The organism is Streptomyces sp. P13-3-3, assembly GCF_050571355.1.
GTDB classification, from domain to species: Bacteria; Actinomycetota; Actinomycetes; order Streptomycetales; family Streptomycetaceae; genus Streptomyces; species Streptomyces althioticus.
Window position 1 is genome coordinate 1301823 of the sequence record NZ_CP192228.1, and the last position, 858178, is coordinate 2160000.

General features: G+C 72.8%; 750 protein-coding genes, 6 tRNA genes, 1 other RNA gene, 10 pseudogenes and 4 riboswitches (2 of these 771 only partly in view). Of the genes and pseudogenes, 419 read left to right on the forward strand and 348 right to left on the reverse strand.

From position 1 onward, the window contains the following. Together ACQZOG_RS05920 and ACQZOG_RS05925 are read right to left on the reverse strand one after the other, a co-directional pair. Positions 1 to 1447: the 5' portion of a ferredoxin gene (locus ACQZOG_RS05920; RefSeq protein WP_430741344.1), read on the reverse strand. The gene continues 167 nt to the left of window position 1, outside the view; the window shows 1447 of its 1614 coding nt (coding positions 1–1447); its start codon is at positions 1445 to 1447; its stop codon lies off the left edge, out of view. Beyond that, positions 1444 to 2664, reverse strand: coding sequence for a ferric reductase-like transmembrane domain-containing protein (locus ACQZOG_RS05925; RefSeq protein ID WP_261675006.1), 1221 nt, complete (start codon positions 2662 to 2664; stop codon positions 1444 to 1446). Before ACQZOG_RS05925 ends, ACQZOG_RS05920 begins: the two co-directional genes overlap by 4 nt. Positions 2665 to 3149: 485 nt before the next feature. Here ACQZOG_RS05925 and leuS point away from each other — a divergent pair, with 485 nt between their 5' ends. The 8 genes from leuS to holA all read left to right on the forward strand — a co-directional run bounded on the left by leuS (position 3150) and on the right by holA (position 14099). Next, positions 3150 to 6020: a leucine--tRNA ligase gene (leuS, locus tag ACQZOG_RS05930; protein ID WP_193455211.1), complete on the forward strand. Its 2871-nt coding sequence runs from the start codon at positions 3150 to 3152 to the stop codon at positions 6018 to 6020. Between the two features lie 147 nt (positions 6021 to 6167). After that, positions 6168 to 6920 (forward strand): hypothetical protein, encoded by a 753-nt coding sequence (locus ACQZOG_RS05935; RefSeq protein ID WP_033275837.1) that lies wholly within the window; start codon positions 6168 to 6170, stop codon positions 6918 to 6920. Between the two features lie 93 nt (positions 6921 to 7013). Then, entirely contained in the window at positions 7014 to 7859 is an 846-nt protein-coding gene (locus ACQZOG_RS05940; RefSeq protein WP_033275836.1) for a DegV family protein, read from the forward strand. An 864-nt stretch (positions 7860 to 8723) separates the two neighbouring features. Further along, positions 8724 to 9389, forward strand: a complete 666-nt coding sequence (locus ACQZOG_RS05945; RefSeq protein WP_033275867.1) for a helix-hairpin-helix domain-containing protein — start codon at positions 8724 to 8726, stop codon at positions 9387 to 9389. Further along, a complete protein-coding gene (locus ACQZOG_RS05950) occupies positions 9386 to 11917 on the forward strand; it encodes a ComEC/Rec2 family competence protein (protein WP_430741345.1) in 2532 nt (843 codons plus the stop codon). The genes ACQZOG_RS05945 and ACQZOG_RS05950 overlap by 4 nt, the downstream gene beginning before the upstream one ends. Before the next feature lie 4 nt (positions 11918 to 11921). Continuing rightward, complete coding sequence (locus tag ACQZOG_RS05955; RefSeq protein WP_430741346.1) at positions 11922 to 12791, forward strand: arylamine N-acetyltransferase family protein; 870 nt, start codon at positions 11922 to 11924, stop codon at positions 12789 to 12791. 5 nt (positions 12792 to 12796) lie between these two features. Then, positions 12797 to 13042: a hypothetical protein gene (locus tag ACQZOG_RS05960; protein ID WP_078492824.1), complete on the forward strand. Its 246-nt coding sequence runs from the start codon at positions 12797 to 12799 to the stop codon at positions 13040 to 13042. A 67-nt stretch (positions 13043 to 13109) separates the two neighbouring features. Beyond that, positions 13110 to 14099: a DNA polymerase III subunit delta gene (gene holA / locus ACQZOG_RS05965; protein ID WP_430741347.1), complete on the forward strand. Its 990-nt coding sequence runs from the start codon at positions 13110 to 13112 to the stop codon at positions 14097 to 14099. A 196-nt stretch (positions 14100 to 14295) separates the two neighbouring features. On the opposite strand, the gene rpsT is transcribed toward holA, so the two are convergent. Continuing rightward, complete coding sequence (gene rpsT / locus ACQZOG_RS05970; protein WP_058916114.1) at positions 14296 to 14562, reverse strand: 30S ribosomal protein S20; 267 nt, start codon at positions 14560 to 14562, stop codon at positions 14296 to 14298. A gap of 252 nt (positions 14563 to 14814) precedes the next feature. Between rpsT and lepA the strand changes: the two genes are divergently transcribed. From lepA to hemW, 5 genes are all read left to right on the forward strand, one after another. Further along, positions 14815 to 16683 (forward strand): translation elongation factor 4, encoded by a 1869-nt coding sequence (lepA, locus tag ACQZOG_RS05975; protein ID WP_033275830.1) that lies wholly within the window; start codon positions 14815 to 14817, stop codon positions 16681 to 16683. 245 nt (positions 16684 to 16928) lie between these two features. Further along, positions 16929 to 18803, forward strand: a complete 1875-nt coding sequence (locus ACQZOG_RS05980; RefSeq protein ID WP_033275829.1) for an AMP-dependent synthetase/ligase — start codon at positions 16929 to 16931, stop codon at positions 18801 to 18803. A gap of 105 nt (positions 18804 to 18908) precedes the next feature. After that, complete coding sequence (locus ACQZOG_RS05985; RefSeq protein ID WP_359597807.1) at positions 18909 to 19853, forward strand: NADP-dependent oxidoreductase; 945 nt, start codon at positions 18909 to 18911, stop codon at positions 19851 to 19853. Between the two features lie 435 nt (positions 19854 to 20288). Then, complete coding sequence (locus ACQZOG_RS05990; RefSeq protein ID WP_382002063.1) at positions 20289 to 22307, forward strand: SpoIIE family protein phosphatase; 2019 nt, start codon at positions 20289 to 20291, stop codon at positions 22305 to 22307. Between the two features lie 71 nt (positions 22308 to 22378). Continuing rightward, positions 22379 to 23611 (forward strand): radical SAM family heme chaperone HemW, encoded by a 1233-nt coding sequence (gene hemW / locus ACQZOG_RS05995; protein WP_033275866.1) that lies wholly within the window; start codon positions 22379 to 22381, stop codon positions 23609 to 23611. A gap of 199 nt (positions 23612 to 23810) precedes the next feature. Here the strand turns inward: hemW and ACQZOG_RS06000 are convergent, their stop codons facing one another. Both ACQZOG_RS06000 and ACQZOG_RS06005 read right to left on the reverse strand, forming a co-directional pair. Continuing rightward, positions 23811 to 24617 carry a DUF3097 domain-containing protein gene (locus ACQZOG_RS06000; RefSeq protein WP_354792661.1) on the reverse strand — a complete coding sequence of 269 codons (807 nt, stop codon included), beginning with the start codon at positions 24615 to 24617 and terminating at the stop codon, positions 23811 to 23813. A 34-nt stretch (positions 24618 to 24651) separates the two neighbouring features. Then, the gene (locus tag ACQZOG_RS06005) at positions 24652 to 25380 is read right to left on the reverse strand and encodes an MBL fold metallo-hydrolase (RefSeq protein WP_430741348.1); all 729 of its coding nucleotides are present in this window, start codon (positions 25378 to 25380) and stop codon (positions 24652 to 24654) included. Between the two features lie 162 nt (positions 25381 to 25542). Here ACQZOG_RS06005 and hrcA point away from each other — a divergent pair, with 162 nt between their 5' ends. From hrcA to ACQZOG_RS06045, 8 genes are all read left to right on the forward strand, one after another. Continuing rightward, the gene (gene hrcA, locus ACQZOG_RS06010) at positions 25543 to 26559 is read left to right on the forward strand and encodes a heat-inducible transcriptional repressor HrcA (protein WP_033275824.1); all 1017 of its coding nucleotides are present in this window, start codon (positions 25543 to 25545) and stop codon (positions 26557 to 26559) included. After that, positions 26560 to 27699, forward strand: coding sequence for a molecular chaperone DnaJ (dnaJ, locus tag ACQZOG_RS06015; protein WP_033275823.1), 1140 nt, complete (start codon positions 26560 to 26562; stop codon positions 27697 to 27699). It abuts the gene before it with no gap. A 547-nt stretch (positions 27700 to 28246) separates the two neighbouring features. Continuing rightward, positions 28247 to 29320 (forward strand): nitronate monooxygenase, encoded by a 1074-nt coding sequence (locus ACQZOG_RS06020; RefSeq protein WP_033275822.1) that lies wholly within the window; start codon positions 28247 to 28249, stop codon positions 29318 to 29320. Further along, positions 29317 to 30057: a 16S rRNA (uracil(1498)-N(3))-methyltransferase gene (locus ACQZOG_RS06025; RefSeq protein ID WP_430741349.1), complete on the forward strand. Its 741-nt coding sequence runs from the start codon at positions 29317 to 29319 to the stop codon at positions 30055 to 30057. Before ACQZOG_RS06020 ends, ACQZOG_RS06025 begins: the two co-directional genes overlap by 4 nt. 114 nt (positions 30058 to 30171) lie before the next feature. Next, entirely contained in the window at positions 30172 to 30714 is a 543-nt protein-coding gene (locus ACQZOG_RS06030; RefSeq protein ID WP_203550870.1) for a hypothetical protein, read from the forward strand. 109 nt (positions 30715 to 30823) lie between these two features. Next, positions 30824 to 34000 (forward strand): S41 family peptidase, encoded by a 3177-nt coding sequence (locus ACQZOG_RS06035; RefSeq protein ID WP_380829111.1) that lies wholly within the window; start codon positions 30824 to 30826, stop codon positions 33998 to 34000. A 95-nt stretch (positions 34001 to 34095) separates the two neighbouring features. Next, complete coding sequence (locus tag ACQZOG_RS06040) at positions 34096 to 34449, forward strand: histidine triad nucleotide-binding protein (protein ID WP_037639428.1); 354 nt, start codon at positions 34096 to 34098, stop codon at positions 34447 to 34449. Positions 34450 to 34455: 6 nt separating this feature from the next. Beyond that, positions 34456 to 35364, forward strand: a complete 909-nt coding sequence (locus ACQZOG_RS06045; RefSeq protein ID WP_354792658.1) for a ribonuclease Z — start codon at positions 34456 to 34458, stop codon at positions 35362 to 35364. A 279-nt stretch (positions 35365 to 35643) separates the two neighbouring features. Here ACQZOG_RS06045 and ACQZOG_RS06050 read toward each other — a convergent pair whose 3' ends face one another. Beyond that, positions 35644 to 36996 carry an MFS transporter gene (locus ACQZOG_RS06050; protein WP_354792657.1) on the reverse strand — a complete coding sequence of 451 codons (1353 nt, stop codon included), beginning with the start codon at positions 36994 to 36996 and terminating at the stop codon, positions 35644 to 35646. 354 nt (positions 36997 to 37350) lie between these two features. On the opposite strand from ACQZOG_RS06050, the gene ACQZOG_RS06055 reads away from it, so the two are divergent. The 6 genes from ACQZOG_RS06055 (at position 37351) to ACQZOG_RS06080 (ending at position 43381) form a co-directional block, all read left to right on the forward strand. Next, complete coding sequence (locus tag ACQZOG_RS06055; protein WP_033275815.1) at positions 37351 to 38658, forward strand: glucarate dehydratase family protein; 1308 nt, start codon at positions 37351 to 37353, stop codon at positions 38656 to 38658. Between the two features lie 95 nt (positions 38659 to 38753). Continuing rightward, positions 38754 to 39899 (forward strand): carbohydrate kinase family protein, encoded by a 1146-nt coding sequence (locus ACQZOG_RS06060; protein WP_033275814.1) that lies wholly within the window; start codon positions 38754 to 38756, stop codon positions 39897 to 39899. 229 nt (positions 39900 to 40128) lie between these two features. Continuing rightward, positions 40129 to 41199, forward strand: coding sequence for a PhoH family protein (locus ACQZOG_RS06065; RefSeq protein ID WP_051724555.1), 1071 nt, complete (start codon positions 40129 to 40131; stop codon positions 41197 to 41199). Between the two features lie 12 nt (positions 41200 to 41211). Then, positions 41212 to 41709, forward strand: coding sequence for an rRNA maturation RNase YbeY (ybeY, locus tag ACQZOG_RS06070; RefSeq protein ID WP_024888363.1), 498 nt, complete (start codon positions 41212 to 41214; stop codon positions 41707 to 41709). Continuing rightward, a complete protein-coding gene (locus ACQZOG_RS06075; protein ID WP_403257129.1) occupies positions 41706 to 43016 on the forward strand; it encodes a hemolysin family protein in 1311 nt (436 codons plus the stop codon). Before ybeY ends, ACQZOG_RS06075 begins: the two co-directional genes overlap by 4 nt. Next, a complete protein-coding gene (locus tag ACQZOG_RS06080; RefSeq protein WP_430741350.1) occupies positions 43013 to 43381 on the forward strand; it encodes an MmcQ/YjbR family DNA-binding protein in 369 nt (122 codons plus the stop codon). The genes ACQZOG_RS06075 and ACQZOG_RS06080 overlap by 4 nt, the downstream gene beginning before the upstream one ends. Here the strand turns inward: ACQZOG_RS06080 and ACQZOG_RS06085 are convergent. Then, complete coding sequence (locus tag ACQZOG_RS06085) at positions 43343 to 44788, reverse strand: MFS transporter (protein WP_191881545.1); 1446 nt, start codon at positions 44786 to 44788, stop codon at positions 43343 to 43345. The genes ACQZOG_RS06080 and ACQZOG_RS06085 overlap by 39 nt on opposite strands. Before the next feature lie 109 nt (positions 44789 to 44897). On the opposite strand from ACQZOG_RS06085, the gene ACQZOG_RS06090 reads away from it, so the two are divergent. The 3 genes from ACQZOG_RS06090 to ACQZOG_RS06100 all read left to right on the forward strand — a co-directional run bounded on the left by ACQZOG_RS06090 (position 44898) and on the right by ACQZOG_RS06100 (position 46811). After that, positions 44898 to 45797 (forward strand): helix-turn-helix transcriptional regulator, encoded by a 900-nt coding sequence (locus ACQZOG_RS06090; RefSeq protein ID WP_191881546.1) that lies wholly within the window; start codon positions 44898 to 44900, stop codon positions 45795 to 45797. A 37-nt stretch (positions 45798 to 45834) separates the two neighbouring features. After that, positions 45835 to 46188 carry a cytidine deaminase gene (locus ACQZOG_RS06095; protein WP_191881547.1) on the forward strand — a complete coding sequence of 118 codons (354 nt, stop codon included), beginning with the start codon at positions 45835 to 45837 and terminating at the stop codon, positions 46186 to 46188. A 143-nt stretch (positions 46189 to 46331) separates the two neighbouring features. Beyond that, positions 46332 to 46811: a hypothetical protein gene (locus ACQZOG_RS06100; RefSeq protein ID WP_191881548.1), complete on the forward strand. Its 480-nt coding sequence runs from the start codon at positions 46332 to 46334 to the stop codon at positions 46809 to 46811. A 98-nt stretch (positions 46812 to 46909) separates the two neighbouring features. Here the strand turns inward: ACQZOG_RS06100 and ACQZOG_RS06105 are convergent, their stop codons facing one another. Together ACQZOG_RS06105 and ACQZOG_RS06110 are read right to left on the reverse strand one after the other, a co-directional pair. After that, complete coding sequence (locus ACQZOG_RS06105) at positions 46910 to 47542, reverse strand: hypothetical protein (RefSeq protein WP_191881549.1); 633 nt, start codon at positions 47540 to 47542, stop codon at positions 46910 to 46912. Between the two features lie 454 nt (positions 47543 to 47996). After that, positions 47997 to 49460 (reverse strand): annotated as a pseudogene (locus ACQZOG_RS06110) (RHS repeat-associated core domain-containing protein); the annotation flags it as partial. Between ACQZOG_RS06110 and ACQZOG_RS06115 the strand changes: the two are divergent. Both ACQZOG_RS06115 and ACQZOG_RS06120 read left to right on the forward strand, forming a co-directional pair. Then, positions 49460 to 49576: pseudogene (locus tag ACQZOG_RS06115) on the forward strand (protealysin inhibitor emfourin); the annotation flags it as partial. The pseudogenes ACQZOG_RS06110 and ACQZOG_RS06115 overlap by 1 nt on opposite strands. Before the next feature lie 58 nt (positions 49577 to 49634). Continuing rightward, positions 49635 to 50945: a GH1 family beta-glucosidase gene (locus ACQZOG_RS06120; protein ID WP_058917875.1), complete on the forward strand. Its 1311-nt coding sequence runs from the start codon at positions 49635 to 49637 to the stop codon at positions 50943 to 50945. 9 nt (positions 50946 to 50954) lie between these two features. Here ACQZOG_RS06120 and era read toward each other — a convergent pair whose 3' ends face one another. Continuing rightward, a complete protein-coding gene (gene era, locus ACQZOG_RS06125; RefSeq protein WP_037643817.1) occupies positions 50955 to 51908 on the reverse strand; it encodes a GTPase Era in 954 nt (317 codons plus the stop codon). Between the two features lie 100 nt (positions 51909 to 52008). Further along, positions 52009 to 55179: an FG-GAP-like repeat-containing protein gene (locus tag ACQZOG_RS06130; RefSeq protein WP_193457000.1), complete on the reverse strand. Its 3171-nt coding sequence runs from the start codon at positions 55177 to 55179 to the stop codon at positions 52009 to 52011. A 514-nt stretch (positions 55180 to 55693) separates the two neighbouring features. Between ACQZOG_RS06130 and ACQZOG_RS06135 the strand changes: the two genes are divergently transcribed. The 3 genes from ACQZOG_RS06135 (at position 55694) to ACQZOG_RS06145 (ending at position 64734) form a co-directional block, all read left to right on the forward strand. Continuing rightward, positions 55694 to 63478 carry a ricin-type beta-trefoil lectin domain protein gene (locus tag ACQZOG_RS06135; RefSeq protein ID WP_430741868.1) on the forward strand — a complete coding sequence of 2595 codons (7785 nt, stop codon included), beginning with the start codon at positions 55694 to 55696 and terminating at the stop codon, positions 63476 to 63478. A gap of 29 nt (positions 63479 to 63507) precedes the next feature. Further along, positions 63508 to 64080, forward strand: coding sequence for a hypothetical protein (locus ACQZOG_RS06140; protein WP_193467483.1), 573 nt, complete (start codon positions 63508 to 63510; stop codon positions 64078 to 64080). A gap of 222 nt (positions 64081 to 64302) precedes the next feature. Further along, positions 64303 to 64734, forward strand: coding sequence for a hypothetical protein (locus ACQZOG_RS06145; RefSeq protein WP_193456969.1), 432 nt, complete (start codon positions 64303 to 64305; stop codon positions 64732 to 64734). 3 nt (positions 64735 to 64737) lie between these two features. On the opposite strand, the gene ACQZOG_RS06150 is transcribed toward ACQZOG_RS06145, so the two are convergent. Both ACQZOG_RS06150 and ACQZOG_RS06155 read right to left on the reverse strand, forming a co-directional pair. Further along, positions 64738 to 65004: a protealysin inhibitor emfourin gene (locus ACQZOG_RS06150; protein WP_193456968.1), complete on the reverse strand. Its 267-nt coding sequence runs from the start codon at positions 65002 to 65004 to the stop codon at positions 64738 to 64740. Positions 65005 to 65024: 20 nt separating this feature from the next. After that, complete coding sequence (locus ACQZOG_RS06155) at positions 65025 to 66098, reverse strand: M4 family metallopeptidase (protein ID WP_193456967.1); 1074 nt, start codon at positions 66096 to 66098, stop codon at positions 65025 to 65027. 328 nt (positions 66099 to 66426) lie between these two features. Between ACQZOG_RS06155 and leuA the strand changes: the two genes are divergently transcribed. Continuing rightward, positions 66427 to 68148, forward strand: coding sequence for a 2-isopropylmalate synthase (gene leuA, locus ACQZOG_RS06160; protein ID WP_191880823.1), 1722 nt, complete (start codon positions 66427 to 66429; stop codon positions 68146 to 68148). Positions 68149 to 68337: 189 nt separating this feature from the next. Further along, positions 68338 to 69039: a TerB family tellurite resistance protein gene (locus tag ACQZOG_RS06165; protein ID WP_033275803.1), complete on the forward strand. Its 702-nt coding sequence runs from the start codon at positions 68338 to 68340 to the stop codon at positions 69037 to 69039. A 368-nt stretch (positions 69040 to 69407) separates the two neighbouring features. On the opposite strand, the gene ACQZOG_RS06170 is transcribed toward ACQZOG_RS06165, so the two are convergent. Beyond that, the gene (locus tag ACQZOG_RS06170) at positions 69408 to 69947 is read right to left on the reverse strand and encodes a GNAT family N-acetyltransferase (RefSeq protein ID WP_033275802.1); all 540 of its coding nucleotides are present in this window, start codon (positions 69945 to 69947) and stop codon (positions 69408 to 69410) included. Positions 69948 to 70265: 318 nt separating this feature from the next. Here ACQZOG_RS06170 and ACQZOG_RS06175 point away from each other — a divergent pair, with 318 nt between their 5' ends. The 9 genes from ACQZOG_RS06175 (at position 70266) to ACQZOG_RS06215 (ending at position 81440) form a co-directional block, all read left to right on the forward strand. Further along, the gene (locus ACQZOG_RS06175) at positions 70266 to 71036 is read left to right on the forward strand and encodes an SCO2525 family SAM-dependent methyltransferase (protein WP_033275801.1); all 771 of its coding nucleotides are present in this window, start codon (positions 70266 to 70268) and stop codon (positions 71034 to 71036) included. Between the two features lie 45 nt (positions 71037 to 71081). Next, a complete protein-coding gene (locus tag ACQZOG_RS06180; protein ID WP_058916099.1) occupies positions 71082 to 72926 on the forward strand; it encodes an SCO2524 family protein in 1845 nt (614 codons plus the stop codon). Between the two features lie 3 nt (positions 72927 to 72929). Next, complete coding sequence (locus tag ACQZOG_RS06185) at positions 72930 to 73847, forward strand: SCO2523 family variant P-loop protein (protein ID WP_033275799.1); 918 nt, start codon at positions 72930 to 72932, stop codon at positions 73845 to 73847. After that, a complete protein-coding gene (locus ACQZOG_RS06190; RefSeq protein ID WP_058916098.1) occupies positions 73844 to 74806 on the forward strand; it encodes an SCO2522 family protein in 963 nt (320 codons plus the stop codon). The genes ACQZOG_RS06185 and ACQZOG_RS06190 overlap by 4 nt, the downstream gene beginning before the upstream one ends. 1 nt (position 74807) lies before the next feature. Then, complete coding sequence (locus ACQZOG_RS06195; RefSeq protein WP_058916097.1) at positions 74808 to 75845, forward strand: SCO2521 family protein; 1038 nt, start codon at positions 74808 to 74810, stop codon at positions 75843 to 75845. A gap of 114 nt (positions 75846 to 75959) precedes the next feature. Beyond that, on the forward strand, positions 75960 to 77132 hold the full coding sequence (locus tag ACQZOG_RS06200) for a membrane protein (protein WP_037639395.1): 1173 nt from the start codon (positions 75960 to 75962) through the stop codon (positions 77130 to 77132). Positions 77133 to 77293: 161 nt separating this feature from the next. Continuing rightward, the gene (locus ACQZOG_RS06205; protein ID WP_430741351.1) at positions 77294 to 79372 is read left to right on the forward strand and encodes an MMPL family transporter; all 2079 of its coding nucleotides are present in this window, start codon (positions 77294 to 77296) and stop codon (positions 79370 to 79372) included. 62 nt (positions 79373 to 79434) lie between these two features. Then, positions 79435 to 80778 (forward strand): histidine kinase, encoded by a 1344-nt coding sequence (locus tag ACQZOG_RS06210; protein WP_193456963.1) that lies wholly within the window; start codon positions 79435 to 79437, stop codon positions 80776 to 80778. After that, a complete protein-coding gene (locus ACQZOG_RS06215) occupies positions 80775 to 81440 on the forward strand; it encodes a response regulator (protein ID WP_037639393.1) in 666 nt (221 codons plus the stop codon). Before ACQZOG_RS06210 ends, ACQZOG_RS06215 begins: the two co-directional genes overlap by 4 nt. Positions 81441 to 81461: 21 nt before the next feature. Here the strand turns inward: ACQZOG_RS06215 and ACQZOG_RS06220 are convergent, their stop codons facing one another. After that, positions 81462 to 81728: a hypothetical protein gene (locus ACQZOG_RS06220; protein WP_033275794.1), complete on the reverse strand. Its 267-nt coding sequence runs from the start codon at positions 81726 to 81728 to the stop codon at positions 81462 to 81464. Between the two features lie 452 nt (positions 81729 to 82180). Here ACQZOG_RS06220 and ACQZOG_RS06225 point away from each other — a divergent pair, with 452 nt between their 5' ends. The 4 genes from ACQZOG_RS06225 to ACQZOG_RS06240 all read left to right on the forward strand — a co-directional run bounded on the left by ACQZOG_RS06225 (position 82181) and on the right by ACQZOG_RS06240 (position 84871). Next, on the forward strand, positions 82181 to 82396 hold the full coding sequence (locus tag ACQZOG_RS06225) for a hypothetical protein (protein ID WP_033275793.1): 216 nt from the start codon (positions 82181 to 82183) through the stop codon (positions 82394 to 82396). A 21-nt stretch (positions 82397 to 82417) separates the two neighbouring features. Continuing rightward, complete coding sequence (gene recO / locus ACQZOG_RS06230; RefSeq protein ID WP_033275792.1) at positions 82418 to 83167, forward strand: DNA repair protein RecO; 750 nt, start codon at positions 82418 to 82420, stop codon at positions 83165 to 83167. Positions 83168 to 83199: 32 nt separating this feature from the next. Beyond that, positions 83200 to 84033: an isoprenyl transferase gene (locus ACQZOG_RS06235; protein ID WP_033275791.1), complete on the forward strand. Its 834-nt coding sequence runs from the start codon at positions 83200 to 83202 to the stop codon at positions 84031 to 84033. A 106-nt stretch (positions 84034 to 84139) separates the two neighbouring features. After that, a complete protein-coding gene (locus tag ACQZOG_RS06240) occupies positions 84140 to 84871 on the forward strand; it encodes a YoaK family protein (protein ID WP_261674996.1) in 732 nt (243 codons plus the stop codon). A 675-nt stretch (positions 84872 to 85546) separates the two neighbouring features. On the opposite strand, the gene ACQZOG_RS06245 is transcribed toward ACQZOG_RS06240, so the two are convergent. The 4 genes from ACQZOG_RS06245 to ACQZOG_RS06260 form a co-directional block, all read right to left on the reverse strand. After that, complete coding sequence (locus ACQZOG_RS06245) at positions 85547 to 85957, reverse strand: Fur family transcriptional regulator (protein WP_033275790.1); 411 nt, start codon at positions 85955 to 85957, stop codon at positions 85547 to 85549. Between the two features lie 62 nt (positions 85958 to 86019). Next, positions 86020 to 86922 carry a metal ABC transporter permease gene (locus tag ACQZOG_RS06250; RefSeq protein ID WP_033275789.1) on the reverse strand — a complete coding sequence of 301 codons (903 nt, stop codon included), beginning with the start codon at positions 86920 to 86922 and terminating at the stop codon, positions 86020 to 86022. Next, positions 86922 to 87692: a metal ABC transporter ATP-binding protein gene (locus tag ACQZOG_RS06255; RefSeq protein ID WP_193456961.1), complete on the reverse strand. Its 771-nt coding sequence runs from the start codon at positions 87690 to 87692 to the stop codon at positions 86922 to 86924. Before ACQZOG_RS06255 ends, ACQZOG_RS06250 begins: the two co-directional genes overlap by 1 nt. Positions 87693 to 87721: 29 nt before the next feature. Next, the gene (locus tag ACQZOG_RS06260) at positions 87722 to 88711 is read right to left on the reverse strand and encodes a metal ABC transporter substrate-binding protein (RefSeq protein ID WP_193467489.1); all 990 of its coding nucleotides are present in this window, start codon (positions 88709 to 88711) and stop codon (positions 87722 to 87724) included. A gap of 205 nt (positions 88712 to 88916) precedes the next feature. On the opposite strand from ACQZOG_RS06260, the gene ACQZOG_RS06265 reads away from it, so the two are divergent. From ACQZOG_RS06265 to ACQZOG_RS06280, 4 genes are all read left to right on the forward strand, one after another. Then, positions 88917 to 90299 (forward strand): glycine--tRNA ligase, encoded by a 1383-nt coding sequence (locus tag ACQZOG_RS06265; protein WP_033275786.1) that lies wholly within the window; start codon positions 88917 to 88919, stop codon positions 90297 to 90299. Positions 90300 to 90454: 155 nt separating this feature from the next. Next, positions 90455 to 91465, forward strand: coding sequence for an aldo/keto reductase (locus tag ACQZOG_RS06270; protein ID WP_033275785.1), 1011 nt, complete (start codon positions 90455 to 90457; stop codon positions 91463 to 91465). Positions 91466 to 91490: 25 nt separating this feature from the next. Beyond that, positions 91491 to 92078, forward strand: a complete 588-nt coding sequence (locus ACQZOG_RS06275) for a TetR family transcriptional regulator (protein ID WP_033275784.1) — start codon at positions 91491 to 91493, stop codon at positions 92076 to 92078. A gap of 358 nt (positions 92079 to 92436) precedes the next feature. Next, positions 92437 to 92643 (forward strand): hypothetical protein, encoded by a 207-nt coding sequence (locus ACQZOG_RS06280; protein ID WP_033275783.1) that lies wholly within the window; start codon positions 92437 to 92439, stop codon positions 92641 to 92643. Positions 92644 to 92869: 226 nt separating this feature from the next. Here ACQZOG_RS06280 and ACQZOG_RS06285 read toward each other — a convergent pair whose 3' ends face one another. Next, entirely contained in the window at positions 92870 to 94324 is a 1455-nt protein-coding gene (locus tag ACQZOG_RS06285; protein WP_033275860.1) for an MFS transporter, read from the reverse strand. A gap of 97 nt (positions 94325 to 94421) precedes the next feature. Between ACQZOG_RS06285 and dusB the strand changes: the two genes are divergently transcribed. Further along, positions 94422 to 95576 carry a tRNA dihydrouridine synthase DusB gene (dusB, locus tag ACQZOG_RS06290; protein WP_033275782.1) on the forward strand — a complete coding sequence of 385 codons (1155 nt, stop codon included), beginning with the start codon at positions 94422 to 94424 and terminating at the stop codon, positions 95574 to 95576. Here dusB and ACQZOG_RS06295 read toward each other — a convergent pair whose 3' ends face one another. Beyond that, entirely contained in the window at positions 95577 to 97319 is a 1743-nt protein-coding gene (locus ACQZOG_RS06295) for a CDP-alcohol phosphatidyltransferase (protein ID WP_397662482.1), read from the reverse strand. It abuts the gene before it with no gap. A gap of 493 nt (positions 97320 to 97812) precedes the next feature. On the opposite strand from ACQZOG_RS06295, the gene ppdK reads away from it, so the two are divergent. Continuing rightward, positions 97813 to 100560, forward strand: a complete 2748-nt coding sequence (ppdK, locus tag ACQZOG_RS06300) for a pyruvate, phosphate dikinase (RefSeq protein WP_037639373.1) — start codon at positions 97813 to 97815, stop codon at positions 100558 to 100560. Positions 100561 to 100720: 160 nt separating this feature from the next. Here the strand turns inward: ppdK and ACQZOG_RS06305 are convergent, their stop codons facing one another. Beyond that, positions 100721 to 101131: an excalibur calcium-binding domain-containing protein gene (locus ACQZOG_RS06305; protein WP_033275779.1), complete on the reverse strand. Its 411-nt coding sequence runs from the start codon at positions 101129 to 101131 to the stop codon at positions 100721 to 100723. A 274-nt stretch (positions 101132 to 101405) separates the two neighbouring features. On the opposite strand from ACQZOG_RS06305, the gene ACQZOG_RS06310 reads away from it, so the two are divergent. Then, entirely contained in the window at positions 101406 to 102053 is a 648-nt protein-coding gene (locus ACQZOG_RS06310; RefSeq protein ID WP_203550886.1) for a hypothetical protein, read from the forward strand. A 40-nt stretch (positions 102054 to 102093) separates the two neighbouring features. On the opposite strand, the gene ACQZOG_RS06315 is transcribed toward ACQZOG_RS06310, so the two are convergent. The 4 genes from ACQZOG_RS06315 to ACQZOG_RS06330 all read right to left on the reverse strand — a co-directional run bounded on the left by ACQZOG_RS06315 (position 102094) and on the right by ACQZOG_RS06330 (position 106873). Next, positions 102094 to 102519 (reverse strand): LAETG motif-containing sortase-dependent surface protein, encoded by a 426-nt coding sequence (locus ACQZOG_RS06315; protein ID WP_430741352.1) that lies wholly within the window; start codon positions 102517 to 102519, stop codon positions 102094 to 102096. A 186-nt stretch (positions 102520 to 102705) separates the two neighbouring features. Next, positions 102706 to 103059 carry a nitrite reductase small subunit NirD gene (gene nirD / locus ACQZOG_RS06320; RefSeq protein ID WP_086700795.1) on the reverse strand — a complete coding sequence of 118 codons (354 nt, stop codon included), beginning with the start codon at positions 103057 to 103059 and terminating at the stop codon, positions 102706 to 102708. Beyond that, entirely contained in the window at positions 103056 to 105656 is a 2601-nt protein-coding gene (nirB, locus tag ACQZOG_RS06325; RefSeq protein WP_406717212.1) for a nitrite reductase large subunit NirB, read from the reverse strand. Before nirB ends, nirD begins: the two co-directional genes overlap by 4 nt. Continuing rightward, positions 105656 to 106873: an NAD(P)/FAD-dependent oxidoreductase gene (locus ACQZOG_RS06330; RefSeq protein ID WP_430741353.1), complete on the reverse strand. Its 1218-nt coding sequence runs from the start codon at positions 106871 to 106873 to the stop codon at positions 105656 to 105658. Before ACQZOG_RS06330 ends, nirB begins: the two co-directional genes overlap by 1 nt. A gap of 193 nt (positions 106874 to 107066) precedes the next feature. On the opposite strand from ACQZOG_RS06330, the gene ACQZOG_RS06335 reads away from it, so the two are divergent. After that, positions 107067 to 107849, forward strand: a complete 783-nt coding sequence (locus ACQZOG_RS06335; RefSeq protein ID WP_037639364.1) for a sulfite exporter TauE/SafE family protein — start codon at positions 107067 to 107069, stop codon at positions 107847 to 107849. A gap of 220 nt (positions 107850 to 108069) precedes the next feature. Continuing rightward, positions 108070 to 108297 (forward strand): hypothetical protein, encoded by a 228-nt coding sequence (locus ACQZOG_RS06340; RefSeq protein ID WP_157842187.1) that lies wholly within the window; start codon positions 108070 to 108072, stop codon positions 108295 to 108297. A 152-nt stretch (positions 108298 to 108449) separates the two neighbouring features. Here ACQZOG_RS06340 and ACQZOG_RS06345 read toward each other — a convergent pair whose 3' ends face one another. From ACQZOG_RS06345 to ACQZOG_RS06355, 3 genes are all read right to left on the reverse strand, one after another. Further along, a complete protein-coding gene (locus ACQZOG_RS06345) occupies positions 108450 to 109097 on the reverse strand; it encodes a class F sortase (protein WP_430741354.1) in 648 nt (215 codons plus the stop codon). A 112-nt stretch (positions 109098 to 109209) separates the two neighbouring features. Beyond that, positions 109210 to 109755 carry a hypothetical protein gene (locus tag ACQZOG_RS06350; protein ID WP_193454883.1) on the reverse strand — a complete coding sequence of 182 codons (546 nt, stop codon included), beginning with the start codon at positions 109753 to 109755 and terminating at the stop codon, positions 109210 to 109212. A gap of 310 nt (positions 109756 to 110065) precedes the next feature. Then, the gene (locus tag ACQZOG_RS06355; protein ID WP_193454882.1) at positions 110066 to 110479 is read right to left on the reverse strand and encodes a gamma-glutamylcyclotransferase family protein; all 414 of its coding nucleotides are present in this window, start codon (positions 110477 to 110479) and stop codon (positions 110066 to 110068) included. A gap of 199 nt (positions 110480 to 110678) precedes the next feature. Here ACQZOG_RS06355 and ACQZOG_RS06360 point away from each other — a divergent pair, with 199 nt between their 5' ends. Beyond that, positions 110679 to 112325, forward strand: coding sequence for a M4 family metallopeptidase (locus tag ACQZOG_RS06360; RefSeq protein ID WP_430741355.1), 1647 nt, complete (start codon positions 110679 to 110681; stop codon positions 112323 to 112325). Between the two features lie 27 nt (positions 112326 to 112352). Here ACQZOG_RS06360 and ACQZOG_RS06365 read toward each other — a convergent pair whose 3' ends face one another. From ACQZOG_RS06365 to ACQZOG_RS06380, 4 genes are all read right to left on the reverse strand, one after another. After that, entirely contained in the window at positions 112353 to 114500 is a 2148-nt protein-coding gene (locus ACQZOG_RS06365; RefSeq protein WP_359568292.1) for a molybdopterin oxidoreductase family protein, read from the reverse strand. Between the two features lie 113 nt (positions 114501 to 114613). Continuing rightward, a complete protein-coding gene (locus tag ACQZOG_RS06370; protein WP_037639355.1) occupies positions 114614 to 115015 on the reverse strand; it encodes a hypothetical protein in 402 nt (133 codons plus the stop codon). Next, on the reverse strand, positions 115012 to 115260 hold the full coding sequence (locus ACQZOG_RS06375; protein WP_037639353.1) for a hypothetical protein: 249 nt from the start codon (positions 115258 to 115260) through the stop codon (positions 115012 to 115014). The genes ACQZOG_RS06370 and ACQZOG_RS06375 overlap by 4 nt, the downstream gene beginning before the upstream one ends. Before the next feature lie 35 nt (positions 115261 to 115295). Beyond that, a complete protein-coding gene (locus tag ACQZOG_RS06380) occupies positions 115296 to 116000 on the reverse strand; it encodes a SanA/YdcF family protein (protein ID WP_193454880.1) in 705 nt (234 codons plus the stop codon). A gap of 188 nt (positions 116001 to 116188) precedes the next feature. On the opposite strand from ACQZOG_RS06380, the gene ACQZOG_RS06385 reads away from it, so the two are divergent. The 5 genes and pseudogenes from ACQZOG_RS06385 to ACQZOG_RS06405 all read left to right on the forward strand — a co-directional run bounded on the left by ACQZOG_RS06385 (position 116189) and on the right by ACQZOG_RS06405 (position 123136). Then, entirely contained in the window at positions 116189 to 116989 is an 801-nt protein-coding gene (locus ACQZOG_RS06385) for a sirohydrochlorin chelatase (RefSeq protein ID WP_193454879.1), read from the forward strand. Positions 116990 to 117038: 49 nt separating this feature from the next. Beyond that, positions 117039 to 118346, forward strand: coding sequence for a deoxyguanosinetriphosphate triphosphohydrolase (locus ACQZOG_RS06390; RefSeq protein WP_193467497.1), 1308 nt, complete (start codon positions 117039 to 117041; stop codon positions 118344 to 118346). Positions 118347 to 118446: 100 nt separating this feature from the next. After that, positions 118447 to 119712: an NAD(P)/FAD-dependent oxidoreductase gene (locus ACQZOG_RS06395; RefSeq protein WP_430741356.1), complete on the forward strand. Its 1266-nt coding sequence runs from the start codon at positions 118447 to 118449 to the stop codon at positions 119710 to 119712. 79 nt (positions 119713 to 119791) lie between these two features. Next, a complete protein-coding gene (gene dnaG / locus ACQZOG_RS06400) occupies positions 119792 to 121705 on the forward strand; it encodes a DNA primase (protein WP_430741357.1) in 1914 nt (637 codons plus the stop codon). A 139-nt stretch (positions 121706 to 121844) separates the two neighbouring features. Further along, positions 121845 to 123136: pseudogene (locus tag ACQZOG_RS06405) on the forward strand (RNA polymerase sigma factor). Positions 123137 to 123179: 43 nt separating this feature from the next. Here ACQZOG_RS06405 and ACQZOG_RS06410 read toward each other — a convergent pair. The 4 genes from ACQZOG_RS06410 to ACQZOG_RS06425 all read right to left on the reverse strand — a co-directional run bounded on the left by ACQZOG_RS06410 (position 123180) and on the right by ACQZOG_RS06425 (position 128760). Then, positions 123180 to 125108 (reverse strand): ABC transporter ATP-binding protein, encoded by a 1929-nt coding sequence (locus ACQZOG_RS06410; protein ID WP_387785231.1) that lies wholly within the window; start codon positions 125106 to 125108, stop codon positions 123180 to 123182. After that, a complete protein-coding gene (locus tag ACQZOG_RS06415; protein WP_230227844.1) occupies positions 125108 to 126841 on the reverse strand; it encodes an ABC transporter ATP-binding protein in 1734 nt (577 codons plus the stop codon). The genes ACQZOG_RS06410 and ACQZOG_RS06415 overlap by 1 nt, the downstream gene beginning before the upstream one ends. A 123-nt stretch (positions 126842 to 126964) precedes the next feature. After that, on the reverse strand, positions 126965 to 128416 hold the full coding sequence (locus ACQZOG_RS06420; RefSeq protein WP_193454873.1) for a xylulokinase: 1452 nt from the start codon (positions 128414 to 128416) through the stop codon (positions 126965 to 126967). Positions 128417 to 128454: 38 nt separating this feature from the next. Beyond that, a complete protein-coding gene (locus ACQZOG_RS06425) occupies positions 128455 to 128760 on the reverse strand; it encodes a hypothetical protein (RefSeq protein WP_033275755.1) in 306 nt (101 codons plus the stop codon). A gap of 170 nt (positions 128761 to 128930) precedes the next feature. On the opposite strand from ACQZOG_RS06425, the gene ACQZOG_RS06430 reads away from it, so the two are divergent. The 3 genes from ACQZOG_RS06430 (at position 128931) to ACQZOG_RS06440 (ending at position 129335) form a co-directional block, all read left to right on the forward strand. Continuing rightward, positions 128931 to 129003, forward strand: a tRNA-Asn gene (locus ACQZOG_RS06430). Between the two features lie 5 nt (positions 129004 to 129008). Continuing rightward, positions 129009 to 129081, forward strand: a tRNA-Asn gene (locus tag ACQZOG_RS06435). Between the two features lie 177 nt (positions 129082 to 129258). After that, positions 129259 to 129335: transfer RNA gene (locus tag ACQZOG_RS06440), tRNA-Ile, on the forward strand. A gap of 9 nt (positions 129336 to 129344) precedes the next feature. Here the strand turns inward: ACQZOG_RS06440 and ACQZOG_RS06445 are convergent. From ACQZOG_RS06445 to ACQZOG_RS06470, 6 genes are all read right to left on the reverse strand, one after another. After that, entirely contained in the window at positions 129345 to 129545 is a 201-nt protein-coding gene (locus ACQZOG_RS06445; protein WP_430741358.1) for a hypothetical protein, read from the reverse strand. Positions 129546 to 129611: 66 nt separating this feature from the next. Next, the gene (locus ACQZOG_RS06450; RefSeq protein WP_033275858.1) at positions 129612 to 130283 is read right to left on the reverse strand and encodes an ANTAR domain-containing response regulator; all 672 of its coding nucleotides are present in this window, start codon (positions 130281 to 130283) and stop codon (positions 129612 to 129614) included. Positions 130284 to 130515: 232 nt separating this feature from the next. Further along, complete coding sequence (locus tag ACQZOG_RS06455) at positions 130516 to 131553, reverse strand: rod shape-determining protein (RefSeq protein WP_033275754.1); 1038 nt, start codon at positions 131551 to 131553, stop codon at positions 130516 to 130518. Between the two features lie 239 nt (positions 131554 to 131792). Continuing rightward, positions 131793 to 133151, reverse strand: coding sequence for a carboxyl transferase domain-containing protein (locus ACQZOG_RS06460; protein ID WP_033275753.1), 1359 nt, complete (start codon positions 133149 to 133151; stop codon positions 131793 to 131795). Then, positions 133144 to 134613 carry an acyl-CoA synthetase gene (locus ACQZOG_RS06465; protein WP_033275752.1) on the reverse strand — a complete coding sequence of 490 codons (1470 nt, stop codon included), beginning with the start codon at positions 134611 to 134613 and terminating at the stop codon, positions 133144 to 133146. The genes ACQZOG_RS06460 and ACQZOG_RS06465 overlap by 8 nt, the downstream gene beginning before the upstream one ends. Positions 134614 to 134713: 100 nt before the next feature. Further along, entirely contained in the window at positions 134714 to 136111 is a 1398-nt protein-coding gene (locus ACQZOG_RS06470; protein ID WP_033275751.1) for an SLC13 family permease, read from the reverse strand. Between the two features lie 179 nt (positions 136112 to 136290). Here ACQZOG_RS06470 and ACQZOG_RS06475 point away from each other — a divergent pair, with 179 nt between their 5' ends. Together ACQZOG_RS06475 and ACQZOG_RS06480 are read left to right on the forward strand one after the other, a co-directional pair. Continuing rightward, entirely contained in the window at positions 136291 to 136998 is a 708-nt protein-coding gene (locus ACQZOG_RS06475; RefSeq protein WP_033275750.1) for a FadR/GntR family transcriptional regulator, read from the forward strand. Between the two features lie 70 nt (positions 136999 to 137068). Beyond that, the gene (locus tag ACQZOG_RS06480; protein ID WP_037639335.1) at positions 137069 to 137971 is read left to right on the forward strand and encodes an ATP-grasp domain-containing protein; all 903 of its coding nucleotides are present in this window, start codon (positions 137069 to 137071) and stop codon (positions 137969 to 137971) included. On the opposite strand, the gene ACQZOG_RS06485 is transcribed toward ACQZOG_RS06480, so the two are convergent. The 10 genes and pseudogenes from ACQZOG_RS06485 to ACQZOG_RS06530 form a co-directional block, all read right to left on the reverse strand. Further along, the gene (locus ACQZOG_RS06485; RefSeq protein WP_033275748.1) at positions 137919 to 138533 is read right to left on the reverse strand and encodes a hypothetical protein; all 615 of its coding nucleotides are present in this window, start codon (positions 138531 to 138533) and stop codon (positions 137919 to 137921) included. The two genes, ACQZOG_RS06480 and ACQZOG_RS06485, sit on opposite strands and share 53 nt — an antisense overlap. After that, complete coding sequence (locus ACQZOG_RS06490; RefSeq protein WP_058916074.1) at positions 138499 to 139335, reverse strand: FkbM family methyltransferase; 837 nt, start codon at positions 139333 to 139335, stop codon at positions 138499 to 138501. The genes ACQZOG_RS06485 and ACQZOG_RS06490 overlap by 35 nt, the downstream gene beginning before the upstream one ends. Next, positions 139332 to 139571: a Trm112 family protein gene (locus ACQZOG_RS06495; protein WP_033275746.1), complete on the reverse strand. Its 240-nt coding sequence runs from the start codon at positions 139569 to 139571 to the stop codon at positions 139332 to 139334. Before ACQZOG_RS06495 ends, ACQZOG_RS06490 begins: the two co-directional genes overlap by 4 nt. After that, a pseudogene (locus ACQZOG_RS06500) lies at positions 139568 to 140478 on the reverse strand (hypothetical protein). The gene ACQZOG_RS06495 and the pseudogene ACQZOG_RS06500 overlap by 4 nt, the downstream one beginning before the upstream one ends. A gap of 27 nt (positions 140479 to 140505) precedes the next feature. Next, on the reverse strand, positions 140506 to 141279 hold the full coding sequence (locus ACQZOG_RS06505; RefSeq protein ID WP_380824336.1) for a class I SAM-dependent methyltransferase: 774 nt from the start codon (positions 141277 to 141279) through the stop codon (positions 140506 to 140508). After that, positions 141280 to 142554, reverse strand: coding sequence for a condensation protein (locus ACQZOG_RS06510; protein WP_359518811.1), 1275 nt, complete (start codon positions 142552 to 142554; stop codon positions 141280 to 141282). Beyond that, entirely contained in the window at positions 142551 to 146894 is a 4344-nt protein-coding gene (locus tag ACQZOG_RS06515; RefSeq protein WP_430741359.1) for an alpha-(1->3)-arabinofuranosyltransferase domain-containing protein, read from the reverse strand. Before ACQZOG_RS06515 ends, ACQZOG_RS06510 begins: the two co-directional genes overlap by 4 nt. Further along, positions 146891 to 147664 (reverse strand): class I SAM-dependent methyltransferase, encoded by a 774-nt coding sequence (locus ACQZOG_RS06520; protein ID WP_387757192.1) that lies wholly within the window; start codon positions 147662 to 147664, stop codon positions 146891 to 146893. Before ACQZOG_RS06520 ends, ACQZOG_RS06515 begins: the two co-directional genes overlap by 4 nt. Next, the gene (locus ACQZOG_RS06525; RefSeq protein ID WP_387785240.1) at positions 147661 to 148800 is read right to left on the reverse strand and encodes a glycosyltransferase family 4 protein; all 1140 of its coding nucleotides are present in this window, start codon (positions 148798 to 148800) and stop codon (positions 147661 to 147663) included. Before ACQZOG_RS06525 ends, ACQZOG_RS06520 begins: the two co-directional genes overlap by 4 nt. Before the next feature lie 252 nt (positions 148801 to 149052). Further along, on the reverse strand, positions 149053 to 150024 hold the full coding sequence (locus ACQZOG_RS06530; protein ID WP_033275742.1) for a DUF3068 domain-containing protein: 972 nt from the start codon (positions 150022 to 150024) through the stop codon (positions 149053 to 149055). A gap of 210 nt (positions 150025 to 150234) precedes the next feature. Between ACQZOG_RS06530 and ACQZOG_RS06535 the strand changes: the two genes are divergently transcribed. The 4 genes from ACQZOG_RS06535 (at position 150235) to ACQZOG_RS06550 (ending at position 153437) form a co-directional block, all read left to right on the forward strand. After that, positions 150235 to 150387, forward strand: coding sequence for a hypothetical protein (locus tag ACQZOG_RS06535; protein WP_167739786.1), 153 nt, complete (start codon positions 150235 to 150237; stop codon positions 150385 to 150387). A 3-nt stretch (positions 150388 to 150390) separates the two neighbouring features. After that, positions 150391 to 151632, forward strand: a complete 1242-nt coding sequence (locus tag ACQZOG_RS06540; protein WP_037639327.1) for a helix-turn-helix domain-containing protein — start codon at positions 150391 to 150393, stop codon at positions 151630 to 151632. A gap of 183 nt (positions 151633 to 151815) precedes the next feature. Beyond that, positions 151816 to 152589, forward strand: coding sequence for an IclR family transcriptional regulator (locus tag ACQZOG_RS06545; protein ID WP_430741360.1), 774 nt, complete (start codon positions 151816 to 151818; stop codon positions 152587 to 152589). Next, positions 152586 to 153437 (forward strand): SMP-30/gluconolactonase/LRE family protein, encoded by an 852-nt coding sequence (locus ACQZOG_RS06550; protein ID WP_033275739.1) that lies wholly within the window; start codon positions 152586 to 152588, stop codon positions 153435 to 153437. Before ACQZOG_RS06545 ends, ACQZOG_RS06550 begins: the two co-directional genes overlap by 4 nt. A gap of 162 nt (positions 153438 to 153599) precedes the next feature. On the opposite strand, the gene ACQZOG_RS06555 is transcribed toward ACQZOG_RS06550, so the two are convergent. The 3 genes from ACQZOG_RS06555 to ACQZOG_RS06565 are packed head-to-tail and all read right to left on the reverse strand — an operon-like array spanning position 153600 to position 156896. Next, positions 153600 to 155024, reverse strand: a complete 1425-nt coding sequence (locus ACQZOG_RS06555) for an FAD-dependent monooxygenase (protein ID WP_203550907.1) — start codon at positions 155022 to 155024, stop codon at positions 153600 to 153602. Positions 155025 to 155055: 31 nt separating this feature from the next. Next, complete coding sequence (locus ACQZOG_RS06560) at positions 155056 to 156306, reverse strand: MAB_1171c family putative transporter (protein ID WP_058916068.1); 1251 nt, start codon at positions 156304 to 156306, stop codon at positions 155056 to 155058. Beyond that, positions 156303 to 156896 (reverse strand): hypothetical protein, encoded by a 594-nt coding sequence (locus ACQZOG_RS06565; protein WP_203550908.1) that lies wholly within the window; start codon positions 156894 to 156896, stop codon positions 156303 to 156305. Before ACQZOG_RS06565 ends, ACQZOG_RS06560 begins: the two co-directional genes overlap by 4 nt. 291 nt (positions 156897 to 157187) lie before the next feature. Between ACQZOG_RS06565 and ACQZOG_RS06570 the strand changes: the two genes are divergently transcribed. Beyond that, a complete protein-coding gene (locus ACQZOG_RS06570; protein ID WP_359670117.1) occupies positions 157188 to 158693 on the forward strand; it encodes an alpha-N-arabinofuranosidase in 1506 nt (501 codons plus the stop codon). A gap of 30 nt (positions 158694 to 158723) precedes the next feature. Here the strand turns inward: ACQZOG_RS06570 and ACQZOG_RS06575 are convergent, their stop codons facing one another. After that, on the reverse strand, positions 158724 to 161558 hold the full coding sequence (locus tag ACQZOG_RS06575) for a glycoside hydrolase family 35 protein (RefSeq protein WP_430741361.1): 2835 nt from the start codon (positions 161556 to 161558) through the stop codon (positions 158724 to 158726). Between the two features lie 335 nt (positions 161559 to 161893). Here ACQZOG_RS06575 and ACQZOG_RS06580 point away from each other — a divergent pair, with 335 nt between their 5' ends. Further along, positions 161894 to 162541: a DUF4360 domain-containing protein gene (locus ACQZOG_RS06580; RefSeq protein ID WP_058916065.1), complete on the forward strand. Its 648-nt coding sequence runs from the start codon at positions 161894 to 161896 to the stop codon at positions 162539 to 162541. A gap of 1 nt (position 162542) precedes the next feature. After that, positions 162543 to 162731: a hypothetical protein gene (locus ACQZOG_RS06585; protein ID WP_058916064.1), complete on the forward strand. Its 189-nt coding sequence runs from the start codon at positions 162543 to 162545 to the stop codon at positions 162729 to 162731. On the opposite strand, the gene ACQZOG_RS06590 is transcribed toward ACQZOG_RS06585, so the two are convergent. The 4 genes from ACQZOG_RS06590 to ACQZOG_RS06605 form a co-directional block, all read right to left on the reverse strand. Further along, positions 162725 to 163966, reverse strand: a complete 1242-nt coding sequence (locus ACQZOG_RS06590; protein ID WP_033272726.1) for a helix-turn-helix domain-containing protein — start codon at positions 163964 to 163966, stop codon at positions 162725 to 162727. The genes ACQZOG_RS06585 and ACQZOG_RS06590 overlap by 7 nt on opposite strands. A 166-nt stretch (positions 163967 to 164132) precedes the next feature. Continuing rightward, positions 164133 to 165074: a hypothetical protein gene (locus ACQZOG_RS06595; RefSeq protein ID WP_033272727.1), complete on the reverse strand. Its 942-nt coding sequence runs from the start codon at positions 165072 to 165074 to the stop codon at positions 164133 to 164135. 45 nt (positions 165075 to 165119) lie between these two features. Then, entirely contained in the window at positions 165120 to 166706 is a 1587-nt protein-coding gene (locus tag ACQZOG_RS06600; protein WP_037639324.1) for a DUF6801 domain-containing protein, read from the reverse strand. 101 nt (positions 166707 to 166807) lie between these two features. After that, positions 166808 to 167440: a hypothetical protein gene (locus tag ACQZOG_RS06605; RefSeq protein WP_037639323.1), complete on the reverse strand. Its 633-nt coding sequence runs from the start codon at positions 167438 to 167440 to the stop codon at positions 166808 to 166810. 602 nt (positions 167441 to 168042) lie between these two features. On the opposite strand from ACQZOG_RS06605, the gene ACQZOG_RS06610 reads away from it, so the two are divergent. The 14 genes from ACQZOG_RS06610 (at position 168043) to ACQZOG_RS06675 (ending at position 181871) form a co-directional block, all read left to right on the forward strand. Next, positions 168043 to 169047: an ABC transporter ATP-binding protein gene (locus ACQZOG_RS06610; protein ID WP_430741362.1), complete on the forward strand. Its 1005-nt coding sequence runs from the start codon at positions 168043 to 168045 to the stop codon at positions 169045 to 169047. Continuing rightward, positions 169044 to 169808, forward strand: coding sequence for an MlaE family ABC transporter permease (locus tag ACQZOG_RS06615; RefSeq protein ID WP_019526193.1), 765 nt, complete (start codon positions 169044 to 169046; stop codon positions 169806 to 169808). Before ACQZOG_RS06610 ends, ACQZOG_RS06615 begins: the two co-directional genes overlap by 4 nt. 6 nt (positions 169809 to 169814) lie before the next feature. Then, the gene (locus ACQZOG_RS06620) at positions 169815 to 170621 is read left to right on the forward strand and encodes an MlaE family ABC transporter permease (protein WP_058916061.1); all 807 of its coding nucleotides are present in this window, start codon (positions 169815 to 169817) and stop codon (positions 170619 to 170621) included. Position 170622: 1 nt separating this feature from the next. Beyond that, positions 170623 to 171888, forward strand: a complete 1266-nt coding sequence (locus tag ACQZOG_RS06625; RefSeq protein ID WP_058916060.1) for an MCE family protein — start codon at positions 170623 to 170625, stop codon at positions 171886 to 171888. Further along, complete coding sequence (locus ACQZOG_RS06630; protein ID WP_365167503.1) at positions 171885 to 172943, forward strand: MlaD family protein; 1059 nt, start codon at positions 171885 to 171887, stop codon at positions 172941 to 172943. Before ACQZOG_RS06625 ends, ACQZOG_RS06630 begins: the two co-directional genes overlap by 4 nt. Next, complete coding sequence (locus ACQZOG_RS06635; RefSeq protein ID WP_033272733.1) at positions 172940 to 173983, forward strand: MCE family protein; 1044 nt, start codon at positions 172940 to 172942, stop codon at positions 173981 to 173983. Before ACQZOG_RS06630 ends, ACQZOG_RS06635 begins: the two co-directional genes overlap by 4 nt. Then, positions 173980 to 175017 carry an MCE family protein gene (locus ACQZOG_RS06640; protein WP_193454854.1) on the forward strand — a complete coding sequence of 346 codons (1038 nt, stop codon included), beginning with the start codon at positions 173980 to 173982 and terminating at the stop codon, positions 175015 to 175017. The genes ACQZOG_RS06635 and ACQZOG_RS06640 overlap by 4 nt, the downstream gene beginning before the upstream one ends. Next, the gene (locus tag ACQZOG_RS06645; RefSeq protein WP_058916058.1) at positions 175014 to 176174 is read left to right on the forward strand and encodes an MCE family protein; all 1161 of its coding nucleotides are present in this window, start codon (positions 175014 to 175016) and stop codon (positions 176172 to 176174) included. Before ACQZOG_RS06640 ends, ACQZOG_RS06645 begins: the two co-directional genes overlap by 4 nt. Then, complete coding sequence (locus ACQZOG_RS06650; RefSeq protein ID WP_193454852.1) at positions 176171 to 177457, forward strand: MCE family protein; 1287 nt, start codon at positions 176171 to 176173, stop codon at positions 177455 to 177457. Before ACQZOG_RS06645 ends, ACQZOG_RS06650 begins: the two co-directional genes overlap by 4 nt. Then, positions 177454 to 177990, forward strand: coding sequence for a hypothetical protein (locus ACQZOG_RS06655; RefSeq protein WP_037639319.1), 537 nt, complete (start codon positions 177454 to 177456; stop codon positions 177988 to 177990). The genes ACQZOG_RS06650 and ACQZOG_RS06655 overlap by 4 nt, the downstream gene beginning before the upstream one ends. Beyond that, positions 177987 to 178634 (forward strand): nuclear transport factor 2 family protein, encoded by a 648-nt coding sequence (locus ACQZOG_RS06660; RefSeq protein ID WP_203550913.1) that lies wholly within the window; start codon positions 177987 to 177989, stop codon positions 178632 to 178634. Before ACQZOG_RS06655 ends, ACQZOG_RS06660 begins: the two co-directional genes overlap by 4 nt. 25 nt (positions 178635 to 178659) lie before the next feature. After that, positions 178660 to 179208 (forward strand): nuclear transport factor 2 family protein, encoded by a 549-nt coding sequence (locus ACQZOG_RS06665; protein ID WP_037639317.1) that lies wholly within the window; start codon positions 178660 to 178662, stop codon positions 179206 to 179208. Between the two features lie 48 nt (positions 179209 to 179256). Then, positions 179257 to 179958 carry a hypothetical protein gene (locus tag ACQZOG_RS06670; protein ID WP_033272739.1) on the forward strand — a complete coding sequence of 234 codons (702 nt, stop codon included), beginning with the start codon at positions 179257 to 179259 and terminating at the stop codon, positions 179956 to 179958. 665 nt (positions 179959 to 180623) lie between these two features. Continuing rightward, on the forward strand, positions 180624 to 181871 hold the full coding sequence (locus tag ACQZOG_RS06675; RefSeq protein WP_037639315.1) for a lytic transglycosylase domain-containing protein: 1248 nt from the start codon (positions 180624 to 180626) through the stop codon (positions 181869 to 181871). A 34-nt stretch (positions 181872 to 181905) separates the two neighbouring features. On the opposite strand, the gene ACQZOG_RS06680 is transcribed toward ACQZOG_RS06675, so the two are convergent. The 8 genes from ACQZOG_RS06680 to ACQZOG_RS06715 all read right to left on the reverse strand — a co-directional run bounded on the left by ACQZOG_RS06680 (position 181906) and on the right by ACQZOG_RS06715 (position 192408). Then, positions 181906 to 183618 (reverse strand): pyridoxal phosphate-dependent aminotransferase, encoded by a 1713-nt coding sequence (locus ACQZOG_RS06680; RefSeq protein ID WP_261674977.1) that lies wholly within the window; start codon positions 183616 to 183618, stop codon positions 181906 to 181908. 174 nt (positions 183619 to 183792) lie between these two features. Then, complete coding sequence (locus tag ACQZOG_RS06685) at positions 183793 to 184947, reverse strand: aldose epimerase family protein (RefSeq protein WP_033272742.1); 1155 nt, start codon at positions 184945 to 184947, stop codon at positions 183793 to 183795. A gap of 55 nt (positions 184948 to 185002) precedes the next feature. Continuing rightward, the gene (mmsB, locus tag ACQZOG_RS06690) at positions 185003 to 186247 is read right to left on the reverse strand and encodes a multiple monosaccharide ABC transporter permease (protein ID WP_033272743.1); all 1245 of its coding nucleotides are present in this window, start codon (positions 186245 to 186247) and stop codon (positions 185003 to 185005) included. Further along, entirely contained in the window at positions 186244 to 187794 is a 1551-nt protein-coding gene (gene mmsA / locus ACQZOG_RS06695; RefSeq protein WP_033273134.1) for a multiple monosaccharide ABC transporter ATP-binding protein, read from the reverse strand. Before mmsA ends, mmsB begins: the two co-directional genes overlap by 4 nt. A 32-nt stretch (positions 187795 to 187826) precedes the next feature. Further along, positions 187827 to 188939 carry a multiple monosaccharide ABC transporter substrate-binding protein gene (gene chvE / locus ACQZOG_RS06700; RefSeq protein ID WP_033272744.1) on the reverse strand — a complete coding sequence of 371 codons (1113 nt, stop codon included), beginning with the start codon at positions 188937 to 188939 and terminating at the stop codon, positions 187827 to 187829. Positions 188940 to 189122: 183 nt separating this feature from the next. Next, on the reverse strand, positions 189123 to 190091 hold the full coding sequence (locus tag ACQZOG_RS06705; RefSeq protein ID WP_019522546.1) for a hypothetical protein: 969 nt from the start codon (positions 190089 to 190091) through the stop codon (positions 189123 to 189125). Positions 190092 to 190240: 149 nt separating this feature from the next. Continuing rightward, positions 190241 to 191245, reverse strand: coding sequence for a zinc-dependent alcohol dehydrogenase (locus ACQZOG_RS06710; protein WP_359493820.1), 1005 nt, complete (start codon positions 191243 to 191245; stop codon positions 190241 to 190243). Further along, on the reverse strand, positions 191242 to 192408 hold the full coding sequence (locus tag ACQZOG_RS06715; RefSeq protein WP_430741363.1) for a mandelate racemase/muconate lactonizing enzyme family protein: 1167 nt from the start codon (positions 192406 to 192408) through the stop codon (positions 191242 to 191244). The genes ACQZOG_RS06710 and ACQZOG_RS06715 overlap by 4 nt, the downstream gene beginning before the upstream one ends. 239 nt (positions 192409 to 192647) lie before the next feature. Here ACQZOG_RS06715 and ACQZOG_RS06720 point away from each other — a divergent pair, with 239 nt between their 5' ends. After that, positions 192648 to 193532: an SCO2400 family protein gene (locus tag ACQZOG_RS06720; protein WP_058916049.1), complete on the forward strand. Its 885-nt coding sequence runs from the start codon at positions 192648 to 192650 to the stop codon at positions 193530 to 193532. A gap of 63 nt (positions 193533 to 193595) precedes the next feature. Here the strand turns inward: ACQZOG_RS06720 and ACQZOG_RS06725 are convergent, their stop codons facing one another. Further along, positions 193596 to 194216, reverse strand: a complete 621-nt coding sequence (locus ACQZOG_RS06725; protein ID WP_058917868.1) for a TetR/AcrR family transcriptional regulator — start codon at positions 194214 to 194216, stop codon at positions 193596 to 193598. Positions 194217 to 194341: 125 nt separating this feature from the next. On the opposite strand from ACQZOG_RS06725, the gene ACQZOG_RS06730 reads away from it, so the two are divergent. Both ACQZOG_RS06730 and ACQZOG_RS06735 read left to right on the forward strand, forming a co-directional pair. Continuing rightward, positions 194342 to 194746, forward strand: a complete 405-nt coding sequence (locus ACQZOG_RS06730; RefSeq protein WP_261674973.1) for a Dabb family protein — start codon at positions 194342 to 194344, stop codon at positions 194744 to 194746. Between the two features lie 29 nt (positions 194747 to 194775). After that, the gene (locus ACQZOG_RS06735) at positions 194776 to 195678 is read left to right on the forward strand and encodes an NAD-dependent epimerase/dehydratase family protein (RefSeq protein WP_430741364.1); all 903 of its coding nucleotides are present in this window, start codon (positions 194776 to 194778) and stop codon (positions 195676 to 195678) included. 59 nt (positions 195679 to 195737) lie between these two features. On the opposite strand, the gene ACQZOG_RS06740 is transcribed toward ACQZOG_RS06735, so the two are convergent. Next, positions 195738 to 196190, reverse strand: coding sequence for a MarR family winged helix-turn-helix transcriptional regulator (locus tag ACQZOG_RS06740; protein WP_037643784.1), 453 nt, complete (start codon positions 196188 to 196190; stop codon positions 195738 to 195740). A 91-nt stretch (positions 196191 to 196281) separates the two neighbouring features. Here ACQZOG_RS06740 and ACQZOG_RS06745 point away from each other — a divergent pair, with 91 nt between their 5' ends. The 3 genes from ACQZOG_RS06745 (at position 196282) to ACQZOG_RS06755 (ending at position 198849) form a co-directional block, all read left to right on the forward strand. After that, positions 196282 to 197304 carry an NADP-dependent oxidoreductase gene (locus tag ACQZOG_RS06745; RefSeq protein WP_037639301.1) on the forward strand — a complete coding sequence of 341 codons (1023 nt, stop codon included), beginning with the start codon at positions 196282 to 196284 and terminating at the stop codon, positions 197302 to 197304. Positions 197305 to 197440: 136 nt separating this feature from the next. Continuing rightward, positions 197441 to 198238 (forward strand): EI24 domain-containing protein, encoded by a 798-nt coding sequence (locus ACQZOG_RS06750; protein ID WP_033272750.1) that lies wholly within the window; start codon positions 197441 to 197443, stop codon positions 198236 to 198238. Beyond that, positions 198235 to 198849 (forward strand): LysE family transporter, encoded by a 615-nt coding sequence (locus ACQZOG_RS06755; RefSeq protein WP_203550920.1) that lies wholly within the window; start codon positions 198235 to 198237, stop codon positions 198847 to 198849. The genes ACQZOG_RS06750 and ACQZOG_RS06755 overlap by 4 nt, the downstream gene beginning before the upstream one ends. On the opposite strand, the gene ACQZOG_RS06760 is transcribed toward ACQZOG_RS06755, so the two are convergent. The 3 genes from ACQZOG_RS06760 to ACQZOG_RS06770 form a co-directional block, all read right to left on the reverse strand. After that, positions 198821 to 200083, reverse strand: a complete 1263-nt coding sequence (locus tag ACQZOG_RS06760) for a pyroglutamyl peptidase (RefSeq protein ID WP_230227788.1) — start codon at positions 200081 to 200083, stop codon at positions 198821 to 198823. The two genes, ACQZOG_RS06755 and ACQZOG_RS06760, sit on opposite strands and share 29 nt — an antisense overlap. Positions 200084 to 200396: 313 nt before the next feature. Next, positions 200397 to 201368 (reverse strand): aldose epimerase family protein, encoded by a 972-nt coding sequence (locus ACQZOG_RS06765; RefSeq protein WP_230227784.1) that lies wholly within the window; start codon positions 201366 to 201368, stop codon positions 200397 to 200399. 15 nt (positions 201369 to 201383) lie between these two features. Beyond that, positions 201384 to 202283, reverse strand: a complete 900-nt coding sequence (locus ACQZOG_RS06770; protein WP_430741365.1) for an SGNH/GDSL hydrolase family protein — start codon at positions 202281 to 202283, stop codon at positions 201384 to 201386. A 274-nt stretch (positions 202284 to 202557) separates the two neighbouring features. On the opposite strand from ACQZOG_RS06770, the gene ACQZOG_RS06775 reads away from it, so the two are divergent. Further along, positions 202558 to 203052, forward strand: coding sequence for a DUF3145 domain-containing protein (locus tag ACQZOG_RS06775; RefSeq protein WP_006134787.1), 495 nt, complete (start codon positions 202558 to 202560; stop codon positions 203050 to 203052). Positions 203053 to 203276: 224 nt separating this feature from the next. On the opposite strand, the gene fabF is transcribed toward ACQZOG_RS06775, so the two are convergent. From fabF to fasR, 5 genes are all read right to left on the reverse strand, one after another. Beyond that, complete coding sequence (gene fabF, locus ACQZOG_RS06780) at positions 203277 to 204548, reverse strand: beta-ketoacyl-ACP synthase II (RefSeq protein WP_033272754.1); 1272 nt, start codon at positions 204546 to 204548, stop codon at positions 203277 to 203279. 104 nt (positions 204549 to 204652) lie between these two features. Further along, the gene (locus ACQZOG_RS06785) at positions 204653 to 204901 is read right to left on the reverse strand and encodes an acyl carrier protein (protein WP_004931691.1); all 249 of its coding nucleotides are present in this window, start codon (positions 204899 to 204901) and stop codon (positions 204653 to 204655) included. Between the two features lie 80 nt (positions 204902 to 204981). Continuing rightward, positions 204982 to 206010 carry a ketoacyl-ACP synthase III gene (locus tag ACQZOG_RS06790; RefSeq protein WP_193454843.1) on the reverse strand — a complete coding sequence of 343 codons (1029 nt, stop codon included), beginning with the start codon at positions 206008 to 206010 and terminating at the stop codon, positions 204982 to 204984. Positions 206011 to 206032: 22 nt separating this feature from the next. Beyond that, complete coding sequence (locus ACQZOG_RS06795) at positions 206033 to 206947, reverse strand: ACP S-malonyltransferase (protein ID WP_037639296.1); 915 nt, start codon at positions 206945 to 206947, stop codon at positions 206033 to 206035. 89 nt (positions 206948 to 207036) lie between these two features. Then, a complete protein-coding gene (gene fasR / locus ACQZOG_RS06800) occupies positions 207037 to 208242 on the reverse strand; it encodes a fatty acid biosynthesis transcriptional regulator FasR (protein ID WP_033272757.1) in 1206 nt (401 codons plus the stop codon). Positions 208243 to 208384: 142 nt separating this feature from the next. On the opposite strand from fasR, the gene ACQZOG_RS06805 reads away from it, so the two are divergent. The 3 genes from ACQZOG_RS06805 to ACQZOG_RS06815 all read left to right on the forward strand — a co-directional run bounded on the left by ACQZOG_RS06805 (position 208385) and on the right by ACQZOG_RS06815 (position 210249). Further along, positions 208385 to 209041 (forward strand): pirin family protein, encoded by a 657-nt coding sequence (locus tag ACQZOG_RS06805; RefSeq protein ID WP_106963408.1) that lies wholly within the window; start codon positions 208385 to 208387, stop codon positions 209039 to 209041. 44 nt (positions 209042 to 209085) lie between these two features. Further along, positions 209086 to 209823, forward strand: coding sequence for a dienelactone hydrolase family protein (locus tag ACQZOG_RS06810; protein ID WP_430741366.1), 738 nt, complete (start codon positions 209086 to 209088; stop codon positions 209821 to 209823). Between the two features lie 177 nt (positions 209824 to 210000). Then, positions 210001 to 210249 (forward strand): hypothetical protein, encoded by a 249-nt coding sequence (locus tag ACQZOG_RS06815; RefSeq protein ID WP_033272759.1) that lies wholly within the window; start codon positions 210001 to 210003, stop codon positions 210247 to 210249. 82 nt (positions 210250 to 210331) lie between these two features. On the opposite strand, the gene ACQZOG_RS06820 is transcribed toward ACQZOG_RS06815, so the two are convergent. The 6 genes from ACQZOG_RS06820 to ACQZOG_RS06845 all read right to left on the reverse strand — a co-directional run bounded on the left by ACQZOG_RS06820 (position 210332) and on the right by ACQZOG_RS06845 (position 219814). Then, entirely contained in the window at positions 210332 to 211906 is a 1575-nt protein-coding gene (locus tag ACQZOG_RS06820) for a S8 family serine peptidase (RefSeq protein WP_058916045.1), read from the reverse strand. A gap of 392 nt (positions 211907 to 212298) precedes the next feature. Beyond that, complete coding sequence (locus ACQZOG_RS06825; protein ID WP_430741367.1) at positions 212299 to 215487, reverse strand: hypothetical protein; 3189 nt, start codon at positions 215485 to 215487, stop codon at positions 212299 to 212301. Between the two features lie 2 nt (positions 215488 to 215489). After that, entirely contained in the window at positions 215490 to 217322 is a 1833-nt protein-coding gene (locus tag ACQZOG_RS06830; RefSeq protein WP_430741368.1) for an HSP90 family protein, read from the reverse strand. A gap of 56 nt (positions 217323 to 217378) precedes the next feature. Beyond that, positions 217379 to 218359 carry a hypothetical protein gene (locus ACQZOG_RS06835; protein ID WP_033272763.1) on the reverse strand — a complete coding sequence of 327 codons (981 nt, stop codon included), beginning with the start codon at positions 218357 to 218359 and terminating at the stop codon, positions 217379 to 217381. Positions 218360 to 218506: 147 nt separating this feature from the next. After that, positions 218507 to 219328 carry a serine hydrolase domain-containing protein gene (locus tag ACQZOG_RS06840; RefSeq protein WP_430741369.1) on the reverse strand — a complete coding sequence of 274 codons (822 nt, stop codon included), beginning with the start codon at positions 219326 to 219328 and terminating at the stop codon, positions 218507 to 218509. Positions 219329 to 219346: 18 nt separating this feature from the next. Next, positions 219347 to 219814, reverse strand: a complete 468-nt coding sequence (locus ACQZOG_RS06845) for a GNAT family N-acetyltransferase (RefSeq protein WP_033272765.1) — start codon at positions 219812 to 219814, stop codon at positions 219347 to 219349. 93 nt (positions 219815 to 219907) lie between these two features. Between ACQZOG_RS06845 and ACQZOG_RS06850 the strand changes: the two genes are divergently transcribed. The 3 genes from ACQZOG_RS06850 (at position 219908) to ACQZOG_RS06860 (ending at position 222691) form a co-directional block, all read left to right on the forward strand. Then, positions 219908 to 220369: a MerR family transcriptional regulator gene (locus tag ACQZOG_RS06850; RefSeq protein ID WP_033272766.1), complete on the forward strand. Its 462-nt coding sequence runs from the start codon at positions 219908 to 219910 to the stop codon at positions 220367 to 220369. Then, entirely contained in the window at positions 220369 to 221385 is a 1017-nt protein-coding gene (locus ACQZOG_RS06855; protein ID WP_193467524.1) for an aldo/keto reductase, read from the forward strand. The genes ACQZOG_RS06850 and ACQZOG_RS06855 overlap by 1 nt, the downstream gene beginning before the upstream one ends. 106 nt (positions 221386 to 221491) lie before the next feature. After that, positions 221492 to 222691, forward strand: coding sequence for a hypothetical protein (locus ACQZOG_RS06860; protein WP_430741370.1), 1200 nt, complete (start codon positions 221492 to 221494; stop codon positions 222689 to 222691). Between the two features lie 54 nt (positions 222692 to 222745). On the opposite strand, the gene ACQZOG_RS06865 is transcribed toward ACQZOG_RS06860, so the two are convergent. The 3 genes from ACQZOG_RS06865 to ACQZOG_RS06875 form a co-directional block, all read right to left on the reverse strand. Then, positions 222746 to 223621 carry a DUF4429 domain-containing protein gene (locus ACQZOG_RS06865; RefSeq protein ID WP_193454836.1) on the reverse strand — a complete coding sequence of 292 codons (876 nt, stop codon included), beginning with the start codon at positions 223619 to 223621 and terminating at the stop codon, positions 222746 to 222748. Positions 223622 to 223687: 66 nt separating this feature from the next. Further along, positions 223688 to 224905 (reverse strand): alpha/beta hydrolase, encoded by a 1218-nt coding sequence (locus ACQZOG_RS06870; protein WP_037639288.1) that lies wholly within the window; start codon positions 224903 to 224905, stop codon positions 223688 to 223690. 54 nt (positions 224906 to 224959) lie between these two features. Beyond that, complete coding sequence (locus ACQZOG_RS06875; RefSeq protein ID WP_430741371.1) at positions 224960 to 225649, reverse strand: TetR family transcriptional regulator; 690 nt, start codon at positions 225647 to 225649, stop codon at positions 224960 to 224962. A gap of 111 nt (positions 225650 to 225760) precedes the next feature. Here ACQZOG_RS06875 and ACQZOG_RS06880 point away from each other — a divergent pair, with 111 nt between their 5' ends. Together ACQZOG_RS06880 and ACQZOG_RS06885 are read left to right on the forward strand one after the other, a co-directional pair. Then, positions 225761 to 227380: an MFS transporter gene (locus ACQZOG_RS06880; RefSeq protein ID WP_430741372.1), complete on the forward strand. Its 1620-nt coding sequence runs from the start codon at positions 225761 to 225763 to the stop codon at positions 227378 to 227380. Positions 227381 to 227514: 134 nt separating this feature from the next. After that, positions 227515 to 227823, forward strand: a complete 309-nt coding sequence (locus tag ACQZOG_RS06885; protein ID WP_058916039.1) for a hypothetical protein — start codon at positions 227515 to 227517, stop codon at positions 227821 to 227823. A 219-nt stretch (positions 227824 to 228042) separates the two neighbouring features. Here ACQZOG_RS06885 and aceE (ACQZOG_RS06890) read toward each other — a convergent pair whose 3' ends face one another. After that, entirely contained in the window at positions 228043 to 230790 is a 2748-nt protein-coding gene (aceE, locus tag ACQZOG_RS06890) for a pyruvate dehydrogenase (acetyl-transferring), homodimeric type (RefSeq protein WP_058916038.1), read from the reverse strand. Positions 230791 to 231192: 402 nt separating this feature from the next. Between aceE (ACQZOG_RS06890) and ACQZOG_RS06895 the strand changes: the two genes are divergently transcribed. From ACQZOG_RS06895 to ACQZOG_RS06920, 6 genes are all read left to right on the forward strand, one after another. Beyond that, a complete protein-coding gene (locus ACQZOG_RS06895) occupies positions 231193 to 231630 on the forward strand; it encodes a DUF3052 domain-containing protein (protein WP_019522515.1) in 438 nt (145 codons plus the stop codon). Positions 231631 to 231748: 118 nt separating this feature from the next. Then, positions 231749 to 232207 carry a peroxiredoxin gene (locus ACQZOG_RS06900; protein WP_033272775.1) on the forward strand — a complete coding sequence of 153 codons (459 nt, stop codon included), beginning with the start codon at positions 231749 to 231751 and terminating at the stop codon, positions 232205 to 232207. 113 nt (positions 232208 to 232320) lie between these two features. Next, complete coding sequence (locus tag ACQZOG_RS06905) at positions 232321 to 232896, forward strand: TerD family protein (RefSeq protein WP_033272776.1); 576 nt, start codon at positions 232321 to 232323, stop codon at positions 232894 to 232896. 151 nt (positions 232897 to 233047) lie between these two features. Continuing rightward, positions 233048 to 233623 (forward strand): TerD family protein, encoded by a 576-nt coding sequence (locus ACQZOG_RS06910; RefSeq protein WP_033272777.1) that lies wholly within the window; start codon positions 233048 to 233050, stop codon positions 233621 to 233623. Between the two features lie 48 nt (positions 233624 to 233671). Beyond that, on the forward strand, positions 233672 to 234811 hold the full coding sequence (locus ACQZOG_RS06915) for a DUF475 domain-containing protein (protein WP_033272778.1): 1140 nt from the start codon (positions 233672 to 233674) through the stop codon (positions 234809 to 234811). A gap of 135 nt (positions 234812 to 234946) precedes the next feature. After that, a complete protein-coding gene (locus ACQZOG_RS06920) occupies positions 234947 to 235684 on the forward strand; it encodes a TerD family protein (RefSeq protein WP_033272779.1) in 738 nt (245 codons plus the stop codon). Between the two features lie 28 nt (positions 235685 to 235712). Here ACQZOG_RS06920 and ACQZOG_RS06925 read toward each other — a convergent pair whose 3' ends face one another. Continuing rightward, a complete protein-coding gene (locus ACQZOG_RS06925; RefSeq protein ID WP_033272780.1) occupies positions 235713 to 236648 on the reverse strand; it encodes a TerD family protein in 936 nt (311 codons plus the stop codon). Between the two features lie 173 nt (positions 236649 to 236821). Between ACQZOG_RS06925 and ACQZOG_RS06930 the strand changes: the two genes are divergently transcribed. From ACQZOG_RS06930 to ACQZOG_RS06940, 3 genes are all read left to right on the forward strand, one after another. Continuing rightward, positions 236822 to 237985, forward strand: coding sequence for an HpcH/HpaI aldolase/citrate lyase family protein (locus ACQZOG_RS06930; protein WP_430741373.1), 1164 nt, complete (start codon positions 236822 to 236824; stop codon positions 237983 to 237985). A 61-nt stretch (positions 237986 to 238046) separates the two neighbouring features. After that, positions 238047 to 240530, forward strand: coding sequence for a phosphoribosyltransferase (locus ACQZOG_RS06935; RefSeq protein WP_430741374.1), 2484 nt, complete (start codon positions 238047 to 238049; stop codon positions 240528 to 240530). Beyond that, the gene (locus ACQZOG_RS06940; RefSeq protein ID WP_033272783.1) at positions 240530 to 241339 is read left to right on the forward strand and encodes a hypothetical protein; all 810 of its coding nucleotides are present in this window, start codon (positions 240530 to 240532) and stop codon (positions 241337 to 241339) included. The genes ACQZOG_RS06935 and ACQZOG_RS06940 overlap by 1 nt, the downstream gene beginning before the upstream one ends. A gap of 148 nt (positions 241340 to 241487) precedes the next feature. Here the strand turns inward: ACQZOG_RS06940 and ACQZOG_RS06945 are convergent, their stop codons facing one another. Next, positions 241488 to 242321 (reverse strand): DedA family protein, encoded by an 834-nt coding sequence (locus ACQZOG_RS06945; protein ID WP_033273139.1) that lies wholly within the window; start codon positions 242319 to 242321, stop codon positions 241488 to 241490. 153 nt (positions 242322 to 242474) lie between these two features. On the opposite strand from ACQZOG_RS06945, the gene ACQZOG_RS06950 reads away from it, so the two are divergent. Further along, positions 242475 to 243617, forward strand: a complete 1143-nt coding sequence (locus ACQZOG_RS06950; RefSeq protein WP_033272784.1) for a sensor histidine kinase — start codon at positions 242475 to 242477, stop codon at positions 243615 to 243617. Further along, complete coding sequence (locus ACQZOG_RS06955; protein WP_033272785.1) at positions 243608 to 244255, forward strand: response regulator transcription factor; 648 nt, start codon at positions 243608 to 243610, stop codon at positions 244253 to 244255. The genes ACQZOG_RS06950 and ACQZOG_RS06955 overlap by 10 nt, the downstream gene beginning before the upstream one ends. A gap of 24 nt (positions 244256 to 244279) precedes the next feature. Here ACQZOG_RS06955 and ACQZOG_RS06960 read toward each other — a convergent pair whose 3' ends face one another. The 3 genes from ACQZOG_RS06960 to ACQZOG_RS06970 form a co-directional block, all read right to left on the reverse strand. Continuing rightward, positions 244280 to 244504 (reverse strand): FmdB family zinc ribbon protein, encoded by a 225-nt coding sequence (locus ACQZOG_RS06960; protein ID WP_033272786.1) that lies wholly within the window; start codon positions 244502 to 244504, stop codon positions 244280 to 244282. A gap of 36 nt (positions 244505 to 244540) precedes the next feature. Next, positions 244541 to 245977, reverse strand: coding sequence for a hypothetical protein (locus ACQZOG_RS06965; protein ID WP_084206922.1), 1437 nt, complete (start codon positions 245975 to 245977; stop codon positions 244541 to 244543). Between the two features lie 74 nt (positions 245978 to 246051). Further along, positions 246052 to 246858, reverse strand: coding sequence for a DUF4097 domain-containing protein (locus ACQZOG_RS06970; protein WP_261674962.1), 807 nt, complete (start codon positions 246856 to 246858; stop codon positions 246052 to 246054). Between the two features lie 224 nt (positions 246859 to 247082). Here ACQZOG_RS06970 and ACQZOG_RS06975 point away from each other — a divergent pair. Then, positions 247083 to 247154: transfer RNA gene (locus ACQZOG_RS06975), tRNA-Val, on the forward strand. A gap of 54 nt (positions 247155 to 247208) precedes the next feature. Here ACQZOG_RS06975 and ACQZOG_RS06980 read toward each other — a convergent pair. Then, entirely contained in the window at positions 247209 to 247565 is a 357-nt protein-coding gene (locus ACQZOG_RS06980) for a hypothetical protein (protein ID WP_058916034.1), read from the reverse strand. A gap of 109 nt (positions 247566 to 247674) precedes the next feature. Between ACQZOG_RS06980 and ACQZOG_RS06985 the strand changes: the two genes are divergently transcribed. Continuing rightward, positions 247675 to 247908, forward strand: coding sequence for a DUF2277 domain-containing protein (locus tag ACQZOG_RS06985; RefSeq protein WP_033272790.1), 234 nt, complete (start codon positions 247675 to 247677; stop codon positions 247906 to 247908). A 440-nt stretch (positions 247909 to 248348) separates the two neighbouring features. On the opposite strand, the gene ACQZOG_RS06990 is transcribed toward ACQZOG_RS06985, so the two are convergent. The 4 genes from ACQZOG_RS06990 to ACQZOG_RS07005 form a co-directional block, all read right to left on the reverse strand. Next, positions 248349 to 248948: a DedA family protein gene (locus ACQZOG_RS06990; RefSeq protein ID WP_033272791.1), complete on the reverse strand. Its 600-nt coding sequence runs from the start codon at positions 248946 to 248948 to the stop codon at positions 248349 to 248351. A 306-nt stretch (positions 248949 to 249254) separates the two neighbouring features. Continuing rightward, complete coding sequence (locus tag ACQZOG_RS06995) at positions 249255 to 249707, reverse strand: DoxX family protein (RefSeq protein ID WP_037639270.1); 453 nt, start codon at positions 249705 to 249707, stop codon at positions 249255 to 249257. A gap of 327 nt (positions 249708 to 250034) precedes the next feature. Further along, on the reverse strand, positions 250035 to 251684 hold the full coding sequence (locus ACQZOG_RS07000) for an alkaline phosphatase D family protein (RefSeq protein WP_193467530.1): 1650 nt from the start codon (positions 251682 to 251684) through the stop codon (positions 250035 to 250037). 90 nt (positions 251685 to 251774) lie between these two features. Further along, on the reverse strand, positions 251775 to 252419 hold the full coding sequence (locus ACQZOG_RS07005) for an HNH endonuclease family protein (protein ID WP_430741375.1): 645 nt from the start codon (positions 252417 to 252419) through the stop codon (positions 251775 to 251777). 435 nt (positions 252420 to 252854) lie between these two features. Between ACQZOG_RS07005 and ACQZOG_RS07010 the strand changes: the two genes are divergently transcribed. Continuing rightward, complete coding sequence (locus ACQZOG_RS07010; RefSeq protein ID WP_019522494.1) at positions 252855 to 253436, forward strand: TMEM165/GDT1 family protein; 582 nt, start codon at positions 252855 to 252857, stop codon at positions 253434 to 253436. 177 nt (positions 253437 to 253613) lie between these two features. Then, positions 253614 to 254282, forward strand: a complete 669-nt coding sequence (locus ACQZOG_RS07015; protein ID WP_058916029.1) for an HAD-IA family hydrolase — start codon at positions 253614 to 253616, stop codon at positions 254280 to 254282. 44 nt (positions 254283 to 254326) lie between these two features. Here the strand turns inward: ACQZOG_RS07015 and ACQZOG_RS07020 are convergent, their stop codons facing one another. Then, entirely contained in the window at positions 254327 to 255148 is an 822-nt protein-coding gene (locus tag ACQZOG_RS07020) for a peptidoglycan-binding domain-containing protein (protein WP_193467531.1), read from the reverse strand. A 1238-nt stretch (positions 255149 to 256386) separates the two neighbouring features. On the opposite strand from ACQZOG_RS07020, the gene ACQZOG_RS07025 reads away from it, so the two are divergent. Further along, the gene (locus ACQZOG_RS07025; RefSeq protein WP_033272796.1) at positions 256387 to 258477 is read left to right on the forward strand and encodes an MDR family MFS transporter; all 2091 of its coding nucleotides are present in this window, start codon (positions 256387 to 256389) and stop codon (positions 258475 to 258477) included. 37 nt (positions 258478 to 258514) lie between these two features. Here ACQZOG_RS07025 and ACQZOG_RS07030 read toward each other — a convergent pair whose 3' ends face one another. Next, on the reverse strand, positions 258515 to 259009 hold the full coding sequence (locus ACQZOG_RS07030; protein WP_354792612.1) for a GNAT family N-acetyltransferase: 495 nt from the start codon (positions 259007 to 259009) through the stop codon (positions 258515 to 258517). Positions 259010 to 259186: 177 nt separating this feature from the next. Between ACQZOG_RS07030 and ACQZOG_RS07035 the strand changes: the two genes are divergently transcribed. Both ACQZOG_RS07035 and ACQZOG_RS07040 read left to right on the forward strand, forming a co-directional pair. Then, positions 259187 to 259861, forward strand: a complete 675-nt coding sequence (locus tag ACQZOG_RS07035) for a hypothetical protein (RefSeq protein WP_033272798.1) — start codon at positions 259187 to 259189, stop codon at positions 259859 to 259861. Between the two features lie 5 nt (positions 259862 to 259866). Next, entirely contained in the window at positions 259867 to 260976 is a 1110-nt protein-coding gene (locus ACQZOG_RS07040; protein ID WP_430741376.1) for a hypothetical protein, read from the forward strand. Here ACQZOG_RS07040 and ACQZOG_RS07045 read toward each other — a convergent pair. Next, positions 260965 to 261414, reverse strand: a complete 450-nt coding sequence (locus ACQZOG_RS07045; protein WP_037639259.1) for a DUF1992 domain-containing protein — start codon at positions 261412 to 261414, stop codon at positions 260965 to 260967. The genes ACQZOG_RS07040 and ACQZOG_RS07045 overlap by 12 nt on opposite strands. Before the next feature lie 103 nt (positions 261415 to 261517). On the opposite strand from ACQZOG_RS07045, the gene ACQZOG_RS07050 reads away from it, so the two are divergent. After that, positions 261518 to 261910 (forward strand): FHA domain-containing protein, encoded by a 393-nt coding sequence (locus tag ACQZOG_RS07050; RefSeq protein WP_037639257.1) that lies wholly within the window; start codon positions 261518 to 261520, stop codon positions 261908 to 261910. Between the two features lie 29 nt (positions 261911 to 261939). On the opposite strand, the gene ACQZOG_RS07055 is transcribed toward ACQZOG_RS07050, so the two are convergent. Next, entirely contained in the window at positions 261940 to 262617 is a 678-nt protein-coding gene (locus ACQZOG_RS07055) for an O-methyltransferase (protein ID WP_037639255.1), read from the reverse strand. Between the two features lie 80 nt (positions 262618 to 262697). Continuing rightward, positions 262698 to 264125, reverse strand: coding sequence for an MFS transporter (locus tag ACQZOG_RS07060; protein ID WP_037639253.1), 1428 nt, complete (start codon positions 264123 to 264125; stop codon positions 262698 to 262700). A gap of 390 nt (positions 264126 to 264515) precedes the next feature. On the opposite strand from ACQZOG_RS07060, the gene ACQZOG_RS07065 reads away from it, so the two are divergent. After that, positions 264516 to 266585: a bifunctional glycosyltransferase 87/phosphatase PAP2 family protein gene (locus tag ACQZOG_RS07065; RefSeq protein WP_354792610.1), complete on the forward strand. Its 2070-nt coding sequence runs from the start codon at positions 264516 to 264518 to the stop codon at positions 266583 to 266585. Here the strand turns inward: ACQZOG_RS07065 and ACQZOG_RS07070 are convergent. Next, positions 266539 to 268176: a hypothetical protein gene (locus ACQZOG_RS07070; protein ID WP_037643771.1), complete on the reverse strand. Its 1638-nt coding sequence runs from the start codon at positions 268174 to 268176 to the stop codon at positions 266539 to 266541. The two genes, ACQZOG_RS07065 and ACQZOG_RS07070, sit on opposite strands and share 47 nt — an antisense overlap. A gap of 122 nt (positions 268177 to 268298) precedes the next feature. Here ACQZOG_RS07070 and ACQZOG_RS07075 point away from each other — a divergent pair, with 122 nt between their 5' ends. After that, positions 268299 to 268970, forward strand: coding sequence for a maleylpyruvate isomerase N-terminal domain-containing protein (locus tag ACQZOG_RS07075; RefSeq protein WP_354792608.1), 672 nt, complete (start codon positions 268299 to 268301; stop codon positions 268968 to 268970). 69 nt (positions 268971 to 269039) lie between these two features. On the opposite strand, the gene ACQZOG_RS07080 is transcribed toward ACQZOG_RS07075, so the two are convergent. From ACQZOG_RS07080 to ACQZOG_RS07110, 7 genes are all read right to left on the reverse strand, one after another. Continuing rightward, positions 269040 to 269465, reverse strand: coding sequence for a transglycosylase SLT domain-containing protein (locus ACQZOG_RS07080; RefSeq protein ID WP_037639249.1), 426 nt, complete (start codon positions 269463 to 269465; stop codon positions 269040 to 269042). Between the two features lie 308 nt (positions 269466 to 269773). Continuing rightward, the gene (locus ACQZOG_RS07085; protein WP_033272806.1) at positions 269774 to 270622 is read right to left on the reverse strand and encodes an ECF transporter S component; all 849 of its coding nucleotides are present in this window, start codon (positions 270620 to 270622) and stop codon (positions 269774 to 269776) included. Then, positions 270619 to 272283, reverse strand: a complete 1665-nt coding sequence (locus ACQZOG_RS07090) for an ABC transporter ATP-binding protein (RefSeq protein WP_037639247.1) — start codon at positions 272281 to 272283, stop codon at positions 270619 to 270621. Before ACQZOG_RS07090 ends, ACQZOG_RS07085 begins: the two co-directional genes overlap by 4 nt. Then, positions 272280 to 273461, reverse strand: coding sequence for an energy-coupling factor transporter transmembrane component T (locus ACQZOG_RS07095; RefSeq protein ID WP_033272808.1), 1182 nt, complete (start codon positions 273459 to 273461; stop codon positions 272280 to 272282). The genes ACQZOG_RS07090 and ACQZOG_RS07095 overlap by 4 nt, the downstream gene beginning before the upstream one ends. Beyond that, positions 273454 to 274116 carry an SCO2322 family protein gene (locus ACQZOG_RS07100; RefSeq protein ID WP_406717306.1) on the reverse strand — a complete coding sequence of 221 codons (663 nt, stop codon included), beginning with the start codon at positions 274114 to 274116 and terminating at the stop codon, positions 273454 to 273456. The genes ACQZOG_RS07095 and ACQZOG_RS07100 overlap by 8 nt, the downstream gene beginning before the upstream one ends. Then, a complete protein-coding gene (locus ACQZOG_RS07105) occupies positions 274113 to 275327 on the reverse strand; it encodes a prenyltransferase/squalene oxidase repeat-containing protein (RefSeq protein ID WP_399607105.1) in 1215 nt (404 codons plus the stop codon). Before ACQZOG_RS07105 ends, ACQZOG_RS07100 begins: the two co-directional genes overlap by 4 nt. A gap of 129 nt (positions 275328 to 275456) precedes the next feature. Further along, positions 275457 to 275528, reverse strand: a riboswitch (cobalamin riboswitch). A gap of 183 nt (positions 275529 to 275711) precedes the next feature. Continuing rightward, positions 275712 to 276362: a TetR family transcriptional regulator gene (locus ACQZOG_RS07110; RefSeq protein WP_033272811.1), complete on the reverse strand. Its 651-nt coding sequence runs from the start codon at positions 276360 to 276362 to the stop codon at positions 275712 to 275714. A gap of 207 nt (positions 276363 to 276569) precedes the next feature. Between ACQZOG_RS07110 and ACQZOG_RS07115 the strand changes: the two genes are divergently transcribed. Genes ACQZOG_RS07115 through ACQZOG_RS07125 form a run of 3 tightly spaced genes read left to right on the forward strand, consistent with a single transcriptional unit; the run spans position 276570 to position 279861 of the window. After that, positions 276570 to 278027: a glycosyltransferase family 4 protein gene (locus tag ACQZOG_RS07115; RefSeq protein WP_033272812.1), complete on the forward strand. Its 1458-nt coding sequence runs from the start codon at positions 276570 to 276572 to the stop codon at positions 278025 to 278027. After that, complete coding sequence (locus ACQZOG_RS07120; protein ID WP_033272813.1) at positions 278021 to 278761, forward strand: class I SAM-dependent methyltransferase; 741 nt, start codon at positions 278021 to 278023, stop codon at positions 278759 to 278761. Before ACQZOG_RS07115 ends, ACQZOG_RS07120 begins: the two co-directional genes overlap by 7 nt. Beyond that, positions 278758 to 279861, forward strand: a complete 1104-nt coding sequence (locus tag ACQZOG_RS07125) for a prenyltransferase (protein ID WP_351032111.1) — start codon at positions 278758 to 278760, stop codon at positions 279859 to 279861. Before ACQZOG_RS07120 ends, ACQZOG_RS07125 begins: the two co-directional genes overlap by 4 nt. A 262-nt stretch (positions 279862 to 280123) precedes the next feature. On the opposite strand, the gene ACQZOG_RS07130 is transcribed toward ACQZOG_RS07125, so the two are convergent. The 5 genes from ACQZOG_RS07130 to ACQZOG_RS07150 form a co-directional block, all read right to left on the reverse strand. Further along, positions 280124 to 280417 (reverse strand): hypothetical protein, encoded by a 294-nt coding sequence (locus ACQZOG_RS07130; protein ID WP_051724363.1) that lies wholly within the window; start codon positions 280415 to 280417, stop codon positions 280124 to 280126. Between the two features lie 110 nt (positions 280418 to 280527). Then, positions 280528 to 281346, reverse strand: coding sequence for a DUF5336 domain-containing protein (locus ACQZOG_RS07135; RefSeq protein ID WP_033272815.1), 819 nt, complete (start codon positions 281344 to 281346; stop codon positions 280528 to 280530). A 159-nt stretch (positions 281347 to 281505) separates the two neighbouring features. Then, complete coding sequence (locus ACQZOG_RS07140) at positions 281506 to 282474, reverse strand: N-acetylmuramoyl-L-alanine amidase (RefSeq protein ID WP_033272816.1); 969 nt, start codon at positions 282472 to 282474, stop codon at positions 281506 to 281508. Between the two features lie 9 nt (positions 282475 to 282483). Further along, positions 282484 to 283086 (reverse strand): class I SAM-dependent methyltransferase, encoded by a 603-nt coding sequence (locus ACQZOG_RS07145; RefSeq protein WP_390898168.1) that lies wholly within the window; start codon positions 283084 to 283086, stop codon positions 282484 to 282486. Between the two features lie 343 nt (positions 283087 to 283429). Continuing rightward, complete coding sequence (locus tag ACQZOG_RS07150; RefSeq protein WP_382002844.1) at positions 283430 to 285166, reverse strand: MFS transporter; 1737 nt, start codon at positions 285164 to 285166, stop codon at positions 283430 to 283432. A gap of 218 nt (positions 285167 to 285384) precedes the next feature. On the opposite strand from ACQZOG_RS07150, the gene ACQZOG_RS07155 reads away from it, so the two are divergent. Together ACQZOG_RS07155 and ACQZOG_RS07160 are read left to right on the forward strand one after the other, a co-directional pair. After that, a complete protein-coding gene (locus ACQZOG_RS07155; RefSeq protein WP_058916017.1) occupies positions 285385 to 286818 on the forward strand; it encodes an MFS transporter in 1434 nt (477 codons plus the stop codon). 926 nt (positions 286819 to 287744) lie between these two features. Continuing rightward, a complete protein-coding gene (locus ACQZOG_RS07160; protein ID WP_387757240.1) occupies positions 287745 to 288602 on the forward strand; it encodes a MaoC/PaaZ C-terminal domain-containing protein in 858 nt (285 codons plus the stop codon). 88 nt (positions 288603 to 288690) lie between these two features. Here the strand turns inward: ACQZOG_RS07160 and ACQZOG_RS07165 are convergent, their stop codons facing one another. Together ACQZOG_RS07165 and ACQZOG_RS07170 are read right to left on the reverse strand one after the other, a co-directional pair. Continuing rightward, positions 288691 to 288858, reverse strand: a complete 168-nt coding sequence (locus ACQZOG_RS07165) for a hypothetical protein (RefSeq protein ID WP_167338175.1) — start codon at positions 288856 to 288858, stop codon at positions 288691 to 288693. A 97-nt stretch (positions 288859 to 288955) separates the two neighbouring features. Then, positions 288956 to 290188, reverse strand: a complete 1233-nt coding sequence (locus tag ACQZOG_RS07170) for a hypothetical protein (RefSeq protein ID WP_430741377.1) — start codon at positions 290186 to 290188, stop codon at positions 288956 to 288958. A 212-nt stretch (positions 290189 to 290400) separates the two neighbouring features. Between ACQZOG_RS07170 and ACQZOG_RS07175 the strand changes: the two genes are divergently transcribed. The 3 genes from ACQZOG_RS07175 to ACQZOG_RS07185 are packed head-to-tail and all read left to right on the forward strand — an operon-like array spanning position 290401 to position 293489. Further along, positions 290401 to 291258, forward strand: a complete 858-nt coding sequence (locus tag ACQZOG_RS07175; RefSeq protein ID WP_033272821.1) for a Nif3-like dinuclear metal center hexameric protein — start codon at positions 290401 to 290403, stop codon at positions 291256 to 291258. After that, positions 291255 to 291998 (forward strand): zinc ribbon domain-containing protein, encoded by a 744-nt coding sequence (locus tag ACQZOG_RS07180; protein ID WP_033273145.1) that lies wholly within the window; start codon positions 291255 to 291257, stop codon positions 291996 to 291998. Before ACQZOG_RS07175 ends, ACQZOG_RS07180 begins: the two co-directional genes overlap by 4 nt. 24 nt (positions 291999 to 292022) lie before the next feature. After that, complete coding sequence (locus tag ACQZOG_RS07185) at positions 292023 to 293489, forward strand: bifunctional RNase H/acid phosphatase (protein WP_430741378.1); 1467 nt, start codon at positions 292023 to 292025, stop codon at positions 293487 to 293489. 191 nt (positions 293490 to 293680) lie between these two features. Here the strand turns inward: ACQZOG_RS07185 and eda are convergent, their stop codons facing one another. The 4 genes from eda to ACQZOG_RS07205 form a co-directional block, all read right to left on the reverse strand. After that, entirely contained in the window at positions 293681 to 294331 is a 651-nt protein-coding gene (gene eda / locus ACQZOG_RS07190) for a bifunctional 4-hydroxy-2-oxoglutarate aldolase/2-dehydro-3-deoxy-phosphogluconate aldolase (protein WP_033273146.1), read from the reverse strand. Between the two features lie 68 nt (positions 294332 to 294399). Continuing rightward, positions 294400 to 295182, reverse strand: a complete 783-nt coding sequence (yaaA, locus tag ACQZOG_RS07195) for a peroxide stress protein YaaA (protein ID WP_430741379.1) — start codon at positions 295180 to 295182, stop codon at positions 294400 to 294402. 27 nt (positions 295183 to 295209) lie between these two features. Beyond that, complete coding sequence (locus ACQZOG_RS07200) at positions 295210 to 295851, reverse strand: hypothetical protein (protein WP_430741380.1); 642 nt, start codon at positions 295849 to 295851, stop codon at positions 295210 to 295212. Further along, positions 295848 to 296603, reverse strand: coding sequence for a MerR family transcriptional regulator (locus ACQZOG_RS07205; protein ID WP_397662555.1), 756 nt, complete (start codon positions 296601 to 296603; stop codon positions 295848 to 295850). The genes ACQZOG_RS07200 and ACQZOG_RS07205 overlap by 4 nt, the downstream gene beginning before the upstream one ends. A 108-nt stretch (positions 296604 to 296711) precedes the next feature. Between ACQZOG_RS07205 and ACQZOG_RS07210 the strand changes: the two genes are divergently transcribed. The 8 genes and pseudogenes from ACQZOG_RS07210 to ACQZOG_RS07245 all read left to right on the forward strand — a co-directional run bounded on the left by ACQZOG_RS07210 (position 296712) and on the right by ACQZOG_RS07245 (position 304239). Next, a complete protein-coding gene (locus ACQZOG_RS07210) occupies positions 296712 to 297545 on the forward strand; it encodes an AraC family transcriptional regulator (protein ID WP_430741381.1) in 834 nt (277 codons plus the stop codon). 82 nt (positions 297546 to 297627) lie between these two features. Then, positions 297628 to 298344, forward strand: a pseudogene (locus ACQZOG_RS07215) (DMT family transporter); the annotation flags it as partial. A gap of 115 nt (positions 298345 to 298459) precedes the next feature. Beyond that, positions 298460 to 298864, forward strand: an RNA gene (gene rnpB, locus ACQZOG_RS07220) — RNase P RNA component class A. Positions 298865 to 299416: 552 nt separating this feature from the next. Beyond that, positions 299417 to 301444 carry an ATP-binding protein gene (locus ACQZOG_RS07225; RefSeq protein ID WP_430741382.1) on the forward strand — a complete coding sequence of 676 codons (2028 nt, stop codon included), beginning with the start codon at positions 299417 to 299419 and terminating at the stop codon, positions 301442 to 301444. Between the two features lie 141 nt (positions 301445 to 301585). Next, positions 301586 to 302011, forward strand: a complete 426-nt coding sequence (locus ACQZOG_RS07230) for a roadblock/LC7 domain-containing protein (protein ID WP_033272828.1) — start codon at positions 301586 to 301588, stop codon at positions 302009 to 302011. Beyond that, positions 302008 to 302367 (forward strand): DUF742 domain-containing protein, encoded by a 360-nt coding sequence (locus ACQZOG_RS07235; protein ID WP_033272829.1) that lies wholly within the window; start codon positions 302008 to 302010, stop codon positions 302365 to 302367. The genes ACQZOG_RS07230 and ACQZOG_RS07235 overlap by 4 nt, the downstream gene beginning before the upstream one ends. Then, positions 302348 to 302962, forward strand: a complete 615-nt coding sequence (locus ACQZOG_RS07240) for a GTP-binding protein (RefSeq protein ID WP_033272830.1) — start codon at positions 302348 to 302350, stop codon at positions 302960 to 302962. The genes ACQZOG_RS07235 and ACQZOG_RS07240 overlap by 20 nt, the downstream gene beginning before the upstream one ends. Continuing rightward, complete coding sequence (locus ACQZOG_RS07245) at positions 302959 to 304239, forward strand: cytochrome P450 (protein ID WP_033272831.1); 1281 nt, start codon at positions 302959 to 302961, stop codon at positions 304237 to 304239. Before ACQZOG_RS07240 ends, ACQZOG_RS07245 begins: the two co-directional genes overlap by 4 nt. A 139-nt stretch (positions 304240 to 304378) precedes the next feature. On the opposite strand, the gene ACQZOG_RS07250 is transcribed toward ACQZOG_RS07245, so the two are convergent. Then, the gene (locus tag ACQZOG_RS07250; protein WP_033272832.1) at positions 304379 to 305605 is read right to left on the reverse strand and encodes a cytochrome P450; all 1227 of its coding nucleotides are present in this window, start codon (positions 305603 to 305605) and stop codon (positions 304379 to 304381) included. 214 nt (positions 305606 to 305819) lie between these two features. On the opposite strand from ACQZOG_RS07250, the gene ACQZOG_RS07255 reads away from it, so the two are divergent. The 4 genes from ACQZOG_RS07255 to ACQZOG_RS07270 all read left to right on the forward strand — a co-directional run bounded on the left by ACQZOG_RS07255 (position 305820) and on the right by ACQZOG_RS07270 (position 308414). Beyond that, positions 305820 to 306551, forward strand: a complete 732-nt coding sequence (locus tag ACQZOG_RS07255) for a hypothetical protein (protein ID WP_019522438.1) — start codon at positions 305820 to 305822, stop codon at positions 306549 to 306551. Positions 306552 to 306690: 139 nt separating this feature from the next. Continuing rightward, a tRNA-OTHER gene (locus ACQZOG_RS07260) sits at positions 306691 to 306813 on the forward strand. Between the two features lie 162 nt (positions 306814 to 306975). Next, on the forward strand, positions 306976 to 307356 hold the full coding sequence (locus ACQZOG_RS07265; protein ID WP_033272834.1) for a hypothetical protein: 381 nt from the start codon (positions 306976 to 306978) through the stop codon (positions 307354 to 307356). A gap of 53 nt (positions 307357 to 307409) precedes the next feature. Beyond that, a complete protein-coding gene (locus ACQZOG_RS07270; protein WP_261674944.1) occupies positions 307410 to 308414 on the forward strand; it encodes an aldo/keto reductase in 1005 nt (334 codons plus the stop codon). A gap of 240 nt (positions 308415 to 308654) precedes the next feature. On the opposite strand, the gene ACQZOG_RS07275 is transcribed toward ACQZOG_RS07270, so the two are convergent. After that, positions 308655 to 309431: an SDR family oxidoreductase gene (locus tag ACQZOG_RS07275; protein WP_033272836.1), complete on the reverse strand. Its 777-nt coding sequence runs from the start codon at positions 309429 to 309431 to the stop codon at positions 308655 to 308657. A 137-nt stretch (positions 309432 to 309568) separates the two neighbouring features. Between ACQZOG_RS07275 and ACQZOG_RS07280 the strand changes: the two genes are divergently transcribed. Continuing rightward, positions 309569 to 311227 (forward strand): alkaline phosphatase D family protein, encoded by a 1659-nt coding sequence (locus ACQZOG_RS07280; RefSeq protein WP_037639218.1) that lies wholly within the window; start codon positions 309569 to 309571, stop codon positions 311225 to 311227. On the opposite strand, the gene ACQZOG_RS07285 is transcribed toward ACQZOG_RS07280, so the two are convergent. Continuing rightward, on the reverse strand, positions 311214 to 312239 hold the full coding sequence (locus ACQZOG_RS07285; RefSeq protein ID WP_037639216.1) for a Gfo/Idh/MocA family protein: 1026 nt from the start codon (positions 312237 to 312239) through the stop codon (positions 311214 to 311216). The two genes, ACQZOG_RS07280 and ACQZOG_RS07285, sit on opposite strands and share 14 nt — an antisense overlap. A 139-nt stretch (positions 312240 to 312378) precedes the next feature. Here ACQZOG_RS07285 and ACQZOG_RS07290 point away from each other — a divergent pair, with 139 nt between their 5' ends. From ACQZOG_RS07290 to ACQZOG_RS07305, 4 genes are all read left to right on the forward strand, one after another. After that, positions 312379 to 313746: a multidrug effflux MFS transporter gene (locus ACQZOG_RS07290; protein WP_037639214.1), complete on the forward strand. Its 1368-nt coding sequence runs from the start codon at positions 312379 to 312381 to the stop codon at positions 313744 to 313746. Next, the gene (locus tag ACQZOG_RS07295) at positions 313707 to 314876 is read left to right on the forward strand and encodes a serine hydrolase domain-containing protein (protein WP_193454811.1); all 1170 of its coding nucleotides are present in this window, start codon (positions 313707 to 313709) and stop codon (positions 314874 to 314876) included. The genes ACQZOG_RS07290 and ACQZOG_RS07295 overlap by 40 nt, the downstream gene beginning before the upstream one ends. Positions 314877 to 314957: 81 nt before the next feature. Beyond that, complete coding sequence (locus ACQZOG_RS07300) at positions 314958 to 315362, forward strand: hypothetical protein (RefSeq protein WP_354792598.1); 405 nt, start codon at positions 314958 to 314960, stop codon at positions 315360 to 315362. Positions 315363 to 315527: 165 nt separating this feature from the next. Then, the gene (locus ACQZOG_RS07305; RefSeq protein WP_382002817.1) at positions 315528 to 316529 is read left to right on the forward strand and encodes a small ribosomal subunit Rsm22 family protein; all 1002 of its coding nucleotides are present in this window, start codon (positions 315528 to 315530) and stop codon (positions 316527 to 316529) included. Positions 316530 to 316536: 7 nt separating this feature from the next. Here the strand turns inward: ACQZOG_RS07305 and ACQZOG_RS07310 are convergent, their stop codons facing one another. Further along, positions 316537 to 316746 carry a DUF6243 family protein gene (locus tag ACQZOG_RS07310; protein WP_430741383.1) on the reverse strand — a complete coding sequence of 70 codons (210 nt, stop codon included), beginning with the start codon at positions 316744 to 316746 and terminating at the stop codon, positions 316537 to 316539. Positions 316747 to 316866: 120 nt separating this feature from the next. Between ACQZOG_RS07310 and ACQZOG_RS07315 the strand changes: the two genes are divergently transcribed. Continuing rightward, complete coding sequence (locus ACQZOG_RS07315; protein ID WP_033272844.1) at positions 316867 to 317487, forward strand: TetR/AcrR family transcriptional regulator; 621 nt, start codon at positions 316867 to 316869, stop codon at positions 317485 to 317487. 13 nt (positions 317488 to 317500) lie between these two features. On the opposite strand, the gene ACQZOG_RS07320 is transcribed toward ACQZOG_RS07315, so the two are convergent. Continuing rightward, positions 317501 to 318382, reverse strand: a complete 882-nt coding sequence (locus ACQZOG_RS07320; RefSeq protein WP_193454806.1) for a glycerophosphodiester phosphodiesterase — start codon at positions 318380 to 318382, stop codon at positions 317501 to 317503. Positions 318383 to 318597: 215 nt separating this feature from the next. On the opposite strand from ACQZOG_RS07320, the gene ACQZOG_RS07325 reads away from it, so the two are divergent. Next, entirely contained in the window at positions 318598 to 319332 is a 735-nt protein-coding gene (locus ACQZOG_RS07325) for a bifunctional DNA primase/polymerase (protein ID WP_037639209.1), read from the forward strand. Positions 319333 to 319347: 15 nt separating this feature from the next. On the opposite strand, the gene ACQZOG_RS07330 is transcribed toward ACQZOG_RS07325, so the two are convergent. From ACQZOG_RS07330 to ACQZOG_RS07350, 5 genes and pseudogenes are all read right to left on the reverse strand, one after another. After that, positions 319348 to 320346 carry a hypothetical protein gene (locus ACQZOG_RS07330; RefSeq protein WP_351032149.1) on the reverse strand — a complete coding sequence of 333 codons (999 nt, stop codon included), beginning with the start codon at positions 320344 to 320346 and terminating at the stop codon, positions 319348 to 319350. After that, a pseudogene (locus tag ACQZOG_RS07335) lies at positions 320321 to 320446 on the reverse strand (iron transporter); the annotation flags it as partial. The gene ACQZOG_RS07330 and the pseudogene ACQZOG_RS07335, both read right to left, overlap by 26 nt. 21 nt (positions 320447 to 320467) lie before the next feature. Beyond that, entirely contained in the window at positions 320468 to 321289 is an 822-nt protein-coding gene (locus ACQZOG_RS07340; RefSeq protein WP_167338177.1) for a heme ABC transporter ATP-binding protein, read from the reverse strand. Between the two features lie 355 nt (positions 321290 to 321644). Beyond that, positions 321645 to 322727, reverse strand: a complete 1083-nt coding sequence (locus tag ACQZOG_RS07345) for a FecCD family ABC transporter permease (protein WP_033273150.1) — start codon at positions 322725 to 322727, stop codon at positions 321645 to 321647. Positions 322728 to 322732: 5 nt separating this feature from the next. Then, positions 322733 to 323749 carry a heme/hemin ABC transporter substrate-binding protein gene (locus ACQZOG_RS07350; protein ID WP_430741384.1) on the reverse strand — a complete coding sequence of 339 codons (1017 nt, stop codon included), beginning with the start codon at positions 323747 to 323749 and terminating at the stop codon, positions 322733 to 322735. 104 nt (positions 323750 to 323853) lie between these two features. Here ACQZOG_RS07350 and ACQZOG_RS07355 point away from each other — a divergent pair, with 104 nt between their 5' ends. Next, positions 323854 to 325275, forward strand: coding sequence for an HtaA domain-containing protein (locus ACQZOG_RS07355; protein ID WP_430741385.1), 1422 nt, complete (start codon positions 323854 to 323856; stop codon positions 325273 to 325275). Positions 325276 to 325306: 31 nt separating this feature from the next. Beyond that, positions 325307 to 326833 carry an HtaA domain-containing protein gene (locus ACQZOG_RS07360; protein WP_354792595.1) on the forward strand — a complete coding sequence of 509 codons (1527 nt, stop codon included), beginning with the start codon at positions 325307 to 325309 and terminating at the stop codon, positions 326831 to 326833. Between the two features lie 121 nt (positions 326834 to 326954). Here ACQZOG_RS07360 and ACQZOG_RS07365 read toward each other — a convergent pair whose 3' ends face one another. The 3 genes from ACQZOG_RS07365 to ACQZOG_RS07375 form a co-directional block, all read right to left on the reverse strand. After that, positions 326955 to 328115, reverse strand: coding sequence for a serine hydrolase domain-containing protein (locus tag ACQZOG_RS07365; RefSeq protein ID WP_430741386.1), 1161 nt, complete (start codon positions 328113 to 328115; stop codon positions 326955 to 326957). Between the two features lie 214 nt (positions 328116 to 328329). Next, entirely contained in the window at positions 328330 to 328461 is a 132-nt protein-coding gene (locus tag ACQZOG_RS07370) for a putative transporter small subunit (protein WP_033272852.1), read from the reverse strand. A gap of 16 nt (positions 328462 to 328477) precedes the next feature. Then, positions 328478 to 330178 (reverse strand): sodium:solute symporter family protein, encoded by a 1701-nt coding sequence (locus tag ACQZOG_RS07375; RefSeq protein WP_051747605.1) that lies wholly within the window; start codon positions 330176 to 330178, stop codon positions 328478 to 328480. A gap of 328 nt (positions 330179 to 330506) precedes the next feature. On the opposite strand from ACQZOG_RS07375, the gene ACQZOG_RS07380 reads away from it, so the two are divergent. Continuing rightward, entirely contained in the window at positions 330507 to 331151 is a 645-nt protein-coding gene (locus ACQZOG_RS07380; protein WP_191880653.1) for a PhzF family phenazine biosynthesis protein, read from the forward strand. A 60-nt stretch (positions 331152 to 331211) separates the two neighbouring features. Here ACQZOG_RS07380 and ACQZOG_RS07385 read toward each other — a convergent pair whose 3' ends face one another. Together ACQZOG_RS07385 and map are read right to left on the reverse strand one after the other, a co-directional pair. Next, the gene (locus ACQZOG_RS07385) at positions 331212 to 331859 is read right to left on the reverse strand and encodes a heme oxygenase (biliverdin-producing) (protein ID WP_033272855.1); all 648 of its coding nucleotides are present in this window, start codon (positions 331857 to 331859) and stop codon (positions 331212 to 331214) included. 163 nt (positions 331860 to 332022) lie between these two features. Continuing rightward, positions 332023 to 332880 carry a type I methionyl aminopeptidase gene (map, locus tag ACQZOG_RS07390; RefSeq protein ID WP_033272856.1) on the reverse strand — a complete coding sequence of 286 codons (858 nt, stop codon included), beginning with the start codon at positions 332878 to 332880 and terminating at the stop codon, positions 332023 to 332025. 58 nt (positions 332881 to 332938) lie between these two features. Here map and ACQZOG_RS07395 point away from each other — a divergent pair, with 58 nt between their 5' ends. Then, a complete protein-coding gene (locus ACQZOG_RS07395; RefSeq protein ID WP_033272857.1) occupies positions 332939 to 333166 on the forward strand; it encodes a hypothetical protein in 228 nt (75 codons plus the stop codon). A gap of 9 nt (positions 333167 to 333175) precedes the next feature. Here the strand turns inward: ACQZOG_RS07395 and ACQZOG_RS07400 are convergent, their stop codons facing one another. After that, complete coding sequence (locus ACQZOG_RS07400; RefSeq protein ID WP_430741387.1) at positions 333176 to 333778, reverse strand: hypothetical protein; 603 nt, start codon at positions 333776 to 333778, stop codon at positions 333176 to 333178. Between the two features lie 153 nt (positions 333779 to 333931). Here ACQZOG_RS07400 and npdG point away from each other — a divergent pair, with 153 nt between their 5' ends. Both npdG and ACQZOG_RS07410 read left to right on the forward strand, forming a co-directional pair. Beyond that, positions 333932 to 334654, forward strand: a complete 723-nt coding sequence (npdG, locus tag ACQZOG_RS07405; protein ID WP_037639202.1) for an NADPH-dependent F420 reductase — start codon at positions 333932 to 333934, stop codon at positions 334652 to 334654. Positions 334655 to 334708: 54 nt separating this feature from the next. After that, positions 334709 to 334900, forward strand: coding sequence for a hypothetical protein (locus ACQZOG_RS07410; protein WP_033272860.1), 192 nt, complete (start codon positions 334709 to 334711; stop codon positions 334898 to 334900). Between the two features lie 400 nt (positions 334901 to 335300). Here the strand turns inward: ACQZOG_RS07410 and ACQZOG_RS07415 are convergent, their stop codons facing one another. After that, the gene (locus tag ACQZOG_RS07415) at positions 335301 to 336095 is read right to left on the reverse strand and encodes a site-2 protease family protein (protein WP_380825654.1); all 795 of its coding nucleotides are present in this window, start codon (positions 336093 to 336095) and stop codon (positions 335301 to 335303) included. A gap of 153 nt (positions 336096 to 336248) precedes the next feature. Here ACQZOG_RS07415 and ACQZOG_RS07420 point away from each other — a divergent pair, with 153 nt between their 5' ends. Beyond that, entirely contained in the window at positions 336249 to 339530 is a 3282-nt protein-coding gene (locus tag ACQZOG_RS07420; protein WP_391605838.1) for a BTAD domain-containing putative transcriptional regulator, read from the forward strand. Here ACQZOG_RS07420 and ACQZOG_RS07425 read toward each other — a convergent pair whose 3' ends face one another. The 3 genes from ACQZOG_RS07425 to panB all read right to left on the reverse strand — a co-directional run bounded on the left by ACQZOG_RS07425 (position 339531) and on the right by panB (position 342466). Then, entirely contained in the window at positions 339531 to 340355 is an 825-nt protein-coding gene (locus ACQZOG_RS07425; RefSeq protein WP_033272863.1) for an ABC transporter permease, read from the reverse strand. Continuing rightward, on the reverse strand, positions 340352 to 341380 hold the full coding sequence (locus tag ACQZOG_RS07430) for an ATP-binding cassette domain-containing protein (RefSeq protein WP_033272864.1): 1029 nt from the start codon (positions 341378 to 341380) through the stop codon (positions 340352 to 340354). Before ACQZOG_RS07430 ends, ACQZOG_RS07425 begins: the two co-directional genes overlap by 4 nt. A gap of 210 nt (positions 341381 to 341590) precedes the next feature. Continuing rightward, positions 341591 to 342466, reverse strand: coding sequence for a 3-methyl-2-oxobutanoate hydroxymethyltransferase (panB, locus tag ACQZOG_RS07435; protein WP_033272865.1), 876 nt, complete (start codon positions 342464 to 342466; stop codon positions 341591 to 341593). A gap of 226 nt (positions 342467 to 342692) precedes the next feature. Between panB and ACQZOG_RS07440 the strand changes: the two genes are divergently transcribed. The 3 genes from ACQZOG_RS07440 (at position 342693) to ACQZOG_RS07450 (ending at position 346216) form a co-directional block, all read left to right on the forward strand. Beyond that, positions 342693 to 344294, forward strand: coding sequence for an MFS transporter (locus tag ACQZOG_RS07440; protein ID WP_033272866.1), 1602 nt, complete (start codon positions 342693 to 342695; stop codon positions 344292 to 344294). Between the two features lie 67 nt (positions 344295 to 344361). Then, entirely contained in the window at positions 344362 to 344976 is a 615-nt protein-coding gene (locus ACQZOG_RS07445; protein WP_037639190.1) for a TetR/AcrR family transcriptional regulator, read from the forward strand. A 190-nt stretch (positions 344977 to 345166) separates the two neighbouring features. After that, on the forward strand, positions 345167 to 346216 hold the full coding sequence (locus tag ACQZOG_RS07450) for an endonuclease/exonuclease/phosphatase family protein (protein ID WP_033272868.1): 1050 nt from the start codon (positions 345167 to 345169) through the stop codon (positions 346214 to 346216). Positions 346217 to 346298: 82 nt separating this feature from the next. Here ACQZOG_RS07450 and ACQZOG_RS07455 read toward each other — a convergent pair whose 3' ends face one another. The 3 genes from ACQZOG_RS07455 to ACQZOG_RS07465 form a co-directional block, all read right to left on the reverse strand. Continuing rightward, positions 346299 to 348065 carry an NAD+ synthase gene (locus tag ACQZOG_RS07455; protein ID WP_033272869.1) on the reverse strand — a complete coding sequence of 589 codons (1767 nt, stop codon included), beginning with the start codon at positions 348063 to 348065 and terminating at the stop codon, positions 346299 to 346301. 84 nt (positions 348066 to 348149) lie between these two features. Then, on the reverse strand, positions 348150 to 348782 hold the full coding sequence (locus ACQZOG_RS07460; RefSeq protein WP_230227701.1) for a DUF305 domain-containing protein: 633 nt from the start codon (positions 348780 to 348782) through the stop codon (positions 348150 to 348152). Next, the gene (locus ACQZOG_RS07465; RefSeq protein WP_230227698.1) at positions 348779 to 349447 is read right to left on the reverse strand and encodes a DUF3105 domain-containing protein; all 669 of its coding nucleotides are present in this window, start codon (positions 349445 to 349447) and stop codon (positions 348779 to 348781) included. Before ACQZOG_RS07465 ends, ACQZOG_RS07460 begins: the two co-directional genes overlap by 4 nt. 177 nt (positions 349448 to 349624) lie before the next feature. Between ACQZOG_RS07465 and ACQZOG_RS07470 the strand changes: the two genes are divergently transcribed. Further along, positions 349625 to 350068, forward strand: a complete 444-nt coding sequence (locus ACQZOG_RS07470) for an RrF2 family transcriptional regulator (RefSeq protein ID WP_191880638.1) — start codon at positions 349625 to 349627, stop codon at positions 350066 to 350068. A 9-nt stretch (positions 350069 to 350077) separates the two neighbouring features. Here the strand turns inward: ACQZOG_RS07470 and ACQZOG_RS07475 are convergent, their stop codons facing one another. Then, complete coding sequence (locus tag ACQZOG_RS07475; RefSeq protein ID WP_230227696.1) at positions 350078 to 351259, reverse strand: globin domain-containing protein; 1182 nt, start codon at positions 351257 to 351259, stop codon at positions 350078 to 350080. 306 nt (positions 351260 to 351565) lie between these two features. Here ACQZOG_RS07475 and glnA (ACQZOG_RS07480) point away from each other — a divergent pair, with 306 nt between their 5' ends. Then, positions 351566 to 352927 (forward strand): type I glutamate--ammonia ligase, encoded by a 1362-nt coding sequence (glnA, locus tag ACQZOG_RS07480; RefSeq protein ID WP_033273151.1) that lies wholly within the window; start codon positions 351566 to 351568, stop codon positions 352925 to 352927. 379 nt (positions 352928 to 353306) lie between these two features. Here the strand turns inward: glnA (ACQZOG_RS07480) and ACQZOG_RS07485 are convergent, their stop codons facing one another. Continuing rightward, positions 353307 to 353864: a DinB family protein gene (locus ACQZOG_RS07485; protein ID WP_033272874.1), complete on the reverse strand. Its 558-nt coding sequence runs from the start codon at positions 353862 to 353864 to the stop codon at positions 353307 to 353309. A 321-nt stretch (positions 353865 to 354185) separates the two neighbouring features. Between ACQZOG_RS07485 and ACQZOG_RS07490 the strand changes: the two genes are divergently transcribed. The 3 genes from ACQZOG_RS07490 (at position 354186) to ACQZOG_RS07500 (ending at position 356486) form a co-directional block, all read left to right on the forward strand. After that, positions 354186 to 355721 (forward strand): pectate lyase family protein, encoded by a 1536-nt coding sequence (locus ACQZOG_RS07490; protein ID WP_430741388.1) that lies wholly within the window; start codon positions 354186 to 354188, stop codon positions 355719 to 355721. Between the two features lie 61 nt (positions 355722 to 355782). Beyond that, the gene (locus tag ACQZOG_RS07495) at positions 355783 to 356052 is read left to right on the forward strand and encodes a CopG family transcriptional regulator (protein ID WP_033272876.1); all 270 of its coding nucleotides are present in this window, start codon (positions 355783 to 355785) and stop codon (positions 356050 to 356052) included. After that, a complete protein-coding gene (locus tag ACQZOG_RS07500; protein WP_033272877.1) occupies positions 356049 to 356486 on the forward strand; it encodes a type II toxin-antitoxin system VapC family toxin in 438 nt (145 codons plus the stop codon). The genes ACQZOG_RS07495 and ACQZOG_RS07500 overlap by 4 nt, the downstream gene beginning before the upstream one ends. An 18-nt stretch (positions 356487 to 356504) precedes the next feature. Here ACQZOG_RS07500 and ACQZOG_RS07505 read toward each other — a convergent pair whose 3' ends face one another. Both ACQZOG_RS07505 and ACQZOG_RS07510 read right to left on the reverse strand, forming a co-directional pair. After that, positions 356505 to 356945: a VOC family protein gene (locus ACQZOG_RS07505; protein WP_033272878.1), complete on the reverse strand. Its 441-nt coding sequence runs from the start codon at positions 356943 to 356945 to the stop codon at positions 356505 to 356507. A 33-nt stretch (positions 356946 to 356978) separates the two neighbouring features. Then, positions 356979 to 357317 carry a pyridoxamine 5'-phosphate oxidase family protein gene (locus ACQZOG_RS07510; RefSeq protein WP_193467561.1) on the reverse strand — a complete coding sequence of 113 codons (339 nt, stop codon included), beginning with the start codon at positions 357315 to 357317 and terminating at the stop codon, positions 356979 to 356981. Between the two features lie 260 nt (positions 357318 to 357577). Between ACQZOG_RS07510 and ACQZOG_RS07515 the strand changes: the two genes are divergently transcribed. Further along, positions 357578 to 360580 carry a bifunctional [glutamine synthetase] adenylyltransferase/[glutamine synthetase]-adenylyl-L-tyrosine phosphorylase gene (locus ACQZOG_RS07515; RefSeq protein ID WP_033272879.1) on the forward strand — a complete coding sequence of 1001 codons (3003 nt, stop codon included), beginning with the start codon at positions 357578 to 357580 and terminating at the stop codon, positions 360578 to 360580. 18 nt (positions 360581 to 360598) lie between these two features. On the opposite strand, the gene ACQZOG_RS07520 is transcribed toward ACQZOG_RS07515, so the two are convergent. Both ACQZOG_RS07520 and ACQZOG_RS07525 read right to left on the reverse strand, forming a co-directional pair. Beyond that, a complete protein-coding gene (locus ACQZOG_RS07520) occupies positions 360599 to 361471 on the reverse strand; it encodes a phosphatase PAP2 family protein (protein ID WP_033272880.1) in 873 nt (290 codons plus the stop codon). Positions 361472 to 361603: 132 nt separating this feature from the next. Continuing rightward, the gene (locus ACQZOG_RS07525) at positions 361604 to 362638 is read right to left on the reverse strand and encodes a LacI family DNA-binding transcriptional regulator (protein ID WP_037643752.1); all 1035 of its coding nucleotides are present in this window, start codon (positions 362636 to 362638) and stop codon (positions 361604 to 361606) included. 419 nt (positions 362639 to 363057) lie between these two features. Here ACQZOG_RS07525 and ACQZOG_RS07530 point away from each other — a divergent pair, with 419 nt between their 5' ends. The 7 genes from ACQZOG_RS07530 (at position 363058) to ACQZOG_RS07560 (ending at position 375899) form a co-directional block, all read left to right on the forward strand. Beyond that, complete coding sequence (locus ACQZOG_RS07530; protein WP_033272881.1) at positions 363058 to 364329, forward strand: extracellular solute-binding protein; 1272 nt, start codon at positions 363058 to 363060, stop codon at positions 364327 to 364329. 97 nt (positions 364330 to 364426) lie between these two features. Continuing rightward, a complete protein-coding gene (locus ACQZOG_RS07535; RefSeq protein WP_037639183.1) occupies positions 364427 to 365431 on the forward strand; it encodes a carbohydrate ABC transporter permease in 1005 nt (334 codons plus the stop codon). Between the two features lie 13 nt (positions 365432 to 365444). After that, positions 365445 to 366359: a sugar ABC transporter permease gene (locus tag ACQZOG_RS07540; protein WP_037639182.1), complete on the forward strand. Its 915-nt coding sequence runs from the start codon at positions 365445 to 365447 to the stop codon at positions 366357 to 366359. A 227-nt stretch (positions 366360 to 366586) separates the two neighbouring features. Continuing rightward, the gene (locus ACQZOG_RS07545) at positions 366587 to 368278 is read left to right on the forward strand and encodes a glycoside hydrolase family 13 protein (protein WP_033272884.1); all 1692 of its coding nucleotides are present in this window, start codon (positions 366587 to 366589) and stop codon (positions 368276 to 368278) included. A 171-nt stretch (positions 368279 to 368449) separates the two neighbouring features. After that, positions 368450 to 369823: an alpha-amylase gene (locus ACQZOG_RS07550; protein WP_193467562.1), complete on the forward strand. Its 1374-nt coding sequence runs from the start codon at positions 368450 to 368452 to the stop codon at positions 369821 to 369823. 252 nt (positions 369824 to 370075) lie between these two features. Beyond that, complete coding sequence (gene pulA, locus ACQZOG_RS07555; RefSeq protein WP_430741389.1) at positions 370076 to 375484, forward strand: pullulanase-type alpha-1,6-glucosidase; 5409 nt, start codon at positions 370076 to 370078, stop codon at positions 375482 to 375484. Positions 375485 to 375539: 55 nt separating this feature from the next. Continuing rightward, a complete protein-coding gene (locus ACQZOG_RS07560; protein ID WP_430741390.1) occupies positions 375540 to 375899 on the forward strand; it encodes a 5-carboxymethyl-2-hydroxymuconate Delta-isomerase in 360 nt (119 codons plus the stop codon). Between the two features lie 3 nt (positions 375900 to 375902). On the opposite strand, the gene ACQZOG_RS07565 is transcribed toward ACQZOG_RS07560, so the two are convergent. The 3 genes from ACQZOG_RS07565 to ACQZOG_RS07575 form a co-directional block, all read right to left on the reverse strand. Next, positions 375903 to 376349 (reverse strand): hypothetical protein, encoded by a 447-nt coding sequence (locus tag ACQZOG_RS07565; protein ID WP_037639178.1) that lies wholly within the window; start codon positions 376347 to 376349, stop codon positions 375903 to 375905. Continuing rightward, positions 376346 to 377041: a TetR/AcrR family transcriptional regulator gene (locus ACQZOG_RS07570; RefSeq protein ID WP_078492802.1), complete on the reverse strand. Its 696-nt coding sequence runs from the start codon at positions 377039 to 377041 to the stop codon at positions 376346 to 376348. The genes ACQZOG_RS07565 and ACQZOG_RS07570 overlap by 4 nt, the downstream gene beginning before the upstream one ends. A gap of 64 nt (positions 377042 to 377105) precedes the next feature. Beyond that, the gene (locus ACQZOG_RS07575) at positions 377106 to 379028 is read right to left on the reverse strand and encodes a hypothetical protein (RefSeq protein WP_430741391.1); all 1923 of its coding nucleotides are present in this window, start codon (positions 379026 to 379028) and stop codon (positions 377106 to 377108) included. Between the two features lie 190 nt (positions 379029 to 379218). Between ACQZOG_RS07575 and ACQZOG_RS07580 the strand changes: the two genes are divergently transcribed. After that, on the forward strand, positions 379219 to 379650 hold the full coding sequence (locus ACQZOG_RS07580; RefSeq protein ID WP_033272890.1) for a hypothetical protein: 432 nt from the start codon (positions 379219 to 379221) through the stop codon (positions 379648 to 379650). A gap of 96 nt (positions 379651 to 379746) precedes the next feature. Here ACQZOG_RS07580 and ACQZOG_RS07585 read toward each other — a convergent pair whose 3' ends face one another. The 8 genes from ACQZOG_RS07585 to ACQZOG_RS07620 form a co-directional block, all read right to left on the reverse strand. Further along, complete coding sequence (locus ACQZOG_RS07585) at positions 379747 to 381243, reverse strand: DUF1996 domain-containing protein (RefSeq protein WP_430741392.1); 1497 nt, start codon at positions 381241 to 381243, stop codon at positions 379747 to 379749. A gap of 213 nt (positions 381244 to 381456) precedes the next feature. Beyond that, positions 381457 to 382110 carry a LuxR C-terminal-related transcriptional regulator gene (locus ACQZOG_RS07590; protein ID WP_033272892.1) on the reverse strand — a complete coding sequence of 218 codons (654 nt, stop codon included), beginning with the start codon at positions 382108 to 382110 and terminating at the stop codon, positions 381457 to 381459. Beyond that, a complete protein-coding gene (locus ACQZOG_RS07595) occupies positions 382095 to 383360 on the reverse strand; it encodes a sensor histidine kinase (protein ID WP_430741393.1) in 1266 nt (421 codons plus the stop codon). The genes ACQZOG_RS07590 and ACQZOG_RS07595 overlap by 16 nt, the downstream gene beginning before the upstream one ends. A gap of 68 nt (positions 383361 to 383428) precedes the next feature. Beyond that, positions 383429 to 384439, reverse strand: a complete 1011-nt coding sequence (locus tag ACQZOG_RS07600; protein WP_261674916.1) for an NAD-dependent epimerase/dehydratase family protein — start codon at positions 384437 to 384439, stop codon at positions 383429 to 383431. Positions 384440 to 384509: 70 nt separating this feature from the next. Next, positions 384510 to 385067, reverse strand: a complete 558-nt coding sequence (locus ACQZOG_RS07605; RefSeq protein WP_033272895.1) for a winged helix-turn-helix domain-containing protein — start codon at positions 385065 to 385067, stop codon at positions 384510 to 384512. 281 nt (positions 385068 to 385348) lie between these two features. Beyond that, positions 385349 to 386377, reverse strand: coding sequence for a glutamine synthetase (glnII, locus tag ACQZOG_RS07610; RefSeq protein WP_033272896.1), 1029 nt, complete (start codon positions 386375 to 386377; stop codon positions 385349 to 385351). Between the two features lie 313 nt (positions 386378 to 386690). Continuing rightward, positions 386691 to 387386 carry a hypothetical protein gene (locus tag ACQZOG_RS07615; protein ID WP_037639175.1) on the reverse strand — a complete coding sequence of 232 codons (696 nt, stop codon included), beginning with the start codon at positions 387384 to 387386 and terminating at the stop codon, positions 386691 to 386693. Positions 387387 to 387509: 123 nt separating this feature from the next. Continuing rightward, positions 387510 to 387869, reverse strand: coding sequence for an arsenate reductase family protein (locus ACQZOG_RS07620; protein WP_033272898.1), 360 nt, complete (start codon positions 387867 to 387869; stop codon positions 387510 to 387512). 233 nt (positions 387870 to 388102) lie between these two features. Between ACQZOG_RS07620 and ACQZOG_RS07625 the strand changes: the two genes are divergently transcribed. From ACQZOG_RS07625 to ACQZOG_RS07650, 6 genes are all read left to right on the forward strand, one after another. Beyond that, positions 388103 to 388417 carry a hypothetical protein gene (locus tag ACQZOG_RS07625; protein WP_430741394.1) on the forward strand — a complete coding sequence of 105 codons (315 nt, stop codon included), beginning with the start codon at positions 388103 to 388105 and terminating at the stop codon, positions 388415 to 388417. A gap of 193 nt (positions 388418 to 388610) precedes the next feature. Then, positions 388611 to 389912, forward strand: coding sequence for a sensor histidine kinase (locus tag ACQZOG_RS07630; protein ID WP_430741395.1), 1302 nt, complete (start codon positions 388611 to 388613; stop codon positions 389910 to 389912). Beyond that, on the forward strand, positions 389909 to 390583 hold the full coding sequence (locus ACQZOG_RS07635) for a response regulator (RefSeq protein ID WP_033272900.1): 675 nt from the start codon (positions 389909 to 389911) through the stop codon (positions 390581 to 390583). The genes ACQZOG_RS07630 and ACQZOG_RS07635 overlap by 4 nt, the downstream gene beginning before the upstream one ends. 186 nt (positions 390584 to 390769) lie before the next feature. Beyond that, positions 390770 to 391213, forward strand: coding sequence for a hypothetical protein (locus ACQZOG_RS07640; RefSeq protein WP_193467570.1), 444 nt, complete (start codon positions 390770 to 390772; stop codon positions 391211 to 391213). Between the two features lie 85 nt (positions 391214 to 391298). Next, positions 391299 to 391979 (forward strand): ABC transporter ATP-binding protein, encoded by a 681-nt coding sequence (locus ACQZOG_RS07645; protein WP_387693441.1) that lies wholly within the window; start codon positions 391299 to 391301, stop codon positions 391977 to 391979. Further along, entirely contained in the window at positions 391976 to 394528 is a 2553-nt protein-coding gene (locus ACQZOG_RS07650; RefSeq protein WP_430741396.1) for an FtsX-like permease family protein, read from the forward strand. The genes ACQZOG_RS07645 and ACQZOG_RS07650 overlap by 4 nt, the downstream gene beginning before the upstream one ends. A 6-nt stretch (positions 394529 to 394534) precedes the next feature. Here the strand turns inward: ACQZOG_RS07650 and ACQZOG_RS07655 are convergent, their stop codons facing one another. The 3 genes from ACQZOG_RS07655 to glnA (ACQZOG_RS07665) all read right to left on the reverse strand — a co-directional run bounded on the left by ACQZOG_RS07655 (position 394535) and on the right by glnA (ACQZOG_RS07665) (position 396694). Beyond that, entirely contained in the window at positions 394535 to 394795 is a 261-nt protein-coding gene (locus tag ACQZOG_RS07655; RefSeq protein ID WP_033272904.1) for a hypothetical protein, read from the reverse strand. 108 nt (positions 394796 to 394903) lie between these two features. Next, positions 394904 to 395122 carry a hypothetical protein gene (locus ACQZOG_RS07660; protein WP_163091718.1) on the reverse strand — a complete coding sequence of 73 codons (219 nt, stop codon included), beginning with the start codon at positions 395120 to 395122 and terminating at the stop codon, positions 394904 to 394906. A gap of 162 nt (positions 395123 to 395284) precedes the next feature. After that, positions 395285 to 396694 (reverse strand): type I glutamate--ammonia ligase, encoded by a 1410-nt coding sequence (gene glnA, locus ACQZOG_RS07665; RefSeq protein WP_033272906.1) that lies wholly within the window; start codon positions 396692 to 396694, stop codon positions 395285 to 395287. Positions 396695 to 396904: 210 nt separating this feature from the next. On the opposite strand from glnA (ACQZOG_RS07665), the gene ACQZOG_RS07670 reads away from it, so the two are divergent. Beyond that, positions 396905 to 397372 carry an RDD family protein gene (locus ACQZOG_RS07670; protein ID WP_033272907.1) on the forward strand — a complete coding sequence of 156 codons (468 nt, stop codon included), beginning with the start codon at positions 396905 to 396907 and terminating at the stop codon, positions 397370 to 397372. Positions 397373 to 397465: 93 nt separating this feature from the next. Here the strand turns inward: ACQZOG_RS07670 and ACQZOG_RS07675 are convergent, their stop codons facing one another. The 4 genes from ACQZOG_RS07675 to lipB form a co-directional block, all read right to left on the reverse strand. Then, entirely contained in the window at positions 397466 to 398170 is a 705-nt protein-coding gene (locus tag ACQZOG_RS07675; protein ID WP_033272908.1) for a DUF4191 domain-containing protein, read from the reverse strand. Positions 398171 to 398240: 70 nt separating this feature from the next. Next, a complete protein-coding gene (locus tag ACQZOG_RS07680; RefSeq protein WP_033272909.1) occupies positions 398241 to 398441 on the reverse strand; it encodes an SCO2195 family GlnR-regulated protein in 201 nt (66 codons plus the stop codon). 280 nt (positions 398442 to 398721) lie between these two features. After that, entirely contained in the window at positions 398722 to 399687 is a 966-nt protein-coding gene (lipA, locus tag ACQZOG_RS07685; protein WP_033272910.1) for a lipoyl synthase, read from the reverse strand. 71 nt (positions 399688 to 399758) lie between these two features. Next, positions 399759 to 400577: a lipoyl(octanoyl) transferase LipB gene (gene lipB, locus ACQZOG_RS07690; RefSeq protein ID WP_033272911.1), complete on the reverse strand. Its 819-nt coding sequence runs from the start codon at positions 400575 to 400577 to the stop codon at positions 399759 to 399761. A 273-nt stretch (positions 400578 to 400850) separates the two neighbouring features. Here lipB and ACQZOG_RS07695 point away from each other — a divergent pair, with 273 nt between their 5' ends. Then, the gene (locus ACQZOG_RS07695; protein ID WP_351032229.1) at positions 400851 to 402314 is read left to right on the forward strand and encodes a regulator; all 1464 of its coding nucleotides are present in this window, start codon (positions 400851 to 400853) and stop codon (positions 402312 to 402314) included. A 430-nt stretch (positions 402315 to 402744) separates the two neighbouring features. Here the strand turns inward: ACQZOG_RS07695 and ACQZOG_RS07700 are convergent, their stop codons facing one another. Continuing rightward, complete coding sequence (locus tag ACQZOG_RS07700) at positions 402745 to 404151, reverse strand: NAD(P)/FAD-dependent oxidoreductase (protein ID WP_382002764.1); 1407 nt, start codon at positions 404149 to 404151, stop codon at positions 402745 to 402747. 221 nt (positions 404152 to 404372) lie between these two features. Continuing rightward, positions 404373 to 405275 (reverse strand): TIGR01777 family oxidoreductase, encoded by a 903-nt coding sequence (locus ACQZOG_RS07705; RefSeq protein WP_037639166.1) that lies wholly within the window; start codon positions 405273 to 405275, stop codon positions 404373 to 404375. Between the two features lie 71 nt (positions 405276 to 405346). On the opposite strand from ACQZOG_RS07705, the pseudogene ACQZOG_RS07710 reads away from it, so the two are divergent. Beyond that, positions 405347 to 405835 (forward strand): annotated as a pseudogene (locus tag ACQZOG_RS07710) (N-acetyltransferase family protein); the annotation flags it as partial. A gap of 16 nt (positions 405836 to 405851) precedes the next feature. Here ACQZOG_RS07710 and ACQZOG_RS07715 read toward each other — a convergent pair. Continuing rightward, positions 405852 to 407036, reverse strand: a complete 1185-nt coding sequence (locus ACQZOG_RS07715) for a MarP family serine protease (protein ID WP_033272916.1) — start codon at positions 407034 to 407036, stop codon at positions 405852 to 405854. Positions 407037 to 407343: 307 nt separating this feature from the next. Here ACQZOG_RS07715 and ACQZOG_RS07720 point away from each other — a divergent pair, with 307 nt between their 5' ends. Next, entirely contained in the window at positions 407344 to 408165 is an 822-nt protein-coding gene (locus tag ACQZOG_RS07720) for a peptidoglycan recognition protein family protein (protein WP_033272917.1), read from the forward strand. Then, a complete protein-coding gene (locus ACQZOG_RS07725) occupies positions 408162 to 408338 on the forward strand; it encodes a hypothetical protein (RefSeq protein ID WP_167338179.1) in 177 nt (58 codons plus the stop codon). The genes ACQZOG_RS07720 and ACQZOG_RS07725 overlap by 4 nt, the downstream gene beginning before the upstream one ends. A 19-nt stretch (positions 408339 to 408357) precedes the next feature. Here the strand turns inward: ACQZOG_RS07725 and ACQZOG_RS07730 are convergent, their stop codons facing one another. The 7 genes from ACQZOG_RS07730 to ACQZOG_RS07760 all read right to left on the reverse strand — a co-directional run bounded on the left by ACQZOG_RS07730 (position 408358) and on the right by ACQZOG_RS07760 (position 418986). Next, the gene (locus tag ACQZOG_RS07730; protein WP_033272918.1) at positions 408358 to 408879 is read right to left on the reverse strand and encodes a DUF4240 domain-containing protein; all 522 of its coding nucleotides are present in this window, start codon (positions 408877 to 408879) and stop codon (positions 408358 to 408360) included. A 122-nt stretch (positions 408880 to 409001) separates the two neighbouring features. Then, positions 409002 to 409988 carry a helix-turn-helix transcriptional regulator gene (locus tag ACQZOG_RS07735; protein WP_261674912.1) on the reverse strand — a complete coding sequence of 329 codons (987 nt, stop codon included), beginning with the start codon at positions 409986 to 409988 and terminating at the stop codon, positions 409002 to 409004. A gap of 73 nt (positions 409989 to 410061) precedes the next feature. Then, positions 410062 to 412764 carry a pyruvate dehydrogenase (acetyl-transferring), homodimeric type gene (aceE, locus tag ACQZOG_RS07740; protein ID WP_033272920.1) on the reverse strand — a complete coding sequence of 901 codons (2703 nt, stop codon included), beginning with the start codon at positions 412762 to 412764 and terminating at the stop codon, positions 410062 to 410064. Positions 412765 to 413120: 356 nt separating this feature from the next. Further along, the gene (locus ACQZOG_RS07745; RefSeq protein ID WP_033272921.1) at positions 413121 to 413744 is read right to left on the reverse strand and encodes a GntR family transcriptional regulator; all 624 of its coding nucleotides are present in this window, start codon (positions 413742 to 413744) and stop codon (positions 413121 to 413123) included. A gap of 217 nt (positions 413745 to 413961) precedes the next feature. Then, entirely contained in the window at positions 413962 to 415770 is a 1809-nt protein-coding gene (gene sucB / locus ACQZOG_RS07750) for a 2-oxoglutarate dehydrogenase, E2 component, dihydrolipoamide succinyltransferase (protein WP_430741397.1), read from the reverse strand. A 61-nt stretch (positions 415771 to 415831) separates the two neighbouring features. Further along, positions 415832 to 417220 carry a dihydrolipoyl dehydrogenase gene (gene lpdA / locus ACQZOG_RS07755; protein ID WP_033272923.1) on the reverse strand — a complete coding sequence of 463 codons (1389 nt, stop codon included), beginning with the start codon at positions 417218 to 417220 and terminating at the stop codon, positions 415832 to 415834. A 227-nt stretch (positions 417221 to 417447) separates the two neighbouring features. Continuing rightward, positions 417448 to 418986 carry a leucyl aminopeptidase gene (locus ACQZOG_RS07760; protein WP_033272924.1) on the reverse strand — a complete coding sequence of 513 codons (1539 nt, stop codon included), beginning with the start codon at positions 418984 to 418986 and terminating at the stop codon, positions 417448 to 417450. 290 nt (positions 418987 to 419276) lie between these two features. Between ACQZOG_RS07760 and ACQZOG_RS07765 the strand changes: the two genes are divergently transcribed. Next, entirely contained in the window at positions 419277 to 420089 is an 813-nt protein-coding gene (locus ACQZOG_RS07765; RefSeq protein ID WP_261674909.1) for an endo alpha-1,4 polygalactosaminidase, read from the forward strand. Here the strand turns inward: ACQZOG_RS07765 and ACQZOG_RS07770 are convergent. Together ACQZOG_RS07770 and ACQZOG_RS07775 are read right to left on the reverse strand one after the other, a co-directional pair. Further along, positions 420049 to 420654 carry an RDD family protein gene (locus ACQZOG_RS07770; protein ID WP_051724368.1) on the reverse strand — a complete coding sequence of 202 codons (606 nt, stop codon included), beginning with the start codon at positions 420652 to 420654 and terminating at the stop codon, positions 420049 to 420051. The two genes, ACQZOG_RS07765 and ACQZOG_RS07770, sit on opposite strands and share 41 nt — an antisense overlap. A gap of 82 nt (positions 420655 to 420736) precedes the next feature. Next, positions 420737 to 421546: an adenosylcobinamide-GDP ribazoletransferase gene (locus ACQZOG_RS07775; protein ID WP_193467579.1), complete on the reverse strand. Its 810-nt coding sequence runs from the start codon at positions 421544 to 421546 to the stop codon at positions 420737 to 420739. A gap of 60 nt (positions 421547 to 421606) precedes the next feature. Here ACQZOG_RS07775 and ACQZOG_RS07780 point away from each other — a divergent pair, with 60 nt between their 5' ends. Further along, the gene (locus ACQZOG_RS07780) at positions 421607 to 422347 is read left to right on the forward strand and encodes a hypothetical protein (protein WP_033272928.1); all 741 of its coding nucleotides are present in this window, start codon (positions 421607 to 421609) and stop codon (positions 422345 to 422347) included. A 483-nt stretch (positions 422348 to 422830) separates the two neighbouring features. Here ACQZOG_RS07780 and cobT read toward each other — a convergent pair whose 3' ends face one another. Beyond that, on the reverse strand, positions 422831 to 423895 hold the full coding sequence (gene cobT / locus ACQZOG_RS07785) for a nicotinate-nucleotide--dimethylbenzimidazole phosphoribosyltransferase (RefSeq protein WP_033272929.1): 1065 nt from the start codon (positions 423893 to 423895) through the stop codon (positions 422831 to 422833). A gap of 223 nt (positions 423896 to 424118) precedes the next feature. On the opposite strand from cobT, the gene ACQZOG_RS07790 reads away from it, so the two are divergent. Continuing rightward, entirely contained in the window at positions 424119 to 425162 is a 1044-nt protein-coding gene (locus ACQZOG_RS07790; protein WP_163086853.1) for a class I SAM-dependent methyltransferase, read from the forward strand. 33 nt (positions 425163 to 425195) lie between these two features. Here the strand turns inward: ACQZOG_RS07790 and ACQZOG_RS07795 are convergent, their stop codons facing one another. Beyond that, positions 425196 to 426395 carry a bifunctional adenosylcobinamide kinase/adenosylcobinamide-phosphate guanylyltransferase gene (locus ACQZOG_RS07795; RefSeq protein ID WP_430741398.1) on the reverse strand — a complete coding sequence of 400 codons (1200 nt, stop codon included), beginning with the start codon at positions 426393 to 426395 and terminating at the stop codon, positions 425196 to 425198. A gap of 116 nt (positions 426396 to 426511) precedes the next feature. On the opposite strand from ACQZOG_RS07795, the gene ACQZOG_RS07800 reads away from it, so the two are divergent. Next, the gene (locus ACQZOG_RS07800) at positions 426512 to 426760 is read left to right on the forward strand and encodes a hypothetical protein (protein ID WP_051724369.1); all 249 of its coding nucleotides are present in this window, start codon (positions 426512 to 426514) and stop codon (positions 426758 to 426760) included. A gap of 70 nt (positions 426761 to 426830) precedes the next feature. Here ACQZOG_RS07800 and ACQZOG_RS07805 read toward each other — a convergent pair whose 3' ends face one another. Next, complete coding sequence (locus ACQZOG_RS07805) at positions 426831 to 427508, reverse strand: methyltransferase domain-containing protein (protein ID WP_033272932.1); 678 nt, start codon at positions 427506 to 427508, stop codon at positions 426831 to 426833. An 86-nt stretch (positions 427509 to 427594) separates the two neighbouring features. After that, complete coding sequence (locus ACQZOG_RS07810) at positions 427595 to 428233, reverse strand: DUF3043 domain-containing protein (RefSeq protein WP_078492800.1); 639 nt, start codon at positions 428231 to 428233, stop codon at positions 427595 to 427597. Positions 428234 to 428503: 270 nt separating this feature from the next. Here ACQZOG_RS07810 and ACQZOG_RS07815 point away from each other — a divergent pair, with 270 nt between their 5' ends. The 5 genes from ACQZOG_RS07815 (at position 428504) to ACQZOG_RS07835 (ending at position 434939) form a co-directional block, all read left to right on the forward strand. Continuing rightward, complete coding sequence (locus tag ACQZOG_RS07815) at positions 428504 to 429295, forward strand: PspA/IM30 family protein (protein WP_203550984.1); 792 nt, start codon at positions 428504 to 428506, stop codon at positions 429293 to 429295. A gap of 20 nt (positions 429296 to 429315) precedes the next feature. Continuing rightward, a complete protein-coding gene (pspAA, locus tag ACQZOG_RS07820; protein WP_430741399.1) occupies positions 429316 to 429597 on the forward strand; it encodes a PspA-associated protein PspAA in 282 nt (93 codons plus the stop codon). Positions 429598 to 429706: 109 nt separating this feature from the next. Next, the gene (locus tag ACQZOG_RS07825; protein WP_058915970.1) at positions 429707 to 430930 is read left to right on the forward strand and encodes a sensor histidine kinase; all 1224 of its coding nucleotides are present in this window, start codon (positions 429707 to 429709) and stop codon (positions 430928 to 430930) included. A 22-nt stretch (positions 430931 to 430952) separates the two neighbouring features. Next, positions 430953 to 431642 carry a response regulator gene (locus tag ACQZOG_RS07830; RefSeq protein WP_033272937.1) on the forward strand — a complete coding sequence of 230 codons (690 nt, stop codon included), beginning with the start codon at positions 430953 to 430955 and terminating at the stop codon, positions 431640 to 431642. Positions 431643 to 431801: 159 nt separating this feature from the next. Then, positions 431802 to 434939: an efflux RND transporter permease subunit gene (locus tag ACQZOG_RS07835; RefSeq protein ID WP_430741400.1), complete on the forward strand. Its 3138-nt coding sequence runs from the start codon at positions 431802 to 431804 to the stop codon at positions 434937 to 434939. A 781-nt stretch (positions 434940 to 435720) separates the two neighbouring features. Here the strand turns inward: ACQZOG_RS07835 and nadA are convergent. Further along, positions 435721 to 436905 (reverse strand): quinolinate synthase NadA, encoded by a 1185-nt coding sequence (gene nadA, locus ACQZOG_RS07840; protein ID WP_058915969.1) that lies wholly within the window; start codon positions 436903 to 436905, stop codon positions 435721 to 435723. Between the two features lie 286 nt (positions 436906 to 437191). Between nadA and erpA the strand changes: the two genes are divergently transcribed. Continuing rightward, positions 437192 to 437548, forward strand: a complete 357-nt coding sequence (erpA, locus tag ACQZOG_RS07845) for an iron-sulfur cluster insertion protein ErpA (protein WP_019522019.1) — start codon at positions 437192 to 437194, stop codon at positions 437546 to 437548. 90 nt (positions 437549 to 437638) lie between these two features. Here erpA and ACQZOG_RS07850 read toward each other — a convergent pair whose 3' ends face one another. Then, on the reverse strand, positions 437639 to 439951 hold the full coding sequence (locus tag ACQZOG_RS07850) for a hypothetical protein (RefSeq protein ID WP_430741401.1): 2313 nt from the start codon (positions 439949 to 439951) through the stop codon (positions 437639 to 437641). Positions 439952 to 440094: 143 nt separating this feature from the next. Further along, complete coding sequence (locus ACQZOG_RS07855) at positions 440095 to 440304, reverse strand: hypothetical protein (protein WP_033272939.1); 210 nt, start codon at positions 440302 to 440304, stop codon at positions 440095 to 440097. A 129-nt stretch (positions 440305 to 440433) separates the two neighbouring features. On the opposite strand from ACQZOG_RS07855, the gene ACQZOG_RS07860 reads away from it, so the two are divergent. Next, complete coding sequence (locus ACQZOG_RS07860) at positions 440434 to 441408, forward strand: carbohydrate kinase family protein (RefSeq protein WP_033272940.1); 975 nt, start codon at positions 440434 to 440436, stop codon at positions 441406 to 441408. A gap of 6 nt (positions 441409 to 441414) precedes the next feature. Here ACQZOG_RS07860 and ACQZOG_RS07865 read toward each other — a convergent pair whose 3' ends face one another. Continuing rightward, a complete protein-coding gene (locus ACQZOG_RS07865; protein WP_430741402.1) occupies positions 441415 to 442803 on the reverse strand; it encodes a cysteine desulfurase/sulfurtransferase TusA family protein in 1389 nt (462 codons plus the stop codon). A 263-nt stretch (positions 442804 to 443066) separates the two neighbouring features. Between ACQZOG_RS07865 and ctaC the strand changes: the two genes are divergently transcribed. The 4 genes from ctaC (at position 443067) to ACQZOG_RS07885 (ending at position 447604) form a co-directional block, all read left to right on the forward strand. After that, positions 443067 to 444059, forward strand: coding sequence for an aa3-type cytochrome oxidase subunit II (gene ctaC, locus ACQZOG_RS07870; protein WP_286159535.1), 993 nt, complete (start codon positions 443067 to 443069; stop codon positions 444057 to 444059). Next, complete coding sequence (ctaD, locus tag ACQZOG_RS07875; RefSeq protein WP_033272941.1) at positions 444056 to 445792, forward strand: aa3-type cytochrome oxidase subunit I; 1737 nt, start codon at positions 444056 to 444058, stop codon at positions 445790 to 445792. Before ctaC ends, ctaD begins: the two co-directional genes overlap by 4 nt. After that, positions 445789 to 446187, forward strand: a complete 399-nt coding sequence (locus ACQZOG_RS07880) for a cytochrome c oxidase subunit 4 (protein WP_033272942.1) — start codon at positions 445789 to 445791, stop codon at positions 446185 to 446187. Before ctaD ends, ACQZOG_RS07880 begins: the two co-directional genes overlap by 4 nt. A gap of 130 nt (positions 446188 to 446317) precedes the next feature. Beyond that, on the forward strand, positions 446318 to 447604 hold the full coding sequence (locus ACQZOG_RS07885) for an Ig-like domain-containing protein (protein ID WP_430741403.1): 1287 nt from the start codon (positions 446318 to 446320) through the stop codon (positions 447602 to 447604). Between the two features lie 74 nt (positions 447605 to 447678). Here the strand turns inward: ACQZOG_RS07885 and ACQZOG_RS07890 are convergent, their stop codons facing one another. After that, positions 447679 to 448080, reverse strand: coding sequence for a response regulator transcription factor (locus ACQZOG_RS07890; protein ID WP_033272944.1), 402 nt, complete (start codon positions 448078 to 448080; stop codon positions 447679 to 447681). A 215-nt stretch (positions 448081 to 448295) separates the two neighbouring features. Here ACQZOG_RS07890 and ctaE point away from each other — a divergent pair, with 215 nt between their 5' ends. From ctaE to ACQZOG_RS07920, 6 genes are all read left to right on the forward strand, one after another. Then, a complete protein-coding gene (gene ctaE / locus ACQZOG_RS07895) occupies positions 448296 to 448907 on the forward strand; it encodes an aa3-type cytochrome oxidase subunit III (protein ID WP_031019600.1) in 612 nt (203 codons plus the stop codon). A gap of 81 nt (positions 448908 to 448988) precedes the next feature. Then, positions 448989 to 449801, forward strand: coding sequence for a cytochrome bc1 complex diheme cytochrome c subunit (qcrC, locus tag ACQZOG_RS07900; protein WP_033272945.1), 813 nt, complete (start codon positions 448989 to 448991; stop codon positions 449799 to 449801). Then, a complete protein-coding gene (gene qcrA / locus ACQZOG_RS07905; RefSeq protein WP_033272946.1) occupies positions 449798 to 450856 on the forward strand; it encodes a cytochrome bc1 complex Rieske iron-sulfur subunit in 1059 nt (352 codons plus the stop codon). Before qcrC ends, qcrA begins: the two co-directional genes overlap by 4 nt. Beyond that, a complete protein-coding gene (gene qcrB / locus ACQZOG_RS07910) occupies positions 450853 to 452490 on the forward strand; it encodes a cytochrome bc1 complex cytochrome b subunit (protein WP_033272947.1) in 1638 nt (545 codons plus the stop codon). Before qcrA ends, qcrB begins: the two co-directional genes overlap by 4 nt. Before the next feature lie 150 nt (positions 452491 to 452640). After that, complete coding sequence (gene trpD, locus ACQZOG_RS07915; RefSeq protein ID WP_033272948.1) at positions 452641 to 453705, forward strand: anthranilate phosphoribosyltransferase; 1065 nt, start codon at positions 452641 to 452643, stop codon at positions 453703 to 453705. Positions 453706 to 453777: 72 nt separating this feature from the next. Further along, positions 453778 to 453894, forward strand: a riboswitch (SAM riboswitch). Between the two features lie 171 nt (positions 453895 to 454065). Further along, a complete protein-coding gene (locus ACQZOG_RS07920) occupies positions 454066 to 455472 on the forward strand; it encodes an aminotransferase class V-fold PLP-dependent enzyme (protein WP_193467896.1) in 1407 nt (468 codons plus the stop codon). Positions 455473 to 455502: 30 nt separating this feature from the next. On the opposite strand, the gene ACQZOG_RS07925 is transcribed toward ACQZOG_RS07920, so the two are convergent. Both ACQZOG_RS07925 and ACQZOG_RS07930 read right to left on the reverse strand, forming a co-directional pair. Then, positions 455503 to 455784, reverse strand: a complete 282-nt coding sequence (locus tag ACQZOG_RS07925) for an Lrp/AsnC family transcriptional regulator (RefSeq protein WP_033272950.1) — start codon at positions 455782 to 455784, stop codon at positions 455503 to 455505. After that, positions 455781 to 456518 (reverse strand): rhomboid family intramembrane serine protease, encoded by a 738-nt coding sequence (locus tag ACQZOG_RS07930; RefSeq protein WP_058915967.1) that lies wholly within the window; start codon positions 456516 to 456518, stop codon positions 455781 to 455783. Before ACQZOG_RS07930 ends, ACQZOG_RS07925 begins: the two co-directional genes overlap by 4 nt. 155 nt (positions 456519 to 456673) lie before the next feature. Between ACQZOG_RS07930 and ACQZOG_RS07935 the strand changes: the two genes are divergently transcribed. The 5 genes from ACQZOG_RS07935 to ACQZOG_RS07955 all read left to right on the forward strand — a co-directional run bounded on the left by ACQZOG_RS07935 (position 456674) and on the right by ACQZOG_RS07955 (position 462031). Next, complete coding sequence (locus ACQZOG_RS07935) at positions 456674 to 456913, forward strand: hypothetical protein (RefSeq protein ID WP_033272952.1); 240 nt, start codon at positions 456674 to 456676, stop codon at positions 456911 to 456913. 67 nt (positions 456914 to 456980) lie between these two features. Further along, complete coding sequence (locus ACQZOG_RS07940) at positions 456981 to 458324, forward strand: NYN domain-containing protein (RefSeq protein WP_037639139.1); 1344 nt, start codon at positions 456981 to 456983, stop codon at positions 458322 to 458324. A 231-nt stretch (positions 458325 to 458555) separates the two neighbouring features. Beyond that, the gene (locus ACQZOG_RS07945) at positions 458556 to 459596 is read left to right on the forward strand and encodes a C40 family peptidase (RefSeq protein WP_033272954.1); all 1041 of its coding nucleotides are present in this window, start codon (positions 458556 to 458558) and stop codon (positions 459594 to 459596) included. A 191-nt stretch (positions 459597 to 459787) separates the two neighbouring features. Further along, entirely contained in the window at positions 459788 to 460801 is a 1014-nt protein-coding gene (locus tag ACQZOG_RS07950; protein ID WP_058915966.1) for an NlpC/P60 family protein, read from the forward strand. A 33-nt stretch (positions 460802 to 460834) separates the two neighbouring features. Then, positions 460835 to 462031, forward strand: a complete 1197-nt coding sequence (locus tag ACQZOG_RS07955) for a hypothetical protein (RefSeq protein ID WP_382002133.1) — start codon at positions 460835 to 460837, stop codon at positions 462029 to 462031. A 238-nt stretch (positions 462032 to 462269) separates the two neighbouring features. Here the strand turns inward: ACQZOG_RS07955 and ACQZOG_RS07960 are convergent, their stop codons facing one another. Beyond that, positions 462270 to 463505 carry a glycosyltransferase 87 family protein gene (locus ACQZOG_RS07960; protein ID WP_430741404.1) on the reverse strand — a complete coding sequence of 412 codons (1236 nt, stop codon included), beginning with the start codon at positions 463503 to 463505 and terminating at the stop codon, positions 462270 to 462272. 122 nt (positions 463506 to 463627) lie between these two features. Here ACQZOG_RS07960 and ACQZOG_RS07965 point away from each other — a divergent pair, with 122 nt between their 5' ends. Further along, entirely contained in the window at positions 463628 to 464770 is a 1143-nt protein-coding gene (locus tag ACQZOG_RS07965; RefSeq protein WP_033272958.1) for a glycosyltransferase family 4 protein, read from the forward strand. 185 nt (positions 464771 to 464955) lie between these two features. On the opposite strand, the gene ACQZOG_RS07970 is transcribed toward ACQZOG_RS07965, so the two are convergent. Next, positions 464956 to 466752 carry an AMP-dependent synthetase/ligase gene (locus tag ACQZOG_RS07970; protein WP_430741405.1) on the reverse strand — a complete coding sequence of 599 codons (1797 nt, stop codon included), beginning with the start codon at positions 466750 to 466752 and terminating at the stop codon, positions 464956 to 464958. 296 nt (positions 466753 to 467048) lie between these two features. On the opposite strand from ACQZOG_RS07970, the gene ACQZOG_RS07975 reads away from it, so the two are divergent. The 6 genes from ACQZOG_RS07975 to ACQZOG_RS08000 all read left to right on the forward strand — a co-directional run bounded on the left by ACQZOG_RS07975 (position 467049) and on the right by ACQZOG_RS08000 (position 472398). Further along, positions 467049 to 467846, forward strand: a complete 798-nt coding sequence (locus ACQZOG_RS07975) for a metallophosphoesterase family protein (protein WP_051724377.1) — start codon at positions 467049 to 467051, stop codon at positions 467844 to 467846. A 142-nt stretch (positions 467847 to 467988) separates the two neighbouring features. Continuing rightward, the gene (locus ACQZOG_RS07980; RefSeq protein WP_019521993.1) at positions 467989 to 468432 is read left to right on the forward strand and encodes an SRPBCC family protein; all 444 of its coding nucleotides are present in this window, start codon (positions 467989 to 467991) and stop codon (positions 468430 to 468432) included. A 255-nt stretch (positions 468433 to 468687) separates the two neighbouring features. Continuing rightward, positions 468688 to 469839 (forward strand): ArsA family ATPase, encoded by a 1152-nt coding sequence (locus ACQZOG_RS07985; RefSeq protein ID WP_193454763.1) that lies wholly within the window; start codon positions 468688 to 468690, stop codon positions 469837 to 469839. A gap of 58 nt (positions 469840 to 469897) precedes the next feature. Continuing rightward, positions 469898 to 470458 (forward strand): DUF5304 domain-containing protein, encoded by a 561-nt coding sequence (locus ACQZOG_RS07990; RefSeq protein WP_430741406.1) that lies wholly within the window; start codon positions 469898 to 469900, stop codon positions 470456 to 470458. Positions 470459 to 470588: 130 nt separating this feature from the next. Next, entirely contained in the window at positions 470589 to 471542 is a 954-nt protein-coding gene (locus tag ACQZOG_RS07995) for an ROK family glucokinase (RefSeq protein ID WP_033272963.1), read from the forward strand. Between the two features lie 97 nt (positions 471543 to 471639). Continuing rightward, a complete protein-coding gene (locus ACQZOG_RS08000; RefSeq protein WP_058915963.1) occupies positions 471640 to 472398 on the forward strand; it encodes an endonuclease/exonuclease/phosphatase family protein in 759 nt (252 codons plus the stop codon). A gap of 6 nt (positions 472399 to 472404) precedes the next feature. On the opposite strand, the gene ACQZOG_RS08005 is transcribed toward ACQZOG_RS08000, so the two are convergent. After that, complete coding sequence (locus tag ACQZOG_RS08005; protein ID WP_033272965.1) at positions 472405 to 472998, reverse strand: hypothetical protein; 594 nt, start codon at positions 472996 to 472998, stop codon at positions 472405 to 472407. Further along, the gene (locus tag ACQZOG_RS08010; protein ID WP_033272966.1) at positions 472991 to 473788 is read right to left on the reverse strand and encodes an alpha/beta hydrolase; all 798 of its coding nucleotides are present in this window, start codon (positions 473786 to 473788) and stop codon (positions 472991 to 472993) included. The genes ACQZOG_RS08005 and ACQZOG_RS08010 overlap by 8 nt, the downstream gene beginning before the upstream one ends. A 209-nt stretch (positions 473789 to 473997) precedes the next feature. On the opposite strand from ACQZOG_RS08010, the gene ACQZOG_RS08015 reads away from it, so the two are divergent. The 5 genes from ACQZOG_RS08015 to ACQZOG_RS08035 all read left to right on the forward strand — a co-directional run bounded on the left by ACQZOG_RS08015 (position 473998) and on the right by ACQZOG_RS08035 (position 479229). Further along, positions 473998 to 474822 carry a lysophospholipid acyltransferase family protein gene (locus ACQZOG_RS08015; RefSeq protein ID WP_033273161.1) on the forward strand — a complete coding sequence of 275 codons (825 nt, stop codon included), beginning with the start codon at positions 473998 to 474000 and terminating at the stop codon, positions 474820 to 474822. A gap of 34 nt (positions 474823 to 474856) precedes the next feature. Then, positions 474857 to 476095, forward strand: a complete 1239-nt coding sequence (gene macS, locus ACQZOG_RS08020; protein WP_033272967.1) for a MacS family sensor histidine kinase — start codon at positions 474857 to 474859, stop codon at positions 476093 to 476095. Further along, the gene (locus ACQZOG_RS08025) at positions 476092 to 476775 is read left to right on the forward strand and encodes a response regulator (RefSeq protein WP_033272968.1); all 684 of its coding nucleotides are present in this window, start codon (positions 476092 to 476094) and stop codon (positions 476773 to 476775) included. The genes macS and ACQZOG_RS08025 overlap by 4 nt, the downstream gene beginning before the upstream one ends. Positions 476776 to 476913: 138 nt before the next feature. Further along, positions 476914 to 477942, forward strand: coding sequence for a 6-phosphofructokinase (locus tag ACQZOG_RS08030; protein ID WP_430741407.1), 1029 nt, complete (start codon positions 476914 to 476916; stop codon positions 477940 to 477942). 291 nt (positions 477943 to 478233) lie between these two features. Continuing rightward, entirely contained in the window at positions 478234 to 479229 is a 996-nt protein-coding gene (locus ACQZOG_RS08035; RefSeq protein WP_033272970.1) for a 2-hydroxyacid dehydrogenase, read from the forward strand. Here ACQZOG_RS08035 and ACQZOG_RS08040 read toward each other — a convergent pair. Continuing rightward, positions 479181 to 481061, reverse strand: a complete 1881-nt coding sequence (locus tag ACQZOG_RS08040; protein ID WP_430741408.1) for an anthranilate synthase family protein — start codon at positions 481059 to 481061, stop codon at positions 479181 to 479183. The genes ACQZOG_RS08035 and ACQZOG_RS08040 overlap by 49 nt on opposite strands. A 106-nt stretch (positions 481062 to 481167) precedes the next feature. Further along, positions 481168 to 481224, reverse strand: a complete 57-nt coding sequence (locus tag ACQZOG_RS08045; RefSeq protein ID WP_078493144.1) for a trp operon leader peptide — start codon at positions 481222 to 481224, stop codon at positions 481168 to 481170. 96 nt (positions 481225 to 481320) lie between these two features. On the opposite strand from ACQZOG_RS08045, the gene ACQZOG_RS08050 reads away from it, so the two are divergent. Beyond that, on the forward strand, positions 481321 to 482673 hold the full coding sequence (locus tag ACQZOG_RS08050) for a class II 3-deoxy-7-phosphoheptulonate synthase (RefSeq protein ID WP_033272972.1): 1353 nt from the start codon (positions 481321 to 481323) through the stop codon (positions 482671 to 482673). A gap of 163 nt (positions 482674 to 482836) precedes the next feature. Then, entirely contained in the window at positions 482837 to 483076 is a 240-nt protein-coding gene (locus ACQZOG_RS08055) for a (2Fe-2S)-binding protein (RefSeq protein ID WP_037643743.1), read from the forward strand. 17 nt (positions 483077 to 483093) lie between these two features. Here the strand turns inward: ACQZOG_RS08055 and bfr are convergent, their stop codons facing one another. Further along, a complete protein-coding gene (bfr, locus tag ACQZOG_RS08060) occupies positions 483094 to 483612 on the reverse strand; it encodes a bacterioferritin (RefSeq protein ID WP_019521978.1) in 519 nt (172 codons plus the stop codon). A gap of 186 nt (positions 483613 to 483798) precedes the next feature. On the opposite strand from bfr, the gene ACQZOG_RS08065 reads away from it, so the two are divergent. Next, complete coding sequence (locus tag ACQZOG_RS08065) at positions 483799 to 484446, forward strand: sulfite oxidase-like oxidoreductase (RefSeq protein WP_430741409.1); 648 nt, start codon at positions 483799 to 483801, stop codon at positions 484444 to 484446. A 16-nt stretch (positions 484447 to 484462) separates the two neighbouring features. Here ACQZOG_RS08065 and ACQZOG_RS08070 read toward each other — a convergent pair whose 3' ends face one another. The 5 genes from ACQZOG_RS08070 to thiO all read right to left on the reverse strand — a co-directional run bounded on the left by ACQZOG_RS08070 (position 484463) and on the right by thiO (position 489615). Continuing rightward, on the reverse strand, positions 484463 to 485341 hold the full coding sequence (locus ACQZOG_RS08070; RefSeq protein ID WP_359671150.1) for a deoxyribonuclease IV: 879 nt from the start codon (positions 485339 to 485341) through the stop codon (positions 484463 to 484465). A 48-nt stretch (positions 485342 to 485389) separates the two neighbouring features. Then, complete coding sequence (gene pknB / locus ACQZOG_RS08075; protein WP_193454759.1) at positions 485390 to 487312, reverse strand: Stk1 family PASTA domain-containing Ser/Thr kinase; 1923 nt, start codon at positions 487310 to 487312, stop codon at positions 485390 to 485392. A 121-nt stretch (positions 487313 to 487433) separates the two neighbouring features. Next, positions 487434 to 488228, reverse strand: coding sequence for a thiazole synthase (locus ACQZOG_RS08080; RefSeq protein WP_033272977.1), 795 nt, complete (start codon positions 488226 to 488228; stop codon positions 487434 to 487436). Between the two features lie 2 nt (positions 488229 to 488230). Then, positions 488231 to 488452 carry a sulfur carrier protein ThiS gene (gene thiS, locus ACQZOG_RS08085; RefSeq protein ID WP_037639112.1) on the reverse strand — a complete coding sequence of 74 codons (222 nt, stop codon included), beginning with the start codon at positions 488450 to 488452 and terminating at the stop codon, positions 488231 to 488233. Beyond that, on the reverse strand, positions 488449 to 489615 hold the full coding sequence (gene thiO, locus ACQZOG_RS08090; RefSeq protein ID WP_033272979.1) for a glycine oxidase ThiO: 1167 nt from the start codon (positions 489613 to 489615) through the stop codon (positions 488449 to 488451). The genes thiS and thiO overlap by 4 nt, the downstream gene beginning before the upstream one ends. Beyond that, positions 489613 to 489724, reverse strand: a riboswitch (TPP riboswitch). Its footprint overlaps the gene before it by 3 nt. Before the next feature lie 95 nt (positions 489725 to 489819). Here thiO and ACQZOG_RS08095 point away from each other — a divergent pair. The 5 genes from ACQZOG_RS08095 to ACQZOG_RS08115 all read left to right on the forward strand — a co-directional run bounded on the left by ACQZOG_RS08095 (position 489820) and on the right by ACQZOG_RS08115 (position 494475). After that, positions 489820 to 491049, forward strand: coding sequence for an NAD(P)/FAD-dependent oxidoreductase (locus ACQZOG_RS08095; protein ID WP_261674893.1), 1230 nt, complete (start codon positions 489820 to 489822; stop codon positions 491047 to 491049). 67 nt (positions 491050 to 491116) lie between these two features. Then, on the forward strand, positions 491117 to 491482 hold the full coding sequence (locus ACQZOG_RS08100; protein WP_033272981.1) for an Rv2175c family DNA-binding protein: 366 nt from the start codon (positions 491117 to 491119) through the stop codon (positions 491480 to 491482). 291 nt (positions 491483 to 491773) lie between these two features. Continuing rightward, the gene (gene thiE / locus ACQZOG_RS08105) at positions 491774 to 492433 is read left to right on the forward strand and encodes a thiamine phosphate synthase (protein WP_058915956.1); all 660 of its coding nucleotides are present in this window, start codon (positions 491774 to 491776) and stop codon (positions 492431 to 492433) included. A 126-nt stretch (positions 492434 to 492559) separates the two neighbouring features. Then, positions 492560 to 493483 (forward strand): methylenetetrahydrofolate reductase [NAD(P)H], encoded by a 924-nt coding sequence (metF, locus tag ACQZOG_RS08110; protein ID WP_051747602.1) that lies wholly within the window; start codon positions 492560 to 492562, stop codon positions 493481 to 493483. Positions 493484 to 493539: 56 nt separating this feature from the next. Beyond that, positions 493540 to 494475 carry a hypothetical protein gene (locus ACQZOG_RS08115; RefSeq protein ID WP_193454755.1) on the forward strand — a complete coding sequence of 312 codons (936 nt, stop codon included), beginning with the start codon at positions 493540 to 493542 and terminating at the stop codon, positions 494473 to 494475. Positions 494476 to 494535: 60 nt separating this feature from the next. On the opposite strand, the gene ACQZOG_RS08120 is transcribed toward ACQZOG_RS08115, so the two are convergent. The 4 genes from ACQZOG_RS08120 to ACQZOG_RS08135 all read right to left on the reverse strand — a co-directional run bounded on the left by ACQZOG_RS08120 (position 494536) and on the right by ACQZOG_RS08135 (position 500062). Beyond that, entirely contained in the window at positions 494536 to 496020 is a 1485-nt protein-coding gene (locus ACQZOG_RS08120; RefSeq protein ID WP_430741410.1) for a phytoene desaturase family protein, read from the reverse strand. A 427-nt stretch (positions 496021 to 496447) separates the two neighbouring features. Then, positions 496448 to 497080, reverse strand: a complete 633-nt coding sequence (locus ACQZOG_RS08125) for a TetR/AcrR family transcriptional regulator (protein ID WP_033272986.1) — start codon at positions 497078 to 497080, stop codon at positions 496448 to 496450. Between the two features lie 35 nt (positions 497081 to 497115). Beyond that, positions 497116 to 499200 carry a YhgE/Pip family protein gene (locus tag ACQZOG_RS08130; protein WP_430741411.1) on the reverse strand — a complete coding sequence of 695 codons (2085 nt, stop codon included), beginning with the start codon at positions 499198 to 499200 and terminating at the stop codon, positions 497116 to 497118. Continuing rightward, entirely contained in the window at positions 499172 to 500062 is an 891-nt protein-coding gene (locus tag ACQZOG_RS08135) for an ATP-binding cassette domain-containing protein (protein ID WP_261674891.1), read from the reverse strand. Before ACQZOG_RS08135 ends, ACQZOG_RS08130 begins: the two co-directional genes overlap by 29 nt. 178 nt (positions 500063 to 500240) lie before the next feature. Between ACQZOG_RS08135 and ACQZOG_RS08140 the strand changes: the two genes are divergently transcribed. The 3 genes from ACQZOG_RS08140 (at position 500241) to ACQZOG_RS08150 (ending at position 502383) form a co-directional block, all read left to right on the forward strand. Beyond that, on the forward strand, positions 500241 to 500807 hold the full coding sequence (locus tag ACQZOG_RS08140) for an SAV_6107 family HEPN domain-containing protein (protein ID WP_033272989.1): 567 nt from the start codon (positions 500241 to 500243) through the stop codon (positions 500805 to 500807). A 113-nt stretch (positions 500808 to 500920) separates the two neighbouring features. Then, the gene (locus ACQZOG_RS08145) at positions 500921 to 501691 is read left to right on the forward strand and encodes a methyltransferase (protein ID WP_033272990.1); all 771 of its coding nucleotides are present in this window, start codon (positions 500921 to 500923) and stop codon (positions 501689 to 501691) included. Positions 501692 to 501978: 287 nt separating this feature from the next. Continuing rightward, positions 501979 to 502383 (forward strand): DUF3040 domain-containing protein, encoded by a 405-nt coding sequence (locus ACQZOG_RS08150; protein ID WP_033273162.1) that lies wholly within the window; start codon positions 501979 to 501981, stop codon positions 502381 to 502383. 409 nt (positions 502384 to 502792) lie between these two features. Here ACQZOG_RS08150 and ACQZOG_RS08155 read toward each other — a convergent pair whose 3' ends face one another. From ACQZOG_RS08155 to ACQZOG_RS08170, 4 genes are all read right to left on the reverse strand, one after another. Next, on the reverse strand, positions 502793 to 505180 hold the full coding sequence (locus ACQZOG_RS08155) for a transglutaminase TgpA family protein (protein ID WP_430741412.1): 2388 nt from the start codon (positions 505178 to 505180) through the stop codon (positions 502793 to 502795). Then, positions 505177 to 506541, reverse strand: coding sequence for a DUF58 domain-containing protein (locus ACQZOG_RS08160; protein WP_033272991.1), 1365 nt, complete (start codon positions 506539 to 506541; stop codon positions 505177 to 505179). The genes ACQZOG_RS08155 and ACQZOG_RS08160 overlap by 4 nt, the downstream gene beginning before the upstream one ends. After that, the gene (locus ACQZOG_RS08165; RefSeq protein WP_033272992.1) at positions 506541 to 507608 is read right to left on the reverse strand and encodes an AAA family ATPase; all 1068 of its coding nucleotides are present in this window, start codon (positions 507606 to 507608) and stop codon (positions 506541 to 506543) included. The genes ACQZOG_RS08160 and ACQZOG_RS08165 overlap by 1 nt, the downstream gene beginning before the upstream one ends. A gap of 258 nt (positions 507609 to 507866) precedes the next feature. Then, complete coding sequence (locus tag ACQZOG_RS08170) at positions 507867 to 508415, reverse strand: beta-class carbonic anhydrase (protein WP_033272993.1); 549 nt, start codon at positions 508413 to 508415, stop codon at positions 507867 to 507869. 412 nt (positions 508416 to 508827) lie between these two features. Between ACQZOG_RS08170 and rsmH the strand changes: the two genes are divergently transcribed. The 16 genes from rsmH to ACQZOG_RS08250 all read left to right on the forward strand — a co-directional run bounded on the left by rsmH (position 508828) and on the right by ACQZOG_RS08250 (position 526522). Continuing rightward, positions 508828 to 509784 (forward strand): 16S rRNA (cytosine(1402)-N(4))-methyltransferase RsmH, encoded by a 957-nt coding sequence (gene rsmH, locus ACQZOG_RS08175; RefSeq protein ID WP_078492793.1) that lies wholly within the window; start codon positions 508828 to 508830, stop codon positions 509782 to 509784. 85 nt (positions 509785 to 509869) lie between these two features. Then, positions 509870 to 510364: a septum formation initiator family protein gene (locus ACQZOG_RS08180; RefSeq protein ID WP_033272995.1), complete on the forward strand. Its 495-nt coding sequence runs from the start codon at positions 509870 to 509872 to the stop codon at positions 510362 to 510364. A gap of 5 nt (positions 510365 to 510369) precedes the next feature. After that, on the forward strand, positions 510370 to 512328 hold the full coding sequence (locus ACQZOG_RS08185; RefSeq protein WP_286159537.1) for a peptidoglycan D,D-transpeptidase FtsI family protein: 1959 nt from the start codon (positions 510370 to 510372) through the stop codon (positions 512326 to 512328). A gap of 171 nt (positions 512329 to 512499) precedes the next feature. Then, a complete protein-coding gene (locus ACQZOG_RS08190) occupies positions 512500 to 514020 on the forward strand; it encodes a UDP-N-acetylmuramoyl-L-alanyl-D-glutamate--2,6-diaminopimelate ligase (RefSeq protein ID WP_391605812.1) in 1521 nt (506 codons plus the stop codon). Positions 514021 to 514024: 4 nt separating this feature from the next. Next, complete coding sequence (locus ACQZOG_RS08195) at positions 514025 to 515440, forward strand: UDP-N-acetylmuramoyl-tripeptide--D-alanyl-D-alanine ligase (protein ID WP_037639091.1); 1416 nt, start codon at positions 514025 to 514027, stop codon at positions 515438 to 515440. Continuing rightward, complete coding sequence (gene mraY, locus ACQZOG_RS08200; protein ID WP_006131287.1) at positions 515440 to 516510, forward strand: phospho-N-acetylmuramoyl-pentapeptide-transferase; 1071 nt, start codon at positions 515440 to 515442, stop codon at positions 516508 to 516510. Before ACQZOG_RS08195 ends, mraY begins: the two co-directional genes overlap by 1 nt. Beyond that, a complete protein-coding gene (gene murD / locus ACQZOG_RS08205) occupies positions 516492 to 517910 on the forward strand; it encodes a UDP-N-acetylmuramoyl-L-alanine--D-glutamate ligase (protein WP_351032340.1) in 1419 nt (472 codons plus the stop codon). Before mraY ends, murD begins: the two co-directional genes overlap by 19 nt. Before the next feature lie 86 nt (positions 517911 to 517996). Then, positions 517997 to 519349: a putative lipid II flippase FtsW gene (gene ftsW / locus ACQZOG_RS08210; protein ID WP_033273000.1), complete on the forward strand. Its 1353-nt coding sequence runs from the start codon at positions 517997 to 517999 to the stop codon at positions 519347 to 519349. A gap of 6 nt (positions 519350 to 519355) precedes the next feature. After that, the gene (gene murG / locus ACQZOG_RS08215; RefSeq protein ID WP_037639087.1) at positions 519356 to 520450 is read left to right on the forward strand and encodes an undecaprenyldiphospho-muramoylpentapeptide beta-N-acetylglucosaminyltransferase; all 1095 of its coding nucleotides are present in this window, start codon (positions 519356 to 519358) and stop codon (positions 520448 to 520450) included. Between the two features lie 25 nt (positions 520451 to 520475). After that, a complete protein-coding gene (locus tag ACQZOG_RS08220) occupies positions 520476 to 521270 on the forward strand; it encodes a cell division protein FtsQ/DivIB (RefSeq protein WP_365163992.1) in 795 nt (264 codons plus the stop codon). A 289-nt stretch (positions 521271 to 521559) separates the two neighbouring features. Next, positions 521560 to 522756, forward strand: a complete 1197-nt coding sequence (ftsZ, locus tag ACQZOG_RS08225; protein ID WP_430741413.1) for a cell division protein FtsZ — start codon at positions 521560 to 521562, stop codon at positions 522754 to 522756. Continuing rightward, positions 522753 to 523490: a peptidoglycan editing factor PgeF gene (gene pgeF, locus ACQZOG_RS08230; RefSeq protein WP_351032345.1), complete on the forward strand. Its 738-nt coding sequence runs from the start codon at positions 522753 to 522755 to the stop codon at positions 523488 to 523490. The genes ftsZ and pgeF overlap by 4 nt, the downstream gene beginning before the upstream one ends. After that, complete coding sequence (locus tag ACQZOG_RS08235) at positions 523487 to 524206, forward strand: YggS family pyridoxal phosphate-dependent enzyme (RefSeq protein ID WP_037639082.1); 720 nt, start codon at positions 523487 to 523489, stop codon at positions 524204 to 524206. The genes pgeF and ACQZOG_RS08235 overlap by 4 nt, the downstream gene beginning before the upstream one ends. A 128-nt stretch (positions 524207 to 524334) precedes the next feature. Then, positions 524335 to 524976 carry a cell division protein SepF gene (locus ACQZOG_RS08240; protein WP_033273164.1) on the forward strand — a complete coding sequence of 214 codons (642 nt, stop codon included), beginning with the start codon at positions 524335 to 524337 and terminating at the stop codon, positions 524974 to 524976. Between the two features lie 48 nt (positions 524977 to 525024). Beyond that, entirely contained in the window at positions 525025 to 525312 is a 288-nt protein-coding gene (locus ACQZOG_RS08245; RefSeq protein WP_033273006.1) for a YggT family protein, read from the forward strand. Positions 525313 to 525367: 55 nt separating this feature from the next. Continuing rightward, complete coding sequence (locus ACQZOG_RS08250; protein WP_033273007.1) at positions 525368 to 526522, forward strand: DivIVA domain-containing protein; 1155 nt, start codon at positions 525368 to 525370, stop codon at positions 526520 to 526522. 228 nt (positions 526523 to 526750) lie between these two features. On the opposite strand, the gene ileS is transcribed toward ACQZOG_RS08250, so the two are convergent. After that, positions 526751 to 529894 (reverse strand): isoleucine--tRNA ligase, encoded by a 3144-nt coding sequence (ileS, locus tag ACQZOG_RS08255; RefSeq protein ID WP_193454748.1) that lies wholly within the window; start codon positions 529892 to 529894, stop codon positions 526751 to 526753. Between the two features lie 578 nt (positions 529895 to 530472). Here ileS and ACQZOG_RS08260 point away from each other — a divergent pair. From ACQZOG_RS08260 to ACQZOG_RS08285, 6 genes are all read left to right on the forward strand, one after another. Next, on the forward strand, positions 530473 to 531279 hold the full coding sequence (locus tag ACQZOG_RS08260) for a TraR/DksA family transcriptional regulator (protein ID WP_037639081.1): 807 nt from the start codon (positions 530473 to 530475) through the stop codon (positions 531277 to 531279). Between the two features lie 65 nt (positions 531280 to 531344). Next, positions 531345 to 531986, forward strand: coding sequence for a signal peptidase II (gene lspA / locus ACQZOG_RS08265; protein ID WP_033273010.1), 642 nt, complete (start codon positions 531345 to 531347; stop codon positions 531984 to 531986). Positions 531987 to 532061: 75 nt separating this feature from the next. After that, the gene (locus ACQZOG_RS08270; protein ID WP_033273011.1) at positions 532062 to 533006 is read left to right on the forward strand and encodes an RluA family pseudouridine synthase; all 945 of its coding nucleotides are present in this window, start codon (positions 532062 to 532064) and stop codon (positions 533004 to 533006) included. Beyond that, a complete protein-coding gene (locus tag ACQZOG_RS08275; RefSeq protein ID WP_058915947.1) occupies positions 533003 to 533470 on the forward strand; it encodes a GNAT family N-acetyltransferase in 468 nt (155 codons plus the stop codon). Before ACQZOG_RS08270 ends, ACQZOG_RS08275 begins: the two co-directional genes overlap by 4 nt. Before the next feature lie 88 nt (positions 533471 to 533558). Beyond that, positions 533559 to 535145, forward strand: a complete 1587-nt coding sequence (locus tag ACQZOG_RS08280; protein ID WP_033273165.1) for a Na+/H+ antiporter — start codon at positions 533559 to 533561, stop codon at positions 535143 to 535145. A 51-nt stretch (positions 535146 to 535196) separates the two neighbouring features. Beyond that, entirely contained in the window at positions 535197 to 535940 is a 744-nt protein-coding gene (locus tag ACQZOG_RS08285) for an SDR family NAD(P)-dependent oxidoreductase (RefSeq protein ID WP_033273013.1), read from the forward strand. A gap of 7 nt (positions 535941 to 535947) precedes the next feature. Here ACQZOG_RS08285 and ACQZOG_RS08290 read toward each other — a convergent pair whose 3' ends face one another. Further along, a complete protein-coding gene (locus tag ACQZOG_RS08290) occupies positions 535948 to 537072 on the reverse strand; it encodes a mechanosensitive ion channel family protein (RefSeq protein ID WP_033273014.1) in 1125 nt (374 codons plus the stop codon). Between the two features lie 107 nt (positions 537073 to 537179). Between ACQZOG_RS08290 and ACQZOG_RS08295 the strand changes: the two genes are divergently transcribed. Continuing rightward, a complete protein-coding gene (locus ACQZOG_RS08295; protein WP_033273166.1) occupies positions 537180 to 537764 on the forward strand; it encodes a dienelactone hydrolase family protein in 585 nt (194 codons plus the stop codon). A gap of 15 nt (positions 537765 to 537779) precedes the next feature. On the opposite strand, the gene ACQZOG_RS08300 is transcribed toward ACQZOG_RS08295, so the two are convergent. The 4 genes from ACQZOG_RS08300 to ACQZOG_RS08315 form a co-directional block, all read right to left on the reverse strand. After that, complete coding sequence (locus tag ACQZOG_RS08300; protein WP_037639077.1) at positions 537780 to 539462, reverse strand: alkaline phosphatase D family protein; 1683 nt, start codon at positions 539460 to 539462, stop codon at positions 537780 to 537782. 111 nt (positions 539463 to 539573) lie between these two features. Beyond that, on the reverse strand, positions 539574 to 540386 hold the full coding sequence (locus ACQZOG_RS08305; RefSeq protein WP_037639076.1) for a thioredoxin domain-containing protein: 813 nt from the start codon (positions 540384 to 540386) through the stop codon (positions 539574 to 539576). Positions 540387 to 540480: 94 nt separating this feature from the next. After that, on the reverse strand, positions 540481 to 541188 hold the full coding sequence (locus ACQZOG_RS08310; protein ID WP_033273017.1) for a membrane protein: 708 nt from the start codon (positions 541186 to 541188) through the stop codon (positions 540481 to 540483). Between the two features lie 68 nt (positions 541189 to 541256). After that, positions 541257 to 542600: a DUF2252 domain-containing protein gene (locus ACQZOG_RS08315; RefSeq protein ID WP_033273018.1), complete on the reverse strand. Its 1344-nt coding sequence runs from the start codon at positions 542598 to 542600 to the stop codon at positions 541257 to 541259. Positions 542601 to 542804: 204 nt separating this feature from the next. Here ACQZOG_RS08315 and dnaE point away from each other — a divergent pair, with 204 nt between their 5' ends. Continuing rightward, a complete protein-coding gene (dnaE, locus tag ACQZOG_RS08320; protein ID WP_058915945.1) occupies positions 542805 to 546344 on the forward strand; it encodes a DNA polymerase III subunit alpha in 3540 nt (1179 codons plus the stop codon). A 92-nt stretch (positions 546345 to 546436) separates the two neighbouring features. On the opposite strand, the gene ACQZOG_RS08325 is transcribed toward dnaE, so the two are convergent. Continuing rightward, a complete protein-coding gene (locus ACQZOG_RS08325; RefSeq protein ID WP_167338180.1) occupies positions 546437 to 546604 on the reverse strand; it encodes a hypothetical protein in 168 nt (55 codons plus the stop codon). Between the two features lie 220 nt (positions 546605 to 546824). Between ACQZOG_RS08325 and ACQZOG_RS08330 the strand changes: the two genes are divergently transcribed. After that, on the forward strand, positions 546825 to 548030 hold the full coding sequence (locus ACQZOG_RS08330; RefSeq protein ID WP_033273020.1) for an NYN domain-containing protein: 1206 nt from the start codon (positions 546825 to 546827) through the stop codon (positions 548028 to 548030). 197 nt (positions 548031 to 548227) lie between these two features. Here the strand turns inward: ACQZOG_RS08330 and ACQZOG_RS08335 are convergent, their stop codons facing one another. Then, positions 548228 to 549166: an MBL fold metallo-hydrolase gene (locus ACQZOG_RS08335; protein ID WP_033273021.1), complete on the reverse strand. Its 939-nt coding sequence runs from the start codon at positions 549164 to 549166 to the stop codon at positions 548228 to 548230. A gap of 30 nt (positions 549167 to 549196) precedes the next feature. Further along, a complete protein-coding gene (locus tag ACQZOG_RS08340; RefSeq protein ID WP_033273022.1) occupies positions 549197 to 549865 on the reverse strand; it encodes a TetR/AcrR family transcriptional regulator in 669 nt (222 codons plus the stop codon). Positions 549866 to 550089: 224 nt separating this feature from the next. On the opposite strand from ACQZOG_RS08340, the gene ACQZOG_RS08345 reads away from it, so the two are divergent. The 3 genes from ACQZOG_RS08345 to ACQZOG_RS08355 all read left to right on the forward strand — a co-directional run bounded on the left by ACQZOG_RS08345 (position 550090) and on the right by ACQZOG_RS08355 (position 552714). Next, a complete protein-coding gene (locus tag ACQZOG_RS08345) occupies positions 550090 to 551064 on the forward strand; it encodes an ABC transporter ATP-binding protein (protein WP_033273023.1) in 975 nt (324 codons plus the stop codon). Positions 551065 to 551150: 86 nt separating this feature from the next. Then, positions 551151 to 551975 carry an ABC transporter permease gene (locus ACQZOG_RS08350; protein ID WP_033273024.1) on the forward strand — a complete coding sequence of 275 codons (825 nt, stop codon included), beginning with the start codon at positions 551151 to 551153 and terminating at the stop codon, positions 551973 to 551975. Positions 551976 to 552009: 34 nt separating this feature from the next. Continuing rightward, on the forward strand, positions 552010 to 552714 hold the full coding sequence (locus tag ACQZOG_RS08355) for an AAA family ATPase (protein WP_406717404.1): 705 nt from the start codon (positions 552010 to 552012) through the stop codon (positions 552712 to 552714). A 394-nt stretch (positions 552715 to 553108) separates the two neighbouring features. Here the strand turns inward: ACQZOG_RS08355 and ybaK are convergent, their stop codons facing one another. From ybaK to ACQZOG_RS08375, 4 genes are all read right to left on the reverse strand, one after another. Beyond that, positions 553109 to 553609: a Cys-tRNA(Pro) deacylase gene (gene ybaK, locus ACQZOG_RS08360; RefSeq protein WP_037639072.1), complete on the reverse strand. Its 501-nt coding sequence runs from the start codon at positions 553607 to 553609 to the stop codon at positions 553109 to 553111. Between the two features lie 42 nt (positions 553610 to 553651). After that, positions 553652 to 554392, reverse strand: coding sequence for an LON peptidase substrate-binding domain-containing protein (locus tag ACQZOG_RS08365; protein WP_033273027.1), 741 nt, complete (start codon positions 554390 to 554392; stop codon positions 553652 to 553654). 11 nt (positions 554393 to 554403) lie between these two features. Next, positions 554404 to 555483: a hypothetical protein gene (locus ACQZOG_RS08370; protein ID WP_230227609.1), complete on the reverse strand. Its 1080-nt coding sequence runs from the start codon at positions 555481 to 555483 to the stop codon at positions 554404 to 554406. A 464-nt stretch (positions 555484 to 555947) separates the two neighbouring features. After that, positions 555948 to 557525, reverse strand: coding sequence for a hypothetical protein (locus ACQZOG_RS08375; protein ID WP_033273029.1), 1578 nt, complete (start codon positions 557523 to 557525; stop codon positions 555948 to 555950). Positions 557526 to 557717: 192 nt separating this feature from the next. Between ACQZOG_RS08375 and hisD the strand changes: the two genes are divergently transcribed. From hisD to hisF, 8 genes are read left to right on the forward strand one after another with little or no spacing between them, the layout of a single operon-like run. Then, a complete protein-coding gene (hisD, locus tag ACQZOG_RS08380; RefSeq protein ID WP_037639068.1) occupies positions 557718 to 559043 on the forward strand; it encodes a histidinol dehydrogenase in 1326 nt (441 codons plus the stop codon). Next, positions 559040 to 560152, forward strand: a complete 1113-nt coding sequence (locus ACQZOG_RS08385; RefSeq protein ID WP_037639066.1) for a histidinol-phosphate transaminase — start codon at positions 559040 to 559042, stop codon at positions 560150 to 560152. Before hisD ends, ACQZOG_RS08385 begins: the two co-directional genes overlap by 4 nt. Next, complete coding sequence (hisB, locus tag ACQZOG_RS08390; RefSeq protein WP_033273032.1) at positions 560149 to 560742, forward strand: imidazoleglycerol-phosphate dehydratase HisB; 594 nt, start codon at positions 560149 to 560151, stop codon at positions 560740 to 560742. Before ACQZOG_RS08385 ends, hisB begins: the two co-directional genes overlap by 4 nt. Then, the gene (locus ACQZOG_RS08395; protein WP_033273033.1) at positions 560739 to 560897 is read left to right on the forward strand and encodes a hypothetical protein; all 159 of its coding nucleotides are present in this window, start codon (positions 560739 to 560741) and stop codon (positions 560895 to 560897) included. Before hisB ends, ACQZOG_RS08395 begins: the two co-directional genes overlap by 4 nt. Before the next feature lie 4 nt (positions 560898 to 560901). Continuing rightward, positions 560902 to 561543, forward strand: coding sequence for an imidazole glycerol phosphate synthase subunit HisH (gene hisH, locus ACQZOG_RS08400; RefSeq protein ID WP_033273034.1), 642 nt, complete (start codon positions 560902 to 560904; stop codon positions 561541 to 561543). Positions 561544 to 561547: 4 nt separating this feature from the next. Further along, positions 561548 to 562273 carry a bifunctional 1-(5-phosphoribosyl)-5-((5-phosphoribosylamino)methylideneamino)imidazole-4-carboxamide isomerase/phosphoribosylanthranilate isomerase PriA gene (gene priA / locus ACQZOG_RS08405; RefSeq protein WP_033273035.1) on the forward strand — a complete coding sequence of 242 codons (726 nt, stop codon included), beginning with the start codon at positions 561548 to 561550 and terminating at the stop codon, positions 562271 to 562273. Further along, positions 562270 to 562674 carry a Rid family hydrolase gene (locus ACQZOG_RS08410; RefSeq protein ID WP_058915939.1) on the forward strand — a complete coding sequence of 135 codons (405 nt, stop codon included), beginning with the start codon at positions 562270 to 562272 and terminating at the stop codon, positions 562672 to 562674. Before priA ends, ACQZOG_RS08410 begins: the two co-directional genes overlap by 4 nt. Beyond that, entirely contained in the window at positions 562671 to 563426 is a 756-nt protein-coding gene (gene hisF, locus ACQZOG_RS08415; RefSeq protein ID WP_058915938.1) for an imidazole glycerol phosphate synthase subunit HisF, read from the forward strand. Before ACQZOG_RS08410 ends, hisF begins: the two co-directional genes overlap by 4 nt. Positions 563427 to 563429: 3 nt before the next feature. On the opposite strand, the gene ACQZOG_RS08420 is transcribed toward hisF, so the two are convergent. Together ACQZOG_RS08420 and ACQZOG_RS08425 are read right to left on the reverse strand one after the other, a co-directional pair. Continuing rightward, complete coding sequence (locus tag ACQZOG_RS08420) at positions 563430 to 563828, reverse strand: VOC family protein (protein WP_397662667.1); 399 nt, start codon at positions 563826 to 563828, stop codon at positions 563430 to 563432. 28 nt (positions 563829 to 563856) lie between these two features. Beyond that, positions 563857 to 564492 (reverse strand): TIGR03085 family metal-binding protein, encoded by a 636-nt coding sequence (locus ACQZOG_RS08425; RefSeq protein WP_397662669.1) that lies wholly within the window; start codon positions 564490 to 564492, stop codon positions 563857 to 563859. 83 nt (positions 564493 to 564575) lie between these two features. On the opposite strand from ACQZOG_RS08425, the gene hisI reads away from it, so the two are divergent. From hisI to lgt, 11 genes are all read left to right on the forward strand, one after another. After that, the gene (hisI, locus tag ACQZOG_RS08430) at positions 564576 to 564968 is read left to right on the forward strand and encodes a phosphoribosyl-AMP cyclohydrolase (RefSeq protein WP_033273040.1); all 393 of its coding nucleotides are present in this window, start codon (positions 564576 to 564578) and stop codon (positions 564966 to 564968) included. An 11-nt stretch (positions 564969 to 564979) separates the two neighbouring features. Continuing rightward, positions 564980 to 566473 (forward strand): anthranilate synthase component I, encoded by a 1494-nt coding sequence (locus ACQZOG_RS08435; protein ID WP_193467913.1) that lies wholly within the window; start codon positions 564980 to 564982, stop codon positions 566471 to 566473. Between the two features lie 42 nt (positions 566474 to 566515). Further along, entirely contained in the window at positions 566516 to 567157 is a 642-nt protein-coding gene (locus ACQZOG_RS08440; protein ID WP_033273042.1) for a TIGR02234 family membrane protein, read from the forward strand. A gap of 109 nt (positions 567158 to 567266) precedes the next feature. Further along, positions 567267 to 567518: an HGxxPAAW family protein gene (locus ACQZOG_RS08445; protein ID WP_033273043.1), complete on the forward strand. Its 252-nt coding sequence runs from the start codon at positions 567267 to 567269 to the stop codon at positions 567516 to 567518. Positions 567519 to 567594: 76 nt separating this feature from the next. After that, entirely contained in the window at positions 567595 to 568029 is a 435-nt protein-coding gene (locus tag ACQZOG_RS08450) for a DUF2752 domain-containing protein (RefSeq protein ID WP_387785420.1), read from the forward strand. A 119-nt stretch (positions 568030 to 568148) separates the two neighbouring features. Next, the gene (gene trpC / locus ACQZOG_RS08455; protein ID WP_033273045.1) at positions 568149 to 568955 is read left to right on the forward strand and encodes an indole-3-glycerol phosphate synthase TrpC; all 807 of its coding nucleotides are present in this window, start codon (positions 568149 to 568151) and stop codon (positions 568953 to 568955) included. Positions 568956 to 568977: 22 nt separating this feature from the next. Next, on the forward strand, positions 568978 to 569169 hold the full coding sequence (gene trpM, locus ACQZOG_RS08460; protein ID WP_078492791.1) for a tryptophan biosynthesis modulator TrpM: 192 nt from the start codon (positions 568978 to 568980) through the stop codon (positions 569167 to 569169). A 127-nt stretch (positions 569170 to 569296) separates the two neighbouring features. Further along, positions 569297 to 570580, forward strand: a complete 1284-nt coding sequence (gene trpB / locus ACQZOG_RS08465; protein WP_430741414.1) for a tryptophan synthase subunit beta — start codon at positions 569297 to 569299, stop codon at positions 570578 to 570580. Beyond that, on the forward strand, positions 570577 to 571392 hold the full coding sequence (gene trpA, locus ACQZOG_RS08470) for a tryptophan synthase subunit alpha (RefSeq protein WP_193454739.1): 816 nt from the start codon (positions 570577 to 570579) through the stop codon (positions 571390 to 571392). Before trpB ends, trpA begins: the two co-directional genes overlap by 4 nt. Before the next feature lie 102 nt (positions 571393 to 571494). Further along, positions 571495 to 572271 (forward strand): thioredoxin domain-containing protein, encoded by a 777-nt coding sequence (locus ACQZOG_RS08475; RefSeq protein WP_193454738.1) that lies wholly within the window; start codon positions 571495 to 571497, stop codon positions 572269 to 572271. An 87-nt stretch (positions 572272 to 572358) separates the two neighbouring features. After that, positions 572359 to 573426, forward strand: a complete 1068-nt coding sequence (lgt, locus tag ACQZOG_RS08480; protein WP_051724371.1) for a prolipoprotein diacylglyceryl transferase — start codon at positions 572359 to 572361, stop codon at positions 573424 to 573426. A gap of 67 nt (positions 573427 to 573493) precedes the next feature. Here lgt and ACQZOG_RS08485 read toward each other — a convergent pair whose 3' ends face one another. From ACQZOG_RS08485 to ACQZOG_RS08510, 6 genes are read right to left on the reverse strand one after another with little or no spacing between them, the layout of a single operon-like run. Further along, positions 573494 to 574324, reverse strand: a complete 831-nt coding sequence (locus ACQZOG_RS08485; RefSeq protein WP_033273050.1) for an HpcH/HpaI aldolase/citrate lyase family protein — start codon at positions 574322 to 574324, stop codon at positions 573494 to 573496. Further along, complete coding sequence (locus ACQZOG_RS08490) at positions 574321 to 575544, reverse strand: CaiB/BaiF CoA transferase family protein (protein ID WP_033273051.1); 1224 nt, start codon at positions 575542 to 575544, stop codon at positions 574321 to 574323. Before ACQZOG_RS08490 ends, ACQZOG_RS08485 begins: the two co-directional genes overlap by 4 nt. Next, a complete protein-coding gene (locus ACQZOG_RS08495; RefSeq protein ID WP_033273052.1) occupies positions 575541 to 576917 on the reverse strand; it encodes an ADP-ribosylglycohydrolase family protein in 1377 nt (458 codons plus the stop codon). The genes ACQZOG_RS08490 and ACQZOG_RS08495 overlap by 4 nt, the downstream gene beginning before the upstream one ends. Beyond that, entirely contained in the window at positions 576905 to 578077 is a 1173-nt protein-coding gene (locus tag ACQZOG_RS08500) for an ADP-ribosylglycohydrolase family protein (protein WP_203551012.1), read from the reverse strand. The genes ACQZOG_RS08495 and ACQZOG_RS08500 overlap by 13 nt, the downstream gene beginning before the upstream one ends. A gap of 7 nt (positions 578078 to 578084) precedes the next feature. After that, positions 578085 to 579317 carry an ADP-ribosylglycohydrolase family protein gene (locus ACQZOG_RS08505; RefSeq protein WP_203551013.1) on the reverse strand — a complete coding sequence of 411 codons (1233 nt, stop codon included), beginning with the start codon at positions 579315 to 579317 and terminating at the stop codon, positions 578085 to 578087. Continuing rightward, complete coding sequence (locus ACQZOG_RS08510; protein WP_033273055.1) at positions 579314 to 580318, reverse strand: ADP-ribosylglycohydrolase family protein; 1005 nt, start codon at positions 580316 to 580318, stop codon at positions 579314 to 579316. The genes ACQZOG_RS08505 and ACQZOG_RS08510 overlap by 4 nt, the downstream gene beginning before the upstream one ends. Before the next feature lie 292 nt (positions 580319 to 580610). Here ACQZOG_RS08510 and ACQZOG_RS08515 point away from each other — a divergent pair, with 292 nt between their 5' ends. Then, entirely contained in the window at positions 580611 to 581342 is a 732-nt protein-coding gene (locus ACQZOG_RS08515; protein WP_033273056.1) for a VIT1/CCC1 transporter family protein, read from the forward strand. A gap of 183 nt (positions 581343 to 581525) precedes the next feature. Here the strand turns inward: ACQZOG_RS08515 and ACQZOG_RS08520 are convergent, their stop codons facing one another. After that, positions 581526 to 581774, reverse strand: a complete 249-nt coding sequence (locus ACQZOG_RS08520) for a hypothetical protein (RefSeq protein WP_167338172.1) — start codon at positions 581772 to 581774, stop codon at positions 581526 to 581528. Between ACQZOG_RS08520 and gltB the strand changes: the two genes are divergently transcribed. Together gltB and ACQZOG_RS08530 are read left to right on the forward strand one after the other, a co-directional pair. Further along, on the forward strand, positions 581713 to 586311 hold the full coding sequence (gene gltB / locus ACQZOG_RS08525; RefSeq protein ID WP_078492789.1) for a glutamate synthase large subunit: 4599 nt from the start codon (positions 581713 to 581715) through the stop codon (positions 586309 to 586311). The two genes, ACQZOG_RS08520 and gltB, sit on opposite strands and share 62 nt — an antisense overlap. Further along, the gene (locus tag ACQZOG_RS08530) at positions 586304 to 587767 is read left to right on the forward strand and encodes a glutamate synthase subunit beta (protein WP_033273058.1); all 1464 of its coding nucleotides are present in this window, start codon (positions 586304 to 586306) and stop codon (positions 587765 to 587767) included. Before gltB ends, ACQZOG_RS08530 begins: the two co-directional genes overlap by 8 nt. A 96-nt stretch (positions 587768 to 587863) precedes the next feature. Here the strand turns inward: ACQZOG_RS08530 and ACQZOG_RS08535 are convergent, their stop codons facing one another. The 3 genes from ACQZOG_RS08535 to ACQZOG_RS08545 form a co-directional block, all read right to left on the reverse strand. Further along, positions 587864 to 588778 carry a chitosanase gene (locus ACQZOG_RS08535; RefSeq protein ID WP_397662673.1) on the reverse strand — a complete coding sequence of 305 codons (915 nt, stop codon included), beginning with the start codon at positions 588776 to 588778 and terminating at the stop codon, positions 587864 to 587866. After that, on the reverse strand, positions 588775 to 589701 hold the full coding sequence (locus tag ACQZOG_RS08540; protein WP_037639048.1) for a rhomboid family intramembrane serine protease: 927 nt from the start codon (positions 589699 to 589701) through the stop codon (positions 588775 to 588777). The genes ACQZOG_RS08535 and ACQZOG_RS08540 overlap by 4 nt, the downstream gene beginning before the upstream one ends. A gap of 165 nt (positions 589702 to 589866) precedes the next feature. Next, positions 589867 to 590766 (reverse strand): hypothetical protein, encoded by a 900-nt coding sequence (locus ACQZOG_RS08545; RefSeq protein WP_033273061.1) that lies wholly within the window; start codon positions 590764 to 590766, stop codon positions 589867 to 589869. Positions 590767 to 590851: 85 nt separating this feature from the next. Here ACQZOG_RS08545 and ACQZOG_RS08550 point away from each other — a divergent pair, with 85 nt between their 5' ends. The 3 genes from ACQZOG_RS08550 to pepN all read left to right on the forward strand — a co-directional run bounded on the left by ACQZOG_RS08550 (position 590852) and on the right by pepN (position 594458). Then, the gene (locus ACQZOG_RS08550) at positions 590852 to 591190 is read left to right on the forward strand and encodes a chorismate mutase (protein ID WP_033273062.1); all 339 of its coding nucleotides are present in this window, start codon (positions 590852 to 590854) and stop codon (positions 591188 to 591190) included. A gap of 147 nt (positions 591191 to 591337) precedes the next feature. Continuing rightward, complete coding sequence (locus tag ACQZOG_RS08555; RefSeq protein WP_033273063.1) at positions 591338 to 591880, forward strand: response regulator; 543 nt, start codon at positions 591338 to 591340, stop codon at positions 591878 to 591880. Between the two features lie 49 nt (positions 591881 to 591929). Then, positions 591930 to 594458, forward strand: a complete 2529-nt coding sequence (gene pepN, locus ACQZOG_RS08560; protein WP_106963256.1) for an aminopeptidase N — start codon at positions 591930 to 591932, stop codon at positions 594456 to 594458. A gap of 78 nt (positions 594459 to 594536) precedes the next feature. Here the strand turns inward: pepN and ACQZOG_RS08565 are convergent, their stop codons facing one another. Further along, on the reverse strand, positions 594537 to 596345 hold the full coding sequence (locus tag ACQZOG_RS08565; protein WP_033273064.1) for a 5'-nucleotidase C-terminal domain-containing protein: 1809 nt from the start codon (positions 596343 to 596345) through the stop codon (positions 594537 to 594539). 242 nt (positions 596346 to 596587) lie between these two features. On the opposite strand from ACQZOG_RS08565, the gene pyk reads away from it, so the two are divergent. Further along, on the forward strand, positions 596588 to 598024 hold the full coding sequence (gene pyk, locus ACQZOG_RS08570; RefSeq protein ID WP_033273065.1) for a pyruvate kinase: 1437 nt from the start codon (positions 596588 to 596590) through the stop codon (positions 598022 to 598024). A 92-nt stretch (positions 598025 to 598116) separates the two neighbouring features. On the opposite strand, the gene ACQZOG_RS08575 is transcribed toward pyk, so the two are convergent. Continuing rightward, positions 598117 to 598189 (reverse strand) — tRNA-Leu (locus ACQZOG_RS08575). Positions 598190 to 598295: 106 nt separating this feature from the next. Here ACQZOG_RS08575 and ACQZOG_RS08580 point away from each other — a divergent pair. Next, positions 598296 to 598955 carry an ANTAR domain-containing response regulator gene (locus tag ACQZOG_RS08580; protein WP_033273066.1) on the forward strand — a complete coding sequence of 220 codons (660 nt, stop codon included), beginning with the start codon at positions 598296 to 598298 and terminating at the stop codon, positions 598953 to 598955. Between the two features lie 70 nt (positions 598956 to 599025). On the opposite strand, the gene ACQZOG_RS08585 is transcribed toward ACQZOG_RS08580, so the two are convergent. From ACQZOG_RS08585 to ACQZOG_RS08625, 9 genes are all read right to left on the reverse strand, one after another. Beyond that, positions 599026 to 599742 (reverse strand): ABC transporter ATP-binding protein, encoded by a 717-nt coding sequence (locus tag ACQZOG_RS08585; protein ID WP_006135514.1) that lies wholly within the window; start codon positions 599740 to 599742, stop codon positions 599026 to 599028. Further along, complete coding sequence (locus tag ACQZOG_RS08590; RefSeq protein ID WP_359568673.1) at positions 599739 to 600842, reverse strand: ABC transporter ATP-binding protein; 1104 nt, start codon at positions 600840 to 600842, stop codon at positions 599739 to 599741. The genes ACQZOG_RS08585 and ACQZOG_RS08590 overlap by 4 nt, the downstream gene beginning before the upstream one ends. A gap of 5 nt (positions 600843 to 600847) precedes the next feature. Further along, on the reverse strand, positions 600848 to 602674 hold the full coding sequence (locus ACQZOG_RS08595) for a branched-chain amino acid ABC transporter permease (RefSeq protein ID WP_033273068.1): 1827 nt from the start codon (positions 602672 to 602674) through the stop codon (positions 600848 to 600850). A 5-nt stretch (positions 602675 to 602679) separates the two neighbouring features. Beyond that, positions 602680 to 603612: a branched-chain amino acid ABC transporter permease gene (locus ACQZOG_RS08600; RefSeq protein WP_033273069.1), complete on the reverse strand. Its 933-nt coding sequence runs from the start codon at positions 603610 to 603612 to the stop codon at positions 602680 to 602682. Positions 603613 to 603724: 112 nt separating this feature from the next. Further along, entirely contained in the window at positions 603725 to 604957 is a 1233-nt protein-coding gene (locus ACQZOG_RS08605; protein ID WP_230227587.1) for a branched-chain amino acid ABC transporter substrate-binding protein, read from the reverse strand. A 287-nt stretch (positions 604958 to 605244) separates the two neighbouring features. After that, positions 605245 to 605850, reverse strand: coding sequence for a Tat pathway signal sequence domain protein (locus tag ACQZOG_RS08610; protein WP_430741415.1), 606 nt, complete (start codon positions 605848 to 605850; stop codon positions 605245 to 605247). Beyond that, positions 605847 to 606266 carry a hypothetical protein gene (locus tag ACQZOG_RS08615; protein ID WP_230227584.1) on the reverse strand — a complete coding sequence of 140 codons (420 nt, stop codon included), beginning with the start codon at positions 606264 to 606266 and terminating at the stop codon, positions 605847 to 605849. Before ACQZOG_RS08615 ends, ACQZOG_RS08610 begins: the two co-directional genes overlap by 4 nt. A 217-nt stretch (positions 606267 to 606483) precedes the next feature. Beyond that, positions 606484 to 606966 carry a PaaI family thioesterase gene (locus tag ACQZOG_RS08620; RefSeq protein WP_037639034.1) on the reverse strand — a complete coding sequence of 161 codons (483 nt, stop codon included), beginning with the start codon at positions 606964 to 606966 and terminating at the stop codon, positions 606484 to 606486. 57 nt (positions 606967 to 607023) lie between these two features. Next, positions 607024 to 609303: an FdhF/YdeP family oxidoreductase gene (locus tag ACQZOG_RS08625; RefSeq protein WP_391605798.1), complete on the reverse strand. Its 2280-nt coding sequence runs from the start codon at positions 609301 to 609303 to the stop codon at positions 607024 to 607026. Between the two features lie 519 nt (positions 609304 to 609822). Here ACQZOG_RS08625 and polA point away from each other — a divergent pair. Then, positions 609823 to 612549 (forward strand): DNA polymerase I, encoded by a 2727-nt coding sequence (polA, locus tag ACQZOG_RS08630; RefSeq protein WP_033273075.1) that lies wholly within the window; start codon positions 609823 to 609825, stop codon positions 612547 to 612549. A gap of 276 nt (positions 612550 to 612825) precedes the next feature. Continuing rightward, a complete protein-coding gene (locus ACQZOG_RS08635) occupies positions 612826 to 613263 on the forward strand; it encodes a hypothetical protein (protein ID WP_245657295.1) in 438 nt (145 codons plus the stop codon). On the opposite strand, the gene ACQZOG_RS08640 is transcribed toward ACQZOG_RS08635, so the two are convergent. Beyond that, a complete protein-coding gene (locus ACQZOG_RS08640; protein ID WP_033273077.1) occupies positions 613181 to 614044 on the reverse strand; it encodes a DUF4184 family protein in 864 nt (287 codons plus the stop codon). The genes ACQZOG_RS08635 and ACQZOG_RS08640 overlap by 83 nt on opposite strands. Positions 614045 to 614367: 323 nt before the next feature. On the opposite strand from ACQZOG_RS08640, the gene ACQZOG_RS08645 reads away from it, so the two are divergent. Beyond that, positions 614368 to 616155 carry a lytic transglycosylase domain-containing protein gene (locus ACQZOG_RS08645; protein ID WP_058915922.1) on the forward strand — a complete coding sequence of 596 codons (1788 nt, stop codon included), beginning with the start codon at positions 614368 to 614370 and terminating at the stop codon, positions 616153 to 616155. Between the two features lie 16 nt (positions 616156 to 616171). Here ACQZOG_RS08645 and ACQZOG_RS08650 read toward each other — a convergent pair whose 3' ends face one another. Together ACQZOG_RS08650 and ACQZOG_RS08655 are read right to left on the reverse strand one after the other, a co-directional pair. Further along, positions 616172 to 619057: an ATP-dependent RNA helicase gene (locus tag ACQZOG_RS08650; RefSeq protein WP_430741416.1), complete on the reverse strand. Its 2886-nt coding sequence runs from the start codon at positions 619055 to 619057 to the stop codon at positions 616172 to 616174. Between the two features lie 4 nt (positions 619058 to 619061). Then, on the reverse strand, positions 619062 to 619943 hold the full coding sequence (locus ACQZOG_RS08655; protein WP_230227573.1) for a class I SAM-dependent methyltransferase: 882 nt from the start codon (positions 619941 to 619943) through the stop codon (positions 619062 to 619064). 295 nt (positions 619944 to 620238) lie between these two features. Here ACQZOG_RS08655 and rpsA point away from each other — a divergent pair, with 295 nt between their 5' ends. The 4 genes from rpsA (at position 620239) to ACQZOG_RS08675 (ending at position 623964) form a co-directional block, all read left to right on the forward strand. After that, positions 620239 to 621732 (forward strand): 30S ribosomal protein S1, encoded by a 1494-nt coding sequence (rpsA, locus tag ACQZOG_RS08660; protein WP_033273080.1) that lies wholly within the window; start codon positions 620239 to 620241, stop codon positions 621730 to 621732. A 205-nt stretch (positions 621733 to 621937) separates the two neighbouring features. Next, positions 621938 to 622876, forward strand: coding sequence for a PAC2 family protein (locus ACQZOG_RS08665; RefSeq protein WP_033273081.1), 939 nt, complete (start codon positions 621938 to 621940; stop codon positions 622874 to 622876). Positions 622877 to 622921: 45 nt separating this feature from the next. Then, positions 622922 to 623533, forward strand: coding sequence for a dephospho-CoA kinase (gene coaE, locus ACQZOG_RS08670; protein ID WP_058915920.1), 612 nt, complete (start codon positions 622922 to 622924; stop codon positions 623531 to 623533). Between the two features lie 50 nt (positions 623534 to 623583). After that, positions 623584 to 623964 (forward strand): tetratricopeptide repeat protein, encoded by a 381-nt coding sequence (locus ACQZOG_RS08675; protein WP_033273083.1) that lies wholly within the window; start codon positions 623584 to 623586, stop codon positions 623962 to 623964. 18 nt (positions 623965 to 623982) lie between these two features. On the opposite strand, the gene ACQZOG_RS08680 is transcribed toward ACQZOG_RS08675, so the two are convergent. After that, positions 623983 to 624258, reverse strand: coding sequence for a DUF6343 family protein (locus ACQZOG_RS08680; RefSeq protein ID WP_033273084.1), 276 nt, complete (start codon positions 624256 to 624258; stop codon positions 623983 to 623985). A 129-nt stretch (positions 624259 to 624387) separates the two neighbouring features. On the opposite strand from ACQZOG_RS08680, the gene ACQZOG_RS08685 reads away from it, so the two are divergent. After that, positions 624388 to 625086 carry a class I SAM-dependent methyltransferase gene (locus ACQZOG_RS08685; protein ID WP_033273085.1) on the forward strand — a complete coding sequence of 233 codons (699 nt, stop codon included), beginning with the start codon at positions 624388 to 624390 and terminating at the stop codon, positions 625084 to 625086. Positions 625087 to 625259: 173 nt separating this feature from the next. On the opposite strand, the gene ACQZOG_RS08690 is transcribed toward ACQZOG_RS08685, so the two are convergent. Continuing rightward, the gene (locus tag ACQZOG_RS08690) at positions 625260 to 625931 is read right to left on the reverse strand and encodes an RNA-binding S4 domain-containing protein (protein ID WP_058915918.1); all 672 of its coding nucleotides are present in this window, start codon (positions 625929 to 625931) and stop codon (positions 625260 to 625262) included. A 53-nt stretch (positions 625932 to 625984) separates the two neighbouring features. On the opposite strand from ACQZOG_RS08690, the gene ACQZOG_RS08695 reads away from it, so the two are divergent. Both ACQZOG_RS08695 and pip read left to right on the forward strand, forming a co-directional pair. Beyond that, positions 625985 to 626701, forward strand: a complete 717-nt coding sequence (locus tag ACQZOG_RS08695; protein ID WP_354794782.1) for a uracil-DNA glycosylase — start codon at positions 625985 to 625987, stop codon at positions 626699 to 626701. A gap of 37 nt (positions 626702 to 626738) precedes the next feature. Further along, entirely contained in the window at positions 626739 to 627716 is a 978-nt protein-coding gene (gene pip / locus ACQZOG_RS08700; protein WP_430741417.1) for a prolyl aminopeptidase, read from the forward strand. Between the two features lie 11 nt (positions 627717 to 627727). Here pip and ACQZOG_RS08705 read toward each other — a convergent pair whose 3' ends face one another. Further along, a complete protein-coding gene (locus ACQZOG_RS08705) occupies positions 627728 to 628864 on the reverse strand; it encodes a glutathione-independent formaldehyde dehydrogenase (protein WP_193454725.1) in 1137 nt (378 codons plus the stop codon). Between the two features lie 220 nt (positions 628865 to 629084). Here ACQZOG_RS08705 and ACQZOG_RS08710 point away from each other — a divergent pair, with 220 nt between their 5' ends. Continuing rightward, complete coding sequence (locus ACQZOG_RS08710) at positions 629085 to 629276, forward strand: hypothetical protein (protein ID WP_031018510.1); 192 nt, start codon at positions 629085 to 629087, stop codon at positions 629274 to 629276. A gap of 43 nt (positions 629277 to 629319) precedes the next feature. On the opposite strand, the gene glpK is transcribed toward ACQZOG_RS08710, so the two are convergent. Together glpK and ACQZOG_RS08720 are read right to left on the reverse strand one after the other, a co-directional pair. Then, the gene (gene glpK / locus ACQZOG_RS08715) at positions 629320 to 630837 is read right to left on the reverse strand and encodes a glycerol kinase GlpK (protein WP_033273090.1); all 1518 of its coding nucleotides are present in this window, start codon (positions 630835 to 630837) and stop codon (positions 629320 to 629322) included. Positions 630838 to 630879: 42 nt separating this feature from the next. Further along, positions 630880 to 631782 (reverse strand): MIP/aquaporin family protein, encoded by a 903-nt coding sequence (locus ACQZOG_RS08720; RefSeq protein WP_033273091.1) that lies wholly within the window; start codon positions 631780 to 631782, stop codon positions 630880 to 630882. 346 nt (positions 631783 to 632128) lie between these two features. Here ACQZOG_RS08720 and ACQZOG_RS08725 point away from each other — a divergent pair, with 346 nt between their 5' ends. After that, positions 632129 to 634018: an FUSC family protein gene (locus ACQZOG_RS08725; RefSeq protein WP_351032422.1), complete on the forward strand. Its 1890-nt coding sequence runs from the start codon at positions 632129 to 632131 to the stop codon at positions 634016 to 634018. Positions 634019 to 634265: 247 nt separating this feature from the next. Here ACQZOG_RS08725 and ACQZOG_RS08730 read toward each other — a convergent pair whose 3' ends face one another. Then, positions 634266 to 635216: an endonuclease/exonuclease/phosphatase family protein gene (locus tag ACQZOG_RS08730; RefSeq protein ID WP_058915914.1), complete on the reverse strand. Its 951-nt coding sequence runs from the start codon at positions 635214 to 635216 to the stop codon at positions 634266 to 634268. A 134-nt stretch (positions 635217 to 635350) separates the two neighbouring features. Here ACQZOG_RS08730 and ACQZOG_RS08735 point away from each other — a divergent pair, with 134 nt between their 5' ends. The 3 genes from ACQZOG_RS08735 (at position 635351) to ACQZOG_RS08745 (ending at position 637853) form a co-directional block, all read left to right on the forward strand. Then, on the forward strand, positions 635351 to 636715 hold the full coding sequence (locus ACQZOG_RS08735) for an amidohydrolase (protein WP_430741418.1): 1365 nt from the start codon (positions 635351 to 635353) through the stop codon (positions 636713 to 636715). Positions 636716 to 636821: 106 nt separating this feature from the next. Then, on the forward strand, positions 636822 to 637511 hold the full coding sequence (locus ACQZOG_RS08740) for a DUF899 domain-containing protein (protein ID WP_230227564.1): 690 nt from the start codon (positions 636822 to 636824) through the stop codon (positions 637509 to 637511). A 156-nt stretch (positions 637512 to 637667) separates the two neighbouring features. Further along, positions 637668 to 637853, forward strand: coding sequence for a hypothetical protein (locus ACQZOG_RS08745; RefSeq protein ID WP_019525306.1), 186 nt, complete (start codon positions 637668 to 637670; stop codon positions 637851 to 637853). A 29-nt stretch (positions 637854 to 637882) separates the two neighbouring features. Here the strand turns inward: ACQZOG_RS08745 and ACQZOG_RS08750 are convergent, their stop codons facing one another. Together ACQZOG_RS08750 and ACQZOG_RS08755 are read right to left on the reverse strand one after the other, a co-directional pair. Next, complete coding sequence (locus ACQZOG_RS08750; RefSeq protein WP_033273095.1) at positions 637883 to 638335, reverse strand: hypothetical protein; 453 nt, start codon at positions 638333 to 638335, stop codon at positions 637883 to 637885. Next, on the reverse strand, positions 638332 to 638997 hold the full coding sequence (locus ACQZOG_RS08755) for an ATP-binding protein (protein WP_365163942.1): 666 nt from the start codon (positions 638995 to 638997) through the stop codon (positions 638332 to 638334). Before ACQZOG_RS08755 ends, ACQZOG_RS08750 begins: the two co-directional genes overlap by 4 nt. Positions 638998 to 639220: 223 nt before the next feature. Here ACQZOG_RS08755 and ACQZOG_RS08760 point away from each other — a divergent pair, with 223 nt between their 5' ends. The 3 genes from ACQZOG_RS08760 to ACQZOG_RS08770 all read left to right on the forward strand — a co-directional run bounded on the left by ACQZOG_RS08760 (position 639221) and on the right by ACQZOG_RS08770 (position 641262). Beyond that, positions 639221 to 640081 (forward strand): helix-turn-helix domain-containing protein, encoded by an 861-nt coding sequence (locus ACQZOG_RS08760; RefSeq protein WP_033273097.1) that lies wholly within the window; start codon positions 639221 to 639223, stop codon positions 640079 to 640081. Beyond that, positions 640082 to 640366 (forward strand): DUF397 domain-containing protein, encoded by a 285-nt coding sequence (locus tag ACQZOG_RS08765; RefSeq protein ID WP_033273098.1) that lies wholly within the window; start codon positions 640082 to 640084, stop codon positions 640364 to 640366. It begins immediately after the preceding gene. A 92-nt stretch (positions 640367 to 640458) separates the two neighbouring features. After that, complete coding sequence (locus ACQZOG_RS08770) at positions 640459 to 641262, forward strand: SAM-dependent methyltransferase (RefSeq protein WP_203551022.1); 804 nt, start codon at positions 640459 to 640461, stop codon at positions 641260 to 641262. 200 nt (positions 641263 to 641462) lie between these two features. On the opposite strand, the gene ACQZOG_RS08775 is transcribed toward ACQZOG_RS08770, so the two are convergent. Together ACQZOG_RS08775 and ACQZOG_RS08780 are read right to left on the reverse strand one after the other, a co-directional pair. Further along, positions 641463 to 642953, reverse strand: coding sequence for a glutamate synthase subunit beta (locus tag ACQZOG_RS08775; protein ID WP_037639015.1), 1491 nt, complete (start codon positions 642951 to 642953; stop codon positions 641463 to 641465). A gap of 118 nt (positions 642954 to 643071) precedes the next feature. After that, a complete protein-coding gene (locus tag ACQZOG_RS08780; RefSeq protein WP_230227560.1) occupies positions 643072 to 643554 on the reverse strand; it encodes a DUF1772 domain-containing protein in 483 nt (160 codons plus the stop codon). Positions 643555 to 643765: 211 nt separating this feature from the next. Between ACQZOG_RS08780 and ACQZOG_RS08785 the strand changes: the two genes are divergently transcribed. Continuing rightward, positions 643766 to 644398, forward strand: a complete 633-nt coding sequence (locus ACQZOG_RS08785; RefSeq protein WP_037639011.1) for a uridine kinase — start codon at positions 643766 to 643768, stop codon at positions 644396 to 644398. 188 nt (positions 644399 to 644586) lie between these two features. Beyond that, positions 644587 to 645015 carry a CBS domain-containing protein gene (locus ACQZOG_RS08790; protein ID WP_058915911.1) on the forward strand — a complete coding sequence of 143 codons (429 nt, stop codon included), beginning with the start codon at positions 644587 to 644589 and terminating at the stop codon, positions 645013 to 645015. A gap of 94 nt (positions 645016 to 645109) precedes the next feature. Here ACQZOG_RS08790 and ACQZOG_RS08795 read toward each other — a convergent pair whose 3' ends face one another. Together ACQZOG_RS08795 and ACQZOG_RS08800 are read right to left on the reverse strand one after the other, a co-directional pair. Further along, complete coding sequence (locus tag ACQZOG_RS08795) at positions 645110 to 646021, reverse strand: carbohydrate kinase family protein (protein ID WP_261674872.1); 912 nt, start codon at positions 646019 to 646021, stop codon at positions 645110 to 645112. Then, positions 646018 to 646929 carry a pseudouridine-5'-phosphate glycosidase gene (locus ACQZOG_RS08800; RefSeq protein WP_359568680.1) on the reverse strand — a complete coding sequence of 304 codons (912 nt, stop codon included), beginning with the start codon at positions 646927 to 646929 and terminating at the stop codon, positions 646018 to 646020. The genes ACQZOG_RS08795 and ACQZOG_RS08800 overlap by 4 nt, the downstream gene beginning before the upstream one ends. Before the next feature lie 99 nt (positions 646930 to 647028). Between ACQZOG_RS08800 and ACQZOG_RS08805 the strand changes: the two genes are divergently transcribed. Continuing rightward, entirely contained in the window at positions 647029 to 647457 is a 429-nt protein-coding gene (locus ACQZOG_RS08805) for a VOC family protein (RefSeq protein ID WP_058915909.1), read from the forward strand. A gap of 27 nt (positions 647458 to 647484) precedes the next feature. Here the strand turns inward: ACQZOG_RS08805 and ACQZOG_RS08810 are convergent, their stop codons facing one another. Continuing rightward, the gene (locus ACQZOG_RS08810) at positions 647485 to 648039 is read right to left on the reverse strand and encodes a methylated-DNA--[protein]-cysteine S-methyltransferase (protein WP_033273107.1); all 555 of its coding nucleotides are present in this window, start codon (positions 648037 to 648039) and stop codon (positions 647485 to 647487) included. Positions 648040 to 648117: 78 nt separating this feature from the next. Further along, positions 648118 to 648993, reverse strand: coding sequence for a glycerophosphodiester phosphodiesterase (locus ACQZOG_RS08815; protein WP_037639001.1), 876 nt, complete (start codon positions 648991 to 648993; stop codon positions 648118 to 648120). A gap of 278 nt (positions 648994 to 649271) precedes the next feature. On the opposite strand from ACQZOG_RS08815, the gene ACQZOG_RS08820 reads away from it, so the two are divergent. From ACQZOG_RS08820 to aroQ, 7 genes are all read left to right on the forward strand, one after another. Beyond that, the gene (locus ACQZOG_RS08820) at positions 649272 to 650135 is read left to right on the forward strand and encodes an MHYT domain-containing protein (protein WP_193454714.1); all 864 of its coding nucleotides are present in this window, start codon (positions 649272 to 649274) and stop codon (positions 650133 to 650135) included. A 40-nt stretch (positions 650136 to 650175) separates the two neighbouring features. After that, a complete protein-coding gene (uvrB, locus tag ACQZOG_RS08825) occupies positions 650176 to 652329 on the forward strand; it encodes an excinuclease ABC subunit UvrB (RefSeq protein ID WP_430741419.1) in 2154 nt (717 codons plus the stop codon). Positions 652330 to 652465: 136 nt separating this feature from the next. After that, complete coding sequence (locus ACQZOG_RS08830; protein ID WP_033273111.1) at positions 652466 to 653044, forward strand: TerD family protein; 579 nt, start codon at positions 652466 to 652468, stop codon at positions 653042 to 653044. 85 nt (positions 653045 to 653129) lie between these two features. Continuing rightward, the gene (locus ACQZOG_RS08835; RefSeq protein ID WP_430741420.1) at positions 653130 to 655121 is read left to right on the forward strand and encodes a TerD family protein; all 1992 of its coding nucleotides are present in this window, start codon (positions 653130 to 653132) and stop codon (positions 655119 to 655121) included. A 284-nt stretch (positions 655122 to 655405) separates the two neighbouring features. Continuing rightward, positions 655406 to 656407: a TerC family protein gene (locus ACQZOG_RS08840; protein ID WP_193454712.1), complete on the forward strand. Its 1002-nt coding sequence runs from the start codon at positions 655406 to 655408 to the stop codon at positions 656405 to 656407. A 285-nt stretch (positions 656408 to 656692) separates the two neighbouring features. Next, positions 656693 to 657793 (forward strand): calcium:proton antiporter, encoded by a 1101-nt coding sequence (locus ACQZOG_RS08845; RefSeq protein ID WP_193454711.1) that lies wholly within the window; start codon positions 656693 to 656695, stop codon positions 657791 to 657793. Positions 657794 to 657967: 174 nt separating this feature from the next. Beyond that, the gene (gene aroQ, locus ACQZOG_RS08850; RefSeq protein ID WP_033273115.1) at positions 657968 to 658441 is read left to right on the forward strand and encodes a type II 3-dehydroquinate dehydratase; all 474 of its coding nucleotides are present in this window, start codon (positions 657968 to 657970) and stop codon (positions 658439 to 658441) included. An 18-nt stretch (positions 658442 to 658459) separates the two neighbouring features. On the opposite strand, the gene ACQZOG_RS08855 is transcribed toward aroQ, so the two are convergent. Together ACQZOG_RS08855 and ACQZOG_RS08860 are read right to left on the reverse strand one after the other, a co-directional pair. Next, a complete protein-coding gene (locus tag ACQZOG_RS08855; RefSeq protein ID WP_033273116.1) occupies positions 658460 to 659116 on the reverse strand; it encodes an MBL fold metallo-hydrolase in 657 nt (218 codons plus the stop codon). A 39-nt stretch (positions 659117 to 659155) separates the two neighbouring features. Next, the gene (locus tag ACQZOG_RS08860; protein ID WP_203551028.1) at positions 659156 to 659845 is read right to left on the reverse strand and encodes a maleylpyruvate isomerase family mycothiol-dependent enzyme; all 690 of its coding nucleotides are present in this window, start codon (positions 659843 to 659845) and stop codon (positions 659156 to 659158) included. A 224-nt stretch (positions 659846 to 660069) separates the two neighbouring features. Between ACQZOG_RS08860 and uvrA the strand changes: the two genes are divergently transcribed. Beyond that, on the forward strand, positions 660070 to 663090 hold the full coding sequence (gene uvrA, locus ACQZOG_RS08865) for an excinuclease ABC subunit UvrA (protein WP_359496346.1): 3021 nt from the start codon (positions 660070 to 660072) through the stop codon (positions 663088 to 663090). Between the two features lie 66 nt (positions 663091 to 663156). Here uvrA and ACQZOG_RS08870 read toward each other — a convergent pair whose 3' ends face one another. Beyond that, positions 663157 to 664077: a carbohydrate kinase family protein gene (locus ACQZOG_RS08870; protein ID WP_430741421.1), complete on the reverse strand. Its 921-nt coding sequence runs from the start codon at positions 664075 to 664077 to the stop codon at positions 663157 to 663159. Next, positions 664074 to 665108 carry a LacI family DNA-binding transcriptional regulator gene (locus ACQZOG_RS08875; protein WP_203551030.1) on the reverse strand — a complete coding sequence of 345 codons (1035 nt, stop codon included), beginning with the start codon at positions 665106 to 665108 and terminating at the stop codon, positions 664074 to 664076. Before ACQZOG_RS08875 ends, ACQZOG_RS08870 begins: the two co-directional genes overlap by 4 nt. A gap of 329 nt (positions 665109 to 665437) precedes the next feature. On the opposite strand from ACQZOG_RS08875, the gene ACQZOG_RS08880 reads away from it, so the two are divergent. Next, positions 665438 to 665860, forward strand: coding sequence for a Rieske (2Fe-2S) protein (locus tag ACQZOG_RS08880; RefSeq protein WP_033273121.1), 423 nt, complete (start codon positions 665438 to 665440; stop codon positions 665858 to 665860). Positions 665861 to 665897: 37 nt separating this feature from the next. On the opposite strand, the gene ACQZOG_RS08885 is transcribed toward ACQZOG_RS08880, so the two are convergent. After that, positions 665898 to 666845, reverse strand: a complete 948-nt coding sequence (locus ACQZOG_RS08885) for a hypothetical protein (RefSeq protein WP_365163927.1) — start codon at positions 666843 to 666845, stop codon at positions 665898 to 665900. Between the two features lie 253 nt (positions 666846 to 667098). After that, on the reverse strand, positions 667099 to 667275 hold the full coding sequence (locus ACQZOG_RS08890; protein WP_167338181.1) for a hypothetical protein: 177 nt from the start codon (positions 667273 to 667275) through the stop codon (positions 667099 to 667101). Between the two features lie 337 nt (positions 667276 to 667612). Here ACQZOG_RS08890 and uvrC point away from each other — a divergent pair, with 337 nt between their 5' ends. From uvrC to ACQZOG_RS08950, 12 genes are all read left to right on the forward strand, one after another. Further along, on the forward strand, positions 667613 to 669724 hold the full coding sequence (gene uvrC, locus ACQZOG_RS08895; protein ID WP_037638990.1) for an excinuclease ABC subunit UvrC: 2112 nt from the start codon (positions 667613 to 667615) through the stop codon (positions 669722 to 669724). Next, positions 669721 to 670716, forward strand: coding sequence for an RNase adapter RapZ (gene rapZ / locus ACQZOG_RS08900; protein ID WP_430741422.1), 996 nt, complete (start codon positions 669721 to 669723; stop codon positions 670714 to 670716). Before uvrC ends, rapZ begins: the two co-directional genes overlap by 4 nt. Beyond that, positions 670713 to 671780 carry a gluconeogenesis factor YvcK family protein gene (locus ACQZOG_RS08905; RefSeq protein WP_033273125.1) on the forward strand — a complete coding sequence of 356 codons (1068 nt, stop codon included), beginning with the start codon at positions 670713 to 670715 and terminating at the stop codon, positions 671778 to 671780. The genes rapZ and ACQZOG_RS08905 overlap by 4 nt, the downstream gene beginning before the upstream one ends. Further along, the gene (whiA, locus tag ACQZOG_RS08910) at positions 671771 to 672760 is read left to right on the forward strand and encodes a DNA-binding protein WhiA (RefSeq protein ID WP_033273126.1); all 990 of its coding nucleotides are present in this window, start codon (positions 671771 to 671773) and stop codon (positions 672758 to 672760) included. The genes ACQZOG_RS08905 and whiA overlap by 10 nt, the downstream gene beginning before the upstream one ends. Before the next feature lie 177 nt (positions 672761 to 672937). Continuing rightward, positions 672938 to 675892, forward strand: a complete 2955-nt coding sequence (locus ACQZOG_RS08915; protein WP_037638989.1) for a M14 family metallopeptidase — start codon at positions 672938 to 672940, stop codon at positions 675890 to 675892. A gap of 225 nt (positions 675893 to 676117) precedes the next feature. Beyond that, the gene (gene gap, locus ACQZOG_RS08920; RefSeq protein ID WP_033273128.1) at positions 676118 to 677125 is read left to right on the forward strand and encodes a type I glyceraldehyde-3-phosphate dehydrogenase; all 1008 of its coding nucleotides are present in this window, start codon (positions 676118 to 676120) and stop codon (positions 677123 to 677125) included. A 158-nt stretch (positions 677126 to 677283) separates the two neighbouring features. Next, on the forward strand, positions 677284 to 678495 hold the full coding sequence (locus ACQZOG_RS08925; RefSeq protein ID WP_033273129.1) for a phosphoglycerate kinase: 1212 nt from the start codon (positions 677284 to 677286) through the stop codon (positions 678493 to 678495). Positions 678496 to 678501: 6 nt separating this feature from the next. Then, positions 678502 to 679278, forward strand: a complete 777-nt coding sequence (gene tpiA / locus ACQZOG_RS08930; protein ID WP_037638986.1) for a triose-phosphate isomerase — start codon at positions 678502 to 678504, stop codon at positions 679276 to 679278. A gap of 139 nt (positions 679279 to 679417) precedes the next feature. Beyond that, a complete protein-coding gene (secG, locus tag ACQZOG_RS08935; protein WP_019525267.1) occupies positions 679418 to 679654 on the forward strand; it encodes a preprotein translocase subunit SecG in 237 nt (78 codons plus the stop codon). A gap of 212 nt (positions 679655 to 679866) precedes the next feature. After that, entirely contained in the window at positions 679867 to 680202 is a 336-nt protein-coding gene (locus tag ACQZOG_RS08940; RefSeq protein ID WP_003957010.1) for an RNA polymerase-binding protein RbpA, read from the forward strand. A gap of 141 nt (positions 680203 to 680343) precedes the next feature. Further along, entirely contained in the window at positions 680344 to 681996 is a 1653-nt protein-coding gene (pgi, locus tag ACQZOG_RS08945) for a glucose-6-phosphate isomerase (protein ID WP_430741423.1), read from the forward strand. A 90-nt stretch (positions 681997 to 682086) separates the two neighbouring features. Further along, the gene (locus ACQZOG_RS08950) at positions 682087 to 682836 is read left to right on the forward strand and encodes a hypothetical protein (RefSeq protein ID WP_359520774.1); all 750 of its coding nucleotides are present in this window, start codon (positions 682087 to 682089) and stop codon (positions 682834 to 682836) included. Positions 682837 to 682852: 16 nt separating this feature from the next. On the opposite strand, the gene ACQZOG_RS08955 is transcribed toward ACQZOG_RS08950, so the two are convergent. The 3 genes from ACQZOG_RS08955 to ACQZOG_RS08965 all read right to left on the reverse strand — a co-directional run bounded on the left by ACQZOG_RS08955 (position 682853) and on the right by ACQZOG_RS08965 (position 686653). Beyond that, a complete protein-coding gene (locus ACQZOG_RS08955; protein WP_430741424.1) occupies positions 682853 to 685135 on the reverse strand; it encodes an ABC transporter permease in 2283 nt (760 codons plus the stop codon). A 253-nt stretch (positions 685136 to 685388) separates the two neighbouring features. After that, a complete protein-coding gene (locus ACQZOG_RS08960) occupies positions 685389 to 686141 on the reverse strand; it encodes an ABC transporter ATP-binding protein (RefSeq protein ID WP_037638982.1) in 753 nt (250 codons plus the stop codon). Further along, entirely contained in the window at positions 686138 to 686653 is a 516-nt protein-coding gene (locus ACQZOG_RS08965; RefSeq protein WP_031019809.1) for a PadR family transcriptional regulator, read from the reverse strand. Before ACQZOG_RS08965 ends, ACQZOG_RS08960 begins: the two co-directional genes overlap by 4 nt. Positions 686654 to 686779: 126 nt before the next feature. Between ACQZOG_RS08965 and ACQZOG_RS08970 the strand changes: the two genes are divergently transcribed. The 6 genes from ACQZOG_RS08970 (at position 686780) to ACQZOG_RS08995 (ending at position 698531) form a co-directional block, all read left to right on the forward strand. Further along, positions 686780 to 688051, forward strand: coding sequence for an ABC transporter substrate-binding protein (locus ACQZOG_RS08970; protein ID WP_230227537.1), 1272 nt, complete (start codon positions 686780 to 686782; stop codon positions 688049 to 688051). 183 nt (positions 688052 to 688234) lie between these two features. Continuing rightward, the gene (locus ACQZOG_RS08975) at positions 688235 to 689854 is read left to right on the forward strand and encodes a glycoside hydrolase family 13 protein (RefSeq protein ID WP_033275721.1); all 1620 of its coding nucleotides are present in this window, start codon (positions 688235 to 688237) and stop codon (positions 689852 to 689854) included. A 45-nt stretch (positions 689855 to 689899) separates the two neighbouring features. Then, positions 689900 to 691228: an ABC transporter substrate-binding protein gene (locus ACQZOG_RS08980; RefSeq protein WP_037643731.1), complete on the forward strand. Its 1329-nt coding sequence runs from the start codon at positions 689900 to 689902 to the stop codon at positions 691226 to 691228. Between the two features lie 5 nt (positions 691229 to 691233). Then, complete coding sequence (locus tag ACQZOG_RS08985) at positions 691234 to 692598, forward strand: ABC transporter permease subunit (RefSeq protein WP_037638977.1); 1365 nt, start codon at positions 691234 to 691236, stop codon at positions 692596 to 692598. Continuing rightward, a complete protein-coding gene (locus ACQZOG_RS08990; protein ID WP_033275719.1) occupies positions 692595 to 693434 on the forward strand; it encodes a carbohydrate ABC transporter permease in 840 nt (279 codons plus the stop codon). The genes ACQZOG_RS08985 and ACQZOG_RS08990 overlap by 4 nt, the downstream gene beginning before the upstream one ends. A gap of 258 nt (positions 693435 to 693692) precedes the next feature. After that, positions 693693 to 698531, forward strand: a complete 4839-nt coding sequence (locus ACQZOG_RS08995; RefSeq protein ID WP_245657293.1) for a DUF3320 domain-containing protein — start codon at positions 693693 to 693695, stop codon at positions 698529 to 698531. Between the two features lie 147 nt (positions 698532 to 698678). Here ACQZOG_RS08995 and pgl read toward each other — a convergent pair whose 3' ends face one another. Genes pgl through tkt form a run of 5 tightly spaced genes read right to left on the reverse strand, consistent with a single transcriptional unit; the run spans position 698679 to position 705317 of the window. Beyond that, positions 698679 to 699488 carry a 6-phosphogluconolactonase gene (gene pgl, locus ACQZOG_RS09000; protein WP_033275718.1) on the reverse strand — a complete coding sequence of 270 codons (810 nt, stop codon included), beginning with the start codon at positions 699486 to 699488 and terminating at the stop codon, positions 698679 to 698681. Beyond that, positions 699485 to 700552, reverse strand: coding sequence for a glucose-6-phosphate dehydrogenase assembly protein OpcA (gene opcA, locus ACQZOG_RS09005; RefSeq protein WP_033275717.1), 1068 nt, complete (start codon positions 700550 to 700552; stop codon positions 699485 to 699487). Before opcA ends, pgl begins: the two co-directional genes overlap by 4 nt. Further along, positions 700549 to 702072 carry a glucose-6-phosphate dehydrogenase gene (gene zwf / locus ACQZOG_RS09010; protein ID WP_033275716.1) on the reverse strand — a complete coding sequence of 508 codons (1524 nt, stop codon included), beginning with the start codon at positions 702070 to 702072 and terminating at the stop codon, positions 700549 to 700551. Before zwf ends, opcA begins: the two co-directional genes overlap by 4 nt. Before the next feature lie 4 nt (positions 702073 to 702076). Then, positions 702077 to 703195: a transaldolase gene (gene tal, locus ACQZOG_RS09015; RefSeq protein WP_033275715.1), complete on the reverse strand. Its 1119-nt coding sequence runs from the start codon at positions 703193 to 703195 to the stop codon at positions 702077 to 702079. Positions 703196 to 703229: 34 nt separating this feature from the next. Further along, positions 703230 to 705317 carry a transketolase gene (gene tkt / locus ACQZOG_RS09020; protein ID WP_037638972.1) on the reverse strand — a complete coding sequence of 696 codons (2088 nt, stop codon included), beginning with the start codon at positions 705315 to 705317 and terminating at the stop codon, positions 703230 to 703232. A 342-nt stretch (positions 705318 to 705659) separates the two neighbouring features. On the opposite strand from tkt, the gene ACQZOG_RS09025 reads away from it, so the two are divergent. From ACQZOG_RS09025 to ACQZOG_RS09040, 4 genes and pseudogenes are all read left to right on the forward strand, one after another. Continuing rightward, positions 705660 to 706613, forward strand: coding sequence for a heme o synthase (locus ACQZOG_RS09025; protein WP_033275713.1), 954 nt, complete (start codon positions 705660 to 705662; stop codon positions 706611 to 706613). Positions 706614 to 706708: 95 nt separating this feature from the next. Then, positions 706709 to 707041, forward strand: coding sequence for a hypothetical protein (locus tag ACQZOG_RS09030; RefSeq protein ID WP_033275712.1), 333 nt, complete (start codon positions 706709 to 706711; stop codon positions 707039 to 707041). An 84-nt stretch (positions 707042 to 707125) separates the two neighbouring features. Next, positions 707126 to 708232, forward strand: coding sequence for an amidohydrolase family protein (locus ACQZOG_RS09035; RefSeq protein ID WP_033275711.1), 1107 nt, complete (start codon positions 707126 to 707128; stop codon positions 708230 to 708232). Between the two features lie 45 nt (positions 708233 to 708277). Then, positions 708278 to 709014, forward strand: a pseudogene (locus ACQZOG_RS09040) (nucleotidyltransferase). Here the strand turns inward: ACQZOG_RS09040 and ACQZOG_RS09045 are convergent. The 3 genes from ACQZOG_RS09045 to ACQZOG_RS09055 form a co-directional block, all read right to left on the reverse strand. After that, the gene (locus ACQZOG_RS09045; protein ID WP_033275732.1) at positions 708972 to 709979 is read right to left on the reverse strand and encodes a COX15/CtaA family protein; all 1008 of its coding nucleotides are present in this window, start codon (positions 709977 to 709979) and stop codon (positions 708972 to 708974) included. The pseudogene ACQZOG_RS09040 and the gene ACQZOG_RS09045 sit on opposite strands and share 43 nt — an antisense overlap. Before the next feature lie 73 nt (positions 709980 to 710052). Next, positions 710053 to 710823: an ABC transporter permease gene (locus tag ACQZOG_RS09050; protein WP_033275710.1), complete on the reverse strand. Its 771-nt coding sequence runs from the start codon at positions 710821 to 710823 to the stop codon at positions 710053 to 710055. Continuing rightward, positions 710820 to 711728, reverse strand: a complete 909-nt coding sequence (locus tag ACQZOG_RS09055) for an ABC transporter ATP-binding protein (RefSeq protein WP_033275709.1) — start codon at positions 711726 to 711728, stop codon at positions 710820 to 710822. The genes ACQZOG_RS09050 and ACQZOG_RS09055 overlap by 4 nt, the downstream gene beginning before the upstream one ends. Before the next feature lie 304 nt (positions 711729 to 712032). On the opposite strand from ACQZOG_RS09055, the gene ACQZOG_RS09060 reads away from it, so the two are divergent. From ACQZOG_RS09060 to ACQZOG_RS09125, 14 genes are all read left to right on the forward strand, one after another. Then, complete coding sequence (locus tag ACQZOG_RS09060; protein ID WP_033275708.1) at positions 712033 to 712746, forward strand: helix-turn-helix transcriptional regulator; 714 nt, start codon at positions 712033 to 712035, stop codon at positions 712744 to 712746. Beyond that, complete coding sequence (sufB, locus tag ACQZOG_RS09065) at positions 712743 to 714164, forward strand: Fe-S cluster assembly protein SufB (protein WP_033275707.1); 1422 nt, start codon at positions 712743 to 712745, stop codon at positions 714162 to 714164. The genes ACQZOG_RS09060 and sufB overlap by 4 nt, the downstream gene beginning before the upstream one ends. 79 nt (positions 714165 to 714243) lie before the next feature. Then, positions 714244 to 715428, forward strand: coding sequence for a Fe-S cluster assembly protein SufD (sufD, locus tag ACQZOG_RS09070; RefSeq protein ID WP_033275706.1), 1185 nt, complete (start codon positions 714244 to 714246; stop codon positions 715426 to 715428). After that, positions 715425 to 715742 (forward strand): non-heme iron oxygenase ferredoxin subunit, encoded by a 318-nt coding sequence (locus tag ACQZOG_RS09075; protein WP_024887259.1) that lies wholly within the window; start codon positions 715425 to 715427, stop codon positions 715740 to 715742. Before sufD ends, ACQZOG_RS09075 begins: the two co-directional genes overlap by 4 nt. 7 nt (positions 715743 to 715749) lie before the next feature. Next, on the forward strand, positions 715750 to 716514 hold the full coding sequence (sufC, locus tag ACQZOG_RS09080) for a Fe-S cluster assembly ATPase SufC (RefSeq protein WP_033275705.1): 765 nt from the start codon (positions 715750 to 715752) through the stop codon (positions 716512 to 716514). Further along, positions 716511 to 717767, forward strand: a complete 1257-nt coding sequence (locus tag ACQZOG_RS09085; protein WP_033275704.1) for a cysteine desulfurase — start codon at positions 716511 to 716513, stop codon at positions 717765 to 717767. The genes sufC and ACQZOG_RS09085 overlap by 4 nt, the downstream gene beginning before the upstream one ends. Before the next feature lie 11 nt (positions 717768 to 717778). Next, positions 717779 to 718243 (forward strand): Fe-S cluster assembly sulfur transfer protein SufU, encoded by a 465-nt coding sequence (gene sufU, locus ACQZOG_RS09090; protein WP_019522225.1) that lies wholly within the window; start codon positions 717779 to 717781, stop codon positions 718241 to 718243. Next, on the forward strand, positions 718240 to 718572 hold the full coding sequence (locus ACQZOG_RS09095) for a metal-sulfur cluster assembly factor (RefSeq protein WP_004989638.1): 333 nt from the start codon (positions 718240 to 718242) through the stop codon (positions 718570 to 718572). The genes sufU and ACQZOG_RS09095 overlap by 4 nt, the downstream gene beginning before the upstream one ends. A 95-nt stretch (positions 718573 to 718667) precedes the next feature. After that, positions 718668 to 718988 carry a DMT family transporter gene (locus ACQZOG_RS09100; RefSeq protein WP_033275703.1) on the forward strand — a complete coding sequence of 107 codons (321 nt, stop codon included), beginning with the start codon at positions 718668 to 718670 and terminating at the stop codon, positions 718986 to 718988. Continuing rightward, positions 718988 to 719554 carry a TetR/AcrR family transcriptional regulator gene (locus tag ACQZOG_RS09105; protein WP_033275702.1) on the forward strand — a complete coding sequence of 189 codons (567 nt, stop codon included), beginning with the start codon at positions 718988 to 718990 and terminating at the stop codon, positions 719552 to 719554. Before ACQZOG_RS09100 ends, ACQZOG_RS09105 begins: the two co-directional genes overlap by 1 nt. A 126-nt stretch (positions 719555 to 719680) precedes the next feature. Continuing rightward, a complete protein-coding gene (gene dapD, locus ACQZOG_RS09110; RefSeq protein WP_320584573.1) occupies positions 719681 to 720670 on the forward strand; it encodes a 2,3,4,5-tetrahydropyridine-2,6-dicarboxylate N-succinyltransferase in 990 nt (329 codons plus the stop codon). 321 nt (positions 720671 to 720991) lie between these two features. After that, a complete protein-coding gene (locus ACQZOG_RS09115; protein WP_359520783.1) occupies positions 720992 to 721402 on the forward strand; it encodes a VOC family protein in 411 nt (136 codons plus the stop codon). 9 nt (positions 721403 to 721411) lie between these two features. Further along, positions 721412 to 721846, forward strand: coding sequence for an SMI1/KNR4 family protein (locus ACQZOG_RS09120; protein ID WP_193456407.1), 435 nt, complete (start codon positions 721412 to 721414; stop codon positions 721844 to 721846). 133 nt (positions 721847 to 721979) lie between these two features. Then, positions 721980 to 722219: a hypothetical protein gene (locus ACQZOG_RS09125; protein ID WP_058915888.1), complete on the forward strand. Its 240-nt coding sequence runs from the start codon at positions 721980 to 721982 to the stop codon at positions 722217 to 722219. Here the strand turns inward: ACQZOG_RS09125 and dapA are convergent. Continuing rightward, the gene (dapA, locus tag ACQZOG_RS09130; RefSeq protein WP_037638959.1) at positions 722194 to 723108 is read right to left on the reverse strand and encodes a 4-hydroxy-tetrahydrodipicolinate synthase; all 915 of its coding nucleotides are present in this window, start codon (positions 723106 to 723108) and stop codon (positions 722194 to 722196) included. The genes ACQZOG_RS09125 and dapA overlap by 26 nt on opposite strands. Before the next feature lie 130 nt (positions 723109 to 723238). Here dapA and ACQZOG_RS09135 point away from each other — a divergent pair, with 130 nt between their 5' ends. Both ACQZOG_RS09135 and ACQZOG_RS09140 read left to right on the forward strand, forming a co-directional pair. After that, positions 723239 to 723655, forward strand: a complete 417-nt coding sequence (locus ACQZOG_RS09135) for a phage holin family protein (RefSeq protein ID WP_033275696.1) — start codon at positions 723239 to 723241, stop codon at positions 723653 to 723655. Between the two features lie 41 nt (positions 723656 to 723696). Next, the gene (locus tag ACQZOG_RS09140) at positions 723697 to 724011 is read left to right on the forward strand and encodes a DUF3618 domain-containing protein (RefSeq protein WP_106963399.1); all 315 of its coding nucleotides are present in this window, start codon (positions 723697 to 723699) and stop codon (positions 724009 to 724011) included. A 118-nt stretch (positions 724012 to 724129) separates the two neighbouring features. On the opposite strand, the gene ACQZOG_RS09145 is transcribed toward ACQZOG_RS09140, so the two are convergent. Further along, positions 724130 to 725959 (reverse strand): endonuclease/exonuclease/phosphatase family protein, encoded by a 1830-nt coding sequence (locus ACQZOG_RS09145; RefSeq protein ID WP_193456405.1) that lies wholly within the window; start codon positions 725957 to 725959, stop codon positions 724130 to 724132. Positions 725960 to 726168: 209 nt separating this feature from the next. Here ACQZOG_RS09145 and ACQZOG_RS09150 point away from each other — a divergent pair, with 209 nt between their 5' ends. Together ACQZOG_RS09150 and ACQZOG_RS09155 are read left to right on the forward strand one after the other, a co-directional pair. Continuing rightward, on the forward strand, positions 726169 to 727605 hold the full coding sequence (locus tag ACQZOG_RS09150; RefSeq protein ID WP_193456404.1) for a hypothetical protein: 1437 nt from the start codon (positions 726169 to 726171) through the stop codon (positions 727603 to 727605). Positions 727606 to 727731: 126 nt separating this feature from the next. After that, positions 727732 to 728139 (forward strand): annotated as a pseudogene (locus ACQZOG_RS09155) (TROVE domain-containing protein); the annotation flags it as partial. 59 nt (positions 728140 to 728198) lie between these two features. On the opposite strand, the gene ACQZOG_RS09160 reads toward ACQZOG_RS09155, so the two are convergent. The 7 genes from ACQZOG_RS09160 to ACQZOG_RS09190 form a co-directional block, all read right to left on the reverse strand. Next, positions 728199 to 729392 carry a TerD family protein gene (locus tag ACQZOG_RS09160; protein WP_193456420.1) on the reverse strand — a complete coding sequence of 398 codons (1194 nt, stop codon included), beginning with the start codon at positions 729390 to 729392 and terminating at the stop codon, positions 728199 to 728201. Positions 729393 to 729559: 167 nt separating this feature from the next. Continuing rightward, positions 729560 to 730549, reverse strand: coding sequence for a zinc-dependent alcohol dehydrogenase family protein (locus ACQZOG_RS09165; protein ID WP_261674858.1), 990 nt, complete (start codon positions 730547 to 730549; stop codon positions 729560 to 729562). After that, positions 730546 to 731397, reverse strand: coding sequence for a carbohydrate ABC transporter permease (locus tag ACQZOG_RS09170; RefSeq protein ID WP_033275689.1), 852 nt, complete (start codon positions 731395 to 731397; stop codon positions 730546 to 730548). Before ACQZOG_RS09170 ends, ACQZOG_RS09165 begins: the two co-directional genes overlap by 4 nt. Continuing rightward, a complete protein-coding gene (locus tag ACQZOG_RS09175) occupies positions 731394 to 732335 on the reverse strand; it encodes a carbohydrate ABC transporter permease (RefSeq protein WP_033275688.1) in 942 nt (313 codons plus the stop codon). The genes ACQZOG_RS09170 and ACQZOG_RS09175 overlap by 4 nt, the downstream gene beginning before the upstream one ends. Next, positions 732332 to 733702: an ABC transporter substrate-binding protein gene (locus tag ACQZOG_RS09180; RefSeq protein ID WP_033275687.1), complete on the reverse strand. Its 1371-nt coding sequence runs from the start codon at positions 733700 to 733702 to the stop codon at positions 732332 to 732334. Before ACQZOG_RS09180 ends, ACQZOG_RS09175 begins: the two co-directional genes overlap by 4 nt. Positions 733703 to 733814: 112 nt before the next feature. Continuing rightward, positions 733815 to 734585 carry a DeoR/GlpR family DNA-binding transcription regulator gene (locus ACQZOG_RS09185; protein WP_033275686.1) on the reverse strand — a complete coding sequence of 257 codons (771 nt, stop codon included), beginning with the start codon at positions 734583 to 734585 and terminating at the stop codon, positions 733815 to 733817. Between the two features lie 800 nt (positions 734586 to 735385). Further along, positions 735386 to 736195 (reverse strand): NAD-dependent epimerase/dehydratase family protein, encoded by an 810-nt coding sequence (locus tag ACQZOG_RS09190; protein ID WP_033275685.1) that lies wholly within the window; start codon positions 736193 to 736195, stop codon positions 735386 to 735388. A gap of 245 nt (positions 736196 to 736440) precedes the next feature. On the opposite strand from ACQZOG_RS09190, the gene ACQZOG_RS09195 reads away from it, so the two are divergent. Further along, complete coding sequence (locus ACQZOG_RS09195) at positions 736441 to 737382, forward strand: 5-dehydro-4-deoxyglucarate dehydratase (RefSeq protein ID WP_037643726.1); 942 nt, start codon at positions 736441 to 736443, stop codon at positions 737380 to 737382. Continuing rightward, positions 737379 to 738548, forward strand: coding sequence for a hypothetical protein (locus tag ACQZOG_RS09200; RefSeq protein WP_430741425.1), 1170 nt, complete (start codon positions 737379 to 737381; stop codon positions 738546 to 738548). Before ACQZOG_RS09195 ends, ACQZOG_RS09200 begins: the two co-directional genes overlap by 4 nt. On the opposite strand, the gene ACQZOG_RS09205 is transcribed toward ACQZOG_RS09200, so the two are convergent. Beyond that, complete coding sequence (locus ACQZOG_RS09205) at positions 738485 to 739720, reverse strand: MFS transporter (RefSeq protein WP_403261287.1); 1236 nt, start codon at positions 739718 to 739720, stop codon at positions 738485 to 738487. The two genes, ACQZOG_RS09200 and ACQZOG_RS09205, sit on opposite strands and share 64 nt — an antisense overlap. 150 nt (positions 739721 to 739870) lie before the next feature. On the opposite strand from ACQZOG_RS09205, the gene ACQZOG_RS09210 reads away from it, so the two are divergent. The 15 genes from ACQZOG_RS09210 (at position 739871) to ACQZOG_RS09280 (ending at position 757389) form a co-directional block, all read left to right on the forward strand. Then, positions 739871 to 740464: a TIGR03086 family metal-binding protein gene (locus tag ACQZOG_RS09210; protein ID WP_365164747.1), complete on the forward strand. Its 594-nt coding sequence runs from the start codon at positions 739871 to 739873 to the stop codon at positions 740462 to 740464. Between the two features lie 554 nt (positions 740465 to 741018). Then, positions 741019 to 741708, forward strand: coding sequence for a GntR family transcriptional regulator (locus ACQZOG_RS09215; protein WP_033275680.1), 690 nt, complete (start codon positions 741019 to 741021; stop codon positions 741706 to 741708). Beyond that, complete coding sequence (locus tag ACQZOG_RS09220; RefSeq protein ID WP_051724547.1) at positions 741705 to 742658, forward strand: dihydrodipicolinate synthase family protein; 954 nt, start codon at positions 741705 to 741707, stop codon at positions 742656 to 742658. The genes ACQZOG_RS09215 and ACQZOG_RS09220 overlap by 4 nt, the downstream gene beginning before the upstream one ends. Next, positions 742655 to 744385: an L-arabinonate dehydratase gene (gene araD, locus ACQZOG_RS09225; protein ID WP_359672776.1), complete on the forward strand. Its 1731-nt coding sequence runs from the start codon at positions 742655 to 742657 to the stop codon at positions 744383 to 744385. The genes ACQZOG_RS09220 and araD overlap by 4 nt, the downstream gene beginning before the upstream one ends. A 120-nt stretch (positions 744386 to 744505) precedes the next feature. Further along, positions 744506 to 745438, forward strand: coding sequence for a carbohydrate ABC transporter permease (locus ACQZOG_RS09230; RefSeq protein WP_033275678.1), 933 nt, complete (start codon positions 744506 to 744508; stop codon positions 745436 to 745438). Then, entirely contained in the window at positions 745435 to 746331 is an 897-nt protein-coding gene (locus ACQZOG_RS09235; protein ID WP_037638944.1) for a carbohydrate ABC transporter permease, read from the forward strand. The genes ACQZOG_RS09230 and ACQZOG_RS09235 overlap by 4 nt, the downstream gene beginning before the upstream one ends. Then, positions 746328 to 747512 (forward strand): Gfo/Idh/MocA family protein, encoded by a 1185-nt coding sequence (locus ACQZOG_RS09240; protein ID WP_430741426.1) that lies wholly within the window; start codon positions 746328 to 746330, stop codon positions 747510 to 747512. Before ACQZOG_RS09235 ends, ACQZOG_RS09240 begins: the two co-directional genes overlap by 4 nt. Next, the gene (locus tag ACQZOG_RS09245) at positions 747509 to 748354 is read left to right on the forward strand and encodes a PmoA family protein (RefSeq protein ID WP_037638942.1); all 846 of its coding nucleotides are present in this window, start codon (positions 747509 to 747511) and stop codon (positions 748352 to 748354) included. Before ACQZOG_RS09240 ends, ACQZOG_RS09245 begins: the two co-directional genes overlap by 4 nt. Further along, complete coding sequence (locus tag ACQZOG_RS09250; RefSeq protein ID WP_430741427.1) at positions 748351 to 749913, forward strand: family 43 glycosylhydrolase; 1563 nt, start codon at positions 748351 to 748353, stop codon at positions 749911 to 749913. Before ACQZOG_RS09245 ends, ACQZOG_RS09250 begins: the two co-directional genes overlap by 4 nt. Next, entirely contained in the window at positions 749910 to 751271 is a 1362-nt protein-coding gene (locus ACQZOG_RS09255) for an ABC transporter substrate-binding protein (RefSeq protein WP_037638940.1), read from the forward strand. Before ACQZOG_RS09250 ends, ACQZOG_RS09255 begins: the two co-directional genes overlap by 4 nt. Before the next feature lie 122 nt (positions 751272 to 751393). Further along, positions 751394 to 752182, forward strand: coding sequence for a rhamnogalacturonan acetylesterase (locus tag ACQZOG_RS09260; RefSeq protein ID WP_033275672.1), 789 nt, complete (start codon positions 751394 to 751396; stop codon positions 752180 to 752182). A 32-nt stretch (positions 752183 to 752214) separates the two neighbouring features. After that, positions 752215 to 753540 carry a pectate lyase family protein gene (locus ACQZOG_RS09265; RefSeq protein WP_430741428.1) on the forward strand — a complete coding sequence of 442 codons (1326 nt, stop codon included), beginning with the start codon at positions 752215 to 752217 and terminating at the stop codon, positions 753538 to 753540. Between the two features lie 88 nt (positions 753541 to 753628). Next, positions 753629 to 754729 (forward strand): pectinesterase family protein, encoded by a 1101-nt coding sequence (locus tag ACQZOG_RS09270; protein WP_058915871.1) that lies wholly within the window; start codon positions 753629 to 753631, stop codon positions 754727 to 754729. Further along, entirely contained in the window at positions 754726 to 755796 is a 1071-nt protein-coding gene (locus ACQZOG_RS09275; RefSeq protein WP_354794373.1) for a dienelactone hydrolase family protein, read from the forward strand. Before ACQZOG_RS09270 ends, ACQZOG_RS09275 begins: the two co-directional genes overlap by 4 nt. 144 nt (positions 755797 to 755940) lie before the next feature. After that, positions 755941 to 757389, forward strand: a complete 1449-nt coding sequence (locus ACQZOG_RS09280) for an NCS2 family permease (protein ID WP_193456394.1) — start codon at positions 755941 to 755943, stop codon at positions 757387 to 757389. A gap of 70 nt (positions 757390 to 757459) precedes the next feature. Here ACQZOG_RS09280 and ACQZOG_RS09285 read toward each other — a convergent pair whose 3' ends face one another. The 3 genes from ACQZOG_RS09285 to ACQZOG_RS09295 all read right to left on the reverse strand — a co-directional run bounded on the left by ACQZOG_RS09285 (position 757460) and on the right by ACQZOG_RS09295 (position 760328). Then, the gene (locus tag ACQZOG_RS09285; protein WP_401457935.1) at positions 757460 to 758917 is read right to left on the reverse strand and encodes a peptidoglycan D,D-transpeptidase FtsI family protein; all 1458 of its coding nucleotides are present in this window, start codon (positions 758915 to 758917) and stop codon (positions 757460 to 757462) included. 160 nt (positions 758918 to 759077) lie between these two features. Further along, complete coding sequence (locus tag ACQZOG_RS09290; RefSeq protein ID WP_033275666.1) at positions 759078 to 759551, reverse strand: GNAT family N-acetyltransferase; 474 nt, start codon at positions 759549 to 759551, stop codon at positions 759078 to 759080. Positions 759552 to 759554: 3 nt separating this feature from the next. Next, positions 759555 to 760328: an IclR family transcriptional regulator gene (locus ACQZOG_RS09295; protein ID WP_033275665.1), complete on the reverse strand. Its 774-nt coding sequence runs from the start codon at positions 760326 to 760328 to the stop codon at positions 759555 to 759557. Positions 760329 to 760470: 142 nt separating this feature from the next. Here ACQZOG_RS09295 and ACQZOG_RS09300 point away from each other — a divergent pair, with 142 nt between their 5' ends. Further along, positions 760471 to 762000, forward strand: a complete 1530-nt coding sequence (locus tag ACQZOG_RS09300) for an aldehyde dehydrogenase (NADP(+)) (RefSeq protein ID WP_397662752.1) — start codon at positions 760471 to 760473, stop codon at positions 761998 to 762000. Between the two features lie 21 nt (positions 762001 to 762021). Here the strand turns inward: ACQZOG_RS09300 and ACQZOG_RS09305 are convergent, their stop codons facing one another. Then, entirely contained in the window at positions 762022 to 762684 is a 663-nt protein-coding gene (locus tag ACQZOG_RS09305; RefSeq protein WP_033275663.1) for a response regulator transcription factor, read from the reverse strand. Positions 762685 to 762773: 89 nt separating this feature from the next. After that, entirely contained in the window at positions 762774 to 764507 is a 1734-nt protein-coding gene (locus ACQZOG_RS09310) for a sensor histidine kinase (RefSeq protein WP_430741429.1), read from the reverse strand. A gap of 221 nt (positions 764508 to 764728) precedes the next feature. Between ACQZOG_RS09310 and ACQZOG_RS09315 the strand changes: the two genes are divergently transcribed. The 4 genes from ACQZOG_RS09315 to ACQZOG_RS09330 all read left to right on the forward strand — a co-directional run bounded on the left by ACQZOG_RS09315 (position 764729) and on the right by ACQZOG_RS09330 (position 767950). Continuing rightward, the gene (locus ACQZOG_RS09315) at positions 764729 to 765325 is read left to right on the forward strand and encodes a hypothetical protein (RefSeq protein ID WP_351034721.1); all 597 of its coding nucleotides are present in this window, start codon (positions 764729 to 764731) and stop codon (positions 765323 to 765325) included. A gap of 47 nt (positions 765326 to 765372) precedes the next feature. Then, positions 765373 to 765981, forward strand: coding sequence for a DUF1349 domain-containing protein (locus ACQZOG_RS09320; RefSeq protein ID WP_193468663.1), 609 nt, complete (start codon positions 765373 to 765375; stop codon positions 765979 to 765981). A gap of 103 nt (positions 765982 to 766084) precedes the next feature. Then, positions 766085 to 766828 carry a DsbA family oxidoreductase gene (locus ACQZOG_RS09325; RefSeq protein WP_033275659.1) on the forward strand — a complete coding sequence of 248 codons (744 nt, stop codon included), beginning with the start codon at positions 766085 to 766087 and terminating at the stop codon, positions 766826 to 766828. A 69-nt stretch (positions 766829 to 766897) separates the two neighbouring features. Further along, positions 766898 to 767950, forward strand: a complete 1053-nt coding sequence (locus ACQZOG_RS09330; protein ID WP_058915862.1) for an aminotransferase class V-fold PLP-dependent enzyme — start codon at positions 766898 to 766900, stop codon at positions 767948 to 767950. A 96-nt stretch (positions 767951 to 768046) separates the two neighbouring features. On the opposite strand, the gene thpD is transcribed toward ACQZOG_RS09330, so the two are convergent. From thpD to ACQZOG_RS09355, 5 genes are all read right to left on the reverse strand, one after another. After that, positions 768047 to 768943 (reverse strand): ectoine hydroxylase, encoded by an 897-nt coding sequence (gene thpD / locus ACQZOG_RS09335; RefSeq protein WP_033275657.1) that lies wholly within the window; start codon positions 768941 to 768943, stop codon positions 768047 to 768049. Positions 768944 to 768949: 6 nt separating this feature from the next. Next, a complete protein-coding gene (locus ACQZOG_RS09340; protein WP_004932953.1) occupies positions 768950 to 769348 on the reverse strand; it encodes an ectoine synthase in 399 nt (132 codons plus the stop codon). A gap of 32 nt (positions 769349 to 769380) precedes the next feature. Then, positions 769381 to 770652, reverse strand: a complete 1272-nt coding sequence (ectB, locus tag ACQZOG_RS09345; RefSeq protein WP_006132704.1) for a diaminobutyrate--2-oxoglutarate transaminase — start codon at positions 770650 to 770652, stop codon at positions 769381 to 769383. Between the two features lie 67 nt (positions 770653 to 770719). Further along, positions 770720 to 771226 carry a diaminobutyrate acetyltransferase gene (gene ectA / locus ACQZOG_RS09350; RefSeq protein WP_033275656.1) on the reverse strand — a complete coding sequence of 169 codons (507 nt, stop codon included), beginning with the start codon at positions 771224 to 771226 and terminating at the stop codon, positions 770720 to 770722. A gap of 638 nt (positions 771227 to 771864) precedes the next feature. Continuing rightward, the gene (locus tag ACQZOG_RS09355) at positions 771865 to 772965 is read right to left on the reverse strand and encodes a pyridoxal-phosphate-dependent aminotransferase family protein (RefSeq protein WP_430741430.1); all 1101 of its coding nucleotides are present in this window, start codon (positions 772963 to 772965) and stop codon (positions 771865 to 771867) included. 104 nt (positions 772966 to 773069) lie between these two features. On the opposite strand from ACQZOG_RS09355, the gene ACQZOG_RS09360 reads away from it, so the two are divergent. Genes ACQZOG_RS09360 through ACQZOG_RS09370 form a run of 3 tightly spaced genes read left to right on the forward strand, consistent with a single transcriptional unit; the run spans position 773070 to position 775547 of the window. Further along, positions 773070 to 773918, forward strand: coding sequence for a transporter substrate-binding domain-containing protein (locus ACQZOG_RS09360; RefSeq protein WP_033275654.1), 849 nt, complete (start codon positions 773070 to 773072; stop codon positions 773916 to 773918). Positions 773919 to 773922: 4 nt separating this feature from the next. Further along, positions 773923 to 774759, forward strand: a complete 837-nt coding sequence (locus tag ACQZOG_RS09365) for an amino acid ABC transporter permease (RefSeq protein WP_037638912.1) — start codon at positions 773923 to 773925, stop codon at positions 774757 to 774759. After that, a complete protein-coding gene (locus tag ACQZOG_RS09370; RefSeq protein ID WP_033275652.1) occupies positions 774756 to 775547 on the forward strand; it encodes an amino acid ABC transporter ATP-binding protein in 792 nt (263 codons plus the stop codon). Before ACQZOG_RS09365 ends, ACQZOG_RS09370 begins: the two co-directional genes overlap by 4 nt. An 88-nt stretch (positions 775548 to 775635) precedes the next feature. On the opposite strand, the gene ACQZOG_RS09375 is transcribed toward ACQZOG_RS09370, so the two are convergent. Then, positions 775636 to 776289 carry a hypothetical protein gene (locus ACQZOG_RS09375; RefSeq protein ID WP_093551769.1) on the reverse strand — a complete coding sequence of 218 codons (654 nt, stop codon included), beginning with the start codon at positions 776287 to 776289 and terminating at the stop codon, positions 775636 to 775638. Positions 776290 to 776500: 211 nt separating this feature from the next. Continuing rightward, entirely contained in the window at positions 776501 to 779500 is a 3000-nt protein-coding gene (locus ACQZOG_RS09380) for a BTAD domain-containing putative transcriptional regulator (protein WP_430741431.1), read from the reverse strand. 97 nt (positions 779501 to 779597) lie between these two features. On the opposite strand from ACQZOG_RS09380, the gene ACQZOG_RS09385 reads away from it, so the two are divergent. Together ACQZOG_RS09385 and ACQZOG_RS09390 are read left to right on the forward strand one after the other, a co-directional pair. Beyond that, positions 779598 to 780689 (forward strand): amidohydrolase family protein, encoded by a 1092-nt coding sequence (locus ACQZOG_RS09385; RefSeq protein ID WP_058915856.1) that lies wholly within the window; start codon positions 779598 to 779600, stop codon positions 780687 to 780689. A gap of 179 nt (positions 780690 to 780868) precedes the next feature. After that, positions 780869 to 781822: an SCO1860 family LAETG-anchored protein gene (locus tag ACQZOG_RS09390; protein WP_033275649.1), complete on the forward strand. Its 954-nt coding sequence runs from the start codon at positions 780869 to 780871 to the stop codon at positions 781820 to 781822. A gap of 349 nt (positions 781823 to 782171) precedes the next feature. Here ACQZOG_RS09390 and cobC read toward each other — a convergent pair whose 3' ends face one another. From cobC to cobM, 6 genes are read right to left on the reverse strand one after another with little or no spacing between them, the layout of a single operon-like run. After that, entirely contained in the window at positions 782172 to 783233 is a 1062-nt protein-coding gene (gene cobC, locus ACQZOG_RS09395) for an Rv2231c family pyridoxal phosphate-dependent protein CobC (protein ID WP_387786476.1), read from the reverse strand. After that, positions 783223 to 784134, reverse strand: a complete 912-nt coding sequence (locus tag ACQZOG_RS09400; RefSeq protein ID WP_033275647.1) for a sirohydrochlorin chelatase — start codon at positions 784132 to 784134, stop codon at positions 783223 to 783225. Before ACQZOG_RS09400 ends, cobC begins: the two co-directional genes overlap by 11 nt. Then, positions 784131 to 784718: a precorrin-8X methylmutase gene (locus ACQZOG_RS09405; protein ID WP_033275646.1), complete on the reverse strand. Its 588-nt coding sequence runs from the start codon at positions 784716 to 784718 to the stop codon at positions 784131 to 784133. Before ACQZOG_RS09405 ends, ACQZOG_RS09400 begins: the two co-directional genes overlap by 4 nt. After that, positions 784715 to 786397, reverse strand: coding sequence for a precorrin-3B C(17)-methyltransferase (cobJ, locus tag ACQZOG_RS09410; protein WP_387786477.1), 1683 nt, complete (start codon positions 786395 to 786397; stop codon positions 784715 to 784717). The genes ACQZOG_RS09405 and cobJ overlap by 4 nt, the downstream gene beginning before the upstream one ends. After that, positions 786394 to 787629 (reverse strand): precorrin-6y C5,15-methyltransferase (decarboxylating) subunit CbiE, encoded by a 1236-nt coding sequence (cbiE, locus tag ACQZOG_RS09415; protein WP_354794389.1) that lies wholly within the window; start codon positions 787627 to 787629, stop codon positions 786394 to 786396. Before cbiE ends, cobJ begins: the two co-directional genes overlap by 4 nt. Beyond that, the gene (cobM, locus tag ACQZOG_RS09420) at positions 787626 to 788444 is read right to left on the reverse strand and encodes a precorrin-4 C(11)-methyltransferase (RefSeq protein ID WP_037638899.1); all 819 of its coding nucleotides are present in this window, start codon (positions 788442 to 788444) and stop codon (positions 787626 to 787628) included. The genes cbiE and cobM overlap by 4 nt, the downstream gene beginning before the upstream one ends. A 96-nt stretch (positions 788445 to 788540) precedes the next feature. Between cobM and ACQZOG_RS09425 the strand changes: the two genes are divergently transcribed. Next, a complete protein-coding gene (locus tag ACQZOG_RS09425; protein WP_261674846.1) occupies positions 788541 to 789269 on the forward strand; it encodes a permease in 729 nt (242 codons plus the stop codon). 17 nt (positions 789270 to 789286) lie between these two features. Here ACQZOG_RS09425 and cobI read toward each other — a convergent pair whose 3' ends face one another. The 9 genes from cobI to ACQZOG_RS09470 form a co-directional block, all read right to left on the reverse strand. Further along, positions 789287 to 790018, reverse strand: coding sequence for a precorrin-2 C(20)-methyltransferase (gene cobI, locus ACQZOG_RS09430; protein WP_261674845.1), 732 nt, complete (start codon positions 790016 to 790018; stop codon positions 789287 to 789289). After that, the gene (locus ACQZOG_RS09435; RefSeq protein ID WP_430741432.1) at positions 790015 to 791484 is read right to left on the reverse strand and encodes a cobyrinate a,c-diamide synthase; all 1470 of its coding nucleotides are present in this window, start codon (positions 791482 to 791484) and stop codon (positions 790015 to 790017) included. The genes cobI and ACQZOG_RS09435 overlap by 4 nt, the downstream gene beginning before the upstream one ends. Next, entirely contained in the window at positions 791478 to 792077 is a 600-nt protein-coding gene (gene cobO / locus ACQZOG_RS09440; protein ID WP_037638897.1) for a cob(I)yrinic acid a,c-diamide adenosyltransferase, read from the reverse strand. Before cobO ends, ACQZOG_RS09435 begins: the two co-directional genes overlap by 7 nt. Beyond that, on the reverse strand, positions 792077 to 794068 hold the full coding sequence (locus tag ACQZOG_RS09445) for a putative cobaltochelatase (protein ID WP_430741433.1): 1992 nt from the start codon (positions 794066 to 794068) through the stop codon (positions 792077 to 792079). The genes cobO and ACQZOG_RS09445 overlap by 1 nt, the downstream gene beginning before the upstream one ends. Further along, positions 794065 to 797730: a cobaltochelatase subunit CobN gene (cobN, locus tag ACQZOG_RS09450; RefSeq protein ID WP_193468690.1), complete on the reverse strand. Its 3666-nt coding sequence runs from the start codon at positions 797728 to 797730 to the stop codon at positions 794065 to 794067. Before cobN ends, ACQZOG_RS09445 begins: the two co-directional genes overlap by 4 nt. Then, a complete protein-coding gene (locus tag ACQZOG_RS09455) occupies positions 797727 to 799262 on the reverse strand; it encodes a cobyric acid synthase (RefSeq protein ID WP_033275637.1) in 1536 nt (511 codons plus the stop codon). The genes cobN and ACQZOG_RS09455 overlap by 4 nt, the downstream gene beginning before the upstream one ends. Next, the gene (locus ACQZOG_RS09460; protein WP_033275636.1) at positions 799259 to 800200 is read right to left on the reverse strand and encodes a cobalamin biosynthesis protein; all 942 of its coding nucleotides are present in this window, start codon (positions 800198 to 800200) and stop codon (positions 799259 to 799261) included. Before ACQZOG_RS09460 ends, ACQZOG_RS09455 begins: the two co-directional genes overlap by 4 nt. A 119-nt stretch (positions 800201 to 800319) precedes the next feature. Beyond that, positions 800320 to 800436: riboswitch (cobalamin riboswitch) on the reverse strand. 205 nt (positions 800437 to 800641) lie between these two features. Beyond that, on the reverse strand, positions 800642 to 800863 hold the full coding sequence (locus ACQZOG_RS09465; protein WP_033275635.1) for a hypothetical protein: 222 nt from the start codon (positions 800861 to 800863) through the stop codon (positions 800642 to 800644). Between the two features lie 28 nt (positions 800864 to 800891). Beyond that, on the reverse strand, positions 800892 to 802151 hold the full coding sequence (locus ACQZOG_RS09470; RefSeq protein ID WP_033275634.1) for an inorganic phosphate transporter: 1260 nt from the start codon (positions 802149 to 802151) through the stop codon (positions 800892 to 800894). A 155-nt stretch (positions 802152 to 802306) separates the two neighbouring features. On the opposite strand from ACQZOG_RS09470, the gene ACQZOG_RS09475 reads away from it, so the two are divergent. The 3 genes from ACQZOG_RS09475 (at position 802307) to ACQZOG_RS09485 (ending at position 806069) form a co-directional block, all read left to right on the forward strand. Next, the gene (locus tag ACQZOG_RS09475) at positions 802307 to 803038 is read left to right on the forward strand and encodes a class II aldolase/adducin family protein (RefSeq protein ID WP_033275633.1); all 732 of its coding nucleotides are present in this window, start codon (positions 802307 to 802309) and stop codon (positions 803036 to 803038) included. Between the two features lie 276 nt (positions 803039 to 803314). Next, complete coding sequence (locus ACQZOG_RS09480; protein WP_430741434.1) at positions 803315 to 804442, forward strand: alpha/beta hydrolase; 1128 nt, start codon at positions 803315 to 803317, stop codon at positions 804440 to 804442. A gap of 202 nt (positions 804443 to 804644) precedes the next feature. Further along, positions 804645 to 806069 (forward strand): hypothetical protein, encoded by a 1425-nt coding sequence (locus tag ACQZOG_RS09485; protein ID WP_193468695.1) that lies wholly within the window; start codon positions 804645 to 804647, stop codon positions 806067 to 806069. A 474-nt stretch (positions 806070 to 806543) separates the two neighbouring features. On the opposite strand, the gene ACQZOG_RS09490 is transcribed toward ACQZOG_RS09485, so the two are convergent. Beyond that, the gene (locus tag ACQZOG_RS09490; RefSeq protein WP_093552919.1) at positions 806544 to 806969 is read right to left on the reverse strand and encodes a VOC family protein; all 426 of its coding nucleotides are present in this window, start codon (positions 806967 to 806969) and stop codon (positions 806544 to 806546) included. Positions 806970 to 807204: 235 nt separating this feature from the next. Between ACQZOG_RS09490 and ACQZOG_RS09495 the strand changes: the two genes are divergently transcribed. The 3 genes from ACQZOG_RS09495 to ACQZOG_RS09505 all read left to right on the forward strand — a co-directional run bounded on the left by ACQZOG_RS09495 (position 807205) and on the right by ACQZOG_RS09505 (position 810306). Beyond that, entirely contained in the window at positions 807205 to 808803 is a 1599-nt protein-coding gene (locus ACQZOG_RS09495; protein WP_033275630.1) for an ABC-F family ATP-binding cassette domain-containing protein, read from the forward strand. A gap of 371 nt (positions 808804 to 809174) precedes the next feature. Continuing rightward, the gene (locus tag ACQZOG_RS09500; RefSeq protein WP_029385158.1) at positions 809175 to 809396 is read left to right on the forward strand and encodes a helix-turn-helix domain-containing protein; all 222 of its coding nucleotides are present in this window, start codon (positions 809175 to 809177) and stop codon (positions 809394 to 809396) included. Between the two features lie 106 nt (positions 809397 to 809502). Further along, positions 809503 to 810306 (forward strand): enoyl-CoA hydratase/isomerase family protein, encoded by an 804-nt coding sequence (locus ACQZOG_RS09505; protein WP_430741435.1) that lies wholly within the window; start codon positions 809503 to 809505, stop codon positions 810304 to 810306. A gap of 31 nt (positions 810307 to 810337) precedes the next feature. Here ACQZOG_RS09505 and ACQZOG_RS09510 read toward each other — a convergent pair whose 3' ends face one another. Continuing rightward, the gene (locus ACQZOG_RS09510; protein ID WP_430741436.1) at positions 810338 to 811480 is read right to left on the reverse strand and encodes a hypothetical protein; all 1143 of its coding nucleotides are present in this window, start codon (positions 811478 to 811480) and stop codon (positions 810338 to 810340) included. A gap of 131 nt (positions 811481 to 811611) precedes the next feature. Between ACQZOG_RS09510 and ACQZOG_RS09515 the strand changes: the two genes are divergently transcribed. The 5 genes from ACQZOG_RS09515 to amaP are packed head-to-tail and all read left to right on the forward strand — an operon-like array spanning position 811612 to position 813907. Next, on the forward strand, positions 811612 to 812112 hold the full coding sequence (locus ACQZOG_RS09515; RefSeq protein WP_078493138.1) for an Asp23/Gls24 family envelope stress response protein: 501 nt from the start codon (positions 811612 to 811614) through the stop codon (positions 812110 to 812112). Between the two features lie 25 nt (positions 812113 to 812137). Then, positions 812138 to 812323, forward strand: coding sequence for a hypothetical protein (locus ACQZOG_RS09520; protein ID WP_026243403.1), 186 nt, complete (start codon positions 812138 to 812140; stop codon positions 812321 to 812323). After that, entirely contained in the window at positions 812320 to 812703 is a 384-nt protein-coding gene (locus ACQZOG_RS09525) for an Asp23/Gls24 family envelope stress response protein (RefSeq protein WP_033275626.1), read from the forward strand. Before ACQZOG_RS09520 ends, ACQZOG_RS09525 begins: the two co-directional genes overlap by 4 nt. Then, entirely contained in the window at positions 812700 to 813326 is a 627-nt protein-coding gene (locus tag ACQZOG_RS09530; protein ID WP_033275625.1) for a DUF6286 domain-containing protein, read from the forward strand. Before ACQZOG_RS09525 ends, ACQZOG_RS09530 begins: the two co-directional genes overlap by 4 nt. After that, a complete protein-coding gene (gene amaP / locus ACQZOG_RS09535) occupies positions 813323 to 813907 on the forward strand; it encodes an alkaline shock response membrane anchor protein AmaP (RefSeq protein ID WP_033275624.1) in 585 nt (194 codons plus the stop codon). The genes ACQZOG_RS09530 and amaP overlap by 4 nt, the downstream gene beginning before the upstream one ends. Positions 813908 to 813982: 75 nt before the next feature. On the opposite strand, the gene ACQZOG_RS09540 is transcribed toward amaP, so the two are convergent. The 11 genes from ACQZOG_RS09540 to ACQZOG_RS09590 form a co-directional block, all read right to left on the reverse strand. Beyond that, entirely contained in the window at positions 813983 to 814741 is a 759-nt protein-coding gene (locus tag ACQZOG_RS09540) for an SDR family oxidoreductase (protein ID WP_033275623.1), read from the reverse strand. A 4-nt stretch (positions 814742 to 814745) separates the two neighbouring features. Beyond that, a complete protein-coding gene (locus ACQZOG_RS09545) occupies positions 814746 to 816527 on the reverse strand; it encodes a glycoside hydrolase family 15 protein (protein WP_033275727.1) in 1782 nt (593 codons plus the stop codon). 33 nt (positions 816528 to 816560) lie between these two features. Beyond that, positions 816561 to 816926, reverse strand: a complete 366-nt coding sequence (locus ACQZOG_RS09550; RefSeq protein ID WP_033275622.1) for a hypothetical protein — start codon at positions 816924 to 816926, stop codon at positions 816561 to 816563. Beyond that, positions 816923 to 817537 (reverse strand): sigma-70 family RNA polymerase sigma factor, encoded by a 615-nt coding sequence (locus ACQZOG_RS09555; RefSeq protein WP_106963251.1) that lies wholly within the window; start codon positions 817535 to 817537, stop codon positions 816923 to 816925. The genes ACQZOG_RS09550 and ACQZOG_RS09555 overlap by 4 nt, the downstream gene beginning before the upstream one ends. Beyond that, entirely contained in the window at positions 817534 to 819090 is a 1557-nt protein-coding gene (locus tag ACQZOG_RS09560; RefSeq protein ID WP_037638885.1) for a sodium:solute symporter family protein, read from the reverse strand. The genes ACQZOG_RS09555 and ACQZOG_RS09560 overlap by 4 nt, the downstream gene beginning before the upstream one ends. Positions 819091 to 819258: 168 nt before the next feature. Continuing rightward, a complete protein-coding gene (locus ACQZOG_RS09565; RefSeq protein ID WP_193456371.1) occupies positions 819259 to 820071 on the reverse strand; it encodes an SURF1 family cytochrome oxidase biogenesis protein in 813 nt (270 codons plus the stop codon). 89 nt (positions 820072 to 820160) lie between these two features. Continuing rightward, positions 820161 to 821144 carry a DEDDh family exonuclease gene (locus ACQZOG_RS09570; protein WP_359672953.1) on the reverse strand — a complete coding sequence of 328 codons (984 nt, stop codon included), beginning with the start codon at positions 821142 to 821144 and terminating at the stop codon, positions 820161 to 820163. Between the two features lie 97 nt (positions 821145 to 821241). Next, positions 821242 to 822174: a CopD family protein gene (locus ACQZOG_RS09575; RefSeq protein ID WP_033275618.1), complete on the reverse strand. Its 933-nt coding sequence runs from the start codon at positions 822172 to 822174 to the stop codon at positions 821242 to 821244. A 324-nt stretch (positions 822175 to 822498) separates the two neighbouring features. Next, positions 822499 to 823872: a CoA transferase gene (locus ACQZOG_RS09580; protein WP_430741437.1), complete on the reverse strand. Its 1374-nt coding sequence runs from the start codon at positions 823870 to 823872 to the stop codon at positions 822499 to 822501. 95 nt (positions 823873 to 823967) lie between these two features. After that, positions 823968 to 825494, reverse strand: coding sequence for a S8 family peptidase (locus tag ACQZOG_RS09585; protein WP_033275616.1), 1527 nt, complete (start codon positions 825492 to 825494; stop codon positions 823968 to 823970). A gap of 61 nt (positions 825495 to 825555) precedes the next feature. Then, on the reverse strand, positions 825556 to 827091 hold the full coding sequence (locus tag ACQZOG_RS09590) for a S8 family peptidase (protein ID WP_430741438.1): 1536 nt from the start codon (positions 827089 to 827091) through the stop codon (positions 825556 to 825558). A gap of 266 nt (positions 827092 to 827357) precedes the next feature. Between ACQZOG_RS09590 and ACQZOG_RS09595 the strand changes: the two genes are divergently transcribed. The 3 genes from ACQZOG_RS09595 to moaA all read left to right on the forward strand — a co-directional run bounded on the left by ACQZOG_RS09595 (position 827358) and on the right by moaA (position 830490). Next, positions 827358 to 827714 (forward strand): DUF485 domain-containing protein, encoded by a 357-nt coding sequence (locus ACQZOG_RS09595; RefSeq protein ID WP_033275614.1) that lies wholly within the window; start codon positions 827358 to 827360, stop codon positions 827712 to 827714. Further along, positions 827711 to 829339, forward strand: a complete 1629-nt coding sequence (locus tag ACQZOG_RS09600; protein ID WP_033275613.1) for a solute symporter family protein — start codon at positions 827711 to 827713, stop codon at positions 829337 to 829339. Before ACQZOG_RS09595 ends, ACQZOG_RS09600 begins: the two co-directional genes overlap by 4 nt. 161 nt (positions 829340 to 829500) lie before the next feature. Next, positions 829501 to 830490, forward strand: a complete 990-nt coding sequence (gene moaA, locus ACQZOG_RS09605) for a GTP 3',8-cyclase MoaA (protein ID WP_033275612.1) — start codon at positions 829501 to 829503, stop codon at positions 830488 to 830490. Positions 830491 to 830517: 27 nt separating this feature from the next. On the opposite strand, the gene ACQZOG_RS09610 is transcribed toward moaA, so the two are convergent. Both ACQZOG_RS09610 and ACQZOG_RS09615 read right to left on the reverse strand, forming a co-directional pair. Continuing rightward, entirely contained in the window at positions 830518 to 830745 is a 228-nt protein-coding gene (locus ACQZOG_RS09610) for a hypothetical protein (protein ID WP_033275611.1), read from the reverse strand. A 241-nt stretch (positions 830746 to 830986) separates the two neighbouring features. Next, on the reverse strand, positions 830987 to 831382 hold the full coding sequence (locus ACQZOG_RS09615) for a DUF3099 domain-containing protein (RefSeq protein WP_033275610.1): 396 nt from the start codon (positions 831380 to 831382) through the stop codon (positions 830987 to 830989). 202 nt (positions 831383 to 831584) lie between these two features. On the opposite strand from ACQZOG_RS09615, the gene ACQZOG_RS09620 reads away from it, so the two are divergent. Further along, positions 831585 to 831869: a GlsB/YeaQ/YmgE family stress response membrane protein gene (locus tag ACQZOG_RS09620; protein ID WP_033275609.1), complete on the forward strand. Its 285-nt coding sequence runs from the start codon at positions 831585 to 831587 to the stop codon at positions 831867 to 831869. A gap of 69 nt (positions 831870 to 831938) precedes the next feature. Here ACQZOG_RS09620 and tyrS read toward each other — a convergent pair whose 3' ends face one another. The 3 genes from tyrS to ACQZOG_RS09635 all read right to left on the reverse strand — a co-directional run bounded on the left by tyrS (position 831939) and on the right by ACQZOG_RS09635 (position 836188). Next, positions 831939 to 833207: a tyrosine--tRNA ligase gene (gene tyrS / locus ACQZOG_RS09625; protein WP_033275608.1), complete on the reverse strand. Its 1269-nt coding sequence runs from the start codon at positions 833205 to 833207 to the stop codon at positions 831939 to 831941. Between the two features lie 66 nt (positions 833208 to 833273). Beyond that, positions 833274 to 834668, reverse strand: a complete 1395-nt coding sequence (locus ACQZOG_RS09630; RefSeq protein WP_430741439.1) for a metallopeptidase TldD-related protein — start codon at positions 834666 to 834668, stop codon at positions 833274 to 833276. Then, positions 834665 to 836188: a TldD/PmbA family protein gene (locus ACQZOG_RS09635; RefSeq protein WP_430741440.1), complete on the reverse strand. Its 1524-nt coding sequence runs from the start codon at positions 836186 to 836188 to the stop codon at positions 834665 to 834667. Before ACQZOG_RS09635 ends, ACQZOG_RS09630 begins: the two co-directional genes overlap by 4 nt. Before the next feature lie 313 nt (positions 836189 to 836501). Here ACQZOG_RS09635 and fabG point away from each other — a divergent pair, with 313 nt between their 5' ends. Continuing rightward, positions 836502 to 837206: a 3-oxoacyl-[acyl-carrier-protein] reductase gene (gene fabG, locus ACQZOG_RS09640; RefSeq protein ID WP_019522101.1), complete on the forward strand. Its 705-nt coding sequence runs from the start codon at positions 836502 to 836504 to the stop codon at positions 837204 to 837206. Between the two features lie 5 nt (positions 837207 to 837211). Continuing rightward, positions 837212 to 837979, forward strand: coding sequence for an enoyl-ACP reductase FabI (gene fabI, locus ACQZOG_RS09645; RefSeq protein ID WP_033275605.1), 768 nt, complete (start codon positions 837212 to 837214; stop codon positions 837977 to 837979). 63 nt (positions 837980 to 838042) lie between these two features. Here fabI and ACQZOG_RS09650 read toward each other — a convergent pair whose 3' ends face one another. Next, positions 838043 to 838735: a FadR/GntR family transcriptional regulator gene (locus ACQZOG_RS09650; RefSeq protein WP_033275604.1), complete on the reverse strand. Its 693-nt coding sequence runs from the start codon at positions 838733 to 838735 to the stop codon at positions 838043 to 838045. A 91-nt stretch (positions 838736 to 838826) separates the two neighbouring features. On the opposite strand from ACQZOG_RS09650, the gene ACQZOG_RS09655 reads away from it, so the two are divergent. From ACQZOG_RS09655 to ACQZOG_RS09670, 4 genes are all read left to right on the forward strand, one after another. After that, positions 838827 to 840143 carry a CynX/NimT family MFS transporter gene (locus tag ACQZOG_RS09655; RefSeq protein ID WP_033275603.1) on the forward strand — a complete coding sequence of 439 codons (1317 nt, stop codon included), beginning with the start codon at positions 838827 to 838829 and terminating at the stop codon, positions 840141 to 840143. Positions 840144 to 840314: 171 nt separating this feature from the next. Next, complete coding sequence (locus ACQZOG_RS09660) at positions 840315 to 840431, forward strand: SGM_5486 family transporter-associated protein (RefSeq protein WP_006132620.1); 117 nt, start codon at positions 840315 to 840317, stop codon at positions 840429 to 840431. Positions 840432 to 840579: 148 nt separating this feature from the next. Further along, positions 840580 to 840786 (forward strand): hypothetical protein, encoded by a 207-nt coding sequence (locus ACQZOG_RS09665; protein WP_033275602.1) that lies wholly within the window; start codon positions 840580 to 840582, stop codon positions 840784 to 840786. A 63-nt stretch (positions 840787 to 840849) separates the two neighbouring features. Further along, the gene (locus ACQZOG_RS09670; RefSeq protein ID WP_033275601.1) at positions 840850 to 841368 is read left to right on the forward strand and encodes a SixA phosphatase family protein; all 519 of its coding nucleotides are present in this window, start codon (positions 840850 to 840852) and stop codon (positions 841366 to 841368) included. A 92-nt stretch (positions 841369 to 841460) separates the two neighbouring features. On the opposite strand, the gene serB is transcribed toward ACQZOG_RS09670, so the two are convergent. Together serB and ACQZOG_RS09680 are read right to left on the reverse strand one after the other, a co-directional pair. Next, positions 841461 to 842669 (reverse strand): phosphoserine phosphatase SerB, encoded by a 1209-nt coding sequence (gene serB, locus ACQZOG_RS09675; protein WP_033275600.1) that lies wholly within the window; start codon positions 842667 to 842669, stop codon positions 841461 to 841463. Positions 842670 to 842988: 319 nt separating this feature from the next. Further along, a complete protein-coding gene (locus ACQZOG_RS09680) occupies positions 842989 to 844881 on the reverse strand; it encodes a streptophobe family protein (RefSeq protein ID WP_430741441.1) in 1893 nt (630 codons plus the stop codon). Positions 844882 to 845125: 244 nt separating this feature from the next. Between ACQZOG_RS09680 and ACQZOG_RS09685 the strand changes: the two genes are divergently transcribed. Further along, a complete protein-coding gene (locus ACQZOG_RS09685) occupies positions 845126 to 847663 on the forward strand; it encodes an FHA domain-containing protein (RefSeq protein ID WP_430741442.1) in 2538 nt (845 codons plus the stop codon). A 91-nt stretch (positions 847664 to 847754) separates the two neighbouring features. Here ACQZOG_RS09685 and ACQZOG_RS09690 read toward each other — a convergent pair whose 3' ends face one another. The 3 genes from ACQZOG_RS09690 to ACQZOG_RS09700 all read right to left on the reverse strand — a co-directional run bounded on the left by ACQZOG_RS09690 (position 847755) and on the right by ACQZOG_RS09700 (position 850591). Beyond that, positions 847755 to 848477 carry a transglycosylase SLT domain-containing protein gene (locus ACQZOG_RS09690; protein ID WP_037638868.1) on the reverse strand — a complete coding sequence of 241 codons (723 nt, stop codon included), beginning with the start codon at positions 848475 to 848477 and terminating at the stop codon, positions 847755 to 847757. Positions 848478 to 848852: 375 nt separating this feature from the next. Continuing rightward, a complete protein-coding gene (locus ACQZOG_RS09695; protein ID WP_037638867.1) occupies positions 848853 to 849896 on the reverse strand; it encodes an S-adenosylmethionine:tRNA ribosyltransferase-isomerase in 1044 nt (347 codons plus the stop codon). Further along, entirely contained in the window at positions 849893 to 850591 is a 699-nt protein-coding gene (locus ACQZOG_RS09700; RefSeq protein ID WP_037638866.1) for an SDR family NAD(P)-dependent oxidoreductase, read from the reverse strand. Before ACQZOG_RS09700 ends, ACQZOG_RS09695 begins: the two co-directional genes overlap by 4 nt. A 252-nt stretch (positions 850592 to 850843) precedes the next feature. Here ACQZOG_RS09700 and ACQZOG_RS09705 point away from each other — a divergent pair, with 252 nt between their 5' ends. The 3 genes from ACQZOG_RS09705 to ACQZOG_RS09715 all read left to right on the forward strand — a co-directional run bounded on the left by ACQZOG_RS09705 (position 850844) and on the right by ACQZOG_RS09715 (position 853024). Further along, a complete protein-coding gene (locus tag ACQZOG_RS09705) occupies positions 850844 to 851989 on the forward strand; it encodes a GAF domain-containing sensor histidine kinase (protein ID WP_037638865.1) in 1146 nt (381 codons plus the stop codon). Then, positions 851982 to 852623, forward strand: coding sequence for a response regulator (locus tag ACQZOG_RS09710; protein WP_037638863.1), 642 nt, complete (start codon positions 851982 to 851984; stop codon positions 852621 to 852623). Before ACQZOG_RS09705 ends, ACQZOG_RS09710 begins: the two co-directional genes overlap by 8 nt. A 155-nt stretch (positions 852624 to 852778) precedes the next feature. Then, a complete protein-coding gene (locus ACQZOG_RS09715; protein WP_033275592.1) occupies positions 852779 to 853024 on the forward strand; it encodes a chaplin in 246 nt (81 codons plus the stop codon). Positions 853025 to 853122: 98 nt separating this feature from the next. Here the strand turns inward: ACQZOG_RS09715 and ACQZOG_RS09720 are convergent, their stop codons facing one another. Then, entirely contained in the window at positions 853123 to 853911 is a 789-nt protein-coding gene (locus tag ACQZOG_RS09720) for a hypothetical protein (RefSeq protein WP_078492777.1), read from the reverse strand. A 164-nt stretch (positions 853912 to 854075) separates the two neighbouring features. Here ACQZOG_RS09720 and ACQZOG_RS09725 point away from each other — a divergent pair. From ACQZOG_RS09725 to ACQZOG_RS09735, 3 genes and pseudogenes are all read left to right on the forward strand, one after another. Beyond that, a pseudogene (locus ACQZOG_RS09725) lies at positions 854076 to 854606 on the forward strand (ABC transporter ATP-binding protein); the annotation flags it as partial. A gap of 364 nt (positions 854607 to 854970) precedes the next feature. Next, a complete protein-coding gene (locus ACQZOG_RS09730; RefSeq protein ID WP_033275590.1) occupies positions 854971 to 855402 on the forward strand; it encodes an NfeD family protein in 432 nt (143 codons plus the stop codon). 153 nt (positions 855403 to 855555) lie between these two features. Beyond that, on the forward strand, positions 855556 to 856500 hold the full coding sequence (locus tag ACQZOG_RS09735; RefSeq protein WP_033275589.1) for an SPFH domain-containing protein: 945 nt from the start codon (positions 855556 to 855558) through the stop codon (positions 856498 to 856500). A 113-nt stretch (positions 856501 to 856613) separates the two neighbouring features. Here ACQZOG_RS09735 and ACQZOG_RS09740 read toward each other — a convergent pair whose 3' ends face one another. The 3 genes from ACQZOG_RS09740 to ACQZOG_RS09750 all read right to left on the reverse strand — a co-directional run. Next, on the reverse strand, positions 856614 to 857120 hold the full coding sequence (locus tag ACQZOG_RS09740; RefSeq protein WP_033275588.1) for an HNH endonuclease: 507 nt from the start codon (positions 857118 to 857120) through the stop codon (positions 856614 to 856616). A 207-nt stretch (positions 857121 to 857327) separates the two neighbouring features. Then, positions 857328 to 857867: a YbhB/YbcL family Raf kinase inhibitor-like protein gene (locus ACQZOG_RS09745; protein ID WP_033275587.1), complete on the reverse strand. Its 540-nt coding sequence runs from the start codon at positions 857865 to 857867 to the stop codon at positions 857328 to 857330. A gap of 41 nt (positions 857868 to 857908) precedes the next feature. Beyond that, positions 857909 to 858178: the final stretch of a sporulation protein gene (locus tag ACQZOG_RS09750; RefSeq protein ID WP_033275586.1), read on the reverse strand. Its footprint extends 513 nt past the window's final position; only the last 270 of its 783 coding nucleotides appear in the window; its start codon lies beyond the right edge, outside the window; its stop codon occupies positions 857909 to 857911.

The window sequence follows — 858178 nt, forward strand, 5'->3', positions numbered from 1 at the left end:
CCACCGTCGGGAAGCCGTCCGCGCCGAGCTGGAAGACCTCCGGGAGGAGGTCCGCGCACAGCCCGTGGCCCCGGCACAGCGTCCAGTCGACGAAGATCTTCTGACGGCTGGGGCCGTTCTTGTCCTCGTCCTCGCCGCCCGGGATGCCCGTCGGGGTCGCGCCGCCCTCGAAGAGGGGCAGCACGCCGGTCACGGGCCGCCCGCAGCCGTTGCCGAGGGCGTGCAGCGCGATGTCCTCGGTGAACGCCTTCAGCGTCGACTCCAGGAACATCGCCGAGCCGTCCGGGTGCGAACAGGCCCCGCGCCGCTTCACGTTCTTCGCGACCTGCCGGACCGCCTCGAGCGCGGCCGCGCCACCGCCGTTGAGGATGTCCTCCAGGCCCCGCGCGGCGGCCGGGAGCCCGAGGTAGCAGGGGCCGCACTGGTTGGCGCTCTCCTGCGCCAGCCACTTGGCCACCATCAGCGATTCGCCCAGCGGGCAGGTGTCCTGACTGATCGGCAGGATCGCGCCAGCGCCCAGCGAACCGCCCACCGCGTCCAGCGAGTTGCGGGAGACGATCGCCTCGTTCACGGTCGCCGCGTCGATCCACTTGCCGTGGTAGCCGCCCGTGAGCACCCCCTGCGGGACCGGCGGGGCGCCGGCCAGCTGGAGCACGTAGCGCAGCGGCACGCCGGTGGGGACCTCGACCACCATCGGGCGGGCCACCGCCCCGGACACCGTGAGCATCACGGTGCCCGGCTCGTCGTACAGGCCGGTGTTGCCGTAGCGCTCGGGGCCGATGCGGGCGGCGATGGCGAGCTGGGCGAACGTCTCGGCGTTGGACAGCAGCGTGGGCGCGCCGCCCACACCGCTCTTGGAGGCGCTGGTCTTGCGGCCCGGCGGGATGGCCGGGCCGCCGTCGATGGAGCGGATCAGGGAGGCGGCGGCCCCCGTCACCATGCGCACCGGGTTGCGCTGCACCCGGGCGCGCAGCGCCGAGCGGCGGCCGTTGCTCAGGCCGCGCTCGGCGAGCGCCTGTTCCATCGAACGCTGCGTCGACTCACGGGTGACCCCCACCACGAGCGTGCGGGCACCCATGGCCTCGGCGCACAGCAGCGCGCCGTCCAGGATGAGGTGCGGCGCCCGGTTGATGAGCACCGTGTCCTTGCGGCAGGCCGGTTCGTCCTCGCTGCCGTTGACGACGACGACCGGCCGGACGCCGCGCTTGATCGCCGATTCGGCGACCGAGCGCAGCTTCTTGTGGAAGGGGAAGCCCGCGCCGCCGCGGCCCCTGAGGTTGATGCGCTCGGCGAGCTGCGTGAGCTGCTCACCGCCCAGGGGCTCGAGCGGGCCGTGCACCTTGAGGTGCATCTGAAGATCGAGCCTGTCGACAAGGTCGAAACCCGACGTGAGCTGGGGAAGCCCCACGACGCGGACTTCGGGGACGTCGGGCAGGGCCTCGTTCACTTAAAGCCTCCGGAAGGCGTGTTCCAAGGTTCGCCCGACCCCGGTGCGTCGAAGTCGTAGGACGACGAGGGCACACCGGGGGTTGGTGCATTGGCGGGACCGCTGTTGTACGTGTCACCCGGGTTGTACGTGCCGTAGAGGGTGTTCGTCTCAGCGGTGTCGTACACATCACTCGACCCGTAGCCGGAGGCGACCGAATTGTTGTAGGTCGGGATGGTGTATCCGGTGTCGTTGAGCGGGTCGTAGGCCGACGGAGGGGCCTCGCCGACCGGCGGCGGGGACGGGATCGGCCAGCTGCCCGAGGTGCTGGAGGGCGAGTCCACGCGGGGTATCGCCTCCGTGGCCCCGAGGTCCGGCATCTCCATGCGGGCGGTGGCGTCCGTGAGCGGATTCTGCGCGGCGGACTGCCGGGGGGACACCGCGCGGTAGGCGGCCGCGAAGCCGTTCGCCGGTTCCGGGGCCGGGTCGGGGGCGTCGTACGCCGGGCGCTCGGAGCGCGGCCGGCCGTCGTCCCGGGCGCTGCCGCCGCCGTAACCGGGCAGGGCGGACTCGGCGTTGCGTGCCCTGGCCTCCTCCAGCCGGCTGCCCGGCTGCTGGTCGAGGCCCAGCAGCGAGGTGATCCTGTCGGCCACCTTGCGCTTGACCGGGCGCGGGGAGGCCCGCAGCACCAGGGCCACGAACACGCCGAACAGCGACAGGCCGTACAGGATCATGAAGATCGGCTTGGCCGCTCGACCCGCGTAGAGGCCGTGCACCAGCGCCGCGCACCAGGCCGGGTAGGCCAGCATGTGCACCGCGCGCCAGCGGGCGGCGACCTCCGCCGGGGAGGCGAAGCGGTTGCGCAGGACGCCGGTGATCGCCACGAAGATCATCAGCATGCCGGCCAGGGTGCCGAGGCCGATCAGGAAGCTCCGCCCCATGACGGCCTCGTCGTCGGTGAGGACGAGCCCGAAGGGGATCACGGCCGCGATCCACGAGGTGTGGTCCAGCGCCAGCTTGATCACGATGTGGATCAGCAGGAAGAAGACGGCTCCGACCGCCGTGGTCCGGTGCACCGCCTGCGCGATGATCCGCTGCCGGGGGCCGAGCAGGATCCGGTCCTGCGCCACGAGACCCCAGATCACGGAGCAGCTGAGGCAGACGAGCGACAGGACGCCGACGCCGAAGTTGAGGAAGTCGACGAACCAGTCGTCCGCCGTGCTGTCGTCCGGCCTCACGACGCACCTCCGGACGTCCGGACGCACAGCGGGTACGACGGAGTCGCAGCCGACCTGCCCCGAGCGGGGGGTGGGCTGCCGAGTGGACGAGGGTTCATGGGGGCAACTCCGAACGGTTCGGTAAAGCGGTCCCGCTGCCGAACTCTAAGCCTCGTCGTACCCGTCAGTACCAGCTTTGAGTTATTGCGCTGTTATCAAAGGACAATGAGGCCGTTGTGTTGTCCGCTTAGGGGTTGTTACGCGAAGTAACTTTTGACCATTGTTCAGTGCCTTGTGGAAGGGCGTCGCGGCGAGATCCGTCCCTGCGGTACCCTGACCGCATGCGTGCCGTACGCCTTCTGCTTAGCGAGCCGCGCTGATCAGTCCCGACCGCCGATGTTCCGGCAGGTCGGAATCGGCGCGGCGTCCCCTCCTGTGCGAGGGGTTTTTTCATTTCCAGGAAGTCGCAGCAGCAGGCAGAGACGATCGATGGAGCTTTGAGGATCATGAGCGAGACGAACCCCGCAGCCGCGGAGGCCGCGCCGCACCGCTACACGGCGGCCCTGGCCGCCGAGATCGAGGCACGCTGGCAGGACTTCTGGGACGCCGAGGGCACGTACGCGGCGCCCAACCCCAAGGGTGACCTGGCGGGTGATCCGGAGCTGGTCGCGCGGCCCAAGAAGTTCATCATGGACATGTTCCCGTACCCCTCGGGTGCGGGCCTGCACGTCGGACACCCCCTGGGCTACATCGCCACCGACGTCTACGCCCGCTTCCAGCGCATGACCGGGCACAACGTCCTGCACACCCTGGGCTTCGACGCCTTCGGCCTGCCCGCCGAGCAGTACGCGGTGCAGACCGGCACGCACCCCCGCGTGTCCACCGAGGCCAACATGAAGAACATGCAGGTCCAGCTGCGCCGGCTGGGCCTGGGCCACGACAAGCGCCGGTCCTTCGCGACGATCGACCCGGACTACTACAAGTGGACCCAGTGGATCTTCCTGCAGATCTTCAACTCCTGGTACGACCAGGACGCGAAGAAGGCCCGCCCGATCTCCGAGCTGGTCGCGCAGTTCGAGTCCGGTGAGCGCGAGGTCCCCGGACACACCCGTCCCTGGAGCGAGCTGACCGAGGCCGAGCGCGCCGACGTCCTGGGCGAGTTCCGCCTGGCCTACGCCTCCGACGCGCCCGTCAACTGGTGCCCCGGCCTGGGCACCGTGCTGGCCAACGAGGAGGTCACCGCCGACGGCCGCTCCGAGCGCGGCAACTTCCCCGTCTTCAAGGCCAAGCTGCGCCAGTGGAACATGCGCATCACGGCCTACGCCGACCGGCTGCTGGACGACCTGGACGCCCTGGACTGGCCCGAGGCGATCAAGCTGCAGCAGCGCAACTGGATCGGTCGCTCCGAGGGCGCCCGCGTCGACTTCCCGATCGACGGGGAGAAGATCACCGTCTTCACGACCCGCCCCGACACCCTGTTCGGCGCCACCTACATGGTGCTGGCGCCCGAGCACCCGCTGGTCGAGAAGTTCACCCCGGCCGCCTGGCCCGAGGGCACCCACGACGTGTGGACCGGCGGCCACGCCACGCCCGCCGAGGCCGTCGCCGCCTACCGCGCGCAGGCCGCCTCCAAGTCCGACGTCGAGCGGCAGGCCGAGGCCAAGGACAAGACCGGCGTCTTCACCGGCGCCTACGCGACCAACCCGGTCAACGGGCAGAAGGTGCCCGTCTTCATCGCCGACTACGTCCTGATGGGCTACGGCACCGGCGCGATCATGGCCGTCCCCGGCCACGACACCCGCGACTTCGCCTTCGCCCGCGCCTTCGAACTGCCCGTCGTGTGCGTGGTCGAGCCGACCGACGGCCGCGGCACCGACCCCGCCACGTGGGACGACGCCTTCGTCTCCCACGACGCCACGATCGTCAACTCCTCCAACGAGCACGTCTCCCTGGACGGCCTGGACGTCACCGAGGCCAAGGCCCGCATCACCGAGTGGCTGGAGCGCGAGGGCCACGGCGAGGGCACCGTCAACTTCCGCCTGCGCGACTGGCTGTTCAGCCGCCAGCGCTACTGGGGCGAGCCCTTCCCGATCGTCTACGACGAGGACGGCATCGCCCACGCGCTGCCCGAGTCGATGCTGCCGCTGGAGCTGCCCGAGGTCGACGACTACAGCCCCCGCACCTTCGACCCGGACGACGCCGACACCCAGCCCGAGACGCCGCTGTCCCGCAACGAGGACTGGGTCAACGTCACCCTGGACCTGGGCGACGGGCCGAAGAAGTACCGCCGCGAGACCAACACCATGCCCAACTGGGCCGGTTCCTGCTGGTACGAGCTGCGCTACCTGGACCCGAACAACGGCGAGAAGCTGGTCGACCCGCAGATCGAGCAGTACTGGATGGGCCCGCGCGAGGGCATGCCGCACGGCGGCGTCGACCTGTACGTCGGCGGCGCCGAACACGCCGTGCTGCACCTGCTGTACGCCCGCTTCTGGTCCAAGGTGCTGTACGACCTGGGGTACGTGTCCTCGGCCGAGCCGTTCCACAAGCTGTTCAACCAGGGCATGATCCAGGCCTACGTCTACCGCGACAGCCGCGGCATCGCCGTGCCGGCCGCCGAGGTGGAGGAGCGCGACGGCGGCTACTGGTACCAGGGCGAGCGCGTCACCCGCCTGCTGGGCAAGATGGGCAAGTCCCTGAAGAACGCGGTCACCCCCGACGAGATCTGCGCCGAGTACGGCGCCGACACGCTGCGCCTGTACGAGATGGCCATGGGCCCGCTGGACGTCTCCCGCCCGTGGGACACCCGCGCGGTCGTCGGCCAGTTCCGGCTGCTGCAGCGGCTGTGGCGCAACATCGTCGACGAGGCGAGCGGCGAGGTGACCGTCGTCGACACCGACGACGTCGACGAGGACACCCTGCGCGCCCTGCACAAGGCGATCGACGGCGTGCGCGGCGACCTGGAGGGCATGCGCTTCAACACCGCCATCGCCAAGGTCACCGAGCTGAACAACCACCTGACCAAGCGGGGCGGCCCGCTGCCGCGGCCGGTCGCGGAGTCGCTGGTGCTGCTGGTCGCGCCGCTGGCCCCGCACATCGCCGAGGAGCTGTGGCGCAAGCTGGGCCACACCGACTCCGTGGTGCACCGCGACTTCCCGGTGGCCGACCCGGCGTACGTGGTCGACGAGACCGTCACCTGCGTGGTCCAGATCAAGGGCAAGGTGAAGGCCCGGCTGGAGGTGTCCCCGGGCATCTCCGACGACGAGCTGGAGAAGACCGCCCTGGCCGACGAGCGCGTGGTCGCGGCGCTGGACGGCGCCGGGATCCGGAAGGTGATCGTGCGGGCGCCGAAGCTGGTGAACATCGTTCCGGCCTGACCCTTTGACCCTTACGGGTAGCCGTCGCGTCGTCTGCGGGCAGGTTCGGGGTTCCGCCGGAACTCCGGGCCTGCCCGTTGCGTTTACCGTGGAGAAGCGGCACGACATGTGCCGGCACCGACCGTGCGTGCCCGGAGGAGGAGCCTCGTGGAAGCGGTGTTCGCAGTGATCGCCCTGCTTTTCGTGCTCTTCGTGGCCCTGGGCGTGTACGCCACGGTGAAGGTCGTCGGCGCCGCCAAGCGCAGCGCGGACCGCCACATCCACCAGGCCCGCCGCACGGTCGAGGACCACACCCTGCGCGCCAAGGCGTTCGCGCAGACCGGTCCGGCCGGCGAGATCGCCCAGCTCCGGCTGAAGCTGCGCACCTCGATGCGGGCCACGCAGGACGCCCTGGAGGCGGTCGCCGCCGAGGACGGCTCCGTGAAGGAGTCCCTCGCCCTCTTCCAGCGCCTCAGCGCGCACGGCCACGAGCTGGACGCCGAACTGCGCCGCCTGGAAGGGGAGCCGGACCGCTCGACGCTGGCCGCGCGCCTGCCCGGCCTCCGCGAGCGCACCGAGCGCATCACCAGCTCCGCCGACTCCCTGCGCTGGGCCACCCGCGACCGCGCCCGCCGCTTCGCGGACGACGACCTCGACTCGCTGAGCGAGCAGATCGACATGGAGGCCGGCGCCCTGCGGCACTGGACCACCACGGACCAGCCGTCCACGCCCGCACCCCCGCGCTGGCCCGAGGCCCCGGCCGCCGACGCCGCCGGACCCGGCCAGACCTGGCCGGACACCGCCCGGCAGGAGGCGGAGCCGCGGCAGGGCGACGACCAGGAGCGGCCCGCCATCGCCCCGGCCGCCCCGCGCCCCGCCTACCCCTGGCAGAAGAAGCCGCGCCCCGAATCCACCACGTGACCGCCGCCTGAGCGGCACCGGCGCCCCGCGGCGGACGACGCCCCCACGAGCCCGGGCTGCCGCGGGGCCACCCCGGCAGGTAACCTCCAGCTCATGTCCCGCCATGTCGCGATCGTCACCGATTCAACGGCCTACCTTCCGGCCCGGACGATGGAGCGGCACGGCATCACGGCGGTACCCCTGACCGTGGTGCTGGGGGACCGCGCCCTCGAGGAGGGCACCGAGATCTCCACCCGCTCCCTCGCCCAGGCTTTGCAGAAGCGGCGTCCCGTCACGACGTCCCGGCCCAGCCCGGAGCTCTTCGCGGAGACCTACCGCAGGGCCGCCGAGTCCGGTGCGACCGGCATCGTCTCCCTCCATCTCTCCGCCGAGCTGTCCGGCACCTACGACGCGGCGGTCCTCGCGGCCCGTGAGGCGCCGGTGCCGGTCCGCGTGGTCGACACCGGCATGATCGCGATGGCGCTCGGCTTCTGCGCGCTCGCGGCCGCGGAGACGGCGGAGGCGGGCGGCACCGTGGACGAGGCGGTCACCGCGGCGGAGAAGCGAGCGGCGGGCACCTCGGCCTACTTCTACGTCGACACACTCGACTATCTGCGCCGGGGCGGCCGGATCGGCGCGGCCCAGGCGCTGTTGGGCTCCGCCCTCGCCGTCAAGCCGCTGCTCCAGCTGGCCGGAGGCCGCATCGAACCGCTGGAGAAGGTGCGGACGGCGTCCAGGGCCATCGCCCGCCTCGAGGAGATCGCGGCGGACCGGGCGGGAGGAGCCGAGGTGGACGTCGCCGTCCACCATCTCTCCGCCCCGGAACGCGCCTCCGCCCTGGCCGACCGGTTGCGCACCCGGCTGCCGGGGCTGTCGGAGCTGCACGTCAGCGAGGTGGGCGCGGTGATCGGGGCGCACACGGGGCCCGGGCTGCTGGGGGTCGTGGTCTCGGCGCGGTGAGGCTCGCGGGAGGCGTGGTTCCGGCGCGGTGAGGCTCGCAGGGAGACGTGTCCCCTCGGACGGGTGACGGCGTTTTCCACAACAGGGTGCCCGTCCACGGATTTCGACCATGATCATCGCGAGGGCGCGGTGGTGCCCCACCCTCGTCGCATGGCACTTCGATCACATACGCGTACCGCTGTTCCGACGAGTGGTCCGGGGCGCGGGCCCCTGTCCGACGGACGCGCCTCCCACCACCGCCACCGCCGGGGCCGCCCGAGCCGGGGGCGCGCGTGGTCCCGGGACGCCGACCGTCAGGATCCGGGGGAGGAGATCCGGCGCCGTGCGGAGACTCTCTTCGGCGCGGAGCCGGCGGTCGTGCGCGGCGGGCGCCCGGCCGCGCGGAGAGCGCCGAGCTGGGCGCGGGAGGGGCACGCCTCAGCGGGAGTGAAGCACGACGTCCCTCCTCGACCGCGTCGCCGCGTCGTGGTGGTGGACCGTCAGGGCGGCGCGGGGCACGCGCTGCTGACGGGGCCTCGGGGCACTGATGGACGGCGACGGGACCCGGCCGTGGAACGGACGCTGGAACTGAGGCGGCTGCCGGACCGCGCGGGGGCGCCTCCGGTCGTCGGGTCGGGCGGACGGGGCGCGGATGCGGCCCGTCCCGGGCGGTTCCTCGGCGTCGGCCCGGAGGGCGAGGAACCGGCCACCTACCCGGTGCGCCTGCCCGCCGCCCGCCCTGGCCGGGACGCGGCCGCCTCTCCGCGCCCGGCCGACCGGGAGACGCCTGACGGCGTGCCGGAACCGGAACCGCCGCAGGAACCGCCGCCGGGGCCGCCACCCGGCCGGTTCGGCCCCGCGCTGCGGGAGCGGCTGCCGCTGTGGGTGCAGGCCCGGTGCGGGCTGGAGCGGCGCAGTGTCGTGGCGCTCTCGGCGCTGCTCGCGCTCGCGCTCGTCCTCGCCGTGCAGCACTTCTGGTCCGGGCGCACCCAGCCGGTGCGGGCGCCGGAGGTGGTGCGGGCGGCTCCGGCCGCGCAGGGGGAAGGCGCGGACGGCGGAGGCAGCCCCTCGGCCGCCCCGGGTTCCTTCGGACAGGCGGGCGGGACGGCGGCTCCCGAGATCGTGGTCGACGTCAGCGGCAAGGTGCGGGACCCGGGCGTCCACCGTCTGCCCGCGGGCTCACGGGTCGAGGACGCGCTGAAGGCGGCGGGCGGGGTGCGGCCCGGCACGAGGACGGGCGGTCTCAACCGCGCCCGGTTCCTCGTCGACGGCGAGCAGGTGGTGGTGGGCGGACCGGCGCCGGCCGCAGCGGCGGCCCCCGCGGGCCCCGCGGGCACGGGAGCGGCGGCCGGCCCCACGGCTCCCGTCTCCCTCAACACCGCCACCGTCGACCAGCTCGACACCCTCCCCGGTGTCGGCCCCGTCCTCGCCCAGCACATCGTCGACTACCGCACCCGCAACGGCGGGTTCCGCTCGGTGGACGAACTGCGGGAGGTCAACGGCATCGGCGACCGCCGCTTCGCCGACCTGCGCGACCTCGTACGGCCATGAGCGCCCGCACGCGTGCCGGCCCCGAGGCCTCGGCCGAGCGGGCGGACGCCTCCCGGCCCCGGCAGGAGGGACCGGCCGACCTCCGGCTGGTCCCGCCCGCCCTCGCCGCCTGGGCCACGGCGGCGGTGGTGCTGCACGCCCCGCCGGGCTGGGCGGTGACGACCGTCGTCGCCTCGGTCCTGGCCGCCGCCGTCCTGCTGTCGACGCGCGGCCGCCTGCTCCTGACCCGGCGGCGTGTGACGCGGCGGTCCCGCGTCACCGCCCATGCCGTGGCGGCCACCCTGCTCTGTGTCGCGGCAGCCGCGGGCTCGGCGGGACTGCACGGCGCGGACGTCCGCAGCGGTCCCGTCCCCGAACTGGCCCGGGAGTACGCCCGGGTGCTCGTGGAGGTGGAGGTCACCGCGGATCCACGGCTCACGCGGCCCCGGGTCAGCGGCAACCGCATGGCCCCGGTGTCGGTGCTGATCGAGGCCGAGGCGCGGCGCGTGGAGCGGACCGGGGCAGCGGCGCGGACAACCCGGGCGCCGGTCCTGCTGATCGTCGGCACCGGCGACCGGCAGCCGGCCGCGCCCGCCGCCGGCCGGGACTCGCCCTGGCTGTCCCTGCTGCCCTCCACCCGGCTGCGGGTCGAGGCGGGGCTCGCACCGCCGCGGGAGGGCGGCGACCGGTTCGCGGCCGTGCTGCGGGTGGACGGCCGAGAGGGTCCGCGGGCCGTGGGCGGTCCCTCGGCCCCGCAGCGGCTCGCGGGACGGCTGCGCGCCGGACTGCGGGAGGCGACCGAGGATCTGCCGGAGGACGCGCGGGCGCTGCTGCCGGGGCTGGTCGTCGGGGACACCTCGCGGGTGACGCCGGAGCTGGACCGGGCGTTCCGGGAGACCGACCTCACCCACACGCTCGCCGTGTCCGGGGCCAACTTCACCATCCTGCTCGCCCTGCTCCTCGGTCCGCCGGGGCTGGCGCAGCGGGCCGAGCGGCGCGGGCTCGCGCCCCGCCTCGGCATCTCGCTGCGGGCCACGGCGGTCCTGGGCGGGGTGCTGTCCCTGGCATTCGTCGTCGTGTGCCGGCCGGACCCCAGCGTGCTGCGCGCCGCCGCCTGCGGTTCCGTGGCGCTGCTCGCGCTCGCCACCGGCCGCCGCAGATCCCTCGTCCCGGCTCTGGCGACGGCCGTCCTGCTGCTCGTGCTGTACGACCCGTGGCTGTCCCGCAGTTACGGCTTCCTGCTCTCCGTGCTGGCGACCGGTGCGCTGCTCACCCTCGCCCCGCGCTGGAGCGAGGCGCTGCGCCGTCACGGGGTGCCGCCCCGCATCGCGGAGGCGCTGGCGGCCGCCGGTGCCGCGCAGGCGCTGTGCGCCCCGGTGGTGGCCGTGCTGTCGGCCCGGGTGAGCCTGGTGGCGATCCCGTGCAACCTGCTCGCCGAGGCCGCGCTCGCCCCGGCCACCGTGCTCGGCTTCCTCGCCCTGGCCGCCGCGCCGGTCGCGATGCCGTTGGCGGAGGCGGTGGCGTGGTGCGCGGGCTGGCCCGCCGGGTGGATCGCGCGGGTCGCCCGGACCGGTGCGGCGATGCCGGGCGCCGGCGTGGACTGGCCGGGCGGCTGGACGGGGGCGGCGGCACTCGGCGCGGTCACCGTGGCCGCGCTGCTCGTGGGGCGCCGGCTGCTGCGGCACCCCTGGTGGTGCGCGGCGTGCGCGCTGCTGCTGGCGCTGCTGGTGGTGCAGCCCCGGCCGCTGGTGCGCACGATCACCGGGTGGCCGCCGCCGGACTGGCGGATGGTGATGTGCGACGTGGGGCAGGGCGACGCGCTGGTGCTGGCGGCCGGGGACGGCGCCGGGGTGGTCGTGGACACCGGGCCCGACCCGGAGCCGGTCGACCGCTGCCTGCGCTCCCTCGGCGTCACCCGTGTCCCGCTCGTCGTCCTCACCCACTTCCACGCCGACCACGTGGCCGGGCTGACCGGGGTGCTGCGGGGACGCGAGGTGGGCGGCATCGGGACCACGGGTCTTGAGGAGCCGGCCGATCAGGCGGCGGCCGTCCGGAGAGCCGCGGCCGCCGCGGGCGTCCCCGTGGCACGGGTCGGCGCGGGGGAGCGGCGCAGGGCCGGGGACCTGTCCTGGGAGGTGGTGTGGCCGCCGCCCGGCGGTCACCCGACGGTGGAGGGACCGAATGACGCCAGCGTGGCCATGCTGGTCCGCACCGAGGGCCTGCGCCTGCTGCTCCTCGGCGACCTGGAGCCCCCGGCCCAGCGTGCCCTGGCCCGGTCGCCCGCGGCGCGGGACCTGGCCGGCGTCGACGTCCTCAAGGTCGCCCACCACGGCTCGGCCTACCAGGACCCCGGCCTGTTGAGCCTCGCCGCACCGCGCCTGGCGCTGATCAGCACCGGCGAGGACAACTCCTACGGTCACCCCGCTCCGGGGACCGTGGAGGTGCTGCGGGCCCGGGGAGCGGCCGTGCTGAGGACCGACCGGGACGGGGCGCTGGCGGTCGTTCCCGGTACGGGCGGGGACGGGGAGGTGGCGGTGGCGCGACACTGAGGACATGACCGACGGGATCGACACCGCGACGACCGACGCCTACCTGCGCCGCCTGGGGGTGGAGCGGCCCGCACGGCCCACACCGGACGCGCTGCGGGAGCTGCATCTGCGCCATCTGTGGACCGTGCCGTTCGAGAACCTGTCCGTGCATCTCGGCGAGGAGGTCGTGCTCGACGAGAAGCGGCTGGTGGACAAGGTGGTGGGGGCCGGACGCGGCGGGTTCTGCTACGAACTCAACGGCGCCTTCGGAGCGTTGCTGACCGCCCTCGGCTACGACGTCACCCTGCTCGCCGCACGGGTGTACGGGGAGGGCGGACGGCTGGGCATCCCGTACGACCATCTCGCGCTGCGGGTGCGGACGGACGACGGGGGTGACTGGCTGGCGGACGTCGGGTTCGGGTCGCACTTCCATCTGCCGCTCGCCTTCGGGGAGCGGGGCGAGCAGCGGGACCCGGCGGGCGTGTTCCGGGTCGCGGAGTCGGGGGCGGACGCGGCCGGGGTGCGCGGCGGGCACGAGGCGGCGGACGCGGCGGACCTGGACGTGCTGCGCGAGGGGCGGCCGGTGTACCGGCTGGAGACCCGGCCCAGGGCGCTCGCCGACTTCACCGCGGGAGCCTGGTGGCACCGCACCTCGCCGCACTCCCACTTCACCCGGTCGCTGGTGTGCTCGCGGGTCACCGAGGACGGCGGGCGGATCACGCTGAGCGGCCGCCGGCTGACGCTCACGGCACCGGACGGCACGCGGCGGGAGCGGGAGACCGGCTCGGACGCGGAGGTGCTGGGGATCTACCGGGACGAGTTCGGGATCACGCTGGACGCGGTGCCGACGGTGCGGGGCGGCGGGACGGGCGGCCGGGCCCGTACCGGACAATGAGCCGTGTGAGTGATGTGCGACATGTGCTGGTGCTGCCCGACCGGGACGCGGCCGAGGAGGTGGCGGAGGCGCTGGAGGAGCGCTTCGGCGTGGACGAGGAGCCGCGGCTCGTGCGGGACGCCCTCGCGGGGGAGGACGACGCGGAGGACGCGCAGTGGCTCGTGCTGCTGCGGGACGAGCCGGGCCGGCTGGACGCGGACGAGCTGAACGAGTTCGTCGCCGGGTGGGACGGCTGGCGCGAGGAGCCGTAAGGCCGCGGTGGCCGGTGACCGCACGGCCGGGCGGGGCTGTCGGTGGCGCGTGGGATGCTTGTCGGCGATGGCCAGGAAGAACGCATCCGACGACCCCCTCGCCCCCGTGACGCTCGCCGTGGGCCAGGAGGAGCTGCTGCTGGACCGCGCCGTGCGGGAGGTGGTGGCCGCCGCCAAGGCGACCGACCCCGACACGGACGTCCGCGACCTCACCCCGGACCAGCTCCAGCCGGGCACTCTCGCCGAGCTGGTCAGCCCCTCGCTGTTCGCCGAGCGCAAGGTCGTGGTCGTGCGGAACGCGCAGGACCTGTCGGCCGACACGGTCAAGGACGTCAAGGCGTACCTGTCCTCGCCCGCGGAGGAGATCACCCTCGTGCTGCTGCACGCGGGCGGCGCCAAGGGCAAGGGACTGCTGGACGCCGCGCGCAAGGCGGGCGCGCGGGAGGTGGCCTGCCCGAAGATGACCAAGCCGGCGGACCGGCTGGGGTTCGTCCGCGGCGAGTTCCGGACGGCGGGGCGTTCGGCGACGCCCGAGGCGTGCCAGGCCCTCGTCGACGCCATCGGCAGCGACCTGCGCGAGCTGGCCTCCGCGGTGACGCAGCTCGTCGCGGACGTCGAGGGCACCATCGACGAGGCGGTCGTCGGCCGCTACTACACCGGGCGGGCCGAGGCGTCGAGCTTCACGGTCGCCGACCGGGCGGTCGAGGGGCGGACGGCGGACGCCCTGGAGGCGCTGCGCTGGTCGCTGTCCACGGGCGTGGCCCCGGTGCTGATCACCAGCGCGCTGGCGCAGGGCGTGCGGGCCATCGGCAAGCTGTCCTCGGCGCGCGGCGGCCGGCCCGCCGACCTGGCGCGCGAGCTGGGCATGCCTCCCTGGAAGATCGACCGGGTGCGCCAGCAGATGCGCGGCTGGACCCCGGACGGCGTCGCCGTGGCGCTGCGCGCGGTCGCCGAGGCCGACGCGGGCGTGAAGGGCGGCGGGGACGACCCGGAGTACGCGCTGGAGAAGGCGGTCGTCACCATCGCCCGCGCGGCCCGCTCCCGCGGCAGGGCGTGACCCCGCGACACGGGCACCGCATGCGGAAGGCCCCGCCTCCCGCCCTGGGGAAGGGCGGGGGACGGGGCCTCCGGATGAAGCTGTCGAGCCCGTACCCGCGTGGCGAACGCAGGCCGCGTACGGGCTCTGGGGTGTCGGCCGGGGGCGGATGAGAGAGGGCCCGCCCGGGTCCCGCCGACGGTCAGATCAGGGTGGTTCAGCCCTTGACGGCCGCGACCTTGCGAGCCAGCGCCGACTTCTTGTTGGCGGCCTGGTTCTTGTGGATGACGCCCTTCGAGACGGCCTTGTCGAGCTGACGCGCGGCGACGCGCTGGTACTCGGTGGCCTTCTCCACGTCACCCGCGGCGGCGGCCTCACGGGCCTTGCGGATCGCGGTCTTCAGAGAGGACTTGACGGCCTTGTTGCGCAGCCGGGCCTTCTCGTTGGTCTTGTTCCGCTTGATCTGGGACTTGATGTTCGCCACGAATGAGCCTCTACAGGTTCTGGCACGGGGCCGTACGCTGACGCACGGCTTCGCACCGGGTGATTTCTTGGGGTGTGCCTCGCGCTGAGAGGGCATGAGACACAGCCCCCCACACTACCAGCGGGCCATTCCGCGGCCCAAACCCGTCCCCGGTCGCCACCCGTGGGACCATGGAAGCTACGTATCGATCCGACCCGAGACCGCAGACGGACAAGCACACGTATGCGGACGCCTCAAGAATCAGGACCCTGCGTGCCCGCGATTCCTAGCCATGTGCCCGAGCCGAGCCGTACCGACCCGGCGCTGATCCGCAATTTCTGCATCATCGCGCACATCGACCACGGCAAGTCCACGCTCGCCGACCGGATGCTCCAGCTGACCGGAGTGGTCGAGCAGCGGCAGATGCGCGCTCAGTACCTCGACCGCATGGACATCGAGCGCGAGCGCGGCATCACGATCAAGTCCCAGGCGGTGCGCCTGCCGTGGGCGCCGACCCACGACAAGAGCAAGACGCACATCCTCAACATGATCGACACCCCGGGGCACGTCGACTTCACGTACGAGGTCTCCCGGTCGCTCGCCGCGTGCGAGGGGACCATCCTCCTGGTCGACGCCGCCCAGGGCATCGAGGCGCAGACCCTCGCCAACCTGTACCTGGCGATGGAGAACGACCTCCAGATCATCCCGGTCCTCAACAAGATCGACCTGCCGGCCGCGCAGCCGGAGAAGTTCGCCGAGGAGCTGGCGAACCTGGTCGGCTGCGACCCGGACGACGTGCTGAAGGTCTCCGCGAAGACCGGTCTCGGCGTCGAGGCGCTGCTGGACCGGGTGGTCGCCGACGTGCCCGCCCCGGTGGGCGTCGCGGACGCCCCCGCCCGAGCGATGATCTTCGACTCGGTCTACGACTCCTACCGCGGTGTCGTCACCTACGTCCGTGTCATCGACGGCCAGCTCAACAAGCGCGAGCGCATCCGGATGATGTCCACCGGCGCCACCCACGAGCTGCTGGAGATCGGCACCAACTCGCCCGAGATGCTGCCGGCCGACGGTCTCGGCGTCGGCGAGGTGGGCTACCTGATCACCGGTGTGAAGGACGTCCGCCAGTCCAAGGTCGGTGACACCGTCACCAGCCAGAACAAGGGCGCCGAGGAGGCGCTCGGCGGCTACAAGGACCCCAAGCCGATGGTGTTCTCGGGCCTCTACCCCCTGGACGGCTCGGACTACCCGGAGCTGCGCGAGGCCCTCGACAAGCTCCAGCTCAACGACGCCGCCCTGGTCTACGAGCCGGAGACCTCCGCCGCGCTCGGCTTCGGCTTCCGCGTCGGCTTCCTCGGCCTGCTGCACCTGGACGTGATCCGCGAGCGGCTGGAGCGCGAGTTCGGGCTCGACCTGATCGCCACCGCGCCCAACGTGGTCTACCGCGTGGTCATGGAGGACGGCACCGAGCACACCGTCACCAACCCGAGCGAGTTCCCCGAGGGGAAGATCAACGAGGTCTACGAGCCGGTCGTGCGGGCCACGATCCTCGCGCCCAGCGAGTTCATCGGCTCGATCATGGAGCTGTGCCAGAGCCGGCGCGGCGTCCTGCTCGGCATGGACTACCTCTCCGAGGACCGGGTGGAGATCCGCTACACCCTGCCGCTCGCCGAGATCGTCTTCGACTTCTTCGACCAGCTGAAGTCCAAGACCCGCGGCTACGCCTCCCTCGACTACGAGCCCACCGGCGAGCAGACGTCCAGCCTGGTCAAGGTGGACATCCTGCTGCACGGCGACAAGGTGGACGCGTTCTCCGCGATCACCCACAAGGACCAGGCGTACGCGTACGGCGTGCGGCTCGTCGCCAAGCTGAAGGAGCTGATCCCGCGGCAGGCGTTCGAGGTGCCCGTGCAGGCGGCCATCGGCTCCCGGGTGATCGCCCGCGAGACCATCCGCGCCATCCGCAAGGACGTCCTCGCCAAGTGCTACGGCGGTGACATCTCCCGTAAGCGGAAGCTGCTGGAGAAGCAGAAGGAAGGCAAGAAGCGGATGAAGATGGTGGGTTCCGTGGAGGTTCCGCAGGAGGCCTTCATCGCCGTCCTCTCCAGCGACGAGAACGCGGGATCCGGCAAGGCCAAGAAGTAGCCGCAGGTTACCGGGGGTCACTCCGCAAACCGGGCGAATCGGGGCCCGTCGCACGTCCGTGCGGCGGGCCTCGTACGTTCCCTGGGTGCCCGTCCGTGTGAAGTTACAGGCCGTGGCCCCTTACGCGGTGGCCGGTCGACCTTTACTCTGTCCGTGCTCGATAGTTACTCGCGAGTTAAACAACGACGCGAGGAAACCCCAGCCGCACTGAGCCAGCCGCACCGTCGCGGGCCCCGGAGGATGTCGTGAGCGACACACAGACACTGATCGAGAACCGTCCGCCGAGCGTGGCGACCCTCTTCCTGGAGCGTGTGGCGGCCACACCGGACGCCGAGGCCTACCGCTACCCGGTCCCACCGGCATCCGGGGAGGGCCCGGACGACTGGAAGTCGCTCACCTGGGCCGAGGCCGCCGAGCGGGTCCACGCGATCGCCGCCGGCCTGATCGAACTGGGCGTGCAGCCGGAGGAGCGGGTCGCCCTCGCCTCCTCCACCCGGGTCGAGTGGATCCTCACCGACCTCGGCATCCTCTGCGCCGGCGCCGCCACCACCACGATCTACCCGCAGACCAACGCCGAGGAGTCCGCGTACATCCTCTCCGACTCGCAGAGCCGGGTGCTGGTCGCGGAGAACGCCGAGCAGGTCGCCAAGGCCGTCGAGAAGCGCGGTGAGCTGCCCGAGCTGACCCGCGTGGTGGTGATCGACGCCGAGGGCGTCGACACCGACGACTTCGTGATCACCCTGGCCGAGCTGGAGAAGCGCGGCGCCGCCCGCCTCCAGAAGGAGCCGGAGCTGATCAAGGAGCGGGTCGCCGCCCTCACCAAGGACCAGCTCGCCACCCTCATCTACACCTCCGGCACCACCGGCCGCCCCAAGGGCGTGCGCCTGCCGCACGACAACTGGTCGTACATGGCCAAGGCGATCGCGGCGACCGGCCTGGTCAGCGGCGACGACGTGCAGTACCTGTGGCTGCCGCTGGCGCACGTCTTCGGCAAGGTCCTCACCTCCGGCCAGATCGAGGTCGGCCACGTCACCGCGGTCGACGGCCGCGTCGACAAGATCATCGAGAACCTGCCGGTGGTCCAGCCGACCTACATGGCCGCCGTCCCCCGCATCTTCGAGAAGGTCTACAACGGCGTCGCCGCCAAGGCGAAGGCCGGCGGGGGCGCCAAGTACAAGATCTTCCAGTGGGCCGCGGGCGTCGCCCGCGAGTACGCCAAGGTCACGCAGGACAACTTCCGCCGTACCGGCTCCGCGACCGCCCCGGCCGGACTGCGCACCAAGCACGCCGTCGCCGACAAGCTCGTCTACGCCAAGATCCGCGAGGCCTTCGGCGGCCGGCTGCGCGCCTGTGTCTCCGGTTCCGCCGCCCTCGCGCCCGAGATCGGCTTCTTCTTCTCCGGCGCCGGCATCCACATCCTGGAGGGTTACGGCCTCACCGAGTCCTCCGCGGCCTCCTTCGTGAACCCCGGCGAGGCCTACCGCACCGGCACCGTCGGCAAGCCGCTCCCCGGCACCGAGGTCCGCATCGCCGACGACGGCGAGATCCTGATGCGCGGCCCCGGCATCATGCAGGGCTACCACAACCTCCCCGACAAGACCGCCGAGGTCCTGGAGGAGGACGGCTGGTTCCACACCGGCGACATCGGTGAGCTGTCCGCCGACGGCTACCTGCGCATCACCGACCGCAAGAAGGACCTGATCAAGACCTCCGGCGGCAAGTACATCGCGCCGGCCGAGGTCGAGGGCCAGTTCAAGGCGGTCTGCCCGTACGTCTCCAACATCCTGGTGCACGGCGCCGACCGGAACTACTGCACCGCCCTCATCGCCCTCGACGAGCCGTCCATCACCGCCTGGGCGGCCGAGAACGGCATGGAGGGCAAGTCCTACGCGGACATCGTCGCCGCCCCGGCCACGGTCGAGATGGTCGACGGCTACGTCAAGCAGCTCAACGAGGGCCTGCAGCGCTGGCAGACCATCAAGAAGTTCCGCCTGCTGCCGCGCGACCTCGACGTGGAGCACGGCGAGATCACCCCGAGCCTGAAGCTGAAGCGCCCGGTGGTGGAGCGCGAGTACAAGCACCTCATCGAGGAGATGTACGAGGGCGCGCGCGAGAAGTGACGGGACGTCGGCCGGGAGGCACGCTCTCCCGGCCGACGCCGTCCCTCCGCTTCTTTGTCGCCGGTCGCGGGAATCGATCGCGGTCCGTCACGGTTGCCTCACCGCATGAAGGCAATCGGATTGACCACCTACGGCGGCCCCGACGTCCTGCGGGAGCTGGAACTTCCCACGCCCGAGGCGGGACCCGGTGAGGTCCGCATCCGGGTGCACGCCGCGGTCGTGAACCCCACCGACGTCATGATGCGCACCGGGGGTCACGCCGTCCGGCTGCGGGACGTCCCGCCCCCGTACGTGCCCGGCATGGACGCGGCCGGTGTGATCGACCAGATCGGTCCCGGCGTCGACGGCCGGCTGAGCGTGGGGCAGCGGGTCGTCGCCCTCGTGATGTTCGTCCGCCCGCAGGGTGGCGCGTACGCCGAACAGATCGTCGTGCCCGCGGAGTCCGTCGTGCCCGCGCCCGCCGGGACGGACCACGCCGAGGCGTCCACCCTCCTGATGAACGCCGCCACCGCCCGGCTGGCCCTCGACACCCTCGCCCTGCCGAAGGGGGCGACCGTCGCCGTGACCGGCGCGGCGGGCGCCGTCGGCGGCTACGCGATCGAACTCGCCAAGGCCGACGGGCTGACCGTCGTCGCCGACGCCGCCCCGCACGACCGCGACCTGGTGCGCGGCTTCGGCGCCGACCACGTCGTCGACCGGGGCGCGGACGTCGCCGCCCGCGTCCGCGACCTGGCGCCCGACGGCGTGCCCGGGCTGGTGGACGGCTCCGACCAGCGCGAGGAGGCCGTCCCCGCGGTCGCGGACGGCGGCACCCTCGTCTCCCTCCGCGGCTGGCAGGGCCCCGCCGAGCGCGGCGTGACGGTGGCCCCGGTGCTCGTGGCGAGCGTCCGCGAGGACACCGCCCTGCTGGACACCCTCCGGCTCCAGGCCGAGCAGGGCGTGCTGTCCCTGCGCGTCGCCAAGGTGCTGCCCGCCTCCGACGCGGCCGAGGCGCACCGCCTGCTGGAGGCGGGAGGCCTGCGGGGGCGCCTGGTCCTCGACTTCTCCTGAGGCGAGGGCTGCCTCGAGGTGAGGGCTGCCCTGAGGCGAGGGCTGCCTTGAGGTGAGGGCTGCCCTGAGGCGAGGGCTGCCTCGAGGTGAGGGCTGCCCTGAGGCGAGGGCTGCCTTGAGGTGAGGGCTGCCCTGAGGCGAGGGCTGCCTCGAGGTGAGGGCCCTCCTGACGGCAGGGCCCTCCGGACGGCAGGGCTTCCCTGACGCGAGCGCTTCTGTCGTGCGGGCCCGCGCCGAGCGGCGCGGGCCCGCCACTTCTCGTCCCCGGGTGACCGGAAACGAGCGGTCGCGGCGCCGTTCTCGACCGAACGTGTAGCACTGTTCCCCCGACAAGCGATCCACTTTCGTGACTCCACGCTTATGGGCGGGTCCGTTCTGTCACCCTGTCGGCAAGCGATCGAGTTCTCTTCGTACGAACTGCCCGGGGAGCTGCCCATGCGGGCCATTCCGACCCAACGGGAGACCACCTCGTGCGCCTCCGACGTGCGGGGGCGCACGCGGGTGGAGGCGACGCTGTCCGGAAGCCCCCTCGCGCCGGGCTCGGCACGCGCGATGCTGCGCAAGGCGCTCACCGAGTGGGCGCAGTCCTCGGCGGACGGCGCCGACCTCCTCACCGGCCGCGTCGGCGACGACGCCGCCCTGGTCGCCAGCGAGCTGGTCACCAACGCGGTCGTGCACGCCGGCACCGACGTGCACCTGACCTGCCGGCTGGAGGAGGACACCGGCGCGCTCGTCGTCGAGGTCGCCGACCGGCACCCCTCCCGCGCGCCGCGCGACGACGCCGCGGAGGCGCCGGCGCACGACATCCCCGAGTACGGGCGCGGCCTGCGCCTGGTCGCCGCCCTCGCCGAGTCTTGGGGCGTCACCTACCGCGCGGGCAGCAAGACCGTGTGGGCGCGGCTGCCGACGCGGGAGGAGGCGCCCGCCGGCCCGCCCGCCGCGTACGCCGGGGAGCGCGCCCCGGCGCGGGACCTGCGCGCCGCCGCTCTCCTCGCCTCCGACCCGCTCGCCCCGCGCGGCCACGACGGACCCCGGGAGGGCCCGCGTGACGGCCCCCGGGACGCCTGGCGTGCCGCCTCCTACGGCGACGACTGGCTGGCCCGCCGCCCCGGACGCGACGGCGCCTGGCTGGGCCGGGGCGCGCTGTCCTTCCTCGCCGAGGCGTCCGACCTGCTCGCCGGACAGCTGGACGAGGACCTCGTCGCCTCCCTCACCGGCCAGCTGATCGTGCCGCGGCTCGCCGACTGGTGCGCGGTCTGGCTGGAGGACGAGGCCACCGCGCACGGCGGCCGGCCCGGCACGGGAGGCCGCCTCGCCCGCGTCTGGCACGCCGGCGAGCATCTGGTGGAGGAGCTGAGCCGGGCGCTCGAACGCACCCCGCCGCCCCACTCCGACGACCCGCTCGGCACCGGGCCCGTGCCGTACCCGTGGCCGGTCCACGACGCCGCCGCGGAGACCGGGGACACCGAGGCGGCCGACGGCGCCGAGGGCACCGGGGCCGCGCTCGCGTACCGGCTCGTCGCCGGGGGCCGGCCGCTCGGCACGCTGGTGATCGGGCGCGGCGGCATCGACCGCTTCCCCGACGAGATCACCGGGCTCGTGGAGGACCTGGGCCGGCGCGTCGCGCTCGCCATCGGGGCCGCCCGGCAGTACGCCCGCCAGGCCACCATCAGCGCCGTGCTCCAGCGGGGCCTGCTGCCCGGCGCCGTCGCCGAGATCCCCGGCGTGCGCAGCGCCCTCGTCCACGAACCGTGCGACAAGGGAGGCCCCAGCGGCGACTTCTACGACCTCTTCCCGGCCGGCCACGGACGCTGGTGCTTCGCCGTCGGCGACGTCCAGGGCAAGGGGCCCGAGGCGGCCGTCGTCATCGGCCTGGTCCGCCCCTGGCTGCGGCTGCTCGCCCGCGAGGGCTACCGCGTCGCCGACGTCCTCGACCGGCTCAACCAGCTCCTCCTCGACGACGCCACCGAGGCCGCGGACGCCGCCGCCCGCGCGCTGGTGGCGGCCGGGGCGCGCCCCGCCGCCCCCGGCGACGGCCCCCAGACCCGCTTCCTGTCCCTCCTCTACGGCGAGCTCGTGCCCTTCGAGGGCGGCGTCCGCTGCACCCTCGCCTCCGCCGGCCACCCCCTCCCGCTGCTCCTCGACCCCGAGGGCGGTGTCCGGGCCGTCGCCCAGCCGCAGACGCTGCTCGGGGTGGTCGAGGACGCCGGGTACACCGGCGAGACCTTCGAGATGTACTCCGGCGACAGCCTGCTCTGCGTCACCGACGGGGTCACCGAGCGGCGCTCCGGATCCCGGCAGTTCGACGACGGGGACGGACTGGCCCGGGCGCTCGCGGGCTGCGCCGGGATGGAGGCCGGGGCGATAGCGGACCGGATCACCCAGCTCGTGCACGAGTTCGACGCGCGGCCCCCGGCGGACGACATGGCCCTGCTGGTGCTCCAGGCCGAGTGAGGCCGTACAGCCGAGTGCGGCCCTACAGGTGGGCGGAAGGGGATCGTGCGCGGTGCGGGACAATGGAGCACATGCCTTCCGCACTCCCCGACGGCGAGCCCGTCCCCGCCGACGGCGCGCTGCCCGCGTCCGCGCTCGCCGGGGCGGCCGACCGCCCCCTCGGGTTCTACCTGCACGTCCCGTACTGCGCGACCCGCTGCGGCTACTGCGACTTCAACACCTACACCGCGACCGAGCTGCGCGGCACCGGCGGCGTGCTGGCCTCCCGCGACAACTACGCCGAGACCCTCGTCGACGAGATCCGGCTGGCCCGCAAGGTGCTCGGCGACGACCCGCGGCCGGTCCGCACGGTGTTCGTCGGCGGAGGCACGCCCACCCTGCTCGCCGCCGGCGACCTGGTACGGATGCTGGGCGCGATCCGCGAGGAGTTCGGGCTGGCGCCGGACGCCGAGGTCACGACGGAGGCCAACCCCGAGTCCGTCGACCCCGCCTACCTCGCCGAGCTGCGGGCCGGCGGCTTCAACCGGATCTCCTTCGGCATGCAGAGCGCCCGGCAGCACGTACTGAAGATCCTCGACCGCACGCACACCCCCGGCCGGCCCGAGGCGTGCGTCGCCGAGGCGCGGGCGGCCGGGTTCGACCACGTCAATCTGGACCTGATCTACGGCACGCCCGGGGAGTCGGACGACGACTGGCGCGCCTCGCTGGACGCGGCGATCGGGGCGGGGCCCGACCATGTCAGCGCGTACGCGCTGATCGTCGAGGAGGGCACACAGCTGGCCCGGCGGATCCGGCGGGGGGAGGTGCCGATGACGGACGACGACGTCCACGCGGACCGGTACCTCATCGCCGAGGAGATGCTGTCGCGGGCGGGCTTCTCCTGGTACGAGGTGTCGAACTGGGCGACCTCGGAGGCGTCGCGCTGCCTGCACAACGAGCTGTACTGGCGGGGTGCGGACTGGTGGGGGGCCGGGCCGGGAGCCCACTCCCACGTCGGTGGGGTGCGGTGGTGGAACGTCAAGCACCCCGGTGCGTATGCGGCGGCGCTGGCGGAGGGGAGGTCGCCGGGGGCCGGGCGGGAGGTGCTGTCGGTCGAGGACCGGCGGGTGGAGCGGATTCTGCTGGAGCTGCGGCTTCTGGACGGGGTGCCGTTGGATCTACTCCGGGAGGAGGGGCGTGCGGCGGCCGACCGCGCGCTGTCTGACGGCCTGCTCCGCCCCGAGCCCTTCGCGGAGGGCCGTGCGGCCCTCACCCTGCGGGGGCGGCTGCTGGCGGACGCGGTGGTCCGCGACCTGGTCGACTGACCAGAGGGTTTCGCCCCCGCCGCCCCTTCCCGTACCCGACCCGGGGCTCCGCCCCGGACCCCGCTCCTCAAACGCCGGAGGGGCTGATTTCAGCCCGTCCGGCGTTTGAGGACGAGGCCCGCCAGGGCCGACAAGGGGGGTCTGGGGGCGCAGCCCCCGACGGGACGGGAAGGGGCGGCGGGGGCGAGGAAACCGGTCCTTACGACGGGGCCGTCACGAAGTCGATCAGTTCCTCCACCCGTCCCAGGAGCTGAGGCTCAAGATCCTTGTACGAGTGGACGGAGTCCAGAATCCGTTTCCACGCCTCGCCCGTGTTCGCGACCCGCCACCCCAGCGCCTCGCACACCCCCGTCTTCCAGTCCACCCCCCGCGGCACCCGAGGCCACGCCTCGATCCCCACCGACGCCGGCTTCACGGCCTCCCAGATGTCGATGTACGGATGCCCCACCACCAGCGCGTGCTCGCTCGTCACCCCCTGGGCGATCCGCCACTCCTTGGTGCCGGGCACCAGGTGGTCCACCAGCACCCCGAGCCGCGCGTCGGGCCCGGGCGCGAAGGCGTCGACGATCGACGGGAGGTCGTCCACGCCCTCCAGGTACTCCACGACCACCCCCTCGATCCGCAGGTCGTCGCCCCACACCTTCTCGACCAGCTCGGCGTCGTGCCGGCCCTCGACGTAGATGCGCCCCGCGCGGGCCACGCGCGGCCGCGCGCCGGGGACGGCGACCGAGCCGGACGCCGTGCGGGTGGGGCGGGCCGGGCCGGAGGAGGGGCGGACCAGGGTGACCACGCGGCCCTCCAGCAGGAAACCGCGCGGCTCCAGCGGGAACACCCGGTGCTTGCCGAAGCGGTCCTCCAGGGTCACCGTGCCGGCCTCGCAGCGGATCACCGCGCCGCAGAACCCGGTGCCGGGCTCCTCCACCACGAGGCCCGGCTCGGCCGGCACCTCGGGGACGGACTGCGGCTTCTTCCACGGAGGGGTCAGATCGGCGGAGTACTGGCGCATTCTGCCGACGATACGAGGAACACCCGTGCGGTGATCACTCCGACACGCCGAACCGCGCCGCCAGCGCGTCCCGCTGGGCCCGTACGAACGCAGCGTCGACCGCCGCGCCGTGGCCGGGGACGTACACCGCGTCCTCGCCGCCCAGCCGCAGCAGCCGGTCCAGCGCGGCCGGCCAGCGGGACGGCACGGCGTCCGGGCCCGCCTGCGGCTCGTCCGACTCCTCGACCAGGTCGCCGCAGAACACCACCTCGGGGTCGCCGGGCACCAGCACCGCCAGGTCGTACGCGGTGTGACCGGGCCCCACGTTCGCCAGCAGCGCCCGGCGGCCGCCACCCAGGTCCAGCGTCCACTCGCTGGACACCGCGTGCCGGGGCGGGACCAGCGCCGCCACCGCCTCCTCGGCCGCCGCCGGGTCGAGGCCCCAGCGCACCGCGTCCGCCCGCAGCTCCTCCCGCCCCCGCCCGGCGAGCGCCACGTTCAGGCCGACCGCGCCGTACACCTCCGCGTCCGCGAACGCCGGCGCCCCCAGGACGTGGTCGAAGTGGGGATGGGTGAGCGCGAGATGTGTCACACGGCGGCCGGTCAGCTCCCGCGCCCCGGTCCGCAACCGCGCGCCCTCGGCGAGGGACGAGCCCGCGTCGACGGCCAGGACGCCGTCCGCGCCCAGCACGAGCCCCGCGGTGCAGTCCCACCCCGGAAGCCGGCGCCGCCCGACCCCCGGCGCCAGTTGCTCCCATCCCGACTCTTCCCAAGTCACGGTCATGACCGGGACGCTAGCGGGGAGGACGTCACCCGGCACCACCGCGCGGACCGGCCTTGCCGACGTCGTACCCCCCGGCCGTACACTGGGCCGGGGAAGTCTGGCACTCGCGTGCGAAGAGTGCCAGGGCCGTTACCGGGCGGAAGCCAGCTGGAGGTGTGCGCGATGCTCAGTGAACGCAGGCTCCAGGTGTTGCGCGCGATCGTCCAGGACTACGTCGGCACCGAGGAGCCCGTCGGGTCGAAGGCCCTCACCGAGCGGCACAACCTCGGCGTCTCCCCGGCCACCGTGCGCAACGACATGGCGGCCCTGGAGGAGGAGGGCTTCATCGCCCAGCCTCACACCAGCGCCGGGCGCATCCCCACCGACAAGGGCTACCGGCTGTTCGTCGACAAGCTGGCCGGCGTCAAGCCGATGAGCCCGCCCGAGCGGCGGGCCATCCAGAACTTCCTCGAGGGCGCCGTCGACCTCGACGACGTCGTGGCCCGCACGGTGCGGCTGCTCGCGCAGCTCACCCGGCAGGTCGCCGTGGTGCAGTACCCGTCGCTGACCCGTTCGACGGTGCGGCACGTGGAGCTGCTGGCCCTCGCCCCGGCGCGGCTGATGCTGGTGCTGATCACCGACACCGGCCGGGTCGAGCAGCGGATGGTCGACTGCCCGGCGCCGTTCGGGGAGGCGTCCCTGGCCGACCTGCGGGCGCGGCTCAACAGCCGGGTCGCGGGCCGCCGGTTCACCGATGTGCCCGGTCTGGTGGAGGACCTCCCGGAGGCCTTCGAGGCCGACGACCGCGGTACGGTCTCCACGGTGCTCTCCACCCTCCTGGAGACGCTCGTCGAGGAGAACGAGGAGCGGCTGATGATCGGCGGTACCGCCAACCTCACCCGCTTCGGACACGACTTCCCCCTCACGATCCGGCCCGTCCTGGAGGCGCTTGAGGAGCAGGTCGTGCTCCTCAAGCTGCTCGGCGAGGCGCAGGATCCGGGTGTGACCGTACGGATCGGTCACGAGAACGCCCACGAAGGACTCAACTCCACGTCCGTCGTGTCGGTCGGCTACGGTTCGGGCGGCGAGGCTGTCGCCAAGCTCGGCGTGGTCGGACCGACCCGCATGGACTACCCCGGAACGATGGGAGCGGTACGCGCAGTGGCACGGTACGTCGGACAGATCCTGGCGGAGTCATAGGTGGCCACGGACTACTACGCCGTACTCGGCGTACGCCGCGACGCGTCGCAGGAAGAGATCAAGAAGGCCTTCCGGCGGCTCGCCCGCGAGCTGCATCCGGACGTCAATCCGGATCCGAAGACCCAGGAGCGGTTCAAGGAGATCAACGCCGCCTACGAGGTGTTGTCGGACCCGCAGAAGAAGCAGGTCTACGACCTCGGCGGCGACCCGCTCTCGCAGGCCGGCGGCGCCGGCGGCGCGGGCGGCTTCGGGGCCGGGGGCTTCGGCAACTTCTCCGACATCATGGACGCGTTCTTCGGCACGGCGTCGCAGCGCGGGCCGCGCTCGCGCACCCGCCGCGGCCAGGACGCGATGATCCGGATCGAGGTGGAGCTGGACGAGGCCGCCTTCGGCACGACCAAGGACATCCAGGTCGACACGGCCGTCGTCTGCACCACGTGCAGCGGCGAGGGCGCCGCGCCCGGCACCACCGCGCAGACCTGTGACATGTGCCGCGGTCGCGGTGAGGTCTCGCAGGTCACCCGGTCCTTCCTGGGCCAGGTCATGACCTCGCGCCCCTGCCCGCAGTGCCAGGGCTTCGGCACGGTCGTGCCCACGCCCTGCCCGGAGTGCGCGGGCGACGGCCGGGTCCGCTCCCGCCGCACGCTCACGGTCAAGATCCCGGCCGGTGTCGACAACGGCACGCGGATCCAGCTGGCGGGCGAGGGCGAGGTCGGCCCCGGCGGCGGCCCCGCCGGCGACCTGTACGTCGAGATCCACGAGCTGCCGCACGCGCAGTTCCAGCGGCGCGGCGACGACCTGCACTGCACGGTCACGCTGCCGATGACGGCGGCGGCGCTCGGCACCAAGGTGCCGCTGGAGACGCTGGACGGCCTGGAGGAGGTCGACATCCGGCCCGGCACCCAGTCCGGCCAGTCGATCCCGCTGCACGGCCGGGGCGTCACCCACCTGCGCGGCGGCGGCCGGGGCGACCTCATCGTGCACGTCGAGGTGCAGACCCCGACCAAGCTGGACCCGGAGCAGGAGCGCCTGCTCCGCGAGCTGGCCAAGCTGCGCGGCGAGGAACGGCCCACGGGGCAGTTCCAGCCGGGGCAGCAGGGGCTGTTCTCGCGGTTGAAGGACGCGTTCAACGGGCGCTGAGCGCTGGGCGCCGGGCGGCGGCCGGGCCCTCCTGCCGGGGGTTCGGGGGTCGCCCCCGGGTCGGCACGGTCAGCCGGGGCAGCAGGGGTTGTTCTCGCGGTTGAAGGACGCGTTCAACGGGCGTTGAGCGCTGGGCGCCGGGTGGCGGCCGGGCCCTCCTGCCGGGGGTCCGGGGGTCGTCCCCGGGTCAGCACGGTCAGCCGGGGCAGCAGGGGTTGTTCTCGCGGTTGAAGGATGCGTTCAACGGGCGTTGATCGCTGGGTGCCGGGTGGCGCCGGGCTCTCCTGCCGGGGGTTCGGGGGTCGCCCCCGGGTCAGCACGGTCAGCCGGGACAGCAGGGGCTGTTCTCGCGGTTGAAGGACGCGTTCAACGGGCGTTGAGCGCTGGACGCCGGGGGCGGCTGCGCGCACTGAGCGGCCGCCCGACGGGCGTTGATCCCCACCCTCGTCCTGGGCCGCCGGCGTGGTCGGCGGCCCGGCGAAAAGTGGCTTATGCCAAGGGGAAGGGTCAATTCGGAGTTGGTCGGGGGACGTGACAACATGCGGTCATGTCCTCCGTACTGACCGATCTCTTCCCGCACCCGATCGTGCAGGCGCCCATGGCGGGCGGCGTATCGGTGCCGCAGCTCGCCGCCGCCGTGTCCGACGCGGGCGGGCTCGGTTTCCTGGCCGCCGGGTACAAGACCGCGGACGGGATGTACCAGGAGATCAAGCAGCTGCGGGGACTCACCTCCCGCCCCTTCGGCGTCAACCTCTTCCTGCCCCAGCCCGAGACGGCCGACCCGGCCGCCGTGGACGTCTACGCCCACCAGCTGGCCGGCGAGGCCTCCTGGTACGAGACCGAGCTGGGCGACCCCGAGAGCTGCGGCGACGACGGCTACGACGCCAAGCTCGCCGTGCTGCTCGACAACCCCGTGCCGGTCGTGTCGTTCCACTTCGGCGTGCCGGCCCGCGAGGTGATCGACTCGCTGCACCGCGTCGGCACCCTCGCCTTCGTCACCGCGACGACCGCCGAGGAGGCGCGCGCCGTGGAACGGGCCGGCGCGGACGTGGTGATCGCCCAGGGCGTCGAGGCCGGCGGCCACCAGGGCACCCACCGGGACGTCCCCGAGACGGACGGCAGCGGGATCGGACTGCTGTCCCTCGTCGCCCAGGTCCGCGAGTCCGTGGGTATCCCGATCGTCGCCGCCGGAGGCATCATGCGCGGCGGCCAGATCGCCGCCGTGTGCGCCGCCGGCGCGAGCGCGGCCCAGCTGGGCACCGCCTTCGTCGCCGCCCACGAGTCAGGCGCGCACGCCCTGCACAAGCAGGCCCTCACGAACCCCCTCTTCGCCCGCACCGAGCTGACCCGCGCGTTCACCGGCCGGCCGGCCCGCGCCCTGGTCAACCGCTTCCTGCGCGAGCACGGACCGTACGCGCCCGCCGCCTATCCGGAGGTCCACCACCTCACCGCGCCCCTGCGCAAGGCCGCCGCCAAGGCCGGGGACGCGCAGGGGCTCGCGCTGTGGGCGGGGCAGGGCCACCGGATGGCCCGCGAACTGCCCGCCGGACAACTCGTGGAGGTCCTGGCCGCCGAACTGGCCGCCGCCCGGACAGCGTTGTCGGCCGGAGGCGCCCGATGACCGCCCCCGTCTTCGTCGTCGACGACTTCGGCACGCACGGCACCGGCCGCTACGTCCTGGACGGCCCCGAGGGCCGGCACGCCGTCGCCGTGAAGCGGCTGCGGGCCGGTGAGGAGGTCGTCCTCACCGACGGCGCGGGCCGCTGGGCCGCGGGCGAGGTGGACGGCACCGAGGGCAAGGACCGGCTGATCGTCCGGCTCGGCGAGGTCGTCGAGGAGCCGGTGGAGACGCCCCGGCTGACCGTCGTGCAGGCGCTGCCCAAGGGTGACCGGGGCGAGCTGGCCGTGGAGACCATGACCGAGGTCGGCGTCGACGCGATCGTGCCCTGGTCGGCCTCGCGCTGCATCACCCAGTGGAAGGGCGAGCGGGGCGCCAAGGCCCTCGCCAAGTGGCGGGCGACGGCCCGGGAGGCGGGCAAGCAGTCGCGCCGGGTGCGGTTCCCGGAGGTCGCGGACGCGGCGACGAGCAAGGGGGTTGCCTCACTTCTCGCCGAAGCGGAGTTCGCGGCGGTGCTGCACGAGAGTGGGACCGAGCCGTTGGCCGCGGCTCCGTTGCCGGACGCCGGTGACATCGTGCTGGTCGTCGGCCCTGAAGGCGGGGTGTCCCCCGAGGAGTTGGCGCTCTTCGAGAGCGTGGGGGCGCGGGCGTACCGCCTGGGGCGGAGTGTGCTGCGGACGTCCACGGCCGGAACCGCCGCGGCGGCGCTGCTGCTCGGCCGCACCGGCCGCTGGTCCTGACGCCCCGGGGCTCGCCCCGGACCCCGCTCCTCGAACACCGGAGGGGCTTTCTCGGGGCGCATGTGGCCCGATGCGCCCTACCGCCGCGGGAGCGGCAGTGGCACGCTGCCGTGCATGGGGGCGATGAACTGGGCCCGCGGAGGGCCGCGTCGGCGACGGCACACCGCCGTCGTCGTGTTCGCCGTGGCCGCGGTCACCGGCGTGACCGCCTGCGAGGGCGGCGGCCTCAGCTCCGCCGCCGTGGCGCTCACCACCGACGGGACCGTGACCAAGGAGCTCAACCGCCAGAAGGACAAGGTCCGCTGGCTCACCTGCACCGCGTCCTTCGGCGACCGGGACAGGTCCGCGTCGCCGGCCTCGGAGGAGACCGCCGCCTCGGTCGACTGCGAGGGCGAGACCGAGGGCGGCAAGGAGATCACCGTCACCGGACGGGTCACCCACGCCGTCAACAACGCCTGCGTCCGCGGGGACATCACCGCGAAGGTGGACGGCCGGCAGGTGTTCCGCGTCGAGGGCCTCGGCGACTGCGACTCCAACAGCCCGCCCCGCGTGGGCGAGCCCACCCAGCAGGGGCCGCGGCCCACGGTCACCGTGACCGTCACCACGACGGTGTGGTGCGACCAGTACCCGTCCTGTCGCCCCGTCGAGGGCAAGTGATCCGAAACCTCTGGCCGGACCGCACGCGCGCCCATAGGGTGATCGGGTGACACAGCCTGCATCGGTCGCATCCAGCGCATACCTCCGTTTCCCGCACCTGCACGGCGAGTTGGTCGCCTTCACCGCCGAGGACGACGTATGGATCGCCCCGCTCGACGGCGGCCGCGCCTGGCGGGTCAGCGCGGACAACGTGCCGGTGAACCATCCACGGATCTCCCCGGACGGCACCACCGTCGCCTGGACCTCCACCCGCGACGGCGCGCCCGAGGTGCACGTCGCCCCCGTCGACGGCGGCCGCGCCCGGCGGCTCACCCACTGGGGCAGCGCGAGGACCCAGGTCCGCGGCTGGACCGCGGACGGCCGGGTCCTCGCCCTGAGCACGTACGGCCAGGCCAGCCTGCGCCGCACCTGGGCACGCGCCGTGCCGCTCGACGGCGGACCCGCCGAAACCCTGCCCTACGGGCCGGTCGGCGACGTCGCCGCGGGCCCGCACACCGTGCTGCTGTCCGCCGGCGGCCGCGACGCGTCCCATTGGAAGCGGTACCGCGGCGGCACCGCGGGCAAGCTGTGGATCGACCGGGAGGGCGACGGCGAGTTCGTCCGGCTCCACGAGGACCTCGACGGGAACATCGAGTACCCGCTGTGGGTGGGGATGGGGGTCCCCCCGCTCGAGCGCGGCCGAGAGTGGGGGAGGGTCGCGTTCCTCTCCGACCACGAGGGCACGGGCGCGCTGTACTCCTCCCTCGCCGACGGCTCCGACCTGCGCCGCCACACGCCTCTGGACGGTTTCTACGCCCGCCACGCCGCCACCGACGGCACCCGGGTCGTGTACTCCAGCGCCGGCGAGCTGTGGATCCTCGACGACCTCGACGCCGCCGAGCCGCGCAGGCTCGACGTCCGGCTCGGCGGGCAGCGCGTCGACCTCCAGCCGTTCCCGGTGAACGCGGCCCGCTGGTTCGGCTCCGCGTCCCCCGACCACACCGCGCGCGGCAGCGCCGTCTGCGTACGCGGCACCGTCCACTGGGTGACCCACCGCTCCGGCCCCGCCCGCGCCCTCGCCGCCACCCCGGGCGTCCGCGCCCGCCGCCCGCGCACCTTCCGCGCGGACGGCGAGGAATGGGTGGTGTGGGTGACGGACGCCGAGGGCGACGACGCCCTGGAGTTCGCCCCCGCCACCGGGCCGGTCCCCGGCGCCACCCCGCGCCGGCTGGCCGCGGGCCAGCTCGGCCGGGTCGTGGACCTGGCGATGGCGCCCGACGGCAGCCGTGCCGCGATCGCCTCGCACGACGGCCGTCTCCTGCTCGTCGAGCGGGAGACCGGCGAGGTCCGCGAGGTCGACCGCAGCGAGGACGGCGACGTCTCCGGACTGGTCTTCTCGCCCGACTCCAGCTGGCTCGCCTGGTCCCACCCCGGCCCGCGCCCGCTCAGCCAGATCAAGCTCGCCAACACCACCGACCTGTCGGTCACCGAGGCGACCCCGCTGCGCTTCCAGGACTACGCGCCCGCCTTCACCCTCGACGGCAAGCACCTCGCGTTCCTGTCCACCCGCTCCTTCGACCCGGTCTACGACGAGCACGTCTTCGACCTGGCCTTCGTCGAGGGCGTACGGCCGTACCTGATCACGCTCGCGGCGGCCACGCCGTCGCCCTTCGGGCCGCAGCGGCACGGCCGGCCCTTCGAGACCCCGGACCGGGACGAGACCCCCGACAGCGAGGGCACCCCCACCACCCGCATCGACCTCGACGGGCTCGCCGACCGCATCGTGCCGTTCCCGGTCGAGGCCGCCCGCTACAGCAACCTGCGCGCCGCCAAGGACGGCGTGCTGTGGCTGCGCCACCCGGTGCGCGGCGTGCTCGGGGCGTCCCGGGCCACGCCCGACGACCCGGACCCCAAGACCGACCTGGAGCGCTACGACCTCGCCCAGCAGCGCCTCGAGCACCTCGCCGTGGACGCCGAACACTTCGAGGTCAGCGGCGACGGCAAGCGGGTGCTGCTGTGGACCGACGGGCGGCTCAAGGTCGTGCCGAGCGACCGGCGCGCCTCCTCCGACGACGACAGCGACACCAACATCACCGTCGACCTGGCCCGGGTCCGCCAGTTCGTCGACCCGTCCGCCGAGTGGCGGCAGATGTTCGACGAGAACGGCCGCATCATGCGGGACAACTTCTGGCGTCCCGACATGAGCGGCGTCGACTGGGACGGGGTCCTGGACCGCTACCGGCCCGTCCTGGACCGGCTGGCCACCCACGACGACCTGGTGGACCTGCTGTGGGAGGTGCACGGCGAACTCGGCACCTCGCACGCCTACGTCATGCCGCGCGGCGGCCTCGGCGGCGGAGCCAGGCAGGGACTCCTCGGCGCGGACATCTCCCGGCACGAGGACGGCAGTTGGCGGGTGGACCGCATCCTGCCCGCCGAGACCTCCGACCCGGACGCCCGCTCCCCGCTCGCCGCGCCCGGCGTCGCGATCCGTCCCGGAGACGCGATCGTCGCCGTCGCCGGACAGCCCGTCGACCCGGTCACCGGACCCGCGCCACTGCTGGTGGGGACAGCCGGCAAGCCCGTCGAGCTGACCGTGTCACCGGCCGGCGGGGGCGAGCCGCGGCACGCCGTCGTCGTCCCGCTCGCCGACGAGGAGCCGCTGCGCTACCACGCCTGGGTCGCCGACCGGCGGGCGTACGTGCTGGAGAAGTCCGGCGGCCGGCTCGGCTACATCCACGTCCCCGACATGCAGGCGCCCGGCTGGGCGCAGATCCACCGCGACCTGCGCGTGGAGGTGCTGCGCGAGGGGCTGATCGTGGACGTGCGGGAGAACCGCGGCGGGCACACCTCGCAGCTCGTGGTGGAGAAGCTGGCCCGGCGGATCGTCGGCTGGGACCTGCCGCGCGGGGCGCGCGCCGAGAGCTACCCGCGCGACGCGCCCCGGGGACCCGTCGTCGCCGTCGCCAACGAGTTCTCCGGCTCCGACGGCGACATCGTCAACGCCGCGATCAAGGCGCTCGGCATCGGACCCGTCGTCGGCACCCGCACCTGGGGCGGCGTCATCGGCATCGACAGCCGCTACCGGCTCGTCGACGGCACCCTCGTCACCCAGCCCAAGTACGCCTTCTGGCTCGAGGGTTACGGCTGGGACGTCGAGAACCACGGCGTCGACCCGGACGTCGAGGTCGTCCAGCGCCCGCAGGACTACGCGGCCGGGCGGGACGTCCAGCTCGACGAGGCGGTGCGGCTGGCGCTGGAGGCGCTGGGGACGACCCCGGCGAAGGTGCCGCCGGAGCTGTCGTGACCGGCCGCGGGCCGTCGTGCCGCCGCGGCACGACGGCCCGCGGCCGGGTCGGTAGCATGCCGGGGTAGGGAAGATCGCCGGGCCGAGGAGGGCGTATGGCAGGGGAACCTCAGGACGACTGTCTGTTCTGCAAAATCGTCGCGGGCACCATCCCGGCGACGATCGTGCGGGAGACGGACACCACCGTCGCGTTCCGTGACATCAACCCCCAGGCGCCCACCCATGTCCTGGTGATCCCGAAGGCGCACCACCGGGACGCCGCGGCGCTCGCCGCCGAGGCGCCCGAGCTCGCCGCGGACGTGCTGCGCGAGACGCAGGCCGTCGCGGACCAGGAGAAGCTGGAGAGCTACCGCACCGTGTTCAACACGGGCAGCGGCGCCGGCCAGACCGTGTGGCACGCGCACGCCCACGTCCTGGGCGGACGCGGTCTCGAGTGGCCTCCCGGCTAGGCCGCGTTGTCCGTCCGTGAACTGGTGGTGCTCGGCACCGCCAGCCAGGTCCCGACCCGGCACCGCAACCACAACGGCTACCTGCTGCGCTGGGACGGCGAGGGCTTCCTCTTCGATCCCGGCGAGGGCACGCAGCGGCAGATGCTGCGCGCCGGGGTCGCCGCGCACGACATCGACCGGATCTGCGTCACCCACTTCCACGGCGACCACTCGCTGGGGCTCGCCGGGGTGATCCAGCGGATCAACCTCGACAAGGTGCCGCACCCGGTGAGCGCGCACTACCCGCGCTCCGGACAGCGGTTCTTCGACCGGCTGCGCTACGCGACCGCCTACCGCGAGACCGTCGCCCTGGTCGAGGCCCCCGTCGACACCGACGGACCGCTCGTCCGCACCTCGGGCTACACGCTGGAGGCCCGCCGGCTGTCCCACCCGGTCGAGGCGTACGGCTACCGGATCGTCGAACCCGACGGCCGCCGCATGCTGCCCGACCGGCTCGCCGCGCACGGCATCGAGGGCCCGGACGTGGGCCGCCTCCAGCGGGAGGGATCGCTGAACGGTGTGGCCCTGGAGGACGTCAGCGAGGTCCGGCGCGGACAGCGGTTCGCGTTCGTCATGGACACCCGGCTGTGCGACGGGGTGTACGCGCTGGCCGAGGGCTGCGACATGCTCGTGATCGAGTCGACGTTCCTCGACGAGGACGAGTCGCTGGCGGTGGAGTTCGGCCACCTGACGGCGGGACAGGCGGCGAGAGTCGCCCGCGAAGCGGGGGTTCGGCACCTGGTCCTGACCCACTTCAGTCAGCGGTACTCGGATCCGGACGCCTTCGAACGTGAGGCGCGGGCCGCGGGCTTCGAGGCGGACCTGACGGTGGCGAGGGACTTTCAGAGGGTGCCCCTCCCCAAACGGCGGGCGTAGCTGCGGGCAGCCCAGCACGCCGCCGCGGCGGGCAGTCGTGCCGCTTGGGGCGGCACGGGTGGGCGCGGCGGCACCTCTGCAGCGCCGGTGCGGGTAGTCGGTGGCTGGGCGCGCAGTTCCCCGCGCCCCTTGAGGGTGTTTCGCCCTAGCTGCGGGCAGTCGTGCCGCTAGGGGCGGCACGGGTGGGCGCAGCGGCACCTCTGCAGCGCCGGGTGCGGGTCGTGCGTGGCTGGGCGCGCAGTTCCCCGCGCCCCTGGAGGGCGCCTTCGCTTGCGTGGCTCACAATCCGCCCGGTGCCTGCGTGGCCGCCGCCGTGTCGTACTCGCCCCTCGCTGGCACCGCCGCCCCGTCGAGGGCGATCTCGACAACCGGCTGCTCCGGCGCGCCGACCTCCGGCACCGCCCCCGACGGAGTCCCCGTCGTCGCGGCGACGACAGCCGCGGGGTGTCCGCCCCGCCTCCGCACAGCCCCCGGCAGCAGCGCCCGCCCGCCCGCGTGCAGCGCGACCCCTGTCATCGGCACGGCGACCAGCAGCAACCCCACCGCCAGCACCGCCCCCATCACCGGGAACCCGGCCTGCGCCGACAGCACACTCCCGGTGAGCGGCCCGGCCGCCGTCCCCAGCGAGGACGCGGAGCCGACCAGCACCGCCCACCGTCCCCGCGCGTCCAGCGAGGCCGCCAGCCCGATCAGGTACGACAGCACCACCGGATAGAAGGTGTTCCAGGCGATCTCGCCGAAGGCGAAGCTCCCCAGCCCCGTCGCGGAAGCGCTCAGCGCGATGCAGCAGGCGATGACGACGGTCCCGCCCCCGATGGGCAGCGCCCGCCCCAGCCGCGAGCCCAGCGCCCCCGCGCCCAGCACGCCCAGCAGTCCCGCGCCCAGCGCGACCGCGAAGACGACGCCCACGGCCGGCTCGGACAGATGCGCCTGGCCGACGCCGATGCGCCCGCTGACGCCCCACAGCGCGTTCTGCGCGAGCGACCACAGCAGCATCGCCCCGGCCAGCACCATGCCCGAACGCCGGTACGGCAGACGCCCGGCGCCCGAACCGTCGGCCTCCGCCGACCCGACCGCGGCCTGCGCCGCCGTACGGGCCGTACCCCCGGGCAGCCGTGCCGTCAGCGGCCACACCGCGAGCGCGGTGAGGGCGATGGCCGCGAGGGTGAGCCCGTGCCCGGGCAGGTGCGGCACCGTCAGATAGACCACGCCGGCCAGCGCGGACACGCTCAGCAGGCCCAGGGTGGACGCCCGGTGGGGGTCCTTCTCCGCGGCGATCCGGGTCGCCGCGACCGTGGTCGCCGTGCCCGACCCGAACCCGCCGACGACGGCGCCGGCGACGACGGCCGGGACGGAGGTGGTGAGCGCTGCCCCGCCGTAGCCGACGGCCGCGAGGACGAGACCCAGCCGGGCCAGGGTGCGCGCGCCGGCCCGCTCGACGCGGGAGGCCAGCAGGAAGCCGGCCGTGGCCGAGCTGAGCAGCAGCAGACTGCCGACGCCCCCCGCCTGGGTGGGCGTCAGATCAAGGCCGCGTTCCAGCCGTCCGACGGTGGTCGGCAGCAGATACGGGGCGAGGTACCCGGCCGTGAAAAGGGCGACGAGGGGCCAGGGGGTGGTGCGAGGGGCGTACACGGGCGTTCCCAGGGCGTGCGAAAGGGACGGTGCGAAGAAAGAAGGTTGTGGGGGCGACGACCGTCGACGGACGAGAACGCGCGGGCAATTTGTATCAAGCGGGGGCAGCCCGACGGGAGTGAGGAAGGTGTGATCTAAGTCACTGTTGTGTTTGGGGTTTTGAAGGGGTGGGTAGCAGCGCGCTTTTGCCCGGCCGGCCTGCGGCGCGGCCCCGCTCGTCGGTCCCATTGACGCCCCTGGTTCGCCCCTCTAGCCTTCGTTCTCATACATGGATGCCGTCTACATAGGGGGATGGGAGGCACCCCCGCCCCGACGGCTACCGCGCCTCGTGGACACCCTCGAAGGAGCCGCCCCGTGACCGCATCCGCCTCCCGCGACCTGACCGTCACCGAGGTCCGCCTCACCCCGGTCCTGGTCGCCGACCCGCCGCTGCTCAACACGCAGGGCGTGCACCAGCCGTACACCCCCCGGCTGATCGTGGAGGTGGTGACCGCCGACGGGATCACCGGGCTCGGCGAGACGTACGGCGACACCAAGTACCTGGAGCTGGCCCGCCCGCTGGCCGACCGGCTCGTCGGCCACCGCGTCGACGACCTGAACCGGCTGTTCGCCGAGGCCGACGAGGTCGCCGTCGACGCCGCCCGCGTATCCGGGCAGGTGGACGTGGGCGGACTGCGCGGCGTGCAGACCGCGGACAAGCTGCGGCTGTCCGTGCTCTCCGCCCTGGAGGTCGCCTGCCTCGACGCCCTCGGCAAGAGCCTGGGGCTGCCCGTGCACGCCCTGCTCGGCGGCAAGGTGCGCGACGCCGTCGAGTACAGCGCGTACCTGTTCTACAAGTGGGCCGAGCACCCCGAGGGCGTGACGGCGGAGAAGGACGACTGGGGCGCGGCCGTCGACCCGGCCGGGGTGGTGGAGCAGGCCCGCCGCTTCACCGAGCGGTACGGCTTCACCTCGTTCAAGCTCAAGGGCGGCGTCTTCCCGCCCGAGGAGGAGATCGCCGCCGTCCGCGCCCTCGCCGCCGCCTTCCCCGGCCACCCGCTGCGCCTCGACCCCAACGGCGCCTGGTCCGTGGAGACCTCGCTGAAGGTCGCGAAGGAGCTCGGGGACGTCCTGGAGTACCTGGAGGACCCCGCCCTCGGTACGCCGGCCATGGCGGAGGTGGCGGCCGGCACCCACGTGCCGCTCGCCACCAACATGTGCGTGACGACGTTCGCCGAGATCAAGGAGGCGTTCACCCGGGACGCCGTGCAGGTGGTCCTCTCCGACCACCACTACTGGGGCGGACTGCGCAACACCCAGCACCTCGCGGCGATCTGCCGCACCTTCGGCGTGGGCGTCTCCATGCACTCCAACACCCATCTCGGCATCAGCCTCGCCGCGATGACGCACGTCGCGTCCACCGTGCCCAACCTGCACCACGCCTGCGACTCCCACTACCCGTGGCAGTCCGAGGACGTCCTCACCGAGCGGCCGGCGTTCGAGGACGGCACGGTCCGCGTGTCCGACGCGCCGGGACTCGGCGTGGAACTCGACCGCGACCGGCTGGCGTTCCTGCACCGGCGGTGGCTGGACGACGACGGCGCCCTGCGCGACCGCGACGACGCGGCCGCCATGCGGGTCGCCGACCCGGACTGGGTCCCGCCCACCGTGCCCCGCTGGTGACCGGTCCGGCACACGGCACGGCCTGACGGCCGCCTCCCTGTCGGCGGTGTGGTGCACACTGGCTGAAACCGCACCACGTCAGGGAGCGCACCGAGATGGCGTCCACCGGGAAGAGGAACGGCGGGAGAGCCGGGAGGGAACCCGTCGCGGGACCGCCCTGCCCGGCCCAGATCGACCCGCTCGCCGCCCTGCGCGGCCCGGGCGACCCGGCCTGCGACGTCTACCTGACCGGCACCGTCTTCCTCGACATCGTCTTCACCGGGCTCGACTGCGCCCCCGTGCGCGGCACCGAGACCTGGGCGCGCGGCATGGGGTCGAGCCCGGGCGGCGTGGCCAACATGGCCACCGCCCTGGCCCGCCTCGGCCTGCGCACGTCCCTCGCGGCGGCCTTCGGCGACGACCACTACGGCGAGTACTGCTGGGACGCGCTGGAGCAGGGCGAGGGCATCGACCTCTCCCCGTCCCGCACGGTCCCCGGCTGGCACTCCCCGGTCACCGTCTCCATGGCGTACGAGGGGGAGCGCACGATGGTCTCCCACGGCCACGAACCGCCCCCCGAGGAGCCGGCGCCCGACTGCCCGCCCCGCGCCCGCGCCGCCGTCGCCTCCCTCACCCCCGGCCGCAGCGCCCCCTGGATCGCCCAGGCCGCCCGCAAGGGCACCCGGATCTTCGGCGACGTCGGCTGGGACGACACCGGCGCGTGGGACCTGGCCGGGCTGCACGACCTGCGGCACTGCGAGGCCTTCCTGCCGAACGCGGCCGAGGCCATGCGCTACACCGGCACGGACACCCCGCGCGCCGCCGCCCACGCCCTCGCCGAGCATGTGCCGGTCGTCGTGGTCACGCTGGGCGCGGAGGGCGCGTACGCGGTGGACCGGCGCACCGGGGAGACCGCGTCGGTCCCGGCGATCGAGGTGGAGGCGCTGGACCCGACCGGTGCGGGCGACGTGTTCGTCGCCGGGTTCGTCACCGGCTCGCTGGCGGGCTGGCCGCTGGCCGACCGGCTCGCCTTCGCCGGGCTCACGGCCGCGCTGTCCGTCCAGGAGTTCGGCGGCTCGCTGTCCGCGCCGGGCTGGGCGGAGATCGCCGGGTGGTGGCGCAGGGTGCAGTCGGTCGAGAGCCAGGAGCCCTCCGCGCTGCGCCGCTACGGCTTCCTGACGGGGCTGGTCCCGGAGGAGGCGGCGCGGCCGTGGCCGCTGCGGCGGGCCGTCCCGACGATCGGGTTCCGCAGGTCGGCGTGACGCCCGGCGCCGCCCTTGACCGTACGAGGGGGCGTGCCACGGCGCGGACGGTGACCGTACGAGGGGGCGTGCCACGGCGCAGGCGGGGAAGAAGGCGAACGGGGCCACCCACCCGGTCGGATAAAAGGCCTACGGGCTTGTCACCCCGCCGTCGTACCCTGGGAGTCGCGAGGCCGCCCTCAGCTGCGCGGCCGTGACGAGGAGGAACCGCAGGCCTCAGAGCCGGCCCATGACTCAGACACCCACAGCTCACACCCCCGCGCAGGGGCAGGCGAGAGTGCAGTTCACCGTCCCCGCCCAGCACCCCATGGTGACCGTGCTGGGTTCCGGCGACTCCCTCCTGCGTGTGATCGAGAAGGCCTTCCCGGGGGCCGACATCCACGTCCGGGGCAACGAGATCAGCGCGGTCGGCGACGCCACGGAGGTCGCCCTCGTCTCGCGCGTGTTCGACGAGATGATGCTGGTGCTCCGCACCGGTCAGCCGATGACGGAGGACGCAGTGGAACGCTCGATCGCCATGCTCAAGGCGAGCGAAAGCGGGGAGAGCGACGGCCAGGAGACCCCGGCCGAGGTGCTCACGCAGAACATCCTGTCCTCGCGCGGCCGCACGATCCGTCCCAAGACGCTCAACCAGAAGCGCTACGTGGACGCGATCGACAAGCACACCATCGTCTTCGGTATCGGTCCCGCCGGCACCGGCAAGACCTACCTGGCCATGGCCAAGGCGGTGCAGGCCCTGCAGTCCAAGCAGGTCAACCGCATCATCCTGACCCGGCCGGCGGTCGAGGCGGGCGAGCGGCTGGGCTTCCTGCCGGGCACGCTCTACGAAAAGATCGACCCGTACCTGCGCCCGCTGTACGACGCGCTGCACGACATGCTCGACCCCGACTCGATCCCCCGGCTGATGGCCGCGGGCACGATCGAGGTCGCGCCGCTGGCGTACATGCGCGGCCGGACGCTCAACGACGCCTTCATCATCCTGGACGAGGCCCAGAACACGAGCCCCGAGCAGATGAAGATGTTCCTCACCCGTCTCGGCTTCGACTCGAAGATCGTGATCACGGGTGACGTGACGCAGGTGGACCTGCCCGACGGCACCAAGTCCGGCCTGCGCCAGGTCCAGGACATCCTGGAGGGCGTGGACGACGTCCACTTCTCCCGGCTGTCGTCCCACGACGTCGTCCGGCACAAGCTGGTGGGCCGTATCGTCGACGCGTACGAGAAGTACGACAGCCAGCACGGCACCGAGAACGGCACCCACAAGGGCGGCCGCGGCCGGTCCGGGCACAAGGGGAAGTAGACCGAGCACCAGATGTCGATCGACGTCAACAACGAGTCCGGCACCGAGGTCGACGAACAGGCGATCCTCGACATCGCCCGTTACGCACTGGCCCGGATGCGCATCCACCCGCTCTCCGAGCTCTCGGTGATCGTGGTGGACGCGGGCGCCATGGAGCAGCTGCACATCCAGTGGATGGACCTGCCCGGGCCCACGGACGTCATGTCGTTCCCCATGGACGAGCTGCGGCCCCCGTCCAAGGACGACGACGAGCCCCCGCAGGGACTCCTCGGCGACATCGTGCTCTGCCCCGAGGTCGCCGCCAAGCAGGGCGAGGAAGCACCGACGCGGCACACCATGGACGAGGAGCTGCAGCTGCTCACCGTCCACGGTGTGCTGCACCTGCTCGGCTACGACCACGAGGAGCCGGACGAGAAGGCCGAGATGTTCGGCCTCCAGGCGGCCATCGTGGACGGCTGGCGCGCGGAAAAGGGCCTCACCGGCCCCTCTCCGGCCCCGACCGTCTCATGAGCGCCCCACTCGTCCTGGGGGCGCTGGCGCTCGTCGTCGTCGCCTGGCTTGCCGCCTGCGCGGAGGCCGGCATCGCGCGCGTCTCCAGCTTCCGCGCCGAGGAGGCCGTACGGTCGGGCCGCCGGGGCAGCGCCAAGCTCTCCCGGATCGCCGCCGACCCCACCCGCTACCTCAACGTGGCGCTGCTGGTCCGCATCATCTGCGAGATGTCCGCCGCCTCGCTCATCACCTACGGCAGCGTCCGCGAGTTCGACGGCACCGCCGAGGCGCTGCTGATCGCCATCGCCATCATGGTCCTCGTGTCGTACGTCGCCGTCGGCGTCTCCCCGCGCACCATCGGCCGCCAGCACCCGCTGAACACGGCCACGGTCGCCGCCTACGTGCTGGTGCCGCTCGCGCGGATCATGGGCCCGATCCCCTCGCTGCTGATCCTCATCGGCAACGCCCTCACGCCCGGCAAGGGCTTCCGGCACGGCCCGTTCGCCTCCGAGGCGGAGCTGCGGGCGCTGGTGGACCTCGCGGAGGCCGAGTCGCTCATCGAGGACGAGGAGCGCCGCATGGTGCACTCCGTCTTCGAGCTGGGCGACACGCTGGTGCGGGAGGTCATGGTGCCGCGCACCGACCTGGTGGTCATCGAGCGGTACAAGACCATTCGGCAGGCCCTCACCCTCGCCCTGCGCTCCGGGTTCTCCCGCATCCCGGTGACCGGCGAGAGCGAGGACGACATCGTCGGCATCGTGTATCTGAAGGACCTGGCCCGCAAGACGCACATCAGCCGGGACGCGGAGAACGACCTGGTGTCCACGGCGATGCGGCCCGTGTTCTTCGTGCCCGACACCAAGAACGCCGGCGACCTGCTGCGCGAGATGCAGAAGGAGCGCAACCACGTCGCCGTCGCCGTCGACGAGTACGGCGGCACCGCGGGCATCGTCACCATCGAGGACATCCTCGAGGAGATCGTCGGCGAGATCACCGACGAGTACGACCGCGAACTGCCCCCGGTCGAGGACCTCGGCGAGGGCCGCCACCGGGTCACCGCGCGCCTCGACATCACGGACCTCGGCGAGCTGTACGGCCTGGAGGAGTTCGACGACGAGGACGTGGAGACCGTCGGCGGGCTGCTCGCCAAGCAGCTGGGCCGGGTGCCGATCGCGGGCGCGTCCTCGGTCGTCGAACTGCCGGACGGCCGCGAGCTGCGGCTGACGGCGGAGGCCGCGGCCGGACGCCGGAACAAGATCGTGACGGTGCTGGTGGAGCCGGTGGGCCCGGCGAAGCCGCCGGCCGGCGAGGAGGAGCCGGAGGAATGACCCCGGAGCGGCTGCGCGCCCTGTGCCTGTCCTTCAACGCGGCGGTGGAGGAGTTCCCCTTCAACCCGGAGACCTCGGTCTTCAAGGTGCTGGGGAAGATGTTCGCCCTGACGAACCTGGACGCGCGCCCGTTGAAGATCAACCTCAAGTGCGACCCGGACGACGCGATCCGCCTCCGCGCCGACCACCCGGACCTGATCGCCCCGGGCTGGCACATGAACAAGCGGCACTGGAACACGGTGACGGTGTCCGGCGGCCCCGGCGAGCTCCCGGACCGCCTCGTCCGGGAGCTCGTGGAGGACTCGTACGACCTCGTCGTGGCCGGCCTACCGCGTGCCGACCGTCTCCGCCTCGACCGCCCCTGATTCCGCCCGGGCCACCCGCAGCCCCACCGCGACCAGCACGGCGGCCGCCAGCACGATCACCGCGTCCAGGACCAGCACCGTGTGGACGCCGGTCCGCAGGTCGGTCGCTGTGGTGGCCAGCACGCCGAGGAGCGGGATGCCGACCGTGATGCCCACCTGCTGGGTGGAGGTGACCAGGCCGGTCGCCAGGCCCTGCTCCTCGTCGGGGACGCCGGAGGTGACGGTCAGGCCGTAGGAGATGATCGCGCCGAGGTGGCACATGCTGGCCAGGGACACGGCGGCGGTGGCGAGGACCACCGACCAGCCTCCTTCACCCAGCGCCAGCAGCGACAGCCCGACGGCCCCCTGCCCGGCGAGCGCGCCGACGAGGGTGCGGCGGGCGCCGAAGCGGCCGATGACGCGGGGCGCGCAGGAGCCGGCCACCACGGACAGCACGCCCTGCACCCCGAAGACCAGACCGGTCTCGAAGGCGCCCAGACCCAGAACCTCCTGCAGGTACAGGGTCAGGACGAAGACCACCGTCGACATCATCGAGAAGGTGACAAGACCGCCCAGGTTGCCCCAAGCAACCGTGCGGCGGCGCAGCATCGGCAGCGAGACCAGCGGCGCCGAGGTGCGGGACTCGACGGCCACGAAGGCGGCCAGGAGCACCAGACCCGCGACGAGGGCGACGAGGACGTCGATACGGCCGAAGCCGTGCTCGGCGGCCGTGGTCAGGGCGTAGATGAGGGCGAGCAGGCCGCCGGTGACGGCGACCGCGCCGGGGACGTCCAGCCGGGGCCGCTCCGGGGTCCGCGACTCGGGCAGCAGGCGTGGGGCCAACGGCAGCACGACCAGGGCGAACAGGGCGAGCAGGCCCATCGTGGAGCGCCAGCTCAGCAGGTCGGTCAGGACGCCGCCGGCCACCATGCCGACGGTGAAGCCGAGCGAGAGCAGCGTGCCGGAGATGCCGAGGGCGCGGTCGCGGGCGGGGCCCTCCGGGAAGGTCGTCGTCAGCAGGGACATGCCGGTCGGGACGATGGCCGCCGCGCCGAGCCCTTGCAGGGCGCGTCCGGTGAGGAAGGAGGCCGGGTCCCAGGCGAGGGTGGCGAGGAGGGAGGCGGCGCCGAAGAGGGCGAGGCCGCAGAGGAAGAGCCGACGGCGGCCGTAGAGGTCGCCGATGCGGCCGAAGAGCAGCAGGAACCCGCCGGACGGCAGGGCGAACGCGGTGACCGCCCACTGGAGGGCGGAGGTGCTCATGCCGAGGTCCGCGCCGAGCACGGGCAGGGCGACGTTCAGGACGGAGAAGTCGAGCGCGACCATGAACTGGGCCGCGCAGAGCACGAACAGGACGAGCCGGTCGCGTGTCGAGAGCCGGGCGGCGGTCCGCCGTTCGGCCACGGGGGTCGGGGTGGTGTCGATCGCCATGGACAGGAGCCTCGGGCCCCCGGAATAGTTGTGGGGAGCCACGGATTGTTCTGGTGGTGCCACCACCAGGCACCGTCGTCAGCGGGTTCGTCACGGGGGGAGTGCGTACGTGCCGGATGTGATCACGAGGGCGCAGGGCGCGTCGTCGGGCCGGGACCGTCGCCGCAGCGAGCTGCGGGAGTTCCTGATGAGCCGGCGGGCCCGGGTCTCCCCGGCCGAGGTCGGCCTGCCGGAGGGCGGGGCGCGTCGCCGGACGCCGGGGCTGCGCCGCGAGGAGGTGGCCGTGCTGGCCGGGGTGGGCGCGTCCTGGTACCAGTGGCTGGAGCAGGGCCGTGACATCTCCGTCTCCCCGCAGGTCCTGGACTCGGTCGGCCGGGTGCTGCGGCTCAGCAACGCCGAGCGCCGCCACCTGTACGTGCTGGCCGGGCTGAACCCGCCCGCCGCCGAGGTGGAGCCGGCGAACCGGGACATGTGCGAGGGGCTGCGGCGGCTGATCGACACGTGGATGCCGTATCCGGCGCACATCATGGACCGGTACTACAACTGCGTGCTGTACAACGACGCGGCTGCGGCGGTGCTGGGGATGCGGCCCGGGACGACGTGGAACTGCGTCATCGACTACTTCACCGACCCGCTGTACCGCTCCCGCGCCCGCACCTGGGAGCAGAACGCGCGCACGGTCGTCGCCCACTTCCGTGCCGCCTGCGCGGCCAACCCGGACGACGAGGGCTTCCAGCAGGTGCTCGCGGACCTGAAGAAGGCCAGTGCCGAGTTCGCGGCGCTGTGGGAGCAGCGGGACATCGAGGACGCCGGGCAGATCCGCAAGGAGCTCGACCATCCCCTGGTCGGGCTGCTCAGCCTGGAGTCGACGGCCCTGCGGGTGCCGGCCCGGCCCGACCTGACCATCGTGCTGCACACCCCGCTCGACGAGGCGGACACCGCGGCGAAGCTGGAGTGGCTGGCCTCGCCGGAGGGCCGGCGGGGGGCGATGTACCCGGTGGCGGGGTGAGCGGGTCGGTGACGGGCGGGCTCCGTATGCTCGGATCATGACCGAGATTCCCGACCTCGACCCCGAGGACCGCAAGATCGTCACCCTGGCCCGCTCCGTCCGGGCCCGCAACGGTGTGCCCGAGGGCGCGGCCGTACGCGACGAGACCGGCCGTACGTACGCCGCGGGCACCGTCGCCCTGGACTCGCTGCAGCTCAGCGCGCTGCGTACGGCGGTGGCGATGGCGGTGGCGTCCGGCGCGACCTCGCTGGAGGCGGCCGCGGTGGTGACGTCCGCGGAGTCGGCCTCCGCGGAGGACCGCGCTGCCGTACGGGACCTGGGCGGCGCGGAGACGCCGGTGCTGGTGGCCGGGCCGGACGGCACGGTGCGGGAGACGGTCACGGCGGGCTGAACCGTCCCGCCCGTACCCCACCGCTGTTACCTCCGGTAGTTAGGCCAGATCTCCACCTTGTCGCGCGGCGCCTCCCGCGCATCAATGGACACGCAGCGGGTCCGGACCCCCAACTGCCCCCCACACGAAAGGGACCGGAATCCATGAGAGGCAAGCGACTCGGAACAGGTCTGTCCCTGGCCGCGGGCGCACTGGCCGTCTGCGGCCTGGCGTTCGCCCCCACCGCCGCCGCCGTCGACCCCGGAACGGCGACCGTCAACGCCGACTGCGGCAGCTACGGCGGCGGTGACGCCACCCTCACGGCCACGCAGGACGGCACGGCCGCGACGATCACGCTCAACACCTCGTCGGTCACCGCGCCGGTCTCCCTCGGCCAGGACTCCCTGGTCTCGGAACTGACGCTGGTCAAGCCGGACGGCGGCACGGTCGCCTTCAAGGGCACGAAGAACCCGGCGATGTCCACGGGCGACGCCCTCGAGGTGGGCCCCCTCCCCGGCACGGTCGCCTCCGGCGACACCCTGGAGGCCTACGGCGGCACCCTCAAGGTGACGGCCTTCGGCTTCATCACGATCACCTGCACGGCGACGGGGCCACAGGCGCCGGGGCCGTTCGTGTTCGACTGACGTCGGCCGGCAGGCCTGGGCCGGACTCCGGCCCGGCCCAGGTGACCTGTGAAGCAGTCCTCGCGCTCCACCCGCCACCTCGGCGAGAAGCGAGCCGATCAGATAGACAGGAATTCTTCCTCGAACCCAGCCAAGTAACGTAGATATCGCGGTGCCAGGTACGATTCGTCGTCCACCAGTTTTCGCATAAAGCTGAGGTGGTGCTGAGCCTTCTCGTACTCCCCTTGCAGTGCATACGTGAGGGGAAGTCTTTCGATTTGGCGATCAGGCATCTGCCCCTTCACGGTGATCAGGGCCTGCGTCACACCCTGGTACGAGGCTGTCCGACGCAAGAACTCGAGGGCGATGCCGGTGACATCCTGCATGTTCCTCTGGGCGCTTTCGGCCGGCGCATCACCGGTCAAGTCGACGGGGTGCTCCAACCACTGCGCTTCAGGCCTGAGGTAGCCGACGTTTGCCGATACCGTGGCCACGTAGCTCCGTCCATCCCAACCAGGCACGACGTCGCCGCACCATCGTGCAATACGTTCTTCGACGGCTGAGCAGCGGACTCCGGCAAAGGTCGCCACCAGCAGGTTGCTGCTCCCACGCTTGGCGTGATCCGCGAAGGAGCACCACCCCTCGAAACCATGCCCGAGATCCAGCACGTACTCGTAGTTGGAAGCCCGTCGTCTGAAGCCGACGGCCTTCATCGCGCTGGCAATCTCTTTGAAAACCTCAGACTTTTTCACTGCGGCAACCTCCGCGGCCAGGGGAGAAGTGCACGCCTTGGCCCCGGCATGACCCTGCAGGGAGCGTGGGTGTGCGTGCGCTGCGACATCATACGTCTTGATGGACGACGTTGATCACGAATCGTGATGGGTCCAGGTACCCGGCGATGCCTCCTCGCCTCGCGTACCGGCCATAGAGGATCAATCCCGTCTCCGTGAAGAGATCATCCATTGCCTTTTGGTGTGGTTCGTAATTAGCACCGGGCCCATTCTTTGATTCGTGCAGGTAGATGTAACCGTCTTTCATCGTGACCAGGTCATACTTGCGGTAGTTGCCCTTCGCGTGCCTAGTACCCGGTATACGAGCATGGACTTCTCGCCCCACCACAGTGTGCCCTTGGGCCACTACGTCACTTTCCAGTTGATCGACTCCTCGATCTCCGATCTGACCAGGCGTCGCGCCACCCCTGGCCGGACAGTTGTGAACCAGGACCGGCGTGGCCTCCGCGAGCACGTAGTACGTGTGGGTGTTGCCGACGGTGAGGTTGTGGACTGTTGCGCCAAGGCTCGTCCAGCGTTCGATCGCGGTGATCTGGACGTGCGTGCCGGCGCTCGTTTGGAGCCACTGGCCGGGCTGGAGGTCGGTGGCGTCGAGCCATTCGCCGAGTTCGGGGACCCAGAAGGGGTGGCCGTCGGTCGCGGTGACCTCGGCGGTTTCCTCGCCCTTGTCGCCGTCGGTGTCGATGACGACCTTGACCAGGTGCTTGAGGCCTTCGCCCTTGATCTCGGCGGTGACCGTCTCGATCCGGGTCTCTCCGGTTTCGGGATCGGTGGCGACTACCTTGTCGCCGGCCTTGACCTCCTCGATCGGCTTCGTCGTGCCGTCGGCCATCAGGACCTTGGTGCCGGGGACGAAGCTGTTGCCGACGGGGCAGGAGCCGCCGTCTCCGCCGTCGGCCTTGCCGGAGTCGCCGCTGCCGCTGCTGCCGCCCTTGCTGCGGGAGGAGCCGCCTGAGTCGCCGCCCGGCTTGGAACCGCCGCCCTTCGAGCCGCCTCCTGAGCCCTTGCTGACCGAGGACGCCTTGGGGGCAGCCTTGGCCTGGGCCTGTTTCTGGACGGGGTTACCGGTCTTCTTGGTCTGCGCGACCGCCTTGTCCGAGGTTCGTTTCGCCTGCTCCGCGGCCTTCTTCTTGGCGCGTTGCGCGGCTTCCTTCTTCGCCTTCTCGATGGCGGCCTTCTTGGCCTTCAGCGCCGCCGTCTCGGCCGCCTTCGCGGCCCTCAGGACGGCCTCGGCCGCCTTCTTCGCCTTGCGGAAGGCCTGGATCGCGTTGATCGTGCGGTCGATGGCCTTCAGGACGCCGGGGATCTTGCCCGCCTTGAACCACGGGATCGCACCCAGGACCATCCCGGCGCACGACCACATGTCACCGCCGAAGCAGGCCATCGCGTCGTTGATGCCGATGAAGTCCTTCAGCGTGGACCACGCCGCGCCCAGGATCACCGAGGACAGCGACTTGCCCATGGTGGCCTGCGCCTGCGCGACCTGCGCCGCGGACAGACCCGCACCCGCCAGGGCAGCCGCCCGCTCCGAAGCGGTCAGACTGATGGCCAGACCCGTCGGGTCGGACATCGTCACCGGGTTGTTGTGCGCGTAGGCGTACCCGTTGGACTGCAGCAGATCGTTCAGGTCCAGCACCGGGTCGGCCGACAGGAACCGTCCCACCACCGGGTCGTACAGACGCGCCCCCAGCGGCTGATAACCGGAGGAGTCGTCCCGGGTGGCACCCAGGAAACCCGTGTGCGCCTGCAAGTTGGCGCCGGTCTCGCCCGCACCCCGCTGGTTGCCGAACGGATCCTGCTTACGGACCCGCACCGACATGCTGCCGCCCAGCACCACCTCCGCATACGTACTGCCCTGATGATCACCGGCCAGAGCGACCCTCCGCTTGTGTCCCGGACGGCCCCAGCTTCCGGATCACGGTGGACGGCACGCCGGTGTACTGCGCGGACCTCGGACTCACGGAGGAGCAGCGGGTGCTGAAGGAGGGTGCGTAACCAGCTTGTCGAGTACGGGCGTTGACGTGGCTCGGGCAGGCTGCGGATGATCCGGGCCATGGCGACGACGAACCCGATCCCCCGTTTTCCCGTCGGCTTCCTGTGGGGTGTGTCGACCTCGGCGCACCAGATCGAGGGGGCCGTCGACGCGCGCGAGCCGTCGGTGTGGGACGTGTTCACGGCCGAGCCGGGCCGGGTGCGGGACGGGTCCACGGCGGCCGTGGCCTGCGACCATGTCCACCGTCACCGCGAGGACGTGGCGCTGCTCGCGGACCTGGGCGTGGACGCGTACCGCTTCTCGGTGTCCTGGCCGAGGGTGCGGGCCGAGGGCGGGCTCGACTTCTACGACCGGCTGGTCGACGACCTGCTGGCGGCGGGCGTGCGGCCGGTGCCGACGCTGTTCCACTGGGACCTGCCGGCGGACCTGGACTGGCTGGAGCGGGACACGGCGGAGCGGTTCGCGGAGCACGTGACGCGGGTCGCCGCGCGCCTCGGCGACCGGGTGACGAAGTGGATCACCTTGAACGAGCCCGCCGAGCACACCCTGTTGGGGCACGCGCTGGGCGTGCACGCGCCGGGCCGGACGCTGCTGTTCGACGCGCTGCCGGTGGCCCACCACCAACTGCTGGCGCACGGCCTGGCGGTACGGGCGCTGCGCGCGGCAGGGGCCTCCGACATCGGCATCGCGAACTCCCACGGACCGACCTGGCCGGCCTCCGACGACGCGGCGGACGTGGCGGCGGCAGACTTCTACGACACGCTGCTGAACCGGCTGTTCGCCGATCCGGTGCTGCTCGGCCGCTACCCGGAGGGCATCGGGGAGCTGATGCCGGGCGACGTCGAGGCGGACCTGAAGACCATCGCGGAGCCGGTCGACTGGTACGGGATCAACTACTACGCGCCGACGCGGGTGGGTGCGCCCCAGGGCGCGGAGATCGAGTTCGGCGGGGTCCGGATGCCGGCCGAACTCCCCTTCTTCGTACGGGATGTGGAGGGATACCCGGTGACGGACTTCGGCTGGCCGGTGGTCCCGGAGGCGCTCACGGAACTCCTGACCGCCTTTCGCGGGCGGTACGGCGACCGCCTCCCCCCAGTCGTCATCACGGAGAACGGCTGCGCGTACGAGGGCCTGAACGACACCGACCGCATCACCTACCTCGACGGCCACGTCCGCGCGCTGCACCGGGCGGTGGAGGCGGGGGTGGACGTCCGCGGCTACTTCGTGTGGTCGCTGCTGGACAACTTCGAGTGGGCGGAGGGATACGGCCGCCGCTTCGGTCTGGTCCACGTGGACTTCGACACGCAGCGGCGGACACCGAAGGCGTCGTACGGCTGGTACCGCGCGCTGCTGCGGGAGCAGCGGGACTGAGGCGGGGTCTCAGAACCCGAGGCGCCGCAGCTGCTTCGGGTCCCGCTGCCAGTCCTTGGCGACCTTGACGTGCAGGTCGAGGAAGACGGGGGTGCCGAGGAGGGCCTCGATCTGCTTGCGGGACTTGATACCGACGTCCTTCAGGCGCTTGCCCTTGGGGCCGATGACGATGCCCTTCTGGCTGGAGCGCTCGATGTAGAGGTTCGCGTGGATGTCGAGCAGCGGCTTGTCGGCGGGGCGGTCCTCGCGCGGCAGCATCTCCTCGACGACCACCGCGATGGAGTGCGGCAGCTCGTCGCGCACGCCTTCCAGCGCGGCCTCGCGGATCAGCTCGGCGACCATGACCTGCTCGGGCTCGTCGGTGAGGTCGCCCTCGGGGTAGAGGGCGGGGCCCTCCGGCATGAGCGGGATCAGCAGGTCGGCGAGGAGGTCGACCTGCTTGCCGGCGGTGGCCGACACAGGGACGATCTCCTGCCAGGTGATGCCCAGCTCCTTGCCGAGCTGGTCGACGGCGATCAGCTGCTCGGCGAGCGCCTTGCTGTCGACGAGGTCGGTCTTGGTGACGACGGCGATCTTGGGGGTCTTCTTGATCCCGGCGAGCTCCTTGGCGATGAAGCGGTCGCCGGGGCCGATCTTCTGGTCGGCGGGCAGACAGAACCCGATCACGTCGACCTCGGCCCAGGTGGTCCGCACGACGTCGTTGAGCCGCTCCCCCAGCAGGGTGCGTGGCTTGTGCAGCCCGGGGGTGTCGACCAGCACGAGCTGCGCGTCCGGCCGGTGCACGATGCCGCGCACGGTGTGCCGGGTGGTCTGCGGCCGGTTCGAGGTGATCGCCACCTTCTGCCCGACCAGAGCGTTCGTGAGGGTGGACTTGCCCGCGTTGGGCCGGCCCACGAAGCAGGCGAAACCGGCCCGGTGAACGGCTTCGGCCGGCTGCTCGGATGACTGGGTACGAACACTCATGCCGCCCATTCTCCCTGATCGCCGGGGCGGCTCGGACCAAGGCGGGCCCGGGTCGCCCACGAGGGGAGACCCGAGCCCGCCGGGAACGTAGCCGTGGCCCTCAGCCAAAGGCCTTGATCTGGTTCCAGTCCACGTTCAGGACCACCTTTACCGCGGCTCCGGTACTGGCGCGGGACGGGTTGTAGATCCGGGTCGCTCCGTCGGAGCGCAGGCGGGCCCAGATGTCCGGGATGCCGTCGCCGCTGACGTCAGGGATGCCCAGGGCGGTCGCCACGTTCGCCTCCGACCAGTTGGTGCCGTAGCCCACGTCTCCGTTGAGCGCGTTGGCGGCCAGTTTCAGCGAGTCCAGGTCGACGCTGCCGCTGACGGGCCCGGGCCGCCCGTGCCGGACGTACATGTTGCCGTTGTCCAGGTTGCGCCACAGCAGGTCGGGCGTCTTGTCGCCGTTGATGTCGGCGACGTTGACGATGTCCCGCCGGGCCCAGGCGTCGGAGTTCATCAGCGTGGCCTCCCGGAAGGTGCCTCCGGTGTAGCCGGACAGCGTCCAGAACTCCGCGCCTGCCCGCAGCACCAGATCGGGGTGACCGTCGCCGGTGATGTCGCCGACCGCCTTGATCTGCGTCCAGGTCGAGGGGGCGGGAGCGTTCGAGGGCAGCCGGATCGCGATCCGCTCGCCGACGTCGAAGCTGCCGTAGCCGTCACCGGGGTACAGCCACGCCTTGCCGTCCGGGGTGACCGCGAACAGGTCGGTGGTGCCGTCACCCGGGAAGGCGTCCGCCCAATGGGTGATCAGTGCCGCCTTGCCGGTGGACGGGTCGAACCAGTGGTTCGCGGGATGCAGTTTCGTCTTCCCGGTCCGGGTGTCCTTGGTGTACGCGGCGCCGAGACAGCCGTACAGTTCGCCGCCCGCGCTGCCGACGCAGTTCATCAGCTTGCCAACCGCGTCCACGATCAGCAGGTCGGGAATGCCGTCACCCGTGGTGTCCCAGGGTTTATCGGCCTCGTCCCTGGGCGGTACGTAGAAGGCGTAGTCGGTGCGCACGCTCTGGTTGCCCGTGGCGTCGTAGGCGTGGACCAGCAACCAGTTGGGTCCCGCGTGGGCGGGTGCCAGGGTGACGGTCGCCCGGCCGCTGGAGGCCGGCGCCTCGAACCACTGCAGGCCCTCGATGGCGTAGCGGAACCTCGTCGCGCCCGACGAGACGAGGGTCACCTTCCCGCTCGTGCCGAAGGGTGCCTTCGCCCAGGTCAGCCCGTCGGACGTGGCCTCGGGGAAGTCCTCACTCTCGATTTCGGGCTGCGGCGGGGCGGTGGCGTCGATGGTGATCCGGCAAGGCTCGCTGCCCGGCGGGAAGTACGAGGACGCCGCATTGTCCGTGTCCACCGCCCGCACGTCCCACGAGTAGGTCGTCTTGTCCGCCAGAGGGAAAGTGACGGGGATCTGCACCGTGGCGGTGCCGCTGGAGTTCGGCTTGGCTATCTTGGCGGCCGGGACCGTCCCACCCACCTTCCAGAAGCGGAACTGCAGCTCACGCAGGTTGCCGTCGGCGTCCTTCGCGTTCGCCGACAGGGTGATGTTCGTCTTGCCGATGGTCACACCCGCGCCCGGGCCGGCCTTGCAGGCGCCACCGGGCGTGGACTTGCCGGCGGTCGGTTCGTTCGGCTTGCGGTTGTGGGTCACGCTGAGCGTGGCGGAGTTCGCCTTGAACTTGCGCCAGGTAAAGGTGTCGGACTCGCTGGTGGCGCGCATGCCGAAGGTGATCGTGGACCAGCCGGCGTTCGCTCCCTTCTGAGCGGCCGCCGTCACGTCGAAGCGCTCGTAATCGTCGGGGCAGGAACTGGAGTAGCCGTGTGCGAAGGAGAGTTCATCGACCTTGCTGCTCCAGGCCGGCTGCTTGTTCCACGTCGTGCCCGAGGAGATCGCCCCGGTCAGCCAGAACTGGAACTGCCGTTTGGTGCACGACCAGGAGTGGTTGTTGAGCACCTTGAACTTCGCGTCGGAGACCGTCGTGCCCTTCAGACTGCTGTCGAACTCCATGCGCCAGAAGGAGCGGGCGGTGCCGTTCGTGTCGTCCTCGTGGCCGACACGGGCGTCGGAGGTGCCGGAGCTGAAGTTGGTGCCGTTCCAGAAGCTGCTGTTCGGGTACGGCTTGTACGCCACCGTCCAGGCCTTCCACCGCGGGTTGATGGTGGGGTCGACGAACACCGGGAAGCGAGTGTCCGCGTCGGTCAGGAGCCCGGTCCTCCCCAGCCCCAGGTCGATGCGGGCCTCGCCGGTGCCGTCGCCCAGGAGCCGCATCGGCATCCGGTCCTGGCGCGCGCCCGGCTCGATGCCGCTGAGGCCGGACAGCTTCAACACGTCGGCCGACGTGGCGACAGAGGTGCGCGGCGCCACTCCGGGCTCCGCCTCGGGGTCACGGCCCGATGAGTCCCAGCCGAACGGTGTGGGGACGGCGCCGACCTCCCGGCCCGCCTCGTCGAGGATCGAGACGTGGCTGGAGCCGTCGCTGTGGTGGAACGTGGCAGTCTCCGACCGCAGGCCGTACGACACCTTGGCCAGCGCCTCGTTCTGTGCGGCCTCGCGCGTCTTGACGATCAGCAGTTGGGCGAAGCCGCCCTCCTCGCGTGCGACCAGCAGCAGGTCGACGCCCGGCAGCACCTCCGGGTACAGCGCCCGGGGCCCGTCGAGCACCGGCTCGGGCAGAACGCCCGGCCAGGTGTACGAGACGGTGTGCCCGTCGAGGACCGTCTCGGCCAGGACCGTTTCCCCGGCTCCGGTCCCATCGGCCAGCGGCAGGCGAGTGTAGGAGCGGTCGGCGCGGTCCTTCCCGCCTGCGGTGCCACTGGAGAAGCGTACCGGCACCGGGGGGTTCACCGGGCGGAGGCCCAGGCCGTCGCCGGTGCGCCGAAGTCGGTTGTCGACCGGCGCCCACTGTCCCTCGGCATTCTTCACACGCTTGGGGAACGCGGTCATGTCGGTGCGCAGCTTGCCGTCCGGCAGCGCCCAGGTCTGCGAGGTGGCGGTGGTCGCCGTATCGACGAGGACGGGTTTGCGGCTGCTGCGCGCCTCGGCGGAAGCGGCGGCCTCGTCACGGGGGCCGGTGGCGGCCGGCTTCGCGTCCGTCGTGCCCTCCGCGCGGGGCGCCGACGTGTCGTCGGGGAGCCACCACGGCAGGAGGGCGGCGGTCAGGGCGGCCAGGACGAGGCCGAGGGTGAGGCTCAGCCGGGTGCGCGTGCGCACGAACGGGCTGAGGAGGCGAGGCGGCGCGGACACGGCGGCGGTCACTCCCGTGTGGACCAGGCGGACAGGGCAGCACGGACAGCCCCGGGACGCAGGTCACGGGGCACGGGCGCGCAAACGATCACACGATGTGCACAGAACGTCCACCTGTGAAGAAGTTATGACTTCGTGATGACCTTTCTGTGGCTGCATGCGATCGACTGGCGCCAGGTCGGAAGTGCGGCATTTGATCACCGCTTGTGCGCCGATGCGTGTGGGTCCCTGGAGATTCGCCCGGACCTCGCAGTTGGGAAGGGTCTGACACCACTTCAACCGTGGTGCAGATCACAGAAGTTGACGCAACGCGACGGGATCGCTGTTGATGCGTGAGGGGCCCATGACGGAGGGTGCGGACACATTCGTATCGCCTGGGTGGGAGTCGACGCGCATGCGTGCTCAAGGTCCCCTGTCCTGGCCGTGGCGCAGACGCCCGGCCTCGACGGAGTCACAGCGACGGCGTCGCCGGCAAGGCCGTGCGGCGACCGTCCTCTTGTTGTCCTCGGCGCTGATGGTCACCAGCCTCAGCGCGGAGGCATGGGCCGTCCCCGGCCCGGGCATGGGCCGCGGATCGGTCGACCTCCCGGAGCTGCCGGAGATCACGCCGGTCGACGGTGACGAAGAGGCCGAGAAGAACCTCACCACCGCTCCCGAGGTCCCCGTCGACCCCTACGAGCCGACCGCGGTGACCCCCTGGCAGGGGGACACCGGCACGGCGACCCTGGCCGAGGACGCCGAGCCGGGCAGCACCGTCCCTGTCACCAACGGCCTGCCCGTGGCGCTCGGAGTGCCCGACGGTACCGACCCCGCCGCGATCGCCGGTGAGTGGACGGTCGACCTGGCGGGACCGTCCGTGTCCCAGGAGGCCGGCGTCGCGGGCCTCATCATGGAGGTCACCCCGCCGGCCACGGCCGACCCGGAGGCGCAGATCGCGATCGCGGTCGACACCACCTCCTTCGCGGACCTCTACGGCCCTCAGGCGGCCGACCGCTTCGGCCTGGTGCTCCTGCCCGACTGCGTCCTCACCCCTGACGAGGGCGAGTGCGCGGGCGACAGCGGGGCACGGACCATGTCGGTCCGGACCGACGCGGAGGGCCCCGAGCAGCTGCGCAGCACGGTGGAGAAGGTTCCGGCGAAGGAGGCGCCCACCGACGCCGAGGCACCCAGGAACGCCACCACCCACACGATCGTGACCGGCTCCGTCCCGGTCGCCGAACTGCTCGACGGCACGGCCGGCAGTCCCACGACCGCGTCCGGCGCCTCGGCCCGTACCGCCTCCGCCCGCACCGACGTCGTGCAGGCGGCCGACTCCGCCGGCTCCCGGGTCATCGGTGCCATGGACACCGGCGCCTCGGCCGCCGGCGACTTCACGGCGACCCCGCTGCTGTCCGCGGGTTCCTGGTCGGCGGGCGCCTCCTCGGGCGCCTTCACCTACGCCTACCAGGTACCGGTCCCGGAGACCGCGGGCGGCCTCATGCCGCGGATCGCCCTCAGTTACTCCTCGCAGACCGTCGACGGACGCACCTCCGCCACCAACAACCAGGCTTCCTGGATCGGCGACGGCTGGGACTACAACCCGGGCTCCATCACCCGCACCTACGCCAACTGCCGCCAGGACTCCAAGAAGGCCGGGTCGAACAACGCCACCCATCGCACGGCGGACTTGTGCTGGGGTTCCGAGAACGCCACTCTCTCGCTCGGCGGCATGACCACCGAGTTGGTATGGGACAAGGACCAGGGCAAATGGTTCACCGCCAACGGTGACGGCTCCAAGATCGAGCGCATCGAGGACCCCGCCACCCAGAACCGCGCCAGGAACGGCGAGTACTGGGTCGTCACCACCCGCGACGGCACCCGCTACCACTTCGGGCTGAACAAGCTGCCGGGTCACACGCAGGGCAAGCCGGTCACCGACTCGGTGCTGACCGTCCCGGTGTACGGCAACCACCCGGGTGAGGACTGCTACAAGGCCGGTGACTGGGCCGGTTCCGGGTGCACGCAGGCGTGGCGCTGGAACCTCGACTACGTCGAGGACGTACACGGCAACGCCATGTCCCTGTGGTGGAAGAGCGACCAGAACTACTACGCCCGCAACTTCAACTTCAAGTCCCCCGTCGTCTACGACCGCGACGGGTACTTGACCCGCATCGACTACGGCCAGCGCAGGGACAACATCTTCTCCGCGCCCGCCCCGGCGCGCGTCACCTTCAAGGTCGAGGACCGCTGCTTCGCCGAGGGCTCGCTGACCTGCTCCGAGGAGAACTTCACCGACAAGGACCCCGGCAAGTACCGCATCTGGTACGACACTCCGGCCGACCTGCGGTGCGAGGCCGGAAAGAAGTGCTGGAACGCCGGACCCACGTTTTGGTCCCGCAAGCTCCTCACGGAGATTCAGACCTCCGCCCAGCGGCGCACCGACACCGACGCCCGCCAGGTGGTGGACCGGTACACGCTGAAGCAGAGCTTCCCCGTCCTGCGCACCGGCCCCAACACAGCCCTGTGGCTGGAGTCGATCCAGCGCACCGGGTACGCCCGCAACGGCTCCAGCGACGAGAGCGTCACCCTGAACGCGGTGCGGTTCGAGCCGAACATGGACGACATGCCCAACCGGGTCATGCGTCCCGACGACCCGCGTCCCGGCTTTTCCCGCCTGCGCGTCGCCCGCGTCATCAACGAGTACGGCGGCGAGACCGTCGTCACCTACAAGGCCCCCACGGGCGACTGCGCCACCGGCACCGGACTGCCCGGCAAGAAGGACACCGCCGCGCTGAAGTCCAACTCCCGCCTGTGCTACCCCCAGTTCTGGCACCCCGATCCCGAGGTCGAGGACATCGACTGGTTCCACAAGTATGTCGTGGAGTCCGTCGAAGAACTGCCCAACGTCGACGGCACCTTCTCGACCCGCACCGCGTACACGTACAAGAACGCGGGCTGGAAGCTCGCCGAGGCCGAGTTCACCAAGAAGTCCACCCGCACCTGGTCACAGTTCGCGGGCTTCGAGCAGACCACCGTCATCACCGGCACGGACGAGCCGGCCGTCGGCAGCAAGCGCTCCAAGGCCGTCACCCGCTACTTCCGGGGCATGGGCGACGACGTGCCGGTGAAGGACATCACCGGCACGGAGATCGCCAAGGACCGTGAGCCGTTCGCCGGCCGTATCGCCGAGGAACTTACCTACTCCAGCGCCGCGGACGCCGACACCGAGTGGCTGTCCCGCAGCGTCACCGTGCCCGCCGCCACCGAGCTGGGCCGACGCGACCGCGGTGACGGGCTGAGCCCGCTGATCGCGTGGCGGGTCACCGAGCCCGAGGAGATCGCGTACACCAAGTCCTCCGGCACCGGCGACGACACCCGCACACAGCGCGTCGTCCGGACGAGGACCACGTTCGAGGCGACCCATGGTCTGCCCACCCTCGTGGAGTCGCTCGGCGACACCGGCCGGTCCGGAGACGAGTCCTGCACCAAGCTGGAGTACCTGCACCACACCGGCAAGAACCTCATCGGCCTGACCAAGCAGGCCCTGGTCTCGCCCACGACCTGCGCGGACGCCGACTTCGGCGACCTGTCCACGCTGAGCGGCGGTACCCGCACCGCGTATGACCAAGGGTCCTACGGTGCAGCGCTCACCGACTCGACCCGCGGACTGGCCACCAGGACCTGGTCGCTCAACGGCGACGGCACCGGCTTCCAGGTCGACGGCGGTTCGAAGTTCGACGCGATCGGCCGCGTGGTGGAGCAGAGCGACGCCGACGGCAACTCGGGCACCATCGAGTACTTCCCGGCCACCGGCCAGGTGTTCCGGGTCACGGAGACCAATGCCAAGGGTCACAAGCAGACACAGGAACTGGAGCCCGGCCGTGCGACGGCTCTGAAGACGACGGACGCCAACGGCCATGTCAGCCAGGCTGAGTACGACCCGTTGGGCCGGCTCGTCAAGGCGTGGGGCCCCGGTCGCACGCCGTCCCCCTCCACCGTCCCGGACTTCCGGGCCGTCTACACGATCCCGAAGTACGACCCCGACGACACCGACCGCAAACCCCCGTACGTCACCACCTACACGCGCTCCAAGGACGACCACGTCGAGACGTCCGTGGTCCTCTACGACGGCCTCGGTCGTGAGCGGCAGACACAGGAGGAGGCCGACGGCGGCGGACACCTGATCACCGACACGCTCTACAACAGCTCGGGCGAGGTCTGGCAGACCAACAACGCCTACCTCACCCACGAGGCCAAGACCGGCGAACTGTTCACCCCGCTCGCCGACACGACGGTCCCGAACATCACCCGGTACAGCTACGACGGCCTCGGCCGCGTGGTGCAGGAGATGCCGTACCTGAAGGTCGAGGACCCGGAGACCGGCGAGTCCAGCTCCGAGCCGGTCCCCGCACGCGCCGTCCGCTACGAGTACGGCACCGACTGGTCGAAGGTCATCCAGCCCTCCGGCGCCTCCTCCTACCGCGTCTACACCGACGCGCTCGGCCGCACCTCCCGGGTCGACACCTTCAACACCGAGGCGCCCGGCGGCTTCACGTCGATGCGCTACACCTACGACGGACACGGTCAGCTGGTGAAGGCGGTCAACTCCGCCGACACCGCCCACCCGTGGACGTGGACGTACGACCACCGCGGCCGGCAGGTGACCGCCAGCGACCCGGACGCGGGCACCACGCGGACCACCTACGACCACCGTGACCGGGTCCTGACCACCAGGAACGCCCGCGGCGTCACCCTGTGGAACGGCTACGACGTGCTGTCCCGGCCGGTCGAGCAGCGCCTCGACGGTCCCGAGGGCAAGCTGCTCGCCACCTTCGGCTACGACACGTCACCGGGCGGCACGGGCATGCCCGCCACCGCCACCCGCTACACGGACGGCGCCGCCTACACGCAGACCGTCGACGGCTACACGAAGGACTACCAGCCGACCTCGACCACGCTGGCCCTTCCGCAGTCCCTGGCCGACACCTGGGGCTTCAAGACCTCCTACAAGTACGCCTACGCCTACGACGACACCGGCGCCCTCGAGGAGGCCTCGCTCCCGGCGGTCGGCCGGTTCGACGCCGAGAAGCTCGTCGTCCGCTACAACAAGGACGGCAAGCCCCTGTCGGTCTCCGGCAAGGACTGGTACGGCGCCGACACGGTCTACGACGCCTACGGCCAGGTGCTGCGCTCCGCGCTGGGCGCGCACCCGTACCGGGTCTGGACGACGGCCTCGTTCGACGAGGGCAGCGGCGAGCTGAGGAGCCACTCCGTCCACCGTGAGCAGGCCGGTGACAAGACGCTCGTCGGCGGCCACCTCGTGTCCGAGCGGTCGTACACCTACGACCCGGCCGGCAACGTCACCTCCATCCGCGAGCACTCGGACGGCATCGCCGAGCGTCAGTGCTTCACCTACGACCCGCTGGGCCAGCTGAAGACGGCCTGGACCGCCAAGGAGCAGACCTCCTGCGCCGGTCCGAAGAACGGCGACGGCACACTGAACGTGGCGGCCGGCGAGGACAACTCCGGCTACTGGCAGGAGTACGAGTACGACCTGCTCGGCAACCGGACGAAGCTGACCGAGAAGGACCTCGGCGGCACCACCGCCAAGGACGCCGTCACCACCTACGCCTACGGCAAGGCCGACGGCACGCAGCCGCACACGCTGACCAAGGTGTCGAAGACCTACACCACGCCGGCAGGCGCTCAGGTCAAGGCCGAGGCCGAGCGGCTCTACGAGCTGACCGGCGAGACGAAGTCCGTCACCTCCGTCGAGAACGGCGACAAGCAGGAGCTGAGCTGGACCTACGACGGCAAGATCGACCGCATCAAGGGCCAGGGCACCGGCGGCAAGACCCCGTACGTGGGACTGGCCGACAAGTGCCTGGACCTGAAGAGCGGCCACGCCGTCGCGGGGCAGCCGATCCAGCTCTACAGCTGCAACACCTCCGTGGCGCAGAGCTGGCGGTTCGCCGTCGCTCCGGGAGCGGCGCAGACCGACCCCGACCGGGGCACGCTGACCGTCTACGACGACTGGTGCGTCCAGCCCGCCTCGAACACGGCCGGCGCGGCGGTCCAGCTGCAGAAGTGCAACGGCTCGTCGGCGCAGGAGCTGAAGCGGAACGCCTCCGCCCAGCTCATCCACGCCGCTTCCGGTCTGTGCCTGGCGGTCCAGGGCGCCAACTCCGCCAGCGCCACCCCGGTGGTCCTCGCCACCTGTGACGCGAGCAAGCCCGAGCAGCAGTGGTCGCCGCAGAACGACACCCGCTACGTCTACGGTCCCGACGGCGCGCAGCTGCTGACCATCAAGGGCAAGCAGGCCACGCTGCACCTGGGCGAGGCCGAGGTCACCGTCCAGCGTGGCGGGGTCCTGGTCAACACCCAGCGGACCTACTCCGCACCGGGTGGCGCGGTCATGCGGTACGCGTACGGCAACGGCTCGGACCAGTTGGTCGCTCTGGCCGGTGATCATCAGGGCAGTACGTATGCGGAGGTGGTGCTGGGCGGCAGCATGTCGGTGCGGGTCCGTAAGCAGGATCCGTTCGGCAACCAGCGGGGTGCGGGCGAGACCGGCGCCAACTTGCAGGCGCACACGGGTTTCCTGGGTGCCACCCGGGACGACTCCTCCGGTTATCAGCCGCTGGGGGCGCGTCTGTACGACCCGGTGGTGGGACGGTTCCTGTCGGCCGACCCGGTGCTGGACCTGAACGATCTGCTGCAGTCCAACGGGTACGCCTACGCGCACAACAACCCGGTGACGATGTCCGACCCGACGGGTCTGGCCATCAGTCTGACCGCTTCGGAGCGGGCGGCTGCCCTGGCGGGTGCGGGTCTGTCCGCGGCGCAGGTCGCGCAGGCGCAGGCCACCATGGGCAAGTCGCTGTCCTCGGTGATCCTGGGCGCGGCGTGGTCCACGCTGAAGGACTTCATCGGCATCAACGACGCGATGGCCTGCTTCGGCGGTGACATGTGGTCGTGCGCCGGGATGGTCCTGGGTGCGATCCCGTGGTTCAAGGCGGGCAAGATCCCCGGCGTCCTGAAGGCCATCGACCGCACGATCAACGCGATCCAGGCCTTCCGCAAGGCGAAGAAGGCGGCCGAGGCCGTCCTGAGGGCCGCGAAGGCGGCCGAGACGGCGGCGCTGAAGGCCAAGAAGGCCGCCATCGAGAAGGCGAAGAAGGAAGCCGCGCAACGCGCCAAGAAGAAGGCCGCGGAGCAGGCGAAACGAACCTCGGACAAGGCGGTCGCGCAGACCAAGAAGACCGGTAACCCCGTCCAGAAACAGGCCCAGGCCAAGGCTGCCCCCAAGGCGTCCTCGGTCAGCAAGGGCTCAGGAGGCGGCTCGAAGGGCGGCGGTTCCAAGCCGGGCGGCGACTCAGGCGGCTCCTCCCGCAGCAAGGGCGGCAGCAGCGGCAGCGGCGACTCCGGCAAGGCCGACGGCGGAGACGGCGGCTCCTGCCCCGTCGGCAACAGCTTCGTCCCCGGCACCAAGGTCCTGATGGCCGACGGCACGACGAAGCCGATCGAGGAGGTCAAGGCCGGCGACAAGGTAGTCGCCACCGATCCCGAAACCGGAGAGACCCGGATCGAGACGGTCACCGCCGAGATCAAGGGCGAAGGCCTCAAGCACCTGGTCAAGGTCGTCATCGACACCGACGGCGACAAGGGCGAGGAAACCGCCGAGGTCACCGCGACCGACGGCCACCCCTTCTGGGTCCCCGAACTCGGCGAATGGCTCGACGCCACCGACCTCCAGCCCGGCCAGTGGCTCCGAACGAGCGCCGGCACGCACGTCCAGATCACCGCGATCCAACGCTGGACGACACCGGGCACGACCGTCCACAACCTCACCGTTAGCGACACCCACACGTACTACGTGCAGGCAGGGACCACTCCGGTCCTCGTACACAACTGCGGCGGTACAGAAGCCGGTGCTCGGCAACTGATGGAGCGCGCCACCCAGTTGCAGTCGGAAGCCGGCTGGAGCGGCACTACGGCAGTGGTGCGCGTGAGAAACGTCGCCGACCCCAGTCGTGTGGAAACTTGGGTGGCCAGCAACAAGACCTACATGCCGACAGGCTGGAAGAAGAACAACTCGTTGCGGCCTGGCGAGATCTTCGTCCAGCTCGAGGGTCATGCGGAGCAGTCGATCATCGAGGCTCTCGATGGCAAGTGGGACATCATCGAGGGAGGCACGTCGACAGGCGTGTGCTGGTCCAGATGTACACCTCTGCTCACCGGACAAGGGGTTACCATAGGCGGCCCTGAGTTCCGGAGTAGCAAGAGCAACTCGCCGCGGAGGATGTTTTGGAAGCCGTAGAGGTCTCGCACGAGACTCTGACTCGCCTGTTGGCGGATACCACCACGGAAACTGCACTTGTCTCAGGTGCCATGTGCCTCTATCGGGTACTTCCCATCCTTCGCTGGGATGTCTCAAGCGAGCCGTCTGAGACAGTCGCCGGTCTGGGGGAATGGGATCCGGAGAACCTGCCCGGAAGGTTGCGCGGGCTCCTTGAAGGGCTCCGTGACAACCTTGACGATGAACGCTTCGCGGATAATCCTGAGAAAATCGGTGAGCTCCACTCAATGGCGTCCGAAATGGTGCTTCGTTTCCTTGAGGGAAACGGTGAGGAGGAAGCCGCTGAGTGGTCGGACTGGTGCTCCACCCTGAGTTTGGATATCCACCAGCAGCTTGATGAACTCCTTGACGAGAGCAATGAGCGGAGCGCGGCTGTTTTCATCCCTGCCGGGACTGCTCCTGAACTGACCCATCTGGAGAGTTTGGAGCTGTCAGATCAAATCAGGACGTTGCTGGGTCTCGCCAGCTTTGATCCTGTCGCGCAAGGGAATGTCCTTGCAATCGCCGAAAGCGGAAATCGGCGGACGAGAGAGGCTATAGCGCGTCTGACCTCATCCATGTGAGTTCGTGCTCTTCCAGAGGCGGAAGCGCTGTGTACCGGTTGTTCCGCGGGCGTCCCGTCGGGCTGGTGTGTGCATGGATGCGCCGGAGGCAGCGCACGGCAAGGTGGGATTCAGGTCTCGCCACCTGCGGCGACACCGCGGTGGCGTGACCGGGCCCGGATCAGCCCGCCGTGAACGTCTCGCGCATCGGTTTCGTCCAGCGCCGGAACAGAGGGGGACAAGGTGATTCCGCAGGTCGGCGATGAAGTGGTTGTCTCCTGCGAGCCCGCGTGCGCCGAGGTCGTCCGTGTCGATGCGCGGTACATCACCGTGAAGTGGCCGTGGGGAGTGATCGACGACTCCTCGAGTTTCCGGTGGGACGGGACGAACGCCCTGCCGTACGGCGACGCGCACCCGGAATGGGTTCCCTACCGGATCGAGCCCGCGGCATCGGAACTTCGAGTGGGCGACATGTGCACGGTGTCCATTCCGCCGACGCGTCTTCATGTCGGGCATTACGAGGAGTACAACCCTCCGCGCAATCTCGGATGGTCCCCCGCGCCCACGGCGGGAATCCACGTGCTGCCACCGGAGAAGGCCGACGACGAGGAGGCGGGGTGCATGCTGTATCTCGGTGGTGCCGAACCCGTTCGCCTGGAGCCTGTCGAGGACTGACCTTCACGCCCCCTCCTTCAGCACCCTCCTGATCAGCGCCCGCTGTTCCTCCGTCAGCCGGGGGTCCGCGCAGTGCACTGTCCTGCCGTCCACCGTGATCGTGTAGCTGAACCCGTCCGGGACCCCGGCCGGCGGAGCGGACCGTCCGGCCGCCAGGGCCCGTTCCGCCAGCGCGTGCCACTCGTGGGCGTCGGCCCGCCCCGACGTGTCCACCTCGGCCTGCCGCTCGATCCCCGCGAAGCCGCCCGTGCGCCGCACCTGAATACGCATGGTCCGTGTCTAGTACGGAACTACAGCGTCCGCACCCCCACCCGCTCCCACGCCTTGGTCACCGCCACCAGCTCCGCGCCCTCCCCGTACCGGGCGCGCGCCGCCTTCACGGTGAGCTTCGCGAAGTCGGTGAACTGCGCGTCCGCGTCCAGCTCACCGCCCGTCAGCACGTCGTACCAGATCTGCCCGGCGCGCTCCCAGGCGTGCCCGCCGAGGGTGGTCGCCGCCAGGTAGAACGCGTGGTTGGGGATGCCGGAGTTGATGTGCACGCCGCCGTTGTCCCGGCCGGTGCGGACGTAGTCGTCCATCGTCGCCGGCTGCGGGTCCTTGCCGAGCACGTCGTCGTCGTACGCGGTGCCGGGCTCCTTCATCGAGCGCAGGGCCACGCCCGTGACGCGCGGGGCGAGCAGGCCCGCGCCGATCAGCCAGTCGGCTTCCTCGGCGGTCTGGCCCAGCGTGTACTGCTTGATGAGCGCGCCGAAGACGTCCGACACCGACTCGTTGAGCGCGCCGGACTGGCCGAAGTAGTCGAGGTTCGCGGTGTACTGCGTGACGCCGTGGGCGAGTTCGTGGCCGATGACGTCGACCGCGACGGTGAAGTCGAGGAAGATCTCCCCGTCCCCGTCGCCGAACACCATCTGCTCGCCGTTCCAGAACGCGTTGTTGTAGTCGCGGTCGTAGTGGACGGTGGCGTCCAGCGGCAGTCCGTTCCCGTCGATGGAGTCCCGGCCGAACTCCTTGAGGAACAGGTCGAACGTGGCTCCGAGTCCGGCGTAGGCGCGGTTGACGGTGGCGTCCTGGCCCGGTTCGTCGCCCTCGCCGCGCGCCTTCACGCCGGGCAGGTCGGTGCCGTGCCCGGCGTCGTACACGGTGCGCTGCGGGGTGCCGGGCTCGGCCGCCGCGGCGCGCGTGGCGACGGCGGGCGCGCCGACCACCGTGGTCATACGGCGCTGGGTGCGCTCGTAGGCGTCGCGGCGCAGGGTGCGGCGCGCGGGGCCGTGGACCACAGGGTCCTCGGCCTGGGAGAGCCGGTCGAGGACGTGCGGCGGGACGATGGTGCAGAAGACGGGCTCGTGGCCCCCGTTCGTCGTCATGCCGGAACCATCGCACCGAGTGACCTCCCTGTCACTACCCGTGACCATGACGGATGAAATCCCTCGCGATTACCGCCCGGCGCCCGCTGCGAAAGTGGTATACGGCACTCTTTGTCCTCTTCGTCCCGGCGATCCCGCATACTGATACGGAACCCCGCACGGTGGGCGACTCGGTTAAGCTGCGGAGCATCATGTACTTCGGGCTGCTTCTCCTTAGCTGCCGCGGTGAGGGTCTGCGTTAGAGGCCGACCCCCTCCCCGCGGAGTTTGGCGCTGCGCCGTCGGCCGTCCCCAGGACATTCCGCGGACCATCGAGGAGCCCCCGCATCATGGCGAACCGCCAGCAGCCCAGCACCATGCCGATCCACAAGTACGGCCGGTACGAGCAGGTCGGCATCCCCGACCGCACCTGGCCCGAGAAGCGGATCACCACCGCGCCCCGCTGGCTCTCCACCGACCTGCGTGACGGCAACCAGGCCCTGATCGACCCCATGTCGCCCGCCCGCAAGCGCGCCATGTTCGACCTGCTGGTACGCATGGGCTACAAGGAGATCGAGGTCGGCTTCCCCGCCTCCGGCCAGACCGACTACGACTTCGTTCGCTCCATCATCGAGGACCCCGACGCCATCCCGGACGACGTCACCATCTCCGTGCTGACCCAGGCCCGCGAGGACCTGATCGAGCGCACGGTGGAGTCCCTGCAGGGCGCCAGGCGCGCCACCGTCCACCTGTACAACGCCACCGCGCCGGTCTTCCGCCGCGTGGTCTTCCGCGGTTCCAAGGACGACATCAAGCAGATCGCCGTCGACGGCACCCGTCTGGTGATGGAGTACGCGGAGAAGCTGCTGGGCCCCGAGACCGAGTTCGGCTACCAGTACAGCCCGGAGATCTTCACCGACACCGAGCTGGACTTCGCGCTGGAGGTCTGCGAGGCGGTTATGGACGTCTACCAGCCCGGTCCGGGCCGCGAGATCATCCTCAACCTGCCCGCCACCGTGGAGCGTTCGACGCCGTCCACGCACGCCGACCGCTTCGAGTGGATGCACCGCAACCTCTCCCGGCGCGAGTACGTCTGCCTGTCCGTCCACCCGCACAACGACCGCGGCACCGCCGTCGCCGCCGCCGAGCTGGCGCTGATGGCCGGCGCCGACCGCGTCGAGGGCTGCCTGTTCGGCCAGGGCGAGCGCACCGGCAACGTCGACCTGGTCACCCTGGGCATGAACATGTTCTCGCAGGGCGTCGACCCGCAGATCGACTTCTCCGACATCGACGAGATCCGTCGTACGTGGGAGTACTGCAACCAGATGGAGGTCCACCCGCGCCACCCGTACGTGGGCGACCTGGTCTACACGTCCTTCTCCGGCTCCCACCAGGACGCCATCAAGAAGGGCTTCGACGCGATGGAGGCCGACGCGAAGGCCAAGGGCGTCACCGTCGACGACATCGAGTGGGCGGTCCCGTACCTGCCCATCGACCCCAAGGACGTCGGCCGCTCCTACGAGGCGGTCATCCGGGTCAACTCGCAGTCCGGCAAGGGCGGTGTGGCGTACGTCCTGAAGAACGACCACAAGCTGGAGCTGCCGCGCCGGATGCAGATCGAGTTCTCGAAGATCATCCAGGCCAAGACGGACGCCGAGGGCGGCGAGATCACCCCGGCCGACATCTGGTCGGTCTTCCAGGACGAGTACCTGCCCAACCCGGACAACCCGTGGGGCCGCATCCAGGTCGCCGGCGGCCAGAGCACCACCGACCACGACGGCGTGGACACCCTCACCGTCCAGGCCACGGTCGACGGCCAGGACACCACCCTGGTCGGCACCGGCAACGGCCCGATCTCGGCCTTCTTCGACGCCCTGCAGAGCATCGGCATCGACGTACGCCTGCTCGACTACCAGGAGCACACCATGAGCGAGGGCGCCTCCGCGCAGGCCGCCTCGTACATCGAGTGCGCCATCGGCGACAAGGTGCTGTGGGGCATCGGGATCGACGCGAACACGACCCGCGCCTCGCTGAAGGCGGTCGTCTCCGCCGTCAACCGCGCGGCCCGCTGATCAGCCGGTAGGAGTCGATCCGGGGTCCCGTCCGCCGTCCCGGCGGGCGGGACCCCGGCGTCGGTTACCGGCCAATAGCTGTGATGGTCACGGAAAGGTCTCGTCCTGGGTGCTGACTCCGACTCCCGGATGTGGCTAACATCACGCAAGCGCGGCGACGGAGCTGTGTGGCGTTGATGGAGGTGCGACGTGCTGCCAGAACGGGGACCCGACGGCCGTACTGCCGCCCGGAGTGCGCGCCGCCTGTGCGGCACCCGCACCGCCTGGACCGCCGTCGGCGACGGGGAGTTCTTCTGCCCCAGCTGCGGCGGGGACCGCAACTACCAGCGGCTCACCGGCCGCCGCCGGTTCACCGTGCTGGGCGTGCCCGTGCTGCCGCGCGGGGTGTGCGCGCCGACCGTGGAGTGCGCGGCCTGCCGCGGCCACTTCGGCACCGACGTGCTGGACCATCCCACCACCACCCGCTTCTCCGCGATGCTGCGGGACGCCGTCCACACCGTCGCCCTCGCCGTGCTCGCCGCGGGCGGCACCTGCTCCCGCGCCGCCCTGGAGACCGCCACCGCCGGGGTGCGCGCGGCCGGCTTCGAGGACTGCACGGAGGAGCAGCTCGCCGCGCTGGTCGAGGCGCTGGAGGAGGACACCGGCCGGTTCACCGGCGAGCCCTGCGTGGCGGGGCTGTCCATCGAACTGCACGAGGCGCTGGACCCGCTGGCCCCGCACCTGGCCGCACCCGGCCGTGAGTCGATCCTGCTCCAGGGCGCGCGGATCGCCCTGGCCGACGGCCCGTACACCCCCGCGGAACGGGACGCCCTCGCCACGGTGGGCGCGGCCCTCACCATCTGCACCGACGACGTCGGCCGCCTGCTGGCGGCGGCGCGGACGCCGTCCTGAGCGAACCGTCTTCGGCCGACGCCGTCCTGACCGGGCCGTCTCCGGCCGACGCCGTCCGGGCCCTGTCCGGTCCGGCGGATGCCGCCCCGGCCGATTCGTCTCCGACGGGAGGCGTTCCGGTCGGTCTTGGGGGGGCGCCGTTCGGGCCGGTGCGTCTGCGGCGGGCGCCGTCCCGGCCCGGTTCGTGTCGGCCGAGGTCGTCGCGCCGCTGCCCATGTCCGGGTGACGGGTTCTGACCCGGTCCGGGTCCAGCCGGTGGCTGCCCCGGTCCCGTCCGAGTCCGTCGGGTGCCGTCCCGGCCCGGCCCGAGCCGGTCGGGGGCCGTCCCCGGGTCACCCGGACGGCGGCACCGTCCTGACCGCAGCGTGCTAGCACAGCTCCAGTCGCATGACCCGCCGGTGTTCGCCCGGGCCGAAGTAGTCCCGGCGCAGGCCGCCGTCCGGTTCCTCCGGGGTGAAGCCGAGGGAGTGGTAGAGCAGGATCGCCGCCCGGTTGGCGGGTTCGACCGTCAGCCGCACCGTCTCGACGCCGTCCCGGCGGAGCCGCTGAAGGATCTCCGTCATCAGCTCCCGGCCCAGCCCGTGCCGGCGGTCCCCCTCGGTCACGCACAGGCCGAGGATCCAGCTGTCCCGGCTGAACGCCGTGGTCGCGGCCAGGACGTAGCCGCGCAGACCGCCCGCGCCGTCGTCCAGCACCAGGAAGTGCTCGGCGTACACGTCGTACAGCTGGCGGAGCAGGAACGCGGGATAGGCGACCTCCTGGAACACCTCCTCGTCGAGCCGGCGCAGCTCGGGCAGATCGGACTCGAGGGCCCCCCGCAGGACCAGGCGTCCGGGCCCCGGGAACCCCTCGGGTCCCGCGAGTCGCCCGTGCCGGTCCAGGGTGCGCTCCAGCGGTTCGGCGGTCATGCCACCCCCCAGTCGGGACATGCGGATGCGTCAACGCCAAGACACCGGCGTTCACCCGGAAGGGATTGCTGCTTCCGGTGGCGGCCGGTGGCGTCTCTGGTTAGAGTGAGCCGTCAACTCACCGCGTGCAAGGGCGAGTTCAGGGGTGCACGGACAACCGGCGTGCGCCTTCCGTGCGCCCGTCGACAGGGAACGGCGTGTTCCTGGCTGTCTCCGCGTGCCACTTCGGCCTACCGTGCGAGAACCGGAGATGCTGCTTCACCTGCCGACGTTCAGCGGAACGGCGCAGACAGGGCACACGGTCTTGTCCGACACTGAATGGAACGCGGCAGGGTGATCATGGACCGTAATGCCGACGCCCCGTGGTCGAAGTTCGATCCCGAGGCCTACGTCGACGCCAACTACCGCAGCCCTCTCGAGGTCGATCTGCTGATCGTGCGGCTGATGCGCGACTACTTCGGCAAGTGCTTCGAGGACGGCGTCCCGCGCACGGGCCGCGGCGTCGACGTCGGTGCCGGAGCCAATCTCTACCCGGCGCTGTCCATGCTGCCCTGGTGCGAGAAGGTCCTGCTCCTGGAGTACGCGCAGCCCAACGTGGAGTACCTGGAGAAGCAGGCGTCCCCCGCCGGGTTCGACACCGTCTGGGACCCCTTCTGGGACCAGCTGGGCGAGCACCCCGCCTACGCGGCCGTCGAGCCCCGCGGCCGGTTCGGCGAGATCGTCCGGGTCGAGCGCGCCAACCTCCTCGACCTCGACGGCCAGCGCCGCTGGGACATCGGCACCATGTTCTTCGTCGCCGACTCCATGTCCGAGTGCCCCGACGAGTTCCGCCGCGGCGTCACCTGCTTCATGGGCGCGCTGACCGAGGGCGCGCCGTTCGCCACCGCCTTCATGAAGGAATCCGTCGGCTACCAGGTGGGCGACCATCGCTATCCGGCCTACCGGGTCAACGAGGAGCGGGTCCGCGAAAGCCTGTGCGACTGGGCCGACGACCTGGAGATCCACGATCTGCACCACATGGTGCGCGAGGGGCACGAGGGCATCATTCTCGCCCTGGGACGGCGGAATTCGGCGATTGCGGACACGTAGGAACGGGGACCATGTCTGCACACGGTCTGTATGAGGGGTAGGGGGATGCAGATCAAGCCTCGCCAGCATCTGCTGGACATCTGGCGGGCCGCGGCCCGCCACTCGTTCGACGACGGCAAGCTCGTGTGGGGGGACACCGACGGGCTCAGCAGTGTCGCGGACGCCGAGCGGCTGCTCTGCCTGCTGTACCCGGCCACCGAGATCCCCGCGTTCCGCCTGGACCAGCCCGACACCACCGAACGGGACGTGCTCCAGGCGCTGGAGCGCGTCGGCAGCCGGCTGGAGATCCCGCCCAACCTGATCACCGCGCTGACCCAGTTCATGCGCACCCACACCGGCCCCGACGACGCCCCGACCTTCTCCGGCGGACCGTACTTCAAGACCGTCGACGACCAAGGCGAACTGACCCACGAGCAGGGCAAGTTAGGCGTCGTCGACTCCTACTCGATGTCCGTCACGCTCTGCCTGGCGACCCTCGGCTTCCTCAAGGTCTACGAGAACAGCACCACCCGCCCCGAAGTGCGCCGGGCGCTCGCCGAACTCCGCGAGGCCACCAATCTGCGGCTCACCGCGGCCATGGTCAGCCTGCTGCGCTCCTTCGCGGTCAACGTCTTCGACGCCGAGTCCGAGCAGGGCCGCCGTCTCATCCAGGTCATCGGCCAGAACCGGCACTCCGACCGGGCCGTCCTCCAGCAGTTCGCACGCCGCTTCCGGCCCCTGCGCGCCACCATCATCGAAAGCCTCAGCCGCGGCATCGAGGTCGACGAGTCCATCCGCGACGAGAGCCAGCTCTTCGAGTGCGGCTGGGCCTGGGGCGTCGTCAAGGACGCCCCCAAGGTCACCGACCTCGACGCCCCGGTGCCCGGCCAGCCCGACGGCATCGCCGACCGGCTGCCCTACGTGTACTTCACCGTCGTCGCCCTCGACGGCATCCAGGACCTCTTCTCCGAGCGCACCCTCACCCTGGGACTGCTCGACGCCGACCAGCAGAAACTCGCCGAGGCGCTGCGGCTGCGCTGGGAGCTGAGCCAGCAGTACTGGTCGGCCGTCGCCCGCTTCGGCACCGAGCGCTGGCCCCTGGAGGACCTGCCCTGGCAGACCACCGGACTGCGGCTCGAGTCCGAGTACTTCTCCCTCACCGTCGCGGCCATCCTCGTCCACGACCTGGTGCGCCGCAGGGCCACCGACGACGACCTCACGCGCACCGTCTCCATCATGGAGCGGCTCGCCGACCGCGGCCGCGTCACCAGCCGCATGACGAGGAGCGACCCGGTCGTCCGGCTGCACGACCCGGGCGTGCTGATGCCGCTCGCCGGGTCCGAGCGCTCCGGCTCGCGGCTCCAGTGGCGGATGACCGACTTCTCCGCCCAGCTGCTCAAGCGGACCGTGCAGCTCGCCGAGCTGTCCCGGAACATCGAGGCGCAGGACCGGCTGCTGCGCCTCGCCGAGCAGACCTTCGAGCACCTGTGGAACCGCAGGATCGAGGACGGCCACGGCGCCGGCCTCTGGGACGACGTGCGCGCCGTCTTCCCGGACGCCGAGGCCGCCAACCGCCGCCTGTCCTGGAGCGTCACCGAACGCGTCACCGAGTGCCTGGTCGCCGCCCGCAACCTCTACGAGCAGGAGCCCATCCGCAGCCCCGACCTGGCCGACCTGGCCCGGGACCTGCTCAGCGAGGCCACGCACCTGTTCGGCAGGGAGCAGCTGGAGGCGTCCACCGGCGACGACGGCAGCCGCGCCCGGGCGATGCGGAGCATGGAGAACCGGCTGGACCACGCCCGCGGTCTGGTCGACGAGCGGCCCGCCACCGCCTTCGCGCTCGCCCTGCCCGTCCTGCGGGAACTCGACACCCTGGCCCAGGCCCGGGACGCCGCCGCGCAGGAGGGCTGAGCCGTGCTCGTCTTCGCGGCCTCCGACAAGGGAGGCACGGGCCGCTCGGTCACCAGCGCCAACCTGGCCTACCAGCGCGCCCTCGTCGGCGACCACGTCGCCTACGTCGACTTCGACTTCGGCTCGCCCACCGCCGCCGCCGTCTTCGACGTGCCCAGCGCCCTGCGCGGCACCGAGGAGAGCGGCCTGCACTCCTACCTGGAGGGCGAGGTCACCGAACCCGCCAGCATCGACATCTGGCGGCACACCGAGCACCCGGTGCTGCGCGCCCGGCAGAACCAGTCCGGGCGGCTCGTCCTCTACCCCGGCGACGCGGGCGGCGGCGAGTTCGCCACCGGCGAGGAGGCGCTGGAGCGCTGCATCGACCTGCTGCTGCGCCTCAACAGCGAGTTCGACCTGGTCATGGTCGACCTCAGCGCCGGCCGCAGCTACGCCGTCGACCTCGTCCTCGCGGCCACCGCGCACCCCCAGCTGCGCCATGTCGCCTACCGCTGGCTGGTGTTCCACCGCTGGACCCGGCAGCACGTCATCGCCGCCGCGGGCCTGGTACACAAGGAGAACGGCATCCTCCGCAGCGGCGTCGACCGCGGGCACGACGAGGCAACCCTCCAGGGCAGCATCCGCTTCGTGCGGGCCGCCGTGCCCGACCCGGAGTCGGCCATGTGGGCCCAGGGCTCACCCGCCCAGGCCGCCTGGATGCAGTCCTGCAACCGGGCGCTCCGCCGGCTCGCCTCCGACCAGCACATCGGCGACAGCGTGGTGCTCGGCACCGTGCCGCTGGAGCCGATCCTGCAGTGGCGGGAGCAGCTGATCACCGAGGAGGACGTCCTCGCCACCCAGATCGCCAACAAGGAGACGCTGGAGGCGCTCGAGGAGATCGCCCGGCGGCTCACCGACGACGCGTACTGGGGGCTCCCATGACCGAAGCGGTGTTCCGGGAGACCACCGCCGAACCCCGCACCCAGGCGGTGCCCCTGTCCCACCTCTCCCTGGAGCTGGGACACCTGTACATGGAGGACTTCGAGGCGGGTCCGGAGCATCTGCGCCGGCACTTCGCGCGGGTCCGCCCCTGGGCGGAGGCCGCCCGCGCCTTCGCCGCCGGCCGGGCAGGCGGGCGGCGCCCCAGGATCAGCACCTGCTTCCTGGTCGACGACTACTTCACCCGGTTCGCGAGCCCCGCCGAGGTCGTCCCCATGCTGCTGGCGGAGGCCGAGCGCGCCGGGCTCACCGTCGACTACCTGGCTCGCGAGTCCGCCTGCGCCGTCAGCGGGAAGATCCCCGTCGCGGAGGCGGTGGCCGCGCGGATCGTCGAGGAACCGTCGCCCGGCAGCAGCGGCCACCGGCCGCCCGCCGCGCACACCGGCTGGCTCGCCAACGGCGTGCGCAGCCCCACCGTCCGCGCCCCGCAGGCGATGCGGAAGGCCGCCGCCTGGGAGCCGCCCCGCGAGACCGCCGCCCGCCGCCACTCCGTGTTCCTCGACGTCGAACTGTGGAACGAGACGCCCGACGGCGAGCGCCTGTGGTCCTGCCCGTTCCTGGCCGCCGTGTGGCAGCTCGCCCGCCTCGGGCTGCTGCGCCACCAGGGCGAGCCCGTGTTCGACCCGCAGCCGCACACCGGCGCGTTCCCCGACGACTGGGACGACCTGCCGCCGCTGGTCCGGCTCAACCCGCGGGCGGACCCGTTCGCCGCCTACCGCACCTGCTCGGTGCTGCCCGGCCGCTTCCTGCCCGTCGAGCACGCCGTGCGGGTCGTCCTCGACCAGACCGACGTGGACCGGGACGCCCTGCGCCAGGCCGCCGAGCGCTCCGCGGGTGAGGGCGTGCCCGTCCCCGGCCCGGTCGCCGACCGCGTCTCCTACGTCTTCTGCGAGGAGACCTGAGATGCCGGCCGCGACCAGGGCAGCCCCCGGCGCAGCGCCCGGCACCGGAGCGCCGCGCACGGTGCTGGCCTGCGGCGAGGTCCGCACCTGCCTGCTCCCCGCCGGGCAGGCCCTCGACAGCCGCGCCGCCGCCCAGCTGCTGCGGCTGCGCGCCGACGAGCGCGTCCTGGTCTCCGAGCGCCCCAACCTCCACGGCCGCTCCCCGGACACCCTCACCGGCGTCGACTGCCCGCTGCCCAGCGCCAACGGCGCCCGGGTCCGCGCCGTCGGCACGGTCGCCGCGCGGGCGGCGCTCACCGAGGGGCGGGTGCTGCAGACCTCCGCGTACTTCACGCTTCCCGCCTCCGGGCCCGACCACCGCCGCCCCTGGGGCGACTACCTGATGCGGCCCGGAGTGGTCGAACCGCTGGGGAAGCTGCCCTGCGACGCGGTCGCCGCCGGACTGCTCGACGGCGGGCGCCACGGCGACCTCGACGTGGGGCTGATCGCGGGAGGACTGCTCACCCGGCTGCTGCGGCACCCGCTGCTCGACCAGCGTCCGCCGCTGAGATCCCGCCAGACCCGGCTGCGCTGGGTGGCGCTGACCGCGCCGCCGGGCGAGGCGCCGGCCCTGGAGCGGTTCACCCTCGCCGAGGACGAGCTGCGCACCGTACGGCTGCGCGTCCCGGAGGACGTCCCCGCCGCCGACCTGGCCGGGCTCTGCGACGACCTGGCCCTGCACGACTGGCTGCTGACCACCCTGGTCCGCGTCCTCGACGGCATCCGCCTCGGCCCGGCCGCGCCCGGACCCTGGCCCCGTCCGGCACCAGGCGGTGAACTTCCGCCGGTGGTCCGGGCGTTGCGGCCGGCCGTCGACCATCTGCTGCACCTGTGGATGCCGCGGGCCCGTGTGTCCGCCGAGCTGGCCCCGCTGTGGGAGGCGCTGGAGGAGCGGCCCGGGTTCACCCGGCAGTGGCTCGCCCTCGTGCAGCGCGTCCGCGACCAGCTCACCCTGCACGCGATCCCGCCCGTGCACCGGGAGGTGGAGCCCGCGCCCTGACGCGTCCCGACCCCTGCCCGCGAGACGCCCACCAGCCGTGAGCGGCCTCGTCCGGACCCCCACGCACATTCCGCATCCCGAACCGACGTGTTTCCCAACGGGGGGAGAAGCGAGATGAGCACGGCACAGACACCGCAGCCCGACGACACGGCCGGCCCGCCGGGCGTGGTGGGCACACCCGAACACCCCGAGCGGACGGCGACACAGCCCGACGCCCCGGACGCCACCCGGTCCGCCGGTCCTGCCGAGCGTCCCGACCCCGTCCCGTGGCGGCGCAGGCTGCTGGTGGGCCTGGTCGCCGGACTGCTCGCCTGGGGCCTCGCCGCGCTGCTCAGCCCGGAGGACGGCGCGGCACGGCAGCTCGGCGCCGCCGCCCTGGTCGCCGTCGCCGCCGTCGCCGTCCAGCACCTCGTGCTGGTCCCGGACCGGGCCGCCGAGGAACGGGCCCGGCGCGCGGAGAGCCTGCTGGCGGAGACGGCCGACACCGTACGCGGCGGCTTACGGCGCTACGACGAACTCCGGCACGGGCTGACCCGGCACACCGAGGACATGAAGCAGCTCGTCGAGACGCGCCTGGTGCCCCCGCCCCGGCCGGCGGAGCCCGAACCTCCGACGCCGTCCCTGGTGCGGATCGGGTCCGTGTCCGACCTGGCCGCCAACTTCGCCGAGGTCCTCTCGCCCGGCCTGCCGATCCTCTCCACCTTCGTCCGGCTGGAGATGCAGCGGGTGATCGGGCACCTGAGCGACCTCACGACGCTCACCGCGGAGTGCCCGGGCGAGAACCACGACTGGATGCTCACCCTCACCCGGGCCGCGGAGAAGTCGATCTGCGCCACCAGCACCTCCGTCGACCGGACGTTCTGGAACAGCGAGCCCGCCAGCCGCTATCTGCACGCCCAGGCCGAGGCCATCGAGCAGGGCGTCCCGGTGCGCCGGCTGTTCCTGCTGGAGAGCGCGCGCGAACTGGACGACCGGCTGCTGCGGCTGTGCGAGGAGCAGGAGGTGCTGCACATCGAGGTGCGCGTCGCCGTCCTGCCCGAGCTGCCGCCGCATCTGCTGCGCGGCACCACCAACGACTTCATCGTGTACGACGAGGCCGTGTCCTTCGAGATCGACCAGGACCTGCGCGACGTCAACATCCGGACGCGGTTGATCGCCCGTCAGGACCATGTGCACGACCGGATGAAGCGCTTCCGTGAGCTGTGGGAGGCCGGCATGAGCCTGCGGGAGCTGGAGGTCCGGGTCGACGACGAGGAGGACGGCACCTGGATGGTCGACCGGGGCTGACCTCCCGCGGGACCCGGCCGTTACTCCCGGGGGAGTAACGGCCGGCCTCCGGCCGCCCGCCGCAGTACCCGCCGTTTCGGTCCCACGCCGGACGTCCCGGCTCCCCGCCGCCGGAAGGCTGGACACGTATCCAGACGACCGGACCGGAGGGGAGCCAGCTCATGAGGGCTGTCGGAACAGGCACAGGGGGGCGGCGGGCCGTGCCCTGGGCGGTGGCGGGGCTGTGGGTGGTGGCGCTGGTGCTGCTCCTGCCGCTCGCGGGCAAGTTCGCCGACGTGCAGCAGAACCGGGCGGTCGACTACCTGCCCGACGGCGCCGACTCGACGCAGGTGGCGCGCGTCCAGGACGAGCTGCCCGGCGGCGAGTCCACCGACCTGGTGGTGGTCTACCACCGCGACGGCGGGCTGACCGCCGCCGACCGGGAGACGGCCGCCGCGCAGATCGCCGGCGTGGAGCGGGAGTTCGAGCTGTCGGACGCGCCGCGGGGCGTCGCCTCCGCGGACGGCAGCACGCTGATGTACCCGGTGTCCAGCACGGAGCCGGGTCAGGACGAGGAGGCGCAGCTCGCCTTCGTCGACGGGGTGCGGGAGACCGTCGGGGGGACGGGCGGACTGAGCGCCGAGGTCGGCGGCCCCGGGGCGGTCGGCGCCGACATGGACGAGGTGTTCGAGACCATCGACGGCACGCTGCTGACGGCCACGCTCGGCGTGGTCACCGTGCTGCTGGTGCTGATCTACCGCAGCCCGTTCCTGTGGCTGGTGCCGCTCGCCGTGGCGGGCGCCGCGACCGTCCTGGCGATGGCCGCCGCGTACGGCACGCACGAGCTGTTCGGCATCACGATCACCGGACAGAGCGGCGGCATCATGACCGTCCTCGTGCTCGGCGCCGGGACCGACTACGCGCTGCTGCTGGTCTCCCGCTACCGCGAGGAACTGCGCCGTCACGAGCGGCCGTACGACGCCATGCGGGCCGCCCTGCGCGGCTGCGGGCCCGCCGTGCTCGCCTCCTCCGGGACCGTCGCCGCGGGACTGCTGTGCCTGCTCGCCGCCGACCTCAACAGCAGCAGCGGCATGGGCCCCGTCGGCATGGTCGGGGTGCTCGCCGCGCTGGTCGCGATGACGACGCTGCTGCCCGCCGTCCTGGTGCTGCTCGGACGGCGCGTGTTCTGGCCGCTGATCCCGGCCTACGGCAGCGCCCCCAAGGCGCGGCGGTCGCTGTTCGCCGCCATGGGCACGTCCGCCACCCGGCGGCCCGCGGCCGTGCTGACCGGCGGCGCGGTACTCCTCGGCGCGCTCGCCCTGGGCACGCTCAACCTGGGCGGCGACCTCCGGCAGGAGGACGCCTTCACCGAACGGCCCGACTCCGTCAGCGCGATGCGCACCCTGGCGGAGGAGTACCCGGGGCGGGGCGCCCAGCCGATCACCGTGATCGCGCCCGCAGGGGACGCCGACGAGGTCGTCGAGCGGGTCCGGGGGACGGAGGGGGTCGCCGAGGCCGCCCCGGGACGGGCCGACGGCACCTGGGCCGAGATCACCGTGTTCGCCACCGCGCCGCCGGAGTCGGCGGGGGAGACCCGCACCATCGAGGCCCTGCGCGACACCCTCGACGGCACCGGCGCCCATGTCGGCGGGCCCAGCGCGGAGCATCTCGACCTGGCCCGCAGCGAGGCGCGGGACCGTGCGGTCATCGTGCCGCTGGTGCTGGCCGCCGTGTTCCTGATCCTGGTCGTCCTGCTGCGCAGCCTCGTCGCCCCGCTGCTGCTGCTCGGCGCGGTGGTCGCCGTCTGGGGCGCGGCGCTCGGCATCGGCGGGCTGGTCTTCGGGCCGCTGCTCGGCTTCGCCGGCACCGACCCCGGCATCGGGCTGCTGTCCTTCGTGTTCCTGGTGGCCCTCGGCGTCGACTACGGCATCTTCCTCATGCACCGCATGCGGGAGGAGTCCCTGAACGGCGCCGAACCCGAGGCGGCCGCCCTCACCGCGCTGCGCACCACGGGCGGCGTCATCGCCTCCGCGGGCGTCGTGCTCGCCGCGACGTTCGCGGTGCTCACCACCCTCCCCCTGGCCGCGATGGTCGAACTCGGCCTGGTCATCGCCGTCGGTGTCCTCCTCGACACCTTCCTGGTCCGCACCTACCTGGTCACCACGGCGAGCGTGCTGCTGGGCCGCCGGATGTGGTGGCCGGGCGCGCTGTCCCGCACGCCCGAGCCGGAGCACCGGGAGCGGCAGCCGGAGCCGGTGTGATCCGCCCGTACGACCGTGACAGGGCGCCCCTCCCTCCCGGAGGGGCGCCCTCCTCCCCGAGGATGGACCCCGTGCACCCGACGACAGCACACGCAGCCGAGCCCGCGCGGACCGCGCTCCCCCGCGACGGGGACCCCGGCACCCCGGACTCCGGAGCCACGGCCCCCCGGACTACTAACGCGCGCCCGGCGGACTCCCGGACCAGGGACGGCATCATCACCGCGCTCAGCCGTGACCCCCTGACCCGCCCGCACGCCGTGCGCAACGACGCGGTGCTCGCCGCGTGCGTCGCCGTCCTGGGCGTCTCGCTGGCGCTGCTGACCGGGGACGGCCGCCGGCCCGACGCGCTCGGCTGGGCCCTGCTGTTCGCGGCCCACGTGCCGCTGGCCTGGCGGCGGAAGCGGCCGCTGCCGGTGATGCTGGCGGTGCTGGCCCCGATCGTGCCGTACCACGCCCTGGACAACCACCACGCGGCGCCCGTGGCCGCGACCGTGGTGGTGCTCTACACGGTCGCCGCCACGGGCACCCTCCGCCGGACACTGCTGATCGGCACCGTCGTCATCGGGACGACCCTCACCGTGAACGCGCTCACCAACCCCGACGGCCTTGTCGAACTGCTCCGCATCGTCGGCTGGGTCGTCGCGGTGCTCCTCCTCGGCCTGGACGTCCGCGTCTACCGGCAGTACGTCGCCGCGATCGTCGAACGCGCCGAACGGGCGGAGCGCACCCGGGAGGAGGAGGCGCGCCGGCGCGTCGCCGAGGAGCGGGTGCGCATGGCACGTGACCTGCACGACCTGCTCGCCCACAGCATCACCCTCATCGGCGTGCAGACGTCCGTCGCCGCGCACGTCCTGGCCGCCGACCCCGACCGTCTCGACCGGGCCGCCGTGGCGAAGGCCCTCGACGACATCGCCGGCACCTGCCGCACCGCGCGCGGTGAACTGCGCGCCACCCTGGAGGTGTTGCGGGACAACGGGGGTCCCGAGGACGCGCGGGGCCCGCTCGCCGGTCTCGACGGGCTGTCCGACCTGGTCGGGGCCGCGCGGCTGGCCGGGGCCCGCGTGGAGCACCGCGTGCGGGTCGAGGGGCCGGTGCCGGCCGCGGTCGGGGCCGCCGCGTACCGGGTGGTGCAGGAGGCGCTGACCAACGTGGTCCGGCACGCCGGTCCGGAGCCCGCCGTGCGCGTCGACGTGAGCGACCGGGACGGGGTGCTGCACATCGGCGTCACCGACGACGGCACCGGACCCGACCCCGGCGGCACCCCCGGGTTCGGGCTCGTCGGCATGCGGGAGCGTGCCCGCAGCGTGGGCGGCACGCTGGACGCCGGTCCCCGCGAGAGCGGGGGCTTCCGGGTGACCGCCGCCCTGCCGCTGACCGACGCGACCCGGAAGGGACAGGCCCGATGACCGTCCGTGTGCTGCTCGCCGACGACCAGACCCTGGTGCGGGAGGCTTTCGCGATGCTCGTCGAGTCGGCGCCCGACATGGAGGTCGTCGGGCAGGCCGCCACCGGCCGGCAGGCCGTCGAACTCGCCCGCACCGAGCGGGCCGACCTCGTCGTCATGGACATCCGCATGCCGGACCTCGACGGCATCGAGGCGACGCGCCTGATCGCCGCCGACGACGACCTGGCGGGGGTGAAGGTGCTCGTCCTCACCACCTACGACACGGACGAGAACATCGTGGACGCGCTGCGCGCCGGGGCGTCCGGGTTCCTGGTGAAGGACACCCGGCCCGCCGAACTCCTCGACGCCATCCGCACGGTGGCCGCCGGTGAGGCGCTGCTGTCACCCGGACCCACGGCCCGGCTGATCGCGCGCTTCCTGCGCAGCCCCGTGGCGGCGCCGGCCACCGCGGGACCCGACTGCCTCTCCGAGCGGGAGCGGGAGGTGCTGACGCTGGTCGCGCGCGGTCTCAACAACACGGAGATCGCCGAGACGCTCGGGCTGAGCCCGCTCACCGCGAAGACCCACGTGAGCCGCACCATGGGCAAGCTCGGCGCCCGCGACCGGGCCCAACTGGTCGTCGTGGCCTACGAGTCGGGCCTCGTCGCACCGGGCGCCGGCTGACCCCTCCAGGGGCTGACCCCGCTACAGGGTGTGCCGGAGCCAGCGCTGGACGGTGCTGTTGATCCCGGCGGACAGGGCGCTGAGGTGCTCGATGGCCTCGCGGTCCTCGGGACGCGGCGGGATCCCGGCGGCGGTCAGGGCGGCGTGCAGGTCGAGGCGGCGCCGGTCGCGCGGGTCGATGGGGGAGCCGGCGCGGGTGGCCGGGTCCGGCGGGGCCAGCAGGTAGTCGCCGCCCGGCTGCCCGGCGGCGTAAGGATTCGGGCCGTACTCGAAAGCGGTCGCGGTCATGTCGCTCTCCTCACCGAAGGGGTGTCGGTTCGCAGGGGAGGAGAGCGGGGCCGCGCCCTCCGGTTGCACCACCGCGGAAACGTCACGCCTTCGGCGTCATCGGCATATCGTCCTCAAAGCTCGCTCATGCCGGAGGCCGACGCGGCTCCGGAAAAGCGGAATGGAGCGGCGGCCGTTTCCCGGAATTCCTTCGGCGAGAAACGCACCGCTCGCGCATTTGTCCTCACGTCGGCCGCAATGCGGGGCGGTGGAAAACCGGTCCACCGCCCCGCCCCGCACCTGCGGAAACTCAGTAAGTCTAGACACCTGGCGGCACGCGTGTGACGTGAAGCGTGACATGTGTGAGAGGTGGGAATCACGGTCTTCTGACAACAGCCGGCGTGCGGCGCCGGAGAAGCGGAGGACGTGGTGAAGGAAATGCGGGAGGAGTCCGGGGCGGCGGCGGTGGTGCGGTGAAGCCGCCCGTCGGCGCGTACGTCGTGGACACCCGCGCCGAGCGGCTCGGCATCGTCATGGGGCACGAGGGCCCCTACGTGCAGCTGCGGCCGTACGGCGGCGGACGGGAGTGGGACGCCGACCCCCGGGCCGTGCGGCACGCGACGCCCGAGGAGCGGCTGCGCGCGGCCACCGCGTACGCCAACGCCAGGAGCCGCGGCGAGGTGCCGTGAACGTGCGCGACAATGGCTGCCATGAGTCTGTTCCGCGACGACGGCATCGTGCTGCGCACCCAGAAACTGGGTGAGGCGGACCGGATCATCACCCTGCTCACCCGCGGTCACGGACGGGTCCGTGCCGTGGCGAGGGGCGTGCGCCGGACCAAGTCGAAGTTCGGCGCGCGCCTGGAGCCCTTCTCGCACGTGGACGTGCAGTTCTTCGCCAAAGGCAGCGAGCTCGTCGGACGCGGCCTGCCGCTGTGCACGCAGAGCGAGACGATCGCGCCGTACGGCGGCGGCATCGTCACCGACTACGCGCGCTACACCGCCGGCACGGCCATGCTGGAGACCGCCGAGCGGTTCACCGACCACGAGGGCGAGCCGGCCGTCCAGCAGTACCTGCTGCTCGTCGGCGGGCTGCGCACCCTCGCCCGGGGCGAGCACGCCCCGCACCTGGTGCTCGACGCCTTCCTGCTGCGCTCCCTCGCGGTCAACGGCTACGCGCCCAGCTTCACGGACTGCGCGAAGTGCGGCATGCCGGGACCGAACCGGTTCTTCTCGGTCGCGTCGGGCGGAACCGTGTGCGCCGACTGCCGCGTCCCCGGGAGCGTCGTACCCTCGCCGCAGGCCCTCGAACTCCTGGGCGCACTGCTCACGGGAGACTGGGCCACCGCGGACGCGTGCGAGGCACGGCACGTCCGGGAGGGGAGCGGGCTCGTGTCCGCCTACCTCCACTGGCATCTGGAGCGCGGGCTGCGCTCGCTCCGGTACGTCGAGAAGCAGTAAGAACCCCGTCAGCACGAGGAGACGAGAGACACATGGCCGTACGCGGATTCCTGGGGCGGCAGCGCCGGGAGTACAGGACCCCGGAACCGCACCCCTCCGGCGCGCGGCCCCCGAAACTCCCCGGGGAACTCGTCCCCAACCATGTGGCGATCGTCATGGACGGCAACGGGCGCTGGGCGAAGGAGCGGGGCCTGCCGCGCACCGAGGGGCACAAGGTCGGCGCCGAGCGGGTGCTGGACGTGCTCCAGGGCGGCATCGAGATGGGCGTGGGCGCCATCTCGCTGTACGCCTTCTCCACCGAGAACTGGAAGCGGTCCCCGGACGAGGTGCGCTTCCTGATGAACTTCAACCGGGACTTCATCCGCAAGACCCGGGACCAGCTCGACGAACTGGGCATCCGGGTCCGCTGGGTGGGCCGCATGCCCAAGCTGTGGAAGTCCGTCGCCAAGGAGCTCCAGGTCGCCCAGGAGCAGACCAAGGACAACGACCGGCTCACCCTGTACTTCTGCATGAACTACGGCGGCCGCGCGGAGATCGCCGACGCCGCGCGGGCGCTCGCCGAGGACGTGAAGGCGGGCCGCCTCGACCCGTCGAAGGTCGACGAGAAGACGCTGCGGAAGTACCTGTACTACCCGGACATGCCGGACGTGGACCTGTTCCTGCGGCCGAGCGGCGAGCAGCGCACCTCCAACTACCTGCTGTGGCAGAGCGCCTACGCCGAGATGGTCTTCCAGGACGTGCTGTGGCCGGACTTCGACCGGCGCGACCTGTGGCGGGCGTGCCTGGAGTTCGCCTCGCGCGACCGCCGGTTCGGCGGGGCCATCCCCAACGAGGAGCTGCTGGCCATGGAGGGCCGCCAGTCCTGACCCGGCCGGCGCGGGGCCGCTGCCGCCCTGCGCCGGGCGTGGTCTTCGGCCGCGTGTCGCACGGCTGCTGCCGGGCGGGCGCGGCCACCCCGGCCATGCTGGCCGTATGCCCGACCTGCCCCCGTCCGAGGTGCGGCGCGCCGCTGCCATGACCGTCCTCACGGTGATCTCGGGCGCGGTGGACGCGGTGAGCTTCCTGACCCTGGGCAAGGTGTTCTGCGCGCTGGTGACGGGCAACGTGCTGTTCCTGTCGTTCGCGCTGGCGGGCGAGGGGGACGTGCCGGTGGAGCGGGCCGCCACGGCCGTCGCCGCGTTCGCGGCGGGCGCCGCGCTCGGAGCGCTGACCCTCGCCGGGCTCGCCGCGCGGGGCCGCCCGTGGTTCGTCGCGGGACTGGCCGGTGAGGGGCTGCTGCTCGTCGCCTCGGGGGCGGTGGCGCTCGGCCGGCACGGCCTCGCCGAGGCGGTCGACCACACCGACTACGTGGTGATCGGCGGGGTGGCCCTCGCGATGGGCCTGCGGGCGTCCACCGCGCTGCGCATGCACGTGCCCGGCATGCCGACATTGCTGAGCCAGACGGCGCTCGCGCAGCTCGTCAACGACCTGCTGAACCGGCCCCTCACGGCGGACGGCAGGGCACCGCGGCACCGGCTGCTGGCACGGTCCCGGTGGGCGGCGACGGTACTCGGCATCTTCGTCGGTGGCGTCCTGGGCACCTGGCTGCTGGTGCCCCTGGGCCCGGGACGGGCCCTGATCGTGATCGGCGCGGCGGTGCTGACGTTCGCCGCGGCATGCCACGTCGCCCTGCTCCGGCGGGAGGACATGGGGGCGAGGACCTGAGGACGGCTCCGCCGCAACCGGGGCCCGAACGGCCACCGGCCGGCTGACCGCCGCCGACGCCGACGGAAGCCGGCTGCCCGGGTGCGGGCGTGTCCCCGCGCCCACGGAGCGTGAACCGGCTGCCCTGGTGCGGGTTTCTGCGTCGGCGGTGCGTGAACCGGCTGCCTTGGTGTGGGTTTCTGCGTCGGCGGTGCGTGAACCGGCTGCCCTGGTGCGGGTTTCTGCGTCGGCGGTGCGTGAACCGGCTGCCTTGGTGTGGGTCTCTGCGTCGGCGGTGCGTGAACCGGCTGCCCTGGTACGGGTCTCTGCGCCCACGGTGTGCGAACCGACTGCCCCGGTGCGGGTCTCTGCGCCCGTGGTGTGCGAACCGGCTGCCTTGGTGTGGGTCTCTGCGCCGGCGGTGCGCGAACCGGCTGCCCGGTGCGGGCGGGTTTCTGCGCCCGCGATGCGCGAACCCGCTGCCCCGGTGTGGATCTCAAGCGCCCGCGGTGCGCGAGGTGCTCCCCGCGGTGCGCGAGGTGCTCCCCGCAGTACGGCTCCCGCGCGCCGCGGCACGCGTCGTGCGTCCCGGCGTGGACGCTGAGCGCTCGCGGTGCGTCGACCACCCGCTCCCGGTGCGGAAACCGACCGCTTCCAGTACGCACCCCGCGTCCCCGGCGCGGGGCCGCGCGCGGGCTACGCGCCCGCGCAGTCCGCGCAGGTGCCGAAGATCTCCACCGTGTGGGCCACGTTGACGTAGCCGTGTTCGGCGGCGATGGCCTCGGCCCACTTCTCCACGGCCGGGCCCTCGACCTCGACGGCCTTGCCGCAGCTGCGGCACACCAGGTGGTGGTGATGGTCGCCGGTGGAGCAGCGGCGGTAGACGGACTCGCCGTCGGCGGTGCGCAGGACGTCGACCTCGCCGGCGTCGGCGAGGGACTGCAGCGTGCGGTAGACCGTGGTGAGCCCGACCGAGTCGCCCTTGTGCTTGAGCATGTCGTGCAGTTCCTGCGCGCTGCGGAACTCGTCGACCTCCTGAAGGCAAGCCGCCACGGCGGCACGCTGCCGGGTGGCGCGGCCCTTCACGGGCGGTCCTGCGGTCGTCACCGGAATGCCTCCTCACATCTGGCTGCTGCCCGGGCCATTGTGCCAGCCCGGGCAGCGGCGAGTCAGGCGCCGACCTTGCCGTCCGCCGGACGACTCGCCGGAATCGAGCACTCCGCAGGGTCGGGCCCGGGCCGCGCGGCGGCCAGCGCCCGGGCGCGGCGCCGGGCCAGCGGGGCGGCCAGCGCGGTCAGCAGGATGAAGGCGCCGATGGTCAGCAGCACGATCGTCGCGCCGGGCGGCACGTCCTGGTAGTACGAGGTGACCGTGCCGCCGACGGCCACACTGACGCCGATCGCGACGGCGACGGCGAACGTGGCGGCGAAGCTCCGGGTGAGCTGCTGGGCCGCCGCGACCGGCACCACCATCAGCGCGCTCACCAGCAGCAGGCCCACGACCCGCATCGCCACGGACACCGTGACCGCGGCCGTGACCGCCGTGAGCAGGTTCAGGAACCGCACCGGCAGTCCCGTCACCCGCGCGAACTCCTCGTCCTGGCTGACCGCGAACAGCTGCCGCCGCAGTCCCACGGTGACCAGCACCACGAACGCGGCCAGCACGCAGATCGCGGTCACGTCGGACGGCGAGACCGTGGACAGCGAGCCGAACAGGAACGACGACAGGTTGGAGGTGGAGCCGCCCGGCGCGAGGTTGATGAACATGACGCCGCCGGCCATGCCACCGTAGAAGAGCATCGCGAGGGCGATGTCGCCGCGGGTCCTGGCGTACCAGCGGACCAGTTCCATGAAGACGGCGCCGAGGACGGAGACCACGGCGGCCATCCACACCGGGGACCAGGACAGCAGGAAGCCGAGGCCCACACCGGTCATCGCGACGTGACCGATGCCGTCGCCCATGAGCGCCTGGCGGCGCTGGACGAGGTAGACGCCGACGGCGGGCGCGGTGACGCCGACCAGGACGGCGGCGAGCAGCGCCCGCTGCATGAAGGCGTAGTCGAGGATCTCCATCAGCTCAGCAGTCCCGTGCGGATCGGTCCGGCGTCCGCCGGTGCGTGCGGGTGTACGTGGTCGTGGCCGGGCAGGGCGTGCTGGCCGACCGCCTTGGGCGGCGGGCCGTCGTGCAGCACGCAGCCGTCGCGGAGCACCACCGCCCGGTCGATCAGCGGCTCCAGCGGCCCGAGTTCGTGCAGGACGAGGAGGACCGTGGCGCCCCGGTCGACCTGCATGCGCAGGGTCTCGGCGAGGACCTCCTGGCTGGCCAGGTCCACGCCCGCCATCGGTTCGTCCATGATCAGCAGGTCCGGTTCGGAGGCGAGCGCGCGGGCGATCAGCACCCGCTGGTGCTGGCCGCCGGACAGGGCGTCCACGGAGTCCTTGGCGCGGTCCGCCATGCCGACCAGCTCCAGCGACCGGCGGACGGCCTCCCGGTCGCCCTTGCGGAAGAGGCCGAAGCGGGTGCGGGCGAGCCGTCCCGAGGAGACGACCTCGGTGACGGTGGCGGGCACCCCGCCGGCGGCCGTGGTGCGCTGCGGGACGTAGCCCACCCGCGCCCAGTCGCGGAAGCGGCGCCGCTCGGTGCCGAACAGCTCGACCTCCCCGGCGGTGACCGGGACCTGGCCGATCACGGTGCGCACGGCGGTGGACTTGCCGGAGCCGTTGGCGCCGAGCAGGGCGACGACCTCGCCGCGGCGCACGGTGAGGTCGATGCCGCGCAGCACGGGGCGCGAGCCCAGCTCGGCGCGCACCCCCCGCAGGGTGATGACGGGCTCGGTGGTCATGCCGTCCTCCGGTGTCGCGTCGTCGGGGGTCACCGGGCGCCCAGCGCGGTGCGCAGGGCCGTGAGGTTGGCCTCCATGACCTGGAAGTAGTCCTCGCCGCGGGAGTGGTCGGTGATGCCCTCGACCGGGTCGAGGACGTCGGTCCTCAGACCGGTGTCGCCGGCCAGGGTCTTGGCGGTCTTGTCGCTGACGAGGGTCTCGTAGAAGACGGTGGTGACGCCGTCCTCCTCGGCGATCTGCTGGAGTTCCTTCACGCGTGCCCCGCTGGGCTCGGTGTCCGGGTCGAGGCCGCTGATGGCCTCCTCGGTCAGCCCGTAGCGCTCGGCGAGGTAGCCGAAAGCGGCGTGGGTGGTGACGAAGACGTCCGTGTCGCGGTTCGCGAGACCGGTGCGGAACTTTTCGTCCAGTGCCTTGAGGTCCTTGACCAGGGTCGCGGTGTTCTTGCGGTAGTCGGCGGCGTGGTCGGGGTCGGCCTTCTGGAAGGCCTTGCCGACGCCCTCGGCGACCTCGGCGTACTTCACCGGGTCGAGCCAGATGTGGGGGTCGCCGCCCTCGTGGTCGTGGTCGTGGTCGTGTTCGTCCTCGTGGGCGTGCTCGTCCCCGTGTTCCTCGCCGTGTTCCTCGCCGTGGCCGGCCTCGGTGCCGTGCTCCTCCAGCGCGGTCAGCTCGGCCGCGTCGATCTTCGTGGCGATGGGGGACTGGCCGATGGCCTCGTCGACGGAGGGCTGGAGGCCCTTGAGGTAGAGGGCGGCGTCCGACTCCTCGAGCTGCGCGGTCTGCCGGGCGCTGATCTCCAGGTCGTGCGGCTCCTGGCCGGGCTGGGTGAGACTGGTGACGTGGACGTGCTCGCCGCCGATCCGCTCGGCGAGGAAGGCCATCGGATAGAACGACGCGACGACGTCGAACTTGCCGGTGTCGCCCGCGGCGGCGTCGGACGAGCAGGCGGTGAGGGTCCCGAAACCGAGGGCGGCGACCGCGGTGAGAGCGACCGCGGATATGTGGCGTCGTCGTACGTTCATGACAGTCATTTTCAACGAAGATGGAAACCGTTGTCAACAAGCCCTCCGGCGGCCCCTCGACGACCCCCCTCGACGCCCTTGCCGGCCCGGCGGAGGTCCGCTTGGGGGGACCGATTTGGTCGAGGGGCCGTCCCCGCCGGTAACCTGAGGCATTCGCTGGAAGCATCTCCGCTTCGTCGCCCGTCGTCGTAATGAAGAGAGCACCGTGGCCGCCGACAAGATCGACACCATCGTCAGCCTGAGCAAGCGCCGTGGCTTCGTATTCCCCAGTAGTGAGATCTACGGCGGCACGAAGGCCGCCTGGGACTACGGACCGCTGGGTGTCGAGCTCAAGGAGAACCTGAAGCGCCAGTGGTGGCGCTACATGGTGACGTCGCGCGAGGACGTGGTCGGTATCGACTCGTCCGTCATCCTGGCCCCCGAGGTGTGGGTCGCCTCCGGTCACGTCGCGACGTTCACCGACCCGCTCACCGAGTGCACCTCCTGCCACAAGCGGTTCCGCGCGGACCACCTGGAGGAGGCGTACGAGGAGAAGAAGGGCCGCGCCCCGGAGAACGGCCTCGCCGACCTGAGCTGCCCCAACTGCGGCAACAAGGGCACCTTCACCGAGCCCAAGCAGTTCTCGGGTCTGCTCTCCACCCACCTCGGCCCGACGCAGGACTCCGGTTCCGTCGCCTACCTGCGCCCCGAGACCGCCCAGGGCATCTTCACCAACTTCGCCCAGGTGCAGACCACTTCGCGCCGCAAGCCGCCGTTCGGCATCGCCCAGATGGGCAAGTCCTTCCGCAACGAGATCACGCCCGGCAACTTCATCTTCCGGACCCGCGAGTTCGAGCAGATGGAGATGGAGTTCTTCGTCAAGCCGGGCGAGGACGAGCAGTGGCAGGAGTACTGGATGGAGCAGCGCTGGAACTGGTACACCGGTCTCGGCCTGCGCGAGGAGAACATGCGGTGGTACGAGCACCCGAAGGAGAAGCTCTCCCACTACTCCAAGCGCACCGCTGACATCGAGTACCGCTTCCAGTTCGGCGGCAGCGAGTGGGGCGAGCTCGAGGGCGTCGCCAACCGCACGGACTACGACCTCTCCGCGCACGCCAAGGCCTCCGGCCAGGACCTCTCCTACTTCGACCAGGAGGCCGGCGAGCGCTGGACGCCGTACGTCATCGAGCCGGCGGCCGGTGTCGGCCGGGCGATGCTCGCCTTCCTCCTCGACGCGTACGTCGAGGACGAGGCGCCCAACGCCAAGGGCAAGATGGAGAAGCGCACCGTGCTGCGGCTCGACCACCGGCTCGCGCCGGTGAAGGTCGCGGTGCTGCCGCTGTCCCGCAACCCGGAGCTGTCCCCGAAGGCCAAGGGTCTCGCCCAGGCGCTGCGGCAGAACTGGAACATCGAGTTCGACGACGCCGGCGCCATCGGCCGCCGCTACCGCCGCCAGGACGAGATCGGTACGCCGTTCTGCGTGACCGTCGACTTCGACACCCTCGACGACAACGCGGTGACCGTGCGCGAGCGCGACACCATGAAGCAGGAGCGGATCTCCCTCGACCAGATCGAGGGCTACCTGGCCGCCCGCCTGGTCGGCTGCTGATCTCTCCTCCCTGCTGACCGGCACGAACGCCGGGTCCCGGATCTCCGGGGCCCGGCGTTCTCGCGTCTCCGGGCCGTGCGCGGCCCCGGGGGTGGCTGACGGCTAAACGAATGACAGATATTGAAATCTGTCATTCGTCATGTCAAGGTGGGCGCATGACGACGCACACACGACCTCTCGGAAAGACCGGCCCCCGCGTGTCCGCCCTGGGGCTCGGCTGCATGGGCATGTCCGCGCTGTACGGCCCGGCGGACCGCGGCGAGGCGATCGCGACGATCCACGCCGCCCTGGACGCCGGCATCACCCTGCTCGACACCGGCGACTTCTACGCCATGGGCCACAACGAGATGCTGGTCGGCGAGGCGCTGCGCACCGCCCCCGCCGGGCTGCGCGAACAGGCCCTCACCAGCGTCAAGTTCGGCTCGATGCGCGACCCGGACGGCGGCTGGGGCCCGATCGACGGCCGGCCCGCCGCGGTGCGCAACTTCGCCGCGTACTCCCTCCAGCGGCTGGGCGTCGACCACATCGACGTCTACCGCATCTCCCGCGCCGACCCCGACGTGCCGATCGAGGAGACCGTCGGCGCCATCGCGGAACTCGTCGAGAAGGGCCACGTCCGGCACATCGGCCTCAGCGAGGTCGGCGCCGACACGATCCGCCGGGCCGCCGCCACCGCGCCGATCACGGACCTCCAGATCGAGTACTCGCTGATCTCCCGGGCCGTGGAGGAGCAGATCCTGCCCACCACGCGGGAACTGGGCATCTCGATCACGGCGTACGGAGTCCTCTCGCGCGGGCTGATCTCCGGCCACTTCACCGCCGACCGGGAGCTGTCGGCGAACGACTTCCGCGCCCACTCGCCGCGCTTCCAGGGCGACAACCTCCGCCACAACCTGGGCCTCGTCGACGCGCTGCGCGAGATCGCCGACCGCAAGGGCGTCACGGTCGCGCAGACCGCCATCGCCTGGGTGCTGTCGCGCGGCGAGGACATCGTGCCGCTGGTCGGGGCCCGCACCCGGGAGCGCCTGACGGAGTCGCTGGGCGCGCTGGACGTCACGCTGGACGCGGACGACCTCGCGGCGATCGAGCGGGCGGTGCCGCCCGGGGCAGCGGCGGGCGCCCGCTACCCGGAGCAGCAGATGGCACACCTCGGCACCGAGGAGTGATCGTGGCGCCGGGTACGGTTCAGGCATGGCAGCGACCGAGACCCTGACCGCCGAGCGCATCCTTCAGGCGACGGAGGAGGTGCTGCGCCGGCACGGCCCCGCGAAGGCCACCGTGGTCGACGTGGCCCGCGCCCTGGGCGTCAGTCACGGCAGCGTCTACCGGCACTTCCGCACCAAGGCGGCGCTGCGGGAGGCGGTCACCAAGCGGTGGCTGGACCGTACGTCCGAGGCGCTGGACGGGATAGCCGGCGACGGGTCCCGCGATCCGGAGACCCGGCTGCGGGACTGGCTCGCCGCGCTCTTCACCGCCAAGCGGCGCAAGGCGGGCGACGACCCGGAGCTGTTCGCCACCTACAGCGTGCTGGCCGGTGAGCAGGTCGGCGCGGTCGCCGAGCACATCGACGAGCTGACGGAGCAGGTGACGCGGATCGTCGCCGACGGGGTGGCCGCCGGCGTCTTCCACAGCGAGGACCCCGCGGTCAGCGCGCGTGCGGTGTTCCAGGCGACCGGGCGGTTCCACGATCCCGCGTACGCGGGGGAGTGGGACAGGGGCGAGGCGGACGCGGACTTCGCGGCGGCGGTGGATCTGCTGCTGCGGGGGCTGCGGGCCTGACACCTCTGCGGCGCCGGGTGCGGGTCGTCGGTGGCTGATCGCGCAGTTCCCCGCGCCCCTGAAGGGCGCGCCTAGCTGCGGGCAGTCGTGCCGCTGGGGCGATGGGGGTACCTCCCGCTCGAGCAAAGCCGAGAGTGGGGGAGGGTGGGCGCAGCGGCACCTCTGCAGCGCTGGGTGCGGGTCGTCCGTGGCTGGTCGCGCAGTTCCCCGGGCCCCTGAAAGGGCGCTTCCGCCCCCGCGTTGGAGGGGGCTGTGGGGGACGCCCCGTGCGTGGGTTCTGCGGACCGCCACCTGTTGATGTTGCTTTTGCTGCACACTCAGCGGCATTCATCCGTCGACCGCCGGAGGCACCCGCACCATGCCCCAGATCGACTCGAGCAAGGTAAGCCGCTGGGACCTGCACGGCCGTGAGCACACCGTGCACGTCCACCGCACGGGGGTGCAGCGGACCATCAGATGCGACACCTGCGGCTGGCGCCGCTCCGCCCAGTTCCTGCCGTGGCTGAAGGCGCAGGAGCACCTGGAGCAGGCCCACCAGGCGACGGTGGACCCGACAGCCGCCTGACCGACCTGACTGGCCCGCCCGGGACGGTCCGCTGCGCCCACCCGTGCCACCCCTAGCGGCACGACTGCCGCAGCTAGGCGCGCCCTTCAGGGGCGCGGGGAACTGCGCGACCAGCCGCGGACGACCCGCACCCGGCGTCGGCGGGGTGCCGCTGCGCCCACCCGTGCCGCCCCAAGCGGCACGACTGCCGGCAGCGGCGGCGTCTCCGCCTGCCGCGGCAGACGCCTCACGCGTCCACCCCCGCCCGCCGCGACAACCGCTCCCCCTCGAGCCGCCGAGCCGCCCTCTCCGCCGTCCCCCGCGCCCACACCCCCGTCGTCACGACGCCCAGCGTCAGAACCACCGCCCCGCACGCCGCCAGAACCCACCACCCGGGGCGGGACGCCGAGACGAACGTGTCGGCGTACGAGGCGTACGAGGACGCCGACACCCCCGCCGCGAGCACCGCGCCCAGGACCGCCACGCCCAGCGTCTGCCCCAGCTGCCGGCTGGTGGAGGCGACCGCCGAGGCGACCCCGGCCTGGGAGAGGGGCATGCCCGAGACCGCCGTGTTGGTGATCGGCGCGTTCACGAAGCCGAAGCCGACGCCGAAGAGGACGTACCCCAGCAGCAGCGTCGCGTTCGACGTCTCCGCCTCGAAGAGGGCGAACAGCAGCCCGCTCACCGTCATCGCGCCGCCCGCGACCAGCAGCGGCAGCCGCGGCCCCCGGCTGCCGACGAGGCGGCCGGACAGCGGGGCGCACAGGAACGTCGGGACGGCCATCGGCAGCATCCACAGCCCCGCCTCCATCGCGCTCAGCCCCCGCACGTTCTGCAGGTACAGCGTCGACAGGAACAGGAATCCGCCCAGCGCCGCGAACGCGCTCACCGCGATCACCGTCGCCCCGCTGAACGGCGCCGAGCGGAAGAAGCGCAGGTCGATCAGCGGCTCCGTGCGGCGCGGTTCGTAGCGGAGGAGCGCCAGGAGGGAGACCAGAGCCAGGGCCGCGAAGGGAGCCGTGGACCGCCAGCTCCCGTGCGGCGCCTCGATGATCGCGTACGTGAGGGAGCCGAACAGGGCGATGACCAGGACCTGGCCGACCGGGTCCGGGCGGCGGGCCCGCGGCGCGCGCGACTCCGGAACGAAGCGCCAGGTCAGCAGCAGGGCGGCGAGGCCCACCGGCAGGTTGACCCAGAAGATGGAGCGCCAGCCGACCGAGTCCACCAGCAGCCCGCCCACCAGCGGCCCCGCGGCCATCGACAGGCCGACCACCGCGCCCCACACCCCGATCGCGCGGGCCCGCTCGCGCGGATCGGTGAAGGTGTTGGTGATGATCGACATGGCGACCGGGTTGAGCATGGACCCGCCCACCGCCTGCACCATGCGGAACACCACGAGCCAGTTCAGGTCCGGGGCGAGCGAGCACAGCAGCGAGCCCAGGGTGAAGACGACCAGGCCGGACATGAAGACCCGCCGGCGGCCGATCCGGTCGGCGGTCGAGCCGGCCAGCATCAGCAGCGAGGCCAGCACCAGCGTGTACGCGTCGATGGTCCACTGCAGCCCCGAGGTGCTCGCGTCCAGCTCCCGCTGGAGGGACGGCAGGGCGACGTTCAGGACCGTGTTGTCCAGGCTCACGATCAGCAGGCTCATGCAACAGATCGCGAGCACCAGCATGCGGCGGCCATGGCTGAGCTCGGGCATGCGCGCCATCGTACGCCCACTTCTATAGTGCGGCTAACTAATGACCTTTACACGATCTTTGTGCGGAGCGCCCCGCCGCATGCGGGACAATGGGGGAATGCCCACTGCCTCGCCGACCGTGAACACGACCCTGTCCATCGGCCCGCACGCGGTGCAACCGCCCGTCGTGCTCGCCCCCATGGCCGGGATCACCAACGCGCCCTTCCGCACCCTGTGCCGGGAGTACAGCGGCGGCAAGGGCCTGTTCGTCAGCGAGATGATCACCACCCGGGCGCTGGTCGAGCGCAACGAGAAGACCATGCAGCTCATCCGCTTCGACGCGAGCGAGCAGCCGCGCTCCATCCAGCTCTACGGCGTCGACCCGGCGACCGTCGGCAAGGCCGTCCGCATGATCGCGGAGGAGGACCTCGCCGACCACATCGACCTGAACTTCGGCTGCCCGGTGCCGAAGGTGACCCGCAAGGGCGGCGGCTCCGCGCTCCCCTTCAAGCGGAACCTGCTGCGCGCCATCCTCCGTGAGGCCGTCGCCGGCGCCGGCGACCTGCCGGTCACGATGAAGATGCGCAAGGGCATCGACGACGACCACATCACCTACCTCGACGCCGGCCGCATCGCCGTCGAGGAGGGCGTCACCGCGATCGCGCTGCACGGCCGCACCGCCGCCCAGCACTACGGCGGCACCGCCGACTGGGAGGCGATCGCCCGCCTCAAGGAGCACGTCCCCGAGATCCCGGTCCTCGGCAACGGGGACATCTGGTCCGCCGACGACGCCCTGCGCATGGTCCGCGAGACCGGCTGCGACGGCGTGGTCGTGGGCCGCGGCTGTCTCGGCCGGCCGTGGCTCTTCGCCGACCTGGTCGCCGCCTTCGAGGGCCGCCCCGACGACTACGTCCGGCCCACCCTGCGCGAGGTGGCCGACGCGATGGTGCGGCACGCCACGCTGCTCGGTGAGTGGATCGGCGACCAGTCGCGCGGGGTGATCGACTTCCGCAAGCACGTCGCCTGGTACCTGAAGGGCTTCGCGGTCGGCTCCGAGATGCGCCGCCGCCTCGCGGTCACCTCCACCCTGGAGGAGCTGCGGGCCGGGCTCGACGAGCTGGACCTGGACCAGCCCTGGCCGTCCGGCGCCGACGGCCCCCGCGGCCGTACGTCCGGCAACAACCGCGTGGTGCTGCCGGACGGCTGGCTGAAGGACCCCTACGACTGCGCGGGCGTCGGCGAGGACGCCGAGCTGGACACCTCCGGCGGCTGATCAGCCCTTGGTGGGCCGGGGCACGGACCCGTAGGCGGTGAGGAAGCGGTCGCGGAAGGTGTCCATCTTCCACACGGGGGCGTCGTCGGCGGGCCGCAGGCCGGGCGTCCACCGCCAGCCGTCGATCTTCTTCAGCACCTCCGGGTCCTTGGCGACGACCGTCACCGGCACGTCCCGGTTCTTGGTGTTCCCGGTGACCCGGGCGATCGGCTGGTGGTCGCCGAGGAAGACCAGCACGGTGTCGTCGGTGCCGTAGCGCTCCAGCCACTCGGTGAGGGCGGTCACCGAGTACGAGACGGACCTGCCGTACTCCTTGCGGGACTCGGTGGAGTCGGCCATCACCTCGGACGCGTCCCGGCCCTCCTCCTGGATCGCGTCGAAGACCGAGCCGTCGCCCAGGTCCTCCCAGTCGATCATCTCCGGGACCGGCGCCCACGGCTGGTGGCTGGAGGTGAGGATGACCTCGGACATCAGCGGCCGGCTCCGCTCCTTCCCGTGCTCCAGACGCTCGAACGCCTCCAGGGCGTACTGGTCCGGCATGGTCGACCAGCTGAACTTCGGCCCCTCGTAGCCCATCTCGAAGGCGTCGTACACCTTGTCCAGGCCGTACCACTTCGCCTCCGGCCAGGTCTTCTGCACACCCGGCATGATGCCGACGGTGTCCCACGCGCCGGACTTCCGGAAGGCGGCGGTGAGGGTCAGCCGGTCGCTGTTCGTGGCGGTTCGGTATCGCTGCTGGTTGTCGATCCACAGCCCGGACAGCGTCGTGGAGTGCCCGAGCCAGCTGCTCCCGCCGTACGTCGACGAGGTCAGCCAGCCGCTGCGCGCCTGGTAGCCGGCCGCGGCGAGCGCGGCGCCCCGGGTGTCGAGGGTGCGGGCGACGCCGGGCTCGATCAGCGGGTCCTCCATCGCCACCCGGCCGTAGCTCTCGATGAACGCGATGACGACGTCCTTGCCGCGCAGGTCCGGCAGGAGCTGTCCCGGCGGGGTGGCACCGAAGGTGTCGTGGCGGGCCTCCTTGGCGAAGGCCGCCTCGTCGCGCAGGGTGTCCATCACCCGCTGGGTCTGCCCGCGCAGGGTGTCCGCCGCGCGGTCGGAGGCGACCGGCAGCCCCGAGATCTGCAGGCCCAGCGAGGCGCAGGTGATCCACACGGTCCCGGCGATCATGGCGCCCTGACTCGCACGGGCGCGGTGCCGGGCGACCACGTTGCCGAGCCGCACGGTGGCCAGCGCCATGAGGAGCACGACGAGCAGGGCGAGCAGCACCGCCCCGACGGCAGCCGCGTCGGCGACGAAGCCGCCCATGGAGTCCCGCACGTACGACAGGGCGTCGTCCAGCAGGCCCCAGTCGAGAACCAGGTTGAAGCCGCGGCCCAGGTACTCGCTGAAGCCGATGTCCAGCAGGTTGAGCACGGTGAGCACGCCGAGGCCCGTGCCGTAGAGCGCGGCGAAGACGACGCGCGGCCGGCGCGGCAGGGCCAGCAGCAGCACCGCCCCCACGATCGCCTCGGCGGGGATCCGGGTGAACCGGTCGGGGCGCAGGCCCGGCGCGGTGTTCGGCATCAGCAGGGCGCCGAGCACCAGCACGGCGGCGAGGACGTGCCCGGTGATCCGCAGCGCGCGGTCGGCGGAGGGGTGTGCGTCGCGGGCGTGACGCAGGCGCGCGAGGACACGTGCGTCACGCGGGCGCAGGCGGACACGGAGGGCGCGCAGGCGCGCGAGGACGCGAGTGTAGACGGGCAACCCGGAGGTTCCTTCCGTACCGAAACCGGTGAGGCGGGAGGCGGATCCGGCGTGGGGGTCCGGATCCGCCTCCCGTTCGTACGGGCGGCCGGGCCGGAGCGTTCATCCCGCCGGTCCGCATGGTGGAACCGGGCGCCGTGTGGCAGCGTGATTCTCGCCACCCCTGATAGGGGTGGCGCTCAGATGAGCGGATCTTGGGCGGCTGCACTTCTCAAAGATTGGCACTCAGTGCCACTCGATGATCGTTCATCGGGCGAAATCAAACGTGGTGCAAGATGCTCACATGAGCAGATCGGCCGGGTCTGGGAGGCGGCCCGCGTTCAAGAAGTGAAAACACCGGGCTTCAACGGCTTGCCAAGCTTTGACTTTCGATCCGCTGGCGCTCGGCCGGAGACAGGCGCACGACGCACAAGTGGACGTACCCAGATGCCTTTGATCTGGGTACATTCCTCGCCGTCAGGGCAGCCACCGCGTCCTCGAGGAGTCGAGACCCGTGTCGGAAAACAAAGATCCCCACGTAGCTCAGTCGGGCACGAGCGTTGAGAGCGTGAAGTTCGTCTACGACTTCACCGAGGGCAACAAGGACCTCAAGGACCTCCTCGGCGGCAAGGGGGCCAACCTCGCCGAGATGACCAACCTCGGTCTCCCCGTGCCACCCGGCTTCACCATCACCACGGAGGCCTGCAAGGTCTACCTGGACAGCGGCGAGGAGCCGGCGGCGCTGCGTGACGAGGTGAGTGCGCACCTCGAGGCGCTCGAGCAGCGGATGGGCAAGAAGCTCGGCCAGGCCGACGATCCGCTTCTCGTGTCGGTCCGCTCCGGCGCCAAGTTCTCCATGCCCGGCATGATGGACACCGTCCTCAACATCGGTCTGTCCGACAAGTCCGTGCAGGGCCTGGCCAAGCAGGCCGGCGACGACCGGTTCGCGTGGGACTCCTACCGGCGCCTCATCCAGATGTTCGGCAAGACCGTCCTCGGCGTGGACGGCGAGCTGTTCGAGGACGCGCTCGAGGCGGCCAAGGCGGCCAAGAAGGTCACCGTCGACACCGAGCTGGAGGCCGCCGACCTCAAGAAGCTCGTCACCAAGTTCAAGAAGATCGTCAAGACCGAGTGCGGCCGGGACTTCCCGCAGGACCCGCGCGACCAGATGGACCTCGCCATCAAGGCGGTCTTCGACTCCTGGAACGGCGAGCGGGCCAAGCTCTACCGCCGCCAGGAGCGCATCCCGCACGACCTGGGCACCGCCGTCAACGTCTGCTCCATGGTCTTCGGCAACCTCGGCCCCGACTCCGGCACCGGCGTCGCCTTCACCCGCGACCCCGCCTCGGGACACCAGGGCGTCTACGGCGACTACCTGCAGAACGCACAGGGCGAGGACGTCGTCGCGGGCATCCGCAATACGGTCCCGCTCGCGGAGCTGGAGCAGATCGACAAGAAGTCGTACGACCAGCTCATGCAGATCATGGAGACCCTGGAGAACCACTACAAGGATCTCTGCGACATCGAGTTCACCATCGAGCGCGGCCGGCTGTGGATGCTCCAGACCCGCGTCGGCAAGCGCACCGCGGGCGCGGCCTTCCGCATCGCCACGCAGCTCGTGGACCAGGGCCTGATCGACGAGGCCGAGGCGCTCACCCGCGTCAACGGCGCCCAGCTCGCCCAGCTGATGTTCCCGCGCTTCGACGAGAGCGCCAAGGTCGAGCAGGTCGGACGCGGCATCGCCGCCTCCCCGGGCGCCGCGGTCGGCAAGGCCGTCTTCGACTCCTACACCGCCGTGAAGTGGTCCCGTTCCGGCGAGAAGGTCATCCTGATCCGCCGCGAGACCAACCCCGACGACCTGGACGGCATGATCGCCGCCGAGGGCATCCTCACCTCGCGCGGCGGCAAGACCTCCCACGCGGCCGTCGTCGCCCGCGGCATGGGCAAGACCTGTGTCTGCGGCGCCGAGGAGCTGGAGGTCGACACCAAGCGCCGCCGGATGACCGTGCCCGGCGGGCACGTCGTCGAGGAGGGCGACCTCATCTCCATCGACGGCTCCAGCGGCAAGGTCTACCTGGGCGAGGTCCCGGTCGTGCCGTCGCCGGTCGTGGAGTACTTCGAGGGCCGCATGCACCCGGGCGCCGACGACGCCGACGAACTGGTCGAGGCCGTGCACCGGATGATGGCCTTCGCCGACCGCAAGCGCCGGCTGCGGGTGCGGGCCAACGCCGACAACGCCGAGGACGCGCTGCGCGCCCGCCGGTTCGGCGCCCAGGGCATCGGCCTGTGCCGCACCGAGCACATGTTCCTCGGCGACCGGCGCGAGCTGGTGGAGCGGCTGATCCTGGCCGACACGGAGGAGGAGCGCGAGGAGTCGCTGAAGGCGCTGCTGCCGCTCCAGAAGAAGGACTTCGTCGAGCTGTTCGAGGCGATGGACGGCCTGCCCGTCACCATCCGCCTGCTCGACCCGCCGCTGCACGAGTTCCTGCCGGACATCACCGAGCTGTCGGTCCGCGTCGCCCTCGCCGAGTCCCGGCAGGAGCCGCACGAGAACGAGCTGCGGCTGCTCCAGGCCGTGCACCGGCTGCACGAGCAGAACCCGATGCTGGGCCTGCGCGGCGTCCGCCTCGGACTCGTCATCCCGGGCCTGTTCACGATGCAGGTACGGGCCATCGCCGAGGCCGCGGCCGAGCGCCGGAACGCCAAGGGCGACCCGCGCGCGGAGATCATGATTCCGCTGGTCGGCACCGTGCAGGAGCTGGAGATCGTCCGCGAGGAGGCCGACAAGGTCGTCGCGGAGGTCGAGGAGACCACCGGCACCTCGCTGAAGCTCGCCATCGGCACGATGATCGAGCTGCCGCGCGCCGCGCTGACCGCCGGTCAGATCGCGGAGGCCGCCGAGTTCTTCTCCTTCGGCACCAACGACCTCACCCAGACGGTGTGGGGCTTCTCCCGGGACGACGTGGAGGCCAGCTTCTTCACGGCCTACCTGGAGAAGGGCATCTTCGGGGTGTCGCCGTTCGAGACGATCGACAAGGACGGCGTGGGCTCGCTGGTGAAGCTCGCCGCGAAGGCCGGCCGGGAGACCCGCCCGGACCTGAAGCTCGGCGTCTGCGGCGAGCACGGCGGCGACCCGGAGTCGGTCCACTTCTTCCACGAGGTCGGACTGGACTACGTCTCCTGCTCCCCGTTCCGCATCCCGGTGGCCCGTCTGGAGGCCGGCCGCGCGGCCGTCACCTCGGCGGGCAGCGACCACCGCTGAGCCCTCCGGGGCGCGCAGGACCCCGGGGCCGTCGTCTGTCACCCGACCACCCTCACCGATCGGCGACGGCTCCGGATCACGAAGGAGGGGCGGCACCCGTGCGGGGGTGCCGCCCCCTCCGTCGTGCGCGCGACACGCCCTGTGGGGCGGCCGGTGCCGGTCAGTTGCCGCGGCGCAGGCGGGAGGCGAGGAGCACGGTGCCTCCGGCGAGGACCACGGCGGCCACGCCTATGGTCACGTAGGTGGTGAGGTCGTCGTCCGAGCCGGCGCTTTCGCCGCTCGTGGCGGCCTGGGTGGTGTCGGCCACGGGAGTCGTGTTCCCGTCGTCGACCGCGGTGTCGTCGCGCGGGATGAAGCCGGCGGGCGGCTCGTCGCAGGCGATGCCGTCGCCGTCGGGGTCCAGGGCGGGGCCGTAGTGGTCGTCCCCGCCGGAGATCCTCGACCAGCCGTTGTCGTACGCCTCCTGGCAGCTCTTGAAGGGGTGGTCCCCGTCGTGGGCCGACGCGGTGGCGGGGACGACGGCCAGGGTGAGGGCGGCGAGGGCCGTGAGAGTGTTTCGTGTCAGGTGCATGGCAAAAGCCCCCAGGTCCGAGTGCGGGTGCCGATGAGCGGGCTGTGGCGTCACGAAGTTACTGGCGGTTCGGGTGTGCTGCAGAGGGTCACGAGAGACCTGTGATGTGAACGTGATGTGACGGAACTGTGGCGTAACGCCACGAGTGGAGGGCCAGCTTCCTGTCGGTGGGCGGGAGAGGCCCAAGTCGGAGGGGTTGCGCGGGGCTCGCCAGGGTCCCAAGGGGTGCGGATCTCCGCGGCGGGGACGTGAAGGGCGGGGCGGGGTGTCACAGGTGACGGACGGAGACGCCGGAGTGCGCGTGGGCGGGGACGGCGTCTCGCCGTGGAGGTCGCTGCGGCGCGCGGCATGGGTGGCGCTGTGCGGCTGGGTCGCCGCGCTCGTCACCGCCTGCGTGTCCTACCTGGCGCTGCGGTGGGTGGCGGTGCCGATCGTCGTGGGCCTCGCGCTCTGTCTGACCTTCGGCGGGCTGCTGATCCGGCTGCACCGCGCGGGCTGGATCGCCCTGCTCTCCCTGGCGCCCGGTCTGATGGTCCTCGTCGGGGCCGTCCAGTACGCGCCCGAACTGGCGCTGGAGGTGCGCGGGGTGCGCGAGAGCGTGGTGATCGTCGCCGACGGCGCGGACGGGACGGGCGGCAAGAACCACCGGCTCACGCTGCGCACCGAGGACGGCCGGGAACTGGCCGAGCGGATGACCTACAAGGGTGACCGGGCTCCCCGGCCGGGGCAGCGGCTCGACGTGATCCGTGACCCGGACGGCGTGGTGCCCATGGAGCGGGCGGACCAGGTGGACGCCGCCGGCCGGCTCCACGGGGCCTTCGCCGGCCTGGTGACCTGGACGCTGATGGCGGCCCTGGCCGGGTGGCGCGGCCATGTGCGGCGCCGGCAGGGCAAGGAGGGCTCCCTGTTGCTGTCGCTGTGATCCTCCCTGGGGCCGGGCGCCCGGCCCCAGGGAGGACGGTTCAGCGGTTGTCGCGGCGCCGGCGCGCGGCGATCATCAGGCCGCCGCCCAGCAGCACGACGGCCGCGCCGCCCGCCGCGATGTACGGCGTGGTGTCGCTGCCCCCGGTCTCGGCGAGGTCGGTGCCGCCGCCGTTCTCCTCCTTGGCGCCGCTGCCCTCGGCGCCCGCGCCTGCGTCGTCGTCGCTGTCGTCGTGCGGCACGAAGCCGGCGGGCGGCTGGTCGCAGCCGACGCCGTCGTTGTCCCGGTCGAGGTGCTTGCCGTAGTGCTCGGCGTCGCTCTTCGGGATGTTGCTGTACCCGTTGTCGTACGCGTCGGTGCAGTTCTCGAACGGGTGGTTGCCGTCGTGGGCCACGGCGGTGGCCGGTACTGCGGCCAGGGCGACGGCGGCGAGCAGCGCGGTGGCCGAGGTACGGAACGGGATCATGGTGAGGAGCCCCCCAGGTCGTGCGAAGACGTCTGACTCGGTACGAGGCTGACGAAGCTACTGGGGCGCTCGAGAGGTGTCGGGCATATGAAGGTCCCGTGATGCGAACGTGACGTGACCGGAGGGTAGCTCTCCGCCACGGTGTGCCGGGCGGGCGCCGCCCGGCACACCGTGCCGCTCAGGCGCTCACGCAGCCTTCACCTCGTACGTCGTCACCCGGACCGCGTCGTCGTCCAGGCAGCGGCCCGTCTCCAGGTCGAAGCGCTGCTTCAGGAGCGGGGACGCGACGAACGGGCGGCCCCGGTGGGTGCCGGTGAGGCCGCGGGAGAGGACCGCCGCGCCCGTGAACGGGTCACGGTTGTCGACGGCGTACAGGCGGCCCGCGCGGTCGGTGAAGACGGCGGCCTGCCGGCCGTCCGGCAGCAGGGCGGCCACGCCCCGGCCCGGGATCAGCCGGTCGAGGCCGCAGACCTCGAACCAGTCGTCCGCCAGACGGAGTCGAACGGTCAGGCCGGTGGTCGTCTCGAGTGCCAGGGTCATCGCTGTGCGCTTCCTTCCAGGACGTCGTCGGCGGGACGCAGGCCGATGCTCAGCAGGGGCAGGTCGGGCTTCATCTGGTCGCGTTCGGGGACGAAGGCGACCACCGGGTCGGGGGTGTCCGGGGCGTTGACGAAGGACACGAACCGGGCCAGCTTCTCCGGGTCGTTGATCGTCTCGGCCCACTCGTCGCGGTAGTGCGCGACGTGCGCCGCCATCAGCGACTCCAGCTCGTCGCAGATGCCGAGGGAGTCGTGCACCACCACGTCCCGTACGTGGTCGAGTCCGCCGGGGATCCGGTCCAGCCAGACGCTGGTGCGCTCCAGCCGGTCGGCGGTGCGGATGTAGAACATCAGGAACCGGTCGATCAGGCGGATCAGTTCGGCGTCGGACAGGTCCTGCGCCAGCAGGTCGGCGTGGCGCGGGGTGGCGCCGCCGTTGCCGCCGACGTAGAGGTTCCAGCCGTTGGCGGTGGCGATGACGCCGAAGTCCTTCGACTGGGCCTCCGCACACTCGCGCTGGCAGCCGGACACCGCCGACTTCAGCTTGTGCGGGGACCTGAGCCCCCGGTAGCGCAGCTCCAGGTCGATCGCCATCCGCACCGAGTCCTGCACGCCGTATCGGCACCAGGTCTGTCCTACGCAGGACTTCACCGTGCGCAGCGACTTGCCGTAGGCGTGGCCGGACTCGAAGCCGGCGTCGACCAGCCGGGCCCAGATCAGCGGCAGCTGCTCGACCCGCGCGCCGAACATGTCGATCCGCTGGCCGCCGGTGATCTTCGTGTAGAGGCCGAAGTCACGGGCGATCTCGCCGATCACGATCAGCTTCTCGGGGGCGATCTCCCCGCCGGGGATGCGCGGCACCACCGAGTACGAGCCGTTCCTCTGCAGGTTGGCGAGGAAGTGGTCGTTGGTGTCCTGGAGGGCCGCCTGCTCGCCGTCGAGCACATAGGTGCTCGCGCCGATCACGGGCGCCAGGGACGCGATGATCGAGCCGACCGTCGGCTTGCACACCTCGCAGCCGTCGCCGCCGCGCGCCTCCTCCCGGCCGTGGCGGTCCAGCAGTTCGCGGTGGGAGGCGATGCGCAGGGCGTGGACGATCTCGTACAGCTCCTCGCGGGTCTGGGAGAAGCAGCCGCACAGGCCCTTGTCGACCTCGACGCCGCTCGCCTCCAGCTCGGCGTCCACCAGCTGGCCCAGCACCTTGACGCAACTTCCGCAGCCGGTACCGGCCTTGGTGCACTTCTTCACCTCGGGCACGGTGGTGCACGCGTGGTCCGTGACCGCGCCGCGGATCGTGCCCTTGGTGACGTTGTGGCAGGAGCAGATCACCGCGTCGTCCGGCAGCGCGGACGGGCCGAGCGCGGCCGGGGCGCCGGCGCCGGCGGGCAGCACCAGCGACTCCGGCGCGACCGGCGGCACGGAGCCGGTGAACGCCCGCAGCGTGCCGTACGCCTCCGCGTCGCCGACCAGGATGCCGCCGAGCAGCGTGCCGTCCCGGCCGATCACCAGTTTCTTGTAGAGGCCCGCGCGGGAGTCGGAGTAGACGACGTCCAGGCAGTCCTCGGCGGTGCCGTGCGCGTCGCCGAAGGACGCCACGTCCACGCCGAGCAGCTTCAGCTTGGTGGACAGATCGGCGCCGGTGAAGGTGGTTTTGTCCTCGGCGATGGTCGCGGCGGCCGTCTCGGCCTGCTCGTAGCCGGGGGCGACCAGGCCGTACACCCGGCCGTCGGCGGCCAGCGCGCACTCGCCGATCGCGAACACGTGCGGGTCGGTGACCGTGCGGCACTGCTCGTCGACGGTGATGCCGCCGCGCTCGCCGACCGCCAGACCGCAGTCGCGGGCGAGCTGGTCGCGGGGGCGGACACCGGCGGAGAACACCACCAGGTCGGTGGCGAGTTCGGAGCCGTCGGACAGCTTCATGCCGGTGACGGCGCCGGCCTCGTCGACCACGATCTCCTGGGTGCCGACGCCCGTGTGGACGGAGAGGCCCATGTCCTCGATGGTGCGCAGCAACGCCGCGCCGCCGCCCTCGTCGACCTGCACGGGCATCAGCCGCGGCGCGAACTCCACGATGTGCGACGTGAGTCCGAGACCCTTGAGCGCGCCGGCCGCCTCCAGGCCGAGCAGCCCTCCGCCGACCACCGCGCCGGTCTTCGCCCTGCTCCTCGCGTACTCCTCGATGGCGAGCAGGTCCTCGATGGTGCGGTAGACGAAGCAGCCCTCGGCGTCCTTGTTCGGCACCGGCGGCACGAACGGGTACGAGCCGGTCGCCAGCACCAGCACGTCGTAGCCGACGACCATCCCCGAGCGGGCGGTCACCGTGCGCGCCTCGCGGTCCACGTGCTCGGCCGGGTCGCCGACGTGCAGCTCGATGCCGTGGTCCTCGAGGAACGCCAGGTCCGTCAGCGACAGGTCCTCGGGCGTCCGCCCGGAGAAGTACGAGGTGAGCTGCACGCGGTCGTAGGCCGGACGCGGCTCCTCGCACAGCACGACCACGCGGTGGGTGGCGGTCAGGCCGCGCTCGGCGAGCGCCTCCAGGAAGCGCTGGCCGACCATGCCGTGGCCGACGAGCACGATGGTCGAGGTGTCCGTGGGCATCAGGAGCCTCCGTCGTTGGTGAGCAGGTGGAGCAGGGGCCCGCCGTCGGACGGGAGCGGCTCTGCTCCCTCCCAGGCGCGCGCGAGGGCGCCGACGGTGCCGAGTTCGCCGACCAGCACCCCGCCGACCAGGCGGTCGTCGCGGACCACGACCTTGCGGTACGTGCCGCGGGTGGCGTCGGCGAGGTGCACCACGTCGTCGCCCGGCAGCACCTCGGTCTCGCCGAACGCGGCCAGGTCGAAGGGGCTGTCCGGGCCGGTCAGGGTCAGCCGGGTGAGCGAGCGGGTGCCGGTGTAGCGGGAGGTGGTGTCCCCGGCGAGCAGCGCGGCGAGCGCGTCGGCCTGTTCCAGGGCCGGGGTGGCCAGCCCGTAGACGGTGCCGGCGTGCTGGACGCAGTCGCCGATCGCGTGGACGGACGGGTCGGAGGTGCGCAGCTCGTCGTCGACGACGACGCCCTTGGCCACGTCGAGTCCTGCGGCCTGGGCGAGCGAGACGCGCGGGTGCACCCCGCAGGCCAGCACCACCAGGTCGGCGTCCAGGGCGTAGCCGTCGGCCATCTCCACCGAGCGGACCGCGCCGCCGACGCAGCGCACGTCGCGCACCCGGCACTCGGTGTGCACCTCCACGCCGAGCCCGGTCAGATGGCGCAGGACCAGCGCGGAGGCGGCCGGGTCGAGCTGCCGCTCCATGAGCCGCTCGGACTGCTGGGCGAGGACCACCTGCGCGCCGCGCACGGCCAGCGCTCGGGCCGCGGACACGCCGAGCAGCCCGCCGCCGATCACCACCGCCCGCACGCCCGGCCGCACCTCGGCGGACAGGCCCAGGCAGTCGTCCAGGGTGCGGAACGCGTGCACGCCCCGCGGCAGCTCGTGGTCCTCGGTGAACAGGCCGCGCAGCGGCGGCAGGACGGGGTTGGAGCCGGTGGCCAGCACCAGCCGCCCGTAGGCGATCTCCGTGCCGTCCGCGCAGACGACGGTCCGCCGGTCCCGGTCGATGCCGGTGACCCGGGCGCGGACCAGCTCCGCGGGGGCGGGCAGGGCGATCACCTCGGGCCGGTAGCGCCCGGCGAGCACCTCGGCGAGCAGCACCCGGTTGTACGGCGGGTGCTCCTCCTCGCCGATCAGCGTCACGGGCGTGCCCAGCTCGCCGAGCCGCCGGGCGAGACGTACGCCCGCGAGGCCGGAGCCGATCACCACCACACGCTCGTTCGAGGTCATGTCCCGAGCCTGCGGGGCGGGTGTTACCCGGTGGCATCCCCTCTGTTTCCCGCGCGGAACGCTGCCCTCAGCGGTCGCGGGCGGGGGATGTGAGGCTTCCGGGGGCGGTCACGGGGCGGGTGTGAGGAGCCCAACCTCAACAAACGCTCATCTTGATGGACGCAACATCTATCGCCTTCATAGGCTCACGGCCATGCCCGACATATCGCTGACCATGGTCGTCCTGCTCTGCGTGGCCGCGCTCGCCGCCGGCTGGATCGACGCCGTGGTGGGCGGCGGGGGGCTGCTGCTCCTTCCCGCCCTGCTGCTCGGGCTGCCCGCCGGCACCCCGGCCGCGCACGCGCTGGGCACCAACAAGGCGGTCGCGATCGTAGGCACCACGGGCGCGGCGGTGACGTACGCCCGCAAGGCGCCGGTGGACGTGCGGACGGCGGTGCGGATCGGGCTCGCCGCCCTCGCCGGGTCGTCGGGCGGGGCCTTCCTGGCGGCCGGGATGAGCACGGAGGTGCTCAAGCCGGTGATCATGGTGGTGCTGCTGGCGGTGGCCGCCTTCGTGATCCTGCGGCCCGCGTTCGGCACCGCGCCCGCGACGGGTCCGGCGACCCGGCGGCAGATCCTCGCCGCGATCGGCCTGGCCGGCTTCGGCATCGGCTTCTACGACGGTCTGATCGGCCCCGGCACCGGCACGTTCCTCGTCCTGGCGCTCACCGCCCTGCTCCACCTCGACCTGGTCACCGCCTCGGCCACCGCGAAGATCGTCAACTGCTGCACCAACGCGGGCGCGCTCGCCACCTTCGCCTGGCAGGGCGCGGTGCTGTGGCAACTGGCGGCCCTGATGGCGGTCTTCAACCTCGCCGGCGGCATGCTGGGCGCCCGCACCGCCCTGAAGCACGGCAGCGGCTTCGTCCGCGTGGTCCTGCTGACGGTGGTGTTCGCCCTGGTGGCGAACATGGCGTACGAGCAGTGGCTGGCGTAGGCCTGGGCCCGGAGGCGTCCGGTGGGGATACTGAGCCGGACATGATCACCTCACGAGAGGCGCGGCCATCACCGGACCCACGGTCACCGCACCGCTGAGAGCCGTTCTCGCCGCCGCGGTCGTCTGCACGGCCGCCGCCTGCGGAACGCACCCGGAGCCCGACCGGAGGGCGGCGGTCCCCGCGTCCCCCTCGGCCGCCGCCGCCCGTCCCGTCACCGCCGTGATGCCCGACGTCACCGGGGGCAACGCGCTCCGGGCACAGGAGCAGACGGCCGGCACGGAGGTCCGCTTCGAGGACGCCACGGGGAAGAACCGCGAGGTGGTGGACCCCCAGGCGTGGCGCGTCTGCGACAGCAGGCCCGGCGCGAACCGGCAGATCACGTCGTACCCGGTGGTCCTCCTGGTGACCCCGACGACCGAGCCCTGCCCGGAGGGGGCGTCGGGCTGAGGCGCGGGCCGCGCTGCCCGGACGCACAGGCGAAGTCCGCCGGTGGCGGTCCGGGCCGACAGGGCGTCGGGCCGCCCGAGTGCTCCCGACAGGACGCCGGGCTGCCCCCCGATGGATGCCTGGTGGCGGGGCGCCCGGTCCGCCCCACGGGGTCACCGCGTCCCCGTCAGATGGGCGTACACCACCACGTTGCCCCGGTAGCCCGTCGTGGGGGAGTAGCCCGCGCCGCAGGTGATGACGCGGAGTTCCGGGCGGGAGGCCGCGCCGTAGACCTTCCGGTCGGGGAAGTCGCGGGCGTCGTACGCCTCGACCGCGTCCACCGTGAACACGGCCACCGTGCCGTCGCGCCGGGCGATCTCGATCGTGCTGCCCTTGTCCAGGGCGCCGAGGGAGTAGAAGACCGCCGGGCCGTCCTCGTTGTCGACGTGCCCCGCCACGATCGCGGTGCCCCGCTCGCCGGGGGTGGTGCCGGCCTCGTACCAGCCGGCCAGGTCCGGGCGGTCCGCGGGCGGCACGTCCAGGGAGCCGGCCGGGTTCAGCCCCAGGCCGGTCAGCGGCGCGTCCACCCCGATCGCGGGGATCCGCACCCGGTCGGGCGGCGACGGCGGCAGCGCGGGCGCCGCGGACCGCGCAGGGCCTTGCGCGTCGAGCTCCGAGTGCGCCTGCGCGGCGGACGGCTGCGGCGGTGCGTCGCCCCTGCCGTCCCGCAGCAGCACCGCCCCCGCGCACAGGGCGCACACCGTGACGGCGGCTATCGCCGCGTTGCCCGGACTCCCGGTCCTGCGGAACCTGCGGCGCATGGGTGACCTCACCTCGGACGGGCCCCGTGCCCCCCTCCGGGCCGCGAGGGGCGTCGGACCCGGAGGGGGAGGGGACTGCGGTACCAGCGGGACGGGCAGCGGAGGATGCCCGTCAGATCCCGTCGCCTCTCGCCCGGCGATGCAGGAGCCAGGTACCGCCCGCGGCGGCGACGGCGAGGGCCGACACGCCTGCCGCGGTCTGTACGGGGTCGGGGCCGAGCGCGCCACCGACCCCCGTCTTCACGCTTCCTCGGGGGACCACCTGTTCCGTGTCGGGCGTCAGCGTCACCACGAGGTCCCCGGTCACCCGGCGCCCGCTCCCGGCGCACACGACGACGATCTCGTACGTCCCCGGCTGCGCGCTCGGCGGCACCTGGAACTGCCCGATCGCCTCACCCTCGTGCGTGCTCGGCGCCAGCGTGAACCGGCCCGCGCCGACGGCGGAGGCGTCGCCCGCCGCCGTGCCCTCGTCGCCGCACGCCGCGGTGTTCGCCGAGACCTGCGCGCCCGGGGCGACGGACGACGGGTACATCCGCAGACCGGCGGTCGACGGGCCGGGGGCCTCCCCGGCGTACGCGGGGGAGGCGAGAAGCCCCGCGGCGGCCACGGCGAGTGCGGCGCCGGTCGAGCCGGTCAGCAGCCGGGCGGTACGTCGCATCGATGCTCCCTCGAGCTCACGGAGGCGACCCGGCCCGCGGCACCCCCATGTGCCGCCGTCGACCGCGTCCCTGCTCCTCCGAGGTAAGACCCCCCGGGCCCCCGGCGCTCCCTGAGAGGGCGTCAGGGCGGCGGCTGAACGGGTGTCAGGCGGCCCGCGGCCACCCCGGTCCGTGGTGTGTTTCAGCAGGTCAACGTCGTGACGGCGCGCGGCCGGGCGGTGTGCGGGCGGATTGGGCCGGGCGGGGCGGCGAAGGGCTGACCGGGCGAGGGCGCACGCCCCGGCGTGTTCCCGGAGGCGTACGCGCGCCTCACCGCACACCTCGCCAGTCCCCGCCCTCCACCCGCGTCCCGCGCCCCCGCAGCCGGGCCGCGACCGCCGGGGCGGCGACGTACACCCACGCCCGGACCGCCGTGCCGTCCGCGTCCCGCACCACCGGCCGCTCCACCCGGTCGTACAGGTTGCGCGGGTCGCCCGGGACGTACTCCTCCAGGCGGTCCAGCCGCGCCAGCAGCTCCTCGTACGCCTCCGGGCGGGCGGTGACCAGCTCCCCGCGCACCTCCCCGTCCGGCGCCTCCACCGCGTACGGGTAGCCGGGCCCCTCGTACAGCACCGCGCCCCGCAGCAGGCCCGGTTGCTCCTCCGCCGTGCGGCCGCGCAGGAAACGGTCGTGGTTGATCTCGCCGGGGCGGAGGGTGCCGTAGACGAAGAAGGGGAGGTTCACGTGCTTCACCTGCGCGGACGGTCGGCGGAGCCCCTCTGCACCGAAGTGCCACCGGAGCCTTGCGGGAACGATTCTCTCCCCTCACACACCCCCACATTCGCGCTATGGACATGACAGTCGGGCCGCCACTTGAATCGCGGGCACCACCCGCGCCGCCCCGCCCCCCACCCGCGTCGGGGCGCCCGTTCCAGGAGACCGCTTGAGCCCGATACGGCATGCCCGACGTTCCCGTCTCGCCGCCGCGGGAGCCGCCGTCACCGGCGCCGCCCTGCTGGCCGCCGCCCTCACCCCCACCCCCGCCGGCGCGGCCGACCGTCCCACCCGCGCCGCCGCGATCGACGCCGCCGCGTCCGTCCTGGCCGAGCGCGCCGACGCCCTCGGCCTCACCGCCGCCCAGAGGACGAAGGTCCGGGACGTCGTCGTCGACGCCGACGGCAGCCGCCACGTCCGCTACGACCGCACCTACCGCGGACTGCCCGTGCTGGGCGGCGACTTCGTGCTCCACCTCGCCCCCGACGGGTCCTACCGCGACGTCACCCGCGCCACCCGCGCCGCGATCGACCTCCCCACCGTCTCCCCGCGCCTCGCCGCGCCCCGCGCCGCCGACCTCGCCGCGAACCTGCTGCGCGCCGCGCACCTCGGCGAGACCCTGAACCGGCTCACCGCCCGCCCGCAGCTGGTGGTCGACGCCCTGCACGGAGCCCCCCGCCTCGCCTGGCGCACCGACGCCGCCGCCCAGGACTCCGCCGGCAACCCGGTCGCCCGCACCGTCCTCACCGACGCCCACACCGGCGCCCGCATCGACGCATGGGACCGGCTGGAGAGCGTCTCCGGCGACGGGAAGTCCCTGTACGGCGGCACGGTCCCGCTGGAGACCACGCGGACCGCGTCCGGCTACGAGCTGAAGGACCCCACCCGCGGCGACACCTACACCGGCGACGCGGGCAACCGCACCGACCTGTGCGTCCTCGTCGTCTGCGTGATCCGCGCCCCCGCCCCCGTCGTCACCGACGCCGACAACCACTGGGGCACCGGCGCCGCCGCCGACCGCGCCACGGTCGCCGTCGACGCCCAGTACGGCACGAACGTCACCTGGGACTACTACGAGGACACGCACGGCCGCCGGGGCATTGCCGGCGACGGCAAGGGCTCGTACAACCGCGTCCACTACGGCAACGCCTACAACAACGCCTTCTGGGACGACCGCTGCTTCTGCATGACCTACGGCGACGGCGACGGCACCCAGATGGGCCCGCTGGTCTCCCTGGACGTCGCCGGGCACGAGATGACCCACGGCGTCACCTCGAAGACGGCCGGGCTGACCTACTCCGGCGAGTCCGGCGGCCTGAACGAGGCCACCTCCGACATCTTCGGCACGCTGGTGGAGTTCCACGCGGCCAACGCGCAGGACCCGGGCGACTGGCGGATCGGCGAGGAGGTCGTCCGCGACGGCTTCGGGAAGGACGCCCTGCGCTTCATGGACCGTCCCTCCAAGGACGGCTCCTCGGCGGACTGCTGGGACGAGACGGTCGAGGACCTCGACGTCCATTACTCCTCGGGCGTCGCCAACCACTTCGCCTACCTGCTCGCCGAGGGCAGCGGCGCGAAGACCGTGGGCGGCACCGCCCACAACTCCCCGACCTGCGACGGCTCGACGGTCACCGGCATCGGCCGCGCCAAGCTCGGCAACATCTGGTACCGCGCCCTGACGGTCCACATGACCTCGTCGACCGACTACGCCGGCGCCCGCACCGCCACCCTGAAGGCGGCGGCGGACCTCTACGGCGAGGGCGGCGCCGAGCACAAGGCGGTCGCGGCCGCCTGGAGCGCGGTGGGCGTGGGCTGACCCGCCCCCGGTCCGGAGGCGGTGCGCTCACGGGCGTACCGCCTCCAGGCGTACCGCGCACGCCTTGAACTCCGGCATCCTCGACGTCGGGTCGAGGGCGGGGTTGGTGAGGGTGTTGGCGCGGCCCTCACCGGCCCAGTGGAACGGCATGAACACCGTGTCCGGGCGGATCGCCGTGGTGATCCGGGCCGGAGCCACCGCCCGGCCGCGCCGGGACACCACGGCCACCGGGTCGCCCTCGGCGGCGCCGAGCCGCTGCGCCAGCCGGGGGTGCAGCTCGACGAACGGGCCGGGCGCGGCGGCGTTCAGCTCGTCCACGCGCCGCGTCTGGGCGCCGGACTGGTACTGCGCCACGACCCGTCCGGTGGTGAGCAGCACCGGGTACTCCTCGTCGGGCTCCTCGGCGACCGCCCGGTGCGACACCGGCACGAACCGCGCCCGCCCGTCCTCGGTGGCGAACCGGTCGAGGAAGAGGCGCGGGGTGCCGGGGTGGACGGCCGCCCCGGCCGCCTCGGCGGGCTCGGAGGGGTCGGCGGGCTCGGCGGGCTCGGCGGGGGAGGGGCAGGGCCAGAACACCCCGTTCTCCTCGGCGAGCCGCCGGTAGGTGATCCCGGAGTAGTCCGCCGGACCGCCCGCGCTCGCCCGCCGCAGCTCCTCGAAGACCTCCTCCGGGTCGGCGGGGAAACGCTTCTCCGGGCTGCCCTCGCCCCCCAGCCGCGCCGCGAGTTCGTGCAGCACCTCCAGGTCGCTGCGCACGCCCGCCGGCGGGGAGATCGCCCGGCGGCGCAGCAGCACCCTGCCCTCCAGGCTGGTGGTGGTGCCGGTCTCCTCCGCCCACTGCGTCACCGGCAGCACCACGTCGGCGAGTTCGGCCGTCTCCGACAGCACCACGTCGCACACGGCGAGGAAGTCCAGCGAGCGGATGCGCTCCTCGACGTGCGCGGCACGCGGCGCCGACACCACCGGGTTGGAGCCCATCAGCAGCAGCGCCCGGATGTCCGTGCCCAGCGCGTCCAGCAGCTCGTAGGCGCTGCGGCCAGGACCGGGCAGGCTGTCCGGGTCCACGCCCCACACCTGCGCCACGTGCGCCCGCGCGGCCGGGTCGGTCAGCTTGCGGTAGCCGGGCAGCTGGTCGGCCTTCTGACCGTGTTCGCGTCCGCCCTGCCCGTTGCCCTGCCCGGTCAGACAGCCGTACCCGGACAGCGGGCGGCCGGGCCGGCCGGTCGCCAGGGCCAGGTTGATCCAGGCGCTCACCGTGTCGGTGCCCTTGGCCTGCTGCTCGGGGCCGCGCGCGGTGAGCACCATCGCGTGCTCCGGCTCGCAGAACAGCCTCACGGCTTTGCGGAGTTGCGGCACGGGCACGCCGGTGATGCGCTCCACGTACTCCGGCCAGTGCGCCATCGCCGCGGCCCGGGTGTCCTCCCAGCCGGCCGTGCGCTCCCGGATGTACTCCTCGTCGGTGAGGCCCTCGGCGACGACGAGGTGCAGCAGGCCGAGGGCCAGCGCGAGATCGGTGCCGGGGCGCGGCGCCAGATGCAGGTCGGCCTGCTCGGCGGTGCGGGTGCGGCGCGGGTCGACGACGATCAGGGTGCCGCCGTTCTCCTTCAGCTCCGTGAAGTAGCGCAGCGCCGGAGGCATGGTCTCGGCCGGGTTGGAGCCGACGAGGATGACACAGCCCGTCCTCGGGATGTCCTTCAGCGGGAACGGCAGCCCCCGGTCGAGGCCGAACGCCCTGCCTCCCGCGGCGGCGGCCGACGACATGCAGAACCGGCCGTTGTAGTCGATCTGCGAGGTGCCCAGCACCACCCGCGCGAACTTCCCCAGCGCGTACGCCTTCTCGTTGGTCAGCCCGCCCCCGCCGAACACCCCGACCGCGTCCGCGCCGTGTTCGGCGCGGGCGCCTCCGATGCCCTGGGCGATCCGGTCCAGCGCCTCCTCCCAGGAGGCCGGCTCCAGCGTGCCCGCCGCCGACCTGACCAGCGGCGAGGTCAGCCGCACGGCCGACGACAGCACGGCCGGAGCGGTCCGCCCCTTCCCGCACAGCGCCCCCCGGTTCACCGGGAAGTCCGCGCGCTCGCTCACCTCGACGCTCCGCCCGTCGGCGGCCGGCGTGAGGTTCATGCCGCACTGCAGCGCGCAGTAGGGGCAGTGCGTGGACGTCACGGTTTCTCGCATACGGCCCAGGCTGCGCCGCCGGTGTTACGCACCGCGCCGACCGCTGTTACACCCCGGACACGGTGCCCTCTCGGAGGGGCGGGGGGCGTGGTGAGGGGCCGGGACGCCCCCGCTCAGATGCCGACGAGCCGGACCCTGCCGCCGCACAGTCGTGCCATGTCATCGATGTCGGACGTCAGCATGGCCACCGGGCCCGGCTGACGGAGAGCCACCTCCGCCACCGTGGCGTCGATCGCGTGCTTGTGGCCGTGCAGGCCGGTGGCCTTCAGCAGGTCCGCCGCGGCTTTCGCCGCCTGCGCGGTCACCGGCTCGACCCTGACGCGGGACAGTGTCCACCGCAGCCGGGCGGTGTTCAAGCGCGCGTGACTCACCTCGACGATGGTGTTGGCTCCGACGACGAAGTCGGCACCCACCGTGTGGAACACCTGGAACATCGCGGCGACCTTGCGGTCCTGCGCGATCCAGGCGGACAGACCCTCGGCGTCCAGGACGACGGTCTCGATGTGCCCGCTCACGCCGCGCTCGACGAACCGCCGGCATCGGTGTCGCCGAAGATCCGGGAGCGGGCTTCCGCGAGTTCCTCCTCCGTGAAGGCGCCGTGCTCCTCCTGATGACGCCGAAGATCAGCCCCGAGCAGCTCGTGCCGCAGTTGGCGCGCCACGGCTTCGGCGACATAGCCGGAGACGTTGTCGGTGAGCTTTTTCAGCTCGGCGACCTGCTCCGTCGGGAGGGTCACCGTGATACGCGTCGTATCCGCCATGGAGCGAGCATACTCCGGTATGCGCGCTCCGGTCGTCAGCCCGGCGAGCCGGACCCCTCCGCGTCCGCCAGCGCCCTCCGCACCCCCGGCTCCTCCGGCCCCAGGAAGTGGGGATCCGGGCGGAACGCCGCGTCCAACGCCGCCTTGCCCGCCGCGAGGACCTCGCGGGCGCCGCCGTAGTACCAGGTGACGTCGTGGCGGTCGTCCACGCCGACGCCGTACGACGTGACGCCGGCCGCCTCGCACAGAGCCACCGCGCGGCGGATGTGGAAACCCTGGCTGATCAGCACCGCCCGGTCCACGCCGAAGATCTTCCGGGCGCGGACGCAGGAGTCCCACGTGTCGAAGCCCGCGTAGTCGCTGACGATCCGCGCGTCCGGCACCCCGTGGCGGGTCAGGTAGGCGCGCATCGCGTCCGGCTCGTCGTAGTCCTCCCGGCTGTTGTCGCCGGTGACCAGGACCACCCTGATCCGCCCCGCGCGGTACAGCTCCGCCGCCGCGTCCAGCCGGTGCGCGAGGTACGGCGACGGCTCCCCGTCCCACAGCCCCGCGCCGAACACCACGGCCACCTCCGTGCGCGGCACGTCGGCGACGGTGCGCAGCCGGTCGCCCGTGCTCAGCCGCAGCCAGGCCGCCGGCAGCAGCGCCAGCACGCACACCGCCACCACGGCCTGCACCAGCCGCCGCTGTCCCGCGCGGGTGCGCGGCAGCCGTGGACGGCGGACGGTGATACGGCGCATCGGACGGCCTCCCCCGGGTCGGTCCCTGACCCGGTAGACGCCCGACAGGGGCCTCCGGTTCGCGTCCTGTGACCGGCTTCACCCGGGACCGTCGCCTCACACCGCGCCCCGCCCCCGCGTGAACACCCCGCAAACACCCGTGACCCCGGCGCAACGGCAGGGCAACCTCGTCCGGTCACGCTCGCTGCATGACGGCGTACCCGACGCACCCCGGCACCCGGCCCCGCCCGGCCGCCCCGCCCCCCGCCCTCGTCGTGGTGGCCCACGGCAGCCGCGACCCGCGCGCCCTGGCCACCGCGCTGCGGCTGCTGGAGGGGGTCCGCGCGCTGCGGCCCGGCCTGCCCGTGCGCCTGGGCCACATCGAGCTGAACGCCCCGCTGCTCCCCGACACCCTCGACGGACTGGCCGCGTCCGGCGCCGGGTCCGCCGTGCTCGTCCCGCTGCTGTTCGGCCGTGGACACCACGTCACCCGCGACATCCCCGACGCGGCGGCGGCGGCGCCCCTGCCCACCCGCGTCGCCGCCCCGCTCGGCGCGCACCCGCTCCTCGTCGACGCCCTGCACGCCCGGCTCACCGAAGCGGGCTGGCAGGCGCCCCGGGACGCGGGGGAGCGCGGCCGCAGCGCCGTCGTGCTGGCCGCCGCCGGGTCCCGCGCGCCCGCCTCCCGCGCCGACACCGAACGCATCGCCGCGCTGCTCGCCGCCCGGCTCGGCGTGCCCGTCGTCCCCGCCTATGCCTCCGCCGCCGCGCCGACCGTGCCCGAGGCGGTCCGCGCCCTCGCCGCCCGCGGCCGCGACCGGGTCGCCGTCGCCTCCTGCTTCACCGCGCCCGGCCGGTTCGCCGCCGAGTGCGCGGACGCGGCGCCCGGCACCGTCGCCGACCCGCTGGGCACCCACCCCGCGATGGCCCGCCTGCTCCTCCACCGCTACGACCAGGCACTGCGGACCGCCGCCCCGGTCGCCGGACCGGCCGCCCTGGCGACGGCCTGACACGGCCACCGGTGTCCGGGATGTCACCGGCCGGGGCTACTGTCGGGTCATGGAAGGCATCACGTCCGGCACGACCGACCCGTCCGCCCCGCACCTCCCGCCCGACGGGTACGACCCGTCGGCCGTCGAGCGCTGGGCCGCCGAGCCCGACAAGCGGCCGGGGCGCACCGCCTTCCAGCGCGACCGGGCCCGGGTGCTGCACTCCGCCGCGCTGCGCCGCCTCGCCGGCAAGACGCAGGTCGTCACCCCGGGCGAGCAGAGCCAGGTGTGGGACGCCAGCCCCCGCACCCGCCTCACCCACTCCCTGGAGTGCGCCCAGGTCGGCCGGGAGCTGGGCGCCGCCCTCGGCTGCGACCCCGACCTGGTGGAGGCCGCCTGCCTCTCCCACGACCTCGGCCACCCCCCGTTCGGGCACAACGGCGAACAGGCGCTGAACGAGTTCGCCGGGGACTGCGGCGGCTTCGAGGGCAACGCCCAGTCGCTGCGGCTGCTCACCCGCATCGAGCCCAAGCGGTTCACCCCCGACGGCTCCGTCGGCCTCAACCTCACGCGGGCCGCCCTCGACGCGGCCACCAAGTACCCCTGGCCGCGCGGCGCCCACCCCACCGACCCGGCGTCCGTGAAGTTCGGCGTCTACGACGACGACCGCCCGGTGTTCGAATGGCTCCGCAAGGACGCCCCCGGCACCCGCACCTGCTTCGAGGCGCAGGTCATGGACTGGGCCGACGACGTCGCGTACTCGGTCCACGACGTGGAGGACGGCCTGCACGCGGGCCACATCGACCCCAACTGCCTGCACGCGGACCCCGAGCGGGACGCCGTGTTCGCGGTCGCCGTCGGCCGGTACGTGCCGGCGGACACCGACCCCGCCGAGCTGGCCGAGGCCCTCGACCGGCTGCTCGCCCAGGAGTGGTGGCCGCACGGCTACGACGGCACCGCCGTCGCGCAGGCACGCCTCAAGGACGCCACCAGCCAGCTCATCGGCCGCTTCTGCCTCGCCGCCGAGGGCGCCACCCGGCAGGCCTGGGGCGGCGGCCGCCTCACCCGGTACGCGGCCGAGCTGGTCGTGCCGCGCTCCACCCGCATGGAGTGCGCGGTCCTCAAGGCCGTCGCCGACCGGTACGTCATGCAGCGCGCCGAGCAGGAGCGGCTCCGCGCCGACCAGCGCGTCGTCGTGCTCGAGCTGGCGGAGGCACTGACCGCCCGCGCGCCCGAGGGACTGGACCCGCAGTTCCGCTCGCTGTTCGACCGGGCACCGGACGACCGCGCCCGCAAGCGGGTCGTCGTGGACCAGATCGCCTCCCTGACGGACGCGTCGGCCCGCTCGCTGCACGCCCGGCTGACCGCCCGGACGTGAGACGGACGCGGGACAGGTGGCCTGATCGGGTCACTCCCCCTTCCCGCAGCCTTCCGCTTGCGGGAGGCTCGCTGATGGCAACGCTCGAAGGAGGCATCACGTGGTCGACGCGGATCAGACTTTCGTCATCGTGGGAGGCGGCCTGGCCGGCGCCAAGGCGGCCGAGACGCTGAGAGCGGAGGGCTTCACCGGCCGCGTGATACTGATCTGCGACGAACGCGACCACCCCTACGAGCGCCCGCCGCTCTCCAAGGGCTACCTGCTCGGCTCGGCGGAGCGCGACAGCGTCTTCGTGCACGAGCCCGCCTGGTACGCGCGGCAGGACGTCGAACTTCACCTGGGAGCGACCGTCGCCGCGATCGACCGCGCCGCGAAGACCGTCCGCTTCGGCGAGGACGGCACCACCGTCCGCTACGACAAACTGCTGCTCGCCACCGGCGCCGAGCCCCGCCGGCTCGACATCCCGGGCACCGACCTCGTCGGCGTCCACCACCTGCGCCGCCTCGCCCACTCCGAACGTCTCAAGGGCGTCCTCACCTCCCTCGGCCGGGACAACGGCCACCTGGTGATCGCCGGCGCGGGCTGGATCGGCCTGGAGATCGCGGCGGCCGCCCGGCACTACGGCGCGGAGGTGACCGTCGTCCACCGGGGGCCGACCCCGCTGCACTCGGTGCTCGGCCCGGAGCTGGGCGCGCTCTTCGCCGAACTGCACCGCGAGCACGGCGTGCGGTTCCACTTCGGCGCCTCGCTCACCGAGATCACCGGCCAGGACGGCATGGTCCTCGCCGCCCGCACCGACGACGGCGAGGAGCACCCGGCGCACGCCGTGCTCGCCGCGATCGGGGCGGCCCCGCGGACCTCCCTCGCGGAGGCGGCGGGCCTGGAGCTGGCCGACCCCGCGTCGGGCGGGGGCGTCCTCGTCGACGAGCGGCTGCGCACGTCCGACCCGGACATCTACGCGGCGGGGGACGTCGCGTCCTTCCCGCACGCGCTGTTCTCCACCCGGCTGCGGGTGGAGCACTGGGCCAACGCGCTGAACGGCGGACCGGCTGCGGCGCGGGCGATGCTCGGGCGGGACGAAATCTACGACCGTGTGCCGTACTTCTTCACCGACCAGTACGACCTGGGCATGGAGTACTCGGGGTGGGCGCCGCCCGGGTCCTACGACCAGGTGGTCGTCCGGGGCGACGCGGGGAAGCGGGAGTTCGTCGCGTTCTGGGTGCGGGAGGGACGTGTGCTGGCGGGGATGAACGTGAATGTGTGGGATGTCACGGATTCCGTCCAGGCACTGATCCGCTCCCGCGAGCCGGTGGACACGGAGGCGTTGGCGGATCCGCATGTGCCGTTGGAGAGCCTGGTCGTCTAGGCGGGTGCCGGGGGCTCGGCGCCCCTTCCGAGGCGTCGGGCCGGACCGTGGTGTCACATCGGCCCCGTAGAATTCACGCGTGGCCGGGAGGATCAACGACGAGGACGTGAAGGCGGTTCGGGACGCGGTCCCGATCGACGCCGTGGTGTCCGAGTACCTCCAGCTGCGGAACGCGGGCGGCGGCAACCTCAAGGGCCTCTGTCCGTTCCACGACGAGAAGTCGCCGTCCTTCCAGGTCAGCCCGAGCAAGGGACTCTTCCACTGCTTCGGCTGCCAGGAGGGCGGCGACACCATCACGTTCGTGATGAAGATCGACCATCTCACCTTCTCGGAGGCGGTCGAGCGGCTGGCCGGACAGGCCGGCATCACCCTGCGCTACGAGGAGGGCGGTTACAACCCGTCCCACCAGCGCGGGGAGCGCATCCGTCTGGTCGAGGCGCACAAGCTGGCCGCCGAGTGGTACGCGGAGCAGCTCGCGACCAGCCCCGAGGCGGAGACCGGCCGGGTCTTCCTCGCCGAGCGCGGCTTCGACCAGGCCGCCGCCGTGCACTTCGGCGTCGGCTACAGCCCTCAGGGCTGGGACCATCTCACCCGCTTCCTGCGCGGCAAGGGCTTCAGCGACAAGGAGCTGGTGCTCTCCGGGCTCGCCCAGGAGGGCCGCCGCGGCCCCATCGACCGCTTCCGCGGCCGGCTGATGTGGCCCATCCGCGACATCGGCGGGGACGTCGTCGGCTTCGGCGCACGCAAGCTGTACGAGGCGGACAACGGCCCGAAGTACCTCAACACGCCCGATACGGCGATCTACCGGAAGTCGCAGGTCCTCTACGGCATCGACCTGGCGAAGAAGGACATCGCGAAGTCCTCCCGCGCGGTCGTCGTCGAGGGCTACACCGACGTCATGGCCTGTCACCTCGCGGGCGTCACGACGGCCATCGCCACCTGCGGCACCGCCTTCGGCACCGACCACATCAAGATCCTCCGGCGTCTGCTGATGGACAACGGCTCGGCGCGTGTGATCTTCACCTTCGACGGCGACGCGGCCGGGCAGAAGGCCGCCCTGCGCGCCTTCGAGGACGACCAGAAGTTCGCCGCCGAGACCTACATCGCCATCGCGCCCGACGGCATGGACCCCTGCGACCTGCGGCTCGCCAAGGGCGACGAGGCGGTCGCCGACCTGGCCGAGCCGCGCACCCCGCTGTTCGAGTTCGCGCTCCGCCAGATCGTCGGCCGCTACGACCTGGACACCCCGGCCGGCCGCGCCGCCGCCCTGGACGAGGCCGCACCGGTCGTCGCCCGGATCAAGAACAGCGGCGCCCAGCACGAGGTCGCCGTCCAGCTCGCCGGGATGCTCGGCATCCTCGACACGCAGTTCGTGGTCAAGCGGGTCGCCCAGCTCGCCCGCTGGGCCCGCGACCGCGGCGGCAAGGGCCCGGCCCCGGAGCGCGGCCGTCCCGCAGGCGGCGCCCTCCAGCAGTACGCCGCCGCCCCCTCCGCCCCGCGCGGCCCCGCCCTGAACCTCCGCAACCCGGTCTTCGCCACCGAGCGCGAGCTGCTCAAGCTGGCCCTCCAGCGCCCGGAGCTGGTCTCGCCGGCCTTCGACGCGTACGGCGTCGACGAGTTCACCGCCCCGCCCTACGCGGCCGTGCGCCAGGCCGTCCTGGACGCGGGCGGCGCCGAGTACGGCGTCCAGGACCCGCAGGAGTACCTGATCCGCGTCCGCGACGCGGCCCCCGACGACACCGTCCGCGCCATGGTCACGGAGCTGGCCGTCGAGGCGATCATGCGCCGGGCGGTCGACGAGGTGTACGCGGGCGAGGTGCTGGTCCGGGTGCGGCGCCGGGCCGTCGAGCGCCGCGTCCGCGAGGTCAACGGCAAGCTCGCCCGCCTGTCGCACCACGCCGACCAGGCCGAGCTGTCCGCCGTCCAGAACGAGCTCTGGGTCCTCCAGCAGTACGACCAGGCCCTCCGCGAGCACGGCGCGGCAGCGCTGTAGTCGGCCTTCCCGCCGTGAACCCGCCCCCCCGGTGACGGGTGTTGAGGCTTCCGGATGACCGCGCGGTGACCGCCCGGATGCAAAAAGTCATCGCACGCCCCTCGTGGTGACGATGTGTCGTACCCCACACTGGGGGGCGGTGCCTGAGTCCTCGGAGCGCGGCCGGCCCGTCGGTGACGGGTCGCACACCCCGCCGTTCCGCTCATCGCGTACGGGACGGACAGCGGCGAGGCCGTCGACTCCGCCCCTGAAGTACCGCTGCCCCACCCCCAGGCAGCGATCATCCTGGAGGTCGCCCCCGTGCAGACCCAGACCCTCACCCAGACCGACAGCGACGTCGTCGGCGCAGCGCCGGACGCGGATCTGCTGCTGCGAATGCCCGCGCAGACCCGCGTCGGACAGCGTCCCGGGACCGGTCCCGAACCGCCCGCGCAGACGGAGGATCCCGTCGAGACCGGGCCGCCGGACGCCGTGGAGCCGGCCGAGCCCGTCGACTCGAGGGTGCGCCCCGACACCGGCGGTCCCTCCTCCGACCTGTTCCGCCAGTACCTGCGGGAGATCGGCCGCATCCCGCTGCTCACCGCCGCCGAGGAGGTGGAGCTCGCCCGCCGGGTCGAGGCCGGCCTGTTCGCCGAGGAGAAGCTGCGGCTCACCCCCGACCTGGACAGCCGGCTCGCGCACGACCTGGACCGGCTCGTCGTGATGGGCCGCATGGCCAAGCGTCGGCTGATCGAGGCGAACCTGCGGCTCGTGGTGTCCGTGGCCAAGCGGTACGTGGGGCGCGGGCTGACCATGCTCGACCTGGTCCAGGAGGGCAACCTCGGCCTGATCCGCGCCGTCGAGAAGTTCGACTACGCGCGCGGATTCAAGTTCTCCACGTACGCGACCTGGTGGATCCGGCAGGCCATGTCCCGGGCGCTCGCCGACCAGGCCCGCACCATCCGCGTGCCGGTGCACGTCGTGGAGCTGATCAACCGCGTGGTGCGGGTACAGCGGCGGATGCTCCAGGAGCGCGGCTACGAGCCGACGCCGCAGGAGGTCGCCGCCCAGCTGGACCTGCCGCCCGAGCGGGTGGGCGAGGTGCTGCGGCTGGCCCAGGAGCCGGTGTCGCTGCACGCGCCCGTGGGTGAGGAGGACGACGTCGCGCTCGGCGACCTCATCGAGGACGGGGACGCCGCCAGTCCCGTGGAGTCGGCGGCGTTCCTGCTGCTGCGGCAGCACCTGGAGGCGGTGCTGTCCACCCTGGGGGAGCGCGAGCGCAAGGTGGTGCAGCTGCGCTACGGGCTCGTCGACGGCCGGCCTCGCACCCTGGAGGAGATCGGCCGCATCTTCGGGGTGACCCGCGAGCGGATACGGCAGATCGAGTCCAAGACCCTCAACAAGCTCCGCGACCACGCCTACGCCGACCAACTGCGCGGCTATCTCGACTAGCCGGCGGGGGTGCCGGAGGAGCCCCTCCGGCACCCCCGCGGCCTCAGTCGACCTCCGCGACCGCCTGCGCGAACTGCGCCTTGTACAGGCGGGCGTACGCACCGTCCGCCGCCAGCAGCTTGTCGTGCGCGCCCTGTTCGACGATCGACCCGTTTTCCATCACCAGGATGGTGTCCGCGTCGCGGATCGTCGACAGGCGGTGGGCGATGACGAACGACGTACGGCCGTGCGCCAGCCGGGCCATCGCCTTCTGGATCAGCACCTCCGTACGCGTGTCCACCGAGCTGGTCGCCTCGTCCAGCACCAGGATCACCGGGTCCGACAGGAACGCCCGCGCGATGGTGATCAGCTGCTTCTCGCCCGCGCTGACCCCGCTGCCCTCGTCGTCGATGACGGTGTCGTACCCGTCCGGCAGGGTGCGGACGAACCGGTCGGCGTGCGCGGCGCGGGCCGCCTCCTCGATCTCCTCCCGGGTGACCTCGCGCGACGCGCCGTACGCGATGTTCTCCGCGATGGTGCCGCCGAACAGCCAGGTGTCCTGGAGCACCATGCCGATCCCGGCGCGCAGTTCGTCCCGCGTCATCCGCGCGACGTCCACGCCGTCCAGGGTGATCCGCCCGCCGGACACCTCGTAGAACCGCATCAGCAGGTTGACCAGCGTCGTCTTGCCGGCGCCGGTCGGGCCGACGATGGCGACCGTGCGGCCCGGTTCGACCGTCAGCGACAGGTCCTCGATCAGCGGCTTCTCCGGGTCGTAGCGGAACGACACGTGCTCCAGCTCCACCCGGCCGCGCAGCTCCTCGGGACGCTCGGCGGGCGACGGGTCGGCCTCCTGCTCCTCCGCGTCGAGGATCTCGAAGACCCGCTCGGCGGAGGCCACGCCCGACTGCACCAGGTTCGCCATCGACGCGACCTGCGTCAGCGGCATCGAGAACTGCCGCGAGTACTGGATGAACGCCTGCACGTCCCCGATGGACAGCGACCCGGACGCCACCCGCAGACCGCCGACGACGGCGACCAGCACGTAGTTGAGGTTCGAGACGAACATCATCAGCGGCTGCATGACACCGCTGTTGAACTGCGCCTTGAACCCGGCCTCGTACAGCGCGTGGTTCTCCTCGGCGAACTTCCGCGCCGACTCCTCCTGCCGCCCGAACACCTTCACCAGGGCGTGCCCCGTGTACATCTCCTCGACGTGCGCGTTGAGGGTGCCGGTGGAGCGCCACTGCTGCACGAAGTGCGGCTGCGACCGCTTCCCGACCCGCGTGGCCACCACGAACGACAGCGGCACCGTCACCAGCGCGACCAGCGCCAGGATCCACGAGACGTAGAACATCATCGCCAGCACGCCGATGATGGTGAGCAGCGAGTTGATCAGCTGGCCCATCGACTGCTGGAGCGTCTGCCCGATGTTGTCGATGTCGTTGGTGGCCCGGCTCAGCACCTCACCGCGCTGCCGCTTGTCGAAGTACGACAGCGGCAGCCGCGACAGCTTCGTCTGCACGTCCTCGCGCATCCGGAACATGGTGCGGTTCACGGCCCGGTTCACCAGCCGCGTCGCCACCGCCATCAGCAGCCCCGCCGCGCCGAACACCGCCAGCGCCAGCAGCAGGACGTGTCCCACCGCGGTGAAGTCGATGCCCTGCCCCGGTGTGAAGTCGGTGGAGCGGAGCATGTCGGCGACCTGGTCGTCGCCGCGCTCCCGCATCGACTCCAGCACCTGCTCCTTGGTGGCGCCCTCCGGCATGTCACGCCCGACGATGCCCGCGAACACCAGGTCGGTGGCCCGTCCCAGGATCTTCGGTCCGACCACGCTGAGCCCCACGCTCACCACCACACAGGCCAGCAGCCCGTACATGGTGAGGCGTTCCGGGCCGAAGCGGCCGAGCAGCCGCTTGCCCGACCCCGTGAAGTCGATCGACCGCTGACCGGGAGCGACCCCCGCCGTCATCCGTCCCCCAGGGCCCGCCATCAGGCCGCCTCCGCTTCCGTGAGCTGGGAGAGCACGATCTCCCGGTAGGTCTCGTTGTCCGCCATCAGTTCGTGGTGCCGGCCGGTGCCGACCACCCGGCCCTCGTCGAGCACCACGATCCGGTCGGCGTCCCGGATGGTCGCCACCCGCTGTGCGACGATCACCACCGTCGCCTCGGCCGTCTCCCGCGCGAGCGCCGCGCGCAGGGCCGCGTCGGTGGCGTAGTCGAGCGCGGAGAAGGAGTCGTCGAAGAGGTAGATCTCCGGGCGCTGCACCAGCGTCCGGGCGATGGCCAGGCGCTGGCGCTGACCGCCGGAGACGTTCGTCCCGCCCTGCGCGATCGGGGCGTCGAGCCCGCCCTCCAGCCGCTCCACGAAGTCCTTGCCCTGTGCCACCTCCAGCGCGTGCCACAGCTCCTCGTCCGTGGCGTCCGGGTTGCCGTAGCGCAGATTGGTCGCCACCGTGCCCGCGAACAGGTACGGCTTCTGCGGCACGAGCCCGACGGTCCGGGCGAGCAGCGCCGGATCGAGGTCCGCCACCGGCACCCCGTCGACCAGCACCTCGCCGTCGGTCGCGTCGAACAGCCGCGGCACCAGTCCGAGCAGCGTGGACTTGCCGCTGCCGGTGGAGCCGATGACGGCGGTGACCTCGCCGGGCCGTGCCACCAGGTCGACGGCCCGCAGCACCGGCTCCTCGGCGCCCGGGTAGCGGAAGCCCGCGCCCCGGATCTCCAGGTGTCCGTGCCGGCGCAGCTCGGTGACGGGCGCGGGGGGCGGCACCACGCTCGAGGAGGTGTCCAGCACCTCCTGGACGCGCTCGGCGCACACCTCGGCGCGCGGCACCATCATGAACATGAACGTGGCCATCATCACGGACATGACGATCTGCATCAGATAGGCGAGGAACGCCGTCAGGTCGCCGATCTGCATCCCGCCGCTGTCGATGCGGTGCGCGCCGAACCACACCACCGCGATCGACGACAGGTTCACCACCGTCATGACCACCGGGAACATCAGCGCGAGCAGATTGCCGGTGCGCAGCGCCACATCGGTCAGCTCGGTGTTGGACCCGTGGAACCGCTTCTGCTCGTACGTGTCCCGTACGAACGCGCGGATGACCCGGTTGCCGGTGATCTGCTCGCGCAGCACCCGGTTCACCGTGTCCAGCCGCTCCTGCATGGTGCGGAACAGCGGCCGCAGCCGGCGCACGATCAGCGTCACGCAGACGCCCAGCACGGGCACCACCGCGACCAGCACCCCGGACAGCGGCACGTCCAGACCGAGCGCCAGCACCACGCCGCCCACGCACATGATCGGCGCCGACACCATGAGGGTGAACGTCATCAGGGTGAGCATCTGGATCTGCTGGACGTCGTTCGTCGTCCGCGTGATCAGCGACGGCGCACCGAAGTGACCGACCTCACGGGCGGAGAAGGACTGCACCCGGTCAAACACCGCGGCGCGCAGGTCCCGCCCCAGGGCCGCGGCGGTCCGGGCCCCGTAGTACACGGCGCCGACGTTGCAGACGACCTGTGCCAGCGAAATGCCGATCATCAGACCGCCGTAGCCCAGGATGTAACCGGTGTCACCCTGGACGACGCCGTTGTCGATGATGTCCGCGTTCAGCGTGGGCAGGTAGAGAGTGGCGCAGGTCTGGAGGAACTGCAGCACCACCAGGAGGGCGAGGGGTCTCTTGTAGGGCCGTAGACGGTCACGTAGAAGTCGTATGAGCACGCTGCATCTCTCGGAGTGGTCGGCGGGGCCATTGGTTGCCCGTGGCCCCTATCGTCGAACACTCCACCGGCGTTACCTCAACCCATTTACGGGCCCCGGCGCGCCGTCGCCGCGCGCCCCCTCCTACTGCTGGAACGCCCCCGGATGCGTCTGCTCGCGGACCGCCACGTACTGCTGACGCACGGCCTGACCCACCGCGAGCTCCTCGCCCGGGTCCAGCACCTGCGCCACCGGACCCGGCCACACCGGCGGGGTCCGCGGATCGAGGGCGCCCTGCGAGACGCCGAGCGCCCAGGCCGCCTGCCGGGCCGCACCCGTCGCCGCGTAGTCCGCGGGCTGCGGCACGACCACCTGCGCCCCGAACAGGGCGGGCGCCGCCGCCTGCACGGCGGGCAGTTCGGCCGCCGGACCGAGCAGGAACACCCGGCGCACCTCCACGCCCCGCCCGCGCAGCACGTCCAGCGCGTCCGCGAGCCCGCACAGCATCCCCTCGAACGCCGCCCGCGCCAGGTGCTCCGGCTTCATCGACTCCCGCCGCAGCCCCGCGAGGGTCCCGGCGGTGTGCGGCAGGTTCGGGGTGCGCTCGCCCTCCAGGTACGGCAGCAGCACCAGCCCGTGCGCACCCGGCGTCGACTTCATCGCCAGGTCGGACAGGCTCTCCAGGTCCGGCAGCCCCAGCAGTTCCGCGGTGCCGCGCAGCGCCCGCACCGCGTTCAGCGTGGTGACGACGGGCAGGTGCATGCCGGTCGCGTCGGCCAGCGACGTGATCGCACCGCCCCGGTCGACGAGCGGCTCCGGGTGCACGGCCATCACCGAGCCGGACGCGCCCAGCGACACCACCGCGTCGCCCAGCCCGATGCCGAGCCCGAACGCCGCCGCCATGGTGTCCGCCGTGCCGGCGGAGATCATCAGTCCCTCAGGGGTGGTGCCGGCCGCGTCGGCCGGGCCGATCACCTCGGGGAGCATCGCCTGGTGCCCGAGCGCCAGCTCCACCAGGTCGGGCCGGTACCCGCCGGTCGCCGCGGCCCAGTAGCCGGTGCCCGAGGCGCCGCCCCGGTCGGTCGTCCGGCGCACCGGCCGGCCCAGCAGCTGCCACACCAGCCAGTCGTGCGCCTGGAGCAGCACCGCGGTGCGGGCCGCGTTCTCCGGCTCGGTACGGGCCATCCAGCGCAGCTTCGTCACCGGCTGCGCGGCGCCCGGCACACAGCCCACGGCCTGCGCCCACGCCTCGCGCCCGCCGAGCGCGTCGACCAGATCGGCCGCCGCGACCTGCGCGCGCTTGTCGCCCCCCGTCATCGCCGGGCGGACCGTGCCGCCCTGCGCGTCCAGCGGGACCAGCGCGCCCGCCTGCGCGGACACCCCGATCGCCTGCACGCCCTCCAGCAGTCCGCCGCTCGCGGCCTCGCCCAGGGACAGCAGCCAGGCCTGCGGGTCGACGTCCGAGGAGCGGCCGGTGTCGGAGCCCTGCACCGGGTGCGGGGCGTACCCCTGCCTGACCACGGCCCCGGTGTCCGTGTCACAGACGACGATGCGAGTGAAATCGGGCGCACTGTCCAGCCCGGCGACTATCCCCATACGGCGATTTTGCCGTATGGGGAGGGGTGCGGTGTCCGTCAGGTGTTGCTCGTGCCCCAGTCGTCCTCGGCCGGGCCGTGGGCGGTGCGCTCCCGCAGGGCGTGGACCCGCTGCGCGACCGAGTCGGGCATACGGTCGCCGACCTTGTCGCTCATCACGTGGTACGCCTTGTCGGCGAACTCACGGCTCTGCTGTGCCGCGGACTCCGCGGTGTTGCGCACCGCGGGGTTCTGCGCCAGCTGGAGCGCGGACCTCTTCATCTGCTCGTAGCGCTCCCGCCCGGCTTTCGTGCCCAGCACGTAGCCCAGGACGGCTCCGGCGACGAACGTGAGCCGGTATCGCATGGCGGCCACCCTTCCCGTTGTTCCAGTCTGCGTGGGTCTCCGGCGCGGCGACGGGCCGGGGAGTACCGATTGGCGGAGCACCCCCCTGCTTGCGCTAATGTATGTGTCGCAGCGAGCGCGCGCCCTCTGGCGAATACCCAGGCGGGTGCGTTCGATGCAGAACGAGGCATTCCTCCGTAGCTCAATTGGCAGAGCAGCCGGCTGTTAACCGGCAGGTTACTGGTTCGAGTCCAGTCGGGGGAGCTCGGTCCTCCGTAGCTCAATTGGCAGAGCAGCCGGCTGTTAACCGGCAGGTTACTGGTTCGAGTCCAGTCGGGGGAGCATGCTGAACGAGGACCCCGTAGGGGTCCTTTTTCATGTCCGGTGGAACCGCGCGCGGCGCGGCGCTGTCTTCATGGTCAACAGGGCCGTACGCAGCCGACCATCCGAAGCAGGAGATCGTATGAGCGGCTATGCTGCGGCAGACGGCGCGCACACATGTACGCGACACGCCGCTATGGGGCGGTAGCTCAGCCGGTTAGAGCAGCGGACTCATAATCCGTCGGCCGTGGGTTCGAGTCCCACCCGCCCCACCACGTCACGGTTCACCGGAACCGTCGCCCCGGAGCCGGGGTCAGCCCCCTCCGTGCGTCCCCCCGTACGGCGTTGTCGTCGGACGCCGACGGCGCGTCCGACGGGTCTCGTTCCCCTTCCGCCTGTGACGGTGTGGTGTGCACCACGTCGGGGGTGGTCCATTCGCTGTCGTCCCGGTCGCCCTCGGCCTGGGACGGAGTGTGCTCGCTCATCGTGCCGCCTCCCTGTAGCGGGACCCGTCGGTTCCGGCGACTACGAGTACCCCCGCCGCGGCGATGTCACCGCGCGGCGCGGCGGGCGAGGGCACGGGCCAGCGCCGTGCGCACCTCCGGCGGCGGGGGAGTCCCCTCCGCCTCCGCGCAGGCCGTCAGCGACTCCGCCACGGTGCGCAGCTTGGTGTTGGACAGCTGCGACGCCTCCCGCAGGATGTGCCACGCCTCGTCCGAGGTGCAGCCGTACGTCGCCATCAGGATGCCGCGCGCCTGGTCGATGACCGGACGGGACGCGATGGCCTGCCGCAGCTGCTCCACCTCCTCCTGGAGCAGGTGCAGCCGCTCCTGGCGCTCCAGCGCCACCGCGGAACCGGCGGGCGAGGGGCGCGGCGCCGGCGAGCGCAGCGGGTCCGTGGTGTCCAGCCCGGCCAGCTCCAGGATGCGGCGCGGCTGGCCGCTCCAGCGGCACGTGGTGACGGGCATGGACCGCCGGCGGGCGTGGTCGCGCAGCACCTCCAGGAACTCCAGGCCCGCGGTGTCCATGAAGTGCACACCGCTCATGTCCAGGTCCACCCGCGCGGTGCCGGCCGGCAGCTCCGCCAGCTTCGCGGCCAGCGTCTGGGCACAGCCGCGGACCAGCTCCCCGCGTGGGGTGAGCAGCGCCCGGTCCGCGTCCATGCGGCCGCCGATGACCAAGGTGTCCTGCCGTCCCGGGGGGAACGAAGCCGCGGAAGTCATGTCACCGCCCTGTCGGTGCTCGTGGGTGGCCGGCCGGGCCGTCCCGGCGGCCCCGGCCGCCGCCGGCACCCGCGCGAGAGGCTGCGCACCGTACTGCTGCGCTGCGGATGCGCCTGCCCACCCTGAGCGGCGGTACACACCGGGCCGCGTGAAACGGCCGGTAACGCACGACGGCCCGCCCGCACGGATGCGGGCGGACCGGGGGAGGGACCGGCGGCGGACCGGGCGTGTCTCAGGCGCTCAGCGGGTCCAGCACCATCGGGGCGATACGGCCCTCCAGCATGGCGCCGAGCCCCTCCACGGCACACAGCTCCGGCTGCTCCGCGATGTGCACCGGCATCCCGGTCGCCTGACGCAGCATCTGGTCCAGGCCCGGCAGCAGGGCGCTGCCGCCGACCATCATGATGCCGCGGTCGGCCAGGTCGGCGACCAGATCGGGCGGGCAGTCCCGCAGCACCTTGCCGATGCCGTCGAGGACCGCGGTGAGCGGCGTCTGGATGGCCCGCCGCACCGCCGCCGTGTCCACCTTCACCGACCGGGCGAGCCCGGTGGCGACGTCCCGGCCGTGGATCTCCGTGACCTCGGGACCCTGCGGGGTCAGCCCGTTCCCCTCCAGCGCGAGCTGCAGAGGCCGTACGGACTGGCTCGGCAGCATCAGCTCGTGCTGGTGGCGCAGGTGCTGCACGATCGCCGCGTCCACCGCCTCGCCGCCCACCGGGATGCGCTCGGCCCGCACGATCGAGCCGAGCGACAGCACGGCGACCTGCGTGGCCGCCGCGCCGCACACCATGATCATGGTGGCCTCGGGCCGCTCCACCGGCAGCCCGCAGCCGACGGCCGCCGCGATCAGCGTGTCCACCAGCTCCACCCGGCGGGCGCCCAGACCGACCAGCGTCTCGATCGCGGCGCGCTGGGCCAGCGGGTCGGCGTCGTGCGGGGTGCAGGCGGCCGCCCGCAGCCGGGGCCTGCGGCGCAGGGCGCGGCGGGTGCGGTCGCCGATGAGCTGACGCAGCATCCGCTGCGCCATCTCGATGTCGACGACGGTGCCGCCGGTCACCGGCCGGACGACGCGGATGTAGTCGGGGGTGCGCCCGGTCATCTTCTCCGCGAACTCGCCGACGGCGATCAGCGCTCCGGTACGGGTGTTCACGGCGGCGACGGACGGCTGGTCGACGACGAGGCCGGCGCCCTTGACGTACACCCGGGTACGGGCCGCGCCCAGGTCGACGGCGAAATGGCAGCGGCGCAGCTGCTCCAGACTGGCGGTCACGGCAGTTCCTCCCGAGTGCGCGGCCTGGGCCCGCCGGACGGCGGGCCTCTTCGCATCGTGCGCGCCGGGCGGGGGAGGCGCCTTTTCTGGGGGGCCGGGAGAGGGGCCGCCGAACGGGGGGTGGGCGGCACCTGACGGTGGATCGGCGACCGGGCCCCGTCCTGACAGCACCTCAGGACCACGGTCCGGGGCGGCTGACAGGCACGGGCTGACGGACTTGCAGGTCCCCGTCGCTCGCCTCAACCGGAGCCGGCCGGCTGAGCGCCCTCGGGCCCCACGACCCCCCGCACCACCCCCAGCTCCACCAGATCCTGCGGCCGGATGCGCAGGGCGTCCGCCGTGGGTTCCACCTCCGTCGGCGGGCGTTTCAGGATCGCCGCCGCCAGTTCCGGGGCGATCACCGAGAAGTAGCTGTCCGGGGTGGCCCAGGTGTTGCCCGGCGCGGCCGGCGCGAGTGCGCCGCCCGAGCCGCCCTCGCCGACGACCAGGGTGGTCAGCGGGGTGCGCGCGGCGGCGACGGCGGCGAACAGGTCCGCGACGGCCGCGCCCACGCCCTGCCGTTCCGCCTCCGCGTCGTTGGCCGCGCCCGGGGTGTCCACCAGGGTCAGCACCGGGATGCCGAGGCGGTCGGCGAGGCGGATCAGACGGGCGGCCGTGCGGTAGCCGGCGGGGCGGGTGGCCGTGCCGGTCTGGGCCGCGTAGGCGACCGTACGGCCCCCGTGGTCGCCGAAGCCGCACAGCATGCCGTCGGGGTCGGCGCCGCCGCAGCGGTCGCCGGAGAGCCGGACGCGGGACGTGAAGTACGCGTCCAGGTAGGCGGCGGCGCGCGGGCGGTGCGGTGCGCGGGCGCGGCGGACCGCGTCCCAGCCGGTGTCCGGCAGGTCCGGGGCGCCGAGCGCGTGCGGCGGCGGGGCCGGGTCGGAGGACGGGCGGGTCAGCAGGCGCAGCCAGCGGCCGAGGACGGTGCGCAGCTCCTCCGGCGGGACCAGCGCGTCCGCGGCGCCCGCCGCGACCTGCGCCTCGGCCGTGTACGCCGTCGGGTCCGCGTCCGGCGGACGGACCCGGGAACCGGCGAAGCCGACCTGCGCGCCGGGAAGGGCGAGGACCACGTCCGCGCCCGCGCCCAGCGTGGCCCAGCCGCCGCCGGTCGTGGGGTCCCGCAGGACGGCCACCTGAGGGAGACGCGCCTCACGGGCCCGCGCCGACGCGCGCGCCACCCGCTGGAGCTGGGTCAGGGCGAGCATGCCCTCCTGCATACGGCTGCCACCGGTGGCGACCAGGGACACCAGCGGCAGCCGGTGCGCGATCGCGTGCGCGTACGCGGCCTCCAGACGGTCGCCGGTGCCCTCGCCGAGGGAGCCGCCGAGGAAGCCGAACTCGAACGCGACCAGCACGGCCCGCGTGCCGTCGACGTCCGCGACCCCGCAGACCACGGACTCGGTCTCGCCGGTGCGCGCGGCGGCGCGGGCGCGGGCCTCGTCGTAACCGGACCAGCCGAGCGGGCCGTCCGGCGCCGAGTGCCGTTCCGGGTACGGCAGTTCGGTGAACGTGTCCGTGACCAGGGAGAGGGCCGCGCGGGCCGACGGGCGGTCAGCCATGCGTCAGCGCCCGCTTCATGATCTTGCCCATGTCGTTGCGGGGCAGCACGTCGAGGTGGCGGACCACCCGGGGCCGCTTGTGCGGGGCGAGGCGCGCGGCCACGTGGTCCGCCAGCTCCTCGAGTCCGGGCGGCGACTGCGGGTCGGCCGGCACCACCCACGCCACGATCCGCTCGCCCAGGTCGGCGTCCGGCTCCCCGGTGACGGCGGCCTCCTTCACCCCCGGGTGTTCCAGCAGCGCGTTCTCGATCTCGCCCGCCCCGATCTTGTACCCGCCGCTCTTGATCAGGTCGGTGGCCTTGCGGCCGACGATGCGGACGTCGCCGCCCGGGTCGCGGACCGCCATGTCGCCGGTGCGGAACCAGCCGTCGGCGGTGAACGCGTCGGCGGTGGCGTCGGGCCGGTTGAGGTACTCGGTGAACAGGTTCGGCCCGCGCACCTGGATCTCGCCCACGGTCTCGCCGTCGTAGGACGCCACCGGGGTGCCGTCCTCCTCGACCAGCCGCAGTTCGACGCCGGGCAGCGGCACACCGACCGAGCCGGGGCGGGTCTCCCCGTCGACGCGGACGCTGGTGTTCATCAGCGTCTCCGTCATGCCGTACCGCTCGACGACCCGGGCGCCGGTCGCCGCCGTGATCCGCTCGTGGTCGTGGACCGGCAGCGCGGCCGACCCGGACACCAGCAGACGCGCGCCGGACAGCGCGCGCACCAGGTCCGGTTCGGCGGGCAGCGCCTCCGCGACGCGGTGGTACATCGTCGGCACGCCGAACAGCATGGTCGCGCCGGAGTTCAGCTCACGGGCCACGCCCTCGGTGGTGAACCGGCCGAGATGGCGCACCGACCCGCCGCGCCGGAGCGGGCCCAGCGTGCCGAGGACCAGGCCGTGCACATGGAACAGCGGCAGGCCGTGGACCAGCACGTCGGCGTCGGTCCACCGCCAGGCGTCGGCGAGGGCGTCCAGCGTCGAGGCGATCGAACGGCGGGGGATCACCGCGCCCTTGGGCGGGCCGGTGGTGCCGGAGGTGTAGACGATCAGGGCCGGGTCCTCCGGGTCGCGCTCCCGGTCGTCGGGCACGGAGCCCGGGCCGGCGCCGCGGGCCGGGTCCACGTCGACGCGGGGCAGCGCGGCCGGCGCGTCGGGCAGCGCGGTGCCGGGCGCGGCGAGGAGCACGTCGGGGGCGCTGTCGCCGAGGATGTGGCCCAGCTCCCGCTCGCCGGACTTCGGGTTGAGCGGGACCACGACGACCCCGGCGAGCAGCGCGGCGGTGACGGCGACGGCGGTCTCCAGGGTCGGAGCGGCCCACACGGCGGCCGTGCGCACCCCCTTGAGGTCCCCGGCCACCGCGCCGGACGCGGCGGCGAGTTCCCCGTACGTCAGTGAGCGCTCGCCGAAGCGCAGGGCGGGACGGTCGGCGGAGCCGCCGGCCGGGCCGTCGGTGAGGGCCGGGAAGAGAGAGGACACGCGTCGTACTCCTTGGGTCGCTGTCGTCGCTGTCGTCGCTGTCGTCGCCGGCGTGGCTGTCGTCGTCGGCGTGGCGGTCGTCGTGGCTGTGCCGGGTGTCCTACCCCCAGCCGGGTACCACCATCACCAGCCACACCACCGCCGGGACCGCCGCCACGACGATCCCGCCGTAGGCCATGAGCTGCCGGAAGAAACGCTCGCGGTCGACGTCCGGGGCGGCGGCGAGGACCAGGGCGCCGTTGGTGGAGAAGGGGCTGACGTCCACCACCGTCGCCGACACGGCGAGCGCGGCCACCATGCCCACGGCGCCGATCTCGCCCTGCGCCAGGAACGGCACCGCGAGCGGGATCAGCGCGCCCATGATGCCGACGGAGGAGGCGAACGCGGACACGATCGCGCCGATGTAGCAGAGCAGCACCGCCGCGAGCAGCGGGACGCCGATGCCGCCGACGCCCTCGCCGGCCCAGGTGATGGTGCCCATCTCGTCGAGGACGCCGACGTAGGTGAGGACACCGCAGATCAGCAGGACCGTCGGCCAGGCGATCTCGGTGACCGCGCGGCGGCTGACGTCCGGCCAGACGGTGCTCAGCACGACGGCGAGGGTGATGGCGGTGAGGCCCGCGTCCAGGTCGAAGCCGAGGACGGCGACGACCAGCGCGACCAGGCAGACGAGGGTGGCGATCACCGGGGCGGTGAGCGGGACGCCGGCGGCCGGGGCGTCGGCGCGGGTGGCCGCGGGGGCCGGGGCGGTACGGGTGCCTCCGCCTCCGGTCCCGGTGCCCGCCGTCCCGAGGCCTCCCGTCCCGCCGCCTCCGGTCCCGCTGTCCGTGCTGCCGCCCGGCTCCTCGTCCCCCTTCGCCGGCGAGGCGGCCGTCTCCGCGACCGTCCCCTGCCGCCACAGCCTCGGCCCGCCGCACACGGCGAACACCACCGCCGCGATGGCCAGGTTCGCCAGCAGGGAGGCGAGGAACAGCGTGATCTCGCTGCCGGGCAGCTTCTCCCGCTCGACGATGCCGTTGACGATCGAGCCGTAGATGGAGATCGGGGAGAAGCCGCCGGCCTGGGCGCCGTGCACCACCATCGCGCCCATCAGCAGCGGGCTGATGCCGTACCGGGCGGCGAAGCTCAGGGCGATCGGCGCGACGATCGCGACCGCGGCCGGGCTGACCGCCCCGATCGCGGTGAGCGCGCCGGTCAGGGCGAACATCACCCACGGGATCAGCGCCACCCGCCCCCGCACCATCCGCACCGCCGCGTGCACCAGCCAGTCGGTGGTGCCGTTGGCGCGGGCCAGGGCGAACAGGTAGGTGACGCCGACGAGGACGACGAACAGGTCGCCGGGGAAGCCGGCGAAGACCCCGTCCGCGTCGAGGTCGGCGACGAGCGTGCCGACCCCGAAGGCGGCGGCGAAGGCGAGTGCCCCCATGTTCACGGAGCGGGTGGTGGCGATGACGAACACCACCGCGAGGACGAGGACGGAGAGGAGTTCGGGGGACATGCGGGCTCCCGAGTGGCTGAGTGGCTGAACCACTTGCGGCGCTGGAATGGAGTGGTCCGTTCGGTGGCACAGCGTGCGGCCCGGGCGGAGGCACGTCAAGGGGTCGCGCACGAATTGGCTCAGCCACTCGGCCACTCGTGAAGACCCGGTGCTAATCTCCCCGCGAAAGGGGGACCGCCGTGACCGACGCCCTGCGCCCGATGGCGAAACAGCGCCTGTACGAACAGGTGCTGGACCGGCTGCGCCAGTACGTCGCCGAGGGCGGCCTGCGCGCCGGGGACCGTCTGCCGCCCGAGCGGGACCTGGCCCAGCGGCTCGGCGTGAGCCGCGCCTCCGTGAAGCAGGCGATCGTCGTGCTGGAGGTGCAGGGGCTGGTCGAGGTCCGGCACGGCGGCGGCACCTACCTGGTCCGCGACAGCCTCGACGTCGAACCGGTCGAGCGGATGGTGGAGCGGCGCCGGCGGCTGCCCGACGTGCTGGAGGCGCGGGAGGCCCTGGAGACCAAGCTCGCCGAACTGGCCGCCGAGCGGCGCACGGACGACGACCTGGCCGCGCTGCGGTCCGCGCTCGCGCACATGGCCGAGGAGATCGAGGCGGGCGGCGCGGGCGTGGAGGGCGACCGCCGGTTCCACGCGGCGGTGACGGCGGCCGCGCACAGCGCCCTGCTCGCCGAGTTCATGCGCTCCATCGCCGAGCAGATCGCCGAGAGCCGCACCGAGTCGCTGCGCCAGCCCGGCCGCCCGAACCGTTCCCTCGCCCAGCACCGGGCGATCCTCGACGCGATCGCCGAGGGCCGTCCCCGTCAGGCCGCCGCCGCCATGCGCCGCCACGTCCGCACGGTCGCCAAGGTGCGCCTGCTGGACTGGGACCCCGAGGAGGACCGCTAGGCATCGCGTTCCCCCTGCGGTTGTTAGCCTCCTTGCGGAGCCGAGGCGGTCGTGGGAGGGGTGAGGCGGCGTGGTGCGTGTCGCGCTGGTGACCTGTGCGGACGGGCCCGACGTGGCCGAGGACCGGGATCTGCCGGTGCTGGTGCGGGCGTTGAACCAGGCAGGGGCGGAGGCGTCCGTCGAGGTGTGGGACGACGCCGGCGTCGACTGGGCCCGCTTCGACCTCGCCGTGATCCGCTCCACCTGGGACTACAGCTGGCGGGCGGCCGAGTTCACCGCGTGGGCCGAGCGGTGCGGGGCGCTGACCCGGCTGGCCAATCCGGCGGACGTGGTGCGCTGGAACACCGACAAGCGCTACCTCGCGGACCTCGCGGCGGCCGGGGTGCCCGTGGTGGAGACGCGGTACCTGGCGCCCGGGGACACCGTGGAGCTCCCGGACGACCACGAGTTCGTGGTGAAGCCGGCCTCCGGCGCGGGCGCCCGGTTCGCCGCCCGCTACACCCCCGGCGAGCACGACACCGCCGTACGGCACGTCCGGCGCATGCACGACGACGGGTTCACGGCCATGGTGCAGCCGTACGTGCGGGCCATCGACAGCGGCGGTGAGCGGGCGCTGCAGTTCTTCGGCGGGAAGCTGCTGCACGCCAGCAGGAAGGGGCCGGTGCTCGCTCCCGGCACCCCCTACGACCAGCGGAAGACGGCCCACCCCGGGCTGACCGACTGGACCGCCACGGCCGACGAACTCGCCGTCGCCGAGGCCGCGTTGTCCGCCGTGCCCGGCGCGCCCGAGCTGCTGTACGCGCGGGTGGACCTGGTGGACGGCGACGACGGGCGGCCCCGGGTGATGGAGCTGGAGCTGGTCGAGCCGAACCTGTTCCTGTGGCTGCACCCCGGGTCGCTGCCCGTGGTCGCGGAGCGGATCATCGAGGCGGCGGGCCGCCGACGCCCGTCCGCTGGAGCAGCCCCCAGGTGAACTCCGCGGCCACCTCGTGAGGACGGCCCTCCGCGTCCGGGGCGGTGAACGCCAGCCCCCACCGGGTGGGCGCCGACCCCTCCAGCGGGCGGGCCGGGGCGAAGGCGCGGGCCACCTCGTCCACCGTGCACGACCACGGCGTGAGATCGTCCAGCGTGCGCAGGGCGGGCGCGGGCGCGCCCGGTGCGCGGACCAGCCACTCGTTCCACACCGCGCCCCCGCCCGCCGGGGTCAGCGCCTCGAAGCGCAGGTCCGGCCAGAGCGGCAGCGGCCACCGCCACGCCTCGCAGTCCAGGTCGCCGACCCGGCGCGGGGTACGCGACTCCGGCTCGCCCAGCACCGACCGGTACCGGGACAGGGCGGGCCGGGGGCGCGGGGAGCGGACCATCGCCTGCCAGCGCCGGTTGGCCTCCCGCATGTCGGCGAGGGAGGCGCCCAGCGCGCGACGGGCGTCCTCCACCAGGCCGGGGTTGTGGTCGGCCATGCGGCGCAGCAGCACCAGCTGGAAGTGGAACGGGGTGAACGGTTCAGGTGGGCGTCGTCCGGTGGGCACGGGACCCATCGTCGCCCACCGGAGGCTCTCCCGGGCGTCGGCCGTCCGGGAGGAACAGCACCGAGTTGACGTAGCGGGGGCCGCGCAGCCGCTCGTGGGGGAGGATCCGGCGCAGCAGGCCGTGCGTGGCGACGTACGCGGTGCGCTCCTGGTGGGCCTCCAGCGGGAAGCGGGACAGGGGGATCCAGGTGCCCGCCGGCAGCACCCAGCCGTCGTAGCCCAGCAGGGACAGGTACGTCACCACGGGGGCGATCGGCTGGATGCGGGACTCCAGCTCGACGAAGAGGGCGGGCCGGTCGCGGGCGAGGATGCCGGTCGCCCCGCGCAGCACCGCCGGCTCGTTGCCGTCCACGTCGATCTTCAGGAAGCCCACGTCACGCAGGCCCAGGTCGTCCAGGGCGACGCAGGTGACGTCCAGGGCGCGGCCGTGGATGTCCCGGCGGACCAGCGACGACACGCCCCGGGCGCCGGCGTCGTCGTCCGGCAGCCACAGCCGGGCGAAGCCGGGCCGGTCGGAGGCGGCCGCGCGGATCACCCGCACGTTCGGCGGGGCGGTCGCGTCCAGCAGCCGGGCCAGGCGCGGCACCGGCTCCAGGGTGACCACCCGGCGGGCGTGCCGGGCCAGCCGGTGCGTCCACGGGCCGTACCAGGCGCCGACGTCCACGGCCGTGTCGCAGTCCGGCGGGCACAGGTCGGCGAGACGGGCCAGCTCCGGTTCGAAGCGCGGGTAGACCGCGCGGGCCGTCGCCGCCACCGCGCGCGCGGGCAGCACGGACGCCGCCCGTGCCGCGAGTGTGCGCCGCCCGGTCACGGCGCGGTCCCCGGGGCCTCGGCCGCGCGGGCCAGGAGCCGCTCGTGCTCCTCCTCCGGCACCTGCTCCCCGGACGAGGGCAGCAGCTGCGGGATGCCGTCGACGACCGGGTAACGGCGGCGCAGCCGCGGGTTGTAGAGCGCCTCCCCTTCCCCGTCGTCCGCGGCGAGCAGACGCAGCGGCCCCTTGTCGAGCGGGCAGGCGAGGATCCTCAGCAGGGGGTCGTCGGGCTTCACGGTGGCGTCAACTCCTCGGTCGGGCGGGGGATCGGGGCGCGGTGTCGTGCTTGGGCATGGCGAGCAGCACGGTCACCGCGAGGACGGTGCCGAGCACGCGCAGCGCCAGCCGCAGCGGCTCGTCGGGGAGTTCCTCGCCGAACGACAGCGTGCCGAGCACCGCCGTGAACAGGCAGGTCACGGTCGTGCACACCGGCACGATCAGCGAGGCACGGCAGCGCTGGAGCGCCGCCTGCGACATCACGAGCCCGAACGCCCCGGTGAACAGCAGCAGATACGGGTACGGGGAGCGCAGCAGGGCGACGACCGACGTGCCGACGCCGGCCGTCAGGTGGCTGGAGACGCCCTTCACGGCGAGCGAGCTGACCCCGTAGAGCAGGCCGACGGCGATGCCGTACTCGACGCCGGTGGTGGGCAGCCGGTGCCGGTGACGGGCGTTGCGCTCGGCGGAGGAGTACAGCCACACCCCGGCCGCCAGCGCCGGCACGCACACCAGCAGGATCAGCGGGTACGGCGCGTCCCGGCCCACCGTGTCGGCGTCCGCGCCGCCCTCCCGCAGCGACAGCACCACCATCAGCAGCGCCACCAGGATCGCGCCGAGCGCGTACCGCTCCCGGCCGCTGGTCTCCTCGCCCAGCAGCCGCGCCGACAGCAGCACCAGCAGCACCAGACCGGACACGAACAGGCCCTGCGCGGCGGCGATCGGCAGCGTGCGGTACACGGCGAGCTGCGCCGCGAACCCGGCGGCGAGAGCGAGCGAGCCGCCGATCCACAGGGGGCTGCCCAGCACCAGCCGCAGCAGCCGGGCCGGCCGGCGCACCGTCACCTCGGGCAGCGCGCCCAGGGCACGCTTCTCCAGCACGAACCCCGCGCTGTACAGGACGTTCGCCAGCAGCGCCGCGGCCACTCCCCACCACATGTCCCCCCGCCCCTCTCACGCCCGCCGTGCGTGCAGCAGCAGGATCGACGCGAGCGTCGGCGCGGCGCAGGCCATCCGGTCCAGCGGCCGGAGTGTGCGCGGCACCCCGTGGAACGGCGCCCCCTTCAGCGCCACGACGGTGAAGCCGGACGCGGCGACGAACTCCCGCAGCGCGCGGGCCGTGTAGAGCCGCAGATGACCGACCACCTCCGTGCCCGGCCGGCCGTGGATGCCTCGCAGGCTCACCTCGGAGAACACCGGCTGCACCCCGGCGAGCAGCAGGGCGCGGTTGTACCAGGCCGCCAGGTTCGGCGTGGAGAGCATGAGATGCCCCCCGGGGCGCAGCACCCGGCGGATCTCGTCGAGCGCGGCGTCCGGGTCGACCAGATGCTCCAGCACCTCGCTGAACAGCACCGCGTCCGCCGACCTCGACGCGAACGGCAGCCCTCCGCCGTCGAGTTCGCCGCGCACCGCGTACGGCAGCCGGGTGCGCGCCCGGGTGAGGGCGTCCTGCGACCAGTCGACGCCGATCAGCCGGTGGCCGCGCAGCAGCGGGGCGGCCGTGGCGGCCGCGGTGCCGTCGCCGCAGCCGATGTCCAGGACCGTACGCGGACCCGACGCACCGGCCGGTCCCAGCGCCCGGGCCAGCATGCGGGCCTGGCGCAGACTCCGGGACGGGCCCGAGGCGACGGGCACGGCGGGGTTCTCGTAGAAGTCGCGCAGCCCGTGCGGCGGGGACGGCGTGCCCGGGGAGGGGGACGCGGTGGTCGTGGAGGAGGTCTTCGCCACTCAGGTCGCCTCCGTGGTCCGCAGGTGGTGCGCGAACAGCTCGCGCAGACGCGCGCCGTCGCCGTCCCCGAGCAGCGCGCTCGACCAGCGCAGCGCCAGGTGCAGCCGGCCCGCGGTGGACGCGGTGGTGAAGGTCAGCCCCCGCGGCATTCGGGCGGGCGCCGAGAACCACACGGCCCGCGCCCGGCCGGCGTCCGCACCGAAGTCCAGCGGGTACGGGACGCGGCCGATGTTGCTGAGCAGCGTGGTCGACGTCCACGGCGCCGCCGCCCGGCGCAGCGCCCGGGTCAGCGCGGCCCGGCAGGCGACCGGCGCCCACGGAGCGGTCAGCAGCGCCGCCCCGTGCCCCAGCTGAGGGCGGGGGAGGGCCTTCAGGGCGCGGGTGCGCAGGGCGGTACGGCGCAGCAGCTCCGGCACCGCGTCCGCGTCCAGCTCCTCCGGTGCGAACGCCACGTCCACCAGGCGGGTGCCGTTGCCGATCGGCATGCCGCTGTCCCGGGGCCGGTCGTCCACCGGCATGGTGATCCGCAGCGGCCGGCCCCGCCCGGCGCCACGCTCCCGGTTCCAGTGCGCCACGGTCAGCGCGGTGGCGACCATCAGCTGGTCGTTCACCGTGTACGGGGCGCCCTTCGGGCGGCGCGGCAGCGGCAGTTCCGTGACGAGCAGCCCGTTGCCGGGCGCGGGGCCGGGCGCGCCGCGCGCCACCCGGGCCGGGCGGATCCACGGGGACGGGGTGCCCGGGCGGACGGGCGGCGCGTCCGGGGGACGGACGGGCGGGGCGGCCGGCTCGTTGTCCCGCCCGCCGTACAGCTCGGCCGCCGTCGCCACCACGCGCAGGCAGGCGGGTCCGTCCATCGCGGTGTGGTTGACGGTGAGGACCAGGACGGTGCCCTCCGCCTCCCCGCGCACGGCCTCCAGCCGGACCGGCGGCGACACGGTGAGCGGGGGCGCCGCGCGCAGCGCCCGGACGCGGGCGTCCCGCAGGGCGTGCTCGCCCGGCACCGGGAAGCTCACGGGCTCCGCGTCCGGCCCGTCGGTCGCCTCCCACGCGTAACGCCGCCGGTACCAGGGCCCGGAAGCCTCCCGCACCAGACTGCGCGGATGCCGCCGCAACGCCTCCGCGAACGCCTTGCGCAGCCGCCCCGGATCCACGTCGCCGGGGAGATGCACCTCGATGTGCACGGTCTCCGGCTCCTCGTGCTGGAGACAGTGCCGGGAGATCTCGTCGACGACAGGGAAGGGGATGGTGCCGCCCGGGCGGGCCTGCGCGTTCATGCGGGGCCTCCCGCGCCGGGGCCCGCCGGGCCGCGGTCCCTCGGGTCGCCCCGGGACGGAAGCGGTGGCAGGAACGGGCGTACCCGGGCCGCCGGGGGCCGTGGTGGCCGGGAGGCGGGGGCGGGGTGCGCCGGGGCGGGCGGAGGCGTCGTGGGCTCCGGGGACAGGGGCTGCCCCGTGTGGCCGTCGTCCGGGCCGGGCCTCCCGCCGGCCGGCGTCTCGTCGTCCTCACGGTCCTTGCCCAGCGTCAGCAGGCCCGCGAACAGGCCCGTCAGCGCCAGCACTTGTGCCACGTGCCCGAACGCCCCCTCACCCGCGTGGATCGCGCCTCCCGCGCCCACCGCCGCCGTGAGGCCCGCTCCCGTGAGGGCGGCGAAGGCCAGCGGCGGGAGCAGGGAGCGGCGGCGCCACGCGAGCAGGGCCAGGGGCGGGAGCAGCAGGGCCCACCAGCCGGCGATCACCACGCCCGTCAGCGTCACCGCGACCGTGCCCAGCCACACCCCCGGAGCCGGAGGCGCCGGTTGCGGGTCGTCCGGGTTCTCCGCGCGGCGGCGCCACAGCAACAGGCCCGCCAGCGCCACGATCCCGGCGCCGCTCGCGACCAGCGCGGCGCCGTACGTCGTGGCGGGCTCGTAGGAGAGCTTCAGCGTCCCGCCCTCGCCCGCCGGGACCAGCCAGCCCTGCTGCCAGCCGTCCAGCCGCAGCGGGGTCAGCTCCTCGCCGTCGAGGGTGGCCTTCCAGCCGTCGTTGTGGTTCTCGTGCGTCGTCAGGTACGAGGCGGCGCCGGGTCCGACGAGCACCTCGCGGCGGTCGCCCTCCCAGTCCCGCACCCGCAGGTCGCGCTCGGTGGCCGCGCGGTCCGGCACGGTCCCCAGGGTCAGCGTCACCTCGGTGGCGGCGAGCGGTCCCGCGTCGTCCGCCTCGATCTCGTGCTCTCCCGCCGCGAGTTCGAGCCCGGGGACGGTCCGTCCGTCGCGGCACGGCGTCACCTCGACGGGCCGCCGCTCCACCAGGTCCCGTACGGTGCCGCGCACGGCGGTGTCGTACCGCTCGCCGTCCACCGTCAGCGCCGGGCCCTTGCCGCACGCCAGCGAGAACACGGAGTCGCCCTTCGGCTGCTCCGTGCGGAGGTCGTCCAGCGCGGGGACGTACGCCTCGGTCAGGCCGACCGGGAGCTGGAGGTCGTCGCCCACCGCCGGGTTGTGCACGGTGAGCGGGGCGGTGCGGGTGACCATGATGTCGAGGCGGTCGGTGGTCATCGGCGGGAACCGCACCCAGCCGTTGGCGTCGACGGCCGCGACCACCGCGCCCGTCGGGGAGGTGATCCGCACCTCCTCGGCCCGCGCCGACAGCCCGCCCGCGGGCGCCAGCACCACTTCGCCGACCTGCCGCTTCCCCGGCCAGCTCAGCCGGAGGGACGGCTCGTCGCCCGCGATCCACGCGGTGGTCAGGTCCCCGTCGGTGAGGTTCCGCGCGGACAGGCCCGCGCCCAGCCGCGCCGTGGAGGCCGCCGTCGCGACGATCCTCCGCCGCTGCTCGGGCGCGGCCTCGTACAGCAGCCGGTCCAGCCCCTCGCCCGGCACCGCCACCGCGCGCGCCCGGATCGCGTACGTCCCGGCCCGGCCGGCGTCGACGATCCGGCGCAGCCCGGACTCGCTGCTCGCGAGGGACAGCCCGGTGGGGTCGGCGGCGCGGTGCAGCGACACGATCCGCGCCGAGGCCGCCGTGTCCTCGCCGTCCTCGGGCAGCCGCAGCAGCCGCGTCACCTGCACGCCCGGAAGCTCCACCTCGGAGAAGCCGGCGCCGGTGACGCCGGGGCGCGGCACGGTCGAGCCGGTGATCGTGAGCTTCATCCAGCGGGTCGGGCCCGCGGGCGCGTCGATCCGCTCCCGCTCGCCGTCGACGCGCAGGAACGACGTCGCGGAGCCGTTCTCCGTCTCCACCCGCACCTCCGTCGGCGCCGCCCGCACCCCGTTCTGGGGGAGCGGGGTGACGCGGACCGTGTCCGGCATGTCGTAGCGGCCGTCGAAGGCGATCCGCAGCCACTGCCCGTCCGGCGAGTCCTCGGCGCCCTCCGCCCAGGCGGTCGCCGGGTCGCCGTCGAAGGCGTGCACCGGGTCGTACTGCGGCAGGTGGAACAGCCAGTTGCCGTAGGAGGACGCCGACACCTCGCGGGCGCCGCGCAGTTCGGCCACCGTCTGGTGCTCCTCGCCCTTGACGGGGAGGATCTGCCGGGGAGGCTCACCCGGGTCCTGGGCGGCGTCGGGCGCGTTGCGTTCGCCGGGCGTGTACGTGTACGAGGTGTGGGAGTTGACCAGCCCGAACCGGGTGTCCGCGCGGCGCAGCCCGTCACCGGTCACCCGCACGGCGGGCGCGCCGAGACCCGGATGCGCGTCGCCGGTCAGCACGGCGGGCCGGCCGCGCAGCTCCTCCGCCAGCGGCTGCAGCGACTCGGGCCCGCCGGACACCACGGCCGTGTCGGCCACCGGCAGCAACTCCGCCCGGTCCGGCCGGGACACCTCCGCGCCGGCCGGGCGGTAGATCTCCACCGCGCGCTGCCGCGGGTACAGGCCCTCCACCTGGAGCGGGGTGTCCGGTGCGATGACCCCGCCCGTCGTCACGGGACCCAGGCCCTCGACCCGCTCGTACCCGGACTGCTCCAGGGCGCGCTTCACCGTCGCCGTGGGCACCTGGCCGAGCTGGTCCGGGTCGAGGTCGTTGCGGACGACGACGTAGTGCACACCCGCCCGGCCCAGGTAGTCGGCGAGGCCCGGCACCTCACCGCCGGTCAGCAGCGCCTGCTCCACCGCGTCCAGGGCCCGCCGGTTGCCGGGCGTGCCGAACGGCACGTAGTCGCGCTGCGCCCACGGGGAATCGGCGACCACGTCCAGCGGCTGGTCGATCGTCGATCCCCAGGTGTGGATGCCGTGCGCGGTCGCCGGCACCACCAGGGCGCGCGCGTCCGGCGAGTTCCTCTCCAGCCAGTCGGCGGTGGCCCGCCAGTACGCGGGGATCTCCTGGAACGAGCCGGGGCCGAGCACCTTGCCGCCGACGTACGGCCAGGCCAGCCCCGGAAGCACCAGCACCGCCGCGAGCAGGGCCGCCGTCCGCGCCCCCGGCCGCCGGCGCGTGCCCCGGCCGGGCACGCCCCGTCCGGCGAGGTGCGCCAGACCGAGGACCAAGGCCAGCGCCAGGCCCGTCTGGAACTTGTAGATGTTCCGGAAGGGCGACAGCCGGCCGTCCAGCCAGTCCTGCACCGTCCCGTGGAACGGCCCGCCGGCCGCGCCGCCGTACCCGGCGAGCAGCACCAGCACGGCCGCCACCACGGTCAGCACCAGCCAGCGCCGCTCCGGCATGTCCCGCCGGGCCAGGCCCGCGAGCCCGAGCCCGGCCGCGCACGCCGAGGAGACGATCACGACCGGCGAGGACGCCACCGCCCAGCCGGCCGGCAGCCACGGCTCGCCGAAGTGCAGGTACGCCACCCAGTTCCCGGCGCCGCGCAGCGCCTCCGTCGCCGCCATGGTGTCGGTGGTGGTGCGCGCGGTCTCGATGTACGGGAGGAAGTTCTCCCCGTGGACGCCGAGCAGCAGCAGCGGGACCCACCACCAGGCGGTCGCCACCGCCACCGCGGGAGCCCACCACACGATCAGCTTCCACTTCCGCGCGCCCGGCGGGCGGGACAGGAGGTACAGCCCGACCGGCAGCAGCGACGCCAGCGTGGAGGCCGCGTTGACACCGCCCATGAACGGCACGAGGAGCGCCGACCGCAGCGCCGCGACCCGCGCCGTGTACCGCTGGTCCGCCAGCGGCAGCAGCACCCACGGCAGCAGCGCGCCGGGCAGCGCGGCGGCCGACGTGGAGCCGACGACCGCGGTGAACACCGGCCACAGCGCGTACGCCGCCGCGGCGACCAGGCGGGACGCGCCGCCGCCGACGCGCAGCCGCTCCGCGAGCCGCAGCGCGCCCCAGAACGCGGCCGTGACGATCAGCGACATCCACAGCCGCTCCGCCAGCCACACCGGCAGCCGCACCAGGTCGGCCAGCCAGTAGTACGGCAGCATCGGCCACAGGTAGCCGGTGTACTGGTCGGCGATCCCGCCGAACGAGCCCCGGCTCTGCCACAACTGGCCCAGGTCGGCCAGGAAGTGTCCCGGGTCGACGGTGACGCCGAGCTTGGTGTCGAAGGTCTGCCGCCCCGGCCGGACCGCCAGGAACAGCGCGAACACCACCGCCCAGAAGCCGAGCAGCCAGCGGCGCGAGCGCGGGCCGCGCGGCGGTCCCGCGGCGGCGGGGCCGGCCGGGACGGCGGTGGGAGGAGGAGCCTGGACCGTGGTCGTCATGCGGGACACCGCCGGAGGATGAGGAGGAGGTTCCAGGTGACGAACTCGCGGAGACCGGGCACCTTCACCACGGTCTCCGTCAGGAAGGGCCAGTAGCGGGAGCGCGCGGAGACGATCAGCACGTCGTCGCGGGCGCGCACCTGGCGCAGGGTGGGGCCGACGTGCACGGCGAACAGGTTCTCGCCGAGGGTGTGCTTCGCGGGGCGCCCGGTGCGGCGCTCGTACCGGGCGCGGGCCCGCCCGGCGCCCAGGTAGTGCCAGGGCGCCCACTCGTGACCGCCCCACGGGGACAGCCAGTTGGTGAACGACACGTAGATCAGCCCACCCGGCCGGGTCACCCGCACCAGCTCGCTGAGGAAGGTCTGCGGATCGGCCACGTGCTCCAGCACGTTGGAGGAGAACGTGACGTCCGCGGCCCCGTCGGCGAGCGGCAGCAGGTAACCGTCCGCGAGCACCGCGCCCCCGGGCGGCTTCCCGCTCAGCTCCCGCGCGTCGGGCTCCAACAGGCAGGCCAGCGCGCCCCGGGCGCGGAACTCACGGGTGACGTACCCGCTGCCGCCGCCGACGTCGGCGACGACCCGCCCGGCCACCGGCCCGTCGTACGCCTCCACCTGGTCGACGGCGTCACGGGCGAGCAGGGCGTAGCAGGCGTCCGGGTCGTCCTGCTCCCGCAGGAAGGCGCGGAACAGGGCGAGGGAGCGCCGCAGGGAGGGATCCTTGCCGGTTCCCGGCAACGTGCCGGCGCGTCCCGGAGGGCGGAACCGTGTCACCGCGCGGCCTCCCGGGCGACCGCCAGGAACTGGCGCACGGTGTGCTCCCACCGGTAGCGGGCGGCGACGTCCCGTGCCGCCTTGCCCATGTGGGCACGCCGTTCCGGGGCCAGGGCGAGGGAGATCCACGCGGCGGCGAAGGAGGACTCGCCGCGGGCGAGCACCCCCGTCTCGCCGTCCCGTACGGAGTCGCGCAGCCCGGGCACGTCGAAGGCCACGGCCGGCGTCTCCCGGGCCGCGGCCTCGGTGACGACGAGACCCCAGCCCTCCACGGCGGAGGGGTGCAGCAGCAGCCAGGCCGCGCACAGCAGCCGGTGCTTCTCCGCCTCGGAGACGTGCCCGGTGAAGCGGACGCCGGGACCGGCGAGCCGCTCGAGACGCTCCCGCTCCGGCCCGTCGCCGACGATCACCAGGGTGCCGCCGGTGACCGGCCGCACCCGCTCCCACAGCCGCAGCAGCAGGTCGATCCGCTTGTACTCGACGAGCCGGCCCACCGCCACGAACAGGGGTTCCGATGAGCGTTCGGTGCGCGGGCCCGGCTCGGCGACCCCGTTGTGCACCACGCGGATCCGCTCGCGCGGTACGCCGATGCGCTGGAGGGCGTGCGCCGTGGACGGCGACACCGCGACGACCAGGCCGTGCCGGTGCGCCCCGGTGAGGGCCCAGTGCTCCAGCTTCAGGCCGAGCCGCGCGGCCGGGGCCAGCGGGCCGCCGAACCGCATCGGCCACAGGTCGGTGTGCACGTGGTTGACCAGGCACAGGGTGGGCCCGCGGTGCCACAGGGGCGCGAGGTACGGCATGCCGTTGCAGACCTCGACCAGGAGGTCGCAGTCGCCGACCTGCCGGGCGAACGCGGAACGGGCGCGCAGGTAGTGGTCGTACGGTCCGCCCGCCGACACCACCCGGTAGTCGCGGAAGGCCGCGGGCCCTCCGCACAGCAGGGTGACCTGGTGGCCCCGACCGGTCAGACCGTCGGCGAGACGGTCGACCAGCAGCTCGGAGCCGCCTGCGGACGGACTGCCCAGGTCCCGGTGGGCGAGGAAGACGATCCGGCGCGGATGTGGGGGGAGCGCCGGGGAGGACTGCTGCGCGCCGGGGAGCGCTGTGCGCAGCGAGGACGGCACGTGCTGGGGCATCGGTGCTCCAACTCGTCTCGGTGTTGATCGGCGTGGGGAGGAACGCGGGGTGGTGCACAGGGGGTGGGGCGGGGCCGGCGGCCCCGGGACCGGGGTCCTGAGGAGGACCCCGGGACGTCCTGGGAGGGGGGTGTGGACGGTCTGTGTGTGGGTGGGGATGGCACAGTTTTCGCCCAGGCGTTCCCCACGGCTACTCACCGGCGTGACAATTTCCGGCTTTTCTTACTCGGGAGTCACTTCTTCCGGTGAGGGTCACACGGACGGAGCGGACGGATCCGGACGCTCCGTCACCTTCCGGCCACGCGCCACCAGAACGACTCCGGCCACGGCGAGCAGACCGCCCGCCACCGCCGCGCCCAGCGGCACGGTCTCGCCGAGCAGCCGCAGCCGGGCCCCGTCGGCCTTCGCCAGCTCCACGGCGGCCCGCTGGGTCTCCTCCGTGAAGGAGATCCTCTCGGCGTCCAGCAGCACCGCCTCGTCCTCGGTCCCGCCCGGGGCGCGCAGCGTCTGCCGGGGCCCGGTCTGCGCGTACAGCACCCGGCCGGTGCGCTGGTCGACGACCAGCTCCACACCGTGGTTGGCGTACCACTCCTCGGCCGCGACCTGCCCGGCCTCCGGCAGCCCGACCAGGCTGCCGGGCACCAGGCGGGTGCCGGTGCGGGTGGGCGGCACCGAGCCGGTGAAGCGGTAGCCGGTGTGGCCCAGGACCTTCTCGGTGCCCCGGTAGCGCAGCACGACCGTGTCGCCGAGGGTGTTGTCCCACCACCGGTAGGAGCGTTTCTCCACGTCGAAGGGGAACTTCAGGTACGCCTCGCCCTGGATGCGCGGCTTCGCGCCGCAGCAGTGCACCGGCTCGGTGGTGCGGCGGTCCAGCACCCAGCGGTGCGGGGTGAACGACAGCGCGTCGTGCGGATCGGCGGCCGGCAGCGTCTCGTCGGTGTCGACCGACGTGGTGACGTCCCACACCGCCTTGCCGCTGCGCTCGCTCTCCCGGACGTCGCCGCGCACCCGCTGGGTCACGGTGATCCGTCGGTCCGGCACCGTCTCGACCTTCTCCAGGTCGAAGACGCTGCCCCGGCCGGTGTAGACGGCGGTGGTGTCGATGTCGGTGGGATTGACCGCGGCCCGTGGCTGCACGTACCAGGCGAGAAGGGGCGCCAGCACCAGCAGGAAGGTGCCGAGCCCCAGCAGGACCAGGGACAACGGGGAGACTGAACGGCGCATCCGGGCACTCCAGAGGCTCGGTCGGCGGGCCGCTGACGGGCCCCGCCGTACGGGACAGTGCGCGTGCGGGAGTCCCCACCCCCTGGAGCTGGGAACCGTAAGCGCCTCTTGACGGAGTGTCAATGTCGTGCCGAGACTGGGGCACGACGGACAGGGGTGGTCGGTCACGTGGGGGTGGGGAACCTCCCCGACAGAGAGGCTGACCCTGCGATGTCCAGACTGCTCGCCGCCTGCCTGACGGTCGCTTTCGGCGCCGTCCTCGCCGTGGGAACGGCGTTCGGCGTCGTGGCCCTGCTCGAGGCCACCCCCGACCAGCCGAACACTCCCCTGATCACCTACGAGCAGGCCGACCAGGGGAGCTGACCCGTGACGGCCTCCCGCACCCTGACCGCCCGCTCCGCCTGGCACGCCGTACCGCGCCACCAGGTGCGCCGGTTCGCCGAGATCGCCCTCGCCGAGGCGCCCGCCCTGGCCGAGGAGATCATGGGCGAGATCCGGCGCGAGTACCCGCATCTTCCGGTGGTGCTCGACGACTCCGGTGAGCCGATGGCCCTCATCGGCATCCGCCGCGCCATCGAGGCGTTCGTCCGGCACCTCTCCCAGGACGACCGCACGGTGGGCCGGCCCACCGCGCCGCCCGACGTCTTCCAGGACTTCGGACGCGGCGAAGGGCGGGGCGGGCGGTCCCTGGACGCCCTTCAGGCGACCTACCGGATGGGCGTCCGCATGGCCTGGCGCCGGTTCGCCGAGATCGGCCAGCGCCTCGACATCCCGCCCCCCGCGATGTACGAACTCGTCGACGCGGGCTACGAGTACCTGGACGGACTGGTCGACCAGTCGGTGCGCGGATACGCCGAGGCGGCGGCCCGGCAGGCCGGAGAACGGCTGCGCCTTCAGCGCCGGCTGATGGACCTGATGCTCGCCGAGCACCACCGGGGCGACCCCTCCGACGCGCTCGGCGAACGCGCCGCCCGCATCGGCTGGCCCGTGCCCGAACGGGTCGCGGCCGGTCTGCTGGTGCGCCCGGCGCGGGAGGCCGTCGCGCCCGCCGTGGGGCAGGGGGTGCTGCTGGACATGGAGCACGAGCGGCCCCGCATGGTCGTGCCCGAACCCGACGCCGCCGGCCGCCGCGAACTGCTCGACCGGGCGCTCGCCGGCTGGTCCGGGGCGATCGGACCGCCCGTGCCGGTCACCGAGGCGGCGAAGTCGCTGCGGTGGGCGGAGGCGGCGGTGCGGCTGATGGAGCGGGGGCTGCTGCCGTCCGGCGAGGTGCTGTACTGCACCGAGCACACGGAGGCGTTGGTGCTGCTCCAGCCGGAGGAGCTGATCGACGATCTCGCGCTGCGGTGTCTGGCGCCGTTGGCGCACTGCGCTCCCGCGCACGGGCGGCGGCTGGCCCAGACGCTGCTGGCGTGGCTGGAGACGCGGGGCGGGGCGCCGGAGGTGGCGGCCCGGCTGGGGGTGCATCCGCAGACGGTGCGGTACCGGTTACGGCAGATACGGGAGTTGTTCGGGGGGTCGGTGGACGATCCCGACCGGCGGTTCGAGCTGGAGCTGGTGTTGCGGGCGCGGCGGTTGCGGGGGTTGCTGGGCGACGGGGCCGAGTAGCGGGGCGTGAGGGGGCGCCTTCGGGCCGTCGCCGGGTGCGGGTCCGTCGTGGCTCGTCGCGCAGTTCCCCGCGCCCCTGGGGCGATGACCCTGAGGGCGTTGCCTGGTGGAGGGGGTGTGGCTAGCCTGTGTTCGTCATGCCGATCGTTTGTTGGTATATCGAACGCTAGGAGGGGGCCGGTCGTGGGACGACTTGTGCCAGCCGTGACCCGGGCTCTCGACATACTCGAGCTCTTCCTGGACGGGGACGGCACGCTCTCCGCCCCCGACATCGTGCGCAAGCTGCAACTGCCGCGCACGACCGTCCACGAGCTGGTCACCACGCTCGCCGCCCGTAAGTACATCGTCCCGGTCGCGGGTCAGCCCGGCCGCTACCGGCTGGGCGTGCGGCCGTACCAGCTGGGCGCCCGCTACGCCGAGCACCTGGACCTGGCCGCCGAGGGACAGCAGGTCGCCCGGTCCGTCGCCGAGACCTGCGACGAGACCGTGCACGTGGCGATCCTGGAGGACACCGACGTCATCTACATCGCCAAGGTGGACTCCACGCACGCGGTGCGGATGGTGTCGGCGGCCGGCCGCCGGCTCCCCGCGCACTGCACCTCCGTCGGCAAGATGCTGCTGGCCTCCCTGCCCGAGCCGGAACTGGCCGCGCGTTTCCCCGACGGCGCGGAGCTGACCGCGATGACCCCGAACAGCATCACCGACCCGGCCGTCCTGCGGGAGACCCTCGCCGGGATCCGCACGCGGGGCGTCGCGGTGGAGAGCCGGGAGTCCAACCCGGACGTGTCCTGCGTCGCCGCCCCGGTGCGCGACCGCACCGGACAGGTCGTCGCCGCGCTGTCCATTTCCGTACCGATGATCCGCTGGAGCGACGACCGCCTGGGCGAGCTGGAGCAGCTCGCCGTCAAGGGCGCCGCCGAACTCTCCGAGCGACTGGGCCACATGAGCATGGCATGACACTCGCGTTCGACGTCGCGGTCCGCGCGGAGGCGGAACTGGGCGAGGGGGCCACCTGGGACCCGGCCACCGGGCGGCTGCTGTGGATCGACATCCTCAACTCCCGGGTGCACACCTACGACCCCGCCACCGGCCGCCGCACCGTGCGCCGTACCGAGCAGCACGTGGGCGCGGTCAAGCCGCGCGCGGGCGGCGGTCTGGTGCTGAACCTGCGGGACGGCGTCGGACTCCTCGACCCCGACGACACCTTCCGCTGGCTGCACCGCGAGCCGGTCGCCGGCCGCCGGGGCAACGACGCCGCCGTCGCCCCCGACGGCAGCCTCCTCGCGGGCACCATGCGCTACGACGAGGCGACCGGAGGCGGCACCCTGTCCCGGGTGACCGGCGACGGCACGGCCACCGTGCTGCTGGACGACGTGACGGTGAGCAACGGCACCGGCTGGAGCCCCGACGGCCGGCTGATGTACTACATCGACACGCCCACCCGCCGCGTCGACGTGTGCGACTTCGGCGAGGACGGCACGATCGCCGGCCGCCGGCCGCTCGCGGAGATCGAGGAGGGCGCCGGCTTCCCCGACGGCCTCACCGTCGACGCCGACGGCTGCGTGTGGGTGGCCCTGTGGGACGGGGGAGCGGTGCGCCGCTACACCCCGTCCGGCGAGCTGGACCGGGTGATCGAGCTGCCCGTCCCGCGCGTCACGTGCTGCGCCTTCGGCGGCCCGGGGCTGACCGACCTGTACGTGACCACGGCCCGCGTGGGCCTCACCGCCCCGCACCCGCTCGCCGGGTCCCTGCTGGTGGTCCCGGGCGCGGGCAAGGGCGTCGCCCAGCCCGCGTTCGCGGGCTGAGGCCGCGGCCGTACCGGCAGCCGCGTCGCGGGTGCTCGACCGGGTGCGGGTCCGTTCCGGCGGCCCCGCGCCGCCCGGCCGTCGGGTCACGCATCGCCGGCCGGCGGCGGTCGCCCGGTGCGCGGTCCGGGCGCCGGACACCGTCACCGCGCGGGTGCCGCCTCAGGTCAGGCCGGCCCCCTTGCGTTCCTCGGCGGTCAGCGGCGGGTCCGTCAGGGCGGGCTTCAACGGACCCGCCAGCGCCGCCACGAGGACCCGCGGGGACAGCAGCACCCCCGGGCCCCGCTCCAGCGACGTCACGTCGGTGACCCGCCGTGCGACGCGCCCGTTCCCGGTGGCCGTGTGCATCAGCCGGCCGACGTACGCGGCCGTCCACCGGTCGCGTGCGGACGGGCCGTCGTGCGTCGGGCCCGGGTAGAACACGTCCTGGCCCAGGGCGAGGTCCCAGGCCGGGACCGCCGGCCGGGCCACCGCGCGCTGCGCCCGGCGGGCGAGACCCGGCGTCCCCCAGCCGTGGCGCCGTACCGTCGCGCGCAGCGCCGCCGCACCCTGCGCCGCCACCGACATGCCGTGGCCGTACACGGGATTGAGCGCGGTCAGCGCGTCCCCGACCACCACCAGGTTCTCCGGCCACGCCTTCATCCGCTCGTAGAAGAAGCGGCGGTTGCCGGTGGCCCGGGTGAGCGACACCTCCGTCTCCGGGACCGCCGCGCCGAGCAGGTCGGCGATCAGCGGATGGCGCAGCTCCTCGCGGGCGTACCGCTCGAAGGCGGCCGTGTCGGAGGTGGGTTCGCCGCCCGTGGTGCCGAACAGGGTGACCAGCCAGCGGCCGTCCTCCACCGGGAGCAGCACCCCGCCGCGGCCCGGTCCGCCGGTACGCGGGTCCTGCTGCACGTTGACGACCGGGAAGCCGTCCCTGGCCCCCTCCGGGGCGCGGTAGAGACGGCTCGCGTACACCAGCCCGGTGTCCACCTCCCGGCGCTCGGGGGCGGGCAGTCCGGCGTCGGCCAGCCAGCGGGCGGTGCGGGAGGCGCGGCCCGTGGCGTCCACCACGAGACCGGCCCGCAGCGTGCGCTCGGCGCCGTCACGGGTGCGGACCCGGACGCCGTCGACGGCGGTACGGGTCCCGTCGAGCGAGAGGACCTCGGTCCGGTCGAGCATTTCGATCCGTCCGTCGGCGAGCACCTGCTCGCGCAGGGTCGCCTCCAGCAGGTCGCGCGTGCACAGCAGCATGAAGTGGGACTCGTCCCAGCGCCGGTACCAGCCGTACGGCGACAGCACCACCATGTTCGTGGTGACCGGCTGGCGGTGGGCGCCCGCGGCGCGCAGCCGGTCGACGGTCCCCGGCACGAGGTCCTCCAGGGCGTGCGCCCCGCCCGACCACAGCTGGTGCGCGTGCCGGGCCTGCGGGACGCCGCGCCGCGGCCCGGGTCCTGCGGGCAGCGCGTCGCGCTCCACCACGGTGACCCGGGCGAACGGGGCGAGGGCCCGCGCGGCGAGCAGTCCGGCGACGGATCCGCCGAGCACGACGGCGGTGGCGGGACGTCCGTCCGCGGACGGGGGTCTTCTCTCTGGGGCGGCGGGCACGCTCTTCGTTCTCCTGACCTGTCGTCGGTTCTCAGTCGGCGGACGCGCCGCGGGGCACGGCCGCCCGGGGGTCCGCCGCGAGGGCGGCGGCCCGTTCCCGGACCGCCTCCACGACGTGGGGGCGGCGCAGTTCCCGGGAGACGGCGCCGATCTCCCGCAGCAGGTCGGTGGTGTCGGGGTCCTGGGTGCCCTCGTCGTCCGGCGCGCGGCGCCGGCACTCCACGGCCTCCAGGATCGACACGGCGTTCGCCAGGGCCACGGCCCGTTCCCGCGGGAACCCGAGGCCGAGGGCCGCCTCGCGCGTCCGGTCGTGCCGGTCCTCGTCGATGTGCCGGGCCAGGGTGAGCAGTTCGTCCCGGATGAAGGTCTCGCGGCGGATCAGACGCAGTTCCGGGGTGGCGCGCAGCAGGAACGGCACGCCCCTGCCGTTGGCCGCGCGCATCAGCAGGTAGAGCGGGCGGAGCCGGTGGTGGGCGAGCCGGACGCGCCAGCGCTCGTGCAGGAACTGGCCGGCGTGCGGGAGGATGAAGCCCACCGCGATCAGGATGGCCGACAGGCAGGCGACGGGCGGCGCGAGGTCGGTGCTGAGCCAGTCCAGGTCGTTGCCGGTCCAGCGGGCGGCGACGGCGGTGAGCTTGGCCGCGTCGAAGACCAGGTTGAGCGCGTAGCCGACGCCGAGGAACTTCAGGCCCCACCGCAGCCAGGCGTCCAGCCCCGCGGTCTGCACCCAGTTCCACAGCAGCCGGCAGGTGATGAGGACGGCGACGGTGTGCGCGAGCAGGTACAGCAGGATCTGCTCGCGCATGAACGGCGTGGTCGCGTAGTAGGTGTCCAGGTCGCGCAGCCGCTCCTCGGAGGCGTCCGCGAGGAAGAACAGCACCCACAGGGCGACGATCACCCCGGAGTAGAGGGAGACCACCCAGCGCATCGCCCGCCGGGTGGCGGCGGAGCGGTCCGACAGCCCGTTGCGCCAGGCGATGATCAGCAGCAGGCAGGAGGCGCAGAACGCGGTGAGGAGTGAGTAGCACCACGGCGCCGATATGTTCGGCACCCCCGTGAGGCGGTTGACCCGGGCGATGGTCGTGGGCGCCACGAAGACGAAGACGGTGCAGGCGAGGAGGAGCAGCCCGCCCACCGCGCGCAGCAGCGGGTCCCGCCACAGCCGCACGATGGTGGGCAGCTTGATGACGAGGGCCGCGGTGAGGACGCCCGTCGGGATCCAGAAGGAGATGTAGAGGTCGCCGAGGACGTCCGACGGGGTGAGGGCGAGCGGGGCGGTCACCGGTGCGTTCCCCGCCGCCCGCGGTAGCCCAGGGCCCGCTGGAGGGGACCGGCGTCGGCGTCCCGGTCGTCCAGGAGGGTGCGCACGGCGGCGGCCATCCGGTGCCCGAACTCGTCGGCCTCCGCCTCCTCCGCCTCACGGGAGCCGTCGCGCGCGGCCATCGCGAGGGCGGCGTCCCAGTCCGGCGGGTCGGCCGTGAGGACCTGCTCGGCCGCCGTCGGGGCGTGGTGCCGGTGACCGGCGTGCATGTGCCACAACTCGTGGCCCAGGATGACCAGTTGCTGCATGGCCTCCGCTCGCTCCTCCACGATGACCAGGTCGAAGTCCTGGAACTCCACCCACAGGCCGGTCACTTCGATCTCGTCCGGGAAGCGTTCGAACCGCAGGACGACGGGCCGTCCCCCGCGCCGCGCGCTCATCTCCTCGCACAGGACCCGGCACGCCGCCCGGACGTCCGTGAGGGGACCGGAGCGTCCGCGGAGCGCGGTGGCGAGGTCGCCGGCCAGGCGGCGCGGGACGGCGCGGGCGCGGGAGCGCCGCAGCGCGGAGGCGAGCCGTTCGGCCCGCGTCCGTGCGCCCGCGCCATCCATCGAATCCCCTCGCCCGTGCGACCGCCGCACCTCAGGCAGTTCGAGCGTACGCGGCCGGATGTGTCCGCGTCACGTGATCCGTGACCGCCGGGGGGCGGGACGGTGTGCGCGGCGGACGAGTTCTGCCCCGGGCATTGACGCGTCACCCAGCGGCACTTACGGTCCCGTTCGAAGTTACGGGCGTCATCCGGGATATCGAACATGCGAGGCTCGCGGCACGAGATGAGCAGAGGGGCAGGGAGGCCGGTGACGCCCTCCCCGCAGCAGGACCCGACCCGTCGAAAGGACACGATGCGCACCGCCCGCTTCACCCTGGACCCCGCCTTCACCGTCGGCACGGTGGACCCCCGGCTGTTCGGCTCCTTCGTCGAGCACCTCGGCCGGTGCGTCTACACCGGCGTCTTCGAACCGGGCCACCCCGCCGCCGACGCCGACGGCATCCGCGGCGACGTCCTGGACCTGGTCCGCGAACTCGGTGTCACCGCCGTCCGCTACCCCGGCGGCAACTTCGTCTCCGGCTACCGCTGGGAGGACTCCGTCGGCCCCGTCGAGGAGCGCCCGCGCCGCCTCGACCTGGCCTGGCGGTCCACCGAGACCAACCGTTTCGGCCTGTCCGAGTTCATCTCCTTCCTGCGGAAGATCGGGCCGCAGGCCGAGCCGATGATGGCCCTCAACCTCGGCACCCGGGGCGTCGCCGAGGCCCTCCAGCTCCAGGAGTACGCCAACCACCCCGGCGGCACCGCCCTGTCGGACCTGCGCGTGGAGCACGGCGACAAGGACCCATTCGGCATCCGGCTGTGGTGCCTGGGCAACGAGATGGACGGTCCCTGGCAGACCGGCCACAAGACCGCCGCCGAGTACGGCAGGATCGCCGCCGAGACCGCCCGCGCCATGCGCCAGATCGACCCCGGAGTGCAGCTCGTCGCCTGCGGCTCCTCGGGCCGCTCCATGCCGACCTTCGCCGAGTGGGAGGCCACCGTCCTGCAGGAGACGTACGACCTGGTCGACCACATCTCCCTGCACGCCTACTACGAGCCGCTCGACGGCGACGTGGACTCCTTCCTCGCCTCCGCCGTCGACATGGAGACCTTCATCGAGGACGTGGTGGCCACCTGCGACCACGTCGGGGCCCGGCTGAAGTCCCGGAAGAAGATCAACCTCTCGTTCGACGAGTGGAACGTCTGGTACATGTCCCGCACCCAGGAGCAGGTGAGCGCCCTCGACTGGCCCGAGGCGCCGCGGCTGCTGGAGGACAGCTACAGCGTCACGGACGCGGTGGTCCTCGGCTCCCTGCTGATCGCGCTGCTCCGGCACGCGGACCGGGTCACCGTCGCCTGCCTGGCCCAGCTGGTCAACGTCATCGCGCCGATCATGACCGAGCCGGGCGGTCCGGCCTGGCGGCAGACGACGTTCTTCCCGTTCGCCCAGGCCTCGAGGTACGGCCGCGGCGAGGTCCTCGACGTGCGCGTGGACTCCCCGACGTATGCCACGGCGAAGTACGGGGAGGCGGACCTGCTGCACGCGACCGCGGTGCGGGGCGAGGACGGCGCGGTCACCGTGTTCGCCGTCAACCGCTCCCGCACCGGGCCGCTGCCGCTGGACGTCGCGCTGAACGGGCTCGGCCTGACGTCCGTCGTCGAGCACAGCGTGCTCGCGGACGCCGACCCCGACGCCCGCAACACCCTCGACGAGCCCGAGCGTGTGGTCCCGCACGCGGCGGAGGGCACCACCCTGGACGGCGGCAGCCTCACGGCCGTGCTGGAGCCGCTGTCCTGGAACGTGATCCGGCTGGCGTGACGCGCGCCGCACGCCCGCGGGCCGGCGGGCTCACCTCCCCGGTGGGTCCACCGGCTCGACCGGGACGCCGCCGCGCGCCGCGCCCAGCAGCGTCAGCGTGACCTTCCCCGGCCCGGCCGCGGTGGTCCCGTCGGACAGCACCACCAGCGCCAGGGTGTTGGCGCCGCGGGTGCGCAGGATGCCGTTCGGCAGGGCGAAGGTGTGCTGCGGGCCGACGTCGTTGACGTACTGGCCGAGGTTCCAGCCGTTGAGGAAGACCTGCACCCGGTAGGCCCGCTGGGGGTCGTCCTCCAGGGTGAGCCCGACCGACGCGTCCAGTTCGGGCTCGAACCCGAGCCGGAAGCGGGTGCGGTACCAGGTGACGCCCTGGCGCCGTTGCTCGCGCGGGAACTCCGCCACCCGCCAGCGGCGGTCGTCGTGGTCCGGCAGGTGCCAGCCGCGCCGCTCCCCGTACAGGCCGCCGTTGTTGAACGGGCCGGTCACCCGCTCCGGGTCGGCGGCGCCCCGCACCCGCCACTCCACGGCGCGGTCGCCTCCCTCGAACTCCACGGCGACCAGCCCGCGCGCCGCCTTGTGGGCGTCCTCCCCGGGCTCCGTGCCGGCGTGCTGCATGGGCCGCACCAGCACCGACAGCACATGCTCGCCGGGGGTGCGCACCGCTCCGGGGACGTCGAACCGCGCCGTGGCCGTCCAGGTGCCGCGTTCGACGGTGTCCTCGTCGGGCGCCGGCATGCGGTGGGTCCCGAGCGGCCGGCCGTCCAGCCAGGCCATCAGCAGCCCTTGGGTGCCGGTGCTGTAGGACAGCGCCACCGACGGGATGCCGCCCAGGTCCTTCAGCCGTCCCCGGTACCAGACGTCGCCGTGGTGGAAGCCGTGGTCGTCGGCGAACAGCACGGGCCCGCCCTCGGGAACGGGCGTGGTGCTGTGGGACGTGGTGCGGCCGGCCACCGTCCACGCCGAGTCGTCGAAGTCCGGGTCGGACTCCGGGTTCTCGGTGCGGAACCGCCAGCCGTCGAGGGCGGGCAGCGCCACCGCGCGCACGGCGGGCATCAGCCCCTCCATCACACGGCTGCGGGCGCGGCCGACGTAGGTCGGCACCGGCTCGCCGTTCCAGGTGACGTCGGCGATGCCGCGCGGCCCCCACACCTCCACACCGGTCTCCACGGTGACGTCACCGGTCAGGTGGAGCGTGGAGTCGCGCAGTTCCGCCGAGCGCAGCAGCGCGGGGCCGTACACCACGAGGGGTCCGGCCGGGGTCTCGTACGTCCACAGGCGCAGCGCGGTCTCGTCGTCGGCGAACAGCAGCACGAGGGGTGTCTCGGAGTCGCCGTCCTTGACCAGCACCCGGCTCAGGCCGCCCACGCCGAGCGGGGAGACGACGTTCAGCCGGCCCCGCTCGTAGGCCCAGGCGGGTTCGGTGTCCGCGCGGTCGGCGCCCGGCTGCTTCTCGCAGTCCAGCGCGAGCTGAGCGGTCTCCCCGTGGCGGCCGACGAACACCGCCACGTCCTGCCGCCCGGTGGAGACGCAGAGCATCGGCTGGGCGGTGGTGTACGCCAGCTTGCGGTGGCCCAGGCGCAGACCGGAGGCGATCAGCTTGGTGTCGCCGGCGGCCAGGGTGACCGGCACCTCGACCCCGGTGTCGGGCAGCAGGGCGCGCACCTCCTCCCCGGTGTCGTTGCGCACCACGAAGAACCGCGCGCCGGTGTCGCGGTTGACCAGCCGGCGCACCGTCAGCCGGCCGTCCGCGGCGCGCTCCTCGCCGTCCCCGTCCGCTTCCAGCCGGGCCAGGTCGGGCACGGTGCGGACCAGATGGCCGAGCTGCTGGACGGCGGCCATGTTCGGCGCGGACTGGCGCCCCTCGTCGAGCACCGCCCCGTAGTCGTACGAGGTGTAGACGCCCGGTCCGGGCAGCCAGCCCCACGACGTCCCGCCGAACCCCATGCCGGTGTGGTGCACCGTGACCCGGTCGGCGAGCGCGGTGAGATGGCGCCGCCGCTCGTGCGCCGCGTCGTGGATCTCGCGCACCCGCGCGTAGCCCTCACCGGCGGACAGCGGCCCGCCCCAGGCGTCGGCGGCCCCGCCCGCCACGGCGGTGAGACCGGCCGTGGGCGGCCCGTCCCCGCCGGTGAAGCCCTCGCCGTCCAGCACGGGCACGTCGATGCGGTCGGCGCGCACCTTCGCGTACAGCCGGGCCCGGTGGGCCCGCGCCGCCGGGTCACCGGCCGGCACCGGACGCCCGTCCTCCAGCCGGTACAGCAGCACCGTCCCGCCGCCCGCGGTGTACAGGTGCCGTACGGCGACGGCGTCGACGGCGGCGAGCCACGCCTCGGCGTGCCGCAGGTACTCGGGGTCGTCGGTGCGGGCGGAGCCCGGGGCGGCCGTCAGCCAGCCGGGGAGGCCGCCGGCGTCCAGGTCCGCGCCCAGGTAGGGGCCGGGCCGCAGCACCACGTACAGCCGCTCCTCGGCGGCGACCGAGAGGAAACGGTTCAGGTCCCGCACCCCGGTGAAGTCGTGGACGCCGGGCGCGGGGGAGTGGACGTTCCACGGCACCGGCACGTCGACGGCGTTGAAACCGTGGCCGCGCAGCTTCTGCAGCACGTCCCGCCACAGCGACGGGCTGGGCAGCCGGAACGGGTGGACCTCGGCGGACCACAGCACCAGGCGCGCGCCGTCGACCAGCAGGGAGTGCCGGTCGTACGTGACGCGATGGCGCCGGCCGTCGGCCTCCGGCGGCGGGGGCGGCGGTCCGGTCGGCACGACGCGTGGCCCCTGCGGGCCGGTCGCCGCCCCGCCGCTGCCGGCCAGCGCGAGGCCGAGCGCGGCCGTGCCGGCCAGGGCGGTGAAGGTGCGCCTGCTGAGCTCCAAGGGAGCGCCTCCTGGTCTGTGCCACAAGCGGTGCTGGTGGGTCATTGTCCCCGAACCGGAACGTCCCTCGTTCACACGGGAGTCCCGCCGCGCCCGTGGCGTCCGCCGGCGGTGTCACGCGGTGTTCACCGGCGGTATACGGACCGGGAGTGAATGGCCGGAGTTCGCCCTGTCCGGCCGTCGCGGCGCTCCATACGATGCGAGCGCTCCCGGTCTTCACCGCTCCTTCATGCCTCCTTCACGAAGCCGGGGCCGCATGCCCGTGCGTTTTTGGCATGTGCATGACTCTTCAACCATCGCACCGCACCAACCCCCCACCCCAAGGACGGAGAACCATGGCTGGAGGCCCGCTCCTCGGCGTCGCGGCGGCCACGCTGCTCGCCGCCGCGCTGCCCGCGCACAACCCGGGGTCCTCTTTCGAGGACCCGCCGCCGGACAAGATCGTCATCAAGGTCGCCACGGTGAACGGTTCGGGATGTCCCGCCGGTACCGCGGCCGTCGCCGTCTCGGGCGACAACACCGCGTTCACCGTGACCTACAGCGACTACCTCGCCCAGGCCGGCGGCGACTCCGCCCCCACGGCCGCCCGCAAGAACTGTCAGCTCAGCCTGCTCGTGCACGTCCCGGCCGGCTTCACCTACGCCATCGCCAGCGCGGACTACCGCGGCTTCGCCGCGCTTGAGCGCGGCGCGCGGGGCACCCAGCGGGCCTCGTACTACTTCCAGGGGTCGCCCAACACCGAGTACCGCACGCACAACTTCGCCGGCCCGTACGACGACAACTGGCAGGCCACCGACGAGACCGACTGGGCGCAGCTCGTCTACGCGCCGTGCGGCGTGCAGCGGAACTTCAACATCAACACGGAGCTGAGAGTGAGCGCCGGGAGCGACCCGTCCAAGGTCAGCTTCATGACGATGGACTCCACGGACGGCGACATCAGCACGGTGTACCACCTGGCCTGGAAGGAGTGCCCGGAGAAGTGACGTGACGGCGGGGGCGGGCGAGGACCCGCCCCCGCCCGCCGCCCTCCACCGCCGCGGCGGCCAGTCGGTCATGAAGGACGTCGACGGGGACCTGGTCGTCCACCGCTCCTACGACGGCAACGGCAACGGCACACCCGAGCTGGGCGTCAACCAGCTGGACCAGGGCAGCGGCCGGCCGGGCGCCTACTGATTGGGGCGGGGCAGGTCCGCCCTGTCCCGCGTACCGTCCCGGCCCCGCAGATGGCGCGAGCGCAGGGCCACCTCGAGGGCGAACCGGTGGTCGGGGTCGGCGAGCCGGTCGCCCAGATGGGCGTCCAGCGTCCGCAGCCGGTAGCGGACGGTCTGGGCGTGCACCCCCAGCATCTCGCCGACCTGCTCGGCGGGGGCGCGGGTCGAGACGTGCACCCGGAGGGTCTCGACGAGACGGTCGCGCCGTTTGGCGGTCAGCCCGTCGAGCGGCGCCAGTTCGCGGGCGGCGAGGTGGTCGACGAGGGCGGGGTCGGACAACAGCCACAGCGTCGTCAGATGGTCCTCGCAGCGGACCAGCGGGGCGTCCGGCACGACACCGTCGTCGACGAGCTGGAGCACCCGGCGGGCCCAGCGCACGGAGTCCGCGGCCTGGGCGACCGGCACGGTCAGGCCCACCGCGGCACGGGTGCCGGACAGGGCCGTGCGGAGCATCTGAAGGCGTTCGGGGGTGAGTTCACCCGGCACGAGCAGATGCGGCTGGGGGATGTCGAAGTCGGCGAGGACGTCGCTGTCGAGCCCCGCCTGGATGTGCTCGGGGACCGGGGGGCGCAGGGCGACGAGGAAACACGTCCGGGGCAGCTCCCAGGCGGCGGAGGCGCACAGCTCGGACACCGTTGTCCTGGGGAGCGGGGAGGCGGCCAGAAGGAGGTGTAACAGCTGTCTTCGTAACGCGGACACCTCCGACGCGGCTCTCTCCCGCACCTCCGTGTATCCCTCCCGGGTGACGGACTCCAGCTCCTCGACGTACGCGAACAGGGCGTCGGCGAAGGCGAGGACCAGGGCGGGCGAGAGGCTGTGCTGCCGTCCCAGCGTCTTGGCCCGGCGCAGCGCGATGCGCGCGCCCAGCCGGTAGGCGCCCTGGAGCACCTCCAGGTCACGGCCCTCGTAGGCCTCGACGCGGCCGAACCGGCGCAGGAGGTCGTCCCGCAGTTCCGAGCTGGTGCCGGGGTCGGCCACCCGGTCCACGAAGGCGGTGAGCGCTTGCTCGACGCCCTGGCGGATGGCGTGTCCGTCCGGTCCGTTGAGCAGCCTGCCGTACACCGGGTAGGCGCGGGTGACCTCGGTCCGTATCTCGTTCAGCAGCCCCGGCAGCAGGGGCCGCATGAAGGCGGCGAACTGCCGGGGGAGCGGGTCGAGCGGCTCACCGAGCACCGAAGGACGTGCGACTGAGGGCATGACTGATCCCTTGCTCTCCGACCTGTCCGGCAAGCGGCCCGACCGGGAAACGCCCCGCGGGGACGAGGCCCGGCCGGGCCGCCACGTGCACCGGTCCGAGAAGCTGACGGTAAGTCAACTTAATTGTCTTGTACACCTCTTGGGCAGAAACCGCTTCACAGAAGCTTCACCTGACGGCGCTGTGCCAGTGCTCCGCCAGCACCTGGCCGGCGCGGGGAACGGCGGTGCCGGGCGCGTTGAGGCCGGTGAGACGGGTCTGCGTGTCGTTCAGGGTCAGGCTGTTGTTCCCGGAGGGCGAGGGCAGTCCGGTCTTCGCGTTGACCGCGGCGTTGATGAGGCCGATGTTCAGCCCGCAGCCGCTGGCGGCCGGGACCGCGAAGGTGCTGTCGTTCTGGACGGCGCCGGTGAGGTCGATCCGGCTCATCTCACCGGCCGGGTCGGCGGTGCCGTCCCCCTGGAAGAAGGTCATGCCGAAGTCCGGGTAGTTGCGGTTCTCGGGCAGCAGCACGATCGGGTTGGCGGCCGTGCCGATGTAGCACTTGCTGCCGAGCAGCGGGTTTTCCAGGTGGATGCGGACCGGCAGGGCGACGATGGGCATGTCGGTCAGCACGCCGGCGGTCTGGTTGAAGTCGTAGGGCGCGCCGACCGACTCCATGGTCGCGGTGATCTTGTTGAGGCTGGAGTTCTCCAGCGACTCGCACAGACCGGTGATGACGGGAATGGCGCTCGGACACATCAGGCCGAGCAGTCCGCCGGGCACGGTGGCCGGTTCGGCGACCAGCGCGCCGCCGGGCGGGGCCACCACCGTGCTGGTGCCGTCCGCGTTCTGCACGATGCCGATCTGCAGGTTCGTCCTCCCGGTGACGACGGTGGTGTCGCCCAGCTTGATGGAGCCGCCGGAGGAGGTGGACACCACGCACTGCGGGGTCTTCTCGAAGCCGTCGGCGGCCAGCATCGCCGGAGCGTCCACGGGGCAGCGGGTGAAGGGGGCCCACTCGCCGTTCAGCGCGGGCTCGGCGGCGGTCGCCGTGCCGAGGGAGGCGAAGGCGCCCAGCGCGGTGAGCGCGGAGACGGTGGCGAGTCTCGTGCGGGGGGTGAACGCGTGCATGGTGGTGGCCTTTCTCGTGGGGAGGGGGCTGCCGGTCCGGTCGGCTCAGCGCTCGGCGACCGGGATCTGGAAGGGCTGGAGGTCCTCCGTGCACTGGCCCCTGGTCTCCGGGGTCTCGAACACCGGGACGAGGGGGGTGCAGGTCTGGCCCTGGACCTGCTTGATGTGGTTGCCGGGACCGGAGACGGAGGCGGTGAGCAGCGGGTCGAGATCCTCGCCGCCGGTGCCGCAGCCGGTGAAGGCCGGGATGGTCACCTCGCCGGCCAGCGGGCCTCCGGTGAGCAGCGTGTAGCCGACGACGTCCTCGCCGATGGCCTGTTCCGCCTTGCCGTACAGCACCACGTGGTCGCCGGGGAACGTCGCGGGATCCGGTTCGACGGAGGTGAGGGACTTCTCGGTCCGGCAGGAGGGACCCACGTCCAGGGGGACGCCGTTGACCTCGAGCGCGGTGACCTGGGCGATCAGGGGGACCCGCACATGGGTCACCGTCGTCGTGAACAGGTCGGAGTAGCTCATCTCCATCCGTGCGTCGATCCTCATCGGACCGATCTGCTTCAGCACCATGGTGGCCTTCACCGGGGTGAAGTCGAAGGAGAGGAAGGTGCTGTCGTAGGGCGGCGTCTCCGGGCGTCCCTGGTAGTCGAACCTGCCGTACGTCGTCAGCACCATGACCAGGCGCTCGGGGTCGGGCGGTTCGTCGATCGGGAACTGGAACTCCCCCCCGTCGATCAGCACGCAGGACGGCGGAAGGTACGAAGCGGCCTTCTGCTTCTTCACGTTGGCGTAGCCCGTGACGTAGGCGTTGATCGACAGGGGCGTGGGCGGATTGTCCTCGCCGTAGCGGCAGGGCGGGACGTCGCGGTCGGCGGCGGCCCCCGGCACGCTCTCCGCCGTCCCGCCGGACCGGCCCTCCTGTCGCTCCCGCGGTCCGCTCCCCGGCGCGGGGGACGTCCCGTCGGGCGCCGGCGCGGACGGCGGGGCGCTCGTCCCCGGCAGGCCCGGGGCGGCCGGCACGGTGACCAGCAGCCCGTCGTCCGGCGCGTCCTCGGCCAGGGCGCAGTCGACCGCCGGTATGCCGGTCGCCTCGCCGTCGCCGGAGCCGTCAGCCGGACCGGGCGTCAGGCCGAGCACCAGATCGCCCGCGGTGAAGGTCAGGTCGCCGTCGCCCTGCCCCGTGACCGAGGGGACGTCGCCCGTCGTGGTGAGCGTCAGCGGCCCGGATTCCGGCAGGGCGGCGGGGGCGGAGCCGCCCCGCCAGAGCGCCGTGGCGGTGGCCGCGTCCTGGGCGACGGCGACGGCGAGCGCCGTGACGGCGCGCACCTCGGTCACGTCGCTCCCCGCCAGGCCCGCCACCGCCTCCGCCGGGAGCTCCACGGCGGTGGTGACACCGGCGGGCGAGAACGCCTCACCCGCCCGCGTGTGCTGCGGGAACTCCGCGGAGATCCGCACCGTCGCGGGAACCGGCCCCGAGGGGAACGCGCAGACGTAGGGGAGTGCGGCGTCGACCTCCTGGGTGTCGGCGGCCGAGGCCGTGGCCGGGACCAGGGCGGCGAGCACGACGAACGCGGCCGTCGCGGTGAGCGCGGCGCGGGCTCGGCGGGACCGTGGGGTGACGGTTCGTGGGGCTCTCATACAACTCCGCTCGGCGGCAGGGACGGTGTCGGTGGGGTCCGGCGCGGAGCCCGCGAACGCCCGGCCGGGGGAGGCCGGCCGGGCGGGGCGAGCGGGATCGGTTACGGGTTGGAGCCGACGATGGTCGGGATGGTGCTGGTGCCGGACACCTTGACGGCGTAGTTGCCCTTGAAGGTGGGCTTGGTGCTGGTCGTGACGATCGCGCCGCAGTTGACGGGGTTGCTGACCGCGAGCTCGCCGGCGACGCTGTTGACCGCCAGGACGCCGGTGCTGTTGGTGTAGGTGGCCGAGGCCTTGCCCGACACCGTGAAGGTGCAGACGCCGGCCTTGACGTTGGCCGTGACGTTGCCGATGTAGCCCGTGGTGACGCCGGTCGAGGCGTTGTAGTCCACCGCGACGACGTCCCAGGGGGTGACGGCCACGGTGGTGACGTTGCCCAGGACGCTGGTGCACGGAGCGCCGGAGGAGCCGAAGTTCATGGTGTTGATGGCGGCGACGGTCGCCGGGTTGCCGGTGGCGCTCGCCATCGTCCCGCTCGCGTTCGACGCGGTGCAGGTCATCGGGATGGTGGCGGTCAGCACGATGTTGCCGACGTTCGTGGCCTGGAAGGCGGCCGGTGACGGGCTGACGGTCCACACCGTGGAGGGCGCCGCCGAGGCGGTGCCGGCGGTCAGCGCCAGAGCGGCCGCGGCCGCACACGCCGCGACGGCTGTTTTCCTCAGGTAATGCGTCATGGTCCGGGTACTCCTCGAGGGTTGTGGGTGGGGTGCCAGCCATGACGTTACTGGCGGTAAAGTCGGCCGAACAATGAGGCGTTCAAAGATTTTTCCGGGAAAGGGGACAAGCTGTTCCCTGGGTGAGGGAATTCCGGTCCGTATTCATCACGAGCTGTCAAGGAATGAGGGAGCGTCCGGTGTCGAAGGGTGCCTCTCGGCGGGCGTGCGGGGCGGGACGAGGTGCTCACCCGCAGACAGTTTCCGATGGCATTCTTGTGTCCGCGATGACAGGTTCCGCGGGGCGTGGGCCGGTCTCCCGGAAAACTCGTCATGCGGTGTTGCCCGCTGAGGTTACTCGGCCGTAACGTGCCGGTGCGGTGCTCGGCTCCTGGCCGCCGCTCCCGGTGGACGGAGCCACGACGGACGTGTTCCCGGCCCTCACCCTCCCGCCGGCCGGGGCGTTCGTCGGCGGGATCTCGGGCCGCCCCGCCCCCCGGCGGCCCGAGATCCCGCCCTGTCCCCGGGGAGGGGCGGGGCCCGGTGTGTTGTCTGCGTGGTGACAAGTCGCGGAGGGCGGAGCGCGCCCGCGGTGTGTGTCACGGACGTCCGCTGGAGGTGATATGGGAATCGAAGTAGTCGTCGAAGGGCTCACCAAGTCCTTCGGCAAACAGAACATCTGGCGGGACGTGTCACTTACCCTTCCGGCCGGAGAAGTCAGTGTGATGCTGGGTCCTTCCGGCACCGGGAAAACCGTTTTCCTGAAGTCGCTCATCGGGCTCCTCAAACCCGAAAAGGGCCGTGTTCTCATCAACGGTGTGGACATGGTGAACAGTCCCGAGAAAGACATCTACGAGACCCGTAAACTGTTCGGTCTCATGTTCCAGGACGGAGCCCTTTTCGGGTCCCTGTCCCTTTTCGACAACATCGCCTTCCCGCTGCGGGAGCACACCCGCAAGAAGGAGTCCGAGATCCGCCGCATCGTCATGGAGCGGATCGAGGTCGTCGGGCTGCTGGGCGCGGAGGGGAAGCTCCCGGGCGAGATCAGCGGGGGCATGCGCAAGCGGGCCGGGCTGGCCCGGGCGCTCGTCCTCGACCCGCAGATCATCCTGTGCGACGAGCCGGACTCCGGGCTCGACCCGGTCCGCACCGCCTACCTCTCGCAGCTGCTGATCGACCTGAACGCGCAGATCGACGCGACGATGCTGATCGTCACCCACAACCTCGACATCGCCGCCACCGTGCCCGACAACATGGGGATGCTCTTCCGGCGCGAGCTGGTCACCTTCGGCCCGCGCGAGGTGCTGCTCACCAGCGAGGAGCCGGTCGTCTCCCAGTTCCTCGGCGGCCGGCGCGAGGGCCCCATCGGGATGTCCGAGGAGAAGGACGCGGCCACCCTCGCCGCCGAGGCGGACCGGGCGACGCCCGCCGCGCCCCGGGTGATCGTGCCGCAGCTCGAGCCGTCGCCGGGCCTTCCGCCGCGCCGGGCCGTCGCACGCCGCCGTGAACGTGTCATGAGCATGATCGACACGCTGCCGCCGGCCGCGCGCTCCGCCATCCGGGAGACCTACGCGCGGGACGCGGCGGCGGCCACCGTCACCGCGCCCGTGGCCGGGAGCGGCGCATGATCACCGGCGCGCTGCGCGAGACCGGCCGGCTCTTCGCGCTCGCTGCCGAGGTCAGCCGCGCCGTCTTCCGAAGACCCTTCCAGTTCCGCGAGTTCACCGAGCAGTTCTGGTTCGTCGCCAGCGTGACGATCCTGCCCGCCGCTCTCGTCTCGATCCCCTTCGGCGCCGTCATCGCCCTCCAGGTCGGCTCTCTCACCCAGCAGCTGGGCGCCCAGTCCTTCACCGGCGGCGCCAGCGTCCTCGCCGTCGTCCAGCAGGCCAGCCCGCTCATCGTCGCCCTGCTCATCGCCGGCGCCGGCGGCTCGGCCATCTGCGCCGACCTCGGCTCGCGCACCATCCGCGAGGAACTCGACGCCATGGAGGTCATGGGGGTCTCCCCGGTGCAGCGGCTGGTCGTGCCCCGGGTCCTGGCCGCCATGGGCGTCGCGGTCCTGCTCAACGGCCTGGTCTCCGTCGTCGGCATCCTCGGCGGCTACTTCTTCAACGTCGTCATGCAGGGCGGCACCCCCGGCGCCTACCTCTCCAGCTTCTCTGCCCTCGCCCAGCTCCCCGACCTGTACGTCAGCGAACTCAAGGCGCTGGTCTTCGGGTTCATCGCCGGCATCGTCGCCGCCTACCGGGGCCTCAACCCGCGCGGCGGACCCAAGGGCGTCGGCGACGCCGTCAACCAGTCCGTCGTCATCACCTTCCTCCTGCTCTTCTTCGTCAACATGGTGATGACGGCCGTCTACCTCCAGATCGTCCCGCCGAAGGGAGGCTGAGGTCCGATGGCCTCCCCGCTCGCCCTGCTCGACCGCTCCGGCGACCACCTGCTGTTCTGCCTGCGGGCCCTGCTGTGGATCCCGCGGACGCTGCGCCGGTACCTCAAGGAGGTGCAGCGCCTGCTGGCCGAGGTGGCCTTCGGCTCCGGCGGCCTCGGCGTCGTCGGCGGCACCGTCGGCGTGATGATCGCCATGACGCTCTTCACCGGCACCGTCGTCGGACTCCAGGGCCACGCGGCCCTCGACCAGATCGGCACGGCCGCGTTCACCGGCTTCGTCTCCGCCTACTTCAACACCCGGGAGATCGCCCCCCTGGTGGCCGGCCTCGCCCTCTCCGCGACCGTCGGCGCCGGCTTCACCGCCCAGCTCGGCGCCATGCGCATCAACGAGGAGGTCGACGCCCTGGAGGGCATGGGCATCCGCTCCATGCCCTACCTGGTCACCACCCGCATCATCGCCGGCGTCGTCGCCATCGTCCCGCTCTACGCGATCGGGCTGCTCTCCTCCTACGTCGCCTCCCGCACCGTGACCGTGCTGTTCAACGGCCAGTCACGCGGCACGTACGACCACTACTTCAACCTCTTCCTCTCCCCGACGGACGTGCTGCTCTCCGTGCTGAAAGTCCTGATCTTCAGCGTGATGGTGATCCTCGCCCACTGCTACTACGGCTTCCGCGCCTCGGGCGGCCCCGCCGGCGTCGGCGTCGCCGTCGGACGGTCCGTGCGCAACGCCATCGTCCTGATCAGCGTCACCGACTTCTTCCTGTCGCTCGCCCTGTGGGGCGCGACCACGACCGTGAAGGTGGCGGGGTGAGATGAGCGGACCCTGGGAAGCCCGAGGACACACGCTGCGCCGCAGGCTCGCCGGCGTGGTGTTCGTGCTGGTGCCCGCCCTGCTGATCTGGCTGGCCGTCGCCGTCTACGACAAGAAGTTCACCTCTTCCGACCCGGTGGTCGTCGAGACCGGCAGCGTCGGCAACCAGATGCACCCGGGCGCCGAGGTGAAACTGCGGGGCGTCGTCGTCGGCGAGGTCCGCGCCGTCGACGCCACCGGCGACGGCGCCCGCCTCACCCTCGCCATGAAGCCCGGCACGCTGGACGCCGTCCCCTCCGACGTCCGCGCCCAGATGCTGCCGACCACGCTCTTCGGCGAGCGGTTCGTGGCCCTGGTGCCGCCCGAGAACCCCTCGCCCGAGCCGCTGGCCGCCGGAGCCGTCATCCCCCAGGACCGCTCCGCCAACGCCGTCGAACTCCAGCAGGTGCTCGACGACGTCCTGCCGATGCTCACCGCCGTCCAGCCGCAGAAGCTCGCCGCGACCCTCTCCGCCGTCTCCCAGGCCCTGGAAGGACGCGGCGACCAGCTCGGCCGGACACTCGAGCGGCTGGAGCGGCACCTGGCCGAGTTCAACCCGCACCTGCCCGCCCTCAACCGCGACCTCAGGGAACTCGTGAAGGTCAGCCACGTCTACGCGGACGCCGCGCCCGACATCCTCACGGCGCTCACCGACTTCACCACCACCAGCGGCACCCTCGCCGAGAAGGAGGCCGAACTCGCCTCCGCCCTCGGCGCCACCACCCGGACGGCCGAGGACGCGACCGCCTTCCTGCGCGAGAACCGGCGCAACCTCATCCGCCTCTCCGCCGCCGGCCGGCCCACCCTCGAACTGCTCGCCGAGTACTCCTCCTCCTTCCCGTGCACCCTGCGCACCCTCGCCGAGTTCGTCCCGGCGATGGACCGGGCGCTCGGCAAGGGCACCGGCCGGCCCGGCATCCACGTCGACGTCACCTCCGTCGCCGCGCGCGGCGCCTACCGCCCCGGCCGCGACACCCCGGTGTACGAGGCGGGCGGCGGCCCGCGCTGCCCCTCCGTGCCGTACGTCGGCGCGCTGCCCCGGCCCACCGCGCGGGCCGCGTCCGCCGCGGCCGCCGAGGACCTCGGGCCCGTCAACTCCCCGGCGGAGAACGACCTCGTGAACGAACTGCTCGCACCCGCCGCCGGCGCGGCCCCCGGCGACCTGCCCGACTGGAGCACCCTCCTCGTCGGCCCCGTCTACCGCGGTACGGAGGTGACCCTCGGATGACCAGAGCCGACACCGGGCACACCCGGCGCCGCTCGCTGACCGGCCCCCTGCTGAAGTCCCTCGTCTTCGTGGTGGTGACCGCCCTCGCCACCACCGTGCTCGGCCTCGGCGTCGCCGGCTCCGGCACGGGTGGCGGCGGCCGCGTCTACCAGGCCCTCTTCACCGACGTCACCGGACTCCGGGAAGGCGACAGCGTGCGCGTCTCCGGTGTCACGGTCGGCGAGGTGACCGACGTACGCGTCGTGCAACGACGGCTCGCGCAGGTCACGTTCACCGTCCGCGAGGACCGCCGGCTGCCCCGCTCCACCACCGCCGCGGTGAAGTACCTCAACATGGTCGGCCAGCGCTACGTGTCCCTCGGACGCGGCAGCGGCGACCTCGGCGGCACCCTGGAGGAGGGCGCCACCGTGCCGCTGGACCGCACCACCCCCGCGCTCGACCTGACCCTCCTCTTCAACGGCTTCAAGCCGCTGTTCGAAGGGCTCTCCCCGCAGGACGTCAACGAACTCGCCGCCTCCATCGTGCAGGTCCTCCAGGGCGAGGGCGCCACCGTCGACAGCCTGATCCGCCGCATCGGCTCGCTCAGCACCACCGTCGCCGCCAAGGACAAGGTGATCGGCGCGGTCGTGAAGAACCTCACCACCGTCCTGGACACCCTCAACGACCGCGAGGACAGCTTCGACGACCTCGTCGTCACCCTGCGCGCACTCGTCTCCGGCTTCGACGAGGACCGCAAGCCCCTCGGGCGGGCCGTCGCGGCCATGGGCGACCTGACCACCGTGACCGCCGACCTCCTCGACGACGGGCGCGCGCCCCTCAAGCGGGACATCCGCGAACTGGGCCGCCTCTCCCGCAACCTCGGCGACCACACCCCGCAGATCGAGAGCTTCCTCGAGCGCACCCCCGCCAAGATGACCGCCCTGGCCCGGCTGTCCTCCTACGGATCGTGGTTCAACCTCTACCTCTGCGAGGCACGGGTGAGCGGCGTGACCACCTCCGACGGTTCCGAACCCCCGACCGGTATCGCCGTCACCGAATCGAGGTGCCGCGGATGAGACGCCCGCGCATGAAGCCGGTCAAGGACCGCAACCCCGTCGCCGTCGGCATCGCCGGCCTGCTCGCCCTCACCCTGCTCGGCGGCCTCGCCTACGGCGCGGACCGGCTCCCCTTCACCGGCGGCACCGGCTACAGCGCCGACTTCACCGAGGCCGCGGGCCTCGACGAGGGCGACGAGGTGCGCATCGCCGGCGTGAAGGTCGGCCAGGTCACCGGCGTCGCGCTGGACGGCGCCAAGGTGAAGGTGTCCTTCGAGGTGGAGGACGCCTGGATCGGCGACCGCAGCACCGCCGCCATCGCCGTCAAGACCGTCCTCGGCGACAAGTACCTGGCCGTCGACCCGCTCGGCTCCCGGCCGCAGGACCCCGGCAGCCGCATCCCGTCCACCCGCACCACCTCCCCCTACGACGTCACCCAGGCCTTCCAGGACCTCAGCGGCACCGTCGACGCCATCGACACCCGCCGGCTCGCGGAGAGCTTCGAGACCATCTCCGACACCTTCAAGGACTCCCCGCCCCACGTCAGCAAGGCCGCCACCGGCCTCTCCGACCTGTCCCGCTCCGTCTCCAGGCGCGACGCGGAACTCTCCCGGCTCCTCCAGGGCAGCGCCCGCTTCAGCAAGACGCTGGAGAACAAGAAGTCCAGCTTCGAGACCCTCATCGAGGACGGCGGCTCCCTGCTCGGCGAACTGAAGAAGCGGCGGGCCGCCATCAGCGCCCTGCTCAAGGGCAGCCGCGACCTCGGCTCCGAACTGCGTGGGCTGGTGAAGGACAACGAGAAGCAGCTCGGCCCCACCCTCAAGGCCCTCGGCCGGGTCACCGGCGTCCTGGAGAAGAACAACGAGCAGCTCGGCAGGACGCTCGCCCTGGTCGGCCCGTACTACCGGCTGGTCGGCAACACCCTCGGCAACGGCCGCTGGTTCGACAGCTACCTGTGCGGCGTCGTGCCCCGCGACTACCTGCCGGAGACGTCCCAGCCCGAGAGCGGATGCCTGCCGCCGAAACAGCCGGCCAAGGCCCAGGGGAGCGGTGCGCGATGACCCGACGCAGAAAGATCCTCGGCGGACTCCTCGCCCTGGTCGTGCTCGCCGCGGGCGGCCTCACCGCCGCCTCGGCCCTGTCCCCCGACGGCCTGCGCCTCACCGCCTACTTCGACCGCGTCGTCGGCGTCCACGCCGGATCCGACCTGCGCATCCTCGGCGTGCGGGTCGGCGAGGTGGAGTCGGTGCGGCCCCAGGGCACCACCGTCCGCGTGGACCTGCGCCTCGACGAAGGCATCAAGGTCCCCGAGAACGCGCGGGCCGTCGTCGTCGCCCCCAGCATCGTCGCCGACCGCTACGTGCAGCTCACGCCCGCCCACAGCACCGGCCCCGCCCTCGCCGACGGCGCCGTCCTGCCCGCCTCCCGCAACCGCGTCCCCGTCGAGATCGACCAGATCTACGACTCGATCACCGATCTCGCCGACGCGCTCGGCCCGGACGGCGCCAACGCCGAGGGCGCCCTGTCCGGCCTGCTGCGGACCGGCGCGGCCAACCTCGACGGCAACGGCAAGGCCATCGGCGACAGCGTCGAGGAGTTCGGCAAGGCGGCCAAGACCCTGGACGGCAGCAGCGGCGACCTGTTCCGCACGCTCCGCAGCCTCCAGACCTTCACCACCATGCTCAAGGACAAGGACACCGACGTGCGCACCGCGCAGGAACGCCTCGACGAGGTCGTCGGCTTCTTCGCCGACAACAAGGACGACCTCACCGGCGCGCTCGAGGAACTCGGCAAGGCCCTCGGGCAGGTGAAGACCTTCATCGAGGACAACCGGGGCGAGCTCAAGAAGAACGTCGACCGGCTCGTCCCCCTCACCCGCACCCTCGTCGAGCAACGGGTCTCGCTGGCCGAGGCGCTGGACGTGGCGCCGCTCGCCGCCGGCAACGTCGTGAACGCCTACAACCCCGACACCCGCACCCTCGACGGCCGCGCGAACCTCAACGAGATCAGCATGGGCGGCCCCCTGCTGCCGCTGCCCGCCACCGGCGCCGTCAGCGGCTCGGCCCCCGCGACCGAGCGGAAGGGGGAGAGATGAGACGCGGCACGCGGACCCGCGAACGGGCCGCCTCGGCGCTCGGACGCGGCGCCCTCACCACCGGCCGGGTGGCGGGCCTGACCGTGGGCGGACTGATCGCCCTCGGCCTCGGCTTCACCCTCGCCGTCGGCGGCGTCACCGTCCTGCCGCAGGGCTTCGACGGCGTGGAGAATCTGCCGCTGCCCGGCGGCGCCGACCTCGGCGACCACCCCTACACCGTCACCGCCGAACTCGACGACGTCCTCAGCCTCGTCCCGCACTCAGCGGTACGGGTCAACGACGTCGCCGTCGGCCGGATCAGCCGCATCGAACTCGGCGACGACTGGACGGCCCGCGTCACCATGAAGATCAACGGCGACGTGCGGCTGCCCGCCGACGCCACCGCGCGCCTCGGCCAGTCCAGCCTCCTGGGCGAGAAGTACGTGCAGCTCGCCGCCCCGCCCGGCGGCGGGAACGGCCGGCTCTCCGACGGGAGCGTCATCCCGCTGTCCCGCACCAGCCGCAGCACCGAGGTGGAGGAGGTGTTCGGCGCGCTGTCCCTGCTGCTCAACGGCGGCGGCGTCAACCAGCTCCGCACCATCACCCGGGAACTCAACGCGGCGCTCGGCGGCCGGGAACCCGAGGTCCGCTCCATGCTCCGGCGGGTCAACACCCTGGTCACCGACCTCGACGACCACCGCGAGGACATCACCGACGCGCTCGACGCCGTCAACCGGCTGTCCTCCACCCTCGCCCACCGCAAGGACGACGTCGGAACCGTCCTCACCGGCCTCTCGCCCGGACTGAAGACGCTGGAGCGGCAGCGCGGCTCCCTCCTCACCATGCTGCGCTCCCTCGACACCCTCTCCGGCGTCGCCGTGTCCACCGTCGACGCGAGCAAGGACGACATGATCGCCGACCTCAGGGCCCTCGCGCCCACGCTGAAGGAGCTCGCCGACGCCGGGGCGGACCTGCCGGACGCGCTCCAGGTGCTGGTGACCTACCCGTTCACCGACGAGGTGCTGAACGGCGTGAAGGGCGACTACCTCAACGCCTACCTGAGCGTCGTCGCCCTCCCCGGGACCCAGGTGATCCCGCCGATCGACGACCCGCTCCCGCTGCCCTCCGCGACCGCGACCACCGCACCGGCGTCTCCGGAGGCGGGTGACGGCTCGTGATCACCCTCGCCGTACGGCTGAAAAACCTCGCCTTCCTCCTCGTCGCCGTGCTCGCCCTGTCCTACCTCGGCATCCGCTACGCCGACCTCGGCCGCCACGTCGGCGTCGCCGACCACTACACCGTCGACGTGCGACTGCCGCGCACGGGCGGCCTGTTCACCCACGCCGACGTCACCTACCGAGGCGTCTCGGTGGGCCGCGTCGGCCCCGTCCGCCTCACCGACGACGGGGTCGTCGCCGAGCTGCGGATCAAGAAGTCGGCGCCCCGCATCCCCGCCGACACCAAGGCCGTGGTCGCCGCGCTCTCCGCCGTGGGCGAGCAGTACATCGACCTGCGGCCCGAGAGCGACGGCTCCCCCTACCTGACGGACGGCGCCCGCATCGACCAGGCGGACACCCAGGTGCCCGCCCCCGTCACCGACGTCCTCGCCAGTGTGGACGACCTGGTCCGGTCGGTGCCGCAGGACGATCTGCGCACGGTCGTCGACGAGTTGGGGGAGGCCTTCGAAGGACACGGCGACGACCTCCAGGTGCTCCTCGACAGCGGCAGCGACTTCGTCGAGGCCGCCGACCGCGCCCTGCCGTCCACCGTCCTGCTCATCAACGACGGCGAGACCGTGCTGCGCACCCAGGCGCAGGAGGGCGCGGCCATCCGCGGCTTCGCCCGGGGCGCGGAGGAACTGGCCCGCGCCCTCAAGGGGTCCGACGCCGACCTGCGCCGCCTCCTCGCGGTCACCCCCGAGGCCGCCACCCAGGTCAGCGGTGTGCTGCGGGACCTCGACCCGAGCCTCGGCGTCGTGCTCGCCAACCTGCTCACCACCGCCGAGGTGGCCGTCACCCGGCAGCGGGGCATCGAGGAACTGCTCGTGACCTACCCGGCGGTCGTCTCCGCCGGCTCCACCGCCGTCGACGGAGGGAAGCTGAACATCGGCATGGCCGTCACCTTCTTCGACCCCCTGCCCTGCACCGCCGGATACGGCGCCACCCGCTACCGTAACGGCCTCGACCTCGGCACCGCCCCGCCCCTGAACACCGGCGCGGGCTGCACCGCCCCGCCGTCCACGGGCAAGAACGTGCGCGGCGCGGCCAACGCCCCCGGAGGCGGCGCGGTGCCCGAACCGGCCCGCCCCGGCTCCCTGCCCTCCGGCGGCAGCGACAGCGGCGCGGCACGGCAGTCCGGCGGTGCGGTGGCGCCCGGCGCGCTCGCCCTGCCCGGACAGAGCGGCGAGGCGCCGCGCGACCTGACGCACGTCCTCGCGCCCGCCCCGGGAGGCACCCGATGAGGCGGGCCCGGATCCTCGCCGGGACGGGACTCGCCCTGGCCCTCGGCTTCTGCGGCACGAGCGCCTGGACGTACGCCCAGGCACGCGCCGACGACGGTCTCGCGTACGGCAGGGAACGGGACGCGGCACTCGCCGACGGACGCCGGGCCCTCGCCGTGCTCACCACGATCGACGCCTCCACCCGGCAGCGTGCGGAGGGCAGCGTGCGGGACTGGCGCGGCGTCTCCACCGGGCCGCTGCGCGAGGAGCTCGGCGCCACCGCGGCCCGGGCGGGCGCCTCGGCGCGCGGCACGGTCACCGAGGCCGCCGTCACGGCGCTCGACACCCGCTCCGGCACGGCGAAGCTCATCGCCACCGTCCGCGTCGAGACCACCCCGGCCGGGGCGGGGAAGCCGGCCGTCGACCGCAAGCGCCTGGAGGCCGTCCTGGCCCGCACCGGCGAGGACGTCTGGAAGGTGAAGGCGCTCAGCGCCGTCCCGGTCCAGGGGGAGGCCGTCCCGGTCCAGGGGGAGAGCGAGGAGAGCGCCCGATGAGATCGACGTGGCCGACCCGCGGCGCCGGCACGGAACAGGACCCCGCCGACGAGGACGCGGGGGCGCAGGGACCGGAGGAGGGGCACGACGCCGGCCCCGGCGACGGGCTCGCGGACAGCGGTGCGGGACACGGTCGTTCGCCGGGCGCGCGGCTGAGGCGGGCGGTCGCGGCGGGGGCCGCCACGGTCCTGGTCCTCGGCGGCTGCGGCTTCCTCCACGCAGCCCACGAGCTGCGGTCGGACGAGTCCGCCCGCAACCGGGCGCTCACCGACACCGAGGCCACCAGCCGGGTCGCCGGGGACGTCGGCAGCGCCCTCGCCCGGATCTTCTCCTACACGCCCGACGGCACCGCCGCCGCCGAGCGCTCCGCACGCACCGCCCTCGACGGGAAGGCCGCCCGCCAGTACACCGCCCTCTTCGACCGCGTCCGCCAGGACCTCACCGCCCAGCGCGTCACCCTGAGCACCCGCGCCGTCCGCACCGGCGTGGTGGAACTCGACGGGGACCGGGCCCGCCTGCTGGTCTTCCTCGACCAGACCTCCCGCCGCGGCGACGACGCGGCGACCACCGCGGCGGCGCAGCTCACGGTCACGGCACGGCTCGAGGACGACCGGTGGCGGATCGTCGACATCAAGGCCCGCTGACATGCGCGGGAGACAGGAGCACCCCATGGAACGACCGGCCCGCCGCCGCGTGCCGCGCCGTCTGCGGACGCCGTACGCGCCGGCCCTCGTCCTCGCCCTCGTCGCCGCCGGGTTCGCCGCGTGGGCGGGCCAGGACTGGTACGCCGCGGCCCACGACGACCGGGCCGCCTACGCCGTGCAGCGGGACCGGGCGCTCGCCGCGGGGGAGCAGGCCGTGCAGAACCTCAACACCCTCGACCACCGCGACCTGGACCGGGGACTCGACCTCTGGGAGGCGTCGACGACGGGAGAGCTGCACGAGCAACTCACCGCCGGCCGTGACGACTTCGCCGGCCAGGTGAAGGAGGCGGAGACGGTCAGCACGGCCCGGGTGCTGTCGGGAGCCGTCACCGAACTCGACGACCGGGCCGGGCGCGCCCGCGTGCTGGTCGCGCTGCGCGTCACCGTCCGGGCGGCCGACGGGACCCGGAGCGACAAGGACAGCCGCATGCTCGGCGAACTCACCCGGACCGACGGCCGCTGGAAGCTGAGCGCGCTCGGCCAGGCGCCCGTCGGCGGCGCACCGGCCGGCTGACCGGCCCCGCACCGCACCGGCCGGCCGCACCGAGGAGGACACCCCACCATGTCGACGACCCGTCACCACATCAACCGCCAGCGACTCCGCCAGGCCCGCGCCGCCCGGCCGGAGGTCGTGGAGATCCGACCCCGGCCCGGCACGCGCGGTGCGGCCGGGCCCCGTGGACCCCGGGCGGCCGAGGAGAAGGCGAGCGGCCCCGCCCGCTCCCGCCCGCGCCGCCCCTGGGGCCTGGCGGCGCTCTGCGCGCTGACCGTGCTCCTCGGCGCCTTCGCGGGCTGGGCCCACGCGGAGGCCGAGTCGCTGCGCGCCGAACCCGCGCTGAGCAACACCGCGTTGACCGACGTCGCCCGCACCAGCGAGGTCAAGGGGCAGGTGGCCGAGGCCGTCGACCGGCTGTTCTCCTACGACCACGCGGATCCCGCGGCCTTCGACAAGGCCGCGAAGGATCTCCTGACCGGGAAGGCCGTCGACCAGCACCGGGACCTGTTCGCCGACGTCCGCGAGCGGGCCGACGCGCGGAAGGCGGTGATCACCACGGCGGTCACCGAGACCGCGGTCGAACGGATCGACGGCGACCGGGCGCGGGTCCTCGTCTACGCCGACCAGAGCAGCGTGGCCACCGCGGGCGGGAAGGCGGCCGCGCAACAGGACGACGGCGTGTACGCGGCGGCGATGCTCGCGGTGGACACGGTCCACCGCGACGGCCGCTGGCTGATCACGTCCCTGGACACCTTCGACCGCACGTAGCCGCGGGGCGCGGCGGCCGGGCGCGGCGGGACACCGCCACGCACCTCGGGCGCCGCGTCTCCCCGGTGCCACCGGCACACCCGCACCGTCAGGAACTCGGCACGTGCGGGCCATGCGCCCGACCGCACCACGCGCCCCCGGCGCCCGCACCACGCGCCCCCGGCGCCCGCACCACCCGGCGCCCCACGTGTCGGCCCCGCACAGCCACTGCACCACCCGGCGCCCCGCAGGTCCGTCCCGGCAGGGGCGTGGCACGACCCGGCACCTGCTTGTCGGCCCCCGTAGGGGCCCTGCACCACCCCGCACGTCCGCCCCGGCAGGGGCGCTGCACGACCCGGCGCCCCGCACGTCCGCCCCGGCAGGGGCGCTGCACGACCCGGCACTTGCTCGTCGGCCCCCGTAGGGGCCCTGCACCACCCGCATGCCCGCCCCGGCAGGGGCCCTGCATCACCCGTATGCCCGCCCCGGCAGGGGCCCTGCACGACCCGGCACCCCGCGCGCCCGCCCCGGCAGGAGCGCTGCACGACCCGGCACCCCGTGTGTCGGCCCCCGTAGGGGCACTGCACCACCCCGCACGCCCGCCCCCGCAGGGTCACTGCACCACCCCGCACGCCCGCCCCGGCAGGGGCCCCGCACCGCATCCGGATCCGACAGGAGTGACGCCCATGTCCGTTCGACGACCCCGTCGCCGGTACTCCGGCCGGGCCCGCAGGGGGCTGCGGGCGAGTGCGCTCGCCATGGCGGCCATGGCGGCCCTGACCGCCTCGCAGGGGCCCGCCCTTCTCCGGGACGGCACGAAGGCCCGGGCCGAACCGGCGGGCGACGGCGGGCGGCCGGCGCCCGCGGGGAATCCGTACGCCGAGCTCGCCCCGCCGGGCGACGGCTCGTACCACACCGAACTCCCGCCCCTGCGCACCGCGACGGCCGCGCCCGCCTCACCCGTGCTGCACCGGCAGGTCCGCACCGAGTCGGGCATCCCGGCCACCGTGCTGCGCGCCTACCGCGCCGCCGAGTCCTCGGTCGCCAGGACGGACCCCGCCTGCCGGCTGCCCTGGGAACTGCTGGCCGCCATCGGCAAGGTCGAGTCGGGGCAGGCCCGCGGTGGCGCGGTGGACGCGAACGGCACGACGCTCGGCCGCATCACCGGACCGCCCCTCGACGGCCGGGGTTTCGCACTGATCCGGGACACGGACGGCGGCGCCCACGACGGCGACACCGTCTACGACCGGGCCGTGGGACCGATGCAGTTCCTGCCGTCCACCTGGGCCCGCTGGGGCACGGACGGCAACGGCGACGGCCGCGCCGACCCGAACAACATCTTCGACGCGGCGCTGGCGGCCGGCCACTACCTGTGCGCCGGCGACCGGGACCTGCGCCGCCCGGCGGACCTGGACCGGGCGGTCCTGAGCTACAACCACTCCCGCTCCTACCTGCGCCTGGTCCGGTACTGGCTGGCGTTCTACAGCCGCGGGGTGCACGCCGTGCCCGACGGCGAGGGCGTCGTCCCGCGCAGCCCCGGCGCGGGCGGCGACACCCCGGCGACCGAACCGGTCGACGGCGGCGGCGGGGGCCGTGGGGGAGGCGTGGTCATCGGACCGCAGCCCAGCCCGTCCGGCGGTACGGGGCCGAGCCCGCGTCCTTCCCCGTCCGTCCCGGGCAGCCCGGACCCCACGTCGCCGTCCCCCGGGCCCAGCACGTCCCCGCCCGCCTCGCCGGCCGACCCCCCGACGAGCCAGGAGCCCACGGAACCGCCCGTCGAGTCCCCGACAGAGAGCGCCGAGCCCTCACCGGACCCGACCACCCCGGCCCCCTGCTCCCCGGAGCCGACCGACCCCGACCCCGGGCCCACGGCCTCACCGTCGGGCACCGACGCCCCCTGCCCCACCCCGACGGAGACGTCGGCGGAGCAGTGAGGGGGAAGCCGACGCGGGTGACCGGCCGGGTGTCTCAGCCCGCCGCCTGTCCCATCCCCGCCGCGTCGGGCCAGCTCTGCGCCCCCGGCCAGCCCGTCGCCGGGGCCATGGACAGCCCGTCCGTGCCCCGCACCTGGGCGGCCGTCAGCCCGCCGCGCGCCGGGACGCCGGGCGGGGTCGGCCCGGTGGCCGGCGGGACCTGCACCGGCGCGGGAGCGGGAGCGGGCGCCGCGAACGCGGCCGCCGGAGCGAGGGGCGGCGCCGCCGGGGCGGGCTGAGGTGCCGGCTCCGGGTACGCCGCCGGCTGCGGAAACTGCTGAGGCTGAGGCTGCGGCTGGGGCACGGGGACCGGCTGCGGCACGGGCTGGGGGGCGGGCTGCGGCCGGGGCGCCTCCTGCGGCACGGGCTGAGGCTCCGGCTGCGGCAGTCCCGCCGCGGCCGGCACCGGCATCCCGCCGCCCGGGCCCACCGCAGGGGCGGACGCGGCGGCGGGGAGCGGCATGCCGGCGCCGGCGGCCTGTGCGAGGCCGCGCGTCCCGGCCCCGTTGGTCTGGCTCACCAGGCGGTCCACCGCCGCCGTGCCCGAGCTGTAGGCGGTCCCTGTGGCCTGCTCGGACACGGCGGCTCCCCTCCTGGACGTCCCGTAGAGCACCTGTTCCAGGCCGGTCACCAGGCGACGGACGTCGACCTGGGGGCGGACCACGAGACGCAGGAAGCGGCTGGACGAGCCGATCTTGTTGCCGCACTCACGCACCAGGATCCGGTGCTCGGTGAGCAGCCGGTCCCGCACCACGGTCCCCTCGGCGCCGACGGGCAGGCGCACGAAGAGGAAGTTGCCCTGCGAGGGGTAGACCGTGAGGCCGGGCAGCGAGGAGAGCTGGCCGGACATGTCCATCCGGTCGCGGCGCACCTGGTGCAGGCTCTGCGCGTACTCGGCCCCGTGTTCCTTCAGCATGAACACCACGTGCTCGGCGAAGGAGTTGAGGTTCCACTTGGGCAGCATGGAGCGCACCCGCCCGGCCAGCGCCGGGTTGGCGACCAGATAGCCGAAGCGGATGCCGTGCAGGCCGAAGTTCTTGCCGAGGCTGCGCAGCACGATGACGTTGGGGCGCAGCATCGCCTCCTGCACCACGCTCGGCTCGTTCTCGGCGTCGGCGAACTCCAGGAACGACTCGTCGATCACCACGAGGTCCAGGTCGGCCATGGCGTCCATGAACTGCACGACCGCGTGCTTGTGCAGGAACCCGCCGTCGGGGTTGTTCGGGTTGCAGATGACGGCGACCCTGGTGCCTCGGGCGCGGATGAACTCGGCGTACTGCGCGAGGTCGAGGGCGAAGCCGCTGGACTCCTGGAGCGGGAACATGTCGACCCGCTTGCCGGTCTCCATCGGCTGGTCGGTCCAGCGGCCGAACGTCGGCACCGGCACAGCGAGCGACTCGCGCACCAGCAGATGGTCGATCCAGGTGATGAGTTCCGTCGACCCGTTGCCCATCGCCACGCACTGCGGCGGCAGCTGGAGGAGGCTGCACAGCTCGGCGGTGATGGTGTCCGCGCTGCTCGGGTAGTACGTGATGATGTCGCGCAGCCGGGCCGCCATCTCCTCGAACATGGCGGGGGTGGGGAAGTACGGGTTGCAGGGAATGCAGAAGTCCACCGGGCCGGCCCCGTCGCTCTCCCTCGTCAGCGCCGCCATCGACGGGCTGTGCGCCGCGGTGCTGCGGAACAACGAAGTGACGTTGTCGGGCAAGGGAACCTCCGTGTGCGGCGGGCCCGCCGGGGACGTGACGGGCCCGTCATGCCTGGGTGGCCCGCGCGGGGGAGCACGGGCCACCCAGGAGTACGGAGCGGGACGGTGTCCCGTTCAGCACGTGTGAGGAAAATGTGAGGACGTCACGTGAGCGTGCTCACACCGAACGGCGGCTCACGTCCCGAAGGAGTGCACCGTCGTCGTCCGGTACGTCTCGCCCGGCCGCAGCACGGTCGAGGGGAACGCCGGCTGGTTCGGGGAGTCCGGGAAGTGCTGGGTCTCCAGGCACAGCCCGTCGCCCTGCCGGTACACCCGGCCGCCGCTGCCGACGAGGGTGCCGTCGAGGAAGTTGCCGGAGTAGAACTGCAGGCCCGGCTCGTTCGTCGCGATGCGCAGGGTGCGTCCCGAGGCCGGGTCACGCAGGGTCGCCGCGTGCTCCGGACGGGCGGTGACGCCCTTGTCCAGCACCCAGTTGTGGTCGAAGCCCTGCCCGTACAGCAGTTGCTGATGGGCGGTGCGGATGTCCCGGCCGACCGGCTTGGCGCGCCGGAAGTCGAACGGGGTGCCGGCGACCTTCGCCCGCTCGCCGGTGGGGATCAGGCCCGCGTCGACCGGCGTGTAGCGGGAGGCGGCGATGGACAGTTCGTGGTCCGTGATGCCGCCGCTGCCCTCGCCGGCCAGGTTCCAGTAGACGTGGCTGGTGAGGTTGACGACCGTGGGCCGGTCGGTGACGGCCTCGTAGTCGACGCGCCAGTCGCCGTGCCGGGTGAGGGTGTACGTCACCTTGGTGCGCAGGGTGCCCGGGTAGCCCATCTCCCCGTCGGCGGACGTGTAGTACAGGTGCAGGCCCACGTCGGAGCCGCGGGTGAACGGCTCGACGTCCCAGACCCGCTTGTCGAAACCCTGCTCGCCGCCGTGCAGGCTGTTGTCGCCGTCGTTGACGGAGAGCTGGTACCGGGTGCCGTCGAGGGTGAAGGTCCCCTCGCCGATGCGGTTGCCGTACCGGCCGATCAGCGCCCCGAAGTACGGGCTGGAGGCGACGTACTCCTCCAGGGTGCGCAGGCCGAGGGAGACGTTGGCGTACCGGCCGCGCCGGTCGGGGATCTCCAACGAGTGGACGATGCCGCCGTAGGAGAGGACCCCCATCCGGGTGCCGCCGTTCTCCAGTGTCCAGCGGTCCACCCGGGTGCCGTCGGCGAGCCTGCCGAACGGCTTCCGTACCGGCCTGCCCCCGCCCTTGGACGAGGCGTGCGCCGTCCCGCCCCAGGCCGTGGTGGCCACTCCGGCCGCGGCGGCTCCCGCGATGACCGTGCGTCTGTTCAGTTCCATCAGTGCGGCTCCCTGAAGGGAAGGGGCCCCGCCGGGCGGCGGGGCCCGGGCTGACTTACGAACCGACCTTGCGCTTGTTCCACACGTCGAAGCCGACCGCGGCCAGCAGGGCGAGGCCCTTGATGACCTGCTGCCAGTCGGTGCCGACGCTGAGGAGGTTCATGCCGTTGTTCAGTACGCCGAGGACGAGGCCGCCGATGATGGCGCCGAGGACGGTGCCGACACCGCCGCTCATGGAGGCCCCGCCGATGAACGCCGAGGCGATCGCCTCGAGTTCGAAGTTGAGGCCCGCCTTCGGCGAGGCCGCGTTCAGCCGGGCGGCGACCACCAGACCGGCCAGGGCCGCGAGCATGCCCATGTTGAGGAAGACGGCGAAGGTGACCTTCTTGTCCTTCACGCCGGACAGCTTGGCCGCCGGCAGGTTGCCGCCGATGGCGTAGATGTGCCGGCCGAAGACGGCGTTGCGCATCACGTAGCTGTAGCCGACCACCAGCACGCCCAGGACCAGCAGCACGATGGGGGTGCCCTTGTAGCTGGCGAGCAGCAGGGTGACCGTGAGGATCGCGGCGGTCACCGCGACCAGCTTGAGCAGGAACAGGTTGCGCGGCAGCACGTCCAGCGAGAACGACTTCTGCCGCCTGCGGTCGCGGACCTCCTGGAGGACGACGGCGGCGATGAGCACGAAGCCCAGCAGCAGCGTGAGGTTGTGGTAGTTGGTGTCCGGGCCGACCTCAGGGAGGAAGCCGTTGCCGATCTTCTGCTCACCCTCGGGGAACGGGCCGAGGGTCTGGCCCTCCAGGTAGATCTCCGTGAGTCCGCGGAAGATCAGCATGCCCGCGAGGGTGACGATGAACGACGGTATGCCGCCGTACGCGATGAGGAACCCCTGCACGGCCCCGGAGACCGCGCCGATGACCAGGCACAGCGCCACGGCCAGCGGCCAGGGCATGTCGTTCTTGACCATGAGCACGGCGGCCAGCGCGCCGACGAACGCCGTCAGCGATCCCACCGACAGGTCGATGTGGCCGGCGATGATGACCAGCATCATGCCGATCGCGAGGATCAGGATGTGGCTGTTCTGCAGCACCAGGTTGGACACGTTGCGCGGCAGCAGCAGGTCGCCGTCGGTCCACACCGCGAACAGCGTCACGATCAGGCCGAGGGCGATCAGCATGCCGTACTGCCGCATGTTGCGGCGCAGGCCGTCCAGGACCAGCCCCCACAGTCCGCCGTTCCCGGCCCCGCCGCCCTTGCCGGACGGCGCCGGCGCCGGCGTCTTGGCGGTCACATCCGTGCTCATCGGGTTACCTCTTTGTCCTTCGTCATCTGACGCATCAGCGATTCCTGCGAGGCCTCGGACCGCGAGAACTCCCCGGTCAGCCGTCCGGCGGCCATGGTGTAGACGCGGTCGCACATGCCGAGCAGCTCCGGCAGCTCGGAGGAGATGAAGACCACCGCCTTGCCCTCGGCGGCCAGCCGGTCGATGACCGTGTAGATCTCGTACTTGGCGCCCACGTCGATGCCGCGGGTGGGCTCGTCGAGGATCAGCACGTCGGGGCCCGTGAAGATCCACTTGCTGAGGACGACCTTCTGCTGGTTGCCGCCCGACAGCTTGTCCACCGGCTCGAACACGGTCGGCGCCTTGATGTTCATGGAGGTGCGGAACGACTCGGCGACCTTCCGCTCCTCGTGCTCGTCGACCACACCGGCCCGCGCCACCTTGCCCAGCGCGCTCAGCGAGATGTTCCGGTTGATGGTGTCGATGAGGTTGAGCCCGTAGTGCTTGCGGTCCTCGGTGACGTACGCGATGCCGTGCCGCACCGCCTCGGCGACCGACTTCGTGCGGATCTCCTTGCCGTCCTTGAGCACCGTGCCGCCCGCGTACCGGCCGTAGGAGCGTCCGAAGACGCTCATCGCCAGCTCCGTGCGGCCGGCGCCCATCAGCCCCGCGATGCCGACGATCTCCCCGCGCCGTACGTGCAGCGACACGTCGTCGACCACCTTGCGGTACTGGTCGATGGGGTGGTGCACGGTCCAGTTGCGGATCTCCAGGGCGGGGGCGGTGCCCTCCTCCGGCTCGTGCGGGGTGCGCTCCGGGAAGCGGTTCTCCAGGTCCCGGCCGACCATGCCGCTGATGATCCGGTCCTCGGTGGTCTCCGGGGCCTTCACGTCGAGCGTCTCGATGGTGCGGCCGTCGCGCAGGATGGTCACCGAGTCGGCGACCCGCCGGATCTCGTTGAGCTTGTGCGAGATGATGATCGAGGTGATGCCCTGCTTCTTCAGCTCCAGGATCAGGTCCAGGAGCTTGCCGCTGTCCTCGTCGTTCAGCGCCGCGGTCGGCTCGTCGAGGATCAGCAGCTTCACCCGCTTCGACAGCGCCTTCGCGATCTCCACCAGCTGCTGCTTGCCGACGCCGATGTCGGCGACCCGGGTCTCCGGGTGGTCGTCGAGCCCCACCCGGCGCAGCACCTCGGTGGCGTGCCGCAGCGTCTCGTTCCAGTTGATGAAGCCGCGCGTGGAGTGTTCGTTGCCGAGGAAGATGTTCTCCGCGAGGGAGAGGAACGGCACCAGCGCCAGCTCCTGGTGGATGATGACGATGCCGCGCTGCTCGCTCGCCCGGATGTCCTTGAAGCGGCAGACCTCCCCCTCGAAGAGGATCTCGCCCTCGTAGGTGCCGTGGGGATGGACGCCGGAGAGCACCTTCATCAGGGTCGACTTGCCGGCGCCGTTCTCCCCGCAGACGGCGTGGACCTCGCCCTGCCGGACGGTCAGGTTGACGTCCGACAGCGCCTTGACGCCGGGAAAGGTCTTGACGATCGAGCGCATTTCCAGGACGGGTCCCGCCATGGTCGTGCCTTCCAATCCGAGTGGTCCGGCGGTTACTTGAGGTCGCTTTCCTTGTAGTAGCCGGAGTCGACGAGGGCCTTCTTGTAGTTGTCCTTGTTCACGGCGACCGGCTCCAGCAGGTACGCCGGCACCACCTTGGAGCCGTTGTCGTACGTCTTGGTGTCGTTGACCTCGGGCTTCTTGTCGTTGAGCAGGGCGTCCACCATGTCGGAGGCCACCTTCGCGAGCTGGCGGAGGTCCTTGTAGACGGTCATCGACTGCTGGCCCGCGATGATCGACTTCACCGAGGCGACCTCGGCGTCCTGGCCGGTGATGACGGGCAGCGGCTTGCTCGCGGTGCCGTAGCCGTCCGACTTCAGCGCGGACAGGATGCCGATGGAGATGCCGTCGTAAGGGGAGAGCACCGCGTCGACCTTGGCGCTCTTGTACGACTTGGTGAGGATGTCGTCCATGCGCCGCTGGGCGGTGGCGCCGTCCCAGCGCAGCGTGGTGACCTGGGTCAGCTCGGTCTGGCCGGAGCGGACGACGAGCTGCTTCTTGTCGATGTAGGGCTGCAGCACGTTCATCGCGCCCTGGAAGAAGTAGCGGGTGTTGTTGTCGTCGTTGGAGCCCGCGAACAGCTCGATGTTGAACGGGCCCTTCTCGCTGCCGTCCGCCAGGCCCAGCTGCTCGGCGATGTAGGTGCCCTGGAGCTCGCCGACCTTCTCGTTGTCGAAGGAGGCGTAGTAGTCGACGTTCTCGGTGCCGAGGATGAGGCGGTCGTAGGAGATCACCGGGATGTCGGCGTCGGCGGCCTGCTGGAGCACGTTGCCCAGCGACTTGTTGTCGATGGCCGCCACGATCAGGGCGTCCACGCCCTGCGTGATCATGTTCTCGATCTGCGACACCTGCTGGTCCGGCTCGTCCTCGCCGAACACCAGCTTGGTCTTGTAGCCCTTGGCCTCGAGGTTCTTCACGACGTTGTCGCCGTCGGCGATCCAGCGCTCGGAGGACTTGGTCGGCATCGCGATGCCGATGGTGGCTCCCTCGGAGCTGCCTTTGTTCTCCTCGCTGCCGCCCTCGCTGTTCTGGCCGCAGGCGGTCAGGGAGAGGGCGAGGGTGACGGCGGTGGCCGTGGCGGCGAATGCGGCTCTGCGGTTACGCATGATGATCTTCCTTGATCGTCGGGCGGGTCGGGCTGAGCGGTGACTCGGTGCGAGTCGGTGGTGCGGTGTGCGAAGCGGTGCCGTGACGGGCGGCTGAGAGGGCGTCACCCCCGGAGCCGGGCAGCGGGTGTGTGGGATTGTGCGCGGCTGTGTCCACTTGTGTGAAGCTGAGTTTCCGGAACGTTATGACGGGATGTCGAACCTGCGCAGGTCGCCCGGCAGACGCGAACCGAGCGGCGCCATACCGCCGTCGGCGCCGTGCCGCGCCAGCAAGTCCAGCGCCAGCCGGCCGCGCCGCACCCGCTCCTTCGCCGTGGACAGGGCGACCTCCCGCAGGTGGTGGCCGTACGGGTAGATGCCGGGCGCCTTGGCCAGCCCGAACTTCAGGTACACCGGGGCGCCGCGCCGGATCAGCTCCGCGACCTCGTACATCCGCACATAACCGCCCAGGTCGTCGGGCGCCTCGATGTACATGTCCATCGGGGCCGCCGACACCCGCCGGATCTCCGTGAGATGGGCGAGCGTCAGATCGCTGGGCACGTTGATCGAGTCCGCGCCCAGCTGCTCGTGCACCGCGAACGACGCCGGGTTGACCGGCCCCACGAGCGCCGAGACCTTCAGTGTGGTGTCCGCCGGGAGGATGCCCGCCGCCCGCGCCCGGTGCAGCGTCCACAGCACGCCCTCGTCGGCCACCAGCAGGCACTTCACGCCCAGTTCGGTGGCGCGCACCGCGTCCTCCACGCAGCCGGCCACCGCGTCGTGGCCCCGGGCGCGCAGTCCCGCTCCGTGCGAGTCGGTGCGGGTCGAGCCGCCGATGTCCCAGGTGCCGCGCGGGCCGGTGAACAGGCACAGTTCGATGTCCCGTTCCGCGGTCGCCTCGACCATCTCGGTGATCTCGGCGTCGGTCAGCATCCACACGCCGCTGCCCTGGCTGATCCGGTGCACCGGCACGTCGAGGCGGGAGGCCTCCTTCAGCACCACCGCCAGCGCCTCGGGCCCCTCGCATGAGGGGACCTCGGTGCGCCAGCGGCCGCCGCCGGGGAAGGAGTGCGGCGAGGCGTCGGCGGGATCGAGGGCGGGCGCGCCCAGGCCGAGCGCGGTGAGCGCCTGCTCACCGGGCCTGCGGGGCGCCGTGGCGGAAGCGTCGGTCACAGGGTGTCCTTCGGTGTTCGATATGTCGGACGAGGTTCGCGGTCCGCGGCACGGGCCGGCCGGGTCCGGGGTGGGACGTCGGAGCGGGTGTTCGGGTCGGGGACGCGCCGGTACGAGGGCCGTCGGCTCGTCCTCGTACCGGCGCGGACTCAGGGACGCAGCAGGACCTTGCCCACCTTCGGATCCCCGGAGCCCACCAGCTCGATGGCGTCCGGGAACTCGGCGAGCGGCAGTTCGTGGGTGACCAGCGGCAGCGGGTCGAGCAGCCCGGCGCCGAACACCCGCACCGTGTGCGCCCAGGCGTCCGGCGGCGCGCCGAACACGGTGTGCACCTCCAGCTGCCGCACCACCAGGTCGGTCGGGTCCAGCCCGTCCGCGCCCGGCGCCGGGATGCCGGTGAGCACCAGCCGGCCGCCGCGCCGGAGCAGCCCGGCCGCGGTACGGGCCGCGTCGGCGGACCCGGCCGTCTCGATCACCACGTCCACGTCGTCCGGCAGCGGCCGGTCCTTGGTGCGGAAGCCGGTGGCCCCGAACCGGCGGGACAGCGCCTCCCGGTCGTCGCGGGTGCCCACCACCAGCAGCTCGGCGGGCGAGGCGGCCGCGAGGAACTGCACCGCGAACATGCCCAGCGTGCCGGTGCCGACCACCGCGACCCGCTCGCCCGGCACCGCGCGCGCCTTCAGGGCGGCGGCGGCGATGCACGCGGCCGGCTCCAGCAGCGCCGCAGCGGTCAGGTCGGCGTCGTCCGGCAGGGGGTGCAGCAGCCGCGCGGGCAGGGTCAGCGTGGGCGCCATGGCGCCGGGTTCCGTGAACCCGGTCTCCTCGTAGCCCGCCGTGCACAGCGTGGTCTCCCCGGCGTGACAGCGGTCGCACACCTGGCAGTTGCGGAAGCCCTCGCCGACCACTTTGCGCCCGACCAGACCCGCGGGTGCCCCGGCGCCGACGGCGGCGACGGTCCCGGACCACTCGTGGCCCGGGGTGAGCGGGTAACGGACGTACCCCTTGGGCCTGTTGCCCTGGTACACCTCGCGGTCGCTGCCGCAGATGCCGACCGCGTGGACGCGGACCAGCGCCTCCCCGGGGCCGGGTTCGCGGGGCTCGTGCGGGACCAGACGGTGGGAGCCGGGCGCCTCGACGACGACGGCGGTGTTCACTGTCCCGTGCCCTTCGGCTTGCGCTGCTCCCAGCCCTCGGCCCACAGGTCGAACCGGGCCTGCTGCTGCGGGAACTCGGCGGCCGCGTCGACGTCCAGCTCGACGCCGAGGCCGGGCGCGTCGGAGAGGTGGAAGCAGCCGTCCTCCGGGTCCACCACGGGCGCGCCCTTGACCACCTTCTTGATCTCCGCGTCTGCGAAGTCGTTGAAGTGCTCCAGGATCTTGAAGTTCGGGGTGGTGAAGCCGACCTGCAGGGACGCGGCGGTGAGCACCGGGCCGCCGACGTTGTGCGGGGCGACCAGCGTGTAGTGGGTCTCCGCGGTCGCCGCGAGCTTGCGGGTCTCCCAGATGCCGCCGATGTGGCCGACGTCGGGCTGGATGATGTCGGCCGCCTGGCTCTCGAACAGCTCACGGAACTCGATGCGGTCGTGGATGCGTTCACCGGTCGCGACCGGCATGTCCACCTTCGCGGCGACCTTCTCCAGCGCCTTGAGGTTCTCCGGCGGCACCGGCTCCTCCAGCCACGCGGGCCGGAAGGGCGCCAGCTCGTGCGCGAGACGGACGGCGGTGGCGGGGGAGAAGCGGCCGTGCATCTCCAGCATCAGCTCGGCCTCGGGACCGATCGCGTCCCGCACCGCCTCGATCAGGGAGACGGCGTACAGGGTCTCCTGGTGGTCGAGTTCGAAGTGGCCCGTGCCGAAGGGGTCGATCTTCAGCGCCCGGTACCCGCGCTCCATGACCGCGCGCGCCGCCTTGTGGTACGCCTCCGGGGTGCGCTCGGTGGTGTACCAGCCGTTGGCGTACGCCTTCACCTTGTCGGTGACCTTGCCGCCGAGAAGCTGCCAGACGGCGACGCCGAGCGCCTTGCCCTTGATGTCCCAGCAGGCCATCTCGACGACCGCGATGCCGGACATCACGATCTCCCCCGCGCGGCCGTAGTCGCCGTACTTCATGCGGCGGACCAGGTCCTCGACGGCGAACGGGTCGGAGCCGAGAATGTGGTTGGCCTCGGCCTCCTTCAGGTAGCCCAGGAGGGCGTCGGTGTGGCCGAGCATCCTGGTCTCGCCGACCCCGGTGATCCCCTCGTCGGTGTGCACCTGGACGTATGTCAGGTTGCGCCACGGCGTCCCGACCACGTGTGTGCTGATTCCGGTGATGCGCACGGCAGTTGACCCCTCGCTGCGGTGGTGGACTGGCATCGGATGCGGCGGATCGACGCGTTCGATATTTCGTCACACGTTCGAAATGCTGGCGAGACAGTAAGGACGGTCCGGCGGGGGTGTCAATGGGTCGCGCACATAAGGGTTTCTCCGGTTTCGAAACCATTGCGTAAGGGTCCGCACCGAATCTTCACAGGAAGGCCTAGGAACCGGACCGGACCGGAACCTAACCTTCCCGCGTCATGGACTTTTGCCACCCGTGCCGACGGCACCTCAACGGAGCCCTGGCCTGCCCCGGTTGCGGCACGCCCGTCGAGTCGCTGCGCGACCGGCAGGGGCAGGGCGTGCCGACGGCGCCCGCGGGCGGCAATCAGGGTGTGCCGGCGCCCATGGAGGGCGGTGGGTACGGCGACGCCGACGCCCACCTGCGCGAGGACGTCGACCATGGCGCCTACGCCGACAACGATGCCTACGCGGACGACGACGACGCGCGCGACGACCGCGACGAGCGTGAGGACGTCGAGGCCGATGCGCCGACGCGGGGGCGGCGTGCCGCCCGGCGCCGGGGGCGGGAGCCGGGGGACGAGGACCGGGGCGGCGGGCAGAGCCGCCGGGACCGCAAGGCGGCGGCCCACCGCAGGCGCCGCAACCGCACCCTGATCGTCGTCGCGGGCTTCGTCCTCGCGGCCGGCGGGCTGAGTCTGGCCGAGCTGGGGCTGGACGCGCCCGGGTCGGAGGCCCGCCCGGCGGTCGCCGGCGAGGAGTCGGTCGACGGGGGCGCGGAGCAGGTCGAGCCGAGTGCCTCGAACAGCGCTGGTTCCGCCGTGGAGGCGGGGGCGCCCGGGACGTCACCCGGCCCCGGGGCGTCGGGGTCCGCCTCGGCGTCCGCGTCCTCTCCCGAGGACGAGGAGTCGGAAGGGGCGGACGAGGAGTCGGCGGAGGCGACCGGGTCATCGGCGCCCGCGGACGCGCCCGCGACCGAGCCGGCGACCCCGCCCGCCGAGGAGGACCCGCAGGAGACGGAGGCCCCCGACCCCGGCCCGACCGCCGAGGAGCCGGAGCCGGAGCCCGAACCCGAGCCCGAACCCTCGGAGACCTGTAAGAAGTTCCTCTGGTGGTGCACCTGAGGGGCCACGTCCGGGACCACGTCCGGCTCGCACCCGCCCTGCTGCCGGTGGCCTGACCGGCGCCTACTGGCCCTTCGTGGACTGCTCGTTCGCCGTGGCCTCGGTCCGCCAGCCGAGAAGGATCGCGTGGAGTGCCTGTTCGGCGAGGCGGCGGGCGCGGTCGTTGCCCACGTTGCCGAGGTGGCCGAGCGACGCGATGCCGTGCAGCGTCCCCCAGAGGATCTTGCAGGCCTGGTCGGGGTCGGCAAGAGCCACGTCGTGTGCGGCCGACCAGGTGGTGATCAACTCCTGGAGGGCGTCGATGGCCGGCTGCACGACGCGCCGGCGTTCGTCCGCGTCGACCACCGGGTCGTTCATGACCTGGTACAGGTGTCGGTGCTCGCCGGCGAACCGGACGTACTCCGACGCGACGCGCGTCATGCGCCGGTCGACGTCGGGCTCCTGCATGGCCTGGTGGAACTCGGTCAGCATCAGGCGGTGGCCGTGCGCGACCAGTTCCAGTACGAGCGCGTCCTTGTTGGCGAAGTGCTGGTAGACCACGGGCGCGGAATATTCGACATCGGTGGCGATGCGCCGGATCGTCAGGGCTCCGACGCCCTCGGTCTCGAGGACGTGCAGTGCGGCCTCGATGATCCGCTCCCGGGTTCTCGCCCGTTCGCGGGCCCGTCTCGTGCTGGTCGGCATGTCCGTCACTTCGCTTCGATGGTGTCCTTCTGAACCCTAGTCCCCTTGACCGCGCCGACGGCACGCGTCATAGTTAACGGCGTTAGGAAATCTAACGTCGTTAACAACGCGGAGTGAGGCAGGTCATGATTCACCACGTCAACCGCGCCACCATGAAGGCCACCGCGACGCCGGAGCAGATCGAGGCGGCGCTGGAGAGCTGGCGCGACCAGGGCCGGTCCAATCCCGCCGTCAAGTCCTTCGTCGTCGGCCGGGACCACGGTGGCGACTTCGAGTACAGCGCGGTGTTCGTCGTCGAGGACCTCGACGGACTGTTCGCCTACCTGACGCACCCGACCACCTACCGGACCGACCGCCTGGGGCTGAACCTGGTCGAACGGCTGGAGATCTTCGACGTCAGTGACGACGACGACCCCGACCTGAACGCGAAGATCCAGGAACTGCACCGGCGCCGCAACGAGCTCAACCCCGAGGTCGCCGGTCTGCTCGCCGACGTGCCCGCCTACACCGGCGCCGGCGTGGACGACTGACCGAGACCTCCTGGAAAAGAGAGACCGTCATGGCCAAGCATGTCGTCATCGGCGCCGGTTCCATCGGTACCAACGTCGCCCGTCTGCTCGCCGACCGCGGCGAGAGCGTCCGGATCGTCACGCGCAGCGGCTCCGGCCCCGAGCACGGGCTGATCGAGCGGGCCGCGGCGGACGCGTCCGACCCGTCCCGCCTGACCGAGCTGTCCCGCGGCGCGGACGTGATCTACCACTGCGCCAATCCCCCCTCGTACACGATGTGGGAGCGCCTGTTGCCGCCCCTGCAGACGGCGGCCGTCGCCGCGGCCGCGGCGAACGACGCCGTCCTCGCGCTGACCGGCAGCCTCTACGCCTACGGTCCGCAGCCCGACGGCCGGATGGACGAACGCACCCCCATGGCCGCCGTCGGACGCAAGGGGCGCCTGCGCAGGCGCATGTGGGAGCAGGCGCTCGCCGGGGGCATCCGCACCGTCGAGGTCCGCGGCTCCGATTTCATCGGCAAGGACGCCAACGGCGTCTACCCCCTGCTCATCGAGCCGGCCCTGAAGAAGGGGAAGGCGGCCTGGATCCCCGCCCACCTGGACATGCCGCACACCTTCACCGTCAACGGCGACATGGCGCGGGCTCTCGTCACGCTGGCCCCGGACGAACGCGCGTGGGGCCGGCCCTGGCATGTGCCGTCCCCGCCGGCCGTCACCTTCCGTCAGCTGGCGCGGCGCTACGCCGACGCGGCGGGCAGGCCACCGGCCAAGCTGATCCAGATGCCGCGCTTCACGATGCGTGCGGCCGGGCTGGTCGTGCCGATGGCCCGCGAGGTGGCCGAGATGGACTACCAGTGGTACGCGCCGTTCCACATGGACGCGACGGAGACGGCCGACACCTTCGGCCTGACCGCCACCGACCTCGACACCGCCGTCCGCGACGAGGTCGGCTGAGGTCCCGCCGCCGGACCGGAAGGTCACCGGTGCCGTGACCGTCCGTGGTCACGGCGGAACTACCGGCCGCTCTCCGGTTCCAGCATCCGCCGCAGCGCGTCCCGCAGGGCGACCCGCTCCGGGTCGGACAGCCCCGCCAGCGGCGCGCGGGCGAACCGGAGGGACTCCTGGAGGCCGCGCGCCACCCGCCGCCCCTCGTCCGTCGCCGCCGCCAGCTTCACGCGCCGGTCCGCCGGGTCCGGGCGGCGCTCCACCAGGCCGCGGGCCTCCAGCCGGTCCACGATGCCGGTGACGTTGGACGGCTCGCACTTCAGCCGCTGCGCCAGCCTCCGCATCGGCAGCGGCTCCAGGCTCAGCAGGCTCAGCAGCTTCGCCTGCGCCCCGGTCAGCGCGTGCTCGGCGGCGGCCTCCTCGTACTCCTCGTGGTAGCGCGCCACGACCGCGCCGATCAGCTCGACGACCTCCAGGGTGAGACCGTCGGGGCGGCTGGGCGTGGTGCGGGGTGTGGCCATGCCCACCAGGGTACCCATGTGCTTGACATCCTGAAATATTCAGCAGCATGGTTGTTTCAGGTACTGAAGTATTCGAGGAAAGGTCCTCTTCATGTCCGACACCCCCACGCCCCCCGCCACCGCACGCGAATGGCAGCTGGCGAGCCGGCCGGTCGGCTGGCCCAAGCCGGAGGACTTCGCGTTCGTCGAGGCGGACGTCCGCACCCCGGGCGAGGGCCAGGTGCTGGTGCGCAACGAGTACCTCTCCGTCGACCCGTACATGCGCGGCCGCATGAGCGCCGCCAAGTCCTACGCCGCCCCCTACGAGCTGGGCAAGGCCATGCAGGGCGGCGCCGTCGGCGAGGTCGTCGCGTCGAACGCCGAGGGGATCTCCGTCGGCGACCACGTCCTGCACTTCCTCGGCTGGCGTGAGTACGCCGTCGTGGACGCGAAGACCGCCGTCAAGGTGGACCCCGAGGCCGCGCCCCTGTCCGCGTACCTGGGCGTGCTCGGCATGACCGGCCTCACCGCGTACGCGGGCCTGCTGCGCACCGCCTCCTTCAAGGAGGGCGACTCCGTCTTCGTGTCCGGCGCGGCCGGCGCCGTCGGCAGCCAGGTCGGCCAGATCGCCAAGCTCAAGGGCGCCTCCCGGGTGATCGGCTCCGCCGGCTCCGACGAGAAGGTCAAGCTCCTCACCGAGGAGTACGGCTTCGACGCCGCGTTCAACTACAAGAACGGCCCCGTGAGCGAGCAGCTGCGCGCCGCCGCCCCCGACGGCGTCGACGTGTACTTCGACAACGTGGGCGGCGACCACCTGGAGGCGGCCATCGGCTCCCTGAACCGGGACGGCCGCATCGCGATCTGCGGCGCCATCTCCGTCTACAACAACACCGAGCCCGCGCCCGGCCCCAAGAACCTCGCCCGCCTCATCCAGACCCGCGGCCGCATCGAGGGTTTCCTCGTCGGCGACCACTACGACATGCAGCCGCAGTTCGTCCAGGAGGTCGGCGCCTGGATCCGCTCCGGCGAGCTGAAGTACCGCGAGACGGTCGTCGAGGGCGTCGAGAACACCCTGGACGCCTTCCTCGGCGTCCTGCGCGGCGACAACACCGGCAAGATGATCGTCAAGCTCTGACGGCCGGCGGACGGGGCCGGGCCGCCCGTGACGCGTGCCCGGACCGTCTCGTTGCGTACGGCGAGGGCCGCACCCTTGGACGTGGGGTGCGGCCCTGTCCCATGGGCCCGCCCGGGGTCCCGCTACAGTCCTCCCCATGCGCGATCTAGGGGCCGGTTTCCGGTACTTGCTGAAGGGTCAGAAGTGGGTCGGCCGGCACGGCCGGCAGTACGGCTTCGGGCTGCTGCCCGGCCTGATCACCCTGGTGCTGTACGCGGCCGCCCTGGTCGCCCTCGCCCTGTGGGGCTCCGACCTGATCGGCTGGGCGACCCCGTTCGCCGACGACTGGGCCGACCCGTGGGCGGGCCTCTTCCGCGGCTTCCTCACCGCCGTGCTGTTCGCCCTGGCCCTGCTGCTGTGCGTGCTCACCTTCACCGCGACGACCCTGCTCGTCGGGCAGCCCTTCTACGACAGCCTCTCCGAGAAGGTCGACCGTGACGTCTCGCCCGACGGCACCGCGCCCGAGTCGGACCTGCCGCTGTGGCGGGAGGTGTGGATCTCCGCCCGCGACAGCCTGCGCATCGTGGCGCGGGCGGCCGTGTGGGCGGTGTTGCTCTTCGCGCTCGGGTTCATCCCGGTCGCCGGGCAGACCGTCGTCCCGGTGATCGGCTTCTTCGTCACCGGTTTCTTCCTCACCGAGGAGCTCACCGCCGTCGCGCTCCAGCGGCGCGGTGTGGAGCTGCGCGAGCGCCTCGCCCTGCTGCGGTCCCGCAAGACCCTCGTGTGGGGCTTCGGCACCCCGCTCGCGGTCGCGTTCCTCGTGCCGTTCGTCGCGGTGTTCCTGATGCCCGGCGCCGTCGCCGGGGCCACCCTCATGGCGCGGGACCTCCTCGGCGAGGAGACCGAGGGCGACGACGGCGCCGCCGAGCCCGAGGAGGAGGGCGCCGACGCGTGACCGAGGTCCTCGCCGTCGCCGTCATCACCGTCCTCGCGGTGATCGCCCCGGGCGCCGACTTCGCCATGGTGGTCCGCAACAGTTACCTGTACGGCCGCCGCACCGGCCTGCTCGGCGCCGCCGGGGTGGCCGCCGGGGTCCTGGTGCACGTCACCTACACGATGCTCGGCGTGGGGCTGCTGATCGCCTCCTCCGCCTTCCTCTTCACGGTGGTCAAACTGACCGGCGCGGCCTACCTCGTGTACATCGGCGTCCGCACCTTCCGCACCCGCGCCGAGGTCACCGTCGACCTGGAGCACCGCACCGGCCTGACCCCGCTCGCCGCCCTGCGCACCGGGTTCCTGACCAACGTCCTCAACCCCAAGACGACGCTCTTCGTCGTCTCCACCTTCGCGCAGGTCGTCGACCCCGGCACCCCGCTCCTCCAGCAGGCGGGCTACGGCCTGTTCATGTCGCTGGCCCACCTGCTGTGGTTCGCCGTCGTCGCGCTGTTCTTCTCCCACGACCGGATGCGCGGCCTGATGCTGCGCGGCCAGCGGGTCCTCAACAAGGTGATCGGGACCGCGCTGGCCGGCCTCGGCGTCAGCCTCGCGCTCGCTCCGACGCACTGACCGCGACGGCCACGATCGCCCGCATCTGCGCGACGATGTCCAGCCGGTTCCGCACGAACTGCGGGTCGGTGACCTCCGTGGTGTTGCCCGCCCCGAACTCCAGGACCGGCGTGTGCACATGGCCGCCCGGCAGCGTGCCGTGCAGCCCCAGCCGGTCCCGCAGCAGCGTCGCCCGGTAGGCGATCTCGTTGGACAGGTAGTCGCCGCCGCCCCCGGCACGGGCCGTGGAGCCGGGCGTCGGCCCGTCCGGCCGCTCCACCGGCTCCGTGCCGCCCGCCGGGATCTCCGTCACGGCGGTGTTGTCGTACACCGGGAACCGCCCCGTCTCCGCCGCCACGATCGCCGCGTACGGCAGCGTCGTCGACGTCCACTGCGGCTGCGAGGCCGGGTCGGACACCGGGACGATCTCGGGCCGCCCGGTGTTCTCGTTGTCCCCGAAGCCGCCCCGCCAGGCGCCGTTGGTGCGCTCGACGTCGATGCGGCCCACCCGGCCCTGGCTCACCGTGGTGAACAGGTCGACCTCCGGCAGGTGCGGCCGCAGCGCCCGCTCCACCGTGCCGTCGGCGAAGTCCCGCCAGCGCACCGGGAACACGGCCGTCTCGACCCGCGCAGGGCCGCTCGCCGTCTCGATCACCGTGCCGTCCAGGGCCAGCGCGACCGCCCCCGACGGGTTGGAGATACGGATGTCCCGGTCCAGCGTGAACGGATCGAAGCCGGTCACCAGCACCCGCTTCAGGCCCTTGCCGTGCGGGTACCTGATCGCGGTCTGTCCGCGCGAGGTCTGCTCCAGGGTGTCGACCAGCCGCGCCCGCCGCTCCGCGTCCAGCCCGAACCGGGGTTCCCAGCCGCGCAGTTCACGCGTCATGCCGAGCCTCGCCCAGTACAGCGGCCGGTCGTCGTCCCGGCTCAGGTCGCCGCCCGCCGGGCCCCGGCCCTGCACCCGGTCCACCGCCCTGCGCCACAGCGCGGAGCCCTCCCGCTCCACGACCCGCCGCGCCTCCGCGTAGGAGCGGGCCCGGTCCAGGGCGCGGGCGAAGGCCGGCGCGACCGTGTCGAAGCCGGAACGCCGGAGTATCTCCTGCGGCGCGGCCCCGTCGAGGCGCAGCTCCTCGACGGTGGGCGGCGCCGCGGAACCGGGGGCCGCCGGTGCGGCGGCGGTGGCGGTGGCGGGGGAGGACAGGGCGGTCAGCAGGGCCAGACCGAGCACACCGGTGCGCACACGGGGTGAGATCACAGGAGGGGGCCTTCCGTCGTCGTGGGGTACGGGTGGATGCCGGAAGGCCGCAGTATCGCGTGACCGGGGTGGATCACACCACGGTGCGCGGGGCACCCGCCCGACCGGCACGGGAACGCCCGTGGCCGAATGTGAAGGGTTCGTACGGGATTCCTCCCGTGGCCCGGATCCCCGGCCGCCCGAGCGGGTGAACGGTTAACGTCGGGGTCCTGCGGGGTACCCCATGTACAGCCCCGGCCCGGGACCCTGACCCCGGACCGGGGCTCATGTGTGTCCGGGGCCTTGGATTCCGGGACCCCGCCCCGGCAAACCGCTACCGCACCGAGAAGCCGTACACCGTCTCCGAGCGGAACACCTCGCCCGGCCGCAGGACCGTGCTCGGGAACTCCGGACGGTTGGGGGAGTCCGGGAAGTGCTGCGTCTCCAGCGCGATGCCCGCGCCCGGCTCGAACGGCTGCCCGATGTGGTCCGCCGTGTACACCTGCATCCCCGGCTCCGTGGTGGCGACCGTCAGCACCCGGCCCGACGCGGGGTCGTACAGCTCGGCCACCTCCTCGGCGGCCGCCGTCACCCCCTTGTCCAGCACGAAGTTGTCGTCATAGCCGCCGCCCGCCTTGCGCGTTTCGCGGAAGTCGTAGCGGGTGCCGGAGACGTCCGCGAGCTCACCGGCCGGGATCAGATCGGGACCGGACGGCGTGTACCGGGACGCGGCCACCCGCAGCTCGTGCCCGCCCGCGGTGCCGGAACCCGCCAGGTTCCAGTACGTGTGGTTCGTCAGGTTCACGTGCGTCGGGGCGTCCGTCACCGCCTCGTACGCGATGTGCAGCGCGCCCCGCTCGTCCAGCGTGTAGGTCACCGTGACCTCCAGCCGGCCCGGGAAGCCCTCCTCGCCGTCCTCGGCGACCAGCGACAGCCGCAGCCCGTGCGCGACCTCGCCGGCGTCCCAGACGCGCTTGTCGAAGCCCCGCTCACCGCCGTGCAGCGAGTTCGGCCCGTCGTTCGGCGCGAGGACGTGCTCCGTGCCGTCCAGGGTGAAGCGGGCGCCCCCGATCCGGTTGGCGTACCGGCCGATCAGGGCGCCCAGGAAGGGCTCCGGGTGCGCGAGATAGCCGTCCAGGCCGTCGAACCCCAGCACCACGTTCCCGGTCCGCCCGTCCCGGTCCGGCACCTCGACGTCCTGCACGATCCCGCCGTACGACAGAATGCGTACCCGTACGCCCGCCCGCTCCAAGGTCCAGCGGTGCACCGGCGTGCCGTCGGAAAGTGTGCCGATGAGTTCGTTCATGTGCGAAACAATAGGTCACGGGCCCGGAGCCGTGACCGTCCGGTAGGCGATCTCCGCCAGCTCGGCCTGTCCGTCGACGCTCGGGTGGAACCAGTCCCAGCGGCTCAGCTGCGCCGTGCCGAACCGGTACGCGTACACCTCGCCGCCGTCGGTGCGGCAGCGGCGGTCCTTCGCGCACACCTCCCGCAGCACCTCGTTGTAGTCCTCCACGCGCTGCTGCACCGTCGCCCGCCGCTCGGTCGCCGCCGCGTCCGTCGCGTCCGCGTCGCCCAGCATCGACGGGCAGATCCCCAGCTTCCAGATCTGCTTGCCCAGCGCGCTGGTCCGCCCCTGCGACCACAGCCGCTTCAGGTCCGGCACGCTCGCCACGTACACCTGCGTCTTCGGCAGCGCCTCGCGCAGGGTGCGCATCGCCGCCTCGAAGTCCGCGCGGAACTCCTCCACCGGCGTCATCGCGGCCACGCTCTCCCGGCAGGCGTCGTTCGCCCCCACCATCACCGCCACCAGCTCCGGCTCCCGCTTCACCGCGCGCGCCATCTGCCCGGGCAGGTCCTCCATCCGGGCGCCGGTCACCGCGTAGTTCCAGCTCCGCCCGGCCGCCCCGGCCCGGCCCAGCAGCCGTACGGCCAGGCTGTCGATCTCCTCGCTGTCACCCGTCGCCCACGACACCTCCGGACAGTCCGTCAGCACCGCGCACGCGTCGAACCCCCGGGTGATGGAGTCGCCCACCGCGGCCACCGAGCTGGGGCGGGTGTCCCACAGCGGCGTCGGCCTGGGGGAAGGCGTCCCCGAAGCGGCCGCACCGGGCTTCTCCCCGCCGCCCGTGTCACAGCCCGCCACGCCGAACGCGACGGCCGCCACCACGGCGAGCACGGCCCGCGCACGGCGTCCCCGCCTCCGCGTCGCCTGCCTCATCCGCCGCCTCCCCGAGCGTCCCACCACGTCCGTGCCGTCCCCCAACCCATAACAACGCACGGGAGTTCCCGCTCCCCCGGGGGGCCCGTCCGGAATGAACCCCGGCGCCCGCACAGACGTCCTGCCGGGTGAAAGGCACGACTTTCCCGCCACCGGGACGGACGGTACGTCACACTCCTTGCCCCGTCGCACGGTAGCCTCGCCCTCAACGCGGCCCGCAGGGCCGTGACCGTTCCGCCCGATCGAAGACGACCCGCTCAGCCCGGAGGTTCCGGTGACGACTCGTGGAGTTCTGTACGTGCACTCCGCGCCGCGCGCGCTGTGCCCGCACGTCGAGTGGGCCGTCGCCGGGGTGCTCGGCACGCGCGTCAGCCTGGACTGGATCCGCCAGCCGGCCGCCCCCGGCACCTGGCGCTCCGAGTTCTCCTGGCAGGGTCAGGCCGGCACCGCCTCCAAGCTCGCCTCCGCGCTGCGCGGCTGGCAGATGCTGCGCTTCGAGGTCACCTCCGAGCCGTGCCCCACCGCCGAGGGCGAGCGCTACAGCTGCACCCCCGACCTCGGCATCTTCCACGCAGTCACCGGCATCCACGGCGACATCCTCATCCCGGAGGACCGCCTGCGCGCCGCGCTGGTCCGCTCCCGCACGGAGGACACCGACCTGGAGTCGGAGATCGCCAAGCTCCTCGGCAAGCCCTGGGACGACGAACTCGAACCCTTCCGCTACGCAGGAGAAGGCGCCCCGGTCCGCTGGCTCCACCAGGTGGTCTAGGGAGGCGCCAAAAGGGGCGCGGGGAACTGCGCGCTCAACCCCCACGAACCGGCAGCGGGGCACGCACCCCTCAGGGGCGCGGGGAACTGCGCGCTCAACCCCCACGAACCCGCACCCGGGCACACGCCCCTCAGGGGCGCGGGGAACTGCGCGACAAGCCCAAACGACGGGAAAGGGGCTCACCTCCCGGAGGTGAACCCCTTCCAAGAACCGCCCGAGGGCGATCAGACCGTCCGGAACGCCAACACCACGTTGTGCCCCCCGAACCCGAACGAGTCGTTCAACGCGGCGATCCGCCCGTCCACGGGCAACTTCCGCGCCTCCCCCCGCACGACGTCCGCGTTCGCCTCGGCCTCGGGATCCAGGTTCTCCACGTTGATCGTCGGCGGAGCCACCCGGTGGTACAGCGCCAGCACGGTGGCGACGGACTCGACACCGCCGGCGCCGCCCAGCAGATGGCCGGTCATCGACTTCGTCGCGGACACCGCCATGTGGTCCGCGTCGTCCCCGAACACCTTCCGCAGCGCCTTCAGTTCGGCGATGTCACCGGCGGGCGTCGACGTCGCGTGCGCGTTGACGTGCACGATCTCCGCCGGGTCCAGGTCGGTGCGGTCCATCAGGTTCTGCAGGGCGTGCGAGATGCCCCGCCCCTCCGGCTCCGGCTGCACGATGTCGTGCGCGTCGGCCGAGATGCCCTGGCCGACCGCCTCCGCGTAGACGCGGGCGCCGCGCGCGGCGGCGTGCTCGGCGGACTCCAGGACGACCACACCCGCGCCCTCGCCGAGGACGAACCCGTCCCGGGCGACGTCGTAGGGGCGGGAGGCGCCCTGCGGGTCGTCGTTGTTCTTGGACATCGCCATCATGTTGCCGAACGCGGCGATCGGCAGCGGGTGGATCGCCGCCTCCGTGCCGCCCGCGACGACCACGTCGGCGCGCCCGGTGCGGATCATCTCGATGGCGTAGCCGATGGCCTCCGCGCCCGAGGCGCACGCGGACACCGGGGTGTGCACGCCCGCGCGGGCGCCGACCGCGAGACCGACGTTCGCGGACGGGCCGTTCGGCATCAGCATGGGGACGGTGTGCGGGGAGACGCGGCGGACGCCCTTCTCCTTCAGCACGTCGTACTGGTCCAGCAGGGTCGTCACGCCGCCGATGCCGGAGGCGATCACGGCGCCAAGACGGTCGGGGTCGACGTTCGGGTCCTCGCCGGCCTTGGCCTCGAACCCGGCGTCCGCCCAGGCCTCCTTGGCCGCGACGAGCGCGAACTGCGCCGAGCGGTCCAGGCGGCGGGCCTGCGGCCGGGGGATGACCTCGGTGGGCTCCACGGCCACCGGGGCCGCGATACGGACCGCCTGCTCGGCGGCCCACTCCTGCTCCAGGGGCTTCACGCCGGAACGCCCGGCGACGAGGCCCTCCCAGGTAGAGGCCGCGTCGCCACCCAGCGGTGTGGTTGCGCCGATACCGGTGACGACCACGGTGCGATTGGTCGAGCTCATCGGAATTCTTTCTCCAACGATTGACGAGGATGCGTACGGCGCCACCGCCGGGTGGCGGGGCCGGGGAGCTCCCGGCCCTTGCGGGGCTCACGCCCCGCGCGTGCTCAGGCCTGGTGCTTGAGGATGTAGTCGGTCGCGTCGCCGACGGTCTTGAGGTTCTTGACGTCGTCGTCCGGGATCTTGACGTCGAAGCGCTCTTCGGCGGCGACGACGACCTCGACCATGGACAGCGAGTCGACGTCCAGGTCGTCGGTGAAGGACTTGTCCAGCTGGACGTCCTCAACCGGGATGCCGGCGATCTCGTTCACGATCTCCGCGAGACCGGCGACGATCTCTTCCTGAGTGGCGGCCATGGTGGCGCTCCTTCGTTGTGATTCCAGAGGGTGTGGCGGTGTTTCCTCCTGTACCGGACGCATGATCCGGCACGGAGTGCCTAGGGGAGGGTAACGACAGTCGCGGCGAACACGAGACCCGCCCCGAAGCCGATGACGAGCGCGGTGTCGCCGCTCTTCGCCTCGCCGGTCGCCAGGAGCCGCTCCATCGCGAGCGGGATCGAGGCGGCCGAGGTGTTGCCGGTGGTGCGGATGTCACGGGCGACCGTGACGTGCTCCGGCAGTTTGAGGGTCTTCACCATCGAGTCGATGATCCGCACGTTGGCCTGGTGCGGGATGAAGACGTCCAGGTCGTCCGCGCTGATCCCGGCCGCGTCCAGCGCCTGCTGGGCGACCTTCGCCATCTCGAACACGGCCCAGCGGAACACCGCCTGGCCTTCCTGGGTGATCGCGGGGAGCTTCAGCGTGCCCTTGCTGTCGCGGGGAAGCTCGGCGAGGTCGCCACCGAAGCGGTCCCACGAGTAGGTCTGCTTGATCGTCTCGGACTTGTCGCCCTCGGAGCCCCACACGGTCGGGCCGATGGCCGGCTCCTGCGAGGGACCGACGACCACGGCGCCCGCGCCGTCACCGAACAGGAAGGCCGTCGCGCGGTCCTCCAGGTCGGTCAGGTCGCTCAGCCGCTCCACGCCGATGACCAGCACGTACTCGGCGGACCCTTCGACGATCATGCCCTTGGCGAGGGTCAGGCCGTAGCCGAAGCCCGCGCAGCCGGCGGAGATGTCGAAGGCGGCGGCCTTGTCCGTGCCGAGCTTGTCGGCGATCTCGGTCGCGATGGCCGGGGTCTGCGCGAAGTGCGACACGGTCGACACGACGACGGCGCCGATCTGCGCGGCGTCGATCCCGGCGTCCGCGATCGCCTTGCCGGACGCCTCGATCGACATCGCGGCGACGGTCTCCTCCGGGGAGGCCCAGTGCCGGGTCTCGATCCCGGAGCGGGAGCGGATCCACTCGTCGGACGAGTCGATCGTCTCGAGGATCACCTCGTTCGGCACGACCCGGGTGGGACGGTAGCCGCCCACGCCGAGGATGCGCGCGTACGGGGCGCCCTTGCTGGGCTTGATCTTCGCCATGCGGGTCGGCTCCTTAAGGGCGTCAGGCGGCGTGCTCGGCGACGAGCTCGCGGGCCGCGTCGAGGTCGGCGGGGGTCTTCAGGGCCAGCGTCTTCACGCCGGGCAGGGCACGCTTGGCCAGACCGGTCAGGGTGCCGCCGGGGCACAGCTCCACGAGGGCCGTGACGCCGAGCTCCTCGAACGTCTCCATGCACAGGTCCCAGCGGACCGGGTTGGCGACCTGGCCCACCAGGCGCTCCAGCACCTCGGCGCCGGACGCGACCGCCTTGCCGTCCTTGTTCGACACGTAGGCGACCTTCGGGTCGGCGGGCGCGAGGGCCTTGGCGGCCTCCGCCAGCGTCTCGACCGCGGGGCCCATGTGGTGGGTGTGGAAGGCGCCGGCGACCTTCAGCGGGACGACCCGGCGGACGCCCTCGGGCTTGTCGGCCTCCAGCGCGGCGATCTGCTCCATGGTGCCGGCGGCGACGATCTGCCCGCCGCCGTTGATGTTCGCCGGGGTGAGGCCCAGCTTCTCCAGGTGCGGGACGGTCACCTCGGGGTCGCCGCCGAGCAGCGCCGCCATGCCGGTCTCGGTGATCGCGGCGGCGTCGGCCATGGCCAGACCCCGCTTGCGGACCAGGGAGAGGGCGGCGGCGTCGTCGAGGACGCCCGAGAGGGCGGCGGCGGTGATCTCGCCGACGCTGTGACCGGCGACCGCGCCGGGGCCGATGTCACCCAGTGCCGAGGCGGACAGCAGCCCGGCCGCGACCAGCAGCGGCTGCGCGACGGCCGTGTCGCGGATCTCGTCCGCGTCGGCCTTCGTGCCGTAGTGGGCGAGGTCGAGTCCGATGGCGTCGGACCACGCGGCGACGCGGTCGGCGGCGCCGGGAAGTTCGAGCCATTCGGTCAGGAAGCCGGGCGTCTGGGAGCCCTGGCCGGGAGCGACGAGTACGAGCACTCTCACACTCTCTCTTGTGTACGGGCGCGGCCGCCCGTGGGGACAAGGACGAAGAACGGGAGGGGGTTTTGTCGACCCCCGACAAAAGACTAGGTCTGGAGATCACCATCGGCCAGACGCCCCAGGATCAGCGCGATCCGCAGGGTGAACGCCGAGCGTACATCGGAGGGTGACCAGCCGGTGACGTCTGTCACACGTCGGAGCCGGTAACGAACGGTGTTGGGGTGAACGAACAACATCCGCGCCGCGCCTTCGAGACTGCTCGCCTGTTCGAGATAGACGCTGAGCGTCTCCAGGAGAGCCGCGCCGGCCTCTTCGAGCGGTCTGTAGATCTCCTCCACCAACTGCTCGCGCGCCGAGGGGTCGCCGGCCATCGCGCGCTCCGGCAGCAGATCGTCCGCCAGCACCGGGCGCGGGGCGTCCTGCCAGGCGGAACACGCCTTGAGGCCCGCGGCGGCGGCCTGCGCGGACCGGGTCGCGGCCAGCAGGTCCGGCACCACGGGCCCGGCCACGACGGGCCCGGCCGCGTACGGGCCGATCAGCGACTTCGCGACGGCCAGCGGGTTGTCGCTGCCGCCCGCGATGACGACGAGACGGTCGCCGAGGACGCCGGTGAGCACCTGGAGCTTGGCGTGCCGGGCGGCCCGCCGGATCGCCTCCACGGTCAGTTCGGAGTCCCCGTCCGGGGCGGTGCCCAGCACCACGCACACATGCTCCGGGGAGTTCCAGCCGAGCGCGGCGGCCCGTGACACGGCGCCCTCGTCGGCCTCGCCGCTGAGCACGGCGTTCACCACCAGCGACTCCAGCCGCGCGTCCCAGGCACCGCGTGCCTCGGCGGCCTGGGCGTACACCTGGGCGGTGGCGAAGGCGATCTCCCGCGCGTAGACGAGGAGCGCCTCGCGCAGCACGCTCTCGTCGCCGGGCGCCGCCACCTCGTCGATGGCGGACTCCATCACCTCGATCGTGGTCCGCACCATCTCCACGGTCTGCCGGAGCGTGATGGCCCGGGTCAGCTCGCGCGGCGCGGTGCCGAAGACGTCGGTGGAGATGGCCTGGGGGGCGTCGGGGTGCCGGAACCACTCGGTGAAGGCGGCGATGCCCGCCTGGGCGACCAGGCCGATCCAGGAACGGTTCTCCGGCGGCATGGCCCGGTACCAGGGCAGCGTCTCGTCCATCCGCGCGATGGCCTGGGCGGCGAGCGAGCCGGACGACTGCTCGAGCCGCTTCAAGGTCGCGGAGTGCGAGTGGGCGGGGCGTGCGGCGGGTCCGGGGGTACTGGTTTCGGGTTCGGGCACGGGACAAGACTGCCTTATCGGGACGGCGGGCCGTGCCCCAGGGTCGCACCCGCCCCCGCGCCCGTGACCCGTGTCCGGGCTCCGGTGCCCCCGCCGTGCGCCGTCCCGGGCCCCTCCCGGAGGGCCTACCGTGGAGGGCGTGATGGACGTCAGGCGAGCGAGCGAACGCTACAGGGGCGGGGACCCGGCGGCGGGCATCGAGTCGTGGCACGCCCTTTCCTTCGGCCCCCACTACGACCCGGACAACCTGCGCTTCGGCGCGGTGATCGCCTGCAACGAGGAGCACCTGGGTCCGGGCGCCGGCTTCGACGAGCACCCGCACAGCCACACCGAGATCGTCACGTGGGTGGTCTCGGGCGAGCTGACCCACCGCGACTCCCGGGGCCACGAGACGGTGATCCGCCCCGGCGACGTCCAGCGCCTCAGCGCCGCGTCGGGCGTCCGCCACGTGGAGCGCAACGCGGCCCGCACCCCCCTGACCTTCCTCCAGATGTGGCTCGCCCCCCTCAAGCCGGGCGGTGAACCCCGCTACGAGGTCGTCCGCGGCATAGCCGACTCCACCCCCTACGCCCTCCCGGAGGCCGGCGCGATGCTCCACGTCCGCCGCCTGGCCCCGGGCGAACGCACGGCGGTCCCCGCGGCCCCCTACGTCTACGTCCACGTCGTCCGCGGTGAGGTCCGCCTGGAGGGCGAAACCCTGGGCCCGGGCGACGCGGCCCGCCTCACGGACGAGAAGGACGCGGAGGCGGTGGCGGAGGGGGAGGCGGAGGTGCTGATGTGGGAGATGTCGGGCTTCTGAGAACAGGGAGCGTCCGCAGAGGTTCTGCGAAAGGCCGCATCGCTATGCGCTTCCTCTCCTCGACGTCGTCCGACGGCGTCCGCGAACAGCTCTTCACCCTCGACGGGATCCCCGGTGTCCTGTGGACGCCGGACGGCGGCGGAGCCGTGCCCCGTCCCCTGGTCCTCCTGGGACACGGCGGCGGACGGCACAAGAAGGACCCCGAGATCTCGGCGCTCGCCCACCGCCTCGTCACCGAGTGCGGGTACGCCGCCGTCTGCGTCGACGTCCCCGCCCACGGCGACCGGCCCACGGTGGAGGAGTACGAGCGCCTCGCGGCCGAGAACCAGGCCCGCGTGGAGGCGGGCGAGGAACTGGCCCCGCTGATCGCGGACTTCCAGGCCCTCGTGGCCCGGCGGACCGTCCCGGAATGGCGGGCCGTCCTGGACGCGGTGCGGGACCTCGACCACGTGGGTCCCGGCCCGGTGGGCTACTGGGGCGTCTCGCTGGGATGCGGGCTGGGCGTCCCCTTCGTCGCCGCCGAACCCCGGGTCCGCGCCGCGGTGCTGGGCCTGGGCGGCGCGCACGCCTCGGCGGACGCCGCCTCCCGTATCACCGTCCCGGTGCGGTTCCTGGTCCAGTGGGACGACGAACGGGTGCCAAGGGAACAGAACCTGGCCCTGTACGACGCCCTGGCCTCGGAACAGAAGTCGTTCCACGCCAACCCCGGCGGCCACGGCGAGCTCCAGCCGTCCGAACTGGACGACACGCTGAGCTTCTTCACCCGGCACCTGAGCGGCTGACGAACTCCATGCGCGGCATTCTGCGTTGACGTCCACGGTCGCGCCACCGCCGCCTCGTACGAAGCCGTGCCCGAGCACTGAACCCGCGAAGTGGATCTACCGTCCTACCGCTCGTAGAACCGCCAAGGGACCGTCGGCCTGCGAGGTACGGCGGGCTCCGTCCGTGAGGAGAACCGTATGAAGTCGTGGCGTTCCCGTGTCGCCGCCGCTGCCGTGGTCGCTGCAGCGGCCGTCACCATTCCGCTGACGGCGGGCTCCGCGTCCGCCGTGCCCACCGACCCCGACGGCTTCCACCTGGCCGGCGGGTTCACCACGCACCACTCCTGCCAGGTGGAAGGACGCGACTACATCGAGACGAATCAGAGCGGGTACACCGAGTTCCAGTGCCGCTGGAACGCCCCGTACTGGGAGGTGTGGGTCCGCTGACGGACCGCAGCACGCCGTCCGCCCCGGCACGGGAGACCCGTGCCGGGGCGGACGAAGCAGGGCGGAGCTCAGGGGCGGCGCCTCAGAAGGTCAGGCCCCAGCTGCTGATGTAGCCCGTGTCGCCGGCGTAGCCGTCGGTGACGCGGAGCTTCCACGTGCCGTTGGCCGTCTCCGAGGAGGCGTTCACGGTGTACGTGGTGTTGATGTTGTCCGTCGAGCCGCCGGTGCCGGAGGCCTTCAGGGTGTAGACGCGGCCGCTCGGAGCGACCAGGGACACCGTCAGGTCACCGATGTAGGTGTGGACGATGTTCACCGGGACCTTGAGGGTCGACGGGGCGTTGCCCGAGACACCGGTGACGGTGAGGGGCGACTCGACCGTGGTGCGGTCGCTGATCGTGTACCGCGTCGAGCTGGTGAACGTCTTGCCGGCCGGCGGGGTGGTGCCGCCGTTGCCGCCGACGTACAGCAGACGGTTCGGGGAGCCGCTGCCCGGGTTGGAGACGGCGCCGGAGACCGAGTTGGCTATCAGCGCGGAGGCGACCTGCGACGGGGTGGCCGACGGGTTGTCCGCGAGGTACAGCGCCGCGGCGCCCGCGACGTGCGGGGTGGCCATCGAGGTGCCGGAAATGGTGTTCGTCGCGCTGTCGCTGGTGTTCCAGGTCGACGTGATGGACGTGCCCGGCGCGAAGATGTCCAGGTTCGAGCCGTAGTTGGAGTAGCTGGCGCGGGCATCGGCCGACGTGGTCGCGCCGACGGTGATCGCCTCGGCCACCCGGGCCGGCGAACCGGTCGCGGTCGTCGACTCGTTGCCCGCGGCCACGGCGAAGGTGACGCCGGCCGCGATGGCGTTGCGCACCGCGTTGTCCAGCGTGGTGCTGGCGCCGCCGCCGAGGGACATGTTGGCCACGGCCGGGAGGACCGCGTTGGCGGCGACCCAGTCGACGCCCTCGATCACGCCGGCGGTGGTGCCGGAGCCGTTGTTGTCCAGGACGCGGACGCCGACGATGCTCGCCTTCTTGGCGACGCCGTAGGCGCTGCCCGCGACGGTGCCGGCGACGTGGGTGCCGTGGCCGTTGCCGTCCTGGGCGACGTTGTCGCCGTCCACGGCGTCGTAGCCGTTGCGGGCGCGGCCGCCGAAGTCGCTGTGGGAGATGCGCACACCGGTGTCGATGATGTACGCGGTGACGCCCTGGCCGGCGGTGTCGTCGTAGGTGTACGACCCGCTCAGCGGCAGCGCGGTCTGGTCGATGCGGTCCAGACCCCAGGACGGCGGGTTGGTCTGCGTGGCCTGGATGGTGAAGGCGCGGTTCTGCTCGACCAGCGCGACCGACGGGTCGGCGGCCAGCTCGGCGGCCTCCGCCTCGGTGGCCTCCACGGTGTAGCCGTTGACGGCCTCGCGGAAGGTGTGCTCGACGTCGGCGCCGTACTTCTCGGCGAGGCCCTTGCCCTTGGCGGACGCGGCCTTGGTGCCCGACTTCAGGGTGACGATGTAGCTGCCCTCGACCGCGTTCGGCGCGTCCGCGTAGGCGATCGTCCCCTTGGGGGATTCGGCGGAGTGCGCGGCGGGAGCGGTGAACAGACCGCCCGTGAGAGCCGCCGCGGCGACCGCGCCGACGCCGACGATCGATCTGTGCTTGGCGTTTCGCTTCACTGCCATCTGAGGTTTCTCCTCGACAGGTGGGGAGTGTGGGGGTCGCGCCTCTGGGGGTGAGGCGCCGCAGGCGGACGTCCGTCCCGGATCGCCGGGACGGGCGCATGTCAGGAACATGCCAAACACGGACGCTGTGGCCGTGCTCCGCATGTCCTGTCGCCAGGCGAAAGATTGATCTGTCTACGCGGATTGCACAAGGGGTTCGCCCGCCCGTTAACCTCCGTGCCACAAACCCGGAGTGACACAAGGTCATCAACTGGCACAGATACGCTGCGTAAACATGATGACGGTCACAGTCACGGCGTGAGACGGGTGGCGGTGATCCGTTCCGCATACCGAGACGACAGGGGGCGGGGCCGCCGGCCTCACGGCTGCGGCCCCGCCCCCTCCCGCACCGCTCACTCCTCGTCCCGCAGCCTCTCCGCCAGCTCCGTCAGCGCCTCCGCCACCTCGCCGTGGCCGAGCGCCGTCAGCCGCTCCGCCGCCGCCCCGACCCGGCCGAGCGCCGCCGCCCTCCGCTCCAGGTAGACGCCCTCCACGACCCCGGCCAGCCGCACGCACTCCGCCCACTCGGCGGCCCGCTCCGGGTCCTCGCCCGGCTCCCCGAGCAGCCCGAGGGCCTTCTCCAGCGCGGCCAGCGCCTCCTCGTAGGCGCCCCCGTACGCGTTGACCCGCCCGTGCTCGTAGGCGAGGGCGGAGTCCAGCGAACGGCCGTTCGCCTCGAACCCGGCGGCGCGGGCCGCGTCGGCGACCCGGCCGGCGTCCTGGAGGAAGGCGAGGGCGCCCTCCAGCCCGTCGGCGCCCTGCCGGTGCGCCTGGAGCCGGGCCAGCTCCCGCAGGGCGTTGCTGAGCATCTCGAACCGCGGGTCGCGCGCGTGGGCCGCGAGCGCCCGGTCCACGGCCTCCCGCGCCTGCCCGAACTCCCCGGCCTCGCCGAGCAGTACGGCCGTCTCCGCGGCGATCATGGCGTGGCTGCCCGGGTCGTCGTCCCAGCCGGCCGACTCGGCCGCGAGCGCCACGAACTCCGCGGTGGCGGCCTTCAGGTCGTCCCCGGCGTGCAGCGCGCGGGCCCGCGTCAGCCGCAGTTGGGCCACGAGCCGGTCGTCCAGTTCGCCGTCCACGACGTCCGGCTCCAGCAGCACCGAGTCGAGCAGCGCGATGCTGTCCTCGACCCGGCCCAGGTCGAGGCTCAGCTGCGCCGCGTTGCTGTAGGAGCAGAACGCGTCGAACCGGTTGCCCGCCCTCAGGTCCAGCTCCGCCGAGCGGGTCAGATGGCGCAGCGCCTCGTCGTGCCGGCCCAGACGCAGGCAGGCCTGCGCCAGCTCACCGTGCAGGGTCGGGGCGTCGACCGTGTCGCCGGGCCACTCGGCGGCCAGCCGCAGCCCTTCGGCGAGGCTCGCGTGGGCGGCCTCGGCGTCATCGACGCCCAGCTGGATCTTGCCGCGCAGCGCGAGCACGCGCGGCAGGTGCCAGGCGGGACCGTCCGTCCGCAGCAGTCCCACCAGCGCGTCCGTCTCGGCGAGCGCGGTGGGCAGGTCGCCGGACATGGCGTGCGTGGTGGCCCGCAGCAGCCGCGCACCCGCGATCTGGCCGGCCAGGGCGTGCCGGACCGCGAAGTCGTGCAGCAACTCCGCCTCGGCGAGGACGGACGCGACCTGCTCCCGGTCCCCGGACGCCTGGAGCCGCAGCCCGAGCGCGCTCACCCGCAGCCGCAGCAGCCGTGCCTCCAGGAACGGCGCGAGCCCGGCCGCCTCCTCGTGCAGCCGCACGAGCGCCGCATGCGCGTCGGACAGCGCGGCGACGTGGGCGTCGGGACCCGCCACGGGTCCCGAACCCGCAGCCGAACCGGCCCCTTCCGCGGAGGCGGAACCCTCGGTGGAGCCGGGGCCGGCCGCGGGTCGGGACACCTGCGCTGGGCCGGCCCCGTGCGCCGTGCCGGATCCCTCGACGGCGTCGGACGGCCGCGGGGAGCCAGCCCCATGTGCGCCGCCGATCCCCGCGGCGGGGACTGACTCCTGCGGCGTACCGGACGCGTGCGCCGTGCCGGACCCCGCGGCGGCGTCCGACTCCTGCGTGGGGCCGGACCCTTCCGCCCCCACCCGCACAGCCGCCAGCACCGCCTGTCCGTGGGCCAGTGCCGCGTGCCCCGGGAGCCCCGCGTCCTCGTAGAGGCCCGCCGCCTCCTCGTACAGCGCCGCCGCGTCGTCGTGCGCGTTCCTGCGGTCCGCCAGGGTCGCCTCGTCCTCCAGGAGTTCGGCGCGCAGGCGCACCAGCGGCCCGACGTCCGGGGCGTCCGGGTGGACGTAGTCACGGGCGGCCGTGAGCTCGCGCAGCCGTGCCCAGCAGGCGTGCGCGTCCGGGTGGCCCTGCTCGTCCAGCTCCCGGGCCCGCCTCATCAGGTCCGCCGGCGACTCGGGGAGCGGCTCGGCGGGCGCCGGCGCCGGCGCGGCGGGGGCCGGGGCAACGTCCTCCAGGGTGCGTGGACGCAGCGTCAGCTCCAGCGACTCCAGCAGCGGTGTCCGCGCCAGCCGGGCCCCGCGGCGGTCGGCGTGCGTCGTCGTGCCGTTGCGGGCGTCGAAGCGGGCGGCCAGGTCGTCGGCGCGCCCCCGCACCTCGGCCCGCAGCTCCCTCACCGTCCAGCTCCGGCCGGGGAACCCCGCGGCCGGCAGCTCCCCGTGGCCCAGCGCCTCCACGCGGGCGAGCAGCACCTCCACGCCGGTGAGCAGGTCGAGCAGGGCCAGCGGCGAATCCACCTCGTCGAACAGGTTCCGGTTCTCCGCCAGCAGCTCAAGACCCCGCGCCTCGTTGCCGGTCAGCGCGCAGAACTCCAGGTGGCGGCCGATCTCCCCTGCCATCGACGGGTTGCGGCGGCAGCCGCGGTAGCCCGCCAGGTGCAGATGACGCGCCTCGTCCGTGCGGCCGGTCCGCAGCAGCGGCAGCAGCGCGTACGAGACGGAGCGGGCCGGCTCCTCCTGGCAGGACTCCCTGCCCGCGAGCACCGGCTCCCAGTCCCGCAGCGCCCGCTCGTCGTCGCCCGCCGCCAGGTGGTACAGGGCGCGCTCGCAGGTCTCGCACGCCTCGCAGTCGCTGAGCAGGCTCCTGGCCCGGCCCGCCCACAACTCGTAGGCGAGGGCGGTGTCCTCGCCGACGTGCGCGGCGAGCTGGTACGCCTGCCCGTAGACCGGCTGGAGGTCGAGGCCCGCCTTCTCGTAGCGGTCGCGCATCTCCGTCTGCCACTGGCGCAGACTGGCCAGCGGTATCTCGGGCAGGCAGCGCAGGGCGTTGGCGACCCACTTGAACCGCCAGAACAGCTGGTGGCGCAGCCGGTCGTCGAACACGTCGGGCCGCTCGTCGAAGAGGTTCAGCAGCCGGGCGAAGACGACCGGCGACTTCCGCGGCTCGGAGCCGTAGGTGTACGCCTCCTGGAGGTCCAGCAGGGCGTGGACCAGCGGGACCGGCTCGCCGAACAGCTCGGCCGCCTCGGCGAGTTCCTCGGCGGTGACGGTCCGGGTGCGGCCGTAGGGGAGGGCGTCGTTCTCCCGCAGCGCCGCGTACAGCTCGTCGGTGGTCTGGGGCGGTGTCTGCATCGTCAGCGGTCCTTGCGCAGGGCGTGGGCGAGAAGGTCGAGGAAGGAGCGGTTGATGAGGCTGGACTCGGCGGGCCGGAGCGGACGCCGGGACAGCAGCGCCGCCTGCCCGTACAGGGCCTCGGCGCTGGTGCGGGCCAGTTCCGGCTCGTCGATCGCGACGGCGGTGCGCACCAGCGGGTTCAGCTGGTTGAGGATCAGCTGGGCGCGCGGCGCCTCCTGCTGGAGGGCGCCGAGGATGTCCCCCCACAGGCCGCCCTCCTGCTCGCGGGCGAGCCGGGAGCGGGTGCGCTCGTGTCGGGCCTCCCGGCTGTCGACGAGCAGGGCGGGCGCGGACGCCGGCTGGAAGGCGCGCAGCGCGACGTCGCAGTCGAACACCGCGAGGGCGTCCCGGGCCAGCGCCAGGTAGGCCGCGGCGGCCAGCTCCGTCTCCCGGTCGACCGGGTCGAGGTGCGCGGTCAGCGTCGCCGGGTCGAGGTCGGCGACGCTCACCTCGGGCCGGATCTCCGGCAGCCGGTGCGCCAGTTCGCGGTCGTAGGTGTAGCCGCCGTTGACCACGCCGAGCCCGGCGGCCGACGCGATCGCCGCGACCTGGCGGAACTCCTCCACGCTGGACGTCACCAGCACGGTGCGGTGGGTGCGGGAGAACTCGTCGAGCGTGCAGTGCCCGTCGGTGGTCTCGAACGGCAGCCACGGAAGCAGCATCCGCAGGATCTCGTCGTCGTGCACGGCGAGCGACTTCACCGACAGGTGGTGCGCCTGGAGGAAGCGGTGCAGCAGCTCCGGGTCGCTGGCGGCGACGCGGGCGATCCACGCGCGCAGCCGCTCGGCCAGCGCGTCCCGGACGGCGGCGAGGGTGTCGTCCTCGTACAGGGCCTCGCGGGACGCCGTGGGCCGCAGGCTCTCCGCGTCGACGACGCAGCGCACGAAGAACGCCCAGTCGGGCAGGATCTCCTCCGCCTGCTCGGACAGCAGCATGCCCTTGACGTGCACCCGGTGCCCGTGACGGCGCCCGGCCGGCACCGCCTCCGGCAGCACGCACGCGATGCCCTTCAGACCCACGGCCGGCAGGTCCAGCTCCAGGGTGTCCAGCGGCGTGAAGCCGAACACCTCTTCGCCGTACGCGGCGAGCGCGCGGGAACGGGCGCCCGGCGTCGGGTACGTCCGCGTCCAGGGCGCCTCCTCCGGGTTGACCGGCACGGCGGGGCCGTCGGAGCCGTCGTCGAAGGTCACCGGGTGCCGCAGCAGCGAGCCGAAGTGCCGGGCCAGACGCTGCACCTGGGCGGGCGCGGTCCACTCGCCCGCGTCGGCGCGCGGGGTCAGCGTGACGGTGGTGCCGGGGGCGGGCCGGGCCGAGGCGGGCAGGGTGCGCACGGTGTAGCTGCCGTCGCCGCGCCCCCGCCACTCCACGGCGGGCGCGCCGGGCGTACGCGCCGACCGGCTCACGACGTGGATCTCGTCCGCGACCAGGAAGCAGGACAGCAGGCCGATGCCGAACTGGCCGATGAAGTCGCCGCGCTGCTCGGCGATCCCGTCGGCGCGCTTGCTGCTGCGGCCGATCGTGGCCAGGAAGGTGTGCACGTCCGCCTCGGTGAGGCCGACGCCGTCGTCCTCGACCCGGACCACGGAGCGGTCGGCGTAGATCCGGATGCCGAACGGGCCCGCGGGCGAGGCCGGTTCGAGGGCGTGCCGGGCGGTGAGCGCGTCCACCGCGTTCTGCATGAGTTCACGCAGATAGACGCGGGGACTGGAGTAGAGGTGGTGGGAGAGCAGGTCGACGAGGCCGCGCAGATCCACCTGGAAGGTGCGGTCCGGGGTGTGGTCGGGCAGGGTCATGGGCGGTCCGGGGTGTGAAGACGTGCGCTGACGGGTGGTGAGACGCGAGCGGTGGCTCACAGGGCCTTGCGGAAGCGCGCGTACGCCTTCTGCGGCTCGGACATGTACGTCCACGGCCACTCGGTGTAGGCCCCCTCCAGCTCGCGGAAGACGTTGGAGGCGGTGCTGCTGCCGGCCAGGGACAGGGCCATGGCGAAGATGTTGTAGTCGCCCTGCCAGCCCAGCCGGCGCTCGTAGGCGTGGTGCAGGATGCTGCGCTCGGCCGCCTGCCTCAACTCCGTCCGGATGCGGGGCTGCTGGAGGCAGGCCCCGTCGTCGGACTCCACCCACTCCTCGACGTACGCCATGGCGACGACGCAGCCGAGCCGGTGGCCGTCGGGCGCCGCGGCGAACGCGGCGCGGGCGAACTCCAGGGCTTCCCCCGGCTCACCGCCCCAGCGGGGCTGCAGCTGGTACAGCCATTCGAGGTGGATCTCCACGTCGAGCGGGTCCCGGCGCAGCCCCGCGTCGCGCCGGGTCTCGGAGACCGTGGGGCCGAGCGACATGCCGCGCGCGGAGGTGAGCAGCTGGCGCCACGGTGTGATCCAGTCCGGACGCAGCTCGGCGGCCTCGAACAGCTGGCGCTCGGCGATGTCGAGCCGCTCCCGGAACACGCGCCACTGCTCCTGGGTGACGTGCACGGCGCGGGCGGCGGTGCGCGCCTCCCAGCCCCACTTGATGTGCCGCGCACCGGATATCAGCAGCGCCAGGGCGCGGTGCTCCTTGTCCTCCTCGACGGCGAGGCCGATCCAGTCCTGCAGCCCGTCGATGTCCGTGAGCTGACCGAGGACCTGGTGGTCACGGCCCAGGTCGAACGGCGCCAGCGCCTCCTTGACGCCCTCCCAGTCGCCCGCGTCGGCCGCCTCCACGGCGGCCAGCACCCGCCGGTCGCCGAGGGCGCGCAGCGGGTGCACGCCGTTCTTCCGCCGGGGGACCGGAAGAGCGTGCGGATCCGCCCCCGGTCCCTCCTCGCCCCTGCCGAACAGCTTGCCGAACATGCCGCGCCCTCCCCTGGTCCCGCGTGATCGTCCGGCGCATCATAGGGCGCGCCACCGACACCGGTTCCACAGGGTTTTCACACGGGTCCCACGCCAACGTCGCAGGTCGAGCGGGTGATTGCGGCAAAAGCGGGCGAACGGCGGCGGTCAGCCGCGGAGCTCCGCCAGCACGCCGTCGGTGAACGGCGGCCACGCCTCGACCGCCCAGGGTCCGAACGCCCGGTCGGCGAGCGCCACGCAGGCCGCGCCCGCGTCCGGGTCGATCCACAGGAACGTGCCCGACTGGCCGAAGTGCCCGAAGGTCCGCGGCGAGGACGAGGCGCCCGTCCAGTGCGGTGACTTGCCGTCCCGGATCTCGAAACCGAGCCCCCAGTCGTTGGGGTTCTGGTGGCCGTACCCCGGCAGCACACCCTTCGTGCCCGGGTACTGCACGGTCATCGCGGCCGCCACCGTCCGCGGGTCCAGCAGCCGCGGCGCCTGCACCTCGGCGGCGAACCGCAGCAGGTCGTCCACCGTGGACACGCCGTCCTTGGCGGGGGAGCCCTCCAGCGAGGTGGACGTCATCCCCAGCGGCTCCAGCACCGCCTGCCGCGCGTACTCGGCGAACGGGATCTCCGTCGCCTTCTCCACGTGGTCGCCGAGCTGCTCGAACCCGGCGTTGGAGTACAGCCGCCGCTCGCCGGGCGCGGAGGTGACCCGGTGCTCGTCGAACGCCAGCCCCGAGGTGTGCGCGAGCAGGTGCCGCACCGTGGAGCCCTCGGGCCCGGCCGGCTCGTCCAGCTCGACCGCCCCTTCCTCGTAGGCCACGAGCACCGCGTACGCGGCCAGCGGCTTGGTGACCGAGGCGAGCGGGAAGCGGTGCCCGGACGGGCCGTGCGTGCCCAGGACGGTGCCGTCCGCCCGTACCACCCCCGCCGCAGCGGTGGGAACCGGCCAGTTCTCGATCGACGCGAGGCTCTTCAGCGACATGCCGTCGAGCCTAAGCGCTCAGAGCATGAGCTCCAGCAAAGGGTCCGGTCTGGGCGTGAACCCCAGCGACCGGTACAGCGGCTCCGCCTCCGGGCTCGCGGTCAGCCGCACCCGCCCGGCGCCCCGCTCACGGAACCACTCCAGCAGCGCGCCCACGCACGCCCGCGCGTAGCCGCGGCGGCGGGCGTCGGGGTCGGTGGCGACGCTGAAGACGTACCCGTCGGTGCCGCGCGGGTTCCGCGCCCCGCCGATGCGGTAGTCCAGCGTGCCGGCCACCAACGCCGCGAGGGCGCCCGGCCGCTCCGGGTGGTCCACGACGAACGCGGCGAAGGAACGGTCGTCCCCCAGCCGCTCGCGCAGCACCGGCAGGGACACCGCGTGCCACGCGGTGGACGGGTCGGAGCGGGCCATCGAGTCGATCATCACCTGGCGCAGACGCAGCACTTCCTCCGCGTCCTCGGGCGTCGCCCGGCGTACACAGCTCATGCCCGCACGGTAGCCGGAGCGTCCCGACACGTCCGCCCATTTCTCACCGGCACCGCTTGCCTGGAGCGCACTCCAAGGATCTAGCGTGGACGCATGACGGTGACGGAGACCACGGACACCAGGACCGACACCTGCGCCGCGCCCCCGCAGGGCGACCGGCGGCCGGACGGCAAGGACAAGTACACGATCAGCGAGGTGGCCGCCCTCACCGGGCTGACCGCGCACACCCTTCGCTGGTACGAGCGCATCGGACTCATGCCGCACATCGACCGCTCGCACACCGGGCAGCGGCGCTACACCAACCGCGACCTCGACTGGCTCGCCCTGGTCGGCAAGCTCCGCCTGACGGGCATGCCGGTCGCCGACATGGTGCGCTACGCCGAACTGGTCAGGGCCGGCGACCACACCTACGCCGAGCGCTTCGAGCTGCTCAGGACGACCCGCGAGGACGTGCTGGCGCGCATCGCCGAACTCCAGGGCACCCTCGCCGTCCTGGACCGCAAGATCAGCTTCTACGCGGACGCCGGGCGCGCCCTGGCCTCGGAAAGGGCATGATGAGCGAGCACTCGATCCCCACGACCACGCTGGGCGCGGACGGCCCCGAGGTGGGCGTGCAGGGCCTCGGCTGCATGGGCATGAGCTTCGCCTACGGCCCCGCCGACGCGGACGCCTCCCGGGCGACCCTGGAACGCGCCCTGGAGCGGGGCGTCACCCTCTTCGACACCGCCGACGCGTACGGCGCCGGCGACAACGAACGCTTCCTGGCCCCGTTCCTCGCGGCGCACCGCGACGAGGTGCTCGTCGCCACGAAGTTCGCCCTGTCGATCCCGCCGGACGACCCGACCCGGCGCATCGTCCGCAACGACCCGCCGTACATCCGGCGGTCCGTCGAAGCCAGCCTGCGCCGCCTGGACGTCGACGTCATCGACCTCTACTACATGCACCGGCGCGACGTGAACGTGCCGATCGAGGAGACCGTCGGCGTCATGGCCGAGCTGGTCCGCGAGGGCAAGGTGAAGCAGCTGGGCCTGAGCGAGGTGACGGCCGGTGAGCTGCGCGCCGCGCACGCCGTGCACCCGATCGCCGCCGTGCAGTCGGAGTGGTCGCTGTTCAGCCGGGACATCGAGGCCGCCGTGGTGCCGGCCGCGCGCGACCTGGGCGTCACCCTCGTCCCGTACTCGCCGCTCGGCCGCGGCTTCCTCACCGGTTCCTTCACGGACGCCGCGAAGGACCTCACGCAGGACGACTTCCGCCGCACGATGCCCCGCTTCACCGGCGACAACGCGGCGGCCAACGCGGCCCTCCTGGAGCCGGTCCGCACGGTCGCCGGGCGCCACGGCGCGACCCCCGCGCAGGTCGCCCTGGCCTGGGTGCACCAGCAGGCGTCGGTCCACGGTCTCCCGGTCGTCCCCATCCCCGGCACCCGCAGCCCGTCCCGCGTGGACGAGAACACGGCGGCCACCCGCATCTCCCTGACGGAAGCGGACCTGGACCTGCTGGACCCGATCGCGGACAAGGTCACCGGCACCCGCTACGCGGACATGTCCTTCACCTCGGCAGGCAGGGAGTAGAAGGGAGGGCGCCCGGAAGCGCCCCTCCGAGGGACGCGGGGGAACCGCGCGACACGCCCCACGGAGCGCACCCGGACCGAGTCCGCCCACCATCCGAAAGGACCCCATGCGCCTGCACGCCGACGTGGAAAGCCGCTCCCACCGGCAGAGACGGTCCGCCTCCACGCCACGCGCCGTCGCCCCGCCACGGACGGAGACGACGGGTCCGGCCGACGCGCGGACGATCGCCGCACCCCAGCGGACCGCGGGCAACGCGGCCGTCGCCCGCGCCCTGCGGGGCCCGGGCGACGCACCCGTGCAGCGCGCGCGCAGGCGGTCGGACTCGACGGACTCGGTCGACTCGCCGGCCTTCCGGGCGGAGGTCACGTTCGACATGCAGAAGAAGGTCCTGTGGGACCGCGTCAACGAGGTCCACGCGCTCTCCCGGAATCCCGGCTTCCGTAAGGCGGTCGCCGCCTTCCTGGAGGCCGTCCACGCGGACGTGCGGCGTGCCGCGGGCGGGGAGACGAGGACCACCGAGGTCGACCACGGAGTCGTCGACGCGATCATCACCGGGCTGCAGCACCCCCACGTGCTGGGCCACCGGCTGCAGTACCGGTGGTACGTCAGGAACCAGCGCAACGAGGGCTTCTACGAATCCCTCGCCGCCCGCGCGCAGGAGGCGGCGTCGCACGGTTCGGTCTGGTCGAAGCTCGGCGCCGCCGAACCCATCGAACGGGCCCAGGTGGGACGGGCGGTCGTCCTGGAGAGTTCGGTCCAGGGCTACCTCTTCAACGGCCTCCTCTTCGGACTGCCCAACTGGTCGGCCTCCCCGACCCTGCAGGCCCTGTGGAAGCAGCTGTCGCAGACGTACTCGCGCGGATTGGAGGGCTGGGTCGACGCGCACGTCCTCGAGGGCCGCGACGACACCAGCGTGCTGGCCACCATCGAGTGGCCGGAGCTGAGGCAACGGATCGGCCGGGGCGTCGAGGGCATGAACGTCGTCGTGTACCGGCCGGTGCGGGACCCGGACCGCGGGGTGCACGACCTGGAGCCCGTCGACATGTACCAGGTGCGCAGCGACGAGGACTTCGCGGCCCTTCCCGCGGTTCCCGGCGACCAGGCGTGGCGCGACCGGCAGACGGCCGTCGACCGGGATCAGAAGACGCGCCTCACCGACGAGGTGGAGCCGCGCGAGACCGCGCTGGACCAGCTGGCCGACAGCCTGGAGCAACTCGCCGCCACGCACGGCATCGCCAAGGAGATGTTCCGCTTCCGCCTGAGCGAAACCCCGGCCAACACACCCCACGCGACGATGGACGCGTAGCTCTCCCGAGGGTGCGGGGGCGCGCGACGAGCCACGGCGGACCCGCGGGAGTCTTCACAGCTCCGCGAGCAACTCCGCCTTCTTCGACGAGAACTCCTCGTCCGTCACCAGCCCGGCCTGGTGCAGCTCCCCGAGGTGCCGGATCCGCTCGGCGATGTCCGCGGGATCGCGCCGGGCGGACGGCACACCCCCGGCGGCCGCCGCGGGCGACGGTATCGCCGGCACCGCCGCACAGTCCCGCACCGCGGCCAGCACCGCCGCCGCGAACGGCAGCGACTCGTGCACCGGCCCGTACCCGAGCCCGAACACCACCGCGGCGGGGTCCTGGTCGGCCTGCGCCGGGGCCGGCACCGTCGTGTCCCGGCGCAGCAGCCGCAGATGACCCTCGAACACCTCGGGCGAACGCCACTCCACCCCGCTCAGCTCGGAGACGGGGAAACGCTGGTCGCCGGCCTTCCACTTCGCCGAGGACGCCCCGGTCCAGAACCAGCGGAACGCCACCGACGTGCCGTCGAACGTCGCCTTGCCGTCGTACGCCTTGAACTGAAGCGGCGGCTCGGGCGCGGCCACCAGGTGACGTTCGGCGGGGCCCGACTCGGTGAGCTGCGCGCGCAGTTCGTCGGCGTAGTACTCGGCGAGCGTCTCCCGCTCGGCGGGCAGCACCAGCCGGTAGGGGTCGCTGCTCTCCTTCAGCTGCCCGGCGGCCGCCTCCATCAGCGGGTCGGCTCCCGGGCGGGTCTCCAGCCGCAGGACCACGCTCCCGCGCTTGCCGGGTGTGAGGGTCACGCCCTCGATCGCCTCCAGCGGCACGCGCCGCTCGCCGAGCGCCTGGAACAGCTTGGGTGTTCGAATCCCTCGTACGTAACGGATGAGCACGGAGTCGGACTCGAACTCCCAGGCGGCATGAAATCCGGCCAGTACGTCACCCATGCGGCTCATCGTATGCGGCACGAGCTTCTCCGTCCCCTCCCCACGCATACCGCAGTATCTCCGCTTCTACGCGCGTCCGGTAGGGGTCGTACCGGACAAACCCGCCAGGCAGGCGCCGTTCCGGTGCGCACACGACACCGCCGTGTATGCGCCAACCCCGATCCCCGCGAGATTCCGCAGGCTGTCCGTGCCGGGCACGAAGTACCCGGCGTGCCCCTTGGCGTCACGGGCCGACAGCACGCGCGCGCCGAACCCGTCGGCCATCGGGTCGGCCCCGTGGCCCAGTCCGCCGAGCTCCAGGTGGGGCACGTCCTGGATCCAGTCGTCGGCGTCCCGCATCGCCCACACCCGCGCGGTGGTGCGCAGCTGGGAGACGTGGTCCACGCGCATGCCCGGGCTGCCGGCCACGGCGATGTCGGACACCCGCTCCGGCAGGTCCCGCGCGGCCAGTCCGCACACCACCGAGCCGTAGCTGTGGCAGAACAGCGAGACCGGGGTGAGGCCGGGCAGCCCCCGCACCATCGCGTCCAGCCGGTCCGCGCCGTCCTCCGCGCGCATCGCCGTGGCCGCGTCCATGCCGAGCCCGCTGGGCGCGGTGTAGTCGGCCCAGGCGACCACGGCCGTGCGCGTCGCGGGATCGGCCTGCCGCTGGGCCTTGTACAGCGACCTGGCCATGCCCACGGGGGCGGAGTGCCGGCGCTCGGAGCGCTGGAAGGTCAGCAGGTCGGTGTCGACGCCGGGGACGACCACCGACACCCGCTCGGCGTGGCGCAGGTCACCGAAGACCTCGGCGACGCGTCCGGCGCCCGCCGGGTTGAAGGCGAGGATGTGCCGCTCCGGACGCATCAGCGCCTCGATGCGGTCCATCCTGCGGGCGGCCTGCTGCTGGCCCTCGGGTGTGAGCCGCGTGTCGTGCACCCGGCTCAGCTCGGTCTCGCGGGCCTCGGCCAGCGCGATGCGGTTGGCGCGGTAGCGCAGTTCGACCGGCGCGCCGTTCATGTTGCCGACGGCCAGCGGATAGCGCTCGGCGAGCCGGAGCCGCTGCGCGTCGGTGAGGGAGGCGAAGAACCGGGCCAGTCGCGTCGGCTGCGACTGCGGGTCGGGCAGCCGCTTCCCGGCCACCCGCCCGTCCTCCCACGCGGCGAGCGACGCCTGCAGGGGAGCGGGGTGGCGCTGGTGACGCAGTGCCGTCCAGCCGGTGGTCGCCAGCATCACGAAGACCACGGCGAGCGCCAGGAGCGCCCGCCACACGTTCAGCTGGGGGGAGGTGTCGAAGGAAGTCACTGGGAGGACACACTAGGAGAACGAGAGTGTCTCGCGGGAATCCAGTGACCGGGATCACGTTTCGCTGTGCCGATTCAGGGATGCGGCCGTACGCCAGTTCGTGGCGAGGGCCGGTCCGACATGGTCCAGGCACGTCCGCATCAGCTCCCGCAGCGCCTCGGTGCTCAGGTCGTCCCCCTCGGTCCACCGGCGTTCGGCCACCCGGATCACCCCGCCGAACGCGGCCACCAGGATGCGCGGCCGGGGATCGGTGTCGACGTCCAGCCCCTCGCGCTCGGCGATGACGCCCGCCAGCTCCTCCTCCAGCTCCGCCGCCCGGCGCAGGTGCGCGGCGAGCAGCGCGGGCGTGGACTCGATGACGCGGTAGACGCGCATGTGCAGCTCCACCGGGACGAGCTCGCCCACGGCCTCGTTGATGGCGTCCCAGCTGTCCAGCACGGCCCGGCGCAGCGTCTCCAGCGGCGCCTCGTCACGCGGGCGGGCCCGTACGGCCTCGGCGATGCGCTGCTCCGCCAGGCGGGGGACGAACAGCGCCACCTCCTCCTTGCTGGCGAAGTAGCGGAAGAAGGTGCGCTGGGAGACGTCCACGGCCGCGGCGATGTCGTCGACCGTCGTGCCGTCGTAGCCGCGCGTGGCGATGAGCTCCAGCGCGGCCCGGACCAGGGCGTCCCGGGTGCGCTGCTTCTTCCGTTCGCGCAGCCCCGGCTGCGGCGGGGCGCCCACGACGGTCCCGACCGTGTCCATGGCTCCTCCTTGAACCGTTCGCCCGGACCGGGCGAGGGGCGCATGTCCTGTCAGTTACTGACTGGTGAAATGAATTGTCAAGTGTCAGCGGCTGACACTAGCCTCGAATGTATGACTAGTCAGACCACCCTCGACAAGGCGGGACAGGGGGACGGCCCTCCGGCCGGCCCGTCGGAGGCGACGCCCGGCAAGGGGCTGCGCGGGCACCCCTGGTTCACGCTGTTCACCGTCGCCGTGGGCGTCATGATGGTGGCCCTGGACGGCACCATCGTGGCCATCGCCAATCCGGCCATCGCCAGCGACCTGGGCGCCACCCTGGCCGACGTCCAGTGGATCACCAACGCGTACTTCCTCGCCCTCGCGGTGTCCCTGATCACCGCGGGCAAGCTCGGTGACCGCTTCGGCCACCGGCAGACCTTCCTCATCGGCGTGGTCGGCTTCGCCGCCGCGTCCGGGGCCATCGGCCTGTCCGACAGCATCACCCTCGTCATCGTCTTCCGCGTGCTCCAGGGCCTGTTCGGAGCGCTGCTGATGCCGGCCGCGCTCGGCCTGCTGCGCGCCACGTTCCCCGCCGAGAAGCTCAACATGGCCATCGGCATCTGGGGCATGGTCATCGGCGCCTCGACCGCCGGCGGCCCGATCCTCGGCGGCGTCCTCGTCGAGCACGTCAACTGGCAGTCGGTGTTCTTCATCAACGTGCCGGTCGGCGTCCTCGCCGTCGCGCTCGGCGTGTGGATCCTGCTCGACCACCGCGCGGAGAACGCGCCGCGCTCCTTCGACATCCCCGGCATCGCGCTGCTGTCCGGCGCGATGTTCTGCCTGGTGTGGGCGCTCATCAAGGCGCCCGAGTGGGGCTGGGGCGACGGCAGGACCTGGGCGTTCATCGGCGCCTCCGTGGCCGGATTCCTCGTCTTCGCCTTCTGGGAGACGAAGGTGAAGGAGCCTCTGATCCCGCTGGCCCTCTTCCGCTCCGTCCCGCTGTCCGCGGGTGTGGTGCTGATGGTCCTCATGGCCATCGCGTTCATGGGCGGCCTGTTCTTCGTCACCTTCTACCTGCAGAACGTGCACGGCCTCAGCCCGGTCGACGCCGGTCTGCACCTGCTGCCGCTCACCGGCATGATGATCGTCGGCTCCCCGCTCGCGGGCGTGATGATCACCAAGGTCGGCCCGCGGATCCCGCTCGCGGGCGGCATGGCCTGCACCGCGCTCGCCATGTACGGCATCTCCACGCTGGAGAAGAGCACCGGCAGCCTCGCCATGTCGGTCTGGTTCGCGCTGCTCGGCCTCGGTCTCGCCCCCGTCATGGTCGGCGCCACCGAGGTCATCGTGGGCAACGCGCCGCTGGAGCTGTCCGGCGTGGCCGGCGGTCTGCAGCAGTCCGCCATGCAGGTCGGCGGCAGCCTCGGCACCGCCGTGCTGGGCGCCGTGATGGCCTCCAAGGTGGACGGCGACCTGCCGGGCAACTGGGAGAAGGCGGGCCTCCCGCCGCTGACGCCCGAACAGGCCGGCCAGGCCTCCGAGGCGGTCCAGGTCGGTGTGCCGCCGGTGCCCAAGGGCACCTCCGAGGCGATCGCCGCGAAGATCACGGACGTCGCCCACGACACCTTCATCTCCGGCATGAGCCTGGCGTCGCTGGTCGCCGCCGGGGTCGCGGCGGCCGCGGTCCTGGTCGCGCTGCTCACCAAGCGCGGCGAGAACGCGGAGGCGGGCGCGGGCGTCGGCCACATCTGACGCATCGTCAGGACCGCCGGGGTGCGCCGCCGGAGGGGTGCGGCGCAGCCCGGCGGTCATCCGCCGTACACACAAGGGGAATTCAGGACGGGAGCGGGGGTACCCGCCATGTCAACCAACCCATCAGGGAGTTGATGATGGCGAGCTTCGGACAAGGAACGCGCAGGCACCCCCGCACCAGTGGCCGGACGTGGTCACGGTCCGGGCCGGATCGCGCGACGCTCGGGATCATCGGAGCCATCTGCGCCGTCGCCGGTTTCTTCGTCCTGGGCATCGTTCTCGGCCCGGTGGCGATGGTGTGCGGCTGGCTGGCCATGGGCCGCAGCTGGGCGGGTTCCCGCTCGGTGCCGGCCCTGATCGCCCTGGTCCTCGGCGCCATCGACACGCTCCTGGCCGTCATCTGGCTGGCCGGGGCGGGCGCCATGGGGACCGGCATGCTCTGACCCGGTCGACAGCGGCATCGAGGGGGCCTCCGGCTGGTCAGCCGGAGGCCCCCTCACTGTCGCGGCTCCGCCCCACGGGGCATGCGACGAGGTTCCCCGCGCCTCAGGGGGCGGCGGTGGAACAGGCCCCAGGGGCGCGGGGAACTGCGCGAACGGCCCGAACGCACCCGCGGCCGCCCCACCACCCCAGGTGGCATCCCCCGCGCCCCGCCGGAGGCGCTACGCGTCGCCGCCCGCCGCGCCCGGGTCCGCGGCCGCCACGTCCAGCAGCTGGTACCGGTCGAGGGCCTGCTTCAGCACCGAGCGGTCCAGGTGTCCCTCACGCGCCAGCTCCGTCAGCACCGCCAGCACGATCGACTGCGCGTCGATGTGGAAGAAGCGCCGCGCCGCACCGCGCGTGTCCGCGAAGCCGAACCCGTCCGCGCCCAGCGACTGGTACGTCCCCGGCACCCAGCGCGCGATCTGGTCCGGCACCGACCGCATCCAGTCGGACACCGCCACCACCGGCCCCTGCGCCGACGCCAGCTTGCGCGTCACGTACGGGGTGCGCTGCTCCTCCTCCGGGTGCAGCAGGTTGTGCTCCTCGCACTCCACCGCGTCGCGCCGCAGCTCGTTCCACGAGGTCGCCGACCAGACGTCCGCCTTGACGTTCCACTCCTCGGCGAGGATCTTCTGCGCCTCGACCGCCCACGGCATCGCGACACCGGACGCCAGGATCTGCGCCGGGAGCGAGCCCGAGGTGCCCTCGCTGAAGCGGTACAGGCCCTTGAGGATGCCCTCCACGTCCACGTTCTCCGGCTCCGCCGGGTGCTGGATGGGCTCGTTGTAGACCGTCAGGTAGTAGAAGACGTCCTCGCCGTGGGGGTGCTCCTGCGACGAGCCGTACATCCGGCGCAGCCCGTCCTTCACGATGTGCGCGATCTCGAACCCGAACGCCGGGTCGTACGCGACGCAGGCCGGGTTGGTCGAGGCGAGCAGCTGCGAGTGCCCGTCGGCGTGCTGGAGACCCTCACCGGTCAGCGTGGTGCGGCCCGCGGTGGCGCCGAGCACGAAACCGCGCGCCAGCTGGTCGGCCATCTGCCAGAACTGGTCGCCGGTGCGCTGGAAACCGAACATCGAGTAGAAGACGTACACCGGGATCAGCGGCTCGCCGTGCGTGGCGTACGCCGAGCCGGCCGCGATCAGCGACGCCGTGCAGCCCGCCTCGGAGATGCCGTCGTGCAGCATCTGCCCCTGCGGCGACTCCTTGTAGGCGAGGAGCAGTTCCCGGTCCACCGCCTCGTACTGCTGGCCGAGCGGGTTGTAGATCTTCGCGCTCGGGAAGAACGAGTCCATGCCGAACGTGCGGTACTCGTCCGGCGCGATCAGCACGAAGCGGCGGCCGATCTCCTTGTCCCGCATGAGGTCCTTGAGGAGCCGCACGAAGGCCATGGTCGTCGCGATGGACTGCTGACCCGAGCCCTTCTTCACACTCGCGTACGTCTTGTCCTCGGGCAGGGCCAGCGGCTTGCTCCGCACCACCCGGGTCGGCACGTATCCGCCGAGGGACCGGCGGCGGTCGTGCATGTACTGGAGCTCCTCGGAGTCCGGACCCGGGTGGTAGTAGGGCGGCAGACCCGACTCCAGGTCCTTGTCCGGGATGGGCAGGTGCAGCCGGTCCCGGAAGTGCTTCAGGTCGTCGACCGTCAGCTTCTTCATCTGGTGCGTGGCGTTGCGGCCCTCGAAGTTCGGGCCCAGCGTCCAGCCCTTGACCGTCTTGGCCAGGATGACCGTGGGCTGGCCCTTGTGCTCCACCGCCGCCTTGTACGCCGCGTAGATCTTCCGGTGGTCGTGGCCGCCGCGTCCCAGGTGCAGGATCTGGTCGTCGGTCATGCCCTCGACCATCGCGCGCAGCCGGTGGTCGTCGCCGAAGAAGTGCTCGCGGATGTACGCCCCGGACTCCGTGGCGTACGTCTGGAACTGGCCGTCCGGCGTGGTGTTCATCCGGTTGACCAGCACGCCGTCACGGTCCTGGGCCAGCAGCGGGTCCCACGTCCGGTCCCAGATCAGCTTGATCACGTTCCAGCCGGCGCCGCGGAAGACCGACTCCAGCTCCTGGATGATCTTGCCGTTGCCGCGCACCGGGCCGTCCAGCCGCTGCAGGTTGCAGTTGACCACGAAGGTCAGGTTGTCCAGGCCCTCGCGCGCCGCGATGCTCAGCTGGCCCAGCGACTCCGGCTCGTCCATCTCGCCGTCGCCGAGGAACGCCCACACGTGCGACTTCGAGGTGTCCGCGATGCCCCGCGCGTGCATGTAGCGGTTCATCCGCGCCTGGTAGATGGCGCCGATCGGGCCGAGACCCATCGACACCGTCGGGAACTCCCAGAAGTCCGGCATCGACCGCGGATGCGGGTACGACGACAGCGCGTACGGCGCCGCCGACTTCTCCTGGCGGAAGCCGTCCAGATGCTGCTCGCTCAGCCGGTCCAGCAGGTACGCGCGGGCGTAGATGCCCGGCGAGGCGTGCCCCTGGAAGAAGACCTGGTCGCCGCCGTCGCCCTCGTCCTTGCCGCGGAAGAAGTGGTTGAAGCCCACGTCGTACAGCGACGCGGACGACGCGAACGTGGCGATGTGGCCGCCCACCCCGATGCCCGGGCGCTGGGCGCGCGAAACCATCACGGCGGCGTTCCAGCGGGTCGCGTTCAGGATCTTGCGCTCGATCTCCTCGTTGCCCGGGAAGAACGGCTCGGCCCGGGTGGGGATCGTGTTGACGTAGTCCGTGCTGCGCATCTCGGGCACGGCCACGCGCCGGGCGCGGGCACGCTCGATCAGCCGCAGCATCAGATAACGGGCCCGCTCCCGGCCGCGCTCGTCGACCGCGGCGTCGAGGGAGTCGAGCCACTCCTGGGTTTCCTCGGGGTCGAAGTCAGGAACCTGACTCGGAAGGCCGCCAATGATGATCGGGCTGCGATCGGATGCGGAAGCCACGCTGTTCCTTACCTGTCAGAGGGCCGTGAATGGGCCGTCGTCTCGCTCGCCACGGCCCGTGTGCGCCGCTCCCATGCTCCACCTCGCGACCGCGGACGTCATCTCTACCGAGAGGTAATCCCCCGGCGCGGCCGGTACGGTGACCCAAGGGGCGAGTACATGCGAGTCTCGTACCCACAGACGGTTCCCAAACGCCCAAACGGGGCACAAAGGTGTGGTGTCCATCACTGCTGACGGAGACGGGGTGCCTGGAGTTGCGGTGACCCGGCCAGGATCGTCACCGTTTCGGCGGTCCGCACGGCCGGGTACTTGCGCGATCCGTCCCGCCCGTGTGGACTACGGCCAATGCTTCGCGCACGCGCGTGGCTGAGATATTCCCAAGACATGATCAGGAGGCAACCCGTGAGCGCGACCGCGGACCACGCGGAGGAGCGGACGAACCCTGCCGCCAGGCTGGGGTTCCAGCCCGGGCAGGTGGTCCAGGAGATCGGCTACGACGACGACGTCGACCAGGAGCTCCGCGAGGCCATCGAGGGCGTCATCGAGAGCGACCTTGTCGACGAGGACTACGACGACGTGGCCGACGCCGTTGTGCTGTGGTTCCGTGACGACGACGGCGACCTGACGGATGCGCTGGTGGATGCCACCACGTACATCGAAGAGGGCGGCGCGATCCTGCTGCTCACGCCGAAGACCGGCCGGGACGGCTACGTCGAGCCGAGTGAGATCTCGGAGGCCGCCACCACGGCCGGCCTGACGGCGTCCAAGAGCGTCAGCGTGGGCAAGGACTGGAGCGGCAGCCGGCTGGCGACCCCGAAGGCCGCCAAGTCGAAGCGGTGACACATCCCCGGACGGGCCGGCGGCGGCGTTCGCCGCACGCGTCGGCCCGTTCGAGGGACCCTCGTCCCGCCTGCGTAGGGTGGTCGCACGGCACCACCCCGGAGGGACGAGGACGACGATGACGATCCCGGTCGGAGCGCAGGCCCCCGACTTCGAACTCAAGGACAACCACGGCGCCCCGGTGCGTCTGTCCGACTTCCGTGGGCAGAAGAACGTCGTGCTGCTCTTCTACCCGTTCGCCTTCACCGGTGTCTGCACCGGCGAGCTGAGCGAGATCCGCGACCGGCTGGAGCAGTTCGCCGAGCGCGACGCCGAGGTGCTCGCCGTCTCCAACGACTCGATCCACACCCTGCGCGTCTTCGGCGAGCAGGAGGATCTTCCCTTCCCGCTGCTCAGCGACTTCTGGCCGCACGGCAACGTCTCGCGCGCCTACGGCGTCTTCGACGAGGACAAGGGCTGCGCCGTCAGGGGCACCTTCGTGATCGACCGGCAGGGCGTCGTACGCGCCACCGTGAGCAGCGGGATGGCGGACGCCCGTGACGCCGGCGAGTACCTCGAGGCGCTCGACACCCTGTGATCGTCCGTCCCCAGGGCCTGCGGGCTCGGGGAACCCGTCACTAGGATCGACTCGTTGATCCGACATCCATGCACAACGGGGCATCCCGCCCCCGGGACACCAAGGGAGGACTCGTGGGAGTCAGCCTCAGCAAGGGCGGCAACGTATCGCTGAGCAAGGAGGCGCCGGGCCTGACCGCGGTCATCGTCGGACTGGGGTGGGACGTCCGTACCACGACCGGCACCGACTTCGACCTGGACGCCAGCGCCCTCCTGCTGAACAGCTCGGGCAAGGTCGCCAGCGACGCGAACTTCGTCTTCTTCAACAACCTCAAGAGCCCCGACGGCTCCGTCGAGCACACCGGTGACAACACCACCGGTGAGGGCGAGGGCGACGACGAGGCGATCAAGGTCAACCTGGCCGCCGTCCCGGCCGACGTCGAGAAGATCGTCTTCCCGGTCTCCATCTACGACGCCGAGAACCGCCAGCAGTCCTTCGGCCAGGTGCGCAACGCGTTCATCCGCGTCGTCAACCAGGCCGGCGGCACCGAGATCGCCCGTTACGACCTGTCGGAGGACGCCTCGACCGAGACCGCCATGGTCTTCGGCGAGCTGTACCGCCACGGCGCGGAGTGGAAGTTCCGCGCCATCGGCCAGGGCTACGCCTCGGGCCTGCGCGGCATCGCGCAGGACTTCGGCGTGAACGTCTGAGCCGGGCACGTCCCGGGTACAGACCGGAGCGGCCGTCCCGTACGGCCACCGCCCGGGCGCCGCGCGCACTCCACGCGCGGCGCCCGGGGACGCCCCCTCGCGGGGGAGCGCAGGACCACCTGGAAACACCACCCGGAGGGGGACCAGCATCATGGGCGTCACGCTCGCCAAAGGGGGAAACGTCTCTCTGTCCAAGGCCGCACCCAACCTCACGCAGGTGATGGTCGGGCTCGGCTGGGACGCGCGCTCCACCACGGGCGCCGACTTCGACCTGGACGCCAGCGCCCTGCTGTGCAGCGGCGGCCGCGTCATGGGCGACGAGTGGTTCATCTTCTACAACCAGCTCAAGAGCCCCGACGGCTCCGTGGAGCACACCGGCGACAACCTCACGGGTGAGGGCGACGGCGACGACGAGTCCCTGCTGGTGGACCTCTCCAAGGTGCCGCAGCAGTGCGACAAGATCGTCTTCCCGGTCTCGATCCACATGGCGGACGAGCGCGGCCAGACCTTCGGCCAGGTCAGCAACGCCTTCATCCGCGTCGTGAACCAGGCGGACGGCCAGGAGCTCGCCCGCTACGACCTCAGCGAGGACGCCTCCACGGAAACCGCGATGATCTTCGGTGAGCTCTACCGTTACCAGGGTGAGTGGAAGTTCCGTGCAGTAGGGCAGGGGTACGCGTCGGGTCTGCGGGGCATCGCTCTAGACTTCGGGGTCAACGTTTCGTAAAGCCGCCACGGCGGCGGGGGAGACCCGTACACACACATGGGGTAGCCAGTGGTTCTGAAAACCTTCGGCTGGTCGTTCGCGGTGACCGCGCTCGGCCTGGTCGCAGCATTCCTCTTCGGGGGGTGGACCGCCTTCGGGATCGTGGCGATCCTCTCGATCCTCGAGATCTCGCTGTCCTTCGACAACGCGGTGGTCAACGCCGGAATCCTGAAGAAGATGAATGCCTTCTGGCAGAAGATCTTCCTCACCGTCGGCATCCTGATCGCCGTCTTCGGCATGCGACTGGTCTTCCCCGTCGTCATCGTCGCGATCAGCGCGCAGCTCGGTCCGATCGAGGCCGTCGACCTCGCGCTCAGCGACAAGGACCGTTACCAGGAGCTCGTCACCGACGCCCACCCGGCCATCGCGGCCTTCGGCGGCATGTTCCTGCTCATGATCTTCCTCGACTTCATCTTCGAGGACCGGGAGATCAAGTGGCTGGCCTGGCTGGAGCGGCCGCTGGCCAAGCTCGGCAAGGTCGACATGCTGTCGGTCTGCATCGCGCTGATCATCCTGCTGATCTCCGCCATGACCTTCGCCACCCACGCCCACCAGCACGGCGGCACACACGTGGACAAGGCGGAGACCGTCCTGCTGGCCGGTATCGCCGGTCTGATCACCTACATGATCGTGGGCGGGCTCTCCGGCTACTTCGAGGACAAGCTCGAAGAGGAGGAGGAACAGGAGCACGAGGAGGAGGAGAAGGCGGCCCGCGAGGGCAAGCCCAAGTCGGCGATCGCCCTGGCCGGCAAGGCCGCGTTCTTCATGTTCCTCTACCTCGAGGTCCTGGACGCGTCCTTCTCCTTCGACGGCGTCATCGGCGCCTTCGCCATCACCAACGACATCGTCCTGATGGCGCTCGGCCTCGGTATCGGCGCCATGTACGTCCGTTCGCTCACGGTCTACCTGGTCCGCCAGGGCACCCTGGACGACTACGTGTACCTGGAGCACGGCGCGCACTACGCCATCGGCGCCCTGGCGATGATCCTGCTCGTCACCATCCAGTACGAGATCAACGAGATCATCACCGGTCTCATCGGCGTCGTCCTGATCGGCGCCTCCTTCTGGTCCTCCGTGCGCCGCAACAAGCGCATCGCGGAGGCCGAGGGGCAGGCGGGCGAGAAGACCGAGGTCTCGTCCGGGGTGTGACAGCCCTCCGGGTGAGGAACGCTCTCGACGGGGCGGCCACGAGGAGCAGTCCTCGCAGGCCGCCCCGTCGGCCGTGCGGCGCGCCGGCGCCCCGTGGCCACCGGCGGGGGTTCGACGAGTGGACGTGGGGCGGGAATGGGTTTACTGGACGGACTGTGGCGCGGCCGGAACGACGACTTCGACTCCGGCAACGCGGCCACCAACGCCATCGAGCTGACCAAGCGGCACGGGCAGGTGTCGCTGACCAAGCAGGGCGCGGCCACCGGTCATCTGCGGGTCAACCTGAGCTGGCAGATGCGCACCTCCGACATCGGCGGCCCGCAGCGGGAGAGCCTGCTGCGCCACCCGTTCAAGGCGCTCAGGCCGCCGGAGGTCGTCGGACACAGCCAGTCCATGGTCAACGTCGACCTCGACCTGGGCTGCCTGTACGAGCTGCAGGACGGCACCAAGGGCGTGGTCCAGCCCCTCGGCGGCTACCTCGGCGAGGTCAACGGCCCGCCGTACGTGAAGCTCAGCGGCGACGACCGGTTCGGCTCCGCCTCCGGCGAGACGCTCTACGTCAACCTCGACCAGCGGGAGAACATCAAACGCCTGCTGGTCTTCGTCTACATCTACGACCAGACGCCCGCCTTCGACCGCACCAAGGCCGTCGTCACGCTCTACCCGAGCAACGGCCCGCGCATCGAGATCTCCCTCGACGAACGCCAGCCGCAGGCCCGTTCCTGCGCGGTGGTGCTGATCGAGAACGTGAAGAACGAGATCGTCGTGCGCCGCGAGGTGAGGTTCGTCTACGGCTTCCAGGGCGAGCTGGACCGGCTGTACGGCTGGGGCCTGCAGTGGGGCCGGGGCTTCAAGACGAAGGCCGACCGCTGAGGCGCGGCCGGCCCGGTGACCGCCCCGTCTAGCGTCCGATGAACTGCGGCCCCTGCGGCGGCAGCCGGAACTCCGGGTCGGGCGCGCCCGTGGCCGGGGGCGGGAAGCCGTACCGGTCCTGCGCCGCCTGGGCCGCCGCCGTGGCGGGCGCGGGCGCCGGATAGCCGTGCGGGGGCGGGCTCGTCGGGTGCGGGTAGCCGTAGGCGGGCTGCGCGGCCACGGGCGTGCCGGCCGGGGGCTGCTGCGGCGGATAGCCGTACGCGGGCTGCGTGGGCACGCCGGAGTGCGGCTGCTCGGGAGGCAGCGGGCGGGACACCTCCGGGGCGGGCGCCGCCGGTGCCTGCGCCTGTGTCACCGCGTCCGGCGAGGTGGACGCGGGCGGCTCGGGCGCGGCGGACGCCTCCGGCTCCTCGGCGGCCTCCGACTCGTCCACCGAGATGCCGAAGTCGGTCGCCAGACCCTCCAGGCCGTTCGAATAGCCCTCGCCGAGCGCCCGGAACTTCCAGCCCTCCCCGCGCCGGTACAGCTCGCCGCAGATCAGCGCCGTCTCCTGGCCCGTCTCCGGCTTCACGTCGAAGTACGCCAGCGCCTCCCCGTCCGGGTTCTGCGCGTCGTGCAGCAGGATGCGCAGCGCCTGCACGCGGTCGAACGTCACCCCGTCCGCCGACGCCACGAGCAGAATCCGGCCGACACCGGACTCGACACCGGCGAGGTCTGTCTGGATCGTGTCGGTCAGGCCCTCGGCCACGCGCTTCTTGCCGAGCCGCCACACCTTCCCGGACGGGTGCCGGGGCTGGTTGTAGAAGACGAAGTCCTCGTCGGAGCGCACGCGGCCGTCGAGACCGAGGAGCAGCGCGGAGGCGTCCACGTCCGGCACCCCCTGCCCGGGAGACCAGCGCAGCACGGCGCGTACCGTGGTGGCCTCGAGAGGAACGTTCGACCCCTTCAGCATCGCGTGCGTCATGCGGTCATCCTGCCTTCTCCGTCCTGGTCACGACAATGCGGGGGGTTGGCTCCGTCACCACGGGGTTACCTGAAGTTCATGCCCGGAGGGAACCGCCGACAAGGACTTTTACGTACTATTACCGGCCACCTTCCTGCACTCCACAGAGTCCACTACAGCCACGGGGGAGTTCAATGCGTCATTTCGGGCACATCGCCCCTGAGGTGCGGAAACGTCTCTTCTATCGGGAGCCCTGCGAGTTCACCGCCGACTCCCCGGCCCGGGTCCTGTCCGCGGCGCTCGGCGCCACGCTCTACAGCCCCGCCACGCGGCCCCGGCTCGCCGACGACGTCCTCAAGCAGGGCGCCCACGGCGTCGTCTCCATGGTGCTGTGCCTGGAGGACTCCATCAGCGACGCCGAGGTCGTCGCCGGCGAGGAGAACCTGGTCTGCCAGCTCACCGACCTCGCGGGACGGCCCGGGGCGGACCTGCCGCTGCTGTTCGTCCGGGTCCGCGAGCCCGAACAGATCGGCGACCTGGTCCGCCGGCTCGGCCCCGCCGTCGCGGTGCTGTCCGGATTCGTGCTGCCCAAGTTCACCGCCGAGCGCGGCCTGCCCTTCCTGGAGGCGCTCACCGCCGCCGAGTCCGCCTCCGGCCGCCGCCTCTTCGCCATGCCGGTGCTCGAGTCGCCCGAGCTGCTCTACCGCGAAAGCCGCGTCGAGACCCTCGAAGGCATCTTCCGCGCCGTCGACAAGTACCGCGACCGCGTGCTCGCCCTGCGGCTGGGCGTCACCGACTTCTGCTCCTCCTACGGGCTGCGCCGCGGCCCCGACATGACCGCGTACGACATCCAGGTCGTCGCCTCCGTGATCTCCGACGTGGTGAACATGCTCGGCCGCGCCGACGGCACCGGCTTCACCGTGACCGGGCCCGTCTGGGAGTACTTCCGGGTGCAGGAGCGCATGTTCAAACCGCAGCTGCGGCAGAGCCCCTTCCTGGAGGTGGAGGCCACCGCGCTGCGCCAGAAGCTCATCGAGCACGCCATGGACGGCCTGCTCCGCGAGATCTCCCTGGACCGCGCCAACGGCCTCCTCGGCAAGACCTGCATCCACCCCTCCCACGTCCTGCCCGTGCACGCGCTGTCCGTCGTCAGCCACGAGGAGTTCAGCGACGCGCAGGACATCCTCCGGCCGGAACGCGACGGCGGGGGTGTACTGCGGTCCGCGTACACCAACAAGATGAACGAGGTGAAGCCGCACCGCGCCTGGGCGGAGCGGACCCTGCTGCGCGCGGAGGCCTTCGGCGTCGCCAACGAGGACATCGGCTTCGTCGAACTGCTCGCGGCCGGTCTGGCGTAGTGAGCGGGGCGTCGGGCGCGCCGGCCGAGGCGGCCGGCGAGTGACCGAGAGGGAGAGAAGAGTGAACACCTGGTCCGGCACCTGGGTCGCCGAGCGGCTCGGCGTCGAGCTGGCCGGCGACGAACGGCTGCGCGGCATGCTGGGGCTGGCGCTGCGGCGCAACCCCAAGCGGGCCCACCTGCTCGTGTCGAACGTCCTCGGCAAGCACGTACCCCAGGCGCCCTCCGTGGTGTACGGACACGGCGTCGAACTCGGCCGCCGGGTGCGTGAGCTGCTGGGCGACGCGGCGGCCGCGCGGGCCGTCGTCCTCGGGTACGCCGAGACCGCGACCGGACTCGGCCACTCCGTCGCCGACGGCCTGGGCGCCGCGCCCTACCTGCACTCCACCCGCCGCCCGGTCGCCGGGGTCGCCACCGCCGGCGGCTTCGAGGAGTCCCACTCGCACGCCACCTCCCACCTGCTGCTGCCGGAGGACCCGTCGCTGCTGGCCGGGGACGGTCCGCTGGTGCTGGTCGACGACGAGTTCTCGACGGGGAACACGGTGCTGAACACCGTGCGCGATCTTCACGCGCGGTACCCGCGGGAGCGGTACGTCGTGGTCGCCCTGGTCGACATGCGGTCGGCGGCCGACGCCGGACGCCTGGAGGAGTTCGCACGGGAGATCGGGGCGCGGATCGACCTCGTGACGGTCGCGTCGGGGACGGTTCGGTTGCCGGACGGCGTGCTGGAGAAGGGGCAGGCGCTGGTCGCGGAACATGAATCCGCCGCGGCGCCGTCGGGGCCGTTCGCGCAGTCCCACACGCCCCGTGAAGGGACGCAGCCGCCGTCCGGCCGCATCACCCGGGTCGACCTCCGCTGGCCGGCGCGTCTTCCCGACGGCGGCCGGCACGGCTTCACCCCCGCCCACCGTACGGCGCTCGAGAACGCCCTCCCCGCCATGGCGGACCGAATAGCCACCGCCCTCCCGGTCGACGCGCACCGCGTCCTCGTGCTCGGCTTCGAGGAACTCATGTACGCCCCGCTGCGCCTGGCCGCGGAACTGGAGCGCACCACCACCGCCGAGGTGCGCTACAGCACCACCACCCGCTCACCCGTCCTCGCGGTCGACGACCCCGGCTACGCCATCCGCACCCGCCTCGTCTTCCCCGCCCACGACGACCCCGCCGACGGCCCCGGCGAGCGCTACGCCTACAACGTCGCCGGCGCCGGCTTCGACGCCGTGGTCGCCGTCGTCGACTCCGTCGCCGACACCCCCGCGCTGCACGCCCCCGACGGGCTGCTCGCCCGGCTCGCCGAACACACCCCGCACGTCCTCCTGGCGGTCGTACCGTCGTACGCGCCGGCCACACCCGCCGGCGCCCAGGACGCCCCCGAAAGGCCCGTCACCATGCTGCCCGAGCCCCTCCGCGGCCCCGCCTTCTCCTCGTACGCGCCCGAGGAGGTCGGCTGGCTGCTCCAGGACCTCTCGGACGTGACGCTGGAGGCGCCGACCGAGGAGCGCGAGGAGGCCATCCAGAGCGGCGGCGCCCACTACGCCGAGTCGCTGCCCGTGGAGTACCAGCCCAGCGAGCAGTACCAGCAGCTCTTCCACAACGCCCTGGACACCTCGGCCGCCCGCCTGGCGCACGCGGTCGGCGTGGTCACCGAAACCGTCCTCGCCGAGCGCTCGCCCCGCCCGGTGCTGGTGTCGCTGGCCCGCGCGGGCACCCCGGTGGGCATCCTGATGCGCCGCTGGGCGCAGCACCGCCACGGCCTCGACCTGCCGCACTACGCCGTCTCCATCGTCCGCGGCCGCGGCATCGACGCCAACGCCCTGCGCTGGCTGGCCGCCCACCACGACCCGCGCGACGTGGTGTTCGTCGACGGCTGGACCGGCAAGGGCGCCATCACCCGCGAACTCGCCCAGGCCGTCGAGGAGTTCGAGAAGGCCCACGGCGTCTCCGGCTTCGACCCGGAGATCGCCGTCCTCGCCGACCCCGGCTCCTGCGTCCGCACCTACGGCACCCGCGAGGACTACCTGATCCCGTCCGCCTGCCTCAACTCCACGGTCTCCGGCCTGATCTCACGCACCGTCCTGCGCGCCGACCTGGTCGGCCCCGACGACTACCACGGCGCCAAGTACTACCGCGAACTCTCGGACTCCGACCTGTCCGTGGCCTTCCTCGACGCCGTCTCCGCCCGCTTCGACGAGGTCACCGAGGCCGCCTGCGCCGAGGCCAAGGACCTCCTGGCCGCCGACCGCACGCCCACCTGGGAGGGCTGGGCGGCCGTGGAGCGCATCAGCGAGGAGTACGGCATCCACGACGTGAACCTCGTCAAGCCCGGTGTCGGCGAGACCACCCGCGTGCTGCTGCGCCGGGTGCCGTGGAAGGTGCTGGCCCGCGCCGGGGCCGGCAGCGACCTCGACCACGTCCGGCTCCTCGCCGAGCAGCGGGGCGTGCCCGTGGAGGAGGTACCCGGCCTGCCCTACACCTGCGTCGGCCTGATCCACCCCCGCTACACCCGGGGCGCCACCGGCGCCGACGGCACGGCGGTGACCCTCTGATGCCCGTCATCGTCGCCAGCGACCTCGACCGCACCCTCATCTACTCGGCCGCCGCACTCGCCCTGACCATGCCCGACGCCCGGGCGCCCAGGCTGCTGTGCGTGGAGGTCCACGAGAGCCGGCCCCTGTCCTACCTGACGGAGACCGCTGCCCAGCTCCTCACCGAGCTGGGCGACGAGGCCCTGTTCGTCCCCACCACCACCCGCACCCGCAAGCAGTACCAGCGCATCAACCTCCCCGGTCCTCCTCCCACCTACGCGATCTGCGCCAACGGCGGCCATCTGCTCGTCGACGGGGTCTCCGACCCGGACTGGCACGCGCGTGTCCAGGCCCGGCTGGCCGACGAGTGCGCCCCGCTGTCCGAGGTCCAGGACCACCTGCTGCGCACCGCCGATCCGGTGTGGGTGCGCAAGCACCGGACCGCCGAGGACCTCTTCGCCTACCTCGTCGTGGAGCGCGAGCTGCTGCGCGAGGAGTGGGTGAAGGAACTCGGGGAGTGGGCGGAGAACCGCGGCTGGACGGTCTCCCTCCAGGGCCGCAAGATCTACGCCGTCCCCAAGCCGCTCACCAAGAGCGCGGCCATGCGGGAGGTCGCCCGGCGCACCGGCGCCGACCTGACCCTCGCCGCGGGCGACTCCCTCCTCGACGCGGACCTGCTCCTCGCCGCCGACCTGGGCTGGCGCCCGGGCCACGGCGAACTCGCCGAGGACTCCTGGACGGCCCCCGGGGTCCGCGCCCTGCCCGAGCGGGGAGTCCTGGCCGGGGAGCGCATCCTCCGCGAGTTCCTCCGCACCGTCCGCTCCCGCTGAGGCCGGCCGGCTGAGGTCGGCCTGCCGAGATCGCACTTGCCGAGGCCGGCTCGGCTCACCGGGCTCGGCCCGCCTAGGTCGGCCCGCCGTGGTCAGCCCGGTGAAGCCGGTCGGCGTGACCGGTTTCTGCCGGGGGCCGGCGGCGGGTTCACTCGGGGCGGCGCAGGCTGAGGGTCTCGGTTGCCGAGCGGGCGGACCGGGCGTGCGGGGACGAGGCGCCGTCGGCCGCGCGGGCCTCGTCGGCCTCACCGGCACCGGACCGGTCGCCGGAGCCGGCACCCGCGTCCCGGGAGCCGCTGTCCCGCGAACCCGAACCCCGGCCGGCGCGACGGCTGCCGCCGCCCGAGCGGAACAGGCGTATGACGACGAAGGCCACGAGGGCGAGGGCGGCCGCCGCCAGCACCACCTTCGAGTAGGCCGACACGACCGACGTCACCTGCGACCAGTTGTCCCCGAGCGCGTAACCCGCGAGCACGAACGCCGTGTTCCATATCGCGCTGCCCAGCGTCGTCAGGCCGAGGAACAGCGGCAGCGGCATCCGCTCCACCCCGGCCGGCACCGACACGAGACTGCGGAACACCGGGATCATCCGGCCGAAGAACACGGCCTTCGACCCGTGCCGCAGGAACCACGCCTCCGTCTTCTCCACGTCCGAGACCTTCACCAGCGGAAGCCGTCCCGCCAGCGCCAGCGTGCGCTCCCGGCCGAGCAGCGCCCCCACCCCGTACAGGGCGAGCGCGCCGATCACCGAACCGACGGTGGTCCACAGCAGCACGGCGATCAGGCCCATCCGCCCGTTGCTCGCGGCGAACCCCGCCAGCGGCAGGATCACCTCGCTCGGTATGGGCGGGAAGAGGTTCTCGAGCGCGATGGCGATGCCGGCCCCGGGCGCGCCGAGGGCGTCCATGAGGTCGTTGACCCACTGCGGTCCCGCGTCCGTGCCCGAGGCCGCCGTGATCGTCTGCGCTGCGATGGCTGTCATGTCGTCCACGCTAGGAAATCGGAGCTGAAGGGTCGCTGAGGAAAGCCGCACGACGAGGTGCGGTTGTCCGCAGGAACCCTTGCGGTTCTCCGCAGACGGAATTGCGGTTTTCCGCAGTGTGTGCCCCTGACCGGCCCCGCTAGTCTCGCGATCATGCGAGTCATGGCGCGGCGTGTGGTGCGGTGCGCGGTCGGTCTCATGTGGGGGGCCGCCGCGGCCGTCGTCGAGCTGCTCGGGACGGTCCTGGCCGGCCTGCTGCTCCTGCTCGTCGTGGCCTGGCCGCGGCCCCGCCGGGCCGTGCTCCGCCCGGTCCTCGCGTGCGCGCGGAAGGTGACGGAGCTGGAGCGGACCCGGCTGCGGGTCTGGCTCCGGGTCCACACCTCACCGGTGTACGAGGACACGCAGGCCCTGCAGTATCCGGCCTGCCGCTGGACCCTCGGCGTGCTGGGCGCGGTGGTGATGCTCTCGGCGGCGGTCGGCCTCGGCTACGGCACGTCCTGGATGTACCTGTGGCTCCTGGTGGACGACGTGCGGAACACGGGCGCGGTCGTCTACACGTCCCTCGCCGGGCTCTTCCTGCTCTTCCTCACCGTGCAGGGGATACTCGCGGTCGCCGAGCTGGAGGGGAAGCTGGCCCGCCGCATGCTCGGGCCCCGCCACCAGGAGGAGCTGGAGCGGCGCATCGCCGAGCTGTCCGCCAGCCGCGCGGCCGTCGTCGACGCGGTGAACGACGAGCGGCGCCGCATCGAGCGGGACCTGCACGACGGGGTGCAGCAGCGCCTGGTCGCGCTCGGCATGCTGCTCGGCCGGGCCCTGCGCAGCCAGGACCCCGAGCGCGCGGACCGGCTGCTGCGCCAGGCGCACGAGGAGAGCCGGCAGGCCCTGGACGACCTGAGAGAAGTGGCCTGGCGGATCTATCCCACCACCCTGGACGAGGCCGGGCTGCGGGCGGCGCTGGAGACGGTCGCCGAGCGGGCGTCCGTCCCGGTGCGGGTGGAGTACGGACTGAGCGGGGAGCCGGAGCGACCGGTGGCGACCGTCGCCTACTTCGTCGTCTGCGAGGCCGTGACCAACGCGGTGAAGCACGCGGCGCCGAGCCGGATAGTCGTCGCGATCGAGTCGAAGGAGGGAGCGTTGCGGGTGAGTGTCGAGGACGACGGCCGGGGCGGGGCGAACGCGTCGGGCAGCGGTCTGTTCGGACTGGCCAGACGGGTGGCCGCGCTCGATGGAAGGCTGGAAGTGCGCAGTCCGCCGGGCGGGCCGACGCTGGTGACCGCGGAGCTGCCGTGCGCGTGATCCTGGCCGAGGACTCCATCCTGCTGCGGGAGGGTCTGGTGCGGCTGCTGGCGGAGGAAGGGCACGAGGTGCTCGCCGCCGTCGGCGACGCGGACCGGCTGCTGCAGGCGGTCGCCGCGACTCCGCCGGACGTGGTGGTCGCCGACGTGCGGATGCCGCCCACGCACACGGACGAGGGGCTGCGCGCGGCCCTGGAGATCCGCCGCGGCCGCCCCGAGGTGGGGGTGCTGGTGCTCTCGCAGTATGTGGAGAAGCGGTATGCGACGGAGCTGCTGACGGGTGAGTCGGAAGGGGTGGGCTATCTGCTGAAGGACCGGGTCGTCCAGGTCGACGAGTTCCTGGACGCGCTGGAGCGGGTGGCCGCCGGGCGGGCCGCTTTCGACCCGGAGGTCGTCCGGCAGTTGCTCGGCCGCACCACCCACGTCGACCCGCTGGCCCGGCTCAGCGCGCGGGAGCGCTCGGTGCTGGCCGAGATGGCGCAGGGGCACACCAACGCGGCCATCGCCCGGCGGCTGCACATCTCGCAGAGTGCGGTGGAGAAGCACACCAACGCGATCTTCGACAAGCTGGAGCTGGCGGGGGGAGGGGAGGGCTACTCGCGCAGAGTGCTGGCGGTGCTCCGTTACCTGGGCAGCTGACCCGCCGGGCCGGACGGCGCGGCGTCAGCCGCAGCAGCCCCCGCCGCAGCAGCCGCCACCGCCACCGCCGGCCGGGCGGGGCGCCGGGGCCGCCGCGGAGGCGGTGCCACCGACTGCGACCGTGGAGAGGAGCTTGACCGTGTCGTCGTGACCCGCCGGGCAGGCCGCGGGGGCGGAGGACTCCGCCATCGGACGGCTCAGTTCGAACGTGTCGCCGCAGGTGCGGCAGCGGAATTCGTAGCGAGGCATGGGCACAGGTTAACCGCACCGCCGGGAGGGGGCCGGTCAGTTGGCGCCGGCGCCGGCGCCGCGCTCCTCGCGGATCTGGGACACCACGCGGCTCGCGGTCTCCCGGACCGCCTCGGTCTCGGTGAGGAAGTGCCAGTAGTCGGGGTGGCGGCCCTCCAGTCCGGCGATCGCGCGCTCCAGCCGGGCCACGGCGTCGTCGAGGGGCCGGGCGTGGCGCGGGTCCGGGGTGTTGCGGCCGGCCATGGCGAGCCGCTGGGCGTCCCGGACGGCGAACCGGGTGCGTTCGATCTCCTGCTCGGGGTCCTTCTGCACGGCGTTCAGCCTGCGCAGGCGGTCGCCGGCGGCGGACACGGCCTCGTCGGTGGTGTTCAGCAGGGCCCGCGCGGTGGACAGCAGGGAGGTGGCGTCGGGCCAGCGCTGGTCGTCGCGGGCGGTGCGGGCCTCGGCGAGGCGGGACTCCGCCTGCCGGACGTTGCGCTCGGCCAGCTCGGGCACGCCCTGGAGGTCCTGCCAGCAGGCGACGGTGAAGCGCCGGCGCAGTTCGCTCAGGATGGGTTCGACCTGCTCGGAGCGGGTAGTGAGGGCCTGGGCGCGGGTGCGCAGGGAGACCAGCCGGCGGTCGATCTCGGCGGCCTGCTCCGGCAGCCGCTCGGCCTCGACGCGGATCGCCTCGGCCTCGCGGGTGACGCGGGCGGCGCGGTCCAGGGTGGTGGGCACGCCGTGCTGTCCGGCGCCCTGGTTCAGCTTGGTCAGCTCGGGGGACAGGGCGGCCAGGCGGGCGGCGAGGTCGTCGGCCTTCAGACCGGAGCCGCGGGCGGAGTCGAGGGCCTGGGAGGCGGCGAGCAGTGCCTGCCGGGCGCGTTCGACGGCGGGCGCGAGCCGGGCCAGCTGGGTCTCGGCCTTGCCGAGCAGCGGGCCGAGGCCGTCGGCGAACCGGTCCAGGTCCTGCTTGACCCGCCCCAGTTCGTCCTTGGCGGCGGTCAGGTCCGTGCGGGCCCGGGAGGCCGTCGAGGCGTCCAGGTCGTCGCGGTCGAGGTCGTGGGCGTCGACGGCGCTGATGTAGCGGTGGCTGGCCTCGTCGATGCGCCGGCCCAGCTCGGCGAAGTCGTCGACGGCGCGGCGGGCCGCCGGGGAGTCGTCGACGGCGATGATCGTCTCGATGGAGATCCGCAGGTCGCGCTGGGCGGTGTCGAGTTCGTAGAAGGCGGCGGCCGCGGCGTCCTTGGCGGCCTGAGCCTCGGCGCGCTGGTTCTCCGCGCGCCCGCCGAACCAGCGGCGGGTGCCGCCCCCGGCGAACGCGGCGGGCAGCACCAGCGCCGCGACCAGCGGCAGAGCCGCGAGGACGAGCGCGTCACGCAGGGGTCCGGGGGCACGGCGGACACGGCGGCCCGCCGGTAGGGGGAACAGGGCGCGGCGCGAGCGAGGCACGCGCGGCTCCGACGGCGAGTACGGCCGCGCTGGTGTCGCCGTCACATCCCTCTCCCGTACTGTCGTTCGCCCTGCCGGTAGTCATTCTCCCACCGGTACAGAACGAACACACGGGCCCGTCAGTTCGCGGTGCGGACGGTGAGTTTGCCGTCGCCGGTGCGGGCGGTCACCTCGTGGGAGCTGGAGTCGTCGCGCGGGACGGTCACGTCCTCGGCGCCGTCGCCGGTGGAGGAGTCGACCCGGTAGCTACCGCGCGGCAGCTCGATGGTCGTCGAACCGTCGCCACTGCGGGACTCCACCCGGTCCGGCACGGCGGTGAGGACGAGGTGCAGTGAGCCGTCGCCGCTCCGGGCGCGCACGGTGGGGGAGGAGACCTCGGCGCGCACCGACCCGTCGCCGCTGCGCAGCTCCAGAGGCCCACTGGTGTCCGTGACGCGGACCGAGCCGTCCTTGGTGCGGACGGCCAGCGCGTCGCGGAAGCCCTCGGCGCGGACGCTGCCGTCGTCGCTCTCCACGGTGACGGCGACGCCGCGCGGCACCACGATGCGGTGCTTGGCGGAGCAGTCGGCGACGACGCCGGAGCACTTCTCGCGCAGCACCAGCCGGTCGCCGTCCATGGACCAGGTGACCTTCGGGTCCGAGCCGATGGCGACGGTCCCCTGGAACCAGCGGGTGACCGCGATCTCGCCCTCCGGCTGCTCGTCCGAGGCGACGATCTCCAGGGCGGAGTCGTCGGAGTCGACGGTGAGGCTCCCGCCGGGCAGGTCGAAGGCGCGGTGCTCGGGCTCGTCGTCGTCGGCCGCCGACGCCCCGCACGCGCTCAGCGCCGCGCCGAGCACCACGGCGGCGCCGGCGAGCGCGAGGGCGCGCGCCCGTACGGGACGGGACGTGCGGGCGGGTGAGGCGGTGCGGGCGGTGGCGGTCATGACGGACTCCCCCTGAAGGTACGGCTGACGGACGGGCGGACGGCCGCGCGGTGCGGCGGCGTCGGACGTCTTCGACCGTACGGAGACGGGGGCCTGGAGGGCATCCGGCCGACCGGCGGATCCGGGGTGGGGATATCCCCCGTGCCGGGGCACAAGGGGTTTGCGGGACCGTGACCCCCGCCATGTAGTCTGTCCACTCGACCCGGGCGGTGAGCGCGGGTCAGGGGTGCGTAGCTCAGGGGTAGAGCGCCTGCCTTACAAGCAGGATGTCGGCGGTTCGAAACCGTCCGCGCCCACAGACGACAGGGCCCCCGGAGCATGCTCCGGGGGCCTTGTGCCGTCGGGGGCCGCTACGGCGACGCCTCCTCGTCCGCGCCGTCCGCGCCCTCGGGGGAGTGCTTCAGGGCCGAGCGGGCGTGCACGCGGTCGGAGCCGGTGAGTTCGGCCCAGTAGCGGTGGGTGCTGACGAACACCGCGAGCTCGTGCTCGCGGCGCCGGAGCTTCTCGACCTCGGCCTGCTCGTCCTCGGTCCAGCCGGGCGAGGCGGGGCGCTCGATCTTGCGCCAGCCGTTGTCGTCGCTGAACCCGTCGAGGGGTTCGACCGACCAGGGGAGCCGCTTCAGCAGGGCCGACAGCTCGGCCCGGACCTGATGCAGTTCCTCCTGACCGGCAAGGAGGTCACTCGGAAAGTCATAGGTCGCAGCCACAGCCCAATAATACGCCTGTTCGATTTTGGGTGGCGAGGTGTTCCGGGGTCTCCGGAGCCGTATTCACTCCTTCGTGGACCCGGGTGGCAGGAGGCGCGAGACTGGGGTCATGTGCCGGAGCATCAAGACCCTGCGTCCGCCCGCCCTCCCCGAGGAGGCCACGGAGGAGGACATCCGGGCCGCCGCCCTTCAGTACGTGCGGAAGGTGTCCGGCTTCCGGGCGCCTGCCGCCCACAACCGTGAGGTGTTCGACCACGCGGTGGAGGCGATCGCCGCGGCCACGGCGGAGCTGCTGGACAACCTGGAGGTCAGGGGCGCCCCTGCCGGCCGGCGGGCCGGCTGAACGACGACCCCGGCCGCAGGGCGGACCCTCGAACCGGGTCTGGGCCGGGCGGCGTACCCCGCCGCTGCCACGCTGCCACGCTGGCCGTCTTCGGACAGCTGAGCTGCCGTCGTTCGGCCGACCGTAGAGTCGCCTGCCGCCTGCCGCCTGCCGCCTGCCGCCTGCCGCCTGCCGCCGAGCAGCCGTCACCCGGCGCGAGCGGGCTCGTCCCCGCCGCCGAGCCGTGTTCGGCGCGAGTGCGCTCGCGCCGCCGCCGAGCCGTGTCCGGCGTGACAGCCGTGTCCGGCGCGCCAGCCAGCCGTGTCCAGCGCGCCAGCCGTGGCCGGCCGGCTGCCGGGCGGGACGGACCAGGGCCGTCCGCCCACCCGCGCCGCGGGCCGAGCGGCGCGACGACGGCTGCCTGCCCGTCAGGTGTCGAACCGCCGTGATGCGCCCCGGGCTTACCCCGCCTCTCTCGGCTGCGGCTTCCGCATCAGGTACCCCGCTCCCGCGCCCGCCGCGAACAGCGCGCCGACCGAGACAGCCGCCGCCAGCCATGTCGCGCCGAGCCACTGGCCGCCGAAGTAGCCGAGGGCGACGCTGTAGCCGGCCCAGCTGAGGCCCGCGAGGGCGGACCAGGGGAGGAAGTCGCGGGCGCGGTGGCGGGCGGCGCCGGCGCCGAGGGAGACCACCGAGCGGCCGGCCGGCGCGAACCGCGCGAGGACGACGAGACCGCCGCCGCCCCGGGCCAGCGCCGCGCCGAGACGTTCCTGCGCGCCCCGCAGCCGGCGGGAGCGGGCGAGCGCGCGGTCCAGACGGGCGCCGCCGCGCCAGGCGAGGCGGTAGGCGACCAGGTCGCCGAGGACGGAGGCGGTCGCGGCGCAGAGCGTCAGCACCAGCATGTCGGGCACGTAGGCGGCCGTGCTCGCGGCGGCCGCCGTGGCCGCCGTGATCACGAGCACCCCGCTGGGCAGCACCGGGAGGAACACGTCGAGCAGGACCGACAGGGCCACCACCGCGTAGATCCACGGGCTGCCGACCAGCGACCCGACACTCTCCACTCGCACTCCCCGTACGCCCCCGTGGGCCCGCGCCTGCCCGCGCTGTCGCGGTGGAGGCGGCAGGAGTGGCAGGAGAGGCCGATGACAGCCATACAGCGTACGCCCGGTAAGTGACAGAAAGGTCACGGGGGGTTCGTGCGCCCGACGGCCCCCGTGCGCCGCCCGTTCCCCGCCCGTTCCCCCGTGTACGCCGAGGCGCCCCCCGCGTGTGTGCGAGGGGCGCCCGGTGCGACTCGGTGGTCCGTGAGGGGGGTGCCGTGGGGAGGCGTCGGCGGTCGTGCGGGTGGGTGAGGCGGGAGCGAACGGTCAGGCGGCCACGGGGGTCTGCTCCGCCGGCCGGTCCTCGCGCGCCGAGGCGCGCCTGGCGAACAGGCGGTCCAGGCCGAAGGCGCCGGAGCCGGTGAAGACCAGCAGGAGCATGGCCCAGCAGTACATGGCCGCGCTCTCGCCGTGGTTCTCGATGGGCCACAGGGCCTGGGGCTGATGCACCTTGAAGTACGCGTAGGCCATCGCGCCGGACGATATGAAGGCGGCGGCCCGGGTGGCGAGCCCGAGCAGGACGAGCGTGCCGCCGACGAGCTCGATGACGGCGGCGTACCAGCCGGGCCAGGTGCCGGCCTCGACGGTGCCGCCGTTGCCGTCCGTGCCGCCGAACAGGCCGAGCAGGGACACGGCGCCGTGACAGGCGAAGAGCAGGCCGACGACCATGCGGAACAGGCCCAGTGCATAGGGCTGGGCGCTGGTGAGGCGTCCGTTCATGGGGGAGTCTCCTTCGGTCGGGCCGGCCCCCGGATGAGGCCGGTCCAGGGGGACGGAACCGAGTCGGAGATTCACGTTAGGTGCGCCTAAATCTTGCTTGCAAGTTCAACATTTGGCCACGGCTTCGGCCCCTTTTGACCCCCTCCCGCGGGCCGGAACCGCATGTCACCGCCCGCCCCGCGGTGCCCCCTTGATCACCCGGATGACCGGAACCACCCCTCGCCGCACAGCTGACTCACAGGACACCGCCCGCACTCCCCGACGGCGCGAGTGCCGCCCCGTCCCGCGCTCGGGTGCCGCCACATCACGAGCTCGGACGCCGCCCCGTCACGACGAGCTCAGATGCCGCTCCATCACGCGCCGCAGCCGCACCCCGCCCCGCTCCTCCTGGGCGTGCTCCAGCCGCAGCACCGCGGAACGCCCCCGTGTGGCAAGCGTCATGAGCTGGTTGCCGAACCACGGCCCGCCCGTCCTGCGCCAGTGGACCGGAGGCTCCCCCAGACCGCCGTGCCGCGTGAACACCCGCCCGAGCCCTCGCGCGGCGGCGCTCCAGCCGAACCGGAAGCCCACCCGCATCGAGGCGGGGATGGAGTTGTGCACCGGGGAGCAGGTCAGCTGCACCACCCGCGCCTCGGGTTCCGCCCGCCCCGGCCAGCGCGGCTCCGCGACATAGGCGTGATGGACGTCCCCGGACAGCACGCACACCGTGGCGGGCGCGTCCGGGCCACTGCCCGCGTCGGCCAGCACCTCCGCCAGCTCGGCGAACGAGTCCGGGAACGCCGACCAGTGCTCCAGGTCCGCCGCGCGCCGCAGCTTCTCCCCGAGCCGTGCCCAGCGGGGGCCCTTGTCGCCCCGGCACAGCACGGAACTCCACACCTCGATGTCATGGATCAGGTGGGGGAGCAGCCAGGGCAGGGAGGTGCCGACGAGCAGATGGTCGTAGGAGCCGCGGTCGTCGGACACCTGGGCGCGCAGCCAGTCGGCCTCGTCCCGGTCGAGCATCGAGCGCCGCCCCTCCTCCAGCACCCGGGCCGCGCGGCTGTCCACCATGACCAGCCGCACCCGGCCGAAGTCGCGCCGATAGCTCCAGCGCACGGCCGTCGCGTCGGCCTCCGCCCGGGAGGCGAACTCCCGCAGCGCGTCGGTGCCGTCGGGGGTCTCGCGTACGGCCGCGTAGACGGGGTCGGCCTCGACGTCGGCGGGGGAGAGGTTGCCGAGGTGCTGGTACACCCAGTACGACATCAGTCCGCTGAGCACCCGGTCCCGCCACCACGAGGTGGCGCGCATGTCCTCGACCCAGGAGGCGGAGGTGTTCCAGTCGTCGATGACGTCGTGGTCGTCGAAGATCATGCAGGTGGGGACGGTGGAGAGCAGCCACCGCACCTGCGGGTCGAGCCAGGACTCGTAATAGAGGTGGGTGTACTCCTCGTAGTCCGCCACCTGGCTGCCCGGCGGCTCGCTCAGGTCGCGGCGCGCGGCCAGCCACTCCTTGGTGGAGTCGGAGGTCTCGTCCGCGTACACCTGGTCGCCCAGGAGCAGCAGGACGTCGGGCCGCTCGCCCTCGGGGTCGGCGGCGATGCGCTTGGCGAGGGCGTCCAGCGCGTCCGGCCCCACCGGGTCGGGCTCCCCGGTGGGCGGGGAGGCCCAGCGGCAGGAGCCGAACGAGATGCGCGCCCGGTCGTCGCCGGCCGGGGTGCGGATCACCGACGGCGGGAACGACGGGAACGGCTCCCGGGCGAGCGGCCACACGCGTTCGCCGTCCACGTGGACCTCGTACGGGGTGGCCGTGCCCGGGGTGAGGCCGGTGACCCGCACCAGCGCGTAGTGGTGACCGCACACCTGGAAGGTGCCCGAGCTGCCGCCGGTGCCGTCCGGGCAGCGCACCTCCACGGTGCCCGGGCCGTCCGTCTCCGCCCAGACGGTCGCGGACGACCCGTCGACGTACCTCAGCAATGGTCCGAGCCGCAGTCCGGCCATGGTGACCCCTTCCTCCGTCGCCCCGTACGGTACGCAGCGACGGAGGCCGCCGGGGAGATCGGCGCACCCGGCGGTTCGGACCGTGCCGCGTCAGCAGTTGTTGAGGTACCCCTGCAGCGCGGACTTCTCCGCCGAGTCGACCGCCAGGTCGTAGTGGTACTTCACCTGGACCCACGCGCGGACGTAGGTGCAGCGGTAGGCCGTGCGGGACGGCATCCACTCGGCGGGGTCCTTGTCGCCCTTGGACTGGTTGACGTTGTCGGTGACGGCGAGGAGCTGCGGCCGGGTCAGGTCGTTGGCGTAGGCCTGGCGCTGGGCGGTGGTCCAGGAGCTCGCGCCGGAGTCCCAGGCCTCGGCGAGCGGCACCATGTGGTCGATGTCGACGTCGGAGGCGGCGGACCAGGTGGCGCCGTCGTACGGGGAGTACCAGCTGCCGCTGGTGGCGGCGCAGGCGGAGTCGGTGACGACGTTCGAGCCGTCGCGCTTGAGGATCGTCTCGCGGGTGTTGCAGTTGCCGCTGATGGTGATCCAGTGCGGGAACTTGTCGCGGCTGTAGCCGGTGCGGCTCTCGGTGCGCACGGGGAGGGTGGCGAGGTAGCTGCGCGCTGTGGCGGCGCTCACCGGGGTGGGGAGGGCGGCGGAGGCGGCCGGGGCGTTGAAGAGCCCGGCGGAGGCTATGAGTCCGGTGAGTGCCGCGGCTATGCTGAGCCGTCGACGCGCGTAGAACTTCGACATGCGAACTCCCTTGTGGGGTGCGGGCGTTGGCGTGCGTGCAGGGGGATGCTCGCGGCGCCGTGTTGCCGGGAGGCGAGGGTCCGGTAAGAAGTTAATGACGCGCACATGACACGTCTATGGTTCAGGTGTGAAGTTTCCGCGCACGGTGGTGCGGGCGGTCCGGCCCGGCGGCCGCTCCCGGGGGCCGTGCGGGTCTCGGGTACGATGGACGGCGCAGAAGGGGAGTAGCCCTGTGCCGGACCGTCGACATACTGCTCAGCCCGCCTGAGCCGGCGCCCGGAGGCAGACCCGTGAGGGACCCTGCCGGCGAGACCTTCGGCAAGCAGTGCACGTCCGCGCCGTACGGTGCGGGCGCCGAGTGTGCTGCCGTGCCGAGGCGTCTTGCGCGAAAGCTCATCACTCTCGGTGGGGCGGCCCCGACCGATTGAGGAACCGTTGATCAGCCTGACCGTGACGGCCGTCGTCTTCGGCGTCGTCTTCCTGGCCGAACTGCCCGACAAGACCGCGCTCGCCGGTCTCGTCCTCGGCACCCGTTACCGCGCCTCGTACGTCTTCGCCGGCGTCGCCGCCGCCTTCGCGGTGCATGTCGCGCTGGCCGTGGCGGCGGGCAGTGTGCTGACCCTGCTGCCGCAGCAGCTCGTCCACGCGCTCACGGGTGTGCTCTTCCTCGCGGGCGCGGCGATGCTGCTGCTCAAGAAGGACGAGGACGAGGAGGAGATCCGCAAGCCGGAGGACCAGTCCTTCTGGAAGGTCGCCGGGGCCGGGTTCATGCTGATCCTCGTCGCCGAGTTCGGCGACCTGACGCAGATCATGACGGCCAACCTCGCCGCCCGCTACGACGACCCGCTCTCCGTGGGCCTGGGCGCCGTGCTGGCGCTCTGGGCGGTGGCCGGGCTCGGCATCGTCGGCGGCAAGGCGCTGATGAAGCGGGTGCCGCTGAAGCTGATCACGCGGATCGCCGCGCTGCTCATGCTCGGCCTGGGTGTCTGGAGCCTGTGGGAGGCGGTCGCCGGGTGACGTGCGGCGGTCCCGCCGGTGAACACCCCGTGGAGGCGGTGGCGGGAAGCCGGGTTCGTTTTGTACCGTGGTTGAACAAAGTGGCTCCCGCCCGTTTCCCCTGACCGGCGGGCGGGGCCGCCTTGTCCCGCCCGGGATCCGCCTCCACGGTCCCGCACCCCCGCCTTGGAGCATTCGATGACGGCCACCACCCCCGCCGTACTCCCCGCCCGCGCCCTCCTGCTCGACATGGACGGCACCCTCGTCAACTCCGACGCCTCCGTCGAGCGCATCTGGCGCCGCTGGGCCGAGCGTCACGGGCTGGACGGCGACGAGGTCATGAAGGTGGTGCACGGCCGGCAGGGCTACGCCTCCATGGCCCTGCTGCTGCCGGACCGGCCGATGGAGCAGAACTACGCCGAGAACGCCCGGCTGCTCGCGGAGGAGACCGCGGACACCGAGGGCGTCGTCGCGATACCGGGCGCCCGGGAGTTCCTCGCCTCCCTCGACGGGCTGCCGCACGCGCTCGTCACGTCGGCGGACGTCGCCCTGTCCACGGCGCGGATGGCCGCCGCCGGGCTCGAGCAGCCCGCGGTGCGGATCACCGCCGAGTCGGTCGGCGCGAGCAAGCCCGACCCGGAGGGCTTCCTGAAGGGCGCGGCGGAACTGGGCGTCGACCCGGCCGACTGCGTCGTCTTCGAGGACTCCGGCGCGGGGATCGCCGCGGGGCGCGCGGCGGGGATGCGGGTGGTCGGCATCGGTCCGCGCGCCGGTCTCCACCAGCCGGACGTCGTCGTCCGCGACCTCACCCAGGTGCGGGTGGAGCGGACGCCGGAGGGGACGATTCTGCTGCACGTCTCCGCGTAGGCCCCGCCGACGGGTCGGGGGAGGGCCTCGGGGGCCATGACCTGTCAGGCGCCCCCGGTCTCCGACTCCAGGCGGGAGCGGGTCTGCGGGCCGTACACGCCCAGCTCCTCCCGGATGCCCCGCGACCACTGGTAGTGGCGCACGGCCTCCTCCACCCGGTGGCTGTACCGGCCGTCCGCGTCGCCCTGGTACAGCCACACCATGCGCAGGCGCTGCTGGAGCTCGACGACCTCCGGCCCCCGGTCGCCGCGCCGCAGCACGGGCACGGTGTCGACCGGCTCCTCCGGCTCCGGCGCCACGGCGGGCGCGGACGACGCCCCGCCGGCCGACGGGGTCACCGACGGCTCGGCGGTCGCGGAAGCGCTCGGCGCGGAACTGGACGCCGAGGGCGACGGCGACTCCGAGACGCTCGCGCTCGCGGACGGGGACTCCGACGTGGACGCGGACGCGTCGGGGGAGGCGGACGGCGCCCCGGAGGACGGCTCCGCCGAGGGCGCCTCCGACGACACGTCCGGCACGCTCGCCCTCACGTCGTCCGGCGCGGCGGTGTCCCGCGACGGCGTCTCGTACGAGAACAGCCCGCTCGCCCACCCCGCGGCGCCCAGTACGGCCACCACGGCTCCGGACGCCGCGATGAGCGCTCCGCGCCGGCGGCGGTTCCGGGGCGCGGCGGCCTCGGGACGAGGGGCCGCCGCACCCGCGGACACCGCGCGAAGGGGACGCGTGGCGTCGTCGAACAGGCCCAGGTCGTCGGCGTTCGGCCGCGCGGTGCCGGGGGCGAGGGGAGTGGGGAGGACGGACGTGCGGTCGTCGGCGGCGGGGCCGCCGGGAGCCGTGCCGTCCGCCCGGACGGCACGCAGCGCCATGGTGGCGTCGGACGCGGCGCCGGTGCCTCCGGCCTGTGCGGGGCGTACCGCCCCGGTGTCTGCCGCGCCCGCCGTTGCGGACGCGGGTGCGGTTTCCGTCGTGCCGGGCGTGGAGGCGTGGGTTGCGGTGCCGGGTGCGGTGGCGGCGGGGCGGCCTGCGTGCGTTGCCTGTGCCTGAGCGGCTGTCCCGGTGCCGGTGGTGCCTTCGGCGTTCTCGGTGCTCGGTGCTTTGCCGGTGTGCGGGGCCTGCGCGCGGGCTGCTGTGCCTGCGGCACCTCCGGTTTCCGTCGTGCCGGGCGTGGAGGCGTGGGTTGCGGTGCCGGGTGCGGTGTCGGCGGGGCGGCCTGCGTGCGTTGCCTGTGCCTGAGCGGCTGTCCCGGTGCCGGTGGTGCCTTCGGCGTTCTCGGTGCTCGGTGCTTTGCCGGTGTGCGGGGCCTGCGCGTCGGCTGCTGTGCCTGCGGCACCTCCGGTTTCCGTCGTGCCGGGCGTGGAGGCGTGGGTCTCGGCGCCGGGGAGTGTCGTGTCGGCTGGGCGGCCCGCGCGCGTGGCCCGCGCGTCGAGTGCCGTCCCGGTTTCTGCCGCGCCGCCCGCTGCGGGTGCGGTCGGCGTCGTGGTGTTCGGGGTGACGGCCCTGAAGGTCATGGTGGCGTCGGATGCGCCTGGTCCCTCGTACCCCGTCCGGGGCGCCGCCGTTCGCCGGTTTCCGGGGGTGGGTGTGCCGTGGTCGGCCGGGCCTCCCGCGGGTGACGCCACGTGCGAGGAAGGGGACGCGGTGCCGGGGTGCGCCCCCGGTCCGGCGGGCGTGTCCGTCGACGCGCCCTCCCGCGCCGCCGCCCGAGGCGTTCCCGACGCCGAGGGCGTTCCCTTCGTTGCCTCCGGCAACCCGTCCGGGCTAGTGCCGTCGAGATCGACGTATGGGCGTATCCGCAGCGGATCGAAGTCCTCCGCCGCGGCCGCCTCGGCCGTGCGGGCGTCGCGGAGGGCGTCGGCCGTGCGGCGGGCACACGCGCACGTCGGTGTGCGGTCGGCGTGCCTGGGCGCACCGCATTCCGGGCACGGGTGCCCGTTCGGCTGGTCCACGTGTCGTCCCTCCCCTCGCGAACTCCAGAGATTATGCAGATCTTCTTCACACTCTTGTTCGCGCGCCCCCGGAATGCAGAGTTCCGCTCGGACTCGACAGGCCATAACCGGTCACACCGATCACGATGGAGGGGTCACGAGAACCTCTGGAGGTCCGCATGGCCGGGGACGCGCACCGTTCGGCGTCGGAAGCGGGACGTACGCGGCCCGCACCCCCGGACGGTACGGCGGCCGCGGGCGGGACCGGCACGGGCCAGGTGTCGAGCAGCGTGTGGCTGTCCATCGGCGCGCTGCTGCTCGGCCTGTTGCTGGCCGCCCTCGACCAGACCATCGTCTCCACCGCCCTGCCGACCATCGTCAGCGAACTGGGCGGCCTGGAACACCTGTCCTGGGTGGTCACCGCGTATCTGCTGGCCTCCACGGCCGCGACCCCGCTGTGGGGCAAGCTAGGCGACCAGTACGGCCGTAAGCGCCTCTTCCAGACCGCCATCGTCATCTTCCTCGTCGGCTCCGCCCTGTGCGGGGCAGCGCAGGACATGCCCCAGCTCATCGGCTTCCGCGCGCTGCAGGGACTCGGCGGCGGCGGGCTGATCGTGCTGTCGATGGCGATCGTCGGCGACCTGGTGCCGCCCCGTGAACGCGGGCGCTACCAGGGCCTGTTCGGGGCGGTGTTCGGCGCGACGAGCGTGCTTGGGCCGCTGCTCGGCGGGCTCTTCACCCAACACCTCAGCTGGCGCTGGGTGTTCTACGTCAACCTGCCCGTCGGGATCGTCGCCCTCGCCGTCATCGCCACCGTGCTGCACATCCCCCGCAGGTCGACCAAGCACGTCATCGACTACCTGGGCACCCTGCTCATCGCCACCGTCGCCACCAGCCTGGTGCTGGTCGCCTCCCTCGGCGGCAACACCTGGCCCTGGGCGTCGTGGCAGATCATCGGGCTCGCGGTGCTGGGCGTCGGACTGATCGTCCCCTTCGTCGCGGTGGAGCGCCGGGCCGCCGAACCGGTGCTGCCGCTGAAGCTGTTCCGGGTGCGGACCTTCACCCTGTCCGCCGTGATCAGCTTCATCGTCGGCTTCGCGATGTTCGGCGCGCTGACCTATCTGCCGACCTTCCTCCAGGTGGTGCACGGGATCAGCCCGACCCTGTCCGGGGTGCACATGCTGCCGATGGTGGCCGGCATGCTGCTGGCGTCCACCGGGTCCGGGCAGATCGTCAGCCGCACCGGCCGCTGGAAGGTGTTCCCGCTCGCGGGCACCGCCGTCACCGCCGTCGGACTGCTGCTGCTCCACCAGCTCGACAGGCAGAGCTCCGACGCGGTGATGAGCGCCTTCTTCTTCGTCTTCGGCCTGGGACTCGGTCTGGTCATGCAGGTCCTGGTGCTGATCGTGCAGAACGCCGTCCCCTACGAGGACCTCGGCGTCGCGACCTCGGGGGCGACCTTCTTCCGGTCCATCGGCGCCTCGTTCGGCGTCGCCGTGTTCGGCGCGATCTTCTCCGGCCGGCTCGGCGACCAGCTCGGCGCGGCCTTCCGCGGCGCCGACCTGCCGTCCGGCGTCTCGCCCGGGACGCTGGAGGCCGACCCGCGCGGCATCGGCGCCCTGCCGCCTCCCCTGCGCCCCGCCGCGCTCGACGCCTATTCCACCGCCATCACCGACGTGTTCCTCTACGCCGTGCCGGTCGCTCTGCTGGGCTTCGTGCTGGCCTGGTTCCTCAAGGAGGACCCCCTGCGCGCCTCGGTCACCGCACCCGACGCCTCCGAGACGCTCGCCCCCAACCCGGTGGAACGCTCCTCGCACGACGAGGTGTGCCGCGCCCTGTCGGTGCTCGGCACCCGCGAGGGACGCCGGGAGATCTACCGGAAGATCACCGACCGCGCCGGTTACGACCTGCTGCCCGCGTCCAGCTGGCTGCTGCTGCGCATCCGCCGCCACGGCTCGGTGGAACCGGCCCGGCTCGCCGAGCGCAACCCCGTCCCGCTGGACGTCGTCCTGGAGGCCACCCGGCAGGTCGAGAGCCGGCACCTCGCCGTCCGCCGGGGTGTCGACATGGTGCTCACCGACGAGGGCCGCGAGGTCGGCGAACGGCTGGCACGGGCGCGCGAGGAGTCCCTGGCGGAGCTGCTGGGCGACTGGTGGGGGCCGGACCGGCCGACCGACCTGGTACAGCTCGTGCACGAGCTCAACGACGAGCTGTGCGGCTCCCGCGGCGAACGCCCCCAGGGCGCCCGCGCGGTCGCCCGGTCGCGCTGAGACACGGGCACGCTGAGACACGGGTGGTGACCGGGTCTCAGGCGAGCTGTCTGGCGAACCAGTGCTCCGCGTACGGGTCGTCGTTGTGCGGCTCGGTCTCGGCGTACCCGAGGCGCGTGTACAGGGTGCGCGCCTCGACGAGGTCGCTGCGGGTGTCCAGGATCATCCGGCGGGCGCCGAGACCCTGCGCCGCGTCCTCCGCGGCGCGCACCAGCAGCGCCGCTCCGCCCCGGCCACGCATCCCCTCGTACAGGAACACCCGGGTCAGCTCGGCCGCCGTGCCGTCCGGTGACAGGCGGATCCCGGCGCTGCCCGCCGGCTCGCCGCCGTACCGTGCGACCAGCAGCAGCCCGCGCGGCGGCGCGAGGTCGGCGCCCGACTGCGCGGCGATCTCCCGCTCCAGCTCGTCCGGGTCGGTCCGGCGTCCCTCGTGCAGCAGGTACCAGCGGTCGCTGACCTCCGTGTAGTACGCCCGCCAGAGCGCGCGGGCGGCAGGCGAGTCGGGGTGCTCCGGGGCCACGGTCCAGGTCATGGGCGCATTGTGTGTCCCCGACGGGCCCTGGGCGCAAGCGCATTGCGGTCCGGGCGGCGCAGGGCCGTCGGCGGCCGTCTGCGCCGTGCAGTTTGTGCGCGGTGCAACGGGCAACCCGTTGGGGCGAACCGGCTCGCGAGGAGTGCCGGTTGGGACGAGAACCCCCGGAAGGCATCCATGTCCACTGGCCTGATCATTGCGTTGATCGTGATTGTCGCGGTCGTTGTCGCCGTCGCGGCCGTCCTGACCCTGCGCGCACGCGGCCCGCGACACGGCGCGAGCCTCAAGCGGCGCTTCGGCCCCGAGTACGAGCGTGCCGTCGCCCGGCACGACGGGGACACCAAGGCCGCCGAGCGGGAGCTGTCCGAGCGCGTGGAGCGCCACGGCTCCCTCCAGGTGCGGCCGCTGGAGCCGGCCGAGCGCGAGCGCTACGAGGCGCGCTGGACGGCCGCCCAGGAGCGGTTCGTCGACGCGCCGCGTGAGGCGGTCGCCGAGGCCGACCGCCTGATCGCCGAACTCGCCGGCACGCGGGGCTTCCCCGCCGGCGGGCAGTACGAGGAGCAGGTCGCGGCGCTGTCCGTGCACCACGCCCACCACGTCGAGGGCTACCGCCGCGTCCACCGCGTCGCGCAGGCCCACCCGGACGGCGCGCACGACGGTGCCGCCGGCACGGAGGAGATGCGCGAGGCGATGGTCGAGGCGCGGGCGCTGTTCGAGGAACTGGTCCGGCCGTCGCGCCACGACGGCGGGCGCCACGGCGCCGTCGGCGAGCGTACGGCCGCCCCCGCCACCCGTCGCGACGGTCACCGCACCCCGTCGCTGCTGCACCGCCGCCAGGCGAAGGAGAGCTGATCGTCATGCCCGAGGCACCCCGACGCACCACCCAGGACACCTGGATCCCGAACGGCCCGGACGCCCCGGCGCCCGGCCCCGCCTCCGCGGACCCCGGCCACGAGGCGGCCACGCTCGACCACAAGACGGAGGCCGGCCGCAGGGCGGAGCCGTCCGCCGCCCGCGGGGGCGCGGACTCCACGGTCGGCTTCGGCCAGACCGACGCCACGCGTGACTCCGGCTCCGCCGGCACGGACGGCCCGCCGGTCGCGGCCCACCCCCGGACCGGCGACCGCACCCCCGCCGGTACGCCCGCCACGGCGGACGGCACCTCGGCGGTACCCGGCCCGTCCGGCACCGGCACACACACGCCCGGCTCGGCCGGCACCGGCAGCCATACGCCGGGCCTGGACGGCACCGGCACGCACACGCCCGGGGCGTCCGGCACCGGCACCGACGCGCCGGGTCTGGCCGGCACCGGCACGCACACCTCGGGCACGGTCGGCACCGGTACTCACACGCCCGGGGCGTCCGGCACCGGCACCGACGCGCCGGGTCTGGTCGGCACCGGCACGCACACCTCGGGCACGGTCGGCACCGGTACTCACACGCCCGGGGCGTCCGGCACCGGCACCGACGCGCCGGGTCTGGCCGGCACCGGCACGCACACCTCGGGCACGGCCGGCACCGGCACCCACGCGCCCGGCTCGGCGGATACAGGCACGCACACGCCGGGCCCGGCCGGCACCGGCACCCACGCCCCCGGCTCGGCCGGCGCCGGCGCCGACACCCACGCCACCACCCCCGGCCCGGACGGTACGTCCGGGCACCCCGGCTCGCGGCTTCTCGGCGACGACACCTGTGGCCGTCTCTCCGCGCAGTTGCGGCAGGCCGTCGCCGGGTTCGTGGACCGGCCGCGGGACGCCGTCGAGGAGGCCGACCTCGTCCTGCACGAGATCACCGAGCGGCTCAACGACGCGCTCACCGAGCGCCGCCGCACCCTGACCCGGAACTGGAAGGAGCCCGCCTCGGGCGACCCGGGGAAGGGCGACGCCGCCCCGGCCACCGACACCGAGCAACTGCGGCTCGCGCTGCGGGACTACCGCGAACTGGCGGAGCGCCTGCTAGGCGTCTGAACCGCCCCGCTCGCCCGTTCCGCCCTGTCCGTCCGACGCCGCCCGGCGCTCCCGCCACCGGCGTACGACGTCCTCGACGTCGTACGGCTTCTTGCCCAGCGGGGGGCCGGGCGGCGGCTTGAACATCATGTCGCTGATCTTCGCGTTGATCTCCGCGAGGATCTTCCGCACGATCCGCTCCGAGGGGGCCGCGAGGGCCGCCTCCAGCGCGTCCTCGGCCTCCTTGCGCAGGGCCAGCGTCGGCGGCAGCACCGACATCCCCTCGCGGGCCATCTTCCGCTTGACCCACCAGAGTTCGTCGTAGGTGTTCTCGACGTCGGGCGGCAGCGGCCGGCCGGCGCCTTCGAGCTGTTCGAACTCCCCGCGCGCGTCGGCGTCGCGGATCTGCTTGTCGACCCAGCTCTCGAAGTCGACGCCCGGTGGCTTCCGCTCGGTCATGACCCCATTGTGCCGGACGCGGTACGGCCGGGCGTTTTATCATCTGGCGGCGGGCGGCCGATCCGGCCGCTCCGGCCCCCAGGACCTCTCAGGAGGAGCGCACGTGCTCGAACTCACCATGGCCGCGGTGTCGGCGGCGGAATCGGGCGCCACGGCCGGGATGCTGATGGCCGACGCGCCCAGCGAGCCGGGCACCGTGCTGCGAGTGGGGCGGGACACCTCCCTGTGCCGGCTGGCGACGCCGGACGACTGGCTGTTCGTGTCCCGGGTGCACCTGGAGTTCCAGTGCGCGCAGGACGGCGGCTGGCAGCTGACCTGGCTGCGCGGCTCGCTGCCCGAGCCGTCGTCGGAGGTGCGGCTGACCGTCGGGGAGCACGCCCAGCCGGTCGCGTACGGGGGGAGCGTGCCGCTGCCCCGGGGCGGCAGCGGCGAGGTCGTGATCCTGGACCGCACCGCCCCGCGCAGCGTCAACGTGGGCTTCTACCACGAGGTCTGAGCCCGAGGCCCGTCCCGGGGGCCGCCCGTTCAGGACACCACGCGCGCCAGTGCGAACCCGTCGTGGCCCTTGACCCCGACCGTCTGCACCGCCGTGGCGTCGAGCCGCGGGTGGGTGCCGAACATGTCCAGGGCGGCGCGGGTGCCCACCACGTCCGGGTCGGTGTTGTCCGGGTCGGCGACCCGGCCGCCGCGCACCACGTTGTCGAGGACGATCAGGCTGCCCGCGGCCGTGAGACGCAGCGCCCACTCGACGTAGTGCGGGTTGTTCGCCTTGTCGGCGTCGATGAACACCAGGTCGAACGGCGGCGGCTGCTCGTCCGCGAGCCTCGGCAGCGACTGCAGCGCCGGGCCGACCCGCACCTCCACCCGCTCGGCGAGGCCGGCGCGGGCGATGTTGCGGACCGCGACCTCGGCGTGCCGGGGGTCGTACTCCAGGGTGATCAGCCGCCCGTCGGCGGGCAGGGCGCGGCCCAGCCAGATGGTGCTGTAGCCGCCGAGCGTGCCGATCTCCAGGACGCGCCGCGCGCCCTGGACGCGGGCGAGGAGGTGGAGCAGCTTGCCCTGGAGGGGGGAGACGGCGATGGGCGGGAGGCCGGCGGCGTCGCTCTCGCGCAGCGCCGCCGTCAGGGCCTCGTCCGGGTCGTCGCCGAGCAGCCGCCCGGTGAAGTAGTCGTCCACCGCGTTCCAGAGCCGCGCCTCGCTCATGCAGGGGTGCCTTCCGTCGCGCCGGCCGGACCTGCCCGGCCGGACCGGCTGTCGAAGATACGGGGCGCGGCCCCGGGACGTCAGACCTTTTCCCGGTGTGTCCCGGGTTCGAGCGACGGGGGCGAGCCGGGCAGCGGGCGGCCGGCCGACTCGGCCGTGCGCCACACCGCGAACCCGCCGATCACGGCGGCCGCCATCATGTAGTAGGCGGGCATCATCACGTCGCCGGTCGCGCCGATCAGCGCGGTGACCACCAGCGGGGTCGTGCCGCCGAACAGGGACACCGAGACGTTGAAGCCGATCGACAGCGAGCCGTAGCGGACCCGGGTGGGGAACAGCGCGGGCAGCGCGGACGGCATCGCGGCGGTGAAGCAGACCAGCAGCAGGCCGAGCGCGCCCAGGCCGGAGGCGACCGCGAGCAGCCCGCCGTCGCGGATCAGCAGCAGCGCCGGGACGGACAGCACGAGGAAGCCCGCGCAGCCGGCCGCCATCACCGGACGGCGGCCCACCCGGTCGGTCAGCGCGCCGGCGAACGGCTGCACGGCCATCATCAGCACCATCACGCCGAGCACGACGACCAGGCCGTGCGTGGCGTCGTAGCCCAGCTCGCTGGTGAGGTAGCTCGGCATGTACGACAGCAGCATGTAGTCGGTGACGTTGAAGACCAGCACCAGGCCCACGCACAGCAGCAGCGCACGCCACTGGCCCGTGACCATCTCGCGCAGCGGCACCTTGGGACGCTCGGTCTCGGCCTTGGCGACCTCGGCCGCGAAGGCCGGGGTCTCCTCGAGACGCATGCGCAGGTAGAGGCCGATGATGCCCATCGGGCCCGCGATCAGGAACGGGACGCGCCAGCCCCAGGAGAGCAGGGCGTCGGTGGACAGCAGCGCCGTCATCAGGGTCACCAGACCCGCGCCGCCGATGTATCCGGCGAGCGTGCCGAACTCCAGCCAGCTGCCGAGGAAGCCGCGCCGCTTGTCGGGGGCGTACTCGGCGATGAAGGTGGAGGCGCCCGCGTACTCGCCGCCGGTGGAGAAGCCCTGCACCAGGCGGGCCGCCAGCAGCAGGATCGGGGCGCCCACCCCGATCGCGGCGTAGGAGGGGATCAGACCGATGGCGAAGGTGCCCGCCGCCATCATGATCATCGTGAGGGCGAGGACCTTCTGCCGGCCCACGCGGTCGCCGAGCGGGCCGAAGACCATGCCGCCGAGCGGGCGGACCAGGAAGGCCGCGGCGAAGGCGCCGAACGTGGACAGCAGCTGGGCGGTGGCGTTCCCCGTGGGGAAGAAGACCTTGCCGAGGGTGACGGCGATGTAGCTGTAGACACCGAAGTCGAACCATTCCATGGCGTTGCCGAGCGCGGCCGCCTTCACGGCGCGCTTGACCAGCGCGGGGTCGGTGACCGTCGGGGGACCGGCGGAGGGGTCGGGTGCCTGTGCCGCACCGGCCCGCGAGGGGCCGGCGGGACCGGGGGCGACGGGGTGATGGGCGACCTGGGAAGCCGACAAGACGTCGCTCGCCTGCCTTTCGTCGGGAACAGGGACGGGTCCGCGCGGCGGCACTGTCGGGCGGGCCGAAGCCAGCGACGATAGGCGGCGTTTCCCCCGTTACGTACGGTACGAGGATCGATGCATACTGCACGGAAATGCGCCGTGCGCAGGCACGCCGTGCTCCCGGGGGGCTCCGCCGTGGGTGGCCGGTTGTGATCCTTCTCGCGTCACCCCGGGGCAACCGCATCCCGCGCGGACTATCGTCATCCGGACAAAAGAGAGAGGGCCGTCAGGTGAAGCGGCGGTGTCCGGCGTCCTTGTCGAGGGGCGCGCGCCCTGCGGGCCGCGCACGGCACGACCCCCGTACGGGACGCGCGGGGCGACAACGGGGCGGGAGGCCGACGAGGCGTGGCGAATGCGGAACACAGTGGGCGAGCGGCCGAGGCGTTCGGCGCGACGGCCGTGGGCGGCACCCGGGCGCGGCTGCGGGCGGCGCGCCTCGGACTGTGGCTGCTCGCCGCCGTCCTCGCGGTGCGCCAGGTGGCCCTCGTCCTCACCACCCCGAGCGGTGAACGCCTGACCGACCTGGAGACCTGGGTGGGGCCCGCGGGCGTGCTGCACGTCAGCGGCTCCCTCTACGACTCCACCGAGTTCACCGGCACGCCGTTCGGCGGTCTCGTCCTCAAACCGCTCACCAGATCCGCCGAGCAGACCCTCGGCTGGGGCTGGACCTTCGGCACCCTGCTGCTGGTCGTGGCGCTGGCGCTGATCGCCGCCCGCGCCCTGCCGCGGCCCGTCGGCCGGCGCACCGCGCTGCTCGCCGCGCCCGTCGCGGTCAGCCTCCTCATGGTGTCCCTGCCGGTGCGCAACACCCTCTGGCTCGGCCAGACCAGCATCATCCCGGTGCTGCTCGTCCTGCTCGGCTGCTTCGTCGCCCACGGCCAGCGGGCCGGCGGCGTCCTCGTCGGTGTCGCCGCCGCCCTCCAGCCGACCCTGCTGCTCTTCGTGCCGCTGCTGTGGCTCACCGGCCGCCGCCGGTCCGCCGCCGCCGGCGTTGTCACCTTCGCCTCGGCCACCGCGCTCGCCTGGGCCGCCATGCCGCAGGACTCCGCCGCCTACTGGGTGCACCACCTGGCGGGCGTCGGGCTCGGCGGACCCGCCGACGCGCTCGCCAACCAGTCCCTGCACGGCGCGCTCCTCCGCCTCGGCCTCGAAGGCCCGCTGGAGATCGCCCTCTTCCTGGCGCTGGGCGCGGCCGTCGTCACCCTCGGCCTGAGGCGCGCCGTCCACTACGCCCGCGACGGCCAGCTGCTCCTCGCCGTCGGCATCACCGGGTGCGCCGCCATAGCGGTGTCCCCGACGGCGTGGCAGCACCAGCTGCTGTGGGTGCTGCTCACCGTCGTCGGCCGGGTCGGCACCCGCGCCCGCGACCGGCTGGTGTGGCCCGTCGCCGTCGTCCTGGTGATGACGCTGCCGGCCAAGATGATGCTGCCGAACATGGCGTTCCTGCACCCGCTGCGGGACAACGTGGTGCTGCTCGCCGCGCTGGCCGCCGCCACCGCCGTGCCGTTCCTCGGCCGCACCTCCCCCTGCTTCCGCGACCCGGTGCCCACGCCGTACGCCCCGCGCGTGCCGGCCCGGTTCGCGTTCGTGCCCCTGCTGCCGTTCCTGCGGCGGGTGCTGATCCGGCCGAACCTGCTGCTGGAGCTGCTCCTCATCCGCGTCACCTACGCCGGGTACGCCAAGGTGCGCCTCGCCGCGACCGGCGGCAGCAACGAGGCGGGCCGTGCCCGCGCCGAGGAGCACGGGCAGCAGATCCTCGACCTGGAGCGCGTGCTCCACCTGGACATCGAGCACGCCGTCAACCACGCCGTGGTGAAGGTCGGCTGGCTGCGGAACTTCTTCGACTTCTATTACACGTCGTTCCACTTCGTCGTGCCGCTGACGGTGCTCGGCCTGCTCTACTGGCGCCGCCCCGTCCACTACCGCTGGGCGCGCTCCGCCCTCGGCTTCGCGACGCTGCTCGCGCTGGTCGGCTTCTGGCTGTACCCGCTGGCCCCGCCGCGCCTGATGCCGGACCTCGGCATCATCGACACCGTCCACGGCGTGCAGGACTTCTCCCAGCCCGACTACGGCACGCTCACCGCGCTCACCAACCAGTACGCGGCGATGCCCTCGCTGCACTTCGGCTGGTCGCTGTGGTGCGGCCTGGTGATCGCGATCATCGCTCCCAAGGTGTGGATGAAGGCCCTCGGGCTGCTGCATCCGCTGTTCACGGCCGCCGCGATCGTCGCGACCGGCAACCACTGGATCCTGGACGCGGCCGGCGGCGCGGTCGTCGTCGGCGGCGGCTTCGCCCTGACCTACCTGTTGCAGGGGCCCCGGGCCCGCACGGTCACGGCGGTGGCCGAGGAGGGCGCGGCGAAGGAGGTCAGCAGCGGGCCGCCGGCGCCGGAGAAGGACCGTACTCCGAGCTGATCCGGTACTCGCCGGGCGCGGACACGGTGAGCCGGGTGAACTCCCCGGCGCGGGACAGGCACCCGCCGCCGTCCACCCGCAGCCACGGCGAGTACGCGATCCGCACGGTCATCGTGCCCGGCCGTGCCGCCCGCAGCACCAGCTCCGCGCCGGAGGTCCGCACCACCGACCCCGGCGCGGACACCAGCGGCACCGCGTCCCGCACCCGGAACACCTCCCAGTGCGCGTCCCGCCAGACCGGCACGAGCCAGTCGGGCCGCCGCTCCCGCAGCAGCCGCGCCTCCTCCTCGGCGTACCCGTCGGGCCTGCCGTCGTGCAGCACCACGAACCCGACCGCCCACCGGTCCAGCCACGCCCGGTAGGCGGCGGCGGAGAACGAGCCGTCGTAGAACAGCCGGGCCCGCTCCATGTCGAGCTGCCGGTTCCAGCCCCGCGCGAGGTGCACGTGCGGGGCGAGCGCCACCGCCTCCCGGTGGTTGCGGGCGGGCACCGCCTCCACCCGCGTCCGGTCCGCGCCCAGCGACTCCAGGGCCCGGACCACGCCGTCCGTCTGCGCGGCCCAGGCGGGGACGTCCGTGGACACCTTCAGGTCGTCGACGGTCTTCTTGACGGTCCACCCGGCGGAGAACACCAGCGCCGCGACGAGCAGGGCGCGGCGCACCGGCCGCAGCCGGGGCTGTGCGAGCAGGGCCACCAGCAGGGCGACGGGGGCGGCGTACTCGGCGAACCGCTCGACGTTCGTGCCGATGGGGGAGGGGATCAGATACACCAGCACGGTGCCGGCCGCGTAGACGGCGCCGCTCCACCGCGCCACCCGCCAGGAGGGCGGGGACAGCACCGCGACGGCGATCCCCAGGGCCGCGGGTATCCATATGCGGCCCGCGGGCATCAACTGCTCGCCCTGGAAGGGGAAGAGCGCACTGGTCGCGCCCACCACCAGCGCGGGCGGACCCAGCAGGGCGACGGCGGGGCCCGGGCGCCGCACGAGCGCGTACCCGGCGCCGACCACGGCGAGGAACAGGCCCGCGACCGGGGACGCCATGGTGGCAAGGGCGGCGTAGGAACCGGTGAGGACGAGACGTTTCCGCTCGGTGAGGTACAGACACGCGGCGAGTCCGAAGGCCACCCCGAGGGCGAACGTGGTGCGCCCCGAGGCCACGTCGCCCCACAGCCCGAGCGCGGCGAGCAGCGCCGGCGCGAGCGGCCGGCGCGGCAGCACCCGCTCCACCAGCACCGCCGCGATCCAGGTGGCGGCGAGACCGGAGGCCACGGTGAGCGCCCGCACCCCGACGGCCGCCATCAAGTAGGGGGACATCAGGCTGTAGTTGGCGGTGTGCATGCCGCCGTACCAGAACAGGTTGTACGCCGACGAGCCGTGCCGCTCCGCGAACCCCGCCCATGCGTCCTGGGCGGCGAGGTCACCGCCGCCGGTCGCCAGCACCGCCCACCACAGCGCGTACAGCGGCAGCACGGCCAGGGTGGCCAGGAGCGGGGTGCGGTGACGCCGGCAGAAGGAGCGGAAGGTCCCCGTCCGCCGCGTGGCCGGGGCCGGCCGCCGGAGCAGGGTGAGGTCGGCAGAGGGCACGATCATGAAGACGTCATACTCGGTCCCCGCGTTCACCCTTCAAGGGGGGTCCCGTTCACCGTCGTTGACGGATGGCAGGGCGTGGCTGCGGGCGGCGGGGGAGATCTGAGGCGCCTAGGATCCGGAGCATGGCGGGCCACAAGGTGACCGGTGACTTCTCCCTCGGCTGGCGCGCGCTGCTCGCCGCCGGCGCCGAGGCCGGTGACGAGGACTTCGGCCGGCCGTCCGGCTGCCGGGGCTGGCTGGTGCGGGATCTCGTCTGCCATCTCGTGATCGACGCGCAGGACGTGCTCATCACGCTCGTCACCCCGGCCGACACCGGGCCGACGGCGGACGCGACCACGTACTGGGACCTCGTGGAGCCGCCCACCGGCGACGACCCGCTGGACGCGCTGATCCCGCGGCTGGCCGCCGCGTACGGCGATCCCGCGCTGCTGAGGTTCCACCTGGACGACGTGGGCTCCGCCGCCGGGCGGGCCGCGCGACTGGCCGACCCCGCCGCCCTGGTGAGCACCAAGGACAAGGTGCTGACCGCCGGCGACTACCTCACGGCGTACGTCCTGGAGTGGACGCTGCACCACCTGGACCTCGTCGCCCACCTGCCGTCCGCCCCGAGGCCCCCGGAGCGGACACTGGCGGCCGCCCGGACCGCGCTGGAACGGATCGCGGGCGCCCCGTTCCCCGCGGACCTGTCCGACACCGACGCCCTGCTGGTCGGCACGGGCCGGCGTACGCCCACGGCCGGCGAGAGCGCCACGCTGGGCGGTCTCGCCGCGCGGCTGCCGCTGGTCCTGGGCTGAGACAGGCGAAGGCGGCGGCCCCGGGGATCAGGGGGCCGCCGCCTTCGGTATCAGGGTGACGCTCGCTCGTCAGTACCAGTTGTTGGCCTGCCAGAAGGACCAGGCGTCGCAGGCGCTGCCGTAGCGGTCCTTCATGTAGTCCAGGCCCCACTTGATCTGGGTCTCCGGGTTGGTCTTCCAGTCCGAGCCGGCCGAGGACATCTTCGAGGCCGGGAGCGCCTGGACCAGGCCGTAGGCGCCGCTGGAGGCGTTGGTGGCCTTCGGGTTCCAGCCGCTCTCGTGCGACACGATCTTGGAGAAGCACTGGAACTCGGCCGAGTCGCCGATCATCTTCTTCGCGGTCGCCTGGGCCGACGCGGCGGTGGGGGCAGCCGTGGTCGCGGCCTGGGCGGGCGCGGCGGCGATCAGCGTGCCGCACGTGGCGGCCGTCAGGGCGGCGCCGACAACGGCCTTCTTCGGGGTGGCGACGGAGCGGAGGACGGAAACGGCGGACACAGGCGGCCTTTCGGTCGGATGCAGGGGAGTCGCGGCCCCGCCGAGCGGCGGGGGCATACGTCGGCGCCGCGACCCGTGGGGTTCGTCGGCGCCCGGCGACTGCTCCACAGAAACAAATCCCCGGATCGCCCGCAAAGGTCCCTTTTACTACCGATGGTCGGAGGTGCCCACGCCCCCCTGTCCGCAACGTCCGTTTTGCGGCGCGATGGTCCCAAGTGGGCGCGCGTCCGGTCTACGGCTCTCCTTCGTATGTGACGCCGGTCATGTGGGGTGCTTCACCACCTCGCGCACCCGGCGCGTACGCACCCTCACCGAGGGGCGTCGTCGAATGTGACCGGCGCCTCGAAAGCGGCCCTGCGGGTGGCGCGGCGCAGCGCCCGCAGCACCGTCGCACCGACGGTCAGCGTCAGGACCACCGTGATCACCGCCCGCCCCAGGTCCCAGCCGAGGGAGGTGGCCAGGCAGTACGCGACGAAGCGGGCCAGGTTGGCGGCCACCGGGTCGTCGCCGTCGAAGGCGATGTTCGAGGCGAGCGAACTCATGAAGGTCCAGCCCGCCAGGTTCATCACCGTGCCGTAGGCGAAGGCGGCGAGGAAGCCGTAGACGGCGAGCATCCACACCTCCGGGCGGCCCCGCAGCCGGTCCGGGCCGGGCAGGAAGCCCGCGCCCATGGTGAACCAGCCCATCGCCAGCATCTGGAACGGCAGCCAGGGGCCCACCCCGCCGGTGAGCAGCGCGGACGCGAACATCGTGACCGAGCCCAGGGCGAAGCCGAAGCCCGGGCCGAGGACCCGGCCGCTGAGCACCATCAGGAAGAACATGGGCTCGAGACCGGCGGTGCCCGCGCCGATGGGACGCAGGGCCGCGCCCGCCGCCGCGAGGACGCCGAGCATCGCCACCGCCTTCGCGCCCAGGTTCGACTCCGACAGGGCGGCCGCCACCACGGCGACCAGCAGCACGAGCAGCCCCGCGAAAAGCCACGGCGCGTCCCCCTCGTGCGCGTTCACGGCCGACTCGGGCGGGGCGAGGAAGGGCCAGCCGAAGCCGGCCACGCCCACCGCGCTCACCAGGGCCAGCGCCAGCCAGGTGCGGGGGCCGAGCCGCAGGGCGCGGGCCTGGCGGTCCACGGGCCGTGCGGGGGTCGTCGGCGCGCTCATCGCTCCAGCGCCTCCTTCACCTGGGCGACCGTGAGCCAGGGCTGCGGCGCCAGGATCTTCGCCACCTGCGGGGCGAACGCCGGGGACGCCACGACCACCTCCGCCGACGGGCCGTCCGCGATCACCTCGCCCTCCGCGAGCAGCACCACCCGGTGCGCCAGCTCCGCCGCCAGCTCCACGTCGTGCGTGGCCATGACGATGGCGTGACCCTCGGCGGCCAGCCGGCGCAGGATCGCCGTCAGCCGGGCCTTCGCCGCGTAGTCCAGGCCGCGCGTCGGCTCGTCGAGCAGCAGCAGGGGCGGCCGCGCGGTGAGCACCACCGCGAGGGCGAGCGTGAGCCGCTGCCCCTCGGACAGGTCACGGGGGTGCATGTCGTCGGCCACCGACGGCAGCAGCTCGGCGAGCAGCGCGCGGCAGGTGCCGGGCTCCGCCTCCGCGTCCCGGTCGGCGGCCGCGCACTCCGCCGCCACCGTGTCCGCGTACAGCAGGTCGCGGGGCTCCTGCGGGACCAGGCCGACCTTGCGGACCAGGTCGCGGGGGCGGGTGCGGTGCGGGACCGCGCCGCCGGTGCGGACCGACCCGGACGACGGGGCGACCAGCCCGACCAGCGCGGAGAGCAGCGTCGACTTGCCCGCGCCGTTGCGGCCCATGAGCGCGACCGTCTCACCGGGCGACACCGTGAGGTCCACCCGGGTCAGCGCCTGCACCCGGTCCCGGCGGACCGCCAGGGCCCGCGCCTCGGCCACCGGCTCGGGAGCGCCGGTGTTCTCCTTCTTCGCCCGTCCGAAGAGACGCTTGACCGGGGCAGCCGGCCGTGGGGCGCCGGTGTCCGGCCCGGGCTGCTTCCCCTCCAGGCGCTCCCGCAGCGGGGCCGCCCCGCGTCGGGCGTCGCGGACCGACAGGGGGAGCGGGGACCAGCCGGCCAGGCGGCCCAGCTCCACCACCGGCGGGCACACCGGGGACACCGCCATGACCTCCGCGGGGGCGCCCATCCAGGGCCGCTCGCCGGGGCCCGGCAGCAGCACGACCTGGTCGGCGTACTGCACCACCCGCTCCAGGCGGTGCTCGGCCATCAGGATCGTGGTGCCCAGGTCGTGCACCAGGCGCTGCAGGACCGCGAGGACCTCCTCGGCGGCCGCCGGGTCCAGGGCGGACGTCGGCTCGTCCAGGACCAGCACCTTCGGGTGCGGGGTGAGGACCGAGCCGATGGCCACCCGCTGCTGCTGGCCGCCGGACAGCGTGGAGATGTGCCGGTCCCGCAGGTCCGCCAGGCCCAGCAGGTCGAGGGTCTCCTCGACGCGGCGGCGCATCACGTCCGGCGGAAGGCCCAGCGACTCCATGCCGTAGGCGAGTTCGTCCTCCACCGTGTCCGTCACGAAGTGGGACAGCGGGTCCTGGCCCACCGTGCCCACCACGTCGGCGAGTTCGCGCGGCTTGTGGGTGCGGGTGTCGCGGCCGGCGACCGTCACCCGGCCGTGCAGGGTGCCGCCGGTGAAGTGCGGCACCAGTCCGCTGACCGCGCCCAGCACCGTCGACTTGCCGACGCCGGACGGGCCCACCACCAGCACCAGTTCGCCCTCGGGGACCTTCAGGCCGACGTCCCGCACGGCGGGCCGCGCCGCGCCGTCGTAGGTCACCGACACGTTCTCGAAGCGGATCACGTCGTCGGCTCCTTGCGGGGGTCGCGGGCCGCCTCGGGGGCGGGGGTGACGAAGGCGGGCAGCAGACCGAGCAGTACGGCCGCCGCCGGCCACAGCGGCAGGGCGGGCGGCTCCAGCGGGACCACGCCGGGGTCGAGACTCCCGGGGTCGAGCGAGCCGGCCAGGATCAGGAGGGCGGCGACGGCCGCGCCGGACGCGGAGACCAGCCAGGCGCAGGCGTCCCACGGGTCCGGGCGGTAGCGGGTGCGCACGCTGCGCCGCCCGCCGAGCCACAGGCCCGCCAGCGCCGACGCCAGACCGGCCAGCAGCACCGGCAGCCCGTAACTGCCGCCCGCGGCGGTGAGCAGCCCGTAGGTGCCCGCGCACACGCCCAGCAGACCGCCGAGCGTGAGGGCGGCCGTGGTGCGCCGCACGGCGGCCGGCACCTCGGCCGTACGCCCGTAGCCGCGCGCGTCCATCGCGGCGGCCAGGGACACCGAGCGCTCCAGCGCGCCCTCCAGGACCGGAAGCCCCACCTGCACCAGACCGCGCACGCCCTTGTCGGGGCGGCCCCGCAGCCGGCGCGCGGCACGCAGCCGCCGTACGTCGGCGATCAGGTTCGGCGCGAAGGTCAGCGCCACCACCACGGCCACCCCCAGCTCGTACAGGGCGCCGGGCAGCGACTTCAGCAGGCGGGACGGGCTGGCGAGGGCGTTCGCGGCGCCCACGCAGATCAGCAGCGCGGCCAGCCGCAGCGCGTCGTACAGGGCGAAGGTCAGGCCCTCCGCGGTGACCCGGCCGCCCAGGCGGATGCCCTGCGCCCAGCCGGGCAGCGGCACCTCGGGCAGCGTGAACAAGGTGTGCGTGCCGGGGATCGGCGAACCGAGGACGATCGCGAAGGCCAGCCGCAGCACCAGCACGGCGGCGGCGAGCTTCACGAAGGCGCCGTAGGAGCGGGCCCACGGCGTGTGCGGGCGGCGGACGGCCACGACGTACCCGGAGACGGTGATCAGCAGGGCGAGCAGCAGCGGGTTGGTGGTGCGGGTGGCCGCGGTGCCCAGCGCGAGGGCCCACAGCCACCACGCGCCGGGGTGCAGGGCGCGGCGCGGGCGCGGCACGGGGACGCCGGCGGGCGGCGTCCCCCGCTCCGGGCGCGGCCGGGCGAGGCCCGGACGCCCGGAGCCGTCCGCCTCACGCACGGCGACGGACCTGCCAGACGGCGGCGGCGCCCAGCACGACCACCACCGCGGCGCCCGCGATCAGCCCCACGGACGGCCCGGAACCGCCGTCGTCCTGCGCGGAGGCCTCCTCCTCGGTGTCGGCGGCCCCGGTGGCGGCGGACTCCTTCCCGCCCGCGGCGACCTGCTCGCCGCAGCCCTTCGCCGGGTAGCCGGCGATCGCGCACAGCAGGGCGTTGCTGTCGTAGCGCAGCGGCTCGGCGACCGAGGCCAGCGCCTCCGCCGTCGTGGCGTCCTGAGCCACCTGCGCGCAGAGCGTGCGGCCGGCCGGCGGCTGCGCCCCGGACGGGGCGTCGGCGGGCGTGCCGAAGTCGATCACCAGTGCCACCCGCTTCGTGCCGTCCTCGGCGGGCGTCTTCGCGCAGATGGTGTCGAAGCCGGCGGCGCCGCGCGGCTTGGCCGCGTCGCCCGAGTCCTCGCTGACCGAGAAGCGGAAGCCCACGACGTCGCCGTCCGCGGGCCGCGACATCGAGGGGCCCACGGTGGCGTACGTCCACGCCGAGCCGTCCCGCTCCCAGAAGGACCAGTAGCGGTACCCGGCGGCCTGGGCCTGGCCGGCGCCCGCCAGCAGCGGCAGCAGCGCGGCCAGGAACAGCAGGGTGAGGCGGCGGGTCACGGCTGCTGCCTCTTCGTGCGGTTGCTGATCAGGAAGCCGATGCCGATGCCCGCGACCAGGCAGACACCGACGAACCACCACACGCCGAACGGGGAGTCCGAGTCCTTCTCGTCCTCGGCCTTCTCCGTCGCCTCCGTGGTCTTCCCGGGGGCGGCCGGGCCGGCGGCCTGGAGCTGCTTCACCAGGTCCGTGCCGCCGAAGTCGCGCGGGTCCGCGCCGGTCGCGTGGGAGGCGAGGATCAGCTGCGCGTAGGCGCCGGGCCCGCTCTGCGCGGCCCAGTCGCCGGCGTTCTTCTCCAGCCAGGCGTACGACTTCTCCGCCTGCGCCGTGTCGCCCTGCGCGGCGAGCGCGACCACCGCGTCGGCGGTGTTGCCGAAGTCGGGCTGGTCCTCGGCGCCGGGCGTCGAGGCGAGCAGGTACCCCTTGGCGGCGAGGGCGCCGGCCAGGTGGGCGGCGCCGTTCGCCGCGGCCTGCTCCGGGGTGGTCGCCTTGACGCAGGAGCCGGGGCCGTCGCCCTTGCCGGGCTCGACCAGCAGGCCCTTGCCGAGCGCGCCGAGCACGCCCGCCGCCGTCGCGTCCGTGTTGGCGGTCAGCGAGCCGTCCTTCTCCGGCTGGTACGCGAACGCGCCCGCGCCCTCGCCGGTGCAGGGCAGCTCCAGGCCGAGCAGCGCGTCGTAGGGGGACTTGCCGCTCTTCCTCACCTCGCCCGGCTTCTCGCCGACGGCCGCGAGCGCGCCGACGACGACGGACGTGGAGTTGGTGTCGCTGGGGCCGCCCGCGGTGTACCCCCAGCCGCCGTCCTCGTTCTGCACGGACTTCAGCCAGCCGACGGCCTTCTCCGTGACGGCGTCGTGGCCGCCGAGCGCGGCGAGCGCCTGCACGGCGGCGGCGGTCTGGTTGGTGTCGACCATGGTCTTCGCGTCGCACGCGGCGGACGGGTCGGCACGGAACGGAGCGAAGGAGCCGTCGGCGCACTGCTGGCCGGTGAGCCAGCCGACGGCGGCCTTCGGCGGCTCGGCGCCGGCGGCGTGCTGGGCGAGCAGGGCGAGCGACTGGCGCCACACCCCGTCGTACTGCGGGTCGGTGTCCCCGTACAGCGCGGACGGCAGTGCCTGCGGGGTCGGCGACGGGGACGAGTCGGCTGCGGCCGGTGCGGCGGCGCCGAGGACGGCGACGGCGGCCAGCACCGCTGCGCTGCGGCGGACGTTCATGACGGGCGGGTGCCTCTCCCTGAAGAGGGCCGGGCAGCGCGGGACACCCCGGCGGCTCGGCTCCGTATACCTCGACGGTGCCCGTGCGCCGGCGGATGCCGGGCACGTGAGCCGGTCACGATCCGTGCGGGGCATTCCGGCTCACCGTCCCCAGGACGGCTCACGGTTGCGGGTCAGCGCCGGATTCGCACCGGCTTCCCCCCGTACGGCTGTGATACGACGCGGCCACTCTACCCGCCCCTAGAACGGGCGTCCGGGGCGGCCGTGCGCGCGAGGAGAGGCACACAGGAGTGAGGTGACGGGGGTCACGGCGCCCGTGAACCGGCCCGCACCCGTGGGCGGGTGCGGGCCGAGCCCTCGGTGTCCGGCTCGGCGATCTCGACGTCAGCGCCGGCCGGAGCGCGGCGGGGCCGTCAGGTCGATCAGCCGGCACACCGTCTCGATGTCCACGCCCACCTGCTCGATGGAGGCCCGCCCCGACAGCCAGGTGATCAGCGTCGAGTGCCAGGTGTGCCCGATCACCCGCACGGCCGAGAGCTGCTCGGGCGTCGGGTCGGTCAGGTCCGTCGCGTCCAGCACGATCGCCGTCGTACGCCGGAAGACCTGTTCCACCTCCGCGCTCACGCTGCGGTCCGCGAACGTCAGCGCCCGCACCATCGCGTCCGCCAGCAGCGGGTCGCGCTGCATCGCCCGGAAGGCCCGCATCAGCGTCCCGGCGGCCCGCTCCGCCGCCGTCTCGCCGGCCGGGGGCTTCTTCCGCAGCGTCGCGTGCAGATGCTCCAGCTGGTCCTGCATCGTCGCCACCAGCAGATGGATCTTCGACGGGAAGTACCGGTACAGCGTGCCCAGCGCCACCTGCGAGGACTCCGCGACCTCACGCATCTGCACCGCGTCGAAACCGCCCCGCGAGGCCAGCCGCGCGCACGCCTCGAGGATGCGCCGGCGCCGCGCCTCCTGCCGCTCCGTGAGCGGGGAGGCCGGCTCGGCGCGCCCGGCGTCCGGCGCCGCCTTGGTCCTGTGGGCATCCGCGGGCATGGGTCCCGTCCGTGACAGTCGGTGAGGGGTGGTGATCGGACAGCATGGCACGGCGTCCGCCGTGGCGTGAATCACCTGATCCACCGCTGCCGACGTTCTTACCTGCCGGTAGATTCGGTTCCTCCGAACGATCAACATTGAAACTTGTTCTAGATCGGCGTCCCGTCGTACTGTCGCGGGACAGTGCAGGCAGAAGGGGGTCCCAGAGTGACCGCTGAGGCCAGTCAGGCCGGGACCTCGGCAGGCCCCGCATCCGACGGCTCGCGACCGCTCCGCATCGCGCTCCTCACCTACAAGGGAAACCCGTTCTGCGGCGGCCAGGGCGTGTACGTGCGCCATCTCTCCCGCGAACTGGCCCGGCTGGGGCACCGCGTCGAGGTCATCGGCGCCCAGCCCTACCCGGTGCTCGACGAGGGGTACGACGGGCTGAGCCTCACCGAGCTGCCCAGCCTCGACCTCTACCGGCAGCCTGACCCCTTCCGCACCCCGAAGCGCGACGAGTACCGCGACTGGGTCGACGCCCTCGAGGTCTCCACCATGTGGACCGGCGGCTTCCCCGAGCCGCTGACCTTCTCGCTGCGCGCCCGCCGCCATCTGCGCGCCCGCCGCGGCGACTTCGACGTCGTCCACGACAACCAGACCCTCGGCTACGGCCTGCTCGGCGACCTCGGCGCGCCCCTGGTGACCACCGTCCACCACCCCATCACCGTCGACCGCCGCCTCGAACTGGACGCCGCCGAGGACTGGAAGCGCCGTATGTCGGTGCGCCGCTGGTACGCGTTCACCCGCATGCAGAAGCGCGTCGCGCGCCGCCTGCCGTCCGTGCTCACCGTCTCCGGCAGCTCCCGCGCCGAGATCGTCGAGGACCTCGGAGTCCGTCAGGACCGCATCCACGTCGTCCACATCGGCGCCGACACCGACCTGTTCTCCCCGGACCCGTCCGTCGCGGTCGTCCCGGGCCGGATCGTCACCACCTCCAGCGCCGACGTGCCGCTGAAGGGCCTCGTCTTCCTCGTCGAGGCGCTCGCCAAGGTGCGCGCCGAACAGCCCGACGCCCACCTCGTCGTGGTCGGCAAGCGGCCCGCCGAGGGCCCGGTCGCCCAGGCGATCGAGCGCTACGGCCTCGAAGGCGCCGTCGAGTTCGTCAAGGGCATCTCCGACGCCGAGCTCGTCGACCTGGTGCGCTCCGCGCAGGTCGCCTGCGTGCCATCGCTCTACGAGGGCTTCTCCCTCCCGGCCGCCGAGGCCATGGCCACCGGCACCCCGCTGGTCGCCACCACCGGCGGCGCCATCCCCGAGGTCGCCGGCCGCGACGGGGAGACCTGCCTGGCCGTGCCGCCCGGCGACGCCGGCGCCCTGGCCGCCGCGCTCACCCGGCTCCTCGGCGACGACGAGCTGCGCGCCCGCCTCGGCGCCGCCGGACGCGACCGTGTTCTGGCCAACTTCACCTGGGCGCGCGCCGCCGAGGGCACCGTCGCCCGCTACCGCGAGGCCATCGAGACCGCCCGCGCCGGCCGGGGCAGGACCCCGCGCGCGACGGCCCCGGCCCCCCGGGACCCGGTGCCCGCGGACCTCGACCTCGTCCCCGACGCTCTCGCGGACACGGGCGGCGTACCCGTGACCGCGGCCGACACCTCCGACCGTGAAAGCAGGGCCACGTGCTGACCGTCGACTTCTCCCGGTTCCCGCTCGCCCCGGGCGACCGCGTCCTGGACCTCGGCTGCGGCGCCGGACGGCACGCCTTCGAGTGCTACCGGCGCGGCGCCCAGGTCGTCGCGCTGGACCAGAACGGCGAGGAGATCCGCGAGGTCGCCAAGTGGTTCGCCGCGATGAAGGAGGCCGGTGAGGCGCCCGCCGGCGCCACCGCCACCGCGATGGAGGGCGACGCCCTCGCCCTGCCCTTCCCCGACGAGTCCTTCGACGTCGTCATCATCTCCGAGGTGATGGAGCACATCCCCGACGACAAGGGCGTGCTCGCCGAGATGGTGCGCGTCCTCAAGCCGGGCGGCCGCATCGCCGTCACCGTCCCGCGCTACGGCCCGGAGAAGGTCTGCTGGACCCTGTCCGACGCCTACCACGAGGTGGAGGGCGGCCACATCCGCATCTACAAGGCGGACGAGCTGCTCGGCAAGATGCGCGAGGCGGGCCTGCGCCCCTACGGCACCCACCACGCCCACGCGCTGCACTCGCCGTACTGGTGGCTGAAGTGCGCCTTCGGCGTCGACAACGACAAGGCGCTGCCGGTCCGCGCGTACCACAAGCTGCTGGTCTGGGACATCATGAAGAAGCCGCTGGCCACCCGGGTCGCCGAGCGGGCCCTGAACCCGGTGATCGGCAAGAGCTTCGTGGCCTACGCGACCAAGCCCCACCTGCCGCGCGCCGAGGCGGACGCCACGTGACGACCTCCCGGTCGGCCGGCGACCCCCGCACCCCCAGCTCCGAACACCTCGTCCTCACCGGCGTGCTGACGCCCGAGGAGGCGGCGCACACCGTCGCCGGCATCCTCGCCGTGCAGCGGGAGGACGGCGCCATCCCGTGGTTCCGCGGTCACCACCTCGACCCCTGGGACCACGTCGAGGCGGCGATGGCGCTGGACACCGCGGGCGAGCACGAGGCGGCCGAACGGGCCTACCTGTGGCTGGCCCGGCACCAGTTGGAGGACGGCTCCTGGTACGCGGCCTACGCCGACGGGGACCCGGACGACGTCACCGACCGGGGCCGGGAGACCAACTTCGTCGCCTACATCGCCGTCGGCGTGTGGCACCACTACCTGTCCACGGGCGACGACACCTTCCTGGACCGCATGTGGCCCGCCGTGTGCGCGGCCGTGGAGTTCGTGCTGGAGCTCCAGCAGCCCGGCGGGCAGATCGGCTGGCGGCGCGACGACGACGGCACGCCCACCGCGGACGCGCTGCTCACCGGCTCCTCCTCCGTCCACCACGCCCTGCGCTGCGCCCTCGCGATCGCCGAGCAGCGCGAGGAGCCCCAGCCCGACTGGGAGCTGGCCGTGGGCGCGCTGCGGCACGCCATCCGGCGCCACCCGGAGCGGTTCCTGGACAAGGACCGTTACTCGATGGACTGGTACTACCCGGTGCTCGGCGGCGCGCTGACCGGCGCGGAGGCACGGGAGCGCATCGACGGGGGCTGGGAGCGGTTCGTCGTGCCCGGCCTCGGGGTGCGGTGCGTGGTGCCCAACCCGTGGGTGACGGGCGGCGAGTCGGCCGAACTCGCCCTGGCCCTCTGGGCGACGGGCGAGTCCGACCGCGCGCTGGAGATCCTCCAGTCGATCCAGCACCTGCGCGACCCGGAGAGCGGCCTGTACTGGACGGGCTACGTCTTCGACGACGACGCCATATGGCCGCGCGAGCTGACCACCTGGACGGCGGGGTCGCTGCTGCTGGCCGTCGCCGCCCTCGGCGGACACGAGCCGACCTGCGCGGTCTTCGGCGGCGAGCAGCTCCCGAAGGGCATGGCCCCGGCCTGCTGCCCGGACGCCTGACGGCGGGACCCGCCGGACCCCCGGGTCACGCGGCTGGGGGTGTGGGGGAGTGCGTCCGGGGGGCCGGGCGGGGTCAGTGGCGGCGTAGGCGGCCGGCGATGGCGCGGCCGATGAAGAGGTGGACGACGGCGGCGAGTCCGTAGCCGAAGACGACCCGCGCCCACTCCTCGTCGAAGGTGCTGTGTCTTCCGGGGGGTGCCCCCGGACCCCCGGGTCACGCGGCGGGGGGTGTGGGGGAGTGCGTCCGGGGGGCCGGGCGGGGTCAGTGGCGGCGCAGGCGGCCGGCGATGGCGTGGCCGATGAAGAGGTAGACGACGGCGGCGAGCCCGTAGCCGAAGACGACCCGCGCCCACTCCTCGTCGAAGGTGAACAGGTCACGCGACCAGGCAGCCAGCCAGTTGGCCGCGTCATGGACGAACTGGACCAGGTCGTTGGCCCGGTTGGCGTCCAGCAGATACATCAGAATCCACAGTCCGAGGATGACGGCCATGACGTCCGCGATCACCGCGATGACCGTCCCCGCGGAGGTGGAACCAGAGCGATATCGAGGGGACATGCTCTCCGTCTGGCCCCGAACGACCGCTTGAAACCAGCCCCGTTCACGTCCCCGCACGCGAACGGCCCCCCGCCCGCAGGGCGAGGGGCCGTCGACGACGGGGCCGGGGCTCAGCCGCGCTGGATGCCCGAGGTGTCCTGGAGGACGCCGCGGCGGCCGTCCTGCGTCTGCGCGACCAGCGCCTGACCGCGCTGCTCCACCGCCAGGTACCAGGTGCCCGGGGCGAGTTCGGCGATCGGCGTGGGCGAGCCGTCCTCGGGGAACAGCGGACGCGGCACCGGCACGGCGAACCAGAACGGCGAGAAGTCGGGGGCGGGCGCCGCCGCGGGCTGGCCCTGCTGCGGCTGACCGCCGTACGGCTGGCCGGGCTGACCCGGCTGGCCGCCGAAGGACGCCTGCTGGGCGCCCGGGTAGCCGTAACCGCCGGGCGGCTGCGCGCCGTACGGCTGCTGCGGGGCGGCGGGGCGGGCGGCCGGGACCAGCGCGCCCTTGAGCGCCGGCACCAGCGGCGTGGCCACGGCGGCGGCCGCCATGACCAGCGTGGCGACGAGCGCGAGGATCAGACCGATGCCCGCGTCGGGACCGTCACCGCCGCCCCCGAAGTTGTCGACGCCGCCGGCCGGGTCGAAGACGTTGCCCAGCGCGCTCCAGGCGGCGAACACCGCGAAGGCGACGCCGAACGGCGCCAGATCCAGACCCGCGACCTTCGGCGCCTGCGGCAGACCCCGGGCGACGACGATCAGGGCCGCGGCGATGAGGCCTGCCAGCACCACGCTCAGCAGCACCGGACCGCTCGCCCACAGGCTGGGGATGTCCACGCTGTCCGAGGCGCCTTCGATCGAGTACAGATCGAGGAACGACGCGATGAACAGCAGTACGGCTGCTCCGATCACCACGCCGTCGCCTCGAGTGAGGGAGCGGATATTCACTTCAGGTCCTTCGTAGGTCGTCTCGTCGTCGGAAGAGGCGTCGCTGTCACCAGGTCGCCCCGTAGGGTCCGGTGCGAAGCGCGGGGGTGGCCCCTGATCGTACGGACGACACTATCGTCCGCCGGACGGGGCTGTCCGCCCGGATCAGCGCGCTGATCCCTACCCGCGCAGGAAACTCACGATTCCCTCGGAAATCCCTTGCGCCGCTTTCTGCCGCCAGGCGCCGCTGGTCAGCAGCGCCGCGTCCTTGCTATCGCGCATGTTCCCGCACTCGATGAACACCTTCGGAACCGTTGACAGATTGAGACCGCCCAGGTCCTTCCGCGTGACGAGTCCGGTGCCGCCGCCGATGTAGTTGGACGGCGCGGTGCCGGTGACGCGGACGAAGTTGCCCGCGATGCGCTCCCCGAGCTCGCGCGAAGGCCCCACGACGGCGCGGGTGTCCGCCTCGCCCTCGTTCACGGAGCCCGGCAGGATCACGTGGAAGCCGCGGTTCCCGGCGCCGGAGCCGTCGGCGTGGATCGAGACGACCGCGTCGGCCTTCGCCGCGTTGCCGATCCGGGCGCGCTCGTCCACGCACGGCCCGTACGGCCGGTCGCGGTCCTGCGTCAGCTTCACCGTCGCGCCCTGCTTCTCCAGGAGGGCGCGCATCCGGTGGGCGACGTCCAGGGTGAACTCCGCCTCCGCGTAACCGTCGTTGGTGGAGGTGCCGGTGGTGTCGCACTCTTTGCGGTGCGTGCCGACGTCCACCTGACGGTTGATCTCCGCCGTGTGCTTCACGTTCGTCGGGTTGTGCCCCGGGTCGATCACGACGACCTTGCCCTTGAGCGGTCCGGCCGCGGCGGGCGCGGACGCGGAGGGCGTCCGTGCGGCGGGGGACTCCTCGTCCCCGGCGGACGGGGACGGACCGCCGGCGGTGGGGGAGGAGGCGGCGGGTGACGGCGTGCGGGGCGCGGCCGACGGGGAGCTCCCGGCCTCCGCGCCCTTGTCGTCCGTGCCGCCCGTGGCCGCGTACACACCCCAGCCGAGCAGCCCGCCGCAGACGAGCGCGGCGAGGGCCACGGTCAGCAGGCCACGGCGGGAACGCCGCTCCGGGGGCGGATCGAAGTCGGGACCTGTGTACGACACGCAGCCACCCTAACGGTGCGCGGCGGCCGCACCCGTACGGCGCAGGACGCGCAGCGAACCCGTGGCGGAGACCTCGGTGAACTCCCCGGACGCCAGCGCCCGCTGGTGCACGCGGTACGGGGCCTGCCCGGTGAACTCGTCCACCGGGTCGGGGAAGACGTCGTGGATGACGAGCAGCCCGCCCTCGGCGACGTGCGGGGCCCAGCCCTCGTAGTCGGCGCTCGCGTGCTCGTCGGTGTGACCGCCGTCGACGAACACCAGGCCGAGCGGGCGCCCCCACAGGGCGGCGATCTGGGGGGAGCGCCCCACCAGCGCCACCACGTGCTCCTCCAGACCGGCTCGGCGCAGGGTCCGCCGGAAGGTCGGCAGGGTGTCCATCACGCCCAGCTCCGGGTCGACCGTCTCCGGGTCGTGGTACTCCCAGCCCGGCTGCTGCTCCTCGCTGCCCCGGTGGTGGTCCACGGTGAGCGCGGTCACCCCGGCCGCGCGGGCCGCGTCCGCGAGCAGGATCGTGGAGCGGCCGCAGTACGTGCCGATCTCCAGCAGCGGAAACCCCAGCCGCCCGGCCTCGACCGCGGCGGCGTACAGGGCCAGCCCCTCGTCCAGCGGCATGAACCCCTTCGCCGCCTCGAACGCGGCGAGCACGGCCGCCTCCGGCGCCTTCACCACGAGCTCCGCCTTTCCGCAGGTCACAGAAGTCTCCACGGGGCCATGCTGCCGTAGTCCCGGCGGGGGTGGTGAAGGGGGGTGCCGGGACCGCAGGGGGCGTGTCGCGCGGCTCGGCGCCGCGGAGTGCCGCCTGCGCCCACCCGTGCCGACCCGAGCGGCACGAGTGCCCGCAGACCGCTGGGCGGGGTTCACCGGCCCGGGCGTACCAGCCGGTTGTAGGTGGCCGGGTGCCCGGCCGGAGGTGACCGGGTGCCGCCCGTGGTGCGTCACGGGCGGCACCCGGCCGTCATGCCGTGACCGTCTCCGGCGGCAGCGACAGGTCCACGGCGACGCAGTCGCCGGTGCCCGTGTGGGTCGCCGGGGAGGCCAGGGGGCCGTGGCCGGGGGCGCGGGCGGCGAGGACGTACGGGCCCTGGGCCGGGACCGCGAGGGCGTAGGTGCCGTCGGCCGCGGTGACCGTGGCGCCCGCGCGGCGGCCGTGCCGGTCGATGAGGGTGACCCGGGCACGGGCCACCGGCGCGCCGGACGCGTCCAGGACCCGGCCGCGGAAGCCGCGCAGCGTCTCCCGCGCCCGCTCCAGGTTCGCCTCCTCCTCGCTGCTCGCCCGCAGCTGGGGGTGCGCCGACGGACGCCGGCCGGGCAGGAACAGCGCCAGCACCAGGCCCACGGCCACCGCCGCCGTCGCGATCCCGAACGACACCCGGAACCCGTGCAGCGTCGGCACCGCGACCCCGCCCACCACGTCCGAGGTGTTCGCCAGCACCATGCCGATCACGGCGCTGGACACCGACGTGCCGATGGAGCGCATCAGCGTGTTGAGGCCGTTCGCCGCGCCCGTCTCGGAGGCCGGGACCGCGCCGACGATCAGCGCGGGCAGCGAGGAGTACGCGAGCCCGATGCCCGCGCCGAGGACCACCGAGGTGACCACGGTCTGCCAGGCGGCGCTCATCAGCCCGAGCCCGCCGCCGTACCCGGCCGCGATCACCAGCAGGCCGATGATCAGGGTGACCTTGGGGCCGTACCGGGCGGACAGACGGGCGTAGACCGGCGCCGTGAACATCATCGTCAGGCCCAGCGGGGCCACGCACAGGCCCGCGACCACCATCGACTGCCCGAGCCCGTCCGACGCGGTGGGCAGCTGGAGCAGCTGGGGGAGGACCAGGGAGACGACGAAGAAGGAGACGCCGACCATGATCGAGGCGAGGTTGGTGAGCAGCACTTCACGGCGGGCCGTGGTGCGCAGGTCCACCAGCGGCGCGGCGACCCGCAGCTCCATCAGCCCCCACAGCAGCAGCACCACGGCCGCCGCGCCGAACAGGCCCAGCGTGGTGCCGGAGGTCCAGCCCCATGCGCTGCCCTTGGAGACGGGCAGCAGGAACAGCAGCAGTCCGGCGGTGAGCCCCAGCGCGCCGGGCAGGTCGAACGAGCCCTTGGCGCGCAGCGGCGACTCGGGCACGACGGCCAGGGTGAGGGCGATCGCCAGGACGCCGAGGCCGGCCGCGCCGAGGTAGAGGGCGTGCCAGTCGGTGTGCTGGGCGACCAGCGCGGCGGCGGGCAGCGCCAGACCGCCGCCGACGCCGATGGAGGAACTCATCAGCGCCATCGCGGAGCCGAGGCGTTCGCGCGGCAGCATGTCCCGCATCAGGCCGATGCCCAGCGGTATCGCGCCCATCGCGAAGCCCTGGAGGGTGCGGCCGGCGATCATCACCAGCAGATCGCTGGTGAACGCGCTGACCAGCGCGCCCACCACCATCACCGCGAGGCTGACGACCAGCATCCGCCGCTTGCCGAAGAGGTCGCCGAGCCGCCCCATGATGGGGGTGGCCACGGCGCCCGACAACAGGGTCGAGGTCAGGACCCAGGTGGCGTCGGCGGGTGCGGTGTCGAGCAGCTGCGGCAGATCCTTGATCACCGGGACCAGCAGGGTCTGCATCACCGCGACGACGATGCCCGCGAAGGCCAGGACGGGGACCACCGCCGCGCCCGCTCTGCCGGAGGGACGGGCGGGCGTCGTCTGTGTCATGAAGGTGCCTCCAGGCGGCCGAACGGCAAGGTACGTGGACCATGAACCCCGTGCGCCGAGGCAACTATTCCGTTGCTTCGGCCCTCTAACGATTTCTTGACCTTTCCTTGGGCCTCCGCGGACCGGGCGCCCTGCTGCGCAGGTGCTCCTTCTCGGTCCGGGGGAGGAGACGAGGTCGGACGAAATGCCGATGCGGCCCGCGCGCGGCGGTTGAGAGCATGTCCCTCATGCTCGAAGCCCCCGACACCACCCGCGTCCCCGCCCGCACCGCACCACCCGTCTGGCTGGTGGTGGCGCTCGCCTGCGCCGGCCAGTTCCTCGTCGTCCTCGACATCTCCGTGGTGAACGTGGCGCTGCCGTCCGTGCGCGGCGGCCTCGGCCTGGACGAGCAGGGCCTGCAGTGGGTGGTCAACGCGTACTCCATCGCGTTCGCGGGCTTCATGCTGCTCGGCGGCCGCGCCGGCGACCTCTACGGCCGCAAGCGCATGTTCCTCGTCGGGCTGGGCCTGTTCACCCTGGCCTCGCTGGCCGGCGGGCTCGCCCAGGAGGGCTGGCAGCTGCTCGTGGCGCGGGCCGTGCAGGGACTCGGCGCGGCCGTCCTCGCGCCCTCCACGCTCACCCTCGTCACCTCGGCGGTGCCGGAGGGCGCGGCCCGCGCCCGGGCCATCGCCACCTGGACCGCCGTCGGCGCGGGCGGCGGCGCGGCGGGCGGCTTCGTCGGCGGGGTGCTCGTCGAGACGCTGTCCTGGCGCTGGGTGCTGCTGATCAACGTGCCGGTCGGCGCGGTCGTGCTGGCCGCCGCCGCCCGCTGGATCACCGAGAGCCGCGCCGGGGACGGCCGCCGCCTCGACCTGCCCGGCGCCGTCCTCGTCACGGCGGGCCTCGCCACCCTGGCGTACGGGGTCTCCCAGACCGAGCAGGCCGGCTGGACGGCGGTGTCCACGGTGGTGCCGCTGTGCGCCGGGCTCGCCCTCGTCGCGCTGTTCCTGCTCGCCGAGGCCCGCGCCAGGTCCCCGCTGATGCCGCTCGGACTGCTGAAGCTGCGGTCGGTGGCCTCCGCGAACGTCGCCATGTTCCTCAGCGGCTCCGCGATGTTCTGCATGTGGTTCTTCATGACCCTGTACGCGCAGAACGTCCTCGGCTACACCCCGCTGGAGGCCGGACTCGCCCTGGTGCCCAGCTCGATCGCCGTGATCGTCGGCTCCAAGGTCGCCCCGCGCCTCATGCGGGCGACGGGGCCGCGCGCGGTGGCCGTGCTCGGCACGCTCGTCGCGACGGCCGGCTTCGCCTGGCAGTCCACGATGACGGCGGACGGCGCGTACCTCACCGCGATCATGATCCCGGGCGTCCTGATGATGCTCGGCGCGGGCCTCGCCGGCACCCCGCTGGCGTCCCTCGCCACGTCGGGAGCGGCCCCCGAGGAGGCCGGTCTCGTCTCCGGCCTCGTCAACACCTCCCGCACGATGGGCGGCTCCCTCGGCCTGGCGGTCATGGCCACGATCGCGGCGGCCCGCACGAACGGGGTCGACACCCCGGAGGCCCTGACCGAGGGCTACGCCCTCGTCTTCACCACCGGCACGGCCGTGCTGGCCCTGGGCGCCCTCCTCATGTGGGCATGGCTGCCGAGGACGCCTGCGAGGCAGGCGGGCTGAACCGGCGGGCTGGGGTGGCGCGGTCCGCTGACGCGTGGCTGTCGGGCGGTGCCCGCCCGTGGCGTCTCGCCGCAGCGGACCGACGCCGGGGTCCCGCAGGCGTCCCGCTCGCGTGGGTGCCGCGCGGTCGGGGACGGCGGGGTCCGTCGGCCGCCGACGCGTGGGTGTCGGGCCATGCCCGGCCTCTGGTTCTCGCCGCAGCGGACCGACGCCGGGGTCCCGCAGGCGTCCCGCTCGCGTGGGTGCCGCGCGGTCCGGGACGGCGGGGTCCGTCGGCCGCCGACGCGTAGGTGTCGGGCCGTGCCCGGTTGTGGCGTCCCGCCGCAGGAGACCTGCAACGGTGTTCCGCTCGTGTGGGTGCCGCCGCTCCTTGGGCGGACGACGGCGCCGGGGCGTCGTGCCGGGGCTCGCCGGGCTCTTGCCGGTCTTGGTCAGGCGCGCTCCCGCCCAGCCTGCCGGGGTCGCCCCTGCTCAGGTCACCTGGCCGTACCCCGCCTGCCGACGCCCTTCGGGACCGTCGTGGACCAGGCCGATCGTGGCGGGTCACCGAGACCGTCGGCGGGTGCTCCTCAGCGTTGCCGCCGGCCGTGAGTCGGCGCGGCGCCGCACCGGTTCGGTTTTCCGGACCCGGACCTGCCACCCACGGGCCGTCGGATCGGTCCCGGTGCGGCGGGGCAGGAGGCGGGTCCCCGAGACCGCCTGCCCGGCGCCCCGGCTCGGTGCGGCGCCGCCGCGCGGGCGTCGTGCGGCCGGAGGTGGGCGTCGGGCGTCAGCCGGGTCCGTGTCGTGCCCGTCCCGGGGTGTGACACGCGGCCCGGGTCACAGCCACCCCCGTCGGCGGGCCTTGCGCAACGCCTCCCGCGGCCGGCCCGCGCGGGCGTCGGGCTATACAAGGGGTCGGACCACCCCCGGCGATCAGGAGCGACATGCCCGTCGACACCGCCCGCGCGCTCGCCGCCGCGCCCCGCACCACCGAGATCTCCTGGACCCCCGAGGACATCCAGCTCTACCACCTCGGCATCGGCGCCGGCGTCCCCGCCACCGACCCCCGCGAACTGCGGTACACCCTGGAGTCCCGTCTCCACGTCCTGCCGAGCTTCGCCACCGTCGCGGGCGGCGGAGCGCCCGGGGTGATCGCGGCCCTGTCCATGCCCGGCGTCGACGTGGACCTCGCGCGCGTGCTGCACGGCGGCCAGTCGCTCCGCGTGCACCGTCCCCTGCCCGTGCGGGCCACCGCCACCCGCACCGACCGCATCACCGCCGTGCACGACAAGGGCAAGGCGGCGGTGCTGGTCCTGCGCAGCGACGCCGCCGACGCGGACGGCCCGCTGTGGACGGCCGAGGCGCAGGTGTACGTGCGCGGCGAGGGCGGCTGGGGCGGTGACCGAGGGCCCTCGGCGGCCGCGCCGGAGGAGAGGGGCGCCCCCGACCGCACCGTCGAGCGCCCCCTACGGGAGGACCAGGCGCTGCTCTACCGCCTCACCGGCGACCTCAACCCCCTGCACGCCGACCCGGAGTTCGCGCGCCGCGCCGGGTTCGACCGCCCCGTGCTGCACGGGCTGTGCACCTACGGCACGACCCTCAAGGCGGTCGTCGACACGCTCCTCGACGGGGACGTCACCCGGGTCCGCTCCTGGACCGCCCGGTTCGCCGGGGTGACGTACCCGGGCGAGACGCTGCGGATCCGGATGTGGCGCGGGGACGGCGCCGTACGGGTGGCGGTGGGCGCGGTGGAACGCGGGGACGCGCCCGTACTGGCGGGCGCGACGGCGGAGTTCACCTGACGGGAGCACGAAGACGGCCCCGGCCGTCGGACGACGGTCGGGGCCGTGCTTCCCGTTCCGCCCGCGGGGCGGGACCGGCCGACCTGGGTCAGGCGGCCTGCTCCCCGCGGTCGTTCTCCTGGGTCGGCTTGCGGTGCCGGCCACGCGGGGACGTCTCCGCCTCCTGCGTGGAGACCGGACCCCGGTGCCTGCCGTGACCCGCGGCGACCTGCTCGTGCTCGACGGGCCGCGGCTCGTGCGTGATGACGTCGCTCATCGGAAGGATTTCACCCCGTAAACATGATCTTTCCTACAGCCGGGCGAGTCTAACCGGCCCACCGCACCCCGGATCCAGGCGGCCACGCCAACCGCCGCTAGTTCGTTACAAGCCGTCCGAGGGGTGCTTGCTGAAGGGGCACGGGACGCGGCACGTCGGCCAGGGAATCGAGGTGATGAACGGTCATCTCCGTTTTACGAGTGGGTAGTTGACCGCTGTACCGCTCGTCGTACGGAGACGGCGCTTCCGTGCCCGCCGCGTCCGCCGCGGCGTCCTCCGGGGAGCCGTCCTCCGGCCGCCGTTCCTCCCCCGGCATCGTCAGCGTGGCCACCCCGCACGGCACCGCGCCGGTGGAGTACGGGAGCCGCAGCACCCCGTCCGCCGTCCACAGCCCCGTGCCGCCCAGCCAGCCCGCCGGGGCCGGGACATGGTGGACGCGCCGCTCGGCGGGACGCCACAGCCCGATCCAGCCCGACCCGTCCGCCCCCTCGACGCGCAGCGCCACCGCGCACCCCTCCGGGGTCAGCATCTGCCCCGGCTGCACCGCGAACGGCGTCACCGTGCGGTCCGGCAGCCGCAGGCACTCGGGGAACCGCACCGGCAGGGTGCTGCCCAGCACGCCCCAGCCCAGCCGTGCCTCCCCCGGGGAGGGCGCGTCCGAGCGGATCAGCAGCAGACCGCTGTCCGGGTCGGCGAGCAGCACCCGGTCGTCGCTGCCGGGAGCGATCTGCAGCAACGGCGACACCTCGCCGCCGCGTCCGAGGTCGACCACCACCGACTTGGTGCGTCCGCCCGCCTCCCGGTCCAGGGCGAGCATCCGCCCCTCACGGTCCAGCCACACCCCGCCCGAACAGCCGCCCGGGATCTCCGCGACCCGCTCGGGTCCGGATCCGCCGCCCGCCACCAGCCACACCGTGGCGCTGCTCGGGCCGGCGGCGAGCGCGTACGCCCGGCGGCCGTCCGGGGCCGGGGGGAGCAGCCGCAGCCGGGCCGTCCCGCCGGGGCGGTCGACCGTGCCGAGCGGCAGCTCGCCGGTGCCGGGGCCGGTCGGGTACAGCAGGGAGAAGGCGTGCCGCCCGTCCACCAGCCGGTGGATGAGGACCCGGCCGTCGGCGAGGGGCTGCACCTCGGTGCCGGGCTCCTCGGGCTGGTTGCCGGGGAGCGGCACCGCGTACGGCTCGGGGCCGTCCAGGGTCCAGCGTTCCGGGAACAGGGAGTCCCCGGCGAGGGCCAGGCGGGCGGCGTAGCAGCCGTCCGCGGTGATGGTGCAGCCCGCCCGTCCCGCTCCGTTCTCGTGTGCCGCCGCAGGTTCGATGGCGCAGACCGTCATCTTTCGGTCACCTCCGGTGACGAACGGTAGTTTTCGCGGAGGGAGGCGGCGGAGCGGAGGGGCGCGCTTCACACGTAAGGGTGCTCCAGGAACGATTCTGCTGAGGGAGGGCGGGGAGTGTGCTCCACGGCCGCGGTGCGGGGGCGGGCGGGCGAGGGAGCCGACGGCGGATCCGGTACTGCCGTGCGAAAGGGGCAGGTAGCCTTGGCGGCGTGCCCCGTCTGTCAGAAGTCATCTCCGCGCTGGACGACCTGTGGCCCGCCGAGCGGGCCGAGTCCTGGGACGCGGTCGGCACCGTCGTGGGCGACCCGGACCAGGAGGTCACGCGCGTCCTGTTCGCCGTCGACCCGGTCCAGGACATCGTCGACGAGGCGGTGAAGCTCGGCGCCGGCCTGCTGGTCACCCACCACCCGCTCTACCTGCGCGGCACGACCACCGTCGCGGCCTCCACCTTCAAGGGCCGCGTGGTGCACACGCTCATCAAGAACGACATCGCGCTGCACGTCGCCCACACCAACGCCGACACCGCCGACCCGGGAGTCTCCGACGCCCTCGCCGGCGCGCTCGGCCTCAGGGTCGTACGGCCGCTGGTGCCGGACCCGTCCGACCCCGAGGGGCGGCGGGGACTGGGCCGCGTGTGCGAGCTCGACGCCCCGGTCACCGTGCGGGAGTTCGCCGCCCGCGCCGCCGAGCGGCTGCCCGCCACCGCGCAGGGCGTCCGCGTCGCCGGCGACCCGGACGCGCCCGTGCGGACCGCGGCCGTCAGCGGCGGCTCCGGCGACAGCCTCTTCGACCACGTCCGGGCGGCCGGCGTGGACGCCTTCCTCACCGCGGACCTGCGCCACCACCCGGTGTCCGAGGCCCGCGCCCACAGTCCTCTCGCGCTGCTCGACGCGGCGCACTGGGCCACCGAGTGGCCCTGGTGCGAGCTGGCCGCCGCCCAGCTCGACGAGATCTCCGACCGTCACGGATGGGACCTCAGGGTCCACGTCTCGCGCACGGTCACCGACCCCTGGACCGCCCACGCGGCGTCGTCCCGAGCCACCGACACATCTGGAGCCCCCAACTGAACGCCGAGCCCGCCGACCAGATCCGACTTCTCGACGTCCAGGACCTCGACGTCCGCCTCCAGCAGCTCGCGCACAAGCGGAAGTCGCTCCCCGAGCACGCCGAGATCGAGTCGCTGAACCGGGACCTCGCCCAGCTGCGCGACCTGCTCGTCGCCGCGCAGACCGAGGAGAGCGACTGCACGCGCGAGCAGACCAAGGCCGAGCAGGACGTCGACCAGGTGCGCCAGCGCGCCGCCCGCGACCAGAAGCGCCTCGACTCCGGCGCCGTCTCCTCGCCCAAGGACCTGGAGAACCTCCAGCGCGAGATCGCCTCCCTCGCCAAGCGCCAGGGCGACCTGGAGGACGTCGTCCTCGAGGTCATGGAGCGCCGCGAGTCCGCCCAGGAGCGGGTCGCCGAACTGACCGAGCGCGTCGGCTCCGTCCAGGGCCGGATCGACGACGCGACCGCCCGGCGGGACGCGGCGCTGGAGCAGATCGACGGCGAGACCGCGTCCGTGACGAAGGAGCGCGAGGTCGTCGCCGCCTCGGTGCCGGCCGCGCTGCTGAGCCTCTACGACAAGCTGCGCGAGCAGCAGGGCGGGATCGGCGCGGCCAAGCTGTACGCGCGCACCTGCCAGGGGTGCCGTCAGGAGCTGGCCATCACCGAGCTGAACGAGATCCGCGCCGCCGCCCCGGACACCGTGGTGCGCTGCGAGAACTGCCGCCGCATCCTGGTCCGCACGGCGGAGTCGGGACTGTAGGGCCTACCGGTAGGGATCGAGTCCATGCGGGAGTTCGTCGTCGAGGCGGACGGCGGGTCACGGGGCAACCCGGGACCGGCCGGCTACGGGGCCGTGGTGAGCGACGCGGCGACGGGGGAGACCCTGGCGGAGGCCGCCGAGTACATCGGCGTCGCCACCAACAACGTCGCCGAGTACCGGGGCCTGCTGGCCGGCCTGCGCGCCGCCCGGGAGCTGGACCCGGACGCCCGGGTCCGCGTGCGGATGGACTCCAAGCTCGTCGTCGAGCAGATGTCGGGCCGCTGGAAGATCAAGCACCCGGCGATGAAGCCGCTCGCGGCGGAGGCCGCGACGGTCTTCCCGCCGGACCGCGTCACCTACGAGTGGATCCCCCGCGAACGCAACACCCACGCGGACCGGTTGGCCAACGAGGCGATGGACGCGGGCGCGCGGGGGGAGGCGTGGTCGCCTGCGGACAGCCGCGCCGACTTGGACACCCCGCCGGCGGCCCCCGCCGTACCGGTGCCTGAGGGTCCGCCCGGGGACACTGCGGCGGGGGCCGCGCGGGTGCGGGAGGCGCCGGCGCCGGCGGGCAGCGCTGCCGCGTCCGGTGAGCCGGAGTCGGAACGGCGTCCCGCGGCCGAGGGCGCCGCCGCGACCGGCGGTGCGGGGACGGCCCGGGGCCGCGGCATCGAAGACGCCTCCGGTGAAGGGACGGTCGTCGAGCAGGGCGCCGGTGCGCAGGGCTCGGCCGTGGACCGTCCGGTGACGGACACCTCCGCGCGGGACGCCGCTGCCGGACTCGGCGGAGCAGCGCCTGCCGACGCCGACCGGCGGGCCGCGCAGGCCGTCGCCACCCCCTCCTCCGGGTGGGCGCCCGCCGACATGGGCGCGCCCGCCACCTTCGTGCTGCTGCGGCACGGCGAGACGCCGCTCACCCCCCAGAAGCGGTTCTCCGGCAGCGGGGGCAGCGACCCCTCCCTCTCCGACATCGGGCGCGAGCAGGCCGAAAAGGTCGCCGCCGCGCTCGCCCGGCGCGGCACCGTGCAGGCGGTCGTCGCGTCACCTCTCGCCCGTACCCGCGAGACCGCCCGCATCGTCGCCGCCCGGCTCGGGTTCGACGTGGCCGTCGAGGACGGGCTGCGGGAGACCGACTTCGGCGCCTGGGAGGGCCTCACCTTCGGCGAGGTGCGTGAGCGGTACCCCGATGACCTGGACGCCTGGCTGGCGTCCCCGGACGCCCAGCCCACCGGCGGCGGCGAGAGTTTCGCGGCGACGGCCGCCCGGGTCGCGGAGGCACGCGACAAACTGGTCGCGGAGTACCGGGGCCGCACGGTCCTGCTGGTCACGCACGTGACCCCGATCAAGACCCTGATCCGACTCGCCCTGGGCGCCCCGCCCGAGGCGCTGTTCCGCATGGAACTGTCCGCCGCCTCGCTGTCCGCCGTGGCGTACTACGCCGACGGCAACGCGAGCGTCCGGCTGTTCAACGACACCTCCCACCTGCGGTAGGAACTGTCGTCCGTAACCCGCCGGCTGCGGGACGCGGTGCGTCTCCGGCCGACCCGAGCGGGTTCGTCGCTGGGCACGGCCGACAGCGACGGCGACGCCGCTCGTGCGCTGCCCACACCGTGCGGGGCAGTGGGCGAGTGCGCGCCGGGCGCGCGATGCCGGGGTGATCCGACGCAAGGCCCCGGAGGGGGCTACAGCGCCGCCGCCTCCCGCGCCAGCCGCTCCACGCGGTCCCAGTCACGGGCGGCCACCGCGTCCTCCGGCAGCATCCAGCTCCCGCCGACGCAGCCCACGTTGGGCAGTGCCAGGTACTCCGGGGCGGTCTCCGGGCCGATCCCCCCGGTGGGGCAGAAGCGGGCCTGCGGCAGCGGTCCCGCCAGGGACTTCAGATACGCCGTGCCGCCGGCCGCGCGCGCCGGGAAGAACTTCATGTCCCGCACCCCTCGCTCCAGCAGCGCCATCACCTCCGACGCCGTGGACACCCCCGGCAGGAACGGCACCCCGGCCGCCCGCATCGCCGTCAGCAGCGCGTCCGTGCACCCCGGGCTGACCAGGAACCGCGCCCCGGCCGCCACCGCGTCCGTCACCTGTTCCGGCGTGAGCACCGTCCCGGCGCCGACCACGGCGCCCGGCACCTCGGCGGCGATCGCCCGGATCGCGTCCGGCGCGGCCGGGGTCCGCAGGGTCACCTCGATCGCGGGCAGCCCGCCCGCCACCAGCGCCCGCGCCAGCGGCACGGCGTCGGCGGCGTCCTCGACCACGACCACGGGCACCACGGGGGCGAGCCCGAGCACAGAGAAGGGGACACCGGGCACGCCGGACGACGGCAGGGGAGCGTTCATGGCGCTCATCCTGCCGTCGGCGCGCATCCTGCGCAAAGGTCGTTGCGGATGTTGCAACGAGAGCGCGGTCAGTGGATCTCGTCCACCAGGACGTCCAGCGCCCACGCCGCCCCCGCCCGGGCCGGCGCTGCCGCCTCCACCACGTACCCGAGGTCCCGCAGCGCCTCGACCAGCTCCGCCGGCCCCTCCGGCACGGCCCCGGCCGTCAGCAGACTCCGCACGATCCGCCCCTTGGTCGCCTTGTTGAAGTGGCTGACCACCTTCCGGGTCGGCGCGTGCAGCACACGGACCGTCGCCGTCCGCCCGGCCACCTCGCCCTTCGGCTTCCATGCCGTCGCGTACGCCGCCGAGCGCAGGTCGAGGACCAGCCCCGACCCCGCCGCCTCCGGCAGCACGTCCGCCATCGGCGCCCGCCAGTACGCGCCCAGCGCGCCCAGGCCCGGCAGCTTGACCCCCATCGAGCAGCGGTACGAGGGAATCCGGTCGGTCACCCGGACCGCGCCCCACAGCCCGGAGAACACCAGCAGCGACTTCGCCGCCCGCCGCTTCGCCGCCGCGTCGAGCGAGGCGAGGTCGAGGGCGTCGTACAGCACGCCGGTGTAGATCTCACCGGCCGGGCGGGCACCGGCGGTGCGCAGCTCGCGGTTCTTCGCGACCTCGCCCCGCAGGCCCTCGCTCAGGCCCAGCACGTCCCGCGCCTTGTCCTCGTCGCCGGAGCAGAGGTCGACCAGCTCGGTGAGGACCTCCTCCCGCGCGGCGGTCAGTCCCGGCAGCGACAGGGACTCCGTCCGCAGCGGGGCACCGAGGCCGGAAGCGGCCTTGCCTTCGGACGGCGGCAGCAGGACAAGCACAGGTACTCCTTCGATCGAGCTCGCCTGTCAGGGTACGGCGTGGCCCGCGGGCCCCTGCGGGGCGGCGGTGAGCGCCCGTACCAGGCCGTCCGCGTCGTCGGCGTGGAGGCGGACCACGCGCACGTCCCGGACGCGCCCGAAGAACGACCGGTGCGGGACCGCTTCCACGAGCTCCACCGTCACGGTCGTCTGCGAGCCGACGGCGAGGTTCAGCTCGCCCTCCGCCGTGGCGTGCGTCATCCGCAGCTCACGCCGGACGGACGCGATCCGCTCCCGCGGTATCCGCAGATCCACGTGGACGGCCCGGCGCACGCGCAGCCCGTCGGGGGTGACGACGTGCGGGCGTACGGCGGAGGCGGCGTACAGGGCGACGACGAAGACGACCGTGTACACGTCCAGGAACAGCACCACCGCGTGCAGCGTCGGCCACTCGCCCAGCAGCGCCGACATCGCGACGGTCTCCACGACGCACACGAACGCGAACCCGAACATCATGGCCGCCTCGCCACGCGCGTACCCGAACGCTGTGCCTCCCGCACCCGTCCCGTGCGCACGCCGCGCCAGCCACAGCACGAGGCTCGCCATCAGCCGCGCCTCGTGCCGCACCAGCGCCCACCCCACGCGCACCGCCGCCCCCACCGCGCCCTCTCCCTCCGTCCGCCGGCTCATGCCCGCCCCTTCGCGACGATCCGCAGCGCCCGCCGGAAGGCCTCCGCCTGGGCGGGGGCGAAGTCCGCGTAGAGGGCGGTCAGGAAGCTGTTGCTCTCGTCGAGGACGGCGTCCTCCGGCAGCGACTCGGCCGGTACGCACTCCGCGAGCGCACGGGCGGCCTCGTCGACCCGCGGATCGTCCGTGCCGACCCCTTCGAGCGCGTCGAGCAGCCGGTACACGGCCATGGCCCGCTCCGTCCCGCCCGGCGCCCCGACCACCCCGCTCATCAGCCCCATCAGCCGTTTCCGCTCCTCCGGCGGCGCGGACGTCTCGATCAGCGCGAGGATCTCGCGGTCCTTCGCGGCCATGGGGGAGTCGGTCAGGTGGGCGGTGCCTCGGAACAGCGCGGCCAGCTCCGGCGACACCGGGCCCTCCGCGAGCGTCCCGCCCTCCGACTCCAGCAGCGTCCGCAGCCGCGCCCGCCGCTCCCGGATCGCCTCCTCCTGCCGGGCCAGGTCCACGTCCAGCTCCGCCAGCACCTCGGCGAGATCCTTCCCCGCGTCGTCCGCGAGCACGTCCCGCACCTCGGCGAGGCCGAGCCCCAGCTCGGTCAGCCGCCGGATCCGCGCCAGCACGACGGCGTGCCGCAGGGTGTAGTCCCGGTACCCGTTCCCGAGCCGCTCCGGCTCCGGCAACAGCCCGAGATGGTGATAGTGCCGCACGGCCCGCGTGGTCACCCCAACCACCGCGGCCAGCTCTCCGATCCGCATGCCCCCAGTAGAAACGTTGACGTCGCGGCAGGGTCAAGCGGTGACGCACGCGCCGCCCTGGACACCGCCGACTTCCTCTGATCCCCTGGGGAGCGGGGGTGCGTCGGTGTGGGGGACGGGCGGGAACAGGCCAGGTGGGCCAGGGCGCGGCTGGGGCGGTGCGGGCCCGCGCTGGATCTGCTCACGGCGCGGTTCGCCCGGCACGAGTACACGCCGCACGCGCACGACGAGTACACGGTCGGGGTCACCGTCGGCGGCCTCGAGGTGATCGCGTACCGCGGCGGACGCATCGTGTCCGGACCCGGCTCGATCGTCGTGCTCGAACCCGGCGAGATGCACACCGGCGGTCCCGCCGCCCCCGAGGGCTACGCGTACCAGGCGCTGTACGCCGCCCCCGCCCTGCTCGGCGACGGCACCCTCGGCACCGCCCTCCCATACTTCCCCGACCCAGTCCTGCACGACCCGGAGCTGGCCGCCGCCCTGCGCCGTACGCACACCGACCTCAGCGTCCACCCGGACCCGCTGGAGGCCGAGTCGCGGCTGCCCTGGCTGCTCGCCGCGCTGGCCCGCCGCCACTCCACGTCCCGCGCCGACGACCGCGCCCTCCCCGGCGCCCGGTCCGTCGCACTCACCGTCCGCGACCGCCTCGCCGACGAGCTCCTCGCCCCGCCCTCCCTGGCCGACCTCGCCGCCGACCTGGGCCTCTCCCGCTACCAGCTGCTCCGCGCGTTCCGTACGACGATGGGCGTGCCGCCGTACGCCTGGCTCGCCCAGCACCGGGTGGCCCGGGCCCGCGCCCTGCTGGACGCCGGGGTCCGGCCGGCCGAGGCGGCCGCCCTCGTCGGCTTCGCCGACCAGGCGCACCTCACCCGATGGTTCCGCCGCGTGCTCGGCGTGACCCCGGCGGCGTACCGCAACAGCGTTCAAGACGCGGGGTGCTGAGGAGACGGACACTCCTCGCATGACTGCACGCGGCTGGTTCCTGTTCTCCCTGATGGGAGTCGTCTGGGGCATCCCCTATCTGATGATCAAAGTGGCGGTGCACGAGGTGTCGCCGTCGGGCGTCGTCTTCGCCCGCTGCGCCGTCGGCGCACTCCTGCTGCTCCCCTTCGCCCTGCGCCAGAAGGGCCTCGCCCGCAACCTGCGCGCACACTGGAAGCCGATGCTGGCGTTCGCGGTGATCGAGATCGTCGGCCCCTGGTACACACTGACCGACGCCGAGCGTCACCTCTCCAGCTCCACGGCCGGACTGCTGATCGCGGGCGTCCCGATCGTCGGCGTGCTGCTGTCCCGCGCCTTCGGCCGGGCCGAGTCCCTCGGCCCCCGCAGGATCGCGGGCCTGGCCCTCGGTCTCGGCGGCGTGGGCGTCCTCACCGTCCCCCACCTGACCGGCGGCGACGCCCTCTCCCTCGCGGAGGTCCTGGTCACGGTCGTCGGCTACGCGACGGCCCCGCTGATCGCCGACCGCCACCTCAAGGACGTCCCCACGCTGCACCTGATCACGCCCTGCCTGGCCCTGGCCGCCCTGGTCTACGCCCCCGCGGCGATCGCCTCGCGTCCCGCGGCGCTCCCCACCCCGCAGACCCTGGCCGCGCTGGCCGCCCTCGGCGTCGTCTGCACGGCGGTGGCGTTCGTCGCCTTCATGGAGCTGATCAAGGAGGCGGGCCCGATCCGCGCCTCCGTGATCACGTACGTCAATCCGGCGATCGCGGTGGCGGCCGGCGCGCTCTTCCTCGACGAGGCCCTGACCGCGACGGTGGCGGCCGCCTTCGTCCTGATCCTCACCGGATCGGTGCTGGCCAACGCGCGGGAGCGGAAGCCGGCCGGCCGGCGGGTACCATGGTCGGCACGGCAGACGAGCCGGGCGGGCGGCCGCGTGGAGTCCCCTCAGGGGGCTTCCCGAGGAACGTCCGGGCTCCACAGGGCAGGGTGGTGGCCAACAGCCACCCGGGGTGACCCGCGGGACAGTGCCACAGAAAACAGACCGCCCGGCGCTTCGGCGCCGGGTAAGGGTGAAACGGTGGTGTAAGAGACCACCAGCGCCTGGGGTGACTCAGGCGGCTAGGTAAACCCCACCCGGAGCAAGGTCAAAAGGAGCGCCGTGAAAAGCGCTCTGCGCGGACGATCGAGGGCTGCCCGCCCGAGTCCGCGGGTGGACCGCACGAGGCCGGTGGCAACACCGGTCCTAGATGGATGGCCGTCGCCCCGACACCCGCGAGGGGGTCGGGGAACAGAACCCGGCGTACAGCCCGACTCGTCTGCCGCTCCCTCCCTCTCCGGGAGAGCTCCCGCGACCCTCCGGAAGAGACCACATTCCCGCCGCGCGAGCCTCCGTGTGTCCCCGCTCACGCAAACCGGCGCGAGCCGTCGTCACCGATCCTTCACGAGCGGCGGGAATTCTTCACCTTCATGGCCTCCTCGTTACCGTGGCCAGGTGTGAAGCGCCTCTGGCATAACCGCAGTTGGCCGAAAATCGATGCCTCGTGTGAGTGGGGGCAGCGATGACAGGCCCCCTGTGAAGCAGATGTGACGGACCGTCAGAAGGAACCACGGGCGCGTTGTCGCACTCCGGCCCGGCTCGTCCGGCCTCGTCTCGGCTAGCACAGCGGAACGTACGAGCGATGGGTTCACGACGAACTGATTTTGCTGACGAGCTGTTCAGCAAGCGGGGCTTCCGCGTGCATCGGGGTGATTAGCATGAGCCGTACGTGGTCGGAAGATCGCCTTCTGTCGGCAGATCCCGTCCCCGGCCCGCGGCCGTCGTTCGTACGGCCGCCCCCTTCCCCTGCTCTCACCGACCGAGGGACCGCTCCATGCCAGTGCCTGCTTCTCCCAGCCAGCACCCACCGGCGGGGGCGCCGCGCACCTCGTTCGCCGCACGGGCGGCCGTGCTGGTGGTGACCGCCGCCGCCGGTGGTGCGGCGCTCGCCCTGGCGCCGTCCGGCGCCACCCCGTGGACCCTGGCCGTGGTGCTGGCCGGATGGGCGTGCGTGGCCGTCACCGTCCTCGTCGACCACCGCCTGGTGCGGAAGGCCCGTGCCACCGCCGTCGAGCGGGAGTCGGAGGTCGGCCGCCTCCGCGCCGAGGCCGCCCGCCGCTCCGCCGAGATCTCCCACCTCGCCGGAGCCACCCTGCCCGCCGTGGCCGAACGGCTCCGCGAGGGCACCAGCGCCGCCGACGTGCTGGCCGCCGTGCCCCCGCCCTCCGACCCGCAGCTCTCCCGCATCACCCACACCTTCGCCGCCACCGTCGAGGAGGACGTGCGGCGCGTGATGACGATCGAGGACGAGTACCGCGCGATCCGGGAGGAACTCGACGAGGCCGCGACCGAGCACGACCGGTTCGTACGGGAGACGATGCCGGCCGCGATCGGCCGGCTCCGCGAGGGCCGCTCCGCCGACACCGTGCTCGCCGAGACCGACCTGCCGCACCACCCCGCGCTGCGCGTTCCGGCGGAATCGTTCATCCGTGAACTCGCCCTCAGCGAGCGGCGCGCCGCCGCCGCCCAGGCCGCCTCCGCCAAGGCGCTCAGCCGCGTCCAGGCCAAGGCCGTCCAGATGCTCGCCGACCTGCGCGACATGCAGGAACGGCACGGCGAGGAGGTCTTCGGCGACCTGCTCAAGCTCGACCACAGCACCTCCCAGCTCGGCCTGATGACCGACCGGCTCGCGCTGCTCATGGGCGGCCGTTCCAGCCGCGCCTGGAACAAGCCGATCAAGATGGAGAGCATCCTGCGCGGCGCCGCCGGCCGTATCGCCGCCTACCAGCGGGTGCGCCTGCACTGCTCCACCCGCACCGCGGTCGCCGGGTTCGCCGCCGAAGGCGTCATGCACCTGCTCGCCGAACTGATGGACAACGCGGCGAACTTCTCCCCGCCCATCGACGAGGTGCACGTCTACGTCGAGGACCGCAGCGCCGGCATCGTCGTCACCATCGAGGACAGCGGCCTGAAGATGGCCGACGCGGCGATGCGGCGCGCCGAGGAGGCCGTCACCGGCCGCGTCACCGACCTCGCCTCCCTCCAGGGCACCCGGCTCGGCCTGGCCGTCGTCGGCCGGCTCGCCTCCAAGTACGGCGTCAGCGTCAACTACCGCCCGTCCTCCCGCGGCGGCACCGGCGTCGTCGTCCTGCTGCCCCTGCACCTGCTCGCCCAGCACCGCGAGCCGGCCCCCCACGAGACGGCCGGGCGGGGCGAGTCCCTGGCCGGGCGCGGCGGCGCGGCCCGTGGCGTGCCCGTGCAGTCCCCGTCGGCGTCCCGCACGTCCTCGCTCCCCGCCCGGGACGCGGACGCCCTGCCCTCCGCCGGGTCCGCCGTCGGCTCCCGCGGCGACGTGGACGCGCTGCCCGTCCGGGGTGCCCGCGACGCCGGCGCCCTGCCCGTCCGTGGCTCGAACGGCTCCGGCGGCGACCGTGACAACGCTGCCGAGGCCCGCCCCGCTGCGACCCACCTGCCCGCCACCCCGGAGAGCCCGGCCCCTCGCACGGAGCGCCAGGCCGCGATCACCGAGCGGTTGGCCGAACTGCCCACGGTGCCCGGCCAGGGACGTCACCGGCAGCCGGACAGCACCACTCCCAACGGCCTCCCGGTGCGCGCCCCCGGCCGCACCATGGCCGAGGCCGAACGCGAGCGCGAACAGCGCCAGTCGGCGGCCGCCCGCTCCGGCGACACCTCGGGCCGGCGCGGCGCACGCGACGCCGGCTCACGGTTCGGCGCCTTCCACCGTGGCGCACGGCAGTCCGGCAACGGTGGCACCGGCGCTTCCGGAATCGGCGCCCCCGGAAACGGCGCCCCCGGTGACGGCACCCCCGGCGCCGACTCCCTGCCCCCCGCGGCTCCCTAGACCCCACCCCTCCCGTACGGCGCCGCGGCCCGGCCCCGTTCGGCGTCCGGGGCGACGGCGCCCCTTCCCGCTCGAGCACGTGAGATAGGAGGAACGGGCCGGTGACCGGCACGTCCGGACACCACCGTCCCAACACCCACCATGCAGACCACGACCACCGACAACAGCCTCAACTGGCTCCTGCAGGGTCTCCTGGAGCGGACCCCCGGCGCACGGCACGCCCTGGTCCTCTCCCGGGACGGCCTCAAGCTCTGCTGGAGCGAGCACCTGACCCTCGACCTCGCCGACCAGCTCTCGGCCATCTGCTCCGGCATCCAGGCCCTCGCCCAGGGCGCCTCCATGGAGTTCGGCGACGGCACCGGCGGCGTACGGCAGTCGATGACCGAGTTCCACGGCGGCCTGCTCTTCATCGTGGAGGCCGGCGCGGGCGCGCACCTCGCCGTCGTCGCCGGTGAGGACGCCGACCCGGGCGTGGTCGGACACCAGATGATGGAGCTGGTCGAGCAGATCGGCGACCACCTGCGCGCCGAACCCCGAACCGAGGCCGCGGGGAGCGGTACCTCGTGACCCCGCGCAAACCCGTCGACACGGGTGACCCGGACCGGCTCTACACCGTCACCGGCGGACGCAGCCGCGCGGACGAGTCCTTCGACCTGGTCACCTTGATCGTCAGCGAGAGCGCGCCGACGCCGGGGATGCAGTCGGAGCACGCCCGGATCCTCGAGCTGTGCGAACACCCCGTCGCCCTGGTCGAGATCGCCGCGGAACTCGGGCTGCCGGTCACGGTCGTACGCATCCTGCTCGGTGACCTGCTGGACACCGGGCACATCACCGCGCGCCACCCGCGCGCGGCGGCGTCCGTCGCCTCCCTGCCCGATTCCGCCCTACTCCAAGAGGTTCTCCATGGACTCCGCAACCTCTGAGCTGCCCGCCCACCGCACACCGCTCCGCGACACCGCGGAGACGGGGCTGAAGATCGTCGTCGTGGGCGGGTTCGGCGTGGGCAAGACGACCCTGGTCCGCTCCGTGAGCGAGATCCGGCCGCTGAACACCGAGGAGGTGATGACGCAGGCCGGCGTGGGCGTCGACGACACCGACGGGCTCACCGGGAAGAACACCACCACCGTGGCCTTCGACTTCGGGCGGATCAGCCTCAACGACCGCATGGTGCTGTACCTGTTCGGCGCGCCCGGGCAGGAACGCTTCTGGTTCCTGTGGGACCGGCTGTTCTCCGGCACCCTGGGCGCCGTCGTCCTCGTCGACACGCGCCGGATGGACGACTCCTGGTACGCCATCGACCGGCTGGAGCACCACGGCACGCCGTTCGTCGTCGCCGTCAACCGGTTCGACGACGACGCCCGGTACTCCCTGGACGAGATACGCCAAGCGCTCGCCCTCCCCGCGCACGTGCCGATGGTCGACTGCGACGCCCGGGTCCGGGCCTCCGGCAAGGACGTGCTGATCACCCTCGTGAACCACCTCCACGACCTGGCCACCGCCAAGGAGGCGACACCGTGACCGATCCGGCCGATCCCTTCGCGCAGCAGACCCGCACCGCCGACGGACCGCCCCCGGGGTGCCCCGCGCACGCCGGCGCGGTGAGCCTGACCGGACTGGACTTCCAGCAGACGCCGTCGGAGCTGTACCGCACGATGCGCCGCGAGCACGGCCCCGTCGCACCGGTGCTGCTCGACGGCGGCATCCCGGCCTGGCTGGTGCTGGGCTACACCGAGCTCTCCTACGTGACCAGCCACGACGAGCTGTTCGCGCGGGACTCCCGGCGCTGGAACCAGTGGGAGAACATCCCGTCGGACTGGCCGCTGCTGCCGTACGTCGGCTACCAGCCGTCGGTGCTGTTCGCCGAGGGCGACGAACACCGGCGGCGGGCCGGTGTGATCACCGACGCGCTGGAGGGCGTCGACCAGTTCGAGCTGGCCAACGAGTGCCTGCTGATCGCCGACGACCTCATCCGCGGGTTCGCCGGCAGCGGCCAGGTCGAGCTGATGTCCGACTACGTGCACCCCCTGCTGATGCGTGCCGTCGTGCAGTTGTGCGGGATGCCGGCGACCGGTGACGACACCCGGCAGCTCGTCGACGACCTGCGCATCTCCCTGGACGCGGCGGAGGGCGAGGACCCGGTCGCCGGCTACAACCGGGTGGGCGAGCGGCTGCGGCAGCTGGTCAAGGAGAAGCGGATGGCGCCCGGCCCGGACGTCACCTCGCGCATGGTGATGCACCCGGCGGGACTCTCGGACGAGGAGATCGTCCAGGACCTCATCTCCGTGATCTCGGCGGGCGAGCAGCCCACGTCCAACTGGGTCTGCAACACGCTGCGTCTGCTGCTGACGGACGAACGCTTCGCCGTGAACGTCTCGGGCGGCCGGCTCAGCGTCGGCGAGGCGCTCAACGAGGTGCTGTGGCTGGACACGCCGACGCAGAATTTCATCGGGCGCTGGGCGGTACGGGACGTGCAGCTCGGGGGCCGGCAGATAAGGGAGGGCGACTGCCTGGTCCTGGGTCTGGCCGCGGCCAACACCGACCCGCAGATCTGGCCCGAGGGCCACGTCGGCGCGGAGAACGCCGCGCACCTGTCCTTCAGCAACGGCGAGCACCGCTGCCCGTACCCGGCCCCGCTGCTGGCGGACGTGATGGCGCGCACGGCGGTCGAGACGCTGCTGGAGCGGCTGCCGGACCTGGTGCTGTCCGTGGAGCCGGAGGAGCTGGTCTGGCGTCCGTCGATCTGGATGCGGGGCCTGATGGAACTGCCGGTGCAGTTCACACCGGTGGTGCAGTAGCCCTCACCGGGCGGCAGGCGGTACGACGACGGGCGCTGCCCCCGCGGTGCACCGGCCGGGACGGGACCCGGCCGGGGCGGGGGCGGCGCATGCGCGAGTCGATGACCGGTCGCCGGGGAGGGGCGACCGGGGAGGTCGGTCAGCCCTGGACCGGCGTGAACCGGACCGGGAGGCTCTGCACGCCGCGGGTGAACACACCCTGCTCGACCGTGCGGAAGTCGTCGGCGAGGCGGACGTCCGGCATGGCGTCGAGGAGCTGGTCGACACCGATCTCCACCTCCGCCTTGGCCAGCAGCGCGCCGACGCAGAAGTGCCGGCCGAGCGCGAAGGCCAGGTGGTCGGCGGCGGCGGAGAAGGCCGTGGTGGTGGTCAGGTCCTCGCGGAAGATGTCGAACCGGTCCGGGTCGGCGTAGCGGCGCTCGTCCCGGTTGGCGGCCCCTATCAGGCAGGTGACGGTGGCGCCGGCGGGCACGGTGCCACCGCTGAGGGTGACCTCCGTCGCGGACTGCCGCATGATCATGTGGACCGGCGGGGTGTGGCGCAGGGTCTCGGCGAAGGCCCGGGGTATCAGCGAGCGGTCGGCGCGGACGGCGGCGAGCTGGTCGGGGTGGGCGAGCAGGTTCGCGAAGATGCCGGCGATGGCCTTGTCGGTGGTCTCGCCGCCGGCGGCCAGCAGCAGGCTGCAGAACGCCTTGATGTCCTCGTCGCTCATCCGCACGCCGTCGACCTCAGCGCTGCACAGCACGGACAGCAGGTCGTCGCCCGGGTTCTCGCGGCGCTCGCGGATGATCGGCAGCATGTACTCGGCGAACTCCACACGGGTCCGCTCGCCGGCCGCCGTCACCTCGGGGTCGCCCGCCAGGTTGCCGAGGAAGGCGATGACGGCGGTGTACCAGCGGTGGAAGCGGGGGTGGTCGGCCTTGTCGAGGCCCAGCATGTCGGCGATGACGTTGACCGGGAAGCGGGTCGCGAAGTCGTCGACCAGGTCGGCCGAGCCCTTGTGGCGGAAGGCGTCGATCAGTTCACGGGAGTTGCGCTCGATGACCGGCAGGAACTTCTGCTCCAGGTCGCTGCCGCGGAAGGCGGGGGCGACCAGGGCGCGGCGCACGGCGTGCTCACGGCCGCTCATCTGCAGGATCGTCTTGCCGTGCACTGGCTCGAGCTGCCAGGCGTAGTTGTCGGTGGTGAACTCACCGGCCTTGTCCTTGAAGACGCGCTCGACGTCCTCGTAGCGCGAGATGACGTAGCTCTTGGTCGCCTCGTGCCAGAGGAGGGGCGCGGTCTCCCGCATCACGCGGTAGGCCGGGTAGGGGTCGGCGGCGAACTCGGGCGAGAGGATGTCGGGCACCTGCTGGGCGGTGGACATGGGGCTCCCTGCGATCGTATTTCGTGTACCGCACAAGGTTATTGATCATCTGTCAGCAGCGACAGACCGCCCGTTGACCGGATCTGCTTGAACGCTGAACAGGCCGAAAATCGCCCCTGGTTGGGACCGTGGGGCGGCTGCTCGGAGGTGTGAATAAAGAGATGCGGATCTTCGGACCGGCGGGATAGGTTCCTGCTGTTCGAAGGGGGAGCCCGTGACCAAGCTGAACCAGATCATCGCGGTCGAGAAGGGTGTCAAGAGCAAGTCGCTCCAGGACATCAACGCCGCGCACGCCAAGGTGCAGAAGCCGGCGCTGCTGGCCGGCATCTCGCGCACGTACCAGCCGAAGGACGAGGAGGGCGAGCAGCTGCCGCCCGAGTCCACGCGGGTGCAGGCGCAGGCCGAGGACGTGCTGCGCGAGGTGTCCGCCTCGCTGACGCGGCTGTTCGACGTCACCGCGACGAAGGACTGGGCCAACTGCCTGGCCCGCGCGGACGTCACGGTCGACGGGCGGACGCTGGTCGCCGACGTCCCCGTCAGCTATCTGCTCTTCCTCGAGAAGCAGCTCGCCGAACTGCACGGCTTCGTCAAGAAGCTGCCGACGCTCGACGCCGCGGAGTCCTGGTCCCTCGACCCGTCCACGGACTGGTGGAAGACGGACCCGGTGCGCACGATCCGCACCAAGAAGGTGCCGCGCAACCACGTCAAGGCGGAGGCCACGGAGAAGCACCCGGCGCAGGTCGAGGTGTACTACGAGGACGTGCCGATCGGTTACTGGACCACCGTGAAGTTCTCCGGCGCCCTTCCGGCGCGGCGGGTGAACGAGCTGCTGGAGCGGGTCGAAAAGCTCCAGCAGGCCGTGAAGTTCGCCCGCGAGGAGGCCAACGGCACCGAGGTCACCGACCAGCGCGTCGGCGACGCGGTGTTCGGCTACCTGTTCGGCTGACGCGCGGCGCGGCCACAGGTGGCATCCACGATCGCCCCCGCGTGCGAGCGCGGGGGTGCGCTACAGGGCGCGGGCCGGGTGAGGACCGGTTCACGCCAGGAGCGCAAGCTGAAACTGAAGTTCAGCCTGAAGAGCGGTCGTCGCAGAGGCGGCCGCGGTCAATCTCAGACTCTCGCTCCAGTCTCAGCATCGCCGCCGATCGCCGGACCGAACGGGGACGGACGAACGCCGTCGGATGCGAGTTCGACTCTCGCCTGCGCCTCTCTTCCCGGCGCGGTAGTTCAAAGGAAGAACACGACGGCATGACGACTGATCCGTCCTCATGCGCCGCCGGCGTGCGAATTGGGTGGCATCCCCAGGAGCCCGGGAGCTGGATACGACTCCCGGGCTCCGCCACGTCGTCGCTCCGCGAGAGGGTGGCCCCATGACGTATCTCGCCGTGTTCGAAGGGAAGGGCGGTCGGTCCGTCGACCGGTCCGTGCTGGCACGAGCCCTGCGGTCGGACTGGCCCGGCGCAGAGGTGCTCGTGAGCAGCGACGACGGCCCCGGACACGAGGTGCGGGACGTGACGTGGCTGTACGAGGAGGCGGGGGACCGCCTGGAAGGCTGCTCCCATGTCGACGGAACGTGCCTCTACCTCGAAGGACCGCTGCACCTCGCAGTCCGCTTCGCTGTCTTCTACCGACGCCTGGTCCCGTCGGCGGAGGAACTGATCCTCTGCGACGACTCCTACAGTTTCGACGTGACGATCACCGGGGAAGCGAGCCCCGAGAGCGTCGAACGGGCCGTGCGCGCAACATGGTGACAGGGCTCAGCCCCCTTGTCTTCGCGCGCACTCCAACTCCTACCGTCCCCCGTATGGAGTTCACACGCACACTGGGACGCAGCGGTATCCAGGTCAGCGCGCTCGGGTTCGGGTGCTGGGCCATCGGCGGGGAGTGGCAGGACGGTGCCGGGCAGCCGCTCGGGTGGGGGAAGGTCGACGACGAGGAGTCCGTGCGGGCGGTCCACCGGGCACTCGACCTCGGTGTCACCTTCTTCGACACCGCCGACGTCTACGGCGCCGGGCACAGCGAGCGGATCCTCGGCAGGGCGCTCGGCCCGCGGCGGGACGACGTCGTCGTCGCCACCAAGTGGGGCAACCTCTTCGACCCCGGCACCCGCACCGCCTCCGGCACCGACGACTCCCCGGAGCACCTCCGCCGCGCCCTGACCGCCTCCCTGCGCCGGCTCGGCACCGACCACGTCGACCTCTACCAGCTGCACCTCGCCGACGCCGATCCCGGCCGGGCGGCCGTGCTGCGGGACGCCTGCGAGGAACTGGTCGCGGAAGGGCTGATCCGGGCGTACGCCTGGAGCACCGACGACCCCGCCCGCGCCGCCGTCTTCGCCGAGGGGCCCCACTGCGCCGCCGTGCAGCACGCGCTCAACGTCCTCGACGACGCACCCGAGATGCTCCTGCTCTGCGAGAAGGCAGGCCTCGCGTCCGTCAACCGCAGCCCTCTCGCCATGGGGCTGCTCACCGGCAAGCACCGCGGCGGCCGGCCGCTCGAGGCCGGGGACATCCGCAGTCGCCCGCCCGCCTGGCTGCGGGGCTTCGGGGACGGCAGCGGCGCCGACCCCGAGTGGCTGGCCCGCGTCGACGCGCTGCGGGACATCCTCACCAGCGGCGGCCGCACGCTCTCCCAGGGTGCCCTGGCCTGGCTGTGGGCGCGCAGCCCGCGCACCGTGCCCATCCCCGGTTTCCGCTCCGTCGCCCAGGCCGAGGAGAACGCGGGCGCGCTCGCCGAGGGGCCGTTGACCGAGCAGCAGATGGCGGAGGTGGAGCGCATCCTCCAGCGACAGGAGGCAGGGGCCGCGTAAGACGTGCGGCAGCCGTTCCACCCGCCGGTGTGCACCCGCGGTCCCGCGCGGGCCCACCCCCAGCCGGCGGTGTGGAACGGCTGCCGCCTCCCCCCTGGATGTGGCCTGACGGAAGACCGCTGCCTCAACTGTGAAGCTTTGGTGCAGAGAAGTTGAGCATAGGTTCTCCACCGGCCGCAATGGGGCGGATGTGTTAATTCCGGATGTGGGGATCGCGGCGCGCCGACGGGGCGGGACGCCTCAGCCCCGCCCCACGTACGGCATCCCCGTCGCCAGCACCGTCGCGAACTGCACGTTCGCCTCCAGCGGCAGCTCCGCCATGTGCCGCACCGTGCGCGCCACGTCCGCGACGTCCATCACGGGCTCCGGCGCGATCTCCCCGTTCGCCTGCGGCACCCCCGCCCGCATGCGCTCCGTCATCTCCGTCGCCGCGTTGCCGATGTCGATCTGGCCCACCGCGATCCGGTACGGACGCCCGTCCAGCGCGAGCGACTTGGTCAGGCCCGTCAGCGCGTGCTTCGTGGCCGTGTAGGCGACCGACCGCGGGCGCGGGACGTGCGCCGACACCGAGCCGTTGTTGATGATCCGGCCGCCCTGCGGTGTCTGCCCCTTCATCTGCCGGTACGCCGCCTGCGCGCACAGGAACGCCCCGTTGAGGTTGGTGTCCACCACGTGCCGCCACGCCTCGTACGGCAGCTCCTCCACCGGCACCCCGCCGGGTCCCGACGTACCGGCGTTGTTGAACAGCAGGTCCAGCCGCCCGAAGCGCCCGACGGTCGCCGCGAACAGCGCTTCCACGTCCGCCGGCCGTGACACGTCCGTCGGCACGAGCAGGGTCTCCCCGCCGGCCGCCCGTGCCGTCTCCTCCAGCGTCTCCGCCCGGCGCCCGGCCAGCACCACCGACCAGCCGCCGCGCAGCAGTTCACGGGTCACCGCGCGTCCGATGCCGGAGCCCGCCCCGGTGACCACCGCGACCCCGGTCCGCCCGTCCCGTCCGTCCGTTTCCTTGGCGTTCATGGCACCGCAGCGTAGGCGAGGGTTCGCCATGCGGACCTCATGCGACCGTCATCCGGATGCGGTGTACGCGTCAACCCTGCGTCGTCCCCGGCCACTGCAATTCCTCCCGCACCCACCCGTCCGCCAGGGGAGGACCCATGACGCAGGACCTCACGACACCCCGTGCCGCCCGCCCGTCCCACGGCCCTGAACTCCGCGCCGCCGCCCGGCACATCGGCCGCCGGCGCTTCCTGACCGCCACCGGCGCCGCCGCCGCGGTCGCCTTCGCCGTCGGCGTGCCCGGCGCCGGCACCGCGGCCGCCGCCGAACTGGACACCGCGCGGCTCACCGACGACCCCTTCACCCTCGGCGTCGCCTCCGGTGACCCGCACCCCGACTCGGTGCTGCTGTGGACCCGCCTCGCGCCCGCCCCGTACCAGGCCGACGGCGGGCTGCCCGCACGCCGTGTGACCGTCGAGTGGGAGATCGCCCTCGACGCCCGGTTCCGCAGCGTCGTCAGACGCGGCAAGGCCGACGCCCACCCGGAGTTCCACCACACCGTGCACGTCGAGGCGGGCGGGCTCGCCCCCGGCCGCCTCTACCACTACCGGTTCCGCGCCGGCCGCTTCGTCAGCCCCGCCGGCCGCACCCGCACCGCGCCCGCCCCGCGCAGCCGCGCCGGCGCGCTCACCTTCGGCATCGTCTCCTGCCAGCGCTACGACCAGGGCTACTACACCGCCTACCGGCACCTCGCCCAGGAGGACCTCGACGTCGTCCTCCACCTCGGCGACTACCTCTACGAGTACGCCGTCAACGACGTCGCCGGCGCCCGCGCCTACCCGGCCGGCACCCTGCCCTCCGGCCTCTTCAACCACGAGACCGTCACCCTGGAGGACTACCGGCTGCGGTACGCCCTCTACAAGTCCGACCCCGACCTCAGGGCCGCGCACGCCGCACACCCCTTCGTCGTCACCTGGGACGACCACGAGACCGAGAACAACTACGCCGGTGACACCCCCGAGAACAGCGTCCCGCCGGAGGAGTTCCTGCTGCGCCGGGCCGCCGCCTACCGCGCCTACTGGGAGAACATGCCGCTGCGCCGGCCCCAGCTCCCCGAGGGTCCCGACCTGAAGCTGTACCGCCGGCTGCACTGGGGCCGCCTCGCCCAGTTCGACGTGCTCGACACCCGGCAGTACCGCTCCAACCAGGCCTACGGCGACGGCTGGCAGTACCCGGGCCCCGAGTCCGAGAACCCCGCGCGCACCCTCACCGGCGCCGCCCAGGAGCGCTGGCTGCTCGACGGCTGGCGGCGATCCGACGCGGTGTGGAACGTCGTGCCGCAGCAGGTCACCTTCTCCCAGCGGCTGGACAGGCCCACCCCGCCCGCCAAGGTCTCCATGGACTCCTGGGACGGCTACCCGGCCTCCCGCGAGCGCGTCCTGGCCGGCGCGCAGGCCGCCGGCGTCGAGAACCTGATGGTCCTCACCGGCGACGTGCACGTCCACTACGGCTTCGACATCAAGCGCGACTTCTCCGACCCCGGCTCGAAGACCGTGGGCACCGAGATCGTCACCACCTCCGTCACCAGCGGCGGCAACGGGTCGGAGAAACCCGCCAACTGGGGCGACCTGACCGCCGCCAACCCGCACATGCGGTTCTACAACGGCCTGCGCGGCTACACGACCGTCACCCTCGGCCGGGAGCAGGCACGCGCCGACTTCAAGACGGTGCCTCACGTCACCACGCAGGGCGCGCCGCTCACCACCGCCGCCTCCTTCGTCACGGAGGCGGGGGAGCCGGGGCTCAAGCCGGCGTGACCGCCGTGCCGTCCGCCTCCTCGGCCGGGTAGCGGACGCCGACGCGGTCCCGGATCGCGTCGAGCGTCCGCATCACGGCGAGGGTGCCGTCCAGCGGGACCACCGGTGACTCCGTCTCCCCGGCCCGCAGCGCGCGCATCACCTCCGCCGCCTCGTGCTTGAGGCTCTCCCGGGGCCCGTCGGCCGGGTCGGCGGCGAACTCCTCGGCGTCCCGGCCGTCCCGGTGCAGCACGAACCGCTCCGGGAAGAAGAAGCCGTTCGGGATGTCGATGCGCCCCTCGGACCCGGTGACCGAGGCGGAGGTGGCCGTGCCGCCGACGATGGAGCAGTGCACCGAGGCGAGGGCGCCGTTCTCCCAGGACAGCAGCGCCCCCGTCTGGAGGTCGACGCCCTCCTCGGAGAGCGTCGCCCGCGCGACGACGTCCGACGGCTCGCCGAGCAGCAGATGAGCGAACGACACCGGGTACACCCCGAGGTCCAGCAGCGCGCCGCCGCCGAGCGCGGGGTCACGCAGCCGGTGCGTCGCCGGGAACGGGCCGGCGAGACCGAAGTCCGCCTGCACGTGCCGCACTTCACCGATCGCGCCGTCGGCGACCAGCGCCTTGAGACGGCGCACCATGGGGTGGCAGTACATCCACATGGCCTCCATCAGGAAGCGTCCGCCGTCCCGCGCCAGCGCGACCAGCTCGGCGGCCTCACGCGAGTTCAGCGTGAACGGCTTCTCGCACAGCACGTGCTGTCCGGCCTCCAGCATCATCCCGGCGGCCGCGCGGTGCGCCGAGTGCGGGGTGGCGACGTACACGACGTCGAGGTCTTCGTCCGCCGCGAGCGCCTCCCAGTCGCCGTAGGCGCGCGGTATGCCGAACCGGTCGGCGAAGGTCTTCGCGGACTCCACCGAGCGGGACGCCACCGCGACGACCTCGGCGTCGGGCATGTCCACCAGGTCCGCCGTGAACGTCGCGGCCATGCCGCCGGTCGCCAGGATCCCCCAGCGCACCTTCTGCTCTGTCATCCGTCCCACCCTGATCGTGTCGTTCGCCGTATCGTCGACGATGGCCGATGGAAGCGCTCCCATGACATCGTCGTCGACGCCGAGCACTCCGTACGAGCTGAGAGCATAGGGAGCCAACGGCGTGAAAAGGGAGGGGCACATGCCCGAGGGTGGGGCGTCCATATCGAAATCGACCCATAACGGGACGGGTGCGGGTGCGGGGGCGGAGGCGGTGGCCCCTCCGGGCGAGGCGGTGGCCCCTCCGGGCGCGGCGGCGGCTCCGCCGGGACGGCGCACCGGCGGCGGGGCGTCCCGGGCCGGTCTGCTCGTCACCTTCATCCTCGGCGGCCTCACCGCCGTGACGCCGCTGGCGATGGACATGTATCTCCCGGCCCTGCCGGAGGTCACCCGGTCGCTGAGCGCGCCCGCCGCGACGGTCCAGCTCACCCTCACCGCGTGCCTGGCCGGCATGGCGCTCGGGCAGCTCGTGGTCGGCCCGATGAGCGACCGCTGGGGCCGGCGCCGACCGCTGCTCGTCGGGCTCGTCATCTACGTCGTGGCCACCGCGCTGTGCGCCTTCGCGCCGACCGTCGAACTCCTCGTCGCCTGCCGGCTGGCGCAGGGCCTCGCGGGCGCGGCCGGCATCGTCATCGCGCGGGCGGTCGCCCGCGACCTGTACGACGGCGTCGCCCTGGCCCGCTTCTTCTCGACCCTCATGCTGATCTCCGGCATGGCGCCGATCCTGGCGCCGCTGATCGGGGGTCAGGTGCTGCGGTTCACGGACTGGCGGGGCGTCTTCGTCGTCCTCACGGTCCTCGGCGTGCTGCTGACGGCGCTCGTGTGGGCGAAGCTCCCCGAGACGCTGGACCCCGCCGACCGGCACGGCGGCAACGTCCGCGAGGCCCTCGCGCCGATGCGCCGGCTGCTCGCCGACCGGGTCTTCGCCGGCTACATGCTCGCGGGCGGCTTCGCCTTCGCCTCCCTCTTCGCGTACGTCGCCGCCTCCCCGTTCGTCATGCAGGAGATCTACGGCGCCTCCCCGCAGACCTTCAGCCTGCTGTTCGGGCTGAACTCGATCGGCCTGATGATCATGGGGCAGGTCAACGGGAAGATCCTGGTCGGGCGGGTCCGGCTGGACAAGGCGCTCGGCGCGGGACTCGCCGTGGTGGTCGCCGCCGCGACGGCGCTGCTGCTGATGTCGCTGGGGGTGTTCGGCGAGACGGGCCTGGTGCCGGTCGCCGCGGCGCTGTTCGTGCTGATGTCGTCCATGGGTGTCGTCATGCCCAACACGCAGACGCTCCCGCTGATGCGGGCCCGGCACGCGGCCGGCTCCGCGTCCGCCCTGCTCGGCACGACGTCCTTCCTCATCGGCGCGATCGCCTCCCCGCTGGTCGGCATCGCCGGTGAGGACACCGCCGTCCCGATGGCCGTCGTCCAGTTGGTCTCCGCCCTGGTGGCGACGGCCTGCTTCCTGGGAATGTGCCGCCCGTGGAAGACCGGGACGAGCACGAAGGGCGGGGGCGTCTGAGCACCCCGCGACTGCGCCGGGGCACCCCGGAACGCGCCGGGCTGGACGCCGCCGAACTGCGGCGTCTGGTCCGGGAGGTCCGCGCCCGCACCGAGGGGAGCCGCCCCTGGGCCGCGGGCGCGGTGGTCGTCGTCGGACGCGGTCCGGTGGTCGCGGTGGAGGAGGCGGCGGGCTGGGCGGTGCGCTACGCCCGCTACGACGAGCAGGCGGACGCGCCGGTCGACCTCCCGCCCGGGCAGCGGGTGCCGGCGACCGTGGACACCCCCTTCGACCTGGCCTCCGTCACCAAGCTGTTCACGGCGGTGGCCGCGGTGCAGCAGATCGAGCGGGGCACGCTGGGGCTCGACGCGCGCGTCGGCACGTACCTGCCGGACTTCACGGCCGCCGTACGGCACGGCGTCACCGTGCGCCACCTGCTCACCCACACCTCCGGGCTCCGCCCCGAACTCCCCCTGTACGACTGCGCCGACGACGCGGAACGCCTGGCGCTGCTGCGCGCGGAACGGCCGGTCGCCGCACCCGGCACGTACTGCTACTCCGACCTCAACATGCTGCTGCTCCAGCACGTCCTGGAGCGGCTCACCGGCCGCGCCCTCGACGTCCTGGTGCGCGAGGGCATCACGCGGCCGCTCGGCATGGACGCGACCGGCTTCGGACCGTGCCCGTCGGCGGCGGCGACCGAGGACCAGCGGCGGCCCTGGGCCAAGGCGGACCGGGGGATGCTGCGGGGCGAGGTGCACGACGAGAACGCCTGGGCGCTGGGCGGGGTCGCCGGCCACGCCGGCCTCTTCTCCACGGCGGGGGACCTCGCGGTCTTCTGCCGCACCCTGCTGGCGGGCGGCTCCTACGGCCCGGCCCGCGTCCTCGGCCCGGACCACGTGGACCTCATGCTCCGCCCTCCTGGCCTCGGTTTCGCCGTCGACCAGCCGTACTTCATGGGCGCCCTGGCGGGCCACGGCGCGGCGGGCCACTCCGGCTTCACCGGCACGTCCCTGGTCCTCGACCGGGCCACCGACACCTTCGTCGTCCTCCTCGCCAACACGGTCCACCCCCGCCGCCCCACCCCACCCGACAGCACACCCCGCGCGGAGACGGCGACACGGGTGGCACGGGCGGTACGGGGGAGATGAGGGCACTGCCTCACGGCAGCGCGCGGAACGGGCTCACGCCCGGGCGTCGCACCGGTGCCCCCGGGCTGCTTGAATGCCGCGGTGATCACAAGCGTGTGCGCCGTCGCGGCCGGCGGGCTGACGACGTGGCTGGTGGTGAACCGGGGCATACGGCGCCGCGACGAGCGGTCCGCGCGGGGTGAGGTGATCGAGGTGCCGTGCATGCTGCGGCACCCCGCCCGCGAGGGGCGGTGGCTGCGGGGACGGATGGCGGTGGGGTCGTCCACGGTCGCCTGGAAGCCGCGTACGAGGGCCGGGGCGAAGGTGCCTGGACCGGCCGTGTTGCGGCAGGTCGGCACGCGTGCGCCTGCGTGGCGCGAAGGACTGAGGGTGAACCCCCGGTGCACGATCGTCGCGTGCGACTCCTCCGTGGGCGTCGTCGAGATCGCCGTGATGCCGCGCGATCTGGGGCACCTGCTCCTCGCCCTGGAGCGGAGCGCGACGTGATGAGGGTGCGGGCACCGATGTGCGCCGGGTGTACTCGTGCGCCGGGTGTCGTGCGGTGCTGACGGGCTTTCCGTCGCGTCCGTACGGACGAGAGGCCAGCGGGCCCCCGGCCCGCGGGGCCGAGCGCGGCACAGGCGTCCCCGGAGGGGGCCGTAGAATTTCCGGGTGAACGCCCCCGCCTCCCTCCCCACCGCCGACTCCCTGCGTGCCGCCCTCAGCGGGCTGCTGGACGGGATTCCCGCGCGGCAGGCCGGTCAGGCCGTCGAGCGGCTGATCGGGCACTACCGGGGCGCCACCCCCACCGACGCCCCCATCCTGCGCGACCGCGCCGACGTGGCCGCGTACGCCGCGTACCGGATGCCCGCCACCTTCGAGGCGGTGCACGCGGCGCTGCGGGCCTTCGCCGACGCCGTGCCCGGGTGGGCGCCCGGGAGCCACGTCGACGTGGGCGGCGGGACCGGCGCGGCGGCGTGGGCGGTGAGCGCGACCTGGGACGGGGAGCGTCCGGTGACCGTGCTGGACTGGGCCGCGCCCGCGCTCGACCTCGGCCGTGAACTGGCCGCCGGTCACCCCGCCCTGCGCGACGCCCGCTGGGAGCGCGCCCGGATCGGATCCACGCTCACCCTGGAGCCGGCCGACCTCGTCACCGTCTCCTACGTGCTCAACGAACTCACCTCCGCCGACCGCGCCGCGCTCGTCGACGCGGCCGCCGGCGCCGCGCGGGCCGTGGTCGTCGTGGAGCCCGGCACCCCCGACGGCTACGCCCGCATGATCGAGGCCCGCGACCGTCTCGTCACCGCCGGCTTCCAGGTGGCCGCGCCCTGCCCGCACAGCGCGTCCTGCCCGATCGTGCCCGGCACCGACTGGTGCCACTTCTCGGCCCGGGTCAGCCGCTCCTCACTGCACCGCCAGATCAAGGGCGGCACCCTCGCCTACGAGGACGAGAAGTTCAGCTACGTCGCCGCGACCCGGCTGCCGGTCACCCCGGCCCCCGCCCGCGTCGTCCGCAAGCCCCAGATCCGCAAGGGCCAGGTCCTCCTCGACCTCTGCGAGACGGACCCGGCCCTGAACCGCGCCACGGTCACCAAGCGCCACGGCGCCCTCTACCGCGCGGCCCGCGACACGGACTGGGGCGACCCCTGGCCGCCGCCGTCCGCACAGGACTGACACACCGTCACCCCTGCTCCTGCTCCTGCTTCTGCTCCGACTTCTGTTCCTTCTCCGCGTCGCGCTGCTCCTGGAGCTTGCGCAGCAGCGCGCGCTTCTGGGCCTGGGGGTCCGTGCCGCCGCCGATGCGGCCGGCCGGGCCCCCGCCGCGCAGGGCCTTGCGGCCCAGGTGCTGCCGGGCGCCACCGACGCCCAGCATGTTTCCGCCTCGAGCCATGAGGGGCTCCCTTCCGACAGTCGACAGTCACGCTATGGAAACGAGACGGTTCGTCTCGCTTTCCAGCCGTACCAGCGTCCGGCGAGACGCTGCGTCTTGTCAACCTGATAAGTTCGGGCCATGGCCAAGAATCAGTCGTCCGTCCCCGACACCTCGCGCCGCAGCGAGCGGTCCCGTCGCGCCATCTACGACGCCGCCCTCGCCCTCGTCGCCGAGGTGGGGTACCCGAAGACCACCATCGAGGGGATCGCCTCCCGCGCCGGCGTCGGCAAGCAGACGATCTACCGCTGGTGGCCGTCGAAGGCGGACGTGCTGCTCGAGGCGTTCCTCGACCTGAGCGGCCAGGCCGCCGAGGCCGCCGGCCAGAAGCCGTACACCATCCCCGACACCGGGGACCTCGCCGCCGACCTCAAGAACGTCCTGCGCGCCACGGTCGACGAACTGGGCAACCCCGCCTTCGAGGCGCCCTCCCGCGCCCTGGCCGCCGAGGGCGTCGTCAACGAGGAGCTCGGCCGCCGCTTCGTCGCCCAGCTCCTGGAACCCCAGCTCCAGCTGTACGTCGACCGGCTGCGCGCCGCGCAGGAGACCGGGGAGGTCCGCCCCGACGTCGACCCGCGCATCGCCCTGGAACTCTTCGTCTCCCCGCTCGCCCAGCGCTGGCTCCAGTACACCGGCCCGATCACCTACGAGTACACCGACACCCTCGTCGACTACGCCCTCCACGGCCTCGCCCCCCGCTGACCGGCCCCGCCCCTCAGCGTCCCGTCACCGAGCTGACCGGCCCCGGCACCCGCGTCCGGTACCGCGCCAGCCGCCCCGGCGCGTCCGTGAGGACGCCGTCGCAGCCGAGCGCCAGGGCGCGGTCGCGCTGGGCCGGGGTGACGACGGTGTGCGCCCACACCCGGGGGACCCCCGACCGGACCGCCCGCTTCACGTCCCCGTCCCGCGCCCGGATGTCGACGTCCAGCAGGTCGACGAAGGAACGCCACTCCTCCGGCCGGTCGGTGCGCATCTGCTCGGCCGAGCGCCACAGCTGGGTCAGCAGCCCCAGCCGGTGGACCCGCGCCGCCACCCGGGGGTGGTTGGTGTTGACGAACACCGACCGGGTCAGCCCCCGCTCCCGGATCATCCCGGCCACCCGCTCCAGACCGGCCGGGTCCTTCAGCTCCAGCATCAGCAGGACCCGCCCGCCCAGCCGGTCCAGCACCTCCTCCACCGTCGGCGGCCGCTCCGACCGCCAGCTCCCCGGCAGCCGGTCGCGCGGGCGCAGCCGCACCCCCTTCCACTCCTCCGCGTCCAGCTTCCGCACCTCCCCGCCCAGGAAGGTCGTACGGTTCAGGGTCGCGTCGTGGAAGACCACCGGCGTGCCGTCCCGCAGCACCCGGGTGTCGAAGTCCAGCACCTGCGCCGTACCGCGCCGGTACGCCGCCATCAGCCCCGACATGCTGTTCTCCGGCACCTCGCGTGCCCCGCCGCGATGCGCCACGTACGTCACCCGGGGCAGCGAGTCCACCGTCAGCGGGCCGTCGCCCCACTCCAGCGGGGGCGAGCCGCCGTGCCCCGTGAGTGTCAGCGCCGCGAGGGACACCACGGACACCAGGGCGGCCGGCGCCGACGACGCGATCCACGTGATCATGACGCCACGGTAGGCAGGCGCATCAGGGCGGACCGAGCACCGACACCCGGTCCGCGGCCTCCCGGCGGATGTCCTGTTCGCCCCACCGGTCAGCTTGCGCCCGGTGCCGTCACCCTCGTCCCACCTGCGGTGATTAGGCGCTTCGGGCCCCCGATGCGCACGATCGTGGGACCATAGGGCATGCTGGAGCGCACGACGGCGAGGCGAGGGGATAGATGAGCGCGGACTTCGGCGGCCGGAGCGGCCGGCAGGGCAAACTCTCCCAGTGGCTGCGAGGACGCCGCCCGAAGCAGGCCGCCGGAGACGACGGCCGTGAGACCCTGCTGCTCGCCGCCGCCGGAGCGGGACTGCCCCTCGCGCCCGCCGCGCACCCCGCCGGCTACCGCTGTTCCTGCGACCGCGTGGGCTGTCCCACCCCCGCCCGGCACCCGGTGTCCTTCGCCTGGCAGACCCAGTCGACCACCGACCACGCCCAGATCGAGCGCTGGGCCCGCCACCAGCCGCAGGCGAACTTCATCACCGCCACGGGCATGGTGCACGACGTCCTCGACGTCCCCCTCGACGCGGGCCGCGAGGCCCTGGACCGCCTGCTGGAGGCCGGGGTCGAGGTCGGTCCGGTCGCCGAGAGCGACGACGGCCGCCTGCTGTTCTTCACCCTCACCCGGGGCACCCCCGAGGACGAGGACGAGTGGTGGCCCTGCGAGCTGGACTGCCATCCCGAGACCATGGACGAGCATCCCGGACTGCGCTGGCACTGCCGGGGCTCCTACGTCCTCGTCCCGCCCGCCCGCCTCCCCGGCGACGACGACCCGTCGGTCCGCTGGGTACGCGGCCTCGAGCATCCGCTGCCCGACCCGCTGAGCCTGCTGGAGTACCTCACGGACGCCTGCGCCCGGTACGCGGACGGCCGCCCCGACCCCACCGGGGCCGCCTGGCCCCTGCGCCACTGACCGACCCGGCCGGTCCTACTCGCCCTTCGCGGACGTCAGCCCCTGGATCCGCCCCAGCACCCGCACCGGCCCGTCCGCCGGGTCCAGCGCCACCTCGTTCGAGACGAACTCCATCGTCAGGGACTGACGTATCTCCCCGCTGGTCAGCGCCAGCACGTCCTTGTTCGGCGTCGGCACCGTCGCCCCGGCCGCCGCCGTCTGCTTCTCGAAGTGCCGCGTCGTGAAGAACACCAGCGCCCCGCCGTCCGCCGTGCGCAGCGCCAGCGGCGCGTAGTCGCCGTTCACCAGCGGCTCGTCGATGTACTGCGTGGCCAGACCAGGCCGCACCGACTTCTTCTTCCGGGTGTCCCGCCACCCGGAGGTGTGCGGGCCCTCCGCGAAACCTTCCCCGCCGTCCTTCAGGTACGTGGCGTACTTCTGACTCAACTCGCCCGGTGCGACCGCCACTTCGCCGGAGTTCGCCGGGACGGTCTCGGCCCAGCCGTCCTTGTCCGTCTTGAACTCCGGTACGTCGTCCGGCGAGACCAGCGTCAGGTACGCCACCTCCCACGGGTCGTCCAGTGCGTCGCGGGTGAACACCAGCAGCCAGCGGACGTCACCGCCCTTGTTGGCGGCGGTGTCGGCGAGGAACCAGCGCGGCCAGCCCGCCTTGGCAGGGATGGTGAACTTCGCGTCGGTCAGCTCCAGTGGCGCGTGACTCGGGTTGCCGTCCGGGTTGTTGACCTTCCCCGCCTTCAGCCGGGCCCCGTCGATGTCGGCGAGCGCGCCGGTGGTGCGGTCGGCGTCCAGGGAGGAGTCGTACGCCTTGTCGGCGGCGTTGTACGCGGCCGTGAACTCCTTGAGCGCCTCGGCGGCTTCGGCGCGGGTGGTCGCCGGGAGCACCTCGCGCTCGCCGTGCACCACCACACAGCCGCTCGCCGTCAGCGCCAGCGCGGTCACGGAAGCCGCCACCAGCGCGGTGCGGCGAGGCCCGCGGAGTCCGTGGAGCCTACGAAGACCGAGATCCCTGCTCATCCGGTTGCTTCACCTTCCCCTTCCCGGAGGCGAACCCTACCGGGACGCCCGCACCGCAGGACGCGGGGACCGGCCACAGCGGCCACACCGTGACCTGAACCGCCTGACGGAGCACCGGTCCTCACCACTCCCGCACGGGCAGCACCAGCACCGCTCCCGTCCGCGGATGCGGGAGGACCTCGACCGGCTGGTCGTAGACCTCCGACAGCAGGGACGCCGTGAAGATCTCCTCCGGGGGGCCGTCCGCCGCGACGCGGCCCGCGCGCAGGACCGCCACGCGGTGGGCGTAGGCCGCGGCGAGGCCGAGGTCGTGGAGGACCACCACCACCGCGTCCCCGGCCCGCGCCCGCTCCCGGCACAGCCGCAGCACCAGTTCCTGGTGGCGCAGGTCGAGCGCGGCCGTCGGCTCGTCGAGCATCAGCAGCGGCGCGCGCTGGGCGAGCACCCGGGCGAGCGCTACCCGCGCGCGTTCGCCGCCGCTCAGCGCGGAGAACGGCCGCGCCGCGAACGCGGTCACCTCGGTCGCCGCCATCGCCCCGGCGACGGCCGCCTCGTCGTCCTCCGGGTCCAGCGCCGCCCAGGGCGCCCGTCCCATCCGTACGACCTCCTCCACCGAGAAGGGGAAGCTCAGCGCGGACGACTGGGGCAACACCGCACGGCGCAGGGCGAGTTCGGGGGCGGACCAGTCCGACACCGGGCGCCCGTGGATCCGTACGACACCGCCCGCGGGCGCGATGTCGGCGGCGAGGGCGCCGAGCAGGGTGGACTTGCCGGCCCCGTTGGGCCCGACCAGCGCGAGCACCTCGCCCGCGCGGACGGCGACGTCCACGCCGTGGAGGACGTCCCGGGCGCCGAGACGCACGTGCAGGGCTTCGGCCGCGGCGAGGATGTCGCCGGGGGAGACGGGAGACGGAGGAACGGGACGGGAACGAAGCAGAAGCACGGAAGGACCTTCCAGACAGACCCCCTCAGGGGCGCGGGGAACGGCGCGCCCGGCCCCCACGGCCCCGCGGACGACGCGGGACCGGAGGCCGGGGCGCTTGGAACGCCCTCAGGGGCGCGGGGAACTGCGCGACCGGCCCCCACGGCCCCGCGGACGACGCGGGACCGGAGGCCGGGGCGCTTGGAACGCCCTCAGGGGCGCGGGGAACGGCGCGACCAGCCCTCACCGCCCCGCGGACAACACGCGACGCGGCACCGGAGGCCGGGGCGCTTGGACGTACGGCAAGACGAACACCCTCAGGGGCGCGGGGAACTGCGCGACCGGCCCCCACCCCCGCCGCAGACGGGACACAACCTCACGCCCACCCCCCGTGCCGCCGCCGAGTCCTCCGCAGCAGCCAGAAGAAGAAAGGGCTGCCGAGCAGCGCCGTCAGCACCCCCAGAGGCAGCTCCGCCGGCGAGGCGACCGTACGGGCCGCCAGGTCCGCCGCCACCAGCACCAGCGCACCCAGCAGCGCGCTGCCCGGCAGCAGGAACCGGTGCCCGGGACCGGCGGCCATCCGCAGCAGATGCGGCACGACCAGCCCGACGAAGCCGATGATGCCGGACACGCTCACCGCGGCCGCGGTCAGCAGCGCGATCACCAGCACCAGCACGATCCGCAGCCGCTCCACGTCCACCCCCAGGTGGCGGGCGGGCCGCTCGCCCAGCGCCAGCAGGTCCAGGCGGCGGGCGTACAAGGGCGCGACGCCCAGCCCGAGTACCGCGCACGGCAGCACCGCCAGCACCTTCGGCCAGGTCGCCTGGGACAGCGAGCCGAGCTGCCAGAAGGTGATCTGGTTGACGGCTGCGGTGTCCGCGAAGAACAGGAACAGCCCGATCAGCGCGCCCGCGAAGGCGTTCACCGCGATACCGGTGAGGATCAGCGTCACCACCTCGGTGCGCCCGCCCGACCGGGACATCGCGTACACGAGGAGCACGGTGACGAGACCGGCGACGAACGCGAGGATGGAGACGGTCCAGTTGCCCGCGAAGTTCAACCCCAGCGCGATGGCGGCCACCGCGCCGACCGCCGCGCCGGAGGAGACACCGATGACGCCGGGTTCGGCGAGCGGGTTGCCGAACACGCCCTGCATCAGCGCGCCCGCACACCCCAGCGACGCCCCCACGAGCAGGGCGAGCACGATGCGCGGGAAGCGTACGTTCCACAGCACGGACTCGGCGACCCGGTCCAGTTCGGTGCCGCCGAGGCCCAACCGGTGCTGCACGGAGGCGATCACGTCCCCGACGGGCACGGGATAGGCGCCGGTGTGGGCCGCCACGGGCACGAGCACGACGAGGGCGGTGACAAGCCCCGCCGTGAGCAGCCACGGAACGCCGCGGCGCCGGGCGGGCGGGGCGGCCTCCCGGGGTTCCGTGCCGGAAGGTGTCTTGGTCAGGACGCTCACCGGGCACCGCCCTCGCCGTAGAGCTGCTCCACGACGGAGGCGAGCACCTGGTCGGTGCGCGGGCCGTAGTTGAGCAGCACGCCGTCCTCGACGGAGACGATCCGCCGGTCCATCCCGGCCGGGGTCTGCGCGATGCCGGGGATCTTCACCAGCCCGTCGACGCCGCCGACCGACTCCAGCCCCTTCGACATCACGAGCAGCGCGTCCGGGGCCGCCTTGACGAGGGCCTCGCTGGTGATGGCGGTGAAGTCCTTCTCCATGCCCGACTCGGCGCCCGCGTCCACCGCGCCCGCAGCCTCGATCAGCGAGGTGGCGCCGGAGCCCCTGCCGCCGATGAGGTACACGGAGGCGGACCCGCGCAGGTACAGGAAGGCGACCCGCGGCTCGTCCTTCTCCGCCGGGACCGACTCCGCGACGGCGGCGACGCGTTCCTCCGTACGCCGGGTCAGCTCTTCGCCCGCGGACGGCACTCCGAGCGCCTCGGCGACGGTCTGGATGCGCGGGCCGACGTCGTCGAGTCCGGTCGCGCCCTCGACGACGAGGACGGGAACGCCTGCCGCGCGGATCTGGGCCATGGCCTCGTCGGGGCCGGTGGTGGACTCGGCGATCACGAGGTCGGGGCGCAGGGACAGCACGCTCTCGGCGGAGACGTCGTGTCCCCGGGTGACGACCGGCAGGGTGGCCGCCTGCGCGAAGGTGGCGGTGACGTCACGGGCGACGACCCGGTCGCCCAGGCCCAGCGTGAACACGATCTCGCTGAGGCTGCCGGACAGCGGGACGATCCGCTCCGCCTGCTCGACCGTCACCTCCCGTCCGTCGGCGGAGCGGACGGTCACCGGGAGCCGGGGCCGCGGGGTGGAGTCCAGTGGTTCGACGCGGTCCGCCGTCGTCGTGGAGGCGGCCGCGGGGGCGGGGGAGGCCGCGTCGGAGGAGCCTCCGCACGCGGTCGTGGTGAGGGAGAGGGCGAGCACGGACAGCAGTGCTCCCGCCAGATGTGTGCGCAAGCGTCGCACGGTTCCGTCCGTTCCTTCCGGCTGTGGGTGGAGGTTGACCGAGGTGCAGCTTAGGTTAGCCTTACCTTAATTCGCTACCGGCCCCCGCCTCCGGAGGACTTGCCATGCCCACGCGTCTTCGCGTCCTGGTCGCCGTGCTCTGCGCAGCCGTCCTGGGCGCGCTCGTCCCGGCCGCCACGGCGCACGCCGAGGCCCGTACCGTCCAGGGCGGCAGGCTCGACTGGGGCATCAAGACGTCGTTCCAGCGCTACGTCACCGGCCCCGTCGCCAAGGGCGGTTACGCCCTCACCGGCGGCGCCGCCACGGTCGGCGGCAGCGGCTTCCGCTTCCACTCGGCGAGCGGGACGTACGACGGCGACACGGGCTCCTTCCGCGCCGCCTTCTCCGGCGGGGTGCACTTCACCGGCCACCGCACCGACAGCGGCGCGTACCAGCTCGACCTGACCCTCAGCAGCCCCACCGTGTCCATATCCGGCGGCTCCGGCACCCTCTACGTGGACGTCACCAGCAAGGCGAAGGACACCGGGGCGGTCACGACGTCCCGTCAGGTGCCCTTCGCCTCCCTATCCCTCGGCGGCATCGACATGCGCGGCGGCGGCACCTCCGTCGTCCTGAACAACCTGCCCGCCACCCTCACCGCCCAGGGCGCCACCTCCTTCGCCGGCTACTACACGGCCGGCACCGCCCTCGACCCGGTCAGCCTCTCCGCCGACGTCCAGCAGCCGCGGAGCGAGGCGACCAAGAGCCCCGCCGCCAAGAGGACCGAGCCGAAGAAGACCGAGAAGGCCGCGAAGAGCACGGCGCTCGTCGACGGAGCCGTCGACTGGGGCGTGCGCCGCACCTTCCGCGAGTACGTCACCGGTGACATCGCCCGCGGCCGCTGGATGCTCACCTCCGGCGCCCTCGACGGCGGCGCGCTCTTCCGCTTCCCCGGCGGCCGGGGCACGTTCGACGACGGCGACCTCACCGCCGCCTTCCGCGGCGCGGTCCGCTTCACCGGCGACCACGGCCTCGACCTGCGCCTCAGCGGGGTCCGCGTCACCGTGAAGGACGGCAAGGGCACCCTCTACGCCGACGTCACGTCACCGGACCACACCGGCCGCAAGGTCCCCCTGGTCACCTTCACCGCCGAGAGCCTCAGGGCGAGGAACGGCCTCGCCACCGTCACCGAGGCCCCCGCGAAGCTCACCGCCCAGGGCGCCGACGCCTTCGGCGGGATGTACCCGGCGGGCACCGCGATGGACCCGGTCACCCTGGCCGTCGCCCTCACCGACACCGCCGCACTCCCCGCCCTGCCCGACCTGGGCAGCGCCCCGACCACCACCCCGACGGCCTCCCCGTCCCCCGCGGCCGCCTCGCCCGAGCCGGTCGCGCAGGCCACCGCGCCGCACGACGACGGCACGTCCCCCGCTCTTCCCCTCTCCCTCGCGGCCGGATCCCTGCTGGTGCTCGCCGGCGCCGCCGCGCTCCTCGTCCGCAGGCGCCGCGCAGGCAAGGCCGCCGCGGACACCCCGCAGAACCACTGATCCCCCTTCACCTCAAGGAGACACTCCCGTCATGTCCGCAAGACGACGCCGGTCCCTCGCCCTCGCCGCCGCGGTGGCCACCGCGGCCGCCCTCGGCGCCACCGCCGCCCCCTCCGCCTCCGCCGCGGAGATCCCCCTGTCCGGCTACGAACTGACCTGGGGCATCAAGGAGTCGTACCGCACCTACGTGGCCACCTACGCGCAGGGCGCCTTCACACCCAGCGCGGGTGCGAGCCAGGCGGAGAACAACGGCGCGTTCACCTTCACCGACGGCAAGGGCACCTACGACTCCACGACCCACGTGATGTCGCTCGGCTTCCAGGGCGAGCTGAACATCAAGTCGGCGGCGCACCGCTTCGAACTCACCCTCTCCGACCTGAAGTTCGACAGCGGCAAGGGTGAGATCACCGCCGACGTCGAGCGCGACGGCACCACCGAGGACGACGTCCCGCTCGCCACGGTCACGGTCACCCGCGCGATGACGGACATGGCCACCACCCTCACCGAGGAGGCCGGCGAGGTCTTCGGCAGCGACACGTACGCGGGCGCCGCGGGCGACCCACTGAGCATCGTCAAGAAGGCCGACCCGGAGCCGGAACCCGAGCCGTCCACCTCCGAGCCCGCCACCACCCCGCCGGCCTCCCCGACCGCCGAGCCCCAGCCCACCGGTTCGGTCACCCCGACGGCCGTCCCCACCGGCTCCGCCCCGCCCACCACGCAGGCCCCGACGCCCACCCCGAGCGCCACCGCCTCGCAGCCCACCGCGCCCGCCACCCAGGGCGACATCGCCGACGGCACCCTCCACTGGGGCGTGAAGCAGTCCTTCCGCGCCTACGTCACGGGCCCCGTGGCCAAGGGCACGATCACCGCATCCGACGGCGCCACCCAGGCCTCCGGCAACGGCGCCTTCACCTTCGCCGACGCCACCGGCACCTACGACACGGAGGCCGGCACCCTCAAGGCAGCCTTCAAGGGCGCGGTCACCTTCAAGGGCCACGAGCACGACGGCGCGTACAGCCTCGACCTCACCCTCAGCGACCTGCGGGTGAACCTCACCAAGGGCAAGGGCACGCTGACCGCCGACGTCGCCGACCACGACGAGACGTCCCAGGACGTCGTCCTCGCCGACCTGTCCGCCCCGTCGGCCGCGCTCACCGTGAAGGACGACGTCATCACCCTGGACAAGGTGACCGCGACCCTCACGGAGGCCGGAGCCAAGGCCTTCGGCGGGTTCTACGCCGCCGGCGCCGAACTCGACCCGGTGAACCTGGCCGTGGCCCTCACCAAGGGCGCGGAGCTGCCCGCCGGCTCGGGCGGTTCCGACGGCAGCGGCTCCGGCACCGGCGGCAGCGGCACCGGCACGGACGGCGGCCCGGACGCCTCCGGCTCCACCACCGGCGGGGTCGGCTCGACCATCGGCGGCGACCTGGGCGGCAGCCTCGCCAGCACCGGGTCCGACGTCCCGGTCGGCGCCCTCGGCGCGGCGGCCGGTGCGGCCGTGGCCGCCGGGGCGGGCGTCGTCCTCGCCCTCCGCCGGAGGCGCTCGACGGCCGAGTGAGCCCGGTTTCGGCGTCCGTGGGAAGCGCCGCGTCCGACTCCCAGGTTCGCGCAGTTCCCCGCGCCCCTTCGGGGGCACGGGGGGACTGCGCGAACGGCAGGGCAGGGTGCCGAGCCGCCGCCTAACTCGCGAACGCCGGCAGGGCGAAGCGCTGGACGAGCGGGAAGCCGTCCTCGCGGGCGCTCTTGGCGTTGACGGAGTAGACCACCGTGCGGGACAGGTCCCGGGTGGCGCCCAGCACCGTGTGGTAGCCGGGGCGGGAGCCGGTCTTGCCCCAGATCTCGCGCCCGTCGATCACGAACCGTTCGAGGGCCATCCCGTAGGTGGCACCGTCGACGTCGGGCACGGTGAGCATCTGGTCCAACAGGGACGGCGGGACGACCTTGCCGCCGAACACGCCGAACACCAGACGCTCCAGGTCGGCGGTGGTGGAGATCATGTCCCCGGCGGCCCACCGGTCGGACATGTTCCACTCGGTGACATCGGTGGTCCGGGCGCCGATGTCGGTGTAGGCCCGGTTGTGCGGGCCGTGGATGCGGGGGTCGGGACCTCCGGGGAAGCCGGTGTGCCGCATGCCGAGGGGCCGGAAGAACCGTACGGCCGCCTGGTGTTCGTAGCTGTCGCCGGTCACCTTCTCGATCAGCATGCCGAGCACGGTGTAGTGGATGTTCCCGTACACCTGATGGTCGCCCGGGTCGTGCGCCGGGCCCTGGGCGACGGACGCGGCCACCACCTCCTCCGGGGTGAGCGTCTCGAACCGGTGCGCGTACATCTCCTCGGTCGTCGAGCCGAGGCTCGCGCCGGGGCGCAGCCCGCTGGTGTAGGTGAGCAGCTGACGCACGGTCGGGGGCTCGGTGAAGGAGGGCGGGAGCAGGTCCGGAAGATAGCGGCTGACGGGCGCGTCGAGGCCGACGCGCTTCTCCGCGACGAGCTGGAGCACGACCGCCGCGGTCACCACCTTGGTCGTGGAGCCGGCCCGGAAGCGCGCGTGCGACAGCGCGGGCGCCCCCGTGCGCAGGTCCCGGACGCCCGCGCTGCCCGACCACCTGCCCTTGCCGCCGACCCGGATCAGCGCCGCGGAGACGTCCCCGTCGGGGACCTCGGCGAGCGCCCGCTCCAGCGGGGTCGTGTCGAACCCGGCGGCGCCCGGAGCGGAGACCGCGGGGGAGACCCGAGCGGGGTGGGCGGCGGCCGTCCCGGCGAGGGGGACGAGCAGCAGGGACGAGGCCAGCAGGGCGGACACGGCCGTGGCGCGGGCACGGGCGGTGGTGCCTGAGGTCATGGAAGGGCTACGATCGCGGCGGTGGGTGCTGCGGACGGGGACCATCCTGGTGATCAAGGGCGGCGCCGGGATCGTACGCGGTGACGAGGCCCGCCCCTGACGCGCCCCTCATCAACGTGCATGCCCTGTAGGGGACTTCCCCGGCCCTCGACCCCGAGACGGGCCGTGGGGAGAGGAGACCTCTCTTCTCCCCACGGCCCGTCGGAACGGTGCGTCAGATCAGGTCCTCGCCCTTGCGGCGGGCCTCCGCCCACTCGCGGAAGAAGCCGCGGCAGATGACGAACAGCACGACGGCCACGAGCACGGGCCACATCAGGACGTACGCGGTGAGCGCTGCGGTGGACACGGTGCCTCCTCGGGGGTCACGGGTGGGTGGTGCCGGCGGGTTCCGGGGCGTCCGGCGGCGCCGGAGCCTCCGCGGCCTGCGGGCCCTGGTCGAAGTCGCCGGTGCGGCGGGCGATGAGGGAGAAGTCGAAACCCTCACGGCGGCGCACGCTCATCGCCCAGCAGACGACGGTGGACACCGAGTAGGCCACCAGCGAGCCGGAGAGGGTGGCGTACTCGTGCAGCGAGCCCAGGGCGAACGGCGCCGACACCACGACCGCCGCCACGCCGACCACCTTCGCCGCGCGGACGCCGAAGAAGCCGAACACCATCAGGCCGAGCACGACGCCGACACCGAGCACCGCCAGCACGTCCACGACGATGCCGAAGGCGCCGTCCACGGGGATCCAGGAGAAGCGCACCGGCAGGAACACCGCGAGCGCCGCGAGCACCGAGGTGGTGAACGCCTTCCCGCTGACCTTGTCCCAGTAGAAGCTGGCGAGCACCGGGAAGACCAGGGCGCCCCACAGCGCGCCCACGAACACCAGCAGATCGAGGATGTTCAGCTGCAGACTGGCGAACGCCACGGCCGTCGCGGTCGCCAGCACCATGGTGATCCGGCCGACCAGCAGCATCGTGCGCGGGTTCGCCTTCTCCTTGCCGGCCACGTTCTGACCGTAGACGTCGGCCATCATGATCGACGAGAGGGCGGCGAGGTCGGAGTCGGCGGTGGAGGAGAGCGCGCCGACGATCATGATGAAGAACAACGCCAGCAGCACGGGCGGCAGATACTCGGCCGCCATGCCCGGGATGATGTTGTTGACGTCGCCGCCGGTGGGCTCGTAGCCGAGGTACAGGGCGAGCACGCCCAGCATGCCGACGCCGATGACCATCGCGCCGTAGCCGACGGTCGCGGTGACGAAGGTCGGCTTGATCAGGTCCTGCCGCACGGCGAACAGCCGCTGGGCGATGGTCTGGTTGCCGATCGCGTAGGCGAGCACGGCCGCGATGTACGGGGCGCCCTGCTCCATGAAGGCGGTGCTGGAGAAGAAGTCGCCCTGCTCGGGGGTGAGCCGCTCGGCGCCGGTCTCGAAGGCGGCCGGGAAGCCGGCCGCGAAGAAGATGACCGGGACGATGACGGCGACCGCGCCGAGCATCGCGACGACCTGCACGAAGTCGGTGAGCACGGAGGCGCGGAAGCCGGACCACAGGGTGTAGAGCAGCACGCCCGCCGCGACGGCGAAGACGCCCTGGGTGAAGGTGAACGGCGACAGCATCGAGATCAGCACACCGCCGGCGATGAAGTTCGACATCAGGCTGATGAGGCTGCCCACGATGTTCGAACCGGCGAGCATCAGCTGGCTGGAGCGGCCGTGCCGGGCGTACATGACCTCGGCGAGGGTGTGCGCCTTCGGGGCCACCTGCCGGATCCGCTTGCCGAAGGGGTAGATGAAGAGAATCATCAGCGCGCCCCACAGCCCGTAGTGGATCGGGCCGGAGATGCCGTAGGTGTACCCCGAGGTCGCGGACGCGTACATCGACGACGCCCAGATCCAGGTCGCCGTCATGCTGGCGGCGGATATGCCGAAGCCGATGTTGTTGCCGGCGGTCATGTAACCGTCGGCGTTCTCTTCCTTCTTGCCGATGCGGGCCGAGATCAGGAAGGTCCCTCCGTAGAACAGGACCAGCAGACCCACGACCACGAGTGCGCTGAAGCGGGCTGTCTCCAGTCCCTCCACACGCGCCACCTCCTCATGGCTGAACCGGGTGTTTACAGATGAGCGGGCTCTTTGAGCCCGCAAACGTGCCGCACGGTAACAGTCGATTCGCGCAAGGAAGGTGGAATCGCGTCCCTCTCGGGGTGGCGCTCGTGACCTGGAACTTTGCCCAATTCGTACAAGTCCTGGACATGTCCGAAGGGGGCTTTGCCGTGAGCGCGCGCTTTCGTCCCGACTCTTTTCGGTCATTCGTTTGCGTATTGCTTCAGCAAAGTTGATCAGTTCGTTACGGCAACGAGACGCACGGCCGCCGGTTCTGGGGACCCGCCCCGGGTGCTTCAATGCCCCCGTGACTGCTTACGACGTGCTGCGTGTCTTCTGCGGCCCACGCGGCGGATACGGCAACGAACTGGGCGTCGTCCGGGACGGCTCGGTGCTGCCCGGACCGGACGAGCGCCAGGAGTTCGCCGCCAAACTCGGCTTCAGCGAGACCGTGTTCGTCGACGACCCCGAGCGCGGGGTGATCGACATCTACACCCCCACCACCCGCCTGCCCTTCGCGGGCCACCCCTGTGTCGGCACCGCCTGGCTGCTCGACGTGCCCGAACTCGTCACGCCCGCCGGGGTCGTGGGCGCCCGGCAGGACGGGGAGTTCTGCTGGATCGAGGCGCGCGCGGAGTGGGTGCCGCCGCGCACCCTGCGGCAGTACGCCACCGCCGCCGAGGTGGACGAGCTGCCCGTGCCCCCGAAGGGTGAGTGGATCTACGCCTGGGCCTGGCTGGACGAGCCGGCCGGGCGGATCCGCGCCCGCGCCTTTCCCGGCCGGGACGACGGCATCGACGAGGACGAGGCGACGGGCGCCGCGGCGCTGCTGCTCACCGACCGGCTGGGGCGCGCCCTGAACATCACCCAGGGCACCGGCTCCCAGATTCTCACGGCGCCGCAGCCGGAGGGCTGGACGGAGGTCGGCGGCCGGGTCCACCTGGAACGCTGACCGGCACGGCGCACGGGCGGCGCCGTCGAGGTGCCGCCCGTGCGTGTGCGGAAGGCCGGCTCACGCCGACAGCGGGAACTCCTCGCCCAGTGCGCGGAACACGTCCGAGTTCAGCGAGAACGCCCGCTTGCACTCGGCCACGACGCGCTGCTTCTCCAGGTCGTCCACCGCCACCCCGTCCAGCAGCGCGCGGTACTCCCGTTTGAACGCGGCCGGGTTGGAGATCCCCTCGAAGACGTAGAAGCGGACTCCGTCGCCCTTCTTCGCGAAGCCCCAGGTCCGCTCCGCCTTGTCGCGGATGATCTGACCGCCCGAGAGGTCGCCCAGGTAACGGGTGTAGTGGTGCGCGACGTACCCCGCCGGCCACTCCCGGGCCACGGTCGCCACCCGGTCCGCGTAGACCCGCGTCGCGGGCAGGGCGGTCAGGGTCGAGCGCCACTCCGGGCCGCGCAGGTGCTCCAGATCCCGCTCCAGGGCGGCGAGCCGGAACAGCTCCGGGCGAATGAACGGGCCCGCCACCCGGTCCGACGCCAGGTTCGGCGCGCCGGACTCCAGTGCCTCGTACACGAACCACAGCTGCTCGGTGTAGCGCGCGTAGGCGTCCACGCCCAGCCGTCCGCCCAGCAGGTCGGTCATGAAGGTCGAGGTCTCCGCCTCCACGTGCTGCTCGTGGGAGGCGGTACGGATCAGGGTCGAGAAGGAGTCCATGTGCCGATCTTCTATGGTTAGGCTTACCTAAGTCAACATCTTGCCGACAGGTTGTCGGGAACTTCCCCCGCCCGTGCGCCGGGCAAACGGCGTGAGGCACGAGAAGGGCCCGCGCTCCCGGAGGAGGCGGGCCCTCGAAGGTGTGGCGCGGCCGCGCCGGACGTCACGGCAGGGTCAGGATGTCCGCCCCGGTGTCCGTGACCACCAGCGTGTGCTCGAACTGCGCCGTGCGCTTGCGGTCCTTCGTCACGACCGTCCAGCCGTCGTCCCACATGTCGTACTCGTGGGTGCCGAGCGTCAGCATCGGCTCGATGGTGAAGGTCATCCCCGGCTGCATGACCGTCGTCGCGTGCGGGCTGTCGTAGTGCGGGACGATCAGGCCCGAGTGGAACGACGAGTTGATGCCGTGACCGGTGAAGTCACGCACCACCCCGTAGCCGAACCGCTTCGCGTACGACTCGATCACCCGGCCGATGATGTTGATCTGGCGGCCCGGCCTCACCGCCTTGATCGCACGGTTCAGCGCCTCGCGGGTGCGCTCCACCAGCAGGCGGCTCTCCTCGTCCACGTCGCCGACCAGGTACGTGGCGTTGTTGTCGCCGTGCACCCCGCCGATGTACGCGGTCACGTCCAGGTTGACGATGTCGCCGTCGCGCAGCACCGTCGAGTCCGGGATGCCGTGGCAGATGACCTCGTTGACGCTGGTGCACAGCGACTTGGGGAAGCCGCGGTAGCCGAGCGTCGACGGGTAGGCGCCGTGGTCGCACATGTACGCGTGCGCCACCTTGTCCAGCTCGTCCGTCGTCACGCCCGGCGCGATGAGCTTCGCGGCCTCCTCCATCGCGCGGGCCGCGATCCGGCCCGCGAGCCGCATCGCCTCGATCGTCTCGGGCGTCTGCACCTCCGGCCCGGTGTACGGGGTCGGCGCGGGCTTGCCGACGTACTCGGGACGGCGGATGTTCCCGGGCACGGAGCGGGTGGGGGAGAGCTTCCCCGGTACGAGGAGTGACTGGCCAGACATGCCGCGAGTCTAATTCAGCGGCGACGGGGGACCATCTTCCGTGGCGAGAGGAGCCGACATGCCCCTGTTCAAGAAGCGCACGGCCGGCAAACCCGGCGAGTGGTACTACTGCCTGGAGCACAAGAAGGTGGAGGAAGGGCCCGAGTGCCCCGCCAAGGACCGCTTCGGCCCGTACGCGAGCCGCGCCGAGGCGGAGCACGCGATGGAGACCGCCCGCGAGCGCAACCTTCAGTGGGAGAACGACCCCGCGTGGCACGACGGGTCCAAGGGCCGCGACGCGGACTGAGGCGCCGCGTCACCAGCGGGTCGGCGGCGGGGCGGTGAGCAGGTCGGCCAGCCGGGACAGCCGGTCCCGGAGACGACGGCGGCCCCGGCGGGCGGGCAGCACGTTCTCCCCGGCCGCCGCGCTCACCAGGTGCTGCACGGTGTCCAGGTCCAGCTCGGAGCCGTCCGGCACGGGCAGCACCTCGTGCGCCAGCGCCGGCAGCTCGCCCGCCTCCGGACCCAGCGACAACAGCGTCGCCCCTGCGCGGCGGGCGTCCGACACGCGCTCCAGCAGCGCCGCGGGCGGCTCGCCGGGCGCCACCACCAGCAGCGTCTCGCCCCGCCGCGCCGCCTCCAGCCGGCCGAGGCCCACCGCCAGGTGCGCCGGGTCCGTGGGACGCGCGTCGTGCCGCACCAGCGTCGGGGCCAGCTCCGGGGTGCCCGACCAGGCCGCCTCGTCCACCAGGTGCGCCGCCAGGTGCCACGGCTCGTACTCCGGCGTGCCCACCAGCAGCAGCCCGCCGCCGTGCGACACCACCGACCCGCGCAGCGTCCCGGCGAAGTGCCGGGTCGCCCCCAGCCACTCCGTCCCCGCGAGCACTTCCCTCAGCAGCGCGACCCGTACGGCATCCATGCCGCCGCATCCTGCCCCTAACGGCACGCCCGCGTCCCCGTGTTCGGGCAGGGTTCGCCCGACCCGGGGACACCGGCCCGACATCCGCGGGCGCCGCGTGACGGGCCTCGGGCCCGGCCGGTGCGGTGGCGGCCTCCGCCGTAGAGTCGGGCCATGACCTCTACCGATACCGACAGCGCACAGCAGCCCCCGAAGAAGGCCCCCGCCAAGGACCCCTGGGACCTGCCCGACGTCTCCGGCCTGGTCGTCGGCGTGCTCGGCGGCACCGGACCGCAGGGCAAGGGCCTCGCCTACCGGCTCGCCAAGGCCGGCCAGAAGGTGATCATCGGCTCCCGCGCGGCCGAGCGGGCTCAGGCCGCGGCCGAGGAGCTCGGGCACGGCATCGAGGGCGCCGACAACGCCGAGACCGCGCGGCGCAGCGACGTCGTGATCGTCGCCGTGCCGTGGGACGGTCACGGCAAGACCCTCGAGTCCCTCCGCGAGGAGCTGGCCGGCAAGCTCGTCGTGGACTGCGTCAACCCGCTCGGCTTCGACAAGCAGGGCGCGTACGCGCTGAAGCCGGAGGAGGGCAGCGCCGCCCAGCAGGCCGCCGCGCTGCTGCCGGACTCCCGGGTCACCGCCGCGTTCCACCACCTGTCGGCGGTGCTGCTCCAGGACCCGGAGATCGAGGAGATCGACACCGACGTGATGGTGCTCGGCGAGGGCCGCGCCGACGTGGAGATCGTCCAGGCGCTGGCCGGGCGCATCCCCGGTATGCGGGGCATCTTCGCCGGGCGGCTGCGCAACGCCCACCAGGTGGAGTCGCTGGTCGCCAACCTGATCTCGGTCAACCGCCGCTACAAGGCGCACGCGGGGCTCCGCGTCACGGACGTATGAGGCGATGGGGGACACTGGAGCGGAAGCAGTGTCCCCCGACAGGAGCCCCCCGTTATGCCCCGCCTCGCCGTCTACGCCCTCGTCGTGTGCCTCCTCGCCGTCGCCGCGGCCGTCGTCTCCTTCGTGGAGGGCAGCGTGCTGATCGGCGTCGTCTGGATCCTCCTGGCGGGCCTGTCGTCGAACATGACCTGGTACTACATCCGCCGGTCCCGCACCTCCCGCCCCGACTCCCCGGCCACGAACTGACTCGGCAGGGGGCGACCCCTCGGTACGCTGCGGCCGGCGGCCCGCCAAGCTGCGGGCATTCGTGCCGCTGGGGCGGCACGGGTGGGCGCAGCGGCCTCGGCCTGTCAGCGGCCTGAGCGTGCCCACCGCGGGGAGCTGAACTCGGGCGCCTTTCGAAGCACCGGATCCTGCACTCACGCACCCGTCGGTCACCTTGCCCCCGGTGGTGGGTGCCGCTGCGCCCACCCGTGCCGCCCATGCGGCACGACTGCCCGCAGCGGGGGCGGCGCGGGGTGGGGTGGGGCCGCGTCCGGCGCGACTGACCGCGGCGGCCGCGGGGGTGGTGAGGCTGCGCCCGGCGCGACTGTCCGCAGCGGCGGCCGGGTGTCGCCCCACAGGTCGATTCAGGGGTGCCGCGCCCTCAGACTCCGCAGAACTCGTCCGCGCCCCGCCAGAAGCGGAACAGGTCGAAGCCGCAGTACGTGTCGATCTCCTCGATGCACAGGAAGCCCAGCAAATCGTCGACCAGGTCGAAGAAGACGCCGTTCACGGACGGCACCCACAGCAGCGCGAACACGAACAGCAGCCCGAACGGCGCGAACGGTTCGACCTGGCGGCGGACCCCGTGGGAGAGCCACGGCTCGATCACGCCGTAGCCGTCCAGCCCCGGCACCGGCAGGAAGTTCAGGATCGCCGCCGTGACCTGCAGCAGCGCGAGGAACGCCAGCGCGAACCGGAAGGCGGGCGGCACGCCGTCCAGCGCGCCGAGCCAGAACGGCGCCGTGCACACCACCGCGAACAGCACGTTCGTCAGCGGCCCCGCCGCCGAGATCAGGCTGTGCCGCCACCGCCCACGGATCCGGCCGCGCTCGATGAAGACCGCTCCGCCCGGCAGACCGATCCCGCCCATGATCACGAACAGCACGGGCAGCACGATGCTCAGCAGCGCGTGCGTGTACTTCATCGGGTTCAGCGTGAGATAGCCCTTCGCGCCGACCGAGATGTCCCCGCCGTGCAGGGCGGTGCGCGCGTGCGCGTACTCGTGCAGGCACAGGGAGACGATCCACGCGGACGTCACGAAGAGGAACACCGCGAGCCCCGGCACGGCCGCGAACCCCGTCCAGGTGGCCCAGCCGGTGACCGCCGAGACGGCCAGGATGCCCAGGAAGACGGGACTGACCCGTCGGTCGCCGGGACGGGTGGCGGCGGTGGTCATGGGACTCCTTGCGGAGAGAAGGGCGCGCGGGCCTGCCCGACCGTACCCGGGACCCGCCACGCCCGGAAAACGCTTCGCGCGGCCGCCGGGTTCCGTGCAAGGTGAGGTGGCCCTGACCCCGGCCGCGCGTCCCGCGGTCCGGCACCGGAGAGAATGGACCCCGTGCGCTACCGCATCCTCGGCACCACCCAGGCAGTCCGCCCCGACGGCACCGTCGTCCCCGTGGGCGGCGCACGGCTGCGCGCCCTGCTGACCGTGCTCGCCCTGCGGGCCGGCCGCACGGTGCCGGTCGGCCTGCTGGTCGAGGAGGTCTGGGACGGCGACCCGCCCGCCGACGCCACCGGCGCGGTGCAGGCGCTGGTGGGCCGGCTGCGCCGCGCGCTGGGCGCCGACGCGGTCGCCTCCGCCGACGGCGGCTACCGCCTCACCGCCGCGCCCGACGACGTCGACCTGCACCGCTTCGAGCGGCTGGCCGGCGAGGGCCTGCGCGCCCTGGCCGACGGCGACCCCGCCAAGGCGGCCACCGTGCTCGACGACGCCCTCGCCCTGTGGCGCGGCGGCGCCGCACTGCCCGGCCTGCCCGACCGCACCGCGGAGGCCGCCCGCGTGGAGACCCGCCACCTGGACGTGCTGCGCGCCCGCCACACCGCCGCCCTGGCCCTCGGCGAGGCCGAGCGGTCCCTGCCCGAGCTGACCGCCCTGTGCGACAGCCACCCGCTGGACGAGCCGCTCCAGGCGCTGCGGCTGCGCGCCCTGCGCGACACCGGCCGCACCGCCGAGGCGCTCGCCGCCTACGAAGAGGTGCGCCGGCTGCTCGCCGACCGCCTCGGCTCCGACCCCGGCGCGGAACTGCGCGCCCTGCACGCCGAGTTGCTCAGCCCCGAACCGCCCGAACCGCCCGCGCGCCCGGCCGGCCGCACGCCCGGCAACCTGCGCGCCCGGCTGACCTCGTTCGTCGGCCGCGAGGCGGACATCGAGGCGATCCGCGCCGACCTGTCGGCCGCCCGCCTGGTGACGCTCCTCGGCCCGGGCGGGGCGGGCAAGACACGTCTGTCGCAGGAGGCCGCCGAGACCGTACGGGCCGCCCACCCCGACGGCGTGTGGCTCGCCGAACTCGCGCCCGTGGACGCCCCCGACGCGGTGCCGGAGGCGGTCCTCACCGCCGTCGGCGCCCGCCAGACCGTGCTGTACGGCGCCGGCGCGGAGGGCATGCGGGCCGTCACCGACCGGCACAGCGCCCCCGTGGTGGACCGGCTCGCCGAGCACTGCGGGCCGCGCCGCATGCTGCTGATCCTCGACAACTGCGAGCACGTCGTCGAGGCCGCCGCGCGCCTGGTGGAGACCCTCCTCGAACGCTGCCCCGGCCTCACCGTCCTCGCCACCAGCCGCGAACCCCTCGGTGTGCGCGGCGAGTCGCTGCGCCCCGTGGAGCCGCTGCCCGAACCGGTCGCGCTGCGCCTGCTCGCCGAGCGGGGGGCCGCCGCCCGCCCGGGCTTCCGCCCCGACGACGACCCGGAGGCGTGCGCCGAGATCTGCCGCCGCCTCGACGGTCTGCCCCTCGCCATCGAACTCGCCGCCGCCCGGCTGCGGATGCTCACCCCGCGCCAGGTCGCCGACCGGCTCGACGACCGTTTCCGCCTCCTCACCTCCGGCAGCCGCACCGCCCTGCCCCGCCAGCAGACCCTGCGGGCCGTCGTCGACTGGTCCTGGGAGCTGCTCGACGCCGGCGAACGCGACGTGCTGTGCCGCCTGTCCGTCTTCGCGGGCGGCTGCGACCTCACCGCCGCCGAGGCCGTGTGCGGCCCCGCCGCCCTGGACGCGCTGGGCTCCCTCGTCGACAAGTCGCTGGTCGTGGCGGCCCCGTCGGGCGACGACGGCATGCGCTACCGGCTGCTGGAGACCGTCGCCGAGTACGCGGGCGAACGCCTCGACGAGACCGGCTCACGCGAGGACGCCGAACGCGCCCATCTGACGTACTACCGCGAAGTCGCCCGCACCACCGAGCCGTTGCTGCGCGGCCCCCGCCAGGTGGAGGCCATCGCCCGGCTGGAGCGCGAGTACGAGAACGTGCGCGCCGCGCTGCGGCACGCCGTCGCCCTGCGCGACGAGCAGGAGGCGCTCTGCGTCGTCCTGTCCCTGGTCTGGTACTGGCAGATGCGCGACCTGCGCATCGAGGCCCGCAACTGGTGCAGGGAGGTCATGGCGCTCGCCCCCGACCCGTTCACCGAGCCGGTGCGGCCGGCCGCACCGCTGTGGCAGAGCCCCATCGACCAGCCGCCCCCCATGACGGGCGAGGTCCTCGCCGAGGCCCGCCGCGGGGCGCACCTCGCCCACCTCGCCCAGATGGACACCGAGCTGGACGACTGGCAGACCCCGCAGTCCCAGCACCGGCTGCGGCTGATCTCCGCGACGTACGAGCCGGGGCTGCCGCAGGTCTGCCGCCCGCCGGGCCTGCTGTGGATGTTCGCCGTGATGCTCACCGGCGACATGGACCGGCTGCGCGAGGTGGTGGACGAGGCGATCCGCACCTGCCGGGAGAACCCCGGCTTCGAGTGGGAGCTGGCCTGCAACCTCCAGCTGCGCGCCAACTTCCAGGCCAACCGGAGCGACTGGGCCGGCGACGCCCGCCGCGACGCCGACGAGGCGCTGGAGATCCACCGGCGGCTCGGCGACACCTGGGGCATCGCCGAGGCGCTCTCCGCGCGCGGCGAGGCTTGGGAACGCGCGGGCGCCTACCGGGAGGCCGCCGCCGACTACAAGGCGGCCATCGAGCACGCCGAACGCCTCGGAGCCCGCTCCCACACGGCCGTCCTCACGGCCCGGCTCGGCGACGCGCTGATCGAGGCGGGCGACACCGAGGAGGGGGAGCGGCTGCTGCGCGAGGTCATCGACAGCACCCGCGGCCGGCACGTCGAGGCGCTGCCCGCCGCCCGTCTTTTCCTCATCGGCTGGCTGTGCGTGAGCGGACGCACGGCGGAGGCCCGTGAGCACGTACGGGCGCTGCGCGAAGAGTTCCGCCTCGCCCACTACGTCGTCTTCGACGCGTTCATCCTCGGCGCCGAAGCCTGGATCGAGGTGGCCGAGGGCCACGACGAGCGGGCGCTCGACATCGTCCGGGAGGCGATGCGGCAGGCGAACGACTCGCTGGTCGTCGCCATGGCCCCGCACCTGCGCGCCTCGTACGTCGTCCTGGCCGCCGAGGCCCTCGCCGGGCTGGACGGCGGACGGCGCGCCCGGGACGCGGCCCGCTGCCTGGGCGCCGCCGACTCCTGGCTGCCCGAGGGCCACCACGCGACGCTCGTGGAGCGCACGTCCCGCGTCCGCGCCGAGGACCGGATCCGCCAGGCGCTGGACGAGACCGCCTTCGAGGCCGCGTACGCCGAGGGCGGCGGCCTCTCCCCGGAGGAGGCCGCCGCCCTGCTCGACCCGGAGTGATCAGGTCTTCGTACGGAACTTGTGGATGGCGACCGGCGCCATCACCGCCGTGATCCCGACGGACCAGGCGAGCACCATCCACAGGTCGTGGGCGACCGGCCCGCCGACCATCAGCCCGCGGGCGGAGTCGGCCAGCGCGGACAGCGGGTTGTACTCGGTGAAGTTCCGCAGCCAGCCCGGCATCGACTGCGGCGGCGCGAAGATCGACGAGCCGAACTGCAGCGGCATCAGCACCAGGAAGCCCATGGCCTGCACCGACTGGGCGTTCTTCATCACCACACCCAGGGTGAGGAAGACCCACATCAGCGCCGAGCCGAACACCGTGGACAGGCCCACGGCGGCGAACAGCCCCGGCCAGTTGGTGATGTCGAACCCGACCAGCACCCCGACGACCAGCAGGATCGTGGTGGCGATCAGCATCCGTACCAGCTCGACGGAGATCTTCGCGAACAGCACCGAGCCGCGCCCGATGGGCAGCGACCGGAAGCGGTCCATGACCCCGGTGTTGAAGTCCTGGTTGAACCCGGTGCCCACCCCCTGGGACATGTTCATGCCCATCATGGCCATCAGGCCGGGCACGATGTACTGGACGTACGCCTCCTGCCCGCCGCCCAGCGACTGCCCGATCGAGCCGCCGAAGACGTACACGAACAGCAGGGTGAAGACGACCGGGAAGAGCACGGCGTCGAACATCGACTCCGGGTCCTGCCGGATCCACAGCAGGTTGCGGCGGACCAGCGCGCCGGTGTGGCGCAGATGGGCCCGCGGTGAGATCCGCGCGTCCGGGCGGACGCCGGCGGCGGGAGCAGCGGTGGCGGCGCTCATACGGCGACGACCTCCTCGGGCGTGTCGGCGGGCAGGGAGTCCTGCGGGGCGCCGGCGCGGTGGCCGGTGAGCGACAGGAACACCTCGTCCAGGCTGGGCAGTTCGGTGGTGACGGAGTTCAGCGTGATGCCGCGCGCGGTGACCGCGCCGACCACGGCGGTCAGCTGCTCGTCGCTCAGCACGGGGACCAGCACCGCGCCCCGCTCGGCGTCCACGGCGGTGCCGGCCAGCCCGGTGATCCCGAGCCCGTCGAGGGCGGCGGCGAGCGGGCGCAGCTGGAGCGGGTCGGCCGGACGGATCCGCAGCGTACGGCCGCCGACCCTCGCCTTCAGCTCCTCGATGCCGCCGCTCGCGATGACCTTGCCGCGGTCCACCACGGTCAGCTCGGAGGCGAGCTGCTCGGCCTCCTCCATGTACTGGGTGGTCAGCAGCACCGTCACCCCGTCGCCGACCAGCCGCTTCACCTCGTCCCACACCTCGTTGCGGGTGCGCGGGTCCAGGCCCGTGGTCGGCTCGTCCAGGTACAGGACGGCCGGGCGGCCGATCATCGAGGCGGCCAGGTCGAGCCGGCGGCGCATGCCGCCGGAGTAGGTGCCCGCCGGGCGCCGGGCGGCCTCGGTGAGCGAGAACCGCTCCAGCAGCTCGTCGGCGCGGCGCCGCGCCTCCTTGCGCGGCAGGTCCAGCAGCCGCCCGATCAGGTACAGGTTCTCCCAGCCGGAGAGCTTCTCGTCCACGGAGGCGTACTGCCCGGTCAGCCCGATCACCCGGCGCAGCTGCCGCGGCTGGCGGACCACGTCGTACCCGGCGACGGTGGCGTGCCCGGCGGTCGGGGCGAGCAGCGTGGACAGGATGCGCACCAGCGTGGTCTTGCCGGCCCCGTTCGGCCCGAGCACCCCCATGACGGTCCCCTCGGCCACGTCCAGATCGACCCCGTCGAGAGCCTTGGTCTCCCCGTAGTGCTTGACCAGCCCCCGGACGGTCACGGCGCTTCCCGCGCCCCCCGTTCGTTCGTCGTATCGCGTCATGTCCCCGACGGTCCCAGCGGCCGCCGACAAAGCCCCGACAGACCGCCGACACCCCGCCGACACGTGTGCGGACGCCTGTCGGCGGGGTGTCGGCGGGGTGTCCGGGCAAGGCGACGGCCCGCCGACGGGGGAAGATCGGCGGGCCGTCGTGGGTGGTGCCACAGTGGCTCACAGGGGCGGACGCGGTGGCTCACCCCACCCGGGCGCGGGTCAGTGCACGGAGTGCTCCTCCTGCGGGAAGGACCCGGCGACGACGTCCTCGGCGTACGCCTTCGCCGCCCCGGTCATCACCTCCCGCAGGTTCGCGTACTGCTTGACGAACTTCGGCACCCGGCCGCCGGTCAGACCGAGCATGTCGGTCCACACCAGCACCTGGGCGTCCGTCTCGGGTCCCGCGCCGATCCCGACCGTCGGGATGTGCAGCGTCCGGGTGACCTCGGCGGCCAGCTCGGCGGGCACCAGCTCCAGCACGACCGCGAACGCGCCCGCGTCCTGCACGGCCTTCGCGTCCCGCAGCAGCTGCTGGGCGGCCTCCTCGCCACGGCCCTGCACCCGGTAGCCCATGGCGTTCACCGACTGCGGTGTCAGCCCGATGTGGGCCATCACGGGGATGCCGGACTCCACCAGCAGCTCGATCTGCCGGTGCGAGCGCTCCCCGCCCTCCAGCTTCACGGCGCCGACCCCGGCCTCCTTCACCAGCCGGGTCGCCGAGCGCAGCGCCTGCACCGGGCCCTCCTGGTAGGAGCCGAACGGCAGGTCGCCGACGATCAGGGCGCGCGAGGTGCCCCGGACGACGGAGGCGGCCAGCATGGTCATCTCGTCGAGGGTGACGGGCACGGTGGTGTCGTACCCGAGGTGGCAGTTGCCCGCGGAGTCGCCGACCAGCATCACCGGGATGCCGGCCTCGTCGAACACCGACGCGGTCATCGCGTCGTACGCGGTGAGCATGGGCCACTTCTCGCCGCGTTCCTTGGCGAGGGCGATGTCCCGGACAGTGATGCGGCGCGTGCCCTTGCCCCCGTACAGCGTCTTGCCGCCGGAGGAGGAACCGGGCGTCCCGGTCTGGGCAGCCGAAAGCTGCGTCATGGATCCGTCTCCCAACACGTCATCTCGAGGCGCCCTGACGGCGTCCCCGGACCACGTCCATGGTGGCACCTCCGCCGGACGAGGGCCAGAGGACCCCCTGTGACCTCCGCCCCGCCGTGCCGCGCTGCTCCGGACGGCGCAACGCGGTGCAATGTCGGGGCATGGGTTCGGCAAAGCCCTTCCGATACGAGACGGTTCCGTATCGGAAGTCCCTAGGGTGGTCCGTATGACTTCTCCCGCCGCCCCCGGCCGCCGGGTCCCGGAGGCCGTCCACCGCCGCCGCTGGGCGATCCTCGGCGTGCTGATGCTGAGCCTGCTGATCGTCGTCCTGGACAACTCGATCCTGAACGTCGCCATCAAGACGATCTCGACGCCCGCCCCCACCGGTCTCGGCGCCACGCAGAGCGAGCTGGAGTGGGCGATCAACTCCTACACCCTCGTCTTCGCGGGCCTGCTGTTCAGCGCCGGGCTGCTCGGCGACCGGCTGGGCCGCAAGAAGGTGCTGGTCGGCGGGCTGGTGGTGTTCGGCATCGGGTCGGCACTCGCCGCGTTCTCCGGCACCCCGGCCGAGCTGATCGGGTTCCGCGCGGTGATGGGTCTGGGCGCCGCGTTCGTCATGCCGGCCACCCTGGCGGTGCTGATGAACGTCTTCGAGCGGGACGAGCAGCCCAAGGCCATCGGCATCTGGGCGGGCGGCGTGGGCCTCGCCATCGCCATCGGCCCGATCACCGGAGGACTGCTGCTGGAGCACTTCTGGTGGGGCTCGGTCTTCCTGGTCAACGTGCCCATCGTGGTCCTCGCCGTCGGCCTGATGCTGTGGCTGGTGCCGGACTCGCGCGACCCCGCCCCGGGCCGGATCGACCCGCTGGGCGTGGTGCTGTCCGTGACGGGCCTGGTCCTGCTGGTCTACGGCATCATCAAGGGCGGCCAGCTCGCCGACTTCGGCGACCCCGTGGTGCTGGGCGCCATCGGCGGCGGACTCGCCGTCCTCGCCGCCTTCGTGATCGTCGAGAAGCGCAGCGACCACCCGTCCATCGACATGGCCCACTTCCGCAACAAGGTGTTCTCCGCGGCGATCGTCGCCATCGCCCTGGTCTTCTTCGCCCTGATGGGCGTGACCTTCTTCGCGGTCTTCTACGTCCAGAGCGTGCGCGGCTACTCACCGCTGGAGACCGGCCTGCTGATGATCCCGCTGGCCGCCGCGCAGATGGTGTTCGCCCCCCGTGCCCGGCTGCTCGTGGACCGCTTCGGCAACAAGGCCACCACCACGGCGGGGCTGCTGCTCCTCGCCGGGATGCTGGCCGCGTTCGCCGCGCTGGACTCGGACACCCCCATCTGGATCCTCGAAGTGATCTTCTTCCTGATGGGCGCCGGCATGGCGCACGTGATGACCCCGGTCAGCGTCGTCATCATGCAGGCCCTGCCGCGCGAGAAGGCCGGCTCCGCGTCCGCGCTCAGCAACACCTTCCGGCAGGTCGGCGGCGCCCTCGGCATCGCCGTCCTCGGCTCGGTGCTGTCCACCGCCTACCGCGGCTCGGTCCGCGACGAGCTGGGCGTGCTGCCGCCCGGCGCCCGGCACGCGGCCGGCGAGTCCATCGAGGCCACCCTGGCCGTCGCCGAGCGGCTCGGCCCCCGCGCCGACGCCCTGGCCGCCGCGGCCGACGACGCCTTCCTGCACGCCATGCACGTCACGGCGCTGTGGGGCGCCGGGGTGGCCGTGCTGGGCGCGGTCGTCGTCGCCGTGTTCCTGCCCGGGCGCACGCCGGGCCCCGGCGACGCGGAGACGGAGGAGAAGCTGGTGTCCGCAGCGGAGTCCGCCGACGGCTGAACCCGGGCGGCGCCCCCGCGCCCACCGGGGAGAATCGTCGTCCCCGCCCACCGAAAGGACCGACGACGTGAGCCTGGCCGGCACCGGCCCCCGACGGGGCGGCCCCGCACGGGGCCGCCCCCGCAGCGAGGCGGTCGAACGCGCCATCGTCGAGGGGGTGATGAAGCTCCTGGAGGACGGCGTGCCGCTCGCGGAACTCTCCATCGAGCGCATCGCCCGCACCGCGGGCGTCGGCAAGGCCGCCATCTACCGGCGCTGGACCGGCAAGGAGCAGCTCTTCGTCGACGTCATGCGCGCCGCCGAACCCCCCGACCCGGAGCTGCCCGGCACCTCCATGCGCGACGACCTGGTGGTCCTGCTGGAGTCGCTGCGGCTGCGCGGCCTGGCCGGCCGCACCTCCGCGATCCTGCACAACGTCCGCGCCCAGATGAAGTCCAGCCCCGGCCTGTGGGCCGCCTACCACGACACCGTCATCCAGCCGCGCCGCCGGGTCGGCCTGGACGTGCTGCGCCGGGGACGCGACAACGGCGAACTGCGCGCCGACGTCGACCTGGAACTCCTCAACGACATGGTGGTCGGCCCCGTCCTGGTGCGCACCGTGCTGCGGCCCGACGCGGAGCTCCCGGCCGACCTCGCCGAGCGCGTCGTCGACACCCTGCTCCAGGGGCTGCGCCCGTCATGACGGGCCGGGATGTGCCGGTTTCGTCACAGACGCCACCCCGGTCACGCGCGTCAGGAACTGGCCGCGCGGCCCCGGACGTCCTCGCTCCCGTACGGCCGCCCGGGCGGCGGCGGGAAAGGAACCGGACATCCCCTAGTGTCTTACGGACGACGGGGGCGACGGTGTGCACGGCAGGTTGTGAGGCAACGGTATGGCGCAGCAGGCGTACATGACGGAGACGGACGACGGGCGCCAGGGCCCCCGGACCCCGGCCTCGCGGTTGCGGCGCCTGCTCCACCGTCTGGGCGCCCTGCGCGGGGACCGCGGCATCTGGCGCCGGGGCTGGGTGGTGGCCGTCTGCGCGCTCCTGCTGGCGCTGCTCATGCTGGCCCACGCGCACGTCCCGAACGCCGTCGGCAACCTCGGCAGCCTGCTGGAGACGTTCCTGCCGTGGCTGGGCGTGTTCGTGCCGGTGCTGCTCGTCCTGGCGCTCGTCCGCCGCTCGGCGACGGCGCTGATCGCGACGGTCCTGCCGGTGGTCGTGTGGCTCAACCTGTTCGGCGGTCTGCTCAGCGACAAGAACGCCTCCGGCGGCGACCTGACGGTGGCCACGCACAACGTCAACGCCGAGAACCCCGACCCGTCCGGCACCGCGCGTGAGGTGGCCGCGGCGGGCGCGGACGTGCTGGCGCTGGAGGAGCTGAAGGCCTCCGAGGTGCCCGCCTACCGTGCGGCGCTGTCCGAGACGTACGACCACCACGCGGTGGTCGGCACGGTCGGGCTGTGGTCCAAGTACCCGCTGAGCGACGTGAGGTCGGTGGACATCCGGCTGGGCTGGCAGCGGGCGATGCGCGCCACGGTGGACGCGCCGGCCGGGCGGGTCGCGGTGTACGTCGCGCACCTGCCGTCGGTGCGGGTGAAGCTGGAGGCCGGGTTCACGGCCCGTCAGCGGGACAAGAGCGCCGACGCGCTGGGCGAGGCCATCGCGGGCGAGCCGCTGGACAACGTGGTGCTGCTCGGCGACCTCAACGGCACGATGAACGACCGCTCCCTGAAGGCGGTCACCTCCCAGATGCGCTCCACGCAGGGCGCGGTCGGCAGCGGCTTCGGCTTCAGCTGGCCGGCGTCGTTCCCGATGGCGCGGATCGACCAGATCCTGGTCAGGGGCGCCGAGCCGGAGAGCTCCTGGACGCTCCCGCCGACGGCGAGCGACCACCTGCCGATAGCGGCACGGCTGAAGGTCGCCGACACCGCGGAGTGACCCCGCGGGCGGGCCCGGACGCACGACGGCGGGCGGGGCGCGGAACACCGCACCCCGCCCGCCGTCGTCGTCGTACCGGACGTCACACCTCGGGCGGCAGACCCTCGCGCCAGCCGTTGGTGATGGGCAGCCGGCGGTCCTTGCCGAAGCCCTTCGGGGAGATCTTGGTGCCCGGCGGGTACTGGCGCCGCTTGTACTCGGCGCGGTCGACCATCCGCAGCGTCTTCTCGACCAGCTCGCGGTCGTAGCCCGCCTCGACGATGTCGTCCGCGCCCTTGTCCTGGTCCACGTACAGCGCCAGGATCGCGTCCAGCACCGGATAGTCCGGCAGTGAGTCCGTGTCCACCTGGCCCGGACGCAGCTCCGCGCTCGGCGGCTTGGAGATCGAGTTCTCCGGGATCGGAGGCGTCTCGCCCCGCTCCTCGGCCGCGCGGTTGCGCCACCGGGCCAGCCGGAACACCAGCGTCTTGTACACGTCCTTGATGGGCCCGTACGCGCCGACCGAGTCGCCGTACAGCGTCGAGTAGCCCACCGCCAGCTCGGACTTGTTGCCCGGGGCCAGGACGATGTGGCCCTCCTGGTTGGAGATGGCCATCAGCATCGTGCCGCGCAGCCGCGACTGGAGGTTCTCCTCCGCCAGGCCGGTCAGCTCCAGCGACCCCATGTACGCGTCGAACATCGGCTCGATCGCGACGGTGCGGTAGTTCAGCCCGGTGCGCCGCGCGAGTTCCGCCGCGTCGCTGCGCGAGTGGTCGGAGGAGTACTTCGACGGCATGGAGATGCCGTACACGTTCTCCGGGCCGACCGCGTCGCAGGCGATCGCCGCGACCAGCGCCGAGTCGATGCCGCCGGACAGCCCGATCAGCACCGAACGGAACCCGTTCTTCCGCACGTACGCCCGCAGGCCCACGACCAGCGCGGAGTACACCTCCGCGTCGTCGTCGAGGCGCTCCGCGTAGCCGCCGGTGTGCTCCGGCTCGTAGGCGGGGACCGGGTCCTCGGACAGCACGACCCGCTCGATGCGCAGCCCGTCGTCCACCACGCCCTCCGGCGCGTCGGACGCCGCGGCCGGCAGGTCCAGGTCGACCAGCAGGCACGTCTCCGAGAACTGCGGGGCGCGCGCGACGACCTCGCCGTCCGCGCCGACGACGATCGAGTCGCCGTCGAAGACCAGGTCGTCCTGCCCGCCCATCATGGCGAGGTACGCGGTGGTGCAGCCGGCCTCCTGCGCCCGCTTGCGCACCAGCTCGAGACGCGTGTCGTCCTTGTCCCGCTCGTACGGCGAGGCGTTCACCGACAGCAGCAGCCCGGCCCGCGCCGAACGCGCCGCCGGCACCCGGCCACCGTCCTGCCACAGGTCCTCGCAGATGGCCAGGGCGACGTCCACGCCGTGCACCCGCACCACCGGCAGGGTGTCGCCGGGCACGAAGTAGCGGAACTCGTCGAAGACGCCGTAGTTCGGCAGGTGGTGCTTGGCGAAGCTCAGCGCCACCTCGCCCCGGTGCAGCACGGCCGCCGCGTTGCGCGGGGCGCCCGCGGGCTGGCCGTACTTCGGCTGGGCGGCGGCGCTGCGGTCCAGGTAGCCGACGACCACCGGCACGTCGCCGAGGCCCTCGTCGGCGAGGCGCGCGGCGAGGGCGCGCAGGGACGCCCGGGAGGCCTCCACGAAGGACGACCGCAGGGCGAGGTCCTCGACGGGATACCCCGTCAGCGCCATCTCCGGGAACGCCACGAGATGCGCCCCCTGCCCGGCGGACTCCCTGGTCCGGCGGACAATCGTTTCCGCGTTGCCGGCGAGATCGCCGACGGTCGAGTCGATCTGATTCAGGGCGAGTCGTAGTTGAGGCACGCGGCCAGTGTAATCGTCAGAGCGACGCGATGTGGGGCGGCGGGACTGCGGATCCCGGGGCGGCCGGGGGCCGGCCCCCGGCCGTCACGGCCGCGCGGCGGCTCCCCGCGCCTTCAGCATGCCCGCCATGAGCCGGATCTCCGACTCCTGCCCCTCGACCATCCCGTTCGCGAGCCGCTTGCCGGTGTCCACCTCGCAGGCGCGCACACAGCCCTCCGCCATGTGCACACCGCCCCGGTGATGCTTCGTCATCAGCCGGAGGTAGAAGACCTCGGCCTGCCTGCCGTTCAGCCGGCCGAGCCGCTCCATCTCCGCGTCCGTCGCCATGCCCGGCATCAGAGCGCCGTCCTCGCCGGCCGCCGCGTCGCCCATCCCCATCCAGGTCATGGGCGGGTCGGCGGACACCTTCGGCAGCTCCCACAGGTCGAGCCAGCCCAGCAGCATCCCCCGCTGGTTGGCCTGCGTCTGGGCGATGTCGTAGGCGAGCCGCCGCACCTCCTCGTCGTCGGTGCGGTCGCGCACGACGTACGACATCTCCACGGCCTGCTGGTGGTGGACCGCCATGTCCCGCGCGAACCCGGCGTCCGCGGAGTCCGCCGCCGGGACGGGCAGGGCGCGCTCCTCCTCGCCGGCCGCCGAGGCGACCGCCCACCCGGCCGCCGCGCCGACGACGAGCACCGCCGCCAGCGCCCCGGCGATCAGGGCGGGCCGCCTCACTTCGACAGCCCGCCCGTGCAGGCCGCACCCGGCTCGGGCGTCTGCTGCCCCTGCACGAACTTCCCCAGGAACGCGTCCACGGCCGGGTCGGTGGCCCCCTTCACCGTGCGCTGGTGCCCCCACGCGGTCAGCACGAGCGGGTCCTTCTGCCCGTCGACCGGGCTCATCAGCGTGTACGGCGTCTTCTTCACCTTCGCCGCCAGCGCCTCCACGTCGGCCTTCGGGGCGTCGCCGTTGTACGTCACCCACACCGCGCCGTGCTCCAGCGAGTGGACCGCGTTGGTCGTGTTGATCTCGTCTTCGTAGACGTCCCCGTCGCAGTTCATCCACACGGGGTTGTGGTCGCCGCCCACGGGAGGCGTCACCGGGTAGTCGACGGACTTGGTGACGTGCTCGCGGCCCAGTTCGCCCTTCCAGGCCCGCACGCCGTCCGCGTCCGTGACGAACGTGCCCGCGGTCTTCGCGTCGTCCGCCGCGCTGCTGTTGCCGCCGTCGTCCGACTGCGCCCGGACCAGCACCACCCCGCCGGCGACCAGGCCCGCGACCACCACGACGGAGGCGGCGACGACGAGGATCCGGTTGCGGCGCTCGCGGGCCTGCTCGGCGCGCCGCATCTCCTCTATCCGTGCCGTGCGTGCCGCGCTGCTCTTCTTGGCGGAGCCCATGGAGGTGTCCTTCGGGTCGGAGGAGGTGGGGCCGGAGGGGTGATCGGGTCAGCTGATCGTAATGGGGGAGCGGTGCGAGTCGTAGGGGGCGGCGACGACCCGGACACGCTCCGGCGGATCCGGTGAAGGTCCGGCCGAAAATTTTGAGCCAGGATTCCGATTACCTACGCTGCCGGTATGCGGCTGCTGCGCTCCACCGACCTCGCCCTGCGGGTCCTCATGCGCCTCGCCGTGGCCGGCGACACCAACCCGACGACCCGGGACGTCGCGGCGGCCATGGACGTGCCGTACACCCACGCCGCGAAGGTCGTCGCCGAGCTGCGGCACATGGGGCTGCTCACCGCCCGGCGGGGCCGGGGCGGCGGCCTGTCCCTCACCGAGAAGGGCCGCGACGCCTCCGTGGGCGGCCTGGTCCGCGCCCTCGAGGGCGAGGGGGACGTCGTCGACTGCGACGGCGCCGTCGGCACGGCACCCTGCCCCCTGCGCTCCGACTGCCGGCTGCGCGGCGCGCTGCGGCGGGCCCAGGAGGCGTTCTACGCCTCGCTGGACCCGCTGACGGTCGCGGACCTCACCGCGGACCCGACGGGCCCCCTGCTGCTGGGCGTCCCGCGCGTCCGCTGACGCGGAGCCCTACTTGGCGAGCCACAGGTCCGGCCCGAACACCTCGTAGTGCACGTCCGCCGGGGCCACACCCTTCGCGATCAGCTGCTCGCGGACCGTCCGCATGAACGGCAGCGGACCGCACAGGTACGCGCGTGTGCCGGGCGCGACCGGCACGTCCGCGAGGTCCACGTACCCGGTGCCGACGCCCGCCGGGGCATCCCGCTCGTACCAGAACCGCACGGTCGCGTCCGGCAGCTTCGCCGCGTAGGCCTCGTGGTCCGCGCGTAGGGCGTGGTCGGCGGGGGAGCGGTCACCGTGCACGACGGTGACCGGCGCGCGGTGCCCCGAGTCGGCGAGGTGTCCGAGCATCGCGACCATCGGGGTCACGCCGATCCCGGCGGAGGCCAGCACCAGCGGGGTGTCGTCGCCCGCGTCGAGCACCAGGTCGCCGTACGCCTCGGACAGCTCCAGGACGTCGCCGACGCGGACGCGCGCGTGGAGGTGGCCGGACACCTCGCCGTCGGGCGCCTGGCCGTCGTGAACCCGCCTGACGCTGAACTGCCGCAGGCCGTCGCCGGGCGCGCCGGAGAGGCTGTACTGCCGTATCTGGCGGGCGCCGTCCGCGAGCGGGACCCGCACGGAGACGTACTGGCCCGGGAGGAAGCCGCGCACCGGGCCGCCGTCGGCCGGGCGCACCCGGAAGGTCACCACGTCGGCGGTCTCGGTGACCCGCTCGACGACCTCCCAGGGCCGCCAGGCCGCCCCGCCGCGCTCCTCGTACAGCCGCTTCTCGACGGCGATCAGGGCGTTCGCCATCAGCCAGTAGACCTCGTCCCAGGCGGCGGCGACCTCGGGCGTGACCGCGTCGCCCAGCACCTCGGCGATGGCGGCGAACAGGTGCTCGTGGACGATCGCGTACTGGTCGGGGGTCACGCCCAGGGAGGCGTGCTTGTGGGCGATGCGCGACAGCATCGCGTCGGGCCGCTCGTCGGGGTGGTCCAGCAGGTGGGTGGCGAACGCCGCGACGGAGCCCGCGAGCGCCTGGCGCTGGGTGCCGGCGGCCTGGTTGCCCCGGTTGAACAGGTCGCGCAGCAGCTCGGGGCGGGCGGCGAACATCCCGGCGTAGAAGCGCTCGGTGATCTCGCCGAGGGCGGCGCCCACGGCGGGAAGGGTGGCGCGGACGGTGACGGCGGACTGCTCGGACAGCATCGGGACTCCTCGTGGCTCGGATGCCTGTACCCTCATTAAAACTTGCATCCAGAACTCCAATTTGAGCGGGGGGTGCTTCCGTGTTCCCGCGTTCCGCCCGCTGTCGTGGCGACCACCGTGACCGGGCAAGATGAGCGGAGGAGCCGTGCCTCCGACGACCCCGGCGGTTCAAGCCGCGGCCGGACGCCCGACCGGGCCCGGCAACGCGTATGAAACGCTGGTGTGGTGGGATGCACGAGTGCCGGACCGTCTCCCGGGGGCCGGGAGGAACGGGCGGCCTGACCGGCAGGAATGGGGAAGCGGAAGATGGACAAGCAGCAGGAGTTCGTGCTCCGGACGTTGGAGGAGCGCGACATCCGGTTCGTACGCCTGTGGTTCACCGACGTCCTGGGCTTCCTCAAGTCCGTGGCCGTCGCCCCGGCCGAGCTCGAGCAGGCCTTCGACGAGGGCATCGGCTTCGACGGCTCCGCCATCGAGGGCTTCGCCCGCGTGCACGAGTCCGACATGATCGCCAAGCCGGACCCGTCGACGTTCCAGATCCTGCCCTGGCGCGCCGAGGCGCCCGGCACGGCCCGGATGTTCTGCGACATCCTCATGCCGGACGGCTCCCCGTCCTTCGCGGACCCGCGCTACGTCCTCAAGCGCGCCCTCGCCCGCACCTCCGACCTGGGCTTCACCTTCTACACCCACCCGGAGATCGAGTTCTTCCTGCTGAAGAACAAGCCGGTCGACGGCAGCCGCCCCACCCCGGCGGACAACTCCGGCTACTTCGACCACACCCCGCAGAACGTCGGCATGGACTTCCGCCGCCAGGCGATCACCATGCTGGAGTCGATGGGCATCTCGGTCGAGTTCTCCCACCACGAGGGCGCCCCCGGCCAGCAGGAGATCGACCTTCGCTACGCGGACGCGCTGTCCACGGCGGACAACATCATGACGTTCCGCCTGGTCATGAAGCAGGTGGCGCTGGAGCAGGGCGTCCAGGCGACGTTCATGCCGAAGCCGTTCTCCGAGCACCCCGGCTCGGGCATGCACACCCACCTCTCCCTCTTCGAGGGCGACCGCAACGCCTTCTACGAGTCCGGCGCGGAGTACCAGCTCTCCAAGGTGGGCCGCTCCTTCATCGCGGGCCTGCTGCGGCACGCGGCGGAGATCTCCGCGGTCACCAACCAGTGGGTCAACTCCTACAAGCGCATCTGGGGCGGCACCGAGCGCACGGCCGGCGCGGGCGGCGAGGCCCCCTCGTACATCTGCTGGGGCCACAACAACCGCTCGGCCCTGGTCCGCGTGCCCATGTACAAGCCCGGCAAGACCGGCTCCGCCCGCGTGGAGGTCCGCTCCCTCGACGCCGGCGCCAACCCGTACCTGGCCTACGCCCTGCTCCTCGCGGCCGGCCTCAAGGGCATCGAGGAGGGCTACGAGCTCCCGCCGGGCGCCGAGGACGACGTCTGGGCCCTCTCCGACGCGGAACGCCGCGCCCTGGGCATCGAGCCGCTGCCGCAGAACCTGGGCGAGGCGCTGAGCCTGATGGAACGCAGCGACCTGGCCGCCGAGACGCTCGGCGAGCACGTCTTCGACTTCTTCCTCCGCAACAAGAAGCAGGAGTGGGAGGCGTACCGCTCGGAGGTCACGGCGTTCGAGCTGAAGAACCTGCTGCCGGTGCTGTGAGCGCGGGCTGAGGCCTGCACCCTCCTCCGGACGGACGCCACGGGGCCGGCGGTCGACGACCGCCGGCCCCGTTCGCCGTCCCCGCCCGCCCGGCCGGTTCCGTCGGGCGGACGGCGTCCTGCCGGGTGGCCGGTGCCCTGCCGGGCCGGGTGGCCCGGGCCCAGCCGGGTTCTCGGCGGTCGGCGGGCGGGCGACGCCCGGTAGGCGGACGGTGGCACTCCGGGCGCCCGTCGGCGGCCCCGGAGCGCCCGGCCGCCCGACGTGTCCGACGGTCCTGAGCGCCTGTTCGCCGGATGCCCCTTGCCCGCTCGGGGCCGGGCTCTCCGCACGGTGGGGTGAGGGGGCACCCCCCTCACCCGAGACACCGGGCCCCCGTCCGTCATCCCATCGTCTTCGCCCCGTCCAGCGACTCGCGGATGATGTCCGCGTGGCCCGCGTGCTGGGACGTCTCCGCGAGGATGTGCAGCAGCACCCGACGCGCGCTCCATTCCGTCTCGGCTTGGAACCAGGGCGCCTTCGGCAGCGGCCGCGAGGCGTTCAGGTCGGGCAGGCCCGCGACGACCTTTTCCGTGCGGCGGGCCTCCTCCGCGTACGCGTCCAGGACGCCGGCGAGCGTCTCACCGGGCAGCATCCGGAAGCCTTCGGCCCAGCGCGCGAAGTCCTCCTCCGTCATCGCCGTGAAGTCCGGCATCGCGGACGGACCCTCGAGGATGAAGTCCACCCAGCTCCGCTCGACCGCGGTGACGTGCTTGATCAGGCCGCCCAGGCACAGCTCGCTCTTCGTCGTCCGCAGGCCCGCCTGCTCGTCGGTGAGGCCACGCGTGGTGAACCGCAGGAATTCCCGGTGCTTGGCGAGCGTCTCCAGCAGGTCGGCGCGCTCGCCCGTGACGACGGGGGTCTCGGCGGACTCGTCGGTGGTCAGCTGGTTCACGGTCATGGTCTCCGCCTTCGTCAGTCAGTTCGGTGATCTCGTGCGCTGGGTGCCGTACACGTCCGGCGCGACGAGAGACACGTTTAGAAGCCATATAGGTCGGATCCGGTCCTACCTCGCTCGAACCGCCGGGACGTCACTCGGATGACTGCACTCCGTTCTCGCGCGGAACCTTGTCAGTCCGCAGCCGCTCCCTTACGGTCGCGCACACAGACGGAAAGCGCTTTCTCCATCGAGAGGTCAGGCCCACCCCGCCCACCCTCATCGATGCCACTGACATGCCCCTGACAGCTTCCATGACAGTGAACGACGAAAGGCGGAACGACCATGAGACGAGCAGTCGCCGTACGGCTCTCCGCGTTACTGGCCGCCGGGGCCCTGACGGCCGCCACCGGCGTGGCGCTGTCCACGACCACCGCGTCCGCCGCCGCTGCCGGAGGGGTCACCGGCTACGCGACCCAGAACGGCGGGACGACCGGCGGGGCGGGCGGGCAGACGGTCCGCGCCACCACCGGCACCGCCATCCACCAGGCCCTCTGCGGCCGGGCCAACAGCTCCACCCCGATCACCATCCAGGTCGAGGGCACCATCAACCACGGCAACACGACCAAGGTGTCCGGCTCCAGCTGCAACACCGCCGCCGACAAGATCGAGCTGAAGCAGATCAGCAACGTCACCATCGTCGGCGTCGGCAACGGCGCGGTCTTCGACCAGCTGGGCATCCACATCCGTGAGGCGAGCAACATCGTCATCCAGAACGTGACGGTCAGGAACGTCAAGAAGTCCGGCTCGCCCACGTCGAACGGCGGCGACGCCATCGGCATGGAAAGCGATGTCAGGAACGTCTGGGTGGACCACGTCACGCTGGAGGCGTCCGGCGGCGAGTCCGAGGGCTACGACGGCCTGTTCGACATGAAGGACAACACCCAGTACGTCACGCTGTCGTACAGCGTGCTGCGCAACTCCGGGCGCGGCGGCCTCATCGGCTCCAGCGAGAGCGACCGCTCCAACGGGTACGTGACCTTCCATCACAACCTGTACGAGAACATCGACTCCCGCGCGCCCCTGCTGCGCGGCGGCATCGCGCACATGTACAACAACCACTACAAGCGGCTGAACGACTCCGGCATCAACTCCCGCGCCGGCGCCCGCGCCAAGGTGGACAACAACTACTTCGAGGACTCCAAGGACGTCCTCGGCACCTTCTACACCGACGAGGCCGGCTACTGGCAGGTCGGCGGCAACGTCTTCGACAACGTCACGTGGTCCTCGCGCAGCGGCGACCACAACCCGGCGGGCCCGAACCCGACGTCGAACACGTCCGTGAGCATCCCGTACGGCTTCACCCTCGACGGCGCGAACTGCGTTCCGAACGTGGTGGCGCAGACGGCGGGCGCGGGCAAGGGCCTGAAGGTGTCGGACGGCAGCTGTACCCCCCAGAACCCCGACCCGACCGACCCGGGTGAGCCGACCGACCCCGGTCCCACCGACCCGCCCGCCGGCACCAACCTGAGCCTCGGCGCGGGCGCGGACGGCTCCTCCAAGGCGTCCGGCACCAGCTACGGCAACGTGGTGGACGGCAACACGAGCACGTACTGGTCGCCGTCCGGCTCGACCGGCTCGGTCTCGGTGAAGTGGGGCTCCGCCACCACCGTGTCCAAGGTGAACGTCCGCCTGGCCTCCGGCTCCGGCACGATCGGCGCCTACCGCCTGCTCAACCACGACACGGGCGCGGTCCTGGCCACCGGCAGCGGCTCGGGCACGGTCGCCTTCTCCCCGGTCTCCCTGAAGAAGATCACCCTGGAGATCACCAACGCCTCGGGCACCCCGCGCATCGCGGAGTTCGAGACGTACGCGAGCTGAGCCGCCGGGGTCCGCATCGAGCGGCCATGCCGTCGTGGTACACGAGCTGTACCATGGCGGCATGGCACTCAAGCGGACGAACGTCTACGCGGACGACGGCGACCTGCACCTCATCAAGGAGGCGGCCGCCCGACTCGGGGTGTCGGAGGCGGAGATAATCCGCGAGGGCATCCACCGCATCGCGCTCGCGCACCGGGTGTGGGACGAGCCGTTCGTCTCCGACGAGGAGACCTTCGACCTCGGAGACTCCGTCGAGAAGGACGACATCCGCTCCGCGGTGACCCGGGGGCACGAGGACCGGGAGCGGCGGAACAGGGGTACCGCCGCTTGATCGCCGTCGCCGACACCTCCGGCATCCTCACCTTGTTCAACCGCTCCGACCCGGACCACCACGCCGCTCGGAAGGCCGCGGACCAGTGCGGCTTCCTGGTCGCCAGTCCGCTCGCGCTGACCGAGGTGCACCAGGTCGCCACCGTCCGTGCCGGGCGCGGGGCCGCCGACGCCATCCTCCGCACCCTCACCGAGCGGGTCCGGCAGATGCGGCTGGTCCTCGCCCCGACGACGCCGGAAATTCTGGACGCCGCCCTGACCGTCCGCGCCCGGTACGCGTCCCTCGACCTGGACCTCGTGGACGCGGTCAACGTGGCGCTCGCCGCCGAGTACGGCACGGACGCCGTCCTCACCCGGGACCGCAGGGACTTCCGCACGGTGCGGCCGGTGGGAGGCCGGTACGCCTGCTTCCGCATCCTTCCCGACGACCTCTGACGGCGTCCGCCGGAGGCCTCACCCCTCCGCCTGGTCCGTCAGGACCTTGTGCAGCGGCTCCGTCGCGCGGCGGCGGTACTCCTGGACCGCCCAGCCGTTGCCGTCGGGGTCCGTGAAGTGCATGAAGGTCGCGCCGTCGGAGTCGGCGTAGCGGACCGGCTCGGAGATCTCCAGGCCGCGCGCGACGAACTCCGCGTGGGCCTTCTCGATGTCGGCGACGCAGAGCTGCAGGCCCTGGTAGGTGCCGGGGGCCGGGGCGGGGCCCGGGGTCATCTCCCAGATGCTTTGGCCCAGGGCGATCGAGCAGCCGGAGCCGGGCGGGGTCAGCTGGACGATCCGCATGCCCGGCATGACCTCCTGGTCGATGTCGACGTGGAAGCCGACCTTGTCCCGGTAGAAGTCCCGGGCCCGGTCGATGTCGCTCACCGGCAGCGGGATCACTTCGAGGGTCACGTCCATGAGAGCCTCCGAGCTCCTTCGTCGGGTACCGCGTCAGGCGAACCGCCACCGGGTCCGGCTGAACGGCTCTCCCTTACCGAAACCGAAAACGGTGCGCGGCGCCACCGAGAAGACCACGGCGCGGCCGGGACCGTGGTGGAGATGGCCCTCCCTCACCTCGAAGTGCCAGAAGTCGCCGAACTCCTCCTCCCACAGGGCGGCCAGACCGCGCAGACGCGCGTCGTCCGTGACGCGTTCCGCGCGGCCCTCCACGACCACGTCGTAGCCCCGTGCCCAGGGGTTGACGCCGGTGGTCGGCACGACGTGCGGCCGACCGTCGGGACGCACCGTGGAGATCCAGAACAGCTCAGCCTCCGCGATCAGCCGCTCCACCTCCGTCCAGGGCGGCGCCCCGGCCGTCGGGTCGCTGTAGCGGGGGGGCGACGCGGCCTTCCGGCGCGGCGGGGGTGTCGGGAACGTCGGTCATGGGAACTCCCCGACGGTCGGAAGGACGCGACCGCGAGGCCGTGGTCTGCCCATCGGACCCCGTCCGGCCCCGGAATTCAGCGCGGGCCGCCCCAGGGCCGTGATCGCGTCCTCCGGATAGGCTCAGGACCGTACGACCCTGAACCGAGGCACGAGGGAGGCCGGGGATGACGTCGGCGCCGGGGCGCAGGAGCAGTATCTTCACGCGGCTGCTGCGGCACGGCTTCACCGATCCGTCGGCCGCCGAACGCCTCCTCGACAGCCCCGAGCTGGCGACCGTCCGCAACGACCCGGTGCTGCTGGACGCCCTCGGCGGCACCGCCGACCCCGACCTCGCCCTGCACGGTCTGGTGCGGCTGCTGGAGGCGCAGGACGGCGCCACCGACCGCCAGGAGCTGCTGGACACGGTGATAGCGGCCAAGCCGCTGCGCGACCGCCTCCTCGGGGTGCTCGGCGCCTCCGAGGCGCTCGCCGAGCACCTCGCCCGGCACCCCCGCGACTGGCAGGCCCTCGTCACCTACGAGCCGCGCGACCTGCACCCCGGCGTGGAGGAGTTCGAACGCGGCCTCGCCGACGCCGCCGACCCGGTCGCGCTGCGCGTCTCCTACCGCCGCTGCCTGCTGTCCATAGCCGCCCGCGACGTCTGCGGCACCGTCGAGGTCTCCCAGACCGCCGCCGAGCTCGCCGACCTGGCCACCGCCACCCTCCGCGCCGCCCTCGCCCTGGCCGAGGCGGACGCGCCCGAGGACGCCGAGATGTGCCGGCTCGCGGTGATCGCGATGGGCAAGTGCGGCGGCCACGAGCTGAACTACGTCTCCGACGTCGACGTCATCTTCGTCGGCGAGGCGGCCGGCGACGCCGACGAGGACAAGGCGCTGCGCGCCGCCACCCGGCTCGCCTCGCACATGATGCGGATCTGTTCGGAGACCACCGTCGAGGGCTCCATCTGGCCCGTCGACGCCAACCTCCGCCCCGAGGGCCGCAACGGACCGCTGGTCCGCACCCTCGCCTCCCACCTCGCCTACTACCAGCGCTGGGCCAAGACGTGGGAGTTCCAGGCGCTGCTCAAGGCCCGCCCGGTCGCCGGCGACCTCGCCCTCGGCGAGGAGTACACGGCCGCGCTGCGGCCCCTGGTGTGGAAGGCCGCCGAGCGGGAGAACTTCGTCGCCGACGTGCAGGAGATGCGCCGCCGGGTCGTGGCGAACATCCCCGCCGCCGAGGTCGACCGCCAGCTCAAGCTCGGCCCCGGCGGCCTGAGGGACGTCGAGTTCGCCGTGCAGCTGCTCCAGCTGGTGCACGGCCGCTCCGACGCCTCCCTGCGCAGCGGCACCACCCTCGACGCGCTCAAGGCGCTCGCCGCCGGCGGCTACGTCGGCCGGGCGGACGCCGCCCAGCTCGACGAGGCGTACCGCTTCCTGCGCTCCCTGGAGCACCGCATCCAGCTCCACCGGCTGCGCCGCACCCACCTCGTGCCCGAGGACCAGGCCGACCTGCGGCGCCTCGGCCGCTCCCTGGGCCTGCGCACCGACCCGGTCACCGAACTGACCCGCGAGTGGCGGCGCCACACCACCGTGGTGCGGCGGCTGCACGAGAAGCTGTTCTACCGGCCGCTGCTCGACGCCGTCGCCGCGCTGGCCCCCGGCGAGGCCCGGCTCAGCGCGGAGGCCGCCCGCGAACGCATGGTCGCCCTCGGCTACGCCGACCCCGCCGCCGCGCTGCGCCACCTGGAGGCCCTCGCCTCCGGCGTCACCCGCAAGGCCGCCATCCAGCGCACCCTGCTGCCGGTGCTGCTCGGCTGGTTCGCGGACTCCGCCGACCCCGACGCGGGCCTGCTGAACTTCCGCAAGGTCTCCGACGCCCTCGGCAAGACCCCGTGGTACCTGCGGCTGCTGCGCGACGAGGGCGCCGCCGCGGAGAACCTCGCCCGGGTGCTGTCCGCCGGGCGGCTCGCCCCCGACCTGCTGATGCGCGCCCCCGAGGCGGTCGCCCTGCTCGGCGACGGGGACGGCGGCGGCCTCACCCCGCGCTCCCGCGCCTCACTGGAGCAGGAGGTCCTCGCCGCCGTCCGGCGCGCCGACAACGCCGTCCAGGGCGTCACCGCCGCCCGTGGGGTGCGCCGCCGCGAACTGTTCCGCACCGCCGCCGCCGACATCGTCGGCTCCTACGGCACCGAGTCCCAGCCCGCCGAGGCCGACCAGGGCGCCCTCGTGGACCTGGTCGGGGGCGCGGTGTCCGACCTGACCGCCGCCACCCTCGCCGGCACGCTGCGCGCGGTGGTCCGCGAGGGCTGGGGGGACACCCTCCCCACCCGGTTCACGGTCATCGGCATGGGCCGCTTCGGCGGGCACGAGCTGGGCTACGGCTCCGACGCGGACGTCCTCTTCGTGCACGAGCCGCGTGAGGGCGTGGGCGAGCGGGAGGCGGCCGAGGCCGCGAACAAGGTGGTCGCGGAGATGCGCAGGCTGCTCCAGGTGCCCAGCGCCGACCCGCCGCTGCTGATCGACGCCGACCTGCGTCCGGAGGGCAAGTCGGGCCCGCTGGTGCGCACCCTCGGCTCCTACGAGGCGTACTACCGGCGCTGGGCGCTGGTGTGGGAGCGGCACGCGCTGCTGCGCGCCGAGCCCGTCGCCGGGGACGAGGAGCTGGGCCGCCGCTTCATGGAGCTGATCGGCCCGCTGCGGTACCCGTCCGGCGGGCTGGACGAGGACGCGGTCCGGGAGATCCGGCGGCTGAAGGCCCGTATGGAGTCCGAACGCCTGCCGCGCGGCGCAGACCCCAAGCTGCACGCCAAGCTGGGGCCGGGCGGGCTGTCCGACGTGGAGTGGACGGTGCAGCTGCTCCAGCTGCGGCACGCGGCTCAGGTGCCGGGGCTGCGGACGACCCGCACCCGCGAGGCGCTGGCCGCCGCGCGCGAGGCCGGGCTGGTGTCCGAGGAGGACGCGGAGACCCTCGACGAGGCATGGGTGCTCGCCACCCGCGTCCGCAACGCGGTGATGCTGGTCCGTGGCCGGGCGGGGGACACCTTCCCGACGGTGCCGCGCGAGCTGGCCGCCGTCGGCCGCTACCTGGGCTACGGCCCCGGCCACGCGGGCGACATGCTCGACGCCTACCGCCGCACGGCGCGCCGCGCCCGGGGCGTGGTGGAGGAGCTGTTCTACGGCGGCGCGTAGGCGGGCCGCGCCCGGGCGTCAGGGCTGTTTCTGCAGCGGGACGTGTTCGGGGGCGGCGGGCGCGGCCGGTTCCGGGAGGTGCCGGGGGAGCGCGGAGGGGCGGCGGCCGTACCAGGCGTGGGCGACGCCGTAGCCGACGGCGAGGCACAGGACGCCGCCGACCGCGTCCAGCCAGAAGTGGTTGGCGGTGGCGACGATGACCACCAGGGTGAGCACCGGGTACACCAGGCCCAGCACCCGCACCCACGGCACCGAGGCCAGCGCGAAGAGCGTGAGCCCGCACCACAGCGACCAGCCGATGTGCATGGACGGCATCGCCGCGTACTGGTTGGAGACGTTCTTCATGTCACCCGAGGCCATCGACCCCCAGGTCTGGTGGACCAGCACGGTGTCGATGAAGTTCTGGCCGTTCATCAGCCGGGGCGGGGCCAGCGGGAAGAGGTAGAAGCCGACCAGGGCGAAACCCGTGGTGACGAACAGGACCAGCCGGGTCGCCGCGTACCGGCCGGGGTGTCTGCGGTACAGCCACACCAGCACACCCAGCGTCACCACGAAGTGCAGGGTCGCGTAGTAGTAGTTCATCCCGACGACGAGCCAAGTCACCGAGTTCACCGCGTGGTTCACGGACTCCTCGAAAGCCGCGCCGAGTTGGCCCTCGAGCCGCCAGATCAGGTCGGCGTTGCGCAGCGCCTCCGCCCGCTGCTCGGGCACCGCGTTGCGTACGAGCGAGTACGTCGCGTAACTCACCGCGATCAGCAGGATCTCGAACCAGAGCCGGGGCCGGCGAGGAGCGCGAAGACGGCGCAGACGACCCGTCGCCGCCGCCTCCTCGACGGGGCTCGCTGCGGCCGGCTCGCGGCCTTCCAGCGTGGTCACGGTCGCGTCACCCATGGGCACAGAGTCTGCCAGAAAAGACCTCTCGGTCAGATCATCCCCCGGGCGGGTCCGACCCGCATGTTCTGCCCCGGGAACAGGCCGTCCGTCTCCTCCTCGGGCAGGGCGCACCGGCGCCCGCTCTCCGTCTCAGGGACGATTGCGTTCCCCGGGCGCCGACGCCGTCGAGCCCCGCACCACCAGCTCGGGCATGAACACGAACTCGCTGTGCGGCGCGGGCGTTCCGCCGATCTCCTCCAGCAGCGTGCGCACCGCCGCCTGGCCCATCGCCGGGACCGGCTTGCGGACGGTGGTCAGCGGCGGGTCGGTGAAGGCGATCAGCGGCGAGTCGTCGAAGCCGACCACCGAGATGTCGTCCGGCACTTCGAGACCGCGCTGCCGGGCCGCCCGGATCGCGCCCAGCGCCATCATGTCGCTCGCGCACACCACGGCCGTGCAGTCCCGGTCCATCAGCGCGCTGGCCGCGGCCTGGCCGCCCTCCAGCGTGTAGAGCGAGTGCTGGATCAGCTCCGTCTCGACCGTCTCGGCGCTCAGCCCCGACTGCTCCTGCACGGCCCGGACGAAGCCCTCTATCTTGCGCTGCACCGGCACGAACCGCTTCGGCCCGAGCGCGAGACCGATCCGGGTGTGCCCGAGGGACGCGAGGTGGGTGACGGCCAGCGCCATCGCGGCCCGGTCGTCGGGGGAGATGAACGGCGCCTGCACCTTCGGCGAGAAACCGTCCACGAGCACGAACGGCACGCCCTGCGCCCGCAGCCGCTCGTAGCGCTGCATGTCGGCGTTGGTGTCGGCGTGCAGTCCGGAGACGTAGATGATGCCGGCGACCCCGCGGTCCACGAGCATCTCGGTCAGCTCGTCCTCGGTCGAGCCGCCGGGGGTCTGGGTGGCGAGCACGGGGGTGTAGCCCTGGCGGGTCAGCGCCTGTCCGATCACCTGGGCCAGCGCCGGGAAGATCGGGTTCTCCAACTCGGGCGTGATGAGCCCGACGAGACCCTCGCTGCGCTGCCTCAGCCGCACCGGGCGCTCGTAGCCCAGCACGTCCAGGGCGGCGAGCACGGACTGGCGGGTGGTGGCGGCGACGCCCGGCTTCCCGTTCAGGACCCGGCTGACGGTCGCCTCGCTCACCCCCGCCTGAGCAGCGATATCAGCAAGCCGTGTGGTCACAGGACCGGACTGTATCTGCCGGTTGTCGCCTTGCACACCGATCGGACGCCTGGTGCGCGCCGTGGGACGGCCCGTGGTGGGCTGCTGGCTCATCGCGATCCCTCAAGTCGTGGTCGGCGTCCGCTCCGCAAGGGATGATTCCCCCGGCGGCAACGGATGGCAAGTGCTTGCAGAGTCTTGCACAACAGTCCGAACCCCAGGCGTACGGGCGGAATCCAGGGTTGCGCGACGGTCGAGAACGGGTCACGGCGGCATAACTGTCGCGGGTCCTTGCAAAACTTTTCTGCAAGGTCTTTCGGAAACGTTCCAACGCTGTTACGTTCACGTCGCCCGGCCGCCGCAACGGCGCAGTCGGCACCTCGCGGGACGGCAGACGGGGCCGTTCCCGCCTCACGGGCTTAACCCTCAAGGAGAACCTCATGCGGCGTGGCATAGCGGCCACCGCGCTGGTGGCGTCCCTCGCCCTCGCGGCGACGGCCTGCGGCGGCGACAGCGACAGCGGCGACAAGGCCGGCGGCCCGGTCACCATCACCTGGTGGGACACCTCCAACGCGACCAACGAGGCGCCGACGTACAAGGCCCTGGTCAAGGAGTTCGAGGCCGCCAACAAGGACATCAAGGTCAACTTCGTCAACGTGCCGTTCGACCAGGCGCAGAACAAGTTCGACACCGCCGCCGGTTCCAAGGGCGCCCCCGACGTGCTGCGCTCCGAGGTCGGCTGGACCCCCGCGTTCGCCAAGAAGGGCTTCTTCCTGCCCCTCGACGGCACCGAGGCGCTCGCCGAGCAGGACAAGTTCAAGCCCAACCTGCTCGAGCAGGCCAAGTACGAGGGCAAGACGTACGGCGTCCCGTTCACCACGGACACCCTCGCGTTCGTGTACAACAAGGCGCTGTTCGCCAAGGCCGGCGTCGAGGCCCCCAAGACCTGGGACGACCTGAAGAAGGCCGCCGCCACGATCAAGGCGAAGACCGGCGTCGACGGCTACTGGGGCTCCACGGCCGGCTACTACGCCCAGCCGTTCCTCTACGGCGAGGGCACCGACATGGTCGACGCCGAGGCCAAGAAGATCACGATCAAGTCCGCCGAGGCCGAGAAGGGCTACGGCACCTGGCTGAGCCTCTTCGAGGGCAAGGGCCTGCACAAGGCCGACGTGACCGCCGACGCCTACGCCCACATCCAGGACGCCTTCGTCAACGGCAAGGTCGCCTCGATCATCCAGGGCCCGTGGGAGATCACCAACTTCTACAAGGGTTCCGCCTTCAAGGACAAGAACAACCTCGGCATCGCCACCGTCCCGGCCGGCTCCGCGGGCAAGGCGGGCGCCCCCACCGGCGGTCACAACCTCTCGGTCTACGCCGGCTCCAGCAAGGAGAAGCAGGAGGCCGCGCTGAAGTTCGTGAAGTTCATGACCTCGGCGAAGGCGCAGGAGACCATCGCGCTGAAGAACTCCACGCTGCCGACGCGCGACGACGCCTACACCGAGCAGGTCAAGGCCGACCCCGGCATCGCCGGCTACCAGACGGTCCTCTCGGCCGCCCAGCCGCGCCCGGCGCTGCCCGAGTACAGCTCCCTGTGGGGCCCGATGGACGACGAGCTGCCGCAGGTCGCCAGCGGCAAGGAGTCCCTGGACAAGGGTCTGAGCGACGCGGAGGCCGCGTTCACCAAGCTGGTGCCGGACTTCTCCAAGTAATGCCCGTGTGGCCGCCGGACCCGCTTCCAGGAGGGGAGGGTCCGGCGGCCGCCGGCCTGTGTGCCGTACTCCTTGATCATCCAGAAGGTGCCGAACCATGACAGTCGCCATCGACCGCGCGACCGGCAAGCGCCGCGGTGACCGCGCGCCCCGCCCCGGGCCGGGCCAGCGCCTGAAGCACTCCTACCAGAAGCACTGGTACGCCTACGCCATGGTCGCGCCGGTGGCCGTCGTGCTCGGCGTCATCGTCCTGTACCCCCTGGCTTACGGCTTCTACCTCACGCTCACCGACGCGGACAGCCTCAACTCGGCACGCACCATCGGCGTCAACGAGATCGAGGCCACCTACAAGTTCATCGGCCTCGACAACTACGCCGACATCCTGTGGGGCGAGACCTCCTACGACCGGTTCTGGTCGCACTTCATCTGGACGATCGTGTGGACGGCCGCCTGTGTCGCCCTGCACTACGGCATCGGTCTGGGCCTCGCGCTGCTGCTCAACCAGAAGCTGCGCGGCCGCACCCTCTACCGGCTGATCCTCATCCTGCCCTGGGCCGTGCCGACCTTCGTCACCGTCTTCGGCTGGCGCTTCATGCTCGCGGACGCAGGCATCATCAACTCCGGCCTCGACTTCCTCGGCCTGCCCACCCCGGCGTGGCTGGAGGACTCCTTCTGGCAGCGGTTCGCGGCGATCATGGTCAACACCTGGTGCGGTGTGCCGTTCATGATGGTCTCCCTGCTCGGCGGACTGCAGTCCATCGACAGCACCCTCTACGAGGCCGCCGAGATGGACGGCGCGAGCGCCTGGCAGCGGTTCCGTCACGTCACCCTGCCCGGCCTGCGCTCGGTCAGCTCCACCGTGGTGCTGCTCGGCATCATCTGGACGTTCAACCAGTTCGCGATCATCTTCCTGCTGTTCGGCAACACCGCCCCGGACGCGCAGATCCTCGTGACCTGGGCCTACCAGCTCGGCTTCGGACAGCAGCCGCGCGAGTTCGCCGAGTCCGCGGCCTACGGCATGCTGCTGCTGGCCGTCCTGATCGTCTTCACGTCCTTCTACCGCCGCTGGCTGAACCGCAACGACCAGCAGCTCGCGATCTGAGGCGGGAGTCTTCATGAGCACCTCGACCCTCCCCACCGCCGCCGAGGCCGGCCCGCCCGCCGGCGAGCGGACCGCCGCGCCCCGCAAGGGCCGCCGGCGCGGTGAGGTCAGCCCTCTGGGCCGCCTCACCTCCCACGGCATCCTGATCGTGGCCAGCCTGATCGCGCTGTTCCCGGTCGCCTGGCTGGTGTTCCTGTCCCTCGGCCCCGACAAGGACGACTATCTGCGTCCCGGCGGGATCTGGGGCAAAATGACACTGGACAACTACTCGTTCGTGCTGCAGAACACGAACTTCTTCGACTGGCTGAAGAGCTCGCTGATCGTGTCCCTCGGGACCACGGTCATCGGCGTCCTGGTGGCGGCCACCACCGGCTACGCGGTCTCCCGCATGCGCTTCCCGGGCTACAAGAAGTTCATGTGGGTACTGCTGGTCACCCAGATGTTCCCGGTGGCCGTGCTGATGGTCCCGATGTACCAGATCCTGTCGGACCTCCAGCTCATCGACACCTACCTCGGCCTGATCCTCGTGTACTGCTCCACGGCGGTGCCGTACTGCGCCTGGCTGATGAAGGGCTATTTCGACACCATCCCGTTCGAGATCGACGAGGCGGGACGCGTCGACGGACTGACCCCGTTCGGCACGTTCACGCGGCTGATCCTGCCGCTCGCCAAGCCGGGACTCGCGGTCGCCGCGTTCTACAGCTTCATCACCGCGTTCGGCGAGGTCGCCTTCGCCACGACGTTCATGCTCGACGACAAGAAGTACACGCTGGCGGTGGGTCTGCAGAGTTTCGTGAGTGAGCACGACGCTCAGCGGAATCTGATGGCCGCGACGGCTGTGCTGATCGCGATACCTGTGTCCGCGTTCTTCTATCTCGTGCAGAAGAATCTCGTCGCCGGCCTGACGGCCGGTGGCACCAAGGGGTAAGTCCGGGGGACTTCTGCCGTCGGCCGGCTGCGGCGTTCGTCGTGGCTGGTCGCGCCCACGCGGCGGAGCCGCACATCGACAGAGCCCCGCGCCCCTTAGGGGGCGCTGCCCCTCCCTGGGTCCGAGGCGGTCGCGTGGCCATCCGACCCCGCTGTCATCGCGGCCGCCTCGTCTTTTCGACCCCGCCCCCACTCCGCTTTCACGCCCGAACTCGTATCAAGGACGACATGAGCCAGCACTCCGCCGCCCCGGCCCCGACCCCCACGACCGACTCGGCCGTCGCCACCGTCGCGCGGCGCCGTGACTGGTGGCGGGACGCGGTGATCTACCAGGTGTACCCGCGCAGCTTCGCCGACAGCAACGGCGACGGCATGGGCGACCTGGAAGGCATCCGCTCCCGTCTGCCGTACCTGCGCGACCTCGGTGTGGACGCCGTCTGGCTGAGCCCCTTCTACGCATCGCCGCAGGCCGACGCCGGTTACGACGTCGCCGACTATCGCGCCGTCGACCCGATGTTCGGCACCCTGCTCGACGCGGACGCGCTGATCCGTGACGCCCACGCGCTGGGCCTGCGGATCATCGTGGACCTGGTGCCCAACCACTCCTCCGACCAGCACGAGTGGTTCAAGCGCGCCCTCGCGGAGGGTCCCGGTTCGCCGCTGCGGGAGCGCTACCACTTCCGCCCCGGCAAGGGCGAGAACGGCGAACTGCCGCCCAACGACTGGGAGTCGATCTTCGGCGGCCCGGCCTGGACCCGGGTCACCGAGCCCGACGGCACCCCCGGCGAGTGGTACCTGCACCTCTTCGCGCCCGAGCAGCCCGACTTCAACTGGGAGCACCCGGCGGTCGGCGACGAGTTCCGCTCCATCCTGCGCTTCTGGCTGGACATGGGTGTGGACGGCTTCCGCATCGACGTGGCCCACGGCATGGTGAAGGCCGAGGGCCTGCCGGACCTGGGTTCGCACGACGAGCTGCGGATGCTGGGCAACGATGTCACCCCGTTCTTCGACCAGGACGGCGTGCACGACATCTACCGGCAGTGGCGGCTCATCCTCGACGAGTACAGCGGTGAGCGGATCTTCGTCGCCGAGGCGTGGACGCCGACCGTCGAGCGCACCGCCAACTACGTCCGCCCGGACGAGCTGCACCAGGCGTTCAACTTCCAGTACCTGGCGACCCACTGGGACGCGGCCGAGCTGCGCGAGGTCGTCGACCGGACCCTGGACTCGATGCGCCCGGTGGGGGCCCCGGCCACCTGGGTGCTGTCCAACCACGACGTCACCCGGCACGCCACCCGCTTCGCCAACCCGGCCGGCCTGGGCACCCAGATCCGCGAGGCCGGCGACCGTGAGCTGGGCCTGCGCCGGGCCCGCGCGGCGACCCTGCTGATGCTGGCGCTGCCCGGCTCGGCCTACGTCTACCAGGGCGAGGAGCTGGGCCTGCCGGACGTCGTCGACCTGCCGGACGAGGTGCGCCAGGACCCGGCGTACTTCCGGGGCGCGGGCCAGGACGGCTACCGCGACGGCTGCCGGGTGCCGATCCCGTGGACCCGCGAGGGCTCCTCGTACGGCTTCGGCGACGGCGGCAGCTGGCTGCCGCAGCCGGAGGGCTGGGGCGAGCTGAGCGTCGAGGCGCAGACCGGGGTGCCCGGCTCCACGCTGGAGCTGTACCGCTCGGCGCTCGCCGTGCGCCGCGAGCAGGCGGACCTGGGCGCGGGCGACGCGGTGGAGTGGCTGTCGGCGCCCGAGGGCGTGCTGGCCTTCCGGCGAGGGGACTTCGTGTGCGTCGCCAACACCACGGGAGCCCCGGTGACCGTGCCCGCCCACGGACGGGTGCTGATCGCCAGCGGAGAGGTGGAGGAGACGGGCGGCGAGGCCGTGGTCGCGGCCGACACCACCGTGTGGTGGACGACGGCCTGACGGTCGTACGCCTCGCAACTTTTTTCCTTCAAGTTGGTACGGCCCGCTGCCCTTTCGGGTTGCGGGCCTCTAACATCTGCGTTGCCGCAAGGTTGCTGAACTTTTCTGCAAGAAGCTTCAACCACCCTGTGGCGGTACTCCCCACACCCTTCGATGAAGAAGGATCCCCACATGGCACGCAGAACCCTCGCCGGGATCGCCGCCCTCGCGGCCGCCTCGGCTGTCATGACCCCGACAGTGGCTGAGGCGTCCCCGCCCGGCTCCAAGGACGTCACGGCCGTCCTCTTCGAATGGAACTTCGCCTCCGTCGCCCGCGAGTGCACCACCACCCTCGGCCCCGCGGGCTACGGATACGTGCAGGTCTCCCCGCCCGCCGAGCACATACAAGGTTCGCAGTGGTGGGCCTCGTACCAGCCGGTGAGCTACAAGATCGCCGGACGTCTGGGCGACCGCACCGCCTTCAAGAACATGGTGGACACGTGTCACGCGGCCGGGGTGAAGGTCGTCGCCGACACCGTCATCAACCACATGTCCGCCGGCAGCGGCACGGGCACCGGCGGCTCGTCGTACACGAAGTACGACTACCCGGGCCTTTACTCGTCCTACGACTTCGACAACTGCACGTCGGAGATCAACAACTACGGCGACCGCTGGAACGTCCAGAACTGCGAACTGGTCGGCCTGTCCGACCTCGACACCGGCGAAGAGTACGTCCGCAAGACCATCGCCGGGTACATGAACGACCTGCTCTCCCTCGGTGTGGACGGCTTCCGCATCGACGCGGCCAAGCACATCCCGGCCGCCGACCTGGCCAACATCAAGTCCCGCCTGAACAACCCCTCCGCCTACTGGAAGCAGGAGGTCATCTACGGCGCCGGCGAGGCCGTCCAGCCCGGCGAGTACACCGGCACCGGAGACGTCCAGGAGTTCCGCTACGCCTACGACCTCAAGCGGGTCTTCAACAACGAGAACCTCGCCTACCTGAAGAACTACGGCGAGGACTGGGGCTACCTGAAGAGCGGCTCCGCCGGAGTCTTCGTCGACAACCACGACACCGAGCGCAACGGCTCCACGCTCAGCTACAAGGACAACGCCAACTACACCCTGGCCAACGTGTTCATGCTGGCCTGGCCCTACGGCGCCCCGGACATCAACTCCGGCTACGAGTTCACGAACCACGACGCCGGACCGCCCAACGGCGGGCGCGTGGACGCCTGCTGGCAGAGCGGCTGGAAGTGCCAGCACAACTGGCCGGAGATCAGGTCGATGGTCGGCTTCCGCAACGCCACCCGCGGCCAGGCCGTCACCGACTGGTGGGACAACGGCGGCGACGCCATCGCCTTCGGCCGGGGCAGCAAGGGCTTCGTGGCGATCAACCACGAGTCCGGCTCCCTGGCCCGCACCTACCAGACCTCCCTCCCGGCAGGCACGTACTGCGACGTGCAGAGCAACAAGCCGGTGACGGTGGACGGTTCGGGCCGGCTCACCGCGACCCTCGGCGGCAACACCGCCCTCGCGGTGTACGCGGGCAAGAGCAGTTGCTGAAGCACTGACTGAGACGTCCGGCGGCCCGTCCCGCGGCCGCCGGACGTCGGCGTGCCCTCCTCGGCCGCCGGACTCGTCCGCCCCTGCCCGGAAAGCTCCCGCTGGAAGTTCTTGCCGACGCTTTCACGGCTATTGCTGTAAGGCTTTCAACGACGGTACCGTCACGCCGACGCTCCGGTGATGTGGCCGAAACAGGCCCCGCCGGGGTGTGGGGTCGGACCCAATGAGCCGTAAGCGCAAGGAGTTCACGCCTTGATACCCAGATGGCCCGCGCCCCCGGGGCGCCGCACCGCGCGGGGCCGCCGCGTCGCCGCCGTCACGGTGGCCGCGCTCGCCGCGGCACTCGTGCAGCCGGTCGCCGCCCGAGCCGCCACCCCGCCCGCGCCCCCCTCGGACGCGAAGCTCGCCTCCTCCCCGGCGCGCCACGACCTGACGCGGGAGCAGTTCTACTTCGTCCTGCCGGACCGCTTCGCCAACGGCGACCCGAAGAACGACCGCGGCGGACTGACCGGTTCGCGCCTCGCCCACGGGTACGACCCCACCGACAAGGGCTTCTACCAGGGTGGTGACCTCAAGGGCCTCACCCAGAAGCTCGACTACATCAAGGGGCTCGGCACCACCGCCATCTGGATGGCGCCGATCTTCAAGAACCAGCCCGTGCAGGGCACCGGCGAGGACGCCTCCGCCGGCTACCACGGGTACTGGATCACCGACTTCACCCAGGTCGACCCGCACTTCGGCACCAACAAGGACCTCGAGACCCTCATCGACAAGGCCCACGCCAAGGGCATGAAGGTCTTCTTCGACGTCATCACCAACCACACCGCCGACGTCGTCGACTACGAGGAGAAGTCCTACGACTACCTCTCCAAGGGCGCCTTCCCGTACCTGACGAAGGACGGCGTGCCCTTCGACGACTCCGACTACGCCGACGGCTCGAAGAAGTTCCCGCGCGTGGACGCCGGCACCTTCCCGCGCACCCCCGTGGTGCCCGCGGCGAAGAAGCGGCTGAAGGTGCCGTCCTGGCTCAACGACCCGGCGATGTACCACAACCGCGGCGACTCCACCTTCGCCGGCGAGTCCGCCGAGTACGGCGACTTCTCCGGCCTCGACGACCTGTGGACCGAGCGTCCCGAGGTCGTCGACGGCATGGAGAAGATCTACCAGCGGTGGGTGAAGGACTTCGACATCGACGGCTTCCGGATCGACACCGTGAAGCACGTCAACATGGAGTTCTGGACCCAGTGGGCCACCGCCCTCGACGCCTACGCGGCGAAGCGCGGCCGGGACGACTTCTTCATGTTCGGCGAGGTGTACTCCTCCGACACGAACGTCACCGCCCCCTACGTCACACAGGGCCGGCTCGACGCCACCCTCGACTTCCCCTTCCAGGAGGCGGCCCGCACGTACGCCTCCCAGAGCGGCAGTGCCAAGAAGCTCGCCTCGGTCTTCGGTGACGACTACAAGTACACGACCGACAAGGCCAACGCGTACGAGCAGGTCACCTTCCTCGGCAACCACGACATGGGCCGCATCGGGACGTTCCTGAAGCAGGACAACCCGGAGGCGTCCGACGCGGAGCTGCTGAAGCGGGACATGCTCGCCAACGAGCTGATGTTCCTCAGCCGCGGCAACCCCGTCGTCTACTACGGCGACGAGCAGGGCTTCACCGGCGCCGGCGGCGACAAGGACGCCCGCCAGACCCTCTTCGCCTCCCGCACCGCCGACTACCTCGACGACGACCTGATCGGCACCGGCCGCACCCACGCCGAGGACACCTACGACACCCGCTCCCCGCTCTACCGGCAGATCAGCGCCCTCGCCAAGCTCCGCAAGGCACACCCCGCGCTGACCGACGGCGTCCAGCAGGAGCGGTACGCCGACGACGGCCCGGGCGTCTACGCCTTCTCGCGCACCGCCACCGGCAAGGACACCACCGAGTACGTCGTCGCCTTCAACAACGCCGCCGAGGCGAAGAAGGCCACCTTCGCGACCGGCTCCGCCCGGATGACGTTCAAGGGCATCCACGGCACCGACGCGACCGTGCGCAGCGACGCGGACAGGAAGATCACCGTCTCCGTCCCGGCCCGCTCCGCGATCGTCCTCAAGGCCGCCGCCCCGCTCGGCAAGCCCGCGGCGAAGCCCACGCTCACCCTGAAGGCCCCCGAGTCGGGCGCCACCGGCACCGTCGAGGTCACCGCCGACGTCCAGGGCGGTCAGCTCAACCGCGTCGTCTTCGCCGCCCAGACCGGCAACGGCACGTGGCAGACGCTCGGCTCCGCCGACCACGCCCCCTACAAGGTCACCCACACCGTCGGCACGGACGTCCCGGCCGGCACCGCCCTGCGCTACAAGGCCGTCGTGATCGACTCGGCCGGCCGTACCGCGAGCGCCCTCGCCTCTTCCACGACCGGCACCCCGCCCGCCGAGGAGGAGCCCACCGCCGCCTCCCGTGACTACGCGATCGTCCACTACCAGCGTCCCGACGGCGACTACGACGACTGGAGCCTGTACGCCTGGGGCGACCTCGCGGACGGCGAGGCCACCGAGTGGCCGGCGGGCCACGCCTTCACCGGCCGCGACGCCTACGGCGCCTTCGCCTGGGTCAAGCTGAAGCCGGGCGCCTCCGACGTCGGTTTCCTGGTGGTCGACAAGGACGGCGACAAGGACGTCGCCACCGACCGCACCATCGACGTCACCCGCACCGGCGAGGTCTGGATCAAGCAGGGCGACGACACCGTCACCACTGAGCGGCCCGAGTACCCGGCGCAGGACACCACCAAGGCCGTCCTGCACTACCACCGCGCCGACGGCGACTACGACGGCTGGGGGCTGCACACCTGGACCGGTGCCGCGCACCCCACCGACTGGTCGAAGCCCCTGGAGCCGGTGAAGACTGACTCCTATGGCGCTGTCTTCGAGGTGCCGCTCGCCGAGGGTGCCACCAGCCTCAGCTACATCCTCCACAAGGGCGACGAGAAGGACCTCCCGACCGACCAGTCGCTCGACCTCAAGGCGAACGGCCACGAGGTGTGGCTGGTGAGCGGGCAGGAGAAGTACCTGCTGCCGCAGCCCGCCGGGTCCGCGGCCGCCCTCGACCTGGCCGCCTCCAAGGCGGTCTGGATCGACCGCTCCACCCTCGTCTGGGACGGCTCCGCCGCTGCCGCCTCCACCCAGCTCCTCGCCTCCCGCACCGGCGCGGTCGCGGTCAGGGACGGCAAGCTGGACACCGGCGACGCCCGCTGGATCCGCCTGAACAAGTCGGCTCTCACCGACGCGCAGAAGGCGGAGTTCCCCCACCTCGCCGACGGCACCGCCTGGACCGTCGACCCACGTGACCGTGACCAGGTGCGCGAGGCCCTGCGCGGCCAGGTCGTCGCCACCCAGCGCGCCGCCAACGGTGCGGTGCTCGCCGCCACCGGCGTGCAGATCGCGGGCGTCCTCGACGACCTCTACGCCGCCGGCGCGACCAAGGCGCGGCTCGGCCCGGTGTTCCAGAACAACCGGCCCACCCTGTCCGTGTGGGCGCCGACCGCGCGGAAGGTCGCCCTGGAGCTCGACGGCCGTACGGTCGCCATGCGCCGCGACGACGCCACCGGCGTCTGGTCCGTCACCGGCCCAGCCTCCTGGAAGGGCAAGGAGTACCGGTACGCGGTGACCGTGTGGGCGCCCGCCGCGGGTGAGCTCGTCACCAACAAGGTCACCGACCCGTACGCGACCGCCCTCACCACCGACTCCGAGCGCAGCCTCGTCGTCGACCTGGCCGACCGGTCCCTCCGGCCGCGCGGCTGGGACGGCTACACCAAGCCGAAGGCGGTGCCGCTGAAGGACGCGCAGATCCAGGAGTTGCACATCCGCGACTTCTCCGTCGAGGACCGCACGGCGAAGCACCGCGGCACCTACCTGGCGTTCACCGACAAGGACAGCGACGGCAGCAGGCACCTGCGCGAGCTGGCGCGGGCCGGCACCTCGTACGTGCACCTCCTGCCCGCGTTCGACATCGCCACCATCCCCGAGAAGAAGTCCGACCAGGCGACCGTCGACTGCGACCTGGCTTCCTACCCGGCCGACTCCGAGAAGCAGCAGGAGTGCGTCGCGAAGGCCGCCGGCAAGGACGCCTACAACTGGGGGTACGACCCTTACCACTACACGGTCCCCGAGGGCTCCTACGCCACCGACCCGGACGGCACCGCCCGCACGGTCGAGTTCCGCCAGATGGTGAAGGCGCTCAACGAGGACGGCCTGCGCGTGGTGATGGACGTGGTCTACAACCACACCGCCGCCCACGGCCAGGCGAAGACCTCCGTCCTCGACCGCATCGTCCCCGGCTACTACCAGCGGCTGCTCGCCGACGGCTCCGTCGCCAACAGCACCTGCTGCTCCAACACGGCGCCCGAAAACGCCATGATGGGCAAGCTCGTCGTCGACTCCATCGTCACCTGGGCCAAGGAGTACAAGGTCGACGGCTTCCGCTTCGACCTCATGGGGCACCACCCGAAGGAGAACATCCTCGCCGTCCGCAAAGCCCTCGACGCCCTCACCCTGAAGAAGGACGGCGTCGACGGCAAGAAGATCATCCTGTACGGCGAGGGCTGGAACTTCGGCGAGATCGCCGACGACGCCCGCTTCGAGCAGGCCACGCAGCAGAACATGGCCGGCACCGGCATCGCCACCTTCTCCGACCGGGCCCGTGACGCCGTGCGCGGCGGCGGCCCCTTCGACGAGGACCCCGGCGTGCAGGGTTTCGCCTCCGGCCTCTACACCGACCCCAACTCCTCGTCGGCCAACGGCACCCCGGCCGAGCAGAAGGCCCGGCTGCTGCACTACCAGGACCTCATCAAGGTGGGCCTGAGCGGCAACCTCGCCGACTACACCTTCACCGACACCAGCGGCAAGGAGGTCAAGGGCTCCCAGGTCGACTACAACGGCGCCCCCGCCGGCTACGCGGCCGCCCCCGGCGACGCCCTCGCCTACGCGGACGCGCACGACAACGAGTCGCTGTTCGACGCGCTCGCCTTCAAGCTGCCGAAGGACACCCCGGCCGCGGACCGCGCGCGCATGCAGGTCCTCGCCATGGCGACCGCCGCCCTCTCGCAGGGCCCGGCGCTCTCCCAGGCGGGCACCGACCTGCTGCGCTCCAAGTCCCTGGACCGCAACTCCTACGACAGCGGCGACTGGTTCAACGCCATCCACTGGAACTGCGCGGACGGCAACGGCATGGGCCGCGGTCTGCCGCCGGCCGCCGACAACAAGGACAAGTGGCCGTACGCCGAGCCGCTGCTCGGCTCGGTGACGGTGGGCTGCCCGCAGATCGAGGGCGCCTCGGCGGCCTACCGGGACCTGCTGCGGATCCGCACGACGGAGAAGGCGTTCTCCCTCGGCACGGCGGACCAGGTGCAGTCCCGGCTGTCCTTCCCGCTGTCCGGGAAGGACGAGACGCCCGGCGTCATCACCATGAAGCTGGGCGGCCTGGTCGTGGTCTTCAACGCCACGCCCGAGCGGCAGCAGCAGCGCGTCGCCGCGCTCGCCGGGACGGACCACCGCCTGCACCCGGTGCAGGCCAAGGGCGGGGACGCGGTCGTGAAGACCTCGTCCTACGCGAAGGCGACCGGCACGTTCACCGTCCCGGCCCGCACGGTGGCGGTGTTCACCGCCGGATGACCGGCTGACCGGCTGCGGCTAGGGTGGGCCCTCCTGACCTGCACCAGGAGGGCCCATGCCGCAGATCACCGTCGACTACTCGGACAACCTGGCGGACGGTTTCGACCGGCCCGCCTTCGCGCGGGACCTGCACTCCGCCGTCGTGGACATCGCGGCGGCGAAACCGCCCGCGTGCAAGACGCGGTTCCGGCGCACCGAGAACCCGGTGGTCGGTCCGGACAGCGAGGGACACGCGCTGGTGCACGTGCACATCGCCCTCCTCGCCGGCCGCACGGACGAGACCAAGTCCCGTCTCACCGAGGCGGTCCTCGACCTGCTGAGGCAGTACGTCAAGCCCGCCGACGGCCGTACGCTGCACGCCTCCGCCGAGGTCCGCGACCTCGACCCGTCCTACCGGAAGTTCGAGGGCGAGTAGCCCTCAGTACAGGTCGGGGCGGCCCAGCCACGACGGCAGCACGGGCACGCCGTCCTCGTCCCGCTCCGCGAGCTGCTCCGGGGTCGGGCGAGGAGGCGGGGGCGGTGCTGCCTCGGTGGGCTCCGGGGCGGGCGGCTCCTCGGCGACGGGCTCCGGCTCACGCGGCGCGGCGGAGTCCTCCAGCAGCTCCGCCACCGTGAACCGGGTGAGGAACGACCTCCACGCCCCGTCGACGACGAGCAGGAAGCCGTCGCCGTCCCTGAGCAGACGGCGCCGGTCGTGGTTGAAGGGGTGGGCGGGCACGTACGCCCGCGCCCGTCGCTCCAGCTCCGCGAGCGCCTCCTCGCGGCTCCCCTCGACGTGTGCCACCACGGTGGCCTCCGTGTGCTTGCGTTCCCCGGAGCCCACGGTCGTCTCGACGACCAGCCCCCAGGTGGCCGGCGCGGTCACTCCTGCGCCAGGGAGATCATCCGGGCGGCGAGGTCGGTGAACGGGCCGTCGCCCGGTTCCTGCTTGACCAGTCCCCGCAGCAGCGTGGCGAGTTCCTCGTCGCGGGTCGCGGCGACCGCGGCCAGGGCCGCGAAGTCCTGCACCAGCTTGGCCTCCAGCTCCTCGCGCGGCACCCGCCGCCCGTCCAGCCAGATCAGCGCCGTCGACTCCACGAGCGAGATCCAGGAGCGCACGACCACCTCCAGCCGCGCCGGCGCCGGGCCCACCACGCCCATGTGCGCCAGCATCTGCTCGTACGCGGCCTGACGCACCGAGTCCACCAGCGCGTTGGTGGTGGAGGAGCCCACGGCGGGGCCGCCGCGCATCAGGGCGGAGAAACCGGGGCCGTGCTCCTCCACGAAGTCGAAGAAGCGTGCCATCACCCGCCGCAGCCGCGAGCCCAGCGGGCCCTCGTGCGGCTCGGCGAACCGGGACGCCAGATCCTCCGCGGCACGCCGCAACGCCGCCTCGTACAGGCTCAGTTTGCCGGGGAAGTAGTGGTAGACGAGCGGGCGCGAGATGCCCGCCCGGGACGCTATCTCGTCGATCGAGACCTCGTCCGGGGAACGCTTGCTGAACAGTTCGAGAGCCACGCCGATCAACTGCTGCCGGCGCTCCTCGACTCCCATCCTCCGACGCACCCCGGTACTCATGCGAACACCTTACCGATCGATTCCGGCCTCCCACGGGCCGGACCGGACACCGGTGTTCCCCGGATCACCGCAGCCCGCCGACCGACCCCCCGTCCTCAAGTGTGCCCTCGAGGTCGGCCCGCGCACCCTTCTCGGCGCGCACCGACAGCAGCCGGTCCTTCGCCCTGCCCTCGACGCCGCCGGTCGCCTCCACGGACTCCACCCCGTCGCTGCCGGCCGCGAGCAGGTACCAGGTGCCACCGGCGGACTTCCACAACACCCCGGCCAGCACGTCAGGTTGCCGGGTCCCGCAGGCGGGCACGTCCTCCGCGCGGGCCGCGACCGCCCCGTACCGCGCGCCCGGGGAGTGGAACTGCGCCAGCACCCGCGCCCCCGTGCCCCGCCAGGTCTCCCCGCGCGTGCACAGCCACCGGGCCCGCCCGTCGCCGTCGGGCAGCGGCTGCTCCGCGTACGCCCAGGCGTTGACGCCGCGCACGCCCGCCGACCGCATCGCCGCCAGCGAGCAGGCGTACGGCTGCCAGGTGCGCCGTGCCTTCTCGCCGGACACGTCCTTCACCTCGCCCGGACGGCCGGTGGTCAGCCGCGCCGGGACCAGCTCGCCGAGGTCGGTCAGCAGCCGGGTGCCGGTGCCGTCGGTCAGCTCCAGCGTGTTCCACGTCGTGCACGGCTCCCGCCCCTGCTCCGAGACGAACGGCCCGGTCACCCCGTCCTCCAGGGGCAGCTCCCGCGCGTCGTCGTCCGGCTCGCGCAGGTCCCGCTCGCCCGCCTCCCGCACCCAGGGGGCGAGCAGGAAGCGGACGTTGCCGTCCGAGCGGCTCAGCACCACCGCGCTCGCCCCGGCCCGCCCGGCCCCGTCGACCCGCGCCAGGTCCAGGGCGGCGCCCCGGGCGCCCTCCTCCGGCTCGGCGTACCGGGCGAGACGCCAGCCGTCGTACAGGACCACCACGCGCGCGGCGTCCACCGTGCCCGCGTACAGCAGGTGCGGCGGACCGGCGGGCCCGCCCGTGGGGGTGCCCGGGGTGGCCGACGAGGTGACGCCCTCACCGGGCCGGGCCCACACGGCGAGCGCACGGCGCAGCAGCGCGCGGTCCCCGGTGAGCGCGCCGCGCGCCGGCCACACCGAGAAGTCCGTACGCTCCGACGTCCTCCACACCGAGTCCGGTACCCGGGTCAGCTTCGCGGGGTCCAGCGCGGCCTGCGCGGCGGGGTTGCCCGCGTACGGGGGAGCGGCCGGGCCGTCGGCGCCCCAGCCGTCCCCGGGCAGCGACAGCAGCGCCCCGCACACCGCGAGCGCCGCCGCCCCGACCACACCGGCCTTCAGATGCCGCCGGCGGCGCAGCAGGTCCGTCGGCCGGGCCTGCAGCGCACACGGGTCGAACTCGGGGGACTCGAGCAGCCGGTACGGGTCGGGGATGCCGTCGGCCTCCGCGAGCGCGGCGTCCGGGTCCGCGACGCCCGCGCCGTCCAGCACCCGGCGCACGTCGGTGTCCGGCAGCCGCTCCAGACCGCGCAGGGCGTGCGCGGCACGGGCCGGTCCGGACAGCGCCGACAGCCGCTGGTCCAGTGCCAGTTCGTCCGCGCCGCCCGGCCGCGGGAACACCGTCAGGCCCCACACCTGCGGCAGCAGCGGCGGCAGCTGGGAGCGCTTCGGCAGACCCCGGCGGCGCAGCGGCAGGCCCGCCTCCAGCGCCGACCGCACCACCTGGAGCCGCACCAGCGCGTAGCCCGGGTCGCCGTCCCGGCCGGCGCTCTGCGCGGGGATCAGCGGCGCGTCGGACCGCCCCCGGGGGAGCGCCCGCTGGACCAGGGCGTGCGCGGTGAGCACCCGCCGGGTGCGGCTCATACGGGACGGCAGCACCAGGTAGGCGAGGCGCACGAGCCGCGGATAGTGCTCGACGAGGGCGGCCTCGGCCTGTTCGACGTCCACGGCCTGACCGGCCGGGGAGGAGAGCGCGGGGGACTGGGCGGCGGCATCCTGTGACTGCACGTTCAGCTGAACGAGCGAACGGGGCGATGGTCACCTGACACCCGCGCCCTTCCGGCCACCGTCCCCGGACCCGGCACGGTGATTGAGCGCCCGGCGCGCCGCAGCCGTATCGAAGGGCGAGGGCCCCGTGCCGGGGCTCCGAGCGGCATGTCGCCGCCCCACGATGTCGCCGTCAAGACCGGAGGAACACATGAGGGTGACCCGACCGAAGCTCGCGCTGACCTGCGCGGTGGCGGCCCTGGCGCTGGCGGGCTGCGGGTCCGGCGGCCACGGGGAGCACGCGGTGCCGCCCACCGCCACCGGCAGCCTGGAGAAGCTGGCCGCCGAGGCGAAGTGCGACCCCGACATGCAGACCGACGCCGACACCATCCGGCAGGCGCTGTGCGGGAAGGGCGACGAGAAGTACGTCCTCGCCACCTTCTCCACCGACCGCGGCCAGCGCGAGTGGCTCAACACGGCGAAGGACTACGGCGGTTACTACCTCGTCGGCCGCAAGTGGGTCGCCGTGGGCGAGGAGAGGACCGTCGAGGCGCTGCGGGCGACGCTCGGCGGCGACCTGGAGGAGGGCTCCGAGCACATGAACCCCGGCGGCAGCCACAACAAGGGCGGCCACCACGGCTGAGCCGCTCTCGCGCCCGGCACGGCGAAGGCCGGCGGTGGGAATTCCCACCGCCGGCCTTCGCCCTTCTCCCTCGGTTCCCTCAGCGGGCTCCGCGCTCTACTGGCAGTCCTGGCCGCTGTTGATGCACTGGACCATCTCGTTCATCAGGTTCTCGTCGAAGAAGTTGATGAAGTCGTTGTGGTCGGTGATCGGCTTGTGCAGCTGCTCCGGGAAGGTGTCCACCGCGTACGGATTCACCAGCTGCCCGTTGTCGGCCTGCGGCGCCGGGATGTTGTCGTACACCAGGCGGACCTGGAGCTGCGGGATGGCCTGGAAGCCGTTCGGGCAGCTGCCGTCCTCGCCGACGAAGGCGACGTGCGTGCGGTGGTTGGCGCTGTCGGTGTTCTGGCCGTCCCAGCAGCTCTGGAAGCTGGACGTCCGGACCACGCCGCTGCCCTCGGGGCAGATCGGGTACTTGTCCGTCACCTGACGGTCCTCGAATCCGGTGCAGCTCCACGCGGTGTTGGCGTTGCCCAGGCCGTTGGTGAAGGCCTTGGCGTCACCGGTGATGATGCGCAGCGCCCGCGGCATCGCGACGACCTCGCTGGTGCGGTTGCCGACGAACTTCAGGTTCACCTCGGTGGGCGCGACGATCTTGCCCACGTTGCCGTCCTGGCCGCCGCCCGGCTGGTCCTGGTCGATGTCCTGCGTACCGTCCTGGATCCGCAGCACGGGCCAGAAGTACGACGACCGGTCGCCCTGGTTCTGGCAGCTCGTGTCGCCGCCCGCCAGGTCCTCGTCGCTCGCGAAGGCGGTGTTGGCCTGGTTGCCGACGTAGTCGTGCTGGTGCTGGGCGCCGTTGCTGACGCCGGGCGCCACGATCACGTTGTCCGAGTTGCGCAGCGCGTTCTCGTTGGTGCCGCAGACGGTGGTGAAGCTGCCGGTCGAGCCGGTGTCACCGTTGGCGGCAAGGCCGTTGGGCAGGTTGCGGGTGCCCGGCTGGACGTCCTCGATGCGGATGAAGTCGTCCGCCACCGGGCCGTTGCCGGCCTGACCGCCGTTGTCCTGGCCACCGCCGTTGTCCTGGCCTCCGCCGTCCTGGTTCCCGCCGTCCTGGCCTCCGCCGTTCATACCGCCGGCGGGCTGATCGGCGGGGACGCCCTGGCAGCGGGCGAAGCGGCCGAGGTCGCGTCCCTGGCCGCCGGCCCGCTCGATGTTGATGTTGATGCGGTCCAGGGTGGCCCGGCGCTTGTCCTTCAGCGGACCGAGGATGGCGTTGTCGACGTAGCTCGCGTCGCCCGCCTGCGCCTGACGCGTCTCGGCGAGGCGCGAGTACGCCTCCGTGATCTGGCGGTCGAGCCGGGCCAGTTCACGCGCGACGCCCCAGCGCGCCTTGCGGGGCACCTTGGTCAGCTTCTGGCCGACGTCCGGACAGTTGATCGTGGCGACCCGGGCCTGCCCCGACTTGGTGGCGTTGTGCCCCCCGTTCTTCTCGTGCGCCGAGGCGTAGAAGTTGGCCCAGACCAGACCGCCCCCACCGATCGCCAGGGCCGCCGCCCCGGCTATCACCTTGGTGGCCAGCGGTGTACGGCGTTTTCTCGTGTTGCGTCCCATGGAACTCCTCTGACTTCCTTGCGGGGCATCCCTGTGCGGGGCATCGAGGCGCCCGTGAGGGGAAGCGGCGCCCATGAGTACGCGCCCCGCCCCACGGGTGTTCACCCGTCACAGGAATCGGTGCGAAGTCAGTGCGGTTCCGTAGGTTTCAACAGGATTGAGAACACCAGGAGTTGCGAGCCCTCCACCCGGGGTGGTTCCCGGCGTCCGGTTTCACCGGCCGTGGTCGAGATACGCCAGAACCGCCAGCACGCGGCGGTTGTCGTCGTCCGACACCTCCAGGCCCAGTTTGGCGAAGATGTTCGCGGTGTGCTTGGCGACGGCCCGTTCCGTCACCACCAGCCGCGCCGCGATCGCCGCGTTGGTCCGCCCCTGCGCCATCAGCTCCAGCACCTCCCGCTCCCGGGGCGTCAGCCGCTCCAGCGGCCGGTCCTCGGCGGACCGCCGCGCCAGCAGCTGCTGGATCACCTGCGGGTCCATCGCCGTGCCGCCCGCCGCGACCCGCCGCACCGCGTCCGTGAACTGCTCCGCGTCGAACACCCGGTCCTTCAGCAGATAGCCCACGCCCCCGTCGCCGTCCGCCAGCAGCTCCCGCGCGTACAGCTGCTCCACGTGCTGGGACAGCACCAGCACCGGCAGCCCGGGCCGCCGGCGCCGGGCCTGGAGCGCGCACTGCAGCCCCTCGTCGGTCTGCGTCGGCGGCAGCCGCACGTCGACCACGGCGACGTCCGGCTCCTCCTCGGCCAGCGCCCGGGTCAGCTCGGGCCCGGAGCCCACCGCCGCCGCGATCTCGAAGCCGTGCGCCTCGAGCAGCCGGACGAGTCCGTCACGCAGCAGGAAGAGGTCCTCGGCTAGGACGACGCGCACGGGATCTCCACGGTGACCAGGGTGGGGCCGCCCGCGGGGCTGCTGACGGCCAGGACACCGTCGAAGGTACCGAGTCTGCGCTCCACCCCGGCCAGACCCGAACCGGCCCCTACGACCGCGCCGCCCCGCCCGTTGTCCGTGACGGTGATCCGCAGCCGGCCCTCCGCGTGGTGCACGTCCACCCAGATCCGGTCCGCGCCGGAGTGCTTCACCGCGTTGGCGAGCACCTCGCTCACCGCGAAGTACGCGGCCGACTCCACCGGCGCCTCGGCCCGCCCGGGCAGCGACACGTTCACCTCCGTGGTCACCGGCAGCCGCAGCGCCAGCGCCCGCACCGCGTCCCCGAGCCCCCGCTCGGCCAGCACCGGAGGATGGATGCCGCGCACCAGCTCCCGCAGTTCGGTCAGCGCCTCCGCGGACGACTGCCGGGCCCGCGCCAGCAGCTCGCGCGCCCGCGCCGGGTCCTTCTCGACCAGCGCCTCGATCGTCCCCAGGTCCATGCCCACGGCCACCAGCCGCGCCTGCGCACCGTCGTGCAGGTCCCGCTCGATGCGCCGCAGCTCGGCGGCCGAGGCGTCCACCGCGTCCCGCCGGGTCTCGGTCAGCACCCGCACCCGCTCGGCCAGCTCGCCCGCGCCCGGCGCCAGCACGGCCCGGGCGAGCAGGAAGTGCGCGCGCAGCAGACGCACGGCGGTGACGTGCCCGGCCAGTAGCAGCGCCAGGGCGAGTGCTCCGGCGGCCAGCGCGGTCGCCTGCCCGGACACCGGCACGAAGCCGTACCACCACGGGTCCGGCAGCACCCGCCACAGTCCGGCCGCCACCACGAACCCCTCCAGCGGATAGACGAGCAGGGCGGCCGTCAGCACGGCGGTGACGAACCCGGCCGTCATGTCGACCAGCAGCCACAGCAGATCCCGCCAGGTCGCCGGGTCGCCCAGCATGCCGAACGTCCGGGCCCACGGGTTCGCGTCCTCGGGCAGCCGCTTGTACACGCGCGGGATGCGCACCCCGCCCCACTCCGCCGCCAGCACCCGCCGCAGATCCGCGAACGCCCGCACGCCCCGCAGCACGTACGGCGTGGTGACGATGCCGACCCCGACCGGGATCAGCGCGACCGACACCACCGCCGTCACGAAACACACCACCGCGCCCGGCAGCGACACCAGCGCCAGCGCGAGCCCCCGCACCGCCGCGAGCGGGAAGCCCCGCGCCGCGCTCACCCCGCCGTGTACGTCCGTCGCCGTCGTCATGGACCCAGTCTCGCCGTCACAGGCCGGCCGCACACTGGGCCCGGCCCCCGCCCTCGGGGTGGGGCTGGCTACACCCCGGAGGCGGCGGCCAGCACCTTCGCCTCCACCTCCGGGTCCAGCCCCTTGGCCGTGCGGTCCGGGCGCTGCGGTGCCGTGCCGCCGATCTCCCGCAGCCAGGCCCAGGTGTCGGCGACGGTCTCCGCGACCGGGCGGCAGCGCAGTCCGGACGCGACCGCCCGGGAGACGTCGGCCGAGTGCAGCGCGTCGTGCAGGTCGGTGTGCGGCGGCACCCACACCGGGAGCTGGGTCCACGGCTCCACCCCGGCGTCGAGGATCACCTCGGGCGCCGTCCACCGCAGCTCGGCCGGCCCGCCGGTCACCCGTACACAGGCCTCCAGCAGCTCGCCCATGGTGGCGTGCCCCGACGGGGAGGTCAGGTTGTACGGCCCGCCCAGCTCCTGCCCGGCCGCGTCGAGGACCCACTCCGCCTGGTCGCGGACGTCGACGTACTGCAGGGGCAGGTCCCGGGGGCCGGGGGCGAGCACGGGACCGCCGCGCGCCACGCGGTTCAGCCACCAGGGCAGCCGGCCCACGTTCTCGTACGGCCCCAGCAGCAGCCCCGACCGCACCAGCAGCGAGCGGTCCGCGCCGAAGGCCTCCTCGGCGGCGAGCTCCCCGCCCCGCTTGTCCCGGGCGTAGTCCGTGAGCCCCGCGTCCGGGGAGGCGCCCCCCACCACCGGAGCGTCCTCGCCGTACCCGGCGGGCGGCGCCCACTCGTACACCGAGCGGCTCGACACGTACACGTACCGCCCGGCGCGGTCCCGCAGCAGCCTCGCCGTGTCCCGCACCGCGCGCGGGGCGGACGACCAGGTGTCGACGACGACGTCCCACGTGCCCGGGTCCTCGTCGAGCGCCGCCAGGCCGTCCACCGCGGTGCGGTCGCCCAGCAGCTGACGGACGCCGTCCGGCGCCGCGTGCCGTCCCCGGTGGAAGACGGTCACCTCCCAGCCCCGCCCGAGGGCAGCCTCGACGACCGCCCGGCCCGCGAACTCCGTACCACCCAGCACCAGAAGTCTCATACGGGGGACTCTGCCGCGCCGGGCGGCACGGAGGAAGGGCGATCTGCTGACGGCAGACCGGACCGGGTGTTCAGGACCGCGCCGGCGGCACGTACATGTAGCCGACGCGGCGCACGGTCCGGATGGCGTCGCGGAACTCGGGGCCGAGCTTGCGGCGCAGCCGGGCGATGTGGACGTCGACGGTCCGCCCGTCGCCGACATGGCCGTACCCCCACACCGTGGACACCAGCAGGTCCCGGGTGTGGACCCGGTCCGGGTGCGCCACGAGATGGGCGAGCAGCTCGAACTCCAGGTAGGTCAGGTCGAGGTGACGGCCGCCTGCCTCGGCGGTGCGGCGCGCCGGGTCGACCCGGATCGGCGCGGCGGGGTCGTCCGTCGCGTCGGCCGGCGCGGCCTGCGGGAACGGCGGCTGCCGGTCGGCGGGGACCAGCACCAGGTAGCCGACCATCCGCGGCCCGCCGGGCAGCACGGGCACGGCGTCCGGCGGGGCGGGAAGCAGGGTGGCGCCGGGCGGCAGCAGCCGCGCGACGGCCGCCACGTCCTCCCGGTCGACGGCACGCAGCCGGGCACGGGCGGGCGGGACGGAGGCGGCGGGAACGGGGGAGGAGAGGGAAGGGGTGGTCGCCATGGGACGTCAGCTCTTTCGCGCGAAGGGTTCGTCGAGGGACGTACGCGGTGCGCGGCGGCCGAAGGCCGGGAGGAACTCCGGGCGTTACAGGGCCGGCGCGTTCGTCGCGCGACGACACACCCGGTCGAAGTCGTGGTGCTGACGGGAAGGCCAGAACGGCTCCAGGTCACGTCGACCCGTCGCGTGGTGGGTGCGGAAGCCGGCCATGCGTCCATTGAAGCAGACGGCGCGAGGGGCGCCCACCGTCCGGCGGGCGCCCCTCGGGGGTCGTGCGGCGCGGATCAGACCTGGCCGGCCTTCTCCAGCGCGGTGCAGCAGGTGTCGACCAGCAGACGGGTCACCACGTACGGGTCGACGTTGGCGTTGGGACGGCGGTCCTCGATGTAGCCCTTGCCGTCCTTCTCGACCTGCCACGGGATGCGGACCGAGGCACCGCGGTCCGAGACGCCGTAGCTGTACTCGTTCCACGGGGCGGTCTCGTGCAGGCCGGTGAGGCGGTCGTCGATGCCGGCGCCGTAGTTCTTGACGTGGTCCAGCGGCTTGGAGCCCTCGCCCAGGGACTCGGCGGCGGTGATGATCGCGTCGTAGGACTCGCGCATCGCCTTGGTGGAGAAGTTGGTGTGCGCGCCGGCGCCGTTCCAGTCGCCCTTGACCGGCTTGGGGTCGAGGGTGGCGGCGACGCCGAAGTCCTCGGCGGTGCGGTAGAGCAGCCAGCGGGCCACCCACAGCTGGTCGGAGACCTCCAGCGGGGACAGCGGGCCGACCTGGAACTCCCACTGGCCGGGCATGACCTCGGCGTTGATGCCGGACAGGCCGAGGCCCGCCTTCAGGCAGTTGTCCAGGTGCGCCTCGACGACCTCACGGCCGAAGATCTCGTCGGAGCCGACACCGCAGTAGTAGCCGCCCTGCGGGGCCGGGAAGCCGCCCTTGGGGAAGCCCAGCGGGTAGGCGTCCTTGAAGAAGGTGTACTCCTGCTCGATGCCGAAGATCGGCTCCTGCGCGGCGAACTTCTCGGCGACCTCGGCCAGCGCGGCGCGGGTGTTGGACTCGTGCGGCGTCATGTCCGTGTTGAGGACCTCGCACAGCACCAGGACGTCGTCGCCGCCGCGGATCGGGTCAGGGCAGACGAAGACCGGCTTGAGCACGCAGTCCGAGGCGTGGCCCTTGGCCTGGTTGGTGGAGGACCCGTCGAAGCCCCAGATCGGCAGGTCGGCGCCCTTCGCGTCGTCGGCCAGGATCTTCGTCTTGGAACGCAGCTTGGCGGTCGGCTCGGTGCCGTCGATCCAGATGTACTCGGCCTTGAAGCTCACGGTCCACATCCTTCGGGGTGGGTCTGGGCGCGCTTGGTGCGGATGCTGCGGCACTGGGGCGCCGCCGTCGATGCCCCGCAGCTTGTCAACAGGCGATTTCCCGACCGTTGCCCATGTGTGAACCCCGTGTTACCGGGCGCCCGCGTGTCCGGCGCCACTCCGTGAGGGCGCGGGGGAGGGGGGCCGGGTGTATGCGATGGGGCGTGAAGAGGTGAGGAGGTGAAGGCGTGGGGACGGCAAGGCGTGCGGACGTGAAGGGGCCCGCCGCTCCTTCCCCGAGCGGCGGGCCCCGCACCTCACCCGTGTGCGGACGTCACCCCACCTTCTCGATCACGGCCCGCCGGATCAGGAACTTGCCCGGCTCGCGGACCTGCTCGAAGGCGGCGTCGTTGAGCAGCACGCAGCTGCCGGAGACCGAGGTGACCTCCACCGTCGTGGACTTGTTGTTGTCCAGGTTGGTGACCTTGAGCCTGGTGCCGGCCGGGAACTGGTTGCTGGACGCGGCGGGGGCGCCGGCCTCGCCGGACAGGGTGACGGTGGAGCCGTTGCACACCTGCTCACCGGCCACGGCGCCGCCGCCCGCCTGCCCGTCCTGGCCCGCCTGGCCGTCCTGCCCCGCCTGTCCTTCCTGGCCGCCCGCGGCGGGCTGCGACGGGGCGGGCTGCTCCGACTGCGCCGGCTGGGAGCCCTGAGCCGACTCCCCCACCGCGCACCCGGACGCCTCCTGCTGCACCTTGATCTGCGCGATGACGGCCTCGCGGTTGGCGATCCGCGCCTCGGACTGGGCGTCCGGGTTGGCCCGCTGGCCCGCGATGAACCGCTCGTTGTTGCCGAGTGCGGTGGCCAGCCCCTGGCAGACCGTCGAGTTCGCCGCCGACCTGGTGGTGGCGGCCGGCGGGCTGGCGTTGGACGTGGTCGCCATGACGAAGGCGCCGCCGCCCGCCACCGTGGCCGCGCTCAACAGCAGCGCGAGCTTCTTCTTCGGGCCGAGACTTCTCCTGCGCGACATGCGCGCCTCCAATGGATCGGGGGTGCGTACGCCGCTATGTACGAGATACCGAACGCAGTTGCTCAGCGGGCGGCCCAAGTCGCCGAAGTGGCCTGCGTCACAGGGGTGTTGTCCGGTGGGCGCTCAGCGGGACAGCGCGTCCCGTACCGCCTCCTCCGTGCGGGCCACCACCGCCGTGCCGTCGTCGGCGGTGATGATGGGCCGCTGGATCAGCTTGGGGTGCGCGGCCAGCGCCGCGATCCAGCGGTCCCGCGCACCCGCGTCCCGCGGCCACTCCTTGAGTCCCAGGTCCTTGGCCGCCGCCTCCTGGGTCCGGGTGATGTCCCACGGCTCGAGCCCGAGCCGCGCCAGCACCTCCCGGATCTCGTCCTCGGTCGGCACGTCCTCCAGGTAGCGGCGGACGGTGTAGTCCGCCCCTTCGGCGTCGAGCAGGCTGATCGCGCTGCGGCACTTGGAACAGGCGGGGTTGATCCAGATCTCCATGCCGCACACGGTACGCCGCACCCTCGCTTGTTCGAATTGTTGGGCCGCCCGCGTGTCCCTCCCGCATCACCCGTACCGACGCCTCAAAACCCAAGCCCACCTGCGTCTTTGATGGCCGAAGCAAGCCTGCCGAATGTCAGTGGCGGCCCGTAGAATGGAAGCAGTGTTCGAGGGAATCGCCGAGGTCGCCGTGGACCCCGGACGACGGCCCCGACCGCGACAGGAGGACCCGTATGCCCGCTGCCGCACTCAAGCCGAAGCCCCTGCCCGTCCAGTCCACCGCGAAGCGACCCGTCCTGCTCGAACTGCCCCGCGCCCCGGTGGAGAAGCGCCCGCTGCCGCCGGGCCGCCCGCGCGAGTGGTACGTCACCCACAACCGCCGGCTGAAGGCGATGCGTCTCGCCATCGCCCTGCTCGACTCCGGCGTGTACCACCCGGGCCAGGCGCGCAACGACACGATCCGCGGCGCCGCCGAGCTGATCGGCGTCCACCCGCCGTCGGACACCACGTGCCACATGGTGCGGGCGCTCATGCGCTACAGCCGCTGAGCCGGGGCCGCCGGCGCGGCCGCCGAGCCCGCGTCCGGTGCCGGGCGTCTCCCCGTGGGGCGCCCGGCACCGTCGTGTCCGGTCGGGGCGCGGGCTGAGGCAGTATGGGCGGCGGGGTGCCGGCCACCCCGAAGTCGTCGCGGCCGCACGGCACTTGCCCGGCCGTACCCGGTGGAGGAGAGAGGCAGGACGGTTGACCGAGGAGAGCACGGCCCCGGTTCCCTGGATCACGCCGTCCGGCCGGTACGCACGCGTCCTCGGCCGCGCGGTCGACGTCGCGCTCGCCCTCGCGGTCCTGGTCGCGGCGTACGGCTACGCCGGCGACCACGACCTGCTCCTGGGCGCCCTGATGGCTCTCGCCCTGCTGTTCCGCAGGAAGCGTCCCGCCACCGTGATGGCGGTCGTCATGGCGCTGGCCCTCGTGCAGTTCCTCCTGCACGACCCGTCAGGCGGCGTCCCGATGGCGTACGCGCCCGCCGCGTACGACATGGCCGTGCTGTTCGCCATGATGTCGGTCGTCCACCACTCCCGGACCCCCTGGATGCCGTACGCGGCGGGCGGCGCGGTGCTGCTGGCGGCGGCCGCGGCCACGTCCGGGGTGCCGTTCCTGGGCATCGAGCCGAGCGGTGACGGCCAGACCCTGCTGATCTACTGGGGCCTGGCGCTGACCGTGTGGCTCACCGCCTTCGCCCTGCACACCCGCCGCCTCTACGCCGAGAGCCAGGCCGCCCGCGCCCGGCACGCCGAGCGGGAGCAGGAGCAGCGCGTCCGGCTCGCCGCGGCCCGCGAACGCGCCGAGATCGCCCGCGAACTGCACGACGTGGTGGCGCACAGCCTGGCCGTGATGATCCTCCAAGCCGACGGCGCGGGGGCCGTGCTGCGCAAGTCGCCGGACCTGGCGGAGTCCGCGCTGAAGACCATCGCCGCGACCGGCCGGGACGCCGTCGACGACATGCACCGCATCGTGCGGGTGCTGCGCGAGGGCCGCACCGGGTCCCAGGGCGCCGGGGAGGACCGGCGGCTGGTCACCCTCGACGAGATCGAGGTCGTGGCGGACCGCGCGCGGACCGCGGGACTGACCGTGGACCTCTCCGTCGACGTGGGCGAGGGACGGCTGTCGCCGGCGGAGGAGATGACGGCGTTCCGCATCGTCCAGGAGTGCCTCACCAACACCCTGCGGCACGCCGGGTCCGGGGCGGGCGTCGACATCCGCGTCCGCGAGGAGGACGGCACCCTGCTGATCGACGTGACCGACGACGGGGCCGGCGCCCTCGCGGGCAGGGCCTCCGTCGGGAAGTCCGGGGGCAACGGGCTGGTCGGGATGCGCGAACGGGTGGAACTCGCCGGAGGCGCCTTCGAGGCGGGCCCCCGGCTCGGCAGCGGATGGCAAGTACGGGCGTCGGTCCCGGTGCGGACGAGGACGCCGGTGACCACGCCGACTTCGGGAGGCACGGAGGACGCGGCGACGACGACTCCTGTGAGGACGGAGCGATGACGGGAACCGACAGGCCGATCCGGGTGGCCGTGGTGGACGACCAGCCGCTCATCCGGGCCGGCTTCTCCATGGTGCTGGCCGGCCAGGACGACATCGAGGTCGTCGGCGAGGCGGAGAACGGCCGGCAGGCCCTCGACCTGCTCGACACGGTCGACGCGGACGTCGTCATCATGGACGTCCGCATGCCGGTCATGGACGGCATCCAGGCCACCGAGCGGCTGATGCGCCGCGACGACCCGCCCGGCGTCCTGGTCCTCACCACCTTCGACGACGACGAGGACGCCTTCGCCGCCCTGCGCGCCGGAGCCGGCGGCTTCCTGCTCAAGAACGCCCCCGCCGACCAGGTCGTCCACGCCATCCGCGTCCTGGCCGCAGGCGAGTCCGTGGTCGCCCCGCGCATCACCCGGCTGCTGCTCGACCGCGTCTCGGACCGGCTCGCCCCGGCCAACGGGCAGCCGGAGCGCCTCGGCCTGCTCACCGCCCGCGAACGGGACGTGCTCGGCCTGGTCGCCCGGGGCCTGTCCAACGCCGAGATCGCCGCCGAACTGTACGTCGCCGAGGCCACCGTGAAGACGCACCTGGGCAACCTCATGGCCAAGCTGCATCTGCGGGACCGCGCCCAGGCCGTCGTCTTCGCCTACGAGTCCGGCCTGGTGCGTCCGTCCTCCTGAGCCGCCTCCCCCTGTGGGGGCAGAGACGCACCCGCGCTCTGCCCCCACAGGCGCAGAGCGCGCCCCGCCCGGCGTACCGGACGAGCCGTCGCCGGTCTCCGATCCGTGGCCGATCCGCCTCGGGCCCCGGAATCCCAGACTTCTCAGTGCCGCAGAACGCGGCCGAGACGACACGGGAGGGACCCCATGGCCACCGTCACCGGTACGCCCACGACCCAGCAGAACCGCACGCGCCACCGCCTGATCCTGGGCGCCGTCGCCGGTGCGGCCGTCGCCGCCCTGGCCGTCGGGGGCGCCTACTGGTGGCAGGACCGCAACGAGCCGAGCCAGGCGTCCGCCGAGGACTGCCGGCTGGCGCAGCGCATCGTCACCGAGGGCGCGGAGATCGCCGCCGGGCCGGCGCCGGAGGCGGAGAAGTGGTGGAAGGAGACCGGCGACGAGCGCCGCGCCACCATGGACGACGGCTACCTCGGGGCGAAGATCTCCCGCTACGAGGGCTGGGCGCTCCAGACCGCGAAGAACTCCGCCGAGGCGCCGCCCGCGAAGGACGTGAAGAGCCTCCAGGAGGACGCCCGGGGCCACTGCGCGGACTCCGGCGTCACCCTCACCCTGCCGCCGCTCGGCTCCTGACCGGCCGGGGGAGAGCACCGCCATGACCGCCCACGCCGCCGCGAACGGCCCCGCACCCGACGACGTCGTCACCACCACCGCCCTGGTGAAGACCTACCGTCAGGGCGCCGACGAGGTCCGCGCCCTCGACGGGGTGTCCGTCGCCGTCCGCCGTGCCCGGTTCACCGCCGTCGTCGGCCCCTCCGGGTCCGGGAAGTCGACCTTCCTGCACTGCGCCGCCGGACTCGACACCGTCACCTCCGGCAGCGTCGTCCTCGACGGCACGGAGCTCACCGGGCTGACCGACCGGCAGCTGACCCGCGTGCGCCGCAGGCGCATCGGGTTCGTCTTCCAGTCGTTCAACCTGCTGCCGCAGCTCACCGCCTACGAGAACGTCGTGCTGCCCGTCACCATGTCCGGCCGCCGCCCCGACCGCGAACGGGTGGACCACCTGTGCGAGGTCCTCGGCATCGCCCACCGGCTGTCCCACCGCCCCGCCGAACTGTCCGGCGGGCAGCAGCAGCGGGTCGCCGTCGCCCGCGCGCTGGTCGCCCGCCCCGCGGTGGTCTTCGCCGACGAACCCACCGGCAACCTCGACTCCCGGGCCGGCGCCGAGGTGCTCACCATGCTGCGCCGGGCGGTCGACGAACTCGGCCAGACGGTCGTGATGGTCACCCACGACCCCGCCGCCACCCGGTACGCGGACCGCGTGCTGACCCTCGCCGACGGGCGCCTGGCGGGCGACGAGCACACCACCCCCGACGACACCCTCGGGAGGCGGCGGTGAGAAGCCCCTGGCGCGCGACCGTCCTGGGCTCCCAGATGGCCGAACTCCTGCGCAGACCCGGCCGGTTCGCGGCCACCGGGCTGTCGCTGCTGATCGCCGCGTTCGTGGTCTTCGGCGCCGTCATGGCCCAGCAGATCGTCACCGCGACCGTCGTCGACCGGTTCCGCGGCACCCCCGACGCGGTGTCGCTGGTCGTCACGCGGAACGACGCGGCGGACATCGGCGAGGCCGGTCTCGACGCGATCCGGGAGACGCCCGGGGTCACCGAGGCCGTCGGACGGTTCGACGGCGGCGCCCCGGTCGGCGGCAGCGCCGCCGACCGCTACCTCGCCCTCGCCGCGGACCCCGGCACCGGCCCCCTCGCCCGCGTCCGTCCCGTCGAGGGCGCCTACCCCTCCGGCCCGCGCAGGATCGCGGTCGACACCCGGGCCGCCGAGGCGTACGGACTCGTCCCCGGGTCGTCGCTCACCCTGCTCCTCCCCACACCCGACGGCGAGAGCACCCGGCGCGTCCCCGTCGAGATCAGCGGCGTCGTGCGCTCCGCCGCCACGGGCACCGGGGAACCCACCGGATACGCTTCCGGCCCCGACCTGCTGCGGCTGCTCGGCACCCCGGGCTACTCCCGCGTCGACGTCCGCACGGAGACCCCCGGCGCGGCCACGCAGGCGGCGGAGCGGATCCGGCGGGCGGTGCCCGGCGCGGTCGTACGGTCCGGGGACGAGGTGCGCGGCGAGGAGTCCCGCGCCGCGGTCGCCGACGCGAGCGACACCCTGGAACTGGCCGGCGTCTTCCTCGCCGTCGCGGTCGGCGCGGCCGTGCTCGTCGCCACCTCCACCTTCCGCATCGTCTTCGCCCGCCGCGTACGGCAGCTGGCGCTGCTGCGCGCCGTCGGCGCCACGTCGCGGCGGCTCGCGGCGGCCCTCGCCGCCGAGGGCGCGGTCGTCGGCCTGCTGGCGGGGGCGGCCGGTGTGCTCGCCGCCTGGGGCTGCGCGCGGCTCGTCCCGCCGGTCGCCGGCCGGTTCGGGCACGACCTGTCCGCCCCCGCCGCGCTTCCCCTGCCGCAGGCCGCCCTCACCGTGCTCGGCACCGGACTTCTCGCCGTACTGGCGGTCCTGGCCCCGTCCGTCGCCGCCTCCCGCGTCTCCCCGCTCCAGGCGCTGCGCACCGCCACGTCGGAGGGGAGCACCGTGAACGGCGCCGGGCGGACCGTGCTGGGCGTGCTGTGCGCGGCCGGTGCCGTGCTCCTCGCCCGGCAGCAGTACGCGAGCCTGCCCGAACCGGGCGACACGGCCCACGACCGGTTCGCGGCGCTGACCCTCGTGGTGGTCTCCGGCGGACTCGCCTTCCTCGCGCTGATCGCCCTCGGCCCGCTGCTGGTCCGGCCGGTGCTGTCGGCCCTCGCGGTGCCGTTGCGCCGTACGGGCGCGGCGGGCCGGCTCGCCGTCGCGGGCGTCGGGGGAGCGCCCGGCCGGGCCGCCTCCGTCTCGGTCGTGGTGGCGCTCGGCGTCTGCCTGGTCGGCTCGACCCTGACCTGCCTCGCGAGCCTGGACGCCTACGAGCGGTACCGGCGGACGCTGGAGGCGCCCGCGGACTTCCACCTGTACGCGGGGGAGGGCGGGACGCTGGACCGGACGCTCGTCGCCGACCTGGCCGCCCGCCCCGAGCTGGCCGACGTGACGGCGTTCCGTACGGCGGAGGTGGCCGACGACGGCCGCAGCGCGACCGTGACCGACCTGGACCTCACCACCGTCCGCTCCGGGACCGGCCTGACCGCCCGCACCGGCGCCCTCGGCCGGCTCGGCCCCGCGGAGGTCGTCGTGGACGCCGAGCACGCGCACCGCCTCGGCGTGGAGGCGGGCGACCGGGTGACCCTGACGTCCGCGGGCCGTCCCGTGCGGCTCACCGTGGCGGCGACGCTGCCCGGCGCCGGTCCCCACGGCGCGAACTTCTTCGTGACCCCGGCCGACCTCACGCGCCTGGGGGCGGGCCCCGCGCCCACCCTGATCACCGCCGACGCGGCCGGGGACGGCGCGGAAGGCCGCGCCCGCGCCCACCGGGCCGTCACCGAGACCCTGACCGGACCGGAGCGCGGCGACGGCCGGGTCGTCGCCGAGGACGCGGCCACCCGTGCCGGACCGGACGACGACCTGCGGACCATGGCCACCACCGTGGTCCTGCTCCTCTGCCTGACCGTCCTGGTCGCGGTCGCGGGCGTCGCCACCACGGCGAGTCTCACCGTGGTCGAGCGCCGGCGCGAGTTCGGGCTGCTGCGCGCCCTGGGTCTCGGCGGGGCGGCCGTGCACCGCATGGTCACCCTGGAGTGCGCCCTCCACGGCGTCCTGGGCGGCGTCCTCGGCCTCGCGCTGGGCCTGCCGTACGCGTGGCTGGTGGTGCGGGCCGCCGAGGTGAGCGCCCCGTTCACGGTGCCGGCGGGGCAGCTCGCGACGGTTCTCGCCGCCCTCGTGCTGGTGACCGCGGCGGCCGGCACGATCCCGGCGCTGCGTGCCTCCCGCACCCCGCCGACGGTCGCCGTCGCCCGGGGCGACTGAGCCGTGTCAGTACGGGCCGACGCCGGCGTACCCGAGCAGCAGGATCACCGCGACGACACAGCCGAGCACCAGCACCGTCGACACCCACGGGCGGCGCACCGACGGCCGCCCCCGGTGCTCGGGTTCGGCGCGGAACGGCACCGGTCCGGGAGGGTTCTCCTTCCAGCGGGCGGCCAGCATCCGCGCGCGGGCCGAGGGCTCCTTGTGCGCGGCCCCGTCCGCCCACCGCAGATCGAACTCGCGCTCCTCGTCGTCCCGCTCGGACATCCCCGTGACTTTCTCTCGAACAACCGTGTCACCCCCAGGATCCCTCCCCACCGGCCCGGAGGAAAGCATTCCGGACACGGTCCGGGGAAGCACCGCGACGTCGGGGCGTCAGCCGTCGCCCCGACCGGCTCTCCGCCGGACGGCGGCGGAGAGCCACGCGCTCACCAGGACGCTCACCGTCAGCGTCGACGCGAACGCGAGCGAGTCACCCCACGACTTCCCCCTCACCCAGTGCCACACCACCGCACCGAGCCCGTACACACCGGCCACGTAGGCCGCCGCCGTGAGCCGCCGGGCAGCGGACGCCGTGCGTCGACGATTCGTCATGGACCGGCGTCTGCCCGCTCACTGCAGCGTCGAAAAGCGTCGAAGAACGGCCTCCGGCAGACCGAAAGGCCGTCGGCCGTGCCCCTCCCCGGTGGGAAGAGCACGGCCGACGGCCCACAGACGGCCCAGGGGAGCGGTCACCCGCTCCGACCTGGGGCGCTGTCACACGTCGAAGTACAGCTCGAACTCGTGCGGGTGCGGGCGGAGCTGGAGCGGGGCGATCTCGTTCTGGCGCTTGTAGTCGATCCACGTCTCGATCAGGTCCGGCGTGAAGACGTCGCCCTGGAGGAGGAACTCGTGGTCGGCCTCGAGGCGGTCCAGGACCGCGCCGAGGGAGGTCGGGACCTGGGCCACGTTGGCGTGCTCCTCGGGAGCCAGCTCGTAGAGGTCCTTGTCGATCGGCTCGGCCGGCTCGATCTTGTTCTTGATGCCGTCCAGGCCGGCCAGCAGCAGCGCCGAGAAGGCCAGGTACGGGTTGCCGGAGGAGTCGGGCGCGCGGAACTCGACGCGCTTGGCCTTCGGGTTCGAGCCGGTGATCGGGATACGCATGGCCGCGGAGCGGTTGCGCTGCGAGTACACCAGGTTGATCGGCGCCTCGAAGCCCGGCACCAGACGGTGGTACGAGTTCACCGTCGGGTTGGTGAAGGCCAGCAGCGACGGCGCGTGCCTGAGGATGCCGCCGATGTAGTAGCGGGCGGTGTCCGACAGGCCGGCGTAGCCCTGCTCGTCGTAGAAGAGGGGCTCGCCGCCCGCCCACAGCGACTGGTGGACGTGCATGCCGGAGCCGTTGTCACCGAAGATCGGCTTGGGCATGAAGGTCGCGGTCTTGCCGTTGCGCCAGGCCACGTTCTTCACGATGTACTTGAAGAGCTGCAGGTCGTCGGCGGCCGCGAGCAGCGTGTTGAACTTGTAGTTGATCTCGGCCTGGCCGGCGGTGCCCACCTCGTGGTGCTGGCGCTCGACCTGCAGGCCGGACCGCTCCAGCTCCAGGGAGATCTCGGCGCGCAGGTCGGCGAAGTGGTCGACCGGCGGGACCGGGAAGTAGCCGCCCTTGTAGCGGACCTTGTAACCGCGGTTGTCCTCCAGCGCACCGGTGTTCCAGGCGCCCGCCTCGGAGTCGATGTGGTAGAAGGACTCGTTCTCCGAGGTCTTGAAACGCACGCTGTCGAACACGTAGAACTCGGCCTCGGGGCCGAAGAACGCGGTGTCGGCGATGCCGGTGGAGGCCAGGTACGCCTCCGCCTTCTTCGCCACGTTCCGCGGGTCACGGGAGTACTGCTCGCCCGTGATCGGGTCGTGGATGAAGAAGTTGATGTTGACCGTCTTGTCACGGCGGAAGGGGTCGACCCGCGCGGTGGACAGGTCGGGCAGCAGCGCCATGTCGGACTCGTGGATGGCCTGGAAGCCGCGGATCGAGGAGCCGTCGAAGGCGAGCTCCTCGGCCGGGTCGAAGGCCGACGCCGGGATCGTGAAGTGCTGCATCACACCCGGCAGGTCGCAGAAGCGGACGTCGATGAACTTGACGTCCTCGTCCGCGATGAACTTCTTGGCCTCGTCGGCGTTCTGGAACATCCAGCTCCTCCTACTCCCGACCGTCCCGCCGGGGTGGTAGATCGTTCGTGCGGCCAGTGCGGGGGGCACACGCTGCACTCGACCCTAGGGACGGGTCATTTCTCGGGCGTGACCCGTTTGTTTCGCACAAGTTAACCGGCGCCTCTTCCACGGTAGCTCCGGCACACCCCGCCGTCTCCCGGTCATATCCGGTCGCAGTACCGTGGACGGGTGGACAACAGGCAAGCAATCGGATCATGGCTGTCCGGACCGCGCGCGGCCATGGAAGAGGCCGGTGCCGACTTCGGTTACCGGGGTGAGCAGCTGGGGCTGCCGGAGCAGGGACCGGGCTCGATCGCCCGCCCGGGCCGCAGGATCGGCGCCCTCGCCGTGGACTGGGGCCTGTGCCTCCTGATCGCATACGGTCTGTTCACCGACGGCTACGACGCCCGCACCGGCAACTGGGCGCTGCTGGTGTTCCTGGTGCTGAGCGTGCTCACCGTCGGCACCATCGGCTTCACACCCGGCAAGCGGCTCTTCGGACTGCGTGTGGTCGCCCTCGACACTGGCACGGTCCAGCCGCTGCGCGGTCTGCTGCGCTCGGTGCTGCTGTGCCTCGCGATCCCCGCGCTCGTCTGGGACCGCGACGGCCGCGGCCTGCACGACCGGCTGGCCCGCACGGTCGAGGTCCGCGTCTGACCCGGCCCGCGCACACGCCCCGACACGACGAGGACGGGGCGCCGGAATGTGGATTCCGGCGCCCCGTCCTCGTCGTGTCGGGTCCCGCGGGTCTCAGCGGCCCCGCTGACCGCCGCCCTTCGGCAGCTTCATGCCCTTCGGCATCGGCCCCTTCGGCAGCGGCATGTTGCTCATCAGGTCGCCCAGCGCGCGCAGCCGGTCGTTGGTCGCGGTGACCTGCGGGCCGGTGAGGACGCGCGGCAGCTTCAGCATGGTGGTGCGGAGCTTCTTCAGCTCCACCTGGCCCTCGCCGGTGCCCACGATCAGGTCGTGCACGGGCACGTCCGCGACGATGCGGTTCATCTTCTTCTTCTCGGCGGCCAGCAGGCTCTTCACCCGGTTCGGGTTGCCCTCGGCGATCAGCACGATGCCGGCCTTGCCGACCGCGCGGTGCACCACGTCCTGGTTGCGGTTCATCGCGACCGCGGGGGTCGTCGTCCAGCCCCGGCCGATGTTGTCGAGCACGGCCGCGGCGGCGCCCGGCTGTCCCTCCATCTGTCCGAAGGCCGCCCGTTCGGCACGGCGGCCGAACACGATCGCCGTCGCGAGGAAGGCGAGCAGGAAGCCCAGGAGGCCGAGATAGATGGGGTGCCCGATCAAGAAACCGATCGCGAGGAAGACACCGAAGGTGACGATTCCGACAGCCGCGAGTACAAGACCGATCTTCTTGTCGGCCCTGCGGGTCATCTTGTAGGTCAGGGCGATCTGCTTCAGTCGCCCGGGGTTCGCAGCGTCCGCTGCGGTTTCCTTCCTCGCCATGGCATGAAGTCTACGTGTCCCGCGGAGCGCGTTCGACGGCAGTGCCGGGGTGGGCCCGGAGCGGCCGGGCTCAGGGGCGGGCGATCAGGGTCTGGTCGAGGACGCGCTGTGCCTCGACCCGGTCCTTGGCGCGGCGGCGGTCCTCCAGCACGGACGTCCAGGCGTTGCGCCGCGCGGTGCGCTGGCCGCCGCTCATCAGCAGGGACTCGACGGCGCGCAGGGCGGTGGTGAGGGACGGGATGGCGGTGGCGCGGACGGGCGCGGCCTGCATGGTGACGGTCTCCCTCGATGCCGGCGGGCGGTGGTGGCGTGCGGTGATACCAGGGTCACTGCCTGGTGTTACCAGGACGTGACCGACCGGTCAAACAGGCATGAAGCCTTCGCGCCGGGGACCGGAACGCCGACGCGGCCCCGGCCTGTGCCCTCAACTGGGAGGACGGCCGGGACCGCGTTCTCTCGGCCACTACCCGCCGGTAGGGCCTTGTGCGTGAATTCACAGCGTGACGGCGGGGGAGCGGGGCAGGCCCCGCGCCGTGCGCGGTGGTGTCTTCTCAGACCGCCTGCGAGGCGACGAACGCGCCCCGCTTCTCGATCGCCATCCGGTACAGCCGGCCGGCGCGGTACGAGGAGCGGACCAGCGGCCCGGACATCACACCGGAGAAGCCGATCTGCTCGGCCTCCTCCTTCAGCTCCACGAACTCGTGCGGCTTCACCCAGCGCTCCACGGGGTGGTGGCGCACGGAGGGGCGCAGGTACTGGGTGATGGTGACCAGTTCGCAGCCCGCGTCGTGCAGCTGCTTCAGCGCCTCGCTGACCTCCTCGCGGGTCTCGCCCATGCCGAGGATCAGGTTGGACTTGGTGACCAGGCCGAAGTCGCGGGCCTCGGTGATGACCTTCAGGGAGCGCTCGTAGCGGAAGCCGGGGCGGATCCGCTTGAAGATCCGGGGGACCGTCTCCACGTTGTGCGCGAACACCTCGGGGCGGGAGGAGAAGACCTCCGCGAGCTGCTCGGGGACGGCGTTGAAGTCGGGGGCCAGCAGCTCGACCTTGGTGCGGCCCTCGGCGCGGTCCGCGGTCTGCGCGTGGATCTGGCGCACGGTCTCCGCGTACAGCCAGGCGCCGCCGTCCTCCAGGTCGTCGCGGGCGACGCCGGTGATGGTGGCGTAGTTCAGGTCCATCGTGACGACCGATTCGCCGACGCGGCGCGGCTCGTCCCGGTCCAGGGCCTCGGGCTTGCCGGTGTCGATCTGGCAGAAGTCGCAGCGCCGGGTGCACTGGTCGCCGCCGATGAGGAAGGTCGCCTCGCGGTCCTCCCAGCACTCGTAGATGTTGGGGCAGCCGGCTTCCTGGCAGACGGTGTGCAGACCCTCGCTCTTGACCAGGTTCTGCATCTTGGAGTACTCGGGGCCCATTTTCGCCCGGGTCTTGATCCACTCGGGCTTGCGCTCGATGGGGGTCTGGCTGTTGCGGACCTCCAGGCGCAGCATCTTGCGTCCGTCGGGTGCGACTGCGGACACGACCGGCTCCTAGCGATTGATTCTTCGGCGTCTCAAGCGTACGCCCGTGGATGTGAAAGCCCGGACGGCCCTCAGACGCCGGACGCGGTGGCGGCCACCGGGGCCTTCTCGACCGCGCGCGGCCTCAGATCGGCGTTCTCCAGTACGTCCTTCAGGTGGCGCTCCACGACGGGCAGCACCTCCTCGATCGTGACGTCGCGCCCCAGCTCGTTCGCCAGGGAGGCGACGCCCGCGTCCCGGATGCCGCACGGGATGATCTTGTCGAACCACTTGTTGTCGGGGTTCACGTTCAGCGCGAAGCCGTGCATGGTGACGCCCTTGGCGACCCGGATGCCGATGGCGGCGATCTTGCGGTCCTCGCGGCGCTGGCCGGCGTTCGACGGCGCGTACTCCGGGCCGTTGAGCCGGGGGTCGAACTCCTCGTCCTGCAGCCGGGGGTCGAAGTCCAGGGAGAGCCCGCCGAGGGAGGGGCGCTGCTCGACCGGGTCGCCCAGCACCCACACGCCGCTGCGGCCCTCGACCCGGGTGGTCTCCAGGCCGAACTCCGCGCAGGTGCGGATCAGGGCCTCCTCCAGGCGCCGGACGTGCGCGACCACGTCCACCGGGCGGGGCAGCTTCTGGATGGGGTAGCCCACCAGCTGGCCGGGACCGTGCCAGGTGATCTTGCCGCCGCGGTCCACGTCGATGACGGGGGTGCCGTCGAGGGGCCGCTCGCTGGCCTCGGTGCGCCGCCCGGCGGTGTAGACGGGCGGGTGCTCCAGCAGGATCACGGTGTCGGGCACCTCGTCGGCGAACCGCGCGGCGTGCACCCGGCGCTGTTCGTCCCAGGCCACCTGGTAGTCCACCGCCTCGTCACCGAAGCCCATCCGGACGAACCGCAACTCACCCACGGCAAACGCCTCCCTCGAAGGTCGTCAGGCGCGAAACGCGCCCACGCCACTGTACGACCGTTCGACGGACCTCCGGCTGTCGGTCGTCGCCAGTGCTGTGCGCCCTCAGTCGTCAGCTTCGGACCAATCCTCACACGATCGGATGAATGCCTGTTGATCTCTGCGATCGGGTGCTCACTCTCCGCTACATTCGCGCCGACCACGAGGCCATAAGGGCTGCTCACAGGCAATCCGGACAGACCACCAGCCGGAAGGCAGGAGACCGCACCGCAGATGACGGAACGACCCGCGCAGCGCACCCCCAACCGACAGCTCGCCGCGCTCATCGCAGAAGCGGGGTTCTCCAACGCGGGACTCGCCCGTCGCGTGGACCAGCTCGGTCTCGAACACGGGCTCGACCTGAGATACGACAAGACCTCCGTCACCCGCTGGCTGCGCGGACAGCAGCCGCGCGGGACGACCCCCGCGCTCATCGCCGAGGTCTTCACCCGGCGCCTCGGCCGCCGGCTCACCGCCCAGGACCTCGGACTGGACGCCTGCGCGCCCGTCTACGCGGGACTGGAGTTCGCTGCCACCCCCGAGGAGGCCGTCGACATCGTCAGCGGGCTGTGGCGCAAGGACTCCGGCAGCCACGCCGAGCTGCGGAAGATCGCGTTCACCTCGGCGGGCCTCGTGGTGCCCAGCCGCGACTGGCTGATCGGACGGCCCGACGAGAAGGTCGCCCGCGCCGAGCCGGTCCGGGTGCCCGCCCAGGGCCGCCCGCCGGTACGGCCCGTGACGCCCGCCGAGATCGCCGCCCGCCGGCGCGGGACGGCCGACCGCGCGCCCGGCTACCGGGTCACCGGCGGCGACATCGCGGCGCTGCGCTCCGTCGGCGAGCTGTTCCGCACCCTCGACGACGCGTACGGCGGCGGCCACGCCCGCCAGGCCCTCGTGCGCTACCTGGAGCACGAGCTGGAGCCTATGCTGCGCGGCACCTACGGCGAGCAGACGGGCCGCCGGCTGTTCGCCGCCGCGGCCGACCTGACCCGGCTGGCCGGCTGGACCGCGTTCGACATCGCCGCGCACGGGCTTGCCCAGCGGTACTTCGTCCAGGCGCTGCGGCTGGCGCAGGCGGCCGGCGACCGGGCGTACGGGGCGTACGTGCTGGTCACCATGAGCCGCCAGGCCGTCTACCTCGGCCACGGGCGGGAGGCCGTACAGCTCGCCCGGGTCGCCCAGCAGGGCATGGGCAGCTCCGCCCCGCCCGCCGTCCAGTCACTGCTGCACGCCGCCGAGGCGCGCGGTCACGGGGTGCTGGGCGAGGTGCGCGCCTGCACGGCCGCGCTGGTCCGCGCGGAACGCTCGCTGGACGCGGCGCGGCCGGGGGACGAGGTGCCGCACTGGGCGCGGTTCTTCGACGAGGCCCAGCTGGCCGACGAGTTCGGGCACTGCCACCGGGACCTGCAGCAGTTCCGGGCGGCCGCTCAGCACGCGGAGCGGTCGCTGCAGTTGCGGGCGCCGGGGTACGCGCGCAGCCGGCTGTTCTGCCGGGTCGTCCTCGCCACCGCGCGGCTCGGGCTGGGGGAACTGGACCAGGCGTGCCAGCTGGCGGCGGAGGCTGCCGCGCAGGCGGGGGAGATGCGGTCGGTGCGGGCGGTGGAGTACGTGCGGGACTTCGAGCGGCGGCTGGAGCCGTACCGGGACGCGGGGCCCGTACGCACGTACCGGGACAGGGTGGCGACCACGTTCGCGTGAGGGGCGCGGGGTGTCGCGCACCTCGGCGCTTCCCATGCCCGCAGCTGCCGCGCCCCTAAGGGGCGCGGGGAACTGCGCGACCGGCCACTCACGGCCCGCAGTTGGCGGGCGTTCGCGCGCCTGGCGTCGGCAGGGTGCGGCCTGCCACGACTGCCCGCAGCTGCGGCGCCCTGAGGGGCGCGGGGAACTGCGCGACCGGCCACGGACGGCCCGCACCCGGTGTCACGCGCCCGGCGGGTGTTCGCGCACCTGGCGCTGACAGGGTGCTGCCTGCGCCCACCCGTGCCGCCCCAGCGGCACGACTGCCCGCAGGCTGCTGGGGGCGCGGGGAACTGCGCGACAAGCCACGGACGGCCCGCACCCGGCGGGCCGTGTTGGAAGGCACCCGCCGAGGGTGTTCTCACCGTCGGCGGGTGCCGGACCGAGGGGGTCAGGCCGCTCGGGCCGTGGGCAGGGGGTCCGCCGTGTGCATCGGCCGGGCCACACCCAGATCGGCCAAAATCGCCGTGGCCGCGCGGTCCGCGGAGCGGAGAGCACCCGCCACCGCCCCGCTGTCGCGGTGGTCGCCGCACACGTACAGGCCGGCCAGGAGCCGCACCGGACGGTGCAGGTCGTGCGGCGGGCGCATCGCCGGGACCGCGTCCGCGGTGTGACGTACCGCCAGCGTCTCCCAGCGCGTCGTCGCCACCCCGTACAGCCGCGCCAGGTGCGCCCGCACGGCCGTGTCGGTGTCGGCCGCGGCCGGGCCGAGGACCGTGGAGGTCACCAGGGTGCGGCCGGACGGGGCGCGGGACGGGTCGACCGCGCTGACGACCGCCGTGTGCGCCACGGGCCCGCCCCGGTCCGCGTCCAGCAGCAGCGAGGTGTCCGTGCCCGGTGGTTCGTCGGTGGTGTGGTGCACCACCGTCACCGGGTGGAAGTCCGGCACCCGCAGCCCCGGCAGCAGCTCCGCCGCGTCCCGCGCGCCGGTCGCGACCAGCACGGCAGCGCACCGGAACTCCCCGTGCTCCGCGGTGGTCACCGAGGTCGTCGAGACCGAGGTGACCCGCACACCCGTGCGCACCGTGCCCGGCGGCAGCGACCGCGCCAGCAGCTGCGGCAGCGCCTCCGCCCCGCCCTCCGGCAGGCACAGCCGCCCGCTCGCGAAGTCCCGCAGCGCGAGGTCCGCCGACCTGCTGGACGTGGTGAGCTCCGGGTCGCACAACAGGGCGGCGAGCAGCGGACGCAGGAAGCCGTCGACGGTGCGGGCGGGCAGCCCCCGGCCGTGCAGCGCCTCGGCGGCGGTCGTCTCCGGGCGGGCCAGCAGCCGCTCCACCGACGTGCCCGCCAGCCGGTTCAGCGCGGCGCCCAGCCGCGCCTGGTCCAGCGCCGTGCCCAGCGGGGCGCCGCCCCGGTTGCGGGGCACGGACACCTGCCGCCCGGGCACGGCGACCGGCCTGCGCGGCCCCGGCAGGGGGGCACTCGCCAGGGCGCGCACCGCGTGAAGTGCGCCCCTCGCGCTCCGTGCGCCACGTGCGCGCCGGTAGCCGGGCTGTACGCCCGCGCGATGATGTCGCCCGTCGCCGTACAGCAGGACACCGGGCGCGAACGGCCGCAGCACCAGGTCCTCCAGCCCCGGGGTGACGTGCAGTTCGGCGCAGGCCGTGGACAGCAGCCGGCCGACTCTGTCGAGGCGGAAGCCGTCGATCTTCTCGGTCGCCGTCCGGCCGCCCACCTCATGGGCGGCCTCCAGGACGACGGTGGAGACTCCTGCGCTGGTCAGTCGTCGTGCCGCGGAGAGTCCGGCCACCCCGGCTCCCACGACGACGACGTCCGCCTGGTACGTGGGCTCTAGCACGTGCCCCTCCTCGAGGTTGCGCGGGCGCTGGAGACGTCATGCCCTCAACAGGCCCCAGGGATACCCGAGTTCGGCTCGAGGTTAGGTCCGTACTCTGCTGCCGGGTCAGGCGCGCACGCACAGTGCACGGGCGCACGACGGTCGCATACGCGCCCCCGGTGGACAGGGCGCGGTCGCAGAGGGATCAGAAGAGGTCGCCCGCCGCCCTCGCCCCCCGCCCCCTACAGCGCCGCCCTGATCGCCCCCTCGATCCGGGGGAACGCGAACCGGAAACCGGACGCCAGCAGCCGCGCCGGAACCACCCGCGCGCTGCCCAGCACGTCCCCCGCCATCCCGCCGAGCACCGCCCGCAGCACCGGTGCCGGCACCGCGACCACGGCGGGACGCCGCAGCACGTGCGCCATCGCCGCGGTGATCTCACGGTTCGTCAGCGGCTCGGGCGCCGTCAGGTTGAACGGCCCCGACAGCCCGTCCGTGTCCAGCAGATGCCGCAGCGCCGCCACCTCGTCGTGCAGCGCGATGTACGACCAGTACTGCCGCCCGTTCCCGAGCCGCCCGCCCAGACCGGCCCGGAACAGCGGGAACATCCGCCCCCACGCCCCGCCCCCGGGCGCCACCACGAGCCCCGTGCGCGCGAACACCGTCCGCACGCCCGCCTCCCTGGCAGGCGCCGCGGCGGCCTCCCACGCCACGCACACCTCGGGCAGGAACCCCTCGCCCGCGGGCGCGTCCTCGTCCACCGCGCGGTCGCCGGTCTCGCCGTAGTAGCCGATCGCGCTGCCGTTCAGGAACACCCGGGGCCGGGCGTCCTCGGGCAGCCCGGCGACCGCCTCGGCGAGAGCCGTCGTGCCCCGCACCCGGCTGGAGCGGATCAGCTCCTTGTACGCGTCGGTCCAGCGCCGGTCGCCGACCCCGGCGCCCGCCAGGTTCACCACCGCGTCGCACCCGGCGAGTCCCGCCGCGTCCACGGTCCCGCGGCCGGGGTCCCAGCGGACCTCGTCCGCCGACCGGGGTTCCCGGCGCACCAGCCGCAGCACCGTGTGCCCGTCCGCCGTCAGCGACCGCGCCAGGGCAGAGCCGATCAGTCCGGACGCCCCGGCCACCGCGATCCGCGCATGTTCCATGGCTCCCATCCTGCCCCGGACGCGCGGATATTCACGGTGAGGACGGCAGGTGGAGTCCTAGAGTGACGCGCATGCCGGAACCGCTCGTACGCCCCGCCCGCCCCGACGACGAGGGCGTCCTGGCCCGTCTGGACCGCGAGTCCTGGTCGCCGCTGTTCGAGGTGCGGCCCGCACCGCCCGCACCCGACGATCCCTTCTTCCGCCCGGCGTGCGGCCCGGACGCCCACCTCGTCGCCGAGGACGACGGACGCGTCGTGGGCTACGTCCGGCTCCTGCCGGCCTCGCCCCTGGAGACCAACGCGCACGTGCTGCAGATCTGCGGCCTGGTCGTCGCCGAAGAGGCGCGCGGCAAGGGCGCCGGCCGCGCCCTGGTGCGGGCCGCCGTCGAGGTGGCCCGCCGCCGGGGAGCCCGCCGGATCACCCTGCGGGTCCTCGGCCCCAACACCGTCGCCCGCACCCTGTACACGTCCGAGGGCTTCGCCGTGGAGGGCGTGCTGCCCGGCGAGTTCCACGTCGGCGGGCGCTACGTGGACGACGTCCTGATGGGGCGCAGCCTCCTCCGAGCCGCGGCTCCCGCTACGACGTCACCGGCTGCCCCGTGTCCACCGGATCGGTCGCCGTGGCCGCCCGCGCGGCCTCGTCGGCCACCTCGTCCGCCGTCAGCACGTACCCCGTCTCCGCGTCCGACGTGGAACGCGCGAACACCACGCCGAACACCCGCCCCTCGGTGGTCAGCAGCGGTCCGCCCGAGTTGCCCGGGCGGACCGTGGAGCGGATCGAGTAGATCTCCCGGGTGACCGGCGCGTCGTTGTAGATGTTCTGCCCGCGCGCCTGCACCCGCGCCGCGACCGTCGCCGCCTGGAGGTTCAGGTCGCCGTCCTGCGGATAGCCCGCCACCACCGCCGCCGCGCCCCGCTCCGCGTCGTCGTCGAACGCCAGCACCGGCGCCGTCAGGTCCGGCACGTACAGCACGGCCACGTCGGTCTGCGCGTCGAACAGCACCACCCGCGCCTCGTACGTCCGCCCGACGCCGCCCACCCGGACGGTCGGCTCGTCGATGCCCGCCACCACGTGCGCGTTCGTCATCACGTGCTCCCGCGCGTACACGAACCCGCTGCCCTCGCGGCCCTGCGTGCCGGCCACGCCCTCCACCTTCACCGTGCTGCGCTGCGCCGCGCGGGTGGCGGCCGCCGTCACGTTGTCCCCGGTCGGCGCGGCGACCTCGGCGGTCGACTCGTTCTCGAACGGGTTGAACACCTGCGGGAAACCCGCCTCGGTCAGCGCCGACGTCGCCCGCGAGAACCAGGCCGGCGTGGTGTCCGGCATCGCGTCCTGCACCGCGCCCAGCAGCCGCGAGTCCCGGATCGCCGACGTCACCAGCGGCGACGAGGACGCGCCCAGCACGCTCGCCGCCACCCACGCCACGATCAGCACCGCCACCGCGTTCGCCGCGGCCCCGCCGACCCCGTCCGCCACCCGCAGCGGGCCGCGGTCCAGCTCCCGGCGCAGTCGCAGCCCCAGCCGCCCCGCCAGCTCGTGCCCCACGACGGCCGGCAGCAGCACCGTGAACACCGCGGTCACCGTCGCCCGTGTGGTCCCCGGCGTCACCAGGTCCATCACCCACGGCAGGATCCACACGCCGACGACCGCGCCGCCCACGAAACCGGCCAGGGACACACAGCCGGCCACCAGTCCGCGCCGGTAACCGGACGCCGCATAGGCCAGGACGACCAGCATCAGCAGGATGTCGAGCAGATCCACGCACGCCGCCTTTCTCTCGGGACCACGACCCTCAGTACGGGGCCCGGGGGCCACGTGATCAGCCACACGCCGGCCGGATGCGGGGGAGCGGCCCGCGAGGCGCGCGTGCACTGGGGAAAACGTCACGCACCGGGACGATGGTTCCACCGGCCGTCCACCGACTGGCGGAGCAGACGTCGCGTGCCGCCGCGGCCCGCCCCACAGTGAGACCATGCGTGTCCCCAGGAGACCGCGCGGCGCGCGGAAGCCCCGCCCGGCCCGGATACCCGGCGAACCCGGCTCCACGCGGCTGCCGAGAACGGTCACCGTGCCCCTCGGCTTCGTGCCGGGCGCGGCCGCGGCCGTCGCGCTGGTGCTGAGCGCCTACGGCGTCGAACGGGCCGCCGAGTCCTCCGACGCCCAGGCCGCCGCCCGCCCCGTGCCCGCCTTCCACGCCCCCCGGCCGGCCATCGTGCCGCGCGCGGCATGGCTCGGCGACGCGGCCCGCGACCAGCCGCCGCCGCGCTACGACGACCAGGTCGTCGCCGTGTTCATCCACCACACCGACTCGCCCAACGGGTACGACTGCGCCGACGCCCCCGGCATCCTCCGGGCGCTGTACGAGGGACAGACCCAGGGCCGCGACTGGGACGACCTCGGCTACAACTTCGTCGTCGACCGCTGCGGCACCGTCTACGAGGGCCGCGCCGGCGGCGCCGACCGGCCCGTCACCGGCGCCCACACCCAGGGCTTCAACCACCGCACCGCGGGCATCGCCGCCCTCGGCACCTTCACCGAGGGCGTCGAGGTGCCGGACGAGATGCTGCGCGCGATCGCCGCCGTGACCGCCTGGAAACTCGGCCCCTCCGGCACCGACCCCCGTTCCGAGGTGCGGCTGGTCTCCAGCAACGGCGGCAGCCGCTACGCGGCCGGCACCACAGCCACCCTGCCCGCCGTCGCGGGGCACAGCGACGGCTACATGACCGACTGCCCGGGCGCCGCCCTGCACGCGCGGCTCCCGGAGATCAGAGACCTCGCGGCCCGCGTCCAGGGCCGCGACGCCGGCACCGGCACCGACCGGGACACCGGCACCGACACAGAGCGCGTCGATCTGGAAGACGGCGCACCGAACGAAGAGCTGAGCCCATGAGCGACACCCCTGACCGAAGTACCCCCTGGGCGGACGCCCTGCGCCGCCCCTGGACCGCCCTGTGCGCCGCCGCGGCCGTCGTCCTCGGCCCCGCAGCCTCCACGGCCTCCGCCCTCATGCAGGCCAACGCGGCCCCCCTGCGCCACGCGCAGAGCCCCCACCGGCGCCTGTGACCGGCGCCCGGCCCGCGGCTCAGTCCCCGCGGAACCTCTCCCACAGCCGCGGGTAGCGCGCGGCGAGCAGCGCCTCGTTCTCGAAGTCGAGCGGCGTGCCCTCCGGCTCCTCGGGAGCCGGAGGGAGGCCGAGGTCGGGCATCACCAGCCCGGTGAGCTGCTCGTACGCCTCGTCGGCCGCGTAGCCCAGGTCCTCGGCGTCACCGTCGACCTCCTCGTCGAAGTCGTCGAGGAGCTCGGCGAGCGCGTCCGGGTCGTGCAGCGCGCCCTCGAACACCTCACGGCCCTGGCCGATGAGCCAGCACCGGAAGAAGTCGAAGGCGTCGTCGCTGCATCCGTCCAGCAGCACCCACGCGGCGCCCCACAGGTCCCAGCGGTACGCGCGCTGGTAGCGCGCCTCGAAGTGACGGGCGAAGTCCAGCACGGCCTCGGGGTCCAGCAGCACGAGCCGCTCCACGAGCAGATCGGCCTGCTCCTCGGGATCCCCCTCGGCATCCTCCCGAGCCCCGTCCACCAACGCCCAGAACTCCGTCTCGTCCATCACGAGACAAGCATCGACCCATTCACCCCCCAGGGGCGCGGGGAACTGCGCAAAAGGGGGTCCGGGGGCGAAGCCCCCAGGGACGGGAGGGAAAGGGGCGGAGGGGGCGAAAAACCCTGCTCTCACCCCCGGTACAACCGCACCACCCTCTCCGCCTCGGAGGCGAAGAACTCCCGCAACGAGTCCGGCTCCACAACCTCCGCCTCCGCCCCCAGCGAAGCCAACTGCGTCCGCGCCACCTCCTCGGACTCGACGGGCAGCGTCACCGTCACCCACTCCCCGTCCCCGGGCGCGGCCACCCCTTCCAGCACCTCCCGCGCCACGCCGGAGTCCACCGCGTACGGCAGCCTCCGCACCCCCTCCGCCGACAGCCGCACCACCACCTCCGCCCGCAGGATCGACCGCGCGAACTGCTCCGCACGCTCCTCCCAGAACGCCGGCAGGTCGAACTCCTCCGCCCGCTCGAACCGCTCCTCACACGGCTCCACCGCCGTGAACCGGTCGATCCGGTACACCCGGAAGGAGTCCCGCCCCGCGACCCGCGCGCACAGGTACCAGACACCCGCCTTCAGCACGAGCCCGTACGGCTCCAGCTCCCGCTCCACCTCCTGCCGCCGCTCCCCGGACCCGCGCCGGTAGCGGGCGCCGATCCGCCGGTCGTCCCACACCGCGTCCGCCACCGCCGGCAGCAGCTCCGGCGTCTCGGGCTCCCGGAACCAGTTCGGCGCGTCCAGGTGGAACCGCTGCGCGGCCGTCCGCGAGGCGTCCCGCAGCGACGGCAGCAGCGCGGCGGACACCTTCAGCCGGGCCGCCGATGCCGCGTCCTCCAGGCCCATCTCCCGCAGCGCGCCCGGCACCCCGGAGAGGAACAGCGCCTCCGCCTCGCCGCGCGCCAGCCCCGTCAGCCGGGTCCGGTACCCGCCGACCAGCCGGTAGCCGCCGATCCGCCCCCGGTCCGCGTACACCGGCACGCCCGCCTCCGACAGCGCCTGCGCGTCACGGGTGACCGTACGCTCCGACACCTCCAGCTCCCGGGCCAGCTCGGCGGCGGTCATGGAGGGCCGGGACTGCAGCAGCAACACCATCTTGATCAACCGGGCAGCACGCATGCGCCCATCATGCAAGAGGCCCCCGCCGCCACGCGCACGCGCGTGACGACGGGGGCCTCCCGCAACTCCTGCCCTACAGGCCGTACTTCTCCCGGGCCTCCTTCACCGCGGTGGCCTTCACCTCGCCGCGGCGGGCGAGCTGGGCCAGGGCCGCGACGACGATCGACTCGGCGTCCACGCCGAAGTGGCGGCGGGCCGCCTCACGGGTGTCCGACAGGCCGAAGCCGTCGGCGCCCAGCGAGGAGTAGTCCTGCTCGACCCACTGCGCGATCTGGTCCGGGACCTGGCGCATGTAGTCGGACACCGCCAGCACCGGGCCCTCGGCGCCCTGGAGCGCCTGCCGGACGTACGGCACCCGGTCCTCGCCGCGGAGCAGGGCCTCGTCGGCCTCCATCGCGTCGCGGCGCAGCTCGGTCCACGAGGTGGCGGACCACACGTCGGCGGACACGCCCCACTCCTCGGCGAGCATCGCCTGCGCCTTCAGCGCCCAGTGGATCGCCGTGCCGGAGCCCAGCAGCTGGATGCGCGGGGCGTTGGCGGCGGGCGACAGGCCGGCGGACTCCGCCGTGTTGAAGCGGTACAGGCCCTTGACGATGCCCTCGTCGACGCCCGCCGCCTGCGGCTTCGCGGGCTGCGGCAGCGGCTCGTTGTAGACCGTCAGGTAGTAGAAGACGTTCTGGTCCTCGTCCGGCTTCGCCTCGCCGAACATCCGGCGCAGACCCTCCTTGACGATGACCGCGATCTCGTAGGCGAACGCCGGGTCGTACGTCAGGGCGGCCGGGTTGGTCGCCGCGATGACGGGGGAGTGGCCGTCGGCGTGCTGGAGGCCCTCGCCGGTCAGCGTGGTGCGGCCCGCGGTGGCGCCGACCAGGAAGCCGCGGCCCAGCTGGTCGCCGAGCTGCCACATCTGGTCGCCGGTGCGCTGCCAGCCGAACATCGAGTAGTAGATGTAGAACGGGATCATCGTCTCGCCGTGCGTCGAGTACGACGTCGACGCGGCGATGAACTCGGCCATGGCGCCGGCCTCGGTGATCCCCTCGTTGAAGATCTGGCCGTTCTTGGCTTCCTTGTAGTACATCAGCTGGTCACGGTCGACCGGCTCGTACGTCTGGCCCATCGGCGAGTAGATGCCGAGGGACGGGAAGAGGCTCTCCATGCCGAAGGTGCGCGCCTCGTCGGGGACGATCGGCACCCAGCGCTTGCCGGTCTCCTTGTCGCGGACCAGGTCCTTGACGAGGCGGACGAACGCCATCGTGGTGGCCACGTTCTGCGAGCCGGAGCCCTTGTCGAACGCGGCGAACGCCTTGTCGGCCGGCTGCGGCAGCGGCGCGACCGGGTGCACGCGGCGGGCCGGGGCGGGGCCGCCGAGGGCGGCACGGCGCTCCTGGAGGTAGCGGACCTCGGGGGAGTCGGCGCCCGGGTGCACGTAGGGCACCACGCCGTCGACGAACCGCGAGTCCGGGATCGGCAGCTCGAGCCGGTCGCGCATCGCCTTGAACTCGTCCACCGTCAGCTTCTTCATCTGGTGGTTGGCGTTCTTCGACGCGAAGCCCTCACCGAGGGTGTGGCCCTTGACGGTCTGCGCCAGGATCACGGTCGGCGCGCCCTTGTGGGACAGCGCGGCCTTGTACGCGGCGTACACCTTGCGGGACTCGTGGCCGCCGCGCGAGAGGTGGAAGCACTCGAGGATCTTGTCGTCGCTCAGCAGCTTCGCCATCTCGACGAGCGCCGGGTCCTTGCCGAAGAAGTCCTCGCGGATGTAGGCGGCGTCGCGCGTCTGGTACGTCTGCACCTGCGCGTCCGGCACCTCGCGGAGGCGGCGGACCAGGGCGCCCGTGGTGTCGAGCTGGAACAGCTCGTCCCAGGCGGTGCCCCACAGGGTCTTGATCACGTTCCAGCCGGCGCCGCGGAACTGGGCCTCCAGCTCCTGGACGATCTTGAAGTTGGCGCGGACCGGGCCGTCGAGGCGCTGCAGGTTGCAGTTGACGACGAAGGTCAGGTTGTCCAGCTGCTCGCGGGAGGCGAGGGTGAGCGCGGTCGTCGACTCGGGCTCGTCCATCTCGCCGTCGCCGAGGAACGCCCACACGTGGGAGTCGGAGACGTCCTTGATGCCGCGGCTGGTCAGGTAGCGGTTGAAGCGCGCCTGGTAGATCGCGGAGATCGGGCCGAGGCCCATCGACACGGTGGGGAACTCCCACAGCCAGGGCAGACGCCGCGGGTGCGGGTAGGACGGCAGGCCGTTGCCGCCCGCCTCACGGCGGAAGTTGTCGAGCTGCTCCTCGCCGATCCGGCCGTCGAGGAACGCGCGGGCGTAGATGCCGGGGGAGGCGTGGCCCTGGATGTAGAGCTGGTCGCCGGAGCCGTCCCCCTCCTTGCCGCGGAAGAAGTGGTTGAAGCCGGTCTCGTAGAGCCACGCGGCCGAGGCGAAGGTGGCGATGTGGCCGCCCACGCCGTACTTGCTGCCGCGGGTCACCATCGCCGCCGCGTTCCAGCGGTTCCAGGCGGTGATGCGCTGCTCCAGCGCCTCGTCGCCGTCCACCGCGGGCTCGGCCGCGGTGGGGATCGTGTTGACGTAGTCCGTCTCGAGCAGCTTGGGCAGCGCGACGCCGGCGCCCTCGGCACGCTCCAGCGTGCGCCGCATCAGGTACGCGGCACGGTGCGGCCCGGCCGCCGCGGTCACGGCGTCCAGGGAGGCCTGCCACTCGGCGGTCTCCTCCGGGTCGCGGTCCGGGAGCTGGTCGAGCTCGCTCGGCTGGATGGCGTTGGGGTCGGTCATGTCGCCGCCTTCCTCAGTCGAAGGGGGTGCCCTCAGAAGGGTTCGGGGGTGCCCTTTGTCTTTGGCAGGACAGGGCTGCGGACTTCGGTGGAAGTCCGCAGGCGACAATAACTCCGTGATCGATGATCGATCAAAGGGTTGAGGGGCAAAATCGCGTGATCCGGAGAAAGTCGGCACGCGGTGCCTCCGGCGGTGGCACGCGGTGACGGGTTTTCGGCGCGTTTGCGCAGGTGAGGGGCGTGTCGCGCGGAAGAGCACGGGGGGTGCGGCGGGGTGGCGACCGCGGGTCGGCTGTGGCTGGTCGCGCAGTTCCCCGCGCCCCTGAGGGGGCGCGGGGAACTGCGCGAAAGGGTCACTCAGGCGCGCGGGGCGCACCCGAGCACATGGGACTTGACCAGTTCCGCGATCCGCGGGTCGCGGCGGCGGAAGGCCGCGACCAGCTCCTCGTGCTCCTCCGCGTAGGACTGCTGCACCGTCCCCAGCCACCGTATCGACAGCGCCGTGAACACCTCGATCCCCAGCCCCTCCCACGTGTGCAGCAGCACCGAGTTCCCCGCCGCCCGCACCAGCTCCCGGTGGAACCCCACCGTGTGCCGCACCTGCGCGGTCCCGTCGGACATCCGGTCCGCCTCGTACAGCGCGGACACGTGCGGCTCCAGCGCCGAGCAGTCCTCCGCCAGCCGCGCCGCCGCCAGCTCCGCCGCGATCGCCTCCAGGCCGGCCCGGACCGGGTAGCTCTCCTCCAGGTCGGCCGCCGTCAGGTTCCGCACCCGCACGCCCTTGTTCGGCGCCGACTCGATCAGCCGCAGCGACTCCAGCTCGCGCAGCGCCTCCCGCACGGGCGTCTGGCTGACCTCCAGCTCGGTCGCGATGCGCCGCTCCACGATCCGCTCGCCCGGCTTCCAGCGCCCGCTGATGATCCCTTCCAGGATGTGCTCGCGGATCTGCTCGCGCAGCGAGTGGACGACGGGCGCGGTCATGACGGGCTCCTTAGCGGGGCCCGCGGGCCCCCGGGGGGCTTTGACGAATAGACAATACGGCCGGGAGCCCGCCCGGGTGGGGCGCGCGGGGGCGCTTTCGCCCAGGTGAGACGAGACTTACACGCCCCATGTGACGGTGCCCCCGTCCGGAAGCCGTGTGGGCTTCCGGACGGGGGCACCGAGGGACCGGATCAGCGGCCCGGGGTCACCGCCCGGTTCACAGACCGAGCTCGACCTCGAACTCGCCCGCCTCCAGGATCGCCTTGACCGCCGTCAGGTAACGGGCCGCGTCGGCGCCGTCCACCAGACGGTGGTCGTAGGAGAGGGTCAGGTACGTCATGTCGCGGATGCCGATGACGGGACCGTCCTCGGTCTCCACGATGGCCGGACGCTTGACCGTGGCGCCGATGCCGAGGATCGCGACCTGGCCCGGCGGCACGATGATCGTGTCGAAGAGCGCGCCGCGCGACCCGGTGTTGGAGATGGTGAAGGTCGCGCCGGACAGCTCGTCCGGGGTGATCTTGTTGCCGCGGACCTTGCCCGCCAGCTCCGCCGTGGCCTTGGCGATACCGGCGATGTTGAGGTCGCCGGCGTTCTTGATGACCGGGGTCATCAGGCCCTTCTCGGAGTCCACCGCGATACCGATGTTCTCGGTGTCGAAGTAGGTGATGGTCCCCTCGGCCTCGTTGATCTTGGCGTTGATCGGCGCGTGGGCCTTCAGCGCCTGGGCCGCGGCCTTGACGAAGAACGGCATCGGGGAGAGCTTGACGCCCTCGCGCGCCGCGAACGCGTCCTTGGCCCGGGCGCGCAGCTTCATCAGACGCGTGACGTCGACCTCGACGACCGAGGACAGCTGGGCCTGCTCGTGCAGGGCCTTGACCATGTTGTCGCCGATGACCTTGCGGATCCGCGGCATCTTCACGGTCTGGCCGCGCAGCGGGGAGGCCTCCAGGGTGGGGGCCTTCTTCGCGGCGGGCGCGGCGGCAGCGGCGGCCGGGGCCGGAGCCGCGGCCTTCGCGGCCTCGGCGGCGGCGAGCACGTCCTGCTTGCGGATACGGCCGCCGACGCCGGTGCCCTTGACGGTGGACAGGTCGACGCCGTTCTCGGCGGCGAGCTTGCGCACCAGCGGGGTCACGTAGGCGCCGTCGTCCGAGGCCGGGGCGGCGGCCGGGGCCGGGGTGGCGGCCGGGGCCGGGGTGGCGGGCGCCTGCGGGGCCGGCGCGGGCGCCGGAGCAGGAGCGGGCGCCGGGGCGGCCGGGGCCGGAGCGGCCTGCTGCGGAGCCGGAGCCGGAGCCGGAGCGGCCGGGGCGGGAGCCGGGGTGGGCTCCGGCGCCGGGGCGGGCTCGGGCTGCGCCGGGGCGGCCGGGGCCTCCTGCGCGGGGGCGGCGGCCGGAGCGGCGCCGGCCTCGCCGATGACGGCGAGCTTCGCGCCGACCTCGGCGGTCTCGTCCTCGCCGACCACGATCTCCAGCAGGGTGCCGGACGCGGGGGCGGGGATCTCGGTGTCGACCTTGTCGGTGGACACCTCGAGCAGCGGCTCGTCGGCCTCGACGGTGTCGCCCACCGACTTCAGCCAGCGGGTGACGGTGCCCTCGGTGACGGACTCGCCGAGCGCCGGCAGGACCACGTCGGTGCCCTGCGCGGAACCGCCGCCGGCCGAGGCCTCGGCGGTGGGGGCGGGGGCCGGGGCGGCCTGCTCGGTGGACGGCTGGGCCTGCGGCTCCGGCGCGGGGGCCGGCGGGGCGGCCTGCTCGGCGGCCGGGGCCTCGGTGGCCGCGGGGGCGCCGCTGCCGTCGTCGATCAGGGCCAGCTCGGCGCCGACCTCGACCGTCTCGTCCTCGGCGACCTTGATGGAGGACAGCACGCCGGAGGCAGGGGCCGGGATCTCGGTGTCGACCTTGTCGGTCGACACCTCGAGCAGCGGCTCGTCGGCCTCGACGCGCTCGCCCTCGGCCTTCAGCCAGCGGGTGACAGTGCCCTCGGTGACGCTCTCGCCGAGCGCCGGAAGGGTTACGGAAACCGCCATGGTTTCGGTTGCTCCTTAGAAGTGCGGAAGTCTGTGTCGTCGCGCCCGGTGACCGATGGGCTCAGTCGTGGGAGTGGAGGGGCTTGCCGGCCAGGGCCAGGTGGGCCTCGCCGAGCGCCTCGTTCTGCGTCGGGTGGGCGTGCACGAGCTGGGCCACCTCGGCCGGCAGCGCCTCCCAGTTGTAGATCAGCTGCGCCTCGCCGACCTGCTCGCCCATACGGTCGCCGACCATGTGGACGCCGACCACCGCACCGTCCTTGACCTGGACGAGCTTGATCTCGCCCGCGGTCTTCAGGATCTTGCTCCTGCCGTTGCCCGCGAGGTTGTACTTCAGGGCGACGACCTTGTCCGCACCGTAGATCTCCTTGGCCTTGGCCTCGGTGATGCCGACGGAGGCGACCTCGGGGTGGCAGTACGTCACCCGCGGGACGCCGTCGTAGTCGATCGGGACGGTCTTCAGACCGGCCAGCCGCTCCGCCACCAGGATGCCCTCGGCGAAGCCGACGTGCGCGAGCTGGAGCGTCGGGACGAGGTCACCGACGGCCGAGATCGTCGGGACGTTGGTGCGCATGTACTCGTCGACCAGGACGTAGCCGCGGTCCATGGCGACCCCGGCCTCCTCGTAGCCCAGGCCCTGCGAGACCGGGCCGCGGCCGACGGCGACGAGCAGGATCTCGGCCTCGAACGTCTTGCCGTCCGCCAGGGTGACCTTGACGCCGTCCTGGGTGTACTCGGCCTTCTCGAAGAAGGTGCCCAGGTTGAACTTGATGCCGCGCTTGCGGAACGCGCGCTCGAGCAGCTTGGAGCTGTTCTCGTCCTCGACCGGGACGAGGTGCTTCATGCCCTCGATGACCGTGACGTCGGTGCCGAAGGACTTCCACGCGGACGCGAACTCGACCCCGATGACGCCGCCGCCCAGGACGATCGCGGACGTGGGCACGCGGTCCAGGACCAGGGCGTGGTCGGAGGAGATGATCCGGTCGCCGTCGATCTCCAGGCCCGGCAGCGACTTCGGCACGGAGCCGGTCGCCAGCAGGACGTGGCGGCCCTGGACGCGCTGGCCGTTCACGTCGACGGAGGTGGGGGAGGACAGCCGGCCCTCGCCCTCGATGTAGGTGATCTTGCGGGAGGCGATCAGCCCCTGAAGACCCTTGTACAGGCCGGCGATCACGTCGTCCTTGTACTTGTGGACGGCCGCGATGTCGATGCCCTCGAAGGTGGCCTTCACACCGAACTGCTCGCTCTCGCGGGCCTGGTCGGCGATCTCACCCGCGTGCAGCAGGGCCTTGGTGGGGATGCATCCGTTGTGCAGGCAGGTACCGCCGACCTTGCCCTTCTCGATCAGGGCGACGTCCAGGCCCAGCTGCGCCCCGCGCAGGGCCGCGGCGTACCCACCGCTGCCACCGCCGAGGATCACTAGGTCGAAAACGGTGCTGGCGTCGTTCGCCACGTCACGTCCTCCATGCATGTGCGCCACGCCGGTCTCCAGTGACCGGTCGGCGGCTGGTGTCCGGCCGCTCTATGTTCTCGGCCCTTGTGTGGGGCCCTGTCCTGCCGAGCCCTATCCTCGCACTTGTCGGGGCCGTACGAGACGCCGGGCCGTGGTGTGAGACGTCCCACTCCCCGGTGACGGGGCCCCGTCGCACCCGCGTACGAGGCCCGTCACCCGAGGACGCGTCAGCTCAGCTCGCCCGCGGCGGCACGCTCCGCGAGCCGCACCAGGGTCCGCACCGCGGAACCGGTGCCGCCCTTGGGGGTGTAGCCGAAGGGGCCGCCCTCGTTGAAGGCGGGGCCCGCGATGTCGAGGTGGGCCCAGGTGATGCCCTCGCCGACGAACTCGCGCAGGAACAGGCCGGCGACCAGGCCGCCGCCCATCCGCTCGCCCATGTTGGCGATGTCGGCCGTCGACGACTCCATGCCCTTGCGCAGGTGCTCCGGCAGCGGCATCGGCCAGGCCGGCTCGCCCGCCTCCTCGGCGGCCTCCTGCACCAGGGCGCGGAAGGCGTCGTCGTTGGCCATGATGCCGAAGGTGCGGTTGCCCAGCGCCAGCACCATGGCGCCGGTCAGGGTCGCCACGTCCACGACGGCGTCCGGCTTCTCCTGCGAGGCCGCCCACAGCGCGTCCGCCAGGACCAGCCGGCCCTCGGCGTCGGTGTTGAGCACCTCCACGGTCTTGCCGCTGTACATGCGCAGCACGTCGCCCGGGCGGGTCGCGGAGCCGGAGGGCATGTTCTCGGCGAGCGCGAGCCAGCCGGTGACGTTGACCTCGAGGCCCAGGCGCGCGGCGGCGACGACCGCGGCGAACACGGCGGCGGCGCCGCTCATGTCGCACTTCATCGTCTCGTTGTGCCCGGCCGGCTTCAGCGAGATGCCGCCCGAGTCGTAGGTGATGCCCTTGCCGACCAGCGCGATGTGCTTCTTCGCCTTGGACGAGGTGTACGACAGCTTCACCAGGCGCGGGCCGGACGCGGAGCCGGCGCCGACGCCGAGGATGCCGCCGTAGCCGCCCTTGACGAGGGCCTTCTCGTCGAGCACCTGCACCTTGATGCCGTGCTCCTTCGCCGCCGTCTGCGCGACCGCGGCGAACGCCTCGGGGTTGAGGTCGTTCGGCGGGGTGTTGATCAGGTCGCGGGCGCGGTTGAGCTCCTCGGACACGGCGACGGCGCGCTCGACGGCCGCCTTGTACGCCTTGTCGCGGGGCTTGCCGCCGAGCAGCGCGGCCTCGCCGAGCGGGGCCTTGGCGTTCTTGCCGTTCTTCGCGTCGCCCTGGTCCTTGTAGGCGTCGAAGGAGTACGCGCCGAGCAGCACGCCCTCGGCGACCGCGGCGGCGTCGGCGGCGTCCGTCAGGGGCAGCGCGAACGCGGCCTTCTTCGTGCCGGAGAGGGCGCGGGCGGCGACACCGGCCGCCTTGCGCAGCGCCTCGGCGTCGTAACCGGAGTCCTCCTGGGGCTGGGCGCCGAGGCCCACCGCGAGAACGAGCGGGGCCTTGAAGCCGGCGGGCGCGGGGAGCTTGGTCACCTCGCCCTCGGCACCGGACGCGCCGAGGGTCTCCAGGACACCGGCCAGGTTGCCGTCGTACGCCTGGTCCACGGCCTCGGCGCCCGGAGCGACGACGGGTCCTCCGGGCTTGGACGCGGAGCCCTTGGCGACACCGATCACGATCGCGTCGGCGCGCAGGCCGGCGACCGCGGCGGTGCTGAGAGTCAGAGCAGTCACGGTGGTGAATTCTCGCTTCCGATGTGAAGTTTCAGTGGCCGAAGGGTGTGGGTCGACCGGGCCCGGCAGCCGACCCTAATCGTGACGTCCGGGTGCGATCCCGGCGGGGGCGCCCCCGGTGCGGCGAACACTCGGCCCCGAGCCTACGCGCGTGTGCGCCCGCACTCATGGCCGGTGCACGCACGTCCCGGCCCGGAGGGTGCCCCGCGACGGCCCGGGGATGCCCGCGCGATCATGGGGGTGGCGTCGTGCCGCGGGGGTGCGGCGGCCGTGAGGTGGGGGAGCGTCCTGTGAGAAGAACGTGCGTGCTCGTCGTGCTGCTGGCCCTGGTGCTGACGGGGTGTTCCGGGGGCTCCGGCGGCTCCGGCGGCGCGGAGGCGGAGCCGTCGCCGGAGCGGCCGGGGGAGTGGTGGCGGCCGCGGCCCGGTCTGGAGTGGCAGTGGCAGCTCACCGGCCGCCTGGACACCTCCGTCGACGTGCCCGTCTACGACATCGACGGCTTCCACCACTCGAAGGAGACCGTCGACGTGCTGCACCGTGACGGCCGCAAGGTCGTCTGCTACCTGTCCACCGGGGCCTGGGAGGACTTCCGTCCGGACGCGGACGACTTCCCCCGGTCGGTGATCGGCCGGGGCAACGGCTGGGAGGGCGAGCGCTGGCTCGACATCCGCCGCACCGACGTCCTGGAGCCGCTGATGGCTGAACGCCTCGACATGTGCCGCGACAAGGGCTTCGACGCGGTCGAGCCGGACAACATGGACGGCTACCGCAACCGCACCGGCTTCCCGCTCACGGCCGGCGACCAGCTCCGCTACAACAGGCTGATCGCCCGGCTGGCGCACGAACGCGGCATGGCGGTCGGCCTGAAGAACGACCTGGACCAGATCCCGGAGCTGGTCGGCGACTTCGACTTCGCGGTCAACGAGCAGTGCGCCCAGTACGGCGAGTGCGAGCGGCTCACCCCGTTCGTGGAGGCGGGCAAGGCCGTCTTCCACGTCGAGTACGAGCTGCCCACCGCCCGCTTCTGCGCCGACTCCCGCCGGCTCGGACTGAGCTCGCTGCTCAAGAGGTGGTCACTCGACGCGTGGCGGCGAACCTGCTGAGCTCCACGGAGGCCACCGAGGTCCCGGCGACCCGGTCGGCGAGGGACCGCCGCCGGCCGCCCAGCACCGGCAGCGCGTTCAGCAGGAACAGGACCACCGCGGCCAGCCACACCAGCACCGACAGCACGATCTCGCCCTCGACCAGCAGCACGCACGCCACCGCGTACACGGCGACGTCGGTGGCGGTGGTCACGGCCGCGCGCAGCGCCGCCCGGCGGGGCGTGCGCGGCACGACCTTCAGTCCGGTCAGGGCCTTTCCTGCGGTCCGCCCGGCGAGGGCGAGGCACGCCCACTGGTAGAGGAAGGCGGCGACGACCAGCAGCCCGAACGCCTGCTGCACGTACCCCACCGACTTGTCCCACAGCGACGTGCCCAGACCGGCCGACGCGTCCAGCACGTCCCCGCGCGCGGTGAGCAGGTCGAAGCCGCCGCGCGCGGCCAGTTCGGGCACGTCGGTCACCAGCGCGGACACCCGGTTGAAGGTGAGCACCGCCAGCAGCGAGGCCAGCGCCACCACCAGCGCGAAGTCGATCAACCAGGCAGTGGCACGACGAAATGCCGACATCAACGTCCCCCGTGTGTCTGTCGATTCGACTCACAGGGTAGTGGCGGGACGGAGGGGCCCCCAGAGGGCGGCGGAGATCGTTTCAGCCCAGTGACATGACGACGAGCGCGGTCGTCGCCGCCGTCTCCGCCACCCCGCCGAACACGTCGCCGGTCACCCCGCCGAACCGCCGCACACAGCGCCGCAGCAGCAGTTCGGCCGCCCCGGCCGCCGCCACCACCGCCAGCCCGGCGCGCACTGCGTCGTACGCCCCCAGCGCCGCGCCCGCGCCCGCGAGCAGCCCGGCCGCGAGGAGCGCGACCGCCGCCGCGCCCCGCACCGGCACCGCCCCCGCGACCGCCGCGCCCAGTCCCTCCGGCCGGGCGGCCGGCACGCCGGTGCGCGCGGCCAGGGTGAGCGCGACCCGCGCCGCGACCGCCGACACCACGGCGGCCAGCGCGCCCCGCGCCCAGGAACCGCCGTACGCCTGCGCCAGCGCCGCCACCTGCGCCAGCAGTACGAGCACCAGCGTGAGGACCCCGAACGGTCCGACGTCCGACTGCTTCATGATCCGCAGCGCGTCCTCGGCGGGCCTGCCGCTGCCCAGACCGTCCGCGGTGTCGGCCAGCCCGTCCAGGTGCAGCCCCCGCGTCAGCGCGGCCGGCACGGCGACGGAGGCCACGGCGGCGAGCGGCGCCCCCGCCCCGAGGGCGAGCAGCGCCAGTCCCGTCGCGGCGGCGAGCACGCCCACCACCAGGCCGACCACGGGCGCGCAGAGCATGCCCGCCCGCGCGGCCGGACGGTCCCAGCGGGTCAGCCCGGCCGGGAGCACGGTGAGGGTGCCGAAGGCGAAGCGGAGGCCGTCGGCGGGGGAGGCGGAGGGCGCGGGGGACGCGGGGGAGGGCTCGGACACCGGCGCAGATTACCCGGCGGTCACCAGGGCGCCCGGCGGGGCCATGAATAAAGTGCGCATATGGGACAGTGGCTGGAGCGGAACATCATCGAGCCGGGCAAGCTCCCACTGCTCCTCGCCCTGGCCGCGTTCGTCCTCACCTTCGTGATCACGCGGATCATCACCCGCCTGATCCGGGCCGGCAAAGGACCCTTCGGCAACGTCACCGCCGGCTCGGTGCACGTCCACCACGTGGTGCCCGGCGTCATCCTCACCGTCGTCGGCGGCTTCGGCGCGGTGGCGAGCGGGGGGCACGGCTTCGGCCCGTACCTCAGCGCGGTGCTGTTCGGCGTCGGCGCGGGGCTCGTCCTCGACGAGTTCGCGCTGATCCTCCACCTGGACGACGTGTACTGGTCCGAGGCGGGGCGCAAGAGCGTGGAGATGGTGGTGCTGACGGCGGCGCTGGTCGTCCTGCTGCTGGCCGGGTTCGCGCCGTTCGGCGTCAACGACCTGTCCCAGCAGGAACTCCAGAACCGCGCGGGCGCGCTGACCGGCGTCGCGGTGAACTTCTGCTTCGCGCTGATCGCGCTGAGCAAGGGGAAGGTGCGGCTCGCGGTCTTCGGGGTGATCGTCCCGGTGGTGGCACTCGTCGGCTCCCTGCGGCTGGCCCGGCCGGGGTCACCGTGGGCGAAACGCTTCTACCGCCGCCGCCATCGCGCCCGCGCGAAGGCGCTGCTGCGGGCCTACCGCCACGACCGCCGGTGGTCCCGCCCGGCACGGACGATCCAGGACTGGCTGGGCGGCAAACCCGACCGCCCCTGAAAGGGGCGCGGACAACTACGCGAACAGCGGCGCACCGCACCTGCCCCTGAAAACCCGGGAAAGGGCCATCACCCTCCAGGGGCGCGGACAACTACGCGAACAGCGGCGCACCGCACCTGCCCCTGAAAACCCGGTGAAGGGCCATCACCCTCCAGGGGCGCGGGGAACTGCGCAAACGGCGGCGCACCGCACCTGGCCCTGAAAACCCGGTGAAGGGCCATCACCCTCCAGGGGCGCGGGGAACCGCGCAAACGGTGGCGGAACCCGCCCGCCCCTGGGAACGCGGGGAAGTGTCATCACCCCTCAGGGGCGCGGGGAACTGCGCGAAGGGGGTTCGGGGGCGAAGCCCCCGAGGCGTGAGGGTCCCTCCCTGTGCTTCGAAGGCCCCGCAGGTCCACTCCCGTTCGCGCAGTTCCCCGCGCCCCTGAACGGCGTTCCCCCCGCGCCCCGAAAAGGGCCCCGCGCCCCCTGAGGGCGCCGACCTCACGCGTCCTTGACGAGTTCCTGCCGAACCGGCAACTCCGCGGCCAGCGCCGCAGCCGCCTGCACCAACGGCAACGCCAACAACGCGCCCGCCCCTTCCCCCACCGCAACCCCCCGCGGCAGCACCGGCTCGAGCGCCATCCGGTCCAACGCCTTCGCCTGCCCCGGCTCCCCGCTCGCGTGCGACGCCAGCCACCAGTCCGGCGCCCGGAACGCCACCCGCTGCGCCACCAGCGCGCACGCCGCCGTCACCACCCCGTCCAGCAGCACCGGCAGCTTCCGCACCGCGCTCTGCAGCAGGAACCCGGTCATCGCGGTGAGATCCGCCCCGCCCACCGTCGCCAGCAGCCGCAGCTGATCCCCCAGCACCGGCCGCGCCCGCCGCAACGCGTCCCGGATCGCCGCGCACTTGCGCATCCACGCCAGGTCGTCGATCGCCAGGCCGCCGCGCCCGGTCACCACCGACGCGTCCGTCCCGCACAGCGCGGCGACCAGCGTGCCCGCAGCGGTCGTGCCGCCGACGCTGATGTCGCCGAGCACCACCAGGTCCGTGCCGGAGTCGGCCTCCTCGTCCGCCACGGCCATCCCCGCGCGGAACGCCGCCTCGGCCTCCTCCAGGGTCAGCGCGTCCTCGACGTCGATGCTCCCGCTGCCGCGCCTCACCCGGTGGCGTACGACGTCCTCGGGCAGCGACGCCGGGTCGCAGTCCAGCGCCATGTCGACCACCCGCACCGGCACGTCCAGCCGGCGCGCCAGCACCGAGACCGGCCGGCCGCCTTCCAGCACGTCCCGCACCAGCTCCACGGCGGTGCCCGCCGGACGCGCGGACACCTCCCGCCCGGCGATCCCGTGGTCGCCCGCGAACAGCACCACCCGCGGCCGCTCCACCGGCCGCACCGGCACCGAGGACTGCGCCGCCGCCAGCCACTCACCCAGGTCGTCCAGGCGGCCCAGCGACCCGGGCGGCACGACCAGACGGGCCCGGTGCTCCTCCGCGTCGCGGCGCACCCCGCCGTCCGGACGCTCGATCAGATCGGTGAAGTCGTCGAGATTAAGCGAGCTCATTCGCCGAACAGTACCGGCCCTCGTCGAACACCCCGGAGCGCCGGTCGTCCCCGCGTTCGCGCCCTCACCCCCACCACGCCACCCCGGCGGTGATCCACCCCGTGAGGCCCTCCCGTACGTAACGTTTTGCTCGGGAATGCCGGAGATCCCTCCGTCCGTCCCCGACCGTCCCCGCACGTCGCGCCACCCGCGTGCCGTACGACCTCACGCCGGGAGCCGCCCCATGTCCGCCACCGCCCCCGACACCGCGTTCCCCGCCCCGCACGGCTCCGCCCGCGTGCACGAACCGCGCCGCCCCGACTGCCCCTGGTGCGGATCCGCGCGGCTGCGCACCCGGCTGAGAACGGGGGACCTGCGCCGGCACCGGCCCGGGCTGTTCACCGTCGACGAGTGCCGGGACTGCGGCCACACCTTCCAGAACCCCCGGCTCACCCCCGAAGGCCTGGCCTTCTACCGGCGGGCGGTGCGCGGCGCCCCCCGCGACCCGGCCACCGAACGGGTCCTCGCCCTGCACGCCGTACGCCACCGCCGCCGCGCCACGGCCCGCGCGATGCTGCCGTACGGCGAACCGGAGAGCTGGCTGGACGTCGGCACCGGGCTCGCCCGATTCCCGGACACCGCGCGGGAGTTCTTCCCGTACACCGCCTTCGACGGCACCGACCTCACCCCGCGCGTCGAACAGGCCCGCGAGCTCGGCAGGATCGAGGAGGCGCACGTGGGGCCGCTCACCGACCCCGGGGTGCTGGCCCGGCTGGCCGGCCGCTACGACGTGGTCAGCCTGCTGCACCACCTGGAGCGCACCACCGACCCGCGCGCCGAACTCCACGCCGCCCTCGACGCCCTGCGCCCCGGCGGGCACCTGCTGATCGAGACGCTGGACCCCCGCTGCGCGTACGCCGCCCTGTTCGGCCGCTGGTGGCTGCCCTACGACCAGCCACGCCGGCTGCACCTGCTGCCCCGCCGCAACCTCCGCGCGGAACTCGAGGCGCGGGGCTGCGAGATCGTCACCGCCGGCCACCGCGCCGCCCACGTCCCGCACGACCTGGCCGGCCTCACCGCCCTCGCCCTCTCCCACGCCCTCCCCGCCCCGGACACCCCCTGGCGGGCGATCCCGCCCTCCCCGGCCGAGCAACGCCTGCGCACGGCCCTCCTCCGCGCGGGCACCCCCCTGGTCGTCGCGGCGGCGGCGGTGGACCTGGCCCTGTCCCCCCTGGCCCGCCACACCCCGCTCGCCAACACCTACCGCCTGATCGCCCGCAGACCGTGACGGCGGGCGGCGCCCCACGCCACGGGCGCCGCCTCAGCCCCGCAGCACCAGCGCCTGACCCGCCACCACCAGCAGCACCTGTTCGCACTCCGCCGCGAACGCCGCGTTCAGACGGCCCAGTTCGTCGCGGTAGCGGCGGCCCGACGCGGTGGCGGGGACGATGCCGGAGCCGACCTCGTTGGAGACCGCGACCACCGTGCGGCGGGTCTCGCGGACCGCGTCCGTGAGGGCCCGCACGCGGTCGCGGAGGGCGCGCTCGCCGCCGTCCGCCCACTCCGCGTCGTCCCAGGCGCCCACCGCGTCCATCGCGTCCGTCAGCCACAGGGAGAGGCAGTCGACGAGGAGCGGCGGGCCGTCGTCCTTGAGCAGCGGCACCAGATCGCAGGTCTCCACGGTCCGCCAGGACCCCGGCCGCCGCTCCTGGTGCGCGGACACCCGCGCCGCCCACTCCGTGTCGCCGTTGCGCGAGCCGCCGGTCGCCACGTACAGCACCTCGGGGAAGGACTCCAGGCGCCGCTCCGCCTCCACCGACTTCCCCGACCGCGCCCCGCCCAGCACCAGCGTGCGGCGCGGCACGTCGGGCACGTCCTCGTACGCGCCGACCTCCAGCGTCGTCCCGTCCGGCACGGCCCGCGCCCCCGCCGCCGCGAGCCGGCGCCGCACCTCGGGGCCCGGGGGCACGTCGTGGTCCAGGTGCACGGCGACGACGTCCGTGGTCGGTACCACCGCGCCCGTCTCCCGCAGCCGCGCCAGCGCGTCCGGGCGGCCCACGACGTCCAGCGCCACCATCGCGTACGGCTCGGCGGGCGCCTCCAGACCGGCCGGGGCGCCGCCCGGCGGCAGATACAGCAGCCGCTGCCCGTCGGGGCCGGTCACCGCGTACCCGGTACCGGGCGCGTCCAGCGCCACCGCCCGCACCCGATGCCCCGTCAGCAGCGCCAGCTCACGCCCGTCCGGCACCCGCCCCGGCTGCGGCAGCCCGGCCGGCACCTCCACCGCGGGCCCGTCGTGCGGGTGCGACAGCAGCACCTGGCGCACCCCGCCCAGCGAACGCCCCGCACGGGCCGCCGCGAAGGCCGCGCCGGGGGTCAGGTCGAGCAGCAGCGCGCCGTCCACCAGCAGCGAGGTCGCCGCCCGCGCGTGCGGTCCGAGCGCACACGCGCACGCCGCGCAGGGACAGTCGGGGCGGGGCAGTCCCGCCGGGGCGCCGGTGCCGAGCAGAGTCAGTTCCACGCCCCGATTCTCACCTTTCCCCACAGCCGATGCCCGTCCGACTACGCTCTTGGTCAGGAGCCGGACCAAGATCCGGCTTCTGCTGTGCAGTGAGGTCACACGCTTGGGAGGCGTACATGGCGGCATGGACGTGGCGGTTCGAGAAGGCCGACGGGACGCAGGTCGAGCCCGCGGTGACGCCGGAGGAGTTCACCACGCAGGGGGACGCCGAGTCCTGGATCGGGGAGAACTGGAAGGCACTCCTGGAGGGCGGCGCCGACCAGGTGCGCCTGCTGGAGGACGACACCGAGATCTACGGCCCGATGAGCCTGCACGCCGACGAGGCCGCGGCGGCGGAGGACGAGAGCGCCGGCGACGGCGCCTGAGCGGACGGCGCGGGGGCCGGTGACACCGTGACCGAGGTCCCCGCGGCCGGCGATCTCCGGGGCTGAGCCCTCAGCCCCGGACCCCGCACAGGTGCAGCAGCGCCGCGACCCCCCGGTACGGGTCCGTGCGCCCGGCCCGGTCCTCGACCGCCAGCACCGCGTCCAGGTCGTCCGGCAGCACCGCGTCGTCCGCCGCCGTGTCCGTGAAGACCCGCACGCCGTACCAGGTGTGCAGCGGCGCCCCGATCCCCGCGAGCGTCGACGTCAGCCGCTTCAGCCCGTACGACGTCGTCGGCGGGCAGAACGCCGCCAGCGCCCCCGCCCAGTCGCCGGACAGACCCGCCCGCATCGCCGCCGCGTCGCCGTTGCGCACGAGCAGCGACAGCATCCCGCCGGGCGCCAGCATCCGCGCCACCCCCGCGAGCAGCGCGTCCGGCTCCTCCACGTCGTCCATGAGCACGCCATGACAGAGCACGACGTCGAAACTGCCCGGCAGGAAGTGCACGCCGGTGTCCCCGGCCTGCCCCTCGATGATCCGCATCCGCTCCCGGATGCCCTCGGGCTCCCCGGCGAACGCCTCCCGGGCCGCCGAGATCGACGCGGCGTCCTGCTCGACGCCCGTCACCTGATGGCCGGCCCGGGCCAGCCGCAGCGCCTGCACGCCCCGGCCCATGCCCACGTCGAGCACCCGCAGCCGCTTCCCCACCGGGAAGCGCCCGACTATCTGCTCCTCGAGCTGGCGGGCCACCAGCTCCTCACGGACGACGTCACGCAGACGGCCGGGCCCGCCCAGCGGACCCGGCGCCGTCGTACCGTGCGCGAACGGGGTGGTGCTCAGGGCCGCTCCCCGCGCTTCACCTGGGGCTTGGGCAGCCGCAGCCGGCGCATCTGGAGCGTGCGCATCAGCGCGTAGGCCACCGCGCCGCGCCGGTTCTCGTCGGGGAAGCGCTCGGCGAGCGTCTTCTTCAGGCGGAAGCCGGTCACGACCGAGTCGAGCACGATCATCACGATGACGACCAGCCACAGCAGCAGCGCGATGTTCTGCAGCTGCGCCACCTGGACCATGCTCAGCACGAGGATGACCACGGCCATCGGCAGGAACCACTCCGCGATGTGGAAACGCGAGTCCACGAAGTCACGGGCGAACCGGCGCACAGGACCCTTGTCGCGCGCGGGCAGATACCGCTCGTCGCCGCTGGCCAGCGCCTGGCGCTGACGCTCCAGCGCGGCACGGCGCTCCTCACGCTGACGCTTGGACGCCTCCTTGCGCGACATCGTCGTGTTGGCCACGCTGCGGCGCTGCGACTGGGCCACGCTGCGCTTCGGTGTGGGGCGGCCCTTGGGGGCCTCGGGATGACGGGTCTGAGTGGAGCCGGTCACCGTCGCCTTGTCGGCGCCCGGTGCCTTCTCTTCCTTGGCACGGCTTCGGAACACAAAACCCAAGGGTACGGGGTGGCCGGGGTTGGACCACAGCCCTGCGGGGAACGATCCGGCAACACCGGACGTCTCTCCTAGGACAGATGGGGACGTAGCGGGGGCCTCACGGGACGACCGACGGCCGCCACCCCGGGAGCCACCTACTCCCTACGCCGGATCAGGAGGGTGCTCAGTCGTCCTTGGGGATGAGCCCATCCGTCCCCGAACAGTGCGGTAATGGATGCAGGGCCCGTACTGTGGGTTCTGAGGCAGTCACTGGAGCTGGAGTCCGTCAGAAGGGGGCGCGCGAAGCCCATGAGCGGTGTCATGAAGCGTATGGGGATGATCTTCCGCGCGAAGGCGAACAAGGCCCTTGACCGGGCCGAGGACCCGCGCGAGACCCTCGATTACTCGTACCAGAAGCAGCTGGAGCTGCTCCAGAAGGTCCGCAGGGGCGTCGCCGACGTGGCGACCAGCCGCAAGCGCCTGGAGCTCCAGCTCAACCAGCTCCAGTCCCAGTCCTCGAAGCTGGAGGACCAGGGCCGCAAGGCGCTCGCGCTGGGCCGTGAGGACCTGGCCCGCGAGGCCCTGTCCCGCCGCGCCGCGCTCCAGCAGCAGGTGACCGACCTGGAGACGCAGCACGCCACGCTCCAGGGCGAGGAGGAGAAGCTGACGCTGGCCGCGCAGCGCCTCCAGGCCAAGGTGGACGCCTTCCGCACCAAGAAGGAGACCATCAAGGCCACCTACACCGCCGCCCAGGCGCAGACCCGGATCGGCGAGGCCTTCTCCGGCATCTCCGAGGAGATGGGCGACGTCGGCCTGGCCATCCAGCGGGCCGAGGACAAGACCGCCCAGCTCCAGGCGCGGGCCGGCGCGATCGACGAGCTGCTCGCGTCCGGCGCCCTCGACGACCAGTCCGGCATGCACAAGGACGACATCCAGGCCGAGCTGGACCGCCTCTCCGGCGGCACGGACGTGGAGCTCGAACTGCAGCGGATGAAGGCCGAGCTGGCCGGGGGCTCCTCCGGCGACCGGCAGGCCATCGAGGGCGGCCAGGGCCAGGCGCAGCCGCAGGCCCAGCAGCAGCCGCAGGACACCCCGCGCTTCGACAAGCAGTAGCCCACGCCGAGGAGGGCGACATGATCGTACGGATCATGGGGGAGGGGCAGGTGCGGCTGGAGGAGAGCCGGCTGCCCGAGCTGGACAAGCTGGACGAGGAACTGCTCGCCGAGATGGAGAACGGCGACGGGCCCGCCTTCCGCACCACGCTCCAGGCACTGCTCGACAAGGTGCACGAGCTGGGCGAGCCGCTCCCGGACGACTCCCTGGAGCCGTCCGACCTCATCCTGCCGTCCCCCGACGCCACCCTCGAGGAGGTCCGCGGCCTCCTCACCGACGACGGCCTCATCCCGGGGACCTGAGACGTCCCCGGGCCCACCGGGGTCCGCCGCCGGAGACGAGGCAGTCCGCAGAGAGGGGGGAGCCGGGGCCATGCCGTACGGGCGTCCGCCCCGGTCACCGCAACCAGCCGTGAGCACCCTGACACGCGCCCGCTGCCGGGCGCGGGCCCACCCGGCCGCCGTGGACACGGTGCTGGCCGTCGGCGTCCTGCTGTGCATGGTCGCCGGGTCCTTCGTCGAACCGCACGACCCCGAGGGGGTCAGCTGGGGGCTGCGCACCCCCGACCCGCTCAGCCTCGTCCTGATGACGCTCGGCGCCGCCGCGCTCGTCTTCCGCCGCCGCGCCCCGCGCACGGTGCTCGGCGCCGCGGGCGGCCTCTCCGTCGTCGAGTCCGTCACGGGCGACCCGCGCGCCCCCGTCGCCATGTGCGCGGTGATCGCCCTCTACACCGTCGCCGCCTCCACGGACCGCCCCACCACCTGGCGGCTCGGCCTGCTCACCATGACCGTCCTCACCGGCGCCGCCATGGCCGCGGGGCCCCTGCCCTGGTACGCCCAGGAGAACCTGGCGATCCTCGCCTGGACCGGCATCGGCGCCACCGCCGGCGACGCCGTCCGCAGCCGCCGCGCCTTCGTCCAGGCCATCCGCGAGCGCGCCGAACGCGCAGAACGCACCCGGGAGGAGGAGGCCCGCCGCCGCGTCGCCGAGGAGCGGCTGCGCATCGCCCGCGACCTGCACGACGTGGTCGCCCACCACATCGCCCTGGTCAACGTGCAGGCCGGGGTCGCCGCCCACGTCATGGACAAGCGGCCCGACCAGGCCAAGGAGGCCCTCGCCCACGTCCGCGAGGCCAGCCGCCACGCGCTCGGCGAACTGCGCGCCACCGTCGGCCTGCTGCGCCAGTCCGGCGACCCCGAGGCGCCCACCGAGCCCGCACCGGGACTCGACCGCCTCGACGAACTCGCCGCCACCTTCCGCAACGCCGGGCTGCGGGTCGAGGTCGCCCGCGCCGACCAGGGCACCGAACTGCCCGCCGCCGTCGACCTGGCCGCGTACCGGATCGTCCAGGAGGCGCTGACCAACGTGCAGAAGCACGCCGGGACCGACGCGCGCGCCGAGGTCAGCGTCGTACGCGTCGGACCGCACATCGAGGTCACCGTGCTCGACGACGGAAACGACGACGGACACGGTCCCACGCCCGGCGGCGGGCACGGACTGCTCGGCATGCGCGAACGCGTCACCGCCCTGCGCGGCACCCTGACCACCGGCCCCCGCTACGGGGGCGGCTTCCGCGTGCATGCGATCCTTCCCGTCGAGCCCCGCACCTCCGCCGCCCCCGGCGGCCGCCCGTGACCGACGCCCCGCTGGAGCCCGCATGACGATCCGCGTGCTGCTCGCCGACGACCAGGCCCTGCTGCGCAGCGCCTTCCGCGTCCTCGTCGACTCCGAGCCGGACATGGAGGTCGTCGGCGAGGCGTCCGACGGCGCCGAGGCCGTCCGGCTGGCGCGGGAACACCGGCCCGACGTGGTCCTCATGGACATCCGCATGCCCGGCACCGACGGGCTCGCCGCCACCCGTGAGATCAGCTCCGACCCCGCGCTCGACGGGGTGCGGGTGGTCATACTGACGACGTTCGAGGTCGACGACTATGTGGTGCAGTCGCTGCGGGCCGGCGCCTCCGGCTTCCTCGGCAAGGGCTCCGAACCGGACGAGATGCTCAGCGCCGTCCGCATCGCCGCCGGGGGAGAGGCGCTGCTGTCCCCGCAGGCCACCAAGGGCCTCATCGCCCGCTTCCTCGCCCAGGACGGCCCGTCCGGCCCCGACAGCGACCCCGAGCGCGCCGAGCGGCTCGACTCGCTCACCGTGCGCGAACGGGAGGTGCTGGTCCAGGTCGCCGGCGGCCACACCAACGACGAGATCGCCGAGCGCCTCGAGGTCAGCCCGCTCACCGTGAAGACGCACGTCAACCGCGCCATGGCCAAACTGGGCGCCCGCGACCGGGCCCAGCTCGTGGTCATCGCCTACGAGTCCGGCCTGGTCCGTCCGAGGACGGACCAGGCGTAGCGGGGAGTACTGCGGTGGGAGTAGGCGCCGTGTGAAGAATCGGACCTCGGGACCACGGATCGGTCCCGGGCCATGGCCCAGGGTGTAGAGCGGGCCGCCCACTGTGCGCGCGCCCGTCTGCCGGACCTTCGCCGCTCGACGGAAAAGAGACCCTGACCCATGTCCTGGCTGTCCAGATTCAGCCTCGCGCAACGGGCGCTGATCGGACTGATGTCGATCATCGCGCTCGTCTTCGGGGCGATCGCGATACCCCAGCTCAAGCAGCAGCTCCTGCCCACCATCGAACTGCCCATGGTCTCCGTGATCGCCCCCTACCAGGGCGCCTCGCCGGACGTGGTGGAGAAGCAGGTCGTCGAACCCATCGAGGACAGCCTGGAGGCCGTCGACGGCATCTCCGGCGTCACCTCGAAGGCGAGCGAGGGCAACGCCGTGATCATGGCGTCCTTCGACTACGGCAACAACACCCAGCAGCTCGTCGCCGACGTGCAGCAGGCCGTCAACCGGGCCGGCGCCCGCCTGCCGTCCGGGGTGGACCCGCAGGTCGTCGCGGGATCCACGGACGACCTCCCGGCCGTGGTCCTCGCCGTCACCTCCGACAAGGACCAGCAGGCGCTCGCCGACCAGCTGGACCGCACGGTGGTGCCCGCGCTGAAGGGCATCGAGGGCGTCGGCCAGGTCCTGGTGGACGGCGTGCGCGACGTCCAGGTCACCGTCGTCCCCGACGAGGCGAAGCTCGCCAAGGCCGGCCTGACCGGCGCGTCCCTCGCCCAGGCCCTGCAGGCCGGCGGCGCGACCGTCCCGGCCGGCTCCTTCGACGAGAACGGCGCCAACCGCACCGTCCAGGTCGGCGGCGGTTTCACCTCCGTGCGCCAGATCCAGGACCTGATGGTCACGGCGGGCCCCGGCCAGGGCAGGCCGGTCCGCCTGGGCGACGTCGCCACCGTCCGGCAGGAGGAGGCGGCCTCCGACTCCCTCACCCGGACCAACGGCGAGCCCAGCCTCGCCGTCATGGCCACCATGGACCATGACGGCAGCGCGGTCGCCATCTCCGAGGCCGTCGAGAAGAAGCTGCCCGGACTGCGCGAGGACCTCGGCAAGGGCGCCACCCTCACCGTCGTCGCCGACCAGGGCCCCGCGGTCTCCAAGGCCATCGACGGCCTCACCACCGAGGGCGCGCTCGGCCTGCTCTTCGCCGTCCTGGTGATCCTGGTCTTCCTCGCGTCGGTCCGGTCCACCCTCGTCACCGCGGTGTCCATCCCGCTGTCGGTGGTGCTCGCGCTGATCGTGCTGTGGACCCGCGACCTGTCCCTCAACATGCTGACCCTGGGCGGCCTGACCATCGCCATCGGCCGGGTCGTCGACGACTCCATCGTCGTCCTGGAGAACATCAAGCGGCACCTCGGCTACGGCGAGGAACGCCAGGCCGCGATCATGAACGCGGTGCGCGAGGTGTCCGGCGCGGTCACCTCCGCCACGCTGACCACCGTCGCCGTGTTCCTGCCGATCGGGCTGGTCGGCGGCATGGTGGGCGAGCTGTTCGGCTCCTTCAGCCTCACCGTCACCGCGGCGCTGCTGGCGTCCCTGCTGGTGTCGCTGACGGTCGTCCCGGTGCTGTCGTACTGGTTCCTGCGACCGCCGAAGGGCACCCCGGAGGACGCCGAGGAGGCCCGCCGGCTGGCGGAGGAGAAGGAGGCCAGGAGCCGCCTGCAACGCACGTACGTGCCGGTGCTGCGGTTCGCCACCCGGCGCCGGCTGGCCAGCGTCGCCATCGCCGTCGTCGTGCTGCTCGCCACCTTCGCCATGGCCCCGCTGCTGAAGACCAACTTCTTCGACGCGGGCGAGCAGCAGGTCCTCTCGGTCCAGCAGAAGCTGAAGCCGGGCACCAGCCTGGCCGCCACCGACACCCAGGTGAAGAAGGTCGAGAAGCTGCTCGCCGGCACCGAGGGCGTCGAGGACTACCAGGTGACCATCGGCTCGTCCGGCTTCATGGCGGCCTTCGGCGGCGGCACCGACACCAACCAGGCGAGCTACCAGATCATGCTGGAGGACTCCGCGTCCTCCGACGACGTGCGGGACGGCATCGAGAAGGGCCTCGCGGAGCTCGACGGCATCGGCACCACCACGGTGGCGTCCGGTGACGGCTTCGGCAGCCAGGACCTCAGCGTGACCGTCAAGGCGGCCGACGCGCAGGTGCTGCGCAAGGCCACCGAGCAGGTCCGCGACGCGGTGGCCTCGCTGGACGACGTCACCGACGCCACCAGCGACCTGGCGCAGAGCGTGCCCCGCATCTCGGTCACGCCGAACGACAAGGCGGCGGCCGCCGGTTTCGACGCCCAGACCCTCGGGATGGCCGTCGCCCAGTCGGTGAAGGGCACCCCGGCCGCCAAGGCGGTCCTCGACGACACCGAGCGGGACATCGTGATCCGCTCGGCGCGGCCCGCCACCACCGTGGAGCAGCTGCGCACCCTGCCCCTCGGCCCGGTGAAGCTGGGTGACGTCGCCACCGTCCGGCAGGTCGACGGCCCGGTCTCCATGACCCGGATCGACGGCCAACGCGCGGCCACCGTCACCGCCCGCCCGCTCGACGAGAACACGGGCGCCGTGGGCACGGCCCTGCAGAAGAAGCTCGACGAGCTGACGCTGCCCGCGGGGGCCACGGCCGAGATCGGCGGCGTGACCGCGGACCAGGACGAGGCCTTCGTCAACCTGGGCCTGGCCATGCTGGCCGCCATCGCCATCGTGTTCATGCTGCTGGTCGGCACCTTCCGGTCGCTGGCCCAGCCGCTGATCCTGCTGGTGTCCGTGCCGTTCGCGGCGACCGGCGCGCTCGGCCTGCTGCTGATCACCGGCACCCCGATGGGCGTCCCGGCGATGATCGGCATGCTGATGCTGATCGGCATCGTGGTCACCAATGCGATCGTGCTGATCGACCTCATCAACCAGTACCGCGCGCAGGGGCACGGCATCATCGAGGCCGTGATCGAGGGCGGCCGGCACCGTCTGCGGCCCATCCTCATGACGGCCCTGGCGACGATCTTCGCCCTGCTCCCGATGGCGCTCGGCGTCACCGGCGAGGGCGGCTTCATCGCCCAGCCGCTCGCGGTCGTGGTGATCGGCGGCCTGATCACGTCGACCCTGCTCACCCTGCTCCTGGTCCCGACGCTCTACGCGATGCTGGAACTCCGCAAGGAGCGCCGGGCGAAGAAGCGGGCGGCGAAGCGGGCCGGGAAGGCGGGCCTGCCCGAACAGCCGGCGCCGGACGCCTCCTCCGACGAGACGCGGCCCGCGTCCGTCTGACCGCGTGACGCGTGACGGCCGGTTCCCGAACCGGAACAACCGGTTCGGGAACCGGCCGTCGCTTTCCCCGTTTCATGTGCTGTACATCCACTGAGGTCTACACGGTGCCGCACCACCTCAGGGCCGCCACAGCGGATGCCGCACAGAGGTCACGCGCCGACAGGCCGGGTGTCGTACCTGTGAGGACGGCTGATCCGCAATGTCAGCAGCGGGTGTCCGTGTGGCCGGTAAGGGTCTGGGAAGCGAAACGGAGCTGACCCAGAGCCTGCGTGCACACGCTCAGCGTGTGGGTTCCGTCCGACCAGACTTCAATTCCCGGTCCGCTCCTCCACCCCTCGGACGACGCTCCTGCTTGGATCCAGGCGGATATGGACCAAGAGCGATGGCTGTCCCGGAAACTCTTCCAGACGTAGGCATATGCCCAGTTCTTCCCGCAGCCCTTGAACTGCTTAACGGAGACGACAGGTTCGCCGTTCGACTTGATGTAGCCCGTGCTCCCGATCTGAGTGACCGAAGGGCAGCCCGGGGCCTCTTCAGCCGCAGCCGCAGGGCTTGACGTGTTGATGACGAGGCCGACAGCAAGTGCCGTCGTGGCGACAGTTGTTGAGAGCAATCGCTTCATGATCCCCCCGTATGAAGGTTCGTATTTACGACGGAGATCATCTCACTGCACATCAGTTCCAGCCTGCAACTGCAGAATGAACGCGCACAGTTGCTGCGAGACGGACCGCGCCCCCACCCCGACCGGAAGCCCGTGCCGGGGTGAGGGCGGGGCGGCCGGCTACGGCAGGGCCAGCATGCGCTCCAGGGCCAGCTTCGCGAAGGCCTCGGTCTCCTTGTCGACCTCGATGCGGTTGACCAGGGTGCCCTCGGCGAGGGACTCCAGGGCCCAGACGAGGTGGGGCAGGTCGATGCGGTTCATCGTCGAGCAGAAGCAGACCGTCTTGTCGAGGAAGACGATCTCCTTGCCCTCGGGCGCGAAACGGTTCGCCAGGCGGCGGACCAGGTTCAGCTCCGTGCCGATGGCCCACTTGGAGCCGGCCGGGGCGGCCTCCAGGGCCTTGATGATGTACTCGGTCGACCCGACGTAGTCCGCCGCGGCCACGACCTCGTGCTTGCACTCGGGGTGGACCAGGACGTTGACGCCAGGGATGCGCTCGCGCACGTCGTTGACGGAGTCCAGGCTGAAGCGGCCGTGCACCGAGCAGTGGCCGCGCCACAGGATCATCTTCGCGGCGCGCAGCTCCTCGGCGGTCAGGCCGCCGTTCGGCCGGTGCGGGTTGTAGACGACGCAGTCCTCCAGGGACATCCCCATGTCCCGCACCGCCGTGTTGCGGCCCAGGTGCTGGTCGGGGAGGAACAGGACCTTCTCGCCCTGCTCGAACGCCCAGTCCAGGGCGCGCTTCGCGTTCGACGAGGTGCAGATCGTGCCGCCGTGCTTGCCGGTGAAGGCCTTGATGTCGGCGGAGGAGTTCATGTACGAGACGGGGACGACCTGCTCGGCGATCCCGGCCTCGGTCAGCACGTCCCAGCACTCGGCGACCTGCTCGGCGGTGGCCATGTCCGCCATGGAGCAGCCGGCCGCGAGGTCGGGGAGGACCACCTTCTGGTCGTCGCCGGTGAGGATGTCGGCGGACTCGGCCATGAAGTGCACACCGCAGAACACGATGTACTCGGCCTGGGGGCGCGCGGCCGCGTCCCGCGCCAGCTTGAAGGAGTCGCCCGTGACGTCGGCGAACTGGATGACCTCGTCACGCTGGTAGTGGTGGCCGAGGACGAAGACCTTGTCCCCGAGCTTCTCCTTGGCCGCGCGGGCGCGCTCCACCAGGTCCGGGTCGGACGGGGAGGGGAGGTCGCCGGGGCATTCCACACCGCGCTCGCTCCTGGGGTCGGCCTCCCGGCCGAGGAGCAGCAGGGCGAGGGGCGTCGGCTGGACGTCGAGCTCCGGGGTCTGGGCGGTGGTCACGACACGCACCCTTTCTGTTCTGGCGACTTCTCGTCGATTTGACGCTATCTATCATAACCGGTTCACGTCACTTTGACGATGGCCATAGCGTCCATGTGACGTGAATCCCGGCGGCCGCCCGTTCATTCCCCTAGGGCCCCCGCGAGCGACGGTTTCCGCTCCGCACGGCGTGTGCGAGCATGAAGAGCGAGGCGAGGAAAGCACGCGCCCGGCCCGGAATGAATCCGCGGTCCCGCCGGTTGCAACCGTCGGCAAGCAGTCTCCGTACAACCCGGGAGAGATGTAGATGTCCGTATCGGACGAGACCACCACCGTCACCGACGGCATCGTCCTGACCGACGCCGCCGCGTCCAAGGTCAAGGCCCTGCTCGACCAGGAAGGCCGTGACGACCTCGCCCTGCGCGTCGCCGTCCAGCCCGGCGGCTGCTCCGGCCTGCGCTACCAGCTCTTCTTCGACGAGCGCTCGCTCGACGGCGACGTGGTGAAGGACTTCGGCGGTGTGAAGGTCGTGACCGACCGCATGAGCGCCCCGTACCTGGGCGGCGCCACCATCGACTTCGTCGACACCATCGAGAAGCAGGGCTTCACGATCGACAACCCGAACGCCACGGGCTCCTGCGCCTGCGGCGACTCCTTCAGCTGAGCACCGCCGGTCCGTCCGGCGGACCGCAGGACGAAGGCGGCGGCCCCGTGACCACGGGACCGCCGCCTTCGTCGTGCGTGGGTGCGCCGCTCAGCGGGCGCTGGGCGGTGCGGGCAGGCGGGCGCCGCCCTTGTGCAGCGGCACCGGCTCGCCGTCCGCCGTCACCACCTGGCGGTCGCCGAGCGGAGCGTCCAGCCGCAGCGTCTGCTCGTACTGCTTGGCGATCAGGATGCACACCTTGTCCGGCCAGGGCGTCTCGGTCACCCGCACGGTGACCTTTCCGCCGCTCTCGCTCGCCGTCGCCTCGTAGTCGGCGCAGACACCGCCCGTGAACGTCACGGTCAGCTCGTCTCCCTGGGCCGTGTAGCCCTCCACCTCGACGTCACGCGTGGCCGGCGCGGACGTCGGCTCGTCACCGGGACCCGACGGCTCCTCGCCCGGTCGCTCCCCGGGCCCCGTCGGCGCGGCGAGGAACTGCGGCTCCACCGCCGGATGCGTCACCGTGAACGGGTTGTCGGACCCCGCCGGGCGCACCTCGAACAGCCAGGACGGCACCAGCGCGGGACGCCCGTCCACCGAGTGCGCGGCCAGCCCGAACACCGCCTCGTCCACCGCGACGGTGTCACCCGCCGGCTTCGCCGGGGCGCAGGGCTCCTCCTGCTGCCCCTCGTCCAGCGGCACGGGGGTGGCGCAGCCGCCGATCTCCACGCGGTCGCCGGCGCCGGGCGCACCGTTCATCGCGTCCAGCGCCTCGCGGGCGCTCACCACGGGGTACTCGTCGCCCTTCACCGGCTCCGCGAGCCGCCCGCTGCCGCCGACGACCTCGCCGCTCGCGCCGACGACCACCCCGGTCGTCCAGCCGTACGTCGGCAGCCCGCCGACCTCCGGGTCGGCGTTCACCACGCGGCTGCCGTCCAGCACCTGGCTCGCGTCCAGCTTGGCGTCGTCCTGGCCCACCGCCTTCAGCACCGGCGCGGCGGCCTTCTTCGCGGCTTCCTCGCTCACGGCGGCCGTCTTGGCGCCGGTCGGGGCCTTGCAGGTGGCGCCCTTGCAGTTGTCGCTGCGGGTGATGTTCCGGCTGAACGTCCAGGTACCGGGGGCCTGAGTGTCGACGCGCAGGGTCGGACCCGAGCCGTCCTGGCCGCCGATGCGCCAGGAGCCGCCCTCGGCGAACGGCCTGCCCTCGACCCCCAGCGCCTCCGCCAGCGCGACCACCTGGTCCTCGGTGATCTTGCCCCGCGCGTGGAACACGGGCGCCGTGTCGGGACCGTCGGGGAGGGCGCCCTCGGCGCGGTAGGTCGCGCCGTACGGGTTGGGCTCGCCCGGCGCGATGCCGTTCGGGCCGCTCTCGGAGTAGCCGTCCAGGGCGAGCGGCGGGGGAGTGGCGTCGCCGTTCGCCCCCGGCGCCGCGCCGCCCCCGGAGTCCCCGGCCCCGGCCGCGAGATACGCCCCGCCTCCGCCGACCAGCAGTACGGCGGCGGCGACGGAGGCGACCAACGCGGGCGTGCGGCGACGGGCCTGCCCCTCGGACCCACGGCCCGCGTCCCGGCTCCCGCCGACCACGGGCTCGGGCCCGGCGTAGGCGTGCTCGTCGCCGGCCGGCGGGGTACGGGGTGCGGTGGGCGTGCCGCCTGCCGGGCCGGATGCCTCAGCCGCGGAGGCTCCGCTGCTTTCGCCACCGTCTGCTCCGGCCGAGGGGGCGTCGGCCCCGGCGGGCCGGTCCTCGCCGGAGGCTCCGGTGTCGGTGGACGCATCGGCCGGTGCGGACCCGTTCCCCTCGGTGCGGGACTCGTCGCTCGCGGCCTCCGGGCCGGCGGCTCCAGGCGTGGAGGCCGGCGCGTCGGCGGACGCCTGCGCCGAGGTCGCGGACGCGTGGGCGGGTGCGGGCTCGTCGCCTGCGGCGGCGGCCTGCGAGGGCCCGGTCTCTCCGGTCCGGGGCGCGTCGCCGTCAGCCGGGCCGGTGGCTCCCGGCTTGGTCAGCCGTGAAGGCGCCGGCGCGTCGGCGCCCGCCGCCTTCGGTTCGGGCCCCTCGGCCCCGGCCGCGCCGGTGCGGTGCACACCGGCGGCGGGCCGCACCTCGCCCCTTCCGTCCGCCCCGGCCCCGGAGGGGCCACCCTCCGGCCTCGTCTCCTCCGGCCGATCGGCGGTGCCGGCCTCACCCGTCCGCGTGAGACCCCCGGCGTCCTCAGCCGAGCCACGCACCCCGGACGCTCCGGCGTCCCCGGCCGGGGCGGACGTCCCGGAGTCCTCCGCGGCCGCCGCGTCACGCGTCTCCACGGCGTCGGTGTCGGAGGCCGGCGCCTCCGAGGAGGAGGTGGTGCGCGGCCGTGCGCCCTCCGTGTCGGGCGCGTCGCCCGAGACGGGGCGCGGCTCGTCGTCGTGGTCGGGTCGCTCGGTGTTCACCGCATCGCTCCTTCGCCTGCACAGCTGTCCCATGCGGACCCTGCCCGGTCGTACCGGGGCTGCCGAGGGTTCGTATCCCGCATCCCCTCTACGGGGGACAGCGATGGGACGCAGTGGGGGAGCGCGCGGTTCCCCGCGTTCGCTCAGTCGCCGTAGTCGGACATGGCGTCGAGCAACCGGGCCGAGGCGGGCGGCACGTCCACCCCGTGGATCAGGGAGGGCGACACCGGCCGGGCCGCCGCCCGCTCGGGCGCCGCCCAGTGCGGCACCATCCGGGCGCAGTCGCCGCGCAGGGAGGTCAGGTCGCCCTCGAGGTCGACCGGAGCGGGGGCGTGGACCTTGATGTTCGTCATGTTCGCACCGTATGCACGCCGACAGCCGCGAAGAAAGAGCTACTATCGGGTAGTTTCGGCTGCTTCTACGGGCCGTTCCCACCCGGTAGCGTGAAGTGTCAAACCCCCTCCCTCAGGAGAATCCACGCCGTGCGCATCGCAGTCACCGGCTCCATCGCCACCGACCACCTCATGACCTTCCCCGGCCGGTTCGCCGACCAGCTCGTCGCGGACCAGCTGCACACGGTCTCGCTGTCCTTCCTGGTCGACAACCTCGACGTGCGTCGCGGCGGGGTGGCCGCGAACATCGCCTTCGGCATGGGGCAGCTCGGCACCCGCCCGATCCTGGTCGGCGCGGCCGGCTTCGACTTCGACGAGTACCGCGCCTGGCTGGAGCGGCACGGCGTCGACACCGACTCCGTCCGTATCTCGGACACGCTGCACACCGCCCGCTTCGTGTGCACCACGGACTCCGACCACAACCAGATCGGTTCCTTCTACACGGGCGCGATGAGCGAGGCCCGCCTGATCGAGCTGAAGACCGTCGCCGACCGCGTGGGCGGCCTCGACCTGGTGTCCATCGGCGCCGACGACCCGGAGGCGATGCTGCGGCACACCGAGGAGTGCCGCTCGCGGGGCATCCCGTTCGCCGCCGACTTCTCCCAGCAGATCGCCCGCATGGACGGCGAGGAGATCCGGATACTGCTGGAGGGGGCCACGTACCTCTTCTCCAACGAGTACGAGAAGGGCCTCATCGAGACCAAGACCGGCTGGACCGACGAGGAGATCCTCGCCAAGGTCGGCCACCGCGTCACCACCCTCGGCGCCCGCGGCGTCCGCATCGAGCGGGCCGGCGAGGAGACCATCGAGGTCGCCTGCCCCGACGAGGAGCGCAAGGCCGACCCGACCGGCGTCGGCGACGCCTTCCGCGCCGGCTTCCTGTCCGGCCTGGCGTGGGGCGTCCCTCTGGAGCGCGCCGCGCAGGTCGGCTGCATGCTGGCGACCCTCGTCATCGAGACCGTCGGCACCCAGGAGTACCAGCTGCGCCGCGGTCACTTCATGGAGCGCTTCACCAAGGCCTACGGCGACGACGCCGCCACCGAGGTGCGCGCGCACCTGAGCTGACCCCGCTCACGACAGCCGGCGGACCACATAGGCCGCGCCCCGGTCCGCCGGCTGCTCGCCGACGTACTCCTGGCCGCGCATCTCGCACCACGCGGGGATGTCGAGCCGGGCCGCCTCGTCGTCGGCGAGGACCCGCACCAGGCCGCCCACCGGCACGTCGCCGATCACCTTGGCCAGCTCGATCACCGGGATCGGGCAGCGCCGCCCCAGCGCGTCCACCACCAGCGCCTCGTCCCGCTCCCCGGTGACGCTCGCCGTCCGGGACACCGGCGCGCCCAGCTTCTCCCGCACCCCGGCGACCACCCCCGGCAGCACGTCGAGGAAGCGCTCCACGTCCCGCTCCTCCGTGCCCGGCGGCAGCGAGACCCGGACGTTGCCCTCGCTGAGCACCCCCATCGCCCTCAGCACATGGCTGGGCGTCAGCGTGGAGCTGGTGCAGGACGAGCCGGACGACACGGAGAAGCCGGCCCGGTCCAGCTCGTGCAGCACGGTCTCCCCGTCGACATAGAGACACGAGAAGGTGACCACGCCCGGCAGCCGCCGCTCCGGGTCCCCGACCACCTCCACGTCCGGCACCAGCTCCGGCACCCGCGCCCGGATCCGGTCCGTCAGTTCCCGCAGCCTGGCGGCCTCCTGGGCGGCCTCCGCGCGCACCGCCCGCAGTGACGCCGCCGCGGCCACGATCGCCGGGAGGTTCTCGAACCCGGGCACCCGCCCCGACTCCCGCTCGTCCCGCGGACCCTGGGGCGCGAACCGCACCCCCTTGCGCACGGCCAGCAGACCCACCCCCGACGGCCCGCCCCACTTGTGGGCGCTCGCCGCGAGCAGCGACCAGCCGCCCTCCACCGGACCCCAGCCCAGCGACTGCGCCGCGTCCACCAGCAGCGGCACCCCGGCGGCCCGGCACGCCTCGGCCGCCTCGGCCACCGGCTGGAGGGTGCCCACCTCGTGGTTGGCGGACTGCAGACAGGCCAGCGCGGTGTCCGGCCGCAGCGCCCCGGCGAACTCGGACAGGCGTACGGCACCCGAGCGGTCCACCGCCACCTCGGTGACCGTGCCGCCGCCGTCCCGGTGAACTTCCGCCGCATGCAACACAGAAGAGTGTTCGACCGCTGACACGATCAGGTGATGCCCGGTACGCCGTCTGCCTGCCAGCGCCCCCGCGATCCCGGTGTGCACCGCGGCGGTCCCGGACGGGGTGAACACGAGCTCGTCGGGCCGACAGCCCACGGCCTCCGCGGCCGCCTCCCGGGCGGCGTCGAGCAACAGCCGCGCCCGCCGCCCCTCCTTGTACAACCGCGCCGGATCCGCCCACCCTTCGTCCAGCGACGCCAGCAGAGCCTGACGGGCAACAGGGTGGAGGGGAGCCGCGGAGGCGGCATCGAAGTAGGACATACGCCAACGTTAGAACCCGGGCAACCGCACCATCCCCAGGGGCGCGGGGAACTGCGCGACCGGCCCCGACGCACCCGCAGCCGCCAAACCGGCGAACGCCCCGACCCACTAGGCACCCCTCCCCGCGACCCCTCGAAGAGCGTCGGCTAGGGTTTGGTCCGCATAAACATCCAAACCCCTGCCCGACGCAGGGCGGCGACCGACCAGCGAGAAGGCCAGGCCGCAGCCGAACAGCGCGGGCGAGACTCTCGGGAAGGCGCTACGTGAGTCCCAACGGCTCCGACCTCCCCCACGGCCTGGAAGGCGTGGGCGGTACCCCCAAGCCGCGGCGCCCGATGCGGCGGAAGCTGCTGCAGGCACTGACCGCGGGCCTGGTCCTGGCGACCGCCACCGGTTGCACATGGGAGGACTTCCCCCGCCTTGGCATGCCCACCCCCACGACGGAAGAGGCTCCGCGGATCCTCTCCCTGTGGCAGGGGTCCTGGGCGGCCGCGCTCGCCGTCGGCGTGCTGGTGTGGGGCCTGATCCTGTGGAGTGCTTTCTTCCACCGGCGCAGCCGCACCAAGGTCGAGGTACCTCCGCAGACCCGGTACAACATGCCCATCGAGGCGTTGTACACGGTGGTCCCCCTCATCATCGTCTCGGTGTTCTTCTACTTCACCGCGCGCGACGAATCCGAGGTGCTGAAGCTCGAGAAGAAGCCCGACGTCACGGTCAACGTGGTCGGCTTCCAGTGGAGCTGGTGCTTCAACTACGTCGAGAACGTCGAGGGTTCCACGGGCGACGCCAAGACGTCCAAGGAACTCGACGCGATTCCGGACCGCTACAAGGAGGCCTTCCCGGCCGACGCCGGCGGTGTCCACGACTGCGGCATCCCCGGAACCCGGAACCCGCAGACCAACAACCCGGGCCCCACCCTGTGGCTGCCCGAGGGCAAGCGGGTCCGCTTCGTGCTGACCTCGCGTGATGTCATCCACTCCTTCTGGGTGGTGCCGTTCCTGATGAAGCAGGACGTCATCCCGGGCCACACCAACGCCTTCGAGGTGACCCCCAACCGTGAGGGCACCTTCCTCGGCAAGTGCGCCGAGCTCTGCGGCGTCGACCACTCCCGGATGCTGTTCAACGTGAAGGTCGTCTCCCCCGAGCGGTACGAGCAGCACCTGAAGGACCTCGCGAAGAAGGGGCAGCAGGGCTACGTGCCCGCGGGCATCGAGCAGTCCGGCCCCGAGAAGAACCGGGAGTCGAACATCCTGTGAGCATCCTCAACGAACCCAAGGGTGCCGCGGCAGCTGGGTCCCACTACGAGGACGAACTGCCGGTCAGGCGCCAGAACCGTGGCAGTGTCGTGGTCAAGTGGCTGACGACCACGGACCACAAGACGATCGGCACGATGTACCTCGTGACGTCGTTCGTCTTCTTCGTCATCGGCGGCGTGATGGCCCTGGTGATGCGCGCCGAGCTGGCCCGCCCGGGCCTGCAGATCGTGTCGAACGAGCAGTTCAACCAGGCGTTCACGATGCACGGCACGATCATGCTGCTGATGTTCGCGACGCCGCTGTTCGCCGGCTTCGCGAACTGGATCATGCCGCTGCAGATCGGCGCGCCCGACGTGGCGTTCCCGCGGCTGAACATGTTCGCCTACTGGCTCTACTCGTTCGGCTCGCTCATCGCGGTCGGCGGCTTCCTGACGCCGGACGGCGCCGCCAGCTTCGGCTGGTTCGCCTACTCGCCGCTGTCGGACGCGGTCCGCTCGCCGGGCATCGGCTCCGACATGTGGATCATGGGCCTCGCCCTCTCCGGGTTCGGCACCATCCTCGGCGCGGTCAACTTCATCACCACCATCATCTGCATGCGCGCCCCCGGCATGACGATGTTCCGCATGCCGATCTTCACCTGGAACGTGCTGCTCACCGGTGTGCTGGTGCTGCTCGCCTTCCCGGTGCTGGCCGCCGCGCTGTTCGCCCTGGAGGCGGACCGCAAGTTCGGGGCGCACATCTTCGACTCGACGAACGGCGGAGCGCTGCTCTGGCAGCACCTCTTCTGGTTCTTCGGTCACCCCGAGGTGTACATCATCGCGCTGCCGTTCTTCGGCATCGTCTCCGAGATCATCCCGGTGTTCTCCCGCAAGCCGATGTTCGGCTACATGGGTCTCATCGGCGCGACCATCGCGATCGCGGGTCTGTCGGTGACGGTGTGGGCGCACCACATGTACGTCACGGGCGGTGTGCTGCTGCCGTTCTTCTCCTTCATGACCTTCCTGATCGCGGTCCCGACCGGTGTGAAGTTCTTCAACTGGATCGGCACCATGTGGAAGGGCAGCCTGTCCTTCGAGACACCGATGCTGTGGACGCTGGGCTTCCTCATCACGTTCACCTTCGGCGGTCTGACCGGCGTCATCCTGGCGTCGCCGCCGCTGGACTTCCACGTCTCCGACTCCTACTTCGTGGTGGCGCACTTCCACTACGTGGTCTTCGGCACCGTGGTGTTCGCGATGTTCGCCGGCTTCCACTTCTGGTGGCCGAAGTTCACCGGCAAGATGCTCGACGAGCGGCTCGGCAAGATCACCTTCTGGACGCTGTTCATCGGCTTCCACGGCACCTTCCTGGTCCAGCACTGGCTGGGCGTCGAGGGCATGCCGCGCCGGTACGCGGACTACCTGGCCGCGGACGGCTTCACCGCCCTGAACACGGTCTCGACGATCGCGTCGTTCCTCCTCGGCATGTCGCTGCTGCCGTTCTTCTACAACGTGTGGAAGACCGCCAAGTACGGCAAGCCGGTCGAGGTCGACGACCCGTGGGGCTACGGCCGCTCCCTCGAGTGGGCGACCTCCTGCCCGCCGCCCCGGCACAACTTCCTCACCCTGCCGCGGATCCGCAGTGAATCCCCGGCGTTCGACCTGCACCACCCGGAGATCGCCGCGCTCGACGAGCTCGAGAACGCCGGTCACGGCGAGAAGGCCCTCTCCGGCGGCAAGGAGGCCGGCAAGTGAAGATCCAGGGCAAGATGTTCATGTGGCTGAGCCTCTTCTTCCTGGCCATGGCCGTGGTCTACGGCCTGTGGTCGAAGGAGCCGGTCGGCACCACTGCCCTCGTCCTGTCCTTCGGCCTGAGCATCATGATCGGCTTCTACCTGGGCTTCACCGCCCGGCGGGTCGACGTGGGCGCCCAGGACAACAAGGAGGCGGACGTCGCCGACGACGCCGGCGAGGTCGGGTTCTTCAGCCCGCACAGCTGGCAGCCCCTGGTCCTGGCCGCGGGCGGCGCCTTCGCCTTCGCGGGCGTGGCGATCGGCTGGTGGCTGATGTACTTCTCCGCGCCGCTGCTGCTCTTCGGTCTGTGGGGCTGGGTCTTCGAGTACTACCGCGGTGAGAACCGCACCCAGTAACACGCCGCACGGCACCCGGGAGCCCGGACACTCCGTCAGGAGGGTCCGGGCTCCCGCTGTTGCCGCATCCGCCTCACCCGTTCGGGCCGCCCGGTGAGCCGGGACGCGCCCGGCTCCCTAGCGTGAGGCCATGAGAGACACAGAGTCCCCCCGCACCGGCCTCCGCGGCACGCGGGCCCGCCTCGCCGGCTGCGCGCTGCTGGTGGCGGCCCTCGGCGCGGGCGTCACCGGCTGCTCCTCAGACGGCAGCCCGCTGTCCGCCGAGCCGTACGACGCGGCGGACCAGATCTCCTTCGGCGGCTCCCTCGACGAGGGGAAGTCCGCCGACCCCGACAAGCCCCTCGAGATCACCGCCGAGGACTCCGACGGGCGCATCACCGACGTCGTCGCCGTGGACGCCTCCGGACGGCACCTGGCGGGCGAACTGGCCGCCGACGGCAGCCGCTGGCACAGCACCACCCCGCTGGCCGCCTCCGCGCAGTACACGGTCCGCGTGAGCACCGAGGACGAGGACGGCAGGCCCGGCCGCAAGGTCCTCACCTTCACCACCGGCAAGCCCGGCGCCGCCAAACGCCTGGGCATCACCTTCGGCCCCGAGGCGGGCACCTACGGCGTCGGACAGCCGCTCGTCGCGGAGCTGAGCGAGCCCGTGCAGGACCCGGCGCAGCGGGCGGTGGTGGAACGCGGTCTGAAGGTCGACTCCACCCCCTCCGTCACCGGTGCCTGGTACTGGGTCGACGACAAGAAGCTGCACTTCCGGCCCAAGGACTACTGGCCGGCCGACGCCACCGTCCGGGTGCGCAGCAACCTGGAGGGCATCAAGGTCGGCGACCGGCTGCGCGGCGACGCGGCCAAGCCGCTCACCATCCGTACCGGTGACCGGGTGATAGCTGTCACGGACGCGGCCGCGCACCTGCTGACGGTCCACAAGAACGGCGAGGAGATCAAGCAGATCCCCGTCACCACCGGCAAGCCCGGCTTCGAGACCCGCAACGGCGTCAAGGTGGTGCTCGCCAAGGAACGCTTCGTACGCATGCGCAGCACCACCGTCGGCATCGCCGAGGGCTCCGCCGAGTCGTACGACCTGGACGTGCACTTCGCGACGCGGGTCACCTGGAGCGGCGAGTACGTGCACGCCGCCCCCTGGTCGGTCGGCTCGCAGGGCTACGCCAACGTCAGCCACGGCTGCGTCGGGATGAGCACGGCCGACGCCGAGTGGTTCTTCGACACCTTCCGCCAGGGCGACCTCGTGGAGGTCGTGAACTCGGAGGGCGACGTCATGGAGCCGTTCGGCAACGGCTTCGGCGACTGGAACCTGAACTGGGACAAGTGGCGTGAGGGCAGCGCCCTCACGGGCAGCGGGAAGACCCTCGAGACCGCCCAGCAGGTGGCGCGGCTGCGGCCCGCGGCCGCGTGAGCACCACAGGGCCGCCGCGCACGCCCACGGGCGGGCCGGCGGCCCCGTCGGCCGTCAGGGCAGGCGCGGAGGCCTCAGGCGCCCGCCAGCGCCTTCCGGCGCAGCAGCGAGGCCAGGGCGTCCGCGAACTCCACCGGCTCCACCGGAAGCGTCACCGCCGCCTCCGCGCGGCTCCAGGTCGCCAGCCAGGCGTCCTGCGGGCGGCCCATCAGCAGCAGCACCGGCGGGCAGTTGAAGATCTCGTCCTTGATCTGCCGGCACAGCCCCATGCCGCCCATCGGCACGGCCTCGCCGTCCAGGACGCACACGTCGATGCCGCCCCGGTCCAGCTCCGTGAGCACGGCCGCCGGCGTCGCGCACTCCACGAACTCCACGACGGGCACGTCCGGTGCCGGCCGCCGCCCCGTGGCGAGCCGCACCTGCTCCCGGGTGTTGGCGTCGTCGCTGTAGACCAGCACCGTGGCGGTCGCCTGCATTGTTCCTCCACGCGTAAGAGAGAGGGCACGGCTCTGTCGGGAACTTCGGGTACCGATGGCGCGGATGCTACCCCCTCGGACCGCCCGTCAACACCGGTTCGGACACGGCTTCGAAAGGGGCTCCCATGGGCCATACGGGCAGTCCAGGAGGGGCGAACACACCGAACGGCACCCCCGGGAGTGAGGGCGGGATAAGCGACCGACATAATGTCGGCGTGGCGACAGCAACGACAGTAGACACCGGGCACGCGCACCCGTCGGTCAACCGACCGAACCTCACCAGCGTCGGAACCATCATCTGGCTGAGTTCCGAGCTGATGTTCTTCGCGGCCCTCTTCGCGATGTACTTCACCCTGCGATCGGTGACCGGACCCGACTTCTGGTCGGAGAAGGCCGACCTGCTGAACTTCCCGTTCTCGGCGACGAACACCACGATCCTGGTGCTCTCCTCGCTCACCTGCCAGCTCGGCGTCTTCGCCGCCGAGCGCGGTGACGTGAAGAAGCTCCGGATGTGGTTCATCGTCACCTTCATCATGGGCGCGGTGTTCATCGGCGGCCAGGTCTTCGAGTACACCGAGCTGGTCAAGCACGAGGGCCTGTCCCTCTCCTCCGACCCGTACGGCTCGGCCTTCTACCTGACCACCGGCTTCCACGGCCTGCACGTGACGGGCGGCCTGATCGCCTTCCTGCTGGTCCTGGGCCGGACCTACGCGGCCCGGAGGTTCACACACGAGCAGGCGACCGCGGCCATCGTCGTGTCCTACTACTGGCACTTCGTCGATGTCGTCTGGATCGGCCTCTTCGCCACGATCTACATGATCAAGTAGGCGGGCCCTCATCCGCGCGCGCTGACCACAGCGCACCCAACAGAAGCATCGACGCAGAAGATCCTGACACCGGGGTAATCCGTGAAAAAGCTCTCCGCACGACGACGCCATCCGCTGGCGGCGCTCGTCGTCCTACTCCTCGCGCTGGCATGCACCGGGGGGCTGTACGCCGTGTTCGCACCCGCGGACAAGGCGCAGGCCGACGAAACCGCCCAGTCCCTCACCATCGAGGAGGGCAAGAAGCTTTACACCGTCGGCTGCGCGAGCTGCCACGGCACCGGCGGTCAGGGCACGTCCGACGGCCCGAGCCTGGTGGGCGTGGGCGCCGCGGCGGTCGACTTCCAGGTGAGCACCGGCCGTATGCCGGCCGCCACCTCGCAGGGCGCGCAGATCCCGCGCAAGAAGAACATCTACTCCCAGGCCGAGATCGACCAGCTGGCGGCGTACATCGCCTCCCTGGGCGCCGGCCCGGCCGTCCCGACCGAGGAGCAGTACGGCCCCGAAGGCGCCGACGCGGCCAAGGGCGGCGAGCTGTTCCGCAACAACTGCGCGCAGTGCCACAACTTCACCGGCAAGGGCGGTGCGCTCACGCACGGCAAGTACGCCCCGAGCCTGGAGGGCGTCGCGCCCAAGCACATCTACGAGGCCATGCTCACCGGCCCGCAGAACATGCCCTCCTTCCCCGACACCACGCTGTCGGAGCAGAACAAGAAGGACGTCATCGCGTACCTGAACGCGGTCAACGGCGAGGAGACCGAGAGCCCCGGCGGCCTGTCGCTGGGCGGGCTCGGCCCCGTCTCCGAGGGTCTGTTCGCCTGGGTCTTCGGACTCGGTGCGCTGATCGCGGTCGCCGTCTGGGTCGCCGCTCGGACCGCAAAGGCCAAGAAGTCATGAGTAGCCAAGACATTCCCGAAGAGAACCTGCCCGCAGCGCAGGACACCAGCCACGGCGCGGTGAAGCTCGCGGACGAGCAGAACCCGTTCGCCGACCCGGGCCTCCCGCCCCACGAGCCGCGGGTGCAGGACATCGACGAGCGGGCCGCCAAGCGGTCCGAGCGTACGGTCGCCCTGCTGTTCACGGTGTCGATGCTGGCCACCGTCGGCTTCATCGCCTCGTACGTGACCATCCCGGTCGACAAGTCGGTCTTCATCTGGCCGATCGGTCACATCAGCGCGCTGAACTTCGCGCTGGGCATGACGCTCGGCCTCGCCCTGTTCTGCATCGGCGCCGGCGCGGTCCACTGGGCCCGCACGCTGATGTCGGACCACGAGCTGGCCGACGAGCGTCACCCGATCGAGGCCGCTCCCGACGTCCGCGCGAAGGTCATGGACGACTTCCGCCAGGGCGCCAAGGAGTCGGCGCTCGGCCGCCGGAAGCTGATCCGCAACACCATGTTCGGCGCGCTGGCCCTGTTCCCGCTCTCCGGCGTGGTCCTGCTGCGCGACCTCGGCCCGCTGCCCGGCACGAAGCTGCGCCACACCCTGTGGTCCAAGGGCAAGCTGCTCGTCAACATGAACACCAACGAGCCGCTGCGTCCGTCGGACCTGATCGTGGGCTCGCTGACCTTCGCCAAGCCCGAGGGCCTGGAGGAGCACGACCACGGTTTCCAGACCGAGATCGCCAAGGCCGCCCTGATGCTGGTCCGCATCCAGCCGGACGACATCAAGGACAAGCGCTCGCTGGAGTGGTCGCACGAGGGGATCCTCGCCTACTCGAAGATCTGCACCCACGTCGGTTGCCCGATCTCCCTGTACGAGCAGCAGACGCACCACGCGCTCTGCCCCTGCCACCAGTCCACCTTCGACCTCTCCGACGGCGCCAAGGTGATCTTCGGTCCCGCCGGTCACCCGCTGCCGCAGCTGCGCATCGGCGTGAACGACGAGGGTTACCTCGAAGCGCTCGGCGACTTCGACGAGCCCGTCGGCCCTGCCTTCTGGGAGCGCGGATGAGTACTACGACGACACCCGAGTCCCGCGCACGCGGGAAGGCACCGGCCGGCGAACGCGTCGCCGACTGGGCCGACGGCCGGCTGGGGATCTACTCCCTGGCCAAGGCCAACATGCGCAAGATCTTCCCCGACCACTGGTCGTTCATGCTGGGTGAGATCTGCCTGTACAGCTTCATCATCATCATCCTCACGGGTGTGTACCTGACCCTGTTCTTCCACCCGTCGATGAACGAGGTGGAGTACCACGGCAGCTACGTCCCGCTGCAGGGCCAGCTGATGAGTGAGGCGTACAAGTCGACGCTGGACATCAGCTTCGACGTCCGTGGCGGTCTGCTCATCCGGCAGATCCACCACTGGGCCGCGCTGATCTTCGTCGCCGGCATGTTCGTGCACATGATGCGCGTGTTCTTCACCGGCGCGTTCCGCAAGCCGCGTGAGATCAACTGGCTGTTCGGCTTCCTGCTGCTCGTCCTGGGCATGTTCACCGGTTTCACCGGCTACTCGCTCCCGGACGACCTGCTCTCCGGCACCGGTATCCGCTTCATGGAGGGTGCGATCCTGTCCGTGCCGATCGTCGGCACGTACATCTCGTTCTTCCTCTTCGGCGGCGAGTTCCCCGGCGACGACTTCGTGGCGCGGTTCTTCTCGATCCACGTCCTGCTGCTGCCGGGCATCATGCTCGGCCTCGTGGTGGCGCACCTGATCCTGGTCTTCTACCACAAGCACACGCAGTTCCCCGGCCCCGGGAAGACCAACAAGAACGTGGTCGGCATGCCGCTGCTGCCGGTGTACATGGCCAAGGCCGGAGGCTTCTTCTTCCTGGTCTTCGGTGTGCTCGCGGCCGTCGCCGCGATCGCCACGGTCAACCCGATCTGGTCCATCGGCCCCTACCGGCCCGACATGGTCTCCACCGGCGCCCAGCCCGACTGGTACATGGGCTTCTCCGAGGGCCTGATCCGTGTCATGCCGGGCTGGGAGATCAACTTCTGGGGTCACACGCTCGTCCTGGGCGTGTTCATCCCGCTGCTGATCTTCCCGCTGGTCCTGGCCGCCATCGCCGTGTACCCGTTCATCGAGTCCTGGGTCACCGGCGACAAGCGCGAGCACCACATCCTGGACCGCCCGCGCAACGCCCCGACCCGCACCGCGTTCGGCGTCGCCTGGATGACGCTGTACTTCGTGCTCCTCGTCGGCGGCGGCAACGACATCTGGGCCACGCACTTCCACCTGTCGATCAACGCCATCACCTGGTTCGTCCGGATCGCGTTCTTCGTCGCCCCGGTCGTGGCGTTCATCGTCACCAAGCGGATCTGCCTCGGCCTCCAGCGCCGGGACAAGGAGAAGGTGCTGCACGGCCGCGAGTCGGGCATCATCAAGCGCCTGCCGCACGGTGAGTTCATCGAGGTCCACGAGCCGCTCAGCCAGGAGCAGCTGTACACCCTCACCGCGCACGAGCAGCCCAAGCCGCTCGAGCTCGGCCCGGAGGTCGACGAGAACGGCGTCCGGCGCAAGGTGAAGGCCGGCGAGAAGCTGCGCGCGAAGCTCAGCAAGGGCTTCTACGGCGAGGAGTCGCAGATTCCGAAGCCGACCGTCGAGGAGTACAAGGAGATCACGAGCGGCCACGGCCACCACTGATCCCCGGAGCTTCTCCACACGTCGCCACACGACAGCGAAGGGCCCCCGTCCGTTCTGCGGACGGGGGCCCTTCGCCGTGCCCGCGGCTGGATAGGGTGGGTGCGGGACCCGTCCGGTCCCGAGGACCCGCTACGACCGTCAGGAGCGACCATGAGCGCTGTGACCCCCGCTGGAGGCGACACCGCGGCGGGCCGCTCCTGGCCCGCCCTGCTGAACACCCTCCTGGACGGCCGGGACCTGACCGCCGACGAGGCCGCCTGGGCGATGGACCTGATCATGCGCGGCGAGGCGACCGACGCGCAGATCGCCGGGTTCGCGGTGTCCCTGCGGGCCAAGGGCGAGACCGTCGACGAGATCACCGGCTGCGTGCGGGCGCTCTACGACCACGCCAACGTCATCGAGGTGCCCGGCGCCACCGTCGACATCGTCGGCACCGGCGGCGACGGCGCCAAGACGGTGAACATCTCCACCATGTCCTCGATCGTCGTCGCCGGCACCGGCGCGAAGGTCGTCAAGCACGGCAACCGCGCCGCGTCCTCCGCCTCCGGCGCCTCCGACGTGCTGGAGAAGCTGGGCGTCAACCTCGAACTGACCCCGCGCCGGGTCGCCGAGGTCGCCGAGGAGGCCGGCATCACCTTCTGCTTCGCGGTGAGGTTCCACCCGGCGCTGCGTCATGTGGCCGCCGCGCGCGGCCAGCTCGGCGTCCGCACCGTGTTCAACTTCCTCGGCCCGCTCGCCAACCCGGCGAAGGTCAAGGCGCAGGCCGTCGGCGTCGCCGACGCCCGGATGGCGCCCATCATGGCCGGGGTGTTCGCCGGTCGCGGCAACTCCACCCTGGTGTTCCGCGGCGACGACGGCCTCGACGAGCTGACCACCACCGGCACCTCCAAGGTGTGGGTGGTCCGCGACGGCGCGGTGACCGAGGAGACCTTCGACCCGCGCGACGTCGGCATCGACCTGGTCCCGGTGGAGGCGCTGCGCGGCGCCGACGCCTCCTACAACGCCGAAGTGGCCCGCCGGCTGCTGGACGGCGAGCGCGGCCCCGTGCGGGACGCGGTGCTGCTGAACTCGGCGGCGGCCCTGGTGGCCCTGGAGCCCGGCAGCGGCACGCTCACGGAGCAGATCCGCGCCGGGATGGAGAAGGCCGCCGAGTCCGTCGACTCCGGCGCCGCGCGGCGCGTCCTCGAACGCTGGGTCGCCGTCAGCAACGCGTAGGCCCCGCACGGCCGTCCCGCGATCCGGATACGGGTTGCGGGACGGCCGTCGCCTCGCGTACGTTCCCTCTCAGGTCATGAGTGACAGCCATCAGGCCCCGGCCGGCTGTCCGGCAACCCTCCGTCCGTGGCGGGGTGCCCCGGGTGAAGACCAGGCCGTGAGCAGCAGGGCTCACGGCAAGCGCGGACCCCTCGCACACCAGGGGTCCTGGTCGTCGAGGAGTCTTCCGTGAGCAAGCGAATGCGTTAGGGCGTCGAGCCCCGCCTCCGCACACCCTCGTCACTTTCCTCTCCGCGCTGGAGCGACGCGTCACGCCGTCCGCTCGCGCGAGGATCCGCCCTGCCCTCCGGGAGTTCCGTCATGCCTGCTGCCGCCACCGCCACCGCCACCGCCGTACCCGCTGCCGCCGCCGAGCCGTCCGTCCCCACCCCGCTGCCCGTCCTCGGCCGGGACGTCGCCGTGCCCCTCGTCACCGGCGGCGAGGTCACCTACGCCGCTCTCGACTACGCCGCCAGCGCCCCCGCCCTCCAGCGCGTCTGGGACGACGTGGCCGCCTACGCCCCCTACTACGGCAGCGTCCACCGCGGCGCCGGCTACCTCTCCCAGCTCTCCACCGACCTCTTCGAGAACGCCCGCCGTACCGTCGCCGGGTTCCTCGACTGCCGCGCCGACGACCAGCTGGTGTTCACCCGCTCCACCACCGACTCCCTCAACCTGCTCGCCGCCGTCCTGCCCGACGGCTGCGAGGTCTTCGTCTTCGAGACCGAGCACCACGCGGCGCTGCTGCCCTGGCAGCGGGCGGGCCGGGTGACCGTCCTCGACGCCCCCGACAGCCCCGCGCGGGCCGTCGCGTCCCTGGAGCGCGCCCTCGCCGACCGTGACCCCCACGGGCCGGCCCTGGTCTGTGTCACCGGCGCCTCCAACGTCACCGGCGAGCTGTGGCCGGTCCGCGAACTCGCCGCCGCCGCCCACGCGCACGGCGCCAGGATCGTGCTGGACGCCGCCCAGCTCGCCCCGCACCGCGCGGTGTCCGTGCGCGAGCTGGACGTGGACTGGGTCGCCTTCTCCGGGCACAAGCTGTACGCGCCCTTCGGATCCGGGGTCCTGGCCGGCCGCGCCGACTGGCTGCGCGAGGCCGGGCCGTACCTCGCCGGCGGCGGCGCCAGCCGCGCGGTCACCCGGCGCGCGGACGGGGGAGTGGACGTGGAATGGCACGAGACCGCCGCCCGCCACGAGGCCGGCTCGCCCAACGTCATCGGCGCCTACGCCATCGCCTCCGCCTGCAAGGCGCTCACCGAGGCGGGGTTCGAGGCGCTGGCCGCACGGGAGGACGCGCTGGTGCGCGCGGTGCGGGAGGGGCTGGCGGACGTGCCCGAGGTGCGTTTCCTGTCCCTGTTCGGCGACGACGCGCCCCGGGTCGGGGTGCTGTCCTTCGTGGTCGACGGCTGGAACAGCTCCCACTTCGCGGCGGCTCTGTCCGCGGAGTACGGCATCGGCGTACGCGACGGCCTGTTCTGCGCGCACCCGCTGGTGCGGAGGCTGCTCGGCGGCGACACGGGCGGTGCGGGGGAGTGCGGGGCGCCGGAGGCGGGGGCGCTGAACGCGATCCGGGTCAGCTTCGGGGCCGGCACGCCGGAGGAGCATGTCGCACGGTTCGTGCGGGCGGTGCGGGAACTCGTGCGGGACGGGGCACGGTGGACGTACCGCACGGTGGAGGGGCGGTGCGTGCCGGACACGTCGGCCACGGACGGCCCCTCCGGCGCCTGAGGAGCGGAGCCGGGGCGGAGCCCCGGGGGGTCAGCTGTCCAGCCCGATGGCGAAGGCTGCCTCGAGGTCGTGCTGGGAGTACGTCCGGAACGCCACGTGCGTGTCCGTGCCCTCCACCCCCGGGATCTTGCTGATGCTGCCGGGGATGACCTCGGCGAGGTCCTCGTGCTCCCGCACCCGCACCATGGCGATCAGGTCGTACGTGCCGGTGACGGAGAAGACCTCGCTGACGCTGTCCAGCGCGGCGATCTGTTCCGCGATCTCGGGGATCCGGTCCACGCTGGTCTTGATGAGGACGATCGCGGTGATCACGGCTGGTTCTCTCCCTCGGGGGCCGGAGCAGGGGCGGACTTCACTGTAGTCGCCCCGCCGCGCCACACCCACGCGCAGCCGAAGCCCAGCGCGAAGCCCACCAGGTGCGCCAGATGGGCCACCCCGGGGCCGCCCTCCGGCGTCCGCCCGGCCGCCGCCCACTGCAGCGCCGCCCAGAACGGCAGCACCGCCCACGCGGGCAGCCGTACCGGCACGAAGAAGGCGAACGGCAGGAGACTGGTGACCCGCCCGCGGGGGAACAGGAAGAGGAACGCCCCGAGCAGCGCCGAGATCGCCCCCGAGGCCCCGACCAGGGAGCGCTCGGAGCCGGCGTTGGCGGCCGCGTACCCCAGCAGGGCGAGGTAGCCGCAGCCGGCGTAGCAGAGGGCGAACCGCACCCGGCCCATCCGTGCCTCGGTCAGCGGCCCGAACACGTGGAGGAACAGCATGTTGCCCAGCAGGTGCACCCAGCTGCCGTGCACGAAGAGCGCCGTGGCGGGGGTGAGGACGGCCGCGGGGGACCCGTCGAACAGGTCTGCGGGGATCACGCCCCAGCGGCGGAAGTAGTCCCGCTGCGCGGCGAGCAGCTCCTCCCCGGAGCCGTGCGCCGGGTGCAGCCCCGAGGCCGGTCCGACCAGGAAGACCAGGCAGCACAGCACGATCAGGGTGCGGGTGACCGGGGCGGGCGTGGTCCTCAGCGCCCCTGCGGCCGCCGCGGTCCAGTTGCGGATCATGGGTACAGAGCATGACGTAACCGGACGCAACCGTGCGGATCGCCTCGCCGCCGTGGACGGGCGGGCGGCGCGGGCCCGGCAGGCCGTAGGGTTACGAGCCACACGCACCGGCCGCCCGGTGCGTCTAGGACACTGGAGAAAGGCGAACAGCCACGATGACGGTTCCCCTGCCGACCGACTCGACGCGGTGGCGCTGCACCCTCTGCGGCAACCTCACCCGCTTCGACGTCACCCGCTCGTCGAAGGTCGTCGAGTACGTGCACCTCGATCTGGCCGGAGAGCCCAAGGTCGAGGAGCGCGAGGTGCTCGACGAGACGATCGAGTCGGTGCGGTGCCGCTGGTGCAACGCCGTGGACCAGGTGGAACTCGTGGACAGGCCGGGCGCCGACTCCTGACACGGAGCCGGCCCCGCTGACGGCGGCCCCCCGGACGGGGCCGCACACAGGCATTGGGGTGTGACGGATGGTGGAGACCACGGGCGGGGGGCCGCAGGACGGCGCCGCCGAGGTGCTCGACCGTCCGCTGCCCGACGGGGTGCGCCGCAAGGTCGTCCAGATCGTCGCGGACGGTTTCGGCGGACTCACCGTCGCCGAGCTGCCCGCGCAGCTGCGGCAGTACGCCCGGTTCACCCCGACCCGCCGCGCCAAGTTCGCCGGGAACGCGATGGCGGCGGCGCTGGAGACCGATCCGCTGTTCCGGCAGCGGATCGGGGAGAAGCTCAGAGAGTCCCAGCCGGAACTGACCGGCGCCCTCGACTCCGGCTCCCCGCCCCCGGCCGCGGACCCGCTCGACGTGGCGGCCGCGGCCTACGTGCTCCGCCCGCCGGGCTGGGTCAAGCTGGTCACCGCCGCCGGCGAGGAGGCGCAGCGCGCCGACGCCGAACGCGCCGACGAGGAGACCCGCGCCGAGCTGGAGCGGCTGCGCGCCGAACTGGACCGGGCCCGCGAGCACACCCGCTCCGAGACCGAGCGGCTGCGCGCCGAGCTGGACGCGGCGAGGAAGGAGACCGACTCGCTGCACCGCAAGCTGCGGTCCGCCCTCGCCGACGTCAAGCGCGGCGAGGCCGCCCTGCGCAAGCTGCGCGGCGAGATGGAGGCGGTGCGCGCCGAGGGCCAGGCCCAGGTGTCCGCCGCCGAGAGCGAGACCCGGCGCGTCAAGGCCCGGCTGGGGGAGTCCGAGGCCGCCCTGGAGGCCGCCCGCCGCGCCGCCCGCGAGGGCCGCAGCGTCGAGGACATGCGCGTACGGCTGCTGCTCGACACCGTGCTGGACGCCGCCCAGGGGCTGCGGCGCGAGCTGGCGCTGCCTCCCGTGTCCGTGCGGCCCGCGGAGACCGTGGACGCCGTGGAGCCGGGCCGGATGACGCCCAAGGACATCGCCGCCCGCGCGCTCTCCGAGGACGACCCGGCCGTCCTCGACCAGCTCCTCGCCCTGCCGCAGGCGCATCTGGTCGTCGACGGCTACAACGTCACCAAGACCGGCTATCCGCAGATGCCGCTGGAGAAGCAGCGGCTGCGGCTGCTCGGCCAGCTCGCGCAGCTCGCCGCCCAGACCGGCGCCGAGGTCACCTGTGTCTTCGACGGCGCCGAACTGGCCGCGCCGGTGCTGCTGGCGCCGCCGCGCGGGGTGCGGGTGCTGTTCTCCAAGCCGGGCGTCACCGCCGACGAGCTCATCCGCCAGCTCGTGCGCGCCGAGCCGCCGGGGCGGCCGGTCATCGTGGTCTCCACCGACCGCGAGGTCGCCGACGGGGTCGCACGCGCCGGCGCACGCCCCGTGGCGTCGGCCGTGCTCCTCAAAAGGCTTTCCTAGTATCTGATGCACATCAGTCCCTCGTGCAACGTACAGGGCTAATGCCTGAATTGACGGAACCGTCACGCAACGTAGCGTCAAGGGCGCGTCACTGCAGGTGAGTTGTCACGTAATAAACGCGCTGTAGCGGAGATTTTGTGCCCAGGGATTTGAACTGATCACAAGAGAATCACTAGGGTCTGCCTTCGAACCCTCGCTCGCGCGATCACTCTCGAGAAGGAGCTCGTCTCCGTGGCGTCCCACCGTCGTCCCAAGCAGCCGAGCCGCGCACGCGTGACCGTGCTCACCACCGCCGCCGCTGCTGCCGTCGTCATGAGCTCGCAGGCCGCCAACGCGGCCCCCAGCGAGAAGCCGAGCAAGGACGAGGTCAAGGCCAAGGTCGACAAGCTCTACGAGCAGGCGGAGCAGGCCACCGAGAAGTACAACGGGGCCAAGGAGAAGCAGGAGAAGCTCCAGAAGGAGATCTCCACCATCCAGGACAACGTCGCCAAGGGTCAGCAGGAGCTCAACGACCTGCGCGACGGCCTCGGTTCGATGGCCAGCGCCCAGTACCGCAGCGGCGGCATCGACCCCTCCGTCCAGCTGTTCCTCTCCGCCGACCCGGACGACTACCTCGACAAGGCGTCCACCCTGGACCAGTTGAGCGCCCAGCAGGTCGACTCGCTGAAGAAGATCCAGGAGAAGCAGCGCGAACTGGCCCAGCAGCGCGCCGAGGCCGCCGAGAAGCTCAAGGACCTCTCCTCCACCCGGGCCGAACTGGGCAAGAAGAAGAAGCAGGTCCAGGGCAAGCTCGCCTCCGCGCAGAAGCTGCTCAACAGCCTCACCGCCGCGGAGAAGGCGCAGCTCGCCGAGGAGCAGAACCGCGCCACCCGCGCCAGCGAGCGCGACGCCCTCTCGGTCAACGTCCCGGCCGGCTCCGGCCGCGCCGCCGCCGCCTTCGCCGCCGCGCAGAGCAAGCTCGGCACCCCCTACGTCTACGGCGCCACCGGCCCGTCCTCCTTCGACTGCTCGGGCCTGACCTCCTGGGCGTACGCGCAGGCAGGCGTCGGCATCCCGCGCACCTCCGAGGCCCAGACCGGCGCCGGCACCAAGATCTACTCGGTGGACCAGCTCAAGGTCGGCGACCTGGTGTTCTTCTTCAACGACCTGCACCACGTGGGCCTCTACGCGGGCAACGGCCAGATCATCCACGCCCCCCGCACCGGCACCGTCGTGCGCTACGAGTCGATGAACACCATCGGCGGACCCTTCATGTTCGGCGTCCGCGTCTGACCGATACCGCCCGAGGTGCCCCCGTTCGGGGGATTCCCGGCGGCCCCGTTCCACCCTCACGCCCCGCCTTGACCCAGGTCAACGGCGGGGCGTCACCGTGTGTGCCGCCGTGGCCGTGGCTCCGCGGGCGGCCCCGGCGGCTACTGTCTGCCGCGTTTCCCTGTCCGCCAGCGGAAGGAGCGCGACTTCCCGTGGGGTCCCATCGCCGTACCGCACCGTCCTCAGGGTCCGAGCGGAGCACGGCCCTCGCCCTGGGCCTGCTCTCCGCGGCCGCCACCGCCCTCGGCGCGGTACCCGCCACGGCCGCGCCCCAGGAGGACACCCGGGCCGAGGTCGACCGCCTCTACCGTGAGGCCGAGAAGGCCACCGAGGCCTACAACGCGGCCGACGAGCGCGCCGACGCCCTGCGCCGGGAGATCGCCGACGCCCAGGACGGCATCGCCCGCAAGCAGCAGCGGGTCAACACCATGCGGGAGACGCTGGGTTCGCTCGCCGGCTCCCAGTACCGCTCCGGCGGCCTCGATCCCGCCCTCTCCCTGCTGCTGTCCGAGGACCCGGAGGACTACCTCCGCAAGGCCTCCGTCCTCGACCGGCTCGGCGTCCACCAGACCGCCGAACTCAGGAAGCTCCGCGGCACCCTGCGCTCGCTGTCCCAGGACCGCGCCGAGGCCGCGAAACGGCTCGGCGCCCTCGAACGCAGCCGCAAGGCCGCCGCCACCCACAAACGCACCGTGGAGCACAAGCTCGCCGAGGCCCGCCGGCTGCTCAACTCCCTCCCGGCCGGCGAACGCGCCGCCTGGGACCGCGCCTCCCGCTCCGGCCGCACCGACCTGCTCGGCCCCGGCGGCGCCCCCGCCTCCGGACGCGCGGCCGCCGCCGTCGCCGCCGCCCGCTCCGCCCTCGGCAGGCCCTACGTGTGGGGCGCCAACGGCCCCTCCGGCTTCGACTGCTCCGGGCTCACCCAGTGGGCGTACGCGCAGGCCGGCGTCGCACTGCCGCGCACCTCGCAGGCGCAGCGGTACGCCGGACGGCAGGTCCCGCTGTCCGAGGCCCGCCCCGGCGACCTGGTCCTCTACCGCTCCGACGCCTCCCACGTGGCGATGTACACGGGCAACGGCCAGGTGATCCACGCCCCCTACCCCGGCGCACCCGTGCGCTACGACCCGGTCGGCATGATGCCGGTCTCCTCGGTCACCAGGGTCTGACTCCCGCGGGCCCGGGCCCGTACCCTCGGAAAGGTGGCCGGTCGAACGCGGGTGTCCCTCCAGGCGGCGGTGGCGGCGTTGTGCCTGCTGCTCGCCGCCCTCGTGGGATGCGGCGGCGGCCCCGCGGTGGACGCCGCCCGCGCCGAGGTGCAGTCCCTGCTCGACCGGCGCGCCGAGGCCGTCCTCGACCGCGACGCCGCCGCCTACGCCCGCACCGGCACCCGCGACGGCTTCGACAACCTGCGCGCGGTGCCCCTTGCGGACTGGTCCTACCGGCTCACCGCCCTGGACCGCACCGGCGACCGCGCCACCGCCTCCGCCGACCTCAGCTACCGCGTCGACGGCCACGACCGCTCGCCGGTCGTCACCGCCCGCACCCTCAGCCTCGGCCGGGACCGCGACGGCCGCTGGTCGGTGGAGTCCGACCGCCCCGCCGAGAAGTCCGGGCAGCAGCTCTGGGACCAGGGCAGGGCGCAGGCCGTGCGCGGCGAGCGCAGCCTGGTGCTGGGCGTCGGGCACTCCGAGGAGGCCCTGCGCGACTACGCCGACCTCGCCGACCGTGCCGTGCCCGCCGTCTCCGACGCCTGGGGCCCCGAGTGGGCGCGCCGCGTCGTCGTCCTCGTTCCGGAGACCCTGGAGGGCATGGCGGGCCTCCTGGGCTCGCCCGCGTCCTCCTACCGGGGCATCGCGGCCGTCACCACCGGGGCGACCGGAGGCGGACCGCGGGCGCCCGCGGACCGGGTGATCGTCAACCCCGACGCCTTCGGGCTGCTCGGCGACTCCGGACGGCAGGTCGTCCTCACCCACGAGACCGCGCACGTCGCCACCCGCGCCCACACCTCCGCCGCGACGCCGCTGTGGCTCTCCGAGGGGTACGCCGACTGGGCCGGCTACCGCGGCGCGGGCCGCGACCCCGCCGAGGCCGCGCCCGAACTCGCGCAGGCCGTCGGGCGGGGCGAGCTGCCGGGCGCGCTCCCCGAGGACGAGGAGTTCGGCTTCACCGGAGACGCGGACGGGCTGGCGCGGGCGTACGAGGGCAGCTGGCTGGCGTGCCGGATGATCGCGGAGCGGTGGGGGGAGGAGGGGCTGGGGGCGTTCTACCGCGCCGTGGGCGCGCATCCGGACCGCGAGGGCGCGGTCGAGGACGCGATGGGGCGTGTGCTGGGGGTGACGCCGGAGGAGTTCACACTGCAGTGGCGGGACTATGTGCGGGGGGTTCTGGCGGAGTGAGGGGTGCCTTCGGAACGGCCGCGCAGTTCCCCGCGCCCCTTTGTGGGACGTCTCCGTCCGTGGCGCCCGTGCCGCGCCGTGGGGGCTGGTCGCGCAGTTCCCCGCGCCCCTGAGGGGTGTCCTAGCTGCGGGCAGTCGTGCCGCTGGGGCGGCACGGGTGGGCGCGGCGGTACCCCGTCGACGCCGGGTGCGGGACCTCCGTGGCTGGGCGCGCAGTTCCCCGCGCCCCTGAGGGGTGTTACGAAGGCACCCTCGTTCGTTCCGCCCAGGACGGGCCAGGCGTGGAGGGAACTTCCCTCCGGCCCGGCACCGTCGCCCGCCACAGGGCGCCGGCGGCCAGCAGCGACGCCGCCACCAAAAGCCCGTTGCGGACCACCAGCAACGTGACGCCCAGCGCGTCGCTCGCCACCACGTGGCCGAACCACACGGGGAACTCCAGCATCGTCACCGGGCACGCCACCAGCACCAGGACCGCCGGCCGCCCCATGCGGCTCTCCCGGAAGCACAGGCACACCGCCGCCGTCCCCACCAGCCACACCAGGTACTGGGGACTGATCACCCGGCTGGTGACGGTGAACAGCAGCACCGCCGTGAACGCCGCGTCCGCCGCCGTGTGCGGCGCGAACCGGGTCGCCAGCAGCCGCCACAGCACCAGCCGGGCCAGCGCGGCCCCCGTCAGGAACAGCGCCCCTGTGGACACCCAGCTCACGTACGGACCCAGAAACTCCACCGAGCCGTAGTTCAGCAGCACCTCGCCGTCCCAGCCGTGGTGCCGGGCCACGTGGAACACCAGCGACCCCAGCGACTCCACCTCCGTGCCCCGGTCCCGCTGGAAACCGAGGAAAGCGAACGCGCCCGGCATCAGCACCGCGAACAGCCCGGCCACCGCCACACCCGTCACCGCCGCCGACACCCACGCGGCCCGCCTGCGCACCGCGAGCAGCAGCAGCGCCGGCCACACCTTCAGCAGCGCCCCGAACGCCATCAGCGCGCCCGCCGTCCGGGGATGCCGGCCGGCCGCCAGCAGCGCGGCCACCGCGACCGCGGTCACCATCACGTCGTAGCGGGCGTACACCGTCGGACCGAGCAGCGGCACGCCCGCCACCCACAGCCACGCCCCGCGCCGGGAGCGGCCCGTGCCGCGCGCCCCGCCCAGCAGCAGCGCCAGCGCCGCCGCGTCGGCCACCAGCGCCAGTACGAAGAAGGCCGTGGCGTACTCCAGGAACGGCAGCACGGCGGGGGAGAGGATCGCCAGGGCCGCGGCGGGCGGGTACTGCCAGGTCACGTCGTCCTGGGGAAACGTTCCGGTGACCAGGACGTCGTACCAGCCCCGGTAGATCACCGACACGTCGCTGGTGACGTCGGGGCCCGGGAAGACGATCACCTTCAGCACGCACAGCAGCAGCGCCGCGCGCGTCACGCCCCAGATCCCCAGCAGCCCCGCCAAGGACCCCCGTGCGGCCGTCGGTTCCACGTGATTCCTGCCCGTCCGGTGTGCGGTCGATGAGGGGCCATGATGTCCCGGAAGCCGGTGCACATGCCACCGAGCAGCGCCGTGGGCGGACGCGCGACAACCGTTCGGTAGGGTCGGCGGCGATGCACAAGACCCTGATCGTCACCAACGACTTCCCGCCCCGTCCTGGCGGCATCCAGGCCTTCCTGCACAACATGGCGCTGCGCCTGGACCCGGAGCGCGTCGTCGTCTACGCGTCCACCTGGAAGCGCGGCCGGGAGGGTGTCGAGGCGACCGCGGCCTTCGACGCCGAGCAGCCCTTCACCGTCGTCCGCGACCGTACGACGATGCTGCTGCCCACCCCGGCCGCCACCCGGCGGGCCGTGGGGCTGCTGCGCGAGCACGGCTGCGGCTCGGTGTGGTTCGGGGCGGCGGCGCCGCTCGGCCTGATGGCGCCGGCGCTGCGACGGGCGGGCGCCGGGCGGATCGTGGCCACCACCCACGGCCACGAGGCCGGCTGGGCCCAGCTGCCCGCCGCGCGGCAGCTGCTGCGCCGTATCGGGGAGTCCACGGACACGATCACCTACCTGGGCGAGTACACCCGCTCCCGGATCGCCCGCGCCCTCACCCCGGAGGCCGCCGCCCGCATGGTGCAGCTGCCGCCCGGGGTCGACGAGAAGACCTTCCACCCCGGCTCGGGCGGGGACGAGGTGCGCGCCCGGCTCGGGCTGACGGACCGCCCGGTGGTCGTGTGCGTCTCGCGTCTCGTGCCGCGCAAGGGCCAGGACACGCTGATCCGGGCGATGCCCGCGATCCTCGCCGCGGAGCCGGACGCCGTCCTGCTGGTCGTCGGCGGCGGTCCCTACGAGAAGGACCTGCGCCGTCTCGCCGCCGACACCGGCGTCGCCGCCTCCGTCCGCTTCACCGGCTCCGTCCCCTGGTCCGAGCTGCCCGCCCACTACGGCGCGGGCGACGTCTTCGCGATGCCCTGCCGGACCCGGCGCGGCGGCCTCGACGTGGAGGGCCTGGGCATCGTCTACCTGGAGGCGTCCGCGACCGGCCTCCCGGTCGTCGCCGGCGACTCCGGCGGCGCACCGGACGCCGTCCTCGACGGCGAGACGGGCTGGGTGGTCCGCGGCGACTCACCCGCCGAGACCGCGGAGCGCGTCACCGCCCTCCTCGCCGACGAGGAACTGCGCCGCAGCATGGGCCGGCGGGGCCGGGACTGGGTCGAGGAAAAATGGCGCTGGGACCTCCTCGCCGACAAGCTGAAGACTCTCCTGTAAATGCGGAAGCCGCCCCTCGGGGCGGCTTCCGCATTTACAGGGGCACGGGGAACTGCGCGCCCAGCCCCCACGGCGCGGCACTCGTCCAACGGGCGGACGCCACCCCTCAGGGGCGCGGGGAACTGCGCGAACAACCCCCACGTACCGGCACCCGCCAACGGCGAGTAGTGCCAACCCAGTTGGCGCTACTTCGCGTAAATCGCCTCGATCTCGTGCGCGTAATCCTTAGCCACAACATTCCGCTTCAGCTTCAGCGAAGGCGTCAAGTGCCCCGACTCCTCCGTGAACTGCGCCGGCAGAATGCGGAACTTCCGCACCGACTCCGCCTTCGACACCGCCGCGTTCCCGTCGTCCACCGCGTCCTGGATCGCCGCCAGCAGATCCGGGTCCTCGCACAGCGACGCCGCCGTCGCCCCCTCCGGCTTGCCGTGCTCCGCGCACCAGCGGCCCAGGAACTCCTCGTCGATGGTGACGAGCGCGCCCACGAACGGCCGCCCGTCGCCGACCACCATGCACTCCGCGACCAGCGCGTGCGCCCGGATGCGGTCCTCGATGACCGCCGGGGCGACGTTCTTGCCGCCGGCCGTCACCAGGATCTCCTTCTTCCGGCCGGTGATCCGCAGGTAGCCGTCCTCGTCCAGGGTGCCGATGTCCCCGGTGTGGAACCAGCCGTCGGCCAGCGCCTCGGCGGTCGCGCCCGGGTTGTTCCAGTACTCCTTGAACAGGTGCTCGCCGTGCAGCAGCACCTCGCCGTCGTCCGCTATGCGCACCACGGAGCCGGGCAGCGGCTGGCCGACCGTGCCGATCTTCTGGCGGTCCCACGGGTTGAAGGCGGTGGCCGCGCAGGACTCGGTCAGGCCGTAGCCCTCCAGCACACTGAAGCCGATGCCGCGGAAGAAGTGGCCGAGGCGCTCGCCGAGCGGGGCGCCGCCGGAGATGGCGTACTCGCCGCGTCCGCCCAGCACCGCGCGGAGCTTGCTGTAGACCAGCTTGTCGAAGACCTTGTGCTTGACCTTCAGGCCGAACGACGGGCCCGACGGGGAGTCCAGCGCCTGGCTCCAGGCGATCGCGGCGTCGGCCGCCTTGTCGAAGATCTTGCCCTTGCCGTCCGCCTGCGCCTTGGCGCGCGCCGAGTTGTAGACCTTCTCGAACACCCGCGGCACGCCGAGGATCAGCGTCGGGCGGAACGAGGCCAGCTCGTCGGTGAGGTTCTTGATGTCCGGGACGCAGCCCAGCTTGATCGGCGCCACCATCGGCGCGATCTGCACCATCCGCCCGAAGACGTGGGCGAGCGGCAGGAACAGCAGCACCGAGCACTCGCCGGTGCGGAACAGCGGACGCAGCCGCTCCACGATGTTGCCGCACTCGGCGAAGAAGTTGCGGTGGGTGAGCACGCAGCCCTTGGGGCGGCCGGTGGTGCCCGAGGTGTAGACGATGGTCGCCGGGTCGTCGGCCTTGGCGACCGAGGAGCGCTCCTCGACCGTCTCGTCGCCGACGTCCGCGCCGAGGCGGCGCAGCTCCTCCAGGCCGCCGTCCTCGATCTGCCACACGTTCTTCAGCCCGGGCAGCCGGTCGCGCACGGATTCCACGGTCGCCGCGTGCGAGTCGAGCTCCACCAGGCAGGCGGAGGCGCCGGAGTCGCCGAGGATCCACGCGACCTGCTCCGCCGAACTGGTCTCGTACACCGGCACGGTGATCGCGCCGGCGCTCCAGATCGCGAAGTCGAGCAGCGTCCACTCGTAGCGGGTGCGGGACATCAGGCCGACCCGGTCGCCGGGCTGCACGCCCGCCGCGATCAGGCCCTTGGCGGCGGCCCGCACCTCGTCGAGGAAGGTGGTGGCCGTCACGTCCTGCCACGTGCCGGCGACCTTGCGGGCCATGACGGCGACGTCTGGATGCTGCGCGGCGTTTCGGCGGACGATGTCGGTCATGTTGCCGTCCGCGGGGACCTCGTACAGGGCCGGAAGGCTGAACTCGCGCAAGACTGCTGCTCCTCTTAGGGCGCCGGCGCCACGACGTTGTGCGATGCGACGGTGCGGTCCAAGGCTCGGGCGGGTGCTCAAGAATTCACTGGTTGAAATCCCGAGCACGACTGGACTGCCCGGACGTTACCCGCCGGTATGGCTGTCACGACAGGGGGGCCCTGCCAGATGTTCGCTGCGTCACACAGCTTGGTGTTTCATTGCGCACAGTAGTCCACGGCGGATCCGGCGAGCCAGTAACCGCAGGTAGGACCGCCATTGTTCACGTATGCCCCACGGGATTACGCTTGATCGCCATGGCATCCTCACCCGGCGGCGGCTCCGGCACCCGCGTCCACGTGGTCAGCGACGTACACGGCAACGCGGCCGACCTCGCCCGCGCGAAGGAGGGCGCCGACGCCCTGATCTGCCTCGGTGACCTGGTGCTGTTCCTCGACTACGCCGACCACTCGCGCGGCATCTTCCCCGACCTGTTCGGCACGGAGAACGCCCACCGCATCGTCGAGATGCGCACCGCCCGCCGCTTCGAGGAGGCGCGCGACTTCCAGCGCGGACTGTGGGCCGGCATCGGCGTCGACCGCGCGACGGCGATCGAGACGGCGGTGCGCAAACAGTACGCGGAGATGTTCGCCGCCTTCCCCACTCCTACGTACGCCACCTACGGCAACGTCGACGTGCCGCCCCTGTGGCGGGAGTACGCCGGGCCCGGCACCACCGTGCTCGACGGTCAGCGGGTGGAGATCGGCGGCTGGACCTTCGGCTTCGTCGGCGGCGGCCTGCGCACCCCGATGCGCACGCCGTACGAGATCGACGACGAGGAGTACGCGGCGAAGATCGAGGCCGTCGGCGAGGTCGACGTGCTGTGCACGCACATCCCGCCGGAGGTCCCGGAGCTGGTCTACGACACCGTCGCCCGCCGCTTCGAGCGCGGCAGCACCGCGCTGCTGGAGGCGATACGCCGTACCCGGCCCCGCTACTCGCTGTTCGGCCACGTCCACCAGCCGCTGGTGCGGCGCATGCGGATCGGCGCCACCGAATGCGTCAACGTGGGGCACTTCGCGAGCACCGGCCGGCCCTGGGCGCTGGAGTTCTGAGACGCCTCGGGACGCCGACGCCCCAGGTCGGGTGATCTCGGTACGGGCGGTGCGCGGTAGCCTTCCGCTGCACGCGCGTGCGCCGGCCGGCCCACGCACGGCGAGGACGACCTACCGGCCCGCATCTGGAGGAGCCACGGCGATGGCGGAACACACCAGCTCGAGCATCACCATCGAGGCGGCACCGGCCGACGTGATGGGAGTGATCTCCGACTTCGCCCGCTATCCCGAGTGGACGGGAGAGGTGAAGGAGGCGGAGGTCCTCAAGACCGACGCGGAGGGCCGCGCGGAGCAGGTCCGTCTGGTCATGGACGCCGGCGCGATCAAGGACGACCAGACCCTGGCGTACACCTGGAGCGGCCCGCACGAGGTCTCCTGGACCCTGGTGAAGTCCCAGATGCTCCGCTCCCTCGACGGCTCCTACGTCCTCACCCCCGCGGGCGCGGACACCACCGAGGTCACCTACCGCCTGACCGTCGACGTCAAGATCCCGATGCTCGGCATGATCAAGCGCAAGGCGGAGAAGGTCATCATCGACCGCGCCCTGGCGGGCCTGAAGAAGCGCGTGGAGTCCGGCGCGAAGTAGAACGCCCGCGGCGTCCGGCTTTCCTCGTGGTCCTCGCGTTCCCGGTGCGCCGTATCGGCCCTGGCGGGCCTCGTCCTCAAACGTCGGGCGGGCTGATTCCGGCCTCGGGCCTCGTCCTCGAACGTCGGGCGGGCTGATTCCGGCCTCGGGCTTCGTCCTCGAACGCCGGGCGGGCTGAATCCAGCCCCTCCGGCGTTCGAGGAGCGGGGTCCGGGGCGGAGCCCCGGGTGTGGGCGACCGGTAGCGTGCAGCCTCATGCGCACCCTCCTGATCACCGGCCCCGGCGGCGCCGGCCGCACCACCGTCGCGGCCGCCACCGCGTTCGCCGCCGCCCGTGAGGGCGCCCGCACACTGCTGCTGGGAACCGATCCGGGGGACACCCTGGGGCCGGTGCTCGGGGACGCGGACCTCCCCGGCCTCACCGTGCGCCGGATCGACGCCGACGCGGGCCTCCGGGCCGACCTCGCCGCGTTGCAGGAGCGCGCGGGCGGTGCGCTGGACCTGCTCGGCGCCTCCCGCCTGGAGCCCGGGGAGACCGGATCCCTCCCCGGCGCCGAGGAACTCGCCGTGCTGCGCGCCCTGCGGGACGCCGCCGCCTCCGAGGACGCCTGGGACCTCCTCGTCGTCGACCTGCCCGCCACCCCCCGCGCGCTCGCCCTCCTCGCCCTGCCCGAGGAGCTCCGCCGCGTCCTGCGCCGCCTGCTGCCGCCCGAGCGGCAGGCCGCCCGCGCGCTGCGCCCCGTGCTCGGGCGGCTCGCGGGCGTCCCGATGCCCGCGGAGTGGATCTACGAGACGGCCGCGCGCCTCGACCTCCAGCTCGCCGCCGTCGAGGCCCTCCTCGCCGACCGCGGCACCGCCGTACGCCTGGTCGCCGAACCGGGGCCCGCCGGCGCCGACGCCCTGCGCACCGCCGCCCTGGGCGTCGCCCTGCGCGGGCTGCGCCTGGACGCGGTCGTCGCCAACCGCGTCCTGCCGGAGGGCGAGGCGGCGGGCTGGCTCGCCGGGCCCGTCGCCCAGCAGCGCAAGACGCTCGACGAGTGGCGCGAGGAGCACACCGTGCGCACCGTCGCCCACCTCGGCCGCGACCCGCGCGGCGCCGACGACCTCGCCGCCCTCGCGGCGCCCGCCGCCCCCGCGGCCACCGGCCCGGTCCGCTGGCCGGTCGCCGACCGGATCGCCGAGGACGGCGTCCTCGTCTGGCACCTCCCCCTGCCCGGCGCCCGCCGCGAGGCCCTCGACCTCGTCCGCCGCGGCGACGAACTGACCGTCACCGCCGGACCGTTCCGCCGCGTCGTCCCGCTGCCCTCCGCGCTGCGCCGCTGCACCGTCGACGGCGCCGCCCTCCGCGAGGGCGAGCTGCGCATCCGATTCCGGCCCGATCCGGAGCTCTGGCCGCGCAGCCGGTGAAGCCGCGACGGCCGTTCGGGTACCGTCGAGGGGGCCACCCGCAGTCAAGGAGTCCGTCATGAGCGAACAGCTCCCCCCGCCCGACGACACCGGGAACGAGGCCGGGGACGAGAGCTTCGGCAAGCGGGCCGACGACGCCCGGGACGACCGTGCCGAGGCGCCCGCCGAAGCCCCCTCCGAGGTGCACGACGACGCCTGGGCCACCGCCGCCGCCGAGGACCTGGAAGCCGAGCGGGCCCGCCGCCGTGCCCGCCACGGCACGCCCCCGGGCTCCGCCGCCGAGGAGTTCAGGAAGCTCGTCGACGCGGTCGCCGGCAAACTCTCCGACCTCCAGTCACCGCTGCTCGGCGCGGTCGCCGGACCCGCCGCCCAGCAGGTCGTCCGCCAGGTCGTGCAGCAGGCGAAGGCCGCCGTCGAACCCGTCATCGAACGCAACCCGGACGTCTTCGACCACCTCGCCGCCGCCGGCAGCGAACTCCTCGCCGCCTACCGCTCCGCCGTGCAGGACCAGGAACGCCGCTGGACGGCGCGCGACACCCCGCCGCACGCCCCCGAGGAGCGCCGCGACCCCGGTGACGACCCCGGCACCGGCCCTGGCGAGCGCATCGACCTCGACTGAGCCCCGCCCGGTGAGTCCCGCCCGGATCCCCCGGCGGTTCCGGGCCGCCCGGCCTGCGGACACAGGGACGGCGCGCCCGTCACCTCGGGTACCGTTGGCGTAGCGGGGCTCGACCGAAACTGAGGGATTCATGGGACTCACCATCGGCGTCGACATCGGCGGCACGAAGATCGCGGCCGGCGTGGTCGACGAGGAAGGCACCATCCTCTCGACCCACAAGGTGCCGACCCCGGGCACGCCCGAGGAGATCGTGGACGCCATCGCCTCCGCGGTGGAGGGAGCGCGCGCCGGGCACGACATCGTCGGCGTGGGCATCGGCGCGGCCGGCTACGTCAACCGCCAGCGTTCCGAGGTCTACTTCGCCCCCAACATCCACTGGCGCAACGAGCCGCTCAAGGAGAAGGTCGAGGCCCGCGTGGGCCTCCCGGTCGTCGTGGAGAACGACGCCAACGCGGCGGCCTGGGGCGAGTACAAGTTCGGCGCGGGCAAAGGCCACCGCAACGTCATCTGCATCACCCTGGGCACCGGCCTCGGCGGCGGTGTGATCATCGGCAACAAGCTGCGCCGCGGCCACTTCGGCGTGGCCGCCGAGTTCGGCCACATCCGCATGGTGCCGGACGGCCTGCTGTGCGGCTGCGGCTCGCAGGGCTGCTGGGAGCAGTACGCCTCCGGCCGCGCCCTCGTCCGCTACGCCAAGCAGCGCGCCAACGCCACCCCCGAGCAGGCCCAGACGCTGCTCTCGCTCGGCGACGGCACCCCCGAGGGCATCGAGGGCAAGCACGTTTCCATGGCGGCCCGCCAGGGCGACCGGGTGGCCGTCGACTCCTACCGCGAGCTGGCCCGCTGGGTCGGCGCGGGCCTGGCCGACCTCGCCTCCCTGTTCGACCCGTCCGCGTTCATCGTCGGCGGTGGCCTCTCCGACGAGGGCGAGCTGGTCCTCGGACCGATCCGCAAGTCGTACCGCCGCTGGCTGGTCGGCGGGAACTGGCGTCCCGTCGCCGACGTCCTCGGCGCCCAGCTCGGCAACAAGGCCGGCCTGGTCGGCGCCGCCGACCTGGCCCGCGAGCCCGACCCCGTCATGTGACGGCCCCTCGGCACCCGGCCGGCGCCCGCCCGACCCCCGGAGGGGAACGGCGGGCGTCGCCGTACCCGGAGGGCCTCCGCGGCGTATCTTGATCGGCATGGCGACGACTGAGCTGCTGCCAGGGTCCCGCACCGACGCCGACGGCTCGGCCGTCGTCCGGGTCCTCAGTTACAACATCCGCTCGATGAAGGACGACACCGCCGCCCTCGCCCGGGTGATCGGGGCATGCGCGCCCGACCTGGTGCTGCTCCAGGAGGCGCCGCGGTTCTTCCGCTGGCGCAAGCAGCTCGCCCGGCTCGCCTCCGACTCCGGACTGGTGATCCTCTCCGGCGGCGCGACCGCCGCCGGACCCGCCCTGCTGTGTTCCCTGCGGGCCACCGTCGAACGCACCGAGGACGTGCTGCTGCCGCTCACCCCCGGCCGGCACCGGCGCGGCTTCGCCACCGCCGTCGTACGGTTCGGCGGCGCCCGGCTCGGCGTGCTCAGCTGCCATCTGTCCCTGGAGAGGACCGAGCGGTACGAGCAGGGCGGGATGCTGCTGGACCGGGTGGCCGGGATGGGGGTCGACCACGCCGTCGCGGGCGGGGACCTCAACGACGAGCCGTCCGGGCGCACCTTCCGCCGGCTGGCCGGCACCCTCACGGACTGCCGCACCGCCGCGCCCTGGGGAGGCGAGCACACCTGGACGCGCACCGGCCCGCCCAAGCGCATCGACGCCCTGTTCGTCACCAAGGGCGTCGAGGTGCTGGGCTGCGGCGTCCCCCACGATCAGCCGGGAGTGACGGAGGCGGACCTGCGGGCGGCGACCGACCACCTGCCGGTGCTGGCCGCCCTCAAGGTCCCGGCAGCCGTCTGAGCGGGGTCAGACCACCGCGCCGCGGCCCGGGTCCTCGTCGTCCTCGTCGTCCGTGCGCATCCGCATCACCAGCGTGAGCGCGCCGCCCAGGAAGCCGCCGATGCACGCGGTGGCCAGCCACCAGGTCATCTCCCAGCCCAGCAGTATCGCCAGCAGAAGCAGCACCGGCGCGCCCAGCACCCCCAGCCAGGCGAACTTGGAGGTCACGTCCGCCTCCGGCAGCGGCGGCGGCTCCGGCGGCACGAAGTGCCCCTCGTCGCTCTCGTCGAGGTCCTCCTCCGCCGGCTCCTTCACGCTGTAGTCCCGCGGTCCGACCCCCGGCGCGAACGCCACCGAGCCGCCCAGCGGCCTGGCCGGAGGCTCCTCCTCCGTCTTCCGCGGGGGCGCCTTGGTCCCGACGCCGTCCGCGCCGTCCTCGTCGTTGGTCTCGGGCTCCAGCAGCGCAAGGTCCTCCACCGACTTGAACGGCTTGGCGCCCGGCGGGTCCGGCGGCTCCTCGCCGTACCCGGCGACGATCGCCTCCCACGCGGCGGCCTCGTCGAAGGGGACGCCCTTCTCCTCCGGCTCGCGGCCCTCACGGTCCGAGTCGTGGTCAGCCACCTGCGGTCGTCCCTTCCTTGCCGAGACCGGGCTCCCTGACGGCGCCGGGTGCGAGCCGGCCGATGAACGCGGTGCTCTCCCGGAAGATGAGCTCCGCGTCGTGGTCCAACGTCGCCACGTGGTAGCTCTGTTCCAGCAGGACCTCCGACACGTCCGTCGACGACACCCGGGACAGGATCCGCGCCGAGTCCGCCGGCGGCACCACATGGTCCTGGGGGCTGCGCATCAGCAGCAGCGGCTGCGTGACCTGCGGCAGCTCACCGTCGACCAGCCGGAAGAAGTTCCGCAGGGAGTGCGCCGCGTGCAGCGGCACCTTGTCGTACCCCAGCTCCCGGGTCACCGGCTTGGCGATGTCGCTCGCGATGCCCTTGGTCGCCGGGACGAGATGACGCAGCACCGGGAGGGCGTGCGCGGCCACCCCGTGCACCTTGTTCGCCGGATTGACCACCATCACCCCGCTCACCGCGTCACCGTGGCGCGCCGCCAGCCGCAGCGCCAGCGCGCCGCCCATCGACAGTCCCGCCACGAACACCCGCGCCGAGCGGTCCCGCAGCAGCCGCAGTTCGCGGTCCACCTCCGCGTACCAGTCCTGCCAGCCCGTCACCCCCAGGTCCTCCCAGCGGGTGCCGTGCCCGGGGAGCAGCGGCAGCGACACGGTCAGCCCGCGCTCGGCGAGATGCTCCGCCCACGGGCGCATGGACTGCGGCGAACCGGTGAAGCCGTGGCAGAGGAGGACCGCGGTCTCCCCGCCCTCGTGGCGGAACGGCTCGGCTCCGGTCAGCAGCGGCACCTTCGGCCTCCTGTTTCCTGGGACTTTCCTCGGACTCGTGGTCGGTCCGGCACGTCGTCCCGGCCGGCGCGCGGCCGGCACGGCAATTGCAGGACCTTCACCGTACGCGACCGCACTGACACCGACCAGGGCCGTCGGGGCCTTCGGCGCCGCTCCGGGATATGGTCTGACCAACACGCACGGGAGGCACTCGGTTGTTGTACGGCACGATGAAGGTCGCCATCGGAGGGCCGCTGAAGCTCGCCTTCAGGCCCTGGGTGGAGGGCCTGGAGAACATCCCGGCCGAGGGCCCCGCCATTCTGGCCAGCAACCACCTGTCGTTCTCGGACTCCTTCTTCCTCCCCGCGGTGCTCGACCGCAAGGTCACCTTCATCGCGAAGGCGGAGTACTTCACCACTCCGGGCGTCAAGGGCAGGATGACGGCGGCCTTCTTCAAGGGCGTCGGCCAGCTCCCCGTGGACCGCTCCGGGGCGCGCGGCGCCGGCGAGGCGGCGATCAAGAGCGGCATAGAGGTGCTGGAGCGCGGTGAGCTGTTCGGGATCTACCCCGAGGGCACCCGCTCGCCCGACGGCCGCCTCTACCGCGGCAAGCCGGGCGGCCTGGCGCGTGTGGCGCTGGCCACCGGGGCGCCCGTCGTCCCGGTCGCCATGATCGACACGGAGAAGATCCAGCCCCCCGGGCAGGTCATGCCCAAGCTGATGCGCCCGGGCATCCGGATCGGCAAGCCCCTCGACTTCACCCGCTACCAGGGCATGGAGCACGACCGCTTCGTGCTCCGCGCGGTGACGGACGAGGTCATGTACGAGATCATGAAGCTGTCCGGCCAGGAGTACGTCGACATGTACGCCACCGCCATGAAGCGGCAGCTCGCCGAGGCGGCCAAGGCCGAGAAGGAAGCCGAGAAGGCCGAGCGGGAAGCGGAGAAGGCCGCCAGGGCCGCCGTCGCCCGGGCCGACAAGGAGCAGGCGGAGAAGGTCAGGGCGGCCATGGAGCAGACGGACCGGGGACAGACCGGGGGACCGTCCGAGCCGTAGCCGGGCCGGGCACGCACCGGGGGGAGTGGGGGACATGGCCCAGCGCGACAGAGTCATGCGCATGTCGGTCGAGCAGCCGCTGTGGCGCGCGCTCGCCGGCTACCGCGTCCTGACCATGATCTACGCGATCGGGCTGTTCGCCGCCGCCCACGACGGGTTCGCCCGTCCTTGGCTCGCGATCGCCTACTTCGCCGTCCTCGGCGTGTGGACCCTCGCCACCCTGCCCAAGGTCGCGAGCGCCGCCGCCTGCACCAAGCCGTTCCTCGCCGCCGACCTCGCCGTCGCGCTCACCGGCATCCTGATCACCCCGCTCGCCGACGCCGCCCAGCGCGTCCACGACGGCGGGCCCACCCTGCCCTCCATCTGGACCGCCGGCTCCGTGCTCGCCTTCGCGGTCAAGGGCGGCTGGCGGTGGGCCGCCCTCGCCTCCACCCTGGTCGCCGTCGCGAACCTGGTCGAGCGCGGCACCCCCGCCCGCGACACGGTGCACAACGTCGTCCTCGTCTGGGTCGCGTCCATCGCCATCGGGTACGTCGTCGAGGTGGCCCGCGCCTCCGAGCGCACCCTCGCCCGCGCCCTGGAGATCGAGGCCGCCACCCGGGAGCGGGAGCGCCTCGCCCGGGACATCCACGACAGCGTCCTCCAAGTCCTGGCGATGGTGCAGCGGCGCGGCGCCGTCATCGGCGGCGAGGCGGCCGAGCTGGGCCGGATGGCCGGCGAGCAGGAGGTGGCGCTGCGCACCCTGGTCTCCGGCGGCCTGGTCCCCGTCTCCCGCGCCTCCGAGGACGCCGCCCAGGGCGCCGTCGTCCGGAGCGTGGAGGAGGACGAGCCGGACGACGACGGGCCGGTGGACCTGCGGTCCCTGCTCGCCCCGCATGCCGGGTCCCGGGTCAGCCTCGCCGAACCCGGCGCGCCCGTGCCGCTCGCCCCGCGGGCCGCGCGCGAGGTGGCCGCCGCCGTCGGCGCCGCCCTGGACAACGTCCGCCGGCACGCCGGGGAGCAGGCGCGGGCCTGGATCCTGGTCGAGGACGAACCGGACGAGGTGATCGTCACCGTCCGCGACGACGGCCCCGGCGTCCCGGAGGGACGGCTCGCCCAGGCCGAGGGGGAGGGGCGGCTCGGCGTGGCCCAGTCCATCCGGGGCCGGCTGCGCGACCTCGGCGGCAGCGCCGACGTGATCTCCGTGCCGGGACAGGGCACGGAGGTCGAACTCCGGGTGCCGAAGCATCACCAGCAGACGAACGACCCGCGGGGGAAGGCGGAACAGCGATGACCGGGACGACACCGATCAGGGTGATGGTGGTCGACGACCACCCGATGTGGCGTGACGCCGTCGCGCGCGACCTCTCCGAGTCCGGCTTCGAGGTCGTCGCCACGGCCGGCGACGGCGACCAGGCGGTGCGCCGCGCCAAGGCCGCCGCGCCCGGCGTCCTGGTCCTCGACCTCAACCTGCCCGGCAAGCCCGGCGTGCAGGTGTGCAAGGAGGTCGTCGCCGCCGACCCGTCCGTCCGGGTGCTGGTGCTCTCCGCGAGCGGCGAGCACGCCGACGTCCTCGAGGCCGTGAAGTCCGGCGCCACCGGCTACCTGCTCAAGTCCGCCTCCACCGAGGAACTGCGCGACGCCGTGCGCCGCACCGCCGACGGCGACCCCGTGTTCACCCCGGGCCTCGCCGGACTGGTCCTCGGCGAGTACCGCCGCCTGGCCTCCGAACCGGCCGCGCCCGCCGGCGCCGGCGGCGGCGAGGAGCAGAAGGCGCCCCGGCTCACCGAGCGCGAAACCGAGGTGCTGCGCCTGGTCGCCAAGGGCCTGAGCTACAAGCAGATCGCCGAACGCCTCGTCATCTCGCACCGCACCGTGCAGAACCACGTCCAGAACACCCTCGGCAAACTCCAGCTCCACAACCGCGTGGAACTCGTCCGGTACGCCATCGAGCGCGGCCTCGACGACGAGTAGTCCGGTCCCTCCCCGTCCCAACACCCGGACGCTTCCCGGTATTTACCGTCCCGGCCATGTCGATGTGACCCCGGTCACCCTTACCGTGCCAGGTGGGAACGAACGGCATTCCGTCGACCATGGCGAAGGGACACTTCCATGCGGGTCGGAGTACTGACCGGAGGCGGCGACTGCCCCGGGCTCAACGCCGTCATCCGGGCCGTCGTCCGCAAGGGCGTACAGGAGTACGGCTACGAGTTCACCGGGTTCCGGGACGGCTGGCGCGGTCCTCTCGACGGCGTCACCGTCCCCCTCGACATCCCCGCCGTGCGCGGCATCCTGCCCCGCGGCGGCACCGTCCTCGGCTCCTCACGGACCAACCCGCTCAACCAGCAGGACGGCATCCGCAGAATCAAGGACAACCTCGCCGCGCTCGGCGTGGACGCGCTCGTCACCATCGGCGGCGAGGACACCCTCGGCGTCGCCACCCGTCTCGCCGACGAGTACGGCGTCCCCTGCGTGGGCGTGCCGAAGACCATCGACAACGACCTGTCCGCCACCGACTACACCTTCGGCTTCGACACCGCCGTCGGCATCGCCACCGAGGCCATCGACCGGCTGCACACCACCGCCGAGTCCCACATGCGGGTGCTGGTCGTCGAGGTGATGGGCCGCCACTCCGGCTGGATCGCACTCCACTCGGGCCTGGCCGGCGGCGCCAACGTCATCCTCATCCCCGAGCACCCCTTCGACGTCGACCAGGTGTGCGCGTGGGTGACCTCACGGTTCCGCGCCTCGTACGCGCCGATCGTGGTCGTCGCGGAGGGGGCGGTGCCGCGGGACGGCGACATGGTGCTCAAGGACCAGTCCCTGGACGCGTTCGGACACGTCCGGCTGTCCGGGGTGGGTGAGTGGCTCGCCAAGCAGATCGAGAAACGCACGGGGAAGGAGGCCCGGACCACGGTCCTGGGTCACGTCCAGCGCGGCGGTACGCCCAGCGCCTACGACCGGTGGCTCGCCACCCGCTTCGGCCTCCACGCGATCGACTGCGTCCGCGACGGGGACTTCGGCACGATGGTCGCGCTCCAGGGCACGGACATCGTCCGCGTCCCGATCGCCAACGCGACGGCCCGCCTGAAGACGGTCCCGCCGTCCCTCTACGAGGAGGTGGGCGTCTTCTTCGGCTGACGCCCGGGTGCGGCCCGTCGGTGGCTGGTCGCGCAGTTCCCCGCGCCCCTGAGGGGCGCTCTCGCCGCCCCAGCCGCGGGCAGTCGTGCCGCTTGGGGCGATGGGGGTACCTCCCGCTCGAGCGAAGCCGAGAGTGGGGGAGGGTGGGCGCGGCGGCACCCCGTGAGCGCCGGGCTGCGTACGCCCCCGCCCCGCGCCGACACCCAGGGCCCTTCGGCCCACGTCGAGTTCGCCCACGGCCCCGTAAGCTCACCGCAGGGAAGCACACCGGACAAACCCCCGGAGGGGCCCGTGGAGATCCTCGCCTTCGGCGTACAGGCGGACGAGAAGCCCCTCATCGAGCGGGCCTTCGCCGACCACCACCCCACCCGCACCCTCGACGTCTTCCTCAACACCGACACCGCCCCCATCGCCGCCGGCCACGAGATCATCTCCACCAGCGTCAACTGCGACCTCGGCGCCGACGTCCTGTCGGACCTCGCCGCCGGCGGCACCCGGATGGTCGCCCAGCGTTCCACCGGCTTCAACAACGTCGACCTGGACGTCGCCGAACGCCTCGGCATCACCGTCGCCCGCGTCTCCTCCTACTCCCCGTACTCGGTCGCCGAGTTCGCCTGGACGCTCGCCATGGCGGTCAACCGCCGCATCGTCCGCGCCTCCACCCGCACCCGCGACTTCGACTTCCGCCTCGACGGGCTGATGGGCCGCGACCTCCACGGCCGCACCGCCGGTGTGCTCGGCACCGGGAAGATCGGCGAGGCGTTCGCCCGGATCGCGCACGGCTTCGGCATGCGGCTGCTCGGCTGGGACGTCGCCGAGAACCCGGCCTGCCGCGAGCTCGGCATGACCTACGTCCCGAAGGAGCAGCTGCTCGCCGAGTCCGACCTGGTCAGCCTGCACGTCCCGCTGCTGCCCAGCACCCGGCACCTCATCGACGCGACCGCCCTGAAGTCCATGCGGGACGACGCGATCCTGGTGAACTCCAGCCGGGGCGGCCTCGTCGACACCGCCGCCCTCGTCGACGAACTGCGCGCCGGCCGCTTCACCGGCGTCGGCCTGGACGTGTACGAGGCGGAGGCGGGCCTGTTCTTCCTCGACAAGTCCCTGGAGGCCGTCGACGACGACACCCTGGCCCGCCTCGTCACCTTCCCCAACGTCCTGGTCACGTCCCACCAGGCGTACTACACCGTGGACGCCGTCACCCAGATCGTCGCGACGACGGTCGACAACGTCCTCGACTACACCGCCGGCCGCCGCTCCGAGAACGTGCTGGTGCCGCGCAGCTGACCCATCAGCTCCCGCACCACGGCCGTGCCGTCGAGGCTGAGCACCGACTCGGGGTGGAACTGGACGCCCGCGAAACCGGGGCCCCGCACCGCGTGCACCTCGCCGTTCGCCGCGCGGCTCACCTCGACGCCGTGCGCCGCCAGCTCCCGCGCGGCCTCGTCGTCGCAGTGCGCCACGAAGCTGTTGTAGAAGCCGACCGTCTCCGGCCGTCCGAACAGCTCGATCTCCGTCTGCGCCCCCTGGTACGGCACCTCCTTGCGGACGATGTCCAGGCCCAGCTCGGCCGCGATCAGCTCGTGCCCGAGGCAGACGCCGAGCACACCGTGCCGGTTTCCGGCGATCACCTCGGCGGTCAGCCCGCGCAGGAACCGCATCTTCGGATCGGCCGTGTCCGAGGGGTCGCCGGGACCCGGGCCCAGCACCAGCGGGCCTTCGTGCGCCAGCGCCGCCTCCCGCAGTCCGGGCTCGTCGTAGCGGCGCACGGTGACGTCGAGTCCGGCCGCCCGCAGCACATGGGCGAGCATCGCGGTGAAGGTGTCCTCCGCGTCCACGACCAGCGCGTGCCCGGTGAGCGCGTCGGACCGCTCCTGCATCCGCAGCCAGAACGGCGCGAGCGAGGCGCGGCGCCCGTCCAGCGCGGCCCGCACCCGCGGGTCCTCCGCGAGCCCCGGCCGCACCGCCTCCGCGCGCGGCCGTCCGGGGCGCACGCCCAGCGCGGCCAGCACGCCCGCGGCCTTGGCGTGGGTCTCCGCGACCTCGCCCGCCGGGTCCGAGCCGCGTACCAGGGTCGCCCCGACCGGCACCCGCAGCCGTCCGGCGGCGTCGATGTCGGCGGTGCGGATCAGGATGGGGGAGTCCAGCGTCTGGGCGCCGCCCTCGTCGCGGCCGATCAGGGCCAGCGCGCCCGCGTAGTAGCCGCGCCCGCCGGCCTCGTGCCGTTCGATCACCCGGCAGGCGTTCTGCACCGGCGAGCCGGTGACGGTCGCCGCGAACATCGTCTCCCGCAGCACCTCGCGCACGTCCAGCGAGGAGCGGCCGCGCAGCTCGTACTCGGTGTGCGCGAGGTGCGCCATCTCCTTCAGCCGGGGACCGATCACCACGCCGCCCATGTCGCCGACCGTGCACATCATCTTGAGCTCCTCGTCGACGACCATCGACAGCTCCTCGATCTCCTTGCCGTCGGCGAGGAAGCGGAGCAGGTGCTCGGGGGTGGGGCCCGCGTCGGGGTAGCGGTACGTGCCGCTGATGGGGTTCATCACGACGGTCCCGCCGGACGCGCGCACGTGCACCTCGGGGCTCGCGCCGACCAGCGTCCGGTCGCCGGTGTGGACGACGAACGTCCAGTACGCGCCCCGCTCGCCCTCCAGCAGCCGCCGGAACAGCGCCAGCGCGTCGGCCCGCCCGAACCCGGGGATCCCGCCCTCGTACGTTCTGCGGATCACGAAGTTGGCGCCCTCGCCCCGGCCGATCTCCTCGTCGAGGACCCGGCCGACGATCCGCGCGTACTCCTCGTCGCCGACGTCGAAGCCGTCGCCCTCGACCCGCACGTCGTGCGCCGGGAGCGCCGCCAGGGCCTCGGCGAGCGGGATCTCGTGGCGCTCCTCGGGGGTCAGCACCAGCAGCGGGGTGCCGTCGTCGCGGACGTCGAAGCCGCGCTCGCTGATCTGCCGGAACGGCACCAGCGCGAGGCCCTCGTCGGGCAGGTCGGCCAGACGGTCGTGGGAGGTGACCGGGCCGATCAGCAGCTCCACCGTGTCGTGGTCGTGGCCGGGGGTGCGGCGGCGCAGCAGGGCGAAGGGGCGGTCGTCGTGCGGGAGCCGTGCCAGGTCCATGGGGCGTTCCTCGTTTCGTCGCTGTCGTGAGCGGTGAGGAACGGCCCCGGAAAACACGGAAGGCCGCCCCTCGGGCGGCCTTCGCGAAGTCGGTGCGTACGCGCAGTCAGTGGGCCGCCGGATGAGCGGTCCACCACCAGGTGCGGGTCGAGTGCGCGAACATGGCCCCGACCTTAGCGCATCGCGCACCGGTGCGGACCGTGTCTCATTTGGTGGGCGTCGGGATGGACGACCGTTCCGACCCCGTAATGTGGGTTGCGTGACCGTGAACGCTAAGACCAGCGCGAGCGCTGGCAACACCTGGCGAGACCTGCCCGCGGCGCAGCAGCCCGAGTACCCCGACCCCGAGGCTCTGCGCGCAGTGATCGCGGACCTCGAGTCGTATCCGCCGCTCGTCTTCGCGGGCGAGTGCGACCAGCTGCGCGCCCGGATGGCGTCCGTCGCCAAGGGAGAGGCGTTCCTCCTCCAGGGCGGCGACTGCGCCGAGGCCTTCGACGCCGTGTCCGCCGACCACATCCGCAACAAGCTCAAGACGCTGCTCCAGATGGGCGCCGTCCTCACCTACGCGGCCTCCGTGCCCGTGGTGAAGGTCGGGCGGATCGCCGGGCAGTACTCCAAGCCGCGCTCCAAGCCGACCGAGACCCGTGACGGCGTGACGCTGCCGACGTACCGGGGCGACTCGGTCAACGGCTTCGAGTTCACCGAAGAGGCCCGGATCCCGGACCCCGAGCGGCTGAAGCGGATGTACCACGCGTCGGCGTCCACGCTGAACCTGGTGCGCGCCTTCACCACCGGCGGTTACGCCGACCTGCGCCAGGTCCACGCCTGGAACCAGGACTTCGTGAAGTCGTCGCCGTCCGGTCAGCGCTACGAGCAGCTGGCGCGGGAGATCGACCAGGCGCTGAACTTCATGCAGGCGTGCGGCGCCGAGCCGGAGGAGTTCAAGACCGTCGAGTTCTTCTCGTCGCACGAGGCGCTGCTGCTCGACTACGAGTCGGCGCTCACCCGCGTGGACTCCCGCACGGGCCAGCTGTACGACGTCTCCGGGCACATGGTGTGGATCGGCGAGCGCACCCGGCAGCTGGACCACGCGCACGTGGAGTTCGCCTCGCGGATCCGCAACCCGATCGGCATCAAGCTCGGCCCGACCACGACGGCCGAGGAGGCGCTGCAGTACATCGACCGCCTCGACCCGGACCGGGAGCCCGGCCGGCTGACGTTCATCGTGCGGATGGGCGCGGACAAGATCCGCGACAAGCTCCCCGAGCTGGTGGAGAAGGTGACCGCGTCCGGCGCGACCGTGGCGTGGGTGACGGACCCGATGCACGGCAACACCTTCGAGGCCGCCTCCGGGCACAAGACCCGCCGCTTCGACGACGTGCTCGACGAGGTGAAGGGCTTCTTCGAGGTCCACAAGGAGCTGGGCACCCACCCGGGCGGCATCCATGTGGAGCTCACGGGTGACGACGTCACCGAGTGCGTGGGCGGCGGCGACGAGATCTTCGTCGACGATCTGCACCAGCGCTACGAGACGGCGTGCGACCCGCGGCTGAACCGCAGCCAGTCGCTCGACCTGGCGTTCCTGGTCGCGGAGATGTACCGGGACCAGTGACCGGCCGGGCCGGCTGACAGCAGTCGGGGGTGGGGCGTGTCTCACACGGGATCACGCCCCACCCCCCTTTTCCGCCCTCGAAGGGCGCAGGTAAGGTTAGGTTTGCCTCACCGACGGAGGGTCGGTACGGCACGACCCCAGTCCTCGTCGGGAGGTGACCCGCGTGTTCGTCTGCAGCTGCTTCGGCGTGACCGAGGAACAGGTGAAGAGCCACGCGGAAGCCGGTGCCTGTACCCCCCGGCAGATCGCCTCCGCCTGCAAGGCGGGCACGGACTGCGGCGGCTGCGTCCGGCGCATCCAGGCGCTGCTCGGCCGCGGCGCCTGCCCCCGGCGGCAGCTCATCGACGAGGGCGGGCAGCCGCTCGTGGCAGAGGTCGCGACGGAGGTCCCGGAAGCCGCCTAGGCGGTTCCCCGACGCCGTCAGGGCGTCTTGAACCCGTGCGTCCCGGGGCCCGAGGGGTCCGGCTGGGTCTGCTCGATCACCGTCGACAGGTACAGCGCCTCGCCCAGTTTGTCGATCAGCTCCAGCTGGGTGTCCAGGTAGTCGATGTGGTGCTCCTCGTCGGCCAGGATGGCCTCGAAGATGTTGGCCGAGGTGATGTCGTTCTTGTTGCGCATGACCTCGACGCCGCGGCGGAGCCGGTCGATCGCCTCGAGCTCGATCTCGCGGTCGGCCTGGAACATCTCGGTGACGGTCTGCCCGACGCGGACGTGGAACAGCCGCTGGTAGTTCGGCAGGCCGTCCAGCAGGAGGATCCGGTCGGTGAGCAGCTCGGCGTGACGCATCTCGTCGAAGGACTCGTCGCGGGTGTACTTGGCGAGCTTGTACCAGCCCTTGTGGTCCTGGAGCTTGGAGTGCAGGAAGTACTGGTTGATCGCCGTCAGCTCGGCGGTCAGCTGCTCGTTGAGGAACTCGATGACCTCGGGATCGCCCTGCATGGCGCGGGCTCCTTCCGCGTGGGGGGAAATGTGCGGGTCGGGGCGCATGATTGCACCGGTATGAAAGATCGTCCAGTAAGTCTCGACTTAGTAAGTAATCCCATACTTGGCCCGTTCTGGCCATGAATGACCGAATGTGCGCGGCCCGGTTCAGGAGCATGGCCCCCGGTCTGTCAGGATGGAGACATGGGTCAGCCGGCGGAACGCGAATCGGGGGAGCGCGCGACACGAGGAGCGGCGGATCTCCAGCTCCCGCCGGGACAGCGGCTCCAGAAGGGCTGGCCGGTCACCCACTACGGGCCCGTCCCCAGGTTCCGCCCGGAGCGCTGGGAGTTCCGGGTCTTCGGCGCCACCGCCGACGGCGAGAAGCACTGCTGGACCCACGAGGAGTTCACGGCGCTGCCGTACACCACCGTCGAGGCCGACCTGCACTGCGTGACCAAGTTCAGCATGGTCGGCGCCGAGTGGGGCGGGATCCCGGCGCGCACGGTCGTGGAGATCGCCCCGCCCGCACCGGACGTCACCCATGTGATGGTGTGGGCCGAGTACGGATTCAGCTCCAACCTGCGGCTCGAGGACTTCACGTCCGACCGCACCCTCTTCGCCACCCACAAGGACGGTGAGCTGCTCACCGCCGAGCACGGCTTCCCGCTGCGCCTGATCGTGCCGCACCTGTACGCGTGGAAGGGCCCGAAATGGGTCCGCGGGGTGGAGTACATGACCGCCGACCGCCGTGGCTTCTGGGAGGAGCGCGGCTACCACAACGTCGGCGACCCCTGGCGGGAGCAGCGCTACTCCTACCAGGAGGAGCCCGGGGACGGCCCCGAGCTCTGACCCACCCCGCCGGCTCTCAGCCGTCGCGGAGCTTCTTCAGCCGCTCCACGTCCGCCGCGTGCCCCTCCTTGCCGCCGGGCGTCTCGATCACCAGCGGTACGCCCGCGGTCTCCGGGTGCGTCATGAGGTCCCGGAACGGGTCCTCGCCGACGTGTCCCGCGCCGATGTTGGCGTGCCGGTCCTTGTGCGCGCCGACGACGTCCTTGGAGTCGTTGGCGTGGATCAGCCTCAGCCGTCCCGTGCCGACGGTCGCGGCCAGCTCGTCCAGGGTGCGGTGCGCGCCGCCGGGCGCGGCCAGGTCGTGGCCGGCCGCGAAGACATGGCAGGTGTCCAGGCAGACGCCCAGCTTCGGATGGGCGTCCAACCGCTCGAAGTACGGGCCCAGGTCCTCGACCAGGGAGCACAGCGAGGCGCCCTGTCCGGCGGTCGGCTCCAGCAACAGGTACGGGTCGTCGTCGCGGGTCAGCTCGTCCAGCAGCGGCAGCATGTGCTCCCGTACCTGCGCCAGTGCCACCGCGCGCTCGCGTCCGCCCGTCGCGCTGCCGGTGTGCACCACCACGCCCAGCGCGCCGATCTCCCGGCCGCGGCGCAGCGAGTGCCGCAGGGACTCCACCGACCGCTCCACGGTCGCCGGGGTGTGGGACCCGAAGTTGATCAGGTACGGGGCGTGCACGTACGCCGGGACCGACGCCTCGGCGCAGGCCGCGCGGAACGCCTCGTCCTGGAGCGGGTTGCCGGCGGGGGTGGCCCAGCCGCGCGGGTTGGCGACGAAGACCTGCACGGTCTCGGCCCCCAGGTCACGGGCGTAGGGCAGGCCGACGGAATGCAGGCCCCCGGCCACGGGCACGTGACTGCCGATCGGGTTGCGGGCGGGGCCGGACGGGTGACTCTTCACCCGTCAAGGGTGTCACGGCCGCGCGCGTCACCCGGACGGCCCCCTCCGTCACCTGATCTTGAGGGTGATCGTCGAGCCCTTGGGCGCGGTCTCGCCGCCGTCCACCGACTGGTCCTTGACGGTGTCGCCGAACAGGCCCAGCAGGCCGCGGTCCTCCTTCACCCCGAACCCGGCGCCCTCCAGCTTCTCCCGGGCCTCGTCCACGCTGTCGCCGACGACGTCCGGCACCTCGACCATCTCCGGGCCCTTGGACAGGGTGAGGGTGACCGTGTCGCCCTCGGCGGCCTCACCGCCGGCGCCCGGGGTCTGCCGGGCCACCTGGCCCGCGTCGTGCTCCGAGTGGACCCGCCCGTCGGCGATCTCCACCTTGAGCCCGGCCTCCTCCAGCTCGGCGCGCGCGTCCTCCGGGTCGTCGCCGGTGACGTCGGGCACGTCCACGGGGCTGCCCTTGCTCACCGTCAGCTTCACCGCGGTGTCCGCGCGGACCTTGGTGCCCTTGCCCGGCTCGGTGGAGATCACCGCGTCCCTGGGCACGGAGTCGCTGAACTCCCGGGTCACCATGCCCGGCTTCAGACCCTCGTCCTCCAGCAGGGACCGGGCCTTGTCCAGGCGGTAGCCGTCCAGGTCGGGCACCCGCACGGTCTGCGGGCCCTTGGACACGGCCAGGGACACCGAGGCGCTGCCGCGGACGCGGGCGCCCGCCGCCGGGTCGGTGCTGATCACCTTGCCGCGCTCGACGGTGTCGCTGTACTCCTCCGTGACCTCGCCGACGTCCAGTCCGGCCTCGGCGAGCCGGTCGCGGGCCTCCTGCTCGGTCTTCGACAGCACCGGCGGGACCTTGGTGAACTGCCCGGAGTTGATGTACCAGATGCCGGCGCCCAGGCCGAGCACCAGCAGCACGGCCACGACGATCGCCGCCGGTCCGCGGTGCAGCGCCGTGCGGCGCCGGGGCGGCAGCGGGGGAGGGGAACGGAAGCGGCTGGTGCGGTCGACCGCGCCGTCGTCGTCCTCGTTCACGGGAAGGGGACGCGGCACGGTGAGGGAGCGCGGGATGACGCTGGTGCGGTCGCCGGCGTTGTCGTGCTCCGCGGACAGCGCCTGCGGGGGCATCGCGTCGAGCTGCTCGTCGGTGAGCCGGCCGCGCGACTCGCGGGTCAGGGCGAACAGCGCCACCGCGTCGGCCGGGCGGACCTCGGCGTCGCGCGCGGTCGCCGCCCCGACCAGCGCGTCCAGCGCCGGCGCCAGACCGGGCACCACCGCGGAGGGCGGCGGCACGTCGTCGTGCAGATGCTTGTAGAGGACGATCGCGGGGGAGTCGCCGTCGTGCGGCTTCTCGCCGGTCAGCATCTCGTAGAGCAGGATGCCGCAGGCGTACACGTCGACGCGGGGGTCGGCGGTGCCGTGCTCTATCTGTTCCGGGGCCAGGTAGGAGACGGTGCCCAGCACCGTGCCCGTGCTGTTGGTGACCGTGTCCACCGAGCGGACCAGGCCGAAGTCGGCGACCTTGACCCGGCCGTCGTCCCCGATCAGCACGTTCTCCGGCTTCATGTCGCGGTGCACGAACCCCGCGCGGTGGGCGGCGCCCAGCGCGGCCAGCACCGGCTCCAGGATGTCCAGCGCGGCCCGCGCCTGCAGCGCCCCGCGCTCCCGCAGCACGTCTCGCAGCGTGCAGCCCGGGATGTACTCCATCGCCAGGTAGACGTACCCCGCGTCGGTGCCCTGGTCGAAGACCTGGACGACGTTCGGATGGGCCAGCCGGGCGACGGACTTGGCCTCGCGGATGAAGCGCTCCACGAAACCGGCGTCGGTGGCCAGCGAGGGGTGCATCACCTTGAGCGCGAGGATCCGGTCGAGGCGGGTGTCCAGGGCCCGGTAGACCGTGGCCATCCCGCCGACGGCGATCCGCGCCTCGACGCGGTAACGGCCGTCGAGCACCTGCCCGACCAGCGGGTCCTGAAGGGTCGTGTCCACGCAGCGAGTCTACGAGTCCGTGAGGACAGCCCCGGCCCGTTCAACCGCCGTTGGAGCGGACCTGTGACCTGTGTTACCCGACCGCGTCCGAATCGAGGCCGACGCCGGGCTGCCGGGCGCCTCAGAACGCGGGCCGTTCCGGGTCCAGCTCCGCCCGGCCCTCGGCCGGCGAGGACGCCCGCGCGAAGTGGCGCCGGGGGATGCGCCCGGCCCGCCGTGCGAGCCGGCCCGCCTCCACCGCGTTCCGCATCGCGGACGCCATCAGCACCGGCTCCTGCGCGCGCGTCACCGCGGACGCCAGCATCACGCCCGCGCACCCCAGCTCCATGGCCAGCGCCGCGTCCGACGCCGTGCCGGCCCCCGCGTCGAGGATCACCGGCACGCCCGCGCGCTCCACGATCAGCTCGAAGTTGTGCGGGTTGCGGATGCCGAGGCCGGAGCCGATCGGCGAGCCCAGCGGCATCACCGCCGCGCACCCCACGTCCTCCAGCTTCCGCGCCAGCACCGGGTCGTCGTTGGTGTACGGCAGCACCGTGAACCCGTCGTCGACCAGCGTCTCCGCCGCGTCCAGCAGCTCCACCGGGTCCGGCAGCAGGGTGCGCTCGTCCGCCACGACCTCCAGCTTCACCAGATCCGTGCCCAGCGCCTCCCGGGCCAGCCGCGCGGTGAGCACGGCCTCCCCGGCGGTGAAGCAGCCGGCCGTGTTCGGCAGCACCTCCACGCCCAGCTTCCGCAGCACCGACAGCACCGACCCCTGCACCGAGGGGTCCACCCGCCGCATCGCGACGGTCGTCAGCTCCGTGCCGGACGCCACCAGCGCCCGCTCCAGCACGTCGAGGCTCGGCGCCCCGCCGGTGCCCATGATCAGCCGGGACGTGTAGGTCCGCCCGCCGAGGACGAGGGGATCGTCGGCCATGGTCAGCCTCCTTGGACGGCGGTGAGGACCTCCACCCGGTCCCCTTCGGACAGGGGGGTGGCGGGCCACTGCGCGCGCGGGACGACGGTTTCGTTGAGGGCGGCCGCCACTCCGGAGGGCGCCGCGGTGAGCGACCTGACGACGAGGTCGAGGGCCGTGCCGGGCGGGACCTGACGGCTCTCGCCGTTGACGGTGACGGTGACCGTGGTGACCGGGGCGTTCATACGGACTGCTCCGCGAGGACGGGGGCGCCGAAGCGCCGGGGGGTGAACGGAAGGGCCTCGTCGGGCAGCTCGCCGGTGGTCAGCACCCGCGCCATGGCGTCGCCGGTGACGGGCGTCAGCAGCACGCCGTTGCGGTGGTGCCCGGTGGCCAGCAGCAGCCCGTCGAGGCGGGTCGGGCCGAGCAGGGGCGCGTTGTCGGGGGAGCCGGGGCGCAGTCCCGCGAGCGTCTCGGTGAGCGGCAGCTCGGTGAGGCCGGGCACCAGGTCGTGGGCGTCGCGCAGCAGCTCGTAGACGCCGCCCGCGGTGACCGTGGTGTCCCAGCCCATCTCCTCGCTGGTCGCGCCGATCACCAGCTCGCCGCTCTCGCGCGGCACCAGGTAGACGTGGCTGCCGCGCACCACCGCCCGCACCGTGCGGCTCAGGAACGGCTCGGGACGGTCCGGCATGGTCAGCCGCAGCACCTGCCCCTTCACCGGACGCACCGGAGGCAGCACCTCCGCGGGCACGCCCACCAGCCGCCCGCTCCAGCTGCCGCCCGCCAGCACCACCTGGCCCGCGCCCAGCTCGCCGCCGTCCGCCGTGACCACGCCGGTCGCGCGGTCGCCGGTGACGACGAGCCGCTCGGCCCAGGCGCGGTGCAGGATGACGCCGGCCCGCTCGCAGGCGGTGAGCAGCGCGGACGCCAGCCGACGCGGGTCGATCTGGTGGTCGCCGTCCACCCGCAGCCCGCCCCGCACACCCGGCGCCAGCATCGGCTCCAGGCGCCGGCACTCCCGCCCGGTCAGCCACTGCGAGTCCAGTCCGGAACGCTCGTGCAGGGCGTGCAGCTCCCGCAGGTGGGCGCGGTCGTCGGCGTCCAGCGCCACGGCGAGGGTGCCGCAGCGGCGGTAGCCGAGGTCCTGGCCGGTGAGGTCGGACAGCTCGGCCGCGAAGTCGGGGTAGCGGCGGGCCGAGGCCAGGTTGAGGCCGAGCAGCGTCTGCTCGCCGTGGTGCAGCTCGGTGACGGCGGCCAGCATCCCGGCCGCCACCCGGGCGGCGCCCCCGCCCGGATCGGGGTCCACGACCGTCGTGGCGAGACCGGCCTGCGCGGCCCGCCAGGCCGTCACCAGACCGATGATCCCGCCCCCGACGACGAGGACGTCTGCGGTACGCGTGGGCGACATGGGCGTCCAGCCCCTCCCTTCGCCGGCATGACCCGGATCAGGTTCGTACGGTCGGAGGCCGCCAGCCTCCCTCTCAGCCCGGTGCGCCCGGGCTCCCGCGAGTGCGTGTACGCGGGCCACCCTAGCCCGCGCCGCGCCGCAGCCGTAAGGGACCCCGCGCGGCCGCGGTCCGGCGCGGCGGGCACGGGTGTCTATGGTGAGCGGGTGAGCGAGCAGACGCAGGAACCGGGAGGGGCCGCGCCGCGCCGGGTCGTGGTGGCGGGCGCGGGCATGGCGGGCGTGCAGACCGCTGCGGCGCTGCGGGAGCGGGGCTTCACCGGCGAGGTGACGCTGATCGGCGCGGAACCCCACCAGCCGTACGACCGGCCGCCGTTGTCCAAGGCGGTGCTGCTGGGCACCGCCGAGAGCTCCGCCTTCGAGGTGGACTTCGAGGAGCTCGGGATCGAGCTGCGGCTGGGCTGCGAGGTGACCGGCCTGCGCCCCGGCGACCACGAGCTGGACACCGAGGCCGGGCCCGTCCCGTACGACGTGCTGGTCATCGCCACCGGGGCCGAACCGCTGCGGCTGCCCGGCGCGGAGGGCGTGCCCGGCGTGCACCTGCTGCGCACCCTGGACGACGCCGAACGGCTGCGGCCGGTGCTCGCCGGCCGGCACGACATCGTGGTCGTCGGCGCGGGCTGGATCGGCGCGGAGTTCGCCACGGCCGCCCGGGAGGCGGGCTGCGCGGTCACCGTCGTGGAGGCCGAGGAACGGCCGCTGGCGGGCGTGCTGCCCGCGGAGGTGGCCGCGCCGATGACCGCCTGGTACGCGCAGGCCGGCGTCGGCTTGCGCACCCACGCGCGCGTGGCGCGCGTCGAGCCCGGCGCCGTGCTCCTCGACGACGGCACCCGGCTGCCCGCCGGCGCGGTCGTCGTCGGCATCGGCGCCCGCCCCGCCACCGCCTGGCTGGCCGGGTCCGGGATCGCCCTCGGCACGCACGGCGAAGTCCTCGCCGACGCGCACCTGGCGGCCTCCCTGCCCGACGTGTACGCCGTCGGCGACTGCGCGTCCTTCCCGTCGGCCCGCTACGGCGAGCGGCTCCTCGTCCACCACTGGGACAACGCCCTCCAGGGGCCGCGCACCGTCGCCGCGAACATCGTCGGCGGGGGCCGCGAGGTGTACGACCCGGTGCCGTACTTCTGGTCCGAGCAGTTCGGGCGGTTCGTGCAGTACGCCGGGCACCACGCGGACGCCGACCGCACGGTGTGGCGCGGCGACCCGGCCGACCCGGCGTGGAGCGTGTGCTGGCTGCGCGGGGACCGGCTGGTCGCGCTGCTCGCGGTGGGACGGCCCCGCGACCTGGCGCAGGGGCGGCGGCTGATCGGGTCGGGCGCCGCGGTGGACCCGGAGCGGGTGGCGGACCCGGCGCGGCCGCTGAAGTCGGCGACGGTCTGACCGACTCGCCCACGCGCCGGGACGGGGCTGACTTCCGACTGTCGGTGGCAGGTGGCAGGCTTGTCCCGTGACCGAGATTGACGCAAAGATCGATGCTCTCGTCCCCGCCTGGCTCACCCTCCCCGACATCGCCGAGAAGTTCGGCGTCGAGGTGACGCGCGTCCGGCAGCTGGTCAAGGAGGGCCAGCTCATCGCCGTGCGCCGCGGTGAGAACCGTGCGCTGCACGTCCCCGCCGCCTTCATCGACGGGGACAAGGTCGTCAAGGGCCTGACCGGGACCCTGACGCTCCTGCGGGACGACGGCTTCACGGTCGAAGAGATGCTGGAGTGGCTCTTCACCCCCGACCCCAGCCTGCCGGGCACCCCCGCGCAGGCCCTCGCGGAGAACCGCGGCACGGAGGTGAAGCGCAGGGCCCAGGCCCTGGCAGTCTGACGCACGTTCCCCGTGACGCCCCAAGGGGCGCGGGGAACTGCGCGCCCAGCCCTCACGTACCCGCAGGGCAGAATCGCGCGACGCCGGGCCCGTATGGTCCGACCGACGTTCCGGTGACCGCCTGAGGGGCGCGGGGAACTGCGCGCCAAGCCCCCACGCACCCGCAGGCACCCCCCGACCGGGAGCGGCGCGAGCCGCCGCTCCCGGATCCCACGTGCCGCCAGGCACGACATAGGGTTCCGCCGACGAGCCCGCCTGCCCGCAGCGCGACCCGAACCCCGGGGGGAACCCATGACCCACACCCCACGCACCCACCTCACCGACGCCCGCGTCTACCTCTGCACCGACGCCCGCAAGCGTCAGGGCGACCTCCCCGACTTCCTGGACGCCGTCCTCGCCCACGGCGTGGACATCGTGCAGCTCCGCGACAAGGGCATGGAGGCCGCCGAAGAGCTCGAGCACCTCGAGGTCTTCGCCGACGCCTGCGCCCGGCACGGCAAGCTGCTCGCGGTCAACGACCGCGCCGACGTCGCGCACGCGGCCCGCGCCGACGTCCTCCACCTGGGCCAGGGCGACCTGCCCGTCCCCGCCGCCCGGGCGATCCTCGGCGACGACACACTCGTCGGCCGGTCCACCCATGCCGAGGACGAGGCCGCCGCGGCCGCCGTCCAGCCCGGCGTGGACTACTTCTGCACCGGCCCCTGCTGGCCCACCCCCACCAAGCCCGGCCGCCCCGCGCCCGGCCTGGACCTCGTCCGGTACACCGCGGGGCTCGGCACCGACCGCCCGTGGTTCGCGATCGGCGGCATCGATCTCGCCAACCTCGACCAGGTGCTGGACGCCGGCGCCCGCAGGGTGGTCGTGGTCCGCGCCCTCACCGAGGCGGACGACCCGGGCGCCGCCGCCGCCGAGCTGTCCAGGCGCGTCCGGGAGGCGGCGGACGCCGGCTGACGAGCGACCGGCCCGCCGGGACCAGCGCGTCTCAAGTTTGTCCACACTGTGGACGCCAAGTCGGCAAATCAGACAAATATCCCGCTTCTGGTTGGGGGTCCGCCCACCCGTGGCTACCCTGCCCGTATGGCCCTCGGAACCGCATCCACCAGGACGGACCGCGCACGCACCGTGCGCGACATGCTCGCCAGCGGGAAGGCGACGTACTCGTTCGAGTTCTGGGCCCCCAAGACGGAGAAGGGCGAGCGGAACCTCTGGAACGCGCTCCGCAGGATCGAGGCCGTCGCGCCCAGCTTCGTCTCCGTGACCTACGGCGCGGGCGGCTCCACCCGGGCCGGCACGGTCAAGGCGACCGAGCAGATCGCCGCCGACACCACCCTCACCCCGGTCGCCCACCTCACGGCGGTGGAGCACTCCGTCGCCGAGCTGCGCAACATCATCGGCCAGTACGCCGACGCCGGGATCCGCAACATGCTGGCCGTGCGCGGCGACCCGCCCGGCGACCCGATGGGCGACTGGGTCCCGCACCCCCAGGGCCTCACCTACGCGGCCGAACTGGTGCGGCTCATCAAGGAGTCGGGAGACTTCTGCGTGGGCGTCGCCGCCTTCCCCGAGATGCACCCGCGGTCCGCGGACTGGGACACCGACGTCGCCCACTTCGTGGACAAGTGCCGGGCCGGCGCCGACTACGCGATCACCCAGATGTTCTTCCAGCCGGAGTCGTACCTGCGGCTGCGTGACCGAGTCGACGCGGCGGGCTGCGAGACGCCCGTGATTCCCGAGGTCATGCCTGTGACCAGCGTGAAGATGCTGGAACGGTTGCCAAAGCTCAGTAATGCGGTGTTCCCCGACGCCCTCAAAGAGCGGATCCTCACAGCGAAGGACGATCCGGCGGCGGTACGCTCCATCGGTATCGACTTCGCCACGGAGTTCTGCGCACGGCTGCTGGCCGAAGGAGTGCCCGGTCTGCACTTCATCACGCTCAACAACTCCACGGCGACGCTGGAAATCTACGAGAACCTGGGTCTGCACCACCCGCCGCAGGCCTAGACCGGTCGCACGCGCATACGACACACTGCGTAACGACCACTGGGAGAGGGGCGTACATGGGCTGGACGGTCCTCTACATCGCGTTCGGCATCGTCGCGCTGTGGTTGCTGGGTGAGGTGCTCCTGCAGTACAAGGCGCGCCTGCGCTGGCGGCTGCTCGCCTTCGTCGGGTTCCTCGGCGTCGTGTTCGGCGTGCTGATCCCGTCCGTGGTGGTGATCGGACTGGGCGCCGCGGCCTTCGCCGTCGGGCAGACCTACGTCACGCTGTCGTTCCGCCGCGGCTTCCAGGCCGGCTGGGCGGTCAACGCGCCGATGCTGTCCGCCGTGAAGGGGCGCCGCGACGAGCCGACACTGGAGGTCACCGACCTCGAGGCGTCCGGCGACCGCGCCGACGCGTTCGACACCGGCCCCGTGACGGCCGGTTACGGCGCCGACGACGAATACGACCGCGACGACGTCTTCACGCCCGCCGCCGACCGTCAGACGGCCGCGGAGTCCACCGCCGTCTACGAGCCGCAGCCGATGCCCGACGACACCGGGTCCTACGGCGTCTACGGCGACCAGGGGTACGCGGGCCAGGGTCAGGACCAGTACGCGGGCCAGGACCAGTACGCCGCGACCGCGCAGACCGCCGACCCCAACTACGCCTACGACTACTCGGGTTACGGGCAGCAGCAGGGCTACGACACCGGCCAGCAGTACGCCGCGTACTCCGACCCGTACATCGGCAACACCACCTACGGCGGCGGCACGTACGACACGGGCTACACGGACCAGCAGTACGCCCAGCAGGGCTACGCGGCCCAGGACCCGTACGCCACGGGCGGTTACGGCGGCGAGACCCCGGCCGGCGGCCTGTGGGTGCCGCAGCAGCGCAGCGCCGACGACCCGTACGGCGGCGAACTCCCGCCCGAGCAGCAGTACCCGTACCAGGACGGCGGCCAGCAGCAGGGCGCCCAGGGCAACGGGTACGACGAGCAGTACCGCTACTGAGCGGACGGGCGGCCACGGGCGGCCGAGGACGCCCTCAACCGCCCGTGACGCGGCCCGAGTTCACTGGGAGCCGCGGAAGTCCGGCCCCTCCACGACCAGTCCGGCGACCAGCGCCCCCGACATCCCCGCGTGCGGCAGCCCGCCGCCGGGGTGCGACCAGCCGCCGACGGTGAAAAGCCCCGGCAGCCGCGTGGTGTTGGACGCGTGCAGGAACCGGCCGTCCGCCGCGGCGAGCGCCGGCGCCGGCACAGCGCCGCCCTCCGCGCCCGTCTCCCGCTCGACGTCCTCGGGCGTGCGCACCTCGTGCCACAGCAGCCGGTCCCGCAGGTCCGGCACCGCCCGCGCGGCGGCCGTGATCATCCGCTCCGCGAACTCCTCGGCACCGTCCGCCCCGGGGGGCGCCACCGCCGTCACGGTCACCGCCTCGTGCCCGGCGTCCGGCACCAGCGCCGGATCGTCCGGCCGCAGCACGGTCACGGTCGGTTCGGAGGGCAGCCCGCCGCCGGACAGCGCGTCCAGCTCCGCCGCACGGTCCCGGGTGTGCACCACCGTCCGGTGCGGGGTGCTCTCCGGGCGGGCACCGCGCAGCGCCAGCAGCACCGTCGTCCGGCTCGCCCCGTCCCGCCGGGCGGGCACCTCGCCCTCACCGCGCAGCCGCGTGCCGCACATCCGCTCCAGCGGCCCGGGACCGACCCCCGCGACCACCAGGTCCGCCTCCACCGCCGTGCCGTCGGCGAGTTCCACGCCCGCCGCCCGGCCGTCCTTCTCCCGCACCGCGGTGACCTCCGCGCCGAACCGGAACTCCACCCGGCGGGCCAGACACCGCTCGTACATCGCCCGCGCCAGCTCCCGCAGCCCGCCCCGCACGTACCAGGTGCCGAAGGCGTGCTCCATGTACGGCAGCACCGCCGCGCTCGCCGGCGTCGTCCGCGGGTCCAGGCCGAACGCCAGGGCGTGGCTCTCCAGCAGCGCCCGCAGCCGCGGGTCGCGCAGCTCCCACTCGCCGACCTCGGCCAGCGTGGCCGCCTGGCGCACGCGCAGCAGCCGCCGGTGCGGGACCGCCGGGTAGGGCTCGCGCCCGGCCAGCACCCGCCAGTTGGGCCACAGCGGCTCCTCCAGCAGCGGGCGGCGCGCCCGGTCCCAGGCCTCGCGGGCCCGCACCAGGAAGTCGCCCCAGCGCCGCGCCGCGTCCGCGCCCAGCGCCTCCTCCACCGCGGAGACCACGCCCGCGCGGGAGGCGTTCGGCAGGGAGACCTCGGTGCCGTCCGCGAAGACGTGGTGCGACGACGGGTCGGCCTGCACCAGCTCGACGCACTCCTCCAGCGGCTCCCGGCCCGTCTTCACGAACAGGTCCCGGTAGACGGCCGGCAGCGGCAGCAGCCCGGGGCCCGTGTCGAAGGCGAACCCGTCCCGCTCCCGGCGGCGCAGCGCGCCGCCGTACGTCTCCGTCCGCTCGTACACCGCCACCCGGTGGCCCGCGACGGCCAGCCGGGCGGCGGCCGCCAGCGCGCCCGCACCGGCGCCGATCACCGCAATCCGTGCCATGTCAGGGACTTTATCCGCCGCCGGTCAGGGGCCCGGCCCCGAGTGTCCGCGCCCCCGCAGCGTGACCGCGCGGACGCGCGCCGTGGTGGGCCCGCGTGCGCAGGCGTGAGTACAGGTACCTAGCCGGCGAGATGAGTACGGCGGCGGATGGGCCGCGGCCGGTGGGAACGGGAGAGTGGAGACCACGGAGAGAGGGCCCGGGCCCACGGAACCGGCGACACGGGGTGCCGGAACGGGGACCGGCCCGCGATCCGCTCCTTCCGCCGGCGCCGTCGGCGGGAGCGAGGCACGGGGGAACCCGGGGGAACGACCGCGACGGGGGTTCCACGGGGGGACGTGGGGAACAGGGAGGCGCCGGCCCGGCCGGTGGCCCGCGGGGGACGCGGCCACCGACGGACCGGCGCCTTCGCGTGTCCGGCGCCGGTGACTACTGGCCGCGGCCGCTGACCCGGCCCTGGAGCAGCCGCGACAGCGCCGCGTGCACGTCGTCCAGGGACCGCTCGGGCTGGAACGACTTCCAGTCGAGCGCCGCCACCAGCACCATGCCCACCAGCGCCGCCGCCGTCAGCGGGACGTCGATCTCCTCGCTGAACTCCCCGGCCGCCACGCCCTCGCGCAGCACCCCCTCGACCACCGCCACGGCCTGCTGCCGCACCACCATCAGCGTGGACTGCCAGGCCCGGTTGGTGCGCCACAGCTCCGCCACGTACAGCTGGGTGAAGGCCGGGTAGCGGTCGATGAAGACCAGTCCCGCCCGGATCATGGCGTCCAGGGCGTCGACCTTGCTCCCGCCCTCCTGTTCCGTCCCCTCGGCCGCCTCCCGCAGCGAGGCGGTCAGCAGGCCGACCCCGTGCCGCAGCAGCTCCTCGAAGAGGACCGACTTGCTCGCGAAGTTGTAGTAGACGGTGCCCTTCGCGACGCCCGCCCGCTCGGCGATCTCGTCCACGGTGGTGGCGGAGAACCCCTGTTCGGCGATGAGCGTGACGGCCGCCTCGTAGAGCTTCTGCCGGGTGGCCTCGCGGCGGGCGCTGCCGCCCGGCGTGGTGCTGCTGCGTTCCATGGCCCTGATTCTCACAGGAGCTCCGGCCGGCCGGTTCACAGGCTCAGCTCCGGATGCAGCCGGGAGAGCGTCCACACCTGCCTGCGGCGGGCCGACAGCGCGGTCAGCGCGAGCGCGCCGGCGGTGAAGGCCGCCAGCACCGCGCAGGCCGTCCACACGGGCCCGAGACCGCCGCCCGAGATCAGCCGCCGCAGCGCCTCCACGACATGGGTCATCGGCAGGAACGGGTGCAGCGCGTTGAAGAAGCCCGGACTGGTCTGCACGGGGTACGTGCCGCCCGCCGAGGTGAGCTGGAGCATCAGCAGCGCCAGCACCAGGATCCGGCCGGCCGCGCCGAAGCGGGCGTTCAGCCACTGCACGAGCGCCGCGAAGCAGGCCGTCACCAGGAACAGGAAGCCCACCGTCCCGGCCGCCCGCGCCATCCGCAGCCCCAGCCCCCAGTGCAGCACCGACATCAGCGCCACCGTCTGCAGCACCCCGATCGCCACCACCGGCAGCCAGCCCGCCAGCGCGATCCGCCAGGCGGAGGCGCCCGCCGCGAGCGCCCGCCGATTCATCGGCGCGATCAGCATGTACGCCACCATCGCGCCCACCCACAGCGACAGCGGGATGAAGTACGGGGCGAAGCCGGTGCCGTAGTTGGGCGCCTTGTGCAGGTCGTGGCTGACCAGCCGCACCGGGTCGGCCATCACCTCGGTGCGCTCGTCGCGCTCGGCCTTGTCGTAGTCGGGGATCTGCTCGGCGCCCTCGTGGAGACCGCCCGCCAGCTCCTCGGAGCCGTCGACCAGCTTGAAGAGCCCGCCGCTCAGATCGTCCGCGCCCGTCTTCAGCTTCCTGACGCCCTTGTCCAGGTCGAGGGCGCCGGTCTCGGCGGTGGCGAGCCCCTTGTTGAGCTTCTTCGCCCCCGCGGCGACCTTGCCGGCGCCGGTGTTCAGTTTGTTGATCTTGCTGACGGCGTCGTCGAGGTCCTCGGAGAGATGCGGGGCGCGGGCGGCGAGCGCGCGCGCCTGCTTCTCCAGGGTGGCGAGATGACCGTCGAGCTTCTTCAGGTCCGCGCGGTGCCCGGTGACCAGGTCGCCGACGTCGTCCGCGACGGAGGAGGCGGTCGCCACCGCCTCCTTGGCCTTCTTCAGCTCCGGGCAGGCCGGGTCCGGCTCGTCCGTGTCCTCGCAGCGCTCGCGGTGGAGCGCCTCCATGGTGCCCAGCGCTTCACGGGCGTCCTTCGCGGCGGCGGGCGCCTTCTCCGTCAGCGCCTCCAGGTCGTCGCGCAGCTGACCCGCCGTGTCGGCGACGAAGCGTGCCGTCTCCCCGATGGCCTTCTCGTTCTTCTTCAGGAACGGGCCCGCCTCCGCGTCCAGCGCGTTCACCTTCTCGGCGAGCCGACGTGTGCCGTCGGCGACCTTCCCCGCCCCGTCCTCCAGGGTGCCCGCGCCCTTGTGCAGGTCCTTCAGGCCCTTGGACAGTTTGCCGCTGCCCGCGCGGGCGTCCTTCAGCCCGTCGACGAGGTCCTTGGAGCCCTTCTCGGCCTTTCCGATGCCCCCGTTCAGCTTGTCCGCGCCCCGGGCCGCCTTCACCGTCTCGCCGTGCAGGTCGGAGAAGGAGACGAAGATCTGGTCCAGGAAGGACCGGGAGGTCTTGGTGGACGCGGCCCGCCGCACCTCACCGAAGACCGTGCGGGAGATCTGCCCGACGATGTAGTTGTTGGCGTCGTTGGTGCGCACCTGGAGGGCGCCGGCCTCGGGGGAGTCGCCCGAACTGGAGGCGACACGGCGGCTGAAGTCGGCCGGAACGGTGAGCGACAGGTAGTACGTGCCGTCCTCGACCCCGCGCCGGGCCTCCTCCTCGCTCACCTCCCGCCAGTCGAAGGCGGAGCTGTCGTGCAGTCCCTCGGCGATGTCGTCGCCGGCCGTGACCCGCCTGCCGTTCGCCGTGGCTCCCTCGTCCTCGTTCACCAGGGCCACGGGGATCCGGTCGAGACGGCTGTACGGGTCCCAGAAGGACCACAGGTAGAGGGCGCCGTAGAGCAGGGGCAGCACCAGCAGGGCGACGAGCGCCGCCCGCGGGAGGGTGCCGCGGCCGAAACGCCGCAGCTCAAGAGCGGCCAGTCGCGGCGATCGCATCGTCGGCCTCCTTCTCGTGGGGGGTGGCCGGGTCGGTGGGCCCGGTCTCCGGTGCCGCGTCGGTCTCCTCGGGGGTGGCGTTCGTGGTGGCGGGGGAGTCGTCGGGATCCTCGCCTGTGGGGGCGGCGGGGGAGCCGGTCCCCGCGTCTGCGGACCGGTCCGCGCCCGTGCGGACGACCACCGCGTCGGACGGCGGCTCGCTGCACACGGCGAGCACGGTGACCCCCGTGCGGGTGACGGACCGCAGCAGTTCCCACACCTCCTCCCGCTCGGCGGCCGACAGCTTCAGGTCGGTGTCGTCGATCCCGACCAGCCGGGGACGCCCCAGCAACGCCAGCGCCAGCGACAGCCGCAGCGCCTCCACCCGCTCCAGGTCCCGCACCGCGGTGCGCTCGCGCTTGGGCAGGGCGGCCAGGTCGAGCCCGGCGGTGGCCAGCGCCTCGTCGATGTGCCGGCGCCGCTCCCGCAGCCGTTCCGCGCGCGGGCGCAGCAGCTGCCGGGGCCGGGGGAGCGCGTCCCCGAAGCGGCGCCGCAGCAGCTCCTGCTCGCGCAGATGCTCGGCGACGGTGAGGGACGGGTCGAGGTCGGTCACCCCGGTCACGTGCGCCAGGGCGCTGCGGCGGCGTACGGCGGCCATGTACCGGGGCAGTTCCATACCGCCCACGGCGGCCCGCCCCTCCGTCGGCCTCATGCGTCCGGTGAGCGAGAGCAGCAGGCAGGTGCGGCCGGTGCCGGACGGCCCGGCCACCGCGATCAGCGCGCCGGGCCGGGCGTCGGCCGACACGTCGCGGAAGGCCCACCCCCGCGGCCCCTTCAGGCCGAGGCCGTCGACCGCGACGGCGAGTCCGCTCGGATCGTCCACGAATCCCCCTGGAACATGTGGCTTCTTTTGAACTGACTGGTCAGTGCAAAAGTTAGCTCGAACGGGCGACCGAGGCAACGTCGCAGGTCAGAACGGATTGTCAGTGCCATACCGCACGATGTGCACATACGGCACTCGCCTCATGGCGTGCCGTCACGAAGACGACAGGAGGTTCGTCATGGCCCACTCGTCCGCAGCAGCCGCACGCCGGCGCCGCGCAGCCGGCCCTGCCCCCTCACTGAACAACGGCCCGGCCGGCGACATCCACCCCGTCCTGCGCCGCGCCGCGGCCCCGCCCGCCGCCCTCGACCTGCTCGCCCAGGCCCGCGCCGGACTCGACGAGGCCGCCGTCCTCGACACCCCCAACGAGCGCTACGCGACGGCCCACCTGGCCGCCCTGCGCACCGCCGCCGCCGTGCTCGCCGCCCGGGGCAGGCCCGAGACCTCGCCCCGGGCACGGGCCAAGATACGAAGCGCGTGGGAGGTCCTCCCGGAGATCGCGCCCGAACTCGCCGAGTGGAGCGCCCTCTTCGCCTCCGGCGCCGGGCGCCGGGCCCGTGCCGAGGCGGGCATCCAGGGCGCGGCGACCGGGCGGGACGCCGACGACCTGATCCGGGACGTGGCGATGTTCCTGCGCCTGGTCGAGCGGATGCTGGTGCTCCAGCCGGTGCTGCCCCAGCCTCGCCCCGACCAGGACGGCGGCGCGGACACCGCCCCGCGCGGCGACCTGCCCGACGCGGGCTGACCCGGGGGCGACCGGGTGACGGCGGGCCGCCGCGCAGGCCATAGGGTGGACAGCGCCTGAAACCCGATCGCCCCGCCCCACCCCAGGCGGTGCCCCGCCGAGGAGTCACCACCGTGTCGGACCCGATGCGCCCCCGCGCCGCTCTCCGTACCGCCGTTGTCTGGGACGTCCTCCAGGACGCCCTGGAACGCAGGGTCAAGGCCACCGGACGGCAGGCCCTGGACGTCCTCGACACCGGCGGCGGCAGCGGCAACTTCGCCGTGCCCCTGGCCCGGCTCGGGCACCGCGTGACCGTCGTCGACCCCAGCCCCAACGCCCTGTTCGCCCTCGAGCGCCGTGCCGCCGAGGAGGGCGTCGCCGACCGGGTGCACGGCGTGCAGGGCGACGCCCGCGGCCTCTTCGACGTCGCCGAGCGCGGCGGCTACGACGTCGTGCTGTGCCACGGCGTCCTGGAGTACGTCGACGACCCGGCGGAAGGCGTGCGCAACACGGTGGCCGCCCTGCGCCCCGGGGGCGTCCTCAGCCTGCTCGCCGCCGGCCTGGGCGGCGCGGTCCTCGCCCGCGCCCTCGCCGGCCACTTCACGGAGGCCCGGCAGGCCCTCGACGACCCGAACGGCCGATGGGGCGAGGGCGATCCCGTACCGCGCCGCTTCACCGCCGAGCAGCTCACGGGGCTGGTGCGCGGCGCGGGGCTGGAGGTCGGCGCGGTGCACGGCGTCCGCGTGTTCTCCGACCTCGTCCCCGGGGTGCTGGTGGACACCGAGCCCGGGGCGCAGGAGGCGCTGCTGAAGCTGGAGGCCGCCGCGGCCGAGCTCGCCGCGTTCCACTCCGTGGCCACGCAGCTCCATGTGCTCGGTGAGGCGGGAGAGGCCGACGGGGCGTGAGCGGTCGTCCGTTACACGGCGCTGATCAGCGGCGCGTCCGGCGGCCCCGGGGCGCATGGACTGTGCCACAGGCCCCCCGAATGGCGGCTCGGAGCCGTATGATCGAGGGAGACCGCCCGGCATGACGGGTCGGCCGCCGGGGAATGACAGCCTCAGCGGGCCGGCGCGTGATGGCGGACACCGGTTGGCAATTGGCGCAGAGGGGCGGGTTTCACGGGGGCGATTCCCTGCCTATCCTGAAGGGACCCCCCGGGTCGCCCCGGCGACTGCACGATGAGGAGGACTCCGTGCCGCTCTCGGAGCACGAGCAGCGCATGCTCGAGCAAATGGAGCGAGCGCTGTACGCCGAAGATCCCAAGTTCGCGACGGCGCTCGAGGGAAGCGGGCTGCGTACGTACACCCGGCGACGGGTCTACCAGGCGGTCGCGGGCTTCCTCGTAGGTATTGCGCTCCTCATGGCCGGTATGGTCGCCCAGCAGGTGTGGCTCAGCGTCGTGGGTTTCCTCGTGATGCTGGGGTGCGCCGTACTCGCGGTGACCGGGTGGCGCAAGGCGCCCAAGCCGGGTGAGCAGGCCGCGGGGGCGGCAGCGGCCCCGCGGGCGGGCCGTCAGGGCAGAGCGCGGCGCTCGATGATGAACCGCATCGAGGAGCGGTGGCAGCGCCGGCGCGACGAGCAGGGCGGCGGCCACTGAGGCCTACGTAGTCTTTCGGTTCAGGGGTGTCCACCAGCACGGTGGGCACCCCTGAGTCGTCCCTGCGGGTCCCCTGCGGGGTGCGTGGCGGTTTTCTGCGCAGTTCCCCGCGCCCCTGTGGTGAACCTGCGGGTCCGTCGTGGTTCTCGCGCAGTTCCCCGCGCCCCTGTGGTGAACCTGCGGGTCCGTCGTGGTTCTCGCGCAGTTCCCCGCGCCCCTGGTGTGCGTCCTGCGGGTACGTCGTGGCCGTTCGCGCAGTTCCCCGCGCCCCTGGTGTGCGTCCTGCGGGTCTGTCGTGGTTGCTCGCGCCGTTCCCCGTGCCCCTTTGGGGCGCTGCCACTGCAGCGCCTTCAGGGGCGCGGGGAACTGCGCGAACGGCCCCCGGCGGCCCGCAGCCGCCGATGAGGCCTCAGCCCCGCTGGCGCGTAGGCAGGTGCCAGTCGGGGCGGAGGGCGATCACACGGTCCCGGAGGGACATCCAGCGGTCGGACACCGCCCACACCACCCGCACGGCCGACCGCGGCACCAGCACCGCCCGCACACGCCCCACCCGGGACGCCGAGTCCCGCAACGCCGCGCCCGCGCGCCGCACATCCTCCGCCAGCCCCGCGACCGGCCGCGGCCGGGGCGCGTACAGCACCTGCTCCACCGCCCCCGCCAGCCTCCGCACCGACGCCGCCGCATCCCCCTCGAGCCCGCCCGACCGCACGATGCGGTCGGCCGCCCCGCGCGGGGTCAGCGACTCGTCCGGCACGATCCCGTGATCCCAGGCCGTGTCCGTCAGCTCCTCCCAGGCGGCCAGCACCCGCGGGGCGACGTCCTCCTCCGCGCGGCCGTGGCCACCCAGCCGGACCGCCCGCATCCGCGTCCGCCACAGCAGCGGCGACAGCGGCAGTGCCAGCACCAGCAGCCCGGCCAGCGCCCACAGCAGCACCACGTGCCACTTCGGGCCGTCGCCGTCCGTCGGCAGGGCCGCCTGCGGCGACTCGCTCTCGCAGGACCCCGGGTCGCTGCCGTCCGCCCGGCAGTCCGTGCTCCGCGACGGCTGAGCCGACGGGTCGGTGGGCGCGGCCTGCGAAGGACGGGCCGGATCCGCGGGCCCGTTGTCCTCGACGTCCTGCACGGTGTAGTCCGGGGTGGAGCCCCGGGTCGGGGTCGGCTCGAACCGCGTCCAGCCCACGCCCTCGAAGTACAGCTCGGGCCAGGCGTGCGCGTCCCGCATCGCGACCGAGACCGTGCCGTCGGCCTGCGGAGTACCGGGCGCGAAGCCCACCGCGATCCGCGCCGGGATGCCCAGCGACCGCGCCATGGACGCCATCGCGAACGAGTAGTGCACGCAGAAGCCCCGCTTGTCCTGCAGGAAGCGGGCGATCGCCTGCGAGCCGCTGCCGACCTCGACGTCGGTGTCGTACTGGAAGTCCCCGCTCAGCGTGAACCAGTCCTGCAGCATCACCGCGCGGTCGTAGTCGCTCTTGGCGCCGTCCGTCACGTCACGGGCGGTCTCGGCCACCACGGAGGGCAGCGAGTCGGGCAGGTCGGTGTACTCGCGCAGCAGGCCGGCCGGCGGCTCAGGGGCCTCGGCCAGCTGCGCCGCCGTGGGACGCACGTCCAGGCTGCGCACCTCGTACGTCAGGCCCTGCGTGTTCTGCCCGTGGTCGCCGACCAGCGTCATGCCGACCGGCTCGTACCGCCAGTCGCCCTGCACGCTCACCCGGCTCGGCGGGTACGGCATCGGCAGCCACGTCTGGCCGTACCACTTCGCGACCGAGACCGACGTGCCGACCTCGCTGAACTCCACGTCGGAGCCGAGCCCCGGCGGGGCCGGGAAGCCCTCGGGCACCTGGGTGATCGCCCGCTTCGACGGCTTCCACGTGGTGCCGTCGAAGTCGTCCAGGGACACGATGCGCAGATACAGGTCCGAGGTGTTCTCCATCTCGGTGCGCACCGAGAACACCGCGCGGTCGTCGTTGTTGTTCAGCGAGTCGCGCAACGACACCAGCGGGTTCACCGCGGAGATCGTGCCGCCCCCGCCGACGCCCGCGCCCACGCCCCGGCCGTTCGGGCCGAGCAGGCCGCCGTCCATCGCGGGCAGCGCCAGCGGCACCACCAGGGCGATGCCCAGCGCCACCGCCCCGATGCGGTGCCCGAACCGGGCCGGCGCCGGCCCGCCGGGCGTCTCCCGGCTCCGGCCGCGGGGCTGCCCGGCGAACACCCGGCCCCACTGCGAGAGCCGGTCCCGGCCCTCGGCGAGCAGCAGCATCAGATAGCCGGCCGCGGCCAGCAGGAACCACAGCCACTCGATGCCGTTGTCCGTCAGGCCCGCGGCCACCGAGTACAGGGCGAGCAGCGGCAGCCCGGCCGGGGCCGCGCTGCGGAAGGTCACCGCGAGCACGTCCACCAGCAGGCCGATGACCAGCACCCCGCCGATCAGCATCAGCCGGATGCCGTCGCTCAGGGGCGCCGGTATCGCGTACCGGTTGACGTCCTGTCCGCCCTGCTCCAGCAGCTGCCCGAAGAAGCGCAGCGCGTCGGGGCCGGGTATCAGCCCGGCGACGGCCTGCTCCCGGGCGAACAGCAGCGTGAGCAGCATCAGCGTGACGACGACCTGCGCCGCCACCGTCAGCGGCCGCGCCAGCGGCACCCGTCGCGCCGCCGCGCCCACACCCGCCTGCACGCCCAGCAGCAGCGCCGCCTGGAGGATCCAGACGGTCGACTCCACCAGCGGCAGCAGGGCACAGGCCGCCAGCAGGGTGGCCGCCCACGCGCGCACCGTGAGCCTGGCCAGTGAGCTGATCACGGTCCCTCCCCACCGCTCGCCGCCACCAGGCCCGAGCGCTCACGGTCCGCCTGCCGCCACAGCCGCTCCAGCGAGGCGCCCCGCGGCACGGCCACGGCCGTCCAGCCCGACTCGCGCAGCATCCGCAGATGCTCCTCGCCCGGCCGCTCCCCGGGGCCCGGCACGTCGGACGGCTCCCGCAGCCAGTCGTCGCTGTCCAGCAGGAACGCCACGGCGCCGCCGCTGCGCTGCCGCATCCTGGCCAGCACCGCGGCCTGCTCGTCGTCCAGGTCGCCGAGGAACGCCACCAGGAGCCCCTCGCCGCCGGACCGCAGCACGTCGTAGGCGCGGGACAGGCCCTCCTCGTCGGAGTGGTCCACGACGGCCAGCGTGTCCATCATCAGCCCGGCCGCGTCCGCCGACTCCTGGTGCACCCCCGAGAAGCCGTCCGCGCCCTCGCCGGGCACCGAGTCGCCGGTGTCCGTCAGCAGCCGTACCGAGAAGCCCCGCTCCAGCATGTGCACCAGCACCGAGGCCGCGCCCGACACCGCCCACTCGAACGGCGAGTCCGGCCCGGCGCCCTCGTAGGCGATGGCGCGGGTGTCCAGCAGCACCGTGCAGCGGGCACGCTGCGGCTGCTCCTCGCGGCGCACCATCAGCTCGCCGTAGCGGGCGGTGGAGCGCCAGTGCACGCGGCGCAGGTCGTCGCCGTAGCGGTAGCCGCGGGGGATCACGTCGTCCTCGCCGGCCAGCGCCAGCGAACGCTGCAGCCCGTCGCCGTACCCCTTGGACTCGCCGGACAGCCGCACCGGCGGCAGTGCCTCCACCCGGGGCGTCACGGTCAGCGTGTCGTACGAGGAGAACGAGCGGTTCAGCTCGCACATCCCGAACGGGTCGGACAGCCGCAGCTGGAGCGGGCCCAGCGGGTAGCGGCCGCGCAGGTCGGAGCGGACCCGGTAGGACACCTCACGGCGCCCGCCCGCCTCCATCCGGTCCAGCACGAACCGGGGGCGCGGGCCGAGCACGTAGGGCACCCGGTCCTGGAGCATCAGCAGGCCCGTGGGCATCCGGGAGACGTTGTCCATGCGCAGGTGCACGCGTGCCTCGGTGCCCGCCGGCACCCGGCCGGGGGAGAGGCGGCGGCTGCCCGCGACCCGGTAGCGGGTGCGGTAGAGCACGGCCGCGCACACCAGCGGCAGCACCGCGAGCAGCAGGCCGACCCGCAGCAGGTCGCTCTGCCCGAGCACGTACGCGCAGATCGCGGCCGCGATCCCGGCCGCAAGGAAGGAGCGCCCCCGGGTGGTGAGCCCCGCCAGGGCGGTCCTGAGCCCGCTCCGGTCACCCCGGTCGTCGTCGGCGTGGACGGCGCCGGCGGTGCTCATCACAGCCTCCGGGGCGGCTGCTGGCCGTAGCCTCCGCGGCCCAGGCCGAACCCGGCGGGCTGGCCGGCCGCCGCGGGCACCGTGGTGCGCTGGAGGATCTCCTGCACCACCTGCTCGGCGGTGCGGCGGTTGAGCTGGGCCTGGGCGGTGGGCAGCAGGCGGTGGGCGAGCACGGCCACGGCGAGCGCCTGCACGTCGTCCGGCAGCGCGTAGTCACGGCCCGCCAGGGCGGCCGCCGCCTTCGTCGCCCGCAGCAGATGCAGCGTCGCGCGCGGCGACGCGCCGAGTCTCAGGTCGGGGTGCGTACGGGTGGCGGCGACCAGGTCGACCGCGTACCGCCGGATCGGCTCGGCCACGTACACGCCGCGCACCGCCTCGATGAGCTTCACGATGTCGTGCGCGTGCGCCACCGGCTGGAGGTCCTCCAGCGGGGAGACGCCGCCGTGCACGTCGAGCATCTGCAGCTCGGCCTCCGCGCTCGGGTAGCCCACCGACACGCGGGCCATGAAGCGGTCGCGCTGGGCCTCCGGCAGCGGGTAGGTGCCCTCCATCTCGACCGGGTTCTGCGTCGCCACCACCATGAAGGGGCTGGGCAGTTCGTAGGTCTTGCCGTCGATGGTGACCTGGCGCTCCTCCATCGACTCCAGCAGCGCGGACTGCGTCTTCGGCGAGGCGCGGTTGATCTCGTCGCCGATGACGATCTGCGCGAAGATCGCGCCCGGCTTGAACTCGAAGTCACGGCGCTGCTGGTCCCAGATGGACACACCGGTGATGTCCGAGGGCAGCAGGTCCGGTGTGAACTGGATACGCCGCACCGAGCAGTCGATCGACCGCGCCAGTGCCTTCGCCAGCATCGTCTTGCCGACTCCCGGGACGTCCTCGATGAGCAGATGTCCCTCGGCGAGCAGCACGGTCAGCGAGAGCCTCACGACCTCGGGCTTCCCCTCGATCACGCCTTCCACCGAACCGCGCACGCGCTCCACGACGGCGGTCAGGTCCTCCCCGACCGCTCCGTATGCCCGGTCGGGGGCGCCCCCATGGCTTGCACGATCGTCATAGGTCGTCACCCGGCCCTCCTCGGCCTTACCCCCGCTCGGCGATGAGCGGGGGGTTCCCCACATGTGCCGGCCGATCCCGTACCCCGCGGACCGGCCCACCCCGAATCACGGGCGCCACGCGGAATTAGTTCCGCGTGACACCACTTCCGCATTCTTGCCGCCGTTACCGTTTCGTGTCACTCGCCTGTGGACAACTGACAGCGTTATGTCAGCTCTTACGACGTTCGACGGCTCTCCGGGTACGGCCGGCCCGGGACGGGCGGCCGGTCAGACGGGGTCGACCTCGCGCAGCAGACCCGTCTTCACGTCGAAGACGAACCCGCGCACGTCGTCGGTGTGCAGCAGGAACGGCGAGGTCCGCACCCGCTGCATCGACTGGCGAACGTCCTGGTCCACGTCCCGGAAGGCCTCGACGGCCCACGCCGGACGCTGTCCCACCTCCATCTCGAGGTCGTGCCGGAACTCCTCGGTGAGGGACTCCAGACCGCAGTTGGTGTGGTGGATGAGGACGACGCTGCGGGTGCCCAGCGCCCGCTGGCTGATGGTCAGTGAGCGGATCACGTCGTCCGTGACCACACCGCCGGCGTTGCGGATGGTGTGACAGTCGCCCAGCGCCAGGCCGAGCGCGTCGTGCAGGTCGAGACGGGCGTCCATGCACGCCACCACGGCGACGTGGAGCACCGGGCGCGCGTCCATGCCCGGATCGGTGAACGCGGAGGCGTAACGCTCGTTGGCTTCGACCAGTCGGTCGGTCACGGTGCCGGAGCCCGCGGTGCTGTTCCCGGAGCCCGCGGGCACGGATGCAGAAGTCGTCATACTCCTGACGGTACTGGTCACGGGGGCGTCGAGCCCGTTGTGAAAGGCGACAAAGAACGTCAGCGATGCTTGGTGTGAGGTAACCCACAGGAGTGGTGTGACCCCCTGCCTCCGGGTGATGTGCCCGATCCGCCTCTTGACCCGCACGGGCCGCGACGCGCAGTCCGGTTGATTGACCGGGCCGGGCCGTGGACTAAAGTGACGCGAAGCGGGAGATGAGACGGCCCGCTGCAGTGACTTCCCCGGATCCCCCGGCGCCGGCCAGGGGATCTCCCGCGTGCGCGGCGCGTACGTACGGCTCGGCCTTCTCCCGCCGCCGCCCGGCCGACGCCTCCGGCGCCGGCCGCCCCCTCACCGGGGAGGGCGGGGAACCGGCGGTGCGTGAGCGTCACGCCGGATCTGAGAGGGCCCCTTGAGCGCTAGTCGACACGTCCCGGTGATGCTCCAGCGGTGCCTGGACATGCTGGCGCCCGCCCTCGAGCGCCCCGGCGCGGTGGTCGTCGACTGCACGCTCGGCCTCGGCGGCCACAGCGAGGCGCTGCTCGGCCGCTTCCCCGAGGCCCGGCTCGTCGCCCTGGACCGCGACAAGGAGGCGCTGCGCCTGTCCGGCGAGCGGCTCGCCCCCTTCGGCGACCGGGCCACCCTGGTGCACGCCGTCTACGACGAGCTCCCCGACGTCCTCGGCCGCCTCGGCGTCCCGCGCGTGCAGGGAATCCTGTTCGACCTCGGGGTGTCCTCCATGCAGCTCGACGAGGCCGACCGCGGCTTCGCCTACGCCCAGGACGCCCCCCTCGACATGCGCATGGACCAGACGACCGGCGTCAGCGCCGCCGAGGTCCTCAACACCTACCCGCCCGGCGAGCTGGTCCGCATCCTGCGCGCCTACGGCGAGGAGAAGCAGGCCAAACGGATCGTGGCCGCGATCGTCCGGGAGCGTGAGAAGGAGCCCTTCACCACCAGCGCCCGCCTGGTCGAGCTGATCCGCGACGCGCTGCCGCAGGCCGCCAAGCGCACCGGCGGCAACCCGGCCAAGCGCACCTTCCAGGCCCTGCGGATCGAGGTCAACGGCGAGCTGTCGGTGCTGGAGCGGGCGATCCCCGCGGCCGTGAAGTCCCTGGACGTCGGCGGCCGCATCGCCGTGCTGTCGTACCACTCCCTGGAGGACCGGCTGGTGAAGCAGGTGTTCGCGGCGGGCGCCGCCACCACCGCCCCGCCCGGACTCCCGGTCGTCCCCGAGCAGTACCAGCCGCGGCTCAAGCTGCTCACGCGCGGTGCCGAACTTCCCACCGAGGAGGAGATCGCCGAGAACCGCCGTGCGGCCCCCGCGCGGCTGCGCGGCGCGGAGCGCATCCGGGAGGACGTCGGGTGAGGCGGCTCCGGTGAGGCACGGGCCGGCCCGACAGCGGGTGACGGCCGGGCGGACGTGCGGGACGAGCGGACTCAGGGGAGCGTGAGTGACCAGGAAACCCGAACTGAAGGGGCGGCCCGAGCTGCGGGGGAGGGCGGCCCGGCTCGCGCACCTCCTGCCCACCGGCCGCGCCCAGGCGGCGCGCACCCCGTTCGTGCTCCTCGTGGTCCTGCTCCTCGGCGGCGGTCTGATCGGCCTGCTGGTGCTGAACTCCGCGCTCAGCGAGGGCGCGTTCCGCCTCGACGACCTCCAGCGGGAGACCAAGGAGCTCACGGACGAGGAGCAGGCCCTGCAGAGCGACATCGACGCCTACTCCGCCCCCGACGCCCTCCAGCGCCGCGCCCGCGAACTCGGCATGGTGCCCGGCGGCGACCCCGCCTTCCTCGGCCCCGACGGCAAGGTCAAGGGAGTGCCCAGCGCGGCCTCCGCCGCCCGCGCACCCCTCGTCCTCGCGCCCGAGGCGCTCGCCACGGCGACGGCCCCGCCGCCGTCGCCGCAGTCCGCCCCCCGTTCCCCGCACGCCACGACCCCCGGCAGGTGACGGAAGTGTCCGACAGGCAACCGCCCCGCCGCCGGGTGCCCGGACCCGCCCGGCCCGTCCGTCCGGCCGCCCGCGGACGCACCGGCCCCGGCGCCCGCCCGGCCCGAGGACCCGGCGGACCGCGCCCCGGCGCCCCGAAGACCATCCGGCTGGGCAGCCCGCGCCCCCGGCTGCGCCTGGTCGGCGTCGGCCTGACCCTCGTCATGCTCGCGTTCGTCGTCCGCCTGGTGCAGGTCCAGGCCGTCGACGCGAGCACGTACGCCGGCAAGGCCGAGCGCAACCGCTACGTGGGGCAGGTGCTGGCCGCCGACCGCGGCGAGATCACCGACCGCAACGGCGTGGCCCTCGCCACCAGCGAGGACGCCTACGACATCACCGCCGATCCCACGATGTTCGCCCCGGACGAGCTGAAGATCGACGACGGGCCCGAGCAGGCCGCGGCGCTGCTCGCCCCGATCCTCGGCGCCGACCCGGAGGACCTGGTCCGCAAGCTGCGGCCGGACAACCCGGCGCTGCGCTACGTGAAGCTGGCCGGGCGGCAGACCCCGCAGGTCTGGAGGCAGATCAAGGACCTCAGGTCCGCCCTCGCCGCCAAGTCCGAGACGGACCCGTCGACGGTCAACGTGCTGGCCGGCATCTTCTCCGTGCCGACCAGCAAGCGGGTGTACCCCAACAACGAACTCGCCGCCGGGATACTGGGCTGGGTCAACGCCGAGGGCAAGGGCAGCGGCGGCGTCGAGCTCCAGCTCGAGAAGCGGCTGGCCGGCGAGGACGGCAAGATCCGCTACGCCCAGTCCGGCGGTCGTCTGGTGCCCACCGCGGGCTCCACGGAGACCCCGGCCGTGCCCGGCGACGACATCGAGCTCACCATCGACCGCGACATCCAGTGGGCGGCGCAGAACGCCATCAGCAAGCAGGTGGAGGAGTCCGCCGCCGACCGCGGCTACGTCATCGTGCAGGACACCCGCACCGGCGAGGTCCTGGCCATGGCCAACGCCCCCGGCTTCGACCCGAACGACCTGTCCGACGCCGACCCCGGGACGCTCGGCAACGCGGCCCTCCAGGACGCCTTCGAACCGGGCTCCACGGCCAAGGTGCTGTCCATGGCGGCCGTGCTGGAGGAGAAGGCCGCCACCCCCGGCACCCATGTCGTGGTGCCCAACCGGCTGCACCGCGGCGACCGGCTGTTCAAGGACGACATCGACCACCCGACCTGGTACCTGACGCTCAACGGCGTCCTCGCCAAGTCCAGCAACATCGGCACCATCCTCGCCACCGGCCAGCTCGGCAAGACGCAGTCCCAGGCCAACAAGGTGCTGTACGACTACCTGCGCAAGTTCGGCCTCGGCAGCCACACCGGGCTGGGCTTCCCCGGCGAGACCAAGGGCATCCTGGCCCCGCCCGACCAGTGGTCCACCTCGCAGCAGTACACGATCCCTTTCGGCCAGGGCGTGTCCATCAACGCGATGCAGGCCGCCTCCGTGTACTCGACCATCGCCAACGGCGGCGTCCGTGTCGAACCCACCCTCGTCCGCGGCTCCAAGGGACCCGACGGGCGCTTCACCCCCGCACCCGAGCCCGAGAGGACACGGGTCGTCAGCGAGAAGACGGCGAAGACCCTCGCGCAGATGCTGGAGTCGGTCGTCGACGACGAGGAGGGCACGGGTACCAAGGCCCGCATTCCGGGGTACCGGGTCGCGGGCAAGACCGGTACGGCGAACCGGGTGGATCCGGCCACGGGGAAGTACCACGGCTACACCTCGTCCTTCGCCGGCTTCGCCCCCGCCGACAAGCCCCGCATCACCGTCTACTGCGTCATCCAGAACGCCACCCAGGGCAGCTACTTCGGAGGTCAGATCTGCGGGCCCGTCTTCAAGCAGGTCATGGAGTTCTCCCTGAAGAGCCTCCAGGTCCCGCCCACCGGAGCCGCCCCCGCCGCCCTGCCGGTCACCTTCAAGCCCTGACCCCGTACCGAGCACCGAGCCACCAGGAACCACCTCGTGACAACGATCACCCCCGACCCCGGGAACCAGAACCGCCGCGGCCCCTCGCTTGGCCCGCCGAGCGGTACGCCCGGTACGCTCACCGCCGTGCCACACGCTGATCAGTCCCAAACCACCCAGAAGGGCCACCCCGTGACATATCCGGGACCGCCCCGTCCGGACCAGGTCTCCGCCGCACCCCTCGCGGAACTCGCCGGTCAGCTGGGTGTCCCCGCACCCGCGCAGGCCGCCGAGGTCACGGGCATCACCCACGACTCGCGCGCCGTCCGGCCCGGGGACCTGTACGCCGCCCTCCCGGGCGCCCGCCTTCACGGCGCGGACTTCGTCACCCAGGCCGCGAGCCTCGGCGCCGCCGCCGTGCTCACCGACCCGGCGGGCGCCGAACGCGTCGCCGCGGCCGGGCTCCCCGCGCTGGTCGTGGACGACCCGCGGGCCCGGATGGGCGAACTGGCCGCCACGATCTACGGCCACCCCGGCCGCGATCTGCTCCAGATCGGCATCACCGGCACCTCCGGCAAGACCACCACCGCCTACCTCGTCGAGGGCGGTCTGCGGACCGTCCGCAGCACGGGACTGATCGGCACGGTCGAGATGCGCATCGGCGACGAGCGCATCAAGTCCGAGCGCACCACGCCCGAGGCCACCGACCTCCAGGCGCTGTTCGCGGTCATGCGCGAGCGCGGCACCGAGGCCGTGGCCATGGAGGTCTCCAGCCACGCCCTGGTCCTCGGCCGGGTCGACGGCTGCGTCTTCGACATCGCCGTCTTCACCAACCTCAGCCCGGAGCACATGGAGTTCCACTCCGGGATGGAGGACTACTTCCAGGCCAAGGCGCAGCTGTTCACGCCCGCCCGGAGCCGGCTCGGCGTGGTCAACGTGGACGACGAGTACGGCCGCCGCCTGGTGAAGGAGGCCGGCGTCCCGGTCGTCACCTACTCCGCCGAGGGACACCCGGACGCCGACTGGCGCGCCGAGGACGTCGAGGTCGGCCCGCTGGACTCGACGTTCACCGTGGTCGGTCCCGAGGGCGAGCGCGTCACCGCCCGTTCGCCGCTTCCCGGCCCGTTCAACGTGGCCAACTCCCTGGCCGCGATCGTCGCGCTGGCCGTGGCCGGACTCGACCCGCAGTCCGCCGCCGACGGTGTCGCCGCCGTGCCGGGCGTGCCCGGCCGCCTGGAGCGCGTCGACGAGGGCCAGCCGTACCTGGCGGTCGTGGACTACGCCCACAAGACGGACGCCGTGGAGTCGGTGCTGCGCGCCCTGCGCAAGGTCACCGAGGGCCGGGTGCACGTCGTGCTCGGCTGCGGCGGTGACCGTGACGTCACCAAACGGGAGCCGATGGGCGCGGCCGCCGCGCGGCTCGCCGACACCGCCGTACTGACCTCCGACAACCCCCGCTCCGAGGACCCGCTGGCGATCCTCGCCACGATGCTCCAGGGCGCGGCCTCGGTGCCCGCGCACGAGCGCGGCGAGGTCGCGGTCTTCGAGGACCGGGCCGCCGCGATCGCCGCCGCCGTCGCCCGGGCCGAGCCCGGCGACACCGTGCTGGTCGCCGGCAAGGGCCACGAGCTGGGACAGGACATCGCCGGGGTGGTGCGTCCGTTCGACGACCGCCAGGTGCTTCGCGAAGCCATCAAGAAGACCCAGGGATGAACTTGTGATCGCCCTCTCCCTCGCCGAGATCGCAGAAGTCGTCGGCGGGCAGACGCACGACATACCGGACCCCTCCGTCCTGGTCACCGGCGAGGTGGTCCGGGACTCGCGGGAGGCGGGTCCGGGAAGCCTCTTCGTCGCCTTCGTCGGCGAGCGCGTGGACGGCCACGACTTCGCGGCCCAGGTCGTCGAGGCGGGCGCGGTCGCCGTGCTCGCCTCCCGGCCGGTCGGGGTGCCCGCGATCGTCGTCGAGGACGTCCAGGCGGCCCTCGGGGCTCTCGCCCGGCACGTCGTCGCCCGGCTCGGCGCCACCCTCGTCGCCCTCACCGGGTCGGCCGGCAAGACCAGCACCAAGGACCTGGTCGCCCAGGTGCTGGGCAACAAGGCCCCCACCGTCTTCACGCCCGGCTCCCTCAACAACGAGATCGGGCTGCCGCTGACCGCGCTCACCGCCACCGAGGACACCAGGTTCCTCGTGCTGGAGATGGGGGCCCGGGGCATCGGCCACATCCGCTACCTCACCGGACTGACCCCGCCCAGGATCGGCCTGGTGCTGAACGTCGGCTCCGCGCACATCGGCGAGTTCGGCGGCCGGGAGCAGATCGCCCAGGCCAAGGGCGAGCTCGTCGAGTCGCTGCCGCCGGCCGAGGAGGGGGGCGTCGCGATCCTCAACGCGGACGACCCCTACGTCCGCGCCATGGCCTCCCGAACGAAGGCGAAGGTGATCCTTTTCGGAGAGTCCGGCGAAGCGGACGTCTCCGCCGAGAACGTGCGACTCACGGACAGCGGACAGCCTTCCTTCAGGCTTCACACACCCTCCGGTGCAAGCGATGTGACCATGCGCCTGTACGGTGAGCATCACGTGTCGAACGCGCTCGCCGCGGCCGCCGTCGCCCACGAGTTGGGCATGTCCGCAGACGAGATCGCCCGCGCGCTCTCCGAGGCGGGCTCCCTCTCCCGCTGGCGCATGGAGGTCACCGAGCGACCGGACGGCGTGACGGTCGTCAACGACGCCTACAACGCGAACCCCGAGTCCATGAAGGCCGCGCTGCGTGCGCTGGCGGCCATGGGCAAGGGGCGCCGTACGTGGGCGGTGCTCGGCAAGATGGCCGAGCTCGGGGACGAGGCGCTCGCCGAGCACGACGCGGTCGGACGGCTCGCCGTCCGGCTCAACGTCAGCAAGCTCGTCGCGGTCGGGGGCAGGGAAGCCGCCTGGCTGCAACTGGGCGCATATAACGAGGGTTCGTGGGGTGAGGAGTCGGTGCACGTGTCCGACGCACAGGCGGCGGTCGACCTGTTGCGCAGCGAATTGCGCCCGGGGGATGTCGTACTCGTGAAGGCGTCCCGTTCGGTCGGGCTCGAGAGCGTGGCGCAGGCGCTGCTCGAGACCGGTGCCGAGGGTGAGGTCGCCGCCCGATGATGAATCAGGTCCTGTTCGCAGGAGTCATTGGCCTCTTCCTGACCCTGATCGGCACGCCGCTGCTGATCAAGCTGCTCGCCCGCAAGGGATACGGGCAGTACATCCGCGACGACGGCCCGCGCGAGCACGCCAGCAAGCGCGGTACGCCGACGATGGGCGGCATCGCCTTCATCCTGTCGACGGTCGCCGCCTACTTCCTCTCCAAGGTGATCAGCGGCGAGTCGCCGCGGTACTCCGGCGTGCTGGTGCTGGGCCTGATGGTCGGCATGGGCCTCGTCGGCTTCCTCGACGACTACATCAAGATCGTGAAGCGGCGTTCGCTGGGTCTGCGGGCCAAGGCGAAGATGGCCGGCCAGCTGATCGTCGGCGTCGCCTTCGCGGTGCTGTCCCTGCAGTTCGCGGACTCCCGCGGGCAGACCCCCGCCTCCACGAAGCTGTCGTTCATCACGGACTTCGGCTGGACCATCGGCCCGGTCCTGTTCGTGATCTGGGCGCTGTTCATGATCCTCGCCATGTCGAACGGCGTGAACCTCACCGACGGTCTGGACGGTCTGGCCACCGGCGCCTCCGTGCTCGTCTTCGGCGCCTACACCTTCATCGGCGTCTGGCAGTTCCAGGAGTCCTGCGCCAACGGCGAGACGCTGACCAACCCGGGCGCCTGCTACGAGGTGCGCGACCCGCTGGACCTCGCCGTCGTGGCCTCCGCGCTGATGGGTTCCTGCCTGGGCTTCCTGTGGTGGAACACCTCCCCGGCCAAGATCTTCATGGGCGACACCGGTTCGCTGGCGCTCGGCGGCGTGCTCGCGGGTCTCGCGATCTGCTCCCGCACCGAGCTGCTGCTCGCCATCCTCGGCGGCCTGTTCGTCCTCATCACGATGTCGGTGGTCATCCAGGTCGGCTCCTTCCGGCTCACCGGTAAGCGGGTGTTCCGGATGGCGCCGCTCCAGCATCACTTCGAACTCAAAGGCTGGTCCGAAGTCCTTGTGGTGGTCCGCTTCTGGATCATCCAGGGCATCTGTGTGATCGTCGGACTCGGCCTCTTCTACGCGGGATGGGCAGCGGACAAGTGACCGACTGGCAGGGCAAGCACGTCACCGTCGCGGGACTCGGCGTCTCCGGCGTCCCGGCGGCCAAGGCACTCCACGGACTCGGCGCGAAGGTCACCGTCGTCAACGACGGCGACGACGCGCGGGCCCGCGAGCAGGCCGCGGAACTGGAGGCGCTCGGCGTCACCGTCCGCCTCGGGGACGGCGACACCCTGCCCGACTCCACCGAGCTGATCGTCACCGCGCCCGGCTGGAAGCCGGACAAGCCGCTCTTCGCGGCGGCCGACGCGGCCGGGGTGCCGGTGTGGGGCGACGTCGAACTCGCCTGGCGGCTCAGGAAGCCCGGGGCGGCCGACTGGCTCGCGGTCACCGGAACCAACGGCAAGACCACCACCGTGCAGATGCTCGCCTCCATCCTGGAGGCGGCCGGACTGCGCACCGCCGCCGTCGGCAACATCGGCGTCTCCCTGCTCGACGCGGTCCTCGGCGACGAGGAGTACGACGTGCTCGCCGTGGAGCTGTCCAGCTACCAGCTCCACTGGGCGCCCTCGCTGCGCGCCCACTCCGCCGCCGTCCTCAACCTGGCGCCCGACCACCTCGACTGGCACGGCTCCATGGAGGCGTACGCGAAGGACAAGGGCCGCATCTACGAGGGCAACCGCGTCGCCTGCGTCTACAACACCGCCGACAAGGCCACCGAGGACCTCGTCCGCGAGGCCGACGTCGAGGAGGGCTGCCGCGCGATCGGCTTCACCCTCGGCACCCCCGGCCCCTCCCAACTCGGCGTCGTCGAGGGCCTCCTGGTCGACCGCGCCTTCGTGGAGAACCGGCAGAAGAACGCCCAGGAGCTCGCCGAGGTCGCCGACGTGAAGCCGGCCGCCCCGCACAACATCGCCAACGCCCTTGCCGCGGCGGCCCTCGCCCGCGCCTACGGGGTGCCCGCGGGCGCCGTGCGGGAAGGCCTGCGGAACTTCCGCCCGGACGCCCACCGCATCGCGCACGTGGCGGACGTGGACGGCGTGGCCTACGTGGACGACTCCAAGGCCACCAACACGCATGCCACGCAGGCCTCGTTGGCGGCGTACGACTCCGTGGTGTGGATCGCGGGCGGACTCGCCAAGGGCGCCACCTTCGACGAACTCGTCGCCGGGGCCGCGAAGCGGCTGCGCGGCGCCGTGCTGATCGGCCGGGACCGCGCCCTGATCCGCGAAGCCCTCGCGCGACACGCCCCCGAAGTCCCCGTGGTCGACCTCGGGCGGACCGACACTGGGGCGATGCTCCAGGCCGTCCAGGAGGCGCGGCGGCTGGCACGCCCCGGTGACACGGTGCTGCTGGCCCCGGCCTGCGCCTCGATGGACATGTTCGCCAACTACAACAAGCGCGGTGACGCGTTCGCACAGGCGGTGCGCGAGCTCGGCGCCTGACCCCGGCCGCCCCGGCGCCGGGCGACCTTGGGAGGGACGCGTGGGACCGTCCGAGACCTGTTGGCCGGCGTACCGCGGAGGTCGTGATGTCCAGTAGCCGTACCGGCAGGCCGCCCGTCCAGCGGGCCGCCCGGCGCCCCGTCGCGCCCCGCCCCCCGCGCGACAACCCCCTGCGCACCCTGGTGACCCGGGCGCGCAGGGCCTGGGACCGGCCACTGACCGCGTACTACGTCGTCCTCGGCGGCAGTCTGCTGATCACCGTGCTGGGCCTGGTGATGGTCTACTCGGCCTCCCAGATCACGGCGCTGCAGATGTCGCTGTCGGGTTCGTACTTCTTCCGCAAGCAGTTGCTGGCCGCCGTGATCGGCGCCGTCCTGCTGCTGGTGGCGTCCCGGATGCCGGTGAAGCTGCACCGGGCGCTCGCCTACCCCATCCTCGCGGGCGCCGTCTTCCTGATGGCCCTGGTGCAGGTGCCGGGGATAGGAGTCGCGGTCAACGGCAACCAGAACTGGCTCGCGCTCGGCGGCAGTTTCCAGCTCCAGCCCAGCGAGTTCGGCAAGCTGGCGCTGGTGCTCTGGGGCGCCGACCTGCTCGCCCGCAAACAGGACAAGCGGCTGCTGACCCAGTGGAAGCACATGCTGGTGCCGCTGGTTCCCGCCGCGTTCATGCTGCTCGGACTGATCATGCTCGGCGGCGACATGGGCACCGCCATCATCCTCACCGCGATCCTCTTCGGCCTGCTGTGGCTGGCGGGCGCTCCCACCCGGCTGTTCGCCGGGGTGCTGGCGGTCGCCGCGCTGCTCGGCGCCATCCTCATCCGCACCAGCGAGAACCGCATGGCCCGGCTCGCCTGCCTCGGCGCCACCGAGCCGCAGACCGGTCCGGTCGACTGCTGGCAGGCCGTGCACGGCATCTACGCCCTGGCCTCCGGCGGGATCTTCGGCTCCGGGCTCGGTGCGAGTCTGGAGAAATGGGGTGAACTCCCTGAAGCGCACACGGACTTCATCTTCGCCGTCACCGGTGAGGAACTGGGTCTGGCGGGGACGCTGTCGGTGCTCGCCCTGTTCGCCGCTCTAGGCTATGCGGGTATCCGCGTGGCCGGACGTACGGAGGACCCCTTCGTCAGGTATGCCGCGGGAGGCGTGACCACCTGGATCACGGCGCAGGCCGTGATCAACATCGGTGCGGTGCTCGGTCTGCTGCCGATCGCCGGAGTCCCGCTCCCGCTGTTCTCCTACGGGGGGTCCGCCCTGCTGCCGACCATGTTCGCCATCGGGCTGCTCATCGCGTTCGCGCGTGAGGACCCCGCTGCGCGGATGGCGCTTGCGATGCGGCAACCCCGCTTTGGTAGAAAGCGGATCGGGGGTTCTCAGCGGCCCCGGAGATGGAACACGATGCGACGACGTGCCCCGGGGGCGCGTTCGTCCGGAGAGCGGTGAATTTCGGTGCATGTCGTACTCGCCGGCGGAGGAACCGCGGGCCACATCGAGCCCGCGCTCGCCCTCGCGGACGCGCTGCGCAGGCAGGACCCGTCCGTGGGCATCACGGCCCTGGGCACGGAGCGCGGCCTGGAGACCCGTCTCGTACCCGAGCGCGGGTACGAACTGGCGCTGATCCCCGCCGTCCCGCTGCCACGCAAGCCGACCCCCGAGCTGATCACCGTCCCGGGCCGGCTGCGCGGCACCATCAAGGCGACCGAGCAGGTCCTGGAGCGCACCCGGGCCGACGTCGTGGTCGGCTTCGGCGGCTACGTCGCCCTGCCCGGCTACCTCGCGGCCAAGCGCCTCGGCGTGCCGATCGTCATCCACGAGGCCAACGCCCGCCCCGGCCTGGCCAACAAGATCGGCTCCCGCTACGCCGCCCAGGTCGCCGTCGCCACCCCGGACAGCAAGCTGCGCAACTCGCGTTACATCGGCATCCCGCTGCGCCACACCATCGCCACCCTCGACCGGGCCGCCGTGCGCCCCGAGGCGCGCGCCGCGTTCGGGCTCGACCCCAACCTGCCGACGCTCCTGGTCTCCGGCGGCTCGCAGGGCGCCCGCCGGCTCAACGAGGTCGTCCAGCAGGTCGCCCCGTGGCTCCAGCAGGCCGGCATCCAGATCCTGCACGCGGTCGGCCCGAAGAACGAACTGCCGCACGTGCAGCAGATGCCGGGCATGCCCCCGTACATCCCGGTAAGTTACCTGGACCGGATGGACCTCGCGTACGCGGCGGCGGACATGATGCTCTGCCGCGCGGGTGCGATGACCGTCGCGGAGCTCTCCGCCGTCGGACTCCCGGCCGCCTACGTCCCGCTGCCCATCGGCAACGGCGAACAGCGGCTCAACGCCCAGCCGGTGGTGAAGGCCGGCGGCGGACTGCTGGTCGACGACGCGGATCTGACCCCGGAGTGGGTCCAGCAGAACGTGCTGCCCGTGCTCGCCGACCCGCACCGGCTGTACGAGATGTCCCGCAGCGCGAGCGAGTTCGGCCGCCGGGACGCCGACGAACTGCTCGTCGGCATGGTGTACGAGGCGGTCGCCGCCCGTGCCCACAGGTAGAGGCATGTGACGGAAGGCAGGGAGCGTGGCCGGATCGACGACCGCCGAGCGCGGTGAACGCAAGCGGGAGTCGTCCGGCCCGCCGCCCGTACGAGCCGTACGGCGACGGCGTCTTCGTCTGATCATCGCATCGGCGGTCGTCCTCCTGTTCCTCGGCAGCGGCGCCTTCTGGCTGCTGTACGGCTCCGATCTGGTCCGCGTGGAGCGCGTCTCGGTGTCCGGGACCGACGTCCTGACACCGGACCAGGTCCGCGAGGCGGCCGACGTGCCCCTCGGGGAACAGCTCGTCTCGGTCGACACCGGGGCCATCGAGAAGCGGGCCACCGAGGCGCTGCCCCGCATCGACACCGTCGACGTGGTCCGTTCCTGGCCCGACGAGATCAAGCTCCGGGTCACCGAGCGCACTCCCGTCCTCCTGGTCCACAAGGGCGGCAAGTTCGTCGAAGTCGACGACGACGGCGTGCGGTTCGCCACCGTCGAGAAAGCGCCCAAGGGGGTGCCCGCGCTGGAAATGGATCTCTCCCGTTCCGGGTCCTCCGCGGCCAGCCTCCGGCGATTCGGCGAGGACCGTCTGGTGCGGGAGGCGGTACGCGTGGCCGGCGCCGTCCCCGAGTCCCTCGCGCCGGAAACGCGCAGCGTCAAGGTCCGTTCCTACGACGCCATCTCCCTGGAACTCACCGACGGCCGTACCGTCGACTGGGGAAGCAGCGAGAAGGGGGCGCAGAAGGCGCGCGCCCTCACCGCGCTGATGAAAGCGGAGCCGGACGCACGGCACTTCGACGTCAGCGTTCCCAGCGCCCCGGCGTCATCAGGGAGTTGACGCACATCCGCGCAGGCCAGCACCCTGGTTGGGCAGCGACACGGCTGATCACATAGGGTGAAAAGAAAAACGGGAGGTTCGGCGTGTTCGTTGAACGTGCGCCACGTGTCGACTTAGTGTCCTGTTCAGAAGACTCCAGGGAACAGACACACTGGTAACCCTAAACTTCAACGTTAGGGTTCGGGTCGGCGATACGGACCGTCCCATTCGGCATCAGTCGTCGGATCGCGGGGGCAGCAGTTGCTCCGGCGCCCCGGCGACACGTAACTCGAGGCGAGAGGCCTTCGACGTGGCAGCACCGCAGAACTACCTCGCAGTCATCAAAGTCATCGGTGTCGGCGGCGGTGGTGTCAATGCCATCAACCGGATGATCGAGGTCGGTCTCAAGGGCGTCGAGTTCATCGCCATCAACACCGACGCGCAGGCGCTGTTGATGAGCGACGCCGACGTCAAGCTCGACGTCGGCCGTGAACTCACCCGCGGACTCGGCGCCGGAGCGAACCCGGCCGTCGGCCGCAAGGCCGCCGAGGACCACCGCGAGGAGATCGAGGAGGTCCTCAAGGGGGCCGACATGGTCTTCGTGACGGCCGGTGAAGGCGGCGGCACCGGCACCGGCGGCGCGCCCGTCGTGGCCAACATCGCCCGCTCCCTCGGTGCCCTCACCATCGGTGTGGTCACGCGCCCGTTCACCTTCGAGGGACGGCGCCGTGCGAACCAGGCCGAGGACGGCATCGCGGAGCTCCGCGAAGAGGTCGACACCCTCATCGTGATCCCGAACGACCGGCTGCTGTCCATCTCGGACCGCCAGGTGTCGGTTCTCGACGCCTTCAAGTCGGCCGACCAGGTCCTGCTCTCCGGTGTGCAGGGCATCACCGACCTCATCACCACTCCCGGTCTCATCAACCTCGACTTCGCCGACGTCAAGTCGGTCATGTCCGAGGCGGGTTCGGCGCTCATGGGCATCGGCTCGGCCCGCGGCGACGACCGCGCGGTGGCCGCGGCCGAGATGGCCATCTCCTCCCCGCTGCTCGAGGCGTCCATCGACGGCGCCCGCGGCGTCCTGCTCTCCATCTCCGGCGGCTCCGACCTCGGCCTGTTCGAGATCAACGAGGCCGCCCAGCTGGTCAGCGAGGCCGCCCACCCGGAGGCCAACATCATCTTCGGCGCCGTGATCGACGACGCCCTCGGCGACGAGGTGCGGGTCACCGTCATCGCCGCCGGCTTCGACGGCGGCCAGCCGCCCGCCAAGCGGGACAACGTCCTCGGCTCCTCCTCGGCCAAGCGCGAGGAGCCCGCCCCGGCGGGCCGCACGGAGAGCCGCCCGTCCTTCGGCTCGCTCGGCAGCGTCACGCCGAAGGAGGACCCGGAGCCGGCCCCGGCCCCCGAGCCCGTGGCCGACATGCCGGCCGTCCAGCCCCCCGTCCCGCCGTCCCGGAGCTACGACAGCGCGGCCGAGGAACTGGATGTCCCGGACTTCCTGAAGTGATAGGACAGCGCGAGAGCGTGAGCGGCGCGCACTTCGGCTTCACCGACCGGTGGGGCGGGGTGAGCGCCGCTCCGTATGAGGAGCTCAACCTCGGGGGCGCGGTCGGCGACGACCCCGGGAGCGTGCGGACCAACCGCGAACTGGCCGCCGGGGCGCTCGGCGTGGACCCCGCCCGTGTGGTGTGGATGAACCAGGTGCACGGCGCGGACGCGGTCGTCGTCGACGAGCCGTGGGGCGACCGCCCGGTGCCCGAGGTGGACGCGGTCGTCACCGCGCGGCAGGGACTCGCCCTCGCCGTGCTCACCGCCGACTGCGTGCCCGTGCTGCTGGCCGACCCCGTCGCGGGCGTCGCCGCCGCGGCGCACGCGGGCCGGCCCGGACTGGTCGCCGGGGTCGTCCCGGCCGCCGTACGGGCCATGACGGAACTTGGCGCCGACCCCGCCCGGATCGTCGCGCGCACCGGACCCGCGGTGTGCGGCCGGTGTTACGAGGTGCCGGAGGACATGCGCGCCGACGTGGCCGCCGTCGAGCCGGCGGCGTACGCGGAGACGAGCTGGGGCACGCCCGCGGTCGACGTCGTCGCGGGTGTGCACGCGCAACTCGAGCGGCTGGGCGTCTCCGGCGCCGGGCGCTCGCCCGTGTGCACACGGGAGTCGGACGATCACTTCTCGTACCGTCGCGACCGCACCACCGGGCGGCTCGCGAGTTATGTGTGGCTGGACCCGAGGACATGACGGACCGTAAGGACGAACTCGCCGCGAACCTGGCGAGAGTGGAGGAGCGGATCGCCGCCGCCTGTGACGCGGCCGGTCGCGGACGCGACGAGGTGACGCTCATCGTGGTCACCAAGACCTGGCCCGCGTCCGACGTGCGGATCCTCTCCGGACTCGGCGTGCGGCACGTCGCCGAGAACCGCGACCAGGACGCCGCCCCGAAGGCGGCGGCCTGCGCGGATCTGCCCCTTGTGTGGCATTTCGTCGGTCAACTTCAGACCAACAAGGTGCGCTCGGTGGTCGGTTATGCCGATGTCGTGCAGTCCGTCGACCGTGCCCGTCTTGTGTCGGCGCTCTCCAAGGAGGCCGTCCGGGCCGGGCGCGAGGTCGGCTGCCTCATCCAGGTGGCGCTCGACGCCGGCGCCGACGGCCGGGGTGAGCGCGGCGGCGTGGCGCCCTCCGGTGTCGCGGAACTGGCCGACCTGGTGGCCGGCGCCGAAGGGCTGCGGCTGGACGGCCTGATGACCGTCGCGCCGCTCGCCGGGGAGTACGCCGGCCGCCAACAGGCGGCGTTCGAGCGGTTGATGGATTTGTCGACCGACCTGCGGCGGACCCATCCGGCTGCGAACATGGTGTCGGCAGGGATGAGTGCGGACCTCGAACAGGCCGTGGCCGCCGGAGCGACACATGTGCGCGTCGGCAGTGCGGTACTCGGAGTCCGCCCCAGGCTCGGGTAACGTCGCCAAGAAGTCGGACCACAGCAGAAAATATGGTCATTTCCGCCCAACGGCGGAGCAAGGACCCAGTGGATCGCGGGCACTTGGCGGTCGTCAGCGGATCCACCACAGAGCGGAGGACTCGGAGCATGGCCGGCGCGATGCGCAAGATGGCGGTCTACCTCGGCCTCGTGGAGGACGATGGGTACGACGGCCGCGGATTCGACCCAGACGACGATTTCGAACCGGAACTCGACCCGGAGCCGGAGCGGGACCACCGGCGGCACGAGCCGTCGCACCAGTCCCACGGAACACACCAGCCGCAAAGGGACGAAGAGGTACGAGTCGTCCATCCGCCCGCACCCCGCGAACCGGTGTCCCGGTCCGCTTCGCTGCCCGCGGAATCGCCCCGTCCGGCGCGGATCGCGCCCGTGGCATCCATCACACAAGAACGCGCCAGCCTGGAGAAGAACGCACCGGTGATCATGCCCAAGGTCGTGTCGGAACGAGAGCCTTACCGGATCACCACGCTTCACCCCCGGACCTACAACGAGGCCCGTACCATCGGGGAACACTTCCGTGAGGGCACCCCGGTGATCATGAATCTGACTGAGATGGATGACACAGACGCCAAGCGACTTGTCGACTTTGCGGCGGGTTTGGTGTTTGGTCTTCACGGCAGTATCGAGCGGGTGACGCAGAAGGTGTTCCTGTTGTCGCCTGCTAACGTCGATGTCACGGCGGAGGACAAGGCCCGCATCGCAGAGGGCGGGTTCTTCAACCAGAGCTGAGACGCAGGACCGGACAAGAGCGGCACAGGGGAGAGGGAAAAGCAGGCCATGGGCGTGTTCGCGCAGGTGATCTACATCGCGCTGATGGTGTTCCTCATCGTGCTGATCTTCCGTTTGGTCATGGATTACGTGTTCCAGTTCGCCCGCTCATGGCAACCCGGCAAGGCGATGGTGGTCGTTCTGGAGGCCACCTACACTGTCACCGATCCACCGCTGAAGCTTCTGCGGCGGTTCATCCCGCCGCTGCGTCTCGGGGGCGTGGCGCTCGACCTGTCCTTCTTCGTCCTGATGATCATCGTCTGGATCCTCATCTCCGTCGCACAGAGGTTTGTGTGATGAGGCTGGACGATACGGTCTTGCCGACTGCCGATGACTACGTTGAGGTGAAGAGATGCCGTTGACCCCCGAGGACGTGCGGAACAAGCAGTTCACGACCGTCCGCCTCCGAGAAGGCTATGACGAGGACGAGGTCGATGCCTTCCTCGACGAGGTCGAAGCCGAACTGACGCGCCTGCTGCGCGAGAACGAGGACCTGCGCGCCAAGCTGGCCGCCGCCACGCGTGCCGCGGCGCAGAACCAGCAGAACATGCGCAAGCCTCCGGAGCAGCAGGACCAGCAGCAACAGCAGGGTCCGCCTCCCGGCATGCCCCAGCAGGGCATGCGAGGTCCCGGCGCTCCGGTGCCCGCCGGCATATCGGGCCCGCCGCAGCAGCAGATGGGCGGCCCCATGGGTGGCCCGCCCCAGCTGCCGAGCGGTGCTCCTCAGCTGCCCGCCGGCCCCGGCGGACAGGGCGGCCCGCAGGGTCCCGGCCCCATGGGTCAGGGTCCCGGGCCGATGGGCCAGGGCGGCCCGATGCAGGGGCAGATGGGCCCTGGCGGCCCGATGGGCGGTCCCATGGGTGGTCCTCCCGGACTCCCCGGTCAGCAGGGCGGCCCCGGTGGCGACAGCGCCGCGCGTGTCCTGTCGCTGGCCCAGCAGACCGCCGACCAGGCGATCGCGGAGGCCCGTTCCGAGGCCAACAAGATCGTGGGCGAGGCGCGTTCGCGTGCCGAGGGCCTCGAGCGTGACGCCCGTGCCAAGGCCGACGCCCTGGAGCGGGACGCGCAGGAGAAGCACCGCGTCGCGATGGGCTCCCTGGAGTCCGCCCGCGCCACGCTGGAGCGCAAGGTCGAGGACCTGCGCGGCTTCGAGCGCGAGTACCGCACGCGGCTGAAGTCCTACCTGGAGTCGCAGCTGCGCCAGCTGGAGACCCAGGCGGACGACTCGCTCGCCCCGCCGCGTCAGCCCGCGAGCGCCGCTCCGTCCCTGCCGCCGTCCCCGGCGCCCTCGATGGCCCCGGCCGGCGCGGGTGCCCCGTCCTACGGCGGCAACCAGACGATGGGCGGCGGCCCCGGCGGCCAGTCCGGCCCGTCGTACGGCGGCCAGCAGCAGATGCAGCCTGCGATGACCCAGCCCATGGCTCCGGTCCGTCCGCAGGGTCCGTCCCCGATGGGTCAGGCTCCCTCGCCGATGCGTGGCTTCCTGATCGACGAGGACGACAACTGACGGCCCCTGTGGCCATAGGTACGGCGTAGCAGTCGGCAGCGTTCAGGGCGGGGCCCCGGGTTCACCAACCCGGGGCCCCGCCCTTGTGCTACGCGTGTTCCCACCGGTTCCCCCGGGTTCGCCCCGGTTGTTCGGATGCGGCGGACATGTCCGACGCACGCAACGCCGAAGGCCCGGCCCCCCGGAGAACTTCCTCCGGGGGGCCGGGCCTTGGCCGTGCGACGGTGGTTACGCCTTGCGCAGACGGAACGTCAGGGACAGGCCCTCGTCCGTGAACGGGGCACCGTAGGAGTCGTCCGCCTCGCCCCGGGCGAAGTCCGTGGCGAGCACCTCGTCGGCGATCAGCTCCGCGTGCTCCGTCAGCGCGGCCGCCGTGGCGGCGTCGTCCGACGTCCAGCGCAGGGCGATCCGGTCGGCCACGTCCAGGCCGCTGTTCTTGCGGGCCTCCTGGATCAGCCGGATCGCGTCACGGGCCAGACCGGCGCGGCGCAGCTCCTCCGTGATCTCCAGGTCCAGGGCGACCGTGGCACCCGCGTCGGACGCCACCGACCAGCCCTCGCGCGGCGTTTCCGTGATGATCACCTCGTCCGGGGAGAGGGTGATCGTCTCGCCGTCGACCTCCACCGAGGCCGTGCCCTCGCGCAGGGCCAGGGACAGCGCCGCGGCGTCCGCGTTCGCCACCGCCTTGGCCACGTCCTGGACGCGCTTGCCGAACCGCTTGCCCAGCGCGCGGAAGTTGGCCTTGGCCGTGGTGTCCACCAGCGAGCCGCCCACCTCGGACAGCAGCGCCAGCGACTCGACGTTCAGCTCCTCCGTGATCTGCGCGTGCAGCTCCGGGTCGAGGGCGTCGAAGCCGGCCGCCGCGATCAGCGCCCGCCGCAGCGGCTGACGCGTCTTGACGCCCGACTCGGCGCGCGTGGCGCGGCCCAGCTCCACCAGGCGGCGCACCAGCGCCATCTGGCGGGACAGCTCCGGGTCGACGACGGACAGGTCCGCCTCCGGCCAGGAGGACAGGTGCACCGACTCCGGCGCGCCCGGCGTGACGGGGACGATCAGGTCCTGCCACACCCGCTCGGTGATGAACGGGGTGAGCGGGGCCATGAGCTTGGTCACCGTCTCCACGACCTCGTGCAGGGTGCGCAGCGCGGCCTTGTCGCCCTGCCAGAAGCGGCGGCGGGAGCGGCGGACGTACCAGTTGGAGAGGTCGTCGACGAACGCGGACAGCAGCTTGCCGGCCCGCTGGGTGTCGTAGTTCTCCAGCGCCTGGGTCACCTGGTCGGTGAGCGCGTGCAGTTCGGACAGCAGCCAGCGGTCCAGCACCGGACGCTCGGCCGGGGCCGGGTCGGCCTCGCTCGGCGCCCAGTTCGACGTGCGGGCGTACAGGGCCTGGAAGGCCACCGTGTTCCAGTACGTGAGGAGCGTCTTGCGGACGACCTCCTGGATGGTGCCGTGGCCCACGCGGCGGGCGGCCCAGGGGGAGCCGCCGGCCGCCATGAACCAGCGCACCGCGTCCGCGCCGTGCTGGTCCATCAGCGGGATCGGCTGGAGGATGTTGCCCAGGTGCTTGGACATCTTGCGGCCGTCCTCGGCGAGGATGTGGCCGAGGCAGACCACGTTCTCGTAGGACGACTTGTCGAAGACGAGCGTGCCGACCGCCATCAGCGTGTAGAACCAGCCGCGGGTCTGGTCGATGGCCTCGGAGATGAACTGCGCGGGGTACCGGGACTCGAAGAGTTCCTTGTTCTTGTACGGGTAGCCCCACTGCGCGAACGGCATCGAGCCCGAGTCGTACCAGGCGTCGATGACCTCGGGCACGCGGGTCGCCGTGGCGCCGCAGCCGTCCTGCGGGCAGGCGAAGGTGACCTCGTCGATGTACGGGCGGTGCGGGTCGAGGCCCGACTGGTCCGTGCCGGTCAGCTCCGTCAGCTCGGTGAGGGAGCCGACGCAGGTGAGGTGGTTCTCCTCGCAGCGCCAGATGGGCAGCGGCGTGCCCCAGTAGCGGTTGCGGGACAGCGCCCAGTCGATGTTGTTGTTCAGCCAGTCGCCGTACCGGCCGTGCTTGACCGTGTCCGGGAACCAGTTGGTGTTCTCGTTCTCCTGGAGCAGCCGGTCCTTGACCGCCGTCGTGCGGATGTACCAGGACGGCTGCGCGTAGTAGAGCAGCGCGGTGTGGCAGCGCCAGCAGTGCGGGTAGCTGTGCTCGTACGGCAGGTGCCTGAAGAGCAGGCCGCGCTCCTTGAGGTCCTCGGTGAGCTGCTCGTCGGCCTTCTTGAAGAAGACCCCGCCGACCAGCGGCAGGTCCTCCTCGAAGGTGCCGTCGGGGCGGACCGGGTTGACCACGGGCAGACCGTAGGAGCGGCAGACCTTCAGGTCGTCCTCACCGAAGGCGGGGGACTGGTGGACCAGACCCGTGCCGTCCTCGGTGGTGACGTACTCGGCGTTGACCACGTAGTGGGCGTGTTCGGGGAACTCGACCAGCTCGAAGGGGCGACGGTAGGTCCAGCGCTCCATCTCGGCGCCGGTGAAGGTCTGCCCGGTGGTCTCCCAGCCCTCGCCGAGCGCCTTCTCGACCAGCGGCTCGGCGACGACCAGCTTCTCCTCGCCGTCGGTGGCAACCACGTAGGTCACGTCGGGGTGCGCGGCGACCGCGGTGTTGGACACCAGGGTCCACGGGGTGGTCGTCCACACCAGCAGGGCCGCCTCGCCGGCCAGCGGGCCGGAGGTCAGCGGGAAGCGGACGTAGACCGACGGGTCGACGACCGTCTCGTAGCCCTGCGCCAGCTCGTGGTCGGACAGGCCGGTGCCGCAGCGGGGGCACCAGGGGGCGACGCGGTGGTCCTGGACCAGCAGGCCCTTGCCGAAGATCTCCTTCAGCGACCACCAGACCGACTCGACGTACTCCGGGTCCATGGTCCGGTAGGCCTCGTCGAGGTCGACCCAGTACCCCATGCGGGTCGTCAGCTCGGCGAAGGCGTCCGTGTGCCGGGTCACCGACTCGCGGCACCTGGCGTTGAACTCGGCGATGCCGTACGCCTCGATGTCCTGCTTGCCGGAGAAGCCCAGCTCCTTCTCCACCGCCAGCTCCACCGGGAGGCCGTGGCAGTCCCAGCCGGCCTTGCGGGCCACGTGGTAGCCGCGCATGGTGCGGAAGCGGGGGAAGACGTCCTTGAAGACGCGGGCCTCGATGTGGTGGGCACCCGGCATGCCGTTGGCGGTGGGCGGACCCTCGTAGAACACCCACTCGGGGCGGCCCTCGGACTGCTCCAGGCTCTTGGCGAAGATCTTCTGCTCGTCCCAGAACCGGAGCACCGTGTGCTCGAGTGCGGGCAGGTCGACCTGGGCGGGTACCGGGCGGTACGTCGGCGTTGTCATCAGCGGGCTTCCTCCGGCGGACTTGCTGCCTTCCGACCGGAGGGACGAGAGCTTGATTTCTTGCGCCGCCGTCGGCGCGCTCCCGCGGTACCACCCTCCTTGGCCCTCCGGTGCGCCGCACGCTCCGGTGAGCCCCCTCATTCGGGTCGCGATGCCGGGTCTACTCGCCGCTGCTGCGGCTTTCTTCCGGCGGCTCCGGGGTGATCTTCACGTCGCGCTCGCCCCCGGGCTCACACCGTCCCCGGGTCGCTCTGGGCTGCGTACGCCGCTACTCGTCCCCATCCACGCTTTTCGCTCCGCCCAGTGTACGGCGCGGCGGGACGGGCGGCCGACCGCTTTTCCCGCGACGGTGTGCACGGGAATGCCCCGAATGGAGCGGTACGCCTGTTCCGGGTGCCGGGACGTGCGTGCGGGCGGCATACCCGGCGGTCAGCTGGGCACAACGCATGCAGGTCGCCGCGCGGCGCGCGCGGGGCGAGGTGACCGTGCGGTGCGCCCCGTTGCCGCAGGGCCTGAGTCGATTTATCGTCCCAGCACGATTCGCGCGCAAGATCACAATATGTGAAGGGGCCGCGGCCATGGTGGCGAAGAAGGGTGCGGCGGCCGAGGCCGCCGAGGCGAAGGCCGGTGCGGCCGAGGCCGTGTCCGGGACGACGGCGTCGAAGGGTGCCACCGCGAAGGCCGGAGGCCGGAAGGCCACCGCGAAGAAGCTCGCCGGCAAGAAGCCGGCACGGGGGACCGCCGGGAAGGCGGCCGCCGCGGGTCGGGACGAGGGCGGCCGTCGGGGCGCCCCCGAGGGGAACGGTGCGGCCAGGACCAGCGGGTCCGCTCAGGACGGGGCCGGGCACAGCGCGGCCGACGACGCGGACGCGGCCGAGGCCGCGGCGCAGACGGGAGTGACGACGGTGGGTGCGAAGAAGACCCCTGGCCCGGCGGCCACAGCGGCGGCGACCGCCGTGCCCAAGGCCCGGCACGGCGCGGTGGAGCCGGGCGAGCTCGCGGTACGCCCCGGCGAGGAGCCGTGGACCGGCGAAGAGGTCGAGGAGGCGCGGGCCGAGCTGATGTCGGAGGTGCTGCGGCTGCGCGAGGAGATCAGCTCCTCCGAACGGTCGCTGGCCGGCCTGATGCGGGACTCCGGCGACGGCGCGGGCGACGACGACGCCGACACCGGCACCAAGAACATCACGCGCGAGCACGAACTGGCCCTCGCGGCGAACGCGCGCGAGATGCTCGACCAGTTCGAGCGGGCGCTCCAGCGGCTCGACGCGGGCACCTACGGCCTGTGCGAGAACTGCGGCAAACCCATCGGCAAGGCCCGTATGCAGGCCTTCCCGAGGGCCACCCTGTGCGTCGAGTGCAAGCAGAAGCAGGAGCGCCGGTACTGAGGAGCGGCCCCGCAGACCGTGCCGTACCCTCGTCCTCAGTCAAGGACCTAGGCTGAGGGACTCACGTGGCAGAGGCGGAGCGCATCATCGGTACGCCGGACACCCCGGACGCGGACCGGGACGGGCAGGACCGGGACATCCAGGACCGGGACCAGCGGGACCGGGACGGTCGGGAGCCGGCCGGCGCCGACGGTACGACGGAGGAGGCGGAGCGGCCCCGCGGCAGGCGGCGGATCGCCGTCCTGTTCGCCGTCGCCGCCTTCGCCTACCTCCTCGACCTGGTCAGCAAGATGATCGTGGTCGCCAAGCTGGAGCACCACGAGCCGATCGAGATCGTCGGTGACTGGCTGCGCTTCGAGGCGATCCGCAACGCGGGCGCGGCCTTCGGCTTCGGTGAGGCGTTCACGGTCATCTTCACGGTCATCGCGGCCGCCGTGATCGTGGTGATCTTCCGCCTGGCCCGCAAGCTCTACAGCCTGCCCTGGGCGATCGCGCTCGGCCTGCTGCTCGGCGGCGCCCTCGGCAACCTCACCGACCGGATCTTCCGCTCGCCGGGCGTGTTCGAGGGCGCGGTCGTCGACTTCATCGCGCCCAAGCACTTCGCGGTGTTCAACCTGGCCGACTCGGCCATCGTGTGCGGCGGCATCCTGATCGTGCTGCTGTCCTTCCGCGGCCTCGACCCGGACGGCACGGTCCACAAGGACTGACGGCACGGGCCGCGCGGACTGAGGGTCCCGTCACTCCCGTGCGGGAGTGACGCACCCGTCCGGCATACTCGACGGGTGAGCACGATTCCCGAGATCCGTACCCTGCCCGTGCCCGACGGCCTGGAGGGCGAGCGCGTCGACGCCGCCATCTCCCGCATGTTCGGCTTCTCCCGTACCAAGGCGGCCGAGCTCGCCGCCGCGGGGAAGGTCACGGTCGACGGGTCGGTGGTCGGAAAGTCCGAGCGGGTGAGCGGGGGCGCCTGGCTCGAGGTGGAGATGCCGCAGGCGCCCGCCCCGGTGCAGGTCGTCGCCGAGCCGGTCGAGGGCATGGAGATCGTGCACGACGACGACGACGTGGTCGTGATCGTGAAGCCCGTCGGCGTCGCCGCGCACCCCTCCCCGGGCTGGACGGGGCCGACCGTGATCGGTGGTCTGGCCGCCGCCGGGTACCGCATCTCGACCTCCGGCGCCGCCGAGCGCCAGGGCATCGTGCACCGCCTCGACGTCGGCACCTCCGGCCTCATGGTGGTGGCCAAGTCCGAGTACGCGTACACGTCGCTGAAGCGCCAGTTCAAGGAGCGCACGGTCGACAAGCGCTACCACACGCTCGTCCAGGGCCACCCCGACCCGACCAGCGGCACCATCGACGCCCCCATCGGCCGCCACCCGCACCACGACTACAAGTGGGCGGTCACCGCCGAGGGCAAGCCGTCCGTCACGCACTACGACCTGATCGAGGCGTTCCGCGCCGCCTCCCTGCTGGACGTGAAGCTGGAGACCGGCCGCACGCACCAGATCCGCGTGCACATGGCCGCCCACCGCCACCCCTGCGTCGGCGACCTCACCTACGGCGCCGACCCCACGCTCGCCAAGCGGCTCAAGCTGACCCGGCAGTGGCTGCACGCCGTGCGCCTCGGCTTCGAGCACCCCGGCGACGGGCAGTGGGCGGAGTTCTCCTGCGACTACCCCGACGACCTCCAGCAGGCGCTCGACCAGGTCCGCGAGGAGACGTACGCATGAGCCCGGCCGTCACGGTGCGGGTGGCGGAGGACCCCGACGACCGCGAGGCGTGCTTCGGCGTCCGCAAGGAGGTCTTCGTCGCCGAGCAGGGCGTCCCCGAGGACGTCGAGTACGACGTTCACGACGCGGACGCCGTGCACCTGCTCGCGGTCGACGGCGACGGCACCCCGCTCGGCACGGCCCGGCTGCTGCACGGCGCCGCCGCCGCGGCGAAGAACGGCGGCGACCCGGCGGTCGGCTCCCTCGGCCGGCTGGCGGTGCTGAAGCGGGCGCGCGGCCTCGGCGTCGGCGCGGCGCTCGTGCGGGCCGTCGAGGAGGCGGCCCGGGAGCGCGGGCTCACCGGCGTCGACCTGCACGCGCAGACCCACGCCCTCGGCTTCTACGAGCGGCTCGGCTACGAGGCCTACGGGCCTCGGTTCCCGGACGCGGGCATGCCGCACCGGGCCATGCGGCGCGCGCTGTAGCGGGGCCCGGCTGACCGCACCGGGGCCGCACCCCATGGCAGGCTGGACACCGTTCGACCGACCGTGCGAACCCCCGGGAGCGGTGACCGTGGATCAGTTGGCCCTGCTGTTCGCCCTGTTGCTCGGGGCGGTCGTGAGCGTCCCCGTGGGGGAGCGGCTGAAACTGCCGGCGCCGGTGCTGATGACGGTGTTCGGGATCGTCCTGGCGCTGCTGGAGTTCGTGCCGAACGTCGACGTCCCGCCGGAACTGATCCTGCCGCTGCTGCTGCCGCCCCTGCTGTACGCGGCCGTGCGCCGCACCTCCTGGCGCCAGTTCGCGGCCAACGTCCGGCCGATCCTGCTGCTGGCCGTGGCGCTGGTCTTCGTCACCACCTTCTGCGTCGCCGCCGTCGCCCACGCGCTCGTGCCGGGGCTGCCGCTGGCCGCCGCCGTCGCCCTCGGCGCGCTGGTCGCCCCGCCCGACCCGGTCGCGGCGACCGCCGTGGCCGGCAAGCTGGGGCTGCCCCGCCGCCTGGTGTCGATCCTGGAGGGCGAGGGCCTCTTCAACGACGTCACGGCGATCGTGCTGTACCACGTGGCCGTGGCCGCCGCCGTGAGCGGCACCTTCTCACCCTGGGCGGCCGGGCTCGACCTGATCCTGTCGGCGGTGGTGGCGGTCGCGGTGGGCCTGGTGCTCGGCTGGGCCACCAACAAGGCGATGGACCTGCTCGGCGACCCCACCCTCCAGGTCGCGCTGACCCTGCTGGTGCCGTTCGCCGCGTACGTTCTCGCCGAGGAGCTGCACGGCTCGGGCGTCCTCGGGGTGCTGGTCACCGCACTGTTCCTGGTGGAGTACGCCACCGACGCCGACGACGTGATGGCGCGGCTGGCCGGGCACACCTTCTGGGACATCGTGGACACGCTCGTCACCGGCGTGGCGTTCGGCCTGGTCGGGCTGGAGCTGCACAACGCGGTGGAGACCGCGTCCGGTCACTGGGGCGAGCTGCTGGGCTGGGCGGCGGCGGTCGTCGGCGTGGTCGTGTTCGTCCGGCTGGTGTGGCTGCTGCCGGCGACCTGGCTGACCAAGCGGCTGCACAGCGAGCGGGACGTCGGCGAGGAGATCCCGCTGAGCTGGCGCGAGACCGTGGTGATGTGGTGGTCCGGGATGCGCGGGGTGGCGTCCGTCGCGCTCGCCCTCGCCATCCCTCTGGAGACCGACGCGGGGGCCGACTTCCCCGCCCGCTCCGAGATCGTCTTCATCGCGTTCGGCGTGGTGCTGGGCACGCTCCTGGTGCAGGGGCTCACCCTGCCGTGGCTGGTGGGGAAGCTGGGGGTGCGCGGCGACACGGGCCGGGAGAAGGAGCTGGAGCGCCGGCTCGCCGCCCGGGTCGCGAAGGCGGCCAAGCGCAGGCTGCGGGAGATCGAGGACGTCGAGGAGCTGCCGGAGGACCTGTCCGAGCAGCTGATGCGCCGGGCGTTCGACCTGGGCGTGCGGATCAGCCCGGACATGGCCGAGGACGAACGGCGTGAGGCGACCCGGCAGCGCTCCAAGCGGCTGAAACGTGTCCGGCGCATCGAGCAGGAGATGCTGAGCGCCGCCCGGCACGAGGTGCTCACCGCGCGCAGCGAGCCGGGCGCCGACCCCGAGGTGGTGGACCGGGTGCTGCGTCATCTGGACGTGCGCAGTCTGCGCTGAGCGCCGCCGCGTTGCCGCCGTCCGCCGTCGCCCGCTCCGTAGGGTCGGGGCATGACACGCAATGTGGTGATCAGCGGCGGCGGCACCGGCATCGGGCTCGCCACCGCGCAGACCTTCGCCGCCGACGGGGACCGCGTCCTGCTCGTCGGGCGGCGCGGTGACGTCCTGGAGCGGGCCGAGGTGCCCGGTGCGCTGACCTACGCCGCCGATCTGGCCGACCCCGAGGCCGTGCGGGGCCTGTCCGGGTTCGTGGGACGCGAGTTCGGAGCGGTGGACGTGCTCGTGCACTGCGCGGGAGGCAACGGGCTGCTGGAGCCGCCGGTGGGCGGTGACGACCCGCTCGACGCCGTCGCCCGTGACTGGACGGTCAACTTCCGGCTCAACGTGCTGACCGCCGTGCTGCTCACCGAGGCGCTGCGGGACAGACTCGCCGTGCCCGGCGGCCGGGTGCTGTTCCTCAGCTCCATCGCCGCCAGGCGCGGCTCGGGACGGGTGTCGTACGCGGCGGCCAAGGCGGGGCTCCACCCGTACGCCCACGCCCTGGCACGGGAGCTGGGGCCGCACGGGATCACCGTGAACGTGGTCGCGCCCGGCTACATCGAGGACACGGCGTTCTTCGGCGGCGACGGCCTGGACGAGGAGCGGCGGGCCCGGCTGGTCGCCGAGACGTCGGACAAGCGGGCCGGCCGGCCCGGGGACGTCGCGGCGACCCTGCACTGGCTCGCCTCGCACGGCGCCGGCCACATCACCTCGCAGATCGTCCAGGTGAACGGCGGCGCCGAGCGCGGCTGCTGAGGTCCGCTCAGCGCGCCTGCCGGGGCGGATGGCTGTGCAGCCGGCGTGCCGCGGGGACGCCGTCGGCGGGCGCGCTCTCCCGGGCGGCCCAGGGCGGCGGCACCGCGTCGGCGGTGTTGACCCGGGGCAGCGCGTAGGGGTGCTCGTCGGAGAGGAAGCGCATCATCTGCTCGCGGACCGTGACCCGGACCGTCCAGATGTCGTCCGCGTCCTTCGCCGTCACCAGCGCCCGCACCTCCAGGGTGCTCGGGGTGCTGTCCGTGACGGTCAGGTTGTAGGCGCGGCCGTCCCACGCCGGGCACTCCCGCAGGATGTCGCGCAGCCTCTCGCGCATGGCGTCCAGCGGCGCGCTGTGGTCCACGTGCCAGAAGACGGTGCCGGTCATCTGCGGGGTGCCGCGCGACCAGTTCTCGAACGGCTTGGAGGTGAAGTACGACACCGGCATGGTGATCCGGCGCTCGTCCCACGTGCGCACGGTCAGGAAGGTGAGGGTGATCTCCTCGACCGTGCCCCACTCGCCGTCCACCACCACGGTGTCGCCGATGCGCACCATGTCGCCGAACGCGATCTGCAGCCCGGCGAACATGTTGCCCAGCGTCGACTGGGCGGCGACACCGGCGACGATGCCGAGGATGCCCGCCGAGGCCAGCAGTGAGGCGCCGGCCGCGCGCATCGCGGGGAAGGTCAGCAGCATCGCGGCCACCGCGACCACGCCGACCGTCGCCGAGACCACGCGGCGGATCAGCGTCACCTGGGTGCGCACCCGGCGCACCCGGGCCGGGTCGCGCTCCCGGTGGTTGCTGGCGTACCGGGTGTAGGAGGTCTCCACCACGGCGGCGGCGATCCGGATCGTCAGCCAGGCGGCCGACCCGATCAGCACCAGGGTGAGCACCCGGCCGACGGCGAGGTCGTGCGAGGTCAGCAGCCGTGTCTCGTCGTAGGAGGCTCTGAGCAGGACCGCGCAGAGCAGCAGCTGGTACGGGACACGGGCCCGGCGCAGCAGGCCCCACAGCGGCGTCTCGTGGTGGCGGTCGTCGGCCTTCCTCAGCAGCCGGTCGGTGGCCCAGCCGAGCAGCAGCGTCAGCACCACCGAGCCGCCGACCACGATGAGCGGGCGCAGCACGTCTTCCATGCCCCCGAACCTAACCGGCTCGCTCCGGCATGAACATGTGACTTCCGTCCGGTCCCGGGTAGTGCCGCCCGAGTGTTCCGTCACACCCGGCTGGCACCATGGGCTCCATGAACATCATGCTCTTTCACTCGACCTACGGACTGCGCCCCGCCGTGCACCGGGCCGCGGACCGGCTGCGCGCGGCCGGACACGAGGTGTGGACGCCGGACCTCTTCGAGGGGCGCACGTTCGACACCGTCGAGGAGGGCATGGAGCACAAGGACGAGGTGGGCAAGGACGAGCTGCTGAAGCGGGCCGTCCTGGCGGCGGCGCCCTACTCGGAGCGCGGCCTGGTGTACGCGGGGTTCTCCTTCGGCGCCTCGGTGGCGCAGACGCTGGCCCTGGGCGACGAGAAGGCCAGGGGCCTGCTGCTCCTGCACGGCACCTCCGACATCGCGGAGAACGCCTCGGCGGACGGGCTGCCGGTGCAGCTGCACGTCGCCGAGCCGGACCCGTTCGAGACCGATGACTGGCTCACCGCCTGGTACCTGGGGATGGGCCGCGCCGGGGCCGACGTGGAGGTCTACCGGTACGCGGGCGCCGGACACCTCTACACCGACCCCGACCTGCCCGACTTCGACGAGGAGGCCGCCGAGGCCACCTGGCGGGTGGCGCTCGGCTTCCTCGACTCGCTGGAGGAGGACGCGGACTGATCCGCGCCCGGACCGTCAGACGGGGGCGTCCGCCCGCTCGATCTTCTGCGTGCCGCTGCGGGTGCGGTAGGAGCGGGCCCAGGCCGCGGTGGCGCCCGCGTCGGTGCGGTCGGACAGCACGTAGTAGTCCATCTGCGCCCGTTCGGCCGTGAGGTCCAGCACCCCGAAGCCGTGCCGGTCGGTGTCCACCCAGTGCACGTGCCGGTTGGCGGCCCGGATCAGCGGGGAGGCGACGGCGTCGACCGCGCCCTCGCCGACCTTGAGGATGTCGTCGAGGTTGTCGGAGGTGACCGACGTGACCACGAACTCCGTGGCCGCGGAGGCCGACAGCGGGTAGGTCCCGGCGTTCACCGGCACGTCGTTCGCCCACGCCATGTGGATGTCGCCGGTGAGGAACACCGTGTTGCGGATGGCGTTGCCGCGCAGATGGGCGAGCAGCTCGCGCCGGTCGGCGGTGTAGCCGTCCCACTGGTCGGTGTTGAGCGCGAGGCCCTCCTGCGGCAGGCCGAGCAGCTTCGCGAGCGGCTTCAGCAGGGCCGCGGGCAGGGAGCCCAGGGCGAACGGCGAGATCATCACCGAGGTGCCGACCAGCCGCCAGGTGGCGTCCGACGCCGAGAGGCCCGCCTTCAGCCAGTCGAGCTGGGCGCGGCCGGTGAGGGTGCGGCCGGGGTCGTCCACGTCGCCGTCACCGAGCGAGACCTGCTGCGAGCGGAAGGAGCGCAGGTCCAGCAGCGACAGGTCGGCCAGCCTGCCGAAGCGCAGCCGCCGGTAGGTGGTGCCCTCGACCGCCGGGCGGACCGGCATCCACTCGAAGTACGCCTGCTTGGCGGCGGCCTGACGGGCGGCCCAGGAGCCTTCCGCGCCCTCGGTGTGGTTCTCCGCGCCCCCGGACCAGGTGTCGTTGGCGAACTCGTGGTCGTCCCACATGGCGATCACGGGCGCGGTGGCGTGCAGCGCCTGGAGGTCGGGGTCGGTCTTGTAGCGGGCGTGCCGGGTGCGGTAGTCGGCGAGGGTGACGATCTCGTGGGCGGGGGAGTGCGGGCGGACGACCGTGCCGCGGGTGCCGTAGTCGCCGGAGCCGTACTCGTAGATGTAGTCGCCCAGGTGCAGCCAGGCGTCCAGGTCGCCGCGGGCCGCGAGATGGCGGTACGCGGCGAAGTGGCCGGCCTCCCAGTTGGCGCAGGAGACCACGCCGAGGCGCAGCCCCGCTACCGACGCGTCGGCGGCGGGCGCGGTGCGGGTGCGGGCGGCGGGGGAGTCGGCGCCGCCGGCGGAGAAGCGGAACCAGTAGTCGGTGGCGGGCCTGAGGCCCCGGACGTCCGCCTTGACGGTGTGGTCGGAGGCGGCGGTGGCGAGGACCGTGCCCCGGGCGACGACGTCGGTGAACGTCCGGTCGCGGGCGACGGTCCAGCGGACCTCGGTGTCGGGCCCGGCGCCGGAGCCCGGGAGGGCGTCCGGGGTGGGTGTCACGCGGGTCCACAGCAGCACGCCGTCCGGCAGCGGGTCCCCGGAGGCGACGCCGTGCAGGAAGGCGGGGGCCTGCTGTACGGCGCGGGCGGGCAGCGCGGCGGCGAGCGGTCCGGCCAGTGCCGCGGTGGCGGCGGCCGCCTTGACGACCGTCCGGCGGCGCGGGGCGTGGGAGGCGGTGTCCGCGGTGGCGGAGACGGCGCTCTCGGTTCTTCCGTGTCGACTGGTCACAGCCGCTCAGGTTACTGACGTGTACATGCCCCGTGTAGCCGCCGGAGCGGGCGAACCCGGGAAGTTCGCCCGCTCTTCGGCCACGCGTCGGCGGGGCGTCGGCCGGTCGCGTCAGCCCTTCAGCGCCTTGTCGACCGCCGTGGTGAACTCGGCCGCCGTCATGGGCGCGTTCTGCCCGTCGGAACCGGTCAGCTTCTTGCCGTCCATCTTCAGCGTCGGCGTGCCCTGGACGTCGCTGCCGTCGAACTTGTCCGACATCTCCAGCGCCCAGCGGTCGTAGGTGCCGTCCTTCACGGCCGCCTGGAACTCCTTGTTGTTCTTCAGCGCGTCGACCGTGTCGGCGATCTTGATGAGGTAGGCGTCGTCCTTGAACTTGTCGTCCGTCTCCTCGGGGTGGAACTCCGAGGAGTAGAGGGCCGACTTGTACTCCAGGAACGCCTCGGGGCTGACGTCCAGCGCGGCGCCCAGGGCGCTCAGCGCGTTCTTCGAGCCCTCCCCGGTGAGGTTGCGGTCCAGGAACGAGGCGCCTATGAACTGCACCTTGTACTTGCCGTCCGCGACGTCCTTGTCGATCGTCCCGCCGACGGCCTGCTCGAAGGAGGCGCAGATCGGGCAGCGCGGGTCCTCGTACACCTCGAGGGTCTTCTTGGCGTCGGCCTTGCCGATCACGACGGTCGTGCCGTCCTTGCCGCTGGTGTTGGCGGGCTTGACCAGCTCGGCGTCCTTCGCGGCCTCCCAGTGGTCCGGCTTGTTCGCCTGGACCACCGCGTAGCCGATGCCGCCGGCCGCGGCCAGCACACCGACCACCGACGCGGCGACGATCAGCTGCCGCCTGACCTTCGCCTTCTTCGCCTGGCGCTCGCGCTCCTGGCGCAGGCGCTCGCGCGCCGCCGTCTTGGCCGCCTGGCTGTTCCGCTTGCTCATGATGATGTCTCCACAGGGGACGCACACGGTCGTGTGCGGAGTTCGTACGGGGGGACTGCTGGTGCTCGGGCGACCGCCCGGGGCGTGATCCGCCTCAGGCGGCGAGCGAGCACGGCGGCCCGCGCCGTCCCAGGGAGTGCGCGAGGAGCAGGGTGCGCGCCACGGTCGCGCGGTGCGGCGTGCGGACCGGACGGCCCGTCCTGGGCGCCCGGCGCACGGTGACCACCGCGACGGCCAGCAGCAGCGGACGGACCGCCGTCGACGCCGTCGCGGCGACCGCGCTCAGCAGCTGGGCCAGCGCCCGCTCCCCGCGGCGCAGCCAGGCGGCGGCGAACAGGCCGACCCCGATGTGCGCGCCCAGCAGCAGCCAGGCGGTCGCCGGTCCCGCCTCGGCCAGCACCGCCGTCACCTGGTCGCCGCCCTGGGCGGCGTGCCCGGTGACCCGGGCCAGCGGCGCGCCCCAGCCGGTGCCGTCTCCGCACAGCACGTCGAACCCGACGGAGCGCAGCGGACCGGCGACCGGGCCGCCCATGCGGCCGTAGCAGATGTGCTGGCCGGCGGTGAAGACCGTGTCGGCGGCCAGCTCCAGCGGGATCAGCAGGGCGGCGATCCGCCCGAAGGAACGCTCCCGCCCCGCCAGCGCGTAGGCCAGGCCGAACACGGCGGCGCCGATCGCGGCCACCGTGGTCAGCGGCAGCGGAGCCCCGGACAGCAGCACGTGCGACGCGGTGCTGAGCGTCACGACGACAGCCGTGAACAGCGCCGCGCGAACGGCTCTGAGCTGGGGTCCGGATATGTCCATGGCGGCTACGAGTGTGGCACGTGCTCCGTTAAGGGATCCCTAAAGGGGGCCTGTGAATGTGCGGAAGGTTACAGCCCCGGAATCCGGCCGTTGCGGAACAGGTCGAGGAAGATCTGGTGGTCCCGGCGGGCCCGCGCCCCGTAGTCGTGGGCGAAGTCCACCAGCAGGGGCACCAGTCCGTCCTCGTCGGCCGCGATCGCCGCGTCGATGGCCCGCTCCGTGGAGAACGGCACCAGCGACTCGCCGGAGGTGTCGTCCGCCGCCGCGTGCATCGCCGCCGTCGCCCGGCCCAGGTCGGCGACCACCAGCGCCATCTCCTCCGGGTCGTCGAGGTCGCTCCAGTCCAGGTCCACCGCGTACGGCGAGACCTCGGCGACCAGCTGCCCGGCGCCGTCCAGCTCGGTCCAGCCCAGCCACGGGTCGGCGTGCGCCTGGAGGGCGCGCTGGGAGATCACCGTGCGGTGCCCCTCGTGCAGGAAGTACTCCCGCACCGCCGGGTCCGTGATGTGCCGCGAGACGGCGGGGGTCTGCGCCTGCTTGACGTAGATCACGACGTCGTTCTCCAGGGCGTCGCTGTGCCCCTCCAGCAGGATGTTGTACGACGGCAGCCCGGCCGAGCCGATGCCGATGCCCCGGCGGCCCACGACGTCCTTCACGCGGTAGGAGTCCGGCCGGGCCAGCGAGGAGTCCGGCAGCGTCTCCAGATAGCCGTCGAACGCGGCCAGCACCTTGTAGCGCGTGGCGGCGTCCAGCTCGACCGCGCCGCCGCCCGGCGCGAAGCGGCGCTCGAAGTCGCGGATCTCCGTCATCGAGTCCAGCAGCGAGAACCGGGTCAGCGACCGGGCGTCCCGCAGCACGTCCAGCAGCGGCCCCTGCGCCGTGTCCAGGGTGAACGGCGGCACCTCGTCGTCCTTCGCGCCGGTCGCCAGGGCGTGGATCCGCTCCCGGTAGGCGGCCGCGTACACCGACACCAGGTCGGTGATCTGCTCGTCGCTGAGCGCCTTCGCGTAGCCGATCAGGGCCATCGACGCCGCGAAGCGCTTCAGGTCCCACAGGAAGGGGCCGACGTACGCCTCGTCGAAGTCGTTGACGTTGAACACGAGGCGGCCGTTGGAATCCATGTACGTGCCGAAGTTCTCCGCGTGGAGATCGCCGTGGATCCACACGCGCGAGGTGCGCTCGTCCAGGTACGGCCCGCTGGGGGCGGCGCCGCGCCCGGCATGCTCGGCGGACAGGTCGTGGTAGAAGAGGCTCGCGGTGCCGCGGTAGAAAGCGAACGCCGACGCCGCCATCTTCCGGAACTTCACCCGGAACGCGGCCGGGTCGGCGGCCAGGAGCTCGCCGAAGGCGGTGTCGAGAACGGCGAGGATCTCCTCGCCGCGGGGCTCGTCGTCGAGCTGCGGGACCGACATCGCTGGGTGCCTCCTGGTGCGGGATCTCGGGGGACGGGCCTGCCGTCGCCTGCCTAACGTGCGGAGGCGCGCGGGAGTGCCCGGCGCCCCGCCCGAAGGTACGCGGGGGAAGGCTCCGGGTGTCAGTGCCGGGGCATAGACTTCGACGCTGTCCCCCGGGACCCGTCCACCCGCAGCCGATGAGATCTCCCTGGAGGCCGCACCGTGTCGAAGCCGCCGTTCACGCACCTGCACGTCCACACCCAGTACTCGCTGCTGGACGGTGCCGCGCGGCTGAAGGACATGTTCAACGCCTGCAACGAGATGGGCATGACGCACATCGCCATGTCCGACCACGGCAACCTGCACGGGGCGTACGACTTCTTCCACTCCGCGCAGAAGGCCGGCGTCACGCCGATCATCGGCATCGAGGCGTACGTCGCCCCCGAGTCCCGGCGCAACAAGCGCAAGATCCAGTGGGGCCAGCCGCACCAGAAGCGGGACGACGTCTCCGGCTCCGGCGGCTACACGCACAAGACGATGTGGGCGGTGAACAGCACCGGCCTGCACAACCTCTTCCGGCTCTCCTCCGACGCCTACGCCGAGGGCTGGCTGCAGAAGTGGCCCCGGATGGACAAGGAGACCATCGCCAAGTGGTCGGAGGGCATCGTCGCCTCCACCGGCTGCCCCTCCGGCGAGGTCCAGACCCGGCTGCGCCTCGGCCACTTCGACGAGGCCCTCAAGGCCGCCGCCGACTACCAGGACATCTTCGGCAAGGACCGGTACTTCCTGGAGCTGATGGACCACGGCATCGACATCGAGCACCGGGTCCGCGACGGTCTGCTGGAGATCGGCAAGAAGCTCGGCATCCCGCCCCTGGTCACCAACGACTCGCACTACACGTACGCGCACGAGGCGACGGCGCACGACGCGCTGCTGTGCATCCAGACCGGCAAGAACCTCTCCGACCCCGACCGCTTCAAGTTCGACGGCACCGGCTACTACCTGAAGTCCACGGACGAGATGTACGCCATCGACTCCTCGGACGCCTGGCAGCAGGGCTGCGCCAACACCCGGCTGATCGCCGAGATGGTCGACACCACGGGCATGTTCGAGAAGCGCGACCTGATGCCGAAGTTCGACATCCCGGAGGGGTACACCGAGGTCAGCTGGTTCCGTGAGGAAGTCCTGCGCGGCATGAACCGCCGCTTCCCGGGCGGCATCCCGGACGACCGCATGAAGCAGGTCGAGTACGAGATGGACACGATCATCTCGATGGGCTTCCCGGGCTACTTCCTCGTGGTCGCCGACTTCATCATGTGGGCCAAGAAGCAGGGCATCGCGGTCGGCCCGGGCCGTGGTTCCGCGGCCGGCTCGATCGTCGCCTACGCCCTCGGCATCACCGACCTCGACCCGATCCCGCACGGCCTGATCTTCGAGCGGTTTCTCAACCCCGAGCGCATCTCCATGCCCGACGTCGACATCGACTTCGACGAGCGCCGGCGCGTCGAGGTGATCCGCTACGTGACCGAGAAGTACGGCGCCGACAAGGTCGCCATGATCGGCACGTACGGCACCATCAAGGCGAAGAACGCCATCAAGGACTCCGCGCGCGTGCTGGGCTATCCGTACGCGATGGGCGACCGCATCACCAAGGCCATGCCCGCCGACGTCCTCGGCAAGGGCATCCCGCTGTCCGGCATCACCGACCCTGACCACCCCCGCTACTCGGAGGCGGGTGAGGTCCGGTCGATGTACGAGAACGAGCCGGACGTGAAGAAGGTCATCGACACCGCCAAGGGCGTCGAGGGCCTGGTGCGGCAGATGGGCGTGCACGCGGCCGGCGTCATCATGTCCAGCGAGACCATCACCGACCACGTCCCGGTCTGGGTCCGGCACACCGACGGTGTCACCATCACGCAGTGGGACTACCCGAGCTGCGAGTCGCTCGGCCTGCTGAAGATGGACTTCCTGGGCCTGCGCAACCTCACCATCATGGACGACGCCGTCAAGATGGTGAAGGCCAACAAGGGCATCGACATCGACCTGCTGTCGCTGCCGCTGGACGACCCCACGACCTTCGACCTGCTCCAGCGCGGCGACACCCTGGGCGTGTTCCAGTTCGACGGCGGCCCCATGCGCTCCCTGCTCCGGCTGATGAAGCCGGACAACTTCGAGGACATCTCCGCCGTCTCGGCCCTGTACCGGCCGGGCCCGATGGGCATGAACTCGCACACGAACTACGCGCTGCGCAAGAACGGCCAGCAGGAGATCACCCCGATCCACCCCGAGCTGGAGGAGCCGCTCAAGGAGGTCCTGGACGTCACCTACGGCCTGATCGTCTATCAGGAGCAGGTGCAGAAGGCCGCCCAGATCATCGCCGGCTACTCGCTCGGCGAGGCCGACATCCTCCGCCGCGTGATGGGCAAGAAGAAGCCCGAGGAACTGGCGAAGAACTTCACCATCTTCCAGGCCGGCGCCCGCAAGAACGGCTACAGCGACGAGGCCATCCAGGCGCTGTGGGACGTGCTGGTGCCGTTCGCCGGCTACGCCTTCAACAAGGCCCACTCCGCCGCGTACGGACTGGTCTCCTACTGGACCGCCTACCTCAAGGCGAACCACCCCGCCGAGTACATGGCGGCGCTGCTCACCTCGGTGAAGGACGACAAGGACAAGTCCGCGGTCTACCTCAACGAGTGCCGCCGCATGGGCATCAAGGTGCTCCCGCCCAACGTCAACGAGTCCGAGTCCAACTTCGCCGCCCAGGGCGACGACGTGATCCTCTTCGGCCTCTCCGCGGTGCGCAACGTCGGCACCAACGTCGTGGAGTCGATCATCAAGTGCCGCAAGGCCAAGGGGAAGTACACGTCCTTCCCGGACTACCTCGACAAGGTCGACGCGGTCGTCTGCAACAAGCGCACCACCGAGTCGCTGATCAAGGCCGGCGCCTTCGACTCCATGGGCCACACCCGCAAGGGCCTCACCGCCCAGTACGAGCCGATGATCGACAACGTGGTGGCGGTCAAGCGCAAGGAGGCCGAGGGACAGTTCGACCTCTTCGGCGGCATGGGCGATGAGCAGGGCGACGAGCCCGGCTTCGGCCTGGACGTGCAGTTCACCGACGACGAGTGGGACAAGACGTACCTGCTCGCGCAGGAGCGCGAGATGCTCGGCCTGTACGTCTCCGACCACCCGCTGTTCGGCCTGGAGCACGTGCTGTCCGACAAGGCCGACGCGGGCATCTCCCAGCTCACCGGCGGTGACTTCGGCGACGGCGCGGTGGTCACCATCGGCGGCATCATCTCCGGCCTCCAGCGCAAGATGACCAAGCAGGGCAACGCCTGGGCGATCGCCACCGTGGAGGACCTCGCGGGCTCCATCGAGTGCATGTTCTTCCCGGCGACCTACCAGCTCGTCTCGACGCAACTGGTCGAGGACGCCGTGGTGTTCGTCAAGGGCCGGCTCGACAAGCGGGAGGACGTGCCGCGCCTGGTCGCGATGGAGCTCCAGGTCCCCGACCTGTCCAACGCGGGCACCAACGCGCCCGTCGTGCTCACCATCCCGGCGACCCGCGTGACCCCGCCCATGGTCAGCCGGCTCGGCGAGATCCTCACCCACCACAAGGGGGAGAGCGAGGTCCGCATCAAGCTGCAGGGGCCGACCAGGACCACGGTGCTGCGGCTCGACCGGCACCGGGTCAAGCCGGACCCGGCGCTGTTCGGCGACCTGAAGGTGCTGCTCGGCCCGTCCTGCCTGGCCGGTTGACCACCGGCCCCCGACGCGCCGGAGGGGCGCACCCGCGACGGGTGCGCCCCTCTTCCTGTGCTGCCGGGCCGCAACGGCCCTTCACACCGGTGTCAGTTGTGGCCGAAGCGCTTCTGACGGCCCTTGCCCGGGCCGACCTCGCCGGGCACCACCTGCGTGGTGCGCTGCTCGTCCGGGGCCTCGATGGTGGACGTCTGCGCGGCGCGCGGGGTGCGCTCGGCCTGGGGCTGCTTACGGTCACGGTTCTTGTTCTTGGCCATGGTGTTGCCTCCTGTGGGGACTAGGGGCCAGGGCCGAATTCAGATTCACATAAGCCGATAACACACGCATGTCGGACAATTACCGTCCGTAGTGGGGCGGTCGGGGGAGGAAGTGTGGAAACGCCACGCCGAAGATCGAGTTCGGACCGTTAACACCGGCGGGGTCGGGCAGACTCGAAGGAAGCCCGAAGCCAAACCTCCCGGAAAGAGGGTGGATCGCGTGGACCGCTGCATCGTCCTGGTGGACGCCGGGTATCTGCTGGGGGCCGCCGCGAGTCTCCTCGCCGGGGAGCCCTCGCGGTCCCGGATCACCGTGGACCACGCCGCCCTCATCCAGGGACTGCGTGACCGCGCCGAGAACGACACGCGCCAGCCGCTGCTGCGCATCTACTGGTTCGACGGCGCCCCCGACCGCGTCCCGCAGCCCGAGCACCGCAGGCTGCGCGTGATGCCCCGGGTCACCGTCCGGCTCGGCGCGCTGACCCGCAGCGACGGGCGCTGGGCGCAGAAGGGCGTGGACGCGGCGATGCACGCCGAGCTGACCGAGCTCGCCCGCAACCGCGCCTGCTCCGACATCGTGCTGGTCACCGGCGACGGTGACCTGCTGCCGGGCATGATGGCCGCCAAGGAACACGGGGTCGCCGTGCACCTGTGGGCCGTGCAGGCCGCCGACGGCGACTACAACCAGTCCGAGGACCTCGTCGCCGAGGCCGACGAGCGCCGGGTCCTGGACCGGGCGTGGATCACGCAGGCCGTACGCGCCAAGGAGATCGGCGGGGTGTGCGCGCCGCCGCCCACGACCCGGCCCGACATCGCCGCGATCCTGTCCGCGCCGCTGCCCGACTCCGCGCTCGCCCCGGCCGCCGAGCGGACCCAGGCCGAGCCGCGCCATCCGGCAGCCGCGCACAACGGGACCGCGGAGCGCACGCCCGCGGCGAAGGGCGTCCCCACCCCGAAGGACCTCGCCGCCCTGCGCCACCCCGGCCTGCACCAGCCGCAGCAGCCCGCCTCCGCGACCCTGCGGTGGTCCTCCGACAAGGGGTGGGTGGACCGGCCGGCCGCCGAGCCTCCGGAGGTCGCCTCCATGCCGACGCTGGCGCAGCTGACCACGGCGGAGCAGCGGTGGGCGGACCGGGAGGAGGACATCACCACCGTGGGCGGCGACCCTTTCGAGGTGGGGCAGGTCTTCGCCCGGCGGTGGGTGGAGCGGCTGGGCGACCACGCTCATGTGCGGAAGCTGTCCGGGATGTATCCGCGGATTCCGCACCGCATCGACGGTGAGCTGTTGCGGTACGCGGCGCGGTTCGGGTTGCTCGCGCACAAGGACGACCAGATCGACGAGCGGGACCGGTACGCCATTCGGGCGGGATTCTGGCGGGAACTGGACGTGCGGACGGGGACGGAACGCGCGTCCGCGGGGGAGTAGGCGGGGGCGGTCTCCGAGTGCGGGGCGGCTGCAGCACCCGTTTCGCGCAGTTCCCCGCGCCCCTTGGGGCGTGGGTACGGCTGAGGCCGTGGTGGGTTGCTCGCGCAGTTCCCCGCGCCCCTGAAGGTGCTGCCGTGACCGTGCCCCGAAGGGGCGCGGGGAACTGCGCGACCGGCCACGACGTACCGCAGGCGGGCTCAGGCGCGGGGGAAGGCCGCCCATTCCCTGATGGCGAAGCCGTCGCCCTGAGGGCGGACTTCCGCCGCACCGTGGCCCGGCCAGTGGGCCGGAACCACCAGTTCCCGCAGCTCCGCCGCCCGCGCGAGATAGGCCCGCCGCGTCTTCGCGGCCTGCCGCGGATCGTCGCAGAAGCAGCTGTTCCAGTCAGGTTCGAGCACCTGCACAGGACTGTGCAGCATGTCCCCGACGAAGACCGCCCGGTCCGAGCCGGACCGCAGGGTGAGCGCGGACGAACCGGGGGTGTGCCCGGGAGCCGCCTCCAGCAGCAGGTTGCCGTCGATGCGGTGGCTGTCCTCCCACAGCACCAGCTGCCCCGCCCGCTCGACCGGGGCGATGCTGTCCTCGAAGACCAGCCTGCTGCCCTCCCAGCGGACACGCTCGTGGTCGTCGCGCGGTGAGCGCCCCCCGCCGGGGCCGGGGCCGGCCGGGTCGAAGTACCGGTGGTCCGCGCGGGGCACCAGATACGTGGCGTTGGGGAAGGCCGGCACCCACTCCCCGTCACGCCACCGGGTGTTCCAGCCGACGTGGTCGTAGTGGATGTGGGTGTTGACGACGACGTCGACGTCCTCGGGCTCGACGCCCGCCGCGCGCAGGCGGGCCGGGAAGTCGGTCCGCAGGTGGGCGAACTGCGGGACCTGCGGGCGGTCCCGGCCGTTGCCGATCCCGGTGTCCACCAGGATCGTCCGGCCCTCGCTGCGCAGCACGAAGGTCTGCACGTGGCAGCGGTACGCGTCGTCGGCCGGCGTCCAGAAGTCGGGCGCCAGCCAGTCCTCGTTGCGCCGCCAGGTCTCCTCGTCGCTGTCCGGGACGATGAAGCGCGCGGTACGGACGGGGCCCGACCACTCGATCACGCGGGTGACCTCGACGTCGCCGAGCACGATGCGGGATGCGGGCATGGCTGGTCCTCCAGGGAAACAAAACTTCTGTCAGGCTGAGCCGCGCCCGCCCGGGGGCGCGTAACGGGCCAGGAAGGTGCGTACGGCCTCGTCGATCACCACGTCCGGACCGGGCCCGCCGGCGGTCTCCTCGGTGAAGGCCATGACGCGCGGCCAGACGAGGAACTCCTGGACGAGTCCCATGAACTGCCGCGCGGCGAGGCCCGTGTCCGGGCAGCGCAGCCGGCCGGCGCGGACCAGGGCGTCGAGACGGCCGGTGAACGCGGCCACCACCGGTCCCTTGCCCAGCCGGTGGAACTCGTCGGCGATCCACGGCAGCCGGGAGGACTCGGCGACCACGAGCCGGGCGAAGAGGATCTGGTCCGTCTCGTCGGCGAAGCGTCGCAGCGACCGGGCGAAGGCCCGCAGCACCTCCTCGGCGCTCGCGTCCTCGTCGTCCGCGGCCGGGCGCCGGTCCTGCTCGGCGAAGGCCGCCCAGTGGTCGCGGACCATCTCCCGGAACACCGCCTCCTTGGACCCGAAGCGGTTGTAGACGGTCTGCCGGGAGACGCCGGCGCGCTCGGCGACCCGTTCCAGGGAGACACCGGCGTACCGGTCGGCGAGGAACAGTTCCTTCGCCGCGCGCAGGATCCTCAGGTCAGAGGCCGACCTGCGGCGTTCGGCGTCCCCGGCCGGGGCGTCCTCCGTACGGACGGTCATGCGGGCTCCCTCCCTGACTACGGCTCTGGACTTTACAGTACAGTCCAATTCAGGAGGTCCGCACGCCGCCGGAAGGGGCGATCCCTCCCCCGGTGTCCGGTGCGTCCCCCCGGACGGGGCCGGGCGGAAGGGTGACCCGGGAGCGGGGGGACGGCGGCGACCCCGTAGGCTCGTCCCTTGTGAGTACGCGCGCGGCACAGGCACATCGGGACGGTGGTGACGTCGTGTGTGCGGTGCGCGGGCTGACCAAGACCTATCCGGCGGTGCGCGGACGGCGCGGGGTGCCGGCGACGCCCGAGGTGCGGGCCACCGACGACGTGGCGCTCGACATCGGGCGCGGGGAGATCTTCGGCCTGCTCGGGCCGAACGGCGCCGGCAAGTCCACCCTCGTCCGGCAGATGACCGGCCTGATGCGGCCCGACAGCGGCAGCGTCGAGATCCTCGGCCACGACATCGTCCGCCACCCCGAGCGGGCCTCCCGCATCCTCGCCTACCTCGGGCAGGAGTCCAGCGCCCTCGACGACCTGACCGTGTCCCTGGCCGCCGAGACCACCGGCCGGCTGCGCGGACTCGACGCCCGGCAGGCCCGCGCCGAACGCGACGCCGTGCTCGACGAGCTGGGCCTCACCGCCCTCGCCTCCCGGCCGCTGCGCAAACTCTCCGGCGGCCAGCGCCGGCTCGCCTGCTTCGCCGCCGCGCTGGTGGGGGAGCGGCCCCTGCTGGTCCTCGACGAACCCACCACCGGCATGGACCCCGTCGCCCGGCGTGCCGTGTGGTCCGCCGTCGACCGGCGTCGCGCCGAGCACGGCACCACGGTGCTGCTGGTCACCCACAACGTCATCGAGGCCGAGACCGTGCTCGACCGGGTCGCCGTGCTCGACCGCGGCCGGGTCATCGCCTGCGACACCCCGAACGGCCTGAAGGAACAGGTCGCCGGGGAGGTCCGGGTGGAGCTGGTGTGGCGCGAGGCCGCGCCGCTGCACGTGCCCGAGGTCGCCGCGCTGCGCGACCGGACCGTCGAGTCCGGCCGCCGCTGGACCCTGCGGCTGGCGCCGGAGGAGGCCCGCACGGTCGTCGCCACCGTCACCGGCGGCGCCGCCTTCGCGGCCCTCGACGACTTCACACTGGCCACGCCCAGCCTGGAGGACGTCTACCTGGCGCTGGGCGGCGCCGTGCGGCAGGGACTGGTGAAGGCGTGAGCACACGGGCCGTGTCGTCCGTACGGAACGGGGCGACCTCCGGAGCGGCTCCGGACGGATCTCCGAGCGAAGGGGAGCAGCACGACGTGAGTGTCGTACCCGCCGGCGCCCTGCCGGCCGGCGTCCTGACCGCGGAGGAGGCCGCCCCGCCGCGGCCCGCCGCGCTCGGCCCCCGCGCACGGCTGTGGCCGTCCCTGGCGGCCGTGTACCGGGCGCAGCTGTCCCGGGCCCGGGTGGCGCGTATCCCGCTGCTGTTCGTGGCGACGTTCCAGTCGGTCGGGATCATGATCCTGATGCGCGGGGTCGTCGACGGCGGCGGCGAGGCCCGCGCCGTGGTGGCCGGCTCGTCCGTGCTGGTCGTCGCCTTCGTCGCGCTCAACCTGCTCGCCCAGTACTTCGGCCAGCTCCGCGCCAGCGGCGGACTCGACCACTACGCCACCCTGCCCGTACCGCCCGCGGCCGTGGTGCTGGGCGCGGCCGGCGCCTACGCGTCGTTCACCGTCCCCGGCACCGTCGTGACCGCCGTCGTCGGCTGCGCCCTGTTCGGGCTGCCGCTCGCCCACCTGTGGGTCCTCGCCGCGGTGATCCCCCTCGCGGGCGCCGCGCTCGCCGGGCTCGGCGCCGCCCTCGGACTGCTCGCCCCCCGGCCCGAACTGGCCACCCTGCTCGGTCAGCTCGGCATGTCGGCGGCGCTGCTGCTCGGCGTCCTGCCGCCGGAGCGGATGCCGGAGGCGGTCCGCCTCGCCCGCGACCTGCTGCCGTCCACGTACGGCGTCGATGCCTTCGCCCGGACCTTCGCCCCGCACCCCGACTGGGCCCACGTCCTCGGCGACCTCGCCGTGTGCGGCGTGGTCGGTGTGATCTCGCTGGCCGTGGCGACCTGGGCGTACCGCAGGGCCGCCGTCCGGTGACGCGGCCCACAGCGACGCCTGGCACGATGGCAGGGTGAGCGCACCTCTGACACCCCCGCCACCGCACGACCCCTCCGCGCGCGACCCCTGGCAGCCGCCCTCCGGCGCCCCCGCCGGCGGCGCGCACCGCTACGACGGGAAGCCCGGCCACGCCGCGTACCCCAAGCACGGCTGGTGGCACGACGAGGACGGCCCGGGGATGGCGAAGGAGATCCGCGAGGCGGCCGTGGTGGCCGTGGCGGTCGCCCTCGGCGGGGTGGTGCTCGGGGTGCTGTGGTGGTGGCTCGCGCCGCGCGTGCCGCTGGTGGGCGACGCGTCCGGTGACGCCTGGGTGGTCTACCTCAAGGACTCCGAGGGCGAGCAGAGCATCGGCGTGGACGGCACGTTCACGCTCGTCGCCCTGGCCTGCGGCGCGCTGAGCGCCCTGGCGGTCTTCCTCTTCCGCCGGCGCGGCGGCGTCCCGCTGGTGGTGGGGCTGGCGGTCGGCGGGCTGCTCAGCTCGCTGCTGGCCTGGCGGCTCGGGGTGTGGCTCGGCCCCTCCCAGGACGTGATCGCGCAGGCGAAGAGCGTCGGCAAGGGCGTCACGTTCGACGCCCCGCTGAAGCTGAACGCGAAGGGCGCGCTGCTGGCGTGGACGTTCTCGGCGCTGGTGTTCCACCTGGGCCTGACGGCGCTGTTCGGCCCGCGCGATCCGGAGGAGTGGCTGCCGCCGGGCGAGCAGCAACAGCCGCCCCGGTGAAGGCGCCGGGCGCCATGTCCCCGGTCAGGCCGGGCGCCGCCCGTGGTTGGCCCGCCGCTTCCTGATCCGCCACCTGCGTTTACGCGTCCGCTTCGACATACCTTCCGTACATAGCCGAGGCGGCGGGGGCCGTCGAGGTACGGAACAGGCCGTCCCGGCCGGGGAGGCGTCCCCCGGCCCGTCGGCCGCGGCCCCTCAGGGATTGCCGGTGCTGCCGCCAGGGCGGCCGGGCACCGTGGGCGGGCCGACGGGCGGCCTCCGGCCGGCCCGCGTGGACCGTCGACCGGGCCGAGGCGGATGCCGGGGGCGGAGCGCGTCGTGCGGGCCGGCCCGCGAGGCGGGCGCCGCGGCCGGCCGGGCGCGTGGTCCGTGGATTCCGCAGGCGGGTCCGGCGCTACATCCGGCCGATCGGGGCCAGGACCGCCGATGTCAGGTGCGCCAGGTCGGTGGGGGCGAGCTCCACCTCCAGGCCGCGGCGGCCGGCCGAGACACAGATCGTCTCGTGGCGGGTCGCCGACTCGTCCAGCACCGTCGGCAGCTTCTTGCGCTGGCCCAGCGGCGAGATGCCGCCCCGCACGTACCCCGTGGTGCGCTCCGCCAGCGCCGGGTCGGCCATCGACGCCCGCTTGCCGCCGGCCGCCGAGGCCAGCGCCTTCAGGTCGAGCTGGCCCGCCACCGGCACCACCGCCACGGTCAGGGCGCCGTCGACGTCCGCCACCAGCGTCTTGAAGACGCGGTCGGGGGAGACGCCCATCGCCTCGGCCGCCTCCTCGCCGTAGCTCGGGTGGGCGGGGTCGTGGTCGTAGGCGTGCACCGTGAACGGCACCCCGGCGGCGGTGAGCGCCACCGTGGCGGGCGTGCCGTTGGACTGCTGCTTCTTGGACTTCTTGGCCATGCCGGTCGTCGCTCCGCAAGCGTCGGTACGCGTGAGCACGCGTCAGTTGAGACTCGTCGGCGCCCGCGTCAGCTCCGACGCGGGCAACGACGGAAGACTACGGATGATCGCCGTCTCCGTGCGAAGCAGTTTCAGCTCGTCGCGCAGCCGCGACGCGGTGTCCGGCGCCTGGAGCAGCCGCTGCCGCGTCGGCGTGTCCAGCATCATCGCGGCGGCGACCAGGTACGAGACCACACTGGGCTCGTCCGGGAGCTCCGCGTCCGAGGTCAGCGACCGCTCCCGGGCCCCCGCCAGCCGCTTCTGGTACTGCCGGAACGCCCGCAGCACGCCCTCCGCCAGCGGCCCCGCCTCCTCGCCCGGGTCCTCCTCCAGCGGCTCCAGCTCCGCCGTGAGGAAGGGACCGGAGGCGTCCACCGACAGCAGCCGCACCCGGGTCGTGCCGGTCGCCAGCACCTCGAAGGTGCCGTCGGGCCGTTCCCGGATCGTCGCCGCGTCGGCGATGCACCCCACCTTGTGGAACGCGTGCAGCGGGTCCGCGCCGAAGCCGGCCGCCGGGCCCCGCTCGGGCACGGCCGTGGGGTCGGGCAGCCCGGGGGCGCTCGGCGCCACCTCGTGGCCGTCCCGGATCGCCGCCACGGCGAACTGCCGTGGCTCGTCCTCCGGTGTCTTGAGCAGCTCGCGCATCATGGCGCGATAACGCTCCTCGAAGACGTTGAGCGGGAGCACGAGCCCCGGGAACAGCACCGTGTTCAGGGGGAAGAGCGGAAGCCGGACGGTGGTCACGTCGCAAGAGCCTAATGGTCGCGGGGCTCCGGCCGTCCGCGCCGTTCGCTCCCCGGACGCCCGGACCGGACGCCGGAGGCGTCCGTTCCGGTGGATTCGGAGCCCGACGCCACCGCCAGCAGCACGTCCTGACGGACCTCCAGGAAACGCCCGAGCGGGTCGTCGGCGTCCCGGTCCCAGGGGAACGAGGTGGCGTACGGGCCGGTCAGCCGGAACTGCTCCAGCGCGTCCCGCCGGCGTCCGAGCCGGACCAGGACGTGGGCGAGGAGGTTGCGCAGCTCGGCCGGCCACGGCTGGGCCGACGGCAGCCGCGCGGACAGGGCGGCCGCCCTGTCCGCCGCCGCGTCGAGCCGCGCCCGCTCGACCGCCGGACCGCAGCCGTCGGTGAGATAGCCGAACGCCGCACGCAGCGGCAGCGCCTGGGTGAGCGAGCCCTCCGGCGCGTCCTGCGCGGCCGTCTCGGCGAAGTCGAAGCACTCGCGGTGCGAGCCGTGCCAGGAGGACGCCAGGTAGCGCAGCGCCGCCACATGGCAACCGTGGTGGTGCGGGGCGCGGCGCACCGCCGCCTCCCACAGTTCCTCGAAGTACGTGTGGCCGGCCCGCGCGCCGCGCGCGTGGTCCAGGGCGAGACGCCAGGGCACCGGGTCGCGGTGGTCGGCGCGGGCGGCGGCGGTGATCAGCGGGCTCACCTCGCGCAGCAGCTCGGCGCGGGCCGGGGAGTCCCAGGCCCGGTCCACCGCGCGCTGGGCGTCCACCAGCAGCGCGTCCGGGTCGCGCGGGGCGCGGTCGCGCCAGGCGTCCAGCCACTCGGGCCGCGACCGCGCGAACGCGGCGAGCCGGCGCACGTAGCGGTCGCGGTGCTCCCAGGCGGCGCGGCGGCGGGTGGCGACGAGCAGTTCGGCGGCGGGAGCGGGGTCGCCGGCGGCGGCTCCGACCAGGGCGCGGCCGAGGGCGTCGTCCGGAGCGTCGAGGAGGACCTCGTCGTCGGCGGGCAGCGTGGCCTGGGCGGGGGGCGGCGGGGTGCCCGTCCGCCTGCCCCGCGCCCGGGACGTGCGGGTGAACGCGTGCAGCAGAGCCATGGTGTCGACCATTGAAAGACCGCACGTCACGGGTGCGCCAGGGTCCACGCGGAAGTTGTGGAAAGTTGTACGGGAGTTGGTCAAGGGGCGGCAAAAATCGGGGTTGCTCGGGGCGCGGTGGGTGTTGTGGGCCACCCCTGTCACACGGAACCCGTGTCCGGGCGGACGTCGCGCAGTTCCCCGCGCCCCTGGGGGTGACTTGTGTGGCGCGCGTTCACCTGTCCCGGCGGTCGCCTTCCGTCGCGCAGTTCCCCGCGCCCCTGGGGTGTTGGTCCCACGCCGCTTCCACGGGCCGTGGGGACGCTTCCGTCGCGCAGTTCCCCGCGCCCCTGGGGGTGACTTGTGTGGCGCGCGTTCACCTGTCCCGGCGGTCGCCTTCCGTCGCGCAGTTCCCCGCGCCCCTGGGGTGTTGGTCCCACGCCGCTTCCACGGGCCGTGGGGACGCTTCCGTCGCGCAGTTCCCCGCGCCCCTGGTGCTAGGTGCGGCGCAAGGTGCGGGTCGCGCCTGCTGCCACCGTGGTGGCCAGGATCCAGCCCAGGAGGATGAACGCCGCCGACAGCCACTGCCAGCCGCCGCGCATCTGCCAGAAGCCCGCCTGGCCCAGGTCGATCACCGGGAGCAGCAGGTCCAGTGCGAACAGCGCCGGGTTCCAGTCCGGGTGCTCGCCCGCCTTCAGCGGCGGGTGGTCCGCCCGGGCGAAGGCCAGCGAGCCGGCCGCCCACAGCACCGCCATCCACACCGCGGCCCGGCCCGGACGGTACCCGTAGGCGACCGTCCAGTCCTGCGCGTACCCCCACAGCTTCGCGGCGAGCGGCAGGCTCTCGCGGCGCCGCCGCTGCTTGGCCAGCAGCACCTCACGGGCGTCCTCGTCCGCCCCGCTCTCCCGCAGCACCGCCGCCAGCCGCTCGTACGGCTCCGGGGTGTACTCGGCGCTCGCCGCGTCCACCCAGCGCAGCCGCAGCGCCAGCGGGAACGGGCCGCGCGGCACCAGGTTCTCGTAGGTGAAGCCGCCCATGTGCAGCCGTCCCGGGCCCGGCCAGCTGTCCGCCCGGTCCATCAGGTTCACCACACGCGCCCCCGACAGCACCACCCGACCGCGCGCCGGCCGTTGCCCGAGGAACCGCAGTTCCGGCGTCTGCACCCGGCGCAGCGTCAGTTCCTGCTCGTCGGTGAGGGTGAACTCGGCCCCCTCGAAGTCGACCGCGTCCCCGAACCGCCCGTCGTCCAGCCGGATCCCGCCCTCGCACTCGAACTGCTGGACGCGCGTGCCCCGCGCGGGCGTCATGCCGCTGCGGGCCTGCGATCCCACCCCGGCCGGGGTCAGGTACAGCGAGCGCTCCACGGTCAGCTGCGGCGCGTTCAGCGCGAGCCGGGCGCGCGGGTTGACCAGCCGGGCGCCGCGCAGGCTCAGCGAGACGCCGATGGTCGCGCCGCGCAGGCTCAGCTCGCCGTACGACTCGAGCATCTCCGCCTGGAGGTCCTGGCCGACGCTCATGCCGTCCCCGGCGATGGAGCGGCCGCTGCGGTCGCGGTGCACGACCGCCTGGTTGAGCAGCAGGTCCGTGCCGATCCGGGCGTCGGTGAGCCGTATGCCGCCGAGGAAGCGGCAGCGCGGCAGGTGCAGATCGCCCTCGGTGTGCAGCCGGGCGGCCTCCAGCCGGGGTATGGAGCAGTCCACCAGCCGCATCGTCGTGAACCGGGCCTCCGGCAGCAGCACGTCCCGCTCGAAGCGGCAGCCGCGCATCTCCACGTACGGCACGACGGTGCCCCCGGCGAGGTCCAGCGGGCCGCTGATCCGCACCCCGACCAGCTTCAGCGACGAGACGCGGCCGGCCAGCGCGGGCGGGCCGTCCAGCAGCAGCCAGCACACCACGCGGGCCCGCACCGTCCGCTCGGGGCCCCAGGGGTGCCCTCCGTGCGGATCGTCGACCAGCGCGTCGCCGGAGCTCAGGTCGTACACGCTGCCGTTGCGGAAGGCCTGCCACATGCCCGCCTCCGCGGCGGTCAGGTCCTCCGGCGGCTCGCCGTCGCGCGGTCCCGCCCCCTCGGCCACGGAACTCCCCTCCTCCTCATTACTCACCGGTTCATCGCGTCGTACAGCCGTTCATGCCCGGTACGGTGACGTGCTGAACACGGAAAGTGAAGAAGATGTTGAAAACGAGTGCGGACCGTCACGAGAAGGGTGACGTATCAGCCACTGGAACAGGCGGACGTGCTCCGGGACGGGTCTGAGAGAATTGGGTACGTGATCTCGCGAATCGACCTGCGCGGCGACGTCCTCCCCGAGGGCCCCGCCCTGCGTGACCTGCTGCCCCGTGCCGACTTCGACGTCGCGGCCGCCCTGGAGAAGGTGCGGCCCATCTGCGAGGACGTGCATCATCGCGGCGACGCGGCGCTGATCGACTTCGCCGAGCGCTTCGACGGCGTGAAGCTCGACCAGGTCAGGGTGCCCGCCGCCGCGCTGGAGCGCGCGCTGGAGGAGCTCGACCCGGCCGTGCGCGCCGCCCTGGAGGAGTCGATCCGCCGGGCCCGCCTCGTCCACCGCGCGCAGCGCCGCACCACCCACACCACCCAGGTCGTGCCGGGAGGCACCGTCACCGAGAAGTGGGTGCCGGTCGACCGCGTCGGGCTGTACGCGCCGGGCGGCCGGGCCGTCTACCCGTCCTCCGTGATCATGAACGTGGTCCCCGCCCAGGAGGCCGGCGTCCCGTCCGTCGCCCTCGCCTCCCCGGCCCAGGCCGACTTCGGCGGGCTGCCGCACCCGACCATCCTCGCCGCGTGCGCGCTGCTCGGCGTCGACGAGGTGTACGCGGCCGGCGGCGCCACCGCCGTCGCGATGTTCGCGTACGGCACCGAGTCCTGCCCGCCGGCGAACATGGTGACCGGCCCCGGCAACATCTGGGTCGCCGCCGCCAAGCGCTACTTCACCGGGAAGATCGGCATCGACGCCGAGGCCGGGCCGACCGAGATCGCGATCCTCGCGGACTCCACGGCCGACCCGGTGCACGTCGCCGCCGACCTGATCAGCCAGGCCGAGCACGACCCGCTGGCGGCCGCCGTCCTCGTCACCGACTCCACGGACCTCGCGGACGCGGTCGAGAAGGAGCTGAAGCCGCAGGTCGAGGCCAGCAAGCACGTCGACGAGCGGATCGCGCCGGCCCTGGCCGGCCGTCAGTCCGCGATCGTGCTGGTCGACGGCGTCGAGGAGGGCCTGCGGGTCGTCGACGCCTACGGCGCCGAGCACCTGGAGATCCAGACCGCCGACGCCGCCGCGGTCGCCGAGCGGGTGCGCAACGCGGGCGCGGTCTTCGTCGGCCCCTGGTCCCCGGTCTCCCTCGGCGACTACGCGGCCGGCTCCAACCACGTGCTGCCCACCGGCGGCTGCGCCTGCCACTCCTCGGGCCTGTCCGTGCAGTCCTTCCTGCGCGGCATCCACATCGTCGACTACACGGAGGACGCGCTGGCCGAGGTCGCGCACACCGTGGTGACGCTGGCGGAGGCGGAGGACCTGCCCGCGCACGGCGCGGCGATCAAGGCCAGGTTCGGCTGGAAGGTGCCCGAGAACAAGTGAGCGACGTGAGCATCGACGACCTCCCCGTGCGGGACGAGCTGCGCGGCAAGTCCCCCTACGGCGCGCCCCAGCTGGACGTCCCCGTACGGCTGAACACCAACGAGAACCCCTACCCGCTGCCCGAGCCGCTGGTCGAGCGGATCGCCGAGCGGGTCCGCGAGGCCGCCCGGAACCTCAACCGCTACCCCGACCGGGACGCGGTCGAGCTGCGCACCAGGCTGGCCGAATACCTGACGAAGACCACCGGCCACCCGGTCGCCCTGGAGAACGTCTGGGCGGCCAACGGCTCCAACGAGGTCATCCAGCAGCTGCTGCAGACCTTCGGCGGGCCCGGCCGCACCGCGCTCGGCTTCGAGCCGTCGTACTCGATGCACGGCCTGATCGCGCGCGGCACCGGCACCGGCTGGATCTCCGGCCCGCGCAACGAGGACTTCTCCCTCGACCTGCCCGCCGCCGAGAAGGCGATCGCGGAGCACCGGCCCGACGTCGTCTTCGTCACCACCCCCAACAACCCCACCGGCAACGCGGTCCCCGCCGACACGGTGCGCGCCCTGTACGACGCCGCGCAGGCAGCCAGGCCGTCGATCGTGGTCGTCGACGAGGCGTACGTGGAGTTCAGCCACGGCGACTCGCTGCTGCCGCTGCTCGACGGACGCCCCCACCTGGTGATCTCCCGCACCATGTCCAAGGCGTTCGGCGCCGCCGGACTGCGCCTCGGCTACCTGGCCGCGCACCCCGCCGTCGTCGACGCCGTCCAGCTGGTGCGGCTGCCGTACCACCTGTCGGCGGTCACCCAGGCGACCGCGCTGGCCGCCCTCGAGCACACCGACACCCTGCTCGGCTACGTCGAGCAGCTGAAGGCGGAGCGGGACCGGCTGGTCGCCGAACTGCGCTCCCTGGACTACGAGGTGACCGACTCCGACGCCAACTTCGTCCAGTTCGGCCGCTTCCAGGACTCCCACGCCGTATGGCGGCAGATCCTCGACCGGGGCGTCCTGGTCCGGGACAACGGCGTACCGGGATGGCTGCGGGTCACCGCGGGCACCCCGGCCGAGAACGACGCGTTCCTCGACGCGGTACGTGAGATCAAGAAGGAGCACAGCGCATGACCCGCGTAGGACGCGTGGAACGCACCACCAAGGAAACCTCCGTGCTCGTCGAGATCGACCTCGACGGCACCGGGAAGACCGAGATCTCCACCGGGGTCGGCTTCTACGACCACATGCTCGACCAGCTCGGCCGGCACGGTCTGTTCGACCTCACGGTGAAGACCGAGGGCGACCTGCACATCGACTCCCACCACACCATCGAGGACACCGCCCTCGCGCTCGGCGCCGCCTTCAAGCAGGCGCTCGGCGACAAGGTGGGCATCTACCGCTTCGGCAACTGCACGGTCCCGCTGGACGAGTCCCTCGCCCAGGTCACCGTCGACCTCTCCGGCCGCCCCTACCTGGTGCACACCGAGCCCGAGAACATGGCGCCGATGATCGGCTCCTACGACGTGACGATGACCCGGCACATCCTGGAGTCCTTCGTCGCCCAGGCGCAGATCGCCCTCCACGTCCACGTGCCCTACGGGCGCAACGCCCACCACATCGTGGAGTGCCAGTTCAAGGCCCTCGCCCGGGCCCTGCGCTACGCCTCCGAGCGCGACCCGCGCGCGGCCGGCATCCTGCCCTCCACGAAGGGCGCGCTGTGAACGGACTGTCCACCGTCCTGATCGTCGTCGGCCTGTTCTTCGTCGGAGGGATCATCTCCTTCGTCAAGCAGAAGATGCCCACGAGCCTGATCACGCTGATGTCCGTCGGCGCCGCGCTGTGCATCGTCACGGGCCTGCTGCAGATGGAGGTGTGAGACCTTGAGCACCACCAGGAAGGTCGTGGTCTTCGACTACGGCTTCGGCAACGTCCGCTCCGCCGAGCGCGCCCTCGCGCGCGCCGGGGCCGACGTGGAGATCACCCGCGACTTCGACAAGGCGATGAACGCCGACGGGCTGCTGGTGCCCGGCGTCGGCGCCTTCGCCGCCTGCATGAAGGGCCTCAAGGAGGCCCGCGGCGACTGGATCGTCGACCGCCGCCTGGCCGGCGGCCGCCCCGTCATGGGCATCTGCGTCGGCATGCAGATCCTCTTCGCCCGCGGCATCGAGCACGGCGTCGAGGCGGAGGGCCTCGACGAGTGGCCCGGCTCCGTCGAGCCGCTCCAGGCCGACGTCGTCCCCCACATGGGCTGGAACACCGTGGACGCCCCCGAGGGCTCCCGGCTGTTCTCCGGCCTGGACGACGACGCCCGCTTCTACTTCGTGCACTCCTACGCCGTCCACGACTGGTCGTTCGAGGTCACCAACGCGGCGATGGAGCCCCCGCTGGTCACCTGGACCACCCACGGCAAGCCCTTCGTGGCCGCCGTGGAGAACGGCTCCCTGTGGGCCACCCAGTTCCACCCCGAGAAGTCCGGCGACGCCGGCGCCCAGCTCCTCACCAACTGGATCGGAACCCTGTAGAGACATGGCCACCCTCGAACTCCTCCCCGCCGTCGACGTCCGCGACGGCCAGGCCGTCCGCCTCGTGCACGGCGAGTCCGGCACCGAGACCTCCTACGGCTCGCCGCTGGAGGCCGCGCTCGCCTGGCAGCGCTCCGGCGCCGAGTGGCTGCACCTGGTCGACCTGGACGCCGCGTTCGGCACCGGCGACAACCGCGAACTGATCGCGGAGGTCACCAGGGCGATGGACATCAAGGTGGAGCTGTCCGGCGGCATCCGCGACGACGACACCCTCGCCGCCGCCCTCGCCACCGGCTGCACCCGCGTCAACCTCGGCACGGCCGCCCTGGAGACCCCCGAGTGGGTCGCCAAGGTCATCGCCGAGCACGGCGACAAGATCGCCGTCGGCCTCGACGTACGCGGCACCACCCTGCGCGGCCGCGGCTGGACCCGCGACGGCGGCGACCTCTACGAGACGCTGGAGCGTCTCAACGAGGAGGGCTGCGCCCGGTACGTCGTCACCGACATCGCCAAGGACGGCACCCTCCAGGGCCCCAACCTGGAGCTGCTGAAGAACGTCTGCGCCGCCACCGACCGCCCGGTCGTCGCCTCCGGCGGAGTGTCCTCGCTGGACGACCTGCGGGCGATCGCCGAGCTGGTGCCGCTCGGCGTCGAGGGCTCCATCGTCGGCAAGGCCCTGTACGCCAAGGCGTTCACCCTGGAAGAGGCCCTGGAGGCTGTGTCCCGATGACGTCGGAAGCCGTGCGGCGCGTGCAGAGCGGGAACCCCTGGGAGGAGACCCTCGGCTCGGCGCGCGCCGTCGCGGCCGGCGACCTCGTCCTGGTCGCGGGCACCACCGCGTTCCGGGGCGACGTGCTGTACGGGGAGGGCGACCCCTACGAACAGGCCAAGGTGGCCTTCACCGTCGCGCTGGAGACGATCGCGGAGTTCGGGCTCGACGCCGGGTCCGTGATCCGCACCCGTATCCATCTCGCCCACGCGCGGGACGTGGACGAGGCCTGCCGCGCGCACAAGGAGCTGTTCGACGCGGTCCGACCGGTCACCACGCTGCTGGTGGTCGAGGGCTTCGTCGACTCGCGCGTACTGGTCTCAGTGGAACTCGAAGCATTCAGAGGAGCCGTGGATTCATGACCCTGGCGGTCCGAGTCATCCCCTGCCTGGACGTGGACGGCGGCCGGGTCGTCAAGGGCGTCAACTTCCAGAACCTGCGCGACGCGGGCGACCCCGTCGAGATGGCGAAGGTGTACGACGCCGAGGGCGCCGACGAGCTGACGTTCCTGGACATCACCGCGTCCTCCGGCAACCGCGAGACCACCTACGACGTGGTCCGCCGCACCGCCGAGCAGGTGTTCATCCCGCTCACCGTGGGCGGCGGCGTGCGCACCGCCGACGACGTCGACAAGCTGCTGCGGGCCGGCGCCGACAAGGTGGGCGTGAACACGGCCGCCATCGCCCGGCCCGACCTCATCCGGGAGATCGCCGAGCGGTTCGGCCGCCAGGTGCTCGTCCTCTCCGTCGACGCCCGGCGCACCGAGGGCGGCACCTTCGAGGTCACCACGCACGGCGGCCGCCGCGGCACCGGCATCGACGCCGTCGAGTGGGCGCACCGCGCCGCCGAGCTGGGCGCCGGCGAGATCCTGCTGAACTCCATGGACGCCGACGGCACCAAGGACGGCTACGACCTGGAGATGATCGCCGCCGTGCGCAAGCACGTCACGGTCCCGGTGATCGCCTCCGGCGGCGCCGGCGAGCTCGCCGACTTCCCGCCCGCCGTCGCCGCCGGCGCGGACGCGGTCCTGGCCGCCTCGGTGTTCCACTTCGGCGACCTGCGCATCGGCGAGGTCAAGCAGACCCTCAGGGACGCCGGCCACCCGGTGCGGTGAGCCTCAGCCGAGCGGCTGCGTGAGCTGGATCAGATTGCCGACCGTGTCGTCCAGCAGCGCGGTCAGCACCGGGCCCTGCTGCTCCGGCTCCCGGACGAAGTGGACGCCCTCCCCGCGCAGCCGCTCGAACTCCGCGCGCAGGTCGTCGACCGAGAACACGATCGACGGCAGCCCCGCCTCGCGCACCGCGCGGCGGTAGGGCTCCGCGATCGGCCCGTCACCCGGCTCCAGCAGCAGCTCCAGATCCGGCTGGGCGCCCTCGCGCGCGCCCACCGTGACGAACGGCTTGCCGCCGCCCGGGTCCACATGGGTGCGGGTCTCGAAACCGAGCACCCCGGTGTAGAAGGCGTGCGCCTTGGCCACGTCCTCCACGTACACACTCGTCATGGCGACCTTGATCACGAGCCGTGCCTTTCCGGAGCCGAGCCGATCAGATGCCGAGCTGCTTGGTGGCGCGCAGCTGGGCGATCGCGTTCTCGTCGCCCTCCAGCTCCACCTTCGCGGCGTCCTGCCGGCCGTACGCGAACAGCACCAGCTCCGACGGCTCCCCGGTCACCGTCACCACCGGCGCCCCTCGGCGCGCCACCGCCGTCTGCCCGTCCGGACGGCGCAGCACCAGACCGGTCGGCACCCCGCGGCCCATCAGCCGCGCCGAGCGCTCCAGCCGCGACCACAGGGCGTCCTGGAACACCGGGTCCAGCTCGCGCGGCGTCCAGTCCGGCTGCGCCCGGCGGACGTCCTCGGCGTGGACGTAGAACTCGATCACGTTCGACATCTCGTCGACCTGCTTGAGCGAGAAGGGGGAGAACCGCGGCGGGCCGGTGCGGATCAGCCCGATCAGCTCGTCGTACGGCTTGGCCAGGAACTCCGCCGTCACCCGCTCCAGTCGCGACGCCAGCTGCTTCACCAGGATGCCGCCCGCCGCGTCCGGACGGCGCTCGCGCACCACCACGTGCGCGGCCAGGTCCCGGGTGGTCCAGCCCTCGCAGAGGGTGGGCGCCTCCGGTCCGGCGGTCTCCAGCAGGTCGGCCAGGAGGAGTCGTTCACGCTTGGCATGGGTCGACATGCCAGCCAGCCTACGGCGGGCCGTCACGTCCGGACAGTGGACGACCGCGCGGAGGGACCGGGGACGCGCGGCAGAATGGACCTATGACCAGCACCCCCCGGCCCAGCGGCCTCGACCCCGAGATCGCCGCGCGCCTCAAGCGCACCCCCGACGGCCTCCTCCCGGCGATCGCCCAGCAGTACGACACCGGAGAGGTGCTGATGCTGGGCTGGATGGACGACGAGGCGCTGCACCGCACCCTCACCACCGGCCGCTGCACCTACTGGTCGCGCAGCCGCCAGGAGTACTGGGTCAAGGGCGACACCTCGGGCCACTTCCAGTGGGTGAAGTCGGTCGCGCTGGACTGCGACGCCGACACCGTGCTGGTCAAGGTCGACCAGGTGGGCGCCGCCTGCCACACCGGCGACCGCACCTGCTTCGACGCCGACGTGCTGCTGAAGGACGCCGGCACCGGCGTGCCCGCCGACGGTCAGTAGGGTCTGCCGCCATGGACCTCGAGACGTTCCGCAAGCTCGCCACCGACCGCCGGGTCATCCCGGTCACCCGCAAGCTCCTCGCCGACGGCGACACCCCGGTCGCGCTCTACCGCAAGCTCGCCGCCGAGCGGCCCGGCACCTTCCTGCTGGAGTCGGCGGAGAACGGGCGCTCCTGGTCCCGCTACTCCTTCGTGGGCGTCCGGTCCGCCGCCACCCTCACCGAGCGCGACGGACAGGCCCACTGGGAGGGCACCCCGCCGGTCGGCGTGCCCGTCGACGGCGACCCGCTCGCCGCGCTGCGCGCCACCCTCCAGACCCTGCACACCCCGCGCGACCTCGCCGAGGACCTCGGCCTGCCGCCCTTCACCGGCGGCCTGGTCGGCTACCTCGGCTACGACATCGTGCGCCGCCTGGAGAAGATCGGCCCCGGCGAGCGGGACGACCTGAGGCTGCCCGAGCTGACCATGCTGCTCACCAGCGACCTCGCCGTCATGGACCACTGGGAGGGCTCCGTCTGGCTGATCGCCAACGCGATCAACCACAACGACCTGGAGACCGGCGTCGACGAGGCCTACGCGGACGCCGTGGCCCGCCTCGACGCCATGGAGGCCGACCTCGCCCGCCCGGTCGCCCAGCCCCCGGCCGCGCTGCCGCCGTCCGAACTGCCCGCGTACACCGCGCTGTGGGGCGGCCCCGACTTCCAGGAGGCCGTCGAGGACGTCAAGGAACGCATCCGCGCCGGCGAGGCCTTCCAGGTCGTCCCCTCCCAGCGGTTCGAGACGCCCTGCACGGCGAGCGCCCTGGACGTCTACCGGGTGCTGCGCGCCACCAACCCGTCGCCGTACATGTACCTGTTCCGGTTCGACGGCTTCGACGTGGCCGGGTCGTCCCCCGAGGCGCTGGTGAAGGTCGAGGACGGGCAGGCCATGGTCCACCCCATCGCCGGCACCCGGCACCGCGGCGCCACCCCGCAGGAGGACCAGGCGCTCGCCGACGAACTGCTCGCCGACCCCAAGGAGCGCGCCGAGCACCTGATGCTCGTCGACCTCGGCCGCAACGACCTCGGACGGGTCTGCGAACCCGGCTCCGTCGAGGTCGTCGACTTCATGTCGATCGAGCGCTACTCGCACGTCATGCACATCGTCTCGACCGTCACCGGACGGGTCGCCACCGACCGCACCGCCTTCGACGTGCTCACCGCGTGCTTCCCGGCCGGCACCCTCTCCGGCGCGCCCAAGCCCCGCGCGATGCAGATCATCGACGAGCTGGAGCCGTCCCGGCGCGGCCTGTACGGCGGCTGCGTCGGCTACCTCGACTTCGCCGGGGACTCCGACACGGCCATCGCCATCCGCACCGCCCTGCTGCGCGACGGCACCGCGTACGTGCAGGCCGGGGCGGGCGTCGTGGCCGACTCCGACCCGGTCGCCGAGGACACCGAGTGCCGCAACAAGGCGGCCGCCGTGCTGCGCGCCGTCCACACCGCGAACCGCCTGGGTGACGGCTGACACAGCCCCCCGGATGCCGCGCGGGCCGGGTGCGGGGCCATAGTGGAGTGCGTGACTGCCGTACCCAGCCCCCGTCCCGAGCCCGCCGGCCCCTCCCGGACCGGCCGTACGAGCCTCGCCGCCGCCCTGCTGAGCGGCGCCCTCGGCGCGGCCGTGACCCTGCTCGCCACCCGGCAGGAGTGGTCGGAGGGCACAGCGACGGTGGCCGGCGGCGCGTTCCCGCTGACCGCCCAGGGCAGTGACGTCACCGGCGTACCGGCCGCCCTGGCCGTCGTCGGACTCGCCGCCCTGGTCGCCGTCTTCGCCGTGCGCCGCGCCGGACGGCTCGCCGTCTCCGCCGTGCTCGCCCTCTCCGGGGCCGGCACGGTCGCCGCCGCGCTGCTCGGCGCGTCCGACTCCACCGCCCTCGACGAGAAGGCCGCGCAGGCCTCGGGCGACGCCTCCGCGACCGTCGGCGCCCTCTCCCACACCGCCTGGCCGTACGTCGCCGCCGTCGGCGGACTGCTGCTGCTCGTCGCCGGACTGCTCGCGCTGCGCTACGGACGCCTGTGGCCCGCCATGTCCGGCCGCTACGAGCGGGGCGGCGCTCCCCGCCCGCGCCGGGCGGCCGCCCCCGCCGACCCGGACCGCCCCGAGGAACTGTGGAAGGCACTCGACCGGGGCGAGGACCCCACCGGCGCCTGAGCCGCGCAACCCGCCCACGGCCGACCCCGGCGCACGGCGCCCCGGCGTGTGCGGGACAATGGGGACGAGCGTCCCGCTCACCCACGCACACGGCAACGAGGAGCAAGCAATGGCGGGCAGCAGCCACGGTCACACCCCGGCCGCCTGGACCGGTGTCATCATCGCCTTCATCGGTTTCTGCGCCGCGGGCGCGTTCATGGTGATGGCCCAGCCCGTGGGCTTCTGGGCCGGCATGGGCGTCGTCGTCCTCGGCGGCGTGGTCGGCGCCGTCATGCGCTCGATGGGCCTGGGCCAGCCGAAGAGCGACCACCCGGTGCACGCGACCACCGGCGACCGCGAGCCGGCCCGCGCCCAGGGCTGAGCCCCGCGGACCACTCCGTACGGGGGCGGCGGCCGGCCGTGAGCCGGAGCCGCCCCCGCGGTGCGTCCGGGGGACAATGCCTCCCGTGAACGCCCCGAGCCCCCACGCGGTCCCCGGCCGGGCGGCCCGGCTGGCCGTCCCCGCCGGCCTGCTCGCCGCCGTGACCGCGGCCTTCGCCTACGTCGCCGTCGTCGACCCCAACGAGCCCGGGCACTACCCGGTCTGTCCGCTGCTCGGCCTCACCGGCCTGTACTGCCCCGGCTGCGGCGGACTGCGCAGCGCCCACGCCGTCGCCCACGGCGACCTCGCCGCCGCCCTCCAGGCCAACGCCCCCGCCGTCCTCGGCTACGCCGCCTTCGCCGTGCTGTGGACCGTCTGGGTGATCCGCGCGGCGCGCGGCCGGCCGGTGCGCCTCGACCCGCCGCCCGCGGTGCTGTGGACGGCCGGCGGCCTGCTGCTGGCCTTCACGGTGCTGCGGAACACGCCGTTCGGCGGCTGGCTGCACCCGTGAACGAGTGGTGATCGTCCAGGTGCTGGACGTCGCCACAGGCGGATGCGGGGCATTCGCCCTGCTCCGGATACCATCGCAGGGACCAGCCAAGCCCGACCGTCAGGAAGGGGGCCGCTCGCGTGAGTGTGCTCGACGAGATCATCGACGGAGTCCGTGCCGACCTCGCGGAGCGGCAGGCGCGCGTCAGCCTCGACGAGCTCAAGGAGCGCGCGGCCAAGGCCCCCGCCGCCAAGGACGGCGTGGCCGCCCTGCGCGGCGACGGCGTCAAGGTGATCTGCGAGGTGAAGCGCTCCAGCCCGTCCAAGGGCGCGCTCGCCGCGATCGCCGACCCGGCCGCCCTCGCCGCCGACTACGAGGCGGGCGGCGCCGCCGTCATCTCCGTCCTCACCGAACAGCGCCGCTTCGGCGGTTCGCTGGCCGACCTCGAGGCCGTCCGCGCCAAGGTCGACATCCCGGTGCTGCGCAAGGACTTCATCGTCACCTCGTACCAGCTCTGGGAGGCCCGCGCGTACGGCGCCGACCTGGCGCTGCTGATCGTGGCCGCCCTGGAGCAGTCCGCCCTGGAGTCGCTCATCGAGCGCGCCGAGTCGATCGGCCTCACCCCGCTGGTCGAGGTGCACGACGAGGACGAGGTGGAGCGGGCGGTCGACGCGGGCGCCAAGGTCATCGGCGTCAACGCGCGCAACCTGAAGACCCTCGAGGTCGACCGCGGCACCTTCGAGCGGGTCGCCCCCGAGATCCCGGCGCACCTCGTGCGGGTCGCCGAGTCCGGCGTGCGCGGTCCGCACGACCTGATCGCCTACGCCAACGCCGGGGCGGACGCCGTCCTGGTCGGCGAGTCCCTGGTGACCGGCAAGGACCCGAAGACGGCGGTCGCCGACCTGGTCGCCGCGGGCGAGCACCCGGCCCTCCGGCACGGCCGCTGAGACCTCGCTAGGCTGACCCCCGATGACGCTCTCCCGACTCGCACGAGGCTGCCGGCCCCGCGGCTGCCGCGCCCCGGCCCGCCGGGTCCACGGCCGCAGGGTCCGCTACGTCATCGGCGACGAACCGGGCCAGGTGAACGGCAGGCGATGGCAGCGCCCCTCCAGGGGCGCGGGGAACTGCGCGACCAGCCACGACGGACCCGCAGCGGCCTGACAACCCCCCCGCCCCGACAAGGGGCGCGGGGAACTGCGCGACGAGCCACGACGGCCCGCGGCCGACGAACCACCCCGCCCCCACGGCGCTCAGTGTCGTCCACACACACTCACCGTGAGGTACACCCATGCCCAGCACCTTCTTCATCCCCGACCCGGAGGGTCAAACCCCCTCCGCCGAGGGCTACTTCGGCGCCTTCGGAGGCAAGTTCATCCCCGAGGCCCTCGTCGCCGCCGTGGACGAGGTCGCCGTCGAGTACGACAAGGCCAAGTCCGACCCCGAGTTCGCCCGCGAGCTCGACGACCTCCTGGCCCACTACACCGGCCGCCCCAGCGCCCTCACCGAGGTCCCCCGCTTCGCCGAGCACGCCGGCGGCGCCCGCGTCTTCCTCAAGCGCGAGGACCTCAACCACACCGGCTCGCACAAGATCAACAACGTGCTCGGCCAGGCCCTGCTCACCAAGCGCATGGGCAAGACCCGCGTCATCGCCGAGACCGGCGCGGGACAGCACGGCGTGGCCACCGCCACCGCCTGCGCCCTGTTCGGCCTCGAGTGCACGATCTACATGGGCGAGATCGACACGCAGCGCCAGGCCCTCAACGTGGCCCGCATGCGGATGCTCGGCGCCGAGGTCGTCGCCGTGAAGTCCGGCAGCCGCACCCTCAAGGACGCCATCAACGAGGCGTTCCGCGACTGGGTCGCCAACGTCGACCGCACCCACTACCTGTTCGGCACCGTCGCGGGCCCGCACCCCTTCCCCGCGATGGTCCGCGACTTCCACCGCGTCATCGGCGTGGAGGCCCGCCGCCAGCTGCTGGAGCAGGCCGGCCAGCTGCCCGACGCCGCGATCGCCTGCGTCGGCGGCGGCTCCAACGCCATCGGCCTGTTCCACGCCTTCATCCCCGACGCAACCGTCCGCCTGATCGGCTGCGAGCCAGCCGGGCACGGCATCGGGACCGGCGAGCACGCCGCCACCCTCACCGCCGGCGAGCCCGGCATCCTGCACGGCTCCCGCTCCTACGTCCTCCAGGACGACGAGGGCCAGATCACCGAGCCGTACTCGATCTCCGCGGGCCTCGACTACCCGGGCATCGGCCCCGAGCACGCCTTCCTCAAGGACAGCGGCCGCGGCGAGTACCGCGCCGTCACCGACGACGCCGCCATGCAGGCCCTGCGCCTGCTGTCGCGCACCGAGGGCATCATCCCGGCCATCGAGTCCGCGCACGCCCTGGCCGGCGCCCTCGAGGTCGGCCAGGAGCTGGGCAAGGACGGGCTGATCGTCGTCAACCTGTCCGGGCGCGGCGACAAGGACATGGACACCGCGGCCCGCTACTTCGGGCTGTACGACACGGACGCCGAGGTCGAGGACAACGCCTCCGGCACCGCCGAGATCGAGGGGGACGCCAAGTGAGCGGGAACGTGCGACTGCTGAGCGACACCCTCGCCGCGGCGAAGGAAGAGGGCCGGTCCGCCCTGATCGCCTACCTCCCGGCCGGGTTCCCGACCGTGGACGGCGGCATCGAGGCGGTCAAGGCGGCGATCGAGGGCGGCGCCGACGTCGTCGAGGTCGGGCTGCCGCACAGCGACCCCGTCCTGGACGGCCCGGTCATCCAGACCGCCGACGACATCGCCCTGCGCGGCGGGGTGCGCATCGCCGACGTGATGCGCACGGTGCGCGAGGCCCACGCGGCCACGGGCGCGCCGATCCTCGTCATGACGTACTGGAACCCGATCGACCGCTACGGCGTGGAGCGGTTCACCGCCGAGCTGGCGGAGGCCGGGGGCGCCGGGTGCATCCTGCCCGACCTGCCGGTCCAGGAGTCCGCGCTGTGGCGCGAGCACGCCGAGAAGCACGGGCTGGCCACGGTCTTCGTGGTCGCGCCCAGCAGCAAGGACGAGCGGCTCGCCGAGATCACCGCGGCCGGCAGCGGCTTCGTCTACGCCGCCTCCCTCATGGGCGTCACCGGCACCCGTGAGTCGGTCAGCTCCCAGGCCGAGGACCTGGTGCGGCGCACCCGCGCCACCACCGACATCCCCGTCTGCGTCGGACTCGGCGTCTCCAACCCGGCGCAGGCCGCGGAGGTCGCCCGGTTCGCCGACGGGGTGATCGTCGGCTCGGCCTTCGTGAAGCGGATGCTGGACGCGTCCGACGACGCCGCGGGCGTCGAGGCCGTCCGCGCTCTCGCCGGTGAGCTGGCCAAGGGCGTGCGCGGACAGGTGTGACCGCACCGGCCGGCCGTCCGCGGCGGGCCGCCGGGGTCCCTCGTACGGGTGGTCCTGGGACCGGGGAGGCGCTGGGCGCCTCCCCGGTTCGTTCTGCGGGGTGTGAGCGACAAGAACCGTGAGGGAAAGCGCACCGCCCGGGAGCGGATGGCGGCAGAGCGCGAGAAGCAGAAGACGGCGGAGAAGCGGCGCCGCACCCTGATCGTGGGCGCGAGCGTGGTCTGCGTCCTGGGACTCGCGGCGGTGATCGGCGTCGTCGCGGCCAACTCCGGCGGGGACGACGAGAGCAAGGCGTCCGGCCCGGTGGTGGCGCCCTCGGGGGCCCAGGGCAAGGACGGCCTGGCCATCCCGGTCGGCAAGGAGGACGCCAAGGCCACCCTCACGGTCTGGGAGGACTTCCGCTGCCCCGCCTGCAAGTCCTTCGAGCAGAACTACCGCTCGACGCTGAACGAGCTGACCGAGGCCGGCAAGCTCAAGGTCGAGTACCACCTGGTCACGCTGATCGACGGCGGCCTCGGCGGCAGCGGCTCGCTGAACGCGGCCAACGCCGCCGCGTGCGCCCAGGACGCGGGGAAGTTCACCGCGTACCACGACGTGCTGTTCGAGAACCAGCCGATGGAGAGCGACGACGCCTTCTCCAGCGACGACAAGCTGTTCGACCTGGCGAGCAAGGTCGACGGGCTCGACACCCCGGAGTTCCGCACCTGCGTCGAGGACGGCACGCACGACAGCTGGGTGGTCAAGTCCAACGAGGCCTTCCAGAAGGGCGGCTTCAGCGGCACCCCGACGGTGCTGTTCGAGGGGCAGAACATCTACCAGGACCGCTCCATGACCCCCGAGAAGCTGAAGCAGATGGTCGAGGAGGCCGACAAGTCCTGAGGGGCCTGTCCCCGAGGGGCCTGTTATGGAGCCGTAGCCGGGCTGCCTGCCGTACGGGCGGTCCGGCACGGTAGCGTCGGTCCTGCCATGGAACTTGCCTACATTCCCAGCCCGTCGAGCGGGGTGCTGTACCTCGGCCCCGTTCCGCTGCGCGGCTACGCGTTCTGCATCATCATCGGCGTCTTCGTTGCCGTCTGGCTCGGCAACAAGCGCTGGATCGCCCGGGGCGGGCGGGCCGGCACGGTGGCGGACATCGCTGTCTGGGCCGTGCCGTTCGGCCTGGTCGGCGGCCGGCTCTACCACGTGATCACGGACTACCAGCTGTACTTCAGCGAAGGCCGTGACTGGGTGGACGCCTTCAAGATCTGGGAGGGCGGCCTCGGCATCTGGGGCGCGATCGCCCTGGGCGCGCTCGGCGCGTGGATCGGCTGCCGCCGCCGCGGCATCCCGCTGCCCGCGTACGCCGACGCCATCGCCCCCGGCATCGCGATCGCCCAGGCCATCGGCCGCTGGGGCAACTGGTTCAACCAGGAGCTGTACGGGCGGGCGACCGACCTGCCGTGGGCCGTGGAGATCACCTCCTCCGCCGACGGCCGGATGCCGGGCACCTACCACCCGACCTTCCTCTACGAGTCGCTGTGGTGCGTCGGCGTGGCGCTGCTGGTCATCTGGGCCGACCGCCGCTTCACGCTCGGACACGGCCGCGCCTTCGCGCTGTACGTCGCCGGGTACTGCGCGGGCCGCTTCTGGATCGAGTACATGCGGGTCGACGAGGCCCACCACATCCTCGGCCTGCGGCTGAACAACTGGACGGCCCTGCTGGTCTTCCTGCTGGCGGTGCTCTACATCGTGCTGTCCGCCCGCAAGCGTCCGGGCCGGGAGGCCGTGGTCGAGCCGGGCGCCGGCGACGGCGAGGGCCCCGCGGCCGACACGAAGAAGGCCGGCGGCGACGCGACCGGGAAGGACGCCTCCGCCGAGGACGCCCCCGCCGAGGACGCGACGACGGACGACGCCACGGACACCGACGACGCCGGGAAGCCCGGGAAGCTCGACAAGCCCGGGAAGCCGGACGAGCCCGAGGCGTCCGGCGAGCCGGAGGACGCCGAGGAGCCGGAGGGGTCCAAGGACGGGGCCGGGTCGGCCAGGAAGGGCTGACCGCCCGACGTACGCACGCCGAGGGCGCCCGGGGACACCCCGGGCGCCCTCGCCGCGTCCGGCCTGCTCACCGCTTGTGCGCCAGCGCCAGCGTCCGGTGCGCCGCCGTCACCACCGCCGCGTCCACGAACGTGCCGTCCGGCAGCGCCTGCGCGCCCTGCGTGGCGGCCGCCGCCTTGAGGACCGTCTCCGCCTGCTCGATCTCCCGTTCCGTGGGCAGATAGGCCCGCTCGATGACCGGGAGCTGGCGCGGATGGATCGCCGCCCTGCCCAGGAAGCCCAGGGCGCGCCCGCGCACGCAGGACGCCTCCAGGCCCTCCAGGTCGCGGATGTCCGGGTGCACCGACTGGGCGGGCGGGGCCAGCCCCGCCGCGCGCGCCGCGACCACCACCCGGGCCCGGCACCAGTCGAGCCCGGCGTCCTCGCGCACCCCCAGGTCCGCCCGCAGGTCCGCCTCGCCGAGCGTGATCCCGCGCAGCGCCGGGTGCGCGGTGGCCACGGCGTGGGCGTGCTCGACGCCCAGCGCGTTCTCCAGCAGCGCGTACAGGGGCGGGGAGCCGCCGCGCGCGGAGACGGCCCGGCGGGCGACCCGCACCACGTCGGACGGGGAGGACACCTTCGGCAGCCGCAGCCCGGACAGGCCCGGCGCCGGGGCCAGCGCCGCCACGTCGGCCGGCCCCCAGGGCCCGGCGAAGGCGTTGACGCGGACGTGCACCGGCACCGGCTGCGGGTCGCGCAGCAGCTCGGCGGTGGCCGCGCGGGCGTAGGCCTTGCGGTCCGGGGCGACCGCGTCCTCCAGGTCGACCACCACCACGTCCGCCCCCGCCGTGAGCGCCTTCGCGACCACGTCGGGGCGGTCGCCGGGGGCGTACAGCCAGGTCAGCGGGACACTGCTCATACCGCGCCCTCCGCCCGCAGCTCCGCCAGGTCGGCCGGGGTGAGGCCCAGCTCGGTCAGCACCTCCTCGGTGTCCGCGCCGTGCGGGCGGCCCGCCCAGCGGATCGCCCCCGGGGTGGCGGACAGCCGGAACAGCACGTTCTGCATGCGCAGCGGTCCCAGCTCCGGGTCGTCGACCGTGGTGACGGTGGAGAGGGCCTGGTACTGCGGGTCCGCCATGACGTCCCGGACGTCCTGCACGGGGGCGACGGCCGCCTCCGCCTTCTCGAACGCGGCCAGCACGTCGGCGCGGCTGTGGCGGGCGATCCAGCCGCCGACCGCCTCGTCCAGCACGTCCGCGTGCCGGGCCCGGCCCTCGCCGGTGGCGAACCAGGGCGCCTCGATCAGGTCGGGGCGGCCCACGAGGACCATCACCCGCTCGGCGATCGACTGGGCCGAGGTGGAGACGGCGACCCAGGTGCCGTCGGCGGTGCGGTAGGTGCCGCGCGGGGCGTTGTTCTGCGACCGGTTGCCGGTGCGCGGCTGGACGTACCCGAGCTGGTCGTACCAGGTGGGGTGGGGGCCTAGAGCGGCGAGGATCGGCTCGATCAGCGCGGTGTCGACGACCTGGCCCCGGCCCGTGCGGTCGCGGGCCGCGAGCGCCGTCATGATCGCGTACGCGGTGGTGAGGCCGGCGACGGAGTCGGCCAGGCCGAACGGCGGCAGGGTCGGCGCCCCGTCCGGCTCGCCGGTGAGCGCGGCGAAGCCGCTCATCGCCTCGGCGAGGGTGCCGAAGCCCGGCCGGTGCGCGTACGGGCCGAACTGGCCGAAGCCGGTGACCCGCGCCAGCACCAGCCGGGGGTTGGCCGCGGACAGCTCGGGCCAGCCCAGGTCCCACTTCTCCAGGGTGCCGGGCCGGAAGTTCTCCACGACGACGTCGGCGGTGCGCACCAGGCGCAGCAGCGTGTCCCGGCCGCCCGGGGCGGACAGGTCGAGGGTGATGGCCCGCTTGTTGCGGCCGAGCACCTTCCACCACAGGCCGACGCCGTCCTTGGACGGCCCGTGGCCGCGCGAGGGGTCGGGCTTCCTCGGGTGCTCGACCTTGACGACGTCGGCGCCGAAGTCGCCGAGCAGGGTGGCCGCGAGGGGGCCGGCGAAGAGGGTGGCGAGGTCCAGGACGCGCAGGCCGGCCAGCGGCGGAGCGGCGTGCGGTGCGGCGAGGTCCGGTTCGGGGGGAGTCATGGGCGGGACGCCTCCAGATGGGTGAGACGGGCCAGGGTGTCGAAGCCGGTGCCGTCGAAGTCGCCGACGGAGGTGGCCAGACGGTTCTTCAGCGGGCCCGTCCAGCGTTCGGGGAGCGCGCGGGGCGAGCCGGCGAGCAGCCCGGCGACGCCGCCGGCGGTGGCGCCCACCGAGTCGGTGTCCCAGCCGCCGGACACCGCGCGGCAGATCGAGGCGGTGAAGTCCCCGTCGGCATGGGTGAGGGCGGCGGCCAGCAGGGCGGTGTTGGGGACGGCGTGCACCCAGTGGTGGGTGGCGCCGTGCCGTTCGTGCAGCAGGTCGACGACGGTGTCGAAGTCCCGGTGCTCGCGGGCCAGCCCCACGGCGTCACGCACGGCCCGGGCGAGCCGGGCGCGGGGCGGGACGACGGTGAGGCCGGTGCGCAGACAGGCGTGCACGTCCCGCTCGCCGCCCGCCGCGGCGGCGACGACGGCGGCCGTGAACATGGCCGCGTAGACCCCGTTGGCGGTGTGGGTGAGGGCGGCGTCCCGGTAGGCCTGTTCGGCCGCGGCGCCCGGGGCGCCCGGGTTGGTCCAGCCGTGCACGTCGGCGCGGATCAGGGCGCCGATCCACTCGCGGAACGGATTGCGGTGGCGGGCGGTCAGCGGCGGTTCGAGCCCGCAGAGCAGGTTGCGGTAGGCGACGCGCTCGGCGGTGAAGGTGCGGCCCGCGGGAAGCTCGTCGAGCCAGACGCGGGCCACGTCCGCGGTGGTGAAGCGGCGGCCGTGGCGGCGCAGCACCAGCAGGCCGAGCAGCGGGTAGTTGAGGTCGTCGTCCTCGGGCATGCCGTCGATGTTCTCGGCGAGGGAGGTGGGGGCGGAGCGCCGGTTCCAGGGGTGTTCGGCCAGCAGCTCGGCGGGGACGCCCCGGGCGGTGAACCAGCCGTTCAGCGGCCAGTTGCCGGCGGCGCGGGCCAGATCGCGGATGGCGGCGAGCGGGAGTTTCTCCACCGGCTTGCCCAGCAGGCAGCCGGCCGCGCGGCCGAGCCAGGCCGCCTCAAGGCGCGCCTCGAACACGGGCCCGTCCCAGGCGGCCGGGGCACCGGGGGAGAGGGGCCACTCGGGGCACAGCGCCTGGATCGCGCCGAGGTCGGAGGGCTCGTCGTCGGCGAGCGCGCCCGGCAGCTCGGCCAGCTCGTCCAGGAGGTCGCAGGCCAGCAGCCGGAGGTAGCGGGAGACCGGGCGGGGTGAGGCGCCTGCGGTGAGCGGGGCCGGAGGACCGCCCGCCGCGTGCCAGCGGGCGGCGACCGCCGACGCCTCCCGGCCGTCCAGCGCGGCCTGGCGCAGTTCGTGGCCCACGAGGTCCTCGGGCTGGACCCAGGTCAGTCGGAGCATCCGGCGCCTCCGAGCCGCGCGAACGCCCGCTCGTGGGCGCGGCGGCGCTCCACGTCCCGGGCGAAGACCTCGCGGGCCACCGCGGTGAGCGTGGCGGCCGGCTCCCACAGGTCGAGGCGGCTGGCCTCGGCGACGGTCTTGGCCCACTCCTCGGGCACCGGGGAGCCGAGCGCGCCGGTCACCGCACCGGCCATCGTGGCGATGGAGTCGCAGTCGCGGCCGTAGTTCACCGCGCCCAGCACCGCGTGCCGGAAGTCGCCGCGGGCGGCCACCACCATGCCCAGCGCGACCGGCAGCTCCTCGATCGCGTGCAGCCGGGAAGGGCGCCGGGCGCCCAGCGAGGGGGAGCGGTAGTCGGGGCCGACGGTGTCGTACGGGGCGACCGCCTCGCGCAGCGGGCGCAGCGCCGACTCGGCGTCGGTGTGGCGCGAGGCCTCCTCGCAGACCTTCTCGACCGCCTCCCGGGTGCCGTCCTTGGCCAGGGACAGGCACGCGGCGACGACGGAGTCCGGGGTCGCGTCCGGCGCGCAGGCCGCGGCCACGGCCGCCGCGAACACCCCGGCCGCCTCCCTGCCGTACGACGACTGGTGGGCGCCCGCCACGTCCAGGGCCTCGGCGTACGCGGCGGCCGGGTGGACGGCGTTGACCAGGCCGACGGGGGCCATGTACATCGCGGCGCCGCAGTTGACGATGTTGCCCACGCCCGCCTCGCGCGGGTCGACGTGACCGTAGTGCAGCCGGGCCACCAGCCACTTCTCGGCGAGGAAGATGCGGTGCAGCGGGATCGTCTCCGCCTCCAGCTCCGGGATCCAGCGCGGGTGCGTCATCAGGTCCGGGACGAGGTGGCCGGCGACCGCGTAGGCGTCGAGGTGGTCGCGGACCCGCGCGTACACCCGGACCAGCGCGTGGGTCATCAGGGTGTCGTCGGTGACGTGCCCGTCGCCCTTGTGGTACGGCGCGATAGGCCGGGCGGTGCGCCAGTCGTCGCCGTGCCACGGGCCGACGATCCCGCGGACGCGGCCGCCGTGGCGCTCGGTGATCTGCTCGGGTGAGTACCCCTCGACCGGGCCGCCGAGGGCGTCGCCGACGGCGGCCCCCACCAGCGCGCCGGTGATCCGCTCGTCCAGGGAGGGGGTGATTTCGGTGTCTTCGTGCGTCATGCCGGGATCATCCTCCGGGGGCGGTCGGTCGGGCGGCTTCCAGCAGTCCGGCGAGTTCCACCAGGTCGGTCCCGGTCAGCCGGGGGAGCACGCAGCCGGACAGGGTGCGGCAGCTCTCCCGCCAGGACGCGGGGATCGCGGCGCTCCCGCCCAGCGCGCCGGTGAGGGCGCCGGCCAGGGCCGGGGCGGAGTCCGCGACCCGGGAGAGACAGGCCGCCGCCGGGACCGCCTCCGCGATCCGGCCGCGGGCGGCGGTGGTGAGGGCGAGGGCGACGGGGACGGTCTCGGCGGCGGCGACGCCGTAGCTGTAGACGTGGTCGACGATCTGGTGCTCCAGCGGCGGCACCAGGGCGAAGGCGCTGTCCGCGTCCGCCGCGAGCGCCAGGGCGTGCCGGGCGTTGCGGCCGATCTCGGTGTCCTCGGGCAGCTCGGCGCAGGCGGCGGCCGCGCAGGCGTCCGGGTCGGCCCCGGCGAGGGCCAGGGACACGGCGGCGGCCATGGCCCGGGCGCCGTGCACGCCGTCGCCGTCCTGGGTGTAGCGGGCGTCGAACTCGGCGAGGTCGGCGGCGGCCCGGGGGTCGCCCGGGTGGGCCACGGCCAGCACGCAGGCCCGGACGCAGGCGGCGTCGTCGAAGTAGTGCGGGTTGTCGTGGCCGGAGGCGGGCGGGCGCAGGCCGGTGGCGAGGTTGCCGAGTCCGGCGCGCACGGAGATGCGGGCGCGCAGCGGCAGCACGGCGGACTCCGTCTCGGGGGCCCGCTCGGTGGCGGCGGCGACCTCGGCCGCGACCGCGTTCCAGGTGAGGTCGATGGCGGCGCGGGTGCGGCGCTCCCGGCTGAGGTCGCCGAGCACCATGTCGTCGCCCGCGCGCAGCACGGCCTCGGCGGCGAACGCGGCCCACTCGGCGTCGTCGGACGGGCCGAGGCGCAGCGGCTCGGGGGGCTGGTTCAGGGCGATGGGGACCGGGAGCGTGGTGGTGGCGTTCTGCTCGGCGAAGGTGTCCAGCTCGCGGGTGAGGCGGCGGGTCCACTCGGGCATGCGGGCGGCGCGGTGCCGGGCGGCGGGCCAGCCGGCGGCGTCCCCGGCGGCGAGCCCGAGGAGCAGGCCCTCGACGGCCGCCCGGGGCGGACGGGGTGCGGGGGCGGGCGCGTCGGCCGTGCGCGGAGCCGGGGCCAAGTCGTCCTGCCCGGGTGCGGGGGCGAGGGTGTCGTCGGTGACGGGGGCGGGGGTGGTGGAGGTCATGTGGGAGTCTCCGGGGTCAGCAGGTCCGCGATGTCGAGGACGTGGTGGCCGGCCATGGCGGGCAGACAGGTGCCGCGGGCCGGGGTGATGGCCGCGGCCCAGCGTTCGGGGACGGCGGCGACACCCTGGGTCGCTCCGGCCAGCGCACCGGCCACGGCCGCCGTGGTGTCGGCGTCGCGGCCCATGTTCACGGCGGTCAGCACCGCCTGTTCGAAGTCGCCGTCGGCCGTCGCGTAGGCGCCGAAGGCCAGGGCGACCGCCTCCGGGGCGAGGTCGGTCCAGGGGTAGCCGCCGATCACCACCGCGGCGCGGACCGCCCGCTCGCCGCGGTGGGCGGCGGTGACCGCGCGGCGCAGCGAGCGGGCGGTCCAGGAGTCCTCCGGCACCACCGCGAGCGCCGAGGCCACGACCGTGACCACCGGCGCCCCGGCCATGGCCGCCGCGACGCCCGCCGCGACCGCCCGGCCGCCGTAGATGCCCTCCCCGTCGTGGCTGACCGAGCCGTCGATCGCCGCGAGCCGGGCCGCCTCGTCGGGGCGCCCGGCCGCGTGCACGCCGTACGGCGCGGCCCGCATCGCCAGCCCGTCGCTCCAGGCGTGGCGGTGCTGGGCGGAGATGGGCGCGGCCAGGCCCCGGCGCAGGTTCTCCAGGGTGCCCCGCTCGCTGAAGCCGGCGCCGCGGAAGGGGCCCTCGGCGCGGTCCGCGATCCACTCGTGCCAGGCCGCCTCGACGTGCGCGGGGGTGAGCGCGGAGCCGTGGCGGGCGGCCAGCAGGCCCGAGAAGATCGCGTACTCGGTGTCGTCGGTGCCGGCCGGGGGGTCGCACACGTAGTCCGTGACGCGGCCCCACTTCGCGCGGATCTCGGAGGGCTTCATGTTCTCGGCGGGGGCGCCCAGCGCGTCGCCGACGGCCAGGCCGAGCAGCGCGCCGCGGGCCCGTGCGCGGAGCCCGGGCGCGTCCCCGGGCGCGGGCGCGGAGGGGATGCGGGCGGTCGATGCCATACGCGGCTCTCCTCTCAGGCGCGCCCCGTGGGGCGCCGGCCCTTTGCGGAACTGTCCCCGGTGCCGTGTCCGCCGCAGCCTCGTGCGCGGGAGCATCACCCGGACGAGATGCGCGGGGCGTCCGAGCGGACCGGGGCGGGGGACAAAAGCGCTGGTTAGCGCAGCCTTTCCTTGCTGGCGGGGGGTTCCGTCCAGGCGTAGACTGGGCAGCGTCGAAAATTGGAATGAGTCCAAATCGCATACGCGAGGGCGTCCGGAAGTGAGGGCGCCCGCAGAGTCCAGGGGGACCCGCATGGCCATCATCGAGACCGAGGCGACGCTCCACGAGGCGCACCGCGACAACCACACCCACCGCGACGTCAACGGGGGATGGCTGCGCCCCGCGGTGTTCGGCGCCATGGACGGGCTGGTCTCCAACCTCGCCCTGATGACCGGCGTCGCGGGCGGCGCCGTCGGCCAGCAGACGATCGTCCTCAGCGGCCTCGCCGGACTGGCCGCCGGCGCCTTCTCCATGGCCGCCGGCGAGTACACCTCCGTGGCCTCCCAGCGCGAGCTGGTCGAGGCCGAACTGGACGTGGAGCGCCGGGAGCTGCGCAAGCACCCCAAGGACGAGGAGGCCGAGCTGGCCGCGCTCTACGAGTCGCGCGGCGTCGAGCCCGGCCTGGCCCGCGAGGTCGCGCGGCAGCTCTCCCGCGACCCCGAGCAGGCGCTGGAGATACACGCCCGCGAGGAACTGGGCATCGACCCCGGCGACCTGCCCTCGCCGGCCGTCGCCGCGGTCTCCAGCTTCGGGTCCTTCGCGCTGGGCGCGCTGCTGCCGGTCCTGCCCTACCTGCTCGGCGCGAGCAGCCTGTGGCCGGCCGTCCTGGTCGCGCTGCTCGGGCTCTTCCTGTGCGGGGCCGTGGTGGCGAGGGTCACGGCGCGCTCCTGGTGGTACAGCGGTCTGCGGCAGCTCGCCCTCGGCGGCGCGGCGGCCGGTGTGACGTACGCCCTGGGGTCGCTTTTCGGAACCGCCGTAGGATGACCTCTTGCGTCTATGCGGAGCGTCGCATAAACAATCATTACTCGCTGGTTTCGAATGTGTGACCAGTGGGCATGAGCCGTACGCGCCGCAGGCAACGAGGCCGACGGCGTGCCCGGCGGAGGAGACGAAGAGGCCTCTTCCCGCCATCGGGCCGACGGACGCCGATCTGTCCGGACAGGCCCCTCACAGCTCGCGTCGACGGGCGCGGAACCCCACCGCGACCCAGGGCGACGTCCGCATGCTGGAACGCATTTTCCCGGTTCCCGAGAATCGTTCCATCATGTAACCTGCACGAAATTTAGCCACGCAGAGGGCCAACGTCGTCCCTCGGCACTTGCACAGATGCCAATTGACGACGACGGGAGAGCCGATGCGTACGCCGCGCCAGCCGTCCCAGCATTCCTCGAACGACCGCGCGAGCTGGTCGTTCATGGATGCTCGCCCTGCTGCGCAGGGTATGTACGACCCCCGCAACGAGCACGACGCCTGCGGCGTCGGCTTCGTCGCCACCCTCACCGGCGAGGCGTCCCACGCCCTGGTCGACCAGGCCCTCACCGTCCTGCGCAACCTCGAGCACCGCGGCGCCACCGGCTCCGAGCCGGACTCCGGCGACGGCGCGGGCATCCTCTCCCAGATCCCGGACGCCTTCTTCCGCGAGGTGGCCGGATTCGAGCTGCCCGCGGCGGGCGGCTACGCCGTCGGCATCGCCTTCCTCCCCGAGGAGGGCACCGACGAGGCCGTCGCCCGCATCGAGGAGATCGCCGCCGCCGAGGGGCTCACCGTCCTCGGCTGGCGCGAGGTGCCGGTCGCGCCCCAGCTGCTCGGCGCCACCGCCCGCTCGACCATGCCGGTCTTCCGTCAGCTCTTCGTCACCGACGGGACCAGCACGGGCATCGCACTGGACCGCAAGGCGTTCGTGGTGCGCAAGCGCGCCGAGCGCGAGGCGGGCGTCTACTTCCCGTCGCTGTCCGCGCGGACCATCGTCTACAAGGGCATGCTGACCACCGGCCAGCTCGAGCCCTTCTTCCCGGACCTCTCCGACCGCCGCTTCGGCTCCGCGATCGCGCTGGTCCACTCCCGGTTCTCCACGAACACCTTCCCGTCGTGGCCGCTCGCCCACCCGTACCGCTTCGTCGCGCACAACGGTGAGATCAACACCGTCAAGGGCAACCGCAACTGGATGCGCGCCCGTGAGTCCCAGCTGATGTCGGACCTGTTCGGCACGGGCAAGGACCTGGAGCGGATCTTCCCGGTCTGCACGCCCGACGCGTCCGACTCCGCGTCCTTCGACGAGGTGCTGGAGCTGCTGCACCTGGGCGGCCGTTCGCTGCCCCACTCGGTGCTGATGATGATCCCGGAGGCGTGGGAGAACCACGACTCCATGGACCCGGCCCGGCGCGCCTTCTACCAGTACCACTCCACGATGATGGAGCCCTGGGACGGCCCGGCCTGCGTCACCTTCACCGACGGCACCCAGGTCGGCGCCGTGCTCGACCGCAACGGCCTGCGCCCCGGCCGCTACTGGGTCACCGACGACGGCCTGGTCGTCCTCGGCTCCGAGGTCGGCGTCCTCGACATCGACCCGGCGAAGGTCGTCCGCAAGGGCCGCCTCCAGCCCGGCCGCATGTTCCTCGTGGACACCGCGGAGCACCGCATCATCGAGGACGACGAGATCAAGTCGCAGCTCGCCGCCGAGCACCCCTACGAGGAGTGGCTCGAGGCCGGCGAGATCGAGCTGTCCGACCTGCCCGAGCGCGAGCACATCGTGCACACGCACGCCTCGGTCACCCGCCGCCAGCAGACCTTCGGCTACACCGAGGAGGAGCTGCGCGTCCTCCTCGCGCCGATGGCCAAGACCGGCGCCGAGCCCATCGGCTCCATGGGCACCGACTCCCCGATCGCCGCGCTCAGCGAGCGCCCGCGGCTGCTGTTCGACTACTTCACCCAGCTGTTCGCGCAGGTCACCAACCCGCCGCTGGACGCGATCCGCGAGGAGCTGGTGACCTCCCTGCGCTCCTCCCTCGGCCCGCAGGGCAACCTGCTGGAGCCGACGGCCGCCGCGTGCCGCAGCGTCACGCTGCCCTTCCCGGTGATCGACAACGACGAGCTGGCCAAGCTCATCCACATCAACGCCGACGGCGACATGCCCGGCTTCAAGGCCGCGACCCTCTCCGGCCTGTACCGGGTGGCCGGCGGCGGCGAGGCCCTCGCCGCCCGCATCGAGGACATCTGCGCCGAGGCCGACGCCGCCATCGAGAACGGAGCCCGGCTGATCGTCCTGTCCGACCGGCACTCCGACGCCGAGCACGCGCCGATCCCGTCGCTGCTGCTCACCGCGGCCGTCCACCACCACCTCATCCGCACCAAGCAGCGCACCCAGGTGGGTCTGCTGGTCGAGGCCGGCGACGTCCGCGAGGTCCACCACGTCGCCCTGCTCATCGGCTACGGCGCCGCCGCGGTCAACCCGTACCTGGCCATGGAGTCCGTCGAGGACCTGGTCCGCGCGGGCACCTTCCTGCCGGGCGCCGAGCCCGAGCAGGCCATCCGCAACCTCATCCACGCCCTGGGCAAGGGCGTCCTGAAGGTGATGTCCAAGATGGGCATCTCCACCGTCGCCTCCTACCGCGGCGCGCAGGTCTTCGAGGCCGTCGGCCTGGAGGAGTCCTTCGTCGAGAAGTACTTCAACGGCACCACCAGCAAGATCGGCGGCGTCGGCATCGACGTGATCGCCAAGGAGGTCGCCGCCCGCCACGCCAAGGCGTACCCCGCCTCCGGCATCGCCCCGGCGCACCGCGCGCTCGACATCGGCGGCGAGTACCAGTGGCGCCGTGAGGGCGAGCCGCACCTGTTCGACCCGGAGACGGTCTTCCGCCTGCAGCACTCCACGCGCGCCGGCCGCTACGACATCTTCAAAAAGTACACGGAGCGCGTGAACGAGCAGTCCGAGCGGCTGATGACGCTGCGCGGTCTGTTCGGCTTCAAGCCGGGCCGCAAGCCCATCCCGGTCGAGGAGGTCGAGCCGGTCTCCGAGATCGTCAAGCGGTTCTCCACCGGCGCCATGTCGTACGGCTCCATCTCGCAGGAGGCGCACGAGACCCTCGCCATCGCCATGAACCAGCTGGGCGGCAAGTCCAACACCGGTGAGGGCGGCGAGGACCCGGAGCGCCTGTACGACCCGGCCCGCCGGTCGTCCATCAAGCAGGTCGCCTCCGGCCGCTTCGGCGTGACGTCCGAGTACCTGGTCAACTCCGACGACATCCAGATCAAGATGGCCCAGGGCGCCAAGCCCGGCGAGGGCGGCCAGCTGCCCGGCCACAAGGTCTACCCGTGGGTCGCCAAGACGCGTCACTCGACGCCGGGCGTGGGGCTCATCTCCCCGCCGCCGCACCACGACATCTACTCCATCGAGGACCTCGCCCAGCTGATCCACGACCTGAAGAACGCCAACCCCCAGGCGCGCATTCACGTCAAGCTGGTCTCCGAGGTCGGCGTCGGCACCGTCGCCGCGGGCGTCTCCAAGGCCCACGCGGACGTCGTGCTGATCTCCGGCCACGACGGCGGCACCGGCGCCTCCCCGCTGACGTCGCTGAAGCACGCCGGCGGCCCCTGGGAACTCGGCCTCGCCGAGACGCAGCAGACCCTGCTGCTCAACGGCCTGCGCGACCGCATCGTCGTCCAGACCGACGGCCAGCTGAAGACCGGCCGTGACGTCGTCATCGCCGCGCTGCTCGGCGCCGAGGAGTTCGGCTTCGCCACCGCGCCGCTGGTCGTCTCCGGCTGCGTCATGATGCGCGTCTGCCACCTGGACACCTGCCCGGTCGGCATCGCCACCCAGAACCCGGTGCTGCGCGACCGCTACTCCGGCAAGGCCGAGTACGTCGTGAACTTCTTCCGGTTCATCGCCGAGGAGGTCCGCGAGCTCCTCGCCGAGCTGGGCTTCCGCTCCATCGACGAGGCCGTCGGCCACGCCGAGGTGCTCGACGTGACCCGCGCGGTGAACCACTGGAAGGCGCAGGGCCTGGAGCTCGAGCCGCTGTTCCACGTGCCCGAGCTGCCCGAGGGCGCCGCCCGCCACCAGGTGGTCGGCCAGGACCACGGCCTGGAGAAGGCGCTCGACAACGAGCTGATCAAGCTCGCCGCCGACGCGCTCTCCGTCTCCGGGGCCGAGGACGCCCAGCCGGTGCGCGCCCAGGTCGCCATCCGCAACATCAACCGCACGGTCGGCACCATGCTCGGCCACGAGGTGACGAAGAAGTTCGGCGGCGCGGGCCTGCCCGACGACACCATCGACATCACCTTCACCGGCTCCGCCGGCCAGTCGTTCGGCGCGTTCGTGCCGCGCGGTGTCACGCTCCGCCTGGAGGGCGACGCCAACGACTACGTCGGCAAGGGCCTGTCGGGCGGCCGGATCGTCGTCCGCCCGGACCGCGGGGCCGACCACCTCGCCGAGTACAGCGTCATCGCGGGCAACACGCTCGCCTACGGCGCCACCGGCGGCGAGATGTTCCTGCGCGGCAAGGTCGGTGAGCGGTTCTGCGTCCGCAACTCCGGCGCGCTGGTCGTCTCCGAGGGCGTGGGCGACCACGGCTGCGAGTACATGACGGGCGGTCACGCGGTCGTCCTCGGCGAGACCGGGCGCAACTTCGCGGCCGGCATGTCCGGCGGCATCGCGTACGTCATCGACCTGGACCGGAACAACGTCAACGCCGGCAACGTCGCCTCCGTCGAGGCGCTGGACGACGCCGACAAGCAGTGGCTGCACGACGTGGTCCGCCGGCACCAGGAGGAGACGGGCTCCACCGTCGCCGAGAAGCTGCTCGCCGACTGGGACACCGCGGTGCAGCGCTTCAGCAAGATCATCCCCAGCACGTACAAGGCAGTGCTCGCCGCCAAGGACGCCGCCGAGCGAGCCGGTCTGTCCGAGACCGAGATCACCGAGAAGATGATGGAGGCGGCGATCAATGGCTGACCCGAAGGGCTTTCTGAACCACGGCCGCGAGGTCGCCACGTCCCGCCCGGTCGAGGAGCGCAAGAAGGACTGGAACGAGGTCTACGTCCCCGGCTCCCTGCTGCCGATCATCAGCAAGCAGGCCAGCCGCTGCATGGACTGCGGCATCCCGTTCTGCCACAACGGCTGTCCGCTCGGGAACCTCATCCCCGAGTGGAACGACTACGCCTACCGCGAGGACTGGGGCGCGGCGAGCGACCGGCTGCACGCCACGAACAACTTCCCCGAGTTCACCGGGCGGCTGTGTCCCGCCCCGTGCGAGTCGGCGTGCGTGCTGGGCATCAACCAGCCGCCGGTCACCATCAAGAACGTCGAGGTCTCGATCATCGACAAGGCGTGGGAGACCGGCGACGTCGCGCCGCAGATCCCCGAGCGCCTGTCCGGCAAGACCGTCGCGGTGGTCGGCTCGGGCCCCGCGGGCCTGGCCGCCGCCCAGCAGCTGACCCGGGCCGGCCACACCGTCGCCGTCTACGAGCGCGCGGACCGCATCGGAGGCCTCCTCCGCTACGGCATCCCCGAGTTCAAGATGGAGAAGCGGCACATCAACCGCCGGATCGAGCAGATGCGCGCGGAGGGCACCAAGTTCCGCACCGGCGTCGAGATCGGCCGCGACATGCCCGCGACCGCGCTGCGCAAGCGGTACGACGCCGTCGTCCTCGCCGTCGGCGCCACCACCGCGCGCGACCTGCCGGTGCCCGGCCGCGAGCTCAAGGGCATCCACCAGGCGATGGAGTACCTGCCGCTGGCGAACAAGGTGCAGGAGGGCGACTACGTCTCCCCGCCCATCACCGCCGAGGGCAAGCACGTCGTCGTGATCGGCGGCGGCGACACCGGCGCCGACTGCGTGGGCACCGCCCACCGCCAGGGCGCCGCCTCGGTGACGCAGTTGGAGATCATGCCCCGCCCGAACGACGACCGGGACCCGGTCGCGCAGCCCTGGCCGACCTTCCCCATGCTGTACAAGGTCACCAGCGCGCACGAGGAGGGCGGCGAGCGGATCTACTCCGTCTCCACCACCCACTTCGAGGGCGACGAGGACGGCAACGTCCAGTGGCTGCACATGACCGAGGTGGAGTTCGTCGACGGCAAGCTGACCCAGAAGCCGGGCACCGAGCGCAAGATCCCCGCCCAGCTGGTCACGCTCGCCATGGGCTTCACCGGCACCGACCGGGAGAACGGCCTGGTGGAGCAGTTCGGCCTGGAGCTGGACGCGCGCGGCAACATCGCCCGCGACGCCGACTTCCAGACCAACGTGCCCGGCGTGTTCGTCGCCGGTGACGCCGGCCGCGGCCAGTCGCTCATCGTGTGGGCGATCGCCGAGGGCCGCTCGGCCGCCCGCGGCTGCGACCGGTTCCTGACCGGGGCGAGCGCCCTGCCCGCCCCGATCCGCCCGACGGACCGCGCCCTGGCGGTCTGACACCCCTGAGAACGTCCCGCACAAAGGCGTGCGGAACACCGCGGCGCCTGCCCGCCAGTCCCCGACCGGACCGACTGGGCAGGCGCCGCAACATGTTCAGGACACGGTGTAGGAGTCCCCGTACATCTCCCAGGTGAGCGGGGTGTCCAGCTCGAGGTTCCCCGCCTGCAGGAACCGGCGCTGCGCGGTGTCGACGCGCGAGGTCTCGCGGTCCGGGTAGCGGGTGAGCATGGTGGCGCGGCGGATGTCGAGGAAGGCGTCCAGGTACGCCTTCTCCGAGCCGCCCGCGGCAGGCGTCTTCGCCTTCTCCAGGACGCGCTCGCGCAGGGCGTAGAAGCCGTTCTCGTCGGTACCGGTGCCGTGGAAGACCATCGCGTCGTAGTACACGAACTGGCCGAGGGTGCCCAGGCCGTCCAGCTTGGCGAGGCGGACCGCGGGCTCGAAGTAGACGCGGTCGCGCTCCTCCTCCTGCGCGGCGCGGAACTCCGGCAGCTCCGACTCCGCCTTCCACGCGTCGGTGAAGCCCGGGTCGAGTCCCTCGTGCGAGTCGGTGCCGTCGACCTTCCGCAGGGCGGGCAGATAGCGCGCCAGGCCGTTGCCCGGGTGGCTCTCGGTGTAGTGCTCGACCAGGGTGAGCAGGTCGTGGGTCCCGGTGCAGAAGCCGATGATGCCCGCGGTGTAGCCGCAGTGGTCGTCGCGGTCCTCGATGATCCCGTAGGTGGAGCGCCAGTCGGTGGTGGAGTGCTCGGCGCTCGCCACCAGCCGGTGGGCCAGCTCCCTCTTGGCGGGGGCGGCGAGGCCCGGCGGCAGGGAGGCGACGATCTCGTCGTCCTTGTCCTGCTTCTGCTCGTGGTCCTGCTCGGCCCGGTCCTTGGCGTCGTCGCGGGAGGACTGCGCGCCGACCGACGTCGGGGCGGCGGGGGCGTCGGCGGCTCCCGACGGCAGGACGAAGTACACCGCCGTGGCGACCACGGGGACGCCCGCGAGGAAGAGCACACCGGCACGTTTCACTGGGGGATCCCTCCACCTGTCAGGTCGGACACCTTGACCGCCGCGAGGACGGCGAGCAGCACCACCAGCGCCGCGCACGCGCCGGCCTGGACCAGCACACGGCGCCCGTCGCGCGGCGCCCAGGCGAACGCGAGCGCCACCAGGCCGCCGGCCAGCAGTCCGCCCAGATGGCCCTGCCACGAGGTGAAGTACGCGGAGACGACCAGCCACAGCAGCAGGCCGGTCATGTAGCGGTTCACCTCGCGCATGTCCGCGCCCACCCGACGGGACACCACGTAGTAGGCGGCCCCGACCCCGAACAGCGCGCCGGAGGCGCCGACCGTGGGGTCCGAGGGCGCGAGCAGCAGCACCAGCACCGAACCGCCCAGCGCCGACAGCAGGTACAGGGCGAGGTAATGAACCCGGCCGAGCATCGGCTCGACCACCCGGCCCAGGTTCCACAGCACCGCCATGTTCATCAGCACGTGGAGGACGCCGAACGTCCCCTCCGTGGGCGGCAGGTGCAGGAACGCGCCGGTCAGCAGCCGATACCACTCGCCGCCCACGACCCCCTCGGGGGTGAAGTCCGCCGGGTACGGCTGCGTCCACACGTAGTGGCCGTCGTCCGGGCCGAGCAGCCCCGCGCCGAGCATGGCGAACCGGTCCACGACCTCCGGCCGGACCACCTCCGCCAGGTACGCCAGCACGTTGAGGGCGATCAGCGCGTACGTGACCACCGGGACGACGGACACCCGGCCGCCCACCAGGGTGCGCGCCTGCCGCACCGACCGGGCGCCCTCCCGCACGCAGTCGGGGCACTGGTGGCCCACGGCGGCCTCACGCATGCAGTCCGGGCAGATGTACCGCTCGCAGCGGACGCAGCGCACATGGCACTCCACCCGTGGATGGCGGTAGCAGGTGGTGACGGCGGACTCGGGTTCCACAGGCCGGCTCCTCGGCGGGGTCGGGACGAAAACGGCCGGCGGGGGACGGCGGCGCACAGAACGACAGCGGCGAACAAAATAGCGAACACCGGAGAAGGGAGCGAACGCCGGGGTGAAATGCCGTCCTTGTGGCGGTCGTTGACAGTGAGGCCCGGGAGCCGGACGTCAGGTGTCGCACTCCAGCACGGACCGGCACAGACCGCACCGCGCCCGCACCCGCCCGGCCACCGGCACCCGGATCCGCTGGTGGCAGGTGGGACAGGGGAACGACACCCGCAGCGGACCGTGCCCGTCCGCCGAGAACCGGTACGCCGTCTCCCGCCCCGCCTCCGGCGCCCCCGCGTGCCCCTGCGCGTGCCGCCGGTCCCGGGCGTACCGGAGCCGCCCGGACCAGCCCGCCGCGCGCAGCGGGGGCTGCTCCGCGTCCCGCCGTGCCCGTGCGAGACCGTCGCGGTACGCCGTGTACGCCTGCGGACTGGTGAACCACACCGACGGGTCCTCGCCGAACAGCAGCGCCCGCTTCGCCAGCACGTACCCGAACTCCTCCGGCGTGAGGTACCCGAGCTTCTGCGACGACGCCCCGTCCTCCCGGAACGCGTCCAGCAGCAGCCACCCCGCACCGAGGTACGTCGCCACGGTGTCCGTGAGGATCTCGTTCTCCCGCGTCGACGGGAACGACAGCCCCAGCCGGTGCAGGTACACGTGTGCCACCTCGTGCGCCAGCGCCGCCCCGATGTCCCGGCGGTGGTCCCGGAACCGGTCGTTCAGCTCCACGAAGTACTCAGGGCCCGCGGTCAGCTCGACGTTCGCCGCGTGCGTCATCTCACGGAAGCCGACGATCAGCCGCGCGTCCGGCAGCCGGTAGTGCGCCACCATCTCGCGGGCCACCCGCTGCGCCCCCAGATGCAGGTCGTCCACGTCCGCGAACGCCACGTCGGCCGGCGCCACACTCGCCGAGAAGGTGCGCACCGTGTCGTAGGACAGGCGCCGGTACAGCGCCGTGACCGACTCCCGCACCGTCCGCAGATGCGGGTAACCGTGCTCCACCGGTCCGCCGTTCGCCACGTCGCACCCCCGCCGCGCCTGGACACCGTCCACTGTACGGGCCGTGCCGCCGCCGAAGGGGCGCGCCGCCGTAGGCTGAGCCGCCATGACCACCAGCAACGCCGCCACCCCCGACGCCGACCCCGCGGTCCTCGAGGAACTGACCCGTCTGCGCGACAGCATCGACAACATCGACGCGGCCGTCGTCCACATGCTCGCCGAGCGCTTCAAGTGCACCCAGCAGGTCGGCCGCCTCAAGGCCGAGCACCGGCTGCCGCCCGCCGACCCGGGGCGCGAGGCCCGCCAGATCGCCCGGCTGCGCGCCCTCGCCGAGGACGCCAAGCTCGACCCGGCCTTCGCGGAGAAGTTCCTGACGTTCATCATCGCCGAGGTGATCCGCCACCACGAGAGCATCGCGGACGACACCGCGGGCGGCCGGCCCTGAACGGGCCGGGGACCGGTCCGGGACGCGGCGGGGAGTGACAGGGCGGCCCGCGCGGTGCATGCTCGCTGTGCACGCCTTGTCGGCTCACGAGCACCGTCCGTCGGCGCCCGGACCCCGCGCCCGGCCCGACGGGGAGGGACGTGCCCCATGCCGCCCACCGCCCGCATCCTCCTCGTCGACGACCACGAGGACACGCTGTACGCCCTGGAGAGCGCCCTGGCCCCGCTCGGACAGCCGCTGGGCCGGGCCACCAGCGGCGACGAGGCGCTCAAGCAACTGCTGCGCGGCAACGTCGGGGTGCTGCTGCTCGACGCCCACATGCCCGGCACCGGCGGCCTCGACGTCGTCCGCTGGATGCGCCGCCTGGAGCAGACCCGGCACATCCCCGTCGTGCTGCTCACCGGCTTCGCCCGCGACCACCGGCTCGGTACCGCCGCCTACCGCCTCGGCGTGGCCGACCTCGTCACCACCCCCGTCGACCCCTGGGCGCTGCGCACCAAGGTGCGCCACCTCTACGACACCCACCAGCGCCGGCTCGCCCTGGAGGCCGAGGTGCGCTCCCTGCGCGCCCGGCTCGACGCGGCCGGCGCCCCCGCCGCACACCCCGCGCCGTCCCTCCCGCACGCGCACGTGCCCCCCGCACAGCTCCCGGGGGCGCACACCGCGGAGCTCGGCGGGGAGCGGACATAGGCCGCGTACCCCCGTCCTCCTCTGTGCCGGGCGGACGCCATCAGGCAGCATGGCGTGCATGTCCGTACTGACGCGCGACGAAGCGCAGAACCGAGCACAGCTCATCGACGTCCACCGCTACGCGATCGCCCTCGACCTGACCGTCGGGGACGAGACGTTCGACTCCCGCACCCTCATCAGGTTCGGCGCCCGCGCGGACGCGGACACCTTCGTCGAGATCGACCCCGCCGAGCTGCGCTCCGTCACGCTCGACGGCCGGTCCCTGGACCCCGCCCTCCTCCAGGACGGCCGGTTCCCGCTGAAGGACCTCACCGCCGGCGAGCACGAGCTGCTGGTCGACGCGCGCATGCGCTACTCCCGCACCGGCGAGGGCATGCACCGCTTCACCGACCCCAGCGACGGCGAGACCTACGTCTACACGCAGCTCTTCCTGGACGACGTGCGGCGCGTGTTCGCCGCCTTCGACCAGCCCGACCTCAAGGCCGTCTTCGAGCTCACCGTCACCGCGCCCGAGCACTGGACGGTCCTCGCCAACGGCGTCACCGAGCACACCGGCGGCGGGGTGTGGCAGGCCGCGCCCACCCCGCCCGTCTCCACCTACCTGGTCGCCGTCGCCGCCGGGCCCTGGCACTCCGTGCGCACCGAGCACCGCGGCCTGCCGTTCGGCCTGCACTGCCGCCGCTCCCTCGCGCCCCACCTGGAGGCGGACGCCGAGGAGCTGCTCGAGATCACCCGTGCCTGCTTCGACCGCTACCACGAGAAGTTCGAGGAGCCGTACCCCTTCGACTCCTACGACCAGGCCTTCGTGCCCGAGTTCAACGCGGGCGCCATGGAGAACCCCGGCCTCGTCACCTTCCGCGACGAATTCGTCTACCGCTCCGCCGTCACGGACACCGAGCGGCAGCGGCGCGCCATGGTCGTCGCCCACGAGATGGCCCACATGTGGTTCGGCGACCTCGTCACCCTGCGCTGGTGGGACGACATCTGGCTGAACGAGTCCTTCGCCGAGTACATGGGCTACCAGACGCTCAACGAGGTCACGCCCGCGAGCCCCGGCGGGCAGCCGCCGCGCTGGCGCGGCGAGGGCACCTGGACCGACTTCGGCGTCTCCCGCAAGACCTGGGGCTACGACGCCGACCAGCGGCCCTCCACCCACCCGGTCGCCCCGGAGCACGTCGAGGACACCGCCTCCGCCCTGCTCAACTTCGACGGCATCTCCTACGCCAAGGGTGCCTCCGCCCTGCGCCAGCTCGTCGCCTGGCTCGGCGAGAAGGACTTCCTCGCCGGCATCAACACCCACTTCGAGCGGTACCGCTTCGGCAACGCCGGGCTCGCCGAGTTCATCGACTCCCTCGCCTCCGCCACCGAGCGGGACGTGCACGCCTGGGCCGACGCCTGGCTGCGCACCAGCGGCGTCGACACGCTCACCGCCTCCGTCGACGCCGTGCCCGGCCGGTGGACCCTCACCCTGGACCGCGACGGCGGCCGCCCGCACCGGGTGACCGTCGGGGTGTACGACCGCGACCTCGGCGACGGACGCACCCTGACCCTGCGCGAGCGCTACGAGACCGACGTGCCCCAGGGCGCCGTCCCGGAGCCGCGCCCCGGCACCCGCCCGGCCCTGGTCGTCCCCAACGACCTGGACCTGACCTACGCGAAGATCCGCCTCGACGGGACCTCCCTGGAGACCGTCCTGCGCGGCCTGTCGGGCATCCCCGGCGCGCTCACCCGGGCCGTCGTCTGGAACAGCCTGCGCGACATGGTCCGCGACGGCGACCTGGCCCCCTCCGCCTACCTGGCCACCGCCGCCGCCCATCTGCCCGAGGAGACGGACGTCGCCCTCGTCCAGGGCGTCCTCGCCTTCGCCTCGGGGGAGGTCGCCGACCACTACCTCGCCCCGGACCGGCGGCCCGCCGCGCTCGCCACCCTCACCGACCTGTGCCGCGACCTCATCCGCCGCACCGAGGACGGCGACCACCCGGGTCTGCGCCTGGTCGCGGTGCGCCACTGCATCGACGCCGCCGCCCGCCCCGAGACCATCGCCGCCTGGCTCGCCGAGGGCACCGTCCCCGGCGGGCCCGAGCTGGACCCGGAGCTGCGCTGGCGGATCCTCGCCCGGCTCGCCGTCCTGGGCGCGGTGGACGAGGGCGCCGTCGCCGAGGAACTCCGCCGGGACCCCAGCGCCACCGGCCAGGAGGGCGCCGCCCGCTGCCGGGCCGCCCTGCCCGACCCGGACGCCAAGGCCCGCGCCTGGGACGCCATGTTCGGCTCCGACGACCTGTCCAACTACCTGTTCACCGCCACCGCGCAGGGCTTCTGGCAGCCCGAGCAGGCCGAGCTGGTCCGCCCGTACGTGGCGCGCTACTTCAAGGACGCCGTGGCCGTCGCCGCGCGCCGTGGCCCCGCCATCGCCACGGCCGCCGGACGCTGGGCGTTCCCCGCCCACGCGGTGGAGGCCGAGACCCTGAAGCTCGGCGAGAAGACGCTGCGCAAGGCCGACCCCGTGCCGGCGCTGCGCCGCCAGTTCACCGACCGGCTCGACGACCTGGCCCGCGCCCTGCGCGTCCAGGAGGCCTGAGACCGGGCGGGAGACGCCGCAGGGGGCGCCGCCGGACGGAACCGGCGTCGCCCCCTGAGGGCATCGTGTGAGGGACGGTCAGAACACCGGCGTGCCGTCCCGGGTGAGGCGCCAGTCCTCCGACGCGAAGTCCTTCGGGTCGAGGACGCCCTTGGCCGTCGCCCACTCGGCGATCCGGGTGCGGATCTCGGTCGACTCCGCCCACAGCTCCGGCGCCGACGCCACGTGCGGGAACGCCCCGCCGCCGTTGGCACGGTAGTTGTTCACCGCGAACACGAACTGCTGCGCGTCGTCCACCGGGGCGCCGTCGAACGCCAGGTTCTTGATGCGCGACCCGGCCGGCTGGGCGATGTCGATGTCGTACGTCACGCCCGACACGTAGTCGTAGTTGTAGTCCGGGCGGCCGTTCGCGTTCGTCAGCTTGTCGACGTCCACCGGCGTGCCCGCCGCGGTCTGCGTGAAGTACTCCGCCGAGAACTCCAGGTACGCGCGCACCTGAGCGCCCGTCAGCAGCTTCGCCACGAGGGTGTTGTCGTACACGTAGAGGCTCGACAGGTCCCGGATGGTCACGTCGCCCGCCGGGATCTCGCTGGTCCGGGAGAACGGCGAGGCCTGCGACAGCACCGGCAGCGAGGCGTACTCCGTGCCCGCGAGCGCCTCCCGGACCACGTCCTCCTGCACCTTGCTGATCAGGTCGATGATCGGCGCGTCCTTGTAGCGCGCCTCCACCGTCGTCAGCGTCTCGGTCGCCGTGCCCACGACCTGGTTGACGTACGCCACGACCTGCGCGTGCTCGTCGCCCAGCAGACGGGTGATCCGGGGGTCGTCCTCGACCGTCGCCGCGTCCCGCAGCGACGCCTTCACGGACTCCACCTGCCAGCGGCCCCGCTCGAAGGTGAGCTCGACGTCGAAGAGGGTCAGCCGCTCGGCGTAGCACAGCGGCTCCGACAGCACGACCTCCTTGCCGGTCTTCTCGTTGGTCACCCGCAGTTCGGCGATCTCCGCGTGCGCGTGGCCGACCAGGATGGCGTCGATGCCCGGCACCTGCCGCGCCACGTTCGCCGCCGCGTTCTCCACGTGCGGCAGCTGGTCACCGTACGAGGAGGTGCCCGACGTGCCCGAGTGCGCGGACACGACGACCACGTCCGCGCCCATCGAACGCAGCTTCGGCACCCACTTCGCCGCCTGCTCCTCCAGGCCCGGGAAGGTCAGCTTCCCCTGCACGTAGGCCTTGTCCCAGATGGCGATGCCCGGGTTGGTCAGCCCCAGCACCGCCACCTTCACCGGCGGCGCGCCCTTCACGTGGAACTTCTTGATGAAATAGGGCGGGAAGGCGGGCTTGAGCGTCTTCGCGTCGACCGCGTTGGCGCCCAGCAGCGGGAAGTCGCACTGCTCCTCGAACTTCCGCAGCGTCTCGATGCCGTAGTTGAACTCGTGGTTGCCGAGCGCCACCGCGTCGTACCCGATGGCGTTCATCGCCTGCGCCATCGGGTGCACCGGACCGCCCTCGGCGGTGATCGGGTCGACCTTGGCGTAGTAGTACGTCAGCGGGGTGCCCTGGATGGTGTCGCCCGCGTCCAGCAGCAGGGTGTTGTCCCGGCCGCGCTCCTCGCGGATCCGGTTCACCAGTGTGGACACGCGGGCCAGTCCCTGCGCGTTGCCGGCCGGGTCCTGGTACTCGGCGTCCTTGTAGTAGTCCCAGTTGAAGACGTGACCGTGCAGGTCCGTGGTGCCCATCACGGTCAGTGCGTACCGCTTCACCGGCTTCTTCCCCCGTCCCGCCTGCGGAGCGGCCTCGGCCGCCGGGGTGGCCACCGTACCCGCCAGCGCCACCCCCGCCCCCGTGACGGCGGACTTCTTCAGGAACTTCCGGCGGTCGAACGGCATATCAGGCTCTCCTTGTACGACGACGGCGCACAACGCGCGTAGATTCGCCCGACGATTCTGACCTGAACACGTCGACCGGGAACACCCCTCACAGGTTTCGATCCGGTGACCGCTCCCGGTGCCGCTCGTCCGAGCGGCCCGGCGCACATATTCAACGCTTGTCAATACCCCTTCACCCGCGCGCCGTTGAGTCGTCACGCGCCGCCAGATCGCTACCCGCCGGTAAGCCCTAGGGTCGAACCATGCGCCGAGCGAAAATCGTCTGCACCCTGGGTCCCGCGACGGACGCGTACGACCAGATCAAGGCCCTGGTCGACGCCGGAATGGACGTGGCCCGCTTCAACCTCAGCCACGGCGAGCACGCCGAGCACGAGGAGCGGTACCGACGGGTGCGCAAGGCCGCCGACGAGACCGGCCGCAGCGTGGGACTCCTCGCCGACCTTCAGGGGCCGAAGATCCGCCTGGGCCGCTTCGCCGAAGGACCCGTACTCCTTGAACGCGGGGACTCCTTCACCATCAGCGTCGAGGACGGCGTCGAGGGCGACCGCCACCTGTGCGGCACCACCCACGCCGGCCTCGCCGAGGACGTCACCCCGGGCGAGCGCGTCCTCGTGGACGACGGCCGGGTCACCCTCGAGGTCACCGCCGTCGACGGCCCCCGCGTGCACACCACCGTCGTCGAGGGCGGGGTGATCTCCGACCACAAGGGCCTCAACCTCCCCGGCGTCGCCGTCTCCGTGCCCGCCCTGTCCAAGAAGGACGAGGACGACCTGCGCTGGGCGCTGCGCACCGGCTTCGACGTCGTCGCCCTCTCCTTCGTCCGCAGCGGACGCGACATCAGGGACGTCCACCGGATCATGGACGAGGAGGGCCGCAGGCTCCCCGTCATCGCCAAGATCGAGAAGCCGCAGGCCGTCGAGGCCCTCGACGAGATCGTCGCCGCCTTCGACGGGATCATGGTGGCCCGCGGCGACCTGGGCGTCGAGATGCCGCTGGAACAGGTGCCCATCGTCCAGAAGCGCGCCGTGAAGCTGGCCCGGCGCAACGCCAAGCCGGTCATCGTCGCCACCCAGATGCTCGACTCGATGATCGACAACTCCCGGCCCACCCGCGCCGAGGCGTCCGACGTCGCCAACGCCGTCATCGACGGCACCGACGCGGTGATGCTCTCCGGCGAGACGAGCGTCGGCAAGCACGCCGTGGAGACCGTGCGCACCATGGCCCGCATCGTCGAGGCCGCCGAGGAGGACATCCTCGCCCGCGGACTGCCGCCGCTGACCGAGCACAACAAGCCCCGCACACAGGGCGGCGCCGTGGCCCGCGCTGCCGCGGAGATGGGCGACTTCCTCGGCGCCCGGTTCCTGGTCGCCTTCACGCAGTCGGGTGACACCGCCCGCCGCCTGTCCCGCTACCGTTCGCCGATCCCGCTGCTCGCCTTCACCCCGGACCCGGCCACCCGCTCCCAGCTCAGCCTGTCCTGGGGCGTGGAGACCTTCCTCGGCCCGCACGTCGAGTCCACCGACGCGATGGTCGACCAGGTCGACGAGCTGCTGCTGCGGTACGCGCGCTGCGCGAAGGGCGACGCGGTCGTGATCACCGCCGGATCCCCGCCCGGGGTCTCCGGCTCCACCAACATGGTCCGCGTCCATCACATCGGCGAGGACGACAGCCCTCGGTAGCGCGGCCGGACGGACGATACGCAAAGAAGCGGATGTTCACCGAAAAGGTGGACATCCGCTGGCAAATGGTGACCTTGGATTCTGAGGAAAAGTACCCCGGGTCGGATTCGAACCGACGCTGGATGGTGTTTGAGACCATTGCCTCTACCGCTGGGCTACCGGGGCGCCCTGCAAAACGAAGGTCGACGGTCACCCGCCGTGCCCCCACCTTACCGCAGCTGGGTACGCTCTTGTCAGCAGTACCGGCCTGCCTCGCACCAAGGAGCCCACGTTGAGCGCCCCCGAGTCGCCCCAGCCCGCAGACGTGCCCGACGACGACAAGTCGCACGTGCCGCCGATGACGACCCGCGTCGTCATCGCCGAGGACGAGGCATTGATCCGGCTCGATCTCAAAGAGATGCTCGAGGAGGAGGGGTACACGGTCGTCGGCGAGGCCGGCGACGGTGAGCAGGCCGTCGAGCTGGCGCGCGAGCACCGCCCCGACCTGGTGATCCTCGACGTGAAGATGCCCAAGCTGGACGGCATCTCCGCGGCCGAGAAGATCGCCGAGGAGTCCATCGCCCCCGTGCTGATGCTGACCGCCTTCTCGCAGCGCGACCTGGTCGAGCGGGCCCGTGACGCGGGCGCCATGGCGTACCTGGTCAAGCCGTTCAGCAAGAGCGACGTGGTGCCGGCGATCGAGATGGCGGTCTCCCGGTTCACCGAACTGAAGGAGCTGGAGCGCGAGGTCGCCGACCTCAGCCAGCGTCTGGAGACGCGCAAGCTGGTGGACCGCGCCAAGTCGGTGCTCCAGACGCAGTACGGCCTCAGCGAGCCGGCCGCGTTCCGCTGGATCCAGAAGACCTCGATGGACCGGCGCATGTCGATGCAGCAGGTCGCGCAGGCGGTCATCGACGACGCCGAGGAGAAGAAGGCCGCGAAGGGCGGCTGACGACCCGCCGCCGCACGGACGACGAAGGCCCGCACCCCGAGCACGGGGTGCGGACCTTCCGCTTCCGCCGTCAGTCCTCGCCGAGGTAGGCCTTGCGGACCGACTCGTCGTGGAGCAGGTCGCGGCCGGTGCCGGAGAGGACGATGTTGCCGACCTCCATCACATGGCCGTGGTCGGCGAGCGACAGGGCCGCCTGGGCGTTCTGCTCGACGAGCAGGATGGTGGTGCCCTGCGACTTCAGCTCGGCGATGGTCGCCATGATCTTCTGCATCATGATCGGCGACAGGCCCATGGAGGGCTCGTCGAGCATCAGCAGCTGCGGCCGGGACATCAGGGCCCTGCCCATGGCGAGCATCTGCTGCTCACCGCCGGACAGCGTTCCGGCGGCCTGCTTGCGGCGTTCCCCGAGGATGGGGAAGAGGTCGTAGGCGCGTCGGATGTCCTGCTCGATGCCCTGCTTGTCGCTGCGCAGGAAGGCGCCGAGGCGCAGGTTGTCCTCGATCGTCATGCGCGGGAAGATGTGCCGCCCCTCGGGGGAGTGGGCGAGACCCAGCGAGACGATCTTGTGGGCGGGGACCCGTTTCAGCGACCTGCCGTTGAACTTGATCTGACCGCCGACCGGCTTCAGCAGCCCGGACAGCGTGCGCAGGGTGGTGGTCTTGCCGGCGCCGTTGGTGCCGATCAGGGTGACCACTTCGCCGGCCTCGACGCTGAACGAGATGCCCTTGACGGCCTGGATCTTGCCGTAGGCGACTTTCAGGTCCTCGACCTCGAGGAGTGCGGTCATCGGTCGTTCTCCTTGCCGGGCGCGGCGTCCGTGGCGGCCTCGGCCTCCGCCTCCGCCTGTGCTTCTGTCTCGGCGTCCGTGGCCCCGGCGTCCGCGGAGGCGCCGGCCTCCGCGTCCGCATCGGCCGTCGCCTCCGGCCGCGGGTCCGCGTCGGCCGTCTCCTCGGCCGCCTCGGCCGCCGGCGCCGGGGCGCCGGCCGTCCTGGCGGGCGACTGGGGCCGGCCCGCCGCCTCGGCCGCCGCTTCCGCGGCCTCGACCTCGGCGACCTCGGCGGCGCCGGGGTCGTCCGCCAGCGGCTCGCCGATGTACGCGGCGATGACCCGCTCGTCGCCCTGGACGGTGGCCGGGTCGCCCTCGATCAGCTTCTGGCCCTGCACGAGCACGGCGACCCGGTCGCACAGGTTGAAGATGAACCGCATGTCGTGCTCGATGACGAGGACCGCGGTGCCCTGGTCGCGGATGGCGAAGATGAGTTCCTCCGCCGCCCGGGTCTCCTGGGGGTTCATGCCCGCGGTGGGCTCGTCGAGGAGCAGCAGCCCCGGCTCGCTGGCGAGCGCGCGGGCGATCTCCAGCTTGCGCTGCTCGCCGTAGGGGAGGTTGCGTGCGAGCTGGTCGGCCTTCTCGGCGAGACCGACGAACTCCAGCAGCTCCATGGCGCGGGCGCGGGAGGCGGCCTCGGCCTTGTGGAAGCCGGGCCCGCGCAGGACGGCCGACCAGAAGCCTTCCTTGGTGCGGGTGTGGCGGCCCACGAGTACGTTCTCCAGGACCGTCATGTTGGCGAACAGACGGATGTTCTGGAACGTGCGGGCGATGCCGGCGGCGGTCACCTTGAAGGACTTGGGCGGCAGCACCTTGTCCTTGTAGCGGACCTCACCCTCGGTCGGGATGTACAGCCCGGTCAGGCAGTTGAAGAACGTGGTCTTGCCGGCGCCGTTGGGGCCGATCAGACCGACGATCTCGCCGCTGCGCACGGTGAGGTCGACGTCGCGGACGGCGGTGAGGCCGCCGAACCGCATGGTGACGCCGCGCGCGTCGAGGACGACGGAGCCGGAGTCGGGCGGGCCCGCGGCGCTGTCCTTGGTGATGGTGTCGGTGGTCATGGTGGTCAGGCCCCCGTCTTGCTCAGGACTGTGGGCGCGTCGGCCTCTTCGTGGAACTCCAGCTGGCGGCGCCGGTTGGGGATGAGGCCCTCGGGACGGAAGCGCATCAGCAGCACGAGTGCGAGCCCGAACGCGAGGAGCTGGTAGTCGCCCAGGAACTGGAGCTTGTTGGGGATCAGGAAGAGCAGCGCCGCACCGATGAGGGGTCCGGCGATGGTGCCCATGCCGCCGAGCACGACCGCGGCCAGCAGGAAGGCGGAGTTGGGCGGGGTGGTGCCGGCGAACAGGTACTGCTCGGGGGTCACGGTGTACGTCACGTGCGCCTGCACCGTGCCGGCGAGACCGGCCAGGGTGGCGCCCACGGCGAAGGCGATGAGCTTCACCCGGAAGCCGTTGATGCCCATGGCGAGCGCGGCGGTCTCGTCCTCGCGGATGGCGACCCAGGCACGGCCGATGCGCGAGTCGCCGCTGCGCCGGAAGACGAGGACGACCACGGCCGTGATGAGCAGCATCAGGAAGAAGTAGTTCGCGAACCGCCCGATGGTGAAGCCGCCGATGTCGTGCGCGACGCCCAGGTCGAAGCCCAGGATGTTCAGGTCCGGGATGGACGCGATGCCGTTGGAGCCGTTGGTGAGGTCCGGACCCGAGGTGCCGTCGGTGTTGTTCACGGCGATACGGAAGATCTCACCGAAGCCGAGGGTCACGATGGCCAGGTAGTCGCCGCGCAGGCGCAGCGTCGGCGCGCCGATCAGCACACCGAAGACGAGCGAGGCGATCGCGCCGACCAGGACGGCGGCCCAGAAGGGGAAGTGCACGCCGAACGGCGAGCTGGGCGAGCCGGAGACCAGCGCGGCCGCGTAGGCGCCGACGCCGAGGAAGGCGACGTAGCCGAGGTCGAGCAGGCCGGCGAGGCCGACGACGATGTTCAGGCCCAGGGCGACGGTGGCGAAGATCAGGATGTAGACGCCGAGGGTGGCGTACTGGTCGTCGGTCTGGGTGAAGGGGAACAGCGCCGCCGCGACGAACGCGCCGCACACGGTGATGTTCTGGTGGCGGGCGCTGATCTGGGAGGCGTGGGCGATCAGACCGGAGCGGTTCAGCGCGGCGAAGCCGAAACCGGCGGTGATCAGGAACCCGACGAACAGCTCGTCGTACTCGGTGCCGATGCCGTAGGTGAAGACGACCAGGCCGACCGCCAGGACGGCGACGATGATCAGGATCTCGGCGTAGGACGGCAGGGTGCGCACGGGGCGCGGGGAGCCGGAGGAGAAGGCCGCCCGCAGCACCGCCATGGCGTGCGCGGCGTCGTGCTTGAACTGCTCCCAGCCGCTCGCCTCGGGGTCGATCGGGTCGGGTTCGGGCCGCTCGAAGGGGAGGGCCAGGGAACCGATGAGGGCGATGAGCGTGGCGGCGGCGACGAGGTAGCCGCCGGGCTCGAGGTTGACGACCCCGCCGAGTTCGGCGCTGATCGAGACGACGGTGTACCAGGCGGTGGCGAAGGTGCCGAGCACCGCGTACTTCACGGCCGCGTCGGCGCCGGCCGGAGTGAGCCAGCCCAGTCCCTTGACGCCGTAGGAGGCGAGGCAGAACAGGGTGGCGAGGGCGCCGCCGACCAGGACGAGCACCTGGAGGCCGCCCGGGTAGCCGTAGTAGGTCAGGTCGCCGGGGTAGGCGGACGTCCAGGTCCAGGCGAGGAAGGTGGAGACGACGGCGAGGACGCTGCCGCCGGTGGCGAGGGCCCGCGCGAGGTTCGCGGGGATGCCGATGAGCCCGGAGGGGGTGTTCGGGGCGGGTGCGGCCACGGTCTTGGCCGCTGTGGTCTGTGTGGTCATCGGTGTCACGCCCTGTCCGCGACGCGCTCGCCGAGCAGGCCCTGCGGCCGGAACAGGAGCACGAGGATGAGGAGGATGAAGGCCCAGACCTCGGCCCAGGACTGGCTGCCGAACTGGTCCAGGCCGGGGATGTCCGCGATGTAGGCGGTGGCCAGGGTCTCGACGACGCCGAGGACCACACCGCCGATCATGGCCCCGTAGATGTTGCCGATGCCACCGAGCACTGCGGCGGTGAAGGCCTTGAGGCCGAGGATGAAGCCCATCTTGAAGTCGATCTGGCCGTACTTCAGACCGCTGGCGACACCGCCGACGGCGGCGAAGACGGCGCCGAGGGCGAACGCGATCACGATGATGCGGTCGGTGTTGACGCCCATCAGCTTCGCGGTGTCCGGGTCCTGCGCGGTGGCCTGCATGCCGCGGCCGGTGCGGGTCCGCATCACGAAGTAGGCGAGGAACGCCATGCTGAGGGGGGCGGCGACGATCAGGAAGATGTCGCCGGTCTGGATGGTGGCGCCGCCGATGGAGAAGGGGCCGCCCTCGATCTGCGGGAAGGCCAGCTTGGACTTCGCCTCCGGGTAGAAGGCCCACACGGCCTGCTGGAGCGCGAGGGAGAGGCCGATGGCGGTGATCAGCGGGGCCAGACGGGGCGCGCCGCGCAGCGGGCGGTAGGCGAACCGTTCCGCTCCGATGGCGACCAGCACCGAGGCGATCATGGCGCCTATCAGCATGAGCGGCAGCGCGACCCACATGGAGGTGCCGTCCGGCAAGACGTACAGGTGCACGGTGATGGCGCCGAAGGCGCCGACCATGAAGATCTCGCCGTGGGCGAAGTTGATGAGCTGGACAATGCCGTAGACCATTGTGTAGCCGATGGCGACCAGGCCGTACATGGATCCCAGTAGCAGGCCGTTGACCAGCTGCTGCGGCAGTTCGTTCACCGCATGTCCTCCGAGACTTTCGGAATGTTCGACGGATGGGCCGGAACCGAGTCCGCGCGGGGCGCCAGTGGAACAGCGCCCCGCGCGGCTCGCGTGAGTGGTGCGGGGGAGGTCAGCCGGTGAAGGTGCCCGACTTCACGGTGGCCCAGTCGCCGCCCTTGACGGTGTAGACGGTGAGCTGCTTGTTGGTGGCGTCACCGAACTCGTCGAAGGAGACCTTGCCGGTCACACCGTCGAAGGAGACGTTCTGCATGGCGTCGACGACCTTGGCGCGGGCGTCGTCCGGCAGCTTGCCGTCGTTGTCCTCGATGACCTTCTTGACGGCCTCGATGATGGCCCAGGCGGAGTCGTAGGAGTAGCCGCCGTAGGCCTCGTAGGCCTCCTTGTAGCCCTCGGCCTTGTAGTTCGCGACGAACTCCTTGGCGGACGGCAGCGTCTCGACGGGCGCGCCGACGGAGGTGGCGAGGTCGCCGACGCCGGCCGTGCCGGACAGCTTGATGAAGTCGGCGCTGTAGATGCCGTCACCGCCGACCAGCGGGATCTTCGCGCCCGCTTCCTTGATCTGCTTGCTCAGCGGGCCGGCCTGCGGGTACTCGCCGCCGTAGTAGACGACGTCGGCGCCGGAGTTCTTCACCTTGGTGGCGACGGCGCTGAAGTCCTTGCTCTCCGGGTTGATGTGCTCGGTGCCGACCACCTGGCCGCCGAGCTTCTTGAACTCCTCGGTGAAGGTGGCGGCCAGACCGGCGCCGTAGGTCTTCTTGTCGTCGATGACGAAGACCTTCTTCTTCTTGGCCTCGTTGAAGACGTACTGCGCGGCGAACGGGCCCTGGATGGCGTCCGTGGTCGCGGTGCGGAAGTACGACTTGTACGGCCGCTTCTTCTCCTTGGCCCAGTTCACGCCCTGGGTCAGGGCGGGGTTGGTGTTCGCCGGGGAGACCTCGACCAGCTTGGCGGAGTCGAAGACCTTCTGCATGGACTCGCCGACGGAGGAGTTCAGCGGGCCGACGACGCCGAGCACGTCCTTGTTGGCGACGAGCTTGGTGGCGTTCTGCTGGCCCACGGAGGCCTGGCCCTGGTCGTCGAGCGCCTCGATCTTGAAGGTGACGCCCTCGACGTGCTTCTCCTTGTTGGCGATCTTCGTGGCGAGGTCCACGGAGTTCTTGATGCCGAGGCCGAGCGCGGAGAGGTCGCCGGTGAGCGGCGCGTCGACGCCGATGACGACGGTGGTGTCACCGTTGCCCGAGTCCGAGCCGCCGCCGTTGTCGTCGCGGGAGCCGCAGGCGGTGAGGGTGAGTGCACCCGCCGCCAGGGCGGCGGTGATGGCGATGAGCGAACGTTGACGCACGATCCAGTCCTTTCCCCTGACAGCCGCTTCCCCGTGGAAACGGCCGAGTCGAGCGCTGGGCCGAGTGAGAATCAGGCTCCGCGGTGACTGGCCGTGACTCTAAGCGTGTGTGGGGAATGCGGAGGAGACTCTGGCCAAGGCTGTGACGCTCTTGTTATGACACGACGTATTGCAGAGCGGTACTGAGTGGGGGGAAGAGCAGAATTCCCGCCGTTTTGCCCTGTCCGCATGGTGAGAAACCGCAGGAACCGCCAGGGGTGGTTCAGGTGTATCAGGCGTTTTGCTGATTACCGAAATTCGTTGCCGCAGGCCACCTCCAGGGCCGTGGACAGGTCCCTTGCGTACCGGGCGCCGAGGATGTAGCTGTGCGCCTCCTTTGCGCGCGTGTTACGCAGTGTTACGTCCAGGAAAGGGAGTCCGGCGTTCCGTGGCACTTTTCCGCATTCCGTCACCCGGACGGTCATGACGATCTTGCGGGAGCCGTCACCTTTCACCCGTAAAGGAGTCGCCGGTCCGGAGGTCAGCGACAGGCCGGCGTAGGGCTGGGAAATGCTCAGGACGGTCACCGGAGCCCCGGATTCCGTAAGCGCTTGTATTGTGAATTCAAATTCTGGCAAAGTCGCGTTCGCCTCTCTGACCTGCATGTACAGGTACCGGAAGGACGTCGTCTGGCTCGGGAACCGCGGTTCGGGCGGAGGGGCGGGACGGGGGCGGGTGAGGTACAGGAGCGTCCCGGCCGCGAGCACGGCCACGGCGAGGAACGCGGCGGCCGTGGTTCTCCGGTGACGCCCCGGCAGGCGGATCGCAGGCCCGCCTCGGAGGCGTGGGGTGAGGGGCGGCGGGTCCAACGGGCGCGTGTCGCCGTCCGGTTCGACCGGGCCGATCCCGCTCATCGCCACGGCCCCTCTCCGGGGCCGCCGGAGCGGTACCAGGCGGTGCAGCCCTCCCGTGCCTGACGTTCTATCAACATGTCGACGTTTCGCGCCCCTTGACGGCGGGCGGCGCGCGCCGCGTCCACGGCCTCACGCAGGATGTCGTACTGCCCGCCGGACATCCCCATCGACTGGTAGTCGCCGTACCCGCGGCCGTCGAGCACCTCGCGCGACCAGTGACGGACGATGCTCACGCACAGGTCGACGTCCGAAGTCGCCTTGGCGGACGGGGTGGTGGCCGTGGAGGGGGAGGGTGCGGAAGCGCGGGTGCCGGAGTCGTCCGTCGTGCACCCGGTCACGGTCAGCGCCGCCGCGAGCACGGCCAGGAGGGGCGCCGAGAACGCCCCGGCGCTGCGAGAGGAGCCGCCCCGTCCCATGGCACCGAACGCTAGAGCGCCCGTCGGCCGCGGGCAATGGCGGCGACGGGCGCGGTGCGGGGAGGTGGGGGTGGAGGTGAGGGTGTGGCTTCGTGGGGGGGGGGGGGGGGGGGGCGGTTTTGGTAAGGGTGCGGCTTCGTGGGAGTGCGGTTTGGTAAGGGTGCGGCTTCGTGGGGGGCGCGGCTCTGTGGCGTGCGGCTTACGCGCCCCCCCGTAGTCAGCCGGCCGCCTTCTCCGCGTCGCCGGGGCGGACGTCCCGCAGCAGACAGGTCAGGCGGGCGGTGCACACCCGCTTGTCCGCCTCGTCCGTGATCACGATCTCGTACGTCGCCGTGGACCGGCCCCGGTGCACCGGGGTGGCGACGCCGGTGACCAGGCCGGAACGGGCCCCGCGGTGGTGCGTGCAGTTGAGGTCCACGCCGACCGCGATCTTGTGCACGCCGCCGTGCAGCATCGAGCCGACCGAGCCCAGCGTCTCCGCCAGCACGGCGGACGCGCCGCCGTGCAGCAGGCCGTAGGGCTGGGTGTTGCCCTCCACGGGCATCGTCCCGACGACGCGCTCCGCCGAGGCCTCCGTGATCTGCACGCCCATCCGCGTGCCGAGGTGGCCCGCCGAGAACAGCGCCTGGAGGTCCACACCGAGCGCGGCGTACTCGTCGATGACCTCCTGCGGGAACTTCACCTGCTGCGGCTCTCCCATGGGCCCGGCTCCAATCGTGCGTCGGTACGTCGGTACGTCTGTGCCCTGAGCGAACGCTCAGTCGGTCGCCGATTGTTCCAGACGCACCACGACCGACTTGCTGGCCGGGGTGTTGGAGACGTCCGCGGTGGCGTCCAGCGGCACCAGCACGTTGGTCTCCGGGTAGTACGCGGCGGCGCAGCCCCGTGCCGTCGGGTAGTGCACGACGCGGAAACCGGGCGCCCTGCGCTCCACACCGTCCTTCCACTCGCTCACCAGGTCGACGTAGGAGCCGTCCGCGAGCTTCAGCGCCTCGGCGTCGTCGGGGTTGACGAGCACCACGCGGCGTCCGTTCCTGATGCCCCGGTAGCGGTCGTCCAGACCGTAGATCGTGGTGTTGTACTGGTCGTGCGAGCGCAGCGTCTGCAGCAGCAGCCGGCCCTCGGGCAGGTGCGGGTACTCCACCGGCGCCGCCGTGAAGTTGGCCTTGCCGGTGGCGGTGGGGAAGCGCCGCTCGTCGCGCGGGGCGTGCGGCAGCGCGAAGCCTCCTGGGTGCGCCACGCGCGCGTTGAAGTCCTCGAATCCGGGCACCACGCGCGCGATGCGGTCGCGGACCGTCGCGTAGTCCTTCTCGAACTCCTCCCACGGCACGTCGTCCTCCGCGCCGAGGACGCGGCGGGCCAGCCGGCACACGATGGCCGGCTCCGACAGCAGGTGCGGGCTCGCCGGCTCCAGGCGCCCGCGCGAGGCGTGCACCATGCCCATGGAGTCCTCCACCGTCACGAACTGCTCGCCGCCCGCCTGCAGATCGCGCTCGGTGCGGCCCAGCGTCGGCAGGATCAGGGCGCGCGCGCCCGTCACCGCGTGCGAGCGGTTCAGCTTCGTCGACACGTGCACCGTCAGCCGCGCCCGGCGCATCGCTGCCTCGGTGACCTCCGTGTCGGGGGAGGCGGAGACGAAGTTGCCGCCCATCGCGAAGAACACCTTCGCCTCGCCGTCGCGCAGCGCGCGGATCGCCCGGACCACGTCGTAGCCGTGCTCACGGGGCGGCGCGAAGCCGAACTCACGCTCCAAGGCGTCCAGGAACGCGGGCGCGGGACGCTCGAAGATGCCCATCGTGCGGTCGCCCTGCACGTTGGAGTGGCCGCGCACCGGGCACACACCCGCGCCCGGGCGGCCGATGTTGCCGCGCAGCAGCAGGAAGTTGACGATCTCGCGGATCATCGGCACGGAGTGCTTGTGCTGGGTGAGGCCCATCGCCCAGCAGACGACGATGCGCTCCGAGTCCAGGACCATGCGCAGGAAGCGTTCGACGTCCTCGCGGGCCAGGCCGGTCGCGGCGAGCGTCTCGTCCCAGTCGGCGGCGCGGGCGGCCTCGGCGAAAGCGTGGAAGCCGTGGGTGTGTGCGCGGACGAACTCCTCGTCGACGGCGCCCGGGGTGTCCAGGATCAGCTTGTTGAGGAGACGGAACAGGGCCTGGTCGCCGCCGATGCGGATCTGCAGGAACAGGTCGGTCAGGGAGGTGCCGGTGGTGAGGCCCTTGGGCGTCTGCGGGTTCTTGAAGCGTTCCAGGCCCGCTTCGGGGAGCGGGTTGACGCTCACTATGCGCGCGCCGTTCGCCTTGGCCTTCTCCAGCGCGGACAGCATGCGGGGGTGGTTGGTGCCCGGGTTCTGGCCGGCGACGACGACGAGGTCCGCCTGGTGGAGGTCCTCCAGGAGCACGCTGCCCTTGCCGACGCCGATCGTCTCCGACAGGGCCGAGCCGGACGACTCGTGGCACATGTTGGAGCAGTCGGGCAGGTTGTTGGTGCCGAGCTTGCGGGCGAAGAGCTGGTAGAGGAACGCGGCCTCGTTGCTGGTGCGGCCCGAGGTGTAGAAGACGGCCTCGTCGGGGGACGACAGCGCGGTCAGCTCCTCGGCGACGATGTCGAAGGCGCGCTCCCAGCTGACCGGCTCGTAGTGGTCGGCGCCCTCGGGCAGGTACATCGGGTGGGTCAGCCTGCCCTGCTGCCCCAGCCAGTAGCCGCTGCGGCGGGCCAGGTCGGAGACGGGGTGCGCGGCGAAGAACTCGGGGGTGACCCGGCGGAGGGTGGCCTCCTCGGCCACCGCCTTGGCGCCGTTCTCGCAGAACTCCGCCTTGTGCCGGTGCTCCGGCTCGGGCCAGGCACAGCCCGGGCAGTCGAAGCCGTCCTTCTGGTTGACGCTGAGCAGGGTGAGGGCCGTGCGCTTCACACCCATCTGCTGGTGGGCCATGCGCAGGGTGTGACCGATCGCGGGCAGCCCGGCGGCGGCCCGCTTCCGCTCGGCCACCTTCGGCGCGTCCTGGACGGGATCACCCTGGGGCGGCTTCGTTGCCATCGCGCACTCCTGTTCACGCACGTGTGTGAGGTGGATCTCTTCGATCCTCGCATGCGGGGGGTGCGCGGGCGGAGACGCCTGCGGTGCGGGGTTCTGTGCGGTGGGGGTTGCTGTAGCGCCCGGGGGGGGGAGAGAGAGAGACGCCTGCGGCGCAAGGTTCTGTTCGGTGGGGGTTGCGGTAGCGCCCAGGGTGGGGTGGTGGTGCGGGGCCGCGGTGGGGGTGGTCGTCCTCGGTCTGGCGCGAGAGTGCGTCTCGGTAAGTGAAGGGCGCGGACGCGCCAGCCGCTGCGGGCGCCCACCCCCACCCCGTCCCCTCCCCGCCGTACGCGTCTGCCGCTATCCGCGGGCATGCGTGCCGCCTGGGGCGGCACGGGTGGGCGCGGCGGCACCCCGTAAGCCCGGGCTGCGCAGACTCCCCCCGGCCCACACAGGCACCAGTGCCTGTTGCCCCCTGGGCGGGAACGCGTCCGGCGCCGGGGGCGGGCCCCGGTGTCAGTGAGGCGTGGCAGGATCGGACACGTGGCAGACACAGCATCGAAGAAGACCGACCAGACCCCCGGCGGAAGCCGCCCGCGCCTGATGCTCATGGACGGGCACTCACTGGCGTACCGCGCGTTCTTCGCGCTGCCCGCGGAGAACTTCACCACCGCGACGGGCCAGCCGACGAACGCGATCTACGGCTTCGCGTCGATGCTCGCCAACACCCTCCGTGACGAGGCGCCCACGCACTTCGCGGTCGCCTTCGACGTGTCCCGCAAGACATGGCGCTCGGAGGAGTTCACCGAGTACAAGGCGAACCGCTCCAAGACCCCCGACGAGTTCAAGGGCCAGGTCGAGCTGATCGGCGAGCTGCTCGACGCGATGAGCGTGCCCCGCTTCGCCGTCGAGGGGTACGAGGCGGACGACGTCATCGCCACGCTCGCCACCCAGGCCGAGGCCGAGGGCTTCGACGTGCTGATCGTCACCGGCGACCGCGACTCCTTCCAGCTGGTCTCCGACCGCACCACGGTGCTGTACCCGACCAAGGGCGTCTCCGAGCTGACCCGCTTCACCCCGGAGAAGGTCTTCGAGAAGTACAACCTCACGCCCGCGCAGTACCCGGACTTCGCCGCCCTGCGCGGCGACCCGTCCGACAACCTCCCCGGCATCCCCGGCGTCGGCGAGAAGACCGCCGCGAAGTGGATCAACCAGTTCGGCTCCTTCGCCGAGCTGGTCGAGCGGGTCGACGAGGTCAAGGGCAAGGCCGGGCAGAACCTCCGCGACCACCTCGAGTCCGTCAAGCTCAACCGCCGCCTCACCGAGCTGGAGCGCCAGGTCGAGCTGTCGAAGGGCGTGCGGGAGCTCGAGCGCACCGCCTACGACCGCAAGGCCGTGGCGATGATCCTCGACACCCTGGAGATCAGGAACCCGTCGCTGCGGGAGCGGCTGTTCGCCGTCGACCCGGGCGCCGAGGAGGCCGAGACCACCCCGGTCGTCGCCGACGGCGTGGAGATCGACGGCACGGTGCTGGGCACCGGCGAGCTGGCCGGCTGGCTCGCGGAGCACGCCACCGGCCCCCTCGGCGTCGCCGTCGTCGACGCCTGGGCGCTCGGCACCGGCTCCGTCGCCGAGATCGCGCTCGCCACCGCGGGCGGACCGGCCGCCTGGTTCGACCCGGCCGAGATCGACGAGGCCGACGAGCAGGCGTTCCGCGCCTGGCTCGCCGACCCGGCCCGCCCCAAGGTGTTCCACAACGCCAAGCGCGCCATGCGCGTCTTCCCCGAGCACGGCTGGACGGTGGACGGCGTCACCATGGACACGGCGCTCGCCGCGTACCTGGTCAAGCCCGGCCGCCGCTCCTTCGACCTGGACGCCCTGTCCCTGGAGTACCTGCACCGGGAGCTGGCGCCCGCCGCCGCGCCCGACGGGCAGCTCGCCTTCGGCGCGGACGACGGCGCGCAGGCGCACGCGCTCATGGTGCAGGCCCGCGCCGTCCTCGACCTGGGCGAGGCCTTCGAGGGCCGCCTCGCGGACGTCGGCGCCTCCGACCTGCTGCGCGACATGGAGCTGCCCACCTCCGCCCTGCTCGCCCGCATGGAGCGGCACGGCATCGCGGCCGACCGGGCGCACCTGGAGGCCATGGAGCAGATGTTCGCCGGCGCGGTGCAGCAGGCGGTGAAGGAGGCCCACGCGGCGGCCGGACACGAGTTCAACCTGGGCTCGCCCAAGCAGCTCCAGGAGGTCCTCTTCGGCGAGCTGGCCCTGCCCAAGACCAAGAAGACCAAGACCGGTTACACCACGGACGCGGACGCGCTGGCCTGGCTCGCCGGCCAGACGGACAACGAGCTGCCGGTCATCATGCTGCGCCACCGCGAGCAGGCGAAGCTCCGCGTCACCGTCGAGGGCCTGATCAAGACGATCGCCTCGGACGGCCGCATCCACACGACGTTCAACCAGACCGTCGCCGCGACCGGCCGGCTGTCCTCCACGGACCCCAACCTGCAGAACATCCCGGTCCGCACGGACGAGGGCCGCGCCATCCGCCGCGGCTTCGTCGTCGGCGAGGGCTTCGAGTCGCTGCTCACCGCCGACTACAGCCAGATCGAGCTGCGCGTCATGGCCCACCTCTCCGAGGACGCCGGTCTCACCGAGGCGTTCACCTCCGGCGAGGACCTGCACACCACGGCCGCGGCCCAGGTGTTCTCCGTCGAGCAGTCCGCGGTGGACGCGGAGATGCGCCGCAAGATCAAGGCGATGTCCTACGGACTGGCCTACGGGCTGTCCGCGTTCGGCCTCTCCCAGCAGCTGAACATCGAGGCGGCGGAGGCGCGCCAGCTGATGGACGCCTACTTCGAGCGCTTCGGCGGCGTGCGGGACTACCTGCGCAACGTCGTGGACGAGGCGCGGGCGACCGGGTACACGGCGACCCTCTTCGGCCGCCGCCGCTACCTGCCCGACCTCAACAGCGACAACCGCCAGCGCCGCGAGGCGGCCGAGCGGATGGCGTTGAACGCGCCGATCCAGGGCACGGCGGCGGACATCGTCAAGATCGCCATGCTGAACGTCGACCGCGCCCTGCGCGAGGCGGACCTGCGCTCCCGCATGCTCCTCCAGGTCCACGACGAAATCGTCCTGGAGCTCGCCCCCGGCGAGCGGGAACAGGTCGAGGAACTGGTCCGCCGGGAAATGGCCTCCGCGGTCGAGCTGAGGGTCCCCCTCGGCGTCTCGGTGGGCGTGGGCCCGGACTGGGAGTCGGCGGCGCACTGACTCGGCGCCGCACTCCGGGCGCGGCCCTCGGGCCGCGCCCGGTGCGGTGTCCGGGGCGCGGCTCCTCCCGCAGGGGCGGTCACCGCCGCACCGCTGCGTCGCGGCGCCCGCTCGGGCCTCCGCGCGCGTCCGCTCGCCGTGCCGTCCCCAGGGGGGCATAAGCCCAGGTCGGGCGGGGTCGGGGGCACGTTCCGAGGGCTGCGGGGCCTCGCGTGGTTCACTCGCGTGGCCCTCGCAGGAGAGCCCCGGACCAGGTAGGCGGCCAGCATGCCAGGCATGGGTATACGCATGCTTCACCGCAGAGCGGCACCCCCGCGGGCCGACGCCGACGGACCCACCACCCAGGCGTTTCCGCCGGTCCCGGTCTTCGCGGCCGCCGCAAGTACCGCCCGCATCCCCGGCGGCCTCACGGCCGCGTTCCGCGACACCGCCGTCCGGCTCGGCCGGCGCGTCACCGACGGCCCGTGGAGAACGGGCCGTACCCCCGCCGCCCAGGGCACGGGGACCGACCAGCCCCCATGGCGGCTGTGGGCCGAGCTGGCCCGCGCCTACCTGACCCTCGTCCTCACCCTGCTGCCCCGGCCCCGCCCGGTCCGCACGGTCACCGTGTTCGTCGCGGCGAGCGAGACCCTCAGCGTGCGGCCGTACGCCGAGGGCCTCGCGTACCGGCGTGTGCAGGGTCCTCCGTGGCCGGGGCCCGACGCCGCGCCCTGACGGCGACGGCGTACACCGGGAGCGCGGCCACCAGCCCCGCGCCCGCGCCGAAACAGACGGTCGGGATCAGCTCGTAGGGCTTCGCCATGTGCCCCCAGTGGTCCCACCACCGGAGGGCCCGCGGGACCGCCGCGGCCACCATGCACCCCGCGAGCAGCGCGACGGCCGCCCACCGGTCGCGCGTCGACAGCACCGGCACCCCCGGGGGCACCGCGTCCCCGGGGACCGTACGCCGCAGCGCCCGCACCGTGAACACCACGAGGACGACCGCGGCCAGCAGCGAACTGCCGTACTGCGCGTACCAGAACACCGGCGAACCGCCGATCTCCTCGCCCAGCACCGGGATCAGCCGCGTGCCCCACCGGTCGTGATGGGTGAACGCGTCCCACACGACGTGCGTCAGACCACCCAGCACCGCGGACAGGTACCAGCGCGCCACCAGCGACGCCCGTACGCGCTCCCGGGGCGCCCCGCAGCGCGTCAGCGTTGCCACCCGCCCCTGACGGGCCCGCGGCAGCAGGGCCACCAAGGGCTCCCGCACCAGCAGCCACAGCCCCACCAGCGCCCAGGCGATGACCACGTCCACGGTGAACACGCCCCACCCCGCGTGCGTCACGTCGCCGAACTCCATCGCCCCGGACACGACGCCGGCCGCGTAGTAGGTCATGTCGGGCGCGAAGCTGCCCGCGACCAGCACCGCCGGGACCAGCGGGCCGCGCCCCGTGCCGTCGGTGCGGACGGCCGGCAGTACGGCTGCCGCGTGGCTGAGTGTGAAGGGCAACGGGACTCCTCGCCGCAGGGATTGACCGGGTATGCCCGGCAGCGTCGGCAGGAGGGCCGCGGGCACGGGCGGACCTCAGTATTCGGCAGACCGGGCCGTGGCGGTCGTCCGCCCCGTGAACCGCCCGGACGACAAGATGGCCAACCGGTGAATATCGGGCATCAACGGGTGTCCGTGCAAGGCAAGTTGTCGTAGGGTCGCGAGGGTCGTCGACCCGGTCCCGCATCCCAGGGCAACCGGCGGGGCGGGCAGATCGTCACAACAGGGCGAACGCGGTACACGGTGAAGGGCGCCCACAGCGCCCGCGGGGAGGGGTTCACTCTATGGCGGCGCACATCGGCAGGAGGCTGCGCAAGGGAGCGGCAACCACCGCCGTGGCCGCGGCGGCCGTGGCGGCCCTGTCCGCGTCCCAGGCCCCCGGCGTCACGGTCGACGACCAGGGCAGACAGAGCGCCGGCGACGCCACCTCCGCACCCGACGCGGCAGCCGACGACAGCGCGACCGGCAACTCGCCGTACTACACGGACCTGCCGCCCCTCAACAGCCCCGCCCCGTCGCCCTCCGCGGGCTCCGGCGAGGCGGGCGACCGGAGCGCCGCCGAGGCCGGCATACCCGCGACCGTCCTCGACGCCTACAAGAAGGCCGAGGCGGCGCTGCGCGGGACCGGCTGCAACCTGCCCTGGCAACTCCTCGCCGCCATCGGCAAGGTGGAGTCCGGTCAGGCGCGAGGCGGCCGGGTCGACGCCGACGGCACCACCGTCTCCCCCATCCTCGGACCCCAGCTCGACGGCAACGGCTTCGCCCTCATCCGCGACACCGACAACGGCGCCTACGACGGCAACCGGATGTACGACCAGGCCGTCGGGCCGATGCAGTTCATCCCCTCCACGTGGTCCTGGGCGGGGCGCGACGGCAACGGCGACGGCCGCAAGGACCCCAACAACATCTACGACGCCGCCCTCGCCGCCGGGCACTACCTGTGCCGCTACGACTGGGACCTGTCGCAGCCGGGCGACCTGCGCAAGGCGATCCTCAGCTACAACAACTCGACGGACTACCTGAACACCGTCCTGTCGTGGCTGGAGTACTACCGCAAGGGCACCCACGAGATCCCCGACGGCACCGGCGCCCTGCCCGACGACCGCAGCGACGCACGCCCCGGTGTCACCCCCTCCGCGCCGGGCACCACCCCGCCGGCGCGGCCCGGCACCCGGCCAGGCAAGCCCTCCGGCTCCCGGCCGTCGCCCAGCCCGACCGCACCCGGCACCGGCGGCCCCGGCACGCCGCCCACCACGCCCCCGCCGTCCACCACCCCGCCGACGCCCACCGACACGGTGCACCACCTGGAGGACGCCGGCACCGGCACCCTCACCGCCATGGCCGGCCACACCTTCGCCGAGCGCATCTCGACGCGCGCGGAGACGCAGGCGGGCAAGGCGGTCGCCAAGGTGCGGATCCGCTTCACGATCGTCGGCGACACCGACAGCACCTTCGCCGGCGGCGAGAGCGTGGCGACCGTGACGACCGACGCGTCCGGCGTCGCCGTCGCGCCGGCGCTGCGGGCGGGGGAGCGGACCGGCGCGTTCGCCGTCCAGGCGGCCGTGGTCGGACGCTCCGTCAAGGGCGTCCCCTACAAGGTGACGGTCACCCAGCGCGCCGCCGACGCCCTCACCCGCGTCGGCGAGAAGGAACTGACCTGCGTCGCGGGCGGCGAGTTCGCCGAGCCGGTCGCGGTCGAGGCCACCTACGGCGGTGAGGCCGCCGGGAAGGTCGCCGTCACCGCGACACTCGTGACCTCCGCCGACGACCCCGCCGAGAACGACAAGGGCCCCTACTTCAAGGACGCCGACGGCAAGGCGGTCCGCACCCTGACCGGTCTGCGGACCGACGCGGACGGACGGCTGACCCTGCCGAAGCTCTACGCGGACGACACCGCCGGCACGTTCCTGCTCCGCCTCACCACGGCGGGCGGCGCCACCCTCGACGTGGAGCTGACCGTGGAGCCGGCCGCCACGCCGAGCCCCGACCCGGACCCGTCGGCGGACCCCGATCCCTCGACGGACCCGTCGGCGGACCCGTCCACCGAGCCGTCGCGGACCCCGGCCGCCTGAGCCGGCGCCCTGCCCGCTACCCGCGCAGCCGCGCGTTGGTGTGGCGGGTGGGCCGCGCGGCGGCCGGGTCCTCCGGCCAGGGGTGCTTCGGATACCGGCCGCGCAGCTCCGCCCGCACCTGCCGGTAGCCCTCGCGCCAGAAGGAGGCGAGGTCGGCGGTGACCGCGGCGGGCCGCCCGGCCGGGGACAGCAGGTGCACCAGCAGCGGCACCCCGGCCACCGTGGGCGACTCCTGAAGCCCGAACATCTCCTGCAGCTTCACGGCGAGCACCGGCCGCTCCGGGTCGGACCAGTCGATCCGTACGTGCGACCCGCTGGGCACCGTGATCCGCTCGGGCGCCAGCTCGTCGAGGCGCGCCGCCTCGCCCGACGCCCACGGCAGCAGCCGCGCGAGCGCCTGCCCGGCGTCGATCCGCGCCAGGTCGGCCCGGCGCCGCGCGCGGCTCAGCTCGGGCTCCAGCCACTCGTCCACGCGCGCGTGGAGCGCCTCGTCGGACACGTCCGGCCACGGCTCGCCCAGCCGCGCGTGCAGGAAGGCCAGCCGCTGCCGCAGCACCTGTGCACCGGCCGGCCACCGCAGCAGCCCGAACCCCTCCCGGCGCAGCCCGTCCAGCAGTGCGGCGCGCACCGGCGCGGGGCCGGCGTCCGTGAGCGGCCGCTCGGTCAGCTCGACCGCCCCGAGCCGCTCGACCCGGCGCGCCACGACGTCCCCGTCCGCCCAGTGCACCTCCTCACGCCGGTCGAGGAGCGTGCCCGCGGCCCACCGCGCCACGTCCTCGTCCACGGCGGCTCCCAGCAGCACGCGCGCGTGCCCACGCCCCACGGGCCGGTCGGCGACGGCGACGGCCACCCACTCGGCCCCCCGCAACGCGGACCCGGCCCCGACCTCGGCCCGCGTCCCGCCCACCATCAGATACGACCCCCCGTCGACCCGGGCCACCCGCTCCGGAAAGGCGAGCGCCACGACGAGCCCGACGCCCCGCTCCTCACCTCCGGGGTCTCCGCCATGATCGGCTGCCCCGACGTCGGAAACTCCGCCCGGGCGCGGCCCCGCCCCGGACACGCTCCTGCGCCCTCCGCGAGCCCCCGGCGCCGCGCCACCGTCCGACGGTGCGGTGGCCCGCGGCGCGGAGGTCCCACCCGCCTGCCGCTCACCGGCCGAGCCATCCCCGCCGGTTTGGCCGGCGGGGATGGGTCCTCCGGACCTGCCCTGCCGGTTCCCGCCGCCGTCCGACCGAGCCGACGTACCCGGGCCGGTTCCGGCCGTACCACCCACAGCCTCGGGGGGGAAGGAACCGTCCCCGTGCCCAGGGGCCGCCGGCGCCTCACCGGCGCCCGTCCGCACCGGGCCGTCCGGACTCGGAACCGCCTCACCGCCCTGCCCCCCGGCTCCCTCCGCCTGGGACAAGGCGCCCCGCAGCCTCCGTACCTCCGTGCGCCAGCGCGGCGCGTACCCGTCGCCGCCCCGGCGGGCCCTGCGCAGCGCGGCCGGCAGGTCGTCGCCGTAGTCGCGGGGTGGTTCCTCGGAGAGGAGGGCGACCACCTCGGAGGCGAGAGCGGCGCCCACGCGCGGGGCCGCGTCCAGGAGGGCGCGGCCCAGGCGCGGGTGGAGGCCGAGGCGGGTCAGGCGGGTGCCCCGCTCCGTGGGGCGGCCGTCCGGCCGTACCGCGTCGATCGCCGTGAGGACGTCCCTGGCCGCCGCCATCGCACCGGCCGGCGGAGGGTCCAGCAGGGCCAGTCCGGAGGCGTCCGGATCGCCCCAGCAGGCCGCCTGGAGCGCGAACGCCGTCAGGTCGGCCACCTTGATCTCGGGGAAGGGGTACGACGGGAGCCGCGCGTCCTCCGCCTCCGCCCAGCAGCGGTACACCGCACCCGGCGCCTCACGCCCGGCGCGCCCCGCCCGCTGGCGTCCCGCGGCGCGTGAGGCCCGTACCGTCGCGAGCGCGCTCAGACCGCGCGCGTGGTCGACGCGCGGCTCGCGGGCGAGGCCCGAGTCCACCACCACGCGTACTCCCGGCACCGTCAGCGAGGACTCCGCGACCGAGGTCGCCAGCACCACCCGCCGCCGCTCGCCGGGCGACAGCACCGCGTCCTGCACGGCGGCCGGCGCACGCCCGTGCACCTGGAGGACGTCCACGCCCGGCAGGCCGCCCAGCATCCCGGCCACCCGGGAGATCTCCCCGACCCCCGGCAGGAACACCAGCACGTCGCCGTCCCGCTCGGCCAGGGCCCGCCGTACCACCGCCGCGACGTGCGTGAGCAGCGCCGGGTCCACCCACATGCCGTGCGGCGGCCGCACCGCGCGCGGGGGCGGCGCCCACACCACGTCGACCGGGTGCGCGGCGCCCCGCGCCTCGACGACGGGCGCACCGCCCAGCAGCCGCGCCCAGCCCTCCGCGTCCGTCGTCGCCGACGCGGCCACCAGCCGCAGGTCCGGCCGCAGCGTCTCGCGCACGTCCCACAGGAACGCCGCCGCCGTGTCCGCGTCCAGATGCCGCTCGTGGCACTCGTCCAGCACCACGACGTCCACCCCGGCCAGCTCCTGGTCGCGCTGGAGCCGCTGCAGCAGCACACCGGTCGTGACGACCTCCACGCGCGTGTCCCGCCCCACGGCGCGCTCCCCGCGCACGGTGAAGCCGACCGAGGCGCCCACCCGCTCGCCCAGCAGCCACGCCATCCGGCGCGCCGCCGCGCGCGCGGCGATCCGCCGGGGTTCGGCGACCAGCACCCGCCGCGCGGGACCCGCGCCCCACAGGCCGGCGAGGTCGAGCGGCACCAGGGTCGTCTTGCCGGTGCCGGGCGGCGCCACCAGCACCGACGTGCCGTGCTCGTCCAGGGCGCCGGCGAGCGAGGGCAGCGCCTCGCGCACCGGAAGGGACTCCAGCGCCTCGTGACGGATCACGCGGTCAGTCCCGTTCGCACACGAAGACGGCCGTGCCGGGGATCAGGCCGCCGCGCAGCGGGGACCAGCCGCCCCACTCGGTGGTGTTCCAGGCCGGCCACTCCGGCTCCACCAGGTCCACCAGCCGGAACCCGGAGGAGACCACGTCACGGACCCGGTCCCCGAGCGTCCTGTGGTGCTCGACGTACACCGCGCGACCGGCGTCGTCCTGTTCCACGTACGGCGTGCGGTCGAAGTACGACCCGGAGACGCTCAGCCCCTCCGGGCCCGGCTCGTCCGGGAACGCCCAGCGGATCGGGTGCGTCACGGAGAACACCAGCCGCCCGCCCGGACGCAGCACCCGGTGCACCTCGCGCAGCACCAGCCGCGGATCGGCGACGAAGGGCAGCGCCCCGTAGGCGGAGCAGGCCAGGTCGAAGGAGCCGTCGGCGAAAGGGAGCGCGCCCGCGTCCGCGCACACGAGGGGGAACGCCCCGCCGATGCGCAGCGCGTGCTGGAGCTGGCGGTGCGAGATGTCCAGCGCCACCGGCCGCGCGCCCTGCGCGGCCAGCCAGCGCGAGCACTGCGCCGCGCCCGCGCCCAGCTCGAGGACGTCGCGCCCCTTCAGCTCCTCCGGCGGGCCGAGCAGCTCCGCCTCCACCTCGTCCAGGCCCTCCGGGCCCCACACGAATCGGTCGTCACCGAGAAAGGTCCCGTGCTCGTTCTGGTACTCGTCGGCGTTGCGGTCCCACCAGCCCCGGTTGGCCCGGGAGCTCTCCGTGACGCCGGCCTCCCGCCGGGTGGCCTCCGGTTCGGGGACTTCGGGCTCTTGGATGATCGGCTCCCTCGTCGTACTCTTCCGTCCAGCCGGGTCCCCGGTGTGTCGCCGCGGGGGGGTCTTCTTCACCCCTGCATGGCCTCGGGAGACGGCAGTTGTGCCGGTTATGCGGCGATCCGCCCCGGGTGGGCGGCTTCGCGCATTGACCCTGCCCGGCCGCCCCCGTATGCTACAAGTTGCGCTGCGAGCCTGCGCACCTCAGACGTAGCAGGCTGCGCTCGCATCTGTTGTATGTCCCCTCGGTTGTCGAGGCGCCACCGGATTTTTGTGGCGCTTCCTTGGCTGTCCGGCTTCTGCAGAGCGAAACGGGCTCCGGCGTAGCAGTACCTACGACTTCAATGTCCGTACCGGAGCCCTTTCCCACATGACGAGCAGCACCGAGACCACCGCCACCACCCCGCAGGTAGCGGTCAACGACATCGGTAACGAGGAAGCCTTCCTCGCCGCGATCGACGAGACGATCAAGTACTTCAACGACGGCGACATCGTCGACGGCGTCATCGTGAAGGTCGACCGGGACGAGGTCCTGCTCGACATCGGTTACAAGACCGAAGGCGTTATCCCGAGCCGCGAGCTCTCGATCAAGCACGACGTCGACCCCAACGAGGTCGTCGCCGTCGGTGACGAGATCGAGGCCCTGGTCCTCCAGAAGGAGGACAAGGAAGGCCGCCTGATCCTCTCGAAGAAGCGCGCCCAGTACGAGCGTGCCTGGGGCACCATCGAGAAGATCAAGGAAGAGGACGGGATCGTCACCGGTACCGTCATCGAGGTCGTCAAGGGTGGTCTCATCCTCGACATCGGCCTCCGCGGCTTCCTCCCGGCCTCCCTGGTCGAGATGCGCCGTGTCCGCGACCTCCAGCCCTACGTGGGCAAGGAGCTCGAGGCCAAGATCATCGAGCTGGACAAGAACCGCAACAACGTGGTCCTGTCCCGCCGTGCCTGGCTGGAGCAGACCCAGTCCGAGGTCCGCCAGACGTTCCTCACCACCCTCCAGAAGGGTCAGGTCCGTTCCGGCGTCGTCTCCTCGATCGTCAACTTCGGTGCCTTCGTGGACCTGGGTGGCGTCGACGGTCTGGTCCACGTCTCCGAGCTCTCCTGGAAGCACATCGACCACCCGTCCGAGGTTGTCGAGGTCGGCCAGGAAGTCACCGTCGAGGTCCTCGACGTCGACATGGACCGCGAGCGTGTCTCCCTGTCGCTGAAGGCGACGCAGGAAGACCCGTGGCAGCAGTTCGCCCGCACCCACCAGATCGGCCAGGTCGTGCCCGGCAAGGTCACGAAGCTGGTTCCGTTCGGTGCGTTCGTCCGCGTGGACGAGGGCATCGAGGGTCTGGTCCACATCTCCGAGCTGGCCGAGCGCCACGTGGAGATCCCGGAGCAGGTCGTCCAGGTCAACGACGAGATCTTCGTCAAGGTCATCGACATCGACCTCGAGCGCCGCCGCATCAGCCTCTCGCTGAAGCAGGCCAACGAGGCCTTCGGTGCCGACCCGACGGCGGTCGAGTTCGACCCGACCCTGTACGGCATGGCCGCGTCCTACGACGACCAGGGCAACTACATCTACCCCGAGGGCTTCGACCCCGAGACCAACGACTGGCTCGAGGGCTACGAGAAGCAGCGCGAGGAGTGGGAGCGCCAGTACGCCGAGGCGCAGACCCGCTTCGAGCAGCACCAGGCGCAGGTCATCAAGTCCCGCGAGGCGGACGAGAAGGCCGCTGCCGAGGGTGGCGAGCCCGCCGCTCCGGCCGCGTCCGGCGGCGGTTCGTACTCCTCCGAGGGTGGCGACCAGTCCGGCGCCCTGGCTTCGGACGAGGCGCTGGCCGCGCTTCGCGAGAAGCTGGCGGGTGGCCAGAGCTGAACGCTCTCCACTGAGGGTTAGTGGTTGATCTGAGGGGCCGCACCTGTGAGGTGCGGCCCCTCAGGCGTTCCCCGGTGGGTTCCTTGCCGGCCGCGGGGCGGTGGGGGCCTGTCGCGCGGTTCCCCGCGCCCCATCGGCGCCTGAGGGGAATGCCTGTGCTTCGTGCCACGTTGTGGTGGGTGAAACACGAGGAGGAGCGGTCACTGTGCTTGATCCGCAGGATTTGTACGCCTGGGAGCCGAAGGGTCTGAGCGTCGTCGACATGGCGCTGGCCCAGGAGTCGGCCGGACTTGTCATGCTCTACCACTTCGACGGATACATCGACGCGGGCGAGACCGGCGACCAGATCGTCGACCGGCTGCTCGACTCGCTGCCCCACCAGGTCGTCGCCCGGTTCGACCACGACCGGCTCGTCGACTACCGGGCCCGCCGGCCCCTGCTCACCTTCACCCGCGACCGGTGGACCGACTACGAGGTGCCGGACATCGCCGTGCGGCTCGTGCAGGACGCCACCGGAGCGCCCTTCCTGCTGCTCTCGGGACCCGAGCCGGACGTCGAGTGGGAGCGCTTCGCCGCCGCCGTGCGGCAGATCGTGGAGCGCCTCCAGGTGCGCCTGTCGGTCAACTTCCACGGCATCCCCATGGGCGTCCCGCACACCCGCCCGGTCGGCATTACCCCGCACGGCAACCGCACCGACCTCGTCCCCGTCAGCACCAGCGTCTTCGACGAGGCGCAGGTCCCGGGCAGCGCCGAGGCCCTGGTCGAGTACCGGCTGATGCAGGCCGGGCACGACGTCCTGGGCGTCGCGACGCACGTGCCGCACTACATCGCCCGCTCACCGTACCCGGATGCGGCGCTGACCGCGCTGGAGGCCATCACGGCCGCCACCGGGCTCGTCCTGCCGGGCGTCGCGCACTCCCTGCGCACCGACGCCCAGCGCACCCAGACCGAGATCGACCGGCAGATCCGCGAGGGCGACGACGAGCTCACCGCCCTCGTCCAGGGCCTGGAGCACCAGTACGACGCGGCCGCGGGGGCCGCGACCCGGGGCAACATGCTCGCCGAGCCCGTGGAGATCCCGTCGGCCGACGAGATCGGCCGCGAGTTCGAGAAGTTCCTGGCCGAGCGGGAGGGCGACAACTGACGCCCGCCGGACCGCCGGTCACCGAGGGCCCTTAGGCTGCTGCGCATGCTGACAGTGGGCCTGACCGGCGGTATCGGAGCCGGCAAGAGCGAGGTGTCGCGGCTGCTCGTGGAGCGCGGCGCCGTACTGATCGACGCCGACCGCATCGCACGCGAGGTCGTGGAACCGGGCACGCCCGGGCTCGCCGCCGTCGTGGAGGCCTTCGGCGAGGAGATCCTCGCCGAGGACGGCAGCCTGGACCGGCCCCGCCTCGGCGCCCTCGTCTTCAGCGACCCGGAGAAGCTGGCCACGCTCAACTCGATCGTGCACCCCCTGGTGGGCGCCCGGTCGCGCGAGCTGGAGGAGGCCGCGCCCGAGGACGCCGTCGTCGTCCACGACGTCCCGCTCCTCACCGAGAACGGCCTCGCCCCCCTCTACGACGTCGTGGTCGTCGTCGACGCGAGCCCCGGGACGCAGCTCGACCGGCTGGTGCGGCTGCGCGGCATGAGCGAGGAGGACGCACGGGCCCGCATGGCCGCCCAGGCCACCCGCGAGCAGCGCCGCGCCGTCGCCGACGTCGTCATCGACAACGACGTGCCCCTCGACGCGCTGGAACGCCGCGTCGAGGAGGTGTGGGCCGACCTGGTCCGCCGCGCGCGGAAGCCCCGGCCGGAATAGGGGGCCCGGGGCGAGGCGTTGATCCTTCCGAGAGAGGGAAGGATTCCGCCGTGCCCCAGACCAGTGGTCCGTCCGGACGTACGCCGGAGACGCACGTCATCGACTTCCGCGCCGCCGAGCACCTGCTCGCCTCCCGCGACCCGCGGGGCGCGGTCAAGCTGCTGGACGGTGTCATCGACGTCCACCCCGAGAACACGGCCGCGCGGCTGCTGCGGGCGCGCGCCTTCTTCGCGGCGGCCCAGCTGCGCCCCGCCGAGCTGGAGTTCTCGCTCGTCCTGGAGCGGGAGCCGGACAACGCCTTCGCCCACTTCGCCCTCGCCCGCACCTACGAGCGGCAGGGCAGGACCCACCCCGCCAAGCGGCACTTCCGCCTCGCGGCCGCGCTGGACCCGAACCCGGAGTACCTGAAGGCCGCGCGCTTCGACGGCTGAACCCGCGGGCGCGGGCCGTCAGGGCCTGTCCGTCGGCGGCCCGTGCGGCGGCTCGTACGGCGGGACGTCACGGCCGGGCTGGTAGTGCGGGCCCTGGCGGATGTGCCGGACCACGAACGCCAGGTCCGCCGCGACGACCAGGAACAGCATCCCGCAGGCCAGCGCCCAGCCCGGATGGCCGGCGAGCGCGAACGCCGCCGTTCCGGCCACCGTCCAGACCACACCCCACACGCTCAGCCAGAACCGCACGCGCAGAGAACTCCGCGCGGTCGTCGGTTCACTGCCGGTACGCATCGCGATCCTCACCCTGCGGCGGCCTTGCTCCCTGGCCTTCCGAGTGCCCCGTCCCCACCCGCTGTCACTCGTTCGGGTGGCATGGGCGGGGAGGGGAACGGACGTGCGGGCGCGGCCCGTTCGACGGGCATGGAGAAGAAGACGCGGGCGGGGTACGAGGGGACGGGACCCGGGGCGATCACCCCGGACGGATGCGCGGTGGAGCTGTACGCGCGGCTGCCCGTGGGGGACGAGCCGGACGTGATCGAAGCCGCGGTGCCCGCGGGGGCGAGCATCCTGGAGCTGGGCTGCGGGGTGGGGCGGATGACCCACGCGCTGATGGAGCGCGGCTTCGAGGTGACGGCGGTCGACGAGTCCGCCGAGATGCTGGAGCGGGTGCGCGGGGCGCGGACGATATGCGGCCCGATCGAGCGGCTCGACCTCGGCGAGACGTTCGACGTGGTGCTGCTGGCCTCGTTCCTGGTGCACGCGGGGGACGCCGAGGTGCGCCGGGGCATGCTGCGCACCTGCGTGCGGCACCTCGCGGAGGGCGGGTGCGTCCTGATCCAGCGGGAGGGCGCCGACTCCCACACGAACGTGCCGCGCGAGCGGGTCGACCCGGCGGGCTTCACGGTCCGGATCGCGTCCGTGGAGCCGGTCGGTGACGGCGTCGACTCGGTCCGCGCGGAGTACGTCTTCCCGGACGCGACCTGGACCCAGACGTTCCGGTCGCGCCCCCTGACGCCGGAGCAGTTCGAGACGGCACTCGCGGAGGAGGGGCTGAGGGTGGACCGGTACCTGACGGAGGACGGGATCTGGGTGAGGGCGGTGCCGGCGGACCGGGCCTGACGGGACGCGGGCGGCGGCGTCCCCACGCTCGGGACACGGTGCCCGGACTCCGTGGCCCGGGTGTGTCTGGCGGTAGTGCCCTCGGTCGGGCCGCGCCCAGGCGAAAGGGGCGCCGGCGTTTCCCGCCCGCCGGGAAGGCGCGCCCTCCCGGTGGGCGGGCTCCGAGCCCGTGCCTACGGCCGGGGCGCGCCCCCGGCGCCCTTGCCGCGGCCCCGGCGTCCGCCTGCCCCACGCCCGTTCGCGGCACCCCGTCCGCCCGGTGCGGCACCCGGGTCGCCCGGTGCGCCCGGGACGGGCGGGCCCGCGGGGCCGGCCAGCGGACCCGGGCCGCCGAGGCCGCCCAGACCTCGCAGCCGTTCCAGCTCGCGGCGGTCCCGCTTGGTCGGGCGGCCCGCGCCGCGGTCGCGGATGCCGGCCGGGGCGACGGCCTCGCGCGGCGGAGGCGGCGGCGAGTTGTCGACGTAGCACTGGACGGCGACCGGTGCCCCCACCCGCTTGCGGATCAGCCGCTTCACGACGACGACCCGCTCCCGCGTCTCCACCCGCACCCGAACCTCGTCGCCGACCCGCACGGAGTGCGACGGCTTCACCCGCTCGCCGTTCACGCGGACGTGCCCGCCCCGGCAGGCCGTGGCCCCCATGGAGCGCGTCTTGACCAGCCGCACCGACCAGATCCAGCTGTCGATCCGCACGGTCTCGCCGTTCTGCGGGCCCGCCGCCTCGGCGGCGGCCACCGCCGAGGCGACCTTCGGGTCCACCGTCTCGGGCGTGGCCTCCGCGGGCGCGGCCACCGCGTCCTCGTCCACGCCGGCCGTCCTGTCGTTCCGCGCACCCTCCGCAACCATGGTCCCGACCTTAGCCCGCCCGGCCCGCCGACCGGACGCCCTACCGTGGAGCCATGGATTCCGAAGGCCTTGCCCGGCTCGACCGGCGCATCTCCGGCTGCCGTGCCTGTCCGCGTCTGGTCGCCTGGCGCGAGGAGGTCGCCCGCACCAAGCGGGCCGCGTTCGCGGACCGGACGTACTGGGGCAGGCCGGTGCCCGGGTTCGGGCCGCCCGACGCGCGGCTGGTGATCATCGGTCTCGCGCCCGCCGCGCACGGCGGCAACCGCACCGGCAGGATGTTCACCGGCGACCGCTCGGGCGACGTGCTGTACCAGGCGCTGTACGACGTGGGCCTGGCCTCCCAGCCGACCTCCGAGGACGCCGACGACGGTCTGGAGCTGTACGGGGTCCGCGTCACCGCGCCCGTGCACTGCGCCCCGCCCGCCAACAAGCCCACCCCGGCCGAGCGGGACGCCTGCCGGCCCTGGCTGGTGCAGGAGCTGCGGCTGCTGCGGCCCACGGTCCGGGCGGCCGTCGTCCTCGGCGCCTTCGGCTGGCAGGCGGCGCTGCCCGCCTTCGCCGAGGCCGGCTGGACCGTGCCCCGCCCCCGGCCCGTCTTCGGACACGGCGCCCACGTCGAGCTGGACGCCGCCGACGGCCCGCCGCTCGGCCTCCACGGCTGCTTCCACGTCAGCCAGCGCAACACCTTCACCGGCAAACTCACCCCCGAGATGCTCAGGGACGTCCTGCGCACGGCGGCCACCCAGGCCGGACTGCGCCCGGCGAATTAGGGGTGAGCGGGCCGCCCGGCGGCGCTACGGTGCCCGGATGGGCAGGTATCCGGAGATCGAACCGTACGACCAGGGCATGCTCGACGTGGGGGACGGCAACCGCCTCCACTGGGAGACCAGCGGGAACCCGCACGGCAAACCGGCGGTGGTGCTGCACGGCGGACCCGGCTCCCGCGCCGGCGCCGGGCTGCGGCGCTACTTCGACCCCGCCGCCTACCGCGTCGTCCTGTTCGACCAGCGCGGCGCGGGACGGTCACGGCCGTCGGCCGCCGACCCCGCCACCGACATGGGCGTCAACACGGCGCCGCACCTCATGGCCGACCTGGAACGGCTCCGGGCGCACCTGGGCATCGAGCGCTGGCTGGTGTGGGGAGTGTCCTTCGGCTCGGCCCTGGGCCTGCGGTACGCGCAGACCCACCCCGGCGTGGTGTCCGAGCTGGTGCTGACGGGCGTGGCCACCGGCTCGCCCGCGGAGGTCGACCTGCTGACCCGGGGCCTCGGCCGCATCTTCCCGCAGGCGCACGAGCGGTTCCTCGCCGAGCTGCCCGAGGGCGAGCGGGACGGCAACCTGGCCGCCGCGTACAACCGCCTGCTGGAATCACCCGACCCCGAGGTCAGGGCACGGGCCGCGCAGGCATGGACGGACTGGGAGACGGCGATCATCCCCGCCCCGCCCGGTTCCGTCGAGAGGTTCCGGGACCCGGAGTTCCGGTACGGCTTCGCCCGCACCGTCACCCACTACTGGGGCAACGACCACTTCTTCGGCGACTTCCCCGGCGACGGGGGAGAGGAAGGCGTCGTGCTGCGCGACGCCCATCTCCTGAAGGACATCCCCGGCACCCTGGTCCAGGGCAGCCTCGACTTCGGCAACCTGCTCGGCATCGTGTGGCGGCTGCACCACGCCTGGCCGGGCAGCGAGCTCGTGGTCGTCGACGACGCCGGGCACGACGCGGGCGCCGTCGGGGACGACGCGCTGGTGGCGGCGACGGACCGGTACGCCCGCCGCCGCCCCTGACGGCAGCGTCCCTACGGGTGCAGCACCACCTTGGTGTAGCCCTCGACCCGCTTGTCGAACTTGTCATACGCCGACGGCGCCTGGTCCAGCGGCAGTTCGTGCGAGACCACGAAGCTGGGCTCGGCCCGGCCCTCGATGATCATGTCGCGGAGCTGCCGGTTGTAGCGCTTGACGTTGCACTGGCCGGTGCCGAGCTTGAGGCCCTTCTCGAAGAGCTTGCCGACCGCGACCAGCAGCATGCCCTGCTTGGACTGCTCGTCCGGGGCGCCCGGGTCGGACGGCACGTACAGCCCGGGGATGCCGAGCATGCCGGTGGCCCGGACCGTGCGGACCAGCGAGTTCAGCACGGTCGCCGGCTCCTCGCGGTCGGTGCCGCCGCCCGCCGAGGCCTGGTAGCCGACGGCGTCGATGCCCTTGTCGGTCCCCATGCCCTCGGTCTGGTCGTGGATCTGCTCGACCGGGTCGCCCTCCCCGAAGTTGACGGGGATCGCCCCGATCTCCTCGGCCTTCTGCAGCCGCTCCGCGACGCGGTCGACCACGAACACCTTCCGCGCGCCGCGCAGCAGCGCCGAGTAGGCGGCCATCAGGCCGACCGGTCCGGCGCCGTACACGGTGACGCTGTCGCCCGGGCGCACCTGGGCGAGTTCGCAGCCGTGGTACCCGGTGGGGAAGATGTCCGCGAGGAGCACGAAGTCCTTCTCGTGCTCGGTGCCCGCCGGCAGCTTCAGACAGTTGAAGTCGGCGTAGGGGACGCGCAGGTACTCCGCCTGTCCGCCCTTCCAGGGGCCCATGGCCACATAGCCGTAGGCGCCGCCCGGGAAGCCGGGGTTGACGGTGAGACAGTACCCGGTGAAGCCCTCGACGCAGTTGGTGCAGAAGCCGCAGGCGACGTTGAAGGGCATGACCACACGGTCGCCCTCCTTGAGCGAGGTGACGCCCGGGCCGACCTCGGCGACGATGCCCATGTTCTCGTGGCCGAAGGTGATACCCGGCTCGGCGGCCGTGCGGCCCTCGTACATGTGCAGGTCGGAGCCGCAGATCGCGGTCGAGGTGATCCGTACGATCACGTCGTTCGGATGCTGGATCGTCGGGTTCTCGACGTCCTCGACGGCGACCTCGAACGGTCCCTTGTACACGACGGCCTTCATGGTGCGATCTCCGTTCGGTTGGTGTTCCGCGTGGTGCGCAGCGACGCCCCTCCCGATGGCACGCGTGACCGATATCTCATGATTCTCCGGTCTTGTGGCCGGAGCAAGCCGGTAGCATCCGACGAATGTCGTGCGACGTCCGCCCCGTTCCCGGGGTCGTCGCACCCGGCGCTCAGGACGCCACCCGACGCGACACCCGACGAGAGGGGAAGGGCGGAACATGGCAGCTCAAAGGCTGGGAACACTGCTGGTGGCCGTGCCCGGGCTGTCCGGCACCACATACCCCCCGGGCACGACCGTGACGGTCCGCGGCCGCGGCGCGACCGTGGACGCGTTCGTCAACGGTGACTGGCTCCCGCTGTCCTGGTGGGAGTTCTCCGACGGCCTGCGCGAGGACATCGCCGACCGCTGAACCGTCGCGCGGGGCGACCGCCGGAAAGCCGGCCGCCCCGGGATCAGTCGACCTTCACCCAGTCCAGGGTGCGCTCGACGGCCCGCTTCCAGTCCTCGTAGCCCTGGCGGCGCCGGTCCTCCTCCCACGACGGCTCCCAGCGCTTGGACTCCTGCCAGTGCGAGCGGAGCTCGTTCTCGTCGCTCCAGAAGCCCGTCGCGAGGCCCGCGGCGTACGCGGCGCCCAGCGCGGTGGTCTCCGCGACGACGGGCCGGCTGACCGGCACCCCGAGCACGTCCGCCTGGATCTGCATGCACAGGTCGTTGGCGGTGACGCCGCCGTCCACCTTCAGCACGTCCAGGTGCACCCCGGAGTCCTGCTCCATCGCCTCGACCACGTCGCGGCTCTGGTAGCAGATCGCCTCCAGCGTGGCCCGCGCGATGTGGCCGCCGGTGTTGTACCGGGACAGGCCGACGATGGCCCCGCGGGCGTCGGAACGCCAGTAGGGGGCGAACAGGCCGGAGAAGGCCGGCACGAAGTACATGCCGCCGTTGTCCTCCACCGACCGCGCCAGCTGCTCGCTGTCCGGGGCGCTTCCGATGATCTTCAGCTGGTCGCGCAGCCACTGCACGGCCGCGCCGGTCACGGCGATGGAGCCCTCCAGCGCGTACACCGCCGGCTTCCCGGCGAACTGGTAGGCCACCGTCGTCAGCAGGCCGTTCTGCGAGCGGACCAGCTCGGTGCCGGTGTTCAGCACCAGGAAGTTGCCGGTGCCGTACGTGTTCTTGGCCTCGCCCGGGGAGAAGCAGACCTGCCCGACGGTGGCCGCGTGCTGGTCGCCGAGGACGCCGGTGATCGGCACGGCGGCGCCCAGCGGCCGGGACGTACGGGCCTGGCCGAACGCCTCCGGGTCCGAGGAGGGATGGATGGCCGGGAGCATCGAGCGCGGGATGCCGAAGATGCCGAGCAGCTCGTCGTCCCAGTCGAGGGTCTCCAGGTTCATCAGCATGGTCCGGCTGGCGTTGGTCACGTCCGTGGCGTGGATGCCGCCGTTCGGGCCTCCGGTGAGGTTCCACAGCACCCAGGCGTCCGTGTTGCCGAACAGGGCGTTGCCCGCCTCGGCCGCCTCGCGCAGCCCGTCCACGTTGTCCAGCAGCCACTTGATCTTGCCGCCGGAGAAGTAGGTGGCCGGCGGCAGGCCCGCCTTGTGGCGGATCGTGTCGCCGTGGCCCTCGCGTTCGAGGGCGGCGGCGATGCTGTCGGTGCGCGTGTCCTGCCAGACGATCGCGTTGTAGTACGGACGGCCGGTGCGCGGATCCCACACGACGGTCGTCTCACGCTGATTGGTGATGCCGATGGCCCGCAGGTCGGAGGCCGACAGGCCGCCGTCACGGAGGGCGTTCTGGATCACCGTGTTGGTGCGCTCCCAGATCTCCACCGGGTCGTGCTCGACCCAGCCGGAACGGGGCAGGATCTGCTGGTGCTCCAGCTGGTGCTTCGCCACCTCGTTACCGGCATGATCGAAGATCATGAAGCGGGTGCTGGTGGTCCCCTGGTCCACCGCGCCGACGAATTCGGGCATCGCTCAAACCTTTCCTGACTGACGACGACGGTCCCGGGGGCCTCACACCTCTTCGGTGGCCGGGCCTTCCTCCTGGGCCTCCATCGCCCGCGTCCTGGCGGTGACCACCGGCTTGATGATCAGGTCGTACACCAGCACGCCGACGACGGCGCCGATCAGCGGGCCGACGATCGGGATCCACCAGTAGCCGCTGAACCACCCGAACGTGCCAGGCAACGCGATGTCTCCCCAGCCCTCGAAGTAGGTGAACAGCCGGGGGCCGAAATCGCGCGCGGGGTTGATGGCGTATCCGGCGTTCGTGCCGAACGTCATACCGATGGCCACGACCACCAGGCCGATGAGGAACGGGTGGAGATTCGCGAGGGGGGCGACATTCTTCATGTCGATGAGCGCGCAGATCAGGAGCAGCAGAATTCCGGTGCCCACGATCTGGTCGAGCAGCGGTCCCCACCATGAATCCCCGAAGTATTCCGCGGGGAAGGTCGCGAAGATGGAATAGGTGCCCAGTGATTCGTCACGGGCCAGACCCGCCTTCGCGTCGGCGGCATCGATCGCCCAGTGGTAGCAGGCGTAGACGAGCGCGGCGGCGACGAAGGCACCGAGAAGCTGCGCCAGCCAGTAGGCCGGCAACTTCTTCAGGGGGAAATCCCTGCGCACGGTGAAGGCCAGGGTCACCGCCGGGTTGAGGTGGGCGCCGCTGATGCCGCCCGCGACGTAGACGCCGAAGATGACGCCGAAGCCCCAGCCCCAGCAGATGATGAGCCAGTTCGCCGGGCCGAAGTCCACGAACTGGCGCCCGGAACCGGGCAGACCCACGAGTGCGACGGCGACGGATCCGATACCCAGCAGAATGAGGACGAACGTCCCCAGGAATTCGGCGAGCATCTCGCCGCCTATGCCTTCGCGATAGCCGCGTCGGCGCGGAGCTGTAACGCGATCAGCCATCAGCTCTCCTCGAACGGAAATGGCGCGGACTGTGCCTCCCCATGTCGGCAGCGTAGGTCCACCGCCCATCCCGGGCGCGCGGAGAGAGGTCTTTCCCACCAACGGCCCAATTCGATGGGCGAAGGGGAAGGAAGCGGCTAATACTGCGGGGCTTTTCAGCGGGTCGAGAGCGAGGTCACCGCGCGGTCCGCGGCGCGACAGCCGGGCACGTCCGTCCGGCTGTCACACCGGCGAAACACGCCCGTTCCCTCCCGTCGGTGAAGGCCGCCTACCGTGGGGGGCATGAGTTCCGCCCGGTCAGCGTTGCCCGAAGGAGCAGCCGCAGCGACCGGACGACAGGAGCCCTGTGACCCGCACCGCCCCCGCCGTACCCCCGTGGCTCGCCCATGCCCTCCGGTCCCAGCGGGGGCCGGTCTCCCGGAGTGCGGTGCTGCGCGGGGCGCTGGGCGGCGGGCCGCTGCTGCTCGCCGCCGTCCTCGCCGGACGGCCCACTCTCGGGGTGGTCGCCGCGATCGGCGCCATGTTCGCGGGGATCAACGACCGGCCCGGCAGCCGGCGCGCCGCTGTGGCCCGGATCGGGACGCCCGCCCTCGCGGGCGCGGCCGGGCTGCTGACGGGCACCCTCGCCGGGGACCACGCACCGGCCGTGCCGCTCACCCTGCTGCTGGCCGCGCTGGGTCTGGCCGCCGGAGGGATCAGCGCACTGGGCCCGGTCGGCTCCTCCGCCGGGACGCAGTTGCTGGTGGGCGCCGCCGTCGGGGCGGGCATGCCGCTGCCCGAGCCGGGGTGGCTGCGGGCGGTCGCCTTCGTCGCGGGCGCCGCCTGGCTGCTCCTGCTGCGGCTCGCGCTGCCCACCTCCCACACCCTCGCCGGGGACCGCCGCTTCGAGCTGCGCTTCGACGGGGAGCGCGCCGCCGTCGCCGGGGTGTACCAGGCCATCGCCGGGCTGCTCGACGCCGCCGGGTCGGACGGCGCCACCGCGCGGCGGGCCGCGCTCACCGCCGCCCTCGACCAGGCGCAGGACGCGCTCGCCGGACCCCGGCTGCGCCGCCGCCCCTCCTCCGCGGCCGAACGCCGGTTGCACGCCCAGTACGCCGCCGCCCTCCCGCTCGCCGAGGCCGCGACCGCGCTGGCCTGGGCAGGCGATCCGGTGCCGGACGGTACGTCCGAGGCGCCCCGCCGCCTCGCCGCCGCCGTGCGCAACGGCGCCCCCACCGGCCCGCTGCCCGCCCCCACCCGCTCCGCGCCCGGTCTGCGCGCCCTGGACGACGCCCTGCTGTACGCGGCCGAGGCGTTCGACCGGGCCGACAGCCGGCGGCTGCACGGACGCAGGCGCACCCGGACCGCCGTCCTGCGGACCGTCCTCGGCGCCCGCGGCCGTGAGTACGGGATGCGCGTCGCCCTCTGCTTCGGCGTGAGCGCGGCCGTCGCCCAGGCCCTCCACCACGCACGCTGGTACGGCCAGCACGAGCACTGGTACTGGCTGCCCGCCACCGCCGTCTTCCTCGTCAAGCCCGACCTCGGTCCGCTGGCCTCCCGTGTGCTGTCCCGCGCCGCCGGAACCGTGCTGGGCGCGCTGCTGTTCGCCGGGTTCGCCGCGGTGCTGCCCCGGCCGGAAGGGCTCGTCGTCCTCGTCACCGCCTGCGGGGCGCTGATCCCGCTCGCCACCCGGCACTTCGCCGCGCAGACCGCCGTCGTCACGGTGCTCGTCCTGGCCCTGGTGATGGCCGGCGGCGAGCCCCAGGCGTCCCTCGCCCGGATCGGCGAGACCCTGCTGGCCTGCGCCATCGTGCTGGTCGTCGGGCACCTGCCCACTCTCGGCCGGCGTGGCGACGCCATTCGCGCCCGGCTCGCCGAGGCGAGCGGCGCGGCACGCGAGTACCTCGCCCACGTGCTGTCGGAGTCCGCGGACCGCGAGGCCCGCTGGGCGCTGCGCCGCGAGGCCTACCGCACCCTCGCCGAGGCCCGCGCCGCCATCGCCCTGGCCTCCGCCGAACTCCCGCCGCTGGCCCGGCACGCGGACGGCGCGGACGAGATCGCCACGACCCTCGAACGGCTCGTCGACACCACCACCGCCTGCGCAGTCCACCTGGACGACACCGGCACCCTCGACCCCACCCACCTCCGCCGCCTCACCCACCTCGCCACAGACCTGCACCTCCCCGTCCCGACGGCAACCGAGCGCCCCATAGGGGCGCGGGGAACGGCGCGCTCAACCCTCACGAGCGGGCACTGAATCCCCGTCCGCTGCCGGAACGCGCCCCATAGGGGCGCGGGGAACGGCGCGCCCAGCCCCCACGAGCGGGCACTGAATCCCCGGCCGTCGCCGGAACGCGCCCCTTAGGGGCGCGGGGAACTGCGCGCCCAGCCCCCACGAACCAGCACCCGCCGCCCCGCCCCGCTGCCCGCAGGACACACGCCCCCGGCCCGCGCAGGGCCACCCCCCGCCCCGCCCACCCCACCAAAAGAAGAACGCCCCGCGTTCACCCCACCCGCACCCACACCGGCGCATGATCCGACCCCGCCACCCCCCGCCGCTCCCCAGGATCCGCCCCCACGGACGGCAGACGGGGCGGCCCGTCCGACGGCAGCCCCGTCCCCGCCGCCGACACCCTCCGCACCAGCCGATGGCTGAGCAGCACATGGTCGATCAGCTCCCGGCGCCCCGAGTTCACCCGCGAATAGCGTTCCGACGCCGGGATCAGCGGAGCCACGTCCCACAGCCGGACCGCGTCCCCCCGGTCCGGCCGCTCGTACCCCGGCGTGCCGATCTCCGATCCTGGCGGCCCCAGCAGCAGCTGCGTGGTCGCCGCCTGCACCTCGTCGTTGAGGTCACCGAGCACCGCCACGTCCCGTTCCCGCCCGTCACCCTCCAGCAGCCGGTCCGCCAGCGCGCGCAGCGCCGCCGCCTCGGCCGCCCGCCGGTACAGCGCGTAGGCGCCGTACCGGGCCCGTTCGCCCTCGTCGCGCGGCTGGAAGCGGCCGCCCGGGTACGACAGCAGCTTCGACTTCAGATGACACACCGCCACCCGCATCGGCCCCCGCCCGCCCGCGACCTCCACCGCGAGGAAGCCGCGCCCGGCCTGAGAGACGGTCAGCCCGGTGTCGTCCGCCTGCACCGGCAGCATCCGCGGCGGGAACGCCGACGTGTCGGCGACCACCGTCAGCTCCGTACGGCTGAGGAACCCCACCCGTGTCCCCCGGCTGTCGGCGTGCGAGGACAGCGCGACGTGCCAGTCGTCGCCGAGCATCCCCGCCAGATCCTCCAGCGCGCCGGGGTCGCCCACCTCCTGCACGCCGAGCAGCCCCGGATCCAGTTCCGTGATCACCGCGGCGAGCGCGGCCAGCTTCGACGCGTAGGCGGCCTCGTCGTCGGGCCCGTAGGGGCCGCCGGGCCGGTACAGGTTCTCCAGGTTCCAGGTGCCGAGGAGCAAGGCGGGCCCCTTTCAGCCGTGGGCGGGCTCGTGGTGAGGCCAGGGTGCGCGCCCGGCCCGCCGTGCGACAGAGCCGCGACGGGATGTCGCGGTTCGGCTCCCCCGGCGTCGGAGTCCCGTCGTACGTTGACGTGATGACGCCTTCTGCCGTGGAGAGTCCCGCCGGCCTCATCATCACCGGATGCACCGTCCTCACGCACGACGATCAAGAGGAGGCCGTCTTCCTGGAGGACGCCGCCGTCGTCGTCCGTGACGGGGTGATCGAGGAGGTGACCGACGCCGAGGCCGTCGCCGGACGCGCGGCCGACGAGTGGATCGACGCCCGCGGGCAGGTCGCGATGCCCGGCCTGATCAACTGTCACACCCACGCCCCGATGGTCGCCCTGCGCGGACTCGCCGAGGACCTGTCGACCGAGGCCTGGTTCAACGACGTCGTCTGGCCGGTGGAGTCCAACCTCACCGAGCGGGACGTCACCCTCGGCGCGCTGCTCGCCTGCGCGGAGATGATCCGGGCCGGCGTCACCTGCTTCGCCGACCACTACTTCGCCATGGACGCGGTCGCCGAGGTGGTCGCCGCGTGCGGCATGCGCGCCCTGCTGGGGGAGGCGTACTTCTCCTCCCAGGGCCCTCAGGGACGGGAGAAGTCCCTGGAGTTCGCGCTGCGCCACCGGGGCACGGCCGGCGGGCGCATCACCACCGCGCTCGCCCCGCACGCCCCCTACACGGTGAACGACGCCGACCTGGCCGCCACCGCCGAGCTGGCCCACGAACACGGCCTGCCCGTCCATCTGCACGCCGCCGAGAACCGCGACCAGACCGAGGCGTCCCTGGCCCGGCACGGCGTCACCCCCGTCGAGGTGCTGCACCGCACCGGCGTGCTGGACACCGACGTGCTCATCGCCCACGGCACCGGCATCGTCGAGAGCGACCTGCCGCTCCTCGCGCAGGCGCGGGGACGTACGGCGGTGGCGACCGCGCCCCGCGGCTACCTGAAGTTCGCCTGGCCCACCACCACGCCCGTGCGGGCGCTGGGGGACATCGGCGTGCCGGTCGGGCTCGCCACGGACGGCGCCGCGTCCAACAACTCCCTCGACGTGTGGGAGTCCATGGCGCTCACGTCGCTGACCCAGAAGTCCACCGAGGGCGACCCGCGCCGGCTGACCTCGCGTCAGGCCCTGCACCACGCCACCCTGCAGAGCGCCCGCGCGGTCGGCCTGGAGGGCGGCGTCGGCCGCATCGCGCCCGGTCACCGCGCCGACCTCGTCCTGGTCGACCTCACGGGACCGCACACCCAGCCCGTGCACGACCTCGCCGCGACCCTCGTGCACAGCGCCCGCGCCGCCGACGTCCGCACGACCGTCGTGGACGGCCGGGTCCTCATGCGCGACCGGCGCCTGCTCACCATCGACGTCCCCGAGGTCGTGCGCGAACTGGACGAGCGCCTGCCCGCCCTCGTGGACCGCGACCACGGCCGGCGCATCCAGGAGTACGACACCTGAGCGGCGGCCCGTGTCGGAGCGGCGGAAGAAACTTCGCACGCGGCCGATGAGTTCCGCGCGGTACCCCGGTCACCCCTCGCAACGGGACCGTCGCACAGGAGGAACCATGTCGCTTCCGGAGATCGTCGCGCGCGCCGAGTGGCGCGCGGCGCGCGAGGAACTGCTCGAGAAGGAGAAGGCCGTCACCCGCGCGCTCGACGCCCTCCGTGCCGAACGGCGCCGGCTGCCCATGGTCCCCGTCGACCGTGAGTACGTCTTCGAGGGCGGCGACGGCAAGGCCACCCTGCTCGACCTCTTCCAGGGGCGGCAGCAGCTCGTCGTGCACCACTTCGTGTTCGACCCGGAGTGGGAGACCGGGTGCCGCTGCTGCTCCGCCTTCCTCGACCAGATCGGGCACCTGGCCCACCTGCACGCGCGGCGCACCACCTTCGCCGCCGTCTCCCGCGCGCCGTTCACCCGCATCCTGCCGTTCAAGGCCCGGATGGGCTGGACGGTGCCCTGGTACTCCTCGCACCCCGGCGACTTCGACGCGGACCTCGGGATGCTCCGGGAGGAGGACGGCGGGACGGCGCAGCGCCCCGGCGTGAGCTGTTTCCTGCGCGACGGCGACCGCGTCTTCCACACCTACTCGGCGTTCGGCCGCGGCATGGAGGGCCTGGGCTCCACCACCAGCCTGCTGGACCTCACCGCGCTGGGCAGACAGGAGCCGTGGGAGGAACCCCAGGGGCGCGCGCACGCCGTAGGGGCGCCCGTGGCGCGGGAGCCGCTCCGCTACCACGACGAGTACGACGACTGACACGGACGGTGACGGATTACTCCGGAAAGCTGAGAGCGCGCTCACACTTGGCAGTGAACAGGTGTCAACTACGTCTCAGTACCGTCACCGGACGAGGCGTTCGCCCCATGGTTGGCGTTTAACTCTACGAGTACAGCGCTACATGGAGGTGGCAGGGTGAACGGGCGAACCGTGCTCGAACGCTTTCCCGCAGGTGGACCGCGCGGCTCCTGGCCCGCGGAGGAGTTCGCGCACGCGCGGCGCCTGGAGGGACTGCCCGCCGAGGTCGTCATGGACCTCGCCACCGACATGTTCCTGGTGATCGTCCGCGGCGAGGGCGCCGGCGGTGAGGCGGTGGCGTGACCCCGGCCGGGCGGCGCCGCCCGGGGGCGTCAGGCGGTGACGGGGCGTGACCAGACGGGGGTCGTCCCGGTGAGCCGGCACAGGGCCAGGTAGAGCGGTATGGGCGGCGTGTAGGGGAGCGTGCCGTCGGGACGGTGGATCAGCCCCGGAAGGCCGGCCGCGTCCGTGTCGGCGGGGGTGTCGGGGAGGACCGCGCCGGCGGCGTAGTGCGCGGGGGCGGGCCACTCCAGCGCGTAGTCCGAGTCGGACGGGACCAGCCACCACCAGTGCGCGTCGTCGGCGTACACGCACCCCACGCGGGGCAGCCGGGGCAGGACCAGCGGGCCGAAGCGGGCCGGCACGGCCACCGCGTCGCAGCCCATCGGGGCGGTCATGCCGTCGGGCACGGGGAGCCGTCGGGGCGCGTCCGGCGTCAGCCGCCCGCGCTGGAACCGGACCAGCGAGTCCAGGCTCAGCACGCGTGAGCCACCGGGGCCCGTCACGCCCGGCCTCCGTCCCGGTCGGCGGGTGTGCCCAGGCGCTGCTCGGCGGGGTGGGCGGCGTCGCCGTCGCCGGTCTCGTCCTCGCCGTCCCCCGAGCCGCCGGCCGGACCGGGCTTGGGGCGGGCGCCCCAGCCGAGGTCGTTGAGCGGTTCGGCGGGGTCGCCGGGGGAGCCGGTGGTGCGGGGGAGGTCCGCCCAGACCAGCAGGCCGGGACCGTGTTCGCGGGCGCCCCACGCGTGGCAGAGGGCGTCGACGAGGAGCAGCCCTCTCCCGTGCTCCTCCTCCGGCTGCTGCCGGGTGTTCGCCCGCGGCCGGTCCGGCGCGCAGCCCTCGTCCCGCACGGCGATGCGCAGCAGGTCGTCACCGTCGTGCAGCTCGCAGACGACATGGCTGCTCGCGGTGTGCACGATGGCGTTGGTGACCAGTTCGGAGACGACCAGGGCGGCCGTGTCGCAGGTGTCCTCGCAGACCGACCAGCCGGTCAGCCGGGCCCGTGTCAGCCGTCTCGCCTGCGCGGGGGAGCCAGGGTGAGCGGCCAGTTCGAAGCGGAACCGGCGCTCGGCGGAGGCCCCGGAGGGGGCGGTGGCCGGGCCGGCGCCGAGGCCCACGGGAGCCGCGGCGGCGTCTGTTCCTAAGGGCGCGGACGGAATCACGCTTGCCACTATCGCCCCGCCGTGAACACTTGGCAAGTGTCACTCTGAAAAATGCAGAGTGCTGTGTGACGGTCTGGACGGGCGTGGCACACTGCTCGCAACAGCACCTCGCGCGGCGCCAGTTGGGATCGCCGGACACCGATTCGAATATCTGTTCGGATCAGTTGTTCTCCGTGCCAGATCACCGGACGGCGCCGCCGGGCTGTCAGGATTTGTTCGAGGGAGGTGGAGCGTGAGCGAACCCCGGTCCGCGCCGACGGTCGGGCAGGTCGTCCTCGGGCGCCGCCTGCTGGATCTGCGCGAACGCGCGGGTCTCAAGCGGGAGGAGGCCGCCCGCGTCCTGCGTGTCGCCCCCGCCACCGTGCGCCGCATGGAGATGGCCGAGGTGGCGCTCAAGATCCCCTACCTCCAGCTGCTGCTGAAGGCCTACGGCGTCTCCGACGAGGAGGCCGAGGCCTTCGTCCAGCTCGCGGAGGACGCCAACCAGCCCGGCTGGTGGCAGCGCTTCCACGACATCCTGCCCGGCTGGTTCTCCATGTACGTCAGCCTGGAGGGCGCGGCCTCCCTCATCCGCAGCTACGAACCCCACTTCGTCCCCGGACTGCTCCAGACCGAGGACTACGCGCGCGGTGTGCTGCGCTCCGGCGCCATAGGACAGACCCGCCCCGAGGACATAGAGCGCCACGTCGACCTGCGCATGCGGCGGCAGGACCTGCTCACCCGCGAGGACGCGCCCCGGCTGTGGGTCGTCATGGACGAGACCGCGCTGCGCCGCCGGGTCGGCGGCCCGGAGGTGATGCGCGCGCAGATCGACAAACTGCTCGAGGCGTCGGCGCTGCCCAACGTGACGCTGCAGATCGCCACCTTCGACAGCGGGCCCCACCCCGGCACGTACGGGCCGTTCGTGCTGTTCCGATTTGCCATGCCCGAACTGCCGGACATGGTCTACAGCGAGTACCTGACCGGCGCCGTCTACCTGGACGCGCGCACCGAGGTGGCGACCCACCTCGAGGTCATGGACCGCATGGCGGCGCAGGCCGCCACGGCACATCGCACGAAGGAGATCCTCCGGGATCTCCGCAAGGAGCTGTGAATGGAACTCATCAAGCCCCCGAAGACCCAGCCGGGTGCGCGGGCGCACGCCAGGAGGATCTACAACGGCATGCCCGCCCGTGAGCTGGGCAGCGAGGGCTGGCACAAGCCCTGGAGCGGCGGCAACGGCGGCAACTGCCTGGAGGCGATGAAGCTGGACGACGGCCGGATCGCCGTCCGCCAGTCCACCGACCCGGACGGTCCGGCGCTCATCTACACCTCCGCCGAGATGACGGCCTTCATCGAAGGGGCCAAGGCCGGAGAGGCGGATTTCCTGCTGTCCTGACCTCCGATTGCCGCACTACCTTTGCTTTTCCCTTGGCACCGACTTGGCACTGAATTGATCACTAACGCTTGCAGACAGTTATGGAGTCCGTCATGACCGGGCAGAACCCCGTGGAGATCGACACCACCAGACCGCATCCGGCGCGGATGTACGACTGGTACCTCGGAGGCAAGGACAACTACCCGGTCGACGAGGCCATGGGCCGGCAGATGCTCGCCCTGGAGCCGAGGGTGCCGGTCATGGCGCGCGTCAACCGCGCGTTCATGCAGCGCGCCACGCGCTGGCTGGCCGGACAGGGCGTGCGCCAGTTCCTCGACGTCGGCACCGGCATCCCCACCGAGCCGAACCTGCACCAGATAGCCCAGCGGATCGCGCCGGACGCCCGTGTCGTCTACTGCGACAACGATCCCATCGTGCTGGCCCACGCGGCGGCCCTGCTGCGCGGCACGGACGAGGGCGTCACCGACTACCTCCAGGCCGACGTCCGGGACCCGGACACCATCCTGGAGGGCGCGCGCAAGGTCCTCGACTTCGACGAGCCGATCGCGCTGTCGCTCATCGCGCTGCTGCACTTCGTGCCCGACGAGGACGGCGCGCACGAACTGGTGACGCGCCTGGTGGACGCCCTGCCCTCGGGCAGCCACCTGGTGATCAGCCACGCCACGGCCGACTTCACCCCCGAGGAGTCGGAGGAGGCCTCGGCGAAGCTCAAGGGCGCGGGCGTCACGCTGGCGCTGCGCAGCCGCGAGGAGTTCACCCGCTTCTTCGACGGCCTCGACCTCGTGGAGCCGGGCGTCCAGGTGCCGCACCTGTGGCACCCCGAACTGGGCGACCCGGTCCCCGGCCAGGACGACGGGGTCATCCCCGGCTACGGCGCGGTGGCGCGCAAGCCGTAGGTCCGGTCCGACGTCGACGCCCCCGGGCGCCCGGCTTCGGCGGGGAGCCCGGGGGCGTCGGCGTGCGGGGTCCGGGCGGGCGGGCGCCGGCCGGGTGAGTCGGATTCCGGCCACGGTACGGGCCGGCCACGGACGGCCGTGCGGTCCAGGCGGCGTGCGGGCGGCCCGGGGGTGCGCGCGACGGAGTGCGCGGAGGCGGGTCAGACGGTCATGGGCCGGTCGTACGGGCCGATCGGCGCGGGCAGACGGCTCGTGCCGCCCGTCAGGAAGCGGTCGACGGACGCCGCCACCGCCCGCCCCTCCGCGATGGCCCACACGATCAGCGACTGCCCCCGGCCGGCGTCGCCCGCCGCGAAGACGCCCGGCACGTTCGTGGCGAAGTCCGGCCCGCGCGCGATCGTGCCGCGCGGCTCCAGCCCGAGACCGAGCTGCCCGATGATCCCGTCGCCCTGGTCCGGCCCGGAGAAGCCGAGCGCGAGCAGCACCAGGTCGGCGGGCAGCGTCCGCTCCGTCCCCGGCACCGGCCTGCGCTCCGCGTCCACCTCGACCAGGCGCAGCCCGCGCACCCGCCCTTCCTCGTCCCCCTCGAAACGCAGCGTCGACGCGGCGAACAACCGCGCGTCGGCACGTGCCGCAGGCGCCGTCCGCAGCGCGCCCGCCTCCTCGTGCGCCGCCGACAGCCGGTACAGCTTCGGATACGTCGGCCAGGGCTCGTTCTCCTCGTCGCGCTCGCTGCCCGGCTTCCGGTAGATGTCCAGCTGGGTGACCGACGCGGCCCGCTCCCGCACCGCCGTCCCCAGGCAGTCCGCGCCCGTGTCACCGCCCCCGACGATGACCACGTGCCGCCCCTCCGCCGACAGGGGCGACCTCTCCAGGTCGCCCTCGCACACCCGGTTGGCCAGCGGCAGGTACTCCATCGCCTGGTGGATGCCCGCGAGGTCACGCCCCGGCACCGGCAGCTCCCGCCACGCCGTCGCCCCCGTGGCGATCACCACCGCGTCGTAGCGGCTCCGCAGCTCCGCCGCGTCCACGTCCCGCCCGACCGTGGTCGACGTGCGGAACCTCGTCCCCTCGGCCCGCATCTGCTCCACGCGCCGCTCCAGATGGTGCTTCTCCATCTTGAAAGCGGGGATCCCGTACCGCATGAGTCCGCCGATCCGGTCGTCCCGCTCGTACACGGCGACCGTGTGCCCGGCCCGCGTCAGCTGCTGGGCGGCGGCCAGTCCCGTGGGGCCCGAACCGATGACCGCGACCGTCCGCCCGGACAGCCGGTCGGGCGGGGCCGGTACGGCGAACCCCTCCTCCCACGCCTTGTCGGCGACGGCGCACTCGACGTTCTTGATGGTCACCGCCGGCTGGTTGATGGCGAGCACACAGCCGGCCTCGCAGGGCGCCGGGCACAGCCTCCCCGTGAACTCGGGGAAGTTGTTCGTGGCGTGCAGCCGCTCCGCAGCCGCCCGCCAGTCCTCCCGGGAGACCAGGTCGTTCCACTCCGGGATGAGATTGCCCAGCGGACAGGCCTCGTGACAGAACGGCACACCGCAGTCCATGCACCGGTCGGCCTGCTCGCTGATGATCGGCAGCAGTCCCCCGGGGACGTACACCTCGTCCCAGTCGCGGGCCCGTTCCTCCACCGGCCGGCGCGGCCATTCCTGGCGGGGCGTGGTGAGGAAACCCTTGGGATCTGCCATGGCCGTCTTCCTTGCGTGCGCGGGGGACAGGCCGTGCGTCGTCGGGCGGCACTCCTGCGCACACGATACGTCCGCCCACCTCGGCCCGCAGCGTGCCGGACACCGTGCGTACGGCGCCTCAGCCGGTGAGGGCGAGGAGGTACGCCAACGCCGCCCCGGCCGAGGCGACGGCGCGGACGTGGTTCCACCGCGTCCACCCGCGCACGTACTCCGGCCAGTACGCGGCCGCCGCCTCCCCGCCCGCGTCGAGACGGGCCAGCCGCTCGTTGCGGGGTACGTTCGCCGCCACGGTCAGGCCGAACGACCCGCACAGGAACAGCACGCCGCCCACCACCGAAGCGACCGCGCCCTCGTCCGGCCACCTCACGAGCGTCACCACCGTGAGCACCGCGCTCAGCGCCGTCGTGCCGAGGAACACCGCCATGAACGGCGGCCGCACCGCCGCCACGTTGATCGCCTGCATCGCGGCCACACCCCGCGCCGCCGGCAGCGACGCCAGCCCCCGCATCACGAACGTCGAGAAAGCGCAGAACACCCCGGCCACCAGCCCGGTCCCCAGCACACCCAGCACCGTCAGCACGGCGTACGCCCCGTCACCCATGTCCTCACCCCGTCGTCCTCGTCACCCTCGTCCTTCCGGCCGGGCCCTTCGCCCGGCCGCCCGCACCACCAGTGAACGGGCCCCCACCGCGCCGGGCCATGGCCGGACGACGCACACCCATACGCGAACGTCCACCGCCCACGTCTGCCCGGGGCACCCGGTCTTCGTGAGCGGTTCCGGTTCCGTTCGACACGTGCCGCATCATGGCCGTGTGCGACTCGAAGCGATCACCTGGGACCGGCTCGTCGACCTGCTCGCCGAACGCCTGCTGGACCTCGACACGGCCGACGGCGCCCCCTGGCTCCGTGTCGCCCTCGACGGCGCCCCGGCCGCCCGCCCGGGAGACCTCGCCGAACGGCTCGCGGAGGCGCTGCGCGTCCGCGGCCGCGCCGGCCTGGTCGTCGGCACGGAGGGCTTCCTGCGCCACGCCTCGGTCCGGCTCGAGTACGGCCACCAGGACCTGGAGTCCTACTACAGCGGCTGGTACGACACCGGCGCCCTGTGGCGCGAGGTGTTCGACCCGCTCGGCCCCGGCGGCAGCGGACGTGTGCTGCCCGACCTCCGGGACCCGGTCACCGACCGCGCCACCCGCAGCCCGTACGTCGAACTGCCGCCCGGAGGCGTGCTGTTGCTGCACGGCCCGTTTCTCCTGCACCACTGGTTCCCCTTCGACCTGACCGTCCACGTCCTCCTCTCACCCGGTGCGCTGCGCCGGCGCACCCCCGAGGCCGAGCACTGGACCCTGCCCGCCTTCGACCGCTACGAGCAGGAGACCGACCCGGCCGGCACCGCCGACGTGCTCGTACGGGCCGACGACCCCCGTCACCCGGCCTGGCGCGGCTGAGAGCACGGCCGCAGGGGCCTGGGCAGGGCAGGGCTGGGCGGAGTCGGAGTCGGGGCCGTGCCGAGGCCCAGGGCGCGGCGCCGTCGGCTGAGGGTGCCGTCCGGGAGCGGCACGACGACAATGAAGGGCGTCGGGACTCGCGGCGCGCCCCCGCGCCGCGCCGGCCGTCCGGCACCGGGAGGTACCTCATGACCACCGCCGGAGACATCATGCACCGCGGCGCCCAGTGGATCCCCGCACACGAAACCCTCGACCGAGCGGCACAGTTGATGCGCGAACTGAACGTCGGCGCGCTCCCCATCAGCGACGAGAACGAACGGCTCTGCGGCATCCTCACCGACCGGGACATCGTCGTCGGCTGCGTCGCCATGGGCCACGACCCCGCCAAGGTCACCGCGGGCGAGATGGCCAAGGGCACACCGCGCTGGATCGAGTCCGACGCCGACGTCGACGACGTCCTCACCGAGATGCGCACCCACCAGATCCGCCGGCTGCCCGTCATCGACGACAAGCGTCTCGTCGGCATGATCAGCGAGGCCGATCTGGCCCAGCACCTGACGGACGAACAGATCGCCGCCTTCGCCGAGAGCGTCTACGCCCGGTCAGCCTCCGGCTGACCCCGCCGCCCGCGACCGGCGGAACGGGAGGGCACGTGCGCGCCTGTGGACCCGCACGTTCCGTTCGCTTTCCGTCTGTGGAGGAAACGTCCCGTCAGTCACGCACCGGCGGCCGTGCCCCCACCCGCTCCACCGCCGACGCCCCCGCCCTGCACCCTTCCTCCGCCGCCCGCACGGGGTCCGCACCGGTCAGCAGCGCCGCGAGGAAGGCCCCGGTGAAGGCGTCGCCCGCGCCGGTCGTGTCCCGAGGCGTCACCGGCAGCGCGGGAACACGTGCGCACACCTCCCCGGACCGCGCCAGCAGCGCGCCCTCCGCGCCGAGCTTGACCACCACCAGCGGCACGGACCGGCTCAGCGACGCCGCCGCTTCCGCCACGTCCGGACACCCCGTCAGCAGGCACGCCTCGTCGCGGCTCGGCAGCAGCACGTCCACACCCTTCACAAGGGACAGGAAGCGGTCCGGACCCAGTTCGGCCAGGAACCCGGCCGACGCCGGGTCCACGCTCACCGGCACCCCGCGCGCCCCCGCCGCCTTCGACGCCACCGCCAGCAGGGCCCGGCTGCTCCCGCTGAACAGCAGATAGCCCGACAGGTGCAGCCGGCCCACCCCGTCCAGCAGGGCGTCCGACCAGTCCTCGGGCCCGAGCCTCAGCGACGCGCCGCTGTCGGTGAGGAAGGTCCGCTCGGCCGCCGCACCCTCGTCGACCAGGCAGACGACCGTCCCCGTCGGCACGTCGGCGTCCACGACCAGCCGCGGACGCACCCCGCAGGCGGCCAGCTCCCGTTCGTGCCAGACCGCCGCGTCCGCGCCCACCCGCCCCAGCAGCCGCACCTCGCACCCGCCCCGGCGGGCCGCCCAGCAGGCGACGTTCGCGCCGGCCCCGCCCGGCACCGTGCGGATCACGGCCGCCGTGTCCGTGCCCGGGGCGAGCGGCCCGGCATGGCACGCGACCACATCCGTGATCACGTCACCGACGACCAGCAGCGCCCCGCCCGGCCCGCTCACGCCCCGGCGGCCCAGGCCGCCGCCACCCGGGCCGCGAGCCCCACGTTGCCGCGCACCGCCGCCAGATTGGCCTCGAGGGACGCGCCGTCGGTGTGCCGCACCAGGTGGTCCAGCAGGAACGGGGTGACGCCCTGACCGGTGACCCCGGCGGCCTCGCATGCCCGCAGTGCCTCTTCGAGCACCCGCGCGTGCGTCCCGGGATCCAGCTGCTCGTCCTCCGGCACCGGGTTGGCGACGATCAGCGCCGACTCCGGACCCCCGAGCGCGTCCTGCGCGCGCATCACCCGGGCCACCTCCTCCGGGGTGTCCAGCCGCCAGTCCACCGGATGCCCGGAGTCCGACAGGTAGAAGCCGGGGAAGCGGTCCGTGCCGTACCCGGCGACCGCCACGCCCAGCGTCTCCAGCCGCTGCAGGGTCGCCGGCACGTCGAGGATCGACTTCACGCCCGCGCACACCACGGTGATCCGGGTGCGCGCGAGCAACCCCAGGTCGGCCGACTCGTCCTGGGTGACCGTCCATTCGCGGTGCACCCCGCCGAGGCCGCCCGTGGCGAAGACACGGATGCCCGCGAGCGCCGCGAGCAGCGCGGTCGCCGAGACCGTCGTCGCACCGCTCGCCCCCGCGGCCACCGCGAGCGGCAGGTCGCGGTGGCCCAGCTTGCGGATGCCGTCCTCGTTCGCGACCCGCTCCAGCTGCTCCTTGTCCAGGCCGACCCGCGGCACGCCGTCCAGCACCGCGATCGTCGCCGGAACCGCGCCCTCCCGCCGCACCGCGGCCTCCAGTTCGCGCGCCACCTGGAGATTGCGCGGCCGGGGCAGGCCGTGGGCGATGATCGTGGATTCCAGGGCCACCACCGGCCGGCCCGTCGCGATCGCGTCCCGTACCTCTTCCGACACCATGAGCACCACGCGTTGCCTCCCGTCTGCCGCCTCTCCCTCCATCTCTGGCGGGCGGCACGCCGGGCCAAACCCTTGCGGTGCGTCACACGGCTCGCGGAGGCTGGGGCCATGACAGATCACGCGACCCGGCTCGACCACATCGTTCTCTGGGTGAGCGACCCGATCGCCGCCGCGCACTTCTACGAGAAGGCCGTCGGCCTGGAGCCGGTCAGGCTCGCCGACTTCTCGGCCGGCGAGGCGCCCTTCCCCTCGGTGCGCGTCAGCGAGGAGACGATCCTCGACCTCATGCCGCGCGCCAAGGCCGACCGCATGACGATGCTCCCCGGGGCCGCCGACAGCTCCGGCCACCCCGTGAACCACGTCTGCCTGTCGCTGTCCGCGGACGCCTTCGACGCCCTCCTCGACCGTCTGCGGGAGCAGTCGGTCCCGGTGTCGGACATCGCCCACGACTCCTTCGGCGCACGCGGCCTGGCCAGGCGCAGCTTCTACTTCCGCGACCCCGACGGCAACATCTTCGAGGCGCGCCACTACGACTGAGCCGCGGTCCCACAGTCGGCGCGGCCGTCAGAACAGCGGTTCCGGCAGCACACCCTCCAGGGCGAGCAGGCGCCGCTTGGTCTCCAGCCCGCCCCCGAACCCGCCGATGCCGCCGCCGCTCTCCACGACCCGGTGGCAGGGCACGACGACGGGAAGCGGGTTGGCGCCCATGGCCATGCCCACGGCCTGCGCGGCGCCCGGCTGACCGACGCGGCCCGCCAGGTCGCCGTACCCCACCACCGTGCCGAACGGCACGGTGGTGGCCAACTCGCGCAGCACCTCGCGGTTGAAGCCCGAGATCAGCGACCAGTCCAGCGGCAGTTCGAAGGAGTGCCGCTCACCGGCGAAGTAGGCCTCGAACTGGCGTATCGCCTCGGCCAGCAGGGGGGAGCCGGGCTCCTCCACGGGCTCGGAGCCGAGCCGGGACGCCAGCCGCTCCAACGCCTTGTCGCGCACCTCGTCGGTGGCGTGGAAGACCACGGTGACCAGGCCCTCGCGGGTCGCCGCCAGCAGCAGCGGGCCGATGAGAGTGTCCACGACGGCCCACTCGACCCGCTGCTCGTACCGCCCGTCGCTGTCCATGCGCCCCACCGTACGGCCCGCCACCGACAACGACGGGCCGGAACGGTGGCGAGGTGCGGGACAGCCGCGGCCGACGGGTCAGCCGCCGACCGCGTCACGCACGACGTCCGGGTTGTTGGTGATGACGCCGTCCACCCCGTAGCCGGCCACCCGGCGGGCGGCGGCCGCGTCGTTCACCGTCCAGGTGAACGTCTCCAGTCGCTTGCCGTGCGCCCCCTTGAAGGCGTGCACCGCGGTCACGTAGTCGGCGGTGAGCGACGCGTGCGAGGGGTTGATCTGGTCGGTGAAGGCCGCGTACGCCGGCAGGTCCGCGACCGGCGGCGTGCCGAGGAGGCCCGTCTTCACCGCGGGGGCCAGCTGGTGGACCGTGCGCACGCTGTCCGCGTCGAAGCTCTGCACGACCAGCCGCTGCCGTACATGCGCCGGGTCGAGCCAGCCCTCGTCGGTGAGCACCTTGAGGATGTCCCGTTCGATGCCGGGGTACAGCTGCGGGTTCTTGATCTCCAGCAGCAGCTTCTGCCGGTGCTGGTCGATCCGGTGCACGTACTGCTCCAGGGTCGGCACGCGCGCGCCCGCGTACTTCGGGTCGAACCAGCTGCCCGCGTCCAGGCGGGCTATCTCGGCGGCGGTGAAGTCCTTCACCTTCCACGGCGCACGGTCGGGGAAGACCTCCTCGACGTCGGTGGTGCGCTGCAGGCTGTCGTCGTGGACGACGACGAGTGCTCCGTCCTTGGTGCGCTGGACGTCGTTCTCCACCCACTCGGCGCCCAGGTCGGCCGCCTTGTCGACGGCCGCCAGCGTGTTCTCCGGCGCGTAGCCCGAGGCGCCCCGGTGCGCGACGACCACGGGCGCGGGCGCGGCCCCCTCGGCGGCCCGGGCCGGGGAGAGCGGCAGCAGCAGGACGGCGGCTCCCGCGAGCGCGGTGGTCGAGGCGGCAACAGCGCGTACGTGCATGTGTACTCCTCGCGTCGAACGGTCACAGTAGGAACCACTGTGACAGCAGAGGGTCAACGCGAGACGGGTGCAGGATGGCCACAGGCTGAACGACGGCCCTCCAACGCCGCACACCGGTGCCACACACCTGCGGCAAGGACGTGTTTCTTTGCCGGATAGTCGTTCGACCATTCCGGTGGGGGTCATACTCTCTGCGAAACCCTGGCCGCCGCAGCGGTCCTGGGAGGGGGCGTACAACGGGGCAACGCGGGACGTACAGGGCGGAAGGGCAGCCGCGCATGCAAGGCACGGTCGACGGATTCAGTTACGGGCTGGTAACACCTCTGGTGGCCTATTTCATGGCCTGTCTCGGGGGTGCGCTCGGGCTGCGCTGCACCACCCGGGCCGGGCTGGGGCCGCGCTCCTGGCGGCCCGGCTGGCTCGCCCTCGGGGCCGCCGCCATCGGCGCCGGCGTCTGGACGATGCACTTCATCGCGATGATGGGCTTCACCGTGGAGGGGACGCCGATCCACTACGACCGCGCGATGACCTACGCGAGCCTCGCCGTCGCCGTCGTCATGGTGGGCATCGGCATCTTCATCGTCGGCTACCGGGGGGCCACCGGGACGGCCCTGTTCACCGGGGGGACCGTCACCGGTCTCGGCATGGCCTCCATGCACTACCTCGGTATGGCCGGAATGAGTCTCGACGGACAGGTCGAGTACAACACCGCCGCCGTCGCCGCCTCGGTCGTCGTCGCCATGGCCGCCGCCAGCGCCGCGCTGTGGGCGGCGGGCCGGGCCAGAGGGTTCCTGTGGAGCGTCGGCGCCAGCATGGTCATGGGCCTCGCGGTCACCGGCATGCACTACATCGGCATGGCCGCCGTCGAGGTGCACGTGCACGGCACCGCCGAACCCGCCACGGGGGAGTCCGCCGCCGCCCTGCTCGGCCCCATGATGGCCGGCCCGCTCGCCGTCCTCGTCCTCGCCGGGATCGTGGTGGTCTTCGACCCGCTGGTCGTCATGGGCCGGGCGCCGGCGCCCTCCGCCGAACGCCTGCCCGGGATCCCCGCACACCCCCCGGCGCACCACCCCTCGGTCCGCTCCCGGCTGCGCGCCCGCGGCCCCGTCGAGCACCGCTCCCGCACCCCCCAGCGCCGCTGACCCGGGCCCGTTGTCAGTGGGGGGTCGTACCGTGGATGACATGCGGCCCGTTTCCCAGATCGAACGCACGGTGGCGCCCTTCGAGGTCGTCAGCCCCTACCAGCCCAGCGGCGACCAGCCCGCGGCCATCGCCGAGCTCGCCAAGCGCATCGAGGCCGGCGAGCAGGACGTCGTGCTGCTCGGCGCCACCGGCACCGGCAAGTCCGCCACCACGGCGTGGATGATCGAGAAGCTCCAGCGTCCGACCCTGGTCATGGCGCCGAACAAGACCCTGGCCGCCCAGCTGGCCAACGAGTTCCGCGAGCTCCTGCCGAACAACGCGGTGGAGTACTTCGTCTCGTACTACGACTACTACCAGCCCGAGGCGTACGTCCCGCAGTCGGACACCTACATCGAGAAGGACTCCTCGATCAACGAGGAGGTCGAGCGGCTGCGCCACTCCGCGACCAACTCGCTGCTCACCCGCCGCGACGTCGTCGTGGTCGCCTCCGTCTCCTGCATCTACGGCCTGGGCACCCCCCAGGAGTACGTGGACCGCATGGTCCCGCTGCGCGTCGGCGACGAGATCGACCGCGACGAGCTGCTGCGCCGCTTCGTCGACATCCAGTACACGCGCAACGACATGGCCTTCACCCGCGGCACCTTCCGCGTGCGCGGCGACACCATCGAGATCTTCCCGGTCTACGAGGAGCTCGCCGTCCGCATCGAGATGTTCGGCGACGAGATCGAGGCGCTCTCCACGCTGCACCCGCTCACCGGCGAGATCATCAGCGACGACCAGCACCTCTACGTCTTCCCCGCCTCCCACTACGTCGCGGGCCCCGAGCGGCTGGAGCGGGCGGTCAACGACATCGAGAAGGAGCTCGTCGAGCGCCTCACCGAGCTGGAGAAGCAGGGCAAGCTGCTGGAGGCCCAGCGGCTGCGCATGCGCACCACGTACGACATCGAGATGCTCCGCCAGATCGGCACCTGCTCCGGCGTGGAGAACTACTCGATGCACTTCGACGGCCGCACACCGGGCTCGCCGCCCAACACCCTCCTGGACTACTTCCCGGACGACTTCCTCCTCGTCATCGACGAGTCGCACGTCACCGTGCCGCAGATCGGCGCCATGTACGAGGGCGACGCCTCCCGCAAGCGCACCCTGGTCGACCACGGCTTCCGGCTGCCGTCCGCCCTGGACAACCGCCCGCTGAAGTGGGAGGAGTTCCAGGAGCGCGTCGGCCAGACGGTGTACCTGTCGGCCACCCCCGGCCAGTACGAGCTCTCCCGCTCGGACGGCTTCGTCGAGCAGATCATCCGCCCGACCGGACTCGTCGACCCCGAGGTCGTCGTCAAGCCCACCGAGGGCCAGATCGACGACCTGGTGCACGAGATCCGCACACGCGTGGAGAAGGACGAGCGCGTCCTGGTCACCACGCTCACCAAGAAGATGGCCGAGGACCTCACGGACTACTTCCTCGAACTCGGCATCCAGGTGCGGTACCTGCACAGCGACGTCGACACCCTGCGCCGGGTGGAGCTGCTGAGGGAGCTGCGCAGCGGCGAGTACGACGTCCTGGTCGGCATCAACCTGCTGCGTGAGGGCCTCGACCTGCCCGAGGTGTCCCTGGTGGCGATCCTCGACGCCGACAAGGAGGGCTTCCTGCGGTCGGGCACCTCCCTGATCCAGACCATCGGCCGCGCGGCGCGCAACGTCTCCGGCCAGGTCCACATGTACGCCGACAAGATCACGCCGGCGATGGAGAAGGCCATCGAGGAGACCAACCGCCGCCGCGAGAAGCAGATCGCGTACAACCAGGCCAAGGGCATCGACCCGCAGCCGCTGCGCAAGAAGATCAACGACATCGTCGCCCAGATCGCCCGCGAGGACATCGACACCGAGCAGCTGCTCGGCTCGGGCTACCGCCAGGCCAAGAAGGACGGCGGCGGCACCAAGACCCCGGTGCCCGCCCTCGGCGGCAAGGCCACGAAGGCCGCGAAGAACGGCGCGAAGGGCGCCAAGGGCACAGCCGTCGAGACCGTGCCCACCGACCGCCCCGCGGCCGAACTCGCCGGGCAGATCGAGGAACTCACCACGCGCATGCGCGCCGCCGCCGCCGACCTGCAGTTCGAGATCGCGGCACGGCTGCGCGACGAGGTGTCCGAGATGAAGAAGGAACTGAGGCAGATGCAGGAGGCGGGCCTGTCCTGACCTCCGCACACGCAATGTGTTGCAAGACCGACACAAAGTGTGGACCGGGGTTCGTCGCTGTCAGTGCACCTGCGTAGGGTTCTGGTCAACCGCGGTCTTCGCGGCAACAGGGGACGTCCGAGAGGGGAATCAGCGCGTGACCGTCAACATGACCAAGGGTCAGGCCATCAGTCTGCAGAAGAACGACGGCGGCAGCCTGACCGCGGTTCGCATGGGTCTCGGCTGGCAGGCGGCCCCGCGGCGTGGCCTGTTCGGCTCCCGCACCCGGGAGATCGACCTGGACGCCTCCGCCGTCCTCTTCGCCGACAAGCAGCCGGTCGACGTCGTCTTCTTCCGCCACCTGGTGAGCGACGACGGCTCCGTGCGCCACACCGGTGACAACCTCGTCGGCGGTGTCGGCCAGGGCGGCGACGACGAGGCCATCCTCGTCGACCTCTCGCGCGTCCCGGTCCACATCGACCAGATCGTCTTCACCGTGAACTCCTTCACGGGCCAGACGTTCCAGGAGGTGCAGAACGCCTTCTGCCGCCTGGTCGACGAGACCAACGGCCAGGAGCTCGCCCGCTACACGCTGGCCGGCGGCGGCCCCTACACCGCCCAGATCATGGCCAAGGTGCACCGCAACGGCTCGGGCTGGACGATGACGGCCCTCGGCAACCCGGCCAACGGCCGCACGTTCCAGGACCTGATGCCGGCCATCCTGCCGGTCCTCTAGACGACAGCCGCGGACGAACCGGCCCCCGGACAGGGGGCCGGTTCGGCGCACCCGACACATCGACGCGACACAGGGGGACCACGCGATGACGGCCGAGCTGGTGCGGGGACAGAACCACCCGCTGTCCCAGTCCCGTCTGGAGATCCGGATCTCGGCCGGCACACCGGTCGCGGCCGCCGCCGCACTGAGCGACGAGAACGGACGGATCCACGGCACGGAGTGGGTGGCCCACCCGGGCGCCCCCGTACAGCCAGGTCTCGAGGTGTCGCGTCAGGCGGCCGCCGACCACCGTCTCGCGGTGGACCTGGACGCCATGACCGAAGCCGTCCACCGCGTCAGCGTGCTGCTCGCCCTGCCCGCCCCGGACGGCGGCGCGGGACCCGCCCGCTTCGGCGCCGTGGCCGCCCCCTTCGTCGCCGTCACCGGCCTCGACGGCGCCGAGGTGGCCAGCTACACCATCACCGGCCTGGACCTGGAGTCCGCCGTCGTCGCGCTGGAGCTGTACCGGCGGCAGGGCGCCTGGAAGGTGCGCGCCGTCGGCCAGGGCTACGCGGGCGGTCTGGCCGAACTCTTCGCCGACCAAGGGCTGGCCGAGGCCGCGCAGCTCGCGTCCGGCATCGACGAGGCCGTCGCCCGTGGCCTCGCGCGCTCCGTCCAGGCGCCCCCGCCCCGCACGTCCGAGGGCGACCGCTCCCGTCAGGCCGCGGCCCCCGCGGTCGGCCCCGACCAGGGCGCCGCACCGCAGGGTGCCCCCGTCCCCCTACCGCCGTCGTACGGCGGTCAGCCGTCGGGCGGCCAGGGCGGACCGCAGCCGGCCTACGGCGGTGCCACCGACCCCCACGCGGCGTCGGGCGGGCCCGTCAACTACAGCCACCCCGGGCGGCAGACGTCCGCCCCGCCCCCGCCCCCGCCCACGGCGCCCCCGGCCCAGCCCGGACAGCCCGCGCGGCCCGTGGCGGGCGACGCGACCGGCTGGTCCATGGAGGAGCGGCTGTACAACCAGGTCTGGGGCATGTTCGAGGACCTGGCCCGCACCACCGCCGCCTACCGCAGCGCCGTGGACTTCGCCGAGTCGCGGATGGACAAGGAGCTGGAGCAGACCCTGTCCGACCCGCGCAGCCGCATCGGCGGCCAGGGCGACGCCGCCCGAGAGGCGGCCCGCGCGCGGTGCTCGCAGCTCGTCGACCAGGCGCGGGCGTCCTTGGACCGGGACGTCGCGCAGCTCGTCGCCGAGGCGGAGGTCGTCGAGCCCGCGCTGCCCCCGGCGTTCGCCCGCTGGGACAACCCCTGCTGGCACGCCTACCGGGTGCCGATGGAGATACCCATGGCGCTGCGCCTGGGCGACCTCCGGCTGCCCGAGGCCGAGCCGATCCGTATCCCCATGCTGCTCCGGCTGCCGCTGGAGCGCGGACTGTGGATCGACAGCGGGCGCACCGACTCCCTGGACGGGTCGTTCACCGACTCCCACGACATGCGGCGCCTGGCCATGGACACCGCGGTGGCGCACGCCGCGCGGCTGCTCGCCGTCTACCCGGCCGGCGAGTTCACCGTGCACGTCGTCGACCCGGCCGGGTCCGGCGCGCGGGCGCTGGCCCCGCTCACCCAGACCGGAGTCCTCGCCGGGCCGCCCGCGCAGGGCGCCGCGGGTGTCACGGAGGTGCTGGCCCGGCTGACCCAGCGGGTCGACCTGGTGCAGATGGCGCTGCGCGGCGGAGCCCCGGACGCCCTGCCGCCCGGCTTCGACACCTCGCAGCAGCTGCTGATCGTCAACGACTTCCCGCACGGCTTCGACGACCGGGCCGTGAACCAGCTGCGTTACCTGGTCGACGAGGGGCCGTCCGTCGGCGTCCACCTGATGATGGTCGCGGACCGCGAGGAGTCCGCGGGCTACGGCCCGCTGCTCGACCCGCTGTGGCGCGCGCTGCTGCGCCTGACCCCGGTGCCCGACGACCATCTCGCCGACCCGTGGGTGGGGCACGCCTGGACGTACGAGCCGCCGACGGTGCCGCACGGCAGCGAGGTGCTCCGACAGGTCCTCACCAAGGTCGCCGAGGCCCGCCGCACAGGGAGCAGATGACCGCCCGGGCGCTTTGACCAAGGACGCGTAAAGCCCTTCACCTGGGTCTTTGTGTCTTTCTTTACCGATCTCTTTACCAATCCTTGGTGATTGGGTAGTCTTGACCGCACGGAGGGGAGTACTCCCTGTCTGTGCGGCGACCCCGTCAATACGGATCAGGCCAGATCCCGGGGCGTCGGCCCGGAGACCATCGGGGCGCGTCACGCGTTCCAGGTCCGGGTGGAAGAGACCTCCGGCAGCGACGACGCTGACATTTGCCGTGTGACGTATCTGCCGGAGGCGTAGTGGATGTTTCCCTGACCCTGTGGGTCCTGACGATCGTGGGCCTGTGTGCCCTGATCGCCGTCGACTTCTTCATCGGCCGCAAGCCGCATGACGTGTCCGTCAAGGAGGCGGGGATCTGGACGGTCGTCTGGATCGTCCTGGCCGCGATCTTCGGAGTCGGTCTGCTGATCTTCGGGGGCGGCCGGCCGGCGGGCGAGTTCTTCGCCGGCTACATCACCGAGAAGTCGCTGAGCGTCGACAACCTCTTCGTCTTCGTCCTGATCATGGCGAAGTTCGCGGTGCCCTCGAAGTACCAGCAGCGGGTGCTCCTCGTCGGAGTGCTCATCGCCCTGGTGCTCCGCGCGATATTCATCGCCGCGGGCGCGGCCATCATCGCCAGCTTCTCCTGGGTCTTCTACCTCTTCGGCGCCTTCCTGATCTGGACCGCCTGGAAGCTCATCCAGGAGGCCCGGGCCGACCAGGAGGACGAGGAGTTCGAGGAGAACAAGCTGCTCAAGGCGGCCGAGCGCCGCTTCGGCGTGGCCGACCGCTACCACGGCACCAAGCTGTGGATCCAGCAGAACGGCAAGCGGGTCATGACCCCGATGCTCGTCGTGATGCTCGCGATCGGCACGACCGACGTCCTGTTCGCACTGGACTCGATCCCCGCGATCTTCGGCCTGACCCAGGACCCGTACATCGTGTTCACGGCGAACGCGTTCGCGCTGATGGGTCTGCGGCAGCTGTACTTCCTCATCGGCGGACTGCTGAGGAAGCTGGTCCACCTGTCCTACGGCCTGTCGATCATCCTGGGCTTCATCGGCGTGAAGCTGGTGCTGCACGCCCTGCACGAGTCCGGGGTGCACGTCCCCGAGATCAGCATTCCGGTCTCCCTGGGCGTGATCTGCTCGGTGCTGATCGTCACCACGATCACCAGCCTCCGCGCCTCCCGTAAGCAGGCGCAGGCCGAGGCGGTCACGGGGCCGGCCGAGACCCCCGCGAAGAGCGACATCGACGTCTGACCCCGTCGACACCAGGAACACGGGCGCCGGGAGCGGGGGAGGCACAGCGCCGCCCCCCCCTCCCGGACCCGCACGTTCCACCGCGCCGCCCCCTGGGCGGCGCCCACCACAACCGACCAGTACGAGGAGGCCATGCGTGACCATGATGACCCCGAGACGATCAGGATCGCGGAGCGGAAGGGGTCGCCGCACGGCGGTGACAGCAGTTCCGACGCCCTCGACGGTCGCCCGGTGGTCGGCAGTCCTTGAGGTGCGGCACCCTCTCACGCCGGGGACGATCGCCGCATGACGGACCGGATCAAGACCCTCGCAGGCCGCTGGACGCACGCCGTTCCGGTGCTCGCGGTCGTCCTCCTCGCCCTGACCTGGGGCAGGGACCTGCCCGGCGGCATCGTCGTCGTGGTGACCCTGGTCCTGGCGGGAGCGGTGCTCGCGGCGGTGCACCATGCCGAGGTCGTGGCCCACCGGGTCGGTGAGCCGTTCGGATCCCTGGTGCTGGCCGTCGCCGTCACGGTCATCGAGGTCGCGCTGATCGTGACCCTGATGCTCGACGGCGGCGACAAGAGCGCGACGCTCGCCCGGGACACCGTGTTCGCCGCCGTCATGATCACGTGCAACGGCATCCTCGGGCTCAGCCTGCTCGTCGGCGCGCTGCGCCACAAGACGGCCGTGTTCAATTCGGAAGGCACCGGCGCCGCCCTGGCCACCGTGGCCACGCTGGCCGTGCTGAGCCTCGTGCTCCCGACGTTCACCACCAGCAAGACGGGCCCGGAGTTCTCCTCCGTCCAGCTCACCTTCGCCGCGGTCGCCTCACTGACGCTGTACGGGTTGTTCGTCGCGACCCAGACGGTGCGACATCGCGACTACTTCCTCCCGGTGGTGAAGCAAGGTCAGGTGCCCTCCCCGGACCAGCACGCCGAGGCGCCCTCCACGCGTACCGCGCTGGTCAGCCTCGGACTGCTGCTCCTCGCCCTGATCGGCGTCGTCGGCCTGGCCAAAGGCGTCTCGCCGACCATCGAGTCCGGGGTGGAGGCGGCCGGTCTCGGCCACGGCGTGGTCGGTGTGATCATCGCCCTGCTGGTGCTGCTGCCGGAGACCATCGCCGCGGTGCGCGCGGCGCGCCGCAACCACGTGCAGACCAGCATGAACCTGGCGCTGGGCTCGGCGATGGCCAGCATCGGCCTGACCATCCCCGCCGTCGCGGTGGCCTCGCTCTGGCTGCCCGGCCCCCTCGTCCTGGGCCTCGGCAACACTCACATGGTGCTGCTCGCCCTCACCGTGGTGGTCGGCGCCCTGACCGTGGTCCCGGGCCGGGCCACACCGCTCCAGGGAGGCGTGCACCTGGTGCTGCTCGCCGCCTATCTGGAACTGACGATCAACCCCTGACCGACGAGGCCCCGGGCCCGCCCGCACTTGCGGGCGGGCCTGGGGGCCTCCGGCGTGCGGGCGGGTCCCACGGCCGCGGCGGAAGTGCCGTACGAACCGCCGTCACGGCGTGATAGACCGGGTGCGACCAGCGGTTCCGGCGAGGGGCCGCGCTCCCGACGGACCGGAGGAAACGTGCCCCGCAACCTGGCCGACGCCCCGATCATGATTCTCAACGGCCCCAACCTGAACCTCCTCGGGCAGCGGCAGCCGGAGATCTACGGGCGTGACACCCTGGCGGACGTCGAGGCGATGTGCGCCCGAGCGGCCGCGGCGCACAACGGCACGGTGGACCTCCGCCAGTCCAACCACGAGGGCGAGCTGGTCGACTGGATCCACGAGGCGCGGCTCGACCACTGCGGCATCGTCATCAACCCGGGCGCCTACTCGCACACGTCGGTCGCGATCCTGGACGCCCTCAACGCCTGCGACGGCATGCCCGTGATGGAGGTCCACATCTCCAACATCCACCGCCGGGAGAGCTTCCGGCACCACTCCTACGTGTCCCTGCGCGCCGACGGCGTCATCGCGGGGTGCGGCGTCCAGGGGTACGTGTTCGCGGTGGAGCGGATCGCGGCGCTGGCCGGACCGGGCACGGCCGAGGCGTGACGTAGGCCCGCCGCCCGCTCACCAGCCGCGGGCGCGCCACTCCGGCAGGTGGGGGCGTTCGGCGCCGAGCGTGGTGTCGTTGCCGTGGCCCGGGTAGACCCAGGTCTCGTCCGGGAGGACGTCGAAGATCTTGGTCTCGACGTCGTGCAGCAGACTGGCGAACGCCTCCGGGTCCTTGTGGGTGTTGCCCACACCCCCCGGGAACAGGCAGTCCCCGGTGAACACATGGGGATGCCCGTGGGGGTCGTCGTAGACGAGGGCGATCGAGCCGGGGGTGTGGCCGACGAGCCGGCGGGCGGTGAGCTCGACCTGTCCGACGCGGATCACGTCGCCGTCGTCCACGAGCACGTCGGCCGGCACGGGAATGCCCTCGGCGTCGTACCGGCCGGCGTAGGTGCGGGCGCCGGTGGCGGCCACGACCTCCGCGAGCGCCTGCCAGTGGTCGCCGTGCCGGTGGGTGGTGACGACGGACGCGATCCCGTCGTCACCGATCATGCCCAGCAGCGTCCCGGCGTCGTTCGCCGCGTCGATCAGCAGTTGCTCGTCGGTGGCCCGGCAGCGCAGTAGGTACGCGTTGTTCTCCATGGGGCCGACCGCGACCTTGGTGATCATCAGGTCCTTGAGTTCGTGCACGTCGGCCGGCCCGCCGACCGTCACCCGCCCGCTGTACGTCATGAGCGTCAGCCTAGCGCCGGAACCGGCGCCGGACAGCGCTCACAGGGGCGGCAGCTTCGGGAGGTCCCCGCCCTTCACCGTCAGGGCGCCGCCGTCCCGGCGTCCGGCGAGCCAGCCGAGCAGGTCGGCGGGCGTCCCCTCCACCGTGACCGGCCCGCCGTCCGCCCCGCCCCCGGTGGTCCACGTCCGGCCGTCGGTGGACGACAAGGTGGTGGCGGGCACGTCCGCGTGACCGCTGAAACGGGCCGCGAGGAAGCCGGTCTCCCGCTCGGTGAAGTCCGCCGGCAGGTCCTCCAGCTCGTAGCCGATGCCCAGGTCGACGTGGTGCAGCTCCACCTCGATCCAGCGCCGGAAGGGCACCCGCTCGGCGCGGTCGGTGACGCCGTTGCGCAGTTCCACGGTGCGCGACCAGTCCGCCGGGACCGCGGCCGCCGCGCGGAGACGCTCCGCGCTCTCCCGCACGTCCGCGAGCTGTTCGTCCAGGGGGCGCGCGGCGCCCGCCTCGATGTCGGCGTCCCGCGCCTCGGCGGACGCGTACATGGGGCGGCCCTCGAAGACGTTCACCAGCGCGTCCGCGTTGCGGGCCAGGTGGGTCAGCACATGACCGCGGGTCCAGCCGGGCAGGCGTGACGACTGGGTCACAGCCGCGTTGTCCAGGGCGCCGACCGCATGGAGCAGCCGCTCGGTCGCGGCCTGTACAGACGCCAGGTCATCAGCGTGATCAATCATGGCGCCGACCCTAGCCGCGTCACACCTTCGGGTGAAGGAGGTGAACCGGACAGTAAAATCGAATGCACGTGCTATAAGGTCGGGTGCGGCGTCGGGCATGCTGGAGAGCCGGGGTTTGTTGACTATCCGTGAATCCGAACCGGCGTTGTCAGTGGCTCCCCCTAGTCTGAAGAAGACGGGGGCCCCGCCCCTGTCACTTCCCTTCAAGAAAGGTGCGGACCGGCGTGGCCGACCGTCTCATCGTCCGCGGAGCGCGCGAGCACAACCTCAAGAACGTCTCGCTCGACCTCCCGCGCGACTCGCTCATCGTCTTCACGGGCCTGTCGGGGTCGGGCAAGTCCTCGCTGGCCTTCGACACCATCTTCGCCGAGGGGCAGCGGCGCTACGTCGAGTCGCTCTCCTCCTACGCCCGGCAGTTCCTCGGCCAGATGGACAAGCCGGACGTCGACTTCATCGAGGGCCTCTCCCCGGCGGTCTCCATCGACCAGAAGTCCACCTCGCGCAACCCGCGCTCCACGGTCGGCACCATCACCGAGGTCTACGACTACCTGCGCCTGCTCTTCGCGCGCATCGGCAAGCCGCACTGTCCCGAGTGCGGCCGGCCCATCTCCCGCCAGTCGCCGCAGGCCATCGTCGACAGGGTCCTGGAACTGCCCGAGGGCAGCCGCTTCCAGGTGCTCTCCCCGCTGGTGCGCGAGCGCAAGGGCGAGTTCGTCGACCTCTTCTCCGACCTCCAGACCAAGGGCTACTCCCGCGCGCGGGTGGACGGCGAGACCGTCCAGCTGTCGAGCCCGCCCACGCTGAAGAAGCAGGAGAAGCACACCATCGAGGTGGTCGTGGACCGCCTCACAGTGAAGGACGGCGCCAAGCGCCGGCTCACCGACTCCGTGGAGACCGCCCTCGGCCTGTCCGGCGGCATGGTCGTGCTCGACTTCGTCGACCTCCCCGAGGACGACCCCGAGCGCGAGCGCATGTACTCCGAGCACCTCTACTGCCCGTACGACGACCTGTCCTTCGAGGAGCTGGAGCCCCGCTCGTTCTCCTTCAACTCGCCCTTTGGCGCCTGCCCCGAGTGCACCGGCATCGGCACGCGCATGGAGGTCGACCCCGAGCTGATCGTCCCCGACCCGGACAAGAGCCTCGACGAGGGCGCCATCCACCCGTGGTCGCACGGCCACACCAAGGACTACTTCGACCGCCTGATCGGAGCCCTCGCCGACGCGCTGGGCTTCCGTACGGACATCCCGTGGGCCGGCCTGCCGCAGCGCGCCAAGAAGGCCCTGCTCCACGGCCACAAGACCCAGGTCGAGGTCCGCTACCGCAACCGCTACGGACGCGAGCGGCGCTACACCACGGCCTTCGAGGGCGCGGTGCCGTTCGTCAAGCGGCGGCACAGCGAGGCCGAGAGCGACGCCAGCCGCGAGCGCTTCGAGGGCTACATGCGCGAGGTGCCCTGCCCCTCCTGCCAGGGCACGCGCCTCAAGCCGGTCGTCCTCGCCGTCACGGTCATGGGCAGGTCCATCGCCGAGGTTTCCGCGATGTCCATCAGCGACTGCGCGGACTTCCTGGGCGAGCTGAAGCTGACCGCCCGCGACAAGAAGATCGCCGAGCGGGTCCTCAAGGAGGTCAACGAGCGGCTGCGGTTCCTGGTCGACGTCGGCCTGGACTACCTCTCGCTGAACCGCGCGGCGGGCACCCTGTCCGGCGGCGAGGCCCAGCGCATCCGCCTGGCCACCCAGATCGGCTCCGGCCTCGTCGGCGTGCTCTACGTGCTCGACGAGCCGTCCATCGGTCTGCACCAGCGCGACAACCACCGGCTGATCGAGACCCTGGTCCGGCTGCGCGACATGGGCAACACGCTCATCGTCGTGGAGCACGACGAGGACACCATCAAGGTCGCCGACTGGATCGTCGACATCGGCCCCGGCGCCGGCGAGCACGGCGGCAACGTCGTGCACAGCGGCTCCCTGAAGGAGCTGCTCGCCAACGCCGAGTCGCAGACCGGCCAGTACCTGTCGGGCAAGAAGGCGATCCCGCTGCCCGAGCTGCGGCGCCCGCACGACCCCTCGCGCCGCATCACGGTGCGCGGCGCCCGGGAGAACAACCTGCGGGACATCGACGTGTCCTTCCCGCTGGGCGTCTTCACCGCGGTCACCGGCGTGTCCGGCTCCGGCAAGTCCACGCTGGTCAACGACATCCTGTACACGCATCTCGCCCGCGAGCTGAACGGCGCGCGCACCGTGCCCGGCCGGCACACGCGCGTCGAGGGCGACGACCTCGTCGACAAGGTCGTCCACGTCGACCAGTCGCCCATCGGCCGCACCCCGCGGTCCAACCCGGCGACGTACACGGGCGTCTTCGACCACATCCGCAGGCTGTTCGCGGAGACCACGGAGGCGAAGGTCCGCGGCTACATGCCGGGCCGCTTCTCCTTCAACGTCAAGGGCGGCCGCTGCGAGAACTGCTCGGGCGACGGCACCATCAAGATCGAGATGAACTTCCTGCCCGACGTCTACGTCCCCTGCGAGGTCTGCCACGGCGCCCGCTACAACCGGGAGACGCTGGAGGTCCACTACAAGGGCAAGTCCATCGCCGACGTGCTGAACATGCCGATCGAAGAGGCCATGCACTTCTTCGAGGCGGTCCCGGCGATCTCCCGCCACCTGCGGACGCTCAACGACGTCGGTCTCGGCTACGTCCGGCTCGGCCAGTCCGCGACCACCCTGTCCGGCGGCGAGGCGCAGCGCGTCAAGCTCGCCAGCGAGCTGCAGAAGCGCTCCACCGGCCGCACGGTCTACGTCCTCGACGAGCCGACGACCGGTCTGCACTTCGAGGACATCAGCAAGCTGCTGACGGTCCTGTCCGGCCTGGTGGACAAGGGCAACACGGTGATCGTCATCGAGCACAACCTCGATGTGATCAAGACGGCCGACTGGGTCGTCGACATGGGCCCCGAGGGCGGCTCCGGCGGCGGTCTCGTCGTCGCGGAGGGCACGCCCGAAGAGGTCGCCGGCGTGCCCGCCAGCCACACCGGCAAGTTCCTGCGGGAGATCCTGGGCGCGGAGCGGATCAGCGACGCCCAGCAGGTCCGCGCCCCGCGCAAGGCGGCGAAGAAGACGGTCGCCGCCCGGTCGGCGGCGAAGAAGACCACGACCAAGACGGTCGGGACCACCGCCAAGAAGACGGCCGGGAAGGCCGCGGGCAAGACCGCCGCGAAGAAGACGACGCGCGGCACCAAGGCCTGACCCGCCCGCCTCGTTCGTACGTGTGCCGTGCCGCAGGGACGCTCCCCGCGGCACGGCACACGTGCGTCAGACGGTCTCCCAGGCCTCCAGCTCACGGGCGTACGGAGGCTCCGCACCCGCGCGCGAGCAGGTGACGGCCGCCGCGCGCGCCGCGAACCGGAGCAGGCTCTCCCAGCCCTCGGCGCCGAGCCCGGCCACGCCCTCGTCGCTGAGCGCGTCACGCCCGGCCAGCCCGTGCAGCAGCGCCGCGTTCACCGTGTCGCCCGCGCCGATGGTGTCCACCACCTCCACCCGCTCACCCGGCACCGCGTATTCGCCGCCGTCCCGGGTGTACGCCGTCAGCCCGTCCCCGCCCCGGGTCACCACGACCGCCGCGGGGCCCGCCGCCAGCCACTCCCGCGGGGACCCGCCGAGCCACTCGGCGTCCTCCGCGGACAGCTTGAGCAGGGACACCGACGGCAGCCAGCTCAGGAACCGGGCCCGGTAGGCGTCGGCGTCCGGGACCAGCCCCGCCCGGATGTTGGGGTCGAGCGCCGTGAACACGCCCCGCGCCGACGCCTCACGCATCAGCGCCTCGTAGGCGCTCGCGCCCGGCTCCAGCACGAGGGAACAGGTCCCGAAGGACACCGCGCGGGTGCCGGCGGGCAGCGCCTCGGGCTGGCCGAACAGCCGGTCCGCCGTGCCCTCCACGTAGAACGAGTAGGCCGCCGAGCCGTCGACGCCGACCGTGGCGACGGCGAGCGTCGTCGGCTCGTCACCGCGCTGCACGGACGCCACGTCCACGCCTGTCTCCCGCAGCCGCTCCAGCAGGGCCTCACCGAACGCGTCCCGTGACACCCGGGAGCAGAACGCGGTGGGGGAGCCGAGACGGCCCAGCGCCACCGCCGTGTTGAAGGGGCCGCCGCCGAGCGCGGGCGTCAGCGCGGCGAGCGCACCCGCCCCCTGCGGTACCAGGTCGATCAGTGCCTCACCGGCTACGACGATCACGAGGGGTTCCTTTCTTCCGGGCAGCCGCAGGAGGTGCGGTGCACGAAGCTGCACGGGAGGCGTTCGGTGCGGGCCGGCCGGCCGGGGTCGGCGAGACGGTCCAGCAGCATCCGGACGGCTCGCGCGCCGATGTCCCGGCTCGGCTGGGACACGGCGGTGAGCCGGGGCGAGAACAGGTCGGCCCAGGCGAAGTCGTCGAAGCAGCACAGGGCGATGTCCCCGGGCACGGACAGGCCGTGGGCCTGGAGGGCGCGCAGGGCGCCGATGGTCATGGCGTTGTTGGCGGTGATCAGCGCGGTGGGACGGGAACCGAGGCGCAGCAGCTGGGCCGTGGCGCGCTCGGCCCCGGCGGCCTCCGAGTCGCCGTGCACCAGGATCCGTTCGTCGAACGGCAGCCCCGAGGCCGCCAGCCCGAGGCGGTAGCCGGTGATCCGCTCGGTGGTCGTGCTGAGCCCGGGCAGCCCGGCCACCAGACCGATACGGCGGTGGCCCAGACCGGCGAGGTGGGTGACCAGGCCGGTGGTCGGCTCGGTGCTCTCGGCGCAGACCTGGTCGAAGAGAGGCGGGCCGTCGTCGGCGGGCGGGCCGACCAGCCGGTCCAGGAACACGGCCGGGACCCTGTGCCGCCTCAGGTAGGCCAGGAGTCCGCCGGGCTCGGGGGAGGGCGCCACGATCATGCCCTCCACCCGGCGCTCGTGGAGCAGCTGGACGACCGTGCGCTCGTGCGCCGGGTCGTCGTGCGGATCAGCGATGAGGAGGCTGTACCCGTGCTCCAGGGCGGCCGCCTCCACGCCTTGGAGGATCTCCGTGAAGTACGGGTTGCTGATCGCGGACACCGCGAGCCCGATCGACCGGGTGCGGGCCGTGACCAGCGAGCGGGCCAGGGTGTTGGGGGTGTAGCCGAGCTCCTCCACGGCGTCCAGGACGGCCTGGCGGGTGTGGGCGAGCACGGGGCGGGTGCCGTTCAGCACGTGCGAGACGGTCGCGACGGAGACTCCGGCGCTGCGCGCCACATCCGCCATGGTGGCCATCGTCGTCCGTTCTCCTTCGTGGGTGCGGGGGCGCCGGCTGTCGGCTGTCGGCAGGCCGGCCGGGATGCGGGGTGCTCAGAGCGAAGTCGGCTCGGGTGGGGACCGTATCGCATGGGAGGGAGGGTCGTAAACGCTTGCGTAAGCGTTTACGCGAGCGCTTACGTGAACGCTTACGCAAGCGCTTACGTGAACATTTACGCCAACGATTACGTGAACGTTTGCGCAAGCGCTTGCGCGAGCGTTCACGACCCGCGTCCCGCCACCCCCACCCACCCCCGGTATCGTCCCGGTGAACACTCGTCCACCGCGTACCACCCGTGGGAGCCCGCATGTCCGCCCGACCCGCCGCGACCCGCCGGACCGTCCTGCGAGGCGCCGCTCTCACACCCGTCGCAGGGCTGGGACTCACCGCGTGCGGGGGCGGCGACGACAACAGGTCCGCCGCGCTGGCGGGGCCTGTCGAGCTGGGCCCGGAGAGCGAGGTGGCCGCGGGCGGCGCGAAGCTGTACCGGGACCACAACGTGGTCGTCAGCCGGGGCGAGGACGGCTCCCTCACCGCGTACAACACGGTGTGCACGCACGCGGGGTGCCCCATCAACAAGCTGGACGGGACGCGGCTGGTCTGCCCGTGTCACGGCAGCGAGTTCGACGTCACCACCGGCAAGGTGCTGCGGGAACCGGCCGTGGCGCCGCTGAAGCCGCTGGCCGTCGAGGTGAAGAACGGCACCCTGGTCGCCAGGCCCCGGGACTGACTCGCGGGCGGGGAGTGTCACCCGGGACCGGCCGCCGTCACTCCCAGTCCCAGGCGATCCCGACGTAGCCGGCCCGCAGGCGCGGTTCCACCAGGTGCACCGAGCGGTGCCGGGCGCTGAGCGGCAGTTCCTGGCGTCCCCCGCGCGGGGCCGCCGCCGAGTGCTGGGTGAAGCGGTGGCACCGCACCGGGAGCGCGGCGGTGTCGAAGCAGACCTGGAGCGCGTACTGGCCGCCGGGAGAGTCGGCGCCCCGTACGTACTCGCGGCAGACGTCGGCCGTGCCGTCCTCCACTGTGTACCTGAAGAGGAAGGTGTCGCCGGCGCGCAGCCGGATGTCGAAGAGCAGTTCGGCGGCGAGGACGCCGGTGTCGTGGTGCCGGCGTATGCGGCCGATACGGCAGTTCTCCAGGGCGCGGACGTGCATGCGCTCCGGGTCGGCGCCCGGGTCGCCGTGGTGGACGGCGATGTAGCGGTCGACGCCGTCGCGGTGGGCGCGCACGATGTGGTGCGACTCGCGCTCCGCCAGCTCCCGGCGGGCGCCGATGCGGACGCGCTCGTGATGGCCCAGGGTGTGCAGCCCGCCGTCGCGCGGGGCGCCGAGCTCGGCCAGGAGCTTGTCCAGGACGCCCGAGGCCTCGACGAGGGAGCGGTAGGTGCGTCCGGCGGAATCGCGGTCCCCGACCCGGTCGTCCGTCTCGGCGAGCAGACGGATCAGTGATTCCTCCGGCAGCTGAAGGATCTCCTCCAGCGCCCGGACGGCCCGCAGCGACTCCGGGCGCTGCGGGCGGCGGGCGCCCTGCTGCCAGTAGCTCAGGCTGGTGACTCCCACCTTCACGCCGTGCCGCGACAGGTGGTGCTGCACCCGCTGCAACGGCAGACCCCGCGCGGCGATGGCGGCGCGCAGGGCGACGTGGAACGGGCCGCCGCGCAGGGCCGAGTCCAGTTCTGCGGTGACGACGTCCGCGTGCTGTGTGGCGTGCGGCATGCAGGGGCCTTTCTGTGAATGTCACAACGGCTGGTCAGACCGTTCGCACGGAGCACCCCGGGGGCCCGCCCCCGTCGGCGCGGCGCGGTCTTCACATGCGTACGCCGTCGTTCAGCGCCCCGAGTTCCCCCGCATTGAAGCGTGTTGACCAGGTCCCGACAACCGTCTGGCCGCAGAAGCGGCACACGCGAGGGGGCCGTACCGGCCGTGCGGCCGGTACGGCCCCCTCAGGTGTGTACGTCTTCGTCCGGGATCAGGCCCCGTCGGTACGGTTCCCGCCGCGGAGCCGCGAGTCCGCGGCCCGGAGGCGCTTCGCGCGCACGATGTCGGGGTCGCGCGGGTCGAGGGACTCGGGGAAGGCAGCCGTCTCGTCCGTGTACCGGCGGTACCGGGCCGGCCGTCGTGTTTTCTCGATCCGCGTCTGGCGCATACGACCTCCCGACTCGCGGCCACGTGAGTGACCGCTGTCTCGACCGCCTCGGACCACCGGCAGGAGAGCCGGTCCGGACCGCCGGGCGGACCGCCACCGCGGTCCGTCCGCCGGCCCCGGTGATCGCCCGAGGCACGGACCCCCCACCTTCCCGCTTACCGGCCGCCGTAACCCATCCGGCCCGCATCGGCCTCGGCAGACCTGCCGGCCGGGCCCCGCGGGCCCCGTGGCGAAGGCCCCGGGCCCCTCCCGTCGCCCTCCCGGCCCCGCCGTGTCCCGGCCTCCGCCGTCCCCCGGCCCCGCCGTGCTGTCGGTGTCCGCCAGTAGGGTGTGTTGCATGGCCGACCCCTCCAGCTACCGCCCCAGACCGGGTGAGATCCCCGACTCGCCGGGGGTCTACCGGTTCCGTGACGAGCACCGCCGGGTGATCTACGTCGGGAAGGCGAAAAGCCTGCGCCAGCGCCTGGCGAACTACTTCCAGGACCTGGCCGGGCTGCACCCGCGTACCCGGTCGATGGTGACCACGGCCGCGTCCGTGGAGTGGACGGTGGTCTCGACCGAGGTCGAGGCGCTGCAGCTGGAGTACTCCTGGATCAAGGAGTTCGACCCCCGGTTCAACGTCAAGTACCGCGACGACAAGAGCTACCCGTACCTCGCGGTCACGATGAACGAGGACTTCCCGCGCGTGCAGGTGATGCGCGGTCACAAGAAGAAGGGCGTGCGCTACTTCGGCCCGTACGCGCACGCGTGGGCGATCCGCGACACCGTGGACCTGATGCTGCGCGTCTTCCCGGTGCGGACGTGCTCGGCGGGCGTGTTCAAGAACGCCGCCCGCACAGGCCGCCCCTGCCTGCTGGGCTACATCGGCAAGTGCTCGGCGCCCTGCGTGGAGCGGATCTCCGCCGAGGACCACCGGGAGCTGGCCGAGGAGTTCTGCGACTTCATGGCCGGGCGCACCGGCACCTATCTGCGCCGTCTGGAGAGGCAGATGGCGGACGCGGCCGAGGAGATGGAGTACGAGCGGGCCGCGCGCCTGCGCGACGACATCGGCGCCCTGAAGAAGGCCATGGAGAAGAACGCGGTGGTGCTGGCGGACGCCACCGACGCCGACCTGATCGCGGTCGCCGAGGACGAGCTGGAGGCGGCCGTCCAGATCTTCCACGTGCGCGGCGGACGCGTGCGCGGCCAGCGCGGCTGGGTCACGGACAAGGTCGAGGAGATCACCACCGGCGCCCTGGTCGAGCACGCCCTGCAGCAGCTCTACGGCGAGGAGACCGGCGACGCCGTGCCGCGCGAGGTGCTGGTCCCCGCCCTGCCGGACCCGGTGGAGCCGGTGCAGGAGTGGCTGACCGGCCGCCGCGGGGCGAACGTCTCCCTGCGCGTGCCCCAGCGCGGCGACAAGAAGGCCCTGATGGAGACGGTCGAGCGCAACGCCCAGCAGGCGCTCGTGCTGCACAAGACCAAGCGCGCCTCCGACCTCACCACGCGCTCGCGCGCCCTGGAGGAGATCAGCGACGCCCTGGAGCTGGACAGCGCCCCGCTGCGCATCGAGTGCTACGACATCTCCCACCTCCAGGGTGACGACGTGGTGGCCTCCATGGTCGTCTTCGAGGACGGGCTGGCCCGCAAGAGCGAGTACCGCCGCTTCCAGATCAAGGGCTTCGCCGGCCAGGACGACGTGCGGTCCATGCACGAGGTGATCACCCGCCGCTTCCGCCGCTACCTGGCGGAGAAGGAACGGACGGGGGAGTGGACCGACGGCGGGGAACCGGGCGCCGAGCCCGGTGCGCAGGCGGACCCGGGTACGGCCGCCGCAGGTCTCGCCGAGCCGCCCGCCAGCACCCTCACCGAGGACGACGGCCGCCCCAAGCGGTTCGCGTACCCGCCGCAGCTGGTCGTGGTGGACGGCGGCGCGCCGCAGGTCGCGGCGGCCCAGCGGGCGCTGGACGAGCTGGGCATCGACGACATCGCGGTGTGCGGCCTCGCCAAGCGGCTGGAGGAGGTGTGGCTGCCCGGCGACGACGACCCGGTGGTGCTGCCCCGCACCAGCGAGGGCCTCTACCTGCTGCAGCGCATCCGGGACGAGGCGCACCGCTTCGCGATCACCTACCAGCGCGCCAAGCGCGCCAAGCGCTTCCGCTCCAGCCCCCTGGACGACGTCCCCGGCCTCGGTGACACCCGCAAGCAGGCGCTGATCAAGCACTTCGGTTCGTTGAAGCGGCTGCGGTCGGCGACAATCGAGCAGATCTGTGACGTTCCGGGCATAGGCCGTAAGACGGCCGAGACGATCGTCGCGGCGCTCGCCCAGGCGGTACCCGGCGGTCCCGCCGTGAACACGGCCACGGGCGAGATCATGGATGACACGGAAGAACCCGGGCAGCAGACGGGTTCTCCGGGGGAGCCCGTGTCCACGGGCGCCCCGGACGAACGACGGGGGCAGGAGCGATGACCGAGCACGGGACAGGGTCCGGGGACCGGGCGGCACAGCAGGCGGACGGGGCCACGGGCCGCGCCGGCGTCCGGCAGGACAACGGAGCACAGGTGAAGACGGGCAAGGACAACGGCGGGGTGCCCGAGGCGGGCATCCCCGAGCTGGTGATCATTTCCGGGATGTCCGGGGCGGGCCGGTCGACGGCCGCGAAGTGTCTGGAGGACCTCGGCTGGTTCGTCGTGGACAACCTGCCGCCCGCGCTGATCCCCACCATGGTGGAGCTCGGCGCGCGCTCCCAGGGGAACGTGGCGCGGATCGCGGTCGTCGTCGACGTCCGCGGCCGGCGCTTCTTCGACAATCTGCGCGAGTCCCTCGCCGACCTCGACGCGCGCGGGGTCACCCGTCGCACGGTCTTTCTGGAGTCCTCCGACGACGCCCTGGTGCGCCGCTTCGAGTCGGTGCGCCGCCCGCACCCCCTCCAGGGCGACGGCCGGATCGTCGACGGCATCGCCGCCGAACGGGAACTGCTGCGCGAGCTGCGCGGCGACGCCGACCTGGTGATCGACACCTCCGGGCTCAACGTCCACGAACTGCGCGCGAAGATGCACGCGCAGTTCGCCGGCGAGGAGGAGCCCGAGCTGCGGGCCACCGTGATGTCGTTCGGCTTCAAGTACGGCCTGCCGGTCGACGCCGACCTGGTCGTGGACATGCGGTTCCTGCCCAACCCGCACTGGATCCCGGAGCTGCGCCCCTACACCGGCCTCAACGAGGAGGTGGCGTCGTACGTCTTCAACCAGCCCGGCGCCAAGGAGTTCCTCGACCGGTACGCGGAGCTGCTGCGCATGGTCGCCGCGGGCTACCGCCGTGAGGGCAAGCGCTACGTGACCATCGCGGTCGGCTGCACGGGCGGCAAGCACCGCTCGGTCGCCATGTCGGAGAAGCTCGCCGCCCGGCTCGCCGCCGAGGGCGTGGAGACGGTGGTCGTCCACCGGGACATGGGACGGGAATGACACGACGTACTCCGCGGCTGAGCCGGCTGCGCAGGGCCGTCCCCGAGGGCCGCGCAGCCCGGCCGGCCGAGACGCGCGGCGGACGCCCGCGCCGCCGGGGGACCCAGCCCAAGGTCGTCGCCCTCGGCGGCGGCATGGGCCTGTCCGCGTCGCTCGCCGCCCTGCGCCGGATCACCGGCGACCTCACGGCCGTGGTGACCGTCGCCGACGACGGCGGCTCCAGCGGCCGCCTGCGCGACGAACTGGGCGTGCTGCCCCCCGGCGACCTGCGCAAAGCGCTGGCCGCGCTGTGCGGGGACGACGACTGGGGGCAGACCTGGGCGCGTGTCATCCAGCACCGCTTCCAGTCCAAGGGCGACCTGCACGAGCACGCGGTCGGCAACCTGCTGATCGTCGCCCTGTGGGAGCAGCTCGGCGACCACGTCCAGGCGCTGGACCTGGTGGGCCGGCTGCTCGGCGCGCACGGCCGGGTGCTGCCCATGTCCGCCGTGCCGCTGGAGCTCCAGGCGCTGGTCAAGGGGCACGACCCGGAGCGCCCCGACGACATCGACACCGTGCGCGGCCAGGCCACCGTCGCCCTCACCCCCGGTGAGGTGCAGTCCGTGCACCTCGTGCCGAACGACCCGCCGGCCGTGCCCGAGGCGGTCGCGGCGGTGCTGGACGCCGACTGGGTGGTGCTCGGGCCCGGCTCCTGGTTCTCCTCGGTGATCCCGCACCTGCTGGTCCCCGAGCTGCTGGACGCCCTCGTCGAGACGAAGGCCCGGCGGGTACTCTCGCTGAACCTCGCCCCGCAGCCCGGAGAAACCGAAGGCTTCTCCCCGCAGCGTCATTTGGAGGTTTTGGGGCGACACGCCCCTAAACTCGCCCTGGACGTGGTGCTGGCCGACGAGGCCGCCGTGCCCGACCGCGACTTGCTGACCGATGCCGCCAAGCGGTTCGGCGCCGCGGTCGAGCTGGCCCCCGTGGCCCGGCCCGACGGAAGCCCCCGGCACGACCCGGAGCTGTTGGCCGCCGCGTACGACCGTATTTTTCGGATGCATGGAAGGATCGGCCCATGGCGATGACGGCAGCGGTGAAGGACGAGATCAGCCGGCTCCCCGTCACCCGTACCTGCTGCAGGAAGGCGGAGGTCTCCGCCATTCTGCGGTTCGCCGGCGGCCTCCACCTGGTCAGCGGGCGCATCGTGATCGAGGCGGAGCTGGACACCGCCATGGCCGCCCGGCGGCTCAAGCGGGACATCCTGGAGATCTTCGGCCACAGCTCCGAACTGATCGTGATGGCGCCGGGCGGACTGCGCCGCGGCTCGCGCTACGTGGTGCGGGTGGTCGCGGGCGGTGACCAGCTCGCCCGTCAGACCGGCCTGGTGGACGGCCGGGGCCGCCCGATCCGCGGCCTCCCCCCGCAGGTGGTCTCGGGGGCCACCTGCGACGCCGAGGCCGCCTGGCGGGGCGCCTTCCTCGCGCACGGCTCCCTCACCGAGCCCGGCCGCTCCTCCTCCCTGGAGGTGACCTGCCCCGGCCCCGAGGCCGCGCTCGCCCTGGTGGGCGCCGCCCGCCGGCTGCACATCGCCGCCAAGGCGCGTGAGGTGCGCGGCGTGGACCGCGTGGTCGTCCGGGACGGCGACGCGATCGGCGCGCTGCTCACCCGGCTCGGCGCGCACGAGTCGGTGCTGGCCTGGGAGGAACGCCGGATGCGCCGCGAGGTGCGGGCCACGGCGAACCGGCTGGCCAACTTCGACGACGCCAACCTGCGCCGTTCCGCCCGCGCGGCGGTCGCCGCCGGCGCCCGGGTCCAGCGCGCGCTGGAGATCCTCGCGGACGACGTGCCCGAGCACCTCGCCGCGGCGGGCCGGCTGCGCATGGAGCACAAGCAGGCCTCCCTGGAGGAGCTGGGCGCCCTCGCCGACCCGCCGCTCACCAAGGACGCGGTGGCCGGACGCATCCGCCGGCTGCTGGCCATGGCCGACAAGCGCGCCCAGGACCTCGGCATCCCGGGCACGGAGGCCAACCTCAGCGAGGAACTGGACGACAAGATCGGCGTCTGACGCCCGGTCACAAGTTCACCTGCTTCACCTGACGCCTGATCAGAACACCGGCGCCGTCGCCCACTTGGGTGACCGGCGCCGGTTTCCTGTGTCGTGGCGGCGCCCTTGACTCGATCATGTTGTGTCATGAGCCTGGCATCTGTTCGCCGCCGTGGCGGACCTCTTTCAGGGGGGCTCATGAGACGAAGAGCGAGATCGATCCTCGCTGTCGGCACGCTCCTGCTCGGCGGAGCCGGCTTCGCACCTGTCGCCCAGGCACAACCCGCACCGCCCTCGTCCGGCGATCCCGGCGAGGTCAAGGTCTACCGCGCCGACGTCACACGGCAGCAGGTACCCCTGCTGCTGGCGGCGGGTCAGGACGGCCACGAACTCGGCGAGCGGGTGCCCGGACGGGGCACGGCCGCCGTCGAGGTGTACCTCACCGAGGGACAGGCCCGGAAGCTGGAGAAGCAAGGCGTCGACCTCACCGAGCACACGCTTCCCTCGCGGGCGGAGAAGCGCGTGGCGGACGCGGCCGAGGGTGTGTTCCGGCCGTACAGCGGCGCGGGCGGCCTCCGGGAGGAGATCCTGCGCACCGCGCAGCGCAACCCCTCCCTCACCAAGGTCGTCTCCATCGGAAAGACGATCCAGGGCAAGGACATCCTCGCCCTGAAGCTCACCAAGCAGGCCCGCACGAAGAAGGACGGCTCCAGGCCGGCCGTCCTCTACATGGCCAACCAGCACGCCCGCGAGTGGATCACGCCGGAGATGACCCGCCGGCTGATGCACCACTACCTGGACCGCTACCGCACCGACAAGCGGATCAAGAGGATCGTCGACACCACCGAACTGTGGTTCGTCCTCTCCGCCAACCCCGACGGCTACGACCACACCTTCGCCGACGACGCCAACCGCCTGTGGCGCAAGAACCTGCGGGACGTCGACGGCGACGGGAAGATCGGCTCCGGTGACGGCGTCGACCTCAACCGGAACTTCCCCTACAAGTGGGGTTACGACGACGAGGGCTCCTCGCCCAGCCCCTCCAGCCAGACCTACCGGGGCGCCTCCCCGGGCTCCGAGCCCGAGACCAAGGCCATCGACGCCTTCCAGAAACGCATCGGCTTCACCTACGGGATCAACTACCACTCCGCCGCCGAGCTGCTGCTCTACGGCGTCGGCTGGCAGGTGGCCACGCCGACCCCCGACGACGTGCTGTACAAGGCGCTCGCGGGCACGCCGGACAACTCGGCGATCCCCGGATACCACCCGCAGCTCTCCTCCGAGCTGTACACCACCAACGGCGAGGCCGACGGGCACGCGGCCAACGTCAACGGCATGGCGATGTTCACCCCGGAGATGTCGACCTGCCAGACGGCCTCGGCGTACGACCCCGACGACGCCTGGGAGCCCGGCGACTGCCGCTCGATCTTCACCTTCCCGGACGACGAGAAGCTGATCCAGCAGGAGTTCGCCAAGAACGTCCCGTTCGCGCTCTCCGTCGCCGAGTCCGCCGCGCACCCCGACCGGCCGTCCTCCGCGGTCGGCCTGGAGGCCGCGGACTTCACCCCGGCGGCCTTCACGACGTCCTACGCGCGCGGTGAGGACCAGGAGGTTTCCGTCGTGGCCCGCAAGGCGGTGCGCGACAAGGAGCTGCGGTACCGGGTGAACGGCGGCCGCACCCACAGCGCGGACCTCAGGCCCTGGCGGGGCGGCGAGCGCTACGGCGGCGAGGACGACCTCTACTTCGACGAGTACCGCGCGAAGGTCCGGCACGCCCGGCCCGGCGACCGGGTCGAGGTGTGGTTCACCGGCAAGGCCCGGGGCGGCAAGAAGGCGTCGAGCCGGCCCTTCACCTACACCGTGGCGCAGCGGCCCCGCGCGGACGTCCTCGTCGTGTCCGAGGAGGGCGCGAAGGCCACGGCCACGAAGACGTACGTCGACGCGCTGCGGGCGAACGGGCGCAGCGCCGCCGTCTGGGACGTGGCCGAGAAGGGCGCGCCGGACGCGCTCGGGGTGCTGAGCCACTTCCGCACCGTCGTCCACCACACCGGGGCGGCCGTCCCGGGCGTCGCGACCCAGCTCCAGCTGCGTGCCTACCTGAACGAGGGCGGCCGGCTGATCGAGGCGGGCGAGCAGGCAGGCGGCAGTGTCGACCTCGGCGACGGCGTCCTGTCCGACGACTTCGGCCAGTACTACCTGGGCGCCTACTCGCGCACCGCCACCTCCGGAGCCACCGCGTTCACGGGCGCCGGACGACTCGCCGGCACCGGCGGGCCGCTCGGCGACGCGCCCGGGAACCCGCTCGACCGGCCCGGCAGCTTCGCCCTCACGTCCGACGAGCTGCCGCCCGCCGCGTACCCGCAGTTCGCGAGCGCCGGCGCCGGGTCGTTCACCGGCACGGTCAACCCGTACGGGCCCTACGCGGGCTCCGCCATGGCGGCCGCCGTGCACACCGACGACGGCTACAAGCGCCTCACCCGCACCGTCGACCTCACCGGTGTCACCGCCGCCGAGCGGCCCACGCTGCGCACCCGCCTGCTGTGGGACACCGAGCCGGGGTACGACAACGTGATCGTCGAGGCGCGCACCGCCGGCGGCGACGACTGGACGACCCTGCCCGAGGCGGGCGGCGCGACCCGCGCCACCGTGCCCGCCGAGTGCGCGGCCGGGTTCTACATCGCCGGGCACCCCTGGCTGGAGCACTACCTGACGCTCGGCGACGACGGCTGCGCCGCCACCGGCACCACCGGCGCGTGGAACGCCCTCACCGGGTCCTCCGGCGGCTGGCAGCAGGTGGAGTTCGACCTGAGCGCCTACGCGGGCCGGACGGCCGAGGTGTCGGTCGCCTACGTCACCGACCCGGGCAGCGGCGGCCGGGGCGTCCTCGCCGACGAGGCCTCCCTGGTCGTGGGCGGGACGGTCACCGAGACCGAGGGGTTCGAGGAGTCCCTGGGCGCCTGGTCGGCCTCCGGGCCGCCCCCGGGCAGCCCGGCCGTCCTGAGGGACTGGACCCGCACCGGCGAGCTGTTCCGCACCTACGCGGCGGTCACCACCGGGGACACCGTGCTGCTGGGGTTCGGACTGGAACACCTCACGTCGGCGGCCGACCGGGCGACCCTGCTGAGGAAGGCGCTGGCCGCCGTCCGCGGGTGACACCGGCGCCCGCGGAAGCGGACACGGGCGGCGAAAAGGGGTGACCGAAGACCGTCGCCCTGGGGCGGTCCGCACCCTACTGGCGGGTACGGACCGCACTGCCGGGTATGGGACAACTCGATGTCACGGCCGGGGCCCCGGAGAGGTAGGGTCGACAGTGGTCGGGGACATCCCAAATACAGCTCGCCGGCGTCAGAGCCGGCGTACCAACGAGGAGATCGGTTCGTGACGATCCGCGTAGGCATCAACGGGTTTGGCCGCATCGGTCGGAACTACTTCCGCGCGCTCCTGGAGCAGGGCGCCGACATCGAGATCGTGGCCGTCAACGACCTGGGCGACACGGCGACCACCGCACACCTGCTGAAGTACGACACCATCCTGGGCCGTCTCAAGCAGGAGGTCTCGCACACCGAGGACACCATCACCGTCGGCGACAAGACGATCAAGGTCCTCTCCGAGCGCAACCCCGCCGACATCCCGTGGGGCGAGCTGGGCGTCGACATCGTCATCGAGTCGACCGGCATCTTCACCAAGAAGGAAGACGCCGAGAAGCACATCACCGGCGGCGCCAAGAAGGTCGTCATCTCCGCCCCGGCGAAGGGTGAGGACATCACCCTCGTCATGGGCGTGAACCACGACCAGTACGACGCGGCCAACCACCACGTCATCTCCAACGCCTCGTGCACCACCAACTGTGTGGCGCCCATGGCGAAGGTGCTCGACGAGAACTTCGGCATCGTCAAGGGCCTGATGACCACGGTCCACGCGTACACGAACGACCAGCGCATCCTGGACTTCCCGCACAAGGACCTGCGCCGCGCCCGTGCCGCCGCCGAGAACATCATCCCCACCACGACGGGCGCCGCGAAGGCCACCGCCCTGGTGCTGCCGCAGCTCAAGGGCAAGCTGGACGGCATGGCCATGCGCGTCCCGGTCCCCACCGGCTCCGTCACGGACCTGGTGGTCGAGCTCTCCCGCGAGGTCACCAAGGAAGAGGTCAACGCCGCCTTCCAGAAGGCCGCCGAGGGCGAGCTGAAGGGCTACCTGGAGTACACGGAGGACGCGATCGTCTCCTCCGACATCGTCAACGCCCCGGCGTCCTGCACCTTCGACTCGTCCCTGACCATGGTCCAGGACGGCAAGAACGTGAAGGTCATCGGCTGGTACGACAACGAGTGGGGCTACAGCAACCGCCTCGTCGACCTGACGGTCTTCATCGGCAACCAGCTCTGATCGCGGAGCGGACGGCCTGATATGAGTGCAGGGCTCGGACGGTGCGACGACGCGCCGTCCGAGCCCTGACGCACGTATCGGAACGGTCGCCCTCTTTCGATCACGAGCGATCACGAGCGAACAGGTCGCTGAACACGTTGCTCTGACAGGGAGCCCCTATGAAGACGATCGACGAACTCCTCTCCGAAGGCGTCGCGGGCAAGCGGGTCTTCGTCCGCGCCGACCTCAACGTGCCGCTGGACGGCACCACCATCACCGACGACGGCCGCATCCGCGCCGTGGTGCCCACCGTCAAGGCGCTCGCCGACGCGGGCGCCCGGGTGGTCGTCGCCTCGCACCTGGGCCGCCCCAAGGGCGCCCCGGACCCCGCCTTCTCGCTCGCCCCGGCCGCCACGCGCCTCGGCGAACTCCTCGGCGCCGACGTCGCGTTCGCCACCGACACGGTCGGCGAGTCCGCCTCCTCGACCGTCGCCGGCCTCGCCGACGGCCAGGTCGCCGTCGTCGAGAACCTGCGCTTCAACGCCGGCGAGACCAGCAAGGACGACGCCGAGCGCGGCGCCTTCGCCGACCGGCTCGCCGCCCTCGCCGACGTCTACGTCGGCGACGGCTTCGGCGCGGTGCACCGCAAGCACGCCTCGGTCTTCGACCTCCCGGCCCGCCTGCCGCACTACGCCGGTTACCTCATCGCCACCGAGGTCGGCGTGCTGAGGAAGCTCACCGACGACGTCAAGCGGCCCTACGTGGTCGCCCTCGGCGGCGCCAAGGTCTCCGACAAGCTGGCCGTCATCGACCAGCTGCTCGGCAAGGCCGACCGCATCCTCATCGGCGGCGGCATGGCGTACACCTTCCTCAAGGCCCAGGGCCACGAGGTCGGCTCGTCCCTGCTCCAGGAGGACCAGATCCCGGCCGTCCAGGAGTACCTGGAGCGGGCCGAGAAGAACGGCGTGGAGCTGGTGGTGCCGGTCGACACGCTCGTCGCGCCGGAGTTCCCCGACATGAAGGCCAAGACGCCGGGCAACCCCGCCACCGTCGCCGTGAACGCCATCCCGGCCGGCACCCTGGGCCTGGACATCGGCCCGGAGACCCGCAAGCTCTACGCCTCGAAGCTCGCCGACGCCGCCACCGTCTTCTGGAACGGCCCCATGGGCGTCTTCGAGCACCCCGACTACGCCGAGGGCACCAAGGCGGTCGCCCAGGCCCTCCTCGACTCCCCGGGCTTCACCGTGGTCGGCGGCGGGGACTCCGCCGCCGCGGTCCGTACCCTGGGCTTCGACGAGCAGGCATTCGGCCACATCTCGACCGGCGGCGGCGCCTCCCTCGAATACCTCGAGGGCAAGACGCTCCCCGGCCTCGCAGCACTGGAGGACTGACCCTCAATGACCACCCGTACGCCGCTGATGGCGGGCAACTGGAAGATGAACCTCAACCACCTCGAGGCCATCGCCCACGTCCAGAAGCTCGCCTTCGCCCTGGCCGACAAGGACTACGAGGCCGTCGAGGTCGCCGTCCTGCCGCCGTTCACCGACCTGCGCTCCGTGCAGACCCTGGTCGACGGCGACAAGCTGAAGATCAAGTACGGCGCCCAGGACGTCTCGGCCCATGACGGCGGCGCCTACACCGGCGAGATCTCCGGCCCCATGCTGGCCAAGCTGAAGTGCACCTACGTCGCGGTCGGCCACTCCGAGCGCCGGCAGTACCACGCCGAGACCGACGAGGTCGTCAACACCAAGGTCAAGGCCGCCTTCAAGCACGGCATCACCCCCATCCTGTGCGTCGGCGAGGAGCTGGAGGTCCGCGAGGCGGGCGACCACGTCTCCCACACCCTCGCCCAGGTCGAGGGCGGCCTGAAGGACGTCCCGGCCGAGCAGGCCGAGTCCGTCGTGATCGCCTACGAGCCCGTGTGGGCCATCGGCACCGGCAAGGTCTGCGGCGCCGAGGACGCGCAGGAGGTGTGCGCGGCGATCCGCGGCAAGCTCGCCGAGCTGTACTCCCAGGAGCTGGCCGACAAGGTCCGCATCCAGTACGGCGGCTCCGTGAAGTCCGGCAACGTCGCCGAGATCATGGCGCAGGCCGACATCGACGGCGCCCTGGTCGGCGGCGCCTCGCTGGACGCCGACGAGTTCGTCAAGATCATCCGCTTCCGCGACCAGTGACCGGCCGGGGTGCGTCCGCCCGCGGGCGCACCCCGGGATCGGGAGTAGGCCACAGGGCCGATCCGTCGTACTCTTGCGGGGTCCAGTCCCGTGCTGGGCCCCGTGTCGTCCATCCGTTTCCGAGGAAGTTGGTCCAGCCGTGGTTCTGGGGTTCTCCATCGCCCTGATCGTCTTCAGCCTGCTGCTGATGCTGCTGGTGCTGATGCACAAGGGGAAGGGCGGCGGCCTCTCCGACATGTTCGGTGGTGGCATGCAGTCGTCCGTCGGCGGCTCCTCGGTCGCCGAGCGCAACCTCGACCGGATCACGGTCGTGATCGGTCTGCTCTGGTTCGCGTGCATCGTGGTGCTCGGCATCACGATGAAGATGAACAACTGACCCACGCGGCGCGATCCGCCCGCATTCCCCACGTAACGCCCCATGTTCGGTACGCGCCGTCGAGCGCGGCCTATCATGGGGCTTGCGTCTGGATGCGGAGACAGGTAACTCCTATCACTGGACGCGCGTTGGGCCTTACGTAGACTGAGGCGCTCGCAGCGAAGCGGTACGCCGACTCGCTTCGCGGCACCATTACGCAGGGAGTTACGACCGTGGCAAGTGGCAACGCGATCCGGGGAAGCCGGGTCGGGGCGGGGCCGATGGGCGAGGCCGAGCGCGGCGAGTCCGCGCCGCGGCTGCGCATCTCCTTCTGGTGCTCCAACGGGCACGAGACACAGCCGAGCTTCGCCAGCGACGCGCAGGTGCCCGACACGTGGGACTGCCCACGCTGCGGCTTCCCTGCCGGGCAGGACCGCGACAACCCGCCGGACCCGCCGCGCACCGAGCCCTACAAGACGCACCTCGCGTACGTGCGCGAGCGGCGCAGCGACGCGGACGGCGAGGCGATCCTCGCCGAGGCGCTCGCCAAGCTGCGGGGCGAGATCTAGTACCGGGCAGGCCCCGGGCGCATCCGCCTGCCGCACGGCCGGTTCGCTCTCCGGACTCTTCCGTCCTCCTCCCGACTGATCAATTAGGTTGATACCAGTCGGCACAGCGGGGACATCCAAGGAAGAAGGCTGAAGTCCGAGATGAACGCAGACGGCCGTAGCAGGCTCAACCAGACGCCCGAGTGGACCGCACTGGCCAAGCACCGTGAGGAGCTCGGCGAGGTGCGGCTGCGCGAGCTGTTCGAGGCCGACCCGGACCGCGGCACCGGCTACACCCTCCGCGTCGGTGACCTGTACGTCGACTACTCCAAGCATCTGGTCACCGACGAGACGCTGCGGCTGCTGCGGGAACTGGCCGCGGCCACGGACGTGTTCGGCCTGCGGGACGCGATGTTCCGCGGGGAGCGGATCAACACCACCGAGGACCGTGCGGTGCTGCACACCGCGCTGCGGGCGCCGCGGGACGCGGTGGTCGAGGTCGACGGGGAGAACGTCGTCCCGGCCGTGCACGCGGTCCTGGACCGGATGGCCGACTTCGCCGACCGGGTGCGTTCCGGGGAGTGGACCGGTCACACCGGCCGGCGGATCCGCAACGTCGTCAACATCGGCATCGGCGGCTCCGACCTGGGCCCGGCGATGGCCTACGAGGCGCTGCGGGCCTACACGGCGCGGGAGTTGACGTTCCGGTTCGTGTCCAACGTGGACGGCGCCGACCTCCACGAGGCCACCCACGACCTGGATCCGGCGGAGACGCTGTTCATCGTGGCGTCGAAGACGTTCACCACGATCGAGACCATCACCAACGCCACGTCGGCGCGCGCCTGGCTGCTGGACGCGCTCGGGGACGACAAGGCGGTGGCGCGGCACTTCGTGGCCCTGTCGACGAACGCGGAGAAGGTGTCGGACTTCGGGATCGACACGGCGAACATGTTCGAGTTCTGGGACTGGGTCGGCGGGCGGTACTCCTACGACTCGGCGATCGGGCTGTCGCTGATGATCGCCATCGGCCCGGACCGGTTCCGGGAGATGCTGGACGGGTTCCGCATCGTCGACGACCACTTCCGCACCGCCCCGCCGGAGGCCAACGCGCCGCTGCTGATGGGCCTGTTGGGGATCTGGTACAACAACTTCCACGACGCGCAGTCGCACGCGGTGCTGCCGTACTCGCACTACCTGTCGAAGTTCACCGCCTACCTCCAGCAGCTCGACATGGAGTCCAACGGCAAGTACGTCGGCCGGGACGGACGCGAGGTCGACTGGCAGACGGGTCCGGTCGTCTGGGGCACCCCGGGCACCAACGGGCAGCACGCCTACTACCAGTTGATCCACCAGGGCACCAAGCTCGTCCCCGCCGACTTCATCGGCTTCGCCGAGCCCGTGGAGGAGCTGAGTGACCGGCTCGCCGCCCAGCACGACCTGCTGATGGCCAACTTCTTCGCCCAGACGCAGGCGCTGGCCTTCGGCAAGACGCCGGACGAGGTGCGCGCCGAGGGCGTGCCCGAGGAACTGGTCCCGCACAAGACCTTCCAGGGCAACCACCCCACCACCACGATCCTGGCCACCGAGCTGACCCCGTCGGTGCTGGGCCAGCTGGTCGCGCTGTACGAGCACAAGGTGTTCGTGCAGGGCGCGGTCTGGGACATCGACTCCTTCGACCAGTGGGGCGTCGAACTCGGCAAGGTCCTCGCCAAGCGCGTCGAGCCCGCCCTCACCGAGGGCGCCGACGTCCCCGGCCTCGACCCGTCCACGAAGGCCCTGGTCGCCGCCTACCGGGAGCTGCGCGGACGCGCCTGACCGCTGCCACGGGGGCGGACGGCGCATGTCCGTCCGCCCCCGTACAATCCCCGGGTCGATCATCACGGCGAGCACTCGGGGGAACACGAAGTGGCACGCACGCCCGGCCGGTGGACCGGTGGCACACTCACGGCACGCGACATCCTCAGACCGCACATCCTCTCCCGGCGGTGCCTGCTGTTCATCGGCTCCGTCGTCGCCCTGGTGCTGCTCGTGCAGACCGTCAACTCCACCTCCAGCACCTTCGTGGTCATCGGGGCGGGCATGACGATGATGTGGATGCTCTGCTTCGTGGCCCGGGGCACCCTCCGGGTGTCCGGCAACTTCTTCGGCACGGGCGCCGTGCACCGCTGTCTGCCGGCGCTGCTCGCCACGGTCACCAGCTGGCTGGTGGCGGTCCCCGACCTGGTCACCGGTGATCTGCACGGACTCGGGTTCGCACTCGGCGTCGTGTTCATCCTCGGCGCCCCGGTGACCGTCACGGCGATCGCCCTGCTGGAGACCGGCCGGCTCCGGCGGCGCTACGGCATCCGGCTCCGAGCGCACCCGGCCGGTCACCCACCGGTCCCGGGCCAGGTCCCGCCGATGCCCCCGGTCCCGCCGTCGGGGCACCCGTACGTCCCACCGCAGGGGCACCCTTTCGTCCCTCCGCAGGGGAATCCGTTCGTCCCGCCCCAGGGGAACCCGTACGGACCTCCGCCCGGCGCCCCCTACGTCCCTCCGCAGCCGCACCCCGGTCACGGGTTCGTCCCCGGGCAGGGCGGCGGCAACCCGTACGCGCCCGGCGCCGGCGGCAACCCGTACGGCCCGTACAACCCCCAGCCCCCGTACGGCCCCTGAGGGCGGCCGGCGTCGCTCAGGCCACCGCGCTCAGGGTGTCCGCGAGGCGGCGGCGGGCGGCGCGGGCGGCGGGGACGGCGGCCAGGGCGGCGGCGCCCAGGACGGCGGCCGTGCCCAGCAGCACCAGCAGCGCGGGGGAGGGCAGCCGGGCGATGCCCGCGCCGATGCCGCTCGACCTGCCCTGGGCGTCGATCAGCCAGTGCGCCAGCGGCAGCCCCAGCGCGGTGGCGACCAGCACCGCCGCCAGCGCCGTACCGGCGGTGGCGGTGACCGTGACCGCGGTGATCTGCCGGGGCGACAGCCCGACCGCCTTCAGCGCCAGCAGGTCGCGCTCGCCCTCGCGGACGGTGCCGCCGATCGCCGTCAGCAGCTCCACCAGACCGATCAGCGCCAGTACCGCGACCAGTCCCAGGACCACCGCGCGCAGCGGCGACAGCCCGTCGGCCGGGTTGGCCACGGTGTGCACGTCCAGATGGCCGCGCCCCTCCGCCGCGAGCCGCGCCGCCACCTCCGCCGGGTCCGCGCCGGGTTCGAGACGGACCTGGTAGAGACCGGGCCGCATCTCCGGATCGTTGGCGCGCAGGGTGTCGAGGGAGGTGGAGATGACCCGTCCCGCGTTCTCCGGCTCGATGCTGCGGCCCACGATGTGCAGGATCTGCGGGCGGTCCCCGACGGTCATCCGCACCCAGTCGCCCACCCGGACGTGCAGCAGGTCGAGCAGCCCCTGCCCGGCCACCGCCTCGTCCGGACCGCGCGCCGGTCTGCCCTCCGCCAGCGCGAACGGGTACGGGTCCTCGTGGGTGCCGTACCCGCGCAGGGCGATCGTCGCGGTCTGGCCGGGGACCAGCGCGGCCACCTCCACGCCCGGGTGGGCGGCGGCCACCTGCGGGTCGCTCTCCAGCAGCTTCCGCGCCTCCGCGTCGTCCAGCGCGGCGTCGGCGCGGACGCTGAGCGCCGCGGGCAGCCCGATCCGCTCGGGCGCGCTGTGGAAGCGGTCGATCGTCGTCCACGCGCTCAGCGCCACCACGATCAGCAGCAGCGGCAGCGCCAGCCTGGCCACGGCGCCCAGCGACCGCGGCCGCCGGGTGAACGCCTTGTGCCAGCCCAGCACCAGCGCCGGAGGCACCCGTGCGCCCAGCGCCCGGCGGGCCGCACCGCCCAGCCGCCCCGCCGGTGCCGCCGCCGGACGCGGCACCGGCACCGGCGGCACCCTGCCCGCGCGCCAGGCGGCCAGGCCGGTCGTCGCGCCGATGAACAGCACCGCCCCGACCGGGACCACGAACAGCGCCGCGGTGTGCCCGGGCAGCCCCTGCCACACGTCCACCGCGTCCCCGAGCCGCCCCGGGACGGAACCGCCCAGCGCCTCCGTGAGCGCGGCGGCGGCCACCGCGCCCAGCAGGGCGTACCCGAGGTGCTGGATCAGGAAGACGCGCACCACCTGTCCTGGGGTGAAGCCGATCGCCTTGAGGACGGAGATGTCCCGCAGATGCCCCCGGATCCGGGTGGTGATCGCGCCGTGCACGGCGAACCCGGCGGCGACCAGCGCGCCCAGCCCGAACAGGCCCAGCACCTGCCCCAGCAGTCTGTTGTCGCCCTGGGCCTCGGCGCGCGCCTGCTGCCAGGTCGCCACCTCTCCGATCGCCCCGGCGCCCAGCTCGGTCACGGCCCGCTGCACCGCGTACCCGGTGTCGCCCGGGTCGGTCAGCCGCAGTCCGATCACCTGCCCGTCCGGGTCCGCCACCGCCGACGGCAGCGCCCACACGAGCCCCGCCCGCTCACCCGGCCGGAACCGCGGCTCGGCGCTGTCCGCGACGCCGACCACGGTGAACCGCCGCGCGGTGCCGGGCACGGAGAGGGTGTCGCCGGGCGCGGTGAGCAGGGCGCGGGCCAGGTTGCTCTCCAGCACCACGCCGTCGGGCGTCGCCGGGTCCAGCCAGTGCCCGGAGGTGACGATCGGGCGGCCCACCTCGGGCCGGTCCCGCGTGCCGCGCACCTCCACGGAGGCCCGGCCGCCCTGTGAGGAGAGGGTCAGCGAGGAGGTGGGGTAGGGGCCGGCGACCGACCGCACGCCTTCCAGGCCGGTCAGCCTGTCCGCGTCGGCGGAGACGGTCGTGTGCAGGGTGACGTGGGCGCCGTGCGCCTGGGTGAAGACGCGCTGCCAGGGGTTGGTGGCGTACCCGAACAGGGCCGTGGCCAGCAGCAGGGACACCACGACGCCCGCGGTGGCGAGCACCAGGAACAGCGCCTCGCCGCGGTGCGTGCGCAGATCGGAGTGCGCCCAGCGCAGAGTCGCTCGCACCGGCCTCAGCCCTTCGCGGGTCGGTCGTCGACGCGTATGCGCACGCGCGCGGCGGGTCCGTGGGTGACGTTCGTGCGCGTGCGCGCGGCGGGTCGGTGGGTGACGTTCGTGCGCGTGCGCGCGGCGGGTCGGCGGGTGACGCGTACGGGCCCACGCGCGGCGGGGCGGCGCGTACCGCAGGGACGCGTGCTCGCGGCAGGTCGGTGCGTGACGCGCATGTCAGTGCCTCGCGGGTCGGTCGTGGACGCGCATGTCAGTCCCTGAGCTCCAGCACGCCGGACGCGCCCGTCCGGCGCGGGGGCGGGCCCGCGTCGAGGGTGGCGTCGTCGGCTATCCGGCCGTCGAAGAACGAGATCACCCGGTCCGCGGCGCTCGCCAGCCGGGCGTCGTGCGTGACCAGCAGGATCGTCTGCCCGCGCTGGTGGAAGCGGGACAGCAGCCGCATCACCTCGCGGGTGCCCCTGCTGTCCAGGCTGCCCGCGGGCTCGTCGGCCAGCAGCAGCGGAGGGTGGTTGACCAGCGCCCGGGCCAGCGCGACCCGCTGCTGCTCACCGCCGGACAGTTCGCCCGGCATGCTCCGCTCCTTGCCCTCCAGGCCCAGCTCGGCGAGCAGGTCCCGGCGTGCCACGCGGGCCTTCTTCGGCGGGACCCCGGCGAGCAAGGCGGGCAGCTCCACGTTGTCCGCCACCGACAGGTCCGAGACCAGGTTGAAGAACTGGAACACGATCCCGATGCGCCGCCGCCGCTCCACCGCCCAGCGCGCCTCGCTCCAGCCGTCGGCACGCTCGCCGTCCAGCCGGATGGAGCCCTCGTCCGGCCGCTGGAGCCCGCCGAGCAGATGCAGCAGCGTCGACTTGCCCGCGCCCGAGGGGCCGGTGACCGCCACGAACTCGCCGCGCGTCACCCGCAGGTCGACGCCGCGCACGGCGTGCGCCGGGGCGCCCTCGCCGTGATGGGTCTTGACCAGGCCTTCGGCGTGCAGCAGGGGAGCGTCGCTCTCGCTCACTGAAGCTCCTCCAGCTCTTCCTGACACCTCTCCAGCCAGTCGAGATCGGCCTGCAGATGCAGCATCGCGCCCTCGATCAGCAGATGGGAGATGCGGTTGTCCCGGTCCTCGGCGGCGGCCAGCTTCGACAGCTGCCGCATCGTGTTCAAGTACTGGCGGCGCTGGCGGTTGATCAGGGAGATCTGGTCGGCGAGACCGGTCTGCGGGGCCAGGGCCAGCTTCATGAAGAACTCGTCCCGCACCCGCGGCTCGTCCGCCGTCTCCTCGAACCAGACGCGCAGCGCCTCGTGCCCGGCCTCGGTGAGGTGGTAGACCTTCTTGTTCGGCCGGCTCGACTGTTCGATGGCCTCGCCCTCGATCAGCCCCGTCTTCTCGAGGCGGCCGAGGGTGACGTAGATCTGGCCGACGTTCGGCTGAGGGTACGCGGCGCCCAGCAGTTGCTCAAGGTCCTGCTTGAGCTCGTAACCGTGCGCCGGGCCGCGGGCGAGCAGCGCCAGGAGGGGCAGCCGCACTCGTGCTCTCCTCCTCGCGCTCCTGGGTAATGTGCCGCAGGACCTAGTATCGCCCATACCTAACGGGTATACATGGCCTCTGACCCCGGCAAGGGTGCCCGGGTGCCGGTGTACAGGGAGGAACCTATGCGGTGGATCCATGCCGCGGGTAGGGGCCTTCTCGTCCTGATCGTCGTCCTGACCGGTTATGTCGCCTCCGGCGCGAGCGCCGACGAAGGTCCCGGGGACGGGCGCGGGCCGCTCACCCTGGCCACCGCCGGCGACCTCACCGGCTACCTCGGCTCCGTCCTCGACGGCTGGAACCGCACCCACCCCGGCGAGGAGGTCACCCTCGTCGAACTGCCCGACTCCGCCGACGAGACCCGCGCGCAGATGATCACCGACCTGCGGGCCGGCGAGAACGGCCGCTTCGACGTGTTGAACATCGACGTCAGCTGGACCTCGGAGTTCGCCGCCGCGGGCTGGATCCGCCCGCTGCCCCGCGACCGGTTCCCGCTGGACGCCTTCCTGCCCCCGGTCGTCGACACCGCCACCTACGACGACCGGCTGTACGCCGTCCCGTACGTGACCAACGCCGGACTGCTGCTGTACCGCAAGGACGTCCTCGACGAGGCGGGCGTCCCGCCGCCGCGCACATGGGCCGAACTGGAACGGACCGCGAAGACCCTCGCCCCGGCGCGCGGACTGGACGGCTACGCGGGCCAGTTCCTCCCCTACGAGGGTCTCACCGTGAACGCGGCCGAGGCGGTCTACTCGGCGGGCGGCACCATCCTCGGCGACGAGGGGGAACGCGTCACCGTGGACTCCCGGGCCGCCCGCAAGGGCATCGGCTTCCTGGCCCGGGGGGTCCGCGACGGCTGGATCCCCGAGGAGGCGCTGGCGTACAAGGAGGAGGAGTCCAAGCGGGCCTTCCAGGACGGCCGGCTGCTCTTCCTGCGCAACTGGCCCTACGCGTACGTCGCCGCCTCCGCCCCGGACTCGAAGGTCGCGGGGAAGGTCGGCGCCGTGCCGCTGCCCGGACCGGACGGCCCTGGGACCAGCGTGCTCGGCGGGTCCAACCTGGCCGTCAGCAGCCACGCCGAACACCCCGACTCCGCCGCCCGGCTGCTCGCGTACCTCACCGGCGAGCGGGTGCAGCGCCAGGTGCTCACCCGCGGCGCGCTGCCGCCCGTACGGGCCGGTCTGTACGACGACCCGGAGCTGGTGCGCCGCTTCCCGTACCTGCCGACGCTGCGTGAGAGCGTGCTGGCCGCCGCGCCGCGGCCCAAGAGCCCGCGCTACGACCAGGTGAGCCTGGTGGTGCAGGCGGTGGTGCACGACGCGATGAGCGGGCGGCAGACGCCCGAGGCCGCGGTGCGCCGGCTGGCGGAGGAACTGGCCGCCGTCTCCACCCGCTGACCCGTTCCTAGTTACGTGTTAGGTAACGCGCGCGTCTCGCTCGCGCCGGAATCACCCACGTTTGCCCTGGCCTGCACTCCGTAACCTCCCGGTAGCTTGCGCACGTTCATTGACACCCGCTGTTCACCGCTACCTAACATGCATGCATAACGAACGGCACTCCTCACAGACAGGTCAATCGGGGTGAACAGGCACCACTGGTGGCGTGACGCGGTGATCTACCAGGTGTACGTCCGCAGCTTTCTGGACAGCACCGGGGACGGCATCGGCGATCTCGCCGGGGTCAGGGCGGGACTCCCGTACCTGAGGAAGCTCGGCGTGGACGGGATATGGCTCAGCCCGTTCTACCCCTCGCCCCAGCACGACCACGGCTACGACGTGGCCGACTACCGCGACGTCGACCCGGTCTACGGCGACCTCGCCGAGTTCGACCGGCTGGTGGCCGCCGCCCACCGCCTCGGCGTCCGGGTGCTGCTCGACATCGTGCCCAACCACTGCTCCAGCGCGCACCCGTGGTTCCGCGAGGCCCTGGCCGCCGCCCCCGGCAGCCCCGAGCGGGCCCGCTTCCACTTCGCCGACGGCCGCGGCCCCGGCGGCGACGAGCCGCCGAACAACTGGCACGCCATGTTCGGCGGCCCCGCCTGGACCCGCGTCACCGAGGCGGACGGCCGCCCCGGCCAGTGGTACCTGCACATGTTCACGCCCGAGCAGCCGGACTGGAACTGGCGCAACCCCGAGGTCGCCGACGAGTTCGACGGCGTCCTGCGCTTCTGGCTCGACCGGGGCGTCGACGGCTTCCGCATCGACGTCGCCGCGGGACTGTTCAAGCACCCGGACCTGCCCGACTCCCCGGACCCCGAGGCCGACGCCCGCACCCGCGACTCGGTCAACCCGCTCGCCTGGAACCAGCCCGAGGTGCACGACGTGTGGCGGCACTGGCGCGCCGTGTGCGAGGAGTACACCGCCCGCGACGGACGCGAACGGCTCCTGGTCGGCGAGGTGTCCGTGCCGTCGGCCCGCGAGCACGCCGAGTACGTCCGCCCGGACGAGCTCCACCAGGCGTTCTTCTTCGACCTGCTCGGCGCGCCCTGGGACGCCGACGCCTTCCGCAAGGTCATCTCCGAGGCCATGCAGGACATCGCCGGCACCGGCTCCACCGTCACGTGGGTCCTCAACAACCACGACCAGGTGCGCACCGTCACCCGCTACGGCGAACCCGCCCCCGAGGGCAGCGGACTCGGCGCCGCCCGTGCCCGCGCCGCCGCGCTGCTGATGCTGGCGCTGCCCGGCGCCGCGTACATCTACCAGGGCGAGGAACTCGGTCTGCCCGAGGTCGTCGACCTGCCCGACGACGTGCTCACCGACCCGATCTTCCGGCGCACCGGCAGCCGCGCCCGCATCCGCGACGGCTGCCGGGTGCCGCTGCCCTGGTCCGGACAGGCCTCGCCGTTCGGCTTCACCTCCGGCGACGAGGGCGCCAAGCCCTGGCTGCCGCAGCCCGATTACTTCGCCGAGTACGCCACCCACCGGGCCCTCGCCGACACCCGGTCCTCCTGGCACCTGTACCGCGACGGCCTGCAACTGCGGTCCGCCCTGCACCAGTTGGGCGAGGGCACACTCCGCTGGCTGGACACCCAGCCCGGCGTCCTCGCCTTCGCCCGCGACGACCTCGTCTGCGCCGTCAACTTCGGCACCGCCCCCGTACCCGCCCCGGCCGACGGCACCCCGCTGCTCGCCAGCGGCCCCTGCCCGCCCGGGGAACTCCCCGGCTCCACCGCCGCCTGGTGGATCGACGGCTCCTGAGAAGCACCCCCCGGCCCACACCCGTTTCCCGAAGGGACATCGATGATGATGCGACGACGTACCACCCTGCTCGCCGGATGCACCGCCCTCGTCCTCGCGCTCGGCGCGACCGCCTGCGGAGGCGGCGAGCCCGTCGCGGCAGGCGGCGGCGACAAGGCGCTCGGCGGCCAGACCGTCACCGTGGCCGGCGTCTGGTCCGGCAGTGAGCAGAAGAACTTCCAGAAGGTGCTCGACGCCTTCACCGAGAAGACCGGCGCGAAGACCCAGTTCGTGTCCACCGGCGACAACGTCTCCACCGTCGTCGGCAGCAAGATCGAGGGCGGCAACGCCCCCGACGTGGTGATGGTTCCGCAGGTCGGTGTGCTCAAGCAGTTCGCCGGGCAGGGCTGGCTGAAGCCGCTGGACGAGAAGGTGCAGTCCGCGGTCGGCGCCAACTTCGCCGAGGTGTGGCAGAACTACGGCAGCGTCGACGGCACCCTGTACGGCCTCTACTTCAAGGCCGCCCACAAGTCGACCGTCTGGTACAGCCCCGAGGCGCTCGAGCAGGCCGGCGTCACCGAGCCGAAGACCTACGACGAGATGCTGAAGAACGGCCGGACCATATCCGACTCCGGTCTCGCCGCCTTCTCCGTCGCCGGCCAGGACGGCTGGACCCTCACCGACTGGTTCGAGAACGTCTACCTCTCCCAGGCCGGACCCGAGAAGTACGACGCCCTCGCCGCGCACGAGATCAAGTGGACCGACCCGACCGTGGTCGACGCGCTCACCACCCTCGGCAAGCTGTTCAAGGACAAGCAGCTCATCGCGGGCGGCCAGAAGGGCGCCCTGAACACCGACTTCCCCGGCTCGGTGGAGAAGGTCTTCGGACCGAAGGCCGAGGCCGCCATGGTCTACGAGGGCGACTTCGTGGCCGGTGTCGCCAAGGACCAGTTCGGGCGGACCATCGGCACCGACGCGGACTTCTTCCCCTTCCCGCCGGTCGGCGGCGGTGAGGCGCCCGTGGTCAGCGGCGGCGACGCGGCCGTCGTCCTCAAGGACGGCAAGAACAGCGAGGCCGGCATGGCGCTGGTCGAGTACCTGGCGAGCCCCGAGGCCGCGGCCGTCTGGGCCGAGGCGGGCGGCTTCCTCTCCCCGAACAAGAAGCTCGACCTGTCCTCCTACGGCGACGACGTCACCCGCGCCACCGCCGAGTCCCTGATCAAGGCCGGCGACTCGGTCCGCTTCGACATGTCCGACCAGGCCCCCGCGGCCTTCGGCGGCACGAAGGGCGCCGGCGAGTGGAAGATCCTCCAGGACTTCCTGCGCGACCCGTCCGACCCGAGGAAGACCGCGGCCGAGCTCGAGAAGGCCGCCGCCAAGGCCTACGGGAACTGACGGCCATGACCGCCACAGTCGTGAAGAAGGCGACAGCGCCCGCCCCCGCGCGGCCCGACGGCGCGCGCGGGCGGCGCCTGCGCCGACGCGGCCGGATCGTCGCCCTGCTGTTCGCGCTCCCCGCGCTGCTGCTGCTCGGCGCGCTGGTCGTCTACCCGGTGCTGTTCTCCGTCGGCCGCAGCCTCTTCGACGCCACCGGCACCGAGTTCGTCGGCGGTGAGAACTACGCCGAGATGTTCCGCGACCCGGCGACCCTCAAGGCCGTCCGCAACACGGCCGTCTGGGTCGTGGTCGCCCCGACCCTGCTCACCGGCCTCGGACTGATCCTGGCCGTGCTGGTGGAGAAGGTGCGCTGGGCCACCGCCTTCAAACTGCTGCTGTTCATGCCGATGGCGGTGTCCTTCCTGGCCGCCGGCATCATCTTCCGCCTCGCCTACGACGAGGACCCCGACAAGGGCGTCCTCAACGCGGCCGTCGTCTCCGTCCACGACGCGTTCACCGGAAGCTCCTCCTACCCGACGGCCCGCGCCCGCGACGGAGAAGGCCTCACCAGGGAACGGGACGGCTCCTACGTCACCGCCGCGGACGTCTCTCCCGGCGGCACGGCGGCGCTCGGTCTGGTCGGCGTCGCCCCCAAGGACCTGCCCGGCGAGGCCGAACCCGCCTCCGGGGCGGCGTCGGACACGGCCGCCCCCGACGAGGTGCGCGGCGTGGTGTACCTCGACTTCACGCCCGGCGGAGGAGGGGAGCCGGGCGTGGTCGACCGCGAGGAGAGCGGACTGCCCGGCCTGACCGTCGAGGCGGTGCGCGACGGGAAGAAGGTGGCGAGCACCACCACCGCGTCCGACGGCTCCTTCCGCTTCACCGGCCTCGACGACGGCGCCTACGCGCTGAAGCTGCCCTCGGACAACTTCGCCCCGCCCTACGAGGGCGTCTCCTGGCTCGGCCCGGCGCTGGTCACCCCGGCGATCATCGGGGCGTACCTGTGGATCTGGACCGGGTTCGCGATGGTGCTGATCGGGGCCGGCCTCGCCACGCTGCCCCGGGACGCGCTGGAGGCGGCGCGGATGGACGGCGCCAACGAGTGGCAGATCTTCCGGCGGATCACCGTCCCGCTGCTCGCGCCCGTCCTGACCGTGGTGTTCGTGACGCTGGTGATCAACGTGATGAAGGTCTTCGACCTCGTCTACATCATCGCGCCCGGGCCCGTGCAGGAGGACGCGACCGTCCTCGCCACCCAGATGTGGCTGGTGTCGTTCGGCGGCGGCAACAACCAGGGACTGGGCAGCGCGCTCGGTGTCCTGCTGCTGCTCCTGGTCATCCCGGCCATGGTGTTCAACGTCCGCCGCTTCAAGAGGAGTCAGCGATGAACGTGATCCGTCGCGGCCTGGGCAACGCGGTGGTGCAGGCCTTCCTGGTGGTGATCGGGCTGGTCTGGATGACCCCGCTGGCCGGTCTCTTCCTGTCCTCGCTGCGGTCCGCGGAGGACACCGCGAAGGGCGGCTGGTGGACCGTGTTCACCAGCCCCGGGCAGCTGTCCTTCGACAACTACTCGGCGCTGCTGGACAACTCCGGCATCACCCAGGCGTTCTGGAACACCGTCCTGATCTCGGTGCCGACCACCGTGCTCGTAGTGGTGGTGGCCGCGCTCGCCGGATACGCCTTCGCCTGGCTGGAGTTCCCCGGCCGGGACACGGTGTTCCTGGTCGTCGTGGCGCTGCTGGTGGTGCCCGTGCAGATCGGACTGCTGCCGGTCGCCAAACTCTTCGGCCAGCTCGGCCTGTTCGGGACCATCCCGGGCGTGGTGCTGTTCCACGTCGCCTACGGGCTGCCGTTCGCGGTGTTCCTGCTGCGGAACTACTTCGCGGAGATGCCGAAGGAGATGCTGGAGGCCGCGCGGATGGACGGCGGCAACGAGTGGCGGATCTTCACCCGGCTGGTGCTGCCGGTGGGACGGCCGGCCATCGCCAGCCTCGCCATCTTCCAGTTCCTGTGGGTGTGGAACGACATGCTGGTGGCACTGCTGTTCGCGGACAGTTCGTCGCAGCCGCTGACGGTGGAACTGCAGTCGCAGATCCGGCAGTTCGGCAGCAACGTGGATGTGCTGGCGCCGGGGGCGTTCCTGTCGCTGGTGGTGCCGGTGGTGGTGTTCTTCGCGTTCCAGCGGCACTTCGTGCAGGGGGTCATGGCGGGGTCCGTGAAGTGACCAAGACCGGCACCCCGGGTACGATCCCTCCGTAATCTTCACAACACATCCATACCGATTCACGATCTTTGATGTGCTGGAAGATCCCACCTGATAGGGAGATGTTCTCAGGGGGGCGTGAGGTTGGTTTCCCCCTGCGCTTTGCTCAGGAGGGATCGCCCCATGCTCCATCAGTCCAGTACCGCACCCGCTGCCGGTGACGCCGGCCTCCGACGGTTGCAGGCCGTTCTCGACGGCTGGCGCTCTTCGCTGCTGGACATGGGCGGACGGAATCGCCTGCTGCATTTCCGTCACGCCCGGACGGCCACCCTGGAGATCTCGTCACCCGCCGCGGCAGGCGTACTGGGCGGCCTCGGCAAGGGGTGGGACTTCGCGCCGGTCGAGGAACAGACCGGCGTGGAGCGTGAGGAGTTCGACCAGGCCGGGCGCCTGCTCAACGGCGTCCGGCCCGGTCTAGTCACGCAGAAGACGACGCAGGCCGGGCTGGACGCGTCGCTGTACCAGCTGCGGCAGAAGTCGGGCCAGATGTACAACGACTATGGCCTGTGGGTGCTGTGGCTCGGTGTGGGCATGCTCGACTGGCGTGAGGCCGAAGCCGAGGAGACCAGTTCCGCTCCGTTGATACTGGTCCCGGTCGAGCTGCGCCGGGACAACCGACGGCGATATCGCCTGCACCTGGCGGAGGAGCACGAGCGGATCCACAATCCCGCTCTCGCGGTGAAACTGAACCGCCTGGGCGTCGACTGGTCCGACGTCACCGCCAAGGACGTCGGCGACCTGTCCGCCGTTGTGTCCGCCGCTCGTTCGGTCGCGGCCGGGCTCACGGGCTGGACCGTGAGCGAACGTGTCGTCCTTGGTCTCTTCGCCTCCCACAGAGAGGCCATGTACCAGGACCTCCTGCAGAACGAGGAACAAATCCTCGACCACCCGCTGGTGCGGGCCGTGGCGCTCGGCGCCGAGGCGGATCTGCCCGAAGGACTGATCGCGTTCGACCCCCCGGAACTGGACCGCATCGACGATGTCCAGATGCCCGAGCGAACCCCCCTCGTGCTCGACGCCGACGCCTCGCAGAGGCAGTGCATCGCAGCCGCTCTGGAACACCGCTCGTTCGTGATGAGCGGGCCGCCCGGCACCGGCAAGAGCCAGACCATCACCAACATGATCGCCGCGCTCATGCACGCCGGCCGCAGTGTGCTGTTCGTCAGTGAGAAGGCTGCTGCGCTCGACGTCGTGCGCAACCGGCTCCGGGGCGTCGGACTGGGTGACTTCGTCATGGCACTGCACAGCGGTGCCACGAGCAAGAAGGCAGTCGCCACGGAGCTGGCCCGCGTGCTCACCACGGAGGCCCGGGTCACCGGAGCCGCGGAGCACGAACTCGAGCGGGCTCGTCGGCTGCGGGAAGAGCTTTCCGCCTATGCGGCTGCCATGAACCAGGTGAGGGAGCCGCTCGGACGCACGCTGCACGACGTTCTCGGGCGTCTGGTCCAGTTGGAGCAGGCGGGCACCCCCGATCTGCCGCTGGCCACGGAGGACACCGACGTCGTGCGGACGTTGAGCGCTGGAACCCTTGAAGAGCTCTGCACCGCCGCCAAAGCGGTCGGCCGGGCGTGGCGTCCCGCCGCCGAGGGAGACGACTTCGTCTGGCGGGGCTTGATCGGCACGGACGCCCACCAGGTCGTCTCGGAGGCGTCCGACGCACTGGACGCCCTGCTGTCGGCCACCGGGCGGAGGCCGTTTGCCGCCACTCAGCCCGAGCCGGGGTCGGTAAGAGAGGTACAGCAGACGGTGCGCGCGCTGCTGGCGGGCCTGTCGGACCGCACCACCCCGGCGGATCCGGCGTTGCCAGACGATGTCACCGCCGCGGCCGCGCAGCTGGCTGAACTCTTCGGCCTGCCGAAGCCGCAGCATCCGGAAGCCGCGTTCGCGCTGTGCGAGCTGGCGGACCTGACGACGGCCACCCACCGCCCCCTGCGCGGATGGTTCGAACACGCCATGCTCAAGGAGGCGCACTCGGCGGCTCACGACCTGCGACAGGCCCTCGCCGCGGAGGCGGCAGCCCGCGAGACGGCTGCGGACGCCTTCGGTGAGCAGGTCCTCGCAGCCGACGGACTACGCGAACTGGTGGCCCGCTTCAGCGACCGGCACCGAGGGCTGATGGTGCGCTTCTCCGCCCAGTACAAGGCGGACCGCGATGCCGTGGCAGCCCTGACCCGCAACGGAGCCTGGCACAAGTCCCTCGTGGCCAGACTGGGTCAGGCTCTCGCCTGGTACGAGGCCGCCGCCGAGGTGACCCGCCTGGCCGGCCTCCACTCGGAACTGCTCGGGCGCTACACCCCCGCCACCGAGCAAGGGCTGGCCGACCTGGAGGAAGCGCTGGCCACGGCGGACCGCATCGCCGCGTTGAGCCGGGAAGCCGATCGACCGCAGCTGCTCGCCGAGCGCCTTGCCGACGACGCAGAGCCGGACCGTCTCCCCGCACTGCTCGCGGACACCGTCCGGGACGCGCTGGGGTCGTGGTGCGCGGCCGCCACCGCCCGGTCGGACCGCTGGTCGCGCTCCGTGGACGCGCTGCTCGACCTGTTCGACACCGCTCGCCGCACCCAGCTCTCCGCCTCGCTCTGCGGGCCCTTGTCCCAGGCCAGGCAGGTGGTCGACCTGCTGCGGGCGGATCAGCAAGGCCCTGATGTCTGGCACGCCTACAAGGGTGGTCTCGTCGTACTGGCCCGCCACCGCGCGGACGGCCTCGTGTCGAGCGCTGCCGAACGGGGAATCGAGCCCAGCCGTCTGCCGGACATCGTGGAGCAGGCGTTGCTGCGGGCGTGGGCCGACGGACTTCTCGCCACGGACCCGCGACTGCGTACCACCCGGTCCGAGGATCTCGACGCACGTGTGTCCGACTTCAAGGAGGCCGACCGCCGCCTTGTCGCAGCTGCGGGCGGGGCTGTCATCGAGGAGTGCAACAAGCGCCGACCGCGACGGTTTCAGAGCGGGGCGGGCGCGGTGATCATCCGTGAGGCGGAGAAGAAGACCCGGCACATGCCGGTACGGGAACTGCTGGGCAGAACGCGCGACGTCGTTCAGGCGGTCAAGCCGTGTTTCATGATGAGCCCGCTCACCGTCAGTCAGTTCCTGCCCTCAGATTTCCACTTCGACGTCGTGGTTTTCGACGAGGCCTCCCAGGTGCGCCCCAGCGACGCGGTCAACTGCATCTACCGAGGTCGCACCCTTGTTGTCGCCGGTGACGACAAGCAGCTCCCGCCGACGTCCTTCTTCGACTCCTCCGTCGAGGACGACTCCGACGAGTATGCCGAGGACGTCCCCGACTCCTTCGAATCTCTGCTCCAGGCGTGCAAGGCAGGGGCCCTGCGCGAACTCCCTCTGCGCTGGCACTACCGCAGCCGCCACGAAGACCTGATCACCTTCAGCAACCGGTCGTTCTACGACAACTCGATGGTGACCTTCCCCGGGGCCGTCGACCAAGGCAACGACGTCGGGGTGGCCTTTCTCCAGGCCCAGGGGGTCTACGACCGGGGCGGTCGGCGGGACAACCGGGCGGAAGCGGAGTTCGTCGCCCGGCGCGTCATCCACCATTTCGACACCCGTCCCGGCAAGACCCTCGGGGTCGTCGCCCTCTCGCAGGCCCAGGCGGCGGCCATCGACCAGGCCGTGCAGCAGGCACGTCTGGACCGGCCCGACCTCGACCACTGCTTCACCGAGGACCGTCTCGACGGCTTCTTCGTGAAGAATCTGGAGTCGGTCCAGGGTGACGAACGTGACGTCATGATCATGTCGGTGGGATACGGCCCCGACGAACACGGCAAGCTCGGGCTGAACTTCGGTCCCATCAACAAGGGCGGAGGGTGGCGCCGCCTGAACGTGGCGGTCACCCGGGCCCGCTACCGGATGGAGGTCGTCGCCTCCTTCCGCGGCACCGCCCTGCCGGACAGCTCCAACGAGAGCGTCCAGCACCTCAAGCGATACCTCGAGTACGCAGAGAGCGGTCCCTCTGTCCTCGCGCGGGACCTCGTCCAGTCCGACGCCGAGCCGGAAAGCCCGTTCGAGGAGTCCGTCCTCGCCGTCCTTCGGGGCTGGGGGTACAGCGTCCAGCCTCAGGTAGGAGTCGCGGGCTACCGCATCGATCTGGGAGTCCGGCATCCGGAGACGCCTGGTGCGTATGCACTCGGTATCGAGTGCGACGGCGCCATGTACCACTCGTCCAAGGCGGCTCGCGACCGTGACCGCCTCCGCGAGCAAGTGCTGACCGGGCTGGGCTGGCGGCTGTACCGGATCTGGGGCACCGATTGGTACCGGGCGCGAGCCGCTGCGGAACTGCGGTTGCGTGAGGCCGTCGAACAAGCGGTGGCGCAAGGCCCGCTCGTGGCGCCGTCCGCCGAGCGGGCACACGAGGTCCCGGTAGCGGAACCGGAAGGTGACCGTGTCACGGCGGGGGAGACCGGAACACTGCCGGCCGTGCCGGCGCCCCGAACGCAGGCCCACATCGAGGTGGAGTACGAACGGGTCCCCGTCGACACAGGTGTCGAGCGTGCGTGGAGCACTCCGTACCGGACCACGTCCGTCGAAGTGCATGCCCGGCACGAACTGCACACCCGTGAGGCACGACCAGCCGTACGCAAGGCGCTCACCGAGGTCATCGAGCTGGAGGGGCCCATCCATGAGGACCTCCTCGTACAGCGAGTGCGGGAGGCCTGGGGCGTGCAGCGGGCGGGCAACCGCATCCGTGACAACGTGCTGGAGGTGGCGCGTGCACTCGTCCGCACCGGCCAGGTCTCCTGCGAAGGTTCGTTCTACGACGTGTCCGGCCGGGAGACGCCGAAGGCGCGGACACCGGAGGCGGGCGGGGCGGTGCGCAAGATCATGCACATCGCGCCGGCCGAGAGGTACGTCGCCCTGTACGAGCTGGCTGCCGAGTGCCCCGGCATGTCGCACGAGGAGCTGATCAAGCAGGCGTGTGAGTTCTTCGGGTGGCGGCGTATGGGGAAGGACATCCGGGACTGTCTGGCCGCGGACATCGACGTGTTGCATCAGCGGGGCCGCTTGGAGGGCGGGCCGGAGCTTGTCAGTGCGGTTCGCCTGTAGGGGGTAAGGGTGTGGAGGGGGTTGGTCGCCCCCTCCGCCCCTTCCCTTCCCGTCCTTGGGGCTGCGCCCCTGGCCCCCTCTTACGGCCCTTCGGGCCTTGTCCTCAAACGCCGGACGGGCTGGACTGCGCCGTGCGGACTTGAAGGATCACGGCGTCGCCGACGGGTACAGCGTCCTCGGGAGCTGCGACGCCGCTGCCGCGTCCAGGAGCCACAGGGTGCGGGAGCGGCCGTACGCTCCCGCTGCCGGGGCCTGGATCTCGCCCGCTCCCGACAGGGCGATGGCCGCGGCCTCCGCCTTGTCCTCGCCCGCCGCGAGGAGCCACACCTCGCGGGCCGCGCGGATCGCGGGGAGGGTGAGGGTGACCCGGGTGGGCGGGGGCTTCGGGGCGCCGTGGACGCCGACCACCGTGCGTTCCGTCTCGCGGACCGCGGGCAGTTCGGGGAACAGGGACGCCACATGCGTGTCCGGGCCCACGCCCAGCATCAGCACGTCGAAGGCCGGCACCGGGACGCCCGCGGCGGTAGCCTCCGATGACATCGTCTCCGGGCCCGCCGCGGCGGCCAGCTCCGCCGCGTAGGCGGCGGCCGCCGCCTCCACGTCCGAGCCGTGCGGACCGTCCGACGCGGGCATGGCGTGCACGCGCTTCGGGTCCAGCGGCACCGCGTCCAGCAGCGCCTCGCGCGCCTGGGTGACGTTGCGGTCCGGGTCGCCGTCGGGCAGGAACCGCTCGTCGCCCCACCACAGGTCCAGGCGCGACCAGTCGATCGCGTCCCGGGCCGGGGCGGCGGCCAGCGCGGCCAGCAGGCCGTTGCCGTTGCGGCCGCCGGTCAGCACGACCGACGCCTCGCCCCGCGAGGACTGCGCGTCCACGATCCTGGTGATCAGCCGGGCCGCCGCGGCCTGCGCCATCAGCTCCTTGTCCCGGTGCACGACCAGCTGGGGAGCCGTACTCATTTCGCCGCCGCCCTCTTCACCGGTGCCTCCGCCGTCGCTTCGGCCGCGGGACCTTTCGCAGCCGACTCGACGGGAGCGGGGACGGCCGCGCGTCCACCGCCCTGTCCTTCTCCTTTGGCCGGCGCGTCACCGCCGTTCTCCTGCTTCAGCCGCTCCACGCCGTAGCGCAGGGCCGACGCGTAGGTGTCGTCCGGGTCCAGCCGGCGCAGCTCCTCCGCGATCAGCTCCGCGGTGTCCCGGCGCTTGAGCGCCACCGCCCGCTTCGGCTGGCCCTGAATGGCCAGCGTCGCCAGCGAGCCGTCGGCGCGGTCCAGCACGATCGGGCCGCAGTCGGTGTCCATGCGGACCGCCGTGAGACCCGGGCCCGACGAGCGGGTGCGCCGCACGGGCACGTCCAGCCGGTCCGCGAGCCACATCGCCAGCAGCTCGCAGCTCGGGTTGAACTCCTCGCCCTCCACCTCGACGCCCTGCACCTGGCAGGCGACCTGGTCCAGCGCGGCGGCCAGCATCGAACGCCACGGCGTGATGCGGGTCCACGACAGGTCCGTGTCGCCCGGGGTGTAGGCGTCGGCGCGGGCGGCCAGCTCCTTCACCGGCTGCTCGCAGGCGTAGGTGTCGGTCACCCGGCGCTGAGCCAGCGCGCCCAGCGGGTCGTTCGCCGGGTCCAGCGGCGCGTTGACCGGCCACCACACCACCACCGGGGCGTCCGGGAGCAGCAGCGGCAGCACCACCGACTGGGCGTGGTCGACGACCTCGCCGTGCAGCCGCAGCACCACCGTCTCGCCGGTCCCGGCGTCCGCGCCGACCCGCACCTCGGCGTCCAGCCGCGACTGCGTCCGGTCGCGCGGGGAGCGGGAGACGCGCTTGATGACGACCAGGGTGCGCGAGGGGTGCTCGCGCGAGGCGTCGCCGGCCGCCTTCAGGGCGTCGTAGGCGTTCTCCTCGTCCGTCACGATGACCAGGGTCAGCACCATGCCGACGGCCGGCGTGCCGATGGCCCGCCGCGCCTTCACCAGCGCCTTGTTGATCTTGCTGGCCGTGGTGTCCGTGAGGTCTGTCTTCATGGCCGGCGCCAGCTCCGTCCGTCTCGCTCGAGCATTTCGTCCGCCTCGACGGGTCCCCAGGTGCCGGCCTGGTACTGCGCCGGCTTGCCGTGCGCGTCCCAGTACTCCTCGATCGGGTCGAGGATCTTCCAGGACAGCTCGACCTCCTCCGTGCGCGGGAAGAGGTTGGAGTCGCCGAGCAGGACGTCGAGGATCAGCCGCTCGTACGCCTCCGGGCTGGACTCGGTGAACGACTCGCCGTACGCGAAGTCCATCGACACGTCCCGGATCTCCATCGACGTGCCCGGCACCTTGGAGCCGAACCGCACCGTGACGCCCTCGTCCGGCTGGACGCGGATCACGATGGCGTTCTGGCCGAGCTCCTCGGTGGCCGTGGTGTCGAAGGGGGAGTGCGGCGCCCGCTGGAAGACCACCGCGATCTCCGTCACCCGGCGGCCCAGCCGCTTGCCGGTGCGCAGGTAGAAGGGGACGCCCGCCCAGCGGCGGTTGTCGATGCCCACCTTGATCGCCGCGTAGGTGTCGGTCTTGGAGGCCGGGTCGATGCCCTCCTCCTCCAGGTAGCCGATGACCTTCGCGCCGCCCTGCCAGCCGGACGCGTACTGCGCGCGCACGGTGTCCCGGCCCAGGTCCTTCGGCAGCCGCACGGCGCCGAGCACCTTGGTCTTCTCCGCGGCGAGCGCGTCCGCGTCGAAGGAGGCGGGCTCCTCCATCGCGGTCAGCGCGAGCAGCTGCAGCAGGTGGTTCTGGATGACGTCGCGGGCGGCGCCGATGCCGTCGTAGTAGCCGGCCCGGCCGCCGATGCCGATGTCCTCGGCCATCGTGATCTGCACGTGGTCGACGAACGACCGGTTCCAGATCGGCTCGAACATCGTGTTGGCGAAGCGCAGCGCCAGGATGTTCTGGACGGTCTCCTTGCCCAGGTAGTGGTCGATCCGGAACACCTGGTCCGGCGCGAACACCTCATGGACGATCGCGTTGAGCTCCTCGGCCGACTTCAGGTCGTGGCCGAAGGGCTTCTCGATGACCGCGCGCCGCCAGGAACCGTCCGTCTGGTCGGCCAGCCCGTGCTTCTTCAGCTGCTGGATGACGACCGGGAAGGACCGCGGCGGCACCGACAGGTAGAAGGCGAAGTTGCCGCCCGTGCCCTGCGCCTTGTCCAGTTCCTCGATCGTGCCGCGCAGCCGCTCGAAGGACTCGTCGTCGTCGAAGGTGCCCTGCACGAAGCGCATGCCCTGGATGAGCTGCTGCCAGACCTCCTCGCGGAAGGGGGTCCGCGCGTGCTCCTTGACCGCGTCGTGTACCTCCTGCGCGAAGTCCTCGTTCGCCCACTCCCGGCGGGCGAAGCCCACCAGCGAGAAGCCCGGCGGCAGCAGCCCCCGGTTGGCGAGGTCGTACACGGCCGGCATCAGCTTCTTGCGCGACAGGTCACCCGTGACGCCGAAGATGACCAGGCCCGACGGCCCCGCGATACGCGGGAGCCGTCGGTCAGCGGGGTCACGCAGCGGATTGCTGCTCGACAAGATCTCAGCCCTCCGAGGGGGCGAGGCGCTGGAGCTCCGCCTCGGTCGACTTCAGCAGGTCGTTCCAGGACGCCTCGAACTTGTCGACGCCCTCGTCCTCCAGAAGCCGCACCACCTCGTCGTACGAGATGCCGAGCGCCTCGACCGCGTCGAGGTCGGCGCGCGCCTGCTCGTACGTGCCCGCGACGGCGTTGCCCCGGATCTCGCCCTTCTCCTCGGTGGCGAACAGCGTCGCCTCCGGCATGGTGTTCACCGTGTTCGGCGCGACCAGCTCGTCGACGTACATCGTCGCCTTGTAGGCCTTGTCCTTCACACCGGTGGACGCCCACAGCGGACGCTGCTTGTTGGCGCCCTCGCGCTCCAGCGCGGTCCAGCGCTCGGTGGAGAAGACCTCCTCGTACGCCTGGTAGGCCAGACGGGCGTTGGCGATGGCGGCCTTGCCGCGCAGCGCCTTGGCCTCGTCCGTGCCGAGCGCGTCGATCCGCTTGTCGATCTCGGTGTCCACGCGGGACACGAAGAACGACGCCACGGAGTGGATCTTCGACAGGTCCAGGCCGCGGGCCTTGGCCTTCTCCAGGCCGGTCAGGAACGCGTCCATCACCTTGCGGTAGCGCTCCAGGGAGAAGATCAGCGTGACGTTGACGCTGATGCCCAGGCCGATGACCTCGGCGATGGCGGGGATGCCCGCCTCGGTCGCCGGGATCTTGATGAGGGTGTTCGGCCGGTCCACCAGCCAGGCGAGCTGCTTGGCCTCGGCGACCGTCGCCCGGGTGTTGTGCGCCAGGCGCGGGTCCACCTCGATGGACACCCGGCCGTCCTGGCCGTCGGTGGCGTCGAAGACCGGGCGCAGGATGTCGGCGGCGTCACGGACGTCCGCCGTGGTGATCATCCGGATGGCCTCCTCGACGGTCACCTTCCGGGCCGCGAGGTCGGTGAGCTGCGTGTCGTAGCCGTCGCCCTCGGAGATCGCCTTCTGGAAGATCGTCGGGTTGGTGGTGACGCCCACGACGTGCTGCTGGTCGATCAGCTCCGCCAGGTTGCCGGACGTGATCCGCTTGCGCGACAGGTCGTCCAGCCAGATCGCGACGCCTTCGTCGGAAAGGCGCTTCAGTGCGTCTGTCATGGAAATTCCATCTCCTACGTGTCGTATGTGAGCGTCAGCGCCGGGCGGCGGCGATCGATTCCCGCGCGACGGCGGCCACGTTGTCGGCGGTGAAGCCGTACTCCTGGAACAGCACCTTGCCGTCGGCGGACGCGCCGAAGTGCTCCAGCGAGACGATGCGGCCGGCGTCGCCCACGTACTTGTGCCAGGTGAGGCCGATGCCCGCCTCGACGGCCACGCGCGCCTTCACGGACGGCGGCAGGACGCTGTCCCGGTACCCCTGGTCCTGCTCCTCGAACCACTCGACGGACGGCATCGACACCACACGCGTCGGCACACCGTCGGCCTGGAGCCGCTCGCGCGCCTCGACGGCGACGTGCACCTCGGAACCGGTGGCGATCAGGACGACCTCGGGCTCGCCGCCCTCGGCCTCGAACAGCACGTAGCCGCCGCGGGCCGCGTCCTCGTTCGGCTCGTACGTCGGCACGCCCTGGCGGGTGAGCGCCAGACCGTGCGGGGCGCCCTTGCCGAACTCCTTGGTCCAGCGCTTGAGGATCTCGCGCCAGGCGATCGCGGTCTCGTTCGCGTCGGCCGGGCGGACCACGTTCAGGCCCGGGATGGCGCGCAGCGACGCGAGGTGCTCGACCGGCTGGTGGGTCGGGCCGTCCTCGCCGAGACCGATGGAGTCGTGCGTCCAGACGTACGTCACCGGCAGGTGCATCAGCGCGGACAGGCGCACGGCGTTGCGCATGTAGTCCGAGAACACCAGGAAGGTGCCGGCGTAGATGCGGGTGTTGCCGTGCAGCGCGATGCCGTTCATCTCCGCGGCCATGGAGTGCTCGCGGATGCCGAAGTGGATCGTGCGGCCGTACGGGTCCGCCTCCGGCAGCGGGTTGTCCGCCGGGAGGAACGACGACGTCTTGTCGATCGTCGTGTTGTTGGAGCCGGCGAGGTCGGCGGAGCCGCCCCACAGCTCCGGGATCACCGCGCCCAGCGCCTGGAGCACCTTGCCGGAGGCGGCGCGGGTGGCGACGCCCTTGCCCGGCTCGAACACCGGCAGCGCGTCCTGCCAGCCCTTGGGCAGCTCGCCGGCGGCGATCCGGTCGTACTCGGCGGCGCGCTCGGGGTTGTTGTCCCGCCACTGCTGGAAGGACTTCTCCCACACGGAGCGGGCGGTCTGGCCGCGCTCCAGCGCCTTGCGGGTGTGGGTGATGACCTCGTCGGCGACCTCGAAGGTCTTCTCCGGGTCGAAACCGAGGACGCGCTTGGTGGCCGCGACCTCGTCGTCGCCGAGCGCCGAGCCGTGCGCGGCCTCGGTGTTCTGCGCGTTCGGGGCGGGCCAGGCGATGATCGAGCGCATCGCGATGAAGGACGGCCGGTCGGTGACCTTCTTCGCCTCCTGGATCGCGTCGTAGATCGCGTTCGGGTCCAGGTCCCCGTCGGGCTTCGGCGCCACGCGCTGCACGTGCCAGCCGTACGCCTCGTACCGCTTGACCGTGTCCTCGGAGACGGCCGTCTCGGTGTCGCCCTCGATCGAAATGTGGTTGTCGTCCCACAGCAGGATCAGGTTGCCGAGCTTCTGGTGCCCGGCCAGCGAGGACGCCTCGGCGGAAATGCCCTCCTGGAGGCAGCCGTCACCGGCGATGCAGTAGATGTGGTGGTCGAACGGCGACTCCCCGGCGGGGGCCTCCGGGTCGAACAGCCCGCGCTCGTAGCGGGCGGCCATCGCCATGCCCACCGCGTTGGCGACACCCTGGCCGAGCGGGCCGGTCGTGGTCTCCACGCCCGTGGTGTGCCCGTACTCCGGGTGGCCCGGCGTTTTCGAGCCCCAGGTGCGGAAGGACTTCAGGTCGTCCAGCTCCAGGCCGAAGCCTGCCAGGTACAGCTGGGTGTAGAGGGTCAGGGACGAGTGGCCGGCGGACAGCACGAAGCGGTCTCGCCCGACCCAGTCGGCGTCCGCCGGGTCGTGTCGCATCACCTTCTGGAAGAGGGTGTACGCGGCGGGCGCCAGGCTCATCGCCGTACCCGGATGGCCGTTGCCGACCTTCTGTACGGCATCGGCGGCCAGGACGCGGGCGGTGTCGACGGCCCGCTGGTCCAGGTCGGTCCACTCGAGGTCTGTGGTGGTCGGCTTTGTGCTCACCCTGAGTCAGGGCTCCTCTCCACATGTTCGGATGCCGGTGACTGCCCACCGACGTGGTCGAGCCTACCCCCGTAGGACGTGCCTTTTTCCGGGTCGTTCCAGAGTGCGGGCACTCCCCGCGATCCGCCTCCTGACTGGGAAGTTTCCGCATTCGGCAGATGAATACGGAGCCGCTCATCCGCGTGCTCAATCGAGCTTCGGGACGCACCTCGGAGAGGGGTCCGCCAACACGACCGGACCCCCGCGAATGCCGGGGTCTGGGCAACGTCTAGAGTGGCGTGGTACGCGCGAGCCTTTACCGGCACTTCACAGGGAAGGGCTCGCTGGGATGTCTCTGTAGGGGTGTGCGTGACGGCCGTTGAATCCCGCCCGGCGGGGGTTTTGGGGACGAGTCAGAGCCCTGCGCATCGGCCGTTCCGGGCCCGTGTGATGGCATTCGTGGCTCTTACGAAGCCGCGGATCATCGAACTGCTGCTCATCACCACCGTCCCGGTGATGTTCCTGGCGCAGCAGGGCGTGCCCGACCTGACGCTCGTGCTGCTGACCTGCCTCGGCGGCTACCTGTCGGCGGGCGGCGCCAACGCGCTCAACATGTACATCGACCGTGACATCGACGCGTTGATGGACCGGACCTCGCAGCGTCCGCTGGTGACCGGCATGGTCGGCCCGCGCGAGGCCCTGGTCTTCGGCATCACCCTGGCGGTCGTCTCCACGCTGCTGTTCGGCCTGACCGTCAACTGGCTGTCCGCCTGGCTGTCCCTCGGCGCGCTCCTCTTCTACGTCGTCGTCTACACGATGATCCTCAAGCGCCGCACGGCGCAGAACATCGTCTGGGGCGGCATCGCCGGCTGCATGCCCGTGCTGATCGGCTGGTCCGCCGTCACCAACTCGATGTCCTGGGCCCCGGTCGTCCTCTTCCTCGTCATCTTCTTCTGGACGCCGCCGCACTACTGGCCGCTGTCCATGAAGGTGAAGGAGGACTACGCGCGCGTGGGCGTGCCGATGCTGCCGGTCGTGGCCGGCAACAAGGCGGTCGCCAAGCAGATCGTCCTCTACAGCTGGGTGATGGTCGGCGTGTCGCTGCTGCTCACCCCGATGGGCTACACCGGCTGGTTCTACACCGCGGTCGCCCTGGCGGCCGGCGGCTGGTGGCTGTGGGAGGCGCACGCGCTGCTGAACCGCGCCAAGGCCGAGGTGACGGGCGCCAAGCTCAAGGAGATGCGCCTTTTCCACTGGTCCATCACCTACGTCTCGCTGCTCTTCGTCGCCATCGCGGTGGACCCCTTCCTGCGCTGAGACACCCCTGCGCACGCCCGGCGGGCGGGGCACGTGGCCAAGGCCACGGACCCCGCCCGTCGCCGTTCGATCTACCCGTCGGTAGCATCCTGCTCATGGCAGACACGCAGCAGGTGGACCCGAAGGACGGGCAGAAGGCGGCCCGGCTCGCCAAGCGGATCGGCGGCTACGCCAAGGAGCACGGCGGCGCCGAGGGGCACGTGGAGTACCTCGGACAGCGCGGCGCGCGCATCGTCCTCGTCGGCGAGGACGGCGCCTGGGGGGACGTCCACGCGCCCTCCATGGAGATCGCCCGGCTGGCCGTCGAGAAGGCGGGCATCACGGTGCACGAGCAGTTCGACGGCGACTTCGCCGCCAAGGTGAGGACCGGCCCGTACGAGTGGAGCCGCATGGCGGGCATCCAGGTCGGCGGCCCCTCCAACGACTGACCGCCCCCGGGGCAACACCTCTTCACCGGTTCACCCGTTAGGACCTGTAGGCAGCGACAGCGTCCACACGGGGAGAGTCCGGAGATGATCGACCCGCCGTCCCTCGTGGACCAGTACTGCCACGGCGTACTGCGCACGGAGCTGGGCCTCGGCACGTTCGAGGCCCAGCTGGCCCGCACCGAGGGACCGCCGGCCCCCGGCACCACCCTCTTCGACACCCAGACCGGGTTCGCGGTGCGCCGCTGGTGCCCGCCGCTGCTGGGCCTGGAACCGCACTGCCCGCCGGCCCGCTACCTCGCCCGCCGCCGTGAGCTGGGCACGGCCGAGGCGGGCCGCCGGCTGCTGCGGGGCAGCGGCATCACCGCCTACCTCGTCGACACCGGCCTGCCCGGCGACCTCACCGACCCCGGCGAGCTGGCCCGTGCCGGCCAGGCCGAGGCGCACGAGATCGTCCGCCTGGAACAGCTCGCCGAACAGGTCGCCGACACCTCAGGCACCGTCGAGTCCTTCCTCGCCAACCTCGCCGAATCGGTGCACGGCGCCGCCGCGCACGCCGTCGCCTTCACCTCCGTCGCCGGACTGCGCCACGGTCTCGCGCTCGCCCCCGAGCCGCCCGGGGCGGGGGAGGTGCGCGGGGCGGCCGGACGCTGGATGGCCGCGCGCGGCGCGGGGGACAGGCTCACCGACCCCGTGCTGCTGCGCCACCTGCTGTGGATCGCCGTGGCCTCGGGACTGCCGCTCCAGCTGCACGCCGGGCTGGGCGCGCCGGGCGCGCGCGTCGACCGCACCGACCCGGTGCTGCTCACCGACTTCGTCCGGGCCACCGCCGGCCTCGGCACCGACCTGGTGCTGCTGCACGGCTACCCCTACCACCGGCACGCCGCCCATCTCGCGGGCGTCTTCCCGCACGTCTACGCCGACTGCGGCGCCGCCCTGGTCCGCACCGGCGCCCGCGCCGCGACCGTCCTCGCGGAGGTGCTGGAGCTGGCCCCCTTCGGCAAGATCCTCTTCTCCAGCGGCGCCCGCGGCCTGCCCGAGCTGCACGTCGTCGGCGCCCACCTCTTCCGCGAGGCCCTCGCCCGCGTCCTCGGCGGCTGGGTCTCCGAGGGCGCCTGGTCCCTGGACGACGCCCGGCGCGTCGCCACGATGATCGCCTCCGGCAACGCGGCACGGGTGTACGGGCTGAGCTGAGCGGAAGACGCCGTGCGGGGGGAGCGGACGGGGGAGAGTGGGCGGATGCAGCAGACCGACGCCCTGCTCGACCGGTTCCTCGCCGGGCTGGCGCCCGCGTCCCCGCTCGCGGTGTGGGCACACGGCTCCCTGGCCGCCGGGGACCACGTGGAGGGCCGCAGCGACCTCGACCTGATCGCCGTCCTGCCGCAGCCGCCGGGCCCCGGCGCCGTGTGGCGGGTGGCCGTCCTGCACAACCGGCTGCGCGCCGAGCCGCTCGCGGGCGGACTCCACTGCACGTACCTGAGCCCGGACACGGCCGACGACGCCGGGCGACGCCACCTGACCTGGGCGCACGAGCGACTGCTGCGGCGGCCCGTCACCCCCGTCACCCGCGCCGAGCTGCACACGTCGGGCCGGGTGCTGCACGGCGCGCCGCCCGCCGACGTCCTGCCGCCGGTGCCGGACGGGGAGCTCGCCGCGTTCGTGCTGCGGGACCAGCGCGACTACTGGCGGCCGTACGTGGACCGGGCGGACCTGTGGACGCGGGACGTGTGGGTCGACCTGGGGATGCTGACCCACGCGCGGGCCACCGTCACCCTCCGGGAGGGCCGCCTGATCAGCAAGCGGGAGGCGCTGGACGTGCTGCCCGGCCTCGGCGCGCCCGAGGAGGTCGTCGAGGACATCCGGCACGCCGCTACGGCGGACCGGTCACGGCCGACGCGGCGTGGCCGCTGAGGCGTGCCGCGCTGGTGCGGGGTTACCTGGGGCCGGCGATCGACGCGCTGGCGGCCGGCTCCTGAGCCGGGACGGCCTGCGGCTGCGGGGCCGCCTCGGGGCGCTCGCGGAGGGACAGCAGGACCCGCAGCACCCAGATCCACATGACGCACGAGCCGAACATGTGCGCGCCCACCAGCACCTCGGGCAGGTCGGTGAAGTACTGCACGTAGCCGATCACGCCCTGCGCCAGCAGGATCACGAACAGCTCACGGGTGCGGGCCAGGGGGCCCTTGGGGGCGTCGACGGCCTTCAGCACGAACCACAGGGCGAAGGTCAGCGTCACCACGATCCAGGCGAGGACGGCGTGCAGCTTGGCCACGGTCTCCCAGTCGACCGGCATCCGCGCGACCTCGCTGGAGTCGCCCGCGTGCGGACCCGCGCCGGTCACCACCGTGCCGACCGCGATCAGCAGCGCCGACGCGGCCACCAGGAACCACACCAGCTGCACCACGGCCTTGCCGACCAGCGGCCGCGGTTCGGCGTCGCCCTCACGGGTGCGCTGCCACATCACCGTGGCGACCGCGATCAGGGCCGAGGACAGCAGGAAGTGCGCCGCGACCGTGTACGGGTTCAGACCGACCAGCACCACGATGCCGCCGAGCACCGCGTTGCCCATGACCACCCAGAACTGCGCCCAGCCCAGCCGGGTGAGGCTGCGCCGGTAGGGCTTCTGCGAGCGCGCGGCGACGATTGCCCAGCCGACGGCCGCGCACAGCACGTACGTCAGCAGGCGGTTGCCGAACTCGATGTAGCCGTGGACGCCCATCTCGGCGGTGTTGTGCAGGGAGTCCTCGGTGCACTTGGGCCAGGTCGGGCAGCCCAGGCCGGAGCCGGTGAGCCGGACCGCGCCGCCGGTGACCACGATGACCACCGACATCACGAGCGCGGTGAGGGCCGCGCGGCGGACGATCCGGGGGTCCGGGGTCCAGCGGGCGGCGACGAAGGCGAGCGGGTTGCGCAGGAACGACGGGGCGTCGGCGCGGGTCATGTTGGGCACGGGTCCCATCGTAGGCCGCCGCTTGTGCACGCTTTCACGAGGGTCGGTCGCGGTCATCTCGCGCTCACTCCCACCGGAAGAACCTGCCCGCGGCCGCGAGGCCCGCGACCGCCCAGGCGCTGAGGATTCCCAGATCGGCCCAGGGCATCCCGGCACCGTGCTGGAGCACGTCCCGCAGGCCCCCCGACAGCGCGGCGATGGGCAGCAGACCGAGCACGTCCTGCGCCGCCTCGGGGAACTTGTCCAGCGGCACGACGACCCCGCCGCCGACGAGCAGCAGCAGGAAGACCAGGTTGGCGGCGGCGAGCGTGGCCTCCGCCTTGAGCGTGCCGGCCATCAGCAGCCCGAGCCCGGAGAAGGCGGCCGTGCCCAGCGCCAGCAGCGCGATCACCGCGAGGGCGCCGCCCCGCGGGTCCCAGCCGAGCATCAGCGCGATCACCGTCAGCAGGACCACCTGGAGCACCTCGGTGACCAGCACCGACAGCGTCTTGGCGGTCATCAGCCCCCAGCGCGGCAGCGGGGACGCCGCGAGCCGCTTCAGCACGCCGTAGCGGCGCTCGAAGCCGGTGCCGATGGCCTGCCCGGTGAACGCGGTCGACATCACCGCGAGCGCGAGGACGCCGGGCGCGAGGAAGTCCACCGCCGCGCCGTCCCCGGTGTCCACCACGTCGACGGTGCTGAACAGCACCAGCAGCAGGGTGGGGATGATCACGGTGAGCAGCAGCTGCTCGCCGTTGCGCAGCAGCATCTTCGTCTCGAGCACCGCCTGCGCGGCGATCATGCGGGCCAGCGGCGCCGCGCCCGGCTGCGGAGAGTAGGTCCCGGTGGCCGTCACGAACGCAGCTCCTTGCCGGTCAGTTCCAGGAAGACGTCTTCGAGGGTGTGCCGCTCCACCGAGATGCGGTCCGGCAGGACGCCGTGCTGCGCGCACCAGGACGTCACCGTGGCGAGCAGCTGCGGGTCGACCTTGCCGGTGACCCGGTACGAGCCCGGAGTCACCTCGGCGGCCGACGCGTCGGAGGGCAGCGCCTTCAGCAGGGACGCCACGTCCAGCCCCGGCCGGCCGGAGAAGCGCAGGGTGTTCTCGGCGCCGCCCCGGCACAGCTCCTCCGGGGAGCCCTGGGCGACGACCCGGCCCGCGTCGATGATCGCCACGTCGTCGGCGAGCTGCTCGGCCTCGTCCATGTGGTGCGTGGTGAGGACGACGGAGACGCCGTCGGCGCGCAGGTCGCGGACCAGGTCCCAGGTGGCGTGGCGGGCCTGCGGGTCGAGGCCGGCGGTCGGCTCGTCCAGGAAGACCAGTTCCGGGCGGCCCACCACGGCCATCGCCAGCGCGAGCCGCTGCTGCTGCCCGCCGGACAGCCGCCGGTAGGACGTACGGCCGCAGGAGCCGAGGCCGAGGCGTTCGATCAGCGCGTCCACGTCCAGCGGGCGCGCGTGCAGCTTCGCCACGTGGCGCAGCATCTCGTCCGCCCGCGCCCCCGCGTACACGCCGCCGGACTGGAGCATCACGCCGATGCGGGGCCGCAGCGCCGCCGACTCGCGGACCGGGTCGAGACCCAGGACGCGCACCGTGCCGGAGTCCGGCCGCCGGTACCCCTCGCAGATCTCGACCGTGGTCGTCTTGCCCGCTCCGTTGGGGCCGAGCACGGCCGTCACGCCCTGCCGGGCCGCCAGGTCGAGGCCGTTCACCGCGGTCTTCGTGCCGTACCGCTTCACCAGGGCCTGCACCTGGACCACGGGCTCACTTCGCATGGGTCATGAGTCTAGGGAGCTTTCGGGAGGCCCCGGACCGGGGGTGAAGCAACCCGGCCGGACGGGAGACGCGGTCTTGCGCGCACCGTCCGGAATGTGCTTCACACCGGCAAGTGCGCCGGTCGGAGGGGGTGCGGACGGCATCGGCGGCTGATCGGGGCCGGTGCCGGACTGATCGATCAGAGATCATTTCCGCAGGTCAGATTAGGTAGACCTAAGTGATGCAAGGCACTGCGGGCCGTCCGGGCGCGGCTTGCCCGCCTCCGAGGAATTACGCAACAATGGCGTTGTGAAAAACGTTGGCGAGGCGTCCCACGAGGATCTGGCAACCGGTGAGCGGTCCACCCGCAACCGCGTCGCCCGTTCCATCCTGGACCACGGCCCGTCGACCGTCGCCGAACTGGCCGGGCGGCTGAAGCTCACCCAGGCGGCCGTGCGCCGCCACCTGGACGCCCTGGCCGCGGACAACGTCGTGGAGGCCCGTGACCGGCGCGTCTACGGCACGCGCTCGCGCGGACGTCCGGCCAAGGTGTTCGCCCTGACCGACTGCGGCCGGGACGCCTTCGACCAGTCCTACGACAAGCTCGCGGTGGACGCGCTGCGCTGGATCGGTGAGCGGGAGGGCGGCGGCGAGGCCGTCGCCGCGTTCGCCCGGGCCAGGATCGCCGCCCAGGCGGGTGCCTACCGCAAGGCCGTCGAGTCCGCACCGCCCGAGAAGCGCACGGAGGCCCTGGCCAAGGCGCTCAGCGCGGACGGGTACGCTGCGACCGCGCGCAGCGCACCGGTCGGCGAGCAGCTCTGCCAGCACCACTGCCCGGTCGCCCACGCCGCCGAACAGTTCCCGCAGCTCTGCGAGGCCGAGACGGAATTTTTCGCCGAACTCCTCGGTACACACGTACAGAGGCTGGCGACGATCGCGCACGGCGACGGCGTCTGCACGACGTTCATCCCCAAGATTTCCCACAACGCATCTGCAAGCACGTCCGGGAGGAACCCCGCATGACTCTCCCCACGGAGACTGCCCACCCCGAGCTCGAGGGTCTGGGCACCTACGAATACGGCTGGGCCGACCGTGACGAGGCCGGTGCGTCGGCGCGCCGCGGCCTGAACGAGGAAGTCGTCCGGGACATCTCCTCGAAGAAGGACGAGCCGGAGTGGATGACGAAGCTCCGCCTCAAGGGCCTGCGCCTGTTCGAGAAGAAGCCCATGCCGAACTGGGGCTCCGACCTCTCCGGCATCGACTTCGACAACATCAAGTACTTCGTGCGGTCGACGGAGAAGCAGGCGGAGTCCTGGGAGGACCTCCCCGAGGACATCAAGAACACCTACGACAAGCTGGGCATCCCGGAGGCCGAGAAGAAGCGCCTCGTCGCCGGTGTCGCCGCCCAGTACGAGTCGGAGGTCGTCTACCACCAGATCCGCGAGGACCTGGAGGAGCAGGGCGTCATCTTCCTCGACACCGACACCGCCCTGAAGGAGCACCCGGAGCTCTTCAAGGAGTACTTCGGCACGGTCATCCCGGCCGGTGACAACAAGTTCGCCGCGCTGAACACCGCCGTGTGGTCCGGCGGCTCCTTCATCTACGTGCCGAAGGGCGTGCACGTCGAGATCCCGCTCCAGGCCTACTTCCGGATCAACACCGAGAACATGGGCCAGTTCGAGCGGACCCTGATCATCGTCGACGAGGGCGCCTACGTGCACTACGTCGAGGGCTGCACCGCGCCGATCTACAAGTCGGACTCGCTGCACTCCGCGGTCGTCGAGATCATCGTCAAGAAGAACGCCCGCTGCCGCTACACGACCATCCAGAACTGGTCGAACAACGTCTACAACCTGGTGACCAAGCGCGCCGTCGCCTACGAGGGCGCCACCATGGAGTGGGTCGACGGCAACATCGGCTCCAAGGTGACGATGAAGTACCCGGCCGTCTACCTGATGGGCGAGCACGCCAAGGGCGAGACCCTGTCCATCGCCTTCGCGGGCGAGGGCCAGCACCAGGACGCCGGCGCCAAGATGGTCCACATGGCCCCGAACACCTCGTCGAACATCGTCTCCAAGTCGGTGGCGCGCGGTGGCGGCCGGACCTCCTACCGCGGTCTCATCGAGATCGGCGAGGGCGCCCCGGGCTCCAAGTCCAACGTGCTGTGCGACGCGCTGCTGGTGGACACCATCTCCCGCTCGGACACCTACCCCTACGTGGACGTCCGCGAGGACGACGTGTCCATGGGCCACGAGGCGACCGTCTCCAAGGTCTCCGAGGACCAGCTCTTCTACCTGATGAGCCGTGGTCTGTCCGAGGACGAGGCGATGGCGATGATCGTGCGCGGCTTCGTCGAGCCGATCGCCAAGGAACTGCCGATGGAGTACGCGCTCGAGCTCAACCGGCTGATCGAGCTCCAGATGGAAGGCGCGGTCGGCTGACACCGGCCAGGGGCGGCCACCGGCCGCCCCGCCGTTCCGTCAAGCCCCTTACGTAAGGAAAGCGAGCACTACGACAGCCATGGCTGAGGCTCAGAACATCCCGGTCGGCTCCACGACCGCCGGTTCGATCGCGGTCGCCGCCGAGTCGACCGTCGCCACGCGCATGAGCGCGCCCCCCTCCTTCGACGTGGCGGACTTCCCCGTCCCCCACGGCCGTGAGGAGGAGTGGCGGTTCACCCCGCTGGAGCGGCTGCGCGGCCTGCACGACGGCACCGCCACCGCCACCGACGCGGGCCTCAAGGTCGCCGTCGAGGCGCCCGAGGGCGTCACCGTCGAGACCGTCGGCCGCGACGACGCCCGGCTCGGCCGCACCGGCGCCCCGGTGGACCGCGTCGCCGCCCAGGCGTACTCGGCCTTCACCCAGGCGTCGGTCGTGACCGTGCCCAAGGAGACCGTCCTCACCGAGCCGATCCGCATCGCGGTGCACGGCGAGGGCGGCACCGCCTACGGCCACCAGGTCGTCGAGCTCGGCGCCTTCGCCGAGGCCCTCGTGGTCATCGACCACACCGGCGACGCGGTGCTCGCCGCCAACGTCGAGTACGTCCTCGGCGACGGCGCCAAGCTGACCGTGGTCTCGGTCCAGGACTGGGACGACAAGGCCGTGCACGTCGCCCAGCACAACGCCCTCGTCGGCCGCGACGCCTCCTTCAAGTCGGTCGTCGTGACCTTCGGCGGCGACGTCGTCCGCCTCAACCCGCGCGTCGCCTACGCGGGCCCCGGCGGCGAGGCCGAGCTGTTCGGCCTGTACTTCACCGACGCCGGCCAGCACCAGGAGCACCGCCTCCTGGTCGACCACAACGTCGCGCACTGCAAGTCCAACGTCGTCTACAAGGGCGCGCTGCAGGGCGACGACGCCCACGCCGTCTGGATCGGCGACGTGCTCATCGAGGCCAAGGCCGAGGGCACCGACACCTACGAGATGAACCGCAACCTCGTCCTCACGGACGGCGCGCGGGTCGACTCGGTGCCGAACCTGGAGATCGAGACCGGCGAGATCGTCGGCGCCGGCCACGCCTCCGCGACCGGCCGCTTCGACGACGAGCAGCTCTTCTACCTGATGGCGCGCGGCATCCCCGAGAAGGACGCCCGCCGCCTGGTGGTCCGCGGCTTCTTCGCCGAGCTCGTCCAGCAGATCGGCCTCCCCGACATCGAGGAGCGCCTGATCGCCAAGATCGAGGAGGAGCTGGAGGCAGCGGTCGCATGACCTTCGTACGCGTCTGTGGACTGGGCGAGCTGGAGGAGGACACCCCCAAGCGGGTGGAACTCGACGGCACGCCGGTCTCCGTCGTGCGCACCGAGGGCGAGGTGTTCGCGATCAACGACATCTGCTCGCACGCGAACGTCTCCCTCTCGGAGGGCGAAGTCGACGACTGCCACATCGAGTGCTGGCTGCACGGCTCGCGCTTCGACCTCCGTTCCGGCAAGCCCGACGCCCTCCCGGCGACGCGCCCCGTCCCCGTATACCCCGTAAAGATCGAAGGGGACGACGTGCTCGTCTCCCTCACCCAGGAGTCCTGAGGCACCCATGGCAACGCTTGAAATCCGAGACCTGCACGTCACCGTCGAGGCCGACAACGCCACGAAGGAGATCCTCAAGGGCGTCGACCTCACCGTGAAGCAGGGCGAGACGCACGCCATCATGGGCCCCAACGGCTCGGGCAAGTCGACCCTCGCCTACTCCCTCGCGGGTCACCCCAAGTACACGATCACCGGCGGCACCGTCACCCTCGACGGCGAGGACGTCCTCGAGATGTCCGTCGACGAGCGCGCCCGCGCCGGCCTGTTCCTCGCCATGCAGTACCCGGTCGAGGTCCCCGGCGTCTCCGTCTCCAACTTCCTGCGCACCTCCGCCACCGCCATCCGCGGCGAGGCCCCGAAGCTGCGCACCTGGGTGAAGGAGGTCAAGGAGGCCATGGAGCGCCTCAACATGGACCCCGCCTTCGCCGAGCGGAACGTGAACGAGGGCTTCTCCGGCGGTGAGAAGAAGCGCCACGAGATCCTTCAGCTGGAGCTGCTCAAGCCGAAGGTCGCCATCCTCGACGAGACCGACTCCGGCCTCGACGTCGACGCCCTGCGCGTCGTCTCCGAGGGCGTCAACCGCGTCCGCGAGTCCGGCCAGGTCGGCACCCTGCTGATCACGCACTACACGCGCATCCTGCGCTACATCAAGCCCGACCACGTCCACGTCTTCGCGGCCGGACGGATCGCCGAGTCCGGCGGCCCCGAGCTCGCCGACAAGCTGGAGGCCGAGGGCTACGAGGCATACACGAAGGGTGGCGCATCCGAGTGACACAGCTGCCGGGCCTCCTCGACACCGAGGCGATCCGCAAGGACTTCCCCATCCTGGACCGTCAGGTCCACGACGGGCGCAAGCTCGTGTACCTGGACAACGCGGCGACCAGCCAGAAGCCGCGTCAGGTGCTGGACGCCCTCGGCGAGTACTACGAGCGTCACAACGCCAACGTCCACCGCGGTGTGCATGTGCTCGCCGAGGAGGCCACGGCGCTGTACGAGGGTGCGCGCGACAAGGTCGCGGAGTTCGTCAACGCGCCCTCGCGCGACGAGGTGATCTTCACCAAGAACGCCTCCGAGTCGCTCAACCTCGTGGCCAACATGCTCGGCTGGGCCGACGAGCCCTACCGGGTGGACCACGAGACCGAGATCGTCATCACGGAGATGGAGCACCACTCCAACATCGTGCCGTGGCAGCTGCTCGCGCAGCGCACGGGCGCGAAGCTGAAGTGGTTCGGTCTCACCGACGACGGCCGGCTCGACCTGTCGAACATCGACGAGGTCATCACCGAGAAGACGAAGATCGTCTCCTTCGTGCTGGTGTCCAACATCCTGGGCACGGTCAACCCGGTCGAGGCCATCGTGCGCCGCGCCCAGGAGGTCGGCGCGCTCGTGTGCATCGACGCCTCCCAGGCCGCGCCGCACATGCCGCTGGACGTGCAGGCCCTCCAGGCCGACTTCGTGGCCTTCACCGGTCACAAGATGTGCGGCCCGACCGGCATCGGCGTCCTGTGGGGCCGCCAGGAGCTGCTGGAGGACCTGCCTCCGTTCCTCGGCGGCGGCGAGATGATCGAGACCGTGTCGATGAGCTCGTCGACGTACGCCCCGGCCCCGCACAAGTTCGAGGCGGGCACCCCGCCGATCGCCCAGGCGGTCGGTCTCGGCGCGGCGATCGACTACCTGTCGGCCATCGGCATGGACAAGATCCTCGCGCACGAGCACGCCATCACCGAGTACGCCGTCAAGCGGCTCCTCGAGGTCCCGGACCTGCGCATCATCGGTCCGGCCACCGCCGAGGACCGCGGCGCCGCGATCTCCTTCACCCTCGGGGACATCCACCCGCACGACGTGGGCCAGGTCCTCGACGAGCAGGGCATCGCGGTCCGGGTCGGACACCACTGCGCCCGCCCCGTCTGCCTGCGGTACGGAATTCCTGCGACCACGCGGGCGTCGTTCTATCTGTACTCCACGCCGGCGGACATCGACGCACTGGTCGACGGTCTGGAGCACGTACGGAACTTCTTCGGATGAGGGGCTGAGGCGTGAAGCTGGACTCCATGTACCAGGACGTCATCCTGGACCACTACAAGAACCCGCACGGGCGGGGTCTCCGGGACGGCGACGCCGAGGTGCACCACGTCAACCCGACGTGCGGCGACGAGATCACGCTGCGCGTGAAGTACGACGGCACGACCATCAGCGACGTCAGCTACGAGGGCCAGGGCTGTTCCATCAGCCAGGCGTCCGCGTCCGTGCTGAACGACCTGCTGGTCGGCAAGGACCTCGCCGAGGCGCAGAAGATCCAGGGCACGTTCCTGGAGCTGATGCAGTCCAAGGGGAAGATCGAGCCCGACGACGCGATGGAGGAGGTGCTGGAGGACGCGATCGCGTTCGCCGGCGTCTCCAAGTACCCCGCGCGGGTCAAGTGCGCCCTCCTGAGCTGGATGGCGTGGAAGGACGCGACGGCCCAGGCGCTGGGCGCCGACGCCGAAAGGACTACGGCATGAGCGAGACCGTGGAGATGAAGCCGGCCTCGGAGGAGGAGCTCCGCGAGGCCCTGATGGACGTCGTCGACCCCGAGCTGGGCATCGACGTCGTCAACCTGGGCCTGATCTACGGCATCCACGTGGACGACTCCAACGTGGCGACCGTCGACATGACCCTCACCTCGGCGGCCTGCCCGCTGACCGACGTCATCGAGGACCAGGCGAAGTCCGCCACGGACGGCCTGGTCAGCGAGTTGCGGATCAACTGGGTCTGGATGCCGCCGTGGGGCCCGGACAAGATCACGGACGACGGCCGTGAGCAGCTGCGGGCGCTGGGCTTCAACGTCTGAGCCGGCCGCACACACGGATCGACGGCGACGTCCCCTCCGGGGGGCGTCGCCGTTTTCGTGCCGCTTCGGGGGCTCCGTTGTGTACGCTCGTACACATGGGATACCTGCTGCTGGCCGGGGCCATCGCGGCCGAGGTGTGCGCCACCACCGCCATGAAGTACAGCGACGGCTTCAGCAGGTTCTGGCCCTCCCTGCTGACCGTGCTCGGCTACATCGTCTCCTTCGCCCTCCTCGCGCAGACCCTGCGCACCGTGGCCGTCGGCACCGCCTACGCCATCTGGGCGGGCGTGGGCACCGCAGCCATCGCGACCATCGGGATCGTGTTCCTGGGAGAGGGGATGACCGCCGCCAAGGCCGCCGGGATCGGGCTGATCATCGTCGGCGTGGTGGTGCTGAACCTGGGCGGTGCGCACTGATGGCCGGGCGCCGGTACGACCCGGAGCGGCGGCAGCGGATCATCGACGCGGCGATCCGGGTGGTCGGCCGCAGCGGCATCGCCGGGCTCACCCACCGCAGCGTGGCCCAGGAGGCGGACGTGCCCCTCGGCTCCACCACGTACCACTTCAAGACCCTCGACGAGCTGATGGTGGCCGCCCTGCGCCAGGCCAACGAGGGCTTCGCCAAGGTGATCGCCTCGCGCGGCGGCCTGGAGGACCCGCGGACCGACCTGGCCGCCGAGCTGGCCGCGCTGACGGGGGAGTGGCTGGGCGGCGAGCGGACGGGCGTGGAGCTGGAGTACGAGCTGTACCTGGCGGCGCTGCGGCGCCCGGCGCTGCGCCCGGTCGCCGCCGAGTGGTGCGAGGACGTCGCCGCGGTGCTGTCCCGCCGTACGGACCCGGTGACGGCGCGGGCCCTGGTCGCCCTGATGGACGGCATCTGCCTCCAGGTGCTGTTGACCGGGACGCCGTACGACGAGGAGTACGCGCGGGAGGTGCTGGGGCGGCTGCTGCCGGGGGAGGGCGGCCCCGGGGCGGGTGCCTGAGGTGTGTCCCGGACCGGCACCTGAGGCGTGTCCCGGACCGGCACTTGAGAGGTGTCCCGGACCGGCACCTGAGATGCGGGCGGCACCGGTTCGCGTCCGGCGCCACCGGCCGGTTAGGTTGCCCTCATGACCGACACGACTGCTCAGAGCACCACCGGCGCAGTGGCCGCCGGCCTCGCCACCATCGCCGCCGACGGCACCGTCCTCGACACCTGGTTCCCGGCCCCCGAGCTCGCCGCCGAGCCGGGCCCGTCCGGCACCGAGCGGCTCTCCGCCGAGCAGGCGGCGAAGCTGCTGGGCGGCGGCGCCACCGCCGCGGTCGGCCCGGACCCGCGCCGGGGCGTCGAGGTCGTCGCGGTCCGCACGGTCATCTCGTCCCTGGACGCCAAGCCGGTCGACGCGCACGACGTCTACCTGCGGCTGCACCTGCTCTCCCACCGCCTGGTGAAGCCGCACGGCCAGAACCTGGACGGCATCTTCGCCCACCTCGCCAACGTCGCCTGGACCTCGCTGGGTCCGGTCGCCGTGGACGAGCTGGAGAAGGTGCGGCTGAACGCGCGCGCGGAGGGCCTGCACCTCCAGGTGACCTCCGTCGACAAGTTCCCGCGCATGACGGACTACGTGGCCCCCAAGGGCGTGCGCATCGCCGACGCCGACCGCGTCCGCCTCGGCGCGCACCTCGCCGAGGGCACCACCGTGATGCACGAGGGCTTCGTCAACTTCAACGCCGGCACGCTCGGCACGTCGATGGTCGAGGGCCGCATCTCGGCGGGCGTCGTCATCGGCGACGGCTCCGACATCGGCGGCGGCGCGTCCACGATGGGCACCCTGTCGGGCGGCGGCAACGTCCGCATCTCCATCGGGGAGCGCTGCCTGGTCGGCGCGGAGGCGGGCGTGGGCATCGCCCTCGGCGACGAGTGCGTGGTCGAGGCCGGCCTCTACGTCACCGCGGGCACCCGGGTGACGATGCCCGACGGCCAGGTCGTCAAGGCCCGCGAACTCTCCGGCGCCTCCAACATCCTCTTCCGTCGCAACTCGGAGACGGGCCGCGTGGAGGCCCGCCCGAACAACGCGGTGTGGGGCGGCCTGAACGACGTGCTCCACAGCCACAACTGACGGCCACAGATCATCGCCGAGCGCCCTCCCACGGCCCCACCGCGGCCGCGCGAGGGCGCTCGTTGTCCTTGGGCACAATCGAGCTGCCCACCGTCGTCGCGCGGTTCAGCCGTCGGTACGGGCAGCTGCGCAATCTCGTCATGGGCGGGTACGCCGATCCCACGGTGACCGAGCGGACCGGGCTGCCACGTCCTCGCCGAGGCCGACTTCCGGCCGTTCGGCATCGCGCACCACGGCCTCGGGGCGACGTTCGTGCCCGAGTGCGCGGGCCCGGCCGCTCCGGCGCGGACGGGGGCGGGGGCCGTGTGACACGATCAAGGGATGCTGCGACTCACCGACTTCATCATCGACTGTCCGGACACCATGGCGCTGGCGGGCTTCTACTCCGAGGTGACGGGGCGGCCCGTGAAGGCGGACAGTACCGCGGACTGGGCCGGAATCCGGTTCGGGGAGATCGAGTTGGCGTTCATCCGCGTCGACGGCTTCCGGGCACCGCAGTGGCCCGACACCGAGCATCCCAAGCAGTTCCACCTCGACTTCGAGGTCGACGACATCGAGGCCGAGCAGGAGCGTGTGCTCGGCCTCGGGGCCACGCTGCGGCAGGACTTCATCGGGCCCGAGGGGTACGGGTGGCGGATCTACACCGACCCGGTCGGCCATCCCTTCTGCCTCTGCCGCAACAAGGGCGTCGTCTGGACCGAGCGGGGGCCGGTCTGGCCCGGGCGCGAGTGACCCGTCGTCGTGCGTGAGCTCTTCGGCGGGGTGCCGGCCGATGTCCGCGCGCCCGTGGACGCGGCCGCGTTGAGGGAGGCGGAGCGGCGGCTCGGGCGGGCGGTGCCGGCGCGGCTGGGCGCCCTGCTGCGGGAGACCGACGGGGTGGCCGACGCGTACGGGACCGACGTCGTGTGGCCGCTCGCGCGGATCGTCGAGCAGAACCTGATGTTCTGGTCCGGCGAGGCGTTCGCCGGGCTCTACATGCCCTTCGACCCGCTGCTGTTCTTCGGGGACAACGGCGGGGGCGACCAGTTCGCCCTCGTCGTCACGCCCGAGCGGGACGACGTCTTCGTGTGGGACCACGAGACCGACAGCCGCATCTGGGTCGCCGGGGGGATCGACGAGTATCTGCGGCGCGCCCTCGCCGACGACGGGGACGCGGGCGGGGACTGGTGGCGGTAGCCGTTACGCGGTAGCTGATTGCCCGTACGGGTTACTTTCCGTGACCCTGAGGTCGTTTTGGCGGATGAACGGGTGGACACAGGGTCCGATCAGACGCCAAGGCGACGGGATGCGCACGGAAATGGGACGGGCGATGAGTGACAAGTGGGTGCGGGGAGTGCTGCGCTGCGTGATCGGCGTGATGGGGGTGGCCGCCGTGCTGATGCTCTGCGGGAGCCTGGCGGGCGCCGCGTACGCCGACGGGACGGCCGGCGGGTCGAGGAACGGGCCCCGGGTGGGGCTGGTGAACGCCGGCTTGGGGCAGGTCGACGACCCCGCCGAGGTCGTGCCGGAGCACGTGCTGCTGGTCAGCGAGGGTCAGGTGCGGAACTGACGTCCGCCAGGAGGTCGTAGGTTCCCCGCAGGGCGGCCGTCGTGCGGGGGTCCGCCGGGCGTAGGGGCGGGCGGACCGGGCCCGCGGGCAGGCCGAGGGCGGGGAGCAGGGCCTTCGCCGTCACCGTGCCGGGGAGGCCGCCCGCCATCATCGCCTCGATCAGCGGGATCAGCCGGTGCTGGAGGCGCACGGCCTCGGCCGTGTCGCCCCTGTCGAAGGCGTCGAGGACGGAACGCACGGCGGACGGGGCCACGTTGGCCACCGTGCTGACACACCCGGCGCCGCCCACCGCGTACAGCGCCAGGTTGTGCTCGTCGCAGCCCGCATAGTACGCCAGGCCGGTGCGGGCCATCACCTTCTGCGCGGCCAGGAAGTCGCCGGAGCAGTCCTTCACCGCCACGATCCGCGGGTGCTCGGCCAGCCGCAGCAGGGTGTCCGGCTCGACACGGACGCCGGTGCGGGTCGGGATGTCGTAGAGGACCACGGGGAGTCCCGTCGCGTCGGCGGTCTCACGGAAGTACGCCTCGACCGCGTCCTGCGGGGGGCGGCTGTAGTACGGGGCGACCAGAAGGAGGGCGTCGGCGCCCGCCCGCTCGGCCTCGCGGGCCAGGGCGGTGGTGTGCGCGGTGTCGGGGGTGCCCACGCCGGCGACCAGCGTGACGCGGGTGCCGACGGCCTCCCGTACGGCCGCGATCAGCGACCGCTTCTCCGCGTCCGTCGTCGTCGGGGACTCCCCGGTCGTGCCGGACAGCACGAGGCCGTCGCAGCCCTGGGCCACCAAGTGGCCGGCCAGCCGCCGGGCGCCGTCCAGGTCCAGCGCGCCCGAGGCGGTGAAGGGGGTGATCATCGCGCACAGCGTGCGGCCGAGGGAGGGAGGCGTGGTCGTCATGGAAGTAGTGTCGGCTCCCGCACGGTGAAGGTCCACTTACAGGTTTTGACCATTATTCGTAAGTGTTGCTTGAGGGATAGGGCGGAGTGGGCGGGGGTACTCGGGTGGCCCCACCGAGAGGAGGCGCACCGTGGCCGGAACCATCCAACAACGGCCCGTCCGTGACGAGCACAGCGTCGGCGAGCTCGTCGGCCAGGCCACCGAACAGATCTCGCGACTCGCACGGCAGGAAGTGGCGCTCGCCAAGGAGGAACTGGCCGAGAAGGGGCGCCGGGCCGGAGTCGGCGGCGGGATGCTGGGAGCGGCGGGGGCGTTCGGTTACGCGGGGCTGCTCGCGCTGGCCGCCACGGGAATCGCCGCGCTCGACCTGGTGCTGCCGCTGTGGGCTGCGGCGCTGATCATCACGGGCGTGCTGTTCCTGATCGCCGGCGTGCTGGCGCTCACCGGACGCGGGCAGCTGCGCCGGGCCACGCCGCCCAAGCCGGAGCGGACGATGGGCAGCGTCAAGGCCGACGTCGAGGAGATCAAGGGAAGGGCACACCGATGACGCACGACGTGAGGGGCTCGGCGTCCCCGTCGGGAGCCCACGTGGACGCCGGCAGTGAGGCGGCGCGCGGGGCCAAGGGCCCGGACGAGCTGCGCCGGGAGATCGAACGGACCCGTCACGAACTCGGCGACACCGTCGAGGAACTGGCCGGGAAGATGGACGTCAAGGCACGGGCCAGGGCACGCGCCGACGAACTGAAGGACCGGGCCGGCGCGATGAGCGTGCAGATGCGCAGCAGCGCCGCCCACGCCGGCGAGGTCGGCAAGCAGCACCGCACGCAGCTGATGGCCGCCGCGGGCGCGCTGGTGATGCTGGCCGTGGGCGCGGCCGTGATGGCGCAGCGCCGCCACCACTGAGCGGGACGGCCGCGCGGCCGGGAGAACCGGTACCGGGTGCAGGGCGGCGGGGGACGGGAGCGGACACCCGCTCCCGTCCCCCGCCGCCCGCTGCTGCCGGAGCGACCTCAGGCCGGGGTCACGGCTTGAAGCGCAGGACCTGCGGGTCGTGGTCGCTGATCTGGTCGTGGAACTCCGCGTTGATGTGCACGCTGTCGTAGCTGAACGAGCACTGGCGGCGGATCGACGGGCTGATCAGGATCTGGTCGAGCGCCTGGCTGTTGCCCTGGTACACGTACGAGTAACGCTCCGACGCGGGCAGCGACTTGATCGCCGACCAGAGGACGCCGTCCCCCTCCATGATCCGGGTGGTGCGGGAGAACTCGAAGTCGTTGATGTCGCCGAGCGCCACGACCGCCGCGTTCTTCTGGACCTTGAGGATCTTCGCGGTGAAGTCGTGGACCTCCTGCGCCTGGAGGTGACGCTGCGTCTCCGAGCCACGCACCGGCGGCTGGTACCGCGAGGTCAGTCCCTGGTCGCCGCCCTTGGACGAGAAGTGGTTCGCGATCACGATGACCGTGCGGCCGCGGAAGACGAACTCGCCGGCCAGCGGCTTGCGGCTGTCCTCGAACGCCGCCGAGTCCGGGGCGATCCGGCCGGGCGACAGGGTCAGGGCGGCCTTGCCGCGGACCTTGACGACGTCGGCCGGCGTGGTGGCGTCGCCGCCGGGCCGGTCGGTGAAGGACACGCGCGCCGGGTTGAACAGGAACGCCTGACGGATGTTGCCGCCCGGCTCGCCGCCGTCCTGCTTGTCGGCCGGGTCGACGGCGCGCCAGTCGTAGCGCGGGCCGCCGGCCGCCTCGACGGCGTCGATCAGCTTCGCCAGCGTGACGTCGGCGGCGACCGTGCCGTCGTCCGTGGCGCCGTTGTTGTCCTGGATCTCCTCCAGGGACACGATGTCGGGCGAGGAGAGGCGGTGCACGATCGCCTCGGCGTGCGCGGCGAACGTGTCGTCCGACGGGTCGAGGTTCTCCACGTTGTAGGTGGCTATCGCGAGTTCGGAGCGGTGCTGCGCGCGGGTCGCCTCGCGCTCGGTGCCGCCCGCCTCCAGCGTGCCGAGCTCGCTCGCGACCAGGGTGTAGCCGCCGTACTGGTTGTAGTCCAGCGGGCCCGTGGTGGCGCCGGCGAGGACGTCGCCGACGTTCGCGTCGGGGAAGTCGGCGGCCTTGCCCAGCGACTGGATCTGGATCCGGCCGGTGTTCTGCGCGTCGTACGAGCCGTAGACCGTCCCGCCCCGCTTGTTCCGGTTCTCCCGCGGCTTCACGGTGACCCACAGCTCGGTGTACGGGTCGGTCGCGCCCACCACGCGGGCGTCGGCCACCCGGACGTTCATGCCCTCCAGCGACTCGTACAGGTCGAGGGCGTACCCGCTCGGGCGCAGCGTGAGGGCGTCGACCGAGCCGCCGGCCGCCGGGTCGCCCTGCGGCGCGTACGCGGCCGGGACCGTGCGCGCGTCGAGGACGGCCGGGGCCGGGACCGGGTTGCCGTGCGAGACGACCGTGACGGTGGGTCTGGTGATCTCGGTGACCGACTGGTTGCCGGAGGACGCGCCGCCGGGGACGAACTCGGTGACCGTGCCGGAGACGAAGACCTCGTCGCCCACCGCGACACCCTGCGGGGTGGAGCTGGTGAAGACGAACACGCCCTCACTGGTGGCCGGGTCGGCGTCGGGGGCGGGGTCCTGGATCCAGAAGCCGCGGGACGAACCGTAGGTACGGATGCCGGTGACGATGCCGGTCACGTCGGTGACCTGCCGGCCGGCGAACGGCGACACACGCGTGTCGCCCTGGATGTCGTGGATGCGCACGGACTCGGCGTGCGCGGGCGTCGTCAGGACGACGGTGGACGCCGCGGAACACACGGCGGCGACGGTGAGCGCGGCGAGGCGCGCGGACGGCTTGCTCGGCAACGGATTCCCTCCGGGGACCGGAACGAGGGTGGGGCGGGCGCGGTGCGGGACACACCCCGTCTACGCGCGTCAATGTCCAGCCTGCCCAAGCCACTTGTCAAGGTTTCGGCCATGTGGGCCGCACGACGCGGAGAGGAAGCGGGCGGCATGGGTGGAAATCCGTCTAGGCTGAGCGGCTGAGACGTAGAGGGCACTAGGAGAAACAGCCGATGTCAGACAGCTCCATCCTGCCGCCGGCGCGGTTGCGCCCCGAAGCGGAGCTGGCGCGCGACGCCCTGTCCACTCCGGTGCTGTCCCGGGCCGCCCGGCTGGCCCGCTGGGCAGGCCCCGCGACCCGCGTGGACGCGGGCGGCGGACTGGTGGACGAGCAGCTCCCGGACGCCGCCGCGGAGTTGGGCCTGAGCGGGGAGGACGCCGCGGCCGACGCGAGCGAGGCCTGGCGGGTCGCCGTGGACACCGGGCTCGTCGAGGTGGTCGACGAGGAGGAGGGCACCGTCCGCGCGGGCGACGAGCTGTCGCTGCTCACCGGGGGATCGCCGCAGGACGTGCTGAACGTGTGGCTCGGCGCCCTGGAGACCGTGCTGGGCGACGCGAGCGTGCCCGACCTGGGCGGGCTGGTCGACGCCATCGCCGGGGGCGAGGGGTCGGGGGAGCTGGACCTCGACGCGCTCGACTGGAACCCGGAGGCCGAGGCGGAGTTCCTCGACGGGGTCCTCGGCAACCTGTACCTGCTGACCGTCGGCGAGGACAAGGCCGGCGACGCGCCGGTGCCGCTGCCCGCGCTCGCCGCCTCCGTCATCGTGCCCGACGACATGGCGGAGCCCAGCAACGACGTCCTGGAGCAGGTGTCCGACGCGATGATGCGGCTGGACGACCAGTTCCGGATGCTGGAGCCGGTCGGGCTCGTCGAGTACCAGCCGGTCGACGAGGCGCTGATGGCCGACGCCGACGAGGAGCCCGCCGCGCCGGTCGACGACACGGACGTCGCCCGCTACGGGCTGGTCCGGCTCACCCCGCTCGGGCTGTACGGGCTGCGCGCCCGGCTGCTGGAGGCGGGCTTCGAGGCGCCCGCGGTCGGCGACCTCGCCGACAAGGGCGCCGACGCGCTGCTCGACGGCACGGCCGTCTACCCGCCGGCCGCCGCCCACGCCGAGACCGAGCACTGGCTGGAGCGGCGCCGGCCGCTGGAGGCCGCGCGGGAACTGCTGGCCGCCGCGCGCGGCTCCGACGAGGGGGCGCCGCTGCGGAGGCTGCGCTGCCAGCAGGCGCTGTCGCTGGTGGGCACCGCCGCGGAGCCCGCGCTGCGGGAGGTGCTGGACGACGCCGAACTCGGCGGTCTGGCGCGGGTGTGGCTCGCCGAGCACGGGGCCGCGGACGTGCCGCCGCCGTCCGAGGCGATGATCTTCTGGCTCACCGTCGACACGGTGGCCGCGCAGCTCTCCGCCGAAGGCAACTCCGAGGAGCTGCGCGCCCTGGTGGAGGGGCTGGCCCGGCAGCACAGCGGCTTCTTCGACACGGCGTGGAGGGTGGACCACCCGGCTACCGCGGACGTCCTGGAGGCGATGGGACGCCTCCACCCGGACAAGAAGATCGCGAAGGAAGCGCGGAAGGCGGCGTTCAAGGCGCGGTCGCAACAGGGGAACTGAAAAGGCGCCGGTCATTTAATCGCTCGCCCGGCCGAGGGCCGTCCTCCTACAGTGATGCACGTCCGGTTCGAGAACCGGACGGCACAATCTCATGCACCTCCCGGTGCGCGGGCTGCGGCTACTTCGGCGACCGCGCTGCGGGCCGCGGAGGCGGACCTCGTCGAGTTCGGCACGACGAGCAAGGCGGTGCGGTTCCGCCGGGGCGAGTCGGTGCTGAGGGTCCTCGGCCGGTTCGGGAACCTCGGCGGCACCGACACGACCGAGGCGGTGCGCCGGCACTACCGGGGGCACGACCGGGTGCTGATCGTCACCGACGAGCAGTACGCCCCCAGCTCGCACGGCGACCCGACCGAGCAGGTCCCGGCGGACGTGCCGGTCCACACCTGGAACCTGGCCGGGTACCGCGCGGGCCACGGCCCGTCCGGCGCGGCGAACCGGCACACCTTCGGCGGTCTGTCCGACGCGGCCTTCCGGATGGTGCCGCTGCTCGAGGCGGGACGCGACGCCGACTGGCCGTGGACGGCGGCCGCCTGACACGGACGCCGGGCACCCCGTGAGGGGCGCCCGGCGCCGGTCGTGCCTGCCGCGGGTGACTACAGCGCCTGGCCGGCCGGCTTGACCATGCCGCGGACCGTGCGGCCCTTCACGAACTCGCCCATCGCGGTCATCTCCCACTCGCCCGAGTACTGCCGGATCAGCTTCGCCATCATCACGCCCGTCTGCGGCTCGGCGCTCGTCAGGTCGAAGCGGACCAGCTCCTCGCCGGTGGACGCGTCCAACAGGCGGCAGTACGCCTTGGCGACCTCGGTGAACTTCTGGCCGGAGAACGAGTTCACGGTGAAGACCAGGCCGGAGACCTCCATGGGGAGGCGGCCCAGGTCGACGGTGATGACCTCGTCGTCGCCGGCGCCCTCGCCCGTGAGGTTGTCACCGGAGTGCTGGATCGCGCCGCCGAGGATCTGCAGCTTGCCGAAGTAGCAGCTGTCGACGTGGTTGCGCTGCGGGCCGAAGGCGATGACCGAGGCGTCCAGGTCGATGTCCTTGCCGCGGTAGGCGGGCTCCCAGCCGAGGCCCATCTTCACCTGGGACAGCAGCGGGCGGCCGCCCTTCATCAGGGAGACGGTCTGGTTCTTCTGGAGGCTGACCCGCCCCTTGTCCAGGTTGATCTTGCCGGTGCCGGGCGCGGCGGCCGCCGGGGCCGGGGGAGCCGCCGGGGCGGGCGGCGCCTGCGGGGCGGTGGCCGGGGGAGCGGGCGGTGCGGCCTGCGGGGCCACCGGCTGCGCCGGGGCGGCCGGCTCCTCCACGGAGACGCCGAAGTCCGTCGCGATGCCGGCCAGGCCGTTCGCGTAGCCCTGGCCGACCGCGCGGACCTTCCAGGCGCCGTTGCGCAGGTAGATCTCGACGACCACCAGGGCCGTCTCCGAGCCGAGCTGCGGGGGAGTGAAGGTCGCCAGGACGGCGCCGGTGTCCGCGTCGCGGACGGTCGCGGTGGGCTCGATGCCCTGGAAGGTCTGGCCCGCCGCGTCGGGGCTCGCGGTCACGACGATCTTCTCGATGCCGGGGGGTACGGCCGCGGTGTCGACCGTGATGGCGTCGGGCGCCGTGCCCCCGCCCGAGCGGTAGGTCACGCCCGGGCCCGAGGGCTGGTTGTAGAAGATGAAGTCGTCGTCGGAGCGCACCTTGCCGTCGGCGGTGAGCAGCAGGCCCGATACGTCGAGCCGCACGGGCGCGGCGACGTCCACCGCCACGCGGGCGGTGGGAAGAGGGATGTTCGAGCCGGGGGTCATAGCTGTCATGCCGGGTGAACGAGCGAGGGCGTTTTACCGTTCCCTTACCCGGGGCCGAACGGGGAGGCGGGGAATTTACCTCGCCCCCGCCGCCCCTGCCCGTCCCATCCTTCCGGGGCCCCGCCCCGACCCCGCTCCTCGAACGCCGGAGGGGCTGGACGTCTCGCCTACGGCACCACCACGATCTTGCGGCCCACGCCCGCCGCGAACTGCTCCAGGGCCTGCGGGTACTGCTCCAGGGGAAGGCGGTCGCTGATGAAGACGTCGGGGTCGAGGACGCCGTTCGCGAACAGCTCCGCCGCGCGCTCGTAGCTGTGCAGGACGGCCATCGAGCCGGTGATGGTGATCTCCTGGTTGTAGATCCGGTACGGGTCGATCTCCACCCGGGTCGCGTAGTCGGTGACGCCGAACTGGAGGAACGTGCCCGCCTTGGCGACCCGGCCGAGGCCGTCCTGGATCGCCGCCGCGTTGCCGGTCGCGTCGATGACCAGGTCCCAGCCCTGCGGGCGGTCCAGCTCGTCCGGGGTGGCCGCGGACGCGGAGACGCCGAGCTTGCGGGCGGTTGCCAGACGCGCCGGGTTCAGGTCCACCATGTCGACGCTCGCCGCGCCGGTCCGCTTGGCCAGCTCCAGCATCATCAGGCCCATGGTCCCGGAGCCGTAGATCAGCACGTGGGCGCCGAGCCGCGACCGGAGCACGTCGTAGCCGCGCACCGCGCAGGACAGCGGCTCGACGAGGGCCGCGTCCTGGGTGCGGACGTGCTCGGGGAGCTTCACGCAGTTCGCCACCGGCGCGACCGCGTACTGCGCGGCCCCGCCCGCCGTGGTGACGCCGATCGCCGCCCACCGCTCGCACAGGTTGTTGTGGCCGGTACGGCAGTAGCGGCACTCGTAGCAGTACAGGGAGGGGTCGACGGCCACCTGGTCGCCGAGCGCCACCTCGGTGACCTGTGAGCCGACGCCGACCACCTCGCCGGCGAACTCGTGCCCCGGCACGATAGGCAGCTTCGGCGCGAACTCGCCCTGAAGGATGTGCAGATCGGTTCCGCACAGCCCGCACGCGGCGACCTCGACGACGACGTCCCTCGGGCCCGGCGTCGGGTCCGGGACCTCGGTGACGACGGCCCGGCCCACGGACTCGATGACGGCGGCCTTCATTTCACGGCTCCCAACGACAGGCCCTGGACGAGTTTGTCCTGGGCGGCGAACCCCGCGGCGAGCACCGGCAGGGAGATGACGAGCGACGCGGCGCACACCTTGGCCAGGAACAGGCCCTGGCTGGTGATGAAGCCGGTCAGGAAGACGGGGGCGGTCTCGGCGACCACGCCCGTCAGGACCCGGGCGAACAGCAGCTCGTTCCAGCTGAAGATGAAGCAGATCAGCGCCGTCGCCGCGATGCCCGGCAGGGCGATCGGGGCGACCACCCGGGCCAGCACCGTCGGCAGCCGGGCGCCGTCGATCTGGGCGGCCTCGATGACCGCGACCGGGACCTCGGCGAGGAAGGACTGCATCATCCACACCGCGATCGGCAGGTTCATCGAGGTGTAGAGGATGACGAGCAGCCAGACGTTGTCGAGCATCCCGGCGTTCTTGGCGAACAGGTAGATCGGCAGCAGGCCGGCCACCACGGGCAGCATCTTGGTGGAGAGGAAGAAGAACAGGACGTCCGTCCACCGCTTCACCGGGCGGATGGACAGGGCGTAGGCGGCGGGCAGGGCCAGCAGGAGGACCAGCAGCGTCGACGTCACGGACGCGACCGTCGAGTTGATCAGCGCGGGCCAGGGGCTGGCGCCGCCGTCCGCGCCGAAGAACTCGCGGTAGCCGTCCAGGGTGAGGGCGGCGCCCCACGAGGGCGGGTTGGTGGCCGCGTCCGTCTCGGAGTGGAAGGACGTCAGCGCCATCCAGGCGATGGGCAGGAAGAACACGATGCCGGCCAGCCAGGCGACCAGGCCGAGACCCGCTCCGCCGCGGAACCGGCCGCGGGTGCGTACGGCGGTGCTGCTCATGCGCGGGACACCTCCTCGCGGAACAGGGACGAGACCACGCGCAGGGCGAAGGTCGCGATGACGATGGAACCGATGACGACCAGGACGCCGGCCGCCGAGGCGAGGCCGTTCTCGTGCGCCTGGTAGAAGGTCTGGTAGACGGTGTAGGGCAGGTTGGCGGTGCCGAGACCGCCGGACGTGAGGGTGAACACCGCGTCGAAGTTCTGCACGATGTAGATCGAGCCGAGCAGGGCGCCCAGTTCGAGGTAGCGGCGCAGGTGCGGCAGCGTGATGTGCACGAAGATCTGCCAGTCGCTCGCGCCGTCCACGCGGGCCGCCTCCAGCTGCTGCTGGTCCCGGCTCTGCAGCCCCGCCAGCAGGATGAGCATCATGAACGGTGTCCACTGCCACACCAGGGACGCCTGCACGGCGAGCAGCGGGGTGCCGGAGATCCAGTCGGGCTGGGGGCCGCCGACGTAGTGCAGCAGGCCGTTGAGCAGGCCGTACTCCGGGTTGTAGAGGACGTGCTTCCAGAGCAGGGCGGCGGCGACCGGCACCACCAGGAACGGCGCGATGAGCAGGGTGCGCACGACCGCCCGTCCCCGGAACTTCCGGTCCAGCAGCAGCGCGAGCAGCAGTCCGATCACCAGGCTGGCCAGGACGACGCCCACGGTCAGCAGGACGGTCGTCCAGACGGACTTGCGCAGTGCCGGGTCGGTCAGCACCTCCTGGTAGTTGGCGAATCCGGCGAAGTGGCGGGCGTCGGGGTAGAGGGAGTTCCAGTCGAAGAAGGAGATCACCAGGGTCGCCACGAACGGCAGCTGGGTGACCACGATCATGAAGATCAGGGCGGGGAGCAGCGGGGCGCGGGTGGCCCAGGCGCGCAGCCGGGCGGAGGGCCGGCCCGGTGCGGCGGACGTCTTCGGTGCGGCCGGAGGGGCCGTGGTCGTGGCGGTCATCGTCCCTCGTACTCCTCGGCGATCTCTTCTGCGAGCTGCTGGGACTTCCTCAGGGCCGTCTCGACGGACTGGCGTCCGGCGATGGCCGCGCTGATCTCCTGGGAGACCTTGGTGCCGAGATCGGTGAACTCCGGGATGCCGACGAACTGGATGCCGGGCGCCGGGCGGGGCTGGACGCCGGGGTCGTCGGGGCGGGCCTGCTCGATGGCCCGCTTGGTCATCTCCTGGAAGGCGGAGGCCTCCGCCTGGTAGTCGGGGTTGGCGTAGGTGGAGGCGCGCTTGCCCGCCGGGATGTTGGACCAGCCGATCCGCTCGCCGGCCAGCTGCTCGTACTCCTTGCTGGACGCCCAGGAGACGAACTTCCAGGCGTTGTCCGGGTTGCGGGAGGCGTTCTGGATGCCCCACGCCCAGGTGTAGAGCCACCCCGACGACTCCGTCTTCTCCACCGGCGCCGGCGCGTAGCCGATCTTCCCGGCGACGGGGGAGCCGTCGGCCTCCAGGGAGCCGGCCGCGGACGTGGCGTCGTACCACATGGCGACCTTGCCCTGGGTGAGGTTGTTCAGGCACTCGGCGAAGCCGGCCTGGGGTGCGCCGGACTCGCCGTGTTCCCGCACCAGGTCCACGTAGAAGTTGACGGCCTCCTTCCACTCGGGGGAGTCGAGCCGCGCCTTCCAGTCCTCGTCGAACCAGGTGCCGCCGAAGGTGTTGACCACGGTGGTGAGCGGCGCCATGACCTCGCCCCAGCCGGGCAGCCCGCGCAGGCAGATGCCCTTCATGCCGGGCCGGGCGCCGTCGGCCTGCGCCGCGAGGTCGGCCACCTGCTGCCAGGTGGGCCGCTCGGGCATCGTGAGGCCCTTCTCCGCGAAGACGTCCTTGCGGTACATCAGGAACGACGACTCGCCGTAGAACGGCTGGCCGTACAGCTTGCCGTCCTCACCGGTGAGCGACTGCCGCATCGGTGCGAGGATGTCCCGCTGGTCGTACGCCCTGTCCTCGGCGACGTACGGGTCCATCTCCTTCAGCCAGCCGTTCTTGGCGTAGATGGGTATCTCGTAGTTGGACAGGGTGGCCACGTCGTACTGGCCGGCCTGGTTGGCGAAGTCCTGGCTGATCTTGTCGCGGACGTCGTTCTCCGGCAGCACGGTGAAGTTCACCTTGATGCCGGTCTCCTTGGTGAAGTGGGCGGCGGTCAGCTTCTGCAACTCGACCATCTGCGAGTTGTTCACCATCAGGACGTTGATGGCGTCGCCGCCGGATCCGGCCCCGCCCGCTCCGACCCAGCAGCCGGAGAGCAGCGGGGCGATCAGCGTCCCTGCGGCGGCCGTGGCGAGTACGCCTCGTGGCCTCCGTCGGCTCTGGGTTCGCATGGATCGCTCCTGGACGTATAGGGAGACATCGGGCGTCACCTGGCATGGCTCGGCCCCGTGGGGACGTGTGACGGTGTGGGGTTGAGGGGGGCGGGGTGCTTGGTGCTTGGTGCTACACCCGGACGACCTGCGGTCCGAGCAGGGAGTAGCGGTGGGCCTCGGAGGCCGGCAGCAGGGTGCTCGTCACGATCGCCTCCAGCGCGCCGACCTCGGCGAACCGGCAGAAGCTGACCGCTCCGAACTTGGTGTGGACACCCGCGAACACCACGCGGCGGGCGGCCCGCACCGCCTGCGCCTTGACCTCGCTGACCGCCGGGTCGGGCGTGGTCAGGCCGTGTTCGCGGGAGATCCCGTTGGCGCCGATGAACGCCAGGTCGATGACGAAGCCGGCGAGCATCTTCGTCGTCCAGTGGTCCACGGTGGCGAGCGTGCCCGAGCGGACGCGGCCGCCGAGCAGCAGGACGGACGCGTTGCCGTTCTGCGCGAGCGCGCCCGCGACCGGGAGGGAGGCGGTGACCACGGTGAGCGGCCGGTCGGCGGGCAGGGCCTCGGCGATGAGCTGCGGGGTGAAGCCCTCGTCGACGAAGACCGTCTCGGCGTCCCCGAGCAGCTCCGCCGCGGCGGCGGCGACCCTGCGCTTCTCGGGGACGTGGCTGGTGGCGCGGAACGCGAGCGTCGTCTCGAAGCCGGCGCTCTCGACGGGGTAGGCGCCGCCGTGGGTACGGCGGACCAGGCCGTGGTCCTCCAGGGCGCGGAGGTCGCGGCGGACGGTCTCCTTGGCCACGCCCAGGGTGGCGGCGAGCGCGGTCACGTCGACCGAGCCGGTGGCTCGGGCCACCCGCACGATCTCGCGTTGACGCTCTTCGGCCGTTCTGGTGGCCATGGCCGGACCCCTCCTCCTGCTCGCTTGCCCGTTCGGGCCTCTGCAGGAAGTTGTACAGCGGGGGCGGGGTGCTGACCAGGCCTGTTACGGGTCCGTTGGTGCCCGGTTGTGCCCGGATGGGCGGGCGGGGGCCCGGCTCGGACCTGGGTGGGGGGTGGGAGCGGGCAGGGCGGACGCCCGTTTCTTGACGCCGGGGCGTCCGTTTCCCGCCCGTTCGCTCGGGCGGGGGTGCGATTTCCGCCTACGCGAGCGGGGCGCCCCTCCAGGGGCGCGGGGAACGGCGCGACCAGCCCGTGCCGGGCGGGGGCGGGTCTCTAAGGGGCGCGCTGCGGAGGTGCCGCCTGCGCCCACCCGTGCCGCCCCAAGCGGCACGACTGCCCGCAGTCGGCGGGGCGGGTGCGCCCCGTCAGGGGCGCGGGGAACTGCGCGATCGGCCCGCGACGGGCCGCGGACGGCGTACGGCGGGTCATGGCAGGCGGGGTGCCGTCGGGGGGCGCGGGTTCAGGCGGGGGTGCGCTGCGGAGGTGCCGCCTGCGCCCACCCGTGCCGCCCCAAGCGGCACGACTGCCCGCAGTCGGCGGGGTGGGTGCGCCCCGTCAGGGGCGCGGGGAACTGCGCGAGCAGCCCTCGACGGGCCGCGGTCGGCGAACGGTGGGTCATGGCAGGCGGGGGGCCGCCAGGGGCGTGGGTTCAGGCGGGGGTGCGCTGCAGAGGTGCCGCACGACTGCCCGCAGGCTGGGTCAGGGGCGCGGGGAACTGCGCGATCGGCCCACGCCGGGCCGCCGGTCGCAGACGGGCCGTCAGTAGGGCCAGATGGGAGGGTCGGTCACGAAGTGACCTCCGAGGTACGCGTGGGACGGGTCCGACGCGGACAACTCGCCCTGTTCCGCGACCAGCTTCTCCGCGAACACCTCCGAGTCGTCCCGCGGCTCGTACCCCAACGCCCGCGCGGACCCCAGGTCCCACCACAACCGCGTGTTCGCGGAGGAGCCGTACACCACCGTGTGCCCCACCCCCTCCGCCGTCAGCGCCGCATGGAACAGCCGCGCCCCGTCCGCCGGGCTCATCCACACCGACAGCATCCGCACACTCGTCGGCTCCGGGAAGCAGGAGCCGATCCGCACGGACACCGTCTCCACCCCGTGCTTGTCCCAGTACAACTGCGCAAGATCCTCGCCGAAGCACTTGGACAGCCCGTAGAAGGTGTCCGGCCGGCGCGGGGTGTCGACGGGGATCAGCGGGTCGTCGCCCTGCGGACGGGGGGTGTGGCCGACGGCGTGGTTGGAGGACGCGAACACGATCCGGCGCACGCCTTCCTCACGCGCGGCCTCGTACAGGTGGTACGTCCCCTCGATGTTCGCCTTGAGGATCTTGTCGAAGGACGCCTCCAGCGAGATCCCCGCCAGGTGCACGACCGCGTCGACCCCCCGCACCGCCTCCCGCACGGCGTCCCGGTCGCCGAGGTCCCCGACGATCGCGTCGGGCGCACCCTCCGCCGGCCGCATGTCGAACAGCCGCAGTTCGTACCCGTACCGCGGAAGCAGCTCCCGCATCAGCGTGCCGAGACCGCCGGCGGCGCCGGTGAGCAGGACGGTGCGGGGAGCGGGCATCTGCGGGTCTCCTTGCGGCGCCGGCCGGAACGGACGGAACGAACGTGCAGGTGGACGCACGGCGTTCATGTGTGTGGACACGCTAAAGAGCCCGCACGCGGCCCGTCAAGTATCCGCGACCCACCTCTCCGGCGTCAGCCGCGCGCAGCGATTCGCTTGACCCGGCTCCCCGCGCCGCCTTAGCGTGACCCTGTTCAGAAATATGGACGGCAATCAAGAATATGGACCACGACCAGGGAGAGCTTGTGACGTCAGCCCCTCTCGCCGCGCGACTCAGTATCCCCAGCGGGCCGCTGTTCTTCCCGGTCACCGCCTACGGACCCGACGGCGCCGTCGACCCCGGCACGTTCCGGCTCCACGTACGGCGCGGCGTCGAGGCGGGGGCCGCCGCCGTCTTCGCCTGCTGCGGCACGGGCGAGTTCCACGCGCTGACGCCCGAGGAGTTCGAGACCTGCGTGCGCGCGGCGGTGGAGGCCGCCGAGGGGCGCGTCCCGGTCGTCGCCGGCGCCGGCTACGGCACCGCCCTCGCCGTCCGCTACGCCCGCCTCGCCGAGGACGCCGGCGCCGACGGGCTGCTCGCCATGCCGCCGTACCTGGTCAAGGCCGGGCAGGAGGGGCTGCTGCGCCACTACCGCGAGCTGGCCGCCGCGACCTCCCTGCCCGTGATCGTGTACCAGCGGGACAACGCCGTCCTCACCCCCGCCACCGTCGTCGAACTCGCCCGCACCGACGGCATCGTGGGCCTCAAGGACGGCTACGGAGACCTCGACCTGATGCAGCGCACGGTCAGCGCCGTGCGCGCGGGCGGCGTCGAGGACTTCCTGTACTTCAACGGGCTGCCCACCGCCGAGCTGACCCAGCCCGCCTACCGCGGTCTCGGCGTCACCCTGTACTCGTCGGCGGTGTTCTGCTTCGTGCCGGAGATCGCCCTCGCCTGCCACACCGCCCTGCGCACCGGCGACGAGGCGACCGTGCGCCGCCTGGTCGACGGCTTCTACCGGCCGTTCGTCGACCTGCGCGACCAGGGCCAGGGGTACGCCGTCTCGCTGGTCAAGGCGGGGGTGCGGCTGCGCGGGCTGGACGTGGGGGAGGTCCGCCCCCCGCTGCACGAACCGGCCGGGGATCATCTCAAGCAGCTCGCTCATCTCATCGAGCGGGGACAGGCGCTGCTCGAGGAGGGCATGTGAAGGCATCGGCGTTCGTCTACCCCTGGGACGTCAACGGGGACCCGGGGGCGCCCACGCGGCTCGCGGATCTGGGCACCGCACAGGCGACCCTCGCCTCCGCCTACCACTCCACCCGCGCGCTGACCCCCCGCCATCCCCGGCACCGCGTGGTCACCGCCGAGTACGCGGCCGTGCTGTACCCGCCCGAGGAGTCCCGCTGGTCCGGCCGCGCCCTGCGCCCCCACCCGGCGGGCGACTGGGCGCCCGGGGACGCCTTCGGCGAGGCCGCCGCCACGCTCACGGACGCGGGCCTGGAGGTGCACACCTGGGTGGTGCTCGCCCACAACTCCCGTCTCGGCGCCGAGCATCCGGGCACCTCCGTGGTCAACGCCTACGGCGACCGCTACCCGTGGGCGCCCTGCGTCGCCCAGCCGGACACCCGCGCCTATCTGACGGACCTCGCCGCCGAGGCGGCCGTGCGTCCCGGCGCGCGCGGCACCGAACTGGAGTCGCTCGGCTGGTACGGCCTGGCCCATCTGCACGCCCACGACAAGACCGCCGGGGTGCCGCTCGGGGACGCCGGGCAGTACCTGATGTCCCTGTGCTTCTGCCCCGCCTGCCGGGACGGCTACGCGACGGAGGGGCTGGACGCGGACGCGCTCGCCGCCGCCGTACGGGACGCCCTGGACCCGGTGTGGCGGGGGGAGGCGCCGTCCGGGGGCGGCTGGGCGGGTGTGGAGAAGCTGCTCGGCGACACCCGGGCGAACGCCACGCGCGCGTGGCGCGACCGCACGGCCCGCACCCTGCAGGAACAGGCCGTCGCCGCCGTGCGCCGGGCCGCGCCCGAGGGCTTCCAGGTGCTGCTGCACGCCGACCCGGTGTCCTACCACTGCGGCGCCAACGCCGGCGTCGACCCCGCGCACGTCCTCTCCGTCGCCGACGGCGTGGTCGTCCCCTGCACCGGCGACCCCGACCCGATCGGCGCGTTCGCCCGCGAGAGCCGGGAGGGAGCCGTGCTCGCCGCCAACCTCACCGTCGTCTCCGGCATGGGCGGCAGCCCCGGCACCCTCGCGGCCGACGCGGACGCGGCGCGCCGCCTGGGCGCGACCGAACTCCGGCTCTATCACGCGGGACTGGCGTCGGACGCGGACCTCGCGGCCGTACGGTCGGCGCTGGCCGGCCTCTGAGCGAGGAGCACCGCCGCCGTCACCCCCAGCACCACCCCGAGGACGGACAACGGCACGCGATGGCCGAGGAGTTCGACCGTCGCCGCGCCCGCCGCGAGTCCGATCACGTTCGGGGTGTACACCAGGGTGGTCGCGGTGGCGGTGACCCGGCCCAGCAGCGGTCCGGGCGTGCGACGCTGCACCTCCGTGAGCACGGCGATCAGCGCGGCGGGCAGCCCCACGCCGACCGCCGCGGCGCTCGCCCACGCCACCGGGTCGTGCGGCACCGCGCGCAGCGCCACGGCGACGGCCAGGAGACCGATGCCGTACGCGGCGAACCGCCGTGCGCCCAGCCGCCGCAGGGCCGGCCCCGAGAACAGCCCCACCGTCACCGACCCCGCGCCCTGCACGGCGTACAGCAGACCGGCGTACGCGGGGGAGTGGCCCAGGTCCTCGACCACCGCGTACGTCAGCGCCCCGCTCACCCCCGCGCACAGCATGGTGACCCCGCCCGCCAGGACCAGCGGGCGCAGCACGGCGTGCCCCCGCAGGTGCCGGACACCCTCGGCGGTCGCGCCGCGGCCGCCCTCCCGCGCCCGGTCCGGCCGCTCCTCCCGTACCCGCAGCGACACGTACACCAGCGCCGCCGCCAGGAAGCTCGCCGCGTCCAGGACGGCGACACCTGATCCGCCGTACGCCGCGTAGAGACCCGCGCCCGCCAGCGGGGCGAGCAGCTTCATGCCTTCGTTCGCCGTCATCCGCAGCCCGTTGAAGTCCCCCAGCAGGGAGCGGTCCACGGCGCCCGCGACCAGCGCCGACTCCGCCGCGTCGTGCACCGTGCCGGCCGCGCCGTACACGAACAGCACCGCGTACAGCAGCCACAGCTCCTCCGGTCCGTCCACGGCGCACAGCGTGAGCAGCAGCGCCGCCATGCCCAGGCTCAGCACGATCAGCAGCGGCCGGCGCCGGTACCGGTCGGCGAGGGTGCCGAGCACCGGACCGGCCAGGGTGGGCGTCCACATCGCGAGCAGGCACAGCGCCGCCAGTCCGTCCGATCCGGTGAGGTCCTTGACCCACACCCCCGACGCCAGCCACAGCGCCGAGGTGCCGAACCCGGACACCACCACGGCCGTCAGGCACCGTCCCGCCGTGCGGTCGCGCAGCACGCGGACCGCCGTCCATCTCGTCGTCATGCCTGGTCATCGTGGTCCTAAGGCGGCGGCGACGGCATCGGGCGGATGCCTTAGGCGGCGGACGGGGGCGGGCGCCGGACCCGTCCGCCGATGAGTTCCGCGGCCGCGGCCGGTCACCCCTTCGTACGCCACCGCCTCCCGGGAGCAGCCATGACCGACACCCCGCTCGACCTCGGACCGCAGACCAGGATCGTCGCCCGCCTGGCCGAGGGGGTGACCGACGCGCGGCTGGCGGGCGGTACCCCGTGCCCGCAGTACGCCGTGCGCCATCTCCTGGGCCACCTCCTCGGGCTGGCCGTCGCCTTCCGCGACGCGGGCCGCAAGGACTTCGGGGTCACCACGGACACCGGTCCGCAGGAGACCCTGCCGGACGTCGGACCCGCCTGGCGCGCCGAACTGCCCAAGGCGCTCGGCGAACTCGCCGAGGCCTGGCGGGACCCGGCGGCCTGGACCGGCATGACCCGGGCCGGGGGCATCGACATGCCGGCCGAGGTCACCGCGGCCGTGGCCCTCGACGAACTGGTGATCCACGGCTGGGACCTGGCCCGCGCGACCGGACAGCCGTACACGCCCGACCCCGCCGCGCTGGAGAGCGCGCACGCCTTCCTGCTGGCCGCCGCCGAGGAGGACGACCGGGGCGGGGGCATCTTCGGCCCCGTCGTCCCCGTCCCGGCCGACGCCCCGCTGCTGGACCGGACGATCGGCCTCAGCGGCCGCGACCCGGGCTGGACCCGGCCCGCGTGAGCAAGGGCCCGGACCGCGCGGAGGGGGAGCGCGGCCCGGTCCCGCACCGAGAGCCCCGCGGCCCGTGACGCGCGGTGACGCGGGGCGTCCCGCGCACGCCGGGCCACGGGGCGTCCTGCGCACGCCGGGCCACGGGGTGTCCCGCGCACGCCGGGCCACGGGGGCACGCGGTCCCGCGCCGTCCGGACCCGCCGTCCGCCCGCACGACCGGTCATGCCTCACCAGGCCGAACAGGGCTTCTCCGCCCCCGGTCGCGAGCCGCGCCGACCGATGACGCCCGCCCAGTCGGCTGTTCGCCCGCCGAGCCGACCACCGCCGCGGTGCCTGCGGCGAACGGATCAGCCCGCGCGCGGACCCCTTCGCCCGCTTTCGGCGGCTCCGCCCCCTGCCGCCGCCACCGCGCCGCCTGAGGCAACCTCACCTTCCTTTGTCGAAAGCATTGACGAACCCCCGGTCCGCTCCTACGGTCATCCGCGTCGTACTTCGTACGTCATATATGAGACGCGATACGCGAGATCCGATACGCGATCCGACGCGAGATCCGAGAGGCGCGCATGACCTCTGTGCCCACGCCGATCCCCTCCCGCACGCAGTACGTGCTGGAGGAGATCAAACGCCGCATCCTCACCGGCCGGCTCACCCCCGGCCAGGCCCTGGTCGAGACCGACCTGGCCGCGCAGTTCGGGGTGTCCAAGACCCCGGTGCGGGAGGCGCTCAAGACCCTGGCCGGCACCGGACTGGTGGTGATGAGCCAGTACAAGGGCGTCACGGTGCGCATGGTCGACGCGGACATGGCGCGCGAGGTGTACGACGTGCGGCTGCTGCTCGAACCCGAAGCGCTCAAGCGGGCCGTGCGCCGCGGCGCCTCCCTCGACGACGCCCGCGAGGCGCTCACCCGCGCCGACGGGGCCACCGACACCGCCGAACGCTCCCTGGCCAACCGCGAGTTCCACCGGGCCCTCTACCTGCCCTGCGGCAACCCGCTGCTCGGCCGGATGCTCGACGAGGTCCGCGACCAGGCAGCCCTGGTCTCCGCGGTCGCCTGGGCCGCCGACCCCTCCTGGGAGCGCGAGGCCGACGAGCACCGCGTGATCCTCGACCTGGCCCTCGCCGGGGACGCGGACGGCGCCGCCCGCGCCCTGCACGCGCACATCGCGTCCTTCGTGCGACGCGCCTTCCCCGAGGCGGGGTTCGAGACGGAGTTCGTGGCGGCGGAGGAACACCGGAAGGACGGTCAGGCATGACGACGACGTCTCCCACCGAGGCGCGCGCACCCCGGGCGGCCGGGTCCCCGTCGTTCGAGGCGCAGCGCGCGGCCCTGGCCGGCGTGGTGGCGATCCCCGTCACCCCGTTCGCCGAGGACGGCTCGGTCGACCCGGACACCTACCGGGCGCTGCTGCGCCGCCTCCTCGACGGGGGCATCACCACCCTCACCCCCAACGGCAACACCGGCGAGTTCTACGCCCTCACCCCCTCCGAGCGGCGCCTCGTCACCGAACTGACCGTCGAGGAGGCCGGCGACCGCGCCGCGATCCTGGTGGGCGTCGGCCACGACGTGCCCACCGCGGTCGCCTCCGCGCGGCACGCCCGTGACCTCGGCGCGCAGATGGTGATGGTGCACCAGCCGGTTCACCCGTACGTCTCGCAGAGCGGCTGGGTCGACTACCACCGGGCCATCGCCGAGGCCGTGCCCGAGCTGGGCGTCGTCCCGTACCTCCGCAACGCGCAGCTCACCGGCGCCCGGCTCGCCGAACTCGCCGACGCCTGCCCGAACGTGATCGGTGTGAAGTACGCGGTGCCGGACGCCGCACGGTTCGCCGCGTTCGCGCGGGACGCGGGACTGGAACGCTTCGTATGGGTGGCGGGGCTCGCCGAGCCGTACGCCCCCTCGTACTTCTCGGCCGGCGCGACGGGCTTCACCTCGGGCCTGGTCAACGTCGCCCCGTCGGTGTCGCTGACCATGCTGGAGGCGCTGCGCTCCGGCGACTACCCGACCGCCATGAAGGTGTGGGAGCAGATCCGCCGCTTCGAGGAACTGCGTGCCGCCAACGGCTCCGCCAACAACGTCACCGTCGTCAAGGAGGCCCTCTCCTCCCTCGGCCTCTGCCGCCGCGAGGTCCGCCCGCCCAGCAGGCCGCTGCCCGAGAGCGAGCGGGCCGAGGTCGCCGCCATCGCCGCGGGGTGGTCGATATGAGCCCCCGCAAGTCTCCCGAAGAGCTCCGCAGCCACCAGTGGTACGGCACGGACGGACTGCGCTCGTTCAGCCACCGCGCCCGCACCCGCCAGCTCGGCTACCTGCCCGAGGAGCACCTGGGCAAGCCGGTCGTGGCGATCCTCAACACCTGGTCCGACATCAACCCCTGCCACGTCCACCTGCGCGACCGCGCGCAGGCCGTGAAGCGGGGCGTGTGGCAGGCGGGCGGCTTCCCGCTGGAGTTCCCGGTCTCCACCCTCAGCGAGACCTTCCAGAAGCCGACGCCCATGCTCTACCGCAACCTCCTCGCCCTGGAGACCGAGGAGCTGCTGCGCTCCTACCCGGTCGACGGGGCGGTGCTGATGGGCGGCTGCGACAAGTCGACGCCCGCCCTGCTGATGGGCGCCGCGAGCGCCGGACTGCCCGCCGTGTTCGTGCCCGCCGGGCCGATGCTGCCCGGGCACTGGCGCGGCGAGACCCTCGGCTCCGGCACCGACATGTGGAAGTACTGGGACGACAAGCGGGCCGGCGTCATCGGCGACTGCGAGATGCAGGAACTGGAGAGCGGCCTGGCCCGCTCGCCGGGCCACTGCATGACCATGGGCACCGCGTCCACCCTGACCGCCGCCGCCGAGGCGCTCGGCGTCACCGTGCCGGGCGCGTCCAGCATCCCGGCCGTGGACTCCGGACACGACCGGATGGCCGCGAAGGCCGGCATGACGATCGTCGACCTCATCCACAAGGACCGCCGGATCGGCGACATCCTCACCGCGGAGGCGTTCGAGGACGCCGTGACGACCGTCCTCGGGCTCGGCGGCTCCACCAACGCCGTCATCCATCTGATCGCCATGGCGGGACGCGCGGGGGTGAAGCTCACCCTCGACGACTTCGACCGCGTCGCCCGCACCGTCCCGGTGCTCGCCAATGTGCGGCCGGGAGGACAGACGTACCTGATGGAGGACTTCCACTTCGCGGGCGGGCTGCCCGGGTTCCTCTCCCGCATCCCGGACCTGCTGCACCTGGACCGGCCCACCGTCTGCCACGACACCCTGCGCGACCAGCTCGCCGGGGCGCGCGTGCACGACGACGACGTCATCCGCACCCGTGACAACCCGGTCGCGGCCGAGGGCGGGGTGGCCGTGCTGCGCGGCAACCTCTGCCCGGACGGCGCCGTCATCAAGCACATCGCCGCCGAGCCGCACCTGCTCGCACACACCGGGCCCGCCGTCGTCTTCGACGACTACAAGGAGATGCAGCGGACCATCAACGACCCGGCGCTGGGCATCACCGCGGACAGCGTGCTGGTGCTGCGCAACGCGGGCCCCAAGGGCGGCCCGGGCATGCCCGAGTACGGCATGCTGCCGCTGCCCGACCATCTGCTCAAGCAGGGCGTGCGCGACATGGTCCGGATCTCCGACGCCCGCATGAGCGGCACGAGTTACGGCACCTGCGTGCTGCACGTCGCACCCGAGTCGTACGTCGGGGGGCCGCTCGCGCTGGTGCGCACCGGCGACCCGATCACCCTTGACGTCGAGAACCGCACCCTCACCCTCGACGTGGACGACGAGGAGCTGAACCGGCGCCGCGCGGAGTGGACGCCGCCGCCCGCCCGCTACGAGCGCGGCTACGGCGCGCTCTACAACGACCAGATCACCCAGGCCGACACCGGCTGCGACTTCGAGTTCCTCGCCCGGCCGGGCACCGTCCAGGACCCGTACGCGGGCTGACCCGTCCACCCGGGCGGGCCCGGCCCCCGCACACCCGTGCAGAAAGCGCTTCCTATCGCGCTTGAGAGCCACCTAGCCAGGCACCGCACAGCACGACGTACCGAGAAACGGAGAACAGTCATGGCCCAAGCCGCAGCCGTGGCGAAACCGCCCGCGCCACCGAGGCGGCGCCGTGCCTCCGCCACACCCCGCCGACTGCCCTACCTGCTGATCGCGCCGGCCGCCCTGCTCATGCTGGGGTTCATCGCCTATCCGGTGCTCAGCGTCTTCTACTACAGCCTGCAGGAGTACAACCCCACCAAGCCCTGGCGGAACGGCTTCGCGGGCCTCGACAACTTCACCCGCATCTTCACCGAGGACCCCCTCTTCCGGGACACCCTGGTCTTCAGCGCCAAGTGGGTGTTCGTCGAGGTCGGCCTGCAGCTGCTGTTCGGACTCGCCCTCGCCCTCATCGTCAACCAGACCTTCGTGGGCCGGGGTCTGGGCCGCGCGCTGGTCTTCTCCCCGTGGGCCGTCTCCGGCGTGCTCACCTCCGCGATCTGGGTGCTGCTCTACAACTCCCAGACCGGCATCACCCGTTACCTCGCGGACATGGGCATCGGCGAGTACGGCGTGAGCTGGCTGTCGGACACCTCCACCGTGTTCCCGGCGGCGGTCGTCGCCGACCTGTGGCGCGGGGTGCCCTTCTTCGCGATCCTCATCCTCGCCGACCTCCAGTCCGTCTCCAAGGACCTGTACGAGGCCGCGGAGGTGGACGGGGCCGGCCGCCTCAAGCAGTTCTGGCACATCACGCTGCCGCACCTGAAGGACGCCATCATCCTCTCCACGCTGCTGCGCGCCGTGTGGGAGTTCAACAACGTCGACCTGCTCTACACGCTGACCGGCGGCGGACCCGCCGGTTCGACCACCACGCTGCCGCTGTACATCGCCAACACCTCCGTCGACGCGCACGACTTCGGCTACGCGTCCGCCCTGACCACGGTGGCGTTCGTGATCCTGCTCTTCTGCTCGATGGTCTACCTGCGGCTGAGCAAGTTCGGAGGCGAGAAGTGATCACCAAGGAGGCCACCGCGGCCGCCCCCGCCCCCGCGCCGGCCGTCCCCGAGCCGCCCCGGCCCACGACGCGGCGCCGGGCCTGGGACGAGGCGCCCCGCTGGCAGATCTACCTGCCGCTCGGCATCTACCTCGTCTTCACCCTCATCCCCTTCTACTGGATCCTGCTGTTCGCGCTGCGCCCGGCCGGCTCCACCTCGCTCGTGCCCTGGCCGATGACCACCGCCCACTTCGAGAAGGTATGGACGGACCGCGGCTTCGGCACCTTCTTCCAGAACAGCGTCCTCGTCGGCGTCGCCACCCTGTTCATGACCACGCTGGTGGCCCTGGCCGGCGGCTACGCGCTCGCCCGGTTCGACTTCAGGATCAAGCGCGGCTTCATGCTGGCGCTGCTCTGCTCGCAGTTCGTGCCCGGCGCGCTGCTGCTGGTCCCGCTGTTCGAGATCTTCGCCGAGCTGCGGATGATCAACTCCCTGGGCAGCGTCATCATCGCCGAGACGGTGTTCCAGTTGCCGCTGTCGATGATCCTGCTCAGCAACTTCATCAAGAACGTGCCCTACTCGCTGGAGGAGGCCGCCTGGGTCGACGGCTGCGACCGGTTCCGGGCGTTCCGGGTGGTCGTCCTGCCGCTGCTGCGGCCCGGCCTGATCGCCGTCGGCTCCTTCGCCTTCGTGCACTCCTGGAACCACTTCCTGTTCGCCCTGATGTTCCTCAACAACCAGGAGAAGCAGACCGTCCCGGTCGGCCTCAACACCCTGATGAGCGCGGACAGCGTCGACCTCGGCGCGCTCGCCGCGGGCGGCATCATCGCCGCCGTCCCCGTGGTGATCGTGTTCGCCTTCATCCAGAAGTGGCTGATCACCGGCTTCAGCGCGGGGGCGGTGAAGGGATGAGCGTCTCGTCCGCCGCCCCCGGCGCCCCGCTCCCGGTCGTCCTGGCCGGGGCCCGCGGCCACGGCCGCTGGCATGTGGAGAACATCCGTCGCCTCCAGGCCCAGGGTCTGGTCCGGCTCGTCGGCATCTGCGAGCTCACCCCGCTCACGGAGGAGGAGTTCGGCGGTGAACTCCCCGAGCAGTCATCCGACTTCGGCGCACTCCTCGACTCCACCGGCGCCCGCGCCGTGGTGATCTGCACCCCCATCCCCACCCACACCGCCCTCGCGCTCACCGCCGCCGAGCGGGGCGTGCACCTGCTCCTGGAGAAGCCCCCGGCCCCGTCGTACGCCGCGTTCCGGCGGATGGCGGACGGGGTCGCGGCGGCCGGCGTGGCCTGCCAGATCGGCTTCCAGTCGCTCGGCTCGCACGCCGTGCCCGCGATCCGCGACCTGATCGCCGAGGGCGCCGTCGGCCGGGTGACCGGGATCGGCGGGGCCGGGGCCTGGGTACGCCCCGAGGCGTACTTCCGCCGCGCGCCCTGGGCGGGCCGCCGGCGCCTCGACGGCGTGGACGTGGTCGACGGAGCGCTGACCAACCCCCTCGCCCACGCCGTCGCCACCGCTCTCGCGCTGGCCGGGAGCACCCGCGCCGAGGACGTCGCCGGCATCGAGACCGAGCTGCTGCGCGCCAACGACATCGAGTCCGACGACACCTCCTGCGTCCGCGTCACCACCGCCCAGGGCGGCTCGGTCACCGTCGCCGCCACGCTGTGCGCGGAGCGGGCCGACGAGCCGTACGTGGTGGTGCACGGCACCAGCGGCCGGATCACCTTCTGGTACAAGCAGGACCGCGTCCTGCTCCAGCGCGCGGACCACGGCCCCGAGGAACTCCGCTTCGGCCGCACCGACCTGCTGGAGAACCTCGTCGCCCACCTCCGCGACGGCAGCCCGCTGCTGGTCACCCCGGACGACACCGGCGCCTTCATGCAGGTCGTCGAGGCGATCCGCACCGCCCCCGACCCGTCTCCGCTGCCCGACGACGCCTGGCGCCGCGTCCCCGGCGAGGACCGCCGGGTGGTGCCCGGCGTCGACGCCCTGGTCGCGGCCGCCGCGGAGCGCCTCTCCCTCTACTCCGAGCTGGGCGCCCCCTGGGCCCGGCCCGCCCACCACCGTCTGCCGAAAGAGGTGAGCACCCGATGACCGGCAACGACTCCGTGGTGCTGCGCGTCGCCGGCCGGCCCGTCGGCCGGTACGTCACCCGGCCGGAACTGCCCGCCCGGCTCTCCCCGCGGCCCTACCTGCACCCCGTCACCACCCTGGCCGGCACGGCGGTCACCGAGCTGAGCCCCGCCGACCACGCCCACCACCTCGGCGTCGGTGTCGCCGTTCCCGACGTCGAGGGGTTCAACTTCTGGGGCGGACGCACCTACGTCCAGGGCCGCGGACCCACCGAGCTGGACAACCACGGCGCCCAGCGGCACACCGCCTACCACCGGCGCGAGGCCGACGGCTTCACCGAGGAGCTGCGCTGGGTGGCCGCGCCCGGCCAACTGCTGCGCGAGCAGCGCACGGTCACCGCGACCGCCCTCACCGACGGCGCCTGGGCCCTCGACCTCACGTTCGCGCTCACCAACGTGTCGGGACGCCCGCTGTCCGTCGGCAGCCCCGCCACCAACGGGCGTCCCGGCGCCGCCTACGGAGGCTTCTTCTGGCGGGCCCGCAAGGAGGAAGCGGAAGCGGACGTGTTCACCGAGGCGGCCGACGGCACGGACGCGGCGCACGGGCGGACCGCCGGCTGGGTCGCCCTGGCCGGGTCCACCTGGACCCTCGTGTTCGCCGCGGCCACGGAGGCGACCCGCCGTGACCCGTGGTTCGTGCGCACCGAGGAGTACCCGGGCGTCGGCTCCTCCCTCGCGCACGACGCGCGGCTGCCCGTCCCGCCGGGGGAGACGGTGGAGCGCCGGGTCGTCACCGTCGTCGCCGACGGCCGGCTCGGCCGCGAGGAGGCCGCCGCCCTGGTCACGAAGGCGGTGACCGCGTGAGCGCCGCCCCCGACGACCCCGTCTACCGCAACCCCGTCCTCGACGCCGACTGGTCCGACCCCGACGTGATCCGCGTCGGCGACGACTTCTACCTCACCGCGTCCAGCTTCGGCCGCGTCCCCGGGCTGCCCCTGCTGCACTCCCGCGACCTGGTCAACTGGACCCTCGTCGGCCACGCCCTGCACCGCCTGGAACCCGAGAGCGAGTTCGCGGTGCCCCGGCACGACTGCGGGGTGTGGGCGCCGTCCCTGCGTCATCACGACGGCCGCTTCTGGATCTTCTGGGGCGACCCCGACCAGGGGATCTTCCAGGTCAACGCCCCTGAGATCCGCGGCCCGTGGACCCGCCCGCACCTGATCAAGGCCGGCAAGGGTTTGATCGACCCCTGCCCCCTGTGGGACGACGAAACCGGCGAGGCGTACCTCGTGCACGCCTGGGCCAAGTCCCGCTCCGGCGTCAAGAACCGCCTCACCGGCCACCGGATGCACCCGCACGGCACCGAACTCCTCGACGAGGGCAAGGTGATCGTCGACGGCGACCGCATCCCCGGCTGGTTCACCCTCGAAGGGCCCAAGCTCCACAAGCACGGCGGCTGGTTCTGGATCCTCGCCCCCGCCGGGGGAGTGGAGACCGGCTGGCAGGGCGCCTTCCGCTCCCGCGCTTTCTTCGGCCCGTACGAGGAGAAGGTGGTCCTGGAGCAGAAGGACACCGACGTCAACGGCCCGCACCAGGGCGGCTGGGTGCGCACCCCGTCCGGCGAGGACTGGTTCCTGCACTTCCAGCAGCGCGGCGCGTACGGCCGGGTCGTCCACCTCCAGCCGATGGAGTGGGACCCGGACGGCTGGCCGGTGATCGGGGACGACGGCGCGCCCGTCGCCGGGCACCGCCGCCCGGACCTTCCGCCGCAGAGACCCGCCGCGCCCGCGACCGACGACGACTTCCCCGGCGGACGCCCCGGCCGGCAGTGGCAGTGGACCGCCAACCCCCGGGACGGCTGGGCCACCCACCACTCCGCCGACGGGCTGCGCCTCACCTGCGTCCGCACCCTCGACGCGCACGACCTGCGCGCCCTGCCCCACGTCCTCACCCAGCGGCTGCCCGGCGCCCCGTGCACCGTCGAGGTGGACCTGCGGCTCGACGACGGCGAACCCGGGGCGCGCGCCGGACTCGCGGTCCTCGGCGACGCCTACAGCTGGATCGGACTCGAGCGCGGCACGGACGGCGCCGTGATGCTCGTGCACCGGTTCGCCGAGACGGCCGCCGAGAGGGAACGGGACGCCGCGCCCCCGCGCCCCGCACCCGGCGGCCGGGCCCGGCTGCGGGTCGACATCGGCGCGGGTGCGCGCTGCAGCTTCTCGTACGACACGGGGGACGGCGGCGGAGACGGCGCCGGGGAGGGCTTCCGCCCCTCCGGTCAGGTCTTCGCCGCGACTCCCTGGCGCTGGGTCGGTGCTCTGCTCGGCCTGGCCGCCCTGGCGCCCACCGGTCAGGGACACGCCGGTACCGCCACGTTCACGCAGTTCAGGATCCGTATCCAGGAGAAGAGAGCCGACCGATGAAGATCAGCATTCTCGGAACGAGCACGGGCAGAGGGCGTCGCGGCAGGACGTCGGCGGCCGTCGCCCTGGGAGCGGTCCTCGCGCTGACCGCCACCGCCTGCGGGGACGACGGCAGCGGCGGCGCGGGCGCCGAGGGCGACGGCAAGGGGAAGATCGTCTTCTGGGACAACAACGGCGGTGTCCGCACCGACATCTGGAAGGAGATCATCGCCGACTTCGAGAAGGCCAACCCGGACATCGACGTCCAGTACGTCGGTATCGCCTCCACCGAGTACCAGTCCAAGGTGGACACCGCCATCCAGGGCGGCAGCATGCCGGACGTGGGCGGCATCAGCGCCTCCATGCTCGCGGGCTTCGCCGCCCAGGGCGCGCTCGAGCCACTCGACGAGCGGCTGGAGGGCTCGTCGCTCAACGGCAAGCTCAACAAGGACATGATCGAGTCGCTGCGCGCGGCCGGCGGCGGGGACGACCAGCTGTACTCCGTGCCGACCTCCGCCAACAACGGCGTCCTGTACTACCGCACCGACATGTTCGAGAAGGCGGGACTGGAGGAGCCGACCACCTGGGACCGCTTCTTCGAGGCCGCGGAGAAGCTCACCGACAAGGGCAGCAACCGCTTCGGCTACACCATCCGCGGCGGTGCCGGCTCCATCGCCCAGGCCCTCGACGCGATGTACGGGCAGTCCGGCATCACCTCGTTCTGGGACTCCACCGGCAAGAAGACCACGGTCAACGACCCGAGGAACGTGAAGGCGCTGGAGAAGTACGCGGCCCTGTTCAAGAAGGTCACGCCCGCCGCCGACCTCAACAACGACTTCACCAAGATGGTCGCGCAGTGGGACTCCGGCGAGATCGGGATGCTGAACCATAACCTGGGCTCCTACCAGGACCACGTGAAGGCGCTGGGCGAGGGGAAGTTCCGGGGCATCCCGCAGCCGGTCGGCACCGACGGCAAGCGGGTGCAGGTCTCCAACCCGGTCGACGGCATCGGCCTGTTCAAGAGCTCCAAGAACAAGGAAGCCGCCTGGAAGTTCATCGAGTTCGCCGCGTCGGCGGAGTCGAACTCGAAGTTCAACGAGTCGGCGGGACAGGTGCCGGCGCACGCGGACGCGGCGAAGGACGCGTGGATCGCGAAGGCGGAGCCGACGAAGCTGGCGGCCGACGCGTTGAGTGACGGGTCCACGACCATCGTGCAGCTGCCGTACTACCTGCCCGACTGGAACACCATCTCCAAGGCGGACAACGAGCCGAACTTCCAGAAGGTGCTGTTGGGGGACATGAGCGCGAAGTCCTTCCTGGACGGGCTCGCCGAGCAGTTGAACGAGGCTCAGGCCGAGTGGGACGAGCAGATGAGTTGATCGCCTGTTCGGTCGGGGGGCCCGTGGTTTCGCGGCTGCGGGCCGTCCCCGGCCGGGCGCGCAGTTCCCCGCGCCCCCTGAGGGGGGCGCTTCGTCTCCCCCTTCCATGAAAGGCACAGGGTGTGGCTCTTTCGCGTAGGCACGTTGTCGTCGGCGGGGTCGGGCTCGCCGTGAGCGCGGGCGGTACGGCATATGCCGGATCACGCCGGTCGCGGACCGTGTGGATCGCCGGTGATTCCACCGCCGCTCAGAAGTACGCCGACGCCGCGCCCGAGACCGGGTGGGGGACGGCGTTGCCGTTCCTGCTCGGGCGCGGGCTCGTCGTCGCCAACCATGCGCTGAACGGCCGGAGTTCGAAGAGCTTCGTCGACGAAGGGCGGCTGGACGCCCTGCTCGCCGGGGTCCGCCCGGGCGATCTGCTGCTCGTGCAGTTCGCGCACAACGACGAGAAGACCGAGGACCCCGCCCGGTACACCGAGCCCTGGACCACCTATCAGCGGTACCTGCGTCTGTACCTGGACGGCGCCCGGTCGCGGGGAGCGCGGCCGGTGCTGGCCACCCCCGTGGAGCGGCGGAGGTTCGACGCGGACGGGCGGGCCGTGCCCAGCCACGGGGAGTACCCGGCGGCGATGCGCGCGCTGGCCCGGCGGGAACGGGTCGCGTTGCTCGACGTACAGGCCCTGTCCCTCGCGCTCTGGCAGGAGCTGGGGCCCGAGGCGACGCAGGCCTACTTCAACTGGACCGACACCAAGCAGGACAACACGCACTTCTCACCGACGGGCGCGATCGCCGTGGCACGGCTGGTCGCCCGGGAGCTGCTGCGCACCCGGGTGCTCGCGCCGCACGACGTGCGGCGGCTGGACGAGGAGATCCCGCCGTCGTGGATCACCTGGCCGGAGGCCGCCGCGTAACACCCCCGGACCACGAACAGGAGAGCCGCACCATGAACGTTCATGTATGGCATGGGCATGCCAGGAGAGTCGGTGTGCTGGCCGGCTGCACCGCCCTCGTGCTGGGCCTGACCTGCACCACCGCCCAGGCCCACACCCCATCGCATCGCGACCCCGCCCGCCGGACGCTGCCCGCGGGCGACGGCTGGGCGTCCCACGGCTCGGGCACCACCGGAGGCGCCGCCGCCGACGCCGCACACGTCCGTACCGTGACCGACTGGGCCCAGTTCACCGCCGCCCTCACGGAGGGCGGGGACGCCCCGAGGATCATCAAGGTGAAGGGCACCATCGACGCCGTCGCCGACGGCTGCGACGCGCTCGCCGTCCCCGGTTACGACTTCGACGCCTACCTGGAGGCGTACGCCCCCGAGACCTGGGGCCTGGAACGTGACCTCACCGACGAGCCCGACGACAGCCCCGAAGGGCTGCGCCGCGCCTCCGCTGCCCACCAGGACGCGGCGATCAAGGTGAACGTCCCCTCCGACACCACGATCATCGGCGTGGGACGCGACGCCGCGATCAAGGGCGCCAGCCTCCAGATCAAGGACGTCGACAACGTCATCGTCCGCAACCTCACCCTGGAGAGCCCCGTCGACTGCTTCCCGCAGTGGGACCCCACCGACGGCGACCGCGGCAACTGGAACAGCGAGTACGACACCGTCGTCGTGTACGGCTCGACCCATGTGTGGCTGGACCACAACACCTTCACCGACGGCGCGCACCCCGACAGCGCGGCCCCCACCCACTTCGGCATGCTCTACCAGCAGCACGACGGCGAGCTGGACATCGTCAGGGGCGCCAACCACGTCACCGCCTCCTGGAACGTGTTCACCGAGCACGACAAGACGATCCTCATCGGCAACAGCGACAGCGAGTCCACCGCCGTGGGCGACCGGGGCAAGCTGAAGGCGACCTTCCACCACAACCTGTTCGAGGACCTCACCGAGCGCACCCCGCGTGTCCGCTTCGGGCAGGTCGACGTCTACAACAACCACTTCGTGGCCGGCTCCGGGTACGGCTACAGCTTCGGCGTCGGCAAGGAGTCCCAGCTCGTCGCCGAGCACAACGCGTTCACCCTGCCCCGGGGGGTCAGCCCGGCGAAGGTCCTCAAGCGCTGGAACGACGCGCCCCTCACCGCCCGGCACAACCTGGTCGACGGCAGGCCGGTCGACCTGATCGCCGTGCACAACGCGGAGATCCCCGAGGAGACCCTGCGCTCCGGCGCCGGCTGGACGCCCACGCTGCGCAGGACCGTGCACCCCGCCTGGGCCGTGCCCGCCCTGGTCCGTCTCGGCGCGGGCGCCGGCCGCCTCCGCTGACCGCACGCCGTCCGAGGACGCCGGTGCGGTCCGCCCCCTCTGCGGACCGCACCGGCCCCACCCCCAAGTCCCCACAAGGAGCACCCGCATGCCCTCGCACCTGTCCCGGAGGAACGTCCTGCTGGCCGGCGCCGCGGCCGGCTCCGCCCTCGCCCTGTCCGCCGCACCCGCCCACGCCCACCGGCGTCCGTTCGGCCGCTACGGCTCGCCCTCCGCGCGCCTCACCGCCACCACCCTGTACGTCCACCCGCGCGGCGAGGGCGACTTCACCGGCCTCCAGGCCGCCGTCGACGCCGCCACCGGCACCGGACGCACCCTCGTCATCGCCCCCGGCGTCTACCGCGAGACCGTCTCCGTCCCCGCCGACCGCACCGGCATGACCTGGATCGGCGCCTCCGACGACCCCCGCGACGTGGTCGTCGTGTACGACAACGCGGCCGGCACCCCGAAGCCCGGCGGCGGCACCTACGGCACCTCTGGGTCGGCCACCACCACCCTGCGCCCCGACGGCTTCACCGCCCGCCGCGTCACCTTCGCCAACGACTGGCTGCGCGCCGACCACCCCGGCGTCAGCGGCACCCAGGCCGTCGCCGTCAAGGTCATGGGCGACCGCAGCGCCTTCCTCGACTGCCGGTTCCTCGGCCACCAGGACACCCTCTACGCCGACTCGGCGTCCCTGGACACCGTGGCCCGGCAGTACTTCACGCGCTGTTATGCCGAGGGCGACGTCGACTTCGTCTTCGGCCGGGCCACCGCGGTGTTCGAGGACTGCGACTTCCGCACCCTGGTACGCCCCGACCTGACGTCCGCCCCGTTCGGCTTCGTCTTCGCGCCCTCCACCGCCGTGACCAACCCGCACGGCTTCCTCGTGACCGGCAGCCGCATCAGCAGCGAGGCGCCGGACGGTCACTACAAACTGGCCCGCCCCTGGGTGCCCAGCTCCGACCCGACCGCCCGGCCCATGCTCACCGTCCGCGACACCCGCCTCGGCTCCGGCGTCGACGCCGTCGCGCCCTACACGAACATGGCGAGCGGGTACCCCTGGCAGGACCAGCGGTTCGCCGAGTACCGCAACACGGGTCCCGGCGCGGTCGTCACCGTCCCCGCCAACCGGCCCCAGCTCACCCCCGCCCAGGCCGCAGCGCACACCCGTCAGGTCTGGCTCGGCGACTGGCGGCCCCAGGCATGACCTCCGTGCCCGGGCCGCCCGGCCTGCTCGACGCGCTCAAGGACGACCTGACGTTCCCGCTCGCCTGGGGGACCTCACCCGTCCGCGACCCCGCGCGGTGGCGCCGGACGGCCCGGGCCGCGGTGGAGGACGCGCTCCTCGTCCCCGCCGAACCCTGCCTGCCCTACGACCCCGAGTACACGCCCGGACCCGAAGGGGACGGGTACGCGCGGGAGTCGGTGACCGTCACGCTCACCCGCCGCACCCGGGCCCGCGGTGTCCTCCTCACCCCGCACGGCACGGGCCCCTTCCCCGCCGTGCTGCTGCTCCACGACCACGGCTCCCGCTTCGACATCGGCAAGGAGAAGTGCGTCCGCCCCTGGTACGACGACACCCTGCTCGCCTCCGCCGAGGAGTGGGCCGCGCGTCACTTCGACGGGCGTTTCCCCGGCGACGAACTCGCCCGCCGCGGGTACGCGGTGCTGTGTCTCGACGCCCTCGGCTGGGGCGAACGCGGCCCGCTCGTATACGAGGAGCAGCAGGCGCTCGCGTCCACCCTCTACCAGTTGGGCTCCTCCCTCGCCGGACTGCACGCCCGCGAGGACCAGCGCGCCGTCGCCTACCTCGCCGGCCTCGACCGGGTGGACGCCCGCCGGGTCGCCGCCGTCGGCTGGTCCATGGGCGGCTACCGCGCCTGGCAGGCCGCCGCGTCGAGCGACCACGTCACCGCGGCCGCGAGCGTCTGCTGGATGTCCGGGCTGAAGCAGCTGCTGGTGCCGGGCAACAACACCCTGCGCGGCCAGTCGGCGTTCCACATGCTGCACCCCGGACTCGCCCGCCACCTGGACCTTCCCGACGTGGCGAGCATCGCCGCGCCCAAGCCGATGCTGTTCCTCCACGGCGGACGCGACCCCCACTTCCCCGCCGACGGAGTACGCGCCGCGTATGACAGGCTGCGCACGGTCTGGCGGGCCTGGGACGCCGGGGAACGGCTGCTGCTGAAGGTCTGGCCCGAGCACGGCCACACCTTCGCCTCCCCGATGCAGGACGAGACGTACGCCTGGCTGGACTCCGTGCTCCGGGTCTGACACCCCGTCCGAGGGGTCGGACGGCGTCCGGCCCGCCGGTATGCCAATCCGTCACACGAAGCACACCCGAACGACGTACGGCACGGGCACAATCCAGCCAGCGTTCAGCAGATCGTCATGTCCCGCTCATCGAGGAGCAGTTGCATGTCCGAGGCACAGAAGACGGCCGAACGGCAGGCCGGTGCGCCGCCCGAGGCGACGGGTGTCGACCGGTTCTTCCGGATCACCGAACGAGGCTCGACGTTCGGCCGGGAGATACGCGGCGGCTTCGCCACCTTCTTCACGATGGCCTACATCCTCGTGCTCAACCCGCTCATCCTGGGCAGCGCGAAGGACAAGTTCGGTGAGCAGCTCGACCCGGTGCAGCTCACCACCGCCACCGCCCTGGTGGCCGCGGTGATGACGGTCATCATGGGCGTGGGCGGCAACCTGCCGCTCGCCCTGGCCGCCGGACTGGGCCTCAACGCGGTCGTCGCCTTCCAGCTCGCCCCGCTGATGAGCTGGGACGACGCGATGGGTCTGATCGTGCTGGAGGGCCTGCTCATCTGCGTCCTGGTGGTGACCGGACTGCGCGAGGCGGTCATGCACGCCATCCCGCAGCAGCTCAAGCAGGCCATCAGCGTCGGCATCGGTCTGTTCATCGCGCTGATCGGCTTCGTCGACGCCGGGTTCGTCACCCGCATCCCGGACGCCGCGAACACCACCGTGCCGGTCCAGCTCGGCAGCACCGGCACCCTCACCGGCTGGCCGATGCTGGTGTTCTGCGTCGGCGTGCTCCTCACCATCGGCCTGCTCGCCCGCAAGGTGCGCGGCGCGATCCTCGTCAGCATCGTCACCATGACCGTCGTCGCGCTGGTCATCAACGCGATCGCCGACGTCGAGACGTGGGGCCTCACCACGCCCGAGTGGCCCGACACGATCGTGGACGCCCCCGACTTCGGCCTCCTCGGCCAGTTCAGCCTGTTCGGCGCGTTCGGCCAGGTCGGCGTGGTCACCGTCGTGCTGCTGGTGTTCACCCTGATCCTGTCCGACTTCTTCGACACCATGGGCACCGTCGTCGGCGTCAGCGCCGAGGCCGGGCTGCTGGACGAGGACGGCAAGGTGCCCGGCCTCGGCAAGGTGCTGCTGATCGACGGGGCGGCGGCCGTCGCGGGCGGCGCCGCCTCCGCCTCCTCGGCGACCTCCTACATCGAGTCGGCGGCCGGCGTCGGCGAGGGCGCCCGCACCGGCTTCGCCAACCTGGTGACCGGCTCGCTGTTCGGGCTGGCGCTGTTCCTCACCCCGCTGCTCACCATCGTCCCGCTCCAGGCCGCCGCCCCCGCCCTGGTCGCCGTCGGCTTCCTGATGATGACGCAGGTCAAGCACATCGAGTGGGACCGCTACGAGATCGCCGTCCCGGCGTTCCTCACCATCGCCGTGATGCCCTTCACCTACTCCATCACCAACGGCATCGGCGCCGGCTTCCTCGCCTACGTCCTCGTCAAGACGGTCCTGGGCCGTGCCAAGGAGGTCCACTGGCTGCTGTGGGGCACCTCCGCGCTGTTCCTGGTGTACTTCGCGATCGACCCGATCGAGCAGCTGCTCGGCGTCTGACCGTCGCGCACAGCCGCGGGCCGCCCCCGTCGAGCACCGGGGGCGGCCCGCACGTGTGTGTCCCGCGAGGTCAGTCCTGGAGCGCGGCCCTCATCGTCTCCCGCGCGATCGGGGCGGCCAGCCCGTTGCCGCTGACCTCCGAGCGCTGCGCGTCCGACTGCTCCACCAGCACCGCCACGGCGACCTTCTTGCCGTTCGAGCCGGACTCGGCGTACGAGGTGAACCAGGCGTACGGCGTCTTGCTGTTGTTCTCGCCGTGCTGGGCCGTGCCGGTCTTGCCGCCCACGGTGGCGCCGGGCAGTTGCGCGTTGGTGCCCGTGCCCTCCTCCACCACCGTCCGCATCGCCGACCGCAGCTGCTCGGCGGTCGAGGAGCTGACGATCCGCCGCGTCGAGGCGTCCTCGTCGTGGTCCTCCAGCACGTCGCCGCCGCTGTCGGTCACCTGGGACACCATGTGCGGCGACACCAGCTCGCCGTCGTTCGCGAGCGCCGCCGACACCATCGCGATCTGCAGCGGCGTCGCCGTCACGTCGAACTGCCCGATGCCGCTCAGCGCGGTCTGCGCCCGGTCCATGTCCGAGGGGTACACGCTGGTGTAGGCGCGCACCGGGACGTCCTGCTCCTCGTCGTTGAAGCCGAACTTCTCCGCCGTGTCGCGCACCTTGTCCTGCCCCAGGTCGACGGCCATCTTGCCGAAGACGTTGTTGCAGGAGTACTGCAGCGCCACCCGGATCGAGGCGTTCTCGCAGGGCGCGGACGGGTTCTCGTTGGTGAGGTCCTTCGACGAACCCGGCAGCGGGTAGGGATCGGGGCTGTCGGTCGGCTCGTCCACCGAGCCGTACAGCCCGTCCTCCAGCGCGGCGGCCGCCACGACCAGCTTGAACGTCGAGCCGGGCGGCAGCGGCTGGCGCAGCGCCCGGTTGGTCAGCGGCTTGTCCGGGTCCTCGTTCAGCCGCGTCCACGCCTCGCCGGCGGTGTTGGCGTCGGTCAGCGAGGCCGGGTCGTACGACGGGGTCGACACGGCGGCGAGGATCCGGCCGGTCTCCGGGTCGACGGCGACCGCGGCGCCCTTCTTGTCACCGAGCGCCTCGTACGCGGCCTTCTGCACGGCCGGGTCGACGGTCGTCACCACGTTCCCCGGGGCGGCCCGCCCGCTGGTGACCGTGTCCGTCACCGTCTTCAGACGGGGGTCCGTGCCGTTGAGGACGTCCGCGTAGATGCCCTCGAGCTGGGTCGGCGCGTAGGCCTGCGAGGCGTAGCCGGTCACCGCCGCGTACAGCGGACCGTCCGTGTAGGTGCGCTTGTACGCGAGGTCGCTCCCCTTCGTCCGCGCCGAGCCGGTGATGTGCTCCCCGGCCACGACGATGTTCCCCAGCGGCTCCGCGTACGTCTCGATCGCGTTGCGCCGGTTGTCGTTGTCGTCCGCCAGTGCCCGGCCCTCGTAGAACTGCACCCAGGTCGCCCGCACGAGGAGGGCGAAGACGAGGAGCAGCGTGAAGACGGAGGCACGCCTGATGGTCCTGTTCATCGCGTCAGGACAGACGAGTGGGGGTGGGCGGGGCGTTCCCGACCGGGCCGATTCTCATCGGGGGTTCATACGGGCGCCCACCGGGCGTGAGGTCGCTCACCCATCGGTGCGGGCCCGGTGGGGGCCGGTCGCGCAGTTCCCCGTGCCCCTTCGGGGCGCTTCAGCCCTCCAGGGCCAGCACCAGCTCGTCCGTCTCCTCGCCCCGGCCCGGCGCGTACCCCCTGGCCTCCCCGGTGACCTGGAAGCCGCAGGTGCGCAGCACCCGCAGCGAGCCCGCGTTGTCGGCGGCCACGCGCGCGTACAGCGGGCGCTCGGTCACCTCCGCCAGCAGGGCGCCCAGCGCGGCCGTGGCGATGCCCCTGCCCCAGTAGGCGCGGTCGATCCAGTACGTCACCTCGCGCTCGCCCGCCTCGCCGAAGACGGACACGGAGCCCACCACGTCGCCGTCCACGAGGACCGTGCGCGCCACGATCTCCGGGGAGCTGCGGATGTGCGCCCACTTCGCGTCGAAGCGGTCGCGGTCGGCCGGGTCCTCGGGGGTGAAGGCGGCCATCCGCACCGACTCCGGGTCGTTCGTCTGCCGGAAGAAGACGGGCAGGTCGCTGTCGTGCACCGGGCGCAGGGCGATGTCCACGGGTCAGAGCCTCCGGGTGGCCAGGGTCAGCCGGTCGCGGGCGTCGAACAGGGCGTCCTTCACCATCTGTTCGTGGGCGGGGGTGAGCCGGGCGACCGGGACCGAGCAGCTGATGGCGTCCCGGGCGGGCGTGCGGTAGGGGATCGCCACGCCGAAGCAGCGCAGCCCCAGGGTGTTCTCCTCGCGGTCCACCGCGAAGCCCTGCTCCCGCACCTGGTGCAGCTCCTCGATGAGCCTCTCCCGGTCGGTGAGGGTGTTCTCGGTGAGCGCGGGCAGCGTCTCGGGGAGCATCTTGCGGACCTGCTCGTCCGTGTAGGTGCTCAGCAGCGCCTTGCCCAGCGAGGTCGAGTGCGCGGGCAGCCGGCGCCCCACGCGGGTGAAGGGGCGCAGGTAGTGCTGGGACTGGCGGGTGGCCAGGTAGACGACGTTGGTGCCGTCGAGACGCGCCAGGTGGATCGTCTCGGTGGTGTCGTCGGAGAGCCGGTCCAGCGTGGGCCGGGCCGCCGCGACGACCTCGTCGCCGTCGATGTACGAGGTGCCGACCAGCAGCGCCCGCACACCGATGCCGTAGCGGGTGCCCGTCGCGTCCGTCTCCACCCAGCCGAGGTCGACGAGCGTGCGCAGCAGCATGTACAGGCTGGACTTGGGGTACCCGACGGCCTCCTGGACCGCCGCCAGGGAGTGCATCCCGGGGCGTCCGGCGAAGTATTCGAGCAGTTCAACGGTCCGTACCGCGGACTTGACCTGCGCCCCGCCCCCCGTCTCGCCAGCCGACATCGCCCTTGACCCCTTCGTTCGCCGGGAAATAGTCTCCGAAGCACATTCACCCACAGAGACAGTGTTCAGTATATCGAACACCTGCTGGGGGTGACGTACATACTGCGGCATTGCATGCGGCATTCAAGTGGAGGGACCCGCGGTGGCAGCAGCACCAGTCTGGAGTGTCGACCCCCGAACCGGGAAGCAGCGCGAGCAGGTTGCGGTGGAGGCCACAGCCCAGGAGGTGGACGCCGCCGTCCGGGCCGCCGACGAGGCGCGCGAGGCGCTGACCGACCGCACCGTCCGCGCCGCCTTCCTGCGCTCCGCCGCCGACGAACTGGAAGCCGCCCGCGACCGGCTCGTCGAGGCCGCCGACGCCGAGACCGCGCTCGGCCCGGTCCGCCTCACCGGCGAACTCGCCCGCACCTGCTACCAGCTGCGCGCCTTCGCCGGCATCGTCGAGGAGGGCGACTTCCTCGGCGTCGTCATCGACCACCCCGACGACACCGCCACCCCGCCGATCCCGGACCTGCGCCGCTACAAGATCCCGCTGGGCGTCGTCGCCGTCTACTCGGCGTCCAACTTCCCGTTCGCCTTCTCCGTGGCCGGCGGCGACACCGCGAGCGCGCTCGCGGCCGGCTGCCCCGTCGTCGTCAAGGCCCATCCCGACCACCCCGCCCTGTCGGAGCTGGTCGCCAAGGTGATCCGCCGGGCCGCCGCCGAGCACCAGGTGCCCGACGGCGTGCTCGGCCTGGTGCACGGCTTCGAGGCCGGCATCGAACTGATCCGGCACCCGATGGTCGCGGCCGCCGGCTTCACCGGCTCGGTCCGCGGCGGCCGCGCCCTCTTCGACGAGGCCGCCGCCCGCCCCGTGCCCATCCCGTTCCACGGCGAACTCGGCTCGCTCAACCCGGTCCTGGTCACCGAGGCCGCCGCCGCCGAGCGCGGCGAGGCGATCGGCGCGGGTCTGGCCGGCTCGATGACGCTGGGCGTCGGCCAGTTCTGCGTGAAGCCGGGCCTGGTCCTCGCCCCGGCCTCCGCGGCCGGCGACGCCCTGCTGAAGTCCCTCACGGACGCGGTCAGCGACACCGACCCCGGTGTCCTCCTCGACCACCGCATGCGCGACAACTTCCTCGCCGGCGTCACCGAGCGCGCCCAGCTCCCCGACGTGGAGACCCCGGTGACCGCGGGCGCGGGCGGCGAGCACACCGTCAGCGCCGGCTTCCTCACCGTCCCCGCGGAGCGGCTGACCAGTGAGGGCGCCTACGACCTGCTGCTGGAGGAGTGCTTCGGGCCGGTCACCGTGGTGGCCCGCTACACGGACGAGACGGAGGTGCGGGCGGTGCTGTCCCGGCTCCCCGGCAACCTCACCGCGACCGTCCACCTGTCCTCCGAGGAGGCGGCCGGGCAGGGCCGCGGCGCCGAACTGCTGCGGGAGCTCACGCCGCTCGCGGGACGCGTCCTGGTGAACGGCTGGCCGACCGGCGTCGCCGTCGCCCCCGCCCAGCACCACGGCGGCCCCTACCCGGCGACCACCTCCACGTCCACCTCCGTGGGCGGCACGGCGATCGAGCGCTGGCTGCGGCCCGTCGTCTACCAGGGCGCCCCCGAGGCGCTGCTTCCGCCGGAGCTGAAGGACGACAACCCGCTCGGGCTGCCCCGCCGCTTCAACGGCAGCCTGGAGCGCTGACCGCCCTCCAGCGGGCCGTGTTCATCCGCCGGCCGGCTCCAGGCCCGCGTCCCGGGCCAGGAGCGCGGCCTGCACCCGGTTGCCGCAGTCCAGCTTGGTCAGGATGCGGCTGACGTACGTCTTCACCGTGGCCTCGCTCATGTGCAGCCGCGCCCCGGCGTCCGCGTTGGACAGTCCCTCCCCGAGGAGCGCCAGCACCTGGAGCTCCCGCTCGGTGAGCGCGGACAGCCGGCGGCGCGCCTCCTCGCCGCGCGCGGTCGCGGCGGGAGAGGCCAGGGTGTCCACCACGTGCCGGGTGGCGGCCGGGGAGAGGTAGGCGTTCCCGGCCGCCGCCGCGCGGACCGCGTGGATCAGCTCCTGCGGCGCGGAGTCCTTCAGCAGGAACCCGGCGCCGCCGTGGCCCAGCGCCCGCAGCACGTTCTCCCGCTCCCCGAACGTCGTCAGGATCAGCACCCGCACGTGGGGCGCGGCCCGGCCGATCTCGGCCAGCGCCGTCAGGCCGTCCAGCTCCGGCATCTGGATGTCGAGCAGCGCCACGTCGACTGCGGTGGAGCGGGCCGTCTCCACGGCCTCCCGGCCGTTCCGCGCCTCGGCCACGACGTCGATGTCGTCGGCCGAGGTGAGGATCATCCTGATGCCGGCCCGGATGAGCGGCTCGTCGTCGGCGACCAGGACCCGGATCACGCGGCCTCCTGCGCGGTGCGGTGGGACGGGCGGATGGCGGAGCCATGCCATCATGCCCGATCCCGCCCCGGTCCGGAGCCGGCGGTCCGTCAGACCACGTGCGGGTAGGACTCCTTGGCCACCAGCTTCCCGTCGCGGAAGCAGAACCGGTACACGATGTCCTCCTCGTCGTCCACGAAGTGCTCGCACACCGCGTCCTCGGGCAGCGGCGGGCCCTGCTTCTCCACGCCGTCGGTGAGCAGCGAGCCGCCCTCGGGGAACTGCCCGCGCAGCTCCGCCTCGGCGTCGCCGACTCGGGCGTCCTCGTACACGTGCGCCGGTATGACGCCCTTCTCCACCTCGTCGATCAGCTTGCCCACTCCCCACACCAGCAGGGCGACGGTGCCGGCGACGAGGACGACGGAGACGAGGGCGCACCCCAGGGCGACGTTCTTCTTGCTGCTCATGATGGCGGCGTACTCCTTCGGGTCGGAGCGTTCGATGTCCGCTCCACCGTCGCCCGCGGCGCCCGCCCCGATCTGCCCCCGAACGTCGCGTCCCGCGGCGACGGACGTCGCGTCCTCGCGGCCGGACGGCGGGGCGCCGTCGCCGTACGGCAGCACACCGGCGAGCCGGAAGCCGCCGTCGGGGGAGGGGCCGCTGTGCACCATGCCGCCGACCAGCCGGGCCCGTTCGCCGAGCCCCGCCAGCCCCTGGCCGCCGCTGATCGCGGGCGGCGCCGGGGGTGTCCCGTCCGGCACCGGCGCGTTGGCCACCTCCACCACCAGGCTGTCCGGCTCGTAGCGCAGCTCCACGGTGATCGGGGCGCCCGGCGCGTGCTTGTGCGCGTTGGTGAGGCCCTCCTGGACGATGCGGTACATCGCGTGGTCCGCGGCAGGGGCGAGGGGCCGCGCCTCGCCCCTGCGACGCAGCTCCACCGGCGCGCCCGCGCCGCGCGACGAGGCGACCAGCGCGTCCACCCCGGCAGCGCCCCGGGCGGGTGGCGTCCCCGCCGCCTCCGGTCCGGGGCCGGGAGCGGGCGCCGCCGGCTCCTCGGTGTCGTCCCGGAGGATGCCGACGGCCTCGCGCAGCTCCCGCATCGCCGCCCTGGCGGCCTCCCGCAGGATGCCCACGCCCTCCCGCTGCCGGTCGCCGAGCTCCGGGTCCACCTCGAGCGCCCCCGCGTGCACCGCGATCAGGGCGAGCTGGTGGCCGAGGCTGTCGTGCATGTCCTGGGCGATCCGCTGCCGCTCCAGCAGCCGCGCCTGTCGTGCCACCATCGCCTGCTCGCGCACCAGCTGGGCGTTGTGCCGGCGCAGGGCCCACAGCAGGTCACGGCGTTGCGCGCGGTACCGGGAGGCGAGCCCCGGCACGACCGCCAGCACCAGGTAGGGGCCCGCGCCCAGGGCCGCCGCCATCAGCAGCGACAGCTCCAGCGCGTCCTCGGCCCCGTCCCCGAGCAGACCACCGGCGACGTACAGCACCAGCCCGGCGGCGTACGCGCCGACCGCGCGCCAGGGGCGCTTGACACGGCTGCCCGCCGACCAGCTCGCGTAGATGAGCAGCGGGCCGGTGCCCAGGATCGAGCCGGCCAGCGCGGAGGAGACGACGAGCACGGTGGCGGGCAGCGACCGCCGGACCAGGGAAAGCAGCGCGACGACCAGGGCCACCGCCCAGCCCTTCGCGGCGGATCCGCTCTCCACGGCGTACATCGGGCCCGCGATGCCCGCGAGCACCAGGAGCAGCACGGTCTCCCCGGCGATCCGGCCGCGCGACCAGGGGGAGGCGGCGGCCAGCCGGGACAGCGAGAGGCGGGCGGGGCGAGAGATCGGCGCTGTGTCCACGCGCCCGACCCTAGGGGCCCGCACCGGGGCGCCGGCATCCTCCCTCCGTAGCGGCCCCGAACGACGAAAGTGAACGGCGCCCGTCAACGTCCGTACCGCCGTTGGTCGTTGCGGACCGCGACTTCCGGAGACTGCGCCGGCACGGCCCGCCCCGCGACGATGGCGGAGCCGGCGAGGACCTGTGCCGGCTCCGCACCTCCACCGACACCGGGAGCACAGCAGTGGACGCAACGGGACCCTGGGCCGGCCGGCGCTTCACCGTCACGCAGAGGGCCACCCTGAAGACCGACCGGTACCTCGTCACCGGGACCGGGCCGGACGGCTCCGAGGGCCGGGTTCTCGCCTACGCCGAGCAGAGGCGGTTCTCCCTCAGGGAGCACCTGACCTTCCACACCGACGAGACGAAGAGCCAGGTCGCGTTCACCGTCAGGGAACGCACTCTGCTGGACCCCGGCGAGGGCTTCGACGTGCTGGACGCCGAGGGCAGGCCGATCGGCGCCTTCCACGAGCGGTTCTTCACCTCCCTGGTCCGCTCCACCTGGGTGCTGGAGCAGCCGGGCGCGCCCGACGCCGTGGGGCGGGAGCGCAACCGGTTCGTGGCCGTGCTGCGCCGGGCCTGGGACTGGCTGCCGCTGGACCTGGTGCCGTTCGCCTGGCCGTACCACTTCGACTTCGAGAGCGACGGCAAGCCCGTGATGACCGTCGACAAGAAGATCGGCCTGCGTGACCGCTACCTCGTCGAGGTGACCGACCCCGGCCTCGACCTGCGGCTCGCCGTCGCCCAGGCGGTCGCCCTGGACACCTTCCAGGGCCGCTGACCGGGATCCGGCACACGCGCCGGGGCCGCTCCTGGGACAATCCCGCCATGGACCTGGACATACCTGAACTCCCCTTCCCGCTGCGGACCTACGGCCCTGACGGCTCCTGGTCCTACGAGGACGGCGTCCTCACCGGATGGGCGGGACCCCGGCAGGACCGCTTCGTGCCGCCCACCGGCGAGGCCCTGGAGTCCGCCGCCGACGCGCCCCGGCTGCTCGGCGCGCCCGACGGCGACTTCCAGCTGATCGCCCGGGTCACGGTCGGCTTCGCCGGCTCCTTCGACGCCGGGGTGCTCTACGTGCACGTCGGCGAGGAGGCGTGGGCCAAGCTGTGCCTGGAGTACTCCCCGGACGTGCCCACCGTCTGCACGGTCGTCACCCGGGGCCACTCCGACGACGCCAACTCCTTCACCGTGGACGGCAAGGCGGTCTGGCTGCGGGTGAGCCGCACCGGGCGCGCCTTCGCCTTCCACGCCTCGCGCGACGGCAAGCAGTGGACCTTCGTCCGGCTGTTCACCCTCGGCGACGAGAAGGAGACGGGGGCGGCCCTCGTCGGGTTCGCGACCCAGTCACCGATGGGGGAGGGGTGCGTGGTGACCTTCGACCACATCGAGTACCGGCTCCACTGGCCGCCGGACCTGCGCGACGGCAGCTGAGCGAGGCCCGGAGGAACCACCGGGAATGGCGGCGGATGCTTGAACGTTCATCCGGTTGCGGAGGAGGTCTCCGCGACCGGACGACCCAGGAGAGAGCCCGCCCATGCGCGTCGAGATCTGGAGCGACATCGCCTGCCCCTGGTGCTATGTCGGAAAAGCCCGCTTCGAGAAGGCGCTGGCCTCCTTCCCGCACCGGGACGGCGTCGAGGTGGTCCACCGCTCCTTCGAGCTCGACCCGGGCCGCGCCAAGGACGACGTCGAACCCGTCCTCACGATGCTCACCAAGAAGTACGGCATGAGCCAGGCACAGGCGGAGGCCGGCGAGGACAACCTGGGCGCCCAGGCCGCAGCCGAGGGCCTGCCCTACCGCACCCGGGGCCGCGACCACGGCGGCACCTTCGACATGCACCGCCTGCTGCACCTCGCCCGCGAGCACGGCCGCCAGGAGCGGCTGCTCGACCTGCTCTACCGGGCCAACTTCGCCGAGGAGCGCTCCCTGTTCGGTGACGACGAGCGGCTCGTCGAACTCGCCGGCGCCGCCGGCCTCGACCCCGAGGCCGCCCGCGCGGTGCTCGCCGACCCGGAGGCGTACGCCGCCGAGGTCCGCGCCGACGAGCAGGACGCCGCCCGGCTCGGCGCGCGCGGGGTGCCGTTCTTCGTGCTCGACCGCAAGTACGGCGTCTCCGGCGCCCAGCCCGTGGACGTCTTCACCAAGGCGCTCACCCAGGCCTGGGGCGAGCGGTCCCCGCTGACCCTCGTCGACGGGGGCACGGACGCCGAGGCCTGCGGTCCGGACGGGTGCGCGGTGCCCGCGCGGGAGAACCCGCAGGCCGGCGCGGACGTATAAGCGTTCCTTAGCGGTACCGCACAGACATGTGCGATGGACGGGGGCACGGACGGGTCGCAGAGTGGTCCCATGGAGACCTTCGAGAGCCTCGTCCGTGCCGAGTTCACCCCGAAGAACACCTTCCTGAACACCGCGAGCAGTGGCCTGCTGCCCGCCCGGGCCGTGGCCGCGCTCGACGCGGCCGTCCGGCTGCGCGCGGAGGGGCGCCCGCTCGACCCGCTGTTCGCCGACGTCGAGACGTGCCGTGCCGCGTACGCCCGGCTGGCGGGCGTGCCCGCCGAGCGGGTGGCGGCCGGGGCGACCGTCGCCCTGTTCTCCTCACTGGTCGCCGCGTCCCTGCCGCCGGGCGCCGAAGTCCTCACCGCCGACGACGACTTCACCTCGGTGCTGAACCCCTTCCACGCGCGCGGTGACCTCAAGGTGCGGTCCGCGCCGCTGGAAGGGCTGGCCGACGCCGTGCGGCCGGGCACCGCGCTGGTCGCGGTCAGCGCCGCGCAGTCCGCCGACGGCCGGATCGCCGACCTGCCCGCGCTGCGTGAGGCGGCCCGCTCCCACGGGGCCCGCACCTACGTCGACTTCTCCCAGGCGGCGGGCTGGCTGCCGGTGGAGGCCGGTGCGTACGACTACACCGTCGCCATCACCTTCAAGTGGCTGCTGGGCGGGCACGGCGCGGCGTTCCTGACCGCCCCCGAGGACTTCGGCGACCTGGTCCCGGTGCAGGCCGGCTGGACGGCCGGGGAGAACCCGTGGGACAGCTGCTACGGGCCCGTCGCCGAACTCGCCCACAGCGCACGGAGGTTCGACACCACCCCCGCCCTGTTCAGCTGGGCGGGCCTGCGGGCGTCCCTCACACTCTTCGAGGAACTCGGAGTCGACGCCGTCCGCGCCCACGACCTCGCCCTCGCCGACCGCTTCCGCGCCGGACTCGCCTCGCTGGGCCACGAGCCGCTGCCCGCGCCCGGCTCGCCCATCGTGTCCGTGCCGGGGCTGGGGCGGCTCCAGCCGGAGCTGTCGAGGGCGGGCATCGAGGTGTCGAACCGTGCCGGCAACCTGCGGGCGTCGTTCCACCTCTACAACACGGCCGCCGACGTGGACCGGCTGCTCGACGCGCTGTCCGGCTGAGCGCACGGCAGCGGGCCGGTGCCTCCTTGTCCCACACGAGGAGGCCCGGCCCGCAGTCGGTGAGGCGGTGCGCACACGTCACCGCCGTGCGTGTCCCTACTTCACGGGGGTGAAGTCCCGCGCGCCGATGAACTCGGGGCGGCGGATCGGGGCCGCGAAGGGCTCGACCGCCGTGTTCTCGACGCTGTTGAACACGATGAACACGTTGCTGCGCGGGTACGGCGTGATGTTGTCGCCGGAGCCGTGCATGCAGTTGCAGTCGAACCAGGTCGCCGAGCCGGCCTTGCCGGTGAACAGCTTGATGCCGTACTCCGACGCCATCTTGGTCAGCGCCTCGTCGGACGGCGTCCCCGCGTCCTGCATCTGGAGCGACTTCTTGTAGTTGTCCTTCGGCGTCTCTCCCGCACACCCGAGGAAGGTCTTGTGGGAGCCGGGCATGATCATCAGCCCGCCGTTGGTGTCGTAGTTCTCGGTGAGCGCGATCGAGACCGAGATGGTGCGCATGTTCGGCAGGCCGTCCTCGGCGTGCCAGGTCTCGAAGTCCGAGTGCCAGTAGAAGCCGCTCGCGCCGAAGCCGGGCTTGACGTTGATCCGCGACTGGTGGACGTACACGTCCGAGCCGAGGATCTGCCGGGCGCGCCCGACGACCCGCTCGTCGCGCACCAGCTTCGCGAAGACCTCGCTGATCTTGTGCACCTCGAAGACCGAGCGGATCTCCTGGGACTTCGGCTCGACGATCGAGCGCTCGTCCGCGCGGATCGCCGGGTCGGTCACCAGCCGGTCCAGCTCGCGCTTGTAGACCTCGACCTCGTCCGGGCCGATCAGCTGGTCGATGGCCAGGAAGCCGTCGCGGTCCAGCGCCTGGAGGTCACCTGCCGAGACGGGGCCCGGCGTGTCCGGGGAACCCCAGACGACCGGGTCCTGACGCGGGGTGACCACCTCGGTGGCACCGCGGGTCGGGTAGAGATCGGTGACGCGCGTGGTCGTGGTCATGGTGGATCACACCTCCTCGGTGAGCAGCGGGTAGACGCCGTTCTCGTCGTGGTCCTCCCGTCCGGTCACGGGCGGGTTGAAGACACAGATGCAGTGGAAGTCCTCCTTGACCTTGAGCGTGTGCCGCTCATGGCCGTCGAGGAGGTACATGGTGCCGGGCGTGATGTGGTAGGTCTTCCCGGTCTCGCGGTCGGTGAGCTCGGCGTCGCCCTTGGTGCAGACGACGGCCTCGATGTGGTTCGCGTACCACATGTCGGTTTCCGTACCCGCGTACAGGATCGTCTCGTGCACGGAGAAGCCGACCTTCTCCTTGGCGAGGACGATGCGCTTGCTCTCCCACGTGCCGGACGCCGATTTCACGTGCCGGTCGGTGCCTTCGATCTCCTTGAACGAACGGACGATCACGGTGTTGCGATGCCTCCTCGGCTGGATGTGTTTCAGGCGGTTTCGCGGACGGAGCGGGCCAGGACCCTGAGGCCCTCGTCCAGCTCGTCCGGGGTGATGGTCAGGGCGGGGAGCAGCTTGACGACCTCGCTCTCCGGGCCGGACGTCTCGATCAGCAGACCGAGCTCGAAGGCGCGCTTGGCGACCCGGCCGGCGCGCTCCTTGTCGTGGAACTCCAGGCCCCACACGAGGCCGCGGCCGCGGTACTCCTTGACGTCGGCGAGGTTCTCCTCGGTGATGGCGATCATCGCCTGCTCCACCTGCTCGCCGCGCTGGCGGGTCTGCTTCTCCATCGCGGAGCCGTCCGCCCAGTACGCCTCCAGGGCGGCGGTGGCCGTGACGAACGCGGGGTTGTTGCCGCGGAACGTGCCGTTGTGCTCGCCCGGCTCCCAGACGTCCAGCTCCGGCTTGAACATGGTCAGCGCCATGGGCAGGCCGTAGCCGCTGATCGACTTGGAGACGGTGACGATGTCCGGCGTGATGCCCGACTCCTCGAAGGAGAAGAACGCGCCGGTGCGGCCGCAGCCCATCTGGATGTCGTCGACGATGAGCAGCATGTCCTGGCGCTCGCACAGCTCGGACAGGGCGCGCAGCCACTCGGGCCGGGCCACGTTGATGCCGCCCTCACCCTGCACGGTCTCGACGATCACGGCGGCGGGCTTGTTGAGGCCGGAGCCCTGGTCCTCGAGCAGCCGCTCGAACCACAGGAAGTCCGGGACCTTGCCGTCGAAGTAGTTGTCGAACGGCATCGGCGTGCCGTGCACCAGCGGGATGCCGGCGCCGGCCCGCTTGAAGGCGTTGCCGGTCACGGCGAGCGAGCCCAGCGACATGCCGTGGAAGGCGTTGGTGAACGACACGACGGACTCGCGGCCCTTCACCTTCCGCGCCAGCTTCAGCGCGGACTCCACGGCGTTGGTGCCCGTCGGGCCCGGGAACATGACCTTGTACGGCAGGTCACGCGGACGCAGGATGTAGTTCTGGAAGGACTCCAGGAACGCGCGCTTGGCCGTCGTCGACATGTCGAGGCCGTGCGTGACGCCGTCCCGCTCCAGGTAGTCGATCAGGGCGCGTTTCAGGACGGGGTTGTTGTGGCCGTAGTTGAGTGAACCGGCTCCGGCGAAGAAGTCGAGGTACTCGTGGCCGTCCTCGTCGTACATGCGGCTGCCGTGCGCACGGTCGAAGACGGTGGGCCAGCCGCGGCAGTAGCTGCGCACCTCGGACTCGAGGGTCTCGAAGACGCTGAGGTCGGGCTGGGTGATGGTCACGACGAATCGCTCCTCGGTGGCGTGGGAAGTCAGAGGGAGTCGGAAGATCGGGGGGCGGGCCGGCGCGTCAGAGCGCGAACGGTCCGATGCGGTGCAGGACTTCGGGGTCGTGCGGTCCGTCGGGGAAGTCCGGGGTGTCGAAGAGCACCTCGCGCTCCAGCAGGGCGCCGTGGCGCTCCGCGAACGCGGTGAACAGGCGCTCGGAGGCGGTGTTGCCGGGAGAGACGGTGGTCTCCACGGTGTCCACGCCGTGCTCCGCGGCGGTCCGGGCGGCCAGCGCGTCGAGCATGGCGGCGGCCAGACCGCGGCCGCGGTGCGCCTCGTCGACGGCGACCTGCCAGACCAGCAGGGTGCGCGGGCTGTCCGGGCGGAGGTAGCCGGTGATGAAGCCGACCGCCTCTCCGCGCTCGTCGCGAGCGACGGCCGAGGTGGCGGCGAAGTCACGGCACCACAGCAGATAGCTGTACGACGAGTTCAGGTCGAGGACCTTCGAGTCCCTGGCTATCCGCCACAGCACGGCTCCGTCCGCCACGGTCGGGCGGTCGATTTGCAGGTCTGCTTGTGCGGCAGTCATGCGAATTGAACTTACCGAGGTAAATTCAAAATTGCATCGTCCTGCGGGGTTACGTACGAGCGCGTCATGTGTTATCGCGCGTGCGGGTAGGTCCGCGCGAGGTGCCGGTGAAATGTCACAATTCGCACGGGAGGAAAGGGTGGAAAGCGGACGCGATGTGGAACCGGTCACATCTGTGTAACTCTCGTGACCGCGCCCGGAAACGTCCGGTAGCCGCTTCCCGGATTGGGGCGTTTAGGCTCCCGGAGACCGGGCAGAAGAAGACGGGAAGCTGTTCTGCAGAGTAATAGGGAAATAAGCCGGAGAATATCGCGTGAGTGTTTCTGTGAGAGATTCCGATAATCCCCTGGAATTCACTCCGCAGTCCCCTGTCGCTGCCGGACATCGGCGCGCCTCGGTGGGGCCCAGGCCCTGAGCGTGGTGGTGCCGCGTCCGCCGTGTCCTGCCGTCCACCGACCGCGGCCCGCGGGGCATGATCGCGCAGTTCCCCGCGCCCCTGGCGCGGCGCACCGCCCCAGCCGTCCGCCCGTAGCCGCACCCCCGCGGCCCCGAGGGGCGCAGCCGGGAGCGGGGGAGGGTGTCGCGCACCGGCACCGGCGCCCGAGAAGCTCGCCCAGGGCCGCGGGGCCCCGCCCCGCCTACGCCCAGGCCCGCTCCGCCGCCGCCAGCCCCGCGGCCAGGTCGACCGGCACCCCCGCGTCCGACAGGGCCGTGGCCAGAGCCGTCAAGCACGCCCGCACAGTGCCCCGCGTGGCGTCCGGCCCGTAGTGGTTGACCCGGATCATCTCCCGCGCCAGAGCACCCCCACCCGCCGCGAGCGGCAGCCCGGGATCGGCTGCCGACGCCCGCGCGACCAGGTCCGACGCCGTCGTGCCGTCCGGCGCCCGCAGCATCGTCGCCACCGGCGCCGCGTCCGCCGCGTCGCGCACGTACGGCGCGATCCCGCCGCCCAGCGCCAGCACGCCCGCCCGGGTCGCGGCCGCGGCCGAGGCGTGCCGCGCCATCACCGCCTCAAGCCCCTCCGCCTCGATCCGCTCCACGCACGCCTCCAGCGCGAGCATCTCCAGCTGTGCCGGAGCGTGCAGCAGCGCCTTGCGGCCGCCGTCGATCCACCGCTCCTTCCAGTCGAGGAGGGAGAGGTAGGAGCGACGCGGAGCGTGCGGGTTGGCCGCCATGCGGGCCCAGGCCCGCTCGCTCACCGACACCGCCGACACCCCGGCCGGCCCGCCCATCGCCTTCTGCGCGCCGATGACGCACAGGTCCACGCCCCACGCGTCCGGAAGCACCGGCTCCGCGCCCACGGAGGCCACCGCGTCCAGGTAGAACAGCGCCCCGTGCTCCCGCACGACCTCGCCGATCGCGGCGACCGGGTTGGTGTTGCCGGTGGCGGCCTCGGCGTGCACCAGCGACACGAAGTCGATCTCCGGGTGCTCGGCGAACGCGTCCCGCACCTGCTCGGCGGTGACCGCCGTGTGGAACGGCACCGTCAGGTCGATGACGGTGGCGCCGCAGTCCCGGAGCCAGTCGCCGAAGGTCTGCCCGTAGGGGCCGGTGATGACGTTCAGCGCGGTCGTCCCGGGCCCGGCCGCCGCACGGATCGCGCCCTCCAGCGGCAGCAGCGCCTCGCCCTGGGTGATCAGCACGTCCTGCCCGGTGCCCAGCAGCCGGGCCACCCGGTCCTCGATCGAGGCGAAGCGCGCGGCGCTCAGCGGGGGCAGGTCCAGGAGGAGGTTCGTCACGGCTGTGCTCTCTTTGTTCATGCTTCACGGCAGCGCGGGTAGGTACGACGACGTCGAGGGTAAACCTTCGGCGGACGGTTCCGTTCCCCCCACAGGAGGCCTCCGTGAAGACACATCTCGGCCGCAGGACCCGGGTCCTGGTTGCCACCACCGCGACGGCCGGGATGGTGCTCCTCGCCGCCTGCACGTCCACCGACGACGGAGGCGGCGGGTCCACGACCGCCGGCGGGGTCGAGCTGGTCAAGGCGGGGCAGCTCACCACCTGCACCCACCTGCCGTACCCGCCGTTCCAGTCGGAGATCGACGGCAAGGTGCAGGGCTTCGACGTCGCCCTGATCGACCTGGTCGCCGACGACCTCGGTGTGAAGCAGCAGATCCTCGACACGCCGTTCGAGAACTTCAAGACCGGCGCCTTCCTCAACTCCGGCGAGTGCGACCTGGCCGCGGCCGGCATGACCATCACCGACGAGCGGAAGAAGAACGTCGACTTCTCCGACCCGTACTTCAACGCCACCCAGGCCGTCCTCGTCGCCAAGGACAGCGGCGTCGGCTCCCTCGCCGACGTGAAGTCGGAGAACGTCAAGCTGGGCGCCCAGGCACAGACCACCGGCGAGGACTACGTCAAGGGCGAGGGCTTCGACCCGGTCTCCTTCGAGTCCTCCGACGCCGTCCTCAACGGCCTGCGCACCGGCCAGGTCAAGGCCGTCGTCATCGACTACCCCGTCGTCCAGGGCTGGCTGAAGGACAAGGCCAACGCGGACGCCTTCACGGTCGCCGAGCAGATCGACACCGGCGAGGAGTACGGCTTCACCGTGAAGAAGGGCAACAAGGCCCTCCAGGACGCCGTGAACAAGGCGCTCGCCGACGCCAAGGCCGACGGCACGTACAAGAAGCTGTACGAGCAGTGGATCGGCCCGTACGACGAGTCCGCCGCCTCCCCGGCCGCCTCCTGACCCCATGGCCGACACGACGGAGAAGACGCCCGTCCCCAGGCGGAAGGGCATGACCCGGCGGCAGAAGCGCAGGCTGTCGCGCGGCATCCAGTACGCCGTGTTCGTCGCGGCCGTGGTCGCCTTCGGCGTCACGGCCGACTGGGGACGGCTGCAGAACCAGTTCGCGCAGGTCGAGATCGCCGAGCGGATGTTCCCCGAGGTCATCACGCTCGCGCTGAAGAACACCGTCCTCTACACGGTGACCGGCTTCGGCGTCGGGCTCGCGCTCGGCATGCTCATCGCGCTGATGCGGCTGTCGTCCGTCGGCCCCTACCGCTGGCTGGCCGGCATCTACATCGAGATCTTCCGCGGCCTGCCCGCCCTGCTGATCTTCATCTTCATCGGCGTCGCCGTGCCACTCGCCTTCCCCGGCACGGAGATCATCGGCGGGACGTACGGCAAGGTCGCCCTCGCGCTCGGCCTGGTGGCCGCCGCCTACATGGCGGAGACCATCCGGGCCGGCATCCAGGCCGTGCCCAAGGGGCAGATGGAGGCGGCCCGCTCGCTGGGCTTCTCGCCCGGCCGCGCCATGGTGTCGATCATCATCCCGCAGGCGTTCCGGATCATCCTGCCGCCGCTCACCAACGAACTGGTCCTGCTGTTCAAGGACTCCTCGCTGGTGCTGTTCCTCGGCGTCACCCTGGAGGAGCGCGAGCTGTCCAAGTACGGCCGCGACCTGGCCAGCCAGACCGCCAACTCGACGCCCATCCTGGTGGCCGGCCTGTGCTACCTGCTGATCACCATCCCGCTCGGCTTCGTCGTGCGCCGCATGGAGGCCAAGGCCCAGGAGGCCGTCAGATGAGCCGCCCCGAGATCCGCGTCAGCCGACTGCACAAGTCGTTCGGCGACAACCACGTGCTCCGCGGCATCGACCTGGAGATCGGCCAGGGCGAGGTCGTCTGCGTCATCGGCCCCTCCGGCTCCGGCAAGTCCACCCTCCTGCGCTGCGTGAACCTCCTGGAGGAGCCCACCGAGGGCCAGGTGTTCGTCGGCGGCATCGAGCTGACCGACCCGGACGTCGACATCGACGCCGCACGACGGCGTATCGGCATGGTGTTCCAGCAGTTCAACCTGTTCCCGCACCTGACCGTCACCGAGAACCTCACGCTGCCCCAGCGCCGCGTGCTGCGGCGCGGCAAGGCGGAGGCCGCGAAGGTCGCCGCGCGGAACCTGGAACGGGTCGGCCTCGCCGAGAAGGCGGACGCCTACCCGGCCTCACTCTCCGGCGGCCAGCAGCAGCGCGTCGCCATCGCCCGGGCGCTCGCCATGGGCCCCGAGGTGATGCTGTTCGACGAGCCCACCTCGGCGCTCGACCCCGAACTGGTCGGTGACGTCCTCGCGGTGATGCGGATGCTCGCCGACGAGGGCATGACGATGATGGTCGTCACCCACGAGATGACCTTCGCCCGCGAGGTCGCCGACCGGGTCGTCTTCATGGACGGCGGCGTGATCGTCGAGGACGGCACCCCCGAGCGGGTCATCGGCGCCCCCCGGCACGAGCGCACCCGCCACTTCCTGTCGCGGCTCCTGGACCCGGCCATGGCGCAGGTCGAGGAGGAGACGTCGGACCAGGTGGGCAAGTCCGGCTAGGAACCACGGCGTCCGACAGGTCCGCCCTCCCGAAGCCGACGCCGCGGGGCGGCGGGCTCAGGGAGGGCGGACCCGGAAGCGGCAGACCTCAGCCGGCGGCCCAGACGACCGGCTCGTCCTCGTAGGCGTCACCCTCGTCGAACGACGCCGCGACGACCGGCGCGGTCTTCGTCGCGCTCAGCGAGCAGGTCTCGAACGACGCGCCCTTGGTCTTGAACTCGGCCGGCGCGGACTCCCGGTCGCACTTGCCCGGAAGGTCGCCGATCAGGATGACACCCGTGCCGGCGCCGCCCTCCAGATCGCCGTCCAGCTTCAGCGAGGCGTAGGACAGGTCGGTGCCGCCGACGTTCTCCACCTTCATCTTGATGTAGTACGGCGTCATGCCCTTGGCCTTCTCGCCGAAGGTGCTGACCATGTCGGCCTCGGCGCCCTTCTCGATCGCCGTGACGGTGACCGCGATGGTGCCCTTCTTCTCGCTCGTGTACTCGAACGGAAGGACGGCCCGGTCGCCGACCTTGAGCTTCGTGCCCGGGGCGGTGACGTCTCCTGCGGCCGCGTCACCGCCGGCCTCCGGGCTCTCCTCGGCCGGCTCCTCCGACGCGGGCGACTCGGCCGGCGCGGAAGTCGCCGGCGACTCCTTCGCCGCCGCGTCCGTGTCGCCGTCGTCGTTGCACGCCGACAGGCCGAGCCCGAGGGTGATGACCGCGGCGGCCGCGAGCGCGGCGCGTCCCTTGTGTCCCACTGGGTGTTCCCCCTGAAGTGTCACTGGAAGACCGCCCGGACGCCTGCCCGGACGCTCACTTGCCGTCGGTGACGGAGGCACATCCGGGAGACACGCGTGCCTGCCGGTGCGTCAGTCACCGACAGGCACTATGTCACCGTCCGGAATACGGCCGGTACACGGGCGGTCCACAAGTGTGTAACAGCCATGTAGTACGGTGCGCCCCAGGCCCTCAGCCCACGCGGGCCCGTACGGCGGCCGCCTCACCAGCCAGTTCCCGCGCCACGACGGTCTCACCCACCGCCTCCCGCAGCGCGGCGGCCTTCTCCAGCACGCCTGCCAGCAGATACGGGTAGTGGATGCCGCGGGCCACCTCGACCGCGTGCTCCGCCCGTTCGGCCGCCGCCCGCAGCTCACGGGGGTCGCGCACGTCGTACAGGCGCACGTCGAGGAGGTCGACGAGGACCCTGGTCTCGAACATCGGATCGTCGAGTGAGCGGGCCAGCTCCAGCGCCTCGAGCAGCCGCTGCCGCGCCTCGCCGTACTCGCCGCGCGCCAGACGAAGGCATCCCCGGGCGTGCGCCAGGTAGAACGGGCCCGACGGCCCGATGTCCGAGGTGAGCGGGGTCAGTTCGGTGAACGCCTCCTCCGCACGGGCGGGCCGGCCCAGCGCGAGCCACGCCTGCCCGAGCCAGTAGAGGTCCCGCGCGACCAGGGTGCGGATGCCGTGCTCGCGCGCCCCGGCGACGATCCCGGTGAGCACCTCCACCGCCTCCTCGGCCTTCCCCGCCTGGAGATGGGCCAGACCGACCTGCGAGTACGCGTGCAGCGCCGCCGCCGTCTGCCCGTCGGCCAGCAGGAGTCCGTACGCGTCGGAGCCCGTCGTGACCGCCGCGGAGAGCCGGCCCGCGGGCACGAGGAAGAACGGCGCGTTGCTGAGCGCCTCCTGGTGGCCGCGCCGGTCGCCGATCCGCTCGAAGAGGCGCATGGCCTCCGTGTTGGCCTCCTCGGCGGGGCCGTACCGGCGCCGGGTGTAGAGCAGCCCGGCCATGGAGATGAGCAGCCGGGCCCGGCCCCGCAGGTTGCCCGTGGCGCCGGCCAGGCGCATCGCGGTGTCGTAGCACTCCTGCCAGTCGTCGTAGTGCCGCTCCGTCTCGAACAGCGTGTGCGCGCCGACGGCGAGCTCCCAGCAGAGCTCGTCCCGCCCCAGCTGCGCCGCCTGCCGCACGCCCGCCACCAGCGCGGCACGCTCGGCGGCCAGCAGCGTCATCGGCGGCACGGACGGCGGCAGGCTCGCCTCCACCCGGTCCGGCCGCCAGCGCGGGGCGTCCCGGTGGAACATGTTCTGGCCCATGTGGTCACGGTCGGCGATGTCCGTGAGCGCCAGCAGCGCGCCGAGGACGCGGACGACGGCGGCCTCCCGGACCTCCGCCGCCTCCTCCGCCTCGGCACGCTCCCGCGCGTAGGCGCGGATCAGGTCGTGGAAGCAGTACCGCACCTGACCGCCGTGCGTGCCCGCGATGTCGAGCAGATGCACGTCGACCAGGTCGTCGAGGAGGTCCTGCGCCTCGGTCAGCCCGGTGTCGGCCGCGGCGGCCGCCGCCCAGAGCGGGAAGTCGGGCGCCTCCAGCAGCCCCAGCAGCCGGAACAGCCGCCGCACCGCGGGCCGCAGCCCCTCGTAACTCAGCTCGAAGCTGGCGCGCACCTCCAGGTCGCGGTAGCGGAGCGCGTCCAGCCGGTGCTGCTCGTCCGCCAGCCGCGCCACCAGGTCGGCCGGGCGCCAGTGCGGCCGCGAGACCAGCAGCGAGCCGACGATCCGCAGCGCGAGCGGCAGCCGCGCGCACAACCGCACCAGGTCGGCCGGCTCCGTCCCGGTGGCGGACGCCAGCCGGTCGCCCGTGCCGGCGCGCAGCATCGCCAGACCGTCCTCCTCGGACATCTCGCGCAGCTCGATCCGCCGCGCCCCGCCGAGACCGCCCAGCCGCACCCGGCCGGTGACGATGACCCCGCACGAACCCCCGGCGGGCATCAGCGGGGCCACCTGGTCCTCGTCGTACGCGTCGTCGAGCACCACCAGGACCCTGCGCTCCGCGAGCAGACCCCGGTAGAGGGCCGCGCGCTCCTCGGGGTCGTCGGGCACCGCGGTGGCGGGCACGCCCAGCGCGCGCAGGAACCGGCCGAGCACCGCGGCCGGTTCGGCCGGCCGGGCGCGGGCCCCGGCCAGCGCCGCGAACAGCTGTCCGTCGGGGTAGTTGGGGGCGAGGCGGTGCGCCGCCTGCACCGCGAGGGCGGTCTTGCCCATGCCGCCGGGCCCCGAGACGGTCACCAGACCCGGGGGCGCCCCGGCGGCGCGTTCCTCGCGCAGCGCCGTCCCGATCCGGGCGAGCTCCGCCCGCTGGCCGCTGAAGTCGCGCAGCGCCGGGGGCAGCATCCGGGGCACGGGGACCTCGGGGCGCCCCGAGCCGTCGTCCGGGTCCGCGTCCGCCGCTGCCCGGTCGCCTTCGAGGATGGTCCGGTGCAGGTCCCGCACCTCCACGCCGGGCTCCAGGCCGGTCTCCCGCGCCAGGAGGTCCCGCAGCCGGCGGTACGCCAGCAGGGCGTCCGTCCGCCGGCCGCAGCGGTGCAGGGCGAGCATCAGCCGGGCCCACATCCGTTCACGGAACGGATGTTCCATCGTCAGCGCCGTCAGCTCCCCGAGCAGCTCGCCGTGCCGGCCGAGCCGCAGGTCGACGTCGATCCGCTCCTCCAGCACGCCGAGCCGCGACTCGTCGAGCCGCGCGGCCTGAGTGGTGAGCGCCGGGATGTCGGCGACCCCCTCGAACGCGGGGCCGCGCCACAGCTCCAGGGCCTCCCCGAACACCCGGCGGGCCGTCACGGGATCACCGGCCGCGAGAGCCGCCCGGGCGGACTCGGTCAGGTCGTCGAAGCGGATCGCGTCCAGCTCGTCGCGACCGGCCCGCACCAGATAGCCGCCGCCCTGCCTGACGATCCGCTCGGGATCGCCCAGGATCTGCCGCAGCCGGTGGACGTAGGTCTGCACGTTCTTGACGGCGCTCCGCGGCCGGTCCCCGCCCCAGAGCGCCTCCGCGAGGGCGTCGGCCGTGACCGGGCGGCCCGGCCGGGCGAGCAGGACCGCGAGGACCACCCGCCCCTTGGGCGTCCCGAGCTCCAGCGGCTCCCCGGCCCGCCACACGGTCAGCCGTCCCAGCACCCCGAACCGCACAGTCGCCACCCTCCAGGCGGTCACTGTAACGGCCCCAGGTCACAGGCGGCCGGTGGCGGCGGGAGCGCCCGCACGGGGCGGCGGGCGACGAACTATCGTGCGGGGCATGAGCGATCAGGCGGTGCTGCGTGTGAAGGGGCGGATCCTCGTCGGCCCGGACGAGGTCCGCGACGAGCTGTGGGTGGTCGACGGCCGCATCTCCTACGACCGTCCCGCCGGCGCCCGTGACGTCCGGACCGTCGACGGCTGGGCGCTGCCCGGTCTGGTCGACGCCCACTGCCACGTAGGTCTCGACCGGCACGGGGCCGTCCCGGAGGACGTCGCGGAGAAGCAGGCGCTCACCGACCGGGACGCCGGCGCGCTGCTGCTGCGCGACGCCGGTTCGCCCTCGGACACCCGCTGGATCGACGACCGCGAGGACCTCCCGAAGATCATCAGGGCCGGGCGGCACATCGCGCGCACCCGCCGCTACATCCGTGACTACGCCTGGGAGGTCGAGCCCGACGACCTCGTCGCCTACGTCGCCCAGGAGGCCCGGCGCGGCGACGGCTGGGTGAAGCTGGTCGGCGACTGGATCGACCGCGACCTGGGCGACCTCTCGGCCTGCTGGCCGCGCGGCGCGGTGGAGGCGGCCATCGCCGAGGCGCACCGGCTGGGCGCCCGCGTCACCGCCCACTGCTTCGCCGAGGACTCCCTGCGCGACCTCGTCGAGGCCGGCATCGACTGCGTCGAGCACGCCACCGGGCTCACCGACGAGACCGTCCCGCTCTTCGCCGAGCGGGGCGTGGCGATCGTGCCCACGCTGGTCAACATCGCCACCTTCCCCGCGCTCGCCGACGGCGGCGAGGCCAAGTTCCCGCGCTGGTCCGCCCATATGCGCCGGCTCCACGAGCGCCGCTACGACACCGTGCGGTCCGCCTACGACGCCGGCGTCCCCGTCTTCGTCGGCACCGACGCCGGCGGCACCCTGCCGCACGGGCTGGCCGCCGAGGAGGTGGCGGAACTGGCCAAGGCCGGGATTCCGCCCGTCGAGGCGCTCGCCGCCGGCACCTGGAAGGCCAGGGCGTGGCTCGGCCGCCCCGGCCTCGAGGAGGGAGCCCCGGCCGACCTGGTGGTCTACGACGCCGACCCGCGCGCGGACCTCCGGGTACTGACCGCTCCGCGCCGGGTGGTGCTCGACGGGCGCGTCGTCGCGTAGGGCGCGCCCGCGGGGTGGGGCACGGGAGGGTGACGGCGGCGAACAGCCGTACCCCGGAAATCGAAAACGTTCTCCGGACTTCCCCGAAGGAGTGAAGAGTCACCGGATCGCTGACGGGGCGGCGGGGGCGCGGACATTCTGTCCGGGTCCCAGCAAAGTCTCATGGGGGTCCCACCACCTTGTACACCATCAACTTCCGTACGCCTGCCCGCCGTTGGTCTGCCGCCGCCGTGGCCTGCGCGCTCACCGCGGGACCCGTCGCCCTCGCCGGCGCGGCGCCGGCGTACGCCACCGAGGGCCACGGCCACGCGAGCGCCTCCGTGCTCCGCACCGACCTCGACGTGTCCCTGCTCAACAAGTCGGTGCAGGTCCCGCTCTCCGTCTCCCTCAACGAGGTCGAGGCGCCGGACAGCGCGCGGCAGACGGCCCTCACCGCCACCCTGGACGGCGTGGACCGGGGCAAGCCGTTCAGCGTGCTGCGCGCGGAGGTGGCCGACGCGGTCGCGACCGTCGAGGGCGACAGGGCGGAGGCGTCCACCACCCTCGCCGACGCCCGCCTGCACGTCCCCGGACTGCCGCTGCTGTCGCTCGTCGAACTCGAGGCGGTCGGCTCCAAGGCGGTCTGCCAGGCCGGCGAGACCCCGCACGCCTCCGTCACCCTGCCCTCCGCGGTCACCGTCCTCGGCAAGCGGGTCTCCCTGAGTGCGGGCGGCCCGACGCACGTCGACGTGCCGGGGGTGGGGTCGGTCCGCCTCGACCTGTCCACGACCGAGACGACGACGTCCACGGCCGCGGCCACCGCCCTGAAGCTGGAGGTGTCGGTCAACCCGGCGAAGCTGAACGTGGCGGAGGTGGAGGGGCGGCTCACGCTGGCGGAGTCGCGGTGCGAGACGCCGGCGTCGGCGGAGGAGACCGCGGAGGAGCCGGAGGCGGCTGCCCCTGAGGCACCCGAGGCATCCGAGGCGCCTGAGAAGGCGGAGCCCGCCGTCGAACCCCAGGGCGCCCGCGCGGAGACCAACCTCGCGGAAACGGGCGGCGATTCGGCCACCCCGTACGTGGCGGCGGGCGCGGTGGCGCTGCTGGCGGCGGGCGGGGGAGCGGTGCTGCTGTCGCGGCGGGGGCGCCGGAACTGACCTGAGCGGCCGGTGCGCCCCTCAAGGGGCGCGGGGAACTGCGCGACCAGCCACGGACTGCCCGCAGTCGGCGGGCGGCGTGTACCGGCAGGCGGGTTGCCGCTGGGGGCGCGGGTTCGAGCGGGGGCGCGCTGCGGAGGTGCCGCCTGCGCCCACCCGTGCCGCCCCAGCGGCACGACTGCCCGCAGGCTCCGCAGGGGCGCGGGGAACTGCGCGACCAGCCACGGACGGCCCGCAGTCGGCGGACGGCGTGTACCGGCAGACGGGTTGCCGCTGGGGGCGCGGGTTCGAGCGGGGGCGCGCTGCGGAGGTGCCGCCTGCGCCCCGGCGGTGGGTACCCGCCCGGCGGTCAGCCGCCCAGTACCCGCCCCAGCGCCCCCAACAACCCCTCCGTCGTCCCCCGGTCCCGTACCGCCAGGCGCAGCCACTCCGTTCCGAGGCCCGGGAACGTGTCGCCTCGGCGGGTGGCGTAGCCGAGGGCGCGCAACGTCTCCCGCACAGCCGCCCCGTCCGGGACGCGGACCAGGACGAAGGGCGCCTCCGCCGGTTCCACGACCCGCAGGCCGTGGGACGCGAAGTCCCGCAACCCCGCGATCAGGTACGCACGGTTCGCGGCGACGACGCGCGCCGCCTCCTCCGCCTCCGCGAGCGCCGCAGGCGACACGCACGCCTCCGCCGCCGCCAGCGCCGGCGTCGACACCGGCCACAGCGGCTGCGCCCGCTCCAGCAGAGCGACGGTCTCCGCAGCCGCGACCACGTACCCGATGCGCAGACCCGCCAGACCCCACGTCTTGGTCAGGCTGCGCAGCACCACCAGCCCCGGGACGTCCGTCCGTCCGGCCAGCGCCTCCCGTTCACCCGGCACCGCGTCCATGAACGCCTCGTCCACCACCAGCGTGCGCCCGGGCCGGGCGAGTCCGGCCAGGACCCCGGCCGGGTGCAGCACCGACGTCGGGTTGGTCGGGTTGCCGACCACCACCAGGTCCGCGTCCTCAGGGACCGCCGCCGGGTCGAGGCGGAAGCCGTCGGACTCCCGCAGCAGCACCCGGTCCACCGTGTGCCCCGCGTCCCGCAGCGCCGCCTCCGGCTCGGTGAACTGCGGGTGCACCACCACCGGCCGCGACACCTTCAGCGCCCGCGCCAGCAGCACGAACGCCTCCGCCGCGCCCGCCGTCAGCAGCACCCGTTCCACGGGCAGCCCGTGCCGCGCCGCGACCGCGGCCCGCGCTGCCCGCCCGTCCGGGTAGGCGGCGAGCCCGGTCAGTGACGCCGCTATGCGGTCCCGCAGCCACGCGGGAGGCGTGTCCGCGCGGACGTTGACGGCGAGGTCGACGAGCGCGCCGCCGTCGTCGCGGACCTCGGCGTCGCCGTGATGGCGCAGGTCGTGACCGGACACCGGTTCAGTGGGCATGGCTGGGGGAGTGCGAGTGACCATGACCGTGATGATGGTGCCCGTCGTCGTCCGGATGGAAATGCGGCTGCTGCGGCAGCCCCACCTTGTCCTCGAAACCGGGCAGCGCGATCCGGTAGACGCAGGAGTCGCAGTTCATCCGCAGATCACCCTTCACGGCCTCCTCGTACCGCTCCAGGACGAGGTCCAGCAGCTCCGGTTCCGGGCCGATGACGTCCGCCGACCGCACCTCGGTGTCCGGGTGGGCAGCCGCCCACTCCTCGGTCTGCGTCCGCACCCGGTCCGGGAGGATCCCGGTGAACAGGAAGTACGGCAGGACGACGATCCGCCGCGCCCCCAGCCGGGCGCACCGGTCGAGCCCGCCCGGCACGTCGGGCTTCGCCAGCGACACGAACGCCGTCTCCACGCCCGCGTACCCGCGCCCCTCCCACAGCAGCCGGGCCGCCTTGAACACCTCGGCGTTGGCGTCCGGGTCGGTCGATCCGCGCCCCACCAGGAGGACCGTCACCTCGGCCGGGTCCCAGGAGGCGTCCACCGCCTCCGCGAGCCGCCGTTCCAGCACCCGCAGCAGACCCGGGTGCGGGCCCAGCGGACGGCCGTACGTGTACGAGACACCGGGGTGGCGTTCCTTCTCGCGGGCCAGCGCGGCCGGGATGTCGCCCTTGGCGTGCCCGGCGGACACCAGCATCAGCGGCACGGCCGCGAACCGCCGTACCCCCCGCTCCACCAGCTCGGCGACGGCCTCGCCCAGCGGCGGCGGGGACAGCTCGATGAAGCCGCCCGCGACGGGCAGGTCGGGCCGGCGGCGGCCCAGCTCCCGCACGAAGGCGCGGAACGCCTCCGCTCCGGCGTCGTCCCGGGTGCCGTGGCCGGCGATGAGCAGGGCGGGCGGGGTGGTCACAGGGTCTCCTCGGTCGAAGCGGGGTGGTACAGCAGGGCGTTGAGCGCGGCGGCGGCGACCGCCGACCCGCCCTTCTCGGACACGTTGCTCACGGCGGGCAGTCCGCTCTCCCGCAGCGCCGCCTTGGACTCGGCGGCGCCGACGAACCCGACGGGCAGGCCGACGACGAGCGCCGGGGAGGCGTCCAGCGTCAGCAGTTCCTCCAGCGCGGTCGGGGCGCACCCGATCACCCACAGGGCGCCGGGCCCGACCTCCTCGTATGCGAGCCGCACGGCGTGCGCGGACCGGGTGAGTCCCGGCCCCGAGCGTGCCTCGCGCAGCCGGCACACGGTCTCGCGGCGGGTGATCCCGGCCGCGACCATCTCCACGTCCGCGACGACGGGCGCGCCCGCGTGCAGAGCGGCGTGCGCGCGCTCCAGTTCGGCCTCGTCCGTCACGAGGTCGGTGGCGTACTCCAGGTCGGCGGAGGAGTGCACGACCCGCTCCACGACCGCCCGGGTCAGCGGCGGGAAGCGGGAGGTGTCGAGGCGTGCGCGCAGCCGCCGGAACGACTCCTGCTCGATGGGGTGGACCACGCGGTTCACCGGGTCTCCTCCTGCCAGCGGTAGCCGCGCGGGGTGACCATGCGCCCCGCGATCTGCCGGGTCGCCGTGTTGCCCACGGTCACGACCGTCATCATGTCGACCGTCGCCGGGTCCAGCGCGGCCAGCGTCGTCAGCCGCACCGACTCGTCCGCACGGGACGCGTTCCGCACGACCCCGACGGGTGTGCCGGGCGCCCGGTGTCCGGCGAGCACGGCGAGCGCCTTCGGCAGCTGCCAGTCGCGGCCCCGGCTGCGCGGGTTGTAGAAGGTCACCACCAGGTCCGCCTCGGCCGCCGCCCGCACCCGCCGCTCGATGACCTCCCACGGCGTGTGCAGGTCGGACAGGCTGATCGACACGTGGTCGTGGCCCAGCGGCGCCCCGAGCAGCGCGCCCGCGGCGAGCGCCGCCGTCACGCCCGGCACGCCGACCACGTCGATGTCGTCGGACGCCTCCGCGAGCGCGGGCGACGCCATCGCGTACACGCCCGCGTCACCGCTGCCGATCAGCGCGACCGCCTGCCCGCGCCGGGCCTCCTCGACGGCCGTACGCGCCCGCTCCTCCTCCGCGCCGAGCCCCGACTCCAGCACGCGCGTGCCGGGCCGCAGCAGGTCGCGGATCTGGTCGACGTACTGGTCGAGCCCCACCAGTACCGACGCGCGCCGCAGTTCGTCCCGCGCGCGGGGAGTGAGCAGGTCCCGCGCGCCGGGCCCGAGCCCGACCACCGCGAGCCGACCCCGACCCGGACGCCGTACGACCGCGCAGGTCGCCATGGCGGGGGAGCCGGCCGACTTCCGCTTGGGCACCAGGAGTTCACCCCCGCCGACGAGCGCGGCGGCCTCCGCGACGGACGGGGTGCCGACGGCAGCCAGGGGTGCGTCCGACGGGTTCGGCACCGCGACGCCCGCCAAGTCCTCAGCCGGGTGCGTCACCAGCGGCACGCCGAGCCGCCGTGCGGCCTCCACGAGCCCCGGCTCGCCGGCCTTCGCGTCCACCGTGGCCAGTTCGGCCACGGACGCCGCCGACAGCCCCGCCTCCCGCAGCGCGCCCTCGACGAGCGCCAGCACCTCCTCGACGGGGGCGCCCTTCGACGCGCCCACCCCGACGACGAGCGTCGGAGGCCGCAACACCGCCTGCCCGTCGGCCGGTTCGACGATCCGGTCCGTCACCCGGACCGTGTACGCGCCCTCGGCGCCGACCGGCAGCGGAGGCAGCGGCCAGGTCACCTCGGCGCGCAGCGCCACCGCCTCCCCGTCCAGCAGCGCCCGCGACACGGCCGCCACATCGCCCTCCACCGGCAGGCCCAGCGTGTCCAGACCCGGCAGCCCCACCGCGTCCGTCGCGGTCGTCACCACCGGCTCCGCGCCCAGCACCTCGCCCACCTCGCGGGCGAGTTCGTTCGCGCCGCCGCCGTGCCCGCCGAGCAGCGGCACCGCGAACCGCCCGGCCTCGTCGACGCACACCACGCCCGGGTCGTCCGCCTTGCCGTGCAGCAGCGGCGCCACCAGCCGCACCACGGCCCCGGTGGCGAGGAAACACACCAGCCGGTCGCACTCCGCGAACGCGGCCCGTACCGCGTCCGCCACCGGACCGCCGTACACCCGCGTGCGGTCCGGCCAGGCGGCGGCCAGCCGGTCCCGTGCCGCCGCTCCCGCCGCCGTGGCGGAGATGAGGCCGATCACTCGCTGACTCCTTCACTGTGCGCCGGGGGCCGGACGCCCCACAGCAGGAAAACCGGATTGGTGGCCGCCAGCCGGGTCACGTCCCCCGGCAGCGGCGCCAGCCGCGACGACTGCAGCAGCACGCCGTCGCAGGTCAGGCCCGCGCCGGTCAGTGCCGCCCGCGCGGCCGGCACCCGGTCCAGCGCGGCCACCGCCACCACGACCGTGCGCCGCGCCCGGCGCGCGCACGCGCCGACGACCGCGGGCAGCTCCCGGCCCCCGCCGCCGACGAACACGGCGTCCGGATCGTCGCCCAGCCCGTCCAGCACGCCGGGCGCCTCCCCGTGCACGACCGTCACGCCGACACCGTGCGCGGCGGCGTTGGCCCGCACCCGCTCCACACCGTCCGGGTCACGTTCCACGGCCACGGCGGCCGCGCCGAGCCGCGCGCACTCCACGGCCACCGACCCCGACCCCGCGCCGACGTCCCACACCAGGTCGCCGGGGCGCGGCCCCAGCCGGGCCAGCGCCAGCGCCCGCACCTCGAACTTCGTGATCATCGAGTCCCGGTGCGCGAACTCCGCCTCCGGCAGCGCCCATCCGGCCGGGCCCTCCCCGAGACCCGCGACCGTACGCACCGGTCCCAGCGCCCGCTGCTCGTCCAGGCACAGCACCACGCTCACCGCGGCACCCCAGTCCCGGCCGGCCGCCTCCTCGGGCGTCACCCGCTCCACCGACTCCCCGGCCGCCCCGAGCGCCGACGCGACGACCAGCACCCGCCGCTCACCGCGCAGCGCCGCCCCCAGCTCGGCGGGTCCCGCGCCCGGCCCGGTCAGCACGGCGACCTTCGGATGCGCCCGGCACACGTTCACCGCCGTGCGCGGATCCCGCCCGTGCGCGCTGACCACGACGGCGTCGTCCCACGGCAGCCCGGCCCGCGCGAACGCGGCGGCGACCGACGACACCCCCGGCCGCACGTCCAGCCGCTCGGGACCGAACCGCTCGGCCAGCGCCCGCACGATGCCGAAGAACCCGGGATCGCCCGACGCCAGCACCACCACCGGCCGCTCCTGCGCCACGTACCTCGCGACGGTGTCGAGCGCGGGCGCCAGCGGCCCCAGCACGACCCGCTCGGCGTCCTCCGGCACGTCCACCGCGTCGAGGTGCCGCCGCCCGCCGACGACGAGCGCGGCCTTCCCGACCTCGGGGACCCCGGCCGGTGCACCCGTGCCCGTGCCCACCACCGTGATCATGTGCTCGCCCCCCGCTCCCGCAGCTCCCTGCGGGCCCGCGGGTCGGCCTTGCGGAAGCCGTGGAAGTGCCCCGGGTGGTACAGGTGCGAGCGGGTGCCGTGTGCGTCGAGGGCGGGGCCGACCAGGAACAGCGTGTGCTTCCACAGCTTGTGCTCCTTGACGGTCTCCTCCAGCGTGCCGATCGTGCACCGCACCACCAGCTCCTCCGGCCAGGTCGCCTGGTACGCCACCACCACCGGCGTCGACGTCGGATAGCCGCCCTCCAGCAGCTCCCGCACCAGCTGCCCGCTGCGCGCCGCCGACAGGAACACCGCCATCGTGGTGCCGTGCCGCGCGAACTCCCGGACCTCCTCACCCGGCGGCATCGGCGTCTTCCCGCCGCCCAGCCGGGTGAGGATCACCGACTGCGCGACCTCCGGGATCGTCAGCTCCCGCCCCGCGAGCGCCGCCACCGCCGAGAAGGACGACACGCCCGGCACGATCTCCGTGGCGATGCCCAGACCGGCGCACCGGTCGACCTGCTCCTGCGTGCCGCCCCACAGCGCGGGGTCACCCGAGTGGATCCGCGCGACCCTCAGTCCTTCGTCACGGGCCCGCGCGTAGACGGCCACCACGTCCTCCAGCGACATCGCGGCCGAGTCGAGGATCTCCGCGTCCTCGCGTGCGTGTTCCAGGACCTCCGCCTGCACCAGACTGGCGGCCCAGATCACCACGTCCGCCTCGGCGATGGCCCGCGCGCCGCGGAACGTCAGCAGATCGGCGGCGCCGGGACCGGCCCCGACGAAGGTCACCTTGCCGGTGGGGGCGTCGGCCATGGAAACAGGTCCTTCCCTGGATGTGGTCGGAAGTCGGAGGGGGCTGGGCGGCTGTCACGCGTGCGCGAGCGACCGCTGATCGGATACGAAGAGCACATGGCGGTCCTCGTCGCGCTGGGCGCGTTCCTGATGACGCTGGCCGGCGGCTGGTCGGCACACCGTGTGACCGACCGCCGCCACCTGGTGCTGGGCCTGGCCGGCGGACTGATGCTCGGCGTGGTCGGCCTGGAACTCCTCCCGGAGTCCCTGGAGGCCGCCGGCACCGAGGTGTACGGCGTGCCGGCCGCCCTGCTGCTCTTCGTGGGCGGGTTCCTGCTGGCCCACCTGGTGGAACGGCTGCTCGCGCACCGTCAGGCGGCGCACGGTGCGGCCGAGAACCACGGCCGCACCCCCGAGGTGGGCCTCACCGCGGCGGCGGCGATGGTCGGGCACAGCGCGATGGACGGCGTGGCGATCGGCGCCGCCTTCCAGGTCGGCGGCGGCATGGGCGCCGCCGTCGCGGTCGCCGTGATCGCCCACGACTTCGCCGACGGCTTCAACACGTACACACTCACCCACGCCTACGGCAACGCCCGCCGCCGCGCCCTCGCCATGCTGGTCGCGGACGCCGTGGCACCGGTCGCCGGCGCCGCCTCCACCCTCTTCGTCACGATCCCGGAGCCGCTGCTCGGCGGCTACCTCGGCCTGTTCGGCGGCGCGCTGCTCTATCTCGCGGCGGCCGAGATCCTGCCCGAGGCGCACCACGCCCACCCGGCCCGCTCCACGCTCGTGTGCACGGTCGCCGGGGTGCTGTTCATCTGGCTGGTCGTGGGCGCCGCCCACTGACCGCCCGCCGTTCCGCCTCACAGCTTCCCGCCCCGCCCGCCCGCACGCCGGGGCGGCGCGATCAGCGTCGACAGATACGGCAACGGCGTCCCGTCCATCTCCGCCGCGGACCGCACGGACTCCTCCGGCATCCCCAGCGCGGACCCCCACACCGCGTCGTCGAGCCGCCCGGTCTCCCGCAACACCTCCGCGACCTCAGCGGCCCGCCGCCCGAACTTGTACGCGACGACGGTGCCGGGCCCGGCCAGGGCCTCCTTGAGCACGGCGCTCCCGGCGGTGACCGGGACCAGCGTCAGCGGCTCGGTCCCCTCGGTCAGCACGGCCCCGGACCGGGCGGCGAGATCCTGCATGGCGGTGATCCCGGGCACGGTCTCGACCACCACCCCCGGCACGAGCTCCCCGACGGTCTGCGCGAGATAGGTGAACGTCGAATAGACGTTGGGATCCCCGATGGTCGCGAACGCGACGGAGCCGCGCTCCCGCAGCAGCCGGGCGACCCGCTCGCCGGCCGCGTCCCAGGCGGCCTCCCGCCGCTTCCTGTCCGTCCGCTCGTTCAGCGCGAACACCACCCGGACGACTTTCTCCGCGGGCACGTAGTGCAGCACGGTCGCCTCGGCACGCCCCCGCTCACCCGTGTCCATCACGGGCACGACGACGACCTCGGCGGCCCGCAGCGCGTCGACCCCCTTGACGGTCACCAGTTCCGGGTCCCCGGGCCCCACGCCCACCCCGGTCAGCCTGCTGCTCATGACGTCCGGCACCTCTCCACGAACCGACGGGCGACACCGGGCGCCGACGCCCAGTGGGTGTGCAGATAACTGGCGTGCACGCCGCCTTCGACGAACCCCTCGACCCGCCGCTCGGGCACACGCACCCCCCAGGCGGGAGAGGCCCCGGCCCCCGGCTCGACGACCGTCCGATGGAACTCGTGCCCCCGCATCCGCGTCCCCGCGACGGCCAGCACGCCGTCACTCACGGCCACGGCATCCCGGTACCCGAGCGTCAGCCGCTCCGACATCCGCGCGGAGGCGTCCAGCACGCCGCACATGGGCATCCCGTCCAACTCCCGGCACAGATACAGCAGCCCGGCACACTCGGCGGCAACGGGCGCGCCACGCTCCGCCAGGGCGGCGACGACCTTCCTGAGCCGTTCGTTGGCGGACAACTCGGCGGCGTACACCTCGGGAAAACCCCCACCGATGACCAGCCCGGCAGTCCCCTCGGGCAACTCCTCGTCCTGCAACGGATCAAAGGTCACGACCTCCGCCCCGGCGGCGGTCAACAACTCGGCGTGCTCGGCATAGGAGAAGGAGAACGCGGCCCCGCCGGCGAGGGCGACGACAGCGCGTTCCAGCCCGTCCGGCGTTTGAGGACGAGGCCCGCCAGGGCCGACAGGGGGGTCTGGGGGCGCAGCCCCCAGGGACGGGACGGGAAGGGGCGGCGGGGGCGAAGAAACAAGCGCCTCATCCGCATCCCAAGCCGCACCGACGAGAGGCCCCGCACTGGAAGCGAGGGCGACAAGCCCGGCCAGATCACACCCTTCCGCGACCATCGCCCCCATCGCCTCCACAGCGGCAACGGCGTCAGCCGCCCGCTCGGCCACAGGCACAAGCCCCAGATGCCGAGACGGAGTCTCGACAACCGCCCCCCGTCGCAACACCCCCAGCACAGGCACCCCGGTCGCCTCCAACGCCTCCCGCAGCACAGCCTCGTGCCGGTCCGAAGCGACCTTGTTGAGAATCACGCCCCCGACCCGGACCTCCGGATCGAAGCTCACGAACCCGTGCACCAACGCCGCCACCGACCGGGCTTGCGCCGACGCGTCGACCACCAGCACCACCGGCGCCCGCAGCAGCTTCGCCACCTGCGCGGTGGACGCCAGCTCCCCCTCCCCGGAGGCCCCGTCGAACAGGCCCATCACGCCCTCGACGACGGCGATGTCGCACCCCCGCGCGCCGTGCGCGAACAGGGGAGCCACCAGCTCGGCCCCGCACAGGTACGCGTCGAGGTTCCGCCCCACCCGCCCCGTGGCGAGCGCGTGATACCCGGGATCGATGTAGTCGGGCCCCACCTTGTGCGGCGACACGGCCATGCCGCGCGCGGACCACGCGGCCATCAGCCCCGTGGCGACGGTGGTCTTCCCGCTCCCCGACGCGGGCGCGGCGACGACCAGCCGGGGAACGGACCCGACGGAGCCCACGGCCCCCGTCACCACTCGATCCCCCTCTGCCCCTTCTGCCCGACGTCCATCGGATGCTTCACCTTGGACATGTCGGTCACCAGATCGGCGCAGTCGACCAGCTCCGCCGGCGCGTTGCGCCCCGTGATCACCACATGCTGCGTCCCGGGCCGCTCCCGCAGCACGGACACCACCTCGGCGGTGTCGACCCAGCCCCAGTGCATCGGGTAGGCGAACTCGTCCAGCACGTACAGCCGGTACGTCTCGGCGGCCAGGTCACGCTTGACCTGCTCCCAGCCCTCGCGGGCCTTCTCCTCGTTGTCCATCTGGGCGTCGCGCTGCACCCAGGACCAGCCCTCGCCCATCTTGTGCCAGGCGACGGACCCGCCCTCGCCGGAGTCCCCGAGCACCCGCAGCGCCCGCTCCTCGCCGACCTTCCACTTCGCCGACTTGACGAACTGGAACACCCCGATCGGCCACCCCTGGTTCCAGGCGCGCAACGCCAGCCCGAACGCGGCGGTCGACTTCCCCTTGCCCACGCCCGTGTGGACGACGACGAGCGGCCGGTTCCGCCGCTGCCGTGTCGTCAGACCGTCGTCGGGCACGACACTCGGCTGCCCCTGCGGCATCAGGCGGCCCTCCTCTGCACGTCCTTCACCAGCCCGGCGATGCTGTCCGCCCGCAGCTCGTCCAACGTCACGGCGGTCCCGCCCAGCTCACCGGCGAGCCGTCCGGCCAGACCGAGCCGCACCGGCCCCGACTCGCAGTCCACGACCACGGAGGCGATGCCGTCCGCCGCGAACAGCCGCGCCGCCCGCGACGCCATCGCGACCGGCTCGGGGCCACCCGTGGCCCGCCCGTCCGTCACCACGACGACCAGCGCCCGCCGCGCGGGATCTCGCAGCCGCTCCACCCGCAGCACGTCGTGCGCCTTGAGCAGTCCCGCCGCCAGCGGGGTACGCCCGCCGGTCGGCAGCGACTCCAGCCGGGCCGCCGCCGCGTCCACCGACGACGTGGGCGGCAGCGCGACGTCCGCCGCCGACCCGCGGAAGGTCACCAGGCCGACCTTGTCCCGCCGCTGGTAGGCGTCGAGCAGCAGCGACAGCACGGCACCCTTGACGGCGCTCATCCGCTGCCGCGCGGCCATCGACCCCGAGGCGTCCACGACGAACAGCACGAGGTTCCCCTCGCGGCCCTCCCTGGTCGCCTGCCGCAGATCGTCCCGGCGCACCACGAGACCGCGTCCCGACCGGCCCCGGGCCCGCTGGTGCGGAGCCGCCGCCTGCACGGTCGCCGCCAGGTGCAGCTTGGTCAGGGTCCCCTGAGGCCGGCGCGCACCCGTCGTCCTCCCGTGCTCGGTCCGCGCCCGCGACCGCCGCCCGGCGACCCCCTCACCGATCCCGGGGACGCTCAGCACCTTGGCGCGGAAGGGCTCGGCCGCCCGCACGGGCGACTGCTCCCCGGCCCCGCCGGGCGCGGGCTCGCCCTCACCCTCCGCGGGACGGGCGGCGTCGGCGCCGTCCCCCGCCGGCCCCTCGTCCGGCTCCGGCCGGCCCCCGCCCCCGCCGGGGCCACCGCCGTCCCCGTCCGGGTCGGGGTCGTCGTCCCCGGAGAACTCCTCCAGCGTCTCGTCGAGCTTGTCCTCGTCCAGCCCCGGCGCGTCGAACGGATTGCGCCGCCGACGGTGGGGGAGGGCCAGCAGCGCGGCCTGCCGCACGTCCTCCGCCAGCACGTCCGTCCGCCCGGCCCACGCGGCCAGCGCGGTCGCCGTCCGCGCCATCACGATGTCGGCCCGCATGCCGTCCACCTCGAACGCGGCGCACGTCGCCGCGATCTGCCGCAGCGCGCCGTCCCCCAGCCGCACCGACGGCAGCAACTCCCGCGCCCCGACGATCCGCTGCTGTACGGCGGCCTCCTCGTCGGCCCACCGTGCGGCGAACCCGGCGGGATCGTCGTCGTACGCGAGCCGCCGCCGGACGACCTCGACCCGCTGGTCCGGCTCCCGGGAGGCGGAGACCTCGACGGTCAGCCCGAACCGGTCGAGCAGCTGCGGCCGCAGCTCGCCCTCTTCCGGGTTCATCGTCCCGACGAGCAGGAACCGCGCCGCGTGCCGCACGGACACGCCCTCGCGCTCCACGTACGAAGCGCCCATCGCCGCCGCGTCCAGCAGCAGGTCGACCAGATGGTCGTGGAGGAGATTCACCTCGTCCACGTACAGAATGCCCCGGTGCGCGGCGGCCAGCAGACCGGGTTCGAACGCCTTCACGCCCTCGGCCAGCGCCCGTTCGATGTCGAGCGCGCCGACCAGCCGGTCCTCGGAGGCGCCGACGGGCAGCTCCACCATCCGCGCCGGACGGGACGCACCGCCGCCCCCGCCGTCGTGCGGCCCGTCCGGGCACCCGGAGTCGGGCGAGGCGGGGTCGCAGGAGAACCGGCAGCCGGGCACCACCGCGACCTCCGGCAGCAGCGAGGTCAGCGCACGCACGGCGGTGCTCTTCGCGGTGCCCTTCTCACCGCGCACCAGCACACCGCCGACGGACGGCGACACCGCGTTCAGCAGCAGCGCGAGCCGCAGGTCGTCCTGGCCCACGACGGCCGTGAAAGGAAAGGGGGTGGTCACTGGTCGTCGCCCTCCGAGTCGCCTTCGAGGTCGCCCTCGAGTTCCAGGTAGGTGGCGCGCAGCCGTTCCAGGGTGTCGGCGTCCGGCTCCGCCCACAGCCCGCGGTCCGCCGCCTCCAGGAGCCGTTCCGTGATGCCGCGCAACGCCCAGGGGTTGGACTTCTTCATGAAGTCGCGGTTCTCCGGCGAGAACACGTACTCCGCGCCGAGCTTCTCGTACATCCAGTCGTCCACGACCCCGGCCGTGGCGTCGTACCCGAACAGGTAGTCCACGGTGGCCGCCATCTCGAAGGCGCCCTTGTAGCCGTGCCGCCGCATGGCCGCCATCCAGCGCGGGTTCACCACCCGCGCCCGGAACACCCGGTGCGTCTCCTCGCCCAGCGTGCGCGTCCTCACCTGGTCCGGGGTCGCCGAGTCGCCGACGTACGCCTCGGGGCTCGAGCCCGTCAGGTGCCGGACCATGGCGACCATGCCGCCGTGGTACTGGAAGTAGTCGTCGGCGTCGACGAGATCGTGCTCCCGCGTGTCCACGTTCTTCGCCGCGACCGCGATCCGGCGGAACGCCGTCTCCATGTCGCCGCGCGCCGCCCGCCCGTCGAGTCCGCGCCCGTAGGCGTAGCCGCCCCACACCGCGTACACCTCGGCGAGGTCGGCGTCGGAGCGCCAGTTCCGCGCGTCGATCAGCGGCAGCAGCCCCGCCCCGTACGCCCCCGGCTTGGAGCCGAAGACACGCGCGGTGGCCCGCCGCCGGTCACCGTGCGCGGCCGTGTCCTCCTCGACGTGCGCCCGCACGTAGTTGGAGTCGTCCGGCTCGTCCAGCTCCGCCACCGCCCGCACCGCGTCGTCGATCAGCCCCACCACGTGCGGGAACGCGTCCCGGAAGAAGCCGGAGATGCGGACCGTGACGTCGATGCGGGGCCGTCCCAGCTCCTCCAGGGGCACGATCTCGAAGCCGGTCACGCGCCGCGACGCGTCGTCCCACACCGGGCGGCAGCCCAGCAGCGCCAGGATCTCGGCGATGTCGTCGCCCTGGGTGCGCATCGCGGACGTGCCCCACACCGTCAGGCCGACGGACTCCGGGTAGGCGCCCGTGTCCTCCAGGTACCGCCGCACCAGCGAGTCCGCCAGCGACTGCCCGACCTCCCAGCTCAGGCGCGAGGGAATCGCCTTGGGGTCGACCGAGTAGAAGTTCCGGCCCGTCGGGAGCACGTTGACCAGCCCGCGCGTCGGCGACCCCGACGGACCCGCCGGGACGTACCCGCCGTCCAGCGCGCGCAGGATGTGACCGATCTCGTCCGTCGTGCGCTCCAGCCGTGGCACGACCTCCTCGCACGCGAACCGCAACACGTCGACCGCTTCCGGGAGTTCGACGCCCAGCACCTCCCGCACCAGGCCCGGCACCGCGCCCGCCGCCCAGGCCCGCTCCTCCATGCCCTCCGCGAGCCGCCGGCACAGCTGCTCCAGCAGGTCGATCGCGTCGGCGGCCGTACGCGACGGGCCGTCCACCAGGTCCGTCAGCTCCACCGGCACCTTCACGGGCGCGCCCGGCTCGGCCAGCAGCTCCTTCTCCACCAGCCCGAAGTGCGCGGCCAGGCAGGCCCGCAGCCCCGGCAGGGCGTTCGCCCGCCCGCCCCACACCTGCGAGGCGCGCAGCACGGCCAGCACCAGGTTCACACGCGGCTCGCCGGCCGGCCCGCCGCCGAGGATGTGCAGGCCGTCGCGGATCTGCACGTCCTTGATCTCGCACAGGTAGCCGTCGATGTGCATGACGAACTCGTCGAACGCGTCGTCGTCCGGCTGGTCGTCCACGTGCAGGTCGTGGTGCAGCTCGGCGGCCTTCACCAGCGTCCAGATCTGCGCCCGCACGGCCGGCGCCTTCGTCGGGTCCAGGTCGCTGACCAGCGCGTACTCGTCGAGCAGCTGCTCCAGCTTGGCGAGATCGCCGTACGTGTCGGCGCGGGCCATCGGCGGCACGAGGTGGTCGACGACCGTGGCGTGCCCGCGCCGCTTGGCCTGGGTGCCCTCGCCGGGGTCGTTCACGATGAACGGGTAGACCAGCGGAAGGTCGCCCAGCACCGCGTCCGGAGCGCACCCCGCACTCAGGCCGAGGCCCTTGCCCGGCAGCCACTCCATCGTGCCGTGCTTGCCCATGTGGACGACGGCGTCGGCGCCGAAACTGTTCTCCAGCCAGCGGTAGGCGGCCAGGTAATGGTGCGACGGCGGCATGTCGGGGTCGTGGTAGATCGCGATGGGGTTCTCCCCGAAGCCGCGCGGCGGCTGGATCATCACGACGACGTTCCCGAACCTCAGGGACGCCAGCACGATGTCCTCCCCGTCGACGTACAGGGAGCCCGGCGGCTCGCCCCACGCCTCGGTCATCGCGTCCCTCAACTCCGGTTCCAGCGTGGCGAACCAGGCCCGGTAGTCGGCCAGCGGCACCCGCGCCGGCGCGGCGGCCAGCTGGTCCTCCGTGAGCCATTCGACGTCGTGCCCGCCCGCCTCGATCAGCCGGTGGATCAGCTCGTCGCCCTCGGACGGGTGGCCCTCGACGGCGTACCCGGCGTCCCGCAGCGCGTCCAGCACGCGCACCGCCGACGCGGGCGTGTCGAGACCGACCGCGTTGCCGACCCGCGAGTGCTTCGTCGGGTACGCGGTGAAGACCAGCGCCAGCTTCTTCTCCGCGTTCGGCTTGTGCCGCAGCGCCGCGTGCCGTACGGCGATCCCGGCGACCCGCGCGGCCCGCCCGGGGTCGGCGACGTACACCGGGACGTCGTCCGCGCCCTGCTCCTTGAAGGAGAACGGGACGGTGATCAGCCGGCCGTCGAACTCGGGGATGGCGACCTGCATGGCCGCGTCCATGGGGGAGAGGGCCGCGTCGGACTCCTCCCAGGCCGCGCGGGAGGTCGTCAGACACAGCCCTTGCAGCACCGGTACGTCCAGCTCGGCGAGCGCGCCGACGTCCCAGGCCTCCTCCTCGCCGCCCGCCGACGCCTGCGAGGCGTGGGTGCCGCCGGCCGCGAGCACGGTGGCGACGAGCGCGTCCGCCCGGCCCAGCAGCTCGTACAGCGCGGGGTCCGCACCGCGCAGCGAACCGCAGTACACCGGCAGGGCGTTGGCGCCGCGCGCCTCGATCGCGTCGCACAGGGTGTCCACGAAGGCGGTGTTGCCGCTGAGTTCGTGGGCGCGGTAGAAGAGCACCCCGACCGTCGGACGCCCCGACGCGGCCGTACGCGAGCCGTGCACCCCGAACTCCGGCATCCTGCGCGGCTGTTCGAAGCCCTCGCCGGTCAGCAGCACGGTGTCCGACAGGAACCGGGCCAGCTCGGCGAGGTTGTCCGGGCCGCCCTCGACGAGGTAGCGCAGCGCCTCGGCCACCACGCCCGCCGGGACGCTCGACTCGGCCATCAGCTCCGCGTCGGGCACGCTCTCGCCGCCGAGCAGCACCGCGGGGACGCCGGACGCCTTCAGCGCGGCCAGTCCGTCCTCCCACGCGCGCTTGCCGCCCAGCAGCCGCACCACCGCCAGGTCGGCGCCGTCGAGCAGTGCGGGCAGTTCCTCCGCGACGTCGACGCGGGTGGGGTTGCCGATCCGGTAGCCGGCGCCGGAGGCCCGGGCCGCCAGCAGGTCCGTGTCGGCGGTCGACAACAACAACACAGTGCTCATGCGGGCGCTCCCGGTGGAATGAAGGGCAGTCCTCGTGGCGCGCCGGACTCGATGAGCCGCCACAGCGCGTCGGTGTCCGCGTGCTGTTCGATCAGGTCGCCGAGCCGGTCGAGCTGCTCCTCGCGCAGCGCGGCGAAGGAGGTGCCGGGGGCCGGCACGAAACGGCGCCCCGCGCGATCGGCGACCGCGCGCAGGAACGCCCGCCGGAACCCGTCCGACTCCAGCGCACCGTGCCAGTGCGTGCCCCAGGTGCCGCCGACCCGGCAGCCGTCCAGGCTGTGTCCATGGTCATCGGAGATGAACGGGTCGCCGCCCAGTACCTCGGCGACCCCGTGATGGATCTCGTAGCCCTCGACGCGCTCCCCGAGGGCCTCGCCGACGGGGCGGGCCAGGGTCTTCCCGCGGGCGAACCGCACCCTTACGGGCAGCACGCCGAGCCCGTCCACATGGCCCGCGCGGCTCTCCACGTCGTCCTCGATGTGCTCGCCGAGCAGCTGGAAACCGCCGCAGATGCCGAGCAGCGGGCGTCCCTCGGCGGCCCGCCGCACCAGCGCGTCCGCCAGCCCCCGCTCGCGCAGCCAGCGCAGCGCCTTCACGGTGCCGCGGGTGCCGGGCACGACCACGAGGTCGGCGTCGGCGAGTTCGTCCGGCCGGTCCACGAACCGCACCACGACGCCCGGTTCGGCGGCCAGCGCGTCCACGTCGGTGAAGTTGGACATCAGCGGCACCGCGCACACCGCGACCCGCAGCACCTCCTCACCGGCCGGGGGCGCCACGGCGGACTCCCGCACCGCCCCGCGCAACGAGACGCGCAGCCCGTCCTCCTCGTCGATGCCCAGCCCGTGCCGGAACGGCAGCACGCCGTACGTCCGCCGCCCGGTCAGGCCGTGCAGCATCTCCAGACCCGGCTCCAGCAGCGAGACGTCCCCGCGGAACTTGTTCACCAGGAACCCGGCGACCAGCTCCTGGTCCTCGGGCGAGAGCAGGGCGACCGTGCCGAAGAACGACGCGAAGACGCCGCCCCGGTCGATGTCCCCGACGACCAGCACGGGCAGTCGCGCGCCCCGCGCGATCCCCATGTTGACGATGTCGGTGCGGCGCAGGTTGATCTCGGCAGGGCTCCCGGCGCCCTCGCAGATCACCACGTCGTACGCGTCCCGCAGCCGCTCCAGGCAGTCCAGGACCGTGCCGAGGAGGCTCTCCTGGCGGCCGCCGTGGTAGCCGCGGGCGCTCATCTCGCCGACCGGGCGGCCCATCAGCACCACCTGGCTGGACCGGTCGCCGCCCGGCTTCAGCAGCACCGGGTTCATCAGCGCCGTCGGCTCCACCCGGCACGCCTGCGCCTGCATGGCCTGGGCGCGCCCGATCTCGGCGCCCTCGCGGGTGACGAACGAGTTCAGCGACATGTTCTGCGCCTTGAACGGCGCGACCTTCACGCCCTGGCGCGCCAGCCACCGGCAGATCCCGGCGGTGACCACGCTCTTGCCGGCGTCCGAGGTGGTCCCGGCGACCAGCAGTCCGCCACCGCTCACGTGGCACGTCCCTTCAGCACGCGCCGCGCGGCCACCCCGGCCGCCAGCGCCAGCCAGCCCACGCGCCGCGACAGGCGCACCGCCCGGTCGATGTCGGTGACGGCGACGGCGCGTCCGCCGCCGTTGAGGACGGGCCGGTGCTCGACCCGCCCGCCGTAGGAGAGGGTCCCGCCGAGCCGCACGCCGAGCGCGCCCGCGAAGGACGCCTCCACGGGGCCGGCGTTGGGGCTCGGGTGCTTGCCCGCGTCCGCGCGCCAGGTTCGTACCGCCCCGCGCGGGTCCGGTCCGCTCAGCGCGGCGAGGACGGCCGTCAGACGCGCCCCCGGCCAGCCGGCGACGTCGTCGAGACGGGCGGACGCCCAGCCGTAACGGCGGTACCGGGGCGACTTGTGACCCACCATCGCGTCCAGGGTGTTGACGGCCCGGAAGCCCACCAGACCCGGCACCCCGGCGACCGCGCCCCACACGAGGGCGCCCACCACGGCGTCGGAGGTGTTCTCGGCCACGGACTCCACCACGGCACGGGCGATCCCGTCGGCGTCCAACGCCTGCGGGTCGCGGCCGCACAGGTGCGGCAGCCGCTCCCTCGCGGCCTCGACGTCCCCGGCCTCGAGCGCCCGCCCGACGGTCCGGGCCTCCCGGGCCAGCGAGGTGCCGCCGACGACGGCCCAGGTGGCGACGCCGGTCAGGGCGACGGAAGCGGCGGGACTACGGCGTACGGCGCGGGCGGCCAGGCCGGCGAGCGTGACGGCGCCGCCGACGCACACGGCGGTGTGCACGGCCCCGCGGCCCCGGTCGTCCTGCCACAGCACCCGCTCCACGGCAGCCGCGGCCCGCCCGAAAGCGGCGACCGGATGCCCACGGCGGGGATCGCCGAGCAGCAGGTCGCCGAGGAGGCCGGCGGCGGCGCCGTACGCGAACACGCGATCGGCACCCATGGGTTCAGCCGGTGACGGATCCGGAGGTCACGGCCCCGAAGGGGGGTGGGGTGTCGCTGATCGACCTCGACAGGCTGCCGCGCATGGCGATATGTCCTCACTCAGGGTGTCCACGCCCTGGTTCGACGAGACCGGCGGCGAGAGTTCCTGGCTCCCGGGGCGCACCCCGGTGACAGTGGCGGGACCGCGCCGGATTCGCACCGGCTTCCTCTCCTGCCGCCGTATTGGCGGAGGCAGTCCACCATGCCCCCGGAAGGGCCGTCAACTTGCCATTGACCTGCGGGGCTGAAGTGTGCCGAGGCCCACAGAGGGGCTCACGTGGGTGAACGGCGGGAACGGCGCGTGGAGGCGCGGACCCGGCGCACGGACGCGCGGACATGGCAGCGGGCGGGACGGGAGCCGCTGCTCCCGCCCCGCCCGCTCACGCGTGCGGCCCTGTGGTCAGGCCATGATCAGGTAGATGCCGTAGCCCACGGCCGCCGCGCACGCGGCGAAGCAGGCGTAGGCGCCGGTGACGGCGAGGGCCGCGGACCGGCCCTCGGCGGTGGCCCGCTCGCGGCGGGACAGACCGGAGATGCCGAGGGTGAACAGGGCCACCAGGGCCACGGTGACCACGAGGCTGACGCCGAACACGGAGCCGAGGGCCGCCCAGTCGATCTTCATGCTGCTTCTTCCTTCGTGCCGGACGCGGTCAGACGGTCGAGGCGGCCGACGGGGCCTGCGGGTCGGCGGTGGCCGGTGCCGGGATGGTGGCCGAGAGCTCCTCGGAGGGGCCGGCCGGCGGCGGGGTCACGGCGGCGATCGCCTGGGTCACCACACCGGCGGGCTCCTCGGCCGGGGCCTCGGGGGTGTCGTGGTCGTTGACGTTGGTGTGGTCGACGACCTCGCGCCGGGAGATCTTCCAGATGGCCGCGCTGGAGGCGACGAGGAACACGGCCACGACGGCGGTGCCCCAGCTGCCGAAGCCGCACACCCACTCGGCGATCGCCGCGACCAGGGCGGCGGCCGGCAGGGTCAGGCCCCAGGCGACGAACATCCGGGTGGCCGTGGACCAGCGGACCACGCCGCCCTTGCGGCCGAGGCCGGCGCCCATGACGGAACCGGACACGGAGTGCGTCGTGGAGAGCGAGAAGCCCAGGTGCGAGGAGGCCAGGATGACCGTCGCGGCGCTGGTCTGGGCGGCGAAGCCCTGCTGCGGCTGGAGGTCGGTCAGGCCCTTGCCCATGGTGCGGATGATGCGCCAGCCGCCCAGGTAGGTGCCGAGGGCGATGGCGAGACCCGCGGAGAGGATGACCCACATCGGCGGGTCGGAGTCGGGGGCGACCGCGCCGCCCGCGACCAGGGCGAGGGTGATGATGCCCATCGTCTTCTGGGCGTCGTTGGTGCCGTGGGCCAGGGAGACCAGGCCCGCCGAGGCGATCTGTCCCGCGCGGTAGCCCTTCTCGGAGGCCTTGGTGTCGGCGCCGCGGCCCATGCGGTAGGTGAGCCGGGTCGCGAACATCGCGGCGATGCCGGCCACCAGCGGGGCGGCGATCGCGGGAAGCAGGACCTTGGTGACCAGCACGTCGCCGTGGACCGCCCCGAAGCCGGCGGAGGCGACCGTGGCGCCGATCAGACCGCCCATGAGGGCGTGCGACGAACTGGACGGCAGGCCGACCAGCCAGGTGAGGAGATTCCAGAGGATCGCGCCGACCAACGCGGCGAAGATGACCTCGGGACGGATGCCGGCCTCGTCGACGAGGCCCTTGGAGATCGTGTTGGCGACCTCCACCGAGAGAAAAGCGCCGACAAGGTTCAGCACGGCGGACATGGCCACCGCGACCTTGGGCTTGAGCGCACCGGTCGAAATGGTCGTTGCCATCGCGTTCGCGGTGTCGTGGAAACCGTTCGTGAAATCGAACGCGAGTGCGGTTACCACCACAATCGCGAGGATCAGCGAGAAGCTTTCCATTTACCCAGGCAATCGTTCGAGGTCATTGGCTGGTCGAACGTAGGTAACCGGGGTGAACGGAAGATGAACTGGAACGGGCATCGCGGTGACCGTAAGAGGGGGTGCGCGCTCCGCCGTGCGGGCCAGGTTGCCTGGGCTCCTGGCAGGATCTCCACATGGCCGAACCGGACGGGACAGAGCAGGAAGCGGAGGGCGCCGTGCGTGGCGTCACGGGTACGCGCGGTGAGGGCTCCACGGGGCCGTGCGGAGAGGTGGCCGACGCCTGGGCCGAGCTGGTCGCGACGGCCCGCCGGACCGTCGCCGACGGCCTGGTCGTCGGCACCTCGGGCAACGTCTCCGTACGGGTCGGCGGCACCGTCCTCGTGACCCCGTCCGGCGTCCCGTACGACCGGCTCACCCCGGCCGACGTGACGGGCGTGGACCTCGAAGGCCGGCAGGTGCTCGGCTCGCTGGTCCCGACCAGCGAGCTGCCCCTTCACCTGGCCGTCCACCGGACGACCGACGCGCGCGCCGTCGTCCACACGCACGCCGTGCACGCCACCGCCGTCTCCACGCTCGTCGACGAGCTCCCGGCGATCCACTACATGACCGCGGCCCTCGGCGGCCCCGTCCGCGTGGCCGCGTACGCCGCCTACGGCACGCCGGAGCTGGCCGGGAACGCCCTGCGCGCCCTCGACGGCCGCACCGGCTGCCTGATGCGCAACCACGGGACCCTCACCCACGGCGCCACCCTCGACCAGGCGTACGACCGCACGGCCCAGCTCGAGTGGATGTGCCGCGTCTGGCTCACGGCCTCCTCGGTGCCGGGCCTGACCCCGGCGCTGCTGAGCCGGGAGCAGCTCGCGGAGGCGGGGGAGCGGCTGCGGGGGTACGGGCAGCGCGGGTGAGGAGTTCCGGCGGCCCGGCGGCGGCCTGACAGGGCGCCCCGTGACGTCATGTCGACAAAGCGGTTTGCCGTCCCGACGGCTTCCGGCTTCCGGCGTCCGCGGGCCGGACGTGAGGTGCGTCCGTCCGGCCACCGCCGGCTCCCGGCTCCCGGGTGTCAGGACGGGCCCGCCGGGAACCCCTTCCGTCGACGCGGCCGTGAGGCCGACCGCGTCCGGGCGGCTTCCCGGCCATGTGTCCACTGGCCGGGTCCGCGTCCGGACCCGACACTGGGAGGCGTGCGCACTGTGACTGCGACGGCAGCAGCCGTCACCGCCGTGATAGGGGCCGGTGCCGCCGCGGTGGCCGCCGGCCGGTTCGCCAGCGACGCCGCCCTGAGGATCCCCTCGGGCCGGCCCCTGCCCACCGAGCCCGGGCTCACCGTCCACGCCACCGCCGCCGGCCAGGTCAGTCTCACGCGTGACCTCGCCGCCCTGCGGCCCGGCCGCTACGGCCTCCTCGGCGAGCGTTTCCACGCCGTCGTGGGACCCGTCCTGGACGGCACGGCCCACTCCGCCGACACCGTCGTACGCCGCCTCGAACGCGTCACCTACGGGACGCCCGAACCCGGCGACCGGGCCCGTTTCACCCCGAACGTCCACGTCGGCGACCCCGGCACCGCGCTCGGCGTCGACCACACCGTGCTCGACGTGCCCGGCGAACTCGGGCCGCTGCCCGCGTGGTTCGTGCCCGGCGACCGGGACACCTGGGTGATCGCCGTGCACGGCCTCGGCGCCACCCGCGAACACGTACTCAACGTCCTCGGTGCCCTCCACCGCCACCAGTTCCCCGTGCTCGTCCCCGCCTACCGGGGCGACCCGGAGGCGCCCCGCTCCCCGGACGGGCTCAACCACCTCGGCGAGACCGAGTGGCGCGACCTCGACGCCGTGCTGCGGCACGCGGTCGACTCCGGCGCCCGCAAGGTGGTCCTGTACGGCTTCTCCACCGGCGCGACCATGGCGCTGCGCGCCGCCGCCCGCTCGGAACTGCGCGAACGGGTCGCCGGGCTGCTCCTGGACTCCCCGGTGCTCGACTGGGAGTCCACCCTGCGCGCCCTCGCCGGCGCCCGCCGCACCCCCGGCGTGCTCCTGCCGCTCGCCGTCCGCGCCGCCCAGGGCCGCACCGGCCTGTACGGCGACCACCGGCCCGCCGTGGTGCGCCTGGACGGCATCCCGATTCCGACGCAGATCTTCCACGGCCCCGACGACACGGTGGCCCCCTGGCGGTTCTCCCGCCGCCTCGCCGCCGCCCATCCGAACACGGTCACCCTCCAGACCGTCAGGGGCGCCCCGCACGCCGCGATGTGGAACGCCGACCCGGCCGCGTACGAGGAGTCGCTGCGGAGGTTCCTCGTGCCGTTGATGTGAGCCCGCGCACCGCCCGGCGGGCACCCGGGCGGGACCTCCCGACGGGTGCCGGAGCGGGCGGTGCGGGGGATTCCGTTTAGGGCCGGACCATTGGCTTGATCGGGCCCCTCCGGCACCGTCCGGGCCGGGACGGTGCCGGTCGTCGAGGCGTCCCCCGGCATTCCGTTTGGGTTTTCGGACCGTCAACCGGAAGACTGCACCCGTGACGTCCCGTATCCCGCGCGACTCCAGGCTTCGACTCGTCCGCCCGCGACCCCTGGCCGCCGCCCCCGCCGCGATCGAGCAGCGGCGTGTGCGCCGCCCCGCGCCACGCCCCCCGGAGGGCACGCCCGCACCGGCCGAGCTGGCCGGAATGGCACGCTCCGTCCTGGCCGCGGCCGCCCGCGTGGCCCGCTGGGCGGACCGCGCCCTGGGCCCCGGCGGCGACAGCGCCACCGCCGACGGCAAGGCCACCCTGTCCGACGCGACCGCCCGCCGGGCCGCCGACGCCCTCGGCCTGACCGCCGATCAGGTCCGCGCCGACTGGGACACCGCCCGGCTGGCCGGTCTCATCGAGGTGCACGGCGACAGCGCCCGTCCCGGCTGGCGGCTGCGCGCCTGGGACCGCGACGACAGCGCCGTGCTGCGCGGCTGGGTCGCCCTCTGCGACGCCTGGTCGCTCGCCAGCCCCGAACCCGAGGACCACGAGCCCGCCGCCGTCGCCGAGGTGGTGACGGCCATGCCGCAGGTGCTGTCCTTCCTCCAGCTGTCCGCCGGGCCGGTGCCCGTGCCCCAGCTGCTCGACCTGCTGGAGCAGCGGGTCACCGAACTGCGCACGGAGCGCTGCGAGGTGGACTACGGGCCGCGGCCCGAGGCGCCCGACGCCCCCGCCGTCGCCCCGGAGCCGCGCCCCGCGCCCGCCGCGGACGCCCCGCTGCAGCCGCTCCTCGACTGGGCGCTGCGCGCCCTCGCCTCCGTCGGTGCGCTCACCTACGGCGACGGCCAGGCCACCCTCACGCCGCTCGGCAGCTGGGCGGTGTGGGTCAAGCTCGAGCAGATCTGCGTCGCCGCGCAGAGCCCGGCGGGCAACATCGAGCAGGGCGCGGAGGACATGCTGCGCGGGTGCGCGCGACTGCGTCCGGCCGCGGCCCGCGCCGAGTACCGCGCCTGGCTCGCCGCCCGGCCGGTCGGCAGCGCCGTCACCGAGCTGATCGCCGCCGCGCGGGGGGAGGACGCGCTGCTGCGCGGTCTCGCCTTCGAGGCGCTGCGAGTGGTCGGCGCCCCCGCCGAGCCTGAGGTGCGCGCCGCCCTCGACGAGCCCGCGCTGCGGCCGTACGCCCTGCTGTGGCTCGCCGAGCACGACGGGGCGGACCCCGAGGACGCGCACGAGGTGCTCACACGGGAGGAGGCGACGTGGCTGTGGGTGGACACGGCGGCGGCGGTCGCGGACCACGGTGAGGCGCCGCTGCTGCTGCGCCACCTGGAGACGGCGGTCCAGCCCACGGTGCCGGCCCTCCTGACCGAGGTCCGCGCGGTGGGGCACCCCCGCACGGTCCAGGTCCTGGTCGCCCTGGCCGCGGCCCACCCGGACCCCGCCTTCGCGAAGGCGGTCCGAAGAGCGGCGTTCCAGGTCCACAAGGGGGGTTAGACGCGGCGCGGCCCGGCTGCGGGCAGTCGTGCCGCTTGGGGCGGCACGGGTGGGCGCAGCGGCACCTCCGCGGCGCGGCAGGTCCGGGCACGCCTGTGCGCCGGGGGTCGCGGGGTTCCGTGGGATCAGGTGCCCGTCTCCGCTGCCCGCAACGGCGGCGGTGACGGTCCCGCGGGCCTCGGCCCAGTTGCGGGCATTCGTGCCGCTTGGGGCGGCACGGGTGGGCGCAGCGGCACCTCCGCGGCGCGGCAGGTCCGGGCACGCCTGTGCGCCGGGGGTCACGGGGTTCCGTGGGATCAGGTGCCCGCCTCCGCTGCCCGCAACGGCGGCGGTGACGGTCCCGCGGGCCTCGGCCCAGTTGCGGGCATTCGTGCCGCTGGGGCGGCACGGGTGGGCGCAGCGGCACCTCCGCGGCGCGGGAGGTTCAGGCACGGCTGCGCGCCCGCGCGCCCGGGGGTCGCGGGGCCCGTGGAATCAGGCGCCCGCCTCCGGGGCGTACGTACCGAAGCTCCACACGTTGCCCTCCAGGTCACGGGCCATGTAGTCCCGCGACCCGTAGTCCTGGTCGGTCGGCGGCATCAGCACCTCCACCCCCTGCTCCACCGCCCGCCGATGATGCGCGTCGACGTCGTCCACGACGACATACACCCCCGCGGGACCCGCGCCCTTCATCGCCGCGTCGAACACACCCCCACGCCCCTTGGACCCCAGCATCACCATCCCGTTCCCCTGGGCCAGTTCGGCGTGCTCCACCGTGCCGTCCTCCCCCTCGTACACCGTCACCTCCGTGAAGCCGAGGCCTTCCGTCAGCTGCCGGATCGCCGCCTTCGCGTCCGCGTACAGCAGCGTGGGGACGACCCCCGGCCGCGAGCTGCCGCCGCCCTTGCCCGTGCCTGCCATCGTGACCACTTCCTCGTGCCCGGAGTGCACCGGAGTGCACCGGGATGCATCGGTGTGTCCCGTCAGTGGCCAGTGTGACACCGGCCACCGACACCCGCGTGGAGCGAATCCGCGCGCGGAAAACCGCTTGCCCCGCCCCGTTAGAATGGCCCGCATGGCCATTCTCCTCGCGCATTAGACGGCGGGAACGCCCTCAGCCGCCCACCGCCAACCACACCTGCCCTGGAGTCTGTCCGTGATCTCCGCCTCCGGCATCGAGCTGCGCGCCGGTGCCCGCATCCTCATCGAAAGCGCCACGTTCCGCGTCGCCAAGGGCGACCGCATCGGCCTCGTCGGCCGCAACGGCGCGGGGAAGACCACCCTCACCAAGGTCCTCGCCGGCCAGGGCATGCCCGCCGCCGGCACGGTCACCCGCTCCGGCGAGGTCGGCTACCTGCCCCAGGACCCCCGCACCGGCGACCTCGACGTCCTCGCCCGCGACCGCATCCTGTCCGCCCGCGGCCTCGACGTACTGATCCGCAAGATGCGCGAGAACGAGCAGCGGATCGCCAACGGCCAGGGCGCCACGCGCGAGAAGGCGCTGAAGCAGTACGAGCGTCAGGAGACCGAGTTCCTCACCAAGGGCGGGTATGCCGCCGAGGCCGAGGCCGCCACCATCGCCGCCGCGCTGAACCTCCCCGACCGGGTGCTCGGCCAGCCGCTGCACACCCTCTCCGGCGGTCAGCGCCGCCGCGTGGAGCTCGCCCGCATCCTGTTCTCCGACGCGGACACCCTGCTCCTCGACGAGCCGACGAACCACCTCGACGCCGACTCGATCGTCTGGCTGCGGGACTACCTGAAGACCTACCGCGGCGGCTTCATCGTGATCTCCCACGACGTCGACCTGGTCGAGACGGTCGTCAACAAGGTGTTCTACCTGGACGCCAACCGCGCCGCGATCGACGTCTACAACATGGGCTGGAAGCTCTACCAGCAGCAGCGCGAGGCCGACGAGAAGCGCCGCCGCCGCGAGCGGCAGAACGCCGAGAAGAAGGCCGCCGCGCTCAACGCCCAGGCCGACAAGATGCGCGCCAAGGCGACGAAGACGGTCGCCGCGCAGAACATGGCCCGCCGCGCGGAGAAGCTGCTCGCCGGTCTGGAGGACGCGCGCCAGTCCGACAAGGTCGCCAAGCTGCGCTTCCCCGAGCCCGCCCCCTGCGGCAAGACCCCGCTGATGGCGGAGGGCCTGTCGAAGTCGTACGGCTCGCTGGAGATCTTCACCGACGTCGACCTGGCGATCGACAAGGGCTCCCGGGTCGTGATCCTGGGGCTGAACGGCGCCGGCAAGACCACCCTGCTGAGGCTCCTCGCAGGCGTCGAGCAGCCCGACACGGGTGCCGTCGTCCCCGGTCACGGCCTCAAGCTCGGCTACTACGCGCAGGAGCACGAGACGCTCGACCCGGACCGCACGGTCCTGGAGAACATGCGCTCGGCCGCGCCGGACCTGGACCTCGTCGAGGTCCGCAAGGTGCTCGGCTCGTTCCTGTTCTCCGGCGACGACGTCGACAAGCCGGCCGGGGTCCTCTCCGGCGGTGAGAAGACCCGTCTCGCGCTGGCGACCCTCGTCGTCTCCTCGGCGAACGTCCTGCTGCTCGACGAGCCCACCAACAACCTCGACCCGGCCAGCCGTGAGGAGATCCTCGGCGCGCTGCGCACCTACAAGGGCGCGGTCGTCCTCGTCACCCACGACGAGGGCGCCGTCGAGGCGCTGCAGCCGGAGCGGATCATCCTGCTGCCGGACGGCGTCGAGGACCTGTGGGGCTCCGACTACGCGGACCTGGTCGCGCTCGCCTGACCGGCTGGGCCCGGCGACCGGGTCAGCGGTGTTTGATCGAAAGCGTGATCCACTGCGTATGGATCATTCGGCCCATCGGTGATCCATCAATCGTGTGAGATCTCCTCATCCTGAGGTGTGTCCTACACGGATTTCGCGGCCGGACCCTCTCGGAACGGGGGTTCGGCCGTCGCTCCTTTCTGACCTGCGCATTCCTGGAGAAACCCGTTCGGCGGTCGCGCCGAAGCCGCTTGGAATTCCTCATTCCGGATGTGGGGACACGCTCCCGTCGTCACAAGGTTGTCTTATCGACCTTGCCGAATGGGTGGCCATCGGGCCCGGGAGGGGTGATCATGAGGAGACCAGAGCGCACTTCCCATGAGGAGGCACGGGTGGCCGAGACTCTGAAGAAGGGCAGCCGGGTGACCGGCGCCGCGCGCGACAAGCTCGCGGCAGACCTGAAGAAGAAATACGACGCCGGTGCGAGCATCCGCGCGTTGGCCGAGGAGACCGGCCGCTCGTACGGATTCGTGCACCGCATGCTGAGCGAATCGGGCGTCACGCTCCGAGGGCGTGGCGGGGCGACACGGGGCAAGAAGGCTCCGTCGGCCTGATCCCCGGGGCCCCGCAGACCCGATGGTGGCCACCCGGTCGGCCGTCCGACCGGCCGGGTGGTTACTGTGCAGTCACTTAGACGACCGCACCCATCGGAGGCGCCCCATGGCTTCGTCCCCCCAGGACCTCGGTCCGGTACTCGACAAGGACGGCGTACGGCTCACCGTCGACGACGCGATCGCCACGGTGACGCTGACCAACCCGGCCAAGCGCAACGCGCAGAGCCCCGCTCTGTGGCGGGCGCTGACCGAGGCGGGTCAGCTGCTGCCGGGATCCGTCCGGGTCGTGGTGCTGCGCGGGGAGGGCAAGTCGTTCTCCGCCGGGCTCGACCGGCAGATGCTCTCGCCCGAGGGAATCCCGGGTGAGCCGTCGTTCGTCGACCTGGCGCGCAGCGACGACGCCGCGCTGGACGCCGCCATCGCCGGCTACCAGGACGCGTTCACCTGGTGGCGGCGCAACGACATCGTGTCCATCGCCGCCGTGCAGGGACACGCCATCGGGGCCGGGTTCCAGCTGGCCCTCGCCTGTGACCTGCGCGTCGTCGCGGACGACGTGCAGTTCGCCATGCGTGAGACCAGCCTCGGCCTGGTGCCCGACCTCGCCGGTACGCACCCCCTCGTCGGCCTCGTCGGCTACGCCTGCGCGCTGGAGATCTGCGCGACCGGGCGGTTCGTCACGGCCGAGGAGTCGGTGAACATCGGCCTGGCCAACCTCGCCGTGCCCGGCGCCGAGCTCGACGGGGCGGTGCGGGACCTCGCGGCGGCGCTGCTGGCCGCTCCGCGCGACGCCGTCATCGAGACGAAGGCGCTGCTGCGGGGCGCCCAGGGGCGCACCTACGACGAGCAGCGGGGCGCCGAGCGGGCGGCCCAGGCCCGTCGCCTGCGCGACCTGGCCGGGCTCGGCGAGTAGTCCGGCGGCCTGACCGGCCGACGGCGCCGGGTCAGTCCAGGTCGGTGACCAGGACGGCCACCGTCGGCCGGTCCGCCAGCGCCTCCGCCACGGCGGCCCGCACGGCGCGTGCGACCTCCAGCGGGCGGAAGCCCGCGGCGACGGCGAGGTCCACGCGCACATGGCGGCGGGGAAGCGCGGCCCCGGCCCCCGGCGCCTGCTCGCCGATCCGCACGGGACGCCCCCACGACCCCGTCAGCCGGGCCACCCCGGCCACCCCCGACACCACAGCGCCGACCCGCTCGTCCTCGGAGCCGTCACCACCGGCGTCGTCCATCGCCGGGAACGCGTGCGGGGCCCCACCGCCGGCGCCCTGTGCCGCGCCGGGCGCCCCCGCGAATCCGGACTCGCCCACCGCGCCGCCCACGGTCCTGGCCATCCGCCCCGCGCCGGACGTCTCCGAACCCGCGGACCTGTCCGCCGCCTCCGCCGTACTCGCGCCGCTGGGCCCGCCTGCTGCTGCGGGCGTGCCCCTGTCCTCGGGTGTGCCCCCGTCTCCGGGTGTGTCCGTTGCGGCCGTGCTCGACTCCGTAGGCGAGTCCGCTGCTCCGGGCGTGCCCGTTTCCGTCGGTGTGGCCGCTCTCCCTGGGCCGACCGCGTCCCCCGGCGTGCCCGGACCGTCTGGCGTGGCCGCCGCCCCGGTCGGGTCCGGCGCCCCGATCAGGTCCGCCCCGGTCGGGTCCGGAGCCCCCGATGGCTCCGCCCCGGTGGGGTACGGCGCCCGGCTCGGCTCCGGTGCCCGGGTCGGCTTGGCCGCCCCGGGCGAGGCTGTCGTCGGCTGCTCGTCCAGCAGTTCCGTGACCCGGAGGTCCACCTCCGTCAGGTCCAGGCCGAGCCGTTCCGTCGCCGTGACCGCCAGGGACGTCCGCAGGCGGGACGCCGTTTCCGGGAGGGGCCATGCCGCCGTGGCCGCGAACTCCGCCGTGAGCCGCAAGGGGCCCGGGGGGAGGGCGCTCGGCGGGGCCGGTACCGCCGGCTCGGCGGCCGCGTCGGGGTCGGCGAGGCCGATCCGGACCCCGTTCAGGCGTACCTCCGGCACCTCCCGTTCCGCCGCGCCGCGCAGCACCCCGCTCGCCGCCCGTTCCGCGATCCACGCCCCGTCGTACGGCCCGCCCAGCGGCAGGAGCCTGCCCATCCCCACCTGTTGCCGCACCATTCGCGTCCACCGGTCCGCCGTCATTCCTCCAGCCTGCCGTATCTCCGGAGCGAATCAGGGCAACCGCGCATACGGTGGTTCAAGGAGGACGACCGAAGGGATGTATGGCGATGACCGATATGACCGAAGGCGGCTCGGTACGGGCTCCTGAAACCGACAAGACGCTCGGCGACTCCGGTGCGCGCCGAGGGCAGAGCACGCGGCGCGGCGGCGGCGACCCGGCGGGCCGTGGCCGTACGACCATCGCCGACGGCGTCGTCGAGAAGATCGCCGGTCTGGCCGCGCGGGACGTGGTGGGCGTGCACGCCATGGGCAGCGGCATCTCCCGCACCTTCGGCGCCATGCGCGAACGGGTCCCCGGCGGGTCGAGTTCGAAGTCGGCGACGCGCGGGGTGAAGGCCGAGGTCGGCGAGGTGCAGACCGCGCTGGACCTGGAGATCGTCGTCGACTACGGCGTGTCCATCGCCGACGTCGCCAAGGACGTTCGGGAGAACGTCATCGCGGCCGTCGAGCGGATGACCGGCCTCGAGGTCGTCGAGGTCAACATCGCGGTGAGCGACGTGAAGCTGCCCGACGAGGAGGAGGACGAGCCCGAGACCCGGCTGCAGTGAGACACGCTGAGCGGAGGAGCGAGGCATGAGGATGGCCGTAGTCGGCATGATCGCCGGCATGGCGCTGGGCTTCGCCGGATACTTCGGCGGATTCGGGGCGTTCCTGCTGGTGGCCGCCCTGGGCGCGGTGGGTTTCGTGGTCGGCCGGTTGCTCGAGGGCGACCTGGACCTCGGCGACTTCTTCCGTCCCCGTGACGAACGGCGGCGGTGACGGGGGTGGGCGCGGGGGCCGTGGAGCTCGGCGGAGACCCGCGGACCGTCCCTGCGGGGGAACGCGGGGAGACCACGATCGCCGACCGGGTCGTCGCGAAGATCGCGTCCCAGGCGGCGCGTGAGGCTCTCGGCGTGCTGCCGCGGGACGCCGAGCCGCCGCACGCGAGCGTCGTCGTCCGGCACGGCAGCGCACGCGTGCGCGTGCACGTCGAACTCGACTACCCCGGCGACATCGGCGGCCGCTGCGCGCGGGTGCGGCGACGGATCGTCGACCGGGTGCGTGACCTCGCGGGGATGTCCGTACCGGAGGTCGTCGTGGAGGTGGAGCGGCTGCATCTGGCCGCCCGCCCCGACACGGTGGGCGGGAGGCTGCCATGAACGGGACGCCGGACACGACGGCCGGTCCGTCGACGCCGTCCGCGGAGAGCGGTGCCACCATGGGCGGCGCGAGCGGCGGCCGCCGGCGCTTCTGGTCGCCCCGCCGCGTCCCGGCGGGTCTGCTCGCACTGGTGGCGCTGGTGATCGCGGGCGCGTTCCTCTACGACATCGCGGCGGTACGCGCCCACCGGCCGGGGATGAGCTGGCGGCACGATCTCGCCCGTCAGCTGGCCGAGCGGCAACTCGACGACGTGTGGGTGCTGACCGGGGCGGCCGTCGCCGCCGCGCTGGGCCTGTGGCTTCTGGTGCTGGCGCTCACCCCGGGCCTGCGGTCGGTGCTGACGATGCGCCGCGTCCACCCCGACGTCCGCGCCGGGCTCGACCGGGACGCAGCCGCGACGGTGCTGCGCGACCGGGCGCTCGAGGTGGCCGGCGTGCAGGCGGTGCGGGTGGCCGTGAAGCGGAGGAGGACGGACGTGCGGGCGGTGTCGCACTTCCGCGACCTGGACGACGTACGCGAGGACCTGACCGCCGTGCTGGAAGGGGCGATCCGCGGGTTGGGCCTGGCCCGTCCTTCCCCGCTGACGCTGCGCGTACGGCGGCCCGGCCGGAAGGGGCGGTGACCGTGAGCACGACCGTCAACCGTGTGCTGCTCGCCCTCGCCGGGCTGGTGCTCTTCGTGCTGGGCGGCTCGGTGCTGGCGATCGGCCTGGGCGCGCCCGCACCCTCCTGGTGGCTGCACGACGGACGCCACGACGTGCTGCTCGACGACTCCGAGCGGACCCGGTGGCGGGACCAGGGCTGGTGGTGGCCGGTGGTGATCGCCGCGCTCGCTGTGGTGGTCCTGCTCTGCCTGTGGTGGCTGGTCTCCGTCCTCCGGCGCCGACGCGTGTCGGAGGTCGTGGTCGACACCGGTGACGGCGAGGTCGCGGCGCTGCGGGGCCGCGCCCTGGAGCGCGCGCTGGCCGAGGACGCGAACCGTCAGGACGGCGTCGCCGAGGCCCGCGTCCTGCTCACCGGCCGCCGGGGCACCCCACGCACCCGCGTGCTGCTCCTCCTCGAACCCCACGTGGACCCGGGCACGGCGCTGGACACCTTCACCGCGGGCCCCCTGACCCACGCCCGCACCGCCACGACCCTCCCGGCCCTCCCGTCGGAGGTCCGCCTCCGGGCGGTGAAACACCGCCCGGAACGCGTCACCTGACACGGCCGGAGGTCACCTGACACGGCCGCAGGTCACCGTCGGGGCGCGCACCCCGCCCTGCCGCGAGCCCGGGGTTCAGAACCCGTGCCGCGAACCGCCGTCCACCGGCAGCATCACACCCGTGACGTACGACGCCGCCGGGGAGAGGAGGAACGCCGCCGTGCGGCCGAACTCCTCCGGGGTGCCGTAGCGGCGCAGGGGGATGCGGGACTCGGCCGCCTGACGGGTGGCCTCCGGGTCGGCGGAGAGGGAGTCCAGTTCGCGGACGCGGTCGGTGTCGACGCGCCCGGGCAGCAGGCCCACGACGCGGATGCCGCGCGGACCCAGTTCGTCGGCGAGGGACTTGGCGAAGCCCGCCAGGCCCGGACGCAGGCCGTTGGAGATGGTCAGGCCCGGGATCGGCTCGTGCACCGAGCCGGACAGCACGAAGCCGACGACACCTCCCTCGCCCAGTTCCGCGGCGGCCGCGCGGGCCAGCCGCACCGCACCGAGGAACACCGACTCGAACGCCGCCTGCCACTGCTCGTCGGTGGTGTCGGCGACGAACCCCGGCGGGGGTCCGCCCACGCTGACGAGGACGCCGTCGAAGCGGCCGAACCGCTCGCGCGCGGTGGCGATCAGCCGCTCTGCGCCCGCCGGGTCGGCGTTGTCGACGGCCACCCCGGCCGCCGCGTCAGGCCCCAGCGCGGACACCGCCTCCGCGACCGCGTCCTCCTTCCGCCCCGTGACGACCACCTTCGCGCCCTCGGCGACGAGCGCCCGCGCGGAGGCGTGGCCCAGCCCGCGGGTGGCCCCGGTGACGACGTACACCCGGTCCTTCAGTCCAAGATCCATGGCCCTATCCTGCCTCCTCGTCACCGAACAGGGCGAGGGCGCTGTTCACCAGCCCGATGTGGCTGAACGCCTGCGGGAAGTTGCCCAGCAGCCGGCCGTTGACCGTGTCGTACTCCTCCGCGAGGAGCCCCACGTCGTTCGCCAGGCCGAGGAGCCGTTCGAACAGCGCGCGGGCCTCCTCGGTGCGGCCCGTCATGTGCAGGGCGTCCACGAGCCAGAACGTGCACGCCAGGAACGCGCCCTCCTGCCCGGGCAGCCCGTCCAGCTCGGCGGCGTCCGAGGTGTAGCGGCGTACGAGACCGTCCTGGCCCAGTTCGGTCCGGATCGCGTCGATGGTGCCGAGCACCCGGGGGTCGTCCGGCGGCAGGAAGCCGACCCGGGGGATCAGCAGCAGCGCCGCGTCCAGCTCACGCGAGCCGTAGGACTGCGTGAACGTGTTGCGCACCGGGTCGTAGCCCTTCTCGCACACCTCCCGGTGCACCTCGTCGCGCAGCGCGCGCCAGGCGTCCAGGTCGCCGTCGAGGTCGGGGAACCTCTCCAGCCCCCGCACCATGCGGTCCGCGGCGACCCACACCATCACCTTGGAGTGCACGAAGTGACGCCGGCCGCCGCGCACCTCCCACAGCCCCTCGTCCGGCTGCCGCCAGGCCGTCTTCAGGAAGTCCAGCAGCACCGACTGGAGCGCCCACACGTCCGGCTTCCCGGGCAGCCCCGCGAGCCGGGCCAGTGCGAGGGAGTCCACGACCTCGCCGTACACGTCGAGCTGGAGCTGGTTCACGGCGTCGTTGCCGACCCGCACAGGGGTGGCGCCGCCGAAGCCGGACAGCCACGGCAGTTCGAACTCCGGCAGCCGCCGCTCGCCGGCGAGCCCGTACATGATCTGCAGGTCCGCCGGGTCGCCGGCGACCGCGCGGAGCAGCCAGTCGCGCCAGGCCTCGGCCTCCTCCATGTACCCGGCGGCGAGCAGCGCGCTCAGGGTGAGCGTGGAGTCGCGCAGCCAGCAGAACCGGTAGTCCCAGTTGCGCACGCCGCCCGGCTCCTCCGGCAGGGAGGTGGTGGGGGCGGCGACGATCCCGCCGGTGGGACGGTAGGTGAGCGCCTTCAGAGTGATCAGGGACCGCATCACCACGTCCCGGTACGGCCCCCGGTAGCGGCAGCGGGACGCCCACGCCTGCCAGTCCTTCAGGCTGTGCCGCAGCGAGGCGTACGGGTCGACCAGCGGGGGCCGCGGCTCGTGCGAGGGGTGCCAGGTGAGCACGAAGGCGACCCGCTCGCCCTCCTTCACCGTGAACTCCGAGTGGGTGCCGAAGTCCTCGCCCCAGGTGTGCACCTCCGGCACGCTGCGCAGCCACGCCGAGTCGGGCCCGGCCACGGCGACCCGGTGCCCGTCGGCCTTGCGCACCCACGGCACGATCGAGCCGTAGTCGAAGCGCAGCCGCAGTGTGCTGCGCACGGTCACCTCACCGCTCAGCCCCTGCACGATCCGCACCAGGTCGGGCGCCGTGTGCCGCTGCGGCATCAGGTCGGTGACCTGCACGGCGCCGTCGGGCGTCTCCCACACGGTGTCCAGCACCAGCGAGTCCTCGCGGTAGGCGCGGCGCGCGCACCGCTCCTGGCCCGGCGGCGCGATGCGCCAGTGCCCGTTGTTCTCGTCGCCGAGCAGCCGGGCGAAGCAGGCCGCCGAGTCGAAGCGGGGCAGGCAGAGCCAGTCGACCGAGCCGTCGGTGCCCACCAGGGCAGCGGTCTGCTCGTCGCCGATGAGCGCGTAGTCCTCGATACGAAGCACGGGGTGCGGGTTCCCGGCCGCGGCGCGCCGCAATCAGCCCGGCGGCCGGGGGAGTGACGGTCCGTCGGCCGCGGCGGCCCCGTCGCCGGAGAAGATCACACCGGGTTCGGAGGGCGCCTGGTTGAGCACCCACAGCCCGATCAGCGTCGCCAGCGCGAAGACGACGGCGACCAGCACGGCGAGCACCAGCCGGCGGCGGCGCTCCCGGCGCAGCCACTCGCCGCGCGCGGTGCGATAGGCGTCCGGGTCGGGCAGCACCCCGCCGGCCAGCGCGTGCAGGGCGTCGGCCAGCTCCCGTTCGGTGCGCTCCGCGTCCGGCGGCCGGGGCGGCTCGGACCGCCCGTGTCCGGTGCGGTCCTGGCCGGGCCCCCGCGACGGGGTCGCGTCCTGATGCTTCATCGCCGGGCCTCCATGGCCTGGGTCAGCGCGGCGATGCCGCGCGAGGTGTGCGTCTTGACGGAGCCGCGGGAGATGCCCATCGCGGCGGCGATCTCGGCCTCCTTCAGCCCGAGCCAGTGGCGCAGCACCAGTGCCTCCCGCTGCCGGGCCGGAAGCTGCTGGAGCGCGTCGATCAGCACGCGCTGGTCGTCCCGCAGCAGCGCGGTGTTCTCGGCGGACGCCACGGTGGGCTCGGGCGGGGAGGCCGGCTGCTCCTCGTGCCGGCGGGCGACCTGGAGGTGGCGTATCCGCATCCGCGTCAGGTTGCAGACCGTGGAGCGCAAATGGGCCTCGGCCGCGGCGACGTCCTTCAGCCGCCGCCACCGGCGGTAGATCTGGTAGTACGCCTCGGCGACCACGTTCTCCGGATCGTCGGCGCCGAGCAGCACGGCGAGCCGCAGCATCGAGGAGTAGTGCAGCTCGAAGAGGCGGGCGACACCGGCCTCCCGCTCCAGATCGGCGGGGCCGCCGGCCGGGGCGGCGAGCGGGGCGGGCGGGTCCGGCGGCTCGGGCGGCGGAGGGACGGCGGGGGCCGGGGGCAGGGTGACCGGGGGACGGTGTCTGCGTATCACGCGTTGTTCGCTCCCGTCGGGGGACGTCGCCCGGCACACGGGCGGGACGGCAGGTCGGTGGCGTCGGGGCCGCGCGGGACGCCGAGCCGGGCGAGGACGGGCGTGGCGGCCACCGCGACGGCCAGGTTCAGCACCAGGGCGGCGACCCCGGCGTAGATCTCGGGCGACCCAGCGACGAGCGGCACGATCGAGGAGAAGCCCTCCCGCACCACCAGGTAGGTCCCGGCGGCCATGCCCACGGACCAGCCGGCGAGCAGCGCCCGCGGGTGCAGCCACCGTGTGTACAGCCCGACGGCGACCGCCGGGAAGACCTGGAGGATCCACACCCCGCCGAGCAGTTGGAGGTTGATCGCGTCCTGGTCGCGCAGCCCGAACACGAACGCCACGGCGCCGAGCTTCGCGGTCAGCGACACCGCCTTGGCGACCCGTACCTGCCGTTTCGGCGTGGCCGTCGGGTGGACGTACTCGACGTACACGTTGCGGACGAAGCTGGTGGCCGCGGCGATGGACATCACCGCCGCCGGGACCAGCGCGCCGACCACGATCGAACCGAACACCAGGCCGGCGAGCGGACCCGGCATCAGCCGGTCGACCAGCATCGGCACGGCCGCCTCCGCACCGCCCGCGGGCGCCCGCACCCCGGCGGCGAGGGCCGCGATGCCGAGGAAGCCGAAGAGCGCGAGCAGTGCCGTCCAGGCGGGCAGCCCCGCCGACACCTTGCGCAGGGTGCGCGTCCCGTCGGCGGCGAATCCGGCGGTGAGCACGTGCGGGTACATCAGCAGCGCCAGCGCGGAGCCGAGCGCGAGGGTCGCGTACGCGGGCTGCTGCCCGGGCGTGAGCACCAGCGGGGAGTGGGCGGCGTCGGTGCCGCCGAGGGCGCGGGCGGCCCCGTCGAAGACCCCGCCGGGCCCGCCCAAGCGGTCGAGGACCAGCCAGCAGACCGCGGTGAGCGACACGAACACCGCCACCGCCTTCAGCGCGGAGATGACCGTGGGGGCGCGCAGCCCGTGCCGGTAGGTGGCCACCGCCAGCCCCGCGAACACCGCGACCATCGCCAGGTCCCCGGCCGCGCCCGGCGGGTACAGCCCGCCCGCGGTGAGCACCGCGCGGATGCCCAGCAGCTGGAGCGCCAGGTACGGCATCGTCGCGAGGATGCCGGTCAGCGCGACGACCAGGGCCAGCGGGGCCGATCCGTAGCGGCCGCGCACGAAGTCGGCGGCCGTGATGTAGCCGTGCCGCCGGGCCACCTCCCAGAGCCGGCTGAGCAGCACGAACGCCAGCGGGCAGACGATCACCGTGTACGGCACCGCGAAGAAGGCGGACGCGCCGTTGCCGTACGCGAGGCCCGGCACGGCGGTGAAGGTGTACGCGGTGTAGACCGTCCCGCCGAGCAGCAGCCAGGTCCAGCCGGCGCCGAGGCCGCGGTCGGCCAGCGCCCAGCCCTCCAGCGAGGGCAGCCGGTCGCCGGGGTGCAGCCGGCGCGCGGTGACGGCGAGCAGCGACGCCCCGCCGATCACGGCGAGGAACGTCGTGGTCATGGCTGCGCCGGCCATGGATCACCGCCCTTGGTGTGCTGTGCCCCTCGGGGAAGAGTTGCGCGGGCGGCCCGTCCGGATGACCGGAACCGGTCGGTTCCGTGTCCGGAACGCATCGGCGACCCGCCCGACGGTGCGCCACTCTCGCACAAGAACCCGGCGGACGGGGAGAACGGGGGAGCGAGGTCAGACGGCCGCGGACTCGGCGCGGGCGGCGTCGGACTCCGCGGTGTCCGTGTCCTGGCCCGTGTCCGCCGTGCGCTCGCGCGCCTCGCGGCGGGCCAGCACGACCCAGCCGACCGGCACGGCGGCGGCGAACAGCCACCACTGGATCGCGTACGCGTAGTTCAGCGCCGCGTTCTCCTTGCCGGGGTGGCCGAGCTGCTGGGGGAGGCCGCTCGCGGGCTCGGGCGCGGTCTGCGCCACGTAGCCGCCGAGCACGTCGGCGTCCAGCCGCTCCGCCTCCCGCTCGCTGTTGATCAGCATGATCTGCCGGTCCGGCAGGCCCTCGAGGTCCTTGATGCCGCTGGCCTCGGTCGTCTCGTCCGGCATCAGCCGGCCGGTGATCGTGGTCTCGCCGCGCGGCGGGGCGGGGATCTTCGGGAAATCGGTCTGGCTGGGGCCGTCGGCGGGGATCCAGCCACGGTTGACCAGCAGCACCTTGCCGTCGTCGAGGACGAACGGGGTCATGACGTGGAAGCCGATCTCCTCGTCGGCGTTGGTGCGGCGGCGCACCACCACCTCGGCGTCCGTGTCGAAGCGGCCCGTGGCGGTCACCGTGCGGTACCGCTCGGCACGGGTCACCGCGTGCCCCGGGGCCGCGAGCCGCTCCACCGGCACCGGGTCGGCGGCCAGCGCGTCGGTCACCAGCTGGTTGCGCGCGGAGCGCTCCTCGTAGCGGTTCATCTGCCAGATGCCCAGCGCGATCATCGTGGGGACGAGAAGCAGGGCGACCAGTGTGAGGGTCACCCATTGCCGGGACAGCAGGAAGCGGTACACCCCACGAAGGTACAACCCGGGCGCGCGGCGCCCCGAGCCGGGTACGTCCCCGCGCGTCCTCCCGCGTCCGCCCGCTCCCGGGCGGGCGGTCAGGTCTCCGAGGCGGGCTCGACGTCGGAGAGGAGCTGGCCGAAGGCGGCCTCGTCGACCACCGGCGTGCCGTACTGGCGGGCCTTGACCGTCTTCGACGTGCCCGAGTCCGGGTCGTTGGTCACCAGCAGGCTGGTGAGCCGGGACAGGCTCGTCGCCACGTGCAGCCCCGCCTCGGTCGCCCGGTCCTCCAGGAGGTCGCGCTCGGTGGACGTGTCGCCGGAGAACGCCACCCGCATGCCCTGCTTGAGACGCTTGCCCGGTTCGTACCGTCCCGGGTTGGGATAGGGGCATGCGGGTCTTTTGCGGCTGGGGCGCCAACTGGAGGGCGCCCGCCCGCCGTAGGACGCCTGCTGCCCGATGCGGGGACGGTCCGACCACTCGGTGAGCGGCCGGCACTCGTGCAGCGGCAGCCGGAGGCCGCCCGCCGCCGCGGCCCGCAGACTGGGCCGGAACGCCTCCGCCAGCACGCGCGCGTCGTCCAGCGCGTGGTGCGCCCGGCGCTGCACCACGCCGAAGTGCGCCGCGAGCGACTCCAGCTTGTGGTTGGGCAGCGGCAGCCTCAGCTCCTTGGAGAGCGCGATGGTGCACAGGCGCTGCTTCACCGGAGCCTCGCCGCGCGCGCGGGCGTACTCGCGGGCGATCATCTGCCAGTCGAACACCGCGTTGTGCGCCACCAGGACGCGGCCCTCCAGGCGCGCCGCGAACTCCGCCGCGATGTCCTGGAACAGGGGCGCGCCCTCGAGCATCTCGCTCGTCAGGCCGTGTATCCACACCGGGCCCGGGTCGCGCTCCGGGTTGACCACCGTGTACCAGTGGTCCTCGACCTCGCCGCGCGCGTCCAGCCGGTAGACGGCCGCGGAGATGATGCGGTCGTCCCGGGCCAGCCCCGTCGTCTCCACGTCGACGACCGCGTATCCCTGCGGATACGCGGCCGGCCACGCGGTGGGGGAGGCGGCTGCGGCGGTGAGGTCTTCGAGCATGGTTCACGAGGATACGGCCCGCTGCTGACAGGCCTGTCCGTCAGGTGCCCCGTGCGGCGCGTCCGTTCACACGCGCGCGTGACGGCGCGCGCGGCGGTCACCAGCGGATCGGCACCGGCAGCGCCGTCAGCAGTCCCGACACCGCGACCACCAGGGCGAGTACGCCCACCTCCGCCCGCGCGGGTGAACGCGCGGTCAGCGGGTCGGCCGCCCGCGCCAGCCGCACCCGCGCCCACAGGGCGAGCGCGGACACGCCCGCCATCAGGACCACCTTGGCCAGCAGCACGCGCCCGTACGCGGTGTCCGTGAGCTGCTCCAGGATCGTCCCGGGCGGCATCCGGCGCAGTGAACTGCACACGCCCGTCGCGGTGATGGCGGCCAGCAGGACGAGCGCCACGCGCGCGTAGCGGCCCAGCAGCGCCGCGCCCGCCTCCACGTGGTCCCACAGCCGCATCGTGCGCAGGACGTGCGGCAGACCGCCCACCCACAGCGAGGCGCACGTCAGGTGCACCAGCGTCAGCCCCGAGCCGACGAGCGGGCTGTACTCCGTCGTCGGGTGCGCGCGGAGCGCCTCGGCGACGACGACCGCCGCCAGCGGCAGGGCCTGGGTGACGGGGCGGCGCGACGCGGAGCAGAGGGCCGCCGCGAGGAAGCCGTTGACCTCCAGCAGGGCGAGCTTGCCGTCCCGCGTCTCGTACAGGCCGCCCACGTCGATGTCGGCGGGGCTGCCCGGCACGAGGTTGCCGGTCGCCACGACGGACGCGAGTCCCAGCGCGGCCACGAAGCCGACGGAGTTGGCGACGGTGGACCAACTGCGCGGCAGGGCGGGCGGCGCGCCGGGAAGCGTGCGCGCCAGCCGCACGGCGAACAACTCGCCCACGGGCACGGCCAGCGCGGCGAACAGCACGGTGCGCAGGAGGGCTATGCCCCCGGTGCCGGGCGGGTCCGCCTCCCCGGTTCCGTGCAGCGCGGGCGACGGCCCGAGCAAGGGTATCAGCGCGCCGAGCACCACCAGGACGAGCACGGCCACGGCCCGCCGCCCACCGGACGCCGGAACCGCACGGGACCGGGCCCTGGATTTCGTCAGAGTCACCCCAGGATCTTCACAAGGTCACACAGAGCAGGGCAAGTGCGGGTCGGTATGCGGACTTTGTCCGCCCGTTACCGGTGGGCGCGCGGCCACTTCCGGGCGCCGGCCCCACGCCTCGGCAAGCCCGGCGCACCAGAGGGCGCGCCTGCCCGGGTGTGCGGACGGCCGTCGTCAGGGCCTGCGCCGCCGACGACCACTCCGTCCCAGTCACCGCCCCTCGTGGCGAGCGCCTGCCGGCACGCCGGTGCCGGCGGCCGGCGCTGCCTACAGCCACCGCGCCGTGTCCGCTCCCCACGCCCCGGGAGCCCGGGCCCAGTCACGCGGCCCGCCCTCGAAGTCCACCGGCGGCAGGGCGTACCGCAACCTCCCCAGCGTGCTGTCCCGTTCCGTCAGCCAGGGGACGGGGGAGAGGTCGGTCCCGGGTTCCCCGGTCACCCGATCCCCGGCGCCCGCCGCCAGTTCGGCCGCCGTACGCGCCAGCGCGACCCGGACCAGCCGGCTGCCGCCCGCCTCCGCCTGGTCCGACAGGGCGCGCAGCACCCCAGCCGCCAGCAGATACCCCGTGCCGTGGTCGAGGGCCTGGGCGGGGAGCGCGCCCGGCCGGCCCTCCGGCCCGCGTTCGACGTGGGCGATGCCCGTCGCCACCTGGACCAGGCTGTCGAAGCCGCGGCGCCCCGCCCAGGGGCCCGTTGCGCCCCACGCCGAGAGCTGCGCCACGACCACCCCCGGCCGCCGCTCGGCCAGAGCCTCCGCGCCCAGCCCGAAGCGGTCCAGGGCGCCCGGCCGGTACCCGGTGACGACCACGTCCGCCCCCGCCAGCAGCTCCTCGAACCTCTCCCGGTCCCCGACCAGGTCCAGCAGCGCCGACCGCTTCCCGAAGCCCGTGTCGGTGTGCTGGTCCGGCAGTTCGGGCAGGCCGGGCGGGTCGAGGCGCAGCACGTCCGCGCCGAGCAGGGCGAGCGTGCGGGTGGCGACCGGCCCGGCGATGACCCGCGTGAGGTCCAGCACCCGCAGTCCCGCGGCGGGCAGCAGCGGACCCCCTCCGTCCACCGCCGCGAACTCCCGCGCGGGCGCGGAGTCCAGCCGGACCCGCTCCACCAGCGGCAGCCGCGCCACGGCCGTCGCCTGCTCGTGCGCCGCCCACTCCTCGGGCGTGCGCAGGGCGACGGCCAGACCGCCGGCGGCCGTGACCGTCTCCTCCACCTCCCGCGCGGACCTCCCCGCGAGCGCCGCGGCCACCGCGTCCGGGTCCTCCGGCGTGCCCAGCGCGGCGAGCAGCCGCGCCCGGTGGTGCGGATAGTTGGCGTGGGTGCGCACCCACCCGTCCGCCGTGCGCCAGAACCGTGACAGCGGGGCGAAGCTCTCCGCGGCCCGCCCGTCGGTCCGCAGGTGACGCTCGCTCACGAACGCGGTGGCCACCGCCCCGTCGTCCACCCGCACCGCCGGGACCTCGCCGCCGCCCGTGCGCCGGGCCGCGAGCTCGGCGGCGGCCAGCGCGCACACGCCGACGCACGCCCCCGCGAACTCCCGCACCGGCAGCCGTGAGGACAGCACGCCGGGCCGCTCGACGGGGAACACCCGCGTCACGAGGGCGGGCTGCCCGCCGAGACCTGACCAGAAGGACGCGAGAGGAGTCATGGCCCTACTGTGCAGCACCGCACGGCCGGGCAGACGAAAGGGGCCGGGCGCAACCGCCCGGCCCCTCCCTGGAACGCCTCACGGAACGACGGCGACTACCGCGTCACCGCGTCCAGCGCGTCCGCCATGCCCCAGCCGTAGAAGCCGTTGCGGTTCTTCGGGCCCTCGCACACCGCGTCGGCCTTGCCGTCGTTGTCGATGTCGTACGGCTTGGTGCAGGCGGTGGCGTCGGCCTGCGCGTACAGCAGGGCCTTCACCAGCGCCGGCGGCGCGTACGGGTGCTTCGACTTGATCAGCGCGGCGACGCCCGCGACGTGCGGGGACGCCATCGACGTACCGGCCATGTAGCCGTAGCCGCCGCCGGGCAGCGTGCCCAGGATCAGACCGCTGGTGGCGGGCGGAGCCGGCGTCTGCAGGGCCGTCGAGTCACCGCCGGGCGCGGCGATGTCGATGATCCCGCGGCCGTAGTTGGAGAACGACGACTTCAGACCCTTCGCGCCGGTCGACGCGACCGTCACCACGCCCGGGAGCTGCGTGGGGATGTCCAGGCACTTCGACGGGTCGATCTCGCGGTCCGACGGCGTGCCGTCGTTCGGCGAGGACGGGTCGGTGATCGAGTCGGACGCGAGGTCGTAGTTCTCGTTGCCCGCCGCCGCGACGTTGACCGCGCCCTTGCGCTCCGCGTACCGCGTGGCCCGGGAGACGGCCTCGACGAGCGCCTTCTGGTCCGGGTCGTTCGTGCAGTTGAAGTACCAGGGGTCGGTGTAATAGCTGTTGTTGGTGACGTCGACCCCGTGCTCGGCCGCCCACATGAAGCCGCACACCACGGCCTCGGTGTAGAAGTAGCCGTCCGGGTTGGACACCTTGATGCCGGAGACCTTCACCCCGGGGGCGACACCGGTCATGCCGACGCCGTTCTTCGCGGCGGCGATCTCACCGGCGACGTGCGTGCCGTGCGGGCTCTCCGCCGCGCCCGGACGCCAGGCACCCTCGCTGGTGTCGGGCTTGCCCGCCACGCAGTTCACCGACGCGGCCCGGTCGAAGTTGGGCGCGATGTCGGGGTGCGTGTCGTCGACGCCCGTGTCGATGACGGCGACGGTCACCTTCGGGCTGCCCAGCGACTTCTCGTGCGCCTTGTCCGCCTTGATGGCGGCCAGGTCCCACTGGAGGTTCTCCAGCGGGTCCTGGCCGGCGGCGGCCTCCGCCGTCGCCTCGGCGACCTCGGCGGCGCTGAGCACCTTCGGGGAGCCCAGGTCCGTGGTGGCCGCCGACGGCAGCGGCGCGTTGCGGGTGGCGCCGGCCGACTGCACCCCGGGCACCTTGCGGATCGTCTTCGCGAAGTCGGCGTCCGACGCGTGGACGACGATCACGCCGATCTTCTCGTAGGACGTCACGATCGTCCCGCCGGCCTTGGCGATCGCCTTCTTCACATGCGCCGGCGCGCCGTGCCCGCCCTGCACGTTGACCACGTAGCTCAGGGAGGCCGCGTCCGCGGAGGCGGCCCCCTGGTCGGCGGGGGCGGCCGTGGCGGCCGTGTTCGGCAGGAACGCGAGCGCGGTCGCCAGGGCCATGCCGGCCGGGACGACGAGCGCCCGGCGGTGGCGCGGGTGAGACGCTGTCATGAAGTCTCCAGTTCGTTCACTTTGACGTGCTGACGGTACGGCGGGTGTGCGGGGACCCGGCTCACTTGACGGCGCGGAGCGCGTCGACGATGCCGTGCCCGTAGAAGCCGTTGACCTGTCGGCCGCCCTCGCATGTCGCGTCCTGCGTTCCGTCACCGTCCTGGTCGTACGACGCGGGGCAGCCCGGGTTGTTCGCCTGCGCCTTGAGCAGCGCCTGCAGAGCCGCCGGGGGCAGCCACGGGTGCTTGGACTTCAGCAGCGCCGCGACGCCGGCCGCGTGCGGGGAGGCCATCGAGGTGCCCTGGAGCCAGGCGTACTCGCCGTTCGGCATCGTGGACAGGATGCGGCCGTTCTTCGACGGGGTGTCCGGCAGCTGGTAGCGGCCGTCACCGCCCGGCGCGGCCACGTCGATGACGCGGTTGCCGTACGAGGAGTAGTACGACTTGAGGTTGTCGGAGCCCGTCGCGCTGATCGTGACGACGCCCGGGAGCTGCGTGGGCGCGTCGAAGCACTCGCTCGGGTCGATGGTGCGCGGCACCGGAGTGGTGTCGTTGGGGCTGGACGCGTCGTCGATGGCGTCCGAGGCCAGGTCGTGGTTGGAGTTGCCGGCCGAGGCGAAGTGCAGGGTGCCCTTGTGCTGGGCGTACAGCTGGGCGCGGTTGACCGCGTCGACGATGGCCCGCTGGTCGGGGTCGTCCATGCAGTTGTACATCCACGGGTCGACGTAGTAGCTGTTGTTCGTGATCTCCACGCCGTGGTCGGCGGCGAACACGAACGCGCAGACGACGGCCTCCGCGTAGAACAGCCCGTTGTCCGGGTCGGTGACGTTGATCGCCGACACCTTCACGCCGGGCGCGACACCGGCCACGCCGACGCCGTTGCGGGCGGCGGCGATCTCGCCGGCCACGTGCGTGCCGTGGTAGTCGTCCGCGGTGTACGGCCGCCAGGAGCCCGGGGTGGTGTCCGGGGCGCCGCCGAAGCAGTTGGCGGACTGGGACTTCGAGAAGTTCGGGGCGAGGTCCGGGTGGGTGTCGTCGACGCCGGTGTCGATGACGGCGACCGTGACGTTCCTGCTGCCCGGGTTGATCTTCGCGGCCTTGTCGGCGCCGATGGCGCGCAGGTCCCACTGATCGGCCTCGAGCGGCTCGCTGCCGGGCGTCTTCGCCGACGCGGCCTTCAGCTTCGCGGCGTCGGCGGCCGTCAGGTACTCGGCGGAGCCGGCGTCCGTGGTCCCGGCGGGGGCCAGCGGGGCGGTGCGGGTGGCGCCGGCCGACTGCACGCCGGGCACCGCGCGGAGGGTCTCGGCGAAGTCGCCGTTCGCGGAACGGACGACGATGACGCCGATCTTCTCGTACGCGATGACGATCTCACCGTCCGCCGCGGCGATCGCCTGCTTCACCTTGGCGACCGTGCGGTGGTCCGCCTTGGTGTTGACGACGTACGACAGGACGGGCGCGTCCGCAGCCTGCTCCGCCGTGGCCGTGGGCGCGGCCGGCGCGGCCGAGGCCGCCGCGGGCAGGAAGCCGAGCGAGGCGGTCAGCGACAGCACGACGGGAACGGCGAGGGCGAGCCGGCGTCTGGAACGCAGATGAGCCATGGGATCTCCACATCATCCGGAAACGAAACCGGCCCGAGACAGGGGTGGCTGCCCGGGCAGGTACATGACGGGTGGTGCAGGGTGAAGCTATCCCGCCCGTCCGCTGGCCAGCAATGATTTGCGTGCAACGTCTTCGGAAAACGTCCACGGAAAAGAACCGAACCGAGTTGAACCGGTCCTCGCGTGGCGCCGTGCCCTTGGGCAGGAAGCGCGAGGACACTCGCCTTCGCCTACGCAAGAACCGACCCGCATCGCGAGGAGACTCCGTGGCCGCCGAAGCACCGCCCCCCTCGACACAGAAAGCCAAACTCCCCACGCCGGAGGAGTTCACCGAGGTTCAGGAGAGCGCTGAGTTCGGTGAACTACGGCGCTCCCACCGCTCGTTCGCCTTCCCGCTGACCATCGGCTTCATCGTCTGGTACCTGCTGTACGTGCTGCTGTCCAACTACGCGGGCGGCTTCATGGGCGCCAAGCTCGTCGGCAACATCAACGTGGCCTTCGTCTTCGGCGTGCTGCAGTTCGTCAGCACCTTCCTCATCGCCTGGTGGTACTCCAAGCACGCCGCCGCCAAGCTCGACCCCAAGGCCGAGGCCATCAAGACCCGTATGGAGGGCGGCGCATGAGCCCCGCGATCACCCATGTCACCCTCGCCGCGAACGAGGCCAGCGAGCACCGGCCGCTGATCATCACGCTGTTCGCGCTGTTCGTGGTCGCCACCCTCGGCATCACCGTGTGGGCCGGCCGGCAGACCAAGGACGCCGCCGACTTCTACGCGGGCGGACGGCAGTTCAGCGCCTTCCAGAACGGACTCGCCGTCTCCGGCGACTACATGTCCGCCGCGTCCTTCCTCGGCATCGCCGGCGCGATCGCCCTCTTCGGCTACGACGGCTTCCTCTACTCCATCGGCTTCCTGGTCGCCTGGCTCGTCGCGCTGCTGCTCGTCGCCGAACCGCTGCGCAACTCCGGCCGCTACACGATGGGCGACGTCCTCGCCTACCGCATGCGCCAGCGTCCGGTCCGCACCGCGGCCGGCACCTCCACGATCGTCGTGTCGATCTTCTACCTGCTGGCCCAGATGGCGGGCGCGGGCGTACTCGTCTCCCTGCTGCTCGGCATCACCTCCGACGCCGGCAAGATCCTCATCGTCGCCCTCGTCGGCGTCCTGATGATCGTGTACGTCTCGATCGGCGGCATGAAGGGCACCACCTGGGTGCAGATGGTCAAGGCCGTGCTGCTCATCGGCGGCACGATCCTCATCACCTTCCTGGTGCTGCTGAAGTTCAACTTCAACATCTCCGACCTGCTGGGCAAGGCCGCCGAGAACAGCGGCAAGGGCGACGCCTTCCTGGAGCCCGGCCTCCAGTACGGCGCCGACAACCTCACCAAGCTGGACTTCCTCTCCCTGGGCATCGCCCTGGTGCTCGGCACCGCCGGCCTGCCGCACATCCTGATCCGCTTCTACACGGTGCCGAACGCCAAGGCCGCCCGTAAGTCCGTGAACTGGGCCATCGGCATCATCGGCGGCTTCTACCTGATGACCATCGCGCTCGGCTTCGGCGCGGCGGCACTCATCTCGCAGGAAGAGATCATCGAGTCCAACCCGTCCGGCAACACGGCGGCGCCGCTGCTCGCCCTGCACATCGGCGGCGTCGACTCGGCCTGGGGCGCGATCCTGCTCGCCACCATCTCGGCGGTCGCGTTCGCCACCATCCTCGCGGTGGTCGCCGGACTCACGCTGGCCTCGTCGTCCTCCTTCGCGCACGACATCTACGCCAACGTCATCCGCAAGGGGAAGGCCACCGAGAAGGAGGAGATGAGGGCGGCCCGCTGGGCGACCGTCCTCATCGGCATCGTCTCCATCGCCCTCGGCGCCCTCGCCCGCGACCTCAACGTCGCCGGCCTGGTCGCCCTGGCCTTCGCGGTCGCCGCCTCGGCCAACCTGCCGACCATCCTCTACAGCCTGTTCTGGAAGCGGTTCACCACCCAGGGCGCGCTGTGGTCGATCTACGGCGGTCTGATCGTCGCCGTCGGCCTGGTGCTCTTCTCGCCGGTCGTCTCCGGCGACCCGAAGGCGATGTTCCCGGACGTCGACTTCGCCTGGTTCCCGCTGAAGAACCCGGGCATCATCTCCATCCCGTTCGGCTTCCTGATGGGCTGGCTGGGCACCGTCCTGTCCAAGGAGGAGCCCGACGCCAAGAAGTACGCGGAGCTGGAGGTCCGGTCCCTCACCGGCACCGGCGCCCACTGACGGACACCGCGCGCGACGGCCGCGTCGCAGGGACCCTCGTAGGTCCCTACGACGCGGCCGTCGGCATCTCGTCACATCACGTCGCTGGGTGATGTCGGCGGCGTCACGTACGCTCGCAGGTACCGGACATCGAGGAATCGGCGTACAGGGAGGGGCCCCACGTGCTCATCGACACCTACGGCCGGGTGGCGACCGACCTGCGGGTCTCGCTCACCGACCGGTGCAACCTGCGCTGCACCTACTGCATGCCCGAGGAAGGGCTGCAGTGGCTCGCCAAGCCCGATCTGCTCACCGACGACGAGATCGTCCGGCTGATCGACATCGCGGTCACCTCCCTGGGCATCGAGGAGGTGCGCTTCACCGGAGGTGAGCCCCTGCTCCGTCCCGGCCTGGTCGGCATCGTGGAGCGGGTCGCCGCCCTCGAACCCCGCCCGCAGATGTCCCTCACGACCAACGGCATCGGGCTGCGCCGCACGGCGGACGCCCTGAAGGCGGCCGGCCTGGACCGGGTCAACGTCTCCCTCGACACGCTCCGCCCCGACGTCTTCAAGACCCTCACCCGCCGCGACCGCCACCAGGACGTCCTGGACGGCCTGTACGCGGCCCGTGAGGCCGGTCTGACGCCCGTGAAGGTGAACTCGGTCCTGATGCCGGGGCTCAACGACGACGAGGCCCCCGACCTGCTCGCCTGGGCCGTCGAGCACGACTACGAGCTGCGGTTCATCGAACAGATGCCGCTGGACGCCCAGCACGGCTGGAAGCGCGACGGCATGATCACCGCGGGGGACATCCTCGCCTCCCTGCGCACCCGCTTCGAGCTGACCCCCGAGGGCGAGGAGAAGCGCGGCTCCGCCCCCGCCGAGCGCTGGCTGGTCGACGGCGGCCCGCACCGGGTGGGCGTCATCGCCTCCGTCACCCGGCCGTTCTGCTCCGCCTGCGACCGCACCCGTCTCACCGCCGACGGACAGGTCCGCACCTGCCTGTTCGCCACCGAGGAGACCGACCTGCGCGCGGCCCTGCGCTCCGGCGCGGACGACGAGGAGATCGCCCGCATCTGGAAGCTCGCCATGTGGGGCAAGAAGGCGGGCGCGGGCCTCGACGACCCGACGTTCGTCCAGCCGGACCGTCCCATGTCCGCCATCGGCGGCTGAGCCGCCCGGGACGCTCCGGCCGGGGGCTCAGGCTCCCTCCGGGGCCTCCCACTCCTCGAAGCGCACCACGTCCTTCAGGAAGCCGCGCACCCCGAGGAACTGCGCCAGATGCTCCCGGTGCTCCTCGCAGGCCAGCCACGTCTTGCGCCGCTCAGGCGTGTGGATCTTCGGGTTGTTCCAGGCCAGCACCCACGCGGCGGGGGCACGGCAGCCCTTCGCGGAGCAGATGGGCGTCTCGGGGTCAGGGTTGATCACCGTCCGACCCTAACCCGTGCCCGGAGGGACATCCGCCCCGGGAAAAGGCGACGCCGAGCAGCCACGGGGGGAGCTGCCCGGCGTCGGTCCGTCGCTCCGACGGGGGATGCGGAGCGCGTACGAAGTATGTCACGGGTCACCCCGCCCCCGGCACCGAAAGAACATGATTGATCTGAGGTTTCTTTGAGCTTGACCGGGAAGTTACTTCCGCTCGGGGCGTCCGGTGCTCCCACCTCGCCGCTCAGGCGCGTCCCTGATCCTCGGATCGTGCGCCCGGCGCCGTCTGCGACGGCACTTCTTCCGGATCTGGTTCCGTCGCACCGTCGTTCGTCCGCGGCGGTGCGATCATCTGCTTCATCGGGGCCATGACGAAGGTCGACGGCAGGGACGGGGCGTTCTCCCGGCCCGCGTTGGCGATCACCACGGCGATGTACGGCAGGACCGCCCCGAGCACCAGTGCCACGATCGCGACGTGCCGCTCGACGTTCCACAGGGTGGCCGCCAGGATGACCGAGATCGTGCGAACGAGCATCGAGATCACGTACCGGCGCTGCCGCCCCCTCACGTCCTCCTGGAGGCCCGTCCGGGCGCCCGTGATCCGGAACACCTGAGCGCCGCCGCCACGCTGCTTCCGCATCACATTCCACCATCCGCCCGCATCGGACCCTTCCGGACAAGCCCAACGGTACGCCGCACCCCACCCGGTCACGAGAGCGGGTCGCCCGGCCCGCACCACCCCGGCTGGGCCGTACCGCGTACGCCATGTCCGACATGCGGCGTACCGCGACTGGGCCGACACTTGCCGTAATGCTCGCGTCAAGTCGTACGAGGAGGCAGCCATGGGCTGGTTGTGGGCGATCATCGTGGGATTCGTGCTCGGCCTGCTGGCCAAGGCGGTGATCCCGGGCAAGCAGCACATCCCGCTCTGGCTGGCCACCATCTGCGGCATGATCGGCGCGATCGTCGGCAACGCCATCGCACGCGGCTTCGGCATCGAGGAGACCCGGGGCATCGACTGGGGGCGGCACATCTTCCAGCTCGGCGCGGCCATCGTCGTCGTGCTGCTCGCGGAGATGATCTACAACTCGATGAAGCGCAGGAAGCACGAGAGCCAGCGGGCCTGACCGCCGGCCGTCCGGGCACGGCGGAGGGGCGGGCCCGCACGGAGCCCGCCCCTCGCGCACACCGCCGGCTCAGCCGGCCGCGACCTCCACGGCCGCCAGGTTCTTCTTGCCGCGGCGCAGCACCAGCCAGCGCCCGTGCAGCAGGTCCTCCTTCGCGGGGACGGCGTCCTCGGCGGCGACCTTGACGTTGTTCACGTAGGCGCCTCCCTCCTTCACCGTCCGGCGCGCGGCGGACTTGCTGGGGACCAGGCCGACCTCGGCGAACAGGTCCACCACCGGACCCAGCTCGGCCACCTTCACGTGCGGCACCTCGGAGAGCGCCGCCGCCAGCGTGCGCTCGTCCAGCTCACCCAGCTCGCCCTGGCCGAACAGGGCCTTCGACGCGGCGATCACGGCGGCCGTCTGGTCGGCGCCGTGCACCAGCGTCGTCAGCTCCTCCGCCAGCGCGCGCTGCGCGGCACGCGCCTGCGGACGCTCCGCCGTCTGCCGCTCCAGCTCCTCCAGCTCCTCACGGGACTTGAAGGACAGGATCCGCATGTAGCCCGAGATGTCCCGGTCGTCCACGTTCAACCAGAACTGGTAGAACGCGTACGGCGTGGTCATCTCCGGGTCGAGCCAGACGGCGCCGCCCTCGGTCTTGCCGAACTTGGTGCCGTCCGCCTTCGTCATCAGCGGCGTCGCGTAGGCGTGGACGGACGCCTCCGGCTCCAGCCGGTGCAGCAGGTCGAGACCGGCCGTGAGGTTGCCCCACTGGTCGCTGCCGCCCTGCTGCAGGACGCAGCCGTAGCGGCGGTAGAGCTGGAGGAAGTCCATCGCCTGGAGCAGCTGGTAGCTGAACTCCGTGTAGCTGATGCCCTCGGAGGACTCCAGGCGCCGGGCGACCGAGTCCTTCGTCAGCATCTTGTTGACGCGGAAGTGCTTGCCGATGTCCCGCAGGAACTCGATCGCGGACAGGTTCGCCGTCCAGTCGAGGTTGTTGACCATCACGGCCGCGTTCTCGCCCTCGAAGGACAGGAACGGCTCGATCTGGGAGCGCAGCCGCTCCACCCAGCCCGCGACCGTCTCCGGCGAGTTCAGCGTGCGCTCGGCCGTCGGCCGCGGGTCGCCGATCTGCCCGGTCGCGCCGCCCACCAGCGCCAGCGGCCGGTGACCGGCCTGCTGGAGCCGGCGCACGGTGAGCACCTGCACCAGGTGCCCCACGTGCAGCGACGGCGCGGTCGGGTCGAAGCCGCAATAGAACGTGACGGGACCGTCCGCGAGCGCCTTGCGCAAAGCGTCCTCGTCAGTGGACTGGGCGAACAGCCCGCGCCACTTCAGCTCGTCGACGATGTCCGTCACGGTTCTCGTGTCTCCTCGGTGATCTGCGGCCGTACGGGCGACGGCCTGCTGCGAACGCCTACGAGGTTATACGCCCCGGCTGACCGAGCTCATATTGAAATCGGGGATGCGCAGCGCGGGCATCGCGGCCCGGGTGAACCAGTCGCTCCACTCCCGGGGCAGCGTCTTCTCCGTGCGGCCCGCCTCGGCCGCCCGGCCCAACAGGTCCACCGGCGACTCGTTGAACCGGAAGTTGTTCACCTCACCCGTCACCTCGCCGTTCTCCACCAGGTAGACGCCGTCCCTGGTCAGACCGGTGAGCAGCAGCGTCGCCGGGTCCACCTCGCGGATGTACCACAGGCAGGTGAGCAGCAGCCCCCGCTCGGTGGCCGCGACCATCTCCTCCAGCGAACGGTCCTCGCCGCCGTCCAGGATCAGGTTGTCGATCCCCGGCGCGGTCGGCAGGCCGGTGAGGCCCGCGCTGTGCCGGCTGGTGGTCAGCCGGTGCAGCTCGCCCTCGCGCACCCAGTCCGTCGCCGACAGCGGCAGCCCGTTGTCGAACACCGACTGGTCGCCGCCTGAGGAGTGCGCGATCACGAACGGCGCCGACTCCAGCCCCGGCTCGTGCGGGTCGCTGCGCAGCGTCAGGGGCAGCTCGGTCAGCCGCTCGCCGACGCGGGTGCCGCCGCCCGGCTTGGAGAACACCGTGCGGCCCTCCGCCGCGTCCCGCCCGGACGCCGACCAGAACTGGTAGATCAGCAGGTCCGCCACCGCCGTCGGCGGCAGCAGCGTCTCGTAGCGCCCCGCCGGCAGCTCCAGACGCCGCTCCGCCCAGCCGAGGCGTACGGCCAGCTCGGCGTCCAGCGCGGCCGGATCGACGTCCTTGAAGTCACGGGTGGAGCGGCCCGCCCACGCCGACCGGGTGCGGTCCCGCGACTTGGCGTTGATCTCCAGGGTGCCGTTCGGCTGGTCGTGCCGCAGCCTCAGCCCCGTCGACGTGCCCAGGTACGTGGACACCATCTCGTGGTTCGCGAAGCCGTACAGCTCCCGGCCGCCGGTCCGGGCCCGGGCGAACGCCTCGCCCAGCGCCGGGGCGAAGTCGGCGAACACCGCGGAGGTCGTCTCGGCCGGCGCCTCGGTGAACTCGGGGGACGGGTCCACGCCCGTCACCAGCGGCTGGGCGTCCTCGGCCGGACCGGCGCCGCGCGCGGCGGCCTCGGCGGCCCGCACCAGCGGCTCCAGCTCGTCCACGGTCACCGCGGACCGGGACACCACCCCGGAGGCGGTGCCCTGGGCGCCGTCCACCGTGGCGATCACGGTGAGGGTGCGCCCGCGGGTGACCCCGTTCGTGGTGAGCGCGTTGCCCGCCCAGCGGAGGTTGGCGGACGAGTGCTCGTCGGCGATCACGACACAGCCGTCGGTCCGGGACAGCTCCAGCGCCCGTTCGACGATCTCGTGCGGCTTGGTGGTGCGCGCGCTCATCGCCCGGCCTCCTGCGTGGTGTTCAAGATGTTGACTCCCTTGAAAAGGGCGGACGGGCAGCCGTGGGAGACCGCCGCGACCTGGCCCGGCTGGGCCTTGCCGCAGTTGAAGGCGCCGCCCAGCACGTACGTCTGCGGTCCGCCGACGGCGGCCATCGAGCCCCAGAAGTCGGTGGTCGTGGCCTGGTAGGCGACGTCCTTCAGCTGGCCGGCCAGCCGGCCGTTCTCGATGCGGTAGAAGCGCTGCCCGGTGAACTGGAAGTTGTAGCGCTGCATGTCGATGGACCACGACCGGTCGCCGACCACGTAGATGCCCCGGTCGACCGACCCGATCAGGTCCTCCGTCGACATCCCGGCCGGGTCGGGCCGCAGCGACACGTTGGCCATGCGCTGCACCGGCACATGGCCGGGGGAGTCGGCGAAAGCGCACCCGTTGGACCGCTCGAACCCGGTGAGCTTGGCGATCCGCCGGTCCAGCTGGTAGCCGACCAGCGTGCCGTCCTTCACCAGGTCCCAGGACTGCGCCTCGACGCCCTCGTCGTCGTAGCCGACGGTCGCCAGGCCGTGCTCGGCGGTGCGGTCACCGGTGACGTTCATCAGCTCGGAGCCGTACCTCAGCTTGCCGAGCTGGTCGAAGGTGGCGAACGAGGTGCCCGCGTAGGCGGCCTCGTAGCCGAGGGCGCGGTCCAGTTCGGTGGCGTGCCCGATGGACTCGTGGATGGTGAGCCACAGGTTGGACGGGTCCACCACCAGGTCGTACAGCCCCGGCTCCACGCTCGGCGCGCGCATCTTCTCGGCGAGCAGCTCGGGGATCCGCGCCAGCTCGTCGTCCCAGTCCCAGCCGGTGCCGGTCAGGTACTCCCAGCCGCGGCCCGCCGGCGGCGCGAGCGTGCGCATCGAGTCGAACTCTCCGCTGGACTCGTCGACGGACACCGCCGTCAGCACCGGGTGCAGCCGGACGCGCTGCTGCGTGGTCACGGTCCCCGCGGTGTCCGCGTAGAACTTGTTCTCGTGCACGGTGAGCAGCGAGGCGTCCACGTGGTCCACGCCGTTCGCCGCGAGGAGCCGCCCGCTCCAGTCGGCCAGCAGCCCGGCCTTCTCCTCGTCGGGCACGGTGAACGGGTCGATCTCGTACGACGACACCCAGGTCTTGTCGGCGTGCACCGGCTCGTCGGCCAGCTCCACGCGCTCGTCGCTCCCGGCCGCCTTGATCACCTGCGCGGACAGCTTCGCCATGGCCACCGCCCGGGAGGCGACCTTCGCGGCGGCGTCGAGGGTGAGGTCCACCCCGGACGCGAAGCCCCAGGTGCCGCCGTGCACCACCCGCACCGCGTACCCGAGGTCGGTGGTGTCCGACGAACCGGCGGGCTTGGCGTCCCTCAGCCGCCAGGAGGCGCTGCGCACCCGCTCCAGACGGAAGTCCGCGTGCTCGGCCCCGAGTGCCCGCGCCCGGGCGAGCGCGGCGTCGGCGAGGGCGCGTAGCGGCAGGGCTGTGAAGGCTTCGTCAATGCTATGAGACACCTACGTCTCTTCCTGTCGGGTTCGAATCGTTCGGTTGTCGCTGCGTCGAGTTGGCGCTGCGGCGCATCATGTCGCGCCGGACGGGACCGGGACCACAACTTTGCGGCGAGCCCCGGCGTATTCGTGTCACCGGGCGGGTGACCGCCGTCGCCCGGCCGGGTCCTTTCTGTAGGGACCCGACAGAGCGGCTCCCATGCCACTGTCGGTGCCCCGATGTCCGGCGGCGGACCGGGACCGATAGGTTTTCGGTGCAGCCGCCTGTCGTCACGGTGTCCGGGCGGGTGGACCAGACCGCTATCGAAGGGGTGATCCGTTGAGCCGCTCGGTTCTCGTCACCGGAGGCAACCGGGGCATCGGCCTCGCCATCGCCCGCGCGTTCGCCGACGCCGGCGACAAGGTCGCCATCACGTACCGCTCGGGTGAGCCCCCGGCCGGCTTCCTCGCCGTCCGGTGCGACATCACCGACGCCGAGCAGGTGGAGCAGGCCTACAAGGAGATCGAGGAGGCGCACGGCCCCGTCGAGGTGCTCGTCGCCAACGCCGGCATCACCCGGGACCAGCTTCTGATGCGCATGACCGAGGAGGACTTCACGTCCGTCCTCGAGACCAACCTCACGGGCACCTTCCGCGTCGTCAAGCGCGCCAACCGCGGCATGCTGCGCGCCCGCAAGGGCCGTGTCGTGCTGATCTCCTCGGTCGTCGGGCTGCTCGGTTCCGCGGGGCAGGCCAACTACGCCGCCTCCAAGGCCGGCCTGGTGGGCTTCGCGCGGTCCCTCGCCCGCGAGCTGGGCTCGCGCAACATCACCTTCAACGTCGTCGCGCCCGGTTTCGTCGACACCGACATGACCCGGGAGCTCACCGAGGAGCAGCAGGCGAAGATCCTCGCCCAGGTGCCGCTCGCCCGGTACGCGAAGACCGAGGAGATCGCCGCCGCGGTGCGCTTCCTCGCCTCCGACGACGCCTCGTACATCACTGGAGCCGTCATTCCCGTTGACGGCGGACTGGGAATGGGTCACTGACACACATGAGCGGAATTCTCGAGGGCAAGCGCGTCCTGATCACCGGCGTGCTGACGGAGGCGTCGATCGCCTTCCACACCGCGAAGCTGGCCCAGGAGCAGGGCGCCGAGGTCATCCTGACCGCGTTCCCGCGGCCCACCCTGACCGAGCGCATCGCCAAGAAGCTGCCCAAGCCCGCCAAGGTCATCGAGCTCGACGTCACCAACGACGAGCACCTGGGCCGCCTGGCCGACGTCGTCGGCGAGGAGCTCGGCGGCCTGGACGGCGTCGTGCACTCCATCGGCTTCGCGCCGCAGGACGCCCTCGGCGGCAACTTCCTCAACACGCCGTTCGAGTCGGTCGCCACGGCCATGCACGTCTCGGCGTTCTCCCTGAAGTCGCTCACCATGGCCTGCCTGCCGCTGATGCAGAACGGCGGCTCCGTCGTGGGCCTCACCTTCGACGCGCAGTACGCCTGGCCGCAGTACGACTGGATGGGCCCGGCGAAGGCCGCCCTGGAGGCGACCAGCCGCTACATGGCGCGCGACCTGGGCAAGCAGAACATCCGCTGCAACCTGGTCTCCGCGGGTCCGCTCGGTTCGATGGCCGCCAAGTCCATCCCCGGCTTCTCCGAGCTGGCCTCCGTGTGGGACACGCGCGCCCCGCTGGAGTGGGACCTCAAGGACCCGGAGCCGGCCGGCCGCGGCGTCGTCGCCCTGCTGAGCGACTGGTTCCCGAAGACCACGGGCGAGATCGTCCACGTGGACGGCGGTCTGCACGCCATCGGCGCCTGACGGACGCCGCGCACCAGGGCCCGCGCCTCCCGGGGGAGCGCGGGCCCTCGTGCGTGCCGGGGGTCAGTCGCCCGCGGGAGCCGTGAAACGCCCCGGCTTGCACGCCATGGGGTAGGAGGCGGCCTCCTCGGCCGCCGTCGCCTCGTCGCCGACGCGGATCGCGTCCACCAGCCGGCCGTGGTCCATGTGCGTCTCCGGGGACATGTCCCCGCCCACGTCGTCGCGCAGCCAGTCCCGCAGCACCTCGACCAGGTCCGCGTAGAGCGCGGTCATCACGTCGTTGTGCGAGGCCGCCACGACCGCCATGTGGAACGTCGCGTCCGCCGCCACGAACGTCTCCGCGTCGCCGGACTCCCACGCCTCCTCGCGGCGCTGCAGCAGCGCGTCGAGCTGCTTGAGGTCCTTCTCCGTGCGCCGCTGCGCCGCCAGCCGCGCCGCGGAGGACTCCAGGGAGGAGCGCAGCTCGGCGATGTGCCGGGGGTCGGCGCCCGCGAAGCGGCGGTGCATCACGCCCGCCAGCTCGCTGGTGGCGACCACGTAGGTGCCCGAGCCCTGGCGGATGTCGAGCAGGCCGTTGTGCGCCAGCGCGCGCACCGCCTCGCGGACGGTGTTGCGGGCGACCCCCAGCTGCTCCACCAGCTCCGGCTCGGTGGGGATGCGTGAGCCGACCGGCCACTCGCCCGAGGTGATCTGGGCCCGCAGGGCGGCGATGACCTGCTCGGACAGCGCGGATCGGCGCGGATGGCTCAGTGGCATGCTTCACCTTCGCACGGCAGGGGCCGCGTAGGACGCCCGCGACATGGACAACCAATCATCCCATGATTCTATGATGGGTCGCATGACTCGTATGACTGGTGACGGGACCCGGACGACCGCGTCCGCCACCGCCGGTACGCCCGCCGCGTCGGCGTCCCCGGAACACCCCGGTGCCCCCACGCGCGCGTGGCGGAAACGGCTGCTCGTCGTCGGCATCGTGCTGGCCGCCCTGAACCTGCGCCCCGCCATCACCAGCTTCGGAGCCCTGCTCGAAGAGGTGCGCGACGGGCTCGGCATGAGCGGCAGCGTGGCCGGGCTGCTCACCTCCCTGCCCGCGCTGTGTTTCGCCGTCTTCGGCGTCACCGCGCCCCGGCTGGCCCGCCGCTTCGGCCCCGGCGCGGTGGTCTGCGCGGGCATGGCCGCCATCGCCACCGGTCTGCTGGTCCGGCCCTTCGTCGGCACCACCGCCGCCTTCCTGCTCACCAGCGGCCTCGCACTCGCCGGCATAGCCGTGAGCAACGTGCTGATGCCGGTCATCGTCAAACGCTGGTTCCCCGACCGGGTCGGCTCCATGACCGGCCTCTACTCGATGGCACTCGCCCTGGGCACCGCCTCGGCGGCGGCGGTCACCGTCCCGGTGACCGACGCGCTCGGCGGCGACTGGCAGGCCGGGCTCGCCGTCTGGGCCGCCCTCGCGGCGGCCGCCGTCCTGCCCTGGATCCCGTTCGTGCGGCAGCGGGGCGCCACCTCGGGGGAGGGGGCGCCGGAGCCTCCGCAGCGGGACGGACAGGCGCAGGGGGAGTCCGCGCGGCAGGCCCCGGTGCTGCGCATCACCCGCAGCCGTACGGCGTGGGCGCTGGCCGTGTTCTTCGGGCTCCAGGCCACCGCCGCCTACATCACCATGGGCTGGATGGCGCAGATCTTCCGCGACGCGGGCGTCCCCGCCGGCCGGGCCGGACTGCTGCTGGCCGTCACCATGGTGATGGGCGTGCCCCTGGCCTTCGTCATCCCGCGCCTCGCCGCCCGGCTGCCCCGCCAGGGGCCCATCGTGCTGGCCCTGGGCGTCAGCGGCCTGATCGGCTACGCGGGCCTCTACTTCGCCCCGGCCGCCGGCGCCTGGGCCTGGGCGGTGCTCCTGGGAGTCGCCAACTGCGCCTTCCCGCTCGCGCTCACCATGGTCGGCATGCGGGCCCGCACGGGCGGGGGCGTGGCCCAGCTGTCCGCCTTCGCGCAGAGCACCGGCTACCTGATCTCCATCCCCGGGCCGCTGCTGGTGGGCGTGCTCTACCAGCACAGCGGGGGCTGGGGGCTGCCGATCGCGCTGATGGCGGGGCTGATGGTGCCGCAGATGATCGTCGGGGTCGTGGCCGGGCGGGACCGCACGGTGGAGGACGAGGCGGCGGGCTGAGGCGCCGCCGCACGGTGGAGGACGAGACGGTGGGCTGAGGCGCCCGCGTACGGACCGGGGCACGGGGACGCCCCCGCCCCGCCCCCGGCCGCCGCGCCGCCGCCCCCGGCCGCCGCGCCCGCCGGGCACCCCGTGGACGGTGCCGGGCGTGGCAGGTGCGACACTTTCCCCATGCCAGTCCTCGACCCGAACCCGCAGAACGGCCAGAAGAAGATGCTGCTCGTCTTCGGCGCGTTCTTCGCGATCTTCATCGTCATCGGCGTCATCGCGACGGTGCTCGCGCCCTGAGGGTGGTGCTGGCACCACCGTCCCCTAGGGGGCCAGGCTCAGGGTCAAGTGGGTGGATCACCGGATGGGTTGACGCCCCGCCGATCCGTACCTTCGAGATGCGGCCGCGACCGGCGGCCACGGAGCGTCCCGAAGAGCGGAGGCACCCATGTCGGCGCGCACGCACTCCCGGCCCGTTCCGGCCCCCCGGGCCGGTGCCGCCACCCGGCTGCCGTGGTGGGCCCTGGCCCTCCCCACGCTCGCCTTCGTGGCCCTGCTCGCCCTCGTCCTCAACCCCTCCGACGCGCACGCGACAGCCGGTGAGCCCGCGCTCACCCTTCTCGTCGAGCGGGCGCAGCAGCTGATGGCCCGCTGAACACGCCGAGGCGCCGGTCAACTCCCTGCGCCCTGTGGCCTGTTTCGTGCGAAGCTGGGTTCCATGAGCGTCGCAGAACCCCGCAGGATTGTCCTTTTCCGGCATGCGAAAGCCGACTGGCCTCCGGTGTCCGACCACGAGCGGCCCCTCGCCGAGCGAGGCCGCCTGGACGCCGCGGCCGCCGGCCGCAAGCTGGCCGACTCCGGCGTCGCCTTCGACCTGGCCCTGTGCTCCACGGCGGTCCGCACCCGGGAGACCTGGAAGCTCGCCGTCCACGAGTTCCCCAAGCGGCCGAAAACCGTCTACGAGGAGCGGATCTACGAGGCTTCGCCCGGCGAGCTGATCGCCCTGCTCAACGAGACCCCCGACGACGCGCAGAACGTCCTGCTGATCGGACACAACCCGGGCGTGCAGGGGCTGGCCGACATCCTCGGCGGCGCGTCCGAGGGCGACGCCCGCGAGCGCATGACGCGGCGCGGCTTCCCCGCCGCCGCCTTCGCGGTCCTGACCTTCACCGGCCCTTGGAAGTCCCTGGAGCCCGGCACGGCCACGCTGGCCGACTACTGGGCGCCCACCGAGTGACCCCCGGCTGACGACCCGCCCGGCACGGCACGGGCCCGGCACCGATCTCGTCGGCGCCGGGCCCGTCCGTCGTCACGGCCGGTGTGCGCGGCTCAGTCGCCGGCGATCGTGTCGGCGGCCTCGACCTCTTCCCGCGTGACGCCCAGCAGGTAGAGGACGGTGTCCAGGAAGGGGACGTTCACGGCCGTGTGCGCCGCCTCCCGCACCACCGGCTTGGCGTTGAAGGCGACACCGAGACCGGCCGCGTTCAGCATGTCCAGGTCGTTCGCTCCGTCACCGATCGCCACCGTCTGCGACAGCGGAACCCCCGCCTCGGCCGCGAAGCGGCGCAGCAGCCGGGCCTTGCCCGCCCGGTCCACGATCTCGCCGGTCACCCGGCCGGTGAGCTTGCCGTCGACGATCTCCAGCGTGTTCGCCTGGGCGAAGTCCAGGCCGAGGCGCTCCTTCAGGTCGTCGGTGACCTGGGTGAAACCGCCCGACACGACGCCCACCTGATAACCGAGCCGCTTGAGCGTACGGATCAGGGTGCGGGCGCCCGGCGTCAGACGCACCTCGCTGCGCACCTTGTCGATCACGGAGGCGTCGAGACCCTCCAGCAGCGCCACCCGCGCGTGCAGCGACTGCTCGAAGTCCAGCTCCCCGCGCATCGCCGCCGCCGTCACCTCGGCGACCTGGTCCTCACAGCCCGCGTGCGCCGCGAAGAGCTCGATCACCTCGTCCTGGATGAGCGTGGAGTCCACGTCCATCACCACCAGGCGCTGCGCCCTGCGGTACAGGCCCGCCGCGACCACCGCGATGTCGATGCGGAACCGGGCCGCGTCCGTCACCAGCGCGGTGCGCAGCGCCTCCGTCTCGACGCCGGACACCGCGAACTCCACGGCCGTCACCGGGTACTTGGCGAGCCGGAAGATACGGTCGATGTTGCCGCCGGCCTTGGTGATCCGCGCGGCGACCGAGGCCGTCGCCTCCGAGGTGAGGGGGTGGCCCAGCACGGTCACCAGGGACCTGCCGAGACCGCGGGGGCGGTTGTCGCCCTTGCCGGAGATGATCTCCGCCTGCATCTTGATCGACTCCGCCCAGCTGTGGACGGTCGCGCGCAGGTCGCCCTCCATCCCGGCCGGGGGCTGGGTCACGAGCGCGCACAGCACGATGCGTCCGCGGGTGACGACCTGCTCGATGTCGACGACGTCGACGGAGTAGGCGGCGAGTGTGTCGAAGAGGCCGGCCGTGATGCCGGGCCGGTCCTTGCCGAAGATCTTGACCAGGAGGGTGGGAACGTCGGAGGTCTGCGATGCGCTCATGGTGCTCTTACCGTATCCGGCACGGAGTGCCCCGCGCCCGCACGGTCCGCCCTCCGGACACCCCACCCGACCCCGCGCCCCAGCCGCGACCACGCCCCGTCACCGGACACCGGGGCCGCCCCACGCGCCCGGTGCCCTGCCCGAGGCCGCCCCGGCGCAGACGCGGAACCTGGGCTCGAGCCGGGAACACGCGGACCACATCCCGCCCCGCCGATCCCCGATACCCTCGGCCGCACCGGCTCCGGTGACGGACGCCCGGCCCTGCGCCCGTCTGTGGCCTAGGCACCACCCCCCGCTGCTGCGCGCGACCGCTCGCCTCCTACCGTCCCCCCGCCCCCCGGGCGTCCTCGTCTCCCCCCTCGGGCTCACGCGACCCCGGAGGGCGAGGCGGTGGCGGGGGAGGGGGCGGGACCCTGTCCGGCCACAGGCGGCTGCGGTCCGGGCGGGGCGGGATGGGGTTGGCGACCGTGGGGGCCGCGGCCACGTCGTCCGCGCCGGCGCCCGTGTTCCCGGGCGCCCTCCGGCCCGGCACCGTGTCCTCGGGGGCGCCCGGCTCCGCCGCGGCCACGTCGTCCGCGCCGGCGCCCGTGTTCCCGGGCGCGCCTCGGCCCGGCACCGTGTCCTCGGGGACGCCCCGCTCCGCCGCGGCCACGTCGTCCGCGCCGGCGCCCGTGTCCCCGGGCGCGCTCCGGCCCGGTACCGCGTCCTCCGTCCGGGCCCCCGGCAGCCGTAGGTACGGATTGGTGTCCGGATCGGGCGGGCGATGCGGCAGCCCCGGCCGGTACGGACCCGAGGGCGCCGGCACCGGCGAGCCCTTGTCTCCGGCACCCCGTGCCAGTACCGCCACCCGCGTCCCCGCCACCCCGCACGCCCACGCCGGCAGCGCCCCCACCGCGCCCGCTCCGGCGCCCCACACCGCACCGAGCAGCGCCGCCGTACCGAGCCGCCCGCTCAGATCCAGCCCCGCGTCGAACGCGTCGTACCCCAGCATCGACAGCGAGGCGCCCACGGACACCTCCGTCAGCCACACCAGCACCGGCAGTGCCACCGCCGTGGCGGCGCCCAGCCGCACCGCGCACCGTCCCGCGAAACCACCCGCCCCCTGCGCACCCCCCACCGGCGTCCGCACCGCCGTCAGCACGCCCGCCAGCAGCATCGCCGTCGCCGCGCCGACCCCCAGCAGCCACACCCTCCCGTCCAGCCCGGCCAGCGCGCCCAGGGTGACCGGCTCCTCCGTCCCCATCCGCAGAAGATCGTCCAGGGGGTGCGGCAGCGCCCCCAGCAGCGCCCCGTTCCCCTGGGCGTCCCACGGGACGAACAGTCCGACCGACACCCCCAGCCACACCCCGTTCGGCGCCCCCAGCAGCGCGGCCCCGGCGATCCGGCGGGGATGGTCGTCGCCGGCCGCCGCGTACCCCGCGGCGGCGACCCCCGCCGCCACCGCGACCAGCAGCACCGCGACGACCGACGAGACCACCGGCCGCACCACCCGGTGCAGGGCGTCCCACCCGCGCGGCAGCGGGGTGCGCCGGGACGCCAGCAGCGCCACCAGCAGCACGCCCGCCGACCAGAACAGCCCCGCCAGCAGCGTCGGCGCCGTGTCGACGGCGAACCCCACCGTCACCTCCGCGTCGACCAGGTCCCCCACCCGGTCCGGCAGCAGCTCCCCGATGTCGCCCAGCCCGGGGACGTCCAGCCCTCCGCCGCCCTCCGAGCCGGGCAGGCCGTCCCCACCCAGCGCGGCCACGTCGACGGTGATCACGTCGTGGCCCGCCCACGCCAGCCCGCCCGCCGTCGCCACGGCCAGCGCGACCACCGCGCCCGCCCGCGCGGCGAGTTCACGGCCGGACACCACAACTCCCGCCACCCGTAAGGACCTCATGAAGATGAGGGAGAGGAACAGCGCCCCCACCAGTCCCACACCGAGCGGCATCACGTCGACCGCCGTGTCCGCCTCGGCCCCGGACAGCCCGAACACCGACACGTCCCCCGTCGGCGTCACCGAACCGCCCACCGCCAGCGCCACCACCGCCGCGGCCATCGGTCCCGGCGCCCCCGCCGCGTCCGCGTCCAGCAGACGCAGCCCCAGTGTGGCGGTCCCCGCCATCCCGATCAGCGCCCAGCTCACCGCGGCGACCGCGGACATCACCACGTCCGCCCACGGCACGGCGGCGGCGCGCCCCGGCCCGGCGGCCCCTGTGGCAGTACTCATGGGCAGACCCCCCGATCCGCGGAGCGGCCCGGCAGGCCGCACATGTCCCCCTCGCGTGGTTTACCACTCTCCGGGGCGATTTCAACCCCCGCCCGGACAGGGCCGTGGACGCCTTGTCGCCGGGTCGTGACAGGGCCGACTTTCGGTCGGAGGGCCGCGCCTGAAATAGTTCCCCCCGATGTTCGACATCCCTAGACTCCCTGCGACGGGGGAAATTCGGGGGAACAACTCAGTGGGGCATGGAGTGCCGGAACTCGTACTGGAATCAAACGGACGCACCTGGACGCTCGATCCGTCCAGGTCCTACACCCTGGGACGTGACCCGCAGGGCGACGTCGTCCTCGACGACGCCAGGGTGTCCTGGCGTCACGCCACGATCAGCTTCAACGGCCGCAGTTGGCTGATCGAGGACCACGGCAGCACCAACGGCACCTTCGTGCAGGGTCAGCGGATCCACCACCTGGAGTTCACCGCCGACACGGTGCTGAACCTGGGCAACGCGAACGACGGGCCGCGCGTGACGCTGTCGGGTGTCGCCGCCGCCGTGCCGCAGGCGCAGCCGCAGCAGCCGTACGCCGCCCAGGGCGCGGGCGCCGGCTGGCAGCAGCCCCCCGCGCAGCAGCCCCCCGCGCAGCAGCCGCCGGCCCAGCAGCCGCCCGCCCAGCAGGGCTGGCAGCAGCAGCCGCAGCAGAACGCGCCGCACATCCCCCAGCAGCAGGGCCCCGGTGGTGGCGCGGGGGCGCCGCCGGTCTACGGCGACCGCAGTCCCACGACGTTCCACCAGTTCTCGCTCGGCCGCGTCATGCGCATCGGCCGCGCCCTGGAGAACGACCTGGTCGTCTCCGACCTGCAGGTGTCCCGCAACCACGCGGAGTTCCACTCGACGCCCGACGGGCGCATGGAGATCCGCGACCTCGGCTCGCACAACGGCACCTACGTCAACGGCCAGCCGATCGCCAAGGGCGGCTCGCAACTGCTCGGCCCCACCGACATCGTGGGCGTCGGCCACTCGACGTTCCGGATCGTCGGCGACCGGCTCGAGGAGTTCGTCGACACCGGTGAGGTGTCCTTCTCCGCCCGCCACCTGACCGTCACGGTCGACGGCGGCAAGCAGATCCTGAAGGACGTCTCCTTCGGCGTCCCGGAGAAGTCCCTGATCGCGGTCATCGGCCCCTCAGGCTCCGGCAAGTCGACGCTGCTCAAGGCGCTCACCGGCTACCGCCCCGCCAACGAGGGCGAGGTGCTGTACGACAACCGCAACCTGTACAAGCAGTTCGCCGAGCTGCGCCAGCGCATCGGTCTGGTCCCGCAGGACGACATCCTGCACAAGGAGCTGACCGTCAAGCGCGCCCTGAAGTACGCGGCCAAGCTGCGCTTCCCCGCCGACACCACGGCGGCCGAGCGCGAGGCCCGTATCGACGAGGTGCTGCGCGAGCTCAAGCTGGACATCCACAAGGACAAGAAGGTCACGTCCCTGTCCGGCGGCCAGCGCAAGCGTGTGTCGGTGGCGCTGGAGCTGCTCACCAAGCCGTCGCTGATCTTCCTGGACGAGCCGACCTCCGGTCTCGACCCGGGCATGGACCGCGACGTCATGCAGCTGCTGCGCGGCCTGGCCGACGACGGCCGCACGGTCCTCGTGGTGACCCACTCGGTGGCCGAGCTGGCGATCTGCGACAAGCTGCTGGTGATGGCGCCGGGCGGTTCCGTCGCCTACTTCGGCCCGCCCGAGGAGGCGCTGAACTTCTTCGGCTACGACACCTGGGCCGACGTCTTCTCCGCCTTCGAGAACTACCGCGACTACGACTGGGCGGGCCGCTGGAAGGGCTCGCAGCACTACCAGATGTACGCCGCGGACATCGACGCGGTCGCCCCGCAGTCCGTGCAGGTCCCCACGATCCAGGCGATGAAGCCGCCGAAGCCGCAGGGCTGGGCGTCGCAGTTCACCACGCTGGTGCGCCGCTACGTGTCGGTGATCGCCTCCGACAAGGGCTTCCTCGCCCTGTCGATCATCCTGCCGCTGGTCCTCGGCTCGGTCAGCCTGCTCATCGACCAGGGCAAGGACCTGCTGGTCAACACGGAGATCAACCCGAGAACGGGCAGGCCCGTCGGCAACGGCACGGCGCTCACGGTACTGCTCATCCTCGCGGTGGGCGCGTGCTTCGCCGGCGCCGCGAACTCCGTCCGTGAGCTGATCAAGGAACGCGTGATCTACGAGCGGGAGCGCGCCACCGGCCTGTCCCGCTCGGCGTACCTGATGTCGAAGGTCTTCGTGCTGGGCCTGATCACCATGATCCAGGGCCTGATGATCGGCGTCATCGGCTTCTCCAGCCGCACGGTGCCCGACGAGGGCCTGGTCCTGGGCGGTCAGATCCTGCTGGAGCTGTGCATCCCGATCATGGCGCTGGGCTTCACCGCGATGATGTTCGGCCTGATCATCTCGGCGCTGGTGAAGACCGCCGAGAAGACGATGCCGCTGCTGGTGATGTTCGCGATCGTCCAAGTCGTCTTCACCGGCTGCCTGTTCCCCCTGGCCAACTCGGTCGGCGTGAACGAGCTGTCGTACCTGATGCCGTCGCGGTGGGCGGTCGCCGCCGCGGGCACCACGCTGGACTTCAACAACATCAGCCCGCCCGCCAAGGGCGACAGCGACGACCCGCTGTGGGAGCACGCGGCCGGTGCGTGGGCGATGGACATGGGTGCGCTGCTCGCGCTCGGTGTGGTCTGCGGCTTCTTCGTGGCGCGCTTCCTGCGCCGCCACGAGCCGGAGGTCATGCGCAAGTAGTCCCGTCGTACGGCCCCGAAGGGCGGCACCCCGTCAGGAGGGTGCCGCCCTTCGGCGTCTGTGTGCGGCAGGAGAGGTCCGCGCCGACCTCTCAGTACGCGCTGTCGACGTTGTCCATGGTGCCGTACTTGTCGGCCGCGTAGTTGCAGGCGGCGACGATGTTGGCGACCGGGTCGTAGATGTTCTTCGGGGTGCCCTTGACGTGGTAGGCGTCGAAGGTCGGCGGGATCACCTGGAGAAGGCCCTTGGAGGGGATGCCCTTCTGGGCGTTGATGTCCCAGAGGTTGATCGCCTTCGGGTTGCCGGAGGACTCACGCAGGATGTTGCGCTTGATGCCCTCGTAGGAGCCCGGGATGTCGTGCTTCTTCATGATGGACATGGCCTCGCGGATCCAGCCGTCGAGGTTGTCGCCGTACTTCTTCGGAGCGGCCTTCTTCACCTCGGCGCGCTCGGCGGAACGGCTCGCGGACTCCGCCGCCTCGCGGGCCTTCGCGGCCTTCGCCTCGGCGGCCGCCTTCTTCTTCGCGGCGGCGTCGGCGGCGGCCTGCTTCTTGGCCGCGATCTGCTCGACCTTCACGCTGGTGCCGGCGAGCTGGCTGTTGACGTCGGCCTTGACGCCCTGGATCTGCTGGGTGCTGTAGGCCACCTTCGCCGTCTGGGCGGGGGCCTCGGCCGTGGTCGTCGTCGACGCGTTGCTCGGGACCGCCGAGAAGCCGATGGCGGCGGCACCGAGAGCGGCGACGCCCGCGGCGGCGATCTTGTGGTGGCGGGTCAGGGCTCGACTGTGACCACGGGTGAGGATGTGCTTGGGCATGCGGAACGGACCTCTTCGAATAGCGCGGAGGTCGCTCGATGTCCTGTGGGACTGGTGCTTCTTCGGCACACGAACGCCGCGGGCGGGAAGCCCACGGCGCTGAGCGACGCAGCCATTGTTAGCGGCCGCAAAATCGCCCGGCAAAGGTGTGACCTACGAAGCCGGGTAGTGGATCAGGGGGGTGTCAAACCGGGCAGATGGGACTGTTCGCCCCGCGTATAAGGGCGATATGACTCTCCTAATCCGCTTCGTACGTGATGTGCGCCCTATGCCCGGCCTCACACGCCACCCCCTCCCTCCTCACCGCGTGTTGCTGGCGCAACGCGCTGTGTGAGGAGTTCCGGCCCGTCGCACGGGACGGTCCGCGCCCCTCGGTCACGAGGGCAGCAGCAGGTGCACGTCCCCGAACTCGTGCCACAGATACCGCCCGCGCAGCGCCTCCTCGTAGCCCCGCGCGACCGCCTCCCGCCCCGCGACCGTCTCCAGCATCAGCAGGTGCGACGCCTCCGGCTCGTGCAGCCCGGTCAGCAGCCCGTCCACCACCCGCACCCCCCGCTCCGGGGTCACCACCAGGTCCGTCCACCCCGCACGGGCCTGCACCACCCCGTCCGGGCCGGCCGCCGACTCCAGCGCCCGCACCGCCGTCGTCCCCACCGCGACCACCCGCCCGCCGCCCGCCCGCACCGCGCCGACCAGCCGCGCCGTCGCCTCCGGCACCGCGAACCGCTCCGGGTACGGCGGCTCGTGCGCCTCCGCCGACGCCACCCCCGTGTCCAGCCTGACCGGCGCGACCTGCACCCCGCGGCTCACCAGCTCCGTCACCGTCCCCGTGGTGAACGGACGCGCCGCGCTCGGCATCTCCGCGCTCCCCGAACCGTCCCGCGACGGCAGCGCGAACACCGTCTGGTACGCCGACAGCGGCTGGTCCCGCTCCGTGTACGCGTACCGGATCGGACGCCCGTGCGCCCGCAGCAGCCCCGGCACGTCCCGCGACACCCGCGCCCACCACAGCCGAGGCGCCCCCGCGCTCAGCGGCTCCTCGACCCGCAACCGCGCACCCCCGGCCAGCCCCACCCCGGTACCCGCACGCGTACCCCCGCGCACGCGCGTGGTGCCGCGCCCGTCCGGGTCCCGCAGCTCGACCGCCCACCGCCCGTCGTCGCCGCGCGTGGAGAAGTGCACCACCACGCGCGCGTCACCGACCCGCCCGTCGACGGCGGCCGCCAGCGTGGGCGAGGTGTTCACCACCAGCAGGTCGCCCGCGCGCAGCAGCAGCGGCAGCTCCGCGAACGCGTGGTGGGACACCTCGGTGCCCCGCGACACCAGCAGCCGCACCGCGTCCCGGCCCCGGCCGGGCGCCCGCCGCTCCGCCGGCACCCGCGCCGACAGCTCCTCCGGCACCCGGAACGTGACCGTCACCGCCGTCCCTCCAGCAGCGCAGGGGCGCCGTAGCGGCCACTGGCAGGCCGTTCCTCCAGCAGCCGCAGGAACCCCGGCACCACCGTCTCCGGCTCCGGCCGCGGATCGTCGTCGTCCGGCACGGCCGCCGTGTACAGGTCCGTCGCCATGTCCCCCGGGTCGACCGACCACACCCGCAGCCCCGGCTCCTCCTCCGCCAGCACCGCCGCCAGCTGGTCCAGACCCGCCTTCGACGCGCCGTACCCGCCCCACGTCGGATACGCCTCCGCGGCGGCGTCCGAACTCACCACCAGCACCGCGCCCGCCTCGGCGGTCCGCAGCAGCGGCAGCGCCTCCCGCACCAGGCCCAGCGCCGCCACCAGATTCACCTCCAGCGCGTGCCGCAGCCCCTCCAACGGCAGCTCCGCCAGCCGCACCAGCGGCTCGGCGCCCAGCGCGCTCGCGTTGTGCACCAGCAGGTCCACCCCGCCCAGCCGCCAGGCCGCCGCCACCAACTCCGCCCGGTGCGCGGGGTCCGTGACGTCCCCGGGCACCGCCGTCACCCGCGTGCTGTGCGCCGAGGCCAGCACCTGCGTCTCCGCCAGGCGGTCCGCGCCCCGCGCGTCGAGCACCAGGTCCCAGCCCCGCTCCGCCAGCCCCACGGCCAGCGCCCGTCCGAGCCCCTTCGAAGCTCCCGTGATGATCGCAACCGGCATGACAACCGTCCCCTCGTCCGTGGTGTCGTCCCGCCCTCTCGGCGTGTGATCAACGTAGGAAGCGGGGACGGGCGGCCGCCTCGGGCGCGGGACGCAGCCGCCCGGGTCCCTTCGCCCTACGCCGGGACGCCCCCGCCCCGAGCCCTAGGGCGCGGCGGCGGTCCGGGACCCGGGACCTAGGACCAGCGGCGGGGGAGAGGGGCGGACAGCGGTCCGATCCGCGGGCCCGCGCCCCGCCGGTACCGTGAGGACATGAGCCACGGCCCCCGGTCCGGCCTCGCCGCGGTGAGCTCCGCGTTGCTGGCCATGAGCAGGCATCTCGAGGTGCGCGACGTCCTCAAGACGATCGTCGCCTCCGCCCGCGAACTCCTCGACGCCCAGTACGCCGCGCTCGGCGTGCCCGACGACCACGGAGGCTTCGCCCAGTTCGTCGTGGACGGCGTCAGCGACGCGCAGTGGAAGGCCATCGGCCCCCTGCCCCGCCGGCACGGCATCCTCGCCGCGATGCTCGACGACGCCGCCCCGCAGCGCCTCGCCGACGTGCGCCGCGACCCGCGCTTCGAGGGCTGGCCCAGCGCCCACCCCGACCTCGTCGACTTCCTGGGCCTGCCGATCCGCGACGGCGACGAGGTGCTCGGCGCCCTGTTCCTCGCGAACAAGAACTGTCCGAAGCCGGACGGCGCCTGCGGCTTCACCGAGGACGACGAGGAGCTGCTCGGCATCCTCGCCCAGCACGCCGCCATCGCCCTCACCAACGCCCGCCTCTACGAGCGCAGCCGCGAGCTGACCATCGCCGAGGAGCGCTCCCGCCTGGCCCACGAGCTGCACGACGCCGTCAGCCAGAAGCTGTTCTCCCTGCGCCTCACCGCCCAGGCCGCCGCCCGTCTCGTGGACCGCGACCCGGCCCGGGCCAAGGGCGAGCTCCAGCAGGTGGCGGAGCTGGCCGCCGAGGCCGCCGACGAACTGCGCGCCGCGGTCGTCGAGCTGCGTCCCGCCGCCCTCGACGAGGACGGGCTCGTGGCCACGCTGCGCACCCAGGTGCAGGTCCTCGACCGCGCCCACAGCGCGCGCGTCACCTTCACCGGCCACGGCGTGCGCGCCCTGCCCGCCGCCCAGGAGGAGGCGGTGCTGCGGGTCGCCCAGGAGGCGCTGCACAACGCCCTGCGCCACTCCGGCGGGACCCACGTCGACGTGACCCTGGAGCGGCGCGGCAACGGAGCGGTCCTGCGGGTCGGCGACGACGGCGGCGGCTTCGACCCGCACACCGTCCGCCGCGCGGGCCGCCATCTGGGCCTGGTCTCCATGCGGGACCGGGCGAGCGGGGTCGGCGGCAGGCTGACCGTGGAATCGGCGCCCGGAAAGGGCACCACCATCGAGATGGAGGTCCCCGGTGGCTGACGCGATCAAGGTGCTGCTGGTCGACGACCACCAGGTGGTCCGGAGGGGGCTGCGCACCTTCCTGGAAGTGCAGGACGACATCGAGGTCGTCGGCGAGGCCGCGGACGGCGCGGAGGGGGTCGCCCTGGCCGGCGAGCTCCAGCCCGACGTCATCCTCATGGACGTGAAGATGCCCGGCACGGACGGCGTGGAGGCGCTGCGCAGACTGCGCGAGCTGGACCACCGCGCCCGGGTGCTGGTCGTCACCAGCTTCACCGAGCAGCGCACGGTGATCCCCGCCCTGCGCGCGGGCGCCGCGGGCTACGTGTACAAGGACATCGACCCGGACGCGCTGGCCGGCGCCATCCGCTCCGTGCACGCCGGGCACGTGCTGCTCCAGCCGGAGGTGGCGGGCGCGCTGCTGTCCCAGGAGGAGAGCGGCTCCGGAGCGGGACGCGCGGGCTCGCTGACCGAGCGGGAGCGCGAGGTGCTGGGGCTGATCGCGGACGGCCGCGCCAACCGGGAGATCGCCCGCGCCCTCGTGCTGTCCGAGAAGACGGTGAAGACCCACGTGTCGAACATCCTGATGAAGCTCGACCTGGCGGACCGTACCCAGGCCGCGCTGTGGGCCGTACGACACGGACTCAGCGGCTGACGCCCCGGCCCGTCGTCACCGGAAGGTTCCCCTCCGGTGCGAGATTCATACCGTAGGGGGAATGGCTCCCGGGCCCCGTATCCCCTGGCCGTGCCACGCGTTGCCCAGTGCGGACCGCGGCGCTCGCCGCGGTCGTCGCAAGGAGGGCTCGGAAAGTGAAGAACCTGAAGAAGGCAGCGGCCGTGACGATGGTGGCCGGCGGCCTGCTCGCCGCCGGTACGGGCATGGCCTCCGCCAGCGAGGGCAGCCACGCGCACGGCAAGGCCGTCGGCTCCCCGGGCGTCGTCTCCGGCAACCTCGTCCAGGTCCCGGTCGACGTCCCGGTCAACGTGTCGGGCAACAGCATCAACGTCATCGGTGTGCTGAACCCGGCCTTCGGCAACGTCGCCGTCAACCACTGACGACCGACGCCACCAGACGACAAGCCCCGGCCGCCCGCCCCCACCCGGCGCCGGGGCTCGTCCCTGTCCGGGGCAGAGCCAGGGTCGCAGCGCCCGGATCAGCGAGCCCCGCGCTCCTCCACGAACGCGTTGTACGCGGCCACCTGCGCCCGCCGGGCCGTCCGCTCCACCGGCCGCAGCGCCAGCGCCCGCGCCGACATCTCCGACGCGCTCACCGCGCCGCCGTGCCCGTTCGCCGTCGCCAGCGACACCAGCGCGCCCACCCGCTGCGCCAGCTCCAGCACCCGCACCGCGCGCGGCGGATACCCCGGCGCCAGCACGTCCTGCCCGCGCGACGCCGTGGCCCGCGCCCGGTACGCGTCGATCGCCGCCTCCGCGACCGGACCCGACCCGGCCACGTCCAGCCGCGTCAGCGCCTCCGTGGCCTCCCGCAGCGCCTCCGCCAGCTCCCGCTCCGCCTCACCCAGCGACGGCACGTCCGCCGGCGGCGCCTCCCGCACCGGCAGACAGTGCCAGAGGACCTCCACATGCACATCGCCCTCGGGCCCGGCCTCCGACACCTCCGGCACCAGCCCCAGCGCCGCCCCCTGGCACACCACGGCCTCCTCGGCCTCCAGCGCCCGCGCGTTGAACTCCGGCGGGCCGCTCAGCCCCAGCGGATGCCCCGGCGCCGGCAGTGCCACCCGCAGCCCCGACACCCCGAGCCCCCGCAGCCGCCCCAGGGCCAGCGTCAGCCCCACCGGCGCGGCCTCGCCGGGCACCCCCTCCACCCGGTGCACCGCGTCCTCCCCGACGACGGCGAGCGCCGCCTCGTCCGGGGAGACAAGTCCGGCAAGAAGGGCATTGCCCCAGGAGGCGAGACGACCAGAGCGTGGTTCCGAAAGCATGCGTACACCCTAGACAGCACCCGGAAACCGGACCGATGGAATGTCCGGGTCGGCCGGTGGCGTAGATTTCATGATGGGCTCCCGCCCACGGGTGCGGCGGACCGACCCACAAGGCGTACGCGACAGCCGAGACCGGCCACACTGCAAGGGGAGACAAGGCGCTCATGAGCGATGTTCTGGAACTTCAGGACGTATCCGTGGTCCGCGAGGGCCGGGCTCTGGTGGAGCAGGTCTCCTGGTCGGTCAAGGAGGGCGAGCGCTGGGTCATCCTCGGCCCCAACGGCGCCGGCAAGACCACCCTGCTGAACATCGCGTCCAGCTACCTCTACCCCAGCAAGGGCACCGCCACCATCCTCGGCGAGACGCTCGGCCGCCCCGGCACCGACGTCTTCGAGCTGCGCCCCCGCATCGGCGTGGCCGGCATCGCCCTCGCCGACAAGCTGCCCAAGAAGCAGACCGTCCTCCAGACCGTGCTCACCGCCGCCTACGGCATGACCGCCGGCTGGCAGGAGGAGTACGAGGACATCGACGAGCAGCGCGCCCGCGCCTTCCTCGACCGCCTCGGCATGTCGGAGTACCTGGACCGCAAGTTCGGCACCCTCTCCGAGGGCGAGCGCAAGCGCACCCTCATCGCCCGCGCCCTCATGACCGACCCCGAGCTGCTCCTCCTCGACGAGCCCGCCGCCGGCCTCGACCTCGGCGGCCGCGAGGACCTGGTGCGCCGCCTCGGCCGCCTCGCCCGCGACCCGATCGCCCCCTCCATGATCATGGTCACCCACCACGTGGAGGAGATCGCCCCCGGCTTCACCCACGTCCTGATGATCCGTCAGGGCAAGGTCCTCGCCGCCGGCCCGCTCGAGCTCGAACTCACCAGCCGCAACCTGTCCCTGTGCTTCGGTCTCCCGCTCGTCGTCGAGCAGGTCGGCGACCGCTGGACCGCCCAGGGCCTCCCGATGAGCTGACACGGCACCACCCCGCGCACAACACCCGGCACGACAAGGCCCGTTCGACCGAGCGGCGCTCTGTCCGTGACCGGGTGCGCGGTTCTACCATGACCTTGTGGACATCGACGCATGGCTGTGGTGGCTGATCGGCGCGGCGGCACTCGGCATCGCCCTGGTGGTCACCGCGATGCCCGAACTCGGCATGCTCGCGGTGGGCGCCGTCGCCGCGGCAGTGGTCTCCGGAATCTTCGGCGGCGGGGCCGTCGCCCAGGTCGCGGTCTTCGCCGTCGTCTCGACCGCGCTGATCGCCGTCGTCAGGCCCATCGCCCGCAGACACCGGTCCCAGCGGCCCGAACTCGCCAGCGGGGTCGACGCCCTGAAGGGGAAACAGGCCGTCGTCCTCGAACGCGTCGACGGCAGCGGCGGCCGCATCAAACTGGCGGGCGAGGTCTGGTCGGCCCGCGCCCTCGACACCGGCCGCTCCTACGAGGTCGGCCAGGAGGTCGACGTCGTGGAGATCGAGGGGGCCACCGCGATCGTCATGTGATCCCGCACCTCCCGTACGACGCAACCGGTGCGAACACGCCCCCGGTTGGCCCCGTGGTCTGACAGACTCGACCAGCAAGATCTACAACCGCACGACCGTGCACACACGACCTGCCGTAGGCGCCGAGGCTAAGAAGGGTTCGGGGAACCGACGATGGAACCGGTCATCATCGTCCTGATCATCCTGGTGGTGTTGGTCTTCATCGCCCTGATCAAGACGATCCAAGTCATCCCACAGGCCAGCGCCGCCATCGTCGAGCGCTTCGGCCGCTACACGCGGACGCTGAACGCGGGCCTCAACATCGTCGTCCCGTTCATCGACACCATCCGCAACCGCATCGACCTGCGCGAGCAGGTCGTCCCCTTCCCGCCGCAGCCGGTGATCACCCAGGACAACCTGGTCGTCAACATCGACACCGTCATCTACTACCAGGTGACCGACGCGCGGGCCGCCACCTACGAGGTCGCCAGCTACATCCAGGCCATCGAGCAGCTCACCGTCACCACCCTGCGCAACATCATCGGCGGCATGGACCTCGAGCGGACCCTCACCTCCCGCGAGGAGATCAACGCGGCGCTGCGCGGCGTCCTCGACGAGGCCACCGGCAAGTGGGGCATCCGCGTCAACCGCGTCGAGCTCAAGGCGATCGAGCCGCCCACCTCCATCCAGGACTCGATGGAGAAGCAGATGCGCGCCGACCGCGACAAGCGCGCCGCGATCCTCCAGGCCGAAGGTGTCCGGCAGTCCGAGATCCTGCGCGCCGAGGGCGAGAAGCAGTCCCAGATCCTGCGCGCGGAAGGTGAGGCCAAGGCCGCCGCGCTGCGCGCCGAGGGCGAGGCCCAGGCCGTCCGCACGGTCTTCGAGGCCATCCACGCCGGCGACCCGGACCAGAAGCTGCTCTCCTACCAGTACCTCCAGATGCTCCCGAAGATCGCCGAGGGCGACGCCAACAAGCTCTGGATCGTCCCCAGCGAGATCGGCGACGCCCTCAAGGGCCTCTCCGGCGCCGTCGGCAACTTCGGCTCCAGCCTGGGCGGCAACGGCGCCACGGCGAACGTCCCCGCCCAGGAACGCCGCGAAACCCCCTCGATCGACTGAGAGCACCAGAAAACACGCGTTCCCCGCACCCCCCTCAGGGGCGCGGGGAACCGCGCGATCAACCACGACGAACCCGCACCCGGGCTGTCGCCTCACCCCCTACGGCGAAACCGTCACGCCGCGGCCGACGCCAGCCACTCCGGCAACGCCTCGAAGTCGTCCCTGGCCAGCGCCAGCAACATCGCATCCGCCGGCGTCGGCTCGTACGGCTCCCGCAGCAACGGCATCCCCGCCTGCTCCGGCGTCCGGTTCGCCTTGCGGTGGTTGTCCTCGGCGCACGACGCCACCGTGTTCAGCCAGGTGTCCTGCCCGCCGAGCGACCGCGGCACCACGTGGTCGACGGTGGTCGCCCTGCGCCCGCAGTACGCGCACCGGTGCCGGTCCCTCACCAGCACACCCCGCCTCGACCACGGCGCGCGTCTTCGGAACGGCACGCGCACGTATTGGCAGAGCCTGATCACCCGGGGCGCCGGTATGTCGACCGCGGCTCCCCGCATCCGCAGTTCGGGATGGGCCTGCTCGACGACGGCCTTGTCCTGCAGCACAAGAACGACGGCTCGGTTGAGCGTCACCGTCGACAACGGCTCGAAGCTCGCGTTCAGCACCAGCGTGTCCCGCATACCAGCCCACCTCCCGTGCGCACCGGCCCGCCCCTCGGCGGGCTGGAACAACTCTGGCCGGGCGCGCCGGGATGGACAACGCAATATCCGCTGCTCCCACGGGAGACGACTCCCGGGGACCCCGACGGAAAAAATGCCCGCCCCTGATCAATTCCAAGACCAGGGGCGGGCAAACGTTCCGGGAACGCCCGGTGTCGCGCGGGGGACTCAGGACTCCGCGGGCACCTCGTACTCACCGATCAGCTGGGCGCGCGCGAGCGTGTGGAACCGCAGGTTGAAGCCCACCACCGCAGGAGAGGCGTCCGCGTCCGGACCCAGCTTCTCCTGGTCCACGGCGTACACCGTGAACACGTACCGGTGCGGACCGTCCCCGGGCGGCGGCGCGGCGCCGCCGAACTCCTTGGTCCCGTAGTCGTTCCGCGCGTGGACGGCGCCCTCCGGCAGCCCGTCGAACGACCCGCTGCCGGCGCCGGCCGGCAGCTCGGTCACCGAGGCCGGGATGTCGAACACCACCCAGTGCCAGAACCCGCTGCCCGTCGGGGCGTCCGGGTCGTAGCAGGTCACGGCGAAGCTCTTGGTCTCCGGCGGGAAACCCTCCCAGCGCAGGTGCGGCGACGTGTTGCCCGCCGCGTGGACCTGAGCGTCCGTGAGCGTCGCCCCCTCCTTCACATCGTCGCTCGTCACCGTGAACGACGGCACGGGCGGATGGAAGTCATGGGGGAGCGGCCGCCGCTTGAGCTCGGTCACCTCGGTACCTCCTGATCGATGACGTTCAGTCGCGAACGAGCCTAGAACCAGTTCCGCTTGGAGCCGACCTCCGACAGCCACTGGTTCAGGTACGCCGCCCAGTCGGTCCCCTGGTAGTCGTTCAGACCCACCTGGAAGGAACGGAACGTGTCGCTGCCCTCGCTGAACAGCCCCGGCTTCTTGTCCATCTCCAGCACGACGTCCATCGCCTGCGCGTCGGCGACGAAGCTCAGCTCCACCTGGTTCAGCCCGCGGTACTGCGACGGCGGGTAGAACTCGATCTCCTGGTAGAACGGCAGCCTCTGGCGCGT

Excerpts from the sequence above, each read along its gene's own strand:
- ACQZOG_RS06150 (WP_193456968.1), bottom strand. The coding sequence starts at position 65,004 with ATGCGTATTCAGGTGCGGCGCACGGGCGGCTTCGCGGGGATCGAGCGG.
- map (WP_033272856.1), bottom strand. The coding sequence starts at position 332,880 with ATGTCTGGCCAGTCACTCCTCGTACCGGGGAAGCTCTCCCCCACCCGC.
- ACQZOG_RS07990 (WP_430741406.1), top strand. The coding sequence starts at position 469,898 with ATGAGCGAACAGCTCCCCCCGCCCGACGACACCGGGAACGAGGCCGGG.
- ACQZOG_RS07230 (WP_033272828.1), top strand. The coding sequence starts at position 301,586 with ATGCAGACCACGACCACCGACAACAGCCTCAACTGGCTCCTGCAGGGT.
- ACQZOG_RS07855 (WP_033272939.1), bottom strand. The coding sequence starts at position 440,304 with ATGACGAACATCAAGGTCCACGCCCCCGCTCCGGTCGACCTCGAGGGC.
- ACQZOG_RS09655 (WP_033275603.1), top strand. The coding sequence starts at position 838,827 with ATGACTGGTGACGGGACCCGGACGACCGCGTCCGCCACCGCCGGTACG.
- ACQZOG_RS06615 (WP_019526193.1), top strand. The coding sequence starts at position 169,044 with ATGATCACCGGCGCGCTGCGCGAGACCGGCCGGCTCTTCGCGCTCGCT.
- ACQZOG_RS09505 (WP_430741435.1), top strand. The coding sequence starts at position 809,503 with ATGGCTTCGTCCCCCCAGGACCTCGGTCCGGTACTCGACAAGGACGGC.
- ACQZOG_RS07150 (WP_382002844.1), bottom strand. The coding sequence starts at position 285,166 with ATGACACAGACGACGCCCGCCCGTCCCTCCGGCAGAGCGGGCGCGGCG.
- ACQZOG_RS07040 (WP_430741376.1), top strand. The coding sequence starts at position 259,867 with ATGCCCGAGGCACCCCGACGCACCACCCAGGACACCTGGATCCCGAAC.
- ACQZOG_RS07730 (WP_033272918.1), bottom strand. The coding sequence starts at position 408,879 with ATGGACGAGACGGAGTTCTGGGCGTTGGTGGACGGGGCTCGGGAGGAT.
- ACQZOG_RS07165 (WP_167338175.1), bottom strand. The coding sequence starts at position 288,858 with ATGAGCGACGTCATCACGCACGAGCCGCGGCCCGTCGAGCACGAGCAG.
- ACQZOG_RS06345 (WP_430741354.1), bottom strand. The coding sequence starts at position 109,097 with ATGCGCCGCAGGTTCCGCAGGACCGGGAGTCCGGGCAACGCGGCGATA.
- ACQZOG_RS09150 (WP_193456404.1), top strand. The coding sequence starts at position 726,169 with ATGTCAGACAGCTCCATCCTGCCGCCGGCGCGGTTGCGCCCCGAAGCG.
- ACQZOG_RS06885 (WP_058916039.1), top strand. The coding sequence starts at position 227,515 with ATGATGGCGAGCTTCGGACAAGGAACGCGCAGGCACCCCCGCACCAGT.
- qcrB (WP_033272947.1), top strand. The coding sequence starts at position 450,853 with ATGAGTACTACGACGACACCCGAGTCCCGCGCACGCGGGAAGGCACCG.
- ACQZOG_RS08905 (WP_033273125.1), top strand. The coding sequence starts at position 670,713 with ATGACACGACGTACTCCGCGGCTGAGCCGGCTGCGCAGGGCCGTCCCC.
- ACQZOG_RS07865 (WP_430741402.1), bottom strand. The coding sequence starts at position 442,803 with ATGTCCTACTTCGATGCCGCCTCCGCGGCTCCCCTCCACCCTGTTGCC.
- ACQZOG_RS06675 (WP_037639315.1), top strand. The coding sequence starts at position 180,624 with ATGTCCGTTCGACGACCCCGTCGCCGGTACTCCGGCCGGGCCCGCAGG.
- macS (WP_033272967.1), top strand. The coding sequence starts at position 474,857 with ATGGCCCAGCGCGACAGAGTCATGCGCATGTCGGTCGAGCAGCCGCTG.
- ACQZOG_RS06640 (WP_193454854.1), top strand. The coding sequence starts at position 173,980 with ATGACCCGACGCAGAAAGATCCTCGGCGGACTCCTCGCCCTGGTCGTG.
- ACQZOG_RS07035 (WP_033272798.1), top strand. The coding sequence starts at position 259,187 with ATGTCCACTGGCCTGATCATTGCGTTGATCGTGATTGTCGCGGTCGTT.
- ACQZOG_RS08980 (WP_037643731.1), top strand. The coding sequence starts at position 689,900 with ATGATGCGACGACGTACCACCCTGCTCGCCGGATGCACCGCCCTCGTC.
- ACQZOG_RS09465 (WP_033275635.1), bottom strand. The coding sequence starts at position 800,863 with ATGAAGATCGACTGGGCGGCCCTCGGCTCCGTGTTCGGCGTCAGCCTC.
- ACQZOG_RS07430 (WP_033272864.1), bottom strand. The coding sequence starts at position 341,380 with ATGACGCGATACGACGAACGAACGGGGGGCGCGGGAAGCGCCGTGACC.
- sufD (WP_033275706.1), top strand. The coding sequence starts at position 714,244 with ATGGCTGAGGCTCAGAACATCCCGGTCGGCTCCACGACCGCCGGTTCG.
- ACQZOG_RS07625 (WP_430741394.1), top strand. The coding sequence starts at position 388,103 with ATGCCCGCTGCCGCACTCAAGCCGAAGCCCCTGCCCGTCCAGTCCACC.
- ACQZOG_RS06000 (WP_354792661.1), bottom strand. The coding sequence starts at position 24,617 with ATGCGCCAGTACTCCGCCGATCTGACCCCTCCGTGGAAGAAGCCGCAG.
- ACQZOG_RS09240 (WP_430741426.1), top strand. The coding sequence starts at position 746,328 with ATGAGCGTCTCGTCCGCCGCCCCCGGCGCCCCGCTCCCGGTCGTCCTG.
- ACQZOG_RS09540 (WP_033275623.1), bottom strand. The coding sequence starts at position 814,741 with ATGGATCTTGGACTGAAGGACCGGGTGTACGTCGTCACCGGGGCCACC.
- murD (WP_351032340.1), top strand. The coding sequence starts at position 516,492 with ATGGGCAGCGGACAAGTGACCGACTGGCAGGGCAAGCACGTCACCGTC.
- ACQZOG_RS09585 (WP_033275616.1), bottom strand. The coding sequence starts at position 825,494 with ATGACAGCGTCTCACCCGCGCCACCGCCGGGCGCTCGTCGTCCCGGCC.
- ACQZOG_RS08140 (WP_033272989.1), top strand. The coding sequence starts at position 500,241 with ATGGCCCACTCGTCCGCAGCAGCCGCACGCCGGCGCCGCGCAGCCGGC.
- ACQZOG_RS07975 (WP_051724377.1), top strand. The coding sequence starts at position 467,049 with ATGGCATCCTCACCCGGCGGCGGCTCCGGCACCCGCGTCCACGTGGTC.
- ACQZOG_RS06170 (WP_033275802.1), bottom strand. The coding sequence starts at position 69,947 with ATGACCGCCGAACCGCTGGAGCGCACCCTGGACCGGCACGGGCGACTC.
- trpB (WP_430741414.1), top strand. The coding sequence starts at position 569,297 with ATGCCCAGCACCTTCTTCATCCCCGACCCGGAGGGTCAAACCCCCTCC.
- ACQZOG_RS06665 (WP_037639317.1), top strand. The coding sequence starts at position 178,660 with ATGGAACGACCGGCCCGCCGCCGCGTGCCGCGCCGTCTGCGGACGCCG.
- ACQZOG_RS06005 (WP_430741348.1), bottom strand. The coding sequence starts at position 25,380 with ATGACCGTGACTTGGGAAGAGTCGGGATGGGAGCAACTGGCGCCGGGG.
- ACQZOG_RS09690 (WP_037638868.1), bottom strand. The coding sequence starts at position 848,477 with ATGCCCAAGCACATCCTCACCCGTGGTCACAGTCGAGCCCTGACCCGC.
- ACQZOG_RS06785 (WP_004931691.1), bottom strand. The coding sequence starts at position 204,901 with ATGGCCGCCACTCAGGAAGAGATCGTCGCCGGTCTCGCGGAGATCGTG.
- ACQZOG_RS07550 (WP_193467562.1), top strand. The coding sequence starts at position 368,450 with ATGGCACGCAGAACCCTCGCCGGGATCGCCGCCCTCGCGGCCGCCTCG.
- npdG (WP_037639202.1), top strand. The coding sequence starts at position 333,932 with ATGACCTCTACCGATACCGACAGCGCACAGCAGCCCCCGAAGAAGGCC.
- aceE (WP_033272920.1), bottom strand. The coding sequence starts at position 412,764 with ATGACCGACCCCAACGCCATCCAGCCGAGCGAGCTCGACCAGCTCCCG.
- ACQZOG_RS09735 (WP_033275589.1), top strand. The coding sequence starts at position 855,556 with ATGGAACCGGTCATCATCGTCCTGATCATCCTGGTGGTGTTGGTCTTC.
- era (WP_037643817.1), bottom strand. The coding sequence starts at position 51,908 with ATGAGTGTTCGTACCCAGTCATCCGAGCAGCCGGCCGAAGCCGTTCAC.
- ACQZOG_RS07780 (WP_033272928.1), top strand. The coding sequence starts at position 421,607 with ATGGGACAGTGGCTGGAGCGGAACATCATCGAGCCGGGCAAGCTCCCA.
- ACQZOG_RS08780 (WP_230227560.1), bottom strand. The coding sequence starts at position 643,554 with ATGGGTGACGGGGCGTACGCCGTGCTGACGGTGCTGGGTGTGCTGGGG.
- ACQZOG_RS06595 (WP_033272727.1), bottom strand. The coding sequence starts at position 165,074 with ATGCACGCGTTCACCCCCCGCACGAGACTCGCCACCGTCTCCGCGCTC.
- ACQZOG_RS06020 (WP_033275822.1), top strand. The coding sequence starts at position 28,247 with ATGTCCTCCGTACTGACCGATCTCTTCCCGCACCCGATCGTGCAGGCG.
- ACQZOG_RS08690 (WP_058915918.1), bottom strand. The coding sequence starts at position 625,931 with ATGGTTGCGGAGGGTGCGCGGAACGACAGGACGGCCGGCGTGGACGAG.
- ACQZOG_RS08505 (WP_203551013.1), bottom strand. The coding sequence starts at position 579,317 with ATGACCTCCACCACCCCCGCCCCCGTCACCGACGACACCCTCGCCCCC.
- ACQZOG_RS07640 (WP_193467570.1), top strand. The coding sequence starts at position 390,770 with ATGGCCACCGTCACCGGTACGCCCACGACCCAGCAGAACCGCACGCGC.
- ACQZOG_RS06135 (WP_430741868.1), top strand. The coding sequence starts at position 55,694 with ATGGTCACCAGCCTCAGCGCGGAGGCATGGGCCGTCCCCGGCCCGGGC.
- ACQZOG_RS06025 (WP_430741349.1), top strand. The coding sequence starts at position 29,317 with ATGACCGCCCCCGTCTTCGTCGTCGACGACTTCGGCACGCACGGCACC.
- ACQZOG_RS08515 (WP_033273056.1), top strand. The coding sequence starts at position 580,611 with ATGGCCATCATCGAGACCGAGGCGACGCTCCACGAGGCGCACCGCGAC.
- ACQZOG_RS08040 (WP_430741408.1), bottom strand. The coding sequence starts at position 481,061 with ATGGACCTGGCACGGCTCCCGCACGACGACCGCCCCTTCGCCCTGCTG.
- ACQZOG_RS07920 (WP_193467896.1), top strand. The coding sequence starts at position 454,066 with ATGCCTGCTGCCGCCACCGCCACCGCCACCGCCGTACCCGCTGCCGCC.
- ACQZOG_RS08815 (WP_037639001.1), bottom strand. The coding sequence starts at position 648,993 with ATGCACGTACGCGCTGTTGCCGCCTCGACCACCGCGCTCGCGGGAGCC.
- ACQZOG_RS08740 (WP_230227564.1), top strand. The coding sequence starts at position 636,822 with ATGTCGCTTCCGGAGATCGTCGCGCGCGCCGAGTGGCGCGCGGCGCGC.
- ACQZOG_RS06925 (WP_033272780.1), bottom strand. The coding sequence starts at position 236,648 with ATGACGCACGCGATGCTGAAGGGGTCGAACGTTCCTCTCGAGGCCACC.
- ACQZOG_RS07830 (WP_033272937.1), top strand. The coding sequence starts at position 430,953 with ATGACGATCCGCGTGCTGCTCGCCGACGACCAGGCCCTGCTGCGCAGC.
- sufC (WP_033275705.1), top strand. The coding sequence starts at position 715,750 with ATGGCAACGCTTGAAATCCGAGACCTGCACGTCACCGTCGAGGCCGAC.
- ACQZOG_RS09385 (WP_058915856.1), top strand. The coding sequence starts at position 779,598 with ATGAGCGATCAGGCGGTGCTGCGTGTGAAGGGGCGGATCCTCGTCGGC.
- ACQZOG_RS06995 (WP_037639270.1), bottom strand. The coding sequence starts at position 249,707 with ATGAACGGACGCCTCACCAGCGCCCAGCCCTATGCACTGGGCCTGTTC.
- ACQZOG_RS06810 (WP_430741366.1), top strand. The coding sequence starts at position 209,086 with ATGCGCTTCCTCTCCTCGACGTCGTCCGACGGCGTCCGCGAACAGCTC.
- ACQZOG_RS09295 (WP_033275665.1), bottom strand. The coding sequence starts at position 760,328 with ATGTCGGCTGGCGAGACGGGGGGCGGGGCGCAGGTCAAGTCCGCGGTA.
- ACQZOG_RS08810 (WP_033273107.1), bottom strand. The coding sequence starts at position 648,039 with ATGGACAGCGACGGGCGGTACGAGCAGCGGGTCGAGTGGGCCGTCGTG.
- ACQZOG_RS07250 (WP_033272832.1), bottom strand. The coding sequence starts at position 305,605 with ATGTCCACCGCCCAGCAGGTGCCCGACATCCTCTCGCCCGAGTTCGCC.
- nirD (WP_086700795.1), bottom strand. The coding sequence starts at position 103,059 with ATGACCCTGGCACTCGAGACGACCACCGGCCTGACCGTTCGACTCCGT.
- ACQZOG_RS08325 (WP_167338180.1), bottom strand. The coding sequence starts at position 546,604 with ATGGCCAAGAACAAGAACCGTGACCGTAAGCAGCCCCAGGCCGAGCGC.
- ACQZOG_RS09265 (WP_430741428.1), top strand. The coding sequence starts at position 752,215 with ATGAACGTTCATGTATGGCATGGGCATGCCAGGAGAGTCGGTGTGCTG.
- dapA (WP_037638959.1), bottom strand. The coding sequence starts at position 723,108 with ATGACGACCACGCCTCCCTCCCTCGGCCGCACGCTGTGCGCGATGATC.
- cobT (WP_033272929.1), bottom strand. The coding sequence starts at position 423,895 with ATGAGCTCGCTTAATCTCGACGACTTCACCGATCTGATCGAGCGTCCG.
- ACQZOG_RS06725 (WP_058917868.1), bottom strand. The coding sequence starts at position 194,216 with ATGCCGACCAGCACGAGACGGGCCCGCGAACGGGCGAGAACCCGGGAG.
- hisI (WP_033273040.1), top strand. The coding sequence starts at position 564,576 with ATGACCAGCACCCCCCGGCCCAGCGGCCTCGACCCCGAGATCGCCGCG.
- ACQZOG_RS07015 (WP_058916029.1), top strand. The coding sequence starts at position 253,614 with ATGACGGCCACCACCCCCGCCGTACTCCCCGCCCGCGCCCTCCTGCTC.
- mmsB (WP_033272743.1), bottom strand. The coding sequence starts at position 186,247 with ATGAGCACGGATGTGACCGCCAAGACGCCGGCGCCGGCGCCGTCCGGC.
- ACQZOG_RS06095 (WP_191881547.1), top strand. The coding sequence starts at position 45,835 with ATGACCGAGATTCCCGACCTCGACCCCGAGGACCGCAAGATCGTCACC.
- ACQZOG_RS06330 (WP_430741353.1), bottom strand. The coding sequence starts at position 106,873 with ATGACCTCGAACGAGCGTGTGGTGGTGATCGGCTCCGGCCTCGCGGGC.
- ACQZOG_RS06565 (WP_203550908.1), bottom strand. The coding sequence starts at position 156,896 with ATGGATGGCGCGGGCGCACGGACGCGGGCCGAACGGCTCGCCTCCGCG.
- ACQZOG_RS07020 (WP_193467531.1), bottom strand. The coding sequence starts at position 255,148 with ATGGCGCTGCGTGCCGTCCGGGCGGACGGCACGGCTCCCGGCGGCCCC.
- glnA (WP_033272906.1), bottom strand. The coding sequence starts at position 396,694 with ATGTTCCAGAACGCCGACGAGGCCAAGAAGTTCATCGCGGACGAGGAC.
- ACQZOG_RS06865 (WP_193454836.1), bottom strand. The coding sequence starts at position 223,621 with ATGGGTGACGTACTGGCCGGATTTCATGCCGCCTGGGAGTTCGAGTCC.
- ACQZOG_RS09365 (WP_037638912.1), top strand. The coding sequence starts at position 773,923 with ATGGCCGACACGACGGAGAAGACGCCCGTCCCCAGGCGGAAGGGCATG.
- ACQZOG_RS09650 (WP_033275604.1), bottom strand. The coding sequence starts at position 838,735 with ATGCCACTGAGCCATCCGCGCCGATCCGCGCTGTCCGAGCAGGTCATC.
- trpM (WP_078492791.1), top strand. The coding sequence starts at position 568,978 with ATGACGCTCTCCCGACTCGCACGAGGCTGCCGGCCCCGCGGCTGCCGC.
- ACQZOG_RS08615 (WP_230227584.1), bottom strand. The coding sequence starts at position 606,266 with ATGGGACGGGGCGGCTCCTCTCGCAGCGCCGGGGCGTTCTCGGCGCCC.
- ACQZOG_RS07965 (WP_033272958.1), top strand. The coding sequence starts at position 463,628 with ATGCACAAGACCCTGATCGTCACCAACGACTTCCCGCCCCGTCCTGGC.
- ACQZOG_RS07355 (WP_430741385.1), top strand. The coding sequence starts at position 323,854 with ATGCCCACGCGTCTTCGCGTCCTGGTCGCCGTGCTCTGCGCAGCCGTC.
- ACQZOG_RS08770 (WP_203551022.1), top strand. The coding sequence starts at position 640,459 with ATGACCGGGCAGAACCCCGTGGAGATCGACACCACCAGACCGCATCCG.
- ACQZOG_RS07265 (WP_033272834.1), top strand. The coding sequence starts at position 306,976 with ATGACGTATCTCGCCGTGTTCGAAGGGAAGGGCGGTCGGTCCGTCGAC.
- ACQZOG_RS06550 (WP_033275739.1), top strand. The coding sequence starts at position 152,586 with ATGACACTCGCGTTCGACGTCGCGGTCCGCGCGGAGGCGGAACTGGGC.
- ACQZOG_RS07275 (WP_033272836.1), bottom strand. The coding sequence starts at position 309,431 with ATGAACGCCAAGGAAACGGACGGACGGGACGGGCGGACCGGGGTCGCG.
- recO (WP_033275792.1), top strand. The coding sequence starts at position 82,418 with ATGAGTCTGTTCCGCGACGACGGCATCGTGCTGCGCACCCAGAAACTG.
- ACQZOG_RS08305 (WP_037639076.1), bottom strand. The coding sequence starts at position 540,386 with ATGAGCAAGCGGAACAGCCAGGCGGCCAAGACGGCGGCGCGCGAGCGC.
- ACQZOG_RS06900 (WP_033272775.1), top strand. The coding sequence starts at position 231,749 with ATGACGATCCCGGTCGGAGCGCAGGCCCCCGACTTCGAACTCAAGGAC.
- ACQZOG_RS09185 (WP_033275686.1), bottom strand. The coding sequence starts at position 734,585 with ATGGCCACCAGAACGGCCGAAGAGCGTCAACGCGAGATCGTGCGGGTG.
- thiE (WP_058915956.1), top strand. The coding sequence starts at position 491,774 with ATGACCCACACCCCACGCACCCACCTCACCGACGCCCGCGTCTACCTC.
- ACQZOG_RS07985 (WP_193454763.1), top strand. The coding sequence starts at position 468,688 with ATGCGCACCCTCCTGATCACCGGCCCCGGCGGCGCCGGCCGCACCACC.
- ACQZOG_RS07005 (WP_430741375.1), bottom strand. The coding sequence starts at position 252,419 with ATGTCGAAGTTCTACGCGCGTCGACGGCTCAGCATAGCCGCGGCACTC.
- ACQZOG_RS06390 (WP_193467497.1), top strand. The coding sequence starts at position 117,039 with ATGGAAGGCATCACGTCCGGCACGACCGACCCGTCCGCCCCGCACCTC.
- ACQZOG_RS09125 (WP_058915888.1), top strand. The coding sequence starts at position 721,980 with ATGAGTGACAAGTGGGTGCGGGGAGTGCTGCGCTGCGTGATCGGCGTG.
- holA (WP_430741347.1), top strand. The coding sequence starts at position 13,110 with ATGGCCAGGAAGAACGCATCCGACGACCCCCTCGCCCCCGTGACGCTC.
- ACQZOG_RS08290 (WP_033273014.1), bottom strand. The coding sequence starts at position 537,072 with ATGGAAGACGTGCTGCGCCCGCTCATCGTGGTCGGCGGCTCGGTGGTG.
- ACQZOG_RS09705 (WP_037638865.1), top strand. The coding sequence starts at position 850,844 with ATGAGCCACGGCCCCCGGTCCGGCCTCGCCGCGGTGAGCTCCGCGTTG.
- ACQZOG_RS06740 (WP_037643784.1), bottom strand. The coding sequence starts at position 196,190 with ATGGCCACACCCCGCACCACGCCCAGCCGCCCCGACGGTCTCACCCTG.
- ACQZOG_RS06195 (WP_058916097.1), top strand. The coding sequence starts at position 74,808 with ATGCCGGCCGCGACCAGGGCAGCCCCCGGCGCAGCGCCCGGCACCGGA.
- ACQZOG_RS08875 (WP_203551030.1), bottom strand. The coding sequence starts at position 665,108 with ATGGCCACCATGGCGGATGTGGCGCGCAGCGCCGGAGTCTCCGTCGCG.
- ACQZOG_RS07130 (WP_051724363.1), bottom strand. The coding sequence starts at position 280,417 with ATGTCCCCTCGATATCGCTCTGGTTCCACCTCCGCGGGGACGGTCATC.
- ACQZOG_RS06220 (WP_033275794.1), bottom strand. The coding sequence starts at position 81,728 with ATGACCGCGACCGCTTTCGAGTACGGCCCGAATCCTTACGCCGCCGGG.
- ACQZOG_RS06670 (WP_033272739.1), top strand. The coding sequence starts at position 179,257 with ATGTCGACGACCCGTCACCACATCAACCGCCAGCGACTCCGCCAGGCC.
- ACQZOG_RS06210 (WP_193456963.1), top strand. The coding sequence starts at position 79,435 with ATGGACCCCGTGCACCCGACGACAGCACACGCAGCCGAGCCCGCGCGG.
- ACQZOG_RS08585 (WP_006135514.1), bottom strand. The coding sequence starts at position 599,742 with ATGACCGCACTCCTCGAGGTCGAGGACCTGAAAGTCGCCTACGGCAAG.
- ACQZOG_RS08025 (WP_033272968.1), top strand. The coding sequence starts at position 476,092 with ATGACCGGGACGACACCGATCAGGGTGATGGTGGTCGACGACCACCCG.
- ACQZOG_RS09230 (WP_033275678.1), top strand. The coding sequence starts at position 744,506 with ATGGCCCAAGCCGCAGCCGTGGCGAAACCGCCCGCGCCACCGAGGCGG.
- ACQZOG_RS07155 (WP_058916017.1), top strand. The coding sequence starts at position 285,385 with ATGTCCCTCATGCTCGAAGCCCCCGACACCACCCGCGTCCCCGCCCGC.
- ACQZOG_RS08170 (WP_033272993.1), bottom strand. The coding sequence starts at position 508,415 with ATGACGACTTCTGCATCCGTGCCCGCGGGCTCCGGGAACAGCACCGCG.
- ACQZOG_RS08645 (WP_058915922.1), top strand. The coding sequence starts at position 614,368 with ATGGCGGCGCACATCGGCAGGAGGCTGCGCAAGGGAGCGGCAACCACC.
- ACQZOG_RS09510 (WP_430741436.1), bottom strand. The coding sequence starts at position 811,480 with ATGGGCAGGCTCCTGCCGCTGGGCGGGCCGTACGACGGGGCGTGGATC.
- ACQZOG_RS06930 (WP_430741373.1), top strand. The coding sequence starts at position 236,822 with ATGCGTCATTTCGGGCACATCGCCCCTGAGGTGCGGAAACGTCTCTTC.
- ACQZOG_RS07930 (WP_058915967.1), bottom strand. The coding sequence starts at position 456,518 with ATGATCCGCAACTGGACCGCGGCGGCCGCAGGGGCGCTGAGGACCACG.
- ACQZOG_RS06730 (WP_261674973.1), top strand. The coding sequence starts at position 194,342 with ATGATTCACCACGTCAACCGCGCCACCATGAAGGCCACCGCGACGCCG.
- ACQZOG_RS08555 (WP_033273063.1), top strand. The coding sequence starts at position 591,338 with ATGCCGCCCACCGCCCGCATCCTCCTCGTCGACGACCACGAGGACACG.
- ACQZOG_RS06280 (WP_033275783.1), top strand. The coding sequence starts at position 92,437 with ATGCCCCAGATCGACTCGAGCAAGGTAAGCCGCTGGGACCTGCACGGC.
- ACQZOG_RS07145 (WP_390898168.1), bottom strand. The coding sequence starts at position 283,086 with ATGCCGCTGGACGAGGGGCTGGCCCTGTACGCCGCCGCGGTCGAGGCC.
- hemW (WP_033275866.1), top strand. The coding sequence starts at position 22,379 with ATGCCTTCCGCACTCCCCGACGGCGAGCCCGTCCCCGCCGACGGCGCG.
- ACQZOG_RS09035 (WP_033275711.1), top strand. The coding sequence starts at position 707,126 with ATGATCGACCCGCCGTCCCTCGTGGACCAGTACTGCCACGGCGTACTG.
- ACQZOG_RS05985 (WP_359597807.1), top strand. The coding sequence starts at position 18,909 with ATGAAGGCAATCGGATTGACCACCTACGGCGGCCCCGACGTCCTGCGG.
- ACQZOG_RS08885 (WP_365163927.1), bottom strand. The coding sequence starts at position 666,845 with ATGCCGCACGCCACACAGCACGCGGACGTCGTCACCGCAGAACTGGAC.
- ACQZOG_RS06620 (WP_058916061.1), top strand. The coding sequence starts at position 169,815 with ATGGCCTCCCCGCTCGCCCTGCTCGACCGCTCCGGCGACCACCTGCTG.
- ACQZOG_RS09425 (WP_261674846.1), top strand. The coding sequence starts at position 788,541 with ATGGCGGTCCTCGTCGCGCTGGGCGCGTTCCTGATGACGCTGGCCGGC.
- ACQZOG_RS09515 (WP_078493138.1), top strand. The coding sequence starts at position 811,612 with ATGACCGATATGACCGAAGGCGGCTCGGTACGGGCTCCTGAAACCGAC.
- ACQZOG_RS07410 (WP_033272860.1), top strand. The coding sequence starts at position 334,709 with ATGCCCCGCCTCGCCGTCTACGCCCTCGTCGTGTGCCTCCTCGCCGTC.
- ACQZOG_RS06410 (WP_387785231.1), bottom strand. The coding sequence starts at position 125,108 with ATGGCGGGCCCTGGGGGACGGATGACGGCGGGGGTCGCTCCCGGTCAG.
- ACQZOG_RS06745 (WP_037639301.1), top strand. The coding sequence starts at position 196,282 with ATGTCCGACACCCCCACGCCCCCCGCCACCGCACGCGAATGGCAGCTG.
- ACQZOG_RS07465 (WP_230227698.1), bottom strand. The coding sequence starts at position 349,447 with ATGGGCTCCGCCAAGAAGAGCAGCGCGGCACGCACGGCACGGATAGAG.
- ACQZOG_RS06535 (WP_167739786.1), top strand. The coding sequence starts at position 150,235 with ATGTCCAGACTGCTCGCCGCCTGCCTGACGGTCGCTTTCGGCGCCGTC.
- ACQZOG_RS08995 (WP_245657293.1), top strand. The coding sequence starts at position 693,693 with ATGGGCGGACGGAATCGCCTGCTGCATTTCCGTCACGCCCGGACGGCC.
- ACQZOG_RS09045 (WP_033275732.1), bottom strand. The coding sequence starts at position 709,979 with ATGACCCGCGCCGACGCCCCGTCGTTCCTGCGCAACCCGCTCGCCTTC.
- ACQZOG_RS07490 (WP_430741388.1), top strand. The coding sequence starts at position 354,186 with ATGAGACGAGCAGTCGCCGTACGGCTCTCCGCGTTACTGGCCGCCGGG.
- ACQZOG_RS08410 (WP_058915939.1), top strand. The coding sequence starts at position 562,270 with ATGACGTCGGAAGCCGTGCGGCGCGTGCAGAGCGGGAACCCCTGGGAG.
- ACQZOG_RS06720 (WP_058916049.1), top strand. The coding sequence starts at position 192,648 with ATGGACTTTTGCCACCCGTGCCGACGGCACCTCAACGGAGCCCTGGCC.
- ACQZOG_RS07420 (WP_391605838.1), top strand. The coding sequence starts at position 336,249 with ATGGACCCCGTGCGCTACCGCATCCTCGGCACCACCCAGGCAGTCCGC.
- ACQZOG_RS08735 (WP_430741418.1), top strand. The coding sequence starts at position 635,351 with ATGACGCCTTCTGCCGTGGAGAGTCCCGCCGGCCTCATCATCACCGGA.
- fabI (WP_033275605.1), top strand. The coding sequence starts at position 837,212 with ATGAGCGGAATTCTCGAGGGCAAGCGCGTCCTGATCACCGGCGTGCTG.
- ACQZOG_RS09210 (WP_365164747.1), top strand. The coding sequence starts at position 739,871 with ATGACCGACACCCCGCTCGACCTCGGACCGCAGACCAGGATCGTCGCC.
- ACQZOG_RS07400 (WP_430741387.1), bottom strand. The coding sequence starts at position 333,778 with ATGGATGCCGTACGGGTCGCGCTGCTGAGGGAAGTGCTCGCGGGGACG.
- ACQZOG_RS07170 (WP_430741377.1), bottom strand. The coding sequence starts at position 290,188 with ATGACGGTCTGCGCCATCGAACCTGCGGCGGCACACGAGAACGGAGCG.
- ACQZOG_RS07530 (WP_033272881.1), top strand. The coding sequence starts at position 363,058 with ATGCGGCGTGGCATAGCGGCCACCGCGCTGGTGGCGTCCCTCGCCCTC.
- ACQZOG_RS06350 (WP_193454883.1), bottom strand. The coding sequence starts at position 109,755 with ATGCGACGTACCGCCCGGCTGCTGACCGGCTCGACCGGCGCCGCACTC.
- ACQZOG_RS06335 (WP_037639364.1), top strand. The coding sequence starts at position 107,067 with ATGCCCGACATATCGCTGACCATGGTCGTCCTGCTCTGCGTGGCCGCG.
- ACQZOG_RS06910 (WP_033272777.1), top strand. The coding sequence starts at position 233,048 with ATGGGCGTCACGCTCGCCAAAGGGGGAAACGTCTCTCTGTCCAAGGCC.
- ACQZOG_RS06380 (WP_193454880.1), bottom strand. The coding sequence starts at position 116,000 with ATGCGCCGTATCACCGTCCGCCGTCCACGGCTGCCGCGCACCCGCGCG.
- ACQZOG_RS09165 (WP_261674858.1), bottom strand. The coding sequence starts at position 730,549 with ATGAAGGCCGCCGTCATCGAGTCCGTGGGCCGGGCCGTCGTCACCGAG.
- bfr (WP_019521978.1), bottom strand. The coding sequence starts at position 483,612 with ATGCAGGGCGATCCCGAGGTCATCGAGTTCCTCAACGAGCAGCTGACC.
- ACQZOG_RS06060 (WP_033275814.1), top strand. The coding sequence starts at position 38,754 with ATGGCGTCCACCGGGAAGAGGAACGGCGGGAGAGCCGGGAGGGAACCC.
- ACQZOG_RS07285 (WP_037639216.1), bottom strand. The coding sequence starts at position 312,239 with ATGACAGAGCAGAAGGTGCGCTGGGGGATCCTGGCGACCGGCGGCATG.
- ACQZOG_RS09630 (WP_430741439.1), bottom strand. The coding sequence starts at position 834,668 with ATGAGCGCGCGCACCACCAAGCCGCACGAGATCGTCGAACGGGCGCTG.
- ACQZOG_RS07310 (WP_430741383.1), bottom strand. The coding sequence starts at position 316,746 with ATGGCTCGAGGCGGAAACATGCTGGGCGTCGGTGGCGCCCGGCAGCAC.
- ACQZOG_RS08695 (WP_354794782.1), top strand. The coding sequence starts at position 625,985 with ATGGATTCCGAAGGCCTTGCCCGGCTCGACCGGCGCATCTCCGGCTGC.
- ACQZOG_RS07055 (WP_037639255.1), bottom strand. The coding sequence starts at position 262,617 with ATGAGCGAGGCGCGGCTCTGGAACGCGGTGGACGACTACTTCACCGGG.
- ACQZOG_RS05940 (WP_033275836.1), top strand. The coding sequence starts at position 7,014 with ATGTCCCGCCATGTCGCGATCGTCACCGATTCAACGGCCTACCTTCCG.
- cobO (WP_037638897.1), bottom strand. The coding sequence starts at position 792,077 with ATGCCGCAGGGGCAGCCGAGTGTCGTGCCCGACGACGGTCTGACGACA.
- ACQZOG_RS06600 (WP_037639324.1), bottom strand. The coding sequence starts at position 166,706 with ATGAGAGCCCCACGAACCGTCACCCCACGGTCCCGCCGAGCCCGCGCC.
- ACQZOG_RS06950 (WP_033272784.1), top strand. The coding sequence starts at position 242,475 with ATGCGAGTCATGGCGCGGCGTGTGGTGCGGTGCGCGGTCGGTCTCATG.
- ACQZOG_RS07800 (WP_051724369.1), top strand. The coding sequence starts at position 426,512 with ATGGCGGCATGGACGTGGCGGTTCGAGAAGGCCGACGGGACGCAGGTC.
- ACQZOG_RS07280 (WP_037639218.1), top strand. The coding sequence starts at position 309,569 with ATGACGCAGGACCTCACGACACCCCGTGCCGCCCGCCCGTCCCACGGC.
- ACQZOG_RS08890 (WP_167338181.1), bottom strand. The coding sequence starts at position 667,275 with ATGCGCCAGACGCGGATCGAGAAAACACGACGGCCGGCCCGGTACCGC.
- ACQZOG_RS08240 (WP_033273164.1), top strand. The coding sequence starts at position 524,335 with ATGGCCGGCGCGATGCGCAAGATGGCGGTCTACCTCGGCCTCGTGGAG.
- ACQZOG_RS07940 (WP_037639139.1), top strand. The coding sequence starts at position 456,981 with ATGGTGGAGACCACGGGCGGGGGGCCGCAGGACGGCGCCGCCGAGGTG.
- ACQZOG_RS08835 (WP_430741420.1), top strand. The coding sequence starts at position 653,130 with ATGACGGCCGAGCTGGTGCGGGGACAGAACCACCCGCTGTCCCAGTCC.
- ACQZOG_RS07045 (WP_037639259.1), bottom strand. The coding sequence starts at position 261,414 with ATGACCGAGCGGAAGCCACCGGGCGTCGACTTCGAGAGCTGGGTCGAC.
- ileS (WP_193454748.1), bottom strand. The coding sequence starts at position 529,894 with ATGACAACGCCGACGTACCGCCCGGTACCCGCCCAGGTCGACCTGCCC.
- ACQZOG_RS06570 (WP_359670117.1), top strand. The coding sequence starts at position 157,188 with ATGCGCACCGCCCGCTTCACCCTGGACCCCGCCTTCACCGTCGGCACG.
- ACQZOG_RS07600 (WP_261674916.1), bottom strand. The coding sequence starts at position 384,439 with ATGAGACTTCTGGTGCTGGGTGGTACGGAGTTCGCGGGCCGGGCGGTC.
- cobC (WP_387786476.1), bottom strand. The coding sequence starts at position 783,233 with ATGCCCACTGAACCGGTGTCCGGTCACGACCTGCGCCATCACGGCGAC.
- ACQZOG_RS07085 (WP_033272806.1), bottom strand. The coding sequence starts at position 270,622 with ATGAGCGCGCCGACGACCCCCGCACGGCCCGTGGACCGCCAGGCCCGC.
- ACQZOG_RS09255 (WP_037638940.1), top strand. The coding sequence starts at position 749,910 with ATGAAGATCAGCATTCTCGGAACGAGCACGGGCAGAGGGCGTCGCGGC.
- ACQZOG_RS08915 (WP_037638989.1), top strand. The coding sequence starts at position 672,938 with ATGAGACGAAGAGCGAGATCGATCCTCGCTGTCGGCACGCTCCTGCTC.
- ACQZOG_RS06820 (WP_058916045.1), bottom strand. The coding sequence starts at position 211,906 with ATGGCAGTGAAGCGAAACGCCAAGCACAGATCGATCGTCGGCGTCGGC.
- ACQZOG_RS08970 (WP_230227537.1), top strand. The coding sequence starts at position 686,780 with ATGCGGTGGATCCATGCCGCGGGTAGGGGCCTTCTCGTCCTGATCGTC.
- ACQZOG_RS06850 (WP_033272766.1), top strand. The coding sequence starts at position 219,908 with ATGACGGTGACGGAGACCACGGACACCAGGACCGACACCTGCGCCGCG.
- ACQZOG_RS08370 (WP_230227609.1), bottom strand. The coding sequence starts at position 555,483 with ATGGTCGACACCATGGCTCTGCTGCACGCGTTCACCCGCACGTCCCGG.
- ACQZOG_RS07200 (WP_430741380.1), bottom strand. The coding sequence starts at position 295,851 with ATGAGCCGGCGGACGGAGGGAGAGGGCGCGGTGGGGGCGGCGGTGCGC.
- sufB (WP_033275707.1), top strand. The coding sequence starts at position 712,743 with ATGACTCTCCCCACGGAGACTGCCCACCCCGAGCTCGAGGGTCTGGGC.
- ACQZOG_RS06425 (WP_033275755.1), bottom strand. The coding sequence starts at position 128,760 with ATGCGATACCGGCTCACGTTCGTCGCCGGAGCCGTCCTGGGCTACGTG.
- ACQZOG_RS08000 (WP_058915963.1), top strand. The coding sequence starts at position 471,640 with ATGGCGACGACTGAGCTGCTGCCAGGGTCCCGCACCGACGCCGACGGC.
- ACQZOG_RS07450 (WP_033272868.1), top strand. The coding sequence starts at position 345,167 with ATGGCGCAGCAGGCGTACATGACGGAGACGGACGACGGGCGCCAGGGC.
- ACQZOG_RS09220 (WP_051724547.1), top strand. The coding sequence starts at position 741,705 with ATGACGACGACGTCTCCCACCGAGGCGCGCGCACCCCGGGCGGCCGGG.
- ACQZOG_RS06610 (WP_430741362.1), top strand. The coding sequence starts at position 168,043 with ATGGGAATCGAAGTAGTCGTCGAAGGGCTCACCAAGTCCTTCGGCAAA.
- ACQZOG_RS06625 (WP_058916060.1), top strand. The coding sequence starts at position 170,623 with ATGAGCGGACCCTGGGAAGCCCGAGGACACACGCTGCGCCGCAGGCTC.
- ACQZOG_RS06805 (WP_106963408.1), top strand. The coding sequence starts at position 208,385 with ATGGACGTCAGGCGAGCGAGCGAACGCTACAGGGGCGGGGACCCGGCG.
- ACQZOG_RS06845 (WP_033272765.1), bottom strand. The coding sequence starts at position 219,814 with ATGAGCTGTGTACGCCGGGCGACGCCCGAGGACGCGGAGGAAGTGCTG.
- ybeY (WP_024888363.1), top strand. The coding sequence starts at position 41,212 with ATGTCGATCGACGTCAACAACGAGTCCGGCACCGAGGTCGACGAACAG.
- ACQZOG_RS06255 (WP_193456961.1), bottom strand. The coding sequence starts at position 87,692 with ATGACCACCGAGCCCGTCATCACCCTGCGGGGGGTGCGCGCCGAGCTG.
- ACQZOG_RS06100 (WP_191881548.1), top strand. The coding sequence starts at position 46,332 with ATGAGAGGCAAGCGACTCGGAACAGGTCTGTCCCTGGCCGCGGGCGCA.
- ACQZOG_RS06855 (WP_193467524.1), top strand. The coding sequence starts at position 220,369 with ATGAGCGAGCACTCGATCCCCACGACCACGCTGGGCGCGGACGGCCCC.
- ACQZOG_RS07395 (WP_033272857.1), top strand. The coding sequence starts at position 332,939 with ATGCCCCTGTTCAAGAAGCGCACGGCCGGCAAACCCGGCGAGTGGTAC.
- ACQZOG_RS08120 (WP_430741410.1), bottom strand. The coding sequence starts at position 496,020 with ATGGCACGGATTGCGGTGATCGGCGCCGGTGCGGGCGCGCTGGCGGCC.
- ACQZOG_RS07585 (WP_430741392.1), bottom strand. The coding sequence starts at position 381,243 with ATGGGACGCAACACGAGAAAACGCCGTACACCGCTGGCCACCAAGGTG.
- ACQZOG_RS08680 (WP_033273084.1), bottom strand. The coding sequence starts at position 624,258 with ATGCGTACCGGCAGTGAACCGACGACCGCGCGGAGTTCTCTGCGCGTG.
- ACQZOG_RS07330 (WP_351032149.1), bottom strand. The coding sequence starts at position 320,346 with ATGAGCAGGGATCTCGGTCTTCGTAGGCTCCACGGACTCCGCGGGCCT.
- ACQZOG_RS07485 (WP_033272874.1), bottom strand. The coding sequence starts at position 353,864 with ATGACCGTGAACCAGCTGACCACCGACGAGTCCGCCGAGACCCCCGTC.
- ACQZOG_RS08620 (WP_037639034.1), bottom strand. The coding sequence starts at position 606,966 with ATGGGAGAGCCGCAGCAGGTGAAGTTCCCGCAGGAGGTCATCGACGAG.
- ACQZOG_RS09720 (WP_078492777.1), bottom strand. The coding sequence starts at position 853,911 with ATGCTTTCGGAACCACGCTCTGGTCGTCTCGCCTCCTGGGGCAATGCC.
- ACQZOG_RS08855 (WP_033273116.1), bottom strand. The coding sequence starts at position 659,116 with ATGACGTACAGCGGGCGGGTGACGGTCGGCGGGCCGGCCGACGTGCAC.
- ACQZOG_RS07315 (WP_033272844.1), top strand. The coding sequence starts at position 316,867 with ATGGCCAAGAATCAGTCGTCCGTCCCCGACACCTCGCGCCGCAGCGAG.
- ACQZOG_RS09175 (WP_033275688.1), bottom strand. The coding sequence starts at position 732,335 with ATGACCGCCACGACCACGGCCCCTCCGGCCGCACCGAAGACGTCCGCC.
- ACQZOG_RS08295 (WP_033273166.1), top strand. The coding sequence starts at position 537,180 with ATGAACATCATGCTCTTTCACTCGACCTACGGACTGCGCCCCGCCGTG.
- ACQZOG_RS09670 (WP_033275601.1), top strand. The coding sequence starts at position 840,850 with ATGAGCGTCGCAGAACCCCGCAGGATTGTCCTTTTCCGGCATGCGAAA.
- ACQZOG_RS06840 (WP_430741369.1), bottom strand. The coding sequence starts at position 219,328 with ATGTCGCTGAAGAGCCTCGCGTCGATCGAGAACTGGCCGGTTCCCACC.
- ACQZOG_RS07360 (WP_354792595.1), top strand. The coding sequence starts at position 325,307 with ATGTCCGCAAGACGACGCCGGTCCCTCGCCCTCGCCGCCGCGGTGGCC.
- ACQZOG_RS07075 (WP_354792608.1), top strand. The coding sequence starts at position 268,299 with ATGGCGGGCCACAAGGTGACCGGTGACTTCTCCCTCGGCTGGCGCGCG.
- ACQZOG_RS08765 (WP_033273098.1), top strand. The coding sequence starts at position 640,082 with ATGGAACTCATCAAGCCCCCGAAGACCCAGCCGGGTGCGCGGGCGCAC.
- tal (WP_033275715.1), bottom strand. The coding sequence starts at position 703,195 with ATGACAGACGCACTGAAGCGCCTTTCCGACGAAGGCGTCGCGATCTGG.
- ACQZOG_RS09205 (WP_403261287.1), bottom strand. The coding sequence starts at position 739,720 with ATGACGACGAGATGGACGGCGGTCCGCGTGCTGCGCGACCGCACGGCG.
- ACQZOG_RS06940 (WP_033272783.1), top strand. The coding sequence starts at position 240,530 with ATGCCCGTCATCGTCGCCAGCGACCTCGACCGCACCCTCATCTACTCG.
- cobN (WP_193468690.1), bottom strand. The coding sequence starts at position 797,730 with ATGAGCACTGTGTTGTTGTTGTCGACCGCCGACACGGACCTGCTGGCG.
- uvrB (WP_430741419.1), top strand. The coding sequence starts at position 650,176 with ATGCGGCCCGTTTCCCAGATCGAACGCACGGTGGCGCCCTTCGAGGTC.
- ACQZOG_RS09550 (WP_033275622.1), bottom strand. The coding sequence starts at position 816,926 with ATGAAGCATCAGGACGCGACCCCGTCGCGGGGGCCCGGCCAGGACCGC.
- uvrC (WP_037638990.1), top strand. The coding sequence starts at position 667,613 with ATGGCCGACCCCTCCAGCTACCGCCCCAGACCGGGTGAGATCCCCGAC.
- ACQZOG_RS06075 (WP_403257129.1), top strand. The coding sequence starts at position 41,706 with ATGAGCGCCCCACTCGTCCTGGGGGCGCTGGCGCTCGTCGTCGTCGCC.
- ACQZOG_RS06240 (WP_261674996.1), top strand. The coding sequence starts at position 84,140 with ATGCCCGACCTGCCCCCGTCCGAGGTGCGGCGCGCCGCTGCCATGACC.
- ACQZOG_RS07980 (WP_019521993.1), top strand. The coding sequence starts at position 467,989 with ATGGCGGAACACACCAGCTCGAGCATCACCATCGAGGCGGCACCGGCC.
- ACQZOG_RS08065 (WP_430741409.1), top strand. The coding sequence starts at position 483,799 with ATGGGTCAGCCGGCGGAACGCGAATCGGGGGAGCGCGCGACACGAGGA.
- ACQZOG_RS09320 (WP_193468663.1), top strand. The coding sequence starts at position 765,373 with ATGGACCTGGACATACCTGAACTCCCCTTCCCGCTGCGGACCTACGGC.
- ACQZOG_RS07270 (WP_261674944.1), top strand. The coding sequence starts at position 307,410 with ATGGAGTTCACACGCACACTGGGACGCAGCGGTATCCAGGTCAGCGCG.
- ACQZOG_RS06765 (WP_230227784.1), bottom strand. The coding sequence starts at position 201,368 with ATGAACGAACTCATCGGCACACTTTCCGACGGCACGCCGGTGCACCGC.
- glpK (WP_033273090.1), bottom strand. The coding sequence starts at position 630,837 with ATGCCCGAATTCGTCGGCGCGGTGGACCAGGGGACCACCAGCACCCGC.
- ACQZOG_RS08590 (WP_359568673.1), bottom strand. The coding sequence starts at position 600,842 with ATGACCACCGACACCATCACCAAGGACAGCGCCGCGGGCCCGCCCGAC.
- ACQZOG_RS07000 (WP_193467530.1), bottom strand. The coding sequence starts at position 251,684 with ATGGCCGGACTGCGGCTCGGACCATTGCTGAGGTACGTCGACGGGTCG.
- ACQZOG_RS08425 (WP_397662669.1), bottom strand. The coding sequence starts at position 564,492 with ATGTCGACCCATGCCAAGCGTGAACGACTCCTCCTGGCCGACCTGCTG.
- ACQZOG_RS09370 (WP_033275652.1), top strand. The coding sequence starts at position 774,756 with ATGAGCCGCCCCGAGATCCGCGTCAGCCGACTGCACAAGTCGTTCGGC.
- opcA (WP_033275717.1), bottom strand. The coding sequence starts at position 700,552 with ATGAAGACAGACCTCACGGACACCACGGCCAGCAAGATCAACAAGGCG.
- ACQZOG_RS06635 (WP_033272733.1), top strand. The coding sequence starts at position 172,940 with ATGAGACGCCCGCGCATGAAGCCGGTCAAGGACCGCAACCCCGTCGCC.
- ACQZOG_RS08080 (WP_033272977.1), bottom strand. The coding sequence starts at position 488,228 with ATGGCCGACGATCCCCTCGTCCTCGGCGGGCGGACCTACACGTCCCGG.
- ACQZOG_RS08310 (WP_033273017.1), bottom strand. The coding sequence starts at position 541,188 with ATGGACATATCCGGACCCCAGCTCAGAGCCGTTCGCGCGGCGCTGTTC.
- ACQZOG_RS09660 (WP_006132620.1), top strand. The coding sequence starts at position 840,315 with ATGCCAGTCCTCGACCCGAACCCGCAGAACGGCCAGAAGAAGATGCTG.
- ACQZOG_RS06735 (WP_430741364.1), top strand. The coding sequence starts at position 194,776 with ATGGCCAAGCATGTCGTCATCGGCGCCGGTTCCATCGGTACCAACGTC.
- ACQZOG_RS07595 (WP_430741393.1), bottom strand. The coding sequence starts at position 383,360 with ATGACGACGGCGACGGACGTACACGGCGGGGTGAGCGCGGCGCGGGGC.
- ACQZOG_RS07725 (WP_167338179.1), top strand. The coding sequence starts at position 408,162 with ATGAGCGACACCCCTGACCGAAGTACCCCCTGGGCGGACGCCCTGCGC.
- ACQZOG_RS07705 (WP_037639166.1), bottom strand. The coding sequence starts at position 405,275 with ATGGAACATGCGCGGATCGCGGTGGCCGGGGCGTCCGGACTGATCGGC.
- ACQZOG_RS08335 (WP_033273021.1), bottom strand. The coding sequence starts at position 549,166 with ATGCCCGCATCCCGCATCGTGCTCGGCGACGTCGAGGTCACCCGCGTG.
- ACQZOG_RS06790 (WP_193454843.1), bottom strand. The coding sequence starts at position 206,010 with ATGGCGAAGATCAAGCCCAGCAAGGGCGCCCCGTACGCGCGCATCCTC.
- ACQZOG_RS07495 (WP_033272876.1), top strand. The coding sequence starts at position 355,783 with ATGGCACTCAAGCGGACGAACGTCTACGCGGACGACGGCGACCTGCAC.
- ACQZOG_RS06190 (WP_058916098.1), top strand. The coding sequence starts at position 73,844 with ATGACCGAAGCGGTGTTCCGGGAGACCACCGCCGAACCCCGCACCCAG.
- ACQZOG_RS07070 (WP_037643771.1), bottom strand. The coding sequence starts at position 268,176 with ATGATCGTGCCCTCTGCCGACCTCACCCTGCTCCGGCGGCCGGCCCCG.
- rapZ (WP_430741422.1), top strand. The coding sequence starts at position 669,721 with ATGACCGAGCACGGGACAGGGTCCGGGGACCGGGCGGCACAGCAGGCG.
- ACQZOG_RS07580 (WP_033272890.1), top strand. The coding sequence starts at position 379,219 with ATGAGGGTGACCCGACCGAAGCTCGCGCTGACCTGCGCGGTGGCGGCC.
- ACQZOG_RS09740 (WP_033275588.1), bottom strand. The coding sequence starts at position 857,120 with ATGCGGGACACGCTGGTGCTGAACGCGAGCTTCGAGCCGTTGTCGACG.
- ACQZOG_RS09600 (WP_033275613.1), top strand. The coding sequence starts at position 827,711 with ATGAGCCCCGCGATCACCCATGTCACCCTCGCCGCGAACGAGGCCAGC.
- ACQZOG_RS08985 (WP_037638977.1), top strand. The coding sequence starts at position 691,234 with ATGACCGCCACAGTCGTGAAGAAGGCGACAGCGCCCGCCCCCGCGCGG.
- ACQZOG_RS06315 (WP_430741352.1), bottom strand. The coding sequence starts at position 102,519 with ATGATCCCGTTCCGTACCTCGGCCACCGCGCTGCTCGCCGCCGTCGCC.
- eda (WP_033273146.1), bottom strand. The coding sequence starts at position 294,331 with ATGAACGCTCCCCTGCCGTCGTCCGGCGTGCCCGGTGTCCCCTTCTCT.
- ACQZOG_RS08015 (WP_033273161.1), top strand. The coding sequence starts at position 473,998 with ATGAAGGTCGCCATCGGAGGGCCGCTGAAGCTCGCCTTCAGGCCCTGG.
- ACQZOG_RS08625 (WP_391605798.1), bottom strand. The coding sequence starts at position 609,303 with ATGGCAACGAAGCCGCCCCAGGGTGATCCCGTCCAGGACGCGCCGAAG.
- ACQZOG_RS09115 (WP_359520783.1), top strand. The coding sequence starts at position 720,992 with ATGCTGCGACTCACCGACTTCATCATCGACTGTCCGGACACCATGGCG.
- ACQZOG_RS07635 (WP_033272900.1), top strand. The coding sequence starts at position 389,909 with ATGACGGGAACCGACAGGCCGATCCGGGTGGCCGTGGTGGACGACCAG.
- ACQZOG_RS07320 (WP_193454806.1), bottom strand. The coding sequence starts at position 318,382 with ATGATCACGTGGATCGCGTCGTCGGCGCCGGCCGCCCTGGTGTCCGTG.
- leuS (WP_193455211.1), top strand. The coding sequence starts at position 3,150 with ATGAGCGAGACGAACCCCGCAGCCGCGGAGGCCGCGCCGCACCGCTAC.
- ACQZOG_RS07160 (WP_387757240.1), top strand. The coding sequence starts at position 287,745 with ATGCCCGTCGACACCGCCCGCGCGCTCGCCGCCGCGCCCCGCACCACC.
- ACQZOG_RS06920 (WP_033272779.1), top strand. The coding sequence starts at position 234,947 with ATGGGTTTACTGGACGGACTGTGGCGCGGCCGGAACGACGACTTCGAC.
- ACQZOG_RS06510 (WP_359518811.1), bottom strand. The coding sequence starts at position 142,554 with ATGAACGCGCAGGCCCGCCCGGGCGGCACCATCCCCTTCCCTGTCGTC.
- ACQZOG_RS06040 (WP_037639428.1), top strand. The coding sequence starts at position 34,096 with ATGGCAGGGGAACCTCAGGACGACTGTCTGTTCTGCAAAATCGTCGCG.
- ACQZOG_RS07735 (WP_261674912.1), bottom strand. The coding sequence starts at position 409,988 with ATGCGTGCTGCCCGGTTGATCAAGATGGTGTTGCTGCTGCAGTCCCGG.
- ACQZOG_RS06605 (WP_037639323.1), bottom strand. The coding sequence starts at position 167,440 with ATGACGCATTACCTGAGGAAAACAGCCGTCGCGGCGTGTGCGGCCGCG.
- ACQZOG_RS06835 (WP_033272763.1), bottom strand. The coding sequence starts at position 218,359 with ATGTTCGGCAAGCTGTTCGGCAGGGGCGAGGAGGGACCGGGGGCGGAT.
- ACQZOG_RS06770 (WP_430741365.1), bottom strand. The coding sequence starts at position 202,283 with ATGAGGCAGGCGACGCGGAGGCGGGGACGCCGTGCGCGGGCCGTGCTC.
- ACQZOG_RS07385 (WP_033272855.1), bottom strand. The coding sequence starts at position 331,859 with ATGGACTCCTTCTCGACCCTGATCCGTACCGCCTCCCACGAGCAGCAC.
- ACQZOG_RS07520 (WP_033272880.1), bottom strand. The coding sequence starts at position 361,471 with ATGGGTGACGCGACCGTGACCACGCTGGAAGGCCGCGAGCCGGCCGCA.
- pgi (WP_430741423.1), top strand. The coding sequence starts at position 680,344 with ATGAACGCAGACGGCCGTAGCAGGCTCAACCAGACGCCCGAGTGGACC.
- ACQZOG_RS06515 (WP_430741359.1), bottom strand. The coding sequence starts at position 146,894 with ATGACGACCACGGTCCAGGCTCCTCCTCCCACCGCCGTCCCGGCCGGC.
- ACQZOG_RS08775 (WP_037639015.1), bottom strand. The coding sequence starts at position 642,953 with ATGGCAGATCCCAAGGGTTTCCTCACCACGCCCCGCCAGGAATGGCCG.
- whiA (WP_033273126.1), top strand. The coding sequence starts at position 671,771 with ATGGCGATGACGGCAGCGGTGAAGGACGAGATCAGCCGGCTCCCCGTC.
- ACQZOG_RS08485 (WP_033273050.1), bottom strand. The coding sequence starts at position 574,324 with ATGAGCAGTGTCCCGCTGACCTGGCTGTACGCCCCCGGCGACCGCCCC.
- ACQZOG_RS08790 (WP_058915911.1), top strand. The coding sequence starts at position 644,587 with ATGACCACCGCCGGAGACATCATGCACCGCGGCGCCCAGTGGATCCCC.
- ACQZOG_RS06880 (WP_430741372.1), top strand. The coding sequence starts at position 225,761 with ATGACTAGTCAGACCACCCTCGACAAGGCGGGACAGGGGGACGGCCCT.
- ACQZOG_RS08160 (WP_033272991.1), bottom strand. The coding sequence starts at position 506,541 with ATGAGCACCGCCGGCGCCGTCCACGCCGACGACGACCGGGGTGACCGG.
- ACQZOG_RS07815 (WP_203550984.1), top strand. The coding sequence starts at position 428,504 with ATGAAGCGTATGGGGATGATCTTCCGCGCGAAGGCGAACAAGGCCCTT.
- ACQZOG_RS09215 (WP_033275680.1), top strand. The coding sequence starts at position 741,019 with ATGACCTCTGTGCCCACGCCGATCCCCTCCCGCACGCAGTACGTGCTG.
- ACQZOG_RS08990 (WP_033275719.1), top strand. The coding sequence starts at position 692,595 with ATGAACGTGATCCGTCGCGGCCTGGGCAACGCGGTGGTGCAGGCCTTC.
- ACQZOG_RS06365 (WP_359568292.1), bottom strand. The coding sequence starts at position 114,500 with ATGCGAGAAACCGTGACGTCCACGCACTGCCCCTACTGCGCGCTGCAG.
- ACQZOG_RS06525 (WP_387785240.1), bottom strand. The coding sequence starts at position 148,800 with ATGCCCCAGCACGTGCCGTCCTCGCTGCGCACAGCGCTCCCCGGCGCG.
- araD (WP_359672776.1), top strand. The coding sequence starts at position 742,655 with ATGAGCCCCCGCAAGTCTCCCGAAGAGCTCCGCAGCCACCAGTGGTAC.
- ACQZOG_RS08595 (WP_033273068.1), bottom strand. The coding sequence starts at position 602,674 with ATGACCACACAGACCACAGCGGCCAAGACCGTGGCCGCACCCGCCCCG.
- ACQZOG_RS06685 (WP_033272742.1), bottom strand. The coding sequence starts at position 184,947 with ATGGAACTGAACAGACGCACGGTCATCGCGGGAGCCGCCGCGGCCGGA.
- ACQZOG_RS06860 (WP_430741370.1), top strand. The coding sequence starts at position 221,492 with ATGCGCCTGCACGCCGACGTGGAAAGCCGCTCCCACCGGCAGAGACGG.
- ACQZOG_RS07515 (WP_033272879.1), top strand. The coding sequence starts at position 357,578 with ATGACGTCGGCGCCGGGGCGCAGGAGCAGTATCTTCACGCGGCTGCTG.
- ACQZOG_RS07675 (WP_033272908.1), bottom strand. The coding sequence starts at position 398,170 with ATGGCGAGGAAGGAAACCGCAGCGGACGCTGCGAACCCCGGGCGACTG.
- ACQZOG_RS07225 (WP_430741382.1), top strand. The coding sequence starts at position 299,417 with ATGCCAGTGCCTGCTTCTCCCAGCCAGCACCCACCGGCGGGGGCGCCG.
- ACQZOG_RS09460 (WP_033275636.1), bottom strand. The coding sequence starts at position 800,200 with ATGGGTGCCGATCGCGTGTTCGCGTACGGCGCCGCCGCCGGCCTCCTC.
- ACQZOG_RS09100 (WP_033275703.1), top strand. The coding sequence starts at position 718,668 with ATGGGATACCTGCTGCTGGCCGGGGCCATCGCGGCCGAGGTGTGCGCC.
- ACQZOG_RS06285 (WP_033275860.1), bottom strand. The coding sequence starts at position 94,324 with ATGCCCGAGCTCAGCCATGGCCGCCGCATGCTGGTGCTCGCGATCTGT.
- ACQZOG_RS08450 (WP_387785420.1), top strand. The coding sequence starts at position 567,595 with ATGCCTCCCGTGAACGCCCCGAGCCCCCACGCGGTCCCCGGCCGGGCG.
- ACQZOG_RS05955 (WP_430741346.1), top strand. The coding sequence starts at position 11,922 with ATGACCGACGGGATCGACACCGCGACGACCGACGCCTACCTGCGCCGC.
- dusB (WP_033275782.1), top strand. The coding sequence starts at position 94,422 with ATGCCCACTGCCTCGCCGACCGTGAACACGACCCTGTCCATCGGCCCG.
- ACQZOG_RS07605 (WP_033272895.1), bottom strand. The coding sequence starts at position 385,067 with ATGGCGACCACCCCTTCCCTCTCCTCCCCCGTTCCCGCCGCCTCCGTC.
- ACQZOG_RS09280 (WP_193456394.1), top strand. The coding sequence starts at position 755,941 with ATGTCCGAGGCACAGAAGACGGCCGAACGGCAGGCCGGTGCGCCGCCC.
- thiO (WP_033272979.1), bottom strand. The coding sequence starts at position 489,615 with ATGTCGCCCACGCGTACCGCAGACGTCCTCGTCGTCGGGGGCGGGATC.
- ACQZOG_RS09330 (WP_058915862.1), top strand. The coding sequence starts at position 766,898 with ATGGAGACCTTCGAGAGCCTCGTCCGTGCCGAGTTCACCCCGAAGAAC.
- ACQZOG_RS08500 (WP_203551012.1), bottom strand. The coding sequence starts at position 578,077 with ATGACGCACGAAGACACCGAAATCACCCCCTCCCTGGACGAGCGGATC.
- thpD (WP_033275657.1), bottom strand. The coding sequence starts at position 768,943 with ATGACCACGACCACGCGCGTCACCGATCTCTACCCGACCCGCGGTGCC.
- thiS (WP_037639112.1), bottom strand. The coding sequence starts at position 488,452 with ATGAACGCCCCGGTCACCACGGTCACCGTCACCGTCAACGGCGAGAGC.
- ACQZOG_RS06200 (WP_037639395.1), top strand. The coding sequence starts at position 75,960 with ATGAGCACGGCACAGACACCGCAGCCCGACGACACGGCCGGCCCGCCG.
- ACQZOG_RS09570 (WP_359672953.1), bottom strand. The coding sequence starts at position 821,144 with ATGCTCGAAGACCTCACCGCCGCAGCCGCCTCCCCCACCGCGTGGCCG.
- trpD (WP_033272948.1), top strand. The coding sequence starts at position 452,641 with ATGAGCGCTGTGACCCCCGCTGGAGGCGACACCGCGGCGGGCCGCTCC.
- ACQZOG_RS09190 (WP_033275685.1), bottom strand. The coding sequence starts at position 736,195 with ATGCCCGCTCCCCGCACCGTCCTGCTCACCGGCGCCGCCGGCGGTCTC.
- ACQZOG_RS09075 (WP_024887259.1), top strand. The coding sequence starts at position 715,425 with ATGACCTTCGTACGCGTCTGTGGACTGGGCGAGCTGGAGGAGGACACC.
- ACQZOG_RS06590 (WP_033272726.1), bottom strand. The coding sequence starts at position 163,966 with ATGCCCTCAGTCGCACGTCCTTCGGTGCTCGGTGAGCCGCTCGACCCG.
- ACQZOG_RS09180 (WP_033275687.1), bottom strand. The coding sequence starts at position 733,702 with ATGCGAACCCAGAGCCGACGGAGGCCACGAGGCGTACTCGCCACGGCC.
- ACQZOG_RS09030 (WP_033275712.1), top strand. The coding sequence starts at position 706,709 with ATGGCAGACACGCAGCAGGTGGACCCGAAGGACGGGCAGAAGGCGGCC.
- ACQZOG_RS06155 (WP_193456967.1), bottom strand. The coding sequence starts at position 66,098 with ATGACGACGAACGGGGGCCACGAGCCCGTCTTCTGCACCATCGTCCCG.
- ACQZOG_RS09245 (WP_037638942.1), top strand. The coding sequence starts at position 747,509 with ATGACCGGCAACGACTCCGTGGTGCTGCGCGTCGCCGGCCGGCCCGTC.
- ACQZOG_RS08880 (WP_033273121.1), top strand. The coding sequence starts at position 665,438 with ATGTCCGCCCGACCCGCCGCGACCCGCCGGACCGTCCTGCGAGGCGCC.
- ACQZOG_RS06815 (WP_033272759.1), top strand. The coding sequence starts at position 210,001 with ATGAAGTCGTGGCGTTCCCGTGTCGCCGCCGCTGCCGTGGTCGCTGCA.
- ACQZOG_RS07535 (WP_037639183.1), top strand. The coding sequence starts at position 364,427 with ATGACAGTCGCCATCGACCGCGCGACCGGCAAGCGCCGCGGTGACCGC.
- hrcA (WP_033275824.1), top strand. The coding sequence starts at position 25,543 with ATGCTCAGTGAACGCAGGCTCCAGGTGTTGCGCGCGATCGTCCAGGAC.
- dapD (WP_320584573.1), top strand. The coding sequence starts at position 719,681 with ATGACCGACACGACTGCTCAGAGCACCACCGGCGCAGTGGCCGCCGGC.
- ACQZOG_RS07620 (WP_033272898.1), bottom strand. The coding sequence starts at position 387,869 with ATGGAGATCTGGATCAACCCCGCCTGTTCCAAGTGCCGCAGCGCGATC.
- glnA (WP_033273151.1), top strand. The coding sequence starts at position 351,566 with ATGGACAAGCAGCAGGAGTTCGTGCTCCGGACGTTGGAGGAGCGCGAC.
- ACQZOG_RS09620 (WP_033275609.1), top strand. The coding sequence starts at position 831,585 with ATGGGCTGGTTGTGGGCGATCATCGTGGGATTCGTGCTCGGCCTGCTG.
- ACQZOG_RS06750 (WP_033272750.1), top strand. The coding sequence starts at position 197,441 with ATGCGCGATCTAGGGGCCGGTTTCCGGTACTTGCTGAAGGGTCAGAAG.
- hisB (WP_033273032.1), top strand. The coding sequence starts at position 560,149 with ATGACCCGCGTAGGACGCGTGGAACGCACCACCAAGGAAACCTCCGTG.
- ftsW (WP_033273000.1), top strand. The coding sequence starts at position 517,997 with ATGTCCAGTAGCCGTACCGGCAGGCCGCCCGTCCAGCGGGCCGCCCGG.
- ACQZOG_RS07695 (WP_351032229.1), top strand. The coding sequence starts at position 400,851 with ATGACGGAACGACCCGCGCAGCGCACCCCCAACCGACAGCTCGCCGCG.
- ACQZOG_RS08610 (WP_430741415.1), bottom strand. The coding sequence starts at position 605,850 with ATGAGCGGGATCGGCCCGGTCGAACCGGACGGCGACACGCGCCCGTTG.
- erpA (WP_019522019.1), top strand. The coding sequence starts at position 437,192 with ATGTCCGTATCGGACGAGACCACCACCGTCACCGACGGCATCGTCCTG.
- ACQZOG_RS09700 (WP_037638866.1), bottom strand. The coding sequence starts at position 850,591 with ATGCCGGTTGCGATCATCACGGGAGCTTCGAAGGGGCTCGGACGGGCG.
- pspAA (WP_430741399.1), top strand. The coding sequence starts at position 429,316 with ATGATCGTACGGATCATGGGGGAGGGGCAGGTGCGGCTGGAGGAGAGC.
- ACQZOG_RS08260 (WP_037639081.1), top strand. The coding sequence starts at position 530,473 with ATGGTGGCGAAGAAGGGTGCGGCGGCCGAGGCCGCCGAGGCGAAGGCC.
- ACQZOG_RS06450 (WP_033275858.1), bottom strand. The coding sequence starts at position 130,283 with ATGACTTCCGCGGCTTCGTTCCCCCCGGGACGGCAGGACACCTTGGTC.
- ACQZOG_RS06945 (WP_033273139.1), bottom strand. The coding sequence starts at position 242,321 with ATGACAGCCATCGCAGCGCAGACGATCACGGCGGCCTCGGGCACGGAC.
- ACQZOG_RS06470 (WP_033275751.1), bottom strand. The coding sequence starts at position 136,111 with ATGTCCCCCGAACTCCTCTCCGTCCTCGTCCTCGCGGTGGTGTTCGTC.
- coaE (WP_058915920.1), top strand. The coding sequence starts at position 622,922 with ATGCTGACAGTGGGCCTGACCGGCGGTATCGGAGCCGGCAAGAGCGAG.
- ACQZOG_RS06260 (WP_193467489.1), bottom strand. The coding sequence starts at position 88,711 with ATGAACGTACGACGACGCCACATATCCGCGGTCGCTCTCACCGCGGTC.
- ACQZOG_RS09490 (WP_093552919.1), bottom strand. The coding sequence starts at position 806,969 with ATGGCAGGCACGGGCAAGGGCGGCGGCAGCTCGCGGCCGGGGGTCGTC.
- pip (WP_430741417.1), top strand. The coding sequence starts at position 626,739 with ATGGGCAGGTATCCGGAGATCGAACCGTACGACCAGGGCATGCTCGAC.
- ybaK (WP_037639072.1), bottom strand. The coding sequence starts at position 553,609 with ATGGCCAAGAAGTCCAAGAAGCAGCAGTCCAACGGCACGCCCGCCACG.
- ACQZOG_RS08520 (WP_167338172.1), bottom strand. The coding sequence starts at position 581,774 with ATGAACGACCAGCTCGCGCGGTCGTTCGAGGAATGCTGGGACGGCTGG.
- ACQZOG_RS09270 (WP_058915871.1), top strand. The coding sequence starts at position 753,629 with ATGCCCTCGCACCTGTCCCGGAGGAACGTCCTGCTGGCCGGCGCCGCG.
- ACQZOG_RS07290 (WP_037639214.1), top strand. The coding sequence starts at position 312,379 with ATGCCCGAGGGTGGGGCGTCCATATCGAAATCGACCCATAACGGGACG.
- ACQZOG_RS06065 (WP_051724555.1), top strand. The coding sequence starts at position 40,129 with ATGACTCAGACACCCACAGCTCACACCCCCGCGCAGGGGCAGGCGAGA.
- ACQZOG_RS07505 (WP_033272878.1), bottom strand. The coding sequence starts at position 356,945 with ATGGACGTGACCCTCGAAGTGATCCCGCTGCCGGTGAGCGACATCGAC.
- ACQZOG_RS09475 (WP_033275633.1), top strand. The coding sequence starts at position 802,307 with ATGGCCGAACCGGACGGGACAGAGCAGGAAGCGGAGGGCGCCGTGCGT.
- ACQZOG_RS07415 (WP_380825654.1), bottom strand. The coding sequence starts at position 336,095 with ATGACCACCGCCGCCACCCGTCCCGGCGACCGACGGGTCAGTCCCGTC.
- nirB (WP_406717212.1), bottom strand. The coding sequence starts at position 105,656 with ATGCCCACGGACACCTCGACCATCGTGCTCGTCGGCCACGGCATGGTC.
- ACQZOG_RS08820 (WP_193454714.1), top strand. The coding sequence starts at position 649,272 with ATGCAAGGCACGGTCGACGGATTCAGTTACGGGCTGGTAACACCTCTG.
- ACQZOG_RS09560 (WP_037638885.1), bottom strand. The coding sequence starts at position 819,090 with ATGGCCGGCGCAGCCATGACCACGACGTTCCTCGCCGTGATCGGCGGG.
- ACQZOG_RS07655 (WP_033272904.1), bottom strand. The coding sequence starts at position 394,795 with ATGTCCGAGCGGGACGACGAGGAGCGCGAGTTCGATCTGCGGTGGGCG.
- ACQZOG_RS08705 (WP_193454725.1), bottom strand. The coding sequence starts at position 628,864 with ATGAAGGCCGTCGTGTACAAGGGACCGTTCGAGGTCGCCGTCGAGGAC.
- ACQZOG_RS08235 (WP_037639082.1), top strand. The coding sequence starts at position 523,487 with ATGACGGACCGTAAGGACGAACTCGCCGCGAACCTGGCGAGAGTGGAG.
- ACQZOG_RS08550 (WP_033273062.1), top strand. The coding sequence starts at position 590,852 with ATGACCACCAGCAACGCCGCCACCCCCGACGCCGACCCCGCGGTCCTC.
- ACQZOG_RS08245 (WP_033273006.1), top strand. The coding sequence starts at position 525,025 with ATGGGCGTGTTCGCGCAGGTGATCTACATCGCGCTGATGGTGTTCCTC.
- ACQZOG_RS08635 (WP_245657295.1), top strand. The coding sequence starts at position 612,826 with ATGGGTATACGCATGCTTCACCGCAGAGCGGCACCCCCGCGGGCCGAC.
- ACQZOG_RS06420 (WP_193454873.1), bottom strand. The coding sequence starts at position 128,416 with ATGGGGATAGTCGCCGGGCTGGACAGTGCGCCCGATTTCACTCGCATC.
- ACQZOG_RS06030 (WP_203550870.1), top strand. The coding sequence starts at position 30,172 with ATGGGGGCGATGAACTGGGCCCGCGGAGGGCCGCGTCGGCGACGGCAC.
- ACQZOG_RS08860 (WP_203551028.1), bottom strand. The coding sequence starts at position 659,845 with ATGATTGATCACGCTGATGACCTGGCGTCTGTACAGGCCGCGACCGAG.
- ACQZOG_RS08340 (WP_033273022.1), bottom strand. The coding sequence starts at position 549,865 with ATGACCGTCCGTACGGAGGACGCCCCGGCCGGGGACGCCGAACGCCGC.
- ACQZOG_RS08435 (WP_193467913.1), top strand. The coding sequence starts at position 564,980 with ATGGACCTCGAGACGTTCCGCAAGCTCGCCACCGACCGCCGGGTCATC.
- ACQZOG_RS06080 (WP_430741350.1), top strand. The coding sequence starts at position 43,013 with ATGACCCCGGAGCGGCTGCGCGCCCTGTGCCTGTCCTTCAACGCGGCG.
- ACQZOG_RS07835 (WP_430741400.1), top strand. The coding sequence starts at position 431,802 with ATGTCCTGGCTGTCCAGATTCAGCCTCGCGCAACGGGCGCTGATCGGA.
- ACQZOG_RS08510 (WP_033273055.1), bottom strand. The coding sequence starts at position 580,318 with ATGGCATCGACCGCCCGCATCCCCTCCGCGCCCGCGCCCGGGGACGCG.
- ACQZOG_RS06460 (WP_033275753.1), bottom strand. The coding sequence starts at position 133,151 with ATGGCTGACCGCCCGTCGGCCCGCGCGGCCCTCTCCCTGGTCACGGAC.
- ACQZOG_RS07745 (WP_033272921.1), bottom strand. The coding sequence starts at position 413,744 with ATGACCGCGCCCGTCGTCCACTCGCTGCGCGAGCAGATCCGCGAGCAC.
- ACQZOG_RS06375 (WP_037639353.1), bottom strand. The coding sequence starts at position 115,260 with ATGGCGGATACGACGCGTATCACGGTGACCCTCCCGACGGAGCAGGTC.
- ACQZOG_RS09095 (WP_004989638.1), top strand. The coding sequence starts at position 718,240 with ATGAGCGAGACCGTGGAGATGAAGCCGGCCTCGGAGGAGGAGCTCCGC.
- ACQZOG_RS08685 (WP_033273085.1), top strand. The coding sequence starts at position 624,388 with ATGGAGAAGAAGACGCGGGCGGGGTACGAGGGGACGGGACCCGGGGCG.
- ACQZOG_RS06180 (WP_058916099.1), top strand. The coding sequence starts at position 71,082 with ATGCAGATCAAGCCTCGCCAGCATCTGCTGGACATCTGGCGGGCCGCG.
- ACQZOG_RS08925 (WP_033273129.1), top strand. The coding sequence starts at position 677,284 with ATGAAGACGATCGACGAACTCCTCTCCGAAGGCGTCGCGGGCAAGCGG.
- ACQZOG_RS07475 (WP_230227696.1), bottom strand. The coding sequence starts at position 351,259 with ATGCTGTCCGAGCAGTCCGCCGTCACCGTCCGCGCCACCCTTCCCGCC.
- ACQZOG_RS06175 (WP_033275801.1), top strand. The coding sequence starts at position 70,266 with ATGGAACGCGGCAGGGTGATCATGGACCGTAATGCCGACGCCCCGTGG.
- ACQZOG_RS06875 (WP_430741371.1), bottom strand. The coding sequence starts at position 225,649 with ATGGACACGGTCGGGACCGTCGTGGGCGCCCCGCCGCAGCCGGGGCTG.
- ACQZOG_RS09170 (WP_033275689.1), bottom strand. The coding sequence starts at position 731,397 with ATGAGCAGCACCGCCGTACGCACCCGCGGCCGGTTCCGCGGCGGAGCG.
- ACQZOG_RS05950 (WP_430741345.1), top strand. The coding sequence starts at position 9,386 with ATGAGCGCCCGCACGCGTGCCGGCCCCGAGGCCTCGGCCGAGCGGGCG.
- ACQZOG_RS07790 (WP_163086853.1), top strand. The coding sequence starts at position 424,119 with ATGTCCGCCACCGCCCCCGACACCGCGTTCCCCGCCCCGCACGGCTCC.
- mmsA (WP_033273134.1), bottom strand. The coding sequence starts at position 187,794 with ATGGCGGGACCCGTCCTGGAAATGCGCTCGATCGTCAAGACCTTTCCC.
- ACQZOG_RS07205 (WP_397662555.1), bottom strand. The coding sequence starts at position 296,603 with ATGCGGATCGGAGAGCTGGCCGCGGTGGTTGGGGTGACCACGCGGGCC.
- ACQZOG_RS06270 (WP_033275785.1), top strand. The coding sequence starts at position 90,455 with ATGACGACGCACACACGACCTCTCGGAAAGACCGGCCCCCGCGTGTCC.
- ACQZOG_RS06660 (WP_203550913.1), top strand. The coding sequence starts at position 177,987 with ATGAGATCGACGTGGCCGACCCGCGGCGCCGGCACGGAACAGGACCCC.
- cobI (WP_261674845.1), bottom strand. The coding sequence starts at position 790,018 with ATGAGCAGCAGGCTGACCGGGGTGGGCGTGGGGCCCGGGGACCCGGAA.
- ACQZOG_RS07325 (WP_037639209.1), top strand. The coding sequence starts at position 318,598 with ATGAGCGCGGACTTCGGCGGCCGGAGCGGCCGGCAGGGCAAACTCTCC.
- ACQZOG_RS05990 (WP_382002063.1), top strand. The coding sequence starts at position 20,289 with ATGCGGGCCATTCCGACCCAACGGGAGACCACCTCGTGCGCCTCCGAC.
- leuA (WP_191880823.1), top strand. The coding sequence starts at position 66,427 with ATGGCGAACCGCCAGCAGCCCAGCACCATGCCGATCCACAAGTACGGC.
- ACQZOG_RS07995 (WP_033272963.1), top strand. The coding sequence starts at position 470,589 with ATGGGACTCACCATCGGCGTCGACATCGGCGGCACGAAGATCGCGGCC.
- ACQZOG_RS06085 (WP_191881545.1), bottom strand. The coding sequence starts at position 44,788 with ATGGCGATCGACACCACCCCGACCCCCGTGGCCGAACGGCGGACCGCC.
- ACQZOG_RS08250 (WP_033273007.1), top strand. The coding sequence starts at position 525,368 with ATGCCGTTGACCCCCGAGGACGTGCGGAACAAGCAGTTCACGACCGTC.
- ACQZOG_RS07105 (WP_399607105.1), bottom strand. The coding sequence starts at position 275,327 with ATGAACGTCCGCCGCAGCGCAGCGGTGCTGGCCGCCGTCGCCGTCCTC.
- sucB (WP_430741397.1), bottom strand. The coding sequence starts at position 415,770 with ATGGCGGTTTCCGTAACCCTTCCGGCGCTCGGCGAGAGCGTCACCGAG.
- ACQZOG_RS07885 (WP_430741403.1), top strand. The coding sequence starts at position 446,318 with ATGAGAGACACAGAGTCCCCCCGCACCGGCCTCCGCGGCACGCGGGCC.
- ACQZOG_RS07025 (WP_033272796.1), top strand. The coding sequence starts at position 256,387 with ATGGCCGGGGACGCGCACCGTTCGGCGTCGGAAGCGGGACGTACGCGG.
- ACQZOG_RS09580 (WP_430741437.1), bottom strand. The coding sequence starts at position 823,872 with ATGACTCCTCTCGCGTCCTTCTGGTCAGGTCTCGGCGGGCAGCCCGCC.
- ACQZOG_RS08030 (WP_430741407.1), top strand. The coding sequence starts at position 476,914 with ATGCGGGTCGGAGTACTGACCGGAGGCGGCGACTGCCCCGGGCTCAAC.
- fabF (WP_033272754.1), bottom strand. The coding sequence starts at position 204,548 with ATGAGCTCGACCAATCGCACCGTGGTCGTCACCGGTATCGGCGCAACC.
- ACQZOG_RS08495 (WP_033273052.1), bottom strand. The coding sequence starts at position 576,917 with ATGCTCCGACTGACCTGGGTCCAGCCCGAGGACCTCGTGGGCCACGAA.
- ACQZOG_RS07365 (WP_430741386.1), bottom strand. The coding sequence starts at position 328,115 with ATGACCTCAGGCACCACCGCCCGTGCCCGCGCCACGGCCGTGTCCGCC.
- ACQZOG_RS08125 (WP_033272986.1), bottom strand. The coding sequence starts at position 497,080 with ATGGAACGCAGCAGCACCACGCCGGGCGGCAGCGCCCGCCGCGAGGCC.
- ACQZOG_RS06305 (WP_033275779.1), bottom strand. The coding sequence starts at position 101,131 with ATGCACCTGACACGAAACACTCTCACGGCCCTCGCCGCCCTCACCCTG.
- ACQZOG_RS06830 (WP_430741368.1), bottom strand. The coding sequence starts at position 217,322 with ATGACCCTGCCCGACCACACCCCGGACCGCACCTTCCAGGTGGATCTG.
- ACQZOG_RS06250 (WP_033275789.1), bottom strand. The coding sequence starts at position 86,922 with ATGGAGATCCTCGACTACGCCTTCATGCAGCGGGCGCTGCTCGCCGCC.
- ACQZOG_RS07425 (WP_033272863.1), bottom strand. The coding sequence starts at position 340,355 with ATGAGCGCCGCCACCGCTGCTCCCGCCGCCGGCGTCCGCCCGGACGCG.
- ACQZOG_RS07660 (WP_163091718.1), bottom strand. The coding sequence starts at position 395,122 with ATGACGAATCGTCGACGCACGGCGTCCGCTGCCCGGCGGCTCACGGCG.
- ACQZOG_RS08445 (WP_033273043.1), top strand. The coding sequence starts at position 567,267 with ATGGCGGGCAGCAGCCACGGTCACACCCCGGCCGCCTGGACCGGTGTC.
- serB (WP_033275600.1), bottom strand. The coding sequence starts at position 842,669 with ATGAGCGCATCGCAGACCTCCGACGTTCCCACCCTCCTGGTCAAGATC.
- ACQZOG_RS06275 (WP_033275784.1), top strand. The coding sequence starts at position 91,491 with ATGGCAGCGACCGAGACCCTGACCGCCGAGCGCATCCTTCAGGCGACG.
- tpiA (WP_037638986.1), top strand. The coding sequence starts at position 678,502 with ATGACCACCCGTACGCCGCTGATGGCGGGCAACTGGAAGATGAACCTC.
- ACQZOG_RS06825 (WP_430741367.1), bottom strand. The coding sequence starts at position 215,487 with ATGCAGACACCGCCCCAGACCACCGACGAGCTGTACGCGGCGCTGCGG.
- ACQZOG_RS08530 (WP_033273058.1), top strand. The coding sequence starts at position 586,304 with ATGGCTGACCCGAAGGGCTTTCTGAACCACGGCCGCGAGGTCGCCACG.
- hisF (WP_058915938.1), top strand. The coding sequence starts at position 562,671 with ATGACCCTGGCGGTCCGAGTCATCCCCTGCCTGGACGTGGACGGCGGC.
- ACQZOG_RS06120 (WP_058917875.1), top strand. The coding sequence starts at position 49,635 with ATGGCGACGACGAACCCGATCCCCCGTTTTCCCGTCGGCTTCCTGTGG.
- lgt (WP_051724371.1), top strand. The coding sequence starts at position 572,359 with ATGGAACTTGCCTACATTCCCAGCCCGTCGAGCGGGGTGCTGTACCTC.
- metF (WP_051747602.1), top strand. The coding sequence starts at position 492,560 with ATGGCCCTCGGAACCGCATCCACCAGGACGGACCGCGCACGCACCGTG.
- chvE (WP_033272744.1), bottom strand. The coding sequence starts at position 188,939 with ATGCGTAACCGCAGAGCCGCATTCGCCGCCACGGCCACCGCCGTCACC.
- ACQZOG_RS07545 (WP_033272884.1), top strand. The coding sequence starts at position 366,587 with ATGAGCCAGCACTCCGCCGCCCCGGCCCCGACCCCCACGACCGACTCG.
- ACQZOG_RS09520 (WP_026243403.1), top strand. The coding sequence starts at position 812,138 with ATGAGGATGGCCGTAGTCGGCATGATCGCCGGCATGGCGCTGGGCTTC.
- ACQZOG_RS06645 (WP_058916058.1), top strand. The coding sequence starts at position 175,014 with ATGAGACGCGGCACGCGGACCCGCGAACGGGCCGCCTCGGCGCTCGGA.
- mraY (WP_006131287.1), top strand. The coding sequence starts at position 515,440 with ATGAATCAGGTCCTGTTCGCAGGAGTCATTGGCCTCTTCCTGACCCTG.
- ACQZOG_RS07560 (WP_430741390.1), top strand. The coding sequence starts at position 375,540 with ATGCCGCAGATCACCGTCGACTACTCGGACAACCTGGCGGACGGTTTC.
- ACQZOG_RS07615 (WP_037639175.1), bottom strand. The coding sequence starts at position 387,386 with ATGTCGCGCAGGAGAAGTCTCGGCCCGAAGAAGAAGCTCGCGCTGCTG.
- ACQZOG_RS07440 (WP_033272866.1), top strand. The coding sequence starts at position 342,693 with ATGACTTCTCCCGCCGCCCCCGGCCGCCGGGTCCCGGAGGCCGTCCAC.
- ACQZOG_RS06445 (WP_430741358.1), bottom strand. The coding sequence starts at position 129,545 with ATGAGCGAGCACACTCCGTCCCAGGCCGAGGGCGACCGGGACGACAGC.
- ACQZOG_RS06970 (WP_261674962.1), bottom strand. The coding sequence starts at position 246,858 with ATGACCGCCACCGCCCGCACCGCCTCACCCGCCCGCACGTCCCGTCCC.
- pgl (WP_033275718.1), bottom strand. The coding sequence starts at position 699,488 with ATGAGTACGGCTCCCCAGCTGGTCGTGCACCGGGACAAGGAGCTGATG.
- cbiE (WP_354794389.1), bottom strand. The coding sequence starts at position 787,629 with ATGATCACGGTGGTGGGCACGGGCACGGGTGCACCGGCCGGGGTCCCC.
- cobM (WP_037638899.1), bottom strand. The coding sequence starts at position 788,444 with ATGGCCGACGCCCCCACCGGCAAGGTGACCTTCGTCGGGGCCGGTCCC.
- ACQZOG_RS06960 (WP_033272786.1), bottom strand. The coding sequence starts at position 244,504 with ATGCCTCGCTACGAATTCCGCTGCCGCACCTGCGGCGACACGTTCGAA.
- ACQZOG_RS06205 (WP_430741351.1), top strand. The coding sequence starts at position 77,294 with ATGAGGGCTGTCGGAACAGGCACAGGGGGGCGGCGGGCCGTGCCCTGG.
- ACQZOG_RS06630 (WP_365167503.1), top strand. The coding sequence starts at position 171,885 with ATGACCAGAGCCGACACCGGGCACACCCGGCGCCGCTCGCTGACCGGC.
- ACQZOG_RS07030 (WP_354792612.1), bottom strand. The coding sequence starts at position 259,009 with ATGACCTGGACCGTGGCCCCGGAGCACCCCGACTCGCCTGCCGCCCGC.
- ACQZOG_RS09615 (WP_033275610.1), bottom strand. The coding sequence starts at position 831,382 with ATGCGGAAGCAGCGTGGCGGCGGCGCTCAGGTGTTCCGGATCACGGGC.
- ACQZOG_RS09285 (WP_401457935.1), bottom strand. The coding sequence starts at position 758,917 with ATGAACAGGACCATCAGGCGTGCCTCCGTCTTCACGCTGCTCCTCGTC.
- ACQZOG_RS07770 (WP_051724368.1), bottom strand. The coding sequence starts at position 420,654 with ATGTCGGCATTTCGTCGTGCCACTGCCTGGTTGATCGACTTCGCGCTG.
- ACQZOG_RS08115 (WP_193454755.1), top strand. The coding sequence starts at position 493,540 with ATGGGCTGGACGGTCCTCTACATCGCGTTCGGCATCGTCGCGCTGTGG.
- ACQZOG_RS06655 (WP_037639319.1), top strand. The coding sequence starts at position 177,454 with ATGAGGCGGGCCCGGATCCTCGCCGGGACGGGACTCGCCCTGGCCCTC.
- ACQZOG_RS09160 (WP_193456420.1), bottom strand. The coding sequence starts at position 729,392 with ATGACCCCCGGCTCGAACATCCCTCTTCCCACCGCCCGCGTGGCGGTG.
- ACQZOG_RS07110 (WP_033272811.1), bottom strand. The coding sequence starts at position 276,362 with ATGCCCGCGGATGCCCACAGGACCAAGGCGGCGCCGGACGCCGGGCGC.
- ACQZOG_RS06235 (WP_033275791.1), top strand. The coding sequence starts at position 83,200 with ATGGCCGTACGCGGATTCCTGGGGCGGCAGCGCCGGGAGTACAGGACC.
- ACQZOG_RS08720 (WP_033273091.1), bottom strand. The coding sequence starts at position 631,782 with ATGGCTGATCGCGTTACAGCTCCGCGCCGACGCGGCTATCGCGAAGGC.
- ACQZOG_RS06530 (WP_033275742.1), bottom strand. The coding sequence starts at position 150,024 with ATGCGCCGTTCAGTCTCCCCGTTGTCCCTGGTCCTGCTGGGGCTCGGC.
- ACQZOG_RS08805 (WP_058915909.1), top strand. The coding sequence starts at position 647,029 with ATGACAGATCACGCGACCCGGCTCGACCACATCGTTCTCTGGGTGAGC.
- ACQZOG_RS06985 (WP_033272790.1), top strand. The coding sequence starts at position 247,675 with ATGTGCCGGAGCATCAAGACCCTGCGTCCGCCCGCCCTCCCCGAGGAG.
- pyk (WP_033273065.1), top strand. The coding sequence starts at position 596,588 with ATGCGCCGAGCGAAAATCGTCTGCACCCTGGGTCCCGCGACGGACGCG.
- ectA (WP_033275656.1), bottom strand. The coding sequence starts at position 771,226 with ATGACTGCCGCACAAGCAGACCTGCAAATCGACCGCCCGACCGTGGCG.
- ACQZOG_RS07935 (WP_033272952.1), top strand. The coding sequence starts at position 456,674 with ATGACGGTTCCCCTGCCGACCGACTCGACGCGGTGGCGCTGCACCCTC.
- ACQZOG_RS07470 (WP_191880638.1), top strand. The coding sequence starts at position 349,625 with ATGCGGCTGCTGCGCTCCACCGACCTCGCCCTGCGGGTCCTCATGCGC.
- ACQZOG_RS09590 (WP_430741438.1), bottom strand. The coding sequence starts at position 827,091 with ATGGCTCATCTGCGTTCCAGACGCCGGCTCGCCCTCGCCGTTCCCGTC.
- ACQZOG_RS08845 (WP_193454711.1), top strand. The coding sequence starts at position 656,693 with ATGACGGACCGGATCAAGACCCTCGCAGGCCGCTGGACGCACGCCGTT.
- ACQZOG_RS09105 (WP_033275702.1), top strand. The coding sequence starts at position 718,988 with ATGGCCGGGCGCCGGTACGACCCGGAGCGGCGGCAGCGGATCATCGAC.
- gltB (WP_078492789.1), top strand. The coding sequence starts at position 581,713 with ATGCGTACGCCGCGCCAGCCGTCCCAGCATTCCTCGAACGACCGCGCG.
- ACQZOG_RS08130 (WP_430741411.1), bottom strand. The coding sequence starts at position 499,200 with ATGCGATCGCCGCGACTGGCCGCTCTTGAGCTGCGGCGTTTCGGCCGC.
- priA (WP_033273035.1), top strand. The coding sequence starts at position 561,548 with ATGGCCACCCTCGAACTCCTCCCCGCCGTCGACGTCCGCGACGGCCAG.
- ACQZOG_RS09275 (WP_354794373.1), top strand. The coding sequence starts at position 754,726 with ATGACCTCCGTGCCCGGGCCGCCCGGCCTGCTCGACGCGCTCAAGGAC.
- ACQZOG_RS06485 (WP_033275748.1), bottom strand. The coding sequence starts at position 138,533 with ATGGGTCCCGTGCCCACCGGACGACGCCCACCTGAACCGTTCACCCCG.
- ACQZOG_RS07240 (WP_033272830.1), top strand. The coding sequence starts at position 302,348 with ATGGACTCCGCAACCTCTGAGCTGCCCGCCCACCGCACACCGCTCCGC.
- ACQZOG_RS09325 (WP_033275659.1), top strand. The coding sequence starts at position 766,085 with ATGCGCGTCGAGATCTGGAGCGACATCGCCTGCCCCTGGTGCTATGTC.
- ACQZOG_RS06215 (WP_037639393.1), top strand. The coding sequence starts at position 80,775 with ATGACCGTCCGTGTGCTGCTCGCCGACGACCAGACCCTGGTGCGGGAG.
- ACQZOG_RS07680 (WP_033272909.1), bottom strand. The coding sequence starts at position 398,441 with ATGCAGGCCGCGCCCGTCCGCGCCACCGCCATCCCGTCCCTCACCACC.
- ACQZOG_RS09470 (WP_033275634.1), bottom strand. The coding sequence starts at position 802,151 with ATGGAAAGCTTCTCGCTGATCCTCGCGATTGTGGTGGTAACCGCACTC.
- ACQZOG_RS06580 (WP_058916065.1), top strand. The coding sequence starts at position 161,894 with ATGGCTGGAGGCCCGCTCCTCGGCGTCGCGGCGGCCACGCTGCTCGCC.
- ACQZOG_RS08565 (WP_033273064.1), bottom strand. The coding sequence starts at position 596,345 with ATGCCGTTCGACCGCCGGAAGTTCCTGAAGAAGTCCGCCGTCACGGGG.
- ACQZOG_RS09680 (WP_430741441.1), bottom strand. The coding sequence starts at position 844,881 with ATGAGTACTGCCACAGGGGCCGCCGGGCCGGGGCGCGCCGCCGCCGTG.
- ACQZOG_RS07540 (WP_037639182.1), top strand. The coding sequence starts at position 365,445 with ATGAGCACCTCGACCCTCCCCACCGCCGCCGAGGCCGGCCCGCCCGCC.
- ACQZOG_RS07185 (WP_430741378.1), top strand. The coding sequence starts at position 292,023 with ATGCGGGAGTTCGTCGTCGAGGCGGACGGCGGGTCACGGGGCAACCCG.
- ACQZOG_RS08490 (WP_033273051.1), bottom strand. The coding sequence starts at position 575,544 with ATGACTCCCCCCGAACCGGACCTCGCCGCACCGCACGCCGCTCCGCCG.
- ACQZOG_RS09530 (WP_033275625.1), top strand. The coding sequence starts at position 812,700 with ATGAACGGGACGCCGGACACGACGGCCGGTCCGTCGACGCCGTCCGCG.
- ACQZOG_RS08285 (WP_033273013.1), top strand. The coding sequence starts at position 535,197 with ATGACACGCAATGTGGTGATCAGCGGCGGCGGCACCGGCATCGGGCTC.
- ACQZOG_RS07890 (WP_033272944.1), bottom strand. The coding sequence starts at position 448,080 with ATGCAGGCGACCGCCACGGTGCTGGTCTACAGCGACGACGCCAACACC.
- ACQZOG_RS08275 (WP_058915947.1), top strand. The coding sequence starts at position 533,003 with ATGAGCCCGGCCGTCACGGTGCGGGTGGCGGAGGACCCCGACGACCGC.
- ACQZOG_RS09665 (WP_033275602.1), top strand. The coding sequence starts at position 840,580 with ATGTCGGCGCGCACGCACTCCCGGCCCGTTCCGGCCCCCCGGGCCGGT.
- ACQZOG_RS06385 (WP_193454879.1), top strand. The coding sequence starts at position 116,189 with ATGACGGCGTACCCGACGCACCCCGGCACCCGGCCCCGCCCGGCCGCC.
- panB (WP_033272865.1), bottom strand. The coding sequence starts at position 342,466 with ATGACGCAGCTTTCGGCTGCCCAGACCGGGACGCCCGGTTCCTCCTCC.
- ACQZOG_RS07570 (WP_078492802.1), bottom strand. The coding sequence starts at position 377,041 with ATGAGTACCGGGGTGCGTCGGAGGATGGGAGTCGAGGAGCGCCGGCAG.
- pepN (WP_106963256.1), top strand. The coding sequence starts at position 591,930 with ATGGCGTGCATGTCCGTACTGACGCGCGACGAAGCGCAGAACCGAGCA.
- ACQZOG_RS08710 (WP_031018510.1), top strand. The coding sequence starts at position 629,085 with ATGGCAGCTCAAAGGCTGGGAACACTGCTGGTGGCCGTGCCCGGGCTG.
- rpsA (WP_033273080.1), top strand. The coding sequence starts at position 620,239 with ATGACGAGCAGCACCGAGACCACCGCCACCACCCCGCAGGTAGCGGTC.
- qcrA (WP_033272946.1), top strand. The coding sequence starts at position 449,798 with ATGAGTAGCCAAGACATTCCCGAAGAGAACCTGCCCGCAGCGCAGGAC.
- ACQZOG_RS08315 (WP_033273018.1), bottom strand. The coding sequence starts at position 542,600 with ATGTCGGTCCCGCAGCTCGACGACGAGCCCCGCGGCGAGGAGATCCTC.